Genomic DNA, 922,746 nt, shown 5'->3' with positions numbered 1-922,746 from the left:
TTGCCCGCCTGGGTGAGAAAATATGACTTTCTTCGCCCCTTGTTTAAGGTGGGTTAGGCCATCTTGATAGCTACCAAATTTCCCGGTGCAGTCTATGACTATATCAACATCGTGTTGCTGCCACGGCAGCTCAGCTAAGCTTTCAACATGACTTACCGAAATATTATTGCTGTTACCATGTGAGTCATGAATGATTAATGTGTCGTTATCATAACTAACCGGAAATGGAAAACGGCCATGTGTGGTATCGTATTTTAATAAATGGGCTATACCTTCGGTTGGTGCCAGCTCATTAATAGCAACTACGGTTAAATTGTCTGTTTTGCCACTTTCATAAAGGGCCCTAACTAAGCTACGACCTATACGACCAAAGCCATTGATGGCGATTCTTATTGTCATGTGATGTTGAAGTTCGACTAAAGCAGGAGGTAGGCGGGTAGTGAGCTACCCACCTACGAGGCTTATTAAAGGTTGTTTACTGTATTGACTACATTGTCTATTGTAAAGCCAAAGTGCTCAAATAAGGCGTTACCAGGTGCTGACTCACCAAAGGTGGTCATTCCCACAACCGCGCCATTTAAACCGACATACTTGGCCCAGAAGTCAACGTGAGCTGCTTCAATAGCAACACGCTTAGTAACTGCAGACGGTAAGATAGACTCTTTATATTCTTTTGATTGCGCATCAAATACATTAGTTGACGGCATAGAAACTACGCGTACTTTTTGACCTTGCTCAGTCAATACCGCTGCTGAGTCTAACGCTAGTTTTACTTCAGAGCCGGTAGCAATCAAAATAACATCAGCATTACCATCGCAATCTTGAATTACATAAGCGCCTTTTTCAATGTCAGCTAATTGGCTCTCGCTACGAGAAATTGCTGGCAAACCTTGACGACTAAATACTAAAGCCGTTGGTGCTTTTTGATTTTGTACCGCAGCTTTCCATGCAACAGCAGATTCTGTCGCATCACATGGACGCCATGTTGTCAGGTTCGGCGTGGTACGTAAGTTAGTTAATTGCTCTATTGGTTGGTGAGTTGGACCATCTTCACCTTGGCCAATTGAGTCATGGGTATAAACAAAAATGTTTTGAATGCCCATAAGTGCTGACATACGAACAGCGTTACGTGCATATTCCATAAACATCATGAATGTTGCGCCGTAATTGATAAAACCACCGTGTAGTGAGATACCATTCATGATACCGCTCATACCAAATTCACGTACACCGTAGAAAATGTAGTTACCAGCAGGATCAGTTTCAATGCCTTTTGAGCCAGACCATAAGGTTAAGTTTGAACCCGCTAAATCAGCTGAGCCGCCAAGCATTTCTGGTAAAACTTTACCAAAGGCTTCGATAGCATTTTGTGAGGCTTTACGTGAAGCAATGTTCTCACCACTTTCATGACATTGCTTGATGAATTCATTGGCTTTGTCTTCAAAGTCTTGTGGTAATTCACCTTTAATAACACGACGTTCATATTCACTGGCAAGTTCAGGGTAAGCAGCTTGATAAGCGGCAAACTTTTCATTCCAGCTTGTTTGGCTTGCTTGGCCTTTTTCTTTTTGATCCCATTGTGCATAAACACTTTCAGGTACTTCAAAAGGAGGGTGTGACCAACCTAATTTTTCGCGAGTTGCTGCAATTTCTTCATCACCTAGCGGCGCACCGTGACAGTTGTGTGTGCCTTCTTTGTTTGGCGAACCAAAACCAATAATGGTTTTACAACAAATCATGCTTGGCTTGTCTGTTACTGCTTTAGCTTGACTAATAGCGTCAGCAATGGCGTTAGAGTCATGACCATCAATTTCAATGACATGCCAGCCGTAAGACTTGAAGCGCTCAGGCGTGTTGTCGGTGAACCAGCCTTCAACTTCACCATCAATAGAGATACCATTGTCATCCCAAAAAGCGATAAGCTTGCCTAAGCCTAATGTACCAGCAAGTGAACATGCTTCATGAGAAATACCTTCCATTAAACAGCCGTCACCTAAGAAACAATAGGTAAAGTGATCAACAATATCGTGTTCTGGGCGGTTAAATTGTGCCGCTAAGGTTTTCTCAGCAATTGCCATACCTACCGCATTTGAAATACCAGCGCCAAGAGGGCCTGTGGTTGTTTCTACGCCAGGCGTATAACCATATTCAGGGTGACCTGGTGTTTTTGAATGGAGCTGGCGGAAGCTTTTTAAGTCATCCATTGATACGTCATATCCTGACAAATGCAATAATGAATAAATAAGCATAGAGCCGTGACCGTTAGATAAAATGAACCTATCGCGATCTACCCAACTTGGATCTGTAGGGCTGTGCTTTAAAAAGTCACGCCATAAAACTTCGGCGATATCCGCCATACCCATAGGGGCTCCAGGGTGTCCTGATTTTGCTTTTTGTACAGCATCCATACTTAAAACACGAATGGCATTTGCCAGTTCTTGACGCGATGACATATTAGCTCCAGTCTTTGATGTCTCTTAGATAAAAATTTACCGAAAGAGTGCAGTGTTGTGAATAATTGATTTTAAGGTCGCATATTTTCCCTCACCCAAGCCTGTAGCGCAAATTTTATTACATTATTTTTTATATTATTTTTCCTACAGGGCAGGTTAACTTGAATAATAGCGCGCGTAGCTAAGAAAAATGTAAGAAAAGCGCTGTAAATGTGGTGAAGTTATTTAAATAATGGCTTAAAGGCAAAATGGTGATAGTATCTTAACTTGGGCTAAGAAAACCAATTGATTTAAATTACAAAAATAAATTATGCCGTTAGGATTACAGCGCTTCTTTTTTGCTTCATCTCTTTATTTTACCGTTTGTGTTAGCGCTCTTATGGTCATGAGTCCGTTTTCATTAATTAATTATGTTGGTCCTGCAGCAGCCGTAGCCAGTGGTTTAATTATTATTTGGGGAGCGCCTGCCTTATTCGCTGTTATTGTCACGACACCTATATTTGTTGCTTTTTTAAATAAGTATTTGCTAATTGATGTGCATATTGCCGCCACGTTGATTGCAACATTGGCAATTATTTTACAAAGCTTTTGGGCAAAACAGTTGGTTCATAAGTATGTGTTTTATCGAAAATGGTTAAGATCTCGTCGCTGGCTATTACAGTTCTTTTTACGAGTAGGGCCTTTAGCCAGTTTAGTTTCTGCTGTATCTGCGTTAGTTATTTCTGTTATTGATAATCAAGTCATGCTTGGCTCATTTTTTTACACCTTTATGAGCGCTTGGTCGAGCAGTATGTTGGTGTCGGTTTTCTTTATTCCGCTTGTTTTACTAGCACAAGAGCAAGAATTGTCTCAGCTAAGTGTCAGTAAACGCTTTTTTATTGTTAGTGCTTCAGTTTTAGCTGGTTTAGCAGTACTACTATTATTAAAAACTTCACAAGATGAGCAACAATATCAAAGGTTAAACCGCTTTTTACAAGAAAAACAAGATATTGAAAGAGTGATTAAACAAGAAGTTCATGATGTTATTCGACAACTAAATAGCTTATCAGCGTTATTTAATGCCAGTGAAAAGGTAACAAGGGCTGAGTTTGAGGTGTTTAGTGAAGATATTTTAGGGGAAAACACCAGCATTCGCGCACTGGAATGGGCACCCATAATTACAGATGAACAACGTACTGCGTTTGAGCTTAACGCCACTAAGGAGTTGGCATTTAATTACGTTATTCGAGAGCGTGCTAAAGGAAATAAGTTATATTTCGCGCAAAAACGTGAGGTTTATGCGCCTTTATATTACATCTACCCGAAGGAGAATAATCTTGAAGTATTGGGGTTAGATGTTTATAGCAACCCTAAACAGGCACTATCTATGTCCCAAGTCGCGTTGAGCGAACATATAGTTGCTAGTGCGCCAATTGCGCTTGCGCAAGAAAATTTTAATGCTCCAGGCGTATTGTTTACTAAGGCTGTTTATAAAAAAAATAACGGTGAGGAAAAGAATAACCAATTTAAAGAGGCTCAACAGTTAGTTGGCTTTGTTGTCGCCGTGGTGCAATTTGATAAATTTTTAAATCGCTTAGTTGCAGGCAGTGATATTAGTGTCAATTTCCAGATAGAAGATATTACCGACCCTAGCCCTCATATTATCTATGGCAAATCTGTTTCGCGGCTGAACCGTCATGTCGATACTCTAACCTTACCCATTTATTCTCGCTTATGGCAAATTACCTTAGCTGAACAACAACCCTGGTTTGTTCAAGATAAAAGCTGGCAAGTTTGGGTGATGCTAATCGGTGGCACACTGGGGGCTTTAACGTTACAACTCTTGTTACTTATGATGGCAGCTTATTCGATTGAGCTAACTCAGCAGGTAAATAATAAAACGCGAGCGGTTATTTTAGCCAAAGAAAAGTCAGAGCGAGAAAGTTTAGCTAAAACACATTTTTTACGTACTTTAAATGATGAATTTAGAGTGCCACTGCAAGCGATACGAGTGTTTATAGAACAGTTCAAGCAAAAAGGTATTAACAATAAGCAAGTGGTTGGTATTAATCATGCGAGTAATAATATTAGTCAGTTACTCGATACCATGATGGATATTTCAGAAATTGAGTCTGGTAAAACTATAGTAAAAGAAGAGGCGTTTGATTTTTACGGTTTTTTAAATCGAGTAGAGTTAATGTTAAAGGCTAATAACATAGCCCAAGGAAAATCAATATTTTTGTTAATTGACAAAGAAGTGCCTCACTTTATTGATAGTGATGAATTGCGTATTCAAAAGTTATTAATAGCCTTTACAGAAGGTGCTCAAGCCTTGTTTAATACTGACAGTTTACGTTTATCGGTGAAAGTGCATACTCATCTACACAACAGGGCGACTTTATTTTTTATCTATTCTCACCAAGATGAAAGTACATCTCATGAGAGTGATGACGCTGTTAAAGCCTTAGTTGATGAAGATCTTGCTTCGTTTAGTACTGCTATGACCATGGTTAAAGAAATGAGTAATTTGATGCAGGGTAGTGTGCGTTTAGGCACTTTAACCTCTGGCGGTGGTATGTTAAGTACGTCAATAAAGGTCACAGTAACCTCACAAGAGAAACAAGATCAACATCAGGCGCAGTATTTTGATGAGTTTACTCACCTAGATTGATGGCATGGATAAAATTTAAACATTTCTTAGCTAAACAGTTGAAATCAATTTTAAAATCAGATAGATTTTTGACTGGCTGTTATACAGTGAATTAATAATAAATGACAGCAGCTAGATAGGTAATAAAATGAATAAGTCATCTTCACGAGGATTTAAGCTGACTACAGTTATATTTGCTGTACTTATTATGGCCATTTCGGCGATATTAAGTAATACCTCTGTAGCCGATGACATGGACGTAGAAATAACGCAAACAGAACAAGAGTAAATACACTTTACTCATAAATTTAAAGCCCATCACTATGATAAGTGATGGGCTTTTTTCTTTTTAGCGGCTTAAAAGTGGCGTCCCCACCAGGACTCGAACCTGGAGCAGCGGCTTAGGAGGCCGCAGTTTTATCCAGTTAAACTATGAGGACGTTGCATTATTGGCAATTTATCATGGTAAGTAACTAGTTTACAATGATATTTTTAATACCTAACCACTAAATCTTCAATTTGTATATTGTTAAATAAACTATTGTCAGCACTGGCAGCAACAGCGGTCTCTCGTGTTAATTGTGTCACTTTCACTTTGTGCGGGCTAACCGTATAGCCGGTATATAAACTGCCGGTATTATCAGTGAAATGCTTAAGTCTTAACAAGGTAAACTCATCGCCAACTTTTACGCCATTGTTTCTTCCTAAGTTAAAGATAATTTGATTACCATCTACTCTTAGAATTTTTCCTCGGCTTGGCTCACACATAATAGTTTCATCAATGTCTGATACCACTTGATTAAGCAGTTTATCGATCATAGCGCCATACTCACTTTGCCAAAAGGCAGTACCGTTAACGTCAACTGCTTTTCGTTTGCTGAAAGTCCAAGGTTTAGTATCTTGGTATTGCTGATGCCAATGTAGTTCACCACTGATGCCATTATAAAGATAAATATCGAGAGCAAAGTTACGTGGGTACACTCCTTGTTGCCAAATTTTCCAACTGTTTGTTCTTTGTTCTTCAAAAGAAATATCATTAATTTCACTAAAAATAACATATTGGCTATTGGTGCTGTAGCCTAGTGTACGCGCAAGTTCGGTAATTTTGTCGTGATCTAGATTGTTATTTAAACGAGAAAACTCTGTCGTATTATTAACAGCATTTATATTACTGGTGTAATTGCTTTGCTTACTTAGTTGCTTGCTTAGCCTGTTGATTACTGCTTTATCTATGGCATAAATTTGCCCTATATTGGCTTGTTGCCTGTGTTTAACCTTGCTTTTCGTCAGTAGAACTGATTTTTTAAAATTAACGGCAAAACACTGCTTTTCTTGCGGGAAAATGTCTGCTCTAATGGTGACAGATATCAAGTTATCGCTATGGGTTTCATTGACAATTTCAACGGCATTAACACTACCCGTTGCTCGTATATCAATTTTATCTTGGGTGAGTAAGCCATTAACCACCCTTTGTACACTGGAAACATCAGCACCGGCAACTAATAGGGCTTTTTTTAGGGCGTTTTCCATAGCCTTAGTGCGTGCTACCTCTAGGTTATTCGTATCTGTTCTCGCATGACCTTGGGTTTCATACCATTGCGCGCTAGCAGAAAAACTAGTGGTGACTAATAGACAAATGATGATGGATATTTTGTTCTGCCACTTTATTAATGTGTTAAAGCAATTGTTAGCCATACTGAATAAACTTACCGTGCGTCATTATTTAATATTGTTTGAGTTAAATGCATATACTATGCCTGAATTTGCGGTTATCTTTGCCAAAGAGGGAAAAGTTTGCACTTTTAGTTTTTTTGGCTTGAATAATGCATTGTATTTGCCAAGAAATACTTAGTACTGCACTGAGTGAATTAATGACAGCTTTATGCGCTTGATTTTATCTTGCGGCATTGTAGAGGGGAATACCATGAAAAAGTGGCTTTTACCATTGATGATACCCGCTTTAGTAGCTTGTGAAGCTACTGGCGAACGAGACTTTTATCAGTCAACTCAAGTAGATAAAGGTGAGATTGATAGCTACAACTTACCAAAGCATGCTATCAATGATGTGGTAAAAGGGCTTGCTTATCAAATGCTTGAAAGTAGTAGCTTTGTTACGGCAAAAACGCCTGTCGCTGTTGCCTCATTTGTTGAATTAGATGATTTAGAAACAACCAACTGGCTAGGTAATCAGCTGGCAGAGAGCTTTGTTCATGAGCTGCAGCGTCATGGTTTAGTGGTGATAGATTTTAAAACAACAGGTCATATACGTGTTACTAAAGAAGGTGATTATGTTTTTAGTCGCGATTGGAAAGAGCTGCCTGAACGTCAGATAATTGACTATATTGTTGCCGGTACCATGATAGAACAAGAAAATGGCATTATTGTAAATGCGCGTATGATAGGTATTCAGTCAAAAGTTGTTGTCGCTACAGCTCAGTCGTTTATTCCTCATTGGGTGTTAGGTGATAAGTTAAATCCGAACGAGAATGTACAAATGAAAGATGGCATGCTAATTCGTTCAAGCGCTATGCTAGTTGATGATGAGCGTGCTGTAAGCATTCAAAACTAGTGTTGCTGTTACGTGATTTGTGTGAGGTTATGATGATGAGAGTAGCAAGTAAGATCGCCTTAGTAACGTTTTTGTTTCTGCTAAATGTAGGTTGCTCTACCGTGTATGATAAGCACATAGAGTGGCAAACAGTGAAACCAGAGAGCTTTCCTGTATTGCAAGGTATAGGTTACGCGCCAATTAGTTTACAAAAGTCTGAGCATGAAACACAGCGCATGTTAATGGCAATTAAGGCGTCAAAAATAGCAGCTTATGCGGAGCTAGCAGAGCAAGTTTATGGACAACAGGTTCATGGTAAAACGACCATGGCTGATTTACTTATTAATAATGATCAATTGTCTGCCTCTGTAAACGGTATTATTAGAGGAGCAAAAGTGGTAAAAAGTTACCCCGTTGGTGATACCTATACCACAGAGCTATCCTTAGACTTTGCTGAGGTCTATGAGATTTACCAAGTAAGTCAGAGTAAAAAAGAAATCAAAGAAGTGACTTACTATTAGTTGAATTGGTTGAATTAATTCAGACAAGATCAGAACAAACTTAATGCAAGGCCAATAAAAAAGAGCATATGAAAATATGCTCTTTTTTGTTGGGTTGACCCATCCTAAATAAGGTTGATACTTTTCCACTACTAAATAGGGGAGTTTTATATATAAAGCCTTCTATGCTTTTAGGCCAATACTACTTAAGCCACCACTTTTTTTACCTTTGTTATCGTAAGTAATCGTTGATTTGTTATGGTTTTCTAGCAGTGATGTTTTCATGCGCTCTACAGCAAGTTGCGATTGTTGAATAATGCTGCCATTAATGGCATTTTGCTTTTGGCAATGTTCTAATAACTTTGTGATTTCTTCAAGTTCAGCAGTTAATTTGCCGGCTGCTTTTTCTTGGGCGAATGGCTGATCTAAAGCTATTCTTTTATCAAGTGCTTCAATAGCTAAAAGTAATTGGTTCTTTTCTTGGCTCACTTTAATTAGTGCGTCAGGATCGTGTTGCTGCAATATTGATTTTTCTTGAGCAATAAGGGTCTCAAGCGTTTTTAATTGCTCAAGTTGTTGTGCCAGTAGTTGTTGAGGAGTGAGAGCTTGAGACATACCGTTTACCTTCAATTTACTATTGAATTAAGTTTAGCAAGGTGTCGTTAGAAGATAAACTAAATAAAGCTTTATCAATGCTTTGCTGCATCAATAAAGCTTTAATAAACTTTTTACACTAACTTAAATTCAAAGTTAGCAATGCTCGCGGCTAATTTTTCAGGGTTTACTTTGTAGTCACCGGCAGAGATAGCTTTTTTTAGTTCATCAATTTTCTTTTGATTGACAACAGGCGCATCAGCCGCCTTTTTTTGCAATTCATGTAACTGTTTCGCTTGTGGCGTGATAGAAACAGAGTCCTGGCTTGCCGCTTTCGTTTGGTTGGTATTTACCGCAGTTTGACTTGATTGCTGCTTAACCTGTGTTTGCTGCTTTTGCTGGACTTGACTTTGATTGTTCAAGTTATTGATATTTATAGCCATAATAACACCCTAAGGGAATTAATTTTAAAATTCTGATAATTCTATGTACTTGTTATCGGCAAAGCTTAAGATAACTTTAATAAAATTATAGATTAATTATTACCTGGTTCATAGCCTTTACTTTGGGGTTAATTACCTTGCCAGAGCTGCTATTTTTGACACGAATTTGATCATTAATATTACCTGAGCTAATAGCAACCCCTTGAGTTTTAATATGTAAGTTATCCGCTTTAGCGGTAATGGTTACTATATCTCCTTTACATACGATACAGATACTACGTTTACTGATGGCTCGACCTTTACCTATTCGCCTTTCAGCTTTTGCGCCTAGAACAGTGCTTTGATCCGTTAATCGCTCACCTCGAATCTTCTTACTATCAATAAATGCCACTTTTGTATTATCTGTTGTTAAAACACTGCCTTTAGTAATATTTTTACTGGCAATTAAAACTGGCAGGGTCGTCATAATTTTTGCAGGGAGAAAAAGTTTCCAGGGTGTTGAATCAGAACAACTTATTTTCACATTTACGTTTCTACCCGAGTATTTTTCAGGTATATTTACTTGCAATGGAGTTTGACACGGCTTGATGGTAACTCTAGGGTCTATGGTGGCGACTTTTATGGCTATTTTGCCATTAGCAGGTGGTGATATCTGCTCCTGTAAGTATTTTTTTACTAGGCTTTGGATGAAGTCACGATCATACTCAACAGCGGCGCAGTTATATGACATGAACAGCATTACTATCAAAAAGGATGAAAAAACTCTTATATAATTCATAAATTTTGTTGTTAGTCTTTAGGTAAATACAAATAGTCGTCTATGCTTAATTTAGTCAACAGTGTTTAATCAAGTGTCAAATATTAGACACTTAATAATATTTATTAGATTACTTTCAAGAAATGTGCCCTTATGACGTTATATAGGTATCAATTAACTTAATTAGTATATTTCTTAATGAGGTTTTTATGGCAGGCATACTAGATTCAGTTAACCAACGAACCCAATTAGTTGGTGAGAATAGGCTGGAGTTATTACTTTTCAAACTTGTTGGCAGGCAACGTTTTGGCATTAATGTTTTTAAGGTAAGGGAAGTTTTACAATGCCCGCCATTGACATCCTTACCAAAGCAAGATGCTTATATTAAAGGTGTTGCCCACATTCGTGGACAAACTATTTCAGTTATCGATTTAAGTAAAGCAACTGGTGGGCCATCTATCACGCAAACAAGTGAAAGCTTTATTATCATTGCCGAATATAACCGCAGTGTGCAAGGTTTCCTTGTGGCTGGAGTTGAGCGCATTGTTACCTTAAGCTGGAAAGACATTATGCCGCCACCTGAAGGTGCAGGTAAGTCGAGCTATTTAACTGCCGTCACTGAGATTGATAATGAAATGGTATCTATCTTAGATGTTGAGAAAATACTCAATGAAATTAACCCTGTGTCAACTGAGCTCAGTGAAGAGGTTGCTGATACGTCTGTGGGTGATGATTTAGGCGACAAATTGGTTATGATTGCTGATGATTCAACCGTAGCTCGTAATCAAGTAAAAAGAGCATTAGAGCCCCTTGGCATTAATATGATATTGGCGAAAAATGGCCAAGATGCATTAGATCAACTACTGGCCATTGAAGCCACCTGTGAAAACAGTATCACAGAGAAAGTTGCCTTAATGATATCTGATATTGAAATGCCAGAAATGGATGGTTATACCTTAACAGCTGAAGTGAAGGGAAATGACCGTATGGCAAAAATGCCCATTATTTTGCATACGTCATTAAGTGGCGTATTTAATAATGCCATGGTTGAAAAGGTTGGCGCTGAAGATTTTATCCCTAAGTTTCACCCTGATGAATTAGCCACTGCGGTGAAGAAGTGGTTAAAGATATAATATTATTTGTTTAAAATGCTTAATTGCTTGCGGGTAATTAAGCATTATTTAGGTTTTAGTAAACCGGCAAAGTTATACAGGAAATACGAGTGTCAGCAAGACAACTAGATGAAAAAAGCTATCATCAATTTAGAACCTTTCTAGAGCAACAGTGTGGTATTGTGCTTGGAGAAAACAAGCAGTACCTTGTTAAAAGTAGATTAGCACCTTTAATGGCGAAGTTTGAATTGGGCTCGTTAGGAGAGTTAGTAACTCGTACGCTTTCTCCGGTTGAGCGGCAACTTCGTGCCGCAGTTATTGATGCCATGACCACCAATGAAACTTTATGGTTTCGTGATGACTACCCGTTTAAATTATTAAAAAGCAAATTGCTACCAGACTTTTCTAACCGAAAGACTCCGGTAAAAATTTGGTCTGCCGCCAGCTCTTCTGGGCAAGAGCCATACTCCATTGCTATGTCGGTATTAGAGTATCAACAAAGTAATCCCGGTGCTTTTCCTCGTGGCGTGCAAGTTGTTGGTACTGATATTTCTACTACTATGCTAGAGCACTGTAAATATGGTCATTATGACTCGTTAGCATTGGCAAGAGGTTTGTCGGCTGAACGTAAAAGACAGTTTTTTGAGCCGGGTGATAACGGTATGCTTAAAGTGAAAGATCAGGTAAAAAGCATGGTTAGCTTTAGGCCATTAAACTTGTTGAACAGTTATAGTTTGATGGGACGTTTTGATATTGTTTTTTGCCGCAATGTATTAATTTATTTTGCGCCAGAAATTAAAGCGCAAATCATCAGTCAAATTCATGGTGTTTTAAATACCGACGGTTATCTGTTCTTAGGTGCATCGGAATCTTTATCGGGTCTAAATCAAGACTTTTCTATGCTCAGGTGTAACCCAGGTATTGTTTACCAGAAAAAATAGTTAACCTTTTCAACACCTTGCTACTCGCTTACAAGGTGTTTTCCTTTCTATAGTCTCCAGAAAATTTCAGCCTTTCAAATTTTTGACACTGCATTTGGCATGATTGTTGAATGTTTAAGTCACTAATAGTTTAAGTTTTAAATATGCAAAGTGAGGCTGCTATGGCGATAGGTTTTGATAAAGGCTTTCAAATGCATGCTCAAGGCATGGTTTTGCGCTCTCAGCGAGCCGAAGTAATAGCAAGTAATATTGCCAATGCTGATACCCCAGGCTACAAAGCAAAAGGCATGGATTTTAGTCAAGCCATGGCTCAGGCTACTCAGCGCCAGCAAGGGCAAATTAGCAAAACTCACGAAAAGCATTTCGACATTCGTACACAAGTGGATAATAGCGTGCAATATCGCGTGCCAAATCAACCTGATACCGGTGATAGTAATACGGTTGATGTACAAGTGGAACGAAACTTGTATCTAGAAAATTCATTAGAGTATCAAGCGAGTGTTCAATTTCTTAATGGCAAAATAAAAGCCTATAAGAAAGTGATCAGTGGAGGTCAGTAATCATGAGCCTATTTAACGTATTTGACATCACCGGCAGCGGTATGAGTGCACAGTCTACTCGCCTCAATACCACAGCCAGTAACATTGCTAACGCTGACAGTGTTAGTAGTAGCGCCGATCAAACTTACCGGGCGAGGCATCCAGTTTTTGCCGCGGCAATGCAAGAAGCTGCCGCTGGGCAAGAAAGTGCCTCTGCTGGCGTTCAGGTTTTAGGCATAGTTGAAAGCGATAAACCACTGAATGTTGAATACTCACCAAATCATCCAATGGCTGATAAAGACGGTTATATCTATAAACCTAACGTTAACGTTATTGAAGAAATGACCAATATGATTTCAGCTTCTCGCTCTTATCAAACCAATGTTCAGTTAGCTGAATCAGCAAAAAACATGCTGAATAAGACCTTAATGTTAGGACAAAGATAATGGCGATAGTGACGGTAAAACTTAAGGGTAATGTAGGAGTGCAGCATGGAAACAGTTAAAGGCGGCAGCCCGCTCGACGCAATGCGTTGGCAAAAAGATGAATACCAAGTTGCTGAAGAAGACAGAGGCATGCTCACGCAGGCAGATTTTTTTGCACTGCTTACTAAAGAATTAGCAAGCCAAGACCCAACGAAGCCGGTTGATAATAATGAAATGATTTCGCAAATGACGGCGTTTTCAACCACTGATGGTGTGCAAAAACTAAATGAATCGTTTGAAACGTTTGCCACATCGATGACTTCAAGCCAAGCATTGCAGGCATCTTCTCTGGTAGGCCGTAGTGTCTTAGTTGATGACAACATTTTTGGTATGAATGAAGGTGACGATGTTAAAGGTAAAGTGATATCAGATAAACCCGCCAGTAACGTTAACATTTATGTGGAAAATGTTGCCGGTGAAATTATTCAAACGGTACCTGTAGGTAATATTGATGCGGGTGAGTTTGGTTTTGTCTGGAATGGGCAAATGGCCAATGGTGACCCAGCGCCAGCTGGCGCATACCGTTTTAGAATTGCCGGTCTTATTGACGGGCAAGCGTCAGAGTTACAAGCCATGACTTACCGTAAAGTTGATAGTGTTACGTTAGCAGGCGCAGGCGGTAATATTATGCTTAACCTAAATGGCGGCAATGCCATGGCATTAGCTGATGTGGTTGAAGTATCTGAAGGTTAAACAATTTTTCTAAGTAAGCAACAGCTTATTTAAAGACAACTAAGCAAATATTAATTCATGTACTTGCTTAGTTGTTAAAGAGCAGAATTTTTAAAAGAGGGTTAAATTATGTCATTTAATATTGCACTAAGCGGGTTAAACGCCTCGCAAAAAGATTTAGATGTGACATCAAATAATATTGCCAACGTGAATACCGTCGGTTTTAAAGAGTCGCGTGCTGAATTTGTTGATGTTTATGCCGCTTCATTATTGGCATCGGGTAAAACAAAAGTGGGTGATGGTGTATTAACCGCCGATGTTGCTCAGCAGTTTTCTCAAGGTAGTATTCAGTTTACTAACAACGCCCTTGATTTAGCGATTACTGGTAATGGCTTTTTTGCCACTGTGCCAGAGTTAGGTTCATTAGAAACCTCTTATACGCGTGCGGGTCAGTTTAAATTAAATGCGGATAACTTTGTTGTTAACTCACAAGGTGGTCACTTATTAGGTTTCCCTGTTAACTCTGATGGCTCTTCCGCTTCGGTGAGTTTAAGTACCGCTGAGCCAATTCGTATTCCTACATCGTCTGGTGCTCCTACGGCTACTAGCGAAGTTGATATTCGGATGAACTTACCGGCAGGTGATGCATATATATCAGGCGCACCTGGTAATTTTGATCCAGAAGATCCACTTACTTTTAATAACTCAACCTCAGTGACTATTTTTGACTCTTTAGGTGATAGTCATGTGATGACCTATTATTTTGTCAAAGATGATCCTACTGTTAACCCCAATCAATGGTTGATGTTTGCCGCGGTAGATGGGGTGCCAATCGATATTCAAGATCCAAATACTGATGCTATTGCAAATGGGCGAGTCGGTGGTGCAGCGTCAGGCCCATTATCTACTAGACCGTTGCCACCACCTAATGCCGGTAATTTTGGTTTGGTTGGCGCTAGGTTGGAGTTCACTAGTTCGGGTGACTTCATTGATCAATTCCCGCCATTAGCTGATGGTATAATAACGGAGCAGTTAGGTTCGACCATTCTTTCAAATGGTGCAGAATCTTCGCAAACTATTCAAATTGATTTTAACTTAGATCCTTTAGCGCCAAATCCAAATGAGCCAACTCAGTTTGCTTCTAACTTTGAAGTAACCGCATTGAACCAAAATGGTTTAGCTGTGGGGCGCTTAACGGGCATTGATATTGGCCCTGATGGCTTAGTACGAGCGACCTACAGTAATGGTACTTCAGAGCCTCTATCAAGAATCGCTTTAGTGAATTTTGCTAATGAACAAGGTTTAACGCAAATTGGTAATACCAGCTGGAAAGAAAGTATAGTTTCGGGTGAAGCGCTTGCTGGCGAAGGTGGTTCAGGCACTTTTGGTACTATTAACTCATCAGCGTTAGAGCAATCAAATGTAAACTTAACCACTGAGTTAATTGATTTGATTTCAGCGCAGCGTAACTTCCAAGCGAACTCGCGAGCGCTGGAAGTAGATAACCAGCTGAACCAAACCATACTACAAATCAGATAGTGATTTGAGCGCTATGTTATTATAGCGTTGAGCTTAAAATTAACTTAAGCGAACTTGTTAACTTGCCACTAAGGTTCCCTCTGCTTTAGTGGCATTTTTGTTTCTCTCTTCAGTAAAGCTCTGCAAAGCTCTACAACGTTTTTATTTCCCATCTCAGGTTAAGTATCTATTGTTGGCATTGCCTTTGCATTATCTATTGATATGAATTTTTTTATTAGGTAATGACCATGGATAAGATGCTTTATATCGCCATGAGTGGCGCTAAACAGAATATGCAGGCCTTATCAATTAATGCCAATAACTTAGCCAACGCCAAAACCACAGGCTTTAAGGCTGATTTAGCGCAAGCGAGAAGTATGCAAGCCTATGGTGAAGGTCAACCAACCCGTGTGTTTTCTATGACCGAGCGTGCTAGCCAAAATTTTGACTCGGGTGGTTTAATTAGTACGGGTCGCTCACTAGATATTGCTATTGAAGGTAAAGGCTGGCTTGCAGTGCAAGATGCTACAGGTGAAGTTGCCTATACTCGAAACGGACACTTACGTTTAACCGAAGAAGGCGCTTTAGAAACCAGTAATGGTCAATTAGTTGTCGGTGATGGTGGGCCAATTTACTTGCCGCTACCTGTAAATAATATCGAAATTACTCGAGATGGCACCATCATGGTTCAGCCTGAAGGTGCGCCAGCATCAGTACAAGAAGAAGCGGGACAACTGAAATTAGTTAACCCAGATCCTCGTATGCTTGAAAAAGGTAACGATGGTTTATTCAGACGAAAAGATGGTGTGCTTGAGCAGGCAGACATTACCGTCACAGTCATGGGCGGCAAGCTTGAGTCCAGTAATGTTAACCCAGTTAATGAAATGACAGAAATGATTGCCTTACAAAGACAATTTGAAATGCAATTGAAATTGATGAAAACCGCGGAAGAAATTGACTCTAGCTCATCTTCTTTATTACGTGCTTTCTAACTTAATTATCACTGAAAATTGATCAGTACACGAGGTGATTTATGAACCCAGCATTATGGATAAGTAAAACAGGATTAGATGCGCAAACTAAAGATATTGCGGTAATTTCTAATAACTTGGCAAATGCCAGTACTGTCGGCTTTAAGAAAAGCCGCGCAGTATTTGAAGACTTACTTTATCAAAACATTAACCAACCGGGCGGTAGAACTGCGCAAGATACTGAAGCGCCCTCTGGCTTAATGCTAGGTGCAGGTACTAAGGTAGTTGCTACGCAAAAAATTCATACCCAAGGGGATATGATCACCACAGATAATGCTCTTGATTTAATGGTACAAGGTGAAGGCTTTTTTGAAGTGTTAATGCCTGATGGTTCATCGGCTTATACCCGAAATGGTCAATTTACCATGGATGAAGAAGGCAATATGGTAACACCAGGTGCGGGTTATTTAATCCAACCTCAAGTGACTATTCCAGAAGATGCCTTAAGCATTATTGTTTCACAAGATGGTGAAGTATCGGTGACGCTGCAAGGCCAGGCTGATCCTGCGGTTGTTGGTCAAATTAACCTAAGTAACTTTGTAAACCCAACTGGCTTAGAGCCAATAGGACAAAACCTGTATACCGAAACTGCGGTAAGTGGCGCGCCGCAAGAAGGCGTACCTGGACTTGAAGGTTACGGCATGCTGGTACAAGGGGCATTGGAAACCTCTAACGTAAATACTACCGAAGAATTGGTTAACCTGATTGAAAGTCAACGAGTTTATGAAATGAACTCAAAAGTTATTTCAGCTGTTGATCAAATGCTTAGCTACATTAATCAACAGCTTTAAGTTGTTGGTGTTAGCGTAAGGGGAATTGTTATGAAAACATCTATCAAGCTTTTTACTATAACTGCACTGATTGCTTTAACCAGTGCCTGTAGTAATACGGTAGAGCTAAGTAAAGCCTTACCTGATGATCCAGATTTTGCACCTATCGTGCCAGAGGCAGAAGAAGATTTAATTGTGCCAACAGGTTCTTTGTTTAAAGCAAATTACGTAAACAATATTTATTCTGACTCAAAAGCTCACCGAATTGGTGACATTATTTCCGTAATTTTAAGCGAAAACACCCAAGCGAAGAAAAACGCTAAAACTGAGCTGAAAAAAGAAAATGAATATGATTTAGGCGCGGTAACTGGATTAGGCGGGCAAGCGGTTACCGTAAACGGCAAAGCATTGCAGTTTGGTTTAGAGCAAGACTCAGCGTTTAAAGGTGACTCAAAGTCTGATCAAGGCAATAGCCTAAGCGGTAATATTTCCGTTCATGTGCTTCGTGTTTTACCTAATGGTAATTTAATGATCCGCGGTGAGAAGTGGATCACCTTAAACAATGGTGATGAGTATATTCGCCTAACGGGTATTATCCGCTCGAAAGATATCAATTCTAACAACACCATTTTATCTACTAAGGTAGCGAATGCGCGAATTCAGTACGCTGGCACAGGAACCTTTGCTGATGTTAATGAACAAGGTTGGTTAACCAAATTCTTTAGCAGCAGTTGGTGGCCAATTTAAGCGCAGAGCTATATTCGCTAAAGGTTATTTAGGCACTCGTTTTTTTAGGCACTAGGTTGAATAGGTATTAACAATGAAAGCTGTAATTAAAATCACATTAATACTAAGCGGTCTTATTTTAAGTACTGCCAGTTATGCACAGCGCATTAAAGATGCGGTTGATGTTGCTGGTGTTCGAACCAACCAATTGATTGGTTATGGTTTAGTGGTTGGCTTACCCGGTACTGGGGAGCAAAGCCCGTTTACTGAGCAAAGTTTTAAAACCATGTTAAGTAACTTCGGTATTACTATGCCGGAAAACCTTAAGCCTAAAATTAAAAATGTTGCTGCAGTTGCCGTTCACGCCGAGTTAAATGCCTTTAAAAAGCCAGGACAAACCATAGATGTTACCGTTTCAAGTATGGGCAGTGCGCAAAGTTTACGTGGTGGTACGTTATTACAAACAATTTTAATGGGTATTGACGGTAATGCTTATGCTGTTGCCCAAGGCAGTTTAGTGGTCAGTGGTTTAGGTGCAGAAGGTTTAGATGGTTCAAAAGTAGTCGTCAATACACCAACAGTTGGTCGTATTGCTAATGGCGCTACGGTTGAGCGTGAAGTGGCATCGCCATTTGCTCATGGTGATCACATTACTTTAAACTTACGTAAAACAGACTTTACTACAGCGAAAAGGTTAGCTGATACTATTAACGATTTAGTGCCAGGTGTCGCCCGTGCTTTGGATGCTGCCTCAGTTCAAGTGGATGCGCCAAGAGATATTAGTGACCGTGTTGGCTTTTTATCAGTGATAGAAAATCTAGAGTTTGAACCAGCTAAAGGCTCAGCAAAAATTATTGTTAACTCTCGCACTGGCACTATCGTAATCGGCTCTGAAGTTAAGCTACTTGCCGCAGCGGTAACCCATGGTGGTATTACGGTAAATATTAATGAGTTAAGGGATGTTTCTCAGCCTAATGCTTTTGCTGAAGGTGAAACTGTGGTGACTAACCAGTCAACCATTAATGTTACGCAAAGTGATGCACGTATGTTTGTCTTTGAGCCTGGTGTTACCTTAGATACCCTTGTTAGAGCCATTAATGGTGTTGGTGCAGGTCCGGGTGATGTGATGGCAATATTAGAAGCGCTCGATCAAGCGGGTGCTATTCGTGGTGAGCTGATCATCATTTAATTGATGATGGGAATTGATAATGGATAACAGCATCAATAAAGCACATGCTTTTGACCAAGCGAGAAACTCATTAGAGCTTAACGGCCTTAATGATATTCGCAAACAATCACGTGCTGAAGATGGCGAAGCAAAAAAAGCGGCACTAAAAGAAGCGGCTCAGCAATTTGAAGCCATCTTTATGAAAATGTTGCTAGCTAGTATGCGTAAGGCACAAGATGTACTGGAGTCTGATAGCCCATTTAATTCACAATCAACCAAGTTTTACCGTGATATGCATGATCAGCAAATGGCGGTAGAGTTATCCTCAAACGGAACCTTAGGTTTAACTGACTTAATTGTTAGGCAACTTGGTGGCGATGATGAAGGCTATAAGCCTAGCTCTGTATTACGTAATGACGGCAACCTTGCAGAGCAAAGTTCTGATGAAAGCTCATTGCGAGATAAATCAATGAAAAATAGTTTACTTAATCAGTTTCAGCATCAACAGCAAAGTGCTGGATATGATAAAGATGAAGGCATCACTGTTTTTAATAACCCATCAATTTTAGGCTCACAAGCTGCTAATCAAGGCTTAAATATCCCGTTTGCTTTATCAAGTAGACAAGTGAAAGCAAATGAAGCGAATGAAAACGTCAAAATGTCATCACCTAGTTTTGATAAGCCAGAAGATTTTGTTACCGCACTGACAAAACCTGCGCAAATGGTGCAAGAAAAATTAGGTGTGCCTTTTGAGGTCGTTATCGCTCAAGCTGCGCTTGAAACAGGTTGGGGACAAAAAATTATCAAGGCGCAAGATGGTACTAGTTCAAACAACTTATTTAACATCAAGGCCGACTCTCGCTGGTCTGGCGATAAGGTCTCTAAAGAAACCTTAGAGTTTGAACAGGGGACTATGGTGAAGAAAAAAGAGCCGTTTAGAACCTATCAATCATTAACGGAAAGCGTAAAGGACTATATTGATTTCTTATCAAATAGTGACAGGTACCAAGATGCGCTGCAAAAATCTAACAATGTGGAACACTTCCTGCAGGGATTACAAAAAGCAGGTTATGCAACTGATCCGCAATATGCCAACAAAATTATGGGCACGCTGAAAAAGGTCACTAATCTGCTAGCAAATTAGCCAAAGTATTAATACGGCTCATTTAGTTATGATTAGGTTTCTTTTTTTGTCGAGGTGTCTGCTATGTCAGTTAGTTTATATCAAACCGGTGTTAGTGGTTTGCTTAGTGCGCAGCAGCAGTTGGCAACAACTGGTCATAATATCACCAATGTAAATACCGAAGGTTATAACCGTCAACGTGCTGAGCAAAATGCAGCGTTAGGCAATGTTAATGGCCCTAACTACATAGGCGCTGGTACTTATATTCAAGATATCACCCGTATATACGATCAATTTTCTTATAAAGAGCAACTACAAAGTCAAAGCCAATTAGGGCAAGCTGACTCGCTGCATCAGAGTTTAAATCAACTCAATGAGATCATGAGTTTTTCAGGCACAGCTTTAATGAACTCAATGGATTTGTTTTATCAAGGTTTAAATGGTGTCGCCGATAATCCAAGTGATTTAGGCTTGCGAGAAATGGTGGTTCATCAAGCCAATATTCTTAGTGCCAACTTTCGTTCATTAAACCAAAATTTTGACGATCTAGAAACGGCAGTAAATGGTGAAATTTCACAAACTGCCAGCAAAATTTCTGAAATTTCATTAGAGCTTGCCAAGATCAATGAAACCATTTTGCATTCACAAAAAATTACCACGGCAGGTCAGCCAAACGATTTACTGGATAAGCGCGACCAATTGATTACTGAGCTAAGCCAATACACTAACGTCAGTACTGTTGAAGATCAAAATGGCGTTATGACAGTGATGATAGGTCAGGGGACTACCTTAGTGGCAGGCATTACCCCGTTAACGGTTGAGGTGACTTCGGGCGATCCTGATCCATTAAAAACTCAACTGCGTTTAGTTAGCCCTAATAGTACTGTGGCACTTAATGGTTCAACCTTAGGTGGTTCAATGGGGGCAAACTTTGAGTTTAGAGATGAACATATTGGTCAAGTGCGTGCTGAAGTTAATCGCTTGGCAATGGCAATCTCAGATACGTTAAATAGTAGTCAAGCAGACGGGTTAGATTTAAATGGTTTACAAGGTGCTAACTTATTTACTGATATAAATTCAGTTGCCTTACAGCAATCTCGTGTGTTAACGCCGGCAACGAATGGCGGCTCACTTACTGCACAAGTTAATATTACTGATGTGTCGCTAGTACCTACCGATGAGTTTGAAATTCGTTATGATGGTACCGATTTCATTATGACTAATATGACAGATCAAAGCACGATTAACTTAGGGCCCGCAGCTGGTGCAGGTACAGTGCATGCAACACCTTATGGTTTTGAGTTTATTGAAACTGGTGGTTTACCAGCAAATGATGATTCTTACATTATTAGACCGACAGAAAATAGCGCAGCCTTGATGCAAACTACCATGACAGATGGTAGTGCCATTGCCGCAAGTGCCGCGGTTGAAATCACACCATCACAAAATAATGTCAGTGCGGGCAAGGTTGAAATTGTCGACATGATTGATCCCATTGCCGCACAAACAGCGATGCCAATGCGTATTGATGTATTAGAAAGCCCAGCAGGGGTGTTTAACTACACTATTACGGATAATTTAGGTGCGACCTCTGCGCCAATTCCTTATCCACCTCCACCGGCGGCACCATTACAAGTTAATTTACCGCCGCTGCCGGCAACGGCGGCATTTACCATAGAAATTTCAGGAACTCCGTCGGGAGTAGCGCCTAATGCCCCTGAGCAATTTTTTATTGGTGATGCTTTTGGCGTAGGTAACTCGGGTAATGCGGTTGCTATGGCAAAAACGCAAGAGCTGGGTGTAACCAATGGTGGTCAAGAAACCTTTGCGCAAAGTTTATCAAAATCAACTGCTGTGGTGGGCTCAAAAGCAAGTTCAGCAGAGCTGGTTGCTGATACCGCGCAAGCACTTTATACACAAGCTTTTAATCGAAATCAGGCTACCTCAGGTGTCAACTTAGATGAAGAAGCGGCAAATTTATTGAAGTTTCAACAAGCTTATCAAGCAGCTTCACAAATTATTTCAACGGCAAATACCATTTTTGACACGATTTTGTCAGCGGTTAGATAGGGAGTAATTCATGCGCGTATCAACTCAACAGTTTTACTTTCAAAATGCTCAACAACTCAGTAATAAGCAAACTGATGTGAATGAGCAAATCAAATATATTGCTAGTGGTAAGCAAGTTTTAACCGCTAAAGACGATGCGGTATCGTACGGAACCCTGTCTGGCTATAAAGAAGATTTAAGCAATATTGAAAAATATAATCGTAATCTGACTCAGGTAAAAAATAGAAATAGCTTACAGGAAACCACGTTTGCCAATGCTGAAACGGTTATGTTGCAGTTAAAGCAAACCTTTATTCAAGCCAATAATGGTAGTTTGTCTGACAGTGATTTAAATGCATTAGCTGAGTTAGCAAAAAATAGTCAAGCTGAAATGCTCGGTTTTGCCAACACTAAAGATGAAACAGGTGGCTTTATCTTTTCTGGTTATAAAACGGACGTGCAACCCTTTGTTCTTCAGCCAGATAATTCTGTTACTTATCATGGTGATAGTGGGGTAAGAGAGTTACAAGTTGCTAAAAATGTCATGGTTGATACCAATCAGCCCGGCGATCATGCTTTTGAAAAAGTAAGCAACAATATTGGCGATTTTCTGCCAAGCTACAATACCAATACTTCAGGTATTGCCGTGAGTAAAGCGGTAATTGCCGATCGCGGTGCCTACGATGTTGCCGCTAACCCGCCAGATTATAACTTTAATTTTGCTAGTGCCACAGATTTGACGGTTACCGACGGCAATGGTGCTGTTGTCTTTAACACTACAACGTACACTCCTGGGCAAACCATTGCCTTTAATGGCGTTGAAGTACAGTTAAACGGCAACCCATTGCCGGGGGATGATTTTGACATTAGTCCACAAGAAGAAGTGTCTATATTCGACACCATTAAAAGTGCCATTGAGTGGATGCAGGTGGGAGCAAACCCAGCTAACCCAGAGCAACATGCGGTTGATTACGATGAGATTTTAGGTCAATTAGATCAAGCTTTAAACCATATTACAGGGCGACGTGTAGATGCGGGTGTAAGATTAAAACTTGTTGATAATCAAACATCTAATCACGCTGATAGTGAACTGTACCTAGCATCTGGCCGATCTAATATCGAAGATTTGGACTTTGCCAAAGCCGTAGCTAAGTTTGAGCAAACCCAGGTGTCATTACAAGCGGCACAGCAAAGCTTTGTGCAAATTAAAAATTTAAGTTTATTTAATTATTTGTAGTAACTGATTTGTATGTTGGCATACAACATGCATTGATTATTATGAATACAATTTAGAGAGTGTGCGTGGTTCCAAAACGATATTGTTATCTAAGAACCACAACCTAACAATTAGGAGAGATAACAATGGCTTTAATCGTCAACAGTAATATTGCATCGTTGAACTCACAACGTCAGCTTGCTAATTCAACCAATGAGCTAAGTACCTCGTATGAACGTTTATCTTCTGGTAAAAGAATTAATAGTGCCAAAGATGATGCCGCGGGTTTACAAATTTCAAGTCGTTTAACCTCACAGGTTAATGGTTTAAACCAGGCATCACGAAATGCTAATGACGCCATTTCTTTGGCGCAAACCGCTGAAGGTGCCTTAAATGAATATACTAACACGGTACAACGTATGCGTACCTTGGCGGTTCAAGCGTCAAATGGTTCAAATACCGAAGCTGACTTAGTCGCACTAAATACAGAATTTACCGAGTTAGAATTAGAATTAGATAGAGTGGCAAATGATGCCAGCTTTGGTGGCGTGAATTTACTTAACGGTACATATTCAGCTAACTTCCAAATTGGTGCTGATGCAGGGCAAACTATTTCTATCACTATCGCTGCTAACTTCTCTTCTGCGACGGTTGGTGCTTCAGGTACGATTACTAACTTTGATGGTGCCCAATCACGTATTACTGATTTAGATTCAGTATTAGCTACGGTAAACAGTACCCGAGCTGATTTAGGTGCTAAGCAAAACCGTTTCTCAAGTGTTATCCGTAGTAACGATAATGCCGCAGAAAACGTTTCAGCATCACGTTCACGTATTGAAGATGCAGACTATGCTGCAGAATCTGCACAACTAGCACGAAACAGTGTTTTACAGCAGGCGTCAAGCTCAATGTTAGCGCAGGCTAATCAGCAACCTCAGATTGCATTATCACTACTTCAATAGTAAAGATAATCAAAACTTAATTAATTTATAAGTTTTAATTTTTAAATAAATCATAAGCTTACCTTGGTTTTTGCCAAGGTGAGCTTTTTTTCGTTAAAAAAAGATTAAAGTTATTTTTTAGCTAACCGATAACAATGATAACCGCGGTAAATTCATTAGCTTATTTACTGTATTTATTGAATTGATTGAGGGCTTCAACATGGCTTTAAGTGTAAATAGTAATATAGCGTCATTGAACTCACAGCGTCAGCTGGCTCGTTCTACTAATGAATTAAATACCAGTTATCAACGTTTATCATCAGGTAAGCGCATTAACAGCGCAAGAGATGATGCTGCTGGTTTACAAATTTCAAGTCGTTTAACGTCACAAGTTAATGGTTTAAATCAAGGTTCACGTAACGCCAACGATGCTATTTCTTTAGCACAAACTGCTGAAGGTGCGTTAGATGAATACACAAATACAGTACAACGTATGCGTACACTATCAGTACAAGCGTCAAATGGTTCAAACACCGAAGCTGACTTAGTGGCACTAAATACCGAATATACTGAGCTAGAACTGGAACTTGATCGCGTTGCAGCACAAGCATCATTCGGTGGTACCGATCTTTTAGATGGTACTTACTCTGCTAACTTCCAAATTGGTGCTGATGCAGGTCAAACCATTTCAATTTCGATCACGCAAAACTTCTCATCAGGCAATATAGGTGCTGCTGGTACCATTACAAGCTTTGATGGTGCGCAATCACGTATTACTGATTTAGATTCAGTATTAGCGACAGTGAACAGCACACGTGCAGATTTAGGTGCGAAACAAAACCGTTTCTCAAGTGTTATTCGTAGTAATGATAATGCCGCTGAAAACGTATCGGCATCACGTTCACGTATTGAAGATACAGATTATGCTGCAGAGTCTGCAACCTTAGCACGTAACTCAGTGTTGCAACAGGCCGCTAGCTCAATGTTAGCTCAGGCGAATCAGCAACCTCAAATTGCATTATCTTTATTATAAGTAAAAGTGCTGTTGTATTTAATTATTGAAATACAACAGCTTTTTATTGATTTGCACGAAAAAGATTAAAAAGTGTAAAAAAAGACTAAAGAAATAAATTTGTCAGTCGATATAAAGATAACAGCAACAGAACTAGCAAGTTATATTGCAAGCTTAGTAAAGAATTATTGGATACTAATATCCTATAGGGGCATCACATGGCATTATCAGTAAATAGTAATATCGCTTCATTGAACTCACAGCGTCAATTAGCTAACTCAACTAATGAATTAAATACCAGCTACCAACGTCTATCATCAGGTAAGCGTATTAACAGCGCAAGAGATGATGCGGCAGGCTTACAGATTTCAAGTCGTTTAACGTCACAGGTGAATGGTTTAAATCAAGGTTCACGTAATGCTAACGATGCGATTTCTTTAGCGCAAACTGCAGAAGGTGCGTTAGACGAATATACTAATACTGTTCAACGTATGCGTACGTTAGCGGTACAAGCGTCTAATGGTTCAAATACTGAGGCTGATTTAGCAGCACTTGATACAGAGTACTCTGAGTTAGAATTAGAGCTTACTCGTATTTCTGAGCAAGCTTCATTTGGTGGTACTTCATTATTAGATTCTACCTACTCAGCTAATTTCCAGGTGGGTGCTGATGCAGGTCAAACTATTTCAATCAGTATCAGTGCAAGTTTCTCTGCAACGGCTATCGGTGCTGCGGGTAACTTAACAACCTTTGCTGATGCGCAATCAGTTATTACTAACTTAGACAGTGTACTAGCAACGGTAAACAGCACACGTGCAGATTTAGGTGCGAAGCAAAACCGTTTCTCAAGTGTTATTCGTAGTAATGACAATGCCGCAGAAAATGTTTCAGCATCACGTTCACGTATTGAAGATACTGACTATGCAGCAGAATCAGCAACTTTAGCGCGTAATTCAGTATTGCAACAAGCGGCTAGCTCTATGTTAGCGCAGGCTAATCAACAGCCACAAATTGCGCTATCATTATTATAACAGTGATGCCCTAATGCTAATAAAAGGGCACTCACAGATGAGTGTCCTTTACTCGTTAAGCGATTAGCAAATATTAATGCATAGGGATTAAGTAAGGTAAGAGGTTCATTATGTCTACATCGGTAATAACATCTCAAAGTGTAAATGTTAGTGCGGAGCAATCAGCATCTAGACAAGCCTTGCCAGAGCAAAATGTTGAACAGGGTGTTCAGCGCACAGAAGACGCTTCCGTTGTTTCTTTACAGCAGTCAAATGTTGAAAAACTCTCTGTTATCGAGCAGGCTAAACAAGCAAATCAAGTTAAGCAAGAAGAAGAGCAGTCAAAAGAAAACATCGAAGAGGCCGTTGAATCTGTTGCTAGTTTTGTTAACTCAGTGAGTAAGAATGTTGACTTTTTAGTTGATGAAGATTCAGGCCGAACCATAATTAAAGTGGTTGATGTCAAAAGCCAAGAGCTTATTCGACAATTTCCATCAGATGAAATCATTTCCATGGCAAATCGCATTAAAGAGCTACAAGAGCAGATCACTAGCAAAACCGGTTTGTTTCTCGATGAGAATGTATAAGCAATAAATCACAACACTGTATATGTTAAATACTAAAGCCAGTTTCTGGCTTTTTTTGTTTTTAAAGCCTCATGTATTAGCTAGAGAGCAACAGAGCTAGCTACCATCTTTTCCAAACTTGCGATTTATTAAAAATAAATTAAAAAAAGTCTAAAGCTTTTCTTAACCAGGTCGATAAAGTCAATAGAACAAGATATATCGTTGTCATTTGACGATTATATTTAGCAACAGATTAAAGGAAAGTATTATGGCCTTAAGTGTAAACAGTAATATCGCTTCATTAAACTCACAGCGTCAATTAGCAAATTCAACCAATGAGTTAAATACTAGCTATCAACGTTTGTCTTCTGGTAAGCGCATCAATAGTGCTAAAGATGATGCGGCTGGCTTACAAATTTCAAGTCGTTTAACGTCACAAGTTAACGGTTTAAATCAAGGTTCACGAAATGCTAATGATGCTATTTCTTTAGCGCAAACCGCAGAAGGTGCTTTAGAAGAGTACACAAACACTGTACAACGTATGCGTACCTTAGCTGTGCAAGCGTCAAATGGTTCAAACACTGAAACAGACTTAGTGGCACTAAACACTGAGTATACTGAATTAGAGTTAGAGTTAACGCGTATTTCAACTCAAGCCTCTTTCGGTGGTACAGATTTATTAGACGGTAACTATGCTGCTGAATTCCAAATCGGTGCTGATGCGGGTCAAACAATCTCTGTATCAATTACCCAAGATTTCGCTTCAGCAACTATCGGTGCAGATGGCTCGTTAACTTCATTTGATGGCGCGCAATCACGTATTACTGATTTAGATTCAGTACTTGCGACGGTAAACAGTACCCGTGCCGATTTAGGTGCGAAGCAAAACCGTTTCTCAAGTGTAATTCGTAGTAATGATAATGCTGCTGAGAACGTATCAGCATCGCGTTCACGTATTGAAGATACAGACTATGCGGCTGAATCAGCTCAACTAGCTCGTAACTCAGTATTACAGCAAGCAGCTAGCTCAATGTTAGCGCAAGCGAATCAGCAACCACAAATTGCATTATCGCTACTATAATTAAATAGTCGCACAGTGCAGGGAAAGGGCGACTAAATTAGGTCGCCTTTTTTGTTTGAAAAAACTATGATAGTAGTAGCGCTGTTTCATCAATATTAAAGCCTTGGTTGGCATAAATATTGAATTGGTGAACAGTTGAAACGCGTTTAGCTGCTATAAACAAAGTCGCTAAGTAAATAGCAGACTATTAAATGAGTAAGTGTTGGAGTAATTATGGCTAGTGTAACTTCATTAGGTATAGGATCTGGTATAGATTTAGAGGGGCTTGTTACGGCATTTATCGATGCTGAAGCAATTCCAACAGAAATTCGCCTACAAGAAAAAGAAGAGCGCCTAACCTTAGAGTTATCAGGTATTGGTAGCTTTAAATCCGCCTTATCAACCTTTAATTCTACCCTGGAAAAGTTAGCTAAAGATGACGCCTTTAATCAGCAAACGGTCAGTGTATCCACTGAAGATGTAGCTGTTACCACCAACGGCTTTGCTAGTAATGGTGAGTTTGCAGTTGAAGTGTTTCAAATAGCGCAAGGAAGTCGGCAAAAGTCTGCTTCCTTTACTAGCTCTGCCGACACGGTTGGCTCAGGAACATTAACCTTTACAGCTGGAGCGAATACTTTTGATGTTGCCATTGATGGTGCTGATGACTTATCGGCAATTCGAGATAAGATTAATGAGCAGTCAGGTAACTTTGGTGTAACGGCTAACATTATCAACAGTGATGCGGGTTCTTATTTAATTTATACCTCAAGTATAACAGGGTTAGCCAATAATTTGACGGTGACTAACTCTGATGCTTCTTTGGATAATATTTCCACGAATAATACTGTTGAGCAATCAGCAACGAATGCCATTATAGAGGTTGATGGTAACCGTGTTATTAAAGACACTAATGAATTTAAAAACCTTATTGAAGATGTCACTATTACAGCAAAGAAAGTCAATGTCGGCGCTCCGGCAACTTTAACTATTGCACAGGATGAAGCCAATGGTCGTGAACTCATAGATGAGTTTGTTAATGGCTTTAATGCCTTAATGGACAATATTACTGGCTTAGGTGCACCTAAGTTAGGCCGATTAGCATTTGATCCTAATGTGCGTCAGGTCAAGCAACAGTTAACAGACATTGTGATTAATAGTGTGACTGGCTTAACAGGTGATTTAGAGTCGTTAAGTGACATTGGTATTGAGTTAAATAAAGAAGGTAAATTAGAAGTTAGTTCGTTTAGTACTACCTCTTTACCCAGTGGTGAAGAGCGATTAACTGCGGCATTAAAAAATAATTTAGATCAAGTTGGCGAGATATTTGCTTCTACTGATGGTATTGCAACGCAAATGACTGCTTTTATTGACACCTATACAGATTCTGACGGAGTTTTAACCTTACGAGAGTCTAGTCTAAATGAGCAGATCTCTGGTATTAGCCAAGAATGGGAAGATTTAGAGCAAAGGTTACGCTCTTATGAGGAAACATTAAGAAAACGCTTTACAGCGCTTGATGCAACCATAGCCCAATACAATGCTACCGGAGATTATGTGAAGTCGTCATTGGCAAATATAATTGGCAATAACGATGATTAATATCAGTAGTTAGTTTATTAGATGAGGTAAACCTTATGAGAACGAATTTAAAAACTTACCAAAATGTAAATAGAGAAAGTAGCTTATTGGCTGCTGAGCCGCATACAATTATTTTAATGTTATTTAATGGTGCCTTAGAGAGTATCGCCTTTGCTAAAGGTGCGATTGAACGCAAAGACTTTACCGTTAAAGCAGAGAAAATTACCAAAGCCGTGAATATCATTAATTCATTACGTGCTTCATTAGATAAAGAGTCACAACCGCAAATTTCGGCAAACTTTGATGCTTTATATGAGTATTGTGCCGATCGTTTAATGAATGCCAGTGCGACGTTAAATGTTGCTATTTTAGATGAAGTGATTGGCTTGCTTAAGCCGCTCAGAGATGCATGGGCAGAGATGTCTGAAGAGAGCAAGGCTGAAGGCCACAAGCTATTGCGCGAGAAAGAGCAACAGCTTTAAGTTAAGCAAATAGAGTTGAACTTGAATGTCTGATGTAACTTCTAGGCAAATAGATAAAGTAAGGCAGCTAACGCAGCAGGCAGCGAATGCGGTAGTCAACGATGATATATCGCAATGCAGCACCTTACTCGAGCAAAGGCAAGAGTTACTCGTCTTACTTGAACAAACTATCCAAGATAAAGCCGTGGTAACGCAAGCGGCTAAAGAAGATTATATTGCCTTATTGCAGTGGATTTTGCAGTTTGATGCCAATGCCATTAAGCTGCTTAGTGATAGTAAGCAAACTACGCTAGAGAAATCGAGTCAGCAGTCAAAAAATAAATATGCGCTAAAACAATATCAAGCGAATTTTCGATAGCTTTTACCCGTGTTGCGCATTTATCATTTCATTTTCACTTTCCAAAAGGTTTTTTGTCGTGGCGAAATCTATACCTACACAAGCTGAGCTTGTGGCTAAAATTGAAAAACTAGAACAAAAAGCACAACAGGTTGAGCAGCGCCTAAAAGGCCAATTACACAGTGATGATATCGAAGCAAACCTGCAACGCATTGCTGATAGAATGTCATTGCTTGCTTGCAATGAAGATATGTTGTTAGCTCAGTTTGAAGAAAATCTAAGCACTTTTGAAGAGTATTTTCCTGATATATATCAGGTGATAAAAGATCATAAGCCAACACGTTATTTTGTTGAGATAGTTGATGGCTTTGCCAATATTTTTGATGAAGAAACCAAGCAGCATATTTATAAATATCCTGCTTACTTAATGGCAACGGCTCAGTTAGAGCAATATCAAAAGTCACCACAATCAACACATTCAACCTTTGAAATGAATGAGGAAAATAAAGGCAACTTTATTCATAGTAAGCACTTAAATGAAGTGCTAAAGGTACTTCATCGTCGAACTGACGCTGAAAATTCGCCAAATAAAGGACTACCTAACACGCTAGGCTCATTAGTCATTTTTGGTGCTGGTTTAGGCTATCATTTAGAGTTGCTAATTGCACAACATACGATTCATAACCTTTATTTAATTGAACCAGAGCTAGATTTATTTTATGCCTCACTTTATACCGCCAATTGGCGTTATATATTTGAATACCTAGACAGTCAAAAGTGTAATTTACACCTGTCTCTTGGTATTCAAGATAATGAATTTTTTGACGACTTGCTATATCAGACATATCAAAATGGTCGCTATGATGTCGTTAAGACCTTTGGCTATGTACATTATCAATCGCCGTCAATTGAAACCTTATTATCCATATATAAAGCGCGCTTTTATGAAATGATTCAAGGTTGGGGCTTTTTTGATGACGGTGTTATGTCACTGTCTCATACCTTATCAAACCTAAAATTAAATGTGCCATTACTGAAAAAGTCTGCGCAAGATAATGACAAGCATAAGAATATTCCAGTTTTTGTTGTTGGCAATGGTCCTTCATTAGATCAAACCATAGAGTTAATTAAACAATACCAAGATAAAGCCATTGTTATCAGTTGTGGCTCGGCGCTGAGCGCACTAAAAAATTATGGCATCAAGGTCGACTTTCATTGTGAGCAAGAGCGAACTATTCCTGTTGCTGAAAAGGTTAAAGAGTACGGAGATGCTGAATTTATTAAATCGCATGTGCTATTAGCGCCTTCCACCGTACACCCAGAAACCTTTAAGTTATTTGATAGGGCAATTATGTGTCCTAAATCAAGAGAGCCATCTACTGATATTATTGTTAATGATGAAGTGGGTAAGGAGCTATTTGAACCGACGGTTTATATTAACCCAACAGTTTCAAATACTGCGATTGCCATGGGGTATTTTTTAGGCTTTAGAGAGTTTTATTTGTTTGGTGTTGATTTAGGCCATAAACAAGGCGGTCAACACCATAGTTCTAAAAGCATTTACTATGATCAAAATGGCGAAGATTTGTCGCTCTATTTTACCGAAGAGTCACAAATTACTGTGCCGGGTAACTTTGGTGGCGAATTTGTCTGTAATGACTTTTTTAATATGTCACGCACTATGATAGAAAAATTATTACAGTCAAGAAGTGGTATTCGCTGTGTTAATTTAAGTGACGGCGCTAAAATTGCCCATGCGCAACCGGCTAGAACTATTGAGCTAACAGAGCGTGCTTCCATAGATAAAGCCTCTTTAGTTGATGATATATATCATCATTCAGCATGGTTTGATAAAGACTATGCCTTGTATCAACGTGTGATTGATAAAGTTGACGTAGCTAAGTTTAAAGAGATCTGTCAACAGCTTGCTGACATCATTGCTAAACCTATTACTAGCGTTGCTCAAGGGGTTGAAATGCTGAGAAAGCAATCGTTAGAGGCGGCAAAATTAGAAGTAGGCCCTTATACCCATTTCTCACTATTGCTTGATGGTACTTTATTGCATTATCAAGCCATGTTAACGCGCATTTTATATGAGGCAAGTGATGAAGATACTGCCATTAAAGATTTTAATGAAGCGGTTGTGCATTATCAAAACTTGCTGGCAGAAGCGCCAAGTTATTATCAAGAAAATTATTTAACCCCGCATATTACCTCTGCAGACTGGTGGAATGATTAGCTAAGATTGATTTTGGTGTAACTAAGATTGAACTCCCTTTTTGGTATAACTATTGCTTACTCTTAACTTAGCTTAAGGTAGTCAAGTTATTATCAAACTGGGAGTGATATTATGTCTGGAAATGAGTTACGACAAGAAGAGTTAGTAGTTGGTGATTATACCTACGGTTTAATGCCAAATGCCGATAAAGAAGTATACAAATTATTTGAACACCAGTTTGGTTATCAAGACACTATTCAACGAGCACGTGCTGCTTATCAAAGAGAATCAATAGCAACCCCACTTGCTGATAATCATATCCATGTTTTAAGAAATCACTTTCCGCCTGAGCTTTGTCAGTCGTTAATTGAGGAATATGAAAATAATAGTACTGGTATTCAACACCCTTCGGTACTTGAAGTACTATTACCCCAAGTTTTTAATGATGCCTTAGATGAACAAATTCGCTCTTACTTTAACAGTGAATACTGTATTTTTTGGTGGTCAATTTATAAAGTTGAAAACCACAATGAGCAAGAGTATTACTATACAAAGTGGCATTGTGATGGTGGTCCTGAAAACCACTTAAAAGTAATTACCTATTTAAATGGTTATGAAGAACATGGTAGCGATACCAGCTATCTAGATATTGAAGCAAGTAATGCCCTGAAAAAAGTGGGTTACTTGTTTAATAATATGGAAGATAGAAGCACAGATATTTCGCCGTTATGTCAACATTTTGATATAAACTTCAACCCGCAGTCGGTTAAGCCAAATACTGGTGATACCATATTATTTAATCCTAACCAACTTGCTCATCGAGCTATGCCGCCTAAAGTGGGCAAGCCAAGATATGTGCTGAACTTTTGTTTACTACCGAGTGAAGTTCATTGGAAAAAAGTGGTGGAAGAGTTTTTCTTTCCTGCCTATGAATGCCAAGACTTTAGGGACTTTGCTGATATAAGCAAGCGAATCACATTACAAAGTAAAAAGCGCCAAGCTCATATTGAAGTAGCACTTGGTTATCAAGTGGAAAACTTTGAGCATGTTGAATTTTTGCTAGCCAATATCATTAAAGATTTATCAACGGCGGTCTTTGTTGCTAAGCATATTCAACGACAAGATCCTAACTTAAGCGAATGTGAAACCGTTTTCGCGTTAATGCGTTATGTTAAAAAGGTGATTTTAGCACAATTATCTGCTGAGCAAGTGATGGAGCCACGATGGTTATCTGCTCTATCTGATCTTGCTGACTATGAAAAAACGGTTATTGACAGCATTGGTCGTTACGCTGTTAACAATAAGCCAGATCCACTTGCAGTATTTTGGCCTAACCCTAGTCATGAAAAGTACCCACAATCTAAGTTTGATATGCTGCCCTTTGTTAAAAAGCACCCCATTATGGATATGGATACGCCAATAGGCTCGGCGGGTAGTTGTTTTGCCTTTGAAATAGCAAAGTATTTTCAGCAAGAAGGCTATAACTATGTCATTACCGAGCGTAATGACAACCCTTATTCAGGAGTGCAAGTAGATGGTTATCAACCTGGCGATACTATCGCCAAATTTTGTGCTAACTATGGCATTTTATTTAATACGCCAAGCTTTTGTCAGTTGGCGGAGAAGGCATTCGGTCAAAGAAGCTTTAATAAATTGTTATTTCAATCGCCAACGGGACATTATTTAGATCCTTATCGCGAGAATGTTGTCTTTAATTCACCGGAAGCCTATTTGGCTGATTATGAGCAACATATTGATGCAGTTAAACAAGCATTTCTACGTTGTAAGGTATTTGTGGTGACGTTAGGGTTAAATGAATGCTGGCAGCTACAAGACGGTACGGTAATGTCTCGTAACCCACGAGAAAACATGTACCACATGGTGAAGCATAGAACGCTAACGGTGGAAGAAAACGTTGCTAATATCCAACGCTTTTATGACATTATTAAAGCTCACAACCCTGATTTTAAGCTGATAATTAGCGTATCTCCGATTCCGTTTTTAGCAACGGGTAGGGCAGATGAACAGCACATCATTAGCGCGAATTGTCATTCAAAGTCAGTGCTGAGAGTCGCGGCAGATCAACTGGTTGCCAGTAATGAAGATATGTACTACTTACCTAGTTATGAGCTAGTGACTGAATGTATTCAAGATGCTTGGGAAGAAGATACCCGCCACGTAAAATCAACGACCGTGGCTAAGGTTGTAGGCATGTTCAAAGAAATCTTTGTTAAGCAAGAAGAAAGCTAGCTAATAGCAATTGGTATAACGTCTATTTGTACAATTTTGTCTGCTTGATTGTTAAACAGGCAAACTTGTACTAAATCACAGGGCTTACCATTAAAAGTGTAATGGTTTGCTAAAACGCCATCACTGACATAACCTGCCTTAAGAAAAGCCTTAGTACTGCCTACATTGGCTTTATATGCACCAGCACAAAGTTTACGTAATTTTAACTGCTCAAAACTGTATTGTGAGATAAGTGCAATGGCTTGCGTGGCTATGCCTTTGCCCCAGCTGTCTTTATCACCAATAAATAGGCTCACATCACCAATATTATGATGGGGGTTAATGGGACCAATTTTTATATTACCTATGTGCTTATCGTTGCTTTTAAGGCGAATAGTAAACAGGTGCTCGTTAGGGTTCTCTAATATGCCTTTGATAAAACCGATTACGCTTGCTAAGTCTTGTTGATAAAAACGAGTTTCCAAATACTGGTTAACAAGTGGGTCATTGAGCCATTGCACGTATTCGTCGCTGGCATCGTTTTCACTAATGGTTTGAAGATAGACATCGGCTATGGCATTACTGGTGATCTTTATTTGCTTAGTCATAACGGCTCTTTGCTACTTTTTAAGTTAGTTATTTTCTTTTATTAATAAGTTATTCTCTACCCACAATTCAAGGTATTGATAAACCCCTTCAACAGGTAGCTGATATTTTTCTGCCAATTGCGCAACATTTTGTTTGGCTTCTATCTCTCTTGGCAAGCAGTTCATTAGCGTATTCCAACGGCCAGACAGTGAGCTATAGTCAACGCCAGAGCTGTCAACTTGCGGTATTGACTTATATAAACCGTAGGCCGATAAACACACTAAGCCGTCAAAGTTACGTTGATACGTTTGCTGATACTTAGCCTCAGTGGCAATGTTACCGCTTTCGCATAGATATTCGTTAGGAGATGAAACAGTACTTTCATTTTTTTCATAGCTAGCAATAATATCTAGTACTAAATCAACACTATCTTGCAGTGCTTGTTCGCACAGGGTCTCTGGGGTATCTAAATCAGTGTGATATTGCTTAAATGGCCAACGGGTTAATGAAATGGTTGGAATATTAAAAGGTGGTGCTTCAAATACGGTTTCATCGTTACCGTAAATGGTGCGAAATGCACCTTGCTCAAAGGTTTGATAGCGCTTTGTAAAGGCATTCTGTGCCGCTAAATCTAATGCACTATCATCATTGTAGCTACGCTGTAAGCGCATATCAGCTTTATTACCCACTGATTTCAATAAGATACAACCAGTTAATTTTTCTCTTTCCTGTTTTGTTAGCTCATTAAGCCAAAACATCGGGCCGTGTAATTCAGGGGCAATAATGACGCGGTAACTGTATTTTAGTTTTGCTTGCTGTTTTAGCGCTTGTATTACCCTGATAGCAACGGCACAGCCAGAAATATCGTCATTGGCTTGAAAGGGATGACAATTGTGACCATTGATAATGATGGTTTCATCACTTTGCCCCGGTAGAAAGTAGTCCAATACTTTCATGGTACTGGCGCTATTTTTGGTTTCTAGTATTACTTGATAATTACCGCTTGGTAAGTTTTGCTTTATGTTATCTGGCATGCAAAGCGCCCAGCTAATTTCATTGGGGCGATATAAGTTTTGCCATTGATAGGGTATTGCATCAGGTAATTGTTCACAGCTGATAAGATGTTGATTAAGCTCGGTTAACGATAGCTCACCGCTAAAGCTAGGTGAAAGGATAGCAACACCTAATGGTGATGTGCAGGCATCATAGATTAACTGCTCGTTGTGAAATATTTGCGCCTTAATAACGCGCCAAGCATCAGGAATATACCAACCATTAAGGCTTTGATTTGAGGCGTATTCATGTACAGTAAAATTAAGCTCAGTTTGGTAAACGGGTATTGATTCATCGTTGCCTGAGCCGGTTATCGAGTAGCTAAAAGGAAACAGCTTTTCAACTAATGATAAAACACTCATATTAATCCTTAAAGCCTGTGCCATCGATAACCACTTGATAACTTAGTGCTTGCTCAAGTTCAGCTTGCGGTGTGTGTAATCTCATACCTTCTTTTAATTGATTTTTTACGCAGTTACCTTGCTCATTTTCAATACTTATCAGTTCAATAAAGCCATCTGTTGCGGCAACAACAATACTTGTGGCGGTTTTACGTATTATTAAGCCCTGAGCAAACGGGTGCATCGGGGCTATTAGTTGGCCTGTTTTACTGTATAGCGTAATGAGCTTAACAGCTTTTAAACGTACCTTTTGGCCATCAATAAAGGTTGCTGCACCTATATAGGGGGCACTAAAGCCCTGAATAAAAGAGACAATGTCTTTCGCCTGCCATTGCCAATTAATAAAGCCTTGCTTATCGGTTCGTAGTCTTGGCAGGTAAAGGCGGTGGCTGTTGAGTGTTTGATAAGGAGTATGCTGTAAAGGCTCACCTTGCTTAAACTTTTGAGCGAGAGACGCTATAAACACTTTTCCTTGCGCAACATTTTCTTGAAAGTAATCATCAGGCGTTACGGCATTATCACTGATGGTAAAGTTGTGCTGAGCTAAGATATCACCTTGATCTAGCTCAGTGGTGATTTGCTGGAAAAAACAGCCACCTTCTTTATTGTTATTAAGGAGTTGCCAAGTGTAATGAGCACCACCTAAATAATGCGGGATAGGAATGGCGTTGATATTAAACATACCAAAATTAAATTGCTCAATAATATGTTTTTGAAACACCCAAGCAGGGCCAAAACAAATAGCCATGGCTTGTGCTGGAATGATGTGATTTAACTCTTGCGCTGTTAATTGATTAATATCTGCAGTGCTATGTAAAGCAATACTATTTTGCTGACAAAACTTCGCTAGGGTGGTAGCACTTAGAACTAATGGCTCATCAAGGTGACGAAGTGCGGCAATAATGCTTACTTGGTAGTTTAGTTGGCGAAATATTTGCGCGCTCGCCAGCATAAGGTCGCCACCACCAATTAATACGATATGTTTTAATTGGGCAAAATTACTGGTTGCTTGGCTCATAGTTACACCTTTTTAAACGCAATATTATAATTTGTGAGGTAGTTTTTCGCGCGAATGGGGTTACTGTCTGAAAAGTTGAACAAGCTACCACAACCGAGTGCGCTAACATCGGTTTCAATAAATGCTTCACGTAAATGCTGATAATCACCACTGCCACTACAACCTATAACGGGCACATTAGCAATTAGCATGACTTGTTTTAACAGCTCAATATCAAAGCCTTGCATCATGCCATCATGCTCAATTGACTGGATCATAAACTCACCTGCACCGGCTTGTTGGCAGTTCTGTATATGTTCAGTTAGGCTGATATTTTCCAGTGTTTTTCCGCAGTGGGAATAGACTTGGTACTCACCTGAAGTTGAGCGTTTAACATCTATGCTAACAATAACGGCTTGCTGGCCAAACTTATCGGCAACTTGGGTGATTAATTCGGGCTTGCTATAAACGCTAGAATTAATAATCACTTTATCAGCACCTTTATTAATAAGATAACTGGCATCGTCAAAGCTATTAATACCACCGCCGACGGCAAGTGGCATAAAGCTTACTTCTGATATTTGCGTGATTAGGTTAGCTAATTGCTCTAGGCTTCTGTTGTCACGGTTTATATTAAGTAGTACCAGCTCATCCGTGTACTGAGAGTTGTAGACGCTAGCGCTTTTTACTGGGTCGCCAACATTGCGCCAACTGTCAAATTGACAGGTTTTTACTAGCTGCTCATCAAGTAGAAGCATCATAGGAATAATGCGTTTTTTAAGCATGAAATTCACCGTCCCATTCGCAAAAGTTTTCTAATAGCTGCATACCATTTTTTTGGCTTTTCTCCGGGTGAAACTGCACGCCTATCACGTTTTTATTGCCGGCAACACAGACTAAATCACTGCCATAATCCGTTGTTGCAATAATATTATCGCCGCTGAGACACTCCATATGGTAACTATGGACAAAGTAAAAATCTCTCGTGTCTTTGATATCGGCAAAAACAGGGTGTTCTTGGGTAAACTTGACTTCATTCCAGCCAACATGAGGTACTCTTAGGTTATTGCTATTTGGGATAGCTTTAACTTTAGCGGCAATGGCATCAAAGCCCTTACATAGGCCACCTTCTTCACCTGATGTTGCTAATAGCTGCATACCTAAACAAATACCTAAGGTTGGTACGCCGCGCGCGATAAGTGCTTGTATTGCAGGCACTAACTTAAGTTGCTCAAGGCTATGCATAACAGCAGAAAAGTTACCGACACCAGGCATAATAAAATGAGTCAACTGTTCTAGCTCTTCAGGCTTGCTAACGAAAATGGGATCGTAACCATTTTCGTAAACGGCATTATAAACAGACTGTACATTACCTAGGCCGATATTAAGTATTCCAATCATGTAGTTAACTGCTTTCCTATTTTCTATACTGGGTTTTTAAAGATAATACCGCGATCTTGTTCATCTTCGCGATACCAACGATCAAAATCATCAGTTTTGGGCGCATATTCCATGCCTTCAAAGTCAGGCTTAAATGGCGGTACCACAGTTTTAGCAACAATGTGGTTGAATTGATCTTCACTAATGCCTAAGTATTCTAAAAATAGCGTTAACGACGGTGGTTTTCTGCCTTCATAATCAGCAATTAATTTATCTGCATACTCTTTGGCAATTCGGCCATTACGTAAATCTAGGGCAGTCATTTGACTTACCCGGCTATAGCCACGTTTAAGGTATTTAATGTAATCACGCATGCCTTGCATAGAACACTCGATTTTTTCATACGAGTATTCATCCCATGGCATACCTTCAACTTGATCGCCACGCCAACCTAGCTCTTGTTGAATTATTTTGGTGTTTTCTTTTACATCCCAAGGAATATATGAGCCTAAACAAACCGATTGATACTTTAACTTTTTCAAGTCTCTTAATTTAGGGTAGGTGTAAGGTGTTAACTCTCTTGGATCGCATTGATAATCATCTTTTATCATAGAGTACATATCTTCGGCAGTAATACCTAAGTTGATAAAGCGATTAAAGCGTGTTTCATCTACTTGCTCTATTTCGTCATCTTCATAGTTGTAATAGGCGGTGTACTCAGAGGATGGCTCACCCCAAAAAATGAGTGGTACTTGGTATTTTAAGGCAATATGCATAGGGTAGGCGAAAATACCAGTATGACAATGCCAGCAAAAGTCACCTTTGCGCACTAAGGTTTCTAACATTAACCGTTTTACTAGCTTCCAGTTTGGCGTAAAAGATATTACGTCAACACCGAGCTTTTTAAAGGTTCTGCGGTTATTTTCCATTAAGGTATCGCGCATAAAACCATGATTAAACTGTACAACTAAAGGTCTGATTTTATAGTGTTTAACTAAATACCATAAGGTATAGGTTGAATCTTTACCGCCAGAAAAAGGTAAGATGCAATCGTACTCATATTTTCCACGGTGTTTTTCGATTACTCGAGATAGCATTTCAGCACGTCGTTGCCAGTCAATTTTTTCATCCTTAAACTCTTTTTGACGACAAATATTACAAACGCCGTTTTCATCAAACTCAATGGTTTCGTAAGTTTCTGGCAGGTTACACGCGGTACATTTTTGCATAGTTCATTTTCCAGGTACGTTTTATTCTTTATAGGCAAATATTTAGCAAGTTAAATGCCATTTTTATTGCTGTTAAGCTCAGCTTAACTTAAGTGCTCAGCTATTGCGCAAGTATTCTTTCCACTTGAAAAGCTTCTGCTTTTTCAAAACCGTGACTGGCACCGCGTAGTGTTGCTAACGCTTCGATACACTCAAGGCTGCGGCTATGTGGGAAGGCTCTTAATTCTTGCTGATAGCTTTGTAATGCTTGTAATTTTTGCGGCCAAAATTGACTGATATTCACGATATACTGTGGCTTAAAGCTTGGCGCACTGGCTGATTGCCATTCAGTACTAGAGAGCACTTCAAAGGATAATATTTTTTTGACGCTATGGCCTTTAATTGGGCGACAAGCTGTCATCACTGCTTGATGGGTAATGCGATGATCTATATTCAGATCATGGCCAAAGTGGCTATAGACAATGCTCGGTTGAAACTCAGCGATTACTTGCTCAATTTCTTTAACAATACTCAGTAAACTTACGGTATCCATTTGATTATCTGGAAAATCAAAGCATTGGTAGTCGGTGACACCTAAAGCTGTCATCGCGTTAGTTAGTGCTAAAGTGCGCGCTTGGCTTTCTTGAACTGAGCTATTATCGCGTGCGCCAACCCCATCGGTCATAAAGATAACTTTTACTTTATCTTGATTGGCAATGTGTTTGGCAATGGTAGCACCACAGCCAAGTACTTCATCGTCGGCATGTGCAGCGACAACCAATACCCTTTGTTGTTTATTGTTCATCGCCTTTCTCACTGTCGATTAAATCCCAAGAAACAGCTGTTCCTCGCGTGATTGTTTGTGTGACTTTTTTACCTAGCAGTTGCTGAAAATATTTTGGCGCAATGCCATAGCCAGGTCTGATACGTCTAATGTGCTGCTCGGTTATTTGCTCGCCTTTGACTATATCTTTAACAAAGTATAATGAGCGGCGAAACTTCATGCTGGCTTGCTCTACTGGTTTGCGTTCATAGCCTGCTACGCCAAGTGCTTGGTGGGCCGCCTGAGTTTCTTCAACCAAGCGTTTTAGCTCATCTGGTTCAAGGGAAAACTCGGCATCTGGGCCTTTGTCGTTTCTATCTAAGGTAAAGTGTTTTTCAATTAAGCTGGCGCCTAAGGCGATACTAGTCACAGAAACCACAGTGCCTAAGGTGTGATCTGAAAGGCCTGCAATAACATCAAAGCGCTTTGCAATATCTGCTATGGTGGCTAAATTTGCTTGCTCAAACGGAGCAGGGTAGGCGCTAATACAATGTAAAACCACTAACTCTTTACAGCCATTGTCTTTGGCGGTGTTAATCGCGTCTGTTATTTCTTCAAGGTTAGCCATGCCAGTTGAAATGATCATTGGCTTACCTGTTTGCGCAATGCGCTTTATTAGTGGTAAGTCGGTTATCTCAAATGAGGCGAGTTTATAGGCTGGCGCATCAAGCGCTTCTAACAAATCAACGGCTGATTCATCAAACGGGGTAGAAAATAGGGTAATGCCGACTTCTTTGGCTTTGGCAAATAGTTGTTGATGCCATTCAAAGGGGGTTTGCGCCCATTGGTATAAATCATAAAGTTTATAACCATCCCATAGACCACCTTTGACTTGAAAGTCGTCTTTGTCGCAATCTATGGTCATGGTATCTGCGGTGTAGCTTTGAATTTTTACCGCATCGGCGCCACATTGCGCAGCCACTTCAATGGCTTTAAGGGCTTTATCGATTTTGCCATTATGGTTTGCTGATAATTCAGCAATAATATAAGGCTTATGGTTAGCACCAATTTTTTTATTGTCTATGGTAATAAATTTATCTGTCATATGACTATTTTTCTCGTTTACTAATGCTAATTGAGGCGGTAAGGCTATCGTCAGTTAACTGAGCATTTTCAAAGTGTAAGGTAAAATCACCATAGTGTAAAAAAGCTTTTGGGTAACTTTTAGCATCTAGCATTCTGATGACATCATAAAGCTTATCCAAGGATTCATTTCCTTGAATTTCACTTTGCTCAGGTGTTCTTCTGTTAAAGTGTGTCACTGCACCGGTTTGTGGTGTTGGCTCTGGTTGCAGCTCGACTATGCTAGTGATCATTTTTGCGGTAAGTAATGCCGAGCGCTCAAATATTTGCTGGGCGCTGCCTGTTAATGATAACGGACTTTTTAAATAAATAGGGCCAGCGTCTAATTCTTCCGTCATTTTTAATGCCGTTAGCTTAGTCTCTTGGTGACCTCGAGCAATTAAGTTTTGTAAGGGGCTGCCACCTCGGCCATACGGTAAGTCAGTCATATGAAAGCAGACACAGTTAAACTGAGTTAATATCTCTTTAGGAACTATCCAGCTCCAATGGGGAAAGAAGATATATTTAGGTGAGATTTGCCTTAAAAATTGTGGCGTTAGCTGTGCTTTATCTGTGATTAAATGCCAGTTGCCCGGTAAATCTTTACTATAGTGCTTAAAAGCCTCGATATGCCAGTCTTTGATGGTGGCCACGATATAGTGGTGGTTAGGGTTCATCACGAGAGATCTCTAGTTTATATTTAACGCCATCTTTGATAAAAAACGCAGGGTAGTCTTGATTGCTCACCACGCGTAATAAATCGAATTGCTCTGCAATGGAGCGGTGAATATCAAGCTCACTGTCTTTTGGGGTGCGTTTAGGATAATAACTTACTTGACCTTGTTGCGGCTTAGCTGACAGCGTTGAGAAGTTTTCGATAAAATCTAGCGCCATTTTTACGCTGATTTCGCCCTGCTTGGCGCGCCACTCGTCGTGTAATTCATTGCCCGTTAGCCTTATGGTATCTTGTAACCATATTTTTCCTGAATCGGCACTTTCGTCGGCCTCAATTAGGCACACAGGTATAGTGTTTTGTTTGTCTAATATTTGCCAAGCCATAGGGGCAAAGCCTTTGCCTTGAGGCAGGGCGCTTTCATGAATAACTAAGTTGTATTGATTGCGTGCTAAAATATCTTTCGTCAATAAATGAACACAGCCGAGTAAAAAGCAGACATCGCCTTGGGGAATATCCTTGGCATGACGAAGTAACTGGCATTGATAATGCGCAGATAGCTGGTCTACTAACTGCTGAGCATAGGGTAAAATCCACGAATCATTATCGACTAATACCGAGATAGTCTGAAAATGCTTTTTAGCTGGATTAGTTGCCATTTAATTAACCTCTGCCGTTAAGGTGTCTCGTATTATAGATGCCGCTTTTGTCGCGCCTTGACCATCGCAGCTAGCAAAGCATGCTGTAACCATAGCTTGATAGCGCTGTTTATCATCAACTAATTGATAGAGTGCTTGATAGATAACTTCGCTGTCAATATCTTCATGCCAACCTAAGCTAATACTTGCACCAGCTTCGGCTAAATTTTTGCTGATTAAGTTTTGGTTATCGGCATTGATTGTTAACAAGCTAGGTAAGCCTAAGCAGCATCTTTCCCACGCGGTCGCACCGCTGGCGCCAATGGCGATATCAGCAGTTAACATCAGCTCAGCCATATTGTTGCTATCTGTGATAAGTTGACACCAAGTGTGCTGCTGACAAAACTGTTTAAGTTGCTCAAGATGCTTTGATTGACTTGAAAGTACTAAGCTTGCTGAAACCTCTGGTAACGCTTGTCTTAGCTTAGCTAGTGCCAATAAGCCAGTGTATGACAAGTTATCAGGATCGCTGCCACCCATGGAAATTAAAATATTGCTGGCTTTTAAGTTGTTACTGGCAGCTTGTCGGTGCGTTTTGGCGGTGCTGCGGCTTTTAGCAAACTCGTCCCTTAATAACATATAGTCTTGCCCAAGTAATAATTGGCAAGGCTCAGGTGTTAGTGGCAGGTAAGCGCTAGCGGTTCGATTAAGTGTTTGATCAAGCAATAAGTCACAGTCAAAAGCGCGATTTGCTAAATCATCAATGACCATCAACTGTTTGCAATAAGGGCGTAATAGTTGCTGCCATTGCAAATCAATTGCGTAATGATCAACTATTAAGCAGTCAACCGGGCTGTTTTCTTTAAGACAGTTAATGGTTTGCTCAGCATCTTGCGCTTGTGTGCAGGCAAGCCAGGTACTTGTATCTTGCTGAATAACGGTTTGCCAGCCCTTTGCTAATTCAAGTAACTGATAGCCATGGGCTGTAATAATATGGTTGATATTGCCCAAGTGCGTTTTACTGATAAAGCTTATCCGCCAGCCAAATTTTGCTAGTGCATGCGCTAGTGTTAAACAGCGCATAACATGACCATAACCTATTAGTGTGGAACTATCGACGCGAAAGGCTATATGCATAATATCTTGGTGTTACCTTACTTTAAATACCGGCTCTAGTAACTCGCCATGGAACATACTGGCAAAGTTTTCTTGCTTAATGGTCTTGGCAAGTAATGTCAGTACCTCTTGATAAGCGACTAGCAGTGTATCGATATCTGAGGCCTTATGGGCGTAATTTAAGTTATGACCACCGCCAAGCAAGATACCTCGTTTTGCCATTTCTTGTAAAAATAGCGACTTTAATTCAATAGCGCTGTACGGGGCTTTATCGGCAATATTTAAAAATGACCATGCAGGGTGACCCGATTGACTAAGCCAGCTATGGGCATCAAGCTGGTCAATGATGTCTGCTAAACCCGATTGCAGGCGTTCACCCAATTGTTTTAGATGTTCGGTAACCTTATGTTCGAGCATAAAATTGAGCGTTGCTTTCGTTGCTGCTAATGACAAGGTTTCACCTGCAAAAGTCCCCGAGAAAAAGATATCTTCCATTAACCTCATAATCTCTTTTTTACCGACCACGGCTGAAATAGGGTAGCCATTTGCCATACCTTTACCAAAGGTGGCTAAATCTGGGGTAACATTAAACAGCTGTTGCGCGCCGCCCATGCTATAGCGAAAGCCTGTAATGGTTTCATCAAAAATAAGCACAGCGTTATGCTCAGTGCAGAGTGCGCGTACTTGCTCAAGAAAGCCATCTTGCGGAAACTGATGATTCATTGGCTCTAAAATAACCGCGGCAATACTGTCTTTATTGTCGGCAAATATCGCTTTTAATGAATCAATATTGTTATATGCAAAACTATGGGTAAGGGCTTTGGTCGCACTAGGTACGCCTAAATCACGAGTGGTTGAGCCTATATACCAGTCTTGCCAGCCATGGTAGCCACAGACAGCAACATGTTCTTTTTGTGTGTAAGCGCGCGCTAACCTGATGGCAGCTGAGGTTGCATCTGAACCGTTTTTGCCAAAGCGTACCATTTCGGCACATGGAATGAGTTCAACTAACTGCTCGGCTACTTCCATTTCTAGTTTATGGGGCAGAGAAAAGGTCACGCCAGATTTTAATTGTTCAATTACAGCATTATCTACCGCTGGATTACAGTAACCTAATGAAATAGATAATAAACCACTGACAAAGTCAGTATATTGGTTACCATCAACGTCCCAAATTTGGCAGCCCTTACCTTGCTCGATAAATAATGGCGAAACACCTTTAGGGTAAGCAATACGGCTTTTGCTAAAAGTTTGTGAGCCTAAGGGAACGGTTTTCTCTGCACGTGCCAGCAATTTGCTTGATTGCGAGTAATCTCTAGTCATGGTGTTGTTCCTGATCGGCAAGCTCAGATTTAATTAAACCTTCATTGCGTATAATATGTTGATTAAGTTGTCCAAGCTCAGGGTTTTGCTGTAATAAAGTGATGATGTCACTTAAATTAAACGTTGGTTTGATAGGGTAAAGCGCCTGGTATATTTGCGTGATTAACTCAAAATCAACGCCTTCATCGACGGTGAGCCGATAGTGAGATAAATCATTCGGGTGCGTGTAATTTGCGCAAGTAAATATGGATTTATTATTGCGAATATACGGCGTAACATGCTCACGCTCAGAAGGTTTTTTTGCCTCGTGCCAAGCTTTTGTTAACGCGGCAAAGGTAAATACTTCAACATCTAAGCCATCTGGTAACGTGGCAGGGTCGCAATTGGAGCAATAATCCGCGCCGCTTTGATGAAATAATTTAATGACCTTATCAATAATTTCACTATCAATAACAGGGCAGTCACCCGTCACTCGCACTATGGTTTTAACTGTATCATTCGGGTTATTCGCTTTAGCTGCTTGATAATATCTATCTAATACATCATCTAATGAGCCGCGAAAGCAGCTAACATTTAATGCTTGGCATAAGTCTGCAATGCCATCATCACTCTCAAGTTCACTGGTGGCAATAATAAGTTTATGCGCTGTTTTAATGCCTTTAAGCCGAGCTATTTGGTGGCTTAACATAGGTTTGTCTAGAATTGGCAATAGCACCTTACCTGGCAGCCTAGTGGAGGAGGTGCGGGCTTGTAAAATGATTAACGTATCTGTCATATTAATTTGCTTTTGCTGGCCACATACTTGGATTAATAAAAGCTAAACGTTCATCTTGAAGTGTAGCAAGTTCATCAATTGAGCTTTTTAATGCTTGTGCCTGTTGGTATGCCTGCACTATTTCATCTAATTGCTTAACGCTGCATACACCAACGACTAGCTGCTCAATTACATCGAAATAGTTATGCGAGTCTTGTGCCACAATAGCAAGGGCTAAAGTCAGTTTTGAACAGCTTAGCTGTTTGGCTAATTGCTTAAAGGCGATTATCTTTTCCTTAAAAGGGGAAAAGTAGGCGGGCAAGCTATCGGCATCAAAAAAAATTAATCCTTGTAAAAATAAGGAGCGTGCGTGCAACCTTATCTGTTTCTGTTTACAAAGCTTAATGCATTGTGGTGATAAGAAGCGTTGATCAAAGACATTAATCGGCACTTGGGCAATATCAATAGCAAATTGCTTGCTAATTTGTGTTAGCTGGCTTGGCGAGTATAAAGATACGCCAATACGCTTTGTTAGGCCTTGTGTTTTCACCTCGATAAGCTGCTGGTACAGCTCTGCTTTATCTGGGTGGCTAATAAGGTTATCAGCCTGATGAAATAATAACGCCGAAAGCCTAGGTTTTTGCAGTTGATCTAAGCTTTGCTTAACATAGGGCATGATTGAGGTTTGCTCAGTCGTTAATGCCGGTACTTTAGTTATAATGTCAAAGTCTTGTACATCGGTAAGTTCGCCAATGACTTGTTCGCTATTGCCATAAGCTGCAGCACTATCTAAGGTTTTGATGCCCAGTTGTTTAGCGTGCGTTAATATGTCTTTTACTTGTGCTTTTGATATTTGCCCATGCTGGTTACTGATGCCGTAATTTAAGCCAAACTGAACTGTTCCTAGCGCTAACTTCATGCTATTTGATCACATTTAACAAGGTTTCTATGATGTAGTCTTGCTCTTTCACCGTTAGCTGCGGGAATAAAGGCAATGATATTGCTCTGTTGTAGTACTCTTCAGCAACAGGAAAGTCACCCAGATTAAAGCCTAAGTTTTGATAATAGGGCTGAGTATGAATAGGAATATAATGTACGTGAGCAAAAATATTATGGTCACGCAAGGCACAAATTACTTGCTTATGTTTGCTTTTATCTAACTCAGGTAATAGCACTATATATAAATGATAGGCTGAGTAAGCATCGCTTTGCGGCGTTAATGGCGTAATAGCGCTATGATTAAATGCCTTATCGTAATAGCTTGCTAAGTTATTTCTCTGCTCAACAAATTTTGCTAATTTACTGCTTTGGCTTAACCCCAGCGCCGCTTGTAGCTCTGTCATACGGTAATTAAAGCCCAGCTCAATTTGCTGATAATACCAAGGACCGTGGCTTGGCTCTGTCATTTCATCGCTTTGATTGGTGATGCCATGACTACGTAAGCGTTGCATTTTACGCGCTAATTCTTGGTTATTGGTGACGGCCATGCCACCTTCTGCACTGGTAATGATTTTCACGGGGTGAAAACTAAAAATAGTGATATCACTAAACTGGCAACTACCTACTGGGTAACCTTGATAACGAGCGCCTATGGCATGAGAAGCATCTTCAATTAAGGCAATATTGTATTGCTTAGTCAGCTGTTTAATTTTATCCATTTGGCAAGACTGGCCTGCTAAATGAACCAGAATAATCGCTTTCGGTAGCGTATTGTTTTTTTGTGCTTGTGCTAACTTCTCGGTGAGTTTTTCAGGTGAAATATTGCCACTGTTGATGTCGATATCAATAAAATCAACGCTAGCACCACAATAGAGTGCACAATTACTAGAGGCAACAAAAGAGATAGGCGAGGTCCAGACAATATCACCTTGGCCTACACCTAAGGCTAAACAAGCAATATGCAATGCTGAAGTGGCGCTATTACAAGCAATGGCATATTTAGCATGGCATTGTTTGGCGATTGCACTTTCAAACTGGCTAACAACTGGCCCTTGGGTGATATAGTCAGACTTTAACACTTCGACAACACGTTGAATGTCGTCTTCACTGATATCTTGTTTGCCGTATGGGATCATAGACATGCTTGTTTATTAAATTCTTGAATTTCTTTAATGGTTAAGTAATGCTCATTGTCACGAGAGTTATATTCGAACGCTTGCGTAACAGGTTTACCTTGCTCATTAATGGCATTGACGGTGAAGTCATTACTACGGCTTGAGAAAATGATACTCGGAGCAATAACAAAATGATCATCATATTCAAAGGTATGATAGGAGTCATCTGCAGGGCACATCACTTCGTGTAGCTTTTCACCTGGTCTAATGCCCACTTCTTTTTGCTTAAGATTTGGTGCCATAGCGGTGGCAAGATCAGATATCTTTATTGAAGGAATTTTCGGGACAAAAATTTCGCCGCCAAGCATACGTTGGAAGTTCTTTAAGACAAAATCAACCCCTTGTTGCAAGGTGATCCAAAAGCGAGTCATCTCCATATGGGTAATAGGTAAATGATCGCTACCTTCATTAATGAGCTTTTCAAAGAAAGGTACCACTGAGCCGCGCGAGCCGACCACATTGCCATAACGAACGACAGCAAAGGTGGTTTCATGACCGCCGGAAATATTATTCGCTGCGACAAATATTTTATCTGAGGCCAACTTTGTTGCGCCATATAAATTAATCGGGTTAGCTGCTTTATCGGTTGATAGTGCGATAACCTTACTGACATTATTATTCAGTGCCGCATCAATGACATTTTCAGCACCATTGATGTTAGTTTTGACACACTCCATAGGGTTGTATTCAGCAGCCGGAACTTGTTTCATGGCGGCAGCATGAATAACAAAATCGACACCGCGCATAGCACGGTTAAGTCTTTCTTTATCGCGTACATCACCTATAAAATAACGCATGCATGGCTGATTAAACACTTGTTGCATTTCAAATTGTTTTAATTCATCACGTGAAAAAATAATGATTTTCTTTGGCTTGTGGTGCTTTAGAAGTGTTTCAACATATTTTTTTCCAAATGAGCCTGTACCGCCAGTGATAAGGATACTTTTGTCATCAAACATTGTTGTCATGAGCCATCTCTCGATTTATTAGCGCTATGGTTTTCAATACTGTAGCAAATTTAATGAATTAAGTTAGCAAATATTGTTCCTTTGTTAATAAATTTATTGATTTGGTTGAATTTTTCAACATTTATAGTCATTGAAATAGTGTTTTAATCATCTCAGAGCTAGTTAGAGGAGAGAGAACAACAAAAGTACTCAGTTGTTTCTGGTAGGTTAAGTAATTAGCGTTTAAACAATTTGCGTTAGAGCAGCTTGGCTATTTGCTCATATAGTTCAGTTGCTTGGTTGTTGGTTAAATTACCAACAGATTGGCTTTTGCCTATGGTAGAGCTGACGCGAATCATATCGTTGGCAATCTCGCGGTTAGTAGCGGCTGATAGTTGTGATTCTTGCTGTTGTATTTCAGCCCCTTGCTTGGAAATGGCAATAGTATCAACGACTAATTTTTTATCGACATCACTAATATTAGCTTGTTGACTAAGCGCTTTACTGGCGGTAGTTAACACCTTATTGATAGTGCTATTACTATTTAAAGATACCAGCTCTGACATAGATAAACTCCTTCAATTGAGTTTATGTTCATATGTATAAGTTTAGCTGTTCCTGTCTGTTTTTTAAACAAAAACAGATGTGCATTGTTTTGCTAACGTATGAAGCGTCAATTAATTGCCATTTTGGCTGTTTTTTGTAAAAAAGCGTCAACTTTTTGTTGCTATAATATCAGTAAACGCTAAGATTGAATTGTCTAACAAAATTAAAAACTTGATTCCTTTACGAGCAAAGAAGTTACAGCTTATGAGTGATATGTCATTGATAAACGGACACAAACAAATTCTAGTCGTTGATAACGATAATGCCAGAGCGCACCAAATGGCAACGGTATTGTCCTTTGTTGGCGAGCACTTTACCTTGTGTTCACAAGAGCAGTTAAGTGATTATTTAAAACAAAGTGATCATTTAATTTGTGTTGTGCTAGCGGGTGATATTTCAACTGCAACGGCAAAACATATTAAAGCTCAGCCAAGTTTACCTTTTCTATTACATGATGTTGTGGATGCAAACGCATTAAGCCAAAACGCGAATGTTTTGGGGTTACTTTCTATTCCTTTAAATTACGCTCAGTTGACCGAGTTGGTTCATCATTGTCATCAATATCACAATAAACTACCAAAAAAAGGCAATAGGCTGGCAAGTAGTGCTTTATTCCGCTCGTTAGTTGGTGTGAGTGAGCCGATGAATCAGGTACGCTTTTTAATTGAACAAGTGGCAAAAACCCCAGCAAGCGTTTTGGTATTAGGTGAATCTGGTACAGGTAAGGAAGTGGTTGCTCGAAATATTCACAACCTATCAGATCGCGCTGATAAAGCCTTTGTGCCTGTGAACTGTGGTGCTATACCGGCAGAACTACTCGAAAGTGAGCTTTTTGGTCATGAAAAAGGCGCTTTTACTGGTGCGATCTCTGCAAGAAAAGGTCGTTTTGAATTAGCAGAAGGCGGCACCTTATTTTTAGATGAAATTGGTGATATGCCACAGCCTATGCAAGTCAAATTGTTGCGTGTACTTCAAGAGCGTACTTTTGAGCGTGTGGGTGGCAGCAAAAGTTTAAAGGCTGATGTCCGTATTATTGCGGCAACACATCAAAACCTTGAAGAAATGATTAAAACAGGCGATTTTCGCGAGGATCTGTTTTATCGATTAAATGTTTTCCCAATTGAAACGCCTTCATTAAGGGAAAGAAAAGAAGACGTACCTTTATTATTGCAAGAGCTATTAACTCGTTTTGAGCATGAGCAAGGTAAAACAGTTCGCTTTACTGAGAAAGCGATAGAGTCATTAATGGAACACCCATGGTCAGGTAACGTTAGGGAGCTTTCTAATCTTATAGAGCGTATGTTGATCATGTATGGTGAACAAATCGTTGATGTTGCCGAGTTACCATTTAAGTATCAGCATATTGACGTTGAGGCTTATCAACCGGAATACCCAGAAGAGTTACAAGAGCAAGATGCTATTAATGAATTATTTGCTGGCTTTGATTATGAAGATGAGCAAAATATTGACAGTGAGCCTGCTGAAGCGTTAACGCAAGATGAGCCGATTATCAGTCAAAGTAACGATAGTGCTTTGCTGCCTGATGATGGCATTAATTTAAAAGAATATTTAGCCGATTTAGAAATATCTCTTATTAAGCAATCACTTGTTAAGCATGATTGGGTCGTTGCTCGAGCGGCGGAAACCTTAGGTATGCGCCGCACCACCTTAGTCGAGAAAATGCGTAAATACGATTTACAAAAACCACAAGAATAACCCCATCTTTCGCCAACGATGCCAGTGTTTTGACACAGTAATAGTTTCTATCTTAATGAAATAAAACAAAAAAATGCTGGCACGATAAATGCTTTTTAGTACTTAATTAGATTGTTTTATTGAGTACAAAATTATGGCGCTAGCAGTTCAACCTATCGATGTAAGAGCAGCAAATAAAAGCTATGGCTTGGCAAGAGCCCAGCAAAGTAGTGCACTTGAGCAAGAAGCTTACCCAGGTGAGTTAGCTGCTTTGCGTGCTCAGTTAGCTGAAACATCAACGTCTGGTATCGCGCCATATTATTTAAGAAAGCAGGCATTAGCTGAGCAAAATAGTAAGCATACTAAGCAACTGGCAGATCAATTAATTGAAGAGATGCCAGCAGGTATTGTTGTTTTAGACGGTAACGGCATTGTTGTAAAAATTAATAAAGTAGCACGACAACTTCTTGACGAGCCTATTTTAGGGCAGGCTTGGTTTGATGTCATTAGTCGCTCATTTAAGCCAAGAGAAGATGACTGGCACGAAGTCTCGTTAAAAGATGGTCGTCGAGTAAAACTTGAAATCAGTAATTTAGGCGATCAGCCTGGTCAGCTTATCATGATGACCGACTTAACAGAAACGCGCTTGCTACAAGATAAAATTGGCCAAATGCAACGTTTATCATCGCTTGGTCGTATGGTGTCAACCCTTGCTCATCAAATTAGAACACCGTTATCGGCAGCTATTTTATATGGTGCTAACTTAGCGAACAATAAGTTAACTGATGATGCTCGGCAAAATTTCCAAGAAAAGCTTAACTCAAGATTAAAAGATTTAGAGCAACAAGTTAACGATATGCTGCTGTTCTCAAAAAGTGGTAAAGAGCAAGTGGTGAATGAGTTATCTGTGGCTGAATTACTTAATGATGCTGTGCAAAGTATGGAAGCCTTAACAGTAAAAGCCAAAGCTAAAATTAATTTAGAGTTAGCGCATGATTCGGGAAAAATACTTGCCAATAAAAATGCTTTAACTGGCGCCATTCAAAACTTAATTCACAATAGTTTGCGGATCATTGGTCAGCATGGAGTGATTAATATTCATGTCTTTAGCAAAGCAGAAGACATTTATATCAGTGTAAAAGATAACGGTCCTGGCGTTCAAGCCGAGCTAAAAGATAAAATATTTCAACCGTTTTATACCTCAAGTAGTCAAGGTACAGGCTTAGGTTTGGCTGTTGTAAAGTCTGTTGTTAGTGCTCACCAAGGACAAGTGAGTTTGATTAGCCAAGCACCAGAAGGTGCACACTTTGTTATTAAATTACCCAAGCTAAATACTAGCGCTGAAGTCAATGGGGAGAATCACCATGAATGAGCATAAAATATTAGTGGTTGAGGATGATGCCGGTTTAAGAGAGGCACTGTTAGATACCTTATCATTGGCAGGCTATTTGTGCGTTGAGGCAGACTCGGCTGAGCAAGCCTTATTATTACTCAAAAATCATCAGGTTGATCTAGTGGTTAGTGATGTGCAGATGGGCGGTATGTCGGGTTTATCCTTACTTAAAAGTATTAAAGCACAAGACAGTAACTTACCTGTATTACTGATGACCGCCTATGGCACCATTGATGATGCCGTACAAGCAATGCAAGATGGCGCATGTAATTATATTGCTAAGCCATTTGCCCCTGAAGTGCTATTAAACATGGTTAGTCAGTATATTCCACCAAAATCGGTAAGTGAAAATACCCCGGTTGTTGCCGATAAACGTAGTATTGAACTGTTATCGCTTGCGCGAAAAGTAGCAACTACGGAAGCATCTGTGATGATACTGGGGCCAAGTGGCTCAGGTAAAGAAGTCTTAGCTCAATATGTACATTACAATTCTGCTCGTGCTGAACAACCTTTTGTTGCGATAAACTGTGCGGCAATACCTGAAAATATGCTCGAAGCAACCTTGTTTGGCTATGAAAAAGGCGCTTTTACCGGTGCTATTCAAGCCTGTCCAGGTAAGTTTGAACAAGCGCAGGGCGGTACTATTTTACTTGATGAAATCACCGAAATGGATTTAGGCTTACAAGCCAAAATATTACGTGTTCTACAAGAGCGAGAAGTTGAGCGCCTAGGCGGCAGAAAAACTATAAGTCTTGATGTTAGAGTGATTGCCACCAGTAATCGTAATTTAAAAGATGCGGTGCGAGAAGGTGTTTTTCGAGAAGACTTGTATTATCGACTCAATGTGTTCCCACTTACTTGGCTACCACTTGCTGAGCGGGTTGATGATATATACGTGCTTGCTCAACATTTAGTGCAAAGACATTGTCAAAAAAGTGGCGAAGCTGTGCCAGAATTCTCGCCTGCGGCGCGCAGTAAACTTAATGCCTATCACTGGCCCGGTAATGTTAGGGAGCTAGACAATGTTGTTCAACGCGCCTTAATACTGCACAGTAATCAAGTCATTGATGCCAGTGATTTGCTGATTGAAAACTTTGAAACAACCTCGGTTGTTGAAGCACCGGCGCAAAGTCAAAATGAGGATAAACTTGGTACTGAGCTTAAGCTGCAAGAGCATCAAATCATTCTTGATACCCTGCAAGCGTGTCACGGCAGTAGAAAAGATGTCGCAGAACGTTTAGGGATCAGCCCGAGAACCTTGCGATATAAAATAGCCAAAATGCGTGAAAGTGGTATTGAAATACCAGCCTAGTTCTCCTTCAAACTGACATTTTATCAGTAATTTTTTATCAGTAATTTTTTATCAGTACTTTTTTACCAGTAGTAATGCAGCACGGTAGATTTTCTTAGCTACCGTGCTGTCTGCGCTTCCGATAAATCCTACCATTATTTTTCTAACAACTCTTTTGTTGGCATTAAGCTTGCAGCTTTAGCTAGTAATACACTGTGAAGTTAATTTATTGACACAAGAGAGCGTTACCATGGATATCAAAAGCAATTCTTTATATGCACAAATGCAAAGCATGTCTATGCAGGCGATGGGTAATAAGCTACCAGCCGTTGGTGGTGATGACATGGCTGTTGATAGCCTAGGTAAGGTGAACTCATCGAGTAGCAATTTCGGCAATATGTTAACGGATGCGTTAAAAACCGTGAATGAGCTACAAAAGGATGCTGGCGAGAAGAAAGCCGCCTTTGAAATGGGCGATAAAAGCGTGTCATTAGGTGAAGTGATGATCGCGTCTTCCAAGTCAGGTATTGCCTTAGATGCGACAGTGCAGGTGAGAAATAAGCTAGTTGAAGCATACAAAGAAATTATGAGTATGCCAGTGTAATTAAGAATTACCCAGTAAAGTTTCACTAGATTAAGATAAAAATAAAAGCTTAGCGGAGAATTTGAAGTGTCCGATACAAATGCCATGGTAACAGCCGATAACAGTACAGATTTACTTGCCAGTGAATCAGACTCTGCTGTAGAAGAGCAAAAGTCAGGTTTATCAGCGAGTTTAGGAAATATTGATGTATTAAGACAAATCACACTAGTTGTTGCCTTAGCCATTTGTTTAGCTATTGCAGTGTTTATCATCATTCTTGCTAGTGAGCCTGAATATCGTTTCTTAACGAAATTGCCGACCCAACAATTGATTAAAACCATGGATTTTCTTGACGCAAATAAAGTTGATTACCGTCAAGAAAACAACACTATTTCCGTTCCTGCTGAAGAATATCAAAATATTAAATTGTTGCTTGCTCGCGAAGGCTTAACCGAGGAACCAGCTCAAGGTGAAGAAGTCTTAATGAAAGATATGGGGTTTGGTGTTAGCCAGCGCCTTGAGCGCGAAAGACTTAAATTTGGCCGAGAGCAACAACTAGCAAAAACCATAGAGCAATTACAAAGTATTGCACGCGCTAAAGTATTACTTGCTATTCCACGTGAAAATGTTTTTGCCCGTCGAGAGAAAAATCCATCAGCCACTGTGGTATTAACCATGCAGCGTGGCAGAATTTTATCAGAAGAAGAAGTTGATTCAGTAGTAGATATTGTCGCTTCTGCCGTTCAAGGCTTAAGTCCAAACAGAGTGACAGTAACGGATCAAAATGGTCGCTTATTAAACTCTGGCTCGCAAGATTCCATTTCATCGCGCTCACGCAAAGAGTTTGAAATTGAACAAAAACGCGAGCAAGAATATTTAGATAAAATTGATAGCATTTTAATTCCGGTGGTTGGCTTAGGTAATTATACCGCACAGGTCGACGTTACTATGGATTTTACCAATGTAGAAGAAACACAACGTCGTTACAATTCAGACTTACCTGCATTGCGCAGTGAAATGAAAGTTGAAGATACTAGCATAGGTGGCAATGTTGGTGGTATTCCTGGCGCGTTAACCAACCAGCCGCCATTAGAATCAGCTATTCCTGAAAATGCTACCGGTGGTCAAAAGAAAGTACTGCCAAGTCGCAAACACAGTGAATCAACGAAAAACTATGAGTTAGATGAAGCCATTAGTCACACTAAACAGCAAGCGGGTATTGTGCGTCGAGTGAGTGTTTCTGTTGCGCTTGATTATGTAACCAGTGCAGCAGGTGCGCCAGCAGATGGCGCTGAAGAAAACGCAACACAGAGTACACAACAACCACGTTCAGTGGCGGAGCTAGCTTCTATTCGCCGCTTATTACAAGGTAGTATCGGCTTTGATTTACAACGCGGTGATATTTTAGAAGTGGTCACTATTCCGTTTAATCGTCCCGATTTAGGGGTTGAAGAAGAGCTACCATTTTGGAAGCAGCCAGAGTTCTTTAAAATAGTTAAGCTAGTATTAGCTGCAATAGTTATTATCGTATTAATCTTTGCGGTTATTAGGCCAATGTTAAAACGCTTAATCAACCCTGAGCAAACACCAGAAGATTATGGCGATAAATCACTTGATAGTCATATAGACTTAGGTGATGAAACCATGGACATGTTAACATCAGAGTTTGATGAAGGTGCCGTTGGTTTTGCCCCTGATGGTAGCTTACAGTTACCCGATCTTCATCGAGATGAAGATGTATTAAAAGCGGTTCGAGCGCTTGTTGCAAATGAGCCTGAACTATCATCGCAAGTAGTGAAAAGTTGGTTGAACGAAGATGAGTGATGAAGCACAATCAGTCGGCGAATTAGCCGCCGCACCCACAGGTTTTGATGTTGATAAACTTGAGGGTGCCGAAAAAGCCGCAATACTTTTATTGAGTTTATCAGAAGAAGATGCTGCGCAAATCCTAAAACACTTAGAGCCAAAGCAGGTTCAACAAGTGGGTACTGTGATGGCAGCGATGGAAGACTTTACTCAAGAAAAAATTACCGCGGTACATAAACTGTTTATTCAAGAAATTCAAAACTTCTCGACAATAGGTTTCCAAAGTGAAGAGTTTGTTCGTAAAGCACTAACCGCTGCATTAGGTGAAGATAAAGCGGGTAACTTAATCGATCAAATCGTTATGGGCGGTGGCGCTAAAGGTTTAGATTCATTGAAATGGATGGACTCTAAACAGGTCGCTAATATTATTCGTAATGAGCACCCGCAAATTCAAACCATTGTTTTATCATATTTAGAGCCAGAACAATCAGCGGAAATTATTGGTCAATTTACTGAAAAAGTTCGTTTAGATTTAATGATGCGTATTGCCAACCTTGAAGAAGTACAGCCTGCGGCATTGCAAGAGCTTAATGAGATTATGGAAAAACAATTTGCTGGTCAAGCGGGTGCGCAAGCTGCGAAAATGGGCGGCTTAAAAGCAGCGGCAGATATTATGAACTATCTAGATACCAATGTTGAAGGCATGTTGATGGATTCAATTCGTGAAAACGATGAAGAAATGAGTCAGCAAATTCAAGACTTAATGTTTGTCTTTGAAAACTTAGCTGATGTTGATGATAGAGGCATGCAGGCTATTCTACGTGAAGTACAGCAAGAAGCCTTGATGAAAGCGATTAAAGGTACAGATGATGCCTTGAAAGAAAAAATCCTTAGTAATATGTCTAAACGTGCTGCAGAAATGCTTGTTGATGATCTTGAAGCTATGGGACCTGTGCGCATTAGTGAAGTTGAAGCGGCACAAAAAGAAATCTTGTCTGTGGCTAGACGATTATCTGACGCCGGTGAAATTATGCTTGGCGGCGGTGGTGGCGGTGACGAGTTCTTATAATGACTTGTGTGAAGTAGGTTAAAGCAAGGTTTAAGTATGAAAGAGTTAGGTGGTCCACCCGTTAAAATTATTAAAGCCAAGCAACAAGAAGATCTTGATGTTTGGCCTTTGCCGGATGTGCAAAAAAGACCAAGTGCTGAAGAAGAAATTAAAACCAATGCGTTTGGTAAGCAGGAAGGCTGGGTTTACGAGCCGCCTCAAGCGGCAGAGCCTGAGCCTGTGCCGTTAACCGCACAAGAAATTGAAGAAATTAGACAGTCAGCCTATCAAGAAGGTTTTAGCCAAGGTAAAGAAGAAGGCTTTGCCACGGGATACGAAGAAGGTAAAGCCAAAGGCATTGAAGACGGTAAAATACAGGGCATAGAAGAAGGCAACGCCATAGGTTTAGAGCAAGGGCAAGAAACCATTGCTAAGCAGGCAGAAAATTGGCAAAGCCTTATTGAGCAACTGCATCAGCCGTTAGCCAGCGTTGAAAAAAATGTTGAAGAGCAGTTGTTAAACTTAGTGGTGCAATTAACTGAAGCCGTTGTCTTACAAGAGGCAAAAACTAATCCAGATATTTTAATGTCAGCCATTAGCGCAGGCATTAAAAGCTTGCCAAGTAATGAAACACAAACACAGATTTATTTAAATCCAGAGGATGTTAAGTTAGTCGAGCAGCAATTTGGCAGTGATCATATTCAAGAGCAAGGCTGGCGTTTACTACCGGCTCCGCAATATCCACAAGGTAGCTGTCAGATAGAAAACAGCACATCACATATCGATCTACAAATGAAATCCCGTTTAAAGCAAGTGTTGGAATCTTTCTTGCAGGATGCCTTGCATCAGTAGTTTGTGTTAAATCAGTAATGGTTTTTTGACACAATCAAGTTTTACTCGTAGGGATTGTGTTTATGGTTGATAGTCTCCGCCTTTCTGAGCGCTTAGCGCAAAGCCAGCAATTTATTCATCAGTTTAAGCAGCCAGTTGCTGGCCGCTTAGTTCGCGTTGTTGGCTTAACGCTAGAGGCTGTTGGCGTAAAAGCACATGTTGGTAGTCAGTGCATTGTTGAAACGGCACATGGCGATTTGCTTGCTGAAGTCGTTGGCTTTGCTCAAGATATTACTTACTTAATGCCTGAAGAAAGTTTACGTGGCGTTCTGCCAGGTGCAAGAGTGTTACCCATTGCCAGTAAATCACAATTACCCTTATCGATGGCGTTATTAGGTCGTGTTATTGACGGTGTTGGTAAACCTTTAGATGGTAAAGGGCCTATCAAAGCCAGTGATGAATATCATTATGATAGCAAGCCGATTAATCCCTTATCGCGCCGCGCAATTAAAGAGCCTCTTGATGTTGGGGTTCGCTCTATTAATAGCTTTATCACCGTAGGTACAGGTCAGCGTATGGGCCTTTTTGCAGGCTCTGGTGTCGGTAAAAGTGTGCTGTTAGGCATGATGACCCGAGGCACAACCGCAGATGTGGTTGTGGTTGGTTTAGTGGGAGAGCGTGGTCGAGAAGTTAAAGAATTTATCGAAGAAATTTTAGGTGAAGAAGGTAGAGAGCGCTCCGTTGTGGTGGCTGCACCTGCTGATAATTCACCTCTGATGCGATTAAAAGGTTGTGAAACGGCTGTACAAATCAGTGAGTATTTTCGCGATCAAGGTCTTAATGTACTGTTACTGTTAGATTCACTTACTCGCTATGCGCAAGCACAACGGGAAATTGCCTTAGCGGTTGGTGAGCCACCAGCCACTAAAGGTTATCCGCCATCGGTATTTTCTAAATTACCACAACTCGTGGAAAGAGCTGGTAATGGCGGTGAAGGCCAAGGCTCTATCACGGCATTTTATACTGTGCTCACCGAAGGTGATGATTTGCAAGACCCGATTGCCGATGCTTCAAGAGCAATACTTGATGGTCATATTGTGCTCTCAAGGGAGCTTGCTGATGCTGGTCATTATCCTGCGATTGATGTTGAGGCATCAATTTCCCGGGTTATGCCTATGGTCACTTCACCTGAGCATCAAGAGCTAGCAAGGCAACTTAAACAAATTTATGCCTTGTATCAGCAAAATAAAGATCTTATTGCAATTGGTGCATACACCAAAGGCAGTGACCCACGTATTGATCAATCTATTAATGTTGTTCCCGTTATTAACTTTTTCCTACAGCAGAAAATTAATGAAGTCATTCCGTACGAGCAAAGCTTAACCCAGTTACAAGAGATTATTGCCGCAGCCCATGCAAATAATCAGAATGCAGCTCAGGCTCAAGGGTAGCTTGTTGATTTGAGCAACTAGTTAAGAGACATAGTTATGGCAACAAAACAATTAGATACCTTGTTAAAGTTTGAACAAGATAAAGAGCGACAATGTGCAGAGCAGTTACAAAAGGCTGAAAATGAATATCAGCAGAATGTTATACGGCTGCAAGGGGTGGCAGATTACCGTTTAGAATATATGAAGCGTTTAAGTCAACGAGCTGAATTTGGCATAGACAGCAGCACCTACACTCATTATCACGCCTTTATTTCAAAATTAGATCATGCCTCTGAGCAAGTTGAAATTGCCATGCAGCAAGCCAAAGCCTTGGTTGAGCAAAGTAAATCTTTATGGCTTGCCCAACGACAAAAAGTTCAAGCAGTAGAATCATTACGAGAAAAGCGAGCACAAAAAGCGCAGCAATTAGCTTTAAAGAAAGAGCAAAAAATGTTTGATGAAATCGCTACACAGCAATTTGTTCGCCGTAAACTCAATTTGTAACCTTGTTTCCTTGTGAATGGAATAGTTATTGCGGATGGAGTAGTTATTGTAAATGGAATAGTTATTGCATTAAAAGTCTGTAGCACCTTGCTTGTACTTTATCGGTAGTGCAAGGGAATTGATTAAATTAGCACAATTAGGCATTGCACTCACATTTTAGTGAAGCTTGGCAAAGGCAAAAACTAGTCGTTATTTTACTATTGGGTTTATTATGCAACAAATGAATATACTATCAGCTATCACAACTCAAGATACTGAAATAAATAATAAAAATTTTGATGCTCAGCAGGAATCTAGCACTGAAAACAGCATATTCTCTTCGTTAGTTGATAAAGAAGTGGCAAAGAGTCGTAATGGCGATAAGCAAGATGTATTGCTCAATGAACGCAAGATTGTTGCTCATGATACTGATAAAAACGTTGCGGCAAGTAATGACAGTTCAGCAGAGCAAGATGGCAAAATATCGTCATCGGCTGACAATGAGCAAGCTAATGGTGATAGTAATAATAGCCAGGAGAGTGCGGACAAAAATCAAAGTGATGCTGAAACTAAGCTAACGTCAGCAGAAACGCAAAGTAAAGCAGGGCAAGCTGACAAAACTTTGACTCAGTCTGAAGAGTTTATCTCTTTATTGTATCAATCAGATCAAGCATTAAATCCAAGTGCAAATAAGCAAGAAAGTCATCGTGTTAATGTACAGAGTCAAGTAGTAAAAGAGGCGGTGCCGACACAGCAAAGTTCAGATAACGATATGCTGGTTAAAACACAAAGCAAAACAGAGCATACCTTAAAAGAGTTTATTGAAAGCTTACCAAGTAAGTCGGTTGTTAAAGACTCAAGTGCTAGCGTGACTGATAAAGAAGTGTTAGCGCAATCGTTGAAAAACCAACAGTTAACGCCAGAAGCATTAGCGGCAAAACAGCAAGTGGCATCAGAGCAAAAAGTAAATGCAACTGCTAAAAGTTCTACGACAGAAGTAAAGCCACAGCTACAGCAAGAGCTACCTGATAGCAAAGTTAAGTCATTGCAGGCAGAGATTAAGGCAGCACTAGCTGGTGGTGAAGAAAAGGTTGCTACAGAACAAGGCAGAAATGCGCAATTGCTGGATGAGTCAGCTAAAGTATCCAAGCATAGCAAATCAGAAGTCGTTATAGATAAGGTAATACAGCAATCTGGAAAAGTTGATGCTGTTACTAGCGCTGATGATGGACAAGAGAGCAAACAGTTAGTATCTGGTAGTCAGAGTGTCGTTGAAGAAAGTGATGTGCTAGAGCAAGCAGCAACTAAGGCTACTTTATCAGCAGACAAGTCTCTAAACGGTCAAGATAAAGAGGCTGTTGCTATTAGTATGGCAAAGCCGTCAGATAAAGAAAGCAAAGCCACTGATACCGCTACCACAGGTCATGTGAAGGTAACTCAGAAAGCTGGCGAAGTGACAGAGCAGGACTATAGCGCAACTAAGACTCCGCCAATTATAAAGCCTGAAGAGAATAAAGCCGTAGCTATGGCGAATACCCCTGCAAATGAAACTAACCCGGCTAATCAAAACCGGGTGATAAATTCGCGTACTGAGTCTGCTTTACAAACATCCCAGCAGCAAAGTGAGCAGTTAAATCAAGATGACAATGCTGAGTTAGAAAGTAAGGCTAAAGAGAAAGAAGCTGAGTTGCAGGTTAAACAAACACCGAATGTGAATGAGAAAAATGTATCGGGTAATACTAAGAATGAAGCTAATGTTACTCAATCGCCCAGTCATGCTCGAGCAATGGCTGAGCCATTAAATTATAACAGTGTTTCAAGCCAAGTTAGTCAAGCGATGCAAGCTGCGGAGAGCTTAGTACATAATGTTGCTGGCGATGTCGCTCATATTCAGAAGAATAATGTTGCCCTGCAGCAAGAAACGATTTCTATTTTTAGAAAAGATTTTGCTAACGCCGTTAAAGATAAAGTGATGTTAGTGATTTCACAAAAGCTGCAGCAGTTTGAGATTTCATTAGATCCCCCTGAATTTGGCAATATGCAAGTTAGAGTCAACTTACAAGCTGAGCAAGCCTCGGTAAACTTTGTTGTGCAAAATCAGCAAGCAAAAGATGCATTAGAGCAAAACATGCACAAACTACGCGATATGTTATCTGAGCAGGGGGTTGATGTTGGCGGAGCAAATGTAGAGCAACAAAATAGTCAAGGAAGTGATGAAGAACAAAACTTAGCAGGTGAAGGTAATGCTCGAGGCAGATTAGCTCAGGATGATGTTGAGGCAAGCGAACATGTCTTGTCTGCTGGTTTGTTTAATTCTTCAGCAACTGGTGTCGATTATTTCGTTTAAAGGGAATAAATATTGTCAACTTGGCTAAAAGCCATTGGCTCAAAACCGTTTCGAGGATATATTATTAGTAATAATAACTTAGCGGTACCAAGCAATATAATGATAAGGGCTAATTATGGCAGATGATAAAGCAAAAGATAAAGAAGGCGAATTAGAGCTAGATAATTCCGGCAAAAAGAAAAAGCTTATTATAATAATCGCCGCAGTTGTTTTATTAGCAGCCGGTGCTGGTGGTTACTTCTTTTTTATGGGCGGCTCTAGTGAGCCAGTAAGTCAAGAACAACTTGATGCAGCCCTTGATACTGATAGTGGTGAAGCACCTGCAAAGCAAGAGTCTGGTGCGCAAGTAGGCTCAGCTTTATATGTCCCTATGCCAAGACCATTTAGATTTAATGTGCCAGGTGCAGCACGAGATAGGTTTGTAGAAATTCGTGTGCAATTGCTTGTACGCGGCGGTGACAACGAAGAAAATGCCAAGATGCATATACCATTAATTGAAAGCACGTTATTAGGCGTATTTTCTCAAGCGAATGCTGATGATTTGGCAACTAGCGCCGGTAAAGTGTCGTTAAAACAACAATCTTTAGCAGCTGTGCAAAAAGTGATGACAGATGTTGAAGGGGATAAAACAATAGAGAAAGTATTATTTACTGGCTTTGTTATGCAGTAATAACGCTTTCACTATGGGTTTGGTAAGTAGTTGATTTAAAATAATTAGCTAACAAAAATAGAGAATAACGCGTGAGTGATTTATTATCTCAAGATGAAATTGATGCGCTACTCCATGGCGTAGATGAGGTTGAAGAAGAGGAAATAGTTGAAGACGTTGTCGACAGGCAAGATGGTACTTCAGACTATGATTTCTCTTCTCAAGACCGCATTGTTCGTGGTCGTATGCCTACCTTGGAAATGGTAAATGAACGTTTTGCCAGACACATGCGTATTAGTTTATTTAATATGATGCGCCGAACGGCTGAAGTATCGATTAACGGTATTCAGATGATAAAGTTTGGTGAGTACATTCATACGTTATTTGTTCCTACCAGTTTGAATATGGTGCGTTTTCGTCCATTAAAAGGTACTGCTTTAATCACCATGGAAGCGAGACTGGTATTCATATTGGTAGATAACTTCTTTGGTGGTGACGGTCGTTATCACGCTAAAATTGAGGGGCGAGAATTTACCCCTACTGAGCGTCGTATCATTCAAATGCTATTAAAGCTTATCTTTGAAGATTATAAAGAAGCTTGGTCGCCGGTAATGGATGTTTCATTTGAATATTTAGATTCTGAAGTTAACCCTTCGATGGCGAATATTGTCAGTCCGACCGAGGTGGTGGTAATCAGCTCTTTCCATATCGAACTCGATGGGGGCGGCGGTGATTTCCACGTTGCCCTACCTTACTCTATGCTAGAGCCTATTCGAGAGTTGCTTGATGCTGGTGTACAAAGTGATAAAGAAGATACGGATATGCGCTGGTCGAAAGCACTTCGTGATGAAATTATGGATGTGCCTGTTGCCATAAATACTAAGTTCTTAGATGTGGAGCTGCCATTAAGTCAAGTCATGGAATTACAAGCCGGTGATATTATTCCGATTGAAATGCCTGAAAATATTACCGTATTAATTGAAGATTTACCGACCTTTAGAGCGAAATTAGGTCGTAGTAGAGATAACGTAGCACTGAAGATTGAGTCTAAGATCAAGCGACCAGAATCTGTGAAATCTGAGCTTACTATTTTAACCAAAGGAGGTAAACGTCTAGACAGTGATGCAGAGCTGCATCTATTAGAAGATGATTTATAAAACCTTGGCAACAAATAGCAAGTAATAAGTGACAGAGTATTAAATTGAGGCAAGTGGTATGAGTGAAAAAGATGATGACCTGAGTATGTGGGATGAGGCGCTAGATGAGCAAGCAGAAGCTAAAGCGGCTGCTGATGAAGCGCAAGCTGTTGAGTTAGAAGAGCTAACTGAAGATGCGCCAATATCAGGTGAAGAAAAGCGCAAGTTAGATGCAATTTTAGATATTCCTGTGACTATTTCAATGGAAGTAGGGCGTAGCCATATCAGCATTAGGAATTTACTACAATTGAACCAAGGCTCAGTGGTTGAGCTTGATCGCGTTGCTGGTGAATCATTAGATGTGTTAGTAAATGGTACCTTAATCGCACACGGTGAAGTTGTTGTTGTTAACGATAAGTTTGGTATTCGTTTAACTGACGTGATCAGTCAAATTGAACGTATTAAAAAGCTTAAATAATTGAGCCTAATGCCATGATTTATGCTGAAAAAAGATTACCCATTCACTCAGCTATCAAGAGTAAAGGCTTTGCTAAAGCATGCTTAGTTAAGGGTCTTGCTTTGTTTGTGAGCTTGTTATCAACCCTGACTTATGCGCAGGAGCAAGCTGAACAAGCAACACCACAAGTGGGCAAGCATGTAATGACAAATATGGATGCAGGTAGCATGATTTTGTCGCTGTTAATGGTGCTTGGTTTAATTGTTGTTAGTGCCTTAGTGTTAAAGCGTTTTAATATTGTTCAGCAAGGCAATGGGCAAATAAAAGTGCTCTCTAGCGTGCCACTTGGAGCAAAAGAAAGATTAGTCGTAGTGCAAGTAGGTGAAAAGCAAATGGTGCTTGGGGTAACTAGCCAACAAATTACTCATATTGAAACCCTGTCAGAGCCTTTAGCTGTAGAAAAGTCCGATATGGCTAATGTGCCAAATAGTATGATGTCTTTAATTCAAAAAAAATTGCAAAAAAGCCATCAATAAATTATTCGCCTGTTCAAGCTTAATTCAGCTAGCAAGGAAATTATGAAAAAAATAGCCATTCTAACCTCAATCATACTGTTATTTTGTGCTAGTTTTAATGTGCTAGCAGCTGAGGAGCTTGCGCTTCGAGCTTTAACATTAACGACCAACCCTGACGGCTCTCAAGAATACTCGGTTACCCTACAAATTTTAATGTTTATGACAGCGCTGAGCTTTATCCCTGCTGCTGTTATTATGATGACGTCTTTCACGCGTATAGTTGTTGTGATGGCGATATTAAGACAAGCCTTTGGTTTACAACAAACACCATCAAACCAAGTGATTATAGGCTTAACACTATTTATGACGCTTTTTATTATGACGCCGGTTTATAATCAAGTGAATGAAACTGCGATACAGCCTTATTTAGCTGAGCAGTTAACCTCAGTTGAAGCAATTGATAAAGGTAAAATCCCGCTTAGAGCCTTTATGCTTGAGCAAACTCGAGTTAAAGACTTAGATACACTTGCAGCAATGGCTGGTATTGAAGCGGTTGATAAGCCAACAGATTTACCAATGACGGTAATTATTCCCGCTTTTATTATTAGCGAATTAAAAACAGCGTTTCAGATTGGTTTTATTCTATTTATTCCTTTTTTAATTATTGATTTAGTGGTTGCCAGTATTCTGATGGCAATGGGTATGATGATGTTGTCACCTATGATAGTTTCTTTGCCATTTAAATTGATGTTATTTGTTTTAGTAGATGGATGGAACCTTGTTATTGGTACTATAGCAACTAGTTATGGTATGGGGAGTTAGCTGTGTTTGTTTTGCTAAAAAACACTAAGCTAATATTAAATGCGCGCAGGAGTACATGCTGATGAGTCCTGAAATATTTGTTGATATATTACGAGATGCGCTGTTGTTGGTTATTGTGCTGGTTAGTGCGGTAATCGTGCCCAGTTTAATTATTGGTTTAATTGTTGCTGTCTTTCAGGCGGCTACTTCAATTAACGAGCAAACCTTAAGTTTTTTGCCTCGACTCATAGTTACCTTACTTGCCTTGATTATTGGCGGACATTGGGGGGTGCAAAAGCTTATGGATTATACCATTCGCCTTATCAATAGTATTCCTAGTGTGGTGGGCTAATGGAATTTACCGAGTCAGTTATTAATCAATATCTGGCTGATTTTATTCTGCCTTTTTCTCGTATATCTGCGTTAATTATGACCATGATTGGTTTTGGCGCAAGAACCATCACCACTCGAGTAAAGTTGATTTTATGTGTCACTTTGACCATAGCTGTGATGCCGGCAATACCTGCCACACAAGTACCAGAGTTATTATCTTTTCATACTTTGATTTTACTGTTTCAGCAATTAATCATAGGTATTATGCTCGGCTTTATTACTGTTATGGTCGTCAATACATTTACTTTAGCTGGACAAATAATTGCTATGCAGTCTGGCTTAGGTTTTGCCTCTTTGGTTGATCCTGCAAGCGGTATGAATGTACCGGCTGTAGGTCAGTTTTTCTTAATATTAACGACGTTACTGTTTTGGATCATGGACGGGCATCTGGCTTATTTACAGTTTATTGTGGCCAGTTTTGATACTTTACCTATACCGACAGAGCATTTATCGAGCATTAAATATAAAGAAATTGTGGAATGGGCCAGTTGGATGTTTGCCACCGCTTTATCGCTTTCATTAGCGCCACTCACAGCTATGCTTTTGATTAACTTTTCTTTTGGTATTATGACCAGGGCAGCGCCACAGTTAAACATTTTCGCTATTGGTTTTCCTATCTCTATGATGGCAGGTTTACTGATTATGTGGCTTACTTTTGGTAACTTTTTAACCCACTTCGAGTTGCAATGGCAGCGGGCGCTAGATTTTAGCTGTTACTTAATTGATTGTGCAGTGCAGTAGTTAAGGTGATATATGGCAGAGTCAGATAGCGGCGAAAAAAGTGAACAACCCACGGCGAAAAAGCTAACAGACGCCCGAAAAAAGGGGCAAATTGCCCGCTCTAAAGATTTAGGCACTATGTTTGTGCTAGTTGGCAGTGCTTGTGCGTTATTATTAATGGGCAATTCACTGGCAAGTGCTATTGCGACTATGATGAAGCGCCTGTTTCATTTAAGTCGTCGTGAAACCATGGATGTTAACGCATTATTTAGCGTTATCAGTGATGGCGTCAGTATCGTTATCTGGCCCATGTTATGGATTTTTCTCATAATCATTATTGCCGCTTTTGTTGGTAATACTATGCTAGGTGGTATGAGCTTTAGTTGGGAAGCCATGGCGCCCAAAGCAAGCCGATTATCACCTATAGCTGGCTTTAAGCGTATGTTTGGCGTACAGGCTGCGGTGGAGCTAATTAAATCAATTCTAAAATTTTTCGTGGTTTTTATTGTTGCCTTTATTTTACTGACTACGCTGTTTGAAGAAATTTTAGCGCTCAGTTTAGAAAGTATTCCTGATAACTTTGATCACGCGGTCAATATGCTGCTGTGGATGTTTTTAGTGCTCGCTATGTCTGTGGGGATTATTGCGGTTATTGATGCGCCATATCAAATCTGGAATCACACTCGTCAGCTGAAAATGACTAAGCAAGAAGTTAAAGATGAGCACAAAAATACTGAGGGTAATCCAGAGATAAAAGGGCGCATTAAAAGAACACAGTATGAAATGTCACAACGACGCATGATGGCGGATGTACCTAATTCAGATGTTGTTATAACTAACCCGATACATTACTCAGTGGCATTGCAATATGATGCTGCGGTAGGTGGCGCGCCAGTGCTAATTGCTAAAGGTGTTGATGAAATGGCGATACATATTCGCACTATTGCAAAAGAAAATGGCGTTGAGATCATTCAATCACCAGCATTAGCGCGCTCCTTGTATTATACCGCAGAAGTAGGTGATGACATACCAGAAGAGTTGTTTGCTGCTGTTGCGCAAGTGTTAGCCTTTATTTTTCAGTTAAATGAGCATAAAAAAGGTCGAGCAAGACGTCCTATTCCTATTGCTAAAGACTTACCTATTCCCGATGACTTTAAATACTAAGCGGAAAAGTTAGGGGATATTACTTTTTTGGTGCGATATTTGCTTTTTCTAGCTCAAGTGTCAAAAAAACCACATGAAGTATTCGATGCAATTAGCTGGCTATTTAAATCAATTTAATAAAAATAAATTTAGACATTTCTCAGGCTTAGGTACACCTTTATTGGTGATGGCGGCATTGGGCATGGTTATTCTACCTATGTCACCTTGGCTGCTCGATATTCTTTTCTCTTTTAATATAGCCCTGTCTTTAGTGGTGTTATTGATAACGGTATACACCTTAAAGCCGCTAGACTTTGGCTCATTTCCCGCGGTGTTACTTGTGGCGACTATTTTACGTTTAGCGTTAAATGTTGCCAGTACGCGTGTTGTTTTACTAGAAGGGCATGAAGGTACAGCCGCTGCCGGTAAAGTTATTGAAGCGTTTGGCTCCGTAGTTATTGGCGGTAACTACGCGGTAGGTTTAGTGGTTTTCCTTATTCTCATTATTATCAACTTTGTTGTTGTTACTAAAGGTGCTGGCCGTATTGCTGAAGTGACTGCACGTTTTACCCTTGATGCTATGCCAGGTAAGCAAATGGCTATTGATGCCGATTTAAATGCCGGCTTTATTACGCAAGATCAAGCAAGAGAGCGTCGTATTGAAGTCACCAGTGAAGCTGACTTTTACGGCTCTATGGATGGTGCCAGTAAGTTTGTAAAAGGTGATGCCATTGCTGGTATTTTAATTCTTTTCATTAATATTATTGGCGGTTTAGTCATAGGTATGGTTCAACATGACTTAAGTTTTGACGATGCTGTGCAGATATATACGCTATTAACTATTGGTGATGGTTTAGTTGCGCAAATTCCAGGTTTATTGCTTTCAGTAGGTACGGCGATAGTCGTTACTCGCCAAAATACTTCTCAAGATATGGGCGAGCAAGTTAGCGGTCAATTAGGTCAAGAGCGCTCGTTATATATTGCGGCGGGCGTCATGTTTGTTATGGGTATTATCCCTGGCATGCCACACTTTGCTTTTTTATTCTTTGCAGTTCTTATTGCGGCAAGTGCTTATTGGGGCAGCAAGCGTAAAGCAAGTAAAGCGATTGAAATGGAAAAGATTGCCCAAGAGGAAGAAGTTCAAAATCAACAAAAAGAAGAAGAAGTTAAAGAGCTAGGTTGGGACGATGTTAATCATGTTGATGTGATTGGTTTAGAAATTGGCTATCGTTTAATTCCACTTGTGGATAAGGCGCAGGGCGGTGAATTATTAAGCCGTATTAAAGGGGTACGTAAGAAGTTATCTCAAGAGTTTGGTTTTTTAGTTCCTGCCGTGCATATTCGCGATAATTTAGATCTAGACCCTAACAGTTATCAAATCTCGTTAATGGGTGTCACCATAGGTAGCGCGCAAATTCGTCACGATCAAGAGCTTGCTATTAACCCTGGGCAAGTCTTTGGTCAACTTGATGGCACGCCAACTAAAGATCCTGCCTTTGGTTTAGATGCGGTATGGATAGATAAAAGTCAGCGAGAACAGGCGCAAACTTTAGGTTATACCGTGGTTGATGCCGCCACAGTACTAGCAACGCACTTAAGCCAGATATTATCTAATAATGCTTCGCAGTTGTTAGGACACGAAGAAGTACAAAACTTATTAGATCTGCTAGCGAAAAGTTACCCTAAATTAGTGGAAGGTTTCATTCCTGATATTTTAACTTTAGGTACTGTGGTGAAAGTACTACAAAGCTTAATGAATGAAGGCGTTGCAGTGAGAGATATGCGTTCAATTGTGCAAACCTTAGTTGAGTATGGACCTAAGAGCCAAGATCCCGAGGTGTTAACTGCTGCTGTGCGCATTACATTACGTAAATTTATTATTCAAGACCTTGTTGGCGCTGCTGCTGAAGTGCCTGTCATAACTTTGGCACCTGAGTTGGAACAGATGTTGCATCAGTCTATGCAAATGGCAGGAGATGATGGCGCAGGTATTGAGCCAGGTTTGGCGGAAAGATTGCAAAAATCATTGACTGAAGGAGCACAGCAGCAAGAAATGGCTGGTGAAGCGCCAATATTATTAACCTCAGGAATTTTACGTACCGTATTAGCTAAGTTTGTAAAATATACCATACCAAGCTTGCGCGTTATTTCTTACCAAGAAATTCCTGATGATAAACAAATCAAAATTGTTAGTGCCATAGGGCAATAATGATACTAGCGACTCTCAGGATATAGAGAGAGTACTGGTAAAGTGATGTAGAAAGGGGTTGGATGTGAAAATTAGACGTTTTGTTGCCAAAGATATGCGTACAGCATTAGCGCAAATTAAAGATGAGTTAGGTGCAGATGCTGTAATTATGTCTAATAAAAAAATACCCGAGGGTGTTGAGTTAATGGCTGCGGTTGACTACAACCAAGTTGTACCTCAAGCTCAACAAGCTCATTCAGAGCAAACGCCTACTACGCACGCTATGTCTGAAGATGTGGTTAGTTTGAGTCAGCCGAGCCAAGGGGCGGCAGCGCAGATGCAAGCCGCCAATGTTAGCTCAACAGTGGCTTCATCACCAGCACAAGCTGAGCCACCAGCTGATAGCTTAGCAGCTTTGTTAAATCGTCAAGTACAGCAAACCCCAGCGCCAGCCGCTCAAGTAAATGAGCAACAAGCAGAGCAAAGTATAGAAGCACAACTAAAAAGCTTTACTGACAGATTACGTCACTCTTCACCTGAAGGTGAAATTCCAGCACCTACTGAGTTTGTTGCGAGTCAAGAAGTGGAACAAGCAGCCCCAACGATGAACACTCAAGTACAAGCAGCAAGTGAAGGTTTTACCAGCCCAGTTGCGCAAGATTTACTGGCTGAGTCAGCATTAACAACAGAGAATGCCTCGGTTAGTGCGCAAGATTTTCATAAGATGCAGCAAGAAATGGCATCCATTAGAGCGCTATTAGAGCATCAAGTGTCTGGTTTGATGTGGCAGGATATGGCACAAAAAGACCCACAACGTGCCGTATTAGTTAATCGTTTAATTGCACTGGGTTTAAATGAGCAAATAGCAGATCAAATTGCTGGCTATGTACCAGAAAATGTACATGAAAAAGAAGCTTGGCATCATGCTACTCAACTTATTTCTCAGCAAATTAATACTACGCAAAATGATATTATTCAACGCGGCGGTGTTGTTGCCTTAGTTGGTCCAACTGGTGTGGGAAAAACAACGACCATTGCTAAATTGGCCGCAGGCTTTGCGCAAGTGCATGGTAGTGAACAAGTGGCATTAATTTCTACTGACACTTTCAGAATTGCTGGATTTGAACAGCTTGCTACCTATGGAAAAATTATTGGCTGTCAGGTGAAATTAGCAAAGGACAGTGAAGAGCTTGATGCGTTATTACAACAATTTGCTAAGAAGAAGCTTATTTTAATTGACACCGCAGGTATGGGACAACGTGACATGCGTTTAGCGAAACAACTCACTAACCTTGTTTCTAATGCTCGTGTTCGAATTCGTAATTACTTAGTGTTAGCTGCCAATAGTCAATTGCAGGTAATGCAAGAGAATGTTGATCGCTTTAAGAAAGTTCCGCTAGCAGGTTGTATTTATACTAAACTTGATGAAAGCGTTAGTATTGGCGAAATAATTACAACCTCTATTCAAAATGGTTTGCCAATAGGGTATCTTACTGATGGGCAAAGAGTTCCAGAAGATATTAAAGTTGCAAATGCTGAGAAATTAGTTAATCTTGCAGATAAGATGGCAAGCAAGTCAGCAACTGCTAGTAGTACTTCTGCGCGAACTAAGCCAGTGGCGCCAGCAGCCATGTTTTAAAATCAATTCTCAGCTAAGCTAAAATAAGAAGTAGTAAGTTAATGATAGATCAAGCGAGCGGCTTAAGAAAAATGCAAGATTCACAAAAAGTTAAAGTTATAGCTGTTTCTGGAGGTAAAGGTGGTGTTGGTAAAACTAATATCTCATTGAACACCGCCATTGCATTGGGACAACTAGGTAAACGCGTGCTTATATTAGATGCTGATTTAGGTCTAGCAAACGTTGATGTTATGTTAGGTTTGCGAGTAAAGCGTAATCTTTCCCATGTCTTGTCTGGTGAATGTGAACTAGACGATATTATTATTGATGGCCCAGCAGGCATAAAAATTATTCCGGCTACCTCAGGCTCTCAATCTATGGTTGATTTAACACCATCAGAGCATGCAGGCTTAATCAGAGCATTCAGTGAAATGCAAACCCAGTTTGATGTTTTGATTGTTGATACTGCCGCCGGTATTTCTGATATGGTATTGAGTTTTACTCGAGCCGCACAAGATGTCATGTTAGTGGTATGTGATGAGCCAACATCGATCACTGACTGTTATGCACTGATGAAATTATTGAGCCGAGATCACGGCGTTTTTAAGTTTAAAGTAGTCGCCAATATGGTACGAACTGCGAATGAAGGCCAGCAGCTTTTTGCCAAACTCACTAAAGTAACCGATAGATTTTTAGATGTTGCCTTAGAGTTAGTTGCTGTGGTGCCATTTGATGAAAATATCAGAAAGGCGGTGAGGAAGCAGCAAGCTATAGTTGAAGCCTTTCCGCAATCACCAGCTTCACAAGCCTTTAAGAGTTTAGCAAGTAAAGTAGAATCTTGGCCTATTCCTAAACAAGCATCAGGCCACCTAGAGTTTTTTATTGAGCAGTTAATTGCTCACTAACTTCCATTGTTATAGTGAGAATTGAATCACGTGGTAAAAGCTATTACCTATAATAATCAAGTCGATAAAAGTCAGTTGCTTGAACAGCATACGGTTTTGGTAAAACGCATAGCCTATCACTTACTTGCCAGATTACCTGCCAGTGTACTAGTTGATGATCTTATTCAATCTGGAATGATAGGGCTTTTTGAAGCGGCGAATAATTTTGATAATAGTAAAGGGGCAAGCTTTGAAACCTTTGCTGGTATAAGAATACGCGGCGCTATGCTTGATGAGATTCGCCGTGGTGATTGGACACCACGGTCTGTTCATAAAAATAGTCGAATGATAAGTGATGCAATCAAAGAATTAGAAGCGAAATTAGGTCGTGATGTTTCTGATTTAGAAGTTGCTGAAAAACTTGATATTTCATTAAATGACTACCATCATATATTAAGTGAAGTCAGTACAGGAAAAATTCTAGGTATAGATGATCTTGGTATCAGTGAAGATGCAATAAATTATGCAGATGGCAGCCAAGCAGATGATCCATATCAAAATATAGAGCAAACAGCCTTTAAAAAGGGTTTAACAGAGTGCATTAGTTCTTTACCCGAGCGAGAAGCTTTAGTACTGTCACTGTATTATGATGAAGAATTAAATTTACGTGAAATTGGCCAAGTACTCGATGTCAGTGAGTCTCGAGTTAGTCAAATTCATAGTCAAGCAATGCATAGGTTAAAAGCTCGTATGCAATCTTGGCAAAGTTAAGTAGAATAATAGTTAGAATTATAAATTGATTGTTTCGCCGGAGGGTGCCTTGGATAAAAATATGAAAGTACTTGTTGTTGATGATTTCTCAACAATGAGACGTATAGTGAAAAATTTGTTACGTGATTTAGGTTTTACCAATATTCAAGAAGCAGATGATGGCAGTACCGCGTTGCCGATGCTACAAGGTGGAGATTTTGACTTTGTGGTAACCGATTGGAATATGCCGGGCATGCAAGGTATTGATCTATTAAAAGCGATTCGTGCCGATGCAAGTTTGGCTCATATACCTGTATTGCTTATTACAGCTGAAGCTAAAAAAGAGCAGATTGTAATGGCAGCACAAGCGGGTGTTAATGGCTATATTGTTAAACCTTTTACTGCAGCAACGCTGAAAACTAAGCTAGATAAAATATTTGAGCGCTTAGGCTAGTGTTGATTGAATTTTAGCAAGTCATTAGTAACTGAGCCTTGGTTGTAAAGTTACTAATGTACTAGCTAAATTGAGTTTTGCATGAGTATTAAGGACTTTGCATGAGTATAGCTATGATGGGGCGGATCTCTTTAGAGCAAGCAAAATCATTGGTTGAGTATTTGGAAACTGATCAGCAAGATAAGGCGGATGCGCTAATTGCTGAAATTCAAAACCCAATCAACTCAGAGTTGTTTGCAGAAATAGGTAAATTAACCCGCCAACTTCACGATTCTTTAACAAACTTTCAGATTGATTCTCGATTGAATGATCTCGCGACGGCAGATATTCCTGATGCGAAAGAGCGCTTGAATTTCGTTATTGATAGAACAGAAGAAGCCGCTAACAAAACAATGGATGCGGTGGAATCAATATTTCCAGTTGTAGACACAATTTCTCATCAAGTTAAAAAAGTTGATCCTGCTTGGACACGATTAATGAATAATCAACTTGATTTAAAAGAATTTAAAGCCTTGTGTTTAGATATAGATAACTTACTTAAAACGACTCGCAAAGAAACTGATCATATTCATACCTTAATGACAGATGTTTTAATGGCTCAGGATTTCCAAGATTTAACTGGTCAGGTAATTCGTAAGGTTATTGATTTAGTAAGAGAAGTTGAAGATAGCTTAATTAATATGTTAACCGCATTTGGCATTTCAGCAGAGGATGCAAAACAAAGTGCGCAACCTAAGTTAGGCGATAACTTAGTTGAAGGGCCGATAGTTAACAAAGATAACAGAAATGATGTTGTAGAAGATCAAGACGATGTTGATGATCTTTTATCAAGTTTAGGGTTTTAACGGGAGTCGCTGCATGTCTTTTGAAGCAGATGAAGAAATTTTACAGGACTTTTTGGTCGAAGCGGGTGAAATCTTAGAGTCGCTTTCAGAAGAGTTAGTCGAATTAGAAAACGACGTTGATAATGCGGATTTATTAAATTCAATATTCCGTGGTTTCCATACCGTTAAAGGTGGTGCTGGTTTCTTAAGCTTAACGGAGCTAGTTGATGTATGTCATTGGTCAGAAAATATTTTTGACTTGTTGCGTACAGGGAAACGTCAGGTAACGCCTGAGCTTATGGATACTATCCTGTCGGCGTTAGATACTGTTAATGACATGTTTGCTTTAGTGCAAAACCGTGAACCACTTATTGCCGCAGACGCAAACTTATTGGCAGAGTTAGAAAGATTAAGTACCCCAGATGGCGAACAGCCCGAAGTTAGTGAGCCTGTGGTAGCAGAGCAAGTTGTTGCTCCTGAGCCTATCGTTGAAGAAGATAATGCTCCAACCGATGAAATGACTGAAGATGAGTTTGAGCGCTTACTCGATGAATTACATGGTGGCGGCTCTGTTCAGCCTAGCGCAGTTGAAGCGCCTCAAGAAGCTGTATCAGCAGAAGATAATAGCGTTTCAGATAGTGATGAAATCTCTGATGATGAATTTGAGTCATTGTTGGATGAACTGCATGGTCAGGGCGCTTTTTCCGCTGGGATTTCAGATACCGCTTCGAGTGCAACCTCTTCTGCAAGTGATGAGATCAATGATGATGAGTTTGAGTCATTACTCGATGAGCTGCATGGTAAGGGCAATGCACCTAAGGTGGTTGCCGCACCAGTAGAAGAGACTAAGGAAGCTAAAGCGCCTGCGAGTGAACCCGTTAAGAAAGAGTCGCCTAGCAAACCTGCTGCTAAACCTACTCCTGCAAGTAAAAAAGAGCCTGCGGCTAAACCAGCTGCTGCGAAAAAAGCGCAGCAAGCATCGGCAACACCACAAGGTGAGACAACTGTTCGTGTAGATACTAAGCGACTAGACCAAATCATGAATATGGTCGGTGAGCTTGTGTTGGTTCGAAATCGTTTAACAAGTTTAGGGTTAACATCTGATGATGAAGACTTAACAAAAGCGGTTTCTAACTTAGATGCGGTGACCACAGATTTGCAAGGTGCGGTCATGCAGACGCGTATGCAGCCGATCAAAAAGGTTTTTGGTCGATTCCCTCGTGTTGTACGTGATTTAGCTAGAAGTTTAAAGAAAGACATTAAATTAGTATTAGAAGGTGAAGATACTGATTTAGATAAAAATTTAGTTGAGGCGTTAGCCGACCCTTTAGTTCACTTAGTGCGTAATAGCGTCGATCATGGTGTTGAAGAGCCTGATGTACGTGAAGCTATGGGTAAGCCTAGAGAAGGTACTGTTGTATTATCTGCATCGCAAGAAGGTGATCATATTCTGTTAACCATTAAAGATGATGGTGCAGGTATGAATGCTGAAAAGCTCAAAGAAATTGCGATTGAACGTGGTGTTTTAGATCATGATGCCGCTGCTCGAATGTCAGATAAAGAAGCATTTAGTTTGATTTTTGCGCCAGGGTTTTCTACGAAAACAGAAATCTCTGAAGTGTCCGGCCGAGGCGTTGGCATGGACGTAGTTAAAACAAAAATTACTCAGTTAAATGGTACTGTTAATATTGATTCTGAGCTAGGTGTGGGTACGGTTTTAGAGATCAAAGTTCCGTTAACATTGGCAATTTTACCAACATTAATGGTTGTGGTTGGCGAGCAAATTTTTGCCTTACCGTTAGCCTCTGTAAATGAAATATTCCATTTAGATTTATCAAATACCAATAGTGTTGATGGTCAGTTGACTATTATTGTTAGAGAAAAAGCGATTCCATTATTTTATCTAGACCAATGGTTGGTTCGCAATTTTGTTGATAAATCTCGCGATAAAGGCCATGTAGTGATTGTACAGCTAGGTAACCAGCAGGTTGCATTTGTGGTTGATAGGTTGATAGGCCAAGAAGAAGTCGTTATTAAGCCTCTTGATCGATTACTACATGGTACACCAGGAATGGCTGGGGCAACAATAACAAGTGATGGTGGCATTGCTTTGATTTTAGATGTACCTAATATGTTGAAATTCTATGCCAAGAAGTCACCAGTAAATAAGAAGTTGCGCTCATAGGTAGCTTTGCTTACGCGTAATCTTCCCTGATAGTAGAGAATATAAATGCCCTATAAGGTACTCGTTGTCGATGATTCAAGCTTTTTTAGAAGAAGAGTTACAGACATTATTAACAAGGATCCTCAGCTTGAAGTAGTTGATGTTGCGGTTAATGGTCAGGAGGCAGTAGATAAAGCTGCCACCATTAAACCTGATGTAATTACTATGGATATTGAGATGCCTGTACTTAATGGTATCGATGCCGTTAAAAAAATTATGGCTCAATCACCAACGGCTATTTTAATGTTTTCATCGCTTACCCACCAAGGGGCAAAAGCTACTCTCGATGCCTTAGAAGCGGGTGCTCTCGATTTTTTACCAAAAAAGTTTAGTGATATTGCTAAAGATAGTGAAGAGGCGGGCAGTTTATTAAGGCAAAGGGTTTCGCAGTTAGCAAGAAAACGAGGCTTTTTGCGAAAGCCAAAAGAGCCGATTCAAAGAGCTACAAGGCCAACTCGAAGTACACCTCCACTAAAAGTTAACTTGTCTAACGATGCTGCCAGTACGTCATCCAAAAAAGATGTGCTTTCTAGCAAAGGCGTTACAAAAAGTTCAGGTAAAGAATATAAGTTACTAGCGATTGGTACCTCTACCGGTGGGCCAGTTGCGCTGCAAAAAATACTAACACAGTTTGATCAGAACTTTCCTTTACCTATTGTCATGGTTCAACATATGCCTGCGGCTTTTACGTCAGCTTTCGCTAAAAGGCTAGATTCGCTGTGCAAAGTGACTGTTAAGGAAGCGAGTGATGGTGATCTGTTAAAACCAGGTTGTGCTTATTTAGCGCCAGGTGGTAGACAGATGATCATTTCAGGTACGGAAAGTGCGCCTAAACTTAAGATAATTGATGATGATTCTCCTAAGATAACCTTTAAACCGAGTGTTGATATTAGTTTTGGCTCAGCTGCTAAGGTGTTTTCAGGGAAGGTACTTGCCGTGATATTGACAGGAATGGGCTCAGATGGAAAGGAAGGCTCAAGAATGCTAAAAGCGAAAGGTGCTACTATTTGGTCACAGGATGAGCAATCTTGTGTTGTTTATGGTATGCCTCAAGCTGTCGATAAAGCAGGTTTGTCTCAACAGTCTCTATCACTGGATGTCATGGCTTCGTCAATGTGCAAGGAAATAGGTAATGGATAAGTTAAGTATTGCAGGACTTATTGTTGCAGTACTCGCTATTTATTTAGGCTTCGCTTTAGATGGTGGCTCAGTTTCATCTTTACTAGAACTACCCGCTTTTATTATTGTTTTTGGGGGCACATTAGGTGCCGTTATGCTGCAATCTTCTATGCATCAATTTAAGCATGCAATGTCACTGGTGCGTTGGGTATTTTCACCACCACAGTATGACATTGAACAAGGTATAGAAGATGTGGTCTTATGGGCTGAAAAGGCACGTGAATCAGGTTATTTAGCTTTAGAAGATATTGCCTTAGATATTGAAGATAGCTATACGCAAAAAGGTTTAAATTTACTGGTTGATGGTGTTGATTTAGATAACTATAGGGTTTCATTAGAGTTAGATTTAGACATATATCGAGAGCATAACCTGCGCTCAGCAAACGTGTTTGAAGCAATGGGCGGTTATAGCCCAACGATTGGCATTATGGGCGCAGTGTTGGGTTTAATACATGCAATGGCTAACCTTACAGAGCCAGCAGTATTAGGGCAAGGTATCGCGACAGCATTTATAGCGACTATTTATGGTGTTGGTTTTGCTAACCTTATTTATTTACCTATAGCGAATAAAATTAGAGCAATTATACATCAACAAACCATGTACAGAGAGATGATCTGTGAAGGCTTGTTATCAATTGCAAACGGTGAGAATCCACATGCAATTGAAAATAAATTATCGGCATTTAGGTTACAGCAATAATGAATAGGCTTCGCAGAAGACGGCATAGCATAGAACATGATAATGTTCATCGTTGGCTGGTTTCTTATGCTGATTATATGACGCTTTTATTCGCTTTGTTTGTTGTGCTATATGCGATGGCAATGGTGAACGAAAAGCCTTTTGAAACTATCACTGAGTCTTTTGGTCGAGTCTTTCAGGCACATGATGAATTGCCGATGAATCGCGGGCATGGTGATGATATTTTAATGGTTAATACTAGTAAGACGAATAAGCGCTTATTTGGTAATGGCATTCAAGAAGATGCAGGTCCTGAATTATTGGAGGGAGAACAAACCCTATCGAATATTTCAGATGCTCAAGTTGGCACTAACTTAACTTCATTAGAGGAAGAATTACATACTGCTTTATATGAATTAATTGAGTCGGGTTTTGCGCAGTTACAAATTGATGGCGACTGGCTGGAAATTGAACTAAATAGTGCCTTGCTTTTCCCAAGCGGCTCGTCTTCAGCGACTAATTCAGCCAAGGCAATATTGTCAGTGATTTATGATGTTATTGGTGAGGTGAGTAACTATATACGTATTCGAGGTTATACAGATAATCAGGCTATTAATAATGAGATATTTTCTTCTAATTGGGAGTTATCTGTTTATCGAGCCACCGCAATTTTACGTATACTAGAAGAACTCGCACTTGATCCTGCACGTATGGCAATTGAAGGTTATGGTCAGTATTACCCAAGTGCAGATAATAACACCGCTTCAGGTAGGGCTCAAAATAGAAAAGTGGTTATAGCTATTTCAAAGTATGGGCTGGAAAAATCAAATCTACTTAACGCACCAACGATTAGCATTAAAGATGTTGAAGCAATAACTCAAGTGACTGATGCAGAACAACAAGATAATACTATTAAAGTGATAAGGTTAGAAAATGGCGGTATTCGCATAACAACGAGAAATGAGGCAAATACCAAAGATAGTAAATCAGCAGAAGCGCAAAAAGCTGATACTAATTCACAAAGTAATAATTAGGAACATACCTTGGTAGTTTGGACTATTGCAAATCAAAAAGGTGGTGTTGGAAAAACAACCACAACTATCGCTTTGGCTGGCTTATTAGCAGAGCGCGGCAATAAAGTATTGCTTATAGATACAGATCCTCATGCATCACTGAGTTATTACTTTGGTATTGAGTCAGAGGATTTGGATTTAAGTGTTTATGATCTCTTTGTGCAAGTATCTTCTAAAGAACAAATATTGCAAAGCTTATGTCCAACGCAATATGACAATATAGATATTTTACCTGCGACTATGGGGCTTGCTACTTTAGATCGCTCTTTAGGCACTAAAGGTGGTATGGGCTTAGTGTTAAAGAAAGCCATCAATAAGGTTGCAGGTGAGTATGATTATGTGTTAATGGATTGTCCGCCGGTATTAGGTGTATTAATGGTCAATGCTTTAGCGGCTGCTGATAGGATAGTTGTTCCGGTGCAAACTGAGTTTTTGGCGCTTAAAGGCTTAGATCGTATGATAAAAACGATGGAGATTATGCAGGGCGAACAAGACGACCCTTTTCAGTTTACCATCGTTCCGACAATGTTTGATAAAAGAACTAAGGCTTCACTATTAGCATATAAAAAACTGCAAGAGGTCTATAATAATAAAGTGTGGCCTGGCGTTATCCCTGTAGATACGAACTTTCGAAATGCCAGTGTTGCCCAGAAAGTGCCTTCTGACTATGCCGCTAATTCTCGTGGCACTTTCGCATATAATAGCTTGCTAGATTATCTGCTTAATCAAAGTAAAAAGCAGTAAGAGGTTAGGGGTGAATGAGTAAGTCGTTAACAGCTAGTAAACGTGTAATGAAAAACTATCTGTCAGAGTTGCTGACAGATACAGATGAAATTGTTGAAAAACCAAGTATTCAGCAAGCTCAGCCAGTTGATGTTAAACCAACAAAACTTAAAGAGCCTGTTGCGAAAAAATCTTTAGAGACCTTGCTCAGCACAGTAAAAGCAGAGCAGTCAGTTGATAAGCCGGTAAAACCGGTAGCGCCTGTTAAAACACCTGAGCCAGTAGTAGAAGCAATTACAACACGTAAAAGTAGGGCAGAGTCTGAAAAAGCGCAAGTAAAAGAGAAAAGTTACCGTAAAGGTAATTTTCAAGCGATGTTTTTTGATGTTGCAGGTTTAACCATAGCTGTCCCACTTATTGAACTTGGTGGTATTCATAAGGTTCATAAAACAACAAGCCTTATGGGCAAGCCAGACTGGTTTAAAGGGGTAATGCTACACAGGGAAGATAAAATTAATGTAGTTGATACGGCAATGTGGGTTATGCCAGAAAAATGTGATGAAGCATTAAAAAATTCGCTAAACTATCAATATATTATAATGTTAAATAAGAGCTCTTGGGGTTTGATGGCTGAACACTTAGTTGATACAGTGACATTATCTCAAGATGAAGTTAAGTGGCTAGACTCTTCTAGTAAAAGGCCTTGGTTAGCAGGGTTAGTGAAAGAAAAAATGTGTGCCTTACTTGATGTAAATGCTTTAATTCAGTTACTTGATGATGGCAGTGGTATAAATCAAGGTGAGTAGTTATATTACTTAGCACGATAAGTTAGTTAATTAAAATAGTTGAGAGGCAAGTGGTATGTCTGATGAAAGACGCAGTGCGAGTGAAAAAATCGACGTGAATGATGAAGTACTACAGTGGGTTACATTCAAATTAGAAAATGAAACTTACGGTATTAATGTTATGCAGGTTCAGGAAGTTTTACGCTATAGTGAAATTGCTCCCGTACCTGGTGCGCCTTTGTATGTGTTAGGTATTATTAACCTGCGCGGTAATGTTGTTACCGTTATAGATACACGTTCGCGCTTTGGTTTAGAGCCATGTGATGTAACAGATAATACTCGTGTGGTTGTCATCGAGTCTGAAAAACAAGTGATAGGTATTCTCGTTGACAGTGTTGCTGAAGTTGTTTATTTAAAAGCATCTGAGATCGATATAGCACCTAATGTAGGTAATGAAGAAAGTGCTCAATTTATTCAAGGTGTATCTAACAGAGATGGTGAGCTATTAATTCTGGTTGATTTAGACAAATTACTGTCAGATGATGAATGGGATGAGCTAAAACAGTTTTAATTTACCCTGTCAGCATTATTGTTTTAATTAATTCAATGTGGAGCCTGAATGTGGGCTCCTTATTATATAGCCAGAGGGAAATTAAGGATGTCATTATTGGCTGTACCTCTTATTGCCACAACCGCACTTATTCTCGTTATTCTTTTGGCAGGGCATTATTTTTTGCGTATGTCAAAGCTTGCCAAGCAGATCAATATTCTGTCTGCGCAAATTCAAAGTAATGAATTGCAAATTAGTGAGCTTCAATCTGCTAATATGCAACTTCAAACAACTATCGATAATTTTAAGCAAAAGAGTGAAACCGATATAACTGAGTGTATTCAAGTTTCTAGGCAGCTTGAACACAGAATTAAAACATTGCATTCTCAATTCAATCAACAGCAACAAGACATAATCAAGCTTCAGGAGTCAGAAGGGCAAGATAAGTTCTATGCTAGAGCGTATAAGCTTGCAGAGCGCGGTGCCGATGTTGATGAAATAGTCGCAGAATGTGATTTACCAAGAGCAGAAGTAGAAATGCTTTTGTCGGTTTACAGAAGACGAATATCTGAATAGCTTAAAACTTATAGTGATTTATCAAAGTTTAACCAAAATGTTTTTTTCATGGTAAACTCTGCCCGTCAATTTTCTATGTATTACAGTTAACCTCATACGTTAGGCAAGGATGTACACTGGACTATTTAATTTATGCCACTAACAATTAAAACACTTATTATTTTTTCTTTTTTACTGTTAGCGGGTTGCTCTAGTGCTCCCTCGCAAAACTCACAAGGAAATGAAGTAGAAGAAACCGTTAATTACACAGACGACAGGGATCCGTTAGAGGTGATTAACCGTCCATTTTGGACTTTTACCTGGGATTATGTCGATAAGTATTTAGCTAAGCCTGCTTCAGAAGTATATACCACTTATACGCCACCGTTTTTGCGCACAGGCTTATATAATATGGCGCTTAACCTAAATGAGCCCGCTAGCATAATTAATAATGTATTACAGTTAAAGTTTGAGAATGCTGCTAAAAGTACTGGCAGGTTTGTTCTTAACTCTACTATTGGTTTATTTGGCTTTTACGATCCCGCCAGTGATTTTGGTTGGGCAGGTGAACAAGAAGAGTTTGGAGAAGTGTTAGGTAGCTATGGCATTGGTGATGGACCATTTCTAGTTATTCCTGGTCTTGGGCCAAGCTCTGTACGTGAAGAAGTAGGTGATTATATCGATGGCTTGTATTGGCCTATGTCAGTGATTAGTTTTTGGCCTAATATTGCTAGGTTAAGCATCTTGGCGCTAGAGCAAAGAGCCGCTGTACGAGATCAAGAGCAATTGGTTTTAGATTCTGCCGACCCGTATGAATTTATAAAAAATGCTTATTTTCAAAATATGAATTACCGTTTATATGATGGTAATCCGCCGATTGTTATCGATGAAGAGCAAGAAGCTGAAATTGAAGCTTTATTAGAAGAATTTGATTAGTACTGTAAATAATCAACTTTATCAGTACCTATACAAGATGCAATTTGTTAGAATTGCGATAATTATTAGTGTTAATTTTGTGGAAATTATTAAATGAATATCATTGAAGGTTCGTTTGAAGCCAAAGGTAAAAAATTTGCTATTGTAGTATCTCGTTTTAATCACTTTATTGTTGATAGCTTATTAGAAGGTGCTATTGATGCCTTAAAACGTCATGGTAGTGTTGATGATAATGATATTAGTGTAATTAAAGTGCCAGGCGCATATGAGTTACCGCTAGTCGCTAAAAAAGCTGCGGCAAAAGGTGAGTATGATGCCATCATCGCAATTGGTGCGGTAATTCGTGGTGGTACGCCACATTTTGACTTTGTTGCTGGTGAATGTAACAAGGGCCTAGCTCAAGTAAGTTTAGAGTCTGAGGTTCCTGTATCTTTTGGTGTAATTACAACTGACTCTATTGAACAAGCTATTGAGCGAGCTGGTACAAAAGCAGGTAATAAAGGTGCTGAAGCCGCTTTAGGCGCACTAGAAATGGTTAATGTTTTAGCCCAAATTTAAGCTATATTAAGGCTTAATATTTCGCCATGTTAAGCTGTTACGCTTGATATAGGCAGCAAAAGAATGGTTAGTAGCTATAATGTTACTGACCATTTGTTCTTTTAAATGATATTGGAAAGATAACGTGAAACCTTCACCTAGAAGAAAAGCCCGTGAATTAGCGGTGCAAGCAGTATATTCATGGCAAATTAGTCAAAATTCAGTGTCAGATGTTGAAGTGAATTTTATTTCTGACAATAGTAAGCGTCGATTTGATATTGAATATTTTCAGTTATTACTTCGTGGCGTTACTCAAAATGTCAGTGATATTGATAACGCAATATCTCCACATGTTGATCGTCCTTTAGATGATATTGATCAAGTAGAAAAAGCTATTTTACGTGTTGCAGTTTTTGAGCTGAAAGATTGCACTGACGTACCATATCGTGTGGTAATTAATGAAGCGATTGAGTTAGCTAAATCATTCGCAGCGGATGACAGCCATAAGTTTGTTAATGGTGTTTTAGATAAAGCAGTTAAGTTAATTCGTACTCAAGAATAGTTTATTAGGTTCGCATGAAAGAGTTTGAATTAATAAAGCACTATTTTAGTGAACAGATAGTTAAGCGAAAAGATGTTGTTAAAGGTATTGGTGATGACTGTGCCGTTATTGCACCAATAGAGAATCAGAACATTGTTGTTACAACCGATACGCTTGTAGCTGGCGTTCATTTTCCGTTAACCACTTGCCCTCGTGCTATAGGTCACAAAGCTGTTGCAGTTAACTTGTCTGATATTGCTGCAATGGGGGCAAAACCAAGTTGGATTTCACTTGCATTGACCTTACCGGAGGTTGATGAAGCATGGTTAGCTGAATTTTGTGCTGGTGTATTTGAGCTATGCGAATTTTATAACGTGGAATTAATTGGTGGTGATACCACGCAAGGCCCACTTAGTATTACTATTACAGCGCAAGGACTAACACCGGTTAATAGCTATTTATCTCGCTCTGGCGCTAAAACGGGTGACTGGATCTACGTAACTGGTGAGCTAGGCGATGCGGCACTTGCATTGCAGCAAATAAAGGGAGAGGTAAGTATTGAAGAACATTTTGTTGAGTCAATACAAACCAAGTTAGACTTCCCTAAACCTAAGGTATTAGCGGGTCAGGTTATTCGAGAATATGCATCATCTGCGATTGACATTTCTGATGGCCTGATTGCAGATCTTGGTCATATCTGTCAGGCGTCGAATGTTGGTGCTAATATTGTGTTAGATGCTTTACCTTTATCTAATGCGTTAAGAGAAAGCTTGCTAGAAGATGATGCGATAGCTTTAGCGCTTGCTGGTGGTGATGATTACGAATTGTTATTCACGGTATCTGAAGACAATAAAGTCGGCATGGAAACGGCATTATCAAACTCAGGCACTAAAATTACCTGTATTGGTCAGTTAAATGCTTCACAGACTATTTCTACTACGTTAAATAATAAGCCTGTCCCTATTAACAGTGTTGGTTTTGAACACTTCTCTCAATCTTAAGTAAGTACTATTTTATGAGCGCCACTAAGCAATCAGTAGCCTTTAATATAGCTAAACCTGTGCAGTTTCTTGCATTGGGATTTGGTAGTGGTCTTGCGCCTAAAGCGCCAGGTACCTTTGGAACATTGGCAGCAATACCGTTATTTTTATTGGCTTCTGGTTTATCACCATTAGTAATGGCTGCGGTGATTGTCATTATGAGTGTTGCCGGTATTTATATTTGTGGAAAAGCTGCTGAAGAGGTCGGTGTTCACGATCATCCGGCAATTGTTTGGGATGAAATTGTTGGTTATTTTATTACTATGTTTATGGTGCCAGTGACCATACAGACTATCCTAGTAGGTTTTGTGTTATTTCGAATTTTTGATATTTTAAAGCCTTGGCCTATCTCATTGGCAGATAAAAAGCTATCTGGTGGCTTTGGCATTATGTTTGACGATATTCTTGCTGGCATATTTGCCTTGGTAATAATGCATATAATCTTTTAAGCTGGTCAAATAATTACTTACTTGCTATTAAATCATCTTATAAATCAATACTCTTAATTCTATTTTTAGAATAATAATTATTTTTGAAATAGATCAATAGTATTTCTTTTCTTTTTACGCTATTTTTAACTGTGAACTCAAGGTAAGTTTTTTAGAAAAGTTACTTGAGTTTTAACTTTTTGCCCGCAAGTCTATCAATAGGCAGACGTCTTTGCCAAAATTGATAGCGAACACTCCTAATCAGAGTAACAGTTAAAAGGAATACCTATGAAAATAAATCTTTCTGGTCACCACGTAGAAGTTACTGATTCAATAAAAGAACATGTCGAGGAAAAGTTTTCAAAAATAGCCTCTCACTTTCCAACTCTTATCTCCCTTGATGTCATTATTTCCAAGGTGCACAACAAGCATCAAGTTGAGCTGACGACCAATTATGAAGGAAGTCGAATTTCAGCTTCTGGTAATGATGATGTGATGTATCCTGCTATTAGTAGTGCAGCTAAAAAGCTTGATGCTGCTTTAAAGCATCGTAAAGGTCAACTGAAAGCGAATTTACATGATAAGCCAAGTGCTACGACACCAGATATTGCACATGAGAAAGTGCAAGAGATGAACTTAGCATAAGTTATTCATCACAAGATTATTTAAAAAGAGCTACATAAATGTTAGCTCTTTTTTTTTGCATTTTTTTACAGAAAGATTAAATTATAACAAAACGTTACTCTATTAGTTCTTAGCTGTGTCATAATCGTGAATGATTATAAAAAGCACTCTTATAACAAGGAATATCTTGATGCTGAAGCATTTATTAATAAAAGAACAGGCACTAAAAGTGACCTTTCTTTCTCTTTTGTCATTTGGGCTTGTTGCCTGTGGTGAAACAGTTCAACAGTCAGAAACTCCTCCGCCAGCAGTTTCAACTTATGTGATTAAAACAGAAGATATAGGCAGCTATCGAGAGTTTGTTGCGCGAACAGAGGCCTCTAGAGAGGCCAACTTACGGGCTCGGGTTGAGGGTGAGTTAATAGAGCGCCACTTTAGAGAAGGCTCTTTTGTTGAAAAAGGCCAAGTGCTGTTGAAAATAGATCCCGCTGAATATCAAGCAGCGCTGGCTTCGGCCAAAGCTGATCTTATTAGCCGAATATCTGCTCAAGATAATGCTGTTAGCAACCTAAAGCGTGCTAAAGAGTTAATCAACGACGGCTATATTTCTCAATCTGATTTCGATCGCTTAACGACAGAAGACTCACAGGCTAAGGCAGCAGTTAAATCAGCAAGAGCGGCATTAGAAAAAGCAGAGTTGAATTTAAGTTACACTACGATTACCGCACCTTTTAGCGGTCGTATAGGTAAGGTAAATTACAATGTAGGTAATGTTGTTGGTCCATCAAGTGATACATTAGCGACCTTAACATTAACTGACCCAATTTATGTTAACTTTCAGGTTGAAGAAAGTTTATATATCTCTTATTTACAATCGCATCAACAAACCCGTAATGCTGAAGATGTGCCACTAAATCTATCTTTGCGTTTACCTAATAATTCAGAATACCCACATCAGGGGCAAATGGATTTTGCTGATACGCAAATTGAGCAAGGTATGGGGACTGTTGAGCTACGTGCCGTGTTTGAAAATCCAAACGGTATTATTCTTCCTGGGCTGTTTGTTACTTTAATTGCAGAAAGCAAATATAAAGAGCCAATGGCACTGATTCCACAGGTTGCGGTACAAGAAAGTCAGCAAGGTAAGTTTGTTCTGGTTGTTGATGAAAACAATACCGTTAAGCAAAGACATGTTGTTTTAGGGCGTCGTATTAATGCCATGTGGGTTGTAGAGCAAGGTATCAAAGCAGGAGAGCAAGTGATTATTGAAGGCCTGCAAAAAGTAAGACCGGGTATTGAAGTAAAGGGTGTTAACAAGTTCGTTGATGGCCTAACAGGTACTATTTCTGACCAAGCTCCGACAAATGCAAACTAATGCAAAGGAAGATTAAATGATCAGTAAAACTTTTATTAATCGTCCTAAATTTGCATTTGTTATTTCAATTGTAATTTCACTTGCTGGTTTAATAGCGATGAGCTTATTGCCGGTAAATATGTACCCAGAAATTACCCCGCCGCAAGTACAAATTTCAGCCATATATCCGGGCGCCAGTGCGCAAGTGGTTGAAGAGTCCGTTATTCGGCCGATAGAAGAGCAAGTTAATGGTGTAGAAGACATGATGTATATCGAGTCTTCGGCTAACAATAATGGTAGTGCCATTATCACGGTATACTTTAAGGTTGGCACTGACGGCGATATTGCCCAAGTTAATGTGCAAAACCGTGTGGCACTTGCTACCAGCTCATTACCTTCAGAGGTAACCCGACAAGGTGTTGATGTTAAGAAACGTTCAAGCAGTATGTTGCTGGGCATTAACCTATATTCAGATCAAGAAGGTATAGATCAGCTTTTCTTAAGTAACTATGCAACCAATTATCTTGTAGAGCCTTTGGGGCGAATTAAAGGTGTTGCTTCTGCTGAGGTTATGGGGGAGATGACTTATAGCATGCGTGCTTGGTTAAACCCTGAGCGTATGTCTTCTTTAAATGTCACTGTTGCTGAAGTTCAACAAGCGCTGCAAGAGCAGAATATGATAGTTGCTGCAGGTAAACTAGGTGCAAGCCCGAGTCTTCCGAACCAACAATTTGAATATTCGATTCAAGCTAAGGGACGATTAAAAACGCCTGAGGAGTTTGGTCAAACTATTATCCGAGCACAACGAAATGGTAATTTTGTTAGGCTAGCCGATATTGCCCGACTAGAGCTAGGTGCAGAAGACTACTCAACCCAAGCAAGAATTAATGGCCAAGAAACAGCGTTTTTGGTTATTTACCAATTACCAGATGCTAATGCCACTGAAGTTGCTGACTTAGTCAAAGCTGAAATGAAAGTTTTATCTGAGCGATTTCCTGATGGCTTAGAGTATATTTTACCCTTTGATACCACAGAGTTTATCGACCGCTCAATTGAAGAGGTAAAAGTAACCTTATTCCAAGCTGTTGCTTTGGTTATTTTAGTGGTGTTTTTGTTTTTACAAAACTGGCGAGCAACCATAATTCCAACATTAGCAATTCCTGTATCTTTAGTGGGTACTTTTGCTTTTATGATTTTAATGGGTTACTCCATTAATACGATAACCTTGTTTGGCTTAGTACTCGCTATAGGTATTGTGGTCGATGATGCCATTATCGTTATTGAAAACGTAGAGCGTATTTTAAAAGAAGAAAAACTACCAATTAAAGAAGCTGTTACTAAGGCGATGAGTCAAGTATCAGGCCCTATTGTGGCAACAACCTTAGTGTTATTGGCGGTATTTGTTCCTGTAGGCTTTATGCCTGGTATTACCGGTGAATTGTATAAGCAATTCTCAGTAACAATTTCTTTTGCAGTTATTATTTCATCTATTAATGCTTTAACTCTGAGTCCTGCGCTTTGTAGCGTACTGTTAAGCGCTGATAAAATGAAGCCTATCGCTTGGTTGCAGCCTTTTGAGCGCGTGATTATTAACTCAACTGCTGGCTATAGCAAAGTGGTTGGCTTTTTATTAAAGCGTGTTGCTCGTGTTGGTATCTTTGCTGTGGCTATTTTTGTTGGTGCTGGTTGGTTAAGCAATGCTGTACCGACAGCGTTTGTGCCAGCAGAAGATCAAGGTTATTTGTTTGTTGATATTCAATTACCTGATGCATCATCTACTAATCGTACACAAGCTGTCATGGATAAGATAACGCCTGTTATTACTGCTGATGAGGCGGTGGAAGATCTGATTACGGTTTCAGGCTTTTCACTACTCGGTGGAGCAGGTTCAAATAATGGTCTTGCCATCATTACCTTAAAAGATTGGGAAGAAAGAACTGAGCCGGAATTAGGGCTGAAGCAGCTTATCCCTCGTCTTATGGGGCAGCTTTGGACTATGCCAGATGCCCAGATTATGGTGTTTAATCCACCACCTATCCCAGGTTTAGGTAATAGCTCAGGTTTTGAGTTTAAATTACAAGATAGTGAAGGTCGAGACCCTGCACAACTTGCTCAAGTAATGAATGGCTTGATTTATGAAGCTAATCAACGACCAGAGCTAACACGTGTATTTAGTACTTATCGCGCCAATGTGCCGCAGTACTTTTTGGAAGTTGATCGCAATAAAGCGAAAGCGCAAGGGGTAGCACTTTCAGATATATTTGTTACCTTGCAAGCACAACTTGGTTCACTGTATATCAATGATTTTAGTCAGTTTGGTCGTACCTATAGGGTGACAATTCAAGCGGAAACTAAATACCGTAAAGGGCCATCAGATCTTCGTTATTACTACGTGAGAAACAAAGACAACGAGATGGTACCTTTAACAACCTTAGCTAAAATGACGCCTATTTTAGGGCCAACAACTATTAGTCACTTTAACTTGTATCGTAGCGCTAGTATTACTGGACAGTCAGCGCCAGGTTATGCTTCTGGTCAGGCAATACAAGTAATGGAAGAGCTTGCTGATAAATTGCCACAAGGCTTTATTTATGAGTGGTCAGGACAATCTAAACAAGAAATCGAAGCCGGTAATTTAGCGCCAATTTTATTTGGTTTAGCTATTGTCTTTGTTTACCTTTTCTTGGTGGCTCAATACGAGAGTTGGTCAATTCCATTCTCTGTTATTGCTGCGGTGCCTTTAGCGCTCTTTGGGGCAATGTTAGCCCTCTATACCGTCGGCATGGCCAATAATATTTATGCGCAAGTCGGCCTCGTGCTACTGATCGGCTTATCGACAAAAACAGCAATATTAATTGTCGAGTTTGCTATGGAGCAAAGAGCCGCAGGAGAGTCTATTTTAAATGCTGCCTTAATTGCTGCGAAAATGCGTTTTAGAGCGGTATTAATGACAGCCTTCTCGTTTATTTTAGGTGTATTGCCATTAGTATTTGCAACCGGAGCTGGCGCAGGTAGCCGAGTGTCACTTGGTCTTACTGTATTAGCTGGTATGATTGCGGCAACTGTGTTTGGTACCTTGTTAGTGCCTTACTTCTATATGTTAGTTCAGCGCATGCGTGAGAAACTAAAAGGTCAAACGCAAGAAGTAAGTTAAGTCTACACAGAATAACGCAAGTATAATGAAAAAAGCCGTAAACATTGTTTGCGGCTTTTTTGTTGGCGGTTATCTCTTCTTTTATTCTGATTCAGGTGTAGATTCAATAGAATCATCAAGTGATTCCTGTTGTGCAAGCTTTTCACGTTCAGTCTTACTGATGTATTTAGGCTTGTTACTTTTATGAAGCTTAGCATTTGCTTTTTTCGCTTTCTTGGTCAGTATATTTTTGATTTTCTTTTTTCTATTCATCACTTTCTCACTAAGCAAACAAACTAATAATAATTAAAGGTAAATAAGGCAGCATAACTGTTGGCTTTAAACTTGACTCTAAATACTCGGCTATTAGAGCTAAAGTGCCACCTCTATTTGCTTGCCATTGACTATAAAGCGGTGATATCAGTAATTCATTTGATGTGTTTAACTGAGACTCTAAATCGGTAATCGCTTTGATTAATCTTGCTTGGTATGTCTTCCAAATTGCTTCTTGTAGCCAAAACAATGCGATGAATACGACAGTGAATATGGCTGCTAAGTTAAATATAAACGTCATAACGCAAGTGATAAGCGCGGTTAATTTGATTATTAATGCCCATTGTTCATATTTTTCAATACTGTCATGTAAGTTAAGCCATTGGCTGTGTTGGGGGGCAAGTTCAGTCTTATTCATTGGTTAGGTTTTTAGTTTTAGCGGTTGAGTATATTTGCTGGTATTATGCGCCCATTAATCTAGCTAGCAAAGCAGTTTTGTTTTAAAAACAATTTAAGGCCAATAATTTGACGACTCAATCACAAGCAAATGACAGCGTATTTTCTTCTTTACCATTAAGTAAAGGTTTACTGACTAACCTGACAACTTTGGGCTATAAGCAGATGACGCCCATTCAAGCGAAAACCTTGCCACTAATGCTCGAAGGTAAAGATGTTATTGGTCAAGGCAAAACAGGCTCAGGCAAAACCGCAGCCTTTGGTTTAGCACTATTACATAAATTGCAAGTGCAGCGCTTTCGGGTTCAGTCGGTTGTGTTATGCCCAACAAGAGAGCTTGCCGATCAAGTAGCGCTTGAAATTAGAAAGCTAGCTCGTGCAATACATAATATAAAGGTGCTGACTTTATGTGGCGGTACACCATTTGGACCTCAAATTGGCTCGCTTGAACATGGTGCTCATATTATTGTTGGTACACCGGGGCGAGTTGAAGAGCACGTATTTAAAGGGACATTGCGATTAGATGATGTCAATATGTTGGTATTAGATGAAGCTGATAGAATGCTAGAAATGGGCTTTCAAGCTGCGCTTGATAATATCATTGGCAGAATACCAACAAAGCGACAAACCTTATTATTTAGTGCTACTTACCCTGAAAAAATTGCGAAAATTAGCGAAAATATTATGAATAGCCCAACATTAATTGAGGTGAAGGGCAGTGAAAATAACACTAACATTAGTCAGCATTTTTATAAGGTTGAAAATGATGTTCATCGCTTGGAAGCTCTGCAATTATTACTGTTAGATTGCCAAGCTTGCTCTAGTGTGGTTTTTTGTAATACTAAAAAAGAAACACAAGAAGTCGCGGATAGCTTAGCTGCAGAAGGTTTCAGTGTTGTTGCTTTACATGGCGACCTTGAACAAAGAGATCGAGAGCAAACATTATTGCGCTTTGCGAATAAAAGTGCCGCTATATTAGTGGCGACGGATGTTGCTGCTCGAGGCTTAGATATTGAAGCGGTAGATCTAGTAATTAATTACCATATCGCAAGGGACAGCGAAGTACATGTACATCGCGTGGGTAGGACGGGGCGTGCTGGAAACCTTGGCAAGGCTTTGTCACTGTTTTCTGATAAAGAAAGCTACAAGCTGGCGTTACTAGAGGATTATTTAGAAAAGGTAATTAAGGCTGAGCAACTTCCTGATGACTCAGTACGCCAATCACCGCCGTTGCAGGCACAAATGGCGACAATTCAAATTGATGGCGGCAAAAAACAAAAGCTTCGCCCTGGCGATATTTTAGGTGCTTTAACTGGCGACAAAGGGATTCAAGGCAAGCTGGTAGGCAAAATTAATGTGTTTGATAATAAAGCTTATGTCGCTGTTGATAAAACAGTTTTAAATGCAGCACTGAAGAAATTATCTAAAGGTAAAATGAAGGGGCGAAATTTTAAGGTAAGGCACTTAGGCTCAACTGGCCGCTAAACTCTAGCTTAACGTATTTCAGATGCTAACAGAGTATAAATTGCTCCTTGAAAAGCAAAAATTGATGCCTGATGAAGCTCAGGTGCTGGCTGTAAATGCTCTGCAAAGGCTGGCGCAACAATTACAAGCGAGCGAGCGTGATGAAATTATTCGCGGGCTATATTTTCATGGCCGGGTTGGACGTGGCAAAACCATGTTAATGGATTTGTTTTATAACAGCTTAGCCATTCATCGCAAGCAACGTGTTCATTTTCATCGCTTTATGGCCGATATCCATCGCAGGCTTAATTTACTCGCCGTTTCAGGGAACAAGATAACAGAGCCATTAACACATGTTGCTAGCTCAATTGCTGCTGAGATAGATTTACTGTGTTTTGATGAGTTTTTTGTCACCGATATCGCCGATGCCATGCTACTTTCTCGGTTACTTGCAGCGCTTTTTCAACATGGCGTGGTATTAGTGGCTACCTCTAACTCCCAGCCAGATGAGCTCTATAAAAATGGTTTGCATCGAGAACGCTTTATCGCAACGATTGCGCTGATTCATCAACATTGCCATGTGATATCGATTGATGGTGAGAGAGACTATCGGTTAATTGTTCATGATCAGCAGTTAAAGCAGCGCAAGTATTTTTTACAAAATGATGATGGTGCTAGTGCCTTAATCACTAGCTATCAGCAAGTAAGTCAAAACGCAAAGCTACAAGCAGGCGCTATCACAGTTAATAACCGTGCAATTGATTATCTGGCAAAGACTGATACTTGTATATTGTTTGATTTTGCTGCTTTGTGTACTGAGGCGAGAAGTCAACTTGATTACATTGTGTTAGCAGATAGCTATAGTGATGTATTTTTGCTTAATGTCCCGCAATTTTCTGGAACGCTAAGCGCCACAGTTACTTCTGGCGTAGAAGATGGTTACCAACGTAAAGGGGATTTACTTGCTAATATGGCTGTGCAAGATGATGAGGCTAGACGTTTTATCGCCTTAGTGGATGAGCTTTATGATCGAAAAGTTAGACTGTTTTTGAGTGCCCAAGTAGACATTAACGATTTGTATCAAGGTAGAGAATTAACCTTCGCGTTTAAACGTTGTCAATCCCGATTACATGAAATGCAAAGTTTCTAGCATGGTTAAAAAGACAATATATTAGTCAATAACACTAATGCAGAGTCATATAATCAATGCTGAATTATATGTTCGTTCTTAACCTTTTGAAAAATATATTAAATTTATATTGGCACTAGAATTGTAATAAAACTGGAAGACAGAATAACTCTATAGGGAATCATTATGATGCAATTACTATCTAAAATAAAAACAACTAAATTATTGCTGCCAGCTGTGTTATCTATGGCGGTAGCTTCTACTGCAGTGCAAGCCCATGATAATTGCGATGTTGATTTGGAAGCTGGCTTTAGCATTAATCAAAGCACTATTAAATTTTTAGATCAGCATGATAAACCACTTTATACCATCAGTAATGATGAGTCGCTCATGGTACAAGGTAAAGAGATAGAATTAAATCAAGGGCAACAAGCGCTAGTAACTCGTTATTCATCAAGCATTCGAGCTATTGTACCTAAGGCTCAAGCTGTGGCTATAGAAGGAGTTGATTTGGCGATTGAAGGCGTTAACTTAGCTTTTAATGAATTGTTAGGTGAAGGCAATAGTCTTGGCAGAGACTTAACTTTAGAGCTTGATCAGATCAGAGCTGAAATTGATACTCGTATGTCAGCTGAACATGGTTTTAGCATAGGTGCAAATGGTATTGATAACGGAGAGTTTTTAGGTGAAGACTTTGAGCAGCGTATTGAATCCGTGGTGGAAAAAGCGGTTATGAATTCAATGGGGAGCTTGTTGGTAGCACTTGGTCAAGAAATGATGTTTGCTGGTGGTGATGCTGATGCCTTTGAAACCCGTATGGAAAATTTTGGTGAAAACATTGAGCAGCAAATGCAGGTACGTGCTGAAAAAATAGAGCACCAAGCGATGGCGCTTTGCCATGCCATTACTGAAATTGATCAATTAGAAGAGCAGATGAAGGCACAAATAAAGCAGTTAGCAGATATTAATGTTATCTCTGTGAGTAAGCACAACACGGCTAAGTCTCGTCATCAGCAGTTAATGTAAGAGAAATACGTTAATTCATTAACTGAGCACTCAACAAAAAGGCTTTGCACTGATACAATGCAAAGCCTTTTTTCTTGGCTGTACTTCTATGCATTCGGTTCATCAACTTTATCAATATCGCAAAAGTCTTAGCACCACAACCTACAAAGCTCGAGGGCAAAGAGTGATCAGGTGTGAGCATTGTCGCCTTGCAAGTCGCTTTTGTATTTGTGAACTATCGCCATTGGCAAAAATTACTGAGGAAAAGAAAAAACAAGATGCTGTAAATAAAGGCGCTGGTTTTTTATTACTCATGTATGACACGGAAGTATTAAAACCGAGTAATACCGGTAAATTAATCGCTGATATTGTCCCAGATACCTATGCTTTTTTATGGGATAGAACCAAAGAAAATACTGAGCTACTTGCTATTTTAAATGATGATACTTGGCAGCCTATGGTTGTTTTTCCAGAGGCTTATGTTGAAGAGGGGAGAGAAGTTGTCAGCAAGGAAGTTGAGTGTGAGCACGGCAAGAGGCCTTTATTTATCATGCTTGATGGCAGTTGGCGAGAGGCGAAAAAAATGTTTAGGAAAAGCCCTTACCTTAATCGATTCCCTGTAATTTCATTTGATCCTGAGCTTGCAAGCCAGTCTAAACAGCTCTCTGTTACGCCGGTAGGGGAAGATTCACGTTATACGGTAAGAAAAACCGAATTAGCACATCAATTTTCTACTGCTGAAGTTGCCGCGCGAGTTCTAGATATGTGTGGCGAGCATCAAAATGCCCATTTACTTGATTTATGGTTTGATGTTTTTAATTTTCAGTACCAAAAAAGTGTTTGTCAACGAAGTAAAGGCAACCCGGCATCGTTAGAGAATTATCAGCAGTATTTGCAAACTATCTTTTAGCAGAGCTATTTATTAAGTCGAGCTCATATATGGTCTCCTCCCGTATTGCAAGGTCTATTAGGTGATAACAGGGACAGGTTTGCTGTCATATATTCGGTCTGTTTATGAGCACTTAATTTATTTGCCCTGACCTAGATGTAAATCGCGCATATTGTCCTTATCAGGTTGTCGGTATTTTACTACCCCTGAGCTCGACAGGTTTTCAATATGCCGGTTTGACCTGTTTAATCATCTACCCATTTACCTTCGCAATTCGCTGAAGAGTATTTCTATAAAGCTTGGTAACTTTCCCCTGAAACGGTTATAGCCCAAGCTATTCTTGCCATTTTATTGGCATAGGCAACACAAGCCTTGTTATGTCCTCGTGTTGCTACGATTCGATTTATCCACTGACTAAGCTTATCTGTTTTATTTTTCGCTCTTGAGACGACTGCTTTAGCACCTTGTACTAGAAGATATCTCAGATAGCGATTTCCCCGCTTGCTTATGCCAAGTAATATGTCTTTACCGCCAGTACTATGCTGACGTGGCACCAAACCAAGTGACGCCGAGACATCTCGTCCTCTTTTATAGTGTCTACCATTACCAACCTCATTGTAGTAGCCGCTAGCGACTATTGGACCAACTCCTGGGATAGTCTGTAGACGCTGACAAGCGTCATTACTTGCTACCTGTTTCTTAATATGCTCGTCATATTGTTTAATAGTTTTATCCAAGTGCACTAGCTGACTATATAACTGAGCTAATACTTGCCTAAATGTACTACTTAAGCTTGATGTCTCATCTAATAAATCAACAACGTCCTTGCGTAAATTTTTGATGCCTTGTTTAATGCTAACTCCATATTCAAGCAGTAACCCACGAATTTGATTAGATAAGGCTGTTCTTTGCCCTATCGCTAATTCCCTGACCTTATGAATAAGCTGATTATCCTGCTCTTCAATGGTTTTTATTGGCACTGCTTTAATATGTGCCTGCTGTGAAGCTACAACAATCGCATATGCGTCGTTGTAGTCATTTTTATTTCCTGTTAAAAACGCTTTTACATGTTGAGCAGGAAGTAGCTTTACCTTATGTCCTAATGAGGCAATCTCTCTACCCCAGTAGTTGGAAGTAGAGCATGCCTCCATGGCAACAATACTTTTTGGTAAGTTTGTCACATAATGGAGCAGTTCCCGACGTTTGACGGCTTTCTTACGGACTATTTTATTTTTAGCGTTACAGCACACCACATGAAATACGTTTTTTGCTATATCTATACCAATTGTTGTAATCTGCATCTGGTCTTCTCCCGTTTTGATTGTATGCAATTCAATCATGGCACTTAAATGCCGAATTAGGGAGGAGACCATCACATCAGGTTAATTATTCAGGTATTAAAAGCCTCTGATGTTTTTCCGTCAGCGCTCTTAAATACTGCCACACCGAGTTTACATGCGATAAACGCTTACTTTCAGGGTGAGTCACTAAGTATAAACTGCGGGTAAGTTTAACTTCTTCAGCACAGACTTTAATTAAACTTGCATCTTGCTCTGCCAAAAAACAAGGCAGAATGCCAATACCTAAACCACTTTTAATTGCACTATATTGGCTGGTAATGCTGGTACTTTGAAAGTGAGGTTTAATGTTGGGGTTGAGATCTTTTAAATAAGCAAGTTGCTCTGTATATAACAAGTTGTCAACGTAGCTTATCCAGCGATAACTGGCTAATTGTGCTAAATCTATCTTGCCCATTACTTTAGTTAAATAACTAGGATGTGCGTAGAGCTGTAACTGATAATCACATAATTTACTGATAATGGTTGAAGTATTTTTGGGTTTATCAACTGCAACTGCAATATCAGCTTCATTACGACTTATTTTAATATTTCGGGCAAAGTGAAGCAGCTCAATTTCAATGTTTGGATACTTTTCTTGGAAGTCACCTAAATGCGGAGCAATAAAAAAGCTGCCAAAGGCTTCGGTTACGCCAATTCTAACTCGGCCACTATCTAATGGATTATGCTCTTTGATATGCGTAAATGCTTGATTTGCATTGAGCTCCATACGCCTCGCAAACTGTAATAACTTTTCACCGTCTAGTGTCAGTACATGACCTTCAGTGGTGCGGCTAAATAGCTTAGTGGCTAGTTGTTCTTCTAATTTATGTAACCTTCTAGATAATGTTGATGCGTCCATAGCTAAACGTTTAGCTGCTATATTGAGCCGTTCTGAGCGCGCTATTTCTAGAAATACTTTTATATCATCCCAATTCATGGTGCTAAATTAGCAATTTTTTTATTGCGTTGCAAATTTGCAAGGTATATTGCATTTATGATTGTTGTTATAAGGGCAATTAAGTTCTACTTTAACTTATCTATTACTTCTCTTGTTGAATTTTCGAGAAGTAGCCATGAATAAACATTGCGAGGTTGTTATGACTATAAGAGAAGTTCCTTTAATTATCGGCGGTGAGAAAGTCCGCTCAAAATCTGATAAGTGGTTAGATGTATTAAACCCGGCAACTCAAGAAGTTGTTGCTCGTGTACCTATTGCAACGCCTGAGGAAGTTAAAGCGGCAGTTGATAGCGCAGAGCAAGCATTTAAGTCGTGGTCACAAGTATCATTAACAAATCGTATGCGTATTATGTTGAATTTCCAACAACTTGTGAGAGAGCACACTCAAGAGCTTGCTGAATTAGTGACGCTTGAACACGGTAAAACCTTACCTGATGCTGAAGGTGAAGTGGGTAGAGCCTTAGAAGCGATTGAAAATGCCTGTTCAGTTACGCGATTACAACTGGGCGAGATGGCTAACAATGCTGCAACGGGCGTTGATACTTATACCCTGAACAAGCCATTAGGTGTTGGTTTAGGCATTACCGCCTTTAACTTCCCGCTCATGTTACCAGCCTTTATGTTCCCGCCGGCGGTTGCTTGTGGTAATACCTTTGTATTAAAGCCATCTGAGCAAGATCCATCATCAACGATTCGTTTTGTTGAGCTTGCCTTAGAAGCTGGTATTCCAGCAGGTGTACTAAATGTTGTGCACGGTGATGCAGGTGTTGTGAATCAATTAATAGAAAGTGATGCGGTTAAGGCGGTTTCTTTTATTGGTTCAACGGCTATAGGAACACAAGTTTACAATCATGCTGCTAAGCACGGCAAACGAGCGCAAGCCATGATGGGTGCTAAAAATCATATGGTAATTATGCCTGATGCTAATAAAGATAGAGCTATCAACGATTTATTAGGCTCAGCCTTTGGTGCTGCGGGCCAGCGTTGTATGGCAAACCCAGTGACTATTTTAGTGGGTGAAGCGCGTAAGTGGCTACCTGAAATCGCCGAACGCGCTAAGTTAATGAAAGTAGGGCCAGGTACACAACGTGATGCTGATTTAGGCCCAGTAGTGTCACCTCAAGCGAAACAACGTATTTTGAATATTTTAAACTCTGGTGTGGAGCAAGGGGCAACCTTATTAGTAGATGGTAGAGATTGTCAGGTAGAAGGCTATCCAGATGGTAACTTTGTTGGTCCGACCATGTTTACTGATGTGACTACCGATATGGATATTTATACGCAAGAAATTTTTGGTCCGGCGCTGTGTGTACTTGAAGCAGAAACCTTAGATGAAGCGATAGAAATTATTAATGCCAATCCAAACGGTAATGGTACATCATTATTTACTTCATCTGGCTGGGCGGCGCGTAAGTTTGAGAACGATATTGACGTAGGGCAGGTTGGTATTAATGTGCCAATTCCAGTGCCAGTAGCTTATTTTAGTTTTACCGGCTCAAGAGGCTCGAAATTAGGTGATTTAGGTCCTAATGGTAAGCAAGTTGTGAGTTTTTGGACTTATACTAAGTCAGTAACTGCTCGATGGTTTGAACCAGATCATCAAGATGGCTCAGCAATTCATACCACTATCAGTTTAAAATAAGCTAATTTATGGGTAAAAAAAACGGTCATTTGTTAATGACCGTCAGACTGATGACAAAGTCCTAGACAGTAGTCTAGGACTTTGATCTAATAAAAACATGGAAAATTACAAAAATTAACCATGTTAAGAGAACCTTCCCCGCAACAACATGAACTCGAAATGGTCACGCTAGACCAGTTAGTTCCAGCCAACCATCTAGTTCGTAAACTCGATAAGTATATTGACTTTGAGTTTATTCGAGATGAAGTCAAAGACTTATATTGCACTGATAATGGTCGTCCTCCGGTGGAGCCAGTCCAGCTATTTAAAATTATGCTACTTGGGTACTTATTTGGTATTAAAAGTGAGCGCCAAATCATCAAAGACATCGAAGTAAATGTCGCGTATCGATGGTTTCTCCGCATGGGGCTTACCGAGAAAGTTATCGATGCCTCAACACTTAGTCAAAATCGTATTCGTCGTTTCAATGGCACAGATGTATTTGAACGTATATTTAATCACATCGTCCAACAAGCCATTAAACATGGTCTAGTTGGGGGCAAAGCCTTATTCACCGACAGCACACACTTAAAAGCAAACGCCAATAAACGAAAGTTCACCAACAAGCTCAAACCCGTCTCAACCAGTGCCTATATTAAGCAAATCAACAAAGCTGTGGAGGCAGACCGTAAAGCGGCTGGAAAAAAGCCACTCAAGGATAAAGGCTATTGTGAGATAAAGCGGAATAAGGTAAGTAAAACCGATAGTGATAGCGGTTATATGCACCGAGATGAAAAGCCAAAAGGTTTTTTCTACCTAGACCACAGAACCGTAGATAACGACTATAACATTATTGTAGATACGCATATTACGCCAGGTAATGTCCACGATTCTCAACCATACATTGCTCGCCTTGATGCCATTGAAAATCGCTTTGCACTATCCCCTGAATTTGTTGGTATTGATGCAGGCTACTTCACAGCGCCCGTCTGTTTTAATCTGGAACAACGTAACATCCAAGGGGTGTTTGGTTACCGTCGTCCTTCACGAACGAAGAATGCCATTAAGAAAAAGCACTTCAAATACGACGAGAAAGCAGATACGTATACCTGCCCGCAAGAGCAAACGTTAATCTACTCGACCACCAGTCGAGAGGGTTACCGAGAATATCATTCTGACCCCAAGGTATGCGTTAATTGCCCTCAATTAAAAGATTGCACTAAGAGTAAAAGTCATAAGAAAGTGATAACACGCCACGTAATGGCTGCGAGTCAAGATCGGGCTAATGAATTTCGCTTAACAAGCCTTGGTAAATACCTTTACAAACGACGATGCGAAACCGTTGAAAGAAGTTTTGCTGATGCAAAGCAACACCATGGTCACAGGTATGCAAGATACCGAGGTAAGCATAATGTTCAAATGCAAGCATATATGGCTGCGGCAGCACAAAATATGAAGAAGATAGCAATGACGCTATCAAATATTCCCCAAATAATGGCAATCTAAAAAGGATAGCCCTTTAAAAGCTCAATTCGAGACATTAACACGCCAAATAGGGAAGATAAGCCCCAAACAAGTCCAGAAAAACCAAATAAAATAGAAAAGACGTGGCTAGAAAAATATCGAGATCGCAGCCTACGGCTGCTCATAAAAGACAAACCCCGAACAGAATGACGGGGTTTGTCAGTAATCTGACGGTCATTTGTTAATGACCGTTTTTTTATGCTCAATAAGCAATAAGACTAGTGTAAAATTCTTGCCCTAATTGTACCATCGACAGCTTTAAGTGCTTTTAGTGCTTGAGCGCTATCTGAGGTTTCAATATCTATTACCACATAACCAATTTTATCATCTGTTTGTAGGTATTGTGCGGCGATATTAATATTGTGCTCGGCAAATGCTTGGTTAATTTGAGTTAGCACGCCTGGCTGGTTGTGATGAATATGCAGTAAGCGGCTTGTGCTTGGCTCACCAGCTACTGCGTGCTCAGGAAGTGATACTTCAGGGAAGTTCACCGCAGATAAACTTGAGCCATTGTCAGAGTATTTCGCTAATTTACTTGCTACTTCAAGGCCAATGTTTGCTTGCGCTTCTTTAGTACTACCACCAATATGCGGTGTTAAAATAACATTATCAAAGGCGCGCAGTGGTGAGATAAACTCTTCATCGTTGCCTTTTGGCTCGACAGGGAATACGTCAATTGCAGCACCAGCTACTTTTTTGCTGGTTAAAGCTTCACTTAATGCGTCAATATCAACCACAGTACCGCGAGAGGCGTTGATAAATATTGCGCCATCTTTCATGGCATTAAATTCTGCTGTGCTGATCATATCTTGTGTCTGCGCTGTTTCAGGCACATGCAAACTAACTACATCAGCTTCAGCTAATAAGGCGTGAAGAGAGAATACTTGGCTAGCATTGCCAAGCGGCAGCTTGGTTTCAATATCATAAAAACGAACTCGCATTCCTAAGGTTTCTGCTAAAATGCCTAATTGCGTTCCTATATGACCATAACCTACGATACCTAGTGTTTTGCCACGCGCTTCTACTGAGCCAGCAGCTGATTTAAACCATTCGCCTCGGTGTGCTTTAGCGCTCTTTTCAGGAATACCACGCAGTAGCAGTAGCGTTTCGCCAAGGACTAATTCAGCAACAGAGCGCGTATTAGAAAATGGTGCGTTGAAGACAGGAATACCACGCTTTTGTGCTGACTGGATATCTACTTGGTTAGTGCCGATACAGAAACAACCAATAGCAACCAGCTTTTTGGCGTGGCTAAGTACTTGGTCAGTTAATTGTGTGCGAGAGCGAATACCTATAAAGTGTACGTCGGCAATTTTTTCAATTAATTCGTCTTGGGCAAGGGAGGTTTTAAGGTACTCAATATTGGAGTAGCCTTTCAACTTTAACTCTTCAACGGCACTTTCATGGACGCCTTCAAGGAGTAGTATCTTGATTTTTTCTTTTGCTAATGAATTTTGAGTTTCTGGGTTCATACAGTTTAGCTTCACTTATTGTTGCACAGGATAAAGTTAATTATTTAGATGGCTAGATTTCTAAATAATAACCTCAACATAACATATAGTGTATAAACTCTAAAGCACTTATTTTGTATAAAATAAGTGCTTATGCAGAAATTAAGTTGTTTTACGCGATTTTCCTGTGTATTTATTCATTTTCACCAATGACTTGAACACCATCTTTTGTACCTAAAACTAAGATGTTGGCGCCGCGCTGAGCAAATAAGCCATTTGTAACTACACCTACAATGGCATTGATTTGAGTTTCTAATTTTTTAGGATCAGTAATTGAAAGGTTATGAACATCAAGAATAACATTGCCATTATCAGTCACAACACCTTGACGATAAACAGGATCTCCGCCAAGTTTTACCAGCTCACGAGCAACATAGCTTCGCGCCATAGGAATTACTTCTACAGGGAGTGGAAACTGTCCTAAAATATCCACTTGCTTTGAATCATCAGCAATACAGATGAATTTTTTAGCGACAGCGGCTACAATTTTTTCTCGGGTTAGGGCAGCACCACCACCTTTAATCATGCTCATATGCTGAGTAATTTCGTCGGCGCCATCAACGTAAACATCAAGTGTGTCTATGCTATTTAGATCGAACACTTCTATACCGTGGGCTTTAAGGCGTTTTGTTGATTCTTCTGAGCTTGAAACTGCACCGGTAATATCATGCTTTATTGTAGCTAAAGCATCAATAAAGTGATTGACCGTAGAGCCTGTACCCACACCGACTACAGTGTCTTTTTCAATAAATTCTAGTGCTTTGATAGCAGAGGCTTTTTTCATTTCATCTTGCGTCATGGTTGTGCCTTAATTAGTCATTAGGAAGAGGGCTAGCAATCGCCAAATTGCTATTTTTTGGCGATTATAGCATTGTGATTGAGCTAACTGCTAGCCTTGCTTTTGTATGTATACTTTACATTTTGTGTTGGTGTAATGATTTCTGGCAAGGGAATATCCCAGCTTTCTGTGGGGACTTTTTCCACTTGTTGGCAGTCATGGGCGATGCCTATCGGGTGAAACTGGCAAGCTTGGTTAGCCTTGTTTGGCGTGTTAGTTTGACTATCAAACCAGTTAGCGAGTGTTCGATCATAAAAACCACCGCCCATACCAAGGCGAGCACCGCTATCATCAAAGGCAACTAATGGAGTAAATAGCACATCTAAATTGCTAACAGGGCAGACTTGACTCACATTCAGTGCTGGCTCATAAATGCCGTATTTATTTGTGATTAACTTTGTTTCTTGTTGGTAGCGAAGGAAAAGCAAATTACCTTGATTAAAAGGGTGTAAAACAGGTAAGTAAACCTCTTTATTTTGCTGCCAGCACCAGTCAATAAATGGTTGCATATCAAGCTCACCATCATTAGCTAAATAGAGGGCTATACGTGTTGCTTTTTGCACTTGATGGTGACTTGTTAGCTGAGCTTTTAATGCTTGGCTAGCTTGTTGTTGTTCATTGACTGTTAGCTGTTTACGCCGTTGTCTAATGTGGCGTCTGATCTCTTTTCTTGAGTCCATTGCTTGTTTACTTATGTTAATTTGAGCCATAAAAAAAGCTGGTAGAGTGCTACCAGCTTTTTCAATTGTAAAATGATTAGTAAAATTTAGCTATGCTGTTTTGATACACCTTCATGTGCAGCAGTTACTTCTAGCTCTTCTTCTAATTTTTCTTCAACGCTATCTGTATGTTGGCCTTCAGCGCCGTGCATCCAATCAACTAACTTACCACTGATCATGTACATAATAATACCTGAAACAATGGCGGTAATAGCAATACCAGAGAAGATAGCTAAGGCGTTGTTGGCAGCTTCATTACCTTCACCGATAAATGAACCAACAAAGGCAGCAACTTTATTTGCTAAAGCAGTAAAGAAGAACCAAATACCCATTAATAATGAAGCTAAACGTAGTGGAGCCAGTTTAGTTACCATAGATAAGCCAATTGGCGATAAACATAACTCACCTAAGGTATGGAATAAATACGCCATGATTAACCATATCATTGAGGTTTTCACGCTAGCATCACCACCTTGCTGTAAAGTAGCGCCAATCATAAAGAAGAAACCGATAGCTAATAAAACTAGAGCTAAGGCAAACTTGACTGGCGAGGTAGGCTCGTTATCACCCATTTTTACCCATATAGAGGCAATGATAGGGGCAAATATTACGATAAAGATAGCGTTAACAGACTGGAACCAACTTGCCGGAACTTCAAATGCGCCAATCATACGATCAGTATATTCATTGGCGAATAAGTTCATTAGGCCGCCAGCTTGTTCAAAACCTGCCCAGAAAATAATGGTAAATACACCCATGATGAAGATTACTTTAATACGATCTCTTTCTTCGGCTGTTAAAGGCTCTTTTTTATTACTTTCACTTGATTGTTGCGCAAGTTTTGCCGCAGGCACAATACCTATGTTACCAAGGTATTTTTTACCAAAGGTAAGTTGCATGATAACACTGATAACCATACCAACACCAGCAGCAACAAAACCATATTGCCATTCTGCTTTTTCAGCGATAGTACCAACAACAAGTGGTGCGAAAGCTGCACCTAAGTTGATACCCATATAGAAGATAGTGAATGCGCCATCGCGACGGTGATCGCCTTCATTATATAAATCACCTACCATGGTAGAGATATTTGGCTTAAATAGACCATTACCACATACTAATAGGCCTAGACCTATGTAGAACATTTCGATTTCGAAGCCTTCAACAAAATGATGTGGTGTACCTAGTGCAAACTGGCCTAAAGCCATTAACACACCACCAATGATGATTGAGCGTCGTTGCCCTAAATGATTATCTGCTAGCCAACCACCAATCAATGGTGTTAAGTACACTAGCATAGTAAAAGTACCGTATAGGCTGAGTGCATCAGCTCGACTAAAGCCTAGCCCGCCATGTTCAACTAAATCTACTAAATAAAGTACAAGAATGGCGCGCATACCGTAGTAACTGAAGCGTTCCCACATTTCCGTACCAAATAAAAGGAAGAGTCCTTTTGGATGGCCTAAAAAAGTTCCCACATTAGGTTTGTTCATATAATTATCCTAAATTTTCTCAAAAATTCTTTGCGTTAGCGCTTATTAAAATGAAAACAAAAAAATATTCAATGAGCTGTTATACCTATGTGCAGGAGGAAAGGCAAGTTTCAGGGTAAATCTACTCGCTAAATAGGCTTGGCAATGTAGAGAAATCTTTCCTAATAGTGTTTGTTGGCTGTTGAAGGAGGTATCTTGTGCTTTTTATTCAATTAATTTTTGCCAATAGTTTAGCTGTTATTGTTTGCATAACCAGATACTGGTAAACTTCGTGGCTGCTAATTTTGGTGTCAGTATCACACAAGGAAAGAACTAACCTTGCTGTTTGTAGTCAAAGCCAAATCCCTGTACTTTAGTTTTAGGAATGTTTTTCTCAAATGTTAGAAGTTAACTATAATAAGAAGCTCGCGCTATTACTTAGCATCATTTGTACCTTATTGCTCTTGTTTAGCTATGTTCCCTCTAGCTATGCTGCACAAGTTAGCCAACAACAACTCGAACAGTTTAAAAAGTTGCCAGCATCGCAACAGGCGGCATTAGCTAAAAGCATGGGGGTTGATATTAATGCGCTTAAAAGACAAATATCTTCATCCCCTCAATCTGGAATGATAGAAAATTCGAATGTCTACCCTCGAGGCACTCAGTTTGATGCTCAAGGTAATCCCATTTTTTCAGAAGAATCACAGCAAGAAAAAGAAGACGATTTTGATTTAGTAAAAGAGCTAGAGCCATTTGGCTATGATGTTTTTGCTAATGCGCCACAAACTTTTGCGCCCACCATGGATATTGCTATCCCTGCCAATTATATTGTTGGACCTGGCGATAAAATTTCCATTCAAGTCTTCGGTAAAGAAAATGAAGAGCTCGAGTTAGATGTTAATCGCGAAGGGCAGATAATTTTTCCGCAATATGGCCCTTATACGGTTGCAGGGATGACGTATGCTGAAATGGAGCATTTGCTCACAGCAAAAATAAAAGAAAAGGTCATTGGCGTTGATGTTGTTATAGGTATGGCATCTTTGCGTTCGATGCGTGTATTTGTCTTAGGCGATGCCTATAAGCCAGGCCCTTATACATTAAGTTCTTTATCAAGTATCACTCATGCAATTTTTGCCGCTGGTGGTATCAGCGAAATAGGCTCGCTAAGAAATGTACAGCTAAAGCGCGCTGGTAAGCTAGTTAAAACACTCGATTTATATGATTTACTTATCAAAGGTGATTCAAGCGATGATATGTTATTGCAATCGGGGGATGTTGTTTTTATTGCGCCAGTAGGGAGTCGAGTTCGAGTTGAAGGGGAAGTAAGGCGTCCTGCCATTTATGAGCTAGCTCAAGGCGAAACATTTAAAGATGTTATTGCTATGTCTGGTGGTGTATTGCCAACCGCTTTTGCACAATCAACAATCGTTGAGCGCTTTAATCGTCAAGGTTTGCGTAGTGTTGTAAATATCGATCTATCCAATGCTGGTGATTTAGCAAGGCCTGTACAAGCAGGCGATGCCGTTCGCGTGATGAAATCATCTGAGATGTTTAGTCAGTCTGTGACGTTAATTGGTGCGGTAAATCGCCCAGGAAAATATCAGTGGCATGATAAATTGACTATCGCTGAATTATTGCCATCAATAGATACTCACTTGCTTGCTAATGCTGATTTAAATTATGGCTTAGTGATTCGTGAGATAGATTTAGCAAAAAATATTGAAGTATTGCAGTTTGATTTAGTCAAAGCGCTGTCTGATAAAAGTTCTAAGGATAATATTAAGCTGGCTTCAAATGATAAAGTAGTTGTTTTTTCTAGTATTGCCAAGGTTGATGAAAATAGCATTGACTTAGAGTTACTTGCTTATACTCAAGAAGAGTTGACTAAAAAAGAGCAGCAGCTGGCAAAAGAGAACTTTAAAACCAAGCAGTTTTGGCAAAAATATGGTGATGAGCAGCAAATCGCTGAGTTTACCCAAGAAGAACAAGCCGCTGCTGATACAGCTAAGTTATTTAAACAGTCCATTGAACAAATGTCGGGTGGTGAATTAGAAGAAGAGATTGATATAAAGGAGTTAGCACTATTTTCTCGTCAACGTTTGTTATTACCAATTATTGAGAAGCTTAAGCGCCAAGGTCGTGCTGGAGCGCCGTTGCAATTAGCTGAGATTGATGGTGCGGTTAAGTTTCCGGGAGTCTATCCACTGGCTGTTAATGCCCGTGTGAGTGAGCTTATTATTGCTGGCGGCGGCTTAACTGAGTCAGCTTACCTTGCGCGTTCAGAAATAACACGCAATAAAATTGCTAATCAAGGTGCTTATAAAGAGTCATTTTCAATTGACTTAGGCAAGGCTTTAGCAGGGGATGATGCAAATAATGTTCTATTAACGTCTAAAGACAGGGTGAACATTCATAAGATTCCAGCATGGAGTGAGAATCATGTAGTAGAGCTTAGAGGTGAATTTGTCTTCCCTGGTAAATACACCATTCGCCGAGGTGAAAGCTTAGCTGATTTAATTGAAAAAGCTGGTGGTTTTACGCCTTTTGCACATCAAGAAGGTTCGGTATTTACTCGCGTACAATTACGAGATTTAGAGCGTCAAAACTTGCTAAAACTGACGTCAGATTTACGTGTGGAAATGGCCTCTAAGTCGTTATCAGATAAAGATTACACTCAGTCATATACGGAAGTGCAAAAAATGCTGGCAGATATGGCAAAAGTTGAACCTGTAGGGCGATTAGTTGTTGATCTACCTAAGGTTATTACAGATAAAGATTATGATGTTTTATTAGAAGATGGTGATGTACTTTATGTACCAACAATGAAAAACTCAGTCAATGTTATTGGTCAAGTGCAAGTTACTTCATCGCATATATATGATGAAACTTTAACCGCGGAAGATTATTTAGCAAAAAGCGGCGGTAGTAAAAAGCGTGCCGATACAAGTAGGATTTATATCATCTCTGCCAACGGTAGTATACGAGAAATGCCAGGCAGTAATTGGTTTAGTAGTAATAATACCAGTATGCAACCAGGAGATACTGTTGTTGTTCCGCTCGATGCTGAATATATGAATAACTTAACCTTATGGACCAGTGCTACCACGATTATGTATAACACGGCCGTTGCAATTGCCGCGATCAGTGGTATTAATTAACGCGTAACACAAAACAAATAGACATTTATAAAATGGAAATAAGTATTTTGGATAATATGAAAGATATAAAAATTGCTATTGTCGGCTTAGGCTATGTCGGCTTACCTCTAGCGGTAGAGTTTGGCAAAAAATATCAGACAGTAGGTTTTGATATTAATGCAAACCGTATTAGCCAGTTAAAAGCTGGTCATGATACAACCATGGAAGTTAGTGATGAGGAGCTAGCTGAGCCTAAGTTAATTAGTTACACTGCCAATGTTGATGAGCTGGCTAGTTGTAATGTTTATATTGTTACCGTACCTACCCCTATTGATGAGCATAAGCAGCCAGATCTGACTCCGCTTATTAGCGCAAGTAAGATGCTAGCGCAAGTGGTAGCACAGGGCGACATTGTTATTTATGAATCTACTGTTTATCCAGGGGCTACAGAAGATGTTTGTATTCCTGAAATAGAAAAACATTCTGGTTTAGTCTTTAACCAGGACTTTTACGGAGGTTATAGCCCTGAGAGAATAAACCCAGGCGATAAAGAGCACAGGGTAACCAATATCTTAAAGGTTACTTCAGGCTCAACACCTGAAATTGCAAATTTTATTGATGATTTATATGCATCTATTATCACAGCGGGCACGTATAAAGCTTCAAGTATTCAAGTAGCAGAAGCGGCAAAAGTTATTGAGAATACCCAACGTGATCTTAATATTGCCTTGATTAATGAACTAGCTGTTATATTTAATAAGCTTAATATTGATACTGAAGAAGTACTAAAAGCCGCTGGAACAAAGTGGAATTTCTTACCGTTTCGTCCAGGTCTTGTCGGTGGACATTGCATTGGCGTAGATCCTTATTATCTAACGCATAAAGCCCAAGCTATTGGTTATAACCCTGAAGTTATATTAGCGGGTCGTCGTATTAATGACTCTATGGGTGAGTATGTTGTTTCTCAACTCGTTAAGGCAATGTTAAAAGCAAAACTTGCGGTTAGTGGTGCTAATGTGCTTATTATGGGGCTTACTTTTAAAGAAAACTGCCCAGATGTTAGAAACACTAAGGTTGTTGATATTATCTCAGAGTTAGAAGAGTATGATATTAACCTTGAGGTATACGATCCATGGGTTGATGCCCAAGAAGCAAAATCTGAATACGGTGTTGAGCTTATCAATAAGCCTAAAGCTGGGTATTATGATGCTGTGATTTTTGCTGTTGCTCACAATGAGTTTAAGGTACTTTCAGGGGCTGATATTCGTGCGATGATGAAGCCTGAGCATATTATCTATGATTTAAAGTATATGTTAGATCCAGAAATTGCTGATATTCGTCTATAGGACCCAAATGCTCAACTTCGGTTGAGCTTTTTATTTCTGAGCTTTTTATTTCTGAGCTCTTTATTTCTGTATTAAAGGAAAATTTCACAGATGAGCACCTATCAAAAAATTCAAAATGAGTTATTGCAACAGCCAAAGACCTGGTTGATCACGGGCTGTGCCGGTTTTATTGGTTCAAATTTATTGGAAACCTTACTAGGTTTAAAGCAAAAGGTCATAGGTCTTGATAACTTTGCTACGGGTCACCAAAGAAATCTTGATGAAGTCAAGCAGCAAGTAGGTGATGATTTATGGAGCAACTTTAAGTTTATCCAGGGCGATATTCGTAATTTAGAAGATTGCCAAGCAGCCGTTACTGGCAGTGATTATATTTTGCATCAAGCCGCTTTGGGCTCAGTACCACGTTCAATAGCAGACCCTCTGTTAACCAATAGTGCAAATATTACTGGTTTTCTAAATATGTTAGTTGCAGCTAAAGAAGCGAAAGTAGCAACTTTTGTTTATGCCGCTTCAAGCTCTACTTATGGCGACCATCCAGGCCTTCCCAAAGTGGAAGATACTATAGGGAAGCCTTTGTCTCCTTACGCTGTAACTAAGTATGTTAATGAATTATATGCGGATGTTTTTCAAAAAACTTATGGTTTAAATAGCACAGGTCTTCGTTACTTTAATGTTTTTGGCAAAAGACAAGACCCTGATGGTGCTTATGCTGCGGTAATTCCTAAATGGACTGCTGCTATGATAGCAAATGAAGATGTTTACATTAATGGTGACGGTGAAACAAGTAGAGATTTTTGCTTTATCGAAAATGCCGTACAGGCGAATATTTTAGCGGCAACAGCCAGTCAAGAAGCTAAAAACCAAGTCTATAACGTAGCATTAGGTGATAGAACCTCCTTAAATGAGTTATTTTCAAGTCTAGCCTCTACTTTGAAAGAAAATGAAATAAGTTATTTAAAGCAACCTGTATATAGAGATTTTCGTGCTGGTGATGTAAGGCATTCTCAAGCGGATATATCTAAGGCGCAAAGTTTGCTTGGATATCAGCCGGAATTCAAAATATCTCAAGGAATAGTCAAGGCTATGCCTTGGTACGTTGATTTTTTGCAAAAAGCTAACTAAGGTTAACGCTATTTATGCTTATAGGTAGCTAACCAGTGTTTATAAGTCATTAGCAAAGTGTTTTTTGTATGAAGAAACAGTCGCTTTGCTTTTGTTTTGGTAATTAATCACATATAATACGCCGAAAAGCTCTTTTATAGAGTTGTTACTCAAATAATATACTGTAGCAAGAAACTAAGACCAATATTTGGACCTTAAATGTATATATTAGCGACCATACTATCCACCTTTATTTTCGCATTTTTAGCGATACAGTTTTTTAAACCCGTCGCAATTGAAGTGGGCTTAGTAGATAAACCATGTGAGCGAAAGCAACATGATGGTCATATCCCCTTAATTGGCGGCATTTCTATTTTTCTTGCTGTATTGGCAGCAAGCCTGCTTTGGTTACCGAACACTTTAGAGCTGCGAATGTATTTAATAGCCTCGGCCATGATGGTGTTTATAGGGGCTTTAGACGATAAATTCGACTTAAGAGTCAGAGTACGAATTGTTGGTCAGATCATTATTGCTAGCCTTATGATATATGGCGTTGGCGGCTATATCGCTAATTTAGGTAATCTATTTTCACTCGGTGATGTTAATTTAGGCCCCTTCGGTATTATTTTTACTTATATTTCCATTATTGTGGTGATTAATGCTTATAATATGATCGATGGTATTGATGGCCTTATTGGTAGCTTGAGTATTAATACTTTTACCTCTGTAGCTTTATTATTCTTAATGAGTGGTCAGACAGATTATTTAAGTTACCCGTTAATTTTAGCTACGGCTACTTTACCCTACTTAATGTTTAATCTGGGCTTATTTAAGCGAGAAACTAAAAAAATATTTATGGGTGATGCTGGTAGCATGTTTGTTGGCTTAAGTGTTATTTGGCTATTAACTATGGGCACGCAAGGTGAGCAAGCGTCATTTCGACCAGTAACGGCGTTGTGGATTTGTGCGATTCCACTAATGGACATGTTAGCCATTGTTGTGCGCCGATATAAAAATGGTAAATCTCCTTTTAAGCCTGATCGTGATCATTTACACCATATGTTGCAAAGAGCAGGTTTGTCACCTAAGCAAACATTAGCTTCTATTTCTATTGTTGCTGCCTTTATGTCCGGTATTGGCTTATTAGGTGAATACTTACAAATAGCAGAGTCTATTATGTTATTTATGTTCTTGATTAGTTTTTGCTTATATGCTTTATCAATTCGCTACATATCCCGCAGAGGCAAAGCCTCGTAAGCCAATACAAATTCAGTTAATAAAGCTTTTACTTATTTGAGTAAAAGCTTTTTTTATATTTAATAATAAATTTATTAGTAAATGCCGTGGGCTTAAGTGTCGTTTTAACATACCATGGTTAAAAATATTAACGATCTCTTTTTATGATGGAAATTAACCCTTTATCTACATCTGCATCCAGCTCTATTCAAACATTTATTGATAACAAAACCAAACCTGTTGCTTCATTAGGTAAACTTGAAACGCTTGCCAAGCAGCTTGCGCTTATTCAATATCAACGACAAGGCACTTCTGATTTAAATTTAGCACTCCTACCTAAGTTATCACTGGCTAAACCGAGTGTGCTAATTTTTGCTGGTGATCACGGTATTAATGAAGAGAACGTCAGTATTGCCCCAAGTGCGGTAACCAGGCAAATGGTGCTTAATTTTCTACAAGGCGGCGCGGCGATTAATTGTTTTTGTCAGGTGAGTAACCTTAAGCTAGCGGTAATAGATTGTGGAATTATCACTCCTATTACTGAGAGTGAAGCTATGCTAAGCAAAGCGGAAGTAGAATTTATAGCGCAGCGAATAGCAGCTGGAACCAATAATTTTAGTAAGCAAGCCGCGATGAGTATAGCGCAGGTAGAACAGTGCTTAGCTTATGGAAAGGCAATAGCTTTGCGTCAAATAGAGCAAGGTAGTGAACTATTACTATTGGGGGAAATGGGCATAGGTAATACAAGCTCTGCCGCTGCCATAATGTCAGCACTAACCGGGTTAACTGTTGATGTGTGTGTTGGCCGAGGTACAGGTATTACTGATGAGCAGTTGAGCAAGAAAACGTCACTGATTGAGCAAGCAATCGCTCGAATTGATATCGATTTGCAGCAGCAACCTTCTGCTCAAGTCATTTATCGAATCGTTAGTGAACTAGGTGGCTTTGAAATAATGCAAATGGTTGGCGCAATCTTGGCATCAGCAAGCCGTCAGGTTGCTGTTGTTATTGATGGCTTTATTGTTTCAGTCGCTGCGCTAATTGCACAAAAACTGGATAAACATGTTACTGACTACTTGGTCTTTAGCCATGTATCTCAAGAAAAAGCACATGCCTTACTATTAGAACATATTGTCGGTAAAGGGCGTGATGTAGCCTTACTCGATTTACAGCTACGTTTAGGGGAGGGCACAGGTGCTGTGTTATGTTACCAGTTATTGCTCGCTGCTATTGCTTTTTATAATGATATGGCAAGCTTTGATAGTGCTGGGGTCACAGTTTAGTGGCTAAAGCTAGCGACAATTTAACCAAGGAGCAAACAAAGTATGGCGCCTTCAAATACCAACTAAATTTGTTTTTTCTTGCTGTTAGCTTTTTTACTCGTATACCTGTACCTAAAAGTACGCGCTACTCTGCATATTTGTTAAATTGCGCAAATCGTTATTTTTCACTGGTAGGCTTATTTCTCGGTTTAGTTTTAGCGAGTGTTTACTTGGTTTTGGGCCAGATATTCCCAGTCGATGTTGCCATTATCATTACTATGATTATCAGTGTGCTATTAACTGGAGCCTTTCATGAAGATGGCTTAGCGGATATGGCTGATGGTATAGGTGGTGCGCTTGAAGTATCACGACGACTAGAGATCATGAAAGATAGTCGTTTAGGTACGTATGGCGCCATAACTTTGATGTTAGCGCTAGTATTAAAGTTTCAGTTGTTAGTGAATATTGCTCATGTGGGGAATATCGAGCTAATAACTACTTTAGTGCTCGCTTCAAGCTTATCAAGGGCATTTGCTGCAAGTCTTATTTCTACTTTACCTTATGTGAGCGAGGTATCAAGTAGTAAAAGTAAACCGCTTGCGAATAAGCAAACAGTGAGTGATCTGCTTATGTTATTTGCTATAGGTTTAATTCCGTTACTGTTGTTTTCTTGGTTAGTTTCAGTCGCACTTTTATGTGTGCTCATGTTTTTTCAACTTGGTTTTAGTCGTTGGTTAAAAAGCCGGATTGGCGGTTTTACTGGCGATTGTTTAGGTGCTGCACAGCAAATCAATGAATTGCTTATCTATTTAGTTGTTTTGGCGTTTCTCTATTAATGTAACGGGCTTATTTTTATGATTCATTTAGTTTTAGGTGGTGCCCGTTCGGGTAAATCAAGCTTTGCAGAACGCAACGTTTTACAACAAGCTCAAGCCGAAAAAATAAAGCCATTATATGTTGCCACAGCAACTGCGTTTGATAATGAAATGGCTAAGCGTATTGCTAAACATCAAAAAGATAGAAGTAACCATTGGCAATTACATGAGTGCCCAAATGATCTTGTTCAGCTGATAGCATCATTTAAGCACCGACAAGTAGTATTGGTTGATTGCCTTACCTTATGGCTTAATAACCTAATATACGATAAAGAACAGCAGTTAATGGCTAAAGGGGCCGAGGTGCGCAAGGATTTAATTGAACAGCATGTTAGCTCTGCAATTGATGAATTAGTTTCTTGTCTAGCAGAGCATTCTATGCAATCAACAGTGCAGATTACTTTGGTGAGTAATGAAGTTGGTTTAGGTGTTATTCCTCTTGGTGAGCAGACACGCTTGTTTGTCGATTATTGTGGCTGGTTAAATCAGGCTATCGCACAACTGGCTGATAAAGTGACCTTAGTTACAGCGGGTATCCCAATGCAAATTAAGCGACAAAATAGCTCTGCTAGCCCTGATGCACTAGGTGAATAGGTAATAAGTAGGTGAATAGGTGTTTAACTTGATAGAAATAGATCTTTTACGCCATGGAAAAGTCGATGCACCACCTGCTTTATATGGGGTTACTGATGCTTTTGTGGCGGCTGAAGAAAATCATAAGATAGTGACAAAGTTATCGCAGTTTATAGATAGAAGTTATGATAACTCCTCAACAGGTCATTATGATGAGATATATACATCGCCGTTAACGCGCTGTAGGAGCTTAGCTCAGCTTATTGGCAGACAAACAAAGACTGAAGTTAAAACATTATCAACACTGCAAGAAATGAATTTTGGCCTTTTGGATGGCGTTTCATTTGATGAGCTTGAAACGGTTGACTTAAGTGCATTTCCACAAGTTAGTCAGCAAAAGCCTTGGTCATTGCTGGAAGCGTTTTGGCAAAATCCGGCACAGGTGAACTTACCTTTAGCTGAGCCTCTTATTGACTTTAATCGCCGTATTATTCAAATGTGGCAACAATTGCTTAGCCAAGTAGTTCATCAAGGTGTGACCTGCAAAAATAAGCAGAAAAAGCTGTTGCTGGTATGCCATGGTGGTGTTATTCGAATGATTTTGGCGCACATTTTAAACCTTGATTGGACCAATCCTAGCTTGTATAGCACCTTAGCCATTGCCAATGGCAGCTTAACTAGAATAGTCATTTCGTCGCTTAATTCTGATAATCCGCTTAATTCTGAGAACCTTAGTTTAGTTGAATCTAGCTCAAGTGCTTCTCTACACTATCAAGTTAAGCACATTGCTACGCCACTAATTTCTTAGTTACTCTTTAGGTTGATATGATGACAAACTGTCAAACAATTATGATTCAGGGCACCACGTCTGATGCCGGTAAAACTACCTTAGTTGCAGGGCTTTGTCGTTTATTTGCCGATAAGCAGGTAAAAGTGGCACCATTTAAACCACAGAATATGGCATTAAATAGTGCTGTAACACCTTGTGGTGGTGAAATTGGTAGAGCGCAAGCCCTACAAGCTAAAGCTGCGAGGGTGGCGTTATCGGTAGATTTTAATCCGATTTTGCTAAAACCTAACAGCGATACTGGCGCTCAGGTTATTGTTCATGGTAAAGCGCTCAGTAATATGGAAGCAGAAAGTTACCATGATTATAAAAAAGTCGCTATGCAGGCTGTTTTACACTCTCATAAAAAGCTTAAGGAAAATTATCAACTTATTGTTGTGGAAGGGGCTGGTAGCCCGGCTGAAGTTAATTTACGTGAAGGTGATATTGCCAATATGGGTTTTGCTGAAGCAGTAGACTGCCCAGTTATTATTGTTGCAGATATTGATAAGGGCGGTGTTTTTGCGCAATTGGTTGGCACTTTAATGTTGCTCTCTCAATCAGAGCAAGACAGGGTTATTGGTTTTGTTATCAATCGATTTCGGGGAGATATCAGTTTACTTGAACCTGGACTTGAATGGCTGGAGAGAAAAACCAATAAACCTGTGTTAGGTGTTTTACCTTATTTGCATGGCTTAGATATATCATCAGAAGATGCGCTAACCACAAGCCAAAGTTATGATAAAGCGAATACTAAAGTTGAGATTGTTGTTCTAGTGTACCCTCATATGAGCAATCATACTGATTTTGATATTTTACGCCATCACCCACATATTAACTGTCAGTTCTTATTTGCTAAAAACGAAAAGACAAAGGTCAGTATTCCTGCATGTGATTTGATCATCTTGCCTGGGAGTAAAAATGTCCGCTCAGATTTAGCGTTTTTATATGCACGAGGTTGGCATCAGGATATTGCTCGGCACTTACGCTATGGCGGTAAACTTATTGGTATTTGTGGTGGTTATCAAATGTTAGGTCAAGTAATTCATGATCCGCATGCTATTGAAGGGCAGGCAGGTAGTTCAAAAGGGCTTGGCTACTTCCCAATAGAAACTGAATTAGCTAGTGAGAAAACGCTTGTTAATGCTGCCGGTACCATGATGCTTGGAGAGGCTAAAAGTGAGGTTTCTGGCTATGAAATTCACGCAGGTGTCACTCAGTTATTAACGAATACCTTAGCAGAAGATAAGCCTTCAGCAATGTTGACACTAGGTGGTGAAGAGCAGGGCTTTGTTTCAAATGATCAACAAATAGCAGGCTGTTATTTACATGGTTTATTTGATAACCCAAGTGCCTTACAACTACTGATTAGCTGGCTGGGCCTGAAAACTAATATTCAGCCTAGTTTAGACAGTCTCGAAGAGGAGGCTATTGAGCGGGTAAGTCATGCCTGTGAGCAATATTTAGCTATAGATAAACTAACAGCTATGTTACAAAGTTGGCGATAAACACCAATAACCTTATCTTTATTGTGGTTAAGCTTATGTCTTTGATATAGATCAAATAACTAACTAGTTATGCCGTTATACTGACGAAAATTGATGCTATTAAAGGGTGTAACGATGGCAGCACAAAAAAAGCAGTTAACTAACTATGCTACAGCTAAGGTGGATAAGGCTCATCAGGCAGAAAAGCCTATTGTTTATTCATGCTCTGGCTGTTCAAATTTAGCGCAAATGGCGCATAATATCTCGGTTAATATAGATGGCGACGGCTTAGCAGAAATGTCCTGTATTTCTGGGGTCGTTGGTAAAGTTGAGCCTATCATGGCTTTGGCTAAGTCAGGTAGGCCGATTATAGCAATTGATGGCTGTGAGCTTGGTTGTACTAAAGCCTGCTTAGATGCGAGTGATTTAGACAGTCATTACTATTTCAAATTAAGTGAGCTTGGTTTTGAAAAACGAAGTAAGTGGGACGATTCGTTAACAGAAAATACCATAGCTATGACAGCTATTTATGAGGCACTGTTAAAAGAGGGTATCGGCTTTAACTAGCCAAAGTTGATTACTCATTTTGATAAAGCCGCAACCTTGAGCAAGGTTGCGGCTTTTTTATTGCTTATTTGCGAAGTGTTTTTAGTTTAGCAAGTCAGCGTATTGATTATTTTTACCTAATGCCGCTTGGCTTCCTTTTAAGGAGAAGCTATAGCCGCATAAAGAGAAATTACCTCTAACAGCAAGTGCCTTAATGAGCGCCTGGCTATCAAGTGGCGAGAAGTTGGCGAAGTAGTTAATTTTACCTTCTACTTGCACATTGAGCGGTCTAAAGCCTTTGCCTTTATTAAACTTGATAGCTTGGCAGCTACTGTCACCCTTAGCGCTTAATTGTGACCATAATAAGCCATTGTTAACATCATCAGCTTGCCAAGCTATGGTTACGCCTTGGTGTTGTGATAAATATAGCTCGAAATTATCAGGCATAGATAAAGCGTGCAGTCGCTCAAGTTGACTACTCTCAGTAGCTATAACTGGCTGTAGTTCATTTTGCATAGAAGACGTTGGGCTGCTTTGCGAGCTTGTGGCATTATCATTAGATGGCTTTATCAGGCTAGCAATAAAGGCGATTAATAATATAAATGCAATAGCACTTGCCAAGATGATTTGTAGCTTTTTATTACCAAGTAGTTTAAGTCGAATTAGCTCACCAAAATCCACCTGGTTACTGCTGGCAGTATCACTATCTTCTGGCTGATGTGCTTGAGCGTTAAATTCATCAAAATGGATATCTCCAGCTTGGCTTGCTTGACCTACTAAGGTTGGTTCAATTCGATCATTACTGACGTGATGCTGATTGTGTGCTTCTTTGTATTGAGATAAATCTACCGGGCCAAAATAGCCTAATATATAATCTCTAGTTTGTTGTTCATTGGATAACTTACTTGGGTAAGTCATTAATAATAAACAAAATACTGAAGGAACTAATAAGAACCAATAACTAACACTACTACCTAATAGCAAAATAATGGTGCCAGCAACAATAAAAGCTGCGCCTGGTACAAATTGCCAATTTTTATTGAGTTTAGCATCACGTAAGCGCCTTATCGTGGTTAGGGTTATCATAGCCGCAATCAGGAGCATGGCGATAAGCGCTATAATAAAGTAGTTTGAAAATAGGTTTGCCAGAACGGTAAAGCAGATCACGCTTAGGGCATAAATACTTAAAAAACGGCTTCTGTTGTCATAGCCTTCTCGACACAGAATAGATTGTATGAATTGCACAAAAACTCCAACTATTTTCTACACAGCATAAATAATTTTATGCCTGATCTTTAATTTATTTTATAGGCTGGTAAGTCAACTTGCTCCAGCTTTAAGCCAATTAAGGACAGCGAACCTTGATTATGAGACTCACCATCACCACTAAAGTCAAAATCAAAAATGGAATAAAAGAATAAGCCATTTTCTTTGCTGAACTTGAGCCGAGTTGAGCGCCTAGCCAAGGCGATAAACTGTAGGCCAGCTTGTTTGCAGTAAAGGTTAACATGCTTTCGGCCAGCTTCTGATACTTTTCTTAAATAAATAAAGTACCAACAGAATAAGCAAAATATAAGTAAATAATAAATGTTTTCCATTGCTCTATTTGCCTCGAATAAAAAGCGCTGCTTATAGCAAGCTTATGAAGCTTGATTAAAAAGTTGTCCAATGGCTTGCGCCAGTTTTGTTGATCTATTAGGTGCTCTCATGCATTGAAATACTATGGGTCTTAATTCAGGAAGCGCCACTAAGTCTTTAAATATGCTGTTAAATAATGCAGTATCGTCACTGGCAACTAAATGCTCAAAGTATTGCATCATTAGCTCGGTACTTGCCAATGCTGACCAACAACGGCCTGATAAGGTAATTAATAGCTCTGACGCCACGGTTTGTTGTGATAGTAAGCCTGCAATAAATGTTTTTACATGGGGATGCTGGCTGTTTGCTGATAAGCTTCTAAGTAGATGCTGTTGTTTGCTTAGCTGGTTACTATCAGGCATCGCTTGTTTTAATTGCGTTAATAGCGCATCAATGACTTCAATAGCTAATGGTTCATTTTCTAATGCGCTACAAAGTGGAAATAACACTTCATCAGGTAAATTTGCTAATGCTGAAATCAAAACTTGGCTGTGGTTATCTTGATTAATACGTGTGGCAAAATCAGTGATGCCTTGAACCCCTACGGCTTGCCAATTTTGCCAGCCTAGTTCGCCACTAAGGTATGTCAGAAACGGCGCAAAATACTCGCTTGGGGCTTGTTTTAAATCTGTCTTTATTTTGCTGTTTAAACTGGCGAGTTTATATTGTGCTGGCGTATAAAGATAAGGGTTACTGTTTAGTAGCTCTTGCTGTTGTTCGCTTGGATCTTTGGTTAAATCTGAGCCTAATGCTTCAACCACAATGGCAATAAAGTGATTTCTCGCGCCTTGATTAAGTAAACCTCGCTCATCTAGTGGGAGTTTTAATAACCAAAGATATGGCTGTGGCGATTGCTTTTGCCAAAAAGTGATGGCGAAAATGGCATGACCTTGCGATGGAGTAGGGTAAGGAATTTGGTTTAATTCGACTTTTTCAAATTGCTCTTTTGATATTTTTTCAATCTTACGGCCAATATCATAAATACGGTATTGTGAATCTGATAATTGTAATAGTTGTGACAGGGTTTCAATATTATTCATAAGTGCAGTGTAGAAAAAAGGCGAGTTAATAATTCGTTGTTAATGGCGGTCATTATAGAGATAATAGCGTTATTAACCTAGTAAAATTTGACCTTCATGACTAAAGCACAACAAGCTACGATTTTATTAAAAAAGTTAACCATTGAATTAATGCAAGCAGGCCATTGGCAAGAAAATTTACCTAGCAAAGAGGCATTAGCAAGTACTGCGCCTTTTTGTTGTGACACCTTAACCTTTGCACAATGGTTACAGTTTATATTTATTCCTCGCATAACTGAAATGATAGCTGCGGGAACATCGCTACCAAGTTCGATTGCTTTATCTCCTTTAGCAGAAGAAGTTTTTAAAAGCGCAAAAGATAGTTCTGTGTGTGTGGTTATTGCTGAAATTGATCACTTGCTGTCAGAGAGTTAGCTGATATGCCTGATAGTCAACTTCCTCAACATGCATGCTCGTCAAAAGAGATGCTTGCTGATAAACCTTATTTAACCATTTTATATCAAGATGAATATATTGTTGCCGTTGATAAACCCGCTGGCTTATTTGTTCATCGAAGTTTTATGGATAAAGACGAAATTTACTTTGCAGTGCAATTAGTACGAGATCAAATAGGGCAGTATGTTTATCCTGTTCATCGACTTGATAGGCCAACCTCTGGTGTGCTGTTATTTGCTTTAACCAAAGACGTTGCCACCTTGTTAAGTGAAGCATTTGCGAATAAAGCTGATTTTAACCATGATTTTATATCAGTAGATTCATTGGCGATGAAAAAGACTTACTATGCCTTGGTCAGAGGATATATTGATTTGCAAGGTAAGACAGGCGTAAACGCTGATTCTGGTTTAATTGATTATCCGTTAAAAGAAAAGCTAGATAAAATTGGTGATAAATTTGTTAATGAAAACAAAGCAGCACAAGAGGCTAAAACCTTTGCTTACCCTGTTGCTAAGGCAAGTTTACCTATACCTTTAGGTAAATATGATAGTGTTCGTTATTCATTGGTAAAGCTGTTACCAATAACAGGGAGGCGACATCAAATCCGTCGTCATCTAGCCCATTTACGTTATCCCATCATTGGCGATATTAACTATGGGGATAATAAGCAAAACCCTTTCTTCCATCAACAATTCGGCTTTAAGCGGCTAATGTTAATGGCGAAGTCGTTAGAATTTGTTCACCCTGTAACGGGTAAGAATATTTGCATTACTGCTGAGTTTGACGCGCAATGGCAGTTAGTTTTTCAGCGCCTTGGCTGGTCAGCGAAGCAACGCTAGCTGAACTGCGAGTCTACTAGCTTTATTGAGGCGCACTGATGATAACGCTATTGCTATCTTGAGCTATTAGGGTTTGATAAGCATGGTGGTATTGCTGGTTATCATCGCTTGCTTTATCGCCCCTGATTGCTACACCGGTAGCGCTACCGTTATGTTGATAGCTTTCTCTTTGTTGTGCAAAAGCTAACATCATGGCTTGGTCTTGTGTCATAGGTCTATTAAGAAGCGACATCATTAATTCATGATCTGAGCTTAACTGCTTCTTTACTGAGTCTTTGTTATAAGTGGTAAAGCTAGTGTGGTTAAACTGTGAGGTATAGTAGTTATTTTGCATGTTATCGTGTTGGCTAACAGCTTGCGTACTTCCACATGCACTTAAAATGAAACTGCTTAATAGCGCGATAAGTAATGTGACGTTTTTCATAAATAAACCTAATAATACGGGTTAGCTAATTTACTGTTTAATTAAACTAGGTAACTAAATTGATTTTGTTATTTATGAATAGGGCAAATGCTATGCCAATATAAATTGTAGTCAGCTTTTGTTCAGTGTGAACCATTCAAGTATCTGAAAGTGCTAAAGAAAATAGTTGAATTTTTTTGTAACTCAAACGGAATTTGATAATGGGGTCAATAAATAATCGGCTATTTATTAAGGAAAGTTATTGAGGAAAGCTAAGGTCAAAGAGAAAGTGTCAATTAATTAACACTTTCTCTGTTTGCTTGAATGATTAGGCTTCGTCTACAGAGCGTAATAATTCATTAATGCCCACTTTGGCACGTGTTTTGGCATCAACTTTTTTCACTATGATGGCAGCATATAAGCTGTAGTTACCACATTTAGATGGTAGGTTGCCAGGTACGACAACTGAGCCAGCAGGTACACGACCATAGTGGACTTCGCCAGTTTCACGATCAAAAATGCGTGTACTTTGGCCAATATACACTCCCATAGAAATTACCGAGCCTTCCTCGACAACAACACCTTCAACAATTTCAGAGCGAGCGCCAATAAAGCAGTTATCTTCAATAATTGTCGGGCCGGCTTGTAATGGCTCTAGTACACCACCGATACCAACACCACCAGATAAATGCACATTCTTACCAATTTGTGCACAAGAGCCTACAGTTGCCCATGTATCAATCATACAGCCTTCATCAACAAAGGCGCCAATATTAACAAAGCTTGGCATAACAACAACGTTTTTACCGATAAAGCTGCCCGTTCTGACACTTGCACCCGGTACTACGCGGACACCGTCGGCAATAAAGTCATCTTGATTGTAGTCGCTATACTTCATCGGTACTTTGTCATAAAAGGTGCTCTCTGCACCATCAATCACTTGGTTGTCCCAAATTCTAAACGATAAAAGTACTGCTTTTTTTAGCCATTGATGTACATGCCAGCTGCCAGCAATTTTTTCTGCAACACGACCTGAGCCATCATTTAAAGCGGCTAAGGCATCGAGTACCGCTTGCTTGATTTCATCAGATACGGTATTTGGGGTAATGGAAGCTCTTTGCTCAAAGGCTTGTTCGATAATTGTTTGTAATTGACTGTTGTCGCTCATATTGTTTTCCAAAAATGATTTTGAGTAAGGTAATGAATGTAAGCATGCTAATCTATTTCTTGCGTTAACCTAGTGGCTAACGCTTGTTTTTCTTGCTCGTTTAACGCTTTATTTTCTAACGTTGATATAGTAAATACATCATCCGCTTTTTCACCAAACGTGGTGATTTTGGCTGAGTGAATATTAACTTTTTCCTGTTGGAAAACCTGGCCAATACTCGCTAAAAGGCCCGGCCTATCTAAGGCTATTATTTCTATCATAGTGCGGTTTTTAGCATGTAACTTAATAAAGTTTACCTGCATTGGCACCTTAAATTCTTTAATATGTTTGGTTGGTACCCGTAGTGGAATATCACAAACATTATCTTGGCTGAGCCTTTGCGTTAATGCTTGGCATATTTCATCAATACGGTAACTTTCTTTTAAGGTTTTACCACGGCTATCTAAGACAATAAAGGTATTAACGGTATAGCCAGTTTTTGTTGTGATGATTTTTGCATCATGTATTGATAACTTTTTTGTACCCAGTAAAGATACTGTGCTAGCAAAGGTATTCACTTTTTCTTTGGTAAAAATAAAGACTTCAGTACCGCCGCGATACGGCTCTGGGCTAATTAATACCAGAGGCTTTTCTCTATTGTGGTTAATAATATGCTGATTATGTCTGGCGATTTGTTCAGGCGAATAACGCAGAAAATAATCGACTTTAAATTCTGCCCACAAAGACTTAATCACTTGCTCTTCAATACCCGCTTGCGTTAATAACTCAAAGGCTTGTTGCTGGTTTTCACGTATTTTTGAGCGAATCTCTACTGGTTTTTCCAAACCATGACGAAAGGCTCGTAAGGTATTAAAGTATAAGTCTTCCAGTAAGTTAGCCTTCCAGCCATTCCATAGGCTTTCGTTAGTTGCGCGCATGTCGGCAACCGTTAAACAATACAAGTAATTTAAGTGAGCTTCGTCTCGTACAATTTCACCAAAGGTACGGATTACATTTTCATCAGAAATATCGCGTCGCTGTGCGGTAATTGACATAAGTAAATGGTTATCAACCAGCCAAGCAACCATATTGGCATCATGCTTATTCATTTGATGGGACTGGCAAAACTCTAACGCATCGATTGCGCCAAGCTCAGAGTGATCGCCGCCACGGCCTTTGGCAATGTCATGGAAGATACCTGCTAAATAGAGCACTTCAGGCTTACGTATCTTTTGTACTATCTTGCTACATAACGGGAATTTATGATTGTGTTCTTTTAAACTAAATTGGTAGAGGTTTTTAATGACCCTATAAGAGTGCTCATCCACTGAGTAAGCGTGGAATAAGTCAAATTGCATTTGCCCGACTATGCTACGCCATAGCGGCAAATACGAGCTAATAATGCCGTGACGATGCATTAAATTAAATGCTAAGCCCAGACCTCGGGGGTGCCTGATGATTGCCATAAACATACGGCGACATTCGGCATAATCAATAAGGCCGGAGATTAAACGACGTCTAGCGTTACGCATCAAACGTAAGGTATGAGAGTGTATGCCTTTAATGTTTGGCTCTTGCGCTATGATTAAAAACATTTCAATCATTTTTACCGGGCGCATAAAAATACGATCGTTTCGGGTGTTAATTAAGGTATCAACTAACTCAAAATCCTGATTAATCTCGGTAATGGTGGTTTCTTCAGGTTTTTTAATAATCGCTTGTTCAAAATGCTGTAATAGCATGGTATTTAACTCGGCAACGCGGGCGATAATACGGAAAAAGCGTTTCATCATGCGCTCTACTGGTGCTTTGCCTTCATCACCAAAGCCCATCATCTTGGCGACATCGGTTTGATAATCAAATAACAGTCTATTTTCACTACGACCAGCAACAAAATGTAGTGCAAAGCGCATACGCCATAAGTAATCCTGAGCTTCCAGCAATTCAAAAAATTCGTTAGGGTAGAGGTAGTTGTGCTGCACTAGTTCCTCTAGAGAGTCGGCAAGGAAATGTCTTTTTGCCACCCAAACTATGGTTTGAATATCACGTAATCCGCCAGGGTTAGCTTTTAGGTTAGGCTCTAAGGTGTATGCTGCGCCGTGATATTGTTGATGACGCTGTTCTTGCTCTTTACATTTAGCGATAAAGAATTTTTCTGAGGTCCAAAAAACATCTTCATGTAATAAAGGTAGCAATTGTTGTGTTAAGCCTTCATTACCCGCTATTTGACGCATCTCCATTAAATTTGTGGCAACAGTGACATCGTTAACGGCTTGTTTTAAACACTCTTTGATAGAGCGAACACTGTGACCAATATCAAGCTTAATATCCCAAAGTTGGGTGATAAAACTTGAAATCTTAGCTTCCAAATCGGTATCAATGGACTCTTGAGTGAGTAGTAAAATATCAACATCAGATTTGGGGTGTAATTCGCCGCGGCCATAACCACCTACTGCTACTAAGCTAATTTGATATTCATCGAGGTGATGTTGACACCAAAGCTTTTTCAAGGTTGCATCAACAAAAGCGGCACGCGCAGAAAGTAAATCACTGATGTCGCTATCAGCAAAGGCTTCTTTAAGCCATTCGTTAAATTCTTGTGTTAGCTGACATATTTCATTGCTAGTTAAAAAGTCAGCTGTGATAGCTAATTGTGTGAAATACTGTTCAGGTACAATTGTGTTATCAATCAAGTGATTATCCTTTTATGGCGCGCGCTTTTTTTCGCTGTAAACGGTAAACTTAGTTGTGTAATATGCGAGCAATAGTTTCTTCTTTTCGTAAGGTTAAAATCTCACAACCTGTTTTAGTAACAACTATGGTATGTTCCCATTGTGCCGACTTTTTGCCATCTATGGTATATACCGTCCAGTTATCTTCTTTATCTAAAACCGTGTTCGCTCTACCTAAATTAATCATTGGCTCTATGGTAAAGCACATGCCTTCTTTCATTTTAGTTTTGTCATTATTTTTGTAATGAACAATTTGTGGCTCTTCATGAAACTCTTTACCTATGCCATGGCCACAATACTCTTTAACGATAGAGTAACGGCCAGACTTTTTAATAAACTTTTGAATGGTTGCGCCAATTTCACCAAAGGCAACCCCAGGCTTTACTTTTTTCAGTGCTAAATACAGGGCTTCTTGAGTAATACGACAGAGTCTTTTATCTTCAGGGCTAGTTTCACCAACAAGGAACATCTTACTGGTGTCGCCATGGTAACCATCTTTGATAACTGTGATGTCGATATTGATAATGTCACCGTCTTTTAATGGCGTATCATCAGGGATGCCATGACAAACAACATGGTTAACTGAAGTACAAATAGACTTAGGAAAGTCATGATAATTTAACGGGGCAGAAATGGCATTTTGCACTTTATCGGTATATTCAGCACACAAGGTATTGAGTTCATCTGTTGTAATACCCGCTTTTACGTGTGGGGCGATCATTTCTAATACTTCAGCAGCCAAGCGGCCAGCAACGCGCATTTTTTCAATTTCATCTTGGCTTTTGATTGTAATTGCCATGCTTTATTTCTCTTTTGTCTGGTTTGTAACTTTAATTACAGTAATAAGGTTAAATATAACGTGTTAACGCTTTACAACAAACGATTAATTTGTGGTTTATTTGTGCTTTGCTAACTCTAATTCTATTGCTTCAATAATTGCTTCAGGTTGTTGTAAGTAGAAGTTATGGTTTAATAGAATGAGTTCATCATCAATTGCCAGTAGTAATGCTGGGATAGCTTGAGTAGCAATGATGTCTTGTAATGAAAATACATCGTGAACAACTGCTTCAGCATCTTTGCTTAGTTTATCTGTTTTATATACTTTTGCTGGCGGAGATAATTTTAACTGGCTTATCATTTCCTCAACATCCGCCTCTACAATTAACTGATTACCCTGAACAAAATGCTGCGCTTGTAGGGCGTTTAATAGCGCTAAGGCTTGTTTTGGCGCTTTTGCTTGTGCCCAAGCCATTAAGTTGGCGCTAAGCGTTGAGTCTTTTGCTTGTTCAATCGTGTTTTTATACGCTTGGCTAAAAGTAATATTTGAAAGCTGTTCTATTTCTTTTAATTGCGCATCTTTAATGCCAGAGTCACCTTCATAATAAGCACAGTGCCACAGGTGTATTTCAATGTGATTTAGCTTTTTACTAATTTCATTAACAAGTGGTGTTGTTGCATAACTCCATGGACAATGCGTGTCATAAATGAAATATAATTCTGTAGCCATTATTTACCCTAAGATGAACGTTTTATGTAATGTAGATGTATTATATCAAGTGAAATAATTCTCGCTGAATGAGCAAATAGTTAATTCAATTGCTATTAAACGCTAATTTTAACGCGCCTTAACTAAATATCCCACCATTAAAACGATTTATTTTACTAGCTAAATTATGGCTTTTGTGGTATAAAATGCCGCGCTAAAAACTCGCTTAGCTGAATTTACTTCACTAAACGATGATTTTTAGTCTTAATTGAATCGATTATCTTGTGCTAATAACAGGGTAATTATTACTATAAACTCACATACATCTGAATAAGATATGCCGGGGTGCCTAGCTGAAGTACTACTACTTACAGCACAGAGGTCGAGCATATTGGATGTATGAACGCTTAACCCCAGAAAGGAAAAAAACATGCCAAACGTTTCAATGCGCGATATGCTTAAAGCCGGTGTTCACTTCGGTCACAAAACTCGTTACTGGAATCCAAAAATGAAATCATACATTTTTGGCGCTCGCGATAAAGTTCATATCATCAACTTAGAACAAACTGTTCCTATGTTCAACGATGCATTAGCTTTCTTAAACAATGTTTCTTCGAAGAAAGGTAAAGTTTTATTTGTTGGTACTAAGCGCGCTGCAAGTGATGCAATCAAAGATGCTGCTGTTAAAAGTGACCAGTTCTTCGTTAACCACCGTTGGTTAGGTGGTATGTTGACTAACTGGAAAACAGTACGTCAATCTATCAAGCGTTTAAAAGATTTAGAAGCACAAAGCACTGATGGTACTTTCGAAGCGTTAACTAAGAAAGAAGCATTAATGCGTACTCGTGAAATGGAAAAGCTTGACAAGAGCTTAGGTGGTATTAAGAACATGGGTGGCTTACCTGATGCGTTATTTATCATCGATGCTGATCACGAGCACATTGCTATTAAAGAAGCAAACAACTTAGGTATCCCAGTAATTTCTGTTGTTGATACTAACTCAAGCCCAGACGGTGTTGATTACATCGTACCTGGTAACGATGATGCGATCCGTGCAATCACTTTATACTGTGATGCAGCTGCGAATGCAGTAATTGAAGGTCGTGAGCAAAACATCGTTGTGCAAGCTGAAAAAGACGGTTTCGTAGAAGCTGAGTAATTACCAGCTTAAAAACTGTTTTATGCAACAGCCATAGAAGCTCCATTGAAAAATAGTGCTTTTATGGCTCTTTATTAATATTTATGCCTTATTACTAAGTTAATGTAGTAGGGGATAATAGAATAGATATTGAGGAAATTACTCATGGCAATTACTGCTGCACAAGTTAAAGAATTACGTGAACGCACTGGCGCGGGCATGATGGATTGTAAGAAAGCACTTCAGGAAACTGATGGTGATATGGAACTTGCAATTGAAAACATGCGTAAGTCTGGTCAAGCAAAAGCTGCTAAAAAAGCGGGTAACATTGCTGCTGAAGGTCAAATCATCATTAAAGATGGCGCTTTAGTTGAAGTTAACTGTCAAACTGACTTCGTAGCTAAAGATGACAACTTCTTAGCATTTGCTAACGAAGTTGCTGAGGCTGCTGCTGCTTCTAAGCCTTCAATTGAAGAGCTACAAGCACAATTTGAAGAAAAGCGTGTTACTTTAGTTGCTAAAATTGGTGAAAACATCAATGTACGTCGTGTAGAGTACGTTGAAGGTGCTGAATTATCTTCATACAAGCACGGTGCTAAAATTGGTGTTGTTGTTGCTGGTTCTGGCGATGCTGAAGTATTAAAGCAAGTTGCTATGCACGTTGCTGCTTCTAAGCCTGAATTCTTAACGCCTGATGATGTTCCAGCTGATGTTGTTGCGAATGAAAAACGCATCCAAATCGAAATGGCTGTGAACGAAGGTAAGCCTGCTGAAATCGCTGAGAAGATGGTTACAGGTCGTATGAAGAAATTCACTGGTGAAATTTCTTTAACTGGTCAAGCTTTCATCATCGAACCTAAGCGTACTGTTGGCGAAGTATTAAAAGAAAAAGGTGTTTCTATCACTGCTTTCTCTCGCCTAGAAGTTGGTGAAGGTATTGAGAAGAAAGAAGAAGACTTTGCTGCTGAAGTAGAAGCACAAATTGCTGCTGCAAAAGCTGAGTAAGTTTTAAACTTTTTTAATGAAAAACGTCTCCTTTGAGGCGTTTTTTTATGCCTGTAATATTTATTGTGTAAGGGGCTGTTGTTCTTTTGAGGTTAAATTTTGTTCGAGATAAAAACGTTTTAATCAAGGCGAATAGTATGTAGCCTAGTATTCTAAGCAAATACTGTTCAACAAAGAGTAAAACGTTTTTAGCCGAATCCTTCGGACAGCATTTGTTGGTCATTTTTACAGCGTTGTCGACTTTTTAAGTAGAATAACTACGTTGCAAAGTCTCCGCCTTGTATAAAAGCCTAACAAATAGCTGCAAAAACAATCTCTAAAGATCAATAGTCCCTAATAACGATGAGTTTTTTCAGTAAAGACTTTCGATACTAGGCTAAACGTATTAAAATAGCCGCGGTCAATTTTGGCCGTGGCTTTTTTATAGGCTTTTTAACAAGCAATGTTTGTTAAACACCGTATATTGAACATCAATGAAGGAATGTTTTCCCTATGACCACCAATCTTAAACCAACTTATCGTCGTATTCTTCTTAAACTTAGTGGTGAAGCACTCATGGGAGATGAGGGCTTTGGTATTGATCCAAAAATTCTTGACCGTATGGCGCAAGAAATTAAAGAGCTCGTTGAAATGGGTATTCAAGTCGGTCTAGTGATCGGTGGTGGTAACTTATTTAGAGGTGCTGGTCTTGCTGATGCTGGTATGAACCGCGTTGTTGGTGACCAAATGGGCATGCTAGCTACTGTGATGAACGGTCTAGCAATGCGTGATGCTTTACATCGTGCTTTTGTCAATACTCGTTTGATGTCAGCCATTGATTTAGCCGGCGTTTGTGAGCGCTATAACTGGGCAAATGCCATTAGCTTATTAAAGTCAGGTCGTGTGGTAATTTTCTCTGCTGGTACGGGTAATCCATTTTTTACAACTGATTCAGCGGCTTGTTTACGCGGTATTGAAATTGAAGCCGATGCGGTTTTAAAAGCCACTAAAGTGGACGGTATTTACTCAGAAGATCCGGTGACAAACCCAGAAGCTGAACTTTATACTGAATTAACTTATAGCGAAGTGCTAGAGAAAGAATTAAAAGTAATGGACTTAGCTGCCTTTACTTTAGCAAGAGATCATAATATGCCTATTCGTGTGTTTAACATGAATAAAGCCGGGGCATTAAAGTCAGTAATTATGGGTGAAACAGAAGGTACCACGATTACCAATGCAAGCTAAGTAATTACTTGATAAGATAACTGTTATAGACACTAATAATTTTCAGGAAATTTAACGTGATTGAAGAAATAAAACAAGATGCTCAAGAGCGTATGAGCAAAAGTATTGAAGCGCTTAAAAACAACTTAAATAAAGTGAGAACAGGCCGTGCTCACGCTTCTTTGTTAGACAACATTTCAGTTGAATACTATGGTATGGATACGCCACTAAATCAGGTAGGTAATATTTCAGTACCTGACGCACGTAATCTATCAATAACAGTATTTGATAAAGCCATGATTGCTGCGGTAGAGAAAGCTATCATGAAGTCAGACCTAGGCTTAAACCCACAATCAAACGGTACTTTGATTCGTATTCCATTACCGCCATTAACAGAAGAGCGTCGTAAAGACTTAGTTAAAGTGGTTCGTGGTGAAGCCGAAAGCGGTAAGGTTGCTATTCGTAATATTCGTCGTGATGCTAACTCTGATATCAAATCACTGAATAAAGAAAAAGAAATCAGTGATGATGAAATGCACCAAGCAGAAGATGAAATCCAAAAAATTACCGATACGTATGTTAAACAAGTTGATGAGCTGCTTGTTAAAAAAGAAGCAGAATTGATGGAAATCTAACACTTTAACTCGGTATAACAACGCCAGATTAGCCCATATCGGAGCTTACTGGCGTTTTATTTTATGTGGCTAACACTAGTTTAGTTGCTGAAATAAGTACGACAGTTTTGTGATAGTTATCATATAGGAATAGGCATCATTGGATAACGATAATAAAGGCACAGCAGAAGTAGCGAGCATATCATCTTTACAGCATGTCGCTGTGATTATGGACGGTAATGGTCGTTGGGCGCAATTACAAGGGAAAGGTCGTGTTGCGGGCCATAAAGCCGGTGTCGAGTCGGTACGGGCCGTTGTAACCAGTGCCAGAAAAAATGGCGTGCAAGCGTTAACCTTGTTTGCCTTTAGTAGTGAAAATTGGCAACGACCTGAAAAAGAGGTTAGTGTGTTAATGGACTTGTTTATGTATGTGCTGACAAAAGAAGTGAAGCGCCTTCATAAACACAATATTCGCTTTCAAATTATTGGTGACGTTAGCCGTTTTTCTGAGAAACTACAAAAAAATATAAAAAAATCAGAAGAGTTAACAGCACAAAATACTGGCATGGTATTATCAATTGCCGCTAATTATGGCGGACGATGGGATATTACTCATGCGGCTAAGCAATTAGCAGACAAAGTACAACAAGGTAAACTCGCACCAGAAGATATTTCAGAAGAGTTACTTCATCAGCATACCTGTTTAGCAAATTTACCACCGCTGGATTTATTGATTAGAACAGGCGGTGACTACAGAATTAGTAACTTTCTCCTTTGGCAAGCAGCCTATGCAGAATTGTATTTTACTGAAACACTGTGGCCTGATTTTAATGAACAAGCTTTTGAGCAAGCGATGACCACGTTTACACAAAGAGAAAGACGTTTTGGTAAAACTGGCGAGCAAGTAGCAGGTAAAAAAGAACAAGCGTAATATCGCGATTAAAGTGATTTATAAATTTAATAAAAATAATAATTTCAAGTATTTAATATAGAAGGGTAACACTTGTTAAAACAACGCATCATCACAGCAGTCATTTTAGCTCCCGCAGCTATTAGTGCTATTTTTTATTTACCTTTGCCATATTTTTCAGCTTTGTTGCTCGCTATTTTGGCAATAGGTGCATGGGAGTGGGGCCCTTTAATGGGCTTTGTTAGCAACGCTAAACGTCTATTTTTTGTTGGCGCAACGGCAGGTCTTATTGCGTTACTTTGGTATATCTTACCTCCGCAAGACTTATGGCGTGATGACAGACAACTGGCTCAAGTAGCTGTTATGCTTTTATGGCTTGCGGTATTGTGGTGGGCATTGTCAGCAGTACTAATGTTTGTATACCCTAAGTTTAGTTCGTTTTGGTCAAGCCATCGCTCTGTGCGTGGTATTTTTGGCTGGTTAACACTCATTCCTACCTGGTTAGCCTTTGTGGTTATTCGCAGTAACGACTATCCGTTAGATCCATATCACGGGGCGCAGTTACTGATGTTTTTATTTTTAATGGTATGGAGTGCTGATATTGGCGCGTACTTTGTCGGTAAATCTATGGGTAAACATAAATTAATGCCGAATGTCAGCCCAGGAAAAACAATCGAAGGTTTTGTCGGTGGTGTTGTTTGTGCCTGCATTTTAACTGCGGCTCTCGGTTTTAATTTAGGTTGGAGCGGAGAACAATTTACCATTGCTTTAGCGGTTACTATATTGATTACCACAATTTCAGTGCTGGGTGATTTAAATGAGAGCATGTTTAAAAGACAAGCCGGCGTAAAAGATAGTGGCTCTATTTTACCAGGTCATGGCGGTATTCTTGATCGCATCGATAGTTTAACTGCAACTGCGCCTATATTTGCATTGTGCTACGTATTATTAGGTTGGTAAGTTAAGTGTCTCGTCATCAGCTTTGTATTTTAGGTTCAACGGGCTCTATCGGTAAGAGCACGCTAGAGGTTGTTCGTTTACACCCAGAACGCTTTGATGTTATCAGCCTAGCTGCTAATGCCAGTGTTGATACCTTATTTGAGCAGTGCCTTGAATTTCGTCCTAACGTTGTTGTTATGGTTTCTATAGAGCATGGCAAGCAATTACAAGATAAACTTAAACACGCTGGCATCAATGATATTCAAGTAAAATTGGGGAAAGACGCATTAGTTGATGTGGCGAGCTCTCCAGATGTCGATACGGTAATGGCTGCTATCGTTGGTGCATCAGGTCTTATGCCAACCCTTGCCGCCGCCAAAGCGGGTAAACGCGTTTTACTTGCTAATAAAGAAGCCTTAGTTACATCCGGCGCTATTTTTATGGCTGCGGTTAAAGAGTCTGGTGCGATATTATTGCCGATTGACAGTGAACATAACGCGATTTTTCAATGCCTGCCTGCTCATATGCAAGCGAATGCGGCTGACAGTCATATCGCTGAACAAGGCATAAGTAAGATTTTGCTTACTGGCTCAGGTGGCCCATTTCGAACTTGGTCAATTGATAAACTAGCTTCGGTTACGCCAGAGCAAGCATGCGCTCACCCTAATTGGGATATGGGCCGTAAAATTTCAGTTGACTCAGCAACTATGATGAATAAAGGGCTAGAGTTTATTGAAGCTAAGTGGTTATTCAATTTAACAGCTGATGATATTCAGGTTGTGTTGCATCCACAAAGCACTATTCACTCTATGGTTCAGTATATTGATGGCTCGGTTATTGCTCAAATGGGCAATCCTGATATGCGCACGCCTATTGCTCATGCTTTATCATTTCCCGAGCGTATTGACTCTGGTGTAGCACCACTAGATTTCTTTACAACAGCATCATTTGATTTTCAAGCGCCTGATTTTGCCAAGTATCCTAATTTGAAGTTGGCAATTGCAGCGTGTAAAAAAGGCCAAGCCGCTTGTACAGCATTAAATGCGGCCAATGAAATTGCCGTTGAGGCCTTTTTATCTGAGCAAATTGCTTTTACTGATATTTACAAAATAAATGCTGCTGCGGTGCGGGAGTTTGAATCACTAATTATTGCAAGCATTGATGATGTTTTAGCAATCGATGGTAAAGCTCGTCAATTTGCTCGTGAGCTTTTACCTGCTGATGGCTTGAAAAAAAATAATGCCGAGGTCAGTGAGTAGTTTTCTATGTTTGATTTTATTTGGAATTTAGCCTCGTTTGTTATTGCTTTAGGTATTCTGGTTACTGTGCATGAGTACGGTCATTTTTGGGTAGCAAGAAAAAATGGCGTTAAAGTAGAGCGATTCTCTGTTGGTTTTGGTAAGGCTTTATGGAGAAAGGTTGGGCAAGACGGCACTGAGTATGTTATCGCGCTAATACCGCTTGGTGGTTATGTTAAGATGCTTGATGAAAGAGTTGACGATGTAGCTGAGCAAGATAAAGATAAAACCTTTAACTCTAAAAGCGTTTATCAACGTATTGCTATTATTGCCGCCGGACCTTTGGCAAACTTTGCTTTTGCTATTTTTGCTTTTTATTTGATGTTTTTAATTGGTGTGCCCAGTGTCAAACCCATTATTGGTGATGTTGCTCCAGATTCAATCGCTGCTAAGGCCAACTTAATGGCAGATACTGAAATTGTTGCTATTGATAAAAAGACGACGTTAGATTGGCAAGCGGTTAATTTAGCACTGATCAGTAAAATAGGTGGCGATAGTATTGAAATTAGTACTAAGTCCAAAGATAGCCAATATGTTTCTCATCAAAAGCTAGATATTCGCGACTGGCAGTTCTCTCCAGATAAAACCAGTGCTTTAGCAAGTTTAGGTATTAGCCCATTTACGCCAAAAGCTTACAATGAACTGGCAAATATTGGTCAAGGTAGTCCAGCAGAGTTGGCAGGTTTACAAGTTGGTGATAAGTTACTGGCGGTATCTGGTGAGTCAATAAATGCTGATTGGCATATTTTTGCGAAAAAAATTAAACAATATCCAAATCAAGCTGTCTCAGTTACAGTTGAACGCCAAGGTGTTGTTAAAGATATCATGGTGACTCCAACAGCCGTGCAAAGAAATAATGAAACTGTTGGCTACTTGGGGGTAGCTCCTAAGTTTGACTCTTGGCCACAAGAGTATCGAATTAATTTAGCTTACGGTGTTATAGACGCTATTTGGCAAAGTATCAAACGTACTTGGGAATTAACCGAGTTAACATTTTCAATGATTGGCAAACTGATCACAGGTGATGTTTCGGTTAAAAACTTAAGTGGGCCTATTGGCATTGCTCAAGGGGCAGGTAGTAGTGCAGGCCATGGTCTTGTCTATTTTTTAGGCTTTTTGGCGCTAATTAGTATTAATTTAGGCATAATTAACCTTTTACCTTTGCCAGTACTTGATGGCGGGCACTTACTTTATTATGTTATAGAGCTTTTAACTGGAAAGCCTGTACCAGAAAATGTGCAAGAAGCTGGATTTAAGTTTGGCGCTATTGCCTTATTGATGCTAATGGCCATTGGCTTGTTTAACGACTTTAGTCGTGTCTTGGGCTAGAAAAGCTAAAGATAGTTATTTATGTCGCGCAAAAAACCAGATAATAGATTTGTTTGGCAAATGAACAGGATAAGTGCTAAGCACTTGTTAGAATAAGAAGTATTTTAAGTTAAAATTATATGATAATTAAAAAATTAGCCTTAGCTGTATTATTAGGTACATTAGGGGCAAACGTTCAAGCAGCACAAGAATTTCAAGTAGAAGATATTGAAGTAAAAGGCTTACAACGTGTTGCTTTAGGTGCTGCGCTTACTCATATCCCTTTCAATGTCGGCGATTCATTAAATGAATTTCGAATTTCTCAGTCAATAAAGGCGCTTTATAAATCAGGACACTTTAATGATATTAGAGTTTATCGTGATGGTAATCGCTTAGTCTATCGTGTTAGAGAGCGTGAAACTATTGCCGATATTATTTTTGAAGGTAATAGTGATTTAAAAGATGAACAGCTAACTGAAAGTTTAGATGGCAGTAATATTCGTGTCGGTGAAACCCTAGATCGTACCGTAATTTCTGGTATCGAAATGGGCTTAGAAGACTTTTATCACAGCGTTGGTAAATATAGTGCCAATGTAACAACTAAGATAACACACCTGCCGCGTAACCGTGTGAACCTTGAGTTTAACTTTGTTGAAGGTGATGCTGCGGCAATTAAACAAATCAATATTGTTGGTAATGAAGTCTTTAGTGATGCTGAAATACTTGATAAAATTGAGCTAACTTTTGATTCGCCATGGTGGAACTTCATGGCGCAAGATAGGTACCAAAAACAAACCCTGCAAGGGGATATGGAAACCATCAATAGTTATTATCTTGATCGAGGCTATTTACGCTTTAAGGTTGATTCTACCCAAGTATCTATGACGCCAGATAAACAAGGTGTCTACATTGCACTAAACGTTACGGAAGGTGAAACTTATAAAGTAAGTGAAGTAGACTTTATTGGCGATATGGCGGGTTTTGAGTCGACCATACGCGCAATTAATCCAATACAGGCTGACGAACTTTATAACGGTGCAGAAGTTACTTATACCGAAGAAGTGATAAGTAAATTTTTAGGGCGTTATGGTTATGCTTATCCTAAAGTGGTCACTATTCCAGAAATTAATGATGAAGATCATACGGTAAAGTTATCTATATCCGTTGATCCGGGTAAACGTATTTACGTGAATAAAGTCAACTTTACTGGTAACCATGTTACTTCAGATGCGGTATTACGCCGTGAAATGAGGCAAATGGAAGGTGCATGGTTATCTAATAATATGGTTGAGCACTCAAAATCTCGTTTATCGCGCTTGCCTTATTTAGAAACCGTAGAGTTTGAAACCAAGCAATTACCAAATGAAGATGATTTAGTGGATGTTGATTTTACCGTAAAAGAGCAGCCTTCTGGTTCCTTTACTGCCGGTATTGGCTATGGCTCACAAACGAAGTTAAGTTTGAATGCTGGTATTCAGCAAAATAACTTTTTGGGTACGGGTAATCGCTTAGGCTTTAATATCAATACCAATACTTATTCGAAAAGTGTGAGTGTTTCTTATACCGATCCTTATTTTACTGTTGATGCTGTGTCACTTGGTGGACAGGTATACTTTAACGAGTATGATGCCGGCCAAGCTAACATGGTTGAATATAACAATAAAACCTTTGGTTTAGGTTTAAACTGGGGCTTCCCAGTAAATGAATATTTACGTGTTAATTTTGGTGTAGGCTGGAAATACAACCAAATTTCACAATTAGAAGCGTATGAGCAAATTCAGCAGTTTTATGATATTTATGCTGATCCAAATGATCCAGATGGCCAGTTAGAATTTAAGACGCTTGACTTAAATGCCGGTTTATCACGTTCAACCTTGAACCGTGGTACTTTCCCAACCGCGGGTTCTCAACAGACGTTATCTTATAAGATGACTTCACCTAAGTCAGATTTACAGTACTTTAAGTTAAATTATGATAGTAAGCATTACTTCCCGTTAACACGAAATCAAAAGTGGTCAGTGTTAACCCGATTACAACTAGGTTATGCTAACGGTTATGGTGATGTTAATGGTCATGATCAGTTGTTACCGTTTTGGGAAAACTTTAGAGCGGGTGGTGCCGATACCCTACGTGGTTTTGAAAATAATACGGTTGGTCCAAGAGCAATATACCGCTACCCAACCAAGATCCCTAGCACGCCAGACCCAACTGGAACCAGTACTGGTTGCTGTTTAGGTTCTGATCATGATGCAATTGAAACATCTAGACGATCTGTTGGTGGTAATGCTATTGCTTTGGCTGGTCTTGAGTTAATCGTACCGACGCCATTTTTAGATGAAAGTTACTCTAATAGTGTACGAACCAGTTTATTTGTTGATATTGGTAACGTGTGGGATACAGAGTTTAATCCAGATGACTATCGAGATCTTGATCCAAAAGAGTTTGAAAAAATTGTCGATTACTCAGATCCAACTCGCTATAGAAGCTCAGCTGGTTTATCGATACAATGGCTTTCACCTATGGGACCGATGATTTTTAGTTTTGCCAAGTCGTTAAGGGAAGAAGAAGACGACGATACAGCATTCTTTAGCTTTAATATTGGTAAAACATTCTAAAAAAGTTTTGATTAATATCTAACTTGAAACTGGCGAACTAAGTCTGTTATCAGGTTAAAAGAAATGAATAACAAGAGGAAGAAACATTGAAAAATTTTATTAAGTCTGTGGTAATGACAACAGCAGCATCAGGTATGTTATTAGCCAGCTCAGCTATGGCAGCAGATCAGTCTATTGCGGTGGTAAACTTTCAAGAAGTAATGGGGAAAATTCCACAAACAGCTGCTCTTATGCAATCACTTGAAGCCGAGTTCAAAGATGAGAAAGCTGTAGTCACTCAGCTTGAAAAAGATATTAAATACTTTCAAGAAAAGAAAAAGCGCGATGGTGCATTAATGAGCGCTAAAGAAAAAGAAGAACTCGATACAAAAATTGCTTCTTTATTTCAAGACTACCAAGTAAAAGGTAAGGCCTTACAGCAAAAAGCTAACCAGCGCCAAAATGAAGAAACCAACAAAATTTTAGCACTTGTTCGTCAGGCGGTAGATAATATTGCTGCAAAAGAAGATTACGACTTAGTGCTGTCTCAACAAGCCGTTGTTTTTTCAAAGCCTGATGTTGTTATCACTGATAAAGTGGTAGAGCAAGTGAGCAAGTTAAAATAATCTGAGAGAAATATTCCATTGAAACGTTTTTCTCTGGCGGAAATCGCCAAGCATATCGGTGCCGAGTTAGTGAGTTATTCCGGTAACTCAACTAGTTCGGTTGCTGATGAAAGCATTAACTCTTTGGCCACCTTAGCAAATGCGAAGTGTGGCCAAATTGCTTTTCTAGCAAACAGTAAATATCAGCAGCAATTAGATAAAACTCAAGCCAGCGCGGTGATTTTAGCGCCTGAGATGTTGAGCCATTGTAAAACAAATGCCCTAGTTATGGATAATCCCTATATGGGCTACGCTATTTTAGCGCAGTTACTTGATACAACACCAATGCCAGCGGAAAGTGTGCATGCCTCAGCGGTTATTGCTGATGATGTCACCTTAGGAAATAATGTTGCTATTGGCGCTAATGCGGTCATTGAGTCAGGTGTTAACTTGGCTGATGATGTTGTTATTGGCGCAGGCTGCTTTATTGGTAAAAATGTAACTATTGGTCAAGCAACCAAGCTTTGGGCAAATGTTAGTATTTATCATGATGTTGTTATTGGTGAACATTGTCTAGTGCAAGCAAATACCGTTATTGGCTCGGATGGTTTTGGCTATGCGCCAGTAAGTGGTCAATATAAGTGGCATAAAATACCGCAGCTCGGTAGTGTTGTTATCGGTAATAAAGTGGAAATTGGCGCGAGCACAACCATTGACCGTGGCGCGCTAGAGGATACTGTTATAGGTGATGGCGTTATTTTAGATAACCAAATTCAAATTGCCCATAATGTCGTTGTCGGTGAAAATACCGCTATTGCTGGTTGCACTGTCGTTGCTGGTAGCACAACTATAGGTAAAAATTGCACTATTGCCGGCTTAGTAGGTATTAATGGTCATATAAGCATTGCTGACAATACCGTTTTTACTGGTATGTCTATGGTCACTAAAGATATTACTCAAGCCAATGTATACTCTTCAGGTATGCCCGTTATTCCGAATAAAGATTGGAATAAAATGAATGCAAGAATTAAACGACTTGATAGCTTGAATAAACGAGTAAAAGAGTTAGAACAACAAGTTAGTAAAGCTTCAAAGCGCTAGCATAAATAACTATAATAACAGCTAACTGACCCATTAACGCAAAACTTAGTGCCTAGACGTAATTAAAGTAATTATCGAGCACTTGTCTAAAAGGAATAACCTCTTGGAAACAGTAAAAAAACCAATCGATTTAAATGAAATCAAATCATTAATCCCACATAGATATCCTATGCTGCTTGTTGATAAAGTTGTTGATCACGAGCCAGGAAAAACCTTACATGCCATTAAAAATGTGACTATTAATGAGCCTATTTTTACTGGCCACTTTCCTGATGCGGCAATTTTTCCTGGGGTATTAATTTTAGAAGCACTTGCGCAAGCAACAGGGATATTAGGTTTTAAGAGCTCAGAAGAGCGTAATGAAAATGAGATGTACCTATTTGCTTCAATAGATAACGCAAAGTTTAAAAAGCCAGTATTGCCTGGTGACACTATGCACTTGCATGTTGAGTTTATTAAAGAGCGCAGAGGTATGTGGAAGTTTTACGGTGAAGCGAAAGTTGATGGTAAAGTTGTTTGTAGCGCTGACTTAATGTGTGCTCGCAAAGCCTTGTAAAAACTCGTTACCCCATATCTGAATCTTATTTAGTGTAAGGAAAATTATATGATCCACCCCCAAGCTATTATTGAGCCTGGTGCTACTATTGGTGAAAATGTATCAATAGGGCCATGGACATACATTGCTAGTGACGTTGTTATTGGTGACGATTGTCAGATCAGTTCTCATGTTGTTATTAATGGACCGACACGTTTAGGTAAGGGCAACCGTGTTTTTCAGTTCGCCAGTATCGGTGAAGATTGCCAAGATTTAAAGTACGCTGGTGAAAAAACAGAATTGATTATCGGCGATAATAATCTCTTTCGTGAGTCTTGTACTATCCATCGTGGTACTGTTCAAGATAATAGCTTAACGCAAATTGGCAGCAATAACTTATTTATGGCCTATACCCATGTGGCACATGACTGCATTGTCGGTAGTCACTGTATTATGGCAAATAATGCTTCAATTGCTGGCCACGTAAAAGTGGGCGACCATGTAATTATTGGTGGTATGGCAGGTGTTCATCAGTTTTGTCATATTGGCGAACATAGCTTTGTAGCTGCTAATGCCTTAGTGTTAAAAGATGTACCTGCCTATGTTATGGCTTCAGGCCAACCAGCTAAACCGTTTGGCTTAAATAGTGAAGGCTTAAAACGTCGTGGCTTTGAGCGTGACACCATTATGTCTATTAAGCGAGCTTATAAAGAAGTGTACCGTAAAGGGCTTTCTGTAGAGCAAGCGCTAGAAAATATTGACGCACAAGAAAGCTCACCACAACTGAGCGCGTTTAGTGAATCAATTAAGCAATCAACGCGCGGTATTATTCGTTAGTTGCTAATTGTCTTTTTTGAGTCTTTAGCATGTAATGCGTCACATTGAGTGACGCATTTTAAATAAAATAAAAATATTGTGACTAACACCAATTCCCCTCTAAATAATCAAATATCTTCATCTTATCAAGCGCCTACTTTTGCCATTGTTGTCGGTGAACATTCGGGCGATACGCTAGGCGCAGGCTTAATGACTGCGTTAAAAGTACATTATCCGCAGGCTAAGTTTATCGGTATTGGTGGCCCCAAAATGCTGGCACTTGGCTTTGAAAGCCTCTTTGCTATGGAAGAGCTCGCGGTTATGGGAATCGTTGAGGTGTTAGGTCGTATTCGGCGCTTATTACACGTTCGAAAGTCGCTTTTTCAGTATTTTACGAATAATCCACCAAGCGTTTTTATTGGTATTGATGCACCTGATTTTAATTTAGGTTTGGAAGCAAAGTTAAAGGCAAAAGGGGTAAAAACAGTACATTATGTTAGTCCGTCGGTTTGGGCTTGGCGAGAAAAACGCATTTTTAAAATTGCCAAAGCCACGGATATGGTATTAGCCTTGTTACCATTTGAAAAAGCATTTTATGATAAACACAAGGTGCCTTGTACTTTTGTTGGTCATCCATTAGCTGATGATATTCCTATGTATAGCGATAAAGAAGCCGCTAGGGCAGAGCTAGGTTTATCTAATGAGAAAAAAATACTTGCACTTATGCCAGGTAGCCGTGGCGGTGAGTTATCCCGATTAATGGCGCCATTTTTACAATCAGCGCAAGCGCTTAGTAAACAAGACAGTAATATTGAGTTTATTGCCCCTATGATAAGTGATAAACGTGCAGAGCAATTCTTACAGTTGCAAAAGGAAATAGCACCGGAATTAAAGATAAATTTAGTTATAGGACAAACGCAAACGGTTATGGCGGCTAGTGATTGTCTTTTAATGGCTTCAGGTACTGTGACTTTAGAAGCCGCTTTAATTAAGCGCCCTATGGTAATTTGCTATAAATTTAGCTCTATTACCCACTTGTTAGCAAAATGGCTAGTTAAGCTTCAGTGGTTTTCACTACCTAACTTGCTGGCAAATAAAGCCCTTGTGCCAGAGTTACTTCAAGATGAAGTCACTGTTGATAATATTGTCCCGCTTATTAATGAGCGAATTGCACATGAGCAAAAGTCACTCAATGAAAGCTTTACCGCTATGCATAAACAATTGCGCTGTGATGCCAGTAAGCAAGCAGCTAAAGCGGTTATCGAATTAATGCCAACAAACCGTTAATCTAATACCTGTTAGGAATCATCATGAGTAAAAAACAAGCGCTGCCTGATTTTGAATACCCTGTTGCTTATTGTATTGCTGGTGTTGATGAAGTAGGTCGTGGCCCACTGGTTGGTGATGTTGTAACGGCAGCTGTGATACTCGATCCAGAAAACCCTATTGAAGGTTTGATGGATTCAAAAAAACTATCAGAAAAAAAACGTAGCTTGCTGGCAGAACAAATAAAGCAGCATGCTATTGCTTGGTCTATTGGTCGAGCTACCCCTGAAGAAATAGACACGCTAAATATTTTGCATGCCACTATGTTGGCGATGCAAAGAGCTGTTCACTCACTTAATATTACTCCAGATTTTGTCTTAGTTGATGGTAATCGCTGTCCTACTTTTTCCTCTCAAGAGGGTGATATTGCCACACAAGCTGTAGTCAAAGGTGATGCCAGAGTTGCTGAAATTAGTGCCGCATCGATATTGGCAAAAGTAGCACGAGATAATGACATGCTACTTTTAGATGAACAGCACCCTGAGTTTGGCTTTGCTAAGCATAAAGGTTACCCAACAAAGTTGCATTTAGAAAAGATACAAGAGCATGGTGTTTTAGATTGCTATAGGCAAAGTTTTAAGCCAGTTGCTAAGGTGCTTGCCAATGTCTGATGAAGCAATAGTTGAACAGCCTTATGTAGAGCCTAATTTTATTCATTTACGAGTCCATAGTGACTTTTCTATGTGTGATGGTTTAAGCAAAGTTAAGCCTATCATCGCTAAAGCTGCAGAGCTGAATATGCCTGCAATTGCGCTAACTGATCAAACTAACCTTTGTGGTTTAGTTAAGTATTATCATGCTAGTCATGGCGCTGGTATTAAGCCAATTATTGGCTGTGACTTTTGGGTGAAAAGTGATGAGCTAGAAGATGAGTTGTTTCGCCTTGTTGTTATTTGTAGCAATAATGTCGGTTATAAAAACTTAACTGAGCTGATTTCAAAAGCTTATCTTAGAGGCCATATTCAACATAGAGCAGTACTAGAAAAGTCATGGTTAGTTGAACATAAAGAAGGCTTGATTATCCTTTCCGGTGGTCGTGAAGGGGATGTAGGTAAGGCGTTATTAAAAGGTAATAATGAATTAGTGATGCAAATGTTGCAGTTTTATCAGCAACATTTCCATGATTGTTATTTTTTAGAGTTAATTCGTACCGGTCGCAGTGATGAAGAAAACTACTTGCACCTCGCTGTTGAGTTAGCCTCTCAGCAAGATTTACCTGTAGTGGCCACTAATGAAGTGGTTTTTATTTCACCAGAAGATTTTGACGCCCATGAAATTCGTGTTGCCATTCATGATGGCTTTACGTTAGATGATAAGCGTCGACCTAAGCGCTATAGCAAGCAGCAATATTTGCGTAGTAGCGAAGAAATGGCGGAACTATTTAGTGATATTCCTGAAGCATTAGCTAATACCGTGGAAATCGCCAAACGCTGTAATGTGACTGTGCGCTTAGGTGAATATGTTCTACCTGACTTTCCAACCGATGGCATGGACATTAATGATTACTTTATTAAAGTATCTGAAGAAGGCTTACAGGAAAGACTTGAGTTTTTATTTGATAAGGACGCAGACGACTTTGCTGAAATAAGAAAACCCTATGATGAAAGGCTTAAAGTAGAGCTGGAAGTTGTTAATAATATGGGCTTTCCTGGCTATTTCCTTATCGTTATGGAGTTTATCCAGTGGAGTAAGGATAACAATATCCCAGTCGGGCCAGGTCGGGGTTCAGGTGCGGGTTCATTAATCGCTTACGCCTTAAAAATTACTGATCTAGATCCATTAGAATTTGACTTACTATTTGAGCGCTTCTTAAACCCAGAACGTGTATCTATGCCGGACTTTGATGTCGACTTTTGCATGGATAGGCGAGATGAAGTGATTGATCATACTGCTGAACTTTATGGCCGAGATGCAGTATCGCAAATTATTACCTTTGGTACTATGGCGGCAAAAGCGGTTATTCGTGATGTTGGTCGAGTACTAGGTCACCCTTATGGTTTTGTTGACCGAATTTCTAAGCTAATCCCACCTACACCAGGGATGACCTTAGCTAAGGCCTTTGAAGAAGAGCCAAAATTACCGGAAATTTACGCACAAGACAGTGAAGTTAAAGACTTAATTGATATGTGCCGTATTTTAGAAGGTACCACGCGAAATGCCGGTAAACATGCCGGTGGTGTTGTTATTTCCCCAACAACCATTACTGACTTCGCGCCACTTTACTGTGATGAAGAAGGTAAAAACCCGGTAACTCAATTTGATAAAAATGATGTTGAAGATGCCGGTCTTGTTAAGTTCGATTTCCTAGGTTTACGTACTTTAACCATTTTACAGTGGGCCATAGAAATGGCCGACGAGAAGTTATTAAAAGCGGGTAAAGAGCCGATTGATATTGCTGCAATTCCTTTAGATGATAAAGCATCATTTAAAGTGTTGTTGGCCTCGCAAACAACGGCGGTTTTCCAGTTAGAATCTTCTGGTATGAAGGCCTTGATTGAAAAATTAAAGCCAGACTGTTTTGAAGATATTATCGCACTGGTGGCTTTATTTAGACCAGGACCGCTAGATTCTGGCATGGTTGATAACTTTATCGAGCGTAAGCATGGCCGTGAGGAAGTATCTTATCCTGACGTTAATTGGCAGCACGAGTCACTAAAACCAGTATTAGAGCCAACCTACGGTATTATTTTATACCAAGAGCAAGTAATGCAAATTGCGCAGGTACTCGCTGGCTACACCTTAGGTGGCGCAGATATGCTTCGCCGTGCTATGGGTAAGAAAAAACCGGAAGAAATGGCTAAGCAAAGGGCTGTTTTTGAAGAGGGGGCGATAAAACAAGGTGTTGATGGCGAACTTGCCATGCGCATCTTTGACTTGGTAGAAAAATTCGCTGGTTATGGTTTTAACAAATCGCATTCAGCAGCTTATGCACTGGTTTCATATCAAACCTTATGGATGAAAGCGCATTTCCCTGAGCCATTTATGGCTGCGGTAATGTCTGCCGATATGGATAACACAGATAAAATCGTTACCTTAGTGGATGAATGTAGCAACATGGGGTTAACCTTGTTGCCACCGGATGTAAATTCTGGCTTGTACAAGTTCACGGTAAATGATGATAATGAAATTGTTTACGGTATTGGTGCGGTAAAAGGTGTTGGTGAAGGACCGATTGAAGCCATCATTGCAGCGCGTGAAAGTGGTGGTCCTTTTGTTGACCTATTTGACTTTTGTGCCCGCGTTGACTTAAAGAAAACCAATAAGCGTGTATTAGAACGTTTAATCAAATCTGGGGCTATGGATAATTTAGGCCCTAAATATAACGGTAGTCATCACCGCGCAGCATTGTATGAAGCACTACCAGATGCGATAAAAGCGGCTGAACAACATGCTAAAGCACAAGCATTAGGGCAAAATGATCTGTTTGGTTTAATTAACGAAGAGCCGGATGATACCAGACAAGCGTTTAAAGAGGTTGCCCCTTGGCCTGAAGAGGTCTGGCTTGATGGTGAAAAAGAAACCTTAGGTCTTTACCTTACCGGTCATCCTATCAATCGTTATCTAACCGAAATAAAAAAATATGCCTCAGGGCGTTTAGTTGCCATGCAGCCTACGGGCAGAGATAGACAGGCTGTTGCCGTTGGTTTAGTGATTGGCGTACGCGTTTTAGTGAATAAGCGTGGTCGTCGTTGGGCACTCGTCACCTTAGATGATAAAAGTGCTCGCATGGACGTGCGTTTGTTCCCAGATGACTATGATACTTTTGCAGAATTGCTGGTAAATGATGCTATTTTAGTCTGTAGTGGACAGGTCAGCTTTGATGATTATTCTGGTGGTAATACAATGACCGCTCGGGATATAATGACCATCACTGATGCTCGCGAAAATTATGTTAGTTCATTAGACGTTATTGTCGATAGTGAGCAAATTGCCGATGACTTTATTGAGCAGTTCGAGCAAGTGTTAACACCTTATAAAGAAGGAACTTGTCCGATAAGAGTGTTTTATCGTCGTGAAGAAGCCTCATGTATGTTAGAGCTTGGGGTGCAGTGGCGAGTAACGCCAGCAGACAAGTTATTATATGAATTAAAAACATTGTTAGGTGAAGATAGTGTCACCTTGCAATTTAAGTAAGCGATTAGTTTTTCTTACTTTAGAAATAGTTACCATTATTAAGATGCAAGGCAAAACTGCGTTGCTAAACAAGAATACAGGTTAAAATAAGCATATGTCATTAAATTTTTTAGACTTTGAACAACCGATTGCTGAGTTAGATGCAAAAATTGAAGAGTTACAATTGGTTAATAAAGGCCAAGAGTTAGATCTTGATTTAGAAGAGCAAATTACTCAGTTAAGAGAAAAAAACAAAGAGCAAATGACAAAAATCTTTGCCAATTTAGACCCGTGGCAAACTGCACGCGTAGCACGTCATCCACAACGTCCATACACCTTAGACTATTTGCCGCGTATTTTTACTGAGTTTGATGAATTGGCAGGTGATAGAGCATACGCTGACGATAATGCTATTGTTGGTGGTACAGCGCGTTTAGATGGTAAGCCTGTCGTTGTTATTGGTCACCAAAAAGGTCGCTCAACAGCGGAAAAAGTGAAACGTAATTTTGGTATGCCTCGTCCAGAGGGTTACCGTAAAGCGTTACGTTTAATGGAAATGGCTGAACGTTTTAACATGCCTATCATTACCTTTATTGACACTCCGGGCGCATATCCTGGTATTGGTGCTGAAGAGCGCGGTCAAAGTGAAGCTATCGCGAAAAACCTTAAAGTAATGGCACGATTAACTGTACCTATTATTTGTACGGTAATTGGTGAAGGTGGCTCTGGTGGTGCATTAGCTATTGGTGTGGGTGATAGAGTAAATATGTTGCAATATTCAACGTACTCTGTAATTTCACCTGAAGGTTGTGCGTCAATCTTATGGAAAACAGCTGAAAAAGCATCAACAGCAGCTGAAGCTATGGGTATTACCGCATCACGTATTAAAGAGTTAGACTTAATTGATAATATTGTAGAAGAGCCATTAGGTGGCGCTCATCGAGATATGGATCAAATGGCAGCTATGCTTAAGCAAGCAATTAAAACTGATTTAAGTGATTTAGAAAGCATGTCAAAAGACGAGTTAATTGAAAAGCGTTATGAACGTTTAATGTCTTTCGGTTACTGTTAAGCTTATTGGGCTGGCTTTGATAGCCAGCCTTTTTTCATACAAGGTAGTGATAGTTTGGTTTAATTTAGTTTAATTTAATGATCGAAAACACACTGCAAACCTTTTTTCAAAATTCTCCCGCTCATCCTATTGTAATCGCCTACAGTGGCGGTGTTGACTCGCAAGTTCTCTTACATGCTTTAATGACGCTTAAAGCGCAAAAAATAATTTCAAATAGCATTACAGCGTGTCATGTTAATCATGGCTTAAGTGAGAATGCTCAAGCTTGGCAATTGTTTGCTGAAAAGTCCTGTAAAGCGCTTTCGGTTGATTTAAAAGTAGCTCGCGTCAATGTAAAAGCCAAAGCTCAGCACTCACTTGAAGCCTTAGCTCGCGATGCTAGGTATAAAGCGTTAACGCAAGTTAATGAACATACCTCATTTATTATTACTGGCCATCATAGTGATGATCAAAGTGAAACTTTTTTGCTGGCCTTAAAAAGAGGCTCTGGCATTAAAGGGCTTAGCGCTATGGCTAAGCAAACTATGCTAGCTCAACATTATTTAGTAAGGCCATTATTGGCGATAACTCGCGATGATATTGTCGCTTATGCTAAAGCTCATCGATTGGATTGGGTAGAAGATGAGTCAAATACTGATACACGTTTTGATCGCAATTTTATTCGTCAAGATATTATGCCTTTACTTAAAATACGTTGGCCAAGTATTGCTCGCAGCATAAATCGCAGTGCTCAACATTGTTTAGAAGGGCAAAGCTTATTAGATGAGTTAGCAGCAGGAGATTTATCCCATTGCTTTAATCAAGACAACAGCTTGTCGATTGATTATTTGCTGTCACTGTCAGAAGCTAGATTTAATAATGCTATGCGTTATTACCTTGATGAAAACCATTGTTTAATGCCAAGTAGTGAGCAACTACGACAGTTAAGACAACAGCTTGATTGTGCTGAAGATAAAATGCCAAATGTGAAGGTATCAGGCGGTGTATTTAGGCGTTATAAGAGCGCATTGTTTTTAACTGCTAATTTTGCCAACATAGAAAACTGGCAGAAGGACATAGCTTTACCATTAGAGCGAAATCGTTGGCAGGACACAGTGAGTTTGCCAGATAATTTAGCTGAGTTGAGATTAAGCTATGGTGAGCCAATTAATGAATTAGCGTCTATAGCAGGTGAGCGCATGCTTAACTTAAATTTACCTGACTCAGTTAAGCAAATTACTATTCGTTTTAGCCATAATAATCCGCGCTGTTTGCCTGATTATAGAAAGCACTCACGGCCACTTAAAAAGGTATTGCAAGAGTTGGCTATTCCACCTTGGCAACGTAAACGTATCCCGTTAATTTACTTTGATGATGAGTTTGTCGCGGCAGCAGGGTATTTTGTCTGTCAGGACTATTTAAGTCAGAGTGAAGCGAATAAGCTCACCATTCAGTGGTAACTAATATTTAATTCAGTTGCTATAAAAAGTAAAAACGCTAGCTCTAGGCTAGCGTTTTTTATGTGCTAGTGTTTTTATTAGAAAGCGTGGTTATTGCTTAGTGATCTGGTGTGAAGCCGCGGCAGAGAAAACTACATCAGTGGAACTATTTAACGCCGTTTCTGCTGAATCTTGAATAACGCCAATAATAAAGCCAATAGCTACTACCTGCATGGCGATATCATTATCGATACCAAACAAGCCACAAGCGAGTGGGATCAACAATAACGAGCCACCAGCGACACCAGAAGCACCACAAGCTGAAATAGAGGCAACAATACATAAAAGTATCGCAGTAGCAAAATCAACCTGAATATTTAAACTGTGTGCCGCTGCCAGCGTTAATACGGTAATGGTTATAGCAGCACCAGCCATATTGATGGTTGCACCTAAAGGAATAGAAACAGAATAGGTGTCTTCATGTAAATCGAGTTTTTTACATAAGGCCATGTTTACAGGGATATTAGCGGCAGAGCTACGGGTAAAGAATGCGGTAATGCCAGATTCTCTTAAACAGGTGAGCACTAACGGGTAAGGATTTTGCTTTGTCATAATAAAAACGATTAAAGGGTTTACCACTAGTGTAATAACCAACATTGCGCTAATTAATACTATGAGTAAATGGCTGTATTCAACTAGTGCGGCAAAGCCAGTCGTTGCTAAGGTATTGGCGACAAGACCAAAGATACCAACGGGTGCGAAACGAATAACTAACTTAACTATATTTGAAATAGCATCACTTAAGTCATGCACCATAGTTTTACTGGCGGGGGATGCGTGTTTTAAAGAAAAGCCTAATCCTAATCCCCAAGCTAATACCGCGATAAAGTTTGCCTCAGTCAATGCGGCAATCGGGTTTTGTACCACTTTAAAGGCTAAATTTGACAGGACCTCTGTTAACCCTTGCGGTGGCGTTGCTGCAGCTTTTGCAATATCTAAAGAAAGTGTTGTTGGAAAAAGAAAGCTAAGTACTACTGCAACAAAAGCAGCGCTTAAGGTGCCAATAAAATATAAACTAATAATGGGTTTTAGCTCAGCATCACTGTCGAGCTTTTGGTTGGCAATTGAAGAGGCGACTAAAACAAGGACTAAAATGGGCGCGACAGCTTTTAGTGCATTAACAAATAAGTTACCTAAAATAGCAAATGATTTTGCTAATTCTGGCGCTACCATGGCGGTGATACTTGCTAAAATGATGGCAATGATGATTTGTTTAACCAAACTAAGCGATGTTAGTTTTTTGCTAAAAGAGAGGGCTGTGCTGGTTTGTTGCGTCATGTTTTTTGGCTCGTTGGATTTTTTATAATATTAGAATCTGACTAGTTTTTCTTATCGAGGCTTACTTGTCTAGAGCAAGTCGTTAAAAGGCGGATAATTTAAGTTAACTTTTGTTTACTTAATCAATTTGGTATTACGGCTTCATGAATCTTGTCTTAGAGAAATACAGGCCTGTATCAAGTTATATTTTTGTTTTAAAGGGAACAAACAAAGAGGCAGATGATTTTAAAAGATAAAAATGGTTTTACTGTATACGGGAAGTTATATTGAGGGAATATAGGGATAACTGTTAATGCTATATCGATTTGCTTAAATCATTGTTTAAAGCGTTATTTAAGTTATCCCGAAAGTGCTAGCTGTTATAGATTACTTTTTCTGTATTCTTCACAAGCTTCTTTATCTTCACATTCACCATATAAGTATAAGCTATGGTTAGTTAAGTGAATATTATGAGCCTTAGCAATGTCAGATTGTCTTTGCTCAATAACGTTATCTTCAAATTCAACCACTTTTCCGCATTTTAAACACACTAAATGATCGTGATGGGCCTTGTGTGAAAGTTCAAATACCGATTTACCACCTTCAAAGTGATGACGAGTAACAATGCCGGCATCGTCAAATTGGTTTAATACGCGATAAACTGTAGCTAAGCCAATCTCATCATTTTGATCTAGCAAAATCTTGTAGACATCTTCGGCGCTGATGTGTTGATTTTCCGGCTGTTGAAGTATGCTCAGGATTTTTATCCTTGGCAGGGTGATTTTTAATCCTGCTCTTTTCAGCTCTTCGTTTTGTTCTGCCATATGATGAGATCTCTATGTAAATTAATTAATAGTAGACAAAATTATAGGGGGTTCTAGGGAAAGAGAAAAGCTTTAGTTTAGATCTTTTACGACTTTTTGCTAAATTTAAGTGATAGTTAAACAATAAAAAACCCTAGATATACTAGGGTTTTAAATAAATAAGCCAATTCTATGTGCTTACAATGTTAGCAAGCAATTAAGCAAATTCTGCTAAGCACATTTCATCATTTAGTTGTGCTAGCCATTTATCAACACGCTCTTCGGTTAATTCTGACTGTCTGTCTTCATCGATACATAAGCCAATAAAGGTGTTTTCATCAATAAGTGCTTTAGATGCTTCAAACTCATAACCTTCAGTAGGCCAGTTGCCAACAACAATAGCGCCGCGAGACTCAACGATGTCACGTAATGGCTCCATAGCGTCACAAAAATACTCGGCGTAATCTTCTTGATCACCTAGGCCGTAGATAGCAACTAACTTGTCATTAAAATCAATTTCTTCTAATTCTGGTAAGAAGTCATCCCAGTCACATTGGTTTTCACCGTAGTACCAGGTAGGAATACCTAAAATAAGTAAATCAAACTCAGCGATTTCTTCTTTGGTACTTTTAGCTATATCTTTTACTTCAACCATTTGTTTACCCAGTTTTTTCTGGATCATTTTCCCTACTGCTTCAGTGTTACCTGTATCACTGCCGAAGAATAAACCTACGATTGCCATGAATGTTACCTTTATCTGCTATTTATCAATAAATTTGTGTTATTTGTTCGCTAATGATTCGATCAACAGCGACTCTATTAATTCGCTACGGCTAATATTACGTGCTTTAGCCAACTTTTCTAATTGCTGAAATAAGCTGTCGTGAACTTTAAATTCAACGCGCTTTAAGCCTTTGTTTTTATCTCTTTTAACTTGATTTCGCTTATTAATCTTAATTTGTACGCTACGAGAATGCGGGTTGGTTTTAGGTCGGCCAGGTCGCTTTTCATCGTTAAATAGATCGATAGTCGTTAAATCTGATACTTCCTTTGCCATTTGCTAGCCTACACCCTGACTTTCCCAGACAAATTGAATAATGCCTTTGGCTATAAAGCCAGCACAACCTAAAAACAGGACAAAATAAACCACGTATCGACCCATTTTAGGTACATCATTCTTGGTCATGACATCGTGAATTGATAAGCCAATAAAACCAAAGATAAATAAGAAAAATAAATTAAGGCCTATCGCTTCAATAAGCTCTAAATGTTCTGCTAGCATGTCTGTTTTAACGGTTTAGCCAAAAAAATTGGCGGCATTATAGCATATCATTAGCGCCATACCATTAGGCGAATGCATAAATCAAAAGTTAATTTATCACCACAGACAATACCGAGAGTTGCTTGTTAGCGTTTTGATCTCTATCAAAAACTTTATCATGATAGAGTTTTTACCCTAGGGTGTGTTGTTCTTTGTTGATATTTTCAGCAATGAGTTATTTTTATCAATAGCAAAGCAGTATGAGCGCGGTTTGGTTGTTCCAAATAAGCGAATACTAATGCCGCTAGTGTTAAAAATAGCCATTGCCCTTTTTATTTAAGAATGGGGGCTGAGGCTAAAATCCCTTTACTCTGCGTTAAAAGCGGCTGATTTAGCTAGCTAAACTACGCAACTTTTGCCTTGATTAAAGGTGTTTTATCTCTCAGCTGAATTATTAAACAAAGATTAACACACCCTAAACTGCTTGTAGGAAATCAGTCACTATTTTATTAAAGGCAGTGGTTTTCTCTGCATGCAGCCAGTGTCCTGCGCCTTGAATAATTTTTGCTTTAGCCTTAGGTAACAACTTGGCTATAGCAGGCTTATGTTCAGGTAAAATATAGTTGGAATTACCGCCTTTAATAAAAAGCGTTTCTCCGGTAAAAGCCTGTTCTTTATCTGAGTTTAGCGTGTTTGCTTGCATAATTTGAGGGTAACACTGGCTAATGTCATCTAAGCTACATTTAAAGGCGAAGTTACCTTGGCTATCCATAGCAAGGTTTCTCAGTAAAAACTGTCTTACTCCTAGCTCATTAACATATTCTCGTAATTGCTTATCAGCATCCATACGCTTTTTAACGATTGATAAATCAATCGCTTGTAAGCCTGAGATGATTTGTTGATGGTGTCCGGGATATTGCACAGGGGCGATATCAGCAACGATAAGTTTATTAATGCGGTGGGCATGAGCTAATGCTGTTTGTATGGCAATTTTCCCCCCCATTGAGTGCCCTAATAAATGACACTGGCCGATATCAAGGTGATCTAATAGCCTGATAATATCTTTAGCAAGTTCAGGGTATGCCATGTCATTGTAATGGAAAGAGTCACCATGATTTCTGACATCGACACTGGTGACACGATAAAATTGCGCCAAGTGCTTAGCGACCATGTTTAGGTTTTCTAAGCTGCCAAATAAGCCATGAATTAAGACAATATCATCGCCTTGGCCCATTTGCTGAAAGTTCAGAAGTTGATTATCTGGTGATGGTAGGTTGCTCATATAACTGCTTTTTTATAACTAGATAGTCTGTATTTTACCTAGTTTAATTTTATCTTGCCATAAGGATTACTTTTTAGAGCAAGCCACTATCGTTAGAGTTTTGGGCTCTTGAGCTATTGTTAAGCTCTATGGCATTTTATCTTCAATGCTCTGCGCGCAATACTATAGAAAAATAATTAGTTAAATTGATGGCGATGGCTATAGCGACTTTAAGTAAAGCTCAGTATAATCCTGCCGCTATTATTTGAAGTTAGGGGTATCAATGAAAAACATCGAAATAGATGAAGAACTTTATCAATATATTGCCACAAACACTCAGTTTATCGGTGAAAGTGCTTCAAGCATTTTACGTCGTTTATTGCAGCTTTCGCCTGAAAAGCAAGCCAGTGAAGCGGTTGTTGAATTAGAAGTTGAATCAGATAAGCTTGCAGAGCCTGAGCAGGTAAAAGAACCCCTAAAGCCTGCTGCACCTACTGCAACTCATGAGAGTGTTTTCAATTTTATCAATAAAGAAGAGTTAGCTATGCAGCGCGGTGCTGTTGGCCGTTTCTTGTTAATTTTAGCGGCTTTGTATCGAGCACATCCTCAGCAATTTGAGGTGGTAACTGACATTTCAGGTCGAGATCGTTTGTATTTTGCCCACAGTGAAGAAGAGCTGGCAGCAAGCGGCAGCAGTACTAAGCCTCGTCAAATTCCAGACAGTCCATTTTGGGTTATCACCAACTCAAATACCACGAGAAAGAAAATGATGCTAACCAAGGCCGCAGCTTCTTTAGGTTATAGCGAAACTGATGTTGAAAAAATTAGAGAGTTGCTGTAATTATCAAAGTAACTTTTTATAATTGTCAAAGCAACTTTTTATAAATAAAGGTGATTTATGAGTGTTCATCCCTTAGCAGGTAAAGCTGCGCGACCTGAAGATACTATTAATATTGCTAAGTTGGTTTCTGACTATTATCTACTTAAGCCTGATGTCAGTATGCTTGAGCAACAAGTCTGTTTTGGTACTTCTGGTCATAGGGGCAGTGCCAATAAAGCGAGCTTTAATGAACACCATATTGTTGCCATATGCCAAGCTATTGTCGAATATCGTCAAACACAAGGTATTACTGGACCATTATATTTAGGTAAAGATACCCATGCTTTATCTGAGCCTGCCTTTGCCAGTGCTATTTCCGTGTTAATTGCCAATGGCGTTAATGTGGTTATACAACAAGATGAAGGCTTTACACCAACACCTGTGATTTCTCGCTTGATCATAGCCCATAATCAGAAAGCACCTGCTGAGCTAGCAGATGGTATTATTATTACACCGTCGCATAATCCGCCAGCAGATGGTGGCATAAAATACAACCCTCCACATGGCGGCCCAGCTCAAGCGAGTATTACCAAACAAATTGAAAAAAGAGCAAATGAGCTGATTGCCCAGCAATGCCAAGTCGTTATACAGCTTGCTTATCAAGAAGCCATGCAATCAAGTTTGCTGACAAAGCAAGACTTTATTAGTTTTTATACTCGTGAATTAGCTAAGATTATTGATATGCAAGCCATTGCTGATGCAGGAGTATGTATTGGTGTTGATCCGCTAGGTGGCTCAGGCATTCATTACTGGGGCGAAATTGCTCAGCGCTATGGTATTCAACTTTCAGTCGTTAACCCTGTGGTTGATGCAAGCTTTTCATTTATGCCATTAGATAAAGACGGCAAAATACGCATGGATTGCTCTTCGAAATATGCCATGGCAAACCTTATCAACATGAAAGATGATTTTGATATTAGCGTTGGCAATGATCCTGATTTTGACCGCCACGGTATTGTTACTAAAACTGGCGGCTTAATGAATCCAAATCATTATTTAGCTGTCGCCATTCATTATCTACTTTCGCACCGCAATTGGGGTAAAGAGAGAAAGATAGGCAAAACTTTAGTCTCTAGCTCAATTATTGACAGAGTGGCTAAAAAACATAATCAGCCGCTTGCAGAAGTGCCTGTAGGTTTTAAATGGTTTGTTGATGGTCTTGATGATACCAGCTTTGCTTTTGCTGGTGAGGAAAGTGCAGGAGCTGCCTTTATTACTAAAGCTGGCGATACATGGACAACCGATAAAGACGGCTTTATTTTGGCCTTACTGGCTGCGGAAATGTTAGCCGTTACAGGCAAAGATCCACATCAAATATACGCTGATTTAGCTGCTGAGTTAGGGCAACCTTTTTATGGGCGCGTGGAAGCACCCGCTAATTTAGCGCAAAAACAAAAACTGACTAACCTTGATGCCACTAGCATTAAAGTTGATAGCTTAGCTGGTGATAAAATTTTGCAGGTTATGTCACATGCCCCAGGTAACAATGCCGCTATTGGTGGGGTAAAGGTTGTAACTGATAATGCTTGGTTTGCTGCCAGACCTTCAGGTACCGAAGATATCTATAAAATCTATGCCGAGAGTTTTGTTAGTGAGCAACATCTGCAATTAGTGATTGCAGATGCACAGCGTATAGTCGATGGTGTTTTTGCTTAAGTTCAAGGGATTAGCAGTCTAAGGTGTTAGCTTAACTTGCTTTCGCGAGATTTAAGGTTTGTTGAATATCATCAACCTTAGATGCCACTTGGGCACTAATGTGCTCGGCTAAATCTTTTGATTGCGCGACACCGTCTTTAACATCAGTCATTGCCAGCTTAAACGATTGAAAATGCTGTTTTTGTTGATTTATTTGTTGTTGTGACTGCTTAGCAACATTGGCGGAAGCAAGCGCTTGTTCACTGACTTTCTCGGCATTATCTTGTAATGACAGAGCTATTTTACGTTGCTTAGTGGCTGCCTGCTCAATATCTATCATATTATTTTCAATACGCTTACTATCTTGTTGTAGCTGACCTAGTTGCCCGTTGATTTGCTGTAATGAATCTTGTGTTTTAGCGGCAAGCTCTCGCACTTCTGTTGCAACCACAGAAAAACCTCTGCCGTGATCACCCGCTCTTGCCGCTTCAATCGCGGCATTTAACGCTAATAGGTTGGTTTGATCGGCAATAGCATTGATAACATCGATAATGCTATTGACACTGTTAACCGATATATCTAATTGGTTAATCGCCTGTTTGCCAGCATTGGCGGCATCTGCGGTAAGTTCGCTGGCTGATAATGCTTGTTGAACTTGCTCTAAGCTTAATTGCATTGCAACTTGAGTATTTTGTGCGTTAACGACCACTTGTTCAGATAACTGATGTACTTCTTCTGTTACTTCGTCTAAGGCCTGCATACTTGATTGTACTGTATTGACTTGTGCAGAAGTATTGCTTGAAGAATCATGAATGTTAGCGGCTTGATCTTGCATTATATGTAATGTGCTGGAAACTAAAGTAAGCTGATGCGCTTTGGTTTGATCGTCTCGCTCTAATTGGCTCACTAATTGATTAAAGCTATTAGCAATTTCACCTAGCTCGGTGTTAGCGGCAATATTGTTAATATTATTCACTTTCCCTTGTTTGAGTAATTGCACAAAGCTATCTCTTAGTAACCTTAATGGTTTTAAGATGATGCGATGTTGCAAGAAGTGGTTACTTAATAAGAAAACAACTAAAAAGCCTAATAGCGCTGTGATAATCAATTGTAGCTGTTGCGTTGTGTCATTTTGCTTATCATTGACTACTTTTTCGTTAGCAAAAATAACGGCTTCTAATGCATTAAGTTTTTCTTTTAATAACTGGGTGACTTGGCTTTTTTGCTGACCTATATTGAGAGTATTATTGAATTCTTGCTGATATCGATTGAGCAAGCTATTTATTTCAGCAATCGCTTCACCTGATAATTCGCTTGCTTGCTCATCGTCTAATACAAGTTCATCTTCTTCAACTTCTTCATAAATGGCTAATGTTGGCATATTGGCTAATGCCTGGGCAGCCTTGGTTAGAGCTGCCAAGATATAACCCATGGTTTTATCGTCATGACCATTTTGTTGGAGCATTTTTTCTCTAGCCGTGACTAATTGACTTAAAGTAAAGGTAAATGCTTCCAGTTGGCTAAGGTAGCTCACTTGCTGCGAAGTGGAAATTTCTTCACTAACTTGTACATAGTTAGCGAGCTGGTGACTGAGTGCAAACAGGCTTTGTTCACTATGACTTAATAATGCAGTAGGAGCGCCGCTTAACTTACCAAAGGCGCGTACTTTCGTTGAGATGAGTGTGTCTAACTCATTTAGTTGCGTTATTACTTCTTGTTCAAATTGTGATTGTTTTAATTGCTGCGCGCTTGTGGCTATTGTTTGTAATTGCTGCTCTGCTTTTACCAAAAGACTAGCATCACCATTTTCTAAGTAACTGTGAATAGTGCGGTTAAAATCAATAGAAACTGATTGCTTCACTTGTTCGTAAGTTGCTAACTCCAGTTTACTTTTGGCTAAGGTATTAGCAACCCAATACATGGTGGCTAAAAAAGACAGCGCAAAGAGAATGATGGCTAAACTGGATAGTTTGAAAAAATAAGATGCTCGCATAATGTGCAAAAATAATGGCTTTTAGCGCATTCTCTCTAGCGAATATGACAAATTGATGACGGATTTGTTATCAAAATATGACTGACATTGATAAGAATATGACTTAGCGCTGTTAAATAAGGTGTTATGGCAAGGGATAGGTTAGTACTTGTAGGCTGAAGCGCTTGGTGTAAAGAATAGTGGGCACTTTAGTTTGCAGTTAGCCTAATTCATTAGCTGCTTATCTTGAATGGAAGTTAACGTAAGGGTAAAGTTTGGCGCAGTTATTACAGATATTAGCTATACTAATATCACATAATTAAAAGCATTAAGTTGTCATGATTACCTTAAAAATAAAAGCTGACAGCTAATAAAAATGCATTAATACAAGTGTGAATTCCATATGTTTATCAGGTTGTTATAAAATCTGGTAACTGAAAAATAAGAGAATACTATGACCACTGAATTATATAATGATGGAACTGTAGTGCATGCGCCTACATTTATCGACGGATCCAGTATCGACATTCCAGAGTTAAGGATATTACATCAAGACGGTAGTGTTTACCCTGATGCTGATATGCCTGATATCGATGAAACTTTGGCGATAAAAATCTATAAAACCTTAGCCTTTCATCGTGTTTTAGATGAGCGTATGGTGGCATCACAACGTCAAGGACGTTTGAGCTTTTATATGGCAGCGCTTGGTGAAGAAGCGACTACGGTTGGTGGCGCAGCAGGCTTAGAGCCGCAAGATATGATCATGGGCCAATACCGTGAGCAAGGCGCGTTAATGTTTCGTGGCTTTAGCCTAGAAAACTTTATGAACCAACTGTTTAGTAATGAAAAAGATCTAGGTAAAGGCAGACAAATGCCAATTCATTATGGTTCTAATGAATTGAATTATATGACGATTTCTTCCCCTTTAGGGACGCAAATTCCACAAGCAACTGGCTATGCTTATGGTCAGAAATTACAAGGCTTAGATGCGGTTACTTTATGCTATTTTGGCGAAGGTGCTGCCTCAGAAGGGGACTTTCATGCTGGCTTAAATATGGCTGCAGTACAGCAAGCGCCAGTGATCTTCTTCTGTCGCAACAATGGTTATGCGATTTCAACGCCTTCTGATGAACAATATAAAGGTAATGGTATTGCCTCTCGCGGTGTTGGTTATGGCATCAAAACCTTACGTATTGATGGTAATGACATACTGGCGGTACTAAAAGCAATGCAAATCGCTAGGGCTTACGCACTAAAAGAGAATGCGCCAGTATTAATCGAAGCTATGTCTTATCGTTTAGGCGCTCATTCAACCTCAGATGATCCTTCTGGCTATCGTACACGAGAAGAAGAAGAAAAGTGGCAAGCAAATGACCCTATTTTACGTATGAAGAATTGGTTGTTAGCGCAAAACTGGTGGGATGAAGAGCAAGATACTGTTTTATTTGAAGGTTTAAGAGAAGAGGTGCTTGCTGCAGTTAAGGTATCAGAGAAAATTAATAAACCACATATTGATACTATGATTACTGACGTATATGACACACCCACTGCGCAATTACAGCAACAATTAGATGAAGTAAAAGCACACGTCAATAAATATCCTGAAGCCTATCCATTTACCGCGGGGAAATTTTAGTTATGGCACAAATGAACTTATTACATGCGATAAATAACGCACTCGATATTGCCATGGCTGAAAATGATCGTGCGGTATGCTTTGGTGAAGATGTTGGTCACTTTGGTGGTGTCTTTAGAGCGACCAGTGGTTTACAAGATAAATATGGTAAAACTCGTTGCTTTAATACCCCGTTAGTCGAGCAGGGGATTATTGGCTTTGCCAATGGTTTAGCTGCACAAGGCAGTGTTGCTATTGCAGAGATCCAATTTGCAGATTATATCTTCCCTGCGTTTGACCAAATCGTAAATGAGTCGGCAAAATTTAGATACCGTAGTGGTAATGAATTTAATGTCGGTAAATTAACTATTCGTACGCCATACGGTGGCGGTATTGCCGGGGGCTTATACCACAGTCAGTCTCCAGAAGCGTACTTTGCTCATACGCCTGGCTTAAAAGTTGTTGTGCCACGCAATCCGTATCAAGCAAAAGGCTTATTACTTGCCTCTATTCGCGATGATAACCCTGTTGTATTCTTCGAGCCTAAACGTTTATATCGTGCATCAGTGGGTGAAGTGCCTGAAGAAGATTACCAATTACCTTTAGGTAAGGCTGAGGTTGTACAAACAGGTACTGACATTACCTTATTAGCTTGGGGGGCTCAGATGGAGATCATCGAAAAAGCAGCGAAAATGGCTGAAGCTGATGATATCTCATGTGAAGTGGTTGATTTAAGAACCATATTGCCGTGGGATATCGAAACGGTATGTCAATCGGTGATGAAAACGGGTCGATTACTGGTTAGCCAAGAGGCACCATTGACCGCAGGTTTTGCTAGTGAAATTGCAGCGACTGTTCAAAATGAATGTTTCTTACATTTAGAATCACCTATTGCTCGTGTTTGTGGTTTAGATACACCGTACCCATTGGCACTAGAAAAAGAATATATGAGCGATCACTTAAAAGTGTATGAAGCCATTAAGAAAAGCGTAAATTATTAAGGTTTATCAGGATAAGTAACATGAGTATAGATTTTATATTACCCGATATCGGTGAAGGTATCGTAGAGTGTGAGCTGGTAGAGTGGTTAGTAAAAGAAGGCGATACAATTGTTGAAGATCAACCTATTGCTGACGTGATGACAGATAAAGCCTTAGTACAAATACCGGCAATGCATTCAGGGGTTATTGAAAAGTTATATTATCAACAAGGTGAAATTGCTAAGGTTCATGAACCTTTGTTTGCCATGGTAGCTGATGGTGCTAACTCTTCTGCTGCAGCAGCTGAAAAAGTAAAGCCTGAAGTGAATGACAAGCCAGTAGACACAGCACCGCAAGTTGAAGCAAAGCCAGAAGTTACAGCGAATACGGGTAAAACTGCAAAAGCTGCTAATGGGAAAGCATTAGCTAGCCCAGCTGTTCGCCGTGTAGCACGTGAAATGGATGTTAACATTCATGAGGTGTCAGGTAGCGGTAAAAAAGGACGTGTCTATAAAGATGATGTACTAGCGCACTGTCAAAGTGAGCCTGTGACTTCAACGACGTTTGTAACAACCGGTGGCAAACGCACAGAAGCCATTCGTGGTGTTAAAGCGGTTATGGCCAAAGCGATGCAAGAGTCTGTTTCTAGCATTCCGCATTTCACTTACTGTGAAGAGATTGATATGACAGAGCTGATTGCTTTGCGTAAAGAGCTGAAAGAAGTTTACGCTAAGCAAGATATTAAGCTAACTATGATGCCATTTTTCATGAAGGCGATGTCATTAGCACTAAAAGAGTTCCCATTAATTAACTCGCAAGTTAATGATGATTGCAGTGAATTAACCTATTTTGATGATCACAACATAGGTATGGCTGTGGACTCAAAAGTGGGCTTATTAGTTCCTAATGTTAAACATGTGCAAGTTAAATCTATTTTAGATTTAGCGCAAGATATCACGCGTTTAACTAATGATGCTCGTAGTGGCCGTGTTGCAACCGAGGATTTAAAAGGCGGTACTATTACCATCTCGAATATCGGTGCCATAGGTGGTACGGTAGCAACGCCAATTATTAATAAGCCTGAGACGGCTATTGTCGCGTTAGGTAAGCTACAAACTTTACCAAGATTTAACGATAAGGGTGAAGTGGAAGCGCGCAGTATTATGCAGGTGAGTTGGTCTGGCGATCATCGAATTATTGATGGCGGCACGATTGCAAGGTTCTGTAACCTATGGAAGTCATTCCTTGAAAAACCAAGCAATATGCTAGTGCATATGAGTTAATAACTCGTTTAGTTACTAGCCATAAAAAAACCTCGCAATAAGCGAGGTCAGATTACTGACAAACCCCGTCATTCTGTTCGGGGTTTGTCTTTTATGAGCAGCCGTAGGCTGCGATCTCGATATTTTTCTAGCCACGTCTTTTCTATTTTATTTGGTTTTTCTGGACTTGTTTGGGGCTTATCTTCCCTATTTGGCGTGTTAATGTCTCGAATTGAGCTTTTAAAGGGCTATCCTTTTTAGATTGCCATTATTTGGGGAATATTTGATAGCGTCATTGCTATCTTCTTCATATTTTGTGCTGCCGCAGCCATATATGCTTGCATTTGAACATTATGCTTACCTCGGTATCTTGCATACCTGTGACCATGGTGTTGCTTTGCATCAGCAAAACTTCTTTCAACGGTTTCGCATCGTCGTTTGTAAAGGTATTTACCAAGGCTTGTTAAGCGAAATTCATTAGCCCGATCTTGACTCGCAGCCATTACGTGGCGTGTTATCACTTTCTTATGACTTTTACTCTTAGTGCAATCTTTTAATTGAGGGCAATTAACGCATACCTTGGGGTCAGAATGATATTCTCGGTAACCCTCTCGACTGGTGGTCGAGTAGATTAACGTTTGCTCTTGCGGGCAGGTATACGTATCTGCTTTCTCGTCGTATTTGAAGTGCTTTTTCTTAATGGCATTCTTCGTTCGTGAAGGACGACGGTAACCAAACACCCCTTGGATGTTACGTTGTTCCAGATTAAAACAGACGGGCGCTGTGAAGTAGCCTGCATCAATACCAACAAATTCAGGGGATAGTGCAAAGCGATTTTCAATGGCATCAAGGCGAGCAATGTATGGTTGAGAATCGTGGACATTACCTGGCGTAATATGCGTATCTACAATAATGTTATAGTCGTTATCTACGGTTCTGTGGTCTAGGTAGAAAAAACCTTTTGGCTTTTCATCTCGGTGCATATAACCGCTATCACTATCGGTTTTACTTACCTTATTCCGCTTTATCTCACAATAGCCTTTATCCTTGAGTGGCTTTTTTCCAGCCGCTTTACGGTCTGCCTCCACAGCTTTGTTGATTTGCTTAATATAGGCACTGGTTGAGACGGGTTTGAGCTTGTTGGTGAACTTTCGTTTATTGGCGTTTGCTTTTAAGTGTGTGCTGTCGGTGAATAAGGCTTTGCCCCCAACTAGACCATGTTTAATGGCTTGTTGGACGATGTGATTAAATATACGTTCAAATACATCTGTGCCATTGAAACGACGAATACGATTTTGACTAAGTGTTGAGGCATCGATAACTTTCTCGGTAAGCCCCATGCGGAGAAACCATCGATACGCGACATTTACTTCGATGTCTTTGATGATTTGGCGCTCACTTTTAATACCAAATAAGTACCCAAGTAGCATAATTTTAAATAGCTGGACTGGCTCCACCGGAGGACGACCATTATCAGTGCAATATAAGTCTTTGACTTCATCTCGAATAAACTCAAAGTCAATATACTTATCGAGTTTACGAACTAGATGGTTGGCTGGAACTAACTGGTCTAGCGTGACCATTTCGAGTTCATGTTGTTGCGGGGAAGGTTCTCTTAACATGGTTAATTTTTGTAATTTTCCATGTTTTTATTAGATCAAAGTCCTAGACTACTGTCTAGGACTTTGTCATCAGTCTGACCTCGCAATAAGCGAGGTTTTTTTATGGCTTAACTTTATTTTTTAAGTAAGCTGTATAAATAAGCCTAGGTTAAATTAATCTACAAATTGTAGTTTTACATAATCCACTAAACGGCTAAACATACTGCCTTCATTAACTTCTTGCAGGGTGACTAGTGGATATTGGGCGATATCTTCACCATCTAGTTGTAAGAATAACTTACCTACTACAGTACCTTTAGCAATAGGCGCGGTTAATTGCTGGTTTAGCTCAAAGTTTGCTTTTAAATTCTTACGTTGTCCACGAGGAATGGTAATTGGCGTATCCGTTAAAATGCCTAAATCAACGTTCTTTTTATCGCCCATCCATACGCGATTTGAAACAAATTTTTCACCGGCTTTGTATGGGTTATATGTTTCAAAAAAGCGGAAACCGTAGTTAAGTAATTTTTTACTCTCTACTTTTCTTGCACGCTCGCTTTCAGTGCCCATAACAACCGTAACTAAACGCATATTTCCTTTAGTTGCTGAGGTTACTAAGCTATAACCGGCATTCGAGGTATGGCCCGTTTTCATGCCATCGACATTCAGGCTCTTATCCCATAACAAACTATTACGGTTGTACTGCTTAATATTGTTGTAGGTAAATGATTTAATTTTATAGAGGGCGTATTCTTCAGGGACTTCACGAATAATAGCACTCGCTAAAGTGGCCATGTCACGCGGGGTGGTCATATGCTCAGAGCTGTCAAGGCCATGACTATTTTCAAAGTAACTGCTTGACATGCCAAGCTGCTCTGCATGAGCATTCATTAAATCAGCAAAAGCACTTTCACTACCAGCAATATGCTCTGCCATAGCAACACAGGCATCATTACCCGAGGCGATAATAATACCGCGATTTAATTCATCTACGCTAACTTCTGTGCCAACTTCAATAAACATCTTTGATGAGTCTGGGAAGTTTTTCGCCCAAGCATTTTCGCTAATGGTGACTTTGTCAGTATTGCTAATATTACCACTTTCGATTTCTTTACCGATAATGTAGCTGGTCATCATTTTGGTTAAGCTAGCTGGTGCTAATTGGCTATCAGCATTGCCTTCAGCGATAACTTTACCTGTGGTGTAGTCAACGAGAATAAAACCTTTCGCGTTAATTTGTGGGGCATCAGGAATAATTGATGCGGCTTTAGCAATAGGAGAAAGTGCTACTGAAGCACAGAAGAAGAAACCGCCAACATAGGAGGCCATTTTTTTTGCTGAAGCGTTGAGTAATTTTGCCATAATATTAATCAGATACTTGTCAGGTTGCAGGGAATATAAGTGCCAAAGTATACCACTTCTTAATCGCTTGGCTATGGGCTAGCGAAAGGAAATTGTTTAAAAATTACAAAAAATAACACAAAGCGTAGAAAAATTTGTAACAGGCTATATCGCTTAGCCATTTGTCCTTGTTATAACCTTGTTTTTCGCGGGTAGGCGTTTGGATAACCATTAGCTTTCAGCTGCTCTAACAGCGTATTAAGCGTCGATAAGTCGGCAATTGGGCCAATTTGTACGCGATAAATTCCTTTATGCTCAGGGTAGTTCACTTGCTGTTGATATAGCTGGGCAAGACTTGTTGCCTTTTGCTTTGCTAATGCTTTATTGCTGGTGGCAAATACCTGAATATAGGGGGTTTCGATGGCAGAATGTGATGTTGGCAGTTTCGCTGTTTTATGGGAAAAATCTGTAATTGCGACAACTTTTACTTTTGCCGTACCTGTTTTTAACATATCAAGCTTATAGGCAGCACTGTAGGATAAATCTATGATACGTGATTGATGAAATGGCCCTCTGTCATTAACGCGAACAACCACGGACTTGTCGTTTGCTAGGTTAGTAACGCGAACATACGTTGGCAGGGGTAAACTTTTATGGGCGGCGCTCATAGCGTACATATCGTAAATTTCACCATTAGAGGTTAAATGACCGTGAAATTTATTACCGTACCAAGAGGCAATGCCCGTTTGTTCAAAATTATCTGCTGTTTTTAGTACTTGATAGTGTTTACCACGCACTTGATAATCGTTATTACCACCACGACTTAATGGCTCTGCACGAGCGATAGCGTCTTGTTGCTCAGCTTGGGTCGGCAAACGTGTTGGAATGCTATCTGAGTGTTGAGAATAACGACCACTGGTACTGCAACCAGTAAGTATGGCGCTAGCAATTACAAGGTAACTTAAGTGCTGTGAGAATTTAACAAATGAGCTTATAGTAGGTTTCATTGAAAAATAACTGCTCTGTCTTACTAAGTTTAGTTATAGTTTAGTTATACGTGAAAACGTCTATGGGTACTTATTGCCATTAAAATACCAAAACCAGTCATTAAGGTTATTCTTGACGTGCCACCATAACTGACTAAAGGCAAAGGTACACCAACTACAGGCAAGATGCCAGATACCATGCCGATATTAACAAATACGTAGATAAAAAATGTTAGCGTTAAGCTACCAGCCAGTAGCTTAGTAAAAGCATGCTGCGCGTTAACGGCTATCCATAAACCGCGCATAACAATAAATAAATACACCGCTAATAAGGCAGCAACACCAAGTAAGCCAAATTCTTCACTAAAAACAGAAAAAATGAAGTCGGTATGGCGTTCAGGCAGAAACTCTAATTGCGATTGGGTGCCATGTAACCAACCTTTTCCTTCGATGCCGCCAGAGCCAATGGCTATTTTTGATTGAATAATATGATAGCCAGAGCCGAGTGGATCTTGTTCAGGGTTTAAAAAAGTCATTACCCGCTGGCGTTGATAATCCTTCATCAAAAACATCCATAAAACAGGGGCGAAGGCAGAGGCTAAACCCGCACAGGTAGCAATAAGTTTCCAACTGGCGCCCGCTAAAAAGATAACAAAAATACCTGAGCTTGCGATTAATAATGAGGTGCCTAAATCCGGCTGTTTGGCGATAAGTAAGGTCGGTATTAACACTAAAATAAAGGCTTGAATTACTGTAGATATTTTTACTGGTAAATTGTCTTGGCTAATAAACCAAGCAATCATTATAGGTACAACTAACTTCATTATTTCAGAAGGTTGAAACTTGGTAATACCAATATCAAGCCAGCGCTGAGCGCCTTTACCAACATGGCCAAAGAGCAATACCGCAACCAGCATTAATACACCAATAATGAATACAGGAACAGCCCATTTTCGATAAGAGAGCGGTGGTATTTGCGCAATAACGAACATAGCAATAAGTGCTAAGCCCATGTGAATAGCTTGTCGATAGACAATATCAATATTTTGTCCGCCTGCGCTATATACGGTAAATAGCCCCAATAGCAATAGGGTAAGAATACCCATCAACAAAGGGATATCTAAGTGCAATTTTTGCCAAATACTGCGTGCTTTTTGTTGATCTTGGCCGGTACTACGCATTAATCGCTCTCTCGTACTAAATTGGAACCGTGGCTGTGATTATGAGCTAAGCTCTGTTGAGGAAGCTTATTATTGTTACTTGAGGTGATGACTCTATCACCAAAATACTGATCCATAATTTGTCTGGCAACAGGACCAGCATTGGTACCTCCGCCACCTTTAGCTACATTTTCAATGGCAACCGCGACAACAATTTCGGGCTTTTCAAAAGGGGCAAAGGCAATAAACATGGCATTATCACGCTTATTCTCGGCGGTCTTCTCGGCATCATATTTTTCATCTTGCTTGATTCTCGCAACTTGCGCCGATCCGGTTTTACCAGCAGCATCATACTTTGTACCTTTAAAGGCGACATGACCGGTTGCACCCACTTTTTGCACTGTGCTGTGCATGGCATCAAGTACAATATCCCAATGCCGTTCATTTTTAAGCTTAATTGGCGCTTGCGGCTCGTAGCTTATCTGCTCAACGATTGGAGTTAATTGCTCGGTATCACTGGTATCTAAATACGAAGTCGCTTTGAGTAAATGCGGTACTTTTCGCTCGCCTTTATTAACTAAGGTGGTTAGTGCCTGCGTTAACTGTAATGGTGTTGCTGTCCAGTAACTTTGCCCTATACCCACTGATAGTGTTTCACCTGTATACCAAGGCTGGTTATATCTGCCACGCTTCCAACTTACACTGGGCATTATGCCTGTAGCTTCTTCATGAATATCAATGCCTGTGCTTTCACCAAAGCCGAAGTTTTCCATCATGGTACTTATTTTGGTGATGCCAAGTTTAAAGGCCAAATCAAAAAAGTAGATATTACAGGATTGCTCAATTGCCGTGGTTAAATCAACCCAGCCGTGCCCCCATTTCCGCCAATCACGGTATTTATTGGGTAAGCCTTCTAGCTGATACCAGCCTGGATCCCAAATTTTGGTTTCAGGGGTAACAATGTCTTCTTCTAAGCCGGTAAGCGCTAAGAAAGGCTTAACGGTGGAAGCGGGCGGGTAACCTCGCAAACTTCGGTTAAGAAACGGAGAGTCATTAGAATTACGTAACTTATTATAATTTTTACTACTGATACCATGGACAAATAAATTACCATCGTAGCTTGGGTTTGAATACATGGCTAATACCTCGCCACTGCGAGGATCCATAGCAACAATAGCGCCGCGCTTACCTGTCAGTGCGCGTTTAGCGATCATTTGCAACTCAATATCTAAGCTTAAAGTTAAATCTTTACCTGGAATGGGCGGCGTGTAATCTAAAGTGCGCACAATACGGCCTTGGTTGTTAATCTCGACCTCTTGATGGCCTATGGTGCCGTGTAGAATATCTTCGTAGTATTTTTCAATACCTAATTTACCTATGCCATAAGTGGCGGCATAGTTTTCAGCCTTACCTTGTTGCTCTAACTTATTAGCATCACGACGGTTTATTCGGGCTACATAACCTAGGTTATGGGTAGTTAAATCAGCAAAAGGGTAATAACGTTTTAAGCGAGCATCAACAAAGATACCCGGATATTTATGCTTATTTACTGAAAATAGCGCGACTTGTTGATCGCTTAAACGCGTGTGTAGCTCAACCGGCTTAAAACGACGTTTACCTTTGACTGCTTTAAAGAATTTTGCTTGCCTTTCCTGACTAATACCAAGTAATTCACTGACTTCTTTAACGCTTTTCTCTATATCTTTAACATCTTCAGGAATAATTTCTAAGCTATATACTGGCTTATTATCAGCCAAAATAACGCCATTTCTATCATATATCAGGCCGCGGTTAGGGGCGACCGGTAATAACTTAATGCGATTTGAATTTGAACGGGTTTGATATTTCTCATAGGAAGAAACCTGTAGAGAAAAGACATTGGCAAATAAGATAATGAGTAAAACAACTACGCCTGAAAAAGCAATAAAAGTACGGCGAGCAAAGAGGTTTGCTTCTGCACTTTGGTTTCGAATAATGACGCGACGAGGAGGCACTAGTTATCCCTTCTATATATTGTGTATTGCTTTATTCTCTATGATAGGGGTGATTGGTATTAACGCTCCAGGCACGATAGAGACTTTCAGCAATTAATACCCTAACCATAGGATGGGGGAGTGTTAATGCAGACAGTGACCACTTTTGCTCAGATGCTTTAATACAGGCTGGGGCGAGACCTTCAGGCCCGCCAACAAGCAGGGCAACATCTCTACCGTCTAATTGCCAGCGCTCAAGTTGCTTGGCAAGCTTAGGTGTTGTCCAGGCATTGCCTTCTACCTCAAGGGTAACAATTCTATTGCCCTTAGGAATAGCATTGAGCATGAGCTCACCTTCTTTTTCCAATATACGCGCTATATCAGCATTTTTGCCACGTTTACCCGCTGGGATTTCAACAAGGTTGAAGCTTAAATCTCTTGGAAATCGTCGGCTGTACTCTTCAAAACCTTGGCTAACCCAAGATGGCATTTTGCTGCCCACGGCATATAAGGTAAGTTTCATTTAATTGCTCAGCATTCGCTTACGGTATTATTTAGCTTTGCAGTCGCAAAGCGGGAAGAATTATTCTTCTGCCCATAATTGCTCAAGGTTGTATTTGTCTCGTTGTTCATCAGTCATAACGTGAACAATAACATCACCTAAGTCTACTAATGCCCATTCACCTACGTCATTACCTTCAATGCCTTTAGGTTCAATGCCTTCAGCTCGACAATCCATAGCGATAGCTTGAGCAATTGATTTGACGTGGCGGTTTGAGTTACCTGAGCAAATTACCATGTAATCGGCGAAGCTGGCTTTGTCACTAATGTTTAATGAGACAATGTCTCGGCCTTTCATATCGTCAAGTTTTTCTATTACAAATGCGTTTAGTGCTTCGGTTTGCAAGGTTTTTCTTCCTATTTCATCAATGGCTAGTTAACGTCTCGCCAGATGCGAGAGCATAATTTCGTAATACTATCACTTTTTGCTACTTGGGTTAACGGTAAAGGTTATTTTTCTTGATAAATTCTGCTACCTGAGTATTAAGCAAATGCTCGCAGTTTATATTATTTTGTAACTGAGTACGTATTTGACTGGAAGAGATGTCGAAGGCGATAGGTTTAGCAAAGATAATTTCACCAAAACTACGCTGTTTCTTGTTTGTGTTATCTTGACTTTGATACTTTACCAGTAAGGCTTTCGTGTCATGATTTAACTCATCTAATGAGTAATTGGGTCTGGTATTTACGATTAAATGACACAAGGTGAGAATTTCTTCGTATTGATACCAGCTAGTAAAATTGAGTAAAGAGTCCATGCCAATAATAAAATAGAGGGTGTCATTAGGGTAGAGGGATTTTAATTGCTTAAGGGTATCCAGAGTGTAAGATGCGCCTTTGCGCTCAAGCTCTCGACGATCACAACTAAAGTGCGGCTGGCTCTGACAGACCAAATCAACCATATCGGCTCGTTGCTTAGCTGTAGCCGTTGGCTTATTTTGTTGGCTGATTTTATGAGGGGGAATGTAAGCGGGTATAAATATGAGTTTATCTAAGTTAAATTCATCTGCTACCCAATGCGCGCACTGTTCATGACCGGTATGAATGGGATCAAAAGTGCCACCAAATATGCCGATAGCTGATGTTGTTATTGGCTTGTTAGCATGTGTATTCATATAGTTAAATAGTTAAAAGGCTTAGTGGTAATCTAAAGCAAACTGTTTGGTTTTATCGCCGTGATATAAGGTAATACATAAATCAGCAAGCAAAATAAAGGCATTAAATTCAGTGGTGGTTTTGCTGGTTAAATCGATATCAGCAAGTCGTGTTAAGGCAAGCTTTACATGTGCTAACTTTATATTGCTCAGGGCGTGCTGATAAATGGGTTTGCGTTTATCCCAAATGCGATATTGTTTATATAAATCATTGAGGGCAACACCTTGCTCAAGTTGATTTAACATAGTGTAAATTTGATTGAGCTCTTTATGAAATAGCCAAACTAACTGAGTCGCCGCTGTGCCTTCTTGCTGAAGTTGATCAAGCATGGCAATGCACTTTTTTAGATTGCCTTGTAATAAGGCATCTAGAATTTGAAAAGGATTAAATTTGGCTTGCTTAATAACTAATTGTTCAGCTTGAGCTAAATCAATGACATTAGAGCCAAATAAGATGGACAACTTTTGCAGCTCTTGCTCAAGTGCTGGCAAATTCCCTTCAAATAGTTCAATCAGTAAACTGTTGAGATCGGGAGTTAGGTTGAGCTGTAGCTCTCTCGCTTGGTTATTTAGCCATCTTGGCAGTGCTTTAGCATCAATGTCGTACAGTGGTAAGTAACAGCCTAATTGACTTAGGCCTTTAAACCACTTTCGGTTAACCGTAGCAGTGTCGAGTTTATCACCATGGATGATAAAGATAACATCTTGGTTTTGTTGGCCGTCAGCGGCATCTTGGCGTAGCTTATCAATTAGCTCAAGCATGACTTTGCTGCCAGCATCGCCTATTTTACCTGAGCTTAGCTCTAGCTCAATAATTCTTAAGCTGGCGAATAAGCTCATTGATTGATATTCATCAAGCAGTTGCTGCCAGTCAAAACTGCTATCGCTACTAAAGCGAATTATTTCATCAAAACCTTGGCTTTTAGCATAACTTTTTATTGTCGTTAGGCTATTGTTCTTTTGCCATGGCTCATCACCAAAAACCAACCATACAGGAATAAAGTTTCGCTGTAGCGTTTGCATAAGTTGGTTATGGTATATTTTCATCGGTTCCTTAAATCGCTTTAGTTATAGCAAATTAGTTATAGCAAATTAGCGATGTACTCTGGCCATATCGCGCAAAATTTTATCCGCAGCTGATTGACGCATTTCGCTTAATAGTAATGATAGCTCACGGCTTTTTGCTAATGCTAAGTTAGGATCGTCTTGATAGTCACGGTAAAGTTCAAAACGGTAATTTTGTGGCGCTTGCTCGCTAAACTTTAACTGATAATGCACAGCATAAATCAGCTCATATTCCGCTACTTGACCATTAGGAAATACTGACAGAGTTCTTCTATCAAGTTTATCCGACATGATGCGTAGCTCAGGTATATCTTGTTTGGCGTGCTTTAGTACTTTGACTTGGTTACGAACCAAGTGCAGCTTTAATAAGCGCGTTAATTCGCCGTGAGTATCGCTTGAGCTAACATACAAGGTTTGTAAGTCATCATCGAGTAAGTAATCACCGCGAAGTTGAAAACCACAGCTAGATATTAAGCTAGTTACAAGCACCGCAATAAGCGGTGCCTTGTAGTGAGCGGTTAACTTAGCTTTTAACCTAGCTGTTAAGTAAGAAAACATCGATGATACCTTAGTTTGCTACGATATTAAGTAGTTTACCTGGTACGTAAATAACTTTGCGTACCGTTTTACCTTCGGTAAATTTGACCACGTTTTCATCAGCTAAACCTAGCGCTTCAACCGCCTCTTTACTGGCATCAGCAGCAACGGTAATTTTAGCTCTTAGCTTACCGTTTACTTGCACTATGATAAGTTTTTCATCTTCAACTAAGGCACTTTCATCAACACTAGGCCAAGGGGCATCTTCAACAATTACGCTGCTATCTTGGGCAACTTGTTGCCATAGGTAATGACATAAATGCGGTGTGATAGGCGTAAGCATTAATACCACAGCACGAATTGCTTCTTGCATTACTGCTTTATCTTCATCTGATGCCAGCGGTGCTTTAGCTAAATGATTCATTAACTCCATTATCGCAGCAATGGCGGTATTAAAGGTATTGCGACGACCAATATCATCACTTACTTTAGCGATAGTCTTGTGCAGTTCACGGCGTAATTTCTTCTGATCAGCATTTAAGCTTAAGCCTGCTAATTCAGGTGCTGCACCACTTTCTTTAAAGTCATGAACTAGCTTATAAACACGCTTAACAAAACGATGTGCACCTTCTACACCCGCATCAGACCATTCTAAGGTTTGCTCTGGTGGTGATGTGAACATAATAAATAAACGTACAGTATCTGCGCCGTATTTCTCGATGACTTCTTGTGGGTCAATGCCGTTATTTTTTGATTTTGACATCTTGCTCATGCCAGCTGAAATAACAGGCTCGCCATCTAGTTTGCTGATGGCAGACGTTACTTGACCTTTTTCATTGCGCTCAATGGTTACATCACTTGGTGCAATCCACTCTTGTGCGCCATTATCTGCTTCACGGTAATACGTATCAGCCAATACCATGCCTTGACATAATAAGCTCTTAAATGGTTCATCACACTCGACTAAACCAACATCACGTAATAACTTGTGGAAGAAACGGGCGTAAAGTAAATGCAAGATAGCATGCTCAATACCACCAATATACTGATCTACTGGTAACCAGTAGTTAGCTTTTTCAGGATCAAGCATTTGTGTGTCATCACTTGGAGAACAGTAACGCGCATAGTACCAAGATGATTCCATAAAGGTATCAAAGGTGTCGGTTTCACGTAAGGCCGCTTCACCATTGTAGCTAGTTTTAGCCCACTCAGGATCATCTTTAATTGGTGATGTTGTACCATTCATTACCACATCTTCAGGTAGTTCAACCGGAAGCTCTGATTCTGGTACAGGCACTGATTTACCGTTTTCAAGATTGATCATTGGGATAGGCGTACCCCAGTAACGTTGACGAGAAACCCCCCAGTCACGTAAACGGTAATTAGTGGTGACTTTACCTTTGTTTTCACTGATTAGCTTGTCACTAATCGCTTTAAACGCTTGCTCAAAATCTAAACCGTCAAATTCACCTGAATTAATTAAGGTATTTTTTTCTGTAATGGCTGCTTTGGCAATATCATCGCCTTCTTGAGCGGCAATAACTTGTTTGATTTCTAAACCGTATTTTTGCGCAAATTCATAATCACGTTGATCATGACCCGGTACTGACATAACAGCACCTGAGCCGTAATCCATTAATACGAAATTAGCCGCCCAAACAGGAACAAGTTCACCTGTGATTGGATGAATGGCTTTAAGACCTGTATCAACGCCTTTTTTCTCCATTGCCGCCATATCGGCTTCAGTGGTTTTGCTGTTTTTACATTCTTCAATAAATGCCGCCAATTCAGGGTTGTTTTTAGCCGCTGCTAAGCTAAGTGGGTGTTGGCTTGCTAAAGCAACATAAGTCACACCCATTAAGGTATCTGGACGGGTAGTATAGATATCAAAGCTATCGTTTGAACCTTCTACTTGGAATGTCATTTCCACACCTTGTGAGCGACCAATCCAATTACGTTGCATGGTTTTAACTTGCTCAGGCCAATCAGTTAACTGGTCTAAGTCGTCTAATAATTCTTCTGCATAGTCAGTAATTTTAATAAACCACTGTGGAATTTCTTTGCGCTCAACTAACGCACCTGAACGCCAGCCGCGACCATCGATTACTTGCTCATTCGCTAATACCGTTTGGTCAACTGGATCCCAGTTTACCGTGGCATTTTTCTTATAAACTAAGCCTTTTTCGTACAGCTTAGTAAAGAACCATTGCTCCCAACGGTAGTAATCTTTTTTACAGGTAGCTAATTCACGGCTCCAGTCATAACCAAAACCTAATGATTGTAATTGACCACGCATATAGTCAATATTTTGATAAGTCCACTTACCCGGGGCGGTTTTATTTTTAATGGCAGCATTTTCAGCAGGTAAACCAAATGCGTCCCAACCCATAGGCTGCATAACATTTTTGCCTTGCATACGCTGGTAACGTGAAATTACATCACCAAGACTATAGTTACGCACATGACCCATATGTAAACGGCCACTTGGGTAAGGGAACATAGCTAAGCAATAGAACTTTTCTTTGCCAGGCTTTTCAGTTGCTTTAAAAGTATTGTTGTCAGTCCAAAATTTTTGTACTGTAGCTTCAATAGCTTGGGGATTGTAAATGGATTCCATTAATGCGTTCTCAAAATACTATTTGCGGGGTTAATCGCTTACTTGACTAATAGTTGAACTCGCATATTTGCCAGTTTTATCTGCTATTAGTTTGGGCGAATAAACATAAATTAAAATATCGCGATAGAATACCTTATCTCTAGGGTTAACAACAAGCTTAATATAGAACTTTGTCTATACTTGTAAATAGGTGAGTTCTATGGGCAAAGGAAGTCAATATGGCACAAAACAACGATTATTTTGCTGAAATTTATCAAAAGCTTAATGCATGGCTGGAAGAAGTTAAGGCAGAGCAAAAACCTCGCATAAGTGAGTTTTTGCAACAAGCAAAAAAATACGCCATAACAGCAGAGGAAATGTCAGAAGAAAAGCTGCAACAGTTTATGGCGAATTTACGTTATGACTTACATGATTTTTATCAGCAGAATCAAGCACAAGCTAAACATTCAGTTTACTTAGGCCTGCTTAATGAAACCTTATGGGATAATTTAGCTAAGCTTACCGATAAATCACAAGTAGAGTGGGCAGAGCTGTTGGAAGACTTTGAACATGATGGTAAATATCATACTGGTGATATGATTGGCTTTGGTCAGTTACAATGCGATAACTGTCAGCAAACCCTGACCATAATGCACATGAGTGAAATCGCCACTTGTGCTCATTGCGGCCATAAGACCTTTACTCGTTCGCCACTCAATCCTTGATTTTTCATATTGTTAGCTTAATGTTTTCGGAGTAAACTGACTTTATTAATCTAAAAATAATTCTTCATTATTTCCACTTGGCAAACCGCTTTTCAGTGTTTTTGAGTTTGCCCTTCATAGCTTATGCTAAAGGATGTCTATGAATAAATCTTCAATGAAACTATCACATAATACACGCTTAGCCCCTGAACATTTATCCGCGAGTTTAACACCCGAGCTATTTTCGCAAACGCAAAAACCAAGTGATATATCGCAAGACTTTGTTGGTCATGAACGCGCTAAAGAAGCGCTTGAATTTGGTTTGTCTATGTCTTCTATTGGTTTTAATGTCTATGCCATGGGGGAGCATGGCACTGGCAGACAAACCTTAATTAAACAAATGTTAACTGAGGTAGCCGCTAAACAAGCAACCCCAGCAGAATGGTGCTATATCAATAACTTTGATGAAAGCCATATGCCATATAAGCTTTATGTTAATCCTGGTGATGGTAAGCAGTTGCTGTCGCGGATGAACAAGTTTATTGATGAATTGTTAGATTTATTCCCGGAAATTTTTGATAACCCAGGCTATCAAAGACAAAAATCCGCGATTGATCGAGAGTTTAATCAACAGTATGACCAAGCGATTTCTGCAGTAGAAGAAATCGCCCTTAAGAATGATGTGGTTGTATATGAAGAAAATGGTGAAGTCGGTTTTTCTCCCTTAGTTGATGGTAAACCATTAGATGATAAAGAGTTTGCTAACTTAGCTGAGCCAGATAGAGTAAAGTTTTATCAATTATTGGCTGAATTAGAAAACGTTTTAGCTGAGCAGTTATTAGAGCTGCCACTATGGAAAAGGCATTCTGCTGATAAGTTAAGAAAGCTTAAGTATGAAACCGCAGAACAAAGCATTAAACCTTATATCGCGGAAATGGAGCATGACTTTGCCAGCAATGAAGGCATATTAAAGTATTTAAGCAAAGTAAAAGCGCACGTTGTTGATGCGGTGTTAGAAATATTAGTTGCTGATAGCGAAGAGGCGCCAACAGATAAAGAGCTACGTAAATTGATGGTTGAACGCTTTTTACCTAATCTGTTAGTACCTAGAGACAGTAACGACGGTGCACCGGTAATTTATGAACAAAACCCAAGCTATCAAAACTTGTTTGGTCATGTTGATGTCGCCAGTTTTCAAGGGGCTAGTTATACCAGCTATCGTTTAATTAGACCGGGCGCTTTACACAAGGCCAATGGCGGTTATTTATTACTTGATGCTGATAAAGTACTGAGCCAACCTATGGTGTGGTCTAAGTTAAAACTAGCATTGAAAACTCAACAAATTACCATTGAAAATCCATACTCTGAGTACAGCCAAGCCAGTGGTTATAGTTTGCAACCAGAGAAAATCCCATTACAGGTTAAAGTGGTATTACTTGGCGATGCTGAACTTTATTATACCCTGCAAGATTATGATCAAGAATTTACCGAGCTATTTAGAGTGCTTGCTGATTTTGATCGCCATTTAGAAAAGAATGACAACAATCTCATTGCTTTTGGTAACTTAATTCGTCAGCGCGCCCATCAGCATAATTACCCTGAGGTGGATGATGAAGCCGTGCTTGAACTCGTACGTTATGCGCTAAGACGAGGTGAGCACCAACACAAAATTTCAGCCAATATAGTTCAAGTTAATGATTTACTTGATGAAGCAAACTACTGCTGGGCAAAGGAGGGCGGTAAAGGGAAATTAACTGCGCAGCATATCGCTATGGCCATGGCGGCGAAGAAAAGACGTATTGGCCGCTTAAGTGAAAATTGGTTAAGTGAAATTAAAGAGCAGCAAGTACTAATTAGTACAGAAGGTACTAGTGTTGGTCGAGTAAATGGCTTAACTGTGCTGGAAATTGGTGATAGTGTTTTTGGTACGCCTGCGCGCATAACATCCACTGTTTATGCGGGTAGTCAAGGGGTGACAGATATTGAACGAGAAGTGGATTTAGGTAAATCAATCCACTCAAAAGGGGTCTTGTTATTAACTGGCTATCTAGGCCACAAATATGGTCAAGGGTTTCCAGTATCTATTTCTGCCAATATTGCCATTGAGCAATCATACGGTCATATTGACGGCGATAGCGCGTCAATGGCTGAGCTTTGTGCTTTGATTTCTTCAATTACTTTATTGCCAATCGATCAAGAGTTAGCAATTACCGGTTCAATTAATCAACACGGTGAAGTGCAATCTATTGGTGGCGTTAATGAGAAAATAGAAGGCTTCTTTAAGCTTTGCCAAGATAAAGGTTTAACAGGCTCTCAAGGGGTTATAATTCCTAAAACCAATATGATTAATTTGATGCTTTCTAAGGAAGTCATTAGCGCAGTAGAGCAAGAAAAGTTTGCAATATATGCGGTTGAAAGTATTGATCAAGCCTTAGAGCTGTTAATGAATACTCCCGCTGGAACGATTAATAAAATAGGTCGATATCCACGTAAATCAATTCATGGTTTAGCACTTGATAAGTTGCAAGCATTTGCAGATTTATTGCACGGTGAGGAAGAGTAGTGGTTAGCTAATGTGTGCAGGCAAAGGAGCGGTGAGGATAGGAGGGAGAAAAAATGACAAGTGAAGATGTGTTGCGCTTTTGGTTTGAAGATATTGACCAAGCTAAGTGGTGGCAAAAAGATGAAGCGTTTGATCAGTTAATTATCGAAAAGTTTAAGGCGCTTCATACTCAAGCAAAACAGTGTCAGTTATATACTTGGCGCAGCAGCGCGAGAGGGAGGCTAGCGGAAGTTATTGTACTGGATCAGTTTTCGCGCAACATGTATCGCGATACACCAGAAGCTTTTGCCTGTGATCCGCTCGCGCTAGCCTTGGCGCAAGAAGCAATCGCCTTAGGTATGGATAAACAGTTATCAGCTGTTGAACGAAGTTTTTTGTATTTACCTTATATGCACAGTGAATCGCTGGCGATACATAAAGTTGCAGTGGCTTTGTATCAAGCAAATGGTATCGAATCGAATTTAGACTTTGAGTTACAGCATAAAGCAATCATTGAGCGCTTTGGTCGTTACCCACACAGAAATGTCATTCTAGCAAGAAAGTCAACGGAAGAAGAGTTAGCTTTTCTACAGCAACCAGGTTCATCTTTTTAATATATGGGGAAACTAAGCGAGCTTTGTAATGAATATTTATCAGGTAAATTTATATAGCATTACAACTAAGTGACAGACATTGCATTTTTAGTTTTTCTTTTTGAGAAAATAAACTGATTATTTATAAAGGGCTTAGCTATTTATATTACTAATGCTTCAGGAGGATGGGTAAAGCTTACTATTGCACATTTATGCTAAATGTTATATCTATGTCTTGTATAAAATATCCTTATAATTAAAACGATAAGCATGGAGTTAATATGCAGTTTATCCGTAGTAGCTTAATCCGTCAGTTTATATTTGGCATTGTTGCCGCGCTAATTTCACTGTCCTTTCTATCTGCACTGTTTCAAATCAATAAAGTTGATAGTCAGTCTGAACAAGCTTTGCAGTTAGAAGTTAACCGGATGCTAAACCAGTTACAAGATAAAATAAGCAATATGCTGTTTTCACGGAATAATCAGCTTGATGCTATTTTTACTCACCCGAATACTATTGCCGGCATCGAATCTATTCAGCAACGAGGCATTGCCCCAGAAGATCACCCTAAACTAGTGCCAGTGACTAAATATTTTAGAGATTTAATGAAGTTAGACCCGTCTGTTGTCAACCTTTTCTTCACAACCACCGCTACTTGGGAGTATTACGATCAGGAGCGAAAAGCAGAAGATCCTGATTACTACATTAATCAACGTCCATTCTGGCAAGAGTTTTTATCGCAAATGAACCACTATGTTAATGATCCTTATCGTGATAATGACGGTAAGTTTCTGATGACATTTCGCTCACCAATCTATAACGAAAAGAAAGAACTGATAGGAACCGCGGGTTTAGATCTCGACCTTGAACAAGTTAACCAAGAGCTTGCAGCCCTACAAAGTATTTATTCAGGCTTAGAGGTGTTTGTTGTGAGTGATAGTGGCTTAATGGTTAACTTTCCAATGATGAAAAGCCAAATGGAGAAAATGGGCGTTGATGTATTAGATACAGCAAAGATTGACGAGGTTTATCAGTCATTTGGTGCTAACGGCTTTGCAACTTTATGGCAGAATTTAAAAAATAATCAACAAATGCAGCACCAACTTAACTTTAATAACCAAGAATATCAGGTGTTTATGCGTAAGTATCAGCGTGATGTACCTGAGGTTCACTGGAATATTGCCGTTATGATTCCTACACAGGCAATTAATGCCCCGGTATCGAGTGCCATTTGGGATAATATTTTATCGATAGTTTTATTTACCGGCGTATTAGGCGTGTTTGTTTGGTTGTTTACTCGCTGGCAATTTAAACCGATAGCCAGTATTCAAGAGGCAATGCAAGATATTAGTCAAGGTTCGGCTGATTTAACGCAACGTATCAATATGAAGCGTCAAGATGAGTTAGGCCAATTAGCTCATGCATTTAACGCCTTTGTTGAAAAAATTCAACTCATGGTGAAAGACTCAAGCCAACTCGCCACCCAGTTTTCTCAAGATGCAAAAGCAGCACTTGCAGATACACAAGATACCAAGTTGCTTATAGAGCAACAAAAAAATCAATTAGTGAATGTTGCCAGTGCGTCAGTGGAAATGGATCAAACAACGGAACATGTTGCTAAACGAACCGAGGAAATTTCACATATATCTTCCTCTACCCGTGATGGTGTCGCTGCGGGCGTTAGTAAAATTGAGCAAAGTAGTGAGCAAATGGCAAGCCTTGCTCAGCAAACACAAAGTGCTGCACAAGTGGTTGCGCAATTAGAGCAAGAAACCAACTCAATTGGTGAAGTGGTGGAAGTGATCCGTGGTATCGCTGAACAAACCAACTTATTGGCACTCAATGCCGCCATAGAGGCGGCTCGTGCTGGTGAGCAGGGAAGAGGTTTTGCTGTTGTTGCTGATGAAGTACGTAGTTTGGCATCAAGAACTCAAGAGTCAACCACGCATATTCATGAAATAGTCGCTAAGTTACAAACATCAGCGCAAAATGCGGTGGCAGAAATGAATAATAGCCAGCAAGAAGCTGAACAAGGTAAAGAGTTTACCTTAGCGATTATTCCTACTTTCCAAGAGATTTTAGGGGCAATGACAGACTTAGAAACGCATATGGTAGATATAGCTTCAACTATTAGTGAGCAGTCTGCAACGGCAGCTGAAATGAATCGCTTAATTGTTGATGTTGATGAAATTGCCACGGAAACTGTCAGTAAGTCAGATCACCTAACCGATAAGATTCATGACACCGAAGATAAATCAGAAGCGCTTGTGGCTAATTTAACTCGATTTAAGTTCTAAGTTACAGGCGTTAGTTATGTCTAAAAAAAAGCCAGCATAATCATGCTGGCTTTTTTGTTGATGATTGAATAAGGCTATTCATTTGCTTTCAATCATTACTCATCTTCATCGATATAAGGCTCACCTTCTTGCATCCATTTGGCTTTAGGTTTGCCCATTAAGTAATGATCAAAATACTCTTTCATACGAATAGAGAAATCTACTTGATTAGCAAACTTCTTCAAATGATGCGGCTCACCTTCATATTGTAAAAAAATCGCATCTTTCCCTTCACGACGAAGCGCTAAGTAATACTGTACGCCTTCGTGCCATGGCACGGCATCATCTTTATCGCCAAACATAATTAAAATTGGCGTATTGACTTTATCGGCAAAAAATAGCGGAGAGTTCTCAATATATAAATCTCTGGCTTCAAATAGGCTTTTGCCAATTCGGCTTTGACCTGACTCGTATTGAAATTGTCTTGTTTTACCTGACTTAAGGCGAATGCCGCCATAGGCGCTGGTCATGTTAGAAACAGGTGCGCCTGAAACAACCGCTTTGAATATATCGGTTTGGGTGATCATAAAAGCGCTTTGGTAACCCGCCCATGAGTGACCTTGTAAGCCAATTTTATCTGGGTGAGCTATACCTAGATCAATCAGTTTCTGGGCAGCATTTATCATAGTTTGTGTAGAAGAAGGACCAGGTTTACCTATTTCAAAGCGAATATCAGGCAGAAACACTGCGTAGCCATTAGAGGTAAACATAGGGAAGTTAGGGCGATGATTTAACACCATTTTAGGAAAGTCGTAACGTCGCTGGCTCATATAGCGATAAAAATAAATAATCACAGGGACTTTATCGCCTTGTTGATAGCCGGCTGGTTTGATTAAGGTTCCTTGCAATTCTTCACCGTTATAACCTTTATAACGGATAAGCTCAGGAGTTTGCCCCCATGAGAATTGTTCAATTTGTGGATTTAACTGGGTTACTTTGCTTGTGCTGGCAAAGTTATCCTGAGTCACCCAGATATCAGGGTAGGTATGATAATCTTCTTGTGAAAATAATATTGTCTTAGCTGATTTCGCCTTGGCAATATAGCTGAATTTAGCTTGCTCTGATGCCAGTGACGTTACTGTTTTGCTAGTTAAATCTAATTGCGCTAGCTCAGTTTCCTTATTGCTAAGATTGTGGGCGGTAAGGTATAGCTTATCTTGAGGGTTAAAGCCGACTTTTTTCGCATCAAAGTGCTTAACACGGTAGCGGATATTAAGTTTAGCGCCATGGGTTAGTTGTGTTGCCTTAAAAGTATCGACGTTAAATGACCAGATATCATGCTTTGAATAAACTAACACAGATTTGTTATCACTTATCCAACCGGCATAACCGTAACCTTCATTCGGGCTTGGGTAATCGTGTTGCTCGTCACTAAATATATGCTGGTTATTCACGGTTAATGGTGTTGTTTTACCTGATGCCAGGTTTTTAAGCAGTAGCTTATTGTTAAGCAAATACACCGCATAGTTACCATCAGGCGATAGGCTTGGCTTGTTATAAGATAAGGTATTTTTTTGAATTAGCGTTTTTTCACCTGTGTCAATATCGACAGCATAGAAGTCTGAGTAACTACCTAAATAGTTTTCACTATGGAAGTAGGGGCTAGGGTCTCGCGCTAATAGGTGTGTTCTTTCTGTATGTAAGCTAGTTTTTGCTAATTCTGGGCTTGTTAATTGAACTGACTTTTCAGCATCTAGATGATAAACCGCTTGATAATGCTTGTGTTTGTTTTCTTTCTGCCAGAGTACTTTCTCTCTTGGCTTGGTGTAGTTATCTTTAGGGTGCCAGACGCTAAGGTCTGTATCTTGGCGAATGGTAGCGTAATTATAAAGATCCTCTTTAGCGCTTACTTTAAGCGTTTTAGGCTTTTTAGCTATGGCAGGGCTGTTTTGAAAATATAATCTTTCACCTTGCTCAGACCAAAGTAATTTGGCCGTTTTATCAGTGAACCAGTTTTTATGTGGATTAGCTAGCTTAGCTAGTTGCTGAGTTTTGCCATGCCAAAGTTCGATGGTATATGGACGACGGCGCAAGTCAGTATTTTGGTAATTACTAGATGCTATGGCTAATATGTCTTTTTTAGGGTGCCAAACTAACCTACTGGTATGTAAACCGGCTTTGCTGGCAATAACTGTTGGCGTAGCTGATAAATCATCTAAGTCTTTAACGCTTATTTGGTTGTTTTGTTGTTTATCTGTGGTATTAGAATATGCTAATTTTTGATTACTTGCTGAGAAGCTATAATGCAGGACTGAGTCAATTTCACTAAGGGTAAAGTCTGTAAGGTTAATCAGTGTTAATGGATAAACTTTATCTTTTTTATCCGCGTTAATGTCAGTGTTTTTTTCAGTTTCGCCGCTTTTCTTTTCGTTCGAGGCAGAGTCTTCACTTTCCTCATTTTCTTCATTATCTGCACTTTCTTTGCTTATCGTGCGATAGGCGAGCCAGTTGCCATCATTTGATATTTTAAAGTCAGCAATGTTCGGGTAATGATATTGAGTACCATCAGCAACCTTAACTAGGGTTAATGACATTTCTTTTTTTAATTTTTTGCTTTGTTTTTTATTGGCTTTTTCTATTGAAAGTAAACTTGCTTTAACGGTAAAAGCGGCCCAATTACCTTGTTTATTAAATTCTACATCGCTAGCATGTTCAACTGATGTGATGAGTTGATTGGCGGTTAAATTATAAACTTGTCCTTGCGTTTCACCGCGATAAGGCTTGGCAATGAAAGCTAAGCTAGCGCCGTCTTCGGAGATGACTTTAGCTTTAGCACTTTTAAAATGAAAGACATCCTGAAAGGTTAATTTGGCCTTATTTGTTACTGCGTTTTCAGTTGCTTGAATTGTACTGGCAAATATCAGCACAAAAATGATGGTCAATAAGGCACCGGCATGATTGAGTTTTTTAATCATTGAGACTTCTCTTTCTCTTTAGTTACTTTAATTAGTTACTTTAATTAGTTATTTAAATTGGTTACTTAAACTATTTTAACTTCTAGCGAATGTAAGCACCTATCTTATCCTAATCTAGATGATGTGATTAATAATCCTAAATCATTTTAATCTCGTTTTTATCTCTATTTCGTTTAGTTTGAGCGAATTATTCGAGAAATTGACAGTGTGACTTTGTTAATAAGAGTCGCAATTAAGGTTCGTGATAAACCTTTTCAACTCTGGCTTATTGCGATGAAATAGCTCGATATTTGAACTAATGTTAATATTTCGTTATAGTGCGCTGCATAAAAATAACAAATCATTATAAGCGATCATGGAACTGTCATCTGAAGAGCTAGCGTTTTTTAAAGATATTTTTGCTGAACCCTCATCTGAGTGTCAATTAAATGAGCAAAAGCATCAACTTAGCGTGCAAACAACCATTCCTAGCAATTTAAAAAAGGTGCTAGGTAATAGTAAGTTAACCTTGTTAGCTGAAATTAGTCACTATCAATTATGGTTCCCGGTTTCTTTATCAATTTCTAGTCAGGGGGAGTTTCTTCCTGAGCTTGGTATTCCAGAAATTATTGATGTACAAGGGCATCAACGTAGCTGGCGAGTTACGACATTAGACAATGTTTCTTTGATTAATCTTTGTCAAAACAAAGAGGTAGAAATCTTATCTTTATCGGGCACTGGCGTTACCTTTAAAGCCAAGGGGATTAGCAAGGATGTTCATGCATTAGGCAATTCTGCATTAGAAATGCGATTACCGGATCATGAAAGTGTTAAATTGGCGATTGATCCGGTGCGCTCAGACGATGACATCGTTGCAGCAAAATTTAAAAATATCGAGCAGGGGCGGGAATCTCTGCGTAAATTTTTATATCACTCCCACAAAAAACAATACTCAGATCTTTACCAAGACATCATTTTATAAATGAGCTGTTAGCTTTAACGCTTGCGTAAATAGTAAACTACTGTATAATGCGCGCCTCGATAAAAGGGATGTTGATTTTTTAAGCGAATATTTTCAACTAAGCTAAATCAACATGGCTCGATAAGAGCTTATTGATGTTTATTATTGCGATAATAAACAAATAAAAATGAGTGAGGGTTATACCGCCCTATAGACTTACCAAGCTAACCAAGTCAGCGTTAGCAATAAATATAACGTTAGTTTACGTTATGCGCTTTAAGTCTCCCTGGTGGTTTCCTCGTATATGTACGCAGGTTAAGACTTAGCAAAAATTTGAAGACTGGTTTACCGCACCTTACTTTGTTTGGTGCTGGGGATGTTTTGTCTTTATTTTTCTTTCGCACACAGTGCAATAAGCAGCCTGCCCAGAGAAGATAAAATTATATGACTGATCAAAACAATGCCACTATTGGCTTTGACACTTTAGGCTTGCCTGAAAACTTATTATCTGCATTAACAGCAATTGGCTTTACGTCGGCAACTGCTATTCAATCTCAAACTATTCCGCCATTATTAGCGGGTAAAGACGTATTAGGTGAAGCTCAAACCGGTACAGGTAAAACTGCTGCTTTTGGTTTGCCAGCATTAGCGCAAATTGATACCTCAATTCGCAAACCACAATTAATGGTGTTAGCACCAACGCGTGAACTTGCTATGCAAGTATCAGAAGCAATTGAATCTTTTGGTAAAAACATTAAAGGGCTTCGCGTTGCTACACTCTATGGTGGTCAATCTTACGGTCCACAATTTCAACAGTTAGAACGTGGTGCACAAGTCGTTGTTGGTACGCCAGGGCGTTTAATGGATCACTTACGTCGTAAGAGCTTAAAACTAGATAGCTTAAGCTTTTGTGTACTTGATGAAGCTGATGAAATGCTTAACATGGGCTTTTTAGAAGATATTCAGTGGATTCTAGATCACTTACCAGAAACAACACAAATGGCATTATTCTCAGCCACTATGCCACCAGCAATTCGCAAAATTGCTAATCGTTTCTTAAAAGATCCTGAGCATATTAAAATTGCGGCAGTTAAAAAAGCCAAAGCGAATATCAATCAGTTTGCATGGAAAGTAAGCGGTATCAATAAAATGACCGCATTAGAGCGTATTGCTGAAGTGGTTGATTACGATGCCATGATTATTTTTGTTCGCACACGTAACGATACCGTAGATGTTGCCGAGAAATTAGAGCGTGCCGGTTATCCGGCAATGGCGTTAAATGGTGATATGAACCAAGCGCAACGTGAACGTTGTATTGAGCAAATGAAGTCGGGTAAATCGTCAATTTTAGTGGCAACTGATGTTGTTGCTCGTGGTTTAGATATCCCACGTATTTCTTTGGTTATCAACTACGACTTACCTGGTGACAACGAAGCTTATGTTCACCGTATTGGCCGTACAGGTCGTGCGGGTCGTGAAGGTACATCAATCTCATTTGTTCGCCCAAGAGAAATGTATTCATTGCGTCACTACGAGCGTTTAACCTCTGGTAAGGTTGAAATGTATGAATTGCCTAGCATTCAAGAGATAGGTAAAACACGTATTGAACGCACTCGTAATGAAATCGCGACTATTGCGCAAGAGAAAGATATTGCAAGCATGCGCGAAATTATCGAGAAAATGGCAGAAGAGTCTGAATTATCTATGTTAGATTTGGCTGCTGCCTTATTGTATCAAAAGCAATTGAAGCAACCATTACAGCCAAAAGAAGATCCTAAGCCGCGCAGAGAATCTCGTGATCGTAACGAGCGCGGTAATCGCGATGGTAGAAGAGATAATCGTCGTGATGCTCGTGGCGAAGGTCGTGGTAATCGTGGTGAAGGCCGTGGTAATGATAGACCGCGTAAGCCAAAAGCGGTACGCAATGATGTTGATTGGCAAACATATCGCTTAGAAGTAGGTAAAGATCACGGTGCTCGTCCAGGCGATATTGTTGGCGCTATTGCTAATGAAATTTCACTAGACAGTAGTTATATCGGTCAAATTAACTTGCATGAAAAACACAGCTTCGTGCAGTTACCTAAAGGTATGCCTACCGACTCATTTAAGCGTTTAAAAGGTGTTCGAGTTCGTCGTCAGCCGTTAGCTATTTCTGCTTCAGATGCGCCGATTCAAAGTCAGTGTCCACCTCGCAAAGATCGCAGTCAACGTCATAATTAAGACAGTTGATAAAAAATACTCAGTGAAAGGCGCCTTTTGGCGCCTTTTCTTTGGCAAAAAATTAAAATAGACGCCGTTAAACTGATTTTATTGCAAAAATTTGTAATTTATTATGTACTCCGCCTTGTTTGCTTGCAGCATTATCTATTACTATATGAAGCAATAAAAAAAGCTCACGAAATTATCACCATTGCTAATGCTAAGCCCAAGTCATAACTTTCCTATAAGAGTTTATTATGAAGATACCGACGCAGGCGGTATCGTTTATTATGCGAACTATTTAAAGTTTTTTGAGCGTGGCAGAACCGAATGGTTACGTGAGTTAGGCATTCACCAAGCGTTTTTTTTAGAACAAAATCTTGGTTTTGTGGTCAGAAAAGTTGAAATGGATAACCTAGCTTCGGCGAAACTTGATGATTTACTTGAAGTAACATCGACTATTGCCACACTCAAACGTGCTAGCTTAGTTTTTCAACAAGAAATTAAAAATCAATCACAGCAGTTATTAGCGCGAGCAAGCGTCACAATAGCCTGTGTCGATTTTAATAAACATAAACCCTGTGCCATTCCCCAGTCTATTTTAGGAGCCTTTGAAAGTGCAAGCTGAGATCTCATTCGTCCATTTATTTTTAGAAGCCAGTATTTTAGTTCAGTTAGTGATGTTGACCTTGTTGATTTTCTCCATTGTTTGCTGGGCAATGATTTTTCAACGTCGCAAGGTATTAACTTCGGCAACACAGCAATTAAAGGCGTTTGAAGATAAGTTTTGGAGCGGTGCTGACTTAAGCAAATTATACTCAGAAATTTCAGCTAAAAAGCAAATTCAAGGGATTGAAAGTTTATTTGTTTCAGGTTTTAAAGAGTATGCCCGTTTACGTAAAAGCAATATCAGTAACCCGCAGATTATTGTTGATGGTACGCACCGAGCAATGCGTGTCGCTTTATCTAGAGAAGTCGATAGCTTAGAAACCCATTTACCTTTTATGGCAACGGTTGGTTCAATTAGCCCTTATATTGGTTTATTTGGTACGGTTTGGGGAATTATGAATTCCTTTATCGCCCTAGGTGCGGTAAAACAAGCCACCCTTGCTATGGTAGCGCCGGGTATTGCAGAAGCACTTATTGCAACAGCTATGGGCTTATTTGCTGCGATTCCTGCGGTTATGGCCTATAACCGTTTTAGTCATAAAGTAGAGAAACTAGAAAATAGTTACGGTAACTTTATGGAAGAATTCTCAAGTATTTTACAGCGTCAAACAGCTGCTGAGCCATTAGCATAAGGGGTTAGCATGTATCAAAGAGTACGACGCCGTAAGGTAGCTGAAATTAACGTTGTGCCATACATTGACGTAATGTTGGTATTGTTGATTATCTTTATGGTAACCGCGCCACTTATCACGCAAGGGGTGAAAGTAGATTTACCACAAGCGGATGCTGAGCCACTGGATGAAGACAGTAAAACACCTTTAGTTGCCTCGGTTGATGCCCAAGGCCGTTATTATTTAACCGTTGGTGCTGATGATAAAGAGCCTATGTCATTAGAGGATGTAGCAACTATGGTAGCCGCTCACCTTAAGCTTGATCCTGATACACCGGTAGTGGTTAATGGTGATGGTGCTGTCTCATACGATGCTGTAGTTCAACTTATGGTCATATTGCAAAAGCAAGCAGGCGTACCATCCGTTGGTTTAATGACAGACTCAGTGGAGGAATAAGGTGAGTCAGAAGTTCCTTAGCACGCCTTATATGAAAGCTTTATGGCTGAGTATTGGTCTACATGTGGTGTTACTTGCCGTGCTATTAAGCGGCGATTTTTCAACCATGCCAAAGCCTTTACCAACGCCATCTGCGCAACAAGCTAAACCCATCGAAGCGGTGGCAATTGATAAATCTCAGCTTGATAAAGTGGTTAACAAGCTGAAAAAAGAGAAAGCTGATGCCCGTGCAGCAGAAAAGCGTCGATTAGAGAATATTGAGCGTCGCGCGGCTGAGGCGAAACAGCGCCGTGCCAAAGAAGAAGCACGTATTAAAAAGCTAGAGCAGCAGCGCAAGAAAAAAGAGCAGGAAAAAATAAAAGCTGATAATGCCGCGAAAGCTGCGAAAGCGAAAGCGGCAAAAGCAGAGAAATTACGCAAGCAAAAAGAACAAGAAAAACAAAAGGCCGATGAAGCCGCCGCAGCAGCACGTTCAAAGCGTATTAAAGAAGAACAAGCTGCTAAGAAGGCTGAAGAATTGCGTAAAAAGAAAAAAGCTGAAGCAGAAGCTAAGCGTAAAAAAGAGCTAGAAGAGAAAAAGCGCAAAGAGCGTGAAGCTAAAGAGCGCGCACAGCAAGAGGCTTTGATAGCGGAGCAAATGGCAGCAGAAATGGCTAGTCGAAATCAAGCACGACGTCAGCAAATGCTATCTGAAATTGATCGTTTTTCTGCTTTGATAACACAAACAATTAACCGTAATATGATCAAAGATCGTAGTACTATGGCGGGTAAAACTTGTAAGCTAACCATTAGTTTAGCGCCATCAGGTTTTGTTACTCAGGTTCAGGTAGGCCAAGGTGATAGAGTTGTGTGTGAGGCGGCAAAAACCGCCATTTATAAAGCGGGCACTTTACCTGTATCGAAAGACCCTGAGGTATTTAAAGAAATGCGCAAGATAGCGGTTACTGTAGTACCAGAATTTTAACTCATTATTTTTCCTAACATAAATGCTACTTATGTTGGTGAATGATTGACAATAAACGAAGATAGAAAAGAGCAATGAAACTTAAATTATTATTAACAGTTGTTATTGGCATGGTGTTATCACTAACCTCTACGAGAGCTTTAGCTACGTTAGAAATAGTGATTACCGGTGGTATTGATAGTGCAAGACCTATTGCTGTGGTGCCATTTCAGTGGACGGGTAGTAATGCTGTGCCAGAGCGAATTTCAAAAATAGTCAGCGATGATTTACTGCGTAGCGGTAAGTTTAGCCCAGTTGCGTATGATAGATTCCCACAAATGCCAACATCTGCAGAAGAAGTAGATTACAGTGCTTGGGCAAGTGAAGGCATTGAAGCGGTTGTTATTGGTAAAATTACTGAAGTATCAATAGGCCGTTATCAGGTAAGTTATCAGTTAGTTGATGTTATTCGAGGCCAGATCACTGGCGGTCAAACCAATATGCTAAGTAATGGTGACTTAGTACAAACACAAGATCATATTTTGGCTCAGAGTCAAGCAGAAATCGGAAGTGAGCAGTTTCGCCGTTATGCCCATAGCATAAGCAATGTTGTTTATGAAAAACTTACTGGCAGTAAAGGTGCGTTTTTAACCAAAATTGCTTACGTTATTGTTCGCGATCAAGGAAAGTATCCTTATCAACTGGCTTTTGCTGATTATGATGGTTTTAATGAGCATGTCTTGTTAAGTTCTAAAGAACCATTAATGTCACCGTCATGGCATCCAAATGGTGAACAATTAACTTATGTATCATTTGAGAATCGCCAAGCGCAAATCCATACCATAGATATTTATACTGGTCAGCGTCAGTTAGTTAGTTCATTTAACGGGATTAATAGTGCGCCGCGCTTTTCACCAGATGGTAATAGCATAGCTATGGTGCTATCAAAAGATGGCAATCCAGATATATATGTAATGAATTTAACGACTAAAAAATTACGTCGAATTACCCGAAACAGAGCTATTGATACTGAGCCAAGTTGGACTCCTGATGGAAAATCATTAGTATTTAGCTCAGAACGGGGTGGTAAACCTCAGCTTTATCGCGTAAATTTAGTCGATGGAAAAATTAGACGTTTAACGTTTGATGGAGAAATGAACTTAGGTGGCTCTGTTACACCTGATGGCAAGCAGCTGATTATGGTTAATAGAACCAATGGTCAATATCGTTTAGCAAAGCAAGAGTTTGACTCGGGATTATTCCAAGTGTTAACTAAAACGCGTCTAGATGAATCGCCAAGTGTTTCGCCTAACGGTGGTATGATCATATACAGCACCTTGCATAATAACAGACAGGTGTTGGGCTTAGTGTCAGTAGATGGACGCTTTAAAGCGAGATTACCAGCACTTGATGGCCAAGTAAAAGCACCTGCTTGGTCACCATTTTTATAAACATTAGAATTAATAACAAATTAATTTGAACACTTAACTTACTATTTTTTAGAACAAAGGATAATAAAATGCGCTTAAACAAAACAGTAAAAAGCTTAGCAGTTGCTTTACCTTTATTAGCTTTAACAGCTTGTAGCTCAAACTCAGAAACAGATGAGCAAAGTCAAGTAGATACTAATGCTCAAGTGACACAAAATGCTGAAGATAGCGTGCAAGTAGCTGCAGCAAAACGTGAAGCTGAAATTCAAGAGCAAAAGCGTCAGCAATTAGCTAAACTACGTTCTGAGCATATTGTTTACTTTGGTTTCGACGTATCAAGTGTAAGCGATGAGTATGCGGCAATTCTTGATGCACACGCTAAGTTTTTAAATGCTAACTCAGACGTTAAAGTACTTGTTGAAGGCCATGCTGATGAGCGCGGTACGCCAGAGTACAACATTGCTTTAGGTGAGCGTCGTGCCAAAGCTGTGGTAACTTACTTAGAAAACATGGGTGTTGACTCAAGTCAGCTATCTGTTGTTAGCTACGGTGAAGAAAAGCCAATGGTAATGGATCGCACAGAGAGTGCTTTTGCTAAAAACCGTCGTGCTGTATTAGTATACTAAGCCTAGCTCAATAAAATCAGGTAAATAAATGAAACTAAATAAAGTTTTATTTGGTCTTGTAATGTCTGCCAGTGCCTATAGCGCATTGGCAGTTGCTCAAGCGCCAGTGGTTGATGTTAACTCAACCGGTTTAAGTTCTAGTTCGCTTAGCGAGCAACTTACGACATTGGAAAGAAAACTTGATGCTCGAAATCGAGCGCAGGTAAAAATCCAGCGTCAACTTGATCAGTTACAAACCGAAATGAATGAACTTCGTGGCGTGACTGAGCTTCATACACACCAGCTTAGTCAAGTACTTGAGCGTCAGCGTGAGTTGTATCAAGAACTGGATAGACGAGTAACAGAAGCCTTAAAGCCTGCTAATCAAGTGCCTAGCTCTTTGGCTGCAAATAATGCGAGCCTTTCAACACCATCAACGAGCTATAGCAATAACTTAACGGAAAATGAAGCCTATGATCGTGCCTTAAACCTTGTTTTAAAGGATAAGCGCTACGAGCAAGCTATTCCTGAGTTTCGCGCTTTTAATAAGAGCTTTCCGCAATCAACCTATGCGCCTAATGCTCATTATTGGTTAGGGCAGCTATTATTTAATAAAGGCGAGCTTGTTGAAGCTGAGCAAGAGTTTCGTACTGTTGTTGAGCGTTTTTCAGATTCAGCGAAAAGACCTGATGCTATGTTAAAATTAGCTATGGTTGCTCAAAAACAAAATAACAACAATAAAGCGATTAATTTATATCGTGAGTTGATTAAAGCATACCCTGATTCAACTTCGGCAAAATTAGCGAAACCTCGTTTAGATGCATTGCTGAAATAGGTAAAGATTAGAAATTGTTGGCGATAAAACTAGCGTATTGCTGTGTTTTTCGCCGAACAATTAATAATATTAAAAAAAACGAAATTTATTGTTGCACTTAAAAAATTTATAAGTATCATATGCGGCGCGTTGAGGCACTAGCCCAACGAAGTATGATTATCGGTCGTTAGCTCAGTTGGTAGAGCAGTTGGCTTTTAACCAATTTGTCGAAGGTTCAAATCCTTCACGACCGACCACTCTTCTTACTATTAAGTAGGAGTGTTTCGAAAATTGTACTAGCATTAATAGTTATCGGTCGTTAGCTCAGTTGGTAGAGCAGTTGGCTTTTAACCAATTTGTCGAAGGTTCAAATCCTTCACGACCGACCACTTTTTAATGCTGAAAATAAAGTGCTTAAGTAAACTACTTTAATCACTCTAAACAAATGTCTATCATCGGTCGTTAGCTCAGTTGGTAGAGCAGTTGGCTTTTAACCAATTTGTCGAAGGTTCAAATCCTTCACGACCGACCACTTTCTTTAGAAAGTTTATTTTAAGAGAAAAAGCCAAGGCTTTTAACCACTCTTTATAAATTAGGTCGAAGGTTCATTCTTTCATTAATGACCACTTTCTTATATCGAAAGTAAAGTGTTTAAGTAAACCACTTTAATCACTCTAAACAAGTTATCTATCATCGGTCGTTAGCTCAGTTGGTAGAGCAGTTGGCTTTTAACCAATTTGTCGAAGGTTCAAATCCTTCACGACCGACCACTCTTTGATTTCCTTTTTTGAATATAGTATTAAAGCCAAGGCTTTTAACCGCTCTTAATCAACTAAGTCGAAGATTCAAATATTTCACGACCGACCACTCTTAATTTCTTTTTTTGAATGCACAATAAAAGCCAAGGCTTTTAACCGCTCTTAGTAAACTAAGTCGAAGGTTCAAAATCTTTCACCACCGACCACTCTTTAATCTTCTTCTTCAAATACCTTTAAACTCTTTGTAATTCGAAGTCTAAAACTTTCACGATTTACTACTCTTTAATTCATCTTGTTGAACACTTTAGCGCTTTGCGGTTTCATAATTGAGTATTAACGGATATTTCTATTGGCTCTGCTTAGTTGTTTGTGCTGTAGGCTGTTAAATCTATAGTACACATTCAGCTGGCTTTCCCGTATAATTACGCGCGTTTTAAGTGTCCTAATTTGAGAGTATTCATGAGTCAAAGCAATATTGCAGTCGAGTTTGATTTTCAATTTCCAGCTAAGCCAAAGCCATTAACTAGCGATGAAAAACAGCAATATAAAGACAGAATTAAAAAGCTTCTTATTGAAAAGAATGCGGTTTTAGTTGCCCATTATTACACCGACCCAGAAATTCAAGCATTAGCTGAAGAAACTGGCGGCTGTGTGGCTGACTCATTAGAAATGGCACGCTTTGGTAATCAACACCCAGCAGAAACACTTATTGTGGCTGGTGTTAAGTTTATGGGCGATACCGCTAAGGTATTAACGCCTGAAAAAACAGTCATTATGCCAACGCTTGAAGCAACGTGCTCTTTAGATTTAGGTTGCCCAATTGAAGAGTTTTCAGCTTTTTGTGATCAGCATCCAGATCATACTGTCGTTGTGTATGCTAATACCTCAACAGCGGTTAAAGCACGCGCTGACTGGATTGTTACTTCATCTTGTGCGCTTGAAATTGTTGAGCACTTAGATGAGCAAGGTGAGAAAATCTTATGGGGACCAGATCGTCACTTAGGTAACTATATTAAGAATAAAACAGGCGCAGATATGTTGATGTGGCAGGGCGCTTGTATAGTTCATGATGAGTTTAAAACGAAAGCATTACTGGATATGAAATCGCTTCACCCTGATGCAGCTGTATTAGTGCACCCTGAATCACCGATGGAAATTGTAGAGTTGGCCGACGCTGTAGGCTCGACTAGCCAGCTAATAAAAGCGGCGCAGGAGCTACCAAACAAGAAATTTATTGTCGCAACTGACCGTGGTATTTTCTATAAGATGCAGCAGCTTTGCCCTGATAAAGAATTCTTTGAAGCGCCAACAGCCGGTGAAGGAGCCACCTGTAGAAGTTGTGCTCATTGTCCTTGGATGGCGATGAACGGTTTAAAAGAAATAGAAGATGCTTTGTTAGACCCTACAGGCAGAGAGATCTTTGTTGATATGTCGTTACGTGACGGCGCATTAAAGTCACTTAATCGCATGTTAGACTTTTCAGCTAGTTTAAAAAGGTAAGTGTGCAGGCTTAATTGACTGAATTGTAAACACTTAGTTTAGCGCTTAGTGGATTTGCCTTGCGTTACTTTAGATATTTTCCTAAGATAGCGCAGCTTTTTAACTTAGAATAGAAAGCCCGTGACGATAACACTTAAAAATATCAACAGTTTTAAATGGTGAAGTGGCTAAGTGGTCGCCAAGGCTGACATAACACGCATAGTGTGCTTATCGGCCAATCACTAAAGTGTGATGGTAACACTTAAAAATATCAACAGTTTTAAATGGTGAAGTGGCTAAGTGGTCGCCAAGGCTGACATAACACGCATGGCGTGCTTATCGGCCAATCACTAAAGTGACGATAACACTTAAAATATCAACAGTTCTAAAACGGTGAGGTGGCTAAGTGGCCGCCAAGGCTGAAATAACATGCTTTGCGTGCTTATCGGCCAATCACTAAAGTGATGGTAACACTATAAAATATCAACAGTTCTAAAACGGTGAGGTGGCTAAGTGGCCGCCAAGGCTGACATAACGCGCTTGGCGTGCTTATCGGCCAATCACTAAAGTGACGATAACACTTAAAATATCAACAGTTCTAAACGGTGAGGTGGCTAAGTGGTCGCCAAGGCTGACATAACACGCATGGCGTGCTTATCGGCCAATCACTAAAGTGACGATAACACTTAAAATATCAACAGTTCTAAACGGTGAGGTGTCCGAGTGGCCGAAGGAGCACGCCTGGAAAGTGTGTAAGGCGCAAGCCTTCGAGGGTTCGAATCCCTCCCTCACCGCCATCTTTTTATCATTATTCGTTAATAGACTAAGCTCTTTGGCGCAACGTCGAATTGCTCAATATAGCCTTGAACTAGATAATTGATTGATCAAAATCAATGGTAATTTTCTTAATAGTAATAGATAGTTAGTTGTTCACTAAATAGGACACCAAAATGGAATTAAACTATCAATTATTAAAAGAACGTCAGCGTGCAGAAAGAACAAAGTACTCTGAAAATTTGGCTTTACGAGTACATCGATCGCTAAGCTGGCTTGATAGGGCAGAGCAAGCTGAAGGTGATCTAGACGCACAATTTATCTTCCTATGGATTGCTTTTAATGCGGCTTATGCCAATGAAATAGACGACCACCATCGATTTACCGAACAAGAAACCTTTCGAAATTTTATTGATAGGCTATGCCAGCTGGATGAAGAAAAGCTACTATCAGATTTAGTTTGGAAAGAGTTTACTGGTAGCATTAGAGTACTTCTTAGTAACCAATATGTTTTTCAGCCATTTTGGGATTTTCACAACGGTAAAAAATCAGAGCAAGAATGGCAAAGCGATTTTAAAACAGCCAATGCCTTTGCACACAAAGCACTAGGTCACAAAAACACTTCAGCCGTCCTTTCAGTGATCTTTTCTCGTTTATACACATTACGTAATCAAACAATGCATGGTGGTGCAACCTGGAACAGCGCAGTTAATAGAGACCAAATGCGTGATGCCGTTGCTTTTATGAGTAAATTTGTACCATCCATTGTAACAATAATGATGGATAGCTCTGAGGAATTGTGGGGAGAGCCATGTTTTCCTGTAATTGAGGGGGAATATTTGCCCAAATAGCAAGGGTTCAAGAATAAGGGCTTACTCCCAGTGAAATAATTATTTTCCCAATTTAGAACTGTGTCAGGGGGGGGAGATAAAGCAAATTTATGCTGCTGTAGCCATTTTGAAACAAAGAAGTTTGTTAAACTTTTGCCTTCCTGACAATTAAGACACATATATTGTTGACTAGTAAAGGAAAATGAGTATGATTTAAACCTACTCAAAATGATTATATGTTAAAATCATAACTAGATGGACTCCTGCTCTTGATAGACAATAAAAAACTAAAAGATATTAGCTTTTCACAAAAGCAACGATTAGCTTTTATTGATTTCTTACTGATGTTTAAAGGCTCTTTTTCCAGAGTTGACCTAACATCCAAATTTGAAATGGGTATGGCAAATGCAACGCGTGATATTGCTTTGTATAGAGAGCTTGCGCCAAGCAACTCAGACTTTGATAACCCATCAAAAACATACATTCAAAATAAAAAATTTAAGCCTTTATTTGAGTATGAACCTCGTAAAACATTAGCTAAGTTGGCAAATAAAATCAGTGATGGCTTTGATAGTGTTTTAGAAGTTTCTTTTCCTGTTGATGCGCCAATGCAGCTCAATGTGCCAGACATAGCTATAGTTGCAAAACTGGTTCAGGCAGTCATAAACAAGAAAGCTGTTTCTATTATTTATACCTCCTTATCATCAGGTTCTAAAGCACGTGAAATTATTCCACACACAATCGTAGATAATGGCCTTCGTTGGCATGTACGAGCATTTGATAGAAACACCAATTCATTTCGTGATTTTGTAATTACGCGTATATCTAAGGTTACATTGATTGATACTGACGTTGAAGAGTTTGAAAAAGAAATCGAAGATAACCAGTGGATGCGAAAAATGGATTTACACCTCGTGCCACATCCGACAAATGTAGAGTTTCCACAAGCAATTGAGCTAGATTACGGTATGGATAATGGTCTGTTACAAATCACTGTTAGAGCTGCCTTAGTCGGTTATTTATTAAGGCGTTGGAATGTGGATTGTACTGAAGACTCATCACTTATAGGTGGAGAGTATCAATTGTGGCTTCGAAACAGACAAACATTATACGGTGCTGAGAATTTAGCAATTGCACCTGGCTATCAAGCCCAGTAGTTTAGAATTTTAAAGGAACAAAACCTAATGGTTGAACAACACAAAAAAGCACTCGAAAAACAGTTATGGAATATTGCCAATGCCTTACGTGGCAACATGAGTGCTGATGAATTTCGTGATTATATTTTAGGGTTTATCTTCTACAAGTATTTGTCTGAGCGTATGGATATATATGCTGACGAGCTGTTAAAGGAAGACGGCATTAAGTTTGATGTCATTGATGAAAATACTGATGAAGGCAAAGAGTACCTTGAAGCCATTCAAGAAGAAGCAATTGACCACTTAGGTTACTTCTTAAAGCCAAGTGAGCTTTTCCATGTACTTGCTCAAAAAGGTGAAAACGGTGAGTTTATCTTAGAAGCTTTATCAGAAGTTCTGAACCATATTGAACAAAGCACTATGGGGACTGCATCTGAAGATGACTTTAATGGTTTATTTGATGATTTAGATTTAACGTCAAACAAGCTAGGTAAAACGGAAAAAGCTAAGAATGAGCTTATTTCGAAAATCCTTGTTCACTTAGATGATATCGACTTTTTACATCACGAAACTGAAATCGATGTATTAGGTGATGCCTACGAATATCTAATTGGTCAATTCGCCTCTGGTGCTGGTAAAAAAGCTGGTGAGTTCTACACCCCGCCAATGGTATCAAAGCTTTTAGCCAAGCTCGTAACTATGGGCAAAGACAAGCTGAAAAGCGTTTATGACCCAACTTGTGGTTCAGGCTCATTATTACTTCGAGTAGCTAAAGAAGTGAAAGAAGTGGGTAATTATTACGGACAAGAATCTAACCCTAGTACCTATAACCTAGCTCGCATGAATATGATCTTGCACGGTGTGCATTATCGTCAATTTGATATTCAACAAGACGACACATTAGAACAACCGCATCATGTTGAAAAACGTTTTGAAGCAGTGGTTGCTAACCCGCCATTTTCAGCTAAGTGGAGTGCAGCAACTGGCTTTTTGAGCGATGAGCGCTTTCAAGATTACGGAAAGTTAGCACCTAAAGCTAAAGCGGATTTCGCTTTTATTCAGCACATGATTCATCAACTAGATGATGATGGTATTATGGCTGTAGTATTGCCTCATGGTGTGTTATTCCGTGGTGCTGCTGAAGCTCATATTCGCAAACATTTAATTAAAGAAAAAAATTACATTGATGCTGTAATTGGATTACCAACTAATATTTTTTATGGAGCGGGCATTCCGACTTGCGTGCTTATCCTTAAAAAGAATCGTAAGCAAAGCGATAATATTTTATTTGTAGACGCTAGCCAGAACTATGGTAAGACTACCAATCAAAACTTCTTACGAGAGGAAGATATTGATGCAATTATAGAAGCCGTAAATAAACGTGAACGACTAGAGCAGGACAAAGCGCAAAAATTTTCATCTGTTGCCTCATTAAAAGAAATAGCAGAAGAAAATGACTTTAATCTCAACATTCCACGGTACGTCGATATTTTTGAAGATGAGAGTAACGTCGATTTAGATCTGTTAAGTAATTCACTAATGCAAAATGAAAAGCAGCTTTCTAAAATAGATCACGAGCTAAAAAATTATTTTGATGAACTAAGTTTATCGTTTCCATTTAATATAAAGGATTAGGAATGGATAACTTAAAGCCAAAACTGAGGTTCAAACAGTTCTCAAAACCATACATACAAAAGAAACTTGGTGATGTAACCGCTTTTAAAAATGGCAAAGGTCACGAACAATTTGTTGTACCTACTGGAAAGTATGAGATTGTAAATTCAAAATTTATATCTTCTGGTGGAGAGGTAAAAAAATACTCAGAAGAACAAATATGTCCCGTTTTTTCTGGTGATATTCTCATGGTGATGAGCGATGTACCAAAAGGCAAAGCTCTAGCTAAAACATATTTGGTTAAAGCAAATGATAAGTACACGCTAAATCAAAGAATTTGCAGCTTAACTCCATATAATGATTATCCAGTATATTTAAATTACTTAATAAATAGAAATACGTACTTTTTACGTTTTGATTCAGGTGTAAGTCAAACGAATCTTAGGAAAGAAGAAGTATTAAATTGCCCTTTAGTTATTTCTAATGAAATAGAAGAACAAAAAAAGATTGCAGCATTTCTTTTCACTATTGATAACAGAATCAGTCTTCTTAAAGAAAAGCATAATTTGCTCTCTCAATATAAGGAAGGCGTTATGCAAAAGCTATTTAAGCAAGAGATTCGTTTTAAAGATGAGAACGGTGATAGTTTTACTTCTTGGCAAGAATTTAAGGTGTCGGATGTTCTCAATTTAGTTCTTAACCCATTAAAAATGAAAGATGAATCAGACTATGAATTAATCACGGTTAGAAGGCGAAATGGTGGTGTTGATAGCAGAGGAATCTACAAGGGGAAAGAAGTTCTTGTCAAAACTCAGTTTGAGTTAAAAAAGAATCAGTTTGTAATATCCAAGCGACAAATAGTACATGGTGCTTGTGGTATTGTTCCTGACGAATTAGAGGGAGCTATAGTCTCAAATGAGTACAATGTTTTTGAACCTGTATCATCATTATTAGATATCAAGTTTTTCAATTTATTCTCTCAAACTAAGTATATGAAACGATCATATTTTATTAATAGTGACGGGGTGCATATAGAAAAGCTTCTGTTTAAGACTCAAAGCTGGTTAAAAACCAAAGTATCCATACCATCGGTAGAAGAGCAACAAAAAATAGTCGGCTTTATTGAATCTATAGATAAGAAACTTCAAGCAATAAATGAGCAAATTGAACATACCGAAACCTTGAAAAAAGGGTTATTGCAGCAAATGTTCGTTTAGGGAATAGAAGTACAAGGAATTAATGTGGCCTATCAATCAGAACAAGAGTTAGAAAATAAGTTAGTTGCACAGCTTGTTAAAGACAACTTTGAAAAAGCGATAATTACCGATGTTAATTCGCTTAGAGCTAACCTTAAAAAACAGCTTTCAAAGCTCAATGGCTTTGACATCAGTGATAATGAGCTTAAGCAAATTCGTAATGCCTTAGCAAAAGGTAACGTGTTTGATAAAGCTAAAACCCTGCGTGATAGGCTACAAATTAACAAGGATGATGGCACGGTTGGTTATGTTCGTTTTCTTGATGACGACCCCAATCCAGAAAAGAATAAAAACCACTTTCAGGTAACTCAGCAAGTTACCGTAGAAGGCCATTATAAAAACCGTTATGACGTAACCATATTGGTTAATGGCCTACCGCTAGTTCAAATAGAGCTGAAGCGCAGAGGGCTAGAGCTTAAAGAAGCGTTTAATCAAATAAATCGTTATCAGCGACATTCATACTGGGCGGAAGACGGCTTGTTTCAGTATGTTCAAGTATTTGTTATTTCCAATGGCGTAAATACCAAATATTACGCCAACAACCGCAAACAGAGCTTTAAGCAGACATTCTTCTGGGCTGACGTTACCAACGAGCGTTATACCGATTTAACTAAGTTTACTGAAGTGTTTTTAACGCCACAGCACCTTACCGATATGATCACTAAATATGTGGTGCTGAATGAAACTGACCGCATTCTAATGGTGATGCGCCCGTATCAAATTTACGCTACTGAAGCGATTATTGAACGAGTTGCAGAGCGTGAAACGTTATTAGCTCAGAATCAATCAACCGAAGTGTTAAACGGCTACATATGGCATACCACAGGCTCGGGTAAAACATTAACTTCATTTAAAACTGCACAGCTGTTAACTGGTGATAGCAAAATTCATAAAGTAGTGTTTGTTGTTGACCGTAAAGACTTAGATTACCAAACCAGTAAGGAATTTAACGGCTTTGCCAAAGGCTGTGTAGACAGTACCGACAATACCAAATTATTAGTTGACCAGTTTACTGATGCGCCTATCCCTGCTGATAAAGTAAATGAGAAGCGTAATACCAAGCTGATTGTTACTACTATACAAAAGCTCAATAACGCCATTAGTCATAAGCGTTATTCAAAGCGTATGGAGCCGGTGCAAGATAAGAACATTGTCTTTATTTTTGACGAGTGTCACCGTAGCCAGTTTGGTGACACCCACCAGAAGATCACCAAGTTCTTTAATAACCATCAAATGTTTGGATTTACCGGCACGCCTATTTTTGTTGAAAACGCTGTTTCTAAGTCATCACGTAAATACACCACAACAGATTTGTTCAATAAAGCGCTGCACAAATACACAATTGTTGATGCTATCAAGGACGAGAATGTTCTTAAGTTCAATGTTGAATATGTTGGACGCTACAAGAAAAAAGACAGTGCCAATGAAGTCGATATTGAAGTTGAAGGCATAGACACTAAAGAGTTGATGGAATCAGACATTCGGTTAGAAAAGATCACTGACTACATCATTGCTCAGCATAAACGCAAAACTCATAGTAAAGAATTTACCGGTATGTTTTGTGTGTCGAGCGTACCTGCCTTAATTAAATATTATGAGCTGTTTGCGAAGAAAAAAGCTGAAGGTAAACACAACCTCAAAATCGCTACGATATTCTCTTATGCCGCTAATGAAGAAGATCCAGACGCCGATGGTTTAGACGAAGTTGTGTTAGGTGAAGTGGCTGAGCCACAAGCTGCTTATAGTCATAGCCGAGATAAGCTTGAACAGTTTATTGCCGATTACAACGAAATGTTCAGTTGTAGCTATACCACCAAAGATAGCGAGTCGTTTTACAACTATTACAACGATATCTCTAAAAAAGTTCGAGAACGTAAAATAGATATCTTGCTGGTTGTGAATATGTTCTTAACCGGCTTTGATAGTAAAACGCTTAACACGTTATACGTTGATAAAAACCTCAAATATCATGGATTAATTCAGGCGTATTCACGCACTAACCGTATTCTGAATGAGCAAAAGTCTCAGGGAAATATAATTTGTTTTCGTAACCTAAAAAAACGCACAGACGATGCATTGGCCTTGTTCTCTAACAAGGATGCCAAAGATACGGTGATCATGCCTTCCTATGAGGACTTCTTAAAGCTGTTCAACAAAGCGTTTGGCAGTTTATTGGCAATAGCTCCAGACCCTGACTCGGTAAATGATTTAGAAGATGAAAACCAAGAGCTAGAGTTCGTTAAAGCATTTAGAGAGTTGATGAGGCTTAAGAATATCTTATCGACTTTTGCCGATTTTACCTTTGATGATGTAAGGCCATCAGAGCAGGAGTATGAGGACTATAAGAGCAAGTATCTTGATCTTCACGACAAGGTAAAAACAGACAATGCCAAAGAGAAAGAGTCAATTCTTGAAGAAGTCGATTTCGAACTAGAACTATTGGCAATGGACGTTATCAATGTTGCCTACATTCTTCAGCTATTGAGCAAACTCAAAGATGCTGAGAACGAAGAAGATTACCAGTATCAATATAAAGCGCTGATGCAAGTGGTTGGTGGTGATCCCACGTTACGCAGTAAACAAGAGCTAATCGATAAATTCATTAAGGAAAACCTGCCAAATGTTAAGTCAGCAGAAGAGGTTGATGATGCATTCTCTATTTATTGGGAGATTGAAAAAGAAAAAGCTACTCTGAAAATGGCTGAAGAAGAACACTTGATTCCAGAAAACGTAAAAGAGCTTGTTGAGCGTATGATTTTTAGTGATCAAGAGCCACTGCGTGAGGATATAGTAGCGACAATGGAAAAGCCACCTAGCGTATTACAACGAAAGAAAATAATACCTAGGCTAGCCGAGAAATTAAAAGGCTTTGTTAATACGTTTTATGGTGGAATGTGATAATTAAAATTTATGATATTAGGTATCACATTGATAGGTATGTGTAATGTCAGAAAAAGGTTTTAGAACTTATAGATTGAATGAATGGTGTGACAAGCTAGGTAAAGAGATATCTATCCCCATTATTCAGCGAGGTTTTGTTTGGAAACCAGAGCAAATAGCCGGTTTATGGGACTCGTTATTACGGGGTTTCCCAATTGGTAGCTTTATGGTTCGCCCGATAGCGCGAGGTAGTCAAAATGTTGAATTGATTGATGGTCAGCAACGGGGCAGAAGTATTGCTGGTGGAGTTGAATTTAAAGCTGAAAATGGTTTTAGAGTTTGGCTTGCTTGTCGATATAACACATCCAACCCTGAATTTAAATTTGATATAAAAGTTACTACGGATAAGCATCCATTTGGTTTTGATAGTAAATTTAAAAAACTATCAGTGAGTCAACGTTCCAAAGCTTTTAAAGCATCGCTTTGTCATAAGTACTTGCCTAAACATGACTACTCTGAAGATAAATCGTTAGAAGAGGTACTTGAGTTAATTGAGGCAAAAGCGTTAGGACAAGATATTCGTGTGTCTTTAGAAGATACGCAACCATATAGCCCTAAAATTAAATATGTTGCGCTTGATGAGTTGATTTATGCCGTTCAAAACAATACGGCTTGTTCGCCTGTTGAATCAATTAGGAATATTTTTGAATGCATAAGTAATTATGAAGAGTTGAATGAAGCTTTTCTGCAAGAGTTGGCTGATGCTCTGGTTCAGTTAATTGAAAAACGATATTTTTATGCTATTGAAGTTGAAAACCATTCATACAAAAAAGCAGACAATACAAAAGATATTGATATAGAGGTGTTGTTTAAAAGAGTTGGCACAGGCGGCACCAATTTATCTGATTTAGATTTTGCATACTCCCTTATAAAACAACGGTTAGCTGGAGCGAAAGACTATATACACTCTTTGCTAAAGCACCATGATATATCTTTATTGTTTTCGTCTTTAGATTGTGTTGATTTACTGATCAGAACTTCATGTTTTGAAGCTTTTGTCAGGAATAGCTGCAATCCATCAGAAACGAATATGACTGATATTAAAGATCATGCAAAAAGCACAAAAAAGACTTTATATAAAAGTATAGAGGCCAATAAGGACATAATTCAGTGTTTGTTTAACTCTTCAAAGTTAGAAAATTGCTTAGTTAACATAATTCACTGTTTGAAGTTTAATGATGAGCTTCACCCCAACGGTTTGCCAAAGCCGTTATTACAGAAAGTTCCAAAAAAGCTGTGGCAAATGTTTGTCATTTTATCTTATTCAGGAGTGTTAAGGGCTAAAGATAACAAAGCGGTATCTGAAGCACTTGTTCGTATAACCTTATATTGGCTGTTAATTACACCTAGTTCGGAAGATACCGCTAAAATCGTCCATAAAATGATTGAAAGTATTCAAAGGGCTATCAGCAAACGTGAAGCGGTGGACTTTGACTTTGAACATGAGTTCATTGCTTTAATTCATAACACTTCCAGAAAAAATAATGCCGCTTTTGCCAAGCTAATTAGTCTCTCAAATTTTAGAGACTTGACTGTTAGTAATTCAGGCTTAATTGCATCAAATAATATTATCAATACGAAATATAAGTTAGATATAGATGATAACTTTTTGATAGGCAAGCTATTTTGGAAGAATAAAAACCTATTGTTATGGCTGCAAAGAGCCTATATACATAAGTTAGAAAATGACATTGGCCTTAAGGTATTAACTGATATTACTTTATATGATTTTGACCATATCATTCCTCAGCATCTTTGGGCTGGAACGAGCAATGTTGCTAGGGGATTTAAAATTAACCACTTTACCTATGACGGTCATTGGGAAATAGGAAATAGTATTGGCAATTATCAACTATTAAAGTTTAGCGATAACAGAGCAAAAAAGTCAGCGACTTATGATGAGTGGATGAGTTCTTTGCAGGAGGCAAAAGCACAAGTTTTACGTGATTCCATTTTATTAAATAGTGATGCGTTATTTAGTCAAACCGTTAAGAAAAACCAAGACTGGAGCGATGAGCAACGTAAAAACTTTGTTAAAGCGGTGGAAGTAAGGGTTTTAGATTTATATACGGAACTTTTATCAGTATATGATGAAGGTTCTATTTACTTTGGGAGTGATAAAAATGCCATTGCAGAATAGGGTAGATCCTAAAGGTGAACTACATGCGGTGTCGAGCCGAGGCATGTTTATGGGTAATAAAGGTTGTTTGCATAATGAGCAAAAGCAGATTGTAAAAAAAGCTGGTGGAACGACAGGTTGGGTTATTTGTGCATTAAACCATAAAGGCATTAAACGAGAGCTAATGGCTAAGGGAAAATATACAGAGTTATTTTTTCTAGATGAGGCAACGGCTTTGGCGGCAGGGCATCGACCCTGTAATGATTGCTTAAAGAGTAAATTTGCTGATTTTAAGCTTAGATGGTTAGAGGCTTATAACGATAAAAATAGTGCTTTAAGTACTATGGCTGAAATTAATAAAATTAATCAAAAAGAGCGATATTACCGAGGTAATAAAGTGACATATCAAGATAATATGCTCAACTTACCCAATGGTACCTTTATAGAGATAGAGCAGAGTTTTTATTTGATATGGCAAGGGGCTAAGTATCTTTGGTCTTTTGAGGGCTATAAAGAAAAGTCAGATATTAAAAATGAACTTGTGACTATTTTAACGCCTCAGTCATTTGTAGATGCTCTTACTGGTGGTTATACACCTGAAGTGCATCCATCTATACGTGAGTTAGATTAACATTTGTAATTATTGAAAGAGAATGAAATGGAACTAGTAGAGTCTTTTGAAGAATTGGAAAGTAATGTAAAAGCATTTATGCAAATTCGTGCTTCAGATGATTCTGACGTGTTAAAAAACTTTTCGAGTTTTTCATATTGGTATTATTTTCCCTCGCTGGATGTTTTTGCGCCAAATAAGTTTATTGGATATAAGGGAGCCTCTATTGAAAATTATACGGGAGGCGTAAAAGGAGATGGCAATGGTACAGAAGCAAGAAAACACATGGCAAAGTGGTTTGATGAAGTTGCTCCAGACTCAGAGCAGTACGCGACATTAAAAGATAAACTAGAACTTCAAGCGAGAAGTTTAGGAAAAAGTATTTCAAGTAAAACCTTTCAGAGCAATGGAGGGATCTTCGTTCCCACGCGGGAGAGAGCGCTATTACTCAATGGGGTATTTAAAAACGTTATTGAAGAGATATTGCAATCACAAGCCAAATACCCCAATAAAACATTTTATTTACAGCCTCATACCAGTACTAATATTAGGTACTTACAGGAAGGTGACTTTTCAGAGTTAAATCCTACTCGAATGCTGTTAACAACGACAGATAATCTAAATAGTGTCAGCTATGAATGTAAAGTCGTTGGTTGGCGGGATAAGCAAGAGCTTATGGCAGAGGAACTAAATCAATTAAATCAAAATATAGCGTTACTACAGCCTTCTGAAAAAGAAATATATGGAACTCAATCAGCTCCTTTTTGTAAAAATTTAATTTATATTAAAGACATGCAAGAAATACCTTGCCCATTTGATGTAAGTGAATTGATTAAAGAGTCTAATAACCAAGCTTGCAAGCATAGAGAAAGGGCCGGTGGCCATACCGTTGTTTTTTATAATAATGCGTTAATCCGCGAGCCTAGTGACGTAGAAACGGATGATATTTCTGATATTTTTGCTAGTGAGTTAAGTAAAACAGATAAAATATCAATGGTTAAATCTCGAATAGGGCAAGGTAAATTTAGATTGAATACCATTAAAGAGTGGGGGCTTGGTGAAAGGTGTGCATTAACAGGTGTTGACATAAAAGAAATGTTAATTGCGTCTCATATTAAGCCTTGGGCAGAATGCGAAAATGATAGCGAACGTCTAGATGGCGCTAATGGAATTATGCTGTGTGCTCATATTGATAAGCTATTTGACAGACATTTAATAACGGTTCGCAAAGTGAGATCAGACTTTGTTATAGAGGTAGCACCTACACTCGATACTGCTGTTTTAAAAATGTTAGGAATAGAGCCTAGGACTGAGTTATCGACTCACAAAATGTCACTTAAAACTGAAGCGAAGTTTGCTCAATACCTGTTATGGCACAACAAGATGTTTGATGAAATTAATTCTTAAGGTATAGGGGGAGAGCGCTACTAATTAGTTTATGAACTGGTGTATTTTCGCCACTAATTTTGTGCTCTAACTTTTTTAATCTAGTGCTAGATAATGGGGTTGAATTTACATCAATAGTCTCGTTATTACGCTATAGTTTACTTGGTTAAGTACATAGCGGTCATTGAACACTTCGTTGATATTTCTGAGAATACATTATGAGTAACATATCTAAAATTGGTCAGCTTGCGATTACCGTCAGTGATGTGGCTGAAGCACTCAAGTTTTATCGAGATATCCTTGGGTTGAGTTTTTTATTTTCTCCTTCGCATGAACTTGCTTTCTTACAATGTGGGGAAACCCGGATTATGTTAACTTGTCCTCAAAGGGCTGGTGAAGTTGGTAAAAATTCAATCAGCTACTTCTCGGTTACAGAGCTGGAAAGCTTCTTTGAGCAAGCGGTGCACTTAGGAGCAAATGTCGAAAGAGAGCCTCAGTTAGCCGCTCAGATGCCTGATCATGAATTGTGGATAGGCTTTTTGAAAGATCCTGATGGCAATATAGTTGGGCTAATGGAGGAAAAGCGCTAAAGCTAAAGTATTGCATTTTATTCAATAGCTATAGTGCTTTAATCATCTTGTTTGTATGCTTGGGGCGTGTCCGCTTTTTTATACTCGGGTATTACTAAGCTGTACTAGCTGAGCGGTTACTCGGCTTATGGGCTAATTGCTGTAAAATATCGACACAGGTTTGAATCACGTCAGCACTTTTTCCTGTCATATAAGCCGTGGTGATCGCGCCTTCTTTTAATAAGCAAATGGCATTGAGTAGCTCGGGTGAGTCTTGGCTTAATTTACTTTTTATCAGTTGTTGTACTTGCGCTTTATGATAACTACAGTAACGAAAAACATCGCTTTGCGGATCGCTAAATTCTGCTGAGCTATTAATAAAGAAGCATCCTCTAAAGTCACCTAATACCGTTTCATTACCTTCAAACCAGTTTTGTAGTGCCCCGAAGAGTGCTTGTATCAACTCATCATCATTGCTGCTCTTTGCAAGTTTGTTTTCAAGCCATGTTATAAAAGTATCATGCCTTTGCTCTAATGCAGCCATGATTAACGCTTCTTTCCCGCTAAAGTGGCTATATAAGGTTTTTTTAGCAACACCAGATACTTTGATAACCTCATTAACGCCAATTGAGTTAATTCCATGCTGGTAAAATAACTTAAGTGCGGTGTTTAGTAATAAATCACGTTTTTTACTCATCATAATGTCCCGAAACCTTTTAATGCTATATTGACAAAAGTAGAACGACTTGTCTACAATCTCGAGTGGACAAATCGTTCTACTTTTTTGAGGTGATATGAATCGTTACTTATTCGCAACAATAGCAGGTGTTGGGGCATCATTAACTATTGGCTTGCTGCTCATGTTAGAGGCAAGTGTTGAAAATACTGTGTTAATTATGGCGCCCTTTGGCGCAACAGCGGTATTGGTGTTTGGCGTACCTAACAGCCCGCTAGCTCAGCCTAAGAATGTTATTTTGGGTCATTTGATGACGGCCGCTATCGGTATAATTTTTTATCAATATGTTGGTGTGAATGCTATGTCTATCGCGCTAGCGACAGGCTTAGGTGTTAGCTGTATGCTAATGTCAAATACAACCCATCCTCCCGCTGGTGCAAACCCCATACTGATTATGATGTCAGGGCAAGACTGGTTGTTTTTACTAACGCCAGTGCTGCTTGGTGCTATTATTATTGTTTTTATGGGGAAAGGGCTGCAGAAGCTACAGCAGCGCCATTTTGCTCAGGCTGGATAATCAGGTTTACTCGCAGTTAAATTATGCAATTATCAGTTGGTGGCGTATATTATTAATTTTCTCACCAGAGCACTAACATGGCTTTATCATTTGAAACAGCAAGATTAAAGGTATTTGAGCTAAATGATGATGTTTTGCGGACTTCTTCTACTCCTTGTTTGAGAAAATACCGACGATTTTGACGCCGTCAGTGGTTGCAAGTCTGCCTGCTTATTTTCATGGCGTTGACTCTATTGAACAGGCGAAAGTGTGGCTTGAGCACATGCTCTTAGAGAGTAGATTGCTGTTAATTAATACGCGAGAGGGTGAATTGATTGGCTTTTTGTTTGCTTCTGTTGAAGATGCTGAAGGTGACAGCTCTGTTCATATTGGTTATTTATTGGCAGAAGATAGCTGGGGCAAAGGGTTAGCAACAGAGTTATTAGAGGCGTTTATTCATACAGTCTCAAGCAGTGAGTTATGGACAAAGCTGATTGCTGGCGTAGAGCCATCAAATTTAGTCTCGATAAAATTACTAAAAAAATTAGGTTTTCAAGCGCTAAAAAGTAGCGATACTAAAGCTTGTTTTTATGAATATAAGATTTAACGTTAACTGAGTTGAAAGTAAGTTTTGCTGTTGTAGCTAGGCTGAGAAGTTACTTTATTTTTTTTACTCAAGATAACCTTAACAATTAGACACAGAGGAAGTGAGAAGGGCTATGTTATATTATGTTGCAGCGGTATTATTGATATTTATTGGCGTAGCTCATTCGTATTTAGGTGAGCGCTATATCTTAATTAGGCTTTTTCGACGGGGTAACTTGCCTAAGTTATTCGGTGGCGAAGCTTTTACCCAAAATACGTTGAGATTTGCTTGGCACCTCACCACCATTGCCTGGTGGGGATTTGCTGCAATTTTAATTTATTTAGCTGAACAAGCTCTGCATTTGCAAACCCTAGCTATGATTATTGCTGTGACATTTTTGTTGCATGCTGTAATTTCTTTGGTTGGCGGCCGAGGTAAGCACTTTTCTTGGCTGATCTTTTCCGCCATTGCCGCATGCTTACTGCTGGCATCAAACCGTTAATGATAATTTTATTGTTAGACATACAGATGATTTCGATTAGAGAGTCGTTATGAAGAAAAGAAGTATTGATGTTGTCGCGTATGACGCTGCTTGGCCGACAAAATTTAATGAAGAAAAATTACTACTCACTACTGCGCTTGGTGAGCTTGCTTTGAGCATTGAACATATTGGCAGCACTGCAGTTAAAGGATTATCGGCAAAGCCCATCATTGATATTTTGCTCGAAGTCTCATGTTTAGACGCGTTAGATGAACGAAATAGCCATTTAGAAGCGCTGGGCTATAAGGTTAAGGGTGAAAATGGTATTGAGGGTAGGCGCTATTTTCAAAAAGGCGGTAATGACAGAAGCCATCATATTCATGCATTTTTATCTGGCGATAATAATTTAACGCGCCACCGTGCTTTTAGAGATTATTTGATAGCACATCCTGCTATCTCGAAACAGTATGCAGAGGTTAAAAAGCATGCGGCTAAAAACTGTAATAATAGCAGTGTGTTGTATATGTCACTAAAGAACGACTTTATTCAAGTGCATGAGCCACTCGCCATAGCTTGGCAAAAGAATCGGCAGAGCAAAGATATTGTTAAGTAATTAGCTTTTATAGAAGATGAAGAACTAGGCAATTTCGAGCAGTTCACGTTTAACATCAGACATTTGCATTGAAATATCATGCTTTATTTTACTATATAAATCGGCACTGCCGCCAACAAGACTTTTTTGCACGTTTTCAGCCAAGATAAAGTTGAGCCTTCGCTCTCCTCTATGCTCAATAGTATTTAATATCGGCTTTATTGGTGCACCTAATCGAGAAAGTTTTTTACTTAATGCCGTAGCAGCAACAATAAATAGCCCTTTATTTTTTAATATGTCAGCACAAGCGATAACTGATAGATACAAACCAACACTAATCAGTGGGAAGGTTCTTAAATCTTCTTTTTCATAGATTCGAAAAATTTGGCTAGATGAGCTTTGTGCGCAGATATCACGCTTTCTTCTGCGAAAAGAAGATAAAATAGCTAATCGAGAAACTTCACCATAATTACTTGAAAAATAATGAGATTGATTAATCGCTTTTGCCATATCTTCTTGTGGATAAAATAGCTCGCATGGCAGGGTTTGTTCTAAGGCTAAAAATTGCGGAGATACTAAACGAACACAGCCGATAGCTTGGTTACTGGCTTTATGAAAAATTAGAAAATGATGTGAAAAATCATCGTACTTATCTTTTTCAATTAATTGTTTGTTTTCTTGCTCCCAGCCTAATTCTTCGCAATACACTTTGTGTCTAATTTTATAGACTTGGTTTTTTAAGTGTTGATTATTGGCGTAACGAATATGGAAGTGTCGTTGAAATATATTTGCTAATGAACTGTCATGCATATCTTAAAATAAAATTTAACTTGTTATCGCAAAAGTTTGCGATAGAAAATTTTCCCCAGCAAATACATCTTTTTTATGCTCAGACTTAGGTTGAAAAATCAACTGAGTTCACTATGCCTGTGCATTTAATATTAATCAACTGTTAAACGTGTTGCTTTTATGTTGCCAGGTTATATCTAATATGTAAATGAAATAAAAGGTAGGATTGTACAGCGTAAATATGACAATAGCCTTACAGCTTGGAATGCCTGCTTACCTTATTAAGGAGAGTCGGTTATGGCTAATTAGGCTGAGTAGAGTACGCTAAATTGCTCATTTTATAAAATAAAATTTAATGGTTTTGATATGTACTTTACTGGTGTTGTTTTCTTTTGCCCTTAAGGCGAAGTCAGTCAATGTATCTGAATTACTAAGTCAGGCTATAGGCTCATATTTTACGGTTATTAGAGAGCAGCAAGCAGAGCTGTCTGTAGAGCAAACTATGCAGCTTATGAATGAGCAAGGCAAACTTGCAACCACCAAGCACCTAAACTATGGCATATGGTCAAGGCCAGTATGGTTTGAAGCAAAGTTAAACAATAACGAGGCTGAGAAATTAGAAGCCGAGGACCTAGAAGCCGATCACTTCGCTAAGCGATTAACCTTAGCTATATCTTGGATTGATAAGTTAGATATTTACCTAGTACAAAACTCGCAAGTACTAACAGCGTATCATTTGGGTGATAGCTTGCCTTTTAGCCAAAGAGCAATGGTCAGTGACTATAGATAACAGCTAGCTTGCCTATGAATCATATTTAAAAATGAGTGGCAATTATTGATATTCCTGGTTAACTATAATGTGCTGTAAAAAAATCTATACACACGCTCTCCAGCCACTATAAAGCCTAGCTGAGACAAATATTCGTTTCGGCTTAATTTGTCGTACAATTACTTTTACAACCATATTTTAAGGTCAAGCCTGCAAGGGCTTTCTCTTCTTAAAAATCGGCTTAATAATAGGTTTATTACAAAAACTACGGTTAAGAAGAGAGAGATAATGTCTGATAGCAAAAACCCGTTAAACCTATGTGGTATCGAATTTACAGAGTATGCGTCGCCAGACTCTGATTTTATGGAAAAAGCATTCTATGGTTTTGGCTTTTCAAAAACGAAAAAGCTAAAAGGAAGAGATGTAGATTACTTTAATCAAAACGATATTCACTTTTTGCTAAACAGAGAGCAAGCTGGTTTTTCAAAAGAGTTTGCTAAAAGTCATGGCCCAGCAATTTGCTCTATGGGCTGGCGCGTACAAGATGCACAGTTTGCTCATGATGAAGCAGTAAAACGAGGTGCTAAATCAGCAGAAGGTGTGGAAAACAAATTACCATACCCGGCAATTTTCGGTATTGGTGACAGCCTTATTTACTTTATTGATAACTTCGCTGTTGAAGGAAAAAATAAAGGTTTAATTTACGAAACTGACTTTGAGCCAATTGCCGAACCTGTAATTAATGAAGATAAAGGCTTTTTGGCGGTAGATCACTTAACGAATAATGTTTATCAAGGCACGATGGAAAAGTGGGCTGATTTCTACAAGAGCATTTTTAACTTTACTGAAGTGCGCTACTTTGACATTAAAGGAGTGAAAAGTGCGCTAGTGTCTTACGCATTACAATCACCTTGTGGCAAATTCTGTATTCCTATTAATGAAGGTAAAGGTGAAAAAACCAACCAAATTGATGAGTACTTAGATGAATATAACGGCCCTGGTGTTCAGCATTTAGCATTTTTAACGGATGACTTAGTTGATTCATTAGATAAGTTAGATCGCTCAGTGATTGATACCTTGCATATTGTGCCAGAGTATTACGATGAGATTTTTGATCGCGTACCTTGGGTTAAAGAAGATAAAGAGAAAATTAGAGAGCATCAAATCTTAGTAGATAGCCAAAAAGATAACTCTTATTTATTACAGATTTTCACTAAGAACTTATTTGGCCCAATCTTTATTGAAATGATCCAGCGTGTCGATGATAAAGGTTTTGGTGAAGGTAACTTCTCTACTTTGTTTAAATCAATCGAGTTAAACCAAATGGAGCGTGGCGTGCTTTAATTGCCCGTTTTCACTATAGAAATAAAAAACCAGCAAGTTACCTTGCTGGTTTTTTGTTAATTAGCCGCCCTAAATTAAGTATTTTAAGGCAGTGTATGAGCACTTATTCAGTGTTGCCTTTGGCAGAAACATTTAAGTTTTTCAAAATACCATCGGTTAAGTTATAAACAAAACCATGTACGGTTACATCTTGGTTATTATCCCAAGCATTGGTTAAAATGGTGGTATTACATACGTTAGCGACTTGCTCGATAACATTGAGCTCGCATAATAAGTTAATACGTTCTTGCTCACCATCGACTTGCTCCATTTTTTCTTTATGGAAGCGGTAAACATCTTGAATATGGCGTAACCAGTTATCAATTAAGCCAAAACTTTGGTTTTGGTAAGCTGCGGCAACGCCGCCACAACCATAATGACCACAGACAATAATATGCTTTACTTTTAGCACCTCAACAGCATATTGGATCACTGATAAGCAGTTTAAGTCGGTATGGATTACTTGGTTAGCAATATTTCGGTGCACGAACACTTCACCTGGCTGCATACCTAATAATTGATTTGCCGGAACACGTGAATCAGAACAACCAATCCATAGATATTCAGGGTTTTGTTGTAAAGATAAGCTTTTGAAAAAACTTGGATCTTCTTGATTTATTTTATCTGCCCACGCTTTATTATTTTCAAATAAATGTTTAATCGTCATCGTTTACCTACATACAGCCTGTTGTTAAAGTTGCGCGACATTTTATGTCAAGGAAAGGGTAAGTAAAAGTAATTAATTGTAATGCTAGTATAGAATTCTTTGTATAATGGTCAAATTCGTCATTATTCGTAAATATTAGGAGTTATTATGGCTTCAGCTTGTGCATTACATATTTTAGTTAAAACTGAAAAACAAGCGCTAGAGTTAAAAAAGCAGTTAGATAAAGGTGCTGACTTTGCTCAACTGGCAAGAAAATACTCAACGTGTCCTTCTAAAAAGAAAGGTGGTGATTTAGGTGAATTTAGAAAAGGGCAAATGGTTAAGGCATTTGATGATGTTGTCTTTAAAAAGCCTATTTTAAAAGTGCATGGTCCAGTCAAAACAAAATTCGGTTATCACTTAATTAAAACCCTTTATCGTAGCTAAGGCTGCTTTTTCTCTTCTTCTTCGCGCGCTTCTTTATCTAAAGCTTCATTGCGCGCTTTAATACGTTTTAGTTGTTCTGGCGAGAGATTAAATTTTTTCGCAGATTGTTTTAACAGCAAAATTCCACCAATAATGATGCCTAAGGCAATTAAGATAATAAATATAAGTGATAATGACATTGCTCTTTCCTCGTGACAGATATATTTTTGAAAAACACTAGCAAATTTAATCTGATATAAGTTATCTTAACAAAATCTTGCAAGTTCTTACTAATAGGATTTTGGTTATATGTTTTCTAAATTAGCGTCAAAACTATTATTGCCGCCTTTAATTGTTGGTGGCATTTTTATTTTAGTACTATTTATGGGGGCAGATAGCTTTAGTAAATATTCAGTACTTGGTTTAGTGCTTTTATTATTGCTGTTGCAACTATTGGCGCTGTATTTTTACGCTAATCAAGAGTTAAGTCAGCGTATTGCTAAATTAAAAAGCTATTTAGACATGGTGGTTAGTACAGAGCAAGCACCATCAGAGCCATTAAAAGATAGTAAAGGTGACGACTTAGCCGAAATTTCCAATGAACTCAGTGAGTTTGTTGTTAGTTTAGCTGATGTAATTGCGGAAATTCGAGATGAATCTCAGCAATTAAAGCAGGGCTCACATTTATTAGCTGAGCAAATGAATCAATCGGTTAAGTCTGTTGATGATTCAGTAAATCAAGTAGAGCAAATGGCAAGTTCTATCGAGGAGGTTGCTAGTACATCAGCAACGTTATCAAGTAGCGCTAGTCAAGTGAGTGAAACCACCAGTAATGTGCTGGAGACCTTAGCTCAAGGGGTTAAGTCATCGAATACCAGCCAAACTACCATTGAGTCTGTTGCGAGTGAAGTTGATGGTATGGCTAATGAGTTAAGCTTACTTCAGGAAGAGAGTGCCCGTATTGGCTCGGTGCTTGATGTTATCCGTGGTATTGCCGAGCAAACTAACTTGTTAGCTTTGAATGCTGCAATTGAGGCGGCTCGCGCTGGCGAACAAGGAAGAGGCTTTGCCGTAGTTGCTGATGAAGTTAGGGCATTAGCGCACAGAACACAAGAGTCTACGGTAGAAATTCAATCTATGGTGGAAGGCTTACAAGCCAAATCGACTAATGCGGTTGATGCTATCTCAAGAGGACAAAAGTTAACTCAAGATAGTTTGTCTTATTCTAGTGAGGTTGTTGATGCGCTTGAAAAAATTGGTGTAGCATTTGGTGAAGTTGATAATCTGACTTCGCAAATCGCTTCAGGTACTCAAGAGCAACAAAGTGCTACGGCATCCATTAATGATAATATGATGGCAGTTGTCTCTTTAAGCAGAGAAATAAACCAAGGCTTGGCTTCAGTAACTGAACATGCTGAGCAGCAGCAAACAATCTCAGCAGCGGTAGATAAAACCTTAAACCGTATTTGTGTTTAATCCGCGCTAGCTATACTGTAATTTTTCCGTCATTTAGAAAAAGCTGAACTACACTTAGTAACTGAGTGGTTCAGCTTTTTTTATTGATATTGAATGGGTTGGCTTATGGCAAGACGAGGACAAGAATTAATCGATGAAGAAGTCTTTTTTGATGAATCGGAGCAATTAGTTTCTATTACAGATACCCGAGGTGTCATTACTTATGCTAATGATGTTTTTTGTAAAGTTGCTGGTTATAGCAAAGAAGAGCTTTTGCGGAAAAACCATAACATTGTTCGCCACCCCGATATGCCCAAAGCTGCTTTTCAAGATTTATGGCGAGAGTTAGAAGCTGGTAATCATTGGCAAGGCGTCGTTAAAAACCTCTGTAAAGACGGCCGCTATTATTGGGTTAATGCCTATGTAACCCCTATGTATCAAAATGGCGTGTTAACAGGTTATCAGTCGGTACGTGTCAAGCCTTCTGATGAATTAAAACAGAAAGCAGAAGCTGTATATCAAGCTATTAATCAGGGCAAGCGTAGTTTAACTGAGCAACAGACGTTTTGGGCAAAAAAATCTTTGGCGCTCGCTGGCGTATTTACTCTGTTATTTAGTTTATATAGCTTAGGAGGTTTAGCTTGGCTTGCTGTTGGCCTTGTCGCGGTAATGGCCGTTTTTATTGGTTTGTATGATGAGCTTGTGGTTTTGCCTCGTTATAGCAATAAGGAAAAAACAAAATATACCAGCATTTGTCGGCTGGTTTATACCGATGGTGGCGCGCAATCAATATTGGAGTTTAGAGAGAGTTTATATCAAGCGCGAATTCGCACTATTTTAGGTCGCATGAATGATTCTCTTAATGTTATCTCGCATGTGATCGCCGATTTAAATTATGCCATTGAAGAAACTCGTGAAAAAATACATTTCCAGAATCATGAAACTACGCAAATTGCGACCTCTATGAATGAGATGACCACAACAATAGCCAATGTCAGTGATAATGTCAGTCAAAGTGCTCAAGGGGTTGAGAAAGTTTCAGCACAATGTGATAAATCAAAAGTGCTTATCTCAGCGTCAGTGAATAAGCTGACCAGTTTACAAGAGAGCGTTGCTAGTGCTCATCAAGCCTCGATTGATTTAGTTGACATTGTCAGTTCAATCAACGACAAAATGACGGAAATACAGGGTATTGCTGATCAAACTAATTTGCTTGCGCTAAACGCGGCTATTGAAGCTGCTCGTGCAGGAGAGCAAGGTCGGGGCTTTGCTGTGGTTGCTGATGAAGTGAGATCATTAAGTGGTAGAACCCATACGGTATCAGAAGGTATTAATGATTCGGTAAAAATGGTCACAGATAAGTTGGCAGACGTTGCTAAATTAATGGCTGACAATATTGAAACCAGTAAAGCATGCACTGAATCTGGCACTGAAGTGTATCAATCTTCAGATGACATCAATGAACAAATGCTTTCGATTTCAGATTTAACTACGCAGGTTTCTTCTGCAACTCAACAACAAAGTGTGGTGAGTGAGGAAATTAATAAGAATGTTCAGCGTGTTGCTGATTTAGCACAATCATTGGTAGATTCTGAAACGTTATCAAGAACTATAGATAAGCTAAATCAGGAGTCGGTTAATTTAACAGAGCTAGCCGATAACTTTGACACCAAAAAATAACAGCACGTCACAAATTAAGGCGCTTTGCTTTCTTTATCACGTTGTTGTGCTAAGCGCTGCAATTGTTTCGATTGCTTGTGCAAGCTAGTTCTAACTAGGGTTTCTCTATCATCTTCACGGATAAAGTGAAAAATAGCTTTATGATGAAATAGCGCTTGGCTCTGACTTATATCAATGACCTCGCCAATACAATACACAGCGCAGTTTTCATCAAGTAAGAAAATTTTCATTTCCAGTAATTGTCCTAACTCGAAAGCAGTCTCGGCTGAGAACATGACACCGCCACCACCAAACTCAAGCCCTTGAAAGCGATGCTCTGGCTCATCTTGTTGGCTAAGAATGTAGCTGATCAATAAGTTAATCTTTTCAGATTGATGATTTAAAAACTCAACTAATTGGCTTGCTGTATTGGAAAGAGACTGGATAGGTCTTAGAGCCGCTTGATCTATGGTGGTCACTTCACTTGCCATTTTAAAGGGCAGTGGCATAGTGGCAAGAAACTCTTCATAGCTTAACGGTTTGTTATTCGTTAACTCGTGCAAGTTGATGGTAAAGTTATCGGCAATAGCAAAAAACTCATGGTATTGTTCAAGTTTTTGTTCAAGCGTTTTCTCTGACATAGTCGTTTTATTTATGCTGGTAATAATTGCTAACAAATTTATAGCAGAAAACAGCAAGTTAAAGAATCCCTAACTGTAATTAACCGCAACAAAGTGTCAGTTTATGATATGCTTAGCATCATAATATCAGTGCCTTTATAAAGTAGATACCTTCCTCGCAATGTTTCAGCCTATCAGTTTATTTATAGGATTACGTTATAGCCGTAGCAAAAGTCATACTGGCTTTATTTCATTTATTACCTTTTTCTCTACTGTTGGCATCTTATTAGGTGTTGCAGCTTTGATCACTGTGTCTTCAGTGATGAATGGTTTTGAAGGCGAACTAAAAAAGCGTATTTTAGGCATTGTCCCGCATGTGGTCTTAACTAAACCATACGATAGCGAGCAAAGCGAGAATGCTTGGCTTGATATTCAAACAAGGGTTGCGTCACTTTCTGGGGTAGAGCGAGTTACCCCATTTTTAGAAGCGGAAGTGTTAGTGCAATCTTCGGCAAGTTTAAAAGGTGTTTTATTACAAGGCATCAAACCTGAACTTGAAGCTGAGGGTATTATCAATACTCACATGGTTGCTGGCTCACTTTCAAGTTTAATAACATCTGATTATGGCGTGGTAATAGGGCGCTCACTTGCGAACCAATTGCAGGTTAATTTAGGTGATGATTTACGTGTGGTTTTGCCTAATAAAACTGTTTTTACCCCAATGGGCAGAGTGCCAGTACAGCGCATATTTACCATAACGGGTATTTTTAATGTTGGCTCACAAGTTGATGATGCCATGATTTACATCCACAGTCGTGATGGGGCAAAACTACTACGCAGAAAAGGCGATGGTATTGATAAGCTACGCCTGTATTTAAATGATGCTTTTAATGCCGAAACAGTTTCTACTCAGTTAAGTGAACTTCAGAGCAATAAGGCTCTTACTAAGCAAATAACTTGGCAAACTTGGAGTCAAAGCCAAGGTGCTTTGTTTGCCGCGGTAAATATGGAAAAAAACATGATGTGGTTAATGCTAAGTTTAATTGTCGCTGTGGCGGCATTTAATATAGTGTCTGCGTTGGTGATGGTAGTAATTGAAAAGCAAGGGGAAATAGGCATACTGCAAACCCTTGGTTTAACTCGACTGGGTATTGTTAAAGTGTTTATTACCCAAGGTATGGTCAATGGTTTATGGGGAGTGCTTTTAGGGAGCATTATCGGTATTTTATTAACACTTAACCTAAATAGCTTACTGAGTATATTAGGCGTTAATTTGCTGGGTGTTGGCGTACAAGTTTTACCCGTGCAATTAGAAATTTCAGATGTAGTTACCATAGTTGTATCGGCTTTGTTAATGAGTTTTGTTGCCACTTTATATCCAGCTTATCAAGCATCTACTACACAGCCTGCTGAGGTTTTACGCAATGAATAATAAGCTTTCTTTTAATAGAGGCAGTAATTAATGACTCAAGTTTTACAATGTCGACAATTAGCAAAGTCATATAAACAAGGTGATATAGAAACTCAGGTTCTACACCAGCTTGACTTAACTGTTGAGCAAGGAGAGCTATTAGCTATTGTTGGTAGCTCAGGGTGCGGTAAGAGTACTTTTTTACACCTTGCGGGCGCGTTAGATATTCCGAGTGCAGGTGAGGTGATTATTAATGGCACCAATATTCATCAGCTCAATGAGAAACAAAGGGCGCACTTTAGAAATAAACACATAGGCTTTATTTACCAATTCCATCATTTAATGATGGAATTTACCGCGCAAGAAAACGTTGCTATGCCGTTAATGATCCGAGGGGATAAGGCAAAACATGCCATGCAGGCAGCGAAAATTATGCTCGAGAAAGTTGGCTTATCACACAGGGTGAGTTACAGGCCATCGCAGTTATCAGGTGGTGAAAGACAGCGTGTTGCTATTGCTAGAGCATTAGTTACCCAGCCATCACTTATTCTAGCGGATGAGCCAACCGGTAACCTAGATAGCGAAACAGCTGAGCAAATTTATCAATTAATCAAAGAGTTAAATAAAGAAGTTGGTACTAGCTTTGTTATTGTTACCCATGATTTAACTTTAGCACAACGCTTAGATAGGCAAGTTAAATTAGATAAGGGTAAATTAATTGCCACTGAGCGGCATAATACAACAATAAATAACTTAACTGGTGAACAGCAAAATGTTTAAACCGCTCAGTTTATTTATTGGTGGCCGTTATGTTCGCTCTCGACATGGTAATGGCTTTTCATCATTTATCTCTGCTTCGTCTACAGTGGGTATTGCTTTAGGTGTTATGGTGCTGATTGTTGTACTTAGTGCTATGAATGGTTTTGAGCGTGAGTTAACCAAGAAACTGTTATCGATAGTGCCGCATATTGAGCTAATTAGCGTCAAAGCGCCAATAGATAATTGGCCTGCCAGGATAAAAAAGATTCAACAGCAAGCTAAAGTAACCGCCGCGGCTCCTGTAATAAAGCTAGGGGGAATGCTACAGCATAAAGCCCAGCTTAAAGCGGTAGAAGTACGAGCAGTAGAGCCAAAACTTGAAACCTTAGTGTCTGATATTGATCAATATATAACGCAGGGAAGTTGGCAGCAGCTTAATAGCGAGAATCAAACTGGCATAGTGTTAGGCAGTGGTGTAGCTAATAAATTGCAAGTGCAATTGGGCGATAAGGTACAAATGTTGTTACCACCTTCAGGTAATAAAAATAATTTAAATAAAGCATTTTTAGCGCCTAAAACGCAATACGCCAAGGTTGTTGGTATTTTTAAGTTTGGTGGCACCATTGATGAGACCTTAGCTTATATATCACTTAAGCAAGGGCAAAAGCTTTTAGCTTATTCAGCAGCGCAAGCTCAAGGTATTCGTATCAGTATTGATGATGTTTTTGCCGCGCCGAAAACAGCCCGAGATATCGCTTATAGTTTTGATCATTACGTTTATATAAATGATTGGACGCGCACGCAAGGTCATGTATTTAATGATATTCAGCTGGTCCGTTTGGTGATGTTTATTGTGTTAACCTTAGTGATAGCGGTGGCAAGCTTTAATATTGTTTCGACCTTGATTATGTCGGTAAATGAAAAGCAAGGTGATATCGCCATACTAAAAACAATGGGCGCCAAACCTATAACAATAATGATGTCGTTTATTGTTCAAGGCTTGGTTAATGGCGTATTAGGTTGTGCAAGTGGCGCATTACTTGGTATTTATCTTGCCAATAACTTAAGTAGCATAATGCGTGCGATAGAGTCATTTTTTGGCGTGCAGTTTTTATCTGGCGATGTTTACTTTATTAATTACCTTCCCAGCGTTTTACAGCTTTCAGATGTCTATATTACTGTGATAACGGCCTTGGTATTAAGCCTAGTTGCGACAATATATCCAGCATGGCGAGCAACAAAAGTAGAGCCAGCCCAAGTACTAGGTCAGGTATAAACATTAACTAAAATTTAGGCAAAAAAAAGCCCGCAAAATCTTTTTTGCGGGCCAACTTAAATATCAAGTTGATAGAAGGAAGTTAAATTTCCAAGAAACATGTCAGAGAGAAAAGATAGGGAACTATCGATTCTATGCTTTCCAGTTAATGATGTCTCTATGGGAGTGGAGATAAATCATTGCGCTAACTCAGAAAACAAAGCCATTTTAGCGTTGAGCCTAATAACTGACAAACTAAAAAAATTAATAAATTCGCATTAGAAAAACTAATGCGAATATCTTCGGCGGTTTACTGTGCTTAAATTTGGGTAAATATGCATAAAATCCCGTATATGTTACTAAAAATCTAGTTTTACTGCGTAAATATCAAACCTATATAAACAGGCAAAAGTTACTCAGTTGTAAAAAACGCCTAAAAAAACTATTGATAGATAGTTTTTTATCACTTTCGTTAACCTTTATAAGCTAATGAGATGTCCTTTAGCTACTTGGCCGAAAGCGTTGCTAAATCTGAATGTTTGTATACAATGTACATTTTTTCTGTGTGGATATAATTATGTTTGACTGGGTCGGAAAAATTGCATTTACAGATGAAAGTGGGCCATTGGCATCGCAAGGGCAGGAGCACCAATTTGGCTTTCGCCGTTTAGCGCCAAAAGTAATGCCTTCTAGTCATTGGCATGGTCACATCGAAATTAACTATTTATTTAATTGCTCTGCTGACTATTTGATTAATGGTCAAAAGATCTCTGTGCCTGAAGGACGCATGATTGTGTTTTGGGCTTCATTTCCACATCAGATGGTAGCAACACGTGGTGAAGGGGAGTTAGTTAATATTTATGTGCCTTTGCAGGCATTTTTAACTTGGAAATTGGCAGATGGCTTTGTCAGTAAGTTGCTGCAAGGCGAGGTTATTGTTTCAGACAGCTTATACCACCACGATGAAGCGTTAACGCATGTATGGCAAAAAAATATTGAACAAAAACAGCTGAACTTAACTTGGCAGGTAATTGAAGAAATTAAAAGTCGGCTAAAACGCATGTCATTAGAGCAATATAGTACCTATGATTTAGTGACGAATGCGACGACCCGTGGCAATAAAAGTTACAGCAGCGGCTTACCGCATATTCAAACTATGCTGAGTTATATTGCTGAGCACTACGATGAAAAAATTACTATTGCCCAAGTAGCTAGCTCTACAGGTTTACACCAAAACTATGCCATGAAATTATTTAATCGTGTTATGCGTGTCTCCATAAAGCAATATATTAATCAGCTTAGGCTGCAACATGCACAGGCTCTATTGCTCGACTCAAACAAGCCAGTGTTAACCATCGCACTAGAGGCAGGCTTTGGTTCTATAAGCCGTTTTTACGATATATTTCATAAAGAATTTACCATGACGCCGCTTGATTACAGGCGCAGTGTTTTTGCTGAGGAGTAGTTACTTGGCCTAATTTAAGCTAATTGCTATTCGAGGTTATTTTTTAGGAATGAATGGTTTTATTTTGCTAAGTTTAGGCGAATGATTTCATGTTGAAATATGCCACTAATAAAATGTTATAAGATATAGAAGATTTTTACCTCAGAGATCTTCTTAAATAAGGTATTTTGCACGTGGTAAAAATAGCTAATGAAACTTGCTTTGATCCTGCTGAGCACCCGCACCGACGCTTTAATCCATTAACCGGTGAGTGGGTGTTACTTTCTCCGCATCGAGCTTTGCGCCCTTGGCAGGGACAAGTTGAATCAATAGATGAAGCCGATAAACCTAGTTATGATGGCGATTGCTATTTATGTGCGGGTAATACACGTATCAGTGGTGATATTAATCCTGATTATCAGCACACCTTTGTGTTTCAAAATGACTTTGCCGCGTTAAAACCCGATACACCTGAGGTGCTAAGCCAAGATCCTTTATTTCAAATGCAGTCAGCTCAAGGTGAAAGCAGGGTGATTTGTTTTTCACCCGATCACGGTAAAACCTTACCTGAGCTTTCTGAATCTGCCATTGTTAAGGTCATTGATACTTGGCAAGCACAAGTTGAAGAACTTGGTGAAAAATATCAGTGGGTACAAGTATTTGAAAATAAAGGTGCGGTAATGGGCTGTTCAAACCCTCATCCGCATGGACAAATTTGGGCGCAAAATCAACTACCTACCTTAGCTGAAAAAAAGCAGCAGCACTTTAGCGATTATCAAAGTACGTATCAGAGCAACTTGTTGCAAGATTATGTTGATAAAGAAATGGCACTAAAAGAGCGTATCGTAGTTGAAAATCAAGATTGGCTTGTCGTAGTGCCTTATTGGGCTGCCTGGCCTTTTGAAACACTATTAATGCCTAAATTTGCTATTAGTAGCTTTAAGCAAATGACAGCTAAGCAAAAAACGTCATTAGCGCAGATTATTAAACAGCTTACTACTAAGTATGACAATCTATTCCAATGTTCTTTTCCTTACTCTATGGGGTGGCATGGCGCACCATTTGATGGTCAGGAGCATAATGAATGGACTTTGCACGCACACTTTTTTCCGCCACTACTGCGCAGCGCTAGCGTGAAGAAATTTATGGTGGGTTATGAAATGCTAGCTGAGGCGCAAAGAGATATTACCCCAGAGCAAGCGGCTCAAAGGTTAAGAGAACAACCTAGTCGTCATTATAAAGAGGCAACAAAGCATGCAAGCAAGTAAAACGCTTTATTCTCACTTTAGGCAGTATTTTGATCAAGAGGCCAAGGTTTCAGCTTATGCGCCAGGTAGGGTGAACTTAATTGGTGATCATACTGACTATAATCAGGGCTTTGTATTACCGGCAGCCATTAACTTTGGTACGCATGTGTTAGCTTGTAAGCGTCAAGATTCTTTAATAAATGTTGTTGCTCTTGATATTAACGAGCAAAGTGTTTGTTTTGATCTTAATGATATTCAATATGATACGCGCTTTACTTGGAGCAATTATGTTCGTGGCGTGTTACTTGAACTAAAGAGCATGGGCTTTGCTATTCAAGGTGCAGATATTCTTATTAGCGGTGATGTACCACAAGGGGCGGGTCTTAGCTCTTCGGCCTCGTTAGAAATTGCTTTAATTAGTGCTTTTGCCAAGCTTAATCAGTTTGAGCTATCAGGTGTAGACGCGGCGCTTACAGGTCAGAAAGTAGAAAATAATTTTGTTGGCTGTAATTGCGGCATTATGGATCAACTTATCTCAGCATTAGGTAAGAAATCTTATGCCATGATGCTTGATTGTCGTAGCTTAACTTATGATTACGCTAAGCTGCCTGATGATATGGCAATTATGATAGTAAACTCCAATGTAAAAAGGGAGTTGGTTGATAGCGAATATAACACGCGCCGTGCTCAGTGTGAGCAAGTAGCAGCCTTTTGCCATAAAAGTGCCTTACGTGATGTTAACTTAGCTGAATTAGCAGCAGCCAAAACAGCGTTAGATGCTATTAATCCTGAATTATATCAGCGAGCGCATCATGTGATCAGTGAAAATGAGCGTACTCAATTGGCGCTATCGGCGTTAAATGAAAACGATATGAAATCATTAAGTGCTTTGATGGCGCAATCTCATCTTTCTCTTAAAGAAGATTTTGCTGTGACAACGCCAGAGCTTGATTACCTTGTTGAGTTACTCTCAGACGTGTTAGGGGAAAGTGGCGGCGCGCGTATGACCGGCGGAGGCTTTGGTGGCTGTGTAGTAGCCATTTTACCTAAGGGGATGGTTGATAAAGCAAAACAGGTGATTGCACAAAACTATCAACAACATACCGGCCTTATGGCAGATATTTATTTATGTAGTGCTGAACAAGGAGCATTTGCTTGCTAGCACAACAAAACAATAACGTACTTAACTTAATAATAACGATAAGAGATAACGCATTATGTTACATACAGTAGATATATCTATCTTCATTGCTTATGTATCCGGCTTACTCATTTTAGCCTTATGGATATCGAGAAATGAAAAAAATCATGAGCGAAATACTGAGGATTACTTTTTAGCAAGCAAGTCACTGCCATGGTGGGCCATTGGTGCCTCATTAATTGCCTCTAATATTTCGGCAGAGCAAATTATTGGTATGTCTGGCTCAGGTTACGCGATTGGTTTGGCGATTGCTTCTTATGAATGGATGGCTGCAATTACCTTGATATTAGTCGGTAAGTATTTATTACCTATCTTCCTTAAAAATCAAATATTCACCATGCCGCAATATTTAGAGCAGCGCTTTGATAATAAAGTCAAAACGACTTTAGCCATTTTTTGGTTAGCGGTTTATATTTTTGTGAATTTAACTGCTGTTTTATGGTTAGGTGGTCTTGCTATTCAAACGGTTGCTGGCGTTGATTGGATGTTCGGCATGATTTTCTTGGCAATATTCTCTATTGCCTATTCTTTATATGGCGGCTTAAAAGCGGTTGCTTATACTGATATTTTACAAGTTGTGTTACTGGTGTTTGGCGGCTTACTGTTAAGCTATTTAGCACTTGATAAAGTGTCTGACGGTGCAGGTGTGATGGCAGGTTTTTCTGTGTTAACGCAAGAGTTACCTGGGCATTTTGATATGATTTTATCACCGGAAAATAGTCACTATATGAGCTTGCCTGGTATCTCTGTTTTAGTTGGCGGTATGTGGGTAATGAATATTAGCTATTGGGGCTTTAACCAATACATTATTCAGCGCGCTTTAGCGGCAAAAAATATTCAAGAAGCACAAAAGGGTATTGCGTTTGCTGCCTATTTAAAACTATTAATGCCGCTTATTGTGGTACTTCCGGGTATTGCCGCAGTTATTTTATACCCGCAGTTATCTGCAGCCGATCAAGCGTACCCGTCAATGATGGCGTTAATGCCGACAGGTATTAAAGGCTTAGTGTTTGCTGCGTTAGTTGCAGCGATAGTTTCTTCTTTAGCGTCTATGACGAATAGTATTTCTACTATTTTTACCATGGATATATATAGCCAAATTAAGCCGGGTAAATCGCAGCAGCATTATGTGTTTATTGGCCGTTTAGCCACCTTAGTAAGTTTAGTTATTGCGTTATTTATGGCAGAGCCTTTATTAGGGAAATTCGATCAGGCGTTCCAATACATTCAAGAGTTTACTGGGGTATTTACGCCAGGTATTGTGGTCATTTTCTTAATGGGCATGTTTTGGAAGAAAACGACTTCTAAAGGTGCTTTAGCGGCAGCTATTGGCTCGGCAGTATTCTCTTTTGCTTTAAGAGAGTTTTGGCCAGAATTACCGTTTATGGACAGAATTGGTTTAGTGTTTTTACTCTGCTTAGCATTAACCGTTGTTGTATCTTTAGTAACTAAAGCTACATGTACTAACAATAGTGTTGATTTAGATGAAGTAAGTTTTAAGACAAACTCTGCGTTTAATCTTGCTGCTTTAGGAGTAACCCTAATCTTATGTGCGCTTTATTACACATGGTGGTAATATCAAAAGCTTAGTTTAAACGATGAAAGCATTTCTTTTACAAAACGAGCAAGGTATGCAAGTTACCTTGCTTGAATATGGTGCTCGCGTTAGCTCAATATTGTTTCCTGTCAATGGTACATTAACAGAAATGACCTTGGGCTATCGTGATAATAGCCAATACTTGCAGGACGACTTTTACTTAGGCGCCAGTGTTGGCCGTGTTTGTAATAGAATCGCGCAAGGCCAATTTATCCTAAACGGCACGCATTATCAACTCAGTCAAAACAGTGGAGCGCATTGCTTACATGGCGGCGAAATTGGTTTTTCTCAACAATACTGGCAAGTTGATAGTGAATCTATCTCAGCGCAAAGTATTATTTTTTCTTTATTATCAAAAGAGGATGATCAAGGATTTCCAGGTGAGTTAATAGTTAAGATTAAGTACACCTTAACTGATGAAAATAGCTTAGTAATTGACTTTACCGGCTTAGCTAGTGCAACGACGTTAATTAATCTGTGTAATCACTGTTATTTTCATTTAGGTGATAACAGCATTAACGATTTAGCTTTATATATTAACGCTGATGATTACTTACCTATAGATAATACTGGCATTCCTTTGGGTAAGCCAAAGCCTGTTGCGAAAAGTGATTTTGATTTTTCAAAAGAAACACTAGTGTTTGATAAGTTAACGAATAGCACAGAGCAGCAAATAATAACTAATAAAGGTTTTGATCATTGTTATGTACTTTCATCAAATAAAAACAGTGATTTAAAAGCTAATGCGGTATTAATCTCGAGAAAGTCAGGTGTTCAGTTGAGTGTTTATACTGATCAACTTGGTATGCAGTTATATACAGGCCAGTATTTATCTGGAGACTTTAAGCCTTACCAAGCATTATGCTTAGAGGCACAACATTTTCCCGATGCTATAAATAACCCTTATTTGAGTTCACCTATTGTTGAGACAGGAAAGCGGTATAGCAAGCAGGTGAAATATCAGTTTACCCTAGTAAGATGAAGAAAAAGTAAAAGCAATTCATAAAGTTTTAGCGGTTTTATTTATAGCTGATTATAATGTAACTATTCAAACAAACTTAAGAGAACTTTATGTCCGAACATACACAAACATTGGCTTCATTTCTTGCTGAGGTTAAGCCTAATCAAGCGTTTTGGGCTTTACAAGATAAAGCAAGCGGCGATTGGGTAGTACTTGACTCGATTAATTTTGCAAATACAGATGTTATGCCATTGTGGTCTAGTAATGAATTGGCACAGTTACATTGTATTGATGAGTGGCAAGATTACAGCCCAGCTCAAATTACCTTAGCGGAATGGCTTGAGTTTTGGTTAGAAGACTTAAGTGAAGACGGTGTCATGATCGGTGTTAACTGGCAAGAAGAAGCGGACTGTTTAGAAATGGAGTTGGGTGATTTCTCACAGGCCCTTGCTGAAATTGAAGCACTATAAGTGATAGCTGCAATGAAATGATTAAAGGCAATAGCTTGTATAGTTATTGCCTTTTTTTATGTTATCACGCAGTGATTGTATTCTTGCTGATAGACTTTATTCTGCTTAATTAACACAATATTTGATTAGTTTTTTTACGAGGTTTATTGAATAAAGCATAGTTAAGCGAAAAGCGTAATATAAAGAGTGAAAAAGTATAAATAGATGATTAGATGCTTATATTGAGATTGGTTGCGGGAGCTCGTGACTTGAATAAGCGAACCAACGATGTCGTTATTAACGATTTTAAATATAAATAAGGATATTAAATAAAACAAAGGGAGATTGGTTGCGGGAGCTGGATTTGAACCAACGACCTTCGGGTTATGAGCCCGACGAGCTACCAAGCTGCTCCATCCCGCGTCCGAATGACTTGATAAGATTTATCAAGTAAGCTAATAACAATTTTAATTCCTGTTATCAAAGAATTGGTTGCGGCAGTTGGATTTGATAAAAAAACAACGACCTTCGGCTATTCGTTTATTAGAGCAGCCCGACGAGGTTGAACTTTTAAGCTGCTCCATCCCGCGTCCGAATGATTTGATAAGATTTTATCAAATAAGCTAATAACAATTTTAATTCCTGTTATCAAAGAATTGGTTGCGGGAGCTGGATTTGAACCAACGACCTTCGGGTTATGAGCCCGACGAGCTACCAAGCTGCTCCATCCCGCGTCCGAATGACTTGAAAAGTATCAAGAAAGCTAAGTTGTTTTAATTCAAACTTAAGAATGCTTTAAGAATGTCTCCTTGAAAGCGAGGCGTATATTAAGGATAGCGACTCAAGAAAGCAAGTGCTTTTTTAAAATAAATCACTGTTTGTATAAATGTTCTACGTTATGGATTAATTATAGGCTATTTCACACTGTGCGGCTTTGAAGTTCGCGTCATTATTGCGCAAAAATGAACTTTTGCTTATGTCTGTTCTGCTTTAGGTATATAATCGCCGCCATCGTTTTGATAGGAAAATCACCATGCAACAATTTTTAGCGCTAACTTCTCCAGGTATTGAAGTTTTATTAGCAGATGAAGTCACCCAGCTTGGCGGCGAACAAGTCGTACAAAAGCCTGAAGGGGTTTACTTTTCTGCCTCACTATCTGTGGGTTATCATATATCTTTATGGACTCGTTTAGCGACTCGTATCTTAGTTAAAATTGCTGAAGGTGATGCGAAAAATAAAGAACAGTTATTCAGTGTTGCCAGTGAGGTAAATTGGCCAGACCATTTTACTAGCACGACTAGCTTTGCTATTGATTTTGTTGGCTATAGTGATGAAATTCGTAATAGCCAATTTGGTGCGCTAACCGTTAAAGATGCTATTGTTGATCAGTTTAGAGAACAAGGCTTAGAGCGTCCAGATGTTGATAAAAAAGCACCTGGCATTAGCTTTCAAGCACGTTTATTAAAAGACGTTGTTAGCATTTACCTTGATTTTTCTGGTCGAGGACTATTTCAGCGTGGTTACAGACAAAATACTGGTGCCGCGCCGCTAAAAGAAAACCTTGCCGCAGCACTTATTTTACGATCAGGTTGGCTTAATGATACCAGCAAACCTTTGGTTGACCCTATGTGTGGCTCAGGCACGATATTAATTGAAGCGGTTTCTATGGCAGCAAAACAAGCGCCAGGCATTGATAGAGCTTACTGGGGCTTTGATGCTTGGCTAATGCATGATGAAGCGTGTTGGCAAGAGCAGCTTGATAATGCCATTGCTGCATCAAATGATGCTATGGCTGATTTTAATGTCAAAGTATTTGGTATTGATATTGATTCTCGCGTGTTAAAAACAGCGCAGCAAAATGCGCGCAACGCTAATTTACAGCGTTTTATTGAGTTTAGCTGTAAAGATACCAATAAAATGAATAACACCTTTGGTCAAGCAGGTACCATCTTATTTAACCCGCCCTATGGTGAGCGAATTGGTGAATTACCTGAATTAGTTGAAAGCTTTGTTTTATTTGGTCAGAAATTAAAAGCACAATTTATTGACTGGCGTGTGGCGATATTAACGGCGAACATTGAGTTGCTGGCAATGTTGAAGCTTTCAAGTACTAAGCGCTATAAATTTAAAAATGGTCCGCTTGATTGTCAATTAGCGCTTTACGATATCAATGAAAAGCAGTTAGCAAAAGATGCCGCCAACCCTCAGGCGAGCTTTGCCGAGCAAGATAGTGCTTTTGCCAATAGATTAAAGAAAAACCGTAAGAGCTTAAAAGGCTGGCTTAAATCAAGCCAAATAGAGTGCTACCGCTTATACGATGGCGATATTCCTGAATACAATGTCGCGGTTGATGTTTATGGTGAGTACCTAGTTATTCAAGAATATGCCGCGCCAAAATCAATTGATACCGATAAGGCTAATAAACGTTTGCAAGAAGTGATTTATTGGGCGCCTAAGGTGCTTGAAGTACCTACTAATAAAGTGGTTTTAAAAACACGAGCAAAACAAAAAGGTAGCAATCAATACCAAAAGCTAGATAAATCAAAACAAGCGATTACTGTGAATGAGCACGGTGCTTTATTTAAAGTGAACTTATGGGATTATCTCGATACGGGCTTGTTTTTAGATCACCGAAAAACCAGGCAAATTGTCGCTAAAAAAGCCAAAGGTAAGTCGTTATTAAATTTATTTGCCTATACTGGCTCTGTTTCGGTGCAGGCGGCATTACATGGCGCTGAATCGGTTACCACAGTTGATATGTCTAATACTTACTTAAATTGGGCACAAGATAATTTTGCCTTAAATAAGTTGTCTGGTCATAAATATCAATTTATTCAAGCAAACTGTTTAGAGTGGTTAAAGTGTAATAGCCAGAAATTTGATTTAATTTTTATTGATCCGCCGACCTTTTCAAATTCAAAGCGCATGGAAGACAGTTTTGATGTGCAACGTGATCACATTGCTTTGATTACTGATGCATTAAAGTCGTTAAGCTATGGTGGTGAAATATTTTTCACTAATAATAAGCGCAACTTTAAGATGGACTTTGATGCCTTATCAGCACTAGGGCTACAAGCAAAAGCGTTATCCGATGTTACGCGCGATAAAGATTTTGCTCGCAATAAACATATACATAATAGCTGGTCTATTACACAAAACATTACAGAGTAAGTTAATAATAAGTTTATGATAGTAAAAAAGTTTAATCTTTATGGTAGCGAAGGCTGTCACTTGTGTGAGCAGGCATTAGCAATTTGTTTACCGCTTATCCCTGCCGATGAACTCGCGCAAATTGATATTATTGAACAAGAAAGTGTGCCCCATGAACAAGCTAGCTTAGTTGAGCTATATGGCGTTCATATTCCTGTGTTAGAAAGGTTGTCTGATAATAAAAAGTTGTTTTGGCCGTTTGATGTTGAACAAGTGGCGGGATTATTATAATCATGGAATTAATTAGAATTACCAAGGCAGAATTGGCCTTTGGCGAAGATAATATACTCGATAAAACAGAGCTTCGCATAAATAGTGGTGAGCGAGTTTGTTTGGTTGGCCGCAATGGCGCAGGCAAGTCATCGCTACTTAAAGTGTTAATGGCAAAGCAAGCGCTAGATGATGGCCAAATGATCATTTCTAATGATGTTCGCCTTGGCATGCTAGAGCAAGACCCGCCAGAGTCATGTGATTTAACCATTTTTGATTATGTTGCCCAAGGAGTGGAGCAAAATGCTGAGCTCATTAAGCGATATCACGCCTTAGTTCACTTGGTGACTGAAGATGCCAGTGAAGCGAATATGGCTAAATTGGCGCAAGTACAAGAAGAGTTGGAAAAAGCCAACGCTTGGCAAGATGAGCAGCGTATTGAACAGGTACTAAGCAAGCTAGCACTTGAAGCAGATAAAAAAGTTAGTGACTTATCCGGTGGCTGGTTAAGAAAATTGGCTTTAGCAAAAGCGCTAGTAACCGATCCTGATGTGTTGTTGCTAGATGAGCCAACCAACCATTTAGATATTAAATCCGTATTGTGGCTTGAACAATTTTTAAAAGACTTTGCCGGTACTATCGTTTTTATTAGTCACGATAGGGCGTTTATTCGGGGCTTAGCAACACGTATTGTTGATCTAGACCGTGGTAAATTGACAAGTTACCCAGGAAATTACGACCTCTACATAGAGCAAAAACAGCACGATTTGCAAGTAGAAGCGACACAAAATGCCTTGTTCGATAAACGCTTAGCTGAAGAAGAAACCTGGATAAGGCAGGGAATTAAAGCAAGACGAACCCGTAACGAAGGCCGTGTACGTGCCTTAGAAAAGTTGCGCGTGGAACGGCAAAAGCGTCGTGAAGTAAAACATCAAAGTGATATCAATATTTCCCATGGCGATCGCTCAGGTAAATTGGTGTTTGAATGTGAACATTTATCTATGGCCTTTGGTGAGGGAGATAAACGAAAAACCATCATCAATGATTTAAGTTTACTGATTAGCCGCGGCGATAGGTTGGCGCTAATTGGTGCTAATGGTACCGGTAAGTCAACGTTAATAAAGCTATTAATGGAGCAGTTAAAGCCAACGTCAGGCAAAATGCGTGTTGGGGTTAATTTAGATATTGCCTATTTTGATCAGCATAGAGACGCATTAGACCCAAATAAAACCGTACAAGATACGGTGGCTGAAGGTAAGCAAGATATCACAGTCAATGGTAGAACCCGACATGTTTTGGGCTATTTGCAAGATTTCTTATTTAGTCCAAAACGCGCGAGAACACCAGTAAGGGCATTATCAGGTGGTGAAAAGAACCGATTATTGTTAGCACGCTTATTTTTAAAGCCGAGTAATTTTCTTATTCTCGATGAGCCAACCAATGACTTAGATATAGAAACATTGGAGCTTTTAGAAGAAGTCGTTGCAAATTATGCTGGAACCGTTATTTTAGTAAGCCATGATCGCGACTTTGTAAATAATTGCGTAAATAGCTGTTTATATTTTGATGGTAGCGGCTATATCAATCACATTGTTGGTGGTTATGATGATGTTGATAGCTATTTAGCGCAAAAAGAGCAGCAAAGGCAGGCGCAGCTATCAGACGCTAAAAATAAAGAGCAGCAAGCGGAAGCAACAAAAGCCAAGCCAGAAAGTAAAACTAAGCCGGTAAAGAAAAAGCTTTCTTATAAAGAAACACGAGAATTAGAGGAACTGCCGCAAGTTATTGATGATTTAGAAACATTAATCGCATCTTTACAAGCGCAGATAAATCAAGCTGACTTTTTCAGTCAAGATCCGCAGCAGAGTCAAAAAATATTGAACCAGCTTGCAGAAAGTGAGTCAAAGCTTGACCTTGCTTATACGCGCTGGCAAGAATTAGACGAATTATAACAATTGATAATTTGGTTGTTCGAGATGAAAGCCAGCTAACAGCCAAATAATATATTCCATAAAAATGGGTACCTAAGTAGAATGAAGCAATTTGCAAAAAGAGTATTAGCACTGGGTGTTTCTAGTGCATTAAGTATTGGTATGGCCGCTAGCGTCCATGCCGCCACTTATAAAGTAGTAGATAAAGGTGCAGTGGGTGAGTTGAAGTATACCTATGCGCAGCATCAAAATCATAATGGTGAAATGGCAATATCAGGCGCAAAATCATATAACTTGCCAGTGCAATTTGATTATTTAGATGAACAAAATTTTCAAGATATTGAAGAATATGCAAACGCATATCATGAGCGGACTCATGGGCTTGAAGATATAGAGGATTACGATGCCATGGTGGCGGGTAATCCAACGGCCAATGACTTAGCTTGGGTTGTACGTTGGTTACAAGATACAAGTAGGGGAGCCGGTAGTCGGAGTAATGAGTTAGTTTATGAGTACCAAAGAATTATTGACTTTGTTGCTATGACACATTTAGGAAAGGAAGGTTCACAAAGTGAGCAGTTTGTTATTTTTGATCAGGTATTTGAAGGTACAGATCAATTAACTCGCTCTACCGTTGATATTATTGCTGGTATTACCGACTCAGGCGTGGCTTACGGTTCTGGCACTGCACCTTATTTGCCTATGGAGCCTTTTACTGATAGTAACGGTAATATTCGTAACTTTTGGCTTAGAGAATTTGGTCAGCGTGGCTTCTTCTCTTATGATAACGGTGCGCAGGTCTTACCTGTAGTTCCTGCTGAGACGCAATATGGTGGTGGCTTATCAGCAGTTATTGATGTAAATGAGAATGGCTCAGCGGTTGGCTTTATGAGTTATAAACTCAATGAGAATACAGTTGAGTATATCCAAGATGAAACGGGTGGTTGTGCAGATCCGGATATTCTAGATGATATACCTTATGAAATTTGCGTTCAGAATTTGCAGACTAATATGTATCACATGATGGCTTATAAGGCCTCATTAAGTCCAGACGGTTCGGTGGAGGTTGAGCAGCTAGGTTTGTTAATTGAGCCACATCCAGATGATGAAAGACCACATTCATCTTATGCAACTGCGGTGAATAATTCTGGTGTAGCGGTAGGTTATGCTAGTGGCTGGTATGATGAAGAGGTTACTTCTCCAGCAGTAGATCAACGCAGTTACGGCTCTTATGCTGTTATGTATAAAGATGGGGAAGTATTCGACTTTAACCAAAAGAACAATCGTTTTTTAGGCCGGGGTGTGGTGATTTCTAAGGCCAATGATATTAATGATAAAGGTATCGCAGTAGGTTATCGCTATGACGATGCAGTCGTAAAAAAACTCTTTTATGTCGATACGACTAAGCCAAAAGAAGAAATGGAATTGATCACTCACCCTGGCTTTTTTACAACGTCAGATACTACCGCTTATGCTATTAATGAAAGTGGCCTAATTGTAGGTGACGGTGAAATTGAAAGTCATAATGATAGCACTAGTAATCCACGTAGAACCGCGGCATTTTTGTACGATAGTATTAATGGTAGTTTTAAAAACGTGAATAACTTAATTGGTTGTGATAGCCCGTATACTATCATACAAGCACGTGATATTAATGATGAGAATGTGATTTCGGCAACGGCTATTATTAAAGTGCAGCGCTTAGATTCAAAAGGGCAACCAATGTTGGATGAAAATGGCAATCCAGAGCTTGAAGATGTTGTGCGAGCAGTAACACTAGAGCCAACCGATGGTGAAGAAGAAAGTTGCGAGATAGAAGAAGATAAAGTAGAACGTCAAGGCGCAAGTACCAGTGTATTTACTGTCCTGTCTTTATTTGGCTTGTTAGCTTTGCGCCGTCGCATATTTAATTAATTTCCCGTTAAAGTAAAATGAGAAAAGCACCAATTTGGTGCTTTCAGACTGATGACAAAGTCCTAGACAGTAGTCTAGGACTTTGATCTAATAAAAACATGGAAAATTACAAAAATTAACCATGTTAAGAGAACCTTCCCCGCAACAACATGAACTCGAAATGGTCACGCTAGACCAGTTAGTTCCAGCCAACCATCTAGTTCGTAAACTCGATAAGTATATTGACTTTGAGTTTATTCGAGATGAAGTCAAAGACTTATATTGCACTGATAATGGTCGTCCTCCGGTGGAGCCAGTCCAGCTATTTAAAATTATGCTACTTGGGTACTTATTTGGTATTAAAAGTGAGCGCCAAATCATCAAAGACATCGAAGTAAATGTCGCGTATCGATGGTTTCTCCGCATGGGGCTTACCGAGAAAGTTATCGATGCCTCAACACTTAGTCAAAATCGTATTCGTCGTTTCAATGGCACAGATGTATTTGAACGTATATTTAATCACATCGTCCAACAAGCCATTAAACATGGTCTAGTTGGGGGCAAAGCCTTATTCACCGACAGCACACACTTAAAAGCAAACGCCAATAAACGAAAGTTCACCAACAAGCTCAAACCCGTCTCAACCAGTGCCTATATTAAGCAAATCAACAAAGCTGTGGAGGCAGACCGTAAAGCGGCTGGAAAAAAGCCACTCAAGGATAAAGGCTATTGTGAGATAAAGCGGAATAAGGTAAGTAAAACCGATAGTGATAGCGGTTATATGCACCGAGATGAAAAGCCAAAAGGTTTTTTCTACCTAGACCACAGAACCGTAGATAACGACTATAACATTATTGTAGATACGCATATTACGCCAGGTAATGTCCACGATTCTCAACCATACATTGCTCGCCTTGATGCCATTGAAAATCGCTTTGCACTATCCCCTGAATTTGTTGGTATTGATGCAGGCTACTTCACAGCGCCCGTCTGTTTTAATCTGGAACAACGTAACATCCAAGGGGTGTTTGGTTACCGTCGTCCTTCACGAACGAAGAATGCCATTAAGAAAAAGCACTTCAAATACGACGAGAAAGCAGATACGTATACCTGCCCGCAAGAGCAAACGTTAATCTACTCGACCACCAGTCGAGAGGGTTACCGAGAATATCATTCTGACCCCAAGGTATGCGTTAATTGCCCTCAATTAAAAGATTGCACTAAGAGTAAAAGTCATAAGAAAGTGATAACACGCCACGTAATGGCTGCGAGTCAAGATCGGGCTAATGAATTTCGCTTAACAAGCCTTGGTAAATACCTTTACAAACGACGATGCGAAACCGTTGAAAGAAGTTTTGCTGATGCAAAGCAACACCATGGTCACAGGTATGCAAGATACCGAGGTAAGCATAATGTTCAAATGCAAGCATATATGGCTGCGGCAGCACAAAATATGAAGAAGATAGCAATGACGCTATCAAATATTCCCCAAATAATGGCAATCTAAAAAGGATAGCCCTTTAAAAGCTCAATTCGAGACATTAACACGCCAAATAGGGAAGATAAGCCCCAAACAAGTCCAGAAAAACCAAATAAAATAGAAAAGACGTGGCTAGAAAAATATCGAGATCGCAGCCTACGGCTGCTCATAAAAGACAAACCCCGAACAGAATGACGGGGTTTGTCAGTAATCTGAAAGCACCAATTTGGTGCTTTTTTTGTCTCTAAATTGGCGTAATTTTATAGTGAAGTCGTAGGGAGAGCAGGGTGTGAGATTGTCATTTTTTAAATCTGGGCTAGGCTTAAGTTAGCTAGGTTATTAAAATTAGCATAGTGAAATAACTAAGGAGCCGCGTTAATGATGAAACGGCAAAAACGAGATCGCCAAAATAGGGCGCATACTAAGGGTTATCAAGCTGGTATTTCTGGGCGTTCAAAAGAGCAATGTCCCTATCAAAGTGATGTAACTCGGTCACAATGGTTAGGCGGGTGGCGTGAAGCCATAGAAGATAGACAACAAGGTTTGTTTAAGTGATTTGAGCGTAGATTAAATAAAATAATTTTAGGAAATAAAAAACCAGCAGAAAGTGCTGGTTTTATATTGCTTCGATAATACTCGCTGTGTTAGAAGCTAGTTGTATCAGTAAATAAGCCAACTTTTAAGTCTTTAGCTGTGTAGATTTCTCTACCGTCAACGCTAACGCTGCCGTCAGCTAAACCCATAAAGAGTTTACGCTTGATAACGCGCTTCATATCAATTTTAAAGGTTACTTTTTTCGCAGTTGGTAAAATTTGCCCAGTAAATTTAACTTCACCTACACCTAAAGCGCGACCTTTACCAGGGCCACCAGACCAGCCTAAGAAAAAGCCAACTAGTTGCCACATAGCATCAAGGCCTAAGCAACCTGGCATAACAGGGTCACCTTTAAAGTGGCAGTCAAAGAACCATAAATCAGGTGTAATATCTAACTCAGCTAGGATGTAGCCTTTGCCGTGCTCACCGCCATCTTCTGTGATAGTGACGATGCGATCCATCATCAACATATTGTCTGATGGTAATTGTGAATTACCTTCACCGAACATTTCGCCAGTACCGGCTTTAATTAAATCTTCTTTGCTGTATGAGTTTTGTTGTGGCATCGCCATAATTGAGCTGATTCCGATAGTAAAATTTAGGCCGATACTCTAGCGTACACTTGTACACTTAACAACTCGGAGCAGTTAAAAACTGCAAATAAATATGATAAATATCAATTTTTATTATTTTTAGCGTATTTTAACCAGGGTGATTGCTTGAAAAATATTCAATTAAAAGCTTGTTCATTAAACTAAGCTGATTATTCTGCAATTGTTATCAGCATTTATTCCCTTACACATTTACTCGCTTTATAATGAATTAAATCACAGTGAAAATTAACACAATTTAAGTACAGTAATTTTAATGAGTCAATCAGCAGATAAACCTAAGAAAAAAGCCATGAGCAATGCTGAAAAGCAAAAACGCTATAGGGAAAGGCAAAAGGAACGCGGCTTACAAGAAATGCGAGGTTATTTATCGCCAGAAGCAAAGGAGTGTTATAAGCTTATCAGCGAGCAAACAAACTGGTCAGATAGCGTGATTTTAAGTAATGCTGTTCGTTTAACCTATGCAGCCTATAAAAATGGGCAAATAGGCTTATTAAATAGTTGGCTTAAAAATAACGACTTGTAGTGATGTAATTTAGCAAAGAGCACAGGGATTTTTCTGTTCATTTTACTCTATATTCTCATTGAATCTGATTGGCTTTGCCGTTAATCTAGTCATCACAATAAGCAATAATACCAAGTGAATTAACTCTCGCTAAATGAGCAAATAGTTAATTCAATAGGTATAATATAAAACTGACAAATGTTCTTTTTGTCATAAACGTTAACCATAATTGGGCGAATTCCATTGATAAATGTTCTATTAGTTGATGACCATGAGTTAGTTCGTACAGGGATAAGTAAAATACTTAGTGATGTAAAAGGACTTAAGGTTATTGGTGAATGTAATACCGGTGAAGAAGCAATAAAGTTTTGCCGTCAAACTGACGTTGATGTTATTTTGATGGACATGGATATGCCAGGTATGGGCGGTTTGGAAGCGACTAAGAAGATCTTACGCTTTGCGCCAGATATTAAAATTATCGTGTTAACTGTGCATAGTGAAGATCCATTTCCTACTAAAGTGATGCAAATGGGAGCGTCAGGCTATTTAACTAAAGGTGCTGGTCCTGATGAAATGGTTAATGCAATTCGTTCGGTTAATAGTGGTCAGCGATATTTAACCTCTGAAATCGCTCAGCAAATGGCGTTAAGCCAGTTTAAAACCGTTGAAGAGAACCCATTTAATGCGCTATCAGATCGTGAACTGCAAATTATGCTGATGATCACTCGAGGCGAAAAGGTGCCTGATATTTCAGAGCATTTAATATTAAGCACCAAAACTATTAATAGTTACCGCTACCGTATGTTTGAAAAGTTAGGCGTTAGTAATGACGTTGAGTTAACTCATTTAGCCATTCGACATGGTATGTTAAAAACCGAAAAACTTTAACTGGTTAGTTTTCGTGTCAAATAAAACAATATCAGAAAGGCAGCCACCTCAGGTTGCCTTTGACAGTGAAGCATTCCTTGCTTCAGTCACTGAGCAAGCTGGTGTTTACCGTATGTATGATCATCAACAAGTGGTGATCTACGTTGGTAAAGCTAAGCAGTTGAAAAAACGTTTAGCCAGTTATTTTCGAAAAGATGTCGGCTCAGTAAAAACCAAAGCCTTAGTTAAGCAAATATGCGCTATTGATGTCACGGTAACCCACACGGAAGGGGAAGCGCTGATATTAGAAAATAACTATATTAAAAAATATCAGCCCAAATACAATATCCTTTTACGTGATGATAAAACTTATCCTTACTTGTTAATCACGGATCATAAACATCCTAAACTTGGTTTACACCGAGGCGGTAAAAAAATAAAAGGTGAATACTTTGGCCCTTATCCTACGGTTGGTGCCGTCTGGGAAAGCTTAAGGTTAATGCAAAAGTTATTTCCTATTCGGCAATGTGAAGATAGCTATTATCGTGCACGCTCCCGGCCTTGCTTACAGCATCAATTAGGTCGTTGTTCAGCGCCTTGTGTAGATAAAATCTCTACCGATGACTATATGGAACAAGTTCGACTGGCAAAGTTATTTCTACGTGGTAAAAGCTCGACGGTAATAGACTCTTTAGTTAAAAAAATGGAGTTGGCAAGTCGTGAGCTAGCATTTGAACAAGCCGCTAAGTTTAGAGATCAAATCGCGACATTACGCAAAGTACAGCAGCAGCAACATGTTAGTGGTGTTGCTGCTGAAATGGATGTTGTCGGCTTATATCGCTTTAAATCTCAAGCCTGCGTGCATTTACTCTTTATTCGTAATCATAAAATTCTCGGTAGTAAGAGCTTTTTTCCTGTTGTGCCCAGTGAAACCACTGACAGTGAAATACTGCAAGCCTTTATAAGTCAACATTATTTAAATCATGAGCCGCTACAAGGTAATATTCCGAAAGAGATTGTTATTGGTGAAGAAGTATCGCAGGCTAAAGAGCTAATGGCACTATTGTCAGAGCAAGCAGAGTACGATGTTAAAATATCATCTAAAAGTCGCAGTGAGCGCGCGCAATATTTAAAGTTGGCCTGTACTAATGCGCAAACCGCTTTAGTTACTCGTAATAGCCATAAAGAGTCGATGCAGGCACGATTTGCCGCTTTAAATGAAGTATTTGAGCTAGATAACGGTATATCACGTATTGAATGCTTTGATATCAGTCATACTATGGGGCAACAAACCATAGCATCTAATGTTGTCTTTAATGAAGAAGGGCCGTTAAAAACAGACTATCGCCGTTATAATGTGCATGGCATTACCCCAGGTGATGATTATGCTGCCATGGCATTTGCTTTAAATAAGCGCTACGGCAAAATGAAATCTTTAGATAAATTGCCAGATATTGTTTTTATTGATGGCGGTAAAGGGCAATTAGCTAAAGCTGAAGAGTTTTTTAACCAGTTAAACCTTGAGAGAACACCTTTGCTTGTTGGTGTTGCCAAAGGGGAGTCGAGAAAACCTGGCTTAGAAACCTTGATATTAGCAGGCAGCCATCAATTGATTTCCTTACCGGCAACGTCACCTGCGCTGCATTTGGTACAACATATTCGAGACGAGTCTCATCGTTTTGCCATTACCGGACATAGAGCTAAACGGCAAAAAGTCAGTAAAAAATCACAACTTGAACAAATTGAAGGTATAGGCGCGAAAAAAAGGCAAAGCTTACTGAAGTTCTTAGGTGGTATGCAGGAAGTGTTACAAGCTGATGTCAGTCAATTAGAAAAGGTGCCTGGCATTAGCAAAGTCTTAGCGCAAAATATTTATGATGCATTGCATGACAAGTGATTCATAAACTGTGTAAAATAAAAGAAAAATGCTTGTAGTGAAAAGTACATGTGGACAATACCCAATCAAATAACACTCTTTAGAATCATACTGATCCCAGTTTTCATTTTGGTTTTCTACTTACCACTTTCTTGGAGTAATTTTGGCGCATTTGCAGTATTTTGGTTAGCCTCAGTAAGTGATGCCCTTGATGGTTATTTAGCGCGTAAGTTGAATCAATCTTCGGCATTTGGTGCTTTTATTGACCCAGTAGCTGATAAATTGATGGTGGTAGCGGCGTTAGTGATGATAGCGCAAGACTATCAAACTTGGTGGGTGTCTATCCCAGCTATTATTATGATTGCTCGAGAAGTGTTTATCAGTGCACTTAGAGAGTTTATGTCTTCGCGCGGTAAGCGAGATATTATTGCCGTCTCCAATATGGGCAAATATAAAACCGCAGCGCAAATGTTAGGTATTATGGGCTTAATTTGGCAACCGAGTTACGATATTCCATTAATTCTATTTAAATTACCGCATGAAGTAATTAATTATGCGGCTTATGGTTTTTACTTTATCGCGACTGTATTAACCGTATCTACTTTAGTGGGCTATTTTAGCGCGGCTTTACCTGAGCTAAAAGAGCACTAAAAGCTCATTAGTTAAGAGAATATTTGCAAAAACGAGCAAGGCACCTACTTATTTAGTTAAAAAATCAGCAAATAACTCGCTTTTTAATCAGTCGACATAAAAATGAAATTAAAGGGTTGACTGGAAAATATTTCGATGTAGAATGCGTTTCCGTTGACAAGCAGTCAACAAATGAAGCGGCTGTAGCTCAGTTGGTAGAGCATCACGTTGCCAACGTGAATGTCACGAGTTCGAGTCTCGTTAGCCGCTCCAAATTTTCAATGTATTCATTGAAAATAACTACCTCAACGCGTGTTGATAAAATGGCGGGTTGGCAGAGTGGCTATGCAGCGGATTGCAAATCCGTGGACCTCGGTTCGACTCCGGGACCCGCCTCCATTTTGCCCGGGTGGTGGAATTGGTAGACACAAGGGATTTAAAATCCCTCGCTGGTAACAGCGTGACGGTTCAAGTCCGTCCCCGGGTACCATTTCATCAACATATGCTTGAGTGTTAGTGTTAATTCCTAGTTGTTTAAGTTATCTTTTTACGCTAGAATGCGCGCTCTTTTAGAGTATCTAAAAGCAGTGTTCATAGTTTTGTGATAAGCGGCTGTAGCTCAGTTGGTAGAGCATCACGTTGCCAACGTGAATGTCACGAGTTCGAGTCTCGTTAGCCGCTCCAATCTTTTTGGCAAAAGGTTGTTAAGTTACAACAAAGTAAAGCTCTTATGAAGCGGCTGTAGCTCAGCTGGTAGAGCATCACGTTGCCAACGTGAATGTCACGAGTTCGAGTCTCGTTAGCCGCTCCAATTTAATAAGAACTTTATTAGTAGGTACCAATACTTACTTAAAAAATACTATCCTCTGTCTTATAGATAGCTGAGCCCGGGTGGTGGAATTGGTAGACACAAGGGATTTAAAATCCCTCGCTGGTAACAGCGTGACGGTTCAAGTCCGTCCCCGGGTACCATTTATAAGGAATACAGAGAACTCTACGAAGCGGCTGTAGCTCAGTTGGTAGAGCATCACGTTGCCAACGTGAATGTCACGAGTTCGAGTCTCGTTAGCCGCTCCAATTTTCAAATCATATATTTTCAATTTATATATGTAGTAGGTACCAAGCTTACTATAAAAATACTATCCCTATCGCATGATAGCTGAGCCCGGGTGGTGGAATTGGTAGACACAAGGGATTTAAAATCCCTCGCTGGTAACAGCGTGACGGTTCAAGTCCGTCCCCGGGTACCATTTCCTATATTTAATTATTTTATATTTCCCCGTATTTTCTAAATATTTTTTATTTCTGATTAATGCCGTCAGACTTTGTTTTAAGCGATGATTTGTAATAGCTTGTAATCGACGTCGTGTTTGCTATTTATCTTCACTGCTTGTAGTGATAGACTTCCCTTAGTTAAAAGCCCTCAACAGGAGAATATGATGATTGTATTGAAAACTCACCCGGTAAAAGCTAGCTTCTGAGTTTAATGGCACAATATAAATACTATCTGTTATAACCTATCTTAAATTCTCGCTAATTATTTGCCCGGTGTTTTACTGAAATAAAACCGGGGTTAATGCTATTCATTATCCCTATCTCTTTACTGCAAACTTTCTGCAATAGGGACAATATTTTGAATATATCTATTTCAATGCCACATTTAGGTTGGCAAACATTTTTTCAACAACAATTAACACTTGCAGAGCTAGAATCTAGCCAATGTGCTCGAATTATTGCTCATCATCGTAGTGTGTATGTTTTACAGTTAGAAAATAGGCAGTTTCAACTACCTATCACTATAAACATGCCGGCAATGACGGTGGGAGATTGGCTACTTTTAACAGATGATTACCAATTTATTCGCTTACTAGAGAGAAAGTCGCTGTTAAAACGCAAGTCGGCGGGTTCAAAAGTTGATGAGCAGCTTATTGCTGTCAATATTGATGTGCTATTTATTGTTAGCTCACTAAACCAAGATTTTAATTTAAATCGTATTGAGCGTTACTTAGCGATCGCAAATGAGGCCACAATAGAGCCTGTGGTTGTGTTAACAAAATCCGATTTAACGGATAATTGGCAAGCGTTAAAAGCACAACTGCAATCGCTTGACCCATTTTTACCTGTTGAAGTGGTTAATAGCTTAGATGCTGACAGTGTCGATGCCCTTAAACCTTGGTGTAAACAGGGGAGCTCAGTATCTTTTATTGGTTCATCTGGTGTTGGCAAGTCGACATTAGTTAATACCTTACTAGGTAAACAGGCTCAAGTAACAAGTCATATACGTGAAGATGATGATAAAGGGCGACATACAACAACAGCACGTTCTGTTCATTTTATGCCATCGGGTGGTGTACTTATTGATACCCCGGGTATGCGTGAGTTACAGCTAGTAGAATGTAATGACGGCGTTGACAAAACCTTTGCTGATATCAGTCAACTAGCTGAGCAGTGTCGATTTAGTAATTGTCAGCATAGCAATGAGCCAGATTGTGCTATTTTACAGGCGTTAGAAGTTGGAGTTATAGATAAGCGCAGGCTAAATAACTACTTTAAACTTCAGGCTGAGCAAGCCCGAAATAGCGCCAGCATGCAGGTAAAGCGGGCGAAAGATAAAGCTTTATCGAAAATGTATCGTAATGTGCAAACTAGCGCGCGCTTAAGTAAAAAAGGTTATTAACCTTAATACAAAAAACCAAAGGCCACAAAACTTGTGGCCTTTGGCTCTATTCTTTTTTTGTTTAATGGCTGGTAAAACTAAGAAGTAGATAAAAGGCTAATACAATAGCGAGCCATATAGCCATACCACCTGCAGGGTAGTTGGGTGAAAATACACCATTTAGCAAACTGTTTTTCCGATCAAAGTAATGAATACAGCTATTTAGTACGGCTTGGGCCTTTAATCTTAATCGACGGTCTATTTGCCAAATGTGAGCAAAAAGTCTTTCTAGGACAGTCGGAATAGCACGTCGATATAGCCAGTCTACATCTAAATTGGTGGAAGGGAGCTCTGGTGGGTATAAACCCCTAAGGCTAAGCCAAACAAACGCGAGTGCGGAAAAGAACAGTAGCTGGGTTTGGGCAAGTACGTGAGTAACATCATAAGCACTATAGTTTGTTTCAAAGGGTAATAGGGCATATAAGCCTTGTGGGTAAATACCTATACCAATACATAAGGCTGCGGCAATCGCCATAGCTGCAAGCATATTTTTAGGTGGATCGCTTGCCCTTATGCCTGAGTCATGAGCGAAAAAGGCAAAATAAGGGATTTTGATGCCCGCGTGATGAAATACCCCAGCAGATGCAAATAGTAGGATTAACCAAACCCAGCTATAACCTTCATTAATGGCTGCTGTCATAACCATTGATTTACTCACAAAGCCGCTAAATAGTGGAAAGGCTGAGATAGATGCTGCGCCGATTATACAAAGTAAGGTGGTTTTAGGCATGGTCTTATATAAACCTCCTAGTTCAGAGCCATTAATTTTACCTGTCATATGTAATACCGCGCCCATAGACATAAATAACAGGCCTTTGAAAATTACATCGTTAAAGGCATGTGCTACTGCGCCATTTACCGCAAGCGCAGTACCAATACCTATACCAACAACCATAAAGCCCACTTGGTTAATGAGGCTGTAAGCTAAAACCCTGCGAAGATCATTTTCAATCACTGCAAAGAAAATAGGGAAGCACGCCATAGTTGCGCCAATATAAACTAATAGCTCAGTACCAGGATAAGCACGAGCAAGTGCATAAACAGCCACCTTAGTGGTAAAGGCGCTAAGAAATACCGTACCTGTTGCGCTAGCTTCAGGGTAGGCGTCGGTAAGCCAGTTGTGGGCAATAGGGAAAGCACATTTAATGCCTAGCGCGATAAATATAAGCCAGCTTGCAATACCATCTAAGCCGATATAGTTAAAGGCAAGACTATTGTGCTCACCAGCATAGAATATTGCGCCAACAAGGAGTAATACACCTGAGAGTACCTGAATAATAAGGTAGCGCATGCCGGCAGTGTAGGAATTATGAGTCTGTCGAGCCCAGATTAAAAACACTGATGTAAACGCTAATAACTCCCAAAAAATAAATAAGGTTAACAAGTCACCTGCAAACGCGGCGCCTAAGGCGCTACCCGCGTATAGTAATGCTGCTAGCTGCTCTAAGGTATTTTTTACGTGCAACGCATAGACAATGCCGATAAATGCGGCAATATGGAAAATATAACCAAAGATTAAGCTTAATTTATCGACGCGATAAGGCACTATTTGATAGCCCATTAAGGTGAATTGCAAGTGAAGCCCATCAGGTACTAAAGATAGATGAAGCGCCCCTAATATGGGAATTAAGATCATAACAATTTTACGCAGCAGGCCGCGCGTAAAGGCCGCGATTATGGCGCCAAGAAAAAAGGGTATAAAGGGTGGCAACTCAATCATCCACATGCTTGGCTCCTATCTTTTTCGCCGGTAGGGAGCTGTCTGTTTCTGTGTGATTTTGCTCAGCTTGGTAATAATCTTCAGAGCGCATTAGCAAGGTTCTTAGCCATGTTGCGACAAAAACCAGTAGCACACAGCCAACAAAGCCATAAAGCGGATAGAAGCCTAGTAAATTCTCCCAACTATGGGAAATGTGTCTGTGCACAAAAAAATCTATGATTAACAGTAAAGCGCAGCATAGATAAAATGCGCTTAATAGGCGTTTTACATTGTTAGGATTATCAAACAGGTGTTTTGGTTCTTTTGCCATCAATTAGTTCCTATAGGGTAAAATAGCCGACGCCAATTCAAATAGTGGTTGCGGATAAATAAACAGTATTAAGCACATAGTGCAGGTAATGCTAATGGCAATTAAACACGGCAGAGGTGCTTCGTAACGGGGGATCGCTAATGTTTGCTTGGTTTGCTCAGTTTGCTCGCTGGCTATATTTATCTCAGGTGAATTTTGCTTTGTTAAAATATTAGGGTAAAAAGCGTGAAACGGAATGGGCAGTAAATAAGCAATATTTAAAAGCGAACTTAGCATAAGAACAATCATGATTAACCACTGCTTAGTGTCAATGCTAGCTGTTAATAAGAAGAATTTACTCCATGTTCCGCCTGTTGGTGGTACACCAATAATACTTAGACTAGCAATTGCAAATGCCAGCATAGTTAACGGCATTTGTTTGCCAATGCCGCGCATTTCGCTTATTTGACTTTTATGTAAACGAACTAAAACTGCACCAGCGCAGAAGAACAAGGTAATTTTACCAAAGGCATGCATGGCAATGTGCATGCCGCTACCTGTAATACCTGAAGGAGTGGCTAACAATGCCCCTATAGTCACGTAACCTAATTGGCTAACCGTTGAGTAGGCTAGGCGCGCTTTTAAGTTATCTTGTCGCATAGCAATGATTGATGCCAGTAATACTGTAGCGCCAGCTAAGTAAAGTAATAGTTGTGTTGTTGGTAAAATAGCGAGTAAGTCGAGGCCAAAAATCATCACGCAGATTTTGACTATAGTGAAAACACCAGCCTTTACTACGGCAACCGCATGTAATAGCGCGCTAACTGGGGTAGGTGCAACCATGGCAGCAGGTAACCAGCGATGAAAGGGCATAATGGCTGCCTTACCAACACCAAAAATAAACAGCACAAGTAATGTGCCTGCTATTGTGATATTGACATCAGACGAGAATATCCCACCTTGTTTAAAATCTAATGTACCAGCAACTTGCCAAGTACCTACAATGGCAAGTAAAAAGAAAACCACAGAAGTGGTTAGGAGAATGCCTAGATAAGTTCTACCGCCTAACTTGGCATTATCTGTACCTGAATGAGTCACTAAGGGATAAGTTGATAAGGTAAGTACTTCGTAAAATATAAATAAGGTAAATAAATTGGCTGAAAAGGTAAGCCCCATGACAGCACTAATAGCGATAGCAAAACAGCAATAAAAGCGCGTTTGGTTTTTTTCATGATGACAACGCAGGTAACCGATAGCATAACATGTGGTAATCAACCAAAGAAAACTGGCAACAAACGCAAATAGCATCCCGAGCGGCTCTACGGTAAAGCTGATAGCTAAGCCCGGAATTATCTCCCCCCAAGAAATATTTAAGGCAAGCCCTTGTGCGTTTGCGCCATATAGTTGGCTAACCAGATAGATGAGAAGCATGCTAGTGCTAAGGGTTATTGCCTCTCGTAAATTAGGTTTATTGCTGGTCGCAAGAACACCAATAACTGAAAGTAGCGGCAGTAAAATAGTAAGCTGTAACATGTGCGCTAACGAGATACTCATGGCGTGCTCCCAAATAAGCTCTCTGCTGCGGCTTTACTTACCTCTACCGTTAAACTGGTATCTATGCCAAAGTAAACATTAGCGAGTACTAATAACCAAGTGGGAATAAGAATTAAGGCTGGTGCTTCTTCAATTTGCTTAGGGGCAGCATTAGCGGGATAAAAATAGGCAGCCTCAACTATTTTCCATACATATATCACGGCTAACATTGAGCCAAGTAGTATTAATACGGCAATAGGCCACCAACCCTGAGCTAAGAGAGCTTTTACTAAGTACCACTTACTAATAAAGCCAACGGTTAGTGGTACGCCAATTAAACTAAGACCGCCAATAACAATCGCAGCCATAGTAAATGGCATTTTACGCCCTAAACCTTTGAAGTTATCAATGTGAACACTACCAAGTTTGTACATGAGTGCTCCTAATGCTAGAAATATAGCGCTTTTCATTAGGGCATGATTAAATAAATGCAGTAGTGTTGCGGTTAACCCCGCAGCTGTTGCTAAGCTAAAGCCAACAATCATGTAGCCAATTTGAGCTATGCTTGAGTAGGCGAATAATAGCTTGATATTACTTTGATAAATTGCCGATATTGAGGCGATAAAAATACCAGCAAGACCTAATGCCATCAGCAAGGTTTGTAACGGAATGGTTGTAAAGGAAAATGAAAAACCAAAGACAGAAAAAGTAAAACGAATTAATAAATAAATCGCCACTTTAGTGGCTGTTGCAGCAAAAAATGCCGTAACAACCGATGGTGCATACGCGTAGGCATTTGGTAGCCATAAATGTAGTGGAAACATAGCTAGCTTTAAGCATAAGCCAGCAACTATGAAAGCGTAGGCGGTATAGACGGTTTTTGTTTGTGCTACTTCTGGTAAGTGTTGCGCAAGGTCTAACATATTTAATGTACCTGTCATTTGATACATTAAGCCGACACCAATTAATATAAATGTTGCGCCAATAGTGCCTAAAATAAGATATTGAAATGACGCCCAAAGTGCTTGCCTATCTTTACCAAGGGCAATTAATGCATAAGCAGATAATGAAGAGATTTCTAAAAAGACAAAAACATTAAAGGCATCGCCTGTCGCAACAATACCTAACATGCCAGTTAATGAAAGTAGGTAGAGAATATAAAACAATGTGTGTTTATCTTGAGGTATTTCTTTTTCGATACTTTTTTGACTGGCAAGCAATACTATGGTGCTTATTGAGCTGATGATAAGTAAAAGCAAGGCATTTAATTTATCTATTTTGTATTCAATGCCCCAAGGTGGTTGCCAACCACCTAATTGATAACTGATCACATCAGTATTTAATACTTGCTGTAGGAGTGCCAAGCTAATTAAAAAAGTGATTGCGCTAACGAGTACAGCAAATAGCCAAACCAATTTACTGCGCTTTAAAATGACGCAAATTGGTGCTGCGCTAAGAGGGATAACGACCTGTAATATGGTTAAATGCGCTATCACGCTTGCTCCTTAGCGTCATTATTTTGTTTGCTTTGAGAGCTTTGGTTATCTAATTGCTGGATGGTTTCTTCTTCAATAGTGCCGTAGGCAGTTTTAATACGGACAACTAAAGCTAAACCCAATGCTGTGGTAGCTATACCAACGACAATAGCGGTAAGTATAAGTACGTGCGGGAGTGGGTTAGAATACTGATTAATACTGTCAGCTAGAATTGGAGCATCAGCCCCTTCAATATTGGCAATACTAATGTAGAAAATAAATACTGAGGTTTGAAATATAGTTAAGCCAACTAATTTTTTGATCAGGTTGCCATGAGCGATAACGATATATAATCCGCTCATCATAAGTATTACCACTATCCAATAATTAAAAAGTCCGATAATCATGGTGATAACTCCTGAGAATCTTTTACTTGTTTATGCTTTTGCTTTAATTGCTCTCGTTGGTTGGCAAAATTAAAAAAGATGAGAATCATCACTGCTGCGACAGTACAGCCAACACCTAATTCAATAATCAAGATACCTAGATGCTGACCAATCACAGGAAGGTCAGCTAACACGTTATAGTTGAGGAAATTTCCTCCTAGCAGTAGTGAGGTTAAACCGACACAGGTGAAAAGTAGCACTCCTAGGGCGGTAATGAGTAAAATAAGTGATGGGTTAAGTGCTTTTTGTGCTGCGCTTAGGCCAAATAACATGGTATATAAAATTATTGCCGCGGCAAAAATAACGCCAGCTTGGAATCCGCCGCCGGGACCAAAGTCGCCATGAAATTGAACGTAAAGAGCGAACAGTAAAATAAAGGGAATCAATATTTTAGCAACAATGCGAATCACTAAATGCTGCTTGTGCATTGATACACTGAGTGATTTATCGTTACGATTTGTTTTACTATTAAAAGACAATAAAGCGAGTACGCCAGTACAGGCCGTAAATATCACCACTAATTCACCTAAAGTATCAAATGCGCGGTAACTTGCTAAAACAGAAGTGACGATATTCGGGATACCTATTTCCTGCATTGACTCTTCAATATATCTTGGTGCGACATGTTGGTGAATAGGCGCATCAGTGATACCAAAGTAAGGCATATCAAGTGTGCCAAATATTAATAAGGCACCGGTAATGCTCACAACAATGAGTGCCGGTAAGGGTTTATGTCGTGTCGTGTTTTCGCTTCTTCCTGTCATAGAAATAACGATGAGCATAAGTAAAGTTGAAATACCCGCACCAACAGCCGCTTCAGTAAAGGCAACATCTACCGCATCGAGGGCGACAAAAAAACTTGCCGATAATAAGCTATATATTCCGCTTAGCATCACTACCGCAAAAAGATCTTTCATGTAAATAACTGCAAAGGCGATGACAATTAAAAAGCTTAGCAGTACAAAATCAATTATCGCTTCGATGATGAGCCTCCTTAGTTTTATTATTTAAGGAGGGTTCGGTTTCGCTTAAGCTAGGTCTTAACCCATTGCGCCATGCTGCTTTGGCGAGAACATGGCTTGTTGTCGGGCTTATTAATAGGGTTAATAGCAGAATCATGATTAATTTTGCTACAACCAAAAAATTTGGCGCTTGCATCATCAGAGCGATTAAAATTAACGCAGCACCTAATGTATCGGTGACGCCAGCAGCGTGCATGCGGCTATAAAAGTCGGGGAACCTTAAAACACCAACACCTGCAGAGATACAAAGAAAGCTGCCAATAATTAAACACAGCCCTGTTAGTAGTGTGATTATCATATTCACTTATTACAGCTCCTTGTTTGATGAAGAGGTCTTGTTTGGTTTATCTCTAAACTGCTCGGTATCAGAGTAACGTAAGACACCAATAACACTAATAAAATTGATCAGTGCATAAACAATCGCTATATCGAGAAAGTCAGCTCGGCCCATAACAAAGCCTAACAGTGAGATAAGTAGTACCGTTTTGGTAGCAAACATATTGACCGCTAAGATTCGATCATAAAGGCTTGGTCCTGCTATACCTCTAAGTATGGCAAGCATCATGGCGACTAAAATAGCTAGCGTAGCTGCAACTAACATTGGCTCTCCAGCTTACTAATTCGTGCGTCCATTTCGCCTTGCTCTAATGATGCTATGTTAGCTGTGAGTAAAGCATGTACAAGGATTTCATCACCTTGTAATTTTATGGCAACCGTACCTGGGGTTAAGGTAATTGAGTTGGCGTAAATAACTTTACCCATATCTGTTTTTTGAGAGATTTTTATGGTTTTTAATTGCGGGGAAATACTGTCTTTACCAAGCCAAATATGTTTTACCACGGTTATATTCGCTTTAACTATTTCTTTAATAAGCCAGACATAGTAACTAAAGATAATTGGTGTTAGATATAAAGGTTGTGATTCGTGATCAACAATGTCCATTTGCTGGCTAATTATTAATACCAGAATAATCGAGGCTAAACCTAGACTTAAAATTAACAAGCTGTAGTGACCAGAATTTAGTAACCAAAACAATGTTAAACAGAGAAATAGCGTAAATATGTGTTGGTTCATGACAGTTTACCTTGGGCAGATGCTTATTGTTTTTATAGTGCACATGTTGCGCAGTGCTATATCAGTTTGCCTCCAAGGTGCTCCTTTGTGTTTATAAACGGACTTTATTGGCAACTCTTTTGTTGTTACGGCCTTAAATAGTTTGTGATAGTGATTATTTTGAGCAGTAAAATGAAAGACTTACCCTATTGTTATTAATTTGGTCTATATATAGTTATAGTTCAATGAGCTAGGTTGGCAAAAATTTTTTTAATGAAGCTAATTTTATTGCATGAAATATGCTTACTAGTAAATTCCTCGAAATTTCAACAACTCACATATTCGTTCGGCAAAATAACTCTCGATAAATTGGTCAGTAGATAAAGCTGAATTAACCGACAATTTTTATCAAAATAGCCATAGCGGTTAGCTTGTAGATTAGATTGGAAGTTTCTCTGTAGGAGCTTGTGATTGTTACTTATTGTCCTAAACTAATATTAATAGGGATAAAAGCTAGATAAGGATATTGATATGTTTGAATTTTGGCGCTTTAAAGTCATTGATGAAACACAGTACCAGCTACTCGGCTCAGAATTTAATTTTCCTTTAGTTTTTCTTTCCATTGTTGTTGCTATTTTAGCTTCATATTCAACCTTGGTTGTGCTTGATCGGGTATGGTCCTCTGATAATAAAAATATTATTCGATTTTGGTTGTTATTTGGTAGTTTTGTTTTGGGCATTGGTGTATGGGCAATGCATTTCACTGGCATGCTTGCCTATATTATGCCTGTTGAAATGTCTTTTGACCCATTAACAACAACTATTTCAGTCTTACCTATTTTTATTGGCGCTTATTTCACCTTAAGACAGATTACCCTTTACAAGTTTGATTTCCTTAATATTCAGTTATCTGCGTTATCCTTAGCTTTAGGCATAGGCACTATGCATTTTATTGGTATGGAAGCTATGCTATCAAACGCATTGATGGTTTATAACTTACCACTGTTTTTAGCGTCTATTCTCGTTGCTTATGTCTTAGCCAGTATTACCTTATACCTTGTTGCACTTGAAACCAAAACAAACAAACATAAGTGGCTTGTACGTATTTTATGTTCATCTGTTATGGGAGCAACGATCTCGAGCATGCACTATATGGCTATGGTGTCGGTTAGTTTTTACGTGTCTGAGAAAATAGGAACTACCCCCATGGATGCCATGGGACATGGGTCGTTTGTTATTCCTGTCGCTATTGCCGGCATTATTTCCGTCTTAGTGATCACAACCGTTTTGTGTGCCTTGATCGATAAGCGCTTACAAGCAGCTGAACTGTCTGCAAAAGAGAGTGCTATAAGAGAAAAAGATATTGTTGAGCATTTACCTGATGGCTTGTTATTAATTGATCCTGAAGGACAAATCGTCTCTGCTAATACCGCCGCACAAAATATGTTTAATTTAACAGGGCAAGCAATTAAGCAATTAAAAATTGAGCAGTTAGTACCAGCAGTAACTTACTCTAAATTAGTCGATGATGTGGTGTTATTTGATCATGAGTTATTAGGACAAACTGTTGTTATTGATGGCATTAAAAAAAATGGTGAGACTTTTCCAATAGAAGCACATTTTTCAAAAATGACACTCGTGATTGATTTTCAGGTGATGTTTAGTTGTGTAATGCGAGATATTACTGAGCGGCTGTTATTGGAAAAGCAACTTTACCAAGCACAAAAATTAGAGTCTATTGGTCAGCTAGCGGCAGGTATTGCTCATGAAATTAATACGCCGACTCAATATGTTATCGATAATACCTCATTTTTAGAGTCGAGCTTTACCGGCATTGCACCGGTTATAAGGCAGTGCCAAGCATTAATCGCTTGCAATGATGGTGAACTAAAGACAAGCGAGCTAGAGCAGCTTCAAGCATTAATTGAGCAAGCGGATGTAGATTTTTTACTTGAAGAAATTCCTATGGCGCTCTCTCAATCGCTTGAAGGTTTACATCGTATTTCTACCATAGTTAAAGCAATGAAGTCCTTTTCTCACCCCAGTAAGGGAGAAATGCAGCTAACCAGCCTTGCTGAAGCGATTGATACTACTATTACCGTTGCAAGAAATGAATGGCGTTATATTGCAGAATTAACAACACACTTTGATGAGAATATACCTAAAGTAAATTGTGTTCGTGATGAGTTAAATCAGGTCTTTTTAAATATCATTGTCAATGCGGCTCATGCCATTGAAGAGAAAGCTAAAACGCGCGACTCGTATAAAGGAGAGATAAAAATATCCACCTATCAAAATGATACATTTGTCATTATCGAAATTTGTGATAATGGTGCTGGTATGACAGAAGAGGTACAAGCGCGAATATTTGACCCTTTTTATACCACAAAAGGTGTTGGCAAAGGCACGGGGCAAGGGCTAAGTTTGGCATATTCGGTTATTGTTGAAAGGCACCAAGGAAAAATAGATGTTAATAGCATATTAGGCGAGGGCAGCACTTTTATTATTTCCCTCCCCATTCGTTGTGAAAGTACTCAAGTGCTAGAGGATGTTGAAACGCTGGAGGGATTAATATGAGGGTCATGTTTGTTGATGATGAACGTATGATTTTAAGCGGCTTAAAACGAGCATTTTTTCGTAATGACTGGCAAATTTACTATGCTGACAGCGCCGAGTTAGCTTTGAAGTTATTGCAAAAGCAAGCGGTTGACTTTGTTGTTTCAGATATGAGAATGCCAGGCCTGGATGGTGCTGCGCTTTTAACAAAAGTAGCCGATCTTTATCCGCAAACTGTGCGTATTATTTTATCAGGTCATTCTGATGAAGAGGCGTCAAAAAGAGCGAGTTTTGTCGCACATCAATGGCTAAGTAAGCCGTGTCAGCCCCAGCATATCGAAGCGTTACTCAATCAAATCTATAAAACTCGTAATGCCTTACCTAATCAGCGAGTGCAACAAGTGGTTGGCGAAATTAAATCATTGCCAGCAGCTCCTCGTGTTTATATGCAGATTAATGCCTTTATTAAAGAGGATGCCACCGATATGCAGAAAATTTCTACTATTATTGCCCAAGAGCCAGCTTTGGTCGCCAAAATATTACAGCTAACCAATACTTCATTTTTTGCTAATGCTAAGCATGTTGAGAGTTTAACTGAAGCGATTACAAGACTGGGGTTAGAGTTAGTCTGTAGTATTGTTATGGCGGCGGAAACTTATTCTCAGCTTGATGATAATTCGGGATTTTCGGTGTCAGATGAACAAAAACATTGTCTGTCTACTGCTCGATTTGCTGCTACTATGGTTGAGCCTGGCATACGTCAAGAAGCGGTATTGGTTGGCTTATTGCACAATATTGGTAAGTTTATTTTATACAAGGTCTCGCCTGATGCTATGGCGGAATACTTGCAAAGATGTAAGGCAGATGATGATAATATTGCTCTAGAGCATGAGTTGTTTCACACTGATCATACGCAATTAGCGGGTTATTTATTACACTTATGGAATTTCTCTTACAGCTTGATTGAAAATATTGTTTTACATCATAGCCCTGAAAAATTAATGGCGTCTCACTTTGGCTCTGGGGCTGCTGTCTATGTTGCCAGCCGTCTACTTAGAAGACAGCCTATCGAACCGGCATTTATCGAGCATTTTGCCTTAGCAGATAAACTAGAAAAATGGCAATCACAAGTGACTAAGTATAATTAACTTCAGCCCCATCTAAGCTATGCGTATCTAGTAGCTATTGTTACTGGCTTCTGCGTTATTTTGATGTGAAATAGTCAGCTATTTCTACTTCAAAAAGCCTTAAATTCAGACAGAATATCTAACTAATCTGAACTCGGTTTAAGAGATAAGTTAACCGTTTGAAATATCGATAGTTAGTCTGCATATGTATTCTCTAGCTTGATAATTGGACTTAATTCAAGGCAAATTTCGCGTCAATAGCCAGCCTATTGCAAGTAAATTTAACGCCGAAGTAAGTTAAAGTAGCTGCTAGAGAGCTATTTATTAGGCCGAGCTCAGGTTAACTAGCTTGGCAAACCGTTACTTTGGTATTGCTTTTTAATGCGCCATTTTCTACGCAATGAGCAATAATACGCTGTAATGCTTCCGTTATTTCCTGTCCTTTTGTGATAACCACTAAGCCTGTTTTGGTGCAAATGTCTTCTTGAATGATCATTTGCTCTTTTAGTTCGCTAAGGTTAATTAATTTTTGGCTTAGTTCTGAAGTGGCACAGACAGATTCTTTAAATGCTTTGAGTATATTGGGATCGTAATATTGATTCTGTTCATCAAGGGCTAAGCAGGCTTGATTGGTGGATGAGCCGGCTCTTTTAAAGCGTAAATAATCAATCACTATTTTTAACATTCTGGCGCCATAAGGGATATCTTCGCCTTTTACATCATCATGTGGCACACCTTCACCATTAAAACATTTTTCTTGATATAAAATGGTATGAGCTATGGTATTCATTCTAGGAATTTTTCTAATAAGATCAGCTGCTAAACAAGGGTGTCGCTCGATCATTTGTCGTTGCTCAAGTGACAAGGTATCGTCACTTTCTCCTTGATTTAGCGTATTATCAGGAAACATCACATAACCAAGCTGAGAGAGCTGGATCATAGGTTCAAAGCTCCAGGATACTGGATAGTTGAGTGTTTTTGCTAACGCTAGCATGTGTTTTTTAATTTGTACTGTATGAGCGAAGATTTTTGGATTGACTATGGTAAGCACTTCAGAGAGTACATTTAATGTTCTTTTTAAGGTTTTATTGAGCAGTATTTTTTCGGCGATAACTAAATTATATTGCTCAATCCCAGCCTCAATCGCTTGAGTTAATGCTTGGTGGCTACATGGCTTATTAATAAATCGAAATATATCGCCAATATGTAAGGCGTCAATAGCTGTTTTTTGATCAACATTGCCCGTTAACATAATGCGTACGGTATTAGGGGATTTCTTTTTGACTTCTTGGAGTAGTTCAACACCATTCATCACGGGCATCTGCATATCAGTAATGATCACGGCATACTTATTCTTGTTGTCTATTAGCTTTAATGCCTCTTCACCACTTTGAGCTAGATCAAAGTCGAAAAGCCCTCGAAGGTTTCGCCGAAATGAATTGAGAATATTGATCTCATCATCCACTAATAAAATTTTATGGCTCATAGTTGCGCGAACTCCAGAAGTTTTTGCTAAGAAAAGATTTCATTGAAAATCCTTATTCAATAACTGAGGTGAGGAGAAAAATGTCTACGATATCTTGAGTTTATGCCGTAAATGGCATTTATGCAATTTTCTATTTTTTATCAGTATTCTGTTTAATTAACTTAAACTTTGCATAAGAAATTTTAACCTAGGGATAACTGGCTATTTCTCTGCAAAATAACACAGAATTAAGAGAAAAATAACGACTATAAACGCATGGCTTATGTGACGCTTTATTGATGCTCTGGTTAAATAAAAGCATTAACCAGGGCATCAATAAAGCTTCTAACTTTTGCTGACAGATGTTTACGGCTGGGGTAAAGGGCATAAACATTGATTTCAGTTTCAATATAGTCAGGAAAAAGCACTGCTAATTGACCTGACTTTAACGCTGCGTCAAGACAAAAGCTAGGTAGCCGACAAATACCGTGTCCGTCTAACACCATGGCGAGTTCCATTTGCGAGCTGTTACACAAAATATGCTGTTTTACATCAACAGATACCGTTGAGCCATCTTTTTTGTCGTATTGCCAGCGACTTGGGTTTTTTAAATTACTATAACAAATACACTGGTGTTGGCTGAGTTGTTCTGGTGAGCTAGGTTTACCATGCGTTTTTATATATTCGTGTGAGGCTATAGTATAACTTTGACAGCTATATATTTTTCGATAAATTAAGCTTGATTCGTTGAGCTCTCGCGTTGCTCTAATGACAAGATCGTAACCATCTTGAACTACATCGACATGACGATCACTAAAATCTATATCAAGAGAGACTTTAGGGTTTGCTTTTGCGTAGCTTGATAATATTGGCTGTAAATAGTCTAAGCCAAACGAGATTGGGCAGCTAATTTTTAATGTGCCTCTAGGCTCTTTGTTATTTTGATTAATATCTAATAGTGATGATTCTGCATCTTCTATTAATTGCTCACACTGCTCAAAGTAAAGCTTACCTTCAGGGGTTAAGCTAATGGAGCGTGTGGTTCTATTGAGCAACCTAACCCCTAAGCGTGCTTCTAGCTTGTTTATTTCTTTACTTATAAATGAGGTTGAATGGTTACTTATCTGGGCTGCCGCAGTAAAACTGCCTGCAGTGACCACTTGATGAAAAATAACAATACCGTCAAAAAGTTTAGTATTAGAAGTCATATGGAAAAAGTGATTTAACTATTGAGTTATTAATTACATATAAAGCTTAATGTACACTAGTTTCAAATGAAAAACAGCTGGTAAGCGAATTGAGTAAAACGCAACGACCAGTGTCAGTATCTTATGAACAATAAGGAATTATTATGAAAGTATTAGCATTTGCAGCCAGTAACAGTACTAAGTCAATCAACAAACAATTAGCAAGTTATGCCGCATCGTTAGTTCCTGATGCAGAAGTAGAGTTATTAGATATTAATGATTATGAAATGCCCATTTTTAGTCAGGATAGGGAAGAGCAGCTAGGTCAACCTGAACAGGCTAAGCAATTTTACGCTAAATTAGGTGCAGCTGATGCCATTATTATTTCTTTTGCTGAGCATAATGGCTCTTATACCGCGGCATATAAAAATTTATTTGATTGGACATCACGCATTGATATGGGCGTTTATCAGAATAAGCCGATGTTATTATTAGCAACTTCACCAGGCCCAGGTGGTGCCGCAAGTGTTCTTGCTGCGGCCAATGGCTCAGCTAAGTTCTTTGCCGCAGATGTTAGAGCAAGCCTGTCGATCCCTAGCTTTTTTGATAATTTTGATATGGAAAAGCAAGCGTTAACTGATCCTGCACTAAAACAGCAGTTGCTTGAGGCGGTGGCAAAATTAACCTGAACTCACCTTGATATCAGTGTAGATTAATGGTTTAGCTTTCAAACTGTTAACTTATCTCTTAAAGCGTGTTTAAGTTAAGGTAATTTTCTCCATCATAAATTTCATGCAAGTTTAATTGGCACTAATGATTTACTTTAAGCAAATGATTAGTGCTTTTTACCCTTCTTAGTTAAATACTTGTATTCTAAGCCTGCTTTAGTGCAATAATTCATTCAATAAAATGTTGACCAAGTGTTCAATCGGTAGTCTTATTTTTGTTATAATTTTGCCAAACAAGACATAGCCCCTAAAATATTTTACTTACATACTGTTCTCATAAACTATAGTTATACCAAGTGAAATAGTTAATTCAATTGGTATTATACCAAGTGAAAAAGTGATTTGCTCTCTCAGCGAGAATTAAAGGGTTTAGAGGCAAGGCGCTGGATGAAAAGAATGGTTATTCAGGAGAATGTGCTCCTGCATTCTCTAATATGCTGCATCCATGCAGCGTCCTTGTTAAGTTCAGTAACGCAGCATGTAAGCCTTTTAAACTCGCCCTTTGGGAGCTTGTCAGAGGCAAGATAACAGCGGCAGATTTGTTCAATGTAGATAACTATATTGTCACAATATCTTTCTTGTTATCTCACCTCTGACATAGCTCTGAGATGACTAAAGCATTATTTCAATTGGTATTATATTTGATTATCTTCTTTGGCTGTGTGCTCAGTAATGCTCAAATTTGTATTAGGTAGACCCCGAGTTATTTAATGAAGTTTTTAACTGCTAATAGAAATCTATTGCTGTTGGCCTTCTTGCCAACCTTGGCGATTGTCGTTTTCGCGTTTATAACTGTTCAACATGCACTCAAAACGCTTGATAAGAGTGACTATGCCATTAAGTTAATTGAATTAAGCTTAGTGAATAATGCGCTTGTGCATGAAGTGCAAAAAGAGCGAGGCATGAGTAATGTTTATTTTTATAGCCAAGGGCAGCAATTTGCTGAGCAATTAGTCGCTCAACGTAAACTCACCAATATAGCCTTAGTAAATCGTAATCAATTTATTGAGCAGCAATTAGGTGTTCCTGCTGTAGCTAAAGAAATTATAGCCCTTGTAGGTATTAAAGACTTAGCAAGTCAGCGCAATGGCATTGATGAATTTGCCTTGTCATCAAAAGAGATCATTTACTATTATAGTCAGCTTAACAAACAGCTGATTGATACCATATTACAGGCGATTAAATTGTCCAGTGATGCTGCCGTCAACAATCTACTGCATGCCTATTATAGTTTAGTGATGAGTAAAGAGCTTGCCGGAATTGAGCGAGCTTATTTGGCTGATATAGATAGTGCTCAGGGCTTCACTGCAAAGAAATTGACAGCCATCACGCGTATTAGAGCCATGGAAGAATCGCACCTTGCATTATTTGAACAGCTAGCAGAAGCGAATATTGTTCGTTTTTATCAGCAAGCAATGCAGCATGAATCTTTTGCGAAAATTGCCAAGCTGCGCCAACTTCCCCTTAATAGCATTGAAAGTGATACTTGGTTTAGCGATGCTACACAGCGTATTAATCAGCTGCAAGCGCTTGAAACTGAAATAACGGCTAATTTATTAACAAAACTTAATAAGCTTAACTCAAGCGCACATAATCGTTTATGGTTTAGTGTCGTTTACGGCGCATTATCTATTGTGCTTATTTTGATACTGGTGATTAAACTATTAATTAATCGTGCTAATGAGCACCGTTATCAAGAGCAGCTTGAAGCGAAAACAGAGGCGCTCAATTTATTTAAACTTGTGGTTGATAACTCCTTAAATGGTGTCGTCATTACTTCACCTGAAGGAAAAATCAACTATGTCAATAAACACTTTTGTAGCATGTCTGGTTATCGGGAAGAAGAGCTAATTGGCAAAAACCCTCGTATGTGGAGTTCAGGCGACACCAGTGTGTCAACATATCGACAGCTATATACTACTATCACTCAAGGAAATTACTGGCAAGGTGAGTTACGAAATAAGCGCAAAGATAGCCAGTTATATTGGACAAACACCACCATATTTCCGGTTAAGTCGCAAGTAAATGAAATTGTTAACTTTGTTTGCATACAAAAAGATGTTACTCAGCAAAAGCACGATAAAGAAACCATTGAGCATTTAGTTAATCATGATACCTTAACCGGTTTACCCTCACTGCGTTTAGGCAAGGATAGGCTAGAGCAGGCGATTTTATCAGCGCAGCGTCATAACTTAGTGGCAGCGGTGATGTTTTTTGACTTGGATGGCTTTAAAGAAGTGAATGACCAATTTGGTCATGCGGCAGGCGATCACGTATTAATTACCACGGGGCAACGTATTGTTGCTCAGTTAAGACAAACAGATACGGTGGCTCGCATTGGCGGGGATGAATATATCGTGGTGATGACCAATATTAAGCATGTTAAAGCGATAGAGCAGGTGGCTAAAAAAGTGATTGAAGCCGTTAAGCAGCCGGTTTACTTTAACGAGCATGCGCTGTATGTCACCGCAAGCATAGGTATTTCTCAATACCCGCGTCATGGCACCACAGGTGCTGAATTATTAGCAAAAGCAGATCAGGCCATGTATGCGATAAAAGGTGTTGGTAAAAATAATTACTCCATTTATGCTGATTAAACAATCTAAATCGTACGCAGGTAATGCCTGCCAGTTAAATTACTTTAATCTATTATCAAATGCTATTCGATACAGTTAACACTTGATATAATGCCTGAACTAATTCTTAATAGAATCTTATCTGTTTATTTTTCTGAGGTTATTTTTAAATGTCGGATACTGAAAACCGTCCAAGTAATTTTATTCGCCAAATTATTGATGCTGACCTAGCAAGTGGTAAGCACACCAGTGTGCAAACGCGATTTCCACCTGAGCCAAATGGTTTTTTACATATAGGCCATGCGAAAGCTATTTGCCTAAACTTTGGTATTGCGCAAGATTATCAAGGACAGTGTAACTTACGATTTGATGACACTAACCCTGAAAAAGAAGATATCGACTACGTTAATGCCATTCAAGAAGACGTTAAGTGGTTAGGATTTGAGTGGGCGGGTGATGTTCATTACTCTTCTGATTATTTTGAGCAATTGCATGGTTATGCTGTTGAATTGATTGAAAAAGGCTTAGCTTATGTGTGTTTCTTAAATGCTGAAGAAACACGTGAGTACCGTGGTACTTTAAACAAGCCAGGAAAGAACAGCCCATATCGAGATACCAGTGTTGAAGAAAACTTAGCCTTGTTTGAAAAAATGAGAAACGGTGAGTTTGAAGAAGGTGTATGTGCACTTAGAGCAAAGATTGATATGAGCTCGAGCTTTATGTGTATGCGTGATCCAGTTATCTATCGTGTTCGCTTTGCTCATCATCATCAAACAGGTGATAAGTGGTGTATTTATCCTATGTATGATTTTACCCACTGTTTATCGGATGCTATTGAAAATATCACGCACTCAATTTGTACCTTAGAGTTTCAGGATAACCGTCGTTTATATGACTGGGTTATTGAAAACACGTCTGTACCAGCAACACCGCATCAGTACGAGTTCTCACGCTTAAATCTTGAATATACTTTAATGAGTAAGCGCAAGTTAAATACACTTGTTGAAGAGAAGTTAGTGGACGGTTGGGATGATCCTCGTATGCCAACCATTGCAGCATTTCGACGTCGTGGTTACACACCAGCATCAATGCGAGAATTTGCTAAGCGAATTGGTGTAACGAAAATGGATAACACCGTTGAAATGAGTGTGTTAGAAGCCTGTATTCGTGAAGATCTTAATGATAATGCACCACGCGCTATGGCGGTGTTAGAGCCAATTAAATTGGTTATTGAAAATTACCCTGAAGGGCAATTAGAAGAGTTAACCGTTAAGAATCACCCAAGCGATGAAAGTCAAGGAACGCGTATTGTACCGTTTTCAAGAGAGCTTTTAATTGAAGCAGAAGACTTTAAAGAAGAAGCGAATAAAAAGTACAAACGCTTAGTGTTGGGTAAAGCGGTTCGTTTACGCGGTGCTTATGTTGTCACAGCAACACGTTGCGATAAAGATGAGCAAGGTAATGTCACCACGGTTTACTGTACTTATGATCCTGAAACGTTAGGCAAAAATCCAAGTGATGGTACTAAGCCCAAAGGTGTTATCCACTGGGTAGAGGAAACGAAAGCCTTAGATGCTACCGTGCGTTTATACGATAGATTATTTACCGTACCAAACCCTGCAGCTTCAGATGATTTTCATTCAGTTATCAACCCTGAGTCATTAATTACACTTGAAACTGCTAAGGTAGAGCCAGCATTAGCTGAAGCAAAACCTGAGCAAGCTTATCAATTTGAGCGTCAAGGGTATTTTTGTTTAGATAACCGTATTGATGAGCCTGGTAAGTTAGTATTCAATAGAACGGTTGGTTTACGCGATACTTGGGCGAAAATTTCTGGTTAATTAAACCATTGAGTTATTTCACTTGGTATTAAACAAAAGCCTGCTATTAATTTTTTAATAGCAGGCTTTTTTGTGTCATCTTTAGCTGGTATAAGTGTTTATCAATAGGTTTATCTTATAGTAAGCTGATTAATTAGAGTGATCTTTTTTACGGATGAAATTAAGTAAAAAAATTAATGTTTATGCCGCTTTATGGCTAGTTTTATCATGGATACCATCGGCTTTTGCAGAAGAAGTTGAGCTGGTTCATTATGCGTATGCTAATTATTTAGGCAGTGGTATTTACCGGACTACAGGGCAAAATGCTAGCTTGATCAATTTGCCCTTTTCTTATGAAGTCGCGCGAGAAGAAAAGCTAACATATGGCTTAAGGCTACCTTTGTCGCTGGGGTTCTTTGACTTTTCGCTGTCCGATTTGCCCGGTTTAGAGTTTCCTGATGAAGTCGGAACATTCACCTTTACACCGGGCATTGCAGCAAGTTATCAGTATAGTGATAACTTAGTGATTGAAAGCTATTTGGATTTTGGCTACGCAAGAAACTTAAGCACTAATCGTAATGTCAGTGTGCATTCTGCTGGTCTTTCTAGTTTGTATTACTTTAATGTCGCAAATTATGATGCCATTTGGGCAAGCCGAGTATATTATGCCGCTTATAATGGCAATGGCTTTGATGCCAATGACTCTTATGCTGCGATTCAAATGGGGGCTGAACTTGGTCTACCTTATAAATATCAATTACTTGGTTACACTTATCAGCCTAGACTATTTGTGACTTCATTTTGGTATTTTAGTGAAGTCGACTTTTTATCTCATAAGCAGTTTGCCAATGTTGATGATAGCAATAACATTACTTTAAGTAATAGTTTTGAAGCGGGGGTAACGATGAAGTTTGATCAAGTGTTAGGTTACTCATGGCTTGGCATCGAGCGTTTGGGGATCAGTTATCGTTTTAGTGAGCAGTTTAGCGCCTTTAGATTACTGTTTAGTTTTCCTATTTAATCACAACTTAATTGCTATAACACTTAGCTGAATCGTGAAGAATTGCTAAGAAAAATAGTTGGCAAGAAAAAGAGGTGCAGAGCGCACCTCTTTGTTACTATGAAAATTTATATTCTCAGTGCTTTTTCACCTCGAGCAATACCAACAGTACCAGAGCGAACCGCTTCAATAATTTCAGTTTCGTTCTTTAAGGTCTCGATAAAGGCATTAAGCTTTTCGGCATCACCAGTAAGTTGTACCGTGTAAATTTGCTTGCCAATATCAACAATAGAGCCACGGAAAATATCGGTTATACGCTTTACTTCTGTACGAGACTTATCACTCATAGCGGCAACTTTAACCAGTAACAGTTCACGCTCTAAGTGGCTTCTGTCGGTAATATCAGTGATCTTGATAACATCAATAAGCTTGTTTACTTGTTTTACAATTTGTTCAAGTATCTTGTCATCGCCTTTAGTGGCAATGGTCATACGCGATAACGAGCTGTCTTCTGTTGGCGCAACCGTTAAGCTTTCGATATTAAACGCGCGTTGTGAAAATAACCCGACAATACGTGATAGTGAGCCTGGCTCGTTTTCCATTAATATTGCTAAAATACGACGCATTATGCTTTTACTCCTTTGGCTAACCACATATCATCGATTGCACCAGTGCGAATATGCATTGGGTAAACATGTTCTTTTTCATCAACTAATACATCAACAAAAACTAGCTTGTTCTTAATACTAAAGGCTTGCTCTAGCTTGCTGTCTAGTTCATCTAATGTATCGATTTGAATACCAACATGGCCATAAGACTCGGCTAATTTACAAAAATCAGGTAATGACTCCATATAAGATGAAGAATGTCTGCCGCCATAAACCATATCTTGCCACTGGCGCACCATACCTAATGAGCGGTTATTCAAGGCAACAATAACTACAGGTAAGTTGTACTGCATACAAGTAGAAAGCTCTTGAATGTTCATTTGGATTGAACCATCACCAGTAATACAAATTACGTGCTTATCAGGGAAGGCTAATTTGGCGCCCATAGCAGCAGGTAAGCCAAAGCCCATGGTGCCAGCACCGCCAGAATTAATCCACTGACGTGGCTTTTCAAAGGCGTAGTACTGTGCAGCAAACATTTGATGCTGACCTACATCAGAAGCAATATAAGCTTCGCCGTTGGTAATTCTATACATGGCTTCAACAACGCGTTGCGGTTTGATTTTCTCATCTGGTTTTTGGGTATAGCTGATACTTTTCATATCACGCCATAAGTTAATTTGCTGCCACCATTGTGATAATGCTTCTTCATCTGGTTCAAATTCACTTGCTTTTAGCTCATCTAAAATTTGCTGAATAACTACATCAACTAAGCCAACAACAGGCACGTGAGCATTAATGGTTTTTGAAATTGAGGTCGGATCAATATCGACATGAATAATGGTGGCGTTCGGACAGAACTTTTCAACGTTATTCGTTACGCGATCATCAAATCTTGCACCCAGTGCTAGGATGACATCGGCATTAGCCATAGATTTATTGGCCTCTAAGCTACCGTGCATACCTAACATACCAATAAAGTTATCATGGGTTCCTGAAATACCACCTAGACCCATTAACGTATTGGTAATAGGAGCTTTTAAAGTTTCAACTAATTCAGTTAATAGCGCTGAGGCATCCGATAAAACAATGCCGCCGCCAGAATAAACCACCAGCCTTTTAGCTTCTTTAATGGTTTTAACGGCTTTACGTATTTGCTTAGGGTGACCCTTAACATTTGGATTATATGAACGCATTTTTACATCAGTATTAATGCTGAAAGTACCGGTATTTTGTGGGATCAAAATATCTTTTGGTAGCTCAACCACAACTGGCCCTGGGCGACCCGTGCTGGCGATATAAAACGCTTTAGCAATGGCGTCAGGAATATCTGCTAGTGTTCTGCAGTTAAAGCTGTGTTTGATAATAGGGCGAGTACAGCCAACAATATCGGTTTCCTGAAAGGCATCATTACCAATCAGGGAAGTAGCAACTTGACCTGCTAACACTACCATAGGGATTGAATCCATGTAAGCGGTTGCTATGCCGGTAACACAGTTGGTTGCGCCGGGACCTGATGTGGCTAGTACAACGCCTACTTCACCGGTTGCACGAGCATAACCGTCTGCCATGTGGGTTGCTGCTTGTTCATGGCGTACTAAAATGTGTTCTATTTCATCTTGTTGAAAAATAGCATCATATATATCGAGTACCGAGCCTCCAGGGTAACCAAATATATATTTTACGTTTAGTGCGGATAATGATTTTACTACCATTTCTGCACCGCTAAAAAGCTGTTCTGTCATAGGGTCACCTTGGCTCTATTTATCAATAAATATGTAAAGTTTAATAATTCTTAGTACTAAAATGGCTAATTACTTAGCGCTTAATTCATTTGCTATAAGTACAAAAAACCCCCGGTCTAAACTAGAGCGGGGGTTGGTAAATTCTTTTTGTTAGAAACTTTTTTTCAACACAACCTAACCCCGCAGTGATTTGACAACCACTACCACAGAGAGTAAGACGACGAGGACGTTGATTAATTTCATTTATGCAATTAAGTTTCGGTTAACAATTTATATAGCACTATTTTTAAAGGCTTTAGCTATTAGTGTCAACCAATAAATACATAAATGATGAAAATATTAATAATAAATTTAAGCTTATCTTATTGACTGGTTATAAACAGGATAAGCTTAGTTAGAGCTGTTGTGATTGAAAATGACCTAAATAGACCAAGAAAGCGTATTATTTAGTGTGCTTTGCCAAGTTGATAATTGCTCATTTTTATCACCAATAACAATCACGTTAGCATTGTCGAATTTAAGTGATTCACCAAATAACTGTGTATCATTAAACTTTGAGCTAAATGCCAACTCTTCATTTTTAGGGACGACAAACACAGTGACAGGGCTTGTTTTACCTTGAAATACCAAGTGCAGACTTCTCATACCATCAAAGCGACAAAAATCAGCAAAGAGTAATTCACCAACTTGTTCGCTAAAGCTACCGTTAAAGTCTGCCATTTTCTCATTAAGTGATGTTAAGCTAACGCGCTCTTTATCATTGTTAGAGAAGTAACCTTGTTCATGATAAACATGAGCTAGTGCGTGATCGCCTAAATTAGAATAAGCACTAGAAAATTGCACAAAGTTAATTAATAGGCCTGCAATAACAGCAACAGAGGCTGCTAGTGCTAAATGTATACGCTTTTTGCGTTTGTGCATTTGATGACTTGCTAGGGTTTGTCTAAGAATAAGTTTGTTAGATAAATCCTCAGGTACAGGCACATTTAGCGCACTGGCTATTTTATCGTCTAATTGAGCCAACTCTTTAGCAAATTGCTTTTTCGCTGGATCATTTTGTTGTGCTGCCAGTATCTCTTCATCTTGGCTTTTTGGATCGGCGTAGATACTACGTCTAAATTGTAACTCATCCATTATTTAAACCTCGTTGCTCTGGCTCAGCCTCTATGGCTTCTTTCAATTGATTTCGTGCTCTAAATAAGCGTGTCATTACTGTGTTTTTGTTAAGTTTTAAAATTTTAGCGATATCTTCGCCGCTAAAACCGCCTAATACTTGCAGTACCAAAGGCTCTGAGTACTCCATGGGTAATTGGGCAATTTTATCCCGCAGCCATTGGTTTTCCATATCCTGCTCATTGCTGAGCGACTGTGTGTCAGTTATATTGGCTTCGTCAAACTCTCCCATATCAAAGCGTTTTCGCTCAAACCGTCTGGCGTTTTCTCTGCGTAATATTGTTATTAACCATGATTTTGCCGCTTTTTCATCTTTTAGCGAGTCGAGAGCACGCCAAGCGCGCAGAAAGGTTTCTTGAACCAAGTCCTCAGCTACTTGCTTATCTCGACAAAGCCAATAGGCATAGCGGTATAAATCACCATGTAGCGCCTTAACAAGCGCTTCGTATCTAACTTGTTTTGTAATCATATTATTAGAGACCTGCGAGGGTTTAACTCTATTTCAGAAAAACTGAATTAATTGCAAAATAATTTTAGTATAGCTAACGCTCATCAAAATATTTGATGAGCGCAACGCTGGGGATTACGGGTTGAGTTGTACTGTTGAACTAGAGGAAGTGGTATGTTGTTGTTTATTAATGACCTCAATAGCTTGTAGTAGCGCTTTACCTTGCCAACTACCTTTATTTTCCTGAGCGCTTTTACCATAAAGGTACTCTAACAGGCTGTTGGTGGCACTATCAAAGTCGTTGTTTTTCACAACAGCTTGCGCCTGCGCTAAATCTGTAATTTTTTGCTGGTTGCTTGAATAAAGTAACTGATTAAGCCATGGCAAGAGTAACTCTAAGGCAAGCTTAGCATTATTTTGCTTACAAGCGGCCAGTAATTTTAGATAGTATTGGCCGCTATTGCTGACGCTAGTAGTAACTTTTTCTACTGGCTGTCTTTGTTTTAAGGCGCGAACATGGAAATACCAAGCTAATACCGTCAGTAACCATAATAGGGTAAGTAAAGCGACCAACCAAACGTTAATAGAGGTAGAGTCAGTAATTATTGTTGGCGAAGGCTGCTGTGCTTTACTTGCCGCTAAAGGTGCCTGACTAGGCTCGACTGCTCGGTTTTCAGTGTATTGTTGATTGCTATCTTCGCTGGCGTGCACTGTGATACTTTGAGCTGGCAGGGTGGCGCGCGCTATTTTATTGGTAACGGTATTAAACCATGTGATTTCAATTGCAGGTAACTCATAGGTACCAGGCTTGCTAGCAACAATGGCGAAGTTTTGAATTTTTTGGCTTACTAACCTTTCTTTGCTTAAGTTTGAGTGTAGCTGTGCTTGATCAGGATAAACTTTTAAGCCTTTTGGCGTTGCCATTTTTATTTCAGGTAGTTGCGCTTTAGACAAGCCTGCCGCAGTTAAAGTAATCGTGCGGGTAATAGGCTCACCTACAGTAAACTTATCGTGAGTAGTTTGCCATTCTTGATGTAAGGTTAGCAGCTCGCTTGGTAGCCATTGGTTGTTGCTATTACTTTGATTAAAGCTTGCAGGAATAGGGCGTACCGTTAAAGACATGGTATCACCTAAAATACTAACGGGCTTAGTTTCAGCAAAGCTTAAGAAATTTGAACGTCTTCTAGATGGCATCATAACTTCACCAGAAAATAGCGGTGCAGCAATTTCAAAAGTGCCACTTTGCTCAGGTGTTATAGCGTAGGTTTGCTCTATGATGCGATAACGCTTGCCATTAATGATGCCATCGCTTTGTTGATCTTGGCCTATTTTCTCAATGGTTGCGCCGGGGATTGCAGGCTCTGTTAAGTTACCACTCTTTAACTCAACGGCAAAATGTAGCTTTAACGTGAGTGTTAATAGCTGTTGAACATAGACTTCACTTGCTGATAGTTCACTGGTAATAAATATGTCTTGTTGATTGTTGGCTCCAGCAGCATTTTGCTCTAAGACGGTTAGTTCAATGGCATTGCTGGTAATATTGTCAACACTTAAGGCTGGAATGGTTATTTTGCCCGCCTTTTTTGCTATCAGTACTATTTGCCATTGCGTTGTTCTGCTGGTTTTAAAGTTAACCATACTGGTTTGTGAACTAACAGAGGTTTGACCGACAATAAAGTCAGCTTTTAGTGGGCTGGTATCTAGCGCATTTCTATTAACGTCATCATTCGCTATTACGGTAAGTACAATAGACTCATTGACCATGGCCGGGTTTTTATCCACTGAAGCAGTTACTTGAGTTAATGCAAAAGCGCCTTGGCTAAAAAGAGTTGCCAATATAAACAGCATTACTTTTGTTACATAGATAAAATTTAGGTTTACCACTTTTTGTTAACTCCTTGCTGATGACCTTCTTGTTTACGCTTTTGATATTCAAGCTGCATTTTATTGCGTAGTAGTAAATAGGGATCATCGGTCACTTTATTAAGCATTTGTTGATGCTTTTGCTGTACTTCTTGTGCTTTTTGTTCACTTGCTTGCTGAGCTAGGCTTTTCTCGTCTGTATCTTTATCTTTATCTTTATCTTCTTGCGCCTGCGCTGCTTGTGACTCTTTATCTTGTTCAGTTTTCTGCTGATTTTGCTGCTCAGCTTGTTGTTGGTTTTGCTGTTCACCTTGCTGTTGGTTTTGCTGCTCACCTTGCTGTTGGTTTTGCTGCTCACCTTGCTGCTGGTTTTGCTGCTCACCTTGCTGTTGGTTTTGCTCATCACCTTGCTGTTGGTTTTGTTGTTCACCTTGCTGTTGGTTTTGCTCATCACCTTGTTGCTGGTTTTGCTGCTCACCTTGCTGTTGGTTTTGCTTATCACCTTGTTGCTGGTTTTGCTGTTGCTGTTTTAATGCTTCAATTTTTTCAAGGTTTTCCTTAGCATCAGTTAGGCTAGGGTCTTTTTCTAGGGCTCGTTTGTAAGCATCAATTGCTTGATCAAATTGTTGCATTTGCGCATGGGCATTACCTTGGTTGTATAAGGCATCACCCGTATTACTTTGTTTAAAGGCATCGAGTGCCTTTTGATAGTTACCCGCTTTATAGTGGGCGCTACCTTGCCATTGGCTATGTTCAAAATTATTAGCAGCATCGCTGTAATTACCTTGATCAAATTGTTTTTGCCCTTGTTGATCTTTGGTATTCCATAAGTTTTGCCAAAACTGCTTTACGCCAGATTGCGCTGTGTTATTGCTGGCAACTTCTTGGTTATTTGCCGTTTTATTTGTTGTTAAGCTTTGTTGCTCGGCAAAAGCTGGCTTTGCACTCATCATTGCAAAGCTGAGCATTAATGGCGTCAAATAGGCCATGCTTGCGGCAATTGCTCCTCGTCTAAAGTAGCTTAATAAAATAGGTAGAGCGATGAAAAGTAGCCAAGGACCAGCTTCATGGTATTGGTCTCCTTGTTGCAGCTCTTGTTGATTTTCCTGCTTTTTCGCAACCTTTTCATCAGACGCGTTAACTAAGTGTTGTGTAAGTCGCTTAAGGTCGCTGTCGTCATGGCGTATAGTGCTGTATTCGCCTCGGCCTCTTTTGGCTAAGCCTGCTAATTTCGCTTCAGGTAATTTAGGCACAACGATGGCGCCAAGATTATCTTTTAGTAGTTCACCTGAGGTCAGTTTTATTGGCGCGCCTTGTGCTGTGCCAATGCCCAAGATGTGAAGCTTGTGGGAATTTTGCTTACTCCAAGCGTAAATGTCTGCTATTTCCTCATTGTCGATATCATCGGTGAACCAGTAAATATCACCACTAATATGGCCCGAATTATTAAGGGATTCACTTGCCAGCGTTAATGCTGCTAAGGCATTAGCGCCAAGAGCAGGCATAATATCTGGTGATAAAGACGGCATTAATAGCTCAATGTTTTTTATGTCTTGCGTTAGCGGACTAATAGTAAAGGCATCGCCAGCATAGGCGATTAAACCTATATCACCTTCATTAATCAGAGACAGTAAATCGAGAGCTTTATAGCGTGCACGTGTTAACCTGTTTGGTTTTATGTCGGTTGAATACATGGAGTAAGACATATCCATTACAAGTACTGAGCCACGCTCAAGTTGAAAAACCGGCTGTGGAATTTTTTGCCAAGCAGGGCCTGCAAGGGCAATGATTATGCAAGAACCTAATATCAATGTTTTTATTTGTTGGCTGTTAACTCTGCGGTGGCTTGTTTCGCTTTGTTCACTCTGTTCAAGCAATACACCGCTGAGGTGTTTAGGTAACAGCTTGTGCCAAGGAGATTGAAAAACACTGTATTTTTTTATGATGTACAGCACTAAAAATAGCAAGATAAAGGCTAATAACCACCAAGGTCTAACAAAGTGAAACTGGCTATAAAATTGAGAAAAGTCGACATTTATCATACTAGCGTTGACCTTGGCTATATTGATTATTGCCATTACCTTGTAATGCCCTTGGTAACAGCAAAGCTATGTTGGTGATAACGAGATAAAGCAAAGCGATAAGTGCAGCGAGTGCTAAAGGCCAATAAAAAAGGGCGGTTAATGGTCTCATTTGCTGCTGATCTTGCTCAATTGGCTCTAGAGAGTCTAGCAAGGTATAGATTTCTTCCATGCCTTGGCTGTCTTTTGCTCGAAAGTATTGACCACCTGTTTGTTCGGCTATATTAGCTAAGCTCTGCTCATCCAACTCACTAGAAGGATTCACGCGACGCGTGCCAAAAAGTGACTGCTGTAACATAACATCTGCGCCTATACCTATGGTGTAGATGGTGATTTCTTTTGCGATTGCTAACTCAAGTGCTTGCTCAGGGGTGATTTTACCGGCAGTATTTTGACCATCAGTTAATAGTAACAATACCTTGTTTGATTGTTGCTTTTCATCGAAACGTTTTACCGCTAAAGCAATAGCATCGCCAATGGCTGTTTTGCGGCCAACTAGGCCAAGCTCGCTTTCATCTAGCATTTGCTTAACTGTTTTTCTATCAAAGGTCATGGGGGTTTGCATGTAGGCATCATCGGCAAAAAGGATCAAGCCAAGGCGATCACCAACACGGCGCTCAATAAAATCACCAAGCACGGATTTAAGCATGACAAGACGATTGACAGTATTGCCACTTAAAGACATGTCTTCAATCTGCATACTGCCTGATAGATCAACCGCTATCATCATTTCACGACCTTGTGTTGGAATATCAATGGCTTCACCTAGCCATTGTGGTCTGGTGAGAGCTAACACGAAAAGGCACCAACATATTGTCAAGACGACAATAGGTGCTTTACGGTTTTGACTGTTTACCTGTGTGCTAGCGTCGATGTTTGGCAGTGATGGCATTTTAAGGGCGGCACTTTCTTGCGCAGCTTTTTTGGCAGGTAAGTAGTACACCAATAACGGCAGTGGCAGTAATAGAAAGAGCCAAGGCCAAGCAAAATTAATCATGATTGCCTCCTTGCTCTTGCTTTACTGGTAAAGCATAGTTAAGCCAAAGTGTAGCCGCTTGAAAGCAGCTCTCAGTAGTGTTTTCGACACTGCTTTTTTGATATTGGTTGCTAAACGCCGCTTGCGATAAACGGGTAAATGTTGCTTGATGTTTTGTTGGTAACTGCGCAGCAAGGTATGTTTGTAAACTCTCACCATGTAAACGAGCCAGGCGAGCTCTCCCTAAGTAATGCATTGCCGCCCACTTTAATAGGGCAATCATGTCAGCACTAGACATATCAGGAGTTAATAACTTTATTGCTTGTTTTTTTACTTGATTAAGCTTTTTACGTTTTTGTAGTTGTATAACCGTCAAGACAATGAAGACTAGACATAAGCACAGTAAAAGCCACCAGCCGTAAGCAAATGGAAACGCAGAGATTTGCTCAGGAAGATGAATATCTTTAAGAGCAAGCTGATTGCTAGCTGGAGCATTAGCGATTTGCGGAGCGTTGCTTGCAGCTAAAAATAAACTAATTAAAGCCATTAGTTTTTCACTCCATGTTTTAATTGTCCTTCCAGTGTTTCTCCGGCACTAAACTCTATTACTCTAGCACCTGATTTTGATAGCAAATATTGCTTGCGTTTAAAAGCTGCACTGGCTTGATTGTGGTATTTATCAGTGGTGTCTTTATCCCCTAATGTTAAGGTTTGACGATTGTAACCATCCGTTAGGTTCACAGATATTTTTAAGTCACTTTGCGGTAAAGATAACTCCATAGGATCATAAACTAAGCAAATGACCAGTTCACAGTGCTGTGAAATTTGGCTTAAGTGGCGCAAGGTACTTTGCTGCTCTTTATTATTTAGTGGATGAGCATCTGTTATAAAATAAACCAGTGAGCCAGGCTTTGCTAGCTGCCTTAAGCGCGCACAGTTTTGTTCAAAGCCATTATTATCGCTTTCACTCGTTTGCGCACTTTCATGAATGGATGTTAAAGCGTGTAGATAATGCAAAACACCTTCTTTTCTGCTGCGCGGTTTTAGTTCAACATGACTGTGTTGATTAAAGACAATACCGCCAAGGCGATCACCGCGTGATTTAGCGTGCCAAGCGACTAGTGCAGCTATATGACAAGCTTGTACTGACTTAAATAATAATTGGCTACCAAAGTGCATATTATTTGAGAGATCGGTTGCTACTAATACCGGGCGCTCTATTTCTTCGCGAAATAACTTAGTGTGGGTTTTACCCGTTCTCGCGGTCACTCGCCAGTCAATAGCTCTAATATCATCACCTGTTTGGTAGTGACGAACTTCATCAAACTCCATACCTCGGCCTTTACTGCGAGATAAGTAATTACCCGCTTGTTTGCCGTGAATATTCTTGCGCGCGCTCAGATCAATTAAGTGGCTTTTACTTTGATACTGTAAAAGCTCAGCAATGGTGACATTGACGCCATTGGTGCGCAGGTTAGTTAAGTGCGACTGACATTGTTCACTCATGCCTGAGGCGTCAGACTTTTCTTGCTTAAACCACATAGTTACTACTCAGTTATATTCAACTATTAGCCTACGGCAACTAAGGTTAATAAATGATCTAGCACTTGGTTTGCGGTAATACCTTCAGCTTCTGCTTGGTAGCTAAGTAATATGCGATGGCGCAGTACATTATGAAATACAGCTTGAATATCGTCAGGGCTAACAAAGTCACGGTTATGTAGCCAAGCGCGAGCACGTGCACAGCGATCAAGCGCTATTGTGGCACGTGGGCTAGCACCAAATGCTAACCATGCTTTTAGCTTATCATCGTATTTTTCTGGCTGACGTGTGGCAATGATAAGGTCAACTAAGTATTTTTCTAGCGCTGGTGCCATATGAATATCAAGTACTTGTTGTCTGGCAGCAAAAATTTCTTGTTGGCTTAATACTCTCAGTGCCGTTTTGGCTTCAGCTTCTGTAGTATTTGCTGCACTTGCTTCACCACGATTGAGTTTTAATATCTCTAGCTCGCTATCAGCATCAGGGTAATCAATTTCTAGGTGCATTAAAAACCTGTCTAATTGCGCTTCTGGTAACGGATAGGTACCTTCTTGCTCAATTGGGTTTTGTGTCGCCATAACTAAAAAAAGCTCAGGCAAGGCATAGGTTTTTCTACCGACGGTAATTTGACCTTCTGCCATGGCTTCTAATAGTGCTGATTGAACTTTAGCTGGGGCACGGTTTATTTCATCTGCCAATACCAAGTTTTGAAACAGTGGCCCGGGTTGAAAAACAAAGCTGCCGTCTTCTGGTCTGTAAATGTCCGTACCAGTTAAATCAGCTGGTAATAAATCTGGCGTAAATTGAATGCGGTGAAAGTCAGCTTCTAAGCCATCGGCTAAGGCGTTTACTGCGCGAGTTTTAGCTAAACCAGGCGGGCCTTCAACAATTAAGTGGCCGTCTGCGAGCAAAGCAATGAGTAAATTTTCAACGAGTGCCTGCTGCCCGATAATTTGAGTCGATAAGTGCTGTTTAAGCGAAGAAAAATGTTCAATTGCCATATTTGTTCTATCTTTAGTATTTATTTTCTCTGCATTTTTTTGCAATAACGCGTAGAAGGATTTAAAAATTGTATCAGTATACATAAGGGCTTGGTTAAAAAAAACAAGCCCATTTGCTAACGAATGATAGATTTTGTAACAAGTGTTTAACAAGTCACTCATTACTCATGTAACGATAAGGGATTGTAATTTTCTGTCAGTTAGTTAGAATCAAGGTAAACCTTAAGAGGTCAGACCTCTTGTTTTGGCCTAAAATAAATTAATATTAAGTTAATAAAATCAGTGAGTAATATTTATTGTTATCGTAAGACTGTCAGTATTAGCACGATAAAAAGTATAGAAGCGGAGTAATTGATGAGCTCAAATAGAATAATGACATCAAATGGTGAGCGTATAGCCATTGTAGCGGGTTTACGTACACCATTTGCCAAGCAGGCAACAGCCTTTCATGGGGTGCCGGCGCTAGATTTAGGTAAACTTGTAGTCAATGAATTGATGCAAAAGCATGATGTTGACCCTGCCATTGTTGATCAGCTAGTGTTTGGTCAAGTGGTTCAGATGCCTGAAGCACCTAATATTGCCCGTGAAATAGTGTTAGGCACAGGCATGAATGTTAATACTGATGCTTATAGTGTTTCTAGAGCTTGTGCTACCAGTTTCCAATCTACCGTCAATGTTGCTGAATCAATTATGGCGGGTATCGTTGATGTTGGTATTGCTGGTGGTGCCGATTCTTCATCTGTAGCACCTATTGGTGTATCGAAAAAGTTTGCCCGTACCTTATTAGACTTAAGTAAGGCTAAAACGCTTGGGCAAAGATTATCACTGATTAAAACTTTAAGATTTAGAGATATTTTACCTGTTGCACCTGCGGTTGCAGAATATTCGACAGGGCTTTCTATGGGGCAAACCGCCGAGCAGATGGCGAAAACCCACCAAATTTCACGCGAAGATCAAGATGCTTTAGCTCACCGTTCACATACTTTAGCGACTAAAAGTTGGCAAGAAGGTAAATTGGCAGACGAAGTTATGAGTGCGCATGCTGAGCCATATAAGAGCTTTATTGATAAAGATAACTGTATTCGTGAAAATTCTGTTTTGGAAGGCTATGCCAAGTTAAGACCCGTATTTGATCGCAAACACGGCAGTGTTACTGCGGCCAATAGTACTGCGCTTACCGATGGCGCGGCAGCTGTCATGTTAATGCGTGAAGGTAGAGCGAAAGAGCTAGGTTATAAACCGCTTGGCTATATTCGAAGTTACGGTTTTGCGGCAATTGATGTTTGGCAAGATATGTTAATGGGGCCAAGCTATGCAACACCAATAGCGTTAAAACGAGCGGGTATGGAATTAGCTGAACTTGATTTAATTGAAATGCATGAAGCCTTTGCTGCACAAGCACTTGCTAATGTTAAGATGTTTGCCAGTAAATCATTTGCTCAGCAAAACTTAGGCCGAGATAAAGCCATAGGTGAAATTGATATGGATAAGTTTAATGTCATGGGAGGCTCGCTTGCTTATGGTCACCCGTTTGCTGCTACGGGTGCGCGCTTAATAACGCAAACCTTGAATGAATTGAATCGCCGTGGTGGTGGTGTTGGCTTAACGACAGCGTGTGCTGCCGGCGGTTTAGGTGCTGCTATGATAGTGGAGACAGATTAATGACAAAGAAGAATGAAACGCTTAACGCGGAAGAATCGCAAGTAGCAAGTACAGAAACATCACCAGCAGCTAGCGATAGCGCCTTTACATTAGTTAAGCAGGATAATGGCGTTGTTCACTTAATCATGGATGTGCTTGGTGAGTCGATGAATACACTTAAAGCAGAATTTGCTGAACAAGTGGCCGAAGTGATATCGCAAATTAAGAGTGACACAAGTATTACAGGTGTTGTGATTTGCAGTGGCAAGAAAGATTCTTTTGTTGCTGGTGCAGATATTAATATGATTAATGACTGCCAAAGCCGTGAAGAAGTTGTTGCTTTATCTCGTAAAGGACAAATGATTTTTTCACAATTAGAGCAGCTTGATGTGCCTGTTGTTGCCGCCATTAATGGTCCTTGTTTAGGTGGCGGCTTAGAGCTGGCAATGGCTTGTCATGGTCGTGTATGTAGTGATAACGAAAAAACAGCATTGGGTTTACCTGAAGTACAACTTGGCTTATTGCCTGGAAGTGGTGGCACACAAAGATTACCTAAGTTAGTTGGTATTCAAAAAGCATTAGATATGATGCTAACAGGTAAGCAGTTAAGGGCTAAACAAGCATTAAAAGCCGGGCTAGTTGATGATGTTGTCCCTGAAAGTATTCTTTTAGCGACGGCTGAGAAGCTTGCGCTGTCAGGTAAAGTATCAAAGCAAACGGTTGGTCAGTCAAAGCGTAAACAATCGCTAATGGATAAGCTACTTGAAAATAATGGTGTTGGTCGAAACCTAGTGTTTAATCAAGCCAGTAAAACCGTATTAGCCAAAACTAAGGGTAATTATCCGGCGCCGCTAAAAATTATCGACTGCGTGAGAACGGGTATTGAACGCTCAGGTGCTCAAGGTTATCAAGTTGAAGCAGATCACTTTGGTGAGTTGGCGATGACAGATGTTTCAGCACAATTGCGTCAGCTATTTTTTGCTACCACAGAAATGAAGAAAGAGCAGGGCGTTGCAGGTGTTGAGCCGGCAAAAATTAGTAAAGCAGGTGTGCTAGGTGGCGGCTTAATGGGCGGTGGTATAGCTTTTGTTACCGCGACAAAAGCGAAAGTACCAGCCCGTATAAAGGACATTGCTCATCAAGGTATTAGTCATGCATTAAAATACAGTTATGACTTATTAAATAAAAAAGTAAAACGACGCTTTATGCTGCGCAGTGAAATGCAAAAGCAGCTGTCGATGATAACTGGCTCAGTAGATTACTCTGGCTTTAAAGAGTGCGATATTGTGGTTGAAGCTGTTTTTGAAGACTTATCGCTAAAACAAAATATGGTGCTTGATATTGAGGAAAACTGTCAAGAAAACACCATCTTTGCTAGTAACACATCAAGTTTACCTATTGGTAAAATTGCTGCTAAGGCTAAGCGTCCTGAGAATGTTATTGGTCTACACTATTTCTCTCCGGTTGATAAGATGCCATTGGCAGAAATTATTCCACACGAAAATACCAGTGATGAAACAATCTCAACGACTGTTTCTTTTGCTAAGCAGCAGGGGAAAACGCCAATTGTTGTTCAAGATAAAGCGGGCTTTTATGTGAATCGCATTTTAGCGCCTTATATGAATGAAGCGGCTATTTTACTGCTTGCTGGTGAGCCAATTGATAAGTTAGACAAGGCATTAGTTGAATTTGGCTTTCCTGTAGGTCCTATGCAGTTACTTGATGAGGTTGGTATTGATGTTGGCGCTAAAATAGGACCTATTTTACAAGCTGACTTAGGGGAACGATTTGCAGCGCCGAGCGCTTTCGATAAGTTGTTAGCTGATGGTCGATTAGGTAAAAAAGCAGGTAAGGGCTTTTATCTGTATAACAAGGCTAAATCAAAAGGCTTAGCTGCTTTAGTTAAAGGTCAGAGCAAAGGTAAACAGGTAGACGATAGTATCTACTCGCTAATTGGTGTTACACCGTCAGGTAAGTTATCAGCTGAAGAAATAGCAAAACGCTGTACTTATATGATGTTAAATGAAGCGGCGCGCTGTGTTGATGAAGGCATTGTAAGAAATGCTCGCGATGGTGATATTGGTGCTATTTTTGGTATTGGCTTCCCACCATTTTTAGGCGGACCACTGCGCTATATTGATAAAATAGGTGCTGTTGATTTAGTAAATCAATTAAATCAATGGGCGAGTGAGCATGGCGAACGCTATACTCCATGTGAAGCCTTAGTGAAAATGGCCGCAGAAGGCACTAGCTATTATAGCTAATTGTATCAGGGAAAATATAAATTGAATCAGGGAAAATGCTAGCCATAAATTGGCAAGCATCGTTAAGAAAAGGGGCAGTTATTTGCCTCTTTTTTATTTCACTTTATTGGTTAATAAAAATTTAGACTTGATTGTGCTAGGCATTTTCTTTATATTTGCGCGGCTTTATCTTGCTTAAATTTTAATCTGGTTGTTTGCTGTAGTTAATTAGGCGCTATGTTGTTATTTTTAGTTGTATTTTTTAGTGTGATTTGTGCTTTGTTCTTTTATGTACAAGCAGTGGTGTCTGGCTTAGGGCGTAAGCGTTGGGCATTGGCTGGTATGTTAATAGGTCCGTTTGCCTGGCCTATGTTTACGATGAAAAAGCGTATGCAGATGAATCACTTTATTTCATGCAATAGCGTCTTGTTTAAAGCATAAAGCACTTTACTTCAAAAGAGTCTAGAGCATAAAAAACGCTAACAAAACAATGCTTGTTAGCGTTATTAAATTTAACCAGTCTAGTTGCACTAGGGGTTATATGCTAAGACCACCAATTCTTGGCTGATGTCTCTTTTATTTCGATTTTTGCTGCAATTGGATTTTCTTTTGCTTTTTTCACTGTGCTAGCTGCAAAAAGCAGTTTAATTAAATTAAGCATCTACTACTCCTTAATTTATTTTTTCTTTATAGGCGGCGTGTACCGCGACCGTGACCTACTTCGATAATTTCTAACCCAGTATCATTAAGACGACGAGTACCACGACCGTGACCTACTTCGATAATTTCTAACCCAGTATCATTAAGACGACGAGTACCACGACCGTGACCAACTTCGATGATGTCTAAACCTGTATCATTAAGACGACGAGTACCGCGACCATGACCTACTTCGATGGTGTTTAAACCTGTATCATTAAGACGACGAGTACCACGACCGTGACCTACTTCGATAATTTCTAAACCAGTATCATTAAGACGACGAGTACCGCGACCGTGACTTATTTCTACAATATTAAGATCTTGAGATTTAACTCCCTCTACTGGAGTTAAAGACATAGCCATAGATAAGATAATTGACGTTAGCATAAGAATTTCCTTTTTGTAGTTGCATTTAATTATTCTTGTGCTAGAGGAAGCTATTTTTGTGCCAGAATTTCATTATAAATTATGACATTTTAATGACGTTAACTGAGGTGAGGCTAGTTAAGGGAGATAGGCAGGGGGGATCAGCTAATAGAGAGCTCTGGTTAGCTAGATATTTTTTTCTGAATTTGACGCTTATTGAGCTAGCAATAGTAGGCCTCTTTCTTCAAAATATTGCAGACGCCAATAAAAATAACTGCTAGAAACCTATGGTTTGTGAGAAGCAGAGGATATCTAGATTAGGCGCTACTTTTTTGACGCCTTAGTTATTATATGTAATTTATTAATAGCTAAGGCGTCAATTTTGCTTAGTTAAAGCTAAACGAGGTAGAGTTTTTAGTGATTTGATGTGAAAGCAAGTATTGTTGGAACTTGTCGGTTGCTAGTGGTTTACTATATAAATAACCTTGTAACTGTTCACAGCCAAGACTAGACAAGAAGGTTAATTGCTTATTATTTTCAACCCCTTCAGCAACAACTTCCATATCTAAGTTATGGGCGATAGTGACTATGGTCGCTACCATATTGCGCCCTTGTTCAGATTGCTCAATATCATCAACAAATGCTTTGTCAATTTTTAGCGTGTTAAGTGGGAATTTTTTTAAATAGGCCAAAGATGAGTAACCAGTACCAAAGTCATCAAGCGATAGGTGAATACCCATAGCTCTTAATTGCTTCATGGTCTCTATTGCTTTTTGTGGTGCATCCATGACGGTACCTTCAGTTATTTCCAGCTCAAGGTAATTTGCAGATAATTGCGTTTCTTTTAGTATGCTGGCAATCATAGACACTAGGTTTACTTGGGTAAATTGTACCGCAGATAAGTTAACCGCGACTCTACCTGTAAATAAACCAGCATCTACCCACTTTTTAGTTGCTTGGCAGGCTTTTCGAAGTACGACTTCACCAATGTCAATGATTTGACCCGTCTCTTCTGAGACAGGAATGAATTTTGCTGGGCTAAGGAAGCCATGAGTTCTGGTTTCACAGCGTACTAATGCTTCCATTCCTGCTACTTGACCTGTGGCAATGGCAATTTTCGGTTGATAAAAAACAGTAAAGGCATCTTGTTTTAATGCTAGCCTGATAAGGTTTTCAGTATCTAGCCTCTGTACAGCCTCTTTATTCATAGAATCACTGAAAAATTGGTATTTATTACCGCCAGAATGTTTAGCATGATACATAGCAGTATCAGCATTTTTTAGCAGTTCATGAGGGCCGAGACCATCATCTGGGTATAAAACAATCCCGATACTACTATATAAAACAATTTCTTGGTTACGTACCTTAAATGGCCGTGCAATAGTGGTTAAAATCTCTTTAGCGATACTGGTAATGGTGTGTATGTCATTGGTATTTTTTACTAATACGCTAAATTCATCGCCCCCTAAACGATAGACAGAATCTTGCTTTCTGCCAATGTTAAGTAAACGCTTGGCAATTTTGCACAGTATTGCATCACCAATTTGATGCCCTAACGAGTCATTGATTTTCTTGAAGTTATCTAAATCAAATACCAACAAGGCATGGCGTAACTTATTGTTGACCATTTGGGTTTGATTGGCTTGAAATAATGAACGGTTAGGTAAACCGGTTAAAGTATCTGAGTTAGCAAGTCGGCGTAGTTCTAACTCAGTTTCTTTACGTTTGGTGATATCAGAGAAAATACCTACATAGTGTGAGATATTGCCACTTTCATCAAAGATAATATCTAAATTAAGATCAGTGAAATAAGTACTACCATCGTCGCGTTTACTTTCTATTTCACCATGCCAAGAACCTTTATCAATTAATTGATCTTTAATTGATTGGGTAAATTGTGTTGAATATTGAGCAAAAATTAGCGGCTGACCTAGCATGCTTTCTTTGCTATTACCTGTAATGCGAGTATAAGCTTTATTGGCATCAACCAGTATAAATTCATGGTTATAGATGACCATAGCATCGGAGATATTTTCGATACATTTACCGAAAAGTTTCAAGCGCTCTTCTGTTTCTTTTATTTGCGTTATATCTTTAAGCGTTCCCGTCATACGTTTAGGGGCGTTTTCATGATCACGCTCGACCACTTTACCTCTATCGAGAATCCAAATCCATTTGCCTGCTTTATCTCTAACACGATACGCAGATTCAAAATGCTCGGTTTCTCCAGCAAAGTGCGCATCTAAACTAGCGTTTACTCTGGCAAGATCTTGTTGGTGAATGTTGCTAACTGTTTCATCATTTTCTTCGTTTGTGGTAGTTGCTGAGTTGGACTCAATTGACTCAATTTGTTCAAATTCATTTCGCTTACCATCTTGTGGAAAATCAAGCATGCCCCAGATGTTAGAGCGGAAGATTTTACCTGTGGTGATATTCCAATCCCACATTTCATCACCACTTCCCCAAAGTGATAACTTTAAACGCTCTTCATTTTGTTTGACTTGTTCATGATAAAGTCTGCGATTATTAATGTGCTGGAAGATGAAGCTGACAAAAAGAATAGCAACCAATATATAAAGTAAAATCGCGGTATTCGTTAACCACCATGGTGGGAGAACTTCGAGCTTTATAGAAGCATTTTGCTGATTGCTTGGTGTTTGAATATCGTACGCTTGTATATGAAAAGTATACAGCCCAGGAGATAAATTAGTATAAGTGGCTCTGTTGAACCCTAGAGATGCTGATATCCAGTTCTCCTCCAAGCCATCTAAACGGTATTTGTAACGTAATTGATTAGGTAATTTAGCGTTTGGTGAAACAAATTCAAAACCGACAGGGGAGTGGTCGTGGTTTAGGGTGATTTTATCTAAATCATTAATTTGTTTAGGAAGTAGGTAACTGCTTTTTTGTTTGGTAGTTTTAGCGTTGTTATTTTTACCTGTAGAAACAAACGTTGCTGTCGAGTTGCGGGGAGCAATATTAATTTTTTTATTTGCAATAAAAAGATCTGTAAATAATGGGGTTGAAATAATTTGCTTTATGCTTAGTAGACTCTCAGGTAAAAAGTGATAGAAGCCTTTGGGACTACCAAAGTACAACCTGTTAGATTTTGATTTTAATGATGAAAACTTCAGAAATTCTGGATTGTTTAATGAGAAGTCTTTATCAAAATGAATAACATCTTTTGATTTTGGATTTAATACGCTAATCCCTTTATTTGTAGAGAACCACGCAAAGCCATTTTTATCAACAATAATAGAGCCAATAAAGTTATTATTCAGGCCACTGTTTTCATCAAACAAATAATTCTCTTGGTCTAATTTATCTAGTACTAACACACCTTGAGAGTTTGAACCTAGAAATAAATAGTTTTTACTATCAGCAATAGTTGTAGCATTTTCTACATTAAATGAGTCACTAATACTTAAATCTAACTGAGTAAACTTTTTTAATTCTATATCAAATTTTATTACTTGATTATCACTAGATATTAAGATTAATTGGTTATCATAACTTTTATGAAAGTTAATTAACTGAGTTGCATATTCAGTTTTATGTAATAAGAACTCTCTAGTCGCAAGAATATACTGCGTAAGGTGCCCACTAGTATTGATATACCATAAACTATCATTGAGAAATATTATCAGCTGATCAATAGAGTACTCAGAGTTTCCTTGCCACTCAGGGTGCTCTAGAAGGAAGTTAGAGTCAGTAGAATACTGGTATAATTTTCCGTTATCAGTATAAAACCAGAGTATAGGTTCATTACTGCCATATACACGCCTTATGTTCTCATTTACATCTATGTCAATTTTATTTATCTCATTATCAATAAAAGAAAAAACACCTTGCTGCTCAGTAGAAAAGTAAATATCGCCATTACTTAACTCTGTAAATGATTCAACACGATAGCTAGTGTTATCAAAGGCTAATTCATGATGAAATTTAGCTGTTAATGGTGAGTACTTATTTAGACCACCCCCGTAACTGGCTAGCCACATGGTGTTATTTTTATCTTTAAATATATCCATTAGCCAGTTTTCTGAAAGAGATGCTGAATCAGTGTTATTTTGCTGGCTAGTGATTTTGTGATTGATGCGGTTAACAAGGTTTAAGCCTTGGTCTGTGGCTATCCAGACATTGTTATTATCGTATTTTTCTATGGCGCGAATATGTTGAGAGAGTAGGCCATTTTCAACCGTGTAATGTTTGAATAAGGCGTAGTTATTATTGTTATCTTTACTGATAACATAAACGCCGTTTTCTGTGGCTAACCAGAGCTTTTCATCAATTTCTTTTATATCAAATAGTGCTTTGGCTGAGATAGCGAAACCAAGTGGATTATCACCATGTAATACCCCAGAGTAGGTAGCATTATCTTTAATCTCGGCAGCCTCGTTAATATCATTGTTAACAATATGAATGCCATTATCATAGGTGCCAAGCCAATATTTTTTATTCGCTTTATCATGGTATATCGATTTGATTTCTTTGAGCTTATTGTTTTCACCCGTTATCGAAAGGCGATTGAAATAAAGCTTATTTGAAGTTAAGGCTAAAGATTGTAATCCCGTTTCCGTGGACACCCACAAGGTATTATTTTTATCTTGATAGATATCCCAAATAATATTGTCATGTAGTGACTGGTTATTATCTGGCTGATGAACGAAATTATCAAAATTGTCGAGTTCGCGATTATATCGGCTTAAACCATTTTGCGTACCAATCCAGAGGGTATTGTTGTTATCTACAAATACTTTTCTAATAACATTATCAGCAATAGAGTGCTGGTTATTAATGTTATGTCGATATGTTTTAAATTTACTGCCATCAAAGCGATTAAGGCCATCTTCTGTGGCTATCCATAAATAGCCTTGTTGATCTTGGGTAATGGCGAAGACATTACTGCTTGATAAACCATCTGCAGCTTTTAAGTGGCTAAACTTGAGTTGACCTGTCGGTATTTTAGCTTCTCGTTGAGCTTGTTGAGAAACTTCTAGTGGGATTGAAGCATTTGCTGTTGAAAGAAGGAAAAGTAATGGCAGGCATGCCGTAGTACGTAATATGTCAGTTAAACTTTTTGCTCGTCGCAAAAACACGATATGTTGAAACGCTTGAAATAAATTGGATGAAAAGAAAAGCAAATTAAATCTCAACAAGTTAGTTAGTAAAAAAGAGCAAGTCAATCATGGTAACTCTAAGTCTTTGTAACTTTAATGTAAATATTGACACTAAGCATTACAAAACAAACCAAAGATTAAGTCAATCAATGCTGGAGACTATATCGGCAAATCTAGAATTTTCTTTTGCTTTTTTTGACGAAATCATTAGAGTTGCTGATAATTTTACCATTCAAACTAGAAGAAAAGGCGCTTATATGCTCGCTGATTGTATCGGGAGCTTGTTTTACCGACAATAACATTAATTTATCTTGTGATGTTTTGTTTGCTAGTTTATCGCCGATAAAGTCAATTGCTTGCGCTAGTGTTAGCGATTGAATCGTTTTTAATAAAGAAGATTTTTGTTCAAATGCATCATCTTGATTGCAAATAGATGCCCAAAACCTTTGGCTTTTAATTCTAAGGCTTTGATCTTTTTCTTTAAGTTGGCTCGCTAGGCCTGTTGTTAAGTTCTCCCACTCACGTGTTGACATGCTATTTAGTTTCTTAACGCATTGATTAATAAAGTTAACTATTGCAGTACTTAAGCAAACAGCCTCTGTATGGGGAGATTGAATGTAAAAGGCAATACCAGGGTAGCGGTTAATTGGCACATAACCAACACCGACTAAATAACCATATTGCTTCTCTGTTCTCATTTCTTGGAAAAAAATAGGTGATAGTAAGTGGCTGGTTACCATAGCTAGTGCGGTATTGAGAAGCTCTCTTGAGCCAACGGGGATATAAATAACACTGGCATGATCATGCTCAGGTAATGACATTGGCAATAATAAAGTGCCTTGGTTTTCAATATCAAGCACAGGGCACTGCACTTGGTAGTCACTATGATAATTTTCTGCAAATGTCTGCTTTAAACTATGAGCTAATTCAATCGCGTCTTGGTTGAGCCAGTTACCATGAATGAGTGCTTCTATCGTTACTTGATTAAATAAGTTCTGACTAAAAGTGCAATAGTCTTGGTATGAGCAGTTGGCTAATGCTGAAACTAGCTTTTCACTGCTAGGGTTATTGGGCTGCATAAAGCTACTTAAATTAGCAAACAAGAGTGAAATCGATTTACTCTTATCACTGTTTTGCCAGTGCTTGCTTAACTGTCGTTTAAACAGTTCAAATTGCTCTACAGAAACTTTAAGGGTTTTCAGTTTGTTTAATAATTTAGGTAAGAGTAAATGTTGTTTTTCACTGATACCTGATAATTGTAGTGTTACACCACCTTGGTGTGCATAAAGGTGATAATGAATGCCAGCTAATTCTGCATCGTAGTTTTCTTCAACAACGGCGGCACTATAGAGTTCGACGAATAATCGTGTCATTGCAATGTTGGCAGCGGAAGCGATAGCTTGTGGCGAGTCTATGCCAACATAAATATAGCCTTTTGGTACTTTGAAAGTATTGTCTTGTTTATACCAAACGGTCAGTCCACTTTCTTTGATTATAATCTTAGGCACTAATACTGGCTTATTTTGTGCTGTAGGTGCATCAGGATAAACATGAGGCTTGGCGACTATATAGGGGTTTGCTTTTGGTAGTGCCAGGTGCTCTGCCCAAGAACTTTTTATTGGCTTTAGTTGTGTATGCCAATGTGAGATCAAATCGCTTGCTATTGATTGAACCTGATAGGGCACTTGATACCAGTGGCTTGTTTTAGAAAAGGTATTCGCCTGACTGACGTGAATAATACGAACATTTTCAGGCGCTAAGTAATTCAGTAAGGTATTGATGTTTTTTTCGCACAGACCCGTCATTTTGTAATCGCCATAGATGTAATCTTCAACAGGGTAATGTTGCATATTGATGACTAAATGACTGACATTATCTATAGCACGGGTTTTTTCATGATAGTTAAATGAGAGCTCTGAGATTTGTTGCTTTTCCTGATAGTAGTGCTCTGCTATTGGACTACTTTTTAATAAGCCAATATAGCTAAAGACAACCTCAATAATGTCATTTAAATGTGCTTCGCCAAGCTCAGTTAAACTAATACTGATATTAAAGTCTTTAAAGTTTGAGCCATTAATACCTGAGCCTGCTGTTAAAGCCAACGCCCACTGCTGCTGCTTTAACAGTGATAAAATACTGCCTTTTCCTTCATGACCAAGTAAATAGGCAAGCATTGATTCGGGTTTGTCTTGGTAATATTTATCTATGCTCTCCATGGCAAAACTAATAATGAGTTGATGATCATTTTTTACCGGGCAGACATCAATTTTAATTTGTTGGTGTTCAGGTAAATACAGAGGTTGTTTAATCGGCTCAAGTGGTTTATCTGCTGCTTTTATCTCGCTAAACATTTGCTGAGCTAATGTGGCAAGCTCGTTTAAAGATTGTGGTCCTTCTAGTGCAAGTGTCATATAGTCAGCGCGATAAAACTGATGAAAAAAGTCTTGTACTTCCGTATTAATACATTGGTTATTTCTATCTGCTAAGGTATCTATATTGCCCACAGAAAATTGAGAAAACGGGTGCGCTTGATTAATGGTTTCTTTATGAACATCGTAAAGGCGACGTATGTCATCTTTTAGTTTTAACTTAAACTCGGCATCAATATTATTACGTTCAGAGCGAGCGAAGTCTTCTGATAATAACGGCGAGATGAAAAACTGACTAAAACGCGCTAGGCCTGCAACAAAGTGCTCACTTTGAATATCAAAAAAGAAACAAGTATGTTCAGTGCCTGTCCAAGCATTGTTACTGCCGCCATGCTGGCTGATAAATTGATTATATTCACTACCATCGGGAAACTTTTCAGTGCCTAAAAACAGCATGTGCTCTAAAAAGTGAGCTAAGCCTTGCCTGTCTTTAGGATCATTAAAATGACCAACGTTTACAGCTAATGCCGCCGCAGATTTAGCGGATTCTTTATTTTGAATCAATAAGACACGTAAGCCATTTGATAAAGTAGTAGCTTGGTAGTGTTTTAAGTCGTTTGGACTTTGCTTCAATGTTAGGCTCCAAAGGACACTTTTATACAGCAAAGCGCAACAGGGTAATTATATTAAGTGACAGCGGTTAACTATATACTCAGCAATTAATAGCTTTGAGTAATAAAAAATCTGATTGTTATTGCTAACGGTTGTTACTAAATATGTCGTAATTACATTACTATAGCCGCAAAAATATCTAAGACTCAACCATTAAGTGTTTAAATATTTGAAATTATCCGCGAAAATTGATGTGCGAGAGAAATAATGCAACTTTACATTATGCGTCATGGTGAAGCGCAGCAAGTTATTGATTCCCAAATGACAGACGCAAAGCGACCTTTAACTCAGCAAGGACAGCTAGAAGCAAACTTGATGGGGCAGTGGTTGTCTAATATGCAAGTAGAGCTTGATCAGGTTTTTGTCAGCCCTTACTTAAGAGCACAACAAACTTGCAATACGGTGTTATCAACCATGAAAGCGAGTGATAAGGCTACAACTGGTATGGCAAACCTACAAGCAACTACATTAGATTTTATTACCCCTATGGGTGATGCCAAACAAGTTCATGACTACCTTGATGGTTTATTTGCGGGATTAGACTCTCATCAACAATCTTTATTAATGGTTGCTCATATGCCGTTAGTAAGTTATCTGGTTGCTGAATTAACACAATCAGAAAATGCACCTATCTTTGCTACTGCTGCTATTGCTCATATTGATTATGATGTTGAAGCTATGTCAGGCGAGTTGATTCGCTTAGTTTCGCCACTGGATTTGTGTTAATAAAGCCCATCATGTGGGCTTTAGCCGCTTAATTTAATCGCGATTAAACTTATCTTTTAATTCTATTAGCGCTAATAGAGCGCCGTTGCCACCCCATTCAAGCGGAGCTTGATGAAATGCCATAACATCAGGATGTTGTACCAGCCAATGTGGCACTTTATTTTTTAAAATATGCGAGCCAATACCATGTACTATGCAAATACATTGTGCATGCTCTTTTTGGCAAGCATATAACAGGGCTGCTAACTCTTTTTTGGCTTGATGCTGATCTAAGCCATGTAAATCAAGAATAAGATCTGGGCTATAATAGCCTCTGCGCAAGTTTTTAACCTCAAAGCTATCAACGCCTTCTCTGACATATTGCATCGGGCCTTGTTTGTTTAAGTTTGGCTCAAACTCATCAGAGAAATGAAATTGCGCAACCTGTTTAGATGATTTTTTTTCTACAAGCTTGCTTTTAGACTTGCCGGGTGTTTTAACAGGGTGTATGGTGTCCACCACCATAGGTTTTACCTTGCCGATAGCCTCGCTAAATAGCTGTTTATCTTCATCACTAATGCGCATATTTGCTGGCTTTTTAGCGTGTGTTTTGAGGAAGTCACTTTTTTTCATGGCGGCAGTGTAAAACATTTATATTGAAAAACAAGCACTGTTAATAAATAGGATAATTTTTGTGACCATGCAATCAACTTCTTCTGTTAGCGCACAGCTACATACTGTTGCCGATTTTTGTCGCTATGGCGCCAGTTTGTTTAATCAAGCTGAGCTGTTTTATGGTCATGGTAATGACAATGCTTTTAGTGAAGCGTTAACGCTGGTGATGTATGCCATTTCTTTAGAGGTAGAGCTGGCAGAGCAAGTGATGAACTGCCATTTGCTTGAAGAAGAAAAGCAAAATATTTTGGCCTTGTTTGAACAAAGGGTGACAACACGATTACCTGTGCCTTATATAACTCATGTCGCTTACTTTGCCCAGTTACCATTTTATGTTGATGAGCGAGTGTTAGTACCGCGCTCACCAATAGGTGAGTTAATTGAGAAAAAGTTTTCAGCTTTTATTGATGAAAATAAAGCGCCAGCACGAATTCTTGATTTATGTACTGGCAGTGGTTGTATTGCTATTGCTTGTGCCAGTTATTTCCCCGAAGCAGAAGTGGATGCGGTAGATTTATCTATTGATGCCCTTAATGTTGCCCAGATCAATATAGAGAACCATGGCTTGAGTGCACAAGTTATTCCAATTCAATCTGATGTTTTTTCTGGGGTTGAAGGGCAAAGTTATGATTTAATTGTCACCAATCCTCCATACGTTGATAAAGAAGATATAAATAGCTTACCAGCTGAATTTACCCATGAGCCAGAAATGGGCTTAGGCTGTGGTGAAGATGGCTTAGATATAGTTAGAGTTATTTTGGCTGAAGCTGCGCAACATCTAACGGATGATGGTTTCTTAATTTGTGAGGTTGGTAACTCTCAAGTACATGTTGAAGCATTGTACCCAGAGGTAGATTTTAATTGGCTTACCTTTGAACGTGGTGGCCATGGTGTCTTTTTATTAACTAAGGCACAATTACAGCAGCACCAAGCAAAATTTACTGCTGCATTAAATGCATAATGACCCAGTAATGGTCGATAAAATAAAACGAATAACTCTATTTTTAGAAAATATATAGGCGGTTTGGAATAATGTCAGGTAATACCTTTGGTAAATTATTTACTGTTACTTCATTTGGTGAAAGTCATGGCTTAGGCCTAGGAGCTATCATTGATGGTTGTCCTCCAGGAATAGAATTAAGTGAAGCTGACTTACAGGTAGATTTAGATCGCCGTCGCCCAGGTACTTCAAGATACACCACAGCGCGAAGAGAAGCAGACGAAGTTAAAATTATGTCTGGCGTGTTTGAAGGTAAAACTACAGGTACACCGATAGGTTTATTAATTGAAAATACCGATCAACGCTCAAAAGATTACGGTAACATAGCGCAAAGTTTTCGCCCAGGTCATGCCGATTATACATACTGGCAAAAGTATGGTTTACGCGACTATCGTGGTGGTGGCCGCTCATCAGCACGTGAAACAGCGATGCGAGTTGCTGCTGGTGCGGTAGCAAAAAAATACTTAGCTGAAAAGTTTGGCATGAAAATTCAAGCTTGTGTTACCCAAATTGGTGATGTTAAAGCAACTAACGCAGAAGGCGCTGACTTAGATTTAGCTAGCATTGATTGGCAAGCCGTTGAGAGTAACCCATTCTTTTTCGCAGATAGCAGCAAGCTTGAGCAGTTAGATGAATTATTGCGTAAGGTGATTAAAGAGAAAGACTCAATTGGCGCTAAAGTTACCGTTATTGCAAGTAATGTACCTGTAGGACTTGGCGAGCCAATTTTTGATCGTCTCGATGCTGATATCGCCCATGGTCTTATGGGCATTAACGCAGTAAAAGGCGTTGAAATTGGCGATGGTTTTGCAGTGGTGAATCAAAAAGGCTCTGAGCATCGTGACGAATTAACACCAGAAGGCTTTGCCAGTAATCACGCTGGTGGTGTCTTAGGTGGTATTTCATCTGGTCAGCATATTGTCGCTCATTTAGCACTAAAACCAACCTCAAGTATTGGTGTCAGTGGTAAAACGGTTGATTTAGCAGGCCAGCCAACCGATATCATTACTAAAGGTCGTCATGATCCATGTGTTGGCATTCGCGCCGTACCTATTGCAGAAGCTATGTTAGCCTTGACCTTAATGGATCACTTTTTAAGGCATAGAGGTCAAAATGCTGACGTTAACTGCCAAACGCCAGTCATTACTGAATAAGCTATAAATCAGCTTAACATTACTGACTAATTATTTTCGACAAATTAAATTTTGACTAATTAGTCAGTAATTATTTATCAAATTGGTTATACTGCTTAGCTAATTCACGCTTGAATACTTAAATCGCTTTGCAACTTTTTACTCGTTTATCATCAAGTTACTTTTTTTACTTTGCGCTGCTTGGCTTAGTTACGCCGTTTTTGTCGGTTTATCTTGATGGTAAAGGCTTTAATTCACTCGAACTGGGTGAAATTCTTGCCATAATTACCGCGACTCGAATTATTGCTCCTAGTCTGTGGGCAATGCTTGCTGATAAAACGGGGCGACAACTTGCGGTGATTCGCTTAGGTGCCTTATTAGCCTTGCTAAGCTTCACCTTGTTATTCTGGCTAGACTCTTATTGGCCGATCACTTTATCTTTGGCCTTGTTTAGTTTGTTTTGGACGGCCATCTTACCGCAACTCGAAGTACTTACCTTAACGAGCGTTAAACGTAGCGGTAAAATTTATGCCCGTATTCGCTTATGGGGAAGTTTAGGTTTTATTGTTTTTGCTATTTTAGCTGGGCAATTAATTAGTGTGTTTTCCTTTCAAGCATTTTTAGCCGTGGGTTTTATTTTGCTGATTTTGCTTTTACTCTCTACTTTAGTGCTACAGCAGCCTAAACAAGCGCGCAGCAAGGTAATTGAACAGGCGAGTATTTGGGCTAAGTTTTTTAAATTGCCTTTCATTATATTTTTTATTGCCGGCATCTTGCTGCAAGTTAGTTTTGGCCCTTATTACAGCTTCTTTGCCTTATATTTACGTGATTTAGCTTACCCTGATTATGCGGTTGGCGTGCTTATTTCTTTAGGTGTTGTCGCTGAAATTATTGTTTTTATTTATGCCGGTGTCTTTTTTAAACATTTCTCAATTCAAAGTTTACTGTGCATTAGTTTGGCGTTTACTGCGCTGCGCTGGTACTGCGTTGGCCTTTGGGGGGATTCGGTTTGGATATTATCGCTAACCCAGTTAAGTCACGCTTTTAGCTTTGCTTTATACCACAGCGCTAGCATGCAGTTTATTTCTAATTATTTTTCTCAAGCGCAGCAGGGAAGAGGGCAAGCGGTATACCTAGGTGGTGTTTATGGCGTAGGAGGTGCCGTTGGCGCTTATCTAGCAGGTGTATTATGGTTAGACGGTCAGGGCGCTAGTACTGCCTTTAACTTTGCGGCTTTAGCTGCGCTTAGTGGCGCGATTTTATTACTTTTCTTAAAGGAAAAGTCTCATGCTATTTCCCTCAAGGAGTAATGTTATTTTTAAAGGTATTGCTCTTAGTTAATGATTGTCGTTTCTTTGATCTAGCTTAGTTTTTCGTCAGTTACTCTAGCCTTCTTCTTGTTTTTTGAGTATCAGCTATATTAATGTTGACAGCGTTGTCATTTGTGTTGTGCGCTGATTTAACGTATTACATAGTATCAGTGCTTGCGTGTTATCGCTTTAATGAGGATTTAGGTATGGAAAAAGAACTGTCGAGAATTTCCCGCGTTGTTATTGTTGGTGGTGGCACAGCAGGCTGGCTAGCGGCAAGTCATTTGGCTAATAAGCTAAAACCCTTGGCTGAAAATGGCGTTAAAGTCACTTTAATTGAATCGCCAAATATTCCTACAATAGGGGTTGGTGAAGGAACAGTGCCTATGATGCGCAACACTCTTAAAGATTTGGGTATTAGTGAAACCGAGTTTTTTAAAACCTGTGATGCTACCTTTAAACAAGGTATTAAATTTGTCGACTGGCTTGATAATCCAACACCGGGACAGGCAAGCTATTATCACCATCTTTTTGATTACCCTGAAATCAGCCACTTTGATGTCACCCCGTATTGGCTTAAAGGATTAGCCGGAGAAAAACGCTCGTTTGCTGATTCTGTTTCTCAACAAGGCATAGTTTGTGATGCAGAGCTAGCCCCTAAATTGATCACCACACCGGAATATGAAGGCATCACTTCGTATGGCTATCATTTAGATGCCAATAAATTTTCTGCTTTATTAACACGCAATGCGGTTGAACGACATGGTGTTGAGCATATTCAAGCGCACGTTGAGCAGGTTTGTTTAAATGATGACGGGGAAATAGCCTCGGTTATAACCAAAGAGGCAGGGGAAATCAGTGGTGATTTCTTTGTTGATTGCACTGGCTTTGATTGCTTGTTATTGGGCAAAGCCATGCAAGTACCTTTTGTTGATAAAAGTGATGTACTCTTTGTCGATCACGCATTAACGATACAAATTCCTTATGAAAAGCTAGATGAAGTTATCCCTTCATACACTATTTCAACGGCAATGGAGGCTGGCTGGGTTTGGGATATTGGTTTGTTAGAACGCCGTGGTGTAGGCCATGTCTATTCGTCTAAATATACGAGTCATGAAGCAGCCGAGCAGGCGTTACGTGATTATGTTGGCCCTGCGTTTGATGACTATCCAACACGATTGATTAAAATGAATATCGGTCATCGAGAAAAATTCTGGCATAAAAACTGTGTCGCACTAGGGCTTGCACAGGGCTTTGTTGAGCCATTAGAGGCAACAGGTTTATTAGTATTTGATGCTACCGCTAAAATGTTGGCTTCTCAGTTTCCAACACATAAAGAAAATATGGCGATTGTTGCCAAGCAGTTTAATCAACGCATTAAGCTTAGTTGGGAGAGCGTAATAGATTTTGTTAAGTTGCATTATTATCTATCTCGTCGTGATGATAATCAATTTTGGCTAGATAACAGAAAGCCAGAAACGACACCTGATACATTATTAGAGCGCTTGGCATTATGGAAAACGCAATTACCTAACCCATTAGACTTTTACAGCGGTTATGAAATATTTAAGCTAGAAAATTATTTATATGTTTTATACGGCATGGAGTTTGATACGGATATTGAAGCATTAAGTCATAGATACCCTGACATTGATAAGGCAAAACAGTTTTTTACTGCCATGGAAAACTCGGCTCACGCTTTAACTAAAACCTTGCCGAGTAATCGCGAGTTAGTAAATAAAATACTTAAATTCGGTTTACAAAAAATTTAGCATTATGCAAACCTGAGATTAAGTAATCAAAAAACGAGCTGTTTAGCTCGTTTTTTTAACCTCGTTTTTATTTTACTCAGGGTTATTTATAAACCTCGTTGCCACTCTTGCCTTAAATTAACGCTATTAGGTTGATTTATCGCTTGTTGCACTTGTGCGATTAATTTTTCTTTATCTTCACCTAGTACGCCTTTGAGTACTAAATAATTAGAGGCGTGATCTGAGCGAAAGATGGTTTGTTTAAGTTCTAGGTGAGAGAGTAAGGTTGCCATTTCAGCAAACAGCTCTTGCTGATTAAGCTGCCGATAAGGTTGCAATTTTTCTTGGTTAAAGTTTTGCGCAAACCTTTGTTCGCCAAAAGGGAAAGAGACAACTAAGGTTGATAAATAGTTAGGTTGTGCGGCATTCATCAGTTTAGCTGAGTTAACCGCATGCTGGTGAGAAAGCTCAGGCCCGCCTAAGCCATTTAATATCATTACCGAGCTCTTCATGCCTGCTTGTTTTATTTTATTGAGTGCTGTAAGTGAGCTGTCAAATGTTTCGCCTTTTTCAACTAAAGACAGCACCTGATCATCGCCACTTTCACAGCCTACATACATTAATTTTAAGCCTAGCTGCTTTAATTCAGCTAATTGCTCCACGGTTTTGTTATGTAAATTACGCGGTAAGCAGTAGCTAGAAACACGTGAGACCTTTGGTAAGTATTGTTTAATAAGTAACAGTATTTCTTTAAGGCGTTTAAATGGCAGCATCATAGCATCACCATCAGCGAGAAATACGCGTCTGGTCAAAATGCCTGAGTTGGCAACTTGTATAAGCTCTTGTTCAAGCTGTGCTATTTTTTCGGTGTAAATTTTTTGCTGTCACTGGTATACATATCGCAAAAGGTGCATTTATTCCATGAGCAGCCATTTGTTACTTGTAAGATCAAGCTTTGCCATTCACTTGGTGGTCTAAATACGGGTTCAATATAGTCGATAGGGTACATAAATAGGGGTTATCAGCTATGTTAATTTTTATTGATGGTAGCGTATTGCCGTGTTTGAATCTAGCCGTTTTATCCTGGGTATTTGGCATATTTAGCTTGGTTACATCAATAAACATTCAATGTTATGACTAACTGCTATGATAAATTAAGCTTTTGATATAGCGATTTTATCCATGACTGCCTGTAACTATTTCATAATGTTATTGGGCGAAGTTGGACATAATATGTCAAAATGGGCGCGAATAGTTATTCATATAATCATTGTGCTTATCAAGCGCATTATCTAAATAGAGGAAAATATGTTCTTAAAGAAATCATTGGTTAATGTTTCTGTACTTTCACTTGCACTTGCCAGTAGCTCAGCACTGGCTGAGACCTTTAGCTTTAGCTCTAAGGCAAAAACCTCAGATACACTTGTTGTTTTTCAATCTAAAGAACAGCAATCAGCTGATCTTAAGCGCTTAGATAAGGCAACAAAACAACAGTTATCTAAAGCCATGACAATTGCTGATTTTAAAGGTAAAAAGAATCAATTAGTGGAAGTAATCGCACCGCAAGGTATCGATGCTGAGCGCGTAATTGTGCTTGGTTTAGGTGATATTGACTCATTAACCGCGGGTGAAATTAATAATATAGGTGCCAGCCTTACGGCAAAGCTTGCTAAAAGTAATGTAGAAAATGTGACGGTATTGGCTAAAGGCGTTAGCGATAATGTGAGCAATGCTAATTTTGCAGCAGAGCTTGCGCATGGTATTAACTTGCGTGCTTATAAGTTTGATAAGTATTTATCTAAGAAAAAGCCTGCTGAAAAGCACTACAGCTTTACTGTTAATCAACCTAAAAAAGCACAAAGCAGTTATCAAAAATTAGCTGCGGTTGAAGCTGGCGTCTTCTTAGCTCGAGACTTAACCTCTGAAGTGCCAACTGAAATGAATCCTGCTCACTTTGCCGCTGCCGCCAAAGAGTTAACCAGTTTAGGCGTTAAAGTTAAGGTACTTGAGCCAAAAGAAATTAAACAGCTTGGTATGGGGGCATTGCACGCGGTGGGTCGTGGCTCTTTAGAAGGCTCACGTTTAGTGGTTGCTCACTGGCAAGGTAATGATGAGGCTCCCATCGCTTTAGTCGGTAAGGGCATTACCTTTGATTCTGGTGGTTATAACATTAAAGCCTCAGGTGATTCTATTTCACGAATGAAGTCTGATATGGCAGGCGCTGCTGCTGTTTTAGGTACGGTTAAAGCCATGGCGTTGCAAAAAGCAGACGTTAATGTTGTCGCTATTATGGCCTTAGCGGCTAATATGGTCTCTGAGACATCTGTTGCCCCGGGTGATGTTGTCATGACAGCTGAAGGCTTAAGTGTTGAGATCTTAAACACTGACGCCGAAGGACGCTTAGTTGTTGCTGATGGTTTATGGTATGCCCGCGAAAAATATCAGCCTCAAGTACTTGTTGATGTAGCAACCTTAACAGGCTCTAAAGTAAGAGCCTTAGGTAATCGTTATGTTGGCCTATTTAGCGATGATGATAAGTTAGTTAATGAGCTAGTTGCTTCAGGCTTAGCTGTTGAAGAAAAATTATGGCGTTTACCGCTTGCTTATGAAGATTTATTAAAAAGCCCGATTGCTGACTTAAAAAATAGCGGCTATGGCGGCCCAGGTGCGACCACCGCGGCAATGTTCTTAAAGCAGTTTACAGGAGACACCCGTTGGGCGCATCTAGATATTGCCGGTAATGCCTTGGCAAGAAAAGATAAAGGGGTGACACCAACAGGTGGTACAGGTCATGGTGTACGCTTATTAAGCCATTGGTTAACGACTAAATAATTTAGCGCTAATAAAGAACTTTATAAAATGCTGACCAATTGGTCGGCATTTTTGTTTATTTGCTTAATCTCTTTGTTAAAAGCTGTTATATTCTAGCGCTGAAATTATCAAGAACCTAATTGAATGATGACTAACGAAGAAAATACAATTTTAAAAAATGCCGTTCATACCATTCCTAATTATCCAAAAGAAGGAATTTTATTTAGAGATGTTACTGGCATTTTAGATGATGCCCAAGCGTTTGCTTTAACCATCAATCTGCTAAAAGAGAAGTTTCAAGGCAAGGGCTTTACTAAGGTCGTTGGTACTGAAGCGAGAGGTTTTTTATTTGGCGCGCCACTTGCGCTAGCTCTCGGCGTAGGTTTTGTGCCGGTACGTAAGCCAGGTAAATTGCCAAGAGCAACCTTCGCGCAAGATTATCAATTAGAATACGGCACAGACACCTTAGAAATTCATCAAGATGCCTTAACAAAAGATGATAAGGTGTTAATTGTTGATGATTTATTGGCAACTGGCGGCACGATTGAAGCAACCACTAAATTAATTCGTCGCGTTGGCGCAACAACGACTGATAGTGCCTTTGTTATTTCATTGCCTGATTTAGGTGGTGAAACTAAATTGAAAGCCTTAGGCTTAACTGTCACTACCTTATTGTCGTATGACGGTGAGTAGCTGTTAGTAATTTATCAAAGCTTCTAAGTTGAAGCGCTCTATAGCAAAAAGCGAAACAGTGATGTTTCGCTTTTTTGTTTTTAATCTGAAATTTTAATGTTGAGCCAGATAAAAACTTAATGTTTGCCTAGTAGTTTAAACATGGTTTTAGCTATATCCGTGTTATCTACTTGGCCACTAAATTGCTCGCTTGCATGACCAAAAGCAAACACAGGAACATCAATCCCCGTATGACCACCTGTGGTCCAGCCGGTGTTGGTACGCTTATCTATTAATGATTTTATTGCCGTGTATAAGGCTTGTTCAAGCTTTGGCTCTTTTACCTTACTTTGTGCGGCTTTGCTTAGTTGATAATACTGAGCACGTTGCTCTAGAGCTTGGTATCTTGCCTGTTGTAATAATTGTGCTTCTGCTTTAGTGATATCGAAGTTTAGCACTTGCCTAGCTTCTGCCAAAGTAATATCTGTTTTAGCTAATTGCTCAGCAAGTATTTCTGGCGAATGTTTAAGTTGATGTAATAAACTCGGGTTCCACTCATATTTACCATTAGCAGCAATGGTTAATCCGCCTGTGCTGTGATCAGCTGTCAGCACAACTAAAGTATCTGGGTGCTTAGTTACGTAATCTTCTAAGAATGTTATGGTTGCCGCTAAATCGTGCATTTCACTCATGACGGCAGCAATATCATTCGCATGGCCAGCCCAGTCCACTAAACTAGCCTCAACTAGCATAAAGTAGCCTTGTTCATTGTCTAATTGCTTGACGGCTGCTTTAGTCATGGCAGATAGTCTTAGTGGATTGGTATCGTCCATTGCCCAGGGTAAACCGACATCAGCAAATAAACCCAGTACAGGCTTTTGTGGTAGTGTTGTTAGCCCTTGGTAACTATCAAGGTAGTGAAAGCCATTACTTTTAAACTCTGCAACTAAGTTTCTATCATTACGTAAAAAATATTGCCAACCACCACCTAGGTAGAGATCGGCCTTAATGCCATTATCAATATAGCTATCGGCAATCGCATTGTAGTTATTACGGCTTTCATTATGACTAAGGTAAGAAGCCGGCGTGGCGTGATTAATTTGAGAGGTTACTACCACACCGGTTTTTTTACCTTGCTGTTTAGCCCATTGTAAAACAGTTTCAATCGGTTGTTTATTCGTATCAACAGAAATGGCGCCATTATAAGTTTTAACTCCCGTTGCTAGCGCGGTTGCCGCCGCTGCCGAGTCAGTAATATAACCAGATTCGCGCGCAGGGTAGGTGCTTGCCATACCAACTAAGTGGCGATCAAACACGGTTTCTTCAATTGCTACTGTATTTGGCTTGTCGTTATAATATCTATAGGCTGTGGTATATGCTGGCCCCATACCATCGGCTACAACCATGATGATATTTTTAACTTGATTTGTTGCTGCTGCATTTTTAGCTGTTGATGTATTAAGTTGTTGAGCATCATTCGCTGTGCAGCCACTGAGTGCTAAAGTAATACAAGCAGCAGAGAGTAATTTATACATGGTTAACTTCTTCTATAAGGGGTTAGTTGTTGGTTTCTAGCTCAAGCCATACGAGTCGATGATCTGATGAGGCTTTGCGATCTTTTATGAGTCGGTAGTTTTCATCCGTTACCGCAGGCCAAAATACACCGGAATTAGTGACAGTTAAGCCAAATTTTGACGGCAGAACATAATCTGCCCGCATGCGCCAAACAGCAGTATGTTGTGCCGCATTTGGGTTATCTGGGCTATGTTGTTGTCCGCCTTGACTTATTGGCTTGGCATCTTGAATTTTAGGGTGATTAAGTAAATTATTGATGCCACCAGTAAGGGCATCGCCATCGACGTTAGAGGCATTTAAATCACCTAGTATGACAAAGCGGGTATTGTTATTTAAACCGCCAAAGCTACCTTTGTCATCGTAGATATAGCTGGCTTTTTTATCGCTGATATAATCATGCCAAAAGCGGATTTCATCATGGTTTCTTTTACCGTTTCTATCTTCAGGACCATCAAATACCGGCGGTGTTGGGTGACTTGCTAGAATGTGTAAGGTCACATCGTTAACCTTTATCGGAACATCCCAATGTGACTTTGATGATAGGCGCATGTTTTGCCACGCTTTATCACTAAACCAAGCGCTATTGTTTTCTGGATTAATTGGTTTTAATGCCCCGGGCATGTCTTGCCATTTAAAGTATTGAAAGCTTCTTATCTTGCTTTCTTGGATGGGGTATTTAGATAAAATTGCCATGCCAAAGTGGCCTGAGAAGTGTCCGTAGCCAAAGCCATCGCCCGGTAATTGGCCTTGTTTACCATTGCCATCAAGATCATAGCCAGAATTAACCCCAGTATTTACTGTGCCTTGATAAAAATAAGGGTAGTTTATTGGCGCTTGTTTATTTTGACTTTTGTTAAGGTAGTCATTAATAAACTGACGCAGGTTTCTGTGTTGATTATTGGCGCTATTATCTTGGTTATCAAATTCGTTCAGTAAAATGATGTCTGGTCGTACACGCTGAATGATCTCAGCAATATTAGCAATTTGCGGGTGCTGGCTGTTCAATGCCTGAGTTAAGGTATTTTCAGAAACGCTAACAGGCTCGCCGCGCTGATGCTCAACATAGTTTAAAGCCTCCATGCTGACATTGAATGTGGCAACTTTTACTTTGGCTGCGTGGCTATTTGACATAGTGGTAAATAATGTTGCTAATGCAAGTATGGACGCTTTAAGTTTCATGGCTTAAGTGATTTGAGTTACTTTAAACCGCAACCTCTAAGAATAAGATCACTGAGAAAAGCAATTACTTGCTCAACATCATCTTCTTCATAGTCCGCGCGGTTCATGATAGTTAAAATTTGTGTTTCAAAGTCTGCATAGTGTTGAGTAGCAGACCATATTAAGAAAATTAGATGCACGGGATCGACATTGGCCATTTCACCGTTATCTATCCATCGTTGAAATAATTTTGCTTTTTCTCTGACCCATTTTCTTTGGTAAGTTCTAGCAAACTCTTTTAGATGTTGTGCACCTTGGATGATTTCCATTGCATATATTTTAGATGCTTCAGGGTATTTAAATGACATTCTCACCTTGGCATCGATAAACTTTTCGATAGCGGCTCTTGGCCCTTCAGATGGGTCGATATCACCAATCCCTTCATCCCACATTTCTAAGGTGTTTTCTAGAACAGCATGATAAATGTTTTCTTTATTTTTGAAGTAGTAAAGGATATTGGCTTTTGGCAATTCTGCTCTGTCGGCAATAGATTGCACGGTAGCGCCTTTGTAGCCTTGTAAAACAAATTCAGTTCTTGCGGCGGCAAGTATCTTTTGCTGACTTTGTACTCGGATAGTCCCTGTTTTTTTTACGTTATTATTATTGCTCATGCTATTTGTCCAAGATAGATCACAATTATCGTGCAACGTTTTACCAAGAGTTGGCGGATAAGTCACACTATTTTTATATAAAGTTAACCAAACGGTTAAATTAAATCTTGGTTGAAATGATAACCAATATCTAATTGGCCGTGAAATGTAGCGTATTTGTATACAAAAGTACATGCGCGACAAGATAAATTTGCTGAATAAATCACCTTAGAATTCTTCATACATATAGCAAGGTTTTAGCAAGGAAAGCATAGTTGACTGAATGCATAGTGACTTAACTCTATAGCGCCTTCTTTAGCTTTTATGAAGCTGGTTGATGACTTAGCGAGTGACTAATAAATTTCAGTATTGGCCAGCTAAATAATTTAGATAATTGCTACTTATTTGATTTTTAAGGAGTTGTATCCTTTACTTTGCTTAGCTTATTTACCTACTGTTAAATAGCTTTATTAGGGGGTAAAAATTGTAATGAAAACATCATAAAAGTCTGTTCTAATTGAAAATGACATAATAAATCGAGCAAATGGTTAACTTTTAAAGCTGTTATCAATTGATAAAAAAGACCCCATTACTTTAATAACATGAAACCAAGGAATTGCAGATGAAATCTCACCGTCTTTCACGCATAACTGGCGCGATAGTGCTTGCGCTTGGACTATCAACGTCAGCCTTAGCAAATACCACCACTTCATCTATGAAGGGTGAGGTAGTCGGACCCTATGGAAACCCCGCAGCGGGTACAAGCGTTCGTATTATTCATATACCATCGGGCACGGTTAAAACGGTAACCGTTAATGACGCTGGTACTTTCTCAACACAAGGCTTAAGGGTTGGTGGACCGTATAGAGTCATTATTGATTCTGATGAGTTTAAAGATACTCAAGTTAACGATGTCTATCTAACCTTAGGTGAAACTTACCCGATAAATGTTGCCCTTGAAGCACAGCAAGAAGTTGAGCGCATTGAAGTAACGGGGCGAATCATTAATAAGAACTATGGCAGTAATAGTCCTTCATCTAACTTTAGCTTAAAGGACTTAGAAACAGCACCGAGCATTAATCGTGATATTAAAGATGTGGTTCGCGCCGATCCACGTATATATATTAATGAAGCAGGCTCAGGTGGCGATTCTATTCAATGTGCCGGTGGCAACCCTCGCTTTAACAGTTTAACGGTTGATGGTGCCCGCATGAATGATAACTTTGGTTTGAATTCTAATGGGTACCCAACGGTGCGCATGCCGTTTTCTTATGACGCCATTTCGCAAGTTGCTGTTGAGTTAGCACCTTTTGATGTGCAATACGGTGGCTTTACTTCCTGTAATATTAATGCTGTCACTAAATCAGGTGGTAATGAAATTCATGGTGGCTTCTTTTATGACTACACCAGTGATTCATTTAAAGGTGATAGCTTAGAAGGTGACTCAATTGATACCGGCAGTTACAGTGAAAAGCGTTATGGTTTTAATTTTAGTGCGCCATTAATTGAAGATACCTTATTCTTCTTTGGTGCCTATGAGAAATTAGACGGCGCACAAATTATGGATTATGCCGCCTTTGATAATGGTAGAGTTAGCCAGGCGGACATTGATCGCATCATTCAAATATCGAAAGACCAATATGGTTATGATCCTGGCTATATGATACCGAGTATTCCTGTTGAAGATGAAAAGCTGTTATTAAAGCTTGATTGGAATATTAATGATTATCACAGGTTAAACTTTGTCTATAACTACAATGATGGTTTTGAAATAGGTCAGTCAGATGAAAGTTCAGATAGATTATCTCTATCTAATCACTTTTATGAGCGTGGTGCAGAGTTTACTTCCTACGTATCGTCACTTTATTCAGACTGGACAGATAACTTTTCAACTGAAATTCGTATTGGTTACTCTAAATTAGATAACCGCCAAATATCACTCGATCAAGCCAGCGGTTTCGGTGAAATTACCATTGAAGAAGTTGGCGAAAATGTTGATGTTTACCTTGGCCCTGATGATTCTCGGCAATCCAATAAACTTAAATACGATAATCTGTCACTAAAAATAGCGGGTACTTATTATTTAGGTGATCATGAATTGTACTTTGGCTATGAGCGAGAAGAGCTTGATGTATATAACTTATTTGTACAGCACAGCCAAACAGAAACCGACTTTGAAGGGGGCATAGATTCATTTGCATCTGGATTTGCCGCTGATATTTATTACGGTAACGCCAAAAGCCATAACCCAAGTGATGCTGTAGGTGAGTTTAAATATGCGCTAAATACCGTATATTTTCAGGATAAGTTCGAGTTAAGTGATTATGATGTCACCATCACCGCAGGTCTTCGCTATGATTGGTATGAAAGTGATGATGTGCCAACCCATAATCCTAACTTTGAATCACGCTTTGGTTTTTCTAACCAGCAAAACCTAGACGGTGTTGACTTAATTCAGCCACGCTTTGGCTTTAACTGGGCTGCAACAGATCAGTTAGAGGTTCGCGGTGGCTTTGGTTTGTATTCTGGCGGTAATCCAAATGTATGGATTTCAAACAGTTACTCAAATGATGGTGTGCGTAATATTCAAGTGAGAATGTCTGATGTGCAAGTATTAGGGCCCGATGCCATTGACTATGTTAATGGTGGTCGCCCTGGGTATGATGTACCGCAAGACTTGTATGATGAAGTGGGTAAAGGTACAACCGATGATAGCGTGAATGCCACTGATCCTAATTTTGAAATTCCTTCTGAGTGGAAATATTCATTAGGTGCTACTTATGTCACTGATCAAGATTATGTCTTAATGGCTGACTTGCTTTATACCGATAAGCAAGATTCCGCCACTATTAGTAACTTAGCTGAAGAAGTACAGGATTATGCGCCTGATGGTCGCCCAATTTATGGTAATACAATACATTCAAGAAAATCAGACTTATTACTCACTAACGTAAAAGGAGCCGATGCTAAGTCGACCATCCTTTCTTTCTCTGTCAGTAAAGAATACGACAATGGTTTAGGCTTTAGTGCTGCATACGCTTACACTGATTCGCAAGATGTTCATCCAATGACCAGTTCAGTAGCGTTTTCTAACTATCATAAAATTGCCGTATCTGATGCAGAAAATCCAGGTTTAGCAACCTCTAATTATGAAATTCCACATCGCTTTACGGTAAACGTTTCATATACCCGTGAGTTCTTCGCTGGTTATGAAACTCGCTTGAGTGTATTTGGTCAATCACAGCAAACAAATCCTTATGATTACACCTTTGCCACAAGAGATTTAGGCTTTAATGATGAAGATAGGCAGCTGCTTTACATACCTACTATAAACGACTCTAGGGTAGTTTATAGTGAAGACTTTACCGAAGTAGATAAGGTAACTAATAGAAGCCAGTTAGATGATTTTAACGATTTTATTGCCAGTGAAGGTCTAGCTCGAGGGCAAATCATGGAACGTAACAGCGTTGATGGCCATTGGTGGACTAAGTTTGATGTCCGTGTAGAGCAAGAGTTTGCAGGTTTTATGGATGGTCATAAAGGCAGTGCCTTCTTTGTTATAGAGAACTTTGGCAATCTACTTAATGATGACTGGGGAGTACTGAAAGAGGGCAACTACTTACAAGCGGCAGTAAATGCTTCAATTGATGGTGATCAGTATATCTATAACGAATTTATGAAACCTAGCAACTCATCGCGAGTAACAGATGCGTCGTTATGGGAAATGCGTATTGGTATTAAATATAATTTCTAGCTGTATAAGCGGATGTTAACAAAGGGCTGCATTTAGGCAGCCCTTTTTTATAGTTAGATTTTAACTGCTATAGCTGACTGTATGGTTAGTTTTTATTTTCTCTGGTGTTGTGGTGAATTTTTACCAAGCTTTCCTTATCAAAAACTTGTCAATTTATTCTAACTATTCATTGTTTATAAAGATCTTTTTAAAGAATGCAGCATTTCTGTGCAAAATCATGATTTGTATAAACATTCACCTTTATGTAAATAAAATAAAATTCAAGCTGAGTTTTGCTAATTCCTTAATGATTTGATTTTTAAATTGTTTTATTTTTACCTCTTTTAATTAATTTGACCTTTTGGTTGGTTTTATAACTTTTTGTTATCAAGTGGGTTAAATTGATAATAATATTTTATAAGCGATGCTAACTATTTGCTAATTAAATGTTTTTGATTGTTCTGATTTTTGTTAGTTATTGTTTAATAAGTAATTATTTGTAGTTTTTATCTTTTTGTTCTGATTTTTGTCTACTGGTCTAAGCTGTTTTGTTTTAAAAGTTTTAATGCTTAGTTAAAAATTGTAATGAAAATGACATGAAATTCTGGTCTAATTTCGAGCGAAAATAAAAAACAGAGCAAATGGTTAAGTTTTTTGCTCAATAAATAACATTTATCATTACTAATTTTTAAAACATAACCAAGGAATAACAGATGAAAGCTCATCGTTTATCACGCATCTCTGGTGCGTTAGTACTTGCGCTTGGATTATCAACTTCTGCTATGGCAGCTGACACTTCTTCTTCAATGCGAGGAAAGATTGTTGGCCCAGAAGGCAATGTTGCCAGCAATGTTAAAATTCAATTAATTCACACGCCTACAGGCACGGTAAGTGAGTTTGTCACTAACGAAAATGGTACCTTCGTTGCAAAGGGCTTACGTGTTGGTGGTCCTTACACTGTTGTTATTGACTCTGATAAGTTCAGTGATGCTGAGTTAAACAATATCTTTTTATCCCTTGGTGAAACTTACCGCTTGAATAAACAATTAGCGCCACTATCGGTTGAGCGTATTCAAGTTACTGGTGCTCGTTTCTTACAAGATGTCGGTGGTTCAAACAGTGTCTTTGGTGCTGATGCTATTGATAATGCACCAAGCTTTAACCGTGACATTAAAGATGTTGCTCGTATGAACCCATTAGCGTCAATTAACGGTAATGGCGAATTAACTATTGCTGGTGGTAACCCACGAACAAACGCGTTAACGGTTGATGGTATTAACCAAAACGATGACTTTGGTCTTAACTTCGGTGGTTACCCAACGCAGCAACCGCCTGTATCACTTGATGCTATTGAACAAATCTCTGTTGATGTTTCACCATTTTCAGCAAAAAAAGGTAACTTTGGTGGTGGTACTATCAATGCGGTTACTAAATCAGGTACCAATGAGTTTAAATTCTCAGGTTATTATGAAACATCAACGCCTGATATGGCTGGTGATGTTAAGCAAATATCGCAAGTGTTTGATGAAGAGGGTGACCCAGTTCTAGATGAAGAAAGAGGAAATCATCGTACTTTTGAAATCTCTGAAGTAGCACCAATTGAAACCCAACAACGTTTTGGTTTTAATGTCGGTGGTCCAGTAATTGAGGATAAGTTATTCTATTTCGTCAACTACACTAGCTGGAGTAGCGAACTGGAAATGGATTACGGTTTTGAAGGCAGTGGTGCAACTCATGAATATGATACATCGGAAGAAAACTTCAATGAGTTTTTACGTATTTTAAAAGATACCTATGGTTTTGAAGATTCATTAGGCGGCGATCCTAAAGATACCAATGATACTTTACTTGCAAAATTAAGCTGGAATATTGATGATTTACATCGTTTAGATTTTACTTACCAGTGGCAAGATGACCAAGATGCACGTAACTTTGGTACCGGTGGTCGTACTGTAGATTTAGCTTCATCTCGTTACACGTATGTGTCTAAGATGAATAATTTTGCCACTAAGTTGTATTCAGATTGGACTGATGACTTTAGTACAGAAATTGGTATCAGTTATAAAGACGTATCTTCAGATAGCGATACCAACTCTGATTTTGGTAGTGTGAAGGTTGAAGAGAAATATCGTGGTCCAGCTTACCAGTTTGGTCGAGATGTGTACCGTCACGCTAATCGCTCAGAAACACAAAATTTCATCCTTTCATTAGATGCAACTTATCTTTTAGATGAGCACGAAATTACGTTTGGTGCTCAGTATGAACGTTTACGCTTATATAACCTGTTTGCTGAAAACTCACTAGGTTCGTGGGAGTTTGATAACTTCTGGGGCTTTGAGAACAAGGTTGTAGGTAATTACAACGATGAATACGACTTTACCTATGATAATGCCTATACCAATAACCAAGCCGATACCGCCTATGATGCCGTACGTGCACAAATGTCATTGTATGTAGAAGATAAGTTCTACCTTACTGATGATATAGAAATGTCAGTAGGTGTTCGTTATGAGCGTTTATCATCTGATGATAAGCCAACATTAAATGAAGCTTTCCAAGAAACCTATGGTTACACCAACCAGGAAAACTTAGATGGTTTAGATATTATCTTGCCACGTTTGAACTTAACTTGGATGGCAACGGATGATTTAACCGTACGTGGTGGTGTTGGTCGCTTCCAAGGTGGTATTCCAAATGTATGGTATAACAACCCATTCCAAAAAGATGGTATTACTTTAGTTGGCGCACCAGCGAGCGTTATTGATGCTTACTATGCAGAAAACGAAGCAGATTTCACGCAAGTGCCACAAGAAATTCAAGATGCCATGCAAAAAGGTGCGGGTAGTACTAACTATACAGATCCAAACTTTAAACTACCGTCAAGCTGGCGTGCTCAGTTAGGTTTTGATTTAGACTTTGATGTACCTGTACTGGGTAATAACTTTAAGTGGACATCAGAAATTATGTACCACATTAAAGAAAATGAAGCCGTGTGGAAAAATACTGCAATTCAACCCGTTGGTGTTGCCGCAGATGGCGAGCGTGTTATCAACGAAAGCATCTATGAAGGTGACTTATATGAAAACTTCGACATCATGATGACCAATGCAGAAGATGATGGTCGCTCTATTATTCTTTCAACGGCATTAGCGAAAGAGTGGGATAATGGTATTGCTATTACCATGAGTTATGCGCATCAAGATATTGAAGAAAACCATGTTGGCTCTTCTTCACGTGCACAAAGTAACTATCAGCATAACATTATTAAAAACCGTAATGAAGATATGGTTGCTCGTGGTCACTATGAAGTTGAACACAGTTTTAAAATGACCTTTAGCTATAACACAGAATTATTCTCTGGTTATACTACGCGCTTTGATGCCTTCTTTGAACGTCGTTCAGGTCGTCCATACAGCACGGTAATTGGTATGTATGAAGATAGAGACTTGGGTGACACAGAGGACTTTTATAAAAACTCTGCTTACTTAGCTTATATTCCATCAGGTGCTGATGATCCTAACGTAAACTGGGAAGAGTCGAGTCTTTCATGGGACGATCTTTCGATTTTATTAGATCAAGCGGGTATCTCACCGTCGGGTTCAATTATTGATAGAAACACAGGTACGCAACCTTGGGTTACGACCTTAGATATCAGTATTAAGCAAGAGATCCCTGGTTTTGCTAAAGGCCATAAAGGTACTATCTTCTTTATGATTGATAACTTTGCTAACTTATTAAACGATGATTGGGGCGTAGAAAAACGTTTAACTTATCCTAACCAAGCTTTATATGATTTTGGTAACTACCGAGGCCCAGGATTAGATGAAGATGGTCGTTACATTTTATCTCCACGTTTCCAAGGTGCAGATACACGTAACTACAATACCATTGTACAGTCATCTTCTGCATGGCAAATGAAGATTGGTGTTAACTATAAGTTCTAATCGTTAAGGCTTAAAATAGTAATAAAAACCCTTTAGTTTCAATCGATTCTAAAGGGTTTTTTTATGGCTGATATAAGATAAGATCAGTTAAATAAATATGTTGACCAGTTGGTCAAAAATGCTATGCTTAAGTTTATAAAATGGTCATTATGAGAGTTTTATGAAAGATATTGAACAAACCTGTGTTGATAATGTCATTATGGCAGCGAAACATGCTTATCAAAATGCTTATGCGCCTTATAGCAAGTTTCATGTTGGTGCGGCGGCATTAACCGCTCAAGGCAATATAGTAAGTGGCTGTAATGTAGAAAATGCTTCCTATGGTTTAACTGTGTGTGCAGAAAGGAACTGCATAGGGCATGGTGTTGTAAATGGTGAAAGAGACTTTAAATTAATTGTTATTTACACCGAGCAAGATAAGCTAACGCCGCCTTGCGGGGCTTGCAGACAAGTGATCGCCGAGTTTTTTCAACAGTCTGCGCCAGTATTGGCGGTAAATCATAAAAATGAACGACAAGAGTGGACCGTAAGCCAGTTACTGCCTGATGCATTTACGCCAAAAGATTTATTGGAACAATAAGGATTTCCCATGATATTACCGCAAGAAATAATCCGCCTAAAACGCGATGGTAAAGCACTTGATAACAACGCCATTGAAAGTTTTGTTTCTGGCCTTGTTGATGGAAGTTTTTCTGACAGCCAAGTAGGCGCTATGGCTATGGCTATTTTTCAGCAAGGGATGAGTGTTGATGAAAGGGTCGCTTTAACAAAAAATATGATGCACTCAGGTGATGTGTTAACTTGGCAAGGCTTTGATGGGCCTATTGTTGATAAACACTCAACTGGTGGTGTTGGTGATAAGGTCAGCTTTATGCTAGCGGCCATAGTTGCTGCCTGTGGTGGTTTCGTACCTATGATTTCAGGGCGTGGCTTAGGGCACACAGGTGGCACAGCCGATAAGCTGGAAAGTATCGCCGGTTTTAATGTGCAGCCGAGTATTACTGAGTTTAAACGTATCGTGAAAGATGTTGGTGTCGCGATTATTTCGCAAACCGATAATTTAGCACCAGCAGATAAACGGCTATACTCAATTCGCGATGTGACCGCGACAGTTGAGTCAATACCCCTTATTACCGCTTCAATACTATCTAAAAAGCTTGCCGCAGGTTTAGATGCGTTAGTGATGGATGTTAAAGTGGGTAATGGCGCTATGATGAATAATTTAACCGATGCTAAAGCGCTCGCTGAAAGTATTGTTAGTGTTGCCAATGGTGCTGGCGTAAAAACTCAGGCTATTATTACCGATATGAACCAAGTACTGGGTACCAGTGCTGGTAATGCCATTGAAATGTATGAAACAGCCAAATATTTAACTGGTAAGCAAAGAGAGCCAAGACTGCACCAAGTGGTTAAAGCACTTGCCAGTGCCATGCTAATAAATACTGGTTTAGCGGCTGATGCTGCGCAAGCGGATGAGAAAATTGAGCGAGCGCTGACCTCAGGCTCAGCAGCAGAGGTATTTGAGCGTATGATCGCTGAGCTTGGCGGGCCAAGTAACTTTGTTGAAAAACCATGGGACTCAATGGAAAAAGCCAATGTTATTGTTGAAGTTAAAGCAACTCAGCATGGCTATTTAGCGCAAATGGATACCCGAGCGATTGGAATGTCAGTGGTGGGCTTAGGCGGTGGTAGAACAGCGCCGACACAAAGTGTTGATCATACCGTAGGTTTTGATCGTATTTTACCGCTTGGCGTTAAAGTTAATAGAGGTGAAGTACTGGCGCGAGTTCATGCCAAAGATGAAGATAGTGCTAAATTAGCGATTGCGCAGTTTAATCAAGCGATCACCTATAGTGATGAGCGCCCAGAGTTGTCGCCTATTATTTATTAACAGTTATTAATAGTTACTAACAGAAACTAAAAAAGGTTAGCAGTGATGCTAACCTTTTTGCTTTTATTTGCCGGTAAAGCTGAGTTACTTATATAGGTTACTTATAAAGTACCAAATATTTTATCACCAGCATCACCTAGACCCGGTAAAATATAACCTTGATCATTTAACTTTTCATCTACTGCACCAATGTAAAGTGAGACATCAGGGTGCGCTTTTTGTATTACCTCAATACCTTCCGGTGCAGCTACTAAAAAGATGGTTTTAATGTGCTGACAACCAGATTCTTTTAGCATTGAAATAGTTGCCGCAGCAGTGCCGCCTGTCGCTAACATAGGGTCAATAATGATGGCTGTTCTAGTGGCAATATCACTGACTATATTCTCATAGTAAGTATCTGGCGCTAATGTTTGTTCATTTCGCGCTAAACCGACAACGCTTATTTTTGCGCACGGTAGCACTTTGAGCGCACCATCTAACATACCTAATCCAGCCCTTAAAATAGGAACTAGGGTAGGTTGCTTATCTTTTAATGTTGGCACTGAGATATCTCCAGACCAACAGCTGATAGTGTGCTCTGTTAAGGCAAAATCTTGAGTGGCTTCCATAGTGAGTAAGGCGCCAATTTCATTGGTTAACTCTCTAAACGCTTTCACTGAAATATCAGCATCACGTAAAAGGCTGACTTTGTGTTTTACTAAGGGATGAGTACTTTGAAAAACAGACATGAGAAATTCCTGCTGATTATTATTCTTGCTGTATTTTTATTGATAATAGCTAACTTTTTGCTACTTAGCCTAAGCTTGCTATGGCAAACTTAGGTTACTTATTGCCAAACCAATTGTTTAAAGTGGGCACGGCATAGTGGCTCATAGCGCTCATTGCCGCCCACCTCGACTTGTTCTCCGCCCCGCACAGGATTGCCATTGGCATCTTGCCTGATAACAAAGTTAGCTTTTCTACCACAGTGGCAAATGGTTTTTAGCTCGACGAGTTTGTCTGCCCATGCCAGTAGTGCCGCGCTGCCTGAGAATGTTTGCCCAAGAAAGTCGGTACGAATGCCATAAGCCAGTACAGGTATATGCAGCAGATCAACGATATCGGTGAGTTGTTTTACTTGCTCTGTTGATAAAAACTGGGCTTCATCAATTAAAACGCAGTCAAGTTTTTCATGTTGATGTTTTTCTTCTACTTCTTTTAAAAGATTTGTATGGTCATCAAAAACAAAGGCGTCAGCGTCAATACCTAAGCGTGAGGCCACTTTACCTTGGGCAAATCTGTCGTCAATTTGCGCGGTATAAATTGCTGTTTTAAGGCCGCGCTCTTGGTAGTTATAAGAAGACTGTAATAAATGCGTTGATTTCCCTGCATTCATTGATGAATAGTAAAAATATAATTGTGCCATGAAACTGTCTTATTATTCGCTTTTTGAAAATAACTTAGTAACTGCTATTGCTATTAGTTGTTGCTTTATGCCCTAGTGTCTCTAATAGGCTGGCAAGCAAACTACTGGCACCAAATCTAAAGTGATGACTATCAGCCCAATCGCTACCTAAAATATTGTCTGCTAAGTCAAGGTATACTTTGGCATCTTCAGCATTACGTACGCCACCAGCTGGTTTAAAACCAACGTTAGTATTCTTGTTTTTAATTACCTCTAGCATGATTTTAGCCGCTTCAGGTGTGGCATTAACGGCTACTTTACCGGTTGATGTTTTAATAAAGTCAGCACCAGCGTTAATTGATATTTCACTGGCCTTTTTAATGAGCGCTTCTGAGGCGAGTTCGCCAGATTCAATGATAACTTTTAATTTAGCCGTTTCACCACAGGCTTGTTTACAGACCTTGACCATATCAAAACCAATGGTTTCATTACCTTGCATTAAGGCGCGATAAGGAAAAACCAAATCCACTTCGTCAGCGCCATAGGCAACTGCGGCTTTAGTCTCGGCTAAGGCGATATCGATATCATCGTTACCGTGAGGAAAGTTAGTTACCGTGGCAATTTTTACTTGTGGAGTTTCCTGAGCTTTTAATGCTTTTCGCGCCAATGGAATAAAGCGTGGATAAATACAAATCGCAGCGGTTTCACCAGCAGGAGATTTTGCTTGTTGGCATAGGTTAATAATGTCTTGCTCGCTTTCACTATCGGTTAAGCTAGTTAAGTCCATTAATGAGAGTGCGCGTTGAGCAATCGTTGTAAGTTCTGACATGTTTCACAGATTCCTATAAAGAGATAAATACGCCAGCAATTGCGGCGCTCATTAAGTTAGCTAAGGTTGCAGCAAGCATGGCACGCATACCTAGTCGTGCGATGTCGTGGCGACGAGAAGGTGCCATAGAGCCAATACCACCAAGTAAGATGGCAATGGATGACAGGTTAGCAAAACCACATAAAGCAAAGGTTACAATGGCTTGTGTGGTTGGCGTTAAGCTGTCTTTAATTTCAACAAAGTTTACGTAGGCAAAAAATTCATTCACTACGATTTTTTGTCCGATAAAACTACCGGCTTGTAGCATTTCATGGGTTGGTACGCCAACAATAAAAGCAAATGGCGCAAATAGGTAACCAAGTAGCAGTTCAATGGTGATATCTTGATAGCCAAAGATTCCAGCAATTGAGCCAACTAAAGTATTTAATAGTGCAATTAGCGCGATAAAGGCCAGTAACATAGCGCCAACATTAACGGCAAGCTTTAAGCCTGAAGCAGCGCCAGAGGCGGCAGCATCAATAACATTGGTTGGTTTGTCATCGCCCTCAGAAAATTCAACTTGGCCTTTGGTTATTTTATCGCTTTCTGTTTCAGGACAAATAATCTTTGCCATTAATAGCCCGCCCGGTGCTGCCATAAACGATGCGGCAATTAAGTATTTTAGTTCAATGCCAAGGCCAGCATAGCCAGCGAGAATAGAGCCTGCTACAGAGGCTAAACCACCCACCATAATGGCAAACAATTCAGATTGGGTCATTTTGGCAATATATGGACGCACAACAAGGGGCGCTTCGGTTTGGCCAACAAAAATATTTGCTGTTGCTGAAAGTGACTCAGGCTTACTGGTGCGCAGTAGTTTTTGTAAACCGCCGCCAATAATTTTTATGACCCACTGCATAATGCCAAGGTAATAAAGCACAGCAATTAATGAGGAGAAGAAGATAATGTTAGGTAAAACCCTAACGGCGAAAACAAAACCTACACCATTTTCAAACATGGCATCTGTGCCTAAGCCGCCAAAGAGAAAGTTAATACCAACTTTAGCACTATCAATTACGCTTTGTACGCCGTCGGTCATGGAAGTTAATACGTCTTTACCAAAGGGAACGTATAAAACAAAAGCCCCGAGCAGTACTTGCAGAGCAAAAGCTAAGCCAACGGTACGATAGTTAATTGATTTTTTACTGCTTGAGAGCCAATAGGCGATAGCAAGTAATACCACTATCCCTAGTACACCTCGTAGTGCGTTTAACTCCATAAATACCTCTTAATCATTATTGTTGTTGCGGTAATGTAGATAATTGCCTAATTTTTGCTTTCAATACTTCAATTGCCATTCTGTTTTTGCCACCACGTGTGATAACAATATCAGCCCATGCTTTTGACGGTTCAATAAATTGGTAGTACATAGGTCTCACCGTATTTAAATACTGATTTGTCACTGACTCAACACTGCGGTTACGTTCAACTAAATCACGCTGAATTCTACGAACCAAGCAAATATCAAGCGGTGTATCCATATAGACTTTGATATCGAAGCGCTCTCGTAAGGCTTTATTAGCTAACAACAGGATGCCTTCAACGAGAATAATTCTTGTTGGCGAGAATTCGCGAGTTTCACTGGTACGTGTGTGGGTTTTATAGCAATAAACAGGGCTATGAATGGTTTTATTTTCGGTTAACTGACTTAAATGCTCTGCTAAGAGATCGTGCTCAAAGGCATCAGGGTGGTCATAGTTGGTTTGTTCACGCTCTGCCATGGTTAAATGAGATTGATCGCGATAATAGGCATCTTCGTAAATAATTGAAATACCATCTTCACCCAGTTCATTAATGAGCTCATCGTGAATAGTTTGGGCAAAAAGGGTTTTTCCTGAAGCAGAAGGGCCTGCAATAGCAATGATTGTCGGTTTAATTGGTTTCAATGTCTTGCCTGTAATCTACGCAAAATAAAAATAACTTGCCGTAATAATGAAAGCGACAGCAAATTATTAGCTAAACTTTAAAAATATTATTGGGTTAATGAATATACTATTATGTGCTTTGTTATAGATAACACCAACACATTATTTACCCAATTTCTAAAAGGTGATAAATTAACACAATCTGACCAGTTGGTCATATTCTTTGTTAAATTATTTTGATCTAACCGATCTGTTTTAGAGAAGGAAACACTATGGCGCGTGCAATAGTTATGGTTATTGATAGTTTTGGTATTGGTTTTTCGCCTGATGCAAAATCGTTTGGTGATGAAGGCGCTAATACCTTAGCTAACTTAGCTACTGAGTATTTTGAGCAAACGGGTAAAAAAATTAATTTACCGAATTTTTCTTCTCTAGGTTTAATTGCTGCCTGTGAGCAAGCATCAGGTAGAGAGTTTCCCTATCTTGGTCAAGCACCTACAAAGGGAGCTTATGGTTTTGCACAGGAAATTAGCTCAGGTAAAGATACACCCAGTGGGCATTGGGAAATGGCAGGTGTGCCAGTGTTATTTGATTGGGGTTATTTCACTGATAAAAAAAATGCCTTTCCAAGTGACTTACAAGAGAAAATTAATGGGGCGACCGGTTTTGATGGCATGCTGGGCAATTGTCATGCCTCGGGCACGCAGATATTAGCTGAGTTGGGTGAAGAGCATATTAAAACAGGCTTACCCATTTGCTATACCTCGGCAGATAGTGTCTTTCAGGTGGCCGCACATGAAGAGCATTTTGGTCTAGATAATTTATATCAATATTGTCAAACGGTACGAGCAGAATTAGATGGTTTAAATATCGGCCGCGTTATCGCAAGACCTTTTGTTGGTGAGACCCCAGCAGATTTTGCTCGTACAGGAAATCGTCGAGATTACTCAGTATTACCACCAGAGCCAACCGTATTAGATAAACTGCATGATGCCGGTACGCATGTGATAAGTGTGGGTAAAATAGCTGATATTTTTGCTCATCAAGGTATTAGTGAAAAAACTAAAGCCACAGGGTTAGATGCACTTTTTGATGCCACCTTAAAACACATAGAAACAGCGCAAGATAACAGCTTAATATTTACCAACCTGGTTAATTTTGATCAGGACTTTGGTCATCGCCGTGATGCTGTCGGTTATGCCCAAGAGTTAGAAGCATTAGATGCAAGGTTGCCTGAGTTATTTGCGGCGATGTCGAAGGAGGATGTTTTATTCTTTACCGCCGATCACGGCTGCGACCCAACGTGGCCGGGAACTGATCATACCCGCGAATATGTGCCTGTATTGGCCTACCACAATCTGGTCGGATCTGTTAATCTAGGTAACCGTCAAACCTTTGCGGATTTAGGACAAACTATCGCAGAGTTATTTAATGTTGAGTCAATGAGTTACGGAAAAAGCTTCTTATCTCAGCTAAATTTCAAATCTTAAATTATACTCAAATGGTTATTTAGTCGCCAAAAGAGCGGCACACCAGTAATTTAAGCTAGTCCGGGGAATATTAATGGTTACTTTTAACAAGACAACATTATGTTTATGTATTAATGCAGCTTTGCTTACATCAACAAGTATCGCACCTTTGGCACAGGCCGAAGAAGCCGATAAAGGTAAATTAGAGGTTATTGAAGTTACAGCGCGAAAGCGGGTAGAAAATGTGCAGGAAGTACCTGTATCTGTGTCAGCCCTACAAGGTGAAAACCTAGATGCGTTTAGTTCAGCCGGTATGGATATTCGCTTTATGAGCGCTAGAATTCCAAGCCTAGCAGTAGAATCTTCTTTTGGTAGAAGCTTTCCGCGTTTTTATATTCGAGGCTTAGGTAATACAGATTTTGATTTAAATGCTTCACAGCCTGTATCTTATGTTGTCGATGATGTGGTACAAGAAAATCCCATATTGAAAGGTTTTCCTGTTTTTGACGTTGAACGTGTCGAGGTGCTTCGAGGTCCACAAGGAACGCTTTTTGGACGTAACACTCCTGCTGGATTAGTAAAATTTGATTCTGTAAAACCTTCACAAACTTTCGATGGCTATGCTGCAATTTCTTATGGTAGTCGTGGCGCGATTGACAGTTCTGCTGCCTTTGGTGGTGGGTTAACTGACAATTTATCAGTACGAGTATCTGGTTTGCATCAATCAAAAGATGACTATATTGATAATCGCGCAGTTGGTTTCGAACAAAATAATCAACTTGGCGGCTATGAAGAAAATGCAGCGCGTATTCAGTTTCTATATGAAGGTAACAATTTTAGCGCGCTCTTTAATTATCACTTTAGAGATTTAGACGGCTCACCTATTATTTTTCATCCTAATATAGCAACGCCAGGAACGAATAATATCCGAGGGGATTTTGAGGCTGATGTTGTCTACCAAGATGCAGGTCAATTTGCAACGCAACAAGTTGAAACTCAAGGTAGTAGCTTAAAGCTGGAATGGGACTTTAATGAATATACCTTAACCTCGATAACTGCATGGGAGAGTGCAGAGATTTACTCAAGAGCAGATGTCGACGGGGGCTACATAGGGTTTCCGCCTGCCGGAGATGCAAATGCTGTATGGTGGGGGGCACAAACTGCGGATGAAATTCCAGATCATGAGCAATATACACAAGAATTACGCTTAGCATCAAACTTTGCTGGCGATATAAATTATCAGGTTGGAGTCTTTTACTTTAGCGAAGAGATAACAATCAACACTTATGACTTTATAACTAGCGAAGATCCCAATGATCCATTGCATGGTAGTCAAAATGGCGAGTCTACTCAGTTCCAAGACACCAAAGCGTGGGCAGTGTTTGGCTCGGTAGATTATAATGTATCAGATGATTTTTCTGTTACCGTTGGCTTACGCTACTCGGATGATGAAAAAGACTTTACTGCTGAGCTGATTGATCATCCATTTATCCCAGGGGCTGATGGCGGAAACTTTTCCGAGTCGGTGAGTCCAAGTGATAGTCATGTTAGCTGGGATATTAGTACTAACTATAAGATTGACCAAGATATTAACTGGTATGCACGTATAGCGAATAGCTTTAGAGCGCCAAGTGTACAAGGCCGTGTTTTATATGATCAAACTGTTAGTGTTGCTGACTCGGAAACCATTACCTCTTATGAAACGGGTGTTAAGTCAGATATCTTAGATGGCTCTGGTCGTATAAATGCGTCTATTTACTACTTTGATATGGATAATCAACAACTGACAGCTGTTGGTGGCAATGAAAACTCCAATACTTTGTTAAATGCAAATTCAACGACAGGCTACGGTTTTGAATTAGATTCTGAATTTATCGTTACCGATAATATTATTGCCACTTTCAATATTAGTTATAACAAGACTGAGTTAGATCATGATGGCTTGTCTGTAGCAGTCTGTGGCTCAGGTACATGTACTGTGACAGATCCTACTTTTACTAGCAATGGTAAAACCAAGGCTTATATTGATGGCAACTCATTACCTAATTCTCCCGAGTGGATTTCAAATTTAACACTTAGTTATGCGAAAGAAATTGGCGATGGGGAATTTTTTGCTCATACAGATTTAAGCTATCGAAGTGAAGTCGACTTTTTCCTTTATCGCGCGAAAGAGTTTGAAGGGGAGTCATTAGTTGAAATTGGTGCTCGTACTGGCTACAACTGGATTGCTGGTGATAACGAATATGAAGTCTCACTGTTTGTACGTAATTTAACTGATGAACAAGTGATAATTGGTGGCGTTGATTTTAATAATAATTCGGGCATGGTAAATGAAGAACGCTTTTATGGTGCAGAATTTAAGGTTTCTTTCTTCTAGCAACTAACGAGTTAATCGTTTAAATAAAAAGGGCTAGCGTTTGCTAGCCCTTTCTTGTTTAGAAGTTTTCTTAGGATAAATGATGACCCTAAAGAATGCTTTCTAGTGTTAGCTCCATCATATCTTTAAAGGTGGTTTCACGCTCAGCTGAAGTGGTTTGTTCACCTGTTTTAATATGATCGCTCACAGTTAATACCGTCAGTGCTTTTTTACCGTACTCAGCAGCGACACCGTAAAGACCCGCAGCTTCCATTTCAACGGCTAAAATACCGTATTGTTCCATAGTGGCGAACATTTCTGGCTGTGGCGTATAAAATAAGTCAGCGGTAAAGATATTACCGACACGAACCGGCTTGTTTAATTTTTCTGCGGTATCCACTACGCTTTTTAATAGTGAAAAGTCAGCACAAGCCGCAAAGTCTAAATTATTAAAGCGTTGTCTGTTTACGTTTGAGTCGGTACTTGCTGCCATACCGATAACAATATCACGAATGTTAATATCGTCACGTACCGCGCCACACGAACCAATACGAATAATATTTTCAACACCGTAATCTTTATAAAGTTCAGTTGCGTAAATCGATACGCTTGGCACACCCATTCCTGAGCCCATAACAGAAATTGGTTTACCTTTGTAAGTGCCAGTGTAACCAAACATGTTACGTACGCTGGTAACACATTTTGCGTCGTCTAAAAAGTTTTCGGCAATGTATTTAGCGCGAAGTGGATCGCCAGGCATTAATACGGTTTTAGCGAAATCGCCCGCTTGGGCTTCAATATGAGGAGTTGGCATAAGAGTTATCCTTTAATGGTTAAGTACCAATGGGTTTAAGTGTAACTCAGTAAGTTTCTAGCCAGAAGTGATTAAATCATGCTGCTATCAAGGGTGTTTTACTGATCATCAATGCTATTGTTATTGCTATAGCAGTGCAACGTACCGCTTAGTAAAGCAAGTAAATTGACTAAGTGGTTATGATAATGCTAACTAAAGAATCGTTCAAGGATCCATTGATAAGCAGTACCGCCTAAGTAAATACCAAAGATACCAGCAATACCTGATAAAACAGGTGGTGCAGGTAATGGTAGTTTAAAGGCTGAAAATAATAGGCCAACAAGGAGGCCGGTGGCAAGGGCTGCGAGTATTTCTGTCATAATACTTTCTTCTCATTCTAGGTGGTTGTTAAATGCCTTGCTTACTGCTAGACAAGGCTTGTTTTTCTTGCTCAGACAAAAAGCACATGGCAATGGCATTTTTTTGTAACTGAGTAATGTGTTGCTCGGTTAAGCCGAGCGTTTGCTTAGCTAAGTGAAATTCATAGCCAAGTTCAATATTCTCGACAGCAGGGTCGTCAGTATTTAAGCAAACAAGTAAATTATTGGCCAAGAAGGTTTTGACAGGGTGATTAACAAGCTCTGTTACCGTACCTGTTTGATAGTTTGACGTGAGGCAAGACTCAATAGCTATGTTGTGCTTTGCCATATAATCCATTAGCTTTTGATCTTTTACACAAGCGACGCCGTGACCAATTCGTTGTGCGCCGAGTTTTTCAATCGCGTGCCAGACACTTTCTGGGCCAGCTGCTTCACCGGCATGCACGGTTATGTTTAGGCCTGCATCGCGCGCTTTATTAAAGTGATTTTCAAAAAGTTGCCCTGGGAAGTTATATTCATCACCAGCTAAATCAAGCGCTACCAAATCATCGCGATACTTGAGTAAAGCATTTAGTTCTTTGTTACAGGCATCTACGCCAAAGGTGCGACTTAAAATGCCAATTAAATTCACTTTAGTAGCGAACTTACTTTGACCAATACGTGTGCCTTCAATGACTGCTTCAATAACCCCTTCTATGGCTAAGTGGTGTGTTTTTGCCATGTAATAAGGAGAAAAGCGTAACTCGGCATAGTCAATATTGGCATGAAAGGCATCTTCGACATTTTCAAAAGCGATGCGGACAACATCATCGAGTGAGCTTAAAACGGCTACGCCCCAATCAAGCTTTTTTAAAAAGGCTAATAAATTTGGCTCACTGTCGGTGATTTGCACATGGGGCAGGAAAGCTTCAAAGGTATTTTCTGGCTGGGCAATATTGTTTTGCTCTGCTAATTGCCAAATAGTTTTAGCTCTTATATTGCCATCTAAATGGCGGTGTAGATCGATAAGGGGAAGTTGATTATTAAACATGAGAGAAGCTTCCTTGTGGTGAAAAAATCGTTGCTAATAGTTTGATTATCAGCAACGGTTAATTCTTATCAATTATATCCAGCCTAGGCAAAACAGGCAAAGTTAAAGTTTAACTTCCACCGAGATAGGGCAATGATCACTTAAGGTTTGTGATAGTTTACGGGTATATTTAGGCGTAAAAACTAGCTGTTCAAAGGAATCATCTACATAGAGCTGTTTAGCTTTAGGGTTAAATACAATGTGATCTATATAGTCTTTGTAATACCCGCCCCAACAGTCTGAATTTTTACTCGCCGTTGGTGTCCATAATGCACTATTACCTTCGTCATTTAGTGCTTGCCATAAACCTTGTGATTCATTGTGCTTTAAGGCGATATCTTGAGAAAAACGGCGATTAAAATCACCTAGAACAATAAAGGCCTTGTCTTTACTCGCTTGTGTATCAATCCACTGTTCAAGGGGCTTAATTTGTTTGCTTAAAATAGTACAAGCTTCTTTGTTTCTTAACTCGTTTTCGGTTGAGTCAGCCATAGCTGCAACGCTTTTATCATCTAGCGGTTTAGCAAAACAACCAGATTTTAAATGTACAGCCAATAAGGTCAGTTCTTGATTGTTTTTAACTAACGTTAACTCCATACCGTGACGTACACGGCCAACATCAAGTGCTTTATATTCATTTGCTGTAACCGTTAAACCAGCAGACTTTTTTACTGCAATACCAACACGTTGTACCCAATCTTTAGTCGAAAAATAATAGTCGTAGCTATCACCTAATACTTTCTTTGCCCAAAAAGCACTTTCTACTTCTTGTAGGGCAATAACATCGGCATCAAGCTGTTTTGCATAGCTTGCTAGTGCTTGATAATCTGTGCTTTTGCGTTCGTTATATTCATGCGAGCCTAACCAAGCGATATTCCACGAGGCAATTTTTATTGTCTTAGCTAGCACTGTCGTTGAACTTATCAGGGCAAACACTAAGGCAGTAGTTGTTAATATGGTTTTTTTCATTAATACTTCTCTTACTTAACGTCAAAATATTCGACGCAAGCAACACTTTTGCTTTTAAATTTATCAATCACAGGTTAACGGCGTAGTGCCTATTAAACCGGCAAAATGTTACAATAATATTTTTTACTTAACCAATCGGTCAGGTATTGTTATAATTTGCAACATTACACTACTTCCATAGTAAGAAACAACTAATATGACTAAAAAATTTATCACTGCCCAAGAATTATTAGAAGACTCGTTTCGAGTTGCCGCTAAGGTATATGAAGACGGTTTTAGGCCGCAGTTTATCGTTGGTATTTGGCGTGGTGGCGCACCAATTGGTATTGCTGTACAAGAGTACTTTGACTTTAAGAAAGTAGAAACAGATCACATCGCTGTGCGTACTTCATCTTATTATGGTATTAATCAGCAAAGCAAAGAAATTAAAGTACATGGTTTGCACTATATTATTGAAAACGCTAATGCAGATGATGGCTTATTGATTGTTGATGATGTCTTTGATTCAGGCCGAAGCATTGATGCGTTAATTAAGCAGTTACAAAAGCTAACCCGTAAAAACATGCCTTCTGATGTACGTATTGCTTGTCCTTGGTATAAACCACAAAATAGTAAGGTAGATATTAAGCCTGACTACTATATTCACGAATCCGATGAATGGTTAGTGTTTCCTCATGAGTTATCAGGTTTAACGCCAGAAGAGATTGCCGAAGGTAAGTCTGATTTAGCTAATGTGCTTGATTTATTGAAGTAATTGCTAAGTAGAAAATTAGCCAGTACATCAAGCAGAACTTAATATTAAAAGCAGTATACATAGTTTGTGTACTGCTTTTTTTATTGTTCGTAAAGAGAAAATATCAGCTTTCCGCCCTTAAATAGCATAATTGCCAAGTTAACTTATACTTAAATTGTTAAATAATAACTCGGCGCTAAAACAAGGGTAAGTTTATACATGGTCAATGTTAGAGATAACATAAGAAACAATAACAACGCTCAGCCAGTCAAAAGAATTATCAAACCAATTCTCATTATAGAAGATCAAGACTCGCTTTTGGTGATGTTAAAGCAACTCATGCTTGCAAGTTACGATGTACAAATACACACCGCCAGTAATTATGCCCAAGCAAAATCTTGCTTAAGTAAACATCGGCATGAGTATTTGCTGGCGATATGTGATTTAAATTTACCTGATGCGCCAAAGGGTGAGATTGTTGATTTGCTCAACCGAGCCAAGGTTAGAATGATTACTATGACGGGTTCTTTTGGTGAGAAACTACGTTCAACAATGATTGAAAAGGGCGTCATTGATTACATTATTAAAGATAGTATTAACGCCTATGAATACGCGGTTGAACTCGTTGGTCGCATAGATAACAACGCAAAAAATAAATTGTTGCTCGTTGATGACTCAGCCACGAGTAGGGCGATTATAGAGCAAATGTTAAGGCTACAAAATTTTGATGTGCTGACAGCAGAAAATGGTCATCAGGCGTTAACTTTGTTTGAGCAAACCCCTGACATCAAGCTGGTGCTGACGGATTATCAAATGCCTGAAATGGATGGTTTTAATTTAACCTTAGCATTAAGGCAATTACAGCCAAAAGAGCAGCTGGCGATTATTGGTTTGTCTTCCACAGGTAACAGTGAGTTAGGGGCGCAATTTATCAAAAATGGCGCTAATGACTTTCTTACTAAACCTGTTGCTTATGAAGAATTGTTGTGCCGAATTAATCAAAATATAAGCTTACTCGACTATATGGAAGCATTACGCACTGCGGCTAATTGTGATTTTTTAACGGGGTTATTTAATCGCCGTTACTTTTTTTCTACGGGAGAAGATATATTTCAGGCGCAAAGAAGCAGTGCCAGTCAAATTGCTGTGGCCATGTTCGATATCGATCACTTTAAACAAATTAATGATACTTATGGTCATAAAGCGGGTGATGAGTTATTGGTTTATTTTGCCCAGTTAATGAAAAAAGTATTTTGTCAGAACCTTGTGGCACGCATTGGTGGAGAGGAGTTTTGTGTGTTGTTTTATGGTGAGCAGTTCGCCAAGGCTTTATCTTTGTGTCAACAATTTCGTGAGCAATTGGCGCAAACGAAAATAACTTTTTTGCCGCAAGAGTTATCGATGACAGTAAGTATCGGTTTACATCAGCAATTAGAAGATAACTTAGATGCCATGCTAAAAAAAGCTGATGTAAAGTTATATCAAGCAAAAGCGGCAGGTCGCAATCAAGTGATAAACTAGCGCTTACCGCTATCAGTCTTCAACTTCCAGAGGGACAACTTTACCTATATAGGGCAGGTGGCGATATTTTTGCGCGTAGTCTATGCCAACGCCAACAACAAACTCATCAGGAATTTCAAAGCCAAGCCAGTCAATATCAACAGCGACTTCACGTTTACTCGGCTTATCGAGCAAAGTACAAATTTTTAATGATTTAGGCGCTCTAAGACTTAGAATTTGTTTTACTTTGCTTAGTGTATTGCCCGTATCAATAATATCTTCCACCAATAAAACATCTTTACCTTCAATGGTATCGTCTAAATCTTTAAGTATATGCACATCGCGCGAGCTTTCCATGGTGTTGCCATAACTGGATGCCGTCATAAAATCGATACTATGGGCAATTGAAATGGCGCGGCATAAATCCGCCATAAAAATAAACGAACCACGTAACAGGCCAACAATAACTAAGTCACTAGAGTCTTGATAATGCGCAGTGATGCTTTGACCTAGCGCTTGTATTTTGGCTTGTACAGTTTGCTCGTCAATCAGTACTTCTACGGTATGTTTCATTTGATAGTTTGCCTTGAATTAATTTTTCTTGAAATAGTTTTGCCTCGAAAAAATCAGGGAGCCTAATTGATACTAGCTTAATTACATTGTCCCTAAAGTCCACCAGATAAATCTAGATAATTCCCGGTAGAAAATGATGATTTATCTGATGCTAGCCAGTAGATAGCTTCAGCTACCTCTGCAGGCTGCCCACCGCGTTGTAGGGGGATTTTGCTTTTTAATCTTGCTATTCGCTCTGGCTCTCCGCCATCAGCATGCATATCAGTATAAATAAGGCCGGGTCTAACACAATTCACGCGAATACCTTCAGCTGCAACTTCTAACGATAAGCCTTTGGTTAAGGTATCTATTGCGCCTTTTGAGGCGGCATAATCAATATATTCGTTTGGCGAGCCAGTGCGAGCCGCACCAGAAGATACATTAACTATTACGCCACCTTTGCCGCCATGGCGAGTTGACATACGCTTAACTGCTTCTCTAGAGCAAAGAAAATAACTAGTGACATTATTGATTAAAATCGTATTGATTCGCTCTGCGGTCATCTCTTCTAAGCGTGTTTGCTGATGCAGTATGCCAGCATTGTTTACTAACACGCTAATTGCACCTAGCTCCTGTTCAATAATTGAAAAAAGCCTTTTTACATCATCTTCTTGAGACACATCCGCCTGCACGGTAATGCATTTTGCGCCAGTTGCGCTTATTTCATCGGCGAGCAAATTCGCAGCTTTACTATTTGCTTTATAGTTTATGCAAACCGCATAACCTTTTTCAGCAAATAGCTTAGCGGTAGCCGCACCAATGCCACGACCTGCGCCCGTAATTAGAACAACCTTTTCAGTCATTATCTATACACCTTAACTATGTGTGATTTCTACGAAAATGCCATTTGGCAATAGTTAGCTACGGCTAGGCTCATATTTTTCGTAGCGAGGTAAGTCAGCATCTAGATTATCCCAATTCGCTTTGGAGGTAACAAAATTATGGGAAATCGGCTTCTCGTTTATATCTGAATCAAGTACCCCTAAACGTATTCTAATCCGGCTATTATCTAGCGAGTTAGAGCTATAAATGGGTGAAGCACAGGTTTTACAGAAGTGCCTTTTTTTACCCGGTCGTAATTCAAAGTGAGTTAAATTATCTTCGCCAGCAATAATGTTAAAATCTGAAACATTAACAAAGCCATTGGTCGCATACGCTGTTCCGCTAGATTTGCGACACAAGGAGCAATGACAATGAATGATGTCGGTAATTTGTCCGACAATGTGAAATTTTACTCTGCCGCACAAGCAGCTACCTTGATACATAGTTAATATTACTCGTCATTGATGGCTGTCAGTTAATAGCCATTGTTAGTTTACTTGTTGAATAAAATAATTATCTAGCGATATAGAAGAGTGCCTTGTACTTGCTGTTTCACCAGTATTGGCACCTGAGCTTTGACCAAAATAAAGTCTTTCACTGTTAACATAAATTAAGGTGTACATTGGCGAAGTAACACCATTACCTGAGTTGTAAATAAAGGTTTCATTTAGGCCATAAGCTGCAATACTTTCATCGCTAATTACCTTACTTTTAATATCAAATGTCGAAACATCAATTGAATCAAATTCTCTGGTTTCGCATAAGGTATCTTCAGGTCTGAAATACTCAGTGCGATAGGTTGATTTTAGTTCGTCATCAATGGATAGCTTGGTTATGACATTCCAAGCCGTATTTGAATCATCGCTTGATAGTTTATTATAAGGTGAGCATTCTTTTATCCAAGCGGTGTTTGCTAAGTTTGTAATATCATCACTTTTGGGAATGTCAGTGGAGCTATCGCCACCTGAGCCACCACATGATATGACTAACATTGATGAAAGCAAAACAGTAAGCCAAGTGTGTTTCATTTTTACTCCGTAAAATAATAGGTTTGCGATATTAAGCTAAAGTTAATCAGGTTCTTAAAGACTGAAATATCGAGTATTGCTCTTTCAAAAAACAGCCTTTGAATTTGTAATAAAATAATCATGAATGCGCTAATAGAATCTTTTCAGCAGGTATGTTAACAAGCGTTGCAGCGCAGCCACCATACTTGTTTATGTACTGTGAAACTAAATTATACCCGACCCAGTAACCTGCTCGATTCGGAAATTTAGATGTATCCTCTCCGCCAAAAAATAAAGGGTAATTAAAGTCTGTGTTATCTAGGTAATCGTCCATCTGTTTATATAAATCAATCCAGTTGTATTTTTTAATTTCACTGAAAAAACTAATGGTATTCTTCTCTATGAACATCATTTCAAAATGACAAGCCAAGCCCTCAGATATTAGCACTTGTAATAGTTTTTCTTCCTGAACTCCTGAGTATGTGCGCACGACATGATGCAATTCATGGGCTAAAACGAGGGGCAGCTCATTATTGATGATATCTAAAAGATCATCTCGCTCTGTATCTAATAAAATATCAATTAAATATTGAGTGCTAACACAGCCAAGAATTCCTGTGGTAGTAACATGCTCTTTGGGCCAAGGGCTGATTATAATATCAATGTTAGGTAATCGAATGTGTTTCCCTATTTTATTAAGGGCATCTTGAGCTTTAGACTCTAGCAAAGGTAAAACAGGATTAAACTTTTTTGAAGCATTTAAGATGGTTACTTTACTTGTCATATACTTCCATGTAATTCATAACTATAGGTAAATGTTAGCTTTACTATATGATAAATATTGCCGAACTAAAATAGGATATTTTGAATGAGTATTGTTAAATTTAGGGTTAGGTTACTTCTGTCTATAAGCACTATATATTGAACTTCAACGCATTTTTTTGTCAATCAATCTGATGTAGGCGACATGCCTTAATGCTTTATGTTATCTTTCGGTAATTTTTTATTCGTATTAAGGGCATATTTAGTTGGACATGCAAAACACTAAACCATTAGAGAATACCCAGAAAGGTTTGTTTAATCGCTTTCTTGCCACGGTAGAGTTTTTGGGGAATTTATTACCTCACCCGATAACACTATTTGCTATTTTTTGTCTGGCAATCATTATTTTTAGCGGTATTGCTGACTTTTTTGGTTTAAGCGCAATTGATCCTAGACCTGTTGGTTCAAAAGGCCGTGAGGCAGATGGCGTTATTGAAGTGGTCAGCTTATTAAGTGCTGAAGGCTTACAACGCATTATGACAGGCTTAGTCACTAACTTTACCGGTTTTGCACCACTAGGTACGGTACTTGTTGCCTTATTAGGGGTGAGTGTAGCTGAGCACTCAGGCTTGTTATCCGCTGCTATGCGCGGCATGGTGATGGGGGCGTCAAAACGCTTTGTTACTTTTGCTATTGTGCTTGCGGCAATCTTATCTAATACCGCATCTGAGTTAGGTTATGTGGTGTTAATTCCGTTATCTGCCATGATATTTCATAGTTTAGGCAGACATCCCTTAGCCGGTTTGGCCGCTGCTTTTGCCGGGGTTTCTGGTGGTTATAGTGCTAACTTATTATTGGGCACTATTGATCCCTTACTTGCGGGTATAACAACGCCAGCAGCGCAATTAATTGCGCCAGATTATCAAGTAGGCCCAGAAGCTAACTATTACTTTATGTTTGTTTCTGTATTTATGATTGCCATTTTAGGTACAGTGATCACCGAGAAAATCGTTGAGCCAAGATTAGGCAAGTACAACAATGATGAAGCCAGTGAAGATTTAAGCAATAACAAAGTTGAACATTTAACTGATGTTGAAGTGAAAGGCTTAAAATATGCCGGCCTAGCATTTTTAATTACCTGTGCTGTGCTGGCACTAACCATAGTGCCAGAAAATGGCATTTTACGTCACCCAGAAACGGGCGCTGTTGCTGGCTCGCCTTTCTTAAAAGGCATAGTTGTTATTATCTTTATTACCTTCCTTATTCCAGGTTTTGTATACGGTAAAGTTGTTGGCACAATGAACAATGATAGAGATATTATTAATGCGATGTCTAAGAGCATGAGCTCGATGGGCATGTATATCGTGTTAGTGTTTTTTGCTGCGCAATTTGTTGCCTTTTTTAAGTGGACCAATTTAGGCACTATTATGGCGGTTAATGGGGCGAACTTATTACAAGCGCTGAGTTTAACTGGCCCGGAAATTTTTGTTTTCTTTATCTTTATGTGTGCGGTGATTAATCTAAGCTTAGGCTCTTCATCAGCGCAGTGGGCAGCAACAGCCCCGATTTTTGTCCCTATGCTAATGCTTGTTGGTTATGCGCCAGAAACCATACAAGCGGCTTATAGAATAGGCGATTCGGTTACCAACTTAATCACCCCTATGATGAGTTACTTTGGCTTGATATTAGCAGTCGCAACCAAGTATAAAAAAGATATGGGCATAGGCACGTTAGTTGCGACTATGCTGCCGTATTCGATGATATTCTTTGTTGGTTGGGTGGTATTGTTTTATGTTTGGGTGTTTGTTTTTGGCTTACCTGTCGGGCCAAATTCACCAATTTACTTTACGCCAGCATAATTAAATGCACTATTGCGAAAAGCCATCAATAATGTTGATGGCTTCGCCCCCAAAAGTTAGCTTGGTAGGCAAGCTGTGCATCAACAAAGGTGGCATTAATTTCATTTTGCGCAGCATTTTCTGAAAGGTAAGTGTAATCACCTGTTGTTAAGTTGTCGTAACTGTATACACCACCAATGTGTTTATAGTCCATATCGGTAGCTTGTTTGCTGGCACGAACCGTAAGTTTTAGGTTATCTAAAAACTCATGGTTAAGCTCTGTGTTGATAAGTAAATCTTCTGATTCAACTTCACCATCAACAAAACCTAAGAAGGTATCTGTATCAATATTGTCTGGAATTTCACCATTTGGCACAGGGAAACCGCCATTTGGGTTAGATTCAGTTTCACGATAAGCAACACTGGCTTTTAGTGAGGTGCTATCACCCAGATTAAAAATGGCAACAGGACGAATAGCTGTGGTTGTGCGTCCTTGGTGATCTGCATCATATTTGAAATCTCTATAGGCGCCACTTACACGTAGTAATACTGTATCAGAGTTGTTGATTTCACCCATGTTGAAGTCAAAATCAACACCTGCGCTACCAAATTGATCAGCGCGCAGCTTAACACTGGCACCTTGCTCAACGTATGGGTTTTTAGTTACTGTGTTAATGATACCACCAGCACCCACAGGGCCTGAAGCAATGGAGGCTGGACCTTTTAGGATCTCATAGCGCTCAACGAAAGAATCATCACGAGCACCAGCCCCTCTAAAGTTATTTTGAATGCGGTTATCGACTAAAATAGGGGCAGTAAAACCACGCGAAATGAAGCTGGTAGTACCTGTTCCGTTTCTGTCTTCTGTGCGAGCGATGTTAGGTAAGGTAGTTAACGCTTCAATAGGGCGGGTGAAGTTGCGAAGCTCTAATAGCTCACTGTCAACTACATCTAAAGTAAACGGCAGCTCTTTTGGGGTAACAGGAATACGATTAATTAAAGATTGTTGAAAGCTACCTGTTACTTCAATCTTTTCAATATCTTCGTCTTTCGTTTTGTTTTCTTCAGCAAATGCTAAAGGTGCTGTAAGTGCTAGAGAGATAGCTGCTGCGAGAGGTGTTAGCCCTCTGCTATGTTTTTCAAGTTTCATGCTAGACCTATATTATAGTAATGTTAATAACGCTCAAATGAGCGAGAATTATTCTCATTTGCATAAATAAGTCCAGCATTATTACAATTGTTACAATTCAATAGCTAAAGGAAGTAACTGATTTATTGGTCATATAAACATCATTAAGGTGTCACAAAAAGTTAATTTTTGTTGCTTAGAGTGACTTTGATTACCACTAACTATTGAGTGATATATGATTGATGTAGATGATGTTGTAACCAAAAACTTACCGTCTTTAAAAGATAAACCATGGATAGAAAAGCCCGTTAAAGCAGCACTCAAAAGCTTGCTTTATGTTGATAAATTTCAGGAATTCGGTCAGCAATATCCGCATTTAAATGGTTTAGAGTTCGTTGAACAGGTTTTACAGTATTTTGATGTAAGCTATTCAGTGCGTGATAGTGAGCGGGAAAATATTCCGGCAACCGGCAAGGTTGTCATTATCGCCAATCATCCCATCGGCTCACTCGATGGTTTAGCTTTGATTAAGCTGGTGTGTGATATTCGCCGTGACGTTAAGGTGGTGGTGAATAGTTTATTGATGGAGTTAGAGCCGTTACACCCATTGTTGCTGCCTGTAAACAATATGGGCGGGACAACGCCAAAAGATGACCTTAAGGCGATTCATAATCACTTAGCCAATGAGCAAGCGATTATTGTTTTTCCAGCTGGTGAAGTGTCTCGACTCAGTCCTCAAGGCATTCGAGATGGCAAATGGCACAGCGGCTTTTTAAGGTTTGCCAGCCAAAGCCAAGCACCGATTATTCCTATTTATATTGAAGCGAAGAACTCGGCTGCTTTTTATGGTGTCTCTATGCTGTCTAAGCCAATATCTACGTTAATGTTGGTGTCTGAAATGTTTAAACAGCAAGAAAAAGATATTCCGATGCGTATTGGTAAGCAAATACCTTTTGAGCATTATGGTGCCTTGCTCGTTGATATTAAAACCAAAACCAAAATGTTTAAACGTCATCTTTATCGCTTAAAAAAGGGCAAAGGCGATGTTTTTCAAACGCAAAGTGCGATAGCGCCTGTAGAAGATCGTAAGCAACTTAAAGAAGCGATTGAGCATTGTGAGCATTTAGGCGAAACGCCTGATGGCAAGGTAGTTTATCTGCATAGAGCGACCAAGAATGACATTATTATGCGTGAAATAGGCTGTTTAAGGGAACATTCCTTTCGAGCGGTTGGTGAAGGCAGCGGCTTACGTAGAGATTTAGATAAGTTTGATCAACATTATTTTCATTTATTACTTTGGGATAATGATGAGCTAGAAGTGGTTGGTGCTTACCGATTTGCTGACACCGCCGAGATCATAAATGCTATGGGTTTAGATGGCCTGTATAGTCATAGCTTGTTTAATCTAGAAGGAAAGATGTCGGATTATTTGGCGCAAGGGCTAGAGTTAGGCCGAAGTTTTGTTCAGCCTAAGTATTGGGGCAAGCGCAGTTTAGATTACTTATGGTTTGGTATTGGCGCTTTTATTAAAAAGTACCCTAAATATCGCTACCTTTATGGCCCTGTTAGCATTAGTAATGCCATGCCACAAGCGGCTAAAGACTTATTAGTTTATTTCTATCGTTTATATTTTGGCAGTATCGAGAATTTCGCGCCATCGCGCAATCCTGTGCAGTTTAATCAAGCGTTATTAGAACAATTGAAACAACATTTTGTCGGGGATGACTATAAACAAGACTTTTCCAAGTTGAAAAATCTACTGGCTAATATGGGCGTTGCTATACCGACCTTGTATAAACAATATAGTGAATTAACCGAGCCTGGAGGTGTTCACTTTATAGATTTTGGTATCGATGCAGACTTTAATAACTGCATTGATGGCTTAGTGTTAGTTGATATTGAAAAGCTTAAAGACAACAAGAAAAAACGTTATTTAGCTTAATTAGCTAAATAACTAAGATAAACTAAAGTGCGCTTTAAGACATCATACGTGAAAGTAAATCAATATAGATGCTTTCTAGTGTATATAAGTCTTTAAGGCGCACTTTTTCATTAATTTGGTGAATGCTAGTATTTGGCACGCCTAACTCAACGACTTGGCAATTGCCTTGCGCTATAAATCGACCATCAGAAGTACCGCCTGAGGTTGAAAGCCTTGGAAAGCGGTGGCAAACATTAAAAATAGCCTTCTCCACTTCGGTAACTAAGCTTACCCCATTAAATGCTTGTGTTGAGGTAAAATAAGCTTGGCAAGGGCGTAACCAACGGATGCTTGCTTTTTCGTTAAATTTAGCCAGCTTAGCGCTAATAATGTTTTTCACTTGCTGTTCACTTTGCTTGTGTGAGTAACGTACATTAAAAGCAATTTTACTGCTGCCGGGGATAATATTATCAGTCCATTTTCCGGTATCGATAGAAGTGATTTGCAAACTTGTTCCCGGAAAGTCTTCACAGCCTTGATCCCATACTAGCTCAGTTAAGCAATTGCTAATTTTTGCTGCTGTGTGGGCAGCGTTATCACTTTGTTTAGGGTAGGCAACATGGCCTTGCTGTCCTTGAATGATGACTTCACCAGAAATGGCGCCACGACGACCAACCTTGATAACATCGCCGGTTTGCATGCTTGCTGTAGGCTCACCAATAATGCAAAAGTGCGGTAGCTTATTTTTACTTTTTAAGTAAGCCATAATGGCTTTTGTGCCAAATTCTGCTTCACCTTCTTCATCGGAGGTGATTAAAAAGTAAAGTGTATTTTTAGTTAAATTAAAAGAAGCTCAACATTTTTTTATGGCAGACAACATAGCGGCAATGCCACCTTTCATATCGGCAACCCCGCGACCGATAACAAAGTCATCAATGATTTGACCGGAAAAAGGCGGTGCTTGCCATAATTTTTCTGCGCCGCTTGGTACTACATCGGTATGTCCGGCAAAGGCAATACGGGTATTACCTGAGCCAATTGAGGCAACGAGATTTTCAACACCGTTACAGTTAAAGTGATGGCAAGAAAAACCTAGCGCAGTTAATTGCTTGGCAATAAATTGCTGGCAGCCAGCATCATTAGGGGTGATTGATTTTCGTGTTAATAAAGGCTGTAAATAGTCGAGTAGGCTGGTTGTTTTTTCTTGGGGAAAAGCGATAACTGACTGACTCATGTAATATTGACCTATTAATCAAGCTTGTCGTTATTTAAGCGAGCGAAAATGACAAAAATATGAAGCACTGATGAAAAGTTAATGATTTTAGGGCAATACGCTTAGCTAGTTAAAGCCAAGTGCTGACAATAAAGAAGCTACCTAAGCCAGAAGTGAAAATAAACATACCCCATAAGCTATGCTCAACAATAACTAAGGCGATGTTATCTGTTTTTACATAACGGTAGCTAAATAATAAGCTACCACAAAAAGACAGGATAACGGCAATCCAATTGGCATAAAGCAAGTGCGCTAAGCTAAAACTTAAACTGCTAAAAAAGCAGCGACTATTGTTACCAGTAAATACTTTTCGATAACGATGAAAGAAGTAGCTTCTAAAGATGATTTCTTGTGGAAACACAGAGATAAATGGATAAAGTAATAGTATTAACAACCAGGTATTGGTGTCACTTTGGGGTAGGTCTAACAGTTTTTCAGGCAGGGTTACTGCGATAACAACTAAAAAGAGCGTAGCAATAATTACAAACACCGTAGCAATTGAATAGAGATGGCTATAGTTAATGTTTTTAGCTTTTTGCCACTGCGCTTGTAATACACCTTTTTGCATTAATACAACAAGGCAGCCAATAGCAATAGCGATTAAAAATGGTATGAGTATATAGCCCAAATGCTCACGTAAAGAATACAAAGCAAGGGGAGTGAACCAAAATAAGGTGATGTATTCAATATAGCGCCAAGTCATACTGCCTCCATTCATTAAGCATAGCTTAAGTTAACTAATTGATAGCGCTAAATAGGGTGTTTTTTTGCTTAAGAGATATGCTTGTTAAGCAACTGATAGCAATAAAAAAGCACCCTAAGGTGCTTTTTACAAGATAATTAATGGAGTAAATTATTATCTTTTAAATTTGCGAGACGCTAAGCCCAAAATACCTAAGGCAAAGATGGCAAGAGTAGAAGGCTCTGGAATATCGTTAACAGAGTAATCAACGGTAATTCTAACTTTGGCATCATCTCTGTCATAGCCAGCTTGTGTCCATGTCCACATATATTCTGTAGAAGCGTTTAAATGTAAGCCAAACCAGTTATGGCCTAAATTAAAGCCTTGCGTGAACAAGTTGGTTATATCTAATGTATTAGCTGTTTGTCCTGTTACGCTGAAAATACTTTGAGCATAAGCGCTTGGCGCTAAAAAGTGATGAGACAATTGACCTTGTGAATTAAATGCAGAGGCCGTTATGTTTTGAGTGCCAGCACTAGATTCTTTTAATTCAAATGATAACTGTACAGAGTTTAGGGTAATATTTCCTAAAGCAAATAAATCAGAAATATCTACTTGCAGTGCTGTTTTACAGGTTTCGCGTTCTAAACAGAAAATACCTGAATAGGATGATCTATATGCACCAATATAACCATCACCATTATATACAGCCGATGACGCGCCGTAACGGTCAGAAATAGATAATAGATCGTATTCAATTAATCCGGCATTGGCGAAACCTGTGATTGATAAAAGTAAGCCAATCAATGCTAATTTTGTTGATTTTAAGTTCATATTCGCTCTCTAAAGAATGCTTGTATTTATAAAGCTTAGTTTCTTGCTGTTAATGTGCATAGCGCATAAATTTATGAATAAATCCTATGCATAAATCGAGCCGTAATAAATTTTCCTTTTATTATCAAGATAATGAAAATATCATTACAGCAGTAAAACTTAAAACTGTAAAATAATTGGACACTTCTGAAACCTAGGGTAAGCAATATCTTGATTCTTAATAAGATCAGAAAAGCAGTTATTTACAGATCAGATGTATACACTTTAGCTCTTACCGTTAGTATGTTTTGCATGTATTGCTAGGGCTAGCTAGTCTTTAATTTATTTAACAGCTCAATGAGCTCATGGGCTGATTGATGTATGTTTGTTGCGCTGGCATCTGAAGCCTCTGACAGTGTCGCTACTTCATTAGTGGCATCGCCAATAACCACCATGTTTTTATTCAGCTCTTCAGATACTTGACTTTGCTCTTCAGCCGCTGCAGCAATTTGAATAATGTGCTGGTTAATCTCTTCAATTTGACCGACAGTTTCTTGCATTTTCTCAAATGCACCTGTTGCGCTAGACGCGGTGTTATCTGCCTTAACACTACCTTGCTCGATAATATTAACCGTATTTGAGACTTCCTGTTGAAGTGCGGTGATCACTTGGGATATCTCATCAACAGACTCTGCTGTTTTCGAGGCTAAGGCTCGTACTTCATCCGCGACTACACTAAAGCCGCGACCATGGTCGCCTGCTCGGGCAGCTTCTATGGCTGCATTAAGTGCAAGTAGGTTAGTTTGTTCAGCTATAGAGCCAATAACATCAAGGATTTTTCTAATATCATCACTGCGTACTGAAACCGCTTTCACTGCTTCTGAGGCAGAGCTTATTTCTTTAGAAAGCTCTGAAGCTTGCTCTGAGGCAATAGAGACTTCGTTTTCAGTATCTTTTACCGAGCGCGTAGCAGCATCAGCGTTGTCGGCTGCTGATGAAGCTGTGCTGGCAACTTCTTGAGCTGTGGCAGACATTTCTGTGATTGCGGTAACTATGGTATTGACTTCAGTTTGCTGTGTTGAAATGTGTTGATGGGTTTTTTGCGCATTATCTTTGCTTTCTTCGCTCATCTGCATGACACGAAGGCCAGATTGCTTGGCTAGCTCTAGTAACTCCCTCACTTTTTCTCTAAATTGATTAAAGCCATGGCTTAGGTTAATTAATTCAGCATGAGATTGTACCTCTATGGCTTGGGTTAAGTCGCCACCTTGGCCTGCAAGCTCGGTCATGCGATCTGCAACCATTTCCACAGGGCGAACAATGCTCCTAGTGAAAAGTTTTATTAGCAGCAAAGCTATAGCTATCAGAACAATAGCAACCATTAGCGTATTCGTTAATATGCTAGCAACCTCACTAGATATCATTTCGGATACTGTGTTGACTGGTTGCATTGCCGTATTCACATTAATGCCAACGACAAGCTGCCATTCAACACCCGCTGTTGCTATATTTATCGGTTGTACAACATATAAGAAGTCATCAATTGTGGTTGTTTTATCTTGGCCTGAGGTTGCTAAAAGAGCCGCGCTATTTTTAAATACTTGTTCAAACTGTTTAGCCAAGCCTTTTTCGTGTTCAGTTGCGGCGGCAAGAAAGCCTTTGTGGCTGACAATATAAACTTTAGCATTACCATTATATAATGATGCTTTTAACTCTTTTGCTAGTTTTTGCAATATAGGTAGGTTAAGGTCAGCGCCAACGACGCCTCTAAATGTACCGTCGGCGATAACAGGCACAACTAAGCTTGTCATTAATTCGCTATAACCTGGGCGGATTTCATAATTGTAGGGGTTAGAAGCGCAAGCTTTTAAGCTATCCATTGAGCATAAATACCATTCGGCTGCGCGAAAGCCATATTCATCTAAGGTTGCATCGTGCTTTTCATTGGCATCATCAACAATTTCTTGGCTGATATTGCCATTATTTTCTTTAACAAAATAGACTTCAAAACTGCCGTTATCCACGACTGAGTGTCTATAGCCTTGCGTATAGTCACTGTCTTTGCCATCAAATTGGTTGTTTTCAAATTGAGCATATAAAGAAGAGGTGTTTCCTGATTTGAGTGTACTTCGAACCAGCGCTTCAACTTGATCGCGGGTTAGGGGTTGGGGGATTTCCCCTTCAATATTACTTTTAATTTGACTAGCCAACCTAGCAGGTACCGCGAATGATTGCTCAAAGAGGTTGGCAATTTGGCTGGCAATGGCATCGGTTTTTGAGCGCACTGTACCCTCAATTTGGTGTGATACTTCTTCACTCACTTGATTAACAATGACCTTTTCAGTATTGCCAAGAGAATAAGCGCTGACAGCCATATAGCATATAGACATTATGATAAATAAGGCACCAACAACCGACAGTAACTTAACAGAGAGACTTTTTTCTTCGAATATCATAGGGAAACCTTGTACTTTATTATTGTGTGAGCTTGTATGGTGTTAAAAATTAAAGGTATAGCTAACGCTACCTAGTAGTTTTATATCATCATCATAGTCAAGATCTGTTTTTTCTACTGACACCGCAAAATCAAAGCTTTGCCAGCTAAACGCTGTTTCTACCTTGGCATGAATATAACTGTCATCATTGCTATCCCAGACAAACTTGTCATCATCTAGGCTGGCGGAGCGATCAATTTGGAAAGTTAAGGTGACTTGCTCGGTTAACTCTAGGCTGTGAGATAAGGCAATTATGTAGTGTCCTGCATCGGTACCTGCGTAATCATTGGTGTACCAGGCTTTAAGCTGAGTTGATTGATAACCCATGGCCAAATAAACTTCGGTGTAGTTGATATCACTACTGTTGCTACCGCCTACGTAAGTGTAATGGGCGAAACCGACATCATAAAAAACATCATCGTTAATATTGTTAGAATAGCCGGCATAATAATCAACTTCTGCATCGGTATCATCGCCAAAATCTACGTTAGAGGCCCAACTGCCCACATACCAGCCATGCTTGTTTGACCAATCTATACTGCCTTGTATTGCTGGGTCTTCGTCAGTTTGAGAGACACCATTGAAAAGGTAATCTGAAGCTGCTGTTACTGTAGCTGAAAGCTCTGCGTAACTGTTACTAGAAAATAATGCGCAAGATGTAAATAACCAGGGTAACCAAGAGCTACGTGAAGGCATATCTATCCCTTAAAAAGCAAGTTATGTTTTAGTAAATATAGTTTAAATTTTTGTAAGTGGGGGCAATAAGTTATTCATTTTTAATTAAGTTGTTGCGGAATGGCTTTGCTATTTTGTGCAGGGTTAATAAACTTGTTGTCATCGTAAGTCATTAGCAAAGACAGCAAGGATTAAATTCTGTATAATCCGCGCACTCAAAATTTCAGTTATTCAAGATTAATGAGAGCGCATTATGACTGTTGAACAATTCGACCCGCAAACTAGCCGACAAAAGCCTAAACAAACCACCACCTTAGATACGCCAAAAAAGGTGATGGAGCAGCAGGCTAAACAGTCAAACTCAGTAGAATCAGGGCCAAAAGAAAATGCTAAAGTAGGTTTTGTTTCACTTGGCTGCCCGAAAAATCTTGTTGATTCTGAACGTATTCTTACTCAGCTACGTACTGAAGGTTATGATGTGGTGCCAAGTTATGATGATGCCGATATGGTCATTGTTAATACCTGTGGCTTTATCGACTCAGCCGTTCAAGAATCACTTGATACCATAGGTGAAGCGCTAGCTGAAAATGGCAAGGTGTTGGTAACTGGTTGTTTAGGTGCGAAGAAAGATGAAATTATTGAACTTCACCCGAATGTTTTAGGTGTTACTGGTCCGCATGCTTATGATGAAGTACTCAATCAAGTACATGAGCATGTGGCTAAGCCAAAACATAATCCGCACATTGATTTAGTGCCAGATCATGGTGTTAAGTTAACGCCAAAACATTATGCCTATTTAAAAATATCTGAAGGTTGTGATCATCGCTGTACCTTCTGCATTATCCCATCGATGCGCGGTGATTTAGACTCACGCCCAGTGGGTGAAGTTATTGGTGAAGCAAAGCGCTTAGCTAATGCTGGTGTAAAAGAGTTATTAGTGATTTCGCAAGATACCTCAGCCTATGGCGTCGATGTTAAACATAAAATGGATTTTTACGAGGGTATGCCGGTAAAAACCTCTATGTTGGCCTTATGTAAGCAATTAGCTAAACAAGGTGTTTGGGTACGTTTACATTATGTTTATCCTTATCCGCATGTTGATGATGTTATTCCATTAATGGCAAAAGGTGAGATTCTTCCTTATTTAGATATTCCGTTCCAGCATGCCAATAAGCGCATCTTAAAACTGATGAAGCGCCCAGGTAGCTCTGAGCGTGTCTTAGAGCGTATTAAAAAATGGCGTGAAATCTGTCCAGAATTAGTTATTCGCTCTACCTTTATTGTTGGCTTCCCGGGGGAAACAGAAGAAGAGTTTCAAGAATTACTAGACTTTCTAAAAGAAGCGCAGCTTGATCGCGTTGGTTGTTTTGCTTATTCAGATGTTGAAGGAGCAAAAGCCAATGAATTACCTGATCATATTAGTGAAGAGGTAAAACAAGAGCGCTTACAACGTTTTATGGCGGTACAAGCTGAGATCAGTGCTGCTAAGTTGCAAGCAAGAATTGGTCAAGAGTATTTAATTCTAGTGGATGAAGTAAATGACCTTGGTATTGTGGGTCGCTCGTATATGGATGCGCCAGAAGTTGACGGTAAAGTGTATTTATCTGATGACTTTGATGCCAAACCGGGTGATATGCTTTGGGTACAAATTATTCATGCGGATGAACATGATGTTTGGGGTGTTAGAGTAGAAGACTAAATTTGCTGATAACCGGGTATTTGGCTGATATCAAAATCATCTATTTGTGACGGCTCTAAAAATTCCTGAGCGAATTTTAAATAGACCTTTTCACTAATAAATACGTCAAATAAGTCTGGGTCTAGATGATTGCCTAATTTCATTCTCCCCATGATGGTTAGTGTTTCCGATAAAGTTTTGGGTGGTTTATAAGGTCTATCGTTAGCGGTTAATGCTTCAAAAACATCAGCAATTGCCATCATGCGTGCTTGTGTTGACATTTCATGGCGCTTTAACCCTTTTGGATAGCCTGTACCATCCATTTTTTCGTGATGGCCGCAGGCGTATTCGGGCACATTGGCTAAATGTTTAGGGAAGGGCATAGACTCTAACATTTCTACAGTCACCTTCATGTGATCATTAATAATTTGTCTTTCTTTTGTCGTTAATGTACCGCGTGCGATGATAAGATTTTGAAGCTCATCATCACTGATGATGTTTTGGCTAACCCCGGCAATGGTTACTTGGTGGCGATGAGCGATTTGATAGACACGATCAACTTTTTCATTATCAAAAAACTCTCCTCCTGTGTTTGCCTCAGCTAGAAACTTTCTGTCCTCTTCAAGTTGTTTTAATTGTAGGGCCTTATCTGGCTCTGACAGTTTGCTGCTGTAGTAAATATCGCGGGCGGCAATTTCAAAGCGTGCATTAATTAATTCGATACGATCAAAAATAGTTTCAAGCTTTTTAGATTTATCCATGATGTATTCAGGGGTTGCTACTTTACCGCAGTCATGTAGCCATGCGGCAACGCTGAGCTCATGAAAATCAGCGTCCGACATGGAAAATTCTGCCAGCGGCCCTCGGTTAATATCATTACAGGCATGAGCCATCATCATAGTAATTTCAGGCACGCGCCGACAATGGCTGCCAGTATAAGGTGATTTTTTATCTATGGCTGAGGCGATAAGTTTAGAAAAGGCAGAAAATAAGTTTTCCATTTCATCAACCAGATGTTTATTGGTGATGATAACCGCAGCCATGGAAGCTAAGGCACTGACAGTACGAGTGACTTCTTGCGAAAAGGCAATAACTTGCCCTTGCTCATTCGTGGCGTTGATTAATTGAATAACACCATTGAGCTCTTTTTGATGATTTTTCATCGGCAAGGTTAATACCGATTGCGTGTGGTAGCCAGTTTTTTGATCCATCGCTCGTGCGGCGCTTAAATCGTATTGATGACAGGTATAGACATCATCAATATTAATTGGGCTGCCATTACCTGCGGCGACGGCGGCGACGGCACTACTATTGACTTGGCCAAACTTATAAATATCAATTGCAGGAAAAGTCATGCGCTTGCCACTTGTGCCACCAAAGTGAATGTTTAAACTGTTGTTAAGCACAGTATCAAAAACAAGTTGCTCATTCTCGACGGAATAGATGGTGCCGGCATCGGCATGCGAAAGCTCCATAGCACTCTTTAATATCTTTTCTAGCAGTGCTTTATGGTTGTTTTCTGTTGAGAGCGCAATGCCTATTTCAACAAAATGTTCGATGTTATTCATGGCTTCACCTACGCTTAATACAATAAGTAGCTAAAAATAAGTCGGTGATATACCTAGTATAGGAGCACTTTGCCTTAATGGTAGCGAAGAGGCGATAAATTTTTGGCAAGCCATATACCAAGTGAAATAATGATTTGAGCAGTTCAGAGCTATGTCAGGGAGGTGAGAATAAAGCAAATTGATGCCGCTGTAGTTATTCTCCAGCCAAGAAATTTGTGAAATTATCATCTTCCTGACAAGCTCCCGAGGGCGAGTTTAAAAGGCTCATATGCTGCGTTATTGATTTTGATAAGGGAATAACCATTATCGAGAATCAATGCCTTGCCTATAAGCCTTTTAACTCTCGCTGAATGATCAAATAATTAATTCAATTGGTAATAACCGGGTTTATTGCATGAATAAGTCTAAAAAGGTTTCTGTTGTTGTTGCCACAGTATTCGTTGCGCTTGCTTTTTTTGTTCATGATACTGAGTTATTTCGCGAGGTTGATTTATATATCTTTGATCGGCAAATGCGTTTTTTATCAGCCCAATTGCCTGTTGATGAAGATATTATTGTTATCGCCATCGACGATTACAGTTTAACTGCAATGCAAACCATTGCCGGTAAATGGGCTTGGCCTCGCAGTGTCTATGCGCAGTTAATTGAGTCGTTAATGCCGCACTCTCCACAAGCCGTAGTTTTTGATATCTTACTGGCTGAGAAAGATATTTACCGACCAGATTCAGATAGCTATTTAAATGAAGTGCTAGCAGAATCTAGTCATGTTTATTTTTCCGTGCTTGAACAGCGAGGTGAAAAAGATCAGGGGCTAAGTTTAGCTCAGCTCGCTAAAGCGCTTGCCTTAGATAAAACGGCTAAAGCAAAACCACAGGCAAGCGCGCAGCTTATTTTACCTTGGGCGCTCGATAGTGAAAACTGGCAGGTCGGCGCGATTAATTTTGATTATGATTTTGACGGTGTAGGGCGGCGATATCAATTATTTAGAGATATACAAGGCTGGCAGCTTGCCTCTTTACCGGCAAAGGTATTAACAGATCTGGGCATGAATATGCCAAACGAGTCGAGCATTTATTTGCAGTGGCAAGGACACCATGAAAAACCGTATAAAACGCTAGCTTTTGCTGATGTTTTTCAAGCCATCTCGACAAATAATCAAACTTATCTATCACAATTTCGCGGCAAAATTATACTGATTGGTGCCACAGCTTCTGGTTTATTTGATGCTAGAGCAACGCCAATAAATAACCATTTACCTGGTGTTTATATTTTAGCTACGGCTATGGCTAACCTAAAAAATGGCAGTTATTTGCTCGCTATTTCAAGGGTAATTTCTTTGAGTATTACCGCTGCTTTTATTCTTGCAATAACCAGCTGTTTTTTTGGGGCTTCAGGCTACAGTCGTCAGCTGATGTTTGGCTTTAGCATATTAGCTATGGGCACTTTAGTTTTGTTGCTGATAAGTAACGGGCTATTGTCTAAGCAGCAGGTGATGTTTATAGGCCAGAGTTTAGTGATGGCAAGTGCTACCTTTATTGTTTTTACTTTTATTTATGGCTATCGGCAATACCAGCAAAGGCAAGCGGCACTTCGTATGTTTGGCCGTTTTTTAGATCCCCAAGTGGTACTTTCTCTGTTAAAGGAAGATGCCTTAACACCTGAGCAGTTAAATAAGAAACAGACCCTGACGGTACTGTTTTCAGATATTCGAAACTTCACCCAATTAGCAGAGCAATATGAGGCAAAACAAGTCGTGCAGTTATTGAACCAATACTTTAACGCTCAAGTTGATATTATTTTTAAGTACGGGGGCACACTAGATAAGTTTATTGGTGATTGCGTGATGGCGTTTTGGGGCGCGCCGCTGCCAGTGGAAGAACATGCCGTGAAGGCAATAAACACTGCCCTTGATATGCAAGAGCGCTTAATTGACTTTAAAAAAACGCTGCCTGAGCATTTAAATCACTTTGATATTGGTATTGGTATTCATTCAGGTGAATGTATTGTTGGCATGATCGGCGCAGAGCTTAGGATCGACTATACTGTCATAGGTGATGCCGTGAACTTAGCGAGTCGTATTGAGGGGTTAACAAAAAGTCGTGCCAGAATCTTAGTGTCTGAGCAAACCAAACAGCTGGCAGAGCATGACTTTGATTATGAATATTGTGGTGAGCATCAAGTGAAAGGTCGACATGCTAAGGTTAAGTTATATCAACCTAAACGGAGGCAAAGGTAATGTTAACAATTAACGTGACTTTTTGCGTAACTATGCGGTTTGTTATGCTAGTAACAGTTTTTCTCACCGCTAGTGATATGGCGCTAGCAGCTGATAATTCTAATCAAGAGCCCTTGTTACGTTCGGCTAGCGTGGTAACTAATACTCAGTTGCTTAAACAGCCAAAGTATCAAAGTGATGTGATTGCTGAGGTAAATAAAAACCAGCAACTCAAAGTCGCTCAACGTCAACGCGCTTGGTACTTTATTTCTCTACCTGAGAATACAAATCAAAGCGAGCAACTAACCACATCAGGCTGGATCAGCATGCTTGCAGTAAGGTTTTTATCAATGCCCAAACGAGAAGGAGACTTAGGCATTGGCGCGCTTTATCAAAGCGCTAGTAAAGATACTTTGCCTACGGTCTCAACAGGCGTTAGGGGCTTTGATGAACAAGAGCTTAAAAAAGCCAAGGCGGATTTCTCCCAACTAGCCTTGCTTAAACAGTATCAGGCCTCTCGTAAAGCCACCTTAAGTTTTGCCAAACAAGGGCAGTTAAGCAAGCACAACACTGAGCAAGCTAAGGAGTAAAGCTATGAGTTTTTATAAGTCATTTATTGCTTTGTGTTTAGCCTTATTAGTGAGTGTATTGTTTGCATGTCAAAGTACTGGTTTAAAAATAGGTAGCTTAGATGTTGGTGCTATTGTTAATCAAGGTGCCAAAGTATTTAACGCCAGTAACATAGGTTTGGATGAAGAAATTCAGTTTGGTGAAAATATGTCAGCCGTGTTGCTTGGCACTAGACCGCTTTATGACGATAAAGCGCTTAATCAATACGTGAGTCAGGTTGGTGGTTGGTTAGCACTAAATAGTACCCGACCAGAGCTGCCTTGGCATTTTGGTGTTATTAATAGCTCAGCTATTAATGCTTTTGCTGCTCCCGGAGGTTTTGTTTTTATTACTTCAGGTATGTTAAGACAGTTAAATAATGAAGCGCAGTTAGCGGCAGTATTAGCGCATGAAATTATTCATGTAACCAAGCAGCATCACTTAAATGCCATTAAAAGCGAGGCTTATCGAAGTGCAGTAACACAGAGTTTATTTATTTCTGCTGAGGCGTATCAAGGTAACACCAATGCCAGTGATAAAGATAAACAATATCGATTCTGGGCGCAGAAAGTTACTGGCATGGCGCAGGATTTATACAGCAAAGGGTTTGATAGGGAAGATGAACTACAGGCCGATGCATTAGCATTAATGCTATTGGCTAAATCCGGCTATGATGCTTATGCCTTGGTTGATAACTTACAATTGCTTGACGCCATAGCTGCAGACGATAGTGCTTTAGCGCTAATGTATCAAACTCATCCAACGCCAGAGCAGCGCTTATTCGCAATAGCAGCGGAGCTTACAAAACTGCCCTATGATTCGGGAACAGGCTCGGGAAAAGATTCGGGAAAGTTATTAGCGCAGCGTTTTTCTCAGCATATAAATTAAATAAGTCCAAAATAGTTAGGCTAACTAAAGCAAATAAGTTAAAGCAAATCAGTTAAAGCAATACCAATGCCGATACGCTTTTGGTTGTAGTTGTAGTCTATTAAACTTTCACCGTAACCACTGCTAAATTGCGCGTAACCTTTTAATTTTCCCCACAGTGGGAAGGTAATACCCAATTCAGCAAAACCTTTATGGCTGGCAAAGTTTTCTCTGCCTTTGAACGATAACTCATAATCTTGATCAAGTTTGTACACCATAGTCAGTTCAAAGTGCCCCATATAATCGCTGATATCTGGGTTGTCATCGCCTTCATCTAACGGGTTGCTCTTGGTTTCTTCTTCAATTCTTATCCAAGGTCTTAATGACAAGGCAAAATTATTTTTCTCATATAAATACGAAAGGTATACACGGTTCCAGCTGCGAGATAATTGTTGTGAACGGCCATTAGATTGATGCTCAAGACCAAACATCATGGCTGAATTGCCGCCAAAAGGGTGAAAGCCGAGCGGGGCAAAATAGAAAAACTCAGGCTGGTAGTTTGTTTCTCTAAAGGGCTTAGAGATATTATCTGAGTAGACTTGCCACCATGACTGTAAGGTAAAGGCAAAAAACACCTGATCTCCTTGCACGAACAGGTTATCAGTTAACAGAGGCACCTTGATGCTAATTTGAAATTTTGCTTCACTATCTGTTAAGTTTTCTTCCCAATTAGAATAACCGCTATAAGCCTCGCTGTTGATATCGTCACTAACAGATATAGGTAATATATAGTTCATACGATGCGGCGTAATAACATAAGGATTAAATGCGGTACGTCTTTCTCTTATCACTCTTTGTGCTAGCGCACCGAGTTGTACTTCTTCTTGCGGCTTATCTATATCGCGATTAATAATTTTTTTGGCTACTTCTTTTTCACAATAAGCTTCAATCTCAGTCAAGCTTGACTCTTTATTTGCGGCCTTAATGGTTTTGAACATACATTGCTCATAGGCTTCTTTTTCGAAGTTTTTATAGCTTTCATGCTCAGGCGATTGTGTAGCCTTGACACTACAACTTAGCCAAGTGAAAGAGGAAAGTAAGGTAAGTTTTGCAAGTGAAGATAAGCTAGTCATTGTAGGTTAATGTTTAGGCTAAAAAAACTATCGCAATTATAACGAATTAGCCTTTAAAGCCAAGCGCAGATTTCTATCGTACGATAAAGGGTAAAAGGTATGACAAATTGCTCAAAATGTGTCTAATTATGTCAATAGATTTAAAATTATTTCTCGTACGTAGTTTATCGTATTTTTACTTCGTTTAACCGCAATTAAACTTTTTCATTCGTAAATGACACGTATCTTTATAAGAACAAATGTTACCACGTAAAGATGGAATTACGATGAAACTAACAAAAACCGCATTAACTAGCCCCGCAGCCGTCGCTGTCGGTGTTGCACTAATCTTACTGGTAGGCATGTTGAGCTTATTTAAGCTACCAGTGCAACTATTCCCTGATATTGAACGTCCGCAAATTGCTGTGCAAACCTTTTGGCGTTCAGCCTCACCAAAAGAAATAGAGTCAGAAATTATTGAGCCGCAGGAGCAAGTTTTACGTGGTATTCCAGGTTTAGGCACTATGAGTGCTTTTGCCAACCGTGGCGCTGCCTATATTAATTTATCCTTTGCGGTCGGCACTAATATGGAGCAAGCCCTTATTGAAGTGATTAGTCGCATGACACGTGTTGCTAATTTACCTCGAGATGCAAGGCCACCACGGGTAATGCTAGGTGGCTTTGGTGGTAATACCCCGGCATTAACTTTTTTCTTCTTGCAGGCACTACCGGGTAATGAGCAAGATATTTCACAATATTTGGATTTTACCAATGATGTCATCAGACCTAGATTAGAAGCCATTGATGGCGTTGCTGGTGTGCAAACCTTTAATGAGCAAAATAGAGAAGAGTTACAAATTCGCTACGACCCTGTTAAAGCGGCTGAATATGGCATTCAAATACCACAGTTAATTGCTTTAGTGAGTGGCAGTGATGATGTTTCTGGCGGTTTTGTTGATGTCGGCAGAAGGCAATACACGCTACGTTATAACGGCAAATATGGGGTTGATGAACTATCACAACTTATGCTTGAATCGCGCGGCGGTCGTAATATCCGTTTAAGTGATGTCGCTACGGTTGAAGTACGCAGAAATGATAGACAAAACATGGCTGTGCAAAATGGTAACCCTGCATTTTCTATGCGCATTGATAGAGCAAATGGTGCTAATGTTTTAGAGACGCTCAATAGAGTAAAAGCAGAAGTTGAGTTGCTAAATACTGAGGTGCTTGCCGACAAGCAATTAGTTATGGTGCAATCTTTTGATGCTTCGGTATTTATTTATCGCGCCATTAATCTTGTTACCAGCAACTTATTTGCGGGTGTGATTTTATCTTTATCTGTGTTGTGGTTCTTTATTCGCAGAATGCGCGCTACCTTAATTATTGCCACAGCCATTCCTATTAGCTTATTAAGTACCTTTATTGTTTTAGAAATAACAGGTAGATCGTTAAATGTTATTTCGTTAGCGGGTTTAGCTTTTGCTGTGGGTATGGTGCTTGATGCCGCCATTGTCGTGCTGGAAAATATTTTACGAATGCGCGAGAAAGGCATGGATGCACACCAAAGTGCTGAGCAAGGTGCAATGCAGGTATGGGGAGCATTACTTGCCTCTACAGCGACTACCGTCGCCATTTTCTTACCGGTATTTTTCTTAAAAGATATCGAAGGGCAGTTGTTTGGTGATTTAGCATTAACGATTGCGATTGCGGTATCTGTATCACTCATTGTTGCTGTGATCTTGCTGCCAGTATTATCTAAGTTTTTACTTAAACAGCAAAAGGTTAATGATCCGAACCAAAAGCTATGGCAAGCAATTACAGGCTTTGTCATGAAAATCACGAATACTCGTATTAAGCGTTTGTCATTAGCAACGTCGCTTTTAGTTTTGCCTGTGCTTGTGACCATTGTTGCCATGCCAAATCTCGACTATTTACCACCAGTAAAACGCGATGCGGTTGATGCAAACTTGCAATTTCCACCAGGTGCTAATGTAAAAACCATCGAAGAAGATGTGTTTAAACCTATTGTTGCTCGCTTACAACCTTATATGGATGGCACTAAAGAGCCAGCGTTAAAGAATTATTATTTAATGGGTGGGACTTTTGGCGGTAGTTTAGGTGTGCGTGCCAAAGATCAGTCAAAAGTTGAAGAGCTACTAGAAATTGTTCGTAATGAAATCTTGATAGATTTGCCGGACACTCGAGTTTTTGCTCGACAAGGTAACCTATTTGGCGGCTTTGGCGGCGGCAGACAAGTGCAAATGTATTTGCAATCAAAAGATACTCGAGCCTTACAAGATGTTGCAAGACAAGGTATGGATTGGATCAAAGAAGCCATACCAGGCGCTAATGTTAATGCGCGTCCAGGGCTTGCTATGTCTGAGCCTGAAATACGTTTAACACCAAATGATAGAGCTATTTTAGAGCAAGGTTGGAATCGCCGTGATGTTGGTCGTGTGGTACGTACTTTAGGCGATGGTTTATATGTCGGTGAATACTTTAATGGCAGCAAGCGCTTAGATATGATTTTGCGCGCTGAAGGTTGGAATGATCCTGATAATTTAGCTGATATCCCATTAACAACAGGCAGTGGCAGCATTATGCCAATTTCAAGCTTAGTGAATATTGAGCGTACTGTAGGTCCTAGTCGTTTAACCCGTATTAATGGTCACCGCACGGTGAGTTTAAATATCAGTCCGCCAAAAGGCTGGTCTTTAGAAGAAACCATTTCAGCATTAAAACTTGAAGTTGAACCAAAGCTTGCAGGGGTAATGCCACAAGACGGTAATATCTTATATGGTGGTAGTGCCGATCAATTAGAAAAAGCCATTGGTGTAATGGCAGAGAACTTTGCTTTTGCTTTGGTTATTTTATTCTTGCTAATGGCAGCATTATTTAAGTCAGTAAAAGATAGCTTATTGGTTGTTATTACCATTCCTTTAGCAACCGTAGGTGGCATTTTAGCACTGCAATTACTTAATTTAACGGTGTTTCAGCCACTCGATTTATTAACCATGATTGGCTTTATTATTCTACTCGGTTTAGTGGTTAACAATGCCATTTTATTAGTACATCAAACACGTTTAGGACAACAGTCTGGTTTAACGCGTGTAGATGCTATTGAACAAGCCTTAAGTGTACGTTTACGTCCTATTTTTATGAGTACCGCCACCAGCTTCTTTGGCATGTTGCCATTACTACTTATGCCAGGTGCAGGCAGTGTTATTTATCGTGGTTTAGCGGCAGTTATTGTCGGCGGTTTAGCCTTTAGTACGCTATTTACTATTGTGCTGCTGCCTTGTTTATTAAGACTAGCAAAGCATGATTTTGGCTTTGCTAAAGCACCATTAAAAGAACAAACGCAAAGCTTAGTTAGTGCTCAGGCTAAAGCGTAAATTGATTGAATTATAAGGAACAATGAAAATGAATTATGCAATGATTAAAAAAACAGCTTTGTCTTTATCTGTAATTTCTAGCCTCATTTTAATGAGTGTTTCAAGTGCCGTATATGCGGAAGAGGAAGGGGCATTAGTGAGTGTTGAACCAGTTAAAAAAGAGCAGGTAAAACCAAGTATTTGGTTAGCAGGTAATGTCATTAGTCGTAAAAACTCACCAATTTCAGCAGAGCAAACAGGTCAGTTACTTTGGGTGGTCGAAGTGGGCACTGAAGTAGAAAAAGGCCAACTGCTGGCTCAAATTGATGATAGACACCTTAAATTGCAACTTGCTAGACAACAAGCGCAAGTGAAGCAATATCAGGCTGATGTTGACTATTTAACTGGGCAAAAGCAGCGTATTTCAAAGTTAAGAGAAAAAAATAACTCAGCGTTAAGTGAATATGAACGTGTCAGTAAGGACTTAACGGTGGCAGTTAACCAAGTGGCCGAGTTAAATATTGCTGTTGAGCAAACCTTATTAGATATTGAGAAAACCGCTATTGTTGCCCCGTTTAGCGGTAATATTAGCCAACGTTTTGTTCATGTTGGTGAATTAATTAGCCAAGGTAGACCATTAGTACAACTGGTTGATACCGATAACTTAGATATTAAAGTTGCAGCGCCGCTATCAATAGCACCATTTTTACAGCGTGATGCTAAAGTGATGGTTAAATGGCAAGATCAATTATTACAATTACCGATTCGTACTTGGAGTCAAGCGGGTGAGCAGTCTTCACGCACATTTGATGTAAGACTTGAAGCCAAAGGGCTTAATATTTTAGCGGGTAGCGCGGTAACGGTTTCATTACCTAAACAACAAGCCAGAGAAGCCATTTTAGTGCCACGTGATGCCTTAATGCTACGTGAAAATGAGACTTACGTATTAACCGTAAATAAGGAAAATGAAGCAGAAAAAGTGTCAGTATTAGTCGGTCAGGGTGTTGATAGCTGGATTTCTGTCACTGGCGCATTATCAATGGATGATGAAGTGGTAGTACGCGGTGGCGAGCGCTTGCAAGATGGTCAGAAAGTGCGTTTTGATAAAGCACTAGTTGCTAAGTTGAACTAATGATATGAGTACAACATAAGAAACAGTTTAGTGATGTTTAGCTAACAAAATAAAGCCAATAACGACATAAGTTATTGGCTTTTTTCTTTATCCTAAGCAAAATTCTTTTATAATCAAATCATCGACATATTGCTGAGTAAACCGATGAAATTAAATTGTGATTTAGGTGAGAGCTACGGCGCTTGGAGAATGGGGCTTGATGAGCAAGTTATGCCCTATATAGACCAAGCCAATATTGCCTGTGGTTTTCATGCTGGCGACCCTATGGTGATGATAAAGACCATCAAACTAGCTAAACAGTATAAGGTCAGTGTGGGTGCTCACCCAAGTTACCCCGATTTGGTTGGCTTTGGTCGCCGTTCTATGCAATGTAGTGAGCAAGAAGTAACCGCTATGGTGCTTTATCAAGTATCCGCAATTTATGGTGTGGCGAAAGCGCAAGGTGTTGGGCTAACTTATGTTAAGCCTCATGGCGCGTTATACAATGATATGATGAAAACATTCACCATTAGAAAAGCTATTATGTCGGCGATAAAGCAGTTTAATAATGCTCAGCAAACCAAATTAACGTTAATGTTACAAGCAACAGCTGATATTCAATGCCATAGAGAGGAAGCGGCTGATTATGGTATTGGGCTTATCGCGGAAGCCTTTGCTGATAGATGCTATAGCGATGATGGTAAACTGTTGTCTCGTAGTTTACCTGGCGCAGTACACGATAAACAAGCAATGTTAGCGCAAGTAAAGCAACTGCTAACTGAGCAAAGTGTGACAACCGATACAGGTAAAACCTTAGCATTAGATGCTGATAGTTTGTGTGTTCATGGTGACAACGAGACCGGTGTTCAATTAATTTCAACCATTCGAGCCATAGTAGATAATGCTGTTTGAACAAGTGAACATTAGCATTGCGGGTGAGGATGCGTTAATTGTTTATTTTGCTGATTCTGTTAGCGGGTTAGCTTTTGAAAAAATACAATGGGCAACTGACAGAATACGCGAGAATATGGCTGACACCCTAGTTGATTTGATCCCGTCGTATACTTCCATTTTAGTTGTTTTTGATATTTTTGTTACCGATCATCATAGCGTCAGAAAACAACTTCGCAGCTTACTACAACACAGTGAAAACTATACGCCGATACAGGCAAAAGTTATTGAACTGCCTGTTTATTATGGCTTAGAGGCAGGTCCTGATTTGCAGCGTATTGCCGATAAATCAGCGTTAACGATTGAAGAGGTCATTAAAGTACACCAAGCACAAGAATATATGGTGTTTGCTATAGGCTTTGCGCCAGGTTTTGCCTACCTTGGCGAAGTCGATAAAAGCATTGCTATGCCGCGCCTGTCAACGCCACGTTTGTCGGTTCCTAAAGGTGCTGTTGCGATAGCTGATAGACAAACGGCAATTTATCCAAGTGTCTCCCCCGGTGGTTGGAACATTATCGGTTTATGCCCAATTGATATGTTTGATAGCTCCGCTGAGCCTTGCATGCCAGTAAAAGTAGGCGATAAGGTAAAGTTTACAGCAATTTCCCGAAATGAATATTTGGCGCTAGGCGGTAAGTTAGCACAATACGAGGAGGGAGAGTGAGTACAGCTTCAACAGGTTTAGGCTTTTTGGTTAAACAAGCAGGAGTACATACTTTATTGCAAGATCTCGGGCGTTTTGGCCGTTATAGTTTAGGCTTAACTAATGGTGGCCCGTTAGATAAAACCGCCTTTTATTGGGCTAATCGCCTGGTTGATAATACAGCGAATAGTTGCGCGTTAGAGATCTCAATTGGTGGCTTAAGTTTAATTGCGCAAATGGATATGGTGATTGCCATAACGGGTGCGCCAATGCCAGTAACTATTAATGGTGTTGAACAAGCGTTATGGTGTTCAATACAGCTTTATGCCGGTGATGAGATTAGGCTAGGTTACAGTACAGCAGGGCTAAGAAGCTACCTTGCTGTTAAAGGAGGCTTTCAAACGGCTAAAGTATTTGCAAGCCGAGCAACCGTTTGTCGTGAAGGGCTAGGGGGAATATCAGGAGGTCCTGTTAAGAATAACGATGTCTTACCCTGTTTATCGAGTGTAACTGAGCATCATGTCAGCTTAGCTTCGCAGTATCGGCCAACATATAGCAATGAAGTGACTTTAAGGACGATTCCTGGTTATCAACAAAAGCATTTTAGTGCCTTTTCGCAGCGAATGTTTTACTCGAGTGAGTTTTGCGTAAGTCAACACAGTGATCGAATGGGTTATCGATTAGAAGGTAAAGCTATTAACGCTGATATTGACGGTATTATCTCAGAAGGTATTTGTCATGGTGCGGTGCAAATTCCCAGTGATGGTCAGCCTATTGTTTTATTAAATGATCGGCAAACCATTGGTGGTTACCCCAAAATAGGCTCGGTTATCTCACTTGATACTGGCAAATTAGCGCAGCTATCGCCAGGGGCTAAAGTACACTTTGAGCCTATTAGTATGGAAGCGGCTCATAACCTTATTCATTTACATGCAGCGAAATTAAAGGCGACTCAGTTGGCTTTTATCAATTAATTTGAGGCTATTTATTAAGCCAGTTGTATTTAAGCGTATTAAATTGCTCACTATCTAATAGCGTTTGCAGTGCCTTATCAAACTGGTTAGCAAGTGAGGCGTTACCCTTTTTCACTGCTATAGCAACTGGTGTACTTTCTGGACTTTCACTAATCACTTTAACATTAACATCAAATTGTTTTGCTAAGTGAAAACCGACAGCTTTTGGCGCTATCATAGCGACAAACTTACCTGTTTTTAATAGCTTGATAGACTCTTCTTTACTTCGTGTTTCTTTGATTCGAATTTGCTTAATTAGCCCTTCATCTTGTAACAGTTTTTCAATGGAAGAATGTCGATCACCGGTAATATTTTCGCCGATTAAATCCTTTAGGCTATTAATCTGTTTGTTATTCTCTAGTGCAAAAATAGCAATTTTTCTTCGGTAGTAGGGGCGGGTAAACAGAAATGACTGCTCTCTACGTTTTGAGATTTCCATGCCAAAAATACAATCTAGCTTATTTGTAAACCTAAGCTGAGAAACAACATCGCTCCAGCGCTGTTGTTTGATGACAATTTTAGTATTTAGTTGCTTTTCAACAAGTTTTAGCACTTGTACATCGAAGCCATTAGCCATTTTATTATCTTTAAATTGATAGGGCGGGAAACCGTCTGAAATACCACAGGTTATTTGATGGCCACTTACAATGAAAGGATAAAAGCAAATAAGAAGGTAAAAAGTTAGTTTCCAATAGCAGGCTTGGTACATGGCTGTAATGTCTAGAAGTCAGTTTGAATATTTTAGCTTAGTTTTAATTTGATTGAAAAGTTTTACGGCATTGTCTTTGATAGAAAACAAGGTTGGTAGAATATTCTTAATAAACAGCTGTTTATTTATCGGCTTTTAAAGTTATTTAACTTTAGCAAACACTAAAAGTTGAATTTTCGTGTTTGAATTTGGCATTAATCAGTAAATTGTGTTTTTGTATACAGTATATTGAAATAAGTATAATTGTGGTGTATACATTAAAACAAGCAGCGGAAGCAAAAATAAAAAAAGGGAGAATTATAATTATAACTATATAGAGGAAGCCTCATGAACAAGAGCAAAGTATTACTACCAACCATCATTTCAACCGCGGTGTTTTTGTCAACATCAGCCTATTCAGGTAAACCGACCGAATCTTCGGTTCTCCCATTAACACATACGTGTAGCAGCACATTAAAGTTTCGTGCTCAGGATATGACTGCTGAGCAGTTCACTGAATCTTGTAATTTAGTCTCAGCTGAGGAAACTTACTTTCATCAACGTTTAGAAACTAATGGTATACCTGTTGATAATGATCTGAATGAAGATTTAAAAATGGTGATTTTTGACGATTATGATCAATATAATCGTTATGGCGGCCGTATTTACGGTATTGGCACCAACAATGGTGGTATTTATATTGAAGGTGATGCTACAGACCCATCAAATCAAGCTGCTTTTTATGCGCATGAGGCTGATTGGCTTCGTCCTGACTTTCAAATTTGGAATTTAAAGCATGAATATGTGCATTATTTAGATGGCCGTTTTAATTTAAAAGGTAATTTTTCTGATTATCCATCATCAACTGTTTGGTGGTCTGAAGGTTTAGGTGAGTATATTTCGCTTGAAGATAATAATGATGCTGCAGTTGCGCTTGTTAATGCCAGTGGCGGTAACCGCACATTGAGTGAAGTATTTGCTACAAGTTACAGTAATACATCTGATGAAATATACCGTTGGGGTTATTTAGGTGTGCGCTTTATGTTTGAAATGCATATGGATGATGTTCGCACTATGAGGCAGTCTCAACGCTCGGCAAACTGGAGTGATTATCAAGCAGACTTAAATGCTTGGGCGTATTCATATGAGCAAGAGTGGCAAAATTGGCTAATTGAGTTAGCTGGTGGTACAGTTGACCCAACTGATCCGACAGATCCTCCAACAGAGCCGACTACCGATGTGTTACTCGATACTACAGTTGCAGGTTCAGTTCGAACATGGAACTATTTTGAAGTAACGCCAGACTCAGCAGGTAGTTTAACAGTAACAATTTCTGGTGGTACTGGTGATGCAGACTTGTATGTAAAAGCAGGCTCTCAGCCAAGTAAAAGATCGTACGATTGTCGTCCTCTTATGAATGGCAACGAAGAAAGCTGTCAAATTAACGTTCCAGCAGCATCTAGCTATCATATTGGTGTATATGGTTATAGATCCTTTGATGGCGTTAACTTAAAGGTTACCTTTAGTAAATAGTTGATGTCTAACCAAGTTGGCAGCTGAGTTGCTGCCAACTGACCTGAGTAGGATTATCAAAATGAGATATTTTTCAGCGTTATCTGCAGTTGCGGCAGGGGCTTTGCTTAGCTCATTGCCAGCACAAAGTGCTGATATAAGCACGCTAAAAACAGAGGCGAACATTCTTACTGATAAACTTACATCAGTTTATCAGCAGCAGACTAAGCTGGATAGTTTCGCAATTAATGAGATTGAGCATTATTATTTAGCAGGACAAGGTATTGCTTTTAAAGTTGATACAAACGTAGATTTACTGCCAGTAATTGCTTTAAGTAAAGGAATTACTAACGAAGAGGAAGTTATAGATGATGAGCTAGCACGTTCTAGTAAAGCCATGGTAAAAAAAGAGCAAGAAGCGCTTAACGCTTTACGCATAGAACAGCGTAATTTAGCCCATCATGAATTTTCTTTGCATAAAAAAATCGAATCATTACAAAAGCGTAGCGCTAATGAAGAAAATGAAGAAAGTAAACAAAAGTTTGATAGCAAGATTCGTCAAACACAAGATGAGTTACGCCAGATAATCACGCAAAAGCAGCAAGTATCAGCACAAATTGAGAATAAAGAAATGTCAGTTACCATGAGCCAGTCAGCTGATACCAGTGCAAGTAACACAGATTTTTCGCGTCAAGATATTTACCAAGTTATGCTGTTACAAACCTTTCAACAGTTATGTCGTAGCCAAGCATTGATTAATGAACTTCCTGAAGGGGAAAATATAACAGTTATATTTAAAGGGTTAGGTGCTTTAAATGGCGATAACTACATGGATCAAATTGTCGTTAGCTCAAAAGACAACCTTAATGATTGTTTATCGACTCCAAGCAAGTTAGCTGCTAGCATGCAAAATAGTAAAAAATATCAATACTAGCCTTATTTAGAGCAGCTATGATGAGTTGCTCTGTCAGTGAAATATTTATTTTAATTAATTTCACCAATGTTGCTGATAAAGATTGGTTAGGTATGCCGGGTGCTAGCCGCGGTGGTTCAACCTACCCGATTTCTGGCAGAGGTTACTATGCTGGTGTTAACTTAAGTTTTTAAAACTTTTTCACCCTGTAATAAAAGCACAAGCTAGTTTAGCTTGTGCTTTTTTTTGCATAAATTTTCGTCCGAGGCTTTGCAGTAGCTGTGATATCATTAATTTATATGTTGTGATGATGTAGTTTTTACCTTGAATAAATTTACGGTTGGTTTTAGAAAAGTAAAGCATGAAGATTTAGACTTTTTAGTGAAATTACGTAAAAAGTCTATGAATAAGCACCTGCTTGCAGCAGGTATTAAAATGTCTAATGAGCAGCATATTGAACGTGTTAAAGAAGCTTATTATGAAAGTCATATTATCTTATGCGATAGAAAACCTATCGGTGTATTAAAGTTTGGTGTCTTAAGCAACAAAAATCTTGAGAAAAGTTTACATATTCGACAATTTCAAATCTTGCCCGAATATCAAGGTAAAGGTATTGGCAGTAAGGTGCTTACGGTAGTGAAAAAAAAGGCGCTGCAATTATGCTTACCAATCACCCTAAATGTGTTATTGAAAAACCCGGCAAGGGCACTTTATCTTCGACATGGCTTTCAAGTAGAAGGTAAGAATAAGTTAGAGTATCAAATGCGTTGCCCGTTAGAGGTGATAGCAGCTTAGCGTTAATTTATACGCTAAACTGCTGGTAAAATTAAGCTGATCGGCTTAGTAAATCTTACCTTTGGCCTTAACTTTATTCACATCAATTCTTGATGGTGTTACTTCACCTGTCACTAATGGTGTGGTGGCAATAGCAAGTGATTGAATCACTTGATGCATCGAGTTTAAATCTAAACTGGCAATATCATCCGTTACTTGATGGTAGTGCTGATCTTTATCTAATTGTGTGCTGCTAAAGCTATGGGCAGGCACGCCTAATCTTGCCAATGTGGCATTGTCTGAGCGATAAAAAAGTTGCTGCTTAGGGTAAGGATCTTGATAAATAGTGAGATTTTTAGCGGCAAGCGCCTCGTTTAATTGCTCACCTAAGCTTGAGCGCTCCATGCCCGTCATCCATACAGTGCCAGCACCAAATTTAGAGGGCTTACCTATCATCTCAATATTTATCATGGCAGTAATGGCATTAGGATCGAGCTGCTTGGAGAAATATTTCGAGCCAAAACCACCAATTTCTTCAGCACTAAATGCTGCAAACATCAGTGTTCGTTCATTGTTATTCTCTTTGGCAAAATAATTGGCTAAGTTGATAATGGCGGATGTGCCAGAGGCATCGTCATCAGCGCCATTGTATATTTGCTTATCATCAGCAGCACCTAAATGATCGTAATGAGCTGAATAAAGTACGATTTCATTGGCTTTTGATTTGCCTGGTAGTACGCCAACAACATTAGTTAAGGTTGTTTTCTCTATGCTGGTTTGCGCAGCAACAGAAAAACTATCTATGCTGTTATCATCAGTTAATACCATAACAATAGCACCGCCTGATGTCGTGTTATCGTTGGTATTCGTTGTTTCTAGTTTAGTTAAGCCATGATTAAAATAGTTTTGGTAACGGCTAAAAAGCGCTTGATGTTTTGTCGAAATAACAACTAAGTGCATGCCGCCTTGCTGATTTAGTTGGCCAAGCTTTTCACGCATATTATCTTGCTCAGCAATAGTATGCGTATTGATATTGTTAGTATTAGTTGTCCAATCTAGCGTTTTTACTGTGCTGGCTAAGGCTAATTTATCGCGCTGATATTGCTTACCATTAATACTTACGGTTAGTGATTTAGGTAAAATGCGTTTCACTTGGTAGCTTTGCTGGAAATTTACGGCATTATTTGCCGAGCTAAGCCCTGACTCTTCAAAGCGTTGGGCAATATAACTAGCTGCTTTGTTGATATCTTTTGAAAAGTTGCCACGGCCATTTAGCTCGTCACTCGCTAAATAGCTAACATCTTTAGTTACTTGCGCTAAGCTAATAGTATTATTGATATCTTTGTTTACAGCACAACTTAGTGTACTGACGCTTAATAGTGCAATGGCAAGTGATTTTGTTGGCATTAGTTTTTTCATAGTACTCACTTTTATTTTAACTGCTTAGTTGTCACTAGCAGAGTCTCATCACCAGAAGTTAGCCAAAGTTGGCTGTCTTGAATACTGACTTGAAACTCCATATTTCTGTCAGCAAGCTTTTCTAAAGCTGTGACGGTATCAGGGGTAAACTCTTCAATGGTTAAATTGTTGTAACTTTTAAATTTTTCAGCATTTTGTGACCACCATACTGGCGTGCTGGTGTCATAACAATACAGCTTCACTTCTTTGGCTTTAGTGCAGGCTTTTTTTAGGCGTTTCTCATCAAGGTTGCCAAGCTCAATCCAAAGTGCAATGGTGCCGTTGTAATCTGTATGGCTAATCGCTGCTTCATCTTCATTACTCACCCCTTTGCCAAAAGTTAACTCTGGTTGTGCGTTTAACAAAAAGGCGATCAGGCGAACCATTAATCGTTTTTCTGTTTCTGAAGGGTGTTTTGCAATGGTGAGATTAAGACTGTCGTAGTAATGACGATCCATATCGGCTAGTTCGATATTTGCTTTGTAAATGGTAGCTTTTAGTGCCATGGTTTTGTAAAAATAAGAATTATTTACGCTATAGTAACAGCTTCAACCCTGTATGCTAGCAATAGACTAATATTTATCAAATGAATAGTTAGGATAATAGTAATTAATTTAATACATAGTACAGGGAGTGATATGTTTACTTTAGACAAAACGCAACCGCAAATAATCGCTAATTAGCAGAGGCTAATATGACCATAAAATCATTTATACCACCGCAACGAACCTTAATGGGACCTGGTCCTTCCGATGTAAGCCCACAAGTGCTTTCAGCGCTAGCTAGGCCTACAGTGGGGCACTTAGATCCAAGTTTTATTGGTATGATGGATGAAGTGAAATCACTATTACAGTATGCCTTTAAGACACAAAATACTTACACCTTGGCGATTTCTGCACCGGGCTCGGCTGGTATGGAAGCTTGTTTTGTTAATTTAATTACCCCAGAAGATACTGTCGTTGTTTGTCGAAATGGCGTGTTTGGCGCCAGAATGATTGAAAATGTCCAGCGCATTGGTGCAACCGCTGTGGTGGTAGATTGTCCTTGGGGCAGAGCGGTTGATCCACAAGCGTTAGAAGATGTGCTTAAACAAACACCACAAGCTAGATTTGTTGCCTTTGTGCATGCAGAAACTTCAACCGGTGCTTTATCTGATGCTAAAACCTTATGTGAGATCGCTAAAAAACATAACTGTATGACCATAGTTGATGCAGTGACATCACTTGGCGGAGTTGAGTTAAGAGTAGATGATTGGGGCATAGATGCGGTTTATTCAGGTAGCCAAAAGTGTTTATCTTGTGTGCCGGGCATTTCACCGGTAAGTTTTAGTGAACAAGCCGCTGAGCACATCAAAAATCGTAAACAGCAGGTGCAAAGCTGGTTTTTAGATCAATCGTTAGTGATGGATTATTGGGCGGGACAAGGTAAACGTAGTTATCATCATACTGCGCCGGTAAATTCTTTATATGCGCTGCATGAAGCACTATTGATATTGCAAAATGAAGGTATTGAAAATAGTTGGCAGCGTCATCAACAACAGCACGATAAACTAGCTCTGGGCTTAGCTGATTTAGGTTTAGATTTTATTGTGCCAAAAGAAGAGCGTTTACCACAGTTAAACGCCGTTTATATTCCTAACAATATTGATGATGCTAAGGTTAGGCAATATCTGCTTAATGAATATAACCTAGAAATTGGTGCTGGCCTTGGGCAGTTCGCCGGTGAGGCGTGGCGCATAGGTTTAATGGGCTATGCAGCGAGAAATGAAAATGTTGTCTTATGTTTATCTGCGTTAAAAGAAGCGTTAACTAAATTTGCTTGATATTAGCTGTAGTAGCTAAACGAGAATAGCTCAGCGCTTATGTTTGCTTGAGCTATTCTTTTTCGGTTTTACCAAGTTCCCGTGTTTTCCATGCTTAGCCATGGCTCTTGCGGTGGTAGTGGCTCACCTTTTTGTAATAGCTCGATTGAGATATTATCTGGCGATTTTACAAAGGCCATTTTACCGCAACGTGGTGGTCTGTTTATCACAACGCCCGCATCTTGCAATTGTTGGCATAGTTGATAAATATCATCAACGGCAAAGGCCAAATGACCAAAATTACGTCCCGTGCTATATTCTTCTTCACTATCCCAGTTATAGGTTAATTCTATTTCTGCTTCACCTTCGGCTGTTGCTAAAAATATTAAGGTAAACTTGCCTGCTGGCACTTCTTTGCGCTTGGTCTCGATAAGCCCAAGTTTATTAATATAAAAGTCTAACGAGGCATCTAAATCTTTTACTCTGACCATGGTATGTAAAAATTTCATTGTTGTTATTCATCCTTATTTGAGTAGTAATTTGCGCTAAGCAGACTGTATTGTTAAATTCACATACCTCTACAATGATGCAAGCACTATAGTTAGGTTTTTGTGCAGTACAATAGAAAGGTCGGGTAAAGCCAGCCAACAGTGAACGCCTTAGCTAAATAGCGGCAAAGTTGTTTAATTTGCCTGTACTTTCTTACATAATATTTATAGTGCTTAATTTCAAAAAATTTAAGTATATCATTTTGTGACCCCCTTTATTAATGCTATTGCTCATTATGGTTATTTAAGCTCATTGCATAAATAATTTGTGAGTTAGCCGCTTAGTTTTTAATATTCCCCGTATTTAAGCGCTCTGACATTATATTGTCTATACTTAAATCCCCAGCTTTGAATGAGCAAAGTTAATGCTTGAAATATTTGCACATGATAATAGATCTAAAGTGCTTGCCTTGATTACGGTTAACTTCGCATTTTGGCTAAATACCATTCTTTTAATCCCTACCGCCGTTGGCCAGGAGCTTTATGGTGGTACGGTGTCTTTTATCCAGTTTAATGATGATGGCTCTTTTACATTTCAACTTTCTCATAAAGGTATGCCAGTTGTTGTTAAAAGCCCAGAATGTGACATTAATAATATGTTTTTAGTTAAGATGCGTCATGGGAAAGTAAAATATGAGAAGCTCGTTAGAATGCGTAACGATATTCGCTCTGTATTTTTAAACACCCCGGCTAAATTACAAATATCAGTTTTTATATCATTTTGCGATGAAACGACAGGTTATCCTTTGGTTGATAATATTATGCTAGGGCAACAAGTAAACTAAGTTGACCTATATCTCTCTCATTGTTGATGGCTGTGATATAGGAGGGATCAAATGATGATTGATGTAACCTAATGAAAACGACGTTTAGTATATTGGATGGTTGTTCTACGTCATTTGTTATTTTTATTTGTTATTTGACTGTGATTGTTATCGCATTTACGGGATTGTACTTTAATAGTTTTCAGTTCTTTGAGCCGCTCTTTTTTATCCCAATCATCGTCCTTAGTTGGTATGGAAGTAGAAGAACAGGAATTTTAATAAGTGTTTTCATTATTTTTGTTATTTTGTTTATTAACTTTAAGTTGCTAGGTTCATCCGTCTTTTCGTTAGAATATTGCTTTTATATTTTTTTACGACTAATTACCTACATTTTATCCTCATTATTAATCGCTAATTTTAGAAGTGTTCATAATGCTGAGTTTGTTATGGCTAGTACAGATAGTCTCACTGGCCTTTTAAACTCTAGAAGTTTCTATCTTGACTTAGCCAACGAAATTATTCGCTCAATTAGGTATAAGCATGTCTTTTCATTAGCTTATTTAGACATAGATGATTTCAAAAATATTAATGACTCCCTTGGTCACTTAAAAGGTGATGAGCTTCTTATAGCAGTAGCAAAATGTTTACTCTCTAGTTTACGAAAAACAGATATCATAGCGAGGTTAGGTGGTGATGAATTTGCGATTATATTTCCAGAAACCAGCCAAGGAGAAGTTAAAAGTGCTTTTGTTAAAGCGAGTGAAGAATTGAAATATAAAATGCTTAGAAAAAGGTGGAAAGTGAGCTTTAGTGTAGGTGTTGTCACCTTTGAAACATTGCCTACGGATATAAAGGAAGCAATAAAAGTGGCTGATGACCTTATGTATACAGTTAAAAATAATAAAAAAAATGATGTTGCGTTTAAAGTGTGGCAGGGAAGAATCTAATGTATCTATAGGGAAGATATTGTTGGATGCTAATTTAAAAAAAGTAACAATTATAAGTGCTTGGGAAGAACGGAACATAACGGGAGGGGACTTAAAAGAATATAGATTTTAATCGAGGTGATTATTATGGCAAGTCGATAGTCGCTATGCCAAAAGCGCATCTAGACTTAACCCTTACTATTCACGGTATTCACCCTTGCTGATAAAAGCAAAGTGAGAAGTATTGACTTCTTTGGAGAAAATTATGACTAGCTACCGTCTCGAAAGTGATTCATTTGGGCAATTGAAGGTTCCAACAGACTGTTATTATGGCGCGCAAACTGCGCGAGCATTAATTAACTTTCCTATTGGGGAGGAAAAACCTCCTAGGCCATTAATTAGAGCGCTAGGTATCGTTAAGAAATGCGCAGCACAACTTAATATGGATATGGGAAGGCTGGATAAGACTATTGGTCAAGCCATCATATTAGCAGCTACAGAGGTGATAGATGGTTCACTTGATAAGCACTTTCCATTAGTGGTATGGCAAACTGGCTCAGGTACACAAACTAATATGAATTGCAATGAAGTGATCGCCAATCGCGCCATTGAAACTCTCAACGGCACGGTTGGGAGTAAAAATCTGATTCATCCTAACGATCATTGTAACATGGGCCAATCCTCTAATGATACATTTCCAACAGCAATGCATATTGCTGCGGCGGAAGAAATAACACATAGATTATTACCTGCATTACAAAATTTATGTAATGAATTGCATTCAAAATCTAAATCATTCAATCATTTAGTTAAAATTGGTCGAACGCACTTACAGGACGCAACCCCTTTGACACTTGGACAGGAGTTTTCTGGATTCAGCACTCAACTAGATAATGCTATTCGCAGAGCTCAAGCAGTGCTACCTGCCCTGTACCAATTAGCACAGGGAGGAACTGCGGTAGGGACAGGACTTAATAGTATCAAAGGGTTTGATATTGAATTTGCTAAGCAAGTTGCAAACATAACAAAACTCCCTTTCAAGGCCGCCTCAAACAAATTTGAAGCTCTCGCGACTCATGATGCAATCGTTGAGGCCAGTGGCGCATTGAATACTATCGCTGTAAGCTTAATGAAAATTGCTAATGATATCCGTATGCTTGGTTCAGGACCGCGCTGTGGTATTGGAGAAATTAACCTACCAGAAAATGAACCCGGTTCGTCAATTATGCCAGGTAAAGTTAATCCTACTCAATGTGAAGCTTTGACTATGATTGCAGCGCAAGTCATGGGGAATAATGTAACAATTTCGATTGCTGGCTCAAATGGTCATTTCCAGCTCAATGTTTTTAAACCCGTTATGATATATAACCTTTTACAGTCGATTCGTTTGTTAGCTGAGGGCTGTCAGAGTTTCACGGTAAGATGCATCAAAGGTATCACCGCGAATGAAGGGCGAATCTCTAAGTTAAGGGATGAATCTTTAATGTTGATTACCGCATTGACCCCATACATAGGTTATGACAATGCTGCCAAAATTGCTAAAAAAGCACATCAGGATGGTTCGTCACTTCTTGATGCTGCACTAGCGCTTGAATTAGTGACTACAGAGCAGTTTAAGCAATGGATTGTACCTGAAAATATGATTGAGCCAAATAATAAGCCGTTTTAGAAAGACCTTCTTTATGACAGGAGTTTAAGGTGATAGTTGAGCGTATGATTGGTGCTAGTTTGTTCTTGTTCATTTAATTGCTGAAAGGTTTATGCAAATTAAGTGCGGTTTGATACGCGGTCAACGTGTGTGTCAGCCGCGATTGTAGGCAACCAAAATAAAAGGGAACTAGATGCTGAATAATTTAATTGAATAATATTTAGCCATTGGCCGCTCTTCGTGTTAGACTTCGCTTGTTAAATTAGTTCTACCCAATATCGAACCTCGCTTACACTCATTAGTTCTTCGTTAGACCCTCGTTGTTTACTCCCTAATAATTGTTTACAAGCTACTCGCTTACGTTAGTTCCTGTTTAGCTGCAGTTGTTGCTGATGCAACATTTATTATTTTATTTTTGGAGAATTTTTATGTCTAAATCAACTGGTATTGTAAAGTGGTTTGATGAAACTAAAGGCTTTGGCTTTATTACCCCAACAGATGGCACTAAAGATGTTTTTGTTCATTTTCGTTCAATAGCTTCTGAAGGTTATAAAAGCTTAACTGAAGGCCAGCAAGTTGAATTTACTGTTGAGCAAGGTCAAAAAGGCCCTCAAGCAGCCAACGTGTCTGTTAGCTAGTCTTGCATTCGAATATAGGCTGGCAAGTGGCTAGCCTATAATCAATAGGAGGCAAATTAATTAAAATTATTAAGGGTATAGATGTCATTCTTACTTGGGAGTTCGGTTAATATTACGCGAAACCCACCAATATCAAGTGTTACAGTTAATAAAAATACGGTTGCATTTATAAATGCAAGCGGTAAACAAAAAGTGGAATTAAATTCCTCTTTAGAAAAAACAAAATTCATAAAGTGGCTTCTTACATAAGCTGATTTCAATAGTGATTTAAGGCGATTAAAGCGCTTTAAATTCAACAATAACTCGTTTTGTCATTTATCTGACCTTTTATGGTAGCTGGCTTGCGCTTTTAGCATAAAGGAAAGAAATGACGTCTGTTCGACTCAAATATCAAACAATAGAATTCGGTAAAACCGATATCCATTTATGTGGTTTAAGGAATAAACAAGAGTTTTCAGATCCTGAAAAGATCGCAGAAAAGTTGGGTATTTCATCATCTTATTGGCCTATTTTTGGCTTGCTATGGCCATCGAGCATCGTACTTGCTGACTATTTATTAGAATTTGACACTGATCGGAAAAGAATTTTAGAAGTAGGCTGTGGTTTAGCGCTATCGAGCCTGCTTTTAAATAGTCAAGGAAACGATATTACTGCGACAGATCACCACCCAGAAGTGGATGGCTTTCTAAAGCGAAATACACTGCTGAATAATGATCCTGACATCCCTTTTGAACGAGTCGATTGGGCTGATGAAAAAGATAGCTTAGGCTTATATGATTTAATCATTGGTAGTGATTTATTATACGAAGATGAGCATATTGAACTTTTAGCAAACTTCTTTAACAACCATGCTCAAAAAGCATGTGAAGTCATTCTTGTTGATCCAAGCAGGGGCAGAAAAAGCAAATTAATTCAAAAACTAGAGTCATTTGGCTTTGAGTCTTCAATATTAAAAGTTCAATCATCCCAGAAGCTACCTGATGATTACAAAGGCTTTATTTTGTCTTTTAAACGTTAGAGTTTAAACAAAACTACTTATTCAGTTTTATCTTTAAACTCACACAAGTCTTCAATAATACATGAGCCACATTTGGGTTTACGAGCCGTACATGTATAACGGCCGTGCAAAATCAGCCAGTGATGCACGTCGACTTTAAAGTCTTTAGGTACTACTTTTAAAAGTTTGTTTTCAACTTCAACCACGTTTTTGCCCATGGCAAATTTAGTGCGGTTAGAAACACGGTCGATATGGGTATCCACAGCTATGGTCGGCCAGCCAAACGCAGTGTTAAGGACAACATTTGCGGTTTTTCTGCCAACACCTGGCAAGGCTTCTAAAGCTTCTCTACTTTCTGGCACTTCACCGCCATGTAAATCAACAAGCATTTGGCAGGTTTTGATTGTATTCTCAGCTTTGGTGTTAAATAAACCGATGGTTTTTATGTATTCTTTTAAGCCTTCTAAGCCTAAATCTAGAATTGCTTGCGGTGTATTGGCAACAGGGTAGAGTTTATCGGTTGCTTTATTTACGCCAACATCGGTTGCTTGTGCGGATAGCAATACCGCAATAAGTAATTCAAACGGTGTTGAAAAATTCAGTTCAGTTGTTGGATTTGGGTTGTTATCCCTTAATCGCGTTAATATTTCCAGGCGCTTTTCTTTATTCATGCAGATACCTATAGTTTTTATTGATTTGGTGAAAGTGCATGTGCTTAAGAGTCAAAGTTAACTCTTACGCGTTCTATAACTTGCTCAGACTTATTTACTTGCTGTTTTTTTGCTCGTTCATCAATGGCATTTTTAATGGCGATCAGAAAGCCCATGGCTATAAATGCACCAGGTGGCAAAATTGCCAGCAGGAATTGGCTATCAAGGTGAAAAACCTCAACGCGTAGGCTAGTCGCCCATTCACCAAGCAGCAAATTAGCGCCGTCAAATAAAGTGCCTTGACCTAATACTTCGCGAATAGCTCCAAGTACTATTAATACCAGCGCAAAGCCTAGCCCCATCATAAAACCGTCAAAGGCTGCTTGTTTTACTGGGTTTTTAGAGGCATAGGCTTCAGCGCGGCCGATAATGGCACAGTTGGTCACGATAAGCGGTAAGAAAATCCCTAGCGACTGATAAATACCGAAAGTAAAAGCATTCATTAATAGTTGTACGCAGGTTACAAAGGCCGCAATGATCAGAACAAAGATAGGGATTCTGATTTCTTTTGGTACCCAATGACGAATAAGTGATACGGTTACGTTTGAGCATACCAGTACAAGTAGCGTTGCTAAAGCGAGCCCCAAAGCATTGGCAACGGTGGCGGTAACAGCAAGCAGCGGGCATAAGCCCAAAAGTTGAACTAGTCCGGGGTTATTTTTCCAAAGGCCTTGTATAGCAAGCTCTTTGTATTCAGTTAAGTCTACAGGAGCTTTAACAGCGATACTTTCATTACTTACTTCATCAGCTGAAGGTTCATGCGCTTTAGTCATTGCTTGCTCCTGTTGCGTTAGTCGCTTGTTTCGTTGCTTGCTTAATTTTTTCTGTCGCAGAAGAGTCGTCTTTATTTTCAGCTAAGCTTATAGCATTTTGCTCTTTAATCGCACAAGCGTTTGGTCGTATTATCAAGATATCTTTATTGTGATTGAAATACTGAACCGCTTTTTTTACCGCTTTAACCACAGCTCTAGGGGTAATGGTTGCGCCGGTAAATTGATCAAACATACCGCCATCTTTAATAACCGCCCAGCGGCTGTCTTCTTCTGACAATAAACGTTTATCGGTAAAATTCGTGATCCAACTGTTTTTTCTTATTTCAATTTTATCACCTAAGCCTGGTGTTTCCTGATGTTTTAAGACCCTAACACCACTGACGCTACTATCCATATTAATGGCAATGATTAAGTCTATATCGCCATTGTAGCCATCAGGTGCGGTAGCCGTTAGCGCGATAGCAACAACTTCATCATCTTGACGAGCAACATAGCCGGTTTCTATATCATTACCGCCTAATAAGGCAGAGCTCATGTGAATACAATCATTGGCAATATCGTTGTTATAGCGGCTAGGCTCAATAATGCTATGTAAGGTATTAAGCAATTGCTGTTGCTCTTGTATTTTTATTCTATCTTTAGTGAATTCACTAACTAAACCAACAACAGCAGTACAAGCAATAGCAAAGAGCGCTAGTATTTTACCGTTATTAGAAATAGCAATATGTTGCTCAGAGCGTTTTTTTGATGGCTTTGGCGAGTTTTTATTTACGCTTTTATCTGACATTAGTGCTCACCTCGCGTATGGCCGTATGTTCTCGGTCTTGTGTATTGGTCAATCAAAGGTGCTGACATGTTACAGAGCAATATGGCGAAAGCAACACCATCAGGGTAACCACCAAAAACTCGGATAATATAGACTAACAAGCCAGCTAAAAAGCCAACCATGATACGACCTTTAACACTCGTGGCACCGGTAACTGGGTCGGTTAAAATAAAAAATGCACCTAACATAGTTGCGCCAGAGAACCAATGAAACATGGTAGAGGCGCTGCTATCAGGGCTTATGCTATAAGCAATAAAACTACAAATAAACAAGCTAGCAAGAAAGCTTATTGGCGTTTGCCAAGCAATTGCTTTTTTAGCGATTAAGAATAAGCCGCCGAGTAAGAAACCTGCGTTAATCCATTCCCAGCCAAGAGCAAAGTGTTCGCCAAAAACCGGGGCTTTACTTGCCTCGAGTACGGTTAAGCCAAGAGCGGTATTCGTTTTGAGGGTATCAAGCGGTGTAGCCATAGTAACGCCATCAATACTGGTTCTTAGCTGCTCAACCGAGAAACCATCTACGGTAAAACCCGTGAAGATAACTGCTAAGGTATTGGTAAAATCTAGCTCGATAGGCACTAAAGTAAAAGGCGGCAACCAAGTTGTCATTTGCAATGGGAATGAAATTAACAACATGACATAACCGGCCATAGCTGGGTTAAATGGATTGTGTCCTAAACCACCGTATAATTGCTTTACTACGGCGATAGCAAAGAGAGTACCTATGACAGATATCCACCATGGTGCTATGGCAGGTAGGCAGATACCTAGTAACACCGCAGTTAATATTGCGCTACCATCAAACAGCTGAGTTTTAATGTTTTTGTTACGCAGTGCTAATATTGTAAATTCACTCACTAATGCTGTCATTACAGCAAGGGCGATGTGAATGATATTTCCCCAGCCAAAGAAGTACCATTGCGCGAGTATTCCTGGAATGGTTGCATAAATAACCAAACGCATCAAAGCGGAAGTTTCACTTTGAATGTGATTATGCGGAGAACTTGCTATCCAAAAAGCCATAATATCTTGTTACTCGTTTGATTGATTTAGGTCGTTACCGTTTTGACCTGTATTCTTTTGTTCTGCTAATGCCTTTTTAGCTAAGGCTTTCGCCTTTGCTTTGGCGATAATCGCCGCCTTTTTGCTCTGAGCATCATTTTGAGGCTTTATTTGCTCAGTAGACTCAGCTGACTCAGCTGGTTTAATAGCCTCTGTTGGTGCAGCGCCTTCACTGTGATTCATTGTTGAATCCGTGCTAGCTTCTGATGCTGACTCGTTAGCTGATTCTTCTGTAGATTGTTGTTTTTTAGCTAGTGCTTTCGCCTTTGCTTTAGCAATAATTGCAGCTTTCTTGCTCTGAGCATCGTTTTGAGGCGTTACTTGCTCAGCTGGCTCAGTAGCCTCGGCTGGTGCTGCATCTTCACTGTGATTCATTGTTGAATCAGTGCTAGCTTGTGATGCTGACTCGTTAGCTGATTCTTCTGTAGATTGTTGTTTTTTAGCTAGTGCTTTAGCCTTTGCTTTGGCAATAATCGCCGCTTTTTTGCTTTGAGCATCGTTTTGAGGCGTTACTTGCTCAGCTGGTGCAGCATCTTCACTGTGATTCATTGTTGAATCCGTGCTAGTTTCTGGCGCAGATTCTTCAGCTGATTGTTGCTTCTTAGCTAGTGCTTTCGCTTTTGCTTTGGCAATAGCGGCTGACTTTTTATCTAGCTTGCTGTCTTTGTTAGTATTTTCTTCATTCGTGCTTTCTTTACTAGCGCTTTCTTCACTGCTAACAGGTAAAGTTTCATTTCCAGCTTGTTTTTTCGCTTTAGCTTTCGCAACGGCAGCGGCAATTTTTGCTTTTTTATCGGCATCAGCTGAGTCTAACTTGTTAGTTTCTGTGTCTTTTTCTTGCTGAGCTTGCTTTTTGGCTTTGGCTCGTGCAATAGCTGCAGCAACTTTTGCTTTGGCATCTTGTTGTGCAGGCTCGGCTGTTTGCGCTACATTATCTGGTGTAATTGTCTCGCTTGGTTCAACTTGCTTTGATGCTGCTTTTTTCGCTTTAACACGTGCTAAAGCCGCAGCCACAGCAGATTTTGCCTCTACAGCTTCAGGTGTTGCCTTATTCATGGCAGCTTTGCGCGCTTCGGCTGCTTTCTTATGCTTTAATTCTCTGGCTATTTTCTCTTGCTCTAAGCGTTTTTTACGCGCTTCGAAGCGTAGTTTTGCTTTCTCAGCTTTTAAATCCGCTTGCTGCTGTTGTCTAACTTCTGCTTTAGCTACCCGGTAATATTGCACCAATGGAATATGGCTTGGGCATACGTATGCACAGGCTCCACAGTCAATGCAGTCAGATAAGTTAAGTTTGGCGAGTTGCGGGTAGTCTTTTGCTTTCGCACTCCACTGCAATTCTTGTGGTAATAATTGGCTTGGGCAGACATCCGCACATTGACCGCAGCGAATACACTCTACTTCTTGGCTCGCACCTGTAAAAGCACTCGGCATTTCTTTTGCTGAAGGGGCAAGGATACAGTTACTAATTTTAACTATGGGCACCATATCGCTAGATAAGCTAAAGCCCATCATAGGTCCGCCCATAATCACAGGAGAACGAACCATGCCTTTATTGTCAAAACCGCATTGCTCTAATAAATGACTAACTGGTGTGCCCAGCAGTGCCCAAACATTTTGTGGTTTTGCTAGTGCTTGACCTGTTACTGTGACTACGCGTTGAAGTAGCGGGGTGTCATGACGAATTGCTTCATTGATTGCAAAGCATGTCGCAATATTTTGCATAACAATGCCTTGATGAATAGGCAAGCTACCGCTTTTAATTTCTTGACCCGTTAGCACCTTAATTAATTGCTTTTCACCACCTGTAGGGTACTTTGTCGGCACAACGCAAACTTTGATTTTCTCTAAACCTTTGCTTGCTTGTTGTAATGCAGCAATCGCTTTAGGTTTGTTATCTTCTATACCTATTAGTATGAATGCAGGGTTTAGCAATTGATCTAATATTTGGATGCCTTCAATAATTGATTCACTGTGTTCGCAAGTAAGTAAATCATCGGCGGTAATGTACGGCTCACATTCAGCGGCATTAATAATTAAAAAGTTAATATCAGGTTTAGTATTGACTTTGATATGTGTTGGAAAGCCTGCACCACCCATACCGGCTATACCAGCATTGGCTATTTTATTGATGATTTCCTGATTACTTAATTGCGTAATATCTTGGCAAGCTTTTCTTTCTATCCAGCGTTCTTCACCATCAACATCAATAAAAATGCAAAGCTCACTCAAACCCGATGGGTGGGCAATAACGGATGGTTTAATAGCTGATATGCGACCACTTGTCGGTGCATGAATAGGTACAGCCATAGGATTACTGCTAGCGGTTAGTGGCTGACCTTTTAAAACGGTATCGCCAACTTTAACAAGTAAATCACCTTGACGACCTATGTGTTGCTGTAAGGGCAAAATAAGCTGTTTAGGTAGTGCCAAGTGCTTTATTGGCTTGTTGTTGGTGAGCTCTTTTTGCTCGGGAGGATGTACGCCTCCGTGAAAAGACCAGAAGTGTTGGCGACTTATACGTTCTACAATTGATTCCACCGTTTTCTCCTAATCCAACTGCTTTACGGGAATAGCAGATAAGTCCCACTGCCAATTTTGCGGGGTTTCTGGGATGACACGCATTTCAATACAATCGACAGGGCAGGGAGCTACACAAAGATCGCAGCCTGTACACTCATCGCTAATGATGGTGTGCATTTGTTTTGCCGCACCTAAAATGGCATCGACTGGGCAGGCCTGAATACATTTAGTACAGCCAATGCAATCTTCTTCAATAATAAAAGCGACTTTGGGGCGGTTATCTTGTTCATGACTTTCATCTAATGGCTGTACTTCAACCCCCATAAGGTCAGCAATCTTTTTAATTGTGTCTTCACCACCTGGTGCACATTTATTGATTGCCTCGCCATCTGCAACGGCTTGAGCGTAAGGTTTACAGCCTGGGTAGCCACATTGACCACATTGAGTTTGCGGTAAAAGTGCATCGAGTTGATCTACGATAGGGTCAGCTTCAACTTTAAAGCGGACTGAGGCATAGCCAAGTAGGGCGCCAAATAAGGCGGCGATAGCGCCAAGCACTAATATAGCAATAAGAATCGTCATTTATACATTCACCAAACCAGTAAAGCCCATAAAGGCTAAAGACATAAGTCCAGCAGTAATCATGGCTATTGCAGCCCCTTTAAATGGTGTTGGGACATCGGCATTTGCCAGCTTCTCGCGCATGGCTGAGAACATAACCAGTACCAAAGAAAAGCCAGCAGCAGCGCCAAAGCCATAGATAATTGATTCTAAAAAGCCGTGTTGTAATCTTAGATTGAGTAAAGCAACACCTAAAACGGCACAGTTAGTGGTAATTAATGGCAGAAAAATACCCAATAAGCGATACAAGTTAGCACTTGTTCTATGGACAACCATTTCGGTGAATTGAACGACAACCGCAATGACTAGAATAAAGCTCATGGTTGTTAGGAACTCAAGGCTTAGTGGCTCTAGTACATAAGTGGTCACTAAGTAGCTTAGTAAAGAGGCAATAGTCATGACAAAAATTGTGGCAAATGACATTCCTATCGCTGTTTCTGTGCGGGAAGAAACCCCCATAAAAGGGCAAAGACCAAGAAATTGTACGAGGACAAAGTTATTAACGAGTACTGTGCCTATTAATAGCAATACGTAATCAGTCATTTGGTTTAATAATTATATGAACAGGACAATAAATTGGTGCTTATTATCCGTTTTTATTGTCCATTTAACAACTATTGACAGGGGTACAATGTTGGATTTGTTGATGAAAGTTAATTTTTTTTAGTAAAAGTTGGCTGATTATATTTACAGGGCAAAAAAATTGGCTAATTTTGCCCTTAATACCCCTTAAAGTGGTGCGGGTTTACCGACATAAAAACCTTGGCAACCATCAATAAAAAGTTTTTCTAATGTGTGCTTTTCTTCTTGGGTTTCAACGCTTTCAGCAAGTACGTTGATACCTAGCCTGTGTGCTAAGTCTACCATTAGGCGTAAAAAGTACTGATTATTCTTATCGTCATCTATATCGCGAGTATAAGAGCTATCCATTTTGATATAATCTGGTGTTAAATCTCTAAAGAATTTAAATGAAGTTAAGCCAACACCAAATCGTTCGACGGTTACGCGTGCGCCGACACGGTGCAGCATTTCCACCAGTCGTTTGCCGGTTTTAATATTTTGCTGTAAGCCAAATTCTGTGATTTCAAATACTAATCTCGATGCGGCGGCAGGCTCTCGCAATAATTTACGCTCTAGCCAAATCATAAAATGCTCATCATTAATACTACGTGCACTAATATTAATGCCGAAGCTGTTTTCTAGCATGTTTTTGTTAACGATTTCATTAATGGCACTATCAATAATGAGTTTGTCAACGGCAACGATTTTATCAAGTTTTTCCGCCATGGCGATAAATGATGCAGTAGGCAGCATCTCATCATTACTATTTAAAAAGCGTGCTAATACCTCACTATAGACCTTGTTATTACGGCCACTTGGTTGAATTGGTTGAAGTAATAACGCAATACGTTGTCCTTCAATAACACTATCGATTTCTTGGCGCCAATTCTGATTACCTGTGTTAGTGACATTGCTTGAGATAATGTCGGTATCTTTTAGTGAATACCAAGAGTTATTGCTTTTAGTTTGCGCAACACTTACGCCAGTATCAGCTAAAGCTAATAATTCACCTAAGGGTTTGGTTTTATCAAAGAATACTAAACCGGTAAATGCGACAGAGTCTAAATCTTCAGCTTGTTGGTATTGATTAAACTCTTGCGTTAATTCTTGTGCGTATACTTCAGCTTGCTTTATTTTTTCATTCGGTAAAATGGTGGCAAAATCTGAGCTATTTAAGCGAAATAGCTTTCCTCGAGGGTGTTTGCTAATGGCTGCTTTAATTAAGTCAGCTACGTTAGTGATATAAGTGTCACCTTCATGGTAACCATGTACTTGATTAATAGTTTGTAATTCTGAACAACGGGTAATAAGTAATACACCAAAGTTAATAGGGCTCTCTTGTGTTATTTGCTCTTCATAAAACTGCACAAATCTGTTGCGGTTTTCAAGGCCAGTTAAATGATCTACATAAGCTTCCATCTCTAGTGAGGTTGAATTCTTAAGTTGTTCAGACATTAATGCCTTTATTTCAGCAATACCTTCTTTAAGCTCGGGAATGTCGAGTCCGTTTGTTTTTTTGCTTTTACCAAAAGAGTCACCTTCTGGATTATTAATTTCATCTAAATCATGTTTGATTTGCGAGCTGATAGCTTTTAAAACTTTTGACTGTAAACGGTAATTTAAAACACTGGCTAATACGGTAAAAGTAATAGCTAAAATGAACAGAGCTATTAAGATATTATTAACTAAGCCCGTTTGTTTACTAAGATCGAGCTGATATTCCAGTGTAAATGCTAGTCCATTTAAACGGACTGACTGTTTTTCTGGAAAAATAAAGCTCAAATAAGAAGATGGTTTTTTTTGGCTGTTATATAAACTGCCTGTATTATCTCGAATCGATAATAGTAAATATTGGTTAGACTTCTTTAATAAAATGGCTAATGATTTTGCTATTTCTTTGTTAACACTACTATCATTGGCTGAACTAGATTGAGCTAGCTGCTCAGATAAGGCAAGTATGGCATACTGGTGCTGATTGCTTTGCTCTGATAAATCGTTTTTAACAAAAAAAAGCACAGCGAAACAGAAGACTAAAAAGAATAAGGCAGCAATCAACGAATTTTTGAATAATAATTTAGAAAACTTATACATGACTAGATTGTTGCTCCACAAAGTTCAATTAAAATCCCGTTAAACTGCTTATTGAAGGGTAATTATATGATAACTCAAAATAATGCGATTATATCTGCTGTTTTTATATATATATAGCATTAATGTAATGATTATACTAAAAGCTTGTAAAATAAACATAATTTAAAGCATGATTTGTAAACAGATATTTTTGAGGTAATTGCTTTTTTTCGGTGTTCTGGCTTGCGCTTGCCTAAGCTGCACTATATAATTCACGCCATCAGATTATAATAAGATGTCACTGGAAAACTTTAGGTTGTTATTACCTAGTTTTATTCTTGTTGTAAGTTAATAGCTGTAAGTAGTTATTAATAACCATATATAGTTAGAATGTATTGCTATAGCTATATATAGGGGGACAGTGAATTTAACCCCTATTATGGGGTTTTTTTGTTTTTAGGGGCGAGTCATTGGTTCTTATTAACAATGACAGCAAATAATCGCTGGGCTATATGCCCTTTTTTTATACCTAATTTTTATACTTTGTTGCGTTGTTGACAGCAGTGATAACGCAAGAAGAGGAGAATACGATTGGCTAAATTTGAACAAAAATTGACTGATATGTTACGTCCAGCAGTGGAAGAAACCGGTAAGTCTTTGCTTGGTATCGAGTTTATAAGTGCTGGGAATAATTCAGTTTTACGTTTGTTTATTGACCATGAAGATGGCATTACCGTTGATGACTGTGCAGAAGTGAGTCGTCAAGTGGGGGCTATTTTAGATGTCGAAGATCCAATAAGTAGTGAATATAACCTAGAGGTTTCATCACCTGGTCTTGATAGACCCTTGTTTGATTTAGAACATTATCAAGCAGTTATAGGTGAAACCATCAATGTTAAGCTTGCTATGCCATTAAATGGTCGTAGAAAGTTTAAAGGTGAGCTGGTTAGCATAGAAAACGATACCCTTGTTGTAGTGGTAGACGGCATAGACTATGAGTTAGTTATCAGCAACATTGATAAAGCAAACCTTGTCGCAAATTTTGAAAAATAATTAAGGGCTAAGAAGCATGAGTAAGGAAGTATTACTGGTTGTTGATGCTGTTTCAAATGAAAAAGCATTACCCCGAGAAAGCATTTTTGAAGCAATGGAAACAGCTTTAGAGACAGCTACAAAGAAAAAGTACGATGGTGATATTGTGGTCCGTGTTTCAATTGACCGCATTTCAGGTGATTTCGATACATTTCGTCGTTGGTTAATTGTCGACGAAAGTGAAACACCGATGGAAAACCCGTACGCTGAAATTAGCCTTGAAGCAGCTCAATATGAAAACCCTGAACTACAAGTGGGTGATTACGTTGAAGAGCAAATTGAATCAGTTAAATTTGACCGTGTAACTACACAAACAGCGAAACAAGTTATTGTGCAAAAAATTCGCGAAGCTGAGCGTGCATTAGTGGTTGATGCTTACCAAGAACAGTTAGGCGAACTTGTAACGGGTGTTGTTAAGAAATCAAGCCGTGATAGCGTGATTTTAGATTTAGGTAATAATGCGGAAGCTATTATTTACCGCGATGATATGTTACCTCGCGAATCTTTCCGTCCAGGTGATCGTGTACGTGGTTTACTATATGAAATTAAGCCCGAAGCACGTGGTGCGCAGTTATTTGTTAGCCGTACAAAACCAGAAATGCTAATTGAACTATTCCGCGTTGAAGTACCTGAAATTGGCGAAGAAATGCTGGAAATTAAAGGTGCTGCTCGTGATCCAGGTTCTCGTGCAAAAATTGCAGTGAAGAGTAATGATAAGCGTATTGACCCTGTTGGTGCTTGTGTTGGTATGCGTGGTTCGCGTGTACAAGCGGTTTCTGGTGAGCTAGGTGGTGAACGTGTCGATATCGTACTACATGATGATAACGTTGCTCAGTTTGTTATTAATGCTATGGCACCTGCTGAAGTTGCTTCAATTATCGTTGATGAAGATAAAGGCACAATGGATATTGCGGTTGAAGAAGGTAACTTAGCAATGGCCATTGGCCGTAGTGGTCAAAACATTCGTTTAGCTAGCCAACTAACCGGTTGGGAGCTTAATGTGATGACTGTTGAAGACATGAAAGAAAAGCATCAAGCTGAAAACGACAAGGTATTAACTTTATTTACTGAGAAGTTAGATCTTGATGAAGACTTTGCCATGTTACTTGCAGAAGAAGGTTTTACTTCATTAGAAGAAATTGCCTATGTGCCAGTCGCTGAAATGTTAGAAATTGACGGTTTGAATGAAGAAATCGTTGAAGAGTTAAGAGAGCGCGCTAAAGAAGCGTTAACGACACAAGCATTGGCAAGTGAAGAAACGCTTGAAGGTGCAGAGCCTGCAGAAGACTTACTTGCACTTGAAGGTTTAGAGCGTCACACAGCGTTTGTTTTAGCTAGTCGTGGTGTACGTACACTAGAAGACTTAGCAGAGCAAGGCATTGATGAAATTAGTGACATTGATGAATTAGATGAAACCAAAGCGGGTGAGTTAATTATGGCTGCTCGTAACATTTGTTGGTTTAACGAAGAATAATAAACACCGGGAGAATAGTATAGATGGCAGATATAACGGTAGCAGAACTTGCCAAAGAAATCGGTACACCGGTGGATCGCTTAGTAAGTCAATTAGCTGACTCAGGCGTGAAAAAATCGGCAACGGATTCAATTTCGCAAGAAGAAAAAGAAGCGCTTTTAGGACACTTGAAAAAACAGCACGGTGATGATTCATCAGCTAAGCCAAGTAAATTAACTTTAAGCAGAAAAACTAAATCTACTTTGACCTTAGGTCACGGCAGCAAAGCAAAATCGGTTAATGTTGAAGTACGTAAGAAACGCACATACGTTAAACGCAGTGAGCTTGAAGAGCAAAAATTAGCAGAAGAAGCGGCAAAAGCTGAAGCGGAAGCCAAAGCGAAGGCAGAAGCAGAAGCGGCAGCAAAAGCAGAAGCAGAGCGTAAAGAAGCTGAAGCGGCTGCAGCAGTAGCGAAAGCTAAAGCTGAAGCTGAAGCAGAGCGTAAGGCACAAGCTAAAGCAGAAGCGGAAGCTAAAGCTAAGCAAGCTGCTATAGAAAAAGCAAAGAATATCGAGCAAGCAGCGGCAGTACCTGTGAAAGAAGCTGAAAGCGAAGAAGCGAAAAAACTGAGATTACAGCAAGAAAAAGAAGCGGCAGCTAAAGCTGAAGCGGAAGCAAAAGAAGCTGCAGCAGCAGCAGCTAAATTAGCTGAAGAAAATGAAGCGCGCTGGAAAGCTCAAGAAGCTGAGCGTAAAGCGAAAGAAAAAGAAGTGGTTCACTTAACTTCATCTAAATACGCACAAGAAGCAGAAGATGCTATTGATGCTGATGAAGAAGGTGGCCGTCGTCGCCGTAAGAAAAAAGCTGGCCAAGATAAGAAAGCTAAAGATACACGCCCGGCAAAAGGTCGTAAGAAAACTTTATCTGCACCACAAAGTTTACAGCATGGCTTTACTAAGCCAGTAGAAACGAAAGTACAAGACATTCGCATTGGTGAAACAATTTCTGTTGCAGAGTTAGCCAATAAGATGGCTAAAAAAGGTGCTGAAGTTGTTAAAGCCATGTTCAAAATGGGTGCTATGGCGACTATCAACCAAGTTATTGACCAAGAAACGGCTGCATTAGTGGCTGAAGAAATGGGCTTTAACGTAGTGTTAGTGAAAGAAAATGCACTAGAAGAAGCAGTACTAGCGGATCGCGGTGATGCCGGTGAAGAAATTACGCGTGCGCCAGTTGTCACTATTATGGGTCACGTTGACCACGGTAAAACATCATTACTTGACCACATCCGTGAAGCAAAAGTTGCTGATGGCGAAGCTGGTGGTATTACCCAGCACATTGGTGCATATCACGTAGAAACGGGTCATGGCATGATCACTTTCTTAGATACTCCTGGTCACGCTGCCTTTACCGCAATGCGTTCACGTGGTGCTAAGGCAACCGATATCGTTATCATAGTTGTTGCTGCCGATGATGGTGTTATGCCACAAACAATCGAAGCGATTCAGCACGCTAAAGCCTCTGATGTGCCAATTATTATTGCTGTTAACAAAATGGATAAAGAAACCGCAGATCCAGATCGTGTTAAGAATGAGTTATCACAACATGATGTTATCCCAGAAGATTGGGGTGGTGATGTGCAGTTTGTTCACGTATCAGCAAAAACTGGTTTAGGTATCGATGAGTTATTAGACTCAGTATTGTTACAATCAGAAGTACTAGAGCTTACCGCTGTAGTAGATAAGATGGCTAACGGTGTTGTGGTTGAATCTAAACTTGATAAAGGTCGTGGCCCAGTTGCAACGATTCTTGTTCAAGAAGGTACGTTAAACCAAGGTGATATCGTACTTTGTGGTTTAGAGTATGGTCGTGTTCGTGCGATGCGCGATGAAAATGGTAAAGCGATTAAGTCTGCTGGCCCGTCTATCCCTGTAGAAATTTTAGGTCTAAGTGGCGTACCACAATCAGGTGATGAAGCGACTGTGGTTAAAGATGAGAAGAAAGCACGTGAAGTTGCTTTATATCGTCAAGGCAAATTCCGTGATGTTAAGCTTGCTCGTCAACAAAAATCTAAACTTGAAAACATGTTTGCGAACATGGCTGAAGGTGAGGTTTCTGAGGTGAATGTTGTACTTAAGTCAGATGTACAAGGTTCATTAGAAGCCATTTCAGATTCATTACAAAAACTTTCAACAGATGAAGTTAAAGTACGTATCATTGGCTCAGGTGTTGGTGGTATTACCGAAACTGATGCAACATTAGCAGCAGCTTCTAATGCAATCATCGTTGGTTTCAACGTACGTGCTGATGCCGCTGCACGTAAAGTAATAGAATCTGAAGGTGTTGATTTACGTTATTACAGCGTTATTTACGCATTAATTGACGAAGTGAAGCAAGCCATGAGTGGTATGCTTGCACCTGAGTTTAAGCAAGAAATTATTGGTCTTGCTGAAGTACGTGATGTCTTTAAGTCACCTAAGATTGGCGCGATTGCTGGTTGTATGGTAACTGAAGGTACCATTAAGCGTAGTGCACCAATTCGTGTTTTACGTGATAACGTCGTTATTTACGAAGGTGAGCTTGAATCACTACGTCGCTTTAAAGATGACGTACAAGAAGTACGTAATGGTACTGAGTGTGGTATCGGCGTTAAGAACTATAATGATGTTCGCGTTGGTGACCAGATTGAAGTATTTGAGACGGTAGAAGTTAAACGCTCTCTTTAATTTTAACTAGCTTAATTGCTCGTACTTCTGCGTTAGAAGTGCTCACATACACTAGTATGCTGCGCGCTTCTGCCTTGAATTAACAAGCAATTAAACAAAGTTAAACTTTAAAGCTAAACATTGATAAAGCGTTGAACTTGTTTAGTTTCAATTAAAAAGAATTTAGAAATGGAGGCTTTGCCTCCGTTTTTGTTAGGAGATTTATATGGCTAGAGAATATGCCAGAACTGACCGAGTGGCTCAGCAAATCCAAAAAGAAATCGCCGTAATCTTAATGCGAGAGGTAAAAGATCCTCGTTTGAGTATGACAACGGTATCTGCAGTCGAAGTAACTCGTGATTTAGCCTACGCAAAAGTCTTTGTCACTTTCTTCGATGATGATCAAAGTAAAATTGCTAGCTCAATTGAAGTATTAACAGAAGCTGAAGGTTATATTCGCTCACTATTAGCAAAACGTTTACGTGCCCGTATAATGCCGCATTTACGTTTTGTTTATGACAAGTCGATGGTTGAAGGTGTACGTATGAGTAACCTTGTTGATCGTGCTGTAGCTAGTGATAAGCGTCATGACGATGTTGATGATGCAAGCGAAAAGGATAGCTAATTCATGGCAAAGAGAAGAAAAGGCCGCCCGATAAACGGTGTTTTATTGCTAGATAAACCGTATGACATGTCGTCAAACCATGCCTTACAAGCAGTAAAAAGAATATATTTTGCTCAAAAGGCAGGACATACCGGGGCGTTAGATCCGCTTGCAACAGGCATGTTGCCAATCTGTTTAGGGGAAGGCACTAAGTTTTCTCAGTTTTTATTAGATACAGATAAAACTTATCAAGTGACAGCTAAACTCGGTATTAGAACAACAACCAGTGATGCCGATGGTGACATCGTCAGCGAAAAGCCAGTTGATGTTAGTGAAGCACAATTAATGGCTGCATTAGATAGTTTTCGAGGTACTACCAAGCAAGTGCCATCTATGTATTCTGCGCTTAAATATCAAGGCCAGCCATTATATAAGTATGCGCGTGAAGGTGTTGAAGTGCCGAGAGAGGCTCGTGATATCACCGTATTTTCACTGGAAGTGTTACGCTTTGAAGGTGATGAGGTTGAATTAACCATTCATGTATCAAAAGGCACTTACATTCGTACCATTGTAGATGACTTAGGTGAGCTGTTAGGTTGCGGTGCTCATGTGGCTGATTTACGACGTTTAGCTGTCGGCAGTTATCCGATTGATAAAATGGTCACCCTAGAGCATATCGAGCGCTTATTAGAGCAAGCTAAAGAGTCAGGTGTGACGCCATCTACTTTATTAGATCCGCTGCTATTGCCAATGGAAACCGCGGTTGTTGGCATGCCAGCAGTTTATATTGATGATATGTCAGCGAATTTCTTACGCCATGGTAATCCAGTTCAAGCCTATAATGCGCCGAGTGAGGGCAGTGTTCAGGTGTTCGTTGGTGAAGATGAAACTGATGCTCAAGCGGAGTTTATTGGTGTTGGTGCAATTAATGATGATGGTTTGGTTGCGCCTAAGCGAATTGTCGTTTTATAAAATTAATTTATTTTGCGCATGTTTACGCTAAGGCTTGCAATTTAGCGCTTGCCTGCTAGAATACGCGCTCTTTTCGTCATCAAGGCTGAATTAGTGTTTGGCTTGATGGTTATTTTATCCTTATTTAATTTATTAAATAAGGCAACACACTAAGGATTTATTATGTCTTTAAATGCTGCAGAAAAAGCTGCAATCGTTGCAGAATATGCACAAAAAGAAGGTGACACTGGTTCTCCAGAAGTACAAGTTGCTTTGTTAACTACACAAATCAACCACTTACAAGGTCACTTCAAAGAGCACATCCATGATCACCACTCACGTCGTGGTTTATTACGTATGGTTGCTCAACGTCGTAAGTTACTTGACTACTTAAAAGGTAAGAACTCAGAGCGTTACTCTGCACTTATCAGCAAGTTAGGTTTACGTCGCTAAGACAAGACTTATATAAGTTAATGTTAAAAGGAGCCAATGGCTCCTTTTTTTGTGCCTGAACTTTTCTGCTGGCTATTTTGTTGTAATCAAAGAGGTTGTTCTCTCCCATTAACCTAAAAATACAGTTAACTGCTAGCAAATAATATTAAGGTCAGTATAATGTGCCTGCAATTTTATATATTGTTAAGTTTATTTGTTGGTGCTCTTTATCATAGAGAGTTGTTTTAACAGAGAAACTTATAAAACTAATCAATCAAACTGTATAATTTTTTGTTTTACTTTTGAGTTAATTTTCTCTTAAGAGAATAAAAAATTGTACAGATTGATTAACTTACTTAAATAGTAATCAAATATTAAGGACATTCATTAGATGTTAAATCCAATTACTAAAAAATTTCAATTTGGTCAGCATACTGTAACACTTGAAACAGGTGCTATTGCGCGTCAAGCTAGCGCGGCAGTTATGGCAAGCATGGACGATACTAGCGTTTTAGTTTCTGTTGTAGCTAAAAAAGAAGCGGTTGAAGGTCAAGACTTCTTCCCACTAACAGTAAACTATCAAGAAAGAACTTATGCTGCGGGTAAAATTCCAGGTAGCTTTTTTAAGCGTGAAGGCCGTCCTTCAGAAGAAGAGACATTAATTGCACGTTTAATTGACCGTCCAATTCGTCCGTTATTCCCAGAAGGTTTCACCAACGAAGTTCAAGTAATCATTACTGTTGTTTCTGTTAACCCAGAAATTTCACCAGACATTATTTCGTTATTAGGTACTTCAGCGGCATTAGCTATTTGTGGCGCACCATTTAACGGCCCTGTAGGTGCTGCACGTGTAGGTTACCAAGACGGTAAATATTTACTTAACCCGTTACAGTCTGAGTTAGAAACCAGTGAACTAGATTTAGTGGTATCAGGTACAGATTCAGCAGTATTAATGGTTGAATCAGAAGCAGACGTTTTATCTGAAGAAGTCATGTTAGGTGCGGTTGTTTACGGTCATGAGCAAATGCAAGCGGCTATTACGGCAATTAACGAATTTAAAGCAGAAGTAAACAACCCAGTTTGGGATTGGACTGCACCTGAGAAAAACACAGCATTAGCCGCTAAAATTGCTGAGCTTTCTGAAGAGCAAGTAAACGAAGCTTACCAAATTACTGAAAAAGCAGTTCGTTATGAACGTATTGCTGAAATCAGAAACGCAGTGGTTGAGCAGTTACAAGCTGAAGATGAAGAGCTAAACGTTCAAGAAGCGAAAGACTTATTCCACGACTTAGAAAAAACAGTAGTACGTGGTCGCATTACTCAAGGTACACCGCGTATTGATGGTCGTGATCCTGAGTCTATCCGTGCATTAGATGTCATGACGGGTGTTCTACCAAGAACTCACGGTAGTGCGGTATTTACACGTGGTGAAACACAAGCATTAGTAACAGCTACTTTAGGTACACAGCGTGATGCACAGCGTTTAGATACTTTAATGGGCGAGAAAACAGATGCCTTTATGCTTCACTACAATTTCCCTCCATACTGTGTCGGTGAAACAGGCTTTGTTGGCTCTCCTAAGCGTCGTGAAATCGGTCACGGACGTTTAGCTAAGCGTGGTATTCAAGCGGTTATGCCAACGGTTGAAGAATTCCCGTATGCAGTACGTGTCGTATCAGAAATCACTGAATCTAATGGTTCATCGTCAATGGCTTCTGTTTGTGGTACTTCATTAGCACTTATGGATGCTGGTGTACCAATTAAAGCATCAGTTGCTGGTATTGCTATGGGTCTTGTAAAAGAAGGTGATAACTTTGTTGTTCTTTCTGACATTTTAGGTGATGAAGATCACTTAGGTGATATGGACTTTAAAGTAGCGGGTACTACTGAAGGTATTACTGCACTACAAATGGATATCAAGATTGAAGGTATCACGCAAGAAATTATGCAAATTGCGTTAAACCAAGCAAAAGCAGCGCGTACTCACATCTTATCTGTTATGGATGAAGCGATTGCAGGTCACAGAGAAGAAATCTCTGAGTTTGCTCCGCGCATTCACACCATGAAAGTAAGCCAAGATAAGATTCGTGACATTATCGGTAAAGGTGGTGCTACTATTCGTCAGCTTACTGAAGAAACTGGTACTACTATTGAAATTGATGATGACGGCACGGTTAAAATTGCGGCCACTGATGGTGAGCAAGCAAAAGATGCCATTGCTCGCATTACAGCACTAACCGCTGAAATTGAAGTAGGTTCAATTTACGAAGGTAAAGTTGTACGTATCGTTGACTTTGGTGCGTTTGTTAATGTGTTACCTGGTAAAGATGGTTTAGTTCATATTTCACAAATCTCAGAAGAGCGCGTCAATAATGTTGCTGACGTACTTTCTGAAGGTCAAGAAGTAAAAGTTAAAGTACTTGAAGTAGACAGACAAGGTCGTGTTCGTTTAAGTATTAAAGAAGCTATGGAAAAGCCTGCTGAAGAAGCGGCCGAGCCAGCAGCTGAATAATTACTTTTTTACAAATTATCAGATTTAAAAGGAGCTTTAATGCTCCTTTTTTGTTTATAATGAAAAGTAATCTGCTTTGTTACCCGATTATTTTTTAAGGGATTTCTGTGCATTCAATTATTAAAAATAGCGCCTTGGTGTTTTCATTAGGTGTGACTTTATTAACACAGGGTTGTGTTTCTTCTAACCAATACGCTAGCCATGCCAATAGTGCAACTATGGTGGGCGAGTTGGTTATTGCAGAGCCATTAGCGGTTAATTATAAAAGCGAAATCGCCATTGCTCGTTTGTCGGAAGTTATTAGTCGAGTACAAATATCAGAAGAGCAAAGAGCCCAGCTCTTTTATGATCGCGGGGTATTATACGATAGTGTAGGTCTGCGCTCTTTAGCACGATTAGATTTTACTCGTGCTTTACAGTTAAAGCCTGATTTAGTGGATGCTTACAACTTTTTAGGCATTCACTTTACTCAGATGCAAGAGTTCTCTCAAGCTTATGAAAAATTTGATTCTGCGCTGGATTTAGCCCCAGGTCATGAATACGCGTATTTAAATCGAGGCATTGCGCTTTATTATGGCTCAAGGCCTGAGCTTGCCGTTGCTGACTTTAAAGCCTTTCATGAAAAACAAAGTGATGATCCATACCGATTATTATGGCTTTTTCTTACTGAGTTTGAAGTGGATGCGATAGCGGCAAAAGAAGCGCTAAAATCGCGTGCTAAGCAAGTGGATGATCGTACTTGGGCTAAGCAAGTCATTAATCTTTACTTAGGCGATATTTCGCAGCAAAGCTTTATTAGTGGTTTAACCAATAATATCCGTTCAAATAAAGAGCTAACTGATAGGTTATGTGAAGCTTATTTTTACTTGGGGAAATATAACCAAATGTTGGGTAAACCAGCCGTGGCGGCAAACTTCTTTAAGTTATCCTTAAGTACTAATGTCTATGAGTTTGTTGAACATAGGTATGCTAAATTAGAGCTAGATTTAATGAGAACGCCTAAAGCCATTAGTGTGGTTGAGCCATAAGTATTTTCATTAACGCTAAAGCGTGTTTGAGCAGAATGAAGTTTAGTTTAATTGTCATCATGAGTTTGTCAGTCTTTGTGCCGACAAGCTCATTTTTTTTGCATGACTATTTAACTAAGCAAATTAATAATAATGTGCATAATGAGGCTCAGCTTAATTTTGCACTAGCACATCAAAATACAGCGGCATTAACCTTAGTGGCAAATCAAGCCAAAGTTGGCTCATCAACTTGGTTGATGGCAAAACAGTCTTTAGCACAACACAGTGCATATCATGCCTATACGTTAGGGCTTTGGTATCTAGCTCAGTACGAAAATTTAAGTACGCATACCAATCAGCTAGTACAGCAAGACTCCTTAAGGTTGTTAACTTTATGGCTGCAGCAAGCTATTCGTTTAGGTAGTGACAAGGCTGTTACTGCACTGAGTCGGGTTTATTATCAGCAGGGAAAATTACGGCAAGCTAAGCAGCAACTGACTCAGTTAGCCGAATTATCACTTGAGGCGTTTATGCTGAGAGTCAAACTGGCAATTGACTTAGGAGAAACAGACTTTATTTATCAGCATGCAAGCGATATTGAGCAAAGGTTAACTGCAACGCTGATAGGGCAGAGCTTACTCGCTCAGTTACATAAATATATGATATTGACAAACAGCAAGAAGCAGCAGGTTATCAATAAGCAGTCGTTCACTGATGAAGTTGATGGCTGCATGACGAGTATTCAAGTATTTGCTACACGACTACAAGACTTAAGCTATGCCGATGACTTAATTAAGCAGTTTAGTCAAAAACCTCTCGCCCCTTTTGTTTGTTTTGCTAAACCTTTGTATCTGTCAAAACAAAGGCTACAGTGTGAAGTAAATGACAACCAAGCTATCTTATGTGATGAATATGATTGGCAATCGGTTGTTGGCTCGGTTAACACGCGTCATGTTGCTTTGCTCTTACCTAAAGGTGGTGCCAATGTTCATTATGGTATTTTATATTTAGCTTCTGATGATGATATTGACGTATTTCACCATGAAGTAAGTCACTTGTTAGGCTTTGCTGATGAATACCCAGTAAAAAAGCAGCATAAAATATGTTTAGCCCAACAAGAAAGTGCTTTTGCTCATAATATTGCGGTGTTGGCAACGACATATTCGGGGACTAGGCAGGAGCTTCGTCAGCGAGTATTAAAAAAAGTGCCTTGGGCAGCACATATAAAGCCTTCAACCCCCATATTACAAACAATCGAAGGTAAAAAGAATATCTGGCAACTGGGGACGCCAGATTTATTTAAAAATGAAGTTGGCATCTTTTTATCAAATACTTGTGTAAACAGTGCGGCAGGCTTATCAGGCGGGTTTGCTGCCTTTAAAGCAAGTGCTAGTGTTACCCAGCTAGAATACTTTGAGAAAAGTTTTCCAGAGTTATATCTACACTTGTTATCAAGCAATAATGGTAAGTTTTTAATGCCGAGTTTTCATTATAATATTGCTTTTGCTGCTTATAACCAAGGAGCAATCAAGCAGGCTAATTACTGGTTAGCGCAAGCGGCAAAATGGGAGACAGATTCACTACGTAAAGCCAAGGTGCTTGCGGGAAGTTACTAAGCTTTGCGTTTGAGTATCACTGTCTCTGGCTGTATGTTTAATATCTGTTTTCTTTCAGGTGATTTCTTGCTAGTAAAATGATTTATTTTGATTTTGTTTATATCAAAAAAAAAGTTTTTATTTGCATGGGTATTTTCTCTGGCAGTGGCAGTTGGCCAATGAGTAAAGCTGTTTAAATATTTGACCTCCCTTGCGGCCATTTTTCTTTCTAGTGACAAACGGGAAGTTTGCTCTGTTAATTTTTCTTTATTTTTATATGCACTTTTTCGCGTAAATACATTAGAAAACCGGAACAACAATTGAGTAAACCAAGTATTTATAGTCATAGTATAAAGCTCATGTAACAACAACAAAGAATCTACTTAGTTATAGTCTAAAAAATGACAGATTTCCTATTACTTACTTGCTAAGCTTTGCATATTAAGGGCTATAGAAGCGGCAGCCGATAAATAAGTTATTAAATTTACGCAATAAATTAGGGTATAATTAGGTAATGTAATTTTTTTATTTTTATTTTAGTGCAGCTTGTTTTATGAGTCGATTTGAGCCAAATAGCTTTCGCCAACATTTTCCGGTAATTAATAATCAGCAAGATCAGAAACTGGTTTATTTTGATAATGGCGCGACCACACAAAAGCCTAACGCAGTGATAGAGTCTGTTAGTCAATATTATCAATGTATCAATGCTAATGTGCATAGAGCATCACACCAACTCAGTGCTAAATCTACCTTAGCCTTTGAAAAGGCGAGAGAGCAAGTTAAGCAGCTAATTAATGCCAATGATATTAAAGAAGTCATTTGGACAAAAGGTACTACGGAGTCAATCAACTTAGTGTGCCAAAGTTATGGAGACAGTTATTTATCGGCAGGTGATGACATTGTGCTGACTTACGCCGAGCATCACGCCAATATTGTGCCTTGGCAGCTTTTAGCTAAACGTGTTGGCGCAACAATTAAGTTAATACCTTTAGATAAAGACGGTTATGCAGATATCAATTGCCTTGATGAGGTGATCACAGAAAATTGCAAGCTGGTTGCTTGTACTCATGTATCTAACGTATTAGGTAAGAAAAACCCTATAGAAGCAGTTATAGCAAAAGCTAAGTCAGTTGGTGCGGTTACCTTAATTGATGGCGCACAGGCGATTGCTCACTTTACTGTTGATGTGCAAGCACTTGATTGTGATTTTTACGTATTTTCGGCACATAAACTATATGGGCCAACGGGAGTAGGGGTCTTGTATGGCAAAAGGGCGCTTTTAGAAAAAATGACTCCTTATCAATCAGGCGGCGAAATGATAAAAACGGTGAGTTTTAATGATGAAACGACCTTTAATTCATTGCCTTTTAAGTTTGAAGCGGGCACACCCAATATTGCCGGCGTTATTGCTTTTGCTAGTGCATTAGAGTTTTTACAGCCTTATCTACCAAGTGGCAAGCAGAGCTTTTCAGCTTATGAAAAACAGCTGACAAAATATTGTTATGATAAATTAGTCGCAATCGATACCCTAGATATGCTGTTTAATAGTGTTCCTGATATTGGTGTGATTTCTTTTACCGTACAAGGCCATCATAATCATGATATATCAACAGCTTTAGATAGTTATGGTATTGCCGTAAGAGCTGGTCATCATTGCGCTATGCCGTTAATGGAGTATTTAGGTGTTTCAGGTTGTATCCGAGTATCGCTTTCACCCTATAATAGCTTTGATGAAGTAGATTACTTTATTTATATCCTTAAAAGCATTCTATCGCCTGCTGTTGATAATACGGCTAGTGCGAAGCAAAGCGCCGCAAACAACACTGCACTTTTTGAAGAGATACAAACAAAGTTTGCCAAAGCTAAAAGCTGGGATAGTAAGCACAGAGAAATAATGCTGCTGGGTAAACAGCTTGCACGATTACCACAAGATATGTGTACAGCAGAGCACCTTATTTCAGGTTGCGAATCTAAGGCGTGGTTAACTGCGAAGAAAGATGAAGCGGGTGTTATGCATTTTATGGCAAACAGTGATGCCAAGGTAATTCGAGGTTTACTTGTCATTGTGTTAGCGGTTTGTGAAGGGAAAACCGCTAAAGAGCTGGTTGCTTTAGATATCAATACCTATTTTGAATCACTTGGTTTAATGAACCATTTAAGTCCTTCACGCGGAAATGGTTTATTGGCGATTGTCGAAAAAGTAAAGGCTTTAGCTAACTCGTGTAGTTAAATACGTACTAACGAGTTAAGCATTCAATTTTTGTTGCTTACTTAGGTACTTGTCAATTGCACGGCTAACAGCAAAAAAGGCAAAGCATGCGGTAACATGTGTTGCCGCACCAAAGCCGCCACTACAATCTAAACGCATGGAGCGGTTTTCCTCTTCATTTTGCTGCTTGGCAAGGCACACATCACCGCTACTATCTGGGTATCTTAGTTGTTCAGTTGAATATACCGCATCAATCGAGAATTTACGTTTGCTCGCTTTGGCAATATCAGCACGAGGAAAGTTATATTCTCGTCTAAGTTGGTTTTTGACTTTGGCAAGTAATGGGTCTTGATAAGTTTTACTTAAATCGCATAGGGCTATTTTACTTGGGTCAACTTGGCCACCAGCTCCACCAATGGTGATAATGGGCAATTTGTTGCGTTTGCAGTGGGCAATTAGGCGTACCTTAATGTCAACAGAGTCTATGGCATCAATAACATAATGGTAGTTTTGCTGCATTAATTCGGCTAAGTTTTCTGCTGTGACAAAATCTTCAATGCAATTTACTTTACATTCTGGATTGATTTGCGCAATTCTTTCAGCCATGACTTCAACTTTGCTCATACCGATAGTATCGGTTAATGCATGCAGTTGGCGGTTTATATTGGTAACGCAAATATCGTCTAAATCAATTAAGGTTAATTGACCTATACCATTTCGAGCCAGTGCCTCTGCTACCCAAGAGCCGACTCCTCCGATACCTATCACGCAAAAGTGTGCATTTTGTAATAGTTGTGCGCCTTGTTTTCCATATAGGCGTTCAATACCACCAAACCGTAAAGAATAATCAGACATAATAATGAGCAAATGTTTATAAGATAAAAAAAGCGATATTATACCGAGCGTGAATTGGCAGGCAAAGCGGATTTTAGATCTTTACTAATCCGCCAAATGTTTTTATGTATAATGTCGACAATATGCAATATTCTATTTTGAATAATTATTAATTGTCCTACAAATATCAGGCAATAAAAAAGGCAGTTATAAAACTGCCTTTTGACCAATCAAAGGAGTGTAACTATTAATTAGTTACTTTCTTTCCTTTAGTGGAATGAATTCTCGATTAATTTCACCTGTATATTTTTGACGAGGTCGACCAATTTTTTGGCCTGGTTGAGATAACATTTCATCCCAATGTGCAATCCAACCAACAGTTCTCGACATTGCAAAAATCACAGTAAACATGCTTGTTGGAATACCAATAGCTTTTAAAATAATACCTGAGTAGAAGTCTACGTTAGGGTAAAGCTTTTTCTCAATAAAGTATGGGTCTTCTAACGCTACTTTTTCTAGCGCCATTGCTACGTCTAGTAGTGGGTCACTAATACCAAGCTCTTTTAATACTTCATGACACGTTTCGCGCATTACTGTAGCACGAGGGTCGAAGTTTTTATAAACGCGGTGACCAAAGCCCATTAGACGGAAAGAGTCATTCTTATCTTTTGCTTTGGCAACATATTCATCTACTCTGTCTAATGTACCGATTTCTTCAAGCATAGTTAAACAGGCTTCGTTAGCACCACCGTGAGCAGGGCCCCATAACGATGCAACACCCGCTGCAATACATGCGTAAGGGTTAGCACCAGATGAACCCGCTAAACGTACAGTAGAGGTTGAAGCATTTTGCTCGTGATCAGCATGAAGCGTGAAAATTCTATCCATAGCACGTGCTAACACAGGGCTTACTTTGTACTCTTCTGCTGGTACAGAGAACATCATATGAAGGAAGTTTTCTGCGTAAGATAAGTCGTTACGTGGGTATACAAAAGGTTGACCAACGCTGTATTTATAGGCCATTGCTGCAATGGTAGGCATTTTAGCAATTAAGCGGTGAGCACTACGCTTACGCTGTGCTGGATCGTCAATATCTAAATCACTGTGATAGAAAGAAGATAATGCACCTACAACACCACAAAGCATTGCCATTGGGTGAGCATCAGGTAAAAAGCCGTGGAAGAAATGCGCAAGTTTTTCATGCACCATAGTATGCGTAGTTATAATACCTTGAAACTCTTCATATTCTGATTGAGTTGGCGCACTACCATTTAAAAGGATATAACAAACTTCTAGGTAATCAGCTTGCTTTGCTAAGCTATCAATTGGGTAACCACGGTGTTGTAAAATGCCATTGCTGCCGTCTATGTAAGTGATTGAAGACTCACAAGATGCAGTAGCTAAGAAGCCTGGGTCATAAGTGAAGTAGCCATGGCTACCTAAAGTTCTAATATCGATTACATCAGTACCAGCAGTGCCTTTTTCAATTGGCAGTTGGGCGATTTCTTTGCCGTCAACGCTAAGTGAGGCTTTTGATTCAGCCATATGTTTTATCCCCTATCAATTATAATTTTGTAATTTACATCTGACTAATTTTGCAGCAGTGAATGTTGCGGTGAAATTTTAGTCAGTTTTTTTGAATATAAAACTGTCGACATTCTACCCTGAAAACAATTTAAATTGTAAGAGTAATTATACTAAAGTTTAACATGAGATGTGAATTTGTCTAAAAATTATCCATAAACTATTAGCACACAAGGATAATTGTAATTATCCTATTTCGACTATATAATCTCTGCGTTCAGTAGCTGTTTTACTTGTTGTTCATAGATTTATTAGATGAATATTTTTTAGATCTTATTCCAAAGTCTAACTAGTATCGTTTGATTAACTTGGTTAGACTTGTGTGCGATTTGGTAAATATTGACCAAAAGCTCTAAAAATTGTGGCTTTAATAATTTAAAGTACTAAATTAAAGATGAGTTTGGTTAATGTAATAGTTACCGTTCACTTCGGGAATTATTTTTTTGTCGAGCCAAATAGGGTTATATAAAAAGATAATTCATGAGTAACAATAATAAAAGTTGAAGGCTTTCGAGCTCTTTAGGCAACAATTGTGAAAAAACAACGTCCTGTAAACATAGATCTAACTACAATTAAGATGCATCCAGCTGCAAATGCTTCTATTTTGCACCGTATTTCAGGTGTCATTATGGTTTTTGCTATTGGTATCTTATTGTGGACACTTTCAACCTCACTTTCTTCTGCTGAAGGATTTGCACAAATTCAAGGTTACCTTGATAGTTTCTTCTTCAAATTTATCATTTTAGGCTGTCTTTCAGCTTTGACTTACCATATTTTAGCGGGTGTTCGTCACTTGTTTATGGATTTAGGTCATTTTGAAGAACTAGCTTCTGGTAATATGACGGCCAAATTAGTTATTGCGCTTTGGTTAGTTATCTCTGTAGTAGTAGGAGTTTGGTTATGGTAAACATTGTCGCATCAGCAGGCCGCAATGGCGTGCATGATTTCATCTTATTAAGAGCTAGTGCAATTATTCTTGTACTATACACCTTACTCCTTGCTGGTTTCTTCGTAGTAACACCTACTGTTACTTATGCTGAATGGCAAGGCTTTTTTGCATGTATGGGTGTTAAAGTTGCAACCTTAGTCGCGTTAGCAGCATTACTTGCGCATGCCAAAATTGGTATTTGGCAAGTATTGTCTGATTACGTAAAACCACCATTTTTACGTGGTGCTTTGCAATTTTTCTTTTCGGTTCTTTTATTAGTCTACGTTGCTGCAGGCTTCTTAATAGTGTGGGGTGTGTAAGTGAGCGTTCCAATTCGTGAATTTGACGCCATTGTAATTGGCGCAGGCGGCGCGGGTATGCGTGCTGCATTAGCAATTTCTGAGTCGGGCAAATCTTGTGCTCTGATTTCTAAAGTTTTTCCAACTCGTTCTCATACAGTATCTGCTCAAGGTGGTATTACCGTTGCTTTAGGTAATGCTCATGAAGATCACTGGGAACAACACATGTACGATACCGTTAAAGGTTCTGATTATATCGGTGACCAAGATGCGATTGAATATATGTGTAAAACTGGCCCTGAGTCAGTGATTGAATTAGAGAAAATGGGTTTACCTTTTTCTCGTTTTGAAGATGGTCGTGTTTATCAACGTCCATTTGGTGGTCAATCTAAAAACTTCGGTGGTGAGCAGGCTGCTCGTACTGCTGCCGCAGCTGACCGTACTGGTCACGCGCTGTTACATTGTCTTTACCAGCAAAATGTTAAGAATAAAACCAATGTGTACTCTGAGTGGTATGCATTAGATCTTGTTAAGAATTCAGATGGTGCCGTTGTTGGTACAACAGCTATTTGTATTGAAACAGGTGAAATCGTTTACTTTAAAGCCCGTGCAACTGTATTAGCTACAGGTGGTGCTGGTCGTATCTTCGCATCTACAACGAATGCTCACATCAATACTGGTGACGGTGTTGGTATGTCACTTCGTGCTGGCATTCAAATGCAAGACATGGAAATGTGGCAGTTCCACCCAACCGGTATTGCTGGCGCGGGTGTACTGGTAACCGAAGGTTGTCGTGGTGAAGGTGGTTACCTGCTAAACAAAGACGGCGAACGTTTCATGGAACGTTACGCACCTAACGCTAAAGACTTAGCGGGTCGTGATGTTGTTGCTCGTTCAATGATGACTGAGATTCGTGAAGGTCGTGGTTGTGACGGTCCTTGGGGCCCACATATCAAGCTTAAGTTAGACCACTTAGGTAAAGAAACGTTAGAGAAGCGTTTACCAGGTGTTTGTGATTTATCACGTACTTTCGCGCATGTTGATCCGGTTGAAGAGCCAATTCCAGTTATTCCAACGTGTCACTACCAAATGGGTGGTGTGCCTTGTAACGTTAATGGTCAAGCAATTAATGTTGCCGCAGACGGCACAGAGTCTATCGTTGAAGGTTTATTCGCTGTTGGTGAGATTGCTTGTGTATCTGTACACGGTGCAAACCGCTTAGGAGGTAACTCGTTACTTGATTTAGTGGTATTCGGTCGTGCGGCCGGTAACTTCTTAGGTAAGTACTTAAACGACACTGAATTTGGTAAAGAAGCGACTGAATCTGATTTAGAAGCGGCATTAGCTCGTACTAACCGTTGGGAGTCTTCAACCAAAGGTGAAGATCCGGTTCAGATCCGTAAAGACCTACAGCAGTGTATGCAGCTTAACTTCTCAGTATTTAGAGAAGGTGAAGCAATGGCACAGGGCATGAAAGAATTAACTGAAATTCGTGAACGCCTAAAAGAAGCTCGTTTAGACGACAAGTCATCAGAATTTAACACCCAACGTATTGAGTGTTTAGAACTTGATAACTTAATGGAAACAGCTTTTTGTTCTGCAAAAGCGGCTAACTTCCGTACTGAATCTCGTGGTGCTCATGCTCGTCAAGACTACACAGAACGTGATGATGAAAACTGGTTATGCCATTCAATTTACACACCTGAGACAGAAGAAATGTCTAAGCGTGATGTAAATATGAAACCAATTCACCGTGAAGCTTTCCCACCGAAAGCACGTGTATACTAAGGAGCATTATAATGAAACAGATTTTTTCTATTTACCGTTATAATCCAGATGTGGATGATGCTCCTTACATGAAGGACTACGAATTAGAGTTACCTGATGGCTCTGATTTAATGGTACTTGATGCCTTAATGTTACTTAAAGAGCAAGATTCAACACTTTCTTTCCGTCGTTCATGTCGTGAGGGTGTTTGTGGCTCTGATGGTTTAAACATGAATGGTAAGAACGGTTTAGCCTGTATTACACCGTTATCTGAGCTGAAAGCGAATAAAATTGTGTTACGTCCATTACCAGGATTACCTGTTATTCGTGACTTAATCATTGATATGAGTCAGTTCTATAACCAATACGAAAAGATTAAGCCGTACTTAATCAACGACGCGCAACAACCAGCACGTGAAAACTTACAGTCTATTGAAGATCGCGATAAGCTAGATGGTCTTTACGAGTGTATTTTATGTGCATGTTGTTCAACGTCTTGTCCATCGTTTTGGTGGAATCCAGACAAATTTATCGGTCCAGCAGGTTTGCTTCACGCATATCGTTTCTTAATCGATAGCCGTGATACTGCAACTGAGGAGCGTTTAGATGGTCTTCAAGATGCATACAGCGTATTCCGTTGTCATGGCATCATGAACTGTGTTGATGTTTGTCCGAAAGGATTAAACCCAACTAAAGCCATTGGCCATATCAAGTCAATGTTATTAAAGCGCGCGGTTTAATCGCCAGTTGCTTTAATGAGAGCAGGGCATTAACTAGATGAAAAACATCTAAATTAATGCCCTGAAATTTAAACACCTTAGGTGTTTTATAGTATATTTATTTAGAATTTAAGCGTAGCTGTTTAATGTGTTCTAGTTAAATGGTTACTTATTTTTTTTGCTTTACCTCAGCAAAGGAACACGGCAATGCCAGAAGGTGTAATGAAGGCTTGGCTAGAGTCTTCCCATTTAAACGGTGGCAACATCGTTTATATTGAAGAATTGTACGAATCTTATCTAGATAACTCTGAATCTGTCTCCGCAGAATGGCGAGAAATCTTTGGAAAACTTCCTAAAGTTGAAGGTAGCGATGTGGAATACCGCCACAGTGCTATTCGAGACGAATTTAAAGCGTTAGCAAAACAAGCTCAGAAGCAAGTTGTTGTTTCTAGTGATGGCGATGCTAAACAAGTTAAAGTTTTACAACTGATTAATGCTTTCCGTTTTCGTGGTCATCAAAATGCCAATCTCGATCCATTAGGGTTATGGCAACGTGATAAAGTACGTGACCTGCAGTTATCTCACCATGGTTTATCAGAGAACGACTTTGATAAAGAATTTAACGTTGGTTCTTTGGCAATTGGCCAAGATACCATGAAGTTAGGTGAGTTATATAAAGCATTGAAAACTACTTATTGTGGTTCTATCGGTGCTGAGTATATGCACATCACATCAACTGATGAAAAGCGTTGGTTACAACAACGTCTTGAAGCAGTGCAATCTAAAGCTAAACTGTCTGTTGAAGAAAAAACAGAAGTATTAAAAGGCTTAATTGCAGCAGATGGTCTAGAAAAATACTTAGGGGCAAAATTCCCGGGTGCAAAACGATTCTCACTGGAAGGTGGTGATTCACTTATTCCTATGCTGAAAGAACTAATTACCCGCGCAGGTGCTGCTGGTACCAAAGAAGTGGTTTTTGGTATGGCTCACCGTGGTCGCTTAAACGTGTTAGTTAACGTTATGGGTAAGAATCCATCGAAATTATTCGATGAGTTTGGTGGTAAGCATGATGAAGCATTAGGCTCAGGTGATGTTAAGTATCACCAAGGTTATTCGTCTGACTTTGTTACCCCAGGTGGTAATGTTCATTTAGCATTAGCCTTTAACCCATCTCACTTAGAAATTGTAAACCCTGTAGTTATTGGTAGTGTACGTGCTCGTTTAGATAGACGTGACTGTACACAAGGCGACTTAGTCTTACCTGTTACTATTCACGGTGACTCAGCGATTGCTGGTCAAGGTGTTGTACAAGAAACCTTTAATATGTCACAAGCGCGTGCATTTAAAGTCGGTGGTACGGTACGTATTGTGGTAAATAACCAAGTTGGTTTTACTACCTCTCGCTCAGATGATACTCGCTCAGGTGAATACTGTACTGAAATCGCTAAAATGGTTCAGGCGCCAATTATTCATGTAAATGGTGACGATCCTGAAGCGGTAATTTTAGCAACACAAATCGCGCTTGATTATAGAAATGAATTTAAACGTGATGTAGTGATTGATTTAGTTTGTTACCGTAGACACGGTCACAACGAAGCTGATGAGCCAAGTGCAACTCAGCCATTAATGTATAAGAACGTTAAGAAGCACCCGACACCACGTCAATTATATGCTGATAAATTAACGGCAGAAGGCAGCTTACCGGCAAGTAAAATTGATGAGTTAACCGCTTATTACCGTAAACTGCTTGATGAAGGTCAGTGCACGGTTGAGCAGTGGCGCCCAATGACGCAACACTCGGTTGATTGGACACCTTATTTAGGTCATGACTGGGATGATGCTTACGATGCCAGCATGCCAATTGAAAAGCTTAAAGAGTTAGCTAAGGCCGTATCAACATACCCAGAAGATCATCCGGTACATTCTCGCGTTAAGAAAATTTACGATGACCGTAAGAAAATGGCATCAGGCGAGAAGTTATTAGATTGGGGCTTTGCTGAAAACTTAGCGTATGCCACGGTTGTTGATGATGGCAAGCGTGTTCGTATTACCGGTCAAGATGCTGGTCGTGGTACTTTCTTCCACCGTCATGCGGTATTACATAACCAAGAAGATGCTAGTACCTATTTACCACTACAAAATGTACGCGAAGGGCAAGGGCCATTCGATGTCCATGATTCAGTACTATCTGAAGTGTCAGTACTTGCATTTGAATACGGTTACACTACGGCTGAGCCAGCAGGTTTAACTATTTGGGAAGCACAATTTGGTGATTTTGCTAACTGTGCACAAGTAGTATTTGATCAATTCATTAGTTCTGGTGAGCAGAAGTGGGGCCGTTTATGTGGCTTAACTATGTTGTTACCGCACGGTTATGAAGGGCAAGGTCCTGAGCATTCATCTGCGCGTTTAGAGCGTTACTTACAGCTTTGTGCCGATCACAATATGCAAGTATGTGTGCCATCAACACCTGCGCAAGTATTTAATATGCTACGTCGCCAAGTGGTTCGTCCAATGCGTCGTCCATTGATTGTTATGTCGCCTAAGTCATTGTTGCGTCACCCATTAGCGGTTTCTTCATTAGAAGAGCTTGCCTCAGGTGTGTTCCAAAACGTTATTGGTGAGACGGATGATATCGATCCAAAAGCTGTTGAACGGGTAATTTTCTGTAGCGGTAAAGTTTACTACGAGCTATTAGAGCAACGTCGTAAGAACGAGCAGAACAATATTGCTATTATTCGTATTGAGCAATTATACCCGTTCCCAGAGCAAGAGCTTCAAGAAGCGTTGAAAGATTATCAACATGTGAAGCAATTTGTTTGGTGTCAGGAAGAGCCGCAAAACCAAGGTGCTTGGTACTGTTCTCAGCATCACTTTAGAGCAGCTATCCCTGAAGGTACTTATTTAACATACGCTGGCCGAAATGCTTCAGCAGCACCTGCTGTTGGTTATATGTCAGTGCATGTAAAAGAACAACAAGCGCTTGTCACGCAAGCGTTAACATTAGATTAACTCGATTGCTCTACTTATTGTGAGTAGAGCAAATTGCAAAACAAGTGCAAAGAAAGTTTGTAAGGAATTAAAAAATGACAACCGAAATCAAAGTTCCGGTATTACCAGAGTCAGTAGCTGATGCAACCGTTGCTACATGGCACGTTCAAGTAGGTGATAAAGTATCACGCGACCAAGTATTAGTAGACATTGAAACTGATAAAGTAGTACTTGAAGTACCTGCGCCAGCTGACGGTGTAGTTACTGCTATTTCAGAAGCAGAAGGCGCAACGGTATTAGGCGAGCAAGTGATTGCTACATTAGGTGCTGCTGATGCATCTGTTGCAGCACCTGCTGCAGAAGCACCAGCCGCTGCTGATGCAAAAGTGATTGATATCTTAGTACCTGTATTACCTGAATCAGTAGCTGATGCAACGGTTGCTACATGGCACGTTGCTGAAGGTGACACGGTAACAGCTGATCAGAACTTAGTTGACATTGAAACAGACAAAGTTGTTTTAGAAGTTGTTGCTCAAGATAACGGTGTAATTGGTAAAATTTTACACGCTGAAGGCGATACTGTATTAGGTCAACAAAAAATTGGTGAATTAGCCGCAGGTGCTACTGCAGCAACAACAGCTACTGCTGCGCCAATTGAAGAAGCGGTTAGCTCAGATGACTTAGCAAGCCCGTCAGTTCGTCGTTTAATGACAGAAAAAGGTTTAACTGCTGCTGATGTTGTTGGCACAGGTAAAGGCGGTCGTATTTCTAAAGAAGACGTTGAAGCGGCTGCGAACAAGCCAAAAGCAGCACCAGCTCCTGCAGCGGCTGCACCAGCACCATCTGCTGATTTAGGTGAACGTTCACAAAAACGTGTACCGATGACACGTTTACGTAAAACTATCGCCAATCGTTTATTAGAAGCGAAAAACTCTACGGCAATGTTAACAACGTTTAACGAAGTTAACATGAAGCCTATTATGGATCTTCGTAAGCAATACAAAGACTTATTTGAGAAGACTCATGATACACGTTTAGGTTTCATGTCTTTCTACGTAAAAGCGGTAACAGAAGCACTTAAACGCTACCCAGCGGTGAATGCATCAATTGATGGTGATGATATTGTTTATCACAACTTCTTTGATATCTCTATCGCAGTATCAACGCCTCGTGGTTTAGTGACACCAGTATTACGTGATGCTGACCAACTTAGCATGGCTGGTATCGAGCAAGGTATTCGTGATTTAGCAATAAAAGGTCGTGATGGTAAATTATCACTAGATGATATGACTGGTGGTAACTTCACAATTACTAACGGTGGTGTATTTGGTTCATTACTTTCAACGCCAATCATCAACTTACCGCAAACTGCTATTTTAGGTATGCACAAAATCCAAGATCGCCCAATGGCGGTTGATGGTAAAGTTGAAATCTTACCTATGATGTACTTAGCACTTTCTTACGATCACCGTTTAATTGACGGTAAAGAATCTGTTGGATTCTTAGTGACGATTAAAGAGCTATTAGAAGATCCTACACGTTTGTTACTTGACGTTTAAACCTTGTTAACAACAAGCGTAGTTTTATGCCCGTTTAGACTATAGTAGTAACGCTTTTTACTATCGTAATTAGCGTTACTGTATTATAATCGGGCGACTTTTCACGAGTGGTCGGCTATTTTTCCTAGCTGACCATTTTTAATTACAGATAAATGGATAAAACACCATGAATTTGCATGAGTATCAAGCGAAACAATTATTCGCTGAATATGGTTTACCAGTTTCTGAAGGTTTCGCTTGCGATACCCCTCAAGAAGCTGCTGAAGCTGCTGACAAAATTGGCGGCGATATGTGGGTTGTTAAAACTCAGGTTCACGCTGGTGGCCGTGGTAAGGCTGGCGGTGTTAAGCTAGTTAAAACAAAAGACGAAATCAGAGAGTTCGCTCAAAACTGGTTAGGTAAGAACTTAGTAACTTACCAAACAGACGAAAATGGTCAGCCTGTTTCTAAGATTTTAGTAGAAAGCTGTACAGATATCGCTGAAGAGTTATACCTTGGCGCTGTAGTAGACCGTGCTTCTCAAAAAGTGGTATTCATGGCATCTACTGAAGGTGGTGTTGAGATTGAGAAAGTTGCTGAAGAGACGCCTGAGTTAATTCACAAAGCTGAAATCGATCCATTAGTTGGTCCACAAGCTTACCAAGCACGTGAATTAGGTTTCAAACTTGGTTTAAACCCAACACAAATGAAGCAGTTCGTTAAGATCTTTATGGGTCTTGCTAACATGTTCAACGACCACGATTTCGCGTTATTAGAAATCAACCCATTAGTTATCACAGACGCTGGTAACTTACACTGCTTAGACGGCAAAATCGGTGTTGATGGTAACGCTTTATACCGTCAACCAAAAATCCGTGAAATGCACGATCCATCTCAAGAAGATGAGCGTGAAGCTCATGCAGCGCAGTGGGAATTAAACTACGTAGCATTAGACGGTAACGTTGGTTGTATGGTTAACGGTGCAGGCCTAGCAATGGGTACTATGGATATCGTTAACTTACACGGTGGTAAGCCAGCTAACTTCTTAGATGTTGGTGGTGGTGCTACTAAAGAGCGTGTTGCTGAAGCATTCAAAATCATTTTATCTGATGACAATGTAAGCGCAGTACTTGTTAACATTTTCGGTGGTATCGTACGTTGTGACATGATCGCAGAAGGTATCATTGCTGCTGTTAAAGAAGTTGGCGTTAAAGTGCCTGTAGTTGTACGTTTAGAAGGTACAAACGCTGAAGCAGGTCGTGAAGTATTAGCAAGCTCTGACGTTAACGTTATTGCCGCTGAGTCATTAACTGATGCAGCACAAAAAGTTGTTGCAGCTGCGGAGGGCAAATAATGTCTGTATTAATTAACAAAGATACTAAAGTTATCTGTCAAGGTTTCACAGGTGGTCAAGGTACTTTCCACTCTGAACAAGCAATTGCTTACGGCACGCAAATGGTTGGTGGTGTATCACCAGGTAAAGGCGGTCAAACTCACTTAGGTCTTCCTGTATTTAACACAGTACGTGAAGCAGTAGAAGCAACTGGCGCAACTGCAACAGTTATCTACGTTCCAGCTCCTTTCTGTAAAGATGCTATTTTAGAAGCTATCGATGCTGGTATCGAAATTATCGTTACTATCACTGAAGGTATCCCAACGCTAGACATGGTTGACGTTAAAGTTAAGCTTGAAGAAACTGGCGTTCGCATGATTGGTCCTAACTGCCCAGGTGTTATCACACCAGGTGAAACTAAGATCGGTATCATGCCAGGTCACATCCACAAGCCAGGTAAAGTTGGTATTGTTTCTCGCTCTGGTACATTAACGTACGAAGCGGTTAAGCAAACGACTGACGCTGGTTTTGGTCAATCAACGTGTGTTGGTATTGGTGGTGACCCAATCCCAGGTACAAACTTCATTGACGTATTAGAAATGTTCGAAAATGATGACCAAACTGAAGCAATCGTAATGATTGGTGAAATTGGTGGTACGGCAGAAGAAGAAGCTGCTGAGTACATCAAAGCGAACGTGACTAAGCCTGTAGTATCTTACATTGCTGGTGTTACTGCACCTGCTGGTAAGCGTATGGGTCATGCTGGTGCAATTATCGCTGGTGGTAAAGGTACAGCTGATGAGAAATTTGCTGCATTAGAAGCAGCTGGTGTTAAAACGGTTCGCTCTTTAGCGGATATCGGTGAAGCACTTAAAGAGAAAACTGGTTGGTAATCGACTAGGTTTCTTTTGAAACTCATTTAAAAAACCGTATTTTCGAATAGAGAATGCGGTTTTTTTATGAGAAATTTAATACATTAATTCATTACCTGCTACGTTGATTGCACAACTCAGCAGCTCAATACGAAATCCATTTCAATTTGTTAAAGTGAGGCCTGCATTACATATTTGAATGCAGAGATATTTATTATTCGTTATTTAGGCGTTAAATCTCATCTGCTAGTGCTTGATCCCACTCAAAATCAATATTGAATTTTCCTGTAGGCTCTAGGTGTGGTGTTAAAATGTTTGCAGTTTTGTGGTTTGCAGCACTGGAAGTTGCTTCTTTTAGTTTTCCAAACATAAGTATCCTTATTGATGTTTGTTAGGTAATTAGAAAAACATCAACGTAGGTAGCTAAATGATTAGTTTCCAAAGGTATATGATCACTTCGCTAATAGGCTTCCTTCCTATGTTTTTAGCAAAGCAGATAATACACATGTTGCGCTACTTTAATATCTTAATTTTAAAAGTGCGCCCTAAAAGTAGGTAATTTGATTTGTTTAATGCAGCTAATTAACAACAATTTAGGCTTTTATAGTGAGAGTTGGCCGTCATGATCATTAAATACTAAGGTAAACCTTCCCGTACGCTTTATGGTAAATACCGCTTCAGCCCATATCTTTTTCGATTTAGCTTGCGCTGTTGTAAATATCTGTTCAAATACCGCTTGAATAAATGGGGTAATAGTGACGGGCTTGTCTTCAATTTTCATATCAGTCTCAGGGTGATACTCACATGTGTAAAATGCCGTACAAATATACGTACTACCAGTTACTTGGCTTTTGGTATGTGCATTTAAGCAGGTTAACGTGATTGTAGCTGACAGCCATTGGTCGTTTATTGTGCTATATAAAAATTGGCCAAGTTGACGGGTTAATTCTTGTTCATTCATTTGTGTGATGGCAGTACTAGGTTCACTTGCCGACTCAGCTGATTCAATATCGTAGGCAACATTGCCGTCAAAGGTAACAACTTGTCCATCTAAGGTGAGAATGTCAGTGCCAATAAGTTCAACATTACCGCAACGGTCGAGCTTTATCATGCTGCCTTGGTTAAGGAGGGTCACATCTCCTCGGCCAGAGTCTTCAATAGTGATATTAGCGTCAGCATTAATAAACGTTGAACCTTTGGTAATGCACTGCTATAAACTTACCACTCCCTGTTTATTTACTAAATTAATTGAGGCGACAACTATACTGACACAAGGTGTTATTACGCAAAGGTAAACAACGTTTCAAAATAATTAAGAGTAAAGCATAGACCCCCTTAAAGGCTAAAGATCGTAGTGTTTGGTCGTATCAAATATAATCTGCTTTGCAACTACAGTTCCTTTCTGGATGGCCTTTGCACGCCATTGCTTACTTAATCCATTATTTTTATGTTGCATCTTTGTAGAGCCATACCAAACGCTCAATGCATTCAAAGCATTTAAATTACCCAGTTGAGCCGCTTCTTTTGCATTTTCGATAGCAAACTTGGGGTTGAATTTCGGGTTCTCTTTGTCGGAATAAAGTACTGCTAGGTTGTATAGATTTTGTGCTATTAGTGTCTTTGGGTATTGCTTTTTTCTTGCATATTGAATAGCCCTTTGTAGATGGTAATCAATATTTTCATAAGCCCTTATATGCTGGTGCCAATGATACTGTGCTTCTTGATCGCCGTCAGCTATCCTTGCTTTAAGTGAATTACCATAAGCTTGGTTTTCATCACTTTTATAATCTAAATAGCTCATTATTGCTAAGTTCGTTAACGCTAATACGTGCGAGCCATCCTCCCCAGCTTCTAGATAATACTCGTTTGCTTTGTTGAATGATTGTGCAGTACCTTTTCCCAGTTCGTAATAAACAGCTACTTTATACACTGCCTCGTAATAACTCTTTGATGCAGTTAAATACAAGTTAAATGTTTCTTTATCAAGAGCGGGGTCATTTTTTTGAGCATAAAGATTGGCTAAAGATAGTGAAGACCATTTATGGCCGCCATCGCTTGCTGCTTTTAAATACTGTTCTGCTTTTTCCATATCCAAAGAGACAATATCGCCACTTAAATACAAATCGCCAAGCATTGCATTTGCGTGAGCTATTCCTTTTGAGCCAGCAGAAGAAAGTTGTTTGATAGCTTTGTCTAAGTCATTGGCTTGCTTAGTCGCTTTATATTTTTCTAGTGAAATAGCGCCGAGTACATACTGACTGAAATAAGGTAGGGCTTTGGCACCTTCTATGGCTAAAGATGTTGCTTTGTTTATATCGACTTCAACACCTTGACCGGTTAATAGCAGTTCGCTCAGCCGAGCTTTCGCTTCCAAGTTACCATCGATAGTAGCCATGTTGAAATACTTAGCTGCTTGCTTCATCTGATGGCTACTATATGCGATTTGTCCCGCCTTTAGTGATGCCTCTGCGTCTCCAGCATTTGCAGCTATCCTGTACCAGTGAAACTCTTGGTCGATATCATTTTGTTTTCCAAAAGCTTGAGCGAGCTTTTTAGCTGCGCTTATTGAGTCTTGTTTTGCTGCACTCTGGTAGTAAACTCTAGCATACTCAAGTTCGTATTCAGTATCACCACCTAATTTACCTGAGGAATATATATCGCCTATAGTTTCATCGACCTTGGCATGACAAAGTAAGTCGTCGCCGCACTCTACACGCTCAAAATGCTCTAGCGCTTTTTTATAATCTTTTTCCATGCCAATGCCATAATATGCATACTTAGCTAGGTAGTGGTGAGCTTGTTTGTTATAACGATCGTGAGAATGTTCAAACCATTTTAGTGCTTGTTTGGCATGGAATGTCGATTGTTCAGCCTTTGCATCAAAAAATAGAGCAACGTCATGTGTAGCCTTTGGGCTATGTGTCAGAACCGAAGTCAAGTAATTGCTACTGAAGTTGAAAAGGCTGGGGGAAATGATACGCAGCGAGAATAATAAACCTAGCAATAACAGTGTCACTATTACGATACGTTTTACGCCTTTGTTGAAAAAGGTATTTAATCTTTTTTTGAATTGTTCTGTTGTTACACCATTTTGTAACGCCATATCTTTTCTCAACCTAATGAATAGTGCGAGCAGAATGATAAGATTTGCACTCCAAACGATTAACCCTCGCCAATCTTCCCCTCGAAAGTTACTTTTATTAAAAGGAATGAGTTCAGATAAAAAGTAAACAAAGTTTACAAGTAACATTAAGGTAATAAATGTCGTAAATGAGCTTATCCATTTTACGTTTTCACTACTTAGTGTTAAGTATATTGATGCCCAGCAAAGGTATCCGCCAATCCACATTAAATATAACGCTGACCCCGTATCCATATCTCCTTTTCGAAAATGAGTTACAGAAAACAGGGATATTAAGCATAAACTTACAAGTACAATGGCAAGCCCCAGTCCGTTAATTAGTTTGTTTCGCTTAAATACAGTGAAAGAAGTTATACTTACAGTACTACTGTTTGGAGCTGTGTCACTTGATAGGGTATTGGAACTCATGTAATTACTTCCTTGAATTAATTGTATGCAAAGTTTATCGGCTATACGTCACGAATAGCTTAATCCTTTTTAATTGGTGGGTTGTCAGCAAATTTGTAATAGTGTCTAGCCTTGAGAAGGCGACCCAGTGTAAATATTCCCCACACAGTTCCAAATGGAACTAATAGCAAAGCAAGAACTGCAATAGGCCAAACACAGTTGAACGCCAGCTTATTATTTTGACAGAGCTTGAAACACAAGAGGAATTGGCTTATCACGAGTATGAAGTTCTGAAGGTTAGAAGCGCGAAATATCAGGCCATCTAGCGTTGTAAGCAAAGAAACACAGAATACAACTAGCAATACAAGGCACCACATAATAAATAATACTTTTAAGGCGAAAAAGCTTGACACAGCGGTTTCGTAAATTGCGATCTCTTCTTCTGAATAACGATTGATTGCGCTAACACCACCTTGAACTGCCGCTAGCGACTTATTGTCGTCGGATGTCTCTTTATCAATGAACTCTACAATTGCATCTAATGCTTCTGGATGTACAAACGCTTTGAGTGTTTCTTTTTCTTCTTGCCATAAGAACGTGTGGTTTAGTAACTGTATAGACTCTGTGCCTAAACCTTCAATAGCATATTTTTTATGGGGTTTACCATCTGCGATAGCATTGACTAAAGCGCAAATTGCATTAATCAAATATAAGCTCACTTTAAAGTGAATATCTTTATCAAGTAGTGTTTTTTTCTGGCAGAATTCACTCCAGCGCTGGTATTGAATATGTGAATTGTCCTCAGACAAAATGTCGTCGCACTGTTGCAATATATCGTCTAACCCTTCTGCTTCATCACGCTGGTTCTTAATAACCTCAGCCTCTAGTGGAGTTTCAACAAAGGTTTTTTCATTGTCTAAACTGTGAAATGCGTTTTCATCAATTGATTCGTCGACGAAAAATGCTTGTTCCTCTTCTTTATATAAAGGCGCTCGTTCCTGCTCAGATAAAGAGGTCTGTTCCTCTTGTTCAGGAGAATAAATTTGTTCCTCGCAAGCAACTGCTGTCTGACTCGCCGCATTCTTTGCGTACTTGATAGCATTTTTGTATGCACTGTGAAGTGCTGAAAATTCAGCGGGCTTTTCGTCTGGGCGAACAGTTTTGACAAGAGCAGCGTAAGCTTTTTTAATTAGGCCAATATCGGTTGTTGGCGCTATCTGCAGTAGTTCCCAATTAACCATTAGAACCAACTCTCACTATCGAATGAATCTAACGCTTCACAAAAAAGCACTTGAGCCCGTTGAATCTCTCTGGGATTTTGGCTATCCAGTGTATGTTCAAAACGAGAGAGCAGTTGACTAATTTCTTCTCTTTGATAACCAAGGGAGCTACTGTAAATACGTTCGGCTCTTGCCACTAAGACTCGATTTTTTTCGCTATTTCTTGGGTGAAATTTTAGCTTTTGAAGCGTTGCTTTAGCACGATTGATTTGTTCATCGGTCAATGCGCCAGGGGCATTGAGAATCACTTTGTTGTAGGTTTTTCCTGTACTTTTTACTTTAACGTCGACCTCCAGCAGTCCGCTCATATCGTAGCTGTATCGAACCGTAACAGGTTGTTTTCCTGCTTTGTCTTTAGGCACACTTACATTTATTTCGCCTAAACAGATATTTTTGTCTACTTGCCTGTGTTCGCCTTGGTATATATCAACTCTCATCGCCGTTTGATTATCTTTAGATGTGTATAAATCGCGTTCAACACTTATCGGTACAATAGAATTGCGTTCAATAATAGGAAACATTTGGCCTGGGTTATCAAAATCATCTAGTACCTCTGTGCCTAGTGTAAAAGGGCAGACATCGGTTAGAACGATGTCATCCAATGCTTCGTTTTTCTCTACCAGTCCAGCTTGAACACCAGCCCCTATTGAAACGACTAAATCGGGGTCTAACTTGGATGAAGGTATACGGCCAAAAAGTTTACTCACCATTGAACGCAATGCTTGCATTTTAGTTGAGCCGCCAACTAAAATAACATCGTCAATTTCATTGGGGTGTAAGTTGGCATCTTGCAGAGCCTGTTTAATTGGTTGCTGCACCCTACGTAGCAAGGGGGTTATCACGCGATAAAACCAATCTTGCTCTATTGCAAGGTCGTGTGTTTCATCTTTATACGCGAGTTGGAATCTATGAGCCAAGTCTCTATCGATATTACACTTTATTGTTTCTAGCTTCATGAATGCTTGTTGACGCTCTTCGCGAGAAAACCGTTTTTTGTCAAAATTGTTATCTATACATATCTGTTCAAACATGGCTGCAACAAAGTCTTCACCACCTAAGTAGTTATCTCCGGCACTAGCATGAACCTCCATAACGCCATCAAAGAATTCTAATATTGATACATCAAATGTTCCGCCACCCATATCTAAAATCAAAAAGGTGCCTTGCTGGCGATCATTTAAACCATAAGCCATAGCTGCTGCTGTTGGTTCATTTATTAGCCTTCGAACGGTAAGCCCGGCTAGTTCACCTGCTAATTTAGTTGCGTATCGTTGGTTTTCATTGAAATAAGCAGGCACACTAATTATTGCTTCTGTGACGCTCTCGCCTAAAAACGCTTCTGCGTCTTCGACAAGTGAGCGTAAGATAAATGAAGATAGCTCGGGGGCGGTAAACGAATGACCACCAATTTCTAATGAATGTTCAGTGCCCATAATCCGTTTAAATACTGCAACGGTATTTATAGGGTGGCTAATCAACCGTTGTTTAGCGGTGCTGCCAACAATGACATTGTTGTTATCGTCTATAGTGACGACAGATGGGGTTAAATAATTATTTAAGCGGTTGGGAATTTGCACTAGATCTGTGCCTTTCCAAACGCAGCACGCACTATTAGTTGTGCCTAAATCAATCCCAATTACGGGCATGGTCAGATTCCTTCTGAAAAATTAAAAGTCCGATTTTTGAACGTGAATATTATCAGCGTAAATAGCGAAAGTCACCAAATAAAAATTTTGTACATACAAAGCGGTAGACAGAAATCACTTAGAGTTTAAAGGACATGCGTGCATTGTGAGTTTTTCTAAACTTCGCAACTAAAGATATTATTGATTAGTCAGTATCGTATGAATCTAGGGCAGGTAACTACATTTACACTGCCATCCATAGCAATCATCATATTGTCTTACACAATAGACCAACCAATCAATGCTTTTGTGTGCATTACGCAGCCTTTTTGGAGAGTGATTGCCTACGGTGTTATATCTTGTGCCTTTTTAAGCGCTTTAATTGCTCGCCACTGTAATAAATTAACTAATAGAAATAGCAGCGCCGTAAAAAAAAACACTTCCCCGGAATAGCGCTTCAAAATTTGAGTAAGTGCGGTGTCTTCCAGTTTTTTGTAGTGCTCAGCAGAGAGTTTTTGATAGTCGTCACTATTCATCCATTGTTTGGTGTCAGCATTTAAATAAAACAGACTGTGTTTACTCCACTGGTAATAATTTCGATTGTACTTTTCTTTTATGCTTTCGAACTCATTAGGAAAGTTAAGTTGAACAACGCCTACATGCGTGATTGGCAATTCTCTTTCGTAGTACTCTTCTTCAATATCGATGTTAAGTACTGACACTTCCCCTTCGAATGGAATAGTGTTGAATTTTATCAAGTAGCCATTGTTTGTTTTCTGGAAACTTGCTACTTCTTCATTAAGCGGTTGCATAGCTTCCCAAGCAGCGAGTAAAGTTTCTTTATTAGTAGGGCTTGCATAAGAGTTCATACTTATAATAAGGCAAGCAATAAGTGCTCGAGCAATGATTGACAGGTGCATTTTTATTATCCTTTTAAAAAATGAGTGCAAAGCGTGGCTTTGCACTTAACTAACATAAAATATTGTTTTAAAACTTCTTTAATTTCGTCGGGTAAGCGTACCTTAAAGTTTGGCACCAGTAAAATATGCTCACCATTTAAATCAAGTAATTCATTACGTAAATGAAACATATATGCTGTAAATTTCTCGTCGAAATTTGGGAGCAGTTTATTTACCCCCGATGATGCCGATGTAATGCTAATGTGAGAGTGAGATATGATCCTTTCTTTATAGCTTTCATCATGAGCGACGGCATCGAGCTTAAGCTGTTTCATTTTTTTCTTTTATGGTGTCTAAGGCGGTGCTAAGAGCGTAGCGGCTTTTTGATTTGCGACACCGCTTGCGGCGGCTTTGAGTTTTCCTAACATATGTTCTCCTTATTAAATGTGTTTGGAAAGGCTTTTATGTAAGCGATGGTAAATTGCCATCGCTATATTTTGACGTTGAAATATTTACGTAATTAGTGACACTCAGTATTGATATACATGAGATTTTTTAGCGATTGAATTGATTCTAGTCTTTTGAATTTAGCTTTATTGGTGACAAAATATAAATAAACCGTTTCTGCTTTTTATTGCGTGATTTATCATTGAATTAAGCTTATTTAATTCATCCTCTGCGATAAAATCTTCATCGTAATCTTCGTTTTCTATCATTTCTTTGAAAGTTGATAAAAAACTATTCAGAGATGAACTATTTCTGTAAATGACGGCAGGAGTTCCATTTGGGGAAAGAGGTAAACCGAAATCGTTATTAACATCCCAGTCATTGAATATAAACTCTTCCATAATTGGGTAATCATCATTAAGGTATAATTCAACAGTTTCAGCGCCCTTATTTTTTTGTTTGCAGATAAATTCAAAGGCTTCAAGTAACTCTATTGCGTCATCACTTTCTAACGTTTCAGGGTCTCTAGTATAAGACTTACTATAAAGCTTATTGAGGTTATCCACTTGTATTGAACTCGTAGAGGCTTGAATCACGCAGTCTTCTTTACTTACAATTGTACGATTTATAATGTCATGTTCGCATTCGTAAATATTTAAAAAATAGCTCATAAATTTAACTCCTTGTTTTGTTGACGTGTAAGTTTTAGTGCTTAATTAAGTCTATGGGCAGCATAGAATGGCTCGGTAACTGACTTTTAGGGACATTTAAAATATTTGCTACTAATGATAATTCAAAGCACCAATAGCCAATGTAGTAATCAGTGTATTCAAACTCGCAATCAATATCATGGCTGCTATGCCAGTCAGCTTGGTCTTCAAGGCTCTCGTACCAATTACTGATAAAAGTATTGAGTAAGTCAGGTTGCTCGGCTTTAGTAGCCGAGAATACATCAGCTAATGGCTGATATATTTCAGGGTAATACAGTGTTGATGAAATAGGGCGGTCGACATCACCTAAAGCCATCGCAATATTATCAAGTAGGGTATCTTTACCTTGCTCGCCAACAATGGCAAGCACTTCATCAATATGTGCTTGGTCTACTTCACAGCCTTGCAATAACGCTAACCACCATAAGGTGTAAATATAGCGATTAATGTTAGCAGAGCCAACGGCATCGGCTTGACCGCCGAGTTTTTCAAACGCATTGCGATAAAATTGATGAGGCCTAGGTAATTTATCGCAATAAGCCTTAAGTTGCTTACGATAAGGTAATATCTCTAATACGTAACGCCTTACATCACTTAAATGTGCGCCGTAAGAGTAATGTGCCACGGCGCGCATAATGGCTAATTGATAAATACGCTGTGCTGTATCAACACGCGCAGAAGAGGAGGTGAAATTGCCTGCCTCAAGGGCTTCTTGTGTTTCGTTAATCCCTACTTGTATATCCACAAGGAAGGTTTCAAAGTAATCTGTTGTTTTACGACTATCGCGCATATCAGACATATAACCGCCTCCTATTGGCTCTCTTGCCAATGGACTAAATCTTTAGGGTAGTATTCATGGTCGATAAAACTGCTATCGTCTATGTTGTATAACTTAACCACTAAGGCGGCGCCCCAGCACCAATAACCAATATAAGCATCGGTATCCATTAAGTGATAATCAGGACTGCCTTCAGCTTTATACCAAGCATCTAAATAAGCTTTTACTGCCGCAGGGCGTTGGCTAGGCTCTGCCTCAATCACCTTGAGCAGTTTACCAAAGCGCTTTTTAAATAACGTGGTATCGGCTATATCACGGTCTGTATCTCCCATGGCAACGGCGATATTGTCTAATAATGCATCTTGTCCTTGGTTGGCGATTAATTCGAGCACTTTTAGGTAGTAGGCTTGCCCCATATCAAGGCAATAAGCGAAAGCAAGCCATATTAGGGTGCGGCGCATATCGTCTTCGTGTAACTCCTCCCAATCAATACGGGCTGCTTGTTCATTGTCAGGTAAGGCATCGGCATAGTCTTTTTGCCATTGACGGTATTCTAGAGCTTCGAGTAAATGAGGCTTTAATTCAGCTAGGTCATCGCCACGGGAGTATTTTTGGTGGAGTAATTCTATGGTGTAATCAGTAACTCTGAATGAAGCCTTCATTTTAACCTCATCAGTCACCTGCAACTTCTCTATTTTTTTTATTCTTTTTTTTATGGTGTCAGTTAAAAAATCAACTTGATCATTATAGTAGGCTTTATTTTTTAAAATATCTCGTAACATTATTTTCTCTTTTTATAATTCAAGTGCTTTGCCAATAATGTTGGCATTTTCATCTAGTTCTTTAATGATTAATGTGCTGTCTTCTTTATTGCGAATTAGTAATTTTTGTACGGTTCCATCATTGTCTTCAAGTGCTTCTAATATATCCATACGTTGTTGCTTATTTAACCCTGCTTTTCTGAGTCGCTCATCTGTCAACCACTTGTTACTCATTTGTTTGCCAGCTTTGGTGTTACCCAAGCGCGCTTTATTATATTTCGCCTCGGTGATAACAAAGTCAGGCGGTGGATTCGGGTGATTATAAATACCATCAATGCCTGTTTCACCCGGCTTGTAGCTGCCATCGGTTCTGCCAAGGGGCGTGTATCCTTTTTCTCCCATGAGTTGATGGGCATTATACTCACCTGCGGCGGCTTTTTTATGATTCATTGATTTAAACTCAGTAAAATCATCAGGCGTTTTTCTTGAGGGTAAATCAAGGCGTTTGGCTTGTGCGCCTTTTAATTCGTTCCCCTTAGGGGCGTCGAGTTCAAGTGTTTTAGCCTTTTTAGGGAGATTAGATACACCGAATCCTGCTAACTCACCTTGATAATCTTGTAAGGCTTTGTTGGTTTTAGCTTCAAGTACTTTGGCGGCTTTGGCAATACCGTCTTCAATTTTGGGTAATACTTCACTGAGCTGTTTACTGTGCTTGGTGAGACTTGCTATCGCTTCATCACTTAAGGTGGCTTTAAGAACCCAAGTGTCAGTGATGCTGTTAAGGGCATCACGTAGGGCGGTAATTTTTTCAGTTATTAAGGCACTACCTTCTTTGGCGAGACCTTGCCAGTCAATATTTTTGATATAGGCAATGGGATCACCTTTACCGAGTTTGCGTAAGGTTGCAGCAGCGAGGGTAATTGCGCCATTGGCATTTTTTACGATAACTTTACCGACACCTTTTACGGCAGAGGCTAGGAGCCTCAGCTATAGAAAGTGGTATAAAGCCGATACCTGTTCAGATTAACCCACCCTCATTATTGAGAAGGTGGGTTAATTTGGCATCCATTTTAAATTATTAAAGAGCTTTGTCGTTTTAAAGTAATAAAGTGTCTTACTCAACGCATTCGTGAGGTAAGTACTATGTTCGGTTAAATAGATTAGCGCTTGATTAAGTCAATGGGCAGCATAGAATGGTTTGGTAACTGATTTTTGGGGACATTTAAAATATTTGCCACTAATGACAATTCAAAGCACCAATAGCCAATGTAGTAATCAGTGTATTCAAACTCGCAATCAATATCATGGGTGCTATGCCAGTCAGCTTGGTCTTCAAGGCGCTCGTACCAATTACTGATAAAAGTATTGAGTAAGTCAGGTTGCTCGGCTTTAGTAGCCGAGAATACAGCAGCTAATGGCTGGTATATTTCAGGGTAATACAGTGTTGATGAAATAGGGCGGTCGACATCACCTAAAGCCATCGCAATATTATCAAGTAGGGCATCTTTACCTTGTTCGCCGATAATCGCTAATACGTCATCAATATGTGCTTGGTCAACCTCACAGCCTTGTAATAGCGCTAACCACCATAAGGTGTAAATATAGCGATTAATGTTAGCAGAGCCAACGGCATCGGCTTGACCGCCGAGTTTTTCAAACGCATTGCGATAAAATTGATGAGGCCTAGGTAATTTATCGCAATAAGCCTTAAGTTGCTTACGATAAGGTAATATCTCTAATACGTAACGCCTTACATCACTTAAATGTGCGCCGTAAGAGTAATGTGCCACGGCGCGCATAATGGCTAATTGATAAATACGCTGTGCTGTATCGACACGCGCAGAAGGGGAGGTGAAATTACCTGCCTCGAGGGCCTCTTGTGTCTCGTTAATTCCTACTTGTATATCCACAAGGAAGGTTTCAAAGTAATCCGTTGTTTTACGACTATCGCGCATGGTTGCCATATGACTCTCCTATTGATTATCTTGCCAGTGAACGAGGTCTTTAGGATAGTACTCGTGGTCAATAAAGCTGCTATCGTCTATGTTGTACAGCTTAACCACTAAGGCGGCTTCCCAGCACCAATAGCCATCATATGCATCATTATCTAACAGGTGAGTATCAAGGCTTCCATACAATTTATACCACGCATCTAAATAAGCTTTAACTAACGCTGGTCTTTTGTCAGGTTCAGCCTCAACGACTTTGTATAGTTTATCGAAGCGTTTCTTAAATAAGAGATTTTCTGCAATATCACGGTCAGTATCACCCATTTTAACAGCAATATTATCCAATAAGCCGTCTTGTCCTTGGTTGGCGATTAACTCAATCACTTGCTGATAATAGCCTTGTCCCATATCCAAGCAATAAGCAATAGCCAACCAATGAAACCAGTTTTCCAAATATTCTTCACGAATTTCTTCCAAACCAATACGTGCTGTTTGTTCTTTTTCCGGTAAGGCATCTGCATAGAGTTTTTGCCATTGTCTGCACTCAAGAGCCTTAAATACATAAGGCACTAATTCGGCTAGATCGTCGCCGCGTGAGTATTTTTGATGAGCCAAGGTTAATATATCGTTAACTAGGCGAAAAGATTTTTTCATTTTCACTTTATCTGCAAAGTTTCCAGTCTTTATTTCTTCAATATCCTCAGCTAAGCACTCTTCGCAAAAAGTTATGTTTTCATCGAAGTACTCTTTATTTCTTAAGGTGTCTCTTAACATTTTTAATCTCTTTTATAACTCAATTGCTTTACCAATGATTTTTGCGCTTTCATCTAGCTCTTTAACAACTAAACTTCCGTCTTCTTTATTACGTATTAATAGTTTTTGTACTGTGCCGTCATTATTTTCAAGTGCTTTGAGGACTTTTCGTTGATCTTTCTTGCTTAACCCTGCTTTTTTAAGCCGTTTATCAGTAATCCAATCATTACTCATTTGTTTGCCATCTTTGGTTTTACCTAAGCGAGCAGTGTTGTACTTAGCCTCGGTGATAACAAAGTCAGGCGGTGGATTTGGGTGATTATAAATACCATCAATGCCTGTTTCACCCGGCTTGTAGTTGCCATCGGTTCTGCCAAGGGGCGTGTATCCTTTTTCTCCCATGAGCTGATGGGCATTATACTCACCTGCGGCGGCTTTTTTATGATTCATTGATTTAAATTCAGTAAAATCATCAGGCGTTTTTCTTGAGGGTAAATCAAGGCGTTTGGTTTGTGCGCCCTTTAATTCGTTCCCCTTAGGGGCGTCGAGTTCAAGTGTTTTAGCCTTTTTAGGGAGATTAGATACACCGAATCCTGCTAACTCACCTTGATAATCTTGTAAGGCTTTGTTGGTCTTAGCTTCAAGCACTTTGGCGGCTTTGGCAATACCGTCTTCAATTTTGGGTAATACTTCACTGAGCTGTTTACTGTGCTTAGTGAGGCTTGCTATCACTTCATCACTTAAGGTGGCTTTAAGAACCCAACTATCAGTGATGCTGTTAAGGGCATCACGTAGGGCGGTAATTTTTTCAGTTATTAAGGCACTACCTTCTTTGGCGAGACCTTGCCAGTCAATATTTTTGATATAGGCAATGGGGTCACCTTTACCGAGTTTGCGTAAGGTTGCGGCAGCGAGGGTAATTGCGCCATTGGCATTTTTGACGATAACTTTACCGACACCTTTTACGGCAGAGCCTAGGAGCTTCAGCTATAGAAAGTGGTATAAAGCCGATACCTATAAAGGTTAACCCACTCCTATTATTAGGGAGTGGGTTAATTTGGCATCCATTCCAAATTATTAAAGAGCTTTGTCGTTCTAAAGTAATAAAAGTGGCTTACTCAACGCATTCGTGAGGTAAGAATAGCTGTTAACCGAAAGCCTTTTGAATAAGACCATCTTTATCTAATAATTCTTTGTGACCAAATGAAGCAAGCATTGTTAGATGAGCAAAAATATTGACCTTGGTTGTATTTTCTAACTTTGCTTCACCCCCTAAAAACAAGGCTGGTTCAAAAGCGTACATTTCATCGTATGCAAGCGGTTGATGTATAAGTTTACATTGTTCGAATAGTGGTTTGTTGTTATTGTCTTTAATATTTACATATTCTGCTACTTGGCAGCCGAAAAAAAACATTAAAGCTTCATTTTCATTTCCATTTAAGATTTCTTGGCAATCACCTTCTTGTTGAATGATCCACCCATTTCTAGGTGAAACTTTATATTGATAACCTGTTTGTTGACCCCATAAATAAAGGTCTCCAAATGCATCTCTTGCAATAACAAAATAAGAATCGTTTTCAATAATGTCTGTGTCATCTAACCATGCATCTAACACATCTTCATAGTGTTCTGGATTCACTAGCCAAAATAAGCCATCGTTGAATCCACTGAAACCAAATTCTTGCCAGTACTCTAACAATCTATTTGGTAGTTTATTTTTATATTTGTTAATAATATCTACTGGTACTATATTTCGCTCTCTAGGTAGATAAAACTCATCAAGAAAGCACTCTAACTCTTCGTCAACTTCAAAGTTTACGGCCATTATTTACACCTTTCTAATTGAATATTCATTTGCGCATTTGCCCCTTTCAATTCCATTGCTTCTTTAGCTGCTTTATCCATTCCTGATACTCTATCAGACTTTGACCATTGTGAGCCTAACGAAGAGTTTACTCTTTTGTCTCCTAGTTTACTTATTTTATCTTCACCACCGGCTATCAGATCTGGATCGTGTAATGCAGCCAATTGAGACATTTGCTCTTTAACTTTGCTCTTAGCTAATTTCTTCGCTTCGAGTCCTGTAATATTTTGTTTTTTTAAACTTCTTCTAATAGAAATTAACATCAGGGCTTCTAGTTCTTTTCTTGCAGAAGTCTGGGCAGCACCGCCATTAGTTAGAATTTTCCTAGCCTTATCATGACCATGCTCAACTGTGAGTTGTTGAAGCGTCTTTCGATTATTTAGATATTGCCCCACCGTCATTTTATTTATACCAGCTTGTTGAGCTTTAAGCTGCTTATAAAATTCTTTTTCTAATGCTTGTTTACCACCTTTAAAGTTTTTAGCTAAATCTGGACCCGGAGTAAAGCAAGGTGGGTTATGTTTTTTCATTATAATCGGTTTTGGAGAAGCACCGGGCAATTTTTTACCTTTCGGTGGGTCTAGCTCATCTGTTTTAACTTTCTTAACATCACCTGTTTTACCTGCGTGCGCTAACTCACCCGTATACTCATCAAGGGCTTTGTTGGTTTTAGCTTCAAGCACTTTGGCGGCTTTGGCAATACCGTCTTCAATTTTGGGTAATACTTCACTGAGCTGCTTACTGTGCTTGGTGAGGCTTGCTATCGCTTCATCACTTAAGGTGGCTTTAAGAACCCAACTGTCAGTGATGCTGTTAAGGGCATCGCGTAGGGCGATAATTTTTTCAGTTATTAAGGCACTACCTTCTTTGGCGAGACCTTGCCAGTCAATATTTTTGATATAGGCAATGGGATCACCTTTACCGAGTTTGCGTAAGGTTGTAGCAGCGAGGGTAATTGCTCCATTGGCATTTTTTACGATAACTTTACCGACACCTTTTACGGCAGAGCCTAGGAGCATCAGCTATAGAAAGTGGTATAAAGCCGATACCTGTTCAGATTAACCCACCCTCATAATTGAGAAGGTGGGTTCATTTGGCATCCATTCCAAATTATTAAAGAGCGGTGTGCTTTCAAGGAAATGAAAGCGATATATTCAACACATTTGCAAGATAAGTTCTCGCAAAATAACGGTGAGTAACAAAGAAAGTTTTATTGCTCGATTAATACGGCAACAGATTTACCTTGCTCAACTGCATCTCTAAAAGTAACAAAGTATTTGTCGCGCACTATCTCATAGGCTTCAGGGTTTACTTCGTCACTATCGTCTTTTTCAATTTCGGCAATAATTTGTCGGCCTTCCAAACTGTCGATATCAAACTCATATTCTTCTTGCATTACGGTATATAAATCTTTCACCATATCCGCAGGAAAAAAACCAAAGCTGCCACTGATATCAGCATCAGGTGGTAGCAGTTTGTGAGGATAAAAATTAAAACTGGCAATAAGTAGCAGTTTACTGTTACCCGCAATAGCATCCCAAAGCTGTAATGCTGGCTCAAAACCACGCATGTTCATTTCGATAGTTTGCCAACGAGTTGCTTGCTCTTCGGTTACTTCAAGTAAGGTTTGATATTTACTTTCATCATCACCTGACAATGTTGTAGGGTATTCGTTTTCATCAACAAGGTAGAGGTGTATTAAGCTGCTCATGAGTTATTCCGTTATAATGTGTTAAAGTAATAATTAAATCAATCAATTAAAAAAAGTGGTAAGTATAATGAATCAGTCTCACATTGCCAGCCATGCAACTCTTTACCGAGTTTTGCCATGGTTAGTGCATTTAAGCAGATAAAACCGTCTATTATGTCTTTATAGTCACCGAATTTACATTCATTGCTATGCCATTTTACCGCTTTATCGATTGACGATTGCCATAGTGCTTTTTCTCCTGAAACAAGTGCGCTGATTGTTTCTATTAACGGTAAAAAAAATTGTAATACGTCTTTATGTTTGGCTGTTTTTGCATTATCTAGGGCTTTAGTTATCGCCAGCCCTGTAGGTTGTTCACCTGTGGCTATTTGCATTAATAAATAGTCATATTGATAAATAGCAGGATGTACAATGTCATCCTCTGTTAGTGACCAATCAAGTGTTTTTATTCGTTGTAGTAATTCAGGCTCTCCAAACAATAAACAGATGTTCAACTCTTTTTGAATTGACCAGTCTGATTTATGAGTTTTTAACTCTGGGTCAAATCCCCGTAAAAACGCATACGGTGCTGCTTTTTGTAGGTTAGGTTTGACTTGGTCGAAGTTTTCTAACGCGAAATGTGTATAAGCAATTTCGATGTACTGGCTTGTGAGCCAAAAGGTTGCATTTTTTCGATCTTCAAGCTCAGCTGTCTTGTTTGCTATTTGAGGTTCGCGGTGCTCAACCATATAGTTAAGATCATCGTATAGCTCGTTCAAATCATCTAATTTGTATTTATTTAGTTTCAACATTGATTATCCAGTAGGAAGTTCTTGCAGTTTACCACCAATTACTGAACCATTATCTTCTATAGCCTCAATAATTAATTTGTTCGTTTTAGGTTGTTCACGCTTTATTGCTTTTAACAAATCTTGCCCGAGCTGATTTCTATCAGGGTATTTTTTTGAGTTTTTCATACGATTAAGATTCATTTCAATCCAGTCATCGTCCATTTGAGTGAAACCTTTACTTGTTTTACCAAGTTTCGCTCCAGGTCCTTTTGCTTCCACAATAAAATATTCGAGTACTTTACCGTCTTTATCACGTTTTGCCCAAACTTGGTCAACACCTGGGCCAGGACCAAAGCCTAACTCCATTTGTGCCGGTGGTGGTGGCTTACTAAAATGCTTTTCCATGTAAGCACTAGCTGTGCGCTCACCTTTTACTTCGGTTAATCTAGCTTTAAAAGCACCAATACGGCGGTTAGAATCACCATTTTCAATGGCTTTCGCGAGTTTTTTCTCGTAAGCCGCTTCATACTCAGCTAGATTCTTGTAATGCTTGTCTAGAATAGGGTTACGCACGCGCTTAATAGGTGGAGCACCGTTTAACTCGTTACCACGCTCCGTTTTTTTCTCTAGCGTTTTAACCTTTTTAACATTACCTGTTTTACCTGCGTGCGCTAACTCACCCGTATACTCATCAAGGGCTTTGTTGGTCTTAGCTTCAAGCACTTTGGCGGCTTTGGCAATACCGTCTTCAATTTTGGGTAATACTTCATTGAGCTGTTTACTGTGCTTGGTGAGGCTTGCTATCGCTTCATCACTTAAGGTGGCTTTAAGAACCCAAGTGTCAGTGATGCTGTTAAGGGCATCACGTAGGGCGGTAATTTTTTCAGTTATTAAGGCACTACCTTCTTTGGCGAGACCTTGCCAGTCAATATTTTTGATATAGGCAATGGGGTCACCTTTACCGAGTTTGCGTAAGGTTGCGGCAGCGAGGGTAATTGCGCCATTGGCATTTTTGACGATAACTTTACCGACACCTTTTACGGCAGAGCCTAGCACAGGTATAAAACCGATACCCGTAAGCGTTAAGGCAATCCAGCCCATGGTATCATTGGCTTTATCATCATCGGTCAGTAGCATAACATTGGCGCACACATCTCGACAGTCCATCACTTGGTCTATCACAGGTATCATTGAAATAACCGAGCCAACAACTATTTGGCTAGTGCTCGGGTTTTCGTTGAAGTCACCTTGTAATGTGCCCCATAGCCAATCACCTGCATCAGCAGCAATACTTCCAGCTTCGCTTAGTAAACTGGTCTCGCCACTTTCAATCATGGCAATGGCACTTTGTGGAGATATTTTTCCATAAAGTGGGTTTGGTGTCGTGTGTTCTACAGGTTTATATTCACGACTATCTTCCCCGAATTGTACGGTATATTGCCCAGTCGGCATGTCGGTAATTTGTGCTTTACCATTGGAATCAAGGTTACCCTCTATCGTGGTACCGTCGGCTAATAGCAAGGTGTAAGGAGCTTCTTGTACTGGCTCACCGTCTTGGTAAAGGTATTCAAGGTCAATGGTTTGAGCTGTTTCGGTTAAACCGCTAATGCCTGTAAGGTTTATATCGCTTATGCGAGCAGTATTGCTAGGTGCTTTAGCGTTTGGCTCAGTAGCATTTTGTGGTGACTCAATGTCATATTGTACGTCGCCATCAAAGGTGATTATTTGTCCGTTTAGGGTGAGAACATCACTTCCGGTTAACTCAACATTTCCGTTGTTATCGAGTTTAATCATACCGTTTTGACTAAATAGCGTGATGTTGCCATTGCCTGAGCCTTCAATGCTTATGTTGGAATCAGCATTAATGAGTGTGGAGCCTTCAGGTATATTGATTGCTAAATCACCTTGAGCTGCCGTGAGTAATAGTTCACTGATTGCCCGAGCGGTCATCCCTTTTTGAGTGAGTAGGCTGGTATGGTTAACCGATTCAATACTCACCTGTTTTGCGGTATAGCTTGTTTGTAATCCACTTTGCATATGAAGTAAAGTGCCCTGGGGTTCAGTTTCTGCATTAAGGTGAACATGGGTTTTTGCTTCAATGCGCTGATCAATACCGGCATGACATTCAACATTTTGTGCTGTACTGCTTAATAACAAATCTTTAGCGGCGTGAAGCTTAATGCTACCTAAACGAGATAGCCACTCAACATAAGGAGTGGCAAGCGTGGTGGCGTTTAATTCAAGGTAGTGTTCGCTGCCCAAGGTTTGTAAGATAATAAGTGGCACATCAGGGTCATCATCAAAGCGAAGTTCATGACCAAAACGCGATAATAATCGGTTATGAAAAGCGTTGTCACAATTTACCACCGATGGTTGTTCGTCATTCATATCAAACCCGAGAATGTAGGCTTGCGAAGGATCGTTATTGTAACAACCAATGAGCACTTGTGAGTCTTGCGTTAACGGGAAATGCCACCCCGTCGCTTGAGGCTGTTCGGTACAGGCATAGTGCACTAGTTTTTTTAATGGTTTTGAACTTTCAAGCGGCTCAGTTGCTTCATTTTCAAAGGCGTATTTTATATGGTAATCACCACTGTTTGTTAATGTTGGCTCAGGGGATAATGTTTCCACCTTGGCAGAAAACACCATAGGCAGAGATGGAAACTCTGTCAGCGGCAGCTTAAATGGACTAGCTCGTAAAATGGCCTTTACCACACAGTAATATTTAGTTAGGCCATCTTGGCTATTTTCATCACTCGGTTGCTGACAATGATGTTCAACACTGATACATAAATAATCACCACTGGCATTCAGGCCACTGTTATCACTGAGTGAGAATGAACAGCTAGCAAAGACATCGGGCACATTGCTGGTTAAGGTTAACCCACCCTCATTATTGAGAAGGTGGGTTAATTTAGTATCCATTTTAAATTGTTAAAGAGCTTGTAATAAGCGACTTACTCAGCACATTCGTGAATAAGAGAACATTTTTTTAGTTACTTAATTAAGTCAATGGGCAGCATAGAATGGCTCGGTAACTGACTTTTAGGGACATTTAAAATATTTGCCACTAATGACAATTCAAAGCACCAATAGCCAATGTAGTAATCAGTGTATTCAAACTCGCAATCAATATCATGGGTGCTATGCCAGTCAGCTTGGTCTTCAAGGCGCTCGTACCAATTACTGATAAAAGTATTGAGTAAGTCAGGTTGCTCGGCTTTAGTAGCCGAGAATACAGCAGCTAATGGCTGGTATATTTCAGGGTAATACAGTGTTGATGAAATAGGGCGGTCGACATCACCTAAAGCCATCGCAATATTATCAAGTAGGGCATCTTTACCTTGTTCGCCGATAATCGCTAATACGTCATCAATATGTGCTTGGTCAACCTCACAGCCTTGTAATAGCGCTAACCACCATAAGGTGTAAATATAGCGATTAATGTTAGCAGAGCCAACGGCATCGGCTTGACCGCCGAGTTTTTCAAACGCATTGCGATAAAATTGATGAGGCCTAGGTAATTTATCGCAATAAGCCTTAAGTTGCTTACGATAAGGTAATATCTCTAATACGTAACGCCTTACATCACTTAAATGTGCGCCGTAAGAGTAATGTGCCACGGCGCGCATAATGGCTAATTGATAAATACGCTGTGCTGTATCGACACGCGCAGAAGGGGAGGTGAAATTACCTGCCTCGAGGGCCTCTTGTGTCTCGTTAATTCCTACTTGTATATCCACAAGGAAGGTTTCAAAGTAATCCGTTGTTTTACGACTATCGCGCATATCAGACATATAACCCTCTCTTATTGAGCCGCTTGCCAATGAACTAAATCTTTAGGGTAGTATTCATGGTCGATAAAGCTGCTATCGTCTATGTTGTATAACTTAACCACTAAGGCGGCCTCCCAACACCAATAGCCGCTATAGGCATCGTTATCCAAAAGATGTGAATCTGGACTTCCATATAACTTATACCAAGCATCTAAATAAGCTTTTACTGCCGCAGGGCGTTGGCTAGGCTCTGCCTCAATTACCTTGAGCAGTTTACTAAAACGCTTTTTAAATAACGTGGTATCGGCTATATCACGGTCTGTATCTCCCATGGCAACGGCGATATTGTCTAATAATGCATCTTGCCCTTGGTTGGCGATTAATTCGAGCACTTTTAGGTAGTAGGCTTGCCCCATATCAAGGCAATAAGCGAAAGCAAGCCACTTTAGCCATTTTTCCAGATAATCTTCACGAATTTCTTCCTTAATAATTCGTAGTTTTTGGTCTTTCGCTGATAATGAATCGGCATAGTTTTTTAGGTGCTGTCTGTATTCTAATGCTTGATTTAACAGTGGGATAAGTTCTTTTAGTTTATCTCCACGGCAATAGCTGTAGTGCATCAAATTAATAGTATCGTCGACGATTCCAGAAGAAATATTCATTTTTACTTCGGGACATAGACTAGTATCTGTTATTAAATCATCAATATCCTCTTCAATACATTCAGAGCTATACTCTATATACTCATCAAAATAGACCTTGTCTCTTCGTGTGTCTCTTATCATTTTATGTCCTAAAAACCACTTGTATTACCAATTATTTTGGCATCTTTATCTAAACTTTTTACTACTAAGCTACCATCTAATTTATTACGAATTAGAAGCTTTTCTACGGAGCCAGAGTTTTTACGTAAAGCCCTTAGTATCTTTTTCCGATCTTTTAAGCCTATCCCCATTTTTTCAAGCCGTTTATCAGTAATCCAATCATTACTCATTTGTTTGCCATCTTTGGTTTTACCTAAGCGAGCAGTGTTGTACTTAGCCTCGGTGATAACAAAGTCAGGCGGCGGGTTGGGGTGATTATAAATACCATCAATGCCTGTTTCACCCGGCTTGTAGTTGCCATCGGTTCTGCCAAGGGGCGTGTAGCCTTTTTCTCCCATGAGCTGATGGGCATTATACTCACCTGCGGCGGCTTTTTTATGATTCATTGATTTAAATTGAGTGAAATCATCAGGCGTTTTTCTTGAAGGTAAATCAAGGCGTTTGGCTTGTGCGCCTTTTAATTCGTTCCCCTTAGGGGCATCGAGTTCAAGAGTTTTAGCCTTTTTGGGGAGGTTAGATACACCGAACCCTGCTAACTCACCTTGATAATCTTGTAAGGCTTTATTGGTTTTAGCTTCTAGCACTTTGGCTGCTTTGGCAATACCGTCTTCAATTTTGGGTAACACTTCATTGAGCTGTTTACTGTGCTTGGTGAGGCTTGCTATCGCTTCATCACTTAAGGTGGTTTTAAGAACCCAACTGTCAGTTATGCTATCAAGAGCATCACGTAGGGCGGTAATTTTTTCAGTGAGTAAGGTAGTGCCTTCTTTGGCGAGACCTTGCCAGTCAATATTTTTGATATAGGCAATGGGGTCACCTTTGCCGAGTTTGCGTAAGGTTGCGGCAGCGAGGGTAATTGCGCCATTGGCATTTTTGACGATAACTTTACCGACACCTTTTACGGCAGAGCCTAGCACAGGTATAAAGCCGATACCTGTAAGCGTTAAGGCAATCCAGCCCATGGTGTCATTGGCTTTATCATCATCGGTTAGTAGCATAACATTGGCGCACACATCGCGACAGTCCATCACTTGGTCTATTACAGGTATCATTGAAATAACCGAGCCAACAACTATTTGACTAGTGCTCGGGTTTTCGTTGAAGTCACCTTGTAATGTGCCCCATAGCCAATCACCTGCATCAGCAGCAATACTTCCAGCTTCGCTTAGTAAACTGGTCTCGCCACTTTCAATCATGGCAATGGCACTTTGTGGAGATATTTTTCCATAAAGTGGGTTTGGTGTCGTGTGTTCTACAGGTTTATATTCACGACTATCTTCCCCGAATTGTACGGTATATTGCCCAGCCGGCATGTCGGTAATTTGTGCTTTACCACTGGAATCAAGGTTACCCTCTATCGTGGTACCGTCGGCTAATAGCAAGGTGTAAGGGGCTTCTTGTACTGGCTCTCCATCTTGGTAAAGGTATTCAAGGTCAATGGTTTGAGCTGTTTCGGTTAAACCGCTAATGCCTGTAAGGTTTATATCGCTTATGCGAGCAGTATTGCTAGGTGCTTTAGCGTTTGGCTCAGTAGCATTTTGTGGTGACTCAATGTCATATTGTACGTCGCCATCAAAGGTGATTATTTGTCCGTTTAGGGTGAGAACATCACTTCCGATTAACTCAACATTTCCGTTGTTATCGAGTTTAATCATACCGTTTTGACTAAATAGCGTGATGTTGCCATTGCCTGAGCCTTCAATGCTTATGTTGGAATCAGCATTAATAAGTGTGGAGCCCTCAGGTATATTGATTGCTAAATCACCTTGAGCTGCCGTGAGTAATAGTTCACTGTTTGCCCGAGCGGTCATCCCTTTTTGAGTGAGTAGGCTGGTGTGGTTAACCGATTCAATACTCACCTGTTTTGCGGTATAGCTTGTTTGTAATCCACTTTGCATATGAAGTAAAGTGCCCTGGGGTTCAGTTTCTGCATTAAGGTGAACATGGGTTTTTGCTTCAATGCGCTGATCAATACCGGCATGACATTCAACATTTTGTGCTGTACTGCTTAATAACAAATCTTTAGCGGCGTGAAGCTTAATGCTACCTAAACGAGATAGCCACTCAACATAAGGAGTGGCAAGCGTGGTGGCGTTTAATTCAAGGTAGTGTTCGCTGCCCAAGGTTTGTAAGATAATAAGTGGCACATCAGGGTCATCATCAAAGCGAAGTTCATGACCAGAACGCGATAATAATCGGTTATGAAAAGCGTTGTCACAATTTACCACCGATGGTTGTTCGTCATTCATATCAAACCCGAGAATGTAGGCTTGCGAAGGATCGTTATTGTAACAACCAATGAGCACTTGTGAGTCTTGCGTTAACGGGAAATGCCACCCCGTCGCTTGAGGCTGTTCGGTACAGGCATAGTGCACTAGTTTTTTTAATGGTTTTGAACTTTCAAGCGGCTCAGTTGCTTCATTTTCAAAGGCGTATTTTATATGGTAATCACCACTGTTTGTTAATGTTGGCTCAGGGGATAATGTTTCCACCTTGGCAGAAAACACCATAGGCAGAGATGGAAACTCTGTCAGCGGCAGCTTAAATGGACTAGCTCGTAAAATGGCCTTTACCACACAGTAATATTTAGTTAGGCCATCTTGGCTATTTTCATCACTCGGTTGCTGACAATGATGTTCAACACTGATACATAAATAATCACCACTGGCATTCAGGCCACTGTTATCACTGAGTGAAAATGAACAGCCAGCAAAGACATCGGGCACATTGCCGGTTAACGTGATGGTGTTATCAAAAACGTGTAAAGCTTGTGATTGATGCTTAGCCACTAAATTTGCTTGGTGTTGGCTATGTGATACTGGTTGTGCAAAATTATGGCCAGCTAAATCATCGCCCGATAAGCGAGATTCATTTGCTATAGCACTGGCATTCCCAATACTCAATTGTGTTTCGTGTTGGCATTGACTAAAACCAACAAAGTTGGCTGTTGATACGATCTCATCAGGGGCTAATTGACGGTTAAAACCGTCACCGTGATGCACGTTTAGTACTCCTCTCGCTAAGTACGGGCTTGATAAGTTATTATCGCTAATAACAATCACTGATTGGCCATCGCGAGCCTTAAAAAAGTAGAATAGGCCATATTGACGTAGTAAGCGTTCAAAAAACTTGCGATTGCTTTCTAAAGCTTGCACACACTGACTCAATAACGGTAAAGGGCTAGCGAGTGAAAATTGAATCTGTGATTGATGGTAGCCTGCTTGAGTGAGTATTAGGCTAATAATATCTTTTAAGTGCGTATCGACAAAAATACGTGAATGATGACTGTTATTTAACAGTGATAATCGACTAGCAATGGTGAGTTGATAGCGACGTTTAAGTTGCGTTGTTAGTTGAGCTGCAGCAGAGGTATTTGCGCCAATTAAGCCTTGATCTTCAATGGCAAGTAGTGTGTAACTTAGCTGGTTTGAAATACCATCTTCACTAATAAACTCCAGTAATACCGGCTGACCTAACCCTTGTTGAAGTGCTGTTATATCAAAGGTATCAACAGTAACTAAAAAATGAGCGTCTTGGCTTAGGGTTTCTATCCCTTTGAGATGATTTGCTTCGTAGTGTCGAGTGCCGCAATTTATGATTAAGCGAGGGGATACCACATCGTTGTCCTTAACGAAATTTACTGAATCCATGAGCGTCGAATAGTAACGAAAATTTTATTTTGTGCAAATGTTTTTTCAGGAAAAATTTCATTTACACCCTGGTTTTATAATTGTAATAAAAAATATTGTTTAATTAAAACAATCATTTACTTGGGTTTTGTTCGGGTTTTAATGAGGTTCGGCTAATTTTGATTTGACATGGAAATAAAAATCACTATCATTGCCAGCATAAAGCACAGGGAAAGTTTTATTTGCGCGAGGTAGCGATATTTGTTGTAAAACAATTGTCGAAATCTAAGGTCAAATGAATAGTGAAAAGGAGACAAAGTAAATGGATTTTGTCACAGTGAATAATCAATCAATAGCATCACCAGATGCTGAACCAACGACTGAACCTAATGAATTAAGTTTCAAGCAATGCTTGATATCTTCAGTGTGGTCTCAAAGTCGCTTGGTTGCTTCCCTATTAGATCAAAGCGGTATCCCATATCATCGCGTTATTGAACCTAAAGCCCTTGAATTATTTATTATTTTAATTAATACCGAATTATCGACAGCTTACTTGTTGAATCACTTCAACACCTCATCATTAAATGCTCTGAATGATAATTTATTGCAAGTGCAGTCTAATGTGATTTCTTCATTGGATATGTTGGTTGTTGAAGCCTTTTCATATCAAGACAAAAATCGAAAAAAAACCCCCGTGATTAAGAGACTGTTAGGCCAGCATCATCGTTGGAAACATTGTGCGAAGTCACGATTTGAACGGGTGATTTGTACCGTATTAGAAAAAAACTTTATTAAGCTAAATTACTGAAACTAATTAATAATTAGGCGTTTACAATAATGAAAATAGCAAAACTAATCAGCGCAATTGCGTTAAGCACTGCGTTATGCGCATGTTCAAGCACTCAAGTTAATTTAGACGTGAGTGCTACAGATAACTTGAATTTGAATCAATTTAATGAACCACTTCCAGTGGTTTTAAGAATTTATCAATTGTCTGATATACAAAGTTTTAAAACTGCTACCTTTGAAGAGCTATGGAAATCAGATAAGTCAATTTTAGCTAATTCGCTTATTACTGTTGAAGAACGGACTGTCAATCCATCAGATAAGTTAAATATTTCTTTTGAACAAGCAAAAGAAGCAAAATTTGTTGCTGTATTTGCGCTTTTTAGGGATCGTGCAGATGATAATTGGCGCGTATATCATGAGGTTGATACTGGCACAGTACAGCTATCAACATCACTTGATTTATTGTTGACCAGTAATTCTGTCACTTTACCTAACAAGGAAGATAAAAAGTAAATGACACGTGTAGCAGGGTTAAAGCCCGTCTGGGCTGAAGGCGTATTGTTAGGACAACAGCACTTGCAGTTATTTGATGATTATCAAGAGCATATACAGTCAAAAAGGCAGTTCGCTTTGTCAGAGCTTAGCTATGGCTTCAGAAAAATTAGTATCGACCCTACAGCACTGGTACGTGGTGAACTTAATTTACTGAATCTTGAGTTTGTTTTGGAGTCAGGCCGATATGTTGAGTTTACTCGGACAATTAATAATGACCTTACCCTAGCCATACCTCAAGATTTAGAGCAGGCGATTGTTTATGTAGGTATCGCTTCAAATAGCTGTGCAACAGGTATCAGTGGTTATGAAAATGCTGGTCAATTAAGCGCCTTTCATGCCAATTATTTGGAGGTAACCGATGCTCATGATTCATCTCGTGTCCGTGAAGTCGTGGTTGCTGAGCCGAACATCTCTCTGTTTACTGAGCTTGATGCCAAAACATATTTTGATGTGCTACCTCTTTGTAAAATAGTCAGGGGGGCTAATGGTCAGTTTATGCTTGATGAAAAATTTGTTCCGCCGTTAATAGATATTAATGCCTCAAGTTATTTAACGGATTTGTTAATGCGAACCAATAACTTGGTCAATGCTAAGGCTAATGTGTTGTTAAATAGACGTAAAGGTTTAGGTGCTGTAACGGACTTTGGTCCCAATGAAATGAATAGTTTTTTGTTGTTAAGTGGTTTGTTGCCCAGTGCCAAAATGCTATCTCATATTAAGCAACTGGCACATGTTCATCCTGAGCGACTCTATTGTGAGTTTATTGAATTATTAAGTCGCATTTCTTTATTTGAACATAGTCAACTTGCTGATTCACTACCACCATATCAACATAAAAACCTTACTGAGGTTTTTGCTCAATTTGAACGTCTAATTACTCAGTTACTTGATGATGTGGTGCCTAAAAAAATGTCGGGCTTGAAACTAAATAAAGTTTCTGATGCTTTATATCAAATTCCAACGCTTGATTCTGCGCATTTAGCAAATAGTGACTTTTATCTTGCTGTGTATTTTGAGTCAAGCGACAGTAAATGGATCGATACTTTTGGCGAGCAAGTGAAAGTCGGTTCAATCGAAAATATTGAAGTAATTGTTGCCTCTGCGCTCAATGGTGTTGCGGTTACTCATTGTCAACGAACTCCCAATAAATTAGCAGTAAAAAGCGGATATGAATATTTTCGTTTAGAACCTCATGGTGATATTTGGCAGCAGATATTAGACGAACAAAGTATGGCTGTATTTGTGCCTTATCACTTACAAAACGCTAGTGTGGAAATAGTCAGTGTTGATAAACATTAATCAATTCATTTAACAAAGTTGTAAAAATAACATGGATGCTGTTGAAAATACCCCAGATTTGCTTACCTGTATTGCGCCTGTAATACATGCCTTAATGCCATTAAAACTAAGGTCTGATAGCCATAGTATCGCGAAAAATTTTCGTGAACATATTATCGAGTGCTTCGACCAGTTTGAAAAAAAGTGTTATGAAAATCAAATAACGACTTCACAAATGCAAGAAGCGAAATTTGCTTTGACAGCCACTTGTGATGAATTAGTGATGAGCTCTGGTGTTGATTTTAAAATGGATTGGATGAGTCGCCCTTTGCAACTTGAGTTCTATGGTAATAACCGTGCAGGTGAAGAATTTTTTGAGCGCATGGAAAAACTGCGTATGGGCAGTGAAGATAAACGAAAAGTGCTTGAAGTGTATTATGTTTGTTTGCAGATGGGCTTTGAAGGTACCTATAAAGTCAAGGGGATTGAGCAGCTTAAAGCCTTGATTGTTGATATACGGGCTCAGCTTGAAGATGCGACAGGTATAGCCAATATAACCCTATCTGACTATGGCACTCCGACAGAAGGCTTTGTGATGAAGGTGGGTAGAAACTTACCTTACTGGGTAATTTTTAGTATCGGTTTAAGTCTCATTATGTTTCTTTTTATGGGGTTTCACTATGTGATTAGCAGTGACGCGAAAGAAAGTAATCGAGTATTAGAGCAGAAATTAGAAGTGCTAAAGCAATTTAGTCAATCAGAGTTAAGTAAAGAGAGTAATTAACATGGCAGGACGCGCAAATACTAGTGGCTTAGTGCACTTTTTACTTGGCTTAGCCTCTTCTAGGGCTTCTGGGCAAGTTGTTGGCCTGATAGCGGTATTGACCATAGTATGGTTTGCTGGCCATTTAGTTGGCTTAGATACATCAGATAAAAAACTTATGGCTATGCTGGCTGTTTTTTCTGCTTTTGTGTTGTATTTACTCGCACGATGGTTTTGGACCAAGCGTTCTGGTGATCGTTTAGTGGCTGAACTTGCCACCCATAATGCGGGATCTCAAGCAGAAATAGATGAAATCCAGCACAAAATGACCGATGTATTACAATCGCTTAAAACTTCTCATTTAGGCGCTGGTCATCGTGGTAATGCTGCTTTGTATGCATTACCTTGGTATATGATCATAGGGCCTTCAGCAACAGGTAAAAGCACCTTATTTGCTAATTCAGGTTTACATTTTCCCTATGCCAATGCGAATGAACTACATGTACAAGGCTTTGGTGGTACGCGCAATTGTGATTGGTGGTTTTCTGATCAGGCGGTGCTAATTGATACTGCAGGTCGCTACACTACAGAGTCTGCAGATAACAACGAGTGGTTATCTTTTTTAGGTTTACTTAAAAAACACCGTCCAAAACTGCCTATCAATGGCGTTATTGTGGCGATTAGTGTCGCTGATATTCTCACCAGTGATAGTGAAGGTATTCGTCAACATGTCAAAACTGTACGAGAACGAATTCAGGAACTTATTAATGAGCTTGGGGTTATTTTTCCTGTCCATATTACGTTTACTAAAAGTGACTTAATCAGTGGTTTTGAACCTTTCTTTGCTGACTTATCTGAGAAAGACCGTGAGCAGGTTTGGGGCGCGTATTTACTTGATGAAAGTGAAGATCAAAGCCAAGACCCTGCCGAGTTGTTCGAATTACGTATGGAAAATTTATACCAACGCTTATGTGAGCAACGCTTAAGTAAGCTTGCACGCGAACGTAATGTTCATCGTAAAGCGCTTATATTCGATTTTCCTAACCAATTTAAATCTGCCTCAATAAAGTTAACTGAATTTGTTAATTTGCTCTTTAAAGATAACCCCTATCAAGAGGTGCCTTGGTTTGCCGGTGTGTATTTTACTTCAGGCACACAAGAGGGTACTCCTATTGAACGTGTTTTATCAGGTGTTAGAGAGCAATTTTGTTCAGTTGCTCTTGAGCAAAACCAAGAAACTATCACCAAAAGCTACTTTATTAATGGTTTTTTCAATGATGTTGTCTTTAAACTGCAAGACTTAACTCGTGGCAACCGAAGAGAACGAAAAATTCAACGTTGGCTAAAAGGGCTTTCTGTCTCTGCTACTTTAGCGAGCATTGCGGCAGTAGTGGCATTATTAACAACTTCATATACGATGAATAACCTGTTAATTGCATCGGGTGAAGAAAAAGCCACAACTTTGGTCGAGAAAGCATTAGCTGATGAGATTAGCTCTGTAGATCATGTAGCTGCTTTTATCGATGTTTTCGAACATTATGAACTTATACACTCTTATGAACAAAGTTTGCCATGGCGCTTTATTTTAGGGATATACGAAGGTGATGAAACATTGGCTTCGTTTAAGGCAATCACGTTACAAGAAATGGATACCTTGATTTCAGAGCCTATTCAAGCCTATGTCAATGAGCGATTAATGACTTACAGTCAAAGGTGGGAAATGGCCCATGACATGGATAGCAAGAATGAATTACGGCAAGAGTATTATCGATTATTAAAATTACAGTTAATGCTGTCACAATATCCACACCAAATGGATGCCGAATTTGCTCAGCAAGAGTTAACTAAGCATTGGCAAGGGTTACTTGGCTTAGACTTTAATAATGAAGAGCTAAAAGATTTTTCTCAAAAGTTAGCAGAAGTTATTGCTTTTTATATTAATCAATTTGGTTCAACCCTTGAACAACCTGGCAATATAGCGTTTTGGTCTCACGATGAATCACTGATCGCAACGGCTAGGCTGCACTTAGACACTCAGCCAGAGCCTGAACTGTTATATCAACAAATTATTGCCAGTAAGGCGGCTAAGAAAAAGCCTTTAACAATTAAGAACTTGATAGAGCCTAAAAACAAAAAGCTACTCGTGAGTAATTATCAAGTTCCTTATGCATTTACTAAAGCCGGTTGGGATGCGTACGTATATCCAGAGATCAACCGAGTAGTGACCATTGTCAGTTCTGGCGATTGGGTTATGGGGACGGCTAATGAAGCCGGTGAAAGCTTAATTGATCGTTCAAAGGCTGATGTGGTCGAGAAGGCGATACGCGCCTTGTACTTCAAAGATTACGCTAGTCATTGGTTAGCTTTATTAAGTGAAACACAAGTGAAGACGTTTAATGGTTTAGCAGATGCAAGTATTTCTCTAGCAAAGCTTAGTGCATTAGATGGCCCTTTTACGCAGTTAATGTCTAGCATTAATAAAAATATTCATTTAGATGATAAGCCTACTACATCAACTAACACTGTGGCTACAGATGCCGAAGAGCTCGCTAAAAAAGTCAATATAGACATGCCAATGGTGATGAAAAAGCGTGTGCCAGAATTAGAGAATCAGTTGGCTGACCTTAGACGCTTTACACAGAGTAATGAACCCGGGAAAGCGTCTGACTTCTTACAACAATATATTCGCACCTTGAGCACAGTTCATAGTGATATTAAAGCGCTTATCGCGAGCAATGAACCTGATAGTCAAGCAATGCAGTTTGCCCAACAATTACTTAGTGGTGAAGATGTCGATAGTGGAATTCAAGCTTCATGGATAGTGGTTGAGAGTCAATTAAGAGCGTTAGAGCCTGAGACTAAAAAATCCATTGAACGTCTCTTTAAAAGTCCTTTGCGTTCTAGCTTTAATGCTATAGCGGTTGTTTCGCGTCGACAACTTGATGAGGAATGGCAAGAAAATGTCTTTGCTTTGTATGAAAATGGTATTAAAGGAAAGTTTCCATTTTACAGTAAAGGCCCCGATGCTGCTGTGGATGATGTTTCCGAACTACTTAATGAGCGTACCGGGGTTTTGTGGACGTTTGTTAAGGACGAATTAGCTCCCTTTTTGAAAAAGCGCAAAGGCAAATGGGTAGAGCGTACGTGGAATGGTATGGGGGTCGGGTTTAGCGACAAGCTACTTGTTGGTTTAAAGCGCGCTAACAGAGTGACACGTTCTTTATTTCCTAAAGGCAGTGAAGACTCAGAATTTCAGTTTCAAGCCTTGCCTGTACCTCAGCGCGGTATTCGTGAAACCTATTTAGGCTTTAGTGAACAATCATACCGTTATCGTAATGAACCAGAAGAGTGGCGTAAATTTACCTGGCCAGGGCGGGGAACAACAGAAGTTGCGCGTGTTTATGCTGTTAGCCATGAAGGGAGAAGAGTTGAAGTTGAAATGGCTGGTCCTTGGGCGTTATTAAGAGTGTTAAATGAAGCTCAAATAAAATGGATTAAAGGTACAGAATATGCGGTTAACTGGCCCTTCTCTCAACAAAATAAAGCGGTTGAAACTAAGCTAACCGCTAAGTTTATGCTGAAATCTGGTCGTAGTAACGGCATTTTTAATAAAAATACTATGACTTCCTTTAGTTTGCCCAATACCTTGTTTACGCCTCAAGCGAGTAAACAAACGCATTTAGCAAAATTAAATTAAGGGAAGGCCATGTTTAGTTTGTTTAAAAAAAATAAAGAAAATAAGCCGGATATAGCTCGCAAAGATACCTTTGGTTATTTGGGTAAAACTCAATTGCGCCCAGACTTTATCAAGTATCAAGTAACAACGAGAGAGTCAATCGCACTTGATCACTGGGTGAAGGAAGGTTTTTCGCATGCTTCTAGACAGTCATCTCCCAAACAAGCTAATCAGAGTTTTGGCTTAACAAACTTATTTTTCATGGCCGGAAATGAATCGGAAGCCAGCTTACTCGGTGTAATAACGCCAAGTATAGACAGTAGTGGCAGACATTACCCATTTGCTAGCTTTGTTCATACGGGGCAAGCAGCTTATCGAATGCATCCAAGCGCTTTGTTTTTGAGTGAAAGTAATGACTTTGTTCATTTGTGTGAGCGAGTTAATGCAATCTTTATGTCGCAAGGTGAACAAGAAATGGTAGCAGAAGCTGCTAAGTTGTTGCCCATTGTTCATGTCTTAAAAACGCCAGCGAATATTAATCAGCTGTTAGAAAAATTTCGCAATATTCCAATGTCGACACTATGGCAAGCAACGGGGTTAGATACTCAAGAAGAGAGAGCTAAATTAATTCAAGAGTCTTCATTATTAATGCAGTCTATAGCCAATAGAGGTTGTTTAAGAACGCAAGTTGGCCTACGTTTTCCTATGCCTAATTTAACCCAAGGTTTTGAACTAATTGCCGCGTTCTGGCTTCACTTGGTTACCGTTATTGTTGCTGATCATAACTGGCGTCCTTGGGTTTTTTATCAAACTGGAAGTTGTGGTAAACCTGCTAGTTTAACTATTTTTACCACGCCAGTACCTGCCTCTTATTTTGATTGTATTTGGTCGGCAGAAGATAACCAGAATATCGTCGTCGATTTTTCTCTTGTTGCGCAATCCCAACCATTAGATACCGCTGTTTTAGAGTTGGCAAAAATGAACAATGTCAGCATGTATGATGCGCTGCGTCGCTGGTGCAAGGTATAGTTATGAGTGAACATTTTACTCACGAGAATTGGTCAACTTGGTTAGAGCAGTTAACTTCACCGTTAGCTGAATCAATTTGCGGTGAAGATTTAAAGTATGAAGAAGATTTTAAATACTTAAAAACGGCGTTTTCAGGTGTTAATGAGCTCGATTGTAAAAAAGTTTTTGTTACAGGAACGAGCTTGTTAGCAGAGAAGTCAAAAGATTTGCGTATCTCAAGTTATGTCCTTTGTGCTGCGGCAAATGACTTTGGCATTGAAGGGATTACTTACGGCCTAGCATTATTTAATAAACTGGTTGGCCAATATAAAGAAGAAGTGCACCCGCTGAAAATAAAGGCAAGAGCGGCAGTGCATACCTGGCTATTGGGTCAGCAACAACGCATTATTGCGCTTGCACAGCAAAATGAGATTAATAACCCAGAGCAAATCAAGGCGTTAATTGATGAGCTCAATGTTTATAGCAGTGAAACGGTAATTTGTTTTGATGAAAATGCTGGGCCATTATCTGAGTTGAGACATTGGGCAGAGAAACTCAGTATAACTTACCCTGTAGTTGCTAAAAAAGTTGCAGCTAAGCAAGATGCTCAATTAGCCGTTGAGCAAGCTTTACCTGAAAATCCCAGTAAGCTAACAAATGAAAATAATGTGGCGCAACCTAGTTCGACTTCAGAAAAAGAAGTTAACGTCAGTCAGACAGCTAATGTCAATAAGGCATTTTCTGTGGAGTCTAACAGCCAATACCTTGACACTGTTCGTAAGTTACTCGCTTTTGATAAAGAAAAACATAATATTAATCGGTTGATATGTGTGGCAAGAGCCATTCGTTGGTCTGATGTAAAGTTACCGCCTCATGAGCAAGGTAAAACGCGTATTCCGGCACCAAGAGCAGCCGCTTTTGCCCCGATTAAAAATGCACTCGCAAATGAGAGTTACCTTGAAGCACTATTATCTGCTGAAGCCTTGTTTATGGAAGGGGCAATGCATTTTAACCTGGATTTACAGGCCATGGTCTTTGCAGCATTAACAGGCTTAAATCAAAAGCAAACAATCAAGCAATTTTCACTGGCGTTATTTCAACTAACCCAGCAATTTCCACAGTTAGCAAATTTACGTTATGACGACGGCTCGCCACTTTGTAGTGCTAAGACAAAAGATTTGCTGGCTCAAATTTCGGCCGAATTTTCAACAACTGAAGCAGCAGGTTTGGCTGTTGATGATTGCTATGACGAAATTGAAAGCCAGGGTAAGCAATTAGTTGCAGATAATAAATTAGCGCAGGCGTTATCACTGATAACTGATTTGCCAGCGACTACTCATTTTGAGCTGGCAAAACAACAGTTAATAAAAGCCAAATTTTGCCTTTTGGATGAAAATTATGACTTTGCCGAGCCTATTCTTCAGTCGTTATTAAAGACAGTAGAGTTAGCAGAACTAGAGCGGTGGCAGCCAGACTTCGCAATGCAAGTTTGGCGTAATGCTCTTTTGTGCTTTGAGACACTCAGTACAGATAAGGATGATGAGTATTTTAAGTTAACTGAGCAATTGAAAAAGCAAATGATTTTAACTCAGCCTGAAATCGCTTTGGGTTGGATTTAAAGTAAAAGCAAGCAATGGTTGCTTGTGTTAATGATTCGCGCGGTTTGCGCGTAGGATAGATTGGAATATTAAGGGAACAACATGTCTGATACATTTCAAAAAGAGATTCCGAGAGCTCGCGTAAATATTTCTTTAGAGCTTGAAACTAACGGGGCTTCGAATAGTAAAGAACTTCCATTAAAGATGTTAGTAATGGGAGATTACTCTAATGGTAAAAACCAGGAGGATCTTGCCGAGCGTGAACGCGTGCTGATCAATAAAAACAACTTAAATCAAGTGTTAAAAAGTACCGCTCCACAGGCGAAATTTTTAGTTGATAACAAAATTAGTGGCGAAGGCTCTATTGGTATTGATTTAACATTTGATTCTTTTAAGTCATTTGATCCTGAGCAAGTGGCCTCACAAATTCCACAGCTTAATAATATGATGGCTATGCGTAATTTACTCAAAGATTTGAAGTCTAATTTATTAGATAACTCATCATTACGTAAAGAGTTAGAGCGTGTCTTACAAAATAAGCCTGAGCTAGAAGAATTAAAAGCGAAGCTAAATGACATTGCGCCTATTCTAGAATCACAAGAACAAGTAACAGAGTAGAGGGATTTACCTATGTCTATGCAAGAACAATTAAATGTGGCGGCACGTGTTGAAGAAACCTTAACCAAAAGCACTTATGAAAATTTGTGTGATCTAGTTGATATTTCACCTGTTTCTGAGCAAGTTTCACTAGACACTTTCCGCGATGCCAATAGTTTAGCTGAAACCAGAGCAGACGAACGTTTAACTGCTGCACTCAATGTGTTTTTAGATATGGCGGGTGATAGTAATGTTAGTCGTATCGATAAAAGTTTATTAGACAATTACGTGTCTAAAATTGATCAAGTCATCTCACAACAACTTGATGAAGTATTGCATCATCAAGAATTTCAAAAAGTTGAATCTGCGTGGCGCTCACTACAATATTTAGTAAATCGTACGCCGAATAATTCAAATATTAAAATAGAGCTGTTAGATGTAGATAAAGAAACATTACGTGACGATTTTGAAGAGTCACCAGATACCACGCAATCAGCGCTTTATAAGCATGTTTATACTGCTGAATTTGATACGCCAGGTGGAGAGCCAATTTCAAATATCGTGTCAAACTATGAGTTTGATTGTAGTGCTGCAGACATAAGCTTATTGCAAGAAATATCAAGAGTATCAGCTGCAGCACATGCGCCATTTTTAACCAGTGCAGGAGCAAAGTTTTTCCTGAAGGATTCACTAGAAGATGTCGCTAAGATTCAAGATCTTGGTTCTTATATGGATCGAGCTGAATTTTTACGTTGGAAAAACTTTAGAAAAACCGAAGATTCACGCTACATTGGCTTAACTTTCCCTCGTTACTTACAACGATTACCTTATGGTGAAGCAAATCCTGTACGTAACTTTAACTATCAAGAAGATGTTACAGGTAGTAATCATGATAAATATCTTTGGGGTAATGCTTCTTTTACTTTTGCTGCAAATATTATTCAGAGTTTTCACAAAAATGGCTGGGCGGTAAATATTCGAGGTCCTCAATCAGGAGGAAAAGTTGAAAGTTTACCATTACATACCTTTGAAGCAGGTAATGGTTTTGAAACCAAAATTCCAACGGAAGTGTTGATCTCGGAAACCAAAGAATTAGAGTTTGCCAATCAAGGTTTTATCCCATTAAGTTATTATAAAAATTCTGACTTTGCTTGTTTCTTCTCTGCCAATAGTGCGCAAAAACCAACCGAGTATGATACGCCTGAAGCAACGGCTAATGCACGTATTAACTCTCGATTACCCTACATATTCTTAGTGTCGCGCATAGCGCACTACATGAAAGTATTACAGCGCGAAAACATTGGTTCAAGTAAGCCTCGTCACGAATTAGAGCAGCAATTAAATGATTGGTTAGGCTCTTTAGTGACGAAAATGAATAACCCAGATGAAGAATTGATTGCTACGCACCCTTTAAAGGATGCCAATGTAACGGTTTCGGAAATACCAGGTAATCCAGGTTACTACCGAGTAAATACCTTTATTGTGCCGCATTTCCAAGTGGAAGGTGTTGACGTGCGCTTAGCGCTTGTTGGGCAAATGCCAGGCGAGAAGTAATCATTATAGTTATTCATAATAGCTAAAGGATAGAAAATTGCCCCGAGCTGGTTGCAGCCGGCTCGGGACATGTAACCCCTTGGCATAAAGCGGACCGCTTCTTGGGGCACCTCTATACATTAGCATTAAAATGCATAGAGGTGTATGCCATCAATTAGGAAAATCATGTTAATTAAAGGAGAAATTAAATGGCAATTCCAGCGTATATGTGGTTAAAAGATGACCAAGCAAATGATATTAAAGGCTCAGTTACAGTAGCGGAACGCGAAGGTTCAATTGAAGTTTTACACTTCGATCACGAATTACGTATTCCAATTGATAATGACACTGGTGAGCTAACAGGTACACGTAAACATGAACCTTTTGTTATTACAAAAGCCGTTGATGCTGCTACGCCATACCTATATAAAGCATGTGCTAATGGTCAAACACTGAAGCAACTTGAGCTTAAGTGGTACCGCATTGATGATACTGGTACTGAGAAAGAGTATTTTTGTCAAAAATTGGAAGATGTAAAAATCACTTCTATTGCACCAACAATGCACAATGTTAAAGATCTAGATAAAGAGCGTTACCCGCACCTTGAAACAGTATCTTTACGTTATAAGAAAATCACGTGGACTTACTTAGATGGCAACATCGAGTTCACTGATTCTTGGACTGAAGGACGTTAATCTTTTTTAACGTTAGTGTCGTCTAGTGATAGGCGGCACTTTTCTATCAATTTTACCTGTGAAGTAAATTATGGCTTTGTTCGATAAGTTGGCGAATCCTGTTCGTTATACCTCAATAGAGGTGGAGCGCAGTGATGAAATTGACAGTGTCTGTAAACATATTCATTCACTACTTAATTCTCGTCGCGGAGTTTTAGCTCATATGAAAGATTATGGCTTACCTGACGTTGAAGATATTTATGAAGGCTTACCTTATTCTCAACAAACCTTAGCATTTGAAGTAAAGAAACTCATTGAAAAGTATGAACCGAGAGTACGCATGGTTAATGTGCTTGCACGTGATATTCAACAAAATGATTGCGTTATTAAACTAGAAATACAGGCGTTTTTAGTCAGTGGCTCAGCCATATCTCTAAGCACAAAGTTTGCCTCTGGTGGCAGAGCAAATGTTCAAAGAAGAGGTACGAATTAATGGGCTCTCAGCCATTGACTAAAAATATGACTTGGAACATTGAGTCTAGGAGGTTGCATGCAACAATATTTTGATGCGCAAATGCGCTTATTAACACATGCAGGAAAACAGTTTGCTGAGAATTATCCTGAGCATGCCGGCTTGTTAAATATTGATTCCATTAAAGAGCGGGATCCGCATGTTGAGCGATTATTAGAAGGGGTTGCCTATCTCAATGCTAATATACATAAACGCTTAGACGAGTCCTTACCTGAAGTGTCAGAACAGGTACTACGACAACTTTGTCCGGCGTTATTAAATTATTACCCTGCAACTACTGTCTTTCAATTTACGCCGAAATTTTCTATGGCAGAATCAATACGCGTAAAAAAAGGGCTAGAAATCACATCAAATCAGGCGATTGAACAAGTTAAATGTAAGTTTACAACTTGTCATGATATTTCAGTGGTTCCTCTTGAAGTGATCGATGTAAATTGTCTTGATACTTATGAAGGCTCTGAGTTGGTCATCAAATTAAAGTGGATATGCCAAGGGGAAAAAGATAACTATGATATACAAAAGTTATGTTTTTACCTCGATGGTGATACCCCATTAGTGAGTAGTTTGTATCAATTATTGATGACACCGACTAGTCCTATAGCCATTGATTTTGGTTCGAATAATATTGAATATAATAAAGCCTTAAGTGGTGTTAGCGTAGAACCAGCTCATTTAGACCATCAAAGTGCTTTATTACCAAATGCTTCTACAAGCCATTCTGGTTACGCTTTGCTACATGATTATTTTAATGGTCGAGAAAGGTTTAACTTTTTAAATATATGCTTTGACAAGGAACTCGTATTTCCTACACGTTTCGACAGTTTTAATTTAGTGATTAAGTCAGCCGTTAAGCTACCTCCCGGACATAAACTCAGTGCCAATAATATTAAGTTAAATTGTGCTGTAGGAATTAATTTATTTAGCCAAGAGGCTGAGCCTATCCGCTTAGAGCTTAATCGAACAGATTATCCAATTATTCCAGAGCAACAACAACGTAATAGTGTTTTTACTTATTGCGTTGATAAAGTGCAGGGTAGGGATAAATTAACAGCTCAGGAGCATGATTACTTACCCAGATATCAAAGCATTTTTAACAATGAAAAACGTTTATATACGTTAAACTTAAAAGACATTGGTGCTGCTGTTCCTAGCCATTACATTAATTTACCCGTGCAACATGGCGATATGGATGACACCATTTCGGCAACATTAACTTGTTATAACGGGCGATGGCCAAAACAAACCATCAGAGAAGGGCAACTTACCTTAGGGGGCAAATCAATGTCGCCGATGCTACAGGTTAAAAACATAGCAAGGCCCTCTAACTATAAAACCTGTCATGAGTCTTCAAAGCATTGGCAATTGATTAGTTTACTCAATTTAAAGTTCTCCTCGTTAGCTAATGTGACTGAATTAAAACGTTTATTAGCGCTGTTTGATTGGTCTGAGCGCGGAGAGAATAAGCGCCGTATTGAAGCGATTATGGCGGTTGAAAGTCAAAAGGTTAACCAAATTAAAAAAGGTATTTTTATTCAAGGCTCTGAATTAAAAATAACCTTAGATGAGAATAAATTCTCTTGTCAGGCAGATGTTTATCATTTTGCGACCATGCTTCATCAATTTTTCGTTATGTATGCGCCAATTAATCAGAGTATACAAACGCGTATTGAATGCACTCCCAGTTATCGTGAATTTGTTTGGGCTATAGAGCCGGGCAAAAGTGCGCATATTTAGAGGATAATATGAAGCAACCTAACTGGAGTAAATTATCTGACAAACTCACCACACTACATGATAAGCCGTGGCAGTTCGGTTTATTTAGGGCAATCAATTTATTAGAGCATGAATGGGCAATTCAAGGTGAGTTAGAAACAGGGTTAAGTCAGCGGGTGTTAATAACCCCGAATAAAGAACTTGGCTTTCCCGCGGCAGATCTTAAGCGAAGTCGTTTAATTGCGCAAAAGAGAGGGCTATTTCATATAGAAACCAATTATTCTGGTTTGTATGGCGCTGACTCAGCTATGCCGCATTATGTCTTAGAACAAACTGCTGCAGATGATATCAGTGGTGAGCGTACTCGAGCGTTTCTCGATATATTTAATCATCAATACTATTGTTTGCTTTATCAAACCTGGAAAAAGTCACAGTTGAATACGGCGGGTGTTGGTGCAAAACAATTCGATGAATTACTTGATGCAGTATTGTCTAGCCACCAAAGTAGAGACGTGAATGCGGGGGTTGCTGGGTTAAAAACCACCAGTGCAACGGGTATAGCAAATTTATTGAATGAAGAGTTTGGCTTAGAGCAGATACATGTTGATGACTCTTGTGCTCATTGGCAAGCGCTAGGCAGTCATTCAAGCTTAGGTGCTAACAGCGTGTTGGGTGAGTCATTGATTTTAGGCGAGCAAGTGTTGGTGTCGGGCGGTAAGGTCATTATCAGCTTTGGTGATCTCGCTGCTAATGACGCTCAGTGTTTTTTTCCGGGAGAAAAAAAAGGTCAACGCTTACTTAAGCTATTAGAAAATCAATTGCCTGCTGACTTACCCTGGGCATGTCGTTTTAACGTGCATTACCAGCAAAAACCGATACAAACCTTAGGCACTAATGCTATTAAGTTGGGTTTTGATAGTTATATCGGTAGCGTCTTTGAAAAACAAATCGTACAAGAATTTAAAGATAGTCAATATAAAAAGCGTGCAGCATTAGCAAAATGTGCGTGAGCAACATAGAAGGAATAACTTAAAATGGATGTAAAAGGCATTAAACAACTTATTGATAAACTTAATGGTCATTCTGCTAAAGCGTTAGAAGCAGCTGCAGGCTTTTCTGCTAGTCGAACACACTTTGAAGTATTGCCTGAACATTTATTAATTAAATTAATGGAAGAAGGAAGTAATGGTGACTTAGAGCGCATATTTCATTTCTTTAATATTGATCAAGACCAAATTTGGCAGGTATTACTTGACCATTTGAATACTCAGCCTGCAGGCAGTAAAAGTAAGCCGGTATTCTCTAGACGCCTGTATGAGTGGCTCGAAAAATCTTGGCTATCAAGTAATATGAATTACGGTGGTGATTGGATTTCAGGCGTGAGCTTAGTGGATGCTTTGTTAGAAATTGCGCCTTTTAGTCCTGTTTTAGCGTTACCTGATCTTATCGAAAAAATTGATATACGTTTCTTACGTGAAAATCATCATAAAATTTGTCAGGGTTCAAGTGAACGCTTCTCTGATAAAGCAAATACTCTGACTACAACAGAGCAAAAAAGTACCACCTCAACAGAGACTGGCGATGCCTTAGCCGATTTTTGTGATGATCTTACGGCTAAAGCAAGGCGTGGTGCAATTGATCCTGTGTTAGGTCGCAATGACGAAATACGTATGATGATAGATGTATTGTGTCGTCGTCGTAAAAATAATCCCATCATGGTTGGAGAGCCGGGTGTCGGTAAAACAGCCGTTGTTGAGGGGATGGCGCAACGTATTGTTGAAGAACAAGTACCTGATGAGTTAAAAGGGGTGCGGTTATTAACCTTAGACATGGGGCTTTTACAAGCCGGTGCCGGCGTCAAAGGCGAATTTGAACGACGCTTGAAGCAAGTTATTGATGAGGTTAAATCTTCTAGCACGCCTATTATAATGTTTATTGATGAAGCACATACCTTAATAGGAGCCGGCGGCGAGGCAGGAATGAGTGATGCAGCTAACCTACTTAAGCCTGCACTTGCCCGTGGTGAGCTACGTACTGTCGCAGCAACCACATGGTCAGAATACAAGAAATACTTTGAGCGAGATGCGGCATTAGAGCGTCGCTTTCAATTGATAAAAGTTGATGAACCATCAGAAAATGCAGCTAAGCTAATGTTGTCTGGTTTAAAAGATGTCTATCAGTCACATCATAATATTCAAATAACCGATGATGCAATCGAGGCCGCAGTTAGTCTATCTTCGCGTTATATTACCGGGCGATACTTACCTGATAAAGCGATTGATGTACTTGATACCGCTGCAGCAAGAGTACGTATGTCTGTTGCGACAGAGCCTGCGGCTATTGAATCTGAGCTTGAACATCTTGCTTATTTAGAGCGCCGCATTAAAAATTTATCCACTGAGCTTGAACAAGGATTAAATGTAAATCAATTGCTTATTCAACAGTTAAGCGAAGAAAGTGCGCAGTCAACAGAAAAGTTAGCGGTAATGTTAAGTGATCGCAATAAACAAAAAGCAACGCTTGCGCAAATCAATGAATTGAAAGCTCAGCACGAATCTGGACAAGATATCAGTGCCCAATTATTAGCTATGAGATCACAACTAAAGTCGCAAAACGGTGAAGGTAATGGCTTGTTTTCAGAAGTTGATGCAGACTCAGTTGCTGAAATTATCGCAGAATGGACTGGTATACCCGCGGGCTCTATGGTGAAAGATGAAATTAATACCTTGATTTCCCTAGAAGAGACTCTAAATCACGTGGTTATTGGTCAATCAGAAGGGTTAACGAAACTATCTCAATCACTGCGAGTGAGTAAAGCGGGTGTGAGCACCGCTGAAGGACCATTAGGGGTATTTTTATTAGCGGGTCCTTCAGGTATTGGTAAAACGGAAACTGCGCGAGCACTAGCAAAAGAAATGTTCGGTGGTGATAAGTTTTTGACCACCATTAATATGAGCGAATATCAAGAAGCTCACACTGTCTCACAATTAAAAGGCTCGCCTCCTGGCTATGTAGGATTTGGCGAAGGTGGCGTATTAACTGAGGCAGTAAGACAAAGACCTTATTCTGTGGTGTTACTTGATGAAGTCGAAAAAGCCCACCCCGATGTTTTAAACTTATTTTATCAAGTGTTTGAGCGAGGTTTTATGCGTGATGGTGAAGGGCGAGAAATTGACTTTAGAAATACCATTATTTTAATGACGTCAAACTTAGGCTCGCAATTATTGACTGACGCTTGCACACCGCCAGAGAAAGACACGACTGAGTTCAACACTGATGAAAAGCCTGAACAAACGGAAGCAGTAACTTCAACCAACGTTGACGATGACTCCAAGCCGTGGCAAAGAGCAAACTTATCATCAATGACCGACTTGATAAAACCAGAGCTGCTAACCTTTTTTGCGCCTGCATTATTAGCACGCATGCAAGTCATTCCATTTTTACCGCTAGACCAAGAGGCTTTATCGTCGATAGTGGCATTAAAGCTTGAGTCCATCGCGAAAAGATTACAAACAAATCATCAAATGACGCTTCGTGTTGATGGCGGTGTTATTAACAAAATTGCATTAACTTGCCAAATGTCGGACTCCGGTGCCCGCATGGTAAATGCCATGATAGAGCAACAAATTCTGCCCGGCATAGCACGATCGGTTTTAGAGTTTATGGCAGAAGAAGATATGCCGGATATTCTTACGCTTGTGCTTGATGAACAAGAAGAAATTGAAGCAATTTTTGCTGATAATCATGTTGAAACAGAAGCGGCGTAACCTGTGTATGAATGCCTGTTTGTTAAGTAACCTGATCTCGGCTTAATAAATAGCTCTCTAGCAGCTAGTTTTACTGACTTCTGCGTTAAATTTACTTGCAATAGGCTAGCTATTGACGCGAAATTTGCCTTGAATTAAGTAAAATTATCAAGCTAGAGGGTACATTTTTATACTAACTATATATATTTCAAAATGTTAACTTATCTCTTAAACCGAGTTCAGGTTAAGTAATTAAATGGAGTGAATTACATGAATGCCCCAGAATTTTTAAAAAGTGTTGAAGCGAATAAAAGCCAATATCATCTCAATATTTCAGGCTTACCTAGTGAGCTATTGTCTGTAACCGACATTCAATCAATTCGTGATGAATTGTGCAGTAATTATCAATTCACGATAGAGGTGTTAAGTCGCAGTTTATTGTCGTCACAGGCTATTATTGGTAAAGACATTTCGTTAACTATTGTTTGGGGCTTAGCTGATCGCACCATCTCAGGTATTGTTAGCCATCTAGTAGCGCGTGGTGAAAGTTATCAGGGCTTTCATTACACCGTCACCTTGAGTTCGCACTTATCTTTATTACACCATAAACGCTCCAATCGAGTTTTTAGTGGCTTAACGATTGATGCTATCGTGACCAGTGTCTTTAAAAAAGCGGGCTTTCCTATGGCTAACTTTAGCATGAAAGCGGCGTCTTCATCGCAGGATATGATCGTTCAATACAATGAAACCGATTTAGAATTTGTTGATCGTATTATGCGAAAATGCGGCTGGGTGTACGGTGTTATTGAAAAAAATGGCAATCCTATTGTCACTGTGGCTAAGTCAAGCAGTAGCTTTGCTGGCTACTCGGGTTCTATTGATATTATGTATCAAGCACCGACGAGTACCGTTAGGGCAAATGAGTGTATTTTTGCGGTCAGTAGAAAGTCGTCATTTTTAACACAAAGCGTTCACTTAAATGACTATTACTATCAAACCATGGGCGATATGAATTCATATGATAGCAATAAAACCGATGTTAATGGTTTTGGCTCTGATTATCGCTATGGTGAAAATTATAAGCACTATGTTGACGGTAACACAATGGCGAAAATCAGGCAGAGGTCAATAGATTGTCAGCGTGATATCTTTATTATTGATACTGATTGTCGTGCAATACGCCCCGGTATGATAGTGAATATCATTGATCATCAAGATTATAGTGGTAGTTATTTTGTTACTAAGGTTGATCATATTGGCAGTCAGTCTGGCGGTGTTAACTATGGTGATAAAGTAAAAAATCTACACTATAAGAATCAAGCTCACCTCGTGCCGACAACAGTGCCATATATCGCTCCTATACCAGATAATAAAAGAGTGTTTACTTCTTTTAATGCCACAATTGAACAAGAAGTCGATGAAAAAGGTCGATATATAGTAAAACTACCTTTTAACCAAGATGGTGAAGGGCCAGAGAGTCAGCCGACACGTATGGTGCAACCCTATGGTGGTAGTGGTCATGGTATGAACTTTCCTTTAACCAAAGGGACAGAAGTCATTGTTTGTGGTGAGAATGGTGATTTAGATAGACCCATTATCCTTGGCGCGGTATACAATAAAGCCTCACCTAATCCGGTAACCTCAGAAAATAGTCATGAAAATAAAGTCGTGACCCGTGCCGGACATAGCTTGTTAATGGACGATAAATTAGGTGAAGAAAAAATATCAATAGCCAATCCAGGTGATACTAATGTACTGACACTGGATGCGACTAATGGCAATCATCAAGCGTCATTGAGTGCTAATCAAGGCCAGTTATCTATTCAAGCAAAAGATAACCTGATTGCACAGACAGAAAGTAATTATTTAGTTACCGCTAATAAAGACGTCAACTTATCGGCCAATGAAAATGTTCACATTGAAACCAGAGAAGGTGACATTTCCTTAACGTCTGGCCGAGAGATTAAAACCAAAGCAGGTGGTGGTGTTAGTTTTGAAGCAACAGAAAATAATATTGATATAACGGCAAACAGTAATATCAATATGCAAGCCAGCCAAGACATGTCGCTGTATTCAGAGCAAGGTAATATTGAAATAAAGTCTGAACAAGCCGATGTGGCAATTGCTTCGGGAGGCAATATTGTGCTTAAAAGTACCAGTAATGGTAGTATCCACCTCTCTCAGGGAGGAGGTTCAATTGAAATCGATGCTGGCGGTAACCTCAATATTGATGCGAATACAATTACCTTGAGTGCAACTAATATTGTTATCAAAGGTAATGCGGTCTCGAATAATTAGTACATTAGTAAAAAAAACATAAGGATATGGAAATAATATGACAGCTATAATTTCTGCTTTCTCACCCTCGTCGAAGGTTGATGATAACCAAGTTGAAATCGCCGTAGTTTCAGCGGTTGATACTCAAGGTCGAATTAGCCGCATTAGGTTATCAGATAGTGATATCGAAACGCCATTGAGTGGTCAAGCTCAACATATTGCTAAGGCAAACTGTCAAGACTCGGTCGTTGTTATGAATAGCAAGCAAGGTTGGATAGCGATTGCATTATTAGCAACTGACAATACGCCGCCTGCGGCGAATATTCGTGATAATGATGGTCATATCGTTGTTAAAGGCGAGAAGAGCGTCACCTTGTCTACTGCAAAGGGCACTGTCGAAGTGCATGAAAATGGTAGCATTATTCTCGATGCTTGCGAGATTAATGCGAATAGCGAGCGAGACTTTACCTTAGCTGGCTGGCCTATTCGACTTAATTAGTCGATGAGTTTTTGACAATGTTTCTTCTGCAGTTGATATAGCAAAATGTTTGATAGAGTGGCGAGAGCTGGTGTTCATCACCAGAAAATTCAAAATTTACTAAAGCAACGTACTAAAGTACATAACAACTTACTGTTTGATAAAGGTCGTATGGCGACCATTGAACAGCAGCTGTGCACACATATATATGCCTTAACCGATGAAAGCGACGAAGGTCTGTCATTAAAGCCGCAAGTGCGTTATTTGCTTGATGCCATGACTTTTTTATCACAGCCAACATTAACGTCTGAGTCGTTGATAGCTTATTACACGAGTGCTGAACAAGCTAGTCACAAACAAGCACTATTAATGCTTTGCTCTATGTTGCCATTAAGCTTAACCTTTGCAGAGCCAAGGCAATATATTGAAGAGATGCTTTACAAAACCCCTGATTTAGCAGCGCTATTAAGGCTATTTGATATTAACTGGCAAGAAGAACAACTCGCGGCGGCACGCAAAGCCGTATTGGTTGGAGAATCCGAACCTGATGTCGCTTTATGTGACATATTATTTTCCGCTGAAAACATCAGTACAGCAGATTTTACTTTAGGATATCAGCATGAAAACTTTACCATTGCTATGGCAAGCTTTATTGCGAGTCTATCCACTAAAACACAGCAAGCAACAGCAAATGCGGCACTATTTCAGCGCTTTTATAAAACTGCAAAGGCATCAGAAAAAGCACAATGGTTAGCATTAGCTGGTCTTTTTGGAGATGAGCAATGGTTAGAGCCTTGCGCGCTTTTTTGTCAAGAATACCCCGATTATTGCTATGAAATACTATGCCATTATCATCATAAAACATCACTAACTGTGGTGATTGAATTAATGGCAATAGCACAAACCGCCCCAGCAGCATACTTAGCTTGGCAAGTGATTACTAAGCAGCCTTTGCCGTTAGCAGCACAATTGACAGACAGTAGCAATAAGCACCAAGTTGCAGGAAAGCATTCGCTACCTTGTGTAAAGCAAGCAGAATTAATAAGACAAGCTTTATTCAAGCAACCAGAAGACAAGATATTAGCAGGTATCAGCTTTAACGACAGCAATTTCAACGCAAAGCTTAGTTCATATCAAGGCCTGCTTTTGCAACGAGTTATGCTACGAGCTGGCGTTAACAAGAGGGGGGCAGAGCAAACAACTAAGGCATTGTACCAACAGCAGTTGAGTTATCGAGCATTTAGTCAATTTACCCAAGATGAAACATCGATAAAGTTAGGAGCTGAGCGTGTTGCATAATTTAACGTCTTGGCAGGCTATTGTGGTTGATAATTGGTTAGCGTCAAAGCAAGCGTGTAAAACATTAATTGTTAAGCAATCTTTTGAATTTGATCAACAAGGTCAGGTTTTTGCCCTAGAGACATCGGCAAACCTGGAATTAACCGATCAAATGTCAGCCGAACCATCGGCAAGTTCATTGGCGTTAGCATGTGAAACGGTACCGTTTAAACAGGGCTTTGAACTCTATGGTAATTTAACTGCTTACCCACCTAAACATAAGCAAGCTAAAGTTATTGAAGTTAGCCTCAGTTTACATCAACAACAACAGACAGTGTTTAATAAAGTATTACGAGTGACGGGAGATCGCCACTGGAAATCCTCCATACTCGGCAGTAAAGCGACAGACCCTGAGGTATTGCATGCAGTAGCGTTATCTTATGAAAACACTTATGGTGGCATTGATGAAGAAAAACCTGAACGCATTTTTGAACAAAATCCAGTAGGGATAGGTTTTAGAGTAAAACAGATTAAAGCCAGCCCATTGCCAAAAGTTGAATACCCTAATAGTTGTTTAACTCATCCTAAAAATATTGGTGTTGTTGCAAGCTATGGACCTATACCACAGTTTTGGCAACCTAGGTTGTCTTTAATGCCAGAGGTTGAGCCAATAGAAACCTTGGCAGGTAATTACCCTTTTCAAGCGCCTTTATTAGCCAATAGTTATAATTATGCGCCAACCGATCAGCAACTGGCATTAACCTACAATCAAGAGCTATCGTTGTCGTTAAAAGGGCTAGTGCCTAATCGAGACTATCACGATACAATCACCCTGAAATTACCTTATGACAAGCCAATAGCGGCATGTATTCAAGGTGAGCATCAACAACCGATAGAGCTCACTTGTGACACATTAGTGCTTGATAGCGATGCCAATACTTTCCACCTGTTATGGCGAAAAAGTATTGCGAGTGAGGAAATTAGTGCCTCAGCTATTATGGTGGTACAGCAGCAAGAAAAAACAGCTAATAACATAGCCGAACCTTCTACAAACAGTGCGGTTGAGGCATAAAGGTATATCGATGAAATTTATTAATCTTGCAACCATCAACGCAGCTGGCACCAGTGAAAAATCACTCTATGGTGCTATATCTACTGATATGTTTTTTGGACAATTATCAAACCTTGAAATACGCATCGACAAAAACAGCGTTGCCCAGTATTTTACTGTTTCAATACCTGTCATAGAGTCGTTGAATTTTGACACCAAAAAAGCAATTTTAGTCGAAGAGTGCCTTAAAAATGCCCTGGGCAATATGGCAAAAATCGCTGAAACCATGCCAATCAATGCTATTGAAGATTTATTGGTAGTAACTTCCGCTTTTGAAGAGCAAGTGTTAGCCAAAGAGCAATGGCAAAGCATGGTAAAAGCGAGTGTTTCATCACTTATGCCAAATTTTAGTGAGAAAATATCATTTCAATACAGCAAGCCAGACAATGATAATCAAGAATATACGTTATCGCCTTACTTTAATGAGCAAGCCTTAATACGACCTACCTTGATGCTATGCGTTGATGTGTTAACCAGCTATAACCATATCAAGCAATTGAATCAGTTAGTTAAAATACAGCATTTAGATGGTCCTCAAGGCATTATGCCAGCAGAAGGCGCGAGCTGTTCGCTACTACTGCCAGAGGCGTTTCCATTAACTAAGCTTGAAGCAGCAATGAATATATCAACGGTAAAGTCTGATGATGGTGCGACGCGACTTTCCTTGTCAGCACAGTTATCAAGTCTTGGTTTTACCTATAACAGTACAATTATTCATGTCGGCACGCTTTCTCAAAGTTGGACAAAATATTGGTATGCCCAAACTAATGATTTTTATCAGCAAGCGGTAAAAGGTAACCAAGGGCAAATGTTATTAGATCAAACCCGTACTTTAGGTTATTTAGGCGTAGCTAATTTACCTACCGCCTTTGCGTGCGCTAAAGCCTATTTGACCAGCCCTATGAAGGAAAATGAGTGCGTTTGGGTGGTAGAGCATAGCAACTCCCTAGCAGAAAATGCTAAACCGTTAAGCAAAGTTTATAAAGTTAAGGCAATGGTATAACACCAGTTGCTTAGCCTATTAATTAAGAAATTAAGAAATTAAGAAGTTTAGAAAAGTTAATAATTTAATTCAGTAAAAGGACTTACAATGACCAGGTATTGCAATGCACAAGCAGGTGATAAAGCACAAAGTATTCAATATGATATTGATAACTTAACGGCAGAACTCAGGTATGAAGGTAATCAAGCATGGCGACATAATAATGTTGCCTTATTGCCACTTAATATCTCTGCCCGTGGTCATAATGTCTTAGGAAGTGCCTATCGCGTTGCTATTTTCCCTGATAAAACCAGCGGACAAGAAGCTTTTTTAACTGAATGTGCTCGGCCTAAATATGCCGGGTTTACTTTAGGCGAAATGGTGCATCACTTTATTCCCGATTATATTATTGAGCCACCTCAATGGGATGATGAAAAAAAGCAAGCGATTCTACCTTGGTTAGAGCCCATAACAGGGCTTGATGTAAATGCAGTGTTAACTGACTATGAAGCGCTACTATCCCTCGTTGAAGAGCACATAGGTTGGCAAGAAGGTAGCACCGAAACCTTAGAAAAAGATCAATCAGCACAAGCGCCGACTGTTTCAACTGTAAGTGGCAACAACGTATTAATTAACAATAGAACGGCTGTCCATCAAGACAGTGGCGGAGTCTTACAAACAATAGATGTTTGCAACACCACCGTAGGCACAAGTGTTGTGCCTATTCCTTACCCTAATGTAGCGCAATCAAGTGATGCCGACAGTACTGCCAGTTCAGTCAAAATTAATGGCAACCCGGCTTGTAACCTTAAAAGTAACTTTGCCAAGAGTACTGGCGATCAAGCGGGTGACAAAAAAGGTGTTACTAGCGGCACAACGGAAGGCAAGGCTGAATTCTTAATGGGGTCGTTCGATGTTTATATTGAAGGTCAACCCGCCGTAAGACAGGGTGACTTAATGGTGTCGAACAATAAAAACACACCACCTGCGCCGTTAAATCAACCAGCAGGACCAATGCCAAGGGGGTTAAATATTGAGGATAAAGGCGAATTAGCTGAAAAAGAAGGCGGTTATGCTGTTGCTGTGATTATATCGGGAGTTGATGAAAACGATCCTACCTTGGGGCATGTGGTATCTAAAGTAGGTAGTGCTCATCAGCAGCGCTCTATAGGTAACAAGGGTGAAGTACAAGGTAATCAAACAAAATTAATATTTGAGGCGACAGAATAATGGCTTATCAATGCATCGACTATAAACTTAAAGCATTAGATGAAGAATTATGTATTCCGTTAGGAAAATGTGAAGTATTCCCTGTAGCAAAGCCCTTACCAGATGATAAAACGGTTAGTTTTATTAACGTAGAGTTGAAAGTTTACACTGAGCCAACCTTATCTAAGGCGAAAGCGCAAAGTCCTGAATTTAATGTTCTGAATGAAAGTGGCGATACTATTTCTGATAGCCATGGATATTTTTATATCTTTGTTAATGGTCATTTGTGGCGAGAAGTAACAGCATTACAAGATGGCCTGTTAGCCGAAGTCGATTTAGTGCAACATTACGGAAAAAATAGTCGTCGCTATAGGTCGATTCCTTACACAGGTTTGATTACACCCAAAAAAACAATTGCATTAAACAGTGAAGATGATGATTTAACAGAGGCTATCGTACATATTGCTTATTCACCTATTCAGTGGTCATGGCAGTATATTATGTTGTTGGGCGGATTACATAAAAACGATCCAAGGCAAAAATTAGTGCCTAAACCTGATTTATGCCCAGATTTGACCGTAGCAGAAGAGTTACTTAATGCACGTTGTCAAAAGGTTGATTTAGATGAGGCACAAACCACCAAGATGATTTATGTGCAAGACCCACTCGGCATTGCTTTTAATTTAATGAGTAAGTGCCAGTTCAACTATCTTTCAATACAAAATGAAAACACCAAAATAACGAAGAAGAAGCATTTTGATTCTGGCGTACTTGCTTATCAAGCACTGTTTACCGATGAGTTACACCAAACCAAGCAAGCAGATTATTATTATTTTCCAACACTGCATTCAATGAAGCCGGTAAAAACTCAAAGAACCGTGTTTAAAGACCGAAGCGATGCTGCAAAATTTTTACGTAGTGGAGCAAAAAATATTGATCAAGCCTACTTGGAGAATTATTTATCAAGTGACATATTAGAAGAGCACCTTCAACAGTTACCGCTCAACCAAAAAGCATTGCTCGATTTTGTTGCTGATAAACCTAAAGCCTCGTACAGTGAACCTGAAAAATATATCACGATAGAGCATGCGATTAAGGACTTTGCCACCCTTGAGGGATTGGACTACTTACTGGGCTTTAAATGGGTAGCTGACCTATTTAATATTATGGTGCTCGATGCTGACAGCATTGGCACTTTCAGGCCGTGGAAGAAGAAACTTCCCGCAGAGCAAACGCGTTTAAACAATGAAAGACAAGCGAAAGCGAGCGCCAAAGCTTTTTGTGAAAAGCTTTTCACCACACAACATTGGATAACTAACTGTTTTGCGCCGCCAGTAGATTTGTATGATATAAAAGTAGCAGGCCATGCGCCCCTGATGGAGTCAGAAATTAACGATGGCAGCGGCCTCTTTCGTTATGAAACCTTTCAAGAAATACACAAACAATTGCATCAAGAAAAACAAGACCAACAAAATGTATTGGCAAATAAAGCATTAAAAAGTTATTTAGGTTCAGCCACAAGCACCGTGGGTTACATAACAGGGGCTTGGGGGCGAATAAGCAACCAATACGCGACAGGTCATTTAGAACCCCATGTTATAAAAATTCGAGACTTAATGGTGATTACCACTAAAGCAACAGGTATCTCTGAGTTCTCAGATATTCACATAAAAAATGCTAGTGCGGTGATAGGTGAAGATGCTGCGGTGGTGGGCATAACCAACTATAAGCGGGTGCAAGTAAACCGTGCACAACGTCGAGAAAGAGTTAAGTATGCGACTAAAAACCCACCCGCTAATGCGGTAACCATAACCGATGCTAAAGGTAACGTACTAGCGGCGCATGATCCAAAATCTTTTGGCTCTAACCGAGGGGCAATGTCAGATGCCAACTGGGTAGATTACAACAAGCTTATGGGTAACTATGACTTACTTAACGGTGAAATGGTGGTGGTACCTAAAGCCCATAAATATGCCATGGCCTATAATAACCCAGACTTTAAATTAGGCGGCGCAGACGACATAATGCTAAAAGGCCTTAAAGTGTTAGAACGAGGCTTACCGCAAGTGATGTTAGCCTTTGAGGTGTTTAATGGCACGCAACTTGTTGCAAAGTTTAAAGCTGGTGATAAAACAGATGCAAAGTTTAAGCTGGAAATAGCCAATGCGTTATTTGCCTTGGCAGCAGGCAGCTTGGAAGTTGCAGCCCTGTATTCAAGCAAAGCTGAAGCATTGTTAAAGACTGAAGTTAAGCTGTTTTTTCGTGCTCAACTGGGTCGTGTTCTTCTCGGGGCAGGTGTAATATTGGGTGCGATGTTATCCCTATCTGATGCCTATAGCGCAACGAAAAGCCATGATGTAGATGCCGCTTTTTTACATGCCAGCGCTGCGGTAATCTCTGTCGCAGGTTTTCTTTATTTGGGCTCGGCTTTAGCTATTACTCCTTTAGGGTGGGCAATTATTGCATTAGGGTTAGTAATAACCTTGCTCGCCATCGCCTTTACCGACAACAGTATTGAAAAATGGGCGATAAACGGCCCCTTTTCACGTAAAGCCTCGGCGCGCTGTACTGGTGATTATAAAATTTGGCACACTCATCCCATAGAGTGCTATGCCGCCTTACGCAATGAGTTGTTTGCTCCGAGTATGGCATTATCTATTCAAAAGGTTGCTAACAAGGCCGCACTGCTCAATGTTGAAGTGGTAGCGCCTGGTTTTGTTGTGGGTCAATCAGAAATTATTATGGTGGTTAACCAAATAACAGACCAAGGCATACTATCTTTTGAGCAAACTCAACGGTTACCACTCAACAACTGGCGTATTACCCAACACGTAAATACCGATGCACTCGAGCAAAGCCCAGAAGCAGCGCAGTTTTTAGCTGAGCCACAAATTACAGGCTTTACTTACGCTATTCCTTTGTTGCCAACAGCGCAGTGGGGTGACGAACTTGAACTGGACTGGCAAGTGAAAATACAGTATGCCCTAGATTCCCACACCACGCTTCCCTATGTTGATAAAACAGATCGTGAAACTTGGCACAAAGACGACAAGCCCGATAAAGCTTGGCTGATTAAGGAAATTGAATATGAATAACAAAAATATAAAAATAACGAAATACGCTGATACTGCCTACAATGGCAAAGCGAACCCCTATTACCGTGAAAATATTGCCCCTCCTAAGCAACGTAAACGTCACCTTGCCAAAGGGCAGTGTAAGCTAGGGGTATTTCCACGGGTAAAAATAACCGGCATCTGTTGGGATAATCATCAAGAGGCAGGTTTTAATGAAGACATAACAGGCACTATTTTTGATATCGACAGTAAACTGAACATTAAACCAGAGCAATTGCGTTTAGCACTATTGTCACAGTCGCAAAATTTTAAGGAGGCGATGCTAGCTATGTGGAAGCTTTTTCATGCTAGCGCTTATATCATTATTGTGGTATTCATGCTGATAGGCCTTGTCTTGGGCGGCGTTGAAAGTTTTTTGGCTGATATTGATATATTATGGTTTGGCTTAGCGGGGTTATTAATTTCAAAATATTTATACCGTTTGCTTGATAAGTTTAACTTAATACCAACAGGGCAGTACGTAATATTTAATCGTCAAACCGGCATGATAGAAATTGCCAATGATGAGCGCACTGGTTACCACCATTTACCCTTTGAACAGTTTAATGCGCACCATCGTACCGTGCATAACCCAAAAACCGGTAAGGCTTATTATGGTTTTACCTTATTGCACTATAAAGAAGACTTAATGTACCAACTTGCTGATTACCCATCGGTTGAGAGTGCGTTAACACATTGGGAGCTTATTAAGAACTTTATGGACATCACTACTCCGTTAGCCGATATTCCGCAATTTGAACGTTATCGTTTGTATGACCCGACCACGGCTGCCTATGATAGAAAACATGGCCGCCCAGCTAATTTTTGGCGACGAGTGGATAAAAAGTTTATGAAAAAAGTATCTAAAATCGCATATGACGTGGTGTATAACTTCCCTGTTAAAAAGGCAGATACCTTACACGAGGCCTTACAACATGGTTATAAAGTGCCAGATATTGTCTATTTTCCTTGGCGAGAAGCTGAGGTTATTTCTGATACCTTCATTGAATATAAAACCGGCGTATTTGGCCGTTATTTTGTTGAACCATTCATGTTCTAAGGCACATGTTTTAAGGCAAGAAAGCCTCACTGGTTTTTATAACGGAAGATGATTTTTATTGATATGAATAACTATAAAAAAGTAACGGAATACGCTGATACTGCCTACAATGGCAAAGCCAACCCGTATTACCGTGAAAATATTGCCCCTCCTAAGCAACGTAAACGTCATCTTGCCAAAGGGCAGTGTAAGTTGGGGGTATTTCCACGAGTAAAAATAACCGGTATTTGTTGGGATAACAATCAACATATCTATGATGAAAGCGAAGTGAAAGGGTCTGTTCACGATATTGATAAAAAGCTTAATATTCAGGCTGTTGATTTACGAATAGCCTTACACTCATTATCGCAAAACTATAAAGAATTGTTTTTTTTGGGATGGATTTACCTACACCTAACAATACTAGTTGTTTTACCGGTGTATTTACTTATTATGCTGGGATTTGGTGGTTGGGATGCTTTTTTAGATAATTTAGACGTCCTGATTTTTGGAGGGCTTGGGGTTTTAGTGTCTAAATACTTATATCGCTTACTTGATAAATTTAATTTAGTGCCCCTTGGGGACTATGTTATTTTTAATCGTCGAACAGGGATGGTGGGAATTGCAAACGATGAACGAACCAGTTACCACTATTTACCTTTCGAGCAATTTAATGCTCATCACCGGACCGTTCACAACGAAAGAGGCCACCCATACTATGGCTTTACCTTATTGCATTATAAAGAAGACTTAATGTATCAGGTTGCAGATTATTCTTCGGTTGAAAATGCTCTAGTGCATTGGGAGTTAATTAAAAACTTTATGGATACTAGCCAACCTTTAGCTGATATTCCGCAATTTGAACGTTATCGTTTGTATGACCCGACCACTGCTGCCTATGATCGAAAACATGGCCGCCCAGCTGATTTTTGGCGACGAGTGGATAAAAAGTTTATGAAAAAAGTATCTAAAATCGCATATGACGTGGTGTATAACTTCCCTGTTAAAAAGGCAGATACCTTACACGAGGCCTTACAGCATGGTTATAAAGTGCCAGATATTGTCTATTTTCCTTGGCGAGAAGCGGATCAGCTCTCTGAAAATCCACTTGTTATAAAGCGTAATTGGCTCTCTCGTTATATTGTATCCCCTTTAATTTTCTAGTTTGAATATGAATAACAAAAATATAAAAGTAACGGAATACGCTGATACTGCCTACAATGGCAAAGCGAACCCGTATTACCGTGAAAATATTGCTCAGCGAGCACAACGTAAACGTCACCTTGCCAAAGGGCAGTGTAAGTTGGGGGTATTTCCACGGGTAAAAATAACCGGCATCTGTTGGGATAATAACCAGGAAGTAGGTTTTAATGAAGACGTAACAGGTACTATTTTTGATATCGACAGTAAACTGAACATTAAACCAGAGCAATTACGTTTAGCCTTGTCGTCTCAGTCGCAAAATCTCAAGGAGGTGATGCTGTATATATGGAAGTGCCTACATGGTGGTGTTTTTTTAGGTATTCCGGTCTTCATGCTGATAGGCCTTGTCTTGGGCGGCGTAGAAAGTGTTCTGGCTGATATTGATATATTATGGTTTGGCTTAGCGGGATTATTAATTTCAAAATATTTATACCGTTTGCTCGATAAGTTTAACTTAATACCAACAGGGCAGTACGTAATATTTAATCGTCAAACCGGTATGATAGAAATTGCTAATGATGAGCGCACCGGTTACCACTATTTACCCTTTGAGCAGTTTAATGCGCACCATCGTACCGTGCATAACCCAAAAACTGGTAAGGCTTATTATGGTTTTACCTTATTGCATTATAAAAAAGACTTAATGTACCAAATTGCTACTTACTTATCGGTTGAGAGTGCGTTAGCACATTGGGAGCTTATTAAGAACTTTATGGACACTACCACCCCGTTAGCCGATATTCCGCAATTTGAACCTTATCGCTTGTATGACCCGACCACGGCTGCCTATGATAGAAAACATGGCCGCCCAGCTAATTTTTGGCGACGAGTGGATAAGAAGTTTATGAAAAAAGTCGCTAAGGCATCAAATAATGCGCTGTATAGCTTTCCCGTTAAGCAAGCAGATACCTTACACGAGGCCTTACAGCATGGTTATAAAGTGCCAGATATTGTCTATTTTCCTTGGCGAGAAGCTGAGGTTATCTCAGACAAGTTCATTGAATATAAAACTGGCGTGTTTGGCCGTTATTTTGTTGAACCATTCATGTTTTAAGGTACATGTTTTAAGGCAAGAAAGCCTCACTGGTTTTTATAACGGATGATGATTTTTATTGATATGAATAACAACAATAACTATAAAAAAGTAACGGAATACGCTGATACTGCCTACAACGGCAAAGCGAACCCGTATTACCGTGAAAATATTGCTCAGCGAGCACAACGTAAACGTCATCTTGCCAAATGGCAGAGTAAGTTAGGGGTATTTCCACGGGTAAAAATTACCGGTATTTGTTGGGATAGTTACCAAGCGCTAAACTTTAATAAAGACATAACAGGCACGATTTTTGACATCGATAGCAAACTAAACATTAAACCAGAGCAATTACGTTTAGCATTGTCGTCTCAGTCGCAAAATCTCAAGGAGGTGATGCTATCTATCTGGAAGTTTTCCCATGCCGGCGCTTTTTTCGGTATTCCGGTCTTCATGCTGATAGGCCTTGTTTTAGGTGGTGTACAAACCTTTATGGAGCATATTGATATATTATGGTTTGGCTTAGCGGGGTTATTAATGTCAAAATACTTATACCGCTTGCTCGATAAGTTTAACTTAATACCAACAGGGCAGTACGTAATATTTAATCGTCAAACCGGCATGATAGAAATTGCCAATGATGAGCGCACCGGTTACCACCATTTACCCTTTGAACAGTTTAATGCGCACCATCGTACCGTGCATAACCCAAAAACAGGGGCACCTTATTATGGTTTTACCTTATTGCACTATAAAGAAGACTTAATGTACCAAAATACGGATTACCCATCGGTTGAAGGTGCGTTAGCACATTGGGAGCTTATTAAGAACTTTATGGACACTACCACCCCGTTAGCCGATATTCCGCAATTTGAGCGTTATCGTTTGTATGACCCGACCACTGCTACCTATGATAGAAAACATGGCCGCCCAGCTAATTTTTGGCGACGAGTGGATAAAAAGTTTATGAAAAAAGTCGCTAAGGCATCAAATAATGCGCTGTATAGCTTTCCCGTTAAGCAAGCAGATACCTTACACGAGGCTTTACAGCATGGTTATAAAGTGCCAGATATTGTTTATTTTCCTTGGCGAGAAGCTGAGGTTATTTCTGATACCTTCATTGAATATAAAACCGGCGTGTTTGGCCGTTATTTTGTTGAACCATTCATGTTTTAAGGTACATGTTTTAAGGCACATGTTTTAAGGTAAAAACGCCTCACTGGTTTTTATAACGGATGATGATATTTATTGATATGAATAACAATAACTATATAAAAGTAACGGAATACGCTGATACTGCCTATAACGGCAAAGCCAACCCGTATTACCGTGAAAATATTGCTCCTCCTAAGCAACGTAAACGTCACCTTGCCAAAGGGCAGAGTAAGTTGGGGGTATTTCCACGGGTAAAAATAACCGGCATCTGTTGGGATAATCATCAAGAGGCAGGTTTTAATGAAGACATAACAGGCACTATTTTTGATATCGATGGCAAACTAAACATTAAACCAGAGCAATTACGTTTAGCCTTGTCGTCTCAGTCGCAAAATGCCAAGGAGGTGATGCTATTTATGTGGAAGTGTCTCCATGGTGGTGCTTTGGTTGGTATTCCTGTCTTCATGTTGATAGGCCTTGTCTTAGGTGGCGTACAAACCTTTATGGAGTATATTGATATATTATGGTTTGGCTTAGCGGGGTTATTAATTTCAAAATATTTATACCGTTTGCTCGATAAGTTTAACTTAATACCAACAGGGCAGTACGTAATATTTAACCGCCAAACTGGCATGATAGAAATTGCTAATGATGAGCGCACCGGTTACCACTATTTACCCTTTGAACAGTTTAATGCGCACCATCGTACCGTGCATAACCCAAAAACTGGTAAGGCTTATTATGGTTTTACCTTATTGCATTATAAAAAAGACTTAATGTACCAAATTGCTACTTACTTATCGGTTGAAGGGGCGTTAGCACATTGGGAGCTTATTAAGAACTTTATGGACACTACCACCCCGTTAGCCGATATTCCGCAATTTGAACCTTATCGTTTGTATGACCCCACAACTGCTGCTTATGATAGAAAGCATGGCCGCCCAGCTGATTTTTGGCGACGAGTGGATAAAAAGTTTATGAAAAAAGTATCTAAAATCGCATATGACGTGGTGTATAACTTCCCAGTTAAAAAGGCAGATACATTACACGAGGCTTTACAGCATGGTTATAAAGTACCAGATATTGTTTATTTTCCTTGGCGAGAAGCTGAGGCTATTTCTGATACCTTCATTGAATATAAACCGAATGCTTTTTTACGCTTTGTTGTTGACCCTCTAATGTTTTAAGGCACATGTTTCAAGGCGTATTTTTTAAGGTGCATCAGGCCACAGGGCGCTAATAAGTAACAATGACTTTTATTGATATGAATAACAACAATAACTATAAAAAAGTAACGAAATACGCTGATACTGCCTACAATGGCAAAGCCAACCCCTATTACCGTGAAAATATTGCCCCTCCTAAGCAACGTAAACGTCATCTTGCCAAAGGGCAGTGTAAGTTGGGGGTATTTCCACGGGTTAGTATCACGGGGATATGCTGGGATAAAGGTCAAGAAATGGAATATAAAGAGATTTTAAAGGGGAGTGGAGGTGATATTTTTAATAAATTAAATATAAGTGACAATGAGTTACGTTTACCACTTAATTCATTGTCGCAAAATACAAAAGAAGTGATTTTTAAAACCTGGGAGTTATTACATTTCATCGTAATGGTTTTGCTACCATTATATCTACTCATAGGCTTCATCTTTAATGGGATGAACGATTTAAAAGATAATGCGGATGTATTTTTTATAGGTTTAGGTGCAATATTAACATCAAAACTTTTGTATCGCCTGTTTGATAAGATTGGTTTTCTCCCTTCAGGGCAGTACGTAATATTTAACCGTCAAACCGGCATGATAGAAATTGCCAATGATGAGCGTACAGGATACCACCATATACCCTTTGAACAGTTTAATGCCCATCACCGTACTGTGCACAATGAAAGAGGTGCGCCTTATTATGGCTTTACTTTATTACATTACCAGCAAGACTTAATCTATCAGGTTGCTGATTACTCTTCGGTAGTTCAAGCATTAGTCCATTGGGAGTTAATTAAAAACTTTATGGATACTAGCCAACCTTTAGCTGATATTCCGCAATTTGAACGTTATCGTTTGTATGACCCGACCACTGCTGCCTATGATCGAAAACATGGCCGCCCAGCTAATTTTTGGCGACGAGTGGATAAAAAGTTTATGAAAAAAGTATCTAAAATCGCATATGACGTGGTGTATAACTTCCCAGTTAAAAAGGCAGATACATTACACGAGGCCTTACAGCATGGTTATAAAGTACCAGATATTGTCTATTTTCCTTGGCGAGAAGCTGAGGTTATTTCTGATACCTTCATTGAATATAAAACCGGCGTGTTTGGCCGTTATTTTGTTGAACCATTCATGTTTTAAGGTACATGTTTTAAGGCAAGAAAGCCTCACTGGTTTTTATAACGGAAGATGATTTTTTTTGATATGAATAACAATAACTATAAAAAAGTAACGGAATACGCTGATACTGCCTACAACGGCAAAGCGAACCCCTATTACCGTGAAAATATTGCTCAGCGAGCACAACGTAAACGTCACCTTGCCAAAGGGCAGTGTAAGTTGGGGGTATTTCCACGAGTAAAAATAACCGGTATTTGTTGGGATAGTTACCAAGAGTTAAATTTTAATAAAGACATAACAGGCACGATTTTTGATATTGACAGCAAACTGGCCATTAAACCAGAGCAATTACGTTTAGCCTTGTCGTCTCAGTCGCAAAATGCCAAGGAGGTGATGCTAGCTATGTGGAAGATTTTTCATGCTAGTGCTTATATCATTATTGCGGTATTCATGCTGATAGGCCTTGTCTTGGGCGGCGTTGAAAGTTTTTTGGCTGATATTGATATATTATGGTTTGGCTTAGCAGGGTTATTAATGTCAAAATATTTATACCGTTTGCTCGATAAGTTTAACTTAATACCAACAGGGCAGTACGTAATATTTAACCGCCAAACCGGCATGATAGAAATTGCTAATGATGAGCGCACTGGTTACCACTATTTACCCTTTGAGCAGTTTAATGCGCACCATCGTACCGTGCATAACCCAAAAACCGGTAAGGCTTATTATGGTTTTACCTTATTGCATTATAAAGAAGATTTAATGTACCAAAATACGGATTACCTATCGGTTGAAGGGGCGTTAGCACATTGGGAGCTTATTAAGAACTTTATGGACACTACCACCCCGTTAGCCGATATTCCGCAATTTGAACCTTATCGTTTGTATGACCCGACCACGGCTGCCTATGATAGAAAACATGGCCGGCCAGCTAATTTTTGGCGACGAGTGGATAAAAAGTTTATGAAGAAAGTCGCTAAGGCATCAAATAATGCGCTGTATAGCTTTCCCGTTAAGCAAGCAGATACCTTACACGAGGCCTTACAGCATGGTTATAAAGTACCAGATATTGTCTATTTTCCTTGGCGAGAAGCTGAGGTTATTTCTGATACCTTCATTGAATATAAAACTGGCGTGTTTGGCCGTTATTTTGTTGAACCATTCATGTTTTAAGGTACATGTTTTAAGGCAAGAAAGCCTCACTGGTTTTTATAACGGATGATGATTTTTATTGATATGAATAACAATAACTATAAAAAAGTAACGGAATACGCTGATACCGCCTACAACGGCAAAGCGAACCCCTATTACCGTGAAAATATTGCTCCTCCTAAGCAACGTAAACGTCACCTTGCCAAAGGGCAGTGTAAGTTGGGGGTATTTCCACGGGTAAAAATAACTGGTATTTGTTGGGATAGCCATCAAGAGTCAGGTTTTAATGAAGACATAACAGGCACTATTTTTGATATCGACAGTAAACTGAACATTAAACCAGAGCAATTGCGTTTAGCACTATTGTCACAGTCGCAAAATTTTAAGGAGGCGATGCTAGCTATGTGGAAGCTTTTTCATGCTAGCGCTTATATCATTATTGTGGTATTCATGCTGATAGGCCTTGTCTTGGGCGGCGTTGAAAGTTTTTTGGCTGATATTGATATATTATGGTTTGGCTTAGCGGGGTTATTAATTTCAAAATATTTATACCGTTTGCTCGATAAGTTTAACTTAATACCAACAGGGCAGTACGTAATATTTAATCGTCAAACCGGCATGATAGAAATTGCCAATGATGAGCGCACCGGTTACCACCATTTACCCTTTGAACAGTTTAATGCGCACCATCGTACCGTGCATAACCCAAAAACAGGGGCACCTTATTATGGTTTTACCTTATTGCACTATAAAGAAGATTTAATGTACCAAATTGCTACTTACTCATCGGTTGAGAGTGCGTTAACACATTGGGAGCTTATTAAGAACTTTATGGACACTACCACCCCGTTAGCCGATATTCCGCAATTTGAACCTTATCGTTTGTATGACCCGACCACGGCTGCTTATGATAGAAAGCATGGCCGCCCAGCTAATTTTTGGCGACGAGTGGATAAAAAGTTTATGAAAAAAGTATCTAAAATCGCATATGACGTGGTGTATAACTTCCCTGTTAAAAAGGCAGATACCTTACACGAGGCCTTACAACATGGTTATAAAGTGCCAGATATTGTCTATTTTCCTTGGCGAGAAGCTGAGGTTATTTCAGACAAGTTCATTGAATATAAAACCGGCGTGTTTGGCCGTTATTTTGTTGAACCATTCATGTTTTAAGGTACATGTTTTAAGGCAAGAAAGCCTCACTGGTTTTTATAACGGAAGATGATTTTTTTTGATATGAATAACAATAACTATAAAAAAATAACGAAATACGCTGATACTGCCTACAATGGCAAAGCGAACCCCTATTACCGTGAAAATATTGCTCAGCGAGCACAACGTAAACGTCACCTTGCCAAAGGGCAGTGTAAGTTGGGGGTATTTCCACGGGTAAAAATAACCGGCATCTGTTGGGATAATAACCAGGAAGTAGGTTTTAATGAAGACGTAACAGGTACTATTTTTGATATCGACAGTAAACTGAACATTAAACCAGAGCAATTACGTTTAGCTTTGTCGTCTCAGTCGCAAAATGCTAAGGAGGTGATGCTATCTATCTGGAAGTTTTCCCATGCCGGCGCTTTTTTCGGTATTCCGGTCTTCATGCTGATAGGCCTTGTTTTAGGTGGTGTACAAACCTTTATGGAGCATATTGATATATTATGGTTTGGCTTAGCGGGGTTATTAATTTCAAAATATTTATACCGTTTGCTCGATAAGTTTAACTTAATACCAACAGGGCAGTACGTAATATTTAACCGCCAAACTGGCATGATAGAAATTGCTAATGATGAGCGCACCGGTTACCACTATTTACCCTTTGAACAGTTTAATGCGCACCATCGTACCGTGCATAACCCAAAAACTGGTAAGGCTTATTATGGTTTTACCTTATTGCATTATAAAGAAGATTTAATGTACCAAAATACGGATTACCTATCGGTTGAAGGGGTATTAGCACATTGGGAGCTTATTAAGAACTTTATGGACACTACCACCCCGTTAGCCGATATTCCGCAATTTGAACCTTATCGTTTGTATGACCCGACAACTGCTGCTTATGATAGAAAGCATGGCCGCCCAGCTAATTTTTGGCGACGAGTGGATAAAAAGTTTATGAAAAAAGTCTCTAAAATCGCATTTGGGGTAGTGCATAACTTCCCAGTTAAAAAGGCAGATACATTACACGAGGCCTTGCAGCATGGTTATAAAGTACCAGATATTGTCTATTTTCCTTGGCGAGAAGCCGAGGTTATTTCTGATACCTTCATTGAATATAAACCGAACGCTTTTTTACGCTTTGTTGTTGACCCTCTAATGTTTTAAGGCACATGTTTTAAGGCAAGAAAGCCTCACTGGTTTTTATAACGGATGATAATTTTTATTGATATGAATAACAACAATAACTATAAAAAAGTAACCGAGTACGCTGATACTGCCTACAACGGCAAAGCGAACCCCTATTACCGTGAAAATATTGCCCCTCCTGAACAACGTAAACGTCATCTTGCCAAAGCGCAGTGCAAGTTAGGGGTGTTTCCACGAGTAAAAATAACCGGCATCTGTTGGAATAGCCATCAAGAGTCAGGTTTTAATGAAGACGTAACCGGCACTATTTTTGATATCGACAGTAAACTGAACATTAAACCAGAGCAATTGCGTTTAGCACTATTGTCACAGTCGCAAAATTTTAAGGAGGCGATGCTAGCTATGTGGAAGCTTTTTCATGTTGTCGCTTATATCGGTATTCCTACCTTCATGTTGATAGGCCTTGTCTTGGGCGGCGTTGAAAGTTTTTTGGCTGATATTGATATATTATGGTTTGGCTTAGCAGGGTTATTAATTTCAAAATATTTATATCGTTTGCTCGATAAGTTTAACTTAATACCAACAGGGCAGTACGTAATATTTAATCGTCAAACCGGCATGATAGAAATTGCTAATGATGAGCGCACTGGTTACCACTATTTACCCTTTGAGCAGTTTAATGCGCACCATCGTACCGTGCATAACCCAAAAACCGGTAAGGCTTATTATGGTTTTACCTTATTGCATTATAAAGAAGATTTAATGTACCAAATTGCTACTTACTCATCGGTTGAAGGGGCGTTAGCACATTGGGAGCTTATTAAGAACTTTATGGACACTACCACCCCGTTAGCCGATATTCCGCAGTTTGAACCTTATCGCTTGTATGACCCGACCACGGCTGCCTATGATAGAAAACATGGCCGGCCAGCTAATTTTTGGCGACGAGTGGATAAAAAGTTTATGAAGAAAGTCGCTAAGGCATCAAATAATGCGCTGTATAGCTTTCCCGTTAAGCAAGCAGATACCTTACACGAGGCCTTACAGCATGGTTATAAAGTACCAGATATTGTCTATTTTCCTTGGCGAGAAGCTGAGGTTATTTCTGATACCTTCATTGAATATAAAACCGGCGTGTTTGGCCGTTATTTTGTTGAACCATTCATGTTTTAAGGTACATGTTTTAAGGTAAAAACGCCTCACTGGTTTTTATAACGGATGATGATTTTTATTGATATGAATAACAATAACTATAAAAAAGTGATCTGGTCAAGCTAGGCCGCACACTTTCTCCTTACACTTTCAAACTCGATTGGCGACATATCGTTTAAGGTCGTATGTAATCGAACTGAGTTATAGTATTTGATGTATTTTTCAACATCGATTTTCATGCTTTCTCTTGTTAAGTGATAAACATTTAATAGCCATTCATTTTTCAAGCTTCCGAAGAACCTTTCAACTACAGCATTATCTAAGCAAGCCCCACAACCACTCATGGATGGTGTAATTCGATTAGCCCATAGCTGAGCTCGATAGCGCTTGCTGGTATATTGTGAACCTCTATCGCTATGGAATATTAAGCCTGCTTTGGGTTGGCGTAGGTTAATTGCCATCTGCATAGCTCTCATTGTTAAATCAACGGTCATACGCTTACTTAAAGCCCAACCAATAATACGGCGAGAATGTAAATCCATTACTACAGCTAGATACATCCAGCCTTGGTGAGTTCTCAAGTAAGTAATATCACCAGCCCACGTTTGGTTAGCGCTAGCTGGATTAAACTTACGCTTAAGCAAATTATCTGCAATAGCATGACTATGCTTTCGCATGGTCGTCACTTTGTAAGCTACTCGTTGTTTTACTTGTAAGCTGAGTAACTTCATCAAACTTTTTACTCGGAAAATTCCAATATTAAAACCTTCTTTGCGTAGCAGCTTCATCAAGGTTCTGGCACCAGCACTGCTTCGGCTATCATCAAATAGTCGCTTTATACGACGATATAGTCTTAGCTCATCTGGTGTGATGATTTTAGCTGGCCGCTTAAGCCAAGCGTAATAGGCTGAGCGACTCACTTTTAAAACATTACATAGCGCACTGATTGGAAAGCGCCATTGCTGCTCTTTAATATATTCGAACTTTACTTCATTTCTTTCGCAAAGAAGGCGCTGGCTTTTTTTAGGATTTCACGCTCCATTAGCAAGCGTTTGTTTTCTTTTCTAAGCTTAACCAGCTCAGCTCTTTCATCTTTACTTAATGTTTCGCCTGAAGCTTGCTTAGCAAATTTATCTTTCCAGTTATAAAGCAGCTTCGTTGTAATGCCTAACGAGTTAGCAGCTTCGGTTACGCTATAACCTTGTTCTGTAACGAGCTTTACAGCTTCTTCTCTGAACTCATCTGTATATTTTCTTGGTTTTCTTCTTTGCGTCATTTTCACACCTTTATTGTTGGATTAATTATCCTTCATAAAAGTGTGCGGTGCTATTAAATCAGATCAAAGTAACGGAATACGCTGATACCGCCTACAACGGCAAAGCGAACCCCTATTACTGTGAAAATATTGCCCCTCCTGAGCAACGTAAACGTCATCTTGCCAAAGGGCAGTGTATACCCAGAAGGTGAAGGTGCGCTAGTGTTACCGAGCTTCGACAGTGATTTAAGTTTACCGTTAACGTCTAAAAGGCAAGGCCAAGAGACCAGTTACTTTTGGCAAAGTGATACAAGGGAAGTTTATCATCAATATACCCCAGCTATCAGTAGTCGAAGTGTTGTCCTTGATAATCGTTCATTATATCAGTACCACCATTATGGGTTTTAATCATAGCTTACTAACTAGAGGGTAAAATAGGGAATGTGCGGATGCATAGGTGTAATAGAAAAAGGAAAAATATACAGTGTGGTTTAAAAATAAAGAAGATGAAGAAACATTAGAAGAAATAGAGCAACGGGTGAAAGCAGAGGTAGAAGCAGAGTGGCAAGCTGAAATGCTAGAGCAGGGCTATAGTCTTGATGAAAATGGAGAGCTTGTTGATACACGCAGTTATGAGCAACGCCGTACTCAACGTGAAGCTCGAGTAAAAAAATGGCGTGAAGAAAATCCTGAGCAAGCGGCTGCAAATCATTTACGTATTGATAATGATAGAAAATATATAAATGCGGGCATTTACTACGAACCTCTAAGCAAAGACTATCTACATAACCAAAGTTATCAAGAGCGTCTAGCGAAAGCGGAAGCGTTAAATGGTTGTAAGTTTAAAGACTCACCCGAGCTTAACAGTAAGCGCTGGCAAAAAATTGATAAAGTTTTGTATGATAAAAAAGCAGGCTTTAGAAACTTATGTGACGGTAAAATAGCCACTATGGGGCGTTTGAATGGCTTTACAACATTTACCTTTATAATACAGGTACCGACCTGTTTATTCGGCTTAAGCAGTTTTTTTGATGGCCATGCATGGACAGGTATATTACTACCAATCTTTTTCTCAATGTTTTTTATACGTAAATGGTTAAAGCCCTATGACCAATTTGTTTTTGACCGCCATTTAGGCTTAGTGAAAACGCCACATAATTGGTGGCGACGCTCGTTTTATATTCCTCCAGAAGATTTAGAGTGCTATGACGGTGGTGAAATTAAATCTGCCCGTGGTGGTGGTTCGCGCGGTACGGCCAAATTTCGTTGTATGAAAACGCCAAAACGCTTTTATTTAAAAACACCTGAGTTTATTTGTCGTTTTGGTGGTATGAGTCAAGAGTGTTGGGCTTCCTATATTGAGTTTATGGATATCACGATTCCAATAAACCCACAATTACATGAAAGTATTGAACATTACTACACCATTGATAAAAACGCGCTAGAAACCGGCCCATTCCCTGAAGAGATGAAGAAGTACATTGACCCAGAAGATAAGCAAGTTAATCGCGAACATGTCTGGTAAATATCTAAAACGCATTATGACAAGCCACCCTAAACATCAAAAAACTAGGTTTTAAAAGGGATCTCTATTATGAGTGATGACTTCTTAGGTGCAATAATTTTAGTTTTCTGTATTTGGGGAGGGATGATTGCCACTTTTAAATTTTTTACAGGGGGTAACTTAACAGCTAAACCTATCGCTGATAACACTATTTTAGATGAGCTATGTCTTGTTTATAAGCCTTTTAACTATTGCTGAATGAGCAAATAGTTAATTCAATCGCTATAAAAAACAAACCCCATCAAAAATGATAGGGTTTATCAGTAATTTGAAAGCTTTACACTATAAAGCCTTTTTTATTAAGCTGAGCAATTATTTATCGGCAGCGTTACCTTTTGCTTTAAGCGCATTCTCATGCCAGTATTGCCAGTGCATATGTCGATGTGTTTCTACTAAGTGCTCTGGTTGTAAGTAATCTTTATAAGTGTAGCGATAGAATTGACGAGGCTTTTTCGGATCTTTAGCTTCTTCAGTTTGTTTGCCTAAATCTTGATGTTTTACTAGCCAGTTATAAAAGCTTTCTTGAAATTTTTCGCCAGACTCATCCAGTAACTTTTTATAGCCGCCAAAGAAATCAGTTTTTAAGTAATGGGCAAGCTTAAGGTACTCATCATGATGCTCTTCAAACATAAAGCGAACCGCTAAGTAGCCCCACTTGTACACTTGCGTTGTGCCATCTTTATATTCGGTATTAAATACATCCGTTAATGACAACCATTCTTCTGGCTTTTTATCGACCAGCTCTTTAAACGCTTTAGGGTTGTCATCGGCTTTGGAAATGTATTCCGCTAAGCCTTCTGACCACCAAACCATATTGCTTGGGAAGTGATTAAAGGTATCGTATTTGACAAAGCGGCCATCTAAGTAATGCACGTATTCATGGTGTAGATTCCATACTTTAAATTCTGGTCGAACCCAAAAGTGCTCGTATGAATAGAAAGTAGCAGTATTGTCAGGGTCTTGTGTTGTACCTTCAATATACATACCGCCATTATCAGTATGAATATCAAATACTAATTGACCATATTTATTGTATTCTGCCGCATTATGGAATATTACAACGCGAAGTTGGTCGTTAAAGTCATTGGCAACGGGTTGGTTGTTTGTGGCTAACTTAGCATGAAAATCACTTTCTTGAGCGATTAATTCCTGACATGAATTATTCAGCTGAGCTTCAGTCATCTTTTGCGTTAAAATGAATAAGCTATCTGAACAAACATGCTTAATTGGTAATGCTTCTTCAATTGTTGGTGCGATACAGCGTCCTTCTAAACTGCCAGATTTACACTCAGATTTTCCTCTAAAGGTACTGACAACATAAGGAATGCTAAATAGAGTTTTAAGCTCTTGTGTATCTTTATTATGTGTTTTAGCAAATGCTTCTAACGCAGACCATACGTTTTCATCTAGCTCTGTCATTAATGCTTCTTGCGGCAGAGACATTTCATCTTTATCTAATTTTGCTCTGTCTTCTTCAGAGCGTTTGTAATACTCATTCCAGTATTGCTTTGTATATACATTGTAATATTGCGCTAGTGCCCATACCGCATGTTGTGTAGGCCAGTCGCTGTTAGCTATTACAGCATTTTTTGAGCCGATAAAGTCAATCAGTGCTTGTTGTAATTCACCCTGCGCTAATATCGCATTCATATGTGGGTCTTTATTTTTTCTTCTTGCTTCATATGGCAAGATAGCGCCAGCTCTAATGACTTCCCAAAGCGCGTATTGGTTAAGCTTATCATGACCTAAATCGGTATTGGCATATAAGTTAATCAATTTAGTTAGTGGTTGAATATGATCTGCTACCATAGGTTGTAGCGGTTCTAGAAAAAATAAGCGATATAAAGCAACAGCATAATTTTCATGTAGTTTTGCTGTATCCGCTGTTAACTGATAGAAACCAGGCATATTTTGCATCGCAATAAGCGCTTGGTTTAGCGATTGAGCCGTCGCTTCTGGCCAATCTTTATCTGGGCCAAAGCTAGAATAAACTCTAAGGTAAAAGCTTAGCTTTTCGAGATCTTTATCTGCTAAATTGCCTTGTTTTGCTTTCACTGTTATCGCATTAGCCACATCACCTAATAAGTTGTCTTGATAATGATTAAAGTCTTGGCTCCAAAGCTGTTCTAGATCTGCTTGCAAAATAGAGCTAACGGTTGACTGAGTCAGCGCATTGTTAGTTACAACCTGTTGGTTTTGAGAGAGTGGCTGGTTCGCGCTTTGATTTGTATTAGAGCAGGCGCTTAACACAGAGATAGCAACCACAGATAGCAAAGTAGAAATTTTATTAGTCATAATCATTTTATTATTTAGTTGTAGATGCTAGCAATGTATACAATATGTCATTGTTGTGCAAGTTAGGCTAAGCTTGCGTGAAATCAAATTGTTTATAGATTTAGCAATTAACGACATTATTCACGCGCGTTTTATCTATTAACTTCTTATAAATCTTGATAATTTGCTAAAGTTAATTTGTCTTGTTACTTAATGTAAGGAAAATGATGTTTCACCATAAACAAGGTAGCTTTACTGCGTGGATTTTGCGTCTTCGCAAAATAATTCGCTGGCCTCTGATGACATTTCGAGAAGCTGAAACCTGTTCACAACATTCTTTTGAGGTGGCAGTTATTAGCCATCAAATTGCTTTAATAGGTAAGTTAAAGTTTAACAGGGGCTATGACCCTTCAAAAGTTGCTGTTGTTGCCTTATATCATGAAGCGTCTGAGTCAGGTGGCGTTGGCGATTTACCTAGCCCGTTAAAGTATCATAACCCAGAGTTTACAGCGCAAATAAAGAAAATAGAGCGAGATGTTGAGCACTCTATGGTCTATCAAGGTTTACCCAGCTATTTGCATGATGATATGGCAAACATCGTCATTCAATCTAATGTTGATAAAGATATTAAGTCCATTGTCAAAGCCGCTGATGATTTGGCTGCGTATCATTACAGTTTATCTGAACTAAACTGTGGCAATAAGGAATTTATTGATGCTTGTACTCTCTTAAAGAAGCGGGTTGCTCAACATTGCGAAAACTGGCCTGAAGTGAATGAGTTTTTTCTTTCCCAATTTTCAGCTTGTACACAAACATTAGATCAATTATCACGACCAGATTAGTACATACACTATTATTCTTTTTAGTGCAATAGTTAATTTTTCATGTCAACAGGCAAATAACAGTAAAAGCTATTGTGATATTTGTCACTTCGCCTAGAGTTTTTACCCTTATTTTGCCACTTTGATCAGTGAAATTAAAAATAAATTGCCTTTTTATCAAAAAATCCATGAATAAAATAAGGTCTCTTTAATACTTGAGTGAAAAGGTCAAGTATACCGGGGGCTTGCCAGTATCCCCGAGTAAAACCCCATTAAATTTTTGAGGGTGTTTTTTGAGCAAAAATAAAGAAAACGTAGTGATATTGTCGCTATGTATACAAAGTTTGTCGCGATAATAAGCAAGATGAAAAATATACTGCTATATTGTCGTTGATATATGTCAAAACATTCACCTTCTTTGTTGATCTATGTCAACGTAATAGGAGGGCTAAGTTGATGCCCCTTAAGCTTTTATGTGTATAATCATTTCATTATATAACGGTGAAGTTAGTCATTTTGGCTGTATATAAAGATGGTTAATTATTAATAGTGTCTTTGAGTAAGCTATTTTTAAAAGTAAACATGTTTATTGGAGTTATTGGTGCTGATTGATTTCATTGTTCAAAGGATATACAAGGTATATTAATGGCTGTAGGCGTAGATCATTCTAGACGTAACTTTTTTCGAGGTCGTAGACCGAGCGAAAAGGTAAATGTCCGCCTGCCTTGGCTAAAAAGTGAACAGGCGCTTTTGCAAGAATGTACGCAATGCTCTGATTGTATCAATGCTTGTGAAACGCAAATTATCGTTAAAGGCGAGGGGGGTTTTCCCACCGTCGATTTCACTAAAGGTGAGTGCACTTTTTGTCAGCAGTGTGCATTAGCGTGTAACGAGCCTATCTTTGTCGACGATTTATCTCAAACACCTTGGCAGGTAGAAGCGATAATCAAAGATTCATGCTTAGCTAAAAATCAAATCATGTGTCAGAGCTGTCAAGACAGCTGTGAGCCATACGCCATTTCATTTCAGTATTTACAATCTTCGGTTCCTCAGCCACGTATCAGTCAAGTTGACTGTAATGGCTGTGGTGCATGTGTTTCAGTCTGTCCGCAGTCTGCAATCGAAATAAAACCAATAGATACTTCTACAACATTAGCAATAGGAGAATAGTATGAGTGCACTAGAGCAATTAATTTGGAACATTTTAGGATACTCGTCTATGCCCTTGATTTTTCTAGGTGGTTTTATTGCCACTGCTGTAGTTGCAATAGCACTACTGAAAATGACTGGTGCAGAGGCAAAAGAATAATTTAAAGCTTCATGCTTTATTTATAGTAAAAGCAAAACATAAGCCTGAGGCTTAATATAAACGAATTAAACAGAGGTCAATTATTGTGATCAATCTACTTGAAGAAAATCCTGTCAACATTGCTGGCGTTTTATTTGTCGCTCGACCGGAAAATGTCGAGGAAGTGGCAGGTAAGCTAGCAGAGTTCCCAGGAGCTGAAGTACATGAAACCAGTGATAACGGCAACATGGTAGTAACAATAGAAGAAGACAATAAAGATCAACGCTTAATTGAAACAATAACAACTATGAGCAACATCCCCGGTGTAATCTCCTCATCATTAATTTTCCATCATAATGATGCTGGATTAGCACAATTTTCAGGAGGGCAAAAATGACACTGACTAGACGGGATTTTATAAAAGCAAACGCTATTGCGGCAACAGCTGTTGCTGCTGGCATTTCAATTCCTACTTCTGCTTCAAATATGATTACTAAATCATCTGAAAGCAAAATTAAGTGGGATAAGGCGCCATGTCGATTCTGCGGTACTGGTTGTAGCGTACTTGTCGGTACTCAACATGGTAAAGTAGTCGCAACCCAAGGTGATCCAGATGCGCCAGTAAATAAAGGCCTAAACTGTATCAAAGGTTATTTCTTATCTAAGATCATGTACGGTAAAGATAGATTAACCACGCCTTTATTACGTATGACCGATGGTCAATACGATAAAGAAGGTGATTTTACCCCGGTTAGCTGGGATAAAGCCTTTGACGTAATGGCGGATAAATTTAAAACAGCCATCAAAGAAAAAGGGCCTACTTCTGTTGGTATGTTTGGCTCAGGTCAATGGACTATTTGGGAAGGTTATGCGGCATCTAAGTTGATGAAAGCAGGTTTCTTATCAAATAATATTGATCCAAACGCTCGTCACTGTATGGCTTCTGCGGTAGGTGGCTTTATGCGTACCTTCGGTATTGATGAGCCTATGGGTTGTTATGACGATTTAGAAAAAGCCGACGCCTTTGTTCTTTGGGGCTCAAACATGGCGGAAATGCACCCAATTTTATGGTCGCGTTTAACTGACCGTCGTTTAAGTGCGCCGCACGTGAAAGTACACGTATTATCAACATTTAAGCATCGTAGTTTCGAGCTTGCTGATAATGGCATGATCTTCACGCCACAAACAGATTTAGCAATTTTAAACTTTATTGCTAATTATGTTATTGAAAATAAAGCGGTTAACAAAGAATTTTTACAAAAACACGTTAACATCCGTGAAGGTGTTACTGATATTGGTTACGGCTTACGTCCAACTCATCCGTTAGAAAAAGCGGCGAAAAACCCAGGTAAGGGTGGCTCTAAGCCAATGAGTTTTGATGATTACGCTAAGTTTGTTAGTAAGTATACTGCTGAGTACGTATCTGAATTATCAGGTGTACCAGTTAAAAACTTAATTGAATTAGCTGAACTTTATGCTGATCCAAAAGTGAAAGTAACTTCATTCTGGACTATGGGCTTTAACCAACATACCCGTGGTGTTTGGGCAAATAACCTAATGTACAACGTACATTTATTAACAGGTAAAATCTCAGAGCCGGGCAATAGTCCATTCTCATTAACGGGTCAACCGTCAGCTTGTGGTACTGCACGTGAAGTGGGTACATTCGCGCACCGTTTACCTGCTGATATGGTAGTTAAAAATCCTAAGCATAGAGCGTTTTCTGAGAAAGTGTGGAAGTTACCAGAAGGTACTATTCCACCTAAACCTGGTTACCATGCTGTTCTGCAAAACCGTATGCTTAAAGACGGTAAATTAAATGCTTATTGGGTAATGTGTAACAACAATATGCAAGCAGCGCCAAATATGAATGAAGAAGGTTTACCTGGCTATCGTAACCCTGATAACTTCATTGTGGTATCCGACCCTTACCCAACCGTTTCAGCACAAGCAGCGGACTTAATTTTACCTACAGCTATGTGGGTAGAAAAAGAAGGTGCTTACGGTAATGCTGAACGTCGTACACAGTTCTGGCATCAACAAGTGCAAGCGCCAGGTGATGCAAAATCTGATTTATGGCAGTTAGTTGAATTTTCTAAACGCTTTAAAGTTTCAGAAGTATGGCCGGAAGAGTTAATTGCTAAAGCACCAGAGTATAAAGACAAGACTTTATATGATGTGTTATACGCAAACGGCCAAGTGAATAAGTTCCCAACCTCTGATTGTAAAGGTGATGCTAACGTTGAAGCTGAGCACTTTGGTTTCTACATTCAAAAAGGTCTTTTTGAAGAGTATGCAACCTTTGGTCGTGGTAAAGCTCACGATTTAGCTGACTTTGATACTTATCATGAAGCACGTGGTTTACGCTGGCCTGTAGTTGACGGTAAAGAAACCTTATGGCGCTTTAGAGAAGGTTATGACCCGTATGTAGAAAAAGGCTCAGGTGTTCAGTTCTACGGTAAGCCTGATAAGAAAGCGGTTATTTTTGCGCTACCTTATGAGCCACCGGCAGAATCTCCTGATAACGAGTACGATTTATGGCTAAGTACTGGCCGTGTTCTTGAACATTGGCATACAGGTACTATGACCAATCGTGTTCCGGAATTGCATAAAGCATTCCCTGATGCGGTAATTTTCATGCATCCAGATGATGCTCGTCAACGCGGCTTACGTCGTGGTGATGAATGTATTATTGCCTCACGTCGTGGTGAAGTGAAGTCTCGTGTGGAAACACGTGGCCGAAATCGCCCACCTAAAGGGTTAGTTTTCATGCCATTTTTCGATGCGAAGCAGTTAACCAATAAGTTAACGCTTGATGCAACCGATCCATTGTCAAAAGAAACTGACTTTAAGAAGTGTGCAGTGAAAATCGTTAAGGTTTAACGCCCTAACGTAATCACAAAGCTAAATTATTAAGATTATTTGAGAACAACGATGAGCAGCTCAACAACATATCAACCAAGGAAAATGTCTAGACGTCAGTTAATCACTGACGCTAGCCGTGGCTTGTGTGGTGTGGGGTTATTAGCAACAGGGCTTGCTGGCTATGCCAAGCAATCTCAAAGCTTAGCTGCTCAATGTTTACGTCCACCTGGCGCATTAAGTGAAGAAGACTTTCTTGCTGCCTGTGTTCGTTGTGGTTTATGTGTTGAAGCATGTCCTTATGACACCTTGAAACTGGGTAAGTTATTTGAACCAGTAACAACAGGAACGCCTTATTTTGATGCCAATGTTATCCCATGTGAAATGTGTGAAGACATTCCGTGTCAAGAGGCTTGTCCTACTGGCGCAATATCACCTGAATTGGAGTCAATTAATGACGCCAAAATGGGCTTAGCCGTTTTATTGGATAGGGAAACTTGCTTAAACACACAAGGGTTACGTTGCGATATCTGTGTAAGGGTTTGCCCTTTAATGGATGAAGCAATCACCCTGGAAGTACAGCGAAACGTCAGAACAGGCCATCATGCCATGTTTATCCCAACGGTGCACTCTGATGCGTGTACTGGTTGTGGTAAGTGTGAACATGCATGTCCGTTGCCAGAAGCCGCAATTAAAGTATTGCCGCTTGATATTGCTAAAGGTGAACTAGGTAAACATTATCGCTGGGGTTGGGTTGAAAAAGACAACGCCGGTGGTTCGTTAATAGATGAGGTACTAGATTTACCTGATCGCTTACCGGAGGGGGATTAATTATGAAATACCCTGTTGGTAAAGAAGCGATAGAGGAAAAGGGCTGGTTTTTAGCTCATCGGTTTTTGCTATTAAGACGGTTTGTTCAATTGGGTGTATTAGCACTATTTTTGGCTGGCCCCTTATTTGGTCTCTGGATTATCAAAGGAAATCTTAGCTCAAGTCTTTTTTTAGACGTGGTGCCAATGACAGATCCTTTTGTTGCTTTGCAAGCCTTTGCGGCAGGGCACTTACTAGAGACAACAGCAATTATCGGTGCAGTCATAATTATTAGTTTTTATTTTCTCTTAGGTGGTCGAGTATTTTGTTCTTGGGTATGCCCAGTCAATATGATTAGTGATGCAGCACACTGGTTAAGACGAAAATTGAAGATTAGAACATCAACGAAGCTATCACGTAAAACCCGTTTTTGGGTGCTAGCTATGGCTCTGGTTCTGCCAATAGGCTTAGGCACTATGGCATGGGAGCTTATAAACCCAGTATCTATGTTTCACCGTGGTGTGATATTTGGTATGGGGGCTGGTTGGATAGTGCTTGTTGGAATTTTCTTGTTTGATTTATTACTCGTTGAGCAAGGTTGGTGTGGTCATATATGCCCACACGGAGCGTTTTATAATGTATTAGGACGCTACAGCCCAATCAAGGTATCAGCAACAAATCGGGATAAATGCCATAAGTGCATGGACTGTTTTGCTGTATGCCCAGAGCCGCAGGTGTTGAAAATGCCATTATTTGGTGAGAACAAGGGCTTTAGCCCTGTGATCAAATCGGCTGACTGCACAAATTGTGCTCGTTGTATTGATGTTTGCTCAAAAGATGTATTTAAGATAACGACAATTTTGCCAAATAAGGCAGAGGTATAATTATGAAAAAATTATTAAGTGTTGTAGTGGTTTTAGGATTAGCCTGTACAACGTCAATTAACGCTGAAGAAGTTAACTCGGGTGGGGTAGAGTCTCTTCGTGGTACAGCAACTCTTGATGCGACTAAAAAAGCAGAAGAGATGAAGCGTGTCATTAAGGATAAAAACCCAATTGCTCGTAACTATGTTCACCAACCACCTATGATCCCGCATCAGATCCGTGGTTATAAGGTCGATTTAAATAGCAATAAGTGTTTAACCTGTCACGGCTGGAAGTATGCTGCTGAAACGGGTGCCACTAAGGTAAGTATGACGCACTTTGAAACTCGTGATGGTAAAACACTATCTGATATTTCACCACGTCGTTATTTTTGCTCGCAATGTCATGTTACTCAAGCAGATGCTAAGCCATTGGTTGAAAATACCTTTGAGCCAGTAGAATCATTGGGCAATGATTAGTCCTAATGTGTAAAGGGGAAAAAAATGACAAAAGCAACAAATAAAAAAGGCCTTTGGCACTACCTAAAGTCACCCAATAGCGCAGGATTGTGGTTTATTTTGATGATAGGTTTTGCTGGCGGTATCATCTTTTGGGGTGGCTTTAACACAGCACTGGAAGTAACCAATACTGAAAAGTTCTGTATTAGCTGTCACGAAATGGAAAATAACGTTTATGAGGAATATCGTGAAACGATACACTACTCAAACCGTTCTGGCGTTAGGGCTACATGTCCAGACTGTCACGTACCGAAAGAGTGGACTCATAAAATAATCCGTAAAATTGCCGCCAGTAAAGAAGTCTGGGGCAAACTTACCGGGGTTATTGATACGCCTGAGAAGTTTAACGATCATCGCCGCTATATGGCTGAACGTGAATGGAAACGTATGAAGGAAAATGACTCTCGCGAATGTCGTAACTGTCATAACTTTGAATACATGGACTTTTCAGAGCAAGGTAACCGTAGTGTGAAAATGCATAAAGCTGCACTTGGCACAGGTGATAAAACTTGTATTGATTGTCATAAAGGTATTGCTCATACATTACCTGACATGAAAGGTGTGGAAAACTGGTAAAGTGCATTAATAACTAGGTATTTATCTTTGATAGGTACTTAGTGTTAGCTAACTTCCTGTAACGAAAAAGCGACAGTTTTGTCGCTTTTTGTTTTTGTATACTTTCATAGTGTGTTGGCAACTTGATGTAAATCACAAGATGCGACTTATAGCTTGATAAAATAACCATGGTAATCATTTCATGGAAAACACTATGTCAGTTCGAGTTTGTAATACAGCATTAGAGGCTGTATCTGTAATAGAAGACAACGAGTTTATTTGGACTCATTCAATGGCGGCAACGCCAAGAATATTATTCTCAGCCTTAGCTACACATGCTAAAACCCGCAAAAACTTAACTTTGATGCAGCTACATACAGAGCGTAGCGAAGCATTGGCTGATGAGAGTTTATTGCCACACTTACGTCACCGCTGCTATTTTACCAGCACTTCAACAAGGCCACTTATTGCACAAGGTCAGGCTGATTACGTGCCGATTTTCTTATCTGAAGTACCTAAGTTGTTCCGCTCAAAAGAGCAAGTGATTGATACGGCAATTATTCAGGTTTCGCCACCTGATAAACACGGCATGTGTACTATGGGGGTATCGGTAGAGGCAACTAATGCCGCATGTCAAATGGCAAAGAAAATTATTGCTCATATCAACCCGAAAATGCCACGAACCCATGGCGATGCCTTTATCTCTTACGATAGATTTCATAGCGTGTATTGGCAAGAAGATGAGTTGCCACAGCATCCTAAATCTGAGCCGGATGCTATCACGCAAGCGATTGGGGAAAATGTTGCCCAATTAATTAATGATGGTGACTGTTTACAAATGGGTATAGGCGCAATTCCCGATGCGGTTTTAGCGTGTTTAAAAGATAGAAAAGATTTAGGCATTCACACCGAAATGTTTTCAGACGGTGTTCTAGAATTATTAGAAGCTGGAGCTATTACCAATAAGCTGAAGAAAGTTCATCCAGGTAAAATTGTTACGGGTTTTGCTGCTGGCACGCAAAAACTCTATGATTTTGTTGATGATAACCCACAGGTGGCTTTTTTAGATATTGAGTATGTGAATGATACCTCGATAATTCGACGAAATGACAATGTTGCAGCCATCAATAGTGCATTGCAAGTTGATATTTCAGGGCAAGTTTGTGCAGACTCTATCGGCACGTCAATTTATTCTGGCGTGGGTGGTCAAATGGACTTTATTCGAGCTGCTAATTTGTCAAAAGGTGGCAAGGCGGTTATCGCTTTACCATCAACAGCAAAACGTGGTCAGTTGTCTCGTATTGTACCAACACTTGATAGCGGTGCTGGCGTTGTTACCACCAGAGCGCATGTTCATTACATAGTAACTGAATACGGTGTGGCTAATTTGCGCGGTAAAAGTTTAAGAGAAAGAGCTGAGGCGTTAATTGCCATTGCTCACCCTGATTTTAGAGCGGAATTAACAGAGCAAGCAAGTAAGCTTTGGAATATAAGTTTATAGGCTAAAAAGCATATAAGGAAAAACAAATAGCAAAACGGCTAATCTTTGCAGATTAGCCGTTTTTGTTTCGATTAGAGTTAAAGTTAGATCATTTAAACTTGTTTGTAGGTGGCAAAAAAGTTTTTCAGCCTTTCTAAAGCTGGTACTAACTCATCTACGTGCGGCAAAAATACTAATCTAAAGTAATTGTTATCTTTAATATTAAAGGCGCGGCCGTGAACTAATAAAATCTTTTCCTGTTTTAGCAGATCTAAAATCATTTTTTCATCATCAGTGATGTTAAATTTTGCGTTATCTACTTTAACAAACAGGTATAAAGCGCCCATGGCAGGGTGACATGATAAACCATCAATGTCATTAATCATTTGCGCAGCAATGTTACGTTGCTTTAATAAGCGACCATCACCAGTAATTAATTCATTAATACTTTGGTAGCCGCCAAGCGCCGTTTGAATTGCGTGTTGGCAAGGCACATTGGCGCACAAACGCATGGAAGAGAGAATATTCAAGCCTTCTAGATAATCTTCAGCATGAATTTTCGGGCCTGAGACTACCATCCAACCAGCCCTAAAACCGGCAATACGATAGTTTTTAGACAGACCTCCCATGGTAATGATCAAGACATCTTGCGCTAAGCTCGCTGTTGGTATGTGCTTAGCTCCATCATATAAAATCTTATCGTAAATCTCATCGCTAAAAATAATTAAGCTGTGCTTACGTGCAAGTGCAATAATGCCTTCAAGTACTTCTTGCGGATAAACAGCCCCTGTAGGGTTATTTGGGTTAATAAGCACGATAGCCTTGGTTTTATCGGTAATCTTGCTTTCCATATCTTCAAGATTTGGATACCAATAGTTTTCATCATCACAGTGGTAATGAACAGGTGTACCACCAGAAAGAGCAACTGCGGCTGTCCATAATGGATAATCAGGTGCAGGAATCAGCACCTCATCTTCATTATTGAGTAAGGCTTGCATAGCCATAACAATCAGCTCACTAACCCCGTTACCAATGTAGATATCATCAACGCTAACATCTTTTATATTCTGCTGTTGAAAATATTGCATTACGGCAACACGCGCTGAGTAGATACCTTGCGATTCAGAATAGCCTTGTGAACTAGGCAGGTTATGAATGACATCTTTTAAAATATCATCGGGCGCTTCAAAACCAAATGGGGCGGGGTTACCAATGTTAAGCTTAAGTATTTTATGACCTTCATCTTCTAAACGACGGGCTTCTGCGGCTATTTGTCCTCGAATATCATAACAGACCTTGCTTAATTTCGATGATTTTGTAATAGCTTTCATGAGATAGACACTTCTTAATAGTTTAGGGATTAAAGGTTTTTATTGAAGCTTCATTGTTGCCAATAAATGCCTGTTTGAAAAGCCTTAAATACTATTTTTTAATGAAAAAAAGTGACTTTTTAATAAGATATGGCATATAAAGTCGCTACTTTTATTATCGACATGAAAAAAGGAGCTAACTAGCTCCTTTTCATATATTTGTATAAGAGTAATTCTTACCCTTAGGTTTATTCGTTAAAAAGCGATAAAACCTCGTCAATGGCAATAAGTGACTTTTCACCTGTGATACGGTTTTTCACTTCTACTTTTTGTTCATCTAAATTACGCTCACCAACGATAAGCAATAACGGTGTCCCCATAAGTTCATGATCAGCAAACATAACGCCAGGGCGCTCTTTTCTGTCATCAAACAGTACTTCTATGCCTTTATCATTGAGTGTTTGATATAAAGCTTCGGCGGTTTCTTTTACGCGCGCTGATTTCGCCATATTCATAGGAACGATAGCCACTTCAAATGGTGCGATTGCTTTTGGCCATTTAATACCATATTTATCATGGTTTTGTTCGATAGCAGCAGCAACAATACGTGATACACCAATACCATAACAACCCATAGTTAACGTTTGGTTTTTACCGCCTTCATTAAGTACTGCACAGTTCATCGCTTGTGCGTATTTTTGACCTAATTGGAAGATATGACCGACTTCAATACCGCGCTTAATGACAATATTCCCTTGACCACATGGGCTAGGATCGCCTTCAACAACGTTACGAATATCGGCGATTGTAATTTCACCGCAATCACGTTGCCAGTTTACGCCTGTTAAATGCGCGTCGTCTTCATTTGCACCACAAACAAAATCAGCTAAATGTGCTGCGCTGCGATCAACAATCACTTCACACGCTAAATCTTTAGGGCCAATCGAGCCTGCGCTGCAATTAGCGGTTGCTTTGATTTGTTCATCAGTAGCAAAGGTTAATGGGCTAGCAACTTGTGGTAAGTGCTCAGCTTTTATTTCGTTTAATTGATGATCGCCACGAACTACAAGTGCAACCACAGGGACTTGCTCACCTTCTTCAGTAACACCTTGAACAAGTAATGTTTTAACCGTTTGAGTTAATTCAACAGCTAGGAAGTTTGCCACTTCTTCAATGGTTTTAACATTTGGGGTGGCTACTTGATTTAGCTCTTGGCTTGGCTCAGGGCGCTCGCCTTTTGGTGCTAACGCTTCAGCTTTTTCAATATTAGCAGCAAAATCGCTGGCATCACTAAAGGCGATATCATCTTCACCAGACTCGGCTAAAACGTGGAATTCATGTGAGGCATCGCCACCAATTGAGCCGGTATCGGCAATTACTGGGCGATAGTCTAAACCTAGTCTGTCAAAGATACGACAATAAGCATCAAACATAACTTGATAGGTTTTTTCTAAACATTCTTGCTCAAGGTGGAATGAATAAGCATCTTTCATCAAGAACTCACGACCACGCATTACACCAAAGCGAGGTCTGATCTCGTCACGGAATTTGGTTTGAATTTGAAATACGTTAAGTGGTAATTGTTTGTAGCTGCTTAATTCATTAGCAACTAACTTAGTGATAACTTCTTCATGCGTTGGTCCTAAAACAAAATCACGCTTGTGGCGATCGTTTAAGCGCAATAATTCTGGGCCGTAGTCGTCCCAACGACCAGACTCTTGCCATAAGTCTGCTGGTTGAACCATAGGCATTAACACTTCATTTGAGCCGGCGCGCTGCATTTCTTCACGAACAATATTTTCTACTTTTTTAAGTACTTTCAAACCCGTAGGTAACCAAGTATATAAACCTGAGGCAACATGGCGAACTAAACCTGCTCGCAGCATAAGTTGATGACTTATTACTTCTGCACTGGCAGGAGTTTCTTTTAAAGTAGAGAGTAAATATTGGCTAGTACGCATTGCTAGATAATTCCGTAATAAAGCGTTAAATAAAATTGCCCGTATTCTAGCAGGGGAAAACAGCTTGCAGAAGTATTAATGGTAAAGATATAGCAATTAGTTATCAGAAGTTTGCTGAACGTATAATCGTTAGGCTTGCTATGGACAAAATTATCACATTCTATCTGGTCATTTTTTTAACAAAAACAACAACAAATAAGGCAATGGTAAAGCTGCCAGTAAAAGCTTCAACCGCGGCTATTGCTCGAGATAAGCCAACAGGAGTGAAGTCGCCATAACCTAGCGTAGTAAAGGTTACTACTGAGTAATACAACGAAGATAGGAACAGGCCAAAGTTTTCTTTTAAGGTATTATCGCTACTTATGGTTTGAATTGAATCTTGATAATTTAGTCCGGTAAAAGAATACAACAGGGCGCATAAAAAAATGATGGCAATTGATAAGCCGATAATTCTTAGTGGCGCTTCGCCATAACCGCAAAATATATCTACCATTTTCGACAAAAGGCGTTTAAAGCTATACCGCGGCAATTGTAAGCGCCTCATGGTCAGCTCTTTTTGAATAAAAAAGCCTGAGAGGGTAAATATGCCTTCGTGCTCTGCGTGTTTTCTTAAGTCTCTATAGATTTCTTCTGCTTGCTCTAAATAGTCAATGGATGCTGTCGTGTTACCAGCGTTTTTTGCGGCTTTCGCGTCTTTTTCTTGTTTGAGTTTTGCGCCAAACTTTATATTTTCAAATTTACTACCTAACCATTTTACGCCAAGCATATTGGCATTTTCTAAATTGGCGCAGTTTAAATTTGCCTCACGTAAATCCGCTTTCATTATGCTAGCGTTTGTTAAATTAATATTAAAAAGATGACCACCTTTTAAATTGGCGTGGTAAAGATCACAGTGGGAAAAGTCATAGCCAACTTTTTTATGATGATTAACTAAATCTATGCCTTCTAGTTGCGCTTTGGTTAAAACTAGCCCTCTTAGCATGCCGTCACTTCGAGCATAATCAACTAAGGCTTGTTTAACTTCTGGCCCAGACTTATCGATAGACTTGTCGTGCCAATAACAAAAACCAGAATCATTAGCTTCTAAAGGGCACTTATGCGACTTACCATCATGATTATCTGGGTCGTTATATTGGCAAAGCGTCTTTATTTTATTCATTTTTAGAGTATAGTGCGCCTTACTCAAAAATGTTATTTGAATAGCCAAACACGAGGTTTCAATGAAAATTAAATTAGTACAAGCCGATTATAATAATGCTCAGCACGCTGACGATATTTTATTATTACTTAATGGCTATGCAATTGACCCTATGGGAGGTGGCGAGCCCTTATCTGACTATGTTAAGCAGAATCTGATTATTGAGCTGCGTAAGCGATCGGATGTATTTTCAGTACTTTGTTATGTTGATGATAAACCAGCAGGTATAGTGAATTGTGTTGAAGGCTTTTCTACGTTTAAGTGTAAGCCATTAATTAACATTCATGATTGTGGCGTTTTACCTGAATTTCGCGGTAAAGGCATAAGTGGTAAGTTATTTGAAGAAGTTGAAAAAATAGCCGTAGCGCGTGGTTGTTGTAAATTAACCCTAGAGGTTTTAGAAGGTAATACCGTAGCACAAAATGCTTATAAAAAGCTTGGCTTTGCAGGTTATGAGTTAGATGAAAAAATGGGTAAAGCGATGTTTTGGGAGAAGAAACTTAGCTAGCTTTGCGACATAAGAGCGGATAAATAATTTATCCGCTCTTATATAATGAATGTTTGCTTAAAAAGAAATAGGTCTTCTTTTTTTCGGTTCATTGGTTGTTTGCGGCTTTTTATCTGCTGCTTTTGTGCAACTTGGAGCACTTTTTTGAGCGTGAACTTCTTCAGCGCTAGTATCCGCGTTATCAGTTACGTCTTCATTAGTTATGTCTTCATCAGCTAAATCTTCATTGATAATGACTTGTAATAAATTACCGTTAAACTCAATCACATCTTGGTGATATATTTTTTTTCGCTTTTGATATTCCACTTCACCATTTACAAAGACATAGCCTTCACTAATGACAATTTTAGCTTCGCCGCCACCGCCAACGAGATCGGCTACTTTAAGAAGTTTACAAAGTTCAATGGGTTGTTGGTTTAATTCAATAATGAGTTGGTTATCTGACATGATGATTTTCTTGCTAACGGTTTTAAGTCGCATATTCTAGCAAAGTTTATGCTACAAAGCTCAAGTTCCAGAGGTTTTAGCTGAGCGATTGAGGCAATTAAGGGGTTGCGGCAGTTAAATATTCGGCAATGGTCTCTATAACACTAAAACGAGTTGTTGCGTGCAAAATGCAGTCTGAGCTGCAAATATGGTTAACGCCTAAGGCTTTTAGTCTATCGATTGCTTCATCAACAAAAAAAGCATGACTGACCATAATTGAAATGCTTTTTGGCGTATAAGGTAATAACAGTTTTACTGTTTGCTCTAATGTTTTACCGGTGCTGGCAATATCATCAATGATAATGACTTCTTTATCGCTTAGCTCACCTTCATGAGTTTTTGCCAGTTTAATGGTTACTTGGGTATCACTTAGGCGGACTTTTTCGGCTACGGAGCATGGCCATTGTTGTGGTAGTGCCAATGCTTGTACCCACTGGCTTGACTCGATATCTGGCCCGATAATAAAAGGAGCAGAATAATGCGTTTGGATATATTGGGCCATTGCCGCAGTGGCATGTAAGCTTACTGCTTTGGTGTTTGGTATCACTTGGCTAAGCTGGTTAATGCGGTGTAAATGGGGATCTATAGTCACCACTTCATCAAAATAGTTGGCAAGTAATTGACCTATGATTTGTTGGCTTATTGCTTCGCCTGATGAAAAGGCTATGTCTTGGCGCATGTAGCATAAATAAGGGGCAACTAAGGTGATATATTTTGCTCCGAGAGTTTTTGCGGCACTTGCCGTTAAGATCAACTCAATAAGTTTCTCATTAGGTTGGTTTAAAGTGCGACAGATAATGACATGTTCGGGTAATTTTGCTGGCAGAGTAACTTTTGTTTCACCATCAGGGAATTTATGCAACTTAACCCAAGACATGGGGAGTTTTAATTGCTTAGCTAATTGTTGTGCTGGTAATGCGTAATCTTGAAAAGCTAAAATCATCTTGCTACTCGTTAATTATACTGGTTTAAATAAAGTAATTATCTTGTTGTTGAGGTTTGCTTTTACTGATGTGGTAAGCGTTATTGCGTTTAGCGTAATCGGTGGCAAAATCAAATTCGCTTTTATAACCGGCATAGATAATAAATAAGGTATCCCCTTGATTTACTTTATCATGCACTTTTTTGATTAAATCAATACCGGCACGCTTATCTGTTGGAGCCCCCGCTAAACTTGCTGTTGTCGCTATGATTAAGTTATCTATGGCTTGGACAAAGCCAGATGTTTTTGCACAAACAGCAAATTGAAAAGGCACTTGGCTGATAGCTGATGTTTGTTTACCTTGCGCGTTAATAATGGCCTGCATTTTTTCATCAGCACGGCCTGACTCTAGTATGTCTCGAGCGAGAATATAGCCTTGACCGCCTCTAACATCAGGATCAAACTCTAAAATTCTGCCAGCTAAGCGTAGTGACTTTTCTCTTAAGTCGAAGGGCGCTTTTGGGTCGTTTTGCAATACCAATTGCACATCTCTTGCCTCAAGTGCAGGACCAACGCCATTGCCGATAGGTTGAGAGCCGTCAGAAATTACCACATCGATATACAAGCCAAATAAGTCGCCAATATATTCAAATAGTTTTCGCAGTTTTAATGCTTGCTGATTGTGATGCACTTTAGCTGAGGGGCCAACGGGAATATCAATCAAAAGGTGAGTAGAGCCTGCGGCTATTTTTTTGGACAGAATTGAGGCCACCATTTGCCCTGTAGAGTCCATTGATAATGGCCTTTCCACAGAAATAAGCATATCGTCTACTGGTGCGAGCTTAGCTGTGCCGCCCCAAGTGAGCATACCTTTATGTTGTTGTACTACCGCTTGCATTTGCTGAATTGATAGTTCAACTTGGGCAAGCACTTCCATAGTATCTGCGGTACCAGCAGGGGAGGTAATTGCCCGACTAGAGGTTTTTGGCATCAACATACCATGCGCGGCAATAATGGGCATGACTATCATGGTTGTTCTGTTTCCTGGAATTCCGCCAATACAGTGCTTATCGACAACAATTGACTCGCCCCAATTTAATCGCTCGCCAGATTCAACCATAGCTTTAGTTAAAAAAAAGATTTCTTCTCGCTCTAAGCCACTGTGGCTACAGGCTACTAAAAATGCGGCAATTTCCATTTTTGAGTAGCGACTTTGCAGTATATCTTGGCAAATTTGTTGAAATTCATCCTTGTTAAGGGCTTCGCCAGAGATCTTTTTATGGACAGCGGTTAATGACCGAGGTGGCTTGGCAGGGGCAATACTAACAATACTGCCATTTTTTTTGGCTAATTGTTTAAAAGCCTGACTACTCAGACCTAGTTCATCAATATCGAGTATCTTTGTATCATCAACAATATTAAGTACCGCAACGATAGCTGGTTGTTTGGTTTGGCAAAATACTTCTATTTTCATCAAGGCTTGCAAGCCTTCAATACTGTACAGAGGGCAATCTCTGTGTAAGTAGGCAACATTCTCTTGAAGGGTGTCAATTGCCAAAGCTTTAACTCTGAGCATAAATCATAAGTCCTGAATAATTTAAGCCTTTAGCGTTAAGTCTAGTAAAATCAGTAAAAATCGCGAGTCAGCACTATGATAAAAGCGGCTAAACTTTAGGTAGATCAAAGTAATAACCTACAGGTGTTTACACACTTTGCTATCAGCTAAATGTCACGCTAGTTTTAATAGAAGAGAGGTATGTTTTTTAGCGCTCAATAAGGCAAGGTATGGGAGAAAATTATGAAAGACATTAAGCACATTTTGGTTGTGATGCAACCTATGAGCGATCACCAGCCGGCATTGATTCAAGCGATTAAAATAGCCAAGGAAACATCAGCGACAATAGAATTGTTTTTAGCAGCATATCATAAAGACATTGTTAGCCCATGGGGCTTTGATAAAGAGCAGGTTGCAGCATTACAACAGGAGTATTTAGCATCTAAACTTAGGTGGTTAGAAACCTATTTACCCTGTGTTGTTGAACAGGGCTTAACGATTAAACTGGATGTGGTTTGGCATAAAAATATAACCACAGCGATTTGTGAAAAATTAGCGCAAAGTGAGGCTGACTTAGTCGTAAAATCAACACATCAATCTTCACGATTAAATAAAATTCTTTTTAATCCAAGTGATTGGCAATTATTACAGCATTGCCAAGTTCCTTTATTGTTAACTCGTAGCCTAACTGAAGCGCCTTATAAAACAATTATGGCGGCAGTTGATCCTAGCCAAACTCACAATAAACCCAAAGCCTTAGATAAAATTATTTTAGATATGACGATTGGCTTAGTGGCGCTATTTGAGAGTGAAATTCATGTGTGCCATTGTTATCAGCCGCTAGGCGCAGAGCTATGGCAAGGTATGAATGCAATTGGTGGCGATCATGGTATGAATACCATGGACTTTGAAAGTTATCATCAAAGTATAAAGCATCACCATGAACGTTTGTTTAATGAGTTAGTCGATGATTACGGTTTTGCAGAAGGCGTAACCCATTTACAAGTAGGCTCAGCTGATTATGAATTACCTAAATTAGTGGAAGAAACTCAAGCTGATTTACTTATTATGGGCATGGCAGAGGAAAATCTATTTGTTGGTAATACGGTTGAAAAAATTCTAGATAATGTTAATTGCGATATTTTATCCGTAAAAGCGGGTGAATTGGATAATTAATCAGAATTTAAATTAGTAACTTGCATCGGCTTGTAAAGAGTAGAAGGTGTTTTCCGCGAAAAAGTAGCCGCAAATAGGTTAACTTATCGGTAATTTGTTTGATTTTTATTATTTAAATAATGAGATAAATAAGATGGTGATTGATACTGGGCTTGAACCAATGACTTGGTGCGGGTTGTAAAGAGTAGAAGGTGCTTTTCACGTAAAAAATACGCAAATATTTCTTAAGTTAAGACTTCGTTTAGCTGATTTAGAGTAAAGGCAGTAAGATGGTGGACGATACTGGGCTTGAGCCAGTGACTTGGTGCGGGCTGTAAAGAGCAGAAGGTGCTTTTCATGCAAAATAGCTGAAAAAATTTAAAGGCTTGTTGATTTTTTAAGATAAAAGGATAAGTAGATGGTGGACGATACTGGGCTTGAACCAATGACTTGGTGCGGGTTGTAAAGAGCAGAAGGTGCTTTTCACGCAAAATAGCTGAAAAAATTTAAAGGCTCGTTGATTTTTTAAGATAAAAGGATAAGTAGATGGTGGACGATACTGGGCTTGAACCAGTGACTTGGCGCGGGTTGTAAAGAGCAGAAGGTGCTTTTCATGCAAAATAGCTGAAAAAATTTAAAGGCTCGTTGATTTTTTAAGATAAAAGGATGAGTAGATGGTGGACGATACTGGGCTTGAGCCAGTGATTTGGTGCGGGTTGTAAAGAGCAGAAGGTGCTTTCCACGCAAAATAGCTGAAAAAATTTAAAGGCTCGTTGATTTTTTAAGATAAACGAATGTGTAGATGGTGATTGTTAGAGGGCTTGAACCAGTGACGTGGTGCGGGTTGTAAAGAGCAGAAGGTGTTTTTCACAAAAGAAGCGTACGCATATAGAATAAATATAAAAAGTTTATTAAGAGTAAAGAAATATAGATGGTGGACGATACTGGGCTTGAACCAGTGACCCCCGCCTTGTAAGGGCGGTGCTCTCCCAACTGAGCTAATCGTCCATTTTGAGTTTTAATTCTTTATGGCAAAGAATGGTGGACATTATTATGAGAGCGGGCTTGAACCTTTTCAAATAATAACAACTCACATTAACTTTATTATGAAATAAAGTGGTGGACGATACTGGGCTTGAACCAGTGACCCCCGCCTTGTAAGGGCGGTGCTCTCCCAACTGAGCTAATCGTCCATTTTGAGCTTTAATTCTTTATGGCAAAGAATGGTGGACATTATTATGAGAGCGGGCTTGAACCTTTTCAAATAATAACAACTCACACTAACTTTATAATTAAATAAAGTGGTGGACGATACTGGGCTTGAACCAGTGACCCCCGCCTTGTAAGGGCGGTGCTCTCCCAACTGAGCTAATCGTCCATTTTGAGTTTTAATTCTTTATGGCAAAGAATGGTGGACATTATTATGAGAGCGGGCTTTAACGTTTCAAATAATAACAACTCACACTAACTTTATAATTAAATAAAGTGGTGGACGATACTGGGCTTGAACCAGTGACCCCCGCCTTGTAAGGGCGGTGCTCTCCCAACTGAGCTAATCGTCCGTCTCTGTGGGGGCGTATTATAGGGAGATCGAAAAAGCTGTCAACAGAAAAACTAGTATTTCCAACAATTTTTTTTGATTTATTGTTTGTTTGATTTATTTTTGCTCATAAAGCTGAATTTACCAGCATTTTTACTTGCTTGATAAAGTAAACTACCTAAATTTCACAATAAATTCTCGCCAATAATTACATCTAGCAGGTGAATTACACTGATTGCAGTGCTAAAATGCGGGGCAATTTTTTACGCCTAGCAGGAAGTCAGCTTCTTGCTATATCTGATTTGAGAATTTTATGACTTTAACAACTCGCTTCGCACCAAGCCCAACTGGTTATTTACATGTTGGTGGTGCTCGTACTGCTTTATATAGCTGGTTATATGCACAAAAGAACGGTGGTAACTTCATTTTACGTATTGAAGATACTGATTTAGAACGTTCAACTCAAGCGTCAGTTGATGCCATTATGGATGGTATGAATTGGTTAAACCTTGAATGGACTCACGGCCCTTATTTCCAAACAAAGCGTTTTGACCGTTATAAAGAAGTTATTGCCCAGCTGCTTGAGTCTGGTAACGCTTATCGTTGTTATTGCAGCGCGGAAGAAGTGGAAGCCATGCGTGAAGAAGCAAAGGCTAAAGGTGAAATTGAAAAGTACAATGGTATGTGGCGTGATCGTACTGATTACCCAGAAGATAAGCCGTATGTTATTCGCTTTAAAAACCCGTTAGATGGTGATGTGGTCATTAAAGATATGGTTAAAGGTGATATTACTATTAGTAATGAGCAACTTGATGATTTAATTATTGCGCGTACCGATGGTACACCTACCTACAACTTAACCGTTGTTGTTGATGATTGGGATATGAAAGTATCTCATGTGGTTCGTGGTGATGACCATATCTCAAATACACCGAAACAAATTAATATTTTAAAAGCCCTAGGAGCAGAAATACCTGAGTATGCTCATATTCCTATGATTTTAGGTGATGACGGTAAGCGCTTGTCTAAACGTCATGGTGCGGTAAGTGTGATGCAGTACCGTGATGACGGTTACTTACCAGAAGCATTACTTAACTATTTAGTGCGTCTTGGTTGGTCTCATGGCGATCAAGAAATTTTCTCGCGTGAAGAAATGATTGAGTTATTTGACTTAAAAGATTGTAACCGCGCGCCGTCTGGTTTTAATACTGATAAGTTAATTTGGGTAAACCAGCATTATATGAAAACCATGGAGCCAAGTTATGTTGCTAAGCACTTAGCATGGCACATGGAAGATCAAGGCATTAATACAGATAATGGCCCAGAGCTTGCTGAGATTGTAAAAATTCAGGCAGATCGCGTAAAAACATTGAAAGAAATGGCTGAAATTTCTACTTATTTCTACCAAGATTTTACCGAGTTTGAAGCAAAAGCGGCGAAAAAACACTTACGTGGGGTTGCAAAAGAGCCATTACAGTTAGTGAAAGAAAAACTAGCAGCATTAGATAACTGGCAAGCAGAAGCGATTCATGCGGCAATTAATGCCACGGCTGAAGAGCTAGAAGTGGGCATGGGCAAAGTAGGTATGCCACTGCGTGTTGCAGCAACTGGTGGTGGTAATTCGCCGTCATTAGATGTAACACTTGCTTTATTAGCTAAAGATAAAGTGTTAGCGCGTATTGATTTAGCCTTGGCTGTTGTTGAAGAGCGCATCGCAGCGGGCTAGTACGAGTTAGAAATCCCATATAAATATGTGAAAGCCATAGATATGAAAATATCTATGGCTTTTTTTGATCCGTTTTATTAAGGTTGCTATATACTGTATGCAAAATGATAAAAGTGGAACGTCCTATGAGGGATCATGTAGCTAAAGCGCTAACCTTAATATTTACATTGTTATTTCAACTATCAGCAATTGCTGATGAGCAAGTCACACAAGAGTTAAATGCGACTTGGGCTAAAATGTCGAAAGCGGTAGCTGAAGGTGATTTGGCTAGTTATAGAGCTGCATTTCATCCTGATGCGATATTAGTGTTAGGAGATAAAAAGACCAGTTACACCATAGAGAAAGCATTTCAGCGTTGGCAGCATGATTTTGCAAAAACAAAGTCAGGGCAAGTTACTACACGGGTTGATTTTCGTTTCTCTCATCGATTTCATGATAATGAAACTGCCTATGAAATAGGCATGTTTTATTTTTCAACGGTTGATAAAGAGGGCAATCGCAAGGATCATTATGTTGAATTAGAAGCACTGCTAAAAAAACATGCTGGCAAGTGGCTAATGATGATGGAGTATCAAAAAGGTCCATCAACCAAGGAATATTGGCAAAAGCTTAGCTAGATTGTAAATCTTTTAGATAAATTAACGCCGGTAATCGCTATTTCTTTCTATAATCACTGATGACTTTAGGTATAATAAGTTGTTTTTATATCAAGGCAGTGGAGAGTTAACTTGCAATTTAGTGATTTTGCATTAGAAAGGCGTTTAATGAGTGCAATAGAGCACTTAGGTTTTACTGAGCCAACAGAAATTCAGCAACAAGCTATTCCGGCCGCAATTGCAGGCCATGATTTAATTGCTTCATCAAAAACAGGCTCGGGTAAAACGCTCGCATTTCTTATTCCTGCAATGCAACGTTTAAACAAGCAAAAAGCACTATCTAAGCGTGATCCTCGGGTATTAATTCTTACGCCAACACGCGAGTTAGCAAAACAGGTTTATAGCCAACTTAGACTTTTCACTTCAAGCACGCAGTACAAAGCAGTATTGATTTTAGGCGGTGAAAACTTTAACGATCAAGTGAAAGTGTTAGAAAAAGATCCGCACGTTATTGTTGCCACACCAGGTCGATTAGCTGATCACTTATCACAAGGGCATTTTTACCTAAATGGTTTAGAGTTACTTATTCTTGATGAAGCAGACCGTATGCTAGATTTAGGTTTTGCTGAGCAACTTAAGCAAATTAATATGGCTGCTGATCATAGAAAAAGACAAACCTTGTTGTTTTCCGCCACTTTAGATCATGCACAGGTGAATGAGTTTGCTAACGACTTGCTCAATAAGCCAAAGCGCATTGCTATAGAGTCAGGCCATAGTGAACATAAAGATATTAAAAAGCGCTTTTATTTAGCTGATCACTTAGATCACAAAGAAGCGTTATTACAACACTTCCTTGATAATGAAGACTACCAACAAGTGATTATTTTCACTGCCACACGTGGTGATACCGATAGGTTAGCCAAGTTACTAGCTGAGCAAAATTTATCAGCTGTCGCATTAAGTGGTGAGCTTAACCAAAGCCAACGTAACCAAATTATGGAAGGCTTTAGTAAAGGTCAGCAGAAAATATTAGTAACGACAGATTTAGCCTCACGTGGTTTAGATTTAGTTAACGTATCACACGTGATTAACTTTGATATGCCTAAGCACACCGAAGAGTTTGTTCATCGAATTGGTCGTACAGGCAGGGCAGGTAGTAAAGGTGATGCGATTTCATTTGTTGGCCCGAAAGATTGGCTCAGCTTTAAAAATGTTGAAGGTTTTTTACAGCAAACCATCAACTTTGATTCAGTAGAAGGCTTAGTGGCGAAATTTAAAGGGTTAAAGCCGAAAAAAGCTAAAGCGAAAAAGCTAAAAGCAAAACCTGCTAAAGAACAAACTAAAGCAGTCACTAAGACGAAGAAAGTCACCAAGAAAACATTCCATCAAGGTCAGGATGTTGGTGATATGATGATAGTGAAGAAAAAGAAACCGGTATCAGCAGAGAAAATTGAAAGCAGCAATATAGATGAAATTGATTAGCTAATATCTGTACGATAATTATAAATAAAGGAAGCGAGCGCTTCCTTTATTGTTTCTACTTAACCTTAGAGAAATAACGGCTAGAAATGCATGGCTTATGTCAAGCTAAGGTTACTTACCATTAAATTACACGACTAATCACGTTTGTATAACGCTTTAAATGAGGCCGATGCTATGGTATTTGCGTTAATCATATAGCCAGTTAAAGCACCAGAGGCGTTATCGGGCAATGGTAACTTTTCTACTGATAAGGCATGTAGGGTGAACTGATAGTTATGAATGCCATGGCCTTTTGGCGGACAAGCGCCGCCAAAGCTTTTGCTACCGTAATCATTTTCAATTTGCCTTGCACCTTGAGGTAAATTTATATTATTTTTATTGCCTGCGCCTGAGGTCAATTCTCTTACAAACGCAGGAATATTTACCACTTGCCAGTGCCACCAACCACTGCCAGTAGGTGCATCGGGATCATATACCGTGATAGCAAAACTTTTTGTGCCTTCTGGCACATTCTTCCATTGCAAATGTGGCGATAAATTTTCACCTGTGCAGCCAAAACCAGTAAATTCATGACTTTTATTCATCATGCTATTAGGGACAATATCCTTACTGCTCAGGGTGAGAGTATTCGCATAGCTGAATGAGGTGAGAGCGATTGATAATGCGGTCAATAATTTAAGCTTGTTATACATAATATTCCTAATAAGTGAACTAAATTAGAATGTCTATTTTAGTTGTGCAGGACTTATTAAGTTAGTATCAAAGCGTGCAAGTTTTCGCCTTAATCAATCAATTTTGTTTTTCTAAGCGCTGAAGGCGTTAACCCAAAGCGTTGTTTAAAGCGCTCGGTAAAACGTGACTGTGATTGGTAACCGCATTTATCTGCAATAATTCCAATACTGTGCTGCGTACTCTGTAATAAATGCAGTGCTAGGCCAAGCTTAGCGTTATCTTTTATATTTTGTAAGCTGGTACCTTCTTGTCTTAACTTTCTGTTTAGTGTTGATGTGCTTATGCCTAATTGCTGACAAATTTGCTTAGCGGTTAATTCACCGGGCATGTTATTTAGCACCATTTGATGTAGTTTATCTTTAAATTGTGTGCTGGCTAACAAGGTTAAAATATCACCATGACCTAAATGGCATAATAAGGTTAGTAGTTCGCGTTTACGCGATGATATAACCGCAGCAGGAGCTAGCGTAGAAACTTCTACATATTGCTGTAACAAGGTTTCTAATATTGGCGAAGACTTACCAATATAATATTCCTTTTTATGTGGCTGGTTTACTTGTAAACCATTAAAATCACCAAAATCAAATTCTATCAATAATGCGAGGTAATGATTATCTTTGGGGATATTGCGCATATTAATAGCTGAGCTATTGGAAAGAAAAATAAACTCTCCCGCTGACAAATGAGCTCGTTGTTTTTACCTAAGTTTTTTTGCCCACTTAACACCATAATAAACATCGGCTTGCTAATAGGTACATTAAGTAATTTCTGCTCTTTTACCGGCTGTAGATGCTAAACGCATGATTACTTTCATCTAATTAATATGTTGCAGAGCGTGAAAAAGGTTAGCCATCAGTATTATTCGTGATTGATTACATGCCAAGTAAGGTAAGTGCTTTATTTTTTATATTTAAGCGATAACGATAAACAATGCGCTAGTGTAGCATTATTCAAGGTTTGATTGATATTAAACACTAAAGCGCGATTGCCTTGATAGCTAAACTTTTCACCATAAACTTCTTTAATTGTTTCAATTATTGAGGTTTTACAATGAAAGTAAACGTAGTAATTATCGGGCGTTTGCTTTTTCCAGCCTAGGCGTATGGTACTGCCAACGGGAGAAATATAGCTAGGCTCTCCCCACTTTAGTGTTTCGGTTATTGCACCTATATTATGTTCTTGTGCGGTGGCATAAATAAGTGTACGAACTTGGTAAAGCCGTTGGGCTATTTCTTTAGGGTAGAGATTAATTACTTCCTGTACTTTTGAATCCATGCGTGTTCCGAAAGTTTGTAGAGTATCTTGGTAGCTATGTTAACGTTTGACAAAATGAGCGTAATAAACTTGCTCTGCAACTAAAGATTCAAGCTCTTTAGTATAGGCAAGAGTAGGCCATAGCGCTTTAATATGATTGACAGCCTCCATGCTTGTCCAAGTGAGTTGCCAACACAACTCTTCTTCATTATCGTGTTTTTGAAATATTTGATGATCGGTAATAACAACTTTGTTTTTATTAATTAAGGCAATAACTTTTTCGCTTAAGCTAATGACTTTCTATGTTAGCATACTGAAAGAAATTCAGTGCAGATTCATGGTAAATTGATGTTGTGATATAATGGGGTAAAAGGGCACCGATAGCTGATGCCCTGCATTGTTGAATTATTAGCTAATACCACGTTAATATGATAAAAAATATTTTTTCTTCAGATACGGCTGAATCTTTGCTATTCAAGCAGTTACTTCGATACGCTCAATGCTGTCGTTCGCGCCATAGCTATTTCTATAGTGGTTGGCAGATGAGTTGATGCTATAAATTCTACTGATAAATGTGGTAACGATACCTTTTTGCTTGCATCTTTCACACAAGGCGAGCTTTTGCTACCTTCTTTTGAATTTAAACTCACTTGAGGTAATTTATTTAAGAGCGCCTAAAATCATTAGTTTACAATGGCAGGAATTTTAACTTGCTTGCCATAACCTCCAGTACTTGTTTATCGATCATATAGGGCGTGTAGAAATTTTGTGCTGAAACATTCTTCATACCAAATTGTTTTACCTGCAAAAATCATTAAATCATACTTTTTTCTTCATCTATTAAATTCTACTTCAGGTACCAGAGTATCGCTTTAGCTGATGCCGGTAGAGATTGATATCGGTATAATTAGCATGGGCCATAATAGCCTAATAAGTAATTATTAGTATTCATTTTATCTCCTATAAGTGATAAAGCGTGCAATTTGTTATATCACTGTTTTTAAGAGGAAGGTGTTAACCAAAGTTCAATTTAGCCTGAAGTCTTTTAATCGATTTTTGAATAGCCAATATGCCTTGTATTGCTGTGGTCAACGCTTTCATATTTGCACCTTCTTGCTTAACTTTTGTTTAGGGAGCTCATTGATACTTTGCTTAGCTTTTCACCTTAACCCATATGTGTTATCTTTCAATTGTGGCGCAACAGCAAAAATACCATGACCTAAATGGCATAATAAGGTTAGTAGTTCGCGTTTACGCGATGATATAACCGCAGCAGGAGCTAGCGTAGAAACTTCTACATATTGCTGTAACAAGGTTTCTAATATTGGCGAAGACTTACCAATATAATATTCCTTTTTATGTGGCTGGTTTACTTGTAAACCATTAAAATCACCAAAATCAAATTCTATCAATAATGCGAGGTAATGATTATCTTTGGGGATATTGCGCATATTAATAGCTGAGCTATTGGAAAGAAAAATAAACTCTCCCGGCTGACAAATGAGCTCGTTGTTTTTACCTAAGTTTTTTTGCCCACTTAACACCATAATAAACATCGGCTTGCTAATAGGTACATTAAGTAATTTCTGCTCTTTTACCGAGCTGTAGATGCTAAACGCATGATTACTTTCATCTAAGTTAATATGTTGCAGAGCGTGAAAAAGGTTAGCCATCAGGTATTATTCGTGATTGATTACATGCCAAGTAAAGGTAAGTGCTTTATTTTTTTATATTTAAGCGATAACGATAAACAATGCGCTAGTGTAGCATTATTCAAGGTTTGATTGATATTAAACACTAAAGCGCGATTGCCTTGATAGCTAAACTTTTCACCATAAACTTCTTTAATTGTTTCAATTATTGAGGTTTTACAATGAAAGTAAACGTAGTAATTATCGGGCGTTTGCTTTTTCCAGCCTAGGCGTATGGTACTGCCAACGGGAGAAATATAGCTAGGCTCTCCCCACTTTAGTGTTTCGGTTATTGCACCTATATATTCTTTTGTGCGGTGGCATATTAGCGCTTGTAAGCTACTTGTAGAGTTAATAGTCTTAAACCTTTCCGAAATTAATTTAGCTGTTAATTTGCCCAATGCGTTTTGCTATATTGTTTTTATACCATCGTGATATGAGACGATTTAATGTGAATTTTTAACACAGGAAATATGATGGAAACAATGTACAATTGGCAATAATTCGACCTATGAAGCCGTTATTTACTAAATGGCAAATCAGTGCTCTGAAAATTACTGTGAATAAGGTAAAGGGAACCGATAGTGATGCTGCTTGTTGAATTTAGCTAAGTCTAAATAAACACCGTTAATGGCTCTGAAATATTTTTTCTTAGATAGGTGGGCTTATCTTGCATTCTGAGCGTATTTCGATACTCAAGCTGTCGTTGCGCCATAATTCTATAGTGGTTGGCAGATGAGTGATGCTATAAATTCTAAATTTGCATCATGCTGCCGCTGGACGATTTACTTTTTGTAGCTCTAAAACAGAAGAGCTTCCTTCAGACGAAGATATGTTTGCTTATTATGAATTGGCTGAATCAGCAGCAAGAGCAGCTGGTGTAACGATTATGCCTTATAATAATCCTGATGCAGCTGGTTATCATGAAATTTCAACTGAGCTTCTTCTAAGAATTGCAGAACTTCCTAATGTAACTGCACTTAAAATATCTACCATTGATGTTTCAATCATTGAAACTATGATGTTAGCAAACAAAGAGGCAAAAATTTTAGCAGGTGTTGACACAGTAACAGTACACGCAGGCCTTGCAGGCGCGTGCGGTGGTATTACTGGTGTTGGTTGTATCTTCCCTAAAGCAAGCGTAACTATGCAAGAGTACGTTTCCGCTGGTAATTGGGCTGAAGCAAACAAAATTTCTCAAGCGATGAATTCTATTTCATACCTTGACGCTCAACCGCTGCTATTAGAATACCTTAAGTTTGCTTTTGGCATTCACCACAATGATGCCGAAGGTGGTCTTCGTACCCTTGGTAAGAAGTTAACTCAAGAACAAATTGATGATGTTCGCGCAAGATACCTTCTAGCAAAAGAAAGACTTGAAGCGCTAGGTTTAGCAGAGTAACTCTTTCGAATATTCAAAATGAAAACCCCGTACTAACGGGGTTTTTTTATGGCCGACTTTTATGTAGTTAACCTTTAGATTGGCATAACAAATAGAGCCAGACTTAATCAAATCAGCAAGCTATAGCTATTTTTGCTTCCTAGCTAGATATTTTTGTTTGATTCAAAGCTTTTTGAAGTCAGTAAAAATAACAGCGAGAAACGCATAGCTTATGTGAAGCTGAGGTTATTTAACTAAAGGTAAGAGCAAACCTTAACTGATTAGGTTAATCTCCCAGCTCTGCAAAAACGTCCTTGGCTGTATTTAGCGCGTTGATCATTGCTGGCATGCCACCATATAAGCTCATTTGAAATATAACCTCGCAAATTTCTTGTTTTGTCACCCCTACATTTAATGCATTCTTAATATTTATGCGAAGCTGTGGCGAGGTTTGTGCCCCCTGAGCAGTAAGCGCAGCGATTGTTGAAATCAGGCGTGTTTTGATATCTAACCCCGGCCTAGAGTAGACTCGACCATAGATTGTTTCAACTAATGATTCTGAGAATTCAGGCACTAGCTCGTCATATCTTTCACCCAAGATCTTTTCTAGTTCAGGATCAATTGACTGTAAAAAATCTCTTCCTCTATCTAAAGCTTCTCCCATCATATTTCTCCTTATGTGATGATAGTGCCCCAAATATGGGGCGTATAAATGCTTGGCAATAATCGCAAAGAATGAGCTTCAGCCAAGTGCTTTGCGTGCTCTTGTTTCGCTCAAATGCCTTGTATGTTTACTTTTAACATGGCTCATATTTTTTAGCTAGCCAACCAAGCTTAGATATATATTTTTGCTGGCAATAGAATGAATACCAAAGGAAGTTAGCCAATAGCCCCACAATGAAGAGTGCATTTTTAAATGAAGTGAGTACATCACTATTGATTATTAGCGGTAAAACAAATGGTGGAAATAATGTTAAGAAAAATAAGGTAATAGCACCAAGCCTAAATACAAGATAACCGTTGAATAAAACTCTAAAAAAGGAAACCATAAATAATAAAAGAGCTGTAGTTAGAAAAGAACTGATAAGAAAAATAAAACTCCACAATAACCCAATACCGCTAGATGATATATATTTTTCGACAAATGCAGGGACAATAAATGCAAACCCCACAAACGCCGGAGCTCTATGCAAATGAAATAGGTTATATTGTCTAGGATTCACGTCAGCTCCTTGCCGAGTAAACATAACATCCATAATAATGGGCAAATATCAGTTGGTTAAAATAAGCGACGCAGGAACAAAAGGCAACTGTATTTTGTTTTTGTTTAACAGCTTGTTAGAGTTTCACTACTCCGACTTCAAATACCTTTGATAGTATTTCTCTACTTCTTCCTTTAGAATAATTTTCCCCTCAGATTCTCTTTCCTGTAATGTACTCATGTAACTAAGAATATTATCGTGAGTTAGCTCTTTTTGATTTGGGAATAAGTCATTAGGTGCAATTTTAAAATCTAGCCAACTATGATCATCGTCGAAAGCTATGTGAGAGCCCCATTTTGAAATAAATAATTCTCCATCACGATCATCCCAGACAATGCTAATTTCATAATAATATGATTCATCGTCAAACGATTCTGAATATGGAAACTCGCCGCCATTCCCATTGACTATTATTTTATCGTATGACATCGAAGAAACTCTAATGCCTCAAGCAGCGGGCAGCGAAGCAGTCCGATGCCTTGATTTATTATATTTTGAATTGACTTTTTGGTAATGAGCCTCAATGTTTTGGTATAAATCACCTGTCCATCTGGGGGAATTGTTAGGCACAACAAGTTTATTTTTTGATGGATCAGTTGGTGAGATTAAAACTGTAGTGTTTTCACGGCCTGTAGCATAAACAAGTGAAAATAGTTGCTCTATTGCTGGATCACCCATCGCAAGGCAGCCAATTGAGACTGCACGGCCATGAATGAAAATATTTGTTCCTGGCTCACTTCTACCTTCAGTCTCTGCGTGTTTTAAATCAAACTCATTAGGGTAATTGAGCTTCATTGAAAGGTGATATGAACTATTTGGGTTAAAGCCAATTATTTTGTAAATGCCTTCAGGGACTTGCCTGTCGCCTTCACGAAGTTTTGGGCCTAGATCCCCACTAGCAGCCTTTATTGGATAGCTTGTAATAAGTTTATATTTGGAATCTTCGTTAGAAGCCCAAAGCTCAAGGATGTTTGTGTCTTTAAAAGCTACCAAAGCTAAATTTTTAGGAGGATAGGTGATACCTTCTTTGCTGAAGAGAGGCGCTAATTTTTCTAGTGTTGGCTCACTATAAGTATTGATGACTTCAGTTACAGTTTTCTTGCCCATAAATTTAATTGCTATTGGGTACCAGATGCCCCGACCAAATTGATAGAAGAGGAAAATATTAATAAGTATCAATGGATAGACTAGTAATCGTTTCTTCACGGAATGTGACTCTTAGTAACGCTCTGTTAATGAGCAAAGTTATGTTGGCTAAAATGTTGAGGGACGAAAACAGCCAACTGTTATTTGTTCTAATTTATTGCTTGTTATATACACGTTATTCTATTTTTAATTAATTTCATACTTAAAAAATAAAAAACCACCCAAAGGTTAACACATGTCAATTAAGCATGTTTTGATTTGACAGGGTAGCGGGTTTTAGAAATACGAACGGTCCGGGCTTTGGGCCGTTTTCGTTTCTCTGGCAATATAAATTGTTTTACGTTTTCCCGCATCGCCCTCAACTTTTTAGGAATACTACCTGGTGAGGCTATTGCACACCACATAAACTCATCTTGGATAAATCGCATTGCCATCACAAAGCTTATGCGTAACGGAGAGACTTGTGCTTCTGTCGCTATTTGGCTTATCTCGGCTCTAATTAGGTTATACGCAATTAATAATCCCCATATTTCTTGCTTTACGCCCTGAACTGTTTGGCTTCTAAGCAATATTGCATTATCAAGTTGAAATTGCTTTAACTCCCCATAGCCATTTTCTATCTCCCAACGCTCGAAGTACACTGCCAGAATATCTTCTGCTTTGTATTTATTAATGTCAGTTAAAGAGCTCAGGAGCCCTTTAATATGATTACTTTGTTTGTTTTCTGGGTAAGTAACGAGGCGAGCTTGCCAAACTTCAGGTAAACTCGGTCTTGTTTTCTGGCATGATTTGATACTGACATTTCAATGAGAAAATCATGTTCACTGTACTGTTCAATGACACGGTATTTGGTATTACTTTTTATGGGGTTAACCAGTGCTGCTCTTGGTTATGCCGTTGCCAATTCATCATAAGTTCTGCGCTTAGGTAGCACCTATCAAAAATAGTGAGTGAATTTGCTGATGCTGATGAAATTAACTGTTTCGCATAATTAACCTCGCCAACTCGGCTTGAGCCAAATGCGACATCTTTTATTAGGCGACTACGCAATGACATTAATGCACATAATCGTACTACTGGATATTCAAGGTGCTTATCTTGGCGGTGCTTGATATACCCAAACTCGCTTGCAGTTTCTGGCGTGTCTGCACAACGAAGCTGTGTGCCATCCACTGAAAAAAGTGATAGCCCACACCAAGTATCATCCCCATCTTGTTGTTGTGACCAATGTGTCGCCGTCAATTTAAATAGTTCAGCTAATGGAGTGTCACTTAAGCGCTTTCGTGCTTGCGGGATTGCACTGGGAGCAAGTGTTTCACCCAGTTTATCTGACAGTATTAGGTCAAGTTTATCAACAACCTCGGTAATAGGGCGATTACGATAAAGGCCTATTCCCACGATGAGCCAGACAACAAGCTCAGCTGGTAGTTTGCGCCTTCTCATACTGGCTTTATCCGTTTCAACGAGTACCTTCTCTATCCATTCCATTGGCAAATGTTTTTGGAAAACAGATAAATCTTCGGAGCAGCAAAAGTGTCTGTATCGAGTAACCAATTTGAAAGCATAAAAAAATCCAGTGACTTGTGATCACTGGATTTTGACAGATTGTAAAGATCGTTCAACCGATCATAATAATTTTCTTAACTGATCGGTGTTAACCCAAAGGTGGTTTTTGTAATGAAAAGCAAAGACTTAAAATTCAAATGTTAAACTCATGACGAGCAGCAACTTCTAAGAAGTGGCTTCTATCTCTATATTCTGAACGTGACTCCACTACGGAATCAATAGTTTTAAGAACCCCTTCAGATAAAGAAATATTTATTCTCTTTTGCTTACCGAAATAAGGAGATAAATCATAATCTAATACCATCCAGTTATTAAAATCCTCAAAATCTTCATTAGTTCTATAATTCCTAATTCCTAAATCAGAAATCTTGGAAACTAACTCAGGAGAGTTTTGAGACATATCGTCAAGAATTAAAGAAATAGCTTCCTTAACCATAGGGATTATTTCACTTTCATCATCAGCAGCTGAATAACAAGAATAATTTCCAATACCTAGGGCTGGAACTACAATACCGATCGCTTCATCGTTATCAGCTAATTCTAATCCAATTGATAGATTCATAACTTTCTCACATAACGCCCCGCTAATGGGCTAAAAATAGTTGGCTAAAATTAGCGACGAGAAACAAAAGCCAACTGTGTTTTGCCCTCGTTTAACAGTTTATTAGGTAGAGTATCTTTACCAATAAACTGTTGTATTAAAAGATTTGGGGCTTAAAGCCCCGCGTCCCTTAATATTGATTTCAGCGTTCCTTTCGGAAGGCTTTTCTTTGGATGTGGAACAGTAAAACGTTTGCCAGTTATGGGAGATTCCCAAGTTTGGTGACTTCCTTTACCTTGCCTTACCAAAGTACAACCCGCTTCTTTCAATATGGTTATCAAGTCTTTGCTTTTCATTGAAAATCCTCTTAAAACCATATTTATGATCAATAAACTTTATTAACCACACATCAAACTATACACACGCGTGTGTAAAATGTAAAGTTCAAAGAATGTTACAGGGGCAATTGAGGTGTATAACGCCGGCCACTGCGGCTGGTAAAACTGGCGGTTTTTGTGCAGCGAAGCGCACAAAAAGTGACAGGTTTGACAGTCCGTTGCTGGCTCTTGTTAACCTTTTCACGCGCATTCATAAGAAACTACTTCTACTGCCTTAGTAGCACCTTTAGGCAATACATATAAATTAAATGTATCGAAGTAATCTTGGATATTGGAAATACCATCTTCTGCCAGCTCTTCATAGTTTTCCTCTCCTTGATAGGAGAGCTCCACATAGACTTTGGCAGGAGAATCATTAAAGATTAACTCTCCATCTTCTCCAGTTAAACTTGCACTATCTCCATTTTCCCCATCCCAGCCATGCACTTGCGGGTCAAATAACAGATTGCCAGTTTTACACTCAGGACACTCTAAATGAAGTGGAGCGAGATGATTTATTATCTCTTTTGTCTTGAAGAGACCTTTCTTCGTTTCTTTGGTAATAGTGGTAATGACGTTAAGGTGATCATTGCCGCATTTACAGCGTACATTTTTCAGGCAAAAACAATCTTCATCATTATTGAGTCCCACAGACTCATAAGAACATTCTGATGCTTCGAATTCCGATAGCATTTTTAGTTGCTTGGATTTTAGTGACTTTATATCGAATTCCATTGATGATCTATCTATTCTTCCCTGAGGTTTACGCCCAACTAAGGGGCAAATAATTAGCTTGGCTATAATTTTGAGCGCAGCGACAAAAGCCAAGCTTTATTTGTCCTTATTTATTAGCTTGATACTAATTGAGCCTTCTCCCCAAAGTTTAGCATTCGGCTAAACTTTAAGGCGACCAAACCAAAAGGAGAAAGCTCTATGAAATTCTACACTACTTTTCACCAATATTATTGTGGAATAGATCTACATGCACGACTTTTATACGTTTGTATTCTCGATAAACATGGTAATAAAATTCTTCATCAAAAGATAAAAAGCCGATCCTAATCAATTACGAAAACTACTTAAACCTTATATCGGGCAAGTAGTTGTTGGCGTTGAATGTATGCATTGCTGGTATTGGGTCAGTGACTTTTGTCGTGAACTCAATATTGAATTTATTTTAGGTCATGCGCTTTATATGAAAGCTATTCATGGCGGTAAAGCTAAAAATGATAAAATTGATTCTTATAAAATTGCCAGTTTAATGCGTGGCGGCAATTTTCCTTTAGCTTATAACTATCCACAAGAAACGCGTTCCACACGTGATTTACTGCGAAGACGAACGCACATCATGCGCCACGGCGCTGACTTAAAAGCCCATGTTATCAATACTGACAGTCAATATAACTTACCTGCTCAATCACTTAATTTAAAAAACGTCAGTGCTAGAGAAGGATTACGTCATCATTATGATGATCCCATCGTGCAACGCATGATTGAACTCGATATGAACATTCTCGATTGTTATATGCGAGAGCTTAAACATGTTGAATCCTTCATCGAAAACAAAGCTAAGCAACATTACGGCGCTCTACTTAATATTGTTCGTACATTCCCTGGTATTGGACAGATACTCGCATTAACCATTCTGTATGAAATAGGTGACATTAACAGGTTCCCAAGTGTTCAACAGTTTGCCTCTTATTCTCGGCTCGTTAAATGTAAAGCAGAATCAGCAGGTAAAGTGTACGGCACCAGTGGCAATAAAATAGGTAACGGCTATTTAAAATGGGCGTTTAGTGAGGCCGCCGTACTTTACCTTCGAGGTAATGATAAAGCGAAACGCTATTTGGCAAAATTACAAAAACGCATGAGCAAAGGTAAAGCGTTATCCGCATTAGCGCATAAAATAGGTCGTTGTGTCTATTTTATGCTACGAGATAAGCAGGTATTTGATGAAGACAAATTTTTAAAAGGTTAAGTCGCACAATGGCGCGAGCTGAACGTCTAACTGGATAATTAAGAGCATGTTGATAATTATTGCACCTGTAAGACAAAAGATAATTATTATGCCAAGTAGTTTAAGCCACATGGCTTGATTAGACTCGCCATTGGTGCGCATTATTGCGATAAGCAAAAGCGTTTACACCTTAACTGAGCCTGAAACTAACTGAACCTTGTTTAACCACAAGTAATCATATTGCTTGAGTAGTGCCAGATTAAGGTTAACCGATAAATGTCTAGTGCCCCTGTTTGCATTAAGGATAAACAAAACAGGCAGTGATGAGATCACACTAAGAGAGCCTCTATATGTGTTTGCCGTAAACGTTTGTTTAATGGCCTATCGACATAGCGAAGTAAATGTTGTTGTAAATTGCCAAACAAATAGCTGCCTAACGGCAGCTAAAAAAATACTATTGTCTATTGACGGGAATAAGGCTCATATGTGTTATATGCCATTAAAGCGACAACCAAAGCTTGTAAATACCAAAAACAGGCAACACTAAAAGCCAAATAAACAAAATTGACATGATGATAACACCAATAAGTTTTGATGTTTTACTTTGCTCCTCTTCAGGAAGTTCTTCTTCTGTTGAGCAAATTGATGCAAAGTCAGTTTCAAGGTCATCTTCGAGTTGATAATTGCCGTCAGCTAAAGCTTTATCTATAGCTAATTTTAGCTTCTCAAGTCCCTCAGTGTTCCCAACAATACAATCTTCGTAAATATGATTATAAATATTTACCCAAGGCTTATTTGGCAACTGCGATCCTCCATGGCATATAACGCCCTAATAATGGGCAAAAAATTGTTGGCTAAAATGTTGAGGGACGAAAACAGCCAACTGTTTTTTGTCCTTATTTATTAGCTTGTTATATGCCAATAGCTACAATGCAACGACTAACTATTTCACATGCTTCGGTATTATCTTTATGCTCAATTAGTACTTGATTAAGTTCTGATAGGATTAAGCCTTTAAACTCTTCTGGTACATCACCCTCATCTTCATAAAGTAATTCATCATGATCATCAAATCCTTCATGGTCTCTCAACGATAAAGTAAAACCTTTTGATTCATCCTCAGGGTCAACAAACATAAAGATGGTACTTCCATCATCATAGCCACCACAAAAGTCGTAACCTGAAAATTTATAACCTGACATTGCGGTAAACACTCCTTGGCATATAACGCCGTGCTAAACGGCACAAAATGCTTGGCTAAAATTTGCGAGGAACGAGCACAGCCAAGCTTTTTGTGTCCGCCTTTTAAGCACTTTGTTATATGCTTTCATCTGCCACTGCTTGGTCAAACCAAACATGCTCTGACTCACCGCCTAAGTTAAAACGATACCCGAATGGAAGAGCCATATATATTGCTAATTCAGGGCGTTTTTCAATGATGTGCTCAAAGTGCACCGTAACTAATGAGCTAGTATTACCGTCGTACTCATCTGTAGTTAACCACCAACCACTCATATGATTTGGTGATGGGTAACGAACTCCTTCAACTGGTGTTAAGCCCTCATAAATGCCTTTAGAAATAGTAACAAGCTGAGTAGGCTCAACAGGAGCATAAATTGCTTGATAATGATCACAACATTCTTTTTGAACTGACTCAATACTCAAGTTTCTTACTCCTGACTCGAAAAAGCATATAACGCCCCAATAAGGGTAATGCCGATCAGTTAAGGCAAAAAAGTTTGGGGATCAATTGAACGATCCCTACAATATGTAAGAATCCGATAAATAAAGTTTATCGGATTTTTTTATGCGCTTTGAAAGTGAACTTGCTACAGCCTTTAGTTCTTGTAATACCTTCCACACCTTTGAGAAATACGCAGAGTTGCTCTCCCCTGAGTTGATTAAACAAGGCTTTAAACAAGCTGGCGTCGCCACAATTAGAAAAAGGCGCCTACCACTTGAAACCGTGCTTTGGTCAATTATCGGTATGGCACTATATCGTCAGAAGTCGGTTTGGGATATAGCCACTCAGATGGATATCATGTTGCCTGATAAAAAGCCATTAGTGGCACCAAGCGCACTGGTTCAAGCAAGACAAAGGTTAGGCGCAGATGCCGTTAAAGAAGTGTTTAAAGTGATGGCACAGCATGGTTATGAATCGAACCAGTTTGAAACATGGGCGGGCTTGAACCTGCTAGCCGTTGATGGTGTCGTATGGCGAGTCGCCGATACTGCTGAAAACCACAAAGTATTTGAAACGCAAAGTAACCAGCATAGAGAAAATATTTATCCTCAAATCCGTATGGTTTGTCACATGGAAATTACGAGCCACCAGCTAATCAACAGCGTATTTTCAGGTTACCGAACTAATGAAATGAAATTAGCAGAAGGGCTAATAGAAACGACACCAGATAATACATTAACTATCTTCGATAAAGGCTATTACTCGCTTGGTTTGCTCAATCGATGGCATCAAGCAGGAGAACAAAGACACTGGATGATACCAGCTCGTAAAGACTTAAATTACGATGTCATCCAGAGTTTGGGCAAGAATGATAAACGTATTCGGTTAACAACAACGCCTCAAGCTCGTAAAAAATTTAATGACCTACCAGAACATATTGAAGCCAGATTAGTGAGTAAAAAAATTAAAGGTAAAGAGTACCGTATTCTGACCTCAATGGTCGACCCAATACGCTTTCCAAGCGAAGAAATGGTTGAGTTATACCGGTATCGCTGGGAAATAGAATTAGGCTATCGAGAGATGAAACAATCGCTACTTAACAGCGCTTATACTTTAAGAAGCAAGCGACCAGATATGATTGAACAGGAGTTATGGGACTCCTTCTGTGCTACAACTTGATAAGGCAAGGGATGACAGCGGCAGCAAGAAAGCTTAATAGCACTTGGCCTAATCAGCTTAGCTTCACGAGTTGCTCAATGGCAATTACTCAGTTCTTTGCCACATTGCCTCTGTCTAGCCCTGGCAATATTCCCAAACACTATGAAGCTTTACTGACACAAATGACTTATTTTAAATTACCAGAGCGGCGTGAAGAGAGGCAATACCCAAGGTGGGTTAAGGCAAAACCCCAAAGGTATCCAAGGAATACAAAAAATGCCAATCAGCTTAACTGACTGGCATTACCCAATAAGGGGCTAAAAATTAGTTTGCTAAAATGTGTAGCGAAGCGAAACCGAGCAAACTGTTTTTAGTCCCGCTTAATTGGCTTGATACTAATTGAGCCTTCTCCCCAAAGTTTAGCATTCGGCTAAACTTTAAGGCGACCAAACCAAAAGGAGAAAGCTCTATGAAATTCTACACTACTTTTCACCAATATTATTGTGGAATAGATCTACATGCACGACTTTTATACGTTTGTATTCTCGATAAACATGGTAATAAAATTCTTCATCAAAAGATAAAAGCCGATCCTAATCAATTACGAAAACTACTTAAACCTTATATCGGGCAAGTAGTTGTTGGCGTTGAATGTATGCATTGCTGGTATTGGGTCAGTGACTTTTGTCGTGAACTCAATATTGAATTTATTTTAGGTCATGCGCTTTATATGAAAGCTATTCATGGCGGTAAAGCTAAAAATGATAAAATTGATTCTTATAAAATTGCCAGTTTAATGCGTGGCGGCAATTTTCCTTTAGCTTATAACTATCCACAAGAAACGCGTTCCACACGTGATTTACTGCGAAGACGAACGCACATCATGCGCCACGGCGCTGACTTAAAAGCCCATGTTATCAATACTGACAGTCAATATAACTTACCTGCTCAATCACTTAATTTAAAAAACGTCAGTGCTAGAGAAGGATTACGTCATCATTATGATGATCCCATCGTGCAACGCATGATTGAACTCGATATGAACATTCTCGATTGTTATATGCGAGAGCTTAAACATGTTGAATCCTTCATCGAAAACAAAGCTAAGCAACATTACGGCGCTCTACTTAATATTGTTCGTACATTCCCTGGTATTGGACAGATACTCGCATTAACCATTCTGTATGAAATAGGTGACATTAACAGGTTCCCAAGTGTTCAACAGTTTGCCTCTTATTCTCGGCTCGTTAAATGTAAAGCAGAATCAGCAGGTAAAGTGTACGGCACCAGTGGCAATAAAATAGGTAACGGCTATTTAAAATGGGCGTTTAGTGAGGCCGCCGTACTTTACCTTCGAGGTAATGATAAAGCGAAACGCTATTTGGCAAAATTACAAAAACGCATGAGCAAAGGTAAAGCGTTATCCGCATTAGCGCATAAAATAGGTCGTTGTGTCTATTTTATGCTACGAGATAAGCAGGTATTTGATGAAGACAAATTTTTAAAAGGTTAAGTCGCACAATGGCGCGAGCTGAACGTCTAACTGGATAATTAAGAGCATGTTGATAATTATTGCACCTGTAAGACAAAAGATAATTATTATGCCAAGTAGTTTAAGCCACATGGCTTGATTAGACTCGCCATTGGTGCGCATTATTGCGATAAGCAAAAGCGTTTACACCTTAACTGAGCCTGAAACTAACTGAACCTTGTTTAACCACAAGTAATCATATTGCTTGAGTAGTGCCAGATTAAGGTTAACCGATAAATGTCTAGTGCCCCTGTTTGCATTAAGGATAAACAAAACAGGCAGTGATGAGATCACACTAAGAGAGCCTCTATATGTGTTTGCCGTAAACGTTTGTTTAATGGCCTATCGACATAGCGAAGTAAATGTTGTTGTAAATTGCCAAACAAATAGCTGCCTAACGGCAGCTAAAAAAATACTATTGTCTATTGACGGGAATAAGGCTCATATGTGTTATATGCCATTAAAGCGACAACCAAAGCTTGTAAATACCAAAAACAGGCAACACTAAAAGCCAAATAAACAAAATTGACATGATGATAACACCAATAAGTTTTGATGTTTTACTTTGCTCCTCTTCAGGAAGTTCTTCTTCTGTTGAGCAAATTGATGCAAAGTCAGTTTCAAGGTCATCTTCGAGTTGATAATTGCCGTCAGCTAAAGCTTTATCTATAGCTAATTTTAGCTTCTCAAGTCCCTCAGTGTTCCCAACAATACAATCTTCGTAAATATGATTATAAATATTTACCCAAGGCTTATTTGGCAACTGCGATCCTCCATGGCATATAACGCCCTAATAATGGGCAAAAAATTGTTGGCTAAAATGTTGAGGGACGAAAACAGCCAACTGTTTTTTGTCCTTATTTATTAGCTTGTTATATGCCAATAGCTACAATGCAACGACTAACTATTTCACATGCTTCGGTATTATCTTTATGCTCAATTAGTACTTGATTAAGTTCTGATAGGATTAAGCCTTTAAACTCTTCTGGTACATCACCCTCATCTTCATAAAGTAATTCATCATGATCATCAAATCCTTCATGGTCTCTCAACGATAAAGTAAAACCTTTTGATTCATCCTCAGGGTCAACAAACATAAAGATGGTACTTCCATCATCATAGCCACCACAAAAGTCGTAACCTGAAAATTTATAACCTGACATTGCGGTAAACACTCCTTGGCATATAACGCCGTGCTAAACGGCACAAAATGCTTGGCTAAAATTTGCGAGGAACGAGCACAGCCAAGCTTTTTGTGTCCGCCTTTTAAGCACTTTGTTATATGCTTTCATCTGCCACTGCTTGGTCAAACCAAACATGCTCTGACTCACCGCCTAAGTTAAAACGATACCCGAATGGAAGAGCCATATATATTGCTAATTCAGGGCGTTTTTCAATGATGTGCTCAAAGTGCACCGTAACTAATGAGCTAGTATTACCGTCGTACTCATCTGTAGTTAACCACCAACCACTCATATGATTTGGTGATGGGTAACGAACTCCTTCAACTGGTGTTAAGCCCTCATAAATGCCTTTAGAAATAGTAACAAGCTGAGTAGGCTCAACAGGAGCATAAATTGCTTGATAATGATCACAACATTCTTTTTGAACTGACTCAATACTCAAGTTTCTTACTCCTGACTCGAAAAAGCATATAACGCCCCAATAAGGGTAATGCCGATCAGTTAAGGCAAAAAAGTTTGGGGATCAATTGAACGATCCCTACAATATGTAAGAATCCGATAAATAAAGTTTATCGGATTTTTTTATGCGCTTTGAAAGTGAACTTGCTACAGCCTTTAGTTCTTGTAATACCTTCCACACCTTTGAGAAATACGCAGAGTTGCTCTCCCCTGAGTTGATTAAACAAGGCTTTAAACAAGCTGGCGTCGCCACAATTAGAAAAAGGCGCCTACCACTTGAAACCGTGCTTTGGTCAATTATCGGTATGGCACTATATCGTCAGAAGTCGGTTTGGGATATAGCCACTCAGATGGATATCATGTTGCCTGATAAAAAGCCATTAGTGGCACCAAGCGCACTGGTTCAAGCAAGACAAAGGTTAGGCGCAGATGCCGTTAAAGAAGTGTTTAAAGTGATGGCACAGCATGGTTATGAATCGAACCAGTTTGAAACATGGGCGGGCTTGAACCTGCTAGCCGTTGATGGTGTCGTATGGCGAGTCGCCGATACTGCTGAAAACCACAAAGTATTTGAAACGCAAAGTAACCAGCATAGAGAAAATATTTATCCTCAAATCCGTATGGTTTGTCACATGGAAATTACGAGCCACCAGCTAATCAACAGCGTATTTTCAGGTTACCGAACTAATGAAATGAAATTAGCAGAAGGGCTAATAGAAACGACACCAGATAATACATTAACTATCTTCGATAAAGGCTATTACTCGCTTGGTTTGCTCAATCGATGGCATCAAGCAGGAGAACAAAGACACTGGATGATACCAGCTCGTAAAGACTTAAATTACGATGTCATCCAGAGTTTGGGCAAGAATGATAAACGTATTCGGTTAACAACAACGCCTCAAGCTCGTAAAAAATTTAATGACCTACCAGAACATATTGAAGCCAGATTAGTGAGTAAAAAAATTAAAGGTAAAGAGTACCGTATTCTGACCTCAATGGTCGACCCAATACGCTTTCCAAGCGAAGAAATGGTTGAGTTATACCGGTATCGCTGGGAAATAGAATTAGGCTATCGAGAGATGAAACAATCGCTACTTAACAGCGCTTATACTTTAAGAAGCAAGCGACCAGATATGATTGAACAGGAGTTATGGGGACTCCTTCTGTGCTACAACTTGATAAGGCAAGGGATGACAGCGGCAGCAAGAAAGCTTAATAGCACTTGGCCTAATCAGCTTAGCTTCACGAGTTGCTCAATGGCAATTACTCAGTTCTTTGCCACATTGCCTCTGTCTAGCCCTGGCAATATTCCCAAACACTATGAAGCTTTACTGACACAAATGACTTATTTTAAATTACCAGAGCGGCGTGAAGAGAGGCAATACCCAAGGTGGGTTAAGGCAAAACCCCAAAGGTATCCAAGGAATACAAAAAATGCCAATCAGCTTAACTGACTGGCATTACCCAATAAGGGGCTAAAAATTAGTTTGCTAAAATGTGTAGCGAAGCGAAACCGAGCAAACTGTTTTTAGTCCCGCTTAATTGGCTTGATACTAATTGAGCCTTCTCCCCAAAGTTTAGCATTCGGCTAAACTTTAAGGCGACCAAACCAAAAGGAGAAAGCTCTATGAAATTCTACACTACTTTTCACCAATATTATTGTGGAATAGATCTACATGCACGACTTTTATACGTTTGTATTCTCGATAAACATGGTAATAAAATTCTTCATCAAAAGATAAAAGCCGATCCTAATCAATTACGAAAACTACTTAAACCTTATATCGGGCAAGTAGTTGTTGGCGTTGAATGTATGCATTGCTGGTATTGGGTCAGTGACTTTTGTCGTGAACTCAATATTGAATTTATTTTAGGTCATGCGCTTTATATGAAAGCTATTCATGGCGGTAAAGCTAAAAATGATAAAATTGATTCTTATAAAATTGCCAGTTTAATGCGTGGCGGCAATTTTCCTTTAGCTTATAACTATCCACAAGAAACGCGTTCCACACGTGATTTACTGCGAAGACGAACGCACATCATGCGCCACGGCGCTGACTTAAAAGCCCATGTTATCAATACTGACAGTCAATATAACTTACCTGCTCAATCACTTAATTTAAAAAACGTCAGTGCTAGAGAAGGATTACGTCATCATTATGATGATCCCATCGTGCAACGCATGATTGAACTCGATATGAACATTCTCGATTGTTATATGCGAGAGCTTAAACATGTTGAATCCTTCATCGAAAACAAAGCTAAGCAACATTACGGCGCTCTACTTAATATTGTTCGTACATTCCCTGGTATTGGACAGATACTCGCATTAACCATTCTGTATGAAATAGGTGACATTAACAGGTTCCCAAGTGTTCAACAGTTTGCCTCTTATTCTCGGCTCGTTAAATGTAAAGCAGAATCAGCAGGTAAAGTGTACGGCACCAGTGGCAATAAAATAGGTAACGGCTATTTAAAATGGGCGTTTAGTGAGGCCGCCGTACTTTACCTTCGAGGTAATGATAAAGCGAAACGCTATTTGGCAAAATTACAAAAACGCATGAGCAAAGGTAAAGCGTTATCCGCATTAGCGCATAAAATAGGTCGTTGTGTCTATTTTATGCTACGAGATAAGCAGGTATTTGATGAAGACAAATTTTTAAAAGGTTAAGTCGCACAATGGCGCGAGCTGAACGTCTAACTGGATAATTAAGAGCATGTTGATAATTATTGCACCTGTAAGACAAAAGATAATTATTATGCCAAGTAGTTTAAGCCACATGGCTTGATTAGACTCGCCATTGGTGCGCATTATTGCGATAAGCAAAAGCGTTTACACCTTAACTGAGCCTGAAACTAACTGAACCTTGTTTAACCACAAGTAATCATATTGCTTGAGTAGTGCCAGATTAAGGTTAACCGATAAATGTCTAGTGCCCCTGTTTGCATTAAGGATAAACAAAACAGGCAGTGATGAGATCACACTAAGAGAGCCTCTATATGTGTTTGCCGTAAACGTTTGTTTAATGGCCTATCGACATAGCGAAGTAAATGTTGTTGTAAATTGCCAAACAAATAGCTGCCTAACGGCAGCTAAAAAAATACTATTGTCTATTGACGGGAATAAGGCTCATATGTGTTAGGTAACAATTACAACGAAGCTATGAACCTTACTTCTGTTGGGTTTTCTATTGAACCATCCCACATGCCGCCATGACCAAAACTTAAAGCGTTAAAAACACCTTGAACTTGTACACGTTTACTATCTAATTTGGAATACTTTTCTAAATTATCAGTCTGAATCCAAATTTTATGGTCTCCGGATTTTATCCCGGTAACTTCATGCCGCATTAAAAGCGTACCTTTAACTCTAACAATTTTCCCATGATATTTTTCTGGAGTAAGGGCTAATTGGATAATACTAACGGTACAAATACCGGTTTTTGAGCCTTGGTACTCAGGGAAACATTTTGTCCCCATGCGACCATCTTTTGTATATGCAACTTCCTGTGAAATAGCACAAAATGAAAAAAGAGATAATAAGAGCAAACTTAAGGCTAAACGCATACTTTTCTTGTTACCTAACGCCCTAATAATGGGCAAAAAATTGTTGGCTAAAATGTTGAGGAACGAAAACAGCCAACTGTTTTTTGTCCTTATTTATTAGCTTGTTAGTTTGCGTTTTTTTTCCTGTTGTAAGCTAGGAATAATCCAGCAGAAAATATTAAACTACCGAGCCCCATCCAGCCAGCTAACCTACTATTTGCAGCATATTTTTCTACCATAACATCATGGCTTCTGACAATGTTCCCGTCTTGCACTAATTCATAAATAGTATGGTATTCATTTTCATCAAATGGTGGCGAGTGTGAATCAGTTTGATCATAGAGAACACTTATGTGCGCTCCTCTCTTAGCCAAGGCACTATGAGTTTTACTCGTTTTCCCGCCAATTGAATGGTAAACAAGGTGGGTATCATCTTCTTGGAATTTAAATCGAAGTGTATCCCCGTGCTTTCCAGTTGCTTTCACCCAATCTATATTTCCCTCGATCTTGGTCAAATTTTCACGATTAGGAACTTTGCCGCTAATTGAGAATAATACCAGTAAACCAACACCGAAAATGGCACAAATTATGGCTGATTTTTTTATATCACGAAACTTCATATGTGCACCGAGCTTTCCTTAGCAAACTAACATCTTATTAGAAGGAAAAATTCCTTGTTTAAACACGGAATTATTCCTTCTTTCATGTTTTTTAAAAAGCATACAATACGCCTAGTTTTAATATTAATCAATTACTTATTACAAAAGCACTCGACTGGTTGATGCGTGAAAGGAGGAATTTTTCCTTATTTCACGCAAAATGAGAAAAACACGTCTAAACTGTATTTTTATACAGTATTTTGTTGGGAGGATGTAATGAAATCGATTTTCTTGAATTATGTAAGTGAACAAATGTTTACCAAGCGATATGCTAAAAGAACAGTGAAAACCTACCTGTATTGGATTAAGGCATTTATTAATTTCAATGGCAAAGCACATCCCGCTAATTGTCATAATAATGAGGTGGAGCAGTTTTTAACCTTTCTTTCGGTTGAGCTGAATGTTGCGCCTAAAACACAAGCGTTAGCACTAAATGCTTTAGTCTTTCTTTATCGAGATATTTTAAAAGCACCGTTAACCCTAACGCTTAACTTTAATAAGAGTACTGCAGCGCCTAAACTGCCTGTGGTGTTAACAATGAATGAAGTTGCAAAGCTCCTTAATAATGTGACTGGTATACATGCTTTAGCATGCCAATTAATGTATGGCAGTGGCTTGCGCTTAATGGAAACTGTACGACTACGTATACAAGATATTGATTTTGATTATTTGTCTGTGATGGTTTGGCATAGTAAAGGTGGGAAAAGTAGGCGAGTTACCTTAGCTAAAGAGCTTGTTAATCCATTAAAACAACAAATCAGTAAAGCCAAGTTGTATTTCCAGCAAGATATTCGAAATCCGTATTATAAAGGTGTGTTTTTACCACATGCATTGGCGCGTAAATATCCTTATGCAGCAAAAGAGTTTGCTTGGCATTATCTCTTTCCTTCAAGTCGTTTAAGTCATGCGCCGCAGGCCTCAAGTGATCATTTAGGACGTCATCACATTGATGAAACTACATTGAGAAAAGCCGTGCAAAAAGCGGCTAAAATAGCAGGCATTACAAAGCGTGTCACCTGTCATACCTTACGGCATTCATTTGCCACCCATTTACTGCAACGCGGTGCTGATATTCGTACCGTACAAGAACAACTAGGTCATACAGATGTGAGAACAACCCAAATATATACCCATGTGATAGAACATGGCGCAAACGGTGTACGTAGCCCGTTATCTGACTTGGTTTAAATTGCTGTTTTTATGGGTAAATGCAAGCAATTGATAAGCTGTGATACTTTTGTGATAAACACGTTATCTTTACGTGATCATACTGCGATATTTCTTTTTCATAGTGTAAAGACTGATTTAAAAAATAGTCTAATAAACGATAAGAAGGAAAGCACCATGAAAATGAAAACAGCAATAACTACGCTGGCAATGTTAACTGCAAGCATGAACGTGTCAGCACAAGATTTAGATATCACAGTAACGAACTTAAGCCAGGGCCTGTACTTTACACCAATTGTTGCTGCTGCTCACAGTGGCGATACTAAATTATTCTCAGTTGGTATGGCTGCATCGCCAGAGCTAACTGCCATGGCTGAAGGGGGGGATATCTCCGGCTTAGTTTCGGTATTAACCAATGCTGATGCTAATACTGTAGAAAATCCAGCAGCAGGTTTACTAGCACCAACTATGTCTACCACCTTTATGCTGAGCAATGATGAAGCTAACCAGTATTTATCATTTTCCGCAATGATTTTGCCATCAAACGATGGCTTTGTTGGTTTAGATAGTTGGATGATCCCTCAAGAAGCGGGTACGTATACCGTGTATATCAATGCCTATGATGCGGGCACAGAGGTTAACGATGAAATAAGAGGCAGCGGAGCGCCGGGTGAAGCAGGCATGCCAGTACCACCGCCGTTAGAATCTCTTATTGGTATGAACGGTACGGGCGTTGCCATGGAAGAAAGCAATATGGTGGTGCATGTACACCGCGGTAATTTAGGTGACGATGATATGGCTGGTGGTAAAAGTGATATTAACAGCAGTGTTCAACGTTGGTTAAACCCAATTGCAAAATTAACTGTAGTAGTTAAGTAAGGGGGCATTATGTTTTTAGCAAACAGTAAAGTGTTTTTAAAACGTCTCGCTATGCCGCTTGCTGCAACCGTGCTTGTAGGTGCTTGTGGTAGCGATAATGACAATACCGTAGCAATGCCAACTCCAGCGCCTGAGCCAGCACCAACTGAGTATAGCTATGAAGTGACTATGGTTAACTTAACGCATGGGCAACCTTTGTCGCCAATAACGGTCGCGTTACACGGTGATGAAATGTTATGGCAAATTGGTATGCCGGCCTCTGTTGCTTTAGAAAAACTTGCTGAAGGCGGGGATAATTCCGAACTTTTAGCAATGGAGTTTATTGTTGCCAGTAATAGCGCTGAAGGGGCTTTAATGCCAGGTTCAAGCACTAGCGTTACGGTAACCACTACCAGTACTGCGGCAACCCATTTATCGGTAGCAACTATGTTAGTGAATACAAATGATGCCTTCTCCGGTCTTACTGGATTAGAGCTATCAATGTTGGATGTTGATGCAAGCAAAACTTGGCACTTAAATGTCTACGATGCTGGCACAGAAGCTAACACTGAGGCTATGGGAACAATTCCAGGGCCAGCTGATAGCGGTATGGGTTATGAGCAAACGCGTGATGATATTGATTTAGTTGCTATGCATCCTGGCGTTGTCAGTAAAGATGATGGCTTAACTAACTCAGTGTTAACGCAAGCGCATAGGTTTGATAACCCAAGTATTAAATTAACAATAACACGGACGAAATAGCACCGTTGGCTTTGGTCAACGGTGTTGGCCAAAGCTTATGAACAATAAAGATAAAATTTTAGTTGTTGAAGATGAAAAAGATATTGCTGATTTAATTCATGTCCATTTATCTGAGTTAGCTGTTCAGGTTGATGTATGTGGTAATGGCGAACAAGCATTACAGCTCGCCTTAGCAAATGACTATCAGTTAGTGATGTTAGACATTATGTTGCCAGGCTTAAGTGGCTTAGATATATGTCGTCAATTGCGAACGGCAAAGCCGATGCAGGCTATCTTGATGTTAACCTCGCGTACCTCAGAAATGGATAGAGTGCTGGGTTTAGAGTTAGGAGCCGATGATTACATGACCAAGCCATTTAGCGTCCGTGAATTACAGGCGAGGGTAAGGGCGCAATTAAGGCGATTACACTGCATTGAACAAAGTAATCATGTGCGAGTACAAAGCGAAACCTTACCAGCTAACACTGCGAGTTTGAATGGATTAAATGGAGTGAATGCAGCTAATGCAGCGAATGGAGTAAACCGGGGAAACGGGGTAAATGGCTCAAACGGTATTAAGCCTGCAAACGCGATAAATGGCGCAACTGACAGGATCAATCATAACGCAACTTGTATTGGTCAATTAATGATAGATCATGTTTATCATCAGGTACGCTACAAAGACGATACTATTGATCTTACTTCAACCGAGTTTGAGTTATTAAGTTATTTAAGCAGTCACCCTGACCAAGTGTTTTCCCGTAGCCAGTTGCTAGATTCTGTGTGGGGCTATCATCACAGCGGTTATGAGCATACGGTGAACTCTCATATTAACCGTTTGCGCAGCAAGTTAGAAGAAAATACGGCTAAGCCGCAAATTATTCAAACGGTTTGGGGGGTTGGTTATAAGTTAAATTCAGCAGGAGTTCATTAATGAAGCTTTCTTTATATCAACGTTTAGCGATTACTGTATCAGCAGCTTTTGTTGTTATTGCATATTTATTGCTGTCGTGGAGTAGCGCCTTAGCTGAGCAATCTAAGCATCAGGCAGAGCAAAAACTGCATATAGAACTTGCGACGCATTTGGCAAATGACAACCCGCTGTTAAAAGACGGCGTTTATGATAAACCCGCACTTGAAAACCTTTTTCACACCTTAATGCTGTTAGGCCCCGCATTTGAATTTTATTATTTAGACCCAGCTGGCAATATTCTTACCTATTCAGCAAAACCTGACAAAATAAAACGCAAATCGGTAGATTTAGCGCCATTAGTGCAGCTTATTTCTGATCAGCAAAACATGCCGATTTATGGTGATGATCCTCGCAGTTTATCTGGTAAAAAAATATTCTCTGCCGCACCTATTTATAACCAAGGTAATCTACAAGGTTATTTATACGTGATTATTGGCGGTGAAATTTATGACTCAGTGTTTGCTCAAGTACAAAGTGATCAGCAGTTGCAGCAACATGGTTTGCTAATTATAGCCGCGTTAGTATTAGTGCTGCTGTTGCTTTTGGCCTTATTTCGTTACTTTACTGTGCCCATTCGCACCTTAGCTAAAGATATGGAGAAGTTAAAACAGAATAAATTTGACAGCGCTAAGCTTAGCTTAGTTAAGTGGCAACAAAATGATGACAACAATGAGGTGCAGGTGTTAGGTAATACCTTTGTTGAAATGGTTGAGGTGATCAATCAACAAATGCTGCAGTTAATTGAAAATGAGAAAACACGCAAAGAATTACTCGCCCATTTATCCCATGATTTACGAACGCCGCTTGCTGCCATGCAAGGTTATATTGAAACCATAGCATTAAAAGGAGATGCCTTAACAGCAGAGCAAAAAGAGCGATTTCTCGCAACAGTTATGCGTAATGGTCAGCAACTAAAATTACTTATTGATCAAATATTTGAGCTGGCGCATTTAGAAGACGGTCAAGTATCGGTTAATTTAGAGCCTTTCCCGATAGCTGAGCTTGTTCACGATATTGTCGCTAAGTTTTCACTTAAAGCGCAAGAAAAGCAAATCACCTTAAAGGTAACGCCGCAAGAGTGCAGTGATTTGGTTCATTCAGATATTGCCAAGTTAGAACGCATCCTAAGCAATTTGCTCGACAATGCTATTCGTCATACACCCAGCAAAGGTGAAATCACTTTAAGAATTGAACAAGATAATAACCAAGTTACTGTATCCGTAAGCGATACCGGGACTGGCATCAGTGAGCAAGAGCTGGATTATATTTTTGATGCTAGATATCGCGCCAGCAACGCCAGTGAAGACAAAAATCGCCATGCCGGTTTAGGCTTAGCCATCAGCAAAAGACTAAGCTTATTGCTAAACTCTGATATTAAAGTAATGAGTAGATTAGGACAGGGAAGTTGCTTTTCATTTTCATTACCAAGACTTGCCAACAGTTAAGTTAACATTGAGTTAGCCATATCAGAGTTTGATCAAGATTAACCGCCAAATAAATCTATCACGCTATACTTAACTCAGATTTAAACTAAAATTTTAGTTAATTTACTTAAAGTTAACGTTTGATAGTGTAAAGGTGGTTAATGTTTATAAGCTTGTTAAAGCGCGTATTTAATGGCAATCGAGCTAGTGCGCAGGCAAATTATGTTTATTTTGAAGAAACAAGAAACAGTCAACAAGAAGAAGCAGAGCAGGCGATTAATCAATTACAAAATGAATTAGCGCAAACCGCTATTTCAATGACCTCACCAGAAGAGCAGCAACAAAAAGCCTTTTATGACTATTTGTTTGGTGATTCATCGGTAAATACGTCACAGGATGAATTATCTCTGTTTGTTACTGAGCAAATAGAAAAACTCCTTGCCAACCCTAAATATATTCTTGAAGCCTTACCTGTATTGCCTACCTCACTATCTAAAGTGTTAGCGCAGTTAAATGATGAAGCATTTGATACCGAAGTATTGATTGTTTTAATTGAGCAAGAGCCAGTTATTGCCGCTAAAGTCATCGAGTTAGCCAATTCTGCTTTATATAAACGTGGCGATAAAGATATAACCGATCTTAAATCTGCCTTTATGCAGCTTGGTACCCAAGGGCTAATCGAAGGCGTTATCAATGGTTTTGTTAGCAAATTAACCCCAAATTCTCCTATCTATTTTCAGCAGTATGGACAAAAAATTTGGCAGCATAGCCAATCAACGGGTGAAATTGCCAAGGCGTTAGTGTTGCAATCTGAGATAAAAGAAGAGGCATCACAAGCTTATTTACTTGGTTTAATTTGTAATTTAGGCGATATGATTATTTATCAGCTGTTAATGGAAGCATTTTCGATTGTTCACCCAGATTGTCAGCCTAACTCTTTTGCTTTTAAAGAGTTAATGTATAAGAATTCGAAAAAGTTAACTTATCACATCGCAAAATATTGGCATTTTCCCGAGCCGATATTAAAAACCTTAGCACTGCAAGCTAAGATCAATAACACCACGTTATTAAAACCTTTATTAGCACAAAGACCAATAGCCTGTTACATCTATGAAGCGAACTTAATTAGTGAGTTAATGATGCAGAATCAAAATAAAGATCAGATTATGGTTACAGCCGTTGAGCTAACTTTCACTGAACAAGCGCATCAATTTATTCAACAGCAAGCTGAGAGAGGCGATAATTAGCCATAGGCGTTATTGAATTCTACCCTTGGGTTGTATCGAACATCGGCATTGTTTTACCAAGTTAACCTAACTTATGATATGTTCTTATCCCTGTCGTTATAAATACAAGGAATGTTGTCGCGCTGGTAATTAATAACACAGCTACTTGCGCCTTCCATCTCGTTATGAAACAAAAGTCACAATTTGCTGCCTGCATTATTGTTATTGGCGCAGCTATTAGTTTGTTCTATTGGCTATGGGGCATGCAATTAAAATCTGAAGTAGGGCGCTTGGGTCACCTGAAAGTTCATGAAAATCAGCTGATTCTTCAATATCAACAACAGCTTTTTTGGCTTAAAGATAATGAAAGCTTAAGTAAACAATTAGATTTTAGTGAGCTAGGTTTAAAGGCTTTTGGCGACTATGCCTTGTTTAATAATGGTGATTTACTGGTATATCACCGTAACCAAGCCCCTAGCTTTTTAAGTCAAATTGCGGCATTTGTTAGGTTAACTAGCCAAGCTAAAGTCAATAGTGAGCAAGCATTGGGTGATGATGGTTTTTATCGTTGTAACTTGCTTACTCGCCAATGTCAGGTATTTGGAGAAAACTTGCCTAAATTGGAGCGCACGTTTCATTTAGCAATTAGCCAAAAAACTAACACCGTATTTTTGGCCAATACCAGTGAACATAAGCTCTATAAAATAAATGAACAAGGTAAAGTTATTGCTAGCTCAAAAGCAAATTTATTTAGGTTTCCTAATCAGTTAAAGCTGGTTAATGATGAATTATGGCTTGCTGATACCAATAACCATAGCTTGAAACAGGTTGAAATAGCGACTGAGCACTTTGGCAATATCATTCAAACAGTAGCAACCTCTATTGATAAAAAATACAAGTTTCCACACCAGTTTAGCCATCATGATGATAACGTTTGGGCTATAGTCGCGCCGAAGAATATGGCCTTTGCGCAAATGGCGCTATTTGATAAACAAGGAAAACTGAAAACCAAGTTGGAAAAAGGTGTAGGTGAAGATCCTATGTCCGTTACTTTTTGGCAAGGAAAACTATGGTTAGCTGATTATCAAGATATATTAATTGAGCAATTTAATGAGCAAGGTGAATACCTTGGCGAACTGCAGCTAGATACCTTGACTGAGCTAAAAGCTGAAAGACACGCTTTGATTCAGTTAGCACAAGAGACAGAGCAACAAGGGAAGTATGCTTTTATAGTTATCATGATTGTTGGTTTTGCTTTGGCATTTATTTTAGAAGGTAAGGAAACCAAAGCAGCTTTTAAACAAGCAAACAAATTAGAACTTGAACAAGCGATAACTAAAGCTAAAGCACAATATAGTACCCCACATCAAGGCAATAATATTGTTTGGCTAACAAATCGTGCTCAGAAGTATCAAGGCATTATTTATGTTCTGTTATTAGTCATGTTGCTGTTGCCCATTATAAGTTGTGTGCAAATTTTGATGTCTGTAAATGATGAAAAGTGGGGGGAGCTGGTGCCATTTTTCTTTGTCATTATCGCGTTAGAAGGCATGCTTTTATCTATGGTTTATAACGTTAACTATATTAAAAATATAGCACTTGGTGTGACCGGAAAGCAGTTAATAATGCAAGCAGCAGATAAAGAAGTCAGGCTTGATATTGCTGACATGAAATTTAGCGATAATTATTTCATATCCGATGATTTATCTATTCCTATCGGTAATGCTAAGCAAAGGTATTTTGATTACCAGCAATTACAAACCTACGTATTACCTCATATCAATATTGATAATAAATTGAGTCATTTTTCTAGTTGGAAATTACTTTGGCAGCAAAAAGAGCCATTATTTGTCTCAACACTAAGGTTAATTGTGCTAGCTACGATTTTGGCGTTAGTTATAACGGTAGCCTTGTAGTTACAATAGTGTCAATAAGTCGTTTTATTAAGGTTAGGGCTGGAAGGAGTTAGGGCAGGAAGGGTAGGCAGCCAATATTGATTATTGGCTGCAAATTGCTGTGACTAAACTATTTATTAAGCCGAGCTTAGGTTATTTAGCTTGGCTTGCTAAATATTCATCATATGTGCCAGCAAAATCATTGTAACCGTCTTCGGTTAGCTCGATTATGCGGGTCGCTAGTGAAGAAACAAATTCACGGTCATGACTAACAAATACTAAGGTACCTTCGTACATTTCTAATGCCATGTTTAATGATTCGATAGATTCCATATCCATGTGGTTGGTTGGCTCATCCATGACTAATATATTTGGTTTTTGCATCATCAGCTTACCAAATAACATACGGCCTTTTTCACCACCTGAAAGCACTTTTACTGACTTTTTAATATCATCAGCTGAGAACAATAAGCGACCTAAATAGCCACGCACCACTTGTTCGTCATCACCTTCTTGTCGCCATTGGCTCATCCAGTCAAACAAGTTCATGTCATTTTCAAATTCATATTCATGATCTTGTGCGTAGTAACCAATATTGGCATTGTCAGACCAATTAAATTCACCTGAGCTTGGCTCATAGCCAACATCATTCATTAGCGTACGCAGGAAAGTAGTTTTACCAATACCGTTTTCACCGATAACCGCAATACGTTCGCCTACTTCTGCTAAGACAGAAATATCTTTTAAAATGTGCGTATCATCAAAGCTTTTGTTTAGTTTTTCAATGGTTAGCGCATTACGGAATAGTTTCTTTTCTTGTTCAAAGCGAATAAACGGGTTAGTACGGCTAGATACTTTAACTTCTTCTAATTGAATTTTATCTATTTGCTTGGCACGAGATGTGGCTTGCTTTGCTTTTGATGCATTAGCAGAGAAACGAGCAACGAATGCTTGTAGTTCACCAATTTGTGCTTTTTTCTTCGCATTATCAGCAAGTAAACGAGCACGTGCTTGCGTTGCCGCTAACATGTATTCATCATAGTTACCCGGATAAACACGTAATTCACCGTAATCTAAATCCGCCATGTGAGTACAAACACTGTTTAAAAAGTGTCTATCGTGCGAAATAATAATCATGGTTGAATCACGTTCGTTGAGCGTTTCTTCAAGCCATTGAATGGTGTGAATATCTAAGTTGTTGGTTGGCTCATCGAGTAATAAAATATCTGGCTCAGAGAAAAGTGCTTGTGCAAGCAGGATACGTAATTTAAAGCCTGGGGCAATTTCGCTCATTAAACCAAAGTGTTGTTCAACAGGAATACCAACACCCATAAGTAATTCACCCGCGCGACTTTCGGCAGAGTAGCCGTCCATTTCCGCATATTGTGATTCTAAATCACCCACTTTCATGCCGTCTTCTTCGCTCATTTCAGGCAAAGCATAGATGCGATCGCGCTCTTCTTTTACTGCCCAAAGCTCTGTATGACCCATAATAACGGTATCAATAACTGAGTACTTTTCAAAAGCAAATTGATCTTGGCGAAGCTTACCTAAACGCTCGCCGGTATCTAGGCTAACATTGCCTGACGTTGGCTCTAAATCGCCTCCTAAGATTTTCATTAAGGTTGATTTACCACAGCCGTTGGCACCAATTAAACCGTAACGGTTTCCGCCACCAAATTTTTGTGAAATATTTTCAAATAATGGCTTAGCGCCAAATTGTTGAGTGATATTATTTGCTGCTAACAAGTTATTTTCCTACTAATGGTTGTTAACGATTGCCATTATTTGGCTTACGTTTTTTAAATTGGTTGTCGCTAAAGCGTGTTAAGCCTTTTTTATGAGGTTGGCTTTTACCATAATTTCTTGGCTGCCCTGGGCTAGTTTTATTACCCTTAGCATTGTTTTTACCTTGTCTTTGCTGGTCGGCTAACGATTTTTCGCCACGAGTCTCAGCAGGCACTAAACAGCCGGGTTTGTTACCTATTAACTGTCTGGCTAAGCCCATCTTTTTCAATGCTTCACGAATCATTGGCCAGTTAACTGGGTCGTGGTAGCGTAAAATCGCTTTATGTAATCGCCTTTGAATGGCGCCTTTAGGTACTGGCACGTTGGCGCTGTCTTTTGCTAAGTTATTACTGGTAATGTTACTTAGCGAGTCTAACTGGGTATGATAAAGCGTTGTAGCATTAGCCAGCGGTGACGGGTAAAAGTTCTGTACTTGGTCAAGCTTAAAGTCATTCTCTTTTAGCCATAGCGCCAGATTTACCATATCTCTATCCGTGGTACCGGGATGTGCTGAGATAAAATAAGGGATGAGATATTGTTTTTTACCCGCAACTTTAGAGTAATGATCAAACATTTCTTTAAATTTGTGGTAACTGCCCATACCTGGCTTCATCATTTTATCTAACGGGCCTTTCTCGGTATGCTCAGGGGCAATTTTTAAATAGCCGCCAACATGGTGACTTGCTAATTCTTTAACGTATTCTGGATCTTCAATGGCTAAATCGTAACGCACGCCTGAAGCGATCAGGACTTTTTTAATGCCTTTAACATTTCTTGCTTTACGATAAAGCTCAACGGTTGGCGTGTGATCTGTATCTAAATGACCGCAAATGGTAGGCCATACGCAAGAAGGTTTACGACAGGTTGCCTCAGCTTTTTTACTTTTACAGTTAAGCTGATACATGTTGGCCGTTGGACCTCCGAGATCAGAAATCGTGCCAGTAAAGTTAGGCACTTTTTCTTTGATATCTTCAATTTCGTTGATGATAGATTCTTGTGAGCGACTCTGAATAATTCGACCTTCGTGCTCGGTAATAGAGCAGAAGGTACAGCCACCAAAACAGCCACGCATGATATTGATTGAGGTTTTGATCATGTCATAAGCAGGAATTTTAGCATCACCATAACTAGGATGCGGTACGCGCTGGTAATTTAAACCAAATACGCCATCCATTTCAGTTTCCGAAAGCGGTATGGCAGGAGGCGTGATCCAGACAATGCGATCACCATGGCTTTGCACTAAGGGCTTTGCTGAGCCTGGGTTGACTTCTTGATGAAAAATACGCGAAGCATGGGCGTATAATACTTTGTTATCTTTTACCTGCTCAAAGCTTGGCAGCTTAATATAAGTATTGAGCCAAGGCATATGCTTATCGCTACCTGTTGGGTAGGTGTCTTGATAAGTGGCTTGAAAGTCATTTTTACGCGTTTTAGCACTGTATGCCCCTGCATCGAGAATATCTATGACTTGTGCGCCGTTATCTGGCGTGAAGGTGTTTACATCATCTTCACCTTCAGTATTTTCAGCATTGCTTTGACAGCTACTGCTATCCATTTCTTGATATGGGCTGATAATGGGATCAATTTTGCCTGGTCTGTCGATATCTCGTGAATCTATGCCTTGCCAGTTAGGTAAGGGCTTTGTGGTAATAAATGCGGTACCACGAATATTAGTTAATGAACTAACATCATCACCACGGGCAATTCTGTGGGCTACTTCAACTAAGGGGCGTTCGGCATTACCGTAGATTAAAATATCAGCTTTTGAGTCAAATAATACTGAGCGGCGTACTTTATCTGACCAATAATCATAATGGGCAATGCGGCGCAAACTGGCTTCAATACCGCCAATCACCACAGGCACGCCTTTATAGGCTTCTTTACAGCGTTGTGTATATACGGTTACCGCTCTATCTGGGCGCTTGCCACCTTCATCATTTGGGGTGTAAGCATCATCATGACGCATACGTCGTTCAGCCGTGTAACGGTTGATCATCGAGTCCATATTGCCGGCAGTTACACCAAAAAATAGGTTTGGCTTACCTAGTTGCATAAAGGCATCTTTAGAGTGCCAATCTGGTTGGGCAATAATGCCAACGCGAAAGCCTTGCGCTTCAAGCATACGGCCGATAATTGCCATACCAAAGCTTGGGTGATCAACATAGGCATCACCTGTTACCAAAATAATATCGCAGCTATCCCAACCTAGCTCATCCATTTCTTGGCGAGACATCGGCAAAAATGGTGCCGTGCCATAGCACTCAGCCCAATATTTTGGGTAGTCGAATAAGGCTTGTTGCGGATTTGGGATCATAGGTATTGCTCAATCAGTGATAAATTATTTAGTTGTACAGAGCTTAAAAATAGCGCTTGGTAAAACTAGGCGCGCGATTATAGCAAAAATATGGCATCTGTCCTAAAGAAACTGTGTTTAAATTTTAAGCAGGTCAATTGTGGCGCATATATTTACTTTACCAAATTGATTTGCTCTAATTTAGCCAGTTAATTAATTAGCTTTATAAAAACAATAATGCTAGCCAAGAGATAATTCTATGAAATACACACTTCTAGCCAGTGCAGTTTGCGCAGCACTGACACTATCAGCATGTTCAGACGAGCAAGCAAATCAGCAAAAGCCAACAGCTAAAACTGCCAGTGAAGCGATTGCGGCGGCCAATAAACAAGCGCCTGTCAGTATTGACGCGCTTTATGAAAAGGCCATGAAAGTCCTTTTTAATCACCGAGCATTATCTGCCACCATGTACGGTTTATCTAAAGACGATATTGGCTACTTTGCTAATGATAAACTTGAAGATTTTAGCCCAATTAATGAAGGTAATTTAAGGTTTGAACTATTAACCTTATCTAAGCAAATTGCTGAATTTAATCTTGAAAACCCAAGCACAGTTGATAAAACTAACCAACAAGTTATGCAGGGGTTAACCCGTTATTTTGCTGGAAGCCCTAAGTTTTCTATCGGCTATATTGATACTTGGATGGGTTTATCACCTTTTATTGTTAATCAAATTAATGGTCCGTTAATTGATATTCCACGCACCATGCAAAATGATCAACCGATTACTAATGAGCAACAAGCTTTAGATTATATTGCCCGTTTAAATAAATTTGAGCCATTAATGGCCAGTATTGAAGCAAAGCAAAGTTTTGATACGGCGCAGAACTGGATCCCACCTAAGGTGACAATTGAAGGGGCGTTAAAATATTTACGTGGTTTTATCAGTGTTGAGCCAGAGCAGCATGTGTTTGTCACTGTGTTAAAAGATAAGCTTAATAAAGGCAGTGATTTATCTGATGCGCAACAGCAAAAACTAGTTAAGCAAGCTACGGATGTTGTCGCTAATGTGGTTTATCCAGCTTATCAGTCTATCACTAAGGCAACAGAGAAACTGTTAGAAAAAGGTCGTGATGAATCAGGTATTTGGGCACAACCTAACGGTGCTGCTTATTATCAAGATGCCATTAAACAGCTAGGTGATAGTGATTTAACAGCAGAGCAAATTCACCAAATTGGTTTAGATGAAGTAAAACGTATCAGCGCCGAGATGGATACCATCTTGCGTGAGCAAGGTTACACTGAAGGCAGTGTTGGTGAGCGTATGGTAGCGCTTAACGAAGAGCCGCGCTTTTTATATGAAGACTCAGATGAAGGTCGCGCCGAACTTTTAGCTGATATTAATGGCTACATTGCTGAAATGACGACAAAAATGGCGCCACTATTTAAAACTAAGCCGAAATATGAAGTCGAAGTTAAAGCTTTCCCTGTGGAAGTGCAAGATGGTGCCTCGGGTGGGCAATATACAGCGCCAGCCGTTGATGGCAGTAAACCGGGTGTTTATTGGATTAATTTACGTGATATGAAAGCTAATCCTAGATTTGCTTTAAAAACCTTGACTTATCATGAAGCAAATCCAGGTCATCATTGGCAAGTGGCGCTTAATTTAGAGCAAGATGTCATGCCGTTTTTACGTCGAATCGCACCCTATAATGCCTACATTGAAGGTTGGGCGCTGTATTCGGAGTTAGTCGCCTATGAATTAGGCATGTATGACAACGACCCCTTTGGTAACTTAGGTCGCTTACAAGCTGAGTTATTCAGAGCTGTTCGTTTAGTGGTTGATACGGGCTTACATGAAAAACGTTGGACGCGAGAGCAAGCCATTAGCTACATGAGTGAGAAAACAGGCTCGGCTGAGTCTGATGTTACCTCTGAAATTGAGCGTTATATGGTATGGCCAGGTCAGGCGCTGGGTTATAAGTTAGGTATGCTGAAAATTGTTAGCCTGCGTGATAAAGCCAAACAAGCGTTAGGGGAGCGCTTCGATTTAAGTGAGTTCCACGATGTTATTTTACTTGGTGGTGCTGTACCTATGGCAGTGCTAGAGCAAAATATTACTCAGTGGATTGAAAACTACCCTAAAAGCTAGTTAGCCAATTAGCAGTAACGTAACAGTGCCTTATGCCTTAAGGCACTGTTACGTTAAATACTTCTAGAAAATATTGTTTTAAATCTTGATGATTGCTTTGCGGTACCCACTTCGCATGGCTTTGATAAAACCAGTCACTTGAATATGCTTTGTTTAAAATACTATTGATATCTTCAATGACAGCATATCCTAGCGGCGTTTTGGCGCAGCTGATATGTCCCTTGATATAATCAGGCGTGTTAGCAACTTTATAACTTTCTAATGAAATACGTTTGCCTATCAGCATATCTATATCAGCAGGGTAATAGATAACATAATCAACTCGTTGTTTTACTAGCATATCCGCGGTTGATTTGACCCGAAAACCAGCGGAGCGAGCAAAGACATTGTTACTTGCTAATTGTGCTATTTGCTTATCTAGGATGACGCCGTATGAAGCTCCGTCGGCAATGCCTAATATTTCATCAGGGTATTGTGCAAATAATGCCGGTAAGCTGATAATTTCATCTTGTGCATTGAGCGCTTTTTGACTCATAGGGGAGGTTTTCGCTAAGCGATACAGCTTCAGCCCTAAGTAAATATGTTGCACATCACTAAAAATACTGTATTGCTGGCGTTGTGGCGTTTTAATTTTGTTATCGACACAGACATTTTGCTGTGATTTTAATAAAGCGTTTATCCGCTTAATTGACGTAGGAATATATTCTATATCATAACCTTTGCTTTTGAGTTGCTTTAAGATATAGCGAATGGTTTCTTGAGAAGTTGAAACAGCGGGGCTATCACTGTTAATCTTGCCTTCATGAGTATTTTCAACTAGCCAAGTTAACTTTTTCTTAGGTTGAGCCAATGCGTCATAACAAAAGCTATGACAGAGTAGGCTAATCACAAAAACTAACTTAGCTTGAGTCTTCATTACTCATACTCAATTAACGACACTGAGATAAGTATAGCTGTTAGCCAATAAGCATTAGAAATTAGGTAAAAGAAATTATATTTCCTTCTTTAACTGAAGTTGGTGTATATTGCATGCAAATTAAAAATAAAACTAAAAATAAGGGCATTTAAGTGAGTGAACAAAACACATATGCAGAGAATGACTTAAAAGATGTTAAGCAGCTAGGGTTGTGGGCATCTATATTAAGTCTTGGTTATATATTTTGGCTGGTAGGCGGTATGGAAATCGTTGAACGTGTCGCCTATTACGGTGTAAAAGCCAGTGCCAGTTTATATGCAACCGATGCGGTATCTAAAGGTGGTTTAGGGTTAACCATGAGTGACTACGGTACCATCATGTTTATCTTTGCCTTAACGCAAACCTTTGTTCCGATTGTTTTAGGTGGCACAGCGGATCGTGTTGGTTATAAAGAAACTATTGCCATCTCTACCGTGATTAAAATCGCCGCTTATCTAACTATGGCTATGTTTCCTAGCTTTTTAGGTTTTACTCTTGGCGCTATGTTACTTGCTTTTGGTACCGGTATTTTTAAACCGGGTATTCAAGGAACTATGGTTAAATCGGTAAAACGCGAAACCAGTACCATGGCTTGGGGGATATTCTACCAGTTAGTTAATATTGGTGGTTGGTTAGGGCCATTAATTGCCGTACAACTGCGTCAGCTAAGTTGGAATTCATTATTCTATACCTGTGCAGCAATTATTTCGTTAAACTTTATCTTATTGCTTATGTATAAAGAGCCAGGTAGAGAAGAGCGTTTAGCGAAAAAAGCGAAAGTGAAATCGGGCGAAGTTGAGCAAAAAGCACTTTGGCGTGAAACCATTAAAGAAGTGAAAAAGCCTATCGTAATGGGCTATATGTTTGCCTTCTCTGGCTTTTGGTTTATGTTCAATGCCATGTTTGATGTTTTACCAAAACACATTGAAGATTGGGTCAATACTAGCACTATAGTTACAGATTTATTTGGCGCAGGTGGTACACAAAACCCATTTTGGATTGGTTTATTAGGTTTAAACCACGAAGGTACTAAGGTAATGCCGGAATATATGATGAGTGTTAATTTCATCATGATAGCGACAACCTGTTTTATTGTTGCTGGTATGACTGCCAAGTTTAGAATTTTAAGTAGTATGTTAGCTGGCTGTATTTTGTGTGTATTAGCTATGACTCTGGCTGGCTTTACGCCAATGGCATGGGCCATGTTGGTTGCTATTGCGGTGTTTAGTTTAGGTGAAATGTTACTTAGCCCGAAAAAGGGCGAGTTTATGGGGAATATTGCCCCAGCCGATAAAAAGGCCATGTATTTAGGTTTTGTTATGCTACCTCAAGGTATTGGTTGGACACTTGAAGGTAAATTAGGTCCATGGCTTTATGATGTTTATGCCTCAAAAGACTTGCTTGCTAGAGACTACCTACAACAATTAGGTATGGCAGCAGATAAAGTGGCTGCGATTAAAAACGGTGAAGCTTTTGACACCTTAGTTGCTTTTACTGGTAAGCCTGCACAAGTGATGACAGATACCTTATATCAAGCCAATAATATTGGTATGGCTTGGTACATTATTGCCACGGTTGGCGCTATTTCTGGTGTTGGAATTTTCTTATATGCTAAATGGGTATACCGTTTGCAAAAAAACATCTCGGCTAATGAAGCCGATGGTGCGAAAGAAACCACAGTACAAAGTTTATAATAATGTTTTAAGGCCTAATGTTTTTATTAGGCCTTTTCTTTTTCTTTATTTTTTCTATTTATTTTCGGACATTTTTACATGAGTTCATTAGATTTTACCCGTGACTATCATTCTTATGCGAATACTGATCAGGTTAAGGTAACGCATTTTGATTTGGCTCTCGCCATTAGTTTTGAGCAAAAGCAGTTATCTGGTTATGTTGATTTAGCCATTGAGCATCAAACAGAGCAGCTGGCTAGTGAGTTAATTTTAGATACGCGCGATTTAACCATTGAACGTGTAGTAAATAGTAAGGGTGAGGAGTTGAGCTTTGAGCTAAGCGATGCTGATGACATTTTAGGGAGTCAATTGCGCATCTCTTTAATAGGTGATGATCCTTGGGTTAAGGTATATTATAAAACCAGCCCGTCAGCAGAAGGCTTGCAGTGGTTAACAGCAGCACAAACTGCAGGTAAGAAACTGCCTTATTTGTTTAGTCAATCACAACCAATTAATGCCAGAAGCTGGATTCCTTTGCAAGATAGCCCGAAGGCGAGAGTTACCTTTAACGCAAAAATTATGGCGCCTCACGGTATGCGTGTGGTAATGAGTGCTGATAATGATCATGTCACCAATCAAGCACTTAATGGCTTATTTATGTTTAAGATGGCGGAGCCCATTCCAACACACCTTATGGCTATTGCTTGTGGTGATTTAGCCTTTCAAGCTTTAGGTGAGCGCACCGGTGTTTACACTGAGCCAAGCATGTTAGAGGCTTGTGCTAAAGAGTTTGAAGATACCGAAAAAATGGTTGCCATAGCTGAAGAGTTATTAGGACCATACCGCTGGGGACGCTACGATATGATAGTGTTGCCGCCAAGCTTTCCATTTGGTGGCATGGAAAACCCACGCTTAGCCTTTATGACACCAACCTTAATCGCTGGCGATAAATCATTAGTGTCTACCGTTGCGCACGAGCTGGCACACTCTTGGACGGGTAATTTAGTCAGTAATGCGACTTGGCGTGATTTATGGCTAAATGAGGGCTTTACCACCTATTTTACCAACCGTATTGTTGAAGCAGTTTACGGTAAAGAAATGGCAGAGCTTGAAGTGGTATTAGAATATGGCCGCTTAATGGAAGAATTTAAAACCATGCCGGTTGATAAACAAAATGTGACTGCTAATGTTCAGTATGATGACCCTAATAAGGCCTTTGATCGCTTTACCTATGATAAAGCGTCAATGTTTGTTCATGACTTAGAGCGCCGTTTAGGCCGTGATGATTTTGATAAGTTTTTATTTGACTACGTAGAACATTTTGCTTTTAAAGCCATTACCACAGAAGATTTTATTGCCTATGCTAAAACCACGTTATTAGTTGCTCACAGCGATAAAATATCTGAAGAAGAGCTACTTACTTGGATTCATGGCACAGGCATGCCAAGTTGGTTTGTTGCGCCACAATCAAGTAGTTTAGATAAGGTTGTTGCTCAACAAGCACTTTGGTTAGCAGGTACATTGGCGAATAAGCTTGAGGTGGAAGGTTGGAGTGTGCATCACTGGCAATACTTCTTAACAACCTTGCCTGAGGTTGTCTCGGTTAATCAGTTAGCTGAGTTAGATGAGTGTTTCGCTTTTACCCAATCAAAAAATGCTGAAATTGCCTTTGCTTGGTTTACCGTAGCAATCCGAAATCAGTATCAAGCAGCACTGCCTGCTATTGAAAGTTATTTAATCTCAATTGGCCGAGGAAAGTTTGTTAAGCCGCTTTATCAGAGTTTAGCTGATGCAGGTTATAGTGATCAGGCTAAAGCGATTTACCAGCAAGCTAGAGAAGGTTACCACCCATCAATTGTTGGTATGTTAGATAAAATTGTTAACCCTTAATTTAGGTGAACAAATATCTGCCCGTGTTGTTAATTAAGCTGAGTTCTGGTTAATTAGAAATCGCAGCACGGGCAATGGCTAAATCATTTCTATGCTTGAGCCAGAGACACCAATGGCAGCAATCACGTGTTTATTTTCCCTAGCCTGACACAGCTCTGAACTGATCAAATAGTTAATTTAATTGATATTACCTGTATATTGGCTTTTTCTGCAGCTGAAATTGCCTTAGCAATAATGTGGTTTGCTTGTGTTAAGTTTAACGTCATTTCACTTGCTCTTTGATTAAAAGTGTATATTGTATACATGAGGTTTGTGCTAAGCAAACTATTTCCATTTTACAATAATACAGGAGGTTGAATATGATTTGCCAAACACCTAGATTAACGCTGCGTGAGTTTCATCACGACGATGCGCCATTTATTGTCACTTTACTTAATGATAAGTCTTTTATTGAAAATATTGTTGATAAAAACGTAAGAACTAATGACGATGCCATTAAGTATTTAAATGATGGCCCGATGGCAAGTTATGAAAAACATGGTTATGGCTTATATATGGTCACGTTAAACGACTGTGATACCCCCATTGGTATGTGTGGCTTAGTAAAGCGCGATGATTTTGACTACGCTGATATAGGTTATTCATTGTTACCACAATATTATGGCCAAGGTTATGCCATTGAGGCGGCAAAAGCGATAGTTGATTTTTGTCAAAATACGCTTGGTTTTGATACCTTGGCAGCGATTACTAAACCTGCAAATAGTCGCTCAAATAGCTTGCTTGATAAACTTGGTTTTGAATTCCAAGAAGTGATTGAGTATTACGATCAGCCGACCAACTTTTATCTATTGGCATTAAATTAACGCTTGTTATAGTCAAATTCACACTTTCATTATTATTTGCTTTATTGTTACACTCATAAGCTAACTGTTTTGCTTAAAGAAAAAACAAGAATAATAAGGCGCTAATGAATAACAGTTTACTTCCGCTTCATAAAACAGGCTGGCTATACCTTTTAATGGTATTTTGGCTGGTTTGTTTATGGGCAACAATAACAGGCTTTTTTAATGAAATCAGCCAGTTTAACTTATCTTTTTATCAGCAATTAATGCACCTGAGGGTAGATAGCATTAGCACACCTTGGCTGTTGATTCTTGCCCAGTTCATATTTTTTTGTTGTGGTTTAATCTTGCTGTGGCGCCTGCAAAATAAGCCCAATTTACAGCGCAGTTTTTACTTAGCTAGTTATTGTCTTGTGCTTTTTGCTTGTCAATATCTGTTGAGTCAATTTCAATACTGGCTTGATTTGACGCCGAGTATCTTAGCGCTTTTTTGTTCTAGTTTGCTGCTGCAAGGCTATCAAAGAGAATGTCAGCTATTTATCAAGGTTAATGCGCAATATGAGCCATTGCTTTTGCAGCAATTAAAAACCCTTGTTAGTTATGGTGATGAGCAGCAAATTAGTTATTTGCTCAATCAGTTGCCTGTTAATGAGCAAATGGTGCAGGGGGTTTATCAACTCTGCCAAGGAAACACGATAGCAGCAGATGCAATTAGGGTTTTATTGTTAACTTGGGTAGAAAAAACTGACATTGCTCATCAAGAAAGCCTTCAGATGTTAAGAGAAATACGTCAACGTAAGCTTCATAAAAAAGCACAGGAAAACAACTCTGATAGTTTAGTTACTGGCAAGGCTAGTGCGCAAACCAGCGACTTAAACTTAGCTATCAAGCAAAAAGATATCGCGCAAAATTATATTGTGCCAAAAGAAGAGAAACCCGATGTTAATAAAATTAACTGGCATAGTTTATCAAGCAAAACAGCAGAAGAGCAGCCTCTTGAACAAACACTTATTTTATCAGAAGCTGCAGAGCAACTTGAGCAAACGTTAGTTATAAGTGCTGATCAAACTCAGCCAATAGCAACTGAAAGCCTTGCTAATACCATGGCATTTAAACACAAGCAATTTGGTCGTTATCAAGTAGAAGGTTTGCTCGGCAAAGGGGCTATGGGGATAGTTTATCAAGGTATCGATCCTATGATTAATCGTCATGTGGCGATTAAGTCGTTGCAATTAAGTGATAGTGTTGATGAAGTAGAGCTCGCTAAAGCCAAGCAGCGCTTCTTTAGAGAAGCGGAAACCGCAGGTAGTTTGAGTCACGCAAATATCGTCACTATTTATGATGTCGGTGATGAAGGCGCTTTAGGTTATATTGCCATGGATTTATTAACGGGGGCGCCATTATCACATTTTATTAAGCCAGACCGGCTTTTACCTGTGCCTCTAGTTTATCAGCTGATGATTCAGATCACCGATGCACTCGAATATGCACATAAGCAAAATGTCGTTCACCGAGATATCAAGCCCGGTAATATTATTTATGATGATGACTTACAAAAGGTCACTTTAACGGATTTTGGTATCGCTTGTGTTAATGATAACAGTAGAACCAGTACTGGCGTAATTATGGGCAGTCCTTACTATATGTCACCAGAGCAAATTTTAGGTAAACAGGTTGATGGGCGTAGTGATATTTTCAGTTTAGGGGCAACCTTTTATCAGCTATTAAGTGGCTGTTTGCCTTTTGAAGGTGATTCTGTCGTTAGCGTGGTATATAAAATTAGCAATGAAAAGCACTTAAGTGTTGGTAAGTGCAATGATGCCTTGCCTGCAAGTGCGACTCGTATTACCAATAAGGCCTTACAAAAGGATGTGAATAAGCGTTATCAATCTATGCAGGAATTTAAGCAGGCACTTATTAATGCCTTAAAAAGAGATTTTAAACAGGCACCCATGATATGAGTTATCCAGTCAGTACATTATGCGAACGAGGCAATATTAGAGCAAATAATGAAGACGCTATAAGTTTTGGTTTTCATGTACCTTTAGCTGCTCAGTGGATGGTTGTTGCTGATGGCATGGGCGGGCATTTAGCTGGTGAAGTGGCCAGTAAACTTTTAGTTGAGCACGTACAAGCGCAAATGTCGAAGCTACAAGCTTTACCTGAAGAAGGCTGGCAGGTCTGGTTAAAACAACAACTGAGCCAAGCAAACGAGATTATTTATAATCAAGCTCAAAACGATCAAGCACTGCAAGGTATGGGCACAACCGGTGTGCTTGTTGTCTTGGTTAATATGACATGTCATATTGCTTGGGTCGGTGATTCAAGAGCTTATTTAATGCGTCAGCAGCAATTGCAACAGTTGACCGAAGATCACACTATGATTCAGTTTTTGTTAAATAAAGGTGCTATCTCGGCAAAAGAGGCGCAAAAGGCGAACAACAAGAACTTATTATCAAAAGCATTTGGTAGTAAAGCCAGTATCGAGGTGGATTATAGTCAAATACCATTAGCTGGTGATGATGTTGTTATGCTATCTAGCGATGGTTTGCATGATTTTTTAACTAACGCTGAGTTGTTAACTTATTTAGATAATTTTAGGGCAAATCCTACTCAGGGGAGTGCGATTTGCCAGCAAATGTATTTACATGCCTTAGAGGCTAAAAGCAAAGATAATATTACATTAGGCTTAATTGCCGTAGAGGAATAGGAGTGAATTATGGCCTACTTGGCGCTAATTGTTGAAGATGTAGTCATTAATAAATGGGAATTAAACCAAGATGAATTACTTATTGGCCGCGTGAAGTTTTGTGATATTCATATTGAAGATAGAGCGGTTAGTTCAAAGCATGCCCGCTTAGTTGTTAAGCAAGTGCCTTATGAACAAGGGGGCAGTGTCGTTGTACTGGAAGATCTAGATAGTACCAATGGCACAGAGCTAAATGGCAGAATGATTTCAAGGCAACTGCTTAAAAATGGCGATATTATTAAAATCGGTTTTAATCAGTTTAAGTTTGTTGATGGCTCAGCACTTAATTTAGATGAAACCGCTGTTATTGTTGGCTGATGACTTTGAACTATGAAATTAAATCGGTAAGCGCTAGCCATGCCAGTGATATTGCCAATATTTATAACTATTATGTCAGCAATAGTATTGCCACCTTTGAAGAAGAGTTAGTTTCTACTGCGCAGATACAACAGCGAATTAACTCGGTAATTAAAGGCAAGTTACCTTGGCTCGTTATCATGCAAGCAGATCCTGTAACAGGGAAAGAATACGTGTTGGGCTATGCTTATGCCTCTCAATGGAAGGAAAGAGCCGCTTATCGATTTTCTGTGGAAGTGAGTATTTATCTGGCTGCCAATCAAGAGGCAAAAGGGCTAGGAACTAAACTTTATTCTACCTTATTTACGGCGTTAAAATCGGCAGATATTCATGCCATTATTGCCGGTATATCTTTACCTAACCAAGCCAGTATTGCCTTACATGAAAAATTTGGCTTTGAGAAAAGCGCACATTTTTCACAAGTGGGCTTTAAGTTTAATCAGTGGATAGATGTTGGTTATTGGCAGGTAAGGCGTGATAAGCTGACTTTAGATGCCGCAACTTGTTAAGCAATAATACCCCTAAAAATTATGTTGAATTAAACTCGACTAGTTTGCGTTAACGCAAATAGTTATTGCTGAAAAAGCGTTATGCTGTAAGTAGTTTTTTATATTGGATAAGACAATGGAAATAGATAAAACGCTTTATACTTTGATTATGTTAGCTTTTATTTTTGCTATCGGCGTAATCAGCTATAACTTAGGTAAACGAAAAACCACCACACCTAAAATCACAGCGTTAATGGGGGTCATGTTAGCGGCCATTCCACCTTTAGGCATTATTTATGTGGTGTTACTATTTTTTAGAAAAGACCTACCCGCAACGAGTGAGCAAGTTAAGTGATCAGTAATACTTGTGACTATATTTTCCAGATTAAATGACATGCATTGTATTGACCGTAATGAGGGAATATTGTGGTTGAAGAAAAAGTAAAGTCGATTATTGATTCATTATCTCATGCCGCAACGGATAATTTTGCTGATGTTATTTGTTTATCGCTAGCAAAAGCGACTCATGCCGATTATGTTTTTATTGCTGAGCTTGATGAGCAGTTAACTCGAGCTACTTCAATTTCACTCGCTGCCCATGGCGAAATTCAAGAAAACATTAGTTACCTGTTGGCTAACTCTCCCTGTGAGCATGTTGGTCAAGGTAGTGTATGTAGCTATAGCGAGAACTGCCAACAAGCTTTTCCTGAAGACCAACTGCTATTTGATATGAATATATCGGGCTATGTTGGTGTGCCACTTAGAAATGAAGCGGGTCAAACTACGGGAATATTGGTGGCCTTATTTGAACAAGCCATTTTCGCTGAGCAAGATGTACGCGCCTTATTTTTATTGTTTAGTGGCATGATCAAAAAAGAAATGGAGAAGCAGGCGCTTATTTCTGAGTTAAATATTCGTAACGAGATAATAGAAGAAAGCCAAGAAGCCATTATTGTTTGCGATAAAAATGTTGAAATTATTAGTGTTAATAAAGCATTTACTAAAATATCGGGCTACACCTTTAAAGAAGTGAAAGGGAAGAACCCTAAATTTTTAGGCTCAGGCTTAACCGATAAGCATTTCTATGGTGATATGTGGCAGGCCATTCACGAAACGGGAAGCTGGTCTGGCGAAATCTGGAATAAGAAAAAAACAGGAGAAATTTTCCCTGAATGGTTATCTATAAGCACCATATGTGATGAAAACAATGAGGTGTCTTATTATGTTGCCTTCTTTTTTGATATCAGCAAGCGCAAAGCGTCTGAAAGCAAAATTTATAAGCAAGCCAATTTTGATTTACTGACAGGTCTGGCAAATCGCTTTTTGTTTACAGAACAAGTTGCACTTGCTGTTAATAACGCGATTAGTGGTCATAAAAAATCAGCCATATTGCATATGGACTTAGATTTATTTAAAGAAATTAATGATGTCTACGGTCATGATTTTGGTGACCAATTATTAATACAAGCAGCCGAAAGGTTACAATCTTATATTAAAAGTACAGATTGTGTTGCGCGAATATCGGGCGATGGCTTTGCTATTTTACTGAATGATATCAGTAATGAGTACATAGTTAATGCGATTGTAAAACGTATTTTAGCTGCATTTAGTGGTGCTTTTATTATTGGTGACATTAGCATTCAATGCACTTTGAGTATTGGTATTACCGTGTTTCAAGAACATGAGCAAGTAAGTGATATCATGAAGCGTGCAGAAACGGCCATGTATCACGCTAAAGATAGTGGCAGAAATTCTTACTGTTACTTTTCTCAGAAAATGCAAGATACTGCGCTTAGAAAACTGCATTTGAAAAATCAGCTCAGTCATGCCATTGAAAATAGGCAGCTTAATGTGGTTTATCAGCCAATTATTAGTATTAAAGATAAACGAGTTAATAAATTTGAAGCCTTAGTGCGCTGGAATAACCAAGGAGAATGGGTTTCCCCAGAGGAGTTTATTCAAATTGCTGAAGAGTTCTCTTTAATCAAAGAGTTAGGACAACTAGTACTGTCACAGGCTTGTCTGGTGTTGAAACAGCTAAAGCAACAAGGCTTTAATGATGTCGTTTTTAATATTAACCGCTCCGTTTTTGAAATCCCACTGAATCAAAGTGAAAATAAGCAATGGCTCAATACCATTGAGCACTTCGGTTTACAACCGAGTGATATTTGCTTTGAATTAACAGAAAGTGCTTTAGCACCAGATAAGCGTAATAATGAAATACTCTTTAATTTGCTACGTGAATCTGGCTGTACTATTGCGCTAGATGATTTTGGCACAGGCTATTCTTCTTTAGCCTATGTTCGCCGTATACCTATTGATTATATTAAGATTGATCGCTCTTTTATTACCGATATGAGTACTAATGAAGACGACAATATTTTAGTGTCAACCATTATTGCTATGAGCAAAGCCTTAGGTAAAAAAGTGGTAGCAGAAGGGGTTGAAACTAAGGAACAGCTTGATTTATTAAGCGCATTGTCCTGTGATTATATTCAAGGTTACTTGTTTTCAAAACCCTTACCCGCAGAGCAGCTGGCAAATTATTTGAGCCAGTTTAATTTTGATGATTATTAGTGGCTGACATTCTTATTTTCTATAATGCTGCAATGGGTTTCGCCCATAGCGGCGTATAGCTCTAGCTCCGCACTTTCATTTGCTGATAACAGCTGTCCAGATAATACCATTGAAGCACAATTACCGTTGGCAAGAGTACGTTTAATATTTTGCAATACAGAGTTGCGAGCATCTGGACAATTATCTTTTAGGTGTACACACAAGATATTCATCTGACTAATGTCAACAAAACTGGCTAATTGCGCCATGGCTGCTTCATCAGAATTGACAAACATCACCCATTTACCTTGTTGTTGATATTGCTGACAAATTGCTGCGTATTCAGAGGCCAACTCAAGTTTATTACTAACATACTTGTGCTGTAACCAAGTTGAACCTTTGCTGGTGGTATTATAGTCGATAGATTCTAATGTATTGATATTATTATAATTTGAAAGAAACATGACAATTATCTCACTTAAGTTATATTGAATAAAGTCGCGTTGTTATTGCGGCTATCAAGTAATTAAATATATACTGTATGAATGTACAGTATATGCTTTATGGTGAATTATCAAGCAAAACTTGTAAATTTTTTATAATTTTTTTGTTCAATAAATTGTGTTTGTTCCCAAGCGTAGGAGGGGAATTTATATTGTCATAAATCATGAGTAGCGATATCTACCCTGATTTAAATAATTAAAGACTAGGTGTATTTTAATTGTCGTTCCTGTGGTAAGTTTTTATTAGATGTTTCATTTTTGTTAAAAAGTCGCGCCATGAATAAATCAATAAAGATCGTTATTGCTGATGATCATCCGCTGTTTCGCCAAGCATTATGCCTAACGTTAACTTCACATTTTGCTGATGTTTCTCTGTTGGAAGTTGATACCATTGCTGCGCTTGAACAAACGCTGGCTTCGGTACAGTATCATGAACTTGATTTATTATTGCTTGATTTAGATATTCCGGGCGCAGAAGGCTTTACCAGTTTGATTAATATCAGGCAGCAGTATCCAGAGCTTGGTGTCATTGTTATTTCTGGTTTTGAAGATGAACAAACTATCAATAAAGCTATGAGTTATGGCGCAGCTGGCTTTATCCCTAAATCGACTCCTGTCGCTGATATGGTAGTGGCAATAGAGTCAGTACTGGCGGGTAACTTGTGGACACCAACAGGGAGCTATAGCGCGCAACCAGAAACTATTCCGCAAGAGAGTAAGATAGCATCACTAACCCCTAAGCAGTATAAAATTCTCACCATGTTTGCTGATGGTTTGTTAAATAAGCAAATCGCCTATGAATTAGGCTTGTCAGAGTCAACAATTAAAAGTCACGCCAGCACAATATTTTTAAAGTTGGGGGTACGAAATAGAACCCAAGCGGTTATTTTGCTGAGTGAATTACAGCTTAATGCTGCGCCTTTTAGTCAAGCAAATAAGTAATCTGAGGTTCAGTAACCTGAGCTTAAATAACCGATTATTTATAATTACTTGAATAATTTTGCGCTAGTTTTTTCGTCATTAAGGCACTCATCAGTGAGCGAAGGGCTAAAGGTTTTATAATTTTTCTTAGATAACCAATATCCGCTTGTTTTGCTTCAATAATGACAGCTTCATCTGTTGTCGCGGTAATTAATATAGCTGGTAACGGATAGTTGCTAAACTGGCGTAGCGCTTTAATTAAACCTATACCATTATTTTCTTGATTTGTTGTTGTGCTTGGCTTTGCTGAGTTATCTTCTAGTTGGTAATCTACCAGCAGTATATCAATGTGATCTTCATATTTTGCATAGCGAGCCTTGGCTTCACTGATAGAGCTTGCGGTATACACTTTACATTGCCAAGCAGATAATAATTGTTGCATTCCCGTTAAAATATCAGGCTCATTGTCAACACATAACACGCCAACTCCTTGTAACGTTAAGTGTGTATTGCTTGCTGATGTTGTCTCTTGGTATTGCTTTTGGCAAATGGGTACGCGAATGCTAAAGGTGCTGCCATAATTTTCTTGAGAGCTTAGTGTGATGGTGTGTTTTAACAGTGTGGCCAAACTCTTAGCTATATTGAGACCAAGTCCTAGCCCTTTATGACCAATTGTAGCGCCAGTATTTAGTTGGGTGAATTGTTCAAATACCGTTTGCTGCTTTTCTTTTGGTATGCCTGGGCCATTATCCAGTACTTGTATGGCGACAAAGTCACCTTGTCGTCTACAGCCAAGTAAAACCCGACCTTTTGCTGCATACCTAAAGGCATTAGATAAAAAGTTTTGAATGATGCGCAATAATAAGCTGGCATCGGTTTTGATATATAAATCTCTGGATTTACAGCGAAATTCAACCTGATATTCTTCCGTGAGCGCACTAAATTCTGTCTTTAATAAAGAGAAGAGCTGTTTAACGGAAACGGGGGCAATACTTGGCACTATATTGCCACTTTCAATGCGCGCAATTTCATTTAAATCAAGTAGTAGATTATTGGCAATTTCTAAGGAGGTATCAATTTGCTTGATATGTTCGCGCTCTTGAGCGGGTATTTTGGGGTTTAAGGTGATAGCAGAGGCAAATAATCGCGCTGCGGATAATGGTTGTAGTAAATCATGGCTACAGGCTTTTAAATACTGACTTTTCTTTAAGTGTGCTTGTTCTGCTTTTTTCCTTGCTTCGGCGAGTTCTTTATTGGCAAGCGCTAGCTCTTTGTTGGCCTGTTCTAACTGGCTTGTTCTCGCTTGAACGCGAGATTCTAAATCAATATTTTCATCTTTAAGAACCTGCTCTGTTTGTTTGTAAGTGGTGATATCAGAAAAAATCATCACAAAACCACCGCCGGGAATTGGGTTGCCTTCAATATGTATGGTGCGGCCATTTTTTAGTTTTCTTTCTGAGCTATGGCGAGAGCCTTGCTTGATAAACTGAATACGTTTTTCAACTTGTTGATCTATATCTGGCACATAGTAGGCTTGCTGACTTAGGTTAAAGCGAATAAGCTGGCTAATTGGGCAGCCAATGTAAATATAGTTTTCCGGGTAATTAAAAATATCTAAATATTGTTTGTTCCAGGCAACCAGTTTGAGATCGCCATCAATCACTGAAATGCCTTCGCTGGCATTTTCAATGGCACTTTGTAATACGCTACGACTAAACTCTAACTGTTGAGTTGAATTATCCTCAACTAGTTTAGCCACTTGATCAAATGCCATCTCTCTGCCGCCTAGGGCAAAAGAAATAACCAGTTTAGCTGAGGCTGAGCCAATAACACTCGCTAAGGTGTCTTCTGCTTGAAAGATCAGCGCTTCATTGAAGTCTTTTTCTGTTGAGCGGTGACGGTTTGACTCTTGCTGTTGTTGATAAAACCCTTGGAAAAAGTCGTTGGTTTTGTCACTGCCAATAAAGCGCGTTAATAGAAACTCAAGCTCTTGGATATCGACTTTAGGCTGCCTTGGTAAGCTTGATTGTGTTTTTTTGCGTGCTTTATAGAAAAACTTACTTTGCATTTGTTCGCGTATGGTTTGCTTGCTAAAAAGTGACACCGTAAATAGCATGATGATGTTACATAACAGTCCTAATAAGGTGATCACCGTAGTCGCAGGTAATGAGGATTGTGCAAGCGGGTGTTGATAAAGGCCAAGTTGTGGTATCAGGTTAAAGAGCGCCCAAACGGAAAAACCAGAAATAATGCCTGTCATCACGCCTTTAAGTGTTGCTCTGCGCCAAAAAAAGGCAACAAAGAGGGCAGGACCAATTTGTGCAATGGCACCAAAAGCAACTTCGCCTAGTGATGACAGCGTATCTGGTGGCGAAAGTAATAACATGCCATAACTTAAAAATACCACCAATAAAACCAGTACCTTTCTTATTAGCAGCAGCTGAGCCTGAAAATGATGAAAGTCGTGATCTTTTTGCCGAGCAAACTTAAACATGAGAGGGAAAACAATTTCATTACTGAGCATAGTGCTTAAAGCGATAGTTGAAACTATCACCATAGAGCTTGCTGCTGAAATAGCGCCTAAGAAGGCAAACAAAGATAACCACATTTGGCCATCAAATGCGGGTAAAAAAAGTACATAGGCATCAGGTGAGAGGGAATTACCATAATTGAGGTTGCCAGCTAAACCTAACGGGGCGGCAAAAAAAGCGAAGACTAACACGTATAGCGGAAATAGGCTTCTTGCTAAGTTGCTGGTTTTCTTTTCTTTTATTTCGACAAACATCACTTGAAATTGACGTGGTAAGCAAAGAAAAGCTGACATAACAATAATGAGCATACCAATTAAAGCAACTAAGTTATTAAATTCAAACTGCTCAGCTATTGAAATGTGATCTTTGGCTTGCTGCCAAATATCCACGGGAGAGTCGTAAATAAAAAAACAAACGAAGATTCCGACAAAAATAAAGGCGATGAGCTTAACAAGTGACTCAAAAGCAATCGCTATCATAACGCCAGGATGTCTTTCGGTGACATCTATGGTTCGAATACCAAAGATCATGGTAAAGCCGGCAAGCAATATACTGACGATAAAGCCGAGTAACCATACAGGCATTATTTGGTTTTCTTGCAGTATGTTAAATGAATAAACAATCGCTTTTAGCTGCAAGGCAATATAGGGCATGGTGCCTATTAAGGCTACCACAGTGACCAGTACTGCTAAGCGCTGTGATTTACCAAATCGAGAAGATAATAGGTCGGCAATTGAGGTTATCTTGAGCGCTAAACTGGTTTTGATTATGCGTTGAATAAAAGGCCAAGCAAAAACAAACAGCAAAATAGGCGCGAGATAAACTGAAATATAACTAAATGAGTTGTTAGCAGCCTGTGCTGTGGTGCCAAGAAAACCCCAAGAAGTACAGTAAACACCTAAAGACAAAGCATAAATTATTGCGTGCTGATGCGCTTTTAATTTATGGCGGTGTTTGCCTCCTAAATGAGCAATAACAAACAATAAACTTATATAGCCGATACTTACACTGATCAATATCCAATTTGAAAACATCTACATCTCTAATAACTGTTTTAGCTCTTGCCATGACTTGCTAAGAAGTGAGCAACCTCATACCGCTAACTTATCACACCTTTGTCATCTTTTTTTCTGCAATTACTACGACTTAAGTACTAGTCCTTAAGTGCTCGTTCGTTAGGACTAGGCGCGAGGTGCTAAGTCTTATTGCCGATTGTGGCTTTTCAACGCTTCTTTATGATGGATTTGAATACAGAGGTAAACCACTAAGTTGATAAATAAAGCCAAACTAGAAAAATAACTAAGGGAAATGAGCAATGGTTACATCAAAAACTAAAAAATTATTACTAGCATCCTCTATTGTTGTCGCCTCAGCTGCTGCACAGGCAGGCTATGAAATAAAGCTTTCAGATGAAGATAAAATTTCATTTGGTGGTTACATCAAAGTCGATGCCCGTTATGTAGACGGCAAGGTGGCTTATCGCGATTTTTGGATAGGTACAGGTACGCCATTGGAGCAAAGCGCTTCACAGTTTCGTATTTTTGCTAACGAAACTCGCTTTAATACTAAATATGTACATGGTGATGTAACGGGTTTTATCGAGTTAGATTTTTGGGGCGGTGGCGGTAATGAAGTTATCTCTAATTCTGCTAATCCGCGTATTCGTCATGCTTTTATCAAGTATAAAGATGTCTTGGCGGGGCAAACTTGGTCAACCTTTATGAACACCAGTGCTATTCCTGAGTCAGCAGACTTTGCTGGCGCAACACCCGGTTTAGTTTTCATTCGTCAAGGGCAAGTGCGTTATACCCTGGGCAATTTTCAGGTATCGCTTGAAAACCCTGAAACCTGGGGCGGCGATCCGGCTAACGATGATCTGCCTGATGTTGTCGCTCGTTATAACTTAAAAGGTGATTGGGGCAGTGTTTCCTTTTCCGCGTTAGGTCGTCAGTTAAATACCGCACTAGGTAATACAGAGACCGCAATAGGTGCCTCAATTGCTGGTCGTATTAAAACCTTTGGTAAAGATGATTTTAGATTCCAGCTACACCAAGGTGAGCTAGGGCGCTATATCGGTGTTATGGTTGCTAAAGATGTTGTCGGTGAAAAAGTAGAAGATATGACCGCTTACTTAGCCGCTTATCGCCACTTCTGGACAGAAACCTTAAGAACAACGGTACTTTATGGTAAAGCAAAAGCTGATGTATCGGGCGCTGATAGAAGACAGTGGAGTGTGAATCTATTTCAAAACCTAACCAAACAACTTGCTGTTGGTGTGGAAGTGGGGAATTTTGAAATGGCTGATATGAATGTCGACTCAAACTATGCGCAATTATCAATGAAGTATGTTTTATAGCAAGTGCTTTACTCGCTAGCGCAACGTTCCCATTTTAGTTGCGTGTTCGGAGGGGGATTTCCCCCTCCATTTTTTAACTTATCTCACTGTTTATTTTTTCACTGTAGGAGACTGAGTATGGCTGAGTCAATACTCAAAGTAGAGCATATTTCCCTGGCCTTTGGCGGCGTAAAGGCACTAACTGATGTGAGCTTTTCGGTAGAACGCGGCTCTATATTTTCTATCATCGGGCCCAATGGTGCTGGCAAAACCTCAATGCTTAACTGTATATCAGGACGCTATCGCCCCAATGCCGGCACTATTACTTTCAATAAACAAGACGTTACTAAGCTCAGACCCAATGATAGAGCAGATTTGGGTATGGGGCGTACTTTCCAAAACTTAGCCTTGTTTGGCCATATGACGGTGCTCGATAACATCATGGTTGGTCGACATCACTTACTTAAAAATAACTGGATCACCGGGCCGCTTTATTGGGCGACAAAAGCGCAAAAAGAAGAGTTGGCGCATAGACGCTACGTGGAAGAGGTCATTGACTTTCTAGAAATTTCTCATATTCGAAAGTCTGTTGCAGGTACTTTGTCTTATGGTTTACGTAAGCGTGTTGAATTAGCGCGAGCTATGGCATTAAAACCTGATCTTATCTTATTAGATGAGCCTATGGCGGGCATGAACCTAGAAGAAAAAGAGGATATGGCTCGATACATTTTAGATTTAAATGAGGAGTTCGGCATTACCGTGGTCATGATTGAACATGATATGGGGGTGGTAATGGATATTTCTCATCAGGTGATGGTATTAGATTTTGGTAAAAAACTAATTTGTGGCTTACCTGATGAAGTAATGGCTGACCCTCATGTAAAACGAGCCTACCTAGGCATTGAAGAAGATGCTGATAGTGATATTTTGGAGGCAAGCTAATGACAACAATTCAAACGGTAACATCACCTGATTTTGAAATGGGTGATTTAGATACTTTTCCAAAAATCTTGCGTCATAACGCAAAGCATTGGCCAAACGATGTCGCTATGCGTGAAAAGGAGTTCGGCATTTGGAATGAGTTTACTTGGTTAGCATATCAAAACCGAGTTAAGTGGCTATCGCTGGCATTAAGAAAACGTGGTGTTAAATCAGGTGATGCCATTGCTCTTTTAGGGGATAACCGTCCAGAGTGGGTTTGGGGAGAATTAGCTGCGCATGCGATAAGTTGCTACTCCATAGGGATTTTTCAAGACTCGTTGCATGAAGAAGTGGTTTATTTACTGAATAAAAGTAATGCCACTGTGGTTATTGCCGAAGATGAAGAGCAATGTGACAAGCTACTTGAGTTAGGCGATGAAATTCCTGACGTTAAGCTTATTGTCTATTGTGATGCGCGCGGCATGCGCAAGTATGATGATAAACGTCTGGTATTTGTTGAGGATTTATACGAGCAAGGCCAGCAAGTTGATGAAAGTTCGCCACAGCTATATGACAGTTTAGTGGATGCAACCAATGCCGAAGATACCGCAATTTATTGCACTACTTCAGGAACCACCTCAAAGCCTAAAATCGCGTTCTTAGCAGGCGGTAATTTTGTTAAGCATTGCAGTTCTTATTTAAGGGCCGATCCAAGACAAGCTGGCGATAACTATGTTTCTGTTTTGCCACTGCCTTGGATTATGGAGCAAGTCTATGCCGTAGGCCAAGCACTGATTGCCAGACAAATTGTTAACTTTGTTGAAGAGCAGGAAACCTTAATGGCCGACTTACGTGAAATAGGGCCAAGCTTTGTTTTATTAGCACCGCGTGTTTGGGAGGGCATTCTTGCTGATGTCAAAGCTAGAATGATGGACTCAACGCCACTTAAGCAAAAGTTATTTGATTTTGCCTATGGCTTAGCGGAAAAAAAGCAGGCTCAGGGAAAACGCTCGAAATTGGCAGATTTACTGTTAATGAACGCCTTAAAGGATAGATTAGGCTTTAGCTTTTTAAAATCAGCCGCTACAGGTGGCGCTGCTATGGGGCCTGACACCTTTCGTTTTTTCCAAACCATAGGTGTACCGCTTAGACAGTTGTATGGGCAAACTGAACTTTGTGGCGCCTATACAGTGCACCAAGCTGATGATGTTGACTATGACAGTGTCGGTGTTGCCTTTGATACTGCCCAAGTAAAAGTTATCAATGCCGATAAGGAAGGGGTAGGTGAAGTTATTGCCAAAACCGTGGGTATGTTCACTGGCTATTTAGACAACCAAGCTGCTTATGAAGAAGATGTTATTGATGGTTGGATGCATACCGGGGATGCCGGCTATTTTAAGCCTTCAGGACACCTGGTAATTATTGATCGTATTAAGGACTTGGCAAAAACTAGCCATGGGGTCCAGTACTCACCGCAGTATATAGAAAACAAACTTAAATTTTCTTCCTTTATTGGTGAGGCGGTTATTCTTGGCAAAGATAAACCGTATTTAAGCGCCATTATTTGTATTCGTTTCTCTATTGTTGCTAAGTGGGCTGAGCAGCTTGGCTATGCCTTTACAAATTACACTAACCTTTCCACGCTACCTCAGGTTTATCAAAAACTGACTGAAGAAATTCAAAAAGTAAATGACACCTTACCTGATGCACAAAAGATAAATAAATTTACATTACTTTATAAAGAGTTAGATGCTGATGATGGCGAGTTAACTCGAACGCGTAAAGTACGCAGAACCGTTATTGCAGATAAATATGGTGACATTATTGATGCTATTTATGCCGATAAGCCGCAGGTAGATATCGATACTGTCATTACCTTCCAAGATGGCAGCAAATCACGTATTCAAACACAGCTAAATATTGAAACCTTGATCGAGAGTACAGCAACAGCGCAAGGCAATTTAGCGTTAGAAAATACCAATCAGAGGAAAGCATCATGAATTTTGAATTACTAATCCAGTTAGTGGTGAATGGCCTGATTGTTGGCTTGTTATATGGCGTGATAGGTATGTGTTTTGTACTTGTCTATAAATCAACGCAAATTGTTAATTTTGCTCAAGGTGAATTTTTATTGGTTGGTGCCTGGGTTTGTTGGGCAGCGCTTATTTACTTAGAGTTGCCGTTCTTTTTAGGCTTTATCTTGTCCTTGTGTTTTATGGCTGCCTTTGGCGTATTGCTACAAATGATAGTCCTTAGACCTATGATAGGTGAGCCGATTATTTCTGTGATTATGGTCACTATAGGTTTGTCGATGTTTTTCCAAGCGCTGATGAAATGGATATTTGGTGTTTCGCCGCAGAGCTATCCACAAGTGTTTGATACACAGTCAATAAATATATTTGGTTTAAATATCGAAATGGCCTATTTGATGAGCACAATTATCGCCATCATGATAATGGTCGCCTTCTATTTATTCTTTAAACATTCCAAACATGGCTTAGCTATGCGCGCTACCGCTTTTGATCAGCAAGTAGCCCAAAGTTTGGGAATTTCTGTAAAACAAGTTTTTGCCATGAGTTGGGGGATTGCTGCAACTGTATCAGCCACCGCGGGTGTGGTGATCGGTATGGTTAATGGTGTTTCTGATTCGCTGTCAATTATGGGTATTAAGGTATTTCCGGCGGTTATTTTAGGGGGCTTAGACTCCATCGTTGGGGCCATTGTCGGCGGCGTCACTATCGGCATTTTAGAAAACCTAGCTGAATTTGTTGATAGCCAATATTTACAAGTGGGCAATATGTACGATATTGCGCCGTTTTATGTCTTGCTCATTATCTTATGGTTTAAGCCCTATGGTTTATTTGGCACCAAAGATATTGAACGAATTTAAATCGCACTGAGCAGAAAAAGAATAACGAGGAGTTAATTATGTCGAGTTTAACTATGCGTCCGTGCGGAGACTTTCGTACCAGCTATAAGCAAGATAACACTATTTTTGAAACCAAAACTATTCGTTTAGTTACGCTATTGACCATAGCGGCACTATGTTTCGCCCCTTTATTAGTTGATAGCTATTTTATTACGCTATTAATACAAATTTCTTATTTAGGCATCGCCGCGCTGGGTTTAAATATTCTTGTCGGATATACCGGGCAGATATCACTAGGTCATGGCGCCTTCTTTGGTTTTGGCGCGTTTGCTTCTGCTTGGTTAAATACCAGCTTTAGTATCCCGGTATTTCTTTGTATACCGCTTGCAGGTTTCTTAACTATGGGGGTCGGCATGATGTTTGGTATGCCGGCAGCCAGAATTAAGGGCTTGTATTTAGCCATAGCGACATTAGCGGCACAATTTATTATTGAAGACTTTTTTGCCAGAGCAGAGTGGTTTTCTGGAGGCTCTGCAGGTTCTATGGCTGAGCCATTAAACCTATTTGGTTTTGTTTTTGATACCGACCAAAGTTTTTATTACGTCGCCTTATTTGCCTTAGTGTTTATGTACATTTGGGGGTGCAATTTAATGCGTAGCCGCGATGGTCGGGCATTTGTTGCCGTGCGTGATCATTATCTTTCAGCAGAAATCATGGGGGTTAAGTTAAATAAATACCGTTTGCTCTCTTTTGGTGTCTCTTCATTTTATGCCGGTATTGGCGGCGCTTTATATGCGCATTACTTAGGTTATGTGTCAGCTGAAGGCTTCACTATTTTTATGTCTGTTCAGTTCTTGGCAATGATTATTATTGGCGGTTTAGGCTCAATTAAAGGCACTTTAATGGGGGTTATCTTTATGGTGTTTTTACCTGAAGCACTCGAAGGCGGTGTTGGCTTAATGAAAATGACAGACTGGGGCAATATTCCTATGGTTGTTGATGGTCTGGCCTATATCAAAGAGATGGCGATTGGACTGGTGATTATTGGCTTTTTAATCTTTGAGCCTGAGGGGTTAGCGCATCGTTGGAATCAAATTAAAAACTATTGGAAATTCTATCCATTTGCCTATTAGTTGTTATGGCAAAGGGGGAATCGTTGGCTGATAACGCAATGGGGAAGTCGGCAGTATCAGCAAATTTAGTAAAGCAATACCAATTGAATTAACTATTTAATCATTCAGCGAGAGTTAAAAGGCTTATAGGCAAGGCATTGGTTGCAGAGAATGGTCATCCCCTTGTCAAAAGCAATAACACAGCATATAAGCCTTTTAAACTCGCCCTTGGGAGCTTGTCAGGAAGATGATAATTTCACAAATATCTTTGCTGGAGAATGACTACAGCGGCATAAATTTGCTTTATTCTCACCCCCCTGACATAGCTCTGAATTGGTCAAATAATTATTTCACTTGGTATAGGTAACGATAAAAAAAGCAATTGGCATGGGTAGGTTACTACCAATAAAGCCAAACATTTACTTGAAGGAAGACGAATAATGAAAATAGCGAATAAATCAAAATTATTACTCACCACGATTGCAACAAGCAGCGTATTAACCTTAAGTGCTGGCGCAACTGCTAAGGAGAGTGTTTTTGTTGGTCACTTAGCGGATATGTCTGGGCCAACGGCATTTGTCGGTAAAGTGTACGCTGATGGTGTACGAGACTCTTTAGCTTACATTAATGCCAATGGTGGTATTGATGGCATTAAATTGGAGTTTGAAACCATAGATTATGCCTACAAGGTTCCGCAAGCGATTGCCGCTTATAAAAAGTGGAAGTCTCGTAAAAAGATGGTGGTCATGCAAGGTTGGGGAACCGCAGATACAGAAGCCTTAATATCATTTGTTGCTAGAGATAAAACCCCCGTATTTTCAGCATCTTATTCAGGTCATTTAACCGATCCTACCGGTAAAAATCCCCATACTAAAAAGCCAGCGCCGTATAACTTTTTCTATGGTGCTTCATACTCTGATGCTTGTCGTGGTTTAGTACAGTGGGCAGCCAAAGATTGGCAAGATAAAGGTAATAAAGGCAAGCCTAAGTTTACTCATATTGGCGCAAATCATCCATTCCCTAATGCGCCAAAAGCAGCTTGTGCTGAATATGCCAAGGAGCTTGGCTTTGAGGTGATGCCACCTGTGGTAATTTCAATGAAGCCAGGTGACTTTAAAGCGCAATGCTTAAGTATAAAAAGCTCAGGCTCTAATTATGGCTACATAGGTAATTTAGGTGGTTCGGTTTTATCTTTGGTGAAGTCGTGTAACACCGTAGGTACCGATATTCAATTTATGTCAAATATTTGGGGCGGCGATCAAAAGGTATTTGAAGCCGCGGGTGAAGGTATCAAAAATTATATCTTTCCAACCATGACACCCTTTTGGACTGATGATGTCCCTGGCATGAAGCTAGTGCGAGAAATTTCAAAAATGTCTGATAGCACAGGAGAGCAAGCAAGATTACATCACTATATGCGTGGTGTCTGCTCCACTTACTTTATGAAAGAAGCGATGGAGTGGGCAAAAGATAATGGCGGCATTACTGGTGAGAATGTGAAAAAAGGTATGTATGTGAAGAAAAACTGGGTACCTAAAGGGCTTGAAGGTGTTTGTTTAGCAGCTAACTGGGATCATGAAGATCACCGAGGCATTAATCAGGTGAATATTTATCAAGGTAACTATAACGGTGGTGATGTGCAAATTGAGCAGGTTTCACAAGTGACCTTAGAGCGTCGTGATGACTGGTTAGGCTATTAAGAAAAACAGAGGCTGGTTATTGCCAGCCTCAATCGCCTTACATTGAGTCACTAAGCACAATAGTTAAAAGCAAATAATGGAGTAAATATGTCACAAGCGGCAATGAAGATCCAAACAGCAAGCCCATTGTTATCAGTTAATAATATTGAAGTTGTTTATGATGAAGTTATCCAAGTCCTTCGGGGTGTTTCTTTAGACGTTCCTGAAGGTGATGTGGTGACCTTGCTAGGGCCAAATGGCGCTGGTAAATCGACCACGTTAAAAGCCATATCAGGGCTGTTGAAAACAGAAGATGGCGAAGTTACCCGAGGTGATATCTCATTTATGGGGGAGCGAATAGATAAGAAAAATGCTGAAGATGTCGTGCGAAGCGGTATTTTTCAAGTGATGGAAGGTAGGCGCATAGTCGAGGACATGACCTCAATTGAGAATTTAAAACTGGGCGCATATACCCGAAATGACGCACAAATTAACCAAGATATTGACATGGTTTTTCACTATTTTCCTCGATTAAAAGAACGTACTGGCTTAGCGGGTTATTTATCGGGGGGCGAGCAACAAATGCTTGCTATTGGCAGAGCCTTAATGGCAAGACCTAAAATGATTTGTCTTGATGAGCCGTCAATGGGCTTATCTCCCTTATTGGTGAAAGAAGTATTTGGCATTATTGAAAAAATCAATAAAGAGCAGGGTATAACCATGCTATTGGTTGAACAAAATGCTAACTACGCATTAAAAGCGGCTAATTATGGCTACATTATGGAGTCTGGCAAAATCGTCTTAGATGGTACGCAAGAGCAACTACTAAGCAATGAAGATGTAAAAGAATTCTATTTAGGTGGCGGTAATGAAGAGCGTAAAAGCTTTAAGAACCTTAAATCCTATAAACGCAGAAAGCGTTGGTTATAACGTATTGAATGAAAACTTATTTTTGAGAATCACACTATGAATAATGGTTTTATCGAGCAGGCGTATCAAGACCCTGAGATGCGTGAGCAGCAATTATTAGCGCGTTTGCCGGCCTTTTTACAGTATGCAAAGCAGGAATCTAGCTATTATCGCGAGCTACTTGCTGCAATTGACTGCGCTGATGTTAATACTAGGGAGCAATTGGCCTTATTGCCTATTACACGAAAGTCAGCGTTAAAAGACCTGCAAGCAAAACAACCACCCTTGGCTGGGCTTGATGCAGCAAAAGGCAAGCTAAGCCGACTTTTTCAATCACCTGGGCCCATCAATGAGCCAGAGCACTGTATTGATGATTGGTGGCGTATGGGGCAAGCTTTTCAGGCTGCAGGCTTTGAGCCGGGCGATATAGTACAAAATTGTTTGTCTTATCATTTAACGCCAGGTGGCTTTATACTTGATTCTGGCGCACGGGCATGTGGCTGTACTGTTATACCTGCAGGTCCCGGGCAAACGCAGCAACAATTAGAGGTGATAGCACAAATACAACCACAAGGTTATTGTGGTACCCCGTCATTTTTAAAAATCTTACTAGATAAAGCAAAAGCAACTCAACAAGATTGTAGCAGTATTCGAAAAGCTTTGCTAACAGGGGAAGCATTACCTGAGTCATTGCGTGAAGAGTTTTTAGCGCAAGGTATTAGTGCTTTACAAGCTTATGCAAGCGCTGATATCGGCCTGATTGCTTACGAGACACTAGCTTCACAAGGATTTGTTATTGCAGAAGAAATTATAGTGGAAATAGTTAGGCCAGGTAGCTCGCAGCCGGTAAAAGCAGGTGAAGTTGGTGAGGTGGTTGTGACAAGTTTTAATGTAGATTATCCCTTGATTCGCTTTGCTACCGGCGATTTATCTGCTTTGTTACTAGAGCCAAGTCCTTGTGGTAGAACAAACCAGCGTCTTAAAGGTTGGCTAGGTAGAGCTGATCAAAGCACCAAAGTTAAAGGCATGTTTGTGCATCCAGAGCAAATTGAAAAAATAAGAACAGCATTCACGCTAGTGGAAAAAATGCGCTTGATAGTTAGCCAAAGCAATCACAATGATGTGATGTCGTTACATTGTGAGTTAGATTTAAGCGCGCTTAATGATGAGCAACAAACGGATTTGTCTAGCAAGATTACCGACTATTTACAGCAGGTTACCAAGTTAAATGGTCAAGTGAAACTTTATAATATCGGCAGCTTAGCAAATGATGGTAAAGTGATTGAAGACATACGTAATAACTAAACTCTAAACACTAAGAACATCACATAAAAAATTAAGGTAAATCACTATGAGACAAACTGCTTTTCAAGATGCTTACCCTGATGATCTTAGTCATTGTTATGGTTGCGGAAAAAATAATGAACACGGTCATCAACTGAAAAGCTATTGGGCCAATGATAGCCAAGATGCTGAGGTAAGTGATTTAAGTGCTACAACCTGTGCCAAATTTACCCCAGCGCAATATCACACGGCATTGCCAGGCTTTGTTTATGGTGGCTTACTTGCCTCACTAATTGATTGTCATGGCACAGCCAGTGCCTCGGCAATAGCGACTCGTCAAGCTAGGCGCGTTATGACGAGTACACCTGCATTGCGCTTTGTCACGGCGGCACTTAAGGTAAATTATTTAGCACCTACCCCCATTGGCGTAGAATTAGCTATAACGGGCAGTTTTATTGAAGTAAAGCCAAAGAAGGTCGTGGTAAAAGTGACGATTTTTGCTAATGATACTCAATGTGCTGAAGGTGAGGTAATTGCAGTCTTGATGCCTGAAACTATGTCAGGCAGTTAAAGACTTAGCTAACCTAAAGTTAGTGAGCTTGAGCTTAGTGAAATAAATTATAGTGCGTTTAGCTTAGTTTTTTGATTCAACACTGGCTAATTGTGCTTCAAATTGTTCTGCACCAGCTTTGACTTGATAGAGTTTTACCAACAAGTAATTTAACTTAGGCGCAAACCATGCGTAGGTGACTCGTTTTTTCTCAGTGACTTCACGCTTTAGGCGGATTGTTTTCACTAAGCCATAAGGTAGCATTAATTCTTCTTCACCATCATATTGGTAAACATAGTCTTTAATTGAGCCTGATGTGCTAATAACTGGATAACTAAAGCGTTTTTGCTCAGGGTTATTAATCAGGGTTAATCTATGTTGGAGGTGATAGCTTAATTTATCTTGTAAGCCGTCAACAATATCTAAGCTTACCTGCTTGTCTTTTTTTAAGTTGTTCGCGGTTTTATTGGCAAAGTCGTAGCGCCATTCATAGCTTTTATCTCGACCTGTACCTTCTCTGTCATAGCGATAATGTAGCGGTGTTACTAGATAATTATTAACAATTAACTCTGAGGTTTCGCTGCGTCTATCCGAAAAAATTAGCCACTTTATATCGGTATGATAGTGATAGCTTGCCTTATTATTTTCTTGGTACTTTAGCTCTCTTACGGCATTGCCTACCGGATCACCTTTATGTAATAAGGTATAGTTTGCCGTAAAGGCTGGTATAACAGGCGAGGTACTTTGTTTACTCGGCTCTGATGTAGAGGCTTGGGCAGATAATGAAAGTGGAAAACACAGTAAAAAAGCTGACAGTCGTGCAGGTAAAGCTAGCATGTATTATCCTTTATTTGTAATTATTTTTATGTTTGACGCTGTATAAATACAGGAGTTCAATAGTATTTAGAGACAACATGGCTGAATATCTCTAAATACTAATGTTTTTTACCCGCAAATGCTAGGCTCTAAGGCGTGAAGATTTTTGCTGAAAACTTGAAAAATATTACAAGTTTTTAGTCGTTTGCGTAACCTGAGCTAGGTAATACATTGCCATCAAGTATTGCTTGCTCAACTTGCTTGCCTGCTATATTGGCGCTTGCCATGGTTAAACGCTTATCGCAAAACCATTTAACCACAAGAGGGTAGATTCTATGCTCTTGCTCATGCACGCGCTCTGCTAAATCATCACTGCTATCACCGTCAAAAACAGGTACTTTAGCTTGTAATATTACCGGACCACCATCGAGCTCTTCTGTGACAAAATGAACGCTAACACCGTGCTCTTTATCGCCAGCATCTAAGGCGCGTTGATGAGTATTCAAACCTTGATATTTAGGTAAAAGAGAAGGGTGGATATTAAGTAATTTACCCTGAAAGTGCTGAACAAACTCAGCGGTTAAAATACGCATAAAGCCAGCAAGTACAATAACATCGGGCTTAAAGGCGTCAATTTTTTCAATCAAGGCTAAGTCATACTGTTCGCGACTATCGAAATCTTTATGGGATAAGGTGACTGTGTCAATACCTGCGTTTTGTGCACGCGTTAGACCATAGGCGTCGGCTTTATTCGATAAAACCCCGACAACCTTGCCTTGATAATCATCTTGATTACTGGCATCAATAATGGCTTGTAAGTTACTACCACTGCCTGAAATTAATACTACGATTCGGCTAGACATGTTTATTCCTAGTGTCGAAATATGAAAAAGGGCTATTAAAAGCCCTTTTTATTTTTTATTAACGTAAAACGTAAAGTAGTTGCTTAATTAAGCAAAGACTACTTGTTCGGCATCATCTGCTTTATTGGCGATTTCACCAATGTGCCATGCTTTTTCACCGTGTGCAGTTAAAATTTCAATACTTTGTTCAACTTTATCTGCAGGTACTGCGATGATCATACCAACACCACAGTTAAAGGTACGGTACATTTCATGCTCGGTAATGTTACCTTTTTCTTGTAACCAGTTGAAAATGCTAGGCCATTGCCAGCTATCACCTTTAATTACCGCTTGCGCTGATTCAGGTAATACACGTGGAATGTTTTCCCAGAAACCGCCACCAGTAATGTGCGATAACGCGTGTACATCAACGTCTTTTAATAAAGCTAATACTGATTTAACATAAATTTTAGTTGGCTCTAATAAGTGATCGCTAATCGCTTTACCATCAAGCAGTTCGCTTGTATCGGTATTGTTTACTTCCAATACTTTACGAATAAGTGAGAAGCCATTTGAATGAGGACCTGAAGCGCCTAATGCGATAAGTTGGTCACCTTCTGCTACGCTGCTGCCGTCAAGTAAACGTGACTTTTCTGCGACACCAACACAAAAACCTGCAATATCATAGTCGCCTTGATGATACATGCCTGGCATTTCAGCAGTTTCACCACCTACTAAGGCACAACCAGATTGAATACAACCTTCAGCAATACCTTCAACAACAGATGAAGCAACGTCGACATCTAATTTAGCGGTTGCATAGTAATCTAAGAAAAATAATGGCTCTGCACCTTGAACGATAAGATCGTTTACACACATAGCAACTAAATCGATACCTACGGTATCGTGTTTAGCTAAATCGATAGCAAGACGTAATTTAGTACCAACACCGTCAGTACCCGCTACTAATACAGGCTCTTTGTAACCTGTCGGTAATTGGCATACTGAGCCAAAACCACCTAAACCACCCATTACTTCAGGACGGGTAGTACGTTTTACCGCACCTTTAATGTTTTCTACTAGGGCGTTACCAGCATCAATATCAACACCAGCATCTTTATAGCTCAACGACTGTTTTTGTTCGCTCACGGGGAAACCTCAGAAATTACCGACAGTATTTAAAGGGGCGTATTCTATCAGTGCTACCACGCATACTCAAGAAAGACTCGTGGCTATCTTTAATAAGTTATTTAGATTCTGGCTTTGGCAAAGATTTTTATCTTAGTGATTATAAAAGAGGGCGGTCAAATGGCTAACATTGTGATAATATCTTTTTCACAAAATTATTAGCGTTTTACTATTTTTTATCTTCTATGCACAAATATCTCATTGCTCTTTGTTTTGTCGCTTATTCTGCTGTTTGTATTCAAGTGGCAGCGGTTGAAGTAAATGACTTATATCAAGCCAGCGTTCCGGTTGACTCGCAATCAAGTAAATTACGCCGCGAAGCAAGCGAAAAAGCGTTACAGGCGGTAATGTTAAAGGTGGGCGGTGAGCAAAGCGTACTTGATAATGAGGTATTGAAAACAGCGGTAAGCAACTACAACAATTATATTACTAAGTATCGTTATCACACCAAGCAGCAACAGCTGTATTTATTAGCAAGTTTTAATGAAGATAAGGTTAATGCCTTGTTTCAACAAGCGCAACTACCACTTTGGGGGCGCTTAAGACCACAGGTGTTATTGTGGCTTATTGATGAGCAGGGATTAACTCGAGAAATTATGGCTAACTCAAGCTCGTCGTCACTGCCTGAGGTAGTTAATGATTTTTCATCATTAAGGGGCTTACCCTTAGTGATGCCGTTAATGGATTTAACTGATGCCACACAAGTCAGTTTAAGTGATGTTTGGGGGCGTTTTGAACAGCCTATTCGTACTGCCTCAATGCGCTATTTTGCTGAAGCGATCGTGGTGATGCGTTTATCAAATTCAAGTTTATTAGCCCAAGATGATACTTTAGCAGAGGATGCTGATAGCACTAGAGAAGATGATAACAGTAACTGTGGTTTATTGTGTGTAGAACAGCAAACCGAGCAGCGTTATCATCTAGATTGGACTTTATTTGCCCAGTCGCAGCGCTTTACTTCTCAATACCAAGGCAGTAACAAAGCTGCTTTAGTAAATCAGGGCTTGGCGGATATTACCGAATTAATTTATAAGCACTATGCTTTATCAGCAACGAATAGTAATGAGTTTGTACTGGAAGTTGCTAATGTTGACTCCCTTAAAAGTTATAAAGAAATATTTACGTTTTTATCGGAGTTATCTGCGGTGAATGCCGTAACCTTAACCTCAGCACAAGGTACATCGATGCAGTTTAGATTGCAGCTTTTAGGTTCAAAGGCGGCGTTTATGGCATCATTGCAGTTAAATAAACAGCTTAAGCAGTATATTGACCCACTAGCAGAAGTGGATGTAGACGCGATTCCTGTATTTTATTGGGGTCAACAATAATGCAGGCATCTCAGTTAGGGTTATCAGTGCAATTACCTGATGATGAAACTTTTGATAGCTTTAGGAGTGAAGCCAATAGTGTTGTTACAGGTCAATTACAAGATTTTGTCAGGCAAGATCAACTACAACTGGTGGATAACACCGAAGAAGAGTCATTAGCGCTTTTTGGTGAATTACCCCATAGCTTTTTCTTGTTCGGGTTAGCTGGGGTTGGTAAATCACATTTGCTCCATGCAAGTAGTAACTTTGCCGCTCAGTTAGGTAAGTCATCAGTGTGCTTATCTTGTGCGGAGTTAAAACATTTGCCCGTTGAAGTACTGGATGGTTTAGAGCAAATGGATTTAATTTGCCTAGATGATATCGGCCTTATTGCAGGCGATGAAAAGTGGCAACAGGCTATTTTTGATTTATTTAATCGGGTGCTAGAGCAAAACAACTATCTGATTATTACCGGCGATGAAACGGCTCATCAACTTGGTATTACTTTACCTGATTTAGTGTCGCGACTTTCTTGGGGTTATACCGAGCAAATAAAGCCTTTGTGTGATGATGAAAAGGTACTTGCGTTGCAATATCGAGCAGGGCAACGTGGTTTATTATTATCGGATGAAGCGGTGCGATTTTTACTTAATCGTGCTAGTCGGGATATGTCGAGTCTATTAAAGGCGCTCGATACGCTAGATAAAGCGTCTATTCGAGCGCAAAGAAGAATAACCATTCCTTTTATAAAACAAGTGCTAAATATCAATTAGCTTTCGTATGCTAGCCAGAGGCTAGTGATATTTAGCACAGGCTTTTCAGCTATTTCTTCGGTAGTGCCTTATGATAGTAACGTGTTACGTCACTTCTCATGTCGGGCACGGTAATTGGTGCTTTAATAAAGGCGCTAAATTGCGGACTAGCGTTATTTATATTGGCGTTGCTCGGGCTAATGTTTAAATTATCAAGCCAGTTGTCACCTGAGATCATAGGGATTGGCGCAGCTAAGGTTGCAATGGCGCTATCACTGTCAAATTCAGGTAAAATGCGTTTGGCAGCAAAATTTACCCGAGGCTTTATGTCTTCTTCACCAATGCGGCCGCGTTGACCCCAAGTAACAATGTAATCAAGTGCGGTGACATTATCACCACTTGGCTTGTTGGTGATGGCAACATCACGAACGACACCATAACGAGATTTCATCATTAATTCTTCAAATAACATTGCATAATCTTCTCGGGTACTTGAGTAGTTGTAATAATCATTAGCGCTATCTGTACTAAAGAAGCCTTCAACGTCACTCGGTTGATAGTTTACTTGTGTTGATGTTGCTGTTTCACCACGAAAACTTACCTTGGCTAAGCTATTCATCTCATTACTATTAAGAGGGTAGGCATCGGTTAATTTGTCTGATTCGGTGTCACTGCCAACGGCAGCGTTATAAATGCTAGTACTACCTGAGTGACTATACCACTGGGTACTTGGGAAAAAGTCATTAGCATGAGCAAGCTCATGATACATTAAGCTGGTTAAGCGATATAAGCCATCTTCTTCGGTTCTTGTTGTGCGAATATTGCGGCTAAATGAGCGGCTAGCGTAATCGTTATCTTTTACATAACGCCATGGCATAACAAAGTTTAAGTCTTTGCCAAAATCAGAGCGGTAATCAGGCGCTTCGTTGATGGTGTCACGCTCTTGTGGGTTTAGCCAAAAATTTTCTGCATCTAAATAAATTGCCCCGGTTGCTGCCCAATAAAAGGAAGGTCTTACGTCATAGGAAATAACAATAGCTGTGGTGGCTCTAAGTAGATTTTTAAAGTCATTGTGCTCATCATAGTTTTCAATAAAATGCTTAAAGCGATCGCCCATCCACTGGTGTGAGACAACTACGCGATTCATAATATCTTCAACGCTTGGGCTTTCTGAGCTGCCTTTAGTTTCTTCAGCAATTAAAGGCAAGGTGTTTAATGTGCAAGGGTCAATCAAGGTATTTGCATAAACGCAGTGCACTATATCATTAGCATAAGGGCTATTGTTATTGTAAGGAGAAACACGGGCAACACGCTCGTCAAATAGAGCGCTACTACTGATTGCATCAGCTTTTTCAACAAGTATGGTGACAGAGTCAGTATAAGTGTTGTTTGTATCTGTGCTGCTGACCTCAAAGGTAATTAATGTATCTGTTGACACCTTAGGTGCGTCAAAATAAACCACAGACCAATCATCACTATGATCAGAAAAGTCTATTTTTGGTCCGGAAAGTTGCTGCCAAGTTGTGTTACCAATAGGGGTGATATTGTTTAGGCTAGCTCTTAAAGAGACCTTGTTTTCTGAGAGGACTGCATGGCCTAAACGTGCGGTAATACCGTTATCTTGCTCATTTACTGTGATGTCTTGCTCAAGCGTTTGTAATGCGCCGCCGTTCACAGAAAAGCTCACGCTAAAGCTATAGTCACCAGCAGTTTCAGGTGTGAAAGCGAGTACTTTAGTGTTTTGGGCTACTAAGTTTATTGGCTGACCAGCTGTTTGCTGCCAGTGAATATTACTTAAGGTATCATTTGGATAATATAACGCTAATTCAACGCCTTGGTTGATATTTAACGTGTCTTCTACTTGAACAATTGAGCCACTATTAGTGCCTGGCAATTGGCCTAAATCTTCATTGCTGGAGTCTGAGCCACCACCGCATGCACTTAATGCTAAGCACATTGCTATGGTTAGAGTAGAGAGGGTGAGTCGCATAATAAATAAGTCCTTAAATAATCATTACCGAGCCTCTCTACTTTATACAATTTTTAGCTATATGACTAATTAACTCTTTTTGGCGTCTTTCTTTTTACGAATGCTAAGCCCTAATTCTTGGCCGCGATACTTGGCATAATAGGTTGCGCCTAAAAACATGGCTGAGGCAAAAATTAGCTCTAGTAAAGCCCAGATCCTATCAGCTGGTGATACCCACAATGTTGTTAAGCTGTGCAGAAAATAGATAAGCACGATAAAGTTAGACCAGGCGTAAGTATAAGGGTTACCTTGTAATAAACCTTTCAGTGGAAAAAGCAGCGGTAGCGTAAATAATGCTAAGGTGGTGGTTGTACTTAAGCTGGTACTTGGATTGATTACTAACAGCCACAGCGGCATATAAACTAATAAAGAAAAATAGCCAGTTAAGGCTATTTTTCTTAGGTTAGTTGTCGATATTCTTTGTTTAGACATTGAACAACTCGAATTTATTGGTTAAATAGCGAAAAGACATTTTCTGGCGGACGGCCAATAATTGCTTTGTCACCGTCTGATACTATTGGGCGCTCTACTAGTTTTGGTGTATTGACCATGGCCTGAATTAGTTGCTCGTCACTTGCACCGTTTAACTCTTGCTCTTTAAACTCAGCTTCTTTAGTACGTATCATTTCAACTGGTGTACAGTTAAGCTGCACAAGTAGCTGTTCAATTTGCCCTTGGTTTAATGGCGTTTTTAAGTATTCTACGATAGTAAACTCTTGCTTGTGCTCGTTGGCTTTTTCCTCGAGTAAGGCTAAAGTTTGACGGCTTTTTGAACAGCGAGGGTTGTGGTAAATAGTTAACATGTTATTTCCTTGATTTGCTAATTGTGGCTAAGAACTATAGGCGTTTAAGTCTATTTTCTTGCTCTTGAAATTGTAAAATTCTTGCTTTAACGCGTTTTTGCATCAGTGGTTGTTCTTCTAAAAAGCCATAGCTGGTTTGTAACTCATCTACGGCTTTAGCATAAGCGCCTAACAAGGCGAAAACTTCTGCTTTATTCATATGCATTAAGCCAGTTTTCCCTTGTTTTCTATAAACTGAGGTTAATAGGTCATGGGCAATAAAATTACCTGGATTGACGATTAAGAAATCTTGTAGCACTTGCGCGGCTTCATCGTATTTTTTTGCGCTAAGTAGTGCATTACCATAATTAAGACTTACCACCTGGTTATTCGGCATGATCAGGCTAAGATCGGCGAGCATTTTAATGGCATCATCGTATTGATGAGATGATAAGTAGGCATCGGTTAAGGCATCAACATAAAATAAATTATGCTTGTTAGTGTCTCTTAGTTGCTCTAATAGTGTTTGCGCTTGCTTGTATTGTTTGTCTTCATAATAAGAGAGCGCTAAGCCATATTGAGCCGCTTCTGCGATTATGTAACTGTTTTTGCTCAATAATCGCTTAAAGTAATTAATGTTATCTTTGGCATTACCTTGATATCTTGCTCTAATGCGTGCTTTTGCTAACTCAAACTGTGTGCTTGGCGGCAAAGGTCTCACAGGGTAATTATGTGCTCTTTGACGAGCATCGGCGATACGAGACTCAGGCAATGGGTGAGTGAGTAACATGGCCGGCGGTTTACTGGCATAGCGATACTTTTCCGACATTTTACTAAAAAAGCTGGGTGCACCTTGGGGGTCAAAACCACTATTGGCGAGTAGGGCAATACCTACGCGATCGGCTTCTTTCTCATTGCCGCGCGTGTAGTTTATGCTCGCTTGTTGTGTCGCCGCCATACTGGCGCTTAATGCTGCCATACCCATAGTTGGATTGACTAAGCTTAATAATACCCCTGATACTAAGCCGGCCATAGTTAATGCTTGTGTTTGGCTTTGTGACTCTAATCTGCGAGCTAAGTGGCGCTGGGTAACGTGAGAAATTTCATGGGCAATAACGGATGCCAGTTCACTTTCGGTATCTGCTGCTGTGATTAAGCCGCTGTGAATACCGACATGTCCGCCAAAAAATGCAAAAGCATTTAATTCATTATTATTAATAATAAAAAATTCAAAGGCATAATTTACATCTTGTGCATGCTTGACTAATTGATTACCTAAATCATTAATATATTCAATTAAGACAGGATCTTGAATGATAGGTGATGTTGCGCGCAGTTGACGCATCATGGCTTGGCCGATTTGTCGCTCTTTATCGAGTGACAAAATACTAAATGCAGAGGTACCTATTTCGGGTAGTTTGTTCTTGTCATTGGCTATAGCGTTGGCATTAAAACTTGTCGCGCCAGCAATGGCGAGTGTTAATGTGGTCGCTTTAAATAATGGTTTTAGATTGAACAATAGTAAATCCTGTTTACGCTAAACCAGCGAATTTATTTTGACGGTTAAAAATGATAATTAAGGTTAGTGCCTGTGACGATACCTTAACCTTCTTCCTGAGTTAGGATATTACCATTTCTCTTCACAATTTCTTGGTAAAATTGTGCGATATTGTATCCTTTGATAGCTGAAATATGAAAAAATTCGCTTAAATTCTTAATTAATTGTTCAACGCGTCTATGGGTAAACTTCATTAAGGCAAGATCAGCATCATCACCACTTTGATAGCAAAAAATAGCAAAGGCGATTAAGCTGTTCACTCTAAATAACATTTGCATGCTCTCGGGCATCCAGCGCTCAAAAGGACATTGTGCATTGTTGAGCACCATTTGTGTGACGACTTCACCATTGATTACTGGGTAGCAATGTAATTCATAGCCCATGTCTGTGTAGTCATGTTTGAGAATGATTTCAGGCTTGTTTTTTACTTTTAATTCGCCGTTTTCATCTTTATAGGCGCCAAAGAGTTCTAGGTTCCAGCTATTAGGGTTAATGACTTTTTTGTAAGCGCTATCAAAACCGTGAGTTAAGATACTATCTAACTCGCCAACAGAAGAAGACACCAAGTGAAAAATCGCAGGTACATCTCCCCAGTTAATTTGTTTCTTATAGGCGTTTATTTCTTTTAAATTAGCGTTAGGGCTTAAAGCGCTCATAGTTGTTAAAATTCCTAATCGAATGGGTAAAACCTAATGCCGTTATCATGAGGGAAATTCATTTGTGTCGCCCTTGGCTATGGGTATAATTGTCGCAAATTAACTAATTAAACAAAAGAGTTGTTTGTAAGTTTCTCATGATATATCACTATGATGGCACAAAGGAAAAGTGTCCGATACCTTTGGTACAAACACGATTATTATTAAAACAGTTAACGCCTGGTGATACTTGCATGCTGATGTTAAAAGATGCAGGTTCGATCAAAGATATTCCAAAATTATTGCTAAAACAGGGCTATAGCTATAGCCAAACCCCTAAAGCAAATGGCATTATTGAAATCTGCATTCAAGCAAAGCACTTTGATAAAGAGAAAAAAATATTATGATAAAAATGTTTACCAATTGGTATACGCGCAAATTTTCTGATCCTAATGCCGTAACCTTAGTGGTGATATTGCTGTGTTTATTTTTATTTATTGCTATGTTTAGCAGTTTATTAATGCCAGTGTTTGTGGCAATAGCGATAGCATTTTTGCTGGATTTACCTGTTAATAAGCTCACTCAAATCAATGTCTCTCGTACCTCTGCATCGGTAGCGGTAGTACTGACCTTTATCAGCTTTTCTTTAGTGGCTATTTTAGGTTTGATGCCCATTATTTGGCAGCAAAGTAGTAGTTTAGTGCAAGAAGTACCTAATATGATCACCCAAGGTAAAGGCTTTTTATTAACCTTACCTGAAAAATACCCGGAAATTTTGCAGGTATCGCAAGTAGAAACCTTAATTAATTTAGTTAATGACAAGATACTTGAATGGGGGGAGGTCGTACTTAAAGCGTCTCTTAATTCTATTTCAGATATTGTTGCCTTAATGGTTTATTTAATTTTAGTACCATTAATGGTGTTTTTCTTTCTTAAAGATAAACAGGAATTAGTGCGTTATTTTACCAGCTTTTTACCTAGAGAGCGCCGTATGGCAACACAAGTTGGTAAAGAAATGAACCAGCAGATCTTAAACTATATTCGAGGTAAAGTGATTGAAATTATCATTGTTGGTGCTATGTCGACGGTCGCCTTTATCTTCTTAGGCTTAAATTATGCGGTATTGCTTGGGGTATTAGTGGGCTTATCAGTATTAGTTCCTTATGTTGGTGCAACAGTAGTTACTATACCGGTAGCATTAGTGGCGCTGTTTCAGTTTGGTTTAACCAGTGAGTTTGGCTATGTTATGTTAGCTTATGGCATTATTCAGGCCTTAGACGGCAATGTCATCGTACCTTTATTGTTCTCTGAGGCGGTTAATTTACATCCGGTAACCATTATTATTGCCGTCATTTTCTTTGGTGGCTTATGGGGCTTTTGGGGGGTATTTTTTGCGATACCGCTTGCGACTTTAGTAAAAGCTGTGACTAATGCTTGGCCTTCAACCCCTGAAATAGAGGAAAACGAGTCTAAGGGCTAACTTAGTAGTAAAATTAAATAAAATAGCATTAAATGATTAAAGCCATAAGCGTAAGCTTATGGCTTTTTAGTCTGCTATGCTGGAAATTTACAATTTTGGTTGTGGTGTTTTATAGGTTGAAGGTGGCAAGCTAGGCAAGGTTACCTTAGGTTGTTCTCCGGTTAATGACTGTAAAAAGGCAACAATTTTTGCTGATTCATCCTTACTTAAGGTGCGCCCTAATTGTACATCTGCCATAATTTCTACCGCTTCTTGTAAACTCCAAATAGCACCATCATGAAAATAAGGGTAGGTTAATTCAACATTTCTCAGTGTTGGTACTTTGAAAAAATGCTTATCACTTGGGTTATTGGTGATAGCTGCTCGGCCAGTGTCAGGGTTGTTCGTTTTATAAGGTTTAACTAAGCCCATTTTTTGATACATTTGCCCACCTACTGCTGGGCCACTGTGACAAGCAATACAGCCAATATCTTTAAATAATTGGTAACCTGCTTTTTGCTTAGCAGTTAGCGCCTTGTCATCGCCTTTTAACCATAAATCAAAATTAGCGTTTGGCGTGCGTAAAGTTTTTTCAAATTCTGCAATAGCTTGGGCAACCTTATCAATTGAAATATCTTTGCTACCAAATGCTTTGGTAAACATGGTTTGATAGGCAGGTATACTGGCAACGGTTTCAACAGCGAGTTGATGAGTAAATGCCATTTCTTTCGGGTTATCTATAGGGCCTGAAGCCTGCGCCTTAAGATCTTTTGCTCGCCCGTTCCAAAACTGAACAAAGTTATACTCTGCATTTAACACAGTTGGTGAGTTAATTGGGCCGATAGTCCATTGATGACCAATGGAACTGGGTAAATTATCAACGCCACCTGTGGCAAGGTTGTGACAAGAATTACAGGAAATAGCGTTTGATTTTGATAAACGAGGATCAAACCATAAATTTTTACCTAATTCGACCATAGCGGTATTTAAACCTGTTGCAGGTTCAATGACTTTTATTGGCTCTTGATCAATTCGGCTCGCTTGTACAGACAAGGTCAGCATAAGTAAACTTAAGGGTAAGATAACAGTTTTAAGCATATTGTTGTTCCTTTTGTAAGGCTTGAGGACTATTGTTTTATGGCGCGCATGTTACAGAGAGTTTTTTATCGTATCTAACGAAATAAATTGATTGTTCTAATCGTAATTTACGATTGAGGGCGTGAAGCAGCTATTATTGCTATGTAAAAATTAAATCTCTGATAAATCGAGGTTAAATTGGTATTACAACAATGTTAAGATGAAGCTAAGTTATTTATTACTTTTAGGGATGTGTTTTGATGAGGTTTACTTATGGTTTAGCTAGTAAGTTAACTAGCTTGGCTTTAGTTACTATGCTCAGTGCTTGTGGTGGCTCTGATAGCAGCGAAGGCTCTGGTGGCGGTACGTTAACGAATAACAAAGCTTATATTGGTTATATCAATGCCACTGACATTCCAGTCAGTTTCTATGCTAAGAACACCGGCACAACCACATCACTTTATCACGATGATAATCTGACGGTGACCTTATTAGAGCAGCAAGCAAGTGAAAATCTGCCGCATCGATGGCTGGGCAATAGTGTTTCTGATTTTGGTGTGCGCGAAGCTAATTACCGCTCAAAGAGTGCGACACTATCTGCAACATTAGTAGATAAGCAAAACTATTGGTTGCTTGCTTGGCAAAATGGCAATAGTTTTGAGTTAAACCATTTAATAAAAACCTCTGATAACCAAGATGGGGTTTATCGCGTGCGCCTATTTAGTAATAGTGTTCAGAATGTTTATGTTAATGGTAACACTAGCGCTGAGTTTACAGTGCAAAAAGGGCAAGTATCGCAATATGTAACCGTTAACGATTGTACAGCATTAATGGTTGACGATAATGAAATTGACTTATGCCAAAGCGGTAATTTAGGTAAGTCTTATCTTGCTGTGGTAAATGAGCAAGGGCTTTTGGTGCTGGTTGAAGAAGGCTAGTTACTTTTACTAAAAAGAAGGAGAGGCTATGGCTATTGGTGTGACAACTCGAACTTTACCTAAGTGTAAACGTATGGCATTAGTTGCTCATGATAATAAGAAAGCAGATTTAATCAATTGGGCTAAGCAAGTATCAGCTGAGCTTAAATGTCATCAACTGTACGCCACAGGTACAACGGGAACATTACTACAAAAGCAAATTGAATTGCCCATAACCTGCTTACTTTCTGGCCCTATGGGAGGTGATCAACAGCTTGGTGCTATGATTGCCGAGGGTAAAATAGATGTACTAATTTTCTTTTGGGATCCGCTTGATGCCGTACCTCATGACCCTGATGTCAAGGCATTACTTAGGTTGGCGGCAGTTTGGAATATTCCTGTTGCAACGAATCAAGCCAGTGCGAATTTTTTGATTGCTTCAAGTAGCTTGAAAGAGGAAAGTGTTATAGAGGTACCTGATTATCAAAACTATATCGCTAATAGAACGACAAATTAGCGTAACTCTATGCATAAAAAATGCGGTATAAATTACCGCATTTTATATTTTTAAATGAGAGACCCTGATTTAGGGGGCATTAGTTTTGCTATTAAGCAGACTGTTCTAATTCAGCTAAAACTTCTAATACCACTTCATGGTGGTTTTTAGTTTTAAACTTGTTAAAAACATGGCTAATGTTGCCATCTAGACCAATTAAAAAGCTTAAGCGGTGAATGCCGTCATATTCTTTACCCATAAGCATCTATCCTTGGAAATAGTTCATGACTAAAAATATGATTTTTACTATAAAAAACTATCTTTAACAGTAGGTTAAGTTAAAATTTGTATGTACTTTTATCTAATCTAAAAATTTATCATAAATTTTAGAAAAACTGCCCATTTTTGTGATGATTTCATCAAAATATTTATCATAAAAATGGACATATCCTTAAGTCTGGCTTTTATCTATAGTTGCTTTTATTTGCTTCAACTTCTTCTCAGTACGCTTACGAGATTCGTGTATGTCCACGCCTGGATTTTCTAACTGACCAGTTTTAAATGAATTTACAAACTCTTTTTTGCTCGAAATTGACTTAGGTGCTGGCTTCACGAAAAATCTCCTGTCTTCATACGAACCAGTAATCCCATCACTTCATCAGCATTAATTATTAACTGTTCAAAAGGAGACTTACCTTGCAATGGGCGTTTAGGTGTTATTAGCCACTCCTGACAAGTTTTCTCATCAAACCTGAACTGAGCCATTAGCTCATTGTAAATATCAACGTATTCAGATTTTAACTGCTCTAGTTCAGGTAAATGGCTCTGATTATCGAGGTGAATTTCAGTGTTTGATTTAGGCATTGTTAGATGCTTTTAGGTAATGATGATCTTAATCAACAATAAAGCACAAAATCCATTTGATGTCTAACTCATAATGATACATACTATTTCCGCTTAAATAGAAATGTCAATAGAATCAGGGTTCTTGAATGACCGACTTTAGTTTTGCACAGAGGCAGCGCTTAGCTTATATCGACTTTAAACTGTACTTCACAGGTATGGTTACTCGTAGTGAAATAGTTAGCCATTTTGAGTTAGGTTTGGCGGCTGCTACTCGTGATTTGAAGTTCTACAAAGAGCAAGCCCCTAATAATATGGCTTATGATAATGTAGAGAAAAAATACTTTATTACGACTAAGTTCAAGCCTGTATTTAAGCACGATGCTCGCCGTACACTTATCAAATTAGCAAACAATATCAGTGATGGTTTTGATGCAATTGGTGAAACATCATTCCCCATAGAAACTCCAAGCCCTCTAAATGTGCCAGAAATTGATATTATTGCTAAGTTATCTCAAGCGATTATTAATCAAAAGCCTATTAGCGTTATTTATACGTCTTTGACTAGTGGCTCAGGTTCAAGGGAGCTAGTGCCTCATTCTATAGTTGATAACGGCCTACGATGGCATCTAAGAGCCTATGATCGCAAATCAAAATCATTCCGAGATTTTGTTTTAACCCGCATTACCAAAGTTACAATTCTGGCACAGACACCAAAGCCTGAAGAGGATAAGTTAGAAGATCATCAATGGATGCGTATAGTGCCATTGCAGATTATTCCACATCCAAAGAATGTTGAGCACCCTACGGCAATAAAGCTCGATTTTGGCATGGAAAGCGGTGTGCTAGAGGTTAATGTAAGAGCCGCCATGGCAGGCTACTTGTTAAGGCGCTGGAACGTGGATTGCTCTGAAAGCGGAACGCTTTCTGGACCTGAATATCAACTGTTTTTACGCAATACACAAACCTTATACGGTGCTGAAAACTTAGCTATCGCACCAGGCTATGAAATGAAGTAGGTTTTTAATGAGCGAGTTATCTGATCTAATTTTATGTGAACTTAAGGCAACACCAAATCAGAAAGCTAAAGATCTTGCTAAGAAACTTGATGTAGACAAAAAATCAATCAATCACACCTTGTACTCGGTACTGTTCGACAAGGTAAAGCAAAATGAAGATTACTCGTGGTGTTTAACTGAAATAAAGAAAAAGGGAGTACCTCAAGATATGGATAATTCTATTAATACTCAGTTAAATGAGAACTTTGCATTTGATTCTTTGCAGTCAATTCGAAATCGCTTATTAGATCTAACAGGCAGAAACAGACTGTTAAACTTCAAACATGGTAGATCAGGCTTTATTCGTGTAATTGATGAAATGCCGGATCAGCTTGCTGAAAATATTTTAGAGTCACATAAATTTACTTTTATACCAATTGATGAACCATTAAGAGATGAGTTAATTGGACAAGGATATATCGTCATAGACGATAATGGCCAAGAAGTAAAAATAAAAGCAGATCCTAGTGCAAAAGAATGGGCAAAAGTTAAAGGGTTTAATACTAGCTATGAGCTGCCATTAAGCACTAAGTCAAAAGACTCCAAACACAATGATACAAACATTCAATCTTTGCTATATCCGAGAGAGTTAGAAGCACAGTTACGTAATATTCGAACGAAAGCAAATACAGCTATTGAAGAAACAGGTGCAAATATTTTGTATTTAGCATTTGGTTTTCTTGAATGGTTTGAAGATGAAAACTCAAGCGTTACACGGCAAGCGCCTCTTTATTTGATACCCGTAAAAATCGATAGAGCAGCATTAAATAAAGAGCTTGGTACATATACGTATACCATTGAGTATACTGGCGAAGATATAATTTCAAACCTTTCACTTAGAGAAAAGCTTAAACATGATTTTCATCTCGATTTACCCGAGCTAAGTGAAGATATCTTACCTGAAGCCTATTTAGAAAAAGTAGAAAAGCAATTCTCGCGACATAAGCCTGAGTGGAAAGTTAAGCGTTTTTCTACACTGTCAATGTTCGATTTTGGCAAGTTACTCATGTACTTAGATTTAGACCCTTCACGTTGGCCACAAGGTGCGAGTAACATTCAAAACCATTCAATTCTTCAAAAGTTTTTTGCTAAACAAGGAGTCGATGAAGGCAACGGAAGTAATACAAGTTTCGGTGAAGAGTATTTAATAGATAAGCTAGATGAAGTGCATAACCAGTACCCGTTAATTGATGATGCAGACAGCTCACAACACAGTGCTTTGGTTGATGCTATTCAAGGTAAAGATTTAGTTATAGAGGGTCCTCCAGGCTCTGGCAAATCTCAAACGATAACAAACTTAATAGCAGCGGCAATTGCACAAGGTAAAAAAGTACTATTTGTAGCTGAGAAAATGGCTGCACTTCAAGTTGTAAAATCTAGACTATCTAGAGCTGGTTTAGGTGATTTTTGTCTAGAATTACACAGCCATAAAACACAGAAAAAACAAGTATATGAAAATATAGCCAAGCGAATAAACAACCAAGATGATTATCGTTACCCGTCATCAATTGATATTGATATCCAAATGTATGAAGAGAAAAAAGAAGCATTAACTCGTTATGCTAATTTGATCAACAGCACATGGAAAAACACCGGGAGAACAATTCATCAAATCTTTTCTACAGCAACACGGTATCGTGAAGAATATACAAATATATCAATAGAAGATATTAAACCTGATCATATCAATGGCCAAAGCTTTGATGAAATATCTTCAAGAAGAACTACGGATGAGCTAAAAAAATACGCTGATGTTTTTGAAGAAGTAAAAAAACAGTATGGTTCTGACGCAGAGTTAGCTGAACATCCATGGTTTGGTGTCTACAACAAGTCTATCCAATTATTTGATTGTGATGAAATATGCAAGCTATTGACCGCTTGGGATAACGCTATTGCGGCTGTAGAAGGAGCAGTTACACCATTTAATGAGCAACTTCGAAGTGATGTTGTTAGTGATATTAGCTCATTAAAACAAGTATTATCTGACAGCGATAAGATACCTAAATTAAAAGGCACGGAACATCTTCAAACTTTAAGCTTAATGAGTTCTCAGAAAGAGAATGAGTTAACTGAATATATAAATGATTATAAAGCGACATCTAAACTTTTAGGGGAGATGGAAGAGTTATTCGAGCCTGTCATTCTAAATGAAGAAGAAACCTTCGAGCGTTTTACAAAATCTAATAATAATCTACGAGAACAGTGTAAGAGTGTAGAGCTAACGCTAACTAATATTTTTCAACAGTTACAGTTACTAAAAACATTAAGAGATATAAGTTTGTCTCTGTCTGATGATTTGCGAATATTAACGGAGCAAGAAAGTAGTTTAACTGAGTTATTATCACCATCATATAATGGCTTTATAGAGTGCAAACAGTTCTTTGAACATATAAATGCCCTAGATGTAACGCTTATATCCAGAAGACACGAATTATTTGATAATGAGCTTTTAGATCAACACTTAGCTAATTTAGAAGAACTTCTTCCAAAAATTAAACCTCTACACCAGAGTTTAGAGCAACACTTTAACCTAGAAAATTTACCTTCAGTAAATGAACTAAAAGAGATTGATAGCATATTAAAAAATGCAGGATTTTTTTGTTGGTTTAGCAGTGAGTGGCGAGCTGCTAAGTCTAAACTGCTTATGTATGCTAAAGGTCTGAAACCTAAAGTTAAAAAATTAGCACCACTAATTGCCAGCTTAACTTCATATCGAGAGATGATAGATGAATTAAATAAAGAGCCAGCATATCAAACTTTACTGCAACATGAGTTCAAAGGAATTGATACACCAATAGCAGAACTAATAAGCTTGAGGTCTTGGTATAAAGATGTTCGAGCTTCTTATGGGGTTGGGTTTGGTAAAAGAGTTTCTTTTGCTAATTCATTATTTTCTATTGAAGGTGATTTATATAAAGGCTTAAAGCATTTAGCAGCAACTAAATCACTTGCAGAATTTGAACAGTTCTCGCAATTATTCCCTCAACTTGAGCGTGTTTTCTCGCATCAGCTGTTTACTGATAAAAATACAAACTTATCAGCAGACATAGGCATTTCTTCGTTTGTTGATGAACTAGAAGGTGACATTAAAACCATACAATCACTGTCTAACAAAGACTTTACCTTAAATCAGTTAGCTAGCTCTATTGAGCAAGTTTTAACTTTATTTCGGGCTGAGGGTGAACTACATAAAAATGATATTTCTAGAGAACTATTTGATGAGCATACACATCTTTCAACAAGAAATGACTCTAGTTCGCAGCTAATAAAAATTGAATCTACGCTAGAGCTAAGTAAGGCCATTAACGTGCTTGAGTCTGAGCCTTTACGAGAATATCTGTTAAATAATGTTAGCAGTGAAGCGTTATCTACAATTACATCTAATTTGAAAAAGATTTCAGATGCGTTTAATGGTTATCAAAAGACATTACAGGAGTTCACCGATAGAGTTGAATTAGATGAGAGCGCATGGTTTAAAGGGACGAATAGTAATTTCAAGTTATTGCAAGAACGTAATCATAAAGCGATTAGCCAGCCTCGTTGGCTGAGCACTTGGGTAGACTTTATTCGAATCAGATCGTCATTGTCAGACAAAGGATTAGAGAATTTATTACGTTATACCGAAACCGGTGCTTTAGATTTAGAAAATATTGAACAAATCTATGTTTACTCAGTATTTGACATTCTGGCCAGAGAAATAATAAATGAGAACCAAGAGTTAGCTTATTTTTCAGGAGCCGACCAAAATGCTATTCGTAAGCAATTTAGAGAATACGACAATAAGCTTAAAACGCTTCAACAGCAGAAAATTGCCTATCAGGTTGCACAAGGCTTTAATAATACTCTTTCTGGTGTTTCAAGCGGTAAGGTATCTTCTTACACTGAAATGGGTCTTATCAACAATGAAGTGAACAAAAAAACTCGTCATGCACCGATAAGGCAACTAGTTAGACGAGCCAGTAAATCTTTAGTGGCTTTAAAACCTTGCTTCATGATGGGGCCGCACTCTGTAGCTCAATACCTAGCACCAGGACAACTAGAATTTGATTTAGTCGTTATGGATGAAGCATCACAAATTAAACCACAAGATGCTTTAGGTACTATTGCTCGGGGTAAACAATTAGTTGTTGTTGGCGATCCAAAGCAGTTACCACCAACGAGCTTTTTTGATAAAGCCGTTGATAACGATGATGAAGATACCACAGCGATAGAGCAATCAGAAAGCATCCTCGATGTCTCTTTCCCTATGTTCAATGCTCGTCGGTTACGTTGGCATTATCGCTCGCGTCACGAAAGTTTAATTGCCTTTTCCAACCAGGAATTTTACGACAGTAACTTAGTGGTATTCCCATCACCATCAAGTAAAAGTGATGAATTTGGTATTAAATTTACCCACGTAAAAAGTGGTCGCTTTGTAAATCAGCATAATATTGAAGAAGCTAAAGTTATTGCCGAAGCCGTGAGAAACCATTTATTACATCGACCACATGAATCGTTAGGTGTGGTTGCAATGAGTTCAAAACAGCGAGAGCAAATAGAGCGCTGTGTGGAAGAGCTATCTAAAGATGACCCTCAATTTAGAGATGCATTGGCGGATAATGCGAATACAGATGAAGCATTATTCCTTAAAAACCTTGAAAATGTACAAGGTGATGAAAGAGACGTTATCTACATTTCATGCACCTACGGTCCACAAGAAGCAGGGGCGGCTCAAATGCCGCAGCGTTTTGGCCCAATTAATTCAGCCGCAGGTGGCAGACGATTAAATGTATTATTCACTCGTTCTAAAAAACGCATGCATGTATTTAGCTCAATGACAGAAGGCCATATTGTCGCATCTGAAACATCAAGCCCAGGTGTACAAGCCCTTAAAAGCTTTTTAAGCTTTGCTCAAACTGGCAAGCTTCAACAGCAAAAACATACTGGAAAACAGCCAGATAGTGATTTTGAAATAGCCGTGATGAATGCATTAAAGCTTGAGGGCTTTACTTGTGTGCCACAAGTTGGGGTTGCCGGTTACTTTATTGACCTAGCAGTGCAAGACCCTGGTCAGCCAGGTCGCTACTTAATGGGCGTGGAATGTGATGGAGCAACATACCATTCTGCTAAATCCGCACGTGACAGGGACAGGTTACGTCAATCGGTACTAGAAGGCTTAGGCTGGAATATTAAACGAATATGGTCAACCGATTGGTTCAAAAATCCACAAGCTCAATTAAAGCCAATTATTGAAGCATTACATCAGCTAAAAACTGAAGTACCTGAACATGCTGAGATAGAATCTGAAGTAGAAGAAATTGAAAACGTTGTCGAGCACGAGAGCCAAGTATTACATGAGCTAGATAAGTTTATTCAAACAGATGATTTATTAGAGGTAAAGCTTCAAAAGTTTGCTGAGGAAGTTATCCCTACTAACGATGAAGTGCCGTTAGCAAGTAGATTGCTAAGGCCAGCTATGATCGCAGCTTTATGTGAATTTAAGCCTATTTCTAAAAGTGAATTTCTAGAGGTTATTCCGCCATATTTGCGCTCAGCAACATCGACAGCACATGGCAAATATCTTGAACAAGTTCTTAATATTATTGCGGAAGATGAAGAAGAAACTAAGGATTAAACAATGTTAATAGATACGGATTTATTATTTGATGAGCTTCAAGAATATGCCTTTTTTCATAAATGTGAAGTAAAAGCAGTAATAGATGAAAAAGTGAAATGTGAAGATGGAGAAGTTTTAGAGTTCTATGAAGATATGGAATATATCTTAGACGAATTTGATGAAATAATTATTTTGAAGAAAAAACAAACCCTTAACGATTTAGAAGCTTTTAAAGCCTTCTTAATTGAAACAAATAAGAATGAATTAATAGCTTCTGTAGAAAGTAGTATTGAAATAGCTCGAAGAGATGGAGCTTATGAAACTTTTGCATGTGTGCATGATGACACGTTTTACGATTTACATGGTTTCTCATTTTAAATGAATATATTGAAAGGTAAAGTTAATGGCAACCGCTAAAACTAAGAAAGCAACAAATACCAATTTTGAAGAAACCCTATGGGATACCGCGAATAAACTGCGTGGTAGTGTTGAATCATCAGAATATAAGCACGTAGTGCTGAGCCTTATCTTCTTAAAATTTATCAGTGATAAGTTTGAAGATAAGCGCCAAGCGTTAATCGATGGCGGTATGGGCGATTTTGTAGAGCAAGTTGAGTTTTACATGCAAGACAACGTGTTTTATTTACCAGAAGAGGCTCGTTGGTCGTTTATTCAAAAGAACATGAAGCAAGACGATATCGCTGTAAAAATTGATACCGCGTTGCACACCGTTGAAAAGAACAACCCATCATTAAAAGGTGCGTTACCTGAGAACTACTTTAGCCGTTTAGGGCTTGTTACCAGTAAGCTCGCTTCACTTATCGATACCATTAATAACATCGACACCGCTGCTAGCGAATGTGAAATGACTGAAGAAGATTTAGTCGGTCGAGTATACGAATACTTCTTAGGTAAATTTGCTGCAAACGAAGGCAAAGGCGGTGGTGAGTTCTACACGCCAAAATCAGTCGTAGCACTCATTGCTGAAATGATTGAACCATTTAAAGGCAAAATATACGACCCTTGTTGTGGTTCAGGCGGTATGTTCGTGCAATCGCTTAAGTTTATCGATAGCCATAAAGGCAACCGTAAAGATATTTCAATTTACGGTCAAGAATACACTAATACTACCTACAAGCTAGCTAAGATGAACCTTGCAGTACGTGGCATCTCAGGCAATTTAGGTGAGGTAGCAGGTGATAGTTTCTTTAAAGATCAGCATGAAGATTTAAAAGCCGATTACATTATGGCGAACCCGCCGTTTAACCAAAAACAATGGCGTGGTGATAGCGAATTAGTTGATGACTCTCGTTGGGCAGGTTTTGATGTACCACCAACCGGCAATGCTAACTATGCGTGGATCATGCACATGATCTCAAAGCTGAGTGAAAATGGCACTGCTGGTTTTGTATTAGCTAATGGTTCAATGAGCTCTAACACCGGTGGTGAAGGTGCTATTCGTCAGAAAATCATTGAAAAAGACTTAGTTGATTGCATGATCGCCTTACCGGGGCAATTGTTCTACACCACTCAAATTCCAGTGTGTTTATGGTTTATCACCAAAAACAAAAAAGAAGATACCGAGCGAGGCTACCGTAACCGCCAAGGTGAAACCTTATTTATCGATGCTCGTGATATGGGCACTATGGTTAGCCGTATTCATAAAGAGCTAACTACAGACGATATTGCGGAAATTGCTCGTACTTACCATGCATGGCGTGGAGAAGAAAAAGACGGCCAATACGAAGATAAAGCGGGTTACAGTAAATCAGCAACATTAGATGACATTAAAGCTAATGATTTTGTATTAACACCAGGTCGTTACGTTGGTGCTGCTGAGATTGAAGATGACGGCATTCCGTTTGAAATAAAAATGAAAGAGCTTAGTCAAACCCTTTACAGCCAAATGGAAGAGGCTGAGACGCTTGATAAAGCGATTCGTCAAAACTTGGAGGTGCTAGGTTATGGCGAGTAACTGGCCTTTAGTTAAGCTATCCGAGTGCGCAAGTTTTCAAGAAGGGTATGTAAACCCATCTCAAAAAAAAGAAGAATATTTTGGTGATGAAATTAAATGGCTAAGAGCAACTGATTTAAACAACGGCTCTGTATTTGAGACTTCAAGAAGATTATCAAAAGTAGGATTTGAAAGTGCTGGAAAAAGTGCTTTGTTATTTGAGCCAGAAACAATAGCAATCAGTAAGTCAGGCACGATTGGGCGTGTTGGTATTTTGAAGGACTACATGTGCGGAAATCGTGCTGTTATAAACGTGAAAGTAGATCCTAATGTAGCTGACAATAAATTTATATTTTATGTTTTAAGGTATTTTAGACCTTCTATTGAACTATTAGCCATGGGCAGTGTTCAGCCTAACTTATATACATCTGCATTAGGCACTTTAGAGTTTAATAAGCCTGATTTAAAAACCCAAAAGTCAATAAGTAAGATACTTGGGGCTCTTGATGACAAGATAGAGCTAAACAGCCAAACTAACCAAACCCTAGAGCAAATGGCGCAAGCATTATTTAAAAGCTGGTTTGTTGATTTCGACCCTGTATTCGACAACGCCCTTGCCAGCGGTGTCGCTGTCAGCGATTTTCCAGAAGCATTACAGAAAAAAGCCAAACAAAGACTTGAACAACGACAACAGTTTGAGTCGGCAGAGCCTTCAGCCACTTACAAAGCTGATGTAAAACCACTACCAGTGGATACCCTTAATCTCTTCCCAAGCGAGTTTGAACAAACCGATGAACCATCAATCGGCATCAATGGTTGGATACCGAAGGGATGGTTCCTATGTGAGTTAAGCCATTTTATTAAGTTTGCCAATGGTAAAGCTAAAAAGTCATCTGATAAGGGAAAGTATCCTATTTATGGTGCAAATGGAATTATAGGCCAGACGGATGAATCAAGGTTTAATAACGCAGTAATAGTTGGCCGTGTAGGAGCATATTGTGGAGCAATAGAATATTGCCGCAATGATTTTTGGGCATCAGATAATACGATTGTTGCGACTTCTAAATTATCAGAAGAGCATATTCCGCATATCTTATATCTCTTGAAATTTTTAGATTTGAACCAATATGCTGGAGGTGCTGCTCAACCTCTTCTCAATCAAACAACTCTTAATAGGTTGAAAATACCTTTTTCTAGCGTTGAATGCATGATGCAGTTCAACAACATTATTGATGGATTTTTATTGAAACAAGTAAAAAATAATGAGCAGAATAAAGAGTTAGCTAAGATAAGGGACATTTTGTTACCAAAACTTATCTCTGGCGAATTAACTACACCAACTACAAAGGATTGTGCATGAGCCGAATTATTGGTGACACAGACGGCAAAAGAGCTTTGTATGAAGCGCTAACACGTTATAACTATTTTCCAAACCAAAGAGCAAATGTTGGTGAGTTACCCCCTAGCATTACAACGAGGCAATTTACTCCTGAAATAGCAGAAGAACTAGCCGCCTTTGCCGACGTAGGAGAAAGACGTGGTGGCGGTTATGACCTAGTTGAATACAAAGCTACTAGGTATAACAATGTGCCTAGAATACTCGGGCTAATTCACCCCAAATCATATGCTTTGTTGGCAAAGTGCATTCACGATAACTGGGACGTACTGCAATCAGTAACAGGGAATCAAAATAGTATCATAAAGCCTGAATTTCATGAAGAAGACAAGCGCTTAATGGTAATGAACTATGAAGAACCGATGGCAAAAGTTACTCGATCTCACCAAAAAGGGTTTGCTAAACGATTTAGAGTTCAGGCTGACATAGCAAATTGTTTTAATAGTATTTACTCACATGCTATTCCATGGGCAGCTGTAGGTATTGCACAAGCAAAAGCACAAAAGAATGATCGACAAGCTTGGTTCAATCAGCTTGATATGTATCAAAGGAAAACTAAGCGCAATGAAACCCAAGGAATCCCTATTGGTTCTGCTACATCCAGCATAGTTGTGGAGCTCATTTTAGGGTGTGTAGATAAAGCATTAATCGATAAAGGATATGAGTTTTACCGTTATATAGATGACTACACTTGCTATTGTAATAGTGATGAGGAAGCTCAGCGATTCATACAAGATTTAGGTGACGAATTAGCTACTTACAAGCTTACGTTAAATCTTAAGAAAACTTTAATTGAAGACTTACCAAGTGCAGTTGAGGATACTTGGGTGTTGGAGCTCAGAGGTGCATTACCTAGTCGCTTACAAAATGCTGGTGAAAATGAGCCCAAACTTACTGCTACTGAAGTTTTAACTTTTATTAATAGAGCAATTGAAGTTAATAAAATAACACCTGATGGTAGTGTATTAAAATATGCAGTTTCACTTGTTCTGTCTCATTTTGATGACAACGCAGCCTTCTGGTTGGTAGAGCCTTTACTTAATTTGGCATGGCACTTTCCTTTGTTACTTCCGCTTTTGGATTTGATACTAGTTAATGAGCAAATTAACCCTGCTAATTATCGTTCTCAGTTAATCGAAATAATTAAAGTGAACGCTGATAAAAGGCGCTCAGACGGCATGGCTTGGCCACTACATTCATTATTAAGTGCAGGAGCTATTGTCGAGGATGGAATTGCTGACAAAGTGATTGCAAGTAAAGATTGCGTAGCAATTTGTCTTTTACTTGAAATGGGGACGCACGAACAAAAGGTTATTGACTTTGTAAATAGTTGGCTACCACAGGCGAGTGATTACGAGAAAGATAACTATTGGTTACTGCTTTACCAGTTGTATTTTAAAGGATTAATACAAGAACCGTATGGTGATGGTGTGTTCGATATATTAAAGAATAACGATGTTAATTTTATACCTGGTGAAAGTGTTTCTGATGCCGAAAATCAATGTATAGAAATTCAACAACAAATTTCTTCAGAAGCGTTAAGAAGTATATTTCCTCCAGTCCCTCAGGTCTCTAGTGAGCAATCAAATGATGAGACAGCCGAATTTTAATATGAAGAAGCAACAAGTCACTAAATAATAAGAAGTAAATATGGATATCAAGTATTGGGAAGGTGGGCTAGAGCGCCACGAAATAGATGCGATTAAAAAAATTGAGAATGTACTTAGTACCTCAAATATTCAAAAACAGAAAGGCAAAGGCACAAATAAAGGACAAGGGTTTGAAGCCCTTCAAGCGTTAAAAAAGCCGTTTAATGAAGGTTGGAAAGGGTATGCAGGTTTTCGCTTTATTAATAAAAACAAACAAGGCGAAATCGATTTATTAATCGTTACTCACTGCAACATTCTGATTGTTGAGCTTAAACATTGGAACGGTAAACCTGTAACCTCAAGTAATGGTAAGTGGTATTGGGGAGATGAAGACCGAGGTAAATCTCCTGTTGAAGTCACTCGTAATAAAGAATTTCTGTTAAAAAATTTACTAAAGCCATTTGCCGGCAGATTTAGTAATGCTAACTTCACTCCACGAGTATATTCGCTTGTGGTAATGACTGGTAGTAGTAACTTTAGTGGCCTAAATAAAAAAGAACTCGCTGAAACACTCAGTTTGAATGACTTTTGTAAGTTATGTAAAAACCAAAAATTATTTAATGATCGTTTCGATCCACATTCAAAATCAGAAGTTTTATTGAATGATGTGCCTCTCTTAGAAAAAAGCTTGTTGCTTAATGATAAAAAAGTAGAAGCTAAGCCTTTGTCTGTTGAGGGCTGGTTAGGGCAAGAACAAATTTTTGAGCACCCCAATAATGTCTATAAAGAGTTTTTTGCTCAAAGTGAAGCCGATAAAAATGATCATGCCATTATACGTAGCTGGGATTTTGATAACCTTTCTAGCCACGATGCCAAAACGCCTGATGGCCGCATAAAAATAGTCTCACGTGAACGTGAAGTATTGACTAAGATAAAACGTGAAAACAGAGAGCTTTACGAGCATTGTGTTTCATCGTTAACCATACCAACTAAAGAGAAGATCACCTCGCAATATAATGAGGTTGTTGAGCTTCCCCATGGGCATGAGCGCCTAAATGACTTTATTGCCACTTATGGTGAAAACTTATCAATTGAAGAAAGAGTTAACTTAGTTCGAGTATTAGTTGCTCGATTTGCGGACTTGCATCAACTACAACTTGCTCACCGAGACATTGGAAATCACAGTATTTGGTTTAGCACTGGGCAACGAGTTGCTCTTTCTAATTTCATATCAACATTTGCACGTAAAAAAGAAACCGTTGGTGATATTAGAGATGAGTTGTCTGTCTACAACCAAGATACTTCTTATTCTTCACCATACCACTATGACGTTGTGCGATTAGCGATTATTGCTTGGGCCATTATAGGTGCCGAGCGTTTAACGCCAAGTCTTGAAAGAACAGTTTCTGAAAAATTAGCACAATGTGACGAATGGTATGCAGAAATACTATTAAAGGCATTTGAAGGTAAAACCTTTGCTAATGCTAGTGAAATGCTCGATGCATTAGTAGAACAAGAACCGAGCAAAGAGGCTGCTTTTAGCTTTTCTAGTAAAGAGTTAGAGCGTTTTGTTAAAGCAAATAAGATAAGCAAATTACACTCAGAAATAGAAGAGATTTCGGACACTGATTCAAAGGAAGTATACAGAGCTGAAACAGGAATAGTAAAAGTATGGAATAACATCAATCCGACTGACATTAATGCTGGTCTTGGTGTACGCACACTATCGTTTTTAGAACGAGTAGAAAAATTACAGAGCCTCAACTTAAGCTTTATACCAACAGTTGTTGATTATGGTATTACTGCACGAGATAGCTCGTTGTATTTGGTTTCTGAGTGGGTTGAGGGCGAACCTTTAGACCCTTACCGAATGCGTAACAGAAGAAATGACATCGTAAAAAGCTTAATTGCTCATGTTGAGCATATGCATTCTTTAGGCTTTGCACATGGTGATCTAAAGCCTGAAAACGTCATCGTTGATAAGCAAGGCGATGTTTATATTATTGATGTTTTGGACTTTCACCATGATTCTAAAGAATTACTGAATACCGAATATAGCCCAATAGATGTTGAGAATAGTTCTGCATTTGAACGTGATAACTATGCCGTTATGAAGATAACTGCTGAGCTATTAGAAGTTGAATGGGGCACGAAAAACGACAATTTTGAAGCGATTAGTCTAGCGATTATTCATGAACTTGAAGATGTAGACTTTGGTTTTAAAGAGTTAACTCGCTTTAAAGATGCAGTTTTAAATCCTGAAAAAACAACTACGCCAACTGTTGAATTAATTAATATTGAAATTGGAAGTAATAGAGAAGGTTTTGAGCCGGTTACTATATATCCTGATAAGGGTAAGTTGTATGTCTCAATTGAAGAAAATCGTAGCAAAGGTTATGGTTTAGTCGTTGTTTTTTCAGGGCTAGGGGGCGTTCAAAAGCTTTTCTTTGATGACGCTCGTTTTGAATTTGAGCACGGATTGCGCCCTATCAAAAGTGACAGAAGTGAAGTATCTCGTAGAGATATAGAAAATGCAGTTCTTGAGCTTCCTTTTGGTCTTCGAATTTCGCAAGGTCGAGCTAGCTACTTAGATAATATTAATAGGCGCATTCGTCAGTTTTACAGTTTTGAGAACGCAGTAAAACAATTTCAGTTAAAGCAACACAAAGTAAAACCAATATCATTTGAGCCTCAAGAGCAAATTGCTGAAGTTCAAGTAAATGTTAAACCAATATCTACGAGTGAACTGTGGCAAGCAATTCTTAAAACAGAGACTGAATCACACCCTTATGTAGAGCTTACTGGTGAGCCAAGAGCTCACAAAGATAATAAAGATACGCTTATATTACCTTACGAAGCAGACAGAGATCCGCTTGACGGGTTTACAGCTAAAGATCAGGTTGAAGCGATTATTGTTGATGGTGAAGAAGATTACTTTATAGGAGAAGTTAATCTATCTGCTTCTGGATTAAATAGGGTGCAATTATCACGGTATACACCCCGAGCTTACCGTTTGAAAGAGAGTGATACCATATTCTTCCGCAGCAAAGCAGATAAGTCTTCTTTCAATAAACGAAAAAACGCCTTAACTCGTATTCTTGATCAAGACTCCGTTGTCGAAAATTTATCGGACTATTTTGAACCAGACTGCACGCTAGATCCTACAGACTACGACTTAACAGTTACTGATGAAGACTTTAAGCGTTATGACCGAGAAGACGATAACGGTAATACTATTAAGCTTAATGATAAGCAAAGAATAGCCTTTCAAAAGCTTCTTAGATTTGGTCCTCTTTCAATGCTGCAAGGCCCACCTGGCACTGGTAAAACAGAGTTTATAGCTGCTTTTGTTCATTACTTAATCGAGAAACAAGGTACTGAACGAATTTTATTGGTTAGTCAGTCTCATGAGGCTGTAAATACAGCGGCAGAACGAATTAGAAAACACTGTGGCCGTTTAAAAACGAATCTTGATGTTGTTCGGTTTAGTCGAAGTGAATCAACCATATCTCATTCATTGCGTGATGCATATTCGGACAACATTGTTAGCCAAAAAGTTGAGCAATTTGAAACTCAGTTAAAATATAGAGTGTTAAGCCTAGCTAAGTCATTAAAAGCGCCAAATGATTATTTAGAAGCCTATTTAGAGCTAGATAAACAACTTCTTTCTTTGATCACAGAGCAAGAAAATGCACTAAAAGAAATTGATGATAGTGACTTAGAAGCTAAACATAAAAAAGCGATTAAGAAACAAATTGGTGAACGAAAATCTCTTATTAATAGCAGGCTGCCTCAAAGTATACGAGTCAACAAAGATTGGCACGATAACTTAAGTGAAATTAGAGGTGGCTTAATAAAAGATCTAAACCATGAGTTTGCTATTGAGCATAATATTTCTAGTTCTGTCCAACGGTTAGTGAAACTGTCGAAAGAAATGATCAAAGTTATGCAGTCAGGCAATGCCAATATGGACGAGTTTCTTGCTCGTTCAAAACAACTGGTAGCTGGTACTTGTGTTGGTATAGGTAACTGGAATATTGATATAGCAACTAACCAGTATGATTGGATTATCATTGATGAAGCTGCTCGTTCTATTGCTAGTGAACTTGCTATTGCAATGCAAGTTGGTAAACGGATTCTTCTAGTAGGTGATCATAAGCAATTGCCACCTCTTTATACTGACCCTCATAAAAAAGCATTAGCCCGACATTTAGGTATTCCGTCTTCTAATGATATTGATGAATTAATTGAAAGTGACTTTGCTCGGGCATTTGAAAGTGGTTATGGCCAGCAAGTAGGAGCCAAGCTACTTGTGCAATACAGAATGGCACCTGCTATTGGTTCTCTTGTATCACAGTGTTTTTACGATGGTGAGCTTGAGAATGGTGATCGCAAAATTCCCGATATTTATGATGATGTACCAAATGAGATGAGCGCATTTACAACGTGGATTGATACGTCACATTTAGGCAAACAAGCTAAACACCAAGAAAAAGGCTCACGGTATAATATTTACAATGAGAAAGAGGCTGAAGCGATTGTTGGTGTGCTCAAACAAGTAGATGAGAACAAGAGCTTTTTAAGTTCGTTGTTAGAGCAAGTTAAGGAAGGTGAGGCTGCTATAGGTATCATATGTATGTATGCGGAGCAGAAAAGGTATTTAAGACGAAGAGTAAAACAGTCAGGCTTTTCTGATGAGCTAATTAAGTTACTCAATATTGATACTGTAGATAGTTACCAGGGGAAAGAGAATAGAATTATTATTCTATCTGTTACTCGTTCAGACCAAAGGCAATCATCAGGCTTTATGTACTTGCCCAACAGAATCAATGTCGCTCTTTCTAGAGCAATGGATAGGTTAGTCATTGTTGGTGATAAAAGAATGTGGCAGGGGAAAAATAGCCAACTGCCATTTGGGAAAGTGATTACCTATATGGAAGAAAATGCCAATGAAAGCTTGTATCGCTTTGTGGATGCTAAAACCAAGAAATTTAAGAAGGCGGTGTAAGGGTTATGGAAAACACAACGATTGAATTTAATGAAGTAGACTACATTGTACCTACAGAGACATTTAAAATTGAATTCTCATATTTAAGTAAACAAGGTTTCCCATTCGTTAAGGAGTTTTTACTTAAAGCTCTCTATATTTCACCACTTTCTAAGTTTGAATTGTCTTCATTCTTCGGTTTTAACCTACGAGAACTTGCGGCAGCAATCGAAGAGCCCATTAGTAAGGGTGAAATTGCGTATTCTGATGAAGGAAAGTTGTTTTTAACCCCGCTAGCTAAAGGTTATTTTTCATCACTCGATGATAAGCCTATGGTTGAAACCCCGCAGACTAAAAGTGCTTCTGTGTCTTTCGAGCTAGCTGGTTTTAATAAAGTTAAAAACCAACATCAGAATTGGCATTCAGGTCTTCGCTTAAAGGTAAACCATGAAATACAGAGTTTAAGTGAGCAACATGCAAGAGCAATGTTTACTGAACATTTTCAGCAGCTTGTTCAAAATGATGAGTTAGGTGGGTTTAAAACTCATGACAACTCACTGCCTAGCCTATATTCCGTTGATAAAGTTACCAGTAAAAAAACTATTGCTCACAGAATTAAACGAAGATTTGAGATTGATTTAGACAACCAAGTTAAACCGTTAGATCTTCGTCAGGAATACGTTAATGACGAAGCAGTGGCGCAAGAAATTTTAAATGAAACAGACAACTTTAGATTAAGCAACAACCTAAATAGTATTACTTCGGCTTGGGATGCTTTTGAAGATATGTCCATTTCACGATTTGTTCATGATGCCAGCATAGATTTTAGGGGGTTGCTCGCTGAAATGGTGGCAGGCTCATATGATAAGCCTTATGAGCTTCTATTAGGGCCTCTATACAGTAGACAACCATTGTCTGTGATTGAGAACCATTTAAAGCAACTCAAGCCTCTTAAGAAGGCACAAAAAGCAAAAGAATTATCTTGGTATGGTGCAAATACTCGTTATTGGGGAATGAGTGACGGGTTTAATACCGCTAAAGTGACTCTTATTAATTATAGTAACAAGGGAAAGAGTAAAAATTATGATTTTAAGCTTTACCTACCTTGTGACGAACATCCAAATATTGAAAGCCATGCTGGCAGGGCATGGAAACACAAATTAGGTAATTTGGAGTTTTGTGAGGGCGTTAGAAATGGATTATTTGATGGTTGTGTTGAAGTTTTAGTTTTAGAAGGAGAGTTTGCTGCCGTGAGTTATCATCTAGCTATGCCTGATATTAGCCCTGTCCATATACCTTTAGGTTTCTTCACAACAGATAAAAAGCTAATTGCCAATATTGTCAGCGTTGTTAACGAATTCCTGTCGGATTCGGTATCTCATGATAAGCCGAATTTAATTGGAAAACTTCAAACGAAGTAATAGCTGGGGGAGCATATGAAATTTACAGAAGCACAACTAGAAGCCGCTATTATTGAGTTATTGGGCGAACAAGGCTATCCGTATACATCAGGTTCAGAACTCGCTAGAGACCCTGAACAAGTAATCATTGAAAATGATTTACGTGATTATTTAGCTAGCCGTTATGCACAAGATGATATTACGTCAAATGAAATTGATACCATCATCAAGCAACTAGAAAACCTGCCAGCTAGTGACTTGTACGAAAGCAATAAAATCTTCTGTAAATGGTTAAGTGATGGCTTTTTGTTAAAACGAGAAGCTGGCAGTAAGCCTGGTGAGCCGTCTAAAAAAGACTTATATATCCAGCTGATTGACTACGATGATGTTGCACTATCGAAAAGAGAATTGATTGATTTACCAATGGTTGCTGAACAAAGTGCGCCATATAATCATGATTCTCGTGAAAGCAAACAGTACAATATTTTTAAAATCGTTAATCAGCTTGAAATTGATAGCCTATCTGCTGATAACTCAAAACGCATCCCAGACGGCATTTTATACATTAACGGCCTACCTGTGGTGGTGTTTGAATTTAAAAGTGCCATTCGTGAAGAGCAAGCCTCTATCCACGATGCCTATGTGCAGTTAACGACTCGTTATCGCCGTGATATTCCTCAGCTTTTTGTTTTTAACGCTTTATGTGTGATCAGCGATGGTGTGAATAACAAAATGGGTAACGTATTTGCGCCTTACGATTTTTATTACGCATGGCGCAAAATTACGGGTGATGAGTCAATTGAACAAGATGGCATTAATGCGCTTCACACCATGATACAAGGCTTGTTTGACAAAGAACGGCTGTGCGATGTCATTCGTAACTTTATCTACTTCCCTGATAAGTCAAAAGGTGAAGTGAAAATAGTATGCCGTTACCCACAATATTACGCAGCCAGAAAGCTTTTCGATAACATCAAAAAAGAACGTAAGGTTATTTCAGTTGATGGTAATGTTGAAGGTGGCAGTGGTAAAGGTGGTACATATTTTGGTGCTACCGGCTGTGGTAAAAGTTTTACCATGCAGTTTTTATCTCGCCTTTTAATGAAAAGTGTTGAGTTTGAAAGCCCGACTATTGTAGTTATCACTGACCGTACCGATTTGGACGATCAACTATCACAACAATTTGCTAATGCTAAAGCCTATATTGGTGATGAGCATATAGTGAGTGTTGAAAGTCGTGACCAATTAAGACAGTTACTAAAGGGTAGACAAAGTGGTGGCGTTTTCTTAACAACCATTCATAAGTTTACTGAAGATATTGAACTGTTAACCGAGCGTACCAACGTTATTTGTATCTCAGATGAAGCTCATCGCAGCCAAGTTAACTTAGACCAAAAGGTATCAATCACTGAAAAAGGTGTAAAACGCACTTTTGGCTTTGCTAAATATCTTCATGATTCATTACCAAACGCTACATTTGTTGGTTTTACCGGTACGCCAATTGATGCCACGCTAGATGTATTTGGTAAGGTGGTTGATGCCTATACCATGTCAGAGTCTGTTAAAGATGAAATTACCGTGCGTATTGTTTATGAAGGCCGTGCAGCAAAAGTATTATTGAATAACGCCAAGCTTGAAGAGATAGAAGCTTATTATAAGCAATGTGAGGAGTCTGGCAGTAACGAGCACCAGATAGAAGAGAGCAAGAAAGCGACATCGAGCATGAACTCGATATTGGGCGATCCTGATCGTATTCGTACTTTAGCTAAAGACTTCGTAGATCATTATGAGCAGCGTATAAAAGAAGGCTCAACCATCAAAGGTAAAGCCATGTTTGTGTCTAGCTCTCGTGAGATCGCATATTTGTTTTATCAAGAGCTGGAAGAAATACGCCCTGACTGGTTTGTAGTAAAAGAAGCTGAAGATATAGAGCTGTATTCAGAACAAGAGAAGAAGGGAGCCATCAGCGCTGGCAAATTAGCTAAGCCAATGGAACGTGTCAAAATGGTCATGACACGAGGTAAGGATGACCCAGAAGAACTTTATAATCTGCTAGGTACTAAAGAGTATCGTAAAGAGCTAGATCGTCAGTTTAAGAATGAAAAGTCTAACTTCAAAATCGCTATTGTTGTTGATATGTGGCTTACTGGTTTTGATGTACCATTTTTAGATACCATTTACATTGATAAACCACTTCAGAAGCACAACCTAATTCAGACTATTTCCCGTGTTAACCGTAAGTTCTCTGGTAAACATAAAGGCTTGGTTGTTGATTATATCGGCATTAAAACAGCGATGAATAAAGCGTTAGCTCAGTTCTCAAAGTCAGAAGACACTAACTTTGAAGATATCAATCAGTCGGTTATTGCTGTTAAAGATCATTTAGATCTGCTTAACCGCATCTTCCATAAATTCGATTCCTCGCCTTATTTCACTGGCAAGCCAGTGGCACAGTTAAATTGCTTAAATAATGCGGCTGAATTTGTACTATCTGTAGGCAAACTTGAGAAACGATTTATGGCGTTAGTTAAGCGCCTTAAAGCGGCTTATGATGTTTGTTGTGGTAGCGAGAAGCTATCTCAACAAGAACGTGATTTTATTCATTTCTATCTTGCTGTGCGCTCTATCATCTACAAGTTAACCAAAGGTGATGCACCTGACACAGCGCAAATGAACGCTAAAGTGCGAGAAATGATATCTGAGGCACTTAAGAGTGATGGTGTTGAAGAAATCTTCAAGCTTGGTGAAGGCGATGGTGAAATAGATATTTTTGATGAGGACTATTTAGCCAAAATCAGCAAAATAAAACTGCCAAATACTAAAATCATGCTGCTGCAAAAGATGCTTGCAAAGGCCATTGATGAGATGAAAAAGGTTAACCTTGCACAAGGTGTTGATTTTACCAAACGCTTTAAAGCCTTGGTTGATAAATATAATGAACGCAAAGAAGAAGATGTATTGGTAAGTGAAGTGCTTGAAGACTTCTCTGATGAAATCATCAATATGTTTACCGACTTAAAGACAGAGATGGACTCAAATGATGATTTGGGGATCAGTTTTGAAGAGAAAGCCTTTTATGACATTCTTAAATCATTGGCTGTTAAATATGACTTCTCTTATCCAGAAGACAAATTGATTGAGCTTGCTCAAGCGGTAAAAGAAGTTGTAGACGATAAGGCGAAGTACACAGACTGGAATAACCGAGATGATATTAAAGCAGAACTAAAAGTTGATTTAATTATGTTGCTTGCAAAATTTGGTTATCCACCAGTGAGTCGAGATGAAGTATACAAAGAGATATTTGCTCAAGCTGAAAACTTTAAGAAGAATAGATAATGAATCGCTGTATAGATGAGTTACAAGACTTCAATGATAATGATCTTTTATCATATCTTAAAAATGATTGGGATATTAACACTCACGATGAAATTGAAGTTATAGGTGAGTTAAAGCGGATTATTGGAAAAAATAATAGACCCTCCCTAGTTTTAAAAAGTGTGAAAGGACTAAATGGTGAGGCGTTAGAATACCCCATTAGCGACTTACATTACAAAGAAACTCTTTTACAAAGAGGGCTTTCTGTTGCCGGCTATGTTGATATCAATGATGACATCAACTTACTGCTTGATAAAACAAACACAGCTATTGTAAAAACCCGCTTAGAGCTAGCTTCACCATCCGAAAGGTTAAAGAACAAAAATCCACTTTTATTAGAAACCGAATACAAAAATGTACAGCTTTTAAAACAGATCGACAATAAAGACATTGCGCTGGATAAGGAAGGCAATGCCTTAATTGAAAAAACGATATATAACCAGCTTTATCAGATAAATAAAGCAAAGTTTGAACCTGAAATATTAGTAGAAATAGAATCAGAAAAAGAAAGGTTATCTAGAGAAATAAAAGAGAGTCATGAGCAAAAAAAGTTAGAAATTGAAGAAGCTATTTTAAAACTTGAACAAAACCTTAACAGCCTTACTGTTGAAGAGGAAACAGTTAAAGGTAGCTTAAGGTCTATTGAAGGGAAAGTAGCCACTACGAGTAAAAAGCTACAAGAGCAAGATAAAAGCTTAAGTCAGGCAATTCAAAAATCTAAAGTTAAAAAGACAGAGTTACTTAATGAAATACAAATTATCAAAGAGCAGTTAAAGGCAGAGAAGGAAAATCATATGAAGATGCTTGAAAAGTTAAATGCCTTTGTAAAATCTCAGGCAGATACATTATTAGGCCTAGAGTTTATAGATGAAAATATTTATAGCCAAATAGTTATGGAGCCCCAAAATGACGACAGGAGGGATTCTTTATTAAGCTTTAATGATGACTTTAAAGGCAATTACAAAACTGCTACGGCTCATATTCAAGCCTACCTCTATAACAAAGACATAATGTACCCCCGTCATATATTGGAGAATTATTTTGCGCTGCTACAGACTAATGACTTAATTATTCTTGCTGGTGAATCTGGTTCAGGTAAAACTAATTTAGTTAAATCTTTTGCCGAAGCGGTTGGTGGTGTATCTAAAATAGTACCTGTAAAACCTAACTGGACAAGTTCTGAGGATTTATTGGGGTATTACAATCCATTAGAGAAAAAATACTTATCAACGCCATTCTTAGAAGCGTTACTAGAAGCTTCACAAAATCCAGATGTTCCATATTTTATTTGTTTAGATGAAATGAATTTGGCTCGGGTAGAGTATTATTTTGCTGACTTTTTATCCTTATTAGAAGAAAGAGACGGCTCGCCTGAAATTCACCTCTATGCAGATGATGAATCTTCACACGTGTTGTCAGAGTTTAAGCACGTATTAGAAATCATTGATGAAGTTAAGTCGAAATACAAAAAGGGGAACATAATAAATTTTGTTGAATTACTCAAAGATGAAGATATAAACCAAGAGCTTAAACGTATATTTGGTTTTAGTGATAAAGACTCTTTAATTAAATATCACTCTGATTTAAGGCGAATGATTAGCGGTGTTATTAGTATTCCTTCATCTATAGTATTTCCTCAGAATGTTAGAATTATTGGCGCAATAAATATTGATGAAACAACGCATTACTTATCACCTAAAATTTTAGACAGAGCACATATCGTGAAATTTGATAGCCCGCTGTTATTTGATTGGGCTCAAATTGAATCAGAGATAAGTACTAAGCATGATGCTAACAAAGCTATTAAGTTTGAAGCACATGAATTTGATGACCGAAATAAGTACCCTCGCTTTGATAGAGAAAACGAGTTTTGCTTAACGCTAGCCGGATTAACTAAATCATTTTTTACTCCTATGGGAGTAGAAGTTGGTCTTCGAACGATAAGACAAGGCTTAAATTACCAAAATAAACTGGGAGAGTTTTCTGATAATGCCGACTTGTTTATTAACAACTTTTTTCTTCAAAAAATCTTGCCTAAGTTAACGTTTGATGGGAATAAAATGTATGGTGATAAAGAGTTAAAAGACCTATTACTTCAGTTGCAAGCTCAACTGCATCCACACATTATAAAGAGTAGAGTGATTTCGTCAGACGGAATCGATGCTTTAGAAGAATTTGAGATACTGGTTGGTAAAGCAAAAATTAACGATTGGATTGTTAATTACTGGGCTTAATAAATGGAATTACCTGGAAATATATTTGAGGCTAGATATGTCAGGATAACTTGGCAGGATAAGTCATCCGCTTTAAATATAAAAACATCAAAGGATAGTATTGAGATTATTCATGGAAGTGAAACAGATTTTGAGTTAGAAGCCACTGCTTTTAGTAAGGTAGACATAGGAGTTACAGGCCAACTAGCGTTTAGTGTGGTTGATGAAAGAATTACTGAACCTTTATGCTTTGATAAACCTAATGGCGATAGATCACAATTAATTCCTGTTATTGATAATGAAACAAAGCGTACATGGTGGGTAGAAGGTGAGATTTGGTTTAAAGGAAGTAGAGAAAGCAAGCGCAAAGACAAACGGTGGGAGTCAGAAATATTCAGAAGCGCAGGGAAGGTAAAATTAAGAGTTGGCAAATATAGCTGTTCAATTAAAATTCGCTCTCATAGCTTTACATATGATCAATTAGAAAACTATTTACAAGATTTTAAGAATGAGCTTTGGTACTTAATCCTTCATGAAACCAGTTACATATCCGCCCCAGTCAAGGAAAAACAAACTAGAATTTTAGATGATTCAGCACTTGATTACTTTCACCGTTACATTGCTTTTGTAGAAAAAATTCTAGAAAACCCTAAGCTAGAATTGCGAGAGAGCCAAGAGCAAAAGAATTTTCGTCAGGTAAAACCTACACCACGTACTTTTATGGAAATTGCTTCAAGTGGCTTTAAGACAAAACTCACAAGTAGAGCATACAAACCATCATACAATGTACCTGAAAACCAGTACGTCTTATTTACAGCTAATCGTTTGTATAATTTACTCTCGAATCTAGGAAAAGTATCGTCCTATGTATCAAAATCCCTGGATGAAAAAGTAAAAGCACAAGAAGAAAGGCTCCTTAATTTTAGTGACAACATAAAAATTAACAGACAGGCTGTAGAGTCTGATTATAAAGAGCTCAAAGAAGCTGTGCGGCAAGAACAGCACATGATTAATGTGGCACTGGCCGAGCAAACAGAAATTGATGTTTACCCAGATGACTCTCAATATTTTGATTGTGAATTAACTTTAGGATCTAAACTTCAATCTAGTGGTAACCCAACATTCTTTTTAAAGTCAGGTTTACAGCCGCTTATTAAACCTGATTATTATTTACTCTCATTTGATCATGCCTTTACACCTTTGTTGAAAGAATGGAATACATACAGGTTCAAAGGTAAAGTTTCTTATAAAATTTATAATAAAAACGATAAAAAGACCCATAAAATTTCTTTTCTGATGATTAACGACCTTGAGTTGATTAACTCTAAGAGCGAAGAAAAGCTTAACAATCTAGTGAGACAAGCTAAAAAGTTAAAAGCAAATAATTGGCTTCGCCCTATAAGTGCAAGTGAAAAAGCAGATCAGGAGCAGGAAAAAAAGGAGATTACAGCAGTAATTGAATCTGCTCGTGGTGCAATGACACGAAATGATACTTTGTCTTTGAAATTGTCGCCAACATTAAAGCGGTTGCAGAAGGTTCTTAAAAAGCTACAAGGTTTAAATATCAAACAAAGTAGCGTATTCCCTAATTCAATGTCTTTCATTCAAAACCCTAATTATCATGGAGTTCATAAACTTTACAAAGAAATTCAAACGTTGTCGGGCATAGATGAAAACTTATTTAAGGGACTGGAAGAAGCTGAAGATATTGGCATATTAAATACATCACTGATATATGAAAGGTGGTGTTTACTGCAAATCATTAAAGTGTTGATAGATAAGTTCCGGTTTGTACCAGAACAACAATGGAAAAAGAAACTTTTAGCTCAAATCATAAATGCTGAGCCAAGTAAAGTTAGAAATGTTCAGATAAAATTCGAAAATAGTAATACATATCGCCAAATTTCTTTGTGGTATGAAAAGGAATTACCTTTAAATGAAGGACAAAATACACCAAGAAGAGCTGACTATGTAATAGATGTTCATAGTTATTTTACGGTTCAACATCCCAAGAATAAAAGAATGGTTTTAGACGCCAAGTTCTATGAAAATATAAATGCGATGGGAGGGATATCTGAAGTTGTAAATAACTTATACAATTTTAAAAATTATTCTGAGTTAGGAAACAATCAAGTATTTATTTTACACCCGTCATTAGGAGCTGTTCCTGAAATTAAAACATCTCAAGGGTGGGCTGAAAATAACTACCTAGGTGAAACTCGTTTATTCGACTGGGATGAACACTACCCCAATCATCGTTATGGAGCTTTACTATTATCTCCAATCCAAAGTAAAGGTAATTATTTAGATAGCTTACAAATGTCCTTAGGTATGTTCTTACAATATGGTGTCGAGGATAATTACCTATCTATAGAAAATTTCAACGAATGGGTAATACAACAGCCAGGAATACATAGCAATCATGGTATTAACCCTATGCCTAAAGAAAAGCTATTTTGCGTTGTATGTGGTAGTACTGAACATGAATATCAGGTTAAACCAACACCACGAGGAATCAAGTGGATATGCCATTGTATTGATTGTAAGCATCAAACATTTATCAATTACTGTGGTTCTTGTGGAAATAGGATTTTTAAACATGGTAAAAGTTGGTCTTATCATGCAACTCAATCAATGCAACCTTATAATATCAAGTGTCCTAGCTGTGGCGAAATAGCATTAGAGAGAAAATAAATGAATTATACTTTGTATATTGATGAATCCGGTGATTTTGAATCACAAAATGGTCAGTGGCTAATATCCGGAGTCTTGTTTTCTGAAAGTTATTTGAAGTATTTGATGGAGAGCTTAGTGAAGCTGATTTACAAGCTTTAATTATGGCGGATGATCCCGGTGGTAGACACCCAAGAACAGCTCGTTTTTTCTGCAAAGAGGGCGAGTACTATTTTGATGCTGGGAAAACTTACGTGCTCAGTAACCAATGGGGACATGGTACGCTTGAAACCGTTGACGCATTGGCTTCTACTTATGCTGCTTTTGATATTAGCTATCATGCAACGGAGTAATTTTGCTTGAATTTGCAGTAAGAAATAATACTACTTAAAGCTAGCCTCTAGCTTTTTAATTCCTATCGCAGTATCTAACCCAAGCGCATTACAGTACTGAACGTATTCAAATACATTCAGTTTGCGCTCGCATGTTTCAACCTTGACTACAAACTGATGCGGTTCATCTAAAATCTTCCCAAGATCACGCACACTTAATCCCTGATCTGTACGAGCAGTTTTAAGCCATTCTATTAGCGCATGATAGCGAGAGTCATTTATATGTTTGATCATTATTGAGATTTTATTGCAGATAGCTCTTGGCACCAAAATAGTGCCGACATATACTGATCTAGGTGGCACCGATATAGTGCCACTTAGTATATCAAAAATTAATAAATTGTCAGTAGGGGCTATCTGTGGGTAAGAATCGTGATGAACTTATGTTCAATGACTTCACTTTATTATTAAAGTCAGGAGCAAGGTGGTTAGTTAAAAAAGTAAATGAGGGTGGTGAGCCTAATCATGAATTGATGATTCACTTGAGAAAAACTCGTAAGCTAGAATGTAAAACTAAGCCTAATTTAATCAAAGTACTTAAAGCATTAGAGTTTGCAATTTTGACAGGAGGAGAAGGTTCTCTTGAACAAATTATTAGCGGCAGTTATGACTTTAGGTTTTTATGGACAGGCAACATTCGTATTTTTACAGGGCAGTGAGATGCGTGAGCATCAATTCGAAATGTCAGATATTGTCTGGACTAGTTAAGGCAGAGTTTACTGCTCACACGGTTACTGTGTGAGCAATTATGATACGCAATATTTAGCTATTTACTTTTCAAGTAATCAAGTACTACTTCGTGGTGATCTTTTGTTTTAAATTTGTTGAAAATATGTTCAATATTGCCTTGTTCATCAACAAGAAAGCTGGTTCTAACTACACCCATGTTTTCTCTACCCATGAATTTTTTTAATTGCCATACATGGTATTTTTCACAAACAGCATGGTCTTCATCTGCAAGTAGGGTGAAATTAAGTTCTTGCTTGTTGGTAAAGTTCGTCAGCTTCTTTGGTGTATCTGGGCTAATACCAAGTACAATAACATTGAGTGCATCCAATTCAGCCTTAGAGTCACGCAGACCTTGTGCTTGTACCGTGCAGCCTGGAGTACTAGCACGAGGGTAAAAATAAACTAAAGCCTTTTTTCCCTTTAACTCAGATAATGTTACAGGGTTGCTGTTTTGGTCTAACAGCGTAAAGTCAGGTGCTACTTGACCAACTTCAATTGTCATATTATTTTCCTTTTGATTATTAGGTTAAAAGAGACTTAGGGGGCGCTCTTTATAATATATTTATGTGTCATAATGTGGCGTTGTAATTTATCTAAACTTGCCTTCGATTATATTATCAGGCCTAGCAGTAACCACCTTATCCATTGCCTTTTCACGCTCTTCAAATGGTATCATATCCATTAAACGTTGTACTATTCTGATATGTTTAGCTGCCTGAACTTGAAGAGCCTTTTGGTGATTTTTGGATTGTTTAAAGTGTTTATCTTTTAATTTGTTAGCTTGAGTAGTCTTTTTCTTTTGTTCTTTCAGCTGCTCTTGCAATAAATCAAGTTCCGACTCTGCTGTAGGACTCTGATCTACCGCTAAGCCCATAGACCGACTTTTTATCACTTTTTTTATATCTTTGTGATTACGAAGTGCTCCAGCAGATAGGACTGCTTCTTGTTCCACAGTACTGTAATTGATTTTTAGCTTACCTATTCTAGCCTTTTCTCTAAGTTCACGGTGTTCTGGTTCACCTCGGATTAGTCTATCTAACGCATCGATAAGTTTCTTTCTGGTTCTTTGTGTCACACTGTTTCTCCTGTAAAAGGGATAAGTAAATTTTGTACTACTTTCGGCAAAACAATAGGTTCATAATCAATGTCTAAATCTTGCATGATCCGCTCAGCAGCAGTTATCTTAATATAGGCTTCGGATGCTGTCTGAGCGGTTAGCTCATCATGTTCAATATCCCATAACATATTAATTTCAGCTTCTTTTCTTTTTGATCTGGTCAAGCTAGGCCGCACACTTTCTCCTTACACTTTCAAACTCGATTGGCGACATATCGTTTAAGGTCGTATGTAATCGAACTGAGTTATAGTATTTGATGTATTTTTCAACATCGATTTTCATGCTTTCTCTTGTTAAGTGATAAACATTTAATAGCCATTCATTTTTCAAGCTTCCGAAGAACCTTTCAACTACAGCATTATCTAAGCAAGCCCCACAACCACTCATGGATGGTGTAATTCGATTAGCCCATAGCTGAGCTCGATAGCGCTTGCTGGTATATTGTGAACCTCTATCGCTATGGAATATTAAGCCTGCTTTGGGTTGGCGTAGGTTAATTGCCATCTGCATAGCTCTCATTGTTAAATCAACGGTCATACGCTTACTTAAAGCCCAACCAATAATACGGCGAGAATGTAAATCCATTACTACAGCTAGATACATCCAGCCTTGGTGAGTTCTCAAGTAAGTAATATCACCAGCCCACGTTTGGTTAGCGCTAGCTGGATTAAACTTACGCTTAAGCAAATTATCTGCAATAGCATGACTATGCTTTCGCATGGTCGTCACTTTGTAAGCTACTCGTTGTTTTACTTGTAAGCTGAGTAACTTCATCAAACTTTTTACTCGGAAAATTCCAATATTAAAACCTTCTTTGCGTAGCAGCTTCATCAAGGTTCTGGCACCAGCACTGCTTCGGCTATCATCAAATAGTCGCTTTATACGACGATATAGTCTTAGCTCATCTGGTGTGATGATTTTAGCTGGCCGCTTAAGCCAAGCGTAATAGGCTGAGCGACTCACTTTTAAAACATTACATAGCGCACTGATTGGAAAGCGCCATTGCTGCTCTTTAATATATTCGAACTTTACTTCATTTCTTTCGCAAAGAAGGCGCTGGCTTTTTTTAGGATTTCACGCTCCATTAGCAAGCGTTTGTTTTCTTTTCTAAGCTTAACCAGCTCAGCTCTTTCATCTTTACTTAATGTTTCGCCTGAAGCTTGCTTAGCAAATTTATCTTTCCAATTATAAAGCAGCTTCGTTGTAATGCCTAACGAGTTAGCAGCTTCGGTTACGCTATAACCTTGTTCTGTAACGAGCTTTACAGCTTCTTCTCTGAACTCATCTGTATATTTTCTTGGTTTTCTTCTTTGCGTCATTTTCACACCTTTATTGTTGGATTAATTATCCTTCATAAAAGTGTGCGGTGCTATTAAATCAGATCAATCTGATAATAAAGAAAAGTTAAGTTCATCACGCTGACAGAATTTATCTAAACGCTTTACTTCGTCAGGGCTAATGCCAAATACTACTGTGTTGAACTTCTCTAGCTCTGCTTTAATATCACGCAGGCCTTGTGCTTGTACGGTACAACCAGGCGTCATCGCTTTTGGATAAAAATAGACTAAAACTTGTTTTTTACCAATATAGTCAGCTAAGGATACGCTTTCGTTATTTTCATTGGCTAATGTGAATAGCGGAGCTTTATCTCCAACAGTTAATGTGTTCATAAGTTAAATCACTTTTATTGGTTAATGATAGGTAGTTATTATAATAACCTCAGGTTTGCATAAGAAATAGCGCTAAATCTTACCAAGTTAGCAGGTTATAGCTATTTCTGATTTCTAGCTATATATTTTTGTCTGAATTCAAGGCTTTTTGAAGAAGGAATAGCTGGCTATTTCGCTTCAAAATAACGTAGAAGTCAGTAAAAATAACTGCTAGAAACGCATGGCTTATACGAAGCTAAGGTTATAATAGGTTGGCTGTGGCTTTTTTAATACAACCTTGTACATCTGTTTGCTGACAAAGTTCAAGAAAATCATGCTCAAGGTCGTCGAAACTGATTTTGTCAGTTAAGGCAAATAAAATGCTCGCTTTCATATGATTGTTTTCAGGATCAATTTCTGATTTTAATGAAGAGATATCGATTTTTCTTGTGGCAAAAAAAGCGGTCATGGCTTTTAATATACCTGGTTGATCTATCCCTGCGTAATCTGCTTGGTAGTGATGAACTAAATCAAAGGTTCTATGACCTGTGGTTCGCTTCATCATAGTAATTAAATCTAAGCTATGGGCTACAGCAGGAATTCTGCCTTCTATTTTATTAATAGCTCTGGCATCACCATTAAGTAACATGATAAAGGTGAATTCTGAGCCAAAAATTGCCATTCTGCTGTCTAAAATATTACATTCGCATTCACTTGCTAATTTAGTTAATTCGCTAACACAACCTGTACGGTCTGCTCCCATTGCTGTTAGCACTAAATATTGTGACATTTATTACGCCTAAGTTTTTTCTAAAGGGCTATTGTAACTTATCCTGAGATAAGTTGGAATCATCTTGAATTTTATTGGTCATATGCCTTGTGTTTGCAAAATGGGGCAAGTACCATGGAGCGCAAATATGGTTTATACCAAGTCTAATAGTAAATTTATCATGAAACGGCATGCAACCAAGGTTTCATCCGTAGGAGTTTTAATGAGTCGTCGAGTATTCTTTTTATCATTGTTATCTTTATCGCTAACAGCGTGTAGTTCAATGAATACCAAGCAAGCCAATGGAGATTTTGATTACGCAAATAGGGCTGAGCCTAAGCCATTAGTTATCCCTGAAGGGTTAGACAAACCAGCACAGCGTAATGAATATTATGTAACCGATAAAGTAAACCATTTAGGCCCAGTTGGTGAGAATATGGATATTCGCGCGCCATCGTTAGTTTTACCCATTGCGGCATCATCTCGAGTTGTTGAAGAATCGAGCATTTCGACCATTTGGTTTGATAAAGTGCTGGAAGATAAAGACTTATTAGATTATATCGAAATGGTGGTTTTGCAAAAACTATTACAAGATAATGTAACTCATAGCAAGGTTGAAGAAGATGTTGAAGTCACCTTAAGTAAAGTACTTGAAGGTGCAACCAGTTTAAAAGAAACCTCTATTGCCCGCGAAGGTGTACGTACATCAATAATTGAGTCTGATTGGTATCATGATGAAGTTGAGTCTGGTTGGTTATTTACCGAAGTAGAGTCAGCCACTAGTTTACGTTTTCGTTATCAATTAGTGGCTAAGCCACATGGTCGCAGTGTTTCATTAACAGTGACTTTAGCTGACTTTTTGAAAACCGATAATCGTGGTGGCAGTAAAGTGATGGATCCAATCGATCAACAACGTGCTGAAAAAGCCATGTTAAACTCTATTGTTTCATTAGTTGATTACAATTACCGCGTACAGCAGCGTGAAGATCGCTTAATGCGTGCTAACCAAAAATTAGTTTCTATCGGGCAAAACCCTGAAGCTGAGCAGGCTTATATTGTTGAAATGAACCCTGATAAGCTCTGGGAAAATATGCCGGTATTCTTTGAGAAGCACGGTTTTACTATTACCGACTTAAATGAAGAAAAGAAAATCTATTTTGTTGATTTTGTTAAGCCTGAAACCAGTGTTTGGGATGTAATTTGGGGAGAGGACGCACCTGTTATTGATGTTAGCGATGCTAAATATCAATTCGTACTTGCACCAATTGACGATAAGGGACAACAAACAGCGGTCACTATTTATAATGCTGATGGTGAGCCGCTACCGTTTGAAACCTTAGAACGTATATTCCCAGTGATTGAGGCAGGTTTGTCATTTAGGGATGTCTTTTAAAATCCCTAAGGTCAACACACCCTAATAAAAAACTCCGCAATTGCGGAGTTTTTTCAGATTACTGACAAACCCCGTCATTCTGTTCGGGGTTTGTCTTTTATGAGCAGCCGTAGGCTGCGATCTCGATATTTTTCTAGCCACGTCTTTTCTATTTTATTTGGTTTTTCTGGACTTGTTTGGGGCTTATCTTCCCTATTTGGCGTGTTAATGTCTCGAATTGAGCTTTTAAAGGGTTATCCTTTTTAGATTGCCATTATTTGGGGAATATTTGATAGCGTCATTGCTATCTTCTTCATATTTTGTGCTGCCGCAGCCATATATGCTTGCATTTGAACATTATGCTTACCTCGGTATCTTGCATACCTGTGACCATGGTGTTGCTTTGCATCAGCAAAACTTCTTTCAACGGTTTCGCATCGTCGTTTGTAAAGGTATTTACCAAGGCTTGTTAAGCGAAATTCATTAGCCCGATCTTGACTCGCAGCCATTACGTGGCGTGTTATCACTTTCTTATGACTTTTACTCTTAGTGCAATCTTTTAATTGAGGGCAATTAACGCATACCTTGGGGTCAGAATGATATTCTCGGTAACCCTCTCGACTGGTGGTCGAGTAGATTAACGTTTGCTCTTGCGGGCAGGTATACGTATCTGCTTTCTCGTCGTATTTGAAGTGCTTTTTCTTAATGGCATTCTTCGTTCGTGAAGGACGACGGTAACCAAACACCCCTTGGATGTTACGTTGTTCCAGATTAAAACAGACGGGCGCTGTGAAGTAGCCTGCATCAATACCAACAAATTCAGGGGATAGTGCAAAGCGATTTTCAATGGCATCAAGGCGAGCAATGTATGGTTGAGAATCGTGGACATTACCTGGCGTAATATGCGTATCTACAATAATGTTATAGTCGTTATCTACGGTTCTGTGGTCTAGGTAGAAAAAACCTTTTGGCTTTTCATCTCGGTGCATATAACCGCTATCACTATCGGTTTTACTTACCTTATTCCGCTTTATCTCACAATAGCCTTTATCCTTGAGTGGCTTTTTTCCAGCCGCTTTACGGTCTGCCTCCACAGCTTTGTTGATTTGCTTAATATAGGCACTGGTTGAGACGGGTTTGAGCTTGTTGGTGAACTTTCGTTTATTGGCGTTTGCTTTTAAGTGTGTGCTGTCGGTGAATAAGGCTTTGCCCCCAACTAGACCATGTTTAATGGCTTGTTGGACGATGTGATTAAATATACGTTCAAATACATCTGTGCCATTGAAACGACGAATACGATTTTGACTAAGTGTTGAGGCATCGATAACTTTCTCGGTAAGCCCCATGCGGAGAAACCATCGATACGCGACATTTACTTCGATGTCTTTGATGATTTGGCGCTCACTTTTAATACCAAATAAGTACCCAAGTAGCATAATTTTAAATAGCTGGACTGGCTCCACCGGAGGACGACCATTATCAGTGCAATATAAGTCTTTGACTTCATCTCGAATAAACTCAAAGTCAATATACTTATCGAGTTTACGAACTAGATGGTTGGCTGGAACTAACTGGTCTAGCGTGACCATTTCGAGTTCATGTTGTTGCGGGGAAGGTTCTCTTAACATGGTTAATTTTTGTAATTTTCCATGTTTTTATTAGATCAAAGTCCTAGACTACTGTCTAGGACTTTGTCATCAGTCTGAAAAAACTCCGCAATTGCGGAGTTTTTTTTCGCTTTATAAATTGTTTTTATATAGCGGTGATTTTTAAAGTTTCTTTTTATTTACCGTTGGCATTTGATGAGACTTTTTATGACTTCTGGGCAAGGTTTCTTGTAAGTCATTTAGGCTACGTTTGCGCATTTTTTGCTTTGAAGATTTTTTAAAGGTACTGAAATTGCCAATGATAATCACCAGCGCAATAACAATTATTAATACCGCTAACCAATTGTTCACTTATACCTACCTATCTCTTTAATCCGAATTTATATAACAGTGTTTACGTTAAATATATATTTGTTGGCTATGTCTTCGATATTGTCGATTATAACCTCTTTACCGGCAATGTTGCTATCTTCAAGGCTAGCACATAGCTGAGTTAGGCTAATATGTTGTTGGTACTGCTTAGCTAGCGGCATAAAAGAAATATGCCAAGGCTCTGCGGCAACACCGCCTCGATAACTATCATAAGGAAAGTAGAAGCCATGGCTGTTTGCATTAACTTGCAGCCAGGATGACAAGGGGGCTAGCGGACCTTGTTCTTGATACTCCCAAGGCTCCAATTTTAATTGGTAATTGTTATCCAGTAGGTTATCAGCGTAGACATCAATGTCACAGCCCCAATGATGCCTACTAGCACCGGGTAGGGCAGAATAGAGCATAATGGCTTGCACAATCTGATAAGGCGTTAATTTTGCGGTATCAACGGCTTTATTGTGTTTATCAAGTATAGGCGTTTTAGCTAAAAACTTATTATTCCAAATGTGCAGTTGGCGTTCAAAAGAGCGATAGCCGCTGGCAATTTTTATTGATAGACCATCGCGCTTAGCTGCATCAGATAATGCTTGATAGGCATTAAGCATTTCTTTATGTATTGCTAGGGTGTCGGTTAAATAATGCAAATGCTCGGTTGTTTGCCCTAAGAGCTGTGATTGAATATCACCTGAGATAGCTACATTAGTTACATTGGTCATTTTCATCATCAACAAGAATATTCTTTAAACAAGCGTAATAAATATCAACAAGTTGTTCTAAATCGCGGCACGATACAGACTCGTTTATTTGGTGAATGGTAGCATTACATGGACCAAGCTCGATAACTTGTGCGCCAGTTGGCGCAATAAATCGACCATCTGATGTGCCACCTGAGGTGGATAATTGCGGCGCTACCCCGGTGATTTGTTCAACAGCCTTAGTTGCGTTGGCAAGGAAACAAGAGGCATCATCAGACATTTCAGTAACAAATGGCTTACCGTTAAATGTCCATTTAATATCATAATCTAATTGGTGTTTAGCTAATATATGCTCAACTTGATCGACAATGAGCTGATCGGTTAATTCAGTGCTATAGCGCAAATTAAATAGCGCAGTTAAATGGCCGGGCACAACATTAGTAGCGCCTGTACCTGCATTGATATTTGACAGTTGAAAGCTTGTAGCCGGAAAGTAATCATTACCATGATCCCAGTGCAACTGGCTAAGCTCAGTAAGTGCTGGCATGGCTAAATGAATTGGATTTTTAACATGCTCTGGATAGGCTACGTGACCTTGCTTACCTTTAAAGTCAATTTCTGCAGAAATTGAGCCTCGACGACCATTTTTAATGACATCACCAACGCGTTCGCTACTTGATGGCTCACCAACGATACAATAAGTAATTTTTTCATTTCGCGCTTCTAACGTATCGATAACGCGGGTAGTGCCATTAATAAAGGGGCCTTCTTCATCACTGGTAATAAGGTAGCTAATAGCGCCTTTATGATCTGGAAAGTCACTAACAAATCGCTCTGTCGCAACAATCATTGCTGCTAAGCTGCCTTTCATATCAGCACTGCCACGCCCATATAGCATGCCATCAATAATAGTTGGCTCAAATGGTGGCGTATTCCAAAGCTCAAGGTTACCTGGTGGTACTACATCGGTATGACCGGCAAAACAAAACACACGATCGTTGAGGTTAGCTTGTGAAGCACTGTTTCTGCGTGACCATAAGTTGGTTGTATCTTCAAATACCATGGTTTCGTTGCTAAAGCCAAGTTTAGCTAATCGTTCTGCTATCAATTGCTGACAGCCTGCATCTTCAGGGGTAACTGATGGTCTTGCAATGAGCGCTTTAGCTAAATTTAACACGTCACTGTTGTGGTATTCTTGTTGCTCGGATGTTTTCACTTTTGACCTTTTGTTGAGTGGTTTACTTGCTTGGCTGTTATTAAAGTAGGTTTAGGTTAGTGACTAAAAAGTTGTTGGTATTGCTCTGCTTTAAAGCCGAGAACCAGTTGTTCATCTAGCTGTAATAGCGGTCTTTTTAATAAAGTTGGCTGTGATAATACTGAAGAAAACATCACTTCATCAGTTAAGTTATTTTTAACGTCGTCAGGTAAGTTACGAAAGCTGGTACTGCGCTTGTTTAAAAGTTGCGACCAATCGCTTTGCTTGACAAAAGCTTGCAGTAGTTCAGTTGTAAGAGGTTGCTTTTTAAAATCATAAAACTGATAGTTTACCTCATTTTTTTGTAGCCACTTGAGTGCTTTTTTTACTGTGTCACAGTTATTAATGCCGTAAATTGTGATCATAATAATCCTTAAAAATATTAGGTAATTTGACGATTAGCTAGTTCGATTTAGGTAATAACACTTGATATTGATTTGCACGCAGGGCTTCAACTGCCGCATTGATTTTATCTTGTTTTACCAAAATGTAGTCGGTATCGAAGGTTGACATAGCAAAGATGCTTATTTTTTCATTAGCGAGTACCGTGGAAATATTGGATAAAATACCCGTTAATGTGAAATCAAGAGGCCCAACTACTTCTAATGCTTGCCAGTCTGGCTCAACATCATCGCTATTTAATTTAACCTCTTGCGGTAAAACAATTGATATTTCATCAAATGTCTTAGCGATAAAATAAATATAAGCTTGAAAAACCTGTGATGGGATTTCAGTGTTTTTAGCCAAGCTATGAATGGCAAACTTTTCATCAATTAGTCTAAGTGTTAACTGAGCCATTTTATTTTACATCCTTGACTTCGAAACTTTAGGGGATTTTCTTCATAATATAGCATTTTCACCAGCTAACACTAGCGTAATGGACAATTTATTCGGTATTTAAATACTTTACTGACTTTGAATTGTGAGAAAAACGTGGTGTTTTAATTATATTTCTAGCTTATTGCAATAATATCTAGTTTTAATTGAATTGATTTGCCGTTACTAAGGATCTTTACTTTTATTCAAGTATCCACAAAACCTGTGGATATCTTTGTGAGTATTCATTGGGGTGTTTTATAGTTTATTGTTTTATAAAGAAATAGTTGTTAGTACATTTTTTGATAGGTGTTAAGGTTTATACATTCTTTTAATAAAGTTTTAAAAAAGATGCTTAGAAATGAAAAGTATGTGGAAATAGGCTTTTTTAGCGGTTATTTAAGGTTAAATTCGCTAAAAAAGCCTTGTTTATGTGATTTTACTGTTTTGCTTGAATTGCTGTTAACGCGATCGTATAGACGATATCATCGACTAAGGCGCCGCGAGAAAGATCGTTCACCGGTTTATTCATACCTTGTAACATAGGGCCAATACTAACAAGGTCTGCTGAACGTTGAACCGCTTTATAAGTGGTATTGCCGGTATTAAGATCTGGGAAGACAAATACTGTAGCTTTACCAGCAACAGGGCTATTAGGTGCTTTTTTCTTGGCAACGTTTTCCATAATCGCTGCATCATATTGTAGCGGACCGTCAATGATAAGATCGGGACGCTTTTTCTTTGCCAGCGCTGTCGCTTTAGCAACCTTTTCTACATCTGCGCCGTGACCTGAGCTACCCGTACTGTAACTTATCATGGCCACTCTTGGCTCAATGCCAAAAGAGGCTGCAGAATCAGCTGATTGAATGGCAATATCGGCAAGTTGTTCAGCATTTGGCTCTGGGTTAATGGCGCAGTCACCATAGACAAGTACTTGATCTGGCAACAACATAAAAAAGATTGAGGAGACAAGGGAGCTATTCGGTGCTGTTTTAATAAGCTGCAATGCAGGTCTTATGGTATTTGCTGTCGTATTTACCGCACCAGAAACTAAGCCATCAACTTGCCCAAGTTGTAACATCATAGTGGCTAACACGACGTTATCTTGTAGGCTTTCTTGGGCGATTACTTCGGTTAAACCTTTGTCTTTTCTTAATTCGACCATAGGGCCGATATAGTTTTCTCGAATGTTATCAGGGTCGGTTATCAGTAAGTTATCGGGTAAATAAATACCTTGATGCTCAGCTATTTGCAAGATCTCTTCTTTGTTACCAATTAACTGACAACGGGCGATATTACGCTCACAACAAATTGCAGCCGCTTTAATGGTACGAATATCAGTACCCTCAGGTAAGACAATAAGTTTATTGGCTTGTCGAGCAAGCTCGGTTAACTTGTGTCTAAATGCTGGCGGTGATAATAAGCTGGTGTTATCACTTGCCGCGGTAAGTTTACTTAACCATTCGCTATTTAAGTTATCGGCAACGTGTTGCTTGACCTTTTCGTGACGTTGTATGTCATCTTGTGGAATTTCAGGGTTAAAGCTCATAATGTGTCTTGATGTTTGCCATGTATCCCATGGTACTGATAAGACAGGTAAGCCTGCATCAAGTGCTTGCTTACATAAATCCCATACTTGCTCTGATGGCTCATAACCATTGGTTAATATAAGCGCGCCTAATTTAGTACCGTTAAGGGCAGATAAACAGGTGGCAATAATGATATCTGTTCTATCGCCCGGCGTTACAATCAGGCGACCGGGTACTAAATAACTGACTAGGTTACTGACACTGCGGGCACAAAAAGCAACGCTTCTAAAGCGTCTGTGTTGCATATCACCGGCGTTGATCACTTTTGCTTCTAAATAGTTACAAATATCAATAACGCGCGGAGCCATTAAATCTAACTCCCAAGTGACTGTGCCGAGCAAGTCAAAATCTCGGCCTTTAAATATGGTAAGGTTTTGCCATGGCGCTAGATTAAAGTCATTTTCAATGTCTTCTTCGCGAGGAAGCAGGCCAAATTCATCTTGATCTGGGCTATTGAGTTTATTGATAATGCAACCTATTAAGTGCTTATTTTTGATACCCCCATAGGTTTCTGCGCTGACTTCGATACGATCTTCAAACTCTTCTGCACTGTCGTTACCTGGGCTTGCTACTAAAACAATATCTGCACACAGGGCTTGAGCAACATCACGATTGATACGTCCAGCATAGGGTTGCCTTGTTGTTGGAACCAGACCTTCAATGATGACAACATCTTGCTCTTGATTAAAGTCATCAAAATTGGCAACAATTTCTTCAAGTACGACATCATGAAGACCGTCACCCATTTTTTCTTCAACATAGCTAAGAGAAACACTGGTACTGTTTTGCGATAGGCTGATAGCTTCAACGGTTTTATTTTTCTTAGCTAAGGTATTTCTTGATGGCTGACTAATAGGTTTAAAGTGACCAACCTTAATACCGTTTTGCTCACAAGCATGCAATAAGCCTAATGAAACACTTGTAAGGCCTACGCCTGAGCCCACCGGGATGAGCATGATTCTATGTGACATAATTTAATCCTTAGTTACCTTGCTAACTGCTGTAATAGTGCATTTGATTGCTCGGCAATCACCCATTCTTCATTGGTGGCTATTACCCAACAGTTGCGAGCTGAATTAGCGGCAATATTGCCTGATTTGCCAAATCGCGTTGCTTGATTTTTCTCTGGGCACAGCGCAAAGTTTAATAAACTAAGCTGCTTAACCACTTCATTTCGCACCCAATCAGAGTTTTCGCCAATGCCGCCAGTAAAAATAAGGCCATCTAAGTCAGTAAGGCTGGCACTAAAGGAAGCAATGCTTTTAGCGATGCGATAACAAAATACTTCTAGTGCGAGTTTGGCTTGGGCATTGTTATCCTCTAGCATGGCTTGCTCAAGTGTTCGACAATCGTTACTTAGTTGCGATAAGCCGAGTAAACCACTTTCTTTGTTGATTAATTTATCTAATTGTTCGCTGCTATAACCTAAGCGCTCAATAAGGTGAATGAGAATACCGGCATCAACATCACCACTGCGTGTGCCCATCATCACGCCTTCAACCGGCGTCATACCTAAACTTGTATCAACGCTTTTACCGTTTTTAATCACAGTAACACTACAGCCATTGCCTAAATGGGCGCTAATGAGGTTACAGTCTGCCAGCGGTTTGTTTAATTGTTGTGCTGCTTGATTAGCAACAAAATAATGGCTGGTGCCGTGAAAGCCATAGCGACGAATGCCATGCTCTTTATATAAGTGATAGGGTAAACCATACAAGTAAGCTTTCTCTGGCATAGTTTGATGGAATGCTGTATCAAAAATAGCGATTTGTGGCAGGCTAGCAAAAGCATTTTGACATGCTTTAATGCCAATAAGGTTAGCTGGATTATGTAAAGGAGCAAGCTGTGATAATTGTTTGATTGTTTGCTCTACATTTTCATCAATTAAAGTTGGCTCAGCATAATATTCACCGCCATGAACCACGCGATGACCAACCGCTATAATATCATCTGTTAAGTTTTGCTGTTTTAATGTGGTAACAAGGGCGTCTAAGGCGACTTGGTGATCAAAAGGTGATGCTAAAGCAATCACGTCTTTATTTTCCGCTATTTTTATTTTAATACGAGCATCGTCAGTTAATAGACATTCTGCTAGCCCTGATAACAGGGTATTGCCAGTTGCAGGTTGTATTAAGGAAAATTTAACGGAAGAGCTACCGCAATTAATGACTAAAATTGCGTCATTATCTGCTTGCTTAGGTTTGAGTGTAGAGTTCATATTTAGGCTTTTGTTTGCGTTATTAAATTAATATTTATCATTGGTAATGATAAATATTATAACGACTAACTTTGAAATAAATCTTGATGCAATACAATAAAATTAAACTAAGCGGACAAGTTTTTATAAATTTTGACACAATTAAATTTGGCACTTTGGGTGCTGTTCAGTTGTAATAGCTCAATATTAGTTGCTGGCCGTGAGTGTTAATAAACTCAGGCAATGACGTAGTTGTTAGGAGAATGATAAACAGTGGATTATTTAGATATTAATAAAAAGTCTTGGGATAAAAACACAAAAATTCACTTGGATTCTAAGTTTTATGACGTTGACGCTTTTGTTAAGGGGAAGTCATCGTTAAACCCCATTGAATTAGCGCAACTTGGTGACGTTAAAAACAAAGCGTTATTACATTTACAATGTCACTTTGGCTTAGATAGTTTGTCTTGGGCAAGGTTAGGAGCCAAGGTGACGGGTGTTGATTTATCTAGCCAAGCAATTGATAGTGCCAAAGCGTTAGCTAAAAAAATAAATGTCAGGGCAAACTTTATTAATGATGACGTTTATAGCTTTGCTGAAAAGAATAGCAAGACTTATGATTTGGTTTATACCTCTTATGGTGTTTTGTGTTGGCTGCCAGATCTTACCTTATGGGCAAGCGGTATTGCTAAGGCATTAAAAGAGGGGGGCGAGCTACATTTGATAGAGTTTCACCCGGTAAATGATTTGTTATCTGGCTATTCTTACTTTCCAAGTCCTGAACCTGATATTGAAGAAGAAACCACTTACACCGAAAATTGTGGTGATGAAAAATCTACCATGGTGACTTGGCCACATTCATTAGCCGAGGTGTTATCAGCCTTAATTAAAGCGGGTATTAGTATTGAAGAAGTGAATGAGTTTCCATATAGCCCATATGAGTGTTTTGAGCATTTGCAGTATGTAACCGATAAAGGTTATTGTCGCAAAGAGCAGGGGCAACTTGTGCCGTTAATTTATGCGATTAAAGGGCGAAAAGTTACTAAATAACCCGAATTTAGGTTAAATAAATTTTCGTGATTAATAAAGGAGTATATGTGACTTACATAACGTCAGAGCAGAAATTAAGAGAAGTCTTTGGTTTTGCGAAAGGCCGTGCGCAAGCAAAGTGTTTAACGCAATTGGAGCAGCACAGTATAAATTTTATTCATTTGTCTGCTTTTATGACTATATCAACCTTTGATAGTCACGGACGTGTTGACTGCTCGCCGCGAGGTGGTGAACAAGGGTTTGTAAAGGTGATTAATGATAACTGCTTTATTATTCCTGAAGCCAAAGGTAACAACCGCCTCGACAGCTTAGTTAATATTTTACGCAGCGGGCGTATTGGCTGTCTGTTTTTAATTGCAGGTGTTGATGAAACACTGAGAATTAATGGCTCGGCAAGGATTTCAGTAGATGAGACTCATCTTACTTTATTTTCTGAGTTAAAGAATCCGCCTAAAGCTTGTATTGAGGTGCAAGTTGAAGAGGTCTTTTTACATTGTGCTAAAGCGTTAATGCGTGCGAGGTTATGGCATAAAGATAGTCAAATTATACGCAGTGACTTTCCCACTATGGGGCAGATCTTAAAAGCGCAATTAGCACTCGAAGAGCCAGTAGAAAGCCAGCAGCAGATGCTTGCTCGTTATCAAAACGATTTGTAATCATGATAATAAGTATTAGTTAATGTTATCAGCAATAACAGATCAAACTGTAGAAATAGTGGAATTGCTGCTATAGTACCAATATGAAAATGAGTGTTATAGAACTAATCAAGTTAGGGCAGAAGTACTTAAAGTTGTGGCCTGAAAAGCCAGAGTTAGCCCATTACTTTGCTGACTATAAGGCAGTGCAGGCAAGTCGTTTTGTGTGCAAGTACTTTCCCGCTTTAGCTATATTTACTGTGATCATGCAGCTGTATATCGCTTCTGGCTTAGTTATGGGTCAGGGTAGTGTTGAAGCTGCGTTAGCGGCACTGCCGCAAGCATTATTTTATGGTTTATTCTTATTAACTATGCCTATTCAGGCGTTAGTTATCTCAGGTGTTAAAGCTGATAAATTATTACCCCCATCCTTGGCTTCTTGGTATCGAAGTGGTATTGAAAAAGCTAAGCAGCAAGGGCAAACCGATGGCGAGCAAAAGTTTAACAGGCAAGCGCTAGAGTCAATTAGTAAGCTTGCCGTATATAAACCTCGTTATATTGATTTAGCCAAGTTATTACAAATTACTTTTTATACAGCCTCAATACAAAATCAGCGTGACAGGTAAAAGATGTCGTTGATTTTAATTTATCTATCACAGCTTGACTTGCTTTAAAGGCAAAGGGGGTCATTGCTAAAAGGTTAATGGCATCGTCACTGTTAGCAAAGCACATGGCGTAATTTACTTTATGCTCAGCTAGCATTTTTAACTTTTCAATCGGCTGCTTACTTTCATCGTGTGCTTTTGCTTGTTGGTAAATCAACTCTTTTAGCTCAAATAAATGTTTCTCACCTGGCGTAACCGTTAATAAGTAACCATTGTTATTGAGTATTCTAGTGAATTCCTCTTCTAAAATTGGCGCATAGACACTGGTAATCCATGCAAATTGCTCATTGGCAAAAGGTAAATCTGCGAGGGTAGCGACACTGAAGTGGCAGTTTTGATAGCGCTTAGCGGCAATTTTTATTGCTTCTTTGGCAATATCAACCCCGTATACTGTATTGACAGCAGTTTTATGTTGATGGGTATAAAAGCCTTCACCACAGCCAGCATCAAACACTTCACCAGCCAGATCAGCATACTCTTGATATAAGGCTAGCATTTTATCTATTAAGGGTTGATAGTGGCCTTGATCTAAAAAAGCACGCCTTGCTTGCACCATGGCTTTATTATCGCCCGGTGCTTTTGAATGCTTAAATTGTACCGGTAATAAATTAACATAACCTTGTTTGGCTTGATCAAAGCAGTGGTTGTTACTGCAACGGTATGTTTTATCGCTAAGCTGTAATGGATGTTGGCAAAGTGGGCAGCGGTATTTTGGCTGCTCGCTTGGGTGTGCGCTTGGCTGTGATGTAAGTACTGTCATATTATTTAAATGTTGACCAAATAGGGGCATGATCAGACGGTTTTTCAATGCCTCTCAGTTCATAATCAATGTCAGCGTCGATACATTGCTTAGCCAGCTTTTCTGTGGCTAAGACAACATCAATGCGTAGACCGCGATTATCATCAAAGCCTCTTGAGCGATAATCAAACCACGAATAACGCTCGGCACGTTCTGGATGTAATTCCCTAAAGGTATCTTTTAAACCCCAATCCATTAACCTTGCTAGCCATTGTCTTTCTTCAGGTTGGAAACTGCATTTACCTGTTTTCAACCAGCGTTTTCTGTTGGGCTCACCTATACCAATATCTAAATCAATAGGCGAAATATTAATATCTCCCATAATGACAATGTTTTCATCTGGGTTATGATGCTCGTTAAGGTAAGTCATCAAATCTTTATAGAATTGTCGTTTATACGGAAACTTGGTTTCATGAGCTATGTTATCCCCTTGAGGGAAGTAGCCATTTAATACCGTAACTTTTTCACCATGATTATTTTCTGTGGTAACCATAATCATGCGGCGCTGAGCTTCATCGGTGTCAGTTGGAAAGCCTTTTTGTACACTCAACGCGGCTTTTTTACATAGCATGGCAACGCCGTAATGAGCTTTTTGGCCATGAAAATAAACGTGATAGCCCATAGCTTCAACTGCATCTAATGGGAATGCTTCATCGTGAACTTTTATTTCTTGTAAGCCAATAATATCTGGCTGATGTTTGTCTATAATGGCTTGTAATTGATGTAATCTTGCGCGCAAGCCATTAATGTTAAACGAGATGATTTTCATAGCAATCCTAATCACATTTTGCAGAATAATTGATAAAGGCTGATCTTGCGTGTTTCTATTGGCACTCGCAAGTTTTTTTTGGTCAAACTCAGTGTTAATCGCAATCTAGTTGTTAATTTGAGCAAAGCCTCTGTTAAATATTGTAATTTTATCGTAACAGCAAGTAGCAGATATTGTTTAACAGGTCTAACTTGTTTAAGCTAACCATCAATAAGTAATACCAAGTGAAAAAATGATTTGCTCTCTCAGCGAGAATTAAAAGGCTTAGAGGCAAGGCGCTGAATGAAAAGAATGGTTATTCCCTTGTTGAGTTCAGTAACGCTGCATATAAGCCTTTTAAACTCGCCCTTTGGGAGCTTGTCAGAGGCAAGATAACTGCGGCAGATTTGCTCAATGTAGAATAACTATATTGTCACAATATCTTTCTTGTTCTCTCACCTCTGACATAGCTCTGAGATGACTAAAGCATTATTTCAATTGGTATAATTTCATTGTCAAAGTTACCAGATATAGTAACTAGCTTAATAAAAAGGAAAGTGAAGATGGCGGATAGTAATTCATCAGTAAAAAAAATATTGTTAGTCGAAGATGATCATCAATTGTCAGATTTAGTTACAGACTTCCTTACCAGTGAAGGTTTTCATGTAAAGCAAGAGTTTCGCGGCGATACCGTAGCGAAAAGAGTCAAGCTATTTAACCCAGATTTAATCGTGTTAGATATTATGTTACCTGGTAAAGATGGTTTTGCCGTGTGTCGCGATTTACGCCCTGATTTTAGCGGGCCAATTTTAATGTTAACGGCAAAAAGTACGGATTTTGATCAGGTGCTAGGTTTAGAAATTGGCGCTGATGATTATGTTATTAAACCGGTAGAGCCAAGAGTTTTATTAGCAAGAATTACCGCGTTATTACGTCGTGGTCAGTTACCTAACCAAAGCGAAGAAAAAGGTGAAATTACCTGTGGCGGCTTATACATTAACCGCGCTTCACGTAAGGTAACCTTGCAAGATGAAAATATTGATTTAACCAGTCAAGAGTTTGACTTGTTATGGTTATTAGCAAGTAAGGCGGGCGAAGTACAAAACCGTGATTATATCTACAAAGCGGTAATAGGTCGCGAATATGACGGTTTAGATAGAAGTGTTGATGTGCGAATTTCTCGCTTACGTAAAAAGCTGCATGACAGTACTGAGACACCATTTAGAATCAAAACGATTTGGGGTCAAGGTTACCTTTTTGTACCTGATGCGTGGAATTAAGGTCAAATAATGAAATTAGGACGTTCCTTTTTTAACCTGTATTTTTTCATTATTTCCACCTTCATCGTGTTCTCTTGGGCACTTGATGAAGTGTGGAATTCTTATCTAGAACAAGATATAGAGTCCTATACTGGCTATAAAACCATGTTGTTCGCTTTGGGAGATTATGTAAAAAAACACCCTGAGCATGAATGGGAAGATATTATCAATGGCGCAGCACGGCGTTTTGAATTGCCTTTGAAGTTGATGACTATTGCAGAAGTTGAAGCAATTGATCATAGCCATCATAGGGAGTTAATTAATAATAATGTTCATATTTATTATTATGAATCTATGGTGGTGTTGGATTATTTGATTGAAGATACTGATTTTGTCATCACCTTAGGTCCAGCTAAAATGCCAACTAGGCCTCGAGTAAAAGCGATATATAGAGTGCTTATTTTAGCAACCTTTGGCGTCATTATCTTTATTTGGCTGTGGCCAATGTCACGTGATTTGGAGTTGCTTAAAAAAGCCACCAAGGAATTTGGTCAGGGAGACTTTACTTCAAAAGCACCTGCGGCGAAGTCTACTATGATAGCACCTATGATAGCTTCGTTTAATATGATGGCAGCACGCATTAAACGCTTGATTGATGCCCATAAAGAGTTAACCAATGCGGTATCACATGAACTGAGAACGCCGCTTGCTCGGACAAAGTTTGCTTTGCAAATGCTCGCTAGCGTTAAAGATGAAGAAAAGCGTGATAAATACCAGCAGCAAATTGGTCATGATATCAGAGAGCTTGAAGAACTGATTAATGAAATGTTGATTTATGCCGCTTTTGATAATGATAAGCCAGAGCTAAATTTTGTTGGTACAGATATTAATGAGTTAGTTAAAACACAAATTGCCAGCCATGATCAGTTTGCCAGCTCAATTGAGTTAGTAAATCATGCACCGCAGCTTATGGTGTGTTGTGATGGACACTTTATTGATAGAGCGGTTAATAACTTTATCAGTAATGCCATTAAATATGGTAATGGCCAAGTACGGGTTACCATTTCACAAGAGCATGATCAGTGTAGTATTTGCGTGGAAGACAATGGTGACGGTGTGCCTGATGAGTTTAAAAGCGTTATTTTCGATGCTTTCTCACGTGGTGATCAATCCAGAAATCGTGAAACAGGTGGTTTTGGCCTAGGGCTGGCTATCGTTGCTCGGATAATGGAGTGGCATAAAGGTCAAGCAAGTATTGGTGATAGTGAGCTAGGTGGGGCAGCGTTTACCCTAACATTACCAATTAAAGAACAAAAAGCAGATTAGCTAAGCAAAACATAGTAAGGAAAACAGTAAATAAAAGTAAAAAATCGGCTAAACTTTTTCTAAGTTTAGCCGATAGCTTTTTTACAGGTAGTTATTTGTAAAGAAGAGTTGTTCTTGTCAGTAAAAACATCCACTAATTTATCACCAGCAGAGCTTAATACCAAGCAAGTGCCTTTGTTGCATGAGTTGCAGCTTGGTGAGCAGTTAAATGAGTGTGTACATCAAACCAGACGAGCCGATTTTGCCTTGATGTTAGCTATGCTTGCCGATGATGTGCGTGAGCAAAGCCAATTTATTCTACCTAGTAGTCAACAAATCAATTCCCCCTCAAATACAGAACAAGCGCTACGAGCACAACTTGAACTGGCAAAAGCTGCTCCTATTAGCTTAGAAACAATGGATGATATTTCATCATTTAACCAAGCCCAGCTGGTACAAGCCAATGATTTGGAGACATTGCGCTTACAAAATCACCTTAATCCTAAAGCAATAAGTTTTAGGAATGATGCTAAGCATATTGATACTCAAGTGATGACCAATACCAGTGTTCATTGTCAAGCTAAGCATAAGCAAGGGCAGAGCAAAACGGTGATGAATCAAACGTTAAGTTTTAATGCTAAGCTTTGGCTTAATGCTGTACAGCAAAGCTTAGTTAAAGCGCCGCTTGTCGCATAGATATTAGCTGTGCTGCTTAACGGCCACAGCAATGCTTATATTTTTTAATCTTTTTACTTTTTTGCTGACCATTATTGTCATTCAGTTGGTAACAGGGGCAGGGATCATTACGCTTAATCTGAGTTAATGCTTGATGTTTGATGATGTCACCATCTAAATAGCGCCATGCAAGTTGATTATCATCATTTAACTCTTGAATAAAACGAGACTTTTCTCGCATCTCATATAAGGTATCTTGCTGTATATAAAAAGCTGAAAACTCAACATAATCATAGTCATCGGTGCATTCATTACCGGTGGAATTAGTTTGGCTATATACGGTGAGTTTTACCCATTTACATTGCTGAGCCCATTCTTCTATATCTGCAATAGATTGCTGCTTTTGACTTGCCTTGGCATAGGTTTGATAAATGTATTCAGCATTGTTTAAGCTATAGGCGCAATAGCGAGAGCGCATTAATTGCTCAGCGGTTGTTGGTAATATCACCCTCTTGTTGGCAGCAAGATTTATAAATCGTTCACAGCATTGGTTACTGTGAAGATTAGAGCCACAAGGACAAAACATAAAACAAAACCTTCAAGGTAAATAAAAGCTTGCTAGTTTACCGTAAATAATTGGCGATTTGTCGCTTTCATTTACACAATTGAACTTTTTTCTATTAATCTCTATGGTTATACCATTGACCGTACAGATAACTGTTTGTCAGGGCACTTTTCTTGGTGCCAGTGTATTCAGTTGCCTGCTAACCTAGCTCTAGAAATAAGATGTAATTTATGAAATATAAACTCATTGCTGCCGCTTTAACCTTGTCATTATCAGCCTGTAGTAGCCAATCCATAACCGCCAAAGCGAGTTCAGTTGAGCCGGCGCAGCAGGTAAGCCTAGCTGCTTCAGCTACTAGCCTTCAAGATCAGCAAAATGTTATAACACTCAAACAAATTATGGCCGACCCTGATTGGTTTGGTCGTGCGCCAGAGTCTTGGTATTGGGGCGATGATAGTAAAACTATTTTTTATCGCCAAAAACAGCTAGGTAACCCACTTAGAGATCTATATCAATTAACGCCAGCGCAGCAAGCATCGAAAGACAATGGTCAACTCGTTTCACTGGCTAAGCAACATCAATATGATGATAAAAATGCCCAAGTAAATAGTGCGGGTACTCATGAAATATATATCTTTAAGGGCAATGTTTATCTAAAAGATTTACGCAGCCAAGTGGTAAAGCAAGTTACCAGAACATCAACGAAAGCAAGCCAAGCCATGTTTTTAACCAATGGTGATATTGCCTATCGTGTCGGTAATAGTTTTTATCAACATAATTTGTTAAACGGGCAGGTTATCGAGCTGGCAACCTTAGTATTGGCAGATAAAAAGCCAGCGGTAAAACAACCTGAAAGTTATTTAGCAAAAGAGCAGCATAAACTCATTGATTATATTGCTTTACAGCAGAGAAATAATCAGCTTAATGTCCAGCAAGTAGAAAATTTGCAAAGGGAAAATGATACGGTTGCTGATAGTCGTTTTTATTTAGGTAAAGACAAACGTGTTCGCCATGCTGTGTTATCGCCTAATGGCACTAAATTAATTGTCAGTATAACTGACAACAAACCTAGCCGAGCAAAAACCGATATTATGCCTAATTACATTACTAGTGATGGTAATATTGCCGCAGAAAAGGTTAGAGCACGTGTCGCTGACAACCGAAAGTACAATGAGTCTTTGTATGTCCTTGATTTAGTTAACTCAAGTAAAGTGCCACTAAGTTACGATACTTTATCTGGCTTTGATGATGATGTGCTAGCGGATGTTAAAAAGGAAAACTACGCTCGCCTTGGTAAAAAATATCAAAGCAAGAAGAAGCCTCGCAATATTCATGTATTGAGTATGCGCCAACCAATAAAATGGTCAGCCGACGGTACGCAGGTAGCCTTGATGCTAGAGGCTTGGGATAATAAAACCCGTTGGCTTACCAGTGTTGACTTTGCTGATGCAAGTTTAACAACTCAGCATAAATTGCACGATGATGCTTGGATCAACTGGAGCTTCAATGAATTTGGTTGGTTAAGCAAAGACGGCAAAAATAGTCTTTATTATCTTTCTGAAGAAAGCGGCTATTCACACCTTTATCATAAGCCGTTAAATGGTAAAGCCAGACAATTAACGTCTGGTAATTTTGAAGTAAGTGATATTACCGTAAGTAAACATCAAGATAAGTTTATTTTTAAAGCCAATAAAAAGCATCCTGGTATTTATGAAATTTATCAGGTTGATTTAGCTAAGAATTTTACTGCCTTAACTGATTTGGGCGGTATGAATAACTATCAATTAAGCCCTGATGAGTCTAAATTACTTGTTGAACATTCAACCTTGACTATGCCACCTGAGCTTTATGTTAAAGCGCTAGACACTAATCAAGCTGCAACGCGTGTTACTTATACCGTATCTGAGCAGTTTTTAGCTATGCCATGGACAGCGCCCAATATTGTAGCCATTAAATCAAGTCATCAGGCACAACCTATTTACTCAAAGGTTTATCTGCCGAAAAATTATGATGTAACGGCCGAGAAAAACAAAGCTGTTATGTTTAGCCATGGTGCTGGTTATTTACAAAATTCCCATATGGGTTGGTCTGGTTACTTTAGAGAGTTTATGTTTCATTCCATGTTAGTGCAGCAAGGGTATGTTGTCATTGATATGGATTACCGTGCTTCAAAAGGTTATGGCCGAGATTGGCGTACCGCAATTTACCGCCACATGGGCAGTGTTGAAGTTGAAGATATGCGAGATGGTGTTAATTGGATAATTGAAAATGCCAATGTAGATCCTAAACGCATTGGTACTTATGGTGGCTCTTATGGCGGTTTCTTAACTTTAATGTCTATGTTTACAGCGCCTGACTTATTTGCTTCTGGCTCTGCGTTGAGACTTGTATCTGACTGGGCTTATTATAATCATGGTTATACCTCTAATATATTAAATACCCCAGAAGATGATGCTATTGCCTATGAGCGTAGCTCACCGATTTACTTTGCTGAAGGCTTAGAGAAACCATTATTAATCAATGCGCCTATGGTTGATGATAATGTTTTCTTTGAAGACAGTGTTCGTCTTGTACAGCGTTTAATCGAGTTAGAAAAACAAGACTTTGAAACAGCAATTTACCCGGTAGAGCCGCATGGTTTTGTTCAGCCAAGCTCGTGGTTAGATGAATACCGCCGTATTTATAAGCTGTTTGAAAATACCTTATAGTTTGCTTAAAGCTTTGTGAAAAAAAGCCTGTTACTTTTGCTGAGTAACAGGTTTTTTTTTGCTATAGCTAAGATAGATAAGACTAAATAACAGGCCGCCTACTGCTCCCCATAAGTGCGCATCAACTGCGACATCAGCGTTAATTAAGCTCATTACCTCGGCACTGGCACCATAAAGTTGCTCATAAGCTATTTTTAAGCAAACACCAATAAAGAGGAGGTAACCTGTTTTTTCTTTATGGCTTATATCTAAGATTGCCCCCCAAACAAAAATACCGTGAAGCACACCTGATAAGCCGACATACTGAATTAAATTTGGGTTAAATTGATACAAGGCAAGACTACAAAATAGTGCGGTACCTATAAAAATACTTGTGTAGTTTTTCAGGTTATAAAAGTGCCCATGCAATGCCCAAAGCATAGTTAACGCTGCTAGGTTTAGAAGTAAGTGGTAGCCATTCGTGTGCAGAAAGTGGCCACTGAGTAATCGCCATAATTGCCCTTGGCTAATCAGCTCTCTTTGGTAAACCAAATAATCTTGACTATTTGCAGTTAAAAAATGAGCTAATATCGCCAAAAGCGCGATACAAACGACAATTAGTGAGTGTTGTTTGGCAATAGGAAAGCGCGAGAAGTTGAACAACATATTGTTTCTTTCATAAAATAATTATTTATAATCACGCGCCACAGTATACAATGACTTTTTCTATTTAGTGTTTTATTTTTATGCCTCGAGTTCTTTGCCAAGCATGTCAACGCCCTGAAAAAGCATGTATTTGTGATTATATTGTGCCAGTAAATAATGCAATAAAAGTGGTGGTTTTACAGCACCCTAGTGAAGTAACTCAGGCAAAGGGTACCGTAAGCTTGTTGTCACGCTCCTTACAAAACTGTCAGGTACTTGTTGGTAAAGATTTTTCTGCCAATTCGGATCTACTTCAGATACTGGCTAACTATCATTGCCTGTTGCTGTACCCAAGTGACAACGCACAAACATTAAATGATTCGTATATCAAAACGCTTGCAGATAAAAAGCTCAGCCAAGTAAAAGCGGGCGATAATGTAGGGCAATTATGTTTAATAATACTCGATGGTACATGGAAAAAGGCCTATCGTATGTTTATGCTATCAAGCAAGCTTCATGATATTGACCATATCTGTTTACCTGAAAAAATAGCAAGTCAAGGTCAGTACCTTATTAGAAAGGTAGCGAAAGTGAATGCTTTATCTAGTTTAGAAGCCTGTTGTTATGCATTAGCTATGCTCGAGGGGGGCAACCAGCTAGTTGATAATGAAATTAATGCTGGTATATATCAGGTATTGTTGGATAAATTTGCCCAATTTAATGCCTTTCAACTATCTTTTAGGCCACAAGCGCACATAAAAAGTCATCACTAAAATAATACCTTAGGAATATTCATTCATGTTCAAAATGATCCCGTTATCAGTTGCTTTACTTGTCCCCTTATTAGGTGCTTCTTCGCTCAGCTTTGCAACAGAGGCGCCAAAACAAACCTTAATGAAGCGAGAGGTAAGAGAGCCAGAAGCGGCGACAGGTTTTTACGCCAAAGAGGCTGTTTTAGGTAAAGAGTACATGGTTGCTTCTGCTAACCCTTATGCTAGCCAAGCAGGTTTTGCCATGTTAGAGGCTGGTGGTAGTGCTGTGGATGCCGCCATTGCCGTGCAATTAGTACTGACTTTAGTTGAGCCACAATCATCGGGTATTGGTGGTGGTGCATTTATGTTGCACTGGCATAATGGAGAGAAAAAATTAACTACCTTTGATGGTAGAGAAACAGCGCCTAAATCGGCAATGAGTGATTTATTTTTACAAGCAAATGGTAAACCACTATCTTGGCGAGATGCCGTTGTTGGTGGTCGCTCTGTTGGTGTTCCAGGGTTATTGGCGAGCTTGAAACAAGCACATGAACAATTTGGAAAATTACCGTGGCAGACATTATTTAAACCGGCGATTGAGCTGGCAGAGCATGGCTTTATTGTTTCGCCTCGATTAGAAAAATTACTGGCAATGGGTTTTAACCCTGGCTTGCATAAGTTGCCAGAAATAAACCGTTATTTCTTCCCAAACGGTAAGATGGTTAAAGCTGGCGATGTCTTAAAGAACCCTAAGCTTGCTAAAGCACTTAAAAGTATTGCCATTGATGGCATAGAGGTTTTTTATCAAGGCTGGCTAGCAAAGCGCATTGTGGCAGAAGTGCAAAACTCTCCGATTTCGCCTGGTCTGTTAACACTAGACGATATGCGCAACTACCAAGCCAAAGAGCGACAAGCGGTATGTGGCCGTTATCATTTATATAAAGTCTGTGGCATGGCACCACCTAGTTCAGGTGGTATTAGCGTGATACAAATTTTGGCGCAGTTACAAAGCTTTAACTTGGCAAAATTTGAACCGAATGCTCTACAAGCCGTTCATTTATTAACACAGAGTTTTCGACTCGCATTTGCTGATAGGGCCAAGTATATTGCTGATGCTGACTTTGTTCCTGTACCCACTGAAGGTTTAATTGCACCAGAGTATTTAGCTAAACGTGCTCAACTAATTCGCCCTGATATAGACATGGGCAAGGCAGAAGCAGGGCAGCCTACAGGTAGTTTAGTTGTTGGCACAGACTCTGCCATTGAAAAACCATCAACCAGTCATTTATCTATTGTTGATAAACAAGGTAATGCCGTTTCTATGACCAGCAGTATTGAAAATGGCTTTGGCTCTGCTTTAATGGTTGAGGGCTTTATTTTAAATAATCAATTAACTGACTTTTCACTGGCGCCGCGAGAAAATGGCAAACTCGTTGCGAACTCAGTAGAAGGGCTGAAAAGACCACGTAGCTCGATGGCACCTATGATGGTGTTTAATCCAGATGGCTCATTAAAATTAGTGGTCGGCTCACCTGGTGGTAGCCGAATCATCAATTATGTTGCTCATACTATTGTTGCCGTGTTGGACTGGCAGCTTGATGTGCAAACGGCGATTAATTTACCTAAAGTAACTAATCGAAATAAAGTGACCACGTTAGAATTAGGTAAAGAGATAGCTCAGTTAAAGCCAGCTCTAGAAGCGAAAGGTCACCCTGTGCAAGTTAGGCCACTTAATAGTGGTTTACATGCGATAGAATTGACTAAATCAGGCCTTATTGGTGGTGCGGATCCTCGTCGAGAAGGTTTGGTTTTAAGCCGTTGATAATTAGCTAGATTCTTTGAGCTTAATCATAAAATATGAAGATAACTTGTTTATTTGCCTATAAATTTTAAAATTAACTCGACAAAAAGAGCTTTTAGGTCAATAGTTCATAAGTAACCAGTGACTTGTTCCTTTTGGAGGGGAAATGGGCAGTGATAATCTAACAACTGTTACCATTATTTATTACAATGAAAATTGCATAGAATTGCAGCATGAAGTTAAGACGTACCCAAAAAGCGAAAGTGGTAGGGTGATAATTCCTCAAGACTTTAAGGATGGTAAGTCGATAGTTGCAGTTTGCTTAGGTGAAATTGTGATCTTAAATAAAGTTGGTGATCGCGTCATAGCAGTCGATATTGATGAGTAAATTCATAGTTTTTGATAACGCTGTGGCACTGCTTTGTTTAATGCTCCTTAGATTAGCTAACGATTCACTGTATATATAGTAAGTAAAAAAATGATTTGTTCTCTCAGCTCTGAGATGGCTAAAGCGCTAAAGCTTATTTCAATTAGTATTAGTCAATTGGTATTAGTCAATTGGTATTAGGCGCGATTAAAAGCTCTGATAGCTTTAATCGCACCTGAACATGCCTTAGTGTTTTTGTTATTAAACTTCAAAGACCTTATTAACCGGTAAGTCTCTTATTCTGGTATTACAGGCATGGTAAATGGCATTGGTAATACTTGGCGCTATCGGTGGCACACCTGGTTCACCAATACCACCAGGAGGCGCACTAGATTCAACTATGTGCACATGCATTTCAGGTGCTTGCGAAATACGTGTTACTGGGTAATCATGAAAATTACTTTGCACAACGCTACCATCTTTTACGGAGATCTCTCCCATAAGCGCAATTGATAAGCCAAATATCATGGCACCTTCCATTTGTGCTTTCACTCTATCTGGCGTTACTGCGATGCCACAATCTACAGCAGTATGCATTTCTAAGACAGTTACCTTGTTATCAATAACAGACACTTTACTTGCCGCAGCAACAAAAGAGCCAAAGCTACGTAAAAAGCTAATACCCCATCCGTGGTTTTTAGGTAAATCCGCATTGGTATTTGCTTTTGTACAAACGAGGTTGATTAGATCTTTCATACGTTTGGTATCAATAGGGTGCTCTTTAATATCTAAATCGTAATTCGTGTAGTTAAAGTGATTTTCATCTGCTTTGATATGGCGATCTTTACCGAGCAAGTTAAGCCACATAGATTGTGTTGATATATTCGCTTTAACGGCTAATTCATCGACAAATGACCCTAAGGCAAAGCCATTGTTGATACAGGCAACAGAGCGAAGCCAGCCCGGTCTAACAAAAGAATCAACTTTATGTTTTTCGATACTTAAATGTTTTAGGGCAAAAGGCATATCAGCAAAGCCTAATGATAATTGCGAGTCACTTGGCTCTTTAGCATCTGGGTTCCATAGCCAGCCAATGGGCGGGTAGGCATTCCTCGCGATAAGGTAATCCACTTGTCCATTGTTATCGACTTCTGCTTTAAAGTAATTTGCAGAGCTTGAGTGATAAAAACCGTGCCTGATATCATCTTCTCTGCTCCAAATTACTTTAACAGGCCTTTTGCTTGCTTTAGCTAATTCCACCGCTTCAATAATAAAGTCACCTTTAGATTTACGACCAAAAGCACCGCCCATTAAAGTGACATTAAGCTCAATGTTGGCACTTTGCTCTCGGGTTAGCCCCAACTCTTGGGCAACGAGACCTTGCGCCCATTGAGGGTTTTGCGTGCCAGCCCAAACGGTACATTTATCACCATGAACTTCTGCGGTAGCAGCAGGTGTTTCCATAGGAGCATGATGTAGGTAAGGCACGGAATATGTGGCTTCAACCGTGTTGTTTTCATTAAACTTGTGCTGATAGACATCACCTTGATAGGCAATTTGTTCCCCTTTGCTGTTTACCTGTGCTTTTAATTGCGCGGTAAATTTTTCACTATCGTGTTTTTGACTTTGTTCAACACCTTGGTAGTCCCACTCTATAATTAGCTGCTTTTTACCTTGCAAAGCTGCCCAAGTGTTGTTTGCTAATACTGCAACGCCTGAAAGCGGGTTAACCCCTAAAGGAATGCTGCGAGGTTTAAGCGAAATTACATCCACCACACCTTTTACTTTTAACGCTTGTGTTGCATCGAAGGATTTTACTTTAGCACCAACAACTGGCGGGCGCGTTATTACCGCAATTAACATGTTTGGTCGTTGAATATCTTGTGCGTATTGCGCCTTGCCTTGTACTATGTCGGCTAAGTCAGTTTGTTTAACGTTTTTACCTATTAAAGAAAAGTCACTATGATGTTTTAAGGTAACTGTGTTTTTATCTGGTGGTGTTAACTTAGCGGCATGTTTTGCTAGTTCACCAAAGGCAATCTTTTGCTGAGTACTTTTATGAATAACAAAATGGTTTTCGGCTTTAACGTCTGATTTGTTAACTTGCCATATATTCGCAGCTGCTTGTTCAAGCATATCTCTTGCAATAGCGCCCATTTGTCTAATGGTATTAAAGTGACTTCTAATCGATGCTGAGCCAGCAGTTCCTTGTGAGCCATACTTTGCATCGGCTTTAGCTTGAACTACTGAGACCATATCCCAGTTAGCTTCCAGCTCATCTGCGATAATTTGTGGCACACTGGTACGAATACCTTGACCCATTTCACTGCGGTGGCAAATAATATCAACCTTGCCTTGATTATTAATGCTGACAAAAAAGTTTAATTCATGGCTGCTTAATGATTTTGCTGTGTTAGCCTGTAGTGGCAGGTTGATGCCTAAGGTAAATATACCGGCAGAAGCACCAGCAAGTTTGATAAAGCGGCGTCTGCTTACATTTTCTATGGTTTGCATGAGCTTACTCCTTGTTTGCCGCAGTATGTATTGCTTGTTTTATTCGCTTGTAGGTTCCACAACGGCAAATGTTTCCTTGCATGTGGTTATTTATCTCTTCATCAGAAGGGCTAGGGTTTTGCGCGAGTAATGACGCAGCACTCATCATTTGACCGCTTTGACAATAGCCACATTGTGGTACTTTATGCTGTTGCCAAGCGATTTGTATTTTATGATCGCCACGCTCACTTAAGCCTTCTATGGTGGTAATGTGTTTGTTCGATACTGCCGAAATAGGGGTTACACAAGAGCGGATAGCTTGACCGTCTAAGTGTACGGTGCAAGCGCCGCATTGGCCTGCACCACAGCCAAATTTAGTGCCAGTTAATGATAGCTCATCTCGAATGACATACAGTAATGGCATATCATCGTCGACATCTAGGCTGATGCTTTTATTATTTATGGTTAGGTTTATCATGCATGCTCCCTGGTGTTTTGCTTGATTCTTGCTTTTATCTCGACAAGATCTTCTTGTGTGTCGATATCATATATAGCCTCAGGACATTGGCTATATATGACATTTTTTTCATTGGCTTTGATGATAGAGATTGCTCCTCTATCTCGCGTTAACTTAGCTAATTCATGGTGATAGGTTTTAGGAAAAATAACCGGGGGAACAATCACCCCGTAAGCCTTAGTAGCGATAATTTTATCTGGGTGTGCTTGGCAAAGTGTTAATAGTTTTTCAATATGCTGCGCTGGCACTAACACTTGATCTGCTAAGGCGATCATTATGTGTTGCTCATGCTTGCTAATATTTGTTATCGCTTGCGCTATTGTTTTACCTATACCTTGTTGCCATTGACTGCAATAGAGTATGTTTGCTTGTTCAGGTATTTTTTTGGCAATACTGGCAATATGCGCGCCTAAAGCAACATAGACTTGATTAAAGTGATGACTTAGTAGCGCTTTGCTTGAGTGCTCTATGACGGTTTCACTATGTAATTTAGCTAACTGTTTCACTGCCATAAAACGTTGGCTATTACCCGCGGCAAGTAGTAAAGCACTAACTGGCATGAGATATATCCTTGCTTGCTGTTGTGTATAAACCAAGTGACATACAAGAAGCATTCTCTAATTGTGCTTGTATTTGCGCTATTATGGATAAAGCAATCGCTTCTGGTAGTTCTCCGCCAAGATCTAAACCAATTGGGTTAGCTAACTGACAAGGTAATTGCTCTGCTGAAATACTTGCTTGTGCAAAGACACGATCTGTTCTGTGCTGCGGACCTAATAGGCCAATAAACTTGGCTTGTGTGCTGGTTAAGGTATCTAGCGCTTGCGCATCTAAATGAATATTGTGATGCATAATAACGATAGCATTGGCGCTATCTACTGCATCTGAGACTGTGCTTTGTTGATAGTGGCTTTGAATAATAGTGTCAGCGTCTTTAAAGCGCTCTTTTCGCGCATAAGCAGTGCGGCTATCTATTAAGGTAATGTGCCAATCCATTTGCTTGGCAATGTTTATTACCGGGATCGCATCTATACCGCCACCAAATACAACCAACCTTGTTCTAGGTTTTATGGTAAATACTTTGCTACTTGAGGCAATTGTTGTCAGGTTCTCTGAATTAAGGACAGTGTTTTCAAAGTCATTATCTTTTGAGGAGATTTGGTAATAACAAATTAGATTTTGCTGTAACTGCTTATATAAGAAAGGTAAATCCAGGTAGTTGTTGGTTTTATTTATTGGTTGTAATAACACCTTGACCATGCCGCCACAGCCAATGCCAAGCTGCCAAGCGATATCTGATTCATCACGCATATCATAGCAAACACTGATGGCTTGGTTTAATTGCAAACATTTTTGTGCTTGTTTGAGTAGGTCGGCCTCTAAACAGCCGCCACTTAGCAAACCATAGCTTTTTCCTAAACTGTTAAATAACATCATGGCGCCAGATTTACGATAACTTGAGCCTTTTGTTTCTATTATGGTGGCAAGCACCCAAGAAAAACTGTCTTTATTTTGATACCAGGTTGTTAATAACGACATATGCTGATTATTCATAAAGTCATCTAATATTTAGGACAGGTCACTTTAAGATAATAAACAATGTGTAATTGATAAAATAATTAAATGTAACGAATTACGTATTAATTAAAACTCGTGAGTTAATTGTCACTCATGTGAATATAAATTAAATATTTATGGAAATTTATTCGTTGAGGGTTATGATGGCTGAGGGCATTATTTAGCTGAGGTTAGCAAATGAGTTTAAGAGCAAAGATTCTGGTGTTTGTATTCGTTCTTTTGGTATCACTTATTAGTATTGCTGTTTTAGGGTTGCAGGTGTTATCTCAATCGAGTGAGGCTGATAATATCGCTCGCATTAATCAATTGATGAAAAGCACAGTCAATATTGTCGAACAGTTTGAGCTATTGGCAAATAAAGGTGAGTTATCAACTGAACAGGCTAAAAACTTTGCTACAAAGATGCTAAGAGAGAATAAGTACCACGCATCTGAATATGTTTATGTTGTCGATGATGAACTTAATTTTTTAGCTACACCTCATGACCCGCAATTGCATGGTACAAGCTTTAATGACTTTAAAGATGCTAGCGGCCAAAGTATAGGTAAAATGGTGGAAAGCTTAGTAGGTGATAAAACTCGGCAGATTATTACCTATCACTGGAACTCTGAACGAGATGGCAAGATAGTTGATTTAACCTCGGTAGTGCAAAAAACAGCTGATTGGGGTTGGTATATTGGTACAGGTATTAGTTACGCAGAGGCCGATGCCAGATATTGGTCTACAGCGAAGTGGTTGCTGTCATTATCCATTTTAATTGCTGTTATTTTGGCTGCTGTTTTAACTAAATTTGGTTTAGCGTTGAATAGTGCACTAGGGGCAGAAGTTAATGACGTTACTAAAATAGTTTTACGGGTTTCCCGTGGTGATTTAAAACAAGATAGCCGGTTTGAGCAAGCGAAGCGCGACAGTATTGTTGGCTCAGTTAATTATATGCAGCATGCACTGCAAGGCGTGGTACTCGGTATTAAACAGGTAACTGATAGTCTGCATCAACAGACGGATGACTCGGGAAATAGGGCACAAGCGCTGGATAGCTTGACGCAAAATATGCGTGATGAAACACAAGTTGTTGCTTCAGCTGTTACGCAATTAACTGCCTCAGCGAGTACGGTTGCTGAACATGCCAAACAAACGGCTGACTCTGTAGCTGCGGCAGAGCAACAAGGACAAGAAGCCAATGAATTAACACAAGAGGCGAGTAAAACCATTAAATTACTCGAAACACAAATCGACAGTGCTGGCTCAAATATTCAGTTACTTGATGATGAAGTGAATAATATTGCCAATGTGTTAACCGAAATTCAGGGGATTGCTGAGCAAACCAATTTACTGGCTTTGAATGCCGCAATCGAGGCTGCAAGAGCAGGAGAGCAAGGGCGTGGATTTGCGGTTGTCGCTGATGAGGTACGTCAATTAGCGCAACGAACTCAATCTAGCACAGAAGAGATTCGTGGCATGATAGTAAAATTACAAAATGCTACGCTACAGGCAAAAACTTCGGTGGCTGATAGCATGTCTACCAGTGAAATAACGGTTGAAAAATCAACTCAAGTAAGTGAACAGCTACAGCAAGTAGCAAGTTCACTTTCTGCGATTGCGCAGATGTCAGAGCAAATTTCTGTTGCTGCCAGCGAGCAACTAGCAGCAGGCGAAGACAGTGCTCGTAGAATTGTTCATATTTCTGATACCGCTGAAAATACTTCAATTCTATCTAATCAAGCTCAAGAAGCCGCTAAGCAGGCGCAAGTACTGAGTAGCCAGCTGGAGGTTGAGATTAATAAGTTTACCATGTAGTTAAATTTTCTTACATTTTGGTGTGATACTTGCTTTTTTCATTAAATGGGCTGAGTTTAAAACTAGCTGACAATTTTTTGGCGAGGATAAATAAGTGAGAAGTAATACGATGCGGTGGTTAATACAGATTGGTGCCTTACTGTTAACAATGGTGAGTTTGCAAAGTCATGCGGTAGAAACGTCAGTACAGTTACATAAGGTAGATCAAGAGGGCAGTTATGGTTACAGCTTAGCCATAGGTGATGACTTTTTTGATAAGCCAGAGTTTAACTGGCAAATTGCTTATAGCAGGGTAGAAGATGCCAATATTCGCTGGAATGACGATGATATTGATTTTTCATTAGATACCATTGATGTTGCACTGAGCTATCGTTATTTTCCTAAATCGTACAATAAATTTATTAATAGCCTTTCATTTGAATTTCAACTCGGTGCTGGCATTGTTTTAACAGAAAATAAATTTACTTGGCCAGATCTTCAAGAAGAAAAGTTCTTTTCAGAGCAGGGCGATATTAACCCCTTTATTGCTGTGGCAATGCATAAAGAGTTAACGAGAAAAACATCAGTGCACTTTGGTGTAAAACATTACCCAAGTTATTCAGAGTTTGATGATGTTAGCTCAATCTTTATTGGTTTTACTTATAATTTTGGTCGTAAGTCTGGTTACTAAAGCTTAAGTTAGCCTTGAGTTTGTCGATATAAAGCTCAGGTTACTAAGTAGTAACACCTCATTTGTAATTATTTGTTAAAGTTAAGGTAGACAGTGCAAAAAAGTACTGTGGTCCGATACATTACCCAGTGGAGATGTTTTAAAATGCGTGGGTTGAAATTTTTATTATGCTTGCTAGTTTTTCTAAGTACTGCTGCCTTGCCAGTATATGCTAGCTGTGATGCAAATGGTGATCCGCTCACCGATACCGATGGTGATGGGTACAATGATGATATTGACCAATTTCCCAATGATATCACCGAATGGATAGATACGGATTGCGATGGCATTGGGAATAATACCGATCCTGATATTGATAATGATGGCTTAGATAATAACCTAGATAATAATGATGATGGTGACTTAGTTATCGATTTTTATGATCCCTTTCCACACAACCATCATGAATGGTTAGATACTGATGGTGATGGCTTAGGTAATAATGAAGATACTAACGATGATAATGACTCAGCACCTGATTTAATCGATGTATTTCCGCTTGATCCTACCGAAACCATAGATACAGATAATGACACCATTGGTAACAATGCCGATACCGACGATGATAATGATGGCGTGTTAGATGCGTTTGATGCCTTTCCACTTGATCCCCTTGAAACCTTAGATACAGATAATGACGGCATAGGCAATAATACTGACACCGATGATGATGGTGACGGTGTTGACGATGTTGATGATGCCTATCCGCTTAACCCTACCGAGAGCGTAGATAGCGATGGTGATGGTTTAGGTGATAACAGTGATGTTGATAGAGATGGCGATGGTGTTGTTAATAGCGATGATGTATGGCCTGATGATAATACTGAGTGGTACGACACGGATTTAGATGGCATTGGTAATAATGCTGATACTGATGATGATGGCGATGGCGTGCCTGATGTGAGTGATGATCTACCGTTAGATAATACCGAAACACTAGATACCGATAATGATGGTATTGGTAATAACGCTGATACCGATGATGATGGTGATGGTGTTGAAGATGCACTTGATGCTTGTCCATTAGATGCCAATGAGCGTTTAGATTTAGATAATGACGGCATTTGTGATGGTAATGATTTAGATATTGATGGCGATGGTACGCCAAATGCAACTGATGCTTTTCCTCTAAACCCAGCAGAGCAATTAGATACTGACGGCGATGGTTTTGGTGATAACAGTGATGCTGATATTGATGGCGATGGTATTGCTAACGCCAGTGATTTTGCGCCACTTGATGCCAGCGAATATGTTGACACAGACGGTGATGGTGTTGGTAACAATACTGATTTAGATGATGATGGTGATGGCGTTGCTGATACGGTAGATTCATTTCCATTAGATCCAAATGAAACCATAGATACCGATGGTGATGGCATAGGTAATAATACTGATAGCGATGATGATAACGATGGCATATTAGATATTAATGATGCTTTTCCATTAACTGCACCTGCAACAACCGATACAGACAATGATGGCATTGCTGATATTAATGACACTGATGATGATGGTGATGGCGTATTAGATAGTGTTGATGCTTTTCCATTAAATCCAAATGAGTCAGTTGATACTGATGGTGATGGTATTGGTAATAACAGTGATGCTGATGATGATAACGACGGTATTATTGATATAAACGATAGCTTCCCCTTAGATGATAGCGATTACAGAGACACGGATAATGACACTATCGGTAATGTGCTCGATGATGATGATGATAATGATGGCGTGTTAGATATTTATGATGCCTTTCCGCTCGACCCTACAGAACAGTTAGATACTGACGGTGATTCACTGGGTAACAATACTGACAGTGATGATGATAATGATGGCTTCGTTGATAGCGATGATGCTTTTCCAACCAACAATTTAGAGTGGTTTGATACGGATAATGATGGTATCGGCAATAATTCTGATAATGATGATGATGGCGATGGCGTTATCGATAGTGAAGATGCTTTTCGCTTAAATGCCAGTGAGCAGTTCGATAGCGATGGTGATGGTATTGGTAATAATCAAGATAGTGATGATGATAACGACGGCTTTATTGATAGCGAAGATGCCTTACCCAATGACCCATTAGAGCATTTAGATACTGATTTAGATGGTATAGGTAATGTTAAAGATCAAGATGATGATAATGACGGTGTAATTGATGCGCTGGATCTATTCCCATTAAATCCAAACGAATCTAAAGATAATGATGGCGATGGTTTAGGGGATAATGAAGATAGCGATGATGATAATGATCAGCGCGCAGATGAATTTGATGCCTTTCCATTTGATCCTAACGAGGTAGACGATACCGATGGCGATGGTATAGGTAACGTATTAGATAGCGATGATGATGGCGATGGGGTTTTAGACTTCTACGATGATCTGCCGCTAGATGCTAGCGAACAAGTAGATACCGATGGTGATGGCGCTGGTAATAACACGGACTTAGATGATGATGGCGATGGCATGAGCGATGAATACGAGTTACGTTATAACTTGGATCCGTTAGAAAAAGCCGATGCCACCTTTGATAGCGACTTTGACGGGGTGACAAATGGTGACGAAGCTCAGGCGGGCACTAACCCTTTGCTTGATGATTATGCGCCGGTGATCACACCACCACAAGCCGTACACTTGTATGCTAATCATACCTTTACTCAATTATCTTTAGACGAGTTGATTAGTAAAACTCAAGTGTTTGTTGAAGATGGTAAAGATGGTGCGAACTGCTGTAATTTAACTGCAGTTGGTTTTGAAACAGGTGCTAAAAATATAAAATCTGGCCTGATCCCGATTACTTGGCGAGCCGTTGATGCTGCTGGCAATATTGCCACCAAAGAGCAAACCTTAAATGTCCACCCTATGGTGAACTTTTCTGCGCCACAACGTGTCGCAGAAGGTGGTGTCGCTCGAGTGAAAGCAGTGTTATCAGGCCTTGCACCTAGCTATCCATTAGCGGTGCCTGTCAGTGTCACAGGAGATGTGGATAATGCTGATTATCAATTGCCTACAAATGAAATCATTATCACAGAGGGGACATCAGGGTATATAGATATTGCCTTATCGGAAGATTTTCAATCTGAGGGTGATGAACAGCTGATTGTTAATTTTGCTGCTGGTGTTAATGCCGGCGTTAATGCTCAACAAGTTATTACCATAACTGAAGGTAATGTTGCCGCTGATTTAACGCTTTTTGTTGAGCAGCAAAACCAAAAGGTGAGTACTGTTGCAGCGGATGCGGGTTTAGCGACGATTAATTTGCAAATAAGCGACTCAAATGTTGCTGATACTCATGTGATTGACTGGCAATTACCTGAGTACTTAAATGGGCAAGTTAGTGCCAATCAACAACAAGTCTCTTTTGCTCCGCAAGATGTTACTTTGCCGGAAGAAAATCATGGTTTAATTGAAGTGTTAGTAACCGTGACCGACAGTGGCAATAGCAGCAACAGTGGCAATGAGCCAATATTGCAAACTCGCGCTGTCAATATCCCGCTTGTGGCTTCGCTGCCTAGATTAACGACGACAGATACAGATAGAGACGGTGTTAATGATTTAGCAGAAGGTTATCTAGATGAAGACTTAGATGGTTTACCTTTGTTTATGGACTCATCAAATATACCTTACTTACAACCCTTGCATGTTAATGCCTCCGTGGTAAAACTTGCCGAAACAGAGCCGGGTTTATCGTTAACTTTAGGTAAATATGCCCGAGTTAAAGGCTCTGATGGTGTAGAGCTTTCACAATCAGAGTTAGATTCCACTCAATTGGTAAGCAAAGATACCTTAGTACATAAAGGCGGTTATTTTGATTTTGAAATTGAACAAATTCAGCCCTTTGGTCGCTCTGTTTATATTGTGTTGCCGTTAGCGCAGGCTATTCCTGAATATGCGGTATACCGTAAATTTAATGCTGATACTGGTTGGCAAGATTTTGTCGAAAATGCTAACAATGCTGTCGCCTCAAGTGATACGGTGAATGGTGTTTGTCCTGCACCACATAGTGAGCTATACCAAGCAGGGTTAGTGGTAGGGCACACTTGTTTGCGTTTATATATTCAAGATGGTGGCGCTAATGACAGTGATGGTATCGCCAATGGTGTTGTTGTTGATCCTGGCGGGCTAGCGGTAGTGGCAAATTCGACGATTGCCGAAGAAACAACGCCTGAAAAGTCCAGTAGTGGAAGCAGCTCATTATTTATGTTATTTGCTTTAGCTTGGATGATTTTAGTAAGAAGAAAGCAGTGCACATTTAAGTAAATTTGCGCTTAATCAAAATACTGGCCTGAGTAAGTGATTTTTTTTTATTCAGGCTAGATTTTCTTTCTTATGTTTGTAACTATACCAGCCTAGATTTCATTAACTCTTTGGTAACATTTCTCGTGGATGATTTAAAAGGAATAAAGTCAGTATTATTTGTTTGCATGGGCAATATTTGCCGCTCGCCTAGTGCTGAGGCTGTGTTTCGTCATAAAGCTAAATTAGCAGGACTTAGAGTAAAAATAGATTCTGCTGGAACTGTAGGCGCACATGCCAAAGAGAAGCCAGATCATAGATCACAAAAGGCAGGTGTTGCTCGCGGTTATTCTTTCGATGGCATTAAAGCCAGAAAAGTTACGGCGAAAGACTTTGATGACTTTGATTTAATTTTGGCTATGGATGAAGATAATTTAGCCAAGTTAAATGATATGGCGCCTAATGCGCTGCGTTATAAAAATCGCTTATTTTTAGATTTTGCCCCAGAGCTGGAAGAGCAACAGGTGCCAGATCCTTATTATGGTGGCGCTAAAGGCTTTGATTATGTTTTAGATTTAGTTGAAGCGGCCAGCGATGGTTTAATCGAACAAATTAAATAATCGTTTACTTTATATAAAAAAAACCGACGCATATAGATCGGTTTTTTTATGACTTTTATGGTTAACCGGCTAATAATTACTGTAAGCGCACTTTTACCGCATCAGCTAGTAATGCAAAAATCTGTTCACTAACGTTTAAATCAACACAAGCATCAGTAATACTTTGCCCGTAAACTAGTGGCTCGCCTGGTATAACAGCTTGATTACCTGCGGTTAAGAAACTTTCGATCATGACACCAAAAATGCTATTTTCACCCGCACGAATTTGCTCAGCCAATGATCTGGCAACATCAATTTGCTTGTTATGATCTTTATAGCTATTGCCATGGCTACAATCAACCATAATACTTTGAGTTAGATTAGCTTTGTCTAATTGCTGACATGCCGATGAAATATCACTTGCATGGTAATTTGGCTCTTTACCGCCACGTAAAATTATATGTGCATATGGGTTACCATGAGTTTGGTAAATACACATTTGGCCACTTTTATCTGGCGAGTAAAGTACATGCGGCACGCTAGAGGCTTTGATGGCATCAATGGCGATTTTTACATTACCATCAGTACCGTTTTTAAAGCCAACAGGGCAAGAAAGTGCAGAGGCTAATTCACGGTGTACTTGGCTTTCTGTTGTTCTTGCGCCGATTGCGCCCCAACTGATCAAATCAGAAATGTATTGACCTGTGACCATATCTAAAAATTCTGTGCCAGCAGGTAAACCCATTTCGTTAATTTCTACTAACAGGTTTCTTGCTAACTTTAAGCCTTTAGCCACGTGAAATGATTTATCTAAATCAGGGTCACTAATTAAACCTTTCCAGCCGACGGTGGTACGTGGCTTTTCAAAGTAAACACGCATCACAATCAAGAGTTCATTTTTATACTTTTCACGTAACGTTTTTAGCTGATTAGCATAATCTATAGCTGCTTCGGTGTCGTGAATTGAGCATGGGCCGACGACCACAAGCAAGCGCTTGTCTTCACCGCTGATAACCGCTTCAATTTCTTTACGGCTTTGCATGATGAAATCAGCCGTTTCTGGCGTTAATGGGATCTGCTCTGCAAGTTCGGCAGGCGATGCCAAATTCTCTATTAAGGTAGTCCTTAATTCATCTGTTTTAATTGTCATAAAAATCTAATGTTAGTCTTTGTCTCTTTTGCTTGTGCTTAATCTGAGATTATTGTGCTAAAGAGACAAATTAAAATATCGCGCTAACATAGCTAAATTACTGACTAATGTGAACCGTTTTACCAAGAAAAAACCATATTACTTGATATGAGTTAGTACAAATTAGTATTTATATCTTTGCAGGCCAGTTTCTGCGAGAATTTTCGCCGTTATTTCTTCTACAGAAAACTTGGTGGTATTGATAAAAGGGATTTTTTCTTTTTTATATAATTTCTCTACTTCACGCACTTCCATGCGGCATTGCCTTGCTGATGAATACTTGCTGTTTGACATTCTACCGTCGCGAATATCCATTAGCCGCTGGGCATCAATAGTTAAGCCGAATATTTTCTTTTTATGTGGTTTTAAAAAGTCGGGTAACTTCAATTCTTCCATATCATCATCAGTGAAAGGGTAGTTCGCCGCTTTTATACCGTATTGCAGTGCTAAATAGAGTGAGCTTGGCGTTTTACCTGAGCGTGATACCCCCACTAAAATAACGTCAGCTTGTTCGTAATTGGTAACGTTTGAGCCATCATCATTATTTAGTGCATAGTTAACAGCTTCAATACGGTAGTCGTAGCTGTTTTCGTGAATACTGTGGGTTCGGTGGGCTTTAGGTTTTGCTTCAATTTGTAGCTCTTTTTCTAATGGAGAAACAAAGTGCTCTAAAAAGTTATAGATAACGCCATCGCAGCTATCGATGATTTCACGAATGTCGTTATTAACGAAGGTGTGGAATACCAAAGGCTTTTCACCTGAGCGTTGGAATTCTTTATTAATTTTTTCTTTGGCTTCATGTGCCTTTTCTATGGTTTCAACAAATGAAATTGTATGGTGTTCAAATTCGGTAGGAAATAGCGATAATAAAGCGTGTCCGAACACTTCAGAGGTGATGGCGGTACCATCGGAAATATAAAAAGCACAGCGCATGATGAAATTCCTTATGAAAACTTTTACCTAGATATTCGAAATTGTGATTCTTTTTAGATTAGGGGCAGTGTAGAATGATAGCCGTCGAATATAAAGAGGTATTTTTTAAACCAATTTTCTAAATTTAGGCTATAACATAATTAGCCAGATAGAGAGTTGGCCGAATCCATTTTTTATCCTTATTGGAGATTAGTTGTGCAAGAAAATGTACTTTGGTATGAACACCTAGGAATGAATGACGTTGATCGCGTTGGTGGTAAAAACGCTTCACTAGGTGAAATGATTTCAAATTTAGCTAATGTTGGCGTACAAGTGCCAGGGGGCTTTGCAACAACCGCGCATGCGTTTAACGACTTCTTAGAGCAAAGCGGTATTAACGAAAAGATTTATCAGCTTCTTGATAATCTTGACGTTGAAGATGTAAATGCTCTAGCTGAATGTGGTGCAACTATTCGACAGTGGATAATAGATACGCCATTTTTACCAGAAATGCAGCGTGATATTGAAGCAGCTTATGAAAAGCTAGCAGCAGGTTTTGCTGATGACGCATCATTTGCGGTTCGCTCTTCAGCTACTGCAGAAGATATGCCTGATGCGTCATTTGCTGGTCAACAAGAAACCTTCTTAAATGTACGTGGCTTAGATGCCGTTATGGTGGCAATTAAGCACGTATTTGCCTCATTATTTAACGATAGAGCGATTTCGTATCGTGTGCACTCTGGCTATGACCACCGTGGTGTGGCGCTATCTGCGGGTATTCAGCGTATGGTGCGCAGTGACATTTCATCATCAGGTGTTATGTTCTCCATTGATACTGAGTCAGGTTTTGAAGATGTAGTCTTTATCACTTCAAGCTTTGGTTTAGGTGAAATGGTAGTACAAGGTGCGGTTAACCCAGATGAGTTTTATGTACACAAACCAACACTTGCCAAAGACAAGCCTGCGGTAGTTCGTCGTAACTTAGGTAGTAAAGCTATTAAGATGGTGTACTCGCAAAGTCAAGAACACTCAAAGCAAGTTGAAATTGTTGATATTGATGAAGCCGATTCAAATCGTTTCTCTTTAACTGATGCTGAAGTGCAAGAATTAGCCAAACAAGCGGTTATCATTGAAAAGCACTACGGTCGTCCAATGGATATCGAGTGGGCAAAAGACGGTTTAGACAATAAACTTTACATTGTTCAAGCTCGTCCAGAAACAGTAAAAAGCCGTGAAAATGCCAATGTAATGGAGCAGTTCCAGTTACAAGCAAGTGCTGATGTGATTTGTGAAGGTCGCTCAATTGGTCACAAAATTGGTAGTGGTCAAGCGAAAGTATTAGCTTCGTTAGAAGAAATGGATAAAATCCAGCCAGGTGATGTTTTAGTAACAGATATGACCGACCCAGATTGGGAGCCGATCATGAAACGTGCTTCAGCGATTGTTACTAACCGTGGTGGCCGTACTTGTCACGCGGCGATTATCGCTCGTGAAATGGGTATTCCTGCCGTAGTTGGTTGTGGTAATGCAACAGCACTAATTAAAACGGGTGATGAAGTAACGGTCTCTTGCGCTGAAGGTGATACTGGCTTTATCTATCAAGGTAAACTAGATTACACAGTCACGACTTCTGAAATTGATTCAATGCCTGAATTACCATTAAAAATAATGATGAACGTAGGTAACCCAGACAGAGCCTTTGCTTTTGCTCGTTTACCGCATGCAGGTATCGGTTTAGCGCGTTTAGAATTCATCATTAACAAAATGATTGGTGTACACCCGAAAGCACTGCTTAATTTTGATGAGCAATCAGCCGATCTTAAAGAAGAAATTAGCGATATTATTGCCGGTTATGAAAGCCCAGTTGAGTTTTACATTGCTAAACTAACTGAAGGTATTTCTACTTTAGCTGCTGCCTACTCACCTGAGAAAGTGATTGTTCGTATGTCTGACTTTAAGTCAAATGAATACGCAAACTTAGTGGGTGGTGAAGAGTTTGAGCCGGATGAAGAGAACCCTATGATAGGTTATCGCGGTGCTTCTCGTTATATCTCTGAAGACTTTAGAGATTGCTTTGCTTTAGAATGTGAAGCGATTAAACGTGTACGCAATGATATGGGCTTAACTAATGTTGAAGTGATGATCCCATTTGTACGTACTTTAGAAGAAGCGTCTGCTGTGATTGATATTTTGGCAGAGCACGGCTTAAAACGTGGTGAGAATGGTTTACGTATTATTATGATGTGTGAATTACCATCTAATGCATTACTTGCTGATCAATTCCTTGATTATTTTGATGGTTTCTCGATTGGTTCAAATGATTTAACCCAGTTAACCTTAGGTTTAGATAGAGACTCAGGTTTAATTGCCCATTTATTTGATGAGCGTAATCCTGCGGTTAAAGCCTTACTTTCAATGGCAATTAAAGCCTGTAAAGCCAGAGGTAAATACGTAGGTATTTGTGGTCAAGGGCCTTCAGATCATGAAGACTTTGCTGCCTGGTTAGTTGAACAAGGTATTGATAGTGTGTCATTAAACCCAGATACAGTATTACCAACTTGGTTGTATTTAGCCGAAAACCTTAAGTAATACTTAGCTTTTAGCTTTAAATATTATTTCTTTAAAAAGCCATTGCATAAAACATGCAATGGCTTTTTGTTTTTATAATGCAGATGTAAAAATGAGCAAAAATAACTAAGATATTCGAAGTTAATATAGGAAAAATGGCAGAAATTGCCCCTAAAGGTTAGTTCCAATTTCCATATTCATTAAGGTATACTCAAAGGCCTTAATAGCAGTACTGACTAGGTATTGTATGACCTTTAAACTAATTGAGATGCAAAATGACAGGCGATTCGAAGCAAAACGCGTTAATTGAACAACTAAAATCTGTGGTAGGTGCAGGTTACACCTTAACAGATGCTGCTAAAAAACAAGCTTATACTAAGGGCTTTCGTTTTGGCTCAGGTGAAGCCATTGCTGTAGTTAGGCCAGCAAGCTTGTTGGAAATATGGCAAGTACTTAAAGCGTGTGTTGCTGCTGATGTTGCCATTATTATGCAAGCAGCGAATACCGGCTTAACCGGTGGTTCGACGCCAAATGGTAAAGGTTATGATCGCCCGATTGTTATCATTAGTACTATGCGAATTGATAGTATTCATTTAATTGATAATGCAAAACAAATTGTTGGTTTAGCAGGAAGTACCTTATTTGGTTTAGAAGATACCTTACGTCCTTATGGTCGGGAGCCACATTCTGTTATCGGCTCTTCTTGTATTGGCGCGTCTATTGTTGGTGGTATTTGTAACAACTCAGGTGGCGCCTTGGTACAACGTGGTCCAGCGTATACTGAATTGTCAATTTATGCGCAAATAGATACTGACGGAAACTTATCACTGGTTAATAACTTAGGGATTAATTTAGGTGAAACGCCAGAAGAAATTTTAACTAATTTACAAGAGAGAAACTTTTCAGATAAAGATGTCGAGTTTCCTGAAAAACGTGCGTCAGATAATGAATATCATGAGCGAGTACGTCAAGTTGATGAAGATACGCCATCACGTTTTAATAATGATGGCAGACGCTTATATGAATCATCAGGCTGTGCCGGTAAGCTTGCTGTATTTGCAGTAAGAATGGATACTTTCCCTATTCCTGAGAAGCACCAAGTCTTTTATGTTGGTACTAATGATCCTGCGGTATTAGCGCAAATACGTCGAGACATGTTATCTAATTTTAAATCTTTACCTGTTTCAGGTGAGTACTTGCATAGAGATTGCTATGACGCTTGTAAAAAATACGGTAAAGACTCGTTTTTAGTCATTGATAAACTGGGTTCAAAATATATGCCCAAGATGTTCGCCATGAAGCGCACTGTGGATAGGTTTGCGGAAAAATTAAAGTTTCTACCTAGCAAGTTTTCTGATCGCATGATGCAGTATATGAGTTATTTGTGGCCAAATCATTTACCTAAACGCATGGAAGAGTATAGAGATAAATATGAACACCATTGGATCATTGAAATGAGCAATGAAGGGGTAGACGAAGCCAAAGCATATTTTGACAAGTTTTTCGCGTCAAACGAAGGCAGTTATTTTGAATGTACGCAAGAAGAAGGTGACAAGGCAATATTACACCGCTTTGTTGCTGGTGGCGCCATTGGACGTCAGCAACTCATGAATGGCAAAGATTTAGGGGCGATAATGACCATAGATGTTGCTTTTCCGCGTAATGAAAAAGATTGGTTTGAAAAGTTGCCACCAGAGTTAGATGAGCAAATTGCCGTTAAGTTGTATTACGGGCATTTATTCTGTCACGTAATGCATCAAAACTATATCTTGAAAAAAGGCGTTGATGCTAAAACGGTGAAGGACCAAATTTTAGCCACTTATGATGCACGTGGCGCGGAATACCCTGCCGAGCATAATGTCGGTCATGAATACTTTGCTAAGGATGATTTAAAAGCGTTTTATAAAAAGCTTGATCCAAGTAACTCGTTTAATCCAGGTATTGGTAAAACTTCTAAATGTAAGCACTGGCATTAATACCTTAAAAAGAACAACTTACATTGTTAATAGACTATGCTAGAGTTAGCCGATAAGGTATTGGTGGTTAAGAAATTTTAAGGGAAATATATGAATTCAAAAACAATACTGCCAGCTGCTATCAGTACTTTGTTACTCGCACCTACAGCGTATGGCTTAGAGTTATATAATAATGGCAAGAGTGCCTTAGATTTTAAAGGTAATCTGTCAATTTACTAGCTGCAAAGTGGAGACTTTGAAGAGGTTAGTGATGGTTTTTCTCGGTATTATTTTGATTTTTCCCACAAAATGAAAAATGACTGGCAAGCCATGGCTAAGCTGGAGTGGGGCGTTCAAGTATCTAATACTGATGATAAAATAATTGTTAATCACAATGGTTTAACCAGCACAGGACCAACAGCTGATAGTATTTGGCTAAGGCAAGGCTATGTTGGCTTTAAACATGATGACTATGGTCAGTTCACTATGGGTAAGCAGTGGGGTGTTGCTTATGATGTTGGCGGTGTAACTGATTGATTTGAAATTTTTGGTGCAGAGGCTTCAGGTACTTATAACTTTGGTACCGATGGTGGCTTTTCAGGCTCAGGGCGAGCAGAACAAGCACTACAGTACAAGTTGAATTTAGGTGATTTAAGTTTAGGTGCACAATATTTAGCGTCTGAAGATGAATTACATACCACAGGTGAAAATGGTGAAGACTTGTCGGCAGTATTAAATTTTAATAACTCTTACGGCATTTCTGCTTTATATCAAACGCCATTTGATATTGGTTTAGGCTTGGCTTATAACAAGGCGAAAATTAAACTTAGCGCCAATGGTGCCAGTACTGATGAGGTTGATGATGAATTAATATCAGCCCATATTACTTATCGGCCTTATGGCAGTTTAGGTTTGCATGTGGCATTGGTTTATACAGATATGAAAAATCACGATGTTGATGATGTTGGTAAGTTCATGAATAAATCGACAGGCATTGAATTATTTAGCGCCTATCGATTTGATAATGACATCTCTGTTATTGTCGGCTACAACTCGTTGAAGGATAATTCTTCGTCTAATAATCCGGTTGCTTCAGATGGTTTGTTTCATAAAAAGTATTATATTCTCAGTGCTAAATACCACTGGGATGAAGATTTTCATCTTTATATCGAAAGTAAGATAGATGACTCAACTTTGCATGATGACACCACTAGCCTAGCAGAAGATGCTACTGGTATTGGCATGATGTTTACTTTCTAGTCAGTAGTTTATAACGGTAATAATTAATGGCAATGTCTGAAGATAAACTCATTACCTTGCTTAAAACTTCAATAGCGATAGGCATTTGCTTATTGCTATTGGGTATTTACTTGCACAATTTTAGTGATTATATGGAGTCTTTAGGCGTGACTGGCATTATTATCAGTGCTTTGTGTATCGCCTTAGGGTTAATTTTTTCTCTGCCAACGAAAATGTATTTAACTTTTATCCTGGTTAAACGCGAGTCTGAATCATCAAAAGAGTAAAAATTTACTCCGTTATTATCAACAAGAATTAGCTAGCAGACCTGTATCTAGTTAATTCCCACTTTTTTTTAATTTTAAGCGTATTTATCCTACCTAACGCTTGAATTTCGTGTAAAATCAACCTCATTTTTTATTTAACAAATTAGTCTATTTTAAGCGCATTAACATAACCGCGTTTAGCCCTGTTTTAGAGGAAATCATGAATTTAGACACCACGACATTAGACGAGATCGTCTTACAAGCGGAGAAAGCGATAAGTGAAGCATCTGATCCTGCTGCGCTTGATCAAGTACGCGTTAACTTTTTAGGTAAAAAAGGTTTATTTACTGAGCAAATGAAAGGCTTAGGTAAATTATCTAAAGAAGAAAAGCCTAAAATGGGGCAGGTGATTAACCTAGCAAAACAAAAAGTACAAAAATTACTGAATGAACGTGGTGAATTACTGCGTAATGAAGAAATTAAGAAGAAGCTAGCTGCTGAATCAATTGACGTAACCTTACCAGGTCGTGGCACTGAGCTTGGCGGTTTACATCCTGTATCTCGTACCATTGAACGTATTGAAAGCTTCTTTGGTGATTTAGGTTTTTCAGTTAAAGCTGGCCCTGAGGTAGAAGATGATTACCATAACTTTGATGCCTTAAACATTCCTGAGCATCATCCTGCACGTCAAGATCATGATACTTTCTACTTTAATCCTAAGTTAGTACTACGTACACAAACGTCAGGTGTGCAGATTCGTACCATGGAAGTTGAAAAGCCGCCACTTCGTATTATTTCACCAGGTAAAGTATACCGTAACGATTACGACCAAACGCATACGCCAATGTTTCATCAGGTAGAAGGTTTAATGGTTGATAAAGATGTTAGCTTTACCCATTTAAAAGGTGTGTTGCACGACTTTTTACATCACTTTTTTGAAGAAGAAGTTGAAGTACGTTTTCGCCCGTCTTACTTCCCATTTACTGAGCCGTCAGCGGAAGTTGATATTATGGGTAAAAACGGTAAATGGTTAGAAGTATTAGGTTGTGGCATGGTTCACCCTAATGTTTTACGTAGTGTTGGCATTGACCCTGAGGTTTATACCGGTTTTGCCTTTGGTATGGGGGTTGAACGCCTAACCATGCTTCGTTATGGCGTAAACGATTTACGTGCATTCTTTGAAAACGATCTTCGCTTCTTAAAACAGTTCAAGTAGGAAAAGTAGTAATGAAATTTAGTGAATCTTGGTTACGTGAGTGGGTAAATCCTGCTATTTCTTCTGATGAGTTAGCTCATCAAATTACTATGGCTGGTTTAGAAGTTGATGGTGTTGACCCTGTTGCTGGTGAGTTTAACAAAGTTATCATTGGTGAAGTGGTTGAATGTGGCCCACACCCAGATGCTGACAAATTACAAGTGACTAAAATCAGCTTAGGTGATTACAGCTCTGATACGGTTGAACAAGGCGAGTTAGTTGACATTGTTTGTGGTGCTAAAAACTGTCGTTTAGGGCTAAAAGTTGCTGTTGCTACGGTTGGTGCTGTACTGCCGGGTGATTTCAAAATCAAAAAAGCCAAACTTCGTGGTGTGCCATCTTTTGGTATGTTATGTAGTGAATCTGAGCTTGGCTTAGCCGAAAGCAGCGATGGTATTTTGGAATTACCACAAGATGCGCCAGTTGGTAGCTGTGTTCGTGAATATTTAGACTTAGATGATGTGACCATTGACGTTGACTTAACGGCTAACCGTGGTGACTGTCTAGGCATTAAAGGTTTAGCACGTGAAGTGGGCGTACTTAATTCATTGTCAGTTACTGCACCTGAAATTACTGCGGTAACACCAAGTATTGATGATGTACGAGACGTAACTATTTCAGCAGGCCAAGCCTGTCCGCGTTACTTAGGTCGTGTTATTAAAGGTGTTAATGTTAAAGCACAAACACCACTTTGGATGGTAGAGAAGCTTCGTCGTTGTGGTACTCGCTCAATCGATCCAGTTGTAGATGTGACTAACTATGTGTTGCTTGAACTTGGTCATCCAATGCATGCTTTTGATTTAGCCAAAGTAGAGCAGGGTGTTAATGTACGTTTTGCCAATAAAGACGAAAAGCTGGTTTTATTAGATGAAAATGAAGTGAGCTTAAACGAGCAAACTTTAGTGATTGCTGAAGCTGGTGATAATGGTAAGCCACTAGCTATGGCGGGTATTTTTGGTGGTTTACATTCAGGTGTAACCACTGAGACCACAGATATCTTTTTAGAAAGTGCCTTTTTTGCCCCTTTAGCGATTTTAGGTAAAGCGCGTCAATACGGTTTACATACTGACTCATCTCATCGTTATGAGCGCGGCATTGACCCAGAGCTGCAACGTGATGCGATGGAGCGAGCTACTTCATTATTACTTGAAATTGTTGGTGGACAAGCAGGTCCAATCGTTGAAGGTAAATCAGAGCAAGATATCCCGCAAAGCAAATCGGTAAGTTTACGTCGTAGCAAACTTGATAGCCGAATTGGTCATCATATTGAAGATGAAAAAGTGGATGAAATTCTAACGCGTTTAGGTTTTGAAGTAGCAAGTACTGGTGAAGGCAATGACAAAGTATGGCAAGTTGTTGTGCCGGCTTATCGCTTTGATATCAGCATTGAAGTGGACTTAATTGAAGAAGTAGCGCGTATATTTGGCTACAACAATATTCCAAATATTTCACCGAAAGCAACGCTTGCTATGCGTGAGCAAAAAGAAGCGAAAATTTCTTTACGTAAGCTCAAGCAAACCTTGGTAAATCGTGATTATCAAGAAGCGATTACCTATAGCTTTGTCGACCCTAAAGTACAATCTTTATTGCACCCACAGCAAGAGGTGATGACGTTACCGCATCCGATTTCTTCTGAAATGTCAGTAATGCGCTTAAGCTTATGGACAGGCTTATTACAATCAGTAAGTTATAACCAAAATCGTCAACAAGGGCGTGTACGCTTATTTGAAACAGGTCTTCGTTTTGTACCGGATGAAAGTGCTGAAAATGGTGTTCGTCAAGAGAATATGATTGCAGGTGTTATCAGCGGTCAACGTGTTGATGAACATTGGAGCATGGAAAAAGCGGCAACAGATTTCTACGACATTAAAGGTGATGTTGAAGCGTTATTGTCATTAACAGCCGATTCTGCAAGTTACGAGTTTAGCAAAGCCGAACTTGAAGCACTTCACCCAGGTCAAACGGCAAAAATTACCCGTAATGGCCAACTTGTAGGTTATGTTGGAAGCTTACACCCTGAATTAGAAAGGAAATTAGGGTTAAATGGTCGTACATTAGTTTTTGAATTATTAGTCTCTGAAGTATTAACTCAAATAATTCCTCAAGCCAGCGAAATTTCTCGCTTCCCGGCGAATCGACGTGACCTTGCTGTGGTAGTAAAAGAAGATGTTGATGCAAAAAAAGTGTTACAACTTATTGAAAAGGTTGGCGGAAATTATTTAATTGATCTAAACTTGTTTGATGTATATCAAGGTAATGGTGTAGATGAAGGTTATAAGAGTCTTGCAATTGCGTTGATTTTACAAGATACAAGCAAAACACTTGAAGAAAAAGACATCACAGATGTCATCGATCGAGTTGTTGAAGCCTTAAAATCAGAGTTAAATGCATCACTGAGGGATTAAGCAATGGCGCTTACCAAAGCAGAAGTAGCAGAACATTTATTTGAAAAGGTTGGGCTGAGCAAGCGCGACGCAAAAGAAATGGTAGAAGTATTTTTCGAAGAAATACGTGAAACCTTAGAAAGTGGCGAGCAAGTGAAACTTTCTGGTTTTGGTAATTTCGACTTGCGTCAAAAAAGCGAACGCCCTGGTCGTAACCCTAAAACAGGCGAAGATATTCCAATTTCTGCGCGTAAGGTTGTTACTTTTAGACCTGGTCAGAAATTGAAAAGTCGTGTTGAAGATGGCAATAGCGAAGGCTAGTTATAATTAACTTATAATAAGTAATTTAATTATTTAGTACTGCTATTTTTAACAACCTGCATATTAAAAAAGGCTGCATTTGCAGCCTTTTTAGTGCCTATAATTTAAGCTTATTTAATAGGGTATACGTATTTTAACCATGCCATCATGCGCAGTAATATGCGTCTGACCAGAGAAACATGCAAAATATCATGTTCATAATTTAGGGCAACTGCTTGTCCTTGCACACCAAGTGGTAGGTTATAATCATTTAAATCTTCTTCTAACTCAATTAAGGCAATCGCAAAGCCGGGCTTTTGAATTAATTGCGAAGAAATTAAGCTGCCACTGGCTTGTATTTCACCTTCAGCCATAGCTGGTAATACATCAACTACCTTTCCTTTAAATACATGACCGGGTACCGCATCAAGTATCACTTCTGCTTCAATACCTTTTTCTAAACGTAACATAGAATTTTGAAAGAATGCACCAGCAAAGCGTCGTTTTTCTAATGGTACAAAGGTCATTACTGGTCTTAATGGCAGTTTAGCTGCTCGAACACCTGGGCGAATTGCAATTTGCGTTGGTATACCATCAACTGGTGCTCGAACAATTGTCCGCTCTAAATCAAGCTTTGCTTTGTTTCTTGCCGCGATTAATTGTGCGACTTGGCTATCTTCACCTGCGATTAGAGATTCTGTTTCAATGCGTAAGCGTTTTTCATCAGCAATTGCTTTGGCTAAACTGGCTTCATCTGCTTGGTAAAGTTGTTTACGGTTTTCAACTTCTTGATCGGTAAAGGGTGAGCTATCACCTTTTTCATGTGCCTCTTTATATCTAAAATAGGTACTGCGTGTTCTGTCTCTGTCAGCTCTGGCTTTAGCTACTTGTGCGGTTGCTGCTTGAAGGGCTGCATCATCTTCTAACTCATCACCGCGAGCAGCGCTTAATGCCGCTTCTGCTTTATTTAGGGCAATAACTTGCTCATCATTTTCTAAGGTAAATAAAATATCTCCTTGTTTTACCTTTTGATTAGCAACAACATTCACGGTTTTAACGTTACCACTAATTTGCGGCACAATAGGAATTGATACAAAGACATCTTTGCCCCATTTCGCATAGGGGTGATTGTAATTCATAATTAATAAGATGGCAGATAGGATAACTACGCCGCCAAGACCCGCTGTTGGTACTGTCCACTTATTAAGCGGAATTTTGAACACTTTAAAAATAACAACACAAATGGCGGTATAGGTTGCAATAATGAGTAAATCCATAATTAACCCTCACCTTGTTGTAATTGTTGTTGTAAATCGTTTAGCTGAGTTTTTAATGCGCTAATTTCTTCTTGCATGATAGCTAAATCATCTAGATTAGCTTTGTTGTTTTTGGAAAATCCCCAGCCTCTATCTTCACGATAGAGGGTTGCCCAAATCCATAAAAATGGCCACATCACATGTAAAGTAAAGAGACTGACCCAGCCAGCAACGTGCAAGGCATCCTGCTGAGGGTGGTTACGTTTTTTAGCAATTTCGTAGGGGATATCATGAATGGCAATGATGCCATAAAAGATGACGAGTGCTACGAAAAACACTAAGAATAGTGCGAAATAATCTAGCATATGAGTTCCTTATTTTGATTATGTTTTCATGAGTTAATTTGTTTTGGCTTAATTTGAACTGGCTTATTTGGGCTAAATTTAATTCTTTGTTTAATCGCCCGCATAAAAGCATTGGTAAGTTGTTGTTCTTGCTTACTAGTGCTTTTGTATAGACTTTTGAGTTTAGTGAAAGTCGTTTCTTTAATAATATCGCTACTTTCTGTATCGACAGAAATAAATACTTCTATACATATGATTGGGATTGATAAAGTGCCTTTTATCGTATTTGTTGGCATAGCGAACATTCCGTTTGAGAAACTTCCAATGTCTTTGTTCAGTTTAAGATATTTTGTATTGTAAAAGCTAGCAACTTCATTGCTTTATATTATGACAACTGCATTAATAGCGGATGTGTATTGAGCGCTTTAAAGTCAATGCTCAGGCGAATGCAAACTAGATCTCTATGAAGCAAGACTTATTCAAACCATTAAAAAGTTAATGCTCAGAGAATATTAACGAACTTTTTCAGTTAGCGTTGAGGAAGAACAAGCGTAATTTTTTCTTAAAGAGGAGTGATGTAAGTGGTTGTACTAGCTTATCAAACGAAAATATAATATTCTTACTGCCTAAAAGTAACATATTAATAAGTAAGGAATAAAAGCTGAATGGAGTCACTTGGTTTAATAAAGAAAGAATACAAATTTAAACAAAAGAGTAATCAACTATCAAGAGTATTTAACTCTAAAGTATTCCTTGCGGGGTTGTTATTAATATCTACAGCTTCTGCGTTCGGCAATGATGTGAATACGATGGAAATTGAGCTATTACAAAACGCTTATTATGCTCAATGCAACTTTTCTAGTATAACAAATAAAGATATAGCTATTTCAGTAAATTCCTACATTTGGCCACAAAGGCAAGCACTAGAAACGGTTCAACTTGTGTTAACAGGTATACCCGCAGACTCTTCAGGTGAATATCAAATACTAACTAAGGAGTATGGATTTGGTAGAGCAAATTCAATCTTAACTTTTTCAGCTGAATGTTTAGCTAGTGTTCAAGTAACTATCTATTGGACAGAGCTCGATGCTCAAAATAATGAGCAAACTATGTCTATTTCAAAGAATTATGGCACTGACTTTGATTATGATGGAGTGATAAACCAAGTCGATGCTTTTCCATTTAATAAAGATGAGTCTATTGATACAGATGGTGATGGCATTGGTAATAATGCCGATACTGATGATGATGGCGATGGTGTTGCCGATAGCACAGATGCCTTTCCGCTAGATGCGAGTGAGTTTCTTGATACAGATGGTGATGGCATTGGTAATAATGCCGATACTGATGATGATGGCGATGGTGTAGCGGATAGCACAGATGCCTTTCCGCTAGATGCGAGTGAGTTTCTTGATACAGATGGTGATGGCATTGGTAATAATGCCGATACTGATGATGATGGCGATGGTGTAGCGGATAGCACAGATGCCTTTCCGCTAGATGCGAGTGAGTTTCTTGATACAGATGGTGATGGCATTGGTAATAATGCCGATACTGATGATGATGGCGATGGTGTAGCGGATAGCACAGATGCCTTTCCGCTAGATGCGAGTGAGTTTCTTGATACAGATGGTGATGGCATTGGTAACAACGCCGATACTGATGATGATGGCGATGGTGTAGCGGATAGCACAGATGCCTTTCCGCTAGATGCGAGTGAGTTTCTTGATACAGATGGTGATGGCATTGGTAATAATGCCGATACTGATGATGATGGCGATGGTGTAGCGGATAGCACAGATGCCTTTCCGCTAGATGCGAGTGAGTTTCTTGATACAGATGGTGATGGCATTGGTAACAACGCCGATACTGATGATGATGGCGATGGTGTAGCGGATAGCACAGATGCCTTTCCGCTAGATGCGAGTGAGTTTCTTGATACAGATGGTGATGGCATTGGTAATAATGCCGATACTGATGATGATGGCGATGGTGTAGCGGATAGCACAGATGCCTTTCCGCTAGATGCGAGTGAGTTTCTTGATACAGATGGTGATGGCATTGGTAACAACGCCGATACTGATGATGATGGCGATGGTATTTTGGATGAAGATGACAGTGAGCCATTAAATGCTCAAATCGGGGATACGCAAGCTCCGGTCATAGGTGTTGTTGATTCTTTAACTTTTGAGGCGACAGGAGAATTTACTGAAATTTCATTAATCGCGCCAGAGGTGACAGATAACAACCTTAATGCTCCGAGCATTGAATCAGATTTAACCGAAAGCCTACCATTAGGTGAGCATGTTATTACCTGGACAGCTACTGATTTTGCTGGCAATCAAGCCTCTATTGAGCAGTTGGTTACGGTGGAAGATACTACTAAACCGGAATTTATCGAGCAATCAGGAGTTTATATCAATGCAGAGGGTCGCTTAACGGACATCAATGATTTAGTTACCGTGAGAGCATTTGATATTGTTGATGGTGAATTAACGGCAGAAATTTTAGGTAAAAGTCAATATCAATCGGGTGTACATCAAATTGAATTGAGGGCGAGTGATAACTCGGGTAACAATCAAACTGCTGTGGTTAATCTAGAAATAAAACCAGAGCTCAGTATTAGTTCAAATTTAAATGTTGAGGCCGGCGGCAGTTATCAACTATCGTTGAGCTTAAGTGGTAAAGCTCCGAGTTATCCTGTAGGGATTGATTATCAACTAAGTCAAAATGGTAACGTAATTACTAAGGCGAGTGTTGCAATTGACTCAGGTACACAAGGACAATTAACGGTTAACATACCAAACGATGTGCTTACCACGGACGACTTAATTGTAACAATTGATAGTACTAGCAATGCCTTTATTGGTGATAATAAACAAACACAACTCTTGGTAATCAAACATAATGAAGCACCGCAGTTGAGTATATTAAGCCGCCAAAACGGCGAACATGTTAGCATAATTGACCCAGATAATGGCATTGTGACTATTGCTGCTGTTATTAGTGATGTGAATCAAAATGATAGTCATAATATTAGCTGGACAGTGGATGGCAATGCTTTTATCGATGAAAATATTGATAGCAATAATTTAACTTTTGAATTTGATCCTAGTGATTTAAGCAAAGAAGGACTAACCGTGCCTTATAACATCATGGTTGAAGTAACAGAGAATAATACAGCAGAGAGTTATAGTGTTAAGCGTGATATACAACTATTAGTAGAAAATTTAACTTCACTTGATGGGAATGCAGATAGTGATGGTGACGGCATTCGTGATAGCGATGAAGGCTATAAAGATAGTGATGGAGATGGCATAGCTGATTATCTTGATGATGACGACAATGCTTCACAACTACCAACTCAAGTAGGCAGCGAACCAATAAAAACTACTCAAGGATTAAGTATGTCATTAGGTAAGATGGCTTCTATGTCTGGTGGTGCTAGTAGCGTAGGCGCTATTTTAAGCGTTGATGAATTAGTGGGTGTCGTCCCAGCGGGGGCAGCCGATACAGGTGATGCGCACTATATTGCGGAAAGTTCAATTTACAGCTTTATTGTCAGTGGATTAGCTAAACAAGGTGAATCTGTGGCAGTAGTTATCCCGTTAACGAAAGGGAAAACTTTAAGCGCTGGTACTATTTATCGTAAATATAATACTGTCAATGGTTGGTACACATTTGTTGAAGATGATAAAAACAGTGTTAAATCAGCTTCAACGGATGCGAACGGAAATTGTCCACTGGCTAATGATGCAATTTACACGACAGGTTTAACTGAAAGTGATAACTGTGTTCAGTTAATTATAGAGGATGGAGGCCCTAATGACGATGATTTAGCTGCTAATGGTGTAGTGGAAGACCCGGGTGTATTTGCAATTGAAAAGCAAAACCAACCGCCAACTATTACTATGATAACAAGATATCAAGTGGATGAAGGTACTGAATTGATTATAGATGCATCAGGCACAACCGATGCAGAAGGGGATAACCTAACATTTACGTGGAGACAATTAAGCGGCCATGAAGTTACGCTAAATACTACAAGCGAAATGACACTGAGCTTTGTCAGCCCAGATGTGCAGAACGATGAAACCTTAACCTTCGAGTTAACAGTAAATGATGGTAGAGAAGATAGTAGTGTCGTTATTGAAGTATTAGTTAATCAAATCAACCAAGGCCCTAAGGTCAGTATCGATAGTCATGAAAATAGTTACCCTGAAGGTAGTGTTGTTAAGCTAACTTCACAAAGTAATGATCCAGATGGCGATAATTTAACCTACCTCTGGGAGCAAATATCAGGTGTTGATATCATGATGAATAATGCAACTATAAGTGAAGTTAGCTTTACTTTGCCTGAAGTAGCAAGTGATGAGGTTGTCGATATACAACTCTCAATCTCAGACGGTAATCTAAGTACTACTGTGGCGACTTCGTTTACTATCAAAAATGAAGCTAAAGTTACTACGGTTACGTCAGAGAATAATGGCTCTGGTGGTACTGGTTCCGTCGAAGCTTTAATAGCACTGTTTATTCTGATTAGGCTAAGGAGAGCAAGTACTTTTAATAAAAGATTAGTCGCTTGAATAAGCAAAAGCGAGTATTTTTGAATTATAGAAGTATTGATGGTTTGCTTTTTCGGATTCGCAAAAGTAAGCCCGCATATTCGTTGTCACTTATCGTGGCATTATTAACCCTAGGAAATCACGGATGAAGCTTTTCTTTTTATTTTTTTATGCACTTTTGCTGGCAACGCTTTAGCTAATACATCGCTAGACAATTATGTCGTGGCTTATGATTGGCATATTTTAGAATTAACACCGTGCACTAATAATGCTTATTGCTCAGATACCAATGCCTTTAGTGGCAGAAGATTTGTTGATGACGGTAATGATGTCACTTTAGATATGGAGCCATGGGTTATTACGTTTTTAATCAAAAAAATAGATAAAAAACAATATGAAATACAAGGCAAGGCTACAAATAAAGACAATAAGCTTGTCTCTCAATTTAGTTCAATAGGGCGCTTTTATTTCGATCACTCACTGCAGTTTAAGGTTGGCAAAGCAGTGATAAGTAGTAACGTTTTTGTTGGCCGAAAAATATAACTATACCTTTGAGATAACAGAGATAGCTGAAATAACCATGAAATAAAACCACTTTTAACACAGTAAAGCTTAAAAACGGATAGTGCTAAGCTTTATCTTTTCTTTTATAATCAATTGTTTTGCTGTTAATGACGACAGCACTATTTAATATAATTTATTCATAAGGATATCAATGAAATTATTACGTACATCAATTATTGCCGTATTAGGTTTGAGCATTTTTTCCGCTGTTGCGGCTGATAGAAATCAATTTACTTATACAGGTCTTAGTTATCAGCATCATAGTTACGATAATTTAAATTTTTCCCCTGGCATTGATGTCTCTGAGCTTGCTAGTCAATATAATGACAGCACCTCAGAAAGTGGCTGGCGAGGCTTTATTGGCTATCAATTTAATCGATACATGGCGATAGAGGCTGGGGTGACTTCTTTTGGTAAAGCCAGCTTTTCCATCACCGAAGAAGTGACTGATGCTAATGGTAAAAGTACACTCAATACCCTTCACAGTGGTAGCTTTAAAACCATTGCTGGTGATGTTCGAGCCATTGCAACTTATCCCATCAATGACAATTTGTTTTTAAAGGCACAAGTTGGCGCGTTACTTTGGGGTAATGAGTTCACTTCCTTAACTGGTACTCTGGATGATTTATCTACGGTAAAACAAACGGATCATGGTGCTTCACTATTGACAGGTGTTGGCATAGGTTATGGTTTTAATAATGTCTTTGCTATCACTTTTGATTTTGAACAAACAGAAATAGCAGAAATTACCACGCAAAATTTAGCCTTATCTTTGTTGGTACGCTTTTAGTGTTTTAGCATTGGCACTTGCAAGCAATTGCTTAACGCTAACGTTTATTTGGCTTTTGCCAACAATCAGGCATTTGCTGAGATAGGTGCAACCAATTTACAATGGGGACAAGCTTTTAGCAAAAGATTAGAGCAGAATCTATCTGCTACGTTTCAAGTAAAAAGCCAATATTTTGCGCATGAAAGTCATGGTACTGTGGCATTACTGAGTTGGTATCATGGTTTACGCTGGTTACTTGCCAATGACGGTAATAAGTAACTCAATCTACAATTGACCCTATGAAATATAAAATTATTAGTCTTATTCTTGCTTGTTATGGGGTAATTGGTTTAAGCATTGTGCTTTTTACTGAGCTGGCAAGTCCGATGGTATATGTTATTGCCACATCGCTTTATGTGCTTATTCCAACTTATGGTGCTTGGGGAGTATGGCATCAAAAGCGGATAGCGTTAATTACTTCTATGCTTTTGTTTATTTCACAGAGCATTCGTTTGGTGGATAAGCACAGCATAATGCCTCATATTTCACCTATTACAGTGTCATTTCCTATTACGGACTTTAGCCAAGGCTCTGGCTATTTAATTGATTGTTTTGCTATAGCTATGTTTTACTCTTTAGCTTGGTTACTAAAAGAGCAAACAAATAAAAAACATTAGTGAATTTAACTAATTACGTTGGTTAAATTCACTATTTATTTGCTTTTGCTATTTTTTTTGATAACACTTAATGATATAAATTTCATGTAAATCAATTGGTTATGTTGTTGAACTTAGGTTTGCTATCAAAAGTGTTCTTTTTAATGAGGTTATAAAAATGAACACAAAAATAAAACTAACTATCGCATCTACATTATTCTTAGGTTTTGCAGCATCAAGCATGGCAGCCACTAAGGTTAATTTTAATAGCGATGCTTATCCATTTACCAACGAAGAAAAAGCCCATATCAGTAAAATAATTAATCAATCAGAGCAAGAAGTGAGAAAGTTACTACCAACATTGGATGAAACCATTACCGTTAATGTGGTCACCACAGATCGTAATATTGATATGGTCGGCGGGGTATTTGGTCGGGCAGATGCGCCTGGTTTATTAGAAGTAACATTATCGACAGCCTCTAAAAATGGCGTGATTGGCTCGGCAGATACGGCGCTTACCTCAAGCCTTTATCATGAAATGCATCATTTAGCCCGTGGATGGACAATGACCGAGAATAGATTTGGTGTACAACCTGGTATTCCCGTTGCCACGGTTAATGAAGGCTTAGCAAGTGTTTTTGCTGATACTTATACTGATGAATATTTTCCTCTTGCTTATGACTACCCCGAACAAGCCGCACAGTGGTTAGATGAAATTATGAATTTACCTAAAGATGCTAATTATGGTCACTGGGTGAGTGGTTTTCATCCTGACGGTAGAAGTGTGATCGGTTATCGTATTGGCCGTTATGTGGTTCACCAAGCGATGGAAAAAACCAATAAAGACATTTTAGCGCTAAGTAATATGACGCCAGAAGCAATCTTAGCAGTCGTTTTAAGTGAATAATTTTTTTAGACATACTTTCTGACAATTTCTATAAAAGCTCAAAACATCCATGCTTTGAGCTTTTGTAATATTGTTGTATAAAACAGGCTATTAATTTAATTTTCAGCGCGTTAGCTGCATTTAATGTTATAGAAAAGGAATGCTATGAGAATTACTCATTGTTTGGCTTTGATGACAGGCTTGTTGTTTAGCACTCAAGTGCTGGCAAATGAACAATTAGTTTCTGTTCATACCGAGACAGGAACTTTACAGGGAAGTTTACTTGACGTTGAAGGTGAAACTAAAACAGTTGCTTTAATTATTGCAGGCTCTGGCCCTACCGACAGAAATGGCAATAACCCTAAAATGGTTAATAACTCGCTGAAAATGTTGGCAAATGCTTTGGGCGAAAAAGGTATCTCATCGTTAAGGTACGATAAGCGTGGTATTGGCGCCAGCAAAACTGCCGGCTTAGCCGAGAAAAATTTAAGATTCGAACACTATATTGAAGACGCTAACGCTTGGCTTGATTACTTAGCTAACAATAAGCAATTTGAGCAAATTATTGTTATTGGTCACAGTGAAGGTGCGCTGATTGGTATGTTAGCGGCTCACCATAAGCAGGTAGATAAATATATTTCTCTGGCAGGGGTTGGTCAGCCTATTGATGAAACGATTCGCCAACAGCTTAGCAAACAAGCTGAGTTTGTGTTAACTAATACGATTCCTATTTTAGAAAAGTTAAAGCAAGGTCAAACGGTTGATAATGTACCTAATTATCTCATGTCTTTATTTCGTCCCAGTGTACAGCCTTATATGATTTCTTGGCTAAAATATGATCCGCAAAAAGAAATTGCTCAATTAAATAAACCTATTTTACTGGTTCAAGGGGAAACTGACTTGCAAGTTACTGTAGCGGATGTAAATAAATTGGCTAAGGCAAATAATGCGGCTGAAAAAGTGATTATTACTAAGATGAATCACATTTTTAAAGAGGCAAGTATAAATCCGCAAGCAAACTTTGCTACCTATAATCAAGCTGATTTACCTATCATGCCAGAATTAGTTGAAGCAATTGTTCAGTTTATTAACAGAGTATCGCGTTAACAGAGTATCAAGAAGTTATGCTAGCCATACGCAGTTTTAAAGTAAGCGATAAAGATAAATTAGCTGATTTAGCGGTACTAGCGTTTCAGGAATATCAACAAGCCTATGAAGATTGGCCAGCATTAGTTAAGCGCTTAAGGTGTTTTGCTGAGCTGGCAAGCTCGGCTGATATTTTTGTTGCCACTATAGCTAATGAGATTGTAGGAGCAGTAGCTTATGTGGGCGCTCAGTCAGAAAAGGCTGACTATTTTCCCGATAATACGCCAATTATTCGCATGTTAGTGGTTGCTCCTAAAGCTCGGGGACAAGGCATTGGCATGAAGTTAACCCAAGCTTGTATTGATAAAGCGCGTAGTGGTAAAAATAAACAAATTGCCTTACATACCAGTTCGATAATGAAGTCGGCTTTAACTATGTACTTAGCTATGGGCTTTGAGAAAACGGCTGATGCGCCAACGCTTTTAGGCGTAGACTATGGTGTCTATGTTAAACGTTTAGGCAACGACGATTGAAGAAGGGGTCAATGTGAAAGTTTACGGTGATAGTAAGTCAGGAAATTGTTATAAAATTAAATTGCTTATGTCGTTGTTAGAGATAGAGCATCAATGGATTGATGTTGATATTTTAGCAAAAGAAACAACAACCGCTGAATTTTTAGCTATGAACCCCAATGGTAAAATTCCTCTACTTGCTTTAGATGACGGTCGTTTTATTGCTGAATCAAATGCCATTATAAATTACCTTGCTGCTGGCACAGATCTGATTGGTGAAGATACCTTTCGTTATGCCAAAATTCAGCAATGGCAATTTTTTGAACAATATAGCCATGAGCCATACATAGCAGTAGCAAGGTTTATCGCTAAGTACCTAGGTTTACCTGCAGATAGAAAAGCAGAGTATCAAGCAAAGCAACAAGGTGGCCATAAAGCATTAGCTGTTATGGAGCAGCAACTAAGACAAAGCGATTATTTAGTTGACGATAAACTTTCTACCGCAGATATCGCTTTATACGCGTATACCCATGTTGCACACGAAGGTGGTTTTGATTTGAAGCAGTATCCAGCTATTCAAGCCTGGCTTAGCCGAATTGAACAGCAGCCTAATTATACCGCCATGGGCTAGCCAGCTTTTAATCACAACTAATATAACGCTTATATAACTAAAGGATAAATATGCCTCATTTTGTCGTTGAATGTTCAGACACCGTATTAGCCACTCATGATGAAGATAACATCAATGAGCAATTGTTTTTTGTTGCCAAAGCCAGTGGCCTTTTTATTGAATCTGATATAAAAGTCAGGGTAAAACCTTTTGCAAACTACCGTGTTGGTAATAAAAAGGTCGATTTTATTCATGTCTTTGCCGATATCATGCAGGGCAGAACGCAAGAGCAAAAAGCAGCGTTATCTTATGCTGTTGTTAACAAACTAGTACAGTTATTTCCATCGGTTGATAATATCGCCATGAATATCAGAGACTTTGAAAAGGCAACGTATTGCAATAAAGGTATGCTTTAGTAGCATAGCTGGATAAGAAGCAACCCTGAAGGACGATTTATGACAGTTATTGCTGATACACCTAAACCACCATATTATGCGGTAATTTTTACCTCCATTCGTAGCCAAACAGATAATGGTTATAACAAGATGGCGGAGAAAATGATGACCTTGGCGCAGCAACAACCAGGCTTTCTTGGCGTTGAATCTGCCAGAGAAGGTGTCGGTATTACGGTATCTTATTGGCAAAATTTGCAAGATATTAAGCATTGGAAAGCCAATACTGAGCACTTAGAAGCGCAAGAGACAGGCCGTAAACTTTGGTATGAGGCTTATCGTGTCAGAATTGCCAAGGTAGAAAAAGATTATGGTTTATAGCAATTCGATTATTCTTATAGGAAGTGCATGGTTGCGTTAAGAGAGCTAACAATTACAGATACCCCTTTGATTGTTGCAGCCTTGAACGATGAAGATGTTATTCATCATTTATCCTCTAAGATACCTCAGCCATATCGTGAAGAAGATGCACTGTGGTGGATAAATCAGGGTAGTAAAGACAAGGCAATATCTAAAGCGATTACCTTTAAAGGCGAATTTTGTGGCGTAATAGGTGTTTACCTGCAATCTTTTGATTATCAACATAGTGCTGAGTTGGGTTATTGGATAACTAAAAACTTATGGGGTAAGGGGATAGCATCAAAAGCTACCATGCTGTTTACTCAGTTACTGTTTTCAAGTACCCATATTACACGTATTTACAACCCGGTTAATGCAGATAATATTGCTTCAATCGGAGTGATGAAAAATGCGGGCTTTAAATTAGAGGGAATTTTAAACCAGTCTGCTTATAAGTACGGTAAATACAACGATGAACATTTATATGCATTACTAAAAAGAAGAACATGATGAATTTAAGAGCTGCAACAATTGATGATTTAAACCTTATTGCTAATTTGCATGCAAATAGCTGGCGCGATGTGTATGCGCAAGTGTTGTCTTCTAAATACCTTAAAGATGATGTTGTGGCAGAGCGCACTGCGTTATGGACAGAGCGACTTAAAGCGCCAAAGGCAAATCAATTAGTATTAGTTGCTGAACTCAATAATAACCTTGTCGGCTTTATCTGTTGTTTTGGTGCAAATCATAATGATTATGGCAGTATTATCGATAACCTGCATGTCAGCGCTGATTGTAAAGGTCAGGGGATTGGTAAACGATTAATTAAAACCGCAATAACTTGGTTATTAAATAATTATCCAAATGCGCCTTTGTATTTAGAAGTGCTGGAATGTAACCCTAAAGCAATAGGGTTTTATCAATCTATTGGAGCAAAAGAGCTAGCAACAGCTTATTGGCATACACCGTGCGGTAATAAAGCAAAAGAGTTTTTAGTAGGCTGGCAATCATTAACTGACTTGAATGAAAAATTATAGTTTTTTGTAGTTAACCTCAGCTTCACATAAGCCATGCGTTTCTAGCCGCTATTTTTACTGACTTCTTCGTTATTTTGAAGTGAAATAGCTAACTATTCCTACTTCAAAAAGCCTTGAATTCAGACAATAATATCTAGCTAGAAATTAAAAAAATCCATAGCCTATTGATTTGATTAGGTTTGGCGCGATTTCTTATGCAAACCTGAGGTTAGTTAACTCCAATAGATTTGCGTAGCAGGGTAGTTATGCTAGTTGCCAGTTGATGCTAATTTACTCTAAAAAGATTGATTTAAGGTAAAAATTAATCACGGCGCTGATTTGATAATTGAGGCATTCGTCTTATTTTTTTAATCAGGCCTGCTGTGTACACCTCCAACATTGTTAGCTCTTATATTCTGATAGTGTAGGGCTAACGTCATTAATTTCTTAATAAATTTATATATCATTAACTCATTTAGTATCTTTCGAATTTATACATGGTAAAAATGATAATTGTTATCATTTTACTTCTCATTGATGAGTGTTTAGGTATAATTCACAGCGATGAAAAACAACCATAATTATATCCATCACATTGTCCTAAAAGAATAATTTTCAAATTTTAAGGGAAAATAATGTTTACTAAAAAATTAAGTGCAGTGGCTTGTGCTGTGTTCACTGCTGTTTGTCAAAATGCCTTAGCAGATGATGTTGTAGCTGATGAAGAACAATCGCTCGAAACGATTGTTGTTTATGGTGAAAAAGCAAATCGTAAGCTAAAAGATACTGCATCTTCTGTGTCTGTTATTACTGAGGAATCGTTAAAAAGTTTACAGCATATTAGTGTCAGTAGCGCTATTGCTGAGATCCCCAATGTTGTGGTGTTATCTGGTGCTGCTCCTGACATTCGTGGTATTTCGGGTAATGGCTCAGGTACCGGATTTAATGGTGTTTCTGGTGGTGCTAAACCTCGTGTTACCACATTAATCGATGGTGTCGCTGAACCTTTTATGGCCGATCTAACTGGTGATACCGGGATGTGGGATATTGAGCAAATTGAGGTATTTCGTGGCCCGCAATCAACCAGTAATGGTCGTAATAGCATAGGTGGTTTGATCTTTATTAAAACCAAAGATCCAACCTATGATTGGCAAAGTGCCGCGCGAGTAGGCTATAGAAATCAAAGTAGCTATATCGATACTTCATTTATGACTTCTGGTCCTATTATTGATAATGAACTCGCGTTTAGATTAACAGGTCAAATATTAGATGGTGAAGACTATGATAACAGCGTTATCTTTGAAGAGAATGAACCGCCATTTGATTTAGACGAAGTGAAAACTCAGCGATATAAAGGTAAGTTACTTTGGGAGCCAAAGGCACTAGATAATTTAAGTACTTTATTCACTTTTACAAGTAATGAAGAAAAAGGTAACACGGGTCGTAATTACTTTACCCAAGACCATCCTTGGGCTTTTATTCCTATTTTACAGCGCTATATGGATACCGAATCTAAAACCACGAGCTTACGCATAGATTATGAAATCAATAACAATATGAGTTTTGATATCTTAGCAGCCTATATGGATTATAACTGGGGCTTTGATACCTATGAAGAAAACCCCGCTCGTCAGCAACAACTGCAAATGGATGAAGAAAACTTAACCCTAGATGCAAAATTAAACTTTGGCTTAATGAGTAACACACTTAAAGGTTTTGTTGGTGTTGCTTATTTTGAACGTGAACAAGATTATGAAAGTGTCAGTGCCTATAGTTACCATGGTCAAGATGAAAGTGACTCCAAAGCTGTTTATGGTGAAGTGAGCTACGCGTTTACTGATGCATTTAGCATTATTGCAGGTGGTCGAATTGAAAGAGAAACACAGTATCGTGACTTTACTAATGTTGTCGATGGTTTAGATGAAACCTCAGTATTAGATCAAAGTAAAACCATCAAATTACCTAAGTTAGTTTTACAATATGAGTTATCAGATACCACTACTGCCTCAATTAGTGCAAGACGAGGTTACAACGCAGGTGGTGGTGCTTTAGACTGGGCAAGCGGTGAGTATTATTACTATGACTCTGAAACCGTAAATACATTTGAAACCGGTATTCGCTCTAGCTTTGATGAAGGTAATATCAATGTCAGTGCTAATATTTTTTATAATGATTATGATGGTTACCAAGCACCTGGTTTAGATAGAAAAATTAATAATATTGACGATGTGATTACCTATGGCGCTGAATTTGAAATATCAGCCATGATCACAGATGATTTACGTATTAATGGTGGTCTAGGCTTATTAGCGTCAGAAATTAAAGATGGTAATGAAACGTATCAACATATTGATGGTAATGAGTTAAGTTCTGCGCCAGGTGTTACGGCAAATTTTGGCGTTCGTTACTGGTTTATTGAAGATCTTGATGTTGGCTTTAGCGTCAATTATGTCGATGACTATTTTGGTGAGATCACTAATTCAGATGAGCGCATTGCAGGTGATTACACGGTAGCTAAATTTGATGTTAACTATGAAATTAATAGTTGGCAGTTAACTGTATTTGTTAATAACGCGTTTGATGAGCAAGGTTTAATATCTACAGAGCCGCCAGGTCGTGCTTACCCGCAAGGCTACTCTGCTATTGTTGACCCACGTACAGTGGGCGCCTCAGTGACATTTAACTTTTAACCGTAATCGCTTTATCACTTAGATAAAGGGTTTTTAAACAAAGAGGGCATCTCGCCCTCTTTTTTATTACTTAAATTAAGTTGATTTAAGTTGTCGTATTCACCTCAATGGCTTGGTTTACTTGCTTAGCCTTATCCGGCGCTATTGCCCAAACACTGTGTTTATCACCTTGTGTTGCACGCTTTTTGGTTTTTTTAGCGCTTACAAAGAATAACATAGCAAAAACAAACGCTATTAATTCAACAAAGTAATTTTTTTGTTGGAAAGTAGATGCTAGCTCTAAGTGCGGAAGTAAGTAGCCTGCTATGGTCGTTGCAACGATAGCTAAACAAGCAAAAGCTAAGCATAATTGAATGTGAATTGCTCCACGTGCCGCGCCGCGCCACAAGCAATAACCAATAGCAGCAAAAAAGCTGACATAGTATAAGTACAGGTAGTAAATATTGGTTTGCGTGCTGTATATGTAAAGCCATTTACTTGCTAGCATGCTAACAACAACGCCTAATATAGAGCCAAAGCAAACGCCAATAGTAAGTGCCGCCATGACTTTGCTTGATTTACTTTGCTGTTGTTGTTTTTTACGTCTTTTTTCTAACCAAAGTAAGTTACCGCTATAAAATAAAAAGGCGCCAAGTAGTCCCATAATAAAATATACCCAACGACCTAAGTTACCCGCGTAATTGCCAAAATGTAAGCCAAAAAAGCTCGTTACAATTGGGCCATAGTTACTATTGTGCTCGTTATAAACGGTTGAATATTCAACCTCCATGGTAAAGGGGTTCATATAAATAATATCACTGTAACCACCACGCATCAGTTGATCATTAGCTTTTACTTCTATAGCAAGTGATGGGCTTGTGGTATCGAGTCGACTAAAATCGAGCAAGTGTAGTGTATGATTTGGTGCAAGCTCTGCTACTTTATCAATATACTGCTGCATTGGTGGGAGCGAGCTAAAGTCATAGCTTGTTTTACCTGGCGCAGCACGCTCAAATAATGGCTTATCACCATAAACTACAGATAAACCACCGTAAAATGGATCATGCAGGGCAAAAACGACTGCGGTCCAAGCAATAATAAAATGAAACGGTAGGCTGACTACGCCAATTAGGTTATGGCTATCTAGCCAGAAACGGCTGGCGCCTTTATTTTGCCTTAAGGCAAACAGTGATTTAACTAAGGTAGGTAATAAAAATATCACGCCTGAAATTAATGCTAAGAAATACAGCCCGGCAGCAATACCTAAAATTAACACGCCAAGATCTTCATGACCGACTTTGCCAACTATACCGGCAGTTCTATGCAGTTGGTCAATTAAGCTACCCAGCATATTTTTTTCACCCTGATAGCTGACTAACTGATCATATTCATTTAACGTGGCATGCTTTAGTTGATCATCAAGGCGTAAACCCCTCCCGCCACCTTTTTCATACCACATCATAGGCGAGCTATTTTCATCAAAGTTAATAATAAAGCCTTGCTTTACTTTCTCTTGTTGTTTGGCCGCTTCATTGATGAGTTGATCCAATTTAATTGCTGGTATCTGAAGTAGCTCTTGTACTGTTGGTGTTGCCCATTGTTCAATTGCAGGCTTAAACATGGTCAGTGAGCCAGCATAAAAGCCGATAAATAAAACCAGACCCGTGATTATACCTGTCCAAGTATGAATACTTTGATAGGTTCTAATGATATCGCCGCGAATTTTCATACTGTGTACCTTAAAGCGAAGAAGAGTGTGTAGCTGATAAGATTAGCTGAGGCTAAGTAAAGGAAAGCTTGCTTTGCCGTTTTAAACATAAAGGTAAAGGCAATGATAGTGAGCCAAATAGGGCTTATTATCCACATATTAAATTGTACCTTGATGTCGGCATCGATACCGCCTGGGCCATACCAAGCAAATAAGGCAACAAGTGAATAAGCAAAGCTTAAGCCCAAAAATACACCAAGTAGTGATTTTCGCCACCAATGCGGTTGAATTTTAGTTACGGTATTGTTAGTCATGGGAGATGTTCTTTGTTGATAATAAAGTAAACAAGGGAGTTAAAATAAAAAATAACATCAAGGTCATTAACCACATAAATATTGCTGATGCGGGCGTTAATACTTGTTGCCAAGCGATTAGCGCAAGAACAAGTGCAATATAGCTGATAGGACGATATTGCTTTGATAGGGGAGAGCTAAGAACGCGTTGGTTTTTATTTGTCATATAGTAAATAAAGACACCAATGAGGGTAGCCATACATGCCAAGAGGGTAAGCATAGTTATTCTGTCCAGTTGAATTAAAACTGTTGCAATTATATTGATAATGAGAGTTATTATCAATTGCATCTTTACTGTTTTTGTTGATTTTTGTGGAATTTATTATCTAGATAACTAGTTGATAATAAATTAATAATTATGCATGTGCACAAGATTTATTGTATGCAGCCATTGTGCCTTTAAGCTGCTTTGTTTATATTGGAGAAAAAGCTAAATAGATGTACAAGGATGCGTGACAAGCATGTCAGAAGTAGCAGAGCAACTGAATACCAATACTCAATTATTTGAACTACAACCAGGAAAAAACCTCGATTTACAAATTAGTCACCCTGTTTCGGTTCGCCTTAAGCTTACCCTTGTCGGTTATGAGCTGGGTAAATACATTATTTTAAAGTATCCAAGGGTTGCAAACCCGTTAGATTATAAAGATGTGCTGGTCGAAGGAAATGTGGTGATAGTTCGCTACTTACTTGAAGGTAGTAAAGGTGAATGCTTTGCCTTTCGTTCATCCATTAAAAGCGTCTGCCAATATCCTGAGCGCTTTATCTTTTTAGCTTACCCAGAAAAAATAGAAAATAGACAACTGCGCAGACAGCAACGAAATACAATTTATCTACCCGCTTCAATTATGATTGAAGATTCGACGCAAGCACAAGAAAGTCAGCTCAGTGGCGTTATTGTCGATATTTCAGAAAAAGGCTGTGGCTTTACCTTTAAAAGTCAAAGCACAAGCACCACAGTGAATAAACGCAATATTATTGTTAAGGTGCAAACCCATGGTAAGCAAGAATTCAAAATTGCCGCCAAAGTGTGTAATAGCCGTAATGAAAAGGGCAATGTCAGTGTCGGTATTCAATTTCTAGAGAATCAACCACAAATAAGTGAGCTATTAGGGCAACTGTTCATTCTCAATTAGTTTATATTTAACCTTAGGTTATTTTTATTCACCTATATTGCTTGCTACACTAGGCTTATTACTCAAAGAAACGCTATTAAAAGCTTTATGTCTAAAAAACTACCGCCACTGCATTTACTGTCTATTTTTGAAGCTTCTGCACGACATGAGAACTTTAAAGCGGCATCCGAAGAGCTGTGTATTACCCCTTCTGCAGTAAGTCATCAGGTTAAATCATTAGAAGCTTTTTTAGGTTTTGAATTGTTTTTAAGAAAAAGTCGCGGTGTTAGTTTAAATTCAGCCGGTAAAGTGTATTTACATTATGTACAGCAAGGCTTAAGCAAGTTAGAGCAAGGTACTAAGGTGGTAAGTAATAAGTTTTCAAACCCTGCGCTTAAAATTACCACGTTTCCGACTATGGCGAGCAATGCCATTATCCCACAGCTTGGCTTGTTTCAACAAAGCCATCCAGAAATTGATATACGTATTGAAACTGGCATGCAGCTCACTGATTTACGTTACGATGACAGCGATCTAGCAATCAGGCTAGGCAATGGTAATTGGCCTGGGGTTATCTCCAAAAAACTGATGTCGTTACAAGTACATGCGCTTTGCTCGCCAGAATTTGCTAAGCAATATCAGTTAAAGTCACCTGAGCAAATAGCCGATGTTCCCTTAATTGATTTGTCTAATATGGATAATGTCTGGCAAATGTGGGCAAAAGAGTTAGCTTTAGATATCAAAGATTTTAAACATAAATTAACCTTTAGCCATTATGAGGCATCATTACAAGCGGCAGAGCAGGGCTTAGGACTAGCACTCGCTGTGCTGCCAGTAGAAAACCAATTACTTGAACGTAACTTATTAGTCTCGCCTTTTGCTGTTAGCGCACCTTACTTTAAAGATCTTTACGCAGTTTATCGCGAAGAAGATGAAGATAGGCACGATATCTTGTGCTTTATTGATTGGCTAATTCGCTCACCGTTACTTAAAGTACGCAGCTAATCTAGTTCACCAAACCTATGGGTGAGTTTAATTCATCTATAGGGTGAATATTTTCCTTTTGTTTGTCTAAGCGATTTTTACTATCGTTTGTTTTAACACTTATTAAGTTGTTTGCTTAAAGCAAAAGGATAGCCACATGAAAGCAAGAGCACTCGTTATCATTCTATATCGTATTTTTGCCGTGTTATTAATACTTTTACCTGTTGTGTTTAACCTGATAAATCAAGGCTCGCTTATTAGCGCACTTGTTTATGTACCGTTAATAAGTTGTGCCGTGGCAGGTTTAGCTATTTTTATCGATGGTCTCTTAGTCGAGTATGTCATGGCAGACAACTCAGCTGAATCAGCCAACTTAACCGTGGTAGCTAACAGCCAGGCGCAGTCAGAGCACATAAGTACCGCCAAGCACGTTTGTTCGTTAAAAGTAAACGTGAAGGATTTTAATTCAGCCGCTTAGTGTTAAGCGTTAACTGTTAAATGGTAAGGATTAAAGATGGTATATTAGCTGTAATTAGGTAGAATTATTAGCACATTAGTCGCTATCACGCCTTTTCTCCTAACTATGCGTATTCTTCACACTTCAGATTGGCATTTAGGTCAATCTTTTTACGGTAAAAGCCGTGCACATGAGCATGAACAATTTTTAGCTTGGCTTATCACGCAAGTAAAGCACTATGACATAGATGCTGTTATCGTTGCTGGCGATATTTTTGATACGGCTACTCCACCGAGTTACGCACGCGAAATCTATTATAATTTTATCGCGCAAATGCACCAAATAGGCTGTCACTTGGTCGTATTAGCGGGTAATCATGATTCTGTCGCTATGCTAAGTGAGTCCAAATCCTTGTTATCAAGTTTATCTGCACAGGTTGTCCCTAAGGTAGATACTGAAGACTACAGCAATGAACAGCTTATTGTTATTAAAGATAAAAACGATAAAGCAAGTGCCATTGTTTGTGCTATTCCTTTTATTAGACCGCGCGATATTATGAAAAGCCAAGCGGGTCAATCTGCCAGTGACAAGCAGCAACAGTTACAACAAGCTATTGCCGAACATTATCAAAGCTTGTATTTGGAGGCTGAAAAGCTAAAGCAAAACATTGCCGATAAAGAAGGGTATAAGGTGCCTATTATAGCTACGGGGCATTTAACGGCACTTGGGGTCAGTGTTGCTGACAGTAAAAGTGATGCCGTACGGGATATTTATATTGGTACATTAGAAGCCTTTCCAAGTAGTGCATTTCCGCCTGCTGACTATATTGCCCTTGGCCATATTCATAGGGCTCAAACCGTGGCAAAGTCAGAGCATATTCGTTATAGCGGCTCACCAATCCCGTTAAGTTTTGATGAAGCTAAGCAAAATAAAAGCGTCTTTATTGTCAGCTTTACTCAAGATAAGCTGGCTGATGTTGAAAAAATTACTATTCCTAGTTTTCAGCCGATGGCAGTTTTACAAACTAAACTTGAGGATTTAACCGATAATACTAAGGCATTGCTTGAGCAATTTAGCGAGCAAATAAATGCACAAAATACCTTATGGCTAGATGTTGAAATAGAAAGTGCTGAACATTTAAATGATCTTCAGCAACGTTTAGCTGAGCAGTTAGCGGATGCGCCGGTAGAAGTGTTATTACTAAGGCGCTGTAAAAAAGCACGTAAGTTACTACAGCAAAGCCAAGGTATTGATAATAAAGTAACCTTGGCTGAGTTGAGCCATGATGATGTTTTTCAAGCTAAGCTCGAGTCATTAGATTTACAAAGCCCGGAAGAATTAGCAAGAAAAGCGCGTTTGCAGCAATTATTTCAGCAAACTTTAGTTAAGGTAGAAGCGCAGTGTCAGCAACAAACGAGCAAGCTTGAAGATGAATTAAGCCCAGCATTCGCGGATAATTCGCAAGTAAACGGTGCGCAAGCGAAATCTGAGCTAGAGGCTAGTTCATGAGAATCTTAACATTACGCTTTGAGAACATTAACTCCCTTAAAGGCAGCTGGCAAATAGACTTTACTAAGGAGCCGTTTGATAGCAATGGCTTATTTGCGATTACTGGGGCAACAGGTGCGGGTAAAACCAGTATTTTAGATGCGATTTGTCTTGCTTTGTATCATCAAACACCACGCCTTAGTGTTTCTAAAAAGCAAAACCAATTGATGACACGCCATACCAGTCACTGCATGGCAGAAGTTGAGTTTGAAGTGAAAGGCCAAGGTTATCGCGCTTTTTGGAGTCAAAAAAGAGCGCGTAATAAGCTTGATGGTAATTTGCTTGAACCTGTTGCTGAGCTGGCGCGTCTTGATGGCACTATTGTTGCCGAAAAATTAAAAGATGTCCGTGCGGGTATTGCGCAAATAACCGGGCTAAATTTCTCCCGCTTTACTAAATCAATGATGTTATCTCAAGGTGAGTTCGCCGCTTTTTTAAATGCCGATCCGAAAGAGCGAGCATTATTGTTAGAGCAGTTAACGGGCACGGAGATTTATGGTCTTATTTCTCAGCAAGTCTTTAATGATCATAAAGTCGCTGAGCAGGAGTTAGCGCTATTACAAGCAAAAAAACAAGCTGTGTTGTTATTGCCTGATGAAGAAGTCGCGAACTTAACAGAGCAATTAACTGAGTTATCGCATTTAGATAGCGCGCATAGCAAACAGCATAATGAACTTATTGCCTTAAAATCATGGCGACTTGCGCTAGAAGAAAATACTCAGCAACTAGATAAATCACAAGCTGAATTAGACGAGGTAAAGCAACGTGAGCTTGAGGCTAAACCAGAGCTGGATAAACTACTGTTAGCTGTACCTGCAGAGCAAATCCATGGCAAATATCAGCTTTTTTGCCAAGCTAAACAAAGGTTATCAGAACAAGAGCAGGCGCTTGAACAATTAGCACAGCAGCATAAGCAAATATCTGACGCAGTTAAGCAAGAAGAGCAAAACCTGTCAGTAACTGAGCAAGAGCAAAATCAAGTATTACAGCAACTGGCGGCAAGTGAAGTGTTACTTCGCGATAAAATTGTGCCACTTGAAACGGCCATTACCAGCCAAGAGCAAGAGTTAACTAAGCTAAAGCAAACAATTACGGTATTAAATGAAACGCATACAGAGTTAACACAACAACAACAAAGTACCGCTGAGCAGCAGCAAGTACTTTCTGGCAAATTAAGCGCGCAAAAACAGCAGTTGGCAGCACAAGCGAATAGTCATGAACTAGCCAATAGGCTGCCCCGTTGGCATGAGCAGTTTACTCAGCTTGCCAAGCATAGAAGCAAAGCTTTAGCTTTTAATGAGCAAGAGCAGCAATGTCACACTGAGCTTGAAAAGCTGAACAAGCAAAGTGTCGATAAACAAGCGCAGTTACAAGCGTATCAACAAGATTTACAAAGTGAAGCCAATAAACTTGCTGAATTTGGCCAAAAGCAACAAGCCTTGTATCAAAATCATCAACCGGCATTAGATGCGTTATTTGCTAAAGATGTAATACTAACCTTGGCATCACAGCAATTAACAACACCCTTGTTGGCAAAGCAACAACAAGTTAATGCTTTACAGCAAGGTATTGTACTATCACAGCGCTTAAGCGCACTGTATAACGAGCAAAATGAGCTAGCTCAGCATAGCCATCAGCAAGAGCAAGTTATTATTGATACGCAAAGCCAATTAACACAAATGCGCACGCGATTTGGTGAATTAAATCAGCAACAAAAAGATGTTGAGAACTTATTACAACAGCATCAAGCCATAATGTCGTTAGCAGAGCATAGGCAACAATTACAAGCGCATCAGCCATGTCCGCTGTGTGGCTCAACAGAGCATCCGCTACTACAAGGTTATCAAGGTATTGATAGCAATGAGCACCAACAACGTTTAACGGCGATTAAACAAGAGAAAAAACAATTAGAAGAGCAGGGCAATCAGCTTAACCGTCAGCATAGTCAAAGCACAGGCTTATTAGCAAGCTACAAAGAAAGACAACAAGTAATTGAAAAAGAACTCGCCGATAATAGCCAGCAGTGGCAACAGTTAACCAAAGCGAATGCCATTCACCTTGATATTAATCAGCTTAATGAGCTTAACGCACAGCTTCATTTATGCCAGCAGCAGCTAGATAGTCTTAGCCAATATCAAAGTGATTTACAATTACTTGAGCAAGCACAAGCCGATAATAAAGAGGTATTACGAAAAATTGAGGGGCAAGTACAAGATTGCCAAAGTCAAATAACTGTGCTGCTGGGGCAAATTGACAATGTTCAGCAAAATAGTCAATCAATTCAGCAAAACAAAGCGCAATTAGATAATGAATTGATGCAGTGTTACCAACTGCTTAGGCAAGAGATCCTTGAGTTACAGATAACACTACCAGAAAGCTTAGTGTCGGAAAATGCGCTGACATTGACTGGCACATTCAATAAAGAGCAACTAGAAAACGAGCAAGCAGGCGAACAAGCTTGGTTAATAACACAGCAGCAAGTTGCAGAGCAGCATCAGCAATTATTGCAACAAATAGAGCTGGCTGAACAGCAACTTATTAGTCTTAATCAAGCGCAAGCTGTCGTTGATAGTCAATATCAGCAAAGCCATGAGCAGCTACAAGTTAAGCAAGCTGAATATCAAGCGCTATCAGAGCAATTACAGTTGCAAAATGAGTTACGCGTTACTGGTTATCTGGAGTTAAATCTTACTTTTGAAGATGGTTATAGTGTTGATATAGCAACAAAAATCATTAGCGAGCAAAGAGAACTAAGCACTAGCGCTATTGAACAAGCAAAAGCAAGTCTAGCTAACGTTCAACAGCAAGATAATCAGCTATTAGGGCAATTAAGTGCGGCGAAAAAGCATTATGAACAGCTAATTTCTGAACAAAAAATAGCCAGTGATAATTGGTTGTCTGTGTTATCGGAAAGTCAATTTACCGATGAAGCTCAATTTTTAGCAGCGTTAATATCACCACAAGAAAAAGATGAATTACAAGCATTAGCAAAAGCACTTGAGCAAAGTAAAGGTCATTTTATGACCTTGTTAGAACAAGCGAAATTAAATGAAAAACAATTACGTTTAAAGCAAGCTGATTTTGAACAGAGCGAGTACTTTTCATTAGAGCTAAGTGCCCTTGATAGTCAATTAACCGCGCTGTCAGATTTAATGAAAGAAAACCAAATTCAGCTTGGACAAGTAAAGCAAACTTTATCTACGGATGAAGAAAACAAGCGTACTCAGCAGGCATTAATTGAACAGATTGAACTATCACGTAGCAAACTAGATGATTTAAGCTATTTAAATGGCCTGATAGGCTCAGCTGATGGCGCTAAGTTTAGACGCTTTGCGCAAGGTTTAACCTTACATTACCTGGTGCATTTAGCTAATGAGCAGTTAGATAAGCTAGATGGCCGTTATCAATTACAATGTCAGCAAAGTGATAATTTAACATTACAAGTACTGGATACTTGGCAAGGTGATAGTGTTAGAGATACTAAAACTTTATCGGGTGGAGAAAGTTTTTTAGTGAGTTTAGCGTTAGCGTTAGCTTTATCAGATTTAGTGAGCAGTAAAACCAGCATAGATTCACTATTTCTGGATGAGGGGTTTGGCACTTTAGATAATGAAACATTAGAAGTGGCATTAGATGCTTTGGACTGCCTAAATGCTAGTGGTAAAACTATAGGTATTATTAGCCACATTGAAGCCTTAAAAGAGCGTATTGCCGTACAGATCAAAGTGAAAAAATTGAGCGGCCTAGGTGTCAGCTCGCTAGAAAAACAATACCAGTATTGTCCTTAACGCTTTTTAATGATGACTGAAAAAGCGATTTATCTTAACAGCTATTACTATCGCAAGGAAAAACCTTAGTGGAAATTTGGATTTATTTCACCTTACTTGCCGCGACCATGCAGGCAGTTAGAACCGCGGGACAAAAACACCTCTCAGGTAAGTTAAACGCCATGGCAACCACAGGCGTGCGTTATATTTACGCACTCCCGTTTGCCTGGGGTTATTTACTTTGGCTGTTAAGTTATAAGCAAATTGATGTACCTTCGCTTAATCATGACTTTTTAGGTTACGCTTTAATTGCTTGTGTTATGCAGATTATCGGTACGGCTTGCTTGGTTGCGGCCTTTCGTTATCGAAACTTTGCTGTTGCTACAAGCTTAGCGAAAACAGAAGCGATACAAGTGGCAATTTTCGGCGCTTTGTTGTTTTCTGCCCCCTTATCAGGTTTAGGCTGGCTCAGTGTTATTGTTGGTGTCGTTGGGGTGTTTTTAGTCTCTAAGGTTAAGTTTACCTTAAAAGAAGCTTTTAAAGGCTCTGATGCCATTCCTGGTATGGGCTTTGGCTTGGCAGCAGGTTTAGGTTTAGCGATCACTACTTTACTTATTCGAGAGTCGAGCTTAAGTCTGAATACCGATTTAATGGTCAGTGCAGCGGTTACCTTAGTGTTTATGATCACAGTGCAATCAGTAATTTCACTGCTATATGTTTATATTCAAGATAAAAGCCAATTACCTTTGATGGTTAAACATTGGCGTGTTTGTTTATTTGTCGGTGTAACCAGTGTTTTAGGCTCAATTGGTTGGTTTACCGGCGCAAGCTTTCAAAATGCTGCTTATGTTAAAGCGCTAGGACAAGTTGAATTCTTTATTACCTTGGCACTGACGTATCGTGTTTTTAAAGAAAAAATCACCTTTAAAGAATACTTAGGTATGTCATTAATTATATTCAGTGTGGTTATTTTGTTGCTTTGGGCATAAAGCGCAGATAATACTAAGTGAAATAGTGCATTCAATTGCTATAAACACTTGATTCATCTAGCCAGCAGGTTACACTGCGCCATAAGCTAACAATTGGAAATAACATTATGAAAATAGCAGATAAAACCGTCGTACACTTTCATTATTCATTAAAAGATGAGTCAGGGGAGCAATTAGAGTCTTCTCATGGTCATGAGCCAGTGGTTTATTTACACGGTGCAAATAACACGCTTGTTGGTCTTGAAAAGGCATTAACTGACAAAGAAGTGGGTGATAAGTTTTCTGTGACATTACAACCAGAAGAAGCGTATGGTGAGCGTAATGAAGAAGCGATCCAGCGTGTGCCAACTAAACATTTACTCGGTTTACCAAGTAAAAATGCTAAGTGGAAGCCGGGTATGATTGCTGTGGTTGAAACTGAGCAAGGCAAACGTCAAGTGACGGTTGTTAAAGTAGGTAAGTTTATGGTCACCTGTGATATTAACCCACCATTAGCGGGTAAAGTGATCACCTTTGATATTGAAGTGGTTGATGTGCGTGAAGCGACGGAAAAAGAAGTACAGCATGGTCATGTGCATAGCGCTGACAGTAGCTGTGAGCACGATCACTAAATCTCTCGTTTATAAGTAATTTTATATAGAGAAAAGCCTTAGCAGTTAAGCTGCTAAGGCTTTTTTATTTGCTAGGTAAAGCATTATTGTTGAAAGTTAAGCTCGCCAAAATGCTCTGGTCTGTGATAATCAGGCTCGGCAACATCAATAGGGTTCCATACCGCGTATTGTGGCTCGGTATCGCCACCACAGCGATAGAAGTTAGCAAACCATTTGTCACGATTAACGCAAGATTGCGTTATTTGTTCAATCACGCTAAATGGTAGGGTGATTTCAATTTGCCAATCAGTGTCATCACTTTGTGCGGATTTTACAGGGCTTTTTATTGAACTCGTGCGCTTTATCAATGCCGCTTGCGCTAAGCTAATAAATTCGCGATAGTTTCGATCAGGGCCATAAGCAATATGTAATGTGCCGCAGCAATTCACTTCTAAATTAATATATGCGCTGCCCAGAATACCGCTAGGGCTAAAGAAAAACTCTACACAGGAGTCTTCACAAATGAGCATGTGGTTAAGCTCTGTTTGCTTAGCAACACTGTATTTATCTTCAGCATGAATATGAATAAATAAATTGTCTTCATTGGCTGCTAATTTAATTGCTGTCTTTTGTTTTAGTCCGGTTTGATACCAAGGATATGAATCAATCACTAATGAGGGGATCGCTTGCCAGTTTGGATATGCTTGCTTTAGAGTGGTGACTGTGTAGTTTTTCATAGCTTACTTTTTGTCTGTTTCAACAACACTGAGAACATTAACTTGCGTTAAATCTATCATTTTCCAGCTAATATTAAAATCATAAAGGCTCATGCCGTATTGTTTTTCATCAAGTTTATCAGCTTTATAGGCAGGTCTAGGATCTTGCTTTAATACCTGCTCAATCAAGTTTGCTAAATCGGGATAGTGTGATTTAAATTGAGCAATTTGCGCTTTCGCAGCAGCGGTAAAATGTACACTAAGCTGTTTACTCGGTTGCTGTTGAGCAAAGCCTGCTTGTGCATCACTAAGGGCATCTGAGTAGGGCACATAAGGCTTAATATCGATAATGGGGGTTTTATCAAGCAAGTCTAAGCCTGATATATGTAAGACTACCTGTTTACTGTTATCTTCAACTTTATCGAGTTTTACCACCGACATGCCGATAGGGTTGGGTCTAAAGGTGGAGCGAGTTGCCAACACGCCAATTTTTTTATTACCGCCGAGTCTTGGAGGCCTAACTAAGGGCTTCCAGCCTTGATTTTGTGTGCCATGAAACACAAATAATAGCCATATATGACTATACTGCGCTAATTCTCTGACCATTTGTGGATCATTAGCTTCATTGCAAAGGATAACTTTGCCTTTGGCAGCACTCGCTAAGCCAGGCTGTCTTGGAATGGCAAATTTTTCTTTATAAGGAGATTCAATATAGGCAATTGGCGTTATTGCTATTGAGTCAGTTACAGCTGATGTCATGGCTATTGCTCTGCGCCGCTGTAGAACGAACGTCCATAACAAATGACTAAAGCATGACACTGTTTGGCATCATTACTTTGATTAAGCTCGGCTAACTTTTCAGGAGTTAATTGCGCACAACCAGAAAAGACTATGGCATTGGCGCCAAGGCTAAAAGCTTGCTGCCTTGCCTGTGTTCTGGCATTTATTTCATCAGGGGCTGCATGATGTGGTCTTTGCTGACAATCTTGTCCTTCCACGCCTTCAATGAATTTATATGGGCCTGGTATATTAGTTTCTTTCTCATATATGGTGACTTTGCTGGCGGAAAAGTACTGGTTAATATTATCTTTATCTAGGTTAGTTGATACCGCGTAATTGCTGCTACAACTAATGATGCCAGCGCAGCTTGCACTTAGGGTTACTAATTTAATCACTGATTTTAAATTCATTATTTAACTTTATTCTTGTGGTAGTGTTTTAAAAAATACAGGTTTTTTACCTGCGATCCAATAGTGAAATAAGCGATCTATGGTGTTATTTTTTTGCTTCATATAAATCCAATTGCGCATAAAGTTTTCAAAGGTAACATCATTAGTATTGATGGCAAATGCCATCGAAATTTCAGCAATGGCAGGTTTAGGTACAACCACGGTATAACCTGGGTGTAGCAGTGTCCATGCTGAGGCTGTTGGTGCGCCAAATAGCATGGCATCTATATGCTGATATTCTTCTCTAAAGAACAGTCGTGGTGTTGATATTTCCCATACCTTGGTATGGTCAAAATAACGGCTTACTAGGTTTTCACTAAAATACATCTCAGGTACGGCAACAATCAGCTCTGGGCGGTTAAATATGTTATCCCATTGAGTGAACTCTTTGCGTCTATCCTCTTTAACAATAAAAGCAAGCGATTGACTTGAGTAAGGCACTGTTAACGTGTATTGCTTCATATTGTTAGGCAAAACTGGCATGCCGGTAGTCATATCTAAATAACCCGAAGAGAGCAGAGATTTTGCTTGCTCGTGGAATATACGCACAAACTCAATTGAGACACCTAAATCGTCAGCAAGTAAGTTTATGATCTCAATATCAAAACCAACTAACTTGCCATCTTTGTTATGAAAAGCATACGGCAGATCATCTCTAAAATAACCAACACGGATAAAGCCACGTTTTTTAATGCGGCTAAGCACGTCACCTGTGGGTTGATTAGACATAATGCTGCTGTCGGGTTCGGTTAGTACTCTTGCTTTGGTGTCTAAAAGAATAAAGTCGCGGTCAATGAACTTGCTATAGCCTTGATATTGGTAGCTAATTTCACTAAAGGTAAAGCGAAGCGTAGTAAATACCAGTATGGAAATAAGCGGTAATGCAATGGCATATTTGATAAAGACAGGCCATTTAAAAGTGAGCTTATTAATAACGCTTGAAGCAATTAAGAGCACCAGGGAAGCAGAAAATATGACAGACAATAGCGAGTTTAGTCGCCCGATCATCAAATTTTCAGCGGCAAGGAATAAGTCAAACATTGAGGTAGGGACGTTAAATAAATCTAACAGGTTTGGAATGGCTAAGGTAGTTGAGCCAAACAGTTGCGCAATACCAAGTGTGGTTAAATTTAGATAATCTGTGCTATCGACTTGTGAGCCTGAAAACCAGGCAGCAAAGAGCGTAAATAAAATGGCGAGTAGCTTACCGCCAACAGGTAAGCTAAAGGTAATAGGCACAATAATACTGGGAATAGCACTGGTATCTTTTTTAACGGCATTATCATCAATATCATGGGTGAGCTGTTCGGCGATTAAGTGTTTAACTTTTTCCACGATTACCGGAATAACGGCAAAAAAGCTTCCTGTGGCAAAGGCTGTTAGCATAGCTTGTCGTGTTGTTCGTAATACTTGTTGATAAGTAAAGGGTGTCATTAAGGCAACAACAGCAGGTAAGATTACAAAACTTAATAAAGCAACGAGGGAAGCCGCAGTAGCTATGTAAACTACTAAACCGTCAATTTGAGAGCTATCTAGGGTTGCTGCTGCTCGTTGAGCAATAGCGAAAATACCAATAGGTGCAACGCGCATAACCAGTGAAGTAACATTAATAACAGCATTATTTAACCCTGTAAGTGCCAGTAAGGTATGTTTTTTGGCCTTTGCTTGCATTAAACCTATGCCAATTAGAATGCTAAAAACCACGACACTTGGCACTACGCCATAAGCAAAGGCATTAAAAGGATTTTTTGGAATAAACAAGTCAACCAAATTGACTTCAGCTTGTGTTTTTATGGTATTTAAACTGTAAAAATCTGCATTTTGCCAGGCAGGAAAGGCAATGGGCGCAAGCAATATAAAAGCAATGACAATAGCCATTAAACACAGTAAAAATAGCAAAGAATGCTTAGCCGCTGTGCCTATTTTATCGGGCGCTAAACCACCAAAGCCGATAATGAGTGATAACGCGATATAAGGTAAAGCGGTCATTTGCAGTGCTAAAACAAAGGCATTTGCCAAAGAGTCAACGCCGGGTAGTACGCCATCACTGTTAAAACCAATCAACAGGCCGAGTACCATCGCTGTAATGATTTTAGCTGAAAGCGGCAGTTTATTGAGAAAGGCTAATGGAGTTTTGCTAAACATAGGTGCTATCTGTAAGTTTGTTTAAAAATCTAAGTGATTTGCTAAAGTCATGTCATAAACAAAGTTATGTCATAAAAATAGAAAAGGTATCGAGACCTTGAAAAGTTTCGATACCTTTTGACAACATGAGCTAATGAATGGTTCGCAGCTGCGGTAAATATTACTTAACGCGCATACCCGCTTTAGCGCCATCATCAGGGTTAAGGATCCAAAGATCTTCACCACCAGGACCTGCTGCTAGTACCATGCCTTCTGACATACCAAAGCGCATTTTACGTGGTGCTAAATTCGCTACCATAACCGTGTGCTTACCAATTAAGTCTTCTGGCTGATAGGCTGACTTGATACCGGCAAAAACTTGTCTTGTTTCTTTGCCTTCATCATCAAGGCCTAACGTTAATTTAAGCAGCTTGTCTGCCTTTTCAACGTGTTCAGCATTGATTATTTTGGCAATACGTAAATCTACTTTAGCGAAATCATCAAATTGAATTTCTTCTGAGATAGGATCAGCTGCTAATGGGTTTGCTAAAGCTGCTGAATTATCAGCGGCTGGCTTGGCCTGCTTTTTAGCTTTCTTAGTCTCTGCTTTTTTCTCATCTTTTGCCGATAAGCTTTCTTTTGACGCATCTGTCATGGCATTAATTTTGTCCATGTCGACACGTTGTAATAAGGCTTTAAACTTATTGATTTTATGGTTAGTTAATAAGGTTTTATGGCCTTCCCATAATAATTCATCATTTAAGAAGCCTTCGGTACTTTCTGCAAGTTTAGGTAGTACTGGCTTTAAGTAGGTCATTAACGTGCGGAACATATTGATACCTAATGAACAGATATCTTGCACTTCTTGCTGCTTAGTTTCATCTTTAACTAATTGCCACGGCTCTTTCACGGCAATGTATTCGTTTACTTTATCTGCTAACGCCATAATCTCGCGCATTGCACGGCCAAAATCACGTGCTTCATAATGAGCTGCTATGCTATCGCCAGCATTCATGACTTCATCAGCAAGTGCTTGATCGTCAATGTTGCTTGATAACATGCCATCAAAGCGTTTGCTAATAAAACCAGCACAACGAGAGGCAATATTAACGACTTTACCGACTAGATCAGAGTTAACACGTTGGGCGAAATCTTCAAGATTTAAGTCTAAATCATCAATACGATGCGTTAGTTTTGCTGCATAGTAGTAGCGTAAATACTCTGGGTTTAAATGTTCTAAATAAGTACGGCCTTTAATAAAAGTACCTTTTGATTTAGACATTTTAGCGCCATTAACGGTAACAAAACCGTGCGCATAGACTGATGTCGGCTTACGATAGCCTGAGCCTTCTAACATAGCAGGCCAGAATAAACTATGGAAATAGATGATGTCTTTACCGATAAAGTGGTAAAGCTCAGCGTCTGAATTTTCATGCCAAAAGCTGTCAAAATCGATTTCTGGTTTTTTATTACAGAGGTTTTTAAAACTACCCATATAACCAATAGGTGCATCTAACCAGACATAGAAAAACTTACCTGGCGCATTGGGAATTTCAAAACCAAAATAAGGCGCATCACGGCTAATATCCCACTGCTGTAAGCCAGACTCGAACCATTCCGCTAACTTGTTGGCCATTTCATCTTGTAAGGCACCGCTTCGCGTCCAATCTTTTAACATTTGCTCAAATGCAGGCAAATCAAAGAAGTAATGTTCAGAATCTTTTAATACCGGCGTAGCGCCAGAGACAACAGAACGCGGGTTGAGCACTTCTGTTGGTGAATAGGTTGCACCGCAATCATCACAACTATCGCCATTTTGATCTTCACTCTTACACTTTGGACAAGTGCCTTTAACAAAGCGATCTGGTAAAAACATACCTTTTTCAGGATCGTACAATTGTGAAATAGTACGGGTTTTTATATGACCATTGGCGTGTAAGCGATTGTATATTTCTGTGGCAAAAGCTTGGTTTTCTTCACTGTGTGTTGAGTGATAGTTATCAAAGCTAATATGAAAATCAGCAAAATCTGCCATATGTTCTTCACGTACAGCATTGATCATTTCTTCTGGGCTAATACCAAGCTCTTGTGCTTTTAACATGATTGGCGTGCCATGCGCATCATCGGCACAAACAAAGTAAGTTTCGTGGCCGCGCATACGTTGAAAACGCACCCAAATGTCCGTTTGAATATGTTCTAAAAGATGCCCTAAATGGATTGAGCCATTGGCATAAGGCAGGGCACAAGTGACTAAAATTTTACGTTTTGATGATGAATTTGCTTCAGACATGAATTATTCGTATTTTTTTGATGGTAATAATGGCTGCAATAGTACAGAATTTAGCGATTATTCTCAATTGCTATTTCCCTTGGTAAAGACTATGTTTGGTAAATTATTTTCCCGCGATACTCATGATAAAAATAAAAAAAAATCTCATACACAAACTTCACGTGCTGACTCTGATAACAATGACCTAGTTATGGATGAACCAGCGTCGTTGCATCTTATTGAAGAAACCTTGTCGCAATATCAGTCTGAGTTATTTCCACAAGGGGTATTAAACCTTAGCCAAAACTTTTCAATCGATTATGGTAAAGAAATCACCGTGCATTTAGTTATGCCATTTCCCTGTCAAGGAGAGTTAGATGAGCTGGCAGTGAGTTTATCTAAAGCATTAAATAAACCTGTTGTAATTGATGTTAGCTTAAAGATAAAACAAGTACGTAAGTTTGCTCTCAATGGTAGTGCAGACAATATTGCTAATATTATTGCGATTGCTTCAGGTAAAGGCGGTGTTGGTAAATCAACCACGACAGTTAATCTAGCTTATGCCTTGATGAGTGAAGGGGCACGTGTTGGTATTTTAGATGCTGATATTTATGGTCCATCGATTCCAACCATGCTAGGTCTTAAAAATCAAAAACCTACCTCAAAAGATGGCAAATTAATGACGCCATTAGATGGTCATGGTTTAGCGGCTATGTCGATAGGCTTTTTAGTGGATGAAGATGATGCCACCGTTTGGCGTGGCCCTATGGCAAGCTCGGCCTTTAACCAATTATTAAATGAAACGGCTTGGCCTGAGCTGGATTACTTACTTATTGATATGCCTCCTGGTACTGGAGATATTCAATTAACCCTCGCACAAAAAGTACCTGTTGCTGCATCTGTTATTGTTACCACCCCACAAGATATAGCGCTAATTGATGCTTCAAAAGGTGTTGCTATGTTCGATAAGGTACAAGTTCCCGTTTTAGGTATAGTTGAGAATATGAGCTATCACTTATGCGAAAACTGTGGTCACCAAAGCCATATATTTGGTGAAGCGGGCGGTGAAAAAATGGCGAGTAAAAATGGTACTCAGTTGCTGGGGCAATTACCATTAAACATTGATATTAGACGAGATGCTGATATGGGCAGCGCTAATATAAAAACAAATAGCACTGGTGAAATAGCAAAGCAATATCGTAAAATAGCGCGCAATATTGCTGGACAGTTATTTTTGCAATGCGATAATGCCAGCCCATTAACACCAGATGTTTCTATAACCCTACAAAAAGACCAATAATACAAGACTTAGCTTATGAGATTATGTGATAAAGATATTGAACAATTTTTAGATGAAGAGCGCATTGTTATTTCACCTAAACCTGATACATCAATGATTTCTGGAGTCAGTGTTGATATTCGCTTGGGTAATGAATTTCGCGTATTTCAGGATCATACCGCACCTTATATTGATTTAAGCGGTCCAAAAGCCGAAGTACAACAGGCGATGAATTCAGTGATGAGTGAAGAGGTCTTTATAGAGGATGGAGAGGCGTTCTTTTTACATCCAGGCGAGCTTGCATTGGCAGTAACTTATGAGTCAGTGACATTGCCGGATGATATTGTTGGCTGGCTAGATGGTCGTTCATCATTAGCTCGTTTAGGTTTGATGGTACATGTAACCGCACATCGTATTGATCCCGGCTGGTCTGGGCAAATTGTTTTAGAGTTTTATAATAGTGGTAAGCTACCTTTAGCCTTACGCCCTAAAATGAAGATAGCTGCGCTAAACTTTGAAACTATGTCAGGTAGTGCCTTACGTCCATATAATAAGCGTGATGATGCCAAGTACAAAGATCAAAAAGGTGCGGTAGCAAGTCGTATCAGCCAAGATGATACAACAGAGTAGCTTAAACTATTGAGCAAATGAAAACGCCTAGCATTAGCTAGGCGTCAGATTACTGACAAACCCCGTCATTCTGTTCGGGGTTTGTCTTTTATGAGCAGCCGTAGGCTGCGATCTCGATATTTTTCTAGCCACGTCTTTTCTATTTTATTTGGTTTTTCTGGACTTGTTTGGGGCTTATCTTCCCTATTTGGCGTGTTAATGTCTCGAATTGAGCTTTTAAAGGGCTATCCTTTTTAGATTGCCATTATTTGGGGAATATTTGATAGCGTCATTGCTATCTTCTTCATATTTTGTGCTGCCGCAGCCATATATGCTTGCATTTGAACATTATGCTTACCTCGGTATCTTGCATACCTGTGACCATGGTGTTGCTTTGCATCAGCAAAACTTCTTTCAACGGTTTCGCATCGTCGTTTGTAAAGGTATTTACCAAGGCTTGTTAAGCGAAATTCATTAGCCCGATCTTGACTCGCAGCCATTACGTGGCGTGTTATCACTTTCTTATGACTTTTACTCTTAGTGCAATCTTTTAATTGAGGGCAATTAACGCATACCTTGGGGTCAGAATGATATTCTCGGTAACCCTCTCGACTGGTGGTCGAGTAGATTAACGTTTGCTCTTGCGGGCAGGTATACGTATCTGCTTTCTCGTCGTATTTGAAGTGCTTTTTCTTAATGGCATTCTTCGTTCGTGAAGGACGACGGTAACCAAACACCCCTTGGATGTTACGTTGTTCCAGATTAAAACAGACGGGCGCTGTGAAGTAGCCTGCATCAATACCAACAAATTCAGGGGATAGTGCAAAGCGATTTTCAATGGCATCAAGGCGAGCAATGTATGGTTGAGAATCGTGGACATTACCTGGCGTAATATGCGTATCTACAATAATGTTATAGTCGTTATCTACGGTTCTGTGGTCTAGGTAGAAAAAACCTTTTGGCTTTTCATCTCGGTGCATATAACCGCTATCACTATCGGTTTTACTTACCTTATTCCGCTTTATCTCACAATAGCCTTTATCCTTGAGTGGCTTTTTTCCAGCCGCTTTACGGTCTGCCTCCACAGCTTTGTTGATTTGCTTAATATAGGCACTGGTTGAGACGGGTTTGAGCTTGTTGGTGAACTTTCGTTTATTGGCGTTTGCTTTTAAGTGTGTGCTGTCGGTGAATAAGGTTTTGCCCCCAACTAGACCATGTTTAATGGCTTGTTGGACGATGTGATTAAATATACGTTCAAATACATCTGTGCCATTGAAACGACGAATACGATTTTGACTAAGTGTTGAGGCATCGATAACTTTCTCGGTAAGCCCCATGCGGAGAAACCATCGATACGCGACATTTACTTCGATGTCTTTGATGATTTGGCGCTCACTTTTAATACCAAATAAGTACCCAAGTAGCATAATTTTAAATAGCTGGACTGGCTCCACCGGAGGACGACCATTATCAGTGCAATATAAGTCTTTGACTTCATCTCGAATAAACTCAAAGTCAATATACTTATCGAGTTTACGAACTAGATGGTTGGCTGGAACTAACTGGTCTAGCGTGACCATTTCGAGTTCATGTTGTTGCGGGGAAGGTTCTCTTAACATGGTTAATTTTTGTAATTTTCCATGTTTTTATTAGATCAAAGTCCTAGACTACTGTCTAGGACTTTGTCATCAGTCTGACGCCTAGCATTAGCTAGGCGTTTTTCGTTTAACTGTTTGATTCAGCAGTATTAGCTTTAGAAGATTGAGCAATATTGGCAAATTTGTTGATACAACTTTCCAAGGCATTAATCAGTTTTTCTTTATCATGATGATGAGGGATATGCTTGTGTACTAAATCTTGGTGATGGATATTTACTCTATCTGACTTCATGCTGTCATCTTGGGTAATAACACTATCTATTGGCATACTGCCAATATTATCTTCAATCCAAGTTAGCTTTTCATCAATAGTCATATTAGCAGCAGGGCTTTGTTCAGCAACTATGTTGTCGATAAAAACACAATGGCCTTTACGATTGATAATTGCTTTACTGATATCGCGCACAAGTAAAGGCGGGATAACACTGGTTAAAAAGCTGCCTGGCCCTAAAATAATCAGATCTGCATTAGTTATGGCTTGGATACTAGCTGGGCTTGCTTTAACAAGTGGGGCTAGCATTAAGTTTTTTGGCATAATCGGCATATCATCAACAGAAAGCTCACCCAATCGACATCGACCCTCTGGGTAGAAGGCCATTAAATCCGTTGGTGTTTCTGACATAGGTAATACCTGTGTTTTAACACGTAGCATTCGACGTACTAGGTTAATAGAGTCCAATGGGGATGATTGCATTTGCTCTAGCGCATACAGTATTAAGTTACCTAGGTTATGGCCACTTAAGCCATCATTGCCATCAAAACGAAAGTTAAAGAGTTGATTACCAATAGCACCTTTATCAGCAAGCTGGGTTAAGCAATTGCGTAAATCACCCCAAGCAATAGTAGAGCTGCGTTTTCGTAACTTGCCGGTTGAGCCACCATTATCTGTTGTGGTAACAATACCGGTTAATTTATTTCCCATAAAGGAAAGCGTTAGTAGTACACGACCTAAACCGTGTCCGCCGCCAATGGCGACGATGTTAAGCTTTTTCAGCTGCATAATTTTTTCTTTCATTAAACCTAAGAGGTCAGATGTGCAAACAATAGCGCTAATCGATAGATAAATAAAGGTGATGACAAGGTAAAAGTGTTAGTTGCTTGTTATTTGATAATATTGAAATGTAAATGTAGGGAAGGGGAGATTTATTTACACGGTTGTTTTTTGCTCAATCTTAACAAACGCTTAGGTAATATTTAACCAAATTGATGTTTAAGTGATCAGAATTTCAAAATATCAAAAAAAACAGCAATTTTTTTAAAATAACTGTTGACAGTTTAAGGGGGCGTGCTTAGAATGCGCCTCGTTTTCAGCAAGTGTTAGGTCCACATGCAGAAGATAGAACATTTATAAACTATTAGGCCAGTTTTTAAATGTTAACCGTTTTTATAAAACGGGGCTATAGCTCAGCTGGGAGAGCGCTTCGCTGGCAGCGAAGAGGTCTGCGGTTCGATCCCGCATAGCTCCACCATAGATTTTATGACAAGTGCATAAAAAGTCAGGATAACTGACCGATAGTTTATTGTGTCCCTATCGTCTAGAGGCCTAGGACACCGCCCTTTCACGGCGGTAACAGGGGTTCGAATCCCCTTAGGGATGCCACTTTTATTAAGTGCAACAAGTTATGGTATGTTTTAACTTACTTTGCCTGTAGGGCGGGGTAATTAGAGGTTTGATTATTACAGCTTTACCGCTAGAATTAATCAAATCACCAGAAATATCTGGTAGATAGTTTTACTGAGCAATCAGTTTGTGTCCCTATCGTCTAGAGGCCTAGGACACCGCCCTTTCACGGCGGTAACAGGGGTTCGAATCCCCTTAGGGATGCCACTTATTCTTTATGAATCCAGGGCTTGCACTGGTAAAACAGCAAGGTTTAGACTGCTATATTAAGCTTGCTTTATATAGTTATACTAAGATTACCATAAGGTACTTAGTAGATAGTTTACTGAGCAATCAGTTTGTGTCCCTATCGTCTAGAGGCCTAGGACACCGCCCTTTCACGGCGGTAACAGGGGTTCGAATCCCCTTAGGGATGCCACTTATTCTTTATGAATCCAGGGCTTGCACTGGCAAAACAGCAGGGTTTAGACTGCTATATTAAGCTTGCTTTATATAGTTATACTAAGATTACCATAAGGTACTTAGTAGATAGTTTACTGAGTAATCAGTTTGTGTCCCTATCGTCTAGAGGCCTAGGACACCGCCCTTTCACGGCGGTAACAGGGGTTCGAATCCCCTTAGGGATGCCACTCTTTTCATTGAGAGTGAAACTTAAGTGAAGCATAGAAAGCCTACGCAATAATTATTATTGCGTAGGCTTTTTTGCGTTTGCCTGCTGAAAACTTCGTTCACTATTCTTGCCACTTCTTTAAAATGGCTAAATCACCAATATTGTCGACAATTATACTTAAGTCTACTTGTTTATTATAATTATTTCGTTATGATTAACGGTATTGAAATTATGTGTCGACAATATTAAAGGTTTTTATAGTCACAGATGTTTATAGATAACCCAACCAAACAAGCCGCTGTTACCACAGCAGATAAAGTATTTGAGCAAATGCAACATGCCATTGTAGAAGGTGATATTGCCCCAGGTATTAAGATCAGCGAGCCAGAGCTAGCCAAGCATTATCAAATTAGTCGCTCTACCTTAAGAGAAGCACTTAATCGACTAGAGAAATGTCACCTGATTGAACGTAAAGCCAATATAGGCTCACGTGTTGTGGATTGCACCATTGAAGGTTTGCTTGAGCTTTATATTACTCGTGAAGCACTTGAAGGTATGGCATGTCGACAGGCAGCACTGAATATGACCGACGAAGAAATCGCTTCGATGCGTGAAATGTTAGTGCAGCATAGCAAAGCTAAGGAGCTGCAAGAAGGGGTTGCATATTATCAAGAAGAGGGTGATTTGGACTTTCACTATAAAGTGATCCTGGGTAGTCATAATCAGCAATTGATTAATCTGATTTGTGGGCAGCTTTATCATCTAGTGCGTATGTATCGATTTCAATTTGGTATGCACAGTGCACGTGCTAGCCGTGCTTTTGATGAACACTCTCACATTTTACAAGCCATCAGTGATCGTGATGGTGAGTTAGCTGAAATGTTGATGAGGCGACATATTGCCGCTTCACGTAAAAATATTGAACAAAAAATCGCGCTGCAAAATGACAGCGAAGCACAATAATAGTTACTTAATAACGAGGAATAATCATGTCAGAAAAATTATCTCCGGGTGCGAAGTTTCGTTTAGCTTTGCAAAATAATAAGCCGCTGCAAGTGGTCGGCACAATCAATGCCTACTGCGCCATGATGGCTGAGCAATTAGGTCATCAAGCCATTTACTTATCAGGTGGTGGGGTCGCAAATGCATCATATGGCTTACCAGATCTTGGCATGACCTCATTAAATGATGTGATTGCTGATGTACAACGCATTACTTCTGCATCAAGCCTACCTTTATTAGTGGATATTGATACCGGCTGGGGCGGTGCTTTTAATATTGCCAAAACCATTCGTGATATGGAAAAAGCAGGTGCTGCTGCCGTACATATTGAAGATCAAGTGGCGCAAAAGCGCTGTGGACATAGACCAAATAAAGAGATTGTTAGCACAGAAGAGATGGTTGATCGCATTAAAGCTGCGGTTGATGCTAGAACGGATAATGATTTTTTCATTATGGCGCGTACTGATGCCTTTGCTCAAGAGGGCTTAGAAGCCGCGCTAGAAAGAGCAAAAGCTTATGTCGCAGCGGGTGCCGATGGCATTTTTGCCGAGGCGGTGAAAACAGAAGAGCATTATCGCGCCTTTAGCCAAGCACTTGATGTACCTGTGTTAGCGAATATTACCGAGTTTGGTCAAACTGAATTATGGAATAAAGAGCAGTTAGGCGAATGGGGCTGTGCTATGGTGTTGTATCCATTATCAGCGTTTCGTGCCATGAATAAGGCGGCTGAATCTGTGTATAAGACCTTGTTAAATGATGGCGATCAAAAGGCAGAAATCGATAACATGCAAACCCGTATGGAATTATATGATTACCTTGGTTATCACGATTATGAACAAAAATTAGATTCGTTGTTTGCTGAAGGAAAAAACAAATAATAATCAGCAATAAGTTTGAAAAATGAATATTAAAAGATATGAGGAAAGAACAATGGTTGATAAAAAATTAGGAGGCGCAGGCCTTCGTGGTCAAAGTGCTGGTGAAACATCATTATGTACAGTAGGTAAATCAGGTAGTGGTTTAACTTATTGTGGTTATGATGTCTCAGATTTAGCTGATAATGCTACCTTTGAAGAAGTCGCTTACTTACTGTTTAATGGTGAATTACCAACGCTAGATCAATTAGCCACGTATAAAACAGAATTAACGGCAATGCGTGACTTGCCGCAAGCATTAAAAGAAGTGCTACAACGTATTCCGGCAGACGCTCATCCTATGGATGTTATGCGTACGGGTTGTTCTTTTTTAGGTAATATTGAGCCAGAAAATGATTTTAGCGAGCAAAACCGCGCCGCTAATCGATTGCTTGCCGCATTTCCAGCCATTATGTGTTATTGGTACCGTTACTCTCATGATGGCGTAGAGATTGATTGCACAACCGATGAAGAATCATTAGGTGGTCATTTCTTAAAATTATTAAATGGTGAAACACCATCTGAGCAACATAGACGTGTGATGGATGTTTCACTTATTTTGTATGCTGAGCATGAGTTTAACGCCTCTACCTTTACTGCACGCGTATGTGCTTCTACCTTATCAGATATGTTCTCTTGTATTACTGGTGCTATTGGTACGTTACGCGGTCCTTTACATGGCGGTGCTAATGAAGCGGCGATGGATATGATTGAGAAATTCAAATCGCCTGAAGATGCCAAAGAGCAAATGGCAGGTATGTTAGCGCGCAAAGAAAAGATTATGGGCTTTGGTCATGCGATTTATCGTACCTCAGATCCTCGTAATGTCATTATTAAAGCCTGGTCTGAAAAACTTGCCAAAGAAAATGGTGATACCTCGCTTTATGATATTTCAGTGGCCTGTGAAGAGTATATGTGGGATACCAAAAAACTATTTTGTAATGCCGATTTCTTCCATGCGTCGACCTATAACTATATGGGAATTCCTACCAAGTTATTTACGCCAATATTTGTTTGTTCACGCTTAACTGGTTGGGCTGCACACGTTATGGAGCAAAGATCGAATAACCGTATTATTCGTCCAAGTGCTGATTACACAGGTTCAGAGCCTAGAAAAGTTGTACCGATAGCACAGCGTTAATCGTTAGGCGCCACTTTCGATAAGGCAAAGTGGCGCCAATACCTTATGCATTAGCTCATTTCGATGTTCGCAACGACATTCGTTTAAAGATCCTGGAATAAATTATGAACTACCAACACCGTAAACCTCTACCCAATGGCAATGTCGATTACTTTGATACTCGCGGCGCAGTTGAAGCGATAAGCCCGGGTAGTTATGAAAAATTACCTTATACATCTCGTGTATTAGCCGAGCAGTTAGTCAGGCGCTGTGATCCAGCTATGCTAACTGATTCATTAAAACAGCTAATTGAGCGTAAACAAGACTTAGATTTTCCTTGGTATCCAGCTCGTGTTGTTTGTCATGACATTTTAGGACAAACCGCGTTAGTTGATTTAGCAGGATTAAGAGATGCTATTGCCGAGCAAGGTGGCGATCCTGCTAAAGTAAACCCGGTAGTGCCGACTCAGCTTATTGTTGATCACTCGCTTGCTGTTGAGCATGCTGGCTTTGAAAAAGATGCTTTTGAAAAAAATAGAGCGATAGAAGATAGACGCAATGATGATAGGTTCCACTTTATTGAGTGGACGAAAACGGCCTTTAAAAATGTTGATGTGATTCCTGCTGGTAACGGCATTATGCATCAAATCAATTTAGAGAAAATGTCACCTGTTATTCAAGTTCGCGATGGTGTTGCCTTTCCTGATACTTGTGTAGGTACCGACAGTCATACGCCGCATGTTGATGCCCTTGGTGTTATTGCTATTGGTGTTGGCGGCTTAGAGGCTGAAACAGTGATGCTTGGTCGCCCATCTATGATGCGTTTACCAGATATTGTTGGTGTTAAGTTAGTTGGTGAGCGTAAGCCAGGTATTACGGCAACAGATATTGTTTTAGCGATTACTGAGTTTTTACGTAATGAAAAAGTGGTTTCTTGCTATTTAGAGTTTTTTGGTGAGGGAACAACTAATTTAACTATTGGCGATCGTGCGACAATATCGAATATGACCCCAGAATACGGTGCTTCTGCGGGTATGTTTTATATTGATCAGCAAACCATAGATTATTTAAAACTAACAGGTCGAGAGCCAGAGCAGGTTGCCTTAGTGGAAAACTATGCTAAGCACACAGGTTTATGGGCCGATGATTTAGTGGAAGCTGAATATGAACGAGTTTTAGAGTTTGATTTATCAAGCGTGAGCCGTAATATGGCAGGCCCTTCTAATCCTCATAGACGATTACCGACCAGTGAGTTAGCCGCAAAAGCCATTGCTAAAGATTTAGCACACGCCAAGGCACAAGAGCAAGAAGGCTTAATGCCAGATGGTGCCGTGATTATTGCCGCCATTACTTCTTGTACAAATACCTCAAACCCACGCAATGTTGTTGCCGCAGGCTTAGTTGCTAAACGCGCTAATGAGTTAGGCTTAGTGCGTAAACCTTGGGTTAAATCATCTTTTGCGCCAGGCTCTAAGGTTGCCAAACTGTATTTAGAAGAAGCCGGTTTGTTACCTGAAATGGAAAAATTAGGTTTTGGTATTGTTGCCTATGCTTGTACTACTTGTAACGGCATGAGTGGCGCTTTAGATCCTAAAATTCAACAAGAAGTGATAGAGCGCGATTTATACGCGACAGCGGTTTTATCGGGTAACCGTAACTTTGATGGTCGAATTCATCCCTATGCTAAACAGGCATTTTTAGCATCACCGCCGTTAGTGGTTGCCTATGCTATTGCCGGTACTATGCGCTTTGATATCGAGAATGATGTTTTAGGTCAAGATCAGCAAGGTAATGATATTAAGCTAAAAGATATTTGGCCAAGTGATGAAGCGATTGATGATATCGTTAATCGCTTTGTTAAACCGGAGCAATTTAAAAAAGTTTACACGCCAATGTTTGATTTAGGCGCGTTTGAGCCAGCGAAAAGCCCGCTTTATGATTGGCGTATGCAAAGTACCTATATTCGCCGTCCACCTTATTGGGAAGGAGCACTTGCAGGCGAGCGTACCATGAAAGGCATGAGACCATTAGCCGTACTTGGCGATAATATCACTACCGATCATTTATCCCCGTCAAATGCCATTATGCTTGATAGTGCCGCCGGTGCTTATTTAGCTAAAATGGGGCTACCGGAAGAAGATTTTAACTCGTATGCTACCCATCGTGGCGATCACTTAACGGCACAACGAGCGACATTTGCTAACCCGAAATTATTTAATGAAATGTGTCGTGATGAAAATGGCAATGTTAAACAAGGCTCTTTAGCGAGAATTGAGCCAGAAGGTAAAGAGTCGCGCATGTGGGAAGCGATAGAAGCTTACATGGAGCGTAAACAACCACTGATAATTATTGCTGGTGCTGATTATGGACAAGGCTCGTCTCGAGATTGGGCGGCAAAAGGTGTGCGTTTAGCTGGTGTTGAAGTGATAGTTGCTGAAGGGTTTGAACGTATTCACCGCACTAACTTAATCGGTATGGGGGTATTGCCACTGGAGTTTACTCAAGGTGACACACGTCATACCTACGCCATTGACGGTACTGAAACATTTGATGTGCTTGGTGATACCGCACCTGGTAGTGAAATGATGGTAGTCATGACACGAACTAATGGTGAGCAAGTTAATATACCTGTTAAGTGCCGTTTAGATACCGCTGAAGAGGTAACTGTTCATGCTGCTGGTGGTGTATTGCAAAAATTTGCCACTGATTTTTTACAATCAAATCCACAGCAATAGCCTTTTATCGTCAAAAGCGCTATTAGCAAAGTAAAGGCGGCGATGGCCGCCTTTTTATTCACGAATTTAATAAAGTTAGCCTGGGCAGGTTAGCTTTATACCAAGTGAAATAATTAATTCAATTGGTATTATAAGGAGAGAAGTTATGTCTTTCGCGCCACAAGTTAAAATTCCCGCTACCTATATGCGTGGCGGTACATCTAAAGGGGTGTTTTTTAATTTAACTGATTTACCTAAAGCATGCCAAGTGCCGGGTGAAGCCCGAGATAATATGTTGCTTCGTGTTATCGGTAGTCCAGATCCCTATGGAAAACAAACCGATGGTATGGGCGGTGCGACATCGAGCACCAGCAAAACCGTCATTTTGGCAAAATCAGAGCAAGCAGATCACGATGTTGATTATTTATTTGGCCAAGTGGCTATCGATAAAGCTTTTGTCGATTGGAGTGGTAACTGTGGTAATTTAACCGCTGCTGTTGGCGCTTTTGCTATTAACTCAGGATTAATCGATAAAGCACGTATTCCTTACAGCGGCATTTGTACGGTACGAATTTGGCAGAAAAACATCAGTAAAACCATTATTGCCCAAGTACCTATCACTCAAGGCGAGGTACAAGAAACCGGGGATTTTGAATTAGACGGCGTTACTTTTCCAGCTGCTGAGGTGCCGGTAGAGTTTATTAGCCCTGTTGACCCTTCTGAAGCTATGTTTCCTACCGGTAATATTACTGACGTGCTAGAAGTGCCAAATATTGGTACGTTTAATGTCACTATGATAAATGCTGGTATACCGACTATTTTTCTTAATGCAAAAGATATAGGTTACACAGGTGTTGAATTACAAGATGCCATTAATAATGATGACGCTGCACTGCAACGATTTGAAACTATTCGCGCTTATGGCGCAGTTAAAATGGGATTGATTGCTGATATTGCCGAGGCTGCTGCGCGTCAACATACCCCGAAAATCGCCTTTGTTTCACCAGCGCAAGAATTCATTACTTCAAGTGGTAAAACGATTGATAAAATGCAGATAGACTTACATGTTAGAGCCTTATCTATGGGCAAGCTGCACCATGCTATGATGGGGACAGCGGCGGTAGCAATTGGCACAGCGGCGGCCATTCCTGGCACTTTAGTGAATATTGCGGCCAATGGCGGCAGCAAAGCGGCTAGCGATTATACAGCAAAAGAAGCGGTAACTTTTGGTCATCCCTCTGGTACTTTGAAAGTTGGTGCGAAAACTGAATGTTATGATGGTCATTGGCAAGTTGAAAAAGTGATCATGAGCCGTAGTGCTCGTATTATTATGGAAGGTAAAGTACATATTCCCGCTGATTCGTTTTAATGTTGAAATTTTACCTTGTGAAAAGCCAAAGCTATAACGCTTTGGCTTTTTTGCTTGTGATGGTAGAAAAGAAAGCTGGTATTTTTAGTTAATCCGCCTAGTTATTTAGTCTAGGTTTTCTTTCAATTGAGAGTTTTTACTTTTATTTGCATAAGTTGCGGAGTATAACTGAAGCAAAGCAGAGTGACATTGCATCGTAATAAATGTTAGCTCTTACAATAAAATAATGAGGATGATTATGTTGCGATTTGGTTTACTGGCTAAATATAGTGTTTTTTCGGCTTGCTTAGTTTCTGCATCACTTTTTGCTGCTCAACTTAAAGTCGCTGATAACTTGGAAGTAAAAGAACTCAATGGTAAGTCGATAGTACAAGGTTTTTTTAAACACAATCGTGATTTGCAGTTATCATCGGGTAAACAAGCTTTAGTTGTTAGATACAAAGATGTGTTTGAAGATGAAGATTTAGGCCAAGACAGGGTGGTTGAGTCAGATTACTTTGTCATATTATTTAATGTCACCATGCAAAAAGAATTGCGTTTAAAAACTGCTAAGGTCAATAGCATAGAACAAGCTGAGCGTTTTAGCTATGCACCTGAGGTCGTTTTACATGATGGTAAAAAGAATGCCTTGCAGCTTAGTTTAGAAAATTATAAAGATTACCAACTAACTAGAGAAGTAAATAAAGTCATCGTTAATCTGCCTGATGAGGTGACACAACTTGCAGAAAAATCATCACAGACACAGGTGATACAATCAAGCAATGAGCTTGCCGATGATGTTGCCAATGATAATGTCTCAAATGAGGCTACGCAGATATCTTCTCTACCTTCAAGTGAACAAGTGTTGAGTAAAGTCGATAGTTTGCCTATGTTAAAGTATTGGTGGCAAAAAGCTTCAGCTCAAGATAAGCAAGCATTTTTACAATTTATCAAAACCAATTAGCCTTGGTATTTTCTGTATAAAAGGATGTCTTAAATGAAATTTTTTGGTTATGCGTTACCTGTTTTTCTTTTAAGCTTGATACATGGAACTCTAGTTCAAGCTTCTGAATATATTGAGGTTTCAGGAAAAGGTGAGGTAAATGTGTCATCAAAGAGTTTGGCTTTGTCGGTGATGATAACTGAAAGAGGAAAAGTAACTAATAAACTCAAAGCGCTGATAGATAAAAAATCAGATATGGTGATTGCTATGGCGAAATCTTTAGGCGTTAAGGATAAAGATATCAGTTCAGCTCGGGTAAATTTAACCTCGATAATTGAAGAGCCATCAATACAAGTACAAGGCATTGAGGTAAAGAAAAAATTTCCCAATTCCAGCATCGGGCAAGTCAGTAGGGGTAGTGTCTATTTAGATGGCAGGGAAGTAAGCTCGAGCAATCAAAATCCACAGCAGGTATTCGAGCTTAGTCGAAATATTACTATTCGCTTTACCAACATGGATGAATATGACCAATTTTTAACTCAAGTGGTTAAAATTAATGTCAGTAAAATTGCTGCTTTACCTATGTCTGTTGAAGAAAGAGAAGGTTATTACCAGCAAGCGCTTGATTTAGCCTTTGCACAAGCAAAACGAAAAGCTCAAAACATTGCCAGTAAAACAGGGATAAAATTAGGCAAGCTTATTTATTTAAAAGAGCTTTCTCATGATAAGCCTCAATTGCAAGCAAGCGAATTCCCCTTAGATTCGAACGTTACTAGAGCGCAGAGTGAGTTATTTAGCATCAGTCAAATAAAGGCCAGCGTACTGGCAAAATTTGCTATAGCAGAGTAATTATTACCTGGTTACTAGAAAAAATATGAAGAAATGATGAAATTTGCTGTAATACTTGTGTTATTACGTGATAAAAGCTTTATCTATGATAGGTTTTTAGGTATGTTATGCGCTTTTTTAGGCAAGTATCAATTAACTCATTAGAACATTGATCGATAATTAAGACATATCGTGGTAGAGACATTGACTAATAAAACTGAATTTTATAGTGCTTTGCTAGCGCAAACTAAAGCGTTAATAGCGCAAGAATCTGATGTTATAGCTAATATGGCAAATATAAGTGCCTTATTATTTGAGCATTTAGATGAAGTGAATTGGGTCGGTTTTTATCGATTAGTGGATAATGAACTTGTACTGGGTCCATTTCAGGGAAAAGTAGCGTGTATCCGTATTCCTTTATCAAAAGGTGTTTGTGGTGCGGCAGCAATAACGCAAGAGGTTCAGCGAGTTGCTGATGTACATCAGTTTTCAGGTCATATAGCCTGTGATGCTAGCACTAATGCTGAAATAGTATTGCCCGTGATTGTCAATAATAGCGTAGTCGCGGTATTGGATATTGATAGCCAAAGCTTTTCTCGATTTGATGAAGCAGACCAACAAGGCCTGCAGGCTATTGTAGATGTCTTTTCACAGCAAATAAGTAAATAGATACGAATGAAAGAATTTGTTGTTATACATGATTTTTTGGTAACTGAAGCCATTGTCGGCGATTGGGACGGTCAGGAAGAACTCGTTGCTGAACGCATTAATGAAATTTATCACACCTTGTATGATTTGGCAGAAGAAGACATAGAAACCGAAGTGCTGATGGCATTACTCGCCTTAGTGTGGGATACCTGGATTGGTCAGGAGTCCTTGCCTGATATTGAAAGCGAAGATATTTATGATTGGTGTCGTCATATTTTAGATAATCGAGAGCAACACCTGTATCAAGAATAACCATAGTTTCATTCTTAACATTGAGAGTGACTAACTAATTAAATTAAACAAAATTGTAAAAGTTGTATTTATGGAAACTGAAATTAAACGTACTAGTACTAAAGATATTATTGCTTATTTAGCAGAAAAATTTCCGCAGTGCTTTTCTATTAAAGGCCCGGTTAAGCCATTAAAAATTGGTATTTTTCAAGATTTAGCTGAAAAATTAGATGGCGATGAAACTGTGAGTAAAACTCGACTTCGTCAAGCGCTACGTCATTATACAAGTAGCTGGCGTTATCTTAAATCAGTTAAGCAAGGTGTATTTCGTGTTGATATCGATGGCAATGAAATCGCTGAAATTGATGAAGAGCAGGCAAATTACGCTAGTAAAACCTTAAAAGAAAGCCAAGAAAAATTTGGTAACAAAAAAGCTACAGACAATGACAACAAAAAGCCCTATAAAACTAAAGAGGGTTCAAAAGCGTCTGATAATCAAAAATCTCATGATAAGAAGCGCAATGCAGCAAAAAGTGCTAAATTTAAAACTGTAAAGTCTGTTAAAAGCTCAACAGTGAAAAAAGATGCAGCACCGCTTAAACCTGTTGAATCAGCTACAATTAAGGTTGGTAGTCATGTTAAGGTTCAGTTAGGTAATACACCAATGAACGCAACAATTACTGACATATCAGGTAATGATATCAGTGTTCAGCTTGACTCGGGTATGGTTATCAAGACTCAAATGCAAAATATATATTCTTAATTGACTATATAAACTAACTAGCTTGATAGTTGCATTCTATAGTCACTGTTTAGAATAAGTTTGGAGTTAATGCATGCAAAAATTTTGTCGTATCGCACTTGCCGTTTCAATTTCAGTTGGGTTTTCACTAACAACGTTTTCTGGTTTAGCTTATGAAAAGTCCAATGTCCCTGAAGAGCTACCTGTATTGGCACCAGAAAGCCAACACGCAACGGCAAGTAAGCGTATTTCGGCAAGATTTACTCGCGCACACTATAAAAAGGTCAAACTCGATGAAGCACTGACTAGTGAAGTGTTTGACCGATATTTAAAACAGTTAGATTATGCTCGTAATGTATTTTTAGCGTCAGATATTGATAATTTGCAAAAATACCGCGATGACTTTGAGCAAGTTATTGCCCGCGGGCGTTTAGATGTTGCTTTTGATATCTATAACCTCAACTTACAAAGACGTTTAGAGCGTTATGAATATGCATTAACCTTACTTGATAAGCCATTTGATTTTGAAAAGAATGAAGTCTATAACTTCGATCGCGAAGATGCTGATTGGCCTGCAAGTGAGGCAGAGCTAAATGAGCTTTGGCGTTTAAAGGTTAAATCAGATGCCTTAAATCTTACGTTAACTGGTAAAAAGTGGCAAAAAGTTAAGGAAATCTTAAGCAAACGTTATAACTACGCCATTAAGCGATTGAAGCAAAGTGAAAGTGAAGATGCTTTTCAGTTAGTTATGAATAGCTTTGCCCGTGTCGTTGAACCACACACCTCTTATTTATCACCAAGAAACGCAGAACGTTTTCAAGTTGATATGAACCTACAGCTTGAAGGCATTGGCGCTGAGCTTAGAGCAATTGAAGACTACACTGTTATTCACCGTATCGTAACGGGCGGCCCTGCAGATAAATCTAATCAATTAAAAGCAAAAGATAAAATTGTTGGCGTAGCACAAGGTGATGAAGACTTTGAAGATGTTGTTGGCTGGCGCTTGGACGATGTAGTTGAATTAATTAAAGGGCCTAAAGGTACTACGGTACGTTTACAGGTATTATCTGAATCCTCAGATGATGATGCCAATATTCGTATTGTTTCGATTATACGTGACATTATCAAGCTTGAAGATAGAGCCGCAAAATCAGAGGTTTATCTAGAAAACCCACAAATGAATGACAGTAAGAAACTGGGTGTGATCACCATTCCGAGTTTTTATAATCATTTATCTCGTGATGTTAAAAAAGAAATCGCTAAACTAAAAGAGCAGGGTGTTGAAGGCATTATTGTTGATTTACGCGGTAATGGCGGTGGTTCATTAACCGAAGCAACCTTATTAACCGGCTTATTTATTGATAAAGGCCCGGTAGTGCAAATTCGAGATGGCGCTAATCGTATTGTTGTCAACAGTGATAAAGATGGTATTAGCTATTTTGATGGCCCATTAACCGTGATGGTTGATCGTTACAGTGCCTCTGCTTCAGAAATTTTTTCTGCGGCTATTCAAGATTACGGACGAGGTGTGATTGTAGGTGAGCATACCTTTGGTAAAGGTACGGTACAACAGCACAGAGGCTTAGGTAGAGTTTACGATTTATTTGATAAACCACTAGGTAGTATTCAATACACTATTGCTAAGTTCTATCGCATTAATGGTGGCAGTACGCAACACCGTGGTGTGTTACCTGATATTGCCTTCCCAACAGCGGTGGACCCAGAAGATTGGGGTGAAAGTAAAGAAGAGAATGCTTTACCTTGGGATCAGATTGCAAAAGCGCAATATACGCCATTAAATGATATTAGTACTGATATTGATTATTTAACATCACTTTATCAGCAACGTATTAAAGAAAATCAAGAATTTAAGTATTTACTTGAAGATATTGAAACCTATAAAGCTGAAAAAGATGATAAAACTATTTCATTAAATTTAGCAGAAAGAAAAGCTAAGCGTGAGCAAAGGAAAGCTAAGCGCTTAAAGCGTGTTAATGAGCAATTGGCCAAGTTAGGTAAAGAAAAAATCAGTGATTTGGATGACTTAGACGATGAGCTTGATGAGCTTGATCCTTTTTTAGATGAAACAGCGCGAATAACGTTTGACTTGATTTCACTTGGTAAAGTTGCTAAAAAGTAAATTGTATAAAATAAGCAAAGCCGCCCGAAGAGGCGGCTTTTTATTGAGCCATGGCCATAGTGATAGATAATCAGCTTGATTATTCTTTTTCAGTGACGCCACTGTTGTAGATAAGAAGTAATGGTAGTGTTACTTTTGTTCTCCATTTTTGCCATCAAAGATTACATAAAAAAAACAATAATATTAAGGTAAACCACTTTTATGTCCGAAGCAATTCAACCTAAAGCCCCTAGTTTTATTGATGCTGTGATCCCGCTTATTGCGTTGGTTATTATGCTAATAGCATCGGTTCAGTTATTTGATGACAACTCATCTTATGGTCCAAACCAAGTGGCCTTGTTACTTTCCATGGGTATTGCCATTTTAATTGGCTTAAAAAATAACTATACATGGGACTCAATTGAAAAGGCTATTATCAACGGTATTTCAATTTCACTGGGTGCCATTCTTATTTTGTTAGCGGTAGGCGCTTTAATAGGGACTTGGCTGTTGTCAGGTACTGTACCTACTATGGTTTATTACGGCTTACAAGTTATCAACCCTAGTTGGTTTTATGCTGCAACCTGTTTAGTGTGTGGTATTGTCGCCATGAGTATTGGCAGCTCTTGGACAACAGCAGCAACGGTAGGTGTTGCCTTTATCGGTATTGCTAATGGCTTTGAAATGTCGACAGCCGTTACTGCTGGCGCTGTTATTTCTGGAGCTTACTTTGGTGATAAACTTTCGCCATTATCAGAAACAACCAACTTAGCACCGGCTGTGGCTGGAACTGAGCTATTTGCTCATATTCGCTATATGCTTTGGACGACCATCCCTTCAATTTCTATTGCATTAATTTTATTTTTATTTATTGGCTTCAATGATTCATCAGCAAATGATGGTAATACAGCGAGTATTCAAACGTTACTGACAACGCTAGAAAGTACCTACCATATTAGTGTGGTGAATTTAATACCTCTAGCTGTGTTACTGTTCTTGGCTTATAAAAAAATGCCGGCGTTTCCTGCGGTAGCTATTGGTGCCTTAATTGGTGCTGTATGGGCTGCAATTTTTCAGCAAGAGTTAATTTTATCTATGGCAGGGGAAGGTTTAACAAGTGTACAAGGTAATCTGACCGTAATATGGACGGCATTTTTTGACGGTGTTGTTGTTGAAACTGGTAACGGTGAGATAGATGAACTGTTAAGCCGTGGCGGTATGTCAAGCATGTTAAATACCATTTGGTTAGTTATGTGTGCGTTGAGTTTTGGTGCCGTTTTAGAGCACTTAGGTATGCTAAGAATATTTGTTGAGTCTATATTAAAGGCCGCAAAGTCAACGGGTAGTTTAATCACCAGTACAGTTGCTACCTGTATTGGTACCAACTTAATTACTGCCGATCAATATATGGCTATCGTTATGCCGGGTCGCATGTATAAAGAAGAATATCAACGTCGAGGTTTGCACCCAACCGTATTAAGTAGAACCTTGGAAGATTCAGGCACTATTACGTCACCATTAATTCCTTGGAATACCTGTGGCGCATTTATGTTTGGCGCATTAGCCTTAACATCGTATGATTATATATTCTATTGCTTTTTTAACTTAATTAACCCTATATTAGCGATTGTTTATGCTTATGTTGGCTATAAAATTAAGTATATTAACGATAAGGCCTAAGGTTAATTAACCTATTTTATTTTCAATTAACAAAGCCTGTATTATGCAGGCTTTTATTTTTCTCCATAAGGTAAAAATATGACTGACTCAACGCCACGATTTCTTGCAGATTATCGACCATCTGACTTTTCAATTAACACGGTTGACTTAATCATCAATTTAGACGACACCTGTAGCCAAGTCACTAATGAATTAGTCATTACAAGAGAAACAAATACCGCAGGTGATTTAGAATTAAATGGTGAACACTTAACCTTAATTTCAGTCTCTTTAAATGATCAAGCGTTAAGTGCAGAGCAATATTTGCTATCTGATACCTTGTTAACCATACCTGCACAAATACTGTCACAAGTAGAAAATGAGTTTAAGCTCGTTATTGTTACTGAAATCAATCCGCTTGAAAATACTGCATTAGAAGGCTTGTTCAAATCGGGCGATGCTTTTTGTACACAATGTGAAGCGGAAGGGTTTCGCCGTATCAGCTATTACTTAGATAGACCTGATATTATGGCAACCTTTACCACGAAAGTTATCGGGGATAAACAGCAATATCCTTTCTTGCTTTCTAACGGTAATAAAGTGGCAGCAGGGGATTTAGCCAATGGTAAGCATTTTGTTACTTGGCATGACCCTTTCCCAAAACCGAGTTATTTATTTGCTTTAGTTGCCGGTGATTTCGACTTACTTGAAGATAAGTTTGTTACAAGCTCAGGAAGAGAAGTGGCACTGGAAATATTTGTTGATAAAGGTAATTTGCATAAAGCTAAACATGCTATGGTCTCTTTACAAAAATCAATGGCATGGGATGAAGAAGTTTTTGGTTTAGAGTATGACTTAGATATTTATATGATTGTTGCTGTTGATTTTTTCAATATGGGGGCAATGGAAAACAAAGGGCTTAATGTTTTTAACTCTAAGTATGTTTTGGCAGATTCAAAATGTGCGACCGATAGTGATTATTTTAACATTGAAGCCGTTATTGCCCACGAGTATTTTCATAACTGGACCGGTAATAGAGTAACTTGTCGTGATTGGTTTCAGCTGAGCCTTAAAGAAGGCTTAACTGTTTTTAGGGACCAACAATTTAGTGGCGACATGCATTCAAGTGCCGTGACACGTATTCAAAATGTACGCCTACTTCGCTCTCAGCAATTTGCAGAAGATGCAGGGCCAATGGCGCATCCAATTAGACCAACTAAGGTTTTAGAAATGAATAACTTCTATACCTTGACGGTTTATGAAAAAGGCTCTGAAGTGATTCGCATGTTGCACACCTTGATAGGTGCAGATAACTTTAGAAAAGGTATGGATTTGTATTTTCAGCGTTTTGACGGTATGGCAGTTACTTGCGATGATTTTGTTAATGCTATGGCTGATGCAAGTGGAAGAGATCTTAGCCAATTTAAACTTTGGTATAGTCAGCTAGGTACACCAAGCATTAAGGTAGCTGAGCACTTTGATGAGATAAAAAAACAGTATGCTTTAACTTTAACTCAGACGCTTCCTGTAACATCTGCGCAAAAAGCACCTCAGGCTATGCATATACCAATCAAGTTGGAGTTGTTAAGCAGTGAAGCAGGCAACACTAGCTCACAAAATCATCTGATAGAGTTAACTCAAAGTGAGCAAACTTGGCACTTTGATGGTTTCACTGAAAAGCCGGTGTTAGCACTATTGGCTGACTTTTCTGCGCCAGTGAAAGTTGATTTTGCCCAAGATGAACCTAGTTTGTTAACTATAGTCAATCAAGCAAATAATAGTTTTTGCCGTTGGGATGCAGGCCAACAATTATTATTAGCAAATATAAAAGCCTTAGCTGTGTCAAATAGCTATCAACTGCCACAAGAATTGATTGCCATGTTTAACGGTATTTTAGCATCGTTAGACAATCGCGCTTTTATTGCTGAGCAATTAACATTACCAGACTTTGACGAAGTGGCCGGACTAATGGAAGACGTTGACCCATTAGCATTAACGCAGGCACTGAAAGATATTAGCCAGTTTATTGCCACAGGCGTTGAGCAACAATTACTTCAAACCTATGATTTGGTAAGCCAAGATTTACTGGCTGGCAAGGATATGGTGGCAAATCGTGCCTTAAAGAATGCTTGTTTGAGTTATTTGGCGGTTTTACCTGCACATCAGCATTTACTGGCTAAGCAATATAAGCATGCTGATGAACAAGAGAATATGACTGAGTCGTTAGCTGCGTTAAATAACTTAGCGGAAAATGATTTACCAGAGCTTGATCAAGTACTAAGTCATTTTGAAGAAAAGTGGCAAGATACAACGTTGGTAATGGATAAGTGGTTTGCTATTAATGCAAGTGTTGTTAGTGAAAACATATTTGAGCGTTTACAGGCATTAATTTCGCACCCATTATTCAGTCTTAAAAACCCGAATAGGGCAAGATCGCTAATTGGTACGTTTGCTATGCGTAACCCTGAATACTTCCATAACATAGAGGGGAAAGGTTATCAGTTTTTAGCTGAGCAAATAGAGCTATTAAATAGTATTAACCCGCAAGTAGCTTCGAGGCTGATTACACCTTTAATTCAATTTAAACGTTTTAACCTACACCACCAAGGGTTGATGAAAGAGCAGTTAATCAGGCTGCAAGGATTATCAAATCTTTCCAATGATCTAAAAGAAAAGTTAGATGCTGCGTTAGCAGACTAAGATAGTTTTCGTGAGTAATTTTTGTGGGTAATCTAAAATACGCGTTTTATTACCCACAATTTGATGCTTAGGCTATTATTAATGAAGTATTTTTTTTCAATTAGAATGTCAATTGATGAGTTTATGCCTTATTACGAAGGTCGGGCTAGCACGATCATAGTGATCACCGATCAAGGCCTTAAGGTGCAATTTCCAGCAATGCATCTTCGTAAATATATAACCCGACAAGGAATTATCGGGAATTTTTGTTTAGAAACGCACAATAATAAATTTTTATCGCTAACTAAGCTTAAATAATTTGCAAAAAGTCCACGAGGATAGAGTAAAAGCTTTAAACAGTGGTCAGACCATGATAGTCTGCAATTTTGGTAATTACCTTGACTAAATAAGCGTTATTTCATTAACTTAGTTAAAGGTGAACTTTTCTTTATCATTGTATTTTAAACGCTAGTTTAAAACATTGTTTTGAAATTGACTTTATTTTGAACGCAAGTCATTTAAATACAGAGCCTTAACACAAGGTTTTAGCGCTTGCTACCAAGTGAAAATGATGCAATTATTGTTTAATCCACCTTGGAGGAACGTACTTGTTCACTTTGTGGTTATGCTAAAAAAGAACAACCAATAAATCATGACATTAACTCAATAATAAAAAATATGATTTTGATGCGAATAATCAACGTAAAGCCAAGTTGAGTTATTTATAAAACGCTTCAAGTCATGACAGGGGAGAGAATAGATGAAACAAAGCCCTCGCAATAGGTTTATCAAAAAACCTTTAGCTGTTGGTATTGCTGCAGCACTTTCAATGACAATGCTTGCTACGGCTACCAATACAGCACAAGCTGCTAGGTTTGAATTCGGTGATGTAGAAATTAGCTTTGACTCTACATTTAGTGCTGGTTCTAGTTGGCGTGTAGAAGATCGCAATTGGAGCGATAATGTTGGTAAATCAAATAACTTGAAAAATGGTTTTGATTTTAGCCAATATCACGCAGTATTAAACCCTACTCCAATTAACGATACTATCTGGAAAGGGGCTGGTAGCTATTCAAACAATGGTGATCTTGGTGGCTTAAACTACGATGCCGGTGAAAGTTTCTCAAACCTAATTAAAGGTAGTCATGAGTTAGATGTTCATTATGATAACTTTGGTATCTTTATGCGTGGTATGTACTACTACGATTTTGCCATGATGAACGGCACCTATGATTGGACTAACCCAATTAATGGTGATGTGATTGACCCGTGTGATGATCCAGAAGCCAAAGAACAAGTATGTACCGATGTTCGTTTACTCGATGCCTACGTATATGGTGATTTTGATATTGGTGAAATGCCATTATCTATTCGTGTCGGTAATCAAGTGATTAGCTGGGGTGAAAGTACACTAATTTCTCATGGTATCAGTGAAATAAACCCGGTTGATATTGCTCGCCTTCGTGCTCCAGGGGCAGAATTAAAAGAAGCGTTTATTCCGTTTGGTGCTGTGTGGGCATCATTGGGTATGACCGAAAACCTTAACTTAGAAATGTTCTATCAGTACAGTTGGGAAAAAACTATTTTACCACCACCAGGTAGTTATTTTTCTACCAATGATTTTGCTGGTGACGGCGGACACTTTAATAATGTTCAACTAGGTTTTACCGGCAACCCAGATATAGATTTAAATTATTTAATTCAAGGGCTGAATCAAGTTGGTGATATGGTTAGAGCGGGTAACCCTGCTGCTGCGCAAGCTTATTTAGCTTACCCAACCAAAGTAACACTACGAGCACCTGGTGCTCAAGCAGAATTAAGACCTGATGATGGCGGACAGTATGGTTTGCGCCTATCAATGTATCTACCATCATTAAATGATACTGAACTAAGTTTATACTATGTCAATTATCATAGTCGTCGCCCATTGTTCTCGGGTCAAACCGCTGATTTTGGTACACTTTCAATGGGGAGTGATTTAACTTATTTAGCGAAAAATGAAATAACCGAAGATAACTACACTAACTTATCGGCTTTTTCTCAGGTAAAACTTGCCTACCCAGAAGATATTAAAATGTATGCTATGAGTTTTAATACCAATATCGGAACCACGGCCGTTGCTGGTGAGATTAGTTATCGTCAAGACGAGCCATTACAAATTGATGATGTTGAATTATTATTTGCAGCTATGCCACAGCAATTAGCCAATGCTGGTATACCGGGGTTTGAATCATTAGACGGTATTTCACAACTAAACGCACCAGATGGTAATCCTTATGGTTCAGGCGTGCAGGCAGATGGCTTTTGGTTATCAGATACACTACAAGCGCAAATGACACTAACCCATCTATTTGGCCCAACACTTGGTGCTAACCAGTTTGTTGGTGTTGTTGAATTTGGTGGTATTAATATTAATGATATCCCTGAGCAAAGTGTATTAAGGCTAAATGGCCCAGGTACAGCGCGTAGTGGTGAAATTTATATTGACGGTCGACGTGCATATGAAGTTGAAAAATCAGTACAAAATGGTATTGAAACTAACCCATTCCCAACAGAGTTTGCTTGGGGCTATAAAGCGGTTGCTAAGCTTGAATACAACAACGTATTTGCTGGTGTAAATATTAATCCTCGCATTGTATTTTCTCATGATGTTAAAGGTATTACGCCTGATCCATTGTTTATGTTTATTGAAGATAGAAAGTCTATTTCAGCTGGCATTACCTTTGATTATCAAAGTCAATGGTCAGCAGACTTTACCTACAACGGCTTCTTTGGTGGTGTTGGCACTACCAATAAAATGGAAGACCGTGATTATGTCTCGTTCAGCATAAAATACTCTATTTAATATAAGGCACTTAGTATAATGAAAATGACAATGAAAAAGTTACCCTTAATTTCTTTGGCCGTATCGCTTGCGTTAAGTGGTGTTGCTGTGGCCAAAATCTCTCCTGAACAAGCTGCTAAGCTTGGTAAAGAATTAACCCCTATGGGAGCAGAGCGTGCTGCTAATGCAGATGGTTCTATTCCTGAGTGGACTGGTGGTATTACTAAAGCTCCTGCTGGTTATGAAGTGGGTAAGCATCATGTAGATCCTTTCCCAAATGACAAAGTCTTGTATGAAGTTAATGCCGGCAACTTAGATAAATACAAAGATCTCTTAACGCCAGGTCAAATTAAATTATTTGAAACTTACCCTGATAGTTTCAAAATGAATGTTTATCAAACTCGCCGTAGTGCCTCTTTCCCTGAGCACGTGTATCAAGCGGTTAAAGACAATGCCACCCGTTCAGAATTAATCGAAGGCGGTAACGGCATCAAGCAAGCAGCAGTAGGTATCCCATTCCCAGTGCCTGAAAATGGCCTAGAAGCGATTTGGAATCATACACTACGTTATCGTGGTGAAAATGTTGCTCGTCAAGGTGGTCAAGCTGCACCAACAGCGTCAGGTAGTTATACCTATATTGGCTTTGATGAAACTTTAATGCTTCCTTATGGTGTTAAAGGTGCGTCACCTGAAGCGTTAGAAAAAACAAATATTCTGTTTAAGTTTAAGCAAAAGGTTACAGAGCCAGCGCGTTTAGCAGGAACAGCCTTATTGGTGCATGAAACAATGGACCAAATTAAAGTGCCACGCCAAGCCTGGACATATAATACGGGTCAACGTCGTGTACGTAGAGCGCCAAATGTTGCTTATGATGCACCGGGTACAGCGTCTGATGGCTTAAGAACAACGGATGATTTTGATATGTATAACGGTGCGCCAAATCGTTATACGTGGACATTAAAAGGTAAGCAAGAGCTACTTATTCCATACAATGATTACCGTTTACATAGTGATCAAGTGAAGTATGCTGATATTTTAAAACCTGGTCATATCAATCCAGATCTAGTTCGTTATGAAAAACATAGAGTTTGGGTTGTCGAAGCTAACTTAAAAGAAAATACCCGTCATACCTATAAGAAACGTGTTTTCTATATTGATGAAGATAGCTGGCAAGTAGCGGTGACAGATATTTATGATAACCGTGATGAACTATACAGAGTGGGCGTTGCTCATGGTATTAACTACTATGAAGTACCTACGCAGTGGTCTACCTTAGAAGTGTATCATGATATTCAGTCTCGTCGTTATTTAGCTATCGGCTTAGATAATGAAGCGAAAATGTACGACTTTTCTGTGCAGTTACAAGATAAAGACTTTACCCCATCAGCCTTACGACGTGAAGGTCGCAGGTAAGCTTTATAGATATTACGGCTGACTTAGGTCAGCCGTTTTTATTTTTACATCGCTTTGTTAACGTATTGTTAGAGTATTTTTATGCGTTCTATCTTTTTTGTTATTACCTCACTACTTTTACAGCCTTTTGCTCAGGCAAACGACGCTGAGCATCATGCGCCTAACCCCTCTATTAAAGCAAAATTGGCAAGTAAATCGTTATTATTAGATATTGAACAAATTAATAATACCAGTTTGATCGCAGTGGGCGAGTATGGTCATATTATTAATTCTTCTGATGGTAAAAATTGGCAACAAGCTAATGTCCCTGTGCAATCTACCTTAACCAGTGTCTTTTTTCTTGATGAGTCTTTAGGTTGGGCGGTAGGGCACGATGCAACAATTTTACATACTCAAGATGGCGGTAAAAATTGGCAGATACAATATTATCAGCCAGATATGGAAAAGCCGTTATTTGATGTCGTGTTTAAAAATGCCCAAGAAGGGGTTGTTGTTGGTGCTTATGGCTTGATGTTAAGAACGCTTGATGGCGGTGTAACATGGCAAAGTGAATTTCACCAAGAGTTCTTATTAGCAGATGATATTGATTATTTAAATGAGCTAAAAGCTGACGATGAAGAAGCCTACTTAGATGAGATTGCCTTTATTTTGCCGCATTTTAATCGCTTAGTTGCTGATGGCAGAACCATGTTTTTATTAGGTGAAACGGGCTTGTTAGCCAAGAGTAATGACTTTGGTAAAACGTGGCAGCAATACAATGAAATATATCAAGGCTCTTTTTTTGATTTAGGTAGAACAAAAACCGGTAACCTTTTGGTTGCGGGGTTACGTGGTCATATTTTTAGAGGGACCAATAACGGCACGCAGTGGTCTGAAGTGAATACCAATACCACGGCCTTACTGAATGATGTTGTTGTTACTGATGAAAATCGTATTTTTGTCTTGGGTAATAGTGGCATGCTATTAGAAAGTGTCGATGATGGAAAAAGCTACCAAGTTTTAGCGCAAAAAGACGGTAAATCCCTGGTTGCTGGTGTTTGGTTTAAAAAGCAATTAGTGGTTGCTTCAGAAGTTGGCATTAAAGTTATTTCTTTTACTGAATAAAGACGTAGTTAACTAGTATTTAATAAACATAGTGTGGATTGAAAAAAACGATGAAAATTTCCCTCGCTAACCGTATTGAAGTCGGTTTATTTCGCCATCGATTATTCGTTTTGGTCATGTTTGCCTTGGCAAGTGCTTTTCTTCTCTTTCAAGCAAGTCAAATTAAGCTCGATGCGGCATTTACCAAGAATATTCCGTTAAATCATAGCTATATGAAAACTTACCTAAAGCATAGAGCAAATTTTGGTGGTGCTAATAATATTTTAATTTCTGTGTGTGATCGTGAAGGAGATATTTTTAACGCAGAATTCTTTGATGCTTTAAAAGGTGTCCATGACAAGTTATTTTTTATTCCTGGTGTTGATCGTATTCAAGTTAAATCATTATTTTCACCTAGCACACGCTTTGTTGAAGTGGTGGAAGACGGTTTTGCTGGCGGCCCGGTAATTCCAGCAGATTTTCAAGCAACACCTGAAGGTTTAGCCATTGTAAAAGGCAATGTCGAGAAGGCGGGTATTGTTGGTGGCATTGTCGCGGATGATTATAGCTGCGCTATGGTAAAGGCTGCCTTGATGGACATTAATCCAACCACAGGTGAAAAGCTTGATACCTTAAATATTGCTAAGCAGCTAGAAGAGGAAGTACGCCAAGAGTTTGAAAAAGGTAATATTAGTGTACACATTATCGGCTTTGCCAAAATGGTGGGTGATGTCGCTAACGGTGCCAAAGGCGTGGTGTTATTTTTTGCTATTGCTATCGCAATAACCGCGGTAATGGTTTATATATTTTGTCATTCAATTAGGCTGACTTTTTTACCTATTCTTTGCTCATTAATCGCCGTGGTTTGGCAGATGGGCATGTTATCTACACTAGGCTTTGGCTTAGACCCTATGTCAATTTTGGTGCCATTTCTAGTTTTTGCTATTGGCGTGAGTCATGGCGTACAAATGATCAACTCGGTCGTTAAAAAGGTAGGCTCTGGCTCTAATACCATGGCAGCCGCTCAAGCGAGTTTTAGAGCATTATTAATCCCTGGTGGTATTGCGCTTTTATCTGATACGGTTGGCTTTTTAACCCTATTATCAATTGATATTGGCATAATTAAAGAGTTAGCGATCACCGCATCACTGGGTGTTGCTATGATTATTCTGACTAACTTAGTTTTATTACCAGTCATGGTGTCATACCTTCACATTAAGCCAAGCGCGAAAGTTGGACAATTAAAAGAAGAGAGTCCGGTATGGCAGATGGTGGCAAGTTTTGCAACGAAAGGGCCTGCTACTGTAATTATTGCGATTGCCGTTGTACTTTATGCGATAGGCTTTATTAAGGGGCAAGGTTTAAAAATAGGTGAGCTACATGCTGGTGCGCCAGCGCTTCATGAAAGCTCAAGATATAACCAAGATACCTTCTTAATTACTGATAGATATGCCATTAGTGTTGACTATATGTCAGTGATTATTGAAACCACGCCAGATGCCTGTACGTATTACGATACCATGGCGACGATTAACCAATTCCAATGGCGAATGGAAAATGTTGCCGGTGTGCAATCTGCGGTCAGCCTTGCTTCTATTTCAAAAATCGTTAATGCCGGTTATAACGAAGGTAACCCGAAATGGCGTGTTATTCCGCGTAACCAACAAACGTTAGTGCAATCCATTGCTAGAGTGCCATCATCAAGCGGTTTGTTAAATAGCAACTGTAGTGTTATGCCTGTTATTCTATTTTTAGAAGATCATAAAGCAGAAACGATAGACACAGTGATTGCAGAAGTAAAAGCGGCATCGCAAGAATTAGGCAGTGAACAAGTTCAGTTTAAGCTCGCCTCAGGACCTGTAGGTGTTATGGCGGCAACAAATGAAGCCGTTGCTGAAGCTCAGCTGCCTATGATGTTGTATGTTTATGGTGCGGTTATTTTATTATGCCTATTAAGCTTTAGAAGCATACGGGCAACCATAGTTGTTATTCTACCGCTATATGTTGTTTCAACGTTAGCGCAGTGGTTAATGACGGCACTTGATATCGGCTTAACGGTATCAACCTTGCCTGTCATTGCTTTAGGTGTTGGTATAGGTGTTGATTATGGTATTTATATTCTTTCAACTATGAGCATCAGGTTAAAAGAAGGTGCCGATGTTCATGATGCCTATCTAAGCGCGTTAAAAGAGCGGGGTAGTGCTGTACTTATTACTGGCTTTACTTTAGCGATTGGTGTTTCTACTTGGTTCTTCTCGGATTTAAAATTCCAAGTTGATATGGGAATATTACTTACTTTCATGTTCTTAGTGAATATGCTTGCCGCTGTGATTGTATTACCAGCATTGGCTGCCTTTTTATGGCCAAATAAAAAAAATAATAGCAATGACAAAGAAAAGTTTGTTATTGCCGGTAAAACGGGTGATTAGCCTTTTAATATACTGAATAAAAGCTCTAATTTTTCCTGCTCAAAAAAGTTTGTTTAATATCAAATTAAACAAACTTTTTTTATTCAAATTTGCCTGAAAATCTCTGCATAAAAAAACAATTAAACGCGCTTTAATTTAGTTTCTATTTAGCAATCTTGCATAAACATGGAATATTCACTTGCTATGCAAGGAAATGTTGCCGTAAAACACGGATTTAAACTCTGTTTTAAACAAAAAAAAACTCGCAATAGCTTAGATTTATTCATAAAATCGCAGCCATAGTCTATTCTGATAGACAGTTATAAAAAAATAATATAAATCTGCTTAGTTTTTAGCTTAAAAAAATAACGAGCAGTTTAGCAATTAACCAATTATTCAAGCTTTCTTTTATAAAGTACAAAGGAAAACGGCATGGCGTTAGTAAACGGTTCACCTTCAGTGATTCTGAAAAATGTATCACAGTTAATTCACCAGAAAGTTCCTAAGAATATTGCCCCATTAGTTGAGCAATTTGCCAACTTGCTCTATAGCAATATCTCTTCTTTGGATCTCGCTCATCGAAATGATAGCGATATGTATGGCGCTACGTTGAGCTTGTGGAGTTCACTGAACGAACACAAAGATGATGAGCCTGTTATTCATGTTTTTAACCCTTCAGTAAGTAAAAATGGTTGGAAATCTAGCCATACCATAATTGAAGTGATTGTTAAGGATATGCCGTTTTTAGTTGATTCGATTCGTATCGCTTTGAACAGATTAGGCTTATCCCCACACTTAATGTTAAATGCACCTATTAAAGTTGTACGCACCAAAGATTTAGAAATTGCCCAACTTGCGCCCATTGTTGATAAGAAAATTAAAGCCACTTCAGAAGAAACTATTTTCTTTATCGAGATTGATCGTCAATCAAGCCAAGCGGAGCTCAATGCCATTAAAGAAGAGTTACTTTCAGTAGTAGAAGATATTCGACTTACCGTAAGTGATTGGCAGCCAATGCTAGCCCGTTTAAATGATGTTGTTGCCCAAGTAAAGAAAGCTAAGCTACCTGGCACGAAAAAAGCTAAAGACGACACGGTTTCTTTCCTATCATGGATTGCATCGAATAACTTTACCTTGATGGGCTATCGCTCTTATGATGTTAAAGCGGTGAAAGGGGATATTTCTCTTGAGGCTGATTTTGATTCAAGCTTAGGTTTGATGAAAAATTCAAAAGGGGTTAAGTCACGTTTAGTGTCTAGTTTAAGTGAAACCGGTCGTGAAGTAGCGCTTGGCTCTAGCCATTTAATTTTAACTAAAACTAACTCTCGTTCTCGTGTACATCGCCCAGCTCAGTTAGATTACATCGGTGTTAAACGTTTCGATGATAAAGGTAATGTGATCGGTGAAGATAGGTTTATCGGCTTATTTGGCTCAGCTTACTACACTAACAGTGCACTTGATTTACCGTTAATTAAATCTAAAGTGAACGATGTATGTACCGCATCGGGCTTTGCTAAAGGCACACATGCTTATAAAGCCCTAATTAATATTCTAGAAACCTACCCGCGCGATGAAATTTTGCAAAGCTCTATAGAGGAGTTATTGCATAATGTAACGGGTATTTTGCAAATGCAAGAGCGTGATTATTCAGGTTTATTTATTCGTCGCGACGCCTTTGATCGTTTTTACTCTTGTATGGTCTACGTACCAAGAGAGCGTTACAACACTAAACTAAGAGTAGAAACTCAACAGTTATTCCAAGAAGTATTTAACAGTGATGAAGAAGTTGAGTTTACAACCTTCTTCTCTGAATCTGTGCATGCTAGAACACATTACATTGTTAAAGTTAACTCGACTAAAGCAGATATTAACGTGAAAGAAATTGAAAAGAATTTAAATGAAGCCGCGCGTAACTGGGACGATAAGTTAGTTTCCGCTTTAGGTGCTAACCGTGGTGAAGCTGATGCTAAAGCATTAAGCAAAAAGTATACGGACTTTCCACAAGCCTATAAAGACGAAGTATTACCAGGCTCTGCCATCGTTGATATTGAAAAGTTAGAGAATTTAACTGAAGAAAATAACTTAGAAATGCTTTTCTATCAACCACTTGAAGAAAAGCCAGACAGCCGCTTTGTTAAGTTAAAGCTATTCCACAAAGGTGAGCCAATTCATTTAAGTGATGTGCTGCCTATGTTAGAAAACTTTGGTTTACGTGTTATTGGTGAAAGTCCATATGCGATAAAAGCAGGCGGTGAAACCAATTGGGTACTTGATTTCTCTATGTACCTAACAGGTGAAGGCCACTTTGATTTATACAAAGTTCGCACTTTGTTCCAAGATGCATTTGCTAAGGTATGGCGTGGTGATTTAGAAGATGATGGTTTTAACCGTCTAATTTTAGGTGCAGGTCTTGAAGGTCGTGCCGTATCAATATTACGTGCCTTTGCCAAATACGAGCGACAAATTGGTGGTATATTTAGCCAAAACTATATTGAAGATACTTTCTCACGTTATCCGGATATAGCTGAACTATTAATTAAGTTATTTAATTTGCGCTTTGATCCGCATAGCAAGTCGTCTGAGTCAGCTAAAGGGAAAGCGATTGATAAAGTATTAGCAGAAATTGAAGCGTCACTTGATAATGTTGCTAACTTAGATGATGACCGTATTATTCGACGCTTTGTTGAAATGATTAATGCCACTATTCGTACTAACTACTTCCAGTTAGATCAGCATGATAACGAAAAGCCTTATATTTCGTTTAAGATCGTCCCTAAAAAGATCAGCGAAATCCCGCTACCTATCCCTGAGTTTGAAATATTTGTTTATTCACCTCAAGTTGAAGGTGTGCATTTACGTGGCGGTAAAGTTGCTCGTGGTGGCTTACGTTGGTCAGATCGTCGTGAAGACTTTAGAACCGAAGTACTTGGTTTAGTTAAAGCGCAACAAGTTAAAAACACTGTGATTGTACCTGTTGGTGCTAAAGGTGGCTTCGTTTGTAAACAGTTACCAGAAGGTTCGCGTGAAGAAATTTTTGAAGCAGGTAAAGAGTGCTACCGCACCTTTATTAGAGCTTTATTAGATATTACCGATAACATTGTCGCTGGTGAAATTGTGCCACCAAAAGATGTTGTGCGCTTAGATGAAGACGATGCTTATTTAGTTGTGGCAGCCGATAAAGGAACAGCAACTTTCTCTGATATCGCTAATGGTATCTCTGAAGAATATAACTTTTGGTTAGGTGATGCCTTTGCCTCAGGTGGTAGTGTCGGTTATGACCATAAAGCCATGGGTATCACAGCTAAAGGTGCATGGGAATCAGTAAAACGTCACTTTAGAGAAATGGATATTGACTGTCAGACAACTGATTTTACCTGTATGGCCGTAGGTGATATGGCGGGTGATGTTTTTGGTAATGGTATGTTGTTATCTAAACATATCCGTTTACAAGCAGCCTTTAACCATATGCATATCTTTATTGATCCTAATCCAGATGCAGCAAGTTCTTATAAAGAACGTGAACGTCTATTCAACTTACCTGGTTGTACATGGGAAGATTACAATAAAGACTTAATTTCTAAAGGTGGTGGTGTTTTCAGTCGCCATGTGAAGTCAATTAAATTGACACCAGAAATTAAGAAAATGATTGGTACTCAGAAGCAAAACATGGCACCAACTGACTTAATTCAAGCCATTTTACGCATGGAAGTTGATTTACTATGGAACGGTGGTATCGGTACTTACGTTAAAGGTAGTAAAGAAACTCACCTTGAAGTGGGTGATAGAGCGAACGATGTGCTACGTATTAATGGCGCTGAGCTTAAGGCAAAAGTTGTTGGCGAGGGCGGTAACTTAGGTTTAACTCAACTTGGTCGTATCGAGTATGCAGCTACTGGTGGTCGAATTAATACTGATGCGGTAGATAATGCCGGTGGTGTTGACTGCTCAGATAACGAAGTAAACATTAAGATTTTATTAAATACCTTAGTGCAAAACGGTGATTTAACCGTTAAACAACGTAATAAACTACTTTACGATATGACTGATGAAGTAGGTGATATCGTTATTGAAGACTGTTATCGCCAAACACATTCGTTATCGATTACAGCGATGCGTGGTGTTAATCAGTTGAAAGAACAAGTACGTTTTATTCATGAACTAGAAAGAACGGGTAAGTTAGATCGCGCCTTAGAGTTTATTCCTGATGATGAAGAGATAGCTGAGCGCTTAGCTGAAGGTCGTGGTTTAACTAGACCAGAGCTGTCAGTGTTATTGGCATACAGCAAAATGGTATTAAAAGATGATTTAGTTCATGACGAGATCACTAACAACCCATATCACGATCAATTATTGATCGATGCTTTCCCTGAAAAGCTAAGAGCAAATTACCAAACTGAAATGCAAAGTCATCCGCTACGTGCTGAAATTATTGCAACTCAGTTAGCCAATAAGATTGGTAATGATATGGGCTTTAATTTTGTTAACCGCATGCAAGAAGAAACTGGTGCAAGCGTAGCTGAAATTGCTAACTGTTACACTATTGCCAGTGTTGTTTTTGAAATGGAAGATTTCTGGAAGCAAATTGAAGTTTTAGATAATAAAATTTCAACAGCGATCCAAACAGAAATGTTATTCCAATATCGTCGTACGGTTCGTCGTGTTACTCGTTGGTTCTTACGTCACCGCAATAAAGCGTTATCTATTGAGCAATCAATTGCCTTGTACCAACCAACGTTTGCGACCTTATCAGCCAACCTTGCCAACTTTATGGTTGAAGAAGAAATGCAAGGCTTGCAACGTGTATCAGGTGATTTAATTAATGCTGGTGTGCCAAAAGAAATCGCTATTAGAATTTCGCAATTAAGTACTTTATTCTCAACCATGGATATTGCTGAGGTGGCGAATGAAGATGGCCGTACTATTGAACAAGTGGCACACTTGTACTTTAAACTGGGTGTACGTTTAGAACTGCATTGGTTCTTAGATCAAATTACACGTCAACCAGTAGCTAACCACTGGCAAGCATTAGCACGTGCTTCATTTAGAGAAGAGTTAGATTGGCAACAACGCTCACTAACCTCTGTGGTACTTCGTTGTGAGTGTGATGCAAAAGTGGAAGACTTAGAGCAGTTATTAGCAGACTGGATTGTGACAAACGAGCAACCGTTAGAACGTTGGAAGCATATTTTGTCTGACTTTAAAGTGGGGCAAACGCATGACTTTGCTAAGTTCTCAGTCGCGCTACGTGAATTAATGTTATTAAGCTTAAATTGCCAGCCAGTAAGTGCTAAATAATTTTATTCTACACAGAGTTAGAGTGTTGTAATGCTCTGCTTACCTGATAAAATCCTCGCCTAGCGGGGATTTTTCTTTTTAGCCGTTCAGTTATCAATTTTAAGTTTATATTAGGGGCACTATGTTTTATTCAGCGATACGAAAAGTTTTTTTTCAGTTTGACCCAGAAAATATTCATGAACTCACCATCAAGAGTTTGAAAAAAACAGGCGCTTCACCGCTTAATCGCTTGTATAAGCAGAAAGTACAAGATAAACCCGTTACTGTGATGGGAATTAAATTCCCAAATCCAGTTGGTTTAGCGGCAGGTTTAGACAAAAACGGTGAATGTATAGATGCCTTTGCTGCTATGGGCTTTGGCTTTGTCGAGGTGGGTACGGTAACGCCTAAGCCTCAACCGGGTAACGATAAGCCAAGAATTTTTAGAATTCCACAGGCCAATGCAGTAATTAATCGCATGGGCTTTAATAATAAAGGCGTTGATTACTTAGTTGACCAAGTACGTAGTGCTAAATATAAAGGTGTACTTGGCATTAACATAGGTAAAAATAAATCAACGCCAGAAGAAAATGCTAAAGATGATTATGTTCATTGTATGCGCAAGGTGTATGATTTTGCTACTTATATTACGGTAAACATTTCATCACCTAATACGCCAGGTTTACGTTCTTTACAATACGGTGAAGCGTTAGACGAGTTATTATCAGCTTTAAAAGCAGAGCAGAAACAGTTAGCTGAGCAATATGGCAAGTACGTGCCTGTGGCGGTAAAAATTGCGCCAGATTTAACACAAGAAGAAGTTGAATCAATTGCACAGTCTTTAATTGCTAATGACATTGATGGTGTGATTGCCACCAATACGACACTTTCAAGAGAAGGTGTTGAAGGATTAGAACATGGCGATGAACAGGGCGGTTTAAGTGGCGAGCCTGTAAAAGAGAAAAGTACTCAAGTCATTAAAATGTTAGCCAAAGCATTAGATAATAAGCTACCAATTATTGGCGTTGGCGGTATTGCCTCAAGTGATGACGCCAATGAAAAATTAGCAGCAGGTGCAAGTTTAGTACAAGTTTATACTGGCTTTATTTATCAAGGTCCAGAGCTTGTAAAAGACATTGTTGCTGGTTTATAAATTTTTATGCGTTTTTAAAGGGAAAAGCCTTAGTAACTTCGGTAGCTAAGGCTTTTTTATTGTGCTTTAGTATAGCGTTAGTAAAACTATTTTGTAGATATGGCTCTGCAATTAAAAAAAGCAGTAACTAGGTGAAGCCGTTACAAGGCTGTCGATACAGATGATCATTCAACATGACAAGTGAAAATAGTATTATCTTAGCGGATGTGTTTGGTAGAACACCGGCGTTAATTGCTTTAGCTCAAGCTATAGGCGCAATAAAAATTATCGATCCTTATCAAGGACGAATGATGGCATTTACTGATGAAGCACAGGCTTATCAATATTTTGTTGATAAAGTAGGTATAGATGCTTATCTTGATAGTGTCAGTCTTGAAATAAGCGAACTGAGCAAACCAAGTACAATGATTGGTTTTAGTGTCGGTGCCAGTGTCTTATGGCGGCTATCACAAAACTATCAAGGTAAGTATATAAAACGAGCTATTGGTTTTTATGGTAGTCAAATTAGACATGATTTGCATATAACGCCGAGGTTTGCTGTGCAATTAATATTGCCTAAATTTGAACCGTACTTTGCTATTGAACAGCTAGCCCAAGTGGTAGAAAGCAAGCCACTCGTTAGTGTACTAAAAACAGATTATTTACATGGGTTTATGAATAAGTGTTCAGTAAACTTTGATGAGTTAGGCTATCAAGAACACATTAAGCAGTTAAAGAAAACAATCAACTTGGATGAACAATGAAAAAGATATTATTACTCAGCTCACTTATAGCGTTTCACTGCGCTGCAGAAAATAGCCAAGCATTAACGGTAGATAGATTAGTGCCCAATAATTTTCAGTTAGCTTTTCCCAATGATAGAGATATAAAACCGCTGCAAAGTGACTTTGAATTAGTGAATTATGTCTTAATGAGTAATGAAGAAGGGGAGCGCTGGGCAGTGTTAACCTTACTAAATACCGCTGGTGGTGAAAGGGTATTTAAGCAAGAACATTTGATGGCGATTTTTGCTGATGGTAAGCGTAAAGCGCCTGCGGCAATAAAACTCAATTTTTCAGGACAAGAGCTGCAAACCGTTACGGTATCATTTGGCTATAGTAAGTTTCCAATTTTGGCGGTTAACACTAACCAAGGTTAAGCAACTAGCTGAGTTAACTCAATTAATACAACTAATATAATTTGAACTAATACAACGAATAAATAGTAAAAAGGCTAACTTAAAAGTTAGCCTTATTATTATTTAAAGCACAGGGCTTTGTTAATAGCTTTCATTATGTACACTTAACACGGCACGACCTGATGGGTCGGCATTGTCTTTAAAGCTTTCGTCCCAAGCAAGTGCTTCAGGTGTACTACAGGCAACTGATTTACCACCCGGTACACATTCAGCAGCAGACTCAAGCGGGAAGTGCTCTTCGAATATGCAGCGATAAAAGTATGCCTCTTTGGTATCTGGTGTATTGATCGGGAACCTAAATGCGGCAGATTCAAGTTGCTGATCAGTTACTTGAGATTCTACATGCTCTTTTAGACCGTCAATCCATGAGTAGCCAACACCGTCTGAAAACTGCTCTTTTTGACGCCATAAAATTTCTTTAGGTAAGTAGCCTTCAAAAGCTGAGCGTAAAACCGCTTTCTCCATTTTACCGTTACCACACATTTTATCTTCTGGATTAATGCGCATAGCAACATCCATAAAGTTCTTATCAAGAAACGGTACGCGTGCTTCAATACCCCAAGCCGACATAGATTTGTTGGCACGTAAGCAGTCAAACATATGTAGTTTCTCAAGCTTACGGTTAAGCTCTTCATGAAATTCTTGTGCGTTTGGTGCTTTATGGAAGTATAAGTAACCACCGAAGATTTCATCTGCACCTTCACCTGAGAGCACCATTTTGATACCCATGGCTTTGATTTTACGTGCCATCAAGTACATAGGTGTCGATGCGCGAATGGTAGTCACATCATAGGTTTCAAGGTGATAAATCACTTCTTTCAGGGCATCAATACCTTCTTGCTCAGTGAATATCACGCTATGGTGAATTGTTCCTATGCTATCTGCTACGGTTTGTGCTGCCACTAAATCAGGTGAGCCTTCTAAGCCACAGGCAAAAGAGTGAACTTTTGGCCACCATGCTTCGGCTAAATCATTATCTTCAATACGACGTGCGGCAAATTTTTGCGTTATCGCTGACACTAATGATGAGTCTAAACCACCAGAAAGTAATACCCCGTAAGGCACATCAGTCATTAAATGACTTTTCACAGAGTCTTCTAATGCTTCACGTAATTTATCTTTGCTGGTGTGATTATCTTTAATAGCTGCGTATTTTTGCCAGTTACGCTTGTAGTATTTTTCTACTTTGCCAACTTTGCTATCTAAAATATGCCCAGGAGGGAATTCAGATACGGTTTTACAGATAGGCATAAGTGCTTTCATTTCTGAAGCAACGTAAAAGTTACCTTCGCTGTCATAACCTGTATAGAGTGGGATAATACCTATATGATCACGGGCAATTAAATAGCTGTTATCATTGGCATTGTATAAACAAAAAGCAAACATGCCTTGAAGTTTATCAACAAACTCTACACCAAATTCTTCGTATAAGGGTAAAATAACTTCACAGTCTGAGCCGGTTTTAAAGCTATAGTCAACCGTTAGGTCTTTTGCTAATGCTTTGTGGTTATATATTTCACCATTAACAGCGAGCACATGGCTTTTGTCGTCATTGTATAGCGGTTGAGCGCCATGTTCAGTGTCAACAATAGATAAGCGTTCATGTACTAAAATTGCATTGTCGTTGTTATAAATGCCAGACCAGTCTGGACCACGGTGGCGTAATAAGCGAGAGCATTCTAAAGCTTTAGGGCGAAGTGCATCAGCACTAGTTTTTATGTCTAATATACCAAAGATCGAACACATTGAAGCGCTACTCCTTTAAATAAGTTAGTTAATGTCAGATTGTTTTTTCATATGCGCTGTTAGCTTGCATATGATGCTGCAGAATGATTGAAGTTACGATAGCGTATGATGTCGTATAGTAATACTGCGAACCTACTATAAGGAGTAATTAACCATGAGGTTAGAATGTTTACTCAAAAACTTCTTGGTAACACTTTGACAGCTTTTAAATAAAAATCAATAATAAATGACATAATTGTTAAAATAAAAAGTTATAAGGTTATGAGTAATACGCGATTACTTAACCTTTTTGAGGCTTTATGAAGTTTAAACGGATATATATTGCAGTGCTGGCCTTAAATGTGTCAGCTTGTTCAAATTTGGGCGTTGAGCCGTGGCAGCGTGAGTTGTTGGCTGAAAAAGAAATGTCGATAAATGCTTCACCGTTAGATTCATCACTTGATGATCATATCTACTTTAGTAAAGAAGCTTCCAGCGGAGGCAAAAGCTTTTCTGGCGGCGGTTGCGGGTGTAATTAAACGTGGCAGAAGAATTTAAAGATAAACAAGGCAAATGTGAGCAAGCAAAAAGCTTAAAAGCTATGTTAACCTTAGCCACCACAGCATTATTAGGTGGTGTTACTAACGAAGCTGAAGCTACAGAGTCTAAGTTGTTAGAGGATTGGCAGTTTGACAGTGCTTTTCTCTATTATAGTGAAGCCGATAGAGTTACTGCAGCAGAGCTTATTATCAGCGGCACAAAAGTATTTAAAAATGATGAAGTACTCAATCTAAAAGCAACTATAGATACCTTATCTGGAGCTTCTGCTAATGGTGCGGTAGCACAGCCTGATATCCAAACCTTTACTCGACCGTCTGGGCAAGGGCAATACAGTATTCAAGCTAATAATACGCCGCTAGATGATACCTTTAAAGATACTCGCGTTCAGCTTAATGCCCAATGGACACAGCCTATTGCACAAGATTATACCTACAGTATTGGCGGACACTTATCTAAAGAGTTCGATTACCTTTCTCTTGGTTTTAATAACAGTCTTGCCATTGATTTCAATAAAAAAAATACTACCTTAGCCTTAGGCTTTAGTTACTTTTATGATGTTTGGAGCCCCATTGGCGGTTTGCCTAAACCCTTGGCTTCAATGTTAATTGGTGATTCTGATGATCCTCAGTGGGATGAAGAGTTTGCTAAAACCAGAATGGGCAGTAGTGATAGTAAAACAACCGCTGATTTCTTGCTGGGCTTTACGCAAATCATTAATCGCAGGATGTTGGTGCAATTTAATTATTCACTGTCTCATGTTGACGGCTATTTAACCGATCCATTTAAGATAGTAAGCCAAGTCAATACCGAGGGGTATGTTCAAGATTATCGTTATGAACATAGGCCCGATAAACGGGTAAAGCAAACAGTTTATGGGCAGACTAAGTATCACTTTGATAGTGCCATTGTTGATTTTTCCTACCGATATTTATGGGATGATTGGCAAATAACGTCACACACGGTCGATACACGTTTATATATACCTATCGCAGAAAACACCTATATTCAGCCGCGTTTTCGCTTTTACCAACAAGGGGCTGCCGATTTTTATCAGCCTTATCTGATGCAGCAAGACTTATTACCTGAATATGTTAGTGCTGATTATCGTATTGGTGAAATGACCGCAACCACATTGGGGATAAAGCTTGGCATAAAGCTAAGTCATGCCAATACCAACACAGGTTATGCCAATGAATTAGCTTTTCGCTTAGAGTACTACCAACAAACACCAACAAATCCTGGTTTTAATCAGCCTGGTGTTTTAGCAATACAAAATATATTCCCTAAAGTTGAGGCCATTCTTGCGCAAGTCAGTTACTCATTTTAAGCATAATCATTTGAGGCTGTTTTATGTTAGCGAATAAGTCTTATAGCTTATTAAAAAGGCAAGGGGATTATATTGCGCATTTTCGGGCAATGGCGAGTCCCTGTGAAGTTATCATTGAAACCCAACAGAAAAATATCGCTGAGCAAGTAGCTCATTTAGTTACGGCAGAAGTTGAACGTATTGAGAAAAAGTATAGTCGCTACCTCGCCGATAGTGTCTGTAGTCAAATCAATAATAGCCAGGGGCAAGCTTGCGCGATAGATAATGAAACCTTTCTATTACTGAACTTTGCCGAGCAATGTTATCAATTAAGTCATGGCTTGTTTGATATCACCTCAGGTATTTTAGCGAAAAGCTGGCAGTTTGATGGCAGAAATTGTGATAAAACCAGAGACTTTCCAAGCGAAAAAGATGTTACTGAACAGCTAAAGCATGTTGGCTGGCCTCGTGTTAAATACCAAGCTGATTTTGTGCAGCTGCCACAAGGAATGTCGATAGATTTTGGTGGCATTGCCAAAGAGTATGCGGTGGATAAAGCCATGATGCTGGCAACTCAATACACTAAAGCGCCTATTTTAATTAACCTTGGCGGCGATATCAGTGTCAGTGGTTTACGATGTAATAACTTAGCGTGGCAGGTTGCCATTGAAAGCCCGCACAATGAACAAGCGCAAGGTGATTTAATTGTCTCGTTAACACAAGGTGCTTTAGCGACCAGTGGTGATAGCAAGCGATTTATTCTGTATCAAAACAAACGCTATAGCCATATTATTAATGCGAAAACAGGCTGGCCTGTATCTGGCGGGCCAAGCTCTATTACGGTGGCTGCACCTCAATGTACCACGGCAGGTATGCTAGCAACATTAGCCTTGTTGCAGGGGCGTGATGCTGAAAAAATGCTGTTGGCGCAACACGTTAATTTTTGGGCTAGATATTAAAACTAGATCTTAATGCTGAGAATAAAAAAGCCAAGTCAATGAAATGACTTGGCTTTTGTGGTTAATGGCTGATAACTTAAGTGAGATTAATCTAAATAAAAACCTATGTGTTGATGTAATCGAATCATTAATTCTTCTTTATCATTTACAAAGTCGAGCTTTTGCGTGAAGGAGTTCAGGGCTTGTTCAATTTGATTAACAAACTTACCATAGCCATGAGAAGTCTTATTCTGCTCACTAGCAACAAAAATAAGCTGTACCGTATCTACTAATTTGTTGGCGTCCCATTTACAGGTATAACCACCAGAGGTGTGTTTGGGGTTGTAACCAAGCATTAATAATTCGCCGTTGGTGATAACGTTTTCATCTTCACCACGTCGTACAATAGGCACTAAACCGTTTGCTACCACTGCACCGTTATGTAAATTGTGATGTTTAGCTGAACTAATAAAGGCATCAGCGATAAGGTTATACAGCTCGATGTACTTTTCACTGTGTTTATCATCAATTTTTACTAAAGAGCGAATACGGCTATTAATTGGTAAGTCAATTACGGCATAGGTTAGAGCATCGGTTACCTCTGGTAGTTGTAATTTGTCAGCCAAATATCTATCTGTCATCGGACGGAACTTATGTGCTTGACTGCCTTCAATACCTTTGTGCTTAGCAAACAAATCATAAGTTAAGTGCTGATGATCACACACTCTAATGGTTGCTAATGGTACTTTGCTTTGCTTAGCAAATTCTGTAATAGCTTCTTTAACTTGTTGGTGGAATTGCGCTGAATTTACGCGAATATCATCACCATTGGGTAAAAAGATTAACGTGATTTTCTTTGCTTTGTTTTGGCCATTATAAAAAGCATTACGGCTGGTGTGATACTTTGTATTGTACAGGAACAAAACTTGTTGTTTCGTTTGCGCGGTGAGCTTTTCTGGGCTGTAACGTACGCGAGGAAATTTATCATTAGCAACAAATTGTGTACTTTCAATTGCAAACTTATCGTTAACACTGAAAAAGGTTTCAGCTAAGTATTGGTAAAGCTTTTCGTAAGGCGCATCAGCGCCTTTATCGATAAGATGATCAAATGAAGCTAGAAGCTCATCGGTTAATGGAATTTTAGCCATTAAATATTGGTTTTCTCGAGCAGAAGAGGGAATATAAACTTTATGCTGGAGGTTTCTGGTACGTGAAATAGACATATGTACACCTGTTCCTTGATTAATATGACGAAAGTATAGCTAATTTGCCTTAGTTTAATATGATGCAAATCAAGCTTAAAGATGAATATCATAGCCAATATGTTAAAAAATGTAATGGCAAATAAGTTATTTAAAAGTCTTGAAATTTTTGTCTAATTCAAACAAGGTAATCTGAATATCATGATTAGGATAAAAACGATGAAAAAAATAAAAAATGAAGCTGAGTTAGTAAAAAAAGCCATAGTTATTGGCGAAAAATATGCAATAAATCGTGGTTACAAAGGCTTTAGCGCAACGAACGCAGCGAAAGATAAAATTGAAAGCCTTTATCGCTTATTGGTTAATGATAAATTAATTCAGCCTTTACCTGTTGTTCAGGAAAATCAAGTGAACATGAAACATAAGCTCGCCTTGTGGATTGCTAAGCAGTTACCTGAAGGACATGCACTACTTAAATAAGCTCAGTCAAAGGAATTATTTCTTATAAATAGAATATTTAGTCTAAAAAAGTCGCTTTTCTGATTTTTTTCGTAGTAATACGGTGCTAACACTGTTAGATTGTCTGTGGGATAACCAGTATAGGCGTCTAGACGTAAAGCCTTAGACGTAAAACTAAATAAATATTGCCCATGGTGGCGAAAGAAGTAGAGAGTAGACTTATGTATCAAACTGACGATGTACGCATTAATAATATCAAAGACTTATTACCTCCAATTGCATTATTGGAGCGATTTCCGGCGTCAGAGCAAGCTACTAAGTCAGTTCTAGCAGGTCGTAAAGCTATCCATGATATTTTAAATGCTAAGGATGATCGTTTATTAGTGGTGATTGGCCCTTGTTCTATTCATGATCCACAAGCAGCCATTGAATATGGTCAGCGCCTTGTTGAATTAAGAGAAAAGTATCAAGATAATTTAGAAGTTGTTATGCGTGTTTACTTTGAAAAACCGCGTACCACAGTGGGCTGGAAAGGTTTGATTAATGACCCTTATCTAGATAACAGCTTTAAGCTTAATGATGGTTTACGTATGGGACGTAAATTATTATTAGATTTAAATGAGCTTGGCTTACCAACGGCGGGCGAATTTTTAGATATGATCACGCCGCAATATATGGCTGATTTTATGTGTTGGGGGGCCATTGGTGCTCGCACAACTGAATCGCAAGTACACCGTGAATTAGCGTCAGGTTTATCATGCCCAGTAGGCTTTAAAAATGGCACCGATGGCACGATTAAAATTGCCATTGATGCTATCGGCTCGGCAGCTGCCTCACATCATTTCTTATCGGTAACTAAATTTGGTCATGCCGCTATTGTTGAAACCAGCGGTAACAGTGATTGTCACATTATTTTACGTGGTGGCAATAAAACCACCAACTATGATGAAACTAGTGTGAAGCAAGTGACAGAGCAATTATCTGCAAGTGGCTTAAATACTAAGGTTATGGTTGATTTTAGCCACGCTAACTCACAGAAAAAGTTTGCTAATCAAATGTTGGTTGCTACAGATGTTTGTGGGCAAATTAGCCAAGGTAACGAGCATATTTTTGGTGTTATGGTTGAAAGCCATTTAGTTGAAGGCAACCAAAGTTTGGTGGATGGTAAAGCACAAGTTTATGGGCAAAGTATTACCGATGCTTGTATTGGTTGGTCTGATACTGAAACCATGTTAGCGCAACTAAATGAAGCGGTGGCAAATCGTCGGACAGCAAATAAATAGTTCCACTTCAATATCAATTCATGCTAAAACGTCTAACTATTGAATATAGTTAGACGTTTTTTTATAAGGGAAGAAAATTGCAGCAAACTGTTACTGATATTTTAGCCAGCATTGAATCAGTTGTTTTAGGCAAACCAACAGAGTGTCGATTGGCACTTGCTTGCTTACTGGCAAAAGGGCACTTACTTATTGAAGACTTACCCGGTATGGGCAAGACCACTTTATCTCAAGTATTAGCTGCTACTCTAGGGTTAAGTTATCAGCGAACGCAATTTACCAGTGATTTATTACCAGCAGATGTGGTTGGTGTTTCTATTTTTAACCAAGAAACTAAAGCCTTTGAATTGCATCAAGGCCCGATATTTAATCAAGTTGTCTTAGCGGATGAAATTAACCGCGCTAGCCCTAAAACGCAAAGTGCCTTACTTGAAGCCATGGCTGAAAAGCAGGTGAGTATTGATGGTAAAACTTACCCTTTGCCTGAGCCATTTTTTGTTATTGCCACACAAAACCCTTTATTTCATGCCGGAACCTACCCATTGCCAGAATCTCAGCTAGACAGATTTATGATGCGCTTATCGTTAGGCTTTCCAAATGTTAAAGCTGAAAAGCAAATTTTGCTTTCCGGCAGTAAAAAAGAAGCCAGTGCTGAACAAGCAACTTTAGCTAGTCTTAAGCAGGTTGACGTTGATGCCTTATTAAAAATGCAACAAGCTGTTGAAGCGGTAACGGTATCTAATGATGTGGTTGAGTATATTATTGCCTTAAGTCATGTCAGTAGACAGAGCTTTACTCAGGATGGTGGTAATGCTGCGGTCAATAATAAAATACAATGTAAGCCGTTATCCCCCCGAGCTGGCAAGGCGTTACTTGCTGCGGCTAAAGCTTGGGCCTTTATTGAGAACCGAGATTACTTATTGCCTGATGATGTTAAAGCCGTATTTCAGGTTGTCTGTCAGCATCGTTTAGAAGTCAATGCACTTGCCGAGCAAAATCAAGGTGTTAGCGTTTCTCAACAAATCTTGCGTAGTGTTGATGTGTTGAATCCGTTAGGGCATTAAATAACCACATGCTGACAATGGTACGAACTTTCTTTCAAAAGCGTTTTAATCTCTGGTTAAGCAGAAGGATCCCGCCAGCAAAGCAACATCACTTGACGAGTAAGAATGTTTTTATTTTCCCAACCCGTTTTGGTTTTGTTTATATTGCCTTTGTCTTGGTGCTATTTTTACTGGGAACTAACTACCAAAACAATATTATTGTCTTAGTAAGCTTTTTATTGGCGAGTTTTTTTATTACTGCCATGCTACATAGCTTTAATAACTTTTCAGGCTTAGTGATTATCTCTGATAGCGTTGAAAAAGGCTTTGCCGATCAAGAGATCATTTTCACGTTAACCTTGTTAACAGATAAGCCGCGATACGATTTTTATGCTGAATTTGTTAACACGCAACTGCACGCTGCAAACGCTAAACTTGTCTGCTGCAATAAAGAAAACACAAATTTGAAGCTTAGCTTGGTAAGCCAAAGAAGGGGCGAGTTGCAACTTGGCCGAGTAAGGCTAAGTAGCGAATATGCTTTTGGTTTATTTAAGAGTTGGTCCGTATTAGATTTTGATCATAAGGCCATTGTCTATCCCAGACGTCTTGTTTTACCCAGTGCACAATACCAAATGACAGGCATGCAACAGGATGATGGTTTATCTTTGTATAGTACCAATGTGCAGGCAGGTCATGATGATTTTGCCGAACTAAAGAGTTTTGTTTTAGGTGAGTCGTTGTCCCGTACTGCGTGGAAACAATTAGCAAAAGGTCAGGGGCATTTCAGTAAGCACTATCAAGAGAGTCAAGGTAGCCCCATGTGGTTAAAACTATCAGATATGCCTGCAGTGTCATTAGAAAAAAAGCTAAGTTTTCTGGCTTATTTGATATGTGAATTTACTCAAGATAAGCAAAGCTTTGGTTTATTATTAGATGGAGCAGCAGGTAAACATACATTGATATCTATAGAGCCCTCATTAGGTAGTCAACATCAAGAAGCGTGCTTAACCGCACTTGCCAATTACTCATGTTAAAATTTTCTCCAATTGCAGCCAGTAAAGCAAAAAAAAGCGCAGCAAAGCCTTTAGTGTTAGCTAATAGCACAGCTTGGCTATTGCTCGTTAGTCAATGTGTTAATGTCTTGGCAATTGCTGGGGAATTACGCTTTTGGATGATTGCAATACTGGCTATGTGCTTTGGCTGGCAAGCTGTGGCTTTATTAAAGTATCGCGCTAATTTTCGAGCGAATAAGCCTAAGGCACAAACAAGCACTAAGCGCCGTTCGTTGATAAATTATCAAGAAGATAATGGCCTTATTTTAATCTCGCCATTATTGCTGACATTATTTGCCGTGCTTGGTTGTGTTGCAATATTTTCCTCTGCTTCTAGCTTAGGTTTGTTGTTAAGCATGGTGCACTTATTATGCTTTTCATATGTGTTAAAAGGCTTTGAATTAACTAAGCGTAAAGACTTTTATCAGCTGTTTTTACTCGGGCTGTTTGTGCTTATTTCAGCGTTGATATTTAAACAAGGCATTGTCTTTAGCCTGCTAGTCATATTGGCTATAGTTCTTAATCTATCCGTTATAGTTCATTACTTTTCTCCAAGCAATAAAGTGGCTAATGTCTTTAAATTGGTCAGTGTATTGTTGCTGCAAAGTAGTATTTTAGCGATAGCCTTATTCTTGTTTTTTCCCAGGCTTAGTCCTTTTTGGCAAGTACCTATCGCTAAATCAGCGCAAACAGGTTTATCTGATATTGTACAGCCGGGCGATATTGCTAATTTAGCGCGCTCCAATACATTGGCATTTCGCGTTGAGTTTGCTGATGGGCAAGTTCCTGAATACTCTCAGCGTTATTGGCGTGCTATGGTGATGGAAGATTATGATGGACAAAAGTGGCAGATAGCTAAGTCTCACAATACTCAAGTTATGGCGAGCTCCTTTGAGCTAACGGGAAATAAGCAGCTTAAGCCTATTACCCAAGGTGATGGGCTCGATTACCGTGTTATTGTCGAGCCAAATTTTCAACAGTGGCTGTATGTACTGGCTGTGGCTACAGCTCAAGGGGAGGTCTCGCTATTTCCTGATTACACCATACAAAGTAAAAAAGTTATTAGTCAAACCATGGCGTTTAAATTTACCAGTTATCTAAATAGCCCTTTAGATAAGGTGCTATCTGAGCAAAGTAGGCAAATAAATTTGGCATTGCCAGAGCAAAGTAATCCTAGACTATACCAACTTGGCCAGCAATTGTTATCACAATATTCAAACCCTCAAGATCGTATCAATGCTGTGCTTAACTCTTTTAGTCAAGATATGTTTTATTACACACTGCAACCGCCGCTGTTAAGTAATAATAGTTTAGATCAATTTTATTTTGATACCAAAGCCGGTTTTTGCGGCCACTATGCCAGTAGCTTTACCTTTTTGATGCGCGCTGCGGGTATTCCTGCTCGTGTGGTAACCGGATATTTAGGTGGCGAGGTGAATGATTTAGCGACCACAGGTGACGGTCAAATAGGGCACTTAAATGTTTACCAATACGATGCCCATGCCTGGGCAGAGGTTTGGCTAGAGGGTATTGGTTGGCAGCGAGTTGATCCTACCGGAGCGGTTGACCCATCAAGAGTTGATTCAGGTCTTTCATCTCAGTTAATTGAGCAGCAAGCGGCATTAACCAGTGACTTATTTAGCTTATCTAATTACAAACAATTTGATTGGTTAAATTCACTTAGATTAACCATTGATGCGCTAGATTATCAGTGGACTAAATGGGTTTTAGGCTACTCTACCGAGCAACAGTACAATTTACTGAAAAAGCTGGTAGGGCAAGTATTACCATGGAAAATAGGCTTGATCATATGTATTGCACTTATTTCGAGTATGGCACTTATTCTGTTTATTTTTAAGGTGAAGAGCCATTTAGCAAGCCGCAGAAGTAATAGTAGTCCCTCGTATAAACTCTATCAAACAGTATTATTCGCTTTAGCTAAAAAAGGTATAGTGAAAGCTCCTTATTCAACTGCCGGCGAGTTCGCCCTCGAATTAAGAGAAAATTATCCTGAGCTGGCTATTGCCTTTACTCGCTTTAATCAGAGTTTTGAGAAATTAAGCTATCAGCAATTATCAGCGAGTGAACAACAGCAATTACTTAAGCTGATGCGTAGTCAGCATAGGCAGTTTATGCAGCTTTTAGCGAAAGAGGTATAAATTAGCTGAAAAACCAAACTAAAAAGTCTTAAAAAAACATTTCTTCTATCTTAATGAAATTGCAATAAATTAAACCTAACATACTAGCAGCTTCAAATTTGTCGGCTTGTGTAAAAGCCGACAACTAACTAAGTTTATTAATGGAACATGCAGTAACCCTGCTGCAAGTAAATTAGAGCGTGTTGAACTTTTGAGAATACTTAGAGAAAGTACAGCATACTTTTGAGGGAGTTAAGATAGATGCCTTATAAGTCGTTCAATAATCCACCTGCTGTTCTTCCCACGAGATCCTTAGCAAAGTCAATGGAGCTAGATATAAGTCAACATGAGCAAGCTCAATGTGCCATCAAGCAGCAGATTTTAACTCAACAGAAAGTTATTGCTACATTAGCCTATGTTACTTTGCTTGGCTGGTTGCTCGCTATGATGTTATATGGTCACCAAAAATCAGAATATGTTAGCTTTCATTTAAAACAATCATTAGGGCTTATTATTACTTCGGCATTGTTCTCATTTCTACCGCTGATTGGTTGGGGTGCCAATCTTGTGTTGGTCATTATTTGGTTCATTTGTCTTGTCAATGCTGCCTTAGGTAATGTCTTTAAAGTGCCGTTATTAGGCAATATATTTCAGCGCCACTTAGACTTTATTCAATAAACTATTTTTCCTAGGCTCTATTTTAGCTGTATTTCACCCGTCTTAGACGAAAGTCCTACTTTAGATGAAATCTTATAGATAAAAACCTCGCATGGGTTTTGTAGTTGTTTGAAATATCTTAAAAACTCTATATTTCTCTAGTGCTCAATCTCTGCTTATGGTTAAATTTAACCACGTAAACTGTTCTGTATTTTCTAAGGTTAAATTTTGATCTATTTATATCCTGCCAACAAAATGGAAAATTTACTGTTTCTTTTTGACAGGATTTCTCAATTATCGCCTTTGGGTGTGTTTAACCAAGAAATTGTTTTAGTACAAAATCCCGGTATGCAGCATTGGCTTAATCTGTCTATTGCCAAACAGCGTGGTATTAGCATGAATGTTAGTTATGCGTTACCTGCGCAATATCTATGGAAGCTAATGAGAGAGCTGGCTAGCGATGAAAATGTGCCTGTTCAGTCACCGTACTCTAGGGAAGTACTGTGTTGGCGAATTTGTCGCTTATTAAGCTCGAATAAAGTACTGGAAGATGAAGATTTCACCAGTGTTAATCAGTATTGGCAGCTAAAAGATAGTGAGCATAGTCGTCATTTTGAGCAGCAACAAGCGCAATTAAAACGTTATCAGCTTGCAGTGCAGCTAGCTGATTTATATGAGCAGTATTTAATCTTTAGGCCAGATTGGTTAGATGCATGGCAACAAGGCTCACTTAATAGCACTTTGAAAGACTTTACAAACCAGCAAACGGATGTGCGATGGCAGGCTAAGTTATGGGCGATGTTGACCGAGGAAATTCCCTATAACCCAGTAACTCTTGTTGATGATGCGATAAACAATCTAGCCAATAAAAAATCAATTTTGCCTAAGCGTTTAAGTATATTTGGTTTAAATACTATGGCGCCTATGTGGCTTAGCTTTATCAATCAGTTAAGTGAGCATATTGATGTTCACTTTTTTCATTTAAACCCTTGTTTTAGTTACTGGGGAGATATCATCAGTGAAAAGCTGGCCTTTAAACAAATTCAAGCCTGGACCGATGACGTTACTCAGCTAGAAACACATGTTGGCAATCCGCTGTTGGCTAATTTTGGCCAACAAGGGCGAGAGTTTGTTTCTTTATTGCAAGATTACAGCACCTTTAATATTGAAGCGTTTGAGCAGTTAAATGATACCGAAGAGCAAACAGAACAATTATCTGTATTAGCGCACGTACAACAGGATATATTAACCTTAACAGATAAACGTAGTCAGGCAATCAATAAACAAGATGATTCGATCACCATCACCAGTTGTCATAGCGCGCTTAGAGAAGTGCAGGGCTTACATGACTTTTTATTACATCAATTTAACCAAGACAGTGAATTAACACCAAAAGATGTTTTGGTTATGTGCCCTAAAATAGAAGATTATGCGCCTTATGTTCATGCGGTGTTTAGTCGAGGCTGGCAAGACTTAGATAGTAATATCCCGCCATTACCTTGTTCAATTGCTGATCGCAATGCTATTGATAGCGACCCTCTGGTGGCAAGTTTTGTTGATTTATTAAACCTACCAGATAGCCGCTTTCAAGTGAGTCAATTACTTGCACTGCTGCGTTTACCTGCCATTGCCAGTCGCTTTTCTGTTCCTGTTGAGTCGATAGATAAAATCAGTCATTGGTTAGCAAAGTCTGCGGTTCATTGGGGCATTGATAGTTCACATAAACAAAGTTTTATCGGTAATGATGCCAATGATAATTACACTTGGCATCAAGGGCTAACAAGACTCTTGCGAGGTTTTGCTTTTGCTGATAGCCAAAGTATTTATCAAGATCAATTAGTGCTCGCGCTAGTTGAAGGTGATGATGCCGTATTGCTTGGTCAATTGCTCTTATTTATTGAGCAGTTACAACAATTTACTTTATTACTTACCCAAGCCAGAACGCCTGCTGCTTGGCATAGCTTTTTAACGCAACAACTTGAAAATTTAATTGATGAGAAGGTTAACGCTGAAAGTGAAGCAAGTGTTGATTGTATTTTACAAGCGATTAATTCGCTGGTTGAGTATTGCCAGCATGCGGGCTATGAGCAAGATATTGAACTAAGTATTGTGATTGACTTTTTAACGCAGCATTTCAGTCAAGGAGATGCCAGTCGACAGTTTATGGTGGGTCAAGTTACCTTTTGCTCTATGCTACCTATGCGCAGTATTCCCTTTAAAGTCATTGCGGTGCTGGGCTTAAATGATGGCGAATTTCCAAGGCAGCGTCAGCCGCTAACCTTTGATTTAATGGCTAATACTCCGGCTCGATTGGGAGATCGCTCTCGTCGTGGGGATGATAGGTATTTGTTCTTAGAGGCGATTATATCAGCGAGGCAAACCTTATACTTAAGTTTTCAAGGGCGTAATATAAGAAATAATAGTGTGAAACAACCTTCTTTAGTGCTGAAGGAGTTTATGGACTACTTAACTGCAGGTTATGGTTGGTCATTTGAGCGCGAGCAGCAATCTAGCTCTGATCTTAGAGAGTTAGCTATGCAGGCATATAGTCAACATAACTATACCAGTAAGTATGCAAGTTTTGACGCCAAATGGTTTAACTTAGGCCAAGCGCATGAAAGTGTTCAGCAAGGCCAAGGGCATTCATCACAACTTAAGGTAACTGATGATTACCCTGAGCATATTAAGCTTTCGCTTGATGAGCTCGTGGCATTTTTTATGCACCCATCTAAATACTTTGCGCAAAAACAGTTGCAGCTTTATTTTAACGAGCAAGATCAGGTGTTAAGTGATGATGAGCCGTTTGCCATTGATCAGTTACAAAGTTATTTAGTCAGGCAAGCCTTGGTACAGGCGAACCTTGAGGATAAGACAGAGCAAAACAGTAACTTAGTGCTAAAAGAGGCACAGTTATCGGGCTATTTTCCTGATCAGCCAAATACAGAGCAAGTATTTCAGCATTGGCAAGATGATGCCAGAGACTTTGTTAGTGAGATCAGCGCAGATAATAAAAACGATGCGATAGCAATTGATTGTCAGCTAAGTGTCGATATTATGCTTGATGACAAACACCAGGTTAGCTTTGATTTAACGCATAAATTTTTGTTAAAAGATAACTGCTTATTACGGTATAGAAGTTCAAGCGCTAAGGCGAAAGATATATTTACTTTATATATTGAACAGTTATTTATCTTAGTTTGGCAGCAACAGGTAGATTTACCATCACTAGCGACAATACAAGCACCTTTAATGGATGTTAGCCACTCAAAAGGCTTTTACTTTAATACTAAAGCGCAACAAGTAGAGCATTTTGTGCTTGAGTCTGCGGCTATTGATAGTCAGCATCTTAAGCAATTATTACGAGTATTTTTATCAGGCTTACAACAACCACTATTGTTAAACGCTAGTATTGCTCATATGGCGCTACAAAAGAAACGGGGCAAAGTTGAGCCAATGACACAAGATAAGTTCGCATCATTTTGGCATGGCAGTCATAACTTACCTGGTTTTAATCAAGACCCTTACATAGATTATTTTTGGCCTGATATTGTTAGCTATACAGACATAGAAACTGAGCTGATGACATTATATGGGCCAGTCTATAACGGCGTTGTCAAAGTAACTGATAGTCAAAAGAAGCGCTCACAGGATTAAAAAATGAAGATAGAAAACTTGTGTGCCCAAACTATTCCCTTATTCGGAAGACACCTTATTGAAGCCAGTGCCGGTACGGGAAAAACCTATAATATCACCCGTATTTATTTGCGTTTACTGTTAGAGCGAGAGTTAAGCGTTGAGCAAATATTGCTGGTTACTTTTACTAAAGATGCCACGCAAGAGTTACGTGGTCGCATTGATAGCTTTTTACGTGAAGCCTTACATAGTTGGTCAAGCTTGTGTGAAAGCGATGAATATTTTGCTGCAATCAAAGAAAATGTCGATAGCGATAGGGTTGTCTACTTATTAAAAAGAGCGCTATTACACTTAGATGAAGCTTCAATATTTACTATTCATGGCTTTTGTCAACGCGTGTTAAGCCAACACGCTTTTGCCAGTGGTTTACCTTTTAATGCTAGCCTTGCAAAAGATAATAGCGATATTGTTATTCAGGCATGTCAAGATTGGTACCGACAACTGGCTAAGCAAGAACAAGCGTTTAACTTATTGGCGGAATTTTGGCCGACACCACACAATTTTTTATCAAGCTTTGCTAAAGCCATTAGCCATACCAGTGAAATAGCGATACAGGATGCTAATGACTTGATTTTGGCTTTTGCTCGCTTACTAAAACAAGCCCATAATGATTTAGAGCAGCATAATGATTTATTACAGGCATGTTTGATTGACGTTAAAAAGGGCAGTGCTAGAGAAGAAAGATTAGCTGAACTTAACCAGTTAAAAGCTTGGTTGACTAATTTATGGCAAGCGGCTGAGCAAGGTGAGTTACTTGCTCATTTAAGCCCTATGCCTGATAAATTCATTGATGGACGACGCTTTAGCCGCGCAAAAGAAAAGCTAGCCTTGCAGTCTGCTTTTATGCAGCTTAATGAAGTGAAAGGCCAAGTTAAAGGTATAGCGAAAAAAATTGCTAAAGCCAATGCGTTTGCGATTGTTCAGCAAGGTATTTACCTGATTAGAAAAAAAGTGATTGAGCGTAAACAGCAGCTTAACCTGCTTGATTTTGATGACTTAATTAATACGTTAGCGGTTACATTACAGCAAGATAATGATGCCAGCCGAAAATTGGCAAGGCAGTTATTTCAACAATACCCGGTTGCTTTAGTCGATGAATTTCAAGATACCGATCCTAAGCAATTTGCCATATTAAAAGCGATTTATTCTGCTGATGATATACAAGAGATAACACCTGCCTTGTATTTAATTGGCGATCCTAAACAGGCCATATATGGCTTTCGTGGCGGTGATATTTTTGCTTACCTTAATGCAAGAACAAGTTGTCAATATCATTGGTTGATGGATACCAATTGGCGCTCAACACAACAAGTGGTTAACGGCTACAACCAATTATTTGTCGCTAAGAGCCCAGAATGTGATTTAACCCTAGATGATAGCGTTTTTGGCTTTAATATTCCTTATTTACCTGTAAAAGCGGGTAAAGTAGAGGACAAAGAACTTGATTTTGCCACTAAATCAGCTGCTGCTATTCAGTTTATTCATTTTAGTAATGACGAGGGAAAAATAGGACAAAGTGCTCGGTCGGCTCTAGCGACTTGGTGCGCCAATGAAATTATTCAGTTAATAACTAGCCAACAAGTAAAACCAAAAGATATCGCAATCCTAGTAAGAGACGGTGCTGAGGCCAGAGATATTAAGCAGGCGCTGCACCTTGCATCACTTGATAGTGTATTTCTTTCTGATCGCAGTAACTTGTTTCAAAGTAAACAAGCTAAACAAGTACATGCCTTGTTAGCAGCTGTATTGCATGTTGAAAATGACTCAACATTTATTGCTGGCTTATGCTGTGGCTTACTTGGTTTTGAAGCACTTAAGCTGTATCAACTGCAACAAGATGAACAGGCTTATCAGCAACTCAAATATGCTTTTGTAGATTACCGTAAGCAATGGCAGCAGCAAGGTTTTATTGCCATGGCAATTAACTTAATGCAGCAACGTTTTATCTTAGGCAATGAAGATAAAGACCGCACATTAACTAACGCTTTACATTTATTTGAAATTTTACAATCTGCCAGTCAAAGGTTTCATCAGCCTGAAGAGTTGTTGCATTGGTTAGCTCGTCAAATTAGCTTAGATAACCCGGAATCTGAAGCTGAACTTCGTTTAGAAAGTGATGGCGATCTTATTCGTATTGTGACTCAACACGGTTCGAAAGGCTTAGAGTACCCTGTGGTGTTTATCCCGTTTGTTACCCGCCATAAAGATCCATTAAAGTTTGGTAATAAATCAGTTAGTTATATTGAGTATCATAATGATCAAGGTGAATTACAGCTTAGCTTAGATGGCAGTAGTGATGCGAAAAAAGCCATGAGTGATGAAGCTTATGCCGAAACAATACGTTTGCTTTATGTTGCGGTTACCCGAGCCGAAAAACGCTGTTATTTATTAACTTGTGCGTTTGATGGTTATCACTTATCGCCTTTAGGTAAAACATTAGCATGGCAAAAAGATCAGGATATTGTTGCTAGCTTATCTCAGTTACAGCATAACGCTGGCGCTGATATTGCAGTAGAGCAATATCAGCTTGATGATGTACAAGCACAGATAATAGATAAAGAACATTTACTAAGGTGTCTTGGCGTAGACCATAATAGCCCTGCGACTGTAACTCAGTTTAATGGTCATATTGAACGTGATTGGTGGTTAAGTTCATTTTCTGCGTTGAGCCGAAATATGAAGCATGTTGGTATTTCTTTGCCTGATCGAGATAATCAAGCCGTTGCCAGTGAGATTGCCAGCCATGAATCATTAACAGATATACGCTTTGAGTTAGCTAAAGGTGCCAGTAGCGGTAATTTATTGCATGATATTTTAGAGCATGTTGATTTTCAACATCCCAATTGGTTAGAGGCAACTAAATGGCCTTTAACTAAGTATGGTGAATTACCGCATGGTTTTACCGAACTAGATTTAACAAATTGGCTGGATGAAGTGCTGCAGTGCCGCTTTATTAATCGACAAGTAAAATCATATGCAGAGGACAGTGCAACGTCATGTTTAGCTGATATTGCCACTGAGATGACCTTAAGAGAAAGCGAATTTTATTTTCCAATGCATCGCGCGCAAACAAGCCAGTTAGCAAATTTGTTAACCGATCATCGAAAATCTGCAATATTAGAAAGTCGTGGCAATAGTGCTCGTCGAGTCATGCCGGTACAACTGCCAAGTTATCAAACCTTATCAGGTATGATGCATGGTTTTATTGATCTGATTTTTTGTCATCAAGGAAAGTACTACGTCAGTGATTATAAATCGAGCTATCTTGGTTCATCGATAACAGACTATCATCACGATAAACTCTTAGAGCATGTAGAAGCTAATCATTATGATTTACAGTATTTAATTTATGCGCTGGCGCTTCATCGACATTTAAAGCAGTCCTTAGTTGATTATGATTTTAACCGTGATTTTGGTGGTGTCTATTACCTATACTTACGAGGAATGAGTGAGCGAAAAGACCATGCAGGTTGCGGCGTATATTTTCGGCAAATAACCTTAGCTGAAATAACAACATTAGATAGCTTATTTTCAGGCGATGTCTGTTTAGAAAAGTGTAACCAACAAGATAAAGAGGAACAGCATGGCTGAGTTAATGTATCATAACTTTGCCCAAGCAAAGCAGGCTTTATCAGGCATTGAAGCGATAGATTACTTTTTTGCTAAAGATGTATTAGTAGCCGTTAATTGTGAGGAAGCAGATAGCGTACAGTTATTTCACCTTTGTGCTGCGCTAACACAAAGTTTAAGGCAAGGGCATGTTTGTTTGCCAATTAACGAAGTTGCGTCGCAGCAATGGCTAGCTCCTGAAAGAGGCGATAGTGTAGATGAACAAAAGTCTTTTCAATTCGAATCTTTTACCGAGCTTAAAGCCTTAATAACACGCCTTAATGTTTTACCAAGTGATAATCAGTTGATCGTTTTTGATAAAGATTGCCTGTATTTGAAGCGGTATTGGTTATTTGAGCGTGAGCTACAGCAACAGTTGGGCGAGCGATTAACGGCGAAAGCACGCTATAGTAATGTCGATATTAAAGCATGTATTACTGAGCTTTTTCCTGTTGATGACAAGCTCAAATCAACAGAAGTTGATTGGCAGGAGGTTGCCGTTGCCAATGCAATAAATAAAGGCTTTGCTATTATTGCTGGAGGACCTGGAACAGGAAAAACCTATACTGTTACTAAGCTATTGGCAGCGATAGTTTCTTTGCAGCAAAAAACTCAGCAAGCCGCATTAAAAATTGCCTTAATTGCGCCCACAGGTAAAGCCGCACAGCGTTTATCAGAATCAATTATTAATGCTAAAGCAGGTTTTACTGACTTAGTAGCCGCTAAGGTTTTGTCGGCTATCCCTGATGAAGCGAAAACTATCCATAGGTTATTGGGGGTCATACCTAATCAGCCTAACTTTAAACACAATGAAAATAACCTGCTTTCATATGATGTGATCTTAATTGATGAAGTCTCTATGGTGGATTTACCTTTAATGACACGTCTATTTAGAGCATTAAAACCAAGCGCACAAGTCATTATGTTAGGTGATGCTGATCAACTACCATCAGTGTCAGCAGGTAGTGTGCTTGCCGATATTGCTCCTAGACCACATGCTGGTTATTCAGCGGCCAATAGCCAATATTTAGCTCAAGTTTGTCAAAGTTATTCGCTTTCACCAAGCCTAAGTGAAGCAGCTTGTCAGCGCAATAGCATGGACTATTTGACCCTTTTGAGCAAAAGTCGCCGTTTTGATGGTGCTGGTGGCATTGGCTTATTAGCACAAGCGGTTATTGCTGGTGATGTTAAGCAAAGCTGGCATTTGTTAAGCGAAGAACATAATGAGCAATTGACCTTTGAGCAGGGTGAATTAAAACAGTGGTTAATGCCATTAGTAGATAAATATTATCTGCCACTGAAGCAATGTACTGATTTGGCACAAGCGTTTGCTTTACTGCTTAAATTTCGTATTTTATGCGCAACGCGCAAAGGTGCCCAAGGTGTTGAAGAAATTAACAACTTTATTGACGCTATGATGACGGGGAAAGGGAGGCAATGGCAACAAGAACAACATAACTTGTATCACGGTAAGCCTATTATGATCACCGAAAATGATTATCAATTAGGCTTATATAACGGTGACATAGGTATTGTTTGGCAAAATGAAGATAAACAGTTATCAGTTTATTTTGAGCAATCGGGTCAAGGTGATAATGCTGAGCGCTACAAACGAGTTATGCCTTCAAGGTTACCTAGCCATGAAAGTGTTTTTGCGATGACCATTCATAAGACGCAAGGTAGTGAGTTTTCTCACGTTGCTATGGTGCTTCCCGAGGGAGCTGAGCAAAGCCAAAGTCAGCAACAGCTGTTATCTCGAGAGTTACTTTATACTGGCATCACACGCGCTAAAACGCATTTATCGATTGCAAGTGATAAGGTGACTTGGCAGCGAAGTGTTTTAGCCAAAGTGAAAAGGCATTCGCAATTAACGCTATAAAGGTAATTAAGTTTTTTAACTTTCACCGCTAGATTTTGATAAAAAAGGTACTGGGGTGTTAATAGCTGCTCGAATATCACCATTTTTGAGTAACTTAGTTATTTTCGCACTAATTAACTGACTTTCTTTGGCAAATGGTGATTTCTTTGAGATAGCAATATAACCATATACAGGCTTACTGAATTGGTATGCTTGTTTCGTAAATTGTTCGTCGTATGTTTGTTCATCAACTAAAGGCAAGATAGACTCTTCACGGGCAATAAAAGCATCAATTCGACCCTTTAGCAACATTTGGATCATTTGCTTACGGTCGTTAAATTGCACTTTTTCAAGTTTATTATCTCGGTCAAAGCGCTCAAAATAACGGCTTCCTCGAATAGAGCCGACAATTAAATGTTTTAAATCATCGTAAGTGTTTATGGTGATAGCACTATTTTTTTGTGTATAAAAATTAATAGGGTGTATTTGTTCTACTATTGGCGGTTTAATAAAGTCTAAATACTCACTGCGCTCAGGCGTTTTGAGAATAGAAATAATCATATCTGCTTGTCCTGTTTTTAACATTAACAAACAGCGAGCCATAGGGCAGTAGATAAAATTTACATTTTTTTGATATGACTTTGCTAATAATTTTGCTATTCGTATATTTCGACCGACATACTGACCATCAACAATGTCAGCAAAAGGTGGCTCTATATAGGTGGCTATTTGAATAGTTGCAGGTGTTTGCGCGCACACTAAAAAAGGGGCGGAGAGAAAAATCAGGAGCGTTAACAGCCTTTTCATGTAAGCAAACTTATTCAAGTTAGGGGATCGCTTTAGCAGCTCTATTAAATTATTGACTATCAGCTATTAAAGCATGAAGCATGCCTTGTTACCACTAGTATCATGTTATTAATCTGTATTGCGGATGGGGATTTGGCTGTTGGTGTTAATATTACCTTCAAGGTCAATTGTTACCGAAGCACCGTTTAAGAGCAAAACCACAACTTGATTGGCGTCTATATCTCTTATAAAGCTAAGTTCATAGCCATAATGAGATAAAGAGCTAACCGCAGCTTGTTGTGCCACATTGAGCTGAGACCATAGTTTATTTCTGCTAGGGCAAGCGCTTCTTCGTTCAGCTGCACATTCATTATCGCTATCATCTAAATCTAGCTGTGTAGAGTCATCAAACATATTAACCACCAAATTTACCCATACTCTATTTAAATCTAGCTTACTTTTATCAAATAGCTATTAATTCCTCCTTTTAAACTCGCATCTTGTTGTCAGTTATTTTTACAATATTATTGCCGCTAGATTAATTTTTATTGAATAATTGACTTAATTGATTGATTGTTAATGTTAAAACTCTTATAGGTATAATTAATGCATTGCAGTGCTTAGTTGCGTTATTGATCAGGATAAATTCTCTAGTGCATTTAGCTGTAGCAAAAGAGTGAGGTATTTATCTCAATTTACCTTTTGTTGAACGTCAAATAATATGAGCTTTCGAGGGTTTAAAAATTCAATTAAAAAGTTTCACCAGCGCCGCAAGCCTGTGGAGAGTTATGCTTGGTGGTCTCTACTTAATTATGCACAAAAACGTTCTGTAAGCTCCTTGTTTCAGTTCGGTTATGATATCGACTTTGTACGAACATCTAATGATACTTGCCTTGTTGTGATGTCACTTGACGGTGTTAGCATTACCGTAAATGAAGATGGCGTTATTGACACCCAGCCCAATATTAAAATGAGACGAAATAAAACCTAAGTTTTGCTTATTTAAGCTTTATCTAGCGAGGAGCGCTTGTATAATTGCACATTAAAATTCTTTTAATTTGAAGTGAGCAACAAAGTGCAATTAATTGATATAAATAAAGCAGAATATCGAAAAAAATTAAATATCGTTATTGTAGGTTTCTTAGTTACGCTACTTAGTCTGTCATTGTTATTTGGTTCGGTATTAATTTCTGTTTTCTCTGATGTTCCTTATGCTATGGCAACCCAAGACAGTGCTAGTAAGGTAGAACAAGTTGACACAGTGCAAGAAGGCAGCAAAGAAGAGCAAAGTCCGTCTAATTTTAAATTTAATTTGCTTGGTGTGATTTTAGCTTTATTAGCGTGTGCTGCGATTTTACATAGCTTAAGAAAGCATACATTATTTACGGAAATATATTACGTTTGGCAATTAAAACAAATTCAAAATCAAATTTATAGAAAGCTCAAGCAGATTAAACAATCTGCTGAGAGCCAAGATGAAGTTGCCTTAATTATTCTGTGCTTTTACTATCAGAGTTTGCGACAAGTGTATCAGTTGGACGATAACACCCTGACAATGTCGACAGTGGAACTAGAGATTAATCGTTTAAATGATATTATTTCGGCTAATGGTTTAACTATTTCAGCCGCGCAATTTGATAAGAGTTTGCTATCATCTTATAGTTAGCCTCAGATTCGTTTATTCAATAGGTACAACCACAAGATTACAGGGAGTTTAATTATGATTGGCTATGTTACTCTAGGGACTAATGACCTAGCAAAAGCAGTTGCATTTTACGATAGGTTATTTGCCAGTATAGGTGTAGGGCGCTTTTTAGAAACCGAGCAGTTCGTCGCTTGGTCTAAAGATCAAGACAGTACCGCTTTATCCATTACCAAGCCATTTGATGGTCAACCGGCAACAGTTGGTAATGGTACTATGGTTGCTATCATGCTAGATAGTAACGAGCAGGTTGCAAGTTTTTATAAAAAAGCCCTAGAATTAGGGGCTACTTGTGAGGGTAAGCCTGGACCAAGAGAAGAAATGTCTGGGTTTTATGCCGCTTACTTTCGAGATTTAGACGGTAATAAGCTCAATGCTTTTCATTTGAGCATGCCAACATAAAACCTCAATATAAATAAACATAAAAAAACCAGCATAAGCTGGTTTTTTTATCTATTAAATTCACAACTATCTAGTCAATTATCTAGCTTGAATTCAATATAAATATTATCTAGCGCGGAAAATAATGCGGCCTTTTGATAAATCGTACGGTGTTAATTCTACCGTTACTTTATCGCCAGTTAAAATACGAATGTAGTTTTTACGCATTTTACCAGAAATGTGTGCTGTAACTACATGACCGTTTTCCAATTCTACTCGGAACATAGTGTTTGGTAAGGTATCTAATACCGTACCTTGCATTTCAATATTTTCTTCTTTCGCCATGGGGCGCTAAACCTCTAATGTTGTGCAAGTTAAGCCAAAAATCCTGTTGAAATGTTGAATTTATGTGGCTGATAAAAAAAGCTGCGCGAATGATGCCTAATTGCTCGACTAAAGTAAAGCTTTGCGCCTATTTATTTATCAAATTCCCTGTCTGTAGAGCTTTTTTCGAATAATTGCCATTGTCCGTTAATAAATCTTTCATACGGAAAGTAGCGATTTTTGTAGTTCATTTTTTTGCAGTCATCAATTTGATAACCCAAATAAAGGTAGGGGACTTGCTTCTCCTGACAAAGGGCAATTTGGGACAAAATTGAATTAACCCCTAAGCTTTGCCTTTGGTACTTAGGATGAAAAAAAGTATAAACAGCGGATAAACCATTAATTAATTTATCTGTAACCGCAACGCAGATAAGTTCAAGGCTGCCATCTTCTTGCTTATTCCAAGTTTCAATAAAAAATTGCTCGGTTAAATTACTGCTAAGAAAGCTTTTAAATTGCTGGTAAGTTGCCGGGAACATACTGCCGTCACTATGACAGGTATTAATATATTGCTCATACAAGGGGTAATAACTATCTTTAAGATGATCTGAGTATTTGATAACACATGCTTGATTACGCTTAATGGTTTTTTTTTGGCTTTTCGATGGCTTAAAGTTTGCGACATTAATACGAATAGATTGACAGGCATTGCAATCAGGGCAGTGAGGACGGTAGCTTTGATCGCCACTTCGTCTAAAACCTTGGGTCATAAGCCAAGAATAACTTTGATTGTTTTGTAGTCTATCATCGACAGCGATCAGTAAGCGCTCTTGTTTCTCTGGTAAATAATTACAGGGAAATGTTTCTGTTATGCCTAATTTAAAGCTAGTACTATTCATGAAAATACCTCTAAGTTAGATCGCAATAGTAAGCTCTTTTGCTTTCCAAAAATTCTCAGGTATATCTTTAGTTATAGCATTAAGCTGCTCAGTTCGAAAACTCTCTCTGCTGATCTCTGTTGCTCCCATATCAGCTAAAAAAGGGTTAAGCAGTTGACAATCAATAAAGTTAATCTCAATAGAATGTAACAATTGCGATAAAGCAACTAAGGCAAACTTAGATGCATTAGCTTGTTTATAAAACATTGATTCGCCGGAAAAGTAACCGCCAATAGCGACACCATATAAACCGCCAACAAGCTGCTGCTCTTGCCATACTTCAATTGAATGAGCATAGCCAAGTTGGTGAAGATTTTGGTACGCCTGTAACATTTCAGGAATAATCCATGTATCTTCATTTCGAAACGGGGCATTAGCACAGTATTTTATGACATCAGTAAAACTGTGGTTTAAGGTAATGGTAAAAGGTACTTTGTTAATGGCTTTTCTTAGTGTGCGATTAATCCGTAAATCTTGATTGTAAACCACGCACCGAGGATCAGGTGACCACCACATAATAGGATCATGTACATTAAACCAAGGGAAAATTCCTTGATTGTAGGCCTTTATTAGCCGCTGGGCAGATAAATCACCGCCAACGGCTAATAATCCATTGGGATCTACTAGGGCAGATTCAATGGGAGGAAAAGCCAAATGATTATGGTCTAATTGATATAATATTTGGCTCATAAACTACCTAATAGTTTATTTTTTGGCGTCTAAGTAGCGCTCGGCATCAAGTGCAGCCATACAGCCAGCACCTGCAGATGTAATCGCTTGGCGATAAATATGATCGGCAACATCACCTGCAGCAAAAATACCTTCAACACTGGTTTGTGTTGCGTTACCTTGCGTGCCACTTTGAATAGTTAAATAACCATCTTTCATATCAAGTTGATCTTTAAAGATATCTGTATTTGGCTTATGACCAATGGCAATAAATACACCTGCAACAGCAAGCTCTTCAGTTGCATCTGATTTAGTATCTTTAATGCGCAGGCCTGTAACACCCATGTTATCGCCTAATACTTCATCTAAAGTGCGGTCTGTATGTAGAATAATATTACCGTTTTCAACTTTATCGTATAAACGATCCGTTAAGATTTTCTCACTACGGAAGGTATCACGACGATGAATTAAGTGTACTTCACTGGCAATGTTTGAAAGATATAAAGCTTCTTCTACTGCGGTATTACCACCACCAACAACAGCCACTTTTTGGTTCTTATAAAAGAAACCATCACAGGTAGCACATGCAGAAACACCTTTACCCATAAAGGCTTCTTCTGATGGTAAACCTAAGTATTGTGCAGAAGCACCAGTACAGATAATCAGTGCGTCACAAGTGTATTCGTTGCTACCTGTTAATTTGTATGGCTTAGATGAAAAGTCTACTGACTCAATATGATCAAAAATAATTTCAGTATCAAATTTTTCAGCGTGCTTTTGCATACGCTCCATTAATGCAGGACCGGTTAAGTCATCTGCATCGCCTGGCCAGTTTTCAACATCTGTTGTTGTGGTTAATTGACCACCTTGTTGCATACCTGTGATCATTACAGGCTTTAAGTTTGCGCGAGCTGCATATACTGCTGCAGTATATCCAGCAGGGCCAGAGCCCAAAATTAGAAGAGGGCAATGTCTAGCGTCACTCATGATTACTCCAAAATTTAAAATTTATTCTGACAATTAGTTTGGGATGATATGTTGTTATATCAAGTCTGTATAGACGTTTTCTGAAAAACTTTGCCGCATAACTGTAAAGAAATTCTTCTAAGGGAAGTTTTAGGGCAAAAAAAAGTGCAAACTGATGTTTGCACTTTTATTGTTAAACTAGTTGCTTAAATTAAGCATTAAGCGCTGTTGCAGGTTCAACGAACTCAAAACCTAAGTTATCAGCTACTTCTCTTACTGTTACTTTACCGTCAATCACGTTTAAGCCATTTAATAAGTGGGCATTGTCATTTAATGCTTGCTTATAACCTTTGTTAGCTAGTTGGATAATGTAAGGTAATGTTGCATTGTTTAATGCAAAGGTTGACGTACGAGGTACTGCACCTGGCATGTTAGCAACACAGTAGTGAACAACATCATCAACAATGTAAGTTGGTTCAGCGTGTGTTGTTGCATGAGATGTTTCAATACAACCACCTTGGTCAATGGCAACATCAACAATAGCAGAGCCTGCTTTCATGTTTTTGATGTGTTCTTTAGTGACTAATTTAGGCGCAGCAGCACCTGGAATTAATACACCACCAATAACAAGGTCAGCTTCTAATACGTGTTTTTCTAATGCATCAGCTGTTGAGTAAACCGCTTTAATTCTATTACCAAATTGTGCATCTAACTTACGTAAAACATTAGTATTACGATCAAGAACAACCACATCAGCACCCATGCCAACAGCCATTTGTGCAGCGTTGTTACCAACCATACCGCCACCAATAACAACAACTTTTGCTGGCTCAACACCTGGTACGCCACCAAGTAACATACCGCGACCTGCATTTGATTTTTCTAATGCTTGAGCGCCAGCTTGAATTGACATACGACCCGCTACTTCAGACATAGGTGCTAATAATGGTAAGCCACCAAAGTCATCGGTTACTGTTTCATAAGCAATACAAATAGCTTTACTTTTTACTAGGTCTTGAGTTTGTGGTAAGTCTGGTGCTAGGTGAAGGTAAGTAAATAAAATTTGACCTTCACGTAACATAGCGCGCTCTACAGCTTGCGGCTCTTTAACTTTTACAATCATATCTGCTTGAGCAAAAACATCGCTTGCTTTAGCTAAGATAGATGCACCAGCAGCAATGTAATCTTCATCAGTAAAACCAATGCCAATACCAGCATTAGTTTCAACTAATACACTGTGGCCATGATTAATTAACTCACGAACACTCGCTGGAACCATACCAACACGGTATTCATGGTTTTTAATCTCTTTAGGTACACCAATAATCATAATATTCTCACTCTATGTTAAAAGTTGCGCATATAATTTTAGCGCTTGTTGTAATATTTGCGACTAGTATAGTGGCATTTATCTAGAATAACCTGTCGTTATTTCATTAATGCCGATATATAATGCTAAAAAATATGACATATACAGAGTTAAATAAATGAGCAATTACTCTAATAAATCCCTCGATCGTATTGATAAGAACATTCTTAGTGAGTTGCAAAAAAATGGTCGTTTATCTAATGTTGAGCTATCAAAACGAGTCGGTTTAAGTCCAACACCTTGTTTAGAGCGGGTTAAGCGCTTAGAGAAAGAGCAGTACATTACAGGCTATAAAGCCATGCTAAACCCGTTAAAACTCGATGCCGCCTTATTGGTGTTAGTAGAAATTACCTTAACTAAAACCAGCCCTGATGTTTTTGATGATTTTGCTAAAGCGGTGCATGAACTTGATGTTATTCAAGAATGTCATTTAGTTTCCGGTAACTTTGATTTTCTTTTAAAGACGCGAGTTAAAGATATGCTAGCGTATCGAGAATTACTTGGTGATACTTTATTAAGGTTGCCGGCAGTGAGTGAAAGTAGAACTTATGTGGTCATGGATGAAATAAAATCCACTAATATGCTGCCAATTAACCGTTAGTTGTCATAAAAAGCGCGATGTATTATCGCGCTTTTACCTTTATAGCTGATTATCAAAGCTTAAAAGATAGATCTAAATGATGAACGTGAGCTTCTACGTGATGAGCGACGATTACGCATACGGCTATGTAATTCACGGCGTTTTGAGTCTAACCAGTCATCTTTAGTGATAGTATTATCGCCAGCACGTTCTTGTTCGCGCTCTCTGTAGGCACAGAACTCTTCAAAAGCATCAATATCAGGTTGCAGCTCTTCTGCAACAAGTTCAATCATAATCGCGTCATCTAAGAAGCCAAACACAGGAATATGATCGGCTACTAAATCTTCAGGGTCGCTAAAGTAGGCTAGTGCACTAATAACATCGGCACGTTCTTGTTCTGGAATTTGCCATTCTGTGTCTTCTACCATGGCGACTAGAGTTTCAAGTTTAACTAATCGCTGCTTTACGAACTCAGGCACTTCAGTTTTTACTTCAAGACTTAGAGTTTTTGCGTTGTTAATAATGTCTTGCTCAGATAGTTTCGCTGCTTCAGACTGAGCTTTTCTCATGATATCTCTAAAATGGTCTAAGTCTGATTCTTTTAATTCAAAGGTCACTTCAAATGCCATTATTATTCTCCTATGGTGACATGACTTGTAGCTTACTTATGTAAATTTAACAGATTCTTATAACAAAGCTAGCGACATTTTTACAAAAATTTTACTTATTACTGTAAAGATATAGGTTCGCTTATTTAGTCGTTTGTTTGGTTAATACCAAGTGAATAGTTAATTCAATTGGTATAAGCATTTTAACTTGCAAGATAATTTGTTATTTTACCCCTTTAAATCAAGAAATTTCCTACGGTACGATTAATTGTCTTCTGATCTTGTAAAAAATACGGATGAATTTCCAAGAGAAGTAAATACTAGGCAGCTTAGTGGCGTGCAACGCCTACTTGAAGCTGGTCTATTATTCTTTAGTGTTTTTGCCATGTTTTTGATGTTGGCATTATTTAGTTTTGATCCAGCTGATCCCGGCTGGGCACAAACCGGTTATCAAACGCCTGTTCGCAATTTAGGTGGCGCTGTTGGCGCATATTTATCCGATCTGTTATTGAATTTATTTGGCTTAATTGCCTATAGCTTACCTTTTGTTGTCGCTATTGTCGGTTGGTTATTATTTCAACGATATCATCAGTTAATGAAGCTAGACTATTTAACGCTCGGTTTAAAGCTCATTGGCTTTTTTATGCTATACCTTGGTGTCACCTCGATTGCTAGCATGAATTTTGATGATATCTTTTATTTTTCTGCTGGTGGTATTGTTGGTGATGTATTAAGCCAAACCTTATTGCCGTATTTTTCATTTGTTGGCAGCACGCTCATCTTTTTGTTATTCACTTGTGCTGGCTTTGTCTTACTAACAGGCTTTTCTTGGTTAAAGTTTATTGATGCCATTGGTCATTATACCATTGCTGCTTTTATGTATTTAATTGCGCTGCCGAAAACCATAAAGGAAAACTTTGGCACGTCAGCTACAAATGAAGAAGCGCCGGCTGACTCAGCAGATATTGACGCAATAGCTCAAATTGAAGACAGCAAATCTTTAGCAAAATCAGCACAAACGCCTGAGAAAACACTGGAAAAAGCATCGGAAAAAGCATCGGAAAAAGCGCTTGCTGAACAGCCAGTTACTGACACATATGATGCCCATGACAATGAGCCGTTTGTTGATATTGAAGAATTACTGACTGAGCCATTCGATATCAATGTTCAAGAGCATGTCAGTGGAGCAGAAATTGCCGCCGCTTTTGCTAATATAGATCAGCCTGATATAGCCGATGATATTGATTTTTCAAACCATGCTAGTCACGCTGAACCACAATACAAGCCAATTACACAGCATATTGAGCAAGACAATGGTCAAGTGAACTTAGTTGCCGAGCCTGAAGAAACCTTCCAAGGTATGCCGTCAATTGATTTACTTGATAGACCAGATAAAGCACAAAATCCGGTAAATCAAGATGAGTTAGATCAAGTCAGTCGCTTAGTTGAAGCCAAACTGCTTGATTTTGGCGTTAAAGCGCAAGTGGTATCTGTGTATCCAGGCCCTGTTATTACTCGATTTGAATTAGATTTAGCACCAGGTGTTAAGGTTAGTAAAATAACCAGCTTATCAAAAGATTTAGCGCGAGCTTTATCTGCAATTAGTGTACGTGTTGTGGAAGTTATCCCAGGTAAATCCGTGATTGGCCTAGAGCTACCGAATAAACACAGAGAAATAGTGCGCTTAAGTGAAGTCATTTCCTGTCCAGCGTTTGAAGAATCAAGCTCATCACTTACTATGGTGCTTGGTAAAGATATCGCAGGCGACCCTGTAGTGGTAGATTTAGGTAAAATGCCACATTTACTTGTTGCCGGTACAACCGGCTCAGGTAAATCAGTTGGTGTAAACACCATGATTGTCAGCTTGTTGTATAAATCAACGCCTGAAGATGTGCGCATGATCATGATAGATCCAAAAATGTTGGAGCTTAGTGTTTATGAAGGTATTCCACATTTATTAGCGGAAGTCGTTACCGATATGAAAGATGCGGCTAATGCACTGCGTTGGTGTGTTGGTGAAATGGAGCGTCGTTATAAGGTGATGTCGGCTGTTGGTGTGCGAAACCTTAAGGGCTATAACAAAAAAATCCTAGAAGCGAATGCTAAGGGCGAGCCTATTATCGACCCATTATGGCAGCCAAGTGATGGTTTAGATCAAACGCCACCTATGCTGGAAAAATTACCTAGTATTGTGGTGATTGTTGATGAATTTGCTGACATGATGATGATTGTTGGTAAAAAGGTAGAAGAGCTGATTGCGCGAATTGCACAAAAGGCAAGGGCAGCAGGCATCCACTTAGTACTGGCAACCCAAAGACCTTCTGTTGATGTCATTACAGGCTTAATTAAAGCGAATATTCCAACGCGCATGGCGTTTCAGGTTTCATCTGGCTTAAACTCACGCACCATATTAGATCAACAAGGTGCTGAGCAGCTATTGGGTATGGGTGATATGCTTTATTTACCGCCGGGCACAGGTGTACCTACACGTGTTCATGGCGCCTTTATTGATGATCATGAAGTTCATGCCGTAGTGAAAGATTGGAAAGACAGAGGCGAGCCAAATTATATTGAAGAGATATTATCTGGTGAAAATGAGCAAGATATCTTACTACCGGGCGAGCAAGCAGAAGGTGGTGAGGAAGAAGAGCTTGATACCTTGTATGATGAAGCCATTAGTTTTGTCACTGAAACCCGTAGAGTCTCTATTTCAAGTGTGCAACGTAAGTTTAGAATCGGCTATAACCGAGCAGCAAGGATTGTTGAGCAAATGGAAATGCAAGGGGTTGTATCACCGCCAGGTCATAATGGCGCGAGAGAAGTATTAGCTCCACCGCCAGTGAAAGATTTTTAAAAACAGGATTAAATTCTAATTACATGAGTAAAAGATTAATTAATACTATTGGTACAGTATCAATAGTCAGTTCAGCATTATTTTCCCTAAATGTACAAGCTGATACACATAGCCCAAGTACGCAAGCGTTAACAGCAAGTAAAAGCCAGTTAATGGCAAAGCTTGCTGGTATTAAGTATTTTAGTGCCCAGTTTAGCCAGAGTATTTACACTGAAGAAGGTGAACTTATTCAGCAAGGTGCTGGCAAGCTCGCAATTAGTAAGCCCAATTTAGTTAATTGGCAAACCACCTCGCCAGATGAAACTTTTATTATCAGTGATGGTGAAACCTTGTGGTTTTATGACCCGTTTATCGATCAAGCAACGGCTTATTCACTGGCAAAATCAATTGATAATACGCCTATCTTATTACTAACCAATGATGATATCTCTCTTTGGCAGCAGTATCAGGTAAATGAAGTTGCTATACCTAAAGAACAAAGCACTCAGAACGACGTTGCTTTTGTTATTACACCGAAAAAAGAAGATAGCCAAATAAAAAGCTTAACTGTTACTTTTAATGGCAATGCGATTAAATCATTTTCCTTTAAAGATGCAACAGGGCAGCTAAGTCAAATTGAATTAACGCAGTATCAACAAAGCAAAGTACCAGCAGAAGATTTATTTCAGTTTACATTACCAGAAGGCGTAAGGCTTGAAGACAAACGATAGTGGCAACAAGCCAGATAATGGCTTGTTAGATTTTGGTGATGAGTTTGCCGCGCAAGCTGTTAAGCAGAGTAAAAGTGCTGAAGGCAAGGGCGCTAGTGCGGTAATATTACCACTAGCGGCCAAGTTACGACCTAAAGATTTAACAGAGTATGTTGGTCAACAGCATATTTTATCTTCAGGCTCACCGCTTCAGCAGGCTATTGTTCAAGGTCATTGTCACTCACTTATTTTTTGGGGACCGCCAGGTACAGGTAAAACAACCCTTGCGGAGATTATCGCGCATCATGTTGACGCCGAAATTGAGCGTGTCTCTGCGGTAACCTCAGGTATCAAAGAAATTCGTCAAGCAATAGAAAATGCTAAGCAAAGAGTCAATAACAGCTCGGGTAAAACGCGGACGATTTTATTTGTTGATGAAGTTCATCGCTTTAATAAAGCGCAGCAGGATGCGTTTTTACCTTATATAGAAGATGGCACCATTATTTTTATTGGCGCAACTACAGAAAACCCGGCATTTGAGTTAAACAAAGCTATTTTATCTCGCGCACGTGTTTATACGCTGAAAAAGCTAACCGATACCGAATTACAGCAGGTTTTAACTAGAGCCTTAGATTTTTGTGAAAATGAACAACAGCTAGCGATTAAATTAGACACGGATGCCAGACAAAGTTTAATTAAACGCGCTGATGGCGATGCCAGACGTTTGCTTAACTTGTTAGAAAATAGTCTCGATAGTACGAGCGATATTAATGAAAATACTAAAGTGATAACCGCTGCGCTTATTGAACAGGTCGCTGGCAGTAAAATTGCTCTGTATGACAAAGGTGGCGATGCTTTTTACGATCTTATCAGTGCTTTTCACAAGTCTGTTCGAGGTTCATCACCCGATGCCGCGCTTTATTGGTATGCAAGAATTTTAAATGCTGGTGGTGATGCCTTATATGTGGCACGACGCTTACTCGCTATTGCCAGTGAAGATATAGGTAATGCCGATCCTCGAGCAATGCAACTAGCCGTTAATGCCTGGGATACCTTTCATCGCGTTGGCCCAAGCGAAGGCGAGCGTGCTATAGCGCAAGCGGCAGTTTATATGGCGTTAGCACCAAAAAGTAATGCTGTTTATTCTGCGTTTAAACAAGCATTAGTGGTTGCCAAACAAACCAGTGATTTAGACGTACCGCTGCATTTAAAAAATGCTACCAGTAACTTAACCAAAGAGTTAGGGCACGGTCAGGATTATCGCTATGCGCATAATGAAGCCAATGCCTTTGCTGCAGGTGAAAATTATTTTCCAGAAGCATTAGCTTATGCTGATGATAGCCATACAAAATTTTACCAGCCAACAGATCGAGGTTTAGAAATGCAATTAAAGGATAAGTTAGAGTATTTAGAAAAATTAAATAGGGATAGTTATGAGCAGCGCTATAAGTAACTTCACTTTATATGCTTTCGTTGCCATTGGCGGTGCTTGTGGCGCAAGCTTACGCTTTTATATTTCACAATTAATACTCAATTGGTTAGGAAAAGGATTCCCTTTTGCAACTTTGCTGGTTAATATCTCTGGCTCATTTATAATGGGGCTGCTTTATCAATTAATAGAGCAAGAAATAATAGATATTAATGTTCATAGAACATTAATAGGAATAGGTTTTTTAGGGGCATTTACCACCTTTTCGACCTTCTCATTAGATACCTTGTTGCTTTTGCAGCAAGGTGAAGTATTAAAAGCGGTATTGAATGTACTTTTAAATGTGTGCTTATGCTTGTGTGCTGCAGGCTTAGGTTTATATTTGGTATCCTTTTTCAGTAAATAAAAATTTTTATAACATTTCAACAAATAACGTGAACAATTATGCTTGATGCAAAACTTCTTAGAACAGATTTAGACAATATTGCCACACAGCTGGCAAAACGTGGTTACCAGCTTGATACAGCAACGCTTGCGTCGTTAGAAGAACAACGTAAAGCGATTCAAGTGAAAACACAAGATTTACAAAATGAACGTAATACCCGTTCAAAGTCTATTGGACAAGCGAAAGCCCGTGGTGAAGATATAGCACCATTACTTGCTCAAGTGAGTCAACTTGGTGATGAGCTTGATGCGGCGAAAGCAGAGCAAGAGCAAGTGCTTTCTCAAATCAACGCGATTGTAAGTACGATTCCAAACTTATTGCACGAGTCTGTACCCACAGGTGAAGATGAAGAAGATAATGTTGAAGTAAAACGTTGGGGTACACCACGTGAGTTTGACTTTGAGGTGAAAGATCACGTTGATTTAGGTTTAGCCATTGAAAAAGGCTTAGACTTTGAAAGTGGTGCCAAACTGGCGGGTACACGTTTTGTGGTAATGCGCGGTAAAATTGCTAAATTACACCGTGCCTTAGCGCAGTTTATGCTTGATATGCATACTGAGCAGCATGGCTATCAAGAAATGTATGTACCTTACTTAGTTAACTCAGACTCGTTATTTGGTACAGGTCAGCTGCCTAAATTTGGTGAAGATTTATTCCACACGGACTTATCAAATAAAAAGTTCTCGCTAATTCCAACGTCTGAAGTGCCGTTAACCAACCTAGTGCGCGATGAAATTGTTGATGAAGCTGACTTACCTATTAAGATGACAGCCCACACACCATGTTTTAGAAGTGAAGCTGGCTCTGGTGGCCGTGATATTCGTGGTTTAATTCGTCAGCACCAGTTTGATAAAGTTGAAATGGTGCAATTGGTTAAGCCGGAAGACTCGTTTAACGCCTTAGATGAATTAACTGGTCATGCAGAAGCGATTTTAGAAAAATTAGAATTACCATACCGTACTATGACGTTGTGTAGTGGCGATGTTGGCTTTAGTGCAACAAAAACTTTTGATTTAGAAGTGTGGTTGCCTGCACAAAATACGTATCGTGAAATTTCATCATGTTCAAATATGGGAGATTTCCAAGCGCGTCGTATGCAAGCTCGCTATCGTAATAGTGAAACCAATAAGCCAGAATTATTACATACCCTTAACGGCTCAGGTTTAGCCGTAGGTCGTACTTTGGTTGCTATATTAGAGAACTATCAGCAAGCAGATGGTAGTATTGAAATTCCTACAGCCTTACAGCCTTACATGAATGGTGAAACAAAAATTGGTTAATATGCCAAGCTGGTAGCGTTTTATGCAAATGCCGATAATAGTTATTATCGGCATTTTTATTTAGGCAAAAATATTGGTTCAATGAACACAAATGCTATTGTTTCAGGTCTAATAAAGCGAAGTGAGTTTTTCAATCCAATAGCTGAAGGAAAAGCCGTGTTGCGTAGTTTACTTATTCAAGCCATTATCTTTTTTTTAGCTTTCCAGCTAGTTTCTTATTTTCGAGAAACCAGTATGTTAGCAACAGATACCCATATTGTTGAGCAGTATAATGCTGACTTTAATGCGGTTACCACCTTAGATAATAATACCGTGTCTTTGTTTGCCCAAGGTAAAACAACCGTGTTGTATTTCTTTGCTCCTTGGTGTCAGGTTTGTCACGCCAGTATCCGCAATTTACAAGCGCTACATGAAGATAATAAAGCGATTAAAGTGGTTGCTATCGCATTAGATTATATCGACGATGATGAAGTGGCAAAGTTTACCTCAAAGCATCAGCTTACTTTTCCTGTGGCATTAGGGAATGAAGGAATTAAAAAGGCATTCTCCATTACAGGCTACCCAAGCTATTATGTGTTGAATAAGCAAAATGTGATTACGGCAAAATCCATGGGCTACTCAAGTGAATTAGGCCTGTATTTACGCTCATTAATATTGTAATGGTTTATTTACTGAATCGTGTTAATTCGTTAACACACGACTATTAATGTCTTACCGGCAGTAGTGATCTGTCTTTTGTTTGTGTACACTGTCACTTTCATTTCAAACAAAGATGTTAATAATATGCAAATCTCTGACAATTTTGATAGCGGTAATATCCGCGTTATTGAGGCGTCTGATCCTTCAAATATCCAATTAGAAATCAAACACGATAATCAGTCTGACTTTTACCAGTGGTTCCATTTTAAATTACAAACTGATCCCGCAGAAAATGGTGAACGTCCTGAGCATGTTATGCATATTATCAATGCTGGTGATGCAGCTTATGTTGAAGGTTGGGAAGATTATCAAGCCGTAGCGTCTTACGATAGAGACCATTGGTTTAGAGTACCAACCACTTATGACGGTAAAACCCTGACTTTTACCTTAGCACCAGAATATGATTCTGTGTATTTTGCCTATTTCTCACCTTATAGTTATGAGCGTCATCAAGATCTAGTACACAGTGCACAAATGAGCCCAGACTGTCAGTTGCAAGTGTTAGGACAAACACTAGACGGTCGTGATATGAGCTTATTAAAAATAGGTCAAGAAGGCGAAGGTAAAAAAACAATTTGGTTAACTGCTCGTCAACACCCAGGTGAAACCATGGCAGAGTGGTTCATTGAAGGTTTTATTGATCGATTACTTGATGAAGATGACGGTGTTGCCAGAGCGTTATTAAATAAAGCTGTGTTCTATATTGTACCGAATATGAATCCAGACGGCAGTGTTCGCGGTCACCTGCGTACTAATGCTGTCGGCGCAAACCTAAACAGAGAATGGTTAGAGCCAAGCATGGAACGTAGCCCGGAAGTTTTCTTAGTGCGTGAAAAAATGTTTGAAACAGGTATCGATATGTTTTTAGACATTCATGGTGATGAAGCCTTGCCAGTAAACTTCTTAGCAGGTTGTGAAGGTGTTGTTGCTTACGATGAACGTCATAAGGCACTTGAAGATAAGTTTAAAGAAATTTTATTAGCTATCACACCTGAGTTTCAAGATGATCGCGGTTATGAGAAAGACGAGCCGGGCAAAGCAAACCCGACAGTTGGCACAAACTGGGTAGGTAATCAGTTTAAGTGTTTAGCTTACACGGTTGAAATGCCGTTTAAGGATAACGACTTATTACCCGATGCTACTGTCGGTTGGTCTGATACACGCAGTAGTTTATTAGGGCGTGATTTCTTAACTGGTGTTTATCATATGGTTGATGAATTACGTTAAGTTATTGCCGTAAATAGTATTCATATTGATGGCTAAATAAAAGCAATAGGCAGCAAGATAATGACTTGGCCTATTGCTTTTTTGTTTTAGCTTGCGTATTAGTAGTTAATAATTAAAAAATCATAATAAAAATATCAGGAGTTGGAAGTGCAGGAAATAGTCAATACCATAAATGGTTATATATGGTCCTCGGCCCTTATTTATTTGTGTTTGGGTGCAGGTCTTTTTTTCACTGTTGTTACACGCTTTGTTCAAATTCGCCATTTTACTGAAATGTGGCGCTTGTTAATGTCAGGTAAAAGCTCGGAGCAGGGCATTTCATCATTTCAAGCGTTAGCGGTGTCATTATCTGGTCGTGTCGGTGCCGGTAACATTGCAGGTGTGGCCGCAGCGATTGGTTTTGGTGGCCCAGGTGCCGTTTTCTGGATGTGGATAGTAGCATTTTTTGGCGCAGCAACCGCTTATATTGAGTCCACCAATGCGCAAATTTATAAAGAAGAGCATGATGGAAAATACCATGGTGGTCCAGCTTATTATATTGAAAAAGCGATGGGGCAGAAGTGGTACGCATGGGTTTTTGCCGTTGCTACCATCATTGCAACAGGTGTTATGCTGCCTATGGTGCAATCTAACACTATCGCAACTGCAATAGAGCAAGTCTTTGGCAATACGCAAACAATAAATACTGCTTTTGGTGCAATCAGTTATGCCAAGCTTTACACTGCGACAGGTATTGTCTTATTACTTGGCTTTATCATTTTTGGTGGTATTAAGCGTATTGCTAACTTTACTCAAGTGGTTGTGCCTTTTATGGCATTGGCTTACATTTTAATTTCATTAATCATCATAGGTTTAAATATAGATCAATTACCGGGCGTGGTTATGTTAATTATTGGCGATGCTTTTACGCCGATGGCTGGTGTTGGCGCAGCGATAGGTTGGGGTGTAAAGCGTGGTGTTTACTCAAATGAAGCAGGTCAAGGTACAGGCCCTCATGCCGCTGCAGCAGCAGAAGTTGATCACCCAGCACAACAAGGCCTAGTACAAGCATTTTCTGTTTATATCGATACATTATTTGTATGCTCTGCTACGGCATTTATGATCTTAATTACTGGTACCTATAATGTACATGGCGCGGGAGAAACGTTTATCGTGCAAAACCTAGCTGCCGATGTCATTACTAATGGTCCAGCATATACACAAATGGCAGTAGATAGCGTATTTACAGGCGTAGGTAAGCCGTTTGTTGCCTTAGCATTATTCTTCTTCGCCTTTACCACGATTCTGGCTTATTACTTTATTGCTGAAAACAACGTTTACTACATTAAGCGTACTTTTAAGTTACCGGCGGGCATTTTTATCCTAAAAGTGGTTATTATCTCAGCTACGTTTTACGGCACGGTAAAAGCTGCAAGTATTGCTTGGGGTATGGGTGATATAGGTGTTGGCCTTATGGCATGGCTGAACATTATTGGTATTTTGATTATTTTCTTTATGTCAAAACCTGCCTTAAAAGCCTTGAAAGACTACGAAAGACAGCAAGAAGAAGGCGTTAAGACATTTACCTTTGATCCTAAAAAATTAGGTATAGAAAATGCGACTTTCTGGGAAGAAAAGTTTGAGAAAGACCAGAGTAGTAAAAGTTAAGTCAAGCTAAACTTGATAAATTAACACCTAAGCCAGCTAATTATTGAGATTAGCTGGCTTTTTTGTAGATAAAATCAGGCTGTAACAAATAACTAAAGCAGGCAATAATTAGATAAAAAAGCGGGGAAAACGCTTTGCTTTGACACCCCTCAATATCATGGCTAATTTCTCTATACAGCTAGTGAATTAGCCTATCATGTCGGGTATAATCCTTTGACTCTCATATACTGCACAGCTTTTTTAATAGCTGTGGTAGTGGTATCTGTTATCAACTGCTAGGTTAACTTGCTGTAGCAGCTTTAAATTAGACGAGAAAATAAATGGCTGTAATAAATTGCCCAGGTTGTAAAAAGAAAATCTCTGATAAAGCGAAAGTTTGTAGTCATTGTGATCTTGCTCTGCAAGAGCTTGACGAAGATAAGATGGCTACCTTAAATAAAATTAACAAAATTCATCAGGCACAACGTTTAATGACGTTTTCTTTTGTTGCCATGTTATTATTTTGTGGTGGTTTTTTGTTTATGTACAAAATGCCAAGTGAATCATGGCAACACACAATGGCAACAGTAAGCACAGTTGTTGGCTTTATTATGTATATTGTTGTTCGCATTATGCTTGTGTTTAATAAAAGAAAAAGTAATTAGTTATGGATTTGATCAATACTGTAGATAACATGTCTGAGGACATGTATAACCGTCTGAAATGTGCTGCTGAAACAGGTAAGTGGCCTGAAGGCACGCCCGTAGATAAAGCACAGCAACAAACAGCCTTACAGCTAATTATGGCTTATCAAGCACGTCATTTAGATAATGATCAAATGTTAACCATAGGCGCTAATGGTCATATCGTTGAAAAAAGTAAAAGAGAGCTGAAAGCTGAGTTTTCCGGTGCGAATAAAGATGAAGAAATCACGCCTTGTGCAAAACCTGCTACGCGTGAAGAAGAAGTCTATATGCCAAGCGAGCAAGATATAGCTCGTTTTACTGAACTTTAATACATTGATAAACATACGAAACAATCGACATGATATTTTCTTCTTTATTTAAAAGTAAAAACAAATGGCAAAGTAAAGATAGCACTGTACGTATTGCCGCTATTAATGATGAACTCAGCATTGACGATAATACTGGCCGAGCGATCCTTTTAGACTTAATTGCTCATGATGACAGCGACATGGTCAGACGTGCTGCTTTAATCAAATTAGCCGACTTTAGTGAATATGTTAATGCCAGTCAAAATAATAGTCAGAGTAAGGTAAAAAGCTTTGCTCAAAAGCAAGTTCAAGACATGCTCTATGGTCAGCAGCAGAATAAGCTTACAGAAGAGCAAAAATTAGCTTATCTCGCTAATACTCAGTTAAGCACACAAGAGCTTGATGCTTGGCTAGATAAAGAGCAGTCAGATGCTATTGTATTGTCATTGTTTAAGTTATTAAAAGAGAAGAGAAGTACGCAAACTAGCAGTACCCAACAACTCATTATTAATACCTTTGCCCATAAAAGTGATGTAGTTAAGCGAGAGATACTGGACTCAATCACAGAGCCAGCCTTACTGGAAAAATTACTGAAGAAAACCAGCAGTGAAGATATTGCTGATATTATTACCGAGAAACTTGCCGATATTGCTAAAGAGCGAGACAAACCAGTAAAAATTAAAAAACAAGCACAGTTACTGGTATCTAAGTTATTAGCATTAAAAGAAGTACGCGATTATAGCGTTTACTTAGCGAAAAAAGCCGAGTTAGAAAGTCAGTGGCATAGTATAGCTGATGATCTTAATGACTTAACATCAGAAGACAAAGCGAGTTTTATTGATAAATATGCTCAGATAAGCCTGCAACTTACTAACATTTTTGCCAGTAAAGCAGAGGCTTATGAGCAAGAAAAAATTGCTTTGCAATTAGCACAAGATAAAGCAAATGCACAAGCTAAGTTCACACAGCGTATAGCCGAAATAAATCAAGCATTAACAACATCGGTTTTTGAACACAATAACCTAGACGAGCAAGCATTTGGTCAACAAATAGCGAAGCTTAGTGATGAAGTTAATACCTCTGTGTTAAATACTGCTGAAAAAGCTGACTTTAGCGCTCAACTAAAGCAACTTAATGAAAAGTTAACCAAGCTACCAGAAATTGCTGAATCAGTTAGTCAGGCAACTCATTTAATTTCAAAAATGTCACAGCTTGCTTTACCTGAGCGTATTGAAGAGTTAAATGATAAAAGTGACATTTATCAGAACTGGTTAAAGCAATGGCAAACAGTTGAGCAAAAGTCTGCTGGTATTTTACCTGAATCAATTGTTCAAGCACATCAGGACATTGTAAAGAGCTGGCATGACGGTTTACAACCATTGCAGCAACAACAAAAACAAAGCTTTCATCAAGTAAGAAAAAAATTATCTGATATCAAACGTTTGTTAGCTAGTGGTAAATACAAAGTGTGCTTTGGTTTGTTTAAAGGTGTTAAAACTTCCTTTGCATTACTCAGCCCACAACAGGCTGCGCAATTACAGCGTGACTTTCAATCTGTAAGTGAAAAAATGTCTGAACTAAGTGATTGGGAGCATTATATTGCTACACCTAGAAAGCAAGAAATGTTAAAGAGTATTCAGGCCTTGGTAGAGCAACCACTTGATAATCCTAATGAACAAGCCAAACAAGTAAAACAGTTCAGAAAAACATGGAATTCTCTTGGTCATGCCGATGAAGAAATAGACCATCAATTAAATGATGAGTTTAATCAAGCTTGTGAGTTAGCTTTTGCTCCATGTCGTCGTTACTATGCTGAGCAGGAGAAGTTACGCGCTGATCACTTTGCCAATAGACAAGCGCTCATTGAGCAGGCTGATAATTTAGCGAAAAGCTTGCTAGCAGAAAATAATGGTGTCGATTTTAAAGATATTGATGCGCAACTGAATAAATTACAACATGCTTGGCAGGACGCAGGTGAGGTAGACAGACAGCATTACCAATCGCTTCACCAAGCCTTTAAGCAAGCACTACAGCCAATAAAAGCGGCAATAAAGCAGTATCACGAGAAAAATGTTGTCGAAAAGAAAGCCATCATTGCACAGGCAGAAGTACTGTTAAACTCAGAAGATGTTTTCGATGCAATTAATCAAGTTAAAGGTTTGCAGGCAACCTGGAAAACCTTAGGCTATGCCGGTAGTCACCAAGATGGTAAGTTATGGCAAAGCTTTAGAAAAATTAATGATCAACTGTTTGCTAAACGTGAGCAACTTAAACATGAGCAGCAAGATGAATATGCTAAATTATCAGCATTATTTGACCAGCGTTTATCAAAGTTAACTCAAACGATTAATCAAGATTTTTCATCTTTTGCAATGAGTGAACAAACGGCAGAGCTGAACTTAGCTAAACAAAGTGCAACCACCTTATTAGCAGATATCACAGACAGTAAACCTGTTATTAAATCAGCAGTTAAAAAAACAGAAACCTTGATTGCTGATATTGAAGCGAGCTTAAAGCAATGCAAAGCGTCAGAGCAGAAAATGACTTGGCAAAATGTCTTTAATTTAATTACTGCGCTCGCTAAAGATGAGTTAAGCAGTGATTTGCTTGCAGAAGACAGTACTTTTGCTGCGCTGAAACCTATGTGGCAAAAACGCCTTATGGAGTTTATCGCATTACCTTATTTAAATGAGCTAGAGAGCCGAGCGGTTAAAACCCTTGAGATTGAAATTCTTGCGCAAGTTGAATCGCCAGTTGAGTTGAAGCAACAACGTATGCAAGTACAAGTGCAATTGATGCAAAGTCAAATGCAGTCAGGCTCTGTTGTCAATCTTGAGCAACTGTTTGTTGACTGGTTAATGTTGGGTAAACTTCACAGCGAAGAGCTAAGCTTACTTTCTCGCTTGGCTAAGGTGTATTGTTAAACCTAACAAATTAACTCATTGCCACACTGACATCCTAATAAAGTTAAAACAGCATAAAACATAGCATGCTGTTTTAACTTTACTTTATCTTCAAGGAAGAATATTTATGAAAAAACTTATCCTAATCCCTGCTATTTTCTCAGCCTTAGCTTTAAATGTTGTCGCGAAAGAGCAACCTGTTGATGAGCTTTTTAAGGTGATGTCGATAGAAACTCAACTAGCGAGTGGCTTTGAGGCCATGCTACCTATGATTGAGCAAATTGCTGCAGATCTTAAGCTTGATAATGAAGGTAAAGCAGAGTTAATTGACATTTTTAGAACTTGGTTTCGTGAAGATATTGATCGCGATAAAATATATCAGCAAATGAAGCAGCTTTATGTGCAAGCATTTTCAGATGACGAGATCAGGGAAATTACCGCATTTTATCAAACCGCTATTGGGAAAAAGTTCATTGAAGTGCTGCCAAATTTGATGAAAGATGGTGCTCAAATTGGTATGCAAGAAGCACAAGTAAAACAAGCGAAATTAATGGCGCGACTTAAGCCGTTCTTAGAAAAACACAAAGCAGAAAAGTAGCTATATGCCATGCCGCTAGCTAGCAATGAGAGCATAGCGGTAAGTTTTAAGTATCTATTTTTAATAGCCATATCTTAACCGTTGCGATTAATAGGCTGATATAGAGAAAGAATAAGGTAAGGGAGGGGGGATAATACTGTGAAGTCTTAGTAATAGCTCGGCACTTATGAAATCTCTGTTTGAAAAAATAATTAGTAGTTTGATTCACCTTGCTTTTTTGATATTTTAACTGAAAGTTCGTAGACGGATATTACAGAGAAGTCTACATAAGATACGTTAGGTGAGTATCCAAGGATTGTCATGAATTTCAATACCGTTAGTGAAGCAAAAGAATACGTCGTAAAGGTAACGAATAAAGCTAGGACAATTGATGATATAAATTCTTCAATTGAATACTATCAAGGAATGTTTGATAGGGCTCACGATAATGATTCAAGAAATCTATGGAAGACAGAAATAGAAAAACTAGAGTTATGGAAAAGTAGTGATGACTTTAAAAATGGTAATTTTCCGCAGGGTATAGATGAGCTTATTTTGGAGATCGTTGAATGGAGAGCGGTTCTATTTGCTTTCCAAAAAACGGATACAAAAAGAGAACCATTTAAAGAAAGTGGATTTTTTGCTCAATGGTATTTAGGAGCTATATATGGTGTCTTTACAATAATAGGAAAATTAATAAGTAAAGATACACGCGACAATTCTTTGCGGAAGCTATGGAGTGATATATCTCCCATTATGCTTGATGATGGTGCATGTACGCAGGCAGAAATAGATTTCATCGATCAAGAAATGCATCGTAGTAACGGACGATTTACAAATGCTAACTCTCAGGTTTTACGTTTTAGAAATAAGTTGATAGCTCATAACGAAGCTAATCCAGTAGTAAAATGGGATGAAGTAGATAATGAAATGACTTTGCTTATTAGAATGTGGTCGTTACTTGTTGCTTGGAGTTCCTTTGGCTTGTATCAACCATTCCGTACTGGCGATCAAGCATTTTTAGGCTTAGATTCATTTTTTCAAGGTTCTGAACTTTATTCTTTAAAGCAGGCAAGACAAGCATATCTAGATAAAGTAAAGAGTTGGAGTAAAAACTATGCTCATAATGGTGATGAGGATAAAGGACGAGGTGCTTTTTCTACACTCACAATTAAAACAAGCTTCGTGCAATAACTCACCTAACAAGCGCATTAAAAATGGACGTCTAAAGCTTGGCTAGCGCTCATTCTTCGCTAATTTTAGCCAAGCTTTCTCCGCTCCTTAATGCGGGCGTTAGCTATACAAGGTATACAAGGTATACAAGGAAAGTATGCAGAAGCAATCTATTCTGAAATCTATATCACTTATTTCCATCGTTACCACAATGGGATTAATTGTTAATCTAGAACTATTAACTGATGAACTAATAAAGTATTTTTGGCCATTGCATATTATTGCAATGGTGCTGGGCTTTATTATGATATTTAGCTTAATGAAAGATCATAAATCTTTGGTTAAGTTGTTCGCTCCACTTTTGCCTAATCAAGGTTTTATTAAGTTTATTGCTAAAGGTCTTATTTCCGTTGTTATTCAGTTAGTTCTACTATTAACAATTATGTCGCCGATGATTTATAGCTTTAGTGTATTGCCAATATTTACTCCTGCGGCAACACCTTTTAAAGAATAATCTATTTTTCAGGGCTTTATACTTATTTGGCTACTTTTTTTCTCAATAGAGTTTTTATACTTTTGGCTAGTAAAAGGCGTAACGGAATATTTAGTTCAAAAGTATAGCTAACAAGCCATTAACCAGGAACAAATACGACTGTAAGATTTAATTAGGTTCTATTATTTAAATCTTACAGATCAAGTTCTGATTTGTTCAAATAAACAATTATTGAAAAGGCTTAATGACTTAATTCACCACGTAAATTAAGCTCCATTAACTCTCTAATTTCTTCATTACTTTTATTTAAACTCAATAAATAGTGTAGTTTCGTTAATGCCGCTTCTAAAGTCATATCATGACCGCTGATCACACCCGCTTCACTTAATGCGTTGCCCGTAGCATAACCAGACATATTTACTTTGCCTTTTATACATTGTGAACAGTTAACCACAATGATCCCTTGCTGTTTAGCCTTAGCTAAACACGAAAGTAATGCTTGATCTTGCGGGGCATTGCCAACGCCGTAGCTACGAAGTATGAGCGCTTTAACGGGTTGCCTGATGACATTGGCAACTAACTCACTGCTGATCCCCGGATATAAGTGAACAACACCAATGGGTTGCGGCGTAATATTTGTCAGTTTTAACGGCTCAACATGTTCAGTTGTTGATGCAATAGCACCAGCAAGCAATTTAATATTGATACCCGCTTCTAATAAAGGCTGCATATTCGGTGAATCAAATGCATCAAAGCCGTCGGCATACGCTTTAATACAGCGGTTACCTCGATAAAGCTTGTTGTTAAAAAACAGCGCCACTTCATTAATCGGGTAATTGGCTGCTATATATAAGGCATTTAACACATTAACTTGGCCATCGGATCGCAGTTGGCTTAAAGGAATTTGTGAGCCAGTAACAATCACAGGTTTAGCTAAATTTTCGAACATAAATGATAGGGCAGAGCTGGTATAAGCCATGGTATCTGTGCCGTGTAAAACAACAAAGCCATCGTAATCGTCGTAGTGCTTTTTGATATCATCAGCAATACGTTGCCAGTCATTAGGGGTCATATTAGATGAATCAATCAGTGGATGATATTCATTAATGGTAAATTCAGGCATTTCTGCTCGATGAAATTCAGGTAAGTTATTGATAGAATCTGTTAAATGACCTTTAACAGGAACAAAGCCTTGTGTGCTTTGTTTCATACCTATAGTACCGCCAGTGTAGGCAACATAAATCTTTTTTTTCATCGTGATAATGACTCATAAAATTAGGCACGCGGCCAAAATAAAAACGGCACTACTTTAACAAAGAAGTGCCGTTATCTAAAAGCTAATATTAGCTAATAAATCAATTAGATTTCTTTACAATGTAGCGCAAGCAATACACAAGCTGTACATACCTTGAGGATCATTAAATTGATTCATTTTAACTAATTCTTGCTGTAATTGTTTAATTACCTGTGTCATAGGTTTATCGGTAACCGAAGCAGATAGTAAATCTATGCTCATGTCATCATTTGTGCCGTAAGCCATATTAACCAAGGTATTAGCGTTACCCATCAGCTTTTCAAGGAAGATATTCTTACTTGATGGCTCTTTCTCAATTAATAAGGTTTCGTATTGTTCCAATTCAGCTAGCGTGGCAGCTGCAACTACAGCATCGGTTAGGTTACCCAGTTCATCAACTAAGCCTAACTCTTTTGCTTTTTTACCTGACCAAACACGACCTTGCGCTACGGCATCAACTTGCTCGTAAGTCATGTTTCTATTTTCAGCAACAAGATTAATAAAGTTCTTATAGCCTTTATTGATGCTTAATTGAAATAACTCTGCTAAACCATCGCTTAGTGGCTGAGTAGGGCCAAAGCCAGCAAAATCTGTTGTGCCTACGCCATCAGTGTAAACACCTAATTTACCGAGTGATTTTTCAAAGGTCATCATCATGCCAAAGATACCGATAGAGCCAGTAATGGTTGATGGTGCAGCATAAATTTTATCCGCAGATGCTGAAATCCAATAACCGCCTGATGCAGCATAGGTACCCATTGAAGCGATAACAGGTTTACCCGCTTGTTTTAATAACTCAACTTCTTGGCGGATGATTTCTGAGGCATATGCACTACCGCCTGGGCTATCAACACGTAAAACTACTGCTTTTACCTCTTTGTTATAGCGTGCTTTTCTTAAGAGTTTTGCGGTACTGTCACCACCTATGGTGCCAGGTTTTTGCGTACCATTTAAAATATTTCCTTTGGCAACGATAATTGCAACTTTATCGGAAGATTTTGCTGTTATTGCCTTGGCAGTAAAGCTAGCGTCAAGATAATCCTTGTAGCCTATTTGACTAAAGCTGTCGCCTTTTTTGTTTTTACCCACTAAATCAATTAATTCGCTACGTATTTGCTGACGTGTTTTTAAGGCATCAACCCAGTTATTATTTAGCGCATACTGAGCAAAACTGGCATCAGCTTCGGAAAATTTAGCTAATAATGCCGTAAAGGTTTCATCAAAGTTATCTGTTTTAAAACCACGCTCTCTAGCGACATCGTGTTTATATTGTTGCCATAAATCGGCTAACCATAATTTATTCGCTTCTTTTGCTTGCTCTGACATGTTATCGCGCATAAATGGCTCTACCGCTGACTTGTAGGTGCCAACGCGGAATATATGTTGGCTAATGGCTAATTTTTCTAATGCAGACTTAAAGTACATTTTATAACGGCCGTAACCATCAAGTAGCATAAAACCTTCAGGGTTTAACCAAATCTCATCGGCATAACTTGCTAAGTAATATTGATCTTGCGAATATTGATCTGCCACAGCGATAATTTTTTTACCGGATGTTTTAAAATCAGTTAAGGCCTGACCAACATCTTGCAGCTTAGTTAAGCCCGTTCTATTTAGCCCTTGAAGCTGTAATAAGATTATTTCTACCCGATCATCATTTTTTGCTTTAGCAATAACATCCGTTAAATTTGCTAGCAGCACTTCTGGGCGATCTTCTTGCTCATCAAGCGTTTCTGTTAAAAAAGCCTGCATTGGATCAACTTCGTGCTTTTGCTCAACAATATCACCGACAAGGTTTAATACTAAGGCTGTTTTGTCTGGCACGGTAATCTTATCAGCATCACTGCCAACCATGGCAATAAAGGCAAAGAAAAATATAAAGAAAACAAGGTTAACTATTATTTGTCTGGTTAACGAAATGAATCGCCACAAGGCAGAGAAAATCCGTTTAATAAAACTTGGTTTGCTATTCATATAAATATCTTAATCTTAAAAGGGTATTGTTAATATATTACCTGAATTCATCAGAGAACTTAAACAAGCAGGGCAATTACATTGTAACTATTTACGAATAAAGCAAGCTAATGATGAAATAAATAAGGCTATTTTGTGTTCTTATTTAATTCATACGTTTATATTTTATTAAGAGATCATTAATGAGTTCACCTATGTCTTTTTTGTCTAGCAAGTATCAAGCTTTTGTAACGCTTTTACCTCAATTTGATGGCATACCTGCATTGTTAATTCGTCTGTATTTAGCGCCGATTTTTATTATGGCAGGCTTTAGTAAAACAGCTATGTTTAATGAGGAAATATCAGGTATTGCTCGCTTTATGGCTGATCCTAATATTGTTGCTTGGTTTGGCAATGCCGATTGGGGTTTGGGACTACCGTTTCCGGCGTTACTTGCAAATTTGGTGATACTTGTTGAGTTTGTTGGTGGTTGGTTGTTACTTGTTGGCGCATTCACACGTTTAGTGTCAATTCCGCTAATGTTTACCATGATAGTTGCTGCAACTTCAGTACATTTAGAAAATGGCTGGTTTGCTATTACCCCAACCAATGCCGATATTAGCCCAGCAAAAGTGTTAACATGGTTAGGCAGTGAAAAAGCAGAGAAAAGTTTAGAAAATAGTGCACAAACTGCGGTTAGATTAAATAAAATGCGCGAATTACTTGAGGAAAATGGTAATACTGACTGGCTATATGAAAAGGGTAATATTGTTATTTTAAATAATGGTATCGAATTTGCCGCAACTTACTTTATTATGCTGTTAGCGCTATTTTTTATCGGCGCAGGCCGCTATACCAGTATTGATTATTATCTATCTAACATACTGAAAAATTAGCTTAAAAAGAGAAGGCAGTGTAAATACTGCCTTTTCATTTCTTATATCAGCTTTAGTCATTGTTTATGATACTTTTACTGAAGCGCTTGTGCTAAAGCGTGAAAGCAAGCTTTCTCCCCAATGATATAGTGTTAGTCCGACAATCACTAAAGCTGCGCCCAGTAATAGGGTTACAGTTATTTGCTCATCATTTAACATATTGCCCAAAGATAATGCAATTACCGGTGTTATCAGGGTAATTAATGTTACCGTACTCGCGGTTAATTTTTGTAGCACGTAAAAGTAAGCGTAAAAGCCAATTAATGAGCCAAATACCCCTAAATATACGGTGGCATAAATTGACTTTTCCTGCCATTGTTCAATATTTAACGAGCCATCAAGCAGCAACCAAGTCAATAAAAATAACGGCAAAGATACAGTTAATGAGCCAACAGTCGTAGCTAAAGGGTGAATGACTAAACTGATACTTTTAACTAATACCCCACTTAAGCTAAAGAAAAAAACCGCCATCAGAATAAAAGCAATACCAATGCCTGCGTCAGTAGATAAGGCTAAATTATCAGAGCAGACAATAGTTAAGCCAATAAAGGATAAAGTCATAGCCAGTTTTTTAACTAAGGATAGTTTTGCTTCTGCTAATATTTTTCTGGCTAATAGCGCCGATAGAATGGGCGATAAACCAAAGACTAACGACATTAAACCTGATGTTAAATATTGCCCAGCAATATAAGAGCACATCATGCCACCAAATATACCTAAGGCAGAATAGCTATAGAGCTTAATGGCTTTGCCATGCCATGGCAGTTCAATATGTCGTACCTTAATGATTAGCGCGCCGAGCACAACCGCAATTAGCATGCGCAACAAAACGGCCATGCTCGGGTTAATGGTTTCACTACTCCAAATGATGCCAAGCGGGGTAGTTGACCAAATCAATAATACGGCTAAATAGGCGATAGATACTGACATTTTTGTGCTCCTTGTCGTTTGTTATGAAAACAATTAGCCAGAGTCAAACTGCTACGGAACATTTATTTTGGAGATAAAAAAGCCGCAGAAGATAAAGGCTGCGGCTGTTGAATAAAGTTTTTTATTTAATCAACTATCCGCATCTATTTGCCACACAGCAATGGCCAACTGTCGACAGTTCACAGTCGCCATTGCCTTTGTATTATGTTTGAGGACAAATAAATGCATCATGATAATTATTAAATTCTATTTATTTTAGTTAAAAAAGTTTGTTTACTGGTTTGCTATTAATCAATAGTTGATTCATTGATAGTGAAGGTTAAAGTTAATGAAGTCAATAGGCCTTAGATTATTAATGACAATAAATAATTTAGTGCACTAACGAATACGAATCGTTACACTAGCAGTAGTTTTTAATTGTTAACTTAAGCTATGACAAATTTAGAATTTTTACTACAACGCCAATCTAATCCTCAACTCACTGAGCCTGCGCCTAATAAAACCGTGATAGAAAATATTCTTGCTGCGGGGATGCGCGTGCCAGATCACGCTGGTTTAAAGCCGTGGCATTTTACTGTGGTGTCTGGTGAAGGCTTACAACGTTTAAGTGATTTATACGTTGATGCTTTTAAGGATATTTTTTCAAAGCCTGATAACCAAGCTACCGCTGAGGAAATAGAGCAGAAACTTGCTAAAGCGAAAAAGATGCCATTTCGAGCACCGCTAATTATTGTTATTTCAACAAAACTTCAAGCACATGAAAAAGTACCTGAAGTAGAGCAGGTGGTTGCAGCAGGTTGTTGTGCTCATGCAATGCAAATGGCAGCGACTGCACAAGGCTTTGGCGCTATGTGGCGCACTGGTGATTTAGCTTACAATAATATTGTTAAACAGGGCCTTGGTGTGGCTGAACAAGATCACATTATAGGTTTTCTATATATTGGTACACCATGTCGCGAATTACCATTAAAGCCTAGTCGCTCATTTGTGCCACATGTAGATTATTGGCAATAAAGAATTATTGAGATCAAAAAAGCCCTCAAATGAGGGCTTTTTTAGCGTTGTTAATTGTATAACAGCTAGACAACAAGCTTAGAATGCTGCGTTGTTTGGCGTTCTTGGGAACGGAATTACATCACGTACGTTTTGCATACCTGTAGCATAAGCAACTAAACGTTCAAAACCAAGACCAAAGCCTGAATGAGGTACAGTACCGTAACGACGTAAATCACGGTACCAACCATAGTCAACAGGATCTAAGCCCATTTCAGCTAAGCGCTGATCTAAAACGTCTAAACGTTCTTCACGCTGGCTACCACCAATCAGCTCACCAATACCTGGTGCTAAGATATCCATAGCAGCAACTGTTTTGCCGTCATCATTTAAGCGCATATAGAATGACTTAATATCTTTAGGGTAGTTTTGTAACACAACAGGACCATTAAAATGTTCTTCAGCCAAATAACGCTCATGCTCTGAGTTTAAATCAATACCCCAAGATACTGGGTTTTCAAATTGCTTATCGCAGTTTTCTAAAATAGTGATGGCGTCAGTATAATCTAAGCGAACGAACTCAGAATTAATAACGGCATTTAATCTATCGATAACCGTTTTATCAACACGCTGTTGGAAGAAAGCCATATCATCAGGGCGCTCTTCTAGTAGGGCTTTTAATACATACTTAAGCATCTCTTCAGCAAGGTTTGCCGCATCAGCTAAATCAGCAAAAGCAATTTCCGGCTCAATCATCCAAAACTCAGCTAAGTGTCTGGTAGTATTTGAATTTTCAGCTCTAAACGTTGGGCCAAAAGTATATACTTTTGATAACGCGTTACAGTATGTTTCAACATTTAATTGACCAGAAACCGTTAAGAAGGTTTCTTTACCGAAGAAGTCCTCTTTATAGTCAACTTTACCGTGCTCATCGCGTGGTAAGTTTTCCATATCTAAAGTACTTACTCTGAACATTTCACCAGCACCTTCACAGTCACTACCAGTAATTAATGGTGTGCTGATCCAGAAATAACCTTTTTCATGTAAGAATCTATGTACTGCTTGTGCTAAACAGTTACGAACACGAGTTACCGCGCCGCCAATGTTAGTACGTGCACGTAAATGAGCATGTTCACGTAAAAACTCAATGCTATGACGCTTAGCTGCCATAGGGTAAGTATCAGGGTCTTCAACTAAGCCAAGTATTTCAACTTCAGTCGCTTGAATTTCAAATGACTGACCTTTACCAGGAGACTCAACCAAAATACCTGTTACTTTTACTGCGCTACCCGTAGTAAGCTTTAATACTTCAGATTGATAATTATCAAGTTCATTAGGTACGATAGCTTGAATGGCATCAAAACATGAACCGTCATGAACGGCTAAAAATGAAATGCCGGCTTTAGAATCACGACGTGTTCTAATCCAACCGTGTACTGTAATTGTTTCATCAACAGGAAATTTACCTGCTAATACATCAGTAATTGCTATAACTGACATCTAATGACCTCTTAAATAATTCAAATGCTGTGAAATTTTTCTTATACCAAATGGTATTATACTGAAAATGGAGTGCTATGTTACCCTGACAAGCAGTAAATGCAATGCTTAATTGAGCTGATAAATAACATTATTATCTAGCTTACTCGCAAATTTACTGAAGCAGGGATAATAATTAACTTGATATAGGGTGTTTTGCGCTTTCTATGCACTGTAAGCACGGCCTATAGGAATAAGCTAAAAGAGTAATAATGGATGAAAGGGAAAAAACAAACATCAATTGAAGAGAAGCGAAAAGCACAAGATAGCTGGTTTTACGCAAAAGGACTTTTTGCGCTGTCTGCATGGTTATTGTTTTTGTTTGCCTTGGTTATGTCTTACTATGCAGCTCCCGAAAGTAACTACGGTATTGTAAAGTACTACAATATTGATGTTAGACAATTTTGGCTAACGCCGTTAACTGGCTATTTATATATATTACTCTGGTTAAGTGCTTTTACCTGTTATATGTCGTTACTAATTGGACGATACCGAAATAGACGCAGGGCAGATAACCCCGAATATCATTTAATTTTTCTACTCACCGTTAACCTTATTTGGTTATTTTATATTTTATCACAGCTCAATATTTTTTAGCGCCTAAGCAAGTTATCGCTCTGGCGCATTATCTAGACATGATTAATTGAAACAGTCATCTTCATCTAATACCGTTTTTATCGCCGTAACTAAAATGGTAAGTTCACTTTCCTTAATAATAAGTGGCGGAATAATATATATAAGCTTGCCAAATGGTCTTATCCAAACGCCTAACTCGACAAAACGTTTTTGAATAGCGGCCACATTGACGGCATCAGTACATTCAACCGCACCTATAGTGCCTAATACACGGCTATCAACAACTCGTGGGTGTTGTTTTAATGGCAACATCAGTGTTGTTAATGACTGTTCAATTTGGCTAACTTGTTGTTGCCAATTATTTTCCAGTAATAAATCAATGCTGGCATTAGCAATAGCACACGCTAAAGGGTTGCCCATAAAAGTAGGACCATGCATAAAGCAGCCAGCTTCACCTTCACTAATAACATTTGCTATGGTTTCACTACATAATGTTGCCGCTAAGCTAATATAACCACCGGTAAGTGTTTTGCCTAAGCACATAATATCAGGGCTGATATCAGCCCATTCACAGGCAAATAATTTACCTGTTCTGCCAAAACCTGTGGCAATTTCATCAACAATAAGTAATACATCGTACTGATTGCAAAGCTCCCGACACACTTTAAGGTAATTAGGGTGATAAAAACGCATGCCGCCCGTACCTTGTACGATAGGCTCAAGAATAAATGCAGCTATTTCCTGATGGTGTGCTGCAAATAGTGCTTTTAGCTCATCAGTATCGTCTTCTTGCCACGTATCATTGAATTTAGTTGTTGGCGCAGGTGCGAAGTGATTTTTAAGTAATACTTGCTCGAATATTTGATGCATGCCGGTGACAGGATCGCACACCGACATAGCCGCAAAGGTATCGCCATGATAGCCATTACGTACGGTTAATAGTTTTGTTTTTGTTAACGGCTTGTGGTGTTTTTCAGCCATACTGTGCTGATATTGCAAAGCCATCTTGATTGCAACTTCAACCGCTACTGAGCCACTATCAGATAAAAATACCTTGTCTAACCCTTTTGGCGTTAATTTAATGAGCTTTTGAGATAAGTTAATGGCTGGTTGATGCGTTAAACCGCCAAACATAACATGAGAAAACTTATCAGCTTGTTGCTTTAGCGCTTGATTTAATACGGGATTATTATAGCCATGTAATACCGACCACCACGACGACATACCATCAATAAGGGTTTCACCCGTTGCCAAGTGAATATTAACGCCTTGTGCATGACTCACTAAATAGGAAGGTAATGGCGATGACATCGAAGTATAAGGGTGCCATATACTTTCTTTATCAAATTCTAAGAGCGTAGTGGTCTTTTTTGTATCTTTTTTGTTCATTTGTTAACTTTTGTAAGTTTTTATCGTTGACAAGATGTTTAGGCTGGCTAGACTACCCGTTAAGTTCAATAGATGCAATCAAGTCAATATGTCAAACACCGTTTTAACCTCAGTTAGTGCTTCAACCATTCGTCACGATTGGACCCTTGATGAAGTACAAGCATTATTTTCAATGCCATTTAACGACCTCATGTTTCAGGCGCAAACCGTTCACCGTCAGCATTTTAATGCCAACCAAGTTCAAGTGAGTACACTGCTTTCCATTAAAACTGGCGCTTGCCCTGAAGATTGTAAGTATTGCTCGCAAAGTGCTCGTAATAAAACAGATCTTGAGAAAGAACGCTTATTAGAAACTGAAAAAGTTTTACAGGCAGCAAAACGAGCAAAAGATATGGGCTCAACTCGTTTTTGCATGGGCGCTGCATGGCGTAACCCGAAAGAGCGTGATATGCCTTACGTAATTGACATGGTAAAAGGTGTAAAAGCGTTAGGTTTAGAAACCTGTATGACTTTAGGCATGCTATCTAAAGAGCAAGCGGATCAATTACAAGATGCTGGTCTTGATTATTACAATCATAATTTAGACACCTCACCAGAGCATTATAATCAAATTATAACTACGCGTACTTACCAAGACAGGCTTGATACACTGGATAATGTTAGGTCTTCAGGCATGAAAGTATGTAGTGGCGGTATTGTTGGTTTAGGTGAAAAAGCCGTAGACCGTGCTTCATTGCTAGTACAACTGGCAAACTTACCTAAACACCCAGACAGTGTGCCAATTAATATGTTAGTTAAAGTAGAAGGTACGCCACTTAGTGATGTAGAAGACTTAGAAAGTTTTGAGTTTATTCGTTGTATCGCCATTGCTCGTATTATGATGCCTAAAAGCCATGTTCGTTTATCAGCAGGTCGCTCAACAATGAATGAACAAATGCAATCACTGTGCTTTTTAGCTGGTGCGAATTCAATATTCTACGGCTGTAAGTTACTTACTACAGAAAACCCAGAAACTAATCAAGATATTGAGTTGTTTAAAAAGCTGGGGATTAATACTGAAACTGTAGACGATGATGGTCATGAGTTAGAGCATAAAATTAAAACAGCCGTGGTTGATCAACAGCACAGCGACTTATTCTATAACGCAGCTAATTAGCGTTTATGGCATTTGAATTTATCTCTGCACAACTGGCTAGACAGCATGAATTGCTGCGTTACCGTAAAAGAAACACGGTACAGCTTGATAGTCAGGCGAATAATCGTATTGTAATTGAGGGGAAAAGTTACCTTAACTTTTCCTCCAATGACTATCTTGGTTTAAATGGTCATCAAGCGATAAATAAAGCGATGCAAGAGGGCGTAGATCGCTTTGGCGCAAGCGCGAGTGCCTCAAGTTTAATTACTGGTCATCATTATGCCCACCAAGCGTTAGAAAATGATATTTGTCAGTGGTTGAATAAACCGCGCTGTTTATTATTTTCTAGTGGTTTTGCTGCTAATTTAGCTTTGCTGCAAACCTTAGGTCAGAGCTTTCAAGGAAAATCTGCCGCTGAAGTAGAATTTTACTTAGATAAATTAAGCCATGCCTCTATGATTGAAGGTGCTTATCATAGCGAAGCTAAGGTAAAGCGTTTTGCTCATAACAATATTACGCAATTAACAGCTCAACTGGCTAAATCATCCAATGAAAATAAACTGATTGCTTCTGAAGGTGTTTTTAGCATGGATGGCGATCAAGCCAAAGTAGGTGAGTTGGCAAAACTGGCAACAAATAACAATGCTTGGCTTTATTTAGATGATGCCCACAGTATCGGCGTGATTGGCGAGAATGGTCAGGGCAGTAATAGCTTGGCTGATATTGATATCACCATGGCAACATTTGGAAAAGCATTGGCAAGCAGCGGTGCTTTTATTGCGTGTAATGAAAGCTTGCATGACTACCTTATTAATTTTGCCAGACATTATATTTACTCAACGGCGATTTCGCCTGCGGTTGCTATGGCAACTCGACAAAGTATTGCCATAGCTCAACAAGAACAATGGCGCAGAGATAAGATTATTGAGTTAAGCAATTTATTTACCGATTTATTAGATAAACACATAGTGTTAGTGCCTAGCCAGTCATCAATTCATGCTATTATTGTTAAAAAAGAAGAAAAAGCGCTAAGTGTTAGTCAACAATTAAAAGAACAGGGTATTTGGCTCTCTGCAATACGTCCTCCGACAGTTGCCGCCAATAGTTCTAGGTTACGCGTAACCATTTGCGCAAACCATAACCATCAAGATATCAAACGCTTAGCTGAAAGTTTAAATAAGGCTTTAAATTAATGGTTCATTCTGAACAAACATGGTTAACCCGTGAAAGTATCGCCAAAACATTTGGCTCAGCCAGTCAATCGTATGATGTTTCTGCTCGATTACAGCGATTTTCTGGCAAACATCTTATGCCTTGGCTGCCGAAAAAAAACAACTTAACTGTTGTTGATTTAGGATCGGGTACGGGTTTTTTTACCGACTTGCTTGCTAGTTCATATGAACGCGTAATAGGTTTAGATATCTCAACCCAAATGCTGCAGTTTGCTAAAGCAAATCGTGACAAGAGCATAATTTGGTTAGAAGGTGATGCCCATAAATTACCTTTACAAGATAGCAGTGTTGATTTTATTTATTCTAATTTAGTAATTCAGTGGTTTGATCCACTTGAAACTGCCATAAAAGAAATGTTGCGAGTATTAAAGCCTGGTGGATTAATTATCTTTACCACACTGGTTGATGGTACTTTGTACGAACTTAAGTCTTCTTGGAAACAGGTCGATGATGATCAGCATGTGATTGACTTCAAAACCGTGAATGAACTGAATCAATTATTTAATGGCCCTAATAGCAAGTTGATTGAACAAAAGTGTCAAGACATTGTATTGGAATATCAAAATGTCATTCACTTAGCGCGTGAATTAAAAGGCTTAGGTGCTAATCATTTAGCGCAAAAGAAAAACCGCGGTCTGTCTGGTAAAGAAAAGTGGTTTAAAATGACCGAGCATTATCAAGACTTTCTTGAGCCAAGTGGTATTTACCCGGCAACGTATAAGCTTTTCTCTGGCTTAGTCGTAAAACTCAACAGCTAATAGTAAGTTAAATTTTCTCATGAAAAATATTTTTATTACCGCCACAGATACTGATGCCGGTAAAACCTTTATTACTTGTGCGCTAAGCAAAGCGATAACCGATCACAATAAACGTGTTGCCGTGTTTAAGCCTATTTCTGCTGGATGTGATTTAGTTGATGGTAAGTTAATTAATGAAGATGCTAAGTGCTTGAGTGAATTTGCTAATATGGGTCAGTCAATAGAGCAAATAAATCCTATTGCTTATAAAGAGCCTATTGCACCACATATCGCTGCTTCAATATTAAAGCAAAAAATTGATTTGCTAGATTTAACTGAGCATTTTGAGAAAGTATTGGCGAATCAAGCTGATGTTACTTTTGTAGAAGGAGCGGGGGGCTGGCGATTACCGCTTGGAGAAAGCCAGGGTAAACAAACTTTTCTATCAGATTTCGCCATACAGCAACAATTTGATGTGATATTAATTGTTAATATGAAGCTTGGTTGTTTAAATCATGCCTTATTAACGTATCAAGCTATAGTTGCTGATGGTTTAAATTGTATAGGCTGGATTGCAAATAGTGCTCAAAGCGATGCGATGGATTATTTAGCAGAAAACATTGCACAACTAAAACAACTTATTCCTGCGCCGCACCTGGCAACTTTATCTTATTACGAAAGCGGAACATTTAACGACAAGGTTGCTAACGCTGCTCAGCAAGTAAACCTTAACGCTATACTAACTGTTTAACCAAGTAGATAACGAGATACGTTAGCGTATCTCGTTCAGCTTATCACTACGCTTCTTTCTTATTTAATTCTGCAATACATGCCTTGGCAATAAAACCAGAGCGTGTTTTGTAGTTTATCGATTTACTGACTCGATCATCAATTTGTTTGATTAATAACTCAGGTAAAGTGACATTGATTTTATGACTTTTACCTAAGTAGGGTGTTATATCAAACTCAACCATTCCCCAAGTTATATTCGCCAATTTTTTTTCAGCATCAGCATAAATATTATTCTTAGTTAACCAGTGAGCTTTTTGTTGCTCGACTGTCGTCGCTTCAGGAATTCTTTCTCCGTACTCAGCCAAAATAGCTAAATGAGATTGAATGATTTTTTTACTTTGTGAAAAAGCTTCATCCATTGTGCTTACGTTGGTTTTACAACCGGGTAAATCTGGCACAGAAACTTGATAACCATCTAAGCTGGCCAATTGCTCAATCATAATAGGGTAGTTCATCAGTTAACCTTCTATTCATCTTTTTTTGTATAACCCTGACAACTCTAAAATAGCATTTTTGTATAACTCCAGCAACCCCGCAAAAGCACCTTTTGTATAACTCTGGTAACTCTGCATGAATTGTGATTGATAACTCTTATAACTCCATACATAAGTTGGTAAATATTTACTAGTTCTTTAAGCAAGTAAAAGTAGAGCAAAGATTTAATCATCTAAAATGTCTTTATAGAGTTATCAGCGTTGTTATATATGAGGTGATCAAATCAGGAACTAAGCTGGAATTAAGGCTAATAAGGCCGTTATTTTTTCTATAATTTTTCTATTTTTTAATAAAAACTCGGCTGAAATAGGTTTTTCATAAGATCAATTTATACGTCATTTACTAGTGTGTTAGCGAAACTACACAGGAGTTAATATGACAAAAAATAATGTAATAAAGCCGATGACTTTGGCTATTTCAACCTTAGCTTTATCAGTACAAATGAGTATTGCTGGCGAAGCAAAATTTATTGAACCACCTATGGTAAATATTCCTGCGGGGACATTTCATATGGGCAGTGATCGTGGCGAAAAAGATGAACAACCTATAAGGCAAGTATCTGTATCCGCATTTCAAATGGGTAAATACGAAGTAACCGTCGCTGAATTTGAAAAGTTCATTAAGGATACCAATTACAAAATGCCTGATAATTGTTATCAGTATGTACTTGGTGGAGCAAATAGAGAGGTATTGGCAAGTTGGGATACCAACATATATAACTTCAGTAAATATCACCCTGTAGTATGTTTACCGCAAAAAGCTGCCGTTGCTTATGCAAAATGGTTATCTGAGAAGACGGGAAAAAACTATCGATTGCCTACAGAAGCTGAATGGGAGTATACCTTACGGGCAGGTACGCGCAGCCGTCACTTTTTTGGTGAAGACAAGCAGGCTAACAAATCATGTGAATATGCCAATGTATCTGAATGGTATGCTAAGAATATGTCGGCATCTCAATTTCCTGGTGCCTATGTGCGCGATGTAGAGCAATGTAGTGATAATGAAGCGACATTATCTATGGTTGGACTTTATAAGCCGAATCCATTTGGTGTATACGATTTAGTAGGTAATGTAATGGAGTACTTAGCTGATTGTTATGTAGATAATTATCAAAATGCGCCAACTGATGGTAGCGCCGTTATAACCAAGGAATGTAAGGAAACTGTAGTTAGAGGTGGCAGTTGGCACTGGGAGCCTTGGCCATCTAGTCAACGTGGTAGCATGTCTGCTGATTTTCTTGGTGCTTTAGAAGGATTTAGATTAGCACTTGATACCGGCGGTAAAGCTTTACCTGCTCAGGTAGGTAATAAGCAGTTTGTTAAGCAACTTAATTTAGCACAAGCAAAAGTTAAGGCTAAGCATAAACAAAATCCGGCCTATCCAGCTGCGCCACGAGGTTTGAATTCATCAATTACAGCCAAAGATAAGGTGTTATTAACTTGGCAAAATAACACTGAGAAGTTTGTTACTGGCTATAGCGTGTATCGTCAAGATCCTATGACTAATACAACGTCAGCTATTGCAAAAGGGATCAATAGCAGCAGTTTTATTGATAAAGCGCCATTAAAGCATAACGCCCGTTACTATGTTGTCGCACTCAATAATGAAACAGAAAGTATGAAAAGCACCTTTGTTGACTCTGGTTTTATCACTGAACATACCTTACCGACAAAAATTGAAGGAGAGGCATATAGCTATGCTCAAGATATTGAAGTGAAATACTCAGTGTTAGAGCCTGAAGAGGATAAAATAATTAACTCTATTGGTAAAAATAAATCGAGCTACATTGTTAATATTGATAAAGCGCGAATTTTTTCTTTAGATGCACGAGTATTCCATTCGGGTCAAGAGCAGCAATTTGAAATTTGGCTCGGCGATACCAAACTTGCTGCACCAAAACTTAGCGGTGAACGTGGCTGGAAAACAATAAAAGACTTATCTATTGAGTTACCCGCCGGTAAACACTTTATAACAGTAAAAGGTGAACAGGATATGTTTGCCGTTAACTGGTTAGACTTTAAAACTATTTAGATAATTTAAGGGCAGGGCATTAGATACATAAAAGGCGATATTTGAAGTGTTCGCCTTTTAATTACATTTAACTTAGAAACAATGGTTTACCTTTAAGTTATTGTTTTATTAGGTTATATGTTGTGATCGAGCTAGATATGGCACTCTATTTATTACCTAGCATGTTCTAATTGGTTTTTATCAATTGGGCTTAACACTCCTGACGCGTGCTGACCGATAACATGAGTATAAATTTGCGTTGTTTTTAAATCATTGTGACCTAATAGTTCTTGTACCGTTCTGATATCAGCACCATTTACTAATAATTGTGTGGCAAAACTATGCCTAAACGTATGTGCTGTTACATGCTTTTTGATCCCGCTTTGCATTACTGCTTTTCTTAATACTTTAGTCAATGCACTCCAATGCAGGTGGTGTCGACAAAAATATCCATCGGTAGGGTGTTGGCAGCGACTTCTTGACGGGAAAAGATATTGCCATTTAATGTCAGTAATTGCATAGGGATATTTTCTTGCTAATCCACTGGGTAAACTTGTTTTTCCTTCACCATCAGCAAGATCTTTTTTGTGGATTGCTGTCACTTTACAGATTTGTGTCTGGATCATCGGCACAAGGCTTTGAGGTAGCATGGTAACTCTATCTTTTTTACCTTTACCCCTAAAGACAAAAATAGAATGATTGTCAAAGTCTATGTCTTTTATTCTAAGACGGAGTAACTCAGCTTTGCGTAAACCGCTTCCATAGAGCAGAGAAAACATTAATTGATAGAGGCTAGGCATAAAGCTTATCAATTTCATCGCTTCATTGTTCGACAATACAATAGGCACACGTTTTGGCGCTTTTGCCCTAACAGTGTCATCAAGTAACGTTAATTCTCGCTCAAAAATATGCTTATACATAAAGATAATTGCGCATAATGCTAAATTCTGTGTTGATGAAGTAACTCGTCTATCAACTGCTAAATAAGATAAAAAGTTGCTAACCTCTTCCTCACCCATGTCAGCAGGGTGGCGCTTCTGGTTATATAGTATGAATCGTTTAATCCATGTTAAATAAGCTTTTTCTGTTTGGATACTATAATGCTTTGTCCTGAGCACATGACGAATATTTTCTAAAAATGGTGAACTTGCCATTATCTACCCTCCAAAAACTATAGCTGTATATATATACAGTTATAGTTTTTAACAGAAATTATGCAAAGTTTTTTTTTGAAAAGGATATTACTGAGAATTCTCAGTAATATCCTGTTGTAGAACTGCTCTATAAGTAACGTTTTGAAATTATGGGTTAAATCAGGGGAATTAATATGTTGTGTTACTATGAAATCTTCGTAATATCCCTGAACCTCTGATATTCGGTAACTGTTTTGTTTTTAATAGTTTGAATTAGCTGGGTTTTCTGGTAGGTTGTACGGATAGAAGTAGGCGGACATTACTGAGAAGTCTACATAATATACTGTTAACTGTACAAGGTAGCTCGAGAATCGGATGTCTAACAAATCTATCTTAGAAAGGTTGCTGATTGAAATTAAAAAGTACGAAGCTGCACCCAAAGATCGAGATGAGTTTGCGGCTAGATTTACCAGTGCAATAGAAGCTCTTGAAGCAATTCCATATTCTGTACTCCAAGAATCTAGAGATTGGCAATACCGTATTGAAATGGAAGGTTACTTTAATGAAGAAGGTTTTGAATCAGAGAATGAGGTAGTTATCCCTAAATTAAAAAATTGGGTTAGAGATCTTATTCAAAAGTACAGTTAACAAGTCGCTTAAAGTGGACGCAAAACAGTTGGCTTGCGCTCATTCTTCGCTAATTTTAGCCAACAATTTTGCGCCCGTTAGCGAGGCGTTATGTTACTAGGGATATCTCATCGTGCGGAGCACACTTAAAAATATCATTATCAAGCCTCTTGAGTGGCATTTTCTATTCTTGGGCATATTCGTAATAAGTTTGTTCTACCTTCAAATAGTCATCACCCCTACTGTCTTATTGGCATTAATAGGACTTGTAGCCTTCAATTTTCTAGAGTACGAAATGGCATTGTATGTGGTGTATGGCTGTGGTTTTATCGGTGTTATTGTAGGTTTTATTTGGGCTGAACGTATTAGAAAGACTCTGGGTATTGTAACTTTTACTGCTTACTTACTCTCAACCCCAGAGATTGATGGCTGGCGAGACATCTCTGGTAATAGAGTTAAAAGAAAAGTAACATAACAAGCTGTTTAATCTGGACAAAATACAGTTGGCTGTGTTTCGTTCCTCAACAATTTTAGCCAACTAAATTTTGCCCATTAACGAGGGCGTTATGTTTGAGTCAGGTATGGAAGAAGATTTAAAGAAAAAAGTAGATATTGTAGTTGGGTTAAGCCGCCTAGCCGGTGGGACATTGATACTTGTTGGTAGTATTTTGGTCTTTGTTTTTACTCAAGCCGCGCTAGACCCAAATGCTTCCATTGAAATCAATGGTGTTCCAACTAAAGACCAAACGGACAAAATTGTGGCGGCAATTTTTACGGCATTATTTCCAATAATAGGTCTGTGCTTATCTTTTGCACCAGCAAAGCTACTTGATAAGTGGGCAGCAAAAATTATTGCCCGTTTGAGTTAATCTCAAACATAACAAGCCGTTTAAGGCATGGACGTCTAACGCATGGCTGACGTTCGTTCCTCACGATTATAGCCATGCATTATCCGCCCCTTAACGGAGCGTTATGTTTAAGGAGAAGCTTGGTGAATAAATATCTATTTGGCGCATCTGTCTGTTTATTTTCTATAAATGTTTTCGCAAAACCCGTCTACCTAGAGTGCTTGGTTGGATCCGATGATTCTGAAACTAAGTTTTCTGCAAAGGTAGATGAAGATTCAGGAAAAATCACTCATTCTCAAAAAGGAGGTTTTGCGTTTAACTCAGAAGGTTTTTTTGCTGTGGATAAAATTACATATCAAAGAATAGATATGTTCTCAGGAATAAAAATGGTTCGACGTTATGAAATAAGTAGAGTGGATTTATCCGCTAGTGTAAATACCGAAACTACATCGGTCGAATTCCCAGATAAAATAAAACCAACCTACCTTTCTAGCAAAGGCAAGTGTGAAATTGTAAAAGTTCAAGAAAGAAAGTTTTAAGAGTTTAGCGTAATCTTAAACATAACAAGCCAATTAATCAGGACAAATAACAGTTGGTTTTTGCTCCTGCGTCGCTTATTTTAACCAACTGATATTTGCCCATTATTGGGGCGTTAGGTATATCTAGATTTTGGGTTATAAATCGTTTTGGTAGCTACTAAATGAAAGTAACAGATCAAAGAGTTTTAAAAGAAGCAAAGTTTGTCTTCATTATAATGTTTTTGGGTATTTCAATAATTACTGCTGTAGGTGTTAGCGTTAAATACGCTAAGTTTGGAGTTTTTAAGCCGGAAGGCTTATTACTCGCATGCGCAATATTCATTCCTGTGTTAATAATATTTTCATGGGTTTATGCATATTTTGATGTCCTCAAAAAAAATTAAACATAGTTCACTATTTGGGGTAAATATACCTAACAAGGCAAATAAAGCGGGACTGCTAACAGTTTGCTCGGTTTCGCTCCGCTTCACATTTTAGCAAACTATTAATCAGCCCCTTATTGTGGGCGTTAGATTGCCTAGTTTTCTAGGTAAGTATCTTTTGATACATTCATCGTGTTAAGTTGAATTCTTAGCACGTTGTAAGTGAACATGGAGTAAGTTCTCATTTCGTATTCTTCTCACATGTTCAAACTTTTTAAGTCGGTTGTAACACATCAAGCAAATAGCGTTGTTCTATGCTTCTTTTAGTTCTTGGTGTATGTTCTAACCATTGTTAAATCAAATAGTTTGTCGAAGGGCAAACTAACAAGGCGTTCAAGTCGGACAATAAAAGTATGGCTCGGTTTTTTGCAGTGGCAAAAACACAATCCATCTTTTCTAGCCGCTTAACGCAAGCGTTATGTACTTAAGGAAAAGTCCGTTGAAAATTCAAAACATAATTTTTTCGCTAATCTTCATTTTCTTTAGTTTTCCTCTATTTGGGAAAGACTTAATCAAAATTCACTCTATTCACAAAGAAACTTTTTCATGTACTGAGCATTGGGCTGGACAGTTTAAATATGCAGGAGATGCTTTAGGTACAGATTGCGTCATTGGCGGTTGGTATGAAGACGAAAAACGCTTATTTCAAAAGTCATTTATTAACGATGGATTCAAGAATGAAGACTGGTTTGGCTTTAAGAAAAATGTATTGGCCCCTTGTGATTGTGAAGTAATAGACGTCAGTGTAAATGAAGTAACGAATGAGCCAGGGATAATGACTCCTGGCAGAGCAAGTTCGATAGTTTTTCAAACTGCTAATGGCTCTAAGGTTTTGCTAGCGCACGTGCGAGATATTAAGGTAAAAAAAGGTGATTTGGTTAAACAAGGAAATGTTGTAGCAAAAGTTGGTAATAATGGTTATAGCCGAAGTCCTCATATTCATATAGGAGCTTGGGATGTAAAAGGTAATCCATTACAAATAAGATTTGATCAAAAGACTCTATCTCTGTCAGATAGGGAGTAAAGAGAGTAAGTACATAACAAGTTAATCAATAAGGACATAAAATCATAGGCTTGCCGCGAGGCGGCAGTGTAGCCTATAATTTTCTGCCTATTATTAAAGCGTTAGGTGTACATGGAAATGAAACATTGTTGCAATCAAATGGAGCAGAAGCTGACGCTAGAATGTGAACAGCACGATTATGAATTTGATTGCCCTGATGTGCTTATTAGTTACACAGCTAAATTTGATGAATACGGGTTGATTATCCATGATGGTGGTAGCTCATGCATTGAAATTGGCTATTGCCCATGGTGTGGTTTCAAGCTTCCAGAATCCAAACGAGATTTATGGTTTGATGTATTGGAAGAGCTTGGTTTTGATGATCCTAGTGAGCAAGAAATTCCTAAAGAGTTTTTATCTTCTGCTTGGCATGAGAGTGGAAAGTACACCTAACAAGCAATTAAAGGAAGGGACGTCTAACGCTTGGCTGACGCTCGTTCCTCGCAAATTTTAGCCAAGCATTATCCGCCTCTTAATGTGGGCGTTGGTATTTCTTAATCATGGATAGAGAAGATAAATCAGAGTTGATTGAAAAATTGGAAAAAGGAGTTCTCTTAAGAAACTTTTCTGGTCAATTAACCTATGAAATTAATGAACGCAGGTATGACCAATACAAACCTGCGAAGAAGAAGATATCAAAAGAGTTTGGGTTAATTCCATTTGGGTTAACTATTAATGGAGCTGACGAGGCTTTTCAAACATTTCTTAAAGGTACTAAACGAATTGGTATTGAATGGGATGTTTGGTCAGGGCTGATTTTCGTTGCCAAAAATAAGCAAGCAGAAGACCTTATACAAGGAATTGCTGCTTATTGTGAAGTAAACGAAATATAACAAGGCGTTTAAAAAAATCGGACACCGTAAAGCTTGCTCGGTTCCGCTTCGCTTCACATTTTAGCAAGCATTACTAAGCCGTTTAACGCGGCGTTAGTTGCCCGCACTAAATGAGTTTAATTTATTTTGCTTGTTCAGTGCTTAACACGTAGTTTCGTGTCTGGTTCAATCTTTGGTTTGGCAATGGAAGTGCCTACAAAATCACTCTTCCTCTCTGCCCAATCCAGTTTTCGCCTTTCACGCTTATAAGCTCAAACTGACTTTAGTTTCTAAGGCTCAAAGTTCAGGCTGTAGTGTGTAGTGCGGGAATATTTTTGGTTTCTTCCGTAAGGTATAGAAACATGGTAGTGTATTGTTAATTTATTGCTTTAAATATCAAGCAACTAACAAGGCAATCAACAGGACAAATAACAGCTTGGCTTTTGCTCCTGCGTCGCTATTTTAGCCAAGCATTATTTGCCCATTATTGTGGCGTTGAACATTCCTGGTTTCGGAGGACAAGGGCATATAGATTTGTGGGATAAGGATCATGCTATAGGCAGTGAATATTGGAATGCTGGAACTATTTGGCTATGGAAACTTGCATAATGAAATACTTATTAATATCAATACTTCTTTTGGTTTGGTCGTTTTGTGTGAAATCTCAAGAAGTACTCCCTTGGGTAATGGGAAAATATTCTGTACAACTTAAACCACCTTGCACGATTCAAGTTCAAGTAAATGACTCTCTTCAGGAAATAAATAACGTATTTGGGAAAAATACTGATTGTAGTATTGCTAACTTGTCTCAAACTAACATACCTAATGCGTTTGTGATTGGAGGAGGATATATTTTGATTATCGAGAAAAAAATAAATATTGGAGAAACTTGCAGGAGAGTATCTAAAGCCCTTTATCTTCCGAATGTAGGCGAAGCTGTGGTAAGCAAGTACGATGTAAAAAGTGGTAATTGTGATGGGCATATCGAGGGAAATTCAGCGATGTATTTAGTTTCTCCTTATTTAAAAAAAATATAACACATATGAACCTTCTTCCCGTCAATAGACAATAGTTATTTTTTTAGCTGCCGTTAGGCAGCTAATTGTTTTCAATCAACAAAACCAATTACTTCGCTCTGTCAGTTAGTCGTTAAAATCATTTACGACAAACACATATTGAGGCTCTCTTAGTGTGATCTCATCACTGCCAACATAGTCAATCCTTTAACCATGTTGGGGCACTAGACAGTTATCGGTTAACCTTTGCTGTCACTATTCAAGCGAATGATTCATAGCCTATCAGCCATGTTCAGTTAGTTTCAGGCTCAGCCAAGGTGTAAACGATTTTGTTCATTGTTTTGGTGCGCACCAATAGGCTGTCTAATCAAGCGCAAAAGGCTAATACAACGACAACATTTACCTGCATTGACGTGTTTAAACACATTTATTCGCAAATAACCCACAGCTGTTCTTCACTTTCCAGTTAGATGTCCAGCTCACCCTATTGTGCGACTTAAGACGTTAAAAATCGTTCATCATCAAATACCGTTTTATGTTTAAGCATGTAATAGACACATCGACCTATTTTGTGGGCAAGTACAGATAAGGCCTTAGCTTTACTCATGCGTTTTTGTAACTTGTTCAAGTAACGACGCGCTTTATCGTTCCCCCGTAAATACAGTACCGCCGCTTCACTGAATGCCCACTTCAAATGACCGTTACCAATTTTATTACCTGAAGTACCATAGGTTTTTCCTGCCGATTCTGCTTTGCATTTAACTAAGCGACAATAGGATGCAAACTTTTGAACCGACTCGAATCTGTCAATGTCGCCAATTTCATAGAGTATGGTCATCGCAAGAATTATTCCTATGCCAGGTATGGTTCTTAATTGTGCATAGTAGTCAGGTCGATGTTGTTTGGCTTTTCTTTCAATAAAGTATTCCAGGTATTTCAGCTCTTTGGCGTAGCTGTCTAAAATCGCCAAGTCAAAGTTGATGTTGCGTTGAACAACATCATCTTCAAAGCGATGACGAAAGGCTTCACGTACTGAGGGATTTTTCATGTGCAACTCAAGTGCAGGGTAATTGTATTGACTGTTGGTGTTAACAATATGCGCTTTAAGCTGTGCACCATGACGTACTAACTTAGTTCTTCTGCGCAATAGGTCGCGAGTTGAGCGCATGGCTTGTGGGTAGTTATATGCGAGTGGGAAATTACCTCCTCTAAGCAAGCAGGCAATTTTATACGAATCGATTTTGTCATTTTTAGCTTTACCGCCATGAATCGCCTTCATATAAAGCGCATGACCGAGGACAAAATCAATGTCCTGTTGCTCACACCAGTCACTGACCCAGTACCAACAGTGCATACATTCAACACCGACAACGATATTGCCAAGATAAGGTGCAATAAGCTGACTTAGTAAGGTTTGCTCTGCTTTAATTTTTTGATGAAGTACCTTTTCACCATGATGATTTAAGATGCAGACATAAAGAATTCGCGCATGTAGGTCGATCCCACAGTAAAAATCATGTAATTTGGTGTAGAATTTCATTGAGCTTTCTCCTTTTGGTTTTGTCGCCTTGAAGTTTAGCTGTTCGCTAAGCTTCGGGGAGAAGGTTCAATAAGTATCAAGTCAATAATGGCATGGACGCAAAACGCTTGGCTTGCGATCCTTCGTCGCAGGCTTTTACAAGTCAAAACGTATTTATTAACGCGGCATTAGTTGCTTAGTGAAATTAATCAGAGGTCGGCATGAATATCAAATTTAATGATGTTTTAGAGCTATTTGAACTAGTTAATTTTGGCTCTCCGTTCGAGCATGAAGGCTATATTTGTAAAGAATCAGGAAAAACATATTTTTATTCTGCGTTTGGTGACAATGAAGAGGAACTGCCAGATGATATTAATGATGAAAAATACTTAGCTATTCCTTATAAAAATGAATTGAATCTTGGCAATAATCTCGCCTTCGATTTTACTCTAGAATACCTACCGTCAGAATATGATAAAATACGTTCAATCTTTAATCGCAAAGGTGCTTATGCAAGGTTTAAATCTTTACTAGAAGGTGCTGGTAAAATTGAAGAATGGTATAAATTTGAAGCCAAGCATACTGAAGAAGCATTACGAGAGTGGTGTAAAAAACAAGGTATTATATAATCATCAGCTAAGTGTTATAACTTCGATAACTTATCGTAATTTACACTTGTCATGAACGAAACTGTTAACCACTGTATTCTTAATATGAGTTATTATAAAAGCATAACTAACTGCCAGACTTGATAAAGCTTTATTAATCGCATCTGACAGGTCGAGTTAAGTGAATTAGTTAAGACTTATTTAGTAGCACTTGTTCAAATAAGGTTTCTAATATTTACTGAGTTCATAGCCATTATAAGTTTAACGCCATCAGTTGTTCTTTATTCGACTTACGCCAAAAGTCATTGGCATTTTCATCAATATATTGCGCGTAGAAGTCTGCATTGATGCTTTTATCCTGGCTGGTTAGCATGAGCAGGGCTACATTTAAACTAATGCGTTTATTACCTGATAATTGTGCTGTTTCAAACGTTTGCTGAGCATAATGAATAAAATCACTACTTTGTTGATTCGCTTGGGCAAGTAAGGTTTTTAAGTAATTATTTGGGGTATTGTTGTCATCTAAACCAACTAATAAGGCAGCAGCATCCGTTAATCGGTTTTCAGCGAGGTAGAACTTCATTAATTGTTCTCGTGAGTTTTGCGCAACCCAATGATTTGGCGTTAGTTGGCTATATTCAAGTACCCGTTTAAAGTGAGGCTCTTTTGCGACTTTCTTTTGCGCAAAAATAGCATAATGAAAAGGGACTTTAGCAAAATGATAACTGGGCAGCTGATAAGCATTCATCTTGTTTTCAGCTTGCTGTAAATACAGGTACTTATCGGTTTCTTGCTTATGTTTATGCGCCATAATAGACAAATACGTAAGGGCGTGTAATTCACGCGGGATATCTTGGGCTTTTAATGCCAATTTTGCCGAACTGAGTAAGCTCTCTTTTACTTTAGGGTAATCTTTATTTTGGTGATCAAGCCAAGATTGTGCGTTCCAAGCGTCCGCTTGACGATGTAAATCATTAATAGACTCAAACACACTAATTGCTTTAGTTAATTTATCACTACTGAGCTCAATTAATTTTTTTTGTGTTAATACCGTGCTTTGTAACAATAGTGCATTGCCTTGTTGTAGCGGCGAATTGTTCTGAAATGCTGTTTGTTCTAGCTTATTCGCCAATACCATGGTTTTTTCCAATTCGCCTAAATCAATATAACTATTGCTCAGAGCGCCAAGAATAATGAGGTCATTAGGTGCTTCTTGATAAGCAATTGATAAGGTTGCTTGTTTTATTGCTGGAGATTGTGGTTTATTGACGAGTGAATAGATAAATAACTGACTTAAATGTTTATCTAGCTTGCTGGCGAGTTCAGTTTTTGAATTTGCTGATAGTTGTCCTTGCCAATCGTCATAGGGTCCTTTAACAATAAAGTCGAGATAATGTTGCTTAGCAAACACTCGGTATTGACCCGTTAATATCAGCGGATATTCTTCTCTTAAATTGGTGTAATAAAGCTCTGAAGAGGTCGCAAATTCCTTGTTAGTTACACTTGTAATAGGTGTGATATTTAATTGTTTATTGCTTACTAACTCAAAATCAGCAATGTTATTATCGTTAACTATGGGGATATAACCCAAGTTAACCGACTCTGGCGGCTGTTCGTCATTATTAAAGCTAAAAATAATGAATAGACCAAGAAAAATAGCACAGACACATAACAGCAAAGCTTGTTTTCTGATTGTTTTTTGTGCTGGCAACGTTTCTACAAGCGGATGCTCAATTACTTGCTCTGCAACGGCTTGTTGTTTTATCGCTGGCTTTGCTAGAGTCGTAGCAAGTTGCCATTGATAGCCTCTTTTCGGGAAGGTTTTTATGGCAGCATTGCCAAATAGATTACGTAGATGACTAATATTTTGGAATACTGCTTGCTCAGAAACCACTTTATCTTGCCAAACCAAATCAAGTATTGCTTCTTTATTAAGTACTTCGTCTTTTTTACTTAATAATAGCGCCAGTATCTTAGCTTCATTGTGGCGAATGGTAATAGGTTGTTTGTTTTGAGTTAAGGTTAAGCTGTCTGAATCAAACTCAAAATCATTAAAGCAGTAAATCATGTTATTAATATTGTTTTTATATTAAATTTCTTACAGCTATCTTAACGTATTGTCATTATGAAGCGTAAAGTAATATGTAAAAAAAATTGTCCTAGTTTCTTAGCGTTACATTAATTTTTGTTACAACTACGTTTGATATGAGCTTTGCAAAGATCTTAATGAAGCATTAAATTAGCTAGCAATAATACATATTAGGGAAAACACATGTTTAAAAAGTTATTAGCCAGTGTTGGCATTGGTAAAGCAAAAATTGATGCCATTTTACTACAAGAGGTTTTAGTTGCGGGCGAAGCCTTTGATGTTGAAATTGTCATAACCGGTGGTGATGTTGCCCAAGAGCTTAACGCTATCGAACTTGCTATTATGGCCGAAGCTAAAGCCGAGAAAGAAGTGGGTGATGAAGAGGTAAAATACAATACAAGTGTAGTGTTACAGCATTGGCATGAAACACTCGATATTGTCATTCAGCCTGAAGAAGTTATCTCGCAGGTATTTACCTTAGATTTGCATCCTGAAACGCCTGCAACAGAATTATTTGATCAGCAAGTTGGTAAAGTATGGTTACAAACAGGCTTAGATATTAAAAGTGGGCTCGATGGCTCAGATAAAGATCCATTAACCATAGTACCTTCAGCTACACAAATGGCTGTTTTACAGGTGATAGAATCATGTGGTTATCGCTTGTTTAAAGTGGATATTGAAGCCGGTGGCGTACGCTGTAATGGCTTTGCATCGCAGCTTCCTTGTTATCAAGAATATGAATTTAAACCCAATTCACGCTCACTATTTGGCGCAAAAGAAATCGAAGTCACCTTTGTTGATAATGGCAATGAGACAGGGGTGTTAATTGAAATTGATCGCGCTTTCTTAGGTGATGGTTATAAAAGCACGTCAATTTCTAATGAGTTAACTACTCCTGAGCAAGTACAACCTTATATAGAGTCCTTGTTGTAAGTTTGTTTTGCAGATGAATTCGTTAGATTATCAAGAAAACGGCTATTTACACTTAAGACAATTTTTTAATGCACAAGAGCTGGCTCCGCTAGAGTCAGCTTTGCGTACTTTTCATAATAATTGGTTAAAAGAGAATAACAGTGCCTATCAAGCGGGGGCGATTAATTCTGCCTATATTTCTGCAAAAAAGTACTTACCAGATGGCGATAGAGAGACATTATTTCATTTTATGATGTCGCAAAAGCTAACAGACATGGTAAAAGCCATTTTAATCACAACACCTGTAGCTGAAGACTTAAAAACCATTAGTAAAGGTATTCAAACCTTTAACCAGAATCATTTAGCAATAAACCTGAGTGCTAGCCTGATAGCAAAAGATTAGCGCTGAACTTGTTGCGCACTTGATTATTGTTTAAAGTGGTATAACCACTTTGCTTGATAACAGCGCTATGCACCAAGAATCTGTATTTATTTCTGATCATTCACACCAATTACATCTTAAACGCATTTGGCAAAAAGAAGGCGGTACGCCAATATTAATGCTTCATGGTTCGATGGAAAATGGCAAGATTTTTTACACCAAGTCAGGTAAAGGGCTAGCATGTTTTTTGGCTAAGCATGGTTTTGATGTCTACGTAGCAGACTTTAGGGGTAAGGGTTTAAGTAAACCTGCTATTCACCATGAATCTACACATGGTCAATTTGAATTAATCACCCGAGATATCCCCCAATTTATTAATTATGTTGCTAAACAAAGCCAGCAGAAAGTTCACGTTATTTGTCATTCATGGGGCGGCGTTATGCTCGCATGTAGTTTGCTTCGCTATCCTGAATTAGCCCAAACGGTTGCCAGTAAAATTTGTTTTGGTACTAAGCGCTCGATCAGTATTAAAGGTGCGCGTAAATTATTTAAACTCGATTTAGTTTGGAATAGACTACTGCCATTACTTGCCAGGCGTAAAGGCTATGTTGATATGGTGCGCTTAAAAATAGGGGCGGATAATGAAACCCGATCATTTTTACTACAGTGCATTCCATGGTTAAAGCAAGGGCAGTGGCATGACCCTGTCGATAACTTTAACTACCAAGCAAGTGCTGATTTGCTTGATTGGCCAGCAACTTGGCATTTAACCGGTATTAATGACAAATTACTGGGTCATGCCCAAGATGTACAATCATTTATTCAGGAATCAAACCGTAAGGCCCGATTCTCTTTATTGTCAAAAGCGCAGGGGAATTCAAGAAATTATGATCATATTGATATATTAACGCACCCCAAGGCCATTGATGATCATTTCCCACAGATACTTGAGTGGATAAATGAACACAGTAAGTAAAATTAGGTAAGCGCTATTAACCATTGAAAGCTAAACTGTTTTCTTGCATATTGGCGCTGATATTTAGACTAGAGAAAGTTTATGAAAAAGTTATCTTTATTATTGTTAAGCCTAGGTTTAATGGCATGCTCAGATGATGCCGGTAAAGTAAGTTTAGGGCTATTTACCACCAAAGATGTGATTGTTAAAGCAATGCAAGACCCTAAAGTAACCGGTGTTACTTGTCATGTCAGTTATATTGAGGCTGATTTAGATTTTGCTGATCCATCTGATATGAGTATAGCGTGTCGACAAACCGGAGAAATCACCCCAGAGCAACTGGCGCAAATAGACTTATCGAAAAATGGCGAAATAATTTTCAAACAATCATTAAGCATCTTATTTAAAAGCTTAAAGGTTAGGCGTATATATGATGAGAAGCAAAATACGCTGATTTATTTATCCTATTCAACCAAAGAAACCTCAGGTAGTCACCATCATTCGTTATCCACCGTACCACTTTATAAAACAAAAGCTTGGCAATGGTCTAAAACGAAACAAGCGGATTAAGATACATGTTAAATAAGCTTTTTAAAAGTACTCCAGTAATTGATGACAGCAGTAGGGCATGGATATTAGATAGCTTTGTTTGGTGTATTGAAAATTTAGATGGTCAATACTTTTTCCAATCGAGCGAGTTAATTTTACCGAATAATCAATTTTATCCTGGCACTATGCATAGTAGCTTGGAAATGATGACAGCTATTTTTAATAAAACGAAAAACTATGCAGGTCTGGCTAATTGGCCATTAGAGATCAAGCAATCGCAAACGGTAAATAATGCCAGCATGGCACAATTGGTTTTTCGTGGTAGTTTTCGCGGGCAACAATGTGAAATCATCAACAAGGAGGCGGTTGATGCTATTGAAGTATCTCTTCATCCTGCACAATTAAATCAACCACAAGATCTTATCGCCTATTTAGTACAAACTTTTGCCGGCATTGTCTTAAAACAACGCGGCCAAACACTCCCAGGTGGTGATAATATGCTTGCCGAAATGATTGATTTAGTCGCCTGTTTTATGGGCTTTGGTGTTATTTTTGCCAACACTGCTTATCAGTTTAAAGGCGGTTGTGGCTCTTGTAATATTCGAGCATTAAATAGACAAGCAACATTACCCGAAGCAGAAACTGTGTATGCACTCGCTGTATATATGGTGATTAAAAAGCAAAATATTAAGACAATTAAGGCCTCGTTAAAACCTCACTTATATAAGTTATTGCGCAAAGCATATAAAGACGTTGAGTCGTTTTTAATGGCAACTGATAATAAAAATTATGCCTTGTTAGCTGCTAAGTAAGGAGTGTATTCATATTTTGATTAACAAAACCCTGCTATTTAGATTGCTGATCAGTAGCTACTTGATAGTTACATCCGCTTTGGTTATGGCCAATGAAGAAAGTCAATTGGCTGACTTTACCACTGATGGCTGTAGTATGTTTCCTGATGGTACTAATGAGCAGCCAACATTATGGCGTCATTGCTGTGTAGCTCATGATTTTTCCTATTGGCAGGGTGGTACTTACCAGCAAAGAAAGCTTGCCGATAAAGCCTTAAGGTTATGCTTAGCCGAGGTTGATTTACCTTCATTAGGTAGCATGATGGAAATAGGCGTTCGATTAGGTGGCAGCCCTTATTTTCCCACGCCTTTTCGCTGGGGATATGGTTGGCCATATATGCGAGGCTATAAAGCTTTAACAGAGCAAGAATTAGTTAAAGTTGCCGAAAAAGCACCAAGTAATTTAAAGGATTATTAGTATGAAAAAGTGCCTTGTTATCTCAGCAATATTGGCGCTATCTGCTTGCGCTAGTCAATCAGGCTGGCAAATGCGGGCGACACCTCAACAGCATGCTATTTCAGGCTCACTCACAAAACTACCTGATGTCACAGAAATTGCCAATTTAACTTTAACAGGATTCCCAAGTGCTTATATGCCACAGCATGTTAGACCTTGCTGCGCTTTTGGTGATGATCAAAGTGTGGCATTAGGCAATGTTAAAGTTCCGTTTTTTCAATACTCTAATACCTTATCATTAGATGAGCTAGGTGCGCATTCATTTGATGCAGGAACAATAAGCTTAACAAAGAAAACGCCAAAAAGTAGCAGAGAGCTTGAGAAAAACGGCATGATGTATACTTTGCGTGGCGGCTTTTTAGATATAGCGCATATACGTGATACCGCTGATAATACTGTTGGTTTGTTTTATCAAATCTTTCCTGAGTTAGGGCAAGATGCCAAGATAGCAATACCTGATGAGTTAGGCACAAGGTATATTCAATTATCGGCGTTTGATGTTAGCCAATTTAATGCCAGAGAGCGCTGGAAACTCTCTGCCCATATCGCCGCCTATATGTCATTTGTAATGGCGCAAGCTCATGAAATTGCCCAGTGGCACGGCTATCGAAGCTTTGCTCCTTGGCCAGAAACTATTTCAGCGTTTTCACCAGAAGATTTGTACTCTAACATGTTAGGCTCAAAAGTCGCTTTGTCGCTACTCTTAACGAATTTAGCGTTAACACAAGAGCTTTATGAACAGCATTTTACATCCTGGTTATATAAAACCATAAAATCGTTAGAGCCATTATCAAAAGAAGAAACAAATCAGCTATTTAAAATGCTTGACGGTCATTGGTGGGATTCATCTGTCAGCATGCCAAATAAATATATGGTATTAAAACGCGACTACCATATTGGCACACATAGAATGCCATTATTAGTACCAAATGACTTTATCGCGCAATTGAACTTATCTGATAAGTTGAGTTCGAAGGAGTCAGTGGCTAATAAAGCCATTTCACTCAACTTGGAAATGGAGATCTTAGGTCAAAACTTATCGCAATTAGCGACAATGTACTTACAGGTCGACGCCGAACATCATCAAAGCTTTAAGCACATTCCACAGTCAGTGTGGTTAGAAGGCTTTACCAACCAAGCGTTTCAGGTAATTGCTGAGTACAATAAAGATTTTGATCAGCTTGAGTTAAATCATCAGAAAAAGCACTAAATTATTAAGGATTGATAATGAAAATATTCGTTTTAGCTTGTACTTTAACACTAGGTTTAACCGCTTGTAGCAATATACAGCTTAATAGTAATTTTAAACCGCAAGCAGAAATTAGCATCAGAGGTTCGGTTGTTGAAGAGTATTCGCGAGAAGAGCTTTCACATTACCAGTATCGTTTTTTAGGGCCTGTAATGACTAATTATTGCCACATTAAAGATAGAGAGCCACTTCCACAGAGACGAGCAGAAACTATACCGTCAAAAGAAGCATTTATCAGAGTATTAAAATCAGAAGCGCAAGCAAAGGGCGCAAATGCCATGGTATTTGAGCAGTGCAATTTAATCGCTTCTACTTATGATTGCGAACACCACTATCGCTGTACAGCAAATGCCTACGATATTTTGTATCATTAATATATTCCAAAAAGAGAGTTAATTATGTTAAGAAAATTCACAGCCTTACTTACTAGTTTGCTGCTTATTAGCACAGCTGCTGCCACTGAGCTTAAAGTAGGGGATATAGCACCAGATTTTAATCTACAAGCAACGACAGGTGAGTATTTCAAGCTCAGTGATTATCGTGGTAAGCAAGCAGTAGTATTAGCTTGGTACCCAATGGCAAATACACGTGGTTGCACGATTGAATGTAGATCTCTGGTTGAAAAGGGCCATTTAATTCGAGCATTTGACGTTAGTTATTTTATGGCCAGCGTTGATGCGTTAGACGAAAACAGAGACTTTGCTAAAAAGACCGATGCCGATTTTCCTATGTTAAGCGATCCAACCAAAGAAACCGCGAAAGCTTATGATGTGCTTAATCTATTTAGGGTGGCTAGTCGGGTAACCTTTTATATCTCTAAAGAGGGTAAAATACTTAAGATTGATGAAGACATTAATCCGAGTACTGCCGCGGAAGATATTGCTGAAAGCTTGAAACAGTTAAAAATTGCAGCAAGCAATGGCTAAACCAAATAAGAAAGGGCCGATTAAAACGGTTGATATCTTTTGTCAGCATTGCAATCAAGCATTATTTAAATACAGAAAAGCTGGTAAAGGCGCTTTAGTTAAGTGCTTTAAAGAGCGAATTAGTGTTGATTACACTGAACAAAGTTGTACTTGCCCAAAATGTAAAAAAATATTTGCTCGTGAAACTATGATACGCGGTACGGCTGCACTTAAGATAATAGGTGGTAAGGTTTGGTTTAAATAGCGTGATTATTTCCTAGTGACAACTTGTTTAATAACAACAACATAAGTCAACACTCAATGACAGTTAATTACATTTATTTTGACTATGATTTCCTTAAAGATTTATTAAAGGATATGATTTTTATGAATAATTTGAATCTTAACTGGTCAACTAGACTTACTTGTAGACAACAACTTAAGCTAAGAAATGCCATATTATCAGGTCAAACACTAAAGCAGATCCAAGCAACAGAGCCAGTGATAGATAAGCTGACTTATCTAGAGTGTAAAGCGAGTTTATTTGAGCAAGTAAAAGTATCTCATAACTTATTGCTACAAGCGATTGAAGACTTAAATGCTCCCATGCAAGATGCTTTTAATAATGCGCTAGAAAAAGTAGTAGCAGATCATTTAGATGATGATTGTTATCGTCAGATAGAAGCGAAAACAGCAGAAGTGATTACCTTAAATGTTGCTTAGCTCGCGCCTTGATTCAATGGCTTTAAAACTCAATGGCCTTAAAACGATAAAAGCCCGACAAAAATTGTCGGGCTTTTTGTATATGGTCGGGATAGCAGGACTTGAACCTGCGACCTCACGTCCCCCAGACGCACGCGCTACCAGACTGCGCTATACCCCGATTTTTATTTAGCTCAGAGAGAACTTCTAAAGCTGAAAGGTATATTAATGATTTTATTAGTGATTGCAATGACAATAAAGTGCAATACCTTGATTCATCGCTTAAGTGCATACTAAATAATCAGATTGCCTATTAGTCTGTTATCTTTTAGCTTGATTATATTGGCTAAACTGCTTAATAAAATGAACACCGTCTATCATTAATGGGAAATCTGCCTTAATGGTGATCGGGGCTTGCAATTGTCTAGAGTAACTTTGAAAGTTACCATTTTGATCGATAAACACAGATTTATCTTTATTGAAAACCATCATACCTTTGGCTGTGGTATTGGCTATAACACGGTCTTTATTGAGTGTTAATAAATCAGCGCCGCTGCTATATCGCTTTGGCTCAGCCATACAAGTAAACATATTGCTCAATAGCGTAGGCTGTAAATCCATATGACTTGTTACATGCTCAAAGTCATCTTCAGCGTTTATTTTTTTATTTGGGTAGATAAGTAACGCAGGTTTAGATGATAAACGAGCTTCATCAGTATCATTTCCCATAGAGCTAACCCAAATGATATCTTTGGTTTCTTTATGTTTTTGCGCTAGTAATAGGGCATCGACAAATAACTCAAACTGATATCTACCATCATAGCTTGGATTGTCTTGATTCGCTTTCGTGTCAAAATAAAACACATGCAAACCAACGGGCATAGCGTTCAATTGTTCAGCAAACAGAATCGAAGAGATATCAGTAATTTGTTTGCGTTCATGAAATAATGCATCGTACCAAGTTGGTTCTTGTTGAGTGTTTTCTCTTGGTAATGTCGCGCGGATTGAAGTAAAGCTGGTTGCCATATCGTGCTTGGCTAAGGCTTGAAATAATAATGGTTGTTGCCCTTGTTTTAGGATCGCTTCTTGATAAATACTCGGCAGTGAATAAAACATATTAAACCAAGTATCATCGGCAATACCGGTATCAATATGATGATCTAATTGTAAGCTATTACCGCTTGCTCTTTGTTGAAATTGGTTTACTTGTGTAGATGTTAATTGCTTATCTGTTAACACAAGAAAGATAGACTCTTTAGGTTCCTTGCTGTTGCAAGACATGCCATCAAGAGCAGGGTATGCTGGAATAGCTGAAGTAAAAGATAACGGACTCGTTTTTCTTTCAATATAATCAGCTTTATTAAATAAACCATACTTAGTAAGTAAGGTTTTTGCCGTTGCCGGATACGATAAAGGTAATACGGTATCTTGTCTTAAAATATCATAATCAAGGTTGGCATCAGCCCAAATATGACTTAAGTGACTAAAAAAGAAAGATAACACTAAGAAGAAGACAACAAATCGGGCAAATACCGTGCGTTGTAATTGCTTCAGGTGCTTCCACGCATAGTTACTTACCACGAGCTCAAAAGATAGAATAACTAAGGCTAACACCGCAATTACACTATAAAAGCTTACGCTATTGATGCTGATTTGCTCTTTGATTAAATCGATAATCTGGCTGCTTGAAGAGGCATTTAAATGATAGCCCAAGCGACTGTAAACAAAGCCATCTAAGACTAATAATAATAAACCAATAGTAAATATGATGGAGCCAGAAGCCCGTATAAAGCGCGTATTGGGATAAAGTAAAGTCAGTGGAAATAATATTAAGACAAAGCTAATAAAGGTTAAAAAACCAATATGACTAAGCCAAGTAGTAATCAGGTAAACCTGGCCAAATAATGTTTCTGGCGCTGCTTCATTAAATAAATAATAAGAAGATAAGGTAATGGCAGCGAGTATATTAAAGAATGTGAACCAATGGCCCCAACTGATCAAATGTAATAGTTTTTTGCTATAGCTTTTCGTATCAAAAGAAACCATTGATTATTATTCTTCTAATTAATGTAAATGGACTAGATTAGTGAGTTTTTTGAATTGATTGTTTTAACGCACGAGTAAAATTGTCTACAATAGCGGTGCGTTGGTCTTCTGGTACTTGACTTACCACATTGGTAATCGTGTTTCCTAAACACATTAGCGCTAAATCAGGCGTTGCTGATTCGTTAACTAGAACATCCATAAGTTCTTGAATAATTTTTTCTACACGCTCGTTTGAATATTTAGATACAATAGGCATATTGATACTTTAATTGTTGATGATATAAATAATTTTCGTAGTTTATCAAATGCCTGCACAATATACTATATAAGACAAAGACAGACTTTATCTATGAGTTTAATAATTTCAAATATTGCATTACATTTTTTATCCAAAAAAGAAGAAACGGGCGAAGTGGTTTTACGTTTAGGGCCTGAAAATATTGAAATCAGCCAGAAAATTACCAACTTTGTAGATGGCTTACATGCCATATATAACGGTAAAGGCAGTAAAGCCTATGGTAGTTTTTCTGCTATGCCTAGCGAAGGTGATAGCGCTCGCTTTGTTGATATTATGGAAAGCTACCTTTCTGAGCAGCAAGACTTTCACGCCTTTAGCACGCAAGCAGCGAATATGCTGAAAAATGAAATAGAAAAATACGATTTGGCAGAAACGGGTTACTTGGTTATTTGTCACTATGAATTAATGGGTGGCCGCTACTTATTTGCTGCAATTATTCCTATTTCTGAGCACTACAGTGTTGACGGTGAGCTAAATATATCAGCAGATCAACACTTAGATACCACTAAGTTACAACTAGCGGCACGTATTGATTTATTTGACTATCAAAACACTGCTGATGGCGATCGTTATATATCCTTTATTAAAGGGCGCGCAGGTCGTAAAGTGTCTGACTTCTTTTTAGACTTTTTAGGCTGCGAAGAAGGCTTAAATGCTAAAGAGCAAACACAAACCTTAGTGCAAGCGGTAGAAGATTATGTAGCCGTAAACCAGCTTGATGCTGCTGAAAAGCAGCAAACCCGTAAAGATTTACTTAACTATTGTAAAGATCAAAAAGCCAGTTCGCAGGATGTTTCTATTCAAGAATTAGGCAAAGTAATAGAGCCTGCTGGTGCTGAGCAAGACTTTTATCAATTTTGCCAAGAACAATCGTATCCGATCGAAGAATCATTTCCTCATGAACAGGCTGTTGTTAACAAAATTACCAAGTATTCAGGTTATGGTAATGGCATAAGTTTAAGTTTTGAGCGCAGCCATTTTGGCGAAGATGTTGTGTATAATCCACACAATGACTCTATTACCATTTATAAAGTGCCACCGAATTTAAAAGAGCAATTATTAGCCTTACTTAACACAGGCAATGATAGTGAAGAATAATGTTTATCAACATCTTTGCGTAACACGTAACCATTTAAGGTATTGATAAAATTAAATTTATTTAAAAGTAGAAATTTAAAGAGATAACCATGACAACAAAACTAACCATCATACGTCCTGACGATTGGCATGTTCATTTAAGAGATGGCGAGGTACTAAAAGATACCGTAGCAGATATTAGCCGCTACTTTGGTCGCGCCATTGTAATGCCAAATCTTGTACCGCCGGTAGTAAATGCTGAGCAGGCAAGTGAGTACCATGCACGAATTATGGCGCAATCACCACGTGAAAATTTCCAGCCACTTATGGTGTTATATTTAACTGATAATACTACGGCTGAAGATATTATCAGCGCGAAAGAATCTGGCTTAGTGTATGCGGCCAAGCTTTATCCGGCAGGTGCAACAACCAATTCGTCATCAGGTGTTACTGATGTGGCAAATCTTGAAGATGTTTTCGCAGCAATGCAATCTGTTGGTATGCCACTATTAATTCATGGTGAAGTAACTAAAGATGACATTGATATTTTCGACCGTGAACAAGTATTTATTGATACGATTTTACGTCCATTAGTTGCTAATTACCCAATGCTTAAAGTGGTTTTAGAGCACATCACTACTAAAAATGCCGTTGATTTTGTTAAAGAAGCAAGTGATAACGTTGCAGCAACCATCACAGTTCACCATTTACTTTATAACAGAAACCACATGTTAGTTGGCGGTATTCGTCCGCATTATTTCTGTTTACCGGTATTAAAGCGCAATACTCATCAAGCAGCCTTAATAGAAGCGGCGACAAGTGGTAGTAAAAAATTCTTCTTAGGTACTGATTCAGCACCGCACGCACAACATGCGAAAGAATCAGCATGTGGTTGTGCTGGTTCATATACTGCACATGCTGCAATTGAACTGTATGCTGAAGTATTTGAACATGAAAATGCTTTAGATAAACTAGAAGCGTTCGCAAGTATTAACGGCCCTACATTTTATCAATTACCCATTAATGAAGATAAAATCACACTAGAAAAAGTAGAGTGGCCAGTGCCGGCAACATTAACCTTTGGTAACGATGTTGTTGTACCAATTCGCGCCAACGAAACAATCGCTTGGCAAGTAAAAGACTAATTTGGAGTGATATAAACTCAATGCAATTATTTGTAAATGATCTAACCGTAATTGATTTTTCATACCTTTGTCAGCAAAGGGGCATAGTTGGTGAAAGTTGGATAGTTGATGTGCTTTTAGATGGCTCACTTAATGAAATGAGCATGGTGTTAGACTTTGCCGTGGTAAAAAAGCAAATTAAAGCCATTATAGATGAAGCCGTTGATCATAAACTGCTATTACCAATGCAATGTGAGGGTTTGACCCTTGAAAGCTCAAGCCATCATGAAGATCATCAAACGATTGACTTTTTAAGTGATATCGCCAGTTATCATTTACAATCACCAAGTTGCGCTTTTGCGCAGCTTGAGTGCAGCGCAATTACTATTGAGGATGTCACAAGCCATTTAACTCAAATTATATTGGCGCAGTTACCTGAGAATGTACAAGGGCTAGAGTTAACGTTACGCCCAGAAGTGATTCCAAGTGATTATTATCATTACACCCATGGCTTAAAGTTACACGATGGTAATTGCCAACGTATTGCTCATGGTCATCGTTCAAAAATTAAAATTTTTGTTGATAACAAAAGAAATAGCGAGCTGGAAAAAGCTTGGTGTTTACGTTGGCAAGATATTTATATTGCCAGTGAAGCTGATCGTGTTGCTCAATCTGATATTCAGCTATCAGAAAAAGCGTCAGGTTATTTGAAACCCGATCACCAATTTTTCGCGTATCAAGCACCACAAGGTCGTTTTGATATTGCAGTACAAAAGCGTGTACTTGATGTGGTTGATTGCGATTCAACGGTAGAGCTATTAGCCGATTTTATTTTACGACAAATTTTAACGGCAAAACCGACCTTGAAAGGACGCTTAAAAGTAATGGCCTATGAAGGTGTTGCTAAAGGAGCAATTGTTAATGGCTAACAAACTTCTCTCATCTTTATTAATAACATCAAGCATTATGGCAAGTGCCATCAGCTTTCAAAGCGCTGCTGCTAGCATCAAGATTTCTGGAGAAATAAAGCAGGGCGGTTTAATTATTGGTAAAGCTGAGGCAACGGATAAAGTCACTTTAAACGGTAAGCCTTTAGTGGTATCAAAACAAGGCGACTATGCTTTTGGTTTTTCACGCGATGATAAAGAAAGCTACCAACTTGTGGTCACTTCAGTTAATGGTGATCGGGTAGAAAAAACATTAACACCGGCAAAACGCGAATATAAGCTTCAGCGTATTGAAGGTATTAAGAAAAGCATAATGCAGCCAAATCCTGAAGCGGTTAAACGCTCACAAAAAGATAGCCAACAAGTTAAAGCAGCGCGAAAAATATCAAGTGATATTACTAGTTTTGCAGGAGGCTTTATTCCACCTATAAAAGGCATAATTACAGGTGTATATGGCAGCCAGCGTATCTATAATGGTGTGCCTAAAACACCACATTACGGCTTAGATTATGCTGGAAAAACAGGTGATCCCGTTAAAGCACCAGCAGCGGGCAAAGTACTATTATGGGTGCCAGATATGTTTTACTCTGGTGGCACTATGATCATAGATCATGGCCAAGGTATCAGTTCTACCTTTTTGCATTTAAGTGATAGTTACGTTGCTACCGGTGACACAGTTAAACAAGGACAAGTGGTTGCGGCAGTAGGCAAAAGCGGTAGGGCGACTGGGCCTCATTTAGATTGGCGTATTAACTGGTTTGATGTAAAAATTGACCCAGCATTAGCCCTTAAAGTGAAGCCAATTAAATAACTTTAAAAATCGTCATTTTTTGAAATTTCATTAAAAAGGCAGCGCTCGAGCTGCCTTATTTTTTTGCCTTCTCATAACGCCTATCATAGTTTTGGTTGTTTCTACTGAGGAATGTCCCATCAAATCTGGCACGAAAAATACATCTTCACCATTTTCTAATAGCTTAGTTGCAAAGGTTCGGCGTAAATCATGGGGTGGGAAAGCAATTGAATGTTCAAATGATTATTTCACTTGCTATACGTTGGTTTATTTATATATCACTAAACTTATCGCGCCGCCTAACTGGTATAATTTTCCCCCTTCTTTTTTTGAGCCCGTGATATCTAAGCTGCCTTTTGGGGTGCCATGACAAACTAAACAGAAAGCTTCGTAATATTCAGGCAATATTAACCCATTGCATTTTGACGAGTTAGTAGAGTTCTTAGAAAATTATCAACAAAAAATGGGGAGTAACTAAAGTCTGTTGATATTTTCGGTATAACAATTAAATACCTAAAAACAGGCGTTAAAGATTTCTTAGAGATTTATCAGCAGAGCATAAAAGCCAACATTTGCCGTAACAAATACAACCCTTATTAATTCCTATACCACTGAATATTGGACATAGCGTTTTGCGTGTATTAAACTAGTGTTCAACTAATTGAGCCTCTAATTATGTAAATAATGATAATAAACAAGCCAACACCTTTATATCCTCGTTACAGTGATCTTATTGAGTTTTATTTTGAAGATTACCCAGAGCTAACTAAATTCTTAAATTCATTGCCTGATTGGTGCCTTGAACATTTTCACTGGGCTAAATCATTTCTCGAATATACCGGCCGAAATAAATCAGTTCATACCTATGATCGATTCAGAAATGAAATTGAACGATTTTTGCTTTGGGCATTTTTAATTAAGCAATCACCAATAGATCAATTTCGTAAACAAGATATTTTAGATTACGCTGACTTTTGTTGGCAGCCGCCAGTTAATTGGATCGGCACATCTAATCAAGAACGCTTTAAAGTTGCCAACGGTTACTCATCTGCTAATGAAGCTTGGTTTCCATTCAAAATCCAAGTGCCTAAAGCACATAAATCCATAGCTAAGATCGATAAGAAAAAATATCGACCATCACAAGAAACTTTAAAAGCTTTGTTTACTGCTATCTCTACATTTTATGATTATTTAATGTATGAAGAGCTTTGTTATGGTAATCCGGTAAAAATTGCTAGAAAAGATTGTCGATATTTTATTACTGATACGCAAGTAAAAGAAATCAAGCGATTAACATCTAGTCAATGGGAATATGTCTTAGATACTGCTGTTGAAATGGCAAATGAAGATCTTATCTTTGAGCGAAATCTATTTATTATAGCGGCACTAAAAACCTTATTTTTACGTATTTCAGAGTTATCAGAGCGAGCTGATTGGTCACCGATTATGGGACATTTCTGGCAAGATGAAGATGAAAATTGGTGGCTTAAAGTTTTTGGTAAAGGTAGAAAACTACGTGATATTACCGTACCAACTGATTTTTTGCCATTTCTGCAGCGTTATCGGTTATATCGAGGCCTGCCAGGCATGCCATTAACTAAAGAAAACAATGTCTTAGTAGAAAAAATACGTGGTCAAGGTGGTATGACATCGAGACAATTGAGGCGTTTAGTACAAGATGTATTTGATAAGGCCTATGAAAATATGCGTGTTAATGAGGGGCCGACTAAAGCTTTAAAACTTAAAGAAGCTTCGACCCATTGGCTTCGCCATACTGGCGCTAGTATGGAAATCGAACGTGGCCGCCCTCTTAAAGATGTTTCTGAAGATCTCGGTCATGCTTCTATGGCAACTACTGACACTGTTTATGTTCAAAGTGAAAATAAACAACGCGCTGAAAGTGGCAAACAAAGAAAAGTTAATTAGTATAAATATTTAGTGTCATATATTTAAATATCAAGCAATTCAATTGCTTGAATGGGTTTCATTAGATTTAAGCATTCAGGTTGTCGGATAGCCTATAATGTTTCGATTGTTAGCTTTTCAACTATCGTTTCATAGCGTTTGAAATAATAAAACCATTACAGGCTTTATCAAATTCTACTTTATTATGACCGTTTGGCGTTTCTTTATATTGCTGTAGCCAATATGAACATGATGCATCATCTTGAGCATATTTAGCTTTATTAGTATAAGCATCTTTGCTTATCGGTTTGTATTCTGAATCACGAATATATGAAACTGATTTATTTGAATTTGAAAAATTTAATGATGTACTGCGCTTTGAGAAATCTATAGATGATGATTTTCGCTGTTTATGATCTAAAAAATCTGAAGGTACTTTTATAATGTTTGGCTTAGGTATTGACACTTCAGTGTTTTCAGCAGGAAATAACGCAGAATTGATTGATGCGTAATTTCGGTAAAAGACAATTAAAAAGACGCCAATAATAAAAAGCGTTATACCAAATTTAAAGTAATTAAAGTTAGTCATACGAATATCCCTTTCAGTAACTATTAAGATTTAGACTTTTTTGACATAAGCGCCCTGTTATTCATTAAATTCAAGCTGCTATCGTGCTATGTAAAAACAGCTTTTAAGTTGAAATCTTGCTGCTTAATAACATCACCTGAAGGAGCATAACTTCTGTCATAAACATCAATATTATTATGAACATCTTTGGTTATGATGGTTGTTGTTCTCGTTCCATAACTTGGTGATACTATAAAGATGGCGCTTAGCATTTGTTCCCATTCCTTTGTTAGCCCTGTATCAGGCAGTAATTCAGGCAATGCTTGCTTATTATTTGCCATAATTTCAAACAATGAATCAATAGACAAAGGTTTATTTGAGTTCACAGTGTTTTTTAGTAGTTGTTCGCCTTCAGACATTTTTGGCCAAATATCATCAAGTGCACCATTACAAATGCTGTGAATTCCTTTAGTCAATTGATGATGTTTATTATTGATACTATCGTAGCAATATAACTGCTCTAATGAACCGTAAATTAAGTTATAACCATGATATTGAGCTGCTGATTTTTCTAACTGTTTAGGTAAATTGTCAGTCACTCCCTCAAGAGCTTTTAACACCAATTCACCACGAGATTTTTTAGGCTCCTCACTTAATGGTAGTTTTCGATAATTAGTTAGCGCTGCAAAGTTCTGCTCGGGTGAAAGCCCTAGCCAAGAGCCACCTGCTTGTAGATCTTTACCAGCTAAAATATTTTTTTGCTGCCACAGGTGCATAGACTTTGTCGGACGCTGATGAAACTCATCTCTATTGGCGCAAATAATTACTGGGTAATCTGGATGTTGGTCAATGGCTATAAATAAAATGCACATGCTAACTTATAAATGAAGAGAATAATCTGATTATTACATTGTAAGATAAATATGCCTATTGCTATTTATATGACTAAATCTATAAAGCGTAATTGTTGATAAATGCTTGTTGCAGCACTTAAATAAAACGGTACATTAATGTTTTCAAAACTATCTGACACTGAATGATAGTTTTTATGGGTACCAATACCAAAGTAAATATAGGGAATATCTTGCTTGGCAAAAACACCGTGATCACTTGCCATACGCCAATTAGTGCGTTTATCAAGCGAGTTATTTGTTCTGTGACTACGAAATCCTTTCACGATCTTTACCGATGATTTTTTGCGTAATTTAGCTAAACACTGCTGTTGTTGCTCATTAACCAATTGAGCCATTGGGCTTGATATGTATCGTAATTTTTTGGTTTTTTTACTGCCAGCAATCATATCTATATTGATGTTTAACTTAATATCCTTAAGTAGTTGTTCTTGCTGTTTAACAAAATACTTTGCGCCGAGTAAGCTCACTTCTTCACCGTCGGTAAATAATAAAATAACACTGTGATTTAAAGGGTTAAGACTTAGCGCTTCGCCAAACGCTAATAAAGAAGAGACACCAGAGGCATTATCATCTGCACCGGGGAAAAATTTTGAGCCTTTTTTCCCTAAATGATCGTAATGCGCAGTCAGTACAATGTATTTTTCTGGATGAAGGCGCCCTTTTATTAAGCCAATAATATTAGCGCCTTGCTTGGTAGAGAACATTTGCTCGTGTTCAAAGCTATGTAAATATTGGCCTTTAAAAGGTGAAATATTAGCTGCTTGTAACTGCGTGATTAAATATTGTTGTACTTGAATGTTTTCTTTACTGGCAAACTTTCGTCCGGCAAAAGAATCTGACGAGAGTACTTCTAACCTTGTTAATAACTGGTTTTCATTTAATTTATTTACAGCAAGAATATCGTTACTAATGCACTGAGTCGAGCCAGTTGAGCAATAAAATAAAGTAACAGATAAACAAACAAGGTAAAATCGCATCAATAAAAATAACTTTAATAAGTCACCTTAGCTCTTTTTAACACATTTAGTTTTGCAATATATTGCTCGTCAATATCATCTGATTTATTGAGTAAGATAGCCATTCTCATAGACTTTTTTGCCGACATTAACTTGTTTTGCATGTAGTAAATTTTTGCTAAACCAAAATAAAATTCGTGCTCGTTTTTATCTAACTCAATAGCATCTTTATAGTGCTGTTCTGCTACTTTAAAGTTACCATTATAGAAGGCTTCATCAGCAAGTACCGCATGGTAATACGGATTCTTATTACGAATTTTTTTAATGTACTGTTCTATTTCAACGGCTTCAAAATTTCGCTCTTGGCTATATAAAAGCAATGCTAAGTTTGATAAAGCGTTTAAATTATTATTATCCAAACTAATTGCGTGTCTATATACTTTCTCAGCTTCAGTTTTATAACCATTCAGTCGATAAAGGATGCCTAAATTCCCCCATGTTGCGCTAAACGAGTTGTCCTGCAAGGTAGCTTGTTTAAAATACTGATATGCAAGTGGGTAATTATTATTAACCATGGCATTGGCTCCTTTGTTATTATAAAACATCGCCAATACGGTATTTTTATCGATGACCTTTTTAGAGAATGATTTTTTGGCTGCACTAGGATCAAAGTCAATTTGCAAAGCTCCTAAGCCCCAAATGACTTGTCTAGTAACATCAACATTTTCTTCTACAAGTAGGTTGATATGACCTGTTAATTGGTTATATTGACCATTTCTCACCCAGTATTCAGGGACATTGATTTGCTGAAAGCTTACATTCATGCCGGCTTCCACTGCTAACGCATACGCCATAATGGTTAATGAAAGACAATTGGCGCTTCCGCTATGAAAGGCTTGTCGGGCGGTGACATTAGCATTGCCATCATAACTTAAGGCAATATTCTCTTTATTAAAAATATGATCCAGTAAGATTTGAGAACGCGCTTTAATATGCTTATCATTTTTGAGCTTAGTATTAACAACCTCAAGCATGGCATCATCAAGTGAGAAAATATCTTCTTCTGTTTCAATAACATAAGGTTCAGATGCGATAAAACTACTATCTAAATAAAGTTGTTTTCCGCTAGAAACTTCTGTGGGTAATGGAGCTTGAGTAGTTTGACAGGCGAAAAGAAGGGGTAACAGCAATAAGTACGAAGGTTTTATTTTATTCATATTCAATCCTAAGCTAACGGACTCTCTATTAGCTTAGAATGAAAAAAATAATAAATCTAAAAAAGTACGACGTTATTCATACTTATTTACAAATTTGTTACAGCGGCTCTTAACGCTCACCGTCACCAAAGAAGTAAATTAAATTGCCTGCAACGGCATCTTCACTGGTACTGGTGTTAGTACCATAGTGGTGTCGCCAATCAACTTGTAATGCAAAGTTATTATTAATTTTATAGTGTAAACCTGCACCGGCATTAACTTGGAAGGATTTATGATCATTATCTTTATGCCACATGATCTCACCAAAGCCTGCTGTTACATATGGGCGCCAGTCACTTTGAGTATTAAAATAATACTGACCATTTAAGCGATAACTTTCATAGGCAATTTTGTCATTAGAGGCTAATTGATTAAGCTGTGCTTTTGAGTAACTAACTCGGCTCGAGAAGCTACGAGAGAAATATAAACCTAAGCTATATTCCGTTGTTGTACCGTCTTCAACCTGCCAGTGATCATCAAGAGCGACATGGCCTACACCATAAGACATACCAACAATGCCAGTATCTACTGGATCATCTTTTCGTGTACTACGTGTATATTGTTTAGGCGAGTAATTACCACCCTCACCTAATTGCAATGAAATGTTTAGCTGTACTTGGCTCTCTGTTCGACCTGAATTATCAATGACAATATCTTTAACGCCAACATAGCCCGTACCTGCGCGAATAATTTCTTTACCGAATAAATTATTTACACCAACACTTAATGCATCAACAGGGTCAAGTAATGCTAAAGCTGTGCTTCCTAGTGCACTAGAGCCCCATACTTTTCCACCTGACTCGCGAATGTCCATTTCTGTATTAAATGCCCATTCACCATAGGTCCAGCCTAGTACAGGTGTAATAATTAAATCTTGAATTGAAGGTACTTCGGCAAAAGCTTCGATACCATATTCCCAATAGAATGTAGACATTAATGCCGAGTAAACAAAGGCATCCCATTGACGATAACCTGATTTTCTCGCAACTTGGTAATAGACACCACCAAAATAAGGATGGCCGACAAAATTTAACATGCCGGTGTCTCTATCCCATACAGGGCCATCTTTAACATTATCAGACCACTTGTTAAAGATACCTTCTTCTTTATCCCAGTTTGAAATATCTTCCGGTAATAAAGCAATCATACCAATGACAGCAAAACCATAGGCAAAAATAGAACTGGTTTGTGACCATAATCTCGCACCATCTTCACCGTTTTCAGGCGAAAACAAAGATATTTGGTATGGAGAATTATAGAAATCAGCATGAGGAGTCAGATTTTCCCAACGTGAATTGGTTATCTGCTCTCGATAAATATCATCAATGTTTTCAGCATTAATTGCTGGCTTTAGCTGGATATCTTCTGATGTTTTTGCTTCTTGTGCTGATACAGCAAAAGATGCAATAGATAAGGCTAAGGTTAAGGAACTAATACGAAACTTACTCTTGCTAAATAACGTATTATTTTTAGAAAAGTCCATATTGAACACACCTGAGTCCTTATTTTGAAGCTAATACAAAAAAGCCGCTAACAAGTAGCGGCTTTCTCTAAATATGGCGGTGAGATAGGGATTTGAACCCTAGAAGGGCTACAAACCCTTGCTGGTTTTCAAGACCAGTGCTTTCGACCACTCAGCCATCTCACCACATCACTTTTAACAAATTTAAAGATTCCTTAAAAGCGGTGCGAATTCTAAATAGTCAGGCATGATTTGTAAAGACCTAAATGCAACTATTTTGAAAATAAACTCGGTAACGCTAAAAAAAAGCGCAACTCGCTCAAATTTCAATCATTTCATCAGGGTAAGAGAGCAATTTAGCTTAACTGCTAACTCGTTTTAGACATTATTTCAGCTCATCAAAGCTGGCTTTATTGTGCTTTACTGACATTAGGCTATATTTTCTAACGGTATATAAGTATTTTGCTGCCTCAAGGAGCGAGTGAATGTTAAAAAATATCGCAATGTTAGTAACAAAATATGGATTGGCCTACTACCTACTGTTTTTCCTACCAGCAAACGCTAACAATGAATTTGATTTATTTTCTGCTGATAATCAAAACGCACCGTTTATTAAAACACGCATGAACATATTAAATTCGCTTTCTACTAATGAACGAACCACCCAGCTCGCTATACTATATTTTCAATATAACCGTATAGATCTTCTACAACCGTTGCTTAAAAAAATACCAACCTCTCCCACTATCGCTGGCGTAAGTTTAAAACCTTTCTTGCAGGGCTACGTTCACTATTATTCTGGTAGATATAGCCAGGCAAAACCCTACTTTAAAAAAGCTGCTAATCAGTTAGCGCATGAACATCTAGTATCTGAAACAGATCTAAGTAAAGACAAGTGGCTTGCCATAATCAACATGTATAACGCGATGAACAATGCCTTTTTACAACAGTATACAGAAGCAATTAAACAGTTAGCGAATATTAGAGTGCAAGCTGAGGGACATGGCTGGAAAACTTTATACGCAAAGGCAGACTACTTGTTAGGACAAGTACATTACGAACTTAAAGCTTATGAAGACGCTTTGAATCACTTTAATCGTGCTGAAGCATCCTACCCTAGTACAGACACCCTACTTATTGCTGAAGCCATGATTGCACGTGCCCAAATGATTAATATAGTTGGTTCTAGGCGAAAAGCATTTGAACTACTCGATAAAGCCATTGAAACCTTTGAACAGCGGGGTGATATTTCCAGTTTGGCTTTTGGCTATTTATTAAAGTCTTATTTTTTTAGTAAAGATAATCAGCCAGGAAAGGCATTACTTTGGATCGAAAAATCGGTAAAGTTACGAGAGCAATTGGGTAACGATATTGATATTGCTAATGCCTATGTACATTACTCGGGGATACTTGAGGAAAACCAATTACTAGCACAAAGTGTTATTTTTGCGAAAAAGGCCGCAGATTTAGTTGAAGGTACCGATGATATTACTGGTCAATGGGATGCCTTTGGCAATCTAGCGATGATTTTACACGCTCAAGAGAAATATAAATCAGCATTTGAATATATGCATAAAGCAGAACGAGCGTTATTAAATAAGGCTCGTTTAGATATCACCACGGAAGCTGCCCGCTTAAATAGTGAATTTAGTTTAGAAATTGAAAAACTAAAAAACCAAACGCTTGATGATAAAAATGCCCTACTACAAAGTAAATTAGCGTTAGAAGCACAAAAACAAAAGCTGCAGAACTGGACACTCATGGTGTTATCTATTGCGCTGATGTTCATTATTGCCGTTGTTTTCCTCATATATTATTTATATTCCAAAAACCGACAGCTGGCTATACAAGATCCTTTAACCAAGTTACATAATCGCCGCTATATAATGAATATTGGCAAGCAGTACTTTACCATCTGCAAACGTTATGCAACGCCAATGACGGTGGTTATGCTAGATATAGATAACTTCAAACAAGTAAATGATCAGTATGGTCATAAGGAAGGCGATAATGTACTCGTATTTATCGCTAATTTATGTAAACAAACCTTACGTAGTAGCGACTTTGTTGGCCGAATTGGTGGCGAAGAATTTCTGTTTATTCTACCCAATACTACTGAAGCTAAAAGCGTACAATTTGCGCAGCGACTCTGTAACGATATTCGTGAAAGCTCAGTTAAGCAAAATCAAGCCGTTGGTTGTATTACCGTTAGTTTAGGACTAGCCCACTATGAAGACTTTTACCAAGACTTCTCAGAGCTTGTTAATAGTGCCGACATCGCACTTTATCAAGCAAAAGCGAATGGCCGTAACCGAGTTACACAATTTGATTTTAATATGAGTAAAGCGCTGCTTGAAAGTGAAAATAAGTCTAAACCTGTGATAGCTTAATTACACGGTTAATTTTTGAACTAGAGTTGCAGCGCTGCTATTTAATGATCTTGTATGGTTAAGTTATTCATCAAGAAGAATATTAAAGCCACCATAAATTAAACGTTTACCATCAAAAGGCATCGGGCAATTTTCAGGGTCCATTCGTGGGTCTTCAATCAACGCCTGCCACCCTGCCTCACGGGTTTCCTTAGAAGGCCAAATAATCCAAGAGAAAACCACTGACTCATTTGCTTCTCGCTTAACAGCCATTGGGAATGAGGTGATTTCACCATCGGGAACATCATCTTGCCAAGTTTCAACAACCTTTAATGCGCCATGCTCTTTAAATACAACAGCAGAAGCCTTTGCGTGTTCAATGTATTTTTCTTTATTCTCGTTGGGTACAGCTGCAACAAATCCGTCTACATAACTCATTTCAAAATCCTTAATTAGTTATAAAATATAAACAACCATATTTACATATAAAACGCATAACAACTTAATCGTGCGCATTTTTATATTCTAACTATTAATAGCAAACTCCAATACCCATTGCCATCGCAAACGTTTAATTAACTAGATTAATTTTTTAGCTAAGACAAAAATGGTAAATTGCACGTTCCCTAAAAATAGCAGATAGATTTGGATTGAATATAAAACAGTGCCAATAAAGTAAATAGTGACCGCTTTTCAATTTATAAAATTGCTATTAACTCAGGTTTACATTATAAAAGTGAGCAAGAGCTAATATTCAAATAATTACCAACAAATAAGGGATTTGCGATTGAATTCAGATGTAACTATTCGCTTCATTGATAGCATCGACAAAGTTCCCTCGTGCAATTGGCAAAAATTAACTCGATCTAATACCCCATTCAATCAATATTCTTTATTAAATGCGCTAGAAAAAAGTCAGTCTGTTAGTGCTAAACAAGGCTGGCAAGCTCATCATTTAGTCGCGACTAGCGATAATGAAGTAATCGGCTTAATGCCAATGTATTTGAAAAATCATTCATGGGGTGAGTATGTTTTTGATTGGGATTGGGCCGAGGCGTATCATCGTAACGGAATAGATTATTATCCTAAATTGGTTGCGACCATTCCTTTTACGCCAGTAACTTGTGAAAAATTACTGTCATCTCAGCTGGAGATACAGCAGCTATTTTCATCCTTAACTAAGCACTGTAATCAAACCAATATTAATAGCTGGCACATATTATATTGCCAAGCGTTAGATATACCACTGCCAGAAAATATCTTTCAACGTAATACGGTACAGTTTCATTGGTTTAATCAAGGCTATAAAACATTCGATGATTTTCTGCTTAAGTTCACATCACGAAAACGAAAAAACACCCTCAAAGAAAGATGTTCAATTGCGCAACAAGGAATAAGCATTCGCCAATTAAAAACCGACGAAATCAGCAAACAAGATCTCGACTTTTTTTATTTAACGTATCAACTAACTTACTTGAAACGTGGCCACCAGCCGCACTTAAGTTATGCGTTCTTTGAGCTGTTAGTTAAAGATACAAACAATAAGCTCTTATTAAATATTGCCAATGATGGACATGAAGATGTTGCCTGTGCACTCTTTTTTTACGATGACCAACAATTGTATGGACGATACTGGGGCTGTACTAAATCATACAAAAATTTGCACTTTGAGCTTTGCTATTATCTAGGTATTGAGTTTTGTATAGAAAACAAATTAAGCCGATTTAACCCCGGAACTCAGGGTGAGCACAAAATTAGTCGAGGTTTCGAGCCAGTATTAACTCACTCTTACCACTGGGTAAAACATTCGGGTTTTCAATCAGCCATTAAACAGTTTTGTAAACAAGAGCAACACCATATGCTAACGCATCAACAACAGTGTCGTTCGAAACTACCTTTTAAAAATAATGAATAGTAAATTAAGATAAAACAATGAATAAACCATTCTCACAAGCATGTGAAAACAACAAGCGACCAATTTTAGAGATTTTGACTAAAGAATTTTCAACGGTTAATCACGTATTAGAAGTGGGCTCAGGAACAGGACAACATGCCGTATTTTTCGGCCAGCATCTGCCCCACCTAACTTGGCAAACCAGTGATTTGTTGGTGAACCATGCTGGTATTAACGCCTGGCTAGATGAAGCTGCTTTGGATAATGTACAAAAACCTATTGTGCTAGACCTTGATGATTCATTTCCACAGCTCGATAAAAACCGACCCATCGATGCTTTATATACCGCCAATACACTTCATATAGTGAGTTGGCCATTAGTGGTTAACTTCTTTAAGCTTATTGAGAAAAACCTACCCGCTAACGCAGTTATTTGTATTTATGGACCGTTTAATTACCAAGGTAACTTTACCAGCCAGAGCAATGCTGACTTTGACCTTTGGTTAAAAGAGAGAAACAGTGAAAGTGGCATTCGAGACATCGAATCAATTTTAAAATTAGCGACATCTTCCAATTTAGCCTTAGTTGAAGACTATAGTATGCCTGCTAATAACCGACTATTAACTTTTACCAAAGTAAAGTAGCGCAGATTTTAACTGTAGCAATAGGTTTTACGCAAAAGCACTGTTAGTTTTTATGACAATCAAACGAAAAAAGCCCATTACGAAAGTAACGGGCTAAATTTGTTCATCACCATCATAGGGCTGCCTATTACTAATTAAAGCTAAGTTAACTATAATTATTTTATCGAGTGCTCACGAACTAATAATTTTTGGTATGTTTGCGGGCATCACTCTAACAGCATAGTGCTCATAATTTTCTAATTTCTGCGTACACATGTGATCCAGCTATTTTAAAAAGCGCGCCTTACTTGAAATAACTAAAATTAGATTTCGCAGGCTTCTTTGAGAGAAAATCGTTAAAACTAAGATAATGGCCTCATTATTTTTTCACCACTTTCTGTTAAATCAATCAAAGTAAAATCTAAATTTTGGGTGGCAACTTTAAGTGAATCAGTTTTTTCAGATGTGGCCAAAATTATCTGCTGGTTATTTTTCTTAGTCATAGCTGCTCGTCTTAATAAGCTACTAAAACTTACGTGATCAGCATCCTGCTGACGAGGCTCATCAAAAATTAATAAGCCAGGATGATTAGTATCAAATTCACGAGACAGCTCCATCATACTAATTAAATAGCCCCAAATAATCCTAATGCTATCACTTGCTGAAGTATCGAAACCAAGGTCGTAGTTTTCAATAGCAGGAAGATAAGTATCATGAGATATATTTAATTCATATGGAGAAAAGCTGCTAAATCCATACTCTACTTCATTTTCAATCAATAGAGCCTTCAATTGTTTCAGCTTAGTGCGATCTAAGCGAGTCAAACCGTCTCTGGGTATTTTATCTATGGATGTTTTCGTTGTCTCAATATTTCGATTAAGTACATCTAGTTCAGCTTTAACTTGTTCTCTAAAAGAACGAACTTCTTCTAGTAATTTAATTTGCTCTTCTAATTTCACTTCTTCACGAATAAATTCTTCAACATTAGTTTTTGATACATCTGTTATACTTTCATTTAAACGCCTAATTGCTGCTTTCAATTCAAATAGGCTATCTCTTGAGACATTTACAACGTTTTGTTGTTTTTCAAATTCAGATTGAGAGTTGTCAAATATAAATGAAAATGTTTTGAGTTGATTTTTTAGATACAATAAGCTCTCACTAGCTGACATTACATCATGCTCTACGATATTCGGCAGTAATGCATCTTCAACTGGCTGTTCACAAGCAGGACAGTTTCCTTCATCTATGCTTAGGCCATTTAATGAGTCTAACTCATTAATTTTTTTAAGATCTTCATATTTTCGTTTATTTTCATTGAGTGAATCTAGGCGTAACTTCAAACTTGATAGGTTACTCCCTAGTAATTGAAGTTTTTGCAATTCTTCATTGTAATTATCTTGCTCGACTTGCAGCAATATTTCTTTTTCAGCAATTATCTCTTTAACTCTGTTAACATCAAAATCCGAATTTACTTCTTTTACTCTTTGAGCTTTTGCAGCTTCTAGATCGGCTTTGTACTTTACAAGTAAGTCATCTAACAAAATCATTCTTTTCTTGTAACTAACTTCAACTTCAATTGCATGAACAGAAAACTCTTTATGTGGCTGTTTCTTTAAACCAACAATCTCTCCTCGAATTAGTTTTGCTTTATTGCTTAGTTGGAAGTACCACTGTTCCCAGTAATTTAATAACTTGTCGTATTTAAACTTCAGTTGTTGTTTCTTAACCAATAAATCATGTACACCGAGATCTAACATAAACTCTATGGCTCGCTTTCGTACATCTTTTATTTTGAAATAATAGGGAAGTGTCGATTGTATACCTGTCCATCCACGCTTTTGTTCAACAAAAAGTAGTGGAAATATTGTTGCAGGGTAAAGTAAGCTCTCCCCCCCATCAGTTTTTGGTACTGTAGGTAACTTCCAGCCAATAAATGAACAAAACCATGCATAAAAACCACGTTCACTACTCGTATCATTGACTCTATTTATGTAATATTTCTCACTGACTTCAGGTACAAAATTATCAATATCACCTTTTTGGACATTAATAATATCTGTATTACTTTGATAGCCAAAAACATCTCGCCTTAAGGTATATTCATAGGCTCCATTAGATACTTGTAAATAAACCTCGGAGCTAACAACATCATATTTAACGCCCTCAAATTCTAGCACTTTATTCATTACTGGAGTAAAAGGGAATCGATTAGTCGCACCAATACCTTTTTCCATACCCAAAGCATACGCAATTGAGTTTAAACAAGTAGACTTACCATGAGTGTTGTCTAATCGAATAACGACCAATCCATCTTCAAAAGCGACATCTAAACCAAATGGACCTCCTCCCATAGTTTTAATTTTTACAACTAGCCGTTTTAAACTCAATGACATTATTACTTCCCTTCGAACGCTTTGGTTACTTTATCTTCTGATAAATTTGACTTCATGCTTTTAAAAACAGACTTTTCTACTTCAAAAGCCTCTAATTTCATTAATTGATTTGCTAATTCAATCCCCGCATCTGATAAAGTCACTCGGTTATTATCAACAGTTACTAGTTTCGAATACAAAGCGTAATCGATTGCTTTATCCATTGCTGGATCTAAGTTAATAAATGGACGTTTATTAGTTCTTTGCTGCGTATAACTAATATAGCTATCCACATGTTCCGATTTTTTTAAAGCCCAGTTAACTAAATGTATTTTGTTTCTTGATGCTTTGTTCGCTCTTCCAACGAACTTGACAATCAAAACTAAGAGTGAAATTCGCCAAACAGGTCTTAATTCGCAAGAAATAAACTCTTTTCTATTGCTTATATAAAACTCTTTTTGTGTTACTAATTGTTTTAAATCCATTAAAACCTCAACGGGCATTCAATTAACCAACTGGCAATAACTCCATAGCACATGTCAGTGCGCGTGCCACCAAATATATTCGGGACAACACTTTCTAAATCTTTTTCTAATTGCTCAATATGCTCTTCTAATAAAGTGGACGGAGCTTTTTGTTTTCCAAGAAATGAAATTCTTTGCTTGAGTGAGTTTTTCCGTGCGTTGACACAATCAATAACCGAAATATGAATTTGTGGATAGTCCCGTGACAAGACATCTAACATATTTTGATAATTTAAATAGAAATGCGAAATAACATGTTTTTGATTATTTATTTCAGTTTCATCGTGCTCAGCTAGAATAACCAGTTTAGGGTGTAAATCGGACAAGAAACCTACATTTTCATTAATCCATTCAGCAAGGTCATCATCAGAAACTACGTCAACATTTAATCTTAGCTGAGTAAAACAATTAGCAAGTTGCTGTTGCTCTAAAGGATAATCATCAGCAGTTTGAACTGAAACTCGGAAATTTTCATCAATAAAATCTAAATTTAGATCTCTTACTTCTTTAGTCTTTTTAGCAATATACTTAGCTAACATTTTGTTGTTAAATAAAGGGGTTGCGAGTACCCAACTTTTAACTTTAATACCGTGATTGATGAAAATTTCTTTCCACACATTTGCATTAGTAATTGTTAGCTTTTTTAGATCGTCGTTGATTTTTTCACGCTGCTTTTCATAGAGCTTTGTAACAGAGTGTTGTGCATCAGGAAAGTAGCACTGAAATACTTGACCACAAGCAGTATAACATTCAACTCCCCAATCACCTTCATTTTGGTCAGGAATATCAAACACATTTGCCTGCCCCAAATGATATTTCAAGAGTGTTTTAAAGTACTTCTCCCATGACTTAGGGTCGTTTATTTCTTTAAATTCTTTAGTCATTATTAATATTTAATGAGCAAGTTAACTTGCCACTCACCTATTACACCTTTAAACCATGCAGATTTTATGATGACAACAAATATGAAGATCGGTATTAGATACAATGCGGCATTCATCATCATGTTGAGGTAAATAGATAAATTCACCGTTACTACAGCCTTTATATCAGTAAAAGTAAATACAACAATTGAAATTGTAACTACTCAATTAATTAGGCGGACTATGGCATAGTATTTTTGCAATGAACATTACACGCCATTACAGTGCGTATTTATAAAGTTCTGAAATGTTCTTTTTGAGAAATAGTTAAACTAATTGCTAGGGGTTGTTGATCTTTGCTGTACATATCTTGTTCAGCAGTACATCGGTAGCCACATTAACATAAATGCCAGCGATACCATGCTGGCATAATTCCTTCCTAATTTATCATATCTCGTTGAAATAGCTCTAAAATGCTTGATTCTCGCAAATGCATTTTCAACCAAATGACGATATTTGTATAAGCACCAATCCATGCTTGTTTTATCTATGTCTTGTCCGTAATTACGTTTGGCAATAACCGTTACCCCGCCCAGCTCTCGAACAAATTTGCGAAATGGCTCACTGTCATACCCTTTATCACAAACTACGGTATTTACATCATCTAACTGCGCTACCAAACTTTCTGCATGAACGATGTCGTGTCGTTGACCTTCTGATAGCTCAAAGCAAATTGGCAAACCACCACTATCCACTGCCAAGTGAATTTTAGTTGAATTTCCCCCTCGACTTTTTCCTATTTGTTCAGAATTGTCAGTAGCAGCCCCTGTACTGTGTTGGTGTGCTCGAACTATAGAACCATCAAGAAAGACCCAATCATAATCTGAAAGTTTGGCTAACTCATTGAATAGCATATTCAATAAGCCTTTCTTCGACCACAAATTAAAGCGACGATAAATGCTACTCCAGCCGCCAAACTCTGTTGGTAAATCGCGCCACGGGATGCCTGTTCTCAGTCGATATAATATCCCCTCAAACGTCATTCTGTGTTTTGGTTTGTTGTATATGCGGCCAGTGCTCTTCATTACTTGAAGTAGCTTTAACCACCGCTTATCAGTTAGCATTAGTCTAGGCATGGTATTGAGTTGTTAGTTTACTTTTGGCGAAGCAAATTATAACGCTTTACCATGCCGCTCAAAAAACACTCGCGAAAGATCAACAGCCCCTAGGAATGAATAGAAAAAAAAAGACTAGAACGAAAAAAGCCCGTTACTTTCGTAACGGGCTTCTCTGTATGGCGGTGAGATAGGGATTTGAACCCTAGAAGGGCTACAAACCCTTGCTGGTTTTCAAGACCAGTGCTTTCGACCACTCAGCCATCTCACCAATCGTTTCAAGTAAGTTGTAAACAATGCTTGCTTGAGAACGAGGCGAATATTAAAGTCTCTATAAAAGCTTGTAAAGCACTATTTCACTAATTTTTGTGGTTTTATGTTTATTTGCTATTAAATTAAACAACTTGCTTTGAATTCAAACAATTCTTGGCCTTTTAAGGAATAAAAAATGGAAAAAAATAGTTGTCGCTGCCCTTGGTTAGATACCTCAAAAGCAGATTATGTTGACTACCATGATAAAGAATGGGGCGTGCCAGTATTAGATGACAATAAAATGTTTGAATACTTGGTACTTGAATCTGCCCAGGCAGGATTAAGTTGGTATACCATTTTGAAACGTCGCGAAGGTTATCGAAAAGCCTTTGCTAATTTTGATGTAAACAAGGTAGCAGCATTTACGCCAGAAGATGAAGCACGCTTAGTAGAAGATACCGGTATTATTCGCCATAAAGGAAAAATAGCTGCAACTGTCAATAACGCTAAGCAATTTATTGCTATTCAACAAGAATTTGGCAGTTTTGTGAAATACATATGGGCATTTGTTGATAACAAAGTTCAGGTAAGCAATATTGATAACCTTGAAGACTACCCTGCTACTAACCATGTATCAGATGCCCTAAGTAAAGATTTGAAAAAGCGTGGTTTTAAATTTGTTGGTTCGACAACAATTTATGCTCACCTGCAGGCAGCAGGCTTAATTAACGATCACAGTAATGATTGTTATCGTAAACAAGAAATCATTGATAGTTATGAATCACTAGGCTTAGCTTGGCAACAAATATAGAGGTTTAATAAATATTTAATTTTTAATAACTTTTGTTTTAGTATTATTTGTATTAGTTACAAATAAACACAAAATATAGCTTAAATTGGCTAGGTTTATACGTAGTAATTTCAAAAACACCGTGCCATAATATGTCACAGAGTTGGTTATTTAGCTAAGTATCAATTAAACCTTGAACTTAACGAAAATGACCTTATCTAAGAAGTATAATAATTTTTAAAGGAAAGATTATGCAATCTAATATGAATTTTCAAACAGCAAGTCAAAGCTCTGCTATTGAAATTAATAAGGTATTGAAAAATACCTATATGTTATTATCAATGACGCTAGCTTTTAGTGCCGTAACCGCTGGTATATCTATGGCGATGAATTTATCGCACATGGCAGCGCTTGTGATGATGTTAGTTGCTTTTGGTTTAATGTTCGTTGTTAATAAGAAAGCCGACTCAGCAAGTGGTATTTACTGGATATTTGCGTTTACTGGCTTAATGGGTGCCTCTTTAGGTCCAATGCTGAATGTTTATGCTGCTATGCCTAATGGCGGTGCTTTAATTATGCAAGCACTTGGCGGTACTGCATTAATATTCTTCGCGCTTTCAGGTTATGCCCTAACAAGTAAGAAAGACTTCTCATTTATGGGTGGCTTCTTAATGGTTGGCTTAATCGTAGTATTGGTAGCGAGCTTAGCGAATATCTTCTTCCAAATTCCTGCTTTGTCTTTAGCAATTAGCGCTGCAGTTATTATGGTAATGTCTGGCTTAATCTTGTTTGATACTAGCCGTATAATTAATGGTGGTGAGCGTAACTATATTCGCGCGACTATTTCTTTATACTTAAATATTTACAACATCTTCGTACACCTACTTCACTTATTAGGTGTATTTAATGGTGATGATTAATTTGCTGCAAAGCTATTAAGCAATCCACCTTATGATATAATAAAAAGCCTCGTGAAAACGGGGCTTTTTTTTGCGTAAAATTTATAGGTAAGTTTGTGAAAAGATTAGCGGTAATGGTGACTACCCCTCCTCACTCTAACTTAACGGTTAGTGCTATTGAGTATGTTGAGGCCGCCTTAAAACAAGGTGTTGAGCTTATAGGTGTATTTTTCTATCAACAAGGTGTTCTACACGCTAATGCCAATGTAGAGATTGCCAGTGATGAGTTTCAAGCAGTGAAACACTGGCTAAGACTCAACAAAGAATACGCACTGCCATTACATTTATGTGTTACGGCAGCAGATAAGCACGGAATTTATTGCGATGACACACCATCAGATAGAGTGAACAATCTTAATAGTGCTTTTATCGTCTCTGGCTTAGGTGAACTTGTAGAGTTAACCAGCTCAGCTGATCGATTAATCCAATTTTAATAGCAAGTTAACCACGATGAATGAATTAGCCATAGTAAACAGTAAAGCTCCCTTCGGTAGCAGCTCAGGTAAAGAAGCCCTTGATATTGCGCTGATATTCGCCTCTTATGAGCAAGGTGTCTCGTTGTTTTTTCAAGGCGATGGTGTATTTCAGCTAAAAGCTGAACAAGATGCTAGCCTAATTTCCATTAAAGATTATCTAAAAACCTTCGCCGCCTTTGACTTTTACGACATTGAACATATCTATGTGTGTGATACTTCTTTATCACAACGTAGTATGAGCAATGATTTTCATATTGACGGTGTAGAAGTGTTAGGCAGTGAAACCTTTGCCGCAAAGCTTAATGAACACAAAACAATATTAAGGTTTTAATGATATGGCAATTTTACATATTGTGCGCAACAGTGGCTTTCAAAGTAATGAATTACAGCAATGCTTAGATATTATTTGTGAAAGTGATGTATTAGTTTTCATAGATGACGGCAGTTATAATGTAAACCACCCTGCGCTCATGAATACGCAAAGCCAATTACCAGGCCTTGAAGTTAAAGTAATGGCGCACCATGCCAGCGCACGTGCAATTGCAATTCCAAACTCAATTGAGGCAATCTCCAATAACGACCTGGTGCAATTAACCTTTCAATTAGATAGAACAATGACATGGCAATAATTTTCAATAACCAAGAAATAGAAACCGATAAGCAAGGCTACCTACTAGATCACACCCTATGGCAGCCAGAATTGGCAGTAATTATGGCAAAGGCCGATGATTTTGCATTAACCCCTGCGCATTGGGAAGTGATTAATTTTGTTCGTGAGTTTTATTTAACCTACAACACTTCACCGGCTATTCGCGCACTAACAAAAGCGATGAAGGCTGAATTTGGTGAAGAAAAATCAAGCAGCCGTTACCTATACCGATTATTTCCTGAAGGCCCTGCCAAGCAAGCAACTAAATATGCAGGGCTACCTAAGCCTGCTAGGTGTATTTAGACTTTTATATTGATGCTATTGCCAAGGTTGGCAGGTAAAGATGGTGTTGTGACATTAATATCTGCTGACTGAATTAACTCTAACGCCATTTGTCCCTGAATTTCTTGATGTGATTTCGCTAACTTAGCGGTTATCGCTTGTTGGCCAGGTGATTGCTCATTGGCAACACTTGGGGTTTGTTCGTTAATTATTAATGACATCGGCTACTCACAATCAATTTATTTTTACTACTGGCTTTGTATCGGCAAGCACTGCTAAACCTTTAGTATTTATAGTTGCTTTAATATTTATAGTTGATCATAAACAAAAACGCTCACCAAAAGTGAGCGTTTTAAATAGCTAATTAACTAAATAAACTATTTAATTAGTTTGCCGGTAATGTTGGTACTGTGATGCCAGCCATTTCAAGCATTACGCGAACAACCTGACAGCTATAACCAAATTCGTTATCGTACCATACGTATAATACAGCGCGATCAGCATCTACGATAGTTGCTTGTGAATCAACAACACCTGCGTAACGTGAACCAACTAAGTCAGTTGAAACAATTTCAGTAGACGCTGTGTAATCAACTTGATTTTGCAGCTCAGAATTTAATGAAATGTTACGTAAGTAATCATTTAATGCTTCTTTGTCAGTCGCTTTTTTAAGGTTTAAGTTCATGATAGCCATTGATACGTTTGGCGTAGGAACACGAATCGCGTTACCTGTTAATAAACCTTTAAGCTCAGGTAGTGCTTTAGATACAGCTTTTGCCGCACCTGTAGTACTAATTACCATGTTTAATGGTGCACTGCGACCACGACGTGGAGCTTTGTGGTAGTTATCAATTAAGTTTTGATCATTAGTGTATGAGTGAACTGTTTCAACGTGACCGTTCTTAATACCAAACTCATCGTTAATCGCTTTCAATACAGGTGTGATAGCGTTAGTTGTACAGCTTGCTGCTGAAACAATTTTGTCTTCAGCTAAGATCATGTCATGGTTAACACCGTATACGATGTTTTTAATGTCACCTTTAGCTGGAGCCGTTAATAATACTTTAGCAACACCTTTTGATTGTAAGTGTTGGCCTAAACCTTCTTCATCACTCCAAATACCTGTGTTATCAACAACAAGAGCATTATCAATACCATGAGCTGTGTAATCAACTTCTGATGGAGATGAAGCGTAGATAACTTTAATAAAAGCACCATTTGCTTTAATTACGTTGTTTTCTTTATCAACCGTAATGCTACCGTTAAAAGCACCGTGAACAGAGTCACGACGAAGTAAGCTAGCACGTTTTTCTAAATCATCATCGCCTTTTGCTGGGCGAATAACGATAGCGCGTAAGTTAAGCTTAGCGTTAGGACCTGTTTGTTCGATTAAAAGACGAGCTAATAAACGACCAATACGACCAAAACCGTAAAGAACAACGTCTTGGCTTTCTTGATCAATATTTTCACGTGTTACAGGTGTTAATTCTTTTTCTAGGTATTGCTCAATTGACAAGTCATTTGCTTGACCTTGATAAAGGTAAGCATAAGCAAGTTTACCGATATCGATGCGTGCTGGTGCTAAAGTCATTTTGCTAAGGGCTTCTACAAATGGGAAGCTTTCACGCAAACGTAACTTGCTTTCTTCATGTAAAGCGACTGATTTGTGCGCTTTAATGATATCAATAGGAGAAGCATTTAATAGCGGACGACCGTAAACAGAAATTTCGATACCTTTATTTCTGAATAATTGTCCTATGATTGGTTGCATATTTTCAGCGAACGTTTGACGCTCTTGCCAGCTTGCTTGATATTTTTCCTCAAGATGAGATGTCATTGCTTGAACCTTTTATGTCAGTCAATTGAACGATAGTCTATTATTAGTGAGTAAACTGTATAATAATAGCGGGTGCTTTAAAATCCTGCGTATTGTAATGTAGTGTGAAATATTTCTCCATAGATTACATGATTATTTTTAATGAATTTTGTAAAAAGATTGTCGAATGAAAACCATCATTTTTGCTCTAGTTTTACCTTTATGTTTAATTGGCTGTGATAACAGCAAAAGTTTGGCTGATCTTTGTCAAGAACATGAAGATATTTGTTCAGAGTTTACTCAAGACAGTTGGTGTAAAGCTGAGCGAATCAATGTTGCCTTTGCGCGATTAGATTTAAAAGAAAAAGCGCAGGATGTGCATAAATTTCATTTATTGGTTGCCTATGAAGACTATATAAAATGTATGAGTTTAGCTTCACAAATTGAGCATCGAAAACTCAAAGAAAAGAAAACTTACCGAACCAATAATTTACTCAAAGCGAAAGCTGCATTAGCTGAATTATCAGATGAAACAGCGACTTCTGAGCACCCTCACCTTTTGTTTTATCACTGGACTAGATATACCGACACCGTTGCCTTAGAAAAGTTTTTGAAGATGGAAGGCAGCAGTATGCTAGAAAATACCACCGCGCAATATCACTTAGCAACGCATTATGTAAAACGAGACATTAAAAAAACATTAGCTTTGTTATTTCATGCACTTGAATTATATGAGCCAGGCACAGTACTTGATCCGGAAATATTTCAAACACTAACCACGATTTTTACTAATAAAGAAAAGTATGAGCAAGCCTATATTTGGTTGAAGATTTACCAGGAAGTAGAAACGGACAGAAAAGAAAGAGAGATTGCCGAGCAATCCCTCAATCTTTATAAAGAGCAATATGGCTTAAATGGTGACTTTCTAGATAAGGTTGCTGATAGCACACTGGATAAAATCTATGATGGTAAGTTTACTGCTCCAAAGTTTTAGCTCGCTTTGAAAAGTAAACTAACGGAGTTGATACAGTAGCGTTTGCCCGTGGGCTGTGGACCATCATCAAAGACATGACCTAAATGGGATTGACAGTTAGCGCAGCGCACTTCTGTACGAACCATATTATGTGAGCTATCTTGGCGATATTCTATCGCGCTATCAGCACTTTGATAAAAACTAGGCCAGCCACAGCCGGCATTAAATTTGTGCCTGCTAGAAAATAGTAGCCTTTCACAGCAAACACAAAGATAATCACCCGCTAACCAATGATCGTTATACTCACCAGTAAACGGTTGCTCAGTAGCAGCTAAACGGCATACTCGATATGCCGCTTCACTTAACTTGTCTTTATAATCGTCGTCGTGCAATTTAACTAACCATCAATTTGAATTGTTTGGCGTTTTTCATCAGACCATTCAACATGAAACTTCTTACCTGCTGGTTTATCAACACGCTCAAAGGTGTGCGCACCAAAGAAGTCACGCTGTGCTTGCAATAAGTTTGCTGGTAACACTTCTGTTCTCACCGAGTCATAATAAGCAAGTGCTGATGATAACGCTCCTGTTGGTATACCTTGCATTGTGGCAGAACAAATTGATTTACGCCAATTCAATTGACGCTCATTTAGTTGTTCAATAAAGAACCTATCTAACAATAAGTTCTCTAACGTTTCATTACGCTCAAAGGCTTCTGTGATCGACTGTAAAAATACCGCACGAATGATACAACCAGCGCGCCAAATCTTAGCAATACTAGCAAAGTCTAATGTCCAGCCATGTTCTTTAGCCGCTAACTTCATTAGTTGAAAGCCTTGAGCATAGGCACAAATTTTAGCGCAGTATATCGCATCATGTAGCTGTTCGATTTGTTGTGCTTTTTCTTCTGCACTAAGCTCTGTAACAACAGGTCCATTTAATTGTGTACTTGCTTCAACTCTTAACGCTTTAAATGATGATATTGAACGGGCGTACACAGCTTGTGCAATGGTTGGTGCAGGGCAACCAACTTCTAAACTGCTCATGGCTGTCCATAAACCTGTGCCTTTTTGTCCTGCTTTATCGAGAATTAAATCAACTAAAGGCGTGTTAGTATCAGAACAATCTTGGCGTAATACCTCAACAGAGATCTCCATCAAGTAACTATCTAGCGGGCCGCTATTCCACTTTTCAAAAATATCAGCAATTTCTAGGGTAGATAAACCTAAGCCTGATCTGAGTACATGATAGGCTTCACAAATAATTTGCATATCAGCATATTCAATGCCGTTATGGACCATTTTCACGTAATGGCCAGCACCTGCTGGGCCTATGTATGCAGCACAAGGCTCACCTTCTTCAATGATTTCACCAGGATTGGTACGTTCTAACGGCTTACCTGTTGTCGCATCTACTTTCGCTGCAATCGCTTCCCAAATAGGTTTAACTCTCGCCCAAGCATAAGGTGAGCCACTTGGCATTAATGAAGGACCAAATCGAGCCCCCACTTCACCACCAGATACTGCTGAAGAAAATAATAAGAAGTTACTTTTGTATTTTTCTTCTCTTGCTACGGTATCTACCCACAAGCTATTACCCGTATCAATAATAATATCGTCTGGCTGTATGCCTGCACCAATGAGGTTTTCACAGACTTGGTCTACAGGGCTACCGGCTGGAACACTAAGTACAATAAGATGCGGTGCCTTTAGCTGAGATAATAATTCGGTGTATGAAGAGCAGCCAAAAACTCGCTGCTTGCCAGTGGTGTTTTCCAGTTCATCTTGTGCTATTGCCGACTGAACCTTCTCATCAGATAAATCAAAAGCGGCAATATTAAAGCCATTATCTGCTAAGTTTAATACGAGGTTTTTACCCATTACGCCTAAACCAATAAAGCCAATGTCACATAAAACTTTATCTTGCGTCATAAATCTTTCCTTTCTAAGGTCGAGAGTGATGTTAGTTATTTTTTTATTATGATTATTTGCGCGCTATTCTAACATGCAATTTCAAAAGTATCGTTCAAAAAAACAAGTTTTCTGCACTTAAAAAGCAATTATTTAGTAAAATTACAAAAATAACTGACTAAAATTAAATTTATGTTAGTAAAAATCATCTTTAACTTGAATTATTTTTAAAATGATGTAATTTTACTACATATAAAAGTTAAGAGGTTCTCCCATGAAGATTAAAGTTGGAATTAACGGTTTTGGCCGTATTGGTCGTTTTGTATTTAGAGCTGCTACTGAACGTGATGATATTGAAGTAGTAGGTATTAACGATCTTATTGATATTGAATATATGGCTTATATGTTGAAATATGACTCAACACATGGTCGCTTTAAAGGTACTGTTGATGTTGAAGGCGATACCTTAGTGGTAAACGGTAAGCCTGTACGTGTTACTGCTGAGCGCAACCCTGCGAATTTAAAGTGGGATGATATTGATGTTGACGTAGTGGTTGAATCAACCGGTTTATTCTTAACAGATGAAACTGCACGTAAACACATAGAAGCTGGTGCAAAACAAGTGGTACTTTCAGCTCCTTCTAAAGATGATACACCTATGTTTGTCTGTGGTGTAAACCTTGAAGAATATGCCGGCCAAGATATAGTTTCAAACGCTTCCTGTACAACAAACTGTTTAGCGCCAATCGCCAAAGTACTTAACGACAACTGGGGTATTGCAGACGGCTTAATGACGACTGTACATGCAACAACCGCGACACAAAAAACGGTTGATAGCCCATCTGCAAAAGATTGGCGTGGTGGCCGAGGTGCAGGTCAAAATATCATTCCATCTTCAACTGGTGCTGCTAAAGCGGTAGGTAAAGTCATTCCTGAGTTAAATGGCAAATTAACAGGTATGGCATTTCGTGTACCTACCCCAGATGTATCTGTGGTTGATTTAACAGTAAACCTGAAAAAACCAGCAAGTTATGATGAAATTTGTCAGGCAATGAGTGCTGCTGCTGAAGGTGAGTTAAACGGCGTACTTGGTTACACAGAAGATGCTGTTGTTTCTAATGACTTTATTGGTGAAACCTGTACTTCAGTATTTGATGCCAAAGCTGGTATTTCATTAACAGATACTTTCGTTAAAGTGGTATCTTGGTATGATAATGAAATCGGTTATTCAAACAAGGTGCTTGATTTAGTAGCCTATGTTCACCAATACGAAAAATAAATTTTGTAATTAAATTTCATCAAATAAAAAGGGTTAAGCGAAAGCTTAACCCTTTTTTGTGATCGGGAATATTAATTGCAATTAATAGCTAATACCAGTTAGCTCTTAATGGATAAGTTAATTTGTTGAAGTACACTTTGTGGATCAGCAGCCTTAGTAATTGGTCGACCAATCACTAAGTAGTCTACACCAACATTTATAGCTTGCTCTGGCGTCATGATGCGCTTTTGATCATCAGTACTTGCTCCAGCAGGACGAATGCCTGGCGTAATTAATTTAAAATCTTTGCCAAAGTTTGTTTTAAGCTGCTCAGCTTCCCAAGCAGAACAAACAACCCCGTCTAAGCCACTTTTTTGTGTAAGACTTGCCAATGACATAACTTGCTCAGCCGGTGTTTTTGCTATCCCTAGCCCGTTTAAATCTTCTTGACCCATACTGGTTAAAACCGTGACAGCAATCAGTAATGGCGCATCGTCACCAAATTGACTTAGCGCTTCACGCGATTTAACCATCATTTGTTCACCGCCACTGGCGTGAACGTTAACCATCCACACACCAAGATCAGCTGCTGCAGTAACAGCTTTAGCGACTGTATTTGGAATATCGTGAAATTTTAAATCTAAAAAAACATCAAAGCCCTTACCTGTTAATTGCTTTACAAACTCAGGCCCGAAATAAGTAAACATCTCCTTGCCTACTTTGAGACGAGCATCACTTGGTTCAATTTTATCAACGAAAGATAAAGCGTCTGCTTTTTTATCAAAGTCTAATGCGACAACAACTTTTGGATCGTTCATGTATTTTTCCTATTCTTTATTTCTTTCAAACAGCCGTAGCTGTTTATAAGCTTAATTAAATATAGTTGCTATTGGTGTTTATTCACCTTCTAGGCCACGTACTGGTTTTAACTGCTCCCACTCATGACAAGAAGGACATGACCAATAATGAGTCGAGCTATTAAAACCGCAACTTCGGCAACTATACCTATGTTTTATATTGATATATTCACTAATTAATTCTTTAATTAAATCTAAACTTGTATTGTTAACAACGTCATCAGATTGTTTCATTTGCATTTTGACAAAGTGTTGAAAACCGCGAATAGTTGGTCTTCGCTTTAACGCAGTTAAAATAAATTCTTTTGCTTTACCATCACCATGTTGTTGACTGACATAAGTTAAATAACAAATTAATGCACTTGAACTTGCTGTTTCGTCATAAACTTTTTTAATAAACTTGTAAAACTCATCTTCGGCATCAAGTTTTTGGTAACAAACAAACATTGGCTCAATAACATCTGGGAAAAACTCTTTATCTTGATGATAAATATCTTGATAACATTGCGCCGCTTGATGACATTGCTGATGATTTTCATAGATCTTAGCCATGAGCCAATTTGCCCGACACGAGTTGGGATCTAAAATTAATGCCTCTTCTAACAACTCAATGACTTCTCGATACTTGTCTTGCTCAAATGCTGAGGTTGCCAGTTCACAGTAAAAATTTGCTAGGGTGTGTAAAATGCGTTTGTCGGCAAGTTTAAGTGCCAGCTTTTTATGTGTTAAACCTTGCTGCCAATCTTTGGTTGATTGATATATTTGCAGTAAAAATGTTAATGACTTTAAGCCATACGTTTTCGACTTTAAAAGTTTAGAAAACATTTTTTCTGCCCGATCATATAAACCAGCGCTTAAAAAATCTTTGCCTAATTCATATACTGCTTGTTGCTTATCTTTCGTTGGTAAGTGCCCTAATCTTACTAGATGCTCATGCACTTTTAATGCTCGGTCTAACTCACCGCGTTTGCGAAATAAGTTTGCCATAGCAAAATGCGCTTCTACGCTATCATCTTCTACTTTTAAGGCATCAAGTAATGAGTCTATAGCTTTATCTTCTTGATTAGAAAGTAAATAGTTTAATCCTGTTGAATACTTAATTGATAAATCTTGCTTTGCCGTTTGCTGATTTTGCTTAACACTATTACGCCCCATAAACCAACCATAGGCCATGGCAACAGGTAAAAGTAAAAAAAGTAATTCAATCATGGAGTTGGTATTTATTGTTCTTGAATTTGTTTATTGGCAATCGCTTTTTTGCCTTTGCGAATAAGTCGCCATAAAATCGTGATCAGTAAGCCTAATACAAAGCCTATGCCGGTAAATAGACTAACTGCTGCGGCAACCGTCATTTCACTGCGAGCAATCAGGTAATTTAACGTTAACATTTGCTCATTCTGACTGCCGAAAATAAATGCAATGGCGATTAACACGATAATCAAAAATAATGTGATATATAGTCTCACGTTATATTACCTTATTTGTTGAATTTAAATAAAAAAACGGCGTACAAATATGCACGCCGTTTATTATCTAATTTCTATAATCACTTTGCAATTTAAGCTGCAGAAAGATTCACTCTTTCGCGTAATTCTTTACCAGGCTTGAAGTGTGGAACATATTTACCACTTAACTCTACAGACTCACCAGTTTTTGGGTTTCTGCCAACTCTTGGTGCTCTATAATGTAATGAAAAACTACCAAAACCTCTAATTTCTATACGCTCACCTTTAGATAAAGATTGCGCCATCAATTCAAGAATTTCTTTAATAGACTTTTCAACATCTTTAGCTGATAAATGTGATAATTTATCTGCCAGTCTCTCAATGAGTTCTGATTTGGTCATTTGACCCTCCAGTATTCACGTAGCACCGCGCTAAAGTTAGCTTCGCGCTAAGGTTAAGAAAATGAGAAGAGCAATTCACCCTTCTCGCTTAGTTGTAAAAGTAACTAATGTATATTAGTTTTGAGCGTTTTTAAACGCTGCTGCCATAGCACTTAAACCAGTTTCTTCAGCTTGGTTTAAGTTATCCATAGCTTCACGTTCGTCAGCTTGATCTTTCGCTTTGATTGATAAGCTAATAGTACGGTTCTTACGATCCACACCCATAAACTTAGCTTCAACATCATCACCAACTGAAAGAACAGTTGTTGCATCTTCAACGCGATCAACAGAAATGTCAGCTACACGTAGGTAACCTTCAACGCTTTCTGCTAATTCAACTTTAGCGCCTTTAGCATCAACTTCTACAACCTTACCTGTAACAATAGCACCTTTTTTCTTATCTGTCAGATACATATTGAAAGGATCGTCTTCAGCTTGCTTAACGCCTAATGAAATACGCTCACGCTCTGGGTCAACTTGAAGTACGATAGCTGTGATTTCGTCACCTTTCTTGTAATCACGAACAGCTTCTTCACCGCCGTTCCAAGAAATGTCAGATAAGTGAACTAAACCGTCGATACCACCGTCAAGACCGATGAAGATACCAAAGTCAGTGATTGACTTGATCTTACCTGATACTTTATCGCCTTTGTTGAAGTTCTTAGCAAATTCTTCCCATGGGTTAGCAATACATTGCTTAAGACCAAGAGAAATACGACGACGTTCTTCGTCAATTTCTAATACTAATACTTCTACAGTGTCACCTAAGTTAACAACTTTAGATGGGTGGATGTTCTTGTTAGTCCAATCCATTTCAGAAACGTGAACTAAACCTTCAACGCCTTCTTGGATTTCAACGAAACAACCGTAGTCAGTTAAGTTAGTTACGCGACCAGAAAGCTTAGAACCTTCTGGGTAACGGTTAGCAATAGCTACCCATGGATCTTCGCCTAACTGCTTCATACCTAGAGATACACGAGTACGCTCACGGTCGAACTTCAATACTTTAACTTGGATCTCATCACCAACGTTTACGATTTCACTTGGGTGCTTAACACGCTTCCAAGCCATATCAGTGATATGTAGTAAACCATCAATACCGCCTAGGTCTACGAATGCACCGTAATCAGTAAGGTTCTTAACGATACCTTTAACTTCTTGACCTTCAGCTAGTGACTCAAGTAATTCGTCACGCTCTTGGCTACCTTCAGCTTCGATAACAGCACGACGAGAAACAACAACGTTATTACGCTTTTGATCAAGCTTAATAACTTTGAATTCTAAATCTTTACCTTCAAGGTGAGCAGTGTCACGTACTGGACGTACATCTACTAATGAACCCGGTAAGAAAGCACGAATGTTGCTAACTTCAACCGTGAAACCACCTTTAACTTTACCGTTGATAACACCGATAACAGTTTCTTTTTCTTCGTATGCTTTTTCAAGCACTTGCCATGCTTCGTGGCGTTTTGCTTTTTCGCGAGAAAGAATTGTTTCACCGAAACCATCATCTGTAGCGTCTAAAGCAACATCGATTTCATCACCAACAACAACTTCTACTTCACCAGCAGAGTTTTTAAATTGGTCAATTGAGATAACACTCTCAGATTTTAAGCCAGCATCAACAATTACATTGTCTTTGTTAACTTGAACGATAGTACCACGGATAATTGAACCCGGGCGTGTTTCGATTTCTTTCAAACTTTCTTCAAAAAGTTGTGCAAAATTTTCAGTCATAACTTGTCTATAAACTCAGTTATTAATCCACTCAACATTCATGTTTCATGGGGTTGTTAAAATAGCCCAGTGCATCCTTACAGTAGGCATCATTAATTAAATTCTTAGTAGCATAACTATAGCTAATTATCGCTAAAAAACACTATTAAGAGGTGTGTTGCATTTGTGTTAACTTTTCATTCGCAAATGATAAGATTTTATTGACAACTTCCTGTATAGAAAGATCAGTAGAATCAAGTGTTAACGCCCCCTCAGCTGGCACAAGCGGCGCCACCTTGCGGTTTTGATCTCGCTCATCTCGTTGACGTATGTCAGCCAAAAGGCGCGTGATTTTAACATCAAAGCCTTTTTCTTTCAACTGATTATATCGTCTTTGCGCTCGCTCTTCCGCGCTAGCAGTTAAAAATACTTTAACTGGAGCTTGGGTAAAAACCACAGTGCCCATGTCTCTGCCATCGGCAACAAGCCCTGGAGCTACGCTAAACGCACGCTGTCTTCTAAGTAGAGCTTCTCTTACACGTGGAAACGCCGCTACCTTCGAGGCTAGCTCACCTATTTCTTCCGTACGTATGGTATCGGTAACATTTTCGCCTTCTAAAATTACTTTGCTCTCTCCTTGGCTACTAATTTCAAATTGCACATCTAAGTGTGCAGCTAAAGGGATTAAAGGCTCTTCATCATCTAAGCTTACTTCATGATGCTGTATTGCTACTGCTAAAACACGGTAAATTGCACCACTGTCTAATAAGTGCCAACCTAATTGATCAGCAACAATTCTTGCAACAGTGCCCTTACCAGCTCCACTTGGTCCATCAATGGTAATGACTGGAGTGTTTTCCGGCATACATAATTCTCCTAACATCAAAATTCGGCGAGATTATACGGGATTAATCCAGTAAAATCGCTAAAAATAATATTCTCTAACAAAATTAACAGGAAACTTGTGCTAACTTATCAAAATAATCAGGGAATGTTTTCGCTGTACATTTAGGATCATTAATGGTTACCGGCGTATCACTTAAGGCCACTAGCGAAAAACACATAGCAACACGGTGATCGTTATAAGTATCAATTGCTGCATGTGTTAATGATTCAGGCGGCGTAATGGTAATATAATCTTCACCTTCTTCTACTTCTGCCCCTACTTTACGAAGCTCAGTTGCCATCGCATTTAAACGATCTGTTTCTTTAACTCGCCAGTTATAGATATTGCGAATTACTGTAGTACCTTTAGCAAAAAGTGCCGCAGTTGCGATGGTCATTGCTGCATCAGGGATATGGTTCATATCAAGATCAACCGCAGTTAATGGCTTACCTTTTACAGTAATTGATTCATCATGCCATATGACTTCTGCGCCCATTTTTTCCAGCACATCAGCAAAGTATTTATCGCCTTGAACGCTCAATTTACCGACACCATGTACGGTAACTTCGCCGCCTTTAATGGCACCAGCAGCTAAAAAGTATGAAGCAGAAGAAGCATCACCTTCAACCATATAGCGCTCTAACGCTTGATATGATTGACCGCCTTTAACAACAAAGGATTGATAATCATTATTTTGTACATTCACACCAAAACGCGACATTATATCTAGAGTAATATCTATATAGGGCTTAGAAACTAACTCACCTTCAATTTCAATTTCGGTATTTGTCGCGAGTAATGGTGCAATCATTAATATCGCCGTTAAAAATTGGCTAGAGATTGAACCATCAATACTGACTTTAGAGCCGTTTAGTGGCTGACCTTTTATCTTAACGGGGGGATAATCTTTATTTTCCAGATAGTCAATATCGGCATTTAACTGGTTAAGTGCATCAACTAAATGGCCAATTGGCCTTTCTTTCATGCGTGGCTCGCCAGTTAAAACAAACTCACCATGACTTGCTGCAAGCGCTGCACATAGTGGTCGCATTGCAGTACCAGCATTACCTAGGTAAAGCTCTAGCGGCTCAGTAGCACTAAAAAAGCCGCCATTACCCGTTACAGTACATTCTGTGCCACAATCACTTAACTGATAGTCAATGCCTAAACTTTTTAATGCATTGAGCATGTGGTTAATATCATCACTGACCAAAAGGTTAGTGATTTTAGTTGTACCATGAGCTAATGCTGCAATTAAAAGTGCTCTATTAGACAAACTTTTTGACCCAGGTAAAAATACCTCGCCATTGATTTTTTCAATGGGCTGTAATGTTAGCTGCTCCACCTTAGCAAACCCTCTTTTCAAATTTCTTCATAAACTCAGTTAATGCAATAACTCCTGCTAACGGCATGGCATTATAAATACTTGCTCTCATACCACCAACTGAGCGGTGACCTTTTAATGCTGTTAGCCCTTGCTCTTCAGCTTCTTGTAAAAATTGTCCATTTAAAGAATCATCCGATAACCAAAATGGTACATTCATCTTACTGCGATATTCAGGGGCAATATGATTTTGATAAAAATCGCTTTCATCAATTACGCGGTATAGTAATTCTGCTTTAGCCTTATTGACCTGTTCAATTGCACTGACACCGCCCTGTTCTTTTAACCATTGAAATACTAAGCCCGCTAAATACCAGGCATAGGTCGGTGGTGTGTTATACATAGAGTCGTTATCTGCTGCGGTTTTGTAATTCATAATACAAGGGGTTGCAGCTTGTGCTTGACCTAGCAAGTCTTCTCTGACTATAACGATAGTTAAACCTGAAGGACCTATGTTTTTCTGTGCCCCTGCATAAATTAACGCAAACTTAGTCACATCAATTTCATGTGACAAAATAGTCGATGACATATCTGCAACTAAGGGAACACCGTTTGTTTCAGGCACTTCATTAATTTCTATGCCATTAACGGTTTCATTAGGACAATAATGAACATAAGCGGCATTTGGATTTAATGGCCAGCTTGATGGCTCTTGTACCGTGGTGTTTTCACCTGTTTTGGTGATATCTATAACATTAATATCGCCAAACTTTTTTGCTTCGCTTGCTGCCGATTTTGACCAAGAGCCTGAAATGATATAATCAGCCGATTTACCTGCTGGTAATAAGTTTAAAGGCACAGCAGAAAATTGTCCTCGACCACCGCCATGACAAAATAATACTTTATAATTATCAGGTATTAACATTAATTCTCGAAGATCGGCTTCTGCTTGTTTTGCCATCTCGATATAAATACCACTTCGATGACTTAACTCCATAACAGAGCTACCGGTACCTTGCCAATTTAGAAATTCTTGTTGGGCTTTTGCCATAACAGGTGCTGGCAACATGGCAGGACCTGCACAAAAGTTATAAACGACTGACATTTTTCTTCCTACTAACACTAATGACTTTATAAGCGCGCTTTAACAAAGCGCTATTCATTTTCTAAATAAACTTGCCTCTATAAGGCATAAAAAAGGCGGTAATTACCGCCTTTTAAGAGAATAATGTTTGAAGCTATTCTTGCGCTTCATCACTCGCGTCGCTCGCTTCTTGCTGCGCGCTTTGCTCTGAGTTTACATTATCTTCTGAGCTAGCTTCACCTTCTAATATTTCTTCTGGCTCTTCTATCTCATCAATTCGTTGTAAGGCAACTACATGCTCATCATCAGCGGTACGTATCATACGAACACCTTGGGTATTTCGACCAATTACGCTCACTTCATTAACACGTGTTCTTACTAAGGTACCGTTATCAGTAATAAGCATGATTTCATCTTGCTCTTCTACTTGAACTGCACCAACAACCGGACCATTACGTTCACTGACTTTAATGGATACAACACCCTTAGTTGCACGACTCTTAGCCGGATATTCAGCTAAGTCGGTACGCTTACCAAAGCCATTCTCGGTAATCGTTAAAATTGGCCCATCGTTCTTAGGTACAATCAGTGATACAACTTTTTGATCACCTTCTAGTTTCATACCGCGAACACCAGTACCGGTTCTACCGATAGGTTTCAGTGCCCAGCGCTGTTCACCCGTTTCTGGATCAATCTTAATTTCACCCGTTTCACTGTCTTTCACTTTCTCATTAAAGCGAACAACCTTACCTGCGTCTGAGAACAGCATAATGTCATTATTACCATCGGTAATATCAACACCAATAAGAGTGTCATCATCGCGAAGATTTAAAGCGATAATACCATTTGCTCTTTGATTAGAGTACGCAGTTAAGGCTGTCTTCTTCACTGTACCAGATGCGGTTGCCATGATAATAAACTTATCTTCTTCGTACTCTCTAACTGGCAAGATAGCTGTGATACGTTCATCCTGCTCTAACGGCAGAATATTAACAATTGGGCGACCACGCGATGTTCTACTTGCTAATGGTAACTGGAATACCTTCAACCAATACAATTTACCGCGATTTGAGAAACATAAAATCGTATCGTGAGTATTAGCAACTAATAATCTTTCGATGAAATCTTCTTCTTTCATCTTAGTCGCAGCTTTACCTTTACCGCCTCGACGCTGCGCTTCATAATCAGATAATACCTGATACTTCACGTAGCCTTCATGTGACAAGGTTACCACAACATCTTCTTCTGTAATTAAGTCTTCTAATGATAAATCATGCGATGCATTAGTGATTTCAGTACGGCGCTCGTCACCAAATTCTTCTTTAATTGCTTCTAACTCTTCGCAAATAACTTCCATTAAACGCTCAGGGCTAGCTAAAATATGCATTAATTCAGCAATTAGGTCTAATAACTCTTTGTACTCATTTAGAATCTTTTCGTGCTCTAAGCCACTTAACTTATACAATTGCAATTCAACAATCGCTTTCGCTTGCTGTGCAGTTAAGTAATAGATGCCATCGCGAATACCATATTCGTCTTCTAACCATTCTGGGCGTGCTGCATGTGTACCGGCACGCTCTAACATGCCACTAACATTACCAAGCTCCCAACCTTGAGCGGTAAGCTTTTCTTCGGCTTCTTTTCTTGAGTTAGACTCTTGAATTAATTGAATAATAGGTTCAATGTTCGCTAATGCGATAGATAAACCTTCTAAGATATGTGCTCTATCTCTGGCTTTGCGAAGTTCGAAGATAGTACGGCGGGTAACCACTTCACGGCGGTGCAGTACAAACGCTTCTAACATTTCTTTTAAGTTGAATATTTTCGGCTGACCATTTGCTAAGGCAACCATATTCAAACCAAAAGAAACTTGCATTTGTGTTAGCTTGTATAGGTTATTAAGAACGACTTCACCTACTTCACCTCGCTTAACTTCAATTACCATACGCATACCGTCTTTATCAGACTCATCACGTAAAGCTGAAATGCCTTCTAAGCGTTTTTCTTTCACTAGCTCAGCCATTTTTTCAATTAGGCGAGCTTTGTTTACTTGATATGGTAACTCGTGAACAACAATGGTCTCTTTACCTGTTGATTCATTTACTTCAATTTCTGCACGGGCTCTAATCTTAATCTTGCCACGGCCAGTGCGGTAAGCTTCTTGAATACCAGCACGACCACTGATAATACCTGCGGTAGGAAAATCAGGACCTGGTATATGTTCAATTAACTCATCAATACTAATATCGTTGTTATCAATAAGCGCTAAACAACCATTGATTACCTCTGTTAAGTTATGTGGAGGTATATTGGTTGCCATACCTACAGCAATACCAGAGGAACCATTGACTAATAATGCAGGAATTCGCGTTGGCATTACGGCTGGAATATGCTCAGTACCGTCATAGTTAGGTACAAAATCAACGGTTTCTTTATCTAAGTCCGCTAGAATTGAATGGGAAATTTTATCCATTCGAATTTCGGTATAACGCATTGCCGCTGCGCTATCACCATCGACAGAACCAAAGTTACCTTGGCCATCTACTAGCATATAACGCATAGAAAACGGTTGCGCCATACGTACTATGGTGTCGTATACAGCAGTATCACCATGAGGGTGATATTTACCTATTACATCACCAACAACACGAGCTGATTTTTTATAGGCTTTATTCCAGTCATTTCCTAATACATCCATTGCGTATAACACACGACGGTGTACCGGCTTTAACCCATCACGAACATCAGGTAAAGCACGCCCTACAATTACACTCATAGCATAATCTAAATAGGAGGTTTTTAATTCATCTTCTATATTAACTGGAAGTATTTCTTTGGCCAGATCGGACATAAATCGACGGTATCCCTTAACTTAAACTAGGTATCAATGAATATGGACATTGTCAGGTCATTAATACCATTAAAATACAAAGATTTTTATTGTTATCTTATTTACTATAAATTAGTAATCAACGCTGCATACTAGCACAATTTTTTCCGATGCCATACTGCTTTATTACATCCCCTTTCAAGCGGCTATAAAACGTACTAATCGCTATGAAAAAGCGGCTAACTTTGATCTATTTTCTTTGTTTAAAAATCAGTTTGGTTTAGAATCCTGACACGCCTTAAATTAAAGAGATAAAACAGGTAATGAATAACTCTCTCAACGTAAGTAATGAAGAAATTGCAAAATTTGAAAGTGTTGCCAGCCAGTGGTGGGATTTACATGGTGACTTTAAGCCATTACACCAAATTAATCCGCTGAGAGTGCAATATATATGTCAGCACTTAGCGCAACAAAATTCAGGTAATGATAACGGTCTGTTTAAAAAACAAGTCATTGATGTTGGTTGCGGCGGTGGTATTTTAAGTGAATCTCTTGCCAAGTTAGGCGCAAAAGTTACAGGTATTGATATGGGTGAAGAACCATTAAATATTGCCAAACTTCATGCCTTAGAGAGTAAGCTTGAGATTGACTATGAAAAAATCACAGCGGAAGAGAAGGCAAATAACAGCGCCAATACTTTTGATATAGTCACTTGTATGGAAATGCTAGAGCATGTCCCCTCACCTGAGTCTATCGTGCAAGCTTGTAGTGATATGGTAAAGCCTGGTGGCTTAGTCTTTTTTTCCACACTAAATAAAAGCATTAAAGCTTATTTACTGGCGATTGTTGCTGCTGAAAAGTTACTTAAGCTGGTACCTGATGGAACACATGATCACGATAAATTTATTCGTCCATCAACATTAATTGGCTGGGCTGAAAAACATGGATTAAAATGTATCGATACCTGCGGTATCCATTATAATCCGCTTACGGAAAACCATACCTTATCACCATCTCTTGATGTTAATTACATTATTTGCTGTCAGAAGCTTGAGGCATAAGGTGCATTAATAAACAACTTGATTATTGTTTGAGCTAAAAACATAAACCTTTGAATTGTAAGAAAATTTCATCTTACTATGTAAAATTTAGCTAGCCCATTAAATTTTTAGATAAAAATTATTTTGATAAAAATTTAATGGGAACTTTTATCAAAATAATGATTGATTTTGTTTAAATGCCAAATAAAATAACGCTACTAGGTTAGTAGCAACTAACACAAACTTTGTAAGTCAAATCCCCTAAAAAAAGCAAGTGTTTTTAGCACTTGCAAAATAGCTAAAACCTCATTATCTTGTGCCTAGAATTATAAAAAACCCTAGATATTGTGCATTCAATGCTCAGTTGTTATTTCAACGCTTGAATTAAAGATGTTTGTACATTTTTTCGAAACGCGTAGGATTTTTTATTAGGGAAAAATAACAATAATTGCTATGCAGGTACTTCATGAACAATAACCTTTTTGTAACCAAACGAAATGGCGAAAAAGAAGCCATTGATTTAGAAAAAATTCACCGCGTAATAGCGTGGGCAGCTGATGGCCTTGAACAAGTATCTGTATCTCAGGTTGAGTTAAAATCTCACATTCAATTTTATGATGGCATTAAAACTGAAGACATTCATGAGACTATTATTAAAGCTGCTGCCGATCTTATCTCAGAAGACACGCCTGACTATCAATATTTAGCGGCAAGATTAGCAGTATTTCATTTACGTAAAAAAGCCTATGGTCAATTTGAACCGCCAACACTCTACGAACATGTTGTTAAGCTTGTTGAAGCAGGAAAATACGATCAGCATTTACTAGCGGATTATAGTGAAAGTGATTTTGCTCATATGCAAAGCTTTATTGATCATAGCCGAGACTTAAACTTTAGCTATGCCGCAGTTAAGCAGCTAGAAGGTAAATATTTAGTTCAAAACCGTGTTAGCGGTGAAATTTATGAAAGCGCGCAGTTTTTATATATCTTGGTTTCTGCTTGTTTATTTGCAAAATACCCAAGTGAAACACGCTTACAATATGTAGAAGAGTTTTATCATGCGATATCGCGTTTTAAAATTTCATTACCTACACCAATCATGGCTGGTGTACGTACTCCTACTCGTCAGTTTTCGTCTTGTGTATTAATTGAATGTGATGACAGCTTAGATTCAATTAATGCGACATCAAGCTCTATTGTTAAGTACGTTTCTCAACGAGCTGGTATTGGCGTTAATGCCGGTCGTATTAGAGCGCTGGGTAGTAGCATTCGTAGTGGTGAAGCATTTCACACAGGTTGTATTCCGTTTTATAAACACTTTCAAACAGCCGTTAAAAGCTGCTCTCAAGGTGGTGTACGTGGTGGCGCGGCTACCCTGTTCTACCCTCTATGGCATTTAGAAGTTGAAAGCTTACTTGTACTAAAAAATAACCGTGGTGTTGAAGAAAACCGGGTAAGACACCTAGATTACGGTGTTCAATTTAATAAATTGATGTATCAACGTCTTATTAAAGGTGGCTCTATTACATTATTTAGCCCAAGTGATGTCCCTGGCTTATATGATGCCTTCTTTGAAGATCAAGAAAAGTTTGAACAGTTATATGTGCAATATGAAAACGATGAGTCAATTCGTAAAAAACGTATTAAAGCGATTGAATTGTTTACTTTGTTTGCCCAAGAGCGTGCTAGCACAGGTCGAATCTATTTGCAGAATGTTGACCACTGTAATACCCATAGCCCGTTTGAACCAAGTAAAGCAGCTATTCGCCAAAGTAACTTATGTTTAGAGATTGCCTTACCTACTAAGCCTTTAAATGACATCAATGATGAAACGGGTGAAATAGCCTTATGTACGTTATCGGCATTTAACTTAGGCGCTATTGATTCATTAGATGAATTAGAAGGTCTAGCTGATTTAGCTGTTCGAGCACTAGATAGTTTATTAGATTACCAAGACTACCCCATTGCAGCAGCAAGAAATGCCACTATGGGTCGTAGAACCTTAGGTATAGGTGTTATTAACTATGCTTATTACTTGGCTAAAAATGGTATGTACTACTCAAATGGCAGTGCCAATAACTTAACGCACCGTACTTTTGAAGCAATTCAGTACTACCTACTTAAAGCATCGAATCAGTTAGCTAAAGAGCAAGGTGCTTGCCCTAAGTTTGATGAAACACGCTTATCACAAGGAATTTTACCAATAGATACTTATAAGAAATCTATTGATGATATTACCGGTGAGCCATTGCACCTTGATTGGGAAAGCTTACGCGCCAGCATTAAAGAATTTGGTGTTAGAAACTCTACTGTTTCTGCGTTAATGCCATCAGAAACATCATCGCAAATATCAAATGCGACCAATGGTATTGAGCCACCACGTGGCCTTATCAGCGTAAAAGCCAGTAAAGATGGTATTTTAAAACAAGTAGTACCTGATTATAAAAACTTAAAAGATAACTACGAGTTACTGTGGAATATTCCAAATAATGATGGCTACCTTGAATTAATTGGCATTATGCAAAAGTTTGTTGATCAAACTATTTCTGCCAACACGAATTATGACCCTTCAAAATTTGAAGGTGGCAAAGTACCAGTAAAACAGATACTAAAAGATATCTTAACCGCCTATAAATTAGGCGTTAAAACCATGTATTATCATAATACACGCGATGGTGCGACTGACGATGTTGAAGTTGAAGATGACGGCTGTGCTGGCGGCGCTTGTAAAATCTAATAAAACTAAATTACCATTAAAAATTAATAACAAGGGCTAATACAAATAGCCCTTGTTATGCCAAACATGGCGTACAGGAATAACAACCATGCCTTATACTACCTTTAATCAAACTCCAAATGATGCTTTACTTGAGCCTATGTTCTTAGGCAACAGTGTTAATGTGTCACGATATGACCAACAAAAATTTAATGCTTTTGAAAAGTTAATTGAAAAACAATTATCATTTTTCTGGCGTCCTGAAGAAATTGATGTGTCAAAAGATAGAGCGGATTGGCAAAGTTTAACTGATTCTGAAAAGCATATTTTTATCTCAAACTTAAAATATCAAACGCTTTTAGACTCAATGGCTGCCCGTTCAGTAAATGCCGTGCTACTGCCATTAGTATCATTGCCAGAAGTTGAAACTTGGGTCGAAACTTGGGCCTTTAGTGAAACGATTCACTCTCGCTCATATACGCATATTTTACGTAACTTATTTACTGAGCCAGGTGAAGTTTTTGATGATATCGTAGTAAATCCTGCTATTTTAAAACGCGCAACCAGCATTGCTAAATACTTTGATGATGTCATCTTAACGACACAGCTATTACAGTCTCAAGGTGAAGGCACTTATGAGGTTGAGGGTAAATCAATCGAAGTTACCACGAGAAAACTAAAAGAGCGTTTATACTTGGCAGTTTGTTCAGTGAATGCCCTTGAAGCAATCCGTTTCTACGTAAGTTTTGCCTGTTCATTTGCTTTTGCCGAGCGAGAATTACTTGAAGGTAATGCAAAAATCATAAAACTCATTGCACGTGATGAAGCGCTTCATTTAACGGGTACACAGCACATCATTAATAATTGGGCTTCAGGAAAAGATGATCCTGAAATGCAAACTATTAGTGAAGAAATGCGTGACCAAGGCTTACAAATATTTTTAGACGTTGTTGAACAAGAAAAAGAATGGGCGCAATATTTATTCAAAGATGGCTCAATGATTGGCCTAAATGCAGAAATCCTTAACCAATACATCGAATATATCTCAAATCAACGCCTCGCAGCGCTTGGTTTCGATGCACCTTTCGCAATAAAAAGTAACCCGTTACCATGGATGAATGCATATTTAGTCAGTGATAATGTTCAGGTTGCTCCGCAAGAATCTGAAATATCGAGTTATTTAGTCGGCCAGGTAGACTCTTCTGTCGATGCTGATGATTTTGACGATTTCGACTTATAAGCTACCAATAATCTCAGGTTTGTCTCTTTGTTCTATTATTTATTTTTAGCAATGAAGAGACTGCCCGTTACAAGCATCAACACGTTATGACCAAAATAAAGGTTCAAGGAAGAGAGCTAAATTACCTTAATAAAGAAGAAACGCTGTTAGAGTGCTTAGAAAGTGCCGATATAGAAGTCCATTACCATTGCCGAGATGGCTTTTGCGGTGCATGTAGAGTTACCTTAACGTCTGGTCAAGTCGCCTATCCCAAAGGTGAGCCATTAGCTTTTATTGCTGACGGTGAGATTCTTCCCTGTTGTTGTATGCCAATTACCGATATCAGCATAGAAGTTGACGAGTAATTAAGCGAGTTGCAATTGCTCTTCAATACTCTTCATTACTAAACTAAGTTCAGGCAACAACAGCTGTAATTTGCTTATATAATCAGCTTCTTTTTCTTCATTTATGGTTAAATCTAGCGCTTTTGAAAGTTCAAATAAATGCATTGCTCCCACAGAGCAAGCCACTCCCTTAAGCGTATGAACAAGATGCTTGGCACGTTTTATATCGCCATCAGCAAACGCCTGTTGCAGCTTTTCACCATCAAGGTGATGATCTTGATAAAACATTAATAAAATTTCATTAAAAAGCTCTGTATCGCCTAAAACATTACTAATACCAATCTCAATATCAATTCCCGCTAAAAGCAACTTATGACTTTCAGCTATCAGCTGCTCCTCTTTACTTTCAAGCTCAGTTAAGTTCTTTATCGTTTGCATAGACTCTTCATTGTTATCTATAGCCTGACTGCCATTAACAACGCAATTACGACCATTTGTCTTGGCCTGATATAGTGCTAAATCAGCCTGTTTAAGTAAATCATCAACGACAATGTGTTTAGAGCAAGCAATAGCAAAACCAATACTCACCGTTACTGTAATAGGTTTTGTTGATTTACAGTTAACTTCAACTAACGTGTTGGCAACCGTATGCTTAAAACGTTCACAAACTTGTAGCGCTTCATCTGCATGACAATTAGGCAAACAAACCGCAAATTCTTCTCCACCAATTCGGCCAACAATATCATAATCTCTAAAAACACGGTTAAAACAGCGGCTAAACTCAAGCAAAACCTTATCACCGATAGCATGGCCATAGTCATCATTAACCTGCTTGAAATGATCTATATCTAACATCACCATAGCAATTGGTTGCATTGCTCTATTTGCTTGGCTTGCCGCTTTTGTACTTAAGTCAAAAAAGCGACCTCTGTTATTAAGACCAGTTAAGCAATCCGTGCTTGCCAGGTATTCTAACTCAATTGTTTTATCCCTCAAGCGTAACGCGTTACCAATTCTAGCCAGTAAAACTTTAGCAACATAAGGTTTAACAACATAATCCGATGCGCCATATTCAAGTGCTGCAACAACCTCATCTTCATTATCAGAAGCAGATAGCATGATCACTGGGATATCAGCAATCGCCTTATCGGCTTTAATCGCTTGTAGTGTTTCTAAACCTGACATACCAGGCATATACAAATCCAGTAAGATTAAATCGACTTTATCATCCTTTAAAATTTGTAACGCTTGTTCACCAGAGTCACAACAGTTTATTTCTCGCTCAGGGCTTGATAAATCAAATGCGAGCAATAACTGAGTATCTTTGGCATCATCAACCACCAAAATTGAGTGCTTTGTTGGTAAGGTCATCTATTATTACACTCCTATAAAAAACACCATATAAGCGGATTTTATTGCACTCTCAATCAATAGCAGAAGCAATTACAGTGCTAGAAACTCTGCTAACTCTTTTGAATTAAAAGGCTTCCTTAATACTGGGTAATCCCAACTTCTGTCTTCAATTGCGATATAACCACTGATCGAATACACTTTAATTTGATTAAACTTATCTTTAACCATATTAACCGCTTCTTTTCCTGTTAAGTCTGGCAAAATCATATCCGTAATAAATATATCAAAGTGGCTATTGCTCGATAAAATGCTCATTAGCTCTTGTTTGTTATTGGCAACAACAACGTTAGCGCCTTTACTTTCAAGAAATAAAGCAACAAACTCTGCAATACTCACCTCATCATCTAACACTAAAATGTTGGTATTTTGATAAGTTAAGGTACCTTTTGGAGTATCTGGACAATGATATTTACCCGCTAGCTCTTTACACTTAAACACTAAGGTAAAGTGTGCACCACCAAGATCACTATAGCCCTCCACTTGCACTAAGCCATTGTGCTTATACATAGTGTTGTAAACATTCGCTAAACCAATGCCATTACCTTTATTAACCGATTTAGAACTATAAAAAGGGTCAAAGACTTTAGTTAGATTTTTTTCCTCAATACCTATACCACTGTCCTTAACGTGCACTTCTAATCGATTATCTGTTGCTAAATTAGCAGATATTTCAATTTGACCACTAAGACCTTTCTCTTGAATAGCATCTTGAGCATTAAGCACTAAGTTAAGCAAGATATTAATAAACTCTCCTTGAGGGAAATTAATAGTGCAGTTAATGTCTGGAAAATCAAACGTTAAGTTAATAGTGCTTAAAAGCAATTGCTTAAACAAATATTGGTTATCTTTAATATCTTGAATGGGATCAAAACTCACTACTTTCACTGTTGGTTTACGTGTAAAGGCGAGTAACCGCTCTGTTACATCTTTTCCCTTATCAATGGCATTTTTAACACGCTCAATGTAAGTAGAAATATCTTGCTCCCCTTTAGCTACTTTAAGCTCTAACATTTCTATTGCCCCAAGCGCGACACCTAACACATTATTGATATCATGAGAAACATTGCCAAAGGTATTACCTAACAGCGCCAGCCTGTTTGAGATAATTTGCTGTTGCTCCTTTCTAAATTTTTCGGTCACGTTTTCAACAATCCAAATATAAATACCTTCCTGTGCTTCATAAGTGACAGATAAGTCAAAAACACTATTGTATTTATCAAAGCTTATATTGGTTTGTTTAATTTGCCCTCGCTCTTTCGCTTGCTTTTTAAAGTCCATGTATTCAGTAATACTAAAGTTAATATAATTGAACAATACTGAACTGGCGCCATCATAATGTGGCGAAATGTCTTGATAAACAACATTGTCATTATCATCAATGAAGAAAATAGGTACTCGAATGGTATAATTCACCATAGCAAGTAACTTCAATTTCTCGAACATGTCTTCGCTACGGGTAATGTCTTTATACACGCCAAAAATAGCTTGTACTTCACCGCTTATATTACGTTCAACTTCAGCAATAATTTCAACTTTTACTTTTTTACCGTCGGCAAGAATCAGCGCCGTTTTCAAATAAAATGGTTCGAAATGTTCTGTCGCTGTACTCATCAAGGCTTTAAATTTTGCTCTGTCTTTGGCAATAATAAAGTCATGGATATTTTCAAGACTAGGCCGAAATGTTTTTGCCAAAACACCATGTAAACGAAACACTTCTGGCGACCAAATAATCGTTTCATCTTTTAAATCAAAGCGCCAATGGCCTGAATTACTGATCCGCTCAGCAAGCATTAACCAATCATTTTGCTTTTTCAGCTGACCTATCATCTGTTTAGTTTCGGTAATATCTTTTACCGTACCAAACATTAAACTTGCTCGACCATCAACCCGCTCAACAACTTTACCTAAAGCATGTATCCATAAATCTTTGCCTAAATTGTTTTTTAAAGGGTAAGAAACGTCAACTTTATCAATATCTCCCTTTAAGTGCCTTTCAACCTGAAACAATATATCTTGTAGTGCTTCCTGGCTTATATGTTTGTCCCAAACGTCTCTTGAGCCTATATATGCTTCGTTTTCATAGCCAAGCAACTTCATCAGTTGAGCTGAATAGTATATGGTGTCTTTAACTAGATCCCATTCCCAATACGCTTCATCAACGCCTTCAAGAACTTTATGTGCTAGATGTAATGATTGTGCTTTCAAAATAACTCATCCTCCTCATCAAATTCTTGATGAATTGAATCACAAGCTTGCTCGGTATTAAGCATTTGTAGCTTATCAACGCTGTGCAATGCTTGATCAAGCAGCTGAGACACTTCCATAAAGTTTATGTCATCTTGCGAATGTTTTTTTAACGCGCCATGCACCATATCTGTCAAGTAATCTTCTTGCTCTTGCGTCATATCGAGAATATGAAAGCTAGTTCCCATTTTTTGTACTATTTCATTCATCACCTCTTGCTGATGATGCTTTGAAATCTCAACCATTTTTTTGGTCGTTGAAACAGCCTGTTTAATTTGTTCCTGCACATCAATAAGTGAGTTTTTATAGGTTATAAACGCCATTCTCGCGCCAATACACTCGATTACTGAGGCAAGTGCATCAATATAAATATCAGTATCTATGGTGCCATCTTCTAAATTTAAAATTAATACAGAAACCAAGTTATGATTGAATATCGTTCTAGAGCCAAATCGATAAAGTCTAGGCTTTACTTTTAATAGCTCCATCACTTCAATTTCTACGGGTGAACACACGCCCTTTTGAGCATTAAAAAATGTCGGTTTTTCATTAATAGGATAAAAAGCGATACAACCATGTAAGCCCATACTGTAAAGATAAGAAAAAACCTCATCCCGAATTTCTTCTGTGGAAAAACAGCGATTTAATTTTGAAGTAAGCTGCATGCAGCTACCGTATTTAGAAGCCTGCGCCATTGAAATATTAATGACGTTCTCTTTAGATTTGATTTCATCTTCAAAATCGTGAATTTTATCTTGATATTCAATTAATTTTTCTAATTTTGAATGTAAGGCAATAAGTGAGATAGGTTTAGCGAGAAAATCATCTGCACCGCACTCTAAACCGCGCAATATAGCTTCTTCACTCGCCAGCCCAGAATATAATACAAAGGAGGTAGGCGCATTCTTTGTACCATGATGCTTTTTAATCCAGCTAGAGCCCTTTTCAAGACCAATATTTTCATCAACTAAGGCAATATCAAAGGCCAAGTTCTCCTTTAATAAATCTTCAGCAACCGCTAGATTGCTCGCGCATTTCACTTCAAAAATATCTTCTAAACTTTCTGCAAGTAACTTCAAGTAATCAATATCGTCATCAATAATCAATATATTGTGCTTTACCATATTCAAATCCTTCTTAATTTTCACTACTTACAAATCAACTCATGTCACTCATTACATTAACTAATAGCGTATACTTTCCTAACTAGGCAAATGCCATACGTAACTGGCAGTAACAGTTGCGCCAGCGTTTTGATACTCTAAGGTGTCACAAAGCTGATTAACCAGTTCTATTCCCCGACCACTTAAACTTGCGCCACTTTCAACAGCAACACTGTTATCTCGGATGACATCCAATATTTCAAAGCCAGTACCACTGTCACGAATAACTACCACCATCTTGCCACCCCGGTCGAAAGGGTAATATCTTAATGCAATACTGACAAAGCCAGTTGTTAAGCTCTCTAAACGTTTAGTTCTTTCATTAAAGTATTGGCTAAAACCTTGTGCAGAATCTTTTAGTGAAGAGCTTAGTCCTAACACACCATGATCAAGGGCATTAACAAACAGCTCAGTTAAAATAGTATATAAGTTATGCCAATGCTCCCCTGCACCTTCAATCTCATTAACCTGGTTCATCACAAGTGGTATTGGGTTTACTGTTTTTAATGATGCTCCCGTTAACTCCATACTCCATGACCAACTTGGGTTGGCATCATCATACATATCATCATTATTGATACTTTGTGGGATAACAACTTTGCTTGTTTGGGCTGATGATTGCCAGCCAGTACAGGGGATATCCACTAATGAAATATCATCTTCTTGTGGCATATTATGACAAAAGTCTTGCAGAGAATTGTTTACATTGTTAACAATAGCGTTTTGTGCAGCACCTGCAGTCGCAGCCTTTTCAAAGCGTTCTACACCGAACAGTTGCCCTTGTTCATTTCTTGCTTCAATTATACCGTCAGAAATAAACACTAAACGATCATCATCACTAGTGTCATAAATACTCAACTGTGCATCTGGTAACAAGGTCTTTAAAATACCTAAAGGTGGGTGGTTTGAGGGAAGTCGGTACTTTATTTGTCCTGTGGTTGAGATGATATAACCATCAGGCATACCGGCATTAAAAATATAAGCCGATTTTTCATGCTCGGAGATACAAGCAAAACAAGCAGCAAAAAATAAGTCACTGGGTAATAAATTATGCAACTGCTTATTTAACTGAGCGACAATTTCCAATATGGAAAAACCTTTTTTGGTCATAGCTCTAAAGGTTTCTGCAACAGGTATTGCCCCAATTGATGAACGCAAACCATGGCCCGTAAAATCACCTAATAAAACATTAACATCACCATTAGGGCATAAGGCTGTCAATTGAATATCACCACTAAATATGGTTGCGGCCTTTTTAATAACGCTTACTTTATCTAAAGCAAAGTTTCTCGCTTCTATGACTTCAGACATCATTTTTTCAGCTAACTCAGCATCACTTTGTTGCTCTTGCTGTAAGTTTTTTACTTGCTGGTAAAGATTGCTTATACGTTGAATTGATTTAATTTTAGCTTTGAAAACTGGTGGTGAAAAAGGCCTGACTAAAATACCATCTCCCCCGGCATCAACACTATTTATAAAAGCTTCGTCGCTATCCATACTGGTAATAAAGATTAATGGCGCTAAATTACCTTCACCTGATAGCTGTTTAATTTTCCTTGCTGCATCAAAGCCATTCATGACGGGCATATTGATATCCATCAATACCAAGTCGGGTTGATGTTTAATATAACGTTCAACACCAGTTGCACCATCATTGGCAACAATAACTTGATAGCCCTCCTCCTCAAGCAATACGGTTAATACCTTACATTGAGTCTGAGAGTCATCTACCACTAGCGCAAACATTTGATTTTTAGCCATTTACTATCCTTGGAAACTAACCGATGAGTAACTATTCAATTGTTATTAATCGATGGAATTGTGCTATTTCAAGGATCTTGTTTACGGTTTCACTCGGTTTACTAATAATCAGCTGACCGGCATTCATCTCAACATGATCTTTAAGCAACAAAATCATGCCCAAAGCAGAGCTATCCATATAATCCGTTTGGCTTAAGTCCAAAATATAGGTAGTGTCAGGTTTATCATAATGGCTGTATGCATCTCGAAACTCTTGGTGCAGAGAAAAGTCAAATCGCTCTTTTATCGAAATCACTAACTGCCTACCTTCATCGATTACATTAGTAGAAACTGTCATATTTGTAACTCTCCCTATCAAGTATTAGCTATAAATTAAGTAAACTAATTTAATTAAAACAACTCCACGTCACCTTCATTTAAATCAAATTGCTTCACGCTACGGTTTGCTTCTTCATGCTTGGTTTTTTGGTAAACGTTTTGACACTTTTCTTTCAAGTCCAATAATTGCTGATGAACATTAATATCTTTATTAGGACCAAATTGAGCCAACACATCACTAACACTGTGAATACTCTCGAGATTAAATTGCAAAGATTGCAGTGATTGCCGCGTTAAATCTTCAAATTGCAATGATCTTATACCTAAAGATACCGCCTCATTAACTTTCGGAATAATAATGCCCAAATCATCAATGCTTGTATTAGTGTATTTATTTACCTCTTCCACATGTTTCATCATCACCGACATTCTATCTTTTGCTTCCAGTGTAGACGTCATATCAGCTGATGCCATAGTTTCAACAGAAACTCTCAGCTTAGCGATTATTTCCTTGGCTTGATTTATCTCATTACGTATTTCTTGATTCAGTTCAGTAGAGTCCACCGACAAAGAACGAACTTCATTGGCAACAACCGCAAACCCTCTGCCCGCATCGCCAGCGCGTGCTGCCTCTATCGCAGCATTTAGTGCTAATAAATTCGTTTGTGTTGCCAGCCCTTCTACTTGTGCAAGAATGCTAAAAATACCATCAAACTGTGACACCATATCATCGGTATAACTCATGGTTTCTAAACTTTGTTTACTGGTATTTACAATCACATTAACAAAGTCATCTAAAGTCTTATTTGAGTTTTCCACAAAACTTTCTAAACTCGTTCCTTCTTCATCACCCATATCATGATTTTGATTAATCAATTCTTTAATCATGTCTTGTTGTTGTTCAGTCAAGCTTTCTAAGCTTTTAAAGCTATCAGATATCCCTTGAATGGCTTCTTCCACTAAAGATGCTGTTCGAGTGATTTCATTTTCAATAATACTAATCTCTTGATGTAAAAAGATTTGTAATTCATTAATCACTTCATGAATTAACTGATTATCCACCTCTGGCATTTGACTGCTGTCAAGCTGAGCATATTGTTTAATGGGACTTTCTTGTTTAAACCAAAGTAATAAAACAGAGCTAAAACAAGCAATTACACAAAGATAAAACAGCCAATTTACTTGAAAGAATAGTTGATTAATAACGAGTAACAAAATGACTAATTGTAAAAAAATATATAACTTCTTATTGATGTGCATATAACGCCTCTTTCATTTGCTCTCGCGTTAATTGACTAAACGCCAAAACATTAGCGGTTATTTCTGCTAGCGGTAATTGAACCGTATGAGCGTCAAGCGCAAAGGCTTTTCCTGGCATTCCCCAAATTAAACTTGTCGCCTTATCTTGAATAACAGTTCGTGCGCCTGCTTGCCTTAATTGCAGCATTCCCTGTGCACCATCTTGCCCCATACCCGTTAGCAATATCGCCTGAACGTTATTGGCAAATTCTGTTAATGATTCAAACAAAACATCAACCGCGGGTTTATGCCGATTTACCTCAGGCCCATCTTCTAACGTACAAAACAAAGCGCCATTTTTTTGCACTACAACTAAGTGCTTATCACCAGGTGCGATATAAGCATTACCTACCTTAATTTTTTGACCATGACCTGCTTCTTGCACTTGGATATGACAAAGGGCATTGACACGCTCAGCAAAACGCAAACTAAAGGTCTTAGGAATATGCTGGGCAATAACAACCGGAGGGCTATTTTCTGGTAGCTTAGTTAATATTTCTTTTATGGCTTCTGTACCACCTGTGGATGCACCAATGGCTATTAGGTGGTTATTTCGAGCACACCCTTGATATTTTTTAGGGGCATTAGTGCCTTGGCGTGTCGGAGTTTTGCTAATGGTATCAGCTAATTTAAAATTCTTTTGATCAACGTTACCTGCTTGAGTTACTTTCTCAATAATCGTTTCTTGAAAACTTTTTTGTGTTGCTAATAAATCTTGAACGCTTGGCTTAGCTATAAAGTCAACCGCGCCTATCTCAAGCGCCTGTAGCGTTATATCGGCTCCTTTTGTTGTTAACGTTGACAACATAACAACTGGCATAGGCCTTAATCGCATCAAATTATGTAAAAAGGTGATGCCGTCCATTTTTGGCATTTCAACATCTAGCGTTAACACATCGGGGTTAAGTTTCTTAATCAACTCCCTAGCGACAAAAGGGTCTTCTGCCTCGCCAACAACCTCAATGTGTTTAGCTGCACTAAGTGATTCTTTTACAATACTTCGAATAACTGAAGAATCATCAACCACCAGTACTTTAATTTTATCCATGATGTTAACCCTATTTTAAATACATGCGAGCAATATTATTTATAACTGTGGCACCTGCTCCCTATTAAAATAATTCAACCTCACCTTCTTTAGGTTGATGCTCAATTTTACTGCGGTAATCAATTTCTCGTTTAGTAATGGTATCATTATGTAAGTTGTCTAATCGCTTAACAAAAGCCCGACCACTACTGGGTTCAAAAATAACTTTCCTTGGAAAAATATCACCTATATCACTGCTTTCAATTTGAATGTTTTCTTGTGCTAAATACGCTAAAGCAAAGTCAATATTACGTTTACCAACATCTGACATTTGATTTAACACTTTTGCACCACCAAATAGCTTTGCCCTTAAATTTGCTCTACGACCACCCGCTTTTAAAATAGTATTAATCAGGTGCTCCATAGCAAAATTCCCATAACGGGTAGCATCAGATGTCTTTTCACGTTGCCCCCAGTTAATTTCGTGTAACTCCTTATTGGTGATCGGCAGCATAAAATGATTCATACCGCCAATATGTGTACGACAATCCCAGATGCACGCTGAAATACAAGAGCCTAAGGTCGTTGCTATAGCGACATTATCTGTGGTCATATAGAACTCACCTGGTAAAATTTTGGCAACGACCATATCTCTTTGCTTATCCCAATAATGATTTATTTCACTAAACTCAGGTAAACAAGTTGCTAAGCATTGCTCTACTAGTGGGTGATTTGTTCTATCCACATGAACCTCTTTCAACAAGTGCATGATTATTTAGGTTTTCGAAAGATTGTTCTGCCAACACACTCAAAGTACTGTTGGTAATGGCCTAAACTCTCACTGTGTCCCAAAAACAATAACCCGCCTGGCGTTAACAATTCATAGAAACGTGAAAAAAGCTCTTGCTGGGTTTTTTTATCAAAATAAATAATGACATTACGACAAAAAATAACATCAAATGGTCCTTTCATCGGCCAGCTATGCAGGAGGTTTAACAACTTAAAGGTAATAAGGTTTTGCAGCTTTTCATGTACCTTGACATAGTGCTGATTTCCATCATTACTTTGATAGAAATACATCTTTTTTAATGCCAGAGGCAAGTGCTCAATTCGTTTAAAATCATACACGCCAGCTTTTCCCTTAGCCAAAACATTACTATCAATGTCTGTTGCTAATATTTTTGCATCCCATTGATTTAGTTCTTGCTTCAATGCTTCAAAGATTGTCATAGCAATACTATAAGGCTCTTCTCCCGTTGAGCTTGCGCATGACCAAATTCGAAGGCGATTTTTACCTGTACTATCAACACGCTTTAACTTTTTCAACTGAGGTAGTTCATGCTCAGTTAAATAATCAAAGTGATGCTCTTCCCGAAAAAAACTGGTTAAATTTGTTGTTATTGCATTGATAAAATAGTTTTTCTCCTGCTCGCTATTTTCTTTTAGCAAAGCACAGTAATCACTAAATGACTTAAGTTTTCTATCGCGAATAATACGGGTTAATCGTCGATAGACCATTTCTCTTTTATTGGCATTTAAGACAATCCCTGTCGATTGATAAACAAATGTGCAGATAAAATTAAAATCATCATCACTGAGTCTAACAACTTCAGCGCGCTGTGCTGCACTTTTATCATGATTGGTATAATTTACCATATTCACCAATCCCTAAAACTCTTCCCACTCTTGATCTATTGGGGTAACGGGTCGCTTAACTTTACGATTATTCGCCGGCGTAGGTATTGTTGTTGACGGGCTAAAATTAGACTTTGCCTCTCGAGGAGAACGAATTACCTGCGTAGCATTGACTTCACTTGAGCCATCATTAAAGAAAGAAACCTGTTCTAATAATGCCTGAGATTGTTCTTCCATCGACTTACTTGATGCTGCGGCCTCTTCGACAAGCGCGGCATTTTGCTGCGTCATCTCATCCATTTGGCTTACTGCTGCACTCACTTCACCTATGCCAGCAGATTGCTCTTTACCTGCGCTATCAATATCAGAAATCATCTTACTCACTTCCTCTATTGATGTGACTAACTCACTAAATGTTTGCCCTGTTTCATCAACTAATTTTGTTCCTTGACCTACAGCTTCAACGCTATCATTAATCAAACCTTTAATTTCTTTGGCAGCGCCTGCTGAGCGTTGCGCTAAATTTCTTACTTCAGCGGCTACAACCGCAAATCCACGCCCTTGCTCACCAGCTCTCGCGGCCTCAACGGCAGCATTAAGTGCTAATAAATTAGTTTGAAAGGCTATTTCATCAATAACACTGATGATATCGGCAATCTTCTTGCTTGATTTGTTAATGTCGCTCATCGCAGTAATGGCATTTCGCACCACGGAGCCACCATTACTGGCTTTTTCCATAACCGAATTAGATAACTTACTCGCCTCTGTTGTGTTTTCTGCATTTTGCTGAACAGTACTGGTTAACTCTTCCATTGCTGAAGCGGTTTCTTCAAGGCTTGATGCTTGTGACTCTGTTCTATGACTAAGCTCATTATTTCCTTGTGCAATTTCTCTGGCTGAGTCAAACACATTGGTCGATGCATTTCGGATCTCTGTTACCATATTGGTCAAATTTTCAATTGAGCCATTCATCGCATTTGCTAAAGCAAGGAACTCACCACCATAATCATTACTCATAGACTGAGTTAAATCACCATCTGCTAGTGCTTGCGCTATATTGATAGCATCAGTGATAGGTTCAACAATAGCATCCATTAAATTGTTGATATTATCACCTAAAATTTTCATAAAGCCTTCATAGCTTTCAGTAGCAATTCTACTATCAAGCTTACCGGAAATAGCATCGGTGATCATATTCTCAATTTGACCTTGTGCATCCTTCTCTTCCGTTAAATCTAACCATTGAACGGCATTACCTACATGGTTACCATCTTCGTCTCTTAACGCAATTGCTGTTAATTCAAAGGTTAATCCAACAACACTGATTTCCGTGGTATAAGGCATATTATCCGCGTTACCAAGCAGGTTTTGTTGATGTGCCGGATTGCGGTGGAAGCTATCAAAGTTACTACCCACCATAGTATCAACACTAAATGAAGGTAATACAGTTCTAAGCTGTGCCTCCCTCTTACGTAACATCTCCGTCACAGCAGGGTTTGCATAAACAATATTGCCTTTAAGATCTGCCATCATCAAATTGGTGGTCATACCCTCAACTGCAGACGTTAGGCGGCCCACTTCAACTGACTTAGCTCTTTGCTCTGTTACATCCTGCCACTCTAACGAATTCCCTATATACTCCCCGCTTGAGTCACGAATTGCGCTAACATTTAACTCAAAAATTAAATGAGCAATTTTAATATCAGTTTTATAAGGCAAGTTATTTGGATCTGCTAATAGTTTCCGTTGATGTTCAGGGCTCTTGTGAAACATGTCTATATTCAAGCCTATTAAACTATCAGCATCAGCGGAAAAACCAGGCCAGATACTTGCAAATGTTGCTTCATGCTCTTTTAATAATTTCAATGATGCTACATTGGCATAGGTAATATTAAAATCACGATCTATCATCATATTAGCGGTTGCAGATTGCTCTATTGCTCCTAAGAGTTGCGCCGCTTGATTTTGTTTCGCTCTCACCTCTGTAACATCAGCCCATTCCAATGAATTACCAATATATTCACCCTTGCTATCTGAAATAGCAGTGACATTGAGCTCAATAGTTAAATGCTCAATATAAATATCAGTTTTATAAGGGAGGTTATTGGGATCCGATAATAACTTACGCTGATGAGCAGGATTATGATGAAAAATATCAATATTAGTGGCCATTAAATCATCTTCATTGGCTGTAAAGCCAGGCCATTTCTTGGCAAACGTTTGTTCGTGCTTTTTTAATAACGCTAAGGTTGCTTTGTTAAAGTAGGTTATTTCAAAGTCTCGATTAATCATCATAAAGGCAGTAGTTGATTGATCTAATGCACCTTGTAAACGAACTGCTAAGTCATTGCTATGTTGAGTCTTCATATCCATTGCCGAGCCTTTAGTTTTATTAGGTTTAGAGTTGGTTTCATCCAAATTTTTTGCTGCATTAGCGGCATTTATCATGGTAGATGAGAGTGTTTTATATACCGCTGTCCATGCTCTTTTAACAGAGGCTGTAAATTCTTTATCTAGCCCTATCGCTAATGTTTTGATCAAAGCCGCGCCAACAGTTTCATAGTGCTCAGTCTGAGTACCATAATCTAGATGTTTTACACCAAGCTTTTCTAATGCAGGAATGAGTTTTTCAGGATCATCAAGTAACTTAACAGCAGTATCAAGCATGGCCATTAACTTCTTGTGTTGCTCGCTTAAATCTTCGGGAAATAAGCTTGCTAAAGAAGGGTCCATTTCAAATAGTGTTTGATAAAAGATTTCTGCTGCCTTTGGTGCAATCGGCAAGACCTTTTTCCAGCTTTGCTGGACTAAACTTATTTGTTTTGGTGTCATAAAGTACTATCCTGTTTTAAAGTTCACCATGTGCATAAAGATGCAACCCGTAACTTAAGTACAACTACTCTACTTAAATTAACTTGCTATCATGTTATCTTCTGCATCATTGCTCTCGTGTTCTGTATTTTTCTGCTGCTCAATACTGTACAAATCGTCTTCACTTAAAAGTGTGTCACTATCAAGTAGAATGATTAATTTATCTTCTGCGGTTGCTAAGCCTTTTAAAAAGCAACTATCTATTTGGCTACCAAATGCTGGTGCTGGTCGAATTGATTGTGGTTCAAATTTATAAACTTCAGATACTGCGTCTACAACGAGGCCAACAACCATGGTTCTATTTTCTTTTTGTTGACGCAAAATCACGGTGACAGTTTGATCATCATAATCTAGTGGTTGATGACCAAACCTTAGCCTAAGGTCTATGATTGGGATGATCACGCCTCTCAAGTTAATCACGCCTTTTAAATAGCTAGGTTTATTTGGCAACTCTGTTACTGAGCTCCATACTCGTATCTCTTGCACACAAAGAATATCAATTCCATACTCTTCGCCTTGCAACATAAAGGTTAAATATTCCTGTTCACTGTCAATCATAGGTATGCCTATCAAACTTACTATTAGCTATGTATCTGATTTTTTTCTATTTTCTGTAAATTACCGACATCTAATAAGGTGACGACTTTAGCTTCGGCGTTAATAAGTCCATCGATATATTGTTGAGGTACACAGCTACCAAACGCCGGCGCAGGTTTAATTTCACACTCCTCAACATTCAATACGTCTGAAACCGCATCAACAACAAAACCTATAGTGCGCGTAGATTGCTCGCCTTGATATGTCAACACAATAACAACGGTTGTTTCACTGTATGCCGCCGCACCTAAATTGAACTTTAAGCGAAGATCTACAATAGGCACTATTACGCCGCGCATATTGATCACACCTTTTATATGGCTCGGAGAATTAGGAATGATAGTTGGCTTTTCCCAGCTGCGGATCTCTTCAACACATAAAATATCTACGGCATATTGTTCATTAGAAAGCATAAAAGTAAGGTACTGATCGCCACTGGTGATAAAATCTATACCTTCAAGTGTTTGTTCACCTTCAACGGGAATTTCGTGTGCCATTGCTTGTAAATTCATGACATAAGTTCTCCATATGAAGCTTTAGTTTGTAGAGTTTGAGCATGTTGGGCATTATTCAGCGCCATTTGAATCATTCCGGGTATATCAAGGATCATAGCCACTGAGCCATCACCTAATATCGTCGCACCAGAGACGCCAGCAACTTGTTGATAATTATCTTTAAGGCTTTTAATAACAACCTGCTGCTGAGCTAATAAATCATCCACCATTAGCCCAACCTTCTGACCATCTGCTTCAACCACAACCAGTAACGCGTTGTCAAGTTCAGTGAAATCAGCTTCTAAATTAAACAATTGATAAATAGGAAGAATTGGTACGTTATCGTCTCTTAGCCTATACAAAACCATATCACCAGAAACTCGGTTTAATAATTCTTTATCTATTTGTAGTGACTCAACAATTGATATTAATGGGATAATGTAAGTTTCACTGCCGACCTTGACTAACTGTCCATCTAATATGGCTAGCGTTAAGGGCAAATTGACTTTAAAAGTACTGCCTTGGCCTTTTGTAGACTCGACTTGAATACGTCCTCCGAGTGCTTGAATGTTACGTTTAACAACATCCATACCAACGCCTCTACCTGAGATGTCGGTAACTTCACTGGCAGTAGAAAATCCTGGCTCGAATAATAGGTCATATACTTGGCTATCAGATAACGAGGCATTGCTTTCTATTAGGCCTTTTTCAAACGCCTTGTTAAAAACAGCATTTCTATCAATACCGCCACCATCATCCGATATTTCAATAACAATATTACCGCCTTGATGATAAGCATCGAGAGAAATAGTACCTTGCTGCTTTTTCCCTGCTGCTATTCTCACTTCTGCTGGCTCAATACCGTGATCGACCGCATTACGAACCAAATGTACCAAGGGGTCGCCTATTTGCTCCATAACCGTTTTATCAAGCTCTGTTTGCTCACCTTTAATTACCAGCTCAACTTCTTTTCCTGTTTTTATGGACAAATCGTGAACTAAACGTGGAAAGCGATTAAAAGCAAAGCTAATAGGTAACATGCGAATGCGCATGACACTTTCTTGTAACTCTTTCGTGTTTTGTAATAACTGCTCTAGACCACTGGTAAGCTTTTCAATTTTCGACATGTGAAAATCACTGCCAAGCTCAGATAACATAGATTGGGTGATAACTAATTCACCAACCAAATTAATTAAGCTATCAACTTTATCTACCCCGACTCTTATTGAGCCTACATCTGACTTAGCTTTTGATTTTGCTTTACCTTTATCTTTCTCGGCTACATTGGTACTTGCATCATCTTTGTCAACAGCGGCTTGTTGCTCCGGCTGTGTTGTTGTCTCGACAGGGAGATCATCAGTACGGTTAGCTTCTGCGGGTGTGTTTGTGTTTGGCGCAGCTTGCTGAGTGATCTCAAGTAAACACTCATCTTCAACCCATTCAAATATTTCTTTAATATCGTCTTCGCTAGCATCTGTTGCTAATGTAAGTTGCCAACTTAAATACAATTCTTGTGGGTCAATATCTGTTAATGCAGGTAATTCACTGGTATTGGCAGCCAGTGATAAATTACCAAGTTCGGTCAAGGCATTAAACAGAAATAATGGATCGTTACCCGTTTTGGCAAGGCAATGTTCTGGGACAAAGTTAATGTGATATTGTGCATTATGACTTGCTTGTTGTGCTTGCTCTGGCTCTGAAGATTCATCGCGAGCACAGCCTTCACCTAGCGTGATCGTCAAACGTTTAGAAGTACTTTCAATCTTTTCACTATCATAATCTTCACCATCACGTGCAGCTTCAATTAATAAACGCATGCAATCTACAGATTCTAAGAGTATTTCCGTATCTTCTTTGGTGATTTCGCGTCTGCCATCACGCATTTCATCAAGTAAGGTTTCTACCAAATGGGTAAAGTCAGTAACATTTTCAAAGCCAAAGGTACCAGCGCCACCTTTAATTGAATGCGCTGCGCGAAAAATGGAATGAATGACTTCGTTATCCCCTGGTTTTAGATTGAGTAAACCTGACTCCATGATCTCTAAACCTTCAAAGCTCTCTTCTAGAAAGCTGGGAATAAATTGTGAAAGATCGACTGACATAATGAGTTACCTAACCACACGCTTAATTGTTGCCAAAAGTTTTTCTGGGTTAAAAGGTTTCACTAACCACCCTGTTGCCCCTGCTGCTTTACCTCGCATTTTCATATCCGTTGAGCTCTCAGTTGTCAGCATTAAAACCGGTGTAAATTTAAAACTTGGTAACTTACGAAGCTCTGTGCAAAGGGTAATACCGTCCATATTCGGCATATTGACATCTGAAATGACTAAATCAAAAGCTCCTGATTTTGCTTGATTTAACCCTTCTTGACCGTCTTTAGCTTCTACGGTTTGATAACCTGCACTTTTCAAGGTAAAGCTGACCATATCTCGGATAGAGTTTGAGTCATCTACAACTAACACTTTTGTCATGCATATTTCCTCATTAATGATTATTTAAGGTACTGCTATTACTTAGGGCTTTACTATAGAAATCAGTCCATGACGTATTGCAATAAAATTGCATCACTGATCCCAAGTTGCTTAATACTTTCTTTTAAGATTTTTGATTTAGATTGCCAAGTAATGCTCTTACCCTGAGCTAAGATATAGGTAACTACGGCTAAGATGAATTGCACACCTATAGTGTCAACCCTGACTAATTCACTGTCATCAATGGTAATAGACTTACTTTCTTCAATTAAAGGAATGATTTCTTTTTGATAGGCATCAACTTGAGCGATTGTTAGCTCACTGGGCAACTTAATCATGGTGTCTTCCATTTCAGTCTTTTTGTTATTTTTTGCTTTGTTTTTAACTATATGCCAGATTTTTGCTAAAGCAAGAAAGCAGCAACAAAAATCAACAAATCAATATAAATAACTGAAATTAAAGAAAAATAATACATGCAAATATAATGACGAATAGAATAGCTAACAGAAGAATTCTGCTAGCAGAGTTTTGAAAATCTGCAAGTAAAATATATTTTAACTTACAATTTTAACGACTTAGGCGAGTTATTTAGTAAAAAGATAGTGCAATAAATGCACTATCTAGGTAGGTAAATCACCATAATTAAACTGAAAATCACAATAAGCCAAAATGCTTTAACGAAGAAACTTAACTTAGTCTTTCTATCTTGTGGATGTTTCGTGGGTAAGTTCATACCACAATGCTTACAGTTTTCTGCTTGCTCATCATTTTCAGTCTGACAATAAAGGCAATGCTTCATGTTAATTCCTTAAGATTCAGTAAAGTAACTCTTAGTTTTGTGATGTCAGCTGATGATACAGCTGTGGTAGTCGTGTTGGCAGCTGTGCAGGCCTTAATATTTGCGTAAAACCATCACTACCGAATAAATAAGGTAAATAGTCTTGTGCATCTACATCGATAGTAATGCAAAACGGTTTAATACCTAATCGTTTCGCCTCACAAATTGCTTGATGGGTATCTTCTATACCAAAACGACCTTCATAATGATCTATATCGTTGGGTTTGCCATCCGTTAAAATTAGCAATAATTTTTCTGTGGTTTTTTGTTCATTAATGACCTTAGTTGCTTGCCTAATAGCAGCCCCCATACGAGTATAAAACCCAGGTTTTATTGCCTGAATACGCCCTCTTACATGATTACTATAGGCTTCATTAAAATTCTTCAGCATAGTAAAGCGTACATTAGTGCGCCTTACTGATGAAAAGCCATACATTGCAAAGTTATCACCTACCGAACTCAGCGCTTCACCAAAAAGTAACAGGCTATCTTGAACGACATCAATTACGCGGTTATCGTCATCTAAGTGGGCATCTGTTGACATGGATAAATCAGCGAGCAATAAACAAGACATATCCCTGTGGTTGCCGCGAAATGATTGAAACAATCCTTTTTCAGCAGTAGCAGAAGTTTTACTTTCAACATGAAAGTCTAACCAAGCACTTAAGTCTAACTCTTCTCCTTGAGGTTGCGCCTTTAACCAATAGCGTACACTACGTAATTGCTCAAATTGTGCCTGAATTGATTTTGCTGTTCTTTGCAAACGGTGAGGTAAAGATGCCGCTTTGGCGTCTCTTGGCAGCATAGGTTGTAATAAACAACGCTCTTCAACTAAGTGCTGCTTGCGATAATCCCACTCTGGCAATTTAATACCTTCTCCTAAGGGAATATCGTCTTCTGATGCCGAAGGTAAATCAAGATCTACCTTTATTTGGCCACTTTTAGTTTGCTCTTGTTGCTGAGATAAGGTGATTTTGTCTAAATCTTCTATCGTTCGCTGGTAGTCTTCATCATCTTCGTCACTGTCATCACTGCCTCGATCCAGTTTTGAAAACTCACTCCATGAAAACATGCTTTCTAGTCGAAAAATCATCATGCCATTACGTTCATCTGGCGATTCTACCCGCTCAGCTTTCTTACGAGCATTATTGGTTTTCTTAGCATTCTTTTTATTCTTTTCGTCATCACTCTGTTCTGATTCTTTATCATCATAGCGAGCTTGTATGACATCCTCTGAACTCGCTGAAGGATAAAGCCACAAATACACAGCTTTCGGGGCAAAGTTAACTAAAGGAAATTCTGTCACAGAGCCCGGCTTTAGAATCCCCTGCTGTATCGCCTGCTCCATCTCTTTTTCAGCTTTAGGAAGCGAGTCAATACTCGGGCGAAGCTCAACAAAAGCACTCGCTAAACGTTGATATCTTGCTCTTAGGCTTGGGTACTGTTCAAGTACATCAACCACTAATTGCTGATTATCTTTAGCCCAATGCCTAAATTGACCATCGTGATGAGCGGCTAATACTGCTAACCAAATATAAAGATCATAATTAAGCTCTGGTGTGGGAAATACAGCTAATGATTCAGGCAAGCGCAAACTTTCGTCATCTTGCCATGCAAGACTCACAAGCTGGCTATCACCGGAAATTTTTTGTAAAAAGGACTTTCGAGTTAAGTACTCACGACTTGAGGCAGCTTCAACGCGCTTAACAATATCACCGCCTAAAGCACGAAAAACCATACCAACTGACTTACTGACTTGATCAAAACTCACCCTTGCTTGATCAAATTCTGGATTTGCCTTTCTGGTAATGTATTTATGCCAAATTTCGCCAACCCATTCTTCCATAACACTTCTAATTTTCTTACTAAGTTATGCTGCCATTGTAGCAATAAATTCAAGTATTGTTGTGATATGGGTCAAGTGTTAATAGAAATGATTTACTTTACTAGGATTAGCTGTTCTAAATTAAAACAAAGGTAATTTTTTTGCCATGGCGCGCGATAAATTTAACATACCAATAAGCACAAATGCGGCATGCAAGGTAATAAAATAGAACAACATAACCATTACCGAGGCTTCAAATTTTTCAGACAGTAATACAACCAGCAAGGGTAAAATAACTAGCATAATCCCAGCTAAAAATGAAAGCTGTACACTTCGGTATAAATGAATTTTACCTATCCCCAAAGTTTTAAGCTGCCATGTTTTATCTACCGCTTTGCCCCTTTCTGCTAATGTCACGTATCGGTAAAAAAAATAAAGTAAAACGCAAAAGAAAACACCGGGCAAAAGTAATAAATTGGCAAGATACAGTGACTGACAAACTACAGAGAATTTTGTACTAGGTTTTGATGAGCCAATCATAACATTGTCCTTTTGCCTTGACTTAAATTAAGTATATTAGTGTTAGAATCAAAGGGATAAGCAATACATAACTTAATAATAGCATACGCCAAAATCGCGGCGCATGCTTCAATTCCATAAATATATCGATAATTTGCTGCCCTTTAAGAAAAACAACAAAAAGTGCTGTACTTACAACAAGCCAACCATAACCGATAAAACGATCTAAATAGGCGGATAAGAAAGTCAGTACAATTAACCAGAGCCAGCTTATCAGCGCTTTTTTAGTCGTCTCTTGTATAGTAAACATAACTTTTACACTCAGTATCCATTCATTAGATTACATAGATAAGCGGAAATAAAATAATCCACAATAAATCAACCATATGCCAATAACTTGCACCGGATTCAAACCCAGATACTTTACCTTTATCGTATGCGCCTGAAACAGCTCGCTTGGCAATATAAATAAGAATCACCATACCCAATAGCACATGCATTAAGTGAAACATGGTAATAAGGAAATATAAGGTAAAGAAGGTATTGGTTTCTATCGTGATACCTTGAGAAAAAAGTGCCTGGTACTCCCATATTTTTACTACGATATAAATGACAGCAATAAGGTTTGCCAGAATCAGTAACAGCGCAGCTTGCTTACCTTTATTTAAATGCATTTGCGCTAATGCTAACGCCACAAATAAACTACTGGTAATTAACGCAATGGTATTAATTAACCCAGCACTTTGGTGCAGCTGTTGCTTACCTTGGCTAAACATGTCGGGTGATTGATATTCTGCTATTGCAAAACCAATAAAAAATATCGCAAAAACAGTTAACTCTGCCAGAATAAAAAACCACATAGCTAAGTCACCCGGCAATTTAGCTACATGCTGGGCTGGAGTTGAGCTTGAGAGCTCTTTATTTTGCTGGCTAACGATTGTCTGAGAATTCATAACATTTGATAGAGATAAAATTGACATGATAGCAAGCTAAGTACAGTGTCTGCTTGCTATCACATATTTAATGGTTGAGATGCAAAATCTAATCGAAATAGATTTTGGCAACGTCCATTAGTGCTTTAACGGTTTGCGGATCATCTGACAAGGGTTCAGCTAAACAACAACGACACACTTCCAAAGGTGCCATACCTGAGCCAATCATACGGGCTGCGTAAATAAGTAAACGTGTTGAAGCAACTTCATCTAAATCATTTTGCTCAAGTCTACGCAATGCCGTTGCCAGCTCAACAAGTTTAAAAGCTAAATGCGGATCTGCGCCTGCCTCTTTAATTAAGATTTGCTGTTCTAATTCAGCCGAAGGATAATCAAAACGCAGTGCGACAAAACGCTGACGAGTACTTGGCTTCATACCTTTGAGTAAGTTCTGATAACCTGGGTTGTATGAAACAACTAACATAAAACCTGGTGCAGCTTCTAAAAGCTCACCTGTACGTTCTAGCGGTAATACGCGTCTATCATCTGCTAACGGGTGCAAAACTACTGTGGTATCTTTACGCGCTTCAACAACTTCATCAAGGTAACAAATCCCACCTTCTCGAACGGCCTTAGTTAAAGGGCCATCTTGCCAATAGGTTCCTTGTGGGCCAATCAGGTGTCTACCAACAAGATCGGCAGCAGTTAAATCGTCATGACAAGCAACCGTATAAAGTGGCTTATTAAGCTTTTCTGCCATATGGGCAACAAAACGTGTTTTACCACATCCGGTTGGGCCTTTAATTAATACCGGTAGTTCATGCTCGAATGCATAGTTAAACAACGATACTTCGTTACTTTGTTCTTGGTAAAATAAATTACTGTTACTCATAATATTGCTAAATTCCTTGAAAACTTGACAGTAAAGTACTCTGCTATAAGCTAAAGCACAAGCATAGCAGGCCACTTAGTTGATAAAGATCAAGCAGCAAATATTGGCTAACACAAAGTAAAAACAAAATAAAACCTGCGACTACTGAAATATTGATGTATATTGTATATTTCGATGATTATTGATTATCAATATAAACAGAGGTAAAGATAATGACAATTGGCGTTGGCGGCTCAACAGCTGCAATAGAGTTAGAAAAACTGAGCAATATGACAACAGATATTGTGCCAATATCAACAAGCGAATTTAAACAACGCATTGATAATGCAACTCAATTGATGCAAGAGCATAATATTGATGCCATGTATCTAAATGCCGGTACAAACTTATACTACTTCACTGGTACACGTTGGTACCCAAGTGAACGTATGGTTGGCGCTTTAGTAACAAAGCAAGGTGCTATTCATTATATTGTGCCAAACTTTGAAATTGATACCATTAAACAACACATGACCTTAACAGGTGAAGTGCACGGCTGGCATGAGCATGAAAGCCCTTATGCCCTAACCCAACAATTACTACAGCAGTTTGGTGTAGAAAATGGCGTTTTAGCCATTGATGAATCTTCATCCTTTTTCATTGCCAATGGCATTAAAAATGTCAGCCCAGAATTAACTTTAGTTGATGCCAAAGTTATCACGGCAACATGTCGTAGCCAAAAATCTGATAGCGAAATTGCATTATTGCAACGTGCAAAAGATATGACATTAGAAGTACATAAAGCGGTAGCACGTATTTTATATGAAGGTATTACTACGGCTGAAGTAACGAGTTTTATCAACCAAGCACATATTAAGCTTGGCGCACCTGCCGGTTCATATTTTTGTATCGTTCTCTTTGGTAAAGACTCTTCATTCCCACATGGTGTTAAAACACCTAAAGCGCTTGAGTTAAATGACGTCGTATTAATTGATACGGGTTGTCAAGTGGAAGGATACAACTCAGATATCACTCGTACTTATGTATTTGGTGAAGCGAACCAAAGGCAACGCGATATGTGGCAAATTGAAAAAGATGCCCAAATTGCAGCATTTAATGCAGCAAAAATTGGCGTCCCTTGTGGTGAGGTTGATGTAGCGGCAAGAGAGTACCTTGCAAGCCAAGGTTTAGGTCCTGATTATCAAACACCAGGCTGTCCTCACCGTACTGGGCACGGTATCGGTCTTGATATTCATGAATGGCCATATTTAGTTCGCAGTGATAAAACACCACTGGCTAAAGGGATGTCATTCTCAAACGAGCCAATGTTAGTATTGCCTGATGAGTTTGGTATTCGCTTAGAAGATCATTTTTATATGACAGATAATGGTCCAAAATGGTTTACCGAGCCAGCACACTCAATTGATGACCCGTTTGGCTACAACGCCTAATACTCGTAAGGCTAGCAAAATTCTTCTGATATTGTTTGGCTAATACGGCTGCATTCGTTAAAATCTGCATATCATTATTTTTAGTAACACTTGATATGCAGATTTTTTTTGAATACATACCTCTGATTGTTTTTCTGATCACTTACAAGCTAGCCGATGTTTATTGGGCAACCGCTTCCCTCATTGTTACCTCTGCATTACAAATGCTTTATTACCTAGTAAGAAAAGAAAAAATACCAACACAACACCTAGTGGTGTTTTTTGTTGTGCTAATTTTTGGCGGCCTAACTATATTCTTTAAAAATGATGCCTTTATAAAATGGAAAGTCACCATCATAAATGGCTTCTTTGCTGCTGGTCTTTTAGTTAGTTACTACGGCTTTAAGAAGAACCTAATTAAAAAATTCCTAAGTGATGCCATGACACTACCTGAGCATATTTGGGCAAGATTGAACTTAGCCTGGGCAGGATTCTTTTTATTTTGTGGTGGATTAAATTTATACGTTGCTTATAACTTTGCATTAGAAACTTGGGTGAACTTTAAAGTATTTGGCCTAACTGCTCTAACCTTTATTTTCGCTATTAGTTCTATTTTGTTCGTCTATAAATACTTACCACAAGAAGAAGATGAGCAAGCAAGTAAAACGAAAGCTGAATAACGCTTTTAATGATTATTTGGAAAATATCACTCATTACCTACAATTATAAATGGATAATACATGTACTACCTAATATACAGCGAAGATGTCGAAAACTCACTTGAACTAAGATTATCAGTTAGGGAGCACCATTTAGCGCGCTTATCTGAATTACAAAATCAAGGACGCTTACTTGTCGCTGGCCCTTGCCCTGCTATAGATAGCAATGATCCGGGTGAAGCAGGTTTTACCGGTTCACTGATCATTGCAGAATTTCAATCCTTAGCACAAGCCAAGGAATGGGCAGATCAAGACCCTTACATCGCTGCTGGTGTCTATAAACAAGTAACAGTTAAACCTTATAAAAAAGTTTTACCGGCATAACAATCAGAAAAGCGATTGATAAAATCACTTATCAATCGCTTTATTTTAATTAACGAGGTGAGCAAATAAACTAATGAAATTATCAACACTTAGTTTTAATCTCTCAATTTCCATAGCAACATTACTAATGCCATCAGCCTATGCTGTTGATAAAATTGAAAACTGCCAGCAAAGCGATGATAAAGCACTGGAGCGCTGCTATGATGGTGTGATCGATTCTCTCGATAGAGAATTGCAAACTTGGGTAAATCACCATGTGTTTAATTTAGAAGAGAAAGCACTGGTCAATGGTCGCTACTCAGCCTTAAAAATGTTTAAGCGAGCGCAAAGTAATTTTATCACCTTTCGCGAAAATAATTGTCGTTGGCGTTATTTAGCTGTCTCTCCTGAAAAAGGTGCCAGTATAGCTTATAAAAAATGCTACATTAACCTTAGTCAGGCACGTATCAACAGCTTAACGGAGCAGCCTGCTACTGCACAATAACAGGCGCTAGCAAGTTTTAGCTACTTTCAGAAGAAGCTAAAGCTTGCTGAGACTTTTCTACCACTTCCTGCTCATCACTTAACAATACTGCAAGCCATCGACCTTCTGGTGAGTTTTCCAAACCAATTTTTAATATCATAGTTAACGGCACACTTAACAGCATGCCTACAGTGCCAAGTAACCAACCCCAAAAGATTAACGATAAAAACACCACCAGTGTTGATAGACCAAGCCCTTTACCTAAATACCTTGGCTCAATAATATTGCCCATGACCATATTAATACCTATATAGCCTAAACCAATAAAGCCAGCCTCAGGAACGCCAAGCTGTAACAAAGCTAATGTCATCGGTGGTACCGCGGCAATAATAGAGCCGATATTAGGAATGTAGTTTAAAAGGAAAGCCAATACGCCCCAAAGTAAGAAGAAGTCTAAGCCAAAGGCCCACAACATCAAAGAAACAATACAACCCGTTGCTAGACTCACTAAGGTTTTAATCGCGATATAGTGATTCACTGATGATAAAAATCGCTCGATTTGATTAAGCCTCATTTGCGGATCATCCATAGCAAAATGTAACTTATGTGGAAACGATGAAGCTTCAAAGAGCATAAAAACAACCGTTAAAACGATTAAGAACAAATTCGCCATAACAGAGCCAAAACCACTTAACATATCTGCTGCTAAGCCCATTGCTGCTGCGGGATCAAAATACTGGGTTAGGACCGAGATAGAAATATTAATATCATATCGTTCAAAAAAACTGCTTAACCAAACAAATTGAGCTTTTAATTGTTCTCGATATTGAGGAATGTGCTGAGATAACTCATTGAGTGATTTGCCAACAAGCCCGGTTAACGATAGTGCAATGATAACAAATGCCGCTATGACAAAAATTACCGAGATGGCTTTAGGGATTTTATACTCGCTCGCTTTTGCTACCAAAGGATTACATATAATGGCGATAAACAATGACAATAAAAATGGTACTAAAATATTAGCGGCGGTTTTAATGCCAGCAAAAATAATAAAAATTGCCGCTACCGTGACAAATCCTTTAACCATTGGGTTATTTTTAACGTTAGATACCATGAACTAGCATTCCTTGAAAATCAATCTCGCTACTATACCCGAAATAATTTTTCATCACTAGAATCTTCCACTAACAATGCCGTTTACAAAGTTAATTAGTAAATCATATACTAAAATAACAACATGAATAAATAAGTGTCGCCAGTCGAGTAACTGAGGTACTGACTATATAAAGTTCTATTTATTTAGGGTGACAGCGTTTAATAATTATCGCTATTTGAGGCTCGATTGATATTAACTTTAAAAGGAATTAAATAATGAAAAAGCCATTAATAATACGTATATTTTTGTTTGCTCTTATACTGTTGCCATCTATTTCATCTGCTGGCTTATTAAATGAAAACACTATACGAAATAAAGTCATAGAAGAATATGTCGAAGACGTCTTGCTGTTAAATAATACCATATCGGGCGATGATATTACTTTTTGTGCAAGCAGATTTAATACTTTTGAGTATTGTACTAACATGTTTCCTGAAGCTAAATATGTACTTGATACGGATAAAAAAATAGCCGTTGTAGTCGCCATTGATAGCGAAGGTAATAAACGCAAGAGTCCAATATCCAAAATTGAGAGAATATTTTTTAATTTAATCTTTGAAAGATATGACGCTATTACAGCAAGCGTTTTACAAAAGCAATCAAGTGAAACTGAATATAGTGATGTTAACTAGAATTTATCAACTTCATTAAGTGTCGGCTATGGCTCTGACTGGTACTTTGCTGTTCCTGATTTGTATCCTTTAACACACCAATCACATGATGTTTGTTACGATGCAGGAACATCTAAATCAGTTTGTGATAAAGCGCTCAAAGATAACATGTGCCGTTTTATCGCAAAGTAGAAGTCCTTAACAGGTCATGGACAGGCACTTATTATGGAAACTATTCTTTTTCATTACAGCCTAATTAAGTCAATATTGGTAATAATATTATGAATGAAGCTAAGTATTTTGGATGCGGTGTTTTTTCTATATTACTTAGCTTGCCTATACAGTTTCTACTTTCTTTACTCTATCGATATCCTGCGCCATTTTTAGGTTATATTGGCCCTTTTTCAAACCATTCGAATTCAGATAAAACCTTTACTGACATACTTAGTGGTGCAATAGAAACATGGTTGTTTTATGGCCTTTTAGGTGGCTTTTTCGTCACTTTTTTTCTAGCTTTTTGTGTCAAAAAGTTTTTAGAAACGAAAAAGAATAATTACTCTCTTTTTCAGGCAGCATTATTAGCTGCATTTATTTTTTGTTTTACCATGGCAAATTTAGATTTTATTATTGGGTCATGGTAAATAACCTCAATTTGTTAAGAGTTAGGCTGAATAACTTTGATATTCAAACAAGGTAAACGATTAACACAATAAAAAAACGCCCAATTACTTAAGTTATTGAGCGCAGAAGTCTAGGGCGCGTTGACCTTTGTTGATATTTTTAGCAATGAGCTATTTTTATCAATAGCAAAGCAATATTGTCAATTTCAAGCAATTTTCCTTAGCAAACCTTGGGTATTTTGCCTCATGGTGTTTGCCACCATAAAGTAACCTATTACAGCAACAAACAGTGCCCCCGTTGCCGGCCCTAAAAGCCAAATATAAGGGTGTAACCTACCATCAACGCTAAATAACTGCTGCTGAATGATTAATAAAGCAATATCACTTACAACTGCAGCCACTAGGCCAGCAATAGCCCCCAAGAGTAAAAACTCGTATAAAGTGGCTAATTTTATTAACCGTGCTCTCGCGCCTAATGTACGCAAAATAACAACTTCTTGCATACGTTCAGCCAAGCTTGCTTGAACCTGAGATATTAGCACTAATGCACCGCTAATCAGCACAATAGATAGCACAAAACCAATGGCTAATGATACTTGCGCAATAATCGATTGAGCTTGCTCTATACGCGCTTTAATATCTATCATGCTCACCGTAGGTAAACGTTTTAATAACGCATTGATATCTTTAGTATGATGCGCTTGAAGTTGTGCTGCGCTAAAATAAGTCACTGGTACTTGCCCTGCAATGTTTGGGCTTAAAATCATGACAAAGTTGGGTTTAATCGTGCCCCAATCAACACTTCTAAAGCTAGTTACTCTGGCTTCTATAGGCTGTTCATTGACTAAAAGCGTTATAACGTCTCCTAGCTCTAAACCAAGTACATCTCGCCAACCTTCAAATACAGACACTTCAATCTCGTCGGTATTACTAAACCATTTCCCTTCAACAATTTCATTACCTTCAGGCACTTCATCAAGCCAAGTTAAATTTGGCTCTCGGCTAACCCCTTCTCTTGCTTGCTCTTCTTGCTGCTCTCCTTCCTGTTTTGAAATTCTACGAGCATAAGGCTCGCCATTAACCGCATCAACTCGACCACTAAAAACAGGGTAAAAGGCTTCATGAGGAATGTTGCGCTGAACAAAAAATTCTTGAATAGGCTGCACTTCATGCTCTGCAATATTAATAATAAACATATTAGGAGCATCTTCAGGCACCTGCATTTGCCAATCGGCAATCATGTCATTTTTTAAAACGACAAGAAACAACATCAACTTAATTGCCAGTGCAAAACTAATTAGCTGAACAGCATTGGCATTGGCGCGCTTTTGCAAGGTAGCAATAGCTAACGACCAACTACTGCCAGGCCTTAATCCTAAACGTCTGCCTGCAAAAAACAGCCCTCGCGATATCGCAAATAAAACAGCGATAACCACTAAAGTTGAGCCAAACAAAATTAAGGTTGTTACGATTTCACCACTAAATACCCACATAAGGACTAATATGGTTAACATGGATAAACTAAGATGCACCTTACTCAAGGTTAAGCTATCACCTAAATTGCGGCGTAACACGCGAAGCGGTGGAATATCAAATAAATCCAAAAGAGGCTTTAAAGAAAACATCAACGCACATAAAACACCAACCACACAAGATAAAAGCCAAGGTTTCATACCTGCTGCTGGTAATACAGTGCCCATAAATTGTGCAAGATAACTTGCGCCAATATGCTGTAGAACAAAGCCCAACAACAAACCAACTACAATAGAGCTCAAGGTCACTAAGCTAAGATGTAAGAGAAATATTTTTCGAATAGTACCTCGACTACCTCCTAATGTTTTCATCATAGCAACAGGATCATACTGCCTTTCACAGTAACGTTTAGCTGATACAGCCATAGCTACCGCAGCTAACATAATGCCAAATAAACCCGCCAATAATAAAAATCGTTCAGAGCGCGCTAAATTTTCACCAAGAGGTGATTGCCTGTCTTTGATCCCTTCCCAGTTTTGATTACTTTTTAAATTCGGCTTTAACCATGAATAATAATCTGTTAGCTGTTGCTCTGTTCCGGCAAACAATAAGCGATGAAACACTCTACTGCCCGGCTGCACAGTTTGTGTCTTTTCAATATCATCATAGTTTAATAAAACACGCTTATTACCTGATAACGAAAAAAATGGTGCATCTGGCTCAGTTACCAGAACTTTAGATACGGTAAAAACACCTGCGCCAAGTTCGACTTCATCACCAACTTTTACCCCTAACGAGTAAAATAATCCCTCACTTAACCAAACGTTGCCTGGCGTAGGGCCAGCCGCTACTTCATGCTCTTCACCGATTAAACTAGTTTTAACTATAAGCTTGCCACGTAACGGATAACCAGCTGTTGTTGCTTTAACAGACGACAGTACAAGCTCATCATTAGCAAATAACATTGAATCAAAATACAACATTTTTGCCGTAGCTAAGCCAAAATCTGATGCCTTTGTTAATATTTCTGGCTGAAAGGCATGGTTACTTGATAAACGGCGATCTGCGGCAATAAAGTCACTGGTTTTTTGATCAATATTTAGCCCGATTCGCTCTGTAATTGAAGATAAGCTAAAAACCGTTAATACAGCTAAGGCAATTGCTGCAAAAATAATAGTTAACTCACCACGCTTAAATTCTCGTAAAAATAACTTAACCGCTAACTTAACCCACATTGACTGATACTCCTTGGCGAATATCCTCAAGTTGGCCGCCCTCAATATGAATGATACGCTGACATTGCTGCGCTAGTTGTTCATCGTGTGTAACTAAAATCAATGTTGTGCCATTTTGCTTGTTTAGGTCGAATAATAACTTTTCAATCAAATGACCGTTTTTGCTGTCTAAATTTGCAGACGGCTCATCGGCAAATAATATCTTAGGCTCGCCGATAAAAGCTCTCGCAATGGCAACACGCTGCTGTTCACCACCTGATAATTGTGAAGGATAATGCCCTAACCTATGAGAAAGACCCACCTTCTCAAGTAGCTCTAATGCTTGTTGCTTGGCATTAGGCGCCGAAGCTAATTCTGCAGGCAACATAACATTTTCTAGTGCGGTTAAACTTTGAACCAACATAAATGACTGAAATACAAAGCCGACTTTATCTGCGCGAATTTTTGCCCTCGCCTCTTCACCCAGCTTTGATAATGCTTCACCATCAAGGTGGATCTCTCCACTTGAAGCAACATCTAAGCCTGCGAGTAAACTCAATAATGTTGACTTACCCGAGCCAGATGCGCCAACAATCGCAACAGATTCTCCTGACTTGACAGCAAAGCTGATATCGCTAAGGATAGTAAGGCTTCCTTCCAAGGTGTTTACCGATTTGGTAAGCCCTGAAACTTGAATAACATTTAACTGAGAAAGTACTGACATGACTCGTTTTTTCCTAAAATTCATATTGATTTTCCTGCTGGCTTTACCAAGTATTGCAAACGCCACCCAGCAGAAAATTTTACTTATAGGTGACAGCTTAAGCGCTGGCTATGGTCTAGAGCAAGCACAAGCTTGGGTTGATTTGTTACAAAATAAATATGATGAACAACAAGCGAACATCACCATTATTAATACGGCAATTAGCGGACAAACAACTGATAATGCTCTGTTAAAGGTAGATCAATGGCTTAAAGTACACCAACCTAGCCATGTTTTAATTGAACTCGGTGGTAATGATGGTATCCGAGGCTTTCCGGTAAAACTATTACAAAAGCACTTAACTGAGCTTGTTCATAAAAGCCAACAAGCAGGCGCTAAAGTAGCGCTAATGGAAATTCAAATACCACCTAATTTAGGTAATCGTTACCGCAATATGTTTATAAAAAGTTATCAAAGCGTTGCCCAAAACACTGGCGCTTATTTAATGCCCTATTTTATGCTAGAAGTCGCGGTAAATCCTGAGCTTATGCTAAAAGATAATCTACACCCGAATGCGAAAGCACAACCCATTATCAGAGACTTTATGTACCGAGAAATCAACACTTGGCTTACTAACAGCTAATATTTGTATATCAGGCTGTTAGTCTTATAAGCACCACTGATATAGATAACAGCCTACACACTTCAATCTAAGAATAAAAATAAATTCAAATATCAACAGCCTCTAGTTTAATTACGCTAAAATAATGTAAACTTAGCGCTATTATTTTTATGCCTATACCATTAAAAAACATCATAAAAACAATGGTAGCAACAATACATTCACGTGTTTAGAGTAACCTTATGGATTTTATTTGGATTCTTTTTGCTTTCGTCTGTGGCTTAGCCGCTAAATCTGGCTCGCTACCACCATCAATTGGTTATCTGGCCGCAGGGTTTATACTTAACTTTATCGGTTATCAAGCAGATGATACCTTGAGCAAATTGAGCGATTTAGGCATTACGCTAATGCTTTTTACTATAGGTTTAAAACTTAATGTAAAAAGCTTACTAAAGCCTGAAGTTTGGCTAGGCTGCTCATTACATACAACATTGTGGATAGTCATTGCTATTACTAGCATTAAACTATTTGCTTTCATAGGCTTTAATTATTTCGCATCGTTAGATTTTCAAACAGCACTACTAATAGCCTTTGCCCTGAGTTTTAGCAGTACCGTATGTGTTGTTAAGCTGTTAGAAGAAAACGGCGAAATGCGAACACGTCACGGCAGGCTTGCTGTCGGCATACTCGTTATTCAAGATATCTTTGCTGTTGTTTTCTTAGTGGCTGCAACTGGGAAAATCCCTTCTATTTGGGCCTTTGCTCTGCTACTGCTATTTTTTGTTAAACCGCTGATTAATAAAATTATCAATTATGTTGGCCATGGCGAGCTGATCCCACTGACAGGTTTCTTTTTAGCATTAGGTAGTTATGAGTTATTTGAATTGGTAAATATCAAAGGAGATCTAGGTGCTTTATTAATCGGTATGTTTTTAGCGAACCATATTAAAGCAACCGAACTCAATAAAGCCTTAATGAGTTTTAAAGACTTATTTCTAATTGGTTTTTTCCTATCAATTGGCTTTACTGCAAAACCAACACTTGAAATGTTAGGTTTGGCGATGATGTTTATGCTGTTAGTGCCAATTAAATTTGCGCTTTTCTTTGCTCTATTTAGTTTATTAAAACTACGTTGTCGAACGTCATTCTTAAGTGCACTTGCCTTAAGTAATTTTAGTGAATTCGGTTTAATTGTTGCATCACTTAGCGTTACTGCTGGATGGCTAAGTAATGAATGGCTAGTTATTTTAGCACTCACGGTCGCCATTTCTTTTATCATCACCAACGTGATATACAGTCATGCCCATACAACATTTGGTAAATATCGTCATCTCCTTAGTCGCTTTGAACGTAGTGAAAAACTCAGTGAAGATAGCTTTAGTCAGCCATGCCAACGCCCTATCGTTATTATTGGTATGGGTCGTGTCGGTATGGGTGCTTATAACGCCATCAACGCACATGAATCGCAGCACGCATGGGGATTAGACGCCGATAAAGATAAAATCAATTGGTTAACGCGTGAAGGTACACAAGCATATTATGGCGATGCGGAAGATATTCACTTTTGGGAAAGCATAGACTTAAGCAAAATTAAGTTGGTATTGCTCGCTCTACCATCAGTACAAGATAGTTTAAGCATCACCCAGCAATTAAAAGCCGCCAATTATCAGGGACAAATTGCCGCTGTCGCCCGTTACGATGATGAACGTAAAACACTTGAAGACTTTGGTATCAACAAAGTATTCAACTTTTATAACGAAGCTGGTGTAGGTTTTGCAGAAGAAAGTTTAGCAATGTTAAAGAATAAAGAACTCGCTAGCTAATTCTATCGAAATAGCTAAAACTAACATAAACCCCTAATTATCAGCTGTGCATAACTTGTGAGAAAGCAGTTTACAGCCAGCTGATAAACTGTGCAGTACAGTTACAAACAGCAAACAACGAAATCAAATTTCCGTGTATTAATCAAATAATTAGACAAGATAGAAATAAAAATTAGACAAATTTAAAAGTTACACTACACTTAATTTACACCTTGAGTATTTTGTTGTTGCTATTAAGGCTGTAACTAAGGTTATCCTATTACAAAATGCTTGATTGCTCGCATTTGTATTATGTTTTTCCTTCGTAGTGTTTTTTGAAATTAGCGCACGGCTCAAACCCCTTGAGCCATTCCTTTAAGTCCAAAACTGTATGTTTTGGACTTTTTTTTATCAACTTAAAATACTAATCTTTAACCGTTTCGTTTAAATAAGCGGTTAAAATTATCAGTGGATTGCTCAGCAATACTCTGAACTGATTGACCACGGATGCTGGCTAGGTGTTTAGCTACCTCAACAACATAAGCAGGTTGGTTTTCTTTCCCCCTATGTGGTACTGGGGCTAGATAAGGCGCATCTGTTTCAATTAAGAATTTATCCTCTGGTACAAGTGCTGCAACTTCTCTTAATGCTTTAGCATTTTTAAAGGTGACAATGCCAGAAAACGAAATATAAAAACCTAAGTCAATCGCCTGCTCTGCCATCTCCCAGCTTTCAGTAAAGCAATGTAAAATACCACCAACTGAATCTGCACCTTCTTGTCGCAACATATTTAAGGTATCTTGCTGTGCATCTCTGGTGTGGATGATCAAAGGCTTATTCAGCGCTTTAGCAACACCAATATGTTTTTTAAATGAATCTAATTGCAATGCTTTAGTTTCGGGTGCATAGAAGTAATCTAAGCCGGTTTCACCAATGGCAATCACTTTGTCATGTTGTGCTAACTTGTTTAACTCTTCAGGGTTTATCGCGCCTTCTTGATTGAGCGGATGAGCCCCGCAAGTCAACATAACATTATCGTAATGTTTGGTTTTCTCTAACATGCTAGGAAAATCTTTTAGCGTTACGCTGACACAAAGCATTTCAGTTACTTGTGCTTTTGTTGCCGCGGCAATAACATTATCTAAATTGTTGTCATGTAATGATAAATCTAATCGATCGAGATGACAGTGAGAGTCGATATACAAGGTATCTCCTACTAGTAAATATAAAAACTAACAAGGTAAGTGCAGAATAGCACTCAATAGCAAGATAGCCTGACACTACATAGTCAGTGTCGGCTCTGAAGAATTCAAGTGACGAGCGATTGCTTGCTCAATTTGGTGTCTTATCTTATCTGGATCTTCTACAAAACTCACACCGACACCCGGTGGCGTGCCATTTTGCGCACCAATGGGGGTAAGCCAACAAACCTCGCCTTTAACCACAGAAGGCTCAAGTGAATCAGGCAATAACACATTAAGCTCAACTTCAGCTCCTAATTCATAAACACGTGGAGTGCGAACGAAAATGCCACCTTCTTTTAAAAAAGGCATAAAAGCTAAATATAAATCACGTTCTGTATGAAACTCTACATTTAAAGGAACCAAGTATTATCTCCTTGTACTACTTTTGACAATATCATTTAAGGCCATCAAAAGCTGCTCTACAACAAATTGCTCATTAGACTGCGTATATGATTTTATTACCTTAGTGTGCTTAATTATAACTTTATATAATTGATTAAACACCTCAATTGATAAATTAATTTCTGCTGTATCAGTTTGCTTATCATTTTGTGGCCATTGGGCTTGGCGCAATAAATTACAGGTTATTTTTTCTAACCAACGAATCGCATGGGGTGTTTGCAGCGCTTGTTGCAGTAAATTATGCTCACTTGTTTGACCATGTAAAAAAGCAATATATTGCTGACGAAATTCAATATAGTCTTGATAAACTTCGCTATCTGTAAGCTCAGCTAGATGAGTTAAATTATAAAAGTTTTCTTCACTTTTTAAAGTATCACCATGAGCTAATGCTTGTGAACCAAGCTTTTCTAATAGTGCCTTACCTACAACAGAGCGAATCGATAAAACATGACATCGACTTATAATCGTCGGTAGTAGCATATCCATATCACGAACCATCAAAATCAATAAACTGTTTTTGCTTGGCTCTTCAAGTGTTTTCAATAGTGCATTAGCTGCGGCAATGGTCATGGCTTGCGCATCTGGAATCAATACCGTTTTATAACCACCTAGTTGCGCTGTTTTTTCAAGAAAGCTATTAGCATGGCGAATATCATCGACACCTAAACTTGCCCCATGAGACATTAACGTCAGGTGATCAGGATAGGTTTGGCTCTTAATTAATAAGCAAGCTTTACAATGCTGACAGGCATTAATTTCTGCTCCATTAAATTCCGGCTGATGGCAAGCAAGTACTGAAGTTAGCCAATGTGCTAATGCTGTTTTGCCACTACCTATCGGACCATGTAACAAAATTGCATGGGGTAGTTTATTCGCTTGTAATTGCGCAGTGAGTTGCACTTTAAAAGACATAAACTTGGTCTTACCCTTGCTTGGTTATAAATTGCTGAACAGTATTGATAATATCCTGATGTACTAATTCCATGCTTTGTTCAGCATTAATCGTCACAATAGTACTATCTTTACTGGCTAAATCTTGATATTTATTTCTAACACGGTGAAAAAAATCTATTTTTTCCTGCTCAATTCTATCAAGCTCACCTCTCGCTTTTGCTCTTGATAAACCAATTTCTGGATCAAGATCTAAATATAAAGTTAAATCTGGTTTAAACCCTTGCAATGTCACCCGACTAATAGATTCCATCACTTCATCATCAAACTCACGGCCGCCACCTTGATAAGCGCGAGAGCTTAAATCGTGACGATCTCCTATTACCCATTGACCTTGATTTAATGCCGGTAAAATTCTATTAGCAAGTAATTGACTTCTGCTGGCATACATTAATAACAATTCAGTTTCTTGGGTAATGGTTTCTTGATGATCGGTCGCCTTAATTAGCGTTCTCAACGTTTCAGCCAATGGTGTGCCACCTGGCTCTCTTGTATTGATATATTCAATATGATGTTGTTGTAAAAGCGCTTCAATAACATGAATAGCCGAAGATTTACCAGCACCTTCCATCCCTTCTACAACAATAAATTTACCCTTAGACATACCTTAGTATTATTCCTGCTTGTTTCTCATATATTCTAAATAACGTTTTACCGCTGCATTGTGCTCAGACAAATTTTTGCTAAAAACATGTTTACCTTGACCATTACTCACAAAATAAAAATAATCACTGCTTGCTGGGTTAACAGATGCAATAATCGCCGATAAGCCCGGCATTGCGATTGGTGTTGGCGGTAAACCATCAATGCGATAAGTATTATACGCTGTTTTTTCGCGTTTATGTGCATAGGTAATATCACCTTGATAACGATCACCTAAACCATAAATAATGGTTGGATCGGTTTGCAAACGCATTTTCTTATTCAACCTATTAACAAAGACTGAAGCAATTAAATCCTGCTCTTGTAAATAGCTGGTTTCTTTTTCAATAATTGATGCCATGATCAAAGCTTCATAAGCACTCTTATAGGGCAAGTTCGCCTGACGATTTGACCACGCTGACTCAAGTACATTACGCATTTTACTATAAGCACGACGTAACAAAGTTAAATCATCCGTGCCTGCTGTGTAGGCGTAGGTTTCTGGGAAAAACCAACCTTCTGGATTTGTCTGATTAATTTCAAGTAACTTAGCAACCTCTGCAATACTTTTATCCTTTAAGGTGTGTTTAATATGAGGTTGTTTCTCAAGTTGTGCTAACCACTCCTTAAATGTTGAGCCTTCGATAAAGGTTATAGAAAACTGATGCTCTTCTCCACGTACTAACTGCTGTAATAATTGAAAACTGTTGCTACCAGGTTGAACAAGATAAGTACCCGCTTTGATTTTAACTTTCTCAGGAAAAATTCTACCGTAGTTTCTCAGCCAGAATCTTTCAGTTAGCCAACCTTTTTTAACAAGCTCTGCAGAAAAGCGACTAATAGAGCTGCCCTTGTTTACCGTAAGCAATTCTGCTTGTTGTATAAGTAATGGCTTTTTTAGCTCGGTAATAAATACATAAATTCCTGCCGATACCATAAGTGCGCATAGTAAAAAGAGGAATGCGATTTTTTTTAACACCTGATTGTTTCTCTTAATTGAAGGCTCGGCTGAATAGAAAGTGCTTTACCATTATATGACTTAACCGGCATAATCCCCATGACAGAATTACAAGTAAACATCGCCTCTGCAGCTTGAATATCACTGAGTCTTGTATCAACAATGTGACAATTTTTAGATTGTGCAAGAATGTGTTGGCGCATTAAACCATCTACACCTGAGCCATTAAGTTTCGGGGTAAACAATTTACCAGCTTGCCAATAAAACAAATTGGCACTACTTGTTTCTACTACTAAATTATCGATATTTGTTACCACAAGATCATCAGCAACACTGTTATCAAGCTCAGCTCTGATTAGCACTTGCTCTAACCTGTTTAAGTGTTTGATCCCCTCAAGCATAGGGTTCACACCAATTTTCTGAACACTATCGGCTAAATCAATACCTGTCTCTACTTGTGTTAAATAGTGTTTAGGGAAATCAAACACCATAATAATAAGATTACTGGCAGTTGCAGATAAGCCTTGTCGAGAATACCCTCTCCCGCCACTACCTGAGGTAATGATGACTTTTAATACTGCTAACTCGAATGCTCGTGCGACTTCCATCAAATTACTTGTTATATCACCAAGTGCTTGAGTATTAATTGCTAATCGTGCACAACTTGTTAATAAGCGCTCGACATGTTGATTTAGAAATTGCACCTTGCCTTGATAAATTTTCGCTGTAGTAAAAACACCATCACCATAGGCTAAACCGCGATCACCTACAGCAATGTCTTGTGATTGAACGCCATTAATTGAGCAGTAAATCATAATATCTGAAAAGAAAAAAACCTGAATACTCTATCAAAAAAATAAAGTATTCAGGCTTATACAATGAATAGCAAGCTTTTTAATTTATTCGCTACACTTTTTTAAATACTAATGAGCCATTAGTACCACCAAAACCAAACGAATTACATAATACGTAGTCAAGCTGAACATCACGAGCACCATCGCGTATGTAATCTAAATCACAACCTTCATCAGGGTTATCAAGGTTAATGGTTGGCGGCACTTGATTATTCATCAAGGCTTGAATACTAAAAATTGCTTCAACAGAGCCAGCAGCACCAAGTAAATGTCCAGTCATTGATTTAGTTGAGCCCATCAATAAATTATAGGCACCATCACCAAACACTGATTTAACCGCATTGGTTTCTGCTATATCTCCAGCTGGTGTCGAAGTACCATGAGCATTAATGTAACCTATCTTGCTCTTATCTACTTTTGCATCATTAATTGCATTTTGCATTGAGCGTGCTGCACCTTCACCATCAGCCGGTGGTGATGTCATATGATAAGCATCGCCACTCATACCAAAACCAACAAGCTCAGCATAAATTTTAGCGCCACGAGCCTTAGCATGTTCGTATTCTTCTATAACCAAAACGCCAGCACCATCACCTAAAACAAAACCATCACGATCTCTATCCCATGGACGTGAAGCCGCTTGTGGGTCATCATTTCGTGTTGATAAAGCACGTGCAGCACCAAAACCACCCATACCTAAGGTTGTTGACGCTTTTTCAGCACCACCAGCCACCATAGCATCAGCATCACCATAAGCAATCATACGAGCTGCATGACCAATGTTATGCACACCACTAGTACACGCAGTAACGATTGAGATATTAGGGCCTTTTAAACCAAACATAATTGATAAGTGGCCTGAAATCATATTAATTATGGTTGAAGGCACAAAAAATGGCGATAGCTTACGAGGACTGCCTTCAGCCTTGATCATTTTCTCATGGTTTTGTTCAATTAAACCTAAACCACCAATACCTGAGCCAACAGCAACACCAATACGCTCTGCGTTTTCTCCAGTAACTTCTATACCAGAGTCTTTTAGTGCCTGAACACCTGCAGCAACACCATACTGAATGAAAAGATCCATTTTCTTGGCTTCTTTCTTTTCCATATAGTTTTGTGCATCAAAACCTTTCACTAAACCGGCAAAACGAGTTGGATAAGCTGAAACATCAAAATGTTCAATATTACCAATACCACTTTTACCAAGTAATAAGTTTTGCCAAGTCTCTTCTGCGGTATTGCCTAACGGGCTTAACATACCAAGGCCAGTAACTACAACGCGTCTCATAAGATGAGCTGCCTCCGAAATTATTAAAAAAAAGCTATAAAAAAAGCGGCACTTTAAAATAAGTATACCGCTTTAATTGTTCTGTTTTATATCATGTGCGATACGCTAAATGCTTTAATCGCTCAAAGTGACGTAAATCAAAAATTACTGGTTAGCAGTAACGTAATCAATTGCTGCTTGAACTGTAGTGATTTTTTCAGCTTCTTCGTCAGGAATCTCTGTGTCAAATTCTTCTTCTAACGCCATAACTAATTCTACAGTGTCTAGTGAGTCAGCACCTAAATCGTCAACAAAAGATGATTCATTTTTAACTTCTTCTTCGCTAACACCTAATTGTTCAATAGTAATTTTTTTTACGCGTTCTTCGATAGTACTCATTTTTTTTCCTTTACTGAAAGTGCAATTTTTCAAATTGCGTGTAGTGTATTCGTCAACAGGCCGCCATGCAAGCTTCTAACTTTACTTTTTTATCTGGTCTAACCTGTTAAAAGTATTAATATTATAGTGTTTTTGTACAAAAATAAACGTATATACCCTATTTTTAAAGGCCTATACCATGTACATGCCACCATTTACATGGATTGTTTCACCGGTTATATAAGCAGCAGCATCAGATGCTAAAAAGGCAACAGTGCTAGCTATTTCTTCTGGCTTACCTAAACGATTTGCTGGTACTTGTGAGAAAATACCTTCTTTTTGCTCATCGGTTAACGTTTGTGTCATATCTGTATCGATAAAACCAGGTGCAATTGTATTTACTGTAATGCCACGAGATGCAATTTCACGTGCTAATGACTTAGTAAAACCAAGTAAACCGGCTTTCGCTGTAGCGTAATTTACTTGACCAGCATTACCCATACTGCCGACAACAGAGCCAATATTGATAATGCGACCCGTGCGCTTTTTCATCATAGGCTTAATGGCTATTTTACTTACTTTATAAACTGACGTTAAGTTGGTATCAATAATGTCATGCCATTCTTCATCTTTCATACGCATAAATAAGTTGTCACGAGTAATACCAGCATTATTGACAAGAATATCAACAGCACCGTGTGCTTCTTTAATCGCTGCAAATAGTGTTGTAATAGAGTCGTCACTGGTAACGTTTAATACTAAGCCATTGCCCGCACCTAAATATTCTGAAATTTTTTCTGCGCCGTGCTCAGATGTTGCAGTCCCTACTACAGTTGCACCTAATGCTTGTAGTTGCATAGCAATTGCTTTACCTATACCACGACTTGCACCTGTAACGAGTGCAACTTTTCCTGTTAATGAAAACATAGTTATACCTATTTAATTAATTCTTTTGTTTTCGCTAAAGACGCTTCATCATTAAGTGAAACGCAATTAATTGATTTATCGATACGCTTTAATAAACCTTGTAATACTTTTCCTGGCCCTACTTCCACTGCCACGTTAACACCACCTTTAGCTAGTTCAACAACGGTTTCACTCCAGCGAACAGGTGAATATAACTGTCGTACAAGCGCCTTTTTAATGGCTTCCGGATCTGACTCAATTGCAACATCAACATTGTTAACAACATCAATCTTTGGTGCATTTAAAGTAATCTTATCCAACTCTACCGCAAGTTTTTCCGCAGCATCTTGCATTAACGCACAATGAGACGGAACGCTAACAGGCAAAGGTAACACTCGCTTAGCTCCCGCTTCTTTACATAGCTCACCCGCTCTTTCAACCGCCGCTTTATGTCCAGCGATAACAACCTGCCCTGGCGAGTTAAAGTTAACAGCTGACACCACTTCACTTTCTTGCGCTTGCTCACAAGCATTAATGATCACATCATCAGCTAAACCGATAACCGCAGCCATTGCGCCAACCCCTTCAGGAACACAGGCTTGCATTAACTCACCACGTTTTTCAACAAGTTTAACGGCATCAGCTAAAGATAAAACTTCAGCACAGACTAATGCTGAATACTCACCTAAACTATGGCCTGCAACAACATCTGGCTTAATATCAGACTCTGAATTCCATAAACGCCATAAAGCGACACTTGCTGTTAACAATGCTGGCTGGGTAAAATTGGTTTGATTAAGTTTTTCAGCTGGGCCTTGTGCAACTAATTGCCACAAATCATAACCTAAAGCTTCGGATGCTTCTGTAAAAGTTTGTTGAACAATTTCTTGCTCAGCGAAATCACTTAACATAGCCACTACTTGTGAACCTTGCCCTGGAAATACAAATGCTAACTTTTCTTGCATATTTATTAATTCTCTTCGTAGAAATGTTCTAATTTATACTGGAAATCTTTTGCCCAAAAGCACAACTAATTTGCTGATAAGCCGCGCTCTAGGGTCGATTTTATTTTCTCTGGTACTTGTCGCTCAACTTCTTTAATTGCCTCCAATATGGCAGCGAAAAATGCTTTTGAGTTGGCGTTACCATGGCTCTTAACCACTATACCGCGCAATCCTATCAGACTTGCACCGTTATACTGGTCGGGGTTCATGGTTTTAAATAGTTTTTTAAAACTCGGTGTTAATAAAAAGCTCAGCAATTTTGAAAACAAATTTTGGGTAAATATTGCTTTAGACCTGTGATAAACAAGGCGAGCAACGCCTTCACAAGTTTTTAATGCCACATTACCAACAAAACCATCACAAACAATAACATCAGCTTTGTTCGCAAATATATCACTGCCTTCAATAAAGCCTATATAATTGATCTCGCGGTTCTGACTCAGCTCTAATGCAGCCAGCTTTATATGATCACTGCCTTTAATCGCCTCTTCACCCATATTCAATAACGCGATACGAGGTTTACTAATGCCATCAACTTGCTCCGCAAGCACTGAGCCCATGACACCAAATTGATACAGCACATGCGAATCACAAAAAACATTGGCGCCTAAATCTAACATAAAGACATGCTTTTCATTATCATGGGTTGGTAAGGCAGAAATGAGCGCGGGACGTTCAACACCTGGTAATGTTTTTAAAACGAAATGCGCCATAGAAAATAGCGCGCCTGTATTGCCAGCGCTAACACAAGCTTGTGCTTTTCCTTCATGCACCAGATCTAACGCCTTTCTCATAGAAGAATTTTTCTTATTACGCATTGCATAAGAAGGCTTATCTTCCATAGAAACAATTTGAGTTGTACTACAAAGGCTTAATTGCTTATGCTTAGCTAAACAATCTTTTGAAATGCCGTGCTGATTTAAGGTCGCGGTAATGACGTCTTCGTTACCACAGAGAATGAGGTGCAAATTTGGCTGTTGTTGAATCGCCATAATTGCTGAAGGGATCGTTACTAGGGGGCCTTGATCGCCCCCCATAACATCTAACGCTATGGTTAGATTATTTGAACTATTCAAGCTCAAACTATATTTGTTTAAAGTTTATCGCTTATTTAGCGATTACTTTAACACCTTTGTAAAAGCCATCAGCTGTTACGTGGTGACGACGGTGAGTTTCACCTGAAACTGGATCTACTGAAAGGTTTTCAGCTGTTAATGCGTCATGTGAACGGCGCATGCCACGTCTTGAACGAGACTTCTTGCTTTTTTGAACTGCCATGAGTTACTCCTAAACGATTATATGTTAAAACTTAAGTAAACATTACTTACTTAAGTTGTTTTAAAACGTCAAATGGATTCGGCTTCTCAAGCTCTTCAGGCAACTCTCCCCAAACACTGTCAGCTTCAGCTGAACAATCTTCAAGTTCATGCCTTGGAATTAATGGAATTGTCAGAATTAATTCTTCTTCCACTAACTCTCGCAAGTTCACTTCACCATTTTCATCTAATTCTATTACGTCATAGTATGACGGAATTTTTTCAGCGGCTTCATCATTTTTCGCGGGGCTAAAAGTAAAATCTATCTTTAGTTCCTGCTCAAATGCCTCATTACAACGCTGACAAGTTAATGCAACTAATGCCGACCCCGTACCTCGAATTACTGTAAGGCCACGTTCATCCACATCAAACTTAACACTAACCTGAACATGCTCACTACGGCTTTCGCACACAGCAAGCAGTCTAGTCATTTCCGACACTTTAAATACACCTTCGCACACAAGTCTACGCTGTGCACTACGAGTTGGACTAATTGTTATCGGAAGTTTAAGATTCTGCATAAGGCGCGCATAATATAGCCCATATAGGCAAGTGTCAAAAGAAAAATAACAAAAAGTGTTTAAAAATCTAAGAATAGCCCAATATTAGCAACAATCCTTACTCTTTTGCTGGAAAGATAATCAAATCCACGCAAGTACAATACTTATAGGTATAAAATGAAAACCCTTGTTTTAGGCTCAACCTCTGTTTTTCGAAAAAGCATATTAGAAAAGCTTAATCTGCCCTTTCAATGCGCTAGTCCTGATATTGATGAAAGCGCTTTGGTAAATGAAACACCTCAAGCACTGGTTGAAAGACTTGCGATTGAAAAAGCCAAAGCTGTATCGGTTAACTTCTCCAATGCGCTTATTATTGGTAGTGACCAAGTTGCAGTATATGATGGTGAAATCATAGGTAAACCGCATACACATGAAAATGCAATCAAACAATTAAGCAAATTTAGCGGCCAAACCGTAACCTTTTATACCGGCCTATGCGTATTAAATAGTGACACACAAGAGATGACCTCACTTGTTGAGCCATTTACCGTGCTTTTTAACGCTTTAAGTCCTAATAATATTGAACAATATTTAAAAGCTGAACAACCTTATAATTGTGCAGGTAGCTTTAAAAGTGAAGGATTAGGTATCTGCTTATTTAAAAGGCTACAAGGAGATGATCCTAACACCTTAATAGGATTACCATTAATACAGCTAGTTAAACTGTTAAAGGTACACGGTGTTGATGTACTCGCCGAGCAAAATAGTTAACAAAGGATAAAGCGATGTGCTCAGAGCAGACTGAGCACATCAGGTTAATTATTTTTCGACTTCAACCATATTCGTTAATAGCTTTTCTAAACTCGGCTCAAGCGGCGCTTCAATTTTAAGTCTTTGTTCTGTTTTTGGATGCGTAAACTCAATACTGGCAGCATGCAAAAACAAACGTTTTAAACCTTTCTCTTTTAATGAGGCATCAAATGTTTCGTTACCATACTTGGCATCACCTGCAATCGAATGTCCTGATGCTTGACAATGAACACGAATTTGATGAGTTCTCCCGGTAACAGGAAAAGCACGAACTAAAGTCGCACCTTGATACCTTTGCAGTACTTTATAGCGAGTTTCAGACTCTTTGCCTTCAATATTATCAACAACAACAACACGCTCACCTGATTTAAGATCATTCTTTTTCAGAGCATCCGTGACGCGCGTAAGTTTAGTCGGCCAATGACCTTTAACCAAGGCGTGATAAAACTTTTGCACCGTTTTATTACGCAATTGTTCATGAAGGTTACGCAGTGCCGAGCGCTTTTTCGCCACCACAAGACAACCTGAAGTGTCTCTGTCTAAGCGGTGCACCAACTCAAGCATTCGAGCATCAGGACGTAAAGCTCTTAATGCCTCAATAAGCCCAAAACTTAAGCCACTACCACCATGGACTGCCATACCCGATGGCTTATTGATAACAATTAAACGATCATCTTCAAATAAAATTTGATGTTCTAAATTGGCAACAACAGAAAGCTTAGTAGAAACTTCATCGGTTTTTTCAGAGACTCGAATAGGTGCAATACGTAAAATATCACCGACAGCCAATTTATATACGGGTTTAATTCGCTTCTTATTAACACGAATCTCACCTTTTCTCATAAGACGATATAAATGACTTTTCGGCACGCCTTTTAACGTACGCAATAAAAAATTATCTATTCTTTGACCCGCATCTTCTTTATCCACGGTAATAAATTGAACTTTAGGTTTATTTTGCTCTGTTTGCTTATCAGAATCTTTCGACTTCACTACGTCTTGTGCCATATAAAGTTATTTAAGGTTTTTACTTAGATTGGCGCTAAGTTTATCACACTTTCACCTGAAGTTTATTGCTAATACATAGCATTATTTTAGCAGGCGGCGTAAATTAATTAGGTTTTTTATTGGCTTATCTCGCAATATAGTGGGATAATAAATGGTGTTACTGTTTTTTTACTTCATAACTCACTTTAATGTTAAAAAATGAATTTAGTTAGTTATGAAACAAAAAGAAAATATTCATAAATAAAGCAGCAACTTAGAAGCTTTACAGAGAGACGTAAGAGGCAGCTGAGGCCACTTTATTATGCAAAACTCTGTCATATTGACAACATGACTCAAAAGAGCGACATAATAAAAGTACGGCCATTTGTATTCATCGATTCAGGTTATAAAAAATTTACCTGCAAAAATCCATGATGCATAAACAGTTTATCAGAGATTTGATTCAGCCCAGCACCATAAAGCAATTTTTATTAAATAGGCTTGTAGTACGCGATATTAATCAAAACAAATATTCACTCGGTTTTTATAGAGTGCCATAGCACCGACCAGTATTTACATTTGTTTATCGCTATATGAACAAGCAACGCACAGCACACTGCTGAGCACATAAAGAAACAAATTTACTCTAAGTATTAAAGTAATGCTTAGTTAATGAGAGTACAAACAGAATCTTAATAGCTAAACGTGGTTAGACGACACGTTTATATTGACACCCGTGAGGCTGACAAGCTGCTATTAGCAAACGGTACATTGCTTTGTGTCTATAGCAATAGTGTGTTGTGGCTAAAAAAAGAGTCCGACAAACTATGAAACGTATGTTAATTAACGCAACTCAATCAGAAGAGTTGCGAGTAGCCTTGGTTGATGGCCAAAAGCTTTATGATCTAGATATCGAAAGCCCAGGTCATGAACAGAAAAAATCCAATATATATAAAGCCAAAATTACCCGTATAGAGCCTTCATTAGAAGCCGCTTTTGTTGACTACGGTGCTGAACGTCATGGCTTCCTGCCAATGAAAGAAATCGCCCGTGAGTACTTCCCTAAAGGATATACTTTCCAAGGTCGTCCAAATATAAAAGAAGTGTTACATGAAGGCCAAGAGGTCATCGTTCAGATCGACAAAGAAGAACGAGGACAAAAAGGCGCGGCATTAACAACCTTTATTAGCCTAGCGGGTAGTTATTTAGTTTTAATGCCGAACAACCCTCGTGCTGGTGGTATCTCTCGACGTATTGAAGGTGACGAGCGCACAGAATTAAAAGCATCTTTAAGTAAATTAGACCTACCAAAAGGTATGGGGCTCATTGTTAGAACCGCAGGTGTTGGTAAAGACTATGAAGAGCTAGAGTGGGATTTAAGCGTATTACTTCACCACTGGCAAGCCATTAGCGATGCCGCAGCAAGCCGCCCTGCTCCATTTTTAATTCACCAAGAAACTAACTTAATATTACGCGCTATTCGCGATTATTTGCGTAGAGATATTGGTGAAGTGCTGATCGATCGCCCGAAAACATTCGAAAGCGTTAAAAAGCATATTGAAGTTGTTCGCCCTGACTTTTTAAGCAAAATAAAACTATACACCAGTGACGTACCACTTTTTACCCATTATCAAATTGAAACGCAGATAGAAACAGCGTTCCAACGTGAGGTCCGTTTACCATCAGGTGGCTCTATCGTTATAGATCCTACTGAAGCCATGACGTCTATCGATATTAACTCAGCAAGAGCAACTAAAGGTGGTGATATTGAAGAAACAGCCTTCAACACTAACTTAGAAGCAGCTGAAGAAATTGCCCGTCAATTACGTTTACGTGACTTAGGCGGTTTAGTGGTTATCGATTTTATCGATATGACACCAGTGAGACACCAAAGAGAAGTTGAAAACCGAATGCGAGATTCTGTCCACCAAGACAGAGCTAGAATTCAACTAGGGCGCATTTCTCGCTTTGGCTTATTAGAAATGTCACGCCAACGCTTAAGACCTTCTATTGGTGAAACAAGCCAAGGTGTTTGTCCTCGCTGTAATGGCACAGGCCATGTAAGAGGGGTTGAATCATTAGCGCTCTCTATTCTTCGTTTAATTGAAGAAGAAGCGATTAAAGAAAACACTCAGCATGTGCAAGCACAAGTGCCAGTACCTGTTGCAACCTATCTACTGAACGAAAAAAGACGTTCAGTGATGCATGTTGAAAAACACCATAATGTCAAAGTATTAATCATTCCAAATCCTCACATGGATACGCCTCAATACGAGGTCGTGCGAGTTAAGAAAGATGATGCGACTACTGATGCCAGTTATGAGTTACCTATCAAACAAGCTGAGCTTGAAGAAGCAAAAATGCCTAAATTTGATAAAGAAGCAGCTAAGCGAGATGAGCCTGTCATTCAAGGAATGTCAGCCCCTAAACGCGCAACAACGGATAAGACCGCTCAAGTAGGCAAGGAGAAAGAAAAACCGACGGGTTTCTTTGCTTGGTTAAAATCATTATTCGTCTCTACAGAAGAGCAAAGTAGTAAAACTGAAGAAAAACCTGCGAGTAAAAATAAAGGCAAAGGTCAACAGCGAAGACAAAATCAACGTCGTAACAACAGAGGCAACAAGCGCAATACTCGTAACGACGATAAAAATCAAGCTAAAGACGATAAAGCAAATGACCCAGGTCGTTCATCAAGAAACGATCGCACTAATCAAAATAAATCAGCAAACAAAGCTAAGAAGCAAAATCGTAAACCTGACAATGAAAAGAATCAGGTAGCGAAAGAGGAAAAAGTTGCTGAGCGTCGTCAACGCCGAAATAACCGTAAAAAGGTTAGAGTTGAACAAAGCAACGAAGTTAAGCAGGACAAAGCTAACCTAGCGGTTACAGAAGCAGCTGAAAATACTGCAGCACCCGTTGATTCAGTAGCAGATAAATCAAAATCAGAGGAACGCTCTCGTAACAGACGCTCTCCAAGACATTTACGCTCAAACGGGCAGCGTAGACGTCGTAATAACGAAGCTGAGTCAAAGCAAGTTGAAGGCGCAGTTGAAAGTACACTTCAGTCTGATGAAGCTGTTGAGGCGCGTTACCCTGCAAATGAGACTGCCAACGAAAATGTCGCACCGACATCTGATGAAAATACAGTTCAGAAAGATACGGTTACTGAAAAGCAAGTTGATAGTGCAATGCAAGAAGTATCGACTCAAGAAGAGAATGCTTCAAAGCCTACAGCCTCTGAAATAAAACCAGCGCCTGAAACTATCGAAGAAACTAGCTCTTCAGAGCCAATAGCCAAGCAAGAACTAACTGAAGTTCAACAAAGCTTGCCGCTAGAAGAGATTGCCAACCCAATAGACGTTGCCGATACAGATAAAACTGAGCAAATTGGTAATGAGCAAGCTAGTGAAGAAATAGCACCTTCGTTAGAAGTGACAGCAGAAGCAACTTCCGCGCAAGTTGAAGATGTTCCTGTTGAAAATGAGCTAGCTGAGACAGCAAGCTTAAACACCGAAGCAGAGTCTGAGCAGAAAACTGAAACGATTAAGGAAGTTCAAGCTAATAAAAAGCTAGAGAAAACTCAATCGACAACTGATGCTAAACCAGCAGAGAAGCCTGCTAAGCAAGCTAAAGCACCTAAAAAGACGCAAGTAAAAGATAAGAAACTGGCAAGACAAGTGAAAAAAGCAAATCGCTTATCTGGTAGAGCGTCAGCACCTATGACTAAAACTGAAACCATTACCACGATAAATGCTATACCAACAAGCTTTATGGAAAGTAATGAACGTGTAAGTCATCTCACTTCAGGCAAGTCAGCCATATTAGCTGATGTAAGTAACCGCAGTTTTGCCGAGGCAACAAAACCTTCATAAACTAAGCTACTCAAGTTAGCTTTACTAAGCCAAGCCCTGCCAAGGAGCTTGGCTTTTTTATGCTTGAAAATATATTTTGATACAAATGTTATGCAAAACACTCTTGTCATTTTGTAAAAATATAGTTAACCATTAGCAATAAACTGCTTGACTGACCTTCATGGCACACGTTACATTAATTACTCGGATAAGGGGATATTTAAGCTAGTTAACAAGGAATAGGCAACTGTCTGAAAGATAAATAGTTTATTAGAAATATCAACTTTGAGTTTCGCATCAAGAAGAGTAATAATAATTATGAAAAAATGGTTTTTTTCTGATAATGGTGAAATCAGCGGTCCTTTAGGACTAAAAGAATCCAATGAACTGATCGCCAAAAACCCTGATTTATATGCTTGGCACCCTTCATATAGTCACTGGGTTCCAGTCAGTTGTATTGATGAATTTGAACTAACAGTCACCCCGCCTACTCCTCCTGTTGATGTGCCTAAAGAATTAATTGAAGAACTGATTGACGAAGAAAAGTCTCTTATTTCTACCTTAGACAGAGTAGATAAAACGATTTCAACGACCTCAGATTCCTTATATGAGATAGACACTGAAGTCGACAACTATAGCCAAATTGCCCATAACCTTACTGAAGAAGTTAAAGTGGTTGTGCAAACAATTGAAGCTCAATATGCATCATTACAAAAGAATTTAGCCAATGTTATAAAAACTGACTACGACGTTTAACAGCTAACTAAATTGTGCATATACTAAAAAGATAACGAAAGAATAAGAGTGATGACTATGAAAAAATGGTTTTTTTCAGACAGTGGTAAAGTACATGGACCATTAGATTTACAAGCAGCTAAAGAGTATTTAGCTGATAAGCCAAATGTATATGGGTGGCACCCATCGTTTAATCAATGGAAACCTGTGAATTGTATTAGTGAGTTCGCAGGCATCATTCCTGCAACTGAGCAAACATCACTAGTGCCTAAAGAGCTAACGGATAAGTTTTTAGCTAAAAAGAAACGCTTACAGACTAAATTAACTTCTATTGGTGATAGCATCAACCACACGCAATCAACTTTAGGCAAGTTTGAAAAGCAAATAGAAAGCTACAAAGACTTAACTAAAAACCTCAATGATGATGTTAAATCTGCCATTGTTAATATAGAGAAAAAACACGCGAGTTTAACCAAGAAACTATCACAGGTTAAAAATGCGGTAGAAATTGCTGAAGTTGAAATAGATGATGCTATTGATACATTTAATCAGCGTGTTAACTCAAATGACGTGGTTATGCCATCATGTGACGGCTCTAGCGCACCTGCTAGTCCGCCTAGCAAAGTAACAAAAATAGAGTCTGCGCAAGTTAGCAAAGCAAAAATTGCAGAAACAAAATTAGCGACCCCTCATAAACGCGTAGAGCTTGCAGAGGTTGATAAAGCTCCAGCGAAAACAGAGCCAAAAGCTAAACCTGTTGCTAAAAAGCAAGAAAAATCAAAACCCGCGGAAGCTGAGCAAGCGAATAAAACCGCAACAGAAAGCTTTAACGGCATGAAAAATATGATGAAGTCAGTATTTAGAGGCGATAAAAAAGTTGAAGCTGATAAGCCAGCAGAAACTCAGGCTACCCCTGACAAGCCGCTATCAATGGCTGAGCGTTTAAGACTAGCACAAAATAACTCATAATTGAGTTAACAACTGCTATATAAAAAAACCACCTGAGAAGGTGGTTTTTTTTATTGGGTAATTAAAATTACACAGCAGTTACACAGCAAAAAGCTCATTATGAATTAACATGTGCTAATGCCTGTTTAGCAAGCTTAGTGATTTCTTGCCAATTTTTACCTGCTACAATCTCATTAGAAACAAGCCAAGAGCCACCACAGCACATCACATTAGGTAAGGCTAAATAATCTTTCACATTAGCAAGATTGATTCCGCCAGTTGGGCAAAAACGAATATCAGGAAATGGACCGCCAATCGATTTTATCGCGTTGACACCGCCTGACGCTTCAGCTGGGAAAAACTTTAAATGATCATAGCCAAAGTCTGCGCCATCCATGAGTTCAGATATAGAAGAAATACCGGGGATTAACGCAATATTTCCCTCATTACCTGCTTGCAATAAATCTTTCGTTAAACCTGGGCTTATGGCAAATTTAGCGCCAGCATCATAAGATTGCTGTAATTGCTGACGGTTAGTCACAGTGCCTGAGCCAACAACCGCTTCTGGTAACTCTTTCGCTATTGTACTTATCACATCAAGCGCAGCAGGTGTACGTAAAGTAACCTCTAGCACTTTAATATCAGCAGCTAAAAGCGCTTCTGCTATCGGCAATGCCTCTTCCACCTTATTAATTACTAATACAGGAACAATTGGCCCCATAGCAAAAAGTTCGTTTGGCATTATTTGCCAATTCTTTAAGTTTGTCATACATCCTCTATCTAATTAGCTGCTCATATTTAAGCTAATCATTGTCAATTTTTTAATCACTGATATTTATGTTGATACAATTTCAAAAGCTATAACTATTCATCAAATAGTGAACAAGCTCCCGTTTCTGCTGAACTTAAACTACGACGCATAAAGCCAAATAACTCACGTCCCATGCCCTCATGATGACCATTAACGTTAAAGCTTGCTTGTGCTCTATTTGCTAACTCTTGCTCATCAACCATCAGTGTTAATTCCCCTGTTTCACCATTAAGGTTGATTAAGTCGCCGTTTTTAACTTTTCCTATCAAACCATCATCAACAGCTTCCGGACATAAGTGAATTGCTGCTGGTACTTTACCTGACGCCCCTGACATACGACCATCAGTCACTAATGCAACTTTAAAGCCCTTATCCTGTAATACACCTAATAGTGGCGTAAGCTTATGCAACTCAGGCATACCGCGCGCTTTAGGCCCTTGAAAACGGACAACGGCGACAAAATCTTTTTCTAACTCACCCGCATCAAATGCCGTTTGTAATTCATTTTGATCTTCAAAAACAACAGCTGGCGCATTAATAACAAAACTACCTTCTCGAAGCGACGAGGTTTTAAGCACTGAAACCCCTAAATTACCTTTTAACACTCTTAAACCACCATCTGCTTTAAATGGTTTTTCTACTGTGGTAATAACCTCTGGGTCTAACGACTGTTCAACACCATCTACCCAAACAAGTTGACCGTTTTCAAGTATTGGTCTTTGGGTATAGCGTGTTAATCCTTGACCACAAATTGTCTCAACATCTTCATGCAACAGACCAGCAGACAAGAGTTCTTTAAACAGTAATGCCATACCACCAGCTTCTTGGAAATGGTTAATATCAGCATGGCCATTAGGGTAAATTCTCGTTAATAACGGAACTTCTTTTGATAAATCATTGAAATCTTGGAAATCGATGATAATACCGGCTGCTTTCGCAAAAGCGATAATATGCATGGTTAAATTAGTTGAGCCACCTGTTGCCAACAAAGCAACAATAGCATTGACAATAGAGCGCTCATCTATCATTTTACCAATAGGCATATAGTTACCAGATTGTTGCGTCAATCGTGTTACCTGTTTTGCCGCGGCTTTAGTAAGCGCTTCTCTTAACGGTGTGTTCGGCGCAATAAATGAAGCACCTGGTAGATGAAGCCCCATAACCTCAACAACTAATTGATTTGAGTTTGCTGTACCAAAGAAAGTACAAGTGCCTGGCGCATGATACGAAGCAGACTCTGCCTCAAGTAATGCTGCCTCATCAGCTTCACCTTTGGCATATTGTTGCCTAACTCGTGCTTTTTCCTTGTTTGGAATACCTGAAGGCATAGGGCCTGCTGGTACAAACACCGTTGGCAGGTGGCCAAAAGTCATGCTAGCGATTAAAAGCCCTGGCACGATTTTGTCACAGATACCAAGCATTAAGGCACCATCAAACATATTATGTGACAAGCCAACCGCAGTAGACATGGCAATAACATCACGGCTCATCAAGCTTAAATCCATTCCTGGTTGCCCTTGAGTTACACCGTCACACATGGCTGGTACGCCACCGGCAAACTGAGCAATACCACCCACTTCCTTAACAGCTTCTTTGATTATTTGCGGATAAGTTTGATAAGGCTGATGAGCACTCAACATATCGTTATATGCTGAAACGATAGCGATGTCAGAATGATTTAAGCCTTTAATTAACTGTTTCTCTTCTTTACCGCATGCAGCAAATCCATGGGCTAAATTACCACAAGATAAACTTGCACGATGTACCGTCGATGACTTGGCTGCTTCAATCTTCTGTAGATACTTGGCGCGCGTCTTTTCACTACGTTTAATAATTCTGTTGGTTATATCTACAATTTGCTGTTTCATTTGCTCTCTCTGCCTTTAAATCTTATGCTTGCAATTTTCGCGTTATGCTAAAAGTTAGGGTGCCCAATATATTTGTGTTGTTAAGCTTTCATCATGCAAAAAAGCTCTGATTGGCATATCAAATATATCTTGACTCGCAAGTGCTTTATCTAAAACCTTCTGCTTGTTTTCTCCACATAAATGTAAAAATACATGCTTACTTTGAGCAAGCGCAGAAAAAGTAAAGCTTATTCTTTGATGCGGAGCAGTTGTCGGCTGTACACTAATAAGTGCATTGCTATTATCACGAGAAAGACCCGCTTCAATTTGTTCGCTACATGGGAACAATGAAGCCGTATGACCATCTTCGCCCATACCCAAAATAAGGACATCAAGCGGTAAAAGCGTATTATTTGCGGCAACATTCAGATCTGCCAAAATATCTTCTGTTAATTCTTCACCTTGCTTCAGGTGAAAAAACTTGGCTACTGATGCCGGCCCTTGTAACAAGTTTTTAAATACAAGCTGTGTATTACTGGCATCACTGTCAATAGCAACCCAACGTTCATCGGCTAAGGTAATGGTGACTTTTTTCCAGTCGATATCCTTATTAGCTAATTGAGCAAAAAAGCCTTTCGGTGTTGAACCGCCGGAAACAGCAATACTCGCCCTGCCCTTATGCTTGATAGCTTCAGCCAATAAATTAGCAACTTGATTTGCTAGATTAGTATCAAGATCATCTCTTGTTGAAAAATTATGAATCTTCTGCATTATTCCACCCATTGACGATCATCACGCGCGATTAACGCAATTGAAGAAACTGGCCCCCAAGAGCCTGCTGGGTAAGGTTTTGGTGCTTCATTAGTACTTTGCCACGCATCAATAATACTGTCAGCCCATGTCCAAGCAGCCTCAACTTCATCACGACTTACAAATAACGATTGATTGCCGTTCAATACTTCCAGCATCAAACGCTCATAAGCATCAATTACGCGTTCATTTTTATATGTTTGTGAAAAGCTTAAATCCAACTTGTTTTCTTGGATATGCATTTGCGATGCAATACCGGGAATCTTGTTCATCATTTGCAACTCAACACCTTCATCTGGCTGCAAACGAATAGTCAATTTATTGGCCGGTAAATCGCTATAACTGTCCTTAAATATATTGTGAGGCTGTTGTTTAAAATGAACGACTATTTCACTGTGTTTGGCCGGCATACGTTTACCTGTACGTAAATAAAACGGTACTCCCTTCCAACGCCAGTTATCAATCTCAGCTTTAATTGCAACAAAGGTTTCTGTTGTGCTGTCTTTGTTAGCACCCTCTTCATTTAAGTATCCGGGTACAGGCGCACCATTTAAAAAGCCATCGCTGTATTGGCCACGAACAGTTTTCTCTTTAATGTTCTCTTTATTAATTGGCCTAAGCGCTTTGACTGCCTTTAATTTTTCATCACGTACACTTTGCGCGCTTAGATCCGCTGGTGGCTCCATTGCTAGCAAGGAAAGAATTTGTAATAGATGATTTTGCACCATATCTCTCATTTGGCCTGCTTCATCATAAAAGCCCCAACGGCCTTCAATTCCAACACTTTCTGCGACGGTAATTTGTACGTGATCTATGCTGTTTCTATCCCAATTATTGGTGAATAGCGAATTAGCAAAACGTAACACCAATAAGTTCAGTACAGTCTCTTTACCTAAATAATGATCTATACGATAGGTTTGCTGTTCTTTAAAATACTTTGCTACTTTATCATTGACAACTTTTGAAGACTCGAGTGAATGGCCAATAGGCTTTTCCATTACCACGCGATCACTATCGCTGATTAATTGCGCTTCATTTAAACCCGCACAAATATCACCATAAATTGCCGGAGGTGTAGAAAAGTAATAAACACGTGTTTTATTACCACTAGCTAAGGTATTCGCTAGATTGACGTAAGCCTGCTCATTTTTAAAATCAAGTTGTTGATACACTAAACGAGCTAGAAAGCGTGTTAATACCGCCTCATCAAGTGCTTCTTTAACAAAAGCCTGTAGGTTTTCCAACACAATCGCTTCAAATTCTTTAGGTGTATGCTCTTGTCTGGCTACACCAACAATTCTGCTTTGTTCATTGATTAAGCCACAGACCTCAAGCTGATATAACGCAGGTAATAGTTTTCTGCGCGATAAATCCCCCAGGGCGCCAAAGATGACAATTTCACTGGCTGATTGATAATCTAAATTTTTCATACAATGTCTCTGTTGATGCTTTGACTAATTTTTTAACACCACTAGCCATAACTAAAGCAAATAATTTGTAAGTAAACTACATATACCTCTAATTTAGCGCTTGTTTGCTCATCAGTAAAGTATTTTTTGTAATTTTACTACATTTGTTTTGTTGATATTTATTTCTAGCGCTCACAATCATTAAAGAGACGAAATTTAACAAATATTACACTGCTGAATTATTAAACATTTGCAAATCTAAAGCCATTTGCATTATATTAGCGCTAATTATGAAATAAAATTTCATTTTTTCTGTTATAAAAACAGAAAATAAATTACAGTAAGCGTTATTGACCTGAGATATATAATCAGGGGTAGCAGTTAATGAAACAAATTCAGCGCTAGGATCAAACCATAATGAATATATTAGAAAAGATCGCTAATGAACTAGACACACTCAGTAAATCAGAAAGAAAAGTAGCAGAAGTAATTCTCGCTTCACCAAGTACAGTAATTCATTCAAGTATTGCGGCCTTAGCCAAACAAGCCAATATTAGTGAACCTACCGTGAATAGGTTTTGTCGTCGCCTTGACACAAAAGGCTACCCAGACTTTAAATTGCACTTAGCTCAAAGCTTAGCCAATGGTACCCCCTATGTTAATCGCCATGTTGACGAGAATGACAGCGCCAGTGAATACACCGCCAAAATCTTTGAATCGACTATGGCTAGCCTTGAATTAGCACGTAAAAGTTTAGATGCTAACGTTATTAATCGCTCTGTCGATTTGTTAACTCAAGCCAATAAAATCTCATTCTTTGGTTTAGGGGCGTCTGCGATTGTTGCCCATGACGCACAAAATAAGTTTTTCCGCTTCAATGTACCTGTTGTTTATTTTGATGACATATTAATGCAACGTATGAGTGCTATAAATAGCCAACAAGGGGATGTTGTTATCGTGATATCTCATACTGGTAGAACAAAGTCATTAGTGGAAGTGGCCAGCTTAGCCAAAGAAAATGATGCAACGGTTATAGGTATCACAACCGAAGGTACGCCACTTGCTAAAGAATGTAATATTGTTTTATCCGTTGATGTCTCTGAAGATACAGATCTTTATATGCCAATGTCTTCACGTATTGCCCAACTTGCATTAATTGATGTATTAGCAACCGGCTTTACCCTAAGAAGAGGCAGCAAATTTAGAGATAATCTGAAAAAAGTTAAAGACAGTTTAAGAAGCTCACGCTTTGATAGAAAAGAATAATCTCATAAAAATAATAACATCAATTTTACAATAAGATTAGTAGCTAAATATAAATCAGTTAAAAATTTTAAATGAATAAGGATTCCAATGCCTAGAAGAACCAAAATAGTTGCTACCTTAGGGCCAGCAACCGATGATAGAGAAAAGCTAAAAAGCGTATTAGCAGCAGGTGTGAATGTTGTTCGACTTAACTTTTCACACGGTGTTCCTCAAGATCATATTGACAGAGCTGCCACTGTTCGTAGTGTTGCCAAAGAGTTAGGTATTTATGTCGGTATCCTTGGCGATCTACAAGGTCCTAAAATCCGTATTTCAACATTTAAAGATGGCCCTATCCAGCTTGCCGTTGGTGATAAATTTGAATTGGATGCAAAACTAGAAAAAGGCCAAGGTTGCCAAGAAAAAGTAGGCATCGACTACAAGCAACTAGTACAAGATGTATCTTCTGGTGATATCTTATTGCTCGATGACGGCCGAGTGCAATTAAAAGTACTATCAACATCAAGTTCTTCTGTGTTTACGGAAGTGACGGTTGGCGGTCCACTTTCAAACAATAAAGGCATCAACCGCCAAGGTGGTGGCTTAACAGCGCCAGCACTGACAGATAAAGATAAAGAAGATATTAAATTAGCAGCTAAAATTGACGTTGATTTTCTTGCTGTATCTTTCCCTCGTGATGCCGCAGATATGCGTGAAGCCCGTTTATTAGCGCAAGAAGCCCATTGTGACGCTCGCTTGGTTGCGAAAATAGAGCGTGCTGAAGCAGTAAACGATGACAAAGTGCTTGATGATATCATTTTAGCCTCTGATGTTGTTATGGTCGCCCGTGGCGATTTAGGTGTTGAAATTGGCGATGCCGAACTTGTCGGCAAACAAAAGCATATTATTGCTCGCTCTCGCCAGCTTAACCGTGTAGTGATCACGGCAACACAAATGATGGAAACCATGATAGAGCAGCCTATGCCAACACGTGCTGAGGTTATGGATGTATCTAATGCTGTGCTCGATGGTACCGATGCCGTTATGTTGTCGGCAGAAACGGCGGCTGGTAAGTACCCTGTTGAAACAGTTACTGCGATGGCTAATGTTTGTTGTGGTGCAGAAAAACACCGCTCTGTGAACATTTCAAATCACAGATTAGAGCTAACCTTTACTGAGATTTCAGAGACAGTGGCACTTTCTGCTATGTATGCAGCCAACCATCTTGAAGGTGTTAAAGCCATTGTTGCTTTAACCGAGTCAGGGCAAACCAGTAAGCTGATGTCACGTATTACCTCTGGTTTACCGATTTTCTCTTTATCTCGTCACCGTAAAACCTTGAATAAAACCGCCATTTACCGTGGTGTATACCCTATTGAGTTTGATTCAACTCACGCAACCAATGATTCTTTATCTGATGATATTTTAAAAGTACTAAGCCAAAATACTGAATTAAATATTGGCGATAAAGTGATTTTAACGCACGGGGATATGATGGAAACAGTTGGTGCTTCAAATACTATCAAAGTATTAACCGTTGCCAAAAAGCACCTATAACCATAAAAAATGCATTTAAAAAGAGCGACTTGATTGTCGCTCTTTTTGTTTTTTAACTGGCAATGGCCAATTTAACTTTGTCTTTATAACTTCGACTCACTTTAAGCTCTTTACCATTACTCATAACTAAATAGTATTCACCATTCACTTGACTACAAAACTTTTCAATAAAGTGCTTATTTACTATGGTAGATCTGTGATTGCGAATAAACTGTTTAGGATCAAGCGCCGCTTCAAGCTCTTTCATGGTTTTTCGTAGAATATGAGTAGTCTCACTATAACCAGTCGCCGTTTTAACTTGTGAGTGCACACACATATAATCACCTGCCGCATCTATCCACAAGATATCTTTTACCGGTACTCGACTAACTTCGCCACCATCTTTAATAGGTAAAATATCTGAATAACTTGAGATACTGATCTCTTCATCGTTAGCCAATTCAGATAAAATTTGCTGATAATCATTCCCGGTTACATCGCTCACTAACCTAACCAATTTAGATTTATGCGCACTATCTTTGCTTGATTTAAAATGCAGACGTATCTTATCCATAGCTTGTGCTAAACGTTCTTCATCTGCAGGTTTAAGCAAATAATCTAAGGCATGCACTTCAAAGGCCTTGATTGCGTACTGATCAAATGCGGTAACAAATACCACCACGGGCATTTTCAAGCCTTGTGCAATAATATTTTCAATAACTTCAAAACCATTAATACCAGGCATTTGTATATCTAAAAACATTAGATCAACATCATAGGCTCGAACAGCTTCAATTGCTTCCCGGCCATTGCTACATTGAGTAATGAGATTAATATCAGAATGTTCCTGTAAGCGAACCGCCAAGCCTTTACGTGCTAACGGTTCATCATCAACTATGATGGTTGATAACGACATACGACTTCCTATGTTAATTCAAATGGCATACGAATATTTACTTTAACACCTGAAGGTTGATTATGAGAAACAACCAAAGAATATTTTTTGCGATAAAGCGCCTGTAATCTTTCTCTGGTATTCACTAAACCAACGCCACTTTCGCGATGTAAATTACCGTCCACTATATCAGCTCCTGGGCCATTGTCAGCAACTTCAATCAGTAAATCATTGGCAAAACGCTTCACGGTAATATTTATTTCACCACCTTGCTCCTGTACCGCAATAGCATGTTTAATAGCATTTTCTGCCAGTGGTTGTAGAATCATACTTGGCACTAATGCTTGCTGACATTCGGGCTCAATGTGAAAATTAACTGACAATCTATCCTCAAATCGTACTTTTTCTATCGCCAAATATAGCTCAAGTGCCTGTAATTCACTTTCTAAACACACCTTTTTCATGGGGTCTTTATCTAGAGAATAACGTAAAAACTCACTTAATTTCGTTACCATAGAGTTAGCCGTTTGATTCTCTTTCACGAGTATCAAGGTTGAAATAGCGTTTAAGGTATTAAATAAAAAATGTGGGTTAAGCTGGTATCTAAGCATTTTTAATTGTGCTTGATGCGCAACGGTATTCGCTTTTAATACATTTTGCTTTTCCACCTGTAGCATTTGGTAGTACTTAGTACCAAAATACAAGCCACTCCAGCTTAAAATGATGTAGAAAGACCAAACACTCGATTGGGTATACATCAACAGAAAATCAGGTTTATAACCGTGTTTGTATATTTCCCAATAGTTAATATTCTTTACAATCTGCCAAAGTACACCGGTAATATAAGAGGCAACAATAACAATAACAGCAATTTTAAGCGGAGGTAAGTTCCATACCTTTTGATAGATATAGCGAAGTGGTACGGTAAATAGCCAGCCAGCGTAAGCATTTAAAAAAATAATAACCACGAAAATGTCACGTAAGTCATGTAACAAGGAGCCTAAATAGTGCACTAAGGCAAAACCAAACCAGCCCGCACTATGGGCAAGCCAGAACAGGCGATTTCTATTTTCTAATAAGTCTTTCCAATTCACACTAACTATCCATTTAACTATTACAACTTAAGTATGCGCTAGTGCACGCTTAACTTCATGGCCTTTAATCGTAGCTTTCCAACCATTTATCGCATTTTCATGCAATATAGATTAAGAACATTCTTATACAGACAACATAGGACCAAGCGCTTGTCCACCAAGTAGGTGCATATGAATATGGTACACTTCTTGGCCACCATGCTTATTGCAATTCATGATCAAGCGATAGCCATCTTCATCAATACCTTCTTCCTTCGCCAATTTCTTCGCCACTGTAATCATGCGCCCTAAGGTTAATTCATCCGCTTCTTCAACATCATTAATGGTTGGAATTAACTTATTAGGAATAATTAAAATATGGGAATCAACGCGTGGGGCAATATCACGAAATGCGGTAACTAATTCATCTTGATATAACAAAGGTGTTGGGATCTCTTGGCGAATGATTTTTGAAAAAATTGTCTCTTGTGGCATAGCAAAACCTATTTAAGTAATTTGGACAGGGTTTAAGTTTAACGAAAAACATGATCTGAAAACATAAAAAAGTGGAATTTACTTGTTTTACTTCAGTTTGTTGACCTCAATCAAAAACCCATTATTACAACCTATGTCATGCTAGCTATTCAATAAGGAAATGTGCAGCTTATAAAGTGCTAGTGAAACTAAATATACGAACAAACCGGGCAAGACAATGGATATAGATTTTAGCGAAATCATTTATTTAAAAGATCCAAAATGGCAAGACTTACATGCCGATTACGTACAATTTTTACTATCGATGGCAGGGCCAACTGTTATTGATATTACTGGTAAGGACACTAGTAAGTATCGAGTTTTTGTCACCTTACTACAAGGTGACGAACCTTCAGGCCTTATTGCAATGCATCGTTGGCTAACATCACGTGATGAAGCACAATTACCACAAACGAATATTCGATTTATTATTTGCTCTGTTGAAGCAGCAGCAATGCATCCATTATTTAGTACCAGGTACACAGATGGTGGTATGGATATCAATCGCTGTTTTGGTAAACACTGCTCAACAGAATGTCATACCGATACCCAAAAAGGTTACTGTGAAAGAGCGAAACTCATTGAGACGGCTATTCGCGAGGTAGCACCAGAAATGGTGATCGACCTTCATAATGCCTCAAGCCCTGGACCTACCTTTGCGGTGAGTTCAGTGATCACAACAGACACCTTATCTTTGGCATCTTTTTTTAGTCAAACGTTAATACTCTCTGATTTACACATAGGCTCGATAATGGAGCAAGAATTCAATTGCCCATTTATCACCATAGAGTGTGGCGGTTGTAGTGATGAACAGGCACATGAGGTTGCTTACTCAGGTATTAAACAAGTAACCGCATGTGAAAACATTGGCTACATTCACCAAGAAAAGAACGTTGAAGTAATTTACAGACCGCTGCGGTTACAACTTAAGCCTGATGTCAAATTATCTTATGCTGCCCATGATGAAGGCTATCGAGGTGTTACCTTAAAAGATAATATTGAGTACTTTAATTTTGGCAGTGCCCATCAAGACGAGATGCTAGGTTGGGTAGATGGTAATGGTTTAAATAATTTACAACTGCTCAACAAAAGTGGTGAAGATGTTATCAACGAGTACTTTTATACCCGTGATAACCAACTCGTTTGTTTGCATAACTTAAAATTATTTAAAGCGACAACCAATAAAAATATAGCCACGAATGACTGTCTATTCTATGTGGTTAAACTTACCAATGGTGAAATGCATGGTTAACTTACGCCATGGTTAACTTACGCCATGGTTAACTTACGCCATGGTTAACTTACGCCATGGTTAATTCAGTTCGTTAATTAACAACAAAGTTAACTTTTAACGCAAATAAATAAAAGGTCGAGTATTACTCGACCTTTTTAGTTTACGTATCTTTATTACCGTACTGAAAGCGCTTATTTTGCTAAGGCACTATTTAATCTATCAAAGCCTTTAGCTAAATCCTCGATTAATTCATCAACATTTTCAAGGCCAATATGAACGCGTACTAGCGGGTATTGAGACGACCACTGTGTGGCACTTCTGAGTGAGGAAACATTGCTAATACCTAAAATTAAGCTTTCAAAACCGCCCCAAGAATAGCCCATTTTAAAGTGAGATAAACCATCAAGGAAGGCCTTAATTGATTGCTTATCACCTCGATTCAAAACGAAAGAAAATAAACCATTAGAGCCGTTAAAATCACGCTTGAAAAACTCATGACCTGGGCATGAAGCAAAAGCTGGATGTAAGATACTGGCAACTTCTTCACGTGTTTGTAACCAATGAGCAACCTTTAAGGCATTTTCTTGATGTTGCTTTAAACGCACACCTAAAGTTCTAATACCGCGTAAAGCTAAATACAAATCATCTGGAGAGGTACATTGCCCCATTAAATAACTATTATCTCTTAATTGAGGCCAATACTCCTCAGTCGCAGTAGCCGTACCTAACATGACATCAGAGTGACCAACAATATATTTAGTTGCGGCTTGTACGCTAACATCTACACCATAGTCAAATGGTTTAAAATTAACCCCGGCTCCCCAAGTATTATCTAACATAACGATACAGCCATGTTGATGGGCAATACGACTAATCGTTGGTACGTCTTGCACTTCCATGGTAATAGAGCCAGGCGATTCTAAAAAGACTAAGCGAGTATTATCTTGAATTAACCCTTCAATATCAGCACCAATTAATGGGTCATAATAGGTTGTTTCTATTCCCATTTTTGCCAAAATTTTATCGCAATAATCTCTTGTTGGTTCATAGGCAGTATCCACCATAAGAATATGATCACCAGCACTAACAAAAGCTAATATGGCATTCGTAATGGCAGCGGTTCCTGAAGGATACAGAGCACAACCTGCTCCGCCTTCTAACTCAGTCATAGCTTCACTAAAAGCAAAC

At 39.0% G+C, this 922,746-nt stretch carries 806 protein-coding genes, 28 tRNA genes and 7 pseudogenes (2 of these 841 running past the window's edge); 504 read left to right on the top strand and 337 right to left on the bottom strand.

Going from position 1 to position 922,746, the window contains the following annotated elements:
* Both epd and tkt read right to left on the bottom strand, forming a co-directional pair.
* Positions 1-399, bottom strand: partial view of an erythrose-4-phosphate dehydrogenase gene (epd, locus tag EMK97_RS05740; RefSeq protein WP_130600247.1) — the start only. 624 nt of this gene lie to the left of the window's left edge; 399 of the gene's 1,023 nt are visible here — the first part of the coding sequence; its start codon is at positions 397-399; its stop codon lies beyond the left edge, outside the window.
* A gap of 65 nt (positions 400-464) precedes the next feature.
* Positions 465-2,453, bottom strand: coding sequence for a transketolase (tkt, locus tag EMK97_RS05735; RefSeq protein ID WP_130600245.1), 1,989 nt, complete (start codon positions 2,451-2,453; stop codon positions 465-467).
* 310 nt (positions 2,454-2,763) lie between these two features.
* On the opposite strand from tkt, the gene EMK97_RS05730 reads away from it, so the two are divergent.
* Both EMK97_RS05730 and EMK97_RS19025 read left to right on the top strand, forming a co-directional pair.
* Positions 2,764-5,103, top strand: coding sequence for a CHASE domain-containing protein (locus EMK97_RS05730; RefSeq protein WP_130600243.1), 2,340 nt, complete (start codon positions 2,764-2,766; stop codon positions 5,101-5,103).
* Between the two features lie 127 nt (positions 5,104-5,230).
* Entirely contained in the window at positions 5,231-5,371 is a 141-nt protein-coding gene (locus tag EMK97_RS19025; protein ID WP_170176725.1) for a hypothetical protein, read from the top strand.
* Positions 5,372-5,446: 75 nt separating this feature from the next.
* Here EMK97_RS19025 and EMK97_RS05725 read toward each other — a convergent pair.
* Positions 5,447-5,522, bottom strand: a tRNA-Arg gene (locus EMK97_RS05725).
* Positions 5,523-5,574: 52 nt separating this feature from the next.
* Positions 5,575-6,777, bottom strand: a complete 1,203-nt coding sequence (locus EMK97_RS05720) for a flagella assembly protein FlgT (protein WP_130600241.1) — start codon at positions 6,775-6,777, stop codon at positions 5,575-5,577.
* Between the two features lie 229 nt (positions 6,778-7,006).
* Here EMK97_RS05720 and EMK97_RS05715 point away from each other — a divergent pair, with 229 nt between their 5' ends.
* Together EMK97_RS05715 and EMK97_RS05710 are read left to right on the top strand one after the other, a co-directional pair.
* Positions 7,007-7,651 carry a FlgO family outer membrane protein gene (locus EMK97_RS05715; protein ID WP_130600239.1) on the top strand — a complete coding sequence of 215 codons (645 nt, stop codon included), beginning with the start codon at positions 7,007-7,009 and terminating at the stop codon, positions 7,649-7,651.
* 29 nt (positions 7,652-7,680) lie between these two features.
* The gene (locus tag EMK97_RS05710) at positions 7,681-8,151 is read left to right on the top strand and encodes an LPP20 family lipoprotein (protein WP_342774637.1); all 471 of its coding nucleotides are present in this window, start codon (positions 7,681-7,683) and stop codon (positions 8,149-8,151) included.
* Positions 8,152-8,313: 162 nt separating this feature from the next.
* Here the strand turns inward: EMK97_RS05710 and flgN are convergent, their stop codons facing one another.
* From flgN to flgA, 3 genes are all read right to left on the bottom strand, one after another.
* Positions 8,314-8,745, bottom strand: a complete 432-nt coding sequence (gene flgN / locus EMK97_RS05705; protein ID WP_130600237.1) for a flagellar export chaperone FlgN — start codon at positions 8,743-8,745, stop codon at positions 8,314-8,316.
* 113 nt (positions 8,746-8,858) lie between these two features.
* Positions 8,859-9,167 (bottom strand): flagellar biosynthesis anti-sigma factor FlgM, encoded by a 309-nt coding sequence (gene flgM / locus EMK97_RS05700; protein ID WP_130600235.1) that lies wholly within the window; start codon positions 9,165-9,167, stop codon positions 8,859-8,861.
* An 85-nt stretch (positions 9,168-9,252) separates the two neighbouring features.
* Entirely contained in the window at positions 9,253-9,897 is a 645-nt protein-coding gene (gene flgA, locus EMK97_RS05695) for a flagellar basal body P-ring formation chaperone FlgA (RefSeq protein ID WP_246028893.1), read from the bottom strand.
* Between the two features lie 236 nt (positions 9,898-10,133).
* Between flgA and EMK97_RS05690 the strand changes: the two genes are divergently transcribed.
* From EMK97_RS05690 to EMK97_RS05580, 23 genes are all read left to right on the top strand, one after another.
* On the top strand, positions 10,134-11,057 hold the full coding sequence (locus EMK97_RS05690) for a chemotaxis protein (RefSeq protein WP_130600231.1): 924 nt from the start codon (positions 10,134-10,136) through the stop codon (positions 11,055-11,057).
* A gap of 89 nt (positions 11,058-11,146) precedes the next feature.
* Positions 11,147-11,977, top strand: a complete 831-nt coding sequence (locus tag EMK97_RS05685; protein WP_130600229.1) for a CheR family methyltransferase — start codon at positions 11,147-11,149, stop codon at positions 11,975-11,977.
* Positions 11,978-12,138: 161 nt separating this feature from the next.
* Positions 12,139-12,537, top strand: coding sequence for a flagellar basal body rod protein FlgB (gene flgB / locus EMK97_RS05680; RefSeq protein WP_130604392.1), 399 nt, complete (start codon positions 12,139-12,141; stop codon positions 12,535-12,537).
* 2 nt (positions 12,538-12,539) lie between these two features.
* Positions 12,540-12,962, top strand: a complete 423-nt coding sequence (gene flgC / locus EMK97_RS05675; protein WP_130600227.1) for a flagellar basal body rod protein FlgC — start codon at positions 12,540-12,542, stop codon at positions 12,960-12,962.
* A 45-nt stretch (positions 12,963-13,007) separates the two neighbouring features.
* Positions 13,008-13,694 (top strand): flagellar hook assembly protein FlgD, encoded by a 687-nt coding sequence (locus tag EMK97_RS05670; RefSeq protein ID WP_130600225.1) that lies wholly within the window; start codon positions 13,008-13,010, stop codon positions 13,692-13,694.
* Positions 13,695-13,802: 108 nt separating this feature from the next.
* The gene (gene flgE / locus EMK97_RS05665) at positions 13,803-15,212 is read left to right on the top strand and encodes a flagellar hook protein FlgE (RefSeq protein WP_130600223.1); all 1,410 of its coding nucleotides are present in this window, start codon (positions 13,803-13,805) and stop codon (positions 15,210-15,212) included.
* Positions 15,213-15,439: 227 nt separating this feature from the next.
* Positions 15,440-16,183: a flagellar basal-body rod protein FlgF gene (gene flgF / locus EMK97_RS05660; RefSeq protein ID WP_130600221.1), complete on the top strand. Its 744-nt coding sequence runs from the start codon at positions 15,440-15,442 to the stop codon at positions 16,181-16,183.
* 41 nt (positions 16,184-16,224) lie between these two features.
* Positions 16,225-17,013: a flagellar basal-body rod protein FlgG gene (gene flgG / locus EMK97_RS05655; RefSeq protein ID WP_130600219.1), complete on the top strand. Its 789-nt coding sequence runs from the start codon at positions 16,225-16,227 to the stop codon at positions 17,011-17,013.
* Positions 17,014-17,043: 30 nt separating this feature from the next.
* Entirely contained in the window at positions 17,044-17,739 is a 696-nt protein-coding gene (gene flgH, locus EMK97_RS05650) for a flagellar basal body L-ring protein FlgH (protein ID WP_130600217.1), read from the top strand.
* 85 nt (positions 17,740-17,824) lie between these two features.
* Positions 17,825-18,907, top strand: a complete 1,083-nt coding sequence (locus tag EMK97_RS05645; RefSeq protein ID WP_425462189.1) for a flagellar basal body P-ring protein FlgI — start codon at positions 17,825-17,827, stop codon at positions 18,905-18,907.
* Positions 18,908-18,926: 19 nt separating this feature from the next.
* Positions 18,927-20,030, top strand: a complete 1,104-nt coding sequence (flgJ, locus tag EMK97_RS05640; protein WP_130600213.1) for a flagellar assembly peptidoglycan hydrolase FlgJ — start codon at positions 18,927-18,929, stop codon at positions 20,028-20,030.
* 63 nt (positions 20,031-20,093) lie between these two features.
* Positions 20,094-22,079: a flagellar hook-associated protein FlgK gene (flgK, locus tag EMK97_RS05635; RefSeq protein ID WP_130600211.1), complete on the top strand. Its 1,986-nt coding sequence runs from the start codon at positions 20,094-20,096 to the stop codon at positions 22,077-22,079.
* Between the two features lie 10 nt (positions 22,080-22,089).
* Complete coding sequence (gene flgL, locus EMK97_RS05630; RefSeq protein ID WP_130600209.1) at positions 22,090-23,295, top strand: flagellar hook-associated protein FlgL; 1,206 nt, start codon at positions 22,090-22,092, stop codon at positions 23,293-23,295.
* Between the two features lie 125 nt (positions 23,296-23,420).
* Positions 23,421-24,236, top strand: coding sequence for a flagellin N-terminal helical domain-containing protein (locus EMK97_RS05625; protein ID WP_130600207.1), 816 nt, complete (start codon positions 23,421-23,423; stop codon positions 24,234-24,236).
* A gap of 199 nt (positions 24,237-24,435) precedes the next feature.
* Complete coding sequence (locus tag EMK97_RS05620) at positions 24,436-25,248, top strand: flagellin N-terminal helical domain-containing protein (RefSeq protein WP_130600205.1); 813 nt, start codon at positions 24,436-24,438, stop codon at positions 25,246-25,248.
* A 197-nt stretch (positions 25,249-25,445) separates the two neighbouring features.
* Positions 25,446-26,258 (top strand): flagellin N-terminal helical domain-containing protein, encoded by an 813-nt coding sequence (locus tag EMK97_RS05615; protein ID WP_130600203.1) that lies wholly within the window; start codon positions 25,446-25,448, stop codon positions 26,256-26,258.
* Between the two features lie 110 nt (positions 26,259-26,368).
* Positions 26,369-26,824, top strand: coding sequence for a flagellar protein FlaG (locus EMK97_RS05610; RefSeq protein WP_130600201.1), 456 nt, complete (start codon positions 26,369-26,371; stop codon positions 26,822-26,824).
* A gap of 247 nt (positions 26,825-27,071) precedes the next feature.
* Positions 27,072-27,884: a flagellin N-terminal helical domain-containing protein gene (locus tag EMK97_RS05605; protein WP_130600199.1), complete on the top strand. Its 813-nt coding sequence runs from the start codon at positions 27,072-27,074 to the stop codon at positions 27,882-27,884.
* A gap of 213 nt (positions 27,885-28,097) precedes the next feature.
* The gene (fliD, locus tag EMK97_RS05600) at positions 28,098-29,462 is read left to right on the top strand and encodes a flagellar filament capping protein FliD (RefSeq protein ID WP_130600197.1); all 1,365 of its coding nucleotides are present in this window, start codon (positions 28,098-28,100) and stop codon (positions 29,460-29,462) included.
* A 35-nt stretch (positions 29,463-29,497) separates the two neighbouring features.
* Complete coding sequence (gene fliS, locus EMK97_RS05595) at positions 29,498-29,923, top strand: flagellar export chaperone FliS (protein WP_130600195.1); 426 nt, start codon at positions 29,498-29,500, stop codon at positions 29,921-29,923.
* A gap of 25 nt (positions 29,924-29,948) precedes the next feature.
* Complete coding sequence (locus EMK97_RS05590; RefSeq protein WP_130600193.1) at positions 29,949-30,281, top strand: hypothetical protein; 333 nt, start codon at positions 29,949-29,951, stop codon at positions 30,279-30,281.
* A gap of 58 nt (positions 30,282-30,339) precedes the next feature.
* A complete protein-coding gene (locus EMK97_RS05585) occupies positions 30,340-32,499 on the top strand; it encodes a motility associated factor glycosyltransferase family protein (RefSeq protein ID WP_130600191.1) in 2,160 nt (719 codons plus the stop codon).
* Positions 32,500-32,610: 111 nt separating this feature from the next.
* Positions 32,611-34,728 carry a GSCFA domain-containing protein gene (locus EMK97_RS05580; RefSeq protein ID WP_130600189.1) on the top strand — a complete coding sequence of 706 codons (2,118 nt, stop codon included), beginning with the start codon at positions 32,611-32,613 and terminating at the stop codon, positions 34,726-34,728.
* Here EMK97_RS05580 and EMK97_RS05575 read toward each other — a convergent pair.
* From EMK97_RS05575 to EMK97_RS05495, 17 genes are all read right to left on the bottom strand, one after another.
* A complete protein-coding gene (locus EMK97_RS05575) occupies positions 34,725-35,315 on the bottom strand; it encodes a GNAT family N-acetyltransferase (protein ID WP_130600187.1) in 591 nt (196 codons plus the stop codon). The two genes, EMK97_RS05580 and EMK97_RS05575, sit on opposite strands and share 4 nt — an antisense overlap.
* Positions 35,316-35,339: 24 nt before the next feature.
* Complete coding sequence (locus EMK97_RS05570) at positions 35,340-36,710, bottom strand: DUF4910 domain-containing protein (protein WP_170176724.1); 1,371 nt, start codon at positions 36,708-36,710, stop codon at positions 35,340-35,342.
* 1 nt (position 36,711) lies between these two features.
* On the bottom strand, positions 36,712-37,767 hold the full coding sequence (locus tag EMK97_RS05565) for a formyltransferase family protein (RefSeq protein ID WP_130600183.1): 1,056 nt from the start codon (positions 37,765-37,767) through the stop codon (positions 36,712-36,714).
* 2 nt (positions 37,768-37,769) lie between these two features.
* Positions 37,770-38,531 carry an imidazole glycerol phosphate synthase subunit HisF gene (hisF, locus tag EMK97_RS05560; RefSeq protein ID WP_130600181.1) on the bottom strand — a complete coding sequence of 254 codons (762 nt, stop codon included), beginning with the start codon at positions 38,529-38,531 and terminating at the stop codon, positions 37,770-37,772.
* Entirely contained in the window at positions 38,524-39,147 is a 624-nt protein-coding gene (gene hisH, locus EMK97_RS05555) for an imidazole glycerol phosphate synthase subunit HisH (protein ID WP_130600179.1), read from the bottom strand. Before hisH ends, hisF begins: the two co-directional genes overlap by 8 nt.
* Positions 39,148-39,170: 23 nt before the next feature.
* Positions 39,171-40,355 carry an N-acetyl sugar amidotransferase gene (locus EMK97_RS05550; RefSeq protein ID WP_130600177.1) on the bottom strand — a complete coding sequence of 395 codons (1,185 nt, stop codon included), beginning with the start codon at positions 40,353-40,355 and terminating at the stop codon, positions 39,171-39,173.
* Positions 40,356-40,455: 100 nt separating this feature from the next.
* Positions 40,456-41,139 carry a PIG-L deacetylase family protein gene (locus tag EMK97_RS05545; RefSeq protein ID WP_130600175.1) on the bottom strand — a complete coding sequence of 228 codons (684 nt, stop codon included), beginning with the start codon at positions 41,137-41,139 and terminating at the stop codon, positions 40,456-40,458.
* Entirely contained in the window at positions 41,129-42,202 is a 1,074-nt protein-coding gene (gene pseI / locus EMK97_RS05540; protein WP_130600173.1) for a pseudaminic acid synthase, read from the bottom strand. The genes EMK97_RS05545 and pseI overlap by 11 nt, the downstream gene beginning before the upstream one ends.
* Before the next feature lie 4 nt (positions 42,203-42,206).
* Entirely contained in the window at positions 42,207-42,896 is a 690-nt protein-coding gene (locus EMK97_RS05535) for a formyl transferase (protein WP_130604391.1), read from the bottom strand.
* Positions 42,886-43,551, bottom strand: coding sequence for a formyltransferase family protein (locus EMK97_RS05530; protein ID WP_130600171.1), 666 nt, complete (start codon positions 43,549-43,551; stop codon positions 42,886-42,888). Before EMK97_RS05530 ends, EMK97_RS05535 begins: the two co-directional genes overlap by 11 nt.
* The gene (gene pseG / locus EMK97_RS05525) at positions 43,552-44,667 is read right to left on the bottom strand and encodes a UDP-2,4-diacetamido-2,4,6-trideoxy-beta-L-altropyranose hydrolase (RefSeq protein ID WP_130600169.1); all 1,116 of its coding nucleotides are present in this window, start codon (positions 44,665-44,667) and stop codon (positions 43,552-43,554) included.
* Between the two features lie 12 nt (positions 44,668-44,679).
* Positions 44,680-45,969 carry an aminotransferase class III-fold pyridoxal phosphate-dependent enzyme gene (locus EMK97_RS05520; RefSeq protein WP_130600167.1) on the bottom strand — a complete coding sequence of 430 codons (1,290 nt, stop codon included), beginning with the start codon at positions 45,967-45,969 and terminating at the stop codon, positions 44,680-44,682.
* Positions 45,962-46,744 carry a cytidylyltransferase domain-containing protein gene (locus EMK97_RS05515; protein ID WP_130600165.1) on the bottom strand — a complete coding sequence of 261 codons (783 nt, stop codon included), beginning with the start codon at positions 46,742-46,744 and terminating at the stop codon, positions 45,962-45,964. The genes EMK97_RS05520 and EMK97_RS05515 overlap by 8 nt, the downstream gene beginning before the upstream one ends.
* 1 nt (position 46,745) lies before the next feature.
* Positions 46,746-47,642 (bottom strand): aldo/keto reductase, encoded by an 897-nt coding sequence (locus tag EMK97_RS05510; RefSeq protein WP_130600163.1) that lies wholly within the window; start codon positions 47,640-47,642, stop codon positions 46,746-46,748.
* A 1-nt stretch (position 47,643) separates the two neighbouring features.
* Positions 47,644-48,798 (bottom strand): UDP-4-amino-4,6-dideoxy-N-acetyl-beta-L-altrosamine transaminase, encoded by a 1,155-nt coding sequence (pseC, locus tag EMK97_RS05505; protein WP_130604390.1) that lies wholly within the window; start codon positions 48,796-48,798, stop codon positions 47,644-47,646.
* Positions 48,795-49,796: a UDP-N-acetylglucosamine 4,6-dehydratase (inverting) gene (gene pseB, locus EMK97_RS05500; RefSeq protein WP_130604389.1), complete on the bottom strand. Its 1,002-nt coding sequence runs from the start codon at positions 49,794-49,796 to the stop codon at positions 48,795-48,797. Before pseB ends, pseC begins: the two co-directional genes overlap by 4 nt.
* A 245-nt stretch (positions 49,797-50,041) precedes the next feature.
* Entirely contained in the window at positions 50,042-50,350 is a 309-nt protein-coding gene (locus tag EMK97_RS05495; protein WP_130600161.1) for a hypothetical protein, read from the bottom strand.
* Between the two features lie 244 nt (positions 50,351-50,594).
* On the opposite strand from EMK97_RS05495, the gene EMK97_RS05490 reads away from it, so the two are divergent.
* The 40 genes from EMK97_RS05490 (at position 50,595) to EMK97_RS05295 (ending at position 92,211) form a co-directional block, all read left to right on the top strand.
* Complete coding sequence (locus tag EMK97_RS05490) at positions 50,595-52,106, top strand: sigma-54 dependent transcriptional regulator (protein ID WP_425462182.1); 1,512 nt, start codon at positions 50,595-50,597, stop codon at positions 52,104-52,106.
* Between the two features lie 133 nt (positions 52,107-52,239).
* Complete coding sequence (locus tag EMK97_RS05485) at positions 52,240-53,457, top strand: sensor histidine kinase (RefSeq protein WP_130600159.1); 1,218 nt, start codon at positions 52,240-52,242, stop codon at positions 53,455-53,457.
* On the top strand, positions 53,450-54,790 hold the full coding sequence (locus EMK97_RS05480) for a sigma-54-dependent transcriptional regulator (RefSeq protein ID WP_130600157.1): 1,341 nt from the start codon (positions 53,450-53,452) through the stop codon (positions 54,788-54,790). Before EMK97_RS05485 ends, EMK97_RS05480 begins: the two co-directional genes overlap by 8 nt.
* 229 nt (positions 54,791-55,019) lie before the next feature.
* The gene (gene fliE, locus EMK97_RS05475; RefSeq protein ID WP_130600155.1) at positions 55,020-55,373 is read left to right on the top strand and encodes a flagellar hook-basal body complex protein FliE; all 354 of its coding nucleotides are present in this window, start codon (positions 55,020-55,022) and stop codon (positions 55,371-55,373) included.
* Between the two features lie 84 nt (positions 55,374-55,457).
* Positions 55,458-57,176: a flagellar basal-body MS-ring/collar protein FliF gene (gene fliF / locus EMK97_RS05470; protein ID WP_130604387.1), complete on the top strand. Its 1,719-nt coding sequence runs from the start codon at positions 55,458-55,460 to the stop codon at positions 57,174-57,176.
* The gene (fliG, locus tag EMK97_RS05465; protein ID WP_130600153.1) at positions 57,169-58,227 is read left to right on the top strand and encodes a flagellar motor switch protein FliG; all 1,059 of its coding nucleotides are present in this window, start codon (positions 57,169-57,171) and stop codon (positions 58,225-58,227) included. Before fliF ends, fliG begins: the two co-directional genes overlap by 8 nt.
* Positions 58,228-58,263: 36 nt before the next feature.
* Positions 58,264-59,058 carry a flagellar assembly protein FliH gene (fliH, locus tag EMK97_RS05460; RefSeq protein WP_130600151.1) on the top strand — a complete coding sequence of 265 codons (795 nt, stop codon included), beginning with the start codon at positions 58,264-58,266 and terminating at the stop codon, positions 59,056-59,058.
* Positions 59,059-59,120: 62 nt separating this feature from the next.
* Positions 59,121-60,488, top strand: coding sequence for a flagellar protein export ATPase FliI (gene fliI / locus EMK97_RS05455; RefSeq protein ID WP_130600149.1), 1,368 nt, complete (start codon positions 59,121-59,123; stop codon positions 60,486-60,488).
* Positions 60,489-60,524: 36 nt separating this feature from the next.
* Complete coding sequence (gene fliJ, locus EMK97_RS05450; RefSeq protein ID WP_130600147.1) at positions 60,525-60,971, top strand: flagellar export protein FliJ; 447 nt, start codon at positions 60,525-60,527, stop codon at positions 60,969-60,971.
* Positions 60,972-61,182: 211 nt separating this feature from the next.
* Complete coding sequence (locus tag EMK97_RS05445) at positions 61,183-63,297, top strand: flagellar hook-length control protein FliK (protein WP_130600145.1); 2,115 nt, start codon at positions 61,183-61,185, stop codon at positions 63,295-63,297.
* 115 nt (positions 63,298-63,412) lie between these two features.
* Complete coding sequence (gene fliL, locus EMK97_RS05440) at positions 63,413-63,967, top strand: flagellar basal body-associated protein FliL (RefSeq protein ID WP_130600143.1); 555 nt, start codon at positions 63,413-63,415, stop codon at positions 63,965-63,967.
* A gap of 71 nt (positions 63,968-64,038) precedes the next feature.
* The gene (gene fliM / locus EMK97_RS05435; RefSeq protein ID WP_130600141.1) at positions 64,039-65,103 is read left to right on the top strand and encodes a flagellar motor switch protein FliM; all 1,065 of its coding nucleotides are present in this window, start codon (positions 64,039-64,041) and stop codon (positions 65,101-65,103) included.
* Positions 65,104-65,161: 58 nt separating this feature from the next.
* The gene (gene fliN, locus EMK97_RS05430) at positions 65,162-65,560 is read left to right on the top strand and encodes a flagellar motor switch protein FliN (RefSeq protein ID WP_130600139.1); all 399 of its coding nucleotides are present in this window, start codon (positions 65,162-65,164) and stop codon (positions 65,558-65,560) included.
* Positions 65,561-65,574: 14 nt separating this feature from the next.
* Positions 65,575-66,075 (top strand): flagellar biosynthetic protein FliO, encoded by a 501-nt coding sequence (fliO, locus tag EMK97_RS05425; protein WP_130600137.1) that lies wholly within the window; start codon positions 65,575-65,577, stop codon positions 66,073-66,075.
* Between the two features lie 42 nt (positions 66,076-66,117).
* Positions 66,118-66,876 carry a flagellar type III secretion system pore protein FliP gene (gene fliP, locus EMK97_RS05420; RefSeq protein WP_130600135.1) on the top strand — a complete coding sequence of 253 codons (759 nt, stop codon included), beginning with the start codon at positions 66,118-66,120 and terminating at the stop codon, positions 66,874-66,876.
* 61 nt (positions 66,877-66,937) lie between these two features.
* Complete coding sequence (fliQ, locus tag EMK97_RS05415; protein WP_130600133.1) at positions 66,938-67,207, top strand: flagellar biosynthesis protein FliQ; 270 nt, start codon at positions 66,938-66,940, stop codon at positions 67,205-67,207.
* Positions 67,207-67,989, top strand: coding sequence for a flagellar biosynthetic protein FliR (gene fliR / locus EMK97_RS05410; RefSeq protein ID WP_130600131.1), 783 nt, complete (start codon positions 67,207-67,209; stop codon positions 67,987-67,989). The genes fliQ and fliR overlap by 1 nt, the downstream gene beginning before the upstream one ends.
* Positions 67,990-68,001: 12 nt before the next feature.
* Positions 68,002-69,132, top strand: coding sequence for a flagellar biosynthesis protein FlhB (flhB, locus tag EMK97_RS05405; RefSeq protein ID WP_130600129.1), 1,131 nt, complete (start codon positions 68,002-68,004; stop codon positions 69,130-69,132).
* An 85-nt stretch (positions 69,133-69,217) separates the two neighbouring features.
* Positions 69,218-71,320, top strand: a complete 2,103-nt coding sequence (gene flhA, locus EMK97_RS05400; protein ID WP_130604386.1) for a flagellar biosynthesis protein FlhA — start codon at positions 69,218-69,220, stop codon at positions 71,318-71,320.
* 64 nt (positions 71,321-71,384) lie between these two features.
* A complete protein-coding gene (gene flhF / locus EMK97_RS05395; protein ID WP_130600127.1) occupies positions 71,385-72,938 on the top strand; it encodes a flagellar biosynthesis GTPase FlhF in 1,554 nt (517 codons plus the stop codon).
* Positions 72,939-72,979: 41 nt separating this feature from the next.
* Positions 72,980-73,822 carry a MinD/ParA family protein gene (locus tag EMK97_RS05390; RefSeq protein ID WP_130600125.1) on the top strand — a complete coding sequence of 281 codons (843 nt, stop codon included), beginning with the start codon at positions 72,980-72,982 and terminating at the stop codon, positions 73,820-73,822.
* A gap of 30 nt (positions 73,823-73,852) precedes the next feature.
* Positions 73,853-74,572: an RNA polymerase sigma factor FliA gene (locus EMK97_RS05385; protein WP_130600123.1), complete on the top strand. Its 720-nt coding sequence runs from the start codon at positions 73,853-73,855 to the stop codon at positions 74,570-74,572.
* 49 nt (positions 74,573-74,621) lie between these two features.
* Positions 74,622-75,005 carry a chemotaxis response regulator CheY gene (cheY, locus tag EMK97_RS05380; protein WP_118959975.1) on the top strand — a complete coding sequence of 128 codons (384 nt, stop codon included), beginning with the start codon at positions 74,622-74,624 and terminating at the stop codon, positions 75,003-75,005.
* A 101-nt stretch (positions 75,006-75,106) separates the two neighbouring features.
* Positions 75,107-75,850 carry a protein phosphatase CheZ gene (locus EMK97_RS05375; RefSeq protein ID WP_130600121.1) on the top strand — a complete coding sequence of 248 codons (744 nt, stop codon included), beginning with the start codon at positions 75,107-75,109 and terminating at the stop codon, positions 75,848-75,850.
* 13 nt (positions 75,851-75,863) lie between these two features.
* Complete coding sequence (locus tag EMK97_RS05370) at positions 75,864-78,014, top strand: chemotaxis protein CheA (protein WP_130600119.1); 2,151 nt, start codon at positions 75,864-75,866, stop codon at positions 78,012-78,014.
* Positions 78,015-78,059: 45 nt separating this feature from the next.
* Complete coding sequence (locus tag EMK97_RS05365; RefSeq protein WP_130600117.1) at positions 78,060-79,193, top strand: protein-glutamate methylesterase/protein-glutamine glutaminase; 1,134 nt, start codon at positions 78,060-78,062, stop codon at positions 79,191-79,193.
* On the top strand, positions 79,186-79,932 hold the full coding sequence (locus EMK97_RS05360) for a flagellar motor protein (protein WP_130600115.1): 747 nt from the start codon (positions 79,186-79,188) through the stop codon (positions 79,930-79,932). The genes EMK97_RS05365 and EMK97_RS05360 overlap by 8 nt, the downstream gene beginning before the upstream one ends.
* Positions 79,932-80,945: a flagellar motor protein MotB gene (locus tag EMK97_RS05355; RefSeq protein ID WP_130600113.1), complete on the top strand. Its 1,014-nt coding sequence runs from the start codon at positions 79,932-79,934 to the stop codon at positions 80,943-80,945. Before EMK97_RS05360 ends, EMK97_RS05355 begins: the two co-directional genes overlap by 1 nt.
* Before the next feature lie 9 nt (positions 80,946-80,954).
* Positions 80,955-81,728 carry a ParA family protein gene (locus tag EMK97_RS05350; protein WP_130600111.1) on the top strand — a complete coding sequence of 258 codons (774 nt, stop codon included), beginning with the start codon at positions 80,955-80,957 and terminating at the stop codon, positions 81,726-81,728.
* 14 nt (positions 81,729-81,742) lie between these two features.
* A complete protein-coding gene (locus EMK97_RS05345; RefSeq protein WP_130600109.1) occupies positions 81,743-82,513 on the top strand; it encodes a chemotaxis protein CheW in 771 nt (256 codons plus the stop codon).
* Positions 82,514-82,568: 55 nt separating this feature from the next.
* A complete protein-coding gene (locus EMK97_RS05340; RefSeq protein WP_130600107.1) occupies positions 82,569-83,063 on the top strand; it encodes a chemotaxis protein CheW in 495 nt (164 codons plus the stop codon).
* A gap of 87 nt (positions 83,064-83,150) precedes the next feature.
* Positions 83,151-83,618, top strand: a complete 468-nt coding sequence (locus tag EMK97_RS05335; RefSeq protein WP_130600105.1) for a DUF2802 domain-containing protein — start codon at positions 83,151-83,153, stop codon at positions 83,616-83,618.
* 132 nt (positions 83,619-83,750) lie between these two features.
* A complete protein-coding gene (locus tag EMK97_RS05330) occupies positions 83,751-84,533 on the top strand; it encodes an MlaA family lipoprotein (RefSeq protein ID WP_130600103.1) in 783 nt (260 codons plus the stop codon).
* Between the two features lie 93 nt (positions 84,534-84,626).
* Entirely contained in the window at positions 84,627-85,091 is a 465-nt protein-coding gene (gene ribH / locus EMK97_RS05325) for a 6,7-dimethyl-8-ribityllumazine synthase (protein ID WP_130600101.1), read from the top strand.
* A 124-nt stretch (positions 85,092-85,215) separates the two neighbouring features.
* The gene (gene nusB, locus EMK97_RS05320) at positions 85,216-85,632 is read left to right on the top strand and encodes a transcription antitermination factor NusB (protein ID WP_130600099.1); all 417 of its coding nucleotides are present in this window, start codon (positions 85,216-85,218) and stop codon (positions 85,630-85,632) included.
* 14 nt (positions 85,633-85,646) lie between these two features.
* Positions 85,647-86,612, top strand: coding sequence for a thiamine-phosphate kinase (thiL, locus tag EMK97_RS05315; protein WP_130600097.1), 966 nt, complete (start codon positions 85,647-85,649; stop codon positions 86,610-86,612).
* A 14-nt stretch (positions 86,613-86,626) separates the two neighbouring features.
* Positions 86,627-87,100 (top strand): phosphatidylglycerophosphatase A family protein, encoded by a 474-nt coding sequence (locus tag EMK97_RS05310; protein WP_130600095.1) that lies wholly within the window; start codon positions 86,627-86,629, stop codon positions 87,098-87,100.
* Positions 87,101-87,367: 267 nt separating this feature from the next.
* On the top strand, positions 87,368-87,724 hold the full coding sequence (gene hpf / locus EMK97_RS05305; RefSeq protein WP_130600093.1) for a ribosome hibernation-promoting factor, HPF/YfiA family: 357 nt from the start codon (positions 87,368-87,370) through the stop codon (positions 87,722-87,724).
* A gap of 169 nt (positions 87,725-87,893) precedes the next feature.
* Complete coding sequence (locus EMK97_RS05300; RefSeq protein WP_130600091.1) at positions 87,894-89,078, top strand: efflux RND transporter periplasmic adaptor subunit; 1,185 nt, start codon at positions 87,894-87,896, stop codon at positions 89,076-89,078.
* Positions 89,079-89,094: 16 nt separating this feature from the next.
* Positions 89,095-92,211 carry an efflux RND transporter permease subunit gene (locus EMK97_RS05295; protein WP_130600089.1) on the top strand — a complete coding sequence of 1,039 codons (3,117 nt, stop codon included), beginning with the start codon at positions 89,095-89,097 and terminating at the stop codon, positions 92,209-92,211.
* Between the two features lie 81 nt (positions 92,212-92,292).
* Here EMK97_RS05295 and EMK97_RS05290 read toward each other — a convergent pair whose 3' ends face one another.
* Complete coding sequence (locus tag EMK97_RS05290; protein ID WP_130600087.1) at positions 92,293-92,463, bottom strand: DUF2986 domain-containing protein; 171 nt, start codon at positions 92,461-92,463, stop codon at positions 92,293-92,295.
* Positions 92,464-92,473: 10 nt separating this feature from the next.
* Positions 92,474-92,881, bottom strand: a complete 408-nt coding sequence (locus EMK97_RS05285; RefSeq protein ID WP_130600085.1) for a hypothetical protein — start codon at positions 92,879-92,881, stop codon at positions 92,474-92,476.
* Positions 92,882-92,988: 107 nt separating this feature from the next.
* On the opposite strand from EMK97_RS05285, the gene dbpA reads away from it, so the two are divergent.
* The 4 genes from dbpA to EMK97_RS05265 all read left to right on the top strand — a co-directional run bounded on the left by dbpA (position 92,989) and on the right by EMK97_RS05265 (position 97,427).
* Complete coding sequence (gene dbpA, locus EMK97_RS05280) at positions 92,989-94,404, top strand: ATP-dependent RNA helicase DbpA (RefSeq protein ID WP_130600083.1); 1,416 nt, start codon at positions 92,989-92,991, stop codon at positions 94,402-94,404.
* A 64-nt stretch (positions 94,405-94,468) separates the two neighbouring features.
* The gene (gene zapE / locus EMK97_RS05275; protein ID WP_246028892.1) at positions 94,469-95,533 is read left to right on the top strand and encodes a cell division protein ZapE; all 1,065 of its coding nucleotides are present in this window, start codon (positions 94,469-94,471) and stop codon (positions 95,531-95,533) included.
* Positions 95,534-95,698: 165 nt separating this feature from the next.
* Positions 95,699-96,538: a DUF2884 family protein gene (locus EMK97_RS05270; RefSeq protein ID WP_246028891.1), complete on the top strand. Its 840-nt coding sequence runs from the start codon at positions 95,699-95,701 to the stop codon at positions 96,536-96,538.
* Positions 96,539-96,626: 88 nt separating this feature from the next.
* Positions 96,627-97,427: a tRNA-uridine aminocarboxypropyltransferase gene (locus EMK97_RS05265; RefSeq protein WP_130600079.1), complete on the top strand. Its 801-nt coding sequence runs from the start codon at positions 96,627-96,629 to the stop codon at positions 97,425-97,427.
* Between the two features lie 269 nt (positions 97,428-97,696).
* Here the strand turns inward: EMK97_RS05265 and EMK97_RS05260 are convergent, their stop codons facing one another.
* Entirely contained in the window at positions 97,697-98,707 is a 1,011-nt protein-coding gene (locus tag EMK97_RS05260) for an IS110 family RNA-guided transposase (protein WP_130600077.1), read from the bottom strand.
* A gap of 85 nt (positions 98,708-98,792) precedes the next feature.
* The gene (locus tag EMK97_RS05255) at positions 98,793-99,683 is read right to left on the bottom strand and encodes a LysR family transcriptional regulator (RefSeq protein ID WP_130600075.1); all 891 of its coding nucleotides are present in this window, start codon (positions 99,681-99,683) and stop codon (positions 98,793-98,795) included.
* A 160-nt stretch (positions 99,684-99,843) separates the two neighbouring features.
* Here EMK97_RS05255 and EMK97_RS05250 point away from each other — a divergent pair, with 160 nt between their 5' ends.
* Positions 99,844-101,346 carry a CoA-acylating methylmalonate-semialdehyde dehydrogenase gene (locus EMK97_RS05250; RefSeq protein WP_130604384.1) on the top strand — a complete coding sequence of 501 codons (1,503 nt, stop codon included), beginning with the start codon at positions 99,844-99,846 and terminating at the stop codon, positions 101,344-101,346.
* Positions 101,347-101,466: 120 nt separating this feature from the next.
* Positions 101,467-102,831 carry an IS1182 family transposase gene (locus EMK97_RS05245; RefSeq protein WP_130598330.1) on the top strand — a complete coding sequence of 455 codons (1,365 nt, stop codon included), beginning with the start codon at positions 101,467-101,469 and terminating at the stop codon, positions 102,829-102,831.
* 236 nt (positions 102,832-103,067) lie between these two features.
* Here the strand turns inward: EMK97_RS05245 and serA are convergent, their stop codons facing one another.
* The 4 genes from serA to EMK97_RS05225 all read right to left on the bottom strand — a co-directional run bounded on the left by serA (position 103,068) and on the right by EMK97_RS05225 (position 107,410).
* Positions 103,068-104,321 (bottom strand): phosphoglycerate dehydrogenase, encoded by a 1,254-nt coding sequence (gene serA / locus EMK97_RS05240; protein ID WP_130600073.1) that lies wholly within the window; start codon positions 104,319-104,321, stop codon positions 103,068-103,070.
* A gap of 172 nt (positions 104,322-104,493) precedes the next feature.
* Complete coding sequence (gene rpiA / locus EMK97_RS05235) at positions 104,494-105,159, bottom strand: ribose-5-phosphate isomerase RpiA (RefSeq protein ID WP_130600071.1); 666 nt, start codon at positions 105,157-105,159, stop codon at positions 104,494-104,496.
* 83 nt (positions 105,160-105,242) lie between these two features.
* Entirely contained in the window at positions 105,243-105,908 is a 666-nt protein-coding gene (locus EMK97_RS05230; RefSeq protein WP_246028890.1) for a 5-formyltetrahydrofolate cyclo-ligase, read from the bottom strand.
* A gap of 56 nt (positions 105,909-105,964) precedes the next feature.
* Complete coding sequence (locus EMK97_RS05225; RefSeq protein WP_130600069.1) at positions 105,965-107,410, bottom strand: peptide MFS transporter; 1,446 nt, start codon at positions 107,408-107,410, stop codon at positions 105,965-105,967.
* Between the two features lie 377 nt (positions 107,411-107,787).
* On the opposite strand from EMK97_RS05225, the gene EMK97_RS05220 reads away from it, so the two are divergent.
* The 10 genes from EMK97_RS05220 (at position 107,788) to EMK97_RS05175 (ending at position 119,799) form a co-directional block, all read left to right on the top strand.
* Positions 107,788-110,547, top strand: coding sequence for an SLBB domain-containing protein (locus EMK97_RS05220; protein ID WP_130600067.1), 2,760 nt, complete (start codon positions 107,788-107,790; stop codon positions 110,545-110,547).
* A 56-nt stretch (positions 110,548-110,603) separates the two neighbouring features.
* Positions 110,604-111,872 carry a Vi polysaccharide biosynthesis UDP-N-acetylglucosamine C-6 dehydrogenase TviB gene (gene tviB / locus EMK97_RS05215; protein ID WP_425462181.1) on the top strand — a complete coding sequence of 423 codons (1,269 nt, stop codon included), beginning with the start codon at positions 110,604-110,606 and terminating at the stop codon, positions 111,870-111,872.
* 90 nt (positions 111,873-111,962) lie between these two features.
* Positions 111,963-112,994: an NAD-dependent epimerase/dehydratase family protein gene (locus tag EMK97_RS05210; protein ID WP_130600065.1), complete on the top strand. Its 1,032-nt coding sequence runs from the start codon at positions 111,963-111,965 to the stop codon at positions 112,992-112,994.
* Positions 112,995-113,192: 198 nt separating this feature from the next.
* Entirely contained in the window at positions 113,193-114,230 is a 1,038-nt protein-coding gene (gene wecA / locus EMK97_RS05205) for a UDP-N-acetylglucosamine--undecaprenyl-phosphate N-acetylglucosaminephosphotransferase (RefSeq protein WP_130600063.1), read from the top strand.
* 143 nt (positions 114,231-114,373) lie between these two features.
* Complete coding sequence (cobT, locus tag EMK97_RS05200; RefSeq protein WP_130600061.1) at positions 114,374-115,492, top strand: nicotinate-nucleotide--dimethylbenzimidazole phosphoribosyltransferase; 1,119 nt, start codon at positions 114,374-114,376, stop codon at positions 115,490-115,492.
* Positions 115,492-116,307 carry an adenosylcobinamide-GDP ribazoletransferase gene (locus EMK97_RS05195; protein ID WP_130600059.1) on the top strand — a complete coding sequence of 272 codons (816 nt, stop codon included), beginning with the start codon at positions 115,492-115,494 and terminating at the stop codon, positions 116,305-116,307. Before cobT ends, EMK97_RS05195 begins: the two co-directional genes overlap by 1 nt.
* Positions 116,308-116,325: 18 nt before the next feature.
* The gene (gene cobU, locus EMK97_RS05190; protein ID WP_130600057.1) at positions 116,326-116,940 is read left to right on the top strand and encodes a bifunctional adenosylcobinamide kinase/adenosylcobinamide-phosphate guanylyltransferase; all 615 of its coding nucleotides are present in this window, start codon (positions 116,326-116,328) and stop codon (positions 116,938-116,940) included.
* A 19-nt stretch (positions 116,941-116,959) separates the two neighbouring features.
* Positions 116,960-117,727 carry a histidine phosphatase family protein gene (locus EMK97_RS05185; RefSeq protein WP_130600055.1) on the top strand — a complete coding sequence of 256 codons (768 nt, stop codon included), beginning with the start codon at positions 116,960-116,962 and terminating at the stop codon, positions 117,725-117,727.
* A gap of 17 nt (positions 117,728-117,744) precedes the next feature.
* Complete coding sequence (locus EMK97_RS05180; protein ID WP_246028889.1) at positions 117,745-119,253, top strand: cobyric acid synthase; 1,509 nt, start codon at positions 117,745-117,747, stop codon at positions 119,251-119,253.
* A gap of 114 nt (positions 119,254-119,367) precedes the next feature.
* Positions 119,368-119,799 carry a putative zinc-binding protein gene (locus tag EMK97_RS05175; protein ID WP_130600053.1) on the top strand — a complete coding sequence of 144 codons (432 nt, stop codon included), beginning with the start codon at positions 119,368-119,370 and terminating at the stop codon, positions 119,797-119,799.
* A gap of 81 nt (positions 119,800-119,880) precedes the next feature.
* Here EMK97_RS05175 and EMK97_RS05170 read toward each other — a convergent pair whose 3' ends face one another.
* The 3 genes from EMK97_RS05170 to EMK97_RS05160 are packed head-to-tail and all read right to left on the bottom strand — an operon-like array spanning position 119,881 to position 122,456.
* Positions 119,881-121,023, bottom strand: coding sequence for a hypothetical protein (locus EMK97_RS05170; protein ID WP_130600051.1), 1,143 nt, complete (start codon positions 121,021-121,023; stop codon positions 119,881-119,883).
* Between the two features lie 50 nt (positions 121,024-121,073).
* Positions 121,074-121,376 carry a DUF3301 domain-containing protein gene (locus EMK97_RS05165; RefSeq protein ID WP_130600049.1) on the bottom strand — a complete coding sequence of 101 codons (303 nt, stop codon included), beginning with the start codon at positions 121,374-121,376 and terminating at the stop codon, positions 121,074-121,076.
* A 42-nt stretch (positions 121,377-121,418) separates the two neighbouring features.
* Positions 121,419-122,456 carry a DUF3549 family protein gene (locus EMK97_RS05160; protein ID WP_130600047.1) on the bottom strand — a complete coding sequence of 346 codons (1,038 nt, stop codon included), beginning with the start codon at positions 122,454-122,456 and terminating at the stop codon, positions 121,419-121,421.
* Positions 122,457-122,552: 96 nt separating this feature from the next.
* Here EMK97_RS05160 and EMK97_RS05155 point away from each other — a divergent pair, with 96 nt between their 5' ends.
* Together EMK97_RS05155 and EMK97_RS05150 are read left to right on the top strand one after the other, a co-directional pair.
* A complete protein-coding gene (locus EMK97_RS05155) occupies positions 122,553-122,870 on the top strand; it encodes a YqcC family protein (RefSeq protein WP_130600045.1) in 318 nt (105 codons plus the stop codon).
* Positions 122,871-122,875: 5 nt separating this feature from the next.
* Positions 122,876-123,730 (top strand): pseudouridine synthase, encoded by an 855-nt coding sequence (locus EMK97_RS05150; RefSeq protein ID WP_211342272.1) that lies wholly within the window; start codon positions 122,876-122,878, stop codon positions 123,728-123,730.
* A 22-nt stretch (positions 123,731-123,752) separates the two neighbouring features.
* Here EMK97_RS05150 and EMK97_RS05145 read toward each other — a convergent pair whose 3' ends face one another.
* From EMK97_RS05145 to EMK97_RS05125, 5 genes are all read right to left on the bottom strand, one after another.
* Complete coding sequence (locus tag EMK97_RS05145; protein ID WP_130600043.1) at positions 123,753-124,154, bottom strand: hypothetical protein; 402 nt, start codon at positions 124,152-124,154, stop codon at positions 123,753-123,755.
* 307 nt (positions 124,155-124,461) lie between these two features.
* The gene (gene dapD, locus EMK97_RS05140; RefSeq protein ID WP_130600041.1) at positions 124,462-125,301 is read right to left on the bottom strand and encodes a 2,3,4,5-tetrahydropyridine-2,6-dicarboxylate N-succinyltransferase; all 840 of its coding nucleotides are present in this window, start codon (positions 125,299-125,301) and stop codon (positions 124,462-124,464) included.
* A gap of 47 nt (positions 125,302-125,348) precedes the next feature.
* Positions 125,349-127,973, bottom strand: coding sequence for a [protein-PII] uridylyltransferase (gene glnD, locus EMK97_RS05135; RefSeq protein ID WP_246028888.1), 2,625 nt, complete (start codon positions 127,971-127,973; stop codon positions 125,349-125,351).
* Between the two features lie 49 nt (positions 127,974-128,022).
* A complete protein-coding gene (gene map / locus EMK97_RS05130; protein WP_130600039.1) occupies positions 128,023-128,811 on the bottom strand; it encodes a type I methionyl aminopeptidase in 789 nt (262 codons plus the stop codon).
* A 96-nt stretch (positions 128,812-128,907) separates the two neighbouring features.
* A complete protein-coding gene (locus tag EMK97_RS05125) occupies positions 128,908-129,519 on the bottom strand; it encodes a hypothetical protein (protein ID WP_130600037.1) in 612 nt (203 codons plus the stop codon).
* Positions 129,520-129,928: 409 nt separating this feature from the next.
* Between EMK97_RS05125 and rpsB the strand changes: the two genes are divergently transcribed.
* The 18 genes from rpsB (at position 129,929) to tilS (ending at position 151,514) form a co-directional block, all read left to right on the top strand.
* A complete protein-coding gene (gene rpsB, locus EMK97_RS05120) occupies positions 129,929-130,657 on the top strand; it encodes a 30S ribosomal protein S2 (protein WP_130600034.1) in 729 nt (242 codons plus the stop codon).
* A gap of 144 nt (positions 130,658-130,801) precedes the next feature.
* Positions 130,802-131,641, top strand: coding sequence for a translation elongation factor Ts (tsf, locus tag EMK97_RS05115; RefSeq protein ID WP_130600032.1), 840 nt, complete (start codon positions 130,802-130,804; stop codon positions 131,639-131,641).
* 492 nt (positions 131,642-132,133) lie between these two features.
* A complete protein-coding gene (pyrH, locus tag EMK97_RS05110) occupies positions 132,134-132,865 on the top strand; it encodes a UMP kinase (RefSeq protein WP_130600030.1) in 732 nt (243 codons plus the stop codon).
* Positions 132,866-132,921: 56 nt separating this feature from the next.
* On the top strand, positions 132,922-133,479 hold the full coding sequence (gene frr, locus EMK97_RS05105) for a ribosome recycling factor (RefSeq protein ID WP_130600028.1): 558 nt from the start codon (positions 132,922-132,924) through the stop codon (positions 133,477-133,479).
* A 208-nt stretch (positions 133,480-133,687) separates the two neighbouring features.
* A complete protein-coding gene (gene uppS / locus EMK97_RS05100; protein WP_246028932.1) occupies positions 133,688-134,389 on the top strand; it encodes a polyprenyl diphosphate synthase in 702 nt (233 codons plus the stop codon).
* 72 nt (positions 134,390-134,461) lie between these two features.
* Positions 134,462-135,328, top strand: coding sequence for a phosphatidate cytidylyltransferase (locus EMK97_RS05095; protein ID WP_130600024.1), 867 nt, complete (start codon positions 134,462-134,464; stop codon positions 135,326-135,328).
* A gap of 5 nt (positions 135,329-135,333) precedes the next feature.
* A complete protein-coding gene (ispC, locus tag EMK97_RS05090) occupies positions 135,334-136,566 on the top strand; it encodes a 1-deoxy-D-xylulose-5-phosphate reductoisomerase (protein ID WP_130600022.1) in 1,233 nt (410 codons plus the stop codon).
* 6 nt (positions 136,567-136,572) lie between these two features.
* A complete protein-coding gene (rseP, locus tag EMK97_RS05085) occupies positions 136,573-137,934 on the top strand; it encodes a sigma E protease regulator RseP (protein WP_130600020.1) in 1,362 nt (453 codons plus the stop codon).
* Between the two features lie 119 nt (positions 137,935-138,053).
* Positions 138,054-140,528 carry an outer membrane protein assembly factor BamA gene (gene bamA, locus EMK97_RS05080; RefSeq protein ID WP_130600018.1) on the top strand — a complete coding sequence of 825 codons (2,475 nt, stop codon included), beginning with the start codon at positions 138,054-138,056 and terminating at the stop codon, positions 140,526-140,528.
* A gap of 86 nt (positions 140,529-140,614) precedes the next feature.
* Positions 140,615-141,133: an OmpH/Skp family outer membrane protein gene (locus EMK97_RS05075; RefSeq protein ID WP_130600016.1), complete on the top strand. Its 519-nt coding sequence runs from the start codon at positions 140,615-140,617 to the stop codon at positions 141,131-141,133.
* A gap of 18 nt (positions 141,134-141,151) precedes the next feature.
* Complete coding sequence (gene lpxD / locus EMK97_RS05070; protein ID WP_130600014.1) at positions 141,152-142,213, top strand: UDP-3-O-(3-hydroxymyristoyl)glucosamine N-acyltransferase; 1,062 nt, start codon at positions 141,152-141,154, stop codon at positions 142,211-142,213.
* Positions 142,214-142,316: 103 nt separating this feature from the next.
* Complete coding sequence (fabZ, locus tag EMK97_RS05065; RefSeq protein ID WP_130600012.1) at positions 142,317-142,769, top strand: 3-hydroxyacyl-ACP dehydratase FabZ; 453 nt, start codon at positions 142,317-142,319, stop codon at positions 142,767-142,769.
* Between the two features lie 48 nt (positions 142,770-142,817).
* Entirely contained in the window at positions 142,818-143,585 is a 768-nt protein-coding gene (gene lpxA / locus EMK97_RS05060) for an acyl-ACP--UDP-N-acetylglucosamine O-acyltransferase (protein ID WP_130600010.1), read from the top strand.
* 78 nt (positions 143,586-143,663) lie between these two features.
* Positions 143,664-144,851: a lipid-A-disaccharide synthase gene (lpxB, locus tag EMK97_RS05055; RefSeq protein WP_246028887.1), complete on the top strand. Its 1,188-nt coding sequence runs from the start codon at positions 143,664-143,666 to the stop codon at positions 144,849-144,851.
* A 23-nt stretch (positions 144,852-144,874) separates the two neighbouring features.
* The gene (gene rnhB, locus EMK97_RS05050; RefSeq protein ID WP_130600008.1) at positions 144,875-145,501 is read left to right on the top strand and encodes a ribonuclease HII; all 627 of its coding nucleotides are present in this window, start codon (positions 144,875-144,877) and stop codon (positions 145,499-145,501) included.
* Complete coding sequence (dnaE, locus tag EMK97_RS05045) at positions 145,494-149,024, top strand: DNA polymerase III subunit alpha (RefSeq protein WP_130600006.1); 3,531 nt, start codon at positions 145,494-145,496, stop codon at positions 149,022-149,024. The genes rnhB and dnaE overlap by 8 nt, the downstream gene beginning before the upstream one ends.
* A gap of 94 nt (positions 149,025-149,118) precedes the next feature.
* On the top strand, positions 149,119-150,075 hold the full coding sequence (accA, locus tag EMK97_RS05040) for an acetyl-CoA carboxylase carboxyl transferase subunit alpha (RefSeq protein ID WP_130600004.1): 957 nt from the start codon (positions 149,119-149,121) through the stop codon (positions 150,073-150,075).
* 77 nt (positions 150,076-150,152) lie between these two features.
* Positions 150,153-151,514 (top strand): tRNA lysidine(34) synthetase TilS, encoded by a 1,362-nt coding sequence (gene tilS / locus EMK97_RS05035; protein WP_130600002.1) that lies wholly within the window; start codon positions 150,153-150,155, stop codon positions 151,512-151,514.
* A gap of 90 nt (positions 151,515-151,604) precedes the next feature.
* Here tilS and sstT read toward each other — a convergent pair whose 3' ends face one another.
* From sstT to EMK97_RS05005, 6 genes are all read right to left on the bottom strand, one after another.
* Positions 151,605-152,831: a serine/threonine transporter SstT gene (sstT, locus tag EMK97_RS05030; RefSeq protein WP_130600000.1), complete on the bottom strand. Its 1,227-nt coding sequence runs from the start codon at positions 152,829-152,831 to the stop codon at positions 151,605-151,607.
* A gap of 359 nt (positions 152,832-153,190) precedes the next feature.
* A complete protein-coding gene (gene fur / locus EMK97_RS05025) occupies positions 153,191-153,634 on the bottom strand; it encodes a ferric iron uptake transcriptional regulator (RefSeq protein ID WP_130599998.1) in 444 nt (147 codons plus the stop codon).
* A 196-nt stretch (positions 153,635-153,830) separates the two neighbouring features.
* Positions 153,831-154,355, bottom strand: a complete 525-nt coding sequence (gene fldA, locus EMK97_RS05020) for a flavodoxin FldA (protein ID WP_130599996.1) — start codon at positions 154,353-154,355, stop codon at positions 153,831-153,833.
* Positions 154,356-154,394: 39 nt separating this feature from the next.
* A complete protein-coding gene (ybfE, locus tag EMK97_RS05015) occupies positions 154,395-154,670 on the bottom strand; it encodes a LexA regulated protein (protein WP_130599994.1) in 276 nt (91 codons plus the stop codon).
* 3 nt (positions 154,671-154,673) lie between these two features.
* Entirely contained in the window at positions 154,674-154,895 is a 222-nt protein-coding gene (locus EMK97_RS05010; protein ID WP_130599992.1) for a DUF2788 domain-containing protein, read from the bottom strand.
* A gap of 454 nt (positions 154,896-155,349) precedes the next feature.
* The gene (locus EMK97_RS05005) at positions 155,350-156,156 is read right to left on the bottom strand and encodes an alpha/beta fold hydrolase (protein ID WP_130599990.1); all 807 of its coding nucleotides are present in this window, start codon (positions 156,154-156,156) and stop codon (positions 155,350-155,352) included.
* Between the two features lie 262 nt (positions 156,157-156,418).
* Between EMK97_RS05005 and seqA the strand changes: the two genes are divergently transcribed.
* Both seqA and pgm read left to right on the top strand, forming a co-directional pair.
* The gene (gene seqA / locus EMK97_RS05000; protein WP_130599988.1) at positions 156,419-156,976 is read left to right on the top strand and encodes a replication initiation negative regulator SeqA; all 558 of its coding nucleotides are present in this window, start codon (positions 156,419-156,421) and stop codon (positions 156,974-156,976) included.
* Positions 156,977-157,033: 57 nt separating this feature from the next.
* Positions 157,034-158,671 (top strand): phosphoglucomutase (alpha-D-glucose-1,6-bisphosphate-dependent), encoded by a 1,638-nt coding sequence (gene pgm / locus EMK97_RS04995; RefSeq protein ID WP_130599986.1) that lies wholly within the window; start codon positions 157,034-157,036, stop codon positions 158,669-158,671.
* Between the two features lie 31 nt (positions 158,672-158,702).
* Here the strand turns inward: pgm and EMK97_RS04990 are convergent, their stop codons facing one another.
* Positions 158,703-160,643, bottom strand: a complete 1,941-nt coding sequence (locus tag EMK97_RS04990) for a methyl-accepting chemotaxis protein (RefSeq protein ID WP_130599984.1) — start codon at positions 160,641-160,643, stop codon at positions 158,703-158,705.
* A gap of 433 nt (positions 160,644-161,076) precedes the next feature.
* Between EMK97_RS04990 and EMK97_RS04985 the strand changes: the two genes are divergently transcribed.
* From EMK97_RS04985 to EMK97_RS04975, 3 genes are read left to right on the top strand one after another with little or no spacing between them, the layout of a single operon-like run.
* Positions 161,077-162,258, top strand: a complete 1,182-nt coding sequence (locus EMK97_RS04985; protein ID WP_130599982.1) for a thiamine pyrophosphate-dependent dehydrogenase E1 component subunit alpha — start codon at positions 161,077-161,079, stop codon at positions 162,256-162,258.
* A gap of 2 nt (positions 162,259-162,260) precedes the next feature.
* The gene (locus EMK97_RS04980) at positions 162,261-163,238 is read left to right on the top strand and encodes an alpha-ketoacid dehydrogenase subunit beta (RefSeq protein WP_130599980.1); all 978 of its coding nucleotides are present in this window, start codon (positions 162,261-162,263) and stop codon (positions 163,236-163,238) included.
* 20 nt (positions 163,239-163,258) lie between these two features.
* Positions 163,259-164,500: a dihydrolipoyllysine-residue acetyltransferase gene (locus EMK97_RS04975; protein ID WP_130599978.1), complete on the top strand. Its 1,242-nt coding sequence runs from the start codon at positions 163,259-163,261 to the stop codon at positions 164,498-164,500.
* Between the two features lie 236 nt (positions 164,501-164,736).
* On the opposite strand, the gene EMK97_RS04970 is transcribed toward EMK97_RS04975, so the two are convergent.
* The 11 genes from EMK97_RS04970 to leuS form a co-directional block, all read right to left on the bottom strand.
* Entirely contained in the window at positions 164,737-166,101 is a 1,365-nt protein-coding gene (locus EMK97_RS04970; RefSeq protein WP_130598330.1) for an IS1182 family transposase, read from the bottom strand.
* A gap of 153 nt (positions 166,102-166,254) precedes the next feature.
* Positions 166,255-167,409, bottom strand: a complete 1,155-nt coding sequence (locus tag EMK97_RS04965; RefSeq protein ID WP_130604377.1) for a serine hydrolase — start codon at positions 167,407-167,409, stop codon at positions 166,255-166,257.
* Between the two features lie 203 nt (positions 167,410-167,612).
* On the bottom strand, positions 167,613-168,428 hold the full coding sequence (locus tag EMK97_RS04960; protein ID WP_130599976.1) for a septal ring lytic transglycosylase RlpA family protein: 816 nt from the start codon (positions 168,426-168,428) through the stop codon (positions 167,613-167,615).
* A 44-nt stretch (positions 168,429-168,472) separates the two neighbouring features.
* Positions 168,473-169,588, bottom strand: a complete 1,116-nt coding sequence (rodA, locus tag EMK97_RS04955) for a rod shape-determining protein RodA (RefSeq protein ID WP_130599974.1) — start codon at positions 169,586-169,588, stop codon at positions 168,473-168,475.
* Complete coding sequence (gene mrdA, locus EMK97_RS04950) at positions 169,588-171,561, bottom strand: penicillin-binding protein 2 (protein ID WP_130599972.1); 1,974 nt, start codon at positions 171,559-171,561, stop codon at positions 169,588-169,590. The genes rodA and mrdA overlap by 1 nt, the downstream gene beginning before the upstream one ends.
* 31 nt (positions 171,562-171,592) lie before the next feature.
* Complete coding sequence (gene rlmH, locus EMK97_RS04945; RefSeq protein ID WP_130599970.1) at positions 171,593-172,063, bottom strand: 23S rRNA (pseudouridine(1915)-N(3))-methyltransferase RlmH; 471 nt, start codon at positions 172,061-172,063, stop codon at positions 171,593-171,595.
* 60 nt (positions 172,064-172,123) lie between these two features.
* Complete coding sequence (rsfS, locus tag EMK97_RS04940) at positions 172,124-172,447, bottom strand: ribosome silencing factor (protein ID WP_130599968.1); 324 nt, start codon at positions 172,445-172,447, stop codon at positions 172,124-172,126.
* A 91-nt stretch (positions 172,448-172,538) separates the two neighbouring features.
* Positions 172,539-173,216 carry a nicotinate-nucleotide adenylyltransferase gene (nadD, locus tag EMK97_RS04935; protein ID WP_130599966.1) on the bottom strand — a complete coding sequence of 226 codons (678 nt, stop codon included), beginning with the start codon at positions 173,214-173,216 and terminating at the stop codon, positions 172,539-172,541.
* A gap of 21 nt (positions 173,217-173,237) precedes the next feature.
* Positions 173,238-174,302: a DNA polymerase III subunit delta gene (holA, locus tag EMK97_RS04930; RefSeq protein ID WP_130599964.1), complete on the bottom strand. Its 1,065-nt coding sequence runs from the start codon at positions 174,300-174,302 to the stop codon at positions 173,238-173,240.
* Positions 174,303-174,347: 45 nt separating this feature from the next.
* Complete coding sequence (locus EMK97_RS04925; protein WP_130599962.1) at positions 174,348-174,878, bottom strand: LPS-assembly lipoprotein LptE; 531 nt, start codon at positions 174,876-174,878, stop codon at positions 174,348-174,350.
* A gap of 10 nt (positions 174,879-174,888) precedes the next feature.
* On the bottom strand, positions 174,889-177,474 hold the full coding sequence (leuS, locus tag EMK97_RS04920) for a leucine--tRNA ligase (RefSeq protein WP_130599960.1): 2,586 nt from the start codon (positions 177,472-177,474) through the stop codon (positions 174,889-174,891).
* Positions 177,475-177,692: 218 nt separating this feature from the next.
* Between leuS and EMK97_RS04915 the strand changes: the two genes are divergently transcribed.
* From EMK97_RS04915 to EMK97_RS04900, 4 genes are all read left to right on the top strand, one after another.
* Positions 177,693-178,178 (top strand): zinc ribbon-containing protein, encoded by a 486-nt coding sequence (locus EMK97_RS04915; protein ID WP_130599958.1) that lies wholly within the window; start codon positions 177,693-177,695, stop codon positions 178,176-178,178.
* 139 nt (positions 178,179-178,317) lie between these two features.
* On the top strand, positions 178,318-180,720 hold the full coding sequence (locus EMK97_RS04910; protein WP_130599956.1) for a Lon protease family protein: 2,403 nt from the start codon (positions 178,318-178,320) through the stop codon (positions 180,718-180,720).
* A gap of 53 nt (positions 180,721-180,773) precedes the next feature.
* Positions 180,774-181,313, top strand: a complete 540-nt coding sequence (locus EMK97_RS04905; protein WP_130599954.1) for a DUF924 family protein — start codon at positions 180,774-180,776, stop codon at positions 181,311-181,313.
* Positions 181,314-181,573: 260 nt separating this feature from the next.
* A complete protein-coding gene (locus tag EMK97_RS04900) occupies positions 181,574-183,589 on the top strand; it encodes a methyl-accepting chemotaxis protein (protein ID WP_130599952.1) in 2,016 nt (671 codons plus the stop codon).
* A 95-nt stretch (positions 183,590-183,684) separates the two neighbouring features.
* Here the strand turns inward: EMK97_RS04900 and EMK97_RS04895 are convergent, their stop codons facing one another.
* A complete protein-coding gene (locus EMK97_RS04895; RefSeq protein ID WP_130599950.1) occupies positions 183,685-186,543 on the bottom strand; it encodes an alpha/beta hydrolase family protein in 2,859 nt (952 codons plus the stop codon).
* Between the two features lie 355 nt (positions 186,544-186,898).
* Here EMK97_RS04895 and EMK97_RS04890 point away from each other — a divergent pair, with 355 nt between their 5' ends.
* From EMK97_RS04890 to EMK97_RS04775, 24 genes are all read left to right on the top strand, one after another.
* Entirely contained in the window at positions 186,899-187,504 is a 606-nt protein-coding gene (locus EMK97_RS04890) for a hypothetical protein (RefSeq protein WP_130599948.1), read from the top strand.
* A 423-nt stretch (positions 187,505-187,927) separates the two neighbouring features.
* Complete coding sequence (locus EMK97_RS04885) at positions 187,928-189,703, top strand: DEAD/DEAH box helicase (RefSeq protein WP_130599946.1); 1,776 nt, start codon at positions 187,928-187,930, stop codon at positions 189,701-189,703.
* 196 nt (positions 189,704-189,899) lie between these two features.
* A complete protein-coding gene (ybgC, locus tag EMK97_RS04880; protein ID WP_130599944.1) occupies positions 189,900-190,310 on the top strand; it encodes a tol-pal system-associated acyl-CoA thioesterase in 411 nt (136 codons plus the stop codon).
* Positions 190,300-190,983, top strand: coding sequence for a protein TolQ (gene tolQ / locus EMK97_RS04875; protein WP_130599942.1), 684 nt, complete (start codon positions 190,300-190,302; stop codon positions 190,981-190,983). Before ybgC ends, tolQ begins: the two co-directional genes overlap by 11 nt.
* A gap of 9 nt (positions 190,984-190,992) precedes the next feature.
* Complete coding sequence (tolR, locus tag EMK97_RS04870; RefSeq protein ID WP_130599940.1) at positions 190,993-191,418, top strand: protein TolR; 426 nt, start codon at positions 190,993-190,995, stop codon at positions 191,416-191,418.
* Position 191,419: 1 nt separating this feature from the next.
* A complete protein-coding gene (gene tolA, locus EMK97_RS04865; protein WP_246028886.1) occupies positions 191,420-192,382 on the top strand; it encodes a cell envelope integrity protein TolA in 963 nt (320 codons plus the stop codon).
* 110 nt (positions 192,383-192,492) lie between these two features.
* The gene (gene tolB / locus EMK97_RS04860; RefSeq protein ID WP_425462188.1) at positions 192,493-193,812 is read left to right on the top strand and encodes a Tol-Pal system beta propeller repeat protein TolB; all 1,320 of its coding nucleotides are present in this window, start codon (positions 192,493-192,495) and stop codon (positions 193,810-193,812) included.
* Between the two features lie 68 nt (positions 193,813-193,880).
* The gene (gene pal, locus EMK97_RS04855) at positions 193,881-194,417 is read left to right on the top strand and encodes a peptidoglycan-associated lipoprotein Pal (RefSeq protein ID WP_130599936.1); all 537 of its coding nucleotides are present in this window, start codon (positions 193,881-193,883) and stop codon (positions 194,415-194,417) included.
* 28 nt (positions 194,418-194,445) lie between these two features.
* A complete protein-coding gene (gene ybgF / locus EMK97_RS04850) occupies positions 194,446-195,231 on the top strand; it encodes a tol-pal system protein YbgF (RefSeq protein WP_130599934.1) in 786 nt (261 codons plus the stop codon).
* A 160-nt stretch (positions 195,232-195,391) separates the two neighbouring features.
* Positions 195,392-195,467, top strand: a tRNA-Lys gene (locus tag EMK97_RS04845).
* A 56-nt stretch (positions 195,468-195,523) separates the two neighbouring features.
* Positions 195,524-195,599 (top strand) — tRNA-Lys (locus tag EMK97_RS04840).
* Between the two features lie 67 nt (positions 195,600-195,666).
* Positions 195,667-195,742, top strand: a tRNA-Lys gene (locus tag EMK97_RS04835).
* A 162-nt stretch (positions 195,743-195,904) separates the two neighbouring features.
* Positions 195,905-195,980, top strand: a tRNA-Lys gene (locus EMK97_RS04830).
* A 447-nt stretch (positions 195,981-196,427) separates the two neighbouring features.
* Positions 196,428-197,468 (top strand): quinolinate synthase NadA, encoded by a 1,041-nt coding sequence (nadA, locus tag EMK97_RS04825; protein WP_130599932.1) that lies wholly within the window; start codon positions 196,428-196,430, stop codon positions 197,466-197,468.
* Between the two features lie 688 nt (positions 197,469-198,156).
* Positions 198,157-198,244: transfer RNA gene (locus EMK97_RS04820), tRNA-Ser, on the top strand.
* 153 nt (positions 198,245-198,397) lie between these two features.
* Entirely contained in the window at positions 198,398-199,072 is a 675-nt protein-coding gene (locus EMK97_RS04815) for a HEPN domain-containing protein (protein WP_130599930.1), read from the top strand.
* A gap of 323 nt (positions 199,073-199,395) precedes the next feature.
* Positions 199,396-200,208, top strand: a complete 813-nt coding sequence (locus EMK97_RS04810; protein ID WP_130604375.1) for a WYL domain-containing protein — start codon at positions 199,396-199,398, stop codon at positions 200,206-200,208.
* Positions 200,209-200,235: 27 nt separating this feature from the next.
* Positions 200,236-201,822, top strand: a complete 1,587-nt coding sequence (locus EMK97_RS04805; RefSeq protein WP_130599928.1) for a type I restriction-modification system subunit M — start codon at positions 200,236-200,238, stop codon at positions 201,820-201,822.
* A gap of 2 nt (positions 201,823-201,824) precedes the next feature.
* On the top strand, positions 201,825-203,018 hold the full coding sequence (locus EMK97_RS04800; RefSeq protein ID WP_130599926.1) for a restriction endonuclease subunit S: 1,194 nt from the start codon (positions 201,825-201,827) through the stop codon (positions 203,016-203,018).
* A 24-nt stretch (positions 203,019-203,042) separates the two neighbouring features.
* A complete protein-coding gene (locus tag EMK97_RS04795; protein WP_130599924.1) occupies positions 203,043-205,955 on the top strand; it encodes a type I restriction endonuclease subunit R in 2,913 nt (970 codons plus the stop codon).
* Positions 205,956-206,001: 46 nt separating this feature from the next.
* Positions 206,002-208,137, top strand: a complete 2,136-nt coding sequence (locus EMK97_RS04790) for a DUF262 domain-containing protein (RefSeq protein ID WP_130599922.1) — start codon at positions 206,002-206,004, stop codon at positions 208,135-208,137.
* On the top strand, positions 208,121-208,747 hold the full coding sequence (locus tag EMK97_RS04785; protein ID WP_130599920.1) for a hypothetical protein: 627 nt from the start codon (positions 208,121-208,123) through the stop codon (positions 208,745-208,747). The genes EMK97_RS04790 and EMK97_RS04785 overlap by 17 nt, the downstream gene beginning before the upstream one ends.
* 27 nt (positions 208,748-208,774) lie before the next feature.
* On the top strand, positions 208,775-210,133 hold the full coding sequence (locus tag EMK97_RS19120; protein WP_211342271.1) for an HNH endonuclease: 1,359 nt from the start codon (positions 208,775-208,777) through the stop codon (positions 210,131-210,133).
* A 197-nt stretch (positions 210,134-210,330) separates the two neighbouring features.
* Positions 210,331-210,702 carry a VOC family protein gene (locus tag EMK97_RS04775; protein ID WP_246028885.1) on the top strand — a complete coding sequence of 124 codons (372 nt, stop codon included), beginning with the start codon at positions 210,331-210,333 and terminating at the stop codon, positions 210,700-210,702.
* A 94-nt stretch (positions 210,703-210,796) separates the two neighbouring features.
* Here EMK97_RS04775 and EMK97_RS04770 read toward each other — a convergent pair whose 3' ends face one another.
* Positions 210,797-211,381 carry a TetR/AcrR family transcriptional regulator gene (locus EMK97_RS04770; RefSeq protein ID WP_246028884.1) on the bottom strand — a complete coding sequence of 195 codons (585 nt, stop codon included), beginning with the start codon at positions 211,379-211,381 and terminating at the stop codon, positions 210,797-210,799.
* 94 nt (positions 211,382-211,475) lie between these two features.
* On the opposite strand from EMK97_RS04770, the gene EMK97_RS04765 reads away from it, so the two are divergent.
* The 4 genes from EMK97_RS04765 to EMK97_RS04750 all read left to right on the top strand — a co-directional run bounded on the left by EMK97_RS04765 (position 211,476) and on the right by EMK97_RS04750 (position 213,593).
* Complete coding sequence (locus EMK97_RS04765) at positions 211,476-211,934, top strand: HPP family protein (protein WP_130599916.1); 459 nt, start codon at positions 211,476-211,478, stop codon at positions 211,932-211,934.
* 154 nt (positions 211,935-212,088) lie between these two features.
* The gene (locus tag EMK97_RS04760) at positions 212,089-212,520 is read left to right on the top strand and encodes a GNAT family N-acetyltransferase (protein WP_211342270.1); all 432 of its coding nucleotides are present in this window, start codon (positions 212,089-212,091) and stop codon (positions 212,518-212,520) included.
* A gap of 112 nt (positions 212,521-212,632) precedes the next feature.
* On the top strand, positions 212,633-213,001 hold the full coding sequence (locus EMK97_RS04755; RefSeq protein ID WP_130599914.1) for a hypothetical protein: 369 nt from the start codon (positions 212,633-212,635) through the stop codon (positions 212,999-213,001).
* A gap of 49 nt (positions 213,002-213,050) precedes the next feature.
* Positions 213,051-213,593 (top strand): GrpB family protein, encoded by a 543-nt coding sequence (locus tag EMK97_RS04750; protein ID WP_130599912.1) that lies wholly within the window; start codon positions 213,051-213,053, stop codon positions 213,591-213,593.
* A 24-nt stretch (positions 213,594-213,617) separates the two neighbouring features.
* Here the strand turns inward: EMK97_RS04750 and EMK97_RS04745 are convergent, their stop codons facing one another.
* The gene (locus tag EMK97_RS04745; RefSeq protein WP_130599910.1) at positions 213,618-214,382 is read right to left on the bottom strand and encodes a PEP-CTERM/exosortase system-associated acyltransferase; all 765 of its coding nucleotides are present in this window, start codon (positions 214,380-214,382) and stop codon (positions 213,618-213,620) included.
* A 334-nt stretch (positions 214,383-214,716) separates the two neighbouring features.
* Here EMK97_RS04745 and EMK97_RS04740 point away from each other — a divergent pair, with 334 nt between their 5' ends.
* Together EMK97_RS04740 and hppD are read left to right on the top strand one after the other, a co-directional pair.
* On the top strand, positions 214,717-215,151 hold the full coding sequence (locus EMK97_RS04740; RefSeq protein WP_130599908.1) for a 7TMR-DISMED2 domain-containing protein: 435 nt from the start codon (positions 214,717-214,719) through the stop codon (positions 215,149-215,151).
* A 267-nt stretch (positions 215,152-215,418) separates the two neighbouring features.
* Positions 215,419-216,474, top strand: coding sequence for a 4-hydroxyphenylpyruvate dioxygenase (gene hppD, locus EMK97_RS04735; protein WP_130599906.1), 1,056 nt, complete (start codon positions 215,419-215,421; stop codon positions 216,472-216,474).
* A gap of 103 nt (positions 216,475-216,577) precedes the next feature.
* On the opposite strand, the gene can is transcribed toward hppD, so the two are convergent.
* A complete protein-coding gene (can, locus tag EMK97_RS04730; RefSeq protein ID WP_130599904.1) occupies positions 216,578-217,180 on the bottom strand; it encodes a carbonate dehydratase in 603 nt (200 codons plus the stop codon).
* 147 nt (positions 217,181-217,327) lie between these two features.
* On the opposite strand from can, the gene ppiC reads away from it, so the two are divergent.
* Complete coding sequence (gene ppiC / locus EMK97_RS04725) at positions 217,328-217,606, top strand: peptidylprolyl isomerase PpiC (RefSeq protein WP_130599902.1); 279 nt, start codon at positions 217,328-217,330, stop codon at positions 217,604-217,606.
* On the opposite strand, the gene EMK97_RS04720 is transcribed toward ppiC, so the two are convergent.
* Complete coding sequence (locus tag EMK97_RS04720; RefSeq protein WP_130599900.1) at positions 217,603-217,785, bottom strand: DUF2897 family protein; 183 nt, start codon at positions 217,783-217,785, stop codon at positions 217,603-217,605. The two genes, ppiC and EMK97_RS04720, sit on opposite strands and share 4 nt — an antisense overlap.
* A gap of 109 nt (positions 217,786-217,894) precedes the next feature.
* Between EMK97_RS04720 and EMK97_RS04715 the strand changes: the two genes are divergently transcribed.
* Together EMK97_RS04715 and EMK97_RS04710 are read left to right on the top strand one after the other, a co-directional pair.
* A complete protein-coding gene (locus EMK97_RS04715) occupies positions 217,895-219,061 on the top strand; it encodes a methyl-accepting chemotaxis protein (RefSeq protein ID WP_130599898.1) in 1,167 nt (388 codons plus the stop codon).
* A 105-nt stretch (positions 219,062-219,166) separates the two neighbouring features.
* Entirely contained in the window at positions 219,167-220,720 is a 1,554-nt protein-coding gene (locus tag EMK97_RS04710) for a methyl-accepting chemotaxis protein (RefSeq protein ID WP_170176722.1), read from the top strand.
* A 14-nt stretch (positions 220,721-220,734) separates the two neighbouring features.
* On the opposite strand, the gene EMK97_RS04705 is transcribed toward EMK97_RS04710, so the two are convergent.
* On the bottom strand, positions 220,735-221,340 hold the full coding sequence (locus tag EMK97_RS04705; protein WP_130599894.1) for a PilZ domain-containing protein: 606 nt from the start codon (positions 221,338-221,340) through the stop codon (positions 220,735-220,737).
* A 160-nt stretch (positions 221,341-221,500) separates the two neighbouring features.
* On the opposite strand from EMK97_RS04705, the gene EMK97_RS04700 reads away from it, so the two are divergent.
* From EMK97_RS04700 to EMK97_RS04660, 9 genes are all read left to right on the top strand, one after another.
* A complete protein-coding gene (locus tag EMK97_RS04700; RefSeq protein WP_130599891.1) occupies positions 221,501-222,751 on the top strand; it encodes a lipoprotein-releasing ABC transporter permease subunit in 1,251 nt (416 codons plus the stop codon).
* 30 nt (positions 222,752-222,781) lie between these two features.
* The gene (lolD, locus tag EMK97_RS04695; protein ID WP_130599889.1) at positions 222,782-223,510 is read left to right on the top strand and encodes a lipoprotein-releasing ABC transporter ATP-binding protein LolD; all 729 of its coding nucleotides are present in this window, start codon (positions 222,782-222,784) and stop codon (positions 223,508-223,510) included.
* On the top strand, positions 223,503-224,765 hold the full coding sequence (gene lolE / locus EMK97_RS04690; RefSeq protein ID WP_130599887.1) for a lipoprotein-releasing ABC transporter permease subunit LolE: 1,263 nt from the start codon (positions 223,503-223,505) through the stop codon (positions 224,763-224,765). Before lolD ends, lolE begins: the two co-directional genes overlap by 8 nt.
* Before the next feature lie 556 nt (positions 224,766-225,321).
* On the top strand, positions 225,322-226,209 hold the full coding sequence (locus tag EMK97_RS04685) for a helix-turn-helix domain-containing protein (protein WP_130599885.1): 888 nt from the start codon (positions 225,322-225,324) through the stop codon (positions 226,207-226,209).
* 173 nt (positions 226,210-226,382) lie between these two features.
* Positions 226,383-227,456, top strand: a complete 1,074-nt coding sequence (locus EMK97_RS04680; protein ID WP_211342269.1) for a UDP-glucose--hexose-1-phosphate uridylyltransferase — start codon at positions 226,383-226,385, stop codon at positions 227,454-227,456.
* Positions 227,443-228,597, top strand: a complete 1,155-nt coding sequence (galK, locus tag EMK97_RS04675; protein WP_130599881.1) for a galactokinase — start codon at positions 227,443-227,445, stop codon at positions 228,595-228,597. The genes EMK97_RS04680 and galK overlap by 14 nt, the downstream gene beginning before the upstream one ends.
* A 55-nt stretch (positions 228,598-228,652) precedes the next feature.
* Positions 228,653-230,212 (top strand): sodium/sugar symporter, encoded by a 1,560-nt coding sequence (locus tag EMK97_RS04670; protein ID WP_130599879.1) that lies wholly within the window; start codon positions 228,653-228,655, stop codon positions 230,210-230,212.
* A gap of 22 nt (positions 230,213-230,234) precedes the next feature.
* Positions 230,235-231,215, top strand: coding sequence for an aldose epimerase family protein (locus EMK97_RS04665; protein ID WP_130599877.1), 981 nt, complete (start codon positions 230,235-230,237; stop codon positions 231,213-231,215).
* A gap of 89 nt (positions 231,216-231,304) precedes the next feature.
* A complete protein-coding gene (locus EMK97_RS04660; protein ID WP_130599875.1) occupies positions 231,305-231,664 on the top strand; it encodes a DUF2750 domain-containing protein in 360 nt (119 codons plus the stop codon).
* Positions 231,665-231,989: 325 nt separating this feature from the next.
* Here the strand turns inward: EMK97_RS04660 and EMK97_RS04655 are convergent.
* Together EMK97_RS04655 and EMK97_RS04650 are read right to left on the bottom strand one after the other, a co-directional pair.
* Positions 231,990-232,066, bottom strand: a tRNA-Met gene (locus EMK97_RS04655).
* Positions 232,067-232,300: 234 nt separating this feature from the next.
* A tRNA-Met gene (locus tag EMK97_RS04650) sits at positions 232,301-232,377 on the bottom strand.
* Positions 232,378-232,676: 299 nt separating this feature from the next.
* Between EMK97_RS04650 and rlmKL the strand changes: the two genes are divergently transcribed.
* The 6 genes from rlmKL to rmf all read left to right on the top strand — a co-directional run bounded on the left by rlmKL (position 232,677) and on the right by rmf (position 240,923).
* On the top strand, positions 232,677-234,815 hold the full coding sequence (gene rlmKL / locus EMK97_RS04645; protein ID WP_130599873.1) for a bifunctional 23S rRNA (guanine(2069)-N(7))-methyltransferase RlmK/23S rRNA (guanine(2445)-N(2))-methyltransferase RlmL: 2,139 nt from the start codon (positions 232,677-232,679) through the stop codon (positions 234,813-234,815).
* A 15-nt stretch (positions 234,816-234,830) separates the two neighbouring features.
* Positions 234,831-235,085, top strand: coding sequence for a glutaredoxin family protein (locus EMK97_RS04640; RefSeq protein ID WP_130599871.1), 255 nt, complete (start codon positions 234,831-234,833; stop codon positions 235,083-235,085).
* A 2-nt stretch (positions 235,086-235,087) separates the two neighbouring features.
* Positions 235,088-237,016 (top strand): ATP-binding cassette ATPase Uup, encoded by a 1,929-nt coding sequence (gene uup / locus EMK97_RS04635; RefSeq protein WP_130599869.1) that lies wholly within the window; start codon positions 235,088-235,090, stop codon positions 237,014-237,016.
* 81 nt (positions 237,017-237,097) lie between these two features.
* Complete coding sequence (locus EMK97_RS04630; protein ID WP_130599867.1) at positions 237,098-238,909, top strand: DUF3466 family protein; 1,812 nt, start codon at positions 237,098-237,100, stop codon at positions 238,907-238,909.
* A gap of 121 nt (positions 238,910-239,030) precedes the next feature.
* Positions 239,031-240,395, top strand: a complete 1,365-nt coding sequence (locus EMK97_RS04625) for an IS1182 family transposase (RefSeq protein WP_130598330.1) — start codon at positions 239,031-239,033, stop codon at positions 240,393-240,395.
* A 354-nt stretch (positions 240,396-240,749) separates the two neighbouring features.
* Positions 240,750-240,923 carry a ribosome modulation factor gene (gene rmf / locus EMK97_RS04620; RefSeq protein ID WP_130604372.1) on the top strand — a complete coding sequence of 58 codons (174 nt, stop codon included), beginning with the start codon at positions 240,750-240,752 and terminating at the stop codon, positions 240,921-240,923.
* An 89-nt stretch (positions 240,924-241,012) separates the two neighbouring features.
* Here rmf and fabA read toward each other — a convergent pair whose 3' ends face one another.
* Positions 241,013-241,528 carry a bifunctional 3-hydroxydecanoyl-ACP dehydratase/trans-2-decenoyl-ACP isomerase gene (fabA, locus tag EMK97_RS04615; RefSeq protein ID WP_130604371.1) on the bottom strand — a complete coding sequence of 172 codons (516 nt, stop codon included), beginning with the start codon at positions 241,526-241,528 and terminating at the stop codon, positions 241,013-241,015.
* A gap of 301 nt (positions 241,529-241,829) precedes the next feature.
* Between fabA and EMK97_RS04610 the strand changes: the two genes are divergently transcribed.
* From EMK97_RS04610 to rsgA, 13 genes are all read left to right on the top strand, one after another.
* Positions 241,830-242,099 carry a hypothetical protein gene (locus tag EMK97_RS04610; RefSeq protein ID WP_130599865.1) on the top strand — a complete coding sequence of 90 codons (270 nt, stop codon included), beginning with the start codon at positions 241,830-241,832 and terminating at the stop codon, positions 242,097-242,099.
* A 222-nt stretch (positions 242,100-242,321) separates the two neighbouring features.
* Entirely contained in the window at positions 242,322-242,966 is a 645-nt protein-coding gene (gene uvrY, locus EMK97_RS04605) for a UvrY/SirA/GacA family response regulator transcription factor (protein WP_130599863.1), read from the top strand.
* Positions 242,967-243,078: 112 nt separating this feature from the next.
* Positions 243,079-244,842, top strand: a complete 1,764-nt coding sequence (gene uvrC, locus EMK97_RS04600; RefSeq protein WP_246028930.1) for an excinuclease ABC subunit UvrC — start codon at positions 243,079-243,081, stop codon at positions 244,840-244,842.
* 48 nt (positions 244,843-244,890) lie between these two features.
* Positions 244,891-245,472, top strand: coding sequence for a CDP-diacylglycerol--glycerol-3-phosphate 3-phosphatidyltransferase (gene pgsA / locus EMK97_RS04595; RefSeq protein ID WP_130599861.1), 582 nt, complete (start codon positions 244,891-244,893; stop codon positions 245,470-245,472).
* Positions 245,473-245,648: 176 nt separating this feature from the next.
* A tRNA-Gly gene (locus EMK97_RS04590) sits at positions 245,649-245,724 on the top strand.
* 52 nt (positions 245,725-245,776) lie between these two features.
* A tRNA-Cys gene (locus tag EMK97_RS04585) sits at positions 245,777-245,850 on the top strand.
* A gap of 4 nt (positions 245,851-245,854) precedes the next feature.
* Positions 245,855-245,941 (top strand) — tRNA-Leu (locus EMK97_RS04580).
* A 118-nt stretch (positions 245,942-246,059) separates the two neighbouring features.
* Positions 246,060-246,135, top strand: a tRNA-Gly gene (locus EMK97_RS04575).
* Positions 246,136-246,186: 51 nt separating this feature from the next.
* Positions 246,187-246,262, top strand: a tRNA-Gly gene (locus EMK97_RS04570).
* Positions 246,263-246,336: 74 nt separating this feature from the next.
* Positions 246,337-246,423 (top strand) — tRNA-Leu (locus EMK97_RS04565).
* 29 nt (positions 246,424-246,452) lie between these two features.
* A tRNA-Gly gene (locus tag EMK97_RS04560) sits at positions 246,453-246,528 on the top strand.
* 86 nt (positions 246,529-246,614) lie between these two features.
* Positions 246,615-246,701, top strand: a tRNA-Leu gene (locus EMK97_RS04555).
* A gap of 383 nt (positions 246,702-247,084) precedes the next feature.
* Positions 247,085-248,128, top strand: a complete 1,044-nt coding sequence (rsgA, locus tag EMK97_RS04550; RefSeq protein WP_246028883.1) for a ribosome small subunit-dependent GTPase A — start codon at positions 247,085-247,087, stop codon at positions 248,126-248,128.
* Between the two features lie 61 nt (positions 248,129-248,189).
* On the opposite strand, the gene EMK97_RS04545 is transcribed toward rsgA, so the two are convergent.
* From EMK97_RS04545 to EMK97_RS04505, 9 genes are read right to left on the bottom strand one after another with little or no spacing between them, the layout of a single operon-like run.
* On the bottom strand, positions 248,190-249,893 hold the full coding sequence (locus EMK97_RS04545; RefSeq protein WP_130599857.1) for a Na(+)/H(+) antiporter subunit D: 1,704 nt from the start codon (positions 249,891-249,893) through the stop codon (positions 248,190-248,192).
* Positions 249,880-250,197: a hypothetical protein gene (locus EMK97_RS04540; RefSeq protein ID WP_130599855.1), complete on the bottom strand. Its 318-nt coding sequence runs from the start codon at positions 250,195-250,197 to the stop codon at positions 249,880-249,882. Before EMK97_RS04540 ends, EMK97_RS04545 begins: the two co-directional genes overlap by 14 nt.
* Before the next feature lie 3 nt (positions 250,198-250,200).
* On the bottom strand, positions 250,201-251,730 hold the full coding sequence (locus EMK97_RS04535) for a monovalent cation/H+ antiporter subunit D family protein (RefSeq protein WP_130599853.1): 1,530 nt from the start codon (positions 251,728-251,730) through the stop codon (positions 250,201-250,203).
* A complete protein-coding gene (locus tag EMK97_RS04530; RefSeq protein WP_130599851.1) occupies positions 251,727-253,205 on the bottom strand; it encodes a monovalent cation/H+ antiporter subunit D family protein in 1,479 nt (492 codons plus the stop codon). The genes EMK97_RS04535 and EMK97_RS04530 overlap by 4 nt, the downstream gene beginning before the upstream one ends.
* Complete coding sequence (locus EMK97_RS04525; RefSeq protein ID WP_211342268.1) at positions 253,202-253,591, bottom strand: cation:proton antiporter subunit C; 390 nt, start codon at positions 253,589-253,591, stop codon at positions 253,202-253,204. Before EMK97_RS04525 ends, EMK97_RS04530 begins: the two co-directional genes overlap by 4 nt.
* On the bottom strand, positions 253,588-254,547 hold the full coding sequence (locus EMK97_RS04520; RefSeq protein WP_246028882.1) for a Na(+)/H(+) antiporter subunit B: 960 nt from the start codon (positions 254,545-254,547) through the stop codon (positions 253,588-253,590). The genes EMK97_RS04525 and EMK97_RS04520 overlap by 4 nt, the downstream gene beginning before the upstream one ends.
* A 49-nt stretch (positions 254,548-254,596) precedes the next feature.
* A complete protein-coding gene (mnhG, locus tag EMK97_RS04515; protein WP_246028929.1) occupies positions 254,597-254,950 on the bottom strand; it encodes a monovalent cation/H(+) antiporter subunit G in 354 nt (117 codons plus the stop codon).
* 9 nt (positions 254,951-254,959) lie between these two features.
* Entirely contained in the window at positions 254,960-255,253 is a 294-nt protein-coding gene (locus tag EMK97_RS04510; protein ID WP_130599843.1) for an MrpF/PhaF family protein, read from the bottom strand.
* A complete protein-coding gene (locus tag EMK97_RS04505; protein ID WP_130599841.1) occupies positions 255,247-255,726 on the bottom strand; it encodes a Na+/H+ antiporter subunit E in 480 nt (159 codons plus the stop codon). Before EMK97_RS04505 ends, EMK97_RS04510 begins: the two co-directional genes overlap by 7 nt.
* Positions 255,727-256,236: 510 nt before the next feature.
* Between EMK97_RS04505 and EMK97_RS04500 the strand changes: the two genes are divergently transcribed.
* Together EMK97_RS04500 and EMK97_RS04495 are read left to right on the top strand one after the other, a co-directional pair.
* Positions 256,237-258,282, top strand: coding sequence for an MHYT domain-containing protein (locus EMK97_RS04500; protein WP_130599839.1), 2,046 nt, complete (start codon positions 256,237-256,239; stop codon positions 258,280-258,282).
* Positions 258,279-259,409, top strand: coding sequence for an HDOD domain-containing protein (locus tag EMK97_RS04495; RefSeq protein ID WP_130599837.1), 1,131 nt, complete (start codon positions 258,279-258,281; stop codon positions 259,407-259,409). The genes EMK97_RS04500 and EMK97_RS04495 overlap by 4 nt, the downstream gene beginning before the upstream one ends.
* A gap of 319 nt (positions 259,410-259,728) precedes the next feature.
* On the opposite strand, the gene EMK97_RS04490 is transcribed toward EMK97_RS04495, so the two are convergent.
* Positions 259,729-260,874: an HD domain-containing phosphohydrolase gene (locus tag EMK97_RS04490; protein ID WP_130599834.1), complete on the bottom strand. Its 1,146-nt coding sequence runs from the start codon at positions 260,872-260,874 to the stop codon at positions 259,729-259,731.
* A 287-nt stretch (positions 260,875-261,161) separates the two neighbouring features.
* Complete coding sequence (locus EMK97_RS04485; protein WP_130599832.1) at positions 261,162-262,061, bottom strand: LysR family transcriptional regulator; 900 nt, start codon at positions 262,059-262,061, stop codon at positions 261,162-261,164.
* 143 nt (positions 262,062-262,204) lie between these two features.
* Here EMK97_RS04485 and EMK97_RS04480 point away from each other — a divergent pair, with 143 nt between their 5' ends.
* The 4 genes from EMK97_RS04480 to EMK97_RS04465 all read left to right on the top strand — a co-directional run bounded on the left by EMK97_RS04480 (position 262,205) and on the right by EMK97_RS04465 (position 268,185).
* Entirely contained in the window at positions 262,205-262,729 is a 525-nt protein-coding gene (locus EMK97_RS04480; protein ID WP_130599830.1) for an NADPH-dependent FMN reductase, read from the top strand.
* Between the two features lie 749 nt (positions 262,730-263,478).
* The gene (locus tag EMK97_RS04475; protein ID WP_130599828.1) at positions 263,479-265,365 is read left to right on the top strand and encodes a diguanylate cyclase domain-containing protein; all 1,887 of its coding nucleotides are present in this window, start codon (positions 263,479-263,481) and stop codon (positions 265,363-265,365) included.
* 149 nt (positions 265,366-265,514) lie between these two features.
* A complete protein-coding gene (glnS, locus tag EMK97_RS04470) occupies positions 265,515-267,185 on the top strand; it encodes a glutamine--tRNA ligase (protein ID WP_130599826.1) in 1,671 nt (556 codons plus the stop codon).
* Positions 267,186-267,339: 154 nt separating this feature from the next.
* On the top strand, positions 267,340-268,185 hold the full coding sequence (locus EMK97_RS04465) for a hypothetical protein (RefSeq protein WP_246028881.1): 846 nt from the start codon (positions 267,340-267,342) through the stop codon (positions 268,183-268,185).
* Positions 268,186-268,292: 107 nt separating this feature from the next.
* Here EMK97_RS04465 and ilvN read toward each other — a convergent pair whose 3' ends face one another.
* From ilvN to EMK97_RS04415, 10 genes are all read right to left on the bottom strand, one after another.
* Positions 268,293-268,790, bottom strand: a complete 498-nt coding sequence (ilvN, locus tag EMK97_RS04460; protein WP_130599824.1) for an acetolactate synthase small subunit — start codon at positions 268,788-268,790, stop codon at positions 268,293-268,295.
* Positions 268,790-270,517, bottom strand: a complete 1,728-nt coding sequence (locus EMK97_RS04455) for an acetolactate synthase 3 large subunit (protein WP_130599822.1) — start codon at positions 270,515-270,517, stop codon at positions 268,790-268,792. The genes ilvN and EMK97_RS04455 overlap by 1 nt, the downstream gene beginning before the upstream one ends.
* A 420-nt stretch (positions 270,518-270,937) precedes the next feature.
* Positions 270,938-271,651, bottom strand: a complete 714-nt coding sequence (locus EMK97_RS04450; protein ID WP_130599819.1) for a DUF3379 family protein — start codon at positions 271,649-271,651, stop codon at positions 270,938-270,940.
* A complete protein-coding gene (locus tag EMK97_RS04445; protein WP_130599817.1) occupies positions 271,644-272,159 on the bottom strand; it encodes a sigma-70 family RNA polymerase sigma factor in 516 nt (171 codons plus the stop codon). The genes EMK97_RS04450 and EMK97_RS04445 overlap by 8 nt, the downstream gene beginning before the upstream one ends.
* A 114-nt stretch (positions 272,160-272,273) precedes the next feature.
* Positions 272,274-274,022 carry a BatD family protein gene (locus EMK97_RS04440; RefSeq protein WP_246028880.1) on the bottom strand — a complete coding sequence of 583 codons (1,749 nt, stop codon included), beginning with the start codon at positions 274,020-274,022 and terminating at the stop codon, positions 272,274-272,276.
* Positions 274,016-276,079: a tetratricopeptide repeat protein gene (locus EMK97_RS04435; protein WP_130599815.1), complete on the bottom strand. Its 2,064-nt coding sequence runs from the start codon at positions 276,077-276,079 to the stop codon at positions 274,016-274,018. Before EMK97_RS04435 ends, EMK97_RS04440 begins: the two co-directional genes overlap by 7 nt.
* Positions 276,045-277,079 carry a vWA domain-containing protein gene (locus tag EMK97_RS04430; RefSeq protein WP_130599813.1) on the bottom strand — a complete coding sequence of 345 codons (1,035 nt, stop codon included), beginning with the start codon at positions 277,077-277,079 and terminating at the stop codon, positions 276,045-276,047. Before EMK97_RS04430 ends, EMK97_RS04435 begins: the two co-directional genes overlap by 35 nt.
* Entirely contained in the window at positions 277,072-277,605 is a 534-nt protein-coding gene (locus EMK97_RS04425; protein WP_130599811.1) for a DUF4381 domain-containing protein, read from the bottom strand. The genes EMK97_RS04430 and EMK97_RS04425 overlap by 8 nt, the downstream gene beginning before the upstream one ends.
* The gene (locus tag EMK97_RS04420) at positions 277,605-278,600 is read right to left on the bottom strand and encodes a DUF58 domain-containing protein (protein WP_130599809.1); all 996 of its coding nucleotides are present in this window, start codon (positions 278,598-278,600) and stop codon (positions 277,605-277,607) included. Before EMK97_RS04420 ends, EMK97_RS04425 begins: the two co-directional genes overlap by 1 nt.
* 26 nt (positions 278,601-278,626) lie before the next feature.
* Positions 278,627-279,601 (bottom strand): AAA family ATPase, encoded by a 975-nt coding sequence (locus tag EMK97_RS04415; RefSeq protein WP_130599807.1) that lies wholly within the window; start codon positions 279,599-279,601, stop codon positions 278,627-278,629.
* A gap of 354 nt (positions 279,602-279,955) precedes the next feature.
* On the opposite strand from EMK97_RS04415, the gene fadI reads away from it, so the two are divergent.
* The 3 genes from fadI to EMK97_RS04400 all read left to right on the top strand — a co-directional run bounded on the left by fadI (position 279,956) and on the right by EMK97_RS04400 (position 283,926).
* Positions 279,956-281,263, top strand: a complete 1,308-nt coding sequence (gene fadI / locus EMK97_RS04410) for an acetyl-CoA C-acyltransferase FadI (RefSeq protein WP_130599805.1) — start codon at positions 279,956-279,958, stop codon at positions 281,261-281,263.
* The gene (gene fadJ / locus EMK97_RS04405) at positions 281,263-283,506 is read left to right on the top strand and encodes a fatty acid oxidation complex subunit alpha FadJ (protein ID WP_130599803.1); all 2,244 of its coding nucleotides are present in this window, start codon (positions 281,263-281,265) and stop codon (positions 283,504-283,506) included. The genes fadI and fadJ overlap by 1 nt, the downstream gene beginning before the upstream one ends.
* A gap of 216 nt (positions 283,507-283,722) precedes the next feature.
* Positions 283,723-283,926 (top strand): hypothetical protein, encoded by a 204-nt coding sequence (locus EMK97_RS04400; protein WP_130599801.1) that lies wholly within the window; start codon positions 283,723-283,725, stop codon positions 283,924-283,926.
* A 246-nt stretch (positions 283,927-284,172) separates the two neighbouring features.
* Here the strand turns inward: EMK97_RS04400 and EMK97_RS04395 are convergent, their stop codons facing one another.
* From EMK97_RS04395 to EMK97_RS04385, 3 genes are all read right to left on the bottom strand, one after another.
* Positions 284,173-284,574 (bottom strand): hypothetical protein, encoded by a 402-nt coding sequence (locus EMK97_RS04395; protein WP_130599799.1) that lies wholly within the window; start codon positions 284,572-284,574, stop codon positions 284,173-284,175.
* Between the two features lie 365 nt (positions 284,575-284,939).
* Positions 284,940-289,646, bottom strand: coding sequence for an EAL domain-containing protein (locus EMK97_RS04390; protein WP_170176721.1), 4,707 nt, complete (start codon positions 289,644-289,646; stop codon positions 284,940-284,942).
* 200 nt (positions 289,647-289,846) lie between these two features.
* Positions 289,847-292,675 carry an insulinase family protein gene (locus tag EMK97_RS04385; RefSeq protein ID WP_130599795.1) on the bottom strand — a complete coding sequence of 943 codons (2,829 nt, stop codon included), beginning with the start codon at positions 292,673-292,675 and terminating at the stop codon, positions 289,847-289,849.
* A gap of 246 nt (positions 292,676-292,921) precedes the next feature.
* Here EMK97_RS04385 and sixA point away from each other — a divergent pair, with 246 nt between their 5' ends.
* Positions 292,922-293,440 (top strand): phosphohistidine phosphatase SixA, encoded by a 519-nt coding sequence (sixA, locus tag EMK97_RS04380; RefSeq protein WP_130599793.1) that lies wholly within the window; start codon positions 292,922-292,924, stop codon positions 293,438-293,440.
* A 33-nt stretch (positions 293,441-293,473) separates the two neighbouring features.
* On the opposite strand, the gene smrB is transcribed toward sixA, so the two are convergent.
* Positions 293,474-294,004 carry an endonuclease SmrB gene (gene smrB, locus EMK97_RS04375; RefSeq protein ID WP_130604367.1) on the bottom strand — a complete coding sequence of 177 codons (531 nt, stop codon included), beginning with the start codon at positions 294,002-294,004 and terminating at the stop codon, positions 293,474-293,476.
* 115 nt (positions 294,005-294,119) lie between these two features.
* Here smrB and prmB point away from each other — a divergent pair, with 115 nt between their 5' ends.
* The 4 genes from prmB (at position 294,120) to EMK97_RS04355 (ending at position 299,309) form a co-directional block, all read left to right on the top strand.
* On the top strand, positions 294,120-295,055 hold the full coding sequence (gene prmB / locus EMK97_RS04370) for a 50S ribosomal protein L3 N(5)-glutamine methyltransferase (RefSeq protein WP_130604366.1): 936 nt from the start codon (positions 294,120-294,122) through the stop codon (positions 295,053-295,055).
* A 71-nt stretch (positions 295,056-295,126) separates the two neighbouring features.
* The gene (aroC, locus tag EMK97_RS04365) at positions 295,127-296,248 is read left to right on the top strand and encodes a chorismate synthase (RefSeq protein ID WP_130599791.1); all 1,122 of its coding nucleotides are present in this window, start codon (positions 295,127-295,129) and stop codon (positions 296,246-296,248) included.
* A 128-nt stretch (positions 296,249-296,376) separates the two neighbouring features.
* A complete protein-coding gene (locus tag EMK97_RS04360; RefSeq protein WP_246028879.1) occupies positions 296,377-297,537 on the top strand; it encodes an MFS transporter in 1,161 nt (386 codons plus the stop codon).
* 206 nt (positions 297,538-297,743) lie between these two features.
* A complete protein-coding gene (locus tag EMK97_RS04355; protein ID WP_130599787.1) occupies positions 297,744-299,309 on the top strand; it encodes a tryptophan halogenase family protein in 1,566 nt (521 codons plus the stop codon).
* 86 nt (positions 299,310-299,395) lie between these two features.
* On the opposite strand, the gene EMK97_RS04350 is transcribed toward EMK97_RS04355, so the two are convergent.
* Entirely contained in the window at positions 299,396-300,148 is a 753-nt protein-coding gene (locus tag EMK97_RS04350; RefSeq protein WP_425462187.1) for a radical SAM family protein, read from the bottom strand.
* A 448-nt stretch (positions 300,149-300,596) separates the two neighbouring features.
* On the opposite strand from EMK97_RS04350, the gene EMK97_RS04345 reads away from it, so the two are divergent.
* Positions 300,597-302,120 (top strand): leucyl aminopeptidase, encoded by a 1,524-nt coding sequence (locus tag EMK97_RS04345; protein ID WP_130599785.1) that lies wholly within the window; start codon positions 300,597-300,599, stop codon positions 302,118-302,120.
* A gap of 123 nt (positions 302,121-302,243) precedes the next feature.
* Entirely contained in the window at positions 302,244-302,792 is a 549-nt protein-coding gene (gene apt, locus EMK97_RS04340; RefSeq protein WP_211342267.1) for an adenine phosphoribosyltransferase, read from the top strand.
* A gap of 116 nt (positions 302,793-302,908) precedes the next feature.
* Here apt and EMK97_RS04335 read toward each other — a convergent pair whose 3' ends face one another.
* From EMK97_RS04335 to EMK97_RS04325, 3 genes are read right to left on the bottom strand one after another with little or no spacing between them, the layout of a single operon-like run.
* The gene (locus EMK97_RS04335) at positions 302,909-304,306 is read right to left on the bottom strand and encodes an alkaline phosphatase (RefSeq protein ID WP_130599782.1); all 1,398 of its coding nucleotides are present in this window, start codon (positions 304,304-304,306) and stop codon (positions 302,909-302,911) included.
* Between the two features lie 22 nt (positions 304,307-304,328).
* The gene (locus EMK97_RS04330; RefSeq protein WP_130599780.1) at positions 304,329-305,525 is read right to left on the bottom strand and encodes an endonuclease/exonuclease/phosphatase family protein; all 1,197 of its coding nucleotides are present in this window, start codon (positions 305,523-305,525) and stop codon (positions 304,329-304,331) included.
* Positions 305,526-305,542: 17 nt separating this feature from the next.
* Positions 305,543-306,175 carry a TetR/AcrR family transcriptional regulator gene (locus EMK97_RS04325; protein WP_130599778.1) on the bottom strand — a complete coding sequence of 211 codons (633 nt, stop codon included), beginning with the start codon at positions 306,173-306,175 and terminating at the stop codon, positions 305,543-305,545.
* A 601-nt stretch (positions 306,176-306,776) separates the two neighbouring features.
* Between EMK97_RS04325 and EMK97_RS04320 the strand changes: the two genes are divergently transcribed.
* From EMK97_RS04320 to deoA, 4 genes are all read left to right on the top strand, one after another.
* Entirely contained in the window at positions 306,777-309,908 is a 3,132-nt protein-coding gene (locus EMK97_RS04320; RefSeq protein WP_130599776.1) for a TonB-dependent receptor, read from the top strand.
* A gap of 692 nt (positions 309,909-310,600) precedes the next feature.
* Complete coding sequence (locus EMK97_RS04315; protein ID WP_130599774.1) at positions 310,601-313,831, top strand: TonB-dependent receptor; 3,231 nt, start codon at positions 310,601-310,603, stop codon at positions 313,829-313,831.
* 160 nt (positions 313,832-313,991) lie between these two features.
* On the top strand, positions 313,992-314,411 hold the full coding sequence (locus EMK97_RS04310; RefSeq protein ID WP_130599772.1) for a cytidine deaminase: 420 nt from the start codon (positions 313,992-313,994) through the stop codon (positions 314,409-314,411).
* A gap of 9 nt (positions 314,412-314,420) precedes the next feature.
* Positions 314,421-315,722 (top strand): thymidine phosphorylase, encoded by a 1,302-nt coding sequence (gene deoA, locus EMK97_RS04305; RefSeq protein ID WP_130599770.1) that lies wholly within the window; start codon positions 314,421-314,423, stop codon positions 315,720-315,722.
* Positions 315,723-315,823: 101 nt separating this feature from the next.
* Here the strand turns inward: deoA and upp are convergent, their stop codons facing one another.
* From upp to udk, 5 genes are all read right to left on the bottom strand, one after another.
* Positions 315,824-316,450, bottom strand: coding sequence for a uracil phosphoribosyltransferase (upp, locus tag EMK97_RS04300; RefSeq protein ID WP_130599768.1), 627 nt, complete (start codon positions 316,448-316,450; stop codon positions 315,824-315,826).
* Positions 316,451-316,548: 98 nt separating this feature from the next.
* A complete protein-coding gene (locus EMK97_RS04295; protein WP_130599766.1) occupies positions 316,549-317,127 on the bottom strand; it encodes a thymidine kinase in 579 nt (192 codons plus the stop codon).
* 34 nt (positions 317,128-317,161) lie between these two features.
* Positions 317,162-317,935, bottom strand: coding sequence for a deoxyribose-phosphate aldolase (deoC, locus tag EMK97_RS04290; RefSeq protein ID WP_130599764.1), 774 nt, complete (start codon positions 317,933-317,935; stop codon positions 317,162-317,164).
* A gap of 13 nt (positions 317,936-317,948) precedes the next feature.
* Positions 317,949-319,193 carry a NupC/NupG family nucleoside CNT transporter gene (locus EMK97_RS04285; RefSeq protein WP_130599762.1) on the bottom strand — a complete coding sequence of 415 codons (1,245 nt, stop codon included), beginning with the start codon at positions 319,191-319,193 and terminating at the stop codon, positions 317,949-317,951.
* A gap of 16 nt (positions 319,194-319,209) precedes the next feature.
* Positions 319,210-319,851, bottom strand: a complete 642-nt coding sequence (gene udk, locus EMK97_RS04280) for a uridine kinase (RefSeq protein WP_130604364.1) — start codon at positions 319,849-319,851, stop codon at positions 319,210-319,212.
* A 260-nt stretch (positions 319,852-320,111) separates the two neighbouring features.
* Here udk and EMK97_RS04275 point away from each other — a divergent pair, with 260 nt between their 5' ends.
* Both EMK97_RS04275 and EMK97_RS04270 read left to right on the top strand, forming a co-directional pair.
* A complete protein-coding gene (locus EMK97_RS04275) occupies positions 320,112-321,329 on the top strand; it encodes a phosphopentomutase (RefSeq protein WP_130599760.1) in 1,218 nt (405 codons plus the stop codon).
* A 73-nt stretch (positions 321,330-321,402) separates the two neighbouring features.
* Entirely contained in the window at positions 321,403-323,685 is a 2,283-nt protein-coding gene (locus EMK97_RS04270; RefSeq protein ID WP_130599758.1) for a TonB-dependent receptor, read from the top strand.
* Between the two features lie 88 nt (positions 323,686-323,773).
* Here EMK97_RS04270 and deoD read toward each other — a convergent pair whose 3' ends face one another.
* The 4 genes from deoD to EMK97_RS04250 form a co-directional block, all read right to left on the bottom strand.
* Positions 323,774-324,478: a purine-nucleoside phosphorylase gene (gene deoD / locus EMK97_RS04265; protein WP_130599756.1), complete on the bottom strand. Its 705-nt coding sequence runs from the start codon at positions 324,476-324,478 to the stop codon at positions 323,774-323,776.
* Positions 324,479-324,666: 188 nt separating this feature from the next.
* The gene (locus tag EMK97_RS04260) at positions 324,667-324,837 is read right to left on the bottom strand and encodes a XapX domain-containing protein (RefSeq protein WP_130599754.1); all 171 of its coding nucleotides are present in this window, start codon (positions 324,835-324,837) and stop codon (positions 324,667-324,669) included.
* A 28-nt stretch (positions 324,838-324,865) separates the two neighbouring features.
* Complete coding sequence (gene add, locus EMK97_RS04255; protein ID WP_130599752.1) at positions 324,866-325,867, bottom strand: adenosine deaminase; 1,002 nt, start codon at positions 325,865-325,867, stop codon at positions 324,866-324,868.
* A 102-nt stretch (positions 325,868-325,969) separates the two neighbouring features.
* Positions 325,970-326,875: an endonuclease/exonuclease/phosphatase family protein gene (locus EMK97_RS04250; RefSeq protein ID WP_130599750.1), complete on the bottom strand. Its 906-nt coding sequence runs from the start codon at positions 326,873-326,875 to the stop codon at positions 325,970-325,972.
* 196 nt (positions 326,876-327,071) lie between these two features.
* Here EMK97_RS04250 and EMK97_RS04245 point away from each other — a divergent pair, with 196 nt between their 5' ends.
* Both EMK97_RS04245 and EMK97_RS04240 read left to right on the top strand, forming a co-directional pair.
* Positions 327,072-327,629: a phosphoribosyltransferase gene (locus EMK97_RS04245; RefSeq protein ID WP_130599748.1), complete on the top strand. Its 558-nt coding sequence runs from the start codon at positions 327,072-327,074 to the stop codon at positions 327,627-327,629.
* Between the two features lie 198 nt (positions 327,630-327,827).
* Positions 327,828-329,129 (top strand): GGDEF domain-containing response regulator, encoded by a 1,302-nt coding sequence (locus EMK97_RS04240; protein ID WP_130599746.1) that lies wholly within the window; start codon positions 327,828-327,830, stop codon positions 329,127-329,129.
* A 12-nt stretch (positions 329,130-329,141) separates the two neighbouring features.
* Here EMK97_RS04240 and hpt read toward each other — a convergent pair whose 3' ends face one another.
* The 5 genes from hpt to EMK97_RS04215 form a co-directional block, all read right to left on the bottom strand.
* On the bottom strand, positions 329,142-329,681 hold the full coding sequence (gene hpt, locus EMK97_RS04235) for a hypoxanthine phosphoribosyltransferase (protein ID WP_130599744.1): 540 nt from the start codon (positions 329,679-329,681) through the stop codon (positions 329,142-329,144).
* A 92-nt stretch (positions 329,682-329,773) separates the two neighbouring features.
* On the bottom strand, positions 329,774-330,526 hold the full coding sequence (locus EMK97_RS04230; protein ID WP_130599742.1) for an SDR family oxidoreductase: 753 nt from the start codon (positions 330,524-330,526) through the stop codon (positions 329,774-329,776).
* A gap of 51 nt (positions 330,527-330,577) precedes the next feature.
* Complete coding sequence (locus EMK97_RS04225) at positions 330,578-330,985, bottom strand: GFA family protein (protein ID WP_130599740.1); 408 nt, start codon at positions 330,983-330,985, stop codon at positions 330,578-330,580.
* 45 nt (positions 330,986-331,030) lie between these two features.
* Positions 331,031-331,570 carry a hypothetical protein gene (locus EMK97_RS04220; protein ID WP_130599738.1) on the bottom strand — a complete coding sequence of 180 codons (540 nt, stop codon included), beginning with the start codon at positions 331,568-331,570 and terminating at the stop codon, positions 331,031-331,033.
* A 118-nt stretch (positions 331,571-331,688) separates the two neighbouring features.
* Positions 331,689-332,333 (bottom strand): DUF2268 domain-containing putative Zn-dependent protease, encoded by a 645-nt coding sequence (locus EMK97_RS04215; protein ID WP_130599736.1) that lies wholly within the window; start codon positions 332,331-332,333, stop codon positions 331,689-331,691.
* Between the two features lie 250 nt (positions 332,334-332,583).
* On the opposite strand from EMK97_RS04215, the gene EMK97_RS04210 reads away from it, so the two are divergent.
* Entirely contained in the window at positions 332,584-334,170 is a 1,587-nt protein-coding gene (locus tag EMK97_RS04210) for an AbgT family transporter (RefSeq protein WP_130599734.1), read from the top strand.
* A gap of 25 nt (positions 334,171-334,195) precedes the next feature.
* Here EMK97_RS04210 and EMK97_RS04205 read toward each other — a convergent pair whose 3' ends face one another.
* Entirely contained in the window at positions 334,196-335,299 is a 1,104-nt protein-coding gene (locus tag EMK97_RS04205; protein WP_130599732.1) for a TonB-dependent siderophore receptor, read from the bottom strand.
* A gap of 214 nt (positions 335,300-335,513) precedes the next feature.
* Here EMK97_RS04205 and olsF point away from each other — a divergent pair, with 214 nt between their 5' ends.
* Positions 335,514-337,220, top strand: a complete 1,707-nt coding sequence (olsF, locus tag EMK97_RS04200) for a bifunctional ornithine lipid synthase OlsF (protein WP_130599730.1) — start codon at positions 335,514-335,516, stop codon at positions 337,218-337,220.
* Between the two features lie 34 nt (positions 337,221-337,254).
* Here olsF and dapE (EMK97_RS04195) read toward each other — a convergent pair.
* The 5 genes and pseudogenes from dapE (EMK97_RS04195) to EMK97_RS04175 all read right to left on the bottom strand — a co-directional run bounded on the left by dapE (EMK97_RS04195) (position 337,255) and on the right by EMK97_RS04175 (position 343,158).
* A pseudogene (gene dapE, locus EMK97_RS04195) lies at positions 337,255-338,433 on the bottom strand (succinyl-diaminopimelate desuccinylase).
* Between the two features lie 109 nt (positions 338,434-338,542).
* Entirely contained in the window at positions 338,543-339,175 is a 633-nt protein-coding gene (locus tag EMK97_RS04190; protein WP_170176720.1) for a CPBP family intramembrane glutamic endopeptidase, read from the bottom strand.
* A 153-nt stretch (positions 339,176-339,328) separates the two neighbouring features.
* Positions 339,329-339,988, bottom strand: coding sequence for a PEP-CTERM sorting domain-containing protein (locus EMK97_RS04185; RefSeq protein ID WP_130599726.1), 660 nt, complete (start codon positions 339,986-339,988; stop codon positions 339,329-339,331).
* Between the two features lie 305 nt (positions 339,989-340,293).
* Entirely contained in the window at positions 340,294-342,423 is a 2,130-nt protein-coding gene (locus EMK97_RS04180) for a methyl-accepting chemotaxis protein (protein ID WP_246028878.1), read from the bottom strand.
* A 42-nt stretch (positions 342,424-342,465) separates the two neighbouring features.
* Positions 342,466-343,158 carry a TorF family putative porin gene (locus EMK97_RS04175; protein ID WP_130599724.1) on the bottom strand — a complete coding sequence of 231 codons (693 nt, stop codon included), beginning with the start codon at positions 343,156-343,158 and terminating at the stop codon, positions 342,466-342,468.
* 232 nt (positions 343,159-343,390) lie between these two features.
* Between EMK97_RS04175 and rimO the strand changes: the two genes are divergently transcribed.
* Entirely contained in the window at positions 343,391-344,836 is a 1,446-nt protein-coding gene (gene rimO / locus EMK97_RS04170; protein WP_130599722.1) for a 30S ribosomal protein S12 methylthiotransferase RimO, read from the top strand.
* Here rimO and EMK97_RS04165 read toward each other — a convergent pair.
* Positions 344,833-346,383 carry an HD domain-containing phosphohydrolase gene (locus EMK97_RS04165; RefSeq protein ID WP_130599720.1) on the bottom strand — a complete coding sequence of 517 codons (1,551 nt, stop codon included), beginning with the start codon at positions 346,381-346,383 and terminating at the stop codon, positions 344,833-344,835. The two genes, rimO and EMK97_RS04165, sit on opposite strands and share 4 nt — an antisense overlap.
* A gap of 394 nt (positions 346,384-346,777) precedes the next feature.
* Between EMK97_RS04165 and EMK97_RS04160 the strand changes: the two genes are divergently transcribed.
* Genes EMK97_RS04160 through EMK97_RS04150 form a run of 3 tightly spaced genes read left to right on the top strand, consistent with a single transcriptional unit; the run spans position 346,778 to position 350,095 of the window.
* Complete coding sequence (locus EMK97_RS04160; protein ID WP_130599718.1) at positions 346,778-348,619, top strand: adenylate/guanylate cyclase domain-containing protein; 1,842 nt, start codon at positions 346,778-346,780, stop codon at positions 348,617-348,619.
* Positions 348,619-349,188, top strand: a complete 570-nt coding sequence (locus EMK97_RS04155) for a hypothetical protein (RefSeq protein ID WP_130599716.1) — start codon at positions 348,619-348,621, stop codon at positions 349,186-349,188. The genes EMK97_RS04160 and EMK97_RS04155 overlap by 1 nt, the downstream gene beginning before the upstream one ends.
* 4 nt (positions 349,189-349,192) lie before the next feature.
* A complete protein-coding gene (locus EMK97_RS04150; RefSeq protein ID WP_130599714.1) occupies positions 349,193-350,095 on the top strand; it encodes a M48 family metalloprotease in 903 nt (300 codons plus the stop codon).
* A 38-nt stretch (positions 350,096-350,133) separates the two neighbouring features.
* Here the strand turns inward: EMK97_RS04150 and EMK97_RS04145 are convergent, their stop codons facing one another.
* The gene (locus EMK97_RS04145; protein ID WP_211342266.1) at positions 350,134-351,207 is read right to left on the bottom strand and encodes a phospholipase A; all 1,074 of its coding nucleotides are present in this window, start codon (positions 351,205-351,207) and stop codon (positions 350,134-350,136) included.
* Between the two features lie 266 nt (positions 351,208-351,473).
* Here EMK97_RS04145 and EMK97_RS04140 point away from each other — a divergent pair, with 266 nt between their 5' ends.
* The 5 genes from EMK97_RS04140 (at position 351,474) to EMK97_RS04120 (ending at position 358,239) form a co-directional block, all read left to right on the top strand.
* A complete protein-coding gene (locus EMK97_RS04140) occupies positions 351,474-354,581 on the top strand; it encodes an efflux RND transporter permease subunit (RefSeq protein ID WP_130599712.1) in 3,108 nt (1,035 codons plus the stop codon).
* A gap of 28 nt (positions 354,582-354,609) precedes the next feature.
* On the top strand, positions 354,610-355,692 hold the full coding sequence (locus EMK97_RS04135) for an efflux RND transporter periplasmic adaptor subunit (RefSeq protein ID WP_246028877.1): 1,083 nt from the start codon (positions 354,610-354,612) through the stop codon (positions 355,690-355,692).
* A gap of 144 nt (positions 355,693-355,836) precedes the next feature.
* The gene (locus EMK97_RS04130; protein ID WP_130599708.1) at positions 355,837-356,583 is read left to right on the top strand and encodes a 5-oxoprolinase subunit PxpA; all 747 of its coding nucleotides are present in this window, start codon (positions 355,837-355,839) and stop codon (positions 356,581-356,583) included.
* Entirely contained in the window at positions 356,573-357,286 is a 714-nt protein-coding gene (gene pxpB, locus EMK97_RS04125) for a 5-oxoprolinase subunit PxpB (protein ID WP_130599706.1), read from the top strand. The genes EMK97_RS04130 and pxpB overlap by 11 nt, the downstream gene beginning before the upstream one ends.
* Positions 357,283-358,239, top strand: a complete 957-nt coding sequence (locus EMK97_RS04120) for a 5-oxoprolinase subunit C family protein (protein WP_130599704.1) — start codon at positions 357,283-357,285, stop codon at positions 358,237-358,239. Before pxpB ends, EMK97_RS04120 begins: the two co-directional genes overlap by 4 nt.
* A gap of 7 nt (positions 358,240-358,246) precedes the next feature.
* Here EMK97_RS04120 and EMK97_RS04115 read toward each other — a convergent pair whose 3' ends face one another.
* Complete coding sequence (locus EMK97_RS04115; RefSeq protein ID WP_246028876.1) at positions 358,247-358,855, bottom strand: transporter substrate-binding domain-containing protein; 609 nt, start codon at positions 358,853-358,855, stop codon at positions 358,247-358,249.
* Between the two features lie 459 nt (positions 358,856-359,314).
* Between EMK97_RS04115 and EMK97_RS04110 the strand changes: the two genes are divergently transcribed.
* The 4 genes from EMK97_RS04110 to EMK97_RS04100 all read left to right on the top strand — a co-directional run bounded on the left by EMK97_RS04110 (position 359,315) and on the right by EMK97_RS04100 (position 362,186).
* The gene (locus EMK97_RS04110; RefSeq protein ID WP_130599700.1) at positions 359,315-360,499 is read left to right on the top strand and encodes a collagenase; all 1,185 of its coding nucleotides are present in this window, start codon (positions 359,315-359,317) and stop codon (positions 360,497-360,499) included.
* Between the two features lie 61 nt (positions 360,500-360,560).
* Positions 360,561-361,412 carry a hypothetical protein gene (locus tag EMK97_RS04105; protein WP_130599698.1) on the top strand — a complete coding sequence of 284 codons (852 nt, stop codon included), beginning with the start codon at positions 360,561-360,563 and terminating at the stop codon, positions 361,410-361,412.
* Positions 361,413-361,429: 17 nt separating this feature from the next.
* On the top strand, positions 361,430-361,585 hold the full coding sequence (locus EMK97_RS19020; protein ID WP_170176719.1) for a hypothetical protein: 156 nt from the start codon (positions 361,430-361,432) through the stop codon (positions 361,583-361,585).
* A 130-nt stretch (positions 361,586-361,715) separates the two neighbouring features.
* Positions 361,716-362,186 (top strand): GNAT family N-acetyltransferase, encoded by a 471-nt coding sequence (locus EMK97_RS04100; protein WP_246028875.1) that lies wholly within the window; start codon positions 361,716-361,718, stop codon positions 362,184-362,186.
* 45 nt (positions 362,187-362,231) lie between these two features.
* On the opposite strand, the gene EMK97_RS04095 is transcribed toward EMK97_RS04100, so the two are convergent.
* Positions 362,232-363,584: a M28 family peptidase gene (locus EMK97_RS04095; protein WP_130599696.1), complete on the bottom strand. Its 1,353-nt coding sequence runs from the start codon at positions 363,582-363,584 to the stop codon at positions 362,232-362,234.
* A gap of 11 nt (positions 363,585-363,595) precedes the next feature.
* On the bottom strand, positions 363,596-364,129 hold the full coding sequence (locus EMK97_RS04090) for a YaeQ family protein (protein ID WP_130599694.1): 534 nt from the start codon (positions 364,127-364,129) through the stop codon (positions 363,596-363,598).
* A 188-nt stretch (positions 364,130-364,317) separates the two neighbouring features.
* Between EMK97_RS04090 and EMK97_RS04085 the strand changes: the two genes are divergently transcribed.
* Positions 364,318-365,445, top strand: a complete 1,128-nt coding sequence (locus EMK97_RS04085; protein ID WP_130599692.1) for a pyridoxal-phosphate-dependent aminotransferase family protein — start codon at positions 364,318-364,320, stop codon at positions 365,443-365,445.
* Between the two features lie 68 nt (positions 365,446-365,513).
* On the opposite strand, the gene EMK97_RS04080 is transcribed toward EMK97_RS04085, so the two are convergent.
* Positions 365,514-365,933: a VOC family protein gene (locus EMK97_RS04080; protein ID WP_130599690.1), complete on the bottom strand. Its 420-nt coding sequence runs from the start codon at positions 365,931-365,933 to the stop codon at positions 365,514-365,516.
* Between the two features lie 404 nt (positions 365,934-366,337).
* Here EMK97_RS04080 and EMK97_RS04075 point away from each other — a divergent pair, with 404 nt between their 5' ends.
* The 5 genes from EMK97_RS04075 to EMK97_RS04055 all read left to right on the top strand — a co-directional run bounded on the left by EMK97_RS04075 (position 366,338) and on the right by EMK97_RS04055 (position 370,966).
* Complete coding sequence (locus EMK97_RS04075; RefSeq protein ID WP_130599688.1) at positions 366,338-366,757, top strand: hypothetical protein; 420 nt, start codon at positions 366,338-366,340, stop codon at positions 366,755-366,757.
* A 425-nt stretch (positions 366,758-367,182) separates the two neighbouring features.
* Positions 367,183-367,683, top strand: a complete 501-nt coding sequence (locus EMK97_RS19015) for a GGDEF domain-containing protein (protein WP_170176718.1) — start codon at positions 367,183-367,185, stop codon at positions 367,681-367,683.
* 244 nt (positions 367,684-367,927) lie between these two features.
* Positions 367,928-369,331, top strand: a complete 1,404-nt coding sequence (fumC, locus tag EMK97_RS04065; RefSeq protein ID WP_130599684.1) for a class II fumarate hydratase — start codon at positions 367,928-367,930, stop codon at positions 369,329-369,331.
* A 407-nt stretch (positions 369,332-369,738) separates the two neighbouring features.
* The gene (gene cspE / locus EMK97_RS04060; RefSeq protein WP_130599682.1) at positions 369,739-369,948 is read left to right on the top strand and encodes a transcription antiterminator/RNA stability regulator CspE; all 210 of its coding nucleotides are present in this window, start codon (positions 369,739-369,741) and stop codon (positions 369,946-369,948) included.
* 367 nt (positions 369,949-370,315) lie between these two features.
* Positions 370,316-370,966, top strand: coding sequence for a class I SAM-dependent methyltransferase (locus EMK97_RS04055; protein WP_130599680.1), 651 nt, complete (start codon positions 370,316-370,318; stop codon positions 370,964-370,966).
* A gap of 17 nt (positions 370,967-370,983) precedes the next feature.
* Here the strand turns inward: EMK97_RS04055 and nth are convergent, their stop codons facing one another.
* The 8 genes from nth to EMK97_RS04015 form a co-directional block, all read right to left on the bottom strand.
* Positions 370,984-371,616, bottom strand: coding sequence for an endonuclease III (gene nth / locus EMK97_RS04050; protein ID WP_130599678.1), 633 nt, complete (start codon positions 371,614-371,616; stop codon positions 370,984-370,986).
* Between the two features lie 44 nt (positions 371,617-371,660).
* On the bottom strand, positions 371,661-372,428 hold the full coding sequence (locus EMK97_RS04045; protein WP_130599676.1) for an electron transport complex subunit E: 768 nt from the start codon (positions 372,426-372,428) through the stop codon (positions 371,661-371,663).
* Positions 372,421-373,215 (bottom strand): electron transport complex subunit RsxG, encoded by a 795-nt coding sequence (gene rsxG, locus EMK97_RS04040; RefSeq protein WP_130599674.1) that lies wholly within the window; start codon positions 373,213-373,215, stop codon positions 372,421-372,423. The genes EMK97_RS04045 and rsxG overlap by 8 nt, the downstream gene beginning before the upstream one ends.
* Positions 373,215-374,276, bottom strand: a complete 1,062-nt coding sequence (gene rsxD, locus EMK97_RS04035; RefSeq protein ID WP_130599672.1) for an electron transport complex subunit RsxD — start codon at positions 374,274-374,276, stop codon at positions 373,215-373,217. Before rsxD ends, rsxG begins: the two co-directional genes overlap by 1 nt.
* A gap of 9 nt (positions 374,277-374,285) precedes the next feature.
* Positions 374,286-376,853 carry an electron transport complex subunit RsxC gene (rsxC, locus tag EMK97_RS04030; RefSeq protein ID WP_130599670.1) on the bottom strand — a complete coding sequence of 856 codons (2,568 nt, stop codon included), beginning with the start codon at positions 376,851-376,853 and terminating at the stop codon, positions 374,286-374,288.
* A 9-nt stretch (positions 376,854-376,862) separates the two neighbouring features.
* Positions 376,863-377,417 carry an electron transport complex subunit RsxB gene (gene rsxB, locus EMK97_RS04025; RefSeq protein WP_130599668.1) on the bottom strand — a complete coding sequence of 185 codons (555 nt, stop codon included), beginning with the start codon at positions 377,415-377,417 and terminating at the stop codon, positions 376,863-376,865.
* Positions 377,418-377,999: an electron transport complex subunit RsxA gene (gene rsxA, locus EMK97_RS04020; RefSeq protein WP_130599666.1), complete on the bottom strand. Its 582-nt coding sequence runs from the start codon at positions 377,997-377,999 to the stop codon at positions 377,418-377,420.
* Positions 378,000-378,185: 186 nt separating this feature from the next.
* Positions 378,186-380,108, bottom strand: coding sequence for an EAL domain-containing protein (locus tag EMK97_RS04015; protein ID WP_130599664.1), 1,923 nt, complete (start codon positions 380,106-380,108; stop codon positions 378,186-378,188).
* A 570-nt stretch (positions 380,109-380,678) separates the two neighbouring features.
* Between EMK97_RS04015 and rimP the strand changes: the two genes are divergently transcribed.
* The 9 genes from rimP to EMK97_RS03970 all read left to right on the top strand — a co-directional run bounded on the left by rimP (position 380,679) and on the right by EMK97_RS03970 (position 392,459).
* Positions 380,679-381,140: a ribosome maturation factor RimP gene (gene rimP / locus EMK97_RS04010; protein WP_130599662.1), complete on the top strand. Its 462-nt coding sequence runs from the start codon at positions 380,679-380,681 to the stop codon at positions 381,138-381,140.
* A gap of 16 nt (positions 381,141-381,156) precedes the next feature.
* Positions 381,157-382,653 carry a transcription termination factor NusA gene (nusA, locus tag EMK97_RS04005; RefSeq protein ID WP_130599660.1) on the top strand — a complete coding sequence of 499 codons (1,497 nt, stop codon included), beginning with the start codon at positions 381,157-381,159 and terminating at the stop codon, positions 382,651-382,653.
* 23 nt (positions 382,654-382,676) lie between these two features.
* Positions 382,677-385,358 (top strand): translation initiation factor IF-2, encoded by a 2,682-nt coding sequence (infB, locus tag EMK97_RS04000; protein ID WP_130599658.1) that lies wholly within the window; start codon positions 382,677-382,679, stop codon positions 385,356-385,358.
* A gap of 205 nt (positions 385,359-385,563) precedes the next feature.
* The gene (gene rbfA, locus EMK97_RS03995; protein WP_130599656.1) at positions 385,564-385,962 is read left to right on the top strand and encodes a 30S ribosome-binding factor RbfA; all 399 of its coding nucleotides are present in this window, start codon (positions 385,564-385,566) and stop codon (positions 385,960-385,962) included.
* A 3-nt stretch (positions 385,963-385,965) separates the two neighbouring features.
* Entirely contained in the window at positions 385,966-386,913 is a 948-nt protein-coding gene (gene truB / locus EMK97_RS03990) for a tRNA pseudouridine(55) synthase TruB (protein WP_130599654.1), read from the top strand.
* A 162-nt stretch (positions 386,914-387,075) separates the two neighbouring features.
* Positions 387,076-387,345, top strand: a complete 270-nt coding sequence (gene rpsO / locus EMK97_RS03985) for a 30S ribosomal protein S15 (RefSeq protein WP_130599652.1) — start codon at positions 387,076-387,078, stop codon at positions 387,343-387,345.
* 370 nt (positions 387,346-387,715) lie between these two features.
* A complete protein-coding gene (gene pnp / locus EMK97_RS03980; protein ID WP_130599650.1) occupies positions 387,716-389,836 on the top strand; it encodes a polyribonucleotide nucleotidyltransferase in 2,121 nt (706 codons plus the stop codon).
* A gap of 107 nt (positions 389,837-389,943) precedes the next feature.
* A complete protein-coding gene (nlpI, locus tag EMK97_RS03975; RefSeq protein WP_130599648.1) occupies positions 389,944-390,864 on the top strand; it encodes a lipoprotein NlpI in 921 nt (306 codons plus the stop codon).
* 35 nt (positions 390,865-390,899) lie between these two features.
* Entirely contained in the window at positions 390,900-392,459 is a 1,560-nt protein-coding gene (locus EMK97_RS03970; RefSeq protein WP_130599646.1) for a hypothetical protein, read from the top strand.
* Here EMK97_RS03970 and EMK97_RS03965 read toward each other — a convergent pair.
* Positions 392,456-392,785 carry a hypothetical protein gene (locus tag EMK97_RS03965; protein WP_130599644.1) on the bottom strand — a complete coding sequence of 110 codons (330 nt, stop codon included), beginning with the start codon at positions 392,783-392,785 and terminating at the stop codon, positions 392,456-392,458. The genes EMK97_RS03970 and EMK97_RS03965 overlap by 4 nt on opposite strands.
* Before the next feature lie 206 nt (positions 392,786-392,991).
* Here EMK97_RS03965 and EMK97_RS03960 point away from each other — a divergent pair, with 206 nt between their 5' ends.
* Entirely contained in the window at positions 392,992-394,668 is a 1,677-nt protein-coding gene (locus tag EMK97_RS03960; RefSeq protein WP_130599642.1) for a SufS family cysteine desulfurase, read from the top strand.
* 15 nt (positions 394,669-394,683) lie between these two features.
* On the opposite strand, the gene tcdA is transcribed toward EMK97_RS03960, so the two are convergent.
* Entirely contained in the window at positions 394,684-395,502 is an 819-nt protein-coding gene (tcdA, locus tag EMK97_RS03955) for a tRNA cyclic N6-threonylcarbamoyladenosine(37) synthase TcdA (protein WP_130599640.1), read from the bottom strand.
* Positions 395,503-395,736: 234 nt separating this feature from the next.
* Entirely contained in the window at positions 395,737-397,026 is a 1,290-nt protein-coding gene (locus EMK97_RS03950) for a citrate synthase (RefSeq protein WP_130599638.1), read from the bottom strand.
* A 571-nt stretch (positions 397,027-397,597) separates the two neighbouring features.
* On the opposite strand from EMK97_RS03950, the gene sdhC reads away from it, so the two are divergent.
* The 8 genes from sdhC (at position 397,598) to sucD (ending at position 407,533) form a co-directional block, all read left to right on the top strand.
* Positions 397,598-397,972: a succinate dehydrogenase, cytochrome b556 subunit gene (gene sdhC, locus EMK97_RS03945; protein WP_130599636.1), complete on the top strand. Its 375-nt coding sequence runs from the start codon at positions 397,598-397,600 to the stop codon at positions 397,970-397,972.
* Positions 397,966-398,313 carry a succinate dehydrogenase, hydrophobic membrane anchor protein gene (gene sdhD / locus EMK97_RS03940; RefSeq protein ID WP_130599634.1) on the top strand — a complete coding sequence of 116 codons (348 nt, stop codon included), beginning with the start codon at positions 397,966-397,968 and terminating at the stop codon, positions 398,311-398,313. Before sdhC ends, sdhD begins: the two co-directional genes overlap by 7 nt.
* Before the next feature lie 57 nt (positions 398,314-398,370).
* Positions 398,371-400,080, top strand: a complete 1,710-nt coding sequence (gene sdhA / locus EMK97_RS03935) for a succinate dehydrogenase flavoprotein subunit (protein ID WP_425462186.1) — start codon at positions 398,371-398,373, stop codon at positions 400,078-400,080.
* Between the two features lie 11 nt (positions 400,081-400,091).
* Positions 400,092-400,799, top strand: coding sequence for a succinate dehydrogenase iron-sulfur subunit (locus EMK97_RS03930; RefSeq protein ID WP_130599630.1), 708 nt, complete (start codon positions 400,092-400,094; stop codon positions 400,797-400,799).
* Between the two features lie 186 nt (positions 400,800-400,985).
* Positions 400,986-403,790, top strand: coding sequence for a 2-oxoglutarate dehydrogenase E1 component (gene sucA / locus EMK97_RS03925; RefSeq protein WP_130599628.1), 2,805 nt, complete (start codon positions 400,986-400,988; stop codon positions 403,788-403,790).
* 74 nt (positions 403,791-403,864) lie between these two features.
* The gene (gene odhB / locus EMK97_RS03920) at positions 403,865-405,328 is read left to right on the top strand and encodes a 2-oxoglutarate dehydrogenase complex dihydrolipoyllysine-residue succinyltransferase (protein ID WP_130599626.1); all 1,464 of its coding nucleotides are present in this window, start codon (positions 403,865-403,867) and stop codon (positions 405,326-405,328) included.
* 166 nt (positions 405,329-405,494) lie between these two features.
* Positions 405,495-406,661 (top strand): ADP-forming succinate--CoA ligase subunit beta, encoded by a 1,167-nt coding sequence (gene sucC / locus EMK97_RS03915; RefSeq protein ID WP_130599624.1) that lies wholly within the window; start codon positions 405,495-405,497, stop codon positions 406,659-406,661.
* Positions 406,661-407,533 (top strand): succinate--CoA ligase subunit alpha, encoded by an 873-nt coding sequence (gene sucD / locus EMK97_RS03910; RefSeq protein ID WP_130599622.1) that lies wholly within the window; start codon positions 406,661-406,663, stop codon positions 407,531-407,533. The genes sucC and sucD overlap by 1 nt, the downstream gene beginning before the upstream one ends.
* 211 nt (positions 407,534-407,744) lie before the next feature.
* Here sucD and EMK97_RS19010 read toward each other — a convergent pair whose 3' ends face one another.
* From EMK97_RS19010 to EMK97_RS03805, 22 genes are all read right to left on the bottom strand, one after another.
* Positions 407,745-407,882: a hypothetical protein gene (locus EMK97_RS19010; protein WP_170176686.1), complete on the bottom strand. Its 138-nt coding sequence runs from the start codon at positions 407,880-407,882 to the stop codon at positions 407,745-407,747.
* Positions 407,883-408,113: 231 nt separating this feature from the next.
* Positions 408,114-408,623, bottom strand: coding sequence for a hypothetical protein (locus EMK97_RS03905; RefSeq protein ID WP_130599620.1), 510 nt, complete (start codon positions 408,621-408,623; stop codon positions 408,114-408,116).
* 231 nt (positions 408,624-408,854) lie between these two features.
* Positions 408,855-411,062 (bottom strand): tetratricopeptide repeat protein, encoded by a 2,208-nt coding sequence (locus EMK97_RS03900; protein ID WP_130599618.1) that lies wholly within the window; start codon positions 411,060-411,062, stop codon positions 408,855-408,857.
* Positions 411,063-411,121: 59 nt separating this feature from the next.
* Positions 411,122-412,282 carry a hypothetical protein gene (locus EMK97_RS03895; protein ID WP_130599616.1) on the bottom strand — a complete coding sequence of 387 codons (1,161 nt, stop codon included), beginning with the start codon at positions 412,280-412,282 and terminating at the stop codon, positions 411,122-411,124.
* Positions 412,282-413,967, bottom strand: coding sequence for a molecular chaperone HscC (locus tag EMK97_RS03890; protein WP_130599614.1), 1,686 nt, complete (start codon positions 413,965-413,967; stop codon positions 412,282-412,284). The genes EMK97_RS03895 and EMK97_RS03890 overlap by 1 nt, the downstream gene beginning before the upstream one ends.
* 323 nt (positions 413,968-414,290) lie before the next feature.
* Positions 414,291-414,866, bottom strand: coding sequence for a hypothetical protein (locus EMK97_RS03885; RefSeq protein WP_130599612.1), 576 nt, complete (start codon positions 414,864-414,866; stop codon positions 414,291-414,293).
* A 5-nt stretch (positions 414,867-414,871) separates the two neighbouring features.
* Positions 414,872-415,180, bottom strand: a complete 309-nt coding sequence (locus EMK97_RS03880; RefSeq protein ID WP_130599610.1) for a hypothetical protein — start codon at positions 415,178-415,180, stop codon at positions 414,872-414,874.
* Positions 415,181-415,438: 258 nt separating this feature from the next.
* On the bottom strand, positions 415,439-415,963 hold the full coding sequence (locus EMK97_RS03875) for a hypothetical protein (RefSeq protein WP_130599608.1): 525 nt from the start codon (positions 415,961-415,963) through the stop codon (positions 415,439-415,441).
* Between the two features lie 34 nt (positions 415,964-415,997).
* Entirely contained in the window at positions 415,998-416,801 is an 804-nt protein-coding gene (locus EMK97_RS03870) for a PoNe immunity protein domain-containing protein (RefSeq protein WP_246028874.1), read from the bottom strand.
* 11 nt (positions 416,802-416,812) lie between these two features.
* Entirely contained in the window at positions 416,813-417,562 is a 750-nt protein-coding gene (locus tag EMK97_RS03865; RefSeq protein WP_130599606.1) for a PoNe immunity protein domain-containing protein, read from the bottom strand.
* A 12-nt stretch (positions 417,563-417,574) separates the two neighbouring features.
* Entirely contained in the window at positions 417,575-417,991 is a 417-nt protein-coding gene (locus EMK97_RS03860; protein WP_130599604.1) for a hypothetical protein, read from the bottom strand.
* Positions 417,992-418,701: 710 nt separating this feature from the next.
* Complete coding sequence (locus tag EMK97_RS03855) at positions 418,702-419,505, bottom strand: PoNe immunity protein domain-containing protein (protein ID WP_246028873.1); 804 nt, start codon at positions 419,503-419,505, stop codon at positions 418,702-418,704.
* 9 nt (positions 419,506-419,514) lie between these two features.
* The gene (locus EMK97_RS03850) at positions 419,515-420,264 is read right to left on the bottom strand and encodes a PoNe immunity protein domain-containing protein (protein WP_130599602.1); all 750 of its coding nucleotides are present in this window, start codon (positions 420,262-420,264) and stop codon (positions 419,515-419,517) included.
* A gap of 12 nt (positions 420,265-420,276) precedes the next feature.
* Entirely contained in the window at positions 420,277-420,975 is a 699-nt protein-coding gene (locus EMK97_RS19115; RefSeq protein WP_211342265.1) for a hypothetical protein, read from the bottom strand.
* A gap of 415 nt (positions 420,976-421,390) precedes the next feature.
* Entirely contained in the window at positions 421,391-422,068 is a 678-nt protein-coding gene (locus EMK97_RS03840) for a GAD-like domain-containing protein (RefSeq protein WP_130599600.1), read from the bottom strand.
* Positions 422,068-423,126, bottom strand: coding sequence for a polymorphic toxin type 15 domain-containing protein (locus EMK97_RS03835; protein ID WP_130599598.1), 1,059 nt, complete (start codon positions 423,124-423,126; stop codon positions 422,068-422,070). Before EMK97_RS03835 ends, EMK97_RS03840 begins: the two co-directional genes overlap by 1 nt.
* 191 nt (positions 423,127-423,317) lie before the next feature.
* Positions 423,318-423,818 (bottom strand): hypothetical protein, encoded by a 501-nt coding sequence (locus EMK97_RS03830; protein WP_130599596.1) that lies wholly within the window; start codon positions 423,816-423,818, stop codon positions 423,318-423,320.
* A gap of 38 nt (positions 423,819-423,856) precedes the next feature.
* Complete coding sequence (locus tag EMK97_RS03825) at positions 423,857-424,609, bottom strand: Imm49 family immunity protein (protein ID WP_130599594.1); 753 nt, start codon at positions 424,607-424,609, stop codon at positions 423,857-423,859.
* Between the two features lie 3 nt (positions 424,610-424,612).
* On the bottom strand, positions 424,613-427,513 hold the full coding sequence (locus EMK97_RS19170) for a hypothetical protein (protein ID WP_246028872.1): 2,901 nt from the start codon (positions 427,511-427,513) through the stop codon (positions 424,613-424,615).
* A gap of 71 nt (positions 427,514-427,584) precedes the next feature.
* Entirely contained in the window at positions 427,585-428,385 is an 801-nt protein-coding gene (locus tag EMK97_RS03815; protein ID WP_246028871.1) for a PoNe immunity protein domain-containing protein, read from the bottom strand.
* 11 nt (positions 428,386-428,396) lie between these two features.
* Positions 428,397-429,149: a PoNe immunity protein domain-containing protein gene (locus tag EMK97_RS03810; protein ID WP_130599592.1), complete on the bottom strand. Its 753-nt coding sequence runs from the start codon at positions 429,147-429,149 to the stop codon at positions 428,397-428,399.
* A gap of 8 nt (positions 429,150-429,157) precedes the next feature.
* A complete protein-coding gene (locus EMK97_RS03805) occupies positions 429,158-432,838 on the bottom strand; it encodes a contractile injection system protein, VgrG/Pvc8 family (protein ID WP_130599590.1) in 3,681 nt (1,226 codons plus the stop codon).
* A 301-nt stretch (positions 432,839-433,139) separates the two neighbouring features.
* Between EMK97_RS03805 and EMK97_RS03800 the strand changes: the two genes are divergently transcribed.
* The 31 genes from EMK97_RS03800 to EMK97_RS03650 all read left to right on the top strand — a co-directional run bounded on the left by EMK97_RS03800 (position 433,140) and on the right by EMK97_RS03650 (position 473,121).
* Positions 433,140-433,625 carry a hypothetical protein gene (locus EMK97_RS03800; RefSeq protein ID WP_130599588.1) on the top strand — a complete coding sequence of 162 codons (486 nt, stop codon included), beginning with the start codon at positions 433,140-433,142 and terminating at the stop codon, positions 433,623-433,625.
* A gap of 29 nt (positions 433,626-433,654) precedes the next feature.
* Positions 433,655-434,119 (top strand): type VI secretion system lipoprotein TssJ, encoded by a 465-nt coding sequence (tssJ, locus tag EMK97_RS03795; RefSeq protein WP_246028870.1) that lies wholly within the window; start codon positions 433,655-433,657, stop codon positions 434,117-434,119.
* A complete protein-coding gene (tssK, locus tag EMK97_RS03790; RefSeq protein ID WP_130599584.1) occupies positions 434,120-435,460 on the top strand; it encodes a type VI secretion system baseplate subunit TssK in 1,341 nt (446 codons plus the stop codon).
* Between the two features lie 31 nt (positions 435,461-435,491).
* Positions 435,492-436,223 carry a type IVB secretion system protein IcmH/DotU gene (gene icmH, locus EMK97_RS03785; protein WP_130599582.1) on the top strand — a complete coding sequence of 244 codons (732 nt, stop codon included), beginning with the start codon at positions 435,492-435,494 and terminating at the stop codon, positions 436,221-436,223.
* A gap of 1 nt (position 436,224) precedes the next feature.
* A complete protein-coding gene (gene tssM, locus EMK97_RS03780; protein ID WP_130599580.1) occupies positions 436,225-439,899 on the top strand; it encodes a type VI secretion system membrane subunit TssM in 3,675 nt (1,224 codons plus the stop codon).
* A 9-nt stretch (positions 439,900-439,908) separates the two neighbouring features.
* Positions 439,909-440,907 (top strand): type VI secretion system-associated protein TagF, encoded by a 999-nt coding sequence (tagF, locus tag EMK97_RS03775; RefSeq protein ID WP_130599577.1) that lies wholly within the window; start codon positions 439,909-439,911, stop codon positions 440,905-440,907.
* A gap of 2 nt (positions 440,908-440,909) precedes the next feature.
* Complete coding sequence (locus EMK97_RS03770; RefSeq protein ID WP_130599575.1) at positions 440,910-442,505, top strand: TssA family type VI secretion system protein; 1,596 nt, start codon at positions 440,910-440,912, stop codon at positions 442,503-442,505.
* 81 nt (positions 442,506-442,586) lie between these two features.
* Entirely contained in the window at positions 442,587-443,102 is a 516-nt protein-coding gene (gene tssB / locus EMK97_RS03765; RefSeq protein WP_130599573.1) for a type VI secretion system contractile sheath small subunit, read from the top strand.
* 12 nt (positions 443,103-443,114) lie between these two features.
* The gene (tssC, locus tag EMK97_RS03760) at positions 443,115-444,635 is read left to right on the top strand and encodes a type VI secretion system contractile sheath large subunit (protein WP_130599571.1); all 1,521 of its coding nucleotides are present in this window, start codon (positions 443,115-443,117) and stop codon (positions 444,633-444,635) included.
* Positions 444,636-444,823: 188 nt separating this feature from the next.
* Positions 444,824-445,309, top strand: a complete 486-nt coding sequence (locus EMK97_RS03755; protein WP_130599569.1) for an Hcp family type VI secretion system effector — start codon at positions 444,824-444,826, stop codon at positions 445,307-445,309.
* A 70-nt stretch (positions 445,310-445,379) separates the two neighbouring features.
* Positions 445,380-445,781, top strand: a complete 402-nt coding sequence (gene tssE / locus EMK97_RS03750; protein ID WP_130599567.1) for a type VI secretion system baseplate subunit TssE — start codon at positions 445,380-445,382, stop codon at positions 445,779-445,781.
* A 57-nt stretch (positions 445,782-445,838) separates the two neighbouring features.
* Positions 445,839-447,554, top strand: a complete 1,716-nt coding sequence (gene tssF / locus EMK97_RS03745) for a type VI secretion system baseplate subunit TssF (protein WP_130599565.1) — start codon at positions 445,839-445,841, stop codon at positions 447,552-447,554.
* Positions 447,555-447,562: 8 nt separating this feature from the next.
* Positions 447,563-448,543, top strand: coding sequence for a type VI secretion system baseplate subunit TssG (locus EMK97_RS03740; protein WP_130599562.1), 981 nt, complete (start codon positions 447,563-447,565; stop codon positions 448,541-448,543).
* A 24-nt stretch (positions 448,544-448,567) separates the two neighbouring features.
* Positions 448,568-451,300, top strand: coding sequence for a type VI secretion system ATPase TssH (gene tssH, locus EMK97_RS03735; RefSeq protein WP_130599560.1), 2,733 nt, complete (start codon positions 448,568-448,570; stop codon positions 451,298-451,300).
* A 249-nt stretch (positions 451,301-451,549) separates the two neighbouring features.
* A complete protein-coding gene (locus EMK97_RS03730; RefSeq protein ID WP_130599558.1) occupies positions 451,550-453,577 on the top strand; it encodes a type VI secretion system Vgr family protein in 2,028 nt (675 codons plus the stop codon).
* Between the two features lie 37 nt (positions 453,578-453,614).
* Complete coding sequence (locus tag EMK97_RS03725) at positions 453,615-454,055, top strand: hypothetical protein (RefSeq protein ID WP_130599556.1); 441 nt, start codon at positions 453,615-453,617, stop codon at positions 454,053-454,055.
* A 45-nt stretch (positions 454,056-454,100) separates the two neighbouring features.
* Complete coding sequence (locus EMK97_RS03720; RefSeq protein ID WP_130599554.1) at positions 454,101-455,333, top strand: hypothetical protein; 1,233 nt, start codon at positions 454,101-454,103, stop codon at positions 455,331-455,333.
* Entirely contained in the window at positions 455,323-456,384 is a 1,062-nt protein-coding gene (locus EMK97_RS03715; protein WP_170176717.1) for a DUF2169 domain-containing protein, read from the top strand. Before EMK97_RS03720 ends, EMK97_RS03715 begins: the two co-directional genes overlap by 11 nt.
* Before the next feature lie 10 nt (positions 456,385-456,394).
* Positions 456,395-457,426, top strand: a complete 1,032-nt coding sequence (locus EMK97_RS03710) for a hypothetical protein (protein WP_130599550.1) — start codon at positions 456,395-456,397, stop codon at positions 457,424-457,426.
* 87 nt (positions 457,427-457,513) lie between these two features.
* Positions 457,514-458,635, top strand: coding sequence for a DUF4150 domain-containing protein (locus EMK97_RS03705; protein ID WP_130599548.1), 1,122 nt, complete (start codon positions 457,514-457,516; stop codon positions 458,633-458,635).
* The gene (locus EMK97_RS03700) at positions 458,635-461,709 is read left to right on the top strand and encodes a hypothetical protein (RefSeq protein ID WP_130599546.1); all 3,075 of its coding nucleotides are present in this window, start codon (positions 458,635-458,637) and stop codon (positions 461,707-461,709) included. The genes EMK97_RS03705 and EMK97_RS03700 overlap by 1 nt, the downstream gene beginning before the upstream one ends.
* Positions 461,702-462,787 (top strand): hypothetical protein, encoded by a 1,086-nt coding sequence (locus EMK97_RS03695; RefSeq protein WP_130599544.1) that lies wholly within the window; start codon positions 461,702-461,704, stop codon positions 462,785-462,787. The genes EMK97_RS03700 and EMK97_RS03695 overlap by 8 nt, the downstream gene beginning before the upstream one ends.
* A 63-nt stretch (positions 462,788-462,850) precedes the next feature.
* Complete coding sequence (locus EMK97_RS03690) at positions 462,851-463,930, top strand: hypothetical protein (RefSeq protein ID WP_130599542.1); 1,080 nt, start codon at positions 462,851-462,853, stop codon at positions 463,928-463,930.
* A gap of 7 nt (positions 463,931-463,937) precedes the next feature.
* Positions 463,938-465,023 carry a hypothetical protein gene (locus EMK97_RS03685; protein WP_130599540.1) on the top strand — a complete coding sequence of 362 codons (1,086 nt, stop codon included), beginning with the start codon at positions 463,938-463,940 and terminating at the stop codon, positions 465,021-465,023.
* A 45-nt stretch (positions 465,024-465,068) separates the two neighbouring features.
* Complete coding sequence (locus tag EMK97_RS03680) at positions 465,069-466,178, top strand: hypothetical protein (RefSeq protein WP_130599538.1); 1,110 nt, start codon at positions 465,069-465,071, stop codon at positions 466,176-466,178.
* A gap of 59 nt (positions 466,179-466,237) precedes the next feature.
* Positions 466,238-467,344: a hypothetical protein gene (locus tag EMK97_RS03675; RefSeq protein ID WP_130599536.1), complete on the top strand. Its 1,107-nt coding sequence runs from the start codon at positions 466,238-466,240 to the stop codon at positions 467,342-467,344.
* Positions 467,345-467,406: 62 nt separating this feature from the next.
* Positions 467,407-468,510 (top strand): hypothetical protein, encoded by a 1,104-nt coding sequence (locus tag EMK97_RS03670; protein WP_130599534.1) that lies wholly within the window; start codon positions 467,407-467,409, stop codon positions 468,508-468,510.
* Positions 468,511-468,573: 63 nt separating this feature from the next.
* A complete protein-coding gene (locus EMK97_RS03665; protein WP_130599532.1) occupies positions 468,574-469,662 on the top strand; it encodes a hypothetical protein in 1,089 nt (362 codons plus the stop codon).
* Positions 469,663-469,707: 45 nt separating this feature from the next.
* Entirely contained in the window at positions 469,708-470,814 is a 1,107-nt protein-coding gene (locus tag EMK97_RS03660; RefSeq protein ID WP_130599530.1) for a hypothetical protein, read from the top strand.
* A 63-nt stretch (positions 470,815-470,877) separates the two neighbouring features.
* Positions 470,878-471,966 carry a hypothetical protein gene (locus EMK97_RS03655; RefSeq protein WP_130599528.1) on the top strand — a complete coding sequence of 363 codons (1,089 nt, stop codon included), beginning with the start codon at positions 470,878-470,880 and terminating at the stop codon, positions 471,964-471,966.
* A gap of 45 nt (positions 471,967-472,011) precedes the next feature.
* Entirely contained in the window at positions 472,012-473,121 is a 1,110-nt protein-coding gene (locus EMK97_RS03650; RefSeq protein WP_130599526.1) for a hypothetical protein, read from the top strand.
* A gap of 101 nt (positions 473,122-473,222) precedes the next feature.
* Here EMK97_RS03650 and EMK97_RS03645 read toward each other — a convergent pair.
* Positions 473,223-474,376 (bottom strand): IS3 family transposase gene (locus EMK97_RS03645; protein ID WP_130598651.1). Its coding sequence is split into 2 segments (ribosomal slippage): positions 473,223-474,118 and positions 474,118-474,376, totalling 1,155 coding nucleotides; the frame shifts between segments, so codons are not numbered across the junction.
* 120 nt (positions 474,377-474,496) lie between these two features.
* On the opposite strand from EMK97_RS03645, the gene EMK97_RS03640 reads away from it, so the two are divergent.
* The 3 genes from EMK97_RS03640 (at position 474,497) to EMK97_RS19000 (ending at position 476,117) form a co-directional block, all read left to right on the top strand.
* Positions 474,497-474,763, top strand: coding sequence for a hypothetical protein (locus EMK97_RS03640; RefSeq protein ID WP_145963104.1), 267 nt, complete (start codon positions 474,497-474,499; stop codon positions 474,761-474,763).
* 76 nt (positions 474,764-474,839) lie between these two features.
* Positions 474,840-475,880, top strand: coding sequence for a hypothetical protein (locus tag EMK97_RS03635; protein WP_130599522.1), 1,041 nt, complete (start codon positions 474,840-474,842; stop codon positions 475,878-475,880).
* A gap of 69 nt (positions 475,881-475,949) precedes the next feature.
* A complete protein-coding gene (locus EMK97_RS19000; RefSeq protein ID WP_170176716.1) occupies positions 475,950-476,117 on the top strand; it encodes a hypothetical protein in 168 nt (55 codons plus the stop codon).
* Positions 476,118-476,231: 114 nt separating this feature from the next.
* Here the strand turns inward: EMK97_RS19000 and EMK97_RS03630 are convergent, their stop codons facing one another.
* Positions 476,232-478,214 (bottom strand): collagenase, encoded by a 1,983-nt coding sequence (locus EMK97_RS03630; protein ID WP_130599520.1) that lies wholly within the window; start codon positions 478,212-478,214, stop codon positions 476,232-476,234.
* A 203-nt stretch (positions 478,215-478,417) separates the two neighbouring features.
* Here EMK97_RS03630 and yfbR point away from each other — a divergent pair, with 203 nt between their 5' ends.
* From yfbR to EMK97_RS03580, 10 genes are all read left to right on the top strand, one after another.
* On the top strand, positions 478,418-479,035 hold the full coding sequence (gene yfbR, locus EMK97_RS03625; protein WP_130599518.1) for a 5'-deoxynucleotidase: 618 nt from the start codon (positions 478,418-478,420) through the stop codon (positions 479,033-479,035).
* Between the two features lie 624 nt (positions 479,036-479,659).
* Positions 479,660-480,184: a ferredoxin-type protein NapF gene (napF, locus tag EMK97_RS03620; protein WP_130599516.1), complete on the top strand. Its 525-nt coding sequence runs from the start codon at positions 479,660-479,662 to the stop codon at positions 480,182-480,184.
* 1 nt (position 480,185) lies between these two features.
* The gene (locus tag EMK97_RS03615; RefSeq protein WP_130599514.1) at positions 480,186-480,323 is read left to right on the top strand and encodes a TIGR02808 family protein; all 138 of its coding nucleotides are present in this window, start codon (positions 480,186-480,188) and stop codon (positions 480,321-480,323) included.
* Positions 480,324-480,408: 85 nt separating this feature from the next.
* A complete protein-coding gene (locus tag EMK97_RS03610) occupies positions 480,409-480,699 on the top strand; it encodes a chaperone NapD (protein WP_170176715.1) in 291 nt (96 codons plus the stop codon).
* Entirely contained in the window at positions 480,696-483,185 is a 2,490-nt protein-coding gene (napA, locus tag EMK97_RS03605) for a nitrate reductase catalytic subunit NapA (protein ID WP_130599510.1), read from the top strand. Before EMK97_RS03610 ends, napA begins: the two co-directional genes overlap by 4 nt.
* Positions 483,186-483,236: 51 nt before the next feature.
* Entirely contained in the window at positions 483,237-483,995 is a 759-nt protein-coding gene (napG, locus tag EMK97_RS03600; protein ID WP_211342264.1) for a ferredoxin-type protein NapG, read from the top strand.
* Positions 483,996-483,997: 2 nt separating this feature from the next.
* Complete coding sequence (napH, locus tag EMK97_RS03595; RefSeq protein ID WP_170176714.1) at positions 483,998-484,858, top strand: quinol dehydrogenase ferredoxin subunit NapH; 861 nt, start codon at positions 483,998-484,000, stop codon at positions 484,856-484,858.
* 2 nt (positions 484,859-484,860) lie between these two features.
* Entirely contained in the window at positions 484,861-485,316 is a 456-nt protein-coding gene (locus EMK97_RS03590) for a nitrate reductase cytochrome c-type subunit (RefSeq protein ID WP_130599506.1), read from the top strand.
* Positions 485,317-485,340: 24 nt separating this feature from the next.
* A complete protein-coding gene (locus EMK97_RS03585; RefSeq protein WP_130599504.1) occupies positions 485,341-485,931 on the top strand; it encodes a NapC/NirT family cytochrome c in 591 nt (196 codons plus the stop codon).
* A gap of 193 nt (positions 485,932-486,124) precedes the next feature.
* Positions 486,125-487,411, top strand: a complete 1,287-nt coding sequence (locus tag EMK97_RS03580) for an acetyl-CoA hydrolase/transferase family protein (protein WP_130599502.1) — start codon at positions 486,125-486,127, stop codon at positions 487,409-487,411.
* Between the two features lie 92 nt (positions 487,412-487,503).
* Here EMK97_RS03580 and EMK97_RS03575 read toward each other — a convergent pair whose 3' ends face one another.
* The 3 genes from EMK97_RS03575 to EMK97_RS03565 all read right to left on the bottom strand — a co-directional run bounded on the left by EMK97_RS03575 (position 487,504) and on the right by EMK97_RS03565 (position 491,820).
* Entirely contained in the window at positions 487,504-488,721 is a 1,218-nt protein-coding gene (locus tag EMK97_RS03575) for a pyridoxal phosphate-dependent aminotransferase (RefSeq protein WP_130599500.1), read from the bottom strand.
* Between the two features lie 227 nt (positions 488,722-488,948).
* Entirely contained in the window at positions 488,949-490,661 is a 1,713-nt protein-coding gene (locus EMK97_RS03570; protein ID WP_130599498.1) for a proline--tRNA ligase, read from the bottom strand.
* 160 nt (positions 490,662-490,821) lie between these two features.
* Positions 490,822-491,820, bottom strand: a complete 999-nt coding sequence (locus EMK97_RS03565; RefSeq protein ID WP_130599496.1) for an ion channel — start codon at positions 491,818-491,820, stop codon at positions 490,822-490,824.
* Between the two features lie 61 nt (positions 491,821-491,881).
* Between EMK97_RS03565 and EMK97_RS03560 the strand changes: the two genes are divergently transcribed.
* A complete protein-coding gene (locus tag EMK97_RS03560) occupies positions 491,882-492,367 on the top strand; it encodes a GNAT family N-acetyltransferase (protein ID WP_130599494.1) in 486 nt (161 codons plus the stop codon).
* A gap of 57 nt (positions 492,368-492,424) precedes the next feature.
* Here the strand turns inward: EMK97_RS03560 and EMK97_RS03555 are convergent, their stop codons facing one another.
* The 3 genes from EMK97_RS03555 to EMK97_RS03545 all read right to left on the bottom strand — a co-directional run bounded on the left by EMK97_RS03555 (position 492,425) and on the right by EMK97_RS03545 (position 495,351).
* Positions 492,425-492,814, bottom strand: a complete 390-nt coding sequence (locus EMK97_RS03555) for an RNA-binding S4 domain-containing protein (RefSeq protein ID WP_130599492.1) — start codon at positions 492,812-492,814, stop codon at positions 492,425-492,427.
* 97 nt (positions 492,815-492,911) lie between these two features.
* Positions 492,912-493,796 (bottom strand): ribose-phosphate diphosphokinase, encoded by an 885-nt coding sequence (locus EMK97_RS03550; protein ID WP_130599490.1) that lies wholly within the window; start codon positions 493,794-493,796, stop codon positions 492,912-492,914.
* Between the two features lie 25 nt (positions 493,797-493,821).
* Positions 493,822-495,351: a thymidine phosphorylase family protein gene (locus tag EMK97_RS03545; protein ID WP_130599488.1), complete on the bottom strand. Its 1,530-nt coding sequence runs from the start codon at positions 495,349-495,351 to the stop codon at positions 493,822-493,824.
* A gap of 222 nt (positions 495,352-495,573) precedes the next feature.
* Here EMK97_RS03545 and EMK97_RS03540 point away from each other — a divergent pair, with 222 nt between their 5' ends.
* Complete coding sequence (locus tag EMK97_RS03540) at positions 495,574-496,506, top strand: universal stress protein (RefSeq protein ID WP_130599486.1); 933 nt, start codon at positions 495,574-495,576, stop codon at positions 496,504-496,506.
* Between the two features lie 911 nt (positions 496,507-497,417).
* Here the strand turns inward: EMK97_RS03540 and EMK97_RS03535 are convergent.
* The 4 genes from EMK97_RS03535 to EMK97_RS03520 all read right to left on the bottom strand — a co-directional run bounded on the left by EMK97_RS03535 (position 497,418) and on the right by EMK97_RS03520 (position 498,047).
* A tRNA-Val gene (locus EMK97_RS03535) sits at positions 497,418-497,493 on the bottom strand.
* A gap of 109 nt (positions 497,494-497,602) precedes the next feature.
* Positions 497,603-497,678 (bottom strand) — tRNA-Val (locus tag EMK97_RS03530).
* Between the two features lie 109 nt (positions 497,679-497,787).
* A tRNA-Val gene (locus EMK97_RS03525) sits at positions 497,788-497,863 on the bottom strand.
* 108 nt (positions 497,864-497,971) lie between these two features.
* A tRNA-Val gene (locus EMK97_RS03520) sits at positions 497,972-498,047 on the bottom strand.
* Positions 498,048-498,338: 291 nt separating this feature from the next.
* Here EMK97_RS03520 and gltX point away from each other — a divergent pair.
* From gltX to EMK97_RS03505, 3 genes are all read left to right on the top strand, one after another.
* The gene (gltX, locus tag EMK97_RS03515; protein WP_130599484.1) at positions 498,339-499,751 is read left to right on the top strand and encodes a glutamate--tRNA ligase; all 1,413 of its coding nucleotides are present in this window, start codon (positions 498,339-498,341) and stop codon (positions 499,749-499,751) included.
* Between the two features lie 125 nt (positions 499,752-499,876).
* Positions 499,877-500,368 carry a YybH family protein gene (locus EMK97_RS03510; RefSeq protein ID WP_170176713.1) on the top strand — a complete coding sequence of 164 codons (492 nt, stop codon included), beginning with the start codon at positions 499,877-499,879 and terminating at the stop codon, positions 500,366-500,368.
* Between the two features lie 111 nt (positions 500,369-500,479).
* The gene (locus tag EMK97_RS03505; RefSeq protein WP_130599480.1) at positions 500,480-501,829 is read left to right on the top strand and encodes a DEAD/DEAH box helicase; all 1,350 of its coding nucleotides are present in this window, start codon (positions 500,480-500,482) and stop codon (positions 501,827-501,829) included.
* 134 nt (positions 501,830-501,963) lie between these two features.
* Here EMK97_RS03505 and EMK97_RS03500 read toward each other — a convergent pair whose 3' ends face one another.
* The 5 genes from EMK97_RS03500 to EMK97_RS03475 all read right to left on the bottom strand — a co-directional run bounded on the left by EMK97_RS03500 (position 501,964) and on the right by EMK97_RS03475 (position 505,907).
* Positions 501,964-502,521, bottom strand: coding sequence for a YbhB/YbcL family Raf kinase inhibitor-like protein (locus EMK97_RS03500; RefSeq protein WP_130599478.1), 558 nt, complete (start codon positions 502,519-502,521; stop codon positions 501,964-501,966).
* Positions 502,522-502,610: 89 nt separating this feature from the next.
* Entirely contained in the window at positions 502,611-503,195 is a 585-nt protein-coding gene (locus EMK97_RS03495) for a helix-turn-helix transcriptional regulator (RefSeq protein ID WP_246028869.1), read from the bottom strand.
* A gap of 263 nt (positions 503,196-503,458) precedes the next feature.
* On the bottom strand, positions 503,459-503,836 hold the full coding sequence (locus tag EMK97_RS03490) for a DUF1801 domain-containing protein (protein ID WP_130599476.1): 378 nt from the start codon (positions 503,834-503,836) through the stop codon (positions 503,459-503,461).
* A 1,139-nt stretch (positions 503,837-504,975) separates the two neighbouring features.
* On the bottom strand, positions 504,976-505,488 hold the full coding sequence (locus tag EMK97_RS03480; protein WP_130599474.1) for a hypothetical protein: 513 nt from the start codon (positions 505,486-505,488) through the stop codon (positions 504,976-504,978).
* 20 nt (positions 505,489-505,508) lie between these two features.
* The gene (locus tag EMK97_RS03475) at positions 505,509-505,907 is read right to left on the bottom strand and encodes a DUF1801 domain-containing protein (protein WP_130599472.1); all 399 of its coding nucleotides are present in this window, start codon (positions 505,905-505,907) and stop codon (positions 505,509-505,511) included.
* A gap of 431 nt (positions 505,908-506,338) precedes the next feature.
* Here EMK97_RS03475 and EMK97_RS03470 point away from each other — a divergent pair, with 431 nt between their 5' ends.
* On the top strand, positions 506,339-506,908 hold the full coding sequence (locus EMK97_RS03470) for a dihydrodipicolinate synthase family protein (protein WP_130604354.1): 570 nt from the start codon (positions 506,339-506,341) through the stop codon (positions 506,906-506,908).
* A 265-nt stretch (positions 506,909-507,173) separates the two neighbouring features.
* Here EMK97_RS03470 and EMK97_RS03465 read toward each other — a convergent pair whose 3' ends face one another.
* From EMK97_RS03465 to EMK97_RS03430, 8 genes and pseudogenes are all read right to left on the bottom strand, one after another.
* The gene (locus tag EMK97_RS03465) at positions 507,174-507,554 is read right to left on the bottom strand and encodes a carboxymuconolactone decarboxylase family protein (protein ID WP_211342263.1); all 381 of its coding nucleotides are present in this window, start codon (positions 507,552-507,554) and stop codon (positions 507,174-507,176) included.
* A 130-nt stretch (positions 507,555-507,684) separates the two neighbouring features.
* Positions 507,685-508,110 carry a hypothetical protein gene (locus EMK97_RS03460; protein ID WP_130599470.1) on the bottom strand — a complete coding sequence of 142 codons (426 nt, stop codon included), beginning with the start codon at positions 508,108-508,110 and terminating at the stop codon, positions 507,685-507,687.
* 126 nt (positions 508,111-508,236) lie between these two features.
* Positions 508,237-508,578, bottom strand: coding sequence for a hypothetical protein (locus tag EMK97_RS03455; protein ID WP_130599468.1), 342 nt, complete (start codon positions 508,576-508,578; stop codon positions 508,237-508,239).
* An 18-nt stretch (positions 508,579-508,596) separates the two neighbouring features.
* Positions 508,597-509,355, bottom strand: a complete 759-nt coding sequence (locus tag EMK97_RS03450; protein WP_246028868.1) for a L,D-transpeptidase family protein — start codon at positions 509,353-509,355, stop codon at positions 508,597-508,599.
* Positions 509,356-509,537: 182 nt separating this feature from the next.
* Positions 509,538-510,860, bottom strand: a pseudogene (locus EMK97_RS03445) (IS4 family transposase).
* A gap of 134 nt (positions 510,861-510,994) precedes the next feature.
* Positions 510,995-511,423, bottom strand: a complete 429-nt coding sequence (locus EMK97_RS03440) for a type II toxin-antitoxin system HicB family antitoxin (protein ID WP_130599466.1) — start codon at positions 511,421-511,423, stop codon at positions 510,995-510,997.
* Between the two features lie 152 nt (positions 511,424-511,575).
* Entirely contained in the window at positions 511,576-511,758 is a 183-nt protein-coding gene (locus tag EMK97_RS03435) for a type II toxin-antitoxin system HicA family toxin (RefSeq protein ID WP_130599464.1), read from the bottom strand.
* 222 nt (positions 511,759-511,980) lie between these two features.
* A complete protein-coding gene (locus EMK97_RS03430; protein WP_130599462.1) occupies positions 511,981-512,607 on the bottom strand; it encodes a hypothetical protein in 627 nt (208 codons plus the stop codon).
* Positions 512,608-512,712: 105 nt separating this feature from the next.
* Between EMK97_RS03430 and EMK97_RS03425 the strand changes: the two are divergent.
* Positions 512,713-513,757: pseudogene (locus EMK97_RS03425) on the top strand (IS110 family RNA-guided transposase).
* 478 nt (positions 513,758-514,235) lie between these two features.
* Here EMK97_RS03425 and EMK97_RS03420 read toward each other — a convergent pair.
* The 3 genes from EMK97_RS03420 to EMK97_RS03410 all read right to left on the bottom strand — a co-directional run bounded on the left by EMK97_RS03420 (position 514,236) and on the right by EMK97_RS03410 (position 515,401).
* Positions 514,236-514,538 (bottom strand): hypothetical protein, encoded by a 303-nt coding sequence (locus EMK97_RS03420; protein WP_130599460.1) that lies wholly within the window; start codon positions 514,536-514,538, stop codon positions 514,236-514,238.
* 109 nt (positions 514,539-514,647) lie between these two features.
* The gene (locus EMK97_RS03415) at positions 514,648-514,938 is read right to left on the bottom strand and encodes a hypothetical protein (protein ID WP_130599458.1); all 291 of its coding nucleotides are present in this window, start codon (positions 514,936-514,938) and stop codon (positions 514,648-514,650) included.
* Positions 514,939-515,053: 115 nt separating this feature from the next.
* Positions 515,054-515,401 carry an immunity protein Imm33 domain-containing protein gene (locus EMK97_RS03410; RefSeq protein WP_130599456.1) on the bottom strand — a complete coding sequence of 116 codons (348 nt, stop codon included), beginning with the start codon at positions 515,399-515,401 and terminating at the stop codon, positions 515,054-515,056.
* Positions 515,402-515,543: 142 nt separating this feature from the next.
* On the opposite strand from EMK97_RS03410, the pseudogene EMK97_RS03405 reads away from it, so the two are divergent.
* A pseudogene (locus tag EMK97_RS03405) lies at positions 515,544-516,874 on the top strand (IS4 family transposase).
* A gap of 173 nt (positions 516,875-517,047) precedes the next feature.
* Positions 517,048-518,091, top strand: coding sequence for an IS110 family RNA-guided transposase (locus tag EMK97_RS03400; RefSeq protein WP_130599452.1), 1,044 nt, complete (start codon positions 517,048-517,050; stop codon positions 518,089-518,091).
* Between the two features lie 478 nt (positions 518,092-518,569).
* Here the strand turns inward: EMK97_RS03400 and EMK97_RS03395 are convergent, their stop codons facing one another.
* The 3 genes from EMK97_RS03395 to EMK97_RS03385 all read right to left on the bottom strand — a co-directional run bounded on the left by EMK97_RS03395 (position 518,570) and on the right by EMK97_RS03385 (position 519,735).
* Entirely contained in the window at positions 518,570-518,872 is a 303-nt protein-coding gene (locus EMK97_RS03395; RefSeq protein ID WP_130599460.1) for a hypothetical protein, read from the bottom strand.
* A gap of 109 nt (positions 518,873-518,981) precedes the next feature.
* A complete protein-coding gene (locus tag EMK97_RS03390; protein ID WP_130599458.1) occupies positions 518,982-519,272 on the bottom strand; it encodes a hypothetical protein in 291 nt (96 codons plus the stop codon).
* A gap of 115 nt (positions 519,273-519,387) precedes the next feature.
* Complete coding sequence (locus EMK97_RS03385; RefSeq protein WP_130599456.1) at positions 519,388-519,735, bottom strand: immunity protein Imm33 domain-containing protein; 348 nt, start codon at positions 519,733-519,735, stop codon at positions 519,388-519,390.
* Positions 519,736-519,877: 142 nt separating this feature from the next.
* Between EMK97_RS03385 and EMK97_RS03380 the strand changes: the two genes are divergently transcribed.
* Together EMK97_RS03380 and EMK97_RS03375 are read left to right on the top strand one after the other, a co-directional pair.
* Positions 519,878-521,209 (top strand): IS4 family transposase, encoded by a 1,332-nt coding sequence (locus EMK97_RS03380; protein WP_130599454.1) that lies wholly within the window; start codon positions 519,878-519,880, stop codon positions 521,207-521,209.
* 173 nt (positions 521,210-521,382) lie between these two features.
* Positions 521,383-522,426: an IS110 family RNA-guided transposase gene (locus EMK97_RS03375; protein ID WP_130599452.1), complete on the top strand. Its 1,044-nt coding sequence runs from the start codon at positions 521,383-521,385 to the stop codon at positions 522,424-522,426.
* 479 nt (positions 522,427-522,905) lie between these two features.
* Here the strand turns inward: EMK97_RS03375 and EMK97_RS03370 are convergent, their stop codons facing one another.
* Positions 522,906-523,322, bottom strand: a complete 417-nt coding sequence (locus EMK97_RS03370) for a hypothetical protein (RefSeq protein WP_130599450.1) — start codon at positions 523,320-523,322, stop codon at positions 522,906-522,908.
* A gap of 104 nt (positions 523,323-523,426) precedes the next feature.
* A complete protein-coding gene (locus tag EMK97_RS03365) occupies positions 523,427-523,921 on the bottom strand; it encodes a hypothetical protein (RefSeq protein ID WP_130599448.1) in 495 nt (164 codons plus the stop codon).
* Between the two features lie 255 nt (positions 523,922-524,176).
* On the opposite strand from EMK97_RS03365, the gene EMK97_RS03360 reads away from it, so the two are divergent.
* The 7 genes from EMK97_RS03360 to EMK97_RS03325 all read left to right on the top strand — a co-directional run bounded on the left by EMK97_RS03360 (position 524,177) and on the right by EMK97_RS03325 (position 532,265).
* A complete protein-coding gene (locus EMK97_RS03360; protein WP_130599446.1) occupies positions 524,177-525,148 on the top strand; it encodes an integron integrase in 972 nt (323 codons plus the stop codon).
* Between the two features lie 156 nt (positions 525,149-525,304).
* Positions 525,305-526,006, top strand: coding sequence for a spondin domain-containing protein (locus tag EMK97_RS03355; protein WP_130599444.1), 702 nt, complete (start codon positions 525,305-525,307; stop codon positions 526,004-526,006).
* A gap of 9 nt (positions 526,007-526,015) precedes the next feature.
* Positions 526,016-526,747 (top strand): spondin domain-containing protein, encoded by a 732-nt coding sequence (locus EMK97_RS03350; protein ID WP_130599442.1) that lies wholly within the window; start codon positions 526,016-526,018, stop codon positions 526,745-526,747.
* A gap of 37 nt (positions 526,748-526,784) precedes the next feature.
* A complete protein-coding gene (locus EMK97_RS19160) occupies positions 526,785-527,660 on the top strand; it encodes a response regulator transcription factor (RefSeq protein WP_246028865.1) in 876 nt (291 codons plus the stop codon).
* Positions 527,660-529,144, top strand: a complete 1,485-nt coding sequence (locus EMK97_RS03335) for a sensor histidine kinase (RefSeq protein ID WP_130599440.1) — start codon at positions 527,660-527,662, stop codon at positions 529,142-529,144. Before EMK97_RS19160 ends, EMK97_RS03335 begins: the two co-directional genes overlap by 1 nt.
* A 140-nt stretch (positions 529,145-529,284) precedes the next feature.
* A complete protein-coding gene (locus EMK97_RS03330) occupies positions 529,285-530,370 on the top strand; it encodes an HDOD domain-containing protein (protein WP_130599438.1) in 1,086 nt (361 codons plus the stop codon).
* 164 nt (positions 530,371-530,534) lie between these two features.
* Positions 530,535-532,265, top strand: a complete 1,731-nt coding sequence (locus EMK97_RS03325; protein WP_130599436.1) for an NHL repeat-containing protein — start codon at positions 530,535-530,537, stop codon at positions 532,263-532,265.
* 132 nt (positions 532,266-532,397) lie between these two features.
* Here EMK97_RS03325 and EMK97_RS03320 read toward each other — a convergent pair whose 3' ends face one another.
* Together EMK97_RS03320 and EMK97_RS03315 are read right to left on the bottom strand one after the other, a co-directional pair.
* A complete protein-coding gene (locus EMK97_RS03320; protein WP_130599434.1) occupies positions 532,398-533,993 on the bottom strand; it encodes an ABC-F family ATPase in 1,596 nt (531 codons plus the stop codon).
* Positions 533,994-534,015: 22 nt separating this feature from the next.
* Positions 534,016-536,346, bottom strand: coding sequence for a YgiQ family radical SAM protein (locus EMK97_RS03315; RefSeq protein WP_130599432.1), 2,331 nt, complete (start codon positions 536,344-536,346; stop codon positions 534,016-534,018).
* Positions 536,347-536,584: 238 nt separating this feature from the next.
* On the opposite strand from EMK97_RS03315, the gene EMK97_RS03310 reads away from it, so the two are divergent.
* Positions 536,585-538,477, top strand: a complete 1,893-nt coding sequence (locus EMK97_RS03310; RefSeq protein ID WP_130599430.1) for a DUF885 domain-containing protein — start codon at positions 536,585-536,587, stop codon at positions 538,475-538,477.
* Positions 538,478-538,514: 37 nt separating this feature from the next.
* Here EMK97_RS03310 and EMK97_RS03305 read toward each other — a convergent pair whose 3' ends face one another.
* A complete protein-coding gene (locus EMK97_RS03305) occupies positions 538,515-539,393 on the bottom strand; it encodes a hypothetical protein (protein WP_130599428.1) in 879 nt (292 codons plus the stop codon).
* Between the two features lie 152 nt (positions 539,394-539,545).
* Here EMK97_RS03305 and EMK97_RS03300 point away from each other — a divergent pair, with 152 nt between their 5' ends.
* Together EMK97_RS03300 and EMK97_RS03295 are read left to right on the top strand one after the other, a co-directional pair.
* On the top strand, positions 539,546-541,126 hold the full coding sequence (locus EMK97_RS03300; RefSeq protein WP_130599426.1) for an MFS transporter: 1,581 nt from the start codon (positions 539,546-539,548) through the stop codon (positions 541,124-541,126).
* Positions 541,127-541,204: 78 nt separating this feature from the next.
* The gene (locus EMK97_RS03295) at positions 541,205-542,995 is read left to right on the top strand and encodes a M1 family metallopeptidase (RefSeq protein ID WP_130599424.1); all 1,791 of its coding nucleotides are present in this window, start codon (positions 541,205-541,207) and stop codon (positions 542,993-542,995) included.
* Positions 542,996-543,159: 164 nt separating this feature from the next.
* On the opposite strand, the gene EMK97_RS18995 is transcribed toward EMK97_RS03295, so the two are convergent.
* On the bottom strand, positions 543,160-543,300 hold the full coding sequence (locus tag EMK97_RS18995; protein ID WP_170176712.1) for a hypothetical protein: 141 nt from the start codon (positions 543,298-543,300) through the stop codon (positions 543,160-543,162).
* 54 nt (positions 543,301-543,354) lie between these two features.
* Between EMK97_RS18995 and EMK97_RS03290 the strand changes: the two genes are divergently transcribed.
* The 7 genes from EMK97_RS03290 (at position 543,355) to EMK97_RS03260 (ending at position 550,008) form a co-directional block, all read left to right on the top strand.
* Positions 543,355-543,858, top strand: a complete 504-nt coding sequence (locus tag EMK97_RS03290; protein ID WP_130599422.1) for a GNAT family N-acetyltransferase — start codon at positions 543,355-543,357, stop codon at positions 543,856-543,858.
* A 104-nt stretch (positions 543,859-543,962) separates the two neighbouring features.
* On the top strand, positions 543,963-545,798 hold the full coding sequence (locus EMK97_RS03285; protein WP_130599420.1) for a serine/threonine-protein kinase: 1,836 nt from the start codon (positions 543,963-543,965) through the stop codon (positions 545,796-545,798).
* Positions 545,795-546,547 (top strand): PP2C family protein-serine/threonine phosphatase, encoded by a 753-nt coding sequence (locus EMK97_RS03280; protein WP_130599418.1) that lies wholly within the window; start codon positions 545,795-545,797, stop codon positions 546,545-546,547. Before EMK97_RS03285 ends, EMK97_RS03280 begins: the two co-directional genes overlap by 4 nt.
* 9 nt (positions 546,548-546,556) lie before the next feature.
* Positions 546,557-546,904, top strand: coding sequence for an FHA domain-containing protein (locus EMK97_RS03275; protein ID WP_130599416.1), 348 nt, complete (start codon positions 546,557-546,559; stop codon positions 546,902-546,904).
* A 5-nt stretch (positions 546,905-546,909) separates the two neighbouring features.
* Positions 546,910-547,452 (top strand): GNAT family N-acetyltransferase, encoded by a 543-nt coding sequence (locus EMK97_RS03270; RefSeq protein ID WP_425462180.1) that lies wholly within the window; start codon positions 546,910-546,912, stop codon positions 547,450-547,452.
* A 115-nt stretch (positions 547,453-547,567) separates the two neighbouring features.
* The gene (locus EMK97_RS03265) at positions 547,568-547,786 is read left to right on the top strand and encodes a hypothetical protein (RefSeq protein WP_130599412.1); all 219 of its coding nucleotides are present in this window, start codon (positions 547,568-547,570) and stop codon (positions 547,784-547,786) included.
* 71 nt (positions 547,787-547,857) lie between these two features.
* Positions 547,858-550,008: a bifunctional diguanylate cyclase/phosphodiesterase gene (locus EMK97_RS03260; RefSeq protein ID WP_130599410.1), complete on the top strand. Its 2,151-nt coding sequence runs from the start codon at positions 547,858-547,860 to the stop codon at positions 550,006-550,008.
* Here EMK97_RS03260 and EMK97_RS03255 read toward each other — a convergent pair.
* On the bottom strand, positions 550,005-550,451 hold the full coding sequence (locus EMK97_RS03255; RefSeq protein ID WP_130599408.1) for a hypothetical protein: 447 nt from the start codon (positions 550,449-550,451) through the stop codon (positions 550,005-550,007). The two genes, EMK97_RS03260 and EMK97_RS03255, sit on opposite strands and share 4 nt — an antisense overlap.
* 315 nt (positions 550,452-550,766) lie before the next feature.
* On the opposite strand from EMK97_RS03255, the gene EMK97_RS03250 reads away from it, so the two are divergent.
* Positions 550,767-551,432 (top strand): response regulator, encoded by a 666-nt coding sequence (locus EMK97_RS03250; RefSeq protein WP_130599406.1) that lies wholly within the window; start codon positions 550,767-550,769, stop codon positions 551,430-551,432.
* A gap of 34 nt (positions 551,433-551,466) precedes the next feature.
* Here the strand turns inward: EMK97_RS03250 and EMK97_RS03245 are convergent, their stop codons facing one another.
* On the bottom strand, positions 551,467-554,976 hold the full coding sequence (locus tag EMK97_RS03245) for a hybrid sensor histidine kinase/response regulator (protein ID WP_130599404.1): 3,510 nt from the start codon (positions 554,974-554,976) through the stop codon (positions 551,467-551,469).
* A gap of 281 nt (positions 554,977-555,257) precedes the next feature.
* On the opposite strand from EMK97_RS03245, the gene EMK97_RS03240 reads away from it, so the two are divergent.
* The 9 genes from EMK97_RS03240 to EMK97_RS03200 all read left to right on the top strand — a co-directional run bounded on the left by EMK97_RS03240 (position 555,258) and on the right by EMK97_RS03200 (position 565,622).
* Positions 555,258-556,298, top strand: coding sequence for a DcaP family trimeric outer membrane transporter (locus EMK97_RS03240; RefSeq protein ID WP_130599402.1), 1,041 nt, complete (start codon positions 555,258-555,260; stop codon positions 556,296-556,298).
* A gap of 117 nt (positions 556,299-556,415) precedes the next feature.
* Complete coding sequence (locus EMK97_RS03235) at positions 556,416-557,219, top strand: ABC transporter ATP-binding protein (protein ID WP_130599400.1); 804 nt, start codon at positions 556,416-556,418, stop codon at positions 557,217-557,219.
* A complete protein-coding gene (locus EMK97_RS03230; RefSeq protein ID WP_130599398.1) occupies positions 557,219-559,198 on the top strand; it encodes a long-chain fatty acid--CoA ligase in 1,980 nt (659 codons plus the stop codon). Before EMK97_RS03235 ends, EMK97_RS03230 begins: the two co-directional genes overlap by 1 nt.
* Positions 559,195-560,088: a branched-chain amino acid ABC transporter permease gene (locus tag EMK97_RS03225; RefSeq protein ID WP_130599396.1), complete on the top strand. Its 894-nt coding sequence runs from the start codon at positions 559,195-559,197 to the stop codon at positions 560,086-560,088. The genes EMK97_RS03230 and EMK97_RS03225 overlap by 4 nt, the downstream gene beginning before the upstream one ends.
* A gap of 38 nt (positions 560,089-560,126) precedes the next feature.
* The gene (locus tag EMK97_RS03220; RefSeq protein ID WP_130599394.1) at positions 560,127-561,200 is read left to right on the top strand and encodes a branched-chain amino acid ABC transporter permease; all 1,074 of its coding nucleotides are present in this window, start codon (positions 560,127-560,129) and stop codon (positions 561,198-561,200) included.
* A gap of 419 nt (positions 561,201-561,619) precedes the next feature.
* Positions 561,620-562,879, top strand: a complete 1,260-nt coding sequence (locus EMK97_RS03215) for an ABC transporter substrate-binding protein (RefSeq protein WP_130599392.1) — start codon at positions 561,620-561,622, stop codon at positions 562,877-562,879.
* Positions 562,880-562,966: 87 nt separating this feature from the next.
* Entirely contained in the window at positions 562,967-563,788 is an 822-nt protein-coding gene (locus EMK97_RS03210; RefSeq protein ID WP_130599390.1) for an ABC transporter ATP-binding protein, read from the top strand.
* 36 nt (positions 563,789-563,824) lie between these two features.
* Positions 563,825-565,072, top strand: coding sequence for a phenylacetate--CoA ligase family protein (locus tag EMK97_RS03205; RefSeq protein ID WP_130599388.1), 1,248 nt, complete (start codon positions 563,825-563,827; stop codon positions 565,070-565,072).
* A 46-nt stretch (positions 565,073-565,118) separates the two neighbouring features.
* Entirely contained in the window at positions 565,119-565,622 is a 504-nt protein-coding gene (locus EMK97_RS03200; protein ID WP_130599386.1) for a PaaI family thioesterase, read from the top strand.
* A gap of 63 nt (positions 565,623-565,685) precedes the next feature.
* Here the strand turns inward: EMK97_RS03200 and EMK97_RS03195 are convergent, their stop codons facing one another.
* The 3 genes from EMK97_RS03195 to purM form a co-directional block, all read right to left on the bottom strand.
* Positions 565,686-566,438 (bottom strand): DUF3108 domain-containing protein, encoded by a 753-nt coding sequence (locus EMK97_RS03195; protein ID WP_130599384.1) that lies wholly within the window; start codon positions 566,436-566,438, stop codon positions 565,686-565,688.
* A 176-nt stretch (positions 566,439-566,614) separates the two neighbouring features.
* Positions 566,615-567,280: a phosphoribosylglycinamide formyltransferase gene (gene purN, locus EMK97_RS03190; RefSeq protein ID WP_130599382.1), complete on the bottom strand. Its 666-nt coding sequence runs from the start codon at positions 567,278-567,280 to the stop codon at positions 566,615-566,617.
* A gap of 87 nt (positions 567,281-567,367) precedes the next feature.
* Positions 567,368-568,408: a phosphoribosylformylglycinamidine cyclo-ligase gene (gene purM, locus EMK97_RS03185; protein WP_130599380.1), complete on the bottom strand. Its 1,041-nt coding sequence runs from the start codon at positions 568,406-568,408 to the stop codon at positions 567,368-567,370.
* A gap of 224 nt (positions 568,409-568,632) precedes the next feature.
* Between purM and EMK97_RS03180 the strand changes: the two genes are divergently transcribed.
* The gene (locus tag EMK97_RS03180; RefSeq protein WP_130599378.1) at positions 568,633-569,775 is read left to right on the top strand and encodes a DUF2066 domain-containing protein; all 1,143 of its coding nucleotides are present in this window, start codon (positions 568,633-568,635) and stop codon (positions 569,773-569,775) included.
* Positions 569,775-570,527, top strand: coding sequence for a DnaA regulatory inactivator Hda (gene hda, locus EMK97_RS03175; RefSeq protein ID WP_130599376.1), 753 nt, complete (start codon positions 569,775-569,777; stop codon positions 570,525-570,527). Before EMK97_RS03180 ends, hda begins: the two co-directional genes overlap by 1 nt.
* 49 nt (positions 570,528-570,576) lie before the next feature.
* On the opposite strand, the gene EMK97_RS03170 is transcribed toward hda, so the two are convergent.
* The 5 genes from EMK97_RS03170 to EMK97_RS03150 form a co-directional block, all read right to left on the bottom strand.
* On the bottom strand, positions 570,577-572,496 hold the full coding sequence (locus tag EMK97_RS03170; RefSeq protein ID WP_130599374.1) for a hypothetical protein: 1,920 nt from the start codon (positions 572,494-572,496) through the stop codon (positions 570,577-570,579).
* Between the two features lie 69 nt (positions 572,497-572,565).
* On the bottom strand, positions 572,566-572,967 hold the full coding sequence (locus EMK97_RS03165) for a DUF2069 domain-containing protein (protein ID WP_130599372.1): 402 nt from the start codon (positions 572,965-572,967) through the stop codon (positions 572,566-572,568).
* A 14-nt stretch (positions 572,968-572,981) separates the two neighbouring features.
* Positions 572,982-573,338: an arsenate reductase (glutaredoxin) gene (arsC, locus tag EMK97_RS03160; RefSeq protein WP_130599370.1), complete on the bottom strand. Its 357-nt coding sequence runs from the start codon at positions 573,336-573,338 to the stop codon at positions 572,982-572,984.
* Between the two features lie 34 nt (positions 573,339-573,372).
* Positions 573,373-574,836, bottom strand: coding sequence for a beta-barrel assembly-enhancing protease (bepA, locus tag EMK97_RS03155; RefSeq protein WP_130599368.1), 1,464 nt, complete (start codon positions 574,834-574,836; stop codon positions 573,373-573,375).
* 83 nt (positions 574,837-574,919) lie between these two features.
* Complete coding sequence (locus EMK97_RS03150) at positions 574,920-575,531, bottom strand: hypothetical protein (protein ID WP_130599366.1); 612 nt, start codon at positions 575,529-575,531, stop codon at positions 574,920-574,922.
* A gap of 137 nt (positions 575,532-575,668) precedes the next feature.
* Here EMK97_RS03150 and EMK97_RS03145 point away from each other — a divergent pair, with 137 nt between their 5' ends.
* Together EMK97_RS03145 and EMK97_RS03140 are read left to right on the top strand one after the other, a co-directional pair.
* Entirely contained in the window at positions 575,669-575,917 is a 249-nt protein-coding gene (locus EMK97_RS03145; RefSeq protein WP_130599364.1) for a sulfurtransferase TusA family protein, read from the top strand.
* Positions 575,914-576,990 (top strand): AI-2E family transporter, encoded by a 1,077-nt coding sequence (locus EMK97_RS03140; RefSeq protein ID WP_130599362.1) that lies wholly within the window; start codon positions 575,914-575,916, stop codon positions 576,988-576,990. The genes EMK97_RS03145 and EMK97_RS03140 overlap by 4 nt, the downstream gene beginning before the upstream one ends.
* Before the next feature lie 87 nt (positions 576,991-577,077).
* Here EMK97_RS03140 and EMK97_RS03135 read toward each other — a convergent pair whose 3' ends face one another.
* On the bottom strand, positions 577,078-578,067 hold the full coding sequence (locus tag EMK97_RS03135) for a cytochrome-c peroxidase (RefSeq protein WP_130599360.1): 990 nt from the start codon (positions 578,065-578,067) through the stop codon (positions 577,078-577,080).
* Between the two features lie 236 nt (positions 578,068-578,303).
* Here EMK97_RS03135 and EMK97_RS03130 point away from each other — a divergent pair, with 236 nt between their 5' ends.
* Positions 578,304-578,984 carry a hypothetical protein gene (locus tag EMK97_RS03130; protein WP_130599358.1) on the top strand — a complete coding sequence of 227 codons (681 nt, stop codon included), beginning with the start codon at positions 578,304-578,306 and terminating at the stop codon, positions 578,982-578,984.
* A gap of 28 nt (positions 578,985-579,012) precedes the next feature.
* A complete protein-coding gene (locus EMK97_RS03125; RefSeq protein ID WP_425462179.1) occupies positions 579,013-579,480 on the top strand; it encodes a methylglyoxal synthase in 468 nt (155 codons plus the stop codon).
* Positions 579,481-579,571: 91 nt separating this feature from the next.
* Here EMK97_RS03125 and EMK97_RS03120 read toward each other — a convergent pair.
* The 3 genes and pseudogenes from EMK97_RS03120 to EMK97_RS18985 form a co-directional block, all read right to left on the bottom strand.
* Positions 579,572-579,718 (bottom strand): annotated as a pseudogene (locus EMK97_RS03120) (thioredoxin-dependent thiol peroxidase); the annotation flags it as partial.
* A 192-nt stretch (positions 579,719-579,910) separates the two neighbouring features.
* Entirely contained in the window at positions 579,911-580,072 is a 162-nt protein-coding gene (locus EMK97_RS18990) for a hypothetical protein (RefSeq protein ID WP_170176711.1), read from the bottom strand.
* Positions 580,069-580,323 (bottom strand): hypothetical protein, encoded by a 255-nt coding sequence (locus EMK97_RS18985; RefSeq protein WP_130599356.1) that lies wholly within the window; start codon positions 580,321-580,323, stop codon positions 580,069-580,071. The genes EMK97_RS18990 and EMK97_RS18985 overlap by 4 nt, the downstream gene beginning before the upstream one ends.
* A 128-nt stretch (positions 580,324-580,451) precedes the next feature.
* On the opposite strand from EMK97_RS18985, the gene EMK97_RS03110 reads away from it, so the two are divergent.
* The 13 genes from EMK97_RS03110 to EMK97_RS03045 all read left to right on the top strand — a co-directional run bounded on the left by EMK97_RS03110 (position 580,452) and on the right by EMK97_RS03045 (position 607,594).
* The gene (locus EMK97_RS03110; protein WP_130599354.1) at positions 580,452-581,321 is read left to right on the top strand and encodes a WYL domain-containing protein; all 870 of its coding nucleotides are present in this window, start codon (positions 580,452-580,454) and stop codon (positions 581,319-581,321) included.
* 7 nt (positions 581,322-581,328) lie between these two features.
* Complete coding sequence (gene hhe / locus EMK97_RS03105; protein ID WP_130599352.1) at positions 581,329-586,974, top strand: DUF4011 domain-containing anti-phage protein Hhe; 5,646 nt, start codon at positions 581,329-581,331, stop codon at positions 586,972-586,974.
* Between the two features lie 3 nt (positions 586,975-586,977).
* Positions 586,978-587,334, top strand: coding sequence for a hypothetical protein (locus EMK97_RS03100; protein ID WP_130599350.1), 357 nt, complete (start codon positions 586,978-586,980; stop codon positions 587,332-587,334).
* A 25-nt stretch (positions 587,335-587,359) separates the two neighbouring features.
* Positions 587,360-588,931: a class I SAM-dependent DNA methyltransferase gene (locus EMK97_RS03095; RefSeq protein WP_130599348.1), complete on the top strand. Its 1,572-nt coding sequence runs from the start codon at positions 587,360-587,362 to the stop codon at positions 588,929-588,931.
* Complete coding sequence (locus tag EMK97_RS03090; protein ID WP_130599346.1) at positions 588,921-590,270, top strand: restriction endonuclease subunit S; 1,350 nt, start codon at positions 588,921-588,923, stop codon at positions 590,268-590,270. The genes EMK97_RS03095 and EMK97_RS03090 overlap by 11 nt, the downstream gene beginning before the upstream one ends.
* On the top strand, positions 590,267-591,916 hold the full coding sequence (drt4, locus tag EMK97_RS03085; protein ID WP_130599344.1) for an antiviral reverse transcriptase Drt4: 1,650 nt from the start codon (positions 590,267-590,269) through the stop codon (positions 591,914-591,916). Before EMK97_RS03090 ends, drt4 begins: the two co-directional genes overlap by 4 nt.
* A gap of 40 nt (positions 591,917-591,956) precedes the next feature.
* Complete coding sequence (locus tag EMK97_RS03080; protein WP_130599342.1) at positions 591,957-596,903, top strand: AAA domain-containing protein; 4,947 nt, start codon at positions 591,957-591,959, stop codon at positions 596,901-596,903.
* 5 nt (positions 596,904-596,908) lie between these two features.
* Complete coding sequence (locus EMK97_RS03075; RefSeq protein WP_130599340.1) at positions 596,909-598,303, top strand: hypothetical protein; 1,395 nt, start codon at positions 596,909-596,911, stop codon at positions 598,301-598,303.
* Between the two features lie 15 nt (positions 598,304-598,318).
* Positions 598,319-601,618, top strand: coding sequence for a type I restriction endonuclease subunit R (locus EMK97_RS03070; RefSeq protein WP_130599338.1), 3,300 nt, complete (start codon positions 598,319-598,321; stop codon positions 601,616-601,618).
* Positions 601,618-603,891 (top strand): McrB family protein, encoded by a 2,274-nt coding sequence (locus tag EMK97_RS03065; protein ID WP_130599336.1) that lies wholly within the window; start codon positions 601,618-601,620, stop codon positions 603,889-603,891. Before EMK97_RS03070 ends, EMK97_RS03065 begins: the two co-directional genes overlap by 1 nt.
* 3 nt (positions 603,892-603,894) lie before the next feature.
* Positions 603,895-606,564, top strand: a complete 2,670-nt coding sequence (locus EMK97_RS03060) for a nuclease domain-containing protein (RefSeq protein ID WP_130599334.1) — start codon at positions 603,895-603,897, stop codon at positions 606,562-606,564.
* Between the two features lie 143 nt (positions 606,565-606,707).
* Positions 606,708-606,896, top strand: a complete 189-nt coding sequence (locus EMK97_RS03055) for a hypothetical protein (protein WP_130599332.1) — start codon at positions 606,708-606,710, stop codon at positions 606,894-606,896.
* A 398-nt stretch (positions 606,897-607,294) separates the two neighbouring features.
* A complete protein-coding gene (locus tag EMK97_RS03045; RefSeq protein WP_130599328.1) occupies positions 607,295-607,594 on the top strand; it encodes a hypothetical protein in 300 nt (99 codons plus the stop codon).
* A gap of 107 nt (positions 607,595-607,701) precedes the next feature.
* On the opposite strand, the gene bcp is transcribed toward EMK97_RS03045, so the two are convergent.
* From bcp to EMK97_RS03015, 6 genes and pseudogenes are all read right to left on the bottom strand, one after another.
* Complete coding sequence (bcp, locus tag EMK97_RS03040; RefSeq protein ID WP_130599326.1) at positions 607,702-608,166, bottom strand: thioredoxin-dependent thiol peroxidase; 465 nt, start codon at positions 608,164-608,166, stop codon at positions 607,702-607,704.
* Positions 608,167-608,253: 87 nt separating this feature from the next.
* On the bottom strand, positions 608,254-608,739 hold the full coding sequence (locus EMK97_RS03035; RefSeq protein WP_130599324.1) for a bacterioferritin comigratory protein: 486 nt from the start codon (positions 608,737-608,739) through the stop codon (positions 608,254-608,256).
* On the bottom strand, positions 608,736-608,945 hold the full coding sequence (locus tag EMK97_RS03030; protein ID WP_211342262.1) for a hypothetical protein: 210 nt from the start codon (positions 608,943-608,945) through the stop codon (positions 608,736-608,738). The genes EMK97_RS03035 and EMK97_RS03030 overlap by 4 nt, the downstream gene beginning before the upstream one ends.
* 1 nt (position 608,946) lies before the next feature.
* A protein-coding gene (locus EMK97_RS03025; RefSeq protein WP_130598651.1) for an IS3 family transposase occupies positions 608,947-610,100 on the bottom strand; the annotation gives its coding sequence in 2 pieces (ribosomal slippage) (positions 608,947-609,842 and positions 609,842-610,100; 1,155 coding nt in all).
* 66 nt (positions 610,101-610,166) lie between these two features.
* Positions 610,167-610,451, bottom strand: a pseudogene (locus EMK97_RS03020) (redoxin domain-containing protein); the annotation flags it as partial.
* A 241-nt stretch (positions 610,452-610,692) separates the two neighbouring features.
* Positions 610,693-611,220 carry a glycine cleavage system transcriptional repressor gene (locus EMK97_RS03015; protein WP_130599322.1) on the bottom strand — a complete coding sequence of 176 codons (528 nt, stop codon included), beginning with the start codon at positions 611,218-611,220 and terminating at the stop codon, positions 610,693-610,695.
* 202 nt (positions 611,221-611,422) lie between these two features.
* On the opposite strand from EMK97_RS03015, the gene bamC reads away from it, so the two are divergent.
* On the top strand, positions 611,423-612,592 hold the full coding sequence (gene bamC / locus EMK97_RS03010; RefSeq protein ID WP_130599320.1) for an outer membrane protein assembly factor BamC: 1,170 nt from the start codon (positions 611,423-611,425) through the stop codon (positions 612,590-612,592).
* Positions 612,593-612,834: 242 nt separating this feature from the next.
* On the opposite strand, the gene EMK97_RS03005 is transcribed toward bamC, so the two are convergent.
* From EMK97_RS03005 to EMK97_RS02970, 8 genes are all read right to left on the bottom strand, one after another.
* Positions 612,835-614,199, bottom strand: a complete 1,365-nt coding sequence (locus EMK97_RS03005; protein WP_130598330.1) for an IS1182 family transposase — start codon at positions 614,197-614,199, stop codon at positions 612,835-612,837.
* A 141-nt stretch (positions 614,200-614,340) separates the two neighbouring features.
* Complete coding sequence (locus EMK97_RS03000; protein WP_130599318.1) at positions 614,341-614,529, bottom strand: DUF2897 family protein; 189 nt, start codon at positions 614,527-614,529, stop codon at positions 614,341-614,343.
* 29 nt (positions 614,530-614,558) lie between these two features.
* Complete coding sequence (locus EMK97_RS02995) at positions 614,559-615,266, bottom strand: M15 family metallopeptidase (protein ID WP_130599316.1); 708 nt, start codon at positions 615,264-615,266, stop codon at positions 614,559-614,561.
* Positions 615,250-616,461, bottom strand: coding sequence for a succinyl-diaminopimelate desuccinylase (dapE, locus tag EMK97_RS02990; protein WP_130599314.1), 1,212 nt, complete (start codon positions 616,459-616,461; stop codon positions 615,250-615,252). Before dapE (EMK97_RS02990) ends, EMK97_RS02995 begins: the two co-directional genes overlap by 17 nt.
* 56 nt (positions 616,462-616,517) lie before the next feature.
* Positions 616,518-616,865 (bottom strand): Spx/MgsR family RNA polymerase-binding regulatory protein, encoded by a 348-nt coding sequence (locus EMK97_RS02985; protein WP_130599312.1) that lies wholly within the window; start codon positions 616,863-616,865, stop codon positions 616,518-616,520.
* A 37-nt stretch (positions 616,866-616,902) separates the two neighbouring features.
* Entirely contained in the window at positions 616,903-617,298 is a 396-nt protein-coding gene (locus EMK97_RS02980) for an ACT domain-containing protein (protein ID WP_130599310.1), read from the bottom strand.
* A 457-nt stretch (positions 617,299-617,755) separates the two neighbouring features.
* Positions 617,756-619,876 carry a phosphate acetyltransferase gene (gene pta / locus EMK97_RS02975; RefSeq protein ID WP_130599308.1) on the bottom strand — a complete coding sequence of 707 codons (2,121 nt, stop codon included), beginning with the start codon at positions 619,874-619,876 and terminating at the stop codon, positions 617,756-617,758.
* Between the two features lie 14 nt (positions 619,877-619,890).
* A complete protein-coding gene (locus EMK97_RS02970) occupies positions 619,891-621,123 on the bottom strand; it encodes an acetate kinase (protein ID WP_130599306.1) in 1,233 nt (410 codons plus the stop codon).
* A 252-nt stretch (positions 621,124-621,375) separates the two neighbouring features.
* Here EMK97_RS02970 and EMK97_RS02965 point away from each other — a divergent pair, with 252 nt between their 5' ends.
* From EMK97_RS02965 to yfbV, 3 genes are all read left to right on the top strand, one after another.
* Entirely contained in the window at positions 621,376-622,152 is a 777-nt protein-coding gene (locus tag EMK97_RS02965) for a class I SAM-dependent methyltransferase (protein WP_130599304.1), read from the top strand.
* A gap of 47 nt (positions 622,153-622,199) precedes the next feature.
* Positions 622,200-622,808 carry an MSMEG_1061 family FMN-dependent PPOX-type flavoprotein gene (locus EMK97_RS02960; protein WP_130599302.1) on the top strand — a complete coding sequence of 203 codons (609 nt, stop codon included), beginning with the start codon at positions 622,200-622,202 and terminating at the stop codon, positions 622,806-622,808.
* Positions 622,809-622,891: 83 nt separating this feature from the next.
* Positions 622,892-623,413: a terminus macrodomain insulation protein YfbV gene (gene yfbV / locus EMK97_RS02955; protein WP_130599300.1), complete on the top strand. Its 522-nt coding sequence runs from the start codon at positions 622,892-622,894 to the stop codon at positions 623,411-623,413.
* On the opposite strand, the gene rlmA is transcribed toward yfbV, so the two are convergent.
* Positions 623,370-624,212 (bottom strand): 23S rRNA (guanine(745)-N(1))-methyltransferase, encoded by an 843-nt coding sequence (rlmA, locus tag EMK97_RS02950; protein ID WP_130599298.1) that lies wholly within the window; start codon positions 624,210-624,212, stop codon positions 623,370-623,372. The genes yfbV and rlmA overlap by 44 nt on opposite strands.
* Position 624,213: 1 nt before the next feature.
* On the bottom strand, positions 624,214-625,020 hold the full coding sequence (gene xthA, locus EMK97_RS02945; RefSeq protein ID WP_130599296.1) for an exodeoxyribonuclease III: 807 nt from the start codon (positions 625,018-625,020) through the stop codon (positions 624,214-624,216).
* Positions 625,021-625,562: 542 nt separating this feature from the next.
* Between xthA and EMK97_RS02940 the strand changes: the two genes are divergently transcribed.
* From EMK97_RS02940 to EMK97_RS02930, 3 genes are all read left to right on the top strand, one after another.
* Positions 625,563-626,279, top strand: coding sequence for a winged helix-turn-helix domain-containing protein (locus EMK97_RS02940; protein WP_130599294.1), 717 nt, complete (start codon positions 625,563-625,565; stop codon positions 626,277-626,279).
* 9 nt (positions 626,280-626,288) lie between these two features.
* On the top strand, positions 626,289-627,584 hold the full coding sequence (locus EMK97_RS02935; protein ID WP_130599292.1) for an ATP-binding protein: 1,296 nt from the start codon (positions 626,289-626,291) through the stop codon (positions 627,582-627,584).
* A 114-nt stretch (positions 627,585-627,698) separates the two neighbouring features.
* On the top strand, positions 627,699-628,259 hold the full coding sequence (locus tag EMK97_RS02930; RefSeq protein WP_246028864.1) for a VC2046/SO_2500 family protein: 561 nt from the start codon (positions 627,699-627,701) through the stop codon (positions 628,257-628,259).
* A 16-nt stretch (positions 628,260-628,275) separates the two neighbouring features.
* Here the strand turns inward: EMK97_RS02930 and EMK97_RS02925 are convergent, their stop codons facing one another.
* A complete protein-coding gene (locus EMK97_RS02925) occupies positions 628,276-628,824 on the bottom strand; it encodes a YchJ family protein (protein ID WP_130599290.1) in 549 nt (182 codons plus the stop codon).
* Between the two features lie 209 nt (positions 628,825-629,033).
* Between EMK97_RS02925 and EMK97_RS02920 the strand changes: the two genes are divergently transcribed.
* The gene (locus EMK97_RS02920) at positions 629,034-631,511 is read left to right on the top strand and encodes a S9 family peptidase (protein WP_130599288.1); all 2,478 of its coding nucleotides are present in this window, start codon (positions 629,034-629,036) and stop codon (positions 631,509-631,511) included.
* A gap of 30 nt (positions 631,512-631,541) precedes the next feature.
* Here EMK97_RS02920 and rrtA read toward each other — a convergent pair whose 3' ends face one another.
* Positions 631,542-632,156, bottom strand: coding sequence for a rhombosortase (gene rrtA / locus EMK97_RS02915; RefSeq protein WP_130599286.1), 615 nt, complete (start codon positions 632,154-632,156; stop codon positions 631,542-631,544).
* Positions 632,157-632,236: 80 nt separating this feature from the next.
* On the opposite strand from rrtA, the gene EMK97_RS02910 reads away from it, so the two are divergent.
* From EMK97_RS02910 to EMK97_RS02900, 3 genes are all read left to right on the top strand, one after another.
* The gene (locus EMK97_RS02910) at positions 632,237-632,908 is read left to right on the top strand and encodes a tRNA-uridine aminocarboxypropyltransferase (RefSeq protein ID WP_130599284.1); all 672 of its coding nucleotides are present in this window, start codon (positions 632,237-632,239) and stop codon (positions 632,906-632,908) included.
* Between the two features lie 25 nt (positions 632,909-632,933).
* Positions 632,934-634,709: a gamma-glutamyltransferase gene (gene ggt / locus EMK97_RS02905; protein ID WP_130599282.1), complete on the top strand. Its 1,776-nt coding sequence runs from the start codon at positions 632,934-632,936 to the stop codon at positions 634,707-634,709.
* A gap of 145 nt (positions 634,710-634,854) precedes the next feature.
* Positions 634,855-635,076, top strand: coding sequence for a TIGR02922 family protein (locus EMK97_RS02900; protein ID WP_130599280.1), 222 nt, complete (start codon positions 634,855-634,857; stop codon positions 635,074-635,076).
* Positions 635,077-635,316: 240 nt separating this feature from the next.
* Here the strand turns inward: EMK97_RS02900 and EMK97_RS02895 are convergent, their stop codons facing one another.
* The 4 genes from EMK97_RS02895 to EMK97_RS02880 are packed head-to-tail and all read right to left on the bottom strand — an operon-like array spanning position 635,317 to position 639,619.
* Positions 635,317-637,569, bottom strand: coding sequence for a xanthine dehydrogenase family protein molybdopterin-binding subunit (locus EMK97_RS02895; protein WP_130599278.1), 2,253 nt, complete (start codon positions 637,567-637,569; stop codon positions 635,317-635,319).
* A 4-nt stretch (positions 637,570-637,573) separates the two neighbouring features.
* Positions 637,574-638,026, bottom strand: a complete 453-nt coding sequence (locus EMK97_RS02890; protein WP_130599276.1) for a (2Fe-2S)-binding protein — start codon at positions 638,024-638,026, stop codon at positions 637,574-637,576.
* Positions 638,023-638,625: a nucleotidyltransferase family protein gene (locus EMK97_RS02885; protein ID WP_170176710.1), complete on the bottom strand. Its 603-nt coding sequence runs from the start codon at positions 638,623-638,625 to the stop codon at positions 638,023-638,025. The genes EMK97_RS02890 and EMK97_RS02885 overlap by 4 nt, the downstream gene beginning before the upstream one ends.
* Complete coding sequence (locus EMK97_RS02880) at positions 638,615-639,619, bottom strand: XdhC family protein (RefSeq protein WP_130599272.1); 1,005 nt, start codon at positions 639,617-639,619, stop codon at positions 638,615-638,617. Before EMK97_RS02880 ends, EMK97_RS02885 begins: the two co-directional genes overlap by 11 nt.
* A gap of 201 nt (positions 639,620-639,820) precedes the next feature.
* Between EMK97_RS02880 and EMK97_RS02875 the strand changes: the two genes are divergently transcribed.
* From EMK97_RS02875 to EMK97_RS02860, 4 genes are all read left to right on the top strand, one after another.
* Positions 639,821-641,440, top strand: coding sequence for a methyl-accepting chemotaxis protein (locus tag EMK97_RS02875; protein WP_130599270.1), 1,620 nt, complete (start codon positions 639,821-639,823; stop codon positions 641,438-641,440).
* Positions 641,441-641,534: 94 nt separating this feature from the next.
* Positions 641,535-642,110 (top strand): hypothetical protein, encoded by a 576-nt coding sequence (locus EMK97_RS02870; protein ID WP_130599268.1) that lies wholly within the window; start codon positions 641,535-641,537, stop codon positions 642,108-642,110.
* A 144-nt stretch (positions 642,111-642,254) separates the two neighbouring features.
* A complete protein-coding gene (locus tag EMK97_RS02865; RefSeq protein ID WP_130599266.1) occupies positions 642,255-646,409 on the top strand; it encodes a thrombospondin type 3 repeat-containing protein in 4,155 nt (1,384 codons plus the stop codon).
* A gap of 164 nt (positions 646,410-646,573) precedes the next feature.
* Positions 646,574-647,005, top strand: a complete 432-nt coding sequence (locus tag EMK97_RS02860) for a low molecular weight protein-tyrosine-phosphatase (protein ID WP_130604349.1) — start codon at positions 646,574-646,576, stop codon at positions 647,003-647,005.
* Positions 647,006-647,081: 76 nt separating this feature from the next.
* Here the strand turns inward: EMK97_RS02860 and EMK97_RS02855 are convergent, their stop codons facing one another.
* Positions 647,082-648,134: a 3-deoxy-7-phosphoheptulonate synthase gene (locus EMK97_RS02855; protein WP_130599264.1), complete on the bottom strand. Its 1,053-nt coding sequence runs from the start codon at positions 648,132-648,134 to the stop codon at positions 647,082-647,084.
* Positions 648,135-648,296: 162 nt separating this feature from the next.
* A complete protein-coding gene (gene ppsR / locus EMK97_RS02850) occupies positions 648,297-649,106 on the bottom strand; it encodes a posphoenolpyruvate synthetase regulatory kinase/phosphorylase PpsR (RefSeq protein WP_130599262.1) in 810 nt (269 codons plus the stop codon).
* Between the two features lie 195 nt (positions 649,107-649,301).
* Here ppsR and ppsA point away from each other — a divergent pair, with 195 nt between their 5' ends.
* The 8 genes and pseudogenes from ppsA (at position 649,302) to EMK97_RS02810 (ending at position 659,073) form a co-directional block, all read left to right on the top strand.
* Complete coding sequence (gene ppsA / locus EMK97_RS02845) at positions 649,302-651,674, top strand: phosphoenolpyruvate synthase (protein ID WP_130599260.1); 2,373 nt, start codon at positions 649,302-649,304, stop codon at positions 651,672-651,674.
* Positions 651,675-651,928: 254 nt separating this feature from the next.
* Positions 651,929-653,629: a D-lactate dehydrogenase gene (dld, locus tag EMK97_RS02840; protein WP_130599258.1), complete on the top strand. Its 1,701-nt coding sequence runs from the start codon at positions 651,929-651,931 to the stop codon at positions 653,627-653,629.
* A gap of 90 nt (positions 653,630-653,719) precedes the next feature.
* Positions 653,720-653,848: a hypothetical protein gene (locus tag EMK97_RS19340; RefSeq protein ID WP_281274951.1), complete on the top strand. Its 129-nt coding sequence runs from the start codon at positions 653,720-653,722 to the stop codon at positions 653,846-653,848.
* A 69-nt stretch (positions 653,849-653,917) separates the two neighbouring features.
* A pseudogene (locus EMK97_RS02830) lies at positions 653,918-654,868 on the top strand (porin).
* Between the two features lie 32 nt (positions 654,869-654,900).
* Positions 654,901-655,134 carry a hypothetical protein gene (locus EMK97_RS02825; protein ID WP_130604348.1) on the top strand — a complete coding sequence of 78 codons (234 nt, stop codon included), beginning with the start codon at positions 654,901-654,903 and terminating at the stop codon, positions 655,132-655,134.
* A gap of 199 nt (positions 655,135-655,333) precedes the next feature.
* Positions 655,334-656,329, top strand: a complete 996-nt coding sequence (gene pheS, locus EMK97_RS02820) for a phenylalanine--tRNA ligase subunit alpha (RefSeq protein ID WP_130599252.1) — start codon at positions 655,334-655,336, stop codon at positions 656,327-656,329.
* 11 nt (positions 656,330-656,340) lie between these two features.
* The gene (gene pheT, locus EMK97_RS02815; RefSeq protein WP_130599250.1) at positions 656,341-658,773 is read left to right on the top strand and encodes a phenylalanine--tRNA ligase subunit beta; all 2,433 of its coding nucleotides are present in this window, start codon (positions 656,341-656,343) and stop codon (positions 658,771-658,773) included.
* A 3-nt stretch (positions 658,774-658,776) separates the two neighbouring features.
* Positions 658,777-659,073, top strand: a complete 297-nt coding sequence (locus tag EMK97_RS02810) for an integration host factor subunit alpha (RefSeq protein ID WP_130599248.1) — start codon at positions 658,777-658,779, stop codon at positions 659,071-659,073.
* A 110-nt stretch (positions 659,074-659,183) separates the two neighbouring features.
* On the opposite strand, the gene EMK97_RS02805 is transcribed toward EMK97_RS02810, so the two are convergent.
* From EMK97_RS02805 to EMK97_RS02795, 3 genes are read right to left on the bottom strand one after another with little or no spacing between them, the layout of a single operon-like run.
* Positions 659,184-660,329, bottom strand: coding sequence for an HlyD family secretion protein (locus EMK97_RS02805; protein ID WP_130599246.1), 1,146 nt, complete (start codon positions 660,327-660,329; stop codon positions 659,184-659,186).
* Between the two features lie 2 nt (positions 660,330-660,331).
* Entirely contained in the window at positions 660,332-660,673 is a 342-nt protein-coding gene (locus tag EMK97_RS02800) for a DUF3302 domain-containing protein (protein WP_130599244.1), read from the bottom strand.
* 26 nt (positions 660,674-660,699) lie between these two features.
* Positions 660,700-660,948 (bottom strand): hypothetical protein, encoded by a 249-nt coding sequence (locus EMK97_RS02795; protein ID WP_130599242.1) that lies wholly within the window; start codon positions 660,946-660,948, stop codon positions 660,700-660,702.
* A 513-nt stretch (positions 660,949-661,461) separates the two neighbouring features.
* On the opposite strand from EMK97_RS02795, the gene EMK97_RS19105 reads away from it, so the two are divergent.
* The 14 genes from EMK97_RS19105 (at position 661,462) to EMK97_RS02725 (ending at position 674,797) form a co-directional block, all read left to right on the top strand.
* Complete coding sequence (locus EMK97_RS19105; protein ID WP_246028926.1) at positions 661,462-665,238, top strand: thrombospondin type 3 repeat-containing protein; 3,777 nt, start codon at positions 661,462-661,464, stop codon at positions 665,236-665,238.
* A 201-nt stretch (positions 665,239-665,439) separates the two neighbouring features.
* On the top strand, positions 665,440-665,760 hold the full coding sequence (locus EMK97_RS02785; protein WP_130599238.1) for a hypothetical protein: 321 nt from the start codon (positions 665,440-665,442) through the stop codon (positions 665,758-665,760).
* A gap of 172 nt (positions 665,761-665,932) precedes the next feature.
* The gene (locus EMK97_RS02780; RefSeq protein ID WP_130599236.1) at positions 665,933-666,571 is read left to right on the top strand and encodes an outer membrane beta-barrel protein; all 639 of its coding nucleotides are present in this window, start codon (positions 665,933-665,935) and stop codon (positions 666,569-666,571) included.
* Positions 666,572-666,598: 27 nt separating this feature from the next.
* Complete coding sequence (locus EMK97_RS02775; RefSeq protein WP_130599234.1) at positions 666,599-666,829, top strand: alpha/beta hydrolase; 231 nt, start codon at positions 666,599-666,601, stop codon at positions 666,827-666,829.
* A gap of 20 nt (positions 666,830-666,849) precedes the next feature.
* Positions 666,850-667,227, top strand: a complete 378-nt coding sequence (locus EMK97_RS02770; protein ID WP_130599232.1) for a hypothetical protein — start codon at positions 666,850-666,852, stop codon at positions 667,225-667,227.
* 157 nt (positions 667,228-667,384) lie between these two features.
* Entirely contained in the window at positions 667,385-668,113 is a 729-nt protein-coding gene (locus tag EMK97_RS02765; protein WP_130599230.1) for a DUF2268 domain-containing putative Zn-dependent protease, read from the top strand.
* A gap of 144 nt (positions 668,114-668,257) precedes the next feature.
* On the top strand, positions 668,258-669,199 hold the full coding sequence (locus EMK97_RS02760; RefSeq protein ID WP_130599228.1) for an alpha/beta hydrolase: 942 nt from the start codon (positions 668,258-668,260) through the stop codon (positions 669,197-669,199).
* A gap of 17 nt (positions 669,200-669,216) precedes the next feature.
* Positions 669,217-669,711 carry a GNAT family N-acetyltransferase gene (locus EMK97_RS02755; protein WP_130599226.1) on the top strand — a complete coding sequence of 165 codons (495 nt, stop codon included), beginning with the start codon at positions 669,217-669,219 and terminating at the stop codon, positions 669,709-669,711.
* Positions 669,712-669,724: 13 nt separating this feature from the next.
* Positions 669,725-670,321 carry a glutathione S-transferase family protein gene (locus EMK97_RS02750; protein WP_130599224.1) on the top strand — a complete coding sequence of 199 codons (597 nt, stop codon included), beginning with the start codon at positions 669,725-669,727 and terminating at the stop codon, positions 670,319-670,321.
* Between the two features lie 50 nt (positions 670,322-670,371).
* Positions 670,372-670,716 (top strand): 5-carboxymethyl-2-hydroxymuconate Delta-isomerase, encoded by a 345-nt coding sequence (locus EMK97_RS02745; RefSeq protein WP_130599222.1) that lies wholly within the window; start codon positions 670,372-670,374, stop codon positions 670,714-670,716.
* 39 nt (positions 670,717-670,755) lie between these two features.
* Complete coding sequence (locus tag EMK97_RS02740; protein WP_130599220.1) at positions 670,756-671,073, top strand: antibiotic biosynthesis monooxygenase family protein; 318 nt, start codon at positions 670,756-670,758, stop codon at positions 671,071-671,073.
* Between the two features lie 27 nt (positions 671,074-671,100).
* On the top strand, positions 671,101-671,601 hold the full coding sequence (locus EMK97_RS02735; RefSeq protein WP_130599218.1) for a GNAT family N-acetyltransferase: 501 nt from the start codon (positions 671,101-671,103) through the stop codon (positions 671,599-671,601).
* Positions 671,598-672,128 (top strand): GNAT family N-acetyltransferase, encoded by a 531-nt coding sequence (locus tag EMK97_RS02730; protein ID WP_130599216.1) that lies wholly within the window; start codon positions 671,598-671,600, stop codon positions 672,126-672,128. The genes EMK97_RS02735 and EMK97_RS02730 overlap by 4 nt, the downstream gene beginning before the upstream one ends.
* Before the next feature lie 614 nt (positions 672,129-672,742).
* Complete coding sequence (locus EMK97_RS02725; protein WP_130599214.1) at positions 672,743-674,797, top strand: TonB-dependent receptor; 2,055 nt, start codon at positions 672,743-672,745, stop codon at positions 674,795-674,797.
* An 85-nt stretch (positions 674,798-674,882) separates the two neighbouring features.
* On the opposite strand, the gene EMK97_RS02720 is transcribed toward EMK97_RS02725, so the two are convergent.
* Genes EMK97_RS02720 through EMK97_RS02710 form a run of 3 tightly spaced genes read right to left on the bottom strand, consistent with a single transcriptional unit; the run spans position 674,883 to position 677,036 of the window.
* Complete coding sequence (locus tag EMK97_RS02720; protein WP_130599212.1) at positions 674,883-676,505, bottom strand: PepSY-associated TM helix domain-containing protein; 1,623 nt, start codon at positions 676,503-676,505, stop codon at positions 674,883-674,885.
* Positions 676,502-676,798, bottom strand: coding sequence for a hypothetical protein (locus EMK97_RS02715; RefSeq protein WP_130599210.1), 297 nt, complete (start codon positions 676,796-676,798; stop codon positions 676,502-676,504). Before EMK97_RS02715 ends, EMK97_RS02720 begins: the two co-directional genes overlap by 4 nt.
* Positions 676,791-677,036: a hypothetical protein gene (locus EMK97_RS02710; RefSeq protein WP_130599208.1), complete on the bottom strand. Its 246-nt coding sequence runs from the start codon at positions 677,034-677,036 to the stop codon at positions 676,791-676,793. Before EMK97_RS02710 ends, EMK97_RS02715 begins: the two co-directional genes overlap by 8 nt.
* Before the next feature lie 262 nt (positions 677,037-677,298).
* Between EMK97_RS02710 and EMK97_RS02705 the strand changes: the two genes are divergently transcribed.
* From EMK97_RS02705 to EMK97_RS02675, 7 genes are all read left to right on the top strand, one after another.
* Positions 677,299-677,973: a flagellar brake domain-containing protein gene (locus EMK97_RS02705; protein WP_130599206.1), complete on the top strand. Its 675-nt coding sequence runs from the start codon at positions 677,299-677,301 to the stop codon at positions 677,971-677,973.
* A gap of 87 nt (positions 677,974-678,060) precedes the next feature.
* Positions 678,061-678,957 (top strand): LysR substrate-binding domain-containing protein, encoded by an 897-nt coding sequence (locus EMK97_RS02700; RefSeq protein WP_130599204.1) that lies wholly within the window; start codon positions 678,061-678,063, stop codon positions 678,955-678,957.
* A 136-nt stretch (positions 678,958-679,093) separates the two neighbouring features.
* Positions 679,094-679,414: a hypothetical protein gene (locus EMK97_RS02695; protein WP_130599202.1), complete on the top strand. Its 321-nt coding sequence runs from the start codon at positions 679,094-679,096 to the stop codon at positions 679,412-679,414.
* A gap of 105 nt (positions 679,415-679,519) precedes the next feature.
* Positions 679,520-680,902 (top strand): exonuclease subunit SbcD, encoded by a 1,383-nt coding sequence (sbcD, locus tag EMK97_RS02690; protein ID WP_130599200.1) that lies wholly within the window; start codon positions 679,520-679,522, stop codon positions 680,900-680,902.
* On the top strand, positions 680,899-684,729 hold the full coding sequence (locus tag EMK97_RS02685; RefSeq protein ID WP_130599198.1) for an AAA family ATPase: 3,831 nt from the start codon (positions 680,899-680,901) through the stop codon (positions 684,727-684,729). The genes sbcD and EMK97_RS02685 overlap by 4 nt, the downstream gene beginning before the upstream one ends.
* A 68-nt stretch (positions 684,730-684,797) precedes the next feature.
* On the top strand, positions 684,798-685,697 hold the full coding sequence (locus tag EMK97_RS02680) for a DMT family transporter (RefSeq protein WP_130599196.1): 900 nt from the start codon (positions 684,798-684,800) through the stop codon (positions 685,695-685,697).
* Positions 685,698-685,804: 107 nt separating this feature from the next.
* Positions 685,805-686,308: an FKBP-type peptidyl-prolyl cis-trans isomerase gene (locus tag EMK97_RS02675; RefSeq protein ID WP_130599194.1), complete on the top strand. Its 504-nt coding sequence runs from the start codon at positions 685,805-685,807 to the stop codon at positions 686,306-686,308.
* Between the two features lie 83 nt (positions 686,309-686,391).
* On the opposite strand, the gene EMK97_RS02670 is transcribed toward EMK97_RS02675, so the two are convergent.
* The 5 genes from EMK97_RS02670 to metG all read right to left on the bottom strand — a co-directional run bounded on the left by EMK97_RS02670 (position 686,392) and on the right by metG (position 692,646).
* Positions 686,392-687,024 carry a carbohydrate-binding family 9-like protein gene (locus tag EMK97_RS02670; RefSeq protein ID WP_130599192.1) on the bottom strand — a complete coding sequence of 211 codons (633 nt, stop codon included), beginning with the start codon at positions 687,022-687,024 and terminating at the stop codon, positions 686,392-686,394.
* A gap of 3 nt (positions 687,025-687,027) precedes the next feature.
* Positions 687,028-687,762: a tRNA (N6-threonylcarbamoyladenosine(37)-N6)-methyltransferase TrmO gene (gene tsaA, locus EMK97_RS02665; protein ID WP_130599190.1), complete on the bottom strand. Its 735-nt coding sequence runs from the start codon at positions 687,760-687,762 to the stop codon at positions 687,028-687,030.
* A gap of 2 nt (positions 687,763-687,764) precedes the next feature.
* On the bottom strand, positions 687,765-688,193 hold the full coding sequence (rcsF, locus tag EMK97_RS02660; RefSeq protein WP_130599188.1) for an Rcs stress response system protein RcsF: 429 nt from the start codon (positions 688,191-688,193) through the stop codon (positions 687,765-687,767).
* Between the two features lie 9 nt (positions 688,194-688,202).
* On the bottom strand, positions 688,203-690,377 hold the full coding sequence (locus EMK97_RS02655; RefSeq protein WP_130599186.1) for a cation:dicarboxylate symporter family transporter: 2,175 nt from the start codon (positions 690,375-690,377) through the stop codon (positions 688,203-688,205).
* Positions 690,378-690,537: 160 nt separating this feature from the next.
* Positions 690,538-692,646, bottom strand: a complete 2,109-nt coding sequence (gene metG, locus EMK97_RS02650) for a methionine--tRNA ligase (RefSeq protein WP_130599184.1) — start codon at positions 692,644-692,646, stop codon at positions 690,538-690,540.
* Here metG and apbC point away from each other — a divergent pair.
* Complete coding sequence (gene apbC / locus EMK97_RS02645) at positions 692,603-693,925, top strand: iron-sulfur cluster carrier protein ApbC (RefSeq protein ID WP_246028863.1); 1,323 nt, start codon at positions 692,603-692,605, stop codon at positions 693,923-693,925. The two genes, metG and apbC, sit on opposite strands and share 44 nt — an antisense overlap.
* Positions 693,926-693,940: 15 nt before the next feature.
* Complete coding sequence (dcd, locus tag EMK97_RS02640; RefSeq protein WP_130599182.1) at positions 693,941-694,534, top strand: dCTP deaminase; 594 nt, start codon at positions 693,941-693,943, stop codon at positions 694,532-694,534.
* Positions 694,535-694,767: 233 nt separating this feature from the next.
* Here dcd and EMK97_RS02635 read toward each other — a convergent pair whose 3' ends face one another.
* Both EMK97_RS02635 and EMK97_RS02630 read right to left on the bottom strand, forming a co-directional pair.
* Complete coding sequence (locus tag EMK97_RS02635; RefSeq protein WP_130598561.1) at positions 694,768-696,132, bottom strand: IS1182 family transposase; 1,365 nt, start codon at positions 696,130-696,132, stop codon at positions 694,768-694,770.
* A 106-nt stretch (positions 696,133-696,238) separates the two neighbouring features.
* Positions 696,239-697,186 carry a gluconeogenesis factor YvcK family protein gene (locus EMK97_RS02630; RefSeq protein WP_246028862.1) on the bottom strand — a complete coding sequence of 316 codons (948 nt, stop codon included), beginning with the start codon at positions 697,184-697,186 and terminating at the stop codon, positions 696,239-696,241.
* A 378-nt stretch (positions 697,187-697,564) separates the two neighbouring features.
* Between EMK97_RS02630 and EMK97_RS02625 the strand changes: the two genes are divergently transcribed.
* From EMK97_RS02625 to EMK97_RS02495, 27 genes are all read left to right on the top strand, one after another.
* Positions 697,565-697,640 (top strand) — tRNA-Ala (locus tag EMK97_RS02625).
* Between the two features lie 55 nt (positions 697,641-697,695).
* Positions 697,696-697,771 (top strand) — tRNA-Glu (locus EMK97_RS02620).
* A gap of 152 nt (positions 697,772-697,923) precedes the next feature.
* Positions 697,924-697,999, top strand: a tRNA-Glu gene (locus EMK97_RS02615).
* 135 nt (positions 698,000-698,134) lie between these two features.
* Positions 698,135-698,210 (top strand) — tRNA-Glu (locus EMK97_RS02610).
* A gap of 135 nt (positions 698,211-698,345) precedes the next feature.
* Positions 698,346-698,421, top strand: a tRNA-Glu gene (locus EMK97_RS02605).
* Positions 698,422-698,669: 248 nt separating this feature from the next.
* Positions 698,670-699,365 (top strand): GntR family transcriptional regulator, encoded by a 696-nt coding sequence (locus EMK97_RS02600; RefSeq protein ID WP_130599180.1) that lies wholly within the window; start codon positions 698,670-698,672, stop codon positions 699,363-699,365.
* Between the two features lie 26 nt (positions 699,366-699,391).
* Positions 699,392-700,282: a methylisocitrate lyase gene (gene prpB, locus EMK97_RS02595; protein WP_130599178.1), complete on the top strand. Its 891-nt coding sequence runs from the start codon at positions 699,392-699,394 to the stop codon at positions 700,280-700,282.
* 52 nt (positions 700,283-700,334) lie between these two features.
* On the top strand, positions 700,335-701,459 hold the full coding sequence (gene prpC / locus EMK97_RS02590) for a bifunctional 2-methylcitrate synthase/citrate synthase (protein ID WP_130599176.1): 1,125 nt from the start codon (positions 700,335-700,337) through the stop codon (positions 701,457-701,459).
* A gap of 104 nt (positions 701,460-701,563) precedes the next feature.
* A complete protein-coding gene (gene acnD / locus EMK97_RS02585; RefSeq protein ID WP_130599174.1) occupies positions 701,564-704,173 on the top strand; it encodes a Fe/S-dependent 2-methylisocitrate dehydratase AcnD in 2,610 nt (869 codons plus the stop codon).
* A 145-nt stretch (positions 704,174-704,318) separates the two neighbouring features.
* Complete coding sequence (gene prpF / locus EMK97_RS02580) at positions 704,319-705,521, top strand: 2-methylaconitate cis-trans isomerase PrpF (RefSeq protein WP_130599172.1); 1,203 nt, start codon at positions 704,319-704,321, stop codon at positions 705,519-705,521.
* Between the two features lie 238 nt (positions 705,522-705,759).
* Positions 705,760-706,464 carry a YccT family protein gene (locus tag EMK97_RS02575; protein ID WP_170176709.1) on the top strand — a complete coding sequence of 235 codons (705 nt, stop codon included), beginning with the start codon at positions 705,760-705,762 and terminating at the stop codon, positions 706,462-706,464.
* A 33-nt stretch (positions 706,465-706,497) separates the two neighbouring features.
* Positions 706,498-707,292, top strand: a complete 795-nt coding sequence (locus EMK97_RS02570; protein WP_130599168.1) for an SIMPL domain-containing protein — start codon at positions 706,498-706,500, stop codon at positions 707,290-707,292.
* Positions 707,293-707,475: 183 nt separating this feature from the next.
* Positions 707,476-707,940, top strand: coding sequence for a GAF domain-containing protein (locus tag EMK97_RS02565; RefSeq protein WP_246028861.1), 465 nt, complete (start codon positions 707,476-707,478; stop codon positions 707,938-707,940).
* A 6-nt stretch (positions 707,941-707,946) separates the two neighbouring features.
* Positions 707,947-708,231, top strand: a complete 285-nt coding sequence (locus tag EMK97_RS02560; RefSeq protein WP_130599166.1) for a hypothetical protein — start codon at positions 707,947-707,949, stop codon at positions 708,229-708,231.
* Between the two features lie 70 nt (positions 708,232-708,301).
* On the top strand, positions 708,302-708,973 hold the full coding sequence (proQ, locus tag EMK97_RS02555) for an RNA chaperone ProQ (protein WP_130599164.1): 672 nt from the start codon (positions 708,302-708,304) through the stop codon (positions 708,971-708,973).
* Positions 708,974-709,046: 73 nt separating this feature from the next.
* Complete coding sequence (gene prc / locus EMK97_RS02550; protein WP_130599162.1) at positions 709,047-711,092, top strand: carboxy terminal-processing peptidase; 2,046 nt, start codon at positions 709,047-709,049, stop codon at positions 711,090-711,092.
* Positions 711,093-711,293: 201 nt separating this feature from the next.
* Positions 711,294-712,751 carry a Na+/H+ antiporter NhaC gene (gene nhaC / locus EMK97_RS02545; RefSeq protein WP_130599160.1) on the top strand — a complete coding sequence of 486 codons (1,458 nt, stop codon included), beginning with the start codon at positions 711,294-711,296 and terminating at the stop codon, positions 712,749-712,751.
* A 78-nt stretch (positions 712,752-712,829) separates the two neighbouring features.
* On the top strand, positions 712,830-715,430 hold the full coding sequence (pepN, locus tag EMK97_RS02540) for an aminopeptidase N (RefSeq protein WP_130599158.1): 2,601 nt from the start codon (positions 712,830-712,832) through the stop codon (positions 715,428-715,430).
* Positions 715,431-715,493: 63 nt separating this feature from the next.
* Positions 715,494-715,727 (top strand): DUF2835 domain-containing protein, encoded by a 234-nt coding sequence (locus EMK97_RS02535; RefSeq protein ID WP_342774629.1) that lies wholly within the window; start codon positions 715,494-715,496, stop codon positions 715,725-715,727.
* Positions 715,728-716,169: 442 nt separating this feature from the next.
* Positions 716,170-718,254 carry a DUF1302 domain-containing protein gene (locus tag EMK97_RS02530; RefSeq protein ID WP_130599154.1) on the top strand — a complete coding sequence of 695 codons (2,085 nt, stop codon included), beginning with the start codon at positions 716,170-716,172 and terminating at the stop codon, positions 718,252-718,254.
* Between the two features lie 30 nt (positions 718,255-718,284).
* Positions 718,285-719,646, top strand: coding sequence for a DUF1329 domain-containing protein (locus EMK97_RS02525; protein ID WP_130599152.1), 1,362 nt, complete (start codon positions 718,285-718,287; stop codon positions 719,644-719,646).
* A gap of 81 nt (positions 719,647-719,727) precedes the next feature.
* Positions 719,728-720,750 carry a WD40/YVTN/BNR-like repeat-containing protein gene (locus EMK97_RS02520; protein WP_130599150.1) on the top strand — a complete coding sequence of 341 codons (1,023 nt, stop codon included), beginning with the start codon at positions 719,728-719,730 and terminating at the stop codon, positions 720,748-720,750.
* Between the two features lie 50 nt (positions 720,751-720,800).
* Positions 720,801-723,158, top strand: a complete 2,358-nt coding sequence (locus tag EMK97_RS02515; protein WP_130599148.1) for an efflux RND transporter permease subunit — start codon at positions 720,801-720,803, stop codon at positions 723,156-723,158.
* 411 nt (positions 723,159-723,569) lie between these two features.
* Positions 723,570-728,432: an NAD-glutamate dehydrogenase gene (locus EMK97_RS02510; protein ID WP_130599146.1), complete on the top strand. Its 4,863-nt coding sequence runs from the start codon at positions 723,570-723,572 to the stop codon at positions 728,430-728,432.
* Positions 728,433-728,553: 121 nt separating this feature from the next.
* Positions 728,554-729,564, top strand: coding sequence for a quinone-dependent dihydroorotate dehydrogenase (gene pyrD / locus EMK97_RS02505; protein ID WP_130599144.1), 1,011 nt, complete (start codon positions 728,554-728,556; stop codon positions 729,562-729,564).
* Positions 729,565-729,737: 173 nt separating this feature from the next.
* Complete coding sequence (locus EMK97_RS02500; RefSeq protein WP_130599142.1) at positions 729,738-730,307, top strand: hypothetical protein; 570 nt, start codon at positions 729,738-729,740, stop codon at positions 730,305-730,307.
* Complete coding sequence (locus tag EMK97_RS02495) at positions 730,304-730,702, top strand: hypothetical protein (protein WP_130599140.1); 399 nt, start codon at positions 730,304-730,306, stop codon at positions 730,700-730,702. The genes EMK97_RS02500 and EMK97_RS02495 overlap by 4 nt, the downstream gene beginning before the upstream one ends.
* 120 nt (positions 730,703-730,822) lie before the next feature.
* Here EMK97_RS02495 and asnB read toward each other — a convergent pair whose 3' ends face one another.
* Entirely contained in the window at positions 730,823-732,487 is a 1,665-nt protein-coding gene (gene asnB / locus EMK97_RS02490; RefSeq protein ID WP_130599138.1) for an asparagine synthase B, read from the bottom strand.
* A gap of 341 nt (positions 732,488-732,828) precedes the next feature.
* Between asnB and EMK97_RS02485 the strand changes: the two genes are divergently transcribed.
* From EMK97_RS02485 to EMK97_RS02475, 3 genes are all read left to right on the top strand, one after another.
* Positions 732,829-733,005, top strand: coding sequence for a DUF4266 domain-containing protein (locus EMK97_RS02485; protein ID WP_342774628.1), 177 nt, complete (start codon positions 732,829-732,831; stop codon positions 733,003-733,005).
* A gap of 62 nt (positions 733,006-733,067) precedes the next feature.
* A complete protein-coding gene (locus EMK97_RS02480) occupies positions 733,068-734,354 on the top strand; it encodes a DUF3570 domain-containing protein (RefSeq protein WP_130604344.1) in 1,287 nt (428 codons plus the stop codon).
* Between the two features lie 23 nt (positions 734,355-734,377).
* On the top strand, positions 734,378-735,292 hold the full coding sequence (locus EMK97_RS02475) for an FAD:protein FMN transferase (protein WP_130599134.1): 915 nt from the start codon (positions 734,378-734,380) through the stop codon (positions 735,290-735,292).
* An 86-nt stretch (positions 735,293-735,378) separates the two neighbouring features.
* On the opposite strand, the gene EMK97_RS02470 is transcribed toward EMK97_RS02475, so the two are convergent.
* The gene (locus EMK97_RS02470; protein WP_130599132.1) at positions 735,379-736,494 is read right to left on the bottom strand and encodes a DUF3083 family protein; all 1,116 of its coding nucleotides are present in this window, start codon (positions 736,492-736,494) and stop codon (positions 735,379-735,381) included.
* A gap of 198 nt (positions 736,495-736,692) precedes the next feature.
* Between EMK97_RS02470 and EMK97_RS02465 the strand changes: the two genes are divergently transcribed.
* From EMK97_RS02465 to recD, 9 genes are all read left to right on the top strand, one after another.
* Positions 736,693-736,953: a DUF5062 family protein gene (locus EMK97_RS02465; protein WP_130599130.1), complete on the top strand. Its 261-nt coding sequence runs from the start codon at positions 736,693-736,695 to the stop codon at positions 736,951-736,953.
* Between the two features lie 200 nt (positions 736,954-737,153).
* Positions 737,154-738,215 carry a 3-deoxy-7-phosphoheptulonate synthase AroG gene (aroG, locus tag EMK97_RS02460; RefSeq protein ID WP_130599128.1) on the top strand — a complete coding sequence of 354 codons (1,062 nt, stop codon included), beginning with the start codon at positions 737,154-737,156 and terminating at the stop codon, positions 738,213-738,215.
* A 77-nt stretch (positions 738,216-738,292) separates the two neighbouring features.
* Positions 738,293-739,276: an AAA family ATPase gene (locus EMK97_RS02455; protein ID WP_130599126.1), complete on the top strand. Its 984-nt coding sequence runs from the start codon at positions 738,293-738,295 to the stop codon at positions 739,274-739,276.
* A 92-nt stretch (positions 739,277-739,368) separates the two neighbouring features.
* On the top strand, positions 739,369-740,289 hold the full coding sequence (locus EMK97_RS02450; RefSeq protein ID WP_246028859.1) for a DUF58 domain-containing protein: 921 nt from the start codon (positions 739,369-739,371) through the stop codon (positions 740,287-740,289).
* Positions 740,283-742,466 (top strand): transglutaminase TgpA family protein, encoded by a 2,184-nt coding sequence (locus EMK97_RS02445; protein ID WP_130599122.1) that lies wholly within the window; start codon positions 740,283-740,285, stop codon positions 742,464-742,466. The genes EMK97_RS02450 and EMK97_RS02445 overlap by 7 nt, the downstream gene beginning before the upstream one ends.
* Positions 742,467-742,769: 303 nt before the next feature.
* A complete protein-coding gene (locus tag EMK97_RS02440; RefSeq protein WP_130599120.1) occupies positions 742,770-743,123 on the top strand; it encodes a hypothetical protein in 354 nt (117 codons plus the stop codon).
* Between the two features lie 207 nt (positions 743,124-743,330).
* Positions 743,331-746,756 carry an exodeoxyribonuclease V subunit gamma gene (gene recC, locus EMK97_RS02435; protein ID WP_130599118.1) on the top strand — a complete coding sequence of 1,142 codons (3,426 nt, stop codon included), beginning with the start codon at positions 743,331-743,333 and terminating at the stop codon, positions 746,754-746,756.
* 3 nt (positions 746,757-746,759) lie between these two features.
* Positions 746,760-750,386 carry an exodeoxyribonuclease V subunit beta gene (gene recB, locus EMK97_RS02430; RefSeq protein ID WP_130599116.1) on the top strand — a complete coding sequence of 1,209 codons (3,627 nt, stop codon included), beginning with the start codon at positions 746,760-746,762 and terminating at the stop codon, positions 750,384-750,386.
* Positions 750,379-752,283, top strand: coding sequence for an exodeoxyribonuclease V subunit alpha (gene recD / locus EMK97_RS02425; RefSeq protein ID WP_246028858.1), 1,905 nt, complete (start codon positions 750,379-750,381; stop codon positions 752,281-752,283). The genes recB and recD overlap by 8 nt, the downstream gene beginning before the upstream one ends.
* A 15-nt stretch (positions 752,284-752,298) precedes the next feature.
* On the opposite strand, the gene EMK97_RS02420 is transcribed toward recD, so the two are convergent.
* Together EMK97_RS02420 and EMK97_RS02415 are read right to left on the bottom strand one after the other, a co-directional pair.
* Positions 752,299-753,069, bottom strand: a complete 771-nt coding sequence (locus tag EMK97_RS02420; RefSeq protein WP_130599112.1) for a substrate-binding periplasmic protein — start codon at positions 753,067-753,069, stop codon at positions 752,299-752,301.
* A gap of 108 nt (positions 753,070-753,177) precedes the next feature.
* Positions 753,178-753,462, bottom strand: coding sequence for a hypothetical protein (locus EMK97_RS02415; protein ID WP_130599110.1), 285 nt, complete (start codon positions 753,460-753,462; stop codon positions 753,178-753,180).
* 307 nt (positions 753,463-753,769) lie between these two features.
* Here EMK97_RS02415 and EMK97_RS02410 point away from each other — a divergent pair, with 307 nt between their 5' ends.
* The 3 genes from EMK97_RS02410 to EMK97_RS02400 all read left to right on the top strand — a co-directional run bounded on the left by EMK97_RS02410 (position 753,770) and on the right by EMK97_RS02400 (position 755,152).
* Positions 753,770-754,039, top strand: a complete 270-nt coding sequence (locus EMK97_RS02410; protein ID WP_130599108.1) for a hypothetical protein — start codon at positions 753,770-753,772, stop codon at positions 754,037-754,039.
* An 84-nt stretch (positions 754,040-754,123) separates the two neighbouring features.
* Positions 754,124-754,714 carry a DUF3087 family protein gene (locus EMK97_RS02405; protein WP_130599106.1) on the top strand — a complete coding sequence of 197 codons (591 nt, stop codon included), beginning with the start codon at positions 754,124-754,126 and terminating at the stop codon, positions 754,712-754,714.
* A 54-nt stretch (positions 754,715-754,768) separates the two neighbouring features.
* Complete coding sequence (locus EMK97_RS02400) at positions 754,769-755,152, top strand: VOC family protein (protein WP_130599104.1); 384 nt, start codon at positions 754,769-754,771, stop codon at positions 755,150-755,152.
* 105 nt (positions 755,153-755,257) lie between these two features.
* On the opposite strand, the gene infA is transcribed toward EMK97_RS02400, so the two are convergent.
* From infA to ald, 5 genes are all read right to left on the bottom strand, one after another.
* The gene (gene infA / locus EMK97_RS02395; RefSeq protein WP_011043571.1) at positions 755,258-755,476 is read right to left on the bottom strand and encodes a translation initiation factor IF-1; all 219 of its coding nucleotides are present in this window, start codon (positions 755,474-755,476) and stop codon (positions 755,258-755,260) included.
* Positions 755,477-755,607: 131 nt separating this feature from the next.
* Positions 755,608-756,354, bottom strand: coding sequence for an arginyltransferase (locus EMK97_RS02390; protein ID WP_130599102.1), 747 nt, complete (start codon positions 756,352-756,354; stop codon positions 755,608-755,610).
* 15 nt (positions 756,355-756,369) lie between these two features.
* A complete protein-coding gene (gene aat / locus EMK97_RS02385) occupies positions 756,370-757,083 on the bottom strand; it encodes a leucyl/phenylalanyl-tRNA--protein transferase (RefSeq protein ID WP_130599100.1) in 714 nt (237 codons plus the stop codon).
* A gap of 15 nt (positions 757,084-757,098) precedes the next feature.
* Positions 757,099-758,049, bottom strand: a complete 951-nt coding sequence (trxB, locus tag EMK97_RS02380) for a thioredoxin-disulfide reductase (protein ID WP_130599098.1) — start codon at positions 758,047-758,049, stop codon at positions 757,099-757,101.
* Between the two features lie 190 nt (positions 758,050-758,239).
* Positions 758,240-759,358, bottom strand: a complete 1,119-nt coding sequence (gene ald / locus EMK97_RS02375; RefSeq protein WP_130599096.1) for an alanine dehydrogenase — start codon at positions 759,356-759,358, stop codon at positions 758,240-758,242.
* 157 nt (positions 759,359-759,515) lie between these two features.
* Here ald and lrp point away from each other — a divergent pair, with 157 nt between their 5' ends.
* Positions 759,516-759,998 carry a leucine-responsive transcriptional regulator Lrp gene (gene lrp, locus EMK97_RS02370; protein ID WP_130599094.1) on the top strand — a complete coding sequence of 161 codons (483 nt, stop codon included), beginning with the start codon at positions 759,516-759,518 and terminating at the stop codon, positions 759,996-759,998.
* A gap of 59 nt (positions 759,999-760,057) precedes the next feature.
* On the opposite strand, the gene EMK97_RS02365 is transcribed toward lrp, so the two are convergent.
* The gene (locus EMK97_RS02365; protein WP_130599092.1) at positions 760,058-760,606 is read right to left on the bottom strand and encodes a YkvA family protein; all 549 of its coding nucleotides are present in this window, start codon (positions 760,604-760,606) and stop codon (positions 760,058-760,060) included.
* Positions 760,607-760,853: 247 nt separating this feature from the next.
* On the opposite strand from EMK97_RS02365, the gene EMK97_RS02360 reads away from it, so the two are divergent.
* The 14 genes from EMK97_RS02360 (at position 760,854) to EMK97_RS02295 (ending at position 776,995) form a co-directional block, all read left to right on the top strand.
* The gene (locus EMK97_RS02360; protein ID WP_130599090.1) at positions 760,854-763,439 is read left to right on the top strand and encodes a DNA translocase FtsK; all 2,586 of its coding nucleotides are present in this window, start codon (positions 760,854-760,856) and stop codon (positions 763,437-763,439) included.
* A gap of 23 nt (positions 763,440-763,462) precedes the next feature.
* A complete protein-coding gene (lolA, locus tag EMK97_RS02355; protein ID WP_130599088.1) occupies positions 763,463-764,149 on the top strand; it encodes an outer membrane lipoprotein periplasmic chaperone LolA in 687 nt (228 codons plus the stop codon).
* Positions 764,150-764,252: 103 nt separating this feature from the next.
* The gene (locus EMK97_RS02350; protein WP_170176813.1) at positions 764,253-765,581 is read left to right on the top strand and encodes a replication-associated recombination protein A; all 1,329 of its coding nucleotides are present in this window, start codon (positions 764,253-764,255) and stop codon (positions 765,579-765,581) included.
* Positions 765,562-765,963 (top strand): fluoride efflux transporter CrcB, encoded by a 402-nt coding sequence (gene crcB / locus EMK97_RS02345; protein ID WP_130599086.1) that lies wholly within the window; start codon positions 765,562-765,564, stop codon positions 765,961-765,963. Before EMK97_RS02350 ends, crcB begins: the two co-directional genes overlap by 20 nt.
* 38 nt (positions 765,964-766,001) lie before the next feature.
* Complete coding sequence (gene serS, locus EMK97_RS02340) at positions 766,002-767,282, top strand: serine--tRNA ligase (protein WP_130599084.1); 1,281 nt, start codon at positions 766,002-766,004, stop codon at positions 767,280-767,282.
* Positions 767,283-767,363: 81 nt separating this feature from the next.
* Positions 767,364-767,942 (top strand): TlpA family protein disulfide reductase, encoded by a 579-nt coding sequence (locus tag EMK97_RS02335; RefSeq protein ID WP_246028857.1) that lies wholly within the window; start codon positions 767,364-767,366, stop codon positions 767,940-767,942.
* A 123-nt stretch (positions 767,943-768,065) separates the two neighbouring features.
* Positions 768,066-769,208: a M14 family metallopeptidase gene (locus EMK97_RS02330; RefSeq protein ID WP_130599082.1), complete on the top strand. Its 1,143-nt coding sequence runs from the start codon at positions 768,066-768,068 to the stop codon at positions 769,206-769,208.
* 147 nt (positions 769,209-769,355) lie between these two features.
* Positions 769,356-770,855, top strand: coding sequence for an alanine/glycine:cation symporter family protein (locus EMK97_RS02325; protein WP_130599080.1), 1,500 nt, complete (start codon positions 769,356-769,358; stop codon positions 770,853-770,855).
* Positions 770,856-771,175: 320 nt separating this feature from the next.
* On the top strand, positions 771,176-771,499 hold the full coding sequence (locus tag EMK97_RS02320) for a hypothetical protein (RefSeq protein WP_130599078.1): 324 nt from the start codon (positions 771,176-771,178) through the stop codon (positions 771,497-771,499).
* Positions 771,500-771,501: 2 nt separating this feature from the next.
* On the top strand, positions 771,502-771,849 hold the full coding sequence (locus EMK97_RS02315; RefSeq protein ID WP_130599076.1) for a YeaC family protein: 348 nt from the start codon (positions 771,502-771,504) through the stop codon (positions 771,847-771,849).
* Positions 771,850-771,878: 29 nt separating this feature from the next.
* On the top strand, positions 771,879-774,752 hold the full coding sequence (locus EMK97_RS02310) for a DUF349 domain-containing protein (protein ID WP_130599074.1): 2,874 nt from the start codon (positions 771,879-771,881) through the stop codon (positions 774,750-774,752).
* Positions 774,753-774,858: 106 nt separating this feature from the next.
* Positions 774,859-775,329, top strand: coding sequence for a DUF2059 domain-containing protein (locus EMK97_RS02305; RefSeq protein WP_130599072.1), 471 nt, complete (start codon positions 774,859-774,861; stop codon positions 775,327-775,329).
* A gap of 300 nt (positions 775,330-775,629) precedes the next feature.
* On the top strand, positions 775,630-776,502 hold the full coding sequence (locus EMK97_RS02300) for a hypothetical protein (protein WP_130599070.1): 873 nt from the start codon (positions 775,630-775,632) through the stop codon (positions 776,500-776,502).
* Between the two features lie 136 nt (positions 776,503-776,638).
* Positions 776,639-776,995: a hypothetical protein gene (locus EMK97_RS02295; RefSeq protein WP_130599068.1), complete on the top strand. Its 357-nt coding sequence runs from the start codon at positions 776,639-776,641 to the stop codon at positions 776,993-776,995.
* Between the two features lie 220 nt (positions 776,996-777,215).
* On the opposite strand, the gene ansA is transcribed toward EMK97_RS02295, so the two are convergent.
* Together ansA and sppA are read right to left on the bottom strand one after the other, a co-directional pair.
* Complete coding sequence (gene ansA / locus EMK97_RS02290) at positions 777,216-778,229, bottom strand: asparaginase (RefSeq protein ID WP_130599066.1); 1,014 nt, start codon at positions 778,227-778,229, stop codon at positions 777,216-777,218.
* Positions 778,230-778,343: 114 nt separating this feature from the next.
* Entirely contained in the window at positions 778,344-780,242 is a 1,899-nt protein-coding gene (gene sppA, locus EMK97_RS02285) for a signal peptide peptidase SppA (RefSeq protein ID WP_130599064.1), read from the bottom strand.
* Positions 780,243-780,436: 194 nt separating this feature from the next.
* Here sppA and EMK97_RS02280 point away from each other — a divergent pair, with 194 nt between their 5' ends.
* Positions 780,437-781,117: an HvfX family Cu-binding RiPP maturation protein gene (locus tag EMK97_RS02280; RefSeq protein WP_130599062.1), complete on the top strand. Its 681-nt coding sequence runs from the start codon at positions 780,437-780,439 to the stop codon at positions 781,115-781,117.
* 63 nt (positions 781,118-781,180) lie between these two features.
* On the opposite strand, the gene EMK97_RS02275 is transcribed toward EMK97_RS02280, so the two are convergent.
* Positions 781,181-782,086 carry a DMT family transporter gene (locus tag EMK97_RS02275; RefSeq protein ID WP_130599060.1) on the bottom strand — a complete coding sequence of 302 codons (906 nt, stop codon included), beginning with the start codon at positions 782,084-782,086 and terminating at the stop codon, positions 781,181-781,183.
* Between the two features lie 432 nt (positions 782,087-782,518).
* On the opposite strand from EMK97_RS02275, the gene EMK97_RS02270 reads away from it, so the two are divergent.
* Positions 782,519-783,100 carry an NAD(P)H nitroreductase gene (locus EMK97_RS02270; RefSeq protein ID WP_130599058.1) on the top strand — a complete coding sequence of 194 codons (582 nt, stop codon included), beginning with the start codon at positions 782,519-782,521 and terminating at the stop codon, positions 783,098-783,100.
* A 78-nt stretch (positions 783,101-783,178) separates the two neighbouring features.
* Here EMK97_RS02270 and asnS read toward each other — a convergent pair whose 3' ends face one another.
* Positions 783,179-784,579, bottom strand: coding sequence for an asparagine--tRNA ligase (gene asnS, locus EMK97_RS02265; RefSeq protein ID WP_130599056.1), 1,401 nt, complete (start codon positions 784,577-784,579; stop codon positions 783,179-783,181).
* Between the two features lie 255 nt (positions 784,580-784,834).
* On the opposite strand from asnS, the gene EMK97_RS02260 reads away from it, so the two are divergent.
* Positions 784,835-785,215, top strand: a complete 381-nt coding sequence (locus EMK97_RS02260; protein ID WP_130599054.1) for a hypothetical protein — start codon at positions 784,835-784,837, stop codon at positions 785,213-785,215.
* Between the two features lie 42 nt (positions 785,216-785,257).
* Here the strand turns inward: EMK97_RS02260 and bioA are convergent, their stop codons facing one another.
* Positions 785,258-786,583 carry an adenosylmethionine--8-amino-7-oxononanoate transaminase gene (bioA, locus tag EMK97_RS02255; protein ID WP_130599052.1) on the bottom strand — a complete coding sequence of 442 codons (1,326 nt, stop codon included), beginning with the start codon at positions 786,581-786,583 and terminating at the stop codon, positions 785,258-785,260.
* A gap of 88 nt (positions 786,584-786,671) precedes the next feature.
* On the opposite strand from bioA, the gene bioB reads away from it, so the two are divergent.
* From bioB to bioD, 4 genes are read left to right on the top strand one after another with little or no spacing between them, the layout of a single operon-like run.
* Positions 786,672-787,739 (top strand): biotin synthase BioB, encoded by a 1,068-nt coding sequence (bioB, locus tag EMK97_RS02250; protein WP_130599050.1) that lies wholly within the window; start codon positions 786,672-786,674, stop codon positions 787,737-787,739.
* A 5-nt stretch (positions 787,740-787,744) separates the two neighbouring features.
* The gene (locus EMK97_RS02245; RefSeq protein WP_130599048.1) at positions 787,745-788,911 is read left to right on the top strand and encodes an aminotransferase class I/II-fold pyridoxal phosphate-dependent enzyme; all 1,167 of its coding nucleotides are present in this window, start codon (positions 787,745-787,747) and stop codon (positions 788,909-788,911) included.
* Entirely contained in the window at positions 788,911-789,708 is a 798-nt protein-coding gene (bioC, locus tag EMK97_RS02240; protein ID WP_130599046.1) for a malonyl-ACP O-methyltransferase BioC, read from the top strand. Before EMK97_RS02245 ends, bioC begins: the two co-directional genes overlap by 1 nt.
* Before the next feature lie 19 nt (positions 789,709-789,727).
* Positions 789,728-790,438 carry a dethiobiotin synthase gene (gene bioD, locus EMK97_RS02235; RefSeq protein WP_130599044.1) on the top strand — a complete coding sequence of 237 codons (711 nt, stop codon included), beginning with the start codon at positions 789,728-789,730 and terminating at the stop codon, positions 790,436-790,438.
* Between the two features lie 46 nt (positions 790,439-790,484).
* Here bioD and EMK97_RS02230 read toward each other — a convergent pair whose 3' ends face one another.
* The gene (locus EMK97_RS02230) at positions 790,485-790,934 is read right to left on the bottom strand and encodes a type II toxin-antitoxin system HicB family antitoxin (RefSeq protein ID WP_130599042.1); all 450 of its coding nucleotides are present in this window, start codon (positions 790,932-790,934) and stop codon (positions 790,485-790,487) included.
* A 415-nt stretch (positions 790,935-791,349) separates the two neighbouring features.
* Between EMK97_RS02230 and EMK97_RS02225 the strand changes: the two genes are divergently transcribed.
* Positions 791,350-793,005 carry an SUMF1/EgtB/PvdO family nonheme iron enzyme gene (locus EMK97_RS02225; RefSeq protein WP_130599040.1) on the top strand — a complete coding sequence of 552 codons (1,656 nt, stop codon included), beginning with the start codon at positions 791,350-791,352 and terminating at the stop codon, positions 793,003-793,005.
* A gap of 152 nt (positions 793,006-793,157) precedes the next feature.
* On the opposite strand, the gene EMK97_RS02220 is transcribed toward EMK97_RS02225, so the two are convergent.
* Positions 793,158-794,138: an integron integrase gene (locus tag EMK97_RS02220; protein WP_130599038.1), complete on the bottom strand. Its 981-nt coding sequence runs from the start codon at positions 794,136-794,138 to the stop codon at positions 793,158-793,160.
* 354 nt (positions 794,139-794,492) lie between these two features.
* On the opposite strand from EMK97_RS02220, the gene EMK97_RS02215 reads away from it, so the two are divergent.
* The 9 genes from EMK97_RS02215 to EMK97_RS02175 all read left to right on the top strand — a co-directional run bounded on the left by EMK97_RS02215 (position 794,493) and on the right by EMK97_RS02175 (position 799,465).
* A complete protein-coding gene (locus EMK97_RS02215) occupies positions 794,493-794,765 on the top strand; it encodes a hypothetical protein (RefSeq protein ID WP_130599036.1) in 273 nt (90 codons plus the stop codon).
* A 274-nt stretch (positions 794,766-795,039) separates the two neighbouring features.
* Positions 795,040-795,219, top strand: a complete 180-nt coding sequence (locus tag EMK97_RS02210) for a hypothetical protein (protein WP_130599034.1) — start codon at positions 795,040-795,042, stop codon at positions 795,217-795,219.
* A gap of 91 nt (positions 795,220-795,310) precedes the next feature.
* The gene (locus EMK97_RS02205; protein ID WP_130599032.1) at positions 795,311-795,613 is read left to right on the top strand and encodes a hypothetical protein; all 303 of its coding nucleotides are present in this window, start codon (positions 795,311-795,313) and stop codon (positions 795,611-795,613) included.
* A gap of 122 nt (positions 795,614-795,735) precedes the next feature.
* Entirely contained in the window at positions 795,736-796,131 is a 396-nt protein-coding gene (locus EMK97_RS02200) for a hypothetical protein (RefSeq protein ID WP_130599030.1), read from the top strand.
* A 161-nt stretch (positions 796,132-796,292) separates the two neighbouring features.
* Positions 796,293-796,514, top strand: coding sequence for a hypothetical protein (locus tag EMK97_RS02195; RefSeq protein WP_130599028.1), 222 nt, complete (start codon positions 796,293-796,295; stop codon positions 796,512-796,514).
* Positions 796,515-796,992: 478 nt separating this feature from the next.
* Positions 796,993-797,577 (top strand): M23 family metallopeptidase, encoded by a 585-nt coding sequence (locus EMK97_RS02190; RefSeq protein WP_170176708.1) that lies wholly within the window; start codon positions 796,993-796,995, stop codon positions 797,575-797,577.
* 117 nt (positions 797,578-797,694) lie between these two features.
* Positions 797,695-798,009 carry a DUF6980 family protein gene (locus tag EMK97_RS02185; protein WP_130598665.1) on the top strand — a complete coding sequence of 105 codons (315 nt, stop codon included), beginning with the start codon at positions 797,695-797,697 and terminating at the stop codon, positions 798,007-798,009.
* A 107-nt stretch (positions 798,010-798,116) separates the two neighbouring features.
* The gene (locus EMK97_RS02180) at positions 798,117-798,449 is read left to right on the top strand and encodes a hypothetical protein (protein WP_130599024.1); all 333 of its coding nucleotides are present in this window, start codon (positions 798,117-798,119) and stop codon (positions 798,447-798,449) included.
* A gap of 587 nt (positions 798,450-799,036) precedes the next feature.
* Complete coding sequence (locus EMK97_RS02175) at positions 799,037-799,465, top strand: hypothetical protein (protein ID WP_130599022.1); 429 nt, start codon at positions 799,037-799,039, stop codon at positions 799,463-799,465.
* Between the two features lie 475 nt (positions 799,466-799,940).
* Here EMK97_RS02175 and EMK97_RS02170 read toward each other — a convergent pair whose 3' ends face one another.
* Entirely contained in the window at positions 799,941-800,984 is a 1,044-nt protein-coding gene (locus tag EMK97_RS02170; RefSeq protein WP_130599020.1) for an IS110 family RNA-guided transposase, read from the bottom strand.
* Positions 800,985-801,184: 200 nt separating this feature from the next.
* Between EMK97_RS02170 and EMK97_RS02165 the strand changes: the two genes are divergently transcribed.
* Positions 801,185-801,592 carry a hypothetical protein gene (locus EMK97_RS02165; RefSeq protein ID WP_130599018.1) on the top strand — a complete coding sequence of 136 codons (408 nt, stop codon included), beginning with the start codon at positions 801,185-801,187 and terminating at the stop codon, positions 801,590-801,592.
* A 232-nt stretch (positions 801,593-801,824) separates the two neighbouring features.
* On the opposite strand, the gene EMK97_RS02160 is transcribed toward EMK97_RS02165, so the two are convergent.
* On the bottom strand, positions 801,825-803,639 hold the full coding sequence (locus tag EMK97_RS02160; RefSeq protein WP_130599016.1) for a winged helix-turn-helix domain-containing protein: 1,815 nt from the start codon (positions 803,637-803,639) through the stop codon (positions 801,825-801,827).
* Between the two features lie 204 nt (positions 803,640-803,843).
* Between EMK97_RS02160 and EMK97_RS02155 the strand changes: the two genes are divergently transcribed.
* From EMK97_RS02155 to EMK97_RS02105, 11 genes are all read left to right on the top strand, one after another.
* Entirely contained in the window at positions 803,844-804,593 is a 750-nt protein-coding gene (locus EMK97_RS02155; protein WP_130599014.1) for a sporulation protein, read from the top strand.
* A gap of 13 nt (positions 804,594-804,606) precedes the next feature.
* A complete protein-coding gene (locus EMK97_RS02150; RefSeq protein WP_130599012.1) occupies positions 804,607-804,975 on the top strand; it encodes a phytanoyl-CoA dioxygenase family protein in 369 nt (122 codons plus the stop codon).
* A gap of 67 nt (positions 804,976-805,042) precedes the next feature.
* The gene (locus EMK97_RS02145) at positions 805,043-805,930 is read left to right on the top strand and encodes an alpha/beta fold hydrolase (protein ID WP_130599010.1); all 888 of its coding nucleotides are present in this window, start codon (positions 805,043-805,045) and stop codon (positions 805,928-805,930) included.
* Between the two features lie 81 nt (positions 805,931-806,011).
* Positions 806,012-806,479: a CreA family protein gene (locus EMK97_RS02140; protein WP_130599008.1), complete on the top strand. Its 468-nt coding sequence runs from the start codon at positions 806,012-806,014 to the stop codon at positions 806,477-806,479.
* A gap of 5 nt (positions 806,480-806,484) precedes the next feature.
* The gene (locus EMK97_RS02135) at positions 806,485-807,270 is read left to right on the top strand and encodes a hypothetical protein (protein WP_130599006.1); all 786 of its coding nucleotides are present in this window, start codon (positions 806,485-806,487) and stop codon (positions 807,268-807,270) included.
* Positions 807,271-807,286: 16 nt separating this feature from the next.
* On the top strand, positions 807,287-807,727 hold the full coding sequence (locus tag EMK97_RS02130) for a hypothetical protein (RefSeq protein WP_246028856.1): 441 nt from the start codon (positions 807,287-807,289) through the stop codon (positions 807,725-807,727).
* A 1-nt stretch (position 807,728) separates the two neighbouring features.
* Complete coding sequence (locus EMK97_RS02125) at positions 807,729-808,976, top strand: DUF4056 domain-containing protein (protein ID WP_130599004.1); 1,248 nt, start codon at positions 807,729-807,731, stop codon at positions 808,974-808,976.
* Positions 808,977-808,993: 17 nt separating this feature from the next.
* A complete protein-coding gene (locus EMK97_RS02120) occupies positions 808,994-809,389 on the top strand; it encodes a hypothetical protein (protein ID WP_130599002.1) in 396 nt (131 codons plus the stop codon).
* 24 nt (positions 809,390-809,413) lie between these two features.
* Positions 809,414-809,941 carry a peroxiredoxin family protein gene (locus tag EMK97_RS02115; RefSeq protein WP_130599000.1) on the top strand — a complete coding sequence of 176 codons (528 nt, stop codon included), beginning with the start codon at positions 809,414-809,416 and terminating at the stop codon, positions 809,939-809,941.
* On the top strand, positions 809,934-810,185 hold the full coding sequence (locus EMK97_RS02110) for a hypothetical protein (protein WP_130598998.1): 252 nt from the start codon (positions 809,934-809,936) through the stop codon (positions 810,183-810,185). The genes EMK97_RS02115 and EMK97_RS02110 overlap by 8 nt, the downstream gene beginning before the upstream one ends.
* Positions 810,186-810,307: 122 nt before the next feature.
* Positions 810,308-810,643: a hypothetical protein gene (locus EMK97_RS02105; protein ID WP_130598996.1), complete on the top strand. Its 336-nt coding sequence runs from the start codon at positions 810,308-810,310 to the stop codon at positions 810,641-810,643.
* A gap of 83 nt (positions 810,644-810,726) precedes the next feature.
* Here EMK97_RS02105 and EMK97_RS02100 read toward each other — a convergent pair.
* The 3 genes from EMK97_RS02100 to EMK97_RS02090 form a co-directional block, all read right to left on the bottom strand.
* Positions 810,727-810,803: transfer RNA gene (locus EMK97_RS02100), tRNA-Pro, on the bottom strand.
* A gap of 140 nt (positions 810,804-810,943) precedes the next feature.
* Positions 810,944-812,668, bottom strand: coding sequence for a DUF3413 domain-containing protein (locus EMK97_RS02095; protein ID WP_130598994.1), 1,725 nt, complete (start codon positions 812,666-812,668; stop codon positions 810,944-810,946).
* Between the two features lie 37 nt (positions 812,669-812,705).
* Positions 812,706-812,924: a YejL family protein gene (locus tag EMK97_RS02090; protein ID WP_130598992.1), complete on the bottom strand. Its 219-nt coding sequence runs from the start codon at positions 812,922-812,924 to the stop codon at positions 812,706-812,708.
* A gap of 93 nt (positions 812,925-813,017) precedes the next feature.
* Between EMK97_RS02090 and yejK the strand changes: the two genes are divergently transcribed.
* The 4 genes from yejK to EMK97_RS02070 all read left to right on the top strand — a co-directional run bounded on the left by yejK (position 813,018) and on the right by EMK97_RS02070 (position 816,925).
* Entirely contained in the window at positions 813,018-814,064 is a 1,047-nt protein-coding gene (gene yejK, locus EMK97_RS02085) for a nucleoid-associated protein YejK (RefSeq protein WP_130598990.1), read from the top strand.
* Between the two features lie 89 nt (positions 814,065-814,153).
* Positions 814,154-815,188 carry a dihydroorotase gene (pyrC, locus tag EMK97_RS02080; RefSeq protein ID WP_130598988.1) on the top strand — a complete coding sequence of 345 codons (1,035 nt, stop codon included), beginning with the start codon at positions 814,154-814,156 and terminating at the stop codon, positions 815,186-815,188.
* 20 nt (positions 815,189-815,208) lie between these two features.
* Entirely contained in the window at positions 815,209-816,096 is an 888-nt protein-coding gene (locus EMK97_RS02075; RefSeq protein WP_130598986.1) for a 6-carboxytetrahydropterin synthase, read from the top strand.
* Positions 816,089-816,925, top strand: a complete 837-nt coding sequence (locus EMK97_RS02070; protein WP_246028855.1) for a M23 family metallopeptidase — start codon at positions 816,089-816,091, stop codon at positions 816,923-816,925. The genes EMK97_RS02075 and EMK97_RS02070 overlap by 8 nt, the downstream gene beginning before the upstream one ends.
* Before the next feature lie 30 nt (positions 816,926-816,955).
* Here EMK97_RS02070 and EMK97_RS02065 read toward each other — a convergent pair whose 3' ends face one another.
* Positions 816,956-817,132 carry a tyrosine-type recombinase/integrase gene (locus tag EMK97_RS02065; protein ID WP_130604340.1) on the bottom strand — a complete coding sequence of 59 codons (177 nt, stop codon included), beginning with the start codon at positions 817,130-817,132 and terminating at the stop codon, positions 816,956-816,958.
* 456 nt (positions 817,133-817,588) lie between these two features.
* Between EMK97_RS02065 and EMK97_RS02060 the strand changes: the two genes are divergently transcribed.
* Positions 817,589-818,830 carry a tyrosine-type recombinase/integrase gene (locus EMK97_RS02060; RefSeq protein WP_130598982.1) on the top strand — a complete coding sequence of 414 codons (1,242 nt, stop codon included), beginning with the start codon at positions 817,589-817,591 and terminating at the stop codon, positions 818,828-818,830.
* Positions 818,831-818,951: 121 nt separating this feature from the next.
* Here EMK97_RS02060 and EMK97_RS02055 read toward each other — a convergent pair whose 3' ends face one another.
* The 6 genes from EMK97_RS02055 to EMK97_RS02030 form a co-directional block, all read right to left on the bottom strand.
* Positions 818,952-819,398 (bottom strand): hypothetical protein, encoded by a 447-nt coding sequence (locus EMK97_RS02055; RefSeq protein ID WP_130598980.1) that lies wholly within the window; start codon positions 819,396-819,398, stop codon positions 818,952-818,954.
* A gap of 86 nt (positions 819,399-819,484) precedes the next feature.
* On the bottom strand, positions 819,485-820,249 hold the full coding sequence (locus EMK97_RS02050; RefSeq protein WP_130598978.1) for an NRDE family protein: 765 nt from the start codon (positions 820,247-820,249) through the stop codon (positions 819,485-819,487).
* A gap of 65 nt (positions 820,250-820,314) precedes the next feature.
* Positions 820,315-821,268, bottom strand: a complete 954-nt coding sequence (locus tag EMK97_RS02045; RefSeq protein ID WP_130598976.1) for a M28 family peptidase — start codon at positions 821,266-821,268, stop codon at positions 820,315-820,317.
* A gap of 14 nt (positions 821,269-821,282) precedes the next feature.
* A complete protein-coding gene (locus EMK97_RS02040; RefSeq protein WP_130598974.1) occupies positions 821,283-822,464 on the bottom strand; it encodes a tetratricopeptide repeat protein in 1,182 nt (393 codons plus the stop codon).
* A 109-nt stretch (positions 822,465-822,573) separates the two neighbouring features.
* The gene (locus EMK97_RS02035; RefSeq protein WP_130598972.1) at positions 822,574-823,986 is read right to left on the bottom strand and encodes a DUF3943 domain-containing protein; all 1,413 of its coding nucleotides are present in this window, start codon (positions 823,984-823,986) and stop codon (positions 822,574-822,576) included.
* A gap of 74 nt (positions 823,987-824,060) precedes the next feature.
* Positions 824,061-824,151: transfer RNA gene (locus EMK97_RS02030), tRNA-Ser, on the bottom strand.
* A gap of 299 nt (positions 824,152-824,450) precedes the next feature.
* On the opposite strand from EMK97_RS02030, the gene EMK97_RS02025 reads away from it, so the two are divergent.
* On the top strand, positions 824,451-826,355 hold the full coding sequence (locus EMK97_RS02025) for a diguanylate cyclase (protein WP_130598970.1): 1,905 nt from the start codon (positions 824,451-824,453) through the stop codon (positions 826,353-826,355).
* Between the two features lie 63 nt (positions 826,356-826,418).
* Here EMK97_RS02025 and EMK97_RS02020 read toward each other — a convergent pair whose 3' ends face one another.
* Positions 826,419-826,772, bottom strand: coding sequence for a DUF1428 domain-containing protein (locus tag EMK97_RS02020; protein ID WP_130598968.1), 354 nt, complete (start codon positions 826,770-826,772; stop codon positions 826,419-826,421).
* Between the two features lie 349 nt (positions 826,773-827,121).
* Between EMK97_RS02020 and EMK97_RS02015 the strand changes: the two genes are divergently transcribed.
* Positions 827,122-828,249, top strand: a complete 1,128-nt coding sequence (locus tag EMK97_RS02015) for a GNAT family N-acetyltransferase (protein WP_130598966.1) — start codon at positions 827,122-827,124, stop codon at positions 828,247-828,249.
* Positions 828,250-828,266: 17 nt separating this feature from the next.
* Positions 828,267-828,872, top strand: a complete 606-nt coding sequence (locus EMK97_RS02010) for a DUF938 domain-containing protein (protein ID WP_130598964.1) — start codon at positions 828,267-828,269, stop codon at positions 828,870-828,872.
* Between the two features lie 341 nt (positions 828,873-829,213).
* On the opposite strand, the gene EMK97_RS02005 is transcribed toward EMK97_RS02010, so the two are convergent.
* The 5 genes from EMK97_RS02005 to EMK97_RS01980 form a co-directional block, all read right to left on the bottom strand.
* On the bottom strand, positions 829,214-831,247 hold the full coding sequence (locus EMK97_RS02005; RefSeq protein WP_130598962.1) for a hypothetical protein: 2,034 nt from the start codon (positions 831,245-831,247) through the stop codon (positions 829,214-829,216).
* A gap of 2 nt (positions 831,248-831,249) precedes the next feature.
* The gene (locus EMK97_RS02000) at positions 831,250-831,711 is read right to left on the bottom strand and encodes a hypothetical protein (protein ID WP_130598960.1); all 462 of its coding nucleotides are present in this window, start codon (positions 831,709-831,711) and stop codon (positions 831,250-831,252) included.
* Entirely contained in the window at positions 831,711-832,634 is a 924-nt protein-coding gene (locus EMK97_RS01995) for a hypothetical protein (RefSeq protein WP_130598958.1), read from the bottom strand. The genes EMK97_RS02000 and EMK97_RS01995 overlap by 1 nt, the downstream gene beginning before the upstream one ends.
* A 353-nt stretch (positions 832,635-832,987) precedes the next feature.
* The gene (locus tag EMK97_RS01985; protein WP_130598256.1) at positions 832,988-833,749 is read right to left on the bottom strand and encodes an IS5 family transposase; all 762 of its coding nucleotides are present in this window, start codon (positions 833,747-833,749) and stop codon (positions 832,988-832,990) included.
* Positions 833,750-833,908: 159 nt separating this feature from the next.
* Positions 833,909-833,999 (bottom strand) — tRNA-Ser (locus EMK97_RS01980).
* A gap of 177 nt (positions 834,000-834,176) precedes the next feature.
* On the opposite strand from EMK97_RS01980, the gene EMK97_RS01975 reads away from it, so the two are divergent.
* The 6 genes from EMK97_RS01975 (at position 834,177) to EMK97_RS01950 (ending at position 837,157) form a co-directional block, all read left to right on the top strand.
* A complete protein-coding gene (locus EMK97_RS01975) occupies positions 834,177-834,791 on the top strand; it encodes a DNA-3-methyladenine glycosylase I (RefSeq protein WP_130598956.1) in 615 nt (204 codons plus the stop codon).
* A 230-nt stretch (positions 834,792-835,021) separates the two neighbouring features.
* Positions 835,022-835,690, top strand: coding sequence for a Bax inhibitor-1/YccA family protein (locus tag EMK97_RS01970; RefSeq protein ID WP_211342260.1), 669 nt, complete (start codon positions 835,022-835,024; stop codon positions 835,688-835,690).
* Between the two features lie 95 nt (positions 835,691-835,785).
* The gene (gene tusD / locus EMK97_RS01965) at positions 835,786-836,163 is read left to right on the top strand and encodes a sulfurtransferase complex subunit TusD (RefSeq protein WP_130598954.1); all 378 of its coding nucleotides are present in this window, start codon (positions 835,786-835,788) and stop codon (positions 836,161-836,163) included.
* 16 nt (positions 836,164-836,179) lie between these two features.
* Positions 836,180-836,536, top strand: coding sequence for a sulfurtransferase complex subunit TusC (gene tusC, locus EMK97_RS01960; RefSeq protein ID WP_130598952.1), 357 nt, complete (start codon positions 836,180-836,182; stop codon positions 836,534-836,536).
* A 4-nt stretch (positions 836,537-836,540) separates the two neighbouring features.
* On the top strand, positions 836,541-836,834 hold the full coding sequence (tusB, locus tag EMK97_RS01955; RefSeq protein ID WP_130598950.1) for a sulfurtransferase complex subunit TusB: 294 nt from the start codon (positions 836,541-836,543) through the stop codon (positions 836,832-836,834).
* On the top strand, positions 836,825-837,157 hold the full coding sequence (locus EMK97_RS01950) for a TusE/DsrC/DsvC family sulfur relay protein (protein WP_130598948.1): 333 nt from the start codon (positions 836,825-836,827) through the stop codon (positions 837,155-837,157). The genes tusB and EMK97_RS01950 overlap by 10 nt, the downstream gene beginning before the upstream one ends.
* Here EMK97_RS01950 and EMK97_RS01945 read toward each other — a convergent pair.
* Both EMK97_RS01945 and EMK97_RS01940 read right to left on the bottom strand, forming a co-directional pair.
* Positions 837,154-837,357 (bottom strand): putative motility protein, encoded by a 204-nt coding sequence (locus EMK97_RS01945; RefSeq protein ID WP_130598946.1) that lies wholly within the window; start codon positions 837,355-837,357, stop codon positions 837,154-837,156. The genes EMK97_RS01950 and EMK97_RS01945 overlap by 4 nt on opposite strands.
* A 164-nt stretch (positions 837,358-837,521) precedes the next feature.
* A complete protein-coding gene (locus tag EMK97_RS01940) occupies positions 837,522-838,973 on the bottom strand; it encodes a glyceraldehyde-3-phosphate dehydrogenase (protein ID WP_130598944.1) in 1,452 nt (483 codons plus the stop codon).
* Between the two features lie 166 nt (positions 838,974-839,139).
* Between EMK97_RS01940 and EMK97_RS01935 the strand changes: the two genes are divergently transcribed.
* Positions 839,140-839,946 (top strand): DUF2989 domain-containing protein, encoded by an 807-nt coding sequence (locus tag EMK97_RS01935; protein WP_130598942.1) that lies wholly within the window; start codon positions 839,140-839,142, stop codon positions 839,944-839,946.
* Here EMK97_RS01935 and msrB read toward each other — a convergent pair.
* Positions 839,943-840,317, bottom strand: a complete 375-nt coding sequence (msrB, locus tag EMK97_RS01930) for a peptide-methionine (R)-S-oxide reductase MsrB (protein WP_130598940.1) — start codon at positions 840,315-840,317, stop codon at positions 839,943-839,945. The genes EMK97_RS01935 and msrB overlap by 4 nt on opposite strands.
* 5 nt (positions 840,318-840,322) lie before the next feature.
* A complete protein-coding gene (gndA, locus tag EMK97_RS01925) occupies positions 840,323-841,855 on the bottom strand; it encodes an NADP-dependent phosphogluconate dehydrogenase (protein WP_130598938.1) in 1,533 nt (510 codons plus the stop codon).
* 253 nt (positions 841,856-842,108) lie between these two features.
* Between gndA and gap the strand changes: the two genes are divergently transcribed.
* On the top strand, positions 842,109-843,113 hold the full coding sequence (gap, locus tag EMK97_RS01920) for a type I glyceraldehyde-3-phosphate dehydrogenase (protein ID WP_130598936.1): 1,005 nt from the start codon (positions 842,109-842,111) through the stop codon (positions 843,111-843,113).
* Positions 843,114-843,211: 98 nt separating this feature from the next.
* Here the strand turns inward: gap and pyrF are convergent, their stop codons facing one another.
* The 9 genes from pyrF to gyrA all read right to left on the bottom strand — a co-directional run bounded on the left by pyrF (position 843,212) and on the right by gyrA (position 853,695).
* Positions 843,212-843,910: an orotidine-5'-phosphate decarboxylase gene (gene pyrF / locus EMK97_RS01915; protein WP_130598934.1), complete on the bottom strand. Its 699-nt coding sequence runs from the start codon at positions 843,908-843,910 to the stop codon at positions 843,212-843,214.
* Between the two features lie 78 nt (positions 843,911-843,988).
* On the bottom strand, positions 843,989-845,158 hold the full coding sequence (gene lapB / locus EMK97_RS01910) for a lipopolysaccharide assembly protein LapB (RefSeq protein WP_130598932.1): 1,170 nt from the start codon (positions 845,156-845,158) through the stop codon (positions 843,989-843,991).
* 11 nt (positions 845,159-845,169) lie between these two features.
* Positions 845,170-845,415, bottom strand: a complete 246-nt coding sequence (locus EMK97_RS01905; protein ID WP_246028854.1) for a lipopolysaccharide assembly protein LapA domain-containing protein — start codon at positions 845,413-845,415, stop codon at positions 845,170-845,172.
* Between the two features lie 92 nt (positions 845,416-845,507).
* Complete coding sequence (gene ihfB / locus EMK97_RS01900) at positions 845,508-845,795, bottom strand: integration host factor subunit beta (RefSeq protein WP_130598930.1); 288 nt, start codon at positions 845,793-845,795, stop codon at positions 845,508-845,510.
* 114 nt (positions 845,796-845,909) lie between these two features.
* On the bottom strand, positions 845,910-847,571 hold the full coding sequence (gene rpsA / locus EMK97_RS01895; protein WP_130598928.1) for a 30S ribosomal protein S1: 1,662 nt from the start codon (positions 847,569-847,571) through the stop codon (positions 845,910-845,912).
* A 145-nt stretch (positions 847,572-847,716) separates the two neighbouring features.
* Entirely contained in the window at positions 847,717-848,415 is a 699-nt protein-coding gene (gene cmk, locus EMK97_RS01890) for a (d)CMP kinase (protein WP_130598926.1), read from the bottom strand.
* An 85-nt stretch (positions 848,416-848,500) separates the two neighbouring features.
* Complete coding sequence (aroA, locus tag EMK97_RS01885; protein WP_130604337.1) at positions 848,501-849,781, bottom strand: 3-phosphoshikimate 1-carboxyvinyltransferase; 1,281 nt, start codon at positions 849,779-849,781, stop codon at positions 848,501-848,503.
* A 1-nt stretch (position 849,782) separates the two neighbouring features.
* Entirely contained in the window at positions 849,783-850,865 is a 1,083-nt protein-coding gene (gene serC / locus EMK97_RS01880) for a 3-phosphoserine/phosphohydroxythreonine transaminase (protein WP_130598924.1), read from the bottom strand.
* A gap of 133 nt (positions 850,866-850,998) precedes the next feature.
* Positions 850,999-853,695: a DNA topoisomerase (ATP-hydrolyzing) subunit A gene (gene gyrA / locus EMK97_RS01875; RefSeq protein ID WP_130598922.1), complete on the bottom strand. Its 2,697-nt coding sequence runs from the start codon at positions 853,693-853,695 to the stop codon at positions 850,999-851,001.
* A gap of 302 nt (positions 853,696-853,997) precedes the next feature.
* On the opposite strand from gyrA, the gene ubiG reads away from it, so the two are divergent.
* From ubiG to yfaE, 4 genes are all read left to right on the top strand, one after another.
* Entirely contained in the window at positions 853,998-854,735 is a 738-nt protein-coding gene (ubiG, locus tag EMK97_RS01870; protein WP_130598920.1) for a bifunctional 2-polyprenyl-6-hydroxyphenol methylase/3-demethylubiquinol 3-O-methyltransferase UbiG, read from the top strand.
* A 445-nt stretch (positions 854,736-855,180) separates the two neighbouring features.
* Positions 855,181-857,451 (top strand): class 1a ribonucleoside-diphosphate reductase subunit alpha, encoded by a 2,271-nt coding sequence (gene nrdA / locus EMK97_RS01865; RefSeq protein WP_130598918.1) that lies wholly within the window; start codon positions 855,181-855,183, stop codon positions 857,449-857,451.
* 88 nt (positions 857,452-857,539) lie between these two features.
* A complete protein-coding gene (gene nrdB / locus EMK97_RS01860; protein WP_130598916.1) occupies positions 857,540-858,670 on the top strand; it encodes a class Ia ribonucleoside-diphosphate reductase subunit beta in 1,131 nt (376 codons plus the stop codon).
* Positions 858,671-858,756: 86 nt separating this feature from the next.
* Entirely contained in the window at positions 858,757-859,014 is a 258-nt protein-coding gene (gene yfaE, locus EMK97_RS01855; RefSeq protein WP_130598914.1) for a class I ribonucleotide reductase maintenance protein YfaE, read from the top strand.
* On the opposite strand, the gene EMK97_RS01850 is transcribed toward yfaE, so the two are convergent.
* From EMK97_RS01850 to EMK97_RS01750, 21 genes are all read right to left on the bottom strand, one after another.
* Positions 859,015-860,364, bottom strand: a complete 1,350-nt coding sequence (locus EMK97_RS01850; protein WP_130598912.1) for a diguanylate cyclase — start codon at positions 860,362-860,364, stop codon at positions 859,015-859,017.
* Positions 860,365-860,436: 72 nt separating this feature from the next.
* Positions 860,437-862,611 (bottom strand): ATP-binding protein, encoded by a 2,175-nt coding sequence (locus EMK97_RS01845; RefSeq protein WP_130598910.1) that lies wholly within the window; start codon positions 862,609-862,611, stop codon positions 860,437-860,439.
* Positions 862,608-863,774 (bottom strand): response regulator transcription factor, encoded by a 1,167-nt coding sequence (locus EMK97_RS01840; protein WP_130598908.1) that lies wholly within the window; start codon positions 863,772-863,774, stop codon positions 862,608-862,610. The genes EMK97_RS01845 and EMK97_RS01840 overlap by 4 nt, the downstream gene beginning before the upstream one ends.
* Positions 863,775-863,852: 78 nt before the next feature.
* On the bottom strand, positions 863,853-865,574 hold the full coding sequence (locus EMK97_RS01835) for an ATP-binding SpoIIE family protein phosphatase (RefSeq protein ID WP_130598906.1): 1,722 nt from the start codon (positions 865,572-865,574) through the stop codon (positions 863,853-863,855).
* Between the two features lie 31 nt (positions 865,575-865,605).
* The gene (locus EMK97_RS01830; protein ID WP_130598904.1) at positions 865,606-865,911 is read right to left on the bottom strand and encodes an STAS domain-containing protein; all 306 of its coding nucleotides are present in this window, start codon (positions 865,909-865,911) and stop codon (positions 865,606-865,608) included.
* Between the two features lie 53 nt (positions 865,912-865,964).
* Positions 865,965-867,152, bottom strand: a complete 1,188-nt coding sequence (locus tag EMK97_RS01825) for a methyl-accepting chemotaxis protein (RefSeq protein WP_130598902.1) — start codon at positions 867,150-867,152, stop codon at positions 865,965-865,967.
* The gene (locus EMK97_RS01820) at positions 867,139-868,239 is read right to left on the bottom strand and encodes a protein-glutamate methylesterase/protein-glutamine glutaminase (protein ID WP_130598900.1); all 1,101 of its coding nucleotides are present in this window, start codon (positions 868,237-868,239) and stop codon (positions 867,139-867,141) included. Before EMK97_RS01820 ends, EMK97_RS01825 begins: the two co-directional genes overlap by 14 nt.
* Before the next feature lie 64 nt (positions 868,240-868,303).
* Positions 868,304-868,963 (bottom strand): chemoreceptor glutamine deamidase CheD, encoded by a 660-nt coding sequence (gene cheD, locus EMK97_RS01815; RefSeq protein ID WP_246028853.1) that lies wholly within the window; start codon positions 868,961-868,963, stop codon positions 868,304-868,306.
* Between the two features lie 26 nt (positions 868,964-868,989).
* The gene (locus EMK97_RS01810) at positions 868,990-869,874 is read right to left on the bottom strand and encodes a CheR family methyltransferase (RefSeq protein ID WP_130598896.1); all 885 of its coding nucleotides are present in this window, start codon (positions 869,872-869,874) and stop codon (positions 868,990-868,992) included.
* Positions 869,875-869,886: 12 nt separating this feature from the next.
* Positions 869,887-872,685: a methyl-accepting chemotaxis protein gene (locus EMK97_RS01805; protein WP_130598894.1), complete on the bottom strand. Its 2,799-nt coding sequence runs from the start codon at positions 872,683-872,685 to the stop codon at positions 869,887-869,889.
* A gap of 78 nt (positions 872,686-872,763) precedes the next feature.
* On the bottom strand, positions 872,764-873,282 hold the full coding sequence (locus EMK97_RS01800; protein ID WP_130598892.1) for a chemotaxis protein CheW: 519 nt from the start codon (positions 873,280-873,282) through the stop codon (positions 872,764-872,766).
* Positions 873,283-873,305: 23 nt separating this feature from the next.
* Entirely contained in the window at positions 873,306-873,833 is a 528-nt protein-coding gene (locus tag EMK97_RS01795) for a chemotaxis protein CheW (protein WP_130598890.1), read from the bottom strand.
* Complete coding sequence (locus tag EMK97_RS01790; protein ID WP_130598888.1) at positions 873,830-875,917, bottom strand: chemotaxis protein CheA; 2,088 nt, start codon at positions 875,915-875,917, stop codon at positions 873,830-873,832. The genes EMK97_RS01795 and EMK97_RS01790 overlap by 4 nt, the downstream gene beginning before the upstream one ends.
* 6 nt (positions 875,918-875,923) lie before the next feature.
* Entirely contained in the window at positions 875,924-876,286 is a 363-nt protein-coding gene (locus EMK97_RS01785) for a response regulator (RefSeq protein ID WP_130598886.1), read from the bottom strand.
* A 62-nt stretch (positions 876,287-876,348) separates the two neighbouring features.
* Positions 876,349-876,624, bottom strand: coding sequence for an STAS domain-containing protein (locus EMK97_RS01780; protein ID WP_170176707.1), 276 nt, complete (start codon positions 876,622-876,624; stop codon positions 876,349-876,351).
* 278 nt (positions 876,625-876,902) lie between these two features.
* Complete coding sequence (locus tag EMK97_RS01775) at positions 876,903-877,085, bottom strand: DnrP protein (RefSeq protein ID WP_130598882.1); 183 nt, start codon at positions 877,083-877,085, stop codon at positions 876,903-876,905.
* A 31-nt stretch (positions 877,086-877,116) separates the two neighbouring features.
* Positions 877,117-878,970: a nitric oxide reductase activation protein NorD gene (locus EMK97_RS01770; protein ID WP_130598880.1), complete on the bottom strand. Its 1,854-nt coding sequence runs from the start codon at positions 878,968-878,970 to the stop codon at positions 877,117-877,119.
* A gap of 120 nt (positions 878,971-879,090) precedes the next feature.
* Positions 879,091-879,489, bottom strand: a complete 399-nt coding sequence (locus EMK97_RS01765) for a hypothetical protein (protein ID WP_130598878.1) — start codon at positions 879,487-879,489, stop codon at positions 879,091-879,093.
* A gap of 22 nt (positions 879,490-879,511) precedes the next feature.
* The gene (locus tag EMK97_RS01760; RefSeq protein ID WP_130598876.1) at positions 879,512-879,778 is read right to left on the bottom strand and encodes a cytochrome C oxidase subunit IV family protein; all 267 of its coding nucleotides are present in this window, start codon (positions 879,776-879,778) and stop codon (positions 879,512-879,514) included.
* A gap of 25 nt (positions 879,779-879,803) precedes the next feature.
* A complete protein-coding gene (locus EMK97_RS01755; RefSeq protein ID WP_246028852.1) occupies positions 879,804-880,421 on the bottom strand; it encodes a cytochrome c oxidase subunit 3 family protein in 618 nt (205 codons plus the stop codon).
* Positions 880,422-880,509: 88 nt separating this feature from the next.
* Positions 880,510-881,292, bottom strand: coding sequence for a CbbQ/NirQ/NorQ/GpvN family protein (locus EMK97_RS01750; protein WP_130598874.1), 783 nt, complete (start codon positions 881,290-881,292; stop codon positions 880,510-880,512).
* 212 nt (positions 881,293-881,504) lie between these two features.
* Between EMK97_RS01750 and EMK97_RS01745 the strand changes: the two genes are divergently transcribed.
* The 4 genes from EMK97_RS01745 (at position 881,505) to EMK97_RS01730 (ending at position 884,228) form a co-directional block, all read left to right on the top strand.
* Complete coding sequence (locus tag EMK97_RS01745; protein ID WP_130598872.1) at positions 881,505-882,722, top strand: M24 family metallopeptidase; 1,218 nt, start codon at positions 881,505-881,507, stop codon at positions 882,720-882,722.
* Between the two features lie 95 nt (positions 882,723-882,817).
* Positions 882,818-883,381, top strand: a complete 564-nt coding sequence (locus EMK97_RS01740; protein WP_130598870.1) for a septation protein A — start codon at positions 882,818-882,820, stop codon at positions 883,379-883,381.
* Between the two features lie 60 nt (positions 883,382-883,441).
* On the top strand, positions 883,442-883,744 hold the full coding sequence (locus EMK97_RS01735; RefSeq protein WP_130598868.1) for a YciI family protein: 303 nt from the start codon (positions 883,442-883,444) through the stop codon (positions 883,742-883,744).
* A 73-nt stretch (positions 883,745-883,817) separates the two neighbouring features.
* Positions 883,818-884,228, top strand: coding sequence for a lysozyme inhibitor LprI family protein (locus EMK97_RS01730; RefSeq protein ID WP_130598866.1), 411 nt, complete (start codon positions 883,818-883,820; stop codon positions 884,226-884,228).
* Positions 884,229-884,244: 16 nt separating this feature from the next.
* Here EMK97_RS01730 and EMK97_RS01725 read toward each other — a convergent pair whose 3' ends face one another.
* On the bottom strand, positions 884,245-885,321 hold the full coding sequence (locus EMK97_RS01725; RefSeq protein WP_130598864.1) for an AI-2E family transporter: 1,077 nt from the start codon (positions 885,319-885,321) through the stop codon (positions 884,245-884,247).
* Positions 885,322-885,578: 257 nt separating this feature from the next.
* Between EMK97_RS01725 and EMK97_RS01720 the strand changes: the two genes are divergently transcribed.
* Entirely contained in the window at positions 885,579-885,995 is a 417-nt protein-coding gene (locus tag EMK97_RS01720; protein WP_130598862.1) for a hypothetical protein, read from the top strand.
* Positions 885,996-886,255: 260 nt separating this feature from the next.
* Positions 886,256-886,615: a hypothetical protein gene (locus tag EMK97_RS01715; RefSeq protein WP_130598860.1), complete on the top strand. Its 360-nt coding sequence runs from the start codon at positions 886,256-886,258 to the stop codon at positions 886,613-886,615.
* A gap of 185 nt (positions 886,616-886,800) precedes the next feature.
* Here the strand turns inward: EMK97_RS01715 and EMK97_RS01710 are convergent, their stop codons facing one another.
* Both EMK97_RS01710 and EMK97_RS01705 read right to left on the bottom strand, forming a co-directional pair.
* Positions 886,801-889,302 carry an ABC transporter permease gene (locus EMK97_RS01710; protein WP_130598858.1) on the bottom strand — a complete coding sequence of 834 codons (2,502 nt, stop codon included), beginning with the start codon at positions 889,300-889,302 and terminating at the stop codon, positions 886,801-886,803.
* Positions 889,292-890,005 (bottom strand): ABC transporter ATP-binding protein, encoded by a 714-nt coding sequence (locus EMK97_RS01705; RefSeq protein WP_130598856.1) that lies wholly within the window; start codon positions 890,003-890,005, stop codon positions 889,292-889,294. The genes EMK97_RS01710 and EMK97_RS01705 overlap by 11 nt, the downstream gene beginning before the upstream one ends.
* Here EMK97_RS01705 and EMK97_RS01700 point away from each other — a divergent pair.
* Entirely contained in the window at positions 890,004-890,627 is a 624-nt protein-coding gene (locus EMK97_RS01700; protein WP_130598854.1) for an arylesterase, read from the top strand. The genes EMK97_RS01705 and EMK97_RS01700 overlap by 2 nt on opposite strands.
* A gap of 221 nt (positions 890,628-890,848) precedes the next feature.
* Positions 890,849-892,429, top strand: a complete 1,581-nt coding sequence (locus tag EMK97_RS01695; RefSeq protein WP_130598852.1) for a cation:proton antiporter family protein — start codon at positions 890,849-890,851, stop codon at positions 892,427-892,429.
* A gap of 410 nt (positions 892,430-892,839) precedes the next feature.
* Here EMK97_RS01695 and EMK97_RS01690 read toward each other — a convergent pair whose 3' ends face one another.
* The 13 genes from EMK97_RS01690 to yceD all read right to left on the bottom strand — a co-directional run bounded on the left by EMK97_RS01690 (position 892,840) and on the right by yceD (position 902,854).
* On the bottom strand, positions 892,840-893,613 hold the full coding sequence (locus EMK97_RS01690) for a TatD family hydrolase (RefSeq protein ID WP_130598850.1): 774 nt from the start codon (positions 893,611-893,613) through the stop codon (positions 892,840-892,842).
* 75 nt (positions 893,614-893,688) lie between these two features.
* Positions 893,689-894,015, bottom strand: a complete 327-nt coding sequence (locus EMK97_RS01685; protein ID WP_130598848.1) for a PilZ domain-containing protein — start codon at positions 894,013-894,015, stop codon at positions 893,689-893,691.
* Positions 894,016-894,018: 3 nt separating this feature from the next.
* A complete protein-coding gene (locus EMK97_RS01680; protein WP_130598846.1) occupies positions 894,019-894,966 on the bottom strand; it encodes an AAA family ATPase in 948 nt (315 codons plus the stop codon).
* Positions 894,967-894,976: 10 nt separating this feature from the next.
* Positions 894,977-895,609, bottom strand: coding sequence for a dTMP kinase (gene tmk, locus EMK97_RS01675; RefSeq protein ID WP_130598844.1), 633 nt, complete (start codon positions 895,607-895,609; stop codon positions 894,977-894,979).
* Between the two features lie 9 nt (positions 895,610-895,618).
* Complete coding sequence (gene mltG / locus EMK97_RS01670) at positions 895,619-896,626, bottom strand: endolytic transglycosylase MltG (RefSeq protein WP_130598842.1); 1,008 nt, start codon at positions 896,624-896,626, stop codon at positions 895,619-895,621.
* Positions 896,620-897,420, bottom strand: coding sequence for an aminodeoxychorismate lyase (gene pabC / locus EMK97_RS01665; RefSeq protein ID WP_130598840.1), 801 nt, complete (start codon positions 897,418-897,420; stop codon positions 896,620-896,622). The genes mltG and pabC overlap by 7 nt, the downstream gene beginning before the upstream one ends.
* Before the next feature lie 91 nt (positions 897,421-897,511).
* On the bottom strand, positions 897,512-898,750 hold the full coding sequence (gene fabF / locus EMK97_RS01660; RefSeq protein ID WP_130598838.1) for a beta-ketoacyl-ACP synthase II: 1,239 nt from the start codon (positions 898,748-898,750) through the stop codon (positions 897,512-897,514).
* Positions 898,751-898,894: 144 nt separating this feature from the next.
* Positions 898,895-899,128 carry an acyl carrier protein gene (gene acpP / locus EMK97_RS01655; RefSeq protein WP_130598836.1) on the bottom strand — a complete coding sequence of 78 codons (234 nt, stop codon included), beginning with the start codon at positions 899,126-899,128 and terminating at the stop codon, positions 898,895-898,897.
* Positions 899,129-899,299: 171 nt separating this feature from the next.
* Positions 899,300-900,034, bottom strand: a complete 735-nt coding sequence (gene fabG, locus EMK97_RS01650) for a 3-oxoacyl-ACP reductase FabG (protein WP_130598834.1) — start codon at positions 900,032-900,034, stop codon at positions 899,300-899,302.
* A gap of 8 nt (positions 900,035-900,042) precedes the next feature.
* Positions 900,043-900,978, bottom strand: coding sequence for an ACP S-malonyltransferase (gene fabD, locus EMK97_RS01645; RefSeq protein ID WP_130598832.1), 936 nt, complete (start codon positions 900,976-900,978; stop codon positions 900,043-900,045).
* A gap of 65 nt (positions 900,979-901,043) precedes the next feature.
* A complete protein-coding gene (plsX, locus tag EMK97_RS01640) occupies positions 901,044-902,099 on the bottom strand; it encodes a phosphate acyltransferase PlsX (RefSeq protein ID WP_130598830.1) in 1,056 nt (351 codons plus the stop codon).
* Between the two features lie 25 nt (positions 902,100-902,124).
* Positions 902,125-902,295, bottom strand: a complete 171-nt coding sequence (gene rpmF / locus EMK97_RS01635; RefSeq protein ID WP_116000475.1) for a 50S ribosomal protein L32 — start codon at positions 902,293-902,295, stop codon at positions 902,125-902,127.
* A 46-nt stretch (positions 902,296-902,341) separates the two neighbouring features.
* Positions 902,342-902,854: a 23S rRNA accumulation protein YceD gene (gene yceD, locus EMK97_RS01630; protein WP_130598828.1), complete on the bottom strand. Its 513-nt coding sequence runs from the start codon at positions 902,852-902,854 to the stop codon at positions 902,342-902,344.
* A gap of 156 nt (positions 902,855-903,010) precedes the next feature.
* On the opposite strand from yceD, the gene EMK97_RS01625 reads away from it, so the two are divergent.
* Complete coding sequence (locus EMK97_RS01625) at positions 903,011-903,604, top strand: Maf family protein (protein WP_130598826.1); 594 nt, start codon at positions 903,011-903,013, stop codon at positions 903,602-903,604.
* Positions 903,605-903,652: 48 nt separating this feature from the next.
* Here EMK97_RS01625 and rluC read toward each other — a convergent pair whose 3' ends face one another.
* Complete coding sequence (rluC, locus tag EMK97_RS01620; RefSeq protein WP_130598824.1) at positions 903,653-904,651, bottom strand: 23S rRNA pseudouridine(955/2504/2580) synthase RluC; 999 nt, start codon at positions 904,649-904,651, stop codon at positions 903,653-903,655.
* A gap of 806 nt (positions 904,652-905,457) precedes the next feature.
* Between rluC and rne the strand changes: the two genes are divergently transcribed.
* The 3 genes from rne (at position 905,458) to EMK97_RS01605 (ending at position 910,185) form a co-directional block, all read left to right on the top strand.
* On the top strand, positions 905,458-908,502 hold the full coding sequence (gene rne / locus EMK97_RS01615) for a ribonuclease E (RefSeq protein WP_130598822.1): 3,045 nt from the start codon (positions 905,458-905,460) through the stop codon (positions 908,500-908,502).
* 297 nt (positions 908,503-908,799) lie between these two features.
* The gene (locus EMK97_RS01610) at positions 908,800-909,237 is read left to right on the top strand and encodes a DUF4339 domain-containing protein (RefSeq protein ID WP_130598820.1); all 438 of its coding nucleotides are present in this window, start codon (positions 908,800-908,802) and stop codon (positions 909,235-909,237) included.
* A 57-nt stretch (positions 909,238-909,294) separates the two neighbouring features.
* Positions 909,295-910,185, top strand: coding sequence for a GYF domain-containing protein (locus EMK97_RS01605; protein WP_130598817.1), 891 nt, complete (start codon positions 909,295-909,297; stop codon positions 910,183-910,185).
* Between the two features lie 97 nt (positions 910,186-910,282).
* Here the strand turns inward: EMK97_RS01605 and EMK97_RS01600 are convergent, their stop codons facing one another.
* From EMK97_RS01600 to zwf, 4 genes are all read right to left on the bottom strand, one after another.
* Entirely contained in the window at positions 910,283-910,933 is a 651-nt protein-coding gene (locus EMK97_RS01600) for a bifunctional 4-hydroxy-2-oxoglutarate aldolase/2-dehydro-3-deoxy-phosphogluconate aldolase (RefSeq protein WP_130598815.1), read from the bottom strand.
* Positions 910,934-911,028: 95 nt separating this feature from the next.
* Complete coding sequence (gene edd / locus EMK97_RS01595; protein WP_130598813.1) at positions 911,029-912,843, bottom strand: phosphogluconate dehydratase; 1,815 nt, start codon at positions 912,841-912,843, stop codon at positions 911,029-911,031.
* Positions 912,844-912,897: 54 nt separating this feature from the next.
* Positions 912,898-913,593, bottom strand: a complete 696-nt coding sequence (pgl, locus tag EMK97_RS01590) for a 6-phosphogluconolactonase (RefSeq protein WP_130598811.1) — start codon at positions 913,591-913,593, stop codon at positions 912,898-912,900.
* Positions 913,593-915,062 (bottom strand): glucose-6-phosphate dehydrogenase, encoded by a 1,470-nt coding sequence (zwf, locus tag EMK97_RS01585; protein ID WP_130598809.1) that lies wholly within the window; start codon positions 915,060-915,062, stop codon positions 913,593-913,595. The genes pgl and zwf overlap by 1 nt, the downstream gene beginning before the upstream one ends.
* 396 nt (positions 915,063-915,458) lie before the next feature.
* On the opposite strand from zwf, the gene EMK97_RS01580 reads away from it, so the two are divergent.
* Together EMK97_RS01580 and pyk are read left to right on the top strand one after the other, a co-directional pair.
* The gene (locus EMK97_RS01580; protein ID WP_130598807.1) at positions 915,459-916,307 is read left to right on the top strand and encodes a MurR/RpiR family transcriptional regulator; all 849 of its coding nucleotides are present in this window, start codon (positions 915,459-915,461) and stop codon (positions 916,305-916,307) included.
* Between the two features lie 87 nt (positions 916,308-916,394).
* The gene (pyk, locus tag EMK97_RS01575; protein WP_130598805.1) at positions 916,395-917,843 is read left to right on the top strand and encodes a pyruvate kinase; all 1,449 of its coding nucleotides are present in this window, start codon (positions 916,395-916,397) and stop codon (positions 917,841-917,843) included.
* 52 nt (positions 917,844-917,895) lie between these two features.
* Here pyk and EMK97_RS01570 read toward each other — a convergent pair whose 3' ends face one another.
* The 3 genes from EMK97_RS01570 to EMK97_RS01560 form a co-directional block, all read right to left on the bottom strand.
* On the bottom strand, positions 917,896-918,738 hold the full coding sequence (locus tag EMK97_RS01570; RefSeq protein WP_130598803.1) for a LytR/AlgR family response regulator transcription factor: 843 nt from the start codon (positions 918,736-918,738) through the stop codon (positions 917,896-917,898).
* A gap of 8 nt (positions 918,739-918,746) precedes the next feature.
* On the bottom strand, positions 918,747-919,811 hold the full coding sequence (locus EMK97_RS01565) for a sensor histidine kinase (RefSeq protein WP_130598801.1): 1,065 nt from the start codon (positions 919,809-919,811) through the stop codon (positions 918,747-918,749).
* A 123-nt stretch (positions 919,812-919,934) separates the two neighbouring features.
* The gene (locus tag EMK97_RS01560) at positions 919,935-920,285 is read right to left on the bottom strand and encodes an HIT domain-containing protein (protein WP_130598799.1); all 351 of its coding nucleotides are present in this window, start codon (positions 920,283-920,285) and stop codon (positions 919,935-919,937) included.
* Positions 920,286-920,502: 217 nt separating this feature from the next.
* On the opposite strand from EMK97_RS01560, the gene EMK97_RS01555 reads away from it, so the two are divergent.
* On the top strand, positions 920,503-921,576 hold the full coding sequence (locus EMK97_RS01555) for a M14 family metallopeptidase (protein WP_130598797.1): 1,074 nt from the start codon (positions 920,503-920,505) through the stop codon (positions 921,574-921,576).
* A 173-nt stretch (positions 921,577-921,749) separates the two neighbouring features.
* Here the strand turns inward: EMK97_RS01555 and EMK97_RS01550 are convergent, their stop codons facing one another.
* Positions 921,750-922,746, bottom strand: the 3' portion of a protein-coding gene (locus EMK97_RS01550; RefSeq protein ID WP_130598795.1) for a cystathionine beta-lyase. It continues 182 nt past the right edge of the window; 997 of the gene's 1,179 nt are visible here — the last part of the coding sequence; the start codon falls outside the window, past its right edge; the stop codon is at positions 921,750-921,752.

Origin of the sequence: Litorilituus sediminis (assembly GCF_004295665.1) — a bacterium.
Lineage (GTDB): Bacteria > Pseudomonadota > Gammaproteobacteria > Enterobacterales > Alteromonadaceae > Colwellia > Colwellia sediminis.
The sequence above is the reverse complement of the archived record's forward strand: the minus strand, read 5'-3'. Positions and strand labels throughout refer to the sequence as shown.

Coding starts and splice junctions, on each gene's coding strand:
- tkt (WP_130600245.1), bottom strand. CDS start 2,453: ATGTCATCGCGTCAAGAACTGGCAAATGCCATTCGTGTTTTAAGTATG.
- EMK97_RS05730 (WP_130600243.1), top strand. CDS start 2,764: ATGCCGTTAGGATTACAGCGCTTCTTTTTTGCTTCATCTCTTTATTTT.
- EMK97_RS19025 (WP_170176725.1), top strand. CDS start 5,231: ATGAATAAGTCATCTTCACGAGGATTTAAGCTGACTACAGTTATATTT.
- EMK97_RS05720 (WP_130600241.1), bottom strand. CDS start 6,777: ATGGCTAACAATTGCTTTAACACATTAATAAAGTGGCAGAACAAAATA.
- EMK97_RS05715 (WP_130600239.1), top strand. CDS start 7,007: ATGAAAAAGTGGCTTTTACCATTGATGATACCCGCTTTAGTAGCTTGT.
- EMK97_RS05710 (WP_342774637.1), top strand. CDS start 7,681: ATGATGATGAGAGTAGCAAGTAAGATCGCCTTAGTAACGTTTTTGTTT.
- flgN (WP_130600237.1), bottom strand. CDS start 8,745: ATGTCTCAAGCTCTCACTCCTCAACAACTACTGGCACAACAACTTGAG.
- flgM (WP_130600235.1), bottom strand. CDS start 9,167: ATGGCTATAAATATCAATAACTTGAACAATCAAAGTCAAGTCCAGCAA.
- flgA (WP_246028893.1), bottom strand. CDS start 9,897: ATGTCATATAACTGCGCCGCTGTTGAGTATGATCGTGACTTCATCCAA.
- EMK97_RS05690 (WP_130600231.1), top strand. CDS start 10,134: ATGGCAGGCATACTAGATTCAGTTAACCAACGAACCCAATTAGTTGGT.
- flgB (WP_130604392.1), top strand. CDS start 12,139: ATGGCGATAGGTTTTGATAAAGGCTTTCAAATGCATGCTCAAGGCATG.
- flgC (WP_130600227.1), top strand. CDS start 12,540: ATGAGCCTATTTAACGTATTTGACATCACCGGCAGCGGTATGAGTGCA.
- EMK97_RS05670 (WP_130600225.1), top strand. CDS start 13,008: ATGGAAACAGTTAAAGGCGGCAGCCCGCTCGACGCAATGCGTTGGCAA.
- flgE (WP_130600223.1), top strand. CDS start 13,803: ATGTCATTTAATATTGCACTAAGCGGGTTAAACGCCTCGCAAAAAGAT.
- flgF (WP_130600221.1), top strand. CDS start 15,440: ATGGATAAGATGCTTTATATCGCCATGAGTGGCGCTAAACAGAATATG.
- flgG (WP_130600219.1), top strand. CDS start 16,225: ATGAACCCAGCATTATGGATAAGTAAAACAGGATTAGATGCGCAAACT.
- flgH (WP_130600217.1), top strand. CDS start 17,044: ATGAAAACATCTATCAAGCTTTTTACTATAACTGCACTGATTGCTTTA.
- flgJ (WP_130600213.1), top strand. CDS start 18,927: ATGGATAACAGCATCAATAAAGCACATGCTTTTGACCAAGCGAGAAAC.
- flgK (WP_130600211.1), top strand. CDS start 20,094: ATGTCAGTTAGTTTATATCAAACCGGTGTTAGTGGTTTGCTTAGTGCG.
- flgL (WP_130600209.1), top strand. CDS start 22,090: ATGCGCGTATCAACTCAACAGTTTTACTTTCAAAATGCTCAACAACTC.
- EMK97_RS05625 (WP_130600207.1), top strand. CDS start 23,421: ATGGCTTTAATCGTCAACAGTAATATTGCATCGTTGAACTCACAACGT.
- EMK97_RS05620 (WP_130600205.1), top strand. CDS start 24,436: ATGGCTTTAAGTGTAAATAGTAATATAGCGTCATTGAACTCACAGCGT.
- EMK97_RS05615 (WP_130600203.1), top strand. CDS start 25,446: ATGGCATTATCAGTAAATAGTAATATCGCTTCATTGAACTCACAGCGT.
- EMK97_RS05610 (WP_130600201.1), top strand. CDS start 26,369: ATGTCTACATCGGTAATAACATCTCAAAGTGTAAATGTTAGTGCGGAG.
- EMK97_RS05605 (WP_130600199.1), top strand. CDS start 27,072: ATGGCCTTAAGTGTAAACAGTAATATCGCTTCATTAAACTCACAGCGT.
- fliD (WP_130600197.1), top strand. CDS start 28,098: ATGGCTAGTGTAACTTCATTAGGTATAGGATCTGGTATAGATTTAGAG.
- fliS (WP_130600195.1), top strand. CDS start 29,498: ATGAGAACGAATTTAAAAACTTACCAAAATGTAAATAGAGAAAGTAGC.
- EMK97_RS05590 (WP_130600193.1), top strand. CDS start 29,949: ATGTCTGATGTAACTTCTAGGCAAATAGATAAAGTAAGGCAGCTAACG.
- EMK97_RS05580 (WP_130600189.1), top strand. CDS start 32,611: ATGTCTGGAAATGAGTTACGACAAGAAGAGTTAGTAGTTGGTGATTAT.
- EMK97_RS05575 (WP_130600187.1), bottom strand. CDS start 35,315: ATGACTAAGCAAATAAAGATCACCAGTAATGCCATAGCCGATGTCTAT.
- EMK97_RS05570 (WP_170176724.1), bottom strand. CDS start 36,710: ATGAGTGTTTTATCATTAGTTGAAAAGCTGTTTCCTTTTAGCTACTCG.
- EMK97_RS05565 (WP_130600183.1), bottom strand. CDS start 37,767: ATGAGCCAAGCAACCAGTAATTTTGCCCAATTAAAACATATCGTATTA.
- hisF (WP_130600181.1), bottom strand. CDS start 38,531: ATGCTTAAAAAACGCATTATTCCTATGATGCTTCTACTTGATGAGCAG.
- hisH (WP_130600179.1), bottom strand. CDS start 39,147: ATGATTGGAATACTTAATATCGGCCTAGGTAATGTACAGTCTGTTTAT.
- EMK97_RS05550 (WP_130600177.1), bottom strand. CDS start 40,355: ATGCAAAAATGTACCGCGTGTAACCTGCCAGAAACTTACGAAACCATT.
- EMK97_RS05545 (WP_130600175.1), bottom strand. CDS start 41,139: ATGAACAATAAACAACAAAGGGTATTGGTTGTCGCTGCACATGCCGAC.
- pseI (WP_130600173.1), bottom strand. CDS start 42,202: ATGACAGATAAATTTATTACCATAGACAATAAAAAAATTGGTGCTAAC.
- EMK97_RS05535 (WP_130604391.1), bottom strand. CDS start 42,896: ATGAACCCTAACCACCACTATATCGTGGCCACCATCAAAGACTGGCAT.
- EMK97_RS05530 (WP_130600171.1), bottom strand. CDS start 43,551: ATGGCAACTAATCCAGCTAAAAAGCATTTTCAGACTATCTCGGTATTA.
- pseG (WP_130600169.1), bottom strand. CDS start 44,667: ATGCATATAGCCTTTCGCGTCGATAGTTCCACACTAATAGGTTATGGT.
- EMK97_RS05520 (WP_130600167.1), bottom strand. CDS start 45,969: ATGACTAGAGATTACTCGCAATCAAGCAAATTGCTGGCACGTGCAGAG.
- EMK97_RS05515 (WP_130600165.1), bottom strand. CDS start 46,744: ATGACAGATACGTTAATCATTTTACAAGCCCGCACCTCCTCCACTAGG.
- EMK97_RS05510 (WP_130600163.1), bottom strand. CDS start 47,642: ATGAAGTTAGCGCTAGGAACAGTTCAGTTTGGCTTAAATTACGGCATC.
- pseC (WP_130604390.1), bottom strand. CDS start 48,798: ATGATCCCATACGGCAAACAAGATATCAGTGAAGACGACATTCAACGT.
- pseB (WP_130604389.1), bottom strand. CDS start 49,796: ATGTTTGATGACAAAAGTATCCTTATCACTGGCGGTACAGGCTCATTT.
- EMK97_RS05495 (WP_130600161.1), bottom strand. CDS start 50,350: ATGTCAGAGCTGGTATCTTTAAATAGTAATAGCACTATCAATAAGGTG.
- EMK97_RS05490 (WP_425462182.1), top strand. CDS start 50,595: ATGAGTGATATGTCATTGATAAACGGACACAAACAAATTCTAGTCGTT.
- EMK97_RS05485 (WP_130600159.1), top strand. CDS start 52,240: ATGGCGCTAGCAGTTCAACCTATCGATGTAAGAGCAGCAAATAAAAGC.
- EMK97_RS05480 (WP_130600157.1), top strand. CDS start 53,450: ATGAATGAGCATAAAATATTAGTGGTTGAGGATGATGCCGGTTTAAGA.
- fliE (WP_130600155.1), top strand. CDS start 55,020: ATGGATATCAAAAGCAATTCTTTATATGCACAAATGCAAAGCATGTCT.
- fliF (WP_130604387.1), top strand. CDS start 55,458: ATGGTAACAGCCGATAACAGTACAGATTTACTTGCCAGTGAATCAGAC.
- fliG (WP_130600153.1), top strand. CDS start 57,169: ATGAGTGATGAAGCACAATCAGTCGGCGAATTAGCCGCCGCACCCACA.
- fliH (WP_130600151.1), top strand. CDS start 58,264: ATGAAAGAGTTAGGTGGTCCACCCGTTAAAATTATTAAAGCCAAGCAA.
- fliI (WP_130600149.1), top strand. CDS start 59,121: ATGGTTGATAGTCTCCGCCTTTCTGAGCGCTTAGCGCAAAGCCAGCAA.
- fliJ (WP_130600147.1), top strand. CDS start 60,525: ATGGCAACAAAACAATTAGATACCTTGTTAAAGTTTGAACAAGATAAA.
- EMK97_RS05445 (WP_130600145.1), top strand. CDS start 61,183: ATGCAACAAATGAATATACTATCAGCTATCACAACTCAAGATACTGAA.
- fliL (WP_130600143.1), top strand. CDS start 63,413: ATGGCAGATGATAAAGCAAAAGATAAAGAAGGCGAATTAGAGCTAGAT.
- fliN (WP_130600139.1), top strand. CDS start 65,162: ATGAGTGAAAAAGATGATGACCTGAGTATGTGGGATGAGGCGCTAGAT.
- fliO (WP_130600137.1), top strand. CDS start 65,575: ATGATTTATGCTGAAAAAAGATTACCCATTCACTCAGCTATCAAGAGT.
- fliP (WP_130600135.1), top strand. CDS start 66,118: ATGAAAAAAATAGCCATTCTAACCTCAATCATACTGTTATTTTGTGCT.
- fliQ (WP_130600133.1), top strand. CDS start 66,938: ATGAGTCCTGAAATATTTGTTGATATATTACGAGATGCGCTGTTGTTG.
- fliR (WP_130600131.1), top strand. CDS start 67,207: ATGGAATTTACCGAGTCAGTTATTAATCAATATCTGGCTGATTTTATT.
- flhB (WP_130600129.1), top strand. CDS start 68,002: ATGGCAGAGTCAGATAGCGGCGAAAAAAGTGAACAACCCACGGCGAAA.
- flhA (WP_130604386.1), top strand. CDS start 69,218: ATGCAATTAGCTGGCTATTTAAATCAATTTAATAAAAATAAATTTAGA.
- EMK97_RS05390 (WP_130600125.1), top strand. CDS start 72,980: ATGATAGATCAAGCGAGCGGCTTAAGAAAAATGCAAGATTCACAAAAA.
- EMK97_RS05375 (WP_130600121.1), top strand. CDS start 75,107: ATGAGTATAGCTATGATGGGGCGGATCTCTTTAGAGCAAGCAAAATCA.
- EMK97_RS05370 (WP_130600119.1), top strand. CDS start 75,864: ATGTCTTTTGAAGCAGATGAAGAAATTTTACAGGACTTTTTGGTCGAA.
- EMK97_RS05365 (WP_130600117.1), top strand. CDS start 78,060: ATGCCCTATAAGGTACTCGTTGTCGATGATTCAAGCTTTTTTAGAAGA.
- EMK97_RS05360 (WP_130600115.1), top strand. CDS start 79,186: ATGGATAAGTTAAGTATTGCAGGACTTATTGTTGCAGTACTCGCTATT.
- EMK97_RS05355 (WP_130600113.1), top strand. CDS start 79,932: ATGAATAGGCTTCGCAGAAGACGGCATAGCATAGAACATGATAATGTT.
- EMK97_RS05345 (WP_130600109.1), top strand. CDS start 81,743: ATGAGTAAGTCGTTAACAGCTAGTAAACGTGTAATGAAAAACTATCTG.
- EMK97_RS05340 (WP_130600107.1), top strand. CDS start 82,569: ATGTCTGATGAAAGACGCAGTGCGAGTGAAAAAATCGACGTGAATGAT.
- EMK97_RS05335 (WP_130600105.1), top strand. CDS start 83,151: ATGTCATTATTGGCTGTACCTCTTATTGCCACAACCGCACTTATTCTC.
- EMK97_RS05330 (WP_130600103.1), top strand. CDS start 83,751: ATGCCACTAACAATTAAAACACTTATTATTTTTTCTTTTTTACTGTTA.
- ribH (WP_130600101.1), top strand. CDS start 84,627: ATGAATATCATTGAAGGTTCGTTTGAAGCCAAAGGTAAAAAATTTGCT.
- thiL (WP_130600097.1), top strand. CDS start 85,647: ATGAAAGAGTTTGAATTAATAAAGCACTATTTTAGTGAACAGATAGTT.
- EMK97_RS05310 (WP_130600095.1), top strand. CDS start 86,627: ATGAGCGCCACTAAGCAATCAGTAGCCTTTAATATAGCTAAACCTGTG.
- hpf (WP_130600093.1), top strand. CDS start 87,368: ATGAAAATAAATCTTTCTGGTCACCACGTAGAAGTTACTGATTCAATA.
- EMK97_RS05300 (WP_130600091.1), top strand. CDS start 87,894: ATGCTGAAGCATTTATTAATAAAAGAACAGGCACTAAAAGTGACCTTT.
- EMK97_RS05295 (WP_130600089.1), top strand. CDS start 89,095: ATGATCAGTAAAACTTTTATTAATCGTCCTAAATTTGCATTTGTTATT.
- EMK97_RS05290 (WP_130600087.1), bottom strand. CDS start 92,463: ATGAATAGAAAAAAGAAAATCAAAAATATACTGACCAAGAAAGCGAAA.
- EMK97_RS05285 (WP_130600085.1), bottom strand. CDS start 92,881: ATGAATAAGACTGAACTTGCCCCCCAACACAGCCAATGGCTTAACTTA.
- zapE (WP_246028892.1), top strand. CDS start 94,469: ATGCCTGATGAAGCTCAGGTGCTGGCTGTAAATGCTCTGCAAAGGCTG.
- EMK97_RS05270 (WP_246028891.1), top strand. CDS start 95,699: ATGATGCAATTACTATCTAAAATAAAAACAACTAAATTATTGCTGCCA.
- EMK97_RS05265 (WP_130600079.1), top strand. CDS start 96,627: ATGCATTCGGTTCATCAACTTTATCAATATCGCAAAAGTCTTAGCACC.
- EMK97_RS05260 (WP_130600077.1), bottom strand. CDS start 98,707: ATGCAGATTACAACAATTGGTATAGATATAGCAAAAAACGTATTTCAT.
- EMK97_RS05255 (WP_130600075.1), bottom strand. CDS start 99,683: ATGAATTGGGATGATATAAAAGTATTTCTAGAAATAGCGCGCTCAGAA.
- EMK97_RS05250 (WP_130604384.1), top strand. CDS start 99,844: ATGACTATAAGAGAAGTTCCTTTAATTATCGGCGGTGAGAAAGTCCGC.
- EMK97_RS05245 (WP_130598330.1), top strand. CDS start 101,467: ATGTTAAGAGAACCTTCCCCGCAACAACATGAACTCGAAATGGTCACG.
- serA (WP_130600073.1), bottom strand. CDS start 104,321: ATGAACCCAGAAACTCAAAATTCATTAGCAAAAGAAAAAATCAAGATA.
- rpiA (WP_130600071.1), bottom strand. CDS start 105,159: ATGACGCAAGATGAAATGAAAAAAGCCTCTGCTATCAAAGCACTAGAA.
- EMK97_RS05230 (WP_246028890.1), bottom strand. CDS start 105,908: ATGGCTCAAATTAACATAAGTAAACAAGCAATGGACTCAAGAAAAGAG.
- EMK97_RS05225 (WP_130600069.1), bottom strand. CDS start 107,410: ATGAACAAACCTAATGTGGGAACTTTTTTAGGCCATCCAAAAGGACTC.
- EMK97_RS05220 (WP_130600067.1), top strand. CDS start 107,788: ATGTTAGAAGTTAACTATAATAAGAAGCTCGCGCTATTACTTAGCATC.
- tviB (WP_425462181.1), top strand. CDS start 110,604: ATGAAAGATATAAAAATTGCTATTGTCGGCTTAGGCTATGTCGGCTTA.
- EMK97_RS05210 (WP_130600065.1), top strand. CDS start 111,963: ATGAGCACCTATCAAAAAATTCAAAATGAGTTATTGCAACAGCCAAAG.
- wecA (WP_130600063.1), top strand. CDS start 113,193: ATGTATATATTAGCGACCATACTATCCACCTTTATTTTCGCATTTTTA.
- cobT (WP_130600061.1), top strand. CDS start 114,374: ATGATGGAAATTAACCCTTTATCTACATCTGCATCCAGCTCTATTCAA.
- cobU (WP_130600057.1), top strand. CDS start 116,326: ATGATTCATTTAGTTTTAGGTGGTGCCCGTTCGGGTAAATCAAGCTTT.
- EMK97_RS05180 (WP_246028889.1), top strand. CDS start 117,745: ATGATGACAAACTGTCAAACAATTATGATTCAGGGCACCACGTCTGAT.
- EMK97_RS05175 (WP_130600053.1), top strand. CDS start 119,368: ATGGCAGCACAAAAAAAGCAGTTAACTAACTATGCTACAGCTAAGGTG.
- EMK97_RS05165 (WP_130600049.1), bottom strand. CDS start 121,376: ATGGAAAACATTTATTATTTACTTATATTTTGCTTATTCTGTTGGTAC.
- EMK97_RS05160 (WP_130600047.1), bottom strand. CDS start 122,456: ATGAATAATATTGAAACCCTGTCACAACTATTACAATTATCAGATTCA.
- EMK97_RS05155 (WP_130600045.1), top strand. CDS start 122,553: ATGACTAAAGCACAACAAGCTACGATTTTATTAAAAAAGTTAACCATT.
- EMK97_RS05150 (WP_211342272.1), top strand. CDS start 122,876: ATGCCTGATAGTCAACTTCCTCAACATGCATGCTCGTCAAAAGAGATG.
- EMK97_RS05145 (WP_130600043.1), bottom strand. CDS start 124,154: ATGAAAAACGTCACATTACTTATCGCGCTATTAAGCAGTTTCATTTTA.
- dapD (WP_130600041.1), bottom strand. CDS start 125,301: ATGAGCGACAACAGTCAATTACAAACAATTATCGAACAAGCCTTTGAG.
- map (WP_130600039.1), bottom strand. CDS start 128,811: ATGGCAATTACAATCAAAAGCCAAGATGAAATTGAAAAAATGCGCGTT.
- EMK97_RS05125 (WP_130600037.1), bottom strand. CDS start 129,519: ATGGCTACAGAATTATATTTCATTTATGACACGCATTGTCCATGGAGT.
- rpsB (WP_130600034.1), top strand. CDS start 129,929: ATGCCAAACGTTTCAATGCGCGATATGCTTAAAGCCGGTGTTCACTTC.
- tsf (WP_130600032.1), top strand. CDS start 130,802: ATGGCAATTACTGCTGCACAAGTTAAAGAATTACGTGAACGCACTGGC.
- pyrH (WP_130600030.1), top strand. CDS start 132,134: ATGACCACCAATCTTAAACCAACTTATCGTCGTATTCTTCTTAAACTT.
- uppS (WP_246028932.1), top strand. CDS start 133,688: ATGGACGGTAATGGTCGTTGGGCGCAATTACAAGGGAAAGGTCGTGTT.
- rseP (WP_130600020.1), top strand. CDS start 136,573: ATGTTTGATTTTATTTGGAATTTAGCCTCGTTTGTTATTGCTTTAGGT.
- bamA (WP_130600018.1), top strand. CDS start 138,054: ATGATAATTAAAAAATTAGCCTTAGCTGTATTATTAGGTACATTAGGG.
- lpxA (WP_130600010.1), top strand. CDS start 142,818: ATGATCCACCCCCAAGCTATTATTGAGCCTGGTGCTACTATTGGTGAA.
- rnhB (WP_130600008.1), top strand. CDS start 144,875: ATGAGTAAAAAACAAGCGCTGCCTGATTTTGAATACCCTGTTGCTTAT.
- dnaE (WP_130600006.1), top strand. CDS start 145,494: ATGTCTGATGAAGCAATAGTTGAACAGCCTTATGTAGAGCCTAATTTT.
- accA (WP_130600004.1), top strand. CDS start 149,119: ATGTCATTAAATTTTTTAGACTTTGAACAACCGATTGCTGAGTTAGAT.
- tilS (WP_130600002.1), top strand. CDS start 150,153: ATGATCGAAAACACACTGCAAACCTTTTTTCAAAATTCTCCCGCTCAT.
- sstT (WP_130600000.1), bottom strand. CDS start 152,831: ATGACGCAACAAACCAGCACAGCCCTCTCTTTTAGCAAAAAACTAACA.
- fur (WP_130599998.1), bottom strand. CDS start 153,634: ATGGCAGAACAAAACGAAGAGCTGAAAAGAGCAGGATTAAAAATCACC.
- fldA (WP_130599996.1), bottom strand. CDS start 154,355: ATGGCAATCGTAGGTTTATTCTTCGGCAGTGATACAGGTAACACTGAA.
- ybfE (WP_130599994.1), bottom strand. CDS start 154,670: ATGGCAAAGGAAGTATCAGATTTAACGACTATCGATCTATTTAACGAT.
- EMK97_RS05010 (WP_130599992.1), bottom strand. CDS start 154,895: ATGCTAGCAGAACATTTAGAGCTTATTGAAGCGATAGGCCTTAATTTA.
- EMK97_RS05005 (WP_130599990.1), bottom strand. CDS start 156,156: ATGAGCAACCTACCATCACCAGATAATCAACTTCTGAACTTTCAGCAA.
- seqA (WP_130599988.1), top strand. CDS start 156,419: ATGAAAAACATCGAAATAGATGAAGAACTTTATCAATATATTGCCACA.
- pgm (WP_130599986.1), top strand. CDS start 157,034: ATGAGTGTTCATCCCTTAGCAGGTAAAGCTGCGCGACCTGAAGATACT.
- EMK97_RS04990 (WP_130599984.1), bottom strand. CDS start 160,643: ATGCGAGCATCTTATTTTTTCAAACTATCCAGTTTAGCCATCATTCTC.
- EMK97_RS04985 (WP_130599982.1), top strand. CDS start 161,077: ATGACCACTGAATTATATAATGATGGAACTGTAGTGCATGCGCCTACA.
- EMK97_RS04980 (WP_130599980.1), top strand. CDS start 162,261: ATGGCACAAATGAACTTATTACATGCGATAAATAACGCACTCGATATT.
- EMK97_RS04975 (WP_130599978.1), top strand. CDS start 163,259: ATGAGTATAGATTTTATATTACCCGATATCGGTGAAGGTATCGTAGAG.
- EMK97_RS04970 (WP_130598330.1), bottom strand. CDS start 166,101: ATGTTAAGAGAACCTTCCCCGCAACAACATGAACTCGAAATGGTCACG.
- EMK97_RS04965 (WP_130604377.1), bottom strand. CDS start 167,409: ATGGCCTCCTATGTTGGCGGTTTCTTCTTCTGTGCTTCAGTAGCACTT.
- EMK97_RS04960 (WP_130599976.1), bottom strand. CDS start 168,428: ATGAAACCTACTATAAGCTCATTTGTTAAATTCTCACAGCACTTAAGT.
- rodA (WP_130599974.1), bottom strand. CDS start 169,588: ATGCGTAGTACCGGCCAAGATCAACAAAAAGCACGCAGTATTTGGCAA.
- rlmH (WP_130599970.1), bottom strand. CDS start 172,063: ATGAAACTTACCTTATATGCCGTGGGCAGCAAAATGCCATCTTGGGTT.
- nadD (WP_130599966.1), bottom strand. CDS start 173,216: ATGAATACACATGCTAACAAGCCAATAACAACATCAGCTATCGGCATA.
- holA (WP_130599964.1), bottom strand. CDS start 174,302: ATGAAAATATACCATAACCAACTTATGCAAACGCTACAGCGAAACTTT.
- EMK97_RS04925 (WP_130599962.1), bottom strand. CDS start 174,878: ATGTTTTCTTACTTAACAGCTAGGTTAAAAGCTAAGTTAACCGCTCAC.
- leuS (WP_130599960.1), bottom strand. CDS start 177,474: ATGGAATCCATTTACAATCCCCAAGCTATTGAAGCTACAGTACAAAAA.
- EMK97_RS04915 (WP_130599958.1), top strand. CDS start 177,693: ATGGCACAAAACAACGATTATTTTGCTGAAATTTATCAAAAGCTTAAT.
- EMK97_RS04910 (WP_130599956.1), top strand. CDS start 178,318: ATGAATAAATCTTCAATGAAACTATCACATAATACACGCTTAGCCCCT.
- EMK97_RS04905 (WP_130599954.1), top strand. CDS start 180,774: ATGACAAGTGAAGATGTGTTGCGCTTTTGGTTTGAAGATATTGACCAA.
- EMK97_RS04900 (WP_130599952.1), top strand. CDS start 181,574: ATGCAGTTTATCCGTAGTAGCTTAATCCGTCAGTTTATATTTGGCATT.
- EMK97_RS04895 (WP_130599950.1), bottom strand. CDS start 186,543: ATGATTAAAAAACTCAATCATGCCGGTGCCTTATTGACCATCATTTTT.
- EMK97_RS04890 (WP_130599948.1), top strand. CDS start 186,899: ATGGAACTGTCATCTGAAGAGCTAGCGTTTTTTAAAGATATTTTTGCT.
- EMK97_RS04885 (WP_130599946.1), top strand. CDS start 187,928: ATGACTGATCAAAACAATGCCACTATTGGCTTTGACACTTTAGGCTTG.
- ybgC (WP_130599944.1), top strand. CDS start 189,900: ATGCTAAGCCCAAGTCATAACTTTCCTATAAGAGTTTATTATGAAGAT.
- tolR (WP_130599940.1), top strand. CDS start 190,993: ATGTATCAAAGAGTACGACGCCGTAAGGTAGCTGAAATTAACGTTGTG.
- tolB (WP_425462188.1), top strand. CDS start 192,493: ATGGTGTTATCACTAACCTCTACGAGAGCTTTAGCTACGTTAGAAATA.
- pal (WP_130599936.1), top strand. CDS start 193,881: ATGCGCTTAAACAAAACAGTAAAAAGCTTAGCAGTTGCTTTACCTTTA.
- ybgF (WP_130599934.1), top strand. CDS start 194,446: ATGAAACTAAATAAAGTTTTATTTGGTCTTGTAATGTCTGCCAGTGCC.
- nadA (WP_130599932.1), top strand. CDS start 196,428: ATGAGTCAAAGCAATATTGCAGTCGAGTTTGATTTTCAATTTCCAGCT.
- EMK97_RS04815 (WP_130599930.1), top strand. CDS start 198,398: ATGGAATTAAACTATCAATTATTAAAAGAACGTCAGCGTGCAGAAAGA.
- EMK97_RS04810 (WP_130604375.1), top strand. CDS start 199,396: ATGTTTAAAGGCTCTTTTTCCAGAGTTGACCTAACATCCAAATTTGAA.
- EMK97_RS04805 (WP_130599928.1), top strand. CDS start 200,236: ATGGTTGAACAACACAAAAAAGCACTCGAAAAACAGTTATGGAATATT.
- EMK97_RS04800 (WP_130599926.1), top strand. CDS start 201,825: ATGGATAACTTAAAGCCAAAACTGAGGTTCAAACAGTTCTCAAAACCA.
- EMK97_RS04790 (WP_130599922.1), top strand. CDS start 206,002: ATGTCAGAAAAAGGTTTTAGAACTTATAGATTGAATGAATGGTGTGAC.
- EMK97_RS04785 (WP_130599920.1), top strand. CDS start 208,121: ATGCCATTGCAGAATAGGGTAGATCCTAAAGGTGAACTACATGCGGTG.
- EMK97_RS19120 (WP_211342271.1), top strand. CDS start 208,775: ATGGAACTAGTAGAGTCTTTTGAAGAATTGGAAAGTAATGTAAAAGCA.
- EMK97_RS04775 (WP_246028885.1), top strand. CDS start 210,331: ATGAGTAACATATCTAAAATTGGTCAGCTTGCGATTACCGTCAGTGAT.
- EMK97_RS04770 (WP_246028884.1), bottom strand. CDS start 211,381: ATGATGAGTAAAAAACGTGATTTATTACTAAACACCGCACTTAAGTTA.
- EMK97_RS04765 (WP_130599916.1), top strand. CDS start 211,476: ATGAATCGTTACTTATTCGCAACAATAGCAGGTGTTGGGGCATCATTA.
- EMK97_RS04755 (WP_130599914.1), top strand. CDS start 212,633: ATGTTATATTATGTTGCAGCGGTATTATTGATATTTATTGGCGTAGCT.
- EMK97_RS04750 (WP_130599912.1), top strand. CDS start 213,051: ATGAAGAAAAGAAGTATTGATGTTGTCGCGTATGACGCTGCTTGGCCG.
- EMK97_RS04745 (WP_130599910.1), bottom strand. CDS start 214,382: ATGCATGACAGTTCATTAGCAAATATATTTCAACGACACTTCCATATT.
- EMK97_RS04740 (WP_130599908.1), top strand. CDS start 214,717: ATGGTTTTGATATGTACTTTACTGGTGTTGTTTTCTTTTGCCCTTAAG.
- hppD (WP_130599906.1), top strand. CDS start 215,419: ATGTCTGATAGCAAAAACCCGTTAAACCTATGTGGTATCGAATTTACA.
- can (WP_130599904.1), bottom strand. CDS start 217,180: ATGACGATTAAACATTTATTTGAAAATAATAAAGCGTGGGCAGATAAA.
- ppiC (WP_130599902.1), top strand. CDS start 217,328: ATGGCTTCAGCTTGTGCATTACATATTTTAGTTAAAACTGAAAAACAA.
- EMK97_RS04720 (WP_130599900.1), bottom strand. CDS start 217,785: ATGTCATTATCACTTATATTTATTATCTTAATTGCCTTAGGCATCATT.
- EMK97_RS04715 (WP_130599898.1), top strand. CDS start 217,895: ATGTTTTCTAAATTAGCGTCAAAACTATTATTGCCGCCTTTAATTGTT.
- EMK97_RS04710 (WP_170176722.1), top strand. CDS start 219,167: ATGGCAAGACGAGGACAAGAATTAATCGATGAAGAAGTCTTTTTTGAT.
- EMK97_RS04705 (WP_130599894.1), bottom strand. CDS start 221,340: ATGTCAGAGAAAACGCTTGAACAAAAACTTGAACAATACCATGAGTTT.
- EMK97_RS04700 (WP_130599891.1), top strand. CDS start 221,501: ATGTTTCAGCCTATCAGTTTATTTATAGGATTACGTTATAGCCGTAGC.
- lolD (WP_130599889.1), top strand. CDS start 222,782: ATGACTCAAGTTTTACAATGTCGACAATTAGCAAAGTCATATAAACAA.
- lolE (WP_130599887.1), top strand. CDS start 223,503: ATGTTTAAACCGCTCAGTTTATTTATTGGTGGCCGTTATGTTCGCTCT.
- EMK97_RS04685 (WP_130599885.1), top strand. CDS start 225,322: ATGTTTGACTGGGTCGGAAAAATTGCATTTACAGATGAAAGTGGGCCA.
- galK (WP_130599881.1), top strand. CDS start 227,443: ATGCAAGCAAGTAAAACGCTTTATTCTCACTTTAGGCAGTATTTTGAT.
- EMK97_RS04670 (WP_130599879.1), top strand. CDS start 228,653: ATGTTACATACAGTAGATATATCTATCTTCATTGCTTATGTATCCGGC.
- EMK97_RS04665 (WP_130599877.1), top strand. CDS start 230,235: ATGAAAGCATTTCTTTTACAAAACGAGCAAGGTATGCAAGTTACCTTG.
- EMK97_RS04660 (WP_130599875.1), top strand. CDS start 231,305: ATGTCCGAACATACACAAACATTGGCTTCATTTCTTGCTGAGGTTAAG.
- rlmKL (WP_130599873.1), top strand. CDS start 232,677: ATGCAACAATTTTTAGCGCTAACTTCTCCAGGTATTGAAGTTTTATTA.
- EMK97_RS04640 (WP_130599871.1), top strand. CDS start 234,831: ATGATAGTAAAAAAGTTTAATCTTTATGGTAGCGAAGGCTGTCACTTG.
- uup (WP_130599869.1), top strand. CDS start 235,088: ATGGAATTAATTAGAATTACCAAGGCAGAATTGGCCTTTGGCGAAGAT.
- EMK97_RS04630 (WP_130599867.1), top strand. CDS start 237,098: ATGAAGCAATTTGCAAAAAGAGTATTAGCACTGGGTGTTTCTAGTGCA.
- EMK97_RS04625 (WP_130598330.1), top strand. CDS start 239,031: ATGTTAAGAGAACCTTCCCCGCAACAACATGAACTCGAAATGGTCACG.
- rmf (WP_130604372.1), top strand. CDS start 240,750: ATGAAACGGCAAAAACGAGATCGCCAAAATAGGGCGCATACTAAGGGT.
- fabA (WP_130604371.1), bottom strand. CDS start 241,528: ATGCCACAACAAAACTCATACAGCAAAGAAGATTTAATTAAAGCCGGT.
- EMK97_RS04610 (WP_130599865.1), top strand. CDS start 241,830: ATGAGTCAATCAGCAGATAAACCTAAGAAAAAAGCCATGAGCAATGCT.
- uvrC (WP_246028930.1), top strand. CDS start 243,079: ATGTATGATCATCAACAAGTGGTGATCTACGTTGGTAAAGCTAAGCAG.
- pgsA (WP_130599861.1), top strand. CDS start 244,891: ATGTGGACAATACCCAATCAAATAACACTCTTTAGAATCATACTGATC.
- EMK97_RS04545 (WP_130599857.1), bottom strand. CDS start 249,893: ATGTGGATGATTGAGTTGCCACCCTTTATACCCTTTTTTCTTGGCGCC.
- EMK97_RS04540 (WP_130599855.1), bottom strand. CDS start 250,197: ATGGCAAAAGAACCAAAACACCTGTTTGATAATCCTAACAATGTAAAA.
- EMK97_RS04535 (WP_130599853.1), bottom strand. CDS start 251,730: ATGAGTATCTCGTTAGCGCACATGTTACAGCTTACTATTTTACTGCCG.
- EMK97_RS04525 (WP_211342268.1), bottom strand. CDS start 253,591: ATGATTATCGGACTTTTTAATTATTGGATAGTGGTAATACTTATGATG.
- EMK97_RS04520 (WP_246028882.1), bottom strand. CDS start 254,547: ATGAAAGATCTTTTTGCGGTAGTGATGCTAAGCGGAATATATAGCTTA.
- mnhG (WP_246028929.1), bottom strand. CDS start 254,950: ATGATAATCACACTACTAACAGGGCTGTGTTTAATTATTGGCAGCTTT.
- EMK97_RS04510 (WP_130599843.1), bottom strand. CDS start 255,253: ATGTTAGTTGCAGCTACGCTAGCTATTTTAGTCGCCATGATGCTTGCC.
- EMK97_RS04505 (WP_130599841.1), bottom strand. CDS start 255,726: ATGAACCAACACATATTTACGCTATTTCTCTGTTTAACATTGTTTTGG.
- EMK97_RS04500 (WP_130599839.1), top strand. CDS start 256,237: ATGTTTGAATTTTGGCGCTTTAAAGTCATTGATGAAACACAGTACCAG.
- EMK97_RS04495 (WP_130599837.1), top strand. CDS start 258,279: ATGAGGGTCATGTTTGTTGATGATGAACGTATGATTTTAAGCGGCTTA.
- EMK97_RS04490 (WP_130599834.1), bottom strand. CDS start 260,874: ATGAGCCATAAAATTTTATTAGTGGATGATGAGATCAATATTCTCAAT.
- EMK97_RS04485 (WP_130599832.1), bottom strand. CDS start 262,061: ATGACTTCTAATACTAAACTTTTTGACGGTATTGTTATTTTTCATCAA.
- EMK97_RS04480 (WP_130599830.1), top strand. CDS start 262,205: ATGAAAGTATTAGCATTTGCAGCCAGTAACAGTACTAAGTCAATCAAC.
- EMK97_RS04475 (WP_130599828.1), top strand. CDS start 263,479: ATGAAGTTTTTAACTGCTAATAGAAATCTATTGCTGTTGGCCTTCTTG.
- glnS (WP_130599826.1), top strand. CDS start 265,515: ATGTCGGATACTGAAAACCGTCCAAGTAATTTTATTCGCCAAATTATT.
- EMK97_RS04465 (WP_246028881.1), top strand. CDS start 267,340: ATGAAATTAAGTAAAAAAATTAATGTTTATGCCGCTTTATGGCTAGTT.
- ilvN (WP_130599824.1), bottom strand. CDS start 268,790: ATGCGTCGTATTTTAGCAATATTAATGGAAAACGAGCCAGGCTCACTA.
- EMK97_RS04455 (WP_130599822.1), bottom strand. CDS start 270,517: ATGACAGAACAGCTTTTTAGCGGTGCAGAAATGGTAGTAAAATCATTA.
- EMK97_RS04450 (WP_130599819.1), bottom strand. CDS start 271,651: ATGGATGAGTTACAATTTAGACGTAGTATCTACGCCGATCCAAAAAGC.
- EMK97_RS04445 (WP_130599817.1), bottom strand. CDS start 272,159: ATGATTACAAAACAAGTTAGATACGAAGCGCTTGTTAAGGCGCTACAT.
- EMK97_RS04435 (WP_130599815.1), bottom strand. CDS start 276,079: ATGGCAATAATCAATATAGCCAAGGTCAACGCTAGTATGATAAATGTC.
- EMK97_RS04430 (WP_130599813.1), bottom strand. CDS start 277,079: ATGATTAATTTTGCTTGGCCTTGGCTCTTTCTATTACTGCCACTGCCG.
- EMK97_RS04425 (WP_130599811.1), bottom strand. CDS start 277,605: ATGGCTTTAATTAGTTTATTTTTAGCTGCAAGCAACGCTCCGCAAATC.
- EMK97_RS04420 (WP_130599809.1), bottom strand. CDS start 278,600: ATGTGGTTTAAGCAAGAAAAGTCTGACGCCTCAGGCATGAGTGAACAA.
- EMK97_RS04415 (WP_130599807.1), bottom strand. CDS start 279,601: ATGGCAATTGAACATTTTTCTTCGCTTAAACAGCACTTATCGACTCAA.
- fadI (WP_130599805.1), top strand. CDS start 279,956: ATGAGCTCAAATAGAATAATGACATCAAATGGTGAGCGTATAGCCATT.
- fadJ (WP_130599803.1), top strand. CDS start 281,263: ATGACAAAGAAGAATGAAACGCTTAACGCGGAAGAATCGCAAGTAGCA.
- EMK97_RS04400 (WP_130599801.1), top strand. CDS start 283,723: ATGTTGTTATTTTTAGTTGTATTTTTTAGTGTGATTTGTGCTTTGTTC.
- EMK97_RS04395 (WP_130599799.1), bottom strand. CDS start 284,574: ATGCTAACGTCAATTATCTTATCTATGGCTATGTCTTTAACTCCAGTA.
- sixA (WP_130599793.1), top strand. CDS start 292,922: ATGCAACTTTACATTATGCGTCATGGTGAAGCGCAGCAAGTTATTGAT.
- smrB (WP_130604367.1), bottom strand. CDS start 294,004: ATGCGCATTAGTGATGAAGATAAACAGCTATTTAGCGAGGCTATCGGC.
- prmB (WP_130604366.1), top strand. CDS start 294,120: ATGCAATCAACTTCTTCTGTTAGCGCACAGCTACATACTGTTGCCGAT.
- aroC (WP_130599791.1), top strand. CDS start 295,127: ATGTCAGGTAATACCTTTGGTAAATTATTTACTGTTACTTCATTTGGT.
- EMK97_RS04355 (WP_130599787.1), top strand. CDS start 297,744: ATGGAAAAAGAACTGTCGAGAATTTCCCGCGTTGTTATTGTTGGTGGT.
- EMK97_RS04345 (WP_130599785.1), top strand. CDS start 300,597: ATGTTCTTAAAGAAATCATTGGTTAATGTTTCTGTACTTTCACTTGCA.
- apt (WP_211342267.1), top strand. CDS start 302,244: ATGATGACTAACGAAGAAAATACAATTTTAAAAAATGCCGTTCATACC.
- EMK97_RS04335 (WP_130599782.1), bottom strand. CDS start 304,306: ATGTATAAATTACTCTCTGCTGCTTGTATTACTTTAGCACTCAGTGGC.
- EMK97_RS04330 (WP_130599780.1), bottom strand. CDS start 305,525: ATGAAACTTAAAGCGTCCATACTTGCATTAGCAACATTATTTACCACT.
- EMK97_RS04325 (WP_130599778.1), bottom strand. CDS start 306,175: ATGAGCAATAATAATAACGTAAAAAAAACAGGGACTATCCGAGTACAA.
- EMK97_RS04320 (WP_130599776.1), top strand. CDS start 306,777: ATGAAATCTCACCGTCTTTCACGCATAACTGGCGCGATAGTGCTTGCG.
- EMK97_RS04315 (WP_130599774.1), top strand. CDS start 310,601: ATGAAAGCTCATCGTTTATCACGCATCTCTGGTGCGTTAGTACTTGCG.
- EMK97_RS04310 (WP_130599772.1), top strand. CDS start 313,992: ATGAAAGATATTGAACAAACCTGTGTTGATAATGTCATTATGGCAGCG.
- deoA (WP_130599770.1), top strand. CDS start 314,421: ATGATATTACCGCAAGAAATAATCCGCCTAAAACGCGATGGTAAAGCA.
- upp (WP_130599768.1), bottom strand. CDS start 316,450: ATGTCTGTTTTTCAAAGTACTCATCCCTTAGTAAAACACAAAGTCAGC.
- EMK97_RS04295 (WP_130599766.1), bottom strand. CDS start 317,127: ATGGCACAATTATATTTTTACTATTCATCAATGAATGCAGGGAAATCA.
- deoC (WP_130599764.1), bottom strand. CDS start 317,935: ATGTCAGAACTTACAACGATTGCTCAACGCGCACTCTCATTAATGGAC.
- EMK97_RS04285 (WP_130599762.1), bottom strand. CDS start 319,193: ATGGAGTTAAACGCACTACGAGGTGTACTAGGGATAGTGGTATTACTT.
- EMK97_RS04275 (WP_130599760.1), top strand. CDS start 320,112: ATGGCGCGTGCAATAGTTATGGTTATTGATAGTTTTGGTATTGGTTTT.
- EMK97_RS04270 (WP_130599758.1), top strand. CDS start 321,403: ATGGTTACTTTTAACAAGACAACATTATGTTTATGTATTAATGCAGCT.
- deoD (WP_130599756.1), bottom strand. CDS start 324,478: ATGCCAACTCCTCATATTGAAGCCCAAGCGGGCGATTTCGCTAAAACC.
- EMK97_RS04260 (WP_130599754.1), bottom strand. CDS start 324,837: ATGACAGAAATACTCGCAGCCCTTGCCACCGGCCTCCTTGTTGGCCTA.
- add (WP_130599752.1), bottom strand. CDS start 325,867: ATGTTTAATAATCAACTTCCCCTTATCGATCTACACCGCCATTTAGAT.
- EMK97_RS04250 (WP_130599750.1), bottom strand. CDS start 326,875: ATGAAAAAAACCATATTAACAACTACTGCCTTAGTGTTTGCCCTGATA.
- EMK97_RS04245 (WP_130599748.1), top strand. CDS start 327,072: ATGACTAAAAAATTTATCACTGCCCAAGAATTATTAGAAGACTCGTTT.
- EMK97_RS04240 (WP_130599746.1), top strand. CDS start 327,828: ATGGTCAATGTTAGAGATAACATAAGAAACAATAACAACGCTCAGCCA.
- hpt (WP_130599744.1), bottom strand. CDS start 329,681: ATGAAACATACCGTAGAAGTACTGATTGACGAGCAAACTGTACAAGCC.
- EMK97_RS04225 (WP_130599740.1), bottom strand. CDS start 330,985: ATGTATCAAGGTAGCTGCTTGTGCGGCAGAGTAAAATTTCACATTGTC.
- EMK97_RS04220 (WP_130599738.1), bottom strand. CDS start 331,570: ATGAAACACACTTGGCTTACTGTTTTGCTTTCATCAATGTTAGTCATA.
- EMK97_RS04215 (WP_130599736.1), bottom strand. CDS start 332,333: ATGACAAGTAAAGTAACCATCTTAAATGCTTCAAAAAAGTTTAATCCT.
- EMK97_RS04210 (WP_130599734.1), top strand. CDS start 332,584: ATGCAAAACACTAAACCATTAGAGAATACCCAGAAAGGTTTGTTTAAT.
- EMK97_RS04205 (WP_130599732.1), bottom strand. CDS start 335,299: ATGAAACTTGAAAAACATAGCAGAGGGCTAACACCTCTCGCAGCAGCT.
- olsF (WP_130599730.1), top strand. CDS start 335,514: ATGATTGATGTAGATGATGTTGTAACCAAAAACTTACCGTCTTTAAAA.
- EMK97_RS04190 (WP_170176720.1), bottom strand. CDS start 339,175: ATGACTTGGCGCTATATTGAATACATCACCTTATTTTGGTTCACTCCC.
- EMK97_RS04185 (WP_130599726.1), bottom strand. CDS start 339,988: ATGAACTTAAAATCAACAAAATTAGCATTGATTGGCTTACTTTTATCA.
- EMK97_RS04180 (WP_246028878.1), bottom strand. CDS start 342,423: ATGATATTCGAAGAAAAAAGTCTCTCTGTTAAGTTACTGTCGGTTGTT.
- EMK97_RS04175 (WP_130599724.1), bottom strand. CDS start 343,158: ATGCCTTCACGTAGCTCTTGGTTACCCTGGTTATTTACATCTTGCGCA.
- rimO (WP_130599722.1), top strand. CDS start 343,391: ATGACTGTTGAACAATTCGACCCGCAAACTAGCCGACAAAAGCCTAAA.
- EMK97_RS04165 (WP_130599720.1), bottom strand. CDS start 346,383: ATGAATAACATCGAACATTTTGTTGAAATAGGCATTGCGCTCTCAACA.
- EMK97_RS04160 (WP_130599718.1), top strand. CDS start 346,778: ATGAATAAGTCTAAAAAGGTTTCTGTTGTTGTTGCCACAGTATTCGTT.
- EMK97_RS04155 (WP_130599716.1), top strand. CDS start 348,619: ATGTTAACAATTAACGTGACTTTTTGCGTAACTATGCGGTTTGTTATG.
- EMK97_RS04150 (WP_130599714.1), top strand. CDS start 349,193: ATGAGTTTTTATAAGTCATTTATTGCTTTGTGTTTAGCCTTATTAGTG.
- EMK97_RS04145 (WP_211342266.1), bottom strand. CDS start 351,207: ATGACTAGCTTATCTTCACTTGCAAAACTTACCTTACTTTCCTCTTTC.
- EMK97_RS04140 (WP_130599712.1), top strand. CDS start 351,474: ATGAAACTAACAAAAACCGCATTAACTAGCCCCGCAGCCGTCGCTGTC.
- EMK97_RS04135 (WP_246028877.1), top strand. CDS start 354,610: ATGAATTATGCAATGATTAAAAAAACAGCTTTGTCTTTATCTGTAATT.
- EMK97_RS04130 (WP_130599708.1), top strand. CDS start 355,837: ATGAAATTAAATTGTGATTTAGGTGAGAGCTACGGCGCTTGGAGAATG.
- pxpB (WP_130599706.1), top strand. CDS start 356,573: ATGCTGTTTGAACAAGTGAACATTAGCATTGCGGGTGAGGATGCGTTA.
- EMK97_RS04115 (WP_246028876.1), bottom strand. CDS start 358,855: ATGGCTAATGGCTTCGATGTACAAGTGCTAAAACTTGTTGAAAAGCAA.
- EMK97_RS04110 (WP_130599700.1), top strand. CDS start 359,315: ATGAACAAGAGCAAAGTATTACTACCAACCATCATTTCAACCGCGGTG.
- EMK97_RS04105 (WP_130599698.1), top strand. CDS start 360,561: ATGAGATATTTTTCAGCGTTATCTGCAGTTGCGGCAGGGGCTTTGCTT.
- EMK97_RS19020 (WP_170176719.1), top strand. CDS start 361,430: ATGATGAGTTGCTCTGTCAGTGAAATATTTATTTTAATTAATTTCACC.
- EMK97_RS04095 (WP_130599696.1), bottom strand. CDS start 363,584: ATGAAAAAACTAATGCCAACAAAATCACTTGCCATTGCACTATTAAGC.
- EMK97_RS04090 (WP_130599694.1), bottom strand. CDS start 364,129: ATGGCACTAAAAGCTACCATTTACAAAGCAAATATCGAACTAGCCGAT.
- EMK97_RS04085 (WP_130599692.1), top strand. CDS start 364,318: ATGACCATAAAATCATTTATACCACCGCAACGAACCTTAATGGGACCT.
- EMK97_RS04080 (WP_130599690.1), bottom strand. CDS start 365,933: ATGAAATTTTTACATACCATGGTCAGAGTAAAAGATTTAGATGCCTCG.
- EMK97_RS04075 (WP_130599688.1), top strand. CDS start 366,338: ATGCTTGAAATATTTGCACATGATAATAGATCTAAAGTGCTTGCCTTG.
- EMK97_RS19015 (WP_170176718.1), top strand. CDS start 367,183: ATGGCTAGTACAGATAGTCTCACTGGCCTTTTAAACTCTAGAAGTTTC.
- fumC (WP_130599684.1), top strand. CDS start 367,928: ATGACTAGCTACCGTCTCGAAAGTGATTCATTTGGGCAATTGAAGGTT.
- cspE (WP_130599682.1), top strand. CDS start 369,739: ATGTCTAAATCAACTGGTATTGTAAAGTGGTTTGATGAAACTAAAGGC.
- EMK97_RS04055 (WP_130599680.1), top strand. CDS start 370,316: ATGACGTCTGTTCGACTCAAATATCAAACAATAGAATTCGGTAAAACC.
- nth (WP_130599678.1), bottom strand. CDS start 371,616: ATGAATAAAGAAAAGCGCCTGGAAATATTAACGCGATTAAGGGATAAC.
- EMK97_RS04045 (WP_130599676.1), bottom strand. CDS start 372,428: ATGACTAAAGCGCATGAACCTTCAGCTGATGAAGTAAGTAATGAAAGT.
- rsxG (WP_130599674.1), bottom strand. CDS start 373,215: ATGTCAGATAAAAGCGTAAATAAAAACTCGCCAAAGCCATCAAAAAAA.
- rsxD (WP_130599672.1), bottom strand. CDS start 374,276: ATGGCTTTTTGGATAGCAAGTTCTCCGCATAATCACATTCAAAGTGAA.
- rsxB (WP_130599668.1), bottom strand. CDS start 377,417: ATGACGATTCTTATTGCTATATTAGTGCTTGGCGCTATCGCCGCCTTA.
- rsxA (WP_130599666.1), bottom strand. CDS start 377,999: ATGACTGATTACGTATTGCTATTAATAGGCACAGTACTCGTTAATAAC.
- EMK97_RS04015 (WP_130599664.1), bottom strand. CDS start 380,108: ATGTATAAGTTTTCTAAATTATTATTCAAAAATTCGTTGATTGCTGCC.
- nusA (WP_130599660.1), top strand. CDS start 381,157: ATGAGTAAGGAAGTATTACTGGTTGTTGATGCTGTTTCAAATGAAAAA.
- infB (WP_130599658.1), top strand. CDS start 382,677: ATGGCAGATATAACGGTAGCAGAACTTGCCAAAGAAATCGGTACACCG.
- rbfA (WP_130599656.1), top strand. CDS start 385,564: ATGGCTAGAGAATATGCCAGAACTGACCGAGTGGCTCAGCAAATCCAA.
- truB (WP_130599654.1), top strand. CDS start 385,966: ATGGCAAAGAGAAGAAAAGGCCGCCCGATAAACGGTGTTTTATTGCTA.
- rpsO (WP_130599652.1), top strand. CDS start 387,076: ATGTCTTTAAATGCTGCAGAAAAAGCTGCAATCGTTGCAGAATATGCA.
- pnp (WP_130599650.1), top strand. CDS start 387,716: ATGTTAAATCCAATTACTAAAAAATTTCAATTTGGTCAGCATACTGTA.
- EMK97_RS03970 (WP_130599646.1), top strand. CDS start 390,900: ATGAAGTTTAGTTTAATTGTCATCATGAGTTTGTCAGTCTTTGTGCCG.
- EMK97_RS03965 (WP_130599644.1), bottom strand. CDS start 392,785: ATGACTATAAATACTTGGTTTACTCAATTGTTGTTCCGGTTTTCTAAT.
- EMK97_RS03960 (WP_130599642.1), top strand. CDS start 392,992: ATGAGTCGATTTGAGCCAAATAGCTTTCGCCAACATTTTCCGGTAATT.
- tcdA (WP_130599640.1), bottom strand. CDS start 395,502: ATGTCTGATTATTCTTTACGGTTTGGTGGTATTGAACGCCTATATGGA.
- EMK97_RS03950 (WP_130599638.1), bottom strand. CDS start 397,026: ATGGCTGAATCAAAAGCCTCACTTAGCGTTGACGGCAAAGAAATCGCC.
- sdhD (WP_130599634.1), top strand. CDS start 397,966: ATGGTAAACATTGTCGCATCAGCAGGCCGCAATGGCGTGCATGATTTC.
- sdhA (WP_425462186.1), top strand. CDS start 398,371: ATGCGTGCTGCATTAGCAATTTCTGAGTCGGGCAAATCTTGTGCTCTG.
- EMK97_RS03930 (WP_130599630.1), top strand. CDS start 400,092: ATGAAACAGATTTTTTCTATTTACCGTTATAATCCAGATGTGGATGAT.
- sucA (WP_130599628.1), top strand. CDS start 400,986: ATGCCAGAAGGTGTAATGAAGGCTTGGCTAGAGTCTTCCCATTTAAAC.
- odhB (WP_130599626.1), top strand. CDS start 403,865: ATGACAACCGAAATCAAAGTTCCGGTATTACCAGAGTCAGTAGCTGAT.
- sucC (WP_130599624.1), top strand. CDS start 405,495: ATGAATTTGCATGAGTATCAAGCGAAACAATTATTCGCTGAATATGGT.
- sucD (WP_130599622.1), top strand. CDS start 406,661: ATGTCTGTATTAATTAACAAAGATACTAAAGTTATCTGTCAAGGTTTC.
- EMK97_RS19010 (WP_170176686.1), bottom strand. CDS start 407,882: ATGTTTGGAAAACTAAAAGAAGCAACTTCCAGTGCTGCAAACCACAAA.
- EMK97_RS03905 (WP_130599620.1), bottom strand. CDS start 408,623: ATGATAAAGCTCGACCGTTGCGGTAATGTTGAACTTATTGGCACTGAC.
- EMK97_RS03900 (WP_130599618.1), bottom strand. CDS start 411,062: ATGAGTTCCAATACCCTATCAAGTGACACAGCTCCAAACAGTAGTACT.
- EMK97_RS03895 (WP_130599616.1), bottom strand. CDS start 412,282: ATGGTTAATTGGGAACTACTGCAGATAGCGCCAACAACCGATATTGGC.
- EMK97_RS03890 (WP_130599614.1), bottom strand. CDS start 413,967: ATGCCCGTAATTGGGATTGATTTAGGCACAACTAATAGTGCGTGCTGC.
- EMK97_RS03885 (WP_130599612.1), bottom strand. CDS start 414,866: ATGCACCTGTCAATCATTGCTCGAGCACTTATTGCTTGCCTTATTATA.
- EMK97_RS03880 (WP_130599610.1), bottom strand. CDS start 415,180: ATGAAACAGCTTAAGCTCGATGCCGTCGCTCATGATGAAAGCTATAAA.
- EMK97_RS03875 (WP_130599608.1), bottom strand. CDS start 415,963: ATGAGCTATTTTTTAAATATTTACGAATGCGAACATGACATTATAAAT.
- EMK97_RS03870 (WP_246028874.1), bottom strand. CDS start 416,801: ATGTCTGATATGCGCGATAGTCGTAAAACAACAGATTACTTTGAAACC.
- EMK97_RS03865 (WP_130599606.1), bottom strand. CDS start 417,562: ATGTTACGAGATATTTTAAAAAATAAAGCCTACTATAATGATCAAGTT.
- EMK97_RS03860 (WP_130599604.1), bottom strand. CDS start 417,991: ATGAATCATAAAAAAGCCGCCGCAGGTGAGTATAATGCCCATCAACTC.
- EMK97_RS03855 (WP_246028873.1), bottom strand. CDS start 419,505: ATGGCAACCATGCGCGATAGTCGTAAAACAACGGATTACTTTGAAACC.
- EMK97_RS03850 (WP_130599602.1), bottom strand. CDS start 420,264: ATGTTAAGAGACACCTTAAGAAATAAAGAGTACTTCGATGAAAACATA.
- EMK97_RS03840 (WP_130599600.1), bottom strand. CDS start 422,068: ATGGCCGTAAACTTTGAAGTTGACGAAGAGTTAGAGTGCTTTCTTGAT.
- EMK97_RS03835 (WP_130599598.1), bottom strand. CDS start 423,126: ATGCTCCTAGGCTCTGCCGTAAAAGGTGTCGGTAAAGTTATCGTAAAA.
- EMK97_RS03830 (WP_130599596.1), bottom strand. CDS start 423,818: ATGAGCAGCTTAATACACCTCTACCTTGTTGATGAAAACGAATACCCT.
- EMK97_RS03825 (WP_130599594.1), bottom strand. CDS start 424,609: ATGTTGAAACTAAATAAATACAAATTAGATGATTTGAACGAGCTATAC.
- EMK97_RS19170 (WP_246028872.1), bottom strand. CDS start 427,513: ATGGATACTAAATTAACCCACCTTCTCAATAATGAGGGTGGGTTAACC.
- EMK97_RS03815 (WP_246028871.1), bottom strand. CDS start 428,385: ATGTCTGATATGCGCGATAGTCGTAAAACAACGGATTACTTTGAAACC.
- EMK97_RS03810 (WP_130599592.1), bottom strand. CDS start 429,149: ATGATAAGAGACACACGAAGAGACAAGGTCTATTTTGATGAGTATATA.
- EMK97_RS03805 (WP_130599590.1), bottom strand. CDS start 432,838: ATGGATTCAGTAAATTTCGTTAAGGACAACGATGTGGTATCCCCTCGC.
- EMK97_RS03800 (WP_130599588.1), top strand. CDS start 433,140: ATGGATTTTGTCACAGTGAATAATCAATCAATAGCATCACCAGATGCT.
- tssJ (WP_246028870.1), top strand. CDS start 433,655: ATGAAAATAGCAAAACTAATCAGCGCAATTGCGTTAAGCACTGCGTTA.
- tssK (WP_130599584.1), top strand. CDS start 434,120: ATGACACGTGTAGCAGGGTTAAAGCCCGTCTGGGCTGAAGGCGTATTG.
- icmH (WP_130599582.1), top strand. CDS start 435,492: ATGGATGCTGTTGAAAATACCCCAGATTTGCTTACCTGTATTGCGCCT.
- tssM (WP_130599580.1), top strand. CDS start 436,225: ATGGCAGGACGCGCAAATACTAGTGGCTTAGTGCACTTTTTACTTGGC.
- tagF (WP_130599577.1), top strand. CDS start 439,909: ATGTTTAGTTTGTTTAAAAAAAATAAAGAAAATAAGCCGGATATAGCT.
- EMK97_RS03770 (WP_130599575.1), top strand. CDS start 440,910: ATGAGTGAACATTTTACTCACGAGAATTGGTCAACTTGGTTAGAGCAG.
- tssB (WP_130599573.1), top strand. CDS start 442,587: ATGTCTGATACATTTCAAAAAGAGATTCCGAGAGCTCGCGTAAATATT.
- tssC (WP_130599571.1), top strand. CDS start 443,115: ATGTCTATGCAAGAACAATTAAATGTGGCGGCACGTGTTGAAGAAACC.
- EMK97_RS03755 (WP_130599569.1), top strand. CDS start 444,824: ATGGCAATTCCAGCGTATATGTGGTTAAAAGATGACCAAGCAAATGAT.
- tssE (WP_130599567.1), top strand. CDS start 445,380: ATGGCTTTGTTCGATAAGTTGGCGAATCCTGTTCGTTATACCTCAATA.
- tssF (WP_130599565.1), top strand. CDS start 445,839: ATGCAACAATATTTTGATGCGCAAATGCGCTTATTAACACATGCAGGA.
- EMK97_RS03740 (WP_130599562.1), top strand. CDS start 447,563: ATGAAGCAACCTAACTGGAGTAAATTATCTGACAAACTCACCACACTA.
- tssH (WP_130599560.1), top strand. CDS start 448,568: ATGGATGTAAAAGGCATTAAACAACTTATTGATAAACTTAATGGTCAT.
- EMK97_RS03730 (WP_130599558.1), top strand. CDS start 451,550: ATGAATGCCCCAGAATTTTTAAAAAGTGTTGAAGCGAATAAAAGCCAA.
- EMK97_RS03725 (WP_130599556.1), top strand. CDS start 453,615: ATGACAGCTATAATTTCTGCTTTCTCACCCTCGTCGAAGGTTGATGAT.
- EMK97_RS03720 (WP_130599554.1), top strand. CDS start 454,101: ATGTTTGATAGAGTGGCGAGAGCTGGTGTTCATCACCAGAAAATTCAA.
- EMK97_RS03710 (WP_130599550.1), top strand. CDS start 456,395: ATGAAATTTATTAATCTTGCAACCATCAACGCAGCTGGCACCAGTGAA.
- EMK97_RS03705 (WP_130599548.1), top strand. CDS start 457,514: ATGACCAGGTATTGCAATGCACAAGCAGGTGATAAAGCACAAAGTATT.
- EMK97_RS03700 (WP_130599546.1), top strand. CDS start 458,635: ATGGCTTATCAATGCATCGACTATAAACTTAAAGCATTAGATGAAGAA.
- EMK97_RS03695 (WP_130599544.1), top strand. CDS start 461,702: ATGAATAACAAAAATATAAAAATAACGAAATACGCTGATACTGCCTAC.
- EMK97_RS03690 (WP_130599542.1), top strand. CDS start 462,851: ATGAATAACTATAAAAAAGTAACGGAATACGCTGATACTGCCTACAAT.
- EMK97_RS03685 (WP_130599540.1), top strand. CDS start 463,938: ATGAATAACAAAAATATAAAAGTAACGGAATACGCTGATACTGCCTAC.
- EMK97_RS03680 (WP_130599538.1), top strand. CDS start 465,069: ATGATGATTTTTATTGATATGAATAACAACAATAACTATAAAAAAGTA.
- EMK97_RS03675 (WP_130599536.1), top strand. CDS start 466,238: ATGATGATATTTATTGATATGAATAACAATAACTATATAAAAGTAACG.
- EMK97_RS03670 (WP_130599534.1), top strand. CDS start 467,407: ATGACTTTTATTGATATGAATAACAACAATAACTATAAAAAAGTAACG.
- EMK97_RS03665 (WP_130599532.1), top strand. CDS start 468,574: ATGAATAACAATAACTATAAAAAAGTAACGGAATACGCTGATACTGCC.
- EMK97_RS03660 (WP_130599530.1), top strand. CDS start 469,708: ATGATGATTTTTATTGATATGAATAACAATAACTATAAAAAAGTAACG.
- EMK97_RS03655 (WP_130599528.1), top strand. CDS start 470,878: ATGAATAACAATAACTATAAAAAAATAACGAAATACGCTGATACTGCC.
- EMK97_RS03650 (WP_130599526.1), top strand. CDS start 472,012: ATGATAATTTTTATTGATATGAATAACAACAATAACTATAAAAAAGTA.
- EMK97_RS19000 (WP_170176716.1), top strand. CDS start 475,950: ATGAGTGATGACTTCTTAGGTGCAATAATTTTAGTTTTCTGTATTTGG.
- EMK97_RS03630 (WP_130599520.1), bottom strand. CDS start 478,214: ATGACTAATAAAATTTCTACTTTGCTATCTGTGGTTGCTATCTCTGTG.
- yfbR (WP_130599518.1), top strand. CDS start 478,418: ATGATGTTTCACCATAAACAAGGTAGCTTTACTGCGTGGATTTTGCGT.
- napF (WP_130599516.1), top strand. CDS start 479,660: ATGGCTGTAGGCGTAGATCATTCTAGACGTAACTTTTTTCGAGGTCGT.
- EMK97_RS03615 (WP_130599514.1), top strand. CDS start 480,186: ATGAGTGCACTAGAGCAATTAATTTGGAACATTTTAGGATACTCGTCT.
- napA (WP_130599510.1), top strand. CDS start 480,696: ATGACACTGACTAGACGGGATTTTATAAAAGCAAACGCTATTGCGGCA.
- napG (WP_211342264.1), top strand. CDS start 483,237: ATGAGCAGCTCAACAACATATCAACCAAGGAAAATGTCTAGACGTCAG.
- napH (WP_170176714.1), top strand. CDS start 483,998: ATGAAATACCCTGTTGGTAAAGAAGCGATAGAGGAAAAGGGCTGGTTT.
- EMK97_RS03590 (WP_130599506.1), top strand. CDS start 484,861: ATGAAAAAATTATTAAGTGTTGTAGTGGTTTTAGGATTAGCCTGTACA.
- EMK97_RS03585 (WP_130599504.1), top strand. CDS start 485,341: ATGACAAAAGCAACAAATAAAAAAGGCCTTTGGCACTACCTAAAGTCA.
- EMK97_RS03580 (WP_130599502.1), top strand. CDS start 486,125: ATGTCAGTTCGAGTTTGTAATACAGCATTAGAGGCTGTATCTGTAATA.
- EMK97_RS03575 (WP_130599500.1), bottom strand. CDS start 488,721: ATGAAAGCTATTACAAAATCATCGAAATTAAGCAAGGTCTGTTATGAT.
- EMK97_RS03570 (WP_130599498.1), bottom strand. CDS start 490,661: ATGCGTACTAGCCAATATTTACTCTCTACTTTAAAAGAAACTCCTGCC.
- EMK97_RS03565 (WP_130599496.1), bottom strand. CDS start 491,820: ATGAATAAAATAAAGACGCTTTGCCAATATAACGACCCAGATAATCAT.
- EMK97_RS03560 (WP_130599494.1), top strand. CDS start 491,882: ATGAAAATTAAATTAGTACAAGCCGATTATAATAATGCTCAGCACGCT.
- EMK97_RS03555 (WP_130599492.1), bottom strand. CDS start 492,814: ATGTCAGATAACCAACTCATTATTGAATTAAACCAACAACCCATTGAA.
- EMK97_RS03550 (WP_130599490.1), bottom strand. CDS start 493,796: ATGATTTTAGCTTTTCAAGATTACGCATTACCAGCACAACAATTAGCT.
- EMK97_RS03545 (WP_130599488.1), bottom strand. CDS start 495,351: ATGCTCAGAGTTAAAGCTTTGGCAATTGACACCCTTCAAGAGAATGTT.
- EMK97_RS03540 (WP_130599486.1), top strand. CDS start 495,574: ATGAAAGACATTAAGCACATTTTGGTTGTGATGCAACCTATGAGCGAT.
- gltX (WP_130599484.1), top strand. CDS start 498,339: ATGACTTTAACAACTCGCTTCGCACCAAGCCCAACTGGTTATTTACAT.
- EMK97_RS03510 (WP_170176713.1), top strand. CDS start 499,877: ATGAGGGATCATGTAGCTAAAGCGCTAACCTTAATATTTACATTGTTA.
- EMK97_RS03500 (WP_130599478.1), bottom strand. CDS start 502,521: ATGTATAACAAGCTTAAATTATTGACCGCATTATCAATCGCTCTCACC.
- EMK97_RS03495 (WP_246028869.1), bottom strand. CDS start 503,195: ATGCGCAATATCCCCAAAGATAATCATTACCTCGCATTATTGATAGAA.
- EMK97_RS03490 (WP_130599476.1), bottom strand. CDS start 503,836: ATGGATTCAAAAGTACAGGAAGTAATTAATCTCTACCCTAAAGAAATA.
- EMK97_RS03480 (WP_130599474.1), bottom strand. CDS start 505,488: ATGGCTAACCTTTTTCACGCTCTGCAACATATTAACTTAGATGAAAGT.
- EMK97_RS03470 (WP_130604354.1), top strand. CDS start 506,339: ATGTTTGCTTATTATGAATTGGCTGAATCAGCAGCAAGAGCAGCTGGT.
- EMK97_RS03465 (WP_211342263.1), bottom strand. CDS start 507,554: ATGATGGGAGAAGCTTTAGATAGAGGAAGAGATTTTTTACAGTCAATT.
- EMK97_RS03455 (WP_130599468.1), bottom strand. CDS start 508,578: ATGTCATACGATAAAATAATAGTCAATGGGAATGGCGGCGAGTTTCCA.
- EMK97_RS03440 (WP_130599466.1), bottom strand. CDS start 511,423: ATGAATCTATCAATTGGATTAGAATTAGCTGATAACGATGAAGCGATC.
- EMK97_RS03435 (WP_130599464.1), bottom strand. CDS start 511,758: ATGAAAAGCAAAGACTTGATAACCATATTGAAAGAAGCGGGTTGTACT.
- EMK97_RS03415 (WP_130599458.1), bottom strand. CDS start 514,938: ATGTCAGGTTATAAATTTTCAGGTTACGACTTTTGTGGTGGCTATGAT.
- EMK97_RS03400 (WP_130599452.1), top strand. CDS start 517,048: ATGAAATTCTACACTACTTTTCACCAATATTATTGTGGAATAGATCTA.
- EMK97_RS03390 (WP_130599458.1), bottom strand. CDS start 519,272: ATGTCAGGTTATAAATTTTCAGGTTACGACTTTTGTGGTGGCTATGAT.
- EMK97_RS03380 (WP_130599454.1), top strand. CDS start 519,878: ATGCGCTTTGAAAGTGAACTTGCTACAGCCTTTAGTTCTTGTAATACC.
- EMK97_RS03375 (WP_130599452.1), top strand. CDS start 521,383: ATGAAATTCTACACTACTTTTCACCAATATTATTGTGGAATAGATCTA.
- EMK97_RS03370 (WP_130599450.1), bottom strand. CDS start 523,322: ATGCGTTTAGCCTTAAGTTTGCTCTTATTATCTCTTTTTTCATTTTGT.
- EMK97_RS03365 (WP_130599448.1), bottom strand. CDS start 523,921: ATGAAGTTTCGTGATATAAAAAAATCAGCCATAATTTGTGCCATTTTC.
- EMK97_RS03360 (WP_130599446.1), top strand. CDS start 524,177: ATGAAATCGATTTTCTTGAATTATGTAAGTGAACAAATGTTTACCAAG.
- EMK97_RS03355 (WP_130599444.1), top strand. CDS start 525,305: ATGAAAATGAAAACAGCAATAACTACGCTGGCAATGTTAACTGCAAGC.
- EMK97_RS03350 (WP_130599442.1), top strand. CDS start 526,016: ATGTTTTTAGCAAACAGTAAAGTGTTTTTAAAACGTCTCGCTATGCCG.
- EMK97_RS19160 (WP_246028865.1), top strand. CDS start 526,785: ATGAACAATAAAGATAAAATTTTAGTTGTTGAAGATGAAAAAGATATT.
- EMK97_RS03335 (WP_130599440.1), top strand. CDS start 527,660: ATGAAGCTTTCTTTATATCAACGTTTAGCGATTACTGTATCAGCAGCT.
- EMK97_RS03330 (WP_130599438.1), top strand. CDS start 529,285: ATGTTTATAAGCTTGTTAAAGCGCGTATTTAATGGCAATCGAGCTAGT.
- EMK97_RS03325 (WP_130599436.1), top strand. CDS start 530,535: ATGAAACAAAAGTCACAATTTGCTGCCTGCATTATTGTTATTGGCGCA.
- EMK97_RS03315 (WP_130599432.1), bottom strand. CDS start 536,346: ATGATCCCAAATCCGCAACAAGCCTTATTCGACTACCCAAAATATTGG.
- EMK97_RS03310 (WP_130599430.1), top strand. CDS start 536,585: ATGAAATACACACTTCTAGCCAGTGCAGTTTGCGCAGCACTGACACTA.
- EMK97_RS03305 (WP_130599428.1), bottom strand. CDS start 539,393: ATGAAGACTCAAGCTAAGTTAGTTTTTGTGATTAGCCTACTCTGTCAT.
- EMK97_RS03295 (WP_130599424.1), top strand. CDS start 541,205: ATGAGTTCATTAGATTTTACCCGTGACTATCATTCTTATGCGAATACT.
- EMK97_RS18995 (WP_170176712.1), bottom strand. CDS start 543,300: ATGTATACAATATACACTTTTAATCAAAGAGCAAGTGAAATGACGTTA.
- EMK97_RS03290 (WP_130599422.1), top strand. CDS start 543,355: ATGATTTGCCAAACACCTAGATTAACGCTGCGTGAGTTTCATCACGAC.
- EMK97_RS03285 (WP_130599420.1), top strand. CDS start 543,963: ATGAATAACAGTTTACTTCCGCTTCATAAAACAGGCTGGCTATACCTT.
- EMK97_RS03280 (WP_130599418.1), top strand. CDS start 545,795: ATGAGTTATCCAGTCAGTACATTATGCGAACGAGGCAATATTAGAGCA.
- EMK97_RS03275 (WP_130599416.1), top strand. CDS start 546,557: ATGGCCTACTTGGCGCTAATTGTTGAAGATGTAGTCATTAATAAATGG.
- EMK97_RS03265 (WP_130599412.1), top strand. CDS start 547,568: ATGGAAATAGATAAAACGCTTTATACTTTGATTATGTTAGCTTTTATT.
- EMK97_RS03255 (WP_130599408.1), bottom strand. CDS start 550,451: ATGTTTCTTTCAAATTATAATAATATCAATACATTAGAATCTATCGAC.
- EMK97_RS03250 (WP_130599406.1), top strand. CDS start 550,767: ATGAATAAATCAATAAAGATCGTTATTGCTGATGATCATCCGCTGTTT.
- EMK97_RS03245 (WP_130599404.1), bottom strand. CDS start 554,976: ATGTTTTCAAATTGGATATTGATCAGTGTAAGTATCGGCTATATAAGT.
- EMK97_RS03240 (WP_130599402.1), top strand. CDS start 555,258: ATGGTTACATCAAAAACTAAAAAATTATTACTAGCATCCTCTATTGTT.
- EMK97_RS03235 (WP_130599400.1), top strand. CDS start 556,416: ATGGCTGAGTCAATACTCAAAGTAGAGCATATTTCCCTGGCCTTTGGC.
- EMK97_RS03230 (WP_130599398.1), top strand. CDS start 557,219: ATGACAACAATTCAAACGGTAACATCACCTGATTTTGAAATGGGTGAT.
- EMK97_RS03225 (WP_130599396.1), top strand. CDS start 559,195: ATGAATTTTGAATTACTAATCCAGTTAGTGGTGAATGGCCTGATTGTT.
- EMK97_RS03220 (WP_130599394.1), top strand. CDS start 560,127: ATGTCGAGTTTAACTATGCGTCCGTGCGGAGACTTTCGTACCAGCTAT.
- EMK97_RS03215 (WP_130599392.1), top strand. CDS start 561,620: ATGAAAATAGCGAATAAATCAAAATTATTACTCACCACGATTGCAACA.
- EMK97_RS03210 (WP_130599390.1), top strand. CDS start 562,967: ATGTCACAAGCGGCAATGAAGATCCAAACAGCAAGCCCATTGTTATCA.
- EMK97_RS03205 (WP_130599388.1), top strand. CDS start 563,825: ATGAATAATGGTTTTATCGAGCAGGCGTATCAAGACCCTGAGATGCGT.
- EMK97_RS03200 (WP_130599386.1), top strand. CDS start 565,119: ATGAGACAAACTGCTTTTCAAGATGCTTACCCTGATGATCTTAGTCAT.
- EMK97_RS03195 (WP_130599384.1), bottom strand. CDS start 566,438: ATGCTAGCTTTACCTGCACGACTGTCAGCTTTTTTACTGTGTTTTCCA.
- purN (WP_130599382.1), bottom strand. CDS start 567,280: ATGTCTAGCCGAATCGTAGTATTAATTTCAGGCAGTGGTAGTAACTTA.
- EMK97_RS03180 (WP_130599378.1), top strand. CDS start 568,633: ATGCACAAATATCTCATTGCTCTTTGTTTTGTCGCTTATTCTGCTGTT.
- hda (WP_130599376.1), top strand. CDS start 569,775: ATGCAGGCATCTCAGTTAGGGTTATCAGTGCAATTACCTGATGATGAA.
- EMK97_RS03170 (WP_130599374.1), bottom strand. CDS start 572,496: ATGCGACTCACCCTCTCTACTCTAACCATAGCAATGTGCTTAGCATTA.
- EMK97_RS03165 (WP_130599372.1), bottom strand. CDS start 572,967: ATGTCTAAACAAAGAATATCGACAACTAACCTAAGAAAAATAGCCTTA.
- arsC (WP_130599370.1), bottom strand. CDS start 573,338: ATGTTAACTATTTACCACAACCCTCGCTGTTCAAAAAGCCGTCAAACT.
- EMK97_RS03150 (WP_130599366.1), bottom strand. CDS start 575,531: ATGAGCGCTTTAAGCCCTAACGCTAATTTAAAAGAAATAAACGCCTAT.
- EMK97_RS03145 (WP_130599364.1), top strand. CDS start 575,669: ATGATATATCACTATGATGGCACAAAGGAAAAGTGTCCGATACCTTTG.
- EMK97_RS03140 (WP_130599362.1), top strand. CDS start 575,914: ATGATAAAAATGTTTACCAATTGGTATACGCGCAAATTTTCTGATCCT.
- EMK97_RS03135 (WP_130599360.1), bottom strand. CDS start 578,067: ATGCTTAAAACTGTTATCTTACCCTTAAGTTTACTTATGCTGACCTTG.
- EMK97_RS03125 (WP_425462179.1), top strand. CDS start 579,013: ATGGCTATTGGTGTGACAACTCGAACTTTACCTAAGTGTAAACGTATG.
- EMK97_RS18985 (WP_130599356.1), bottom strand. CDS start 580,323: ATGCCTAAATCAAACACTGAAATTCACCTCGATAATCAGAGCCATTTA.
- EMK97_RS03110 (WP_130599354.1), top strand. CDS start 580,452: ATGACCGACTTTAGTTTTGCACAGAGGCAGCGCTTAGCTTATATCGAC.
- hhe (WP_130599352.1), top strand. CDS start 581,329: ATGAGCGAGTTATCTGATCTAATTTTATGTGAACTTAAGGCAACACCA.
- EMK97_RS03100 (WP_130599350.1), top strand. CDS start 586,978: ATGTTAATAGATACGGATTTATTATTTGATGAGCTTCAAGAATATGCC.
- EMK97_RS03095 (WP_130599348.1), top strand. CDS start 587,360: ATGGCAACCGCTAAAACTAAGAAAGCAACAAATACCAATTTTGAAGAA.
- EMK97_RS03090 (WP_130599346.1), top strand. CDS start 588,921: ATGGCGAGTAACTGGCCTTTAGTTAAGCTATCCGAGTGCGCAAGTTTT.
- drt4 (WP_130599344.1), top strand. CDS start 590,267: ATGAGCCGAATTATTGGTGACACAGACGGCAAAAGAGCTTTGTATGAA.
- EMK97_RS03080 (WP_130599342.1), top strand. CDS start 591,957: ATGGATATCAAGTATTGGGAAGGTGGGCTAGAGCGCCACGAAATAGAT.
- EMK97_RS03075 (WP_130599340.1), top strand. CDS start 596,909: ATGGAAAACACAACGATTGAATTTAATGAAGTAGACTACATTGTACCT.
- EMK97_RS03070 (WP_130599338.1), top strand. CDS start 598,319: ATGAAATTTACAGAAGCACAACTAGAAGCCGCTATTATTGAGTTATTG.
- EMK97_RS03065 (WP_130599336.1), top strand. CDS start 601,618: ATGAATCGCTGTATAGATGAGTTACAAGACTTCAATGATAATGATCTT.
- EMK97_RS03060 (WP_130599334.1), top strand. CDS start 603,895: ATGGAATTACCTGGAAATATATTTGAGGCTAGATATGTCAGGATAACT.
- EMK97_RS03055 (WP_130599332.1), top strand. CDS start 606,708: ATGGCGGATGATCCCGGTGGTAGACACCCAAGAACAGCTCGTTTTTTC.
- bcp (WP_130599326.1), bottom strand. CDS start 608,166: ATGACAATTGAAGTTGGTCAAGTAGCACCTGACTTTACGCTGTTAGAC.
- EMK97_RS03015 (WP_130599322.1), bottom strand. CDS start 611,220: ATGTCACAATATTTAGTGCTAACAGCAATGGGAGCAGACCGTACAGGT.
- bamC (WP_130599320.1), top strand. CDS start 611,423: ATGAGTCGTCGAGTATTCTTTTTATCATTGTTATCTTTATCGCTAACA.
- EMK97_RS03005 (WP_130598330.1), bottom strand. CDS start 614,199: ATGTTAAGAGAACCTTCCCCGCAACAACATGAACTCGAAATGGTCACG.
- EMK97_RS02995 (WP_130599316.1), bottom strand. CDS start 615,266: ATGACCAATGTAACTAATGTAGCTATCTCAGGTGATATTCAATCACAG.
- EMK97_RS02985 (WP_130599312.1), bottom strand. CDS start 616,865: ATGATCACAATTTACGGCATTAATAACTGTGACACAGTAAAAAAAGCA.
- EMK97_RS02980 (WP_130599310.1), bottom strand. CDS start 617,298: ATGGCTCAGTTAACACTTAGACTAATTGATGAAAAGTTTGCCATTCAT.
- pta (WP_130599308.1), bottom strand. CDS start 619,876: ATGTCACATAGAATCATGCTCATCCCGGTGGGCTCAGGCGTAGGCCTT.
- EMK97_RS02970 (WP_130599306.1), bottom strand. CDS start 621,123: ATGAACTCTACACTCAAACCTAAGCAAGCAGATAATGACGCAATTTTA.
- yfbV (WP_130599300.1), top strand. CDS start 622,892: ATGAAAATGAGTGTTATAGAACTAATCAAGTTAGGGCAGAAGTACTTA.
- rlmA (WP_130599298.1), bottom strand. CDS start 624,212: ATGACAGTACTTACATCACAGCCAAGCGCACACCCAAGCGAGCAGCCA.
- xthA (WP_130599296.1), bottom strand. CDS start 625,020: ATGAAAATCATCTCGTTTAACATTAATGGCTTGCGCGCAAGATTACAT.
- EMK97_RS02940 (WP_130599294.1), top strand. CDS start 625,563: ATGGCGGATAGTAATTCATCAGTAAAAAAAATATTGTTAGTCGAAGAT.
- EMK97_RS02935 (WP_130599292.1), top strand. CDS start 626,289: ATGAAATTAGGACGTTCCTTTTTTAACCTGTATTTTTTCATTATTTCC.
- EMK97_RS02925 (WP_130599290.1), bottom strand. CDS start 628,824: ATGTTTTGTCCTTGTGGCTCTAATCTTCACAGTAACCAATGCTGTGAA.
- EMK97_RS02920 (WP_130599288.1), top strand. CDS start 629,034: ATGAAATATAAACTCATTGCTGCCGCTTTAACCTTGTCATTATCAGCC.
- rrtA (WP_130599286.1), bottom strand. CDS start 632,156: ATGTTGTTCAACTTCTCGCGCTTTCCTATTGCCAAACAACACTCACTA.
- EMK97_RS02910 (WP_130599284.1), top strand. CDS start 632,237: ATGCCTCGAGTTCTTTGCCAAGCATGTCAACGCCCTGAAAAAGCATGT.
- ggt (WP_130599282.1), top strand. CDS start 632,934: ATGTTCAAAATGATCCCGTTATCAGTTGCTTTACTTGTCCCCTTATTA.
- EMK97_RS02900 (WP_130599280.1), top strand. CDS start 634,855: ATGGGCAGTGATAATCTAACAACTGTTACCATTATTTATTACAATGAA.
- EMK97_RS02895 (WP_130599278.1), bottom strand. CDS start 637,569: ATGCAAACCATAGAAAATGTAAGCAGACGCCGCTTTATCAAACTTGCT.
- EMK97_RS02890 (WP_130599276.1), bottom strand. CDS start 638,026: ATGATAAACCTAACCATAAATAATAAAAGCATCAGCCTAGATGTCGAC.
- EMK97_RS02885 (WP_170176710.1), bottom strand. CDS start 638,625: ATGCCAGTTAGTGCTTTACTACTTGCCGCGGGTAATAGCCAACGTTTT.
- EMK97_RS02880 (WP_130599272.1), bottom strand. CDS start 639,619: ATGAATAATCAGCATATGTCGTTATTAACAACCTGGTATCAAAATAAA.
- EMK97_RS02875 (WP_130599270.1), top strand. CDS start 639,821: ATGAGTTTAAGAGCAAAGATTCTGGTGTTTGTATTCGTTCTTTTGGTA.
- EMK97_RS02865 (WP_130599266.1), top strand. CDS start 642,255: ATGCGTGGGTTGAAATTTTTATTATGCTTGCTAGTTTTTCTAAGTACT.
- EMK97_RS02860 (WP_130604349.1), top strand. CDS start 646,574: ATGGGCAATATTTGCCGCTCGCCTAGTGCTGAGGCTGTGTTTCGTCAT.
- EMK97_RS02855 (WP_130599264.1), bottom strand. CDS start 648,134: ATGACAATTAAAACAGATGAATTAAGGACTACCTTAATAGAGAATTTG.
- ppsR (WP_130599262.1), bottom strand. CDS start 649,106: ATGCGCTGTGCTTTTTATATTTCCGATGGTACCGCCATCACCTCTGAA.
- dld (WP_130599258.1), top strand. CDS start 651,929: ATGACAGGCGATTCGAAGCAAAACGCGTTAATTGAACAACTAAAATCT.
- EMK97_RS19340 (WP_281274951.1), top strand. CDS start 653,720: ATGAATTCAAAAACAATACTGCCAGCTGCTATCAGTACTTTGTTACTC.
- EMK97_RS02825 (WP_130604348.1), top strand. CDS start 654,901: ATGTCTGAAGATAAACTCATTACCTTGCTTAAAACTTCAATAGCGATA.
- pheS (WP_130599252.1), top strand. CDS start 655,334: ATGAATTTAGACACCACGACATTAGACGAGATCGTCTTACAAGCGGAG.
- pheT (WP_130599250.1), top strand. CDS start 656,341: ATGAAATTTAGTGAATCTTGGTTACGTGAGTGGGTAAATCCTGCTATT.
- EMK97_RS02810 (WP_130599248.1), top strand. CDS start 658,777: ATGGCGCTTACCAAAGCAGAAGTAGCAGAACATTTATTTGAAAAGGTT.
- EMK97_RS02805 (WP_130599246.1), bottom strand. CDS start 660,329: ATGGATTTACTCATTATTGCAACCTATACCGCCATTTGTGTTGTTATT.
- EMK97_RS02800 (WP_130599244.1), bottom strand. CDS start 660,673: ATGCTAGATTATTTCGCACTATTCTTAGTGTTTTTCGTAGCACTCGTC.
- EMK97_RS02795 (WP_130599242.1), bottom strand. CDS start 660,948: ATGCCAACAAATACGATAAAAGGCACTTTATCAATCCCAATCATATGT.
- EMK97_RS19105 (WP_246028926.1), top strand. CDS start 661,462: ATGGAAATTGAGCTATTACAAAACGCTTATTATGCTCAATGCAACTTT.
- EMK97_RS02780 (WP_130599236.1), top strand. CDS start 665,933: ATGAAATTATTACGTACATCAATTATTGCCGTATTAGGTTTGAGCATT.
- EMK97_RS02770 (WP_130599232.1), top strand. CDS start 666,850: ATGAAATATAAAATTATTAGTCTTATTCTTGCTTGTTATGGGGTAATT.
- EMK97_RS02765 (WP_130599230.1), top strand. CDS start 667,385: ATGAACACAAAAATAAAACTAACTATCGCATCTACATTATTCTTAGGT.
- EMK97_RS02760 (WP_130599228.1), top strand. CDS start 668,258: ATGAGAATTACTCATTGTTTGGCTTTGATGACAGGCTTGTTGTTTAGC.
- EMK97_RS02755 (WP_130599226.1), top strand. CDS start 669,217: ATGCTAGCCATACGCAGTTTTAAAGTAAGCGATAAAGATAAATTAGCT.
- EMK97_RS02745 (WP_130599222.1), top strand. CDS start 670,372: ATGCCTCATTTTGTCGTTGAATGTTCAGACACCGTATTAGCCACTCAT.
- EMK97_RS02740 (WP_130599220.1), top strand. CDS start 670,756: ATGACAGTTATTGCTGATACACCTAAACCACCATATTATGCGGTAATT.
- EMK97_RS02735 (WP_130599218.1), top strand. CDS start 671,101: ATGGTTGCGTTAAGAGAGCTAACAATTACAGATACCCCTTTGATTGTT.
- EMK97_RS02730 (WP_130599216.1), top strand. CDS start 671,598: ATGATGAATTTAAGAGCTGCAACAATTGATGATTTAAACCTTATTGCT.
- EMK97_RS02725 (WP_130599214.1), top strand. CDS start 672,743: ATGTTTACTAAAAAATTAAGTGCAGTGGCTTGTGCTGTGTTCACTGCT.
- EMK97_RS02720 (WP_130599212.1), bottom strand. CDS start 676,505: ATGAAAATTCGCGGCGATATCATTAGAACCTATCAAAGTATTCATACT.
- EMK97_RS02715 (WP_130599210.1), bottom strand. CDS start 676,798: ATGACTAACAATACCGTAACTAAAATTCAACCGCATTGGTGGCGAAAA.
- EMK97_RS02710 (WP_130599208.1), bottom strand. CDS start 677,036: ATGGCTACCCTCATTGGTGTCTTTATTTACTATATGACAAATAAAAAC.
- EMK97_RS02705 (WP_130599206.1), top strand. CDS start 677,299: ATGTCAGAAGTAGCAGAGCAACTGAATACCAATACTCAATTATTTGAA.
- EMK97_RS02700 (WP_130599204.1), top strand. CDS start 678,061: ATGTCTAAAAAACTACCGCCACTGCATTTACTGTCTATTTTTGAAGCT.
- EMK97_RS02695 (WP_130599202.1), top strand. CDS start 679,094: ATGAAAGCAAGAGCACTCGTTATCATTCTATATCGTATTTTTGCCGTG.
- sbcD (WP_130599200.1), top strand. CDS start 679,520: ATGCGTATTCTTCACACTTCAGATTGGCATTTAGGTCAATCTTTTTAC.
- EMK97_RS02685 (WP_130599198.1), top strand. CDS start 680,899: ATGAGAATCTTAACATTACGCTTTGAGAACATTAACTCCCTTAAAGGC.
- EMK97_RS02675 (WP_130599194.1), top strand. CDS start 685,805: ATGAAAATAGCAGATAAAACCGTCGTACACTTTCATTATTCATTAAAA.
- EMK97_RS02670 (WP_130599192.1), bottom strand. CDS start 687,024: ATGAAAAACTACACAGTCACCACTCTAAAGCAAGCATATCCAAACTGG.
- tsaA (WP_130599190.1), bottom strand. CDS start 687,762: ATGACATCAGCTGTAACTGACTCAATAGCAATAACGCCAATTGCCTAT.
- rcsF (WP_130599188.1), bottom strand. CDS start 688,193: ATGAATTTAAAATCAGTGATTAAATTAGTAACCCTAAGTGCAAGCTGC.
- EMK97_RS02655 (WP_130599186.1), bottom strand. CDS start 690,377: ATGTTTAGCAAAACTCCATTAGCCTTTCTCAATAAACTGCCGCTTTCA.
- metG (WP_130599184.1), bottom strand. CDS start 692,646: ATGTCTGAAGCAAATTCATCATCAAAACGTAAAATTTTAGTCACTTGT.
- dcd (WP_130599182.1), top strand. CDS start 693,941: ATGAGATTATGTGATAAAGATATTGAACAATTTTTAGATGAAGAGCGC.
- EMK97_RS02635 (WP_130598561.1), bottom strand. CDS start 696,132: ATGTTAAGAGAACCTTCCCCGCAACAACATGAACTCGAAATGGTCACG.
- EMK97_RS02630 (WP_246028862.1), bottom strand. CDS start 697,186: ATGAAAGAAAAAATTATGCAGCTGAAAAAGCTTAACATCGTCGCCATT.
- EMK97_RS02600 (WP_130599180.1), top strand. CDS start 698,670: ATGTTTATAGATAACCCAACCAAACAAGCCGCTGTTACCACAGCAGAT.
- prpB (WP_130599178.1), top strand. CDS start 699,392: ATGTCAGAAAAATTATCTCCGGGTGCGAAGTTTCGTTTAGCTTTGCAA.
- prpC (WP_130599176.1), top strand. CDS start 700,335: ATGGTTGATAAAAAATTAGGAGGCGCAGGCCTTCGTGGTCAAAGTGCT.
- acnD (WP_130599174.1), top strand. CDS start 701,564: ATGAACTACCAACACCGTAAACCTCTACCCAATGGCAATGTCGATTAC.
- prpF (WP_130599172.1), top strand. CDS start 704,319: ATGTCTTTCGCGCCACAAGTTAAAATTCCCGCTACCTATATGCGTGGC.
- EMK97_RS02575 (WP_170176709.1), top strand. CDS start 705,760: ATGTTGCGATTTGGTTTACTGGCTAAATATAGTGTTTTTTCGGCTTGC.
- EMK97_RS02570 (WP_130599168.1), top strand. CDS start 706,498: ATGAAATTTTTTGGTTATGCGTTACCTGTTTTTCTTTTAAGCTTGATA.
- EMK97_RS02560 (WP_130599166.1), top strand. CDS start 707,947: ATGAAAGAATTTGTTGTTATACATGATTTTTTGGTAACTGAAGCCATT.
- proQ (WP_130599164.1), top strand. CDS start 708,302: ATGGAAACTGAAATTAAACGTACTAGTACTAAAGATATTATTGCTTAT.
- prc (WP_130599162.1), top strand. CDS start 709,047: ATGCAAAAATTTTGTCGTATCGCACTTGCCGTTTCAATTTCAGTTGGG.
- nhaC (WP_130599160.1), top strand. CDS start 711,294: ATGTCCGAAGCAATTCAACCTAAAGCCCCTAGTTTTATTGATGCTGTG.
- pepN (WP_130599158.1), top strand. CDS start 712,830: ATGACTGACTCAACGCCACGATTTCTTGCAGATTATCGACCATCTGAC.
- EMK97_RS02535 (WP_342774629.1), top strand. CDS start 715,494: ATGCTTAGGCTATTATTAATGAAGTATTTTTTTTCAATTAGAATGTCA.
- EMK97_RS02530 (WP_130599154.1), top strand. CDS start 716,170: ATGAAACAAAGCCCTCGCAATAGGTTTATCAAAAAACCTTTAGCTGTT.
- EMK97_RS02525 (WP_130599152.1), top strand. CDS start 718,285: ATGAAAAAGTTACCCTTAATTTCTTTGGCCGTATCGCTTGCGTTAAGT.
- EMK97_RS02520 (WP_130599150.1), top strand. CDS start 719,728: ATGCGTTCTATCTTTTTTGTTATTACCTCACTACTTTTACAGCCTTTT.
- EMK97_RS02515 (WP_130599148.1), top strand. CDS start 720,801: ATGAAAATTTCCCTCGCTAACCGTATTGAAGTCGGTTTATTTCGCCAT.
- EMK97_RS02510 (WP_130599146.1), top strand. CDS start 723,570: ATGGCGTTAGTAAACGGTTCACCTTCAGTGATTCTGAAAAATGTATCA.
- pyrD (WP_130599144.1), top strand. CDS start 728,554: ATGTTTTATTCAGCGATACGAAAAGTTTTTTTTCAGTTTGACCCAGAA.
- EMK97_RS02500 (WP_130599142.1), top strand. CDS start 729,738: ATGACAAGTGAAAATAGTATTATCTTAGCGGATGTGTTTGGTAGAACA.
- EMK97_RS02495 (WP_130599140.1), top strand. CDS start 730,304: ATGAAAAAGATATTATTACTCAGCTCACTTATAGCGTTTCACTGCGCT.
- asnB (WP_130599138.1), bottom strand. CDS start 732,487: ATGTGTTCGATCTTTGGTATATTAGACATAAAAACTAGTGCTGATGCA.
- EMK97_RS02480 (WP_130604344.1), top strand. CDS start 733,068: ATGTTAACCTTAGCCACCACAGCATTATTAGGTGGTGTTACTAACGAA.
- EMK97_RS02475 (WP_130599134.1), top strand. CDS start 734,378: ATGTTAGCGAATAAGTCTTATAGCTTATTAAAAAGGCAAGGGGATTAT.
- EMK97_RS02470 (WP_130599132.1), bottom strand. CDS start 736,494: ATGTCTATTTCACGTACCAGAAACCTCCAGCATAAAGTTTATATTCCC.
- EMK97_RS02465 (WP_130599130.1), top strand. CDS start 736,693: ATGAAAAAAATAAAAAATGAAGCTGAGTTAGTAAAAAAAGCCATAGTT.
- aroG (WP_130599128.1), top strand. CDS start 737,154: ATGTATCAAACTGACGATGTACGCATTAATAATATCAAAGACTTATTA.
- EMK97_RS02445 (WP_130599122.1), top strand. CDS start 740,283: ATGTTAAAATTTTCTCCAATTGCAGCCAGTAAAGCAAAAAAAAGCGCA.
- EMK97_RS02440 (WP_130599120.1), top strand. CDS start 742,770: ATGGAGCTAGATATAAGTCAACATGAGCAAGCTCAATGTGCCATCAAG.
- recB (WP_130599116.1), top strand. CDS start 746,760: ATGAAGATAGAAAACTTGTGTGCCCAAACTATTCCCTTATTCGGAAGA.
- recD (WP_246028858.1), top strand. CDS start 750,379: ATGGCTGAGTTAATGTATCATAACTTTGCCCAAGCAAAGCAGGCTTTA.
- EMK97_RS02420 (WP_130599112.1), bottom strand. CDS start 753,069: ATGAAAAGGCTGTTAACGCTCCTGATTTTTCTCTCCGCCCCTTTTTTA.
- EMK97_RS02415 (WP_130599110.1), bottom strand. CDS start 753,462: ATGTTTGATGACTCTACACAGCTAGATTTAGATGATAGCGATAATGAA.
- EMK97_RS02410 (WP_130599108.1), top strand. CDS start 753,770: ATGAGCTTTCGAGGGTTTAAAAATTCAATTAAAAAGTTTCACCAGCGC.
- EMK97_RS02400 (WP_130599104.1), top strand. CDS start 754,769: ATGATTGGCTATGTTACTCTAGGGACTAATGACCTAGCAAAAGCAGTT.
- infA (WP_011043571.1), bottom strand. CDS start 755,476: ATGGCGAAAGAAGAAAATATTGAAATGCAAGGTACGGTATTAGATACC.
- EMK97_RS02390 (WP_130599102.1), bottom strand. CDS start 756,354: ATGAATAGTACTAGCTTTAAATTAGGCATAACAGAAACATTTCCCTGT.
- aat (WP_130599100.1), bottom strand. CDS start 757,083: ATGAGCCAAATATTATATCAATTAGACCATAATCATTTGGCTTTTCCT.
- trxB (WP_130599098.1), bottom strand. CDS start 758,049: ATGAGTGACGCTAGACATTGCCCTCTTCTAATTTTGGGCTCTGGCCCT.
- ald (WP_130599096.1), bottom strand. CDS start 759,358: ATGATTATTGGTGTACCTAAAGAGATTAAAAACCATGAATACCGTGTT.
- lrp (WP_130599094.1), top strand. CDS start 759,516: ATGAGCAATTACTCTAATAAATCCCTCGATCGTATTGATAAGAACATT.
- EMK97_RS02365 (WP_130599092.1), bottom strand. CDS start 760,606: ATGGCATTTGAAGTGACCTTTGAATTAAAAGAATCAGACTTAGACCAT.
- lolA (WP_130599088.1), top strand. CDS start 763,463: ATGAGTAAAAGATTAATTAATACTATTGGTACAGTATCAATAGTCAGT.
- crcB (WP_130599086.1), top strand. CDS start 765,562: ATGAGCAGCGCTATAAGTAACTTCACTTTATATGCTTTCGTTGCCATT.
- serS (WP_130599084.1), top strand. CDS start 766,002: ATGCTTGATGCAAAACTTCTTAGAACAGATTTAGACAATATTGCCACA.
- EMK97_RS02335 (WP_246028857.1), top strand. CDS start 767,364: ATGAACACAAATGCTATTGTTTCAGGTCTAATAAAGCGAAGTGAGTTT.
- EMK97_RS02330 (WP_130599082.1), top strand. CDS start 768,066: ATGCAAATCTCTGACAATTTTGATAGCGGTAATATCCGCGTTATTGAG.
- EMK97_RS02320 (WP_130599078.1), top strand. CDS start 771,176: ATGGCTGTAATAAATTGCCCAGGTTGTAAAAAGAAAATCTCTGATAAA.
- EMK97_RS02315 (WP_130599076.1), top strand. CDS start 771,502: ATGGATTTGATCAATACTGTAGATAACATGTCTGAGGACATGTATAAC.
- EMK97_RS02310 (WP_130599074.1), top strand. CDS start 771,879: ATGATATTTTCTTCTTTATTTAAAAGTAAAAACAAATGGCAAAGTAAA.
- EMK97_RS02305 (WP_130599072.1), top strand. CDS start 774,859: ATGAAAAAACTTATCCTAATCCCTGCTATTTTCTCAGCCTTAGCTTTA.
- EMK97_RS02300 (WP_130599070.1), top strand. CDS start 775,630: ATGAATTTCAATACCGTTAGTGAAGCAAAAGAATACGTCGTAAAGGTA.
- EMK97_RS02295 (WP_130599068.1), top strand. CDS start 776,639: ATGCAGAAGCAATCTATTCTGAAATCTATATCACTTATTTCCATCGTT.
- ansA (WP_130599066.1), bottom strand. CDS start 778,229: ATGAAAAAAAAGATTTATGTTGCCTACACTGGCGGTACTATAGGTATG.
- sppA (WP_130599064.1), bottom strand. CDS start 780,242: ATGAATAGCAAACCAAGTTTTATTAAACGGATTTTCTCTGCCTTGTGG.
- EMK97_RS02280 (WP_130599062.1), top strand. CDS start 780,437: ATGTCTTTTTTGTCTAGCAAGTATCAAGCTTTTGTAACGCTTTTACCT.
- EMK97_RS02275 (WP_130599060.1), bottom strand. CDS start 782,086: ATGTCAGTATCTATCGCCTATTTAGCCGTATTATTGATTTGGTCAACT.
- EMK97_RS02270 (WP_130599058.1), top strand. CDS start 782,519: ATGACAAATTTAGAATTTTTACTACAACGCCAATCTAATCCTCAACTC.
- asnS (WP_130599056.1), bottom strand. CDS start 784,579: ATGTCAGTTATAGCAATTACTGATGTATTAGCAGGTAAATTTCCTGTT.
- EMK97_RS02260 (WP_130599054.1), top strand. CDS start 784,835: ATGAAAGGGAAAAAACAAACATCAATTGAAGAGAAGCGAAAAGCACAA.
- bioA (WP_130599052.1), bottom strand. CDS start 786,583: ATGAACAAAAAAGATACAAAAAAGACCACTACGCTCTTAGAATTTGAT.
- bioB (WP_130599050.1), top strand. CDS start 786,672: ATGTCAAACACCGTTTTAACCTCAGTTAGTGCTTCAACCATTCGTCAC.
- EMK97_RS02245 (WP_130599048.1), top strand. CDS start 787,745: ATGGCATTTGAATTTATCTCTGCACAACTGGCTAGACAGCATGAATTG.
- bioC (WP_130599046.1), top strand. CDS start 788,911: ATGGTTCATTCTGAACAAACATGGTTAACCCGTGAAAGTATCGCCAAA.
- bioD (WP_130599044.1), top strand. CDS start 789,728: ATGAAAAATATTTTTATTACCGCCACAGATACTGATGCCGGTAAAACC.
- EMK97_RS02230 (WP_130599042.1), bottom strand. CDS start 790,934: ATGAACTACCCTATTATGATTGAGCAATTGGCCAGCTTAGATGGTTAT.
- EMK97_RS02225 (WP_130599040.1), top strand. CDS start 791,350: ATGACAAAAAATAATGTAATAAAGCCGATGACTTTGGCTATTTCAACC.
- EMK97_RS02220 (WP_130599038.1), bottom strand. CDS start 794,138: ATGGCAAGTTCACCATTTTTAGAAAATATTCGTCATGTGCTCAGGACA.
- EMK97_RS02215 (WP_130599036.1), top strand. CDS start 794,493: ATGTCTAACAAATCTATCTTAGAAAGGTTGCTGATTGAAATTAAAAAG.
- EMK97_RS02210 (WP_130599034.1), top strand. CDS start 795,040: ATGGCATTGTATGTGGTGTATGGCTGTGGTTTTATCGGTGTTATTGTA.
- EMK97_RS02205 (WP_130599032.1), top strand. CDS start 795,311: ATGTTTGAGTCAGGTATGGAAGAAGATTTAAAGAAAAAAGTAGATATT.
- EMK97_RS02195 (WP_130599028.1), top strand. CDS start 796,293: ATGAAAGTAACAGATCAAAGAGTTTTAAAAGAAGCAAAGTTTGTCTTC.
- EMK97_RS02185 (WP_130598665.1), top strand. CDS start 797,695: ATGAAACATTGTTGCAATCAAATGGAGCAGAAGCTGACGCTAGAATGT.
- EMK97_RS02180 (WP_130599024.1), top strand. CDS start 798,117: ATGGATAGAGAAGATAAATCAGAGTTGATTGAAAAATTGGAAAAAGGA.
- EMK97_RS02175 (WP_130599022.1), top strand. CDS start 799,037: ATGAAATACTTATTAATATCAATACTTCTTTTGGTTTGGTCGTTTTGT.
- EMK97_RS02170 (WP_130599020.1), bottom strand. CDS start 800,984: ATGAAATTCTACACCAAATTACATGATTTTTACTGTGGGATCGACCTA.
- EMK97_RS02165 (WP_130599018.1), top strand. CDS start 801,185: ATGAATATCAAATTTAATGATGTTTTAGAGCTATTTGAACTAGTTAAT.
- EMK97_RS02160 (WP_130599016.1), bottom strand. CDS start 803,639: ATGATTTACTGCTTTAATGATTTTGAGTTTGATTCAGACAGCTTAACC.
- EMK97_RS02155 (WP_130599014.1), top strand. CDS start 803,844: ATGTTTAAAAAGTTATTAGCCAGTGTTGGCATTGGTAAAGCAAAAATT.
- EMK97_RS02150 (WP_130599012.1), top strand. CDS start 804,607: ATGAATTCGTTAGATTATCAAGAAAACGGCTATTTACACTTAAGACAA.
- EMK97_RS02145 (WP_130599010.1), top strand. CDS start 805,043: ATGCACCAAGAATCTGTATTTATTTCTGATCATTCACACCAATTACAT.
- EMK97_RS02140 (WP_130599008.1), top strand. CDS start 806,012: ATGAAAAAGTTATCTTTATTATTGTTAAGCCTAGGTTTAATGGCATGC.
- EMK97_RS02135 (WP_130599006.1), top strand. CDS start 806,485: ATGTTAAATAAGCTTTTTAAAAGTACTCCAGTAATTGATGACAGCAGT.
- EMK97_RS02125 (WP_130599004.1), top strand. CDS start 807,729: ATGAAAAAGTGCCTTGTTATCTCAGCAATATTGGCGCTATCTGCTTGC.
- EMK97_RS02120 (WP_130599002.1), top strand. CDS start 808,994: ATGAAAATATTCGTTTTAGCTTGTACTTTAACACTAGGTTTAACCGCT.
- EMK97_RS02115 (WP_130599000.1), top strand. CDS start 809,414: ATGTTAAGAAAATTCACAGCCTTACTTACTAGTTTGCTGCTTATTAGC.
- EMK97_RS02110 (WP_130598998.1), top strand. CDS start 809,934: ATGGCTAAACCAAATAAGAAAGGGCCGATTAAAACGGTTGATATCTTT.
- EMK97_RS02105 (WP_130598996.1), top strand. CDS start 810,308: ATGAATAATTTGAATCTTAACTGGTCAACTAGACTTACTTGTAGACAA.
- EMK97_RS02095 (WP_130598994.1), bottom strand. CDS start 812,668: ATGGTTTCTTTTGATACGAAAAGCTATAGCAAAAAACTATTACATTTG.
- EMK97_RS02090 (WP_130598992.1), bottom strand. CDS start 812,924: ATGCCTATTGTATCTAAATATTCAAACGAGCGTGTAGAAAAAATTATT.
- yejK (WP_130598990.1), top strand. CDS start 813,018: ATGAGTTTAATAATTTCAAATATTGCATTACATTTTTTATCCAAAAAA.
- pyrC (WP_130598988.1), top strand. CDS start 814,154: ATGACAACAAAACTAACCATCATACGTCCTGACGATTGGCATGTTCAT.
- EMK97_RS02075 (WP_130598986.1), top strand. CDS start 815,209: ATGCAATTATTTGTAAATGATCTAACCGTAATTGATTTTTCATACCTT.
- EMK97_RS02070 (WP_246028855.1), top strand. CDS start 816,089: ATGGCTAACAAACTTCTCTCATCTTTATTAATAACATCAAGCATTATG.
- EMK97_RS02060 (WP_130598982.1), top strand. CDS start 817,589: ATGATAATAAACAAGCCAACACCTTTATATCCTCGTTACAGTGATCTT.
- EMK97_RS02055 (WP_130598980.1), bottom strand. CDS start 819,398: ATGACTAACTTTAATTACTTTAAATTTGGTATAACGCTTTTTATTATT.
- EMK97_RS02050 (WP_130598978.1), bottom strand. CDS start 820,249: ATGTGCATTTTATTTATAGCCATTGACCAACATCCAGATTACCCAGTA.
- EMK97_RS02045 (WP_130598976.1), bottom strand. CDS start 821,268: ATGCGATTTTACCTTGTTTGTTTATCTGTTACTTTATTTTATTGCTCA.
- EMK97_RS02040 (WP_130598974.1), bottom strand. CDS start 822,464: ATGAATAAAATAAAACCTTCGTACTTATTGCTGTTACCCCTTCTTTTC.
- EMK97_RS02035 (WP_130598972.1), bottom strand. CDS start 823,986: ATGGACTTTTCTAAAAATAATACGTTATTTAGCAAGAGTAAGTTTCGT.
- EMK97_RS02025 (WP_130598970.1), top strand. CDS start 824,451: ATGTTAAAAAATATCGCAATGTTAGTAACAAAATATGGATTGGCCTAC.
- EMK97_RS02020 (WP_130598968.1), bottom strand. CDS start 826,772: ATGAGTTATGTAGACGGATTTGTTGCAGCTGTACCCAACGAGAATAAA.
- EMK97_RS02010 (WP_130598964.1), top strand. CDS start 828,267: ATGAATAAACCATTCTCACAAGCATGTGAAAACAACAAGCGACCAATT.
- EMK97_RS02005 (WP_130598962.1), bottom strand. CDS start 831,247: ATGTCATTGAGTTTAAAACGGCTAGTTGTAAAAATTAAAACTATGGGA.
- EMK97_RS02000 (WP_130598960.1), bottom strand. CDS start 831,711: ATGGATTTAAAACAATTAGTAACACAAAAAGAGTTTTATATAAGCAAT.
- EMK97_RS01995 (WP_130598958.1), bottom strand. CDS start 832,634: ATGACTAAAGAATTTAAAGAAATAAACGACCCTAAGTCATGGGAGAAG.
- EMK97_RS01985 (WP_130598256.1), bottom strand. CDS start 833,749: ATGCCTAGACTAATGCTAACTGATAAGCGGTGGTTAAAGCTACTTCAA.
- EMK97_RS01975 (WP_130598956.1), top strand. CDS start 834,177: ATGGAAAAAAATAGTTGTCGCTGCCCTTGGTTAGATACCTCAAAAGCA.
- EMK97_RS01970 (WP_211342260.1), top strand. CDS start 835,022: ATGCAATCTAATATGAATTTTCAAACAGCAAGTCAAAGCTCTGCTATT.
- tusC (WP_130598952.1), top strand. CDS start 836,180: ATGAATGAATTAGCCATAGTAAACAGTAAAGCTCCCTTCGGTAGCAGC.
- tusB (WP_130598950.1), top strand. CDS start 836,541: ATGGCAATTTTACATATTGTGCGCAACAGTGGCTTTCAAAGTAATGAA.
- EMK97_RS01950 (WP_130598948.1), top strand. CDS start 836,825: ATGGCAATAATTTTCAATAACCAAGAAATAGAAACCGATAAGCAAGGC.
- EMK97_RS01945 (WP_130598946.1), bottom strand. CDS start 837,357: ATGTCATTAATAATTAACGAACAAACCCCAAGTGTTGCCAATGAGCAA.
- EMK97_RS01940 (WP_130598944.1), bottom strand. CDS start 838,973: ATGACATCTCATCTTGAGGAAAAATATCAAGCAAGCTGGCAAGAGCGT.
- EMK97_RS01935 (WP_130598942.1), top strand. CDS start 839,140: ATGAAAACCATCATTTTTGCTCTAGTTTTACCTTTATGTTTAATTGGC.
- gndA (WP_130598938.1), bottom strand. CDS start 841,855: ATGACGCAAGATAAAGTTTTATGTGACATTGGCTTTATTGGTTTAGGC.
- gap (WP_130598936.1), top strand. CDS start 842,109: ATGAAGATTAAAGTTGGAATTAACGGTTTTGGCCGTATTGGTCGTTTT.
- pyrF (WP_130598934.1), bottom strand. CDS start 843,910: ATGAACGATCCAAAAGTTGTTGTCGCATTAGACTTTGATAAAAAAGCA.
- lapB (WP_130598932.1), bottom strand. CDS start 845,158: ATGATTGAATTACTTTTTTTACTTTTACCTGTTGCCATGGCCTATGGT.
- ihfB (WP_130598930.1), bottom strand. CDS start 845,795: ATGACCAAATCAGAACTCATTGAGAGACTGGCAGATAAATTATCACAT.
- rpsA (WP_130598928.1), bottom strand. CDS start 847,571: ATGACTGAAAATTTTGCACAACTTTTTGAAGAAAGTTTGAAAGAAATC.
- cmk (WP_130598926.1), bottom strand. CDS start 848,415: ATGCCGGAAAACACTCCAGTCATTACCATTGATGGACCAAGTGGAGCT.
- serC (WP_130598924.1), bottom strand. CDS start 850,865: ATGTCAGTCGTTTATAACTTTTGTGCAGGTCCTGCCATGTTGCCAGCA.
- gyrA (WP_130598922.1), bottom strand. CDS start 853,695: ATGTCCGATCTGGCCAAAGAAATACTTCCAGTTAATATAGAAGATGAA.
- ubiG (WP_130598920.1), top strand. CDS start 853,998: ATGAATAACTCTCTCAACGTAAGTAATGAAGAAATTGCAAAATTTGAA.
- nrdA (WP_130598918.1), top strand. CDS start 855,181: ATGAACAATAACCTTTTTGTAACCAAACGAAATGGCGAAAAAGAAGCC.
- nrdB (WP_130598916.1), top strand. CDS start 857,540: ATGCCTTATACTACCTTTAATCAAACTCCAAATGATGCTTTACTTGAG.
- yfaE (WP_130598914.1), top strand. CDS start 858,757: ATGACCAAAATAAAGGTTCAAGGAAGAGAGCTAAATTACCTTAATAAA.
- EMK97_RS01850 (WP_130598912.1), bottom strand. CDS start 860,364: ATGACCTTACCAACAAAGCACTCAATTTTGGTGGTTGATGATGCCAAA.
- EMK97_RS01840 (WP_130598908.1), bottom strand. CDS start 863,774: ATGGTAAAGCACAATATATTGATTATTGATGACGATATTGATTACTTG.
- EMK97_RS01835 (WP_130598906.1), bottom strand. CDS start 865,574: ATGGCTAAAAATCAAATGTTTGCGCTAGTGGTAGATGACTCTCAGACT.
- EMK97_RS01830 (WP_130598904.1), bottom strand. CDS start 865,911: ATGACAGTTTCTACTAATGTAATCGATGAAGGTAGGCAGTTAGTGATT.
- EMK97_RS01825 (WP_130598902.1), bottom strand. CDS start 867,152: ATGCACATCAATAAGAAGTTATATATTTTTTTACAATTAGTCATTTTG.
- EMK97_RS01820 (WP_130598900.1), bottom strand. CDS start 868,239: ATGGATAAAATTAAAGTACTGGTGGTTGATGATTCTTCAGTTATTCGA.
- EMK97_RS01810 (WP_130598896.1), bottom strand. CDS start 869,874: ATGGTAAATTATACCAATCATGATAAAAGTGCAGCACAGCGCGCTGAA.
- EMK97_RS01805 (WP_130598894.1), bottom strand. CDS start 872,685: ATGACACCAAAACAAATAAGTTTAGTCCAGCAAAGCTGGAAAAAGGTC.
- EMK97_RS01800 (WP_130598892.1), bottom strand. CDS start 873,282: ATGATTGACAGTGAACAGGAATATTTAACCTTTATGTTGCAAGGCGAA.
- EMK97_RS01795 (WP_130598890.1), bottom strand. CDS start 873,833: ATGAATTTACAAGCAATGGCACACGAAATTCCCGTTGAAGGTGAACAA.
- EMK97_RS01790 (WP_130598888.1), bottom strand. CDS start 875,917: ATGTCAGTCGATCTTTCACAATTTATTCCCAGCTTTCTAGAAGAGAGC.
- EMK97_RS01785 (WP_130598886.1), bottom strand. CDS start 876,286: ATGACAAAAGTGTTAGTTGTAGATGACTCAAACTCTATCCGAGATATG.
- EMK97_RS01780 (WP_170176707.1), bottom strand. CDS start 876,624: ATGATTAAGTTGCCCAGTGAGCTAACAATCGCTCAAGTTGATGCCTAT.
- EMK97_RS01775 (WP_130598882.1), bottom strand. CDS start 877,085: ATGAAGCATTGCCTTTATTGTCAGACTGAAAATGATGAGCAAGCAGAA.
- EMK97_RS01770 (WP_130598880.1), bottom strand. CDS start 878,970: ATGGAAGAATGGGTTGGCGAAATTTGGCATAAATACATTACCAGAAAG.
- EMK97_RS01765 (WP_130598878.1), bottom strand. CDS start 879,489: ATGATTGGCTCATCAAAACCTAGTACAAAATTCTCTGTAGTTTGTCAG.
- EMK97_RS01760 (WP_130598876.1), bottom strand. CDS start 879,778: ATGTTTACTATACAAGAGACGACTAAAAAAGCGCTGATAAGCTGGCTC.
- EMK97_RS01755 (WP_246028852.1), bottom strand. CDS start 880,421: ATGAATTCTCAGACAATCGTTAGCCAGCAAAATAAAGAGCTCTCAAGC.
- EMK97_RS01750 (WP_130598874.1), bottom strand. CDS start 881,292: ATGAGTAACAGTAATTTATTTTACCAAGAACAAAGTAACGAAGTATCG.
- EMK97_RS01745 (WP_130598872.1), top strand. CDS start 881,505: ATGACAATTGGCGTTGGCGGCTCAACAGCTGCAATAGAGTTAGAAAAA.
- EMK97_RS01740 (WP_130598870.1), top strand. CDS start 882,818: ATGCAGATTTTTTTTGAATACATACCTCTGATTGTTTTTCTGATCACT.
- EMK97_RS01735 (WP_130598868.1), top strand. CDS start 883,442: ATGTACTACCTAATATACAGCGAAGATGTCGAAAACTCACTTGAACTA.
- EMK97_RS01730 (WP_130598866.1), top strand. CDS start 883,818: ATGAAATTATCAACACTTAGTTTTAATCTCTCAATTTCCATAGCAACA.
- EMK97_RS01725 (WP_130598864.1), bottom strand. CDS start 885,321: ATGGTATCTAACGTTAAAAATAACCCAATGGTTAAAGGATTTGTCACG.
- EMK97_RS01720 (WP_130598862.1), top strand. CDS start 885,579: ATGAAAAAGCCATTAATAATACGTATATTTTTGTTTGCTCTTATACTG.
- EMK97_RS01715 (WP_130598860.1), top strand. CDS start 886,256: ATGAATGAAGCTAAGTATTTTGGATGCGGTGTTTTTTCTATATTACTT.
- EMK97_RS01710 (WP_130598858.1), bottom strand. CDS start 889,302: ATGTGGGTTAAGTTAGCGGTTAAGTTATTTTTACGAGAATTTAAGCGT.
- EMK97_RS01700 (WP_130598854.1), top strand. CDS start 890,004: ATGACTCGTTTTTTCCTAAAATTCATATTGATTTTCCTGCTGGCTTTA.
- EMK97_RS01705 (WP_130598856.1), bottom strand. CDS start 890,005: ATGTCAGTACTTTCTCAGTTAAATGTTATTCAAGTTTCAGGGCTTACC.
- EMK97_RS01695 (WP_130598852.1), top strand. CDS start 890,849: ATGGATTTTATTTGGATTCTTTTTGCTTTCGTCTGTGGCTTAGCCGCT.
- EMK97_RS01680 (WP_130598846.1), bottom strand. CDS start 894,966: ATGTCTTTTAAAGTGCAACTCACTGCGCAATTACAAGCGAATAAACTA.
- tmk (WP_130598844.1), bottom strand. CDS start 895,609: ATGTCTAAGGGTAAATTTATTGTTGTAGAAGGGATGGAAGGTGCTGGT.
- pabC (WP_130598840.1), bottom strand. CDS start 897,420: ATGATTTACTGCTCAATTAATGGCGTTCAATCACAAGACATTGCTGTA.
- fabF (WP_130598838.1), bottom strand. CDS start 898,750: ATGAGACGCGTTGTAGTTACTGGCCTTGGTATGTTAAGCCCGTTAGGC.
- acpP (WP_130598836.1), bottom strand. CDS start 899,128: ATGAGTACTATCGAAGAACGCGTAAAAAAAATTACTATTGAACAATTA.
- fabG (WP_130598834.1), bottom strand. CDS start 900,034: ATGTTTTCATTAACAGGAAAAGTTGCACTCGTTACAGGTGCAAGTCGT.
- fabD (WP_130598832.1), bottom strand. CDS start 900,978: ATGCAAGAAAAGTTAGCATTTGTATTTCCAGGGCAAGGTTCACAAGTA.
- rpmF (WP_116000475.1), bottom strand. CDS start 902,295: ATGGCAGTTCAAAAAAGCAAGAAGTCTCGTTCAAGACGTGGCATGCGC.
- yceD (WP_130598828.1), bottom strand. CDS start 902,854: ATGCAGAATCTTAAACTTCCGATAACAATTAGTCCAACTCGTAGTGCA.
- EMK97_RS01625 (WP_130598826.1), top strand. CDS start 903,011: ATGAAAACCCTTGTTTTAGGCTCAACCTCTGTTTTTCGAAAAAGCATA.
- rluC (WP_130598824.1), bottom strand. CDS start 904,651: ATGGCACAAGACGTAGTGAAGTCGAAAGATTCTGATAAGCAAACAGAG.
- rne (WP_130598822.1), top strand. CDS start 905,458: ATGAAACGTATGTTAATTAACGCAACTCAATCAGAAGAGTTGCGAGTA.
- EMK97_RS01610 (WP_130598820.1), top strand. CDS start 908,800: ATGAAAAAATGGTTTTTTTCTGATAATGGTGAAATCAGCGGTCCTTTA.
- EMK97_RS01605 (WP_130598817.1), top strand. CDS start 909,295: ATGAAAAAATGGTTTTTTTCAGACAGTGGTAAAGTACATGGACCATTA.
- EMK97_RS01600 (WP_130598815.1), bottom strand. CDS start 910,933: ATGACAAACTTAAAGAATTGGCAAATAATGCCAAACGAACTTTTTGCT.
- edd (WP_130598813.1), bottom strand. CDS start 912,843: ATGAAACAGCAAATTGTAGATATAACCAACAGAATTATTAAACGTAGT.
- pgl (WP_130598811.1), bottom strand. CDS start 913,593: ATGCAGAAGATTCATAATTTTTCAACAAGAGATGATCTTGATACTAAT.
- zwf (WP_130598809.1), bottom strand. CDS start 915,062: ATGAAAAATTTAGATTATCAATCAGCCAGTGAAATTGTCATCTTTGGC.
- EMK97_RS01580 (WP_130598807.1), top strand. CDS start 915,459: ATGAATATATTAGAAAAGATCGCTAATGAACTAGACACACTCAGTAAA.
- pyk (WP_130598805.1), top strand. CDS start 916,395: ATGCCTAGAAGAACCAAAATAGTTGCTACCTTAGGGCCAGCAACCGAT.
- EMK97_RS01570 (WP_130598803.1), bottom strand. CDS start 918,738: ATGTCGTTATCAACCATCATAGTTGATGATGAACCGTTAGCACGTAAA.
- EMK97_RS01560 (WP_130598799.1), bottom strand. CDS start 920,285: ATGCCACAAGAGACAATTTTTTCAAAAATCATTCGCCAAGAGATCCCA.
- EMK97_RS01555 (WP_130598797.1), top strand. CDS start 920,503: ATGGATATAGATTTTAGCGAAATCATTTATTTAAAAGATCCAAAATGG.